Source organism: Aeromonas encheleia (assembly GCF_900637545.1).
Lineage (GTDB): Bacteria > Pseudomonadota > Gammaproteobacteria > Enterobacterales > Aeromonadaceae > Aeromonas > Aeromonas encheleia.
Window position 1 is genome coordinate 940,344 of record NZ_LR134376.1, and the last position, 920,757, is coordinate 1,861,100.

General features: G+C 62.1%; 824 protein-coding genes, 18 tRNA genes, 1 other RNA gene, 12 pseudogenes and 2 riboswitches (2 of these 857 running past the window's edge). Of the genes and pseudogenes, 457 read left to right on the plus strand and 398 right to left on the minus strand.

Annotation, left to right across the window (positions count from 1 at the left end):
- The 3 genes in view from EL255_RS04485 to EL255_RS04495 are tightly spaced (at most 13 nt apart) and all read left to right on the plus strand, a layout consistent with a single transcriptional unit that may run on beyond the window.
- Nucleotides 1-109, plus strand: partial view of an extracellular solute-binding protein gene (locus tag EL255_RS04485; protein ID WP_042651695.1) — the 3' end only. It extends 1,709 nt beyond the left edge of the window; the window shows 109 of its 1,818 coding nt (coding positions 1,710-1,818); the start codon falls outside the window, past its left edge; its stop codon occupies nt 107-109.
- Between the two features lie 13 nt (nt 110-122).
- Nucleotides 123-1,178: an ABC transporter ATP-binding protein gene (locus EL255_RS04490; RefSeq protein ID WP_042651753.1), complete on the plus strand. Its 1,056-nt coding sequence runs from the start codon at nt 123-125 to the stop codon at nt 1,176-1,178.
- On the plus strand, nt 1,175-2,176 hold the full coding sequence (locus tag EL255_RS04495; protein WP_042651696.1) for an ABC transporter ATP-binding protein: 1,002 nt from the start codon (nt 1,175-1,177) through the stop codon (nt 2,174-2,176). The genes EL255_RS04490 and EL255_RS04495 overlap by 4 nt, the downstream gene beginning before the upstream one ends.
- 600 nt (nt 2,177-2,776) lie before the next feature.
- Here the strand turns inward: EL255_RS04495 and EL255_RS04505 are convergent.
- Nucleotides 2,777-4,228, minus strand: coding sequence for an aminoacyl-histidine dipeptidase (locus EL255_RS04505; RefSeq protein ID WP_042651697.1), 1,452 nt, complete (start codon nt 4,226-4,228; stop codon nt 2,777-2,779).
- Nucleotides 4,229-5,167: 939 nt separating this feature from the next.
- Between EL255_RS04505 and gpt the strand changes: the two genes are divergently transcribed.
- The 6 genes from gpt (at nt 5,168) to EL255_RS04545 (ending at nt 10,914) form a co-directional block, all read left to right on the plus strand.
- Nucleotides 5,168-5,635, plus strand: a complete 468-nt coding sequence (gene gpt, locus EL255_RS04520) for a xanthine phosphoribosyltransferase (RefSeq protein ID WP_042651699.1) — start codon at nt 5,168-5,170, stop codon at nt 5,633-5,635.
- Between the two features lie 172 nt (nt 5,636-5,807).
- The gene (gene frsA, locus EL255_RS04525) at nt 5,808-7,076 is read left to right on the plus strand and encodes an esterase FrsA (protein WP_042651700.1); all 1,269 of its coding nucleotides are present in this window, start codon (nt 5,808-5,810) and stop codon (nt 7,074-7,076) included.
- A gap of 62 nt (nt 7,077-7,138) precedes the next feature.
- The gene (gene crl, locus EL255_RS04530) at nt 7,139-7,531 is read left to right on the plus strand and encodes a sigma factor-binding protein Crl (RefSeq protein WP_042651701.1); all 393 of its coding nucleotides are present in this window, start codon (nt 7,139-7,141) and stop codon (nt 7,529-7,531) included.
- Between the two features lie 125 nt (nt 7,532-7,656).
- On the plus strand, nt 7,657-8,760 hold the full coding sequence (gene proB / locus EL255_RS04535; protein WP_042651702.1) for a glutamate 5-kinase: 1,104 nt from the start codon (nt 7,657-7,659) through the stop codon (nt 8,758-8,760).
- Nucleotides 8,761-8,869: 109 nt separating this feature from the next.
- Entirely contained in the window at nt 8,870-10,123 is a 1,254-nt protein-coding gene (locus tag EL255_RS04540; protein WP_042651703.1) for a glutamate-5-semialdehyde dehydrogenase, read from the plus strand.
- A gap of 155 nt (nt 10,124-10,278) precedes the next feature.
- Nucleotides 10,279-10,914, plus strand: coding sequence for a murein L,D-transpeptidase catalytic domain family protein (locus EL255_RS04545; protein ID WP_042651704.1), 636 nt, complete (start codon nt 10,279-10,281; stop codon nt 10,912-10,914).
- Nucleotides 10,915-10,974: 60 nt separating this feature from the next.
- Here EL255_RS04545 and EL255_RS04550 read toward each other — a convergent pair whose 3' ends face one another.
- Complete coding sequence (locus tag EL255_RS04550) at nt 10,975-11,406, minus strand: universal stress protein (RefSeq protein ID WP_042651705.1); 432 nt, start codon at nt 11,404-11,406, stop codon at nt 10,975-10,977.
- 203 nt (nt 11,407-11,609) lie between these two features.
- Between EL255_RS04550 and EL255_RS04555 the strand changes: the two genes are divergently transcribed.
- The gene (locus EL255_RS04555; RefSeq protein WP_042651706.1) at nt 11,610-12,350 is read left to right on the plus strand and encodes a hypothetical protein; all 741 of its coding nucleotides are present in this window, start codon (nt 11,610-11,612) and stop codon (nt 12,348-12,350) included.
- A 42-nt stretch (nt 12,351-12,392) separates the two neighbouring features.
- On the opposite strand, the gene EL255_RS04560 is transcribed toward EL255_RS04555, so the two are convergent.
- A complete protein-coding gene (locus EL255_RS04560) occupies nt 12,393-12,908 on the minus strand; it encodes an RNA methyltransferase (protein ID WP_042651707.1) in 516 nt (171 codons plus the stop codon).
- 317 nt (nt 12,909-13,225) lie between these two features.
- On the opposite strand from EL255_RS04560, the gene EL255_RS04565 reads away from it, so the two are divergent.
- The 12 genes from EL255_RS04565 (at nt 13,226) to EL255_RS04620 (ending at nt 28,742) form a co-directional block, all read left to right on the plus strand.
- Nucleotides 13,226-15,853, plus strand: coding sequence for a nitrate reductase (locus EL255_RS04565; RefSeq protein ID WP_042651708.1), 2,628 nt, complete (start codon nt 13,226-13,228; stop codon nt 15,851-15,853).
- 22 nt (nt 15,854-15,875) lie between these two features.
- Nucleotides 15,876-16,634, plus strand: coding sequence for a uroporphyrinogen-III C-methyltransferase (gene cobA, locus EL255_RS04570; protein WP_042651709.1), 759 nt, complete (start codon nt 15,876-15,878; stop codon nt 16,632-16,634).
- A 126-nt stretch (nt 16,635-16,760) separates the two neighbouring features.
- A complete protein-coding gene (locus EL255_RS04575) occupies nt 16,761-17,345 on the plus strand; it encodes an ANTAR domain-containing response regulator (protein WP_042651710.1) in 585 nt (194 codons plus the stop codon).
- 288 nt (nt 17,346-17,633) lie between these two features.
- Nucleotides 17,634-18,989 (plus strand): CmpA/NrtA family ABC transporter substrate-binding protein, encoded by a 1,356-nt coding sequence (locus tag EL255_RS04580; RefSeq protein ID WP_042651711.1) that lies wholly within the window; start codon nt 17,634-17,636, stop codon nt 18,987-18,989.
- Nucleotides 18,990-19,003: 14 nt separating this feature from the next.
- Entirely contained in the window at nt 19,004-19,963 is a 960-nt protein-coding gene (locus EL255_RS04585; protein ID WP_042651712.1) for an ABC transporter permease, read from the plus strand.
- A gap of 219 nt (nt 19,964-20,182) precedes the next feature.
- Nucleotides 20,183-21,004: an ABC transporter ATP-binding protein gene (locus EL255_RS04590; RefSeq protein ID WP_042651713.1), complete on the plus strand. Its 822-nt coding sequence runs from the start codon at nt 20,183-20,185 to the stop codon at nt 21,002-21,004.
- Between the two features lie 146 nt (nt 21,005-21,150).
- Nucleotides 21,151-23,697, plus strand: coding sequence for a nitrite reductase large subunit NirB (gene nirB, locus EL255_RS04595; protein ID WP_042651754.1), 2,547 nt, complete (start codon nt 21,151-21,153; stop codon nt 23,695-23,697).
- On the plus strand, nt 23,694-24,116 hold the full coding sequence (nirD, locus tag EL255_RS04600; RefSeq protein ID WP_232018904.1) for a nitrite reductase small subunit NirD: 423 nt from the start codon (nt 23,694-23,696) through the stop codon (nt 24,114-24,116). Before nirB ends, nirD begins: the two co-directional genes overlap by 4 nt.
- 143 nt (nt 24,117-24,259) lie before the next feature.
- Nucleotides 24,260-25,351 (plus strand): PfkB family carbohydrate kinase, encoded by a 1,092-nt coding sequence (locus tag EL255_RS04605; protein WP_042651714.1) that lies wholly within the window; start codon nt 24,260-24,262, stop codon nt 25,349-25,351.
- Entirely contained in the window at nt 25,345-26,253 is a 909-nt protein-coding gene (locus EL255_RS04610; RefSeq protein ID WP_042651715.1) for a pseudouridine-5'-phosphate glycosidase, read from the plus strand. Before EL255_RS04605 ends, EL255_RS04610 begins: the two co-directional genes overlap by 7 nt.
- A 520-nt stretch (nt 26,254-26,773) precedes the next feature.
- Nucleotides 26,774-27,751 (plus strand): cytochrome-c peroxidase, encoded by a 978-nt coding sequence (locus EL255_RS04615; protein WP_042651716.1) that lies wholly within the window; start codon nt 26,774-26,776, stop codon nt 27,749-27,751.
- Between the two features lie 241 nt (nt 27,752-27,992).
- Nucleotides 27,993-28,742, plus strand: coding sequence for a DNA/RNA non-specific endonuclease (locus EL255_RS04620; RefSeq protein WP_042651717.1), 750 nt, complete (start codon nt 27,993-27,995; stop codon nt 28,740-28,742).
- Nucleotides 28,743-28,785: 43 nt separating this feature from the next.
- On the opposite strand, the gene EL255_RS04625 is transcribed toward EL255_RS04620, so the two are convergent.
- Entirely contained in the window at nt 28,786-29,001 is a 216-nt protein-coding gene (locus EL255_RS04625) for a hypothetical protein (protein WP_042651718.1), read from the minus strand.
- Between the two features lie 46 nt (nt 29,002-29,047).
- A complete protein-coding gene (locus EL255_RS04630) occupies nt 29,048-30,130 on the minus strand; it encodes a methyltransferase (protein WP_042651719.1) in 1,083 nt (360 codons plus the stop codon).
- Between the two features lie 335 nt (nt 30,131-30,465).
- On the opposite strand from EL255_RS04630, the gene EL255_RS04635 reads away from it, so the two are divergent.
- The 16 genes from EL255_RS04635 (at nt 30,466) to EL255_RS04715 (ending at nt 46,408) form a co-directional block, all read left to right on the plus strand.
- Nucleotides 30,466-31,179, plus strand: coding sequence for a beta-ketoacyl synthase chain length factor (locus EL255_RS04635; RefSeq protein ID WP_042651720.1), 714 nt, complete (start codon nt 30,466-30,468; stop codon nt 31,177-31,179).
- Entirely contained in the window at nt 31,164-31,922 is a 759-nt protein-coding gene (locus tag EL255_RS04640; protein ID WP_042651721.1) for a lysophospholipid acyltransferase family protein, read from the plus strand. The genes EL255_RS04635 and EL255_RS04640 overlap by 16 nt, the downstream gene beginning before the upstream one ends.
- 17 nt (nt 31,923-31,939) lie before the next feature.
- Nucleotides 31,940-32,221: a phosphopantetheine-binding protein gene (locus EL255_RS04645; protein ID WP_042651722.1), complete on the plus strand. Its 282-nt coding sequence runs from the start codon at nt 31,940-31,942 to the stop codon at nt 32,219-32,221.
- A complete protein-coding gene (locus tag EL255_RS04650) occupies nt 32,221-32,469 on the plus strand; it encodes an acyl carrier protein (protein WP_042651723.1) in 249 nt (82 codons plus the stop codon). Before EL255_RS04645 ends, EL255_RS04650 begins: the two co-directional genes overlap by 1 nt.
- Nucleotides 32,470-32,739: 270 nt before the next feature.
- Nucleotides 32,740-33,306, plus strand: a complete 567-nt coding sequence (locus tag EL255_RS04655) for a COG4648 family protein (RefSeq protein ID WP_042651724.1) — start codon at nt 32,740-32,742, stop codon at nt 33,304-33,306.
- Nucleotides 33,303-35,102 (plus strand): ApeI family dehydratase, encoded by a 1,800-nt coding sequence (locus tag EL255_RS04660; protein WP_048823049.1) that lies wholly within the window; start codon nt 33,303-33,305, stop codon nt 35,100-35,102. Before EL255_RS04655 ends, EL255_RS04660 begins: the two co-directional genes overlap by 4 nt.
- The gene (locus tag EL255_RS04665; protein WP_042651757.1) at nt 35,099-36,859 is read left to right on the plus strand and encodes a glycosyltransferase family 2 protein; all 1,761 of its coding nucleotides are present in this window, start codon (nt 35,099-35,101) and stop codon (nt 36,857-36,859) included. The genes EL255_RS04660 and EL255_RS04665 overlap by 4 nt, the downstream gene beginning before the upstream one ends.
- Nucleotides 36,849-38,438, plus strand: a complete 1,590-nt coding sequence (locus EL255_RS04670) for an HAL/PAL/TAL family ammonia-lyase (RefSeq protein WP_126623273.1) — start codon at nt 36,849-36,851, stop codon at nt 38,436-38,438. Before EL255_RS04665 ends, EL255_RS04670 begins: the two co-directional genes overlap by 11 nt.
- A gap of 98 nt (nt 38,439-38,536) precedes the next feature.
- Complete coding sequence (locus tag EL255_RS04675; RefSeq protein WP_042651726.1) at nt 38,537-38,962, plus strand: acyl-CoA thioesterase; 426 nt, start codon at nt 38,537-38,539, stop codon at nt 38,960-38,962.
- Between the two features lie 11 nt (nt 38,963-38,973).
- A complete protein-coding gene (locus EL255_RS04680; protein ID WP_048823051.1) occupies nt 38,974-39,585 on the plus strand; it encodes an outer membrane lipoprotein carrier protein LolA in 612 nt (203 codons plus the stop codon).
- A 91-nt stretch (nt 39,586-39,676) separates the two neighbouring features.
- The gene (locus EL255_RS04685) at nt 39,677-41,932 is read left to right on the plus strand and encodes an MMPL family transporter (RefSeq protein WP_042651758.1); all 2,256 of its coding nucleotides are present in this window, start codon (nt 39,677-39,679) and stop codon (nt 41,930-41,932) included.
- Nucleotides 41,933-41,971: 39 nt separating this feature from the next.
- The gene (locus tag EL255_RS04690; protein ID WP_126623274.1) at nt 41,972-42,541 is read left to right on the plus strand and encodes a DUF3261 domain-containing protein; all 570 of its coding nucleotides are present in this window, start codon (nt 41,972-41,974) and stop codon (nt 42,539-42,541) included.
- Nucleotides 42,538-43,785 (plus strand): beta-ketoacyl-[acyl-carrier-protein] synthase family protein, encoded by a 1,248-nt coding sequence (locus EL255_RS04695; protein ID WP_042651728.1) that lies wholly within the window; start codon nt 42,538-42,540, stop codon nt 43,783-43,785. The genes EL255_RS04690 and EL255_RS04695 overlap by 4 nt, the downstream gene beginning before the upstream one ends.
- A complete protein-coding gene (locus tag EL255_RS04700; RefSeq protein WP_042651729.1) occupies nt 43,778-44,233 on the plus strand; it encodes a hotdog family protein in 456 nt (151 codons plus the stop codon). The genes EL255_RS04695 and EL255_RS04700 overlap by 8 nt, the downstream gene beginning before the upstream one ends.
- Before the next feature lie 63 nt (nt 44,234-44,296).
- Complete coding sequence (locus EL255_RS04705) at nt 44,297-45,022, plus strand: 3-ketoacyl-ACP reductase FabG2 (RefSeq protein WP_042651730.1); 726 nt, start codon at nt 44,297-44,299, stop codon at nt 45,020-45,022.
- Between the two features lie 159 nt (nt 45,023-45,181).
- Entirely contained in the window at nt 45,182-46,408 is a 1,227-nt protein-coding gene (locus EL255_RS04715; protein ID WP_042651760.1) for a beta-ketoacyl-ACP synthase, read from the plus strand.
- Nucleotides 46,409-46,479: 71 nt separating this feature from the next.
- Here the strand turns inward: EL255_RS04715 and mog are convergent, their stop codons facing one another.
- On the minus strand, nt 46,480-47,010 hold the full coding sequence (gene mog / locus EL255_RS04720) for a molybdopterin adenylyltransferase (RefSeq protein ID WP_042651731.1): 531 nt from the start codon (nt 47,008-47,010) through the stop codon (nt 46,480-46,482).
- 405 nt (nt 47,011-47,415) lie between these two features.
- Between mog and EL255_RS04725 the strand changes: the two genes are divergently transcribed.
- The 7 genes from EL255_RS04725 to proX all read left to right on the plus strand — a co-directional run bounded on the left by EL255_RS04725 (nt 47,416) and on the right by proX (nt 53,668).
- Nucleotides 47,416-47,754 (plus strand): DUF3135 domain-containing protein, encoded by a 339-nt coding sequence (locus EL255_RS04725; protein WP_042644227.1) that lies wholly within the window; start codon nt 47,416-47,418, stop codon nt 47,752-47,754.
- A 219-nt stretch (nt 47,755-47,973) separates the two neighbouring features.
- Complete coding sequence (locus EL255_RS04730) at nt 47,974-48,786, plus strand: threonine/serine exporter family protein (RefSeq protein ID WP_042651732.1); 813 nt, start codon at nt 47,974-47,976, stop codon at nt 48,784-48,786.
- Between the two features lie 106 nt (nt 48,787-48,892).
- Nucleotides 48,893-49,360: a threonine/serine exporter family protein gene (locus tag EL255_RS04735; protein WP_042644223.1), complete on the plus strand. Its 468-nt coding sequence runs from the start codon at nt 48,893-48,895 to the stop codon at nt 49,358-49,360.
- Nucleotides 49,361-49,384: 24 nt separating this feature from the next.
- The gene (gene folA / locus EL255_RS04740; protein WP_033129976.1) at nt 49,385-49,879 is read left to right on the plus strand and encodes a type 3 dihydrofolate reductase; all 495 of its coding nucleotides are present in this window, start codon (nt 49,385-49,387) and stop codon (nt 49,877-49,879) included.
- 467 nt (nt 49,880-50,346) lie between these two features.
- Nucleotides 50,347-51,543: a glycine betaine/L-proline ABC transporter ATP-binding protein ProV gene (gene proV / locus EL255_RS04745; RefSeq protein ID WP_042651733.1), complete on the plus strand. Its 1,197-nt coding sequence runs from the start codon at nt 50,347-50,349 to the stop codon at nt 51,541-51,543.
- Nucleotides 51,540-52,685 (plus strand): glycine betaine/L-proline ABC transporter permease ProW, encoded by a 1,146-nt coding sequence (gene proW, locus EL255_RS04750; RefSeq protein WP_042651734.1) that lies wholly within the window; start codon nt 51,540-51,542, stop codon nt 52,683-52,685. Before proV ends, proW begins: the two co-directional genes overlap by 4 nt.
- On the plus strand, nt 52,682-53,668 hold the full coding sequence (gene proX / locus EL255_RS04755) for a glycine betaine/L-proline ABC transporter substrate-binding protein ProX (RefSeq protein ID WP_042651735.1): 987 nt from the start codon (nt 52,682-52,684) through the stop codon (nt 53,666-53,668). Before proW ends, proX begins: the two co-directional genes overlap by 4 nt.
- A gap of 124 nt (nt 53,669-53,792) precedes the next feature.
- Here the strand turns inward: proX and EL255_RS04760 are convergent, their stop codons facing one another.
- Genes EL255_RS04760 through EL255_RS04770 form a run of 3 tightly spaced genes read right to left on the minus strand, consistent with a single transcriptional unit; the run spans nt 53,793 to nt 58,043 of the window.
- Complete coding sequence (locus EL255_RS04760; protein ID WP_042651736.1) at nt 53,793-54,551, minus strand: phosphoadenylyl-sulfate reductase; 759 nt, start codon at nt 54,549-54,551, stop codon at nt 53,793-53,795.
- On the minus strand, nt 54,541-56,265 hold the full coding sequence (gene cysI, locus EL255_RS04765; protein ID WP_042651737.1) for an assimilatory sulfite reductase (NADPH) hemoprotein subunit: 1,725 nt from the start codon (nt 56,263-56,265) through the stop codon (nt 54,541-54,543). Before cysI ends, EL255_RS04760 begins: the two co-directional genes overlap by 11 nt.
- A complete protein-coding gene (locus tag EL255_RS04770; RefSeq protein WP_042651738.1) occupies nt 56,265-58,043 on the minus strand; it encodes an assimilatory sulfite reductase (NADPH) flavoprotein subunit in 1,779 nt (592 codons plus the stop codon). Before EL255_RS04770 ends, cysI begins: the two co-directional genes overlap by 1 nt.
- A 183-nt stretch (nt 58,044-58,226) precedes the next feature.
- Here EL255_RS04770 and EL255_RS04775 point away from each other — a divergent pair, with 183 nt between their 5' ends.
- The gene (locus tag EL255_RS04775; RefSeq protein ID WP_042651739.1) at nt 58,227-59,033 is read left to right on the plus strand and encodes a PhzF family phenazine biosynthesis protein; all 807 of its coding nucleotides are present in this window, start codon (nt 58,227-58,229) and stop codon (nt 59,031-59,033) included.
- 99 nt (nt 59,034-59,132) lie between these two features.
- Here EL255_RS04775 and lysS read toward each other — a convergent pair whose 3' ends face one another.
- Together lysS and prfB are read right to left on the minus strand one after the other, a co-directional pair.
- Complete coding sequence (gene lysS / locus EL255_RS04780; protein ID WP_033132420.1) at nt 59,133-60,671, minus strand: lysine--tRNA ligase; 1,539 nt, start codon at nt 60,669-60,671, stop codon at nt 59,133-59,135.
- A 20-nt stretch (nt 60,672-60,691) separates the two neighbouring features.
- Nucleotides 60,692-61,790 (minus strand): peptide chain release factor 2 gene (gene prfB, locus EL255_RS04785; RefSeq protein ID WP_126623275.1). Its coding sequence is split into 2 segments (ribosomal slippage): nt 60,692-61,714 and nt 61,716-61,790, totalling 1,098 coding nucleotides; the frame shifts between segments, so codons are not numbered across the junction.
- 251 nt (nt 61,791-62,041) lie between these two features.
- Between prfB and EL255_RS04790 the strand changes: the two genes are divergently transcribed.
- The gene (locus tag EL255_RS04790) at nt 62,042-63,913 is read left to right on the plus strand and encodes a methyl-accepting chemotaxis protein (RefSeq protein ID WP_042651740.1); all 1,872 of its coding nucleotides are present in this window, start codon (nt 62,042-62,044) and stop codon (nt 63,911-63,913) included.
- Between the two features lie 254 nt (nt 63,914-64,167).
- Here the strand turns inward: EL255_RS04790 and gltS are convergent, their stop codons facing one another.
- Nucleotides 64,168-65,367, minus strand: a complete 1,200-nt coding sequence (gltS, locus tag EL255_RS04795; protein ID WP_042651741.1) for a sodium/glutamate symporter — start codon at nt 65,365-65,367, stop codon at nt 64,168-64,170.
- 568 nt (nt 65,368-65,935) lie between these two features.
- Here gltS and ansA point away from each other — a divergent pair.
- A complete protein-coding gene (gene ansA / locus EL255_RS04800; protein ID WP_042651742.1) occupies nt 65,936-66,943 on the plus strand; it encodes an asparaginase in 1,008 nt (335 codons plus the stop codon).
- Between the two features lie 106 nt (nt 66,944-67,049).
- Here the strand turns inward: ansA and EL255_RS04805 are convergent, their stop codons facing one another.
- Both EL255_RS04805 and EL255_RS04810 read right to left on the minus strand, forming a co-directional pair.
- Nucleotides 67,050-67,328, minus strand: a complete 279-nt coding sequence (locus tag EL255_RS04805) for a YeaC family protein (RefSeq protein WP_042651743.1) — start codon at nt 67,326-67,328, stop codon at nt 67,050-67,052.
- A gap of 181 nt (nt 67,329-67,509) precedes the next feature.
- The gene (locus tag EL255_RS04810; protein WP_042651744.1) at nt 67,510-68,940 is read right to left on the minus strand and encodes a glyceraldehyde-3-phosphate dehydrogenase; all 1,431 of its coding nucleotides are present in this window, start codon (nt 68,938-68,940) and stop codon (nt 67,510-67,512) included.
- A 210-nt stretch (nt 68,941-69,150) separates the two neighbouring features.
- Between EL255_RS04810 and EL255_RS04815 the strand changes: the two genes are divergently transcribed.
- Both EL255_RS04815 and EL255_RS04820 read left to right on the plus strand, forming a co-directional pair.
- Entirely contained in the window at nt 69,151-69,954 is an 804-nt protein-coding gene (locus EL255_RS04815) for a DUF2989 domain-containing protein (protein ID WP_042651745.1), read from the plus strand.
- On the plus strand, nt 69,951-70,502 hold the full coding sequence (locus tag EL255_RS04820; RefSeq protein ID WP_042651746.1) for an NUDIX domain-containing protein: 552 nt from the start codon (nt 69,951-69,953) through the stop codon (nt 70,500-70,502). Before EL255_RS04815 ends, EL255_RS04820 begins: the two co-directional genes overlap by 4 nt.
- Before the next feature lie 72 nt (nt 70,503-70,574).
- Here EL255_RS04820 and sppA read toward each other — a convergent pair whose 3' ends face one another.
- On the minus strand, nt 70,575-72,419 hold the full coding sequence (sppA, locus tag EL255_RS04825; RefSeq protein WP_042651747.1) for a signal peptide peptidase SppA: 1,845 nt from the start codon (nt 72,417-72,419) through the stop codon (nt 70,575-70,577).
- Nucleotides 72,420-72,735: 316 nt separating this feature from the next.
- Here sppA and EL255_RS04830 point away from each other — a divergent pair, with 316 nt between their 5' ends.
- From EL255_RS04830 to EL255_RS04840, 3 genes are all read left to right on the plus strand, one after another.
- Nucleotides 72,736-74,751, plus strand: coding sequence for an NADPH-dependent 2,4-dienoyl-CoA reductase (locus EL255_RS04830; protein ID WP_042651748.1), 2,016 nt, complete (start codon nt 72,736-72,738; stop codon nt 74,749-74,751).
- Between the two features lie 288 nt (nt 74,752-75,039).
- Nucleotides 75,040-77,214: an autotransporter outer membrane beta-barrel domain-containing protein gene (locus EL255_RS21505; RefSeq protein WP_232018905.1), complete on the plus strand. Its 2,175-nt coding sequence runs from the start codon at nt 75,040-75,042 to the stop codon at nt 77,212-77,214.
- Nucleotides 77,215-77,265: 51 nt separating this feature from the next.
- A complete protein-coding gene (locus EL255_RS04840; protein WP_042652833.1) occupies nt 77,266-77,814 on the plus strand; it encodes an NAD(P)H nitroreductase in 549 nt (182 codons plus the stop codon).
- A 414-nt stretch (nt 77,815-78,228) separates the two neighbouring features.
- Here the strand turns inward: EL255_RS04840 and EL255_RS04845 are convergent, their stop codons facing one another.
- From EL255_RS04845 to EL255_RS04860, 4 genes are all read right to left on the minus strand, one after another.
- Nucleotides 78,229-78,792, minus strand: a complete 564-nt coding sequence (locus EL255_RS04845) for a sugar O-acetyltransferase (RefSeq protein WP_042652832.1) — start codon at nt 78,790-78,792, stop codon at nt 78,229-78,231.
- A 73-nt stretch (nt 78,793-78,865) separates the two neighbouring features.
- Entirely contained in the window at nt 78,866-79,843 is a 978-nt protein-coding gene (locus EL255_RS04850) for a D-2-hydroxyacid dehydrogenase family protein (protein WP_042652831.1), read from the minus strand.
- Between the two features lie 237 nt (nt 79,844-80,080).
- A complete protein-coding gene (prmA, locus tag EL255_RS04855) occupies nt 80,081-80,959 on the minus strand; it encodes a 50S ribosomal protein L11 methyltransferase (RefSeq protein WP_042652830.1) in 879 nt (292 codons plus the stop codon).
- Nucleotides 80,960-81,462: 503 nt separating this feature from the next.
- Nucleotides 81,463-82,479 carry a zinc-binding alcohol dehydrogenase family protein gene (locus EL255_RS04860; protein WP_042652829.1) on the minus strand — a complete coding sequence of 339 codons (1,017 nt, stop codon included), beginning with the start codon at nt 82,477-82,479 and terminating at the stop codon, nt 81,463-81,465.
- Between the two features lie 100 nt (nt 82,480-82,579).
- Between EL255_RS04860 and EL255_RS04865 the strand changes: the two genes are divergently transcribed.
- Nucleotides 82,580-83,452: a LysR family transcriptional regulator gene (locus EL255_RS04865; RefSeq protein ID WP_042652828.1), complete on the plus strand. Its 873-nt coding sequence runs from the start codon at nt 82,580-82,582 to the stop codon at nt 83,450-83,452.
- On the opposite strand, the gene EL255_RS04870 is transcribed toward EL255_RS04865, so the two are convergent.
- From EL255_RS04870 to EL255_RS04925, 12 genes are all read right to left on the minus strand, one after another.
- Entirely contained in the window at nt 83,453-84,877 is a 1,425-nt protein-coding gene (locus tag EL255_RS04870) for a PTS transporter subunit EIIC (protein ID WP_042652827.1), read from the minus strand.
- 88 nt (nt 84,878-84,965) lie between these two features.
- Nucleotides 84,966-86,423, minus strand: a complete 1,458-nt coding sequence (panF, locus tag EL255_RS04875) for a sodium/pantothenate symporter (protein WP_042652826.1) — start codon at nt 86,421-86,423, stop codon at nt 84,966-84,968.
- Nucleotides 86,413-86,661: a YhdT family protein gene (locus EL255_RS04880; RefSeq protein ID WP_042652825.1), complete on the minus strand. Its 249-nt coding sequence runs from the start codon at nt 86,659-86,661 to the stop codon at nt 86,413-86,415. The genes panF and EL255_RS04880 overlap by 11 nt, the downstream gene beginning before the upstream one ends.
- A gap of 148 nt (nt 86,662-86,809) precedes the next feature.
- Complete coding sequence (gene accC / locus EL255_RS04885; RefSeq protein ID WP_042652824.1) at nt 86,810-88,150, minus strand: acetyl-CoA carboxylase biotin carboxylase subunit; 1,341 nt, start codon at nt 88,148-88,150, stop codon at nt 86,810-86,812.
- 15 nt (nt 88,151-88,165) lie between these two features.
- Complete coding sequence (accB, locus tag EL255_RS04890) at nt 88,166-88,627, minus strand: acetyl-CoA carboxylase biotin carboxyl carrier protein (protein ID WP_042652823.1); 462 nt, start codon at nt 88,625-88,627, stop codon at nt 88,166-88,168.
- Between the two features lie 36 nt (nt 88,628-88,663).
- The gene (aroQ, locus tag EL255_RS04895) at nt 88,664-89,113 is read right to left on the minus strand and encodes a type II 3-dehydroquinate dehydratase (RefSeq protein WP_042652822.1); all 450 of its coding nucleotides are present in this window, start codon (nt 89,111-89,113) and stop codon (nt 88,664-88,666) included.
- Nucleotides 89,114-89,381: 268 nt separating this feature from the next.
- Entirely contained in the window at nt 89,382-91,328 is a 1,947-nt protein-coding gene (gene acs, locus EL255_RS04900) for an acetate--CoA ligase (RefSeq protein ID WP_042652821.1), read from the minus strand.
- A gap of 174 nt (nt 91,329-91,502) precedes the next feature.
- On the minus strand, nt 91,503-93,251 hold the full coding sequence (locus EL255_RS04905) for a sensor domain-containing protein (RefSeq protein ID WP_042652820.1): 1,749 nt from the start codon (nt 93,249-93,251) through the stop codon (nt 91,503-91,505).
- A 106-nt stretch (nt 93,252-93,357) separates the two neighbouring features.
- Complete coding sequence (locus tag EL255_RS04910) at nt 93,358-93,726, minus strand: hypothetical protein (RefSeq protein WP_042652819.1); 369 nt, start codon at nt 93,724-93,726, stop codon at nt 93,358-93,360.
- 48 nt (nt 93,727-93,774) lie between these two features.
- A complete protein-coding gene (gene torD, locus EL255_RS04915) occupies nt 93,775-94,443 on the minus strand; it encodes a molecular chaperone TorD (RefSeq protein ID WP_042652818.1) in 669 nt (222 codons plus the stop codon).
- A 252-nt stretch (nt 94,444-94,695) separates the two neighbouring features.
- On the minus strand, nt 94,696-95,100 hold the full coding sequence (locus tag EL255_RS04920; RefSeq protein ID WP_042652817.1) for a GFA family protein: 405 nt from the start codon (nt 95,098-95,100) through the stop codon (nt 94,696-94,698).
- Between the two features lie 37 nt (nt 95,101-95,137).
- On the minus strand, nt 95,138-95,425 hold the full coding sequence (locus EL255_RS04925) for a hypothetical protein (RefSeq protein ID WP_042652816.1): 288 nt from the start codon (nt 95,423-95,425) through the stop codon (nt 95,138-95,140).
- Between the two features lie 512 nt (nt 95,426-95,937).
- On the opposite strand from EL255_RS04925, the gene glyA reads away from it, so the two are divergent.
- The 16 genes and pseudogenes from glyA to EL255_RS05005 all read left to right on the plus strand — a co-directional run bounded on the left by glyA (nt 95,938) and on the right by EL255_RS05005 (nt 110,623).
- Nucleotides 95,938-97,191: a serine hydroxymethyltransferase gene (gene glyA / locus EL255_RS04930; protein ID WP_042652815.1), complete on the plus strand. Its 1,254-nt coding sequence runs from the start codon at nt 95,938-95,940 to the stop codon at nt 97,189-97,191.
- A gap of 107 nt (nt 97,192-97,298) precedes the next feature.
- Complete coding sequence (locus tag EL255_RS04935; RefSeq protein WP_042652814.1) at nt 97,299-97,718, plus strand: ParB N-terminal domain-containing protein; 420 nt, start codon at nt 97,299-97,301, stop codon at nt 97,716-97,718.
- 65 nt (nt 97,719-97,783) lie between these two features.
- Nucleotides 97,784-98,116 (plus strand): NIPSNAP family protein, encoded by a 333-nt coding sequence (locus tag EL255_RS04940; protein ID WP_042652813.1) that lies wholly within the window; start codon nt 97,784-97,786, stop codon nt 98,114-98,116.
- Nucleotides 98,117-98,259: 143 nt separating this feature from the next.
- Nucleotides 98,260-98,709, plus strand: coding sequence for a transcriptional regulator NrdR (gene nrdR, locus EL255_RS04945; RefSeq protein WP_042652812.1), 450 nt, complete (start codon nt 98,260-98,262; stop codon nt 98,707-98,709).
- A 17-nt stretch (nt 98,710-98,726) separates the two neighbouring features.
- Nucleotides 98,727-98,810 (plus strand): annotated as a pseudogene (locus EL255_RS21815) (transcriptional regulator NrdR); the annotation flags it as partial.
- Between the two features lie 75 nt (nt 98,811-98,885).
- Nucleotides 98,886-99,995: a bifunctional diaminohydroxyphosphoribosylaminopyrimidine deaminase/5-amino-6-(5-phosphoribosylamino)uracil reductase RibD gene (ribD, locus tag EL255_RS04955; RefSeq protein WP_042652811.1), complete on the plus strand. Its 1,110-nt coding sequence runs from the start codon at nt 98,886-98,888 to the stop codon at nt 99,993-99,995.
- Between the two features lie 55 nt (nt 99,996-100,050).
- Nucleotides 100,051-100,704, plus strand: coding sequence for a riboflavin synthase (locus EL255_RS04960; RefSeq protein ID WP_042652851.1), 654 nt, complete (start codon nt 100,051-100,053; stop codon nt 100,702-100,704).
- A 142-nt stretch (nt 100,705-100,846) separates the two neighbouring features.
- Nucleotides 100,847-101,956, plus strand: coding sequence for a bifunctional 3,4-dihydroxy-2-butanone-4-phosphate synthase/GTP cyclohydrolase II (ribBA, locus tag EL255_RS04965; protein WP_042652810.1), 1,110 nt, complete (start codon nt 100,847-100,849; stop codon nt 101,954-101,956).
- Between the two features lie 201 nt (nt 101,957-102,157).
- Nucleotides 102,158-102,628, plus strand: coding sequence for a 6,7-dimethyl-8-ribityllumazine synthase (gene ribH, locus EL255_RS04970; RefSeq protein WP_042652809.1), 471 nt, complete (start codon nt 102,158-102,160; stop codon nt 102,626-102,628).
- Between the two features lie 5 nt (nt 102,629-102,633).
- Entirely contained in the window at nt 102,634-103,047 is a 414-nt protein-coding gene (gene nusB, locus EL255_RS04975) for a transcription antitermination factor NusB (protein ID WP_042652808.1), read from the plus strand.
- A 57-nt stretch (nt 103,048-103,104) separates the two neighbouring features.
- The gene (thiL, locus tag EL255_RS04980) at nt 103,105-104,064 is read left to right on the plus strand and encodes a thiamine-phosphate kinase (RefSeq protein ID WP_042652807.1); all 960 of its coding nucleotides are present in this window, start codon (nt 103,105-103,107) and stop codon (nt 104,062-104,064) included.
- On the plus strand, nt 104,061-104,543 hold the full coding sequence (locus tag EL255_RS04985; protein ID WP_042652806.1) for a phosphatidylglycerophosphatase A family protein: 483 nt from the start codon (nt 104,061-104,063) through the stop codon (nt 104,541-104,543). The genes thiL and EL255_RS04985 overlap by 4 nt, the downstream gene beginning before the upstream one ends.
- Nucleotides 104,544-105,153: 610 nt before the next feature.
- Complete coding sequence (locus EL255_RS04990; protein ID WP_042652805.1) at nt 105,154-106,878, plus strand: dipeptide ABC transporter ATP-binding protein; 1,725 nt, start codon at nt 105,154-105,156, stop codon at nt 106,876-106,878.
- A 71-nt stretch (nt 106,879-106,949) separates the two neighbouring features.
- Complete coding sequence (locus EL255_RS04995) at nt 106,950-108,506, plus strand: ABC transporter substrate-binding protein (protein WP_042652804.1); 1,557 nt, start codon at nt 106,950-106,952, stop codon at nt 108,504-108,506.
- A gap of 97 nt (nt 108,507-108,603) precedes the next feature.
- Entirely contained in the window at nt 108,604-109,578 is a 975-nt protein-coding gene (locus tag EL255_RS05000; protein WP_042652803.1) for an ABC transporter permease, read from the plus strand.
- A gap of 103 nt (nt 109,579-109,681) precedes the next feature.
- The gene (locus EL255_RS05005; protein WP_042652802.1) at nt 109,682-110,623 is read left to right on the plus strand and encodes an ABC transporter permease; all 942 of its coding nucleotides are present in this window, start codon (nt 109,682-109,684) and stop codon (nt 110,621-110,623) included.
- Between the two features lie 77 nt (nt 110,624-110,700).
- Here EL255_RS05005 and dxs read toward each other — a convergent pair whose 3' ends face one another.
- The 3 genes from dxs to xseB are packed head-to-tail and all read right to left on the minus strand — an operon-like array spanning nt 110,701 to nt 113,730.
- Entirely contained in the window at nt 110,701-112,566 is a 1,866-nt protein-coding gene (gene dxs, locus EL255_RS05010) for a 1-deoxy-D-xylulose-5-phosphate synthase (protein WP_042652801.1), read from the minus strand.
- 21 nt (nt 112,567-112,587) lie between these two features.
- Nucleotides 112,588-113,478, minus strand: a complete 891-nt coding sequence (gene ispA / locus EL255_RS05015; protein WP_042652800.1) for a (2E,6E)-farnesyl diphosphate synthase — start codon at nt 113,476-113,478, stop codon at nt 112,588-112,590.
- On the minus strand, nt 113,479-113,730 hold the full coding sequence (xseB, locus tag EL255_RS05020; protein ID WP_042652799.1) for an exodeoxyribonuclease VII small subunit: 252 nt from the start codon (nt 113,728-113,730) through the stop codon (nt 113,479-113,481).
- Between the two features lie 234 nt (nt 113,731-113,964).
- Here xseB and pomA point away from each other — a divergent pair, with 234 nt between their 5' ends.
- From pomA to greA, 3 genes are all read left to right on the plus strand, one after another.
- On the plus strand, nt 113,965-114,723 hold the full coding sequence (gene pomA / locus EL255_RS05025) for a flagellar motor protein PomA (RefSeq protein ID WP_042652798.1): 759 nt from the start codon (nt 113,965-113,967) through the stop codon (nt 114,721-114,723).
- 8 nt (nt 114,724-114,731) lie between these two features.
- Nucleotides 114,732-115,625 (plus strand): flagellar motor protein MotB, encoded by an 894-nt coding sequence (locus EL255_RS05030; RefSeq protein WP_042652797.1) that lies wholly within the window; start codon nt 114,732-114,734, stop codon nt 115,623-115,625.
- A 145-nt stretch (nt 115,626-115,770) separates the two neighbouring features.
- Complete coding sequence (greA, locus tag EL255_RS05035; RefSeq protein WP_042652796.1) at nt 115,771-116,247, plus strand: transcription elongation factor GreA; 477 nt, start codon at nt 115,771-115,773, stop codon at nt 116,245-116,247.
- Nucleotides 116,248-116,295: 48 nt separating this feature from the next.
- On the opposite strand, the gene EL255_RS05040 is transcribed toward greA, so the two are convergent.
- Both EL255_RS05040 and yhbY read right to left on the minus strand, forming a co-directional pair.
- A complete protein-coding gene (locus tag EL255_RS05040; RefSeq protein WP_042652795.1) occupies nt 116,296-116,889 on the minus strand; it encodes a PilZ domain-containing protein in 594 nt (197 codons plus the stop codon).
- 105 nt (nt 116,890-116,994) lie between these two features.
- Nucleotides 116,995-117,291 (minus strand): ribosome assembly RNA-binding protein YhbY, encoded by a 297-nt coding sequence (gene yhbY, locus EL255_RS05045; protein WP_042652794.1) that lies wholly within the window; start codon nt 117,289-117,291, stop codon nt 116,995-116,997.
- A gap of 97 nt (nt 117,292-117,388) precedes the next feature.
- Between yhbY and rlmE the strand changes: the two genes are divergently transcribed.
- From rlmE to EL255_RS05125, 16 genes are all read left to right on the plus strand, one after another.
- Complete coding sequence (gene rlmE, locus EL255_RS05050) at nt 117,389-118,018, plus strand: 23S rRNA (uridine(2552)-2'-O)-methyltransferase RlmE (protein WP_042652793.1); 630 nt, start codon at nt 117,389-117,391, stop codon at nt 118,016-118,018.
- Between the two features lie 45 nt (nt 118,019-118,063).
- Nucleotides 118,064-120,016: an ATP-dependent zinc metalloprotease FtsH gene (gene ftsH / locus EL255_RS05055; RefSeq protein ID WP_042652792.1), complete on the plus strand. Its 1,953-nt coding sequence runs from the start codon at nt 118,064-118,066 to the stop codon at nt 120,014-120,016.
- 84 nt (nt 120,017-120,100) lie between these two features.
- Nucleotides 120,101-120,946 (plus strand): dihydropteroate synthase, encoded by an 846-nt coding sequence (gene folP, locus EL255_RS05060; RefSeq protein ID WP_042652791.1) that lies wholly within the window; start codon nt 120,101-120,103, stop codon nt 120,944-120,946.
- 17 nt (nt 120,947-120,963) lie between these two features.
- Nucleotides 120,964-122,298, plus strand: a complete 1,335-nt coding sequence (gene glmM / locus EL255_RS05065; protein ID WP_042652790.1) for a phosphoglucosamine mutase — start codon at nt 120,964-120,966, stop codon at nt 122,296-122,298.
- Nucleotides 122,299-122,428: 130 nt separating this feature from the next.
- Nucleotides 122,429-123,193: a triose-phosphate isomerase gene (tpiA, locus tag EL255_RS05070; protein WP_042652789.1), complete on the plus strand. Its 765-nt coding sequence runs from the start codon at nt 122,429-122,431 to the stop codon at nt 123,191-123,193.
- Nucleotides 123,194-123,520 carry a preprotein translocase subunit SecG gene (gene secG, locus EL255_RS05075; protein ID WP_025326063.1) on the plus strand — a complete coding sequence of 109 codons (327 nt, stop codon included), beginning with the start codon at nt 123,194-123,196 and terminating at the stop codon, nt 123,518-123,520.
- Between the two features lie 9 nt (nt 123,521-123,529).
- A tRNA-Leu gene (locus tag EL255_RS05080) sits at nt 123,530-123,614 on the plus strand.
- A gap of 92 nt (nt 123,615-123,706) precedes the next feature.
- Nucleotides 123,707-123,783, plus strand: a tRNA-Met gene (locus EL255_RS05085).
- A 166-nt stretch (nt 123,784-123,949) separates the two neighbouring features.
- The gene (gene rimP / locus EL255_RS05090) at nt 123,950-124,408 is read left to right on the plus strand and encodes a ribosome maturation factor RimP (protein ID WP_042652788.1); all 459 of its coding nucleotides are present in this window, start codon (nt 123,950-123,952) and stop codon (nt 124,406-124,408) included.
- 14 nt (nt 124,409-124,422) lie between these two features.
- Complete coding sequence (gene nusA, locus EL255_RS05095; protein ID WP_042652787.1) at nt 124,423-125,925, plus strand: transcription termination factor NusA; 1,503 nt, start codon at nt 124,423-124,425, stop codon at nt 125,923-125,925.
- 20 nt (nt 125,926-125,945) lie between these two features.
- Complete coding sequence (gene infB, locus EL255_RS05100; protein ID WP_042652786.1) at nt 125,946-128,642, plus strand: translation initiation factor IF-2; 2,697 nt, start codon at nt 125,946-125,948, stop codon at nt 128,640-128,642.
- A 56-nt stretch (nt 128,643-128,698) separates the two neighbouring features.
- Nucleotides 128,699-129,130, plus strand: coding sequence for a 30S ribosome-binding factor RbfA (gene rbfA, locus EL255_RS05105; protein WP_042652785.1), 432 nt, complete (start codon nt 128,699-128,701; stop codon nt 129,128-129,130).
- A 1-nt stretch (nt 129,131) separates the two neighbouring features.
- Nucleotides 129,132-130,091 (plus strand): tRNA pseudouridine(55) synthase TruB, encoded by a 960-nt coding sequence (gene truB / locus EL255_RS05110; RefSeq protein ID WP_042652784.1) that lies wholly within the window; start codon nt 129,132-129,134, stop codon nt 130,089-130,091.
- Between the two features lie 160 nt (nt 130,092-130,251).
- Nucleotides 130,252-130,521 carry a 30S ribosomal protein S15 gene (gene rpsO, locus EL255_RS05115; protein ID WP_005317514.1) on the plus strand — a complete coding sequence of 90 codons (270 nt, stop codon included), beginning with the start codon at nt 130,252-130,254 and terminating at the stop codon, nt 130,519-130,521.
- A 180-nt stretch (nt 130,522-130,701) separates the two neighbouring features.
- Nucleotides 130,702-132,849, plus strand: a complete 2,148-nt coding sequence (pnp, locus tag EL255_RS05120) for a polyribonucleotide nucleotidyltransferase (RefSeq protein WP_042652783.1) — start codon at nt 130,702-130,704, stop codon at nt 132,847-132,849.
- A gap of 133 nt (nt 132,850-132,982) precedes the next feature.
- Nucleotides 132,983-134,200, plus strand: coding sequence for an MFS transporter (locus EL255_RS05125; RefSeq protein WP_042652782.1), 1,218 nt, complete (start codon nt 132,983-132,985; stop codon nt 134,198-134,200).
- A 3-nt stretch (nt 134,201-134,203) separates the two neighbouring features.
- On the opposite strand, the gene EL255_RS05130 is transcribed toward EL255_RS05125, so the two are convergent.
- Nucleotides 134,204-134,557, minus strand: a complete 354-nt coding sequence (locus tag EL255_RS05130; RefSeq protein WP_042652781.1) for a DsrE/DsrF/TusD sulfur relay family protein — start codon at nt 134,555-134,557, stop codon at nt 134,204-134,206.
- A gap of 161 nt (nt 134,558-134,718) precedes the next feature.
- Between EL255_RS05130 and EL255_RS05135 the strand changes: the two genes are divergently transcribed.
- The gene (locus tag EL255_RS05135) at nt 134,719-135,111 is read left to right on the plus strand and encodes a DUF1090 domain-containing protein (protein ID WP_042652780.1); all 393 of its coding nucleotides are present in this window, start codon (nt 134,719-134,721) and stop codon (nt 135,109-135,111) included.
- A 257-nt stretch (nt 135,112-135,368) separates the two neighbouring features.
- Here EL255_RS05135 and EL255_RS05140 read toward each other — a convergent pair whose 3' ends face one another.
- Nucleotides 135,369-135,617: a YfhL family 4Fe-4S dicluster ferredoxin gene (locus EL255_RS05140; protein ID WP_042652779.1), complete on the minus strand. Its 249-nt coding sequence runs from the start codon at nt 135,615-135,617 to the stop codon at nt 135,369-135,371.
- A gap of 1 nt (nt 135,618) precedes the next feature.
- Complete coding sequence (gene trhP / locus EL255_RS05145) at nt 135,619-136,980, minus strand: prephenate-dependent tRNA uridine(34) hydroxylase TrhP (RefSeq protein WP_042652778.1); 1,362 nt, start codon at nt 136,978-136,980, stop codon at nt 135,619-135,621.
- Between the two features lie 454 nt (nt 136,981-137,434).
- Between trhP and EL255_RS05150 the strand changes: the two genes are divergently transcribed.
- Nucleotides 137,435-138,361 (plus strand): L,D-transpeptidase family protein, encoded by a 927-nt coding sequence (locus EL255_RS05150; protein WP_042652777.1) that lies wholly within the window; start codon nt 137,435-137,437, stop codon nt 138,359-138,361.
- Between the two features lie 69 nt (nt 138,362-138,430).
- Here EL255_RS05150 and EL255_RS05155 read toward each other — a convergent pair whose 3' ends face one another.
- From EL255_RS05155 to fldB, 4 genes are all read right to left on the minus strand, one after another.
- Nucleotides 138,431-138,808 (minus strand): VOC family protein, encoded by a 378-nt coding sequence (locus EL255_RS05155; RefSeq protein WP_042652776.1) that lies wholly within the window; start codon nt 138,806-138,808, stop codon nt 138,431-138,433.
- A 301-nt stretch (nt 138,809-139,109) separates the two neighbouring features.
- The gene (locus EL255_RS05160) at nt 139,110-140,450 is read right to left on the minus strand and encodes a TldD/PmbA family protein (protein WP_042652775.1); all 1,341 of its coding nucleotides are present in this window, start codon (nt 140,448-140,450) and stop codon (nt 139,110-139,112) included.
- On the minus strand, nt 140,450-141,850 hold the full coding sequence (locus EL255_RS05165; protein WP_042652774.1) for a TldD/PmbA family protein: 1,401 nt from the start codon (nt 141,848-141,850) through the stop codon (nt 140,450-140,452). Before EL255_RS05165 ends, EL255_RS05160 begins: the two co-directional genes overlap by 1 nt.
- A gap of 317 nt (nt 141,851-142,167) precedes the next feature.
- On the minus strand, nt 142,168-142,686 hold the full coding sequence (fldB, locus tag EL255_RS05170; protein ID WP_042652773.1) for a flavodoxin FldB: 519 nt from the start codon (nt 142,684-142,686) through the stop codon (nt 142,168-142,170).
- 175 nt (nt 142,687-142,861) lie between these two features.
- Here fldB and xerD point away from each other — a divergent pair, with 175 nt between their 5' ends.
- Nucleotides 142,862-143,773, plus strand: coding sequence for a site-specific tyrosine recombinase XerD (gene xerD / locus EL255_RS05175; RefSeq protein WP_042652772.1), 912 nt, complete (start codon nt 142,862-142,864; stop codon nt 143,771-143,773).
- A gap of 113 nt (nt 143,774-143,886) precedes the next feature.
- Here the strand turns inward: xerD and mscL are convergent, their stop codons facing one another.
- The 3 genes from mscL to EL255_RS05190 form a co-directional block, all read right to left on the minus strand.
- Nucleotides 143,887-144,297, minus strand: coding sequence for a large-conductance mechanosensitive channel protein MscL (mscL, locus tag EL255_RS05180; RefSeq protein ID WP_033131098.1), 411 nt, complete (start codon nt 144,295-144,297; stop codon nt 143,887-143,889).
- A 392-nt stretch (nt 144,298-144,689) separates the two neighbouring features.
- The gene (locus EL255_RS05185; protein WP_126623276.1) at nt 144,690-146,333 is read right to left on the minus strand and encodes a hypothetical protein; all 1,644 of its coding nucleotides are present in this window, start codon (nt 146,331-146,333) and stop codon (nt 144,690-144,692) included.
- 631 nt (nt 146,334-146,964) lie between these two features.
- Nucleotides 146,965-149,307 (minus strand): hypothetical protein, encoded by a 2,343-nt coding sequence (locus EL255_RS05190; RefSeq protein ID WP_042652770.1) that lies wholly within the window; start codon nt 149,305-149,307, stop codon nt 146,965-146,967.
- Nucleotides 149,308-149,956: 649 nt separating this feature from the next.
- Between EL255_RS05190 and EL255_RS05195 the strand changes: the two genes are divergently transcribed.
- The 4 genes from EL255_RS05195 to nqrE all read left to right on the plus strand — a co-directional run bounded on the left by EL255_RS05195 (nt 149,957) and on the right by nqrE (nt 154,546).
- Nucleotides 149,957-151,300 (plus strand): sigma-54 dependent transcriptional regulator, encoded by a 1,344-nt coding sequence (locus EL255_RS05195; RefSeq protein ID WP_232018907.1) that lies wholly within the window; start codon nt 149,957-149,959, stop codon nt 151,298-151,300.
- 110 nt (nt 151,301-151,410) lie between these two features.
- A complete protein-coding gene (gene recJ, locus EL255_RS05200; protein WP_042652769.1) occupies nt 151,411-153,141 on the plus strand; it encodes a single-stranded-DNA-specific exonuclease RecJ in 1,731 nt (576 codons plus the stop codon).
- A 243-nt stretch (nt 153,142-153,384) separates the two neighbouring features.
- A complete protein-coding gene (locus EL255_RS05205; protein ID WP_042652768.1) occupies nt 153,385-153,795 on the plus strand; it encodes a hypothetical protein in 411 nt (136 codons plus the stop codon).
- 151 nt (nt 153,796-153,946) lie between these two features.
- A complete protein-coding gene (nqrE, locus tag EL255_RS05210) occupies nt 153,947-154,546 on the plus strand; it encodes an NADH:ubiquinone reductase (Na(+)-transporting) subunit E (protein WP_042652767.1) in 600 nt (199 codons plus the stop codon).
- Between the two features lie 33 nt (nt 154,547-154,579).
- On the opposite strand, the gene EL255_RS05215 is transcribed toward nqrE, so the two are convergent.
- The 17 genes and pseudogenes from EL255_RS05215 to leuS form a co-directional block, all read right to left on the minus strand.
- A complete protein-coding gene (locus tag EL255_RS05215; protein ID WP_042652766.1) occupies nt 154,580-155,092 on the minus strand; it encodes a GNAT family N-acetyltransferase in 513 nt (170 codons plus the stop codon).
- A gap of 184 nt (nt 155,093-155,276) precedes the next feature.
- On the minus strand, nt 155,277-156,242 hold the full coding sequence (lipA, locus tag EL255_RS05220; RefSeq protein ID WP_042652765.1) for a lipoyl synthase: 966 nt from the start codon (nt 156,240-156,242) through the stop codon (nt 155,277-155,279).
- A gap of 85 nt (nt 156,243-156,327) precedes the next feature.
- Nucleotides 156,328-157,005, minus strand: coding sequence for a lipoyl(octanoyl) transferase LipB (lipB, locus tag EL255_RS05230; protein WP_042652764.1), 678 nt, complete (start codon nt 157,003-157,005; stop codon nt 156,328-156,330).
- 93 nt (nt 157,006-157,098) lie between these two features.
- Entirely contained in the window at nt 157,099-157,362 is a 264-nt protein-coding gene (ybeD, locus tag EL255_RS05235) for a DUF493 family protein YbeD (RefSeq protein ID WP_042652763.1), read from the minus strand.
- A 279-nt stretch (nt 157,363-157,641) separates the two neighbouring features.
- Nucleotides 157,642-158,889 (minus strand): serine hydrolase, encoded by a 1,248-nt coding sequence (locus tag EL255_RS05240; RefSeq protein WP_042652762.1) that lies wholly within the window; start codon nt 158,887-158,889, stop codon nt 157,642-157,644.
- 37 nt (nt 158,890-158,926) lie between these two features.
- On the minus strand, nt 158,927-159,052 hold the full coding sequence (locus tag EL255_RS21680; protein ID WP_269471671.1) for a hypothetical protein: 126 nt from the start codon (nt 159,050-159,052) through the stop codon (nt 158,927-158,929).
- A 14-nt stretch (nt 159,053-159,066) separates the two neighbouring features.
- Nucleotides 159,067-160,002 (minus strand): septal ring lytic transglycosylase RlpA family protein, encoded by a 936-nt coding sequence (locus EL255_RS05245; RefSeq protein ID WP_042652761.1) that lies wholly within the window; start codon nt 160,000-160,002, stop codon nt 159,067-159,069.
- Entirely contained in the window at nt 159,944-160,939 is a 996-nt protein-coding gene (mltB, locus tag EL255_RS05250; protein ID WP_042652760.1) for a lytic murein transglycosylase B, read from the minus strand. The genes EL255_RS05245 and mltB (EL255_RS05250) overlap by 59 nt, the downstream gene beginning before the upstream one ends.
- Nucleotides 160,939-161,046, minus strand: a pseudogene (locus EL255_RS05255) (FtsW/RodA/SpoVE family cell cycle protein); the annotation flags it as partial. The gene mltB (EL255_RS05250) and the pseudogene EL255_RS05255, both read right to left, overlap by 1 nt.
- A gap of 26 nt (nt 161,047-161,072) precedes the next feature.
- Complete coding sequence (gene rodA / locus EL255_RS05260; RefSeq protein WP_042652759.1) at nt 161,073-162,176, minus strand: rod shape-determining protein RodA; 1,104 nt, start codon at nt 162,174-162,176, stop codon at nt 161,073-161,075.
- Nucleotides 162,177-162,246: 70 nt separating this feature from the next.
- Nucleotides 162,247-164,172: a penicillin-binding protein 2 gene (mrdA, locus tag EL255_RS05265; protein WP_042652758.1), complete on the minus strand. Its 1,926-nt coding sequence runs from the start codon at nt 164,170-164,172 to the stop codon at nt 162,247-162,249.
- Between the two features lie 102 nt (nt 164,173-164,274).
- Nucleotides 164,275-164,742 (minus strand): 23S rRNA (pseudouridine(1915)-N(3))-methyltransferase RlmH, encoded by a 468-nt coding sequence (gene rlmH / locus EL255_RS05270; RefSeq protein ID WP_042652757.1) that lies wholly within the window; start codon nt 164,740-164,742, stop codon nt 164,275-164,277.
- Nucleotides 164,743-164,781: 39 nt separating this feature from the next.
- A complete protein-coding gene (gene rsfS / locus EL255_RS05275; RefSeq protein WP_042652756.1) occupies nt 164,782-165,120 on the minus strand; it encodes a ribosome silencing factor in 339 nt (112 codons plus the stop codon).
- A gap of 263 nt (nt 165,121-165,383) precedes the next feature.
- Nucleotides 165,384-166,031, minus strand: a complete 648-nt coding sequence (nadD, locus tag EL255_RS05280; RefSeq protein ID WP_042652755.1) for a nicotinate-nucleotide adenylyltransferase — start codon at nt 166,029-166,031, stop codon at nt 165,384-165,386.
- Nucleotides 166,025-167,059, minus strand: coding sequence for a DNA polymerase III subunit delta (gene holA / locus EL255_RS05285; RefSeq protein ID WP_042652754.1), 1,035 nt, complete (start codon nt 167,057-167,059; stop codon nt 166,025-166,027). Before holA ends, nadD begins: the two co-directional genes overlap by 7 nt.
- Nucleotides 167,060-167,072: 13 nt before the next feature.
- Nucleotides 167,073-167,555, minus strand: coding sequence for an LPS-assembly lipoprotein LptE (locus tag EL255_RS05290; protein WP_042652753.1), 483 nt, complete (start codon nt 167,553-167,555; stop codon nt 167,073-167,075).
- Between the two features lie 57 nt (nt 167,556-167,612).
- Nucleotides 167,613-170,192, minus strand: a complete 2,580-nt coding sequence (gene leuS / locus EL255_RS05295) for a leucine--tRNA ligase (protein WP_042652752.1) — start codon at nt 170,190-170,192, stop codon at nt 167,613-167,615.
- Nucleotides 170,193-170,337: 145 nt separating this feature from the next.
- Here leuS and EL255_RS05300 point away from each other — a divergent pair, with 145 nt between their 5' ends.
- Nucleotides 170,338-170,820 (plus strand): zinc ribbon-containing protein, encoded by a 483-nt coding sequence (locus EL255_RS05300; RefSeq protein WP_042652751.1) that lies wholly within the window; start codon nt 170,338-170,340, stop codon nt 170,818-170,820.
- A gap of 79 nt (nt 170,821-170,899) precedes the next feature.
- On the opposite strand, the gene lnt is transcribed toward EL255_RS05300, so the two are convergent.
- The 5 genes from lnt to miaB form a co-directional block, all read right to left on the minus strand.
- Nucleotides 170,900-172,429 (minus strand): apolipoprotein N-acyltransferase, encoded by a 1,530-nt coding sequence (gene lnt, locus EL255_RS05305; protein WP_042652750.1) that lies wholly within the window; start codon nt 172,427-172,429, stop codon nt 170,900-170,902.
- 210 nt (nt 172,430-172,639) lie between these two features.
- Complete coding sequence (corC, locus tag EL255_RS05310) at nt 172,640-173,521, minus strand: CNNM family magnesium/cobalt transport protein CorC (RefSeq protein ID WP_042652749.1); 882 nt, start codon at nt 173,519-173,521, stop codon at nt 172,640-172,642.
- 194 nt (nt 173,522-173,715) lie between these two features.
- Nucleotides 173,716-174,186 (minus strand): rRNA maturation RNase YbeY, encoded by a 471-nt coding sequence (gene ybeY, locus EL255_RS05315; RefSeq protein WP_042652748.1) that lies wholly within the window; start codon nt 174,184-174,186, stop codon nt 173,716-173,718.
- A complete protein-coding gene (locus EL255_RS05320) occupies nt 174,183-175,250 on the minus strand; it encodes a PhoH family protein (protein ID WP_042652747.1) in 1,068 nt (355 codons plus the stop codon). The genes ybeY and EL255_RS05320 overlap by 4 nt, the downstream gene beginning before the upstream one ends.
- Nucleotides 175,251-175,304: 54 nt before the next feature.
- Nucleotides 175,305-176,738 carry a tRNA (N6-isopentenyl adenosine(37)-C2)-methylthiotransferase MiaB gene (gene miaB / locus EL255_RS05325; RefSeq protein ID WP_042652746.1) on the minus strand — a complete coding sequence of 478 codons (1,434 nt, stop codon included), beginning with the start codon at nt 176,736-176,738 and terminating at the stop codon, nt 175,305-175,307.
- Between the two features lie 257 nt (nt 176,739-176,995).
- On the opposite strand from miaB, the gene EL255_RS05330 reads away from it, so the two are divergent.
- From EL255_RS05330 to EL255_RS05340, 3 genes are all read left to right on the plus strand, one after another.
- On the plus strand, nt 176,996-178,159 hold the full coding sequence (locus tag EL255_RS05330) for an FAD-dependent oxidoreductase (RefSeq protein WP_042652745.1): 1,164 nt from the start codon (nt 176,996-176,998) through the stop codon (nt 178,157-178,159).
- 20 nt (nt 178,160-178,179) lie between these two features.
- Complete coding sequence (locus EL255_RS05335) at nt 178,180-178,746, plus strand: cysteine hydrolase family protein (protein ID WP_042652744.1); 567 nt, start codon at nt 178,180-178,182, stop codon at nt 178,744-178,746.
- A gap of 113 nt (nt 178,747-178,859) precedes the next feature.
- Nucleotides 178,860-179,510, plus strand: a complete 651-nt coding sequence (locus EL255_RS05340; protein WP_042652743.1) for a cold shock domain-containing protein — start codon at nt 178,860-178,862, stop codon at nt 179,508-179,510.
- Nucleotides 179,511-179,576: 66 nt separating this feature from the next.
- Here the strand turns inward: EL255_RS05340 and EL255_RS05345 are convergent, their stop codons facing one another.
- Entirely contained in the window at nt 179,577-180,476 is a 900-nt protein-coding gene (locus EL255_RS05345; protein WP_042652742.1) for a LysR family transcriptional regulator, read from the minus strand.
- A 114-nt stretch (nt 180,477-180,590) separates the two neighbouring features.
- On the opposite strand from EL255_RS05345, the gene EL255_RS05350 reads away from it, so the two are divergent.
- The gene (locus tag EL255_RS05350; protein ID WP_042652741.1) at nt 180,591-180,836 is read left to right on the plus strand and encodes a hypothetical protein; all 246 of its coding nucleotides are present in this window, start codon (nt 180,591-180,593) and stop codon (nt 180,834-180,836) included.
- The gene (locus EL255_RS05355; protein ID WP_042652740.1) at nt 180,833-181,495 is read left to right on the plus strand and encodes an HAD-IA family hydrolase; all 663 of its coding nucleotides are present in this window, start codon (nt 180,833-180,835) and stop codon (nt 181,493-181,495) included. The genes EL255_RS05350 and EL255_RS05355 overlap by 4 nt, the downstream gene beginning before the upstream one ends.
- 204 nt (nt 181,496-181,699) lie before the next feature.
- On the opposite strand, the gene EL255_RS05360 is transcribed toward EL255_RS05355, so the two are convergent.
- A complete protein-coding gene (locus EL255_RS05360; RefSeq protein ID WP_042652739.1) occupies nt 181,700-181,915 on the minus strand; it encodes a hypothetical protein in 216 nt (71 codons plus the stop codon).
- A gap of 105 nt (nt 181,916-182,020) precedes the next feature.
- Entirely contained in the window at nt 182,021-182,623 is a 603-nt protein-coding gene (locus EL255_RS05365; RefSeq protein WP_042652738.1) for a nitroreductase family protein, read from the minus strand.
- Between the two features lie 291 nt (nt 182,624-182,914).
- Here EL255_RS05365 and EL255_RS05370 point away from each other — a divergent pair, with 291 nt between their 5' ends.
- The 3 genes from EL255_RS05370 (at nt 182,915) to EL255_RS05380 (ending at nt 186,508) form a co-directional block, all read left to right on the plus strand.
- A complete protein-coding gene (locus tag EL255_RS05370) occupies nt 182,915-184,468 on the plus strand; it encodes a GGDEF domain-containing protein (RefSeq protein ID WP_042652737.1) in 1,554 nt (517 codons plus the stop codon).
- 244 nt (nt 184,469-184,712) lie between these two features.
- Nucleotides 184,713-185,189 (plus strand): YMGG-like glycine zipper-containing protein, encoded by a 477-nt coding sequence (locus EL255_RS05375; protein WP_042652736.1) that lies wholly within the window; start codon nt 184,713-184,715, stop codon nt 185,187-185,189.
- A gap of 236 nt (nt 185,190-185,425) precedes the next feature.
- Nucleotides 185,426-186,508 carry a glycerophosphodiester phosphodiesterase gene (locus tag EL255_RS05380; RefSeq protein WP_042652735.1) on the plus strand — a complete coding sequence of 361 codons (1,083 nt, stop codon included), beginning with the start codon at nt 185,426-185,428 and terminating at the stop codon, nt 186,506-186,508.
- Nucleotides 186,509-186,782: 274 nt separating this feature from the next.
- On the opposite strand, the gene EL255_RS05385 is transcribed toward EL255_RS05380, so the two are convergent.
- The 7 genes and pseudogenes from EL255_RS05385 to EL255_RS05415 form a co-directional block, all read right to left on the minus strand.
- The gene (locus EL255_RS05385; protein WP_042652734.1) at nt 186,783-187,739 is read right to left on the minus strand and encodes a D-2-hydroxyacid dehydrogenase; all 957 of its coding nucleotides are present in this window, start codon (nt 187,737-187,739) and stop codon (nt 186,783-186,785) included.
- Between the two features lie 127 nt (nt 187,740-187,866).
- Nucleotides 187,867-188,619, minus strand: coding sequence for a DUF3530 family protein (locus tag EL255_RS05390; protein WP_042652733.1), 753 nt, complete (start codon nt 188,617-188,619; stop codon nt 187,867-187,869).
- A gap of 99 nt (nt 188,620-188,718) precedes the next feature.
- Complete coding sequence (locus EL255_RS05395; protein ID WP_042652732.1) at nt 188,719-189,330, minus strand: DUF2238 domain-containing protein; 612 nt, start codon at nt 189,328-189,330, stop codon at nt 188,719-188,721.
- 201 nt (nt 189,331-189,531) lie between these two features.
- Nucleotides 189,532-190,098 (minus strand): elongation factor P, encoded by a 567-nt coding sequence (gene efp / locus EL255_RS05400; RefSeq protein ID WP_042652731.1) that lies wholly within the window; start codon nt 190,096-190,098, stop codon nt 189,532-189,534.
- Between the two features lie 44 nt (nt 190,099-190,142).
- Nucleotides 190,143-191,330, minus strand: a complete 1,188-nt coding sequence (earP, locus tag EL255_RS05405; protein WP_042652730.1) for an elongation factor P maturation arginine rhamnosyltransferase EarP — start codon at nt 191,328-191,330, stop codon at nt 190,143-190,145.
- 108 nt (nt 191,331-191,438) lie between these two features.
- A pseudogene (locus EL255_RS21820) lies at nt 191,439-191,549 on the minus strand (GMP reductase); the annotation flags it as partial.
- A gap of 16 nt (nt 191,550-191,565) precedes the next feature.
- Nucleotides 191,566-192,609: a GMP reductase gene (locus EL255_RS05415; RefSeq protein ID WP_042652729.1), complete on the minus strand. Its 1,044-nt coding sequence runs from the start codon at nt 192,607-192,609 to the stop codon at nt 191,566-191,568.
- A 430-nt stretch (nt 192,610-193,039) separates the two neighbouring features.
- Here EL255_RS05415 and rloA3 point away from each other — a divergent pair, with 430 nt between their 5' ends.
- The gene (gene rloA3, locus EL255_RS05420) at nt 193,040-193,513 is read left to right on the plus strand and encodes a retropepsin-like aspartic peptidase RloA3 (protein WP_042652728.1); all 474 of its coding nucleotides are present in this window, start codon (nt 193,040-193,042) and stop codon (nt 193,511-193,513) included.
- A 77-nt stretch (nt 193,514-193,590) separates the two neighbouring features.
- On the opposite strand, the gene EL255_RS05425 is transcribed toward rloA3, so the two are convergent.
- The 7 genes from EL255_RS05425 to EL255_RS05455 form a co-directional block, all read right to left on the minus strand.
- The gene (locus EL255_RS05425; protein ID WP_042652727.1) at nt 193,591-195,033 is read right to left on the minus strand and encodes an ATP-binding protein; all 1,443 of its coding nucleotides are present in this window, start codon (nt 195,031-195,033) and stop codon (nt 193,591-193,593) included.
- The gene (locus EL255_RS05430; protein ID WP_042652726.1) at nt 195,030-195,722 is read right to left on the minus strand and encodes a response regulator; all 693 of its coding nucleotides are present in this window, start codon (nt 195,720-195,722) and stop codon (nt 195,030-195,032) included. The genes EL255_RS05425 and EL255_RS05430 overlap by 4 nt, the downstream gene beginning before the upstream one ends.
- Before the next feature lie 154 nt (nt 195,723-195,876).
- Nucleotides 195,877-196,515, minus strand: coding sequence for a tetratricopeptide repeat protein (locus tag EL255_RS05435; RefSeq protein WP_042652725.1), 639 nt, complete (start codon nt 196,513-196,515; stop codon nt 195,877-195,879).
- Nucleotide 196,516: 1 nt separating this feature from the next.
- Nucleotides 196,517-197,365 carry an SDR family oxidoreductase gene (locus EL255_RS05440; RefSeq protein WP_042652724.1) on the minus strand — a complete coding sequence of 283 codons (849 nt, stop codon included), beginning with the start codon at nt 197,363-197,365 and terminating at the stop codon, nt 196,517-196,519.
- Nucleotides 197,362-198,021 carry an iron-containing redox enzyme family protein gene (locus tag EL255_RS05445; RefSeq protein WP_042652723.1) on the minus strand — a complete coding sequence of 220 codons (660 nt, stop codon included), beginning with the start codon at nt 198,019-198,021 and terminating at the stop codon, nt 197,362-197,364. Before EL255_RS05445 ends, EL255_RS05440 begins: the two co-directional genes overlap by 4 nt.
- Nucleotides 198,018-199,484 carry an AMP-binding protein gene (locus tag EL255_RS05450; RefSeq protein ID WP_042652722.1) on the minus strand — a complete coding sequence of 489 codons (1,467 nt, stop codon included), beginning with the start codon at nt 199,482-199,484 and terminating at the stop codon, nt 198,018-198,020. Before EL255_RS05450 ends, EL255_RS05445 begins: the two co-directional genes overlap by 4 nt.
- Nucleotides 199,481-200,152, minus strand: a complete 672-nt coding sequence (locus EL255_RS05455) for a thermostable hemolysin (RefSeq protein WP_042652721.1) — start codon at nt 200,150-200,152, stop codon at nt 199,481-199,483. The genes EL255_RS05450 and EL255_RS05455 overlap by 4 nt, the downstream gene beginning before the upstream one ends.
- Nucleotides 200,153-200,282: 130 nt before the next feature.
- Here EL255_RS05455 and EL255_RS05460 point away from each other — a divergent pair, with 130 nt between their 5' ends.
- Together EL255_RS05460 and EL255_RS05465 are read left to right on the plus strand one after the other, a co-directional pair.
- Nucleotides 200,283-200,924: a class I SAM-dependent methyltransferase gene (locus EL255_RS05460; RefSeq protein ID WP_042652720.1), complete on the plus strand. Its 642-nt coding sequence runs from the start codon at nt 200,283-200,285 to the stop codon at nt 200,922-200,924.
- Between the two features lie 68 nt (nt 200,925-200,992).
- Nucleotides 200,993-202,240 carry a winged helix-turn-helix domain-containing protein gene (locus EL255_RS05465; RefSeq protein WP_042652719.1) on the plus strand — a complete coding sequence of 416 codons (1,248 nt, stop codon included), beginning with the start codon at nt 200,993-200,995 and terminating at the stop codon, nt 202,238-202,240.
- 107 nt (nt 202,241-202,347) lie between these two features.
- Here EL255_RS05465 and frdD read toward each other — a convergent pair whose 3' ends face one another.
- The 7 genes from frdD to mscM all read right to left on the minus strand — a co-directional run bounded on the left by frdD (nt 202,348) and on the right by mscM (nt 212,178).
- Nucleotides 202,348-202,704, minus strand: a complete 357-nt coding sequence (frdD, locus tag EL255_RS05470) for a fumarate reductase subunit FrdD (RefSeq protein ID WP_025326128.1) — start codon at nt 202,702-202,704, stop codon at nt 202,348-202,350.
- Between the two features lie 10 nt (nt 202,705-202,714).
- The gene (locus EL255_RS05475) at nt 202,715-203,113 is read right to left on the minus strand and encodes a fumarate reductase subunit C (protein WP_042652718.1); all 399 of its coding nucleotides are present in this window, start codon (nt 203,111-203,113) and stop codon (nt 202,715-202,717) included.
- Between the two features lie 16 nt (nt 203,114-203,129).
- A complete protein-coding gene (locus EL255_RS05480) occupies nt 203,130-203,864 on the minus strand; it encodes a succinate dehydrogenase/fumarate reductase iron-sulfur subunit (RefSeq protein WP_042040876.1) in 735 nt (244 codons plus the stop codon).
- Entirely contained in the window at nt 203,857-205,641 is a 1,785-nt protein-coding gene (gene frdA / locus EL255_RS05485) for a fumarate reductase (quinol) flavoprotein subunit (RefSeq protein WP_042652717.1), read from the minus strand. Before frdA ends, EL255_RS05480 begins: the two co-directional genes overlap by 8 nt.
- Before the next feature lie 513 nt (nt 205,642-206,154).
- Nucleotides 206,155-208,032, minus strand: a complete 1,878-nt coding sequence (locus EL255_RS05490) for a methyl-accepting chemotaxis protein (protein ID WP_042652716.1) — start codon at nt 208,030-208,032, stop codon at nt 206,155-206,157.
- 159 nt (nt 208,033-208,191) lie between these two features.
- Nucleotides 208,192-208,869, minus strand: a complete 678-nt coding sequence (locus tag EL255_RS05495) for a glycerophosphodiester phosphodiesterase (RefSeq protein ID WP_042652715.1) — start codon at nt 208,867-208,869, stop codon at nt 208,192-208,194.
- Between the two features lie 36 nt (nt 208,870-208,905).
- Nucleotides 208,906-212,178: a miniconductance mechanosensitive channel MscM gene (gene mscM, locus EL255_RS05500; protein ID WP_042652714.1), complete on the minus strand. Its 3,273-nt coding sequence runs from the start codon at nt 212,176-212,178 to the stop codon at nt 208,906-208,908.
- Between the two features lie 153 nt (nt 212,179-212,331).
- On the opposite strand from mscM, the gene EL255_RS05505 reads away from it, so the two are divergent.
- The gene (locus EL255_RS05505) at nt 212,332-213,669 is read left to right on the plus strand and encodes an MATE family efflux transporter (RefSeq protein ID WP_042652713.1); all 1,338 of its coding nucleotides are present in this window, start codon (nt 212,332-212,334) and stop codon (nt 213,667-213,669) included.
- A 98-nt stretch (nt 213,670-213,767) separates the two neighbouring features.
- On the opposite strand, the gene EL255_RS05510 is transcribed toward EL255_RS05505, so the two are convergent.
- Nucleotides 213,768-214,595 (minus strand): M23 family metallopeptidase, encoded by an 828-nt coding sequence (locus EL255_RS05510; protein ID WP_042652712.1) that lies wholly within the window; start codon nt 214,593-214,595, stop codon nt 213,768-213,770.
- 274 nt (nt 214,596-214,869) lie between these two features.
- Here EL255_RS05510 and EL255_RS05515 point away from each other — a divergent pair, with 274 nt between their 5' ends.
- The 6 genes from EL255_RS05515 (at nt 214,870) to EL255_RS05540 (ending at nt 221,397) form a co-directional block, all read left to right on the plus strand.
- A complete protein-coding gene (locus EL255_RS05515) occupies nt 214,870-215,415 on the plus strand; it encodes a fimbrial protein (protein ID WP_042652711.1) in 546 nt (181 codons plus the stop codon).
- Between the two features lie 11 nt (nt 215,416-215,426).
- Nucleotides 215,427-216,182 (plus strand): fimbria/pilus periplasmic chaperone, encoded by a 756-nt coding sequence (locus tag EL255_RS05520; RefSeq protein ID WP_042652710.1) that lies wholly within the window; start codon nt 215,427-215,429, stop codon nt 216,180-216,182.
- 164 nt (nt 216,183-216,346) lie between these two features.
- On the plus strand, nt 216,347-218,803 hold the full coding sequence (locus EL255_RS05525; protein WP_042652849.1) for a fimbria/pilus outer membrane usher protein: 2,457 nt from the start codon (nt 216,347-216,349) through the stop codon (nt 218,801-218,803).
- Nucleotides 218,800-219,525: a fimbrial biogenesis chaperone gene (locus EL255_RS05530; RefSeq protein ID WP_042652709.1), complete on the plus strand. Its 726-nt coding sequence runs from the start codon at nt 218,800-218,802 to the stop codon at nt 219,523-219,525. Before EL255_RS05525 ends, EL255_RS05530 begins: the two co-directional genes overlap by 4 nt.
- Nucleotides 219,525-220,574, plus strand: coding sequence for a fimbrial protein (locus tag EL255_RS05535; RefSeq protein WP_042652708.1), 1,050 nt, complete (start codon nt 219,525-219,527; stop codon nt 220,572-220,574). The genes EL255_RS05530 and EL255_RS05535 overlap by 1 nt, the downstream gene beginning before the upstream one ends.
- A 40-nt stretch (nt 220,575-220,614) precedes the next feature.
- Entirely contained in the window at nt 220,615-221,397 is a 783-nt protein-coding gene (locus tag EL255_RS05540) for a BPSS1780 family membrane protein (RefSeq protein WP_042652707.1), read from the plus strand.
- A gap of 48 nt (nt 221,398-221,445) precedes the next feature.
- On the opposite strand, the gene EL255_RS05545 is transcribed toward EL255_RS05540, so the two are convergent.
- Entirely contained in the window at nt 221,446-222,348 is a 903-nt protein-coding gene (locus EL255_RS05545; RefSeq protein ID WP_042652706.1) for a LysR family transcriptional regulator, read from the minus strand.
- Between the two features lie 123 nt (nt 222,349-222,471).
- On the opposite strand from EL255_RS05545, the gene EL255_RS05550 reads away from it, so the two are divergent.
- The 4 genes from EL255_RS05550 to oxyR all read left to right on the plus strand — a co-directional run bounded on the left by EL255_RS05550 (nt 222,472) and on the right by oxyR (nt 226,918).
- The gene (locus EL255_RS05550; protein ID WP_042652705.1) at nt 222,472-223,329 is read left to right on the plus strand and encodes a Vmh family MBL fold metallo-hydrolase; all 858 of its coding nucleotides are present in this window, start codon (nt 222,472-222,474) and stop codon (nt 223,327-223,329) included.
- Nucleotides 223,330-223,410: 81 nt separating this feature from the next.
- Nucleotides 223,411-224,061 (plus strand): DsbA family protein, encoded by a 651-nt coding sequence (locus EL255_RS05555; protein ID WP_042652704.1) that lies wholly within the window; start codon nt 223,411-223,413, stop codon nt 224,059-224,061.
- Between the two features lie 160 nt (nt 224,062-224,221).
- On the plus strand, nt 224,222-225,859 hold the full coding sequence (locus EL255_RS05560; RefSeq protein WP_042652703.1) for a methyl-accepting chemotaxis protein: 1,638 nt from the start codon (nt 224,222-224,224) through the stop codon (nt 225,857-225,859).
- A 162-nt stretch (nt 225,860-226,021) separates the two neighbouring features.
- The gene (gene oxyR, locus EL255_RS05565; RefSeq protein WP_042652702.1) at nt 226,022-226,918 is read left to right on the plus strand and encodes a DNA-binding transcriptional regulator OxyR; all 897 of its coding nucleotides are present in this window, start codon (nt 226,022-226,024) and stop codon (nt 226,916-226,918) included.
- Between the two features lie 65 nt (nt 226,919-226,983).
- Here oxyR and EL255_RS05570 read toward each other — a convergent pair whose 3' ends face one another.
- Nucleotides 226,984-229,473 carry a penicillin-binding protein 1A gene (locus tag EL255_RS05570; RefSeq protein WP_042652701.1) on the minus strand — a complete coding sequence of 830 codons (2,490 nt, stop codon included), beginning with the start codon at nt 229,471-229,473 and terminating at the stop codon, nt 226,984-226,986.
- A 295-nt stretch (nt 229,474-229,768) separates the two neighbouring features.
- On the opposite strand from EL255_RS05570, the gene tapM reads away from it, so the two are divergent.
- The 22 genes from tapM (at nt 229,769) to EL255_RS05680 (ending at nt 252,731) form a co-directional block, all read left to right on the plus strand.
- Nucleotides 229,769-230,830 (plus strand): PilM family type IVa pilus assembly protein TapM, encoded by a 1,062-nt coding sequence (tapM, locus tag EL255_RS05575; RefSeq protein WP_042652700.1) that lies wholly within the window; start codon nt 229,769-229,771, stop codon nt 230,828-230,830.
- Nucleotides 230,818-231,387 (plus strand): PilN family type IV pilus biogenesis protein TapN, encoded by a 570-nt coding sequence (tapN, locus tag EL255_RS05580; protein ID WP_042652699.1) that lies wholly within the window; start codon nt 230,818-230,820, stop codon nt 231,385-231,387. Before tapM ends, tapN begins: the two co-directional genes overlap by 13 nt.
- On the plus strand, nt 231,384-231,983 hold the full coding sequence (gene tapO, locus EL255_RS05585; RefSeq protein WP_042652698.1) for a PilO family type IV pilus biogenesis protein TapO: 600 nt from the start codon (nt 231,384-231,386) through the stop codon (nt 231,981-231,983). The genes tapN and tapO overlap by 4 nt, the downstream gene beginning before the upstream one ends.
- A 2-nt stretch (nt 231,984-231,985) precedes the next feature.
- On the plus strand, nt 231,986-232,513 hold the full coding sequence (locus EL255_RS05590; protein WP_042652697.1) for a pilus assembly protein PilP: 528 nt from the start codon (nt 231,986-231,988) through the stop codon (nt 232,511-232,513).
- 16 nt (nt 232,514-232,529) lie between these two features.
- Nucleotides 232,530-234,743, plus strand: coding sequence for a type IV pilus secretin PilQ (locus EL255_RS05595; protein WP_042652696.1), 2,214 nt, complete (start codon nt 232,530-232,532; stop codon nt 234,741-234,743).
- Between the two features lie 191 nt (nt 234,744-234,934).
- Nucleotides 234,935-235,453: a shikimate kinase AroK gene (aroK, locus tag EL255_RS05600; RefSeq protein ID WP_042652695.1), complete on the plus strand. Its 519-nt coding sequence runs from the start codon at nt 234,935-234,937 to the stop codon at nt 235,451-235,453.
- A gap of 16 nt (nt 235,454-235,469) precedes the next feature.
- Nucleotides 235,470-236,552 carry a 3-dehydroquinate synthase gene (gene aroB / locus EL255_RS05605; RefSeq protein WP_042652694.1) on the plus strand — a complete coding sequence of 361 codons (1,083 nt, stop codon included), beginning with the start codon at nt 235,470-235,472 and terminating at the stop codon, nt 236,550-236,552.
- Nucleotides 236,542-238,095 carry an SPOR domain-containing protein gene (locus tag EL255_RS05610; RefSeq protein WP_042652693.1) on the plus strand — a complete coding sequence of 518 codons (1,554 nt, stop codon included), beginning with the start codon at nt 236,542-236,544 and terminating at the stop codon, nt 238,093-238,095. Before aroB ends, EL255_RS05610 begins: the two co-directional genes overlap by 11 nt.
- Before the next feature lie 70 nt (nt 238,096-238,165).
- Entirely contained in the window at nt 238,166-239,038 is an 873-nt protein-coding gene (locus EL255_RS05615; protein ID WP_042652692.1) for a Dam family site-specific DNA-(adenine-N6)-methyltransferase, read from the plus strand.
- A gap of 290 nt (nt 239,039-239,328) precedes the next feature.
- Nucleotides 239,329-240,003, plus strand: coding sequence for a ribulose-phosphate 3-epimerase (gene rpe / locus EL255_RS05620; RefSeq protein WP_042652691.1), 675 nt, complete (start codon nt 239,329-239,331; stop codon nt 240,001-240,003).
- Complete coding sequence (locus tag EL255_RS05625; protein ID WP_042652690.1) at nt 239,990-240,658, plus strand: phosphoglycolate phosphatase; 669 nt, start codon at nt 239,990-239,992, stop codon at nt 240,656-240,658. The genes rpe and EL255_RS05625 overlap by 14 nt, the downstream gene beginning before the upstream one ends.
- 17 nt (nt 240,659-240,675) lie before the next feature.
- The gene (gene trpS, locus EL255_RS05630; protein WP_042652689.1) at nt 240,676-241,680 is read left to right on the plus strand and encodes a tryptophan--tRNA ligase; all 1,005 of its coding nucleotides are present in this window, start codon (nt 240,676-240,678) and stop codon (nt 241,678-241,680) included.
- Between the two features lie 122 nt (nt 241,681-241,802).
- On the plus strand, nt 241,803-242,018 hold the full coding sequence (locus tag EL255_RS05635; RefSeq protein ID WP_042652688.1) for a hypothetical protein: 216 nt from the start codon (nt 241,803-241,805) through the stop codon (nt 242,016-242,018).
- A gap of 24 nt (nt 242,019-242,042) precedes the next feature.
- Nucleotides 242,043-242,624, plus strand: coding sequence for an aminodeoxychorismate synthase component II (locus EL255_RS05640; RefSeq protein WP_042652687.1), 582 nt, complete (start codon nt 242,043-242,045; stop codon nt 242,622-242,624).
- A 278-nt stretch (nt 242,625-242,902) separates the two neighbouring features.
- Nucleotides 242,903-244,120, plus strand: a complete 1,218-nt coding sequence (locus EL255_RS05645) for an aspartate aminotransferase family protein (RefSeq protein WP_042652686.1) — start codon at nt 242,903-242,905, stop codon at nt 244,118-244,120.
- 74 nt (nt 244,121-244,194) lie between these two features.
- Complete coding sequence (gene astA, locus EL255_RS05650) at nt 244,195-245,214, plus strand: arginine N-succinyltransferase (protein ID WP_042652685.1); 1,020 nt, start codon at nt 244,195-244,197, stop codon at nt 245,212-245,214.
- A 64-nt stretch (nt 245,215-245,278) separates the two neighbouring features.
- Nucleotides 245,279-246,748, plus strand: a complete 1,470-nt coding sequence (gene astD, locus EL255_RS05655) for a succinylglutamate-semialdehyde dehydrogenase (RefSeq protein ID WP_126623466.1) — start codon at nt 245,279-245,281, stop codon at nt 246,746-246,748.
- A gap of 181 nt (nt 246,749-246,929) precedes the next feature.
- Nucleotides 246,930-247,727 (plus strand): DUF1338 domain-containing protein, encoded by a 798-nt coding sequence (locus EL255_RS05660; RefSeq protein ID WP_042652683.1) that lies wholly within the window; start codon nt 246,930-246,932, stop codon nt 247,725-247,727.
- A 526-nt stretch (nt 247,728-248,253) separates the two neighbouring features.
- Complete coding sequence (locus tag EL255_RS05665; protein WP_084228304.1) at nt 248,254-249,132, plus strand: AraC family transcriptional regulator; 879 nt, start codon at nt 248,254-248,256, stop codon at nt 249,130-249,132.
- A 112-nt stretch (nt 249,133-249,244) separates the two neighbouring features.
- Complete coding sequence (gene dcuC / locus EL255_RS05670) at nt 249,245-250,591, plus strand: C4-dicarboxylate transporter DcuC (protein ID WP_170175992.1); 1,347 nt, start codon at nt 249,245-249,247, stop codon at nt 250,589-250,591.
- A gap of 12 nt (nt 250,592-250,603) precedes the next feature.
- On the plus strand, nt 250,604-251,914 hold the full coding sequence (locus EL255_RS05675) for a lyase family protein (RefSeq protein WP_042652680.1): 1,311 nt from the start codon (nt 250,604-250,606) through the stop codon (nt 251,912-251,914).
- Between the two features lie 112 nt (nt 251,915-252,026).
- A complete protein-coding gene (locus EL255_RS05680; protein ID WP_081966170.1) occupies nt 252,027-252,731 on the plus strand; it encodes an oligogalacturonate-specific porin KdgM family protein in 705 nt (234 codons plus the stop codon).
- A gap of 185 nt (nt 252,732-252,916) precedes the next feature.
- Here the strand turns inward: EL255_RS05680 and EL255_RS05685 are convergent, their stop codons facing one another.
- From EL255_RS05685 to yqfB, 4 genes are all read right to left on the minus strand, one after another.
- Nucleotides 252,917-253,513, minus strand: a complete 597-nt coding sequence (locus EL255_RS05685; protein ID WP_042652679.1) for an HAD family hydrolase — start codon at nt 253,511-253,513, stop codon at nt 252,917-252,919.
- A gap of 130 nt (nt 253,514-253,643) precedes the next feature.
- On the minus strand, nt 253,644-253,994 hold the full coding sequence (locus tag EL255_RS05690; RefSeq protein WP_042652678.1) for a DUF1622 domain-containing protein: 351 nt from the start codon (nt 253,992-253,994) through the stop codon (nt 253,644-253,646).
- A 61-nt stretch (nt 253,995-254,055) separates the two neighbouring features.
- Nucleotides 254,056-254,976: an alpha/beta hydrolase gene (locus EL255_RS05695; RefSeq protein ID WP_042652677.1), complete on the minus strand. Its 921-nt coding sequence runs from the start codon at nt 254,974-254,976 to the stop codon at nt 254,056-254,058.
- A 90-nt stretch (nt 254,977-255,066) separates the two neighbouring features.
- Nucleotides 255,067-255,405 carry a N(4)-acetylcytidine aminohydrolase gene (yqfB, locus tag EL255_RS05700; protein ID WP_042652676.1) on the minus strand — a complete coding sequence of 113 codons (339 nt, stop codon included), beginning with the start codon at nt 255,403-255,405 and terminating at the stop codon, nt 255,067-255,069.
- 298 nt (nt 255,406-255,703) lie between these two features.
- On the opposite strand from yqfB, the gene EL255_RS05705 reads away from it, so the two are divergent.
- Nucleotides 255,704-257,536, plus strand: coding sequence for an SLC13 family permease (locus EL255_RS05705; protein ID WP_042652675.1), 1,833 nt, complete (start codon nt 255,704-255,706; stop codon nt 257,534-257,536).
- 185 nt (nt 257,537-257,721) lie between these two features.
- Here the strand turns inward: EL255_RS05705 and EL255_RS05710 are convergent.
- From EL255_RS05710 to lolB, 15 genes are all read right to left on the minus strand, one after another.
- Nucleotides 257,722-257,805 (minus strand) — tRNA-Leu (locus EL255_RS05710).
- An 8-nt stretch (nt 257,806-257,813) separates the two neighbouring features.
- Nucleotides 257,814-257,890: transfer RNA gene (locus EL255_RS05715), tRNA-Met, on the minus strand.
- Between the two features lie 35 nt (nt 257,891-257,925).
- A tRNA-Gln gene (locus tag EL255_RS05720) sits at nt 257,926-258,000 on the minus strand.
- A gap of 46 nt (nt 258,001-258,046) precedes the next feature.
- A tRNA-Gln gene (locus tag EL255_RS05725) sits at nt 258,047-258,121 on the minus strand.
- 17 nt (nt 258,122-258,138) lie between these two features.
- Nucleotides 258,139-258,215 (minus strand) — tRNA-Met (locus EL255_RS05730).
- A gap of 35 nt (nt 258,216-258,250) precedes the next feature.
- Nucleotides 258,251-258,325, minus strand: a tRNA-Gln gene (locus tag EL255_RS05735).
- Nucleotides 258,326-258,477: 152 nt separating this feature from the next.
- Nucleotides 258,478-258,552 (minus strand) — tRNA-Gln (locus tag EL255_RS05740).
- Between the two features lie 13 nt (nt 258,553-258,565).
- Nucleotides 258,566-258,642, minus strand: a tRNA-Met gene (locus EL255_RS05745).
- Nucleotides 258,643-258,877: 235 nt separating this feature from the next.
- Nucleotides 258,878-259,969, minus strand: a complete 1,092-nt coding sequence (gene ychF / locus EL255_RS05750; RefSeq protein ID WP_042652674.1) for a redox-regulated ATPase YchF — start codon at nt 259,967-259,969, stop codon at nt 258,878-258,880.
- A gap of 234 nt (nt 259,970-260,203) precedes the next feature.
- Nucleotides 260,204-260,800 carry an aminoacyl-tRNA hydrolase gene (pth, locus tag EL255_RS05755; RefSeq protein WP_042652673.1) on the minus strand — a complete coding sequence of 199 codons (597 nt, stop codon included), beginning with the start codon at nt 260,798-260,800 and terminating at the stop codon, nt 260,204-260,206.
- A gap of 197 nt (nt 260,801-260,997) precedes the next feature.
- Complete coding sequence (locus EL255_RS05760) at nt 260,998-262,983, minus strand: bifunctional metallophosphatase/5'-nucleotidase (protein ID WP_042652672.1); 1,986 nt, start codon at nt 262,981-262,983, stop codon at nt 260,998-261,000.
- Nucleotides 262,984-263,076: 93 nt separating this feature from the next.
- Complete coding sequence (locus tag EL255_RS05765) at nt 263,077-264,024, minus strand: ribose-phosphate pyrophosphokinase (protein WP_042652671.1); 948 nt, start codon at nt 264,022-264,024, stop codon at nt 263,077-263,079.
- Nucleotides 264,025-264,296: 272 nt separating this feature from the next.
- Nucleotides 264,297-264,371 (minus strand) — tRNA-Gln (locus tag EL255_RS05770).
- On the minus strand, nt 264,351-265,283 hold the full coding sequence (ispE, locus tag EL255_RS05775; protein WP_084228302.1) for a 4-(cytidine 5'-diphospho)-2-C-methyl-D-erythritol kinase: 933 nt from the start codon (nt 265,281-265,283) through the stop codon (nt 264,351-264,353). Before ispE ends, EL255_RS05770 begins: the two co-directional genes overlap by 21 nt.
- Nucleotides 265,265-265,843 carry a lipoprotein insertase outer membrane protein LolB gene (lolB, locus tag EL255_RS05780; protein ID WP_042652668.1) on the minus strand — a complete coding sequence of 193 codons (579 nt, stop codon included), beginning with the start codon at nt 265,841-265,843 and terminating at the stop codon, nt 265,265-265,267. Before lolB ends, ispE begins: the two co-directional genes overlap by 19 nt.
- A gap of 125 nt (nt 265,844-265,968) precedes the next feature.
- Between lolB and hemA the strand changes: the two genes are divergently transcribed.
- The 7 genes from hemA to EL255_RS05815 all read left to right on the plus strand — a co-directional run bounded on the left by hemA (nt 265,969) and on the right by EL255_RS05815 (nt 272,950).
- Nucleotides 265,969-267,228: a glutamyl-tRNA reductase gene (gene hemA / locus EL255_RS05785; RefSeq protein WP_042652667.1), complete on the plus strand. Its 1,260-nt coding sequence runs from the start codon at nt 265,969-265,971 to the stop codon at nt 267,226-267,228.
- Nucleotides 267,229-267,279: 51 nt separating this feature from the next.
- Nucleotides 267,280-268,368, plus strand: a complete 1,089-nt coding sequence (prfA, locus tag EL255_RS05790; protein WP_042652666.1) for a peptide chain release factor 1 — start codon at nt 267,280-267,282, stop codon at nt 268,366-268,368.
- 55 nt (nt 268,369-268,423) lie between these two features.
- A complete protein-coding gene (gene prmC / locus EL255_RS05795; protein WP_042652665.1) occupies nt 268,424-269,260 on the plus strand; it encodes a peptide chain release factor N(5)-glutamine methyltransferase in 837 nt (278 codons plus the stop codon).
- 44 nt (nt 269,261-269,304) lie between these two features.
- Nucleotides 269,305-269,691 carry a SirB2 family protein gene (locus tag EL255_RS05800; protein ID WP_042652664.1) on the plus strand — a complete coding sequence of 129 codons (387 nt, stop codon included), beginning with the start codon at nt 269,305-269,307 and terminating at the stop codon, nt 269,689-269,691.
- 11 nt (nt 269,692-269,702) lie between these two features.
- Complete coding sequence (locus tag EL255_RS05805; protein WP_042652663.1) at nt 269,703-270,503, plus strand: SirB1 family protein; 801 nt, start codon at nt 269,703-269,705, stop codon at nt 270,501-270,503.
- 11 nt (nt 270,504-270,514) lie between these two features.
- Nucleotides 270,515-271,369, plus strand: a complete 855-nt coding sequence (gene kdsA, locus EL255_RS05810; RefSeq protein ID WP_042652662.1) for a 3-deoxy-8-phosphooctulonate synthase — start codon at nt 270,515-270,517, stop codon at nt 271,367-271,369.
- A gap of 303 nt (nt 271,370-271,672) precedes the next feature.
- Complete coding sequence (locus EL255_RS05815) at nt 271,673-272,950, plus strand: dicarboxylate/amino acid:cation symporter (protein WP_042652661.1); 1,278 nt, start codon at nt 271,673-271,675, stop codon at nt 272,948-272,950.
- 151 nt (nt 272,951-273,101) lie between these two features.
- On the opposite strand, the gene grcA is transcribed toward EL255_RS05815, so the two are convergent.
- A complete protein-coding gene (grcA, locus tag EL255_RS05820; protein ID WP_042652660.1) occupies nt 273,102-273,482 on the minus strand; it encodes an autonomous glycyl radical cofactor GrcA in 381 nt (126 codons plus the stop codon).
- Between the two features lie 681 nt (nt 273,483-274,163).
- On the opposite strand from grcA, the gene ung reads away from it, so the two are divergent.
- Together ung and EL255_RS05830 are read left to right on the plus strand one after the other, a co-directional pair.
- Nucleotides 274,164-274,832 (plus strand): uracil-DNA glycosylase, encoded by a 669-nt coding sequence (ung, locus tag EL255_RS05825; protein ID WP_042652659.1) that lies wholly within the window; start codon nt 274,164-274,166, stop codon nt 274,830-274,832.
- A gap of 215 nt (nt 274,833-275,047) precedes the next feature.
- Nucleotides 275,048-275,596, plus strand: coding sequence for a hemerythrin domain-containing protein (locus EL255_RS05830; RefSeq protein ID WP_042652658.1), 549 nt, complete (start codon nt 275,048-275,050; stop codon nt 275,594-275,596).
- 145 nt (nt 275,597-275,741) lie between these two features.
- Here the strand turns inward: EL255_RS05830 and EL255_RS05835 are convergent, their stop codons facing one another.
- Together EL255_RS05835 and tal are read right to left on the minus strand one after the other, a co-directional pair.
- Complete coding sequence (locus EL255_RS05835) at nt 275,742-275,921, minus strand: DUF3545 family protein (protein WP_042652657.1); 180 nt, start codon at nt 275,919-275,921, stop codon at nt 275,742-275,744.
- Between the two features lie 156 nt (nt 275,922-276,077).
- A complete protein-coding gene (gene tal / locus EL255_RS05840; RefSeq protein ID WP_042652656.1) occupies nt 276,078-277,028 on the minus strand; it encodes a transaldolase in 951 nt (316 codons plus the stop codon).
- Between the two features lie 725 nt (nt 277,029-277,753).
- On the opposite strand from tal, the gene EL255_RS05845 reads away from it, so the two are divergent.
- The 4 genes from EL255_RS05845 to yidZ all read left to right on the plus strand — a co-directional run bounded on the left by EL255_RS05845 (nt 277,754) and on the right by yidZ (nt 283,135).
- Nucleotides 277,754-279,193, plus strand: a complete 1,440-nt coding sequence (locus EL255_RS05845) for an alanine/glycine:cation symporter family protein (protein WP_042652655.1) — start codon at nt 277,754-277,756, stop codon at nt 279,191-279,193.
- A gap of 261 nt (nt 279,194-279,454) precedes the next feature.
- Nucleotides 279,455-280,621, plus strand: coding sequence for an FOX/MOX family class C beta-lactamase (gene ampC, locus EL255_RS05850; protein WP_042652654.1), 1,167 nt, complete (start codon nt 279,455-279,457; stop codon nt 280,619-280,621).
- 306 nt (nt 280,622-280,927) lie between these two features.
- On the plus strand, nt 280,928-282,097 hold the full coding sequence (locus EL255_RS05855) for an MFS transporter (protein WP_042652653.1): 1,170 nt from the start codon (nt 280,928-280,930) through the stop codon (nt 282,095-282,097).
- A gap of 18 nt (nt 282,098-282,115) precedes the next feature.
- Nucleotides 282,116-283,135, plus strand: coding sequence for an HTH-type transcriptional regulator YidZ (gene yidZ / locus EL255_RS05860; RefSeq protein WP_042652652.1), 1,020 nt, complete (start codon nt 282,116-282,118; stop codon nt 283,133-283,135).
- Nucleotides 283,136-283,161: 26 nt separating this feature from the next.
- On the opposite strand, the gene ruvX is transcribed toward yidZ, so the two are convergent.
- The 7 genes from ruvX to metK all read right to left on the minus strand — a co-directional run bounded on the left by ruvX (nt 283,162) and on the right by metK (nt 288,694).
- A complete protein-coding gene (gene ruvX, locus EL255_RS05865) occupies nt 283,162-283,584 on the minus strand; it encodes a Holliday junction resolvase RuvX (RefSeq protein ID WP_025326196.1) in 423 nt (140 codons plus the stop codon).
- A gap of 59 nt (nt 283,585-283,643) precedes the next feature.
- The gene (locus tag EL255_RS05870) at nt 283,644-284,198 is read right to left on the minus strand and encodes a YqgE/AlgH family protein (RefSeq protein ID WP_042652651.1); all 555 of its coding nucleotides are present in this window, start codon (nt 284,196-284,198) and stop codon (nt 283,644-283,646) included.
- A gap of 143 nt (nt 284,199-284,341) precedes the next feature.
- Nucleotides 284,342-285,292 (minus strand): glutathione synthase, encoded by a 951-nt coding sequence (gene gshB, locus EL255_RS05875; protein ID WP_042652650.1) that lies wholly within the window; start codon nt 285,290-285,292, stop codon nt 284,342-284,344.
- Nucleotides 285,293-285,343: 51 nt separating this feature from the next.
- Nucleotides 285,344-286,075, minus strand: coding sequence for a 16S rRNA (uracil(1498)-N(3))-methyltransferase (gene rsmE, locus EL255_RS05880; protein WP_042652649.1), 732 nt, complete (start codon nt 286,073-286,075; stop codon nt 285,344-285,346).
- Nucleotides 286,076-286,141: 66 nt separating this feature from the next.
- Nucleotides 286,142-286,840, minus strand: a complete 699-nt coding sequence (locus EL255_RS05885; RefSeq protein ID WP_042652648.1) for an endonuclease — start codon at nt 286,838-286,840, stop codon at nt 286,142-286,144.
- Nucleotides 286,841-286,912: 72 nt separating this feature from the next.
- Nucleotides 286,913-287,437, minus strand: coding sequence for a SprT family zinc-dependent metalloprotease (locus EL255_RS05890; protein WP_042652647.1), 525 nt, complete (start codon nt 287,435-287,437; stop codon nt 286,913-286,915).
- A 105-nt stretch (nt 287,438-287,542) separates the two neighbouring features.
- Nucleotides 287,543-288,694 carry a methionine adenosyltransferase gene (gene metK / locus EL255_RS05895; protein WP_042652646.1) on the minus strand — a complete coding sequence of 384 codons (1,152 nt, stop codon included), beginning with the start codon at nt 288,692-288,694 and terminating at the stop codon, nt 287,543-287,545.
- Nucleotides 288,695-289,035: 341 nt separating this feature from the next.
- Between metK and tkt the strand changes: the two genes are divergently transcribed.
- Both tkt and EL255_RS05905 read left to right on the plus strand, forming a co-directional pair.
- On the plus strand, nt 289,036-291,027 hold the full coding sequence (gene tkt / locus EL255_RS05900) for a transketolase (protein ID WP_042652645.1): 1,992 nt from the start codon (nt 289,036-289,038) through the stop codon (nt 291,025-291,027).
- 306 nt (nt 291,028-291,333) lie between these two features.
- Entirely contained in the window at nt 291,334-291,624 is a 291-nt protein-coding gene (locus EL255_RS05905) for a hypothetical protein (RefSeq protein WP_084228301.1), read from the plus strand.
- A 78-nt stretch (nt 291,625-291,702) separates the two neighbouring features.
- On the opposite strand, the pseudogene EL255_RS05910 reads toward EL255_RS05905, so the two are convergent.
- A pseudogene (locus tag EL255_RS05910) lies at nt 291,703-291,963 on the minus strand (RidA family protein); the annotation flags it as partial.
- Here EL255_RS05910 and EL255_RS21305 point away from each other — a divergent pair.
- The 5 genes from EL255_RS21305 to EL255_RS05930 all read left to right on the plus strand — a co-directional run bounded on the left by EL255_RS21305 (nt 291,904) and on the right by EL255_RS05930 (nt 295,216).
- Nucleotides 291,904-292,077: a hypothetical protein gene (locus EL255_RS21305; protein WP_170175985.1), complete on the plus strand. Its 174-nt coding sequence runs from the start codon at nt 291,904-291,906 to the stop codon at nt 292,075-292,077. The pseudogene EL255_RS05910 and the gene EL255_RS21305 overlap by 60 nt on opposite strands.
- Nucleotides 292,078-292,184: 107 nt before the next feature.
- Nucleotides 292,185-292,922, plus strand: coding sequence for a cold-shock protein (locus tag EL255_RS05915; protein WP_170175993.1), 738 nt, complete (start codon nt 292,185-292,187; stop codon nt 292,920-292,922).
- Nucleotides 292,923-293,282: 360 nt separating this feature from the next.
- On the plus strand, nt 293,283-294,029 hold the full coding sequence (locus tag EL255_RS05920) for a hypothetical protein (RefSeq protein WP_232018908.1): 747 nt from the start codon (nt 293,283-293,285) through the stop codon (nt 294,027-294,029).
- 397 nt (nt 294,030-294,426) lie between these two features.
- Nucleotides 294,427-294,783: a DUF6232 family protein gene (locus EL255_RS05925; RefSeq protein WP_232018909.1), complete on the plus strand. Its 357-nt coding sequence runs from the start codon at nt 294,427-294,429 to the stop codon at nt 294,781-294,783.
- A gap of 124 nt (nt 294,784-294,907) precedes the next feature.
- On the plus strand, nt 294,908-295,216 hold the full coding sequence (locus tag EL255_RS05930) for a nuclear transport factor 2 family protein (protein ID WP_197720914.1): 309 nt from the start codon (nt 294,908-294,910) through the stop codon (nt 295,214-295,216).
- Nucleotides 295,217-295,381: 165 nt separating this feature from the next.
- On the opposite strand, the gene EL255_RS05935 is transcribed toward EL255_RS05930, so the two are convergent.
- The 3 genes from EL255_RS05935 to EL255_RS05945 form a co-directional block, all read right to left on the minus strand.
- Nucleotides 295,382-296,647 (minus strand): RidA family protein, encoded by a 1,266-nt coding sequence (locus tag EL255_RS05935; RefSeq protein ID WP_042652640.1) that lies wholly within the window; start codon nt 296,645-296,647, stop codon nt 295,382-295,384.
- 852 nt (nt 296,648-297,499) lie between these two features.
- Nucleotides 297,500-298,627, minus strand: coding sequence for an anhydro-N-acetylmuramic acid kinase (locus tag EL255_RS05940; RefSeq protein WP_042652639.1), 1,128 nt, complete (start codon nt 298,625-298,627; stop codon nt 297,500-297,502).
- Nucleotides 298,628-298,703: 76 nt separating this feature from the next.
- On the minus strand, nt 298,704-300,011 hold the full coding sequence (locus tag EL255_RS05945) for a peptidoglycan DD-metalloendopeptidase family protein (RefSeq protein WP_042652638.1): 1,308 nt from the start codon (nt 300,009-300,011) through the stop codon (nt 298,704-298,706).
- Nucleotides 300,012-300,124: 113 nt separating this feature from the next.
- On the opposite strand from EL255_RS05945, the gene tyrS reads away from it, so the two are divergent.
- Nucleotides 300,125-301,324, plus strand: coding sequence for a tyrosine--tRNA ligase (gene tyrS, locus EL255_RS05950; protein ID WP_042652637.1), 1,200 nt, complete (start codon nt 300,125-300,127; stop codon nt 301,322-301,324).
- A gap of 77 nt (nt 301,325-301,401) precedes the next feature.
- On the opposite strand, the gene ygjK is transcribed toward tyrS, so the two are convergent.
- Together ygjK and EL255_RS05960 are read right to left on the minus strand one after the other, a co-directional pair.
- Nucleotides 301,402-303,882, minus strand: a complete 2,481-nt coding sequence (gene ygjK, locus EL255_RS05955) for an alpha-glucosidase (protein WP_042652636.1) — start codon at nt 303,880-303,882, stop codon at nt 301,402-301,404.
- Between the two features lie 483 nt (nt 303,883-304,365).
- Nucleotides 304,366-305,622 (minus strand): adenylosuccinate synthetase, encoded by a 1,257-nt coding sequence (locus EL255_RS05960; RefSeq protein WP_042652635.1) that lies wholly within the window; start codon nt 305,620-305,622, stop codon nt 304,366-304,368.
- Between the two features lie 170 nt (nt 305,623-305,792).
- Here EL255_RS05960 and EL255_RS05965 point away from each other — a divergent pair, with 170 nt between their 5' ends.
- Nucleotides 305,793-306,722 carry a LysR family transcriptional regulator gene (locus EL255_RS05965; RefSeq protein WP_042652634.1) on the plus strand — a complete coding sequence of 310 codons (930 nt, stop codon included), beginning with the start codon at nt 305,793-305,795 and terminating at the stop codon, nt 306,720-306,722.
- 78 nt (nt 306,723-306,800) lie between these two features.
- Here the strand turns inward: EL255_RS05965 and EL255_RS05970 are convergent, their stop codons facing one another.
- Both EL255_RS05970 and EL255_RS05975 read right to left on the minus strand, forming a co-directional pair.
- Nucleotides 306,801-308,117, minus strand: a complete 1,317-nt coding sequence (locus EL255_RS05970) for a TAXI family TRAP transporter solute-binding subunit (RefSeq protein WP_042652633.1) — start codon at nt 308,115-308,117, stop codon at nt 306,801-306,803.
- A gap of 156 nt (nt 308,118-308,273) precedes the next feature.
- Complete coding sequence (locus EL255_RS05975; protein WP_042652632.1) at nt 308,274-309,416, minus strand: MalY/PatB family protein; 1,143 nt, start codon at nt 309,414-309,416, stop codon at nt 308,274-308,276.
- 162 nt (nt 309,417-309,578) lie between these two features.
- Here EL255_RS05975 and EL255_RS05980 point away from each other — a divergent pair, with 162 nt between their 5' ends.
- Entirely contained in the window at nt 309,579-310,751 is a 1,173-nt protein-coding gene (locus EL255_RS05980; protein WP_042652631.1) for an MFS transporter, read from the plus strand.
- Between the two features lie 161 nt (nt 310,752-310,912).
- Here EL255_RS05980 and EL255_RS05985 read toward each other — a convergent pair whose 3' ends face one another.
- Both EL255_RS05985 and EL255_RS05990 read right to left on the minus strand, forming a co-directional pair.
- The gene (locus EL255_RS05985) at nt 310,913-311,797 is read right to left on the minus strand and encodes a LysR family transcriptional regulator (RefSeq protein WP_042652630.1); all 885 of its coding nucleotides are present in this window, start codon (nt 311,795-311,797) and stop codon (nt 310,913-310,915) included.
- Nucleotides 311,798-311,885: 88 nt separating this feature from the next.
- Entirely contained in the window at nt 311,886-312,656 is a 771-nt protein-coding gene (locus EL255_RS05990) for a YciK family oxidoreductase (RefSeq protein ID WP_042652629.1), read from the minus strand.
- A 222-nt stretch (nt 312,657-312,878) separates the two neighbouring features.
- Here EL255_RS05990 and sohB point away from each other — a divergent pair, with 222 nt between their 5' ends.
- On the plus strand, nt 312,879-313,886 hold the full coding sequence (sohB, locus tag EL255_RS05995; RefSeq protein WP_042652628.1) for a protease SohB: 1,008 nt from the start codon (nt 312,879-312,881) through the stop codon (nt 313,884-313,886).
- Nucleotides 313,887-314,115: 229 nt separating this feature from the next.
- Here the strand turns inward: sohB and astB are convergent, their stop codons facing one another.
- Nucleotides 314,116-315,453 carry an N-succinylarginine dihydrolase gene (astB, locus tag EL255_RS06000; protein WP_042652627.1) on the minus strand — a complete coding sequence of 446 codons (1,338 nt, stop codon included), beginning with the start codon at nt 315,451-315,453 and terminating at the stop codon, nt 314,116-314,118.
- Between the two features lie 361 nt (nt 315,454-315,814).
- Between astB and topA the strand changes: the two genes are divergently transcribed.
- Together topA and EL255_RS21310 are read left to right on the plus strand one after the other, a co-directional pair.
- Nucleotides 315,815-318,436 (plus strand): type I DNA topoisomerase, encoded by a 2,622-nt coding sequence (gene topA / locus EL255_RS06005; RefSeq protein ID WP_042652626.1) that lies wholly within the window; start codon nt 315,815-315,817, stop codon nt 318,434-318,436.
- A gap of 114 nt (nt 318,437-318,550) precedes the next feature.
- The gene (locus EL255_RS21310; protein ID WP_170175994.1) at nt 318,551-318,724 is read left to right on the plus strand and encodes a hypothetical protein; all 174 of its coding nucleotides are present in this window, start codon (nt 318,551-318,553) and stop codon (nt 318,722-318,724) included.
- Here EL255_RS21310 and EL255_RS06010 read toward each other — a convergent pair.
- The 10 genes from EL255_RS06010 to EL255_RS06055 form a co-directional block, all read right to left on the minus strand.
- Nucleotides 318,721-319,077, minus strand: coding sequence for an MGMT family protein (locus EL255_RS06010; RefSeq protein WP_042652625.1), 357 nt, complete (start codon nt 319,075-319,077; stop codon nt 318,721-318,723). The genes EL255_RS21310 and EL255_RS06010 overlap by 4 nt on opposite strands.
- Nucleotides 319,078-319,162: 85 nt before the next feature.
- Nucleotides 319,163-320,716 carry a methyl-accepting chemotaxis protein gene (locus tag EL255_RS06015; RefSeq protein WP_042652624.1) on the minus strand — a complete coding sequence of 518 codons (1,554 nt, stop codon included), beginning with the start codon at nt 320,714-320,716 and terminating at the stop codon, nt 319,163-319,165.
- A 206-nt stretch (nt 320,717-320,922) separates the two neighbouring features.
- Nucleotides 320,923-322,791, minus strand: a complete 1,869-nt coding sequence (locus EL255_RS06020; RefSeq protein WP_042652623.1) for a beta-N-acetylhexosaminidase — start codon at nt 322,789-322,791, stop codon at nt 320,923-320,925.
- On the minus strand, nt 322,776-323,648 hold the full coding sequence (locus EL255_RS06025; RefSeq protein WP_042652622.1) for a glucosamine kinase nucleotide-binding domain-containing protein: 873 nt from the start codon (nt 323,646-323,648) through the stop codon (nt 322,776-322,778). Before EL255_RS06025 ends, EL255_RS06020 begins: the two co-directional genes overlap by 16 nt.
- Before the next feature lie 114 nt (nt 323,649-323,762).
- The gene (locus EL255_RS06030; RefSeq protein WP_042652621.1) at nt 323,763-325,508 is read right to left on the minus strand and encodes a glycoside hydrolase family 9 protein; all 1,746 of its coding nucleotides are present in this window, start codon (nt 325,506-325,508) and stop codon (nt 323,763-323,765) included.
- Between the two features lie 100 nt (nt 325,509-325,608).
- A complete protein-coding gene (locus EL255_RS06035) occupies nt 325,609-326,601 on the minus strand; it encodes an ABC transporter ATP-binding protein (RefSeq protein ID WP_042652620.1) in 993 nt (330 codons plus the stop codon).
- A gap of 11 nt (nt 326,602-326,612) precedes the next feature.
- Nucleotides 326,613-327,635, minus strand: a complete 1,023-nt coding sequence (locus EL255_RS06040) for an ABC transporter ATP-binding protein (RefSeq protein ID WP_042652619.1) — start codon at nt 327,633-327,635, stop codon at nt 326,613-326,615.
- A complete protein-coding gene (locus tag EL255_RS06045) occupies nt 327,632-328,546 on the minus strand; it encodes an ABC transporter permease (protein ID WP_052445689.1) in 915 nt (304 codons plus the stop codon). The genes EL255_RS06040 and EL255_RS06045 overlap by 4 nt, the downstream gene beginning before the upstream one ends.
- Before the next feature lies 1 nt (nt 328,547).
- Entirely contained in the window at nt 328,548-329,531 is a 984-nt protein-coding gene (locus tag EL255_RS06050) for an ABC transporter permease (RefSeq protein ID WP_042652618.1), read from the minus strand.
- A 117-nt stretch (nt 329,532-329,648) separates the two neighbouring features.
- Nucleotides 329,649-331,334 (minus strand): ABC transporter substrate-binding protein, encoded by a 1,686-nt coding sequence (locus EL255_RS06055; protein ID WP_042652617.1) that lies wholly within the window; start codon nt 331,332-331,334, stop codon nt 329,649-329,651.
- A gap of 295 nt (nt 331,335-331,629) precedes the next feature.
- Between EL255_RS06055 and EL255_RS06060 the strand changes: the two genes are divergently transcribed.
- Nucleotides 331,630-331,980 carry a hypothetical protein gene (locus EL255_RS06060; protein ID WP_126623282.1) on the plus strand — a complete coding sequence of 117 codons (351 nt, stop codon included), beginning with the start codon at nt 331,630-331,632 and terminating at the stop codon, nt 331,978-331,980.
- Here the strand turns inward: EL255_RS06060 and rimO are convergent.
- Nucleotides 331,922-333,250 carry a 30S ribosomal protein S12 methylthiotransferase RimO gene (gene rimO, locus EL255_RS06065; RefSeq protein ID WP_042652615.1) on the minus strand — a complete coding sequence of 443 codons (1,329 nt, stop codon included), beginning with the start codon at nt 333,248-333,250 and terminating at the stop codon, nt 331,922-331,924. The genes EL255_RS06060 and rimO overlap by 59 nt on opposite strands.
- 392 nt (nt 333,251-333,642) lie before the next feature.
- Nucleotides 333,643-334,719: a permease gene (locus EL255_RS06070; protein ID WP_042652614.1), complete on the minus strand. Its 1,077-nt coding sequence runs from the start codon at nt 334,717-334,719 to the stop codon at nt 333,643-333,645.
- Nucleotides 334,720-334,833: 114 nt separating this feature from the next.
- Here EL255_RS06070 and EL255_RS06075 point away from each other — a divergent pair, with 114 nt between their 5' ends.
- From EL255_RS06075 to EL255_RS06310, 48 genes and pseudogenes are all read left to right on the plus strand, one after another.
- Nucleotides 334,834-335,145, plus strand: a complete 312-nt coding sequence (locus tag EL255_RS06075; protein ID WP_033131092.1) for an ArsR/SmtB family transcription factor — start codon at nt 334,834-334,836, stop codon at nt 335,143-335,145.
- Between the two features lie 99 nt (nt 335,146-335,244).
- Nucleotides 335,245-335,613, plus strand: coding sequence for an ArsR/SmtB family transcription factor (locus tag EL255_RS06080; RefSeq protein WP_042652846.1), 369 nt, complete (start codon nt 335,245-335,247; stop codon nt 335,611-335,613).
- Nucleotides 335,614-335,617: 4 nt separating this feature from the next.
- Nucleotides 335,618-335,986, plus strand: coding sequence for an arsenite efflux transporter metallochaperone ArsD (gene arsD, locus EL255_RS06085; protein WP_042652613.1), 369 nt, complete (start codon nt 335,618-335,620; stop codon nt 335,984-335,986).
- 60 nt (nt 335,987-336,046) lie between these two features.
- Nucleotides 336,047-337,813, plus strand: a complete 1,767-nt coding sequence (gene arsA, locus EL255_RS06090) for an arsenical pump-driving ATPase (RefSeq protein WP_042652612.1) — start codon at nt 336,047-336,049, stop codon at nt 337,811-337,813.
- Between the two features lie 122 nt (nt 337,814-337,935).
- The gene (arsB, locus tag EL255_RS06095) at nt 337,936-339,000 is read left to right on the plus strand and encodes an ACR3 family arsenite efflux transporter (protein WP_042652611.1); all 1,065 of its coding nucleotides are present in this window, start codon (nt 337,936-337,938) and stop codon (nt 338,998-339,000) included.
- A 49-nt stretch (nt 339,001-339,049) separates the two neighbouring features.
- Nucleotides 339,050-339,475, plus strand: a complete 426-nt coding sequence (gene arsC / locus EL255_RS06100; protein ID WP_042652610.1) for a glutaredoxin-dependent arsenate reductase — start codon at nt 339,050-339,052, stop codon at nt 339,473-339,475.
- A 102-nt stretch (nt 339,476-339,577) separates the two neighbouring features.
- Nucleotides 339,578-340,354, plus strand: coding sequence for a lipid-binding SYLF domain-containing protein (locus EL255_RS06105; RefSeq protein WP_042652609.1), 777 nt, complete (start codon nt 339,578-339,580; stop codon nt 340,352-340,354).
- A gap of 275 nt (nt 340,355-340,629) precedes the next feature.
- A complete protein-coding gene (gene fliE, locus EL255_RS06110; RefSeq protein ID WP_042652845.1) occupies nt 340,630-340,947 on the plus strand; it encodes a flagellar hook-basal body complex protein FliE in 318 nt (105 codons plus the stop codon).
- Nucleotides 340,948-341,000: 53 nt separating this feature from the next.
- Complete coding sequence (gene fliF / locus EL255_RS06115; RefSeq protein WP_042652608.1) at nt 341,001-342,710, plus strand: flagellar basal-body MS-ring/collar protein FliF; 1,710 nt, start codon at nt 341,001-341,003, stop codon at nt 342,708-342,710.
- A complete protein-coding gene (gene fliG / locus EL255_RS06120; RefSeq protein ID WP_042652607.1) occupies nt 342,703-343,764 on the plus strand; it encodes a flagellar motor switch protein FliG in 1,062 nt (353 codons plus the stop codon). The genes fliF and fliG overlap by 8 nt, the downstream gene beginning before the upstream one ends.
- Before the next feature lie 57 nt (nt 343,765-343,821).
- Nucleotides 343,822-344,619 carry a flagellar assembly protein FliH gene (gene fliH / locus EL255_RS06125; RefSeq protein ID WP_042652606.1) on the plus strand — a complete coding sequence of 266 codons (798 nt, stop codon included), beginning with the start codon at nt 343,822-343,824 and terminating at the stop codon, nt 344,617-344,619.
- Nucleotides 344,620-344,736: 117 nt separating this feature from the next.
- Nucleotides 344,737-346,068, plus strand: a complete 1,332-nt coding sequence (gene fliI, locus EL255_RS06130) for a flagellar protein export ATPase FliI (protein ID WP_042652605.1) — start codon at nt 344,737-344,739, stop codon at nt 346,066-346,068.
- Between the two features lie 23 nt (nt 346,069-346,091).
- Nucleotides 346,092-346,532, plus strand: a complete 441-nt coding sequence (fliJ, locus tag EL255_RS06135) for a flagellar export protein FliJ (protein WP_042652604.1) — start codon at nt 346,092-346,094, stop codon at nt 346,530-346,532.
- A gap of 86 nt (nt 346,533-346,618) precedes the next feature.
- On the plus strand, nt 346,619-348,637 hold the full coding sequence (locus EL255_RS06140; protein WP_052445688.1) for a flagellar hook-length control protein FliK: 2,019 nt from the start codon (nt 346,619-346,621) through the stop codon (nt 348,635-348,637).
- Nucleotides 348,638-348,694: 57 nt separating this feature from the next.
- The gene (gene fliL / locus EL255_RS06145; RefSeq protein ID WP_042652603.1) at nt 348,695-349,204 is read left to right on the plus strand and encodes a flagellar basal body-associated protein FliL; all 510 of its coding nucleotides are present in this window, start codon (nt 348,695-348,697) and stop codon (nt 349,202-349,204) included.
- 14 nt (nt 349,205-349,218) lie between these two features.
- Entirely contained in the window at nt 349,219-350,289 is a 1,071-nt protein-coding gene (fliM, locus tag EL255_RS06150; protein WP_033130817.1) for a flagellar motor switch protein FliM, read from the plus strand.
- A gap of 49 nt (nt 350,290-350,338) precedes the next feature.
- Nucleotides 350,339-350,734 (plus strand): flagellar motor switch protein FliN, encoded by a 396-nt coding sequence (gene fliN, locus EL255_RS06155; RefSeq protein WP_042650085.1) that lies wholly within the window; start codon nt 350,339-350,341, stop codon nt 350,732-350,734.
- A gap of 61 nt (nt 350,735-350,795) precedes the next feature.
- Nucleotides 350,796-351,170, plus strand: a complete 375-nt coding sequence (gene fliO, locus EL255_RS06160; protein ID WP_042652602.1) for a flagellar biosynthetic protein FliO — start codon at nt 350,796-350,798, stop codon at nt 351,168-351,170.
- A complete protein-coding gene (gene fliP / locus EL255_RS06165) occupies nt 351,157-351,912 on the plus strand; it encodes a flagellar type III secretion system pore protein FliP (RefSeq protein ID WP_042652601.1) in 756 nt (251 codons plus the stop codon). Before fliO ends, fliP begins: the two co-directional genes overlap by 14 nt.
- 18 nt (nt 351,913-351,930) lie before the next feature.
- Nucleotides 351,931-352,200: a flagellar biosynthesis protein FliQ gene (gene fliQ, locus EL255_RS06170; protein ID WP_042652600.1), complete on the plus strand. Its 270-nt coding sequence runs from the start codon at nt 351,931-351,933 to the stop codon at nt 352,198-352,200.
- A gap of 99 nt (nt 352,201-352,299) precedes the next feature.
- Entirely contained in the window at nt 352,300-353,097 is a 798-nt protein-coding gene (gene fliR, locus EL255_RS06175; RefSeq protein ID WP_042652599.1) for a flagellar biosynthetic protein FliR, read from the plus strand.
- Nucleotides 353,090-354,220, plus strand: a complete 1,131-nt coding sequence (gene flhB / locus EL255_RS06180; protein ID WP_042652598.1) for a flagellar biosynthesis protein FlhB — start codon at nt 353,090-353,092, stop codon at nt 354,218-354,220. The genes fliR and flhB overlap by 8 nt, the downstream gene beginning before the upstream one ends.
- A 40-nt stretch (nt 354,221-354,260) precedes the next feature.
- A complete protein-coding gene (locus tag EL255_RS06185) occupies nt 354,261-354,404 on the plus strand; it encodes a hypothetical protein (protein ID WP_232018910.1) in 144 nt (47 codons plus the stop codon).
- 60 nt (nt 354,405-354,464) lie between these two features.
- Nucleotides 354,465-354,587 (plus strand): annotated as a pseudogene (locus EL255_RS21510) (flagellar biosynthesis protein FlhB); the annotation flags it as partial.
- 277 nt (nt 354,588-354,864) lie between these two features.
- A complete protein-coding gene (gene flhA, locus EL255_RS06195; protein ID WP_042652597.1) occupies nt 354,865-356,967 on the plus strand; it encodes a flagellar biosynthesis protein FlhA in 2,103 nt (700 codons plus the stop codon).
- Between the two features lie 16 nt (nt 356,968-356,983).
- Nucleotides 356,984-358,399: a flagellar biosynthesis GTPase FlhF gene (gene flhF, locus EL255_RS06200; protein ID WP_042652596.1), complete on the plus strand. Its 1,416-nt coding sequence runs from the start codon at nt 356,984-356,986 to the stop codon at nt 358,397-358,399.
- A complete protein-coding gene (locus EL255_RS06205; protein ID WP_042652595.1) occupies nt 358,392-359,276 on the plus strand; it encodes a MinD/ParA family protein in 885 nt (294 codons plus the stop codon). Before flhF ends, EL255_RS06205 begins: the two co-directional genes overlap by 8 nt.
- Nucleotides 359,269-359,988 (plus strand): RNA polymerase sigma factor FliA, encoded by a 720-nt coding sequence (locus EL255_RS06210; protein WP_042652594.1) that lies wholly within the window; start codon nt 359,269-359,271, stop codon nt 359,986-359,988. Before EL255_RS06205 ends, EL255_RS06210 begins: the two co-directional genes overlap by 8 nt.
- A gap of 123 nt (nt 359,989-360,111) precedes the next feature.
- Complete coding sequence (gene cheY / locus EL255_RS06215; RefSeq protein ID WP_425278782.1) at nt 360,112-360,483, plus strand: chemotaxis response regulator CheY; 372 nt, start codon at nt 360,112-360,114, stop codon at nt 360,481-360,483.
- Between the two features lie 12 nt (nt 360,484-360,495).
- Nucleotides 360,496-361,236 (plus strand): protein phosphatase CheZ, encoded by a 741-nt coding sequence (locus EL255_RS06220; protein WP_042652593.1) that lies wholly within the window; start codon nt 360,496-360,498, stop codon nt 361,234-361,236.
- 11 nt (nt 361,237-361,247) lie between these two features.
- Nucleotides 361,248-363,371 (plus strand): chemotaxis protein CheA, encoded by a 2,124-nt coding sequence (locus EL255_RS06225; protein ID WP_042652592.1) that lies wholly within the window; start codon nt 361,248-361,250, stop codon nt 363,369-363,371.
- A 32-nt stretch (nt 363,372-363,403) separates the two neighbouring features.
- Nucleotides 363,404-364,516, plus strand: coding sequence for a protein-glutamate methylesterase/protein-glutamine glutaminase (locus EL255_RS06230; protein WP_042652591.1), 1,113 nt, complete (start codon nt 363,404-363,406; stop codon nt 364,514-364,516).
- A 2-nt stretch (nt 364,517-364,518) separates the two neighbouring features.
- Nucleotides 364,519-365,256, plus strand: a complete 738-nt coding sequence (locus EL255_RS06235) for a flagellar motor protein (protein ID WP_042652590.1) — start codon at nt 364,519-364,521, stop codon at nt 365,254-365,256.
- Between the two features lie 2 nt (nt 365,257-365,258).
- Nucleotides 365,259-366,176: a flagellar motor protein MotB gene (locus EL255_RS06240; protein WP_042652589.1), complete on the plus strand. Its 918-nt coding sequence runs from the start codon at nt 365,259-365,261 to the stop codon at nt 366,174-366,176.
- A gap of 4 nt (nt 366,177-366,180) precedes the next feature.
- The gene (locus tag EL255_RS06245) at nt 366,181-366,975 is read left to right on the plus strand and encodes a ParA family protein (RefSeq protein ID WP_042652588.1); all 795 of its coding nucleotides are present in this window, start codon (nt 366,181-366,183) and stop codon (nt 366,973-366,975) included.
- Nucleotides 366,972-367,847 carry a chemotaxis protein CheW gene (locus EL255_RS06250; protein ID WP_042652587.1) on the plus strand — a complete coding sequence of 292 codons (876 nt, stop codon included), beginning with the start codon at nt 366,972-366,974 and terminating at the stop codon, nt 367,845-367,847. Before EL255_RS06245 ends, EL255_RS06250 begins: the two co-directional genes overlap by 4 nt.
- 69 nt (nt 367,848-367,916) lie before the next feature.
- Complete coding sequence (locus tag EL255_RS06255; protein ID WP_005333026.1) at nt 367,917-368,405, plus strand: chemotaxis protein CheW; 489 nt, start codon at nt 367,917-367,919, stop codon at nt 368,403-368,405.
- A gap of 95 nt (nt 368,406-368,500) precedes the next feature.
- Nucleotides 368,501-368,887: a DUF2802 domain-containing protein gene (locus EL255_RS06260; RefSeq protein WP_042652586.1), complete on the plus strand. Its 387-nt coding sequence runs from the start codon at nt 368,501-368,503 to the stop codon at nt 368,885-368,887.
- Between the two features lie 174 nt (nt 368,888-369,061).
- A complete protein-coding gene (gene ccmA, locus EL255_RS06265) occupies nt 369,062-369,697 on the plus strand; it encodes a cytochrome c biogenesis heme-transporting ATPase CcmA (protein WP_042652585.1) in 636 nt (211 codons plus the stop codon).
- 69 nt (nt 369,698-369,766) lie between these two features.
- Nucleotides 369,767-370,435 (plus strand): heme exporter protein CcmB, encoded by a 669-nt coding sequence (gene ccmB, locus EL255_RS06270; RefSeq protein WP_042652843.1) that lies wholly within the window; start codon nt 369,767-369,769, stop codon nt 370,433-370,435.
- 163 nt (nt 370,436-370,598) lie between these two features.
- Nucleotides 370,599-371,339 (plus strand): heme ABC transporter permease, encoded by a 741-nt coding sequence (locus EL255_RS06275; RefSeq protein WP_042652584.1) that lies wholly within the window; start codon nt 370,599-370,601, stop codon nt 371,337-371,339.
- Nucleotides 371,340-371,341: 2 nt separating this feature from the next.
- Nucleotides 371,342-371,548 carry a heme exporter protein CcmD gene (gene ccmD, locus EL255_RS06280; RefSeq protein WP_042652583.1) on the plus strand — a complete coding sequence of 69 codons (207 nt, stop codon included), beginning with the start codon at nt 371,342-371,344 and terminating at the stop codon, nt 371,546-371,548.
- Entirely contained in the window at nt 371,545-372,036 is a 492-nt protein-coding gene (gene ccmE, locus EL255_RS06285; protein WP_042652582.1) for a cytochrome c maturation protein CcmE, read from the plus strand. Before ccmD ends, ccmE begins: the two co-directional genes overlap by 4 nt.
- Before the next feature lie 159 nt (nt 372,037-372,195).
- Entirely contained in the window at nt 372,196-374,151 is a 1,956-nt protein-coding gene (locus EL255_RS06290; protein WP_042652581.1) for a heme lyase CcmF/NrfE family subunit, read from the plus strand.
- Nucleotides 374,148-374,678: a DsbE family thiol:disulfide interchange protein gene (locus EL255_RS06295; protein WP_042652580.1), complete on the plus strand. Its 531-nt coding sequence runs from the start codon at nt 374,148-374,150 to the stop codon at nt 374,676-374,678. The genes EL255_RS06290 and EL255_RS06295 overlap by 4 nt, the downstream gene beginning before the upstream one ends.
- Before the next feature lie 11 nt (nt 374,679-374,689).
- The gene (locus tag EL255_RS06300) at nt 374,690-375,169 is read left to right on the plus strand and encodes a cytochrome c-type biogenesis protein (RefSeq protein WP_042652579.1); all 480 of its coding nucleotides are present in this window, start codon (nt 374,690-374,692) and stop codon (nt 375,167-375,169) included.
- The gene (gene ccmI, locus EL255_RS06305; RefSeq protein WP_042652578.1) at nt 375,166-376,446 is read left to right on the plus strand and encodes a c-type cytochrome biogenesis protein CcmI; all 1,281 of its coding nucleotides are present in this window, start codon (nt 375,166-375,168) and stop codon (nt 376,444-376,446) included. The genes EL255_RS06300 and ccmI overlap by 4 nt, the downstream gene beginning before the upstream one ends.
- 79 nt (nt 376,447-376,525) lie before the next feature.
- Entirely contained in the window at nt 376,526-377,335 is an 810-nt protein-coding gene (locus EL255_RS06310) for an MlaA family lipoprotein (RefSeq protein WP_042652577.1), read from the plus strand.
- A gap of 104 nt (nt 377,336-377,439) precedes the next feature.
- Here EL255_RS06310 and sodB read toward each other — a convergent pair whose 3' ends face one another.
- Nucleotides 377,440-378,024 carry a superoxide dismutase [Fe] gene (gene sodB, locus EL255_RS06315; RefSeq protein ID WP_042652576.1) on the minus strand — a complete coding sequence of 195 codons (585 nt, stop codon included), beginning with the start codon at nt 378,022-378,024 and terminating at the stop codon, nt 377,440-377,442.
- A gap of 286 nt (nt 378,025-378,310) precedes the next feature.
- On the opposite strand from sodB, the gene EL255_RS06320 reads away from it, so the two are divergent.
- Entirely contained in the window at nt 378,311-378,655 is a 345-nt protein-coding gene (locus EL255_RS06320; protein ID WP_042652575.1) for a Grx4 family monothiol glutaredoxin, read from the plus strand.
- A 65-nt stretch (nt 378,656-378,720) separates the two neighbouring features.
- Here the strand turns inward: EL255_RS06320 and EL255_RS06325 are convergent, their stop codons facing one another.
- Nucleotides 378,721-379,932 carry an RsmB/NOP family class I SAM-dependent RNA methyltransferase gene (locus EL255_RS06325; RefSeq protein WP_042652574.1) on the minus strand — a complete coding sequence of 404 codons (1,212 nt, stop codon included), beginning with the start codon at nt 379,930-379,932 and terminating at the stop codon, nt 378,721-378,723.
- A 213-nt stretch (nt 379,933-380,145) separates the two neighbouring features.
- Between EL255_RS06325 and EL255_RS06330 the strand changes: the two genes are divergently transcribed.
- The 4 genes from EL255_RS06330 to EL255_RS06345 all read left to right on the plus strand — a co-directional run bounded on the left by EL255_RS06330 (nt 380,146) and on the right by EL255_RS06345 (nt 384,210).
- Complete coding sequence (locus EL255_RS06330; RefSeq protein WP_042652573.1) at nt 380,146-382,134, plus strand: reprolysin-like metallopeptidase; 1,989 nt, start codon at nt 380,146-380,148, stop codon at nt 382,132-382,134.
- Nucleotides 382,131-382,475, plus strand: coding sequence for a hypothetical protein (locus EL255_RS06335; RefSeq protein WP_042652572.1), 345 nt, complete (start codon nt 382,131-382,133; stop codon nt 382,473-382,475). The genes EL255_RS06330 and EL255_RS06335 overlap by 4 nt, the downstream gene beginning before the upstream one ends.
- Before the next feature lie 137 nt (nt 382,476-382,612).
- Nucleotides 382,613-383,251: a pyridoxamine 5'-phosphate oxidase gene (gene pdxH, locus EL255_RS06340; RefSeq protein ID WP_042652571.1), complete on the plus strand. Its 639-nt coding sequence runs from the start codon at nt 382,613-382,615 to the stop codon at nt 383,249-383,251.
- Nucleotides 383,251-384,210, plus strand: a complete 960-nt coding sequence (locus tag EL255_RS06345; protein ID WP_042652570.1) for a LysR substrate-binding domain-containing protein — start codon at nt 383,251-383,253, stop codon at nt 384,208-384,210. Before pdxH ends, EL255_RS06345 begins: the two co-directional genes overlap by 1 nt.
- 361 nt (nt 384,211-384,571) lie before the next feature.
- On the opposite strand, the gene EL255_RS06350 is transcribed toward EL255_RS06345, so the two are convergent.
- The 3 genes from EL255_RS06350 to EL255_RS06360 are packed head-to-tail and all read right to left on the minus strand — an operon-like array spanning nt 384,572 to nt 387,017.
- Entirely contained in the window at nt 384,572-385,753 is a 1,182-nt protein-coding gene (locus EL255_RS06350; RefSeq protein ID WP_042652569.1) for a M20 metallopeptidase family protein, read from the minus strand.
- Nucleotides 385,753-386,202 (minus strand): hypothetical protein, encoded by a 450-nt coding sequence (locus EL255_RS06355; protein WP_042652568.1) that lies wholly within the window; start codon nt 386,200-386,202, stop codon nt 385,753-385,755. The genes EL255_RS06350 and EL255_RS06355 overlap by 1 nt, the downstream gene beginning before the upstream one ends.
- Nucleotides 386,199-387,017, minus strand: a complete 819-nt coding sequence (locus EL255_RS06360) for a DUF3100 domain-containing protein (RefSeq protein WP_042652567.1) — start codon at nt 387,015-387,017, stop codon at nt 386,199-386,201. Before EL255_RS06360 ends, EL255_RS06355 begins: the two co-directional genes overlap by 4 nt.
- 300 nt (nt 387,018-387,317) lie before the next feature.
- Between EL255_RS06360 and EL255_RS06365 the strand changes: the two genes are divergently transcribed.
- Together EL255_RS06365 and EL255_RS06370 are read left to right on the plus strand one after the other, a co-directional pair.
- Nucleotides 387,318-388,568 carry a GNAT family N-acetyltransferase gene (locus EL255_RS06365; protein WP_042652842.1) on the plus strand — a complete coding sequence of 417 codons (1,251 nt, stop codon included), beginning with the start codon at nt 387,318-387,320 and terminating at the stop codon, nt 388,566-388,568.
- A gap of 144 nt (nt 388,569-388,712) precedes the next feature.
- A complete protein-coding gene (locus EL255_RS06370) occupies nt 388,713-389,219 on the plus strand; it encodes a GNAT family N-acetyltransferase (protein WP_042652566.1) in 507 nt (168 codons plus the stop codon).
- Nucleotides 389,220-389,292: 73 nt separating this feature from the next.
- On the opposite strand, the gene EL255_RS06375 is transcribed toward EL255_RS06370, so the two are convergent.
- Nucleotides 389,293-389,793, minus strand: coding sequence for an SRPBCC family protein (locus tag EL255_RS06375; protein WP_042652565.1), 501 nt, complete (start codon nt 389,791-389,793; stop codon nt 389,293-389,295).
- Nucleotides 389,794-389,974: 181 nt separating this feature from the next.
- Here EL255_RS06375 and EL255_RS06380 point away from each other — a divergent pair, with 181 nt between their 5' ends.
- On the plus strand, nt 389,975-390,406 hold the full coding sequence (locus EL255_RS06380; protein WP_042652564.1) for a GNAT family N-acetyltransferase: 432 nt from the start codon (nt 389,975-389,977) through the stop codon (nt 390,404-390,406).
- A gap of 196 nt (nt 390,407-390,602) precedes the next feature.
- Here EL255_RS06380 and EL255_RS06385 read toward each other — a convergent pair whose 3' ends face one another.
- The 4 genes and pseudogenes from EL255_RS06385 to EL255_RS06395 all read right to left on the minus strand — a co-directional run bounded on the left by EL255_RS06385 (nt 390,603) and on the right by EL255_RS06395 (nt 396,007).
- Nucleotides 390,603-392,093 carry a DUF1254 domain-containing protein gene (locus EL255_RS06385; RefSeq protein ID WP_042652563.1) on the minus strand — a complete coding sequence of 497 codons (1,491 nt, stop codon included), beginning with the start codon at nt 392,091-392,093 and terminating at the stop codon, nt 390,603-390,605.
- 17 nt (nt 392,094-392,110) lie between these two features.
- Nucleotides 392,111-393,589: a DUF1254 domain-containing protein gene (locus EL255_RS06390; RefSeq protein WP_084228298.1), complete on the minus strand. Its 1,479-nt coding sequence runs from the start codon at nt 393,587-393,589 to the stop codon at nt 392,111-392,113.
- Nucleotides 393,590-393,629: 40 nt separating this feature from the next.
- Nucleotides 393,630-393,831: pseudogene (locus EL255_RS21515) on the minus strand (IS3 family transposase); the annotation flags it as partial.
- A gap of 307 nt (nt 393,832-394,138) precedes the next feature.
- Entirely contained in the window at nt 394,139-396,007 is a 1,869-nt protein-coding gene (locus EL255_RS06395; protein WP_042652840.1) for a potassium transporter Kup, read from the minus strand.
- Nucleotides 396,008-396,532: 525 nt separating this feature from the next.
- On the opposite strand from EL255_RS06395, the pseudogene EL255_RS21520 reads away from it, so the two are divergent.
- Together EL255_RS21520 and EL255_RS06405 are read left to right on the plus strand one after the other, a co-directional pair.
- Nucleotides 396,533-396,634 (plus strand): annotated as a pseudogene (locus EL255_RS21520) (IS6 family transposase); the annotation flags it as partial.
- Nucleotides 396,635-396,838: 204 nt separating this feature from the next.
- On the plus strand, nt 396,839-399,112 hold the full coding sequence (locus tag EL255_RS06405; protein ID WP_170175995.1) for a M9 family metallopeptidase: 2,274 nt from the start codon (nt 396,839-396,841) through the stop codon (nt 399,110-399,112).
- 30 nt (nt 399,113-399,142) lie between these two features.
- Here EL255_RS06405 and EL255_RS06410 read toward each other — a convergent pair whose 3' ends face one another.
- Nucleotides 399,143-399,961, minus strand: a complete 819-nt coding sequence (locus EL255_RS06410) for an AraC family transcriptional regulator (protein ID WP_084228295.1) — start codon at nt 399,959-399,961, stop codon at nt 399,143-399,145.
- Between the two features lie 190 nt (nt 399,962-400,151).
- Here EL255_RS06410 and EL255_RS21775 point away from each other — a divergent pair.
- Together EL255_RS21775 and EL255_RS21315 are read left to right on the plus strand one after the other, a co-directional pair.
- Nucleotides 400,152-400,253 (plus strand): annotated as a pseudogene (locus tag EL255_RS21775) (IS5/IS1182 family transposase); the annotation flags it as partial.
- 297 nt (nt 400,254-400,550) lie between these two features.
- Nucleotides 400,551-400,868, plus strand: a complete 318-nt coding sequence (locus EL255_RS21315; protein ID WP_157013109.1) for a hypothetical protein — start codon at nt 400,551-400,553, stop codon at nt 400,866-400,868.
- On the opposite strand, the pseudogene EL255_RS21780 reads toward EL255_RS21315, so the two are convergent.
- Nucleotides 400,842-400,970: pseudogene (locus EL255_RS21780) on the minus strand (integrase); the annotation flags it as partial. The gene EL255_RS21315 and the pseudogene EL255_RS21780 overlap by 27 nt on opposite strands.
- A gap of 4 nt (nt 400,971-400,974) precedes the next feature.
- Between EL255_RS21780 and EL255_RS06415 the strand changes: the two are divergent.
- Nucleotides 400,975-401,409 (plus strand): hypothetical protein, encoded by a 435-nt coding sequence (locus EL255_RS06415; protein ID WP_042652561.1) that lies wholly within the window; start codon nt 400,975-400,977, stop codon nt 401,407-401,409.
- Nucleotides 401,406-401,627, plus strand: coding sequence for a hypothetical protein (locus tag EL255_RS06420; RefSeq protein ID WP_042652560.1), 222 nt, complete (start codon nt 401,406-401,408; stop codon nt 401,625-401,627). The genes EL255_RS06415 and EL255_RS06420 overlap by 4 nt, the downstream gene beginning before the upstream one ends.
- A gap of 599 nt (nt 401,628-402,226) precedes the next feature.
- On the opposite strand, the gene EL255_RS06425 is transcribed toward EL255_RS06420, so the two are convergent.
- The gene (locus EL255_RS06425; protein ID WP_048823097.1) at nt 402,227-402,454 is read right to left on the minus strand and encodes a DUF4113 domain-containing protein; all 228 of its coding nucleotides are present in this window, start codon (nt 402,452-402,454) and stop codon (nt 402,227-402,229) included.
- A 355-nt stretch (nt 402,455-402,809) separates the two neighbouring features.
- Between EL255_RS06425 and qatA the strand changes: the two genes are divergently transcribed.
- From qatA to EL255_RS06480, 11 genes are all read left to right on the plus strand, one after another.
- The gene (qatA, locus tag EL255_RS06430; RefSeq protein WP_232018911.1) at nt 402,810-404,807 is read left to right on the plus strand and encodes a Qat anti-phage system ATPase QatA; all 1,998 of its coding nucleotides are present in this window, start codon (nt 402,810-402,812) and stop codon (nt 404,805-404,807) included.
- A complete protein-coding gene (qatB, locus tag EL255_RS06435) occupies nt 404,807-405,676 on the plus strand; it encodes a Qat anti-phage system associated protein QatB (RefSeq protein WP_084228294.1) in 870 nt (289 codons plus the stop codon). The genes qatA and qatB overlap by 1 nt, the downstream gene beginning before the upstream one ends.
- Complete coding sequence (qatC, locus tag EL255_RS06440; RefSeq protein ID WP_232018912.1) at nt 405,673-407,043, plus strand: Qat anti-phage system QueC-like protein QatC; 1,371 nt, start codon at nt 405,673-405,675, stop codon at nt 407,041-407,043. Before qatB ends, qatC begins: the two co-directional genes overlap by 4 nt.
- 11 nt (nt 407,044-407,054) lie before the next feature.
- Nucleotides 407,055-407,804 (plus strand): Qat anti-phage system TatD family nuclease QatD, encoded by a 750-nt coding sequence (gene qatD, locus EL255_RS06445; RefSeq protein WP_084228308.1) that lies wholly within the window; start codon nt 407,055-407,057, stop codon nt 407,802-407,804.
- 338 nt (nt 407,805-408,142) lie between these two features.
- The gene (locus EL255_RS06450) at nt 408,143-410,605 is read left to right on the plus strand and encodes a type I restriction-modification system subunit M (RefSeq protein WP_042652557.1); all 2,463 of its coding nucleotides are present in this window, start codon (nt 408,143-408,145) and stop codon (nt 410,603-410,605) included.
- The gene (locus tag EL255_RS06455) at nt 410,605-411,984 is read left to right on the plus strand and encodes a restriction endonuclease subunit S (RefSeq protein ID WP_197720915.1); all 1,380 of its coding nucleotides are present in this window, start codon (nt 410,605-410,607) and stop codon (nt 411,982-411,984) included. Before EL255_RS06450 ends, EL255_RS06455 begins: the two co-directional genes overlap by 1 nt.
- 2 nt (nt 411,985-411,986) lie before the next feature.
- Nucleotides 411,987-413,240, plus strand: a complete 1,254-nt coding sequence (locus EL255_RS06460) for an AAA family ATPase (RefSeq protein WP_232018913.1) — start codon at nt 411,987-411,989, stop codon at nt 413,238-413,240.
- Nucleotides 413,233-413,928, plus strand: a complete 696-nt coding sequence (locus tag EL255_RS06465; protein WP_042652556.1) for a hypothetical protein — start codon at nt 413,233-413,235, stop codon at nt 413,926-413,928. Before EL255_RS06460 ends, EL255_RS06465 begins: the two co-directional genes overlap by 8 nt.
- A 39-nt stretch (nt 413,929-413,967) precedes the next feature.
- Nucleotides 413,968-417,084: a type I restriction endonuclease subunit R gene (locus tag EL255_RS06470; RefSeq protein WP_042652555.1), complete on the plus strand. Its 3,117-nt coding sequence runs from the start codon at nt 413,968-413,970 to the stop codon at nt 417,082-417,084.
- Complete coding sequence (locus EL255_RS06475) at nt 417,084-417,797, plus strand: M48 family metallopeptidase (RefSeq protein ID WP_042652554.1); 714 nt, start codon at nt 417,084-417,086, stop codon at nt 417,795-417,797. Before EL255_RS06470 ends, EL255_RS06475 begins: the two co-directional genes overlap by 1 nt.
- A 28-nt stretch (nt 417,798-417,825) precedes the next feature.
- A complete protein-coding gene (locus EL255_RS06480; protein WP_042652553.1) occupies nt 417,826-418,161 on the plus strand; it encodes a hypothetical protein in 336 nt (111 codons plus the stop codon).
- Between the two features lie 168 nt (nt 418,162-418,329).
- Here the strand turns inward: EL255_RS06480 and EL255_RS06485 are convergent, their stop codons facing one another.
- The 12 genes from EL255_RS06485 to EL255_RS06535 all read right to left on the minus strand — a co-directional run bounded on the left by EL255_RS06485 (nt 418,330) and on the right by EL255_RS06535 (nt 429,251).
- A complete protein-coding gene (locus EL255_RS06485) occupies nt 418,330-418,653 on the minus strand; it encodes a type IV toxin-antitoxin system YeeU family antitoxin (RefSeq protein WP_042652552.1) in 324 nt (107 codons plus the stop codon).
- 110 nt (nt 418,654-418,763) lie between these two features.
- Nucleotides 418,764-419,261: a RadC family protein gene (radC, locus tag EL255_RS06490; protein WP_042652551.1), complete on the minus strand. Its 498-nt coding sequence runs from the start codon at nt 419,259-419,261 to the stop codon at nt 418,764-418,766.
- A gap of 91 nt (nt 419,262-419,352) precedes the next feature.
- Entirely contained in the window at nt 419,353-419,490 is a 138-nt protein-coding gene (locus EL255_RS21320) for a hypothetical protein (protein WP_157013108.1), read from the minus strand.
- 9 nt (nt 419,491-419,499) lie between these two features.
- Nucleotides 419,500-419,925 carry a DUF2787 domain-containing protein gene (locus EL255_RS06495; RefSeq protein WP_042652550.1) on the minus strand — a complete coding sequence of 142 codons (426 nt, stop codon included), beginning with the start codon at nt 419,923-419,925 and terminating at the stop codon, nt 419,500-419,502.
- 25 nt (nt 419,926-419,950) lie between these two features.
- Entirely contained in the window at nt 419,951-420,298 is a 348-nt protein-coding gene (locus EL255_RS06500) for a YkvA family protein (protein ID WP_042652549.1), read from the minus strand.
- 392 nt (nt 420,299-420,690) lie between these two features.
- Nucleotides 420,691-421,026 carry a hypothetical protein gene (locus EL255_RS06505; RefSeq protein WP_042652548.1) on the minus strand — a complete coding sequence of 112 codons (336 nt, stop codon included), beginning with the start codon at nt 421,024-421,026 and terminating at the stop codon, nt 420,691-420,693.
- 65 nt (nt 421,027-421,091) lie between these two features.
- Nucleotides 421,092-423,443 carry a hypothetical protein gene (locus EL255_RS06510; RefSeq protein ID WP_042652547.1) on the minus strand — a complete coding sequence of 784 codons (2,352 nt, stop codon included), beginning with the start codon at nt 423,441-423,443 and terminating at the stop codon, nt 421,092-421,094.
- A 56-nt stretch (nt 423,444-423,499) separates the two neighbouring features.
- Nucleotides 423,500-424,048: a recombinase family protein gene (locus EL255_RS06515; protein ID WP_042652546.1), complete on the minus strand. Its 549-nt coding sequence runs from the start codon at nt 424,046-424,048 to the stop codon at nt 423,500-423,502.
- A gap of 281 nt (nt 424,049-424,329) precedes the next feature.
- Nucleotides 424,330-425,274 (minus strand): recombination directionality factor, encoded by a 945-nt coding sequence (locus tag EL255_RS06520; protein WP_042652545.1) that lies wholly within the window; start codon nt 425,272-425,274, stop codon nt 424,330-424,332.
- Between the two features lie 5 nt (nt 425,275-425,279).
- The gene (locus tag EL255_RS06525; RefSeq protein ID WP_042652544.1) at nt 425,280-426,272 is read right to left on the minus strand and encodes a YqaJ viral recombinase family nuclease; all 993 of its coding nucleotides are present in this window, start codon (nt 426,270-426,272) and stop codon (nt 425,280-425,282) included.
- Nucleotides 426,273-426,366: 94 nt separating this feature from the next.
- Nucleotides 426,367-427,320, minus strand: a complete 954-nt coding sequence (locus tag EL255_RS06530; RefSeq protein WP_042652543.1) for a DUF932 domain-containing protein — start codon at nt 427,318-427,320, stop codon at nt 426,367-426,369.
- A 170-nt stretch (nt 427,321-427,490) separates the two neighbouring features.
- Complete coding sequence (locus tag EL255_RS06535) at nt 427,491-429,251, minus strand: hypothetical protein (protein ID WP_042652542.1); 1,761 nt, start codon at nt 429,249-429,251, stop codon at nt 427,491-427,493.
- Nucleotides 429,252-429,351: 100 nt separating this feature from the next.
- On the opposite strand from EL255_RS06535, the gene EL255_RS06540 reads away from it, so the two are divergent.
- The 4 genes from EL255_RS06540 (at nt 429,352) to EL255_RS06555 (ending at nt 433,139) form a co-directional block, all read left to right on the plus strand.
- Nucleotides 429,352-429,606 carry a helix-turn-helix transcriptional regulator gene (locus EL255_RS06540; RefSeq protein WP_042652541.1) on the plus strand — a complete coding sequence of 85 codons (255 nt, stop codon included), beginning with the start codon at nt 429,352-429,354 and terminating at the stop codon, nt 429,604-429,606.
- 5 nt (nt 429,607-429,611) lie between these two features.
- The gene (locus EL255_RS06545) at nt 429,612-431,078 is read left to right on the plus strand and encodes a YfjI family protein (RefSeq protein ID WP_084228293.1); all 1,467 of its coding nucleotides are present in this window, start codon (nt 429,612-429,614) and stop codon (nt 431,076-431,078) included.
- A 426-nt stretch (nt 431,079-431,504) separates the two neighbouring features.
- The gene (locus tag EL255_RS06550) at nt 431,505-432,179 is read left to right on the plus strand and encodes an inovirus Gp2 family protein (RefSeq protein WP_042652540.1); all 675 of its coding nucleotides are present in this window, start codon (nt 431,505-431,507) and stop codon (nt 432,177-432,179) included.
- Nucleotides 432,180-432,734: 555 nt separating this feature from the next.
- Entirely contained in the window at nt 432,735-433,139 is a 405-nt protein-coding gene (locus EL255_RS06555; protein ID WP_042652539.1) for an H-NS family histone-like protein, read from the plus strand.
- 62 nt (nt 433,140-433,201) lie between these two features.
- Here the strand turns inward: EL255_RS06555 and EL255_RS06560 are convergent, their stop codons facing one another.
- The 3 genes from EL255_RS06560 to smpB all read right to left on the minus strand — a co-directional run bounded on the left by EL255_RS06560 (nt 433,202) and on the right by smpB (nt 435,575).
- Nucleotides 433,202-434,440 (minus strand): integrase domain-containing protein, encoded by a 1,239-nt coding sequence (locus tag EL255_RS06560; RefSeq protein ID WP_042652538.1) that lies wholly within the window; start codon nt 434,438-434,440, stop codon nt 433,202-433,204.
- A gap of 164 nt (nt 434,441-434,604) precedes the next feature.
- Nucleotides 434,605-434,964, minus strand: a transfer-messenger RNA (tmRNA) gene (gene ssrA / locus EL255_RS06565).
- Nucleotides 434,965-435,086: 122 nt separating this feature from the next.
- On the minus strand, nt 435,087-435,575 hold the full coding sequence (gene smpB, locus EL255_RS06570) for an SsrA-binding protein SmpB (RefSeq protein ID WP_042652537.1): 489 nt from the start codon (nt 435,573-435,575) through the stop codon (nt 435,087-435,089).
- Between the two features lie 341 nt (nt 435,576-435,916).
- Here smpB and EL255_RS06575 point away from each other — a divergent pair, with 341 nt between their 5' ends.
- Both EL255_RS06575 and EL255_RS06580 read left to right on the plus strand, forming a co-directional pair.
- The gene (locus tag EL255_RS06575) at nt 435,917-436,351 is read left to right on the plus strand and encodes an SRPBCC family protein (protein ID WP_042652536.1); all 435 of its coding nucleotides are present in this window, start codon (nt 435,917-435,919) and stop codon (nt 436,349-436,351) included.
- Nucleotides 436,344-436,703, plus strand: coding sequence for an RnfH family protein (locus EL255_RS06580; RefSeq protein WP_042652535.1), 360 nt, complete (start codon nt 436,344-436,346; stop codon nt 436,701-436,703). The genes EL255_RS06575 and EL255_RS06580 overlap by 8 nt, the downstream gene beginning before the upstream one ends.
- 88 nt (nt 436,704-436,791) lie before the next feature.
- On the opposite strand, the gene EL255_RS06585 is transcribed toward EL255_RS06580, so the two are convergent.
- The 4 genes from EL255_RS06585 to yiaY form a co-directional block, all read right to left on the minus strand.
- Nucleotides 436,792-437,427: an NAD(P)H-binding protein gene (locus EL255_RS06585; RefSeq protein WP_042652534.1), complete on the minus strand. Its 636-nt coding sequence runs from the start codon at nt 437,425-437,427 to the stop codon at nt 436,792-436,794.
- Nucleotides 437,428-437,485: 58 nt separating this feature from the next.
- Complete coding sequence (locus EL255_RS06590) at nt 437,486-437,824, minus strand: outer membrane protein assembly factor BamE (protein ID WP_005325779.1); 339 nt, start codon at nt 437,822-437,824, stop codon at nt 437,486-437,488.
- Between the two features lie 100 nt (nt 437,825-437,924).
- On the minus strand, nt 437,925-438,887 hold the full coding sequence (locus EL255_RS06595; protein ID WP_042654868.1) for an IS1595 family transposase: 963 nt from the start codon (nt 438,885-438,887) through the stop codon (nt 437,925-437,927).
- 112 nt (nt 438,888-438,999) lie between these two features.
- Entirely contained in the window at nt 439,000-440,151 is a 1,152-nt protein-coding gene (gene yiaY, locus EL255_RS06600) for an L-threonine dehydrogenase (protein WP_042651302.1), read from the minus strand.
- A gap of 393 nt (nt 440,152-440,544) precedes the next feature.
- Between yiaY and udp the strand changes: the two genes are divergently transcribed.
- Nucleotides 440,545-441,300, plus strand: a complete 756-nt coding sequence (gene udp / locus EL255_RS06605; RefSeq protein ID WP_042651303.1) for a uridine phosphorylase — start codon at nt 440,545-440,547, stop codon at nt 441,298-441,300.
- 117 nt (nt 441,301-441,417) lie between these two features.
- Here udp and EL255_RS06610 read toward each other — a convergent pair whose 3' ends face one another.
- On the minus strand, nt 441,418-442,116 hold the full coding sequence (locus EL255_RS06610; RefSeq protein ID WP_042651304.1) for an RluA family pseudouridine synthase: 699 nt from the start codon (nt 442,114-442,116) through the stop codon (nt 441,418-441,420).
- A gap of 206 nt (nt 442,117-442,322) precedes the next feature.
- On the opposite strand from EL255_RS06610, the gene rihA reads away from it, so the two are divergent.
- Both rihA and EL255_RS06620 read left to right on the plus strand, forming a co-directional pair.
- On the plus strand, nt 442,323-443,258 hold the full coding sequence (rihA, locus tag EL255_RS06615) for a pyrimidine-specific ribonucleoside hydrolase RihA (protein ID WP_042651305.1): 936 nt from the start codon (nt 442,323-442,325) through the stop codon (nt 443,256-443,258).
- 29 nt (nt 443,259-443,287) lie between these two features.
- On the plus strand, nt 443,288-443,758 hold the full coding sequence (locus tag EL255_RS06620; RefSeq protein ID WP_042651306.1) for a hypothetical protein: 471 nt from the start codon (nt 443,288-443,290) through the stop codon (nt 443,756-443,758).
- A gap of 95 nt (nt 443,759-443,853) precedes the next feature.
- Here the strand turns inward: EL255_RS06620 and EL255_RS06625 are convergent, their stop codons facing one another.
- Together EL255_RS06625 and EL255_RS06630 are read right to left on the minus strand one after the other, a co-directional pair.
- On the minus strand, nt 443,854-444,150 hold the full coding sequence (locus EL255_RS06625) for a winged helix-turn-helix domain-containing protein (protein WP_042651307.1): 297 nt from the start codon (nt 444,148-444,150) through the stop codon (nt 443,854-443,856).
- Nucleotides 444,151-444,238: 88 nt separating this feature from the next.
- Nucleotides 444,239-444,769: a DUF1523 family protein gene (locus EL255_RS06630; RefSeq protein WP_042651308.1), complete on the minus strand. Its 531-nt coding sequence runs from the start codon at nt 444,767-444,769 to the stop codon at nt 444,239-444,241.
- A gap of 418 nt (nt 444,770-445,187) precedes the next feature.
- On the opposite strand from EL255_RS06630, the gene EL255_RS06635 reads away from it, so the two are divergent.
- On the plus strand, nt 445,188-445,820 hold the full coding sequence (locus tag EL255_RS06635; RefSeq protein WP_042651309.1) for a LysE family translocator: 633 nt from the start codon (nt 445,188-445,190) through the stop codon (nt 445,818-445,820).
- 74 nt (nt 445,821-445,894) lie between these two features.
- Here the strand turns inward: EL255_RS06635 and EL255_RS06640 are convergent, their stop codons facing one another.
- The 7 genes from EL255_RS06640 to EL255_RS06670 all read right to left on the minus strand — a co-directional run bounded on the left by EL255_RS06640 (nt 445,895) and on the right by EL255_RS06670 (nt 452,057).
- Complete coding sequence (locus tag EL255_RS06640) at nt 445,895-446,998, minus strand: beta-N-acetylglucosaminidase domain-containing protein (RefSeq protein ID WP_042651310.1); 1,104 nt, start codon at nt 446,996-446,998, stop codon at nt 445,895-445,897.
- A gap of 54 nt (nt 446,999-447,052) precedes the next feature.
- The gene (locus EL255_RS06645; RefSeq protein ID WP_042651311.1) at nt 447,053-448,780 is read right to left on the minus strand and encodes a potassium/proton antiporter; all 1,728 of its coding nucleotides are present in this window, start codon (nt 448,778-448,780) and stop codon (nt 447,053-447,055) included.
- 293 nt (nt 448,781-449,073) lie between these two features.
- Nucleotides 449,074-449,220, minus strand: a complete 147-nt coding sequence (locus EL255_RS06650; RefSeq protein WP_005325762.1) for a hypothetical protein — start codon at nt 449,218-449,220, stop codon at nt 449,074-449,076.
- A 100-nt stretch (nt 449,221-449,320) separates the two neighbouring features.
- Nucleotides 449,321-450,010, minus strand: a complete 690-nt coding sequence (locus EL255_RS06655; protein ID WP_042651312.1) for a M15 family metallopeptidase — start codon at nt 450,008-450,010, stop codon at nt 449,321-449,323.
- A 34-nt stretch (nt 450,011-450,044) separates the two neighbouring features.
- Nucleotides 450,045-451,172 (minus strand): succinyl-diaminopimelate desuccinylase, encoded by a 1,128-nt coding sequence (gene dapE / locus EL255_RS06660; RefSeq protein WP_042651313.1) that lies wholly within the window; start codon nt 451,170-451,172, stop codon nt 450,045-450,047.
- A 22-nt stretch (nt 451,173-451,194) separates the two neighbouring features.
- The gene (locus tag EL255_RS06665) at nt 451,195-451,545 is read right to left on the minus strand and encodes an ArsC family reductase (protein ID WP_042651314.1); all 351 of its coding nucleotides are present in this window, start codon (nt 451,543-451,545) and stop codon (nt 451,195-451,197) included.
- Nucleotides 451,546-451,742: 197 nt separating this feature from the next.
- A complete protein-coding gene (locus EL255_RS06670) occupies nt 451,743-452,057 on the minus strand; it encodes a hypothetical protein (protein ID WP_042651315.1) in 315 nt (104 codons plus the stop codon).
- 285 nt (nt 452,058-452,342) lie between these two features.
- On the opposite strand from EL255_RS06670, the gene dcuC (EL255_RS06675) reads away from it, so the two are divergent.
- Together dcuC (EL255_RS06675) and EL255_RS06680 are read left to right on the plus strand one after the other, a co-directional pair.
- Nucleotides 452,343-453,719 (plus strand): C4-dicarboxylate transporter DcuC, encoded by a 1,377-nt coding sequence (gene dcuC, locus EL255_RS06675; RefSeq protein ID WP_042651316.1) that lies wholly within the window; start codon nt 452,343-452,345, stop codon nt 453,717-453,719.
- Nucleotides 453,720-453,806: 87 nt separating this feature from the next.
- Nucleotides 453,807-454,946: a M20 family metallopeptidase gene (locus tag EL255_RS06680; protein ID WP_042651317.1), complete on the plus strand. Its 1,140-nt coding sequence runs from the start codon at nt 453,807-453,809 to the stop codon at nt 454,944-454,946.
- Nucleotides 454,947-454,999: 53 nt separating this feature from the next.
- On the opposite strand, the gene EL255_RS06685 is transcribed toward EL255_RS06680, so the two are convergent.
- From EL255_RS06685 to bioA, 5 genes are all read right to left on the minus strand, one after another.
- Nucleotides 455,000-455,674 carry a Dph6-related ATP pyrophosphatase gene (locus EL255_RS06685; RefSeq protein WP_042651318.1) on the minus strand — a complete coding sequence of 225 codons (675 nt, stop codon included), beginning with the start codon at nt 455,672-455,674 and terminating at the stop codon, nt 455,000-455,002.
- A gap of 165 nt (nt 455,675-455,839) precedes the next feature.
- Entirely contained in the window at nt 455,840-457,183 is a 1,344-nt protein-coding gene (locus EL255_RS06690) for an anaerobic C4-dicarboxylate transporter (protein WP_042651319.1), read from the minus strand.
- Nucleotides 457,184-457,512: 329 nt separating this feature from the next.
- On the minus strand, nt 457,513-458,913 hold the full coding sequence (asnS, locus tag EL255_RS06695; protein WP_042651320.1) for an asparagine--tRNA ligase: 1,401 nt from the start codon (nt 458,911-458,913) through the stop codon (nt 457,513-457,515).
- Nucleotides 458,914-459,236: 323 nt separating this feature from the next.
- Nucleotides 459,237-460,052, minus strand: coding sequence for a HAMP domain-containing protein (locus tag EL255_RS06700; protein WP_042651321.1), 816 nt, complete (start codon nt 460,050-460,052; stop codon nt 459,237-459,239).
- A 134-nt stretch (nt 460,053-460,186) separates the two neighbouring features.
- Nucleotides 460,187-461,461 (minus strand): adenosylmethionine--8-amino-7-oxononanoate transaminase, encoded by a 1,275-nt coding sequence (bioA, locus tag EL255_RS06705; protein ID WP_042651322.1) that lies wholly within the window; start codon nt 461,459-461,461, stop codon nt 460,187-460,189.
- Between the two features lie 195 nt (nt 461,462-461,656).
- On the opposite strand from bioA, the gene bioB reads away from it, so the two are divergent.
- The 5 genes from bioB (at nt 461,657) to htpX (ending at nt 466,641) form a co-directional block, all read left to right on the plus strand.
- On the plus strand, nt 461,657-462,775 hold the full coding sequence (gene bioB, locus EL255_RS06710) for a biotin synthase BioB (RefSeq protein WP_042651323.1): 1,119 nt from the start codon (nt 461,657-461,659) through the stop codon (nt 462,773-462,775).
- Nucleotides 462,772-463,983, plus strand: coding sequence for an 8-amino-7-oxononanoate synthase (gene bioF / locus EL255_RS06715; RefSeq protein ID WP_042651324.1), 1,212 nt, complete (start codon nt 462,772-462,774; stop codon nt 463,981-463,983). The genes bioB and bioF overlap by 4 nt, the downstream gene beginning before the upstream one ends.
- Nucleotides 463,976-464,809, plus strand: coding sequence for a malonyl-ACP O-methyltransferase BioC (gene bioC / locus EL255_RS06720; protein WP_042651325.1), 834 nt, complete (start codon nt 463,976-463,978; stop codon nt 464,807-464,809). The genes bioF and bioC overlap by 8 nt, the downstream gene beginning before the upstream one ends.
- A gap of 165 nt (nt 464,810-464,974) precedes the next feature.
- A complete protein-coding gene (gene bioD, locus EL255_RS06725; RefSeq protein WP_042651326.1) occupies nt 464,975-465,655 on the plus strand; it encodes a dethiobiotin synthase in 681 nt (226 codons plus the stop codon).
- A 113-nt stretch (nt 465,656-465,768) separates the two neighbouring features.
- A complete protein-coding gene (htpX, locus tag EL255_RS06730; RefSeq protein WP_042651327.1) occupies nt 465,769-466,641 on the plus strand; it encodes a protease HtpX in 873 nt (290 codons plus the stop codon).
- Nucleotides 466,642-466,753: 112 nt separating this feature from the next.
- Here the strand turns inward: htpX and EL255_RS06735 are convergent, their stop codons facing one another.
- From EL255_RS06735 to EL255_RS06765, 7 genes are all read right to left on the minus strand, one after another.
- Nucleotides 466,754-468,556, minus strand: coding sequence for an MOSC N-terminal beta barrel domain-containing protein (locus EL255_RS06735; protein WP_042651328.1), 1,803 nt, complete (start codon nt 468,554-468,556; stop codon nt 466,754-466,756).
- A gap of 245 nt (nt 468,557-468,801) precedes the next feature.
- Nucleotides 468,802-469,017, minus strand: a complete 216-nt coding sequence (locus EL255_RS06740) for an HP1242/YdcH family protein (RefSeq protein WP_050718646.1) — start codon at nt 469,015-469,017, stop codon at nt 468,802-468,804.
- A gap of 272 nt (nt 469,018-469,289) precedes the next feature.
- Nucleotides 469,290-469,880 carry a hypothetical protein gene (locus EL255_RS06745; protein WP_042651330.1) on the minus strand — a complete coding sequence of 197 codons (591 nt, stop codon included), beginning with the start codon at nt 469,878-469,880 and terminating at the stop codon, nt 469,290-469,292.
- 11 nt (nt 469,881-469,891) lie between these two features.
- Nucleotides 469,892-471,238, minus strand: a complete 1,347-nt coding sequence (locus EL255_RS06750; RefSeq protein WP_042651331.1) for an MATE family efflux transporter — start codon at nt 471,236-471,238, stop codon at nt 469,892-469,894.
- Nucleotides 471,239-471,364: 126 nt separating this feature from the next.
- The gene (locus EL255_RS06755; RefSeq protein WP_042651332.1) at nt 471,365-473,188 is read right to left on the minus strand and encodes a SulP family inorganic anion transporter; all 1,824 of its coding nucleotides are present in this window, start codon (nt 473,186-473,188) and stop codon (nt 471,365-471,367) included.
- Between the two features lie 70 nt (nt 473,189-473,258).
- Nucleotides 473,259-473,855 (minus strand): nucleotidyltransferase family protein, encoded by a 597-nt coding sequence (locus tag EL255_RS06760; RefSeq protein WP_042651514.1) that lies wholly within the window; start codon nt 473,853-473,855, stop codon nt 473,259-473,261.
- Nucleotides 473,855-474,118 (minus strand): GNAT family N-acetyltransferase, encoded by a 264-nt coding sequence (locus tag EL255_RS06765; protein WP_042651333.1) that lies wholly within the window; start codon nt 474,116-474,118, stop codon nt 473,855-473,857. The genes EL255_RS06760 and EL255_RS06765 overlap by 1 nt, the downstream gene beginning before the upstream one ends.
- 146 nt (nt 474,119-474,264) lie before the next feature.
- Between EL255_RS06765 and cysM the strand changes: the two are divergent.
- A pseudogene (cysM, locus tag EL255_RS06770) lies at nt 474,265-475,154 on the plus strand (cysteine synthase CysM).
- 83 nt (nt 475,155-475,237) lie between these two features.
- Here the strand turns inward: cysM and EL255_RS06775 are convergent.
- The 4 genes from EL255_RS06775 to EL255_RS06790 form a co-directional block, all read right to left on the minus strand.
- Nucleotides 475,238-476,422 carry an iron-containing alcohol dehydrogenase gene (locus EL255_RS06775; RefSeq protein ID WP_042651334.1) on the minus strand — a complete coding sequence of 395 codons (1,185 nt, stop codon included), beginning with the start codon at nt 476,420-476,422 and terminating at the stop codon, nt 475,238-475,240.
- A 71-nt stretch (nt 476,423-476,493) separates the two neighbouring features.
- The gene (locus EL255_RS06780; protein ID WP_042651335.1) at nt 476,494-476,997 is read right to left on the minus strand and encodes a hypothetical protein; all 504 of its coding nucleotides are present in this window, start codon (nt 476,995-476,997) and stop codon (nt 476,494-476,496) included.
- A complete protein-coding gene (locus tag EL255_RS06785) occupies nt 476,987-477,565 on the minus strand; it encodes a TetR/AcrR family transcriptional regulator (RefSeq protein ID WP_042651336.1) in 579 nt (192 codons plus the stop codon). Before EL255_RS06785 ends, EL255_RS06780 begins: the two co-directional genes overlap by 11 nt.
- A gap of 9 nt (nt 477,566-477,574) precedes the next feature.
- Nucleotides 477,575-479,008: a coniferyl aldehyde dehydrogenase gene (locus EL255_RS06790; RefSeq protein ID WP_042651337.1), complete on the minus strand. Its 1,434-nt coding sequence runs from the start codon at nt 479,006-479,008 to the stop codon at nt 477,575-477,577.
- 210 nt (nt 479,009-479,218) lie between these two features.
- Here EL255_RS06790 and EL255_RS06795 point away from each other — a divergent pair, with 210 nt between their 5' ends.
- Nucleotides 479,219-479,512 (plus strand): hypothetical protein, encoded by a 294-nt coding sequence (locus EL255_RS06795; protein WP_042651338.1) that lies wholly within the window; start codon nt 479,219-479,221, stop codon nt 479,510-479,512.
- Between the two features lie 59 nt (nt 479,513-479,571).
- Here EL255_RS06795 and EL255_RS06800 read toward each other — a convergent pair whose 3' ends face one another.
- The 8 genes from EL255_RS06800 to EL255_RS06835 form a co-directional block, all read right to left on the minus strand.
- Nucleotides 479,572-480,021: a C40 family peptidase gene (locus EL255_RS06800; protein WP_042651339.1), complete on the minus strand. Its 450-nt coding sequence runs from the start codon at nt 480,019-480,021 to the stop codon at nt 479,572-479,574.
- A 118-nt stretch (nt 480,022-480,139) separates the two neighbouring features.
- Nucleotides 480,140-481,054: a hydrogen peroxide-inducible genes activator gene (locus EL255_RS06805; RefSeq protein ID WP_042651340.1), complete on the minus strand. Its 915-nt coding sequence runs from the start codon at nt 481,052-481,054 to the stop codon at nt 480,140-480,142.
- Nucleotides 481,055-481,390: 336 nt separating this feature from the next.
- The gene (locus EL255_RS06810) at nt 481,391-482,356 is read right to left on the minus strand and encodes an alpha-L-glutamate ligase-like protein (RefSeq protein WP_042651341.1); all 966 of its coding nucleotides are present in this window, start codon (nt 482,354-482,356) and stop codon (nt 481,391-481,393) included.
- 3 nt (nt 482,357-482,359) lie between these two features.
- Nucleotides 482,360-483,898, minus strand: coding sequence for an inactive transglutaminase family protein (locus EL255_RS06815; RefSeq protein ID WP_042651342.1), 1,539 nt, complete (start codon nt 483,896-483,898; stop codon nt 482,360-482,362).
- Nucleotides 483,899-483,901: 3 nt separating this feature from the next.
- Nucleotides 483,902-484,690, minus strand: coding sequence for an ATP-dependent zinc protease family protein (locus EL255_RS06820; protein ID WP_042651343.1), 789 nt, complete (start codon nt 484,688-484,690; stop codon nt 483,902-483,904).
- 52 nt (nt 484,691-484,742) lie between these two features.
- A complete protein-coding gene (gene cmoB / locus EL255_RS06825; protein ID WP_042651344.1) occupies nt 484,743-485,720 on the minus strand; it encodes a tRNA 5-methoxyuridine(34)/uridine 5-oxyacetic acid(34) synthase CmoB in 978 nt (325 codons plus the stop codon).
- Between the two features lie 3 nt (nt 485,721-485,723).
- Entirely contained in the window at nt 485,724-486,467 is a 744-nt protein-coding gene (gene cmoA, locus EL255_RS06830; protein ID WP_042651345.1) for a carboxy-S-adenosyl-L-methionine synthase CmoA, read from the minus strand.
- A gap of 603 nt (nt 486,468-487,070) precedes the next feature.
- Nucleotides 487,071-487,919 (minus strand): DUF72 domain-containing protein, encoded by an 849-nt coding sequence (locus EL255_RS06835; protein WP_042651346.1) that lies wholly within the window; start codon nt 487,917-487,919, stop codon nt 487,071-487,073.
- 435 nt (nt 487,920-488,354) lie between these two features.
- On the opposite strand from EL255_RS06835, the gene aspS reads away from it, so the two are divergent.
- The 3 genes from aspS (at nt 488,355) to EL255_RS06855 (ending at nt 492,882) form a co-directional block, all read left to right on the plus strand.
- A complete protein-coding gene (gene aspS / locus EL255_RS06845) occupies nt 488,355-490,133 on the plus strand; it encodes an aspartate--tRNA ligase (RefSeq protein ID WP_042651347.1) in 1,779 nt (592 codons plus the stop codon).
- A gap of 70 nt (nt 490,134-490,203) precedes the next feature.
- Nucleotides 490,204-490,944: a YebC/PmpR family DNA-binding transcriptional regulator gene (locus EL255_RS06850; protein WP_042651348.1), complete on the plus strand. Its 741-nt coding sequence runs from the start codon at nt 490,204-490,206 to the stop codon at nt 490,942-490,944.
- 312 nt (nt 490,945-491,256) lie between these two features.
- Nucleotides 491,257-492,882 (plus strand): phosphoethanolamine transferase, encoded by a 1,626-nt coding sequence (locus tag EL255_RS06855; protein ID WP_042651349.1) that lies wholly within the window; start codon nt 491,257-491,259, stop codon nt 492,880-492,882.
- A 299-nt stretch (nt 492,883-493,181) separates the two neighbouring features.
- Here the strand turns inward: EL255_RS06855 and nagC are convergent, their stop codons facing one another.
- From nagC to nagB, 3 genes are read right to left on the minus strand one after another with little or no spacing between them, the layout of a single operon-like run.
- Nucleotides 493,182-494,396 carry a DNA-binding transcriptional regulator NagC gene (nagC, locus tag EL255_RS06860; protein WP_042651350.1) on the minus strand — a complete coding sequence of 405 codons (1,215 nt, stop codon included), beginning with the start codon at nt 494,394-494,396 and terminating at the stop codon, nt 493,182-493,184.
- Between the two features lie 4 nt (nt 494,397-494,400).
- The gene (nagA, locus tag EL255_RS06865; protein WP_042651351.1) at nt 494,401-495,546 is read right to left on the minus strand and encodes an N-acetylglucosamine-6-phosphate deacetylase; all 1,146 of its coding nucleotides are present in this window, start codon (nt 495,544-495,546) and stop codon (nt 494,401-494,403) included.
- Between the two features lie 9 nt (nt 495,547-495,555).
- Nucleotides 495,556-496,356: a glucosamine-6-phosphate deaminase gene (gene nagB / locus EL255_RS06870; protein WP_042651352.1), complete on the minus strand. Its 801-nt coding sequence runs from the start codon at nt 496,354-496,356 to the stop codon at nt 495,556-495,558.
- Nucleotides 496,357-496,628: 272 nt separating this feature from the next.
- Between nagB and nagE the strand changes: the two genes are divergently transcribed.
- A complete protein-coding gene (nagE, locus tag EL255_RS06875) occupies nt 496,629-498,083 on the plus strand; it encodes an N-acetylglucosamine-specific PTS transporter subunit IIBC (protein ID WP_042651353.1) in 1,455 nt (484 codons plus the stop codon).
- Between the two features lie 121 nt (nt 498,084-498,204).
- Entirely contained in the window at nt 498,205-500,871 is a 2,667-nt protein-coding gene (locus EL255_RS06880; RefSeq protein WP_042651354.1) for a beta-N-acetylhexosaminidase, read from the plus strand.
- A 195-nt stretch (nt 500,872-501,066) separates the two neighbouring features.
- Here EL255_RS06880 and EL255_RS06885 read toward each other — a convergent pair whose 3' ends face one another.
- The 5 genes from EL255_RS06885 to EL255_RS06905 are packed head-to-tail and all read right to left on the minus strand — an operon-like array spanning nt 501,067 to nt 507,171.
- Complete coding sequence (locus EL255_RS06885) at nt 501,067-501,633, minus strand: nucleotidyltransferase family protein (RefSeq protein WP_042651355.1); 567 nt, start codon at nt 501,631-501,633, stop codon at nt 501,067-501,069.
- Nucleotides 501,623-502,606: an XdhC family protein gene (locus EL255_RS06890; protein WP_042651356.1), complete on the minus strand. Its 984-nt coding sequence runs from the start codon at nt 502,604-502,606 to the stop codon at nt 501,623-501,625. Before EL255_RS06890 ends, EL255_RS06885 begins: the two co-directional genes overlap by 11 nt.
- Nucleotides 502,599-503,816 carry a cytochrome c gene (locus EL255_RS06895; protein ID WP_042651357.1) on the minus strand — a complete coding sequence of 406 codons (1,218 nt, stop codon included), beginning with the start codon at nt 503,814-503,816 and terminating at the stop codon, nt 502,599-502,601. Before EL255_RS06895 ends, EL255_RS06890 begins: the two co-directional genes overlap by 8 nt.
- The gene (locus EL255_RS06900) at nt 503,813-504,343 is read right to left on the minus strand and encodes a (2Fe-2S)-binding protein (RefSeq protein WP_042651358.1); all 531 of its coding nucleotides are present in this window, start codon (nt 504,341-504,343) and stop codon (nt 503,813-503,815) included. The genes EL255_RS06895 and EL255_RS06900 overlap by 4 nt, the downstream gene beginning before the upstream one ends.
- Complete coding sequence (locus EL255_RS06905) at nt 504,340-507,171, minus strand: xanthine dehydrogenase family protein molybdopterin-binding subunit (RefSeq protein WP_042651359.1); 2,832 nt, start codon at nt 507,169-507,171, stop codon at nt 504,340-504,342. Before EL255_RS06905 ends, EL255_RS06900 begins: the two co-directional genes overlap by 4 nt.
- Before the next feature lie 519 nt (nt 507,172-507,690).
- On the opposite strand from EL255_RS06905, the gene glnS reads away from it, so the two are divergent.
- The gene (gene glnS / locus EL255_RS06910) at nt 507,691-509,352 is read left to right on the plus strand and encodes a glutamine--tRNA ligase (RefSeq protein ID WP_042651360.1); all 1,662 of its coding nucleotides are present in this window, start codon (nt 507,691-507,693) and stop codon (nt 509,350-509,352) included.
- A gap of 104 nt (nt 509,353-509,456) precedes the next feature.
- Here the strand turns inward: glnS and fur are convergent, their stop codons facing one another.
- Nucleotides 509,457-509,885, minus strand: coding sequence for a ferric iron uptake transcriptional regulator (fur, locus tag EL255_RS06915; protein ID WP_042651361.1), 429 nt, complete (start codon nt 509,883-509,885; stop codon nt 509,457-509,459).
- Nucleotides 509,886-510,129: 244 nt separating this feature from the next.
- Here fur and EL255_RS06920 point away from each other — a divergent pair, with 244 nt between their 5' ends.
- Entirely contained in the window at nt 510,130-510,606 is a 477-nt protein-coding gene (locus tag EL255_RS06920; RefSeq protein ID WP_042651362.1) for a DUF4442 domain-containing protein, read from the plus strand.
- 70 nt (nt 510,607-510,676) lie between these two features.
- On the opposite strand, the gene fldA is transcribed toward EL255_RS06920, so the two are convergent.
- The 4 genes from fldA to EL255_RS06940 are packed head-to-tail and all read right to left on the minus strand — an operon-like array spanning nt 510,677 to nt 512,599.
- Nucleotides 510,677-511,201: a flavodoxin FldA gene (fldA, locus tag EL255_RS06925; RefSeq protein ID WP_042651363.1), complete on the minus strand. Its 525-nt coding sequence runs from the start codon at nt 511,199-511,201 to the stop codon at nt 510,677-510,679.
- 39 nt (nt 511,202-511,240) lie between these two features.
- Nucleotides 511,241-511,537, minus strand: a complete 297-nt coding sequence (gene ybfE, locus EL255_RS06930; protein WP_042651364.1) for a LexA regulated protein — start codon at nt 511,535-511,537, stop codon at nt 511,241-511,243.
- A gap of 20 nt (nt 511,538-511,557) precedes the next feature.
- Nucleotides 511,558-511,779 (minus strand): DUF2788 domain-containing protein, encoded by a 222-nt coding sequence (locus tag EL255_RS06935; protein ID WP_005325663.1) that lies wholly within the window; start codon nt 511,777-511,779, stop codon nt 511,558-511,560.
- 55 nt (nt 511,780-511,834) lie between these two features.
- Nucleotides 511,835-512,599 (minus strand): alpha/beta fold hydrolase, encoded by a 765-nt coding sequence (locus EL255_RS06940; protein WP_042651515.1) that lies wholly within the window; start codon nt 512,597-512,599, stop codon nt 511,835-511,837.
- A 289-nt stretch (nt 512,600-512,888) separates the two neighbouring features.
- Here EL255_RS06940 and seqA point away from each other — a divergent pair, with 289 nt between their 5' ends.
- Together seqA and pgm are read left to right on the plus strand one after the other, a co-directional pair.
- Nucleotides 512,889-513,398 (plus strand): replication initiation negative regulator SeqA, encoded by a 510-nt coding sequence (gene seqA, locus EL255_RS06945; protein WP_042651365.1) that lies wholly within the window; start codon nt 512,889-512,891, stop codon nt 513,396-513,398.
- Between the two features lie 52 nt (nt 513,399-513,450).
- Nucleotides 513,451-515,100 (plus strand): phosphoglucomutase (alpha-D-glucose-1,6-bisphosphate-dependent), encoded by a 1,650-nt coding sequence (pgm, locus tag EL255_RS06950; protein ID WP_042651366.1) that lies wholly within the window; start codon nt 513,451-513,453, stop codon nt 515,098-515,100.
- A 98-nt stretch (nt 515,101-515,198) separates the two neighbouring features.
- On the opposite strand, the gene EL255_RS06955 is transcribed toward pgm, so the two are convergent.
- Nucleotides 515,199-516,080: a DMT family transporter gene (locus EL255_RS06955; RefSeq protein WP_042651367.1), complete on the minus strand. Its 882-nt coding sequence runs from the start codon at nt 516,078-516,080 to the stop codon at nt 515,199-515,201.
- A gap of 94 nt (nt 516,081-516,174) precedes the next feature.
- Here EL255_RS06955 and EL255_RS06960 point away from each other — a divergent pair, with 94 nt between their 5' ends.
- Nucleotides 516,175-516,657, plus strand: a complete 483-nt coding sequence (locus EL255_RS06960) for a MarR family winged helix-turn-helix transcriptional regulator (RefSeq protein WP_042651368.1) — start codon at nt 516,175-516,177, stop codon at nt 516,655-516,657.
- 45 nt (nt 516,658-516,702) lie between these two features.
- Here EL255_RS06960 and mltB (EL255_RS06965) read toward each other — a convergent pair whose 3' ends face one another.
- The 10 genes from mltB (EL255_RS06965) to EL255_RS07010 all read right to left on the minus strand — a co-directional run bounded on the left by mltB (EL255_RS06965) (nt 516,703) and on the right by EL255_RS07010 (nt 526,484).
- Nucleotides 516,703-517,791 carry a lytic murein transglycosylase B gene (mltB, locus tag EL255_RS06965; RefSeq protein ID WP_042651369.1) on the minus strand — a complete coding sequence of 363 codons (1,089 nt, stop codon included), beginning with the start codon at nt 517,789-517,791 and terminating at the stop codon, nt 516,703-516,705.
- A 137-nt stretch (nt 517,792-517,928) separates the two neighbouring features.
- Nucleotides 517,929-518,531 carry a CDP-alcohol phosphatidyltransferase family protein gene (locus EL255_RS06970; protein WP_042651370.1) on the minus strand — a complete coding sequence of 201 codons (603 nt, stop codon included), beginning with the start codon at nt 518,529-518,531 and terminating at the stop codon, nt 517,929-517,931.
- Nucleotides 518,524-519,186, minus strand: coding sequence for an ATP-binding cassette domain-containing protein (locus EL255_RS06975; RefSeq protein ID WP_042651371.1), 663 nt, complete (start codon nt 519,184-519,186; stop codon nt 518,524-518,526). The genes EL255_RS06970 and EL255_RS06975 overlap by 8 nt, the downstream gene beginning before the upstream one ends.
- 2 nt (nt 519,187-519,188) lie before the next feature.
- The gene (locus tag EL255_RS06980) at nt 519,189-520,838 is read right to left on the minus strand and encodes an ABC transporter permease family protein (RefSeq protein ID WP_042651372.1); all 1,650 of its coding nucleotides are present in this window, start codon (nt 520,836-520,838) and stop codon (nt 519,189-519,191) included.
- A gap of 3 nt (nt 520,839-520,841) precedes the next feature.
- Nucleotides 520,842-521,990 (minus strand): ABC transporter substrate-binding protein, encoded by a 1,149-nt coding sequence (locus EL255_RS06985; protein WP_408608803.1) that lies wholly within the window; start codon nt 521,988-521,990, stop codon nt 520,842-520,844.
- A 60-nt stretch (nt 521,991-522,050) separates the two neighbouring features.
- Entirely contained in the window at nt 522,051-524,228 is a 2,178-nt protein-coding gene (locus EL255_RS06990; RefSeq protein ID WP_042651374.1) for a dihydrolipoyl dehydrogenase family protein, read from the minus strand.
- Entirely contained in the window at nt 524,225-524,821 is a 597-nt protein-coding gene (locus tag EL255_RS06995) for a carboxymuconolactone decarboxylase family protein (RefSeq protein ID WP_042651375.1), read from the minus strand. Before EL255_RS06995 ends, EL255_RS06990 begins: the two co-directional genes overlap by 4 nt.
- Nucleotides 524,822-524,832: 11 nt before the next feature.
- Nucleotides 524,833-525,543, minus strand: a complete 711-nt coding sequence (locus tag EL255_RS07000) for a DUF1499 domain-containing protein (protein WP_042651376.1) — start codon at nt 525,541-525,543, stop codon at nt 524,833-524,835.
- A 187-nt stretch (nt 525,544-525,730) separates the two neighbouring features.
- On the minus strand, nt 525,731-526,009 hold the full coding sequence (locus EL255_RS07005) for a peptidylprolyl isomerase (protein ID WP_042651377.1): 279 nt from the start codon (nt 526,007-526,009) through the stop codon (nt 525,731-525,733).
- A 100-nt stretch (nt 526,010-526,109) separates the two neighbouring features.
- Nucleotides 526,110-526,484 (minus strand): hypothetical protein, encoded by a 375-nt coding sequence (locus EL255_RS07010; RefSeq protein WP_042651378.1) that lies wholly within the window; start codon nt 526,482-526,484, stop codon nt 526,110-526,112.
- 550 nt (nt 526,485-527,034) lie between these two features.
- Here EL255_RS07010 and tamA point away from each other — a divergent pair.
- Nucleotides 527,035-528,810 (plus strand): autotransporter assembly complex protein TamA, encoded by a 1,776-nt coding sequence (gene tamA, locus EL255_RS07015; protein ID WP_042651379.1) that lies wholly within the window; start codon nt 527,035-527,037, stop codon nt 528,808-528,810.
- A gap of 61 nt (nt 528,811-528,871) precedes the next feature.
- Nucleotides 528,872-532,702, plus strand: a complete 3,831-nt coding sequence (tamB, locus tag EL255_RS07020; protein WP_042651380.1) for an autotransporter assembly complex protein TamB — start codon at nt 528,872-528,874, stop codon at nt 532,700-532,702.
- Nucleotides 532,703-532,824: 122 nt separating this feature from the next.
- Here the strand turns inward: tamB and EL255_RS07025 are convergent.
- Both EL255_RS07025 and EL255_RS07030 read right to left on the minus strand, forming a co-directional pair.
- A tRNA-Tyr gene (locus EL255_RS07025) sits at nt 532,825-532,909 on the minus strand.
- A 30-nt stretch (nt 532,910-532,939) separates the two neighbouring features.
- A tRNA-Tyr gene (locus EL255_RS07030) sits at nt 532,940-533,024 on the minus strand.
- A gap of 125 nt (nt 533,025-533,149) precedes the next feature.
- On the opposite strand from EL255_RS07030, the gene EL255_RS07035 reads away from it, so the two are divergent.
- Nucleotides 533,150-533,659 carry a VC2046/SO_2500 family protein gene (locus EL255_RS07035; RefSeq protein WP_042651381.1) on the plus strand — a complete coding sequence of 170 codons (510 nt, stop codon included), beginning with the start codon at nt 533,150-533,152 and terminating at the stop codon, nt 533,657-533,659.
- 72 nt (nt 533,660-533,731) lie between these two features.
- Here EL255_RS07035 and hpf read toward each other — a convergent pair whose 3' ends face one another.
- On the minus strand, nt 533,732-534,070 hold the full coding sequence (gene hpf, locus EL255_RS07040; protein WP_042651382.1) for a ribosome hibernation-promoting factor, HPF/YfiA family: 339 nt from the start codon (nt 534,068-534,070) through the stop codon (nt 533,732-533,734).
- Nucleotides 534,071-534,456: 386 nt separating this feature from the next.
- Here hpf and EL255_RS07045 point away from each other — a divergent pair, with 386 nt between their 5' ends.
- From EL255_RS07045 to yciA, 5 genes are all read left to right on the plus strand, one after another.
- Nucleotides 534,457-536,976 carry a putative bifunctional diguanylate cyclase/phosphodiesterase gene (locus EL255_RS07045; protein ID WP_042651383.1) on the plus strand — a complete coding sequence of 840 codons (2,520 nt, stop codon included), beginning with the start codon at nt 534,457-534,459 and terminating at the stop codon, nt 536,974-536,976.
- A gap of 84 nt (nt 536,977-537,060) precedes the next feature.
- On the plus strand, nt 537,061-538,965 hold the full coding sequence (locus EL255_RS07050; RefSeq protein ID WP_042651384.1) for a transglycosylase SLT domain-containing protein: 1,905 nt from the start codon (nt 537,061-537,063) through the stop codon (nt 538,963-538,965).
- A gap of 179 nt (nt 538,966-539,144) precedes the next feature.
- Nucleotides 539,145-540,143, plus strand: a complete 999-nt coding sequence (locus EL255_RS07055) for a LacI family DNA-binding transcriptional regulator (protein ID WP_042651385.1) — start codon at nt 539,145-539,147, stop codon at nt 540,141-540,143.
- Nucleotides 540,144-540,390: 247 nt separating this feature from the next.
- Complete coding sequence (locus EL255_RS07060; protein ID WP_042651386.1) at nt 540,391-541,206, plus strand: NAD-dependent epimerase/dehydratase family protein; 816 nt, start codon at nt 540,391-540,393, stop codon at nt 541,204-541,206.
- A gap of 143 nt (nt 541,207-541,349) precedes the next feature.
- The gene (gene yciA, locus EL255_RS07065) at nt 541,350-541,748 is read left to right on the plus strand and encodes an acyl-CoA thioester hydrolase YciA (RefSeq protein WP_197720916.1); all 399 of its coding nucleotides are present in this window, start codon (nt 541,350-541,352) and stop codon (nt 541,746-541,748) included.
- A gap of 6 nt (nt 541,749-541,754) precedes the next feature.
- On the opposite strand, the gene EL255_RS07070 is transcribed toward yciA, so the two are convergent.
- Nucleotides 541,755-541,979, minus strand: a complete 225-nt coding sequence (locus tag EL255_RS07070; protein WP_042651387.1) for a hypothetical protein — start codon at nt 541,977-541,979, stop codon at nt 541,755-541,757.
- 111 nt (nt 541,980-542,090) lie between these two features.
- Between EL255_RS07070 and EL255_RS07075 the strand changes: the two genes are divergently transcribed.
- Nucleotides 542,091-542,936, plus strand: a complete 846-nt coding sequence (locus EL255_RS07075) for an endonuclease/exonuclease/phosphatase family protein (protein ID WP_042651388.1) — start codon at nt 542,091-542,093, stop codon at nt 542,934-542,936.
- Nucleotides 542,937-543,010: 74 nt separating this feature from the next.
- On the opposite strand, the gene EL255_RS07080 is transcribed toward EL255_RS07075, so the two are convergent.
- A complete protein-coding gene (locus tag EL255_RS07080; protein WP_042651389.1) occupies nt 543,011-544,558 on the minus strand; it encodes a lytic transglycosylase in 1,548 nt (515 codons plus the stop codon).
- Nucleotides 544,559-544,628: 70 nt separating this feature from the next.
- Nucleotides 544,629-545,393 (minus strand): hydroxyacylglutathione hydrolase, encoded by a 765-nt coding sequence (gene gloB, locus EL255_RS07085; protein WP_042651390.1) that lies wholly within the window; start codon nt 545,391-545,393, stop codon nt 544,629-544,631.
- An 81-nt stretch (nt 545,394-545,474) separates the two neighbouring features.
- Here gloB and EL255_RS07090 point away from each other — a divergent pair, with 81 nt between their 5' ends.
- Complete coding sequence (locus EL255_RS07090; RefSeq protein WP_042651391.1) at nt 545,475-546,197, plus strand: class I SAM-dependent methyltransferase; 723 nt, start codon at nt 545,475-545,477, stop codon at nt 546,195-546,197.
- A 60-nt stretch (nt 546,198-546,257) separates the two neighbouring features.
- On the opposite strand, the gene rnhA is transcribed toward EL255_RS07090, so the two are convergent.
- Nucleotides 546,258-546,722, minus strand: coding sequence for a ribonuclease HI (rnhA, locus tag EL255_RS07095; RefSeq protein WP_042651392.1), 465 nt, complete (start codon nt 546,720-546,722; stop codon nt 546,258-546,260).
- 75 nt (nt 546,723-546,797) lie between these two features.
- On the opposite strand from rnhA, the gene dnaQ reads away from it, so the two are divergent.
- Nucleotides 546,798-547,532 (plus strand): DNA polymerase III subunit epsilon, encoded by a 735-nt coding sequence (gene dnaQ, locus EL255_RS07100; RefSeq protein ID WP_042651393.1) that lies wholly within the window; start codon nt 546,798-546,800, stop codon nt 547,530-547,532.
- Nucleotides 547,529-548,785 (plus strand): TIGR03503 family protein, encoded by a 1,257-nt coding sequence (locus tag EL255_RS07105; RefSeq protein ID WP_042651394.1) that lies wholly within the window; start codon nt 547,529-547,531, stop codon nt 548,783-548,785. The genes dnaQ and EL255_RS07105 overlap by 4 nt, the downstream gene beginning before the upstream one ends.
- 71 nt (nt 548,786-548,856) lie before the next feature.
- On the opposite strand, the gene EL255_RS07110 is transcribed toward EL255_RS07105, so the two are convergent.
- Both EL255_RS07110 and fadE read right to left on the minus strand, forming a co-directional pair.
- Complete coding sequence (locus EL255_RS07110) at nt 548,857-550,377, minus strand: HD domain-containing phosphohydrolase (RefSeq protein ID WP_042651395.1); 1,521 nt, start codon at nt 550,375-550,377, stop codon at nt 548,857-548,859.
- Nucleotides 550,378-550,553: 176 nt separating this feature from the next.
- Complete coding sequence (fadE, locus tag EL255_RS07115; RefSeq protein WP_042651396.1) at nt 550,554-553,010, minus strand: acyl-CoA dehydrogenase FadE; 2,457 nt, start codon at nt 553,008-553,010, stop codon at nt 550,554-550,556.
- 257 nt (nt 553,011-553,267) lie between these two features.
- Here fadE and lpcA point away from each other — a divergent pair, with 257 nt between their 5' ends.
- From lpcA to EL255_RS07130, 3 genes are all read left to right on the plus strand, one after another.
- Nucleotides 553,268-553,846: a D-sedoheptulose 7-phosphate isomerase gene (gene lpcA, locus EL255_RS07120; RefSeq protein ID WP_042651397.1), complete on the plus strand. Its 579-nt coding sequence runs from the start codon at nt 553,268-553,270 to the stop codon at nt 553,844-553,846.
- 249 nt (nt 553,847-554,095) lie between these two features.
- Nucleotides 554,096-554,878 carry a class II glutamine amidotransferase gene (locus EL255_RS07125; RefSeq protein ID WP_042651398.1) on the plus strand — a complete coding sequence of 261 codons (783 nt, stop codon included), beginning with the start codon at nt 554,096-554,098 and terminating at the stop codon, nt 554,876-554,878.
- A 308-nt stretch (nt 554,879-555,186) separates the two neighbouring features.
- A complete protein-coding gene (locus EL255_RS07130; protein WP_042651399.1) occupies nt 555,187-555,522 on the plus strand; it encodes an Hpt domain-containing protein in 336 nt (111 codons plus the stop codon).
- 8 nt (nt 555,523-555,530) lie between these two features.
- Here the strand turns inward: EL255_RS07130 and EL255_RS07135 are convergent, their stop codons facing one another.
- Complete coding sequence (locus EL255_RS07135) at nt 555,531-556,454, minus strand: gluconeogenesis factor YvcK family protein (protein ID WP_042651400.1); 924 nt, start codon at nt 556,452-556,454, stop codon at nt 555,531-555,533.
- A gap of 111 nt (nt 556,455-556,565) precedes the next feature.
- Here EL255_RS07135 and EL255_RS07140 point away from each other — a divergent pair, with 111 nt between their 5' ends.
- Together EL255_RS07140 and EL255_RS07145 are read left to right on the plus strand one after the other, a co-directional pair.
- The gene (locus EL255_RS07140; RefSeq protein WP_042651401.1) at nt 556,566-557,750 is read left to right on the plus strand and encodes an FIST signal transduction protein; all 1,185 of its coding nucleotides are present in this window, start codon (nt 556,566-556,568) and stop codon (nt 557,748-557,750) included.
- Between the two features lie 18 nt (nt 557,751-557,768).
- A pseudogene (locus tag EL255_RS07145) lies at nt 557,769-559,861 on the plus strand (ATP-binding protein).
- Between the two features lie 229 nt (nt 559,862-560,090).
- Here the strand turns inward: EL255_RS07145 and EL255_RS07150 are convergent.
- The 4 genes from EL255_RS07150 to narQ all read right to left on the minus strand — a co-directional run bounded on the left by EL255_RS07150 (nt 560,091) and on the right by narQ (nt 563,988).
- Nucleotides 560,091-560,666 (minus strand): LON peptidase substrate-binding domain-containing protein, encoded by a 576-nt coding sequence (locus EL255_RS07150; protein WP_042651402.1) that lies wholly within the window; start codon nt 560,664-560,666, stop codon nt 560,091-560,093.
- Nucleotides 560,667-560,974: 308 nt separating this feature from the next.
- On the minus strand, nt 560,975-561,400 hold the full coding sequence (locus tag EL255_RS07155) for a globin domain-containing protein (RefSeq protein ID WP_042651403.1): 426 nt from the start codon (nt 561,398-561,400) through the stop codon (nt 560,975-560,977).
- A 237-nt stretch (nt 561,401-561,637) separates the two neighbouring features.
- A complete protein-coding gene (gene narL / locus EL255_RS07160) occupies nt 561,638-562,276 on the minus strand; it encodes a two-component system response regulator NarL (RefSeq protein WP_042651404.1) in 639 nt (212 codons plus the stop codon).
- Entirely contained in the window at nt 562,276-563,988 is a 1,713-nt protein-coding gene (narQ, locus tag EL255_RS07165; protein ID WP_042651405.1) for a nitrate/nitrite two-component system sensor histidine kinase NarQ, read from the minus strand. The genes narL and narQ overlap by 1 nt, the downstream gene beginning before the upstream one ends.
- Nucleotides 563,989-564,067: 79 nt before the next feature.
- Nucleotides 564,068-564,206, plus strand: a riboswitch (molybdenum cofactor riboswitch).
- Between narQ and moaA the strand changes: the two genes are divergently transcribed.
- The 18 genes from moaA to EL255_RS07255 all read left to right on the plus strand — a co-directional run bounded on the left by moaA (nt 564,194) and on the right by EL255_RS07255 (nt 579,167).
- Complete coding sequence (gene moaA, locus EL255_RS07170) at nt 564,194-565,189, plus strand: GTP 3',8-cyclase MoaA (RefSeq protein ID WP_042651406.1); 996 nt, start codon at nt 564,194-564,196, stop codon at nt 565,187-565,189. Its footprint overlaps the riboswitch before it by 13 nt.
- Before the next feature lie 251 nt (nt 565,190-565,440).
- Complete coding sequence (napF, locus tag EL255_RS07175; RefSeq protein WP_042651407.1) at nt 565,441-565,953, plus strand: ferredoxin-type protein NapF; 513 nt, start codon at nt 565,441-565,443, stop codon at nt 565,951-565,953.
- 65 nt (nt 565,954-566,018) lie between these two features.
- Complete coding sequence (locus EL255_RS07180) at nt 566,019-566,312, plus strand: chaperone NapD (protein WP_232018914.1); 294 nt, start codon at nt 566,019-566,021, stop codon at nt 566,310-566,312.
- Nucleotides 566,309-568,798, plus strand: a complete 2,490-nt coding sequence (gene napA, locus EL255_RS07185; RefSeq protein WP_042651409.1) for a nitrate reductase catalytic subunit NapA — start codon at nt 566,309-566,311, stop codon at nt 568,796-568,798. The genes EL255_RS07180 and napA overlap by 4 nt, the downstream gene beginning before the upstream one ends.
- A 15-nt stretch (nt 568,799-568,813) precedes the next feature.
- Nucleotides 568,814-569,548 carry a ferredoxin-type protein NapG gene (gene napG / locus EL255_RS07190; protein WP_042651410.1) on the plus strand — a complete coding sequence of 245 codons (735 nt, stop codon included), beginning with the start codon at nt 568,814-568,816 and terminating at the stop codon, nt 569,546-569,548.
- Nucleotides 569,545-570,420: a quinol dehydrogenase ferredoxin subunit NapH gene (gene napH / locus EL255_RS07195; protein ID WP_042651411.1), complete on the plus strand. Its 876-nt coding sequence runs from the start codon at nt 569,545-569,547 to the stop codon at nt 570,418-570,420. Before napG ends, napH begins: the two co-directional genes overlap by 4 nt.
- Nucleotides 570,420-570,875, plus strand: a complete 456-nt coding sequence (locus EL255_RS07200) for a nitrate reductase cytochrome c-type subunit (RefSeq protein ID WP_042651412.1) — start codon at nt 570,420-570,422, stop codon at nt 570,873-570,875. The genes napH and EL255_RS07200 overlap by 1 nt, the downstream gene beginning before the upstream one ends.
- Before the next feature lie 94 nt (nt 570,876-570,969).
- Nucleotides 570,970-571,560 (plus strand): cytochrome c3 family protein, encoded by a 591-nt coding sequence (locus EL255_RS07205; RefSeq protein WP_042651413.1) that lies wholly within the window; start codon nt 570,970-570,972, stop codon nt 571,558-571,560.
- Nucleotides 571,561-571,782: 222 nt separating this feature from the next.
- Complete coding sequence (gene moaB, locus EL255_RS07210; RefSeq protein WP_042651414.1) at nt 571,783-572,289, plus strand: molybdenum cofactor biosynthesis protein B; 507 nt, start codon at nt 571,783-571,785, stop codon at nt 572,287-572,289.
- A gap of 22 nt (nt 572,290-572,311) precedes the next feature.
- Nucleotides 572,312-572,806 carry a cyclic pyranopterin monophosphate synthase MoaC gene (gene moaC, locus EL255_RS07215; RefSeq protein ID WP_042651415.1) on the plus strand — a complete coding sequence of 165 codons (495 nt, stop codon included), beginning with the start codon at nt 572,312-572,314 and terminating at the stop codon, nt 572,804-572,806.
- Nucleotides 572,803-573,048: a molybdopterin synthase sulfur carrier subunit gene (gene moaD, locus EL255_RS07220; protein ID WP_042651416.1), complete on the plus strand. Its 246-nt coding sequence runs from the start codon at nt 572,803-572,805 to the stop codon at nt 573,046-573,048. Before moaC ends, moaD begins: the two co-directional genes overlap by 4 nt.
- Before the next feature lie 4 nt (nt 573,049-573,052).
- A complete protein-coding gene (moaE, locus tag EL255_RS07225; RefSeq protein WP_042651417.1) occupies nt 573,053-573,529 on the plus strand; it encodes a molybdopterin synthase catalytic subunit MoaE in 477 nt (158 codons plus the stop codon).
- A gap of 113 nt (nt 573,530-573,642) precedes the next feature.
- Nucleotides 573,643-574,371, plus strand: a complete 729-nt coding sequence (gene modA, locus EL255_RS07230) for a molybdate ABC transporter substrate-binding protein (RefSeq protein WP_042651418.1) — start codon at nt 573,643-573,645, stop codon at nt 574,369-574,371.
- A 109-nt stretch (nt 574,372-574,480) separates the two neighbouring features.
- Nucleotides 574,481-575,161 carry a molybdate ABC transporter permease subunit gene (gene modB / locus EL255_RS07235; protein ID WP_042651419.1) on the plus strand — a complete coding sequence of 227 codons (681 nt, stop codon included), beginning with the start codon at nt 574,481-574,483 and terminating at the stop codon, nt 575,159-575,161.
- The gene (gene modC, locus EL255_RS07240) at nt 575,158-576,213 is read left to right on the plus strand and encodes a molybdenum ABC transporter ATP-binding protein (RefSeq protein WP_042651420.1); all 1,056 of its coding nucleotides are present in this window, start codon (nt 575,158-575,160) and stop codon (nt 576,211-576,213) included. Before modB ends, modC begins: the two co-directional genes overlap by 4 nt.
- 209 nt (nt 576,214-576,422) lie before the next feature.
- Complete coding sequence (locus tag EL255_RS07245; RefSeq protein ID WP_042651421.1) at nt 576,423-577,202, plus strand: alpha/beta fold hydrolase; 780 nt, start codon at nt 576,423-576,425, stop codon at nt 577,200-577,202.
- 110 nt (nt 577,203-577,312) lie between these two features.
- Entirely contained in the window at nt 577,313-578,356 is a 1,044-nt protein-coding gene (gene parM, locus EL255_RS07250) for a plasmid segregation protein ParM domain-containing protein (protein WP_232018915.1), read from the plus strand.
- Complete coding sequence (locus EL255_RS07255) at nt 578,349-579,167, plus strand: hypothetical protein (RefSeq protein ID WP_232018916.1); 819 nt, start codon at nt 578,349-578,351, stop codon at nt 579,165-579,167. The genes parM and EL255_RS07255 overlap by 8 nt, the downstream gene beginning before the upstream one ends.
- A gap of 106 nt (nt 579,168-579,273) precedes the next feature.
- Here the strand turns inward: EL255_RS07255 and moeB are convergent, their stop codons facing one another.
- A complete protein-coding gene (moeB, locus tag EL255_RS07260) occupies nt 579,274-580,029 on the minus strand; it encodes a molybdopterin-synthase adenylyltransferase MoeB (RefSeq protein WP_042651423.1) in 756 nt (251 codons plus the stop codon).
- Nucleotides 580,026-581,252 carry a molybdopterin molybdotransferase MoeA gene (moeA, locus tag EL255_RS07265; RefSeq protein WP_042651518.1) on the minus strand — a complete coding sequence of 409 codons (1,227 nt, stop codon included), beginning with the start codon at nt 581,250-581,252 and terminating at the stop codon, nt 580,026-580,028. Before moeA ends, moeB begins: the two co-directional genes overlap by 4 nt.
- Before the next feature lie 213 nt (nt 581,253-581,465).
- Here moeA and folE point away from each other — a divergent pair, with 213 nt between their 5' ends.
- On the plus strand, nt 581,466-582,122 hold the full coding sequence (folE, locus tag EL255_RS07270) for a GTP cyclohydrolase I FolE (RefSeq protein ID WP_042651519.1): 657 nt from the start codon (nt 581,466-581,468) through the stop codon (nt 582,120-582,122).
- A 339-nt stretch (nt 582,123-582,461) separates the two neighbouring features.
- A complete protein-coding gene (locus EL255_RS07275) occupies nt 582,462-584,111 on the plus strand; it encodes a methyl-accepting chemotaxis protein (RefSeq protein WP_042651424.1) in 1,650 nt (549 codons plus the stop codon).
- Between the two features lie 174 nt (nt 584,112-584,285).
- On the opposite strand, the gene EL255_RS07280 is transcribed toward EL255_RS07275, so the two are convergent.
- Nucleotides 584,286-586,025 carry a formate--tetrahydrofolate ligase gene (locus tag EL255_RS07280; RefSeq protein WP_042651425.1) on the minus strand — a complete coding sequence of 580 codons (1,740 nt, stop codon included), beginning with the start codon at nt 586,023-586,025 and terminating at the stop codon, nt 584,286-584,288.
- Nucleotides 586,026-586,091: 66 nt separating this feature from the next.
- Here EL255_RS07280 and EL255_RS07285 point away from each other — a divergent pair, with 66 nt between their 5' ends.
- Nucleotides 586,092-586,523 (plus strand): hypothetical protein, encoded by a 432-nt coding sequence (locus tag EL255_RS07285; protein ID WP_042651426.1) that lies wholly within the window; start codon nt 586,092-586,094, stop codon nt 586,521-586,523.
- A 70-nt stretch (nt 586,524-586,593) separates the two neighbouring features.
- Here the strand turns inward: EL255_RS07285 and EL255_RS07290 are convergent, their stop codons facing one another.
- Nucleotides 586,594-587,496 carry a LysR family transcriptional regulator gene (locus EL255_RS07290; protein ID WP_042651427.1) on the minus strand — a complete coding sequence of 301 codons (903 nt, stop codon included), beginning with the start codon at nt 587,494-587,496 and terminating at the stop codon, nt 586,594-586,596.
- A 109-nt stretch (nt 587,497-587,605) separates the two neighbouring features.
- Between EL255_RS07290 and EL255_RS07295 the strand changes: the two genes are divergently transcribed.
- The 4 genes from EL255_RS07295 to EL255_RS07310 all read left to right on the plus strand — a co-directional run bounded on the left by EL255_RS07295 (nt 587,606) and on the right by EL255_RS07310 (nt 590,595).
- Entirely contained in the window at nt 587,606-588,166 is a 561-nt protein-coding gene (locus EL255_RS07295) for a YceI family protein (protein ID WP_042651428.1), read from the plus strand.
- Entirely contained in the window at nt 588,166-588,903 is a 738-nt protein-coding gene (locus EL255_RS07300) for a hypothetical protein (protein ID WP_042651429.1), read from the plus strand. The genes EL255_RS07295 and EL255_RS07300 overlap by 1 nt, the downstream gene beginning before the upstream one ends.
- 185 nt (nt 588,904-589,088) lie before the next feature.
- Nucleotides 589,089-590,210 carry an adenosylhomocysteinase gene (locus EL255_RS07305; protein WP_042651430.1) on the plus strand — a complete coding sequence of 374 codons (1,122 nt, stop codon included), beginning with the start codon at nt 589,089-589,091 and terminating at the stop codon, nt 590,208-590,210.
- An 82-nt stretch (nt 590,211-590,292) separates the two neighbouring features.
- A complete protein-coding gene (locus EL255_RS07310) occupies nt 590,293-590,595 on the plus strand; it encodes an Rdx family protein (protein ID WP_218388356.1) in 303 nt (100 codons plus the stop codon).
- A gap of 131 nt (nt 590,596-590,726) precedes the next feature.
- On the opposite strand, the gene pepT is transcribed toward EL255_RS07310, so the two are convergent.
- The gene (gene pepT / locus EL255_RS07315) at nt 590,727-591,950 is read right to left on the minus strand and encodes a peptidase T (protein ID WP_042651432.1); all 1,224 of its coding nucleotides are present in this window, start codon (nt 591,948-591,950) and stop codon (nt 590,727-590,729) included.
- A 1,055-nt stretch (nt 591,951-593,005) separates the two neighbouring features.
- On the opposite strand from pepT, the gene speA reads away from it, so the two are divergent.
- The gene (speA, locus tag EL255_RS07325; RefSeq protein ID WP_042651433.1) at nt 593,006-594,907 is read left to right on the plus strand and encodes a biosynthetic arginine decarboxylase; all 1,902 of its coding nucleotides are present in this window, start codon (nt 593,006-593,008) and stop codon (nt 594,905-594,907) included.
- Nucleotides 594,908-595,022: 115 nt separating this feature from the next.
- Here the strand turns inward: speA and EL255_RS07330 are convergent, their stop codons facing one another.
- Complete coding sequence (locus EL255_RS07330) at nt 595,023-596,123, minus strand: LPS O-antigen chain length determinant protein WzzB (RefSeq protein ID WP_042651434.1); 1,101 nt, start codon at nt 596,121-596,123, stop codon at nt 595,023-595,025.
- A gap of 340 nt (nt 596,124-596,463) precedes the next feature.
- Entirely contained in the window at nt 596,464-596,754 is a 291-nt protein-coding gene (locus tag EL255_RS07335; protein WP_042651435.1) for a hypothetical protein, read from the minus strand.
- A gap of 242 nt (nt 596,755-596,996) precedes the next feature.
- Here EL255_RS07335 and EL255_RS07340 point away from each other — a divergent pair, with 242 nt between their 5' ends.
- Nucleotides 596,997-597,584 (plus strand): histidine phosphatase family protein, encoded by a 588-nt coding sequence (locus EL255_RS07340; protein ID WP_042651436.1) that lies wholly within the window; start codon nt 596,997-596,999, stop codon nt 597,582-597,584.
- 280 nt (nt 597,585-597,864) lie between these two features.
- Complete coding sequence (locus EL255_RS07345; RefSeq protein ID WP_042651438.1) at nt 597,865-598,233, plus strand: VOC family protein; 369 nt, start codon at nt 597,865-597,867, stop codon at nt 598,231-598,233.
- 121 nt (nt 598,234-598,354) lie between these two features.
- Here the strand turns inward: EL255_RS07345 and gdhA are convergent, their stop codons facing one another.
- The gene (gdhA, locus tag EL255_RS07350; protein ID WP_042651439.1) at nt 598,355-599,701 is read right to left on the minus strand and encodes an NADP-specific glutamate dehydrogenase; all 1,347 of its coding nucleotides are present in this window, start codon (nt 599,699-599,701) and stop codon (nt 598,355-598,357) included.
- A 607-nt stretch (nt 599,702-600,308) separates the two neighbouring features.
- On the opposite strand from gdhA, the gene rluF reads away from it, so the two are divergent.
- A complete protein-coding gene (rluF, locus tag EL255_RS07355; RefSeq protein ID WP_042651440.1) occupies nt 600,309-601,343 on the plus strand; it encodes a 23S rRNA pseudouridine(2604) synthase RluF in 1,035 nt (344 codons plus the stop codon).
- A 52-nt stretch (nt 601,344-601,395) separates the two neighbouring features.
- On the opposite strand, the gene EL255_RS07360 is transcribed toward rluF, so the two are convergent.
- Together EL255_RS07360 and EL255_RS07365 are read right to left on the minus strand one after the other, a co-directional pair.
- Nucleotides 601,396-602,619, minus strand: coding sequence for an MFS transporter (locus EL255_RS07360; protein ID WP_042651441.1), 1,224 nt, complete (start codon nt 602,617-602,619; stop codon nt 601,396-601,398).
- Nucleotides 602,612-603,115 (minus strand): nucleoside deaminase, encoded by a 504-nt coding sequence (locus EL255_RS07365; protein WP_042651442.1) that lies wholly within the window; start codon nt 603,113-603,115, stop codon nt 602,612-602,614. The genes EL255_RS07360 and EL255_RS07365 overlap by 8 nt, the downstream gene beginning before the upstream one ends.
- A 107-nt stretch (nt 603,116-603,222) precedes the next feature.
- Here EL255_RS07365 and EL255_RS07370 point away from each other — a divergent pair, with 107 nt between their 5' ends.
- Nucleotides 603,223-604,065, plus strand: coding sequence for a LysR family transcriptional regulator (locus EL255_RS07370; RefSeq protein ID WP_042651443.1), 843 nt, complete (start codon nt 603,223-603,225; stop codon nt 604,063-604,065).
- Between the two features lie 37 nt (nt 604,066-604,102).
- Here EL255_RS07370 and EL255_RS07375 read toward each other — a convergent pair whose 3' ends face one another.
- The 5 genes from EL255_RS07375 to EL255_RS07395 all read right to left on the minus strand — a co-directional run bounded on the left by EL255_RS07375 (nt 604,103) and on the right by EL255_RS07395 (nt 606,509).
- A complete protein-coding gene (locus tag EL255_RS07375; RefSeq protein ID WP_042651444.1) occupies nt 604,103-604,570 on the minus strand; it encodes a GyrI-like domain-containing protein in 468 nt (155 codons plus the stop codon).
- Nucleotides 604,571-604,612: 42 nt separating this feature from the next.
- Nucleotides 604,613-604,804: a pleiotropic regulatory protein RsmS gene (gene rsmS / locus EL255_RS07380; protein ID WP_042651445.1), complete on the minus strand. Its 192-nt coding sequence runs from the start codon at nt 604,802-604,804 to the stop codon at nt 604,613-604,615.
- 75 nt (nt 604,805-604,879) lie between these two features.
- Nucleotides 604,880-605,350 (minus strand): acyl-CoA thioesterase, encoded by a 471-nt coding sequence (locus EL255_RS07385; protein WP_042651446.1) that lies wholly within the window; start codon nt 605,348-605,350, stop codon nt 604,880-604,882.
- 14 nt (nt 605,351-605,364) lie between these two features.
- Nucleotides 605,365-605,664: a hypothetical protein gene (locus EL255_RS07390; RefSeq protein WP_042651447.1), complete on the minus strand. Its 300-nt coding sequence runs from the start codon at nt 605,662-605,664 to the stop codon at nt 605,365-605,367.
- On the minus strand, nt 605,661-606,509 hold the full coding sequence (locus tag EL255_RS07395) for a DMT family transporter (RefSeq protein WP_042651448.1): 849 nt from the start codon (nt 606,507-606,509) through the stop codon (nt 605,661-605,663). Before EL255_RS07395 ends, EL255_RS07390 begins: the two co-directional genes overlap by 4 nt.
- A gap of 62 nt (nt 606,510-606,571) precedes the next feature.
- Here EL255_RS07395 and EL255_RS07400 point away from each other — a divergent pair, with 62 nt between their 5' ends.
- On the plus strand, nt 606,572-607,210 hold the full coding sequence (locus EL255_RS07400) for a tellurite resistance TerB family protein (protein ID WP_042651449.1): 639 nt from the start codon (nt 606,572-606,574) through the stop codon (nt 607,208-607,210).
- Between the two features lie 179 nt (nt 607,211-607,389).
- Nucleotides 607,390-607,848 (plus strand): GNAT family N-acetyltransferase, encoded by a 459-nt coding sequence (locus EL255_RS07405; protein ID WP_042651450.1) that lies wholly within the window; start codon nt 607,390-607,392, stop codon nt 607,846-607,848.
- A 101-nt stretch (nt 607,849-607,949) separates the two neighbouring features.
- Here EL255_RS07405 and EL255_RS07410 read toward each other — a convergent pair whose 3' ends face one another.
- The 5 genes from EL255_RS07410 to EL255_RS07430 form a co-directional block, all read right to left on the minus strand.
- A complete protein-coding gene (locus EL255_RS07410; RefSeq protein WP_042651451.1) occupies nt 607,950-608,663 on the minus strand; it encodes a hypothetical protein in 714 nt (237 codons plus the stop codon).
- Complete coding sequence (locus EL255_RS07415) at nt 608,648-609,166, minus strand: RNA polymerase sigma factor (protein ID WP_042651452.1); 519 nt, start codon at nt 609,164-609,166, stop codon at nt 608,648-608,650. The genes EL255_RS07410 and EL255_RS07415 overlap by 16 nt, the downstream gene beginning before the upstream one ends.
- 7 nt (nt 609,167-609,173) lie before the next feature.
- On the minus strand, nt 609,174-609,593 hold the full coding sequence (locus EL255_RS07420; protein ID WP_042651453.1) for a COG4315 family predicted lipoprotein: 420 nt from the start codon (nt 609,591-609,593) through the stop codon (nt 609,174-609,176).
- 15 nt (nt 609,594-609,608) lie between these two features.
- Nucleotides 609,609-610,385, minus strand: coding sequence for a substrate-binding domain-containing protein (locus EL255_RS07425; RefSeq protein WP_052445678.1), 777 nt, complete (start codon nt 610,383-610,385; stop codon nt 609,609-609,611).
- 142 nt (nt 610,386-610,527) lie between these two features.
- Nucleotides 610,528-611,931, minus strand: coding sequence for an aminotransferase-like domain-containing protein (locus EL255_RS07430; RefSeq protein ID WP_042651454.1), 1,404 nt, complete (start codon nt 611,929-611,931; stop codon nt 610,528-610,530).
- Between the two features lie 120 nt (nt 611,932-612,051).
- Between EL255_RS07430 and EL255_RS07435 the strand changes: the two genes are divergently transcribed.
- The 3 genes from EL255_RS07435 to cydX are packed head-to-tail and all read left to right on the plus strand — an operon-like array spanning nt 612,052 to nt 614,894.
- The gene (locus EL255_RS07435) at nt 612,052-613,623 is read left to right on the plus strand and encodes a cytochrome ubiquinol oxidase subunit I (RefSeq protein ID WP_042651455.1); all 1,572 of its coding nucleotides are present in this window, start codon (nt 612,052-612,054) and stop codon (nt 613,621-613,623) included.
- Complete coding sequence (gene cydB, locus EL255_RS07440) at nt 613,623-614,750, plus strand: cytochrome d ubiquinol oxidase subunit II (protein ID WP_042651456.1); 1,128 nt, start codon at nt 613,623-613,625, stop codon at nt 614,748-614,750. The genes EL255_RS07435 and cydB overlap by 1 nt, the downstream gene beginning before the upstream one ends.
- A gap of 30 nt (nt 614,751-614,780) precedes the next feature.
- Entirely contained in the window at nt 614,781-614,894 is a 114-nt protein-coding gene (gene cydX / locus EL255_RS07445) for a cytochrome bd-I oxidase subunit CydX (protein ID WP_025326454.1), read from the plus strand.
- 70 nt (nt 614,895-614,964) lie between these two features.
- Here the strand turns inward: cydX and EL255_RS07450 are convergent, their stop codons facing one another.
- The 5 genes from EL255_RS07450 to EL255_RS07470 form a co-directional block, all read right to left on the minus strand.
- Nucleotides 614,965-616,137, minus strand: a complete 1,173-nt coding sequence (locus EL255_RS07450) for an MFS transporter (protein ID WP_042651457.1) — start codon at nt 616,135-616,137, stop codon at nt 614,965-614,967.
- A gap of 202 nt (nt 616,138-616,339) precedes the next feature.
- Complete coding sequence (dkgB, locus tag EL255_RS07455) at nt 616,340-617,143, minus strand: 2,5-didehydrogluconate reductase DkgB (protein ID WP_042651458.1); 804 nt, start codon at nt 617,141-617,143, stop codon at nt 616,340-616,342.
- Between the two features lie 89 nt (nt 617,144-617,232).
- Nucleotides 617,233-617,529 carry a putative quinol monooxygenase gene (locus EL255_RS07460; RefSeq protein ID WP_042651459.1) on the minus strand — a complete coding sequence of 99 codons (297 nt, stop codon included), beginning with the start codon at nt 617,527-617,529 and terminating at the stop codon, nt 617,233-617,235.
- Between the two features lie 180 nt (nt 617,530-617,709).
- Nucleotides 617,710-618,072 (minus strand): VOC family protein, encoded by a 363-nt coding sequence (locus EL255_RS07465; RefSeq protein ID WP_042651460.1) that lies wholly within the window; start codon nt 618,070-618,072, stop codon nt 617,710-617,712.
- 38 nt (nt 618,073-618,110) lie between these two features.
- Complete coding sequence (locus tag EL255_RS07470) at nt 618,111-618,485, minus strand: DUF6404 family protein (RefSeq protein WP_042651461.1); 375 nt, start codon at nt 618,483-618,485, stop codon at nt 618,111-618,113.
- A gap of 195 nt (nt 618,486-618,680) precedes the next feature.
- Here EL255_RS07470 and EL255_RS07475 point away from each other — a divergent pair, with 195 nt between their 5' ends.
- Complete coding sequence (locus EL255_RS07475; RefSeq protein WP_042651462.1) at nt 618,681-619,583, plus strand: LysR substrate-binding domain-containing protein; 903 nt, start codon at nt 618,681-618,683, stop codon at nt 619,581-619,583.
- 106 nt (nt 619,584-619,689) lie between these two features.
- Here EL255_RS07475 and glpK read toward each other — a convergent pair whose 3' ends face one another.
- Together glpK and EL255_RS07485 are read right to left on the minus strand one after the other, a co-directional pair.
- Complete coding sequence (gene glpK, locus EL255_RS07480; RefSeq protein WP_042651463.1) at nt 619,690-621,192, minus strand: glycerol kinase GlpK; 1,503 nt, start codon at nt 621,190-621,192, stop codon at nt 619,690-619,692.
- Between the two features lie 29 nt (nt 621,193-621,221).
- Entirely contained in the window at nt 621,222-622,070 is an 849-nt protein-coding gene (locus tag EL255_RS07485) for an MIP/aquaporin family protein (protein WP_042651464.1), read from the minus strand.
- Between the two features lie 486 nt (nt 622,071-622,556).
- Between EL255_RS07485 and glpT the strand changes: the two genes are divergently transcribed.
- The 6 genes from glpT to tyrA all read left to right on the plus strand — a co-directional run bounded on the left by glpT (nt 622,557) and on the right by tyrA (nt 630,413).
- A complete protein-coding gene (glpT, locus tag EL255_RS07490) occupies nt 622,557-623,915 on the plus strand; it encodes a glycerol-3-phosphate transporter (protein WP_042651465.1) in 1,359 nt (452 codons plus the stop codon).
- A gap of 100 nt (nt 623,916-624,015) precedes the next feature.
- Nucleotides 624,016-624,774: a DeoR/GlpR family transcriptional regulator gene (locus tag EL255_RS07495; protein ID WP_042651466.1), complete on the plus strand. Its 759-nt coding sequence runs from the start codon at nt 624,016-624,018 to the stop codon at nt 624,772-624,774.
- A gap of 273 nt (nt 624,775-625,047) precedes the next feature.
- Nucleotides 625,048-626,535 carry a glycerol-3-phosphate dehydrogenase gene (gene glpD, locus EL255_RS07500; RefSeq protein WP_042651467.1) on the plus strand — a complete coding sequence of 496 codons (1,488 nt, stop codon included), beginning with the start codon at nt 625,048-625,050 and terminating at the stop codon, nt 626,533-626,535.
- A 102-nt stretch (nt 626,536-626,637) separates the two neighbouring features.
- Nucleotides 626,638-627,717 (plus strand): glycerophosphodiester phosphodiesterase, encoded by a 1,080-nt coding sequence (glpQ, locus tag EL255_RS07505; protein ID WP_042651468.1) that lies wholly within the window; start codon nt 626,638-626,640, stop codon nt 627,715-627,717.
- Between the two features lie 366 nt (nt 627,718-628,083).
- Nucleotides 628,084-629,157 carry a 3-deoxy-7-phosphoheptulonate synthase gene (locus EL255_RS07510; RefSeq protein ID WP_042651469.1) on the plus strand — a complete coding sequence of 358 codons (1,074 nt, stop codon included), beginning with the start codon at nt 628,084-628,086 and terminating at the stop codon, nt 629,155-629,157.
- A 128-nt stretch (nt 629,158-629,285) separates the two neighbouring features.
- Nucleotides 629,286-630,413 carry a bifunctional chorismate mutase/prephenate dehydrogenase gene (gene tyrA / locus EL255_RS07515; RefSeq protein ID WP_042651470.1) on the plus strand — a complete coding sequence of 376 codons (1,128 nt, stop codon included), beginning with the start codon at nt 629,286-629,288 and terminating at the stop codon, nt 630,411-630,413.
- A 68-nt stretch (nt 630,414-630,481) separates the two neighbouring features.
- On the opposite strand, the gene hdfR is transcribed toward tyrA, so the two are convergent.
- The 10 genes from hdfR to EL255_RS07565 all read right to left on the minus strand — a co-directional run bounded on the left by hdfR (nt 630,482) and on the right by EL255_RS07565 (nt 643,736).
- Complete coding sequence (gene hdfR / locus EL255_RS07520; RefSeq protein WP_042651471.1) at nt 630,482-631,357, minus strand: HTH-type transcriptional regulator HdfR; 876 nt, start codon at nt 631,355-631,357, stop codon at nt 630,482-630,484.
- On the minus strand, nt 631,357-631,722 hold the full coding sequence (locus EL255_RS07525) for a MaoP family protein (RefSeq protein ID WP_042651472.1): 366 nt from the start codon (nt 631,720-631,722) through the stop codon (nt 631,357-631,359). Before EL255_RS07525 ends, hdfR begins: the two co-directional genes overlap by 1 nt.
- Nucleotides 631,723-632,016: 294 nt before the next feature.
- Nucleotides 632,017-632,499 carry a serine protease inhibitor ecotin gene (gene eco, locus EL255_RS07530; RefSeq protein WP_042651473.1) on the minus strand — a complete coding sequence of 161 codons (483 nt, stop codon included), beginning with the start codon at nt 632,497-632,499 and terminating at the stop codon, nt 632,017-632,019.
- A gap of 202 nt (nt 632,500-632,701) precedes the next feature.
- On the minus strand, nt 632,702-633,259 hold the full coding sequence (locus tag EL255_RS07535; protein WP_042651474.1) for an Lcl C-terminal domain-containing protein: 558 nt from the start codon (nt 633,257-633,259) through the stop codon (nt 632,702-632,704).
- The gene (locus tag EL255_RS07540; protein WP_042651475.1) at nt 633,256-634,623 is read right to left on the minus strand and encodes an Lcl C-terminal domain-containing protein; all 1,368 of its coding nucleotides are present in this window, start codon (nt 634,621-634,623) and stop codon (nt 633,256-633,258) included. Before EL255_RS07540 ends, EL255_RS07535 begins: the two co-directional genes overlap by 4 nt.
- 37 nt (nt 634,624-634,660) lie before the next feature.
- Nucleotides 634,661-637,090: a proprotein convertase P-domain-containing protein gene (locus EL255_RS07545; protein ID WP_042651476.1), complete on the minus strand. Its 2,430-nt coding sequence runs from the start codon at nt 637,088-637,090 to the stop codon at nt 634,661-634,663.
- A 40-nt stretch (nt 637,091-637,130) separates the two neighbouring features.
- Nucleotides 637,131-639,170, minus strand: coding sequence for a prolyl oligopeptidase family serine peptidase (locus EL255_RS07550; RefSeq protein ID WP_042651477.1), 2,040 nt, complete (start codon nt 639,168-639,170; stop codon nt 637,131-637,133).
- Complete coding sequence (locus EL255_RS07555; protein WP_042651478.1) at nt 639,170-641,335, minus strand: TonB-dependent hemoglobin/transferrin/lactoferrin family receptor; 2,166 nt, start codon at nt 641,333-641,335, stop codon at nt 639,170-639,172. Before EL255_RS07555 ends, EL255_RS07550 begins: the two co-directional genes overlap by 1 nt.
- Nucleotides 641,336-641,618: 283 nt before the next feature.
- A complete protein-coding gene (locus EL255_RS07560) occupies nt 641,619-643,466 on the minus strand; it encodes a DUF3413 domain-containing protein (protein WP_042651479.1) in 1,848 nt (615 codons plus the stop codon).
- A 42-nt stretch (nt 643,467-643,508) separates the two neighbouring features.
- On the minus strand, nt 643,509-643,736 hold the full coding sequence (locus tag EL255_RS07565) for a YejL family protein (RefSeq protein WP_042651480.1): 228 nt from the start codon (nt 643,734-643,736) through the stop codon (nt 643,509-643,511).
- Between the two features lie 73 nt (nt 643,737-643,809).
- Between EL255_RS07565 and yejK the strand changes: the two genes are divergently transcribed.
- From yejK to EL255_RS07595, 6 genes are all read left to right on the plus strand, one after another.
- On the plus strand, nt 643,810-644,859 hold the full coding sequence (gene yejK / locus EL255_RS07570) for a nucleoid-associated protein YejK (RefSeq protein WP_042651481.1): 1,050 nt from the start codon (nt 643,810-643,812) through the stop codon (nt 644,857-644,859).
- Nucleotides 644,860-645,254: 395 nt separating this feature from the next.
- Complete coding sequence (gene malE, locus EL255_RS07575) at nt 645,255-646,436, plus strand: maltose/maltodextrin ABC transporter substrate-binding protein MalE (protein WP_042651482.1); 1,182 nt, start codon at nt 645,255-645,257, stop codon at nt 646,434-646,436.
- Nucleotides 646,437-646,507: 71 nt separating this feature from the next.
- Nucleotides 646,508-648,160 (plus strand): maltose ABC transporter permease MalF, encoded by a 1,653-nt coding sequence (gene malF, locus EL255_RS07580; RefSeq protein WP_042651483.1) that lies wholly within the window; start codon nt 646,508-646,510, stop codon nt 648,158-648,160.
- Nucleotides 648,161-648,172: 12 nt separating this feature from the next.
- A complete protein-coding gene (gene malG, locus EL255_RS07585) occupies nt 648,173-649,063 on the plus strand; it encodes a maltose ABC transporter permease MalG (RefSeq protein ID WP_033131921.1) in 891 nt (296 codons plus the stop codon).
- A 174-nt stretch (nt 649,064-649,237) separates the two neighbouring features.
- Nucleotides 649,238-650,374, plus strand: a complete 1,137-nt coding sequence (locus tag EL255_RS07590; RefSeq protein WP_042651484.1) for an ABC transporter ATP-binding protein — start codon at nt 649,238-649,240, stop codon at nt 650,372-650,374.
- Nucleotides 650,375-650,576: 202 nt separating this feature from the next.
- A complete protein-coding gene (locus EL255_RS07595; protein ID WP_042651485.1) occupies nt 650,577-651,377 on the plus strand; it encodes an alpha/beta fold hydrolase in 801 nt (266 codons plus the stop codon).
- Between the two features lie 73 nt (nt 651,378-651,450).
- On the opposite strand, the gene EL255_RS07600 is transcribed toward EL255_RS07595, so the two are convergent.
- From EL255_RS07600 to EL255_RS07610, 3 genes are all read right to left on the minus strand, one after another.
- A complete protein-coding gene (locus EL255_RS07600) occupies nt 651,451-652,251 on the minus strand; it encodes a MipA/OmpV family protein (RefSeq protein WP_042651486.1) in 801 nt (266 codons plus the stop codon).
- 179 nt (nt 652,252-652,430) lie between these two features.
- Nucleotides 652,431-653,498 carry an AI-2E family transporter gene (locus tag EL255_RS07605; protein WP_042651487.1) on the minus strand — a complete coding sequence of 356 codons (1,068 nt, stop codon included), beginning with the start codon at nt 653,496-653,498 and terminating at the stop codon, nt 652,431-652,433.
- Between the two features lie 24 nt (nt 653,499-653,522).
- Nucleotides 653,523-653,768: a sulfurtransferase TusA family protein gene (locus EL255_RS07610; RefSeq protein ID WP_042651488.1), complete on the minus strand. Its 246-nt coding sequence runs from the start codon at nt 653,766-653,768 to the stop codon at nt 653,523-653,525.
- A gap of 129 nt (nt 653,769-653,897) precedes the next feature.
- On the opposite strand from EL255_RS07610, the gene bepA reads away from it, so the two are divergent.
- The gene (bepA, locus tag EL255_RS07615; RefSeq protein ID WP_371317017.1) at nt 653,898-655,352 is read left to right on the plus strand and encodes a beta-barrel assembly-enhancing protease; all 1,455 of its coding nucleotides are present in this window, start codon (nt 653,898-653,900) and stop codon (nt 655,350-655,352) included.
- 114 nt (nt 655,353-655,466) lie between these two features.
- On the opposite strand, the gene EL255_RS07620 is transcribed toward bepA, so the two are convergent.
- Nucleotides 655,467-655,946, minus strand: a complete 480-nt coding sequence (locus tag EL255_RS07620) for a TlpA family protein disulfide reductase (RefSeq protein WP_042651490.1) — start codon at nt 655,944-655,946, stop codon at nt 655,467-655,469.
- Nucleotides 655,947-656,006: 60 nt separating this feature from the next.
- Between EL255_RS07620 and arsC (EL255_RS07625) the strand changes: the two genes are divergently transcribed.
- Nucleotides 656,007-656,357 (plus strand): arsenate reductase (glutaredoxin), encoded by a 351-nt coding sequence (gene arsC, locus EL255_RS07625; protein ID WP_042651491.1) that lies wholly within the window; start codon nt 656,007-656,009, stop codon nt 656,355-656,357.
- A complete protein-coding gene (locus EL255_RS07630) occupies nt 656,354-656,737 on the plus strand; it encodes a DUF2069 domain-containing protein (RefSeq protein ID WP_042651492.1) in 384 nt (127 codons plus the stop codon). The genes arsC (EL255_RS07625) and EL255_RS07630 overlap by 4 nt, the downstream gene beginning before the upstream one ends.
- A 43-nt stretch (nt 656,738-656,780) precedes the next feature.
- Here EL255_RS07630 and EL255_RS07635 read toward each other — a convergent pair whose 3' ends face one another.
- Nucleotides 656,781-657,386 carry an acyl carrier protein phosphodiesterase gene (locus tag EL255_RS07635; RefSeq protein WP_042651493.1) on the minus strand — a complete coding sequence of 202 codons (606 nt, stop codon included), beginning with the start codon at nt 657,384-657,386 and terminating at the stop codon, nt 656,781-656,783.
- Nucleotides 657,387-657,509: 123 nt separating this feature from the next.
- Nucleotides 657,510-658,412 (minus strand): LysO family transporter, encoded by a 903-nt coding sequence (locus tag EL255_RS07640; RefSeq protein ID WP_042651521.1) that lies wholly within the window; start codon nt 658,410-658,412, stop codon nt 657,510-657,512.
- Nucleotides 658,413-658,943: 531 nt separating this feature from the next.
- Between EL255_RS07640 and EL255_RS07645 the strand changes: the two genes are divergently transcribed.
- The 4 genes from EL255_RS07645 (at nt 658,944) to EL255_RS07660 (ending at nt 662,204) form a co-directional block, all read left to right on the plus strand.
- Complete coding sequence (locus tag EL255_RS07645; protein WP_042651494.1) at nt 658,944-659,714, plus strand: ABC transporter ATP-binding protein; 771 nt, start codon at nt 658,944-658,946, stop codon at nt 659,712-659,714.
- Between the two features lie 67 nt (nt 659,715-659,781).
- Nucleotides 659,782-660,555, plus strand: coding sequence for an ABC transporter substrate-binding protein (locus EL255_RS07650; protein WP_042651495.1), 774 nt, complete (start codon nt 659,782-659,784; stop codon nt 660,553-660,555).
- Between the two features lie 212 nt (nt 660,556-660,767).
- Complete coding sequence (locus tag EL255_RS07655) at nt 660,768-661,508, plus strand: ABC transporter permease (protein WP_042651496.1); 741 nt, start codon at nt 660,768-660,770, stop codon at nt 661,506-661,508.
- Nucleotides 661,509-661,511: 3 nt separating this feature from the next.
- Nucleotides 661,512-662,204 carry an ABC transporter permease gene (locus EL255_RS07660; RefSeq protein ID WP_042651497.1) on the plus strand — a complete coding sequence of 231 codons (693 nt, stop codon included), beginning with the start codon at nt 661,512-661,514 and terminating at the stop codon, nt 662,202-662,204.
- 60 nt (nt 662,205-662,264) lie between these two features.
- Here the strand turns inward: EL255_RS07660 and EL255_RS07665 are convergent, their stop codons facing one another.
- From EL255_RS07665 to EL255_RS07700, 8 genes are all read right to left on the minus strand, one after another.
- Complete coding sequence (locus tag EL255_RS07665) at nt 662,265-662,906, minus strand: energy-coupling factor ABC transporter permease (RefSeq protein WP_042651498.1); 642 nt, start codon at nt 662,904-662,906, stop codon at nt 662,265-662,267.
- A 109-nt stretch (nt 662,907-663,015) separates the two neighbouring features.
- The gene (gene pflA / locus EL255_RS07670; protein WP_084228200.1) at nt 663,016-663,858 is read right to left on the minus strand and encodes a pyruvate formate lyase 1-activating protein; all 843 of its coding nucleotides are present in this window, start codon (nt 663,856-663,858) and stop codon (nt 663,016-663,018) included.
- A gap of 65 nt (nt 663,859-663,923) precedes the next feature.
- Complete coding sequence (locus tag EL255_RS07675) at nt 663,924-666,860, minus strand: sensor domain-containing phosphodiesterase (RefSeq protein WP_042651499.1); 2,937 nt, start codon at nt 666,858-666,860, stop codon at nt 663,924-663,926.
- Between the two features lie 359 nt (nt 666,861-667,219).
- Nucleotides 667,220-667,639 (minus strand): ion channel, encoded by a 420-nt coding sequence (locus EL255_RS07680; protein WP_042651500.1) that lies wholly within the window; start codon nt 667,637-667,639, stop codon nt 667,220-667,222.
- A 1-nt stretch (nt 667,640) separates the two neighbouring features.
- Nucleotides 667,641-668,666 (minus strand): DUF2955 domain-containing protein, encoded by a 1,026-nt coding sequence (locus tag EL255_RS07685; RefSeq protein WP_042651501.1) that lies wholly within the window; start codon nt 668,664-668,666, stop codon nt 667,641-667,643.
- A gap of 8 nt (nt 668,667-668,674) precedes the next feature.
- Nucleotides 668,675-669,769 (minus strand): HlyD family secretion protein, encoded by a 1,095-nt coding sequence (locus tag EL255_RS07690; RefSeq protein ID WP_042651502.1) that lies wholly within the window; start codon nt 669,767-669,769, stop codon nt 668,675-668,677.
- 1 nt (nt 669,770) lies between these two features.
- Complete coding sequence (locus EL255_RS07695) at nt 669,771-671,234, minus strand: efflux transporter outer membrane subunit (protein WP_232018918.1); 1,464 nt, start codon at nt 671,232-671,234, stop codon at nt 669,771-669,773.
- A 58-nt stretch (nt 671,235-671,292) separates the two neighbouring features.
- The gene (locus EL255_RS07700) at nt 671,293-672,345 is read right to left on the minus strand and encodes an AI-2E family transporter (RefSeq protein ID WP_232018919.1); all 1,053 of its coding nucleotides are present in this window, start codon (nt 672,343-672,345) and stop codon (nt 671,293-671,295) included.
- A 613-nt stretch (nt 672,346-672,958) separates the two neighbouring features.
- On the opposite strand from EL255_RS07700, the gene EL255_RS07705 reads away from it, so the two are divergent.
- Both EL255_RS07705 and pbpC read left to right on the plus strand, forming a co-directional pair.
- Nucleotides 672,959-677,797: an alpha-2-macroglobulin family protein gene (locus EL255_RS07705; protein ID WP_042651505.1), complete on the plus strand. Its 4,839-nt coding sequence runs from the start codon at nt 672,959-672,961 to the stop codon at nt 677,795-677,797.
- Nucleotides 677,798-677,840: 43 nt separating this feature from the next.
- On the plus strand, nt 677,841-680,153 hold the full coding sequence (gene pbpC, locus EL255_RS07710; protein WP_197720938.1) for a penicillin-binding protein 1C: 2,313 nt from the start codon (nt 677,841-677,843) through the stop codon (nt 680,151-680,153).
- A gap of 67 nt (nt 680,154-680,220) precedes the next feature.
- Here pbpC and EL255_RS07715 read toward each other — a convergent pair whose 3' ends face one another.
- The gene (locus EL255_RS07715) at nt 680,221-681,180 is read right to left on the minus strand and encodes a hypothetical protein (protein WP_042651506.1); all 960 of its coding nucleotides are present in this window, start codon (nt 681,178-681,180) and stop codon (nt 680,221-680,223) included.
- A gap of 178 nt (nt 681,181-681,358) precedes the next feature.
- Between EL255_RS07715 and thiI the strand changes: the two genes are divergently transcribed.
- On the plus strand, nt 681,359-682,807 hold the full coding sequence (gene thiI / locus EL255_RS07720; protein WP_042651507.1) for a tRNA uracil 4-sulfurtransferase ThiI: 1,449 nt from the start codon (nt 681,359-681,361) through the stop codon (nt 682,805-682,807).
- Nucleotides 682,808-682,877: 70 nt separating this feature from the next.
- Here the strand turns inward: thiI and EL255_RS07725 are convergent, their stop codons facing one another.
- Both EL255_RS07725 and EL255_RS07730 read right to left on the minus strand, forming a co-directional pair.
- On the minus strand, nt 682,878-683,270 hold the full coding sequence (locus EL255_RS07725; RefSeq protein WP_042651508.1) for a hypothetical protein: 393 nt from the start codon (nt 683,268-683,270) through the stop codon (nt 682,878-682,880).
- Nucleotides 683,271-683,371: 101 nt separating this feature from the next.
- The gene (locus tag EL255_RS07730; protein ID WP_042651509.1) at nt 683,372-684,004 is read right to left on the minus strand and encodes a trimeric intracellular cation channel family protein; all 633 of its coding nucleotides are present in this window, start codon (nt 684,002-684,004) and stop codon (nt 683,372-683,374) included.
- Nucleotides 684,005-684,404: 400 nt separating this feature from the next.
- Between EL255_RS07730 and EL255_RS07735 the strand changes: the two genes are divergently transcribed.
- The 3 genes from EL255_RS07735 (at nt 684,405) to EL255_RS07745 (ending at nt 688,319) form a co-directional block, all read left to right on the plus strand.
- Nucleotides 684,405-685,304: a flagellin N-terminal helical domain-containing protein gene (locus tag EL255_RS07735; RefSeq protein ID WP_042651510.1), complete on the plus strand. Its 900-nt coding sequence runs from the start codon at nt 684,405-684,407 to the stop codon at nt 685,302-685,304.
- Between the two features lie 625 nt (nt 685,305-685,929).
- Nucleotides 685,930-686,814, plus strand: coding sequence for a flagellin N-terminal helical domain-containing protein (locus EL255_RS07740; protein ID WP_042651511.1), 885 nt, complete (start codon nt 685,930-685,932; stop codon nt 686,812-686,814).
- A gap of 599 nt (nt 686,815-687,413) precedes the next feature.
- Nucleotides 687,414-688,319, plus strand: a complete 906-nt coding sequence (locus EL255_RS07745) for a flagellin N-terminal helical domain-containing protein (protein ID WP_042651513.1) — start codon at nt 687,414-687,416, stop codon at nt 688,317-688,319.
- A gap of 223 nt (nt 688,320-688,542) precedes the next feature.
- Here the strand turns inward: EL255_RS07745 and EL255_RS07750 are convergent, their stop codons facing one another.
- On the minus strand, nt 688,543-689,505 hold the full coding sequence (locus EL255_RS07750) for an IS1595 family transposase (protein ID WP_042654868.1): 963 nt from the start codon (nt 689,503-689,505) through the stop codon (nt 688,543-688,545).
- 478 nt (nt 689,506-689,983) lie between these two features.
- Between EL255_RS07750 and EL255_RS07755 the strand changes: the two genes are divergently transcribed.
- From EL255_RS07755 to EL255_RS07780, 6 genes are read left to right on the plus strand one after another with little or no spacing between them, the layout of a single operon-like run.
- On the plus strand, nt 689,984-690,883 hold the full coding sequence (locus EL255_RS07755) for a flagellin N-terminal helical domain-containing protein (protein WP_042654484.1): 900 nt from the start codon (nt 689,984-689,986) through the stop codon (nt 690,881-690,883).
- A 39-nt stretch (nt 690,884-690,922) separates the two neighbouring features.
- On the plus strand, nt 690,923-691,378 hold the full coding sequence (locus EL255_RS07760; RefSeq protein WP_232018921.1) for a flagellar protein FlaG: 456 nt from the start codon (nt 690,923-690,925) through the stop codon (nt 691,376-691,378).
- A gap of 33 nt (nt 691,379-691,411) precedes the next feature.
- Complete coding sequence (gene fliD / locus EL255_RS07765) at nt 691,412-692,821, plus strand: flagellar filament capping protein FliD (RefSeq protein WP_042654485.1); 1,410 nt, start codon at nt 691,412-691,414, stop codon at nt 692,819-692,821.
- A 29-nt stretch (nt 692,822-692,850) separates the two neighbouring features.
- Entirely contained in the window at nt 692,851-693,273 is a 423-nt protein-coding gene (gene fliS, locus EL255_RS07770; protein WP_042654486.1) for a flagellar export chaperone FliS, read from the plus strand.
- The gene (locus EL255_RS07775; protein ID WP_232018922.1) at nt 693,270-693,596 is read left to right on the plus strand and encodes a hypothetical protein; all 327 of its coding nucleotides are present in this window, start codon (nt 693,270-693,272) and stop codon (nt 693,594-693,596) included. Before fliS ends, EL255_RS07775 begins: the two co-directional genes overlap by 4 nt.
- Nucleotides 693,596-695,683, plus strand: a complete 2,088-nt coding sequence (locus tag EL255_RS07780; protein WP_042654487.1) for a motility associated factor glycosyltransferase family protein — start codon at nt 693,596-693,598, stop codon at nt 695,681-695,683. The genes EL255_RS07775 and EL255_RS07780 overlap by 1 nt, the downstream gene beginning before the upstream one ends.
- Nucleotides 695,684-695,745: 62 nt before the next feature.
- Here EL255_RS07780 and EL255_RS07785 read toward each other — a convergent pair whose 3' ends face one another.
- From EL255_RS07785 to EL255_RS07845, 13 genes are all read right to left on the minus strand, one after another.
- Nucleotides 695,746-696,411, minus strand: a complete 666-nt coding sequence (locus tag EL255_RS07785; RefSeq protein ID WP_042654488.1) for a class I SAM-dependent methyltransferase — start codon at nt 696,409-696,411, stop codon at nt 695,746-695,748.
- Between the two features lie 11 nt (nt 696,412-696,422).
- Nucleotides 696,423-697,460, minus strand: coding sequence for a pseudaminic acid synthase (pseI, locus tag EL255_RS07790; protein WP_408608804.1), 1,038 nt, complete (start codon nt 697,458-697,460; stop codon nt 696,423-696,425).
- 15 nt (nt 697,461-697,475) lie between these two features.
- Nucleotides 697,476-698,027: a UDP-4-amino-4,6-dideoxy-N-acetyl-beta-L-altrosamine N-acetyltransferase gene (gene pseH, locus EL255_RS07795; RefSeq protein ID WP_197720917.1), complete on the minus strand. Its 552-nt coding sequence runs from the start codon at nt 698,025-698,027 to the stop codon at nt 697,476-697,478.
- A 2-nt stretch (nt 698,028-698,029) separates the two neighbouring features.
- Nucleotides 698,030-699,154 (minus strand): UDP-2,4-diacetamido-2,4,6-trideoxy-beta-L-altropyranose hydrolase, encoded by a 1,125-nt coding sequence (gene pseG, locus EL255_RS07800; RefSeq protein WP_084228392.1) that lies wholly within the window; start codon nt 699,152-699,154, stop codon nt 698,030-698,032.
- A gap of 73 nt (nt 699,155-699,227) precedes the next feature.
- Complete coding sequence (locus EL255_RS07805; RefSeq protein WP_042654491.1) at nt 699,228-700,517, minus strand: aminotransferase class III-fold pyridoxal phosphate-dependent enzyme; 1,290 nt, start codon at nt 700,515-700,517, stop codon at nt 699,228-699,230.
- Nucleotides 700,514-701,269, minus strand: a complete 756-nt coding sequence (locus EL255_RS07810; protein ID WP_042654540.1) for a cytidylyltransferase domain-containing protein — start codon at nt 701,267-701,269, stop codon at nt 700,514-700,516. The genes EL255_RS07805 and EL255_RS07810 overlap by 4 nt, the downstream gene beginning before the upstream one ends.
- Nucleotides 701,266-702,111: an aldo/keto reductase gene (locus EL255_RS07815; RefSeq protein ID WP_042654492.1), complete on the minus strand. Its 846-nt coding sequence runs from the start codon at nt 702,109-702,111 to the stop codon at nt 701,266-701,268. Before EL255_RS07815 ends, EL255_RS07810 begins: the two co-directional genes overlap by 4 nt.
- A complete protein-coding gene (pseC, locus tag EL255_RS07820; RefSeq protein WP_042654493.1) occupies nt 702,102-703,244 on the minus strand; it encodes a UDP-4-amino-4,6-dideoxy-N-acetyl-beta-L-altrosamine transaminase in 1,143 nt (380 codons plus the stop codon). The genes EL255_RS07815 and pseC overlap by 10 nt, the downstream gene beginning before the upstream one ends.
- Nucleotides 703,241-704,245, minus strand: a complete 1,005-nt coding sequence (pseB, locus tag EL255_RS07825; protein ID WP_042654494.1) for a UDP-N-acetylglucosamine 4,6-dehydratase (inverting) — start codon at nt 704,243-704,245, stop codon at nt 703,241-703,243. Before pseB ends, pseC begins: the two co-directional genes overlap by 4 nt.
- A gap of 105 nt (nt 704,246-704,350) precedes the next feature.
- Nucleotides 704,351-705,193 (minus strand): cobalamin-binding protein, encoded by an 843-nt coding sequence (locus tag EL255_RS07830; RefSeq protein ID WP_042654495.1) that lies wholly within the window; start codon nt 705,191-705,193, stop codon nt 704,351-704,353.
- Complete coding sequence (locus EL255_RS07835; RefSeq protein ID WP_197720939.1) at nt 705,186-706,121, minus strand: cobalamin biosynthesis protein CobD/CbiB; 936 nt, start codon at nt 706,119-706,121, stop codon at nt 705,186-705,188. Before EL255_RS07835 ends, EL255_RS07830 begins: the two co-directional genes overlap by 8 nt.
- A gap of 23 nt (nt 706,122-706,144) precedes the next feature.
- Nucleotides 706,145-706,837: a 5'-methylthioadenosine/S-adenosylhomocysteine nucleosidase gene (gene mtnN / locus EL255_RS07840; protein WP_042654497.1), complete on the minus strand. Its 693-nt coding sequence runs from the start codon at nt 706,835-706,837 to the stop codon at nt 706,145-706,147.
- Nucleotides 706,838-706,995: 158 nt separating this feature from the next.
- Entirely contained in the window at nt 706,996-707,925 is a 930-nt protein-coding gene (locus EL255_RS07845; RefSeq protein ID WP_042654498.1) for a ZIP family metal transporter, read from the minus strand.
- Between the two features lie 340 nt (nt 707,926-708,265).
- On the opposite strand from EL255_RS07845, the gene EL255_RS07850 reads away from it, so the two are divergent.
- A complete protein-coding gene (locus EL255_RS07850) occupies nt 708,266-709,897 on the plus strand; it encodes a methyl-accepting chemotaxis protein (protein WP_042654500.1) in 1,632 nt (543 codons plus the stop codon).
- 96 nt (nt 709,898-709,993) lie between these two features.
- Here EL255_RS07850 and gloA read toward each other — a convergent pair whose 3' ends face one another.
- From gloA to rsxA, 8 genes are all read right to left on the minus strand, one after another.
- Entirely contained in the window at nt 709,994-710,407 is a 414-nt protein-coding gene (gene gloA / locus EL255_RS07855; protein ID WP_042654501.1) for a lactoylglutathione lyase, read from the minus strand.
- A gap of 193 nt (nt 710,408-710,600) precedes the next feature.
- Nucleotides 710,601-711,242, minus strand: coding sequence for an endonuclease III (gene nth / locus EL255_RS07860; RefSeq protein WP_042654502.1), 642 nt, complete (start codon nt 711,240-711,242; stop codon nt 710,601-710,603).
- 31 nt (nt 711,243-711,273) lie between these two features.
- Nucleotides 711,274-712,032 (minus strand): electron transport complex subunit E, encoded by a 759-nt coding sequence (locus tag EL255_RS07865; RefSeq protein ID WP_042654503.1) that lies wholly within the window; start codon nt 712,030-712,032, stop codon nt 711,274-711,276.
- 75 nt (nt 712,033-712,107) lie between these two features.
- Nucleotides 712,108-712,740, minus strand: coding sequence for an electron transport complex subunit RsxG (rsxG, locus tag EL255_RS07870; protein WP_042654541.1), 633 nt, complete (start codon nt 712,738-712,740; stop codon nt 712,108-712,110).
- A gap of 43 nt (nt 712,741-712,783) precedes the next feature.
- A complete protein-coding gene (rsxD, locus tag EL255_RS07875) occupies nt 712,784-713,836 on the minus strand; it encodes an electron transport complex subunit RsxD (protein WP_042654504.1) in 1,053 nt (350 codons plus the stop codon).
- Nucleotides 713,837-713,839: 3 nt separating this feature from the next.
- Nucleotides 713,840-716,194, minus strand: a complete 2,355-nt coding sequence (gene rsxC / locus EL255_RS07880; protein WP_042654505.1) for an electron transport complex subunit RsxC — start codon at nt 716,192-716,194, stop codon at nt 713,840-713,842.
- Nucleotides 716,195-716,196: 2 nt separating this feature from the next.
- Complete coding sequence (rsxB, locus tag EL255_RS07885) at nt 716,197-716,763, minus strand: electron transport complex subunit RsxB (RefSeq protein ID WP_042654506.1); 567 nt, start codon at nt 716,761-716,763, stop codon at nt 716,197-716,199.
- Between the two features lie 4 nt (nt 716,764-716,767).
- Nucleotides 716,768-717,349: an electron transport complex subunit RsxA gene (gene rsxA / locus EL255_RS07890; RefSeq protein WP_042654507.1), complete on the minus strand. Its 582-nt coding sequence runs from the start codon at nt 717,347-717,349 to the stop codon at nt 716,768-716,770.
- A gap of 340 nt (nt 717,350-717,689) precedes the next feature.
- Here rsxA and EL255_RS07895 point away from each other — a divergent pair, with 340 nt between their 5' ends.
- Nucleotides 717,690-717,887 (plus strand): hypothetical protein, encoded by a 198-nt coding sequence (locus EL255_RS07895; protein WP_042654508.1) that lies wholly within the window; start codon nt 717,690-717,692, stop codon nt 717,885-717,887.
- Between the two features lie 79 nt (nt 717,888-717,966).
- Here EL255_RS07895 and EL255_RS21725 read toward each other — a convergent pair whose 3' ends face one another.
- Together EL255_RS21725 and EL255_RS07905 are read right to left on the minus strand one after the other, a co-directional pair.
- Nucleotides 717,967-719,265, minus strand: a complete 1,299-nt coding sequence (locus EL255_RS21725) for a methyl-accepting chemotaxis protein (protein ID WP_042654509.1) — start codon at nt 719,263-719,265, stop codon at nt 717,967-717,969.
- A gap of 345 nt (nt 719,266-719,610) precedes the next feature.
- Nucleotides 719,611-720,447 carry an AraC family transcriptional regulator gene (locus tag EL255_RS07905; RefSeq protein ID WP_170175996.1) on the minus strand — a complete coding sequence of 279 codons (837 nt, stop codon included), beginning with the start codon at nt 720,445-720,447 and terminating at the stop codon, nt 719,611-719,613.
- Nucleotides 720,448-720,947: 500 nt separating this feature from the next.
- On the opposite strand from EL255_RS07905, the gene EL255_RS07910 reads away from it, so the two are divergent.
- Complete coding sequence (locus EL255_RS07910) at nt 720,948-723,368, plus strand: beta-glucosidase (protein WP_042654511.1); 2,421 nt, start codon at nt 720,948-720,950, stop codon at nt 723,366-723,368.
- A gap of 83 nt (nt 723,369-723,451) precedes the next feature.
- Here EL255_RS07910 and EL255_RS07915 read toward each other — a convergent pair whose 3' ends face one another.
- Nucleotides 723,452-723,889 (minus strand): DUF4124 domain-containing protein, encoded by a 438-nt coding sequence (locus EL255_RS07915; protein WP_042654512.1) that lies wholly within the window; start codon nt 723,887-723,889, stop codon nt 723,452-723,454.
- 407 nt (nt 723,890-724,296) lie between these two features.
- On the opposite strand from EL255_RS07915, the gene EL255_RS21785 reads away from it, so the two are divergent.
- Nucleotides 724,297-724,386: a hypothetical protein gene (locus tag EL255_RS21785; RefSeq protein WP_408608795.1), complete on the plus strand. Its 90-nt coding sequence runs from the start codon at nt 724,297-724,299 to the stop codon at nt 724,384-724,386.
- A 146-nt stretch (nt 724,387-724,532) separates the two neighbouring features.
- On the opposite strand, the gene EL255_RS07925 is transcribed toward EL255_RS21785, so the two are convergent.
- Nucleotides 724,533-724,856, minus strand: coding sequence for a hypothetical protein (locus EL255_RS07925; RefSeq protein ID WP_042654513.1), 324 nt, complete (start codon nt 724,854-724,856; stop codon nt 724,533-724,535).
- A 258-nt stretch (nt 724,857-725,114) separates the two neighbouring features.
- Here EL255_RS07925 and EL255_RS21825 point away from each other — a divergent pair.
- Both EL255_RS21825 and EL255_RS21535 read left to right on the plus strand, forming a co-directional pair.
- Nucleotides 725,115-725,342 (plus strand): annotated as a pseudogene (locus EL255_RS21825) (hypothetical protein); the annotation flags it as partial.
- A gap of 88 nt (nt 725,343-725,430) precedes the next feature.
- Complete coding sequence (locus EL255_RS21535; RefSeq protein ID WP_232018923.1) at nt 725,431-725,634, plus strand: hypothetical protein; 204 nt, start codon at nt 725,431-725,433, stop codon at nt 725,632-725,634.
- Between the two features lie 73 nt (nt 725,635-725,707).
- Here EL255_RS21535 and EL255_RS07935 read toward each other — a convergent pair whose 3' ends face one another.
- Nucleotides 725,708-726,325, minus strand: coding sequence for a hypothetical protein (locus tag EL255_RS07935; RefSeq protein ID WP_042654514.1), 618 nt, complete (start codon nt 726,323-726,325; stop codon nt 725,708-725,710).
- Between the two features lie 70 nt (nt 726,326-726,395).
- Nucleotides 726,396-727,226 (minus strand): DUF4145 domain-containing protein, encoded by an 831-nt coding sequence (locus EL255_RS07940; RefSeq protein ID WP_042654515.1) that lies wholly within the window; start codon nt 727,224-727,226, stop codon nt 726,396-726,398.
- 172 nt (nt 727,227-727,398) lie between these two features.
- On the opposite strand from EL255_RS07940, the gene EL255_RS21540 reads away from it, so the two are divergent.
- The 3 genes from EL255_RS21540 (at nt 727,399) to fabV (ending at nt 729,359) form a co-directional block, all read left to right on the plus strand.
- Entirely contained in the window at nt 727,399-727,572 is a 174-nt protein-coding gene (locus EL255_RS21540; RefSeq protein WP_232018924.1) for a hypothetical protein, read from the plus strand.
- 70 nt (nt 727,573-727,642) lie between these two features.
- The gene (locus tag EL255_RS21545; protein WP_232018960.1) at nt 727,643-727,855 is read left to right on the plus strand and encodes a hypothetical protein; all 213 of its coding nucleotides are present in this window, start codon (nt 727,643-727,645) and stop codon (nt 727,853-727,855) included.
- Nucleotides 727,856-728,165: 310 nt separating this feature from the next.
- Nucleotides 728,166-729,359 carry an enoyl-ACP reductase FabV gene (fabV, locus tag EL255_RS07950; RefSeq protein WP_042654516.1) on the plus strand — a complete coding sequence of 398 codons (1,194 nt, stop codon included), beginning with the start codon at nt 728,166-728,168 and terminating at the stop codon, nt 729,357-729,359.
- A gap of 144 nt (nt 729,360-729,503) precedes the next feature.
- On the opposite strand, the gene EL255_RS07955 is transcribed toward fabV, so the two are convergent.
- Nucleotides 729,504-730,718 carry a pyridoxal phosphate-dependent aminotransferase gene (locus tag EL255_RS07955; protein WP_042654517.1) on the minus strand — a complete coding sequence of 405 codons (1,215 nt, stop codon included), beginning with the start codon at nt 730,716-730,718 and terminating at the stop codon, nt 729,504-729,506.
- Nucleotides 730,719-731,078: 360 nt separating this feature from the next.
- On the opposite strand from EL255_RS07955, the gene EL255_RS07960 reads away from it, so the two are divergent.
- Nucleotides 731,079-731,288: a DUF1653 domain-containing protein gene (locus tag EL255_RS07960; RefSeq protein WP_042654518.1), complete on the plus strand. Its 210-nt coding sequence runs from the start codon at nt 731,079-731,081 to the stop codon at nt 731,286-731,288.
- A gap of 72 nt (nt 731,289-731,360) precedes the next feature.
- Here the strand turns inward: EL255_RS07960 and EL255_RS07965 are convergent, their stop codons facing one another.
- The 5 genes from EL255_RS07965 to EL255_RS07985 all read right to left on the minus strand — a co-directional run bounded on the left by EL255_RS07965 (nt 731,361) and on the right by EL255_RS07985 (nt 736,703).
- Nucleotides 731,361-731,618, minus strand: coding sequence for a GrxA family glutaredoxin (locus EL255_RS07965; RefSeq protein WP_042654519.1), 258 nt, complete (start codon nt 731,616-731,618; stop codon nt 731,361-731,363).
- Between the two features lie 156 nt (nt 731,619-731,774).
- Entirely contained in the window at nt 731,775-733,208 is a 1,434-nt protein-coding gene (dacB, locus tag EL255_RS07970) for a D-alanyl-D-alanine carboxypeptidase/D-alanyl-D-alanine endopeptidase (protein WP_042654520.1), read from the minus strand.
- Between the two features lie 171 nt (nt 733,209-733,379).
- On the minus strand, nt 733,380-735,140 hold the full coding sequence (locus EL255_RS07975; protein ID WP_042654521.1) for a DNA repair helicase RadD: 1,761 nt from the start codon (nt 735,138-735,140) through the stop codon (nt 733,380-733,382).
- 170 nt (nt 735,141-735,310) lie between these two features.
- A complete protein-coding gene (locus EL255_RS07980; RefSeq protein ID WP_042654522.1) occupies nt 735,311-736,348 on the minus strand; it encodes an HlyD family secretion protein in 1,038 nt (345 codons plus the stop codon).
- A 10-nt stretch (nt 736,349-736,358) separates the two neighbouring features.
- Nucleotides 736,359-736,703: a DUF3302 domain-containing protein gene (locus EL255_RS07985; protein ID WP_126623294.1), complete on the minus strand. Its 345-nt coding sequence runs from the start codon at nt 736,701-736,703 to the stop codon at nt 736,359-736,361.
- A 244-nt stretch (nt 736,704-736,947) separates the two neighbouring features.
- Between EL255_RS07985 and EL255_RS07990 the strand changes: the two genes are divergently transcribed.
- Nucleotides 736,948-738,576: a mechanosensitive ion channel family protein gene (locus EL255_RS07990; protein WP_084228393.1), complete on the plus strand. Its 1,629-nt coding sequence runs from the start codon at nt 736,948-736,950 to the stop codon at nt 738,574-738,576.
- A 67-nt stretch (nt 738,577-738,643) separates the two neighbouring features.
- On the opposite strand, the gene EL255_RS07995 is transcribed toward EL255_RS07990, so the two are convergent.
- The 5 genes from EL255_RS07995 to adhE form a co-directional block, all read right to left on the minus strand.
- On the minus strand, nt 738,644-740,065 hold the full coding sequence (locus EL255_RS07995) for a carbon starvation CstA family protein (RefSeq protein ID WP_042654524.1): 1,422 nt from the start codon (nt 740,063-740,065) through the stop codon (nt 738,644-738,646).
- A gap of 142 nt (nt 740,066-740,207) precedes the next feature.
- The gene (gene btsR / locus EL255_RS08000; RefSeq protein ID WP_042654525.1) at nt 740,208-740,912 is read right to left on the minus strand and encodes a two-component system response regulator BtsR; all 705 of its coding nucleotides are present in this window, start codon (nt 740,910-740,912) and stop codon (nt 740,208-740,210) included.
- Nucleotides 740,909-742,600: a sensor histidine kinase gene (locus EL255_RS08005; RefSeq protein ID WP_042654526.1), complete on the minus strand. Its 1,692-nt coding sequence runs from the start codon at nt 742,598-742,600 to the stop codon at nt 740,909-740,911. The genes btsR and EL255_RS08005 overlap by 4 nt, the downstream gene beginning before the upstream one ends.
- Before the next feature lie 354 nt (nt 742,601-742,954).
- The gene (locus EL255_RS08010; protein WP_042654527.1) at nt 742,955-744,190 is read right to left on the minus strand and encodes an HD-GYP domain-containing protein; all 1,236 of its coding nucleotides are present in this window, start codon (nt 744,188-744,190) and stop codon (nt 742,955-742,957) included.
- A gap of 110 nt (nt 744,191-744,300) precedes the next feature.
- Complete coding sequence (gene adhE, locus EL255_RS08015; protein WP_042654528.1) at nt 744,301-746,976, minus strand: bifunctional acetaldehyde-CoA/alcohol dehydrogenase; 2,676 nt, start codon at nt 746,974-746,976, stop codon at nt 744,301-744,303.
- A 941-nt stretch (nt 746,977-747,917) separates the two neighbouring features.
- Between adhE and EL255_RS08020 the strand changes: the two genes are divergently transcribed.
- The 7 genes from EL255_RS08020 (at nt 747,918) to EL255_RS08050 (ending at nt 755,666) form a co-directional block, all read left to right on the plus strand.
- A complete protein-coding gene (locus EL255_RS08020; RefSeq protein WP_042654529.1) occupies nt 747,918-748,553 on the plus strand; it encodes a YchE family NAAT transporter in 636 nt (211 codons plus the stop codon).
- Between the two features lie 281 nt (nt 748,554-748,834).
- Nucleotides 748,835-750,454, plus strand: coding sequence for an ABC transporter substrate-binding protein (locus EL255_RS08025; RefSeq protein WP_042654530.1), 1,620 nt, complete (start codon nt 748,835-748,837; stop codon nt 750,452-750,454).
- Between the two features lie 96 nt (nt 750,455-750,550).
- The gene (gene oppB / locus EL255_RS08030; RefSeq protein WP_042654531.1) at nt 750,551-751,471 is read left to right on the plus strand and encodes an oligopeptide ABC transporter permease OppB; all 921 of its coding nucleotides are present in this window, start codon (nt 750,551-750,553) and stop codon (nt 751,469-751,471) included.
- Between the two features lie 14 nt (nt 751,472-751,485).
- Nucleotides 751,486-752,397: an oligopeptide ABC transporter permease OppC gene (gene oppC, locus EL255_RS08035; RefSeq protein ID WP_042654532.1), complete on the plus strand. Its 912-nt coding sequence runs from the start codon at nt 751,486-751,488 to the stop codon at nt 752,395-752,397.
- 56 nt (nt 752,398-752,453) lie between these two features.
- Nucleotides 752,454-753,434, plus strand: coding sequence for an ABC transporter ATP-binding protein (gene oppD, locus EL255_RS08040; protein WP_042654533.1), 981 nt, complete (start codon nt 752,454-752,456; stop codon nt 753,432-753,434).
- Nucleotides 753,435-754,430: a murein tripeptide/oligopeptide ABC transporter ATP binding protein OppF gene (oppF, locus tag EL255_RS08045; protein ID WP_042654534.1), complete on the plus strand. Its 996-nt coding sequence runs from the start codon at nt 753,435-753,437 to the stop codon at nt 754,428-754,430.
- A 291-nt stretch (nt 754,431-754,721) separates the two neighbouring features.
- Nucleotides 754,722-755,666: a TerC family protein gene (locus EL255_RS08050; protein ID WP_042654535.1), complete on the plus strand. Its 945-nt coding sequence runs from the start codon at nt 754,722-754,724 to the stop codon at nt 755,664-755,666.
- 68 nt (nt 755,667-755,734) lie between these two features.
- On the opposite strand, the gene alr is transcribed toward EL255_RS08050, so the two are convergent.
- Nucleotides 755,735-756,961: an alanine racemase gene (gene alr, locus EL255_RS08055; protein ID WP_042654536.1), complete on the minus strand. Its 1,227-nt coding sequence runs from the start codon at nt 756,959-756,961 to the stop codon at nt 755,735-755,737.
- A 174-nt stretch (nt 756,962-757,135) separates the two neighbouring features.
- Between alr and EL255_RS08060 the strand changes: the two genes are divergently transcribed.
- A complete protein-coding gene (locus EL255_RS08060; RefSeq protein WP_170175998.1) occupies nt 757,136-757,582 on the plus strand; it encodes a methyltransferase family protein in 447 nt (148 codons plus the stop codon).
- 54 nt (nt 757,583-757,636) lie between these two features.
- Here the strand turns inward: EL255_RS08060 and EL255_RS08065 are convergent, their stop codons facing one another.
- From EL255_RS08065 to EL255_RS08080, 4 genes are all read right to left on the minus strand, one after another.
- The gene (locus tag EL255_RS08065) at nt 757,637-758,890 is read right to left on the minus strand and encodes a dicarboxylate/amino acid:cation symporter (protein WP_042651762.1); all 1,254 of its coding nucleotides are present in this window, start codon (nt 758,888-758,890) and stop codon (nt 757,637-757,639) included.
- A 204-nt stretch (nt 758,891-759,094) separates the two neighbouring features.
- Entirely contained in the window at nt 759,095-759,568 is a 474-nt protein-coding gene (locus EL255_RS08070; protein WP_408608796.1) for a CC0125/CC1285 family lipoprotein, read from the minus strand.
- A gap of 146 nt (nt 759,569-759,714) precedes the next feature.
- Nucleotides 759,715-759,791 (minus strand) — tRNA-Pro (locus EL255_RS08075).
- 224 nt (nt 759,792-760,015) lie between these two features.
- Nucleotides 760,016-761,359, minus strand: coding sequence for a dihydroorotase (locus EL255_RS08080; protein ID WP_042653437.1), 1,344 nt, complete (start codon nt 761,357-761,359; stop codon nt 760,016-760,018).
- A gap of 79 nt (nt 761,360-761,438) precedes the next feature.
- On the opposite strand from EL255_RS08080, the gene EL255_RS08085 reads away from it, so the two are divergent.
- Nucleotides 761,439-762,314, plus strand: a complete 876-nt coding sequence (locus EL255_RS08085; protein ID WP_042653438.1) for a 6-carboxytetrahydropterin synthase — start codon at nt 761,439-761,441, stop codon at nt 762,312-762,314.
- Between the two features lie 91 nt (nt 762,315-762,405).
- Here EL255_RS08085 and EL255_RS08090 read toward each other — a convergent pair whose 3' ends face one another.
- Both EL255_RS08090 and EL255_RS08095 read right to left on the minus strand, forming a co-directional pair.
- A complete protein-coding gene (locus EL255_RS08090) occupies nt 762,406-763,038 on the minus strand; it encodes a LysE family translocator (RefSeq protein WP_042653439.1) in 633 nt (210 codons plus the stop codon).
- 177 nt (nt 763,039-763,215) lie between these two features.
- On the minus strand, nt 763,216-765,228 hold the full coding sequence (locus EL255_RS08095; protein WP_042653440.1) for a methyl-accepting chemotaxis protein: 2,013 nt from the start codon (nt 765,226-765,228) through the stop codon (nt 763,216-763,218).
- Nucleotides 765,229-765,490: 262 nt separating this feature from the next.
- Here EL255_RS08095 and hinT point away from each other — a divergent pair, with 262 nt between their 5' ends.
- The 9 genes from hinT (at nt 765,491) to secF (ending at nt 773,733) form a co-directional block, all read left to right on the plus strand.
- On the plus strand, nt 765,491-765,841 hold the full coding sequence (gene hinT / locus EL255_RS08100; RefSeq protein WP_033129807.1) for a purine nucleoside phosphoramidase: 351 nt from the start codon (nt 765,491-765,493) through the stop codon (nt 765,839-765,841).
- A complete protein-coding gene (locus EL255_RS08105) occupies nt 765,841-767,262 on the plus strand; it encodes a COG3014 family protein (RefSeq protein ID WP_042653744.1) in 1,422 nt (473 codons plus the stop codon). The genes hinT and EL255_RS08105 overlap by 1 nt, the downstream gene beginning before the upstream one ends.
- Before the next feature lie 79 nt (nt 767,263-767,341).
- Nucleotides 767,342-767,743: a YcfL family putative periplasmic lipoprotein gene (locus EL255_RS08110; protein ID WP_042653441.1), complete on the plus strand. Its 402-nt coding sequence runs from the start codon at nt 767,342-767,344 to the stop codon at nt 767,741-767,743.
- Nucleotides 767,743-768,339 (plus strand): penicillin-binding protein activator LpoB, encoded by a 597-nt coding sequence (gene lpoB / locus EL255_RS08115; protein WP_042653442.1) that lies wholly within the window; start codon nt 767,743-767,745, stop codon nt 768,337-768,339. Before EL255_RS08110 ends, lpoB begins: the two co-directional genes overlap by 1 nt.
- 43 nt (nt 768,340-768,382) lie before the next feature.
- The gene (locus EL255_RS08120) at nt 768,383-769,255 is read left to right on the plus strand and encodes a phosphotransferase (RefSeq protein ID WP_042653745.1); all 873 of its coding nucleotides are present in this window, start codon (nt 768,383-768,385) and stop codon (nt 769,253-769,255) included.
- Nucleotides 769,256-769,309: 54 nt separating this feature from the next.
- Complete coding sequence (locus EL255_RS08125) at nt 769,310-770,170, plus strand: DUF6279 family lipoprotein (RefSeq protein ID WP_042653443.1); 861 nt, start codon at nt 769,310-769,312, stop codon at nt 770,168-770,170.
- A 108-nt stretch (nt 770,171-770,278) separates the two neighbouring features.
- On the plus strand, nt 770,279-770,752 hold the full coding sequence (locus tag EL255_RS08130) for a hypothetical protein (RefSeq protein WP_042653444.1): 474 nt from the start codon (nt 770,279-770,281) through the stop codon (nt 770,750-770,752).
- A gap of 154 nt (nt 770,753-770,906) precedes the next feature.
- Nucleotides 770,907-772,709: a protein translocase subunit SecD gene (secD, locus tag EL255_RS08135; protein ID WP_042653445.1), complete on the plus strand. Its 1,803-nt coding sequence runs from the start codon at nt 770,907-770,909 to the stop codon at nt 772,707-772,709.
- A 109-nt stretch (nt 772,710-772,818) separates the two neighbouring features.
- Nucleotides 772,819-773,733 carry a protein translocase subunit SecF gene (gene secF / locus EL255_RS08140; protein WP_197720918.1) on the plus strand — a complete coding sequence of 305 codons (915 nt, stop codon included), beginning with the start codon at nt 772,819-772,821 and terminating at the stop codon, nt 773,731-773,733.
- Between the two features lie 76 nt (nt 773,734-773,809).
- On the opposite strand, the gene EL255_RS08145 is transcribed toward secF, so the two are convergent.
- The gene (locus tag EL255_RS08145; RefSeq protein ID WP_042653446.1) at nt 773,810-774,412 is read right to left on the minus strand and encodes a DUF924 family protein; all 603 of its coding nucleotides are present in this window, start codon (nt 774,410-774,412) and stop codon (nt 773,810-773,812) included.
- Between the two features lie 190 nt (nt 774,413-774,602).
- Between EL255_RS08145 and EL255_RS08150 the strand changes: the two genes are divergently transcribed.
- From EL255_RS08150 to EL255_RS08180, 7 genes are all read left to right on the plus strand, one after another.
- On the plus strand, nt 774,603-775,520 hold the full coding sequence (locus tag EL255_RS08150; protein ID WP_042653447.1) for a DUF808 domain-containing protein: 918 nt from the start codon (nt 774,603-774,605) through the stop codon (nt 775,518-775,520).
- A gap of 166 nt (nt 775,521-775,686) precedes the next feature.
- Nucleotides 775,687-777,465: a M3 family oligoendopeptidase gene (locus EL255_RS08155; protein ID WP_042653448.1), complete on the plus strand. Its 1,779-nt coding sequence runs from the start codon at nt 775,687-775,689 to the stop codon at nt 777,463-777,465.
- An 87-nt stretch (nt 777,466-777,552) separates the two neighbouring features.
- The gene (locus tag EL255_RS08160) at nt 777,553-779,361 is read left to right on the plus strand and encodes a M3 family oligoendopeptidase (RefSeq protein ID WP_042653449.1); all 1,809 of its coding nucleotides are present in this window, start codon (nt 777,553-777,555) and stop codon (nt 779,359-779,361) included.
- 245 nt (nt 779,362-779,606) lie between these two features.
- Nucleotides 779,607-780,146: an alpha/beta hydrolase YcfP gene (ycfP, locus tag EL255_RS08165; RefSeq protein WP_042653450.1), complete on the plus strand. Its 540-nt coding sequence runs from the start codon at nt 779,607-779,609 to the stop codon at nt 780,144-780,146.
- Between the two features lie 74 nt (nt 780,147-780,220).
- Entirely contained in the window at nt 780,221-781,513 is a 1,293-nt protein-coding gene (locus tag EL255_RS08170; protein ID WP_042653451.1) for an NAD(P)/FAD-dependent oxidoreductase, read from the plus strand.
- A 182-nt stretch (nt 781,514-781,695) separates the two neighbouring features.
- Complete coding sequence (locus EL255_RS08175) at nt 781,696-782,013, plus strand: heavy metal-binding domain-containing protein (RefSeq protein ID WP_042653452.1); 318 nt, start codon at nt 781,696-781,698, stop codon at nt 782,011-782,013.
- A gap of 164 nt (nt 782,014-782,177) precedes the next feature.
- A complete protein-coding gene (locus EL255_RS08180; RefSeq protein ID WP_042653453.1) occupies nt 782,178-783,188 on the plus strand; it encodes a S66 family peptidase in 1,011 nt (336 codons plus the stop codon).
- A gap of 66 nt (nt 783,189-783,254) precedes the next feature.
- Here the strand turns inward: EL255_RS08180 and EL255_RS08185 are convergent, their stop codons facing one another.
- Complete coding sequence (locus EL255_RS08185; protein WP_042653747.1) at nt 783,255-785,531, minus strand: LTA synthase family protein; 2,277 nt, start codon at nt 785,529-785,531, stop codon at nt 783,255-783,257.
- A 256-nt stretch (nt 785,532-785,787) separates the two neighbouring features.
- On the opposite strand from EL255_RS08185, the gene EL255_RS08190 reads away from it, so the two are divergent.
- A complete protein-coding gene (locus tag EL255_RS08190) occupies nt 785,788-786,876 on the plus strand; it encodes a protein kinase family protein (protein WP_042653454.1) in 1,089 nt (362 codons plus the stop codon).
- A gap of 92 nt (nt 786,877-786,968) precedes the next feature.
- On the opposite strand, the gene lysC is transcribed toward EL255_RS08190, so the two are convergent.
- The gene (gene lysC / locus EL255_RS08195; protein ID WP_042653455.1) at nt 786,969-788,321 is read right to left on the minus strand and encodes a lysine-sensitive aspartokinase 3; all 1,353 of its coding nucleotides are present in this window, start codon (nt 788,319-788,321) and stop codon (nt 786,969-786,971) included.
- An 86-nt stretch (nt 788,322-788,407) separates the two neighbouring features.
- A riboswitch (Lysine riboswitch) is annotated at nt 788,408-788,632 on the minus strand.
- A 108-nt stretch (nt 788,633-788,740) separates the two neighbouring features.
- Nucleotides 788,741-790,069 (minus strand): amino-acid N-acetyltransferase, encoded by a 1,329-nt coding sequence (gene argA / locus EL255_RS08200; RefSeq protein ID WP_042653456.1) that lies wholly within the window; start codon nt 790,067-790,069, stop codon nt 788,741-788,743.
- A 247-nt stretch (nt 790,070-790,316) separates the two neighbouring features.
- Between argA and msrA the strand changes: the two genes are divergently transcribed.
- Nucleotides 790,317-790,949, plus strand: coding sequence for a peptide-methionine (S)-S-oxide reductase MsrA (gene msrA / locus EL255_RS08205; protein WP_042653457.1), 633 nt, complete (start codon nt 790,317-790,319; stop codon nt 790,947-790,949).
- Between the two features lie 274 nt (nt 790,950-791,223).
- On the opposite strand, the gene EL255_RS08210 is transcribed toward msrA, so the two are convergent.
- Genes EL255_RS08210 through EL255_RS08220 form a run of 3 tightly spaced genes read right to left on the minus strand, consistent with a single transcriptional unit; the run spans nt 791,224 to nt 792,490 of the window.
- On the minus strand, nt 791,224-791,559 hold the full coding sequence (locus EL255_RS08210; RefSeq protein WP_042653458.1) for a DUF3802 family protein: 336 nt from the start codon (nt 791,557-791,559) through the stop codon (nt 791,224-791,226).
- Between the two features lie 56 nt (nt 791,560-791,615).
- The gene (locus EL255_RS08215) at nt 791,616-792,122 is read right to left on the minus strand and encodes a GNAT family N-acetyltransferase (RefSeq protein ID WP_170175999.1); all 507 of its coding nucleotides are present in this window, start codon (nt 792,120-792,122) and stop codon (nt 791,616-791,618) included.
- 11 nt (nt 792,123-792,133) lie between these two features.
- Nucleotides 792,134-792,490, minus strand: coding sequence for an MmcQ/YjbR family DNA-binding protein (locus EL255_RS08220; RefSeq protein WP_042653460.1), 357 nt, complete (start codon nt 792,488-792,490; stop codon nt 792,134-792,136).
- 108 nt (nt 792,491-792,598) lie between these two features.
- Here EL255_RS08220 and EL255_RS08225 point away from each other — a divergent pair, with 108 nt between their 5' ends.
- Nucleotides 792,599-793,390, plus strand: a complete 792-nt coding sequence (locus EL255_RS08225; RefSeq protein ID WP_042653461.1) for an alpha/beta fold hydrolase — start codon at nt 792,599-792,601, stop codon at nt 793,388-793,390.
- Nucleotides 793,391-793,727: 337 nt separating this feature from the next.
- On the opposite strand, the gene EL255_RS08230 is transcribed toward EL255_RS08225, so the two are convergent.
- The 4 genes from EL255_RS08230 to EL255_RS08245 all read right to left on the minus strand — a co-directional run bounded on the left by EL255_RS08230 (nt 793,728) and on the right by EL255_RS08245 (nt 800,934).
- Nucleotides 793,728-796,334, minus strand: a complete 2,607-nt coding sequence (locus EL255_RS08230) for an NB-ARC domain-containing protein (protein WP_170176000.1) — start codon at nt 796,332-796,334, stop codon at nt 793,728-793,730.
- Nucleotides 796,335-796,741: 407 nt separating this feature from the next.
- Entirely contained in the window at nt 796,742-797,824 is a 1,083-nt protein-coding gene (locus EL255_RS08235; RefSeq protein WP_042653462.1) for a lipocalin-like domain-containing protein, read from the minus strand.
- On the minus strand, nt 797,821-800,229 hold the full coding sequence (locus tag EL255_RS08240; RefSeq protein WP_042653463.1) for an ABC transporter permease: 2,409 nt from the start codon (nt 800,227-800,229) through the stop codon (nt 797,821-797,823). The genes EL255_RS08235 and EL255_RS08240 overlap by 4 nt, the downstream gene beginning before the upstream one ends.
- Nucleotides 800,230-800,253: 24 nt before the next feature.
- Complete coding sequence (locus tag EL255_RS08245; RefSeq protein WP_042653464.1) at nt 800,254-800,934, minus strand: ABC transporter ATP-binding protein; 681 nt, start codon at nt 800,932-800,934, stop codon at nt 800,254-800,256.
- A 140-nt stretch (nt 800,935-801,074) separates the two neighbouring features.
- Here EL255_RS08245 and EL255_RS08250 point away from each other — a divergent pair, with 140 nt between their 5' ends.
- The 3 genes from EL255_RS08250 to EL255_RS08260 all read left to right on the plus strand — a co-directional run bounded on the left by EL255_RS08250 (nt 801,075) and on the right by EL255_RS08260 (nt 803,728).
- Nucleotides 801,075-801,542 carry a DUF4357 domain-containing protein gene (locus EL255_RS08250; protein ID WP_042653465.1) on the plus strand — a complete coding sequence of 156 codons (468 nt, stop codon included), beginning with the start codon at nt 801,075-801,077 and terminating at the stop codon, nt 801,540-801,542.
- Between the two features lie 165 nt (nt 801,543-801,707).
- Nucleotides 801,708-803,138, plus strand: a complete 1,431-nt coding sequence (gene nhaD / locus EL255_RS08255; RefSeq protein WP_042653466.1) for a sodium:proton antiporter NhaD — start codon at nt 801,708-801,710, stop codon at nt 803,136-803,138.
- A 23-nt stretch (nt 803,139-803,161) separates the two neighbouring features.
- On the plus strand, nt 803,162-803,728 hold the full coding sequence (locus tag EL255_RS08260; RefSeq protein ID WP_042653467.1) for a pyridoxamine 5'-phosphate oxidase family protein: 567 nt from the start codon (nt 803,162-803,164) through the stop codon (nt 803,726-803,728).
- Nucleotides 803,729-803,810: 82 nt separating this feature from the next.
- Here the strand turns inward: EL255_RS08260 and EL255_RS08265 are convergent, their stop codons facing one another.
- The 9 genes from EL255_RS08265 to EL255_RS08305 all read right to left on the minus strand — a co-directional run bounded on the left by EL255_RS08265 (nt 803,811) and on the right by EL255_RS08305 (nt 815,244).
- Nucleotides 803,811-805,013, minus strand: a complete 1,203-nt coding sequence (locus EL255_RS08265) for a Bcr/CflA family multidrug efflux MFS transporter (RefSeq protein ID WP_042653468.1) — start codon at nt 805,011-805,013, stop codon at nt 803,811-803,813.
- A 116-nt stretch (nt 805,014-805,129) separates the two neighbouring features.
- Complete coding sequence (locus EL255_RS08270; RefSeq protein ID WP_042653469.1) at nt 805,130-806,776, minus strand: 6-pyruvoyl-tetrahydropterin synthase-related protein; 1,647 nt, start codon at nt 806,774-806,776, stop codon at nt 805,130-805,132.
- A 101-nt stretch (nt 806,777-806,877) separates the two neighbouring features.
- Nucleotides 806,878-808,155, minus strand: coding sequence for a hypothetical protein (locus EL255_RS08275; RefSeq protein WP_042653748.1), 1,278 nt, complete (start codon nt 808,153-808,155; stop codon nt 806,878-806,880).
- A 140-nt stretch (nt 808,156-808,295) separates the two neighbouring features.
- A complete protein-coding gene (locus tag EL255_RS08280; RefSeq protein WP_042653470.1) occupies nt 808,296-808,853 on the minus strand; it encodes a hypothetical protein in 558 nt (185 codons plus the stop codon).
- Nucleotides 808,854-808,887: 34 nt separating this feature from the next.
- On the minus strand, nt 808,888-810,309 hold the full coding sequence (locus EL255_RS08285) for an FAD-dependent oxidoreductase (RefSeq protein WP_042653471.1): 1,422 nt from the start codon (nt 810,307-810,309) through the stop codon (nt 808,888-808,890).
- Between the two features lie 60 nt (nt 810,310-810,369).
- The gene (locus EL255_RS08290; RefSeq protein WP_042653472.1) at nt 810,370-811,203 is read right to left on the minus strand and encodes an FTR1 family iron permease; all 834 of its coding nucleotides are present in this window, start codon (nt 811,201-811,203) and stop codon (nt 810,370-810,372) included.
- Complete coding sequence (locus EL255_RS08295; protein ID WP_042653473.1) at nt 811,203-814,184, minus strand: NHL repeat-containing protein; 2,982 nt, start codon at nt 814,182-814,184, stop codon at nt 811,203-811,205. The genes EL255_RS08290 and EL255_RS08295 overlap by 1 nt, the downstream gene beginning before the upstream one ends.
- Before the next feature lie 3 nt (nt 814,185-814,187).
- Entirely contained in the window at nt 814,188-814,637 is a 450-nt protein-coding gene (locus EL255_RS08300; protein WP_042653474.1) for a hypothetical protein, read from the minus strand.
- Nucleotides 814,638-814,758: 121 nt separating this feature from the next.
- Nucleotides 814,759-815,244, minus strand: a complete 486-nt coding sequence (locus EL255_RS08305) for a YqhA family protein (RefSeq protein WP_042653475.1) — start codon at nt 815,242-815,244, stop codon at nt 814,759-814,761.
- A gap of 552 nt (nt 815,245-815,796) precedes the next feature.
- Between EL255_RS08305 and EL255_RS08310 the strand changes: the two genes are divergently transcribed.
- The 5 genes from EL255_RS08310 to EL255_RS08330 all read left to right on the plus strand — a co-directional run bounded on the left by EL255_RS08310 (nt 815,797) and on the right by EL255_RS08330 (nt 820,743).
- Nucleotides 815,797-816,834 carry a branched-chain amino acid ABC transporter substrate-binding protein gene (locus tag EL255_RS08310; RefSeq protein WP_232018925.1) on the plus strand — a complete coding sequence of 346 codons (1,038 nt, stop codon included), beginning with the start codon at nt 815,797-815,799 and terminating at the stop codon, nt 816,832-816,834.
- An 84-nt stretch (nt 816,835-816,918) separates the two neighbouring features.
- Nucleotides 816,919-817,836: an ABC transporter permease subunit gene (locus tag EL255_RS08315; protein ID WP_218290407.1), complete on the plus strand. Its 918-nt coding sequence runs from the start codon at nt 816,919-816,921 to the stop codon at nt 817,834-817,836.
- An 11-nt stretch (nt 817,837-817,847) separates the two neighbouring features.
- Nucleotides 817,848-819,140 carry a high-affinity branched-chain amino acid ABC transporter permease LivM gene (livM, locus tag EL255_RS08320; protein WP_042653477.1) on the plus strand — a complete coding sequence of 431 codons (1,293 nt, stop codon included), beginning with the start codon at nt 817,848-817,850 and terminating at the stop codon, nt 819,138-819,140.
- Complete coding sequence (locus tag EL255_RS08325; RefSeq protein WP_042653478.1) at nt 819,137-820,027, plus strand: ABC transporter ATP-binding protein; 891 nt, start codon at nt 819,137-819,139, stop codon at nt 820,025-820,027. Before livM ends, EL255_RS08325 begins: the two co-directional genes overlap by 4 nt.
- On the plus strand, nt 820,024-820,743 hold the full coding sequence (locus EL255_RS08330; RefSeq protein ID WP_042653479.1) for an ABC transporter ATP-binding protein: 720 nt from the start codon (nt 820,024-820,026) through the stop codon (nt 820,741-820,743). The genes EL255_RS08325 and EL255_RS08330 overlap by 4 nt, the downstream gene beginning before the upstream one ends.
- Nucleotides 820,744-820,781: 38 nt before the next feature.
- On the opposite strand, the gene EL255_RS08335 is transcribed toward EL255_RS08330, so the two are convergent.
- Nucleotides 820,782-820,857, minus strand: a tRNA-Asn gene (locus EL255_RS08335).
- Nucleotides 820,858-820,861: 4 nt separating this feature from the next.
- Nucleotides 820,862-820,937, minus strand: a tRNA-Asn gene (locus tag EL255_RS08340).
- A gap of 594 nt (nt 820,938-821,531) precedes the next feature.
- Between EL255_RS08340 and dauA the strand changes: the two genes are divergently transcribed.
- Together dauA and EL255_RS08350 are read left to right on the plus strand one after the other, a co-directional pair.
- A complete protein-coding gene (gene dauA / locus EL255_RS08345) occupies nt 821,532-823,268 on the plus strand; it encodes a C4-dicarboxylic acid transporter DauA (protein ID WP_042653480.1) in 1,737 nt (578 codons plus the stop codon).
- A gap of 182 nt (nt 823,269-823,450) precedes the next feature.
- Nucleotides 823,451-823,538, plus strand: a tRNA-Ser gene (locus EL255_RS08350).
- Nucleotides 823,539-824,053: 515 nt separating this feature from the next.
- Here EL255_RS08350 and EL255_RS08355 read toward each other — a convergent pair.
- A complete protein-coding gene (locus EL255_RS08355; RefSeq protein ID WP_042653481.1) occupies nt 824,054-825,268 on the minus strand; it encodes a hypothetical protein in 1,215 nt (404 codons plus the stop codon).
- Nucleotides 825,269-825,931: 663 nt separating this feature from the next.
- On the opposite strand from EL255_RS08355, the gene hcp1 reads away from it, so the two are divergent.
- From hcp1 to EL255_RS08540, 37 genes are all read left to right on the plus strand, one after another.
- A complete protein-coding gene (gene hcp1, locus EL255_RS08360; RefSeq protein WP_042653482.1) occupies nt 825,932-826,450 on the plus strand; it encodes a type VI secretion system effector Hcp1 in 519 nt (172 codons plus the stop codon).
- Nucleotides 826,451-826,771: 321 nt separating this feature from the next.
- A complete protein-coding gene (gene tssI, locus EL255_RS08365) occupies nt 826,772-828,817 on the plus strand; it encodes a type VI secretion system Vgr family protein (RefSeq protein WP_042653483.1) in 2,046 nt (681 codons plus the stop codon).
- Entirely contained in the window at nt 828,807-829,538 is a 732-nt protein-coding gene (locus EL255_RS08370) for a DUF4123 domain-containing protein (protein WP_042653484.1), read from the plus strand. The genes tssI (EL255_RS08365) and EL255_RS08370 overlap by 11 nt, the downstream gene beginning before the upstream one ends.
- Nucleotides 829,535-834,385 (plus strand): RHS repeat-associated core domain-containing protein, encoded by a 4,851-nt coding sequence (locus EL255_RS08375; RefSeq protein ID WP_232018926.1) that lies wholly within the window; start codon nt 829,535-829,537, stop codon nt 834,383-834,385. Before EL255_RS08370 ends, EL255_RS08375 begins: the two co-directional genes overlap by 4 nt.
- A 1-nt stretch (nt 834,386) precedes the next feature.
- A complete protein-coding gene (locus tag EL255_RS08380) occupies nt 834,387-834,605 on the plus strand; it encodes a hypothetical protein (RefSeq protein WP_042653485.1) in 219 nt (72 codons plus the stop codon).
- A 237-nt stretch (nt 834,606-834,842) separates the two neighbouring features.
- Entirely contained in the window at nt 834,843-835,217 is a 375-nt protein-coding gene (locus EL255_RS08385; protein ID WP_126623298.1) for a hypothetical protein, read from the plus strand.
- A 528-nt stretch (nt 835,218-835,745) separates the two neighbouring features.
- Entirely contained in the window at nt 835,746-837,131 is a 1,386-nt protein-coding gene (locus EL255_RS08390; protein WP_042653486.1) for a tetratricopeptide repeat protein, read from the plus strand.
- 661 nt (nt 837,132-837,792) lie between these two features.
- Entirely contained in the window at nt 837,793-838,296 is a 504-nt protein-coding gene (gene tssB, locus EL255_RS08395; RefSeq protein ID WP_025326628.1) for a type VI secretion system contractile sheath small subunit, read from the plus strand.
- A gap of 36 nt (nt 838,297-838,332) precedes the next feature.
- On the plus strand, nt 838,333-839,814 hold the full coding sequence (gene tssC / locus EL255_RS08400; RefSeq protein ID WP_042653487.1) for a type VI secretion system contractile sheath large subunit: 1,482 nt from the start codon (nt 838,333-838,335) through the stop codon (nt 839,812-839,814).
- Between the two features lie 6 nt (nt 839,815-839,820).
- Nucleotides 839,821-840,252, plus strand: coding sequence for a type VI secretion system baseplate subunit TssE (tssE, locus tag EL255_RS08405; protein ID WP_042653488.1), 432 nt, complete (start codon nt 839,821-839,823; stop codon nt 840,250-840,252).
- A gap of 3 nt (nt 840,253-840,255) precedes the next feature.
- Nucleotides 840,256-842,022: a type VI secretion system baseplate subunit TssF gene (gene tssF, locus EL255_RS08410; protein WP_042653489.1), complete on the plus strand. Its 1,767-nt coding sequence runs from the start codon at nt 840,256-840,258 to the stop codon at nt 842,020-842,022.
- Complete coding sequence (gene tssG, locus EL255_RS08415; protein WP_042653751.1) at nt 841,986-842,984, plus strand: type VI secretion system baseplate subunit TssG; 999 nt, start codon at nt 841,986-841,988, stop codon at nt 842,982-842,984. Before tssF ends, tssG begins: the two co-directional genes overlap by 37 nt.
- A 2-nt stretch (nt 842,985-842,986) precedes the next feature.
- Nucleotides 842,987-844,222, plus strand: a complete 1,236-nt coding sequence (gene tagH, locus EL255_RS08420; protein WP_042653490.1) for a type VI secretion system-associated FHA domain protein TagH — start codon at nt 842,987-842,989, stop codon at nt 844,220-844,222.
- On the plus strand, nt 844,222-844,737 hold the full coding sequence (gene tssJ / locus EL255_RS08425; protein ID WP_042653491.1) for a type VI secretion system lipoprotein TssJ: 516 nt from the start codon (nt 844,222-844,224) through the stop codon (nt 844,735-844,737). The genes tagH and tssJ overlap by 1 nt, the downstream gene beginning before the upstream one ends.
- Before the next feature lie 2 nt (nt 844,738-844,739).
- Nucleotides 844,740-846,074, plus strand: a complete 1,335-nt coding sequence (gene tssK / locus EL255_RS08430; RefSeq protein WP_042653492.1) for a type VI secretion system baseplate subunit TssK — start codon at nt 844,740-844,742, stop codon at nt 846,072-846,074.
- 23 nt (nt 846,075-846,097) lie between these two features.
- Entirely contained in the window at nt 846,098-846,877 is a 780-nt protein-coding gene (gene icmH / locus EL255_RS08435) for a type IVB secretion system protein IcmH/DotU (protein WP_042653493.1), read from the plus strand.
- Between the two features lie 20 nt (nt 846,878-846,897).
- A complete protein-coding gene (gene tssH / locus EL255_RS08440) occupies nt 846,898-849,525 on the plus strand; it encodes a type VI secretion system ATPase TssH (RefSeq protein ID WP_042653494.1) in 2,628 nt (875 codons plus the stop codon).
- Between the two features lie 2 nt (nt 849,526-849,527).
- Complete coding sequence (locus EL255_RS08445; protein ID WP_042653495.1) at nt 849,528-851,066, plus strand: sigma-54 interaction domain-containing protein; 1,539 nt, start codon at nt 849,528-849,530, stop codon at nt 851,064-851,066.
- A complete protein-coding gene (gene vasI / locus EL255_RS08450; protein WP_042653496.1) occupies nt 851,066-851,671 on the plus strand; it encodes a type VI secretion system-associated protein VasI in 606 nt (201 codons plus the stop codon). Before EL255_RS08445 ends, vasI begins: the two co-directional genes overlap by 1 nt.
- 8 nt (nt 851,672-851,679) lie before the next feature.
- Nucleotides 851,680-853,101: a type VI secretion system protein TssA gene (tssA, locus tag EL255_RS08455; RefSeq protein ID WP_042653752.1), complete on the plus strand. Its 1,422-nt coding sequence runs from the start codon at nt 851,680-851,682 to the stop codon at nt 853,099-853,101.
- A 30-nt stretch (nt 853,102-853,131) separates the two neighbouring features.
- Nucleotides 853,132-856,629, plus strand: a complete 3,498-nt coding sequence (gene tssM, locus EL255_RS08460) for a type VI secretion system membrane subunit TssM (RefSeq protein WP_042653497.1) — start codon at nt 853,132-853,134, stop codon at nt 856,627-856,629.
- A gap of 44 nt (nt 856,630-856,673) precedes the next feature.
- Complete coding sequence (locus EL255_RS08465) at nt 856,674-858,101, plus strand: VasL domain-containing protein (protein WP_042653498.1); 1,428 nt, start codon at nt 856,674-856,676, stop codon at nt 858,099-858,101.
- A 297-nt stretch (nt 858,102-858,398) separates the two neighbouring features.
- Entirely contained in the window at nt 858,399-858,686 is a 288-nt protein-coding gene (locus EL255_RS08470) for a type VI secretion system PAAR protein (protein WP_042653499.1), read from the plus strand.
- Nucleotides 858,687-858,696: 10 nt separating this feature from the next.
- Nucleotides 858,697-860,745: a type VI secretion system Vgr family protein gene (gene tssI, locus EL255_RS08475; protein ID WP_042653500.1), complete on the plus strand. Its 2,049-nt coding sequence runs from the start codon at nt 858,697-858,699 to the stop codon at nt 860,743-860,745.
- A 36-nt stretch (nt 860,746-860,781) separates the two neighbouring features.
- The gene (locus EL255_RS08480; protein ID WP_042653501.1) at nt 860,782-863,310 is read left to right on the plus strand and encodes a lysozyme family protein; all 2,529 of its coding nucleotides are present in this window, start codon (nt 860,782-860,784) and stop codon (nt 863,308-863,310) included.
- A 2-nt stretch (nt 863,311-863,312) separates the two neighbouring features.
- Nucleotides 863,313-863,711 carry a lysozyme inhibitor LprI family protein gene (locus tag EL255_RS08485; RefSeq protein WP_170176001.1) on the plus strand — a complete coding sequence of 133 codons (399 nt, stop codon included), beginning with the start codon at nt 863,313-863,315 and terminating at the stop codon, nt 863,709-863,711.
- Between the two features lie 683 nt (nt 863,712-864,394).
- Nucleotides 864,395-865,528 (plus strand): hydrogenase 2 small subunit, encoded by a 1,134-nt coding sequence (gene hybO, locus EL255_RS08490; protein WP_042653502.1) that lies wholly within the window; start codon nt 864,395-864,397, stop codon nt 865,526-865,528.
- Nucleotides 865,529-865,530: 2 nt separating this feature from the next.
- Nucleotides 865,531-866,550, plus strand: a complete 1,020-nt coding sequence (gene hybA, locus EL255_RS08495; protein WP_042653503.1) for a hydrogenase 2 operon protein HybA — start codon at nt 865,531-865,533, stop codon at nt 866,548-866,550.
- Entirely contained in the window at nt 866,543-867,730 is a 1,188-nt protein-coding gene (hybB, locus tag EL255_RS08500) for a Ni/Fe-hydrogenase cytochrome b subunit (protein WP_042653504.1), read from the plus strand. Before hybA ends, hybB begins: the two co-directional genes overlap by 8 nt.
- On the plus strand, nt 867,727-869,430 hold the full coding sequence (gene hybC, locus EL255_RS08505; protein ID WP_033130224.1) for a hydrogenase 2 large subunit: 1,704 nt from the start codon (nt 867,727-867,729) through the stop codon (nt 869,428-869,430). The genes hybB and hybC overlap by 4 nt, the downstream gene beginning before the upstream one ends.
- Entirely contained in the window at nt 869,430-869,960 is a 531-nt protein-coding gene (locus tag EL255_RS08510) for a HyaD/HybD family hydrogenase maturation endopeptidase (RefSeq protein WP_042653505.1), read from the plus strand. The genes hybC and EL255_RS08510 overlap by 1 nt, the downstream gene beginning before the upstream one ends.
- On the plus strand, nt 869,942-870,451 hold the full coding sequence (hybE, locus tag EL255_RS08515) for a hydrogenase-2 assembly chaperone (RefSeq protein WP_042653506.1): 510 nt from the start codon (nt 869,942-869,944) through the stop codon (nt 870,449-870,451). Before EL255_RS08510 ends, hybE begins: the two co-directional genes overlap by 19 nt.
- Nucleotides 870,452-870,556: 105 nt before the next feature.
- Nucleotides 870,557-872,137 (plus strand): ABC transporter substrate-binding protein, encoded by a 1,581-nt coding sequence (locus EL255_RS08520; protein WP_042653507.1) that lies wholly within the window; start codon nt 870,557-870,559, stop codon nt 872,135-872,137.
- Nucleotides 872,122-873,132, plus strand: a complete 1,011-nt coding sequence (locus EL255_RS08525) for an ABC transporter permease (RefSeq protein ID WP_042653508.1) — start codon at nt 872,122-872,124, stop codon at nt 873,130-873,132. The genes EL255_RS08520 and EL255_RS08525 overlap by 16 nt, the downstream gene beginning before the upstream one ends.
- Nucleotides 873,122-873,934 carry an ABC transporter permease gene (locus EL255_RS08530; RefSeq protein WP_042653509.1) on the plus strand — a complete coding sequence of 271 codons (813 nt, stop codon included), beginning with the start codon at nt 873,122-873,124 and terminating at the stop codon, nt 873,932-873,934. Before EL255_RS08525 ends, EL255_RS08530 begins: the two co-directional genes overlap by 11 nt.
- Nucleotides 873,935-874,070: 136 nt before the next feature.
- Nucleotides 874,071-874,862, plus strand: a complete 792-nt coding sequence (locus EL255_RS08535; RefSeq protein ID WP_042653510.1) for an ATP-binding cassette domain-containing protein — start codon at nt 874,071-874,073, stop codon at nt 874,860-874,862.
- Between the two features lie 198 nt (nt 874,863-875,060).
- Nucleotides 875,061-875,696 (plus strand): ATP-binding cassette domain-containing protein, encoded by a 636-nt coding sequence (locus tag EL255_RS08540; protein WP_042653511.1) that lies wholly within the window; start codon nt 875,061-875,063, stop codon nt 875,694-875,696.
- A gap of 304 nt (nt 875,697-876,000) precedes the next feature.
- Here EL255_RS08540 and hypB read toward each other — a convergent pair whose 3' ends face one another.
- Nucleotides 876,001-876,903, minus strand: a complete 903-nt coding sequence (gene hypB, locus EL255_RS08545; protein ID WP_331854694.1) for a hydrogenase nickel incorporation protein HypB — start codon at nt 876,901-876,903, stop codon at nt 876,001-876,003.
- On the opposite strand from hypB, the gene EL255_RS21550 reads away from it, so the two are divergent.
- Nucleotides 876,784-877,128 carry a hypothetical protein gene (locus tag EL255_RS21550; protein ID WP_331854695.1) on the plus strand — a complete coding sequence of 115 codons (345 nt, stop codon included), beginning with the start codon at nt 876,784-876,786 and terminating at the stop codon, nt 877,126-877,128. The two genes, hypB and EL255_RS21550, sit on opposite strands and share 120 nt — an antisense overlap.
- Here EL255_RS21550 and hypA read toward each other — a convergent pair.
- The 20 genes from hypA to EL255_RS08640 all read right to left on the minus strand — a co-directional run bounded on the left by hypA (nt 877,106) and on the right by EL255_RS08640 (nt 898,286).
- On the minus strand, nt 877,106-877,447 hold the full coding sequence (gene hypA, locus EL255_RS08550; protein ID WP_033130233.1) for a hydrogenase maturation nickel metallochaperone HypA: 342 nt from the start codon (nt 877,445-877,447) through the stop codon (nt 877,106-877,108). The genes EL255_RS21550 and hypA overlap by 23 nt on opposite strands.
- A 24-nt stretch (nt 877,448-877,471) precedes the next feature.
- Nucleotides 877,472-878,476, minus strand: coding sequence for a hydrogenase expression/formation protein HypE (hypE, locus tag EL255_RS08555; RefSeq protein ID WP_042653513.1), 1,005 nt, complete (start codon nt 878,474-878,476; stop codon nt 877,472-877,474).
- Nucleotides 878,477-878,656: 180 nt separating this feature from the next.
- Nucleotides 878,657-879,769: a hydrogenase formation protein HypD gene (gene hypD, locus EL255_RS08560; RefSeq protein WP_042653514.1), complete on the minus strand. Its 1,113-nt coding sequence runs from the start codon at nt 879,767-879,769 to the stop codon at nt 878,657-878,659.
- Nucleotides 879,763-880,014, minus strand: a complete 252-nt coding sequence (locus EL255_RS08565; protein ID WP_033130236.1) for a HypC/HybG/HupF family hydrogenase formation chaperone — start codon at nt 880,012-880,014, stop codon at nt 879,763-879,765. Before EL255_RS08565 ends, hypD begins: the two co-directional genes overlap by 7 nt.
- A gap of 9 nt (nt 880,015-880,023) precedes the next feature.
- The gene (gene hypF / locus EL255_RS08570; protein ID WP_042653515.1) at nt 880,024-882,423 is read right to left on the minus strand and encodes a carbamoyltransferase HypF; all 2,400 of its coding nucleotides are present in this window, start codon (nt 882,421-882,423) and stop codon (nt 880,024-880,026) included.
- Nucleotides 882,420-884,360: a SelB domain-containing protein gene (locus EL255_RS08575; protein ID WP_042653516.1), complete on the minus strand. Its 1,941-nt coding sequence runs from the start codon at nt 884,358-884,360 to the stop codon at nt 882,420-882,422. Before EL255_RS08575 ends, hypF begins: the two co-directional genes overlap by 4 nt.
- Before the next feature lie 4 nt (nt 884,361-884,364).
- The gene (gene selA / locus EL255_RS08580) at nt 884,365-885,771 is read right to left on the minus strand and encodes an L-seryl-tRNA(Sec) selenium transferase (RefSeq protein WP_084228337.1); all 1,407 of its coding nucleotides are present in this window, start codon (nt 885,769-885,771) and stop codon (nt 884,365-884,367) included.
- 203 nt (nt 885,772-885,974) lie between these two features.
- A tRNA-Sec gene (locus tag EL255_RS21275) sits at nt 885,975-886,066 on the minus strand.
- Between the two features lie 188 nt (nt 886,067-886,254).
- Nucleotides 886,255-886,749 carry a hydrogenase maturation peptidase HycI gene (hycI, locus tag EL255_RS08585; protein ID WP_033130239.1) on the minus strand — a complete coding sequence of 165 codons (495 nt, stop codon included), beginning with the start codon at nt 886,747-886,749 and terminating at the stop codon, nt 886,255-886,257.
- Nucleotides 886,749-887,162: a formate hydrogenlyase maturation HycH family protein gene (locus EL255_RS08590; protein WP_042653518.1), complete on the minus strand. Its 414-nt coding sequence runs from the start codon at nt 887,160-887,162 to the stop codon at nt 886,749-886,751. Before EL255_RS08590 ends, hycI begins: the two co-directional genes overlap by 1 nt.
- Nucleotides 887,155-887,970 (minus strand): NADH-quinone oxidoreductase subunit B family protein, encoded by an 816-nt coding sequence (locus tag EL255_RS08595; protein WP_033130241.1) that lies wholly within the window; start codon nt 887,968-887,970, stop codon nt 887,155-887,157. Before EL255_RS08595 ends, EL255_RS08590 begins: the two co-directional genes overlap by 8 nt.
- On the minus strand, nt 887,970-888,509 hold the full coding sequence (locus EL255_RS08600) for a formate hydrogenlyase complex iron-sulfur subunit (RefSeq protein WP_042653519.1): 540 nt from the start codon (nt 888,507-888,509) through the stop codon (nt 887,970-887,972). The genes EL255_RS08595 and EL255_RS08600 overlap by 1 nt, the downstream gene beginning before the upstream one ends.
- Nucleotides 888,510-888,518: 9 nt before the next feature.
- Nucleotides 888,519-890,237 carry a hydrogenase large subunit gene (locus EL255_RS08605; protein ID WP_042653520.1) on the minus strand — a complete coding sequence of 573 codons (1,719 nt, stop codon included), beginning with the start codon at nt 890,235-890,237 and terminating at the stop codon, nt 888,519-888,521.
- A 62-nt stretch (nt 890,238-890,299) separates the two neighbouring features.
- A complete protein-coding gene (locus tag EL255_RS08610) occupies nt 890,300-891,253 on the minus strand; it encodes a respiratory chain complex I subunit 1 family protein (protein ID WP_042653521.1) in 954 nt (317 codons plus the stop codon).
- Nucleotides 891,253-893,142, minus strand: coding sequence for a hydrogenase 4 subunit B (gene hyfB, locus EL255_RS08615; RefSeq protein ID WP_042653522.1), 1,890 nt, complete (start codon nt 893,140-893,142; stop codon nt 891,253-891,255). The genes EL255_RS08610 and hyfB overlap by 1 nt, the downstream gene beginning before the upstream one ends.
- Entirely contained in the window at nt 893,142-893,804 is a 663-nt protein-coding gene (locus EL255_RS08620; RefSeq protein ID WP_042653523.1) for a 4Fe-4S dicluster domain-containing protein, read from the minus strand. Before EL255_RS08620 ends, hyfB begins: the two co-directional genes overlap by 1 nt.
- 312 nt (nt 893,805-894,116) lie before the next feature.
- Complete coding sequence (gene kup, locus EL255_RS08625) at nt 894,117-895,985, minus strand: low affinity potassium transporter Kup (protein ID WP_042653524.1); 1,869 nt, start codon at nt 895,983-895,985, stop codon at nt 894,117-894,119.
- Between the two features lie 519 nt (nt 895,986-896,504).
- Nucleotides 896,505-897,038, minus strand: coding sequence for a hypothetical protein (locus tag EL255_RS08630; protein ID WP_084228338.1), 534 nt, complete (start codon nt 897,036-897,038; stop codon nt 896,505-896,507).
- A 68-nt stretch (nt 897,039-897,106) separates the two neighbouring features.
- A complete protein-coding gene (locus EL255_RS08635; RefSeq protein WP_232018931.1) occupies nt 897,107-897,469 on the minus strand; it encodes a GNAT family N-acetyltransferase in 363 nt (120 codons plus the stop codon).
- A 64-nt stretch (nt 897,470-897,533) separates the two neighbouring features.
- A complete protein-coding gene (locus tag EL255_RS08640) occupies nt 897,534-898,286 on the minus strand; it encodes a hypothetical protein (RefSeq protein WP_126623299.1) in 753 nt (250 codons plus the stop codon).
- 624 nt (nt 898,287-898,910) lie between these two features.
- Here EL255_RS08640 and EL255_RS08645 point away from each other — a divergent pair.
- The 13 genes from EL255_RS08645 (at nt 898,911) to EL255_RS08710 (ending at nt 913,609) form a co-directional block, all read left to right on the plus strand.
- Nucleotides 898,911-899,507, plus strand: coding sequence for a 4Fe-4S dicluster domain-containing protein (locus EL255_RS08645; protein WP_042653527.1), 597 nt, complete (start codon nt 898,911-898,913; stop codon nt 899,505-899,507).
- Nucleotides 899,508-899,581: 74 nt separating this feature from the next.
- On the plus strand, nt 899,582-901,726 hold the full coding sequence (gene fdhF / locus EL255_RS08650) for a formate dehydrogenase subunit alpha (protein ID WP_084228339.1): 2,145 nt from the start codon (nt 899,582-899,584) through the stop codon (nt 901,724-901,726).
- 82 nt (nt 901,727-901,808) lie between these two features.
- Nucleotides 901,809-902,207 (plus strand): hypothetical protein, encoded by a 399-nt coding sequence (locus EL255_RS08655; protein ID WP_042653530.1) that lies wholly within the window; start codon nt 901,809-901,811, stop codon nt 902,205-902,207.
- A 338-nt stretch (nt 902,208-902,545) separates the two neighbouring features.
- On the plus strand, nt 902,546-904,657 hold the full coding sequence (locus EL255_RS08660) for a sigma 54-interacting transcriptional regulator (RefSeq protein ID WP_042653531.1): 2,112 nt from the start codon (nt 902,546-902,548) through the stop codon (nt 904,655-904,657).
- A 12-nt stretch (nt 904,658-904,669) separates the two neighbouring features.
- Nucleotides 904,670-905,491 (plus strand): formate dehydrogenase accessory sulfurtransferase FdhD, encoded by an 822-nt coding sequence (fdhD, locus tag EL255_RS08665; RefSeq protein WP_042653532.1) that lies wholly within the window; start codon nt 904,670-904,672, stop codon nt 905,489-905,491.
- Between the two features lie 173 nt (nt 905,492-905,664).
- A complete protein-coding gene (gene recR, locus EL255_RS08670) occupies nt 905,665-906,267 on the plus strand; it encodes a recombination mediator RecR (RefSeq protein ID WP_042653533.1) in 603 nt (200 codons plus the stop codon).
- 146 nt (nt 906,268-906,413) lie between these two features.
- Nucleotides 906,414-908,327 (plus strand): molecular chaperone HtpG, encoded by a 1,914-nt coding sequence (gene htpG / locus EL255_RS08675; protein ID WP_042653534.1) that lies wholly within the window; start codon nt 906,414-906,416, stop codon nt 908,325-908,327.
- A gap of 257 nt (nt 908,328-908,584) precedes the next feature.
- Nucleotides 908,585-909,229, plus strand: coding sequence for an adenylate kinase (adk, locus tag EL255_RS08685; RefSeq protein WP_042653535.1), 645 nt, complete (start codon nt 908,585-908,587; stop codon nt 909,227-909,229).
- 105 nt (nt 909,230-909,334) lie between these two features.
- Entirely contained in the window at nt 909,335-910,309 is a 975-nt protein-coding gene (gene hemH / locus EL255_RS08690; RefSeq protein WP_042653536.1) for a ferrochelatase, read from the plus strand.
- Between the two features lie 103 nt (nt 910,310-910,412).
- Entirely contained in the window at nt 910,413-910,805 is a 393-nt protein-coding gene (locus EL255_RS08695; protein WP_033130257.1) for an MAPEG family protein, read from the plus strand.
- A 185-nt stretch (nt 910,806-910,990) separates the two neighbouring features.
- A complete protein-coding gene (locus EL255_RS08700) occupies nt 910,991-912,295 on the plus strand; it encodes an inosine/guanosine kinase (RefSeq protein ID WP_042653537.1) in 1,305 nt (434 codons plus the stop codon).
- A 280-nt stretch (nt 912,296-912,575) separates the two neighbouring features.
- The gene (locus EL255_RS08705; protein WP_042653538.1) at nt 912,576-912,938 is read left to right on the plus strand and encodes a DUF2750 domain-containing protein; all 363 of its coding nucleotides are present in this window, start codon (nt 912,576-912,578) and stop codon (nt 912,936-912,938) included.
- A 176-nt stretch (nt 912,939-913,114) separates the two neighbouring features.
- Nucleotides 913,115-913,609, plus strand: coding sequence for a hypothetical protein (locus tag EL255_RS08710; RefSeq protein WP_042653539.1), 495 nt, complete (start codon nt 913,115-913,117; stop codon nt 913,607-913,609).
- Here EL255_RS08710 and EL255_RS08715 read toward each other — a convergent pair.
- Nucleotides 913,572-915,209 carry an EAL domain-containing protein gene (locus EL255_RS08715; protein ID WP_042653540.1) on the minus strand — a complete coding sequence of 546 codons (1,638 nt, stop codon included), beginning with the start codon at nt 915,207-915,209 and terminating at the stop codon, nt 913,572-913,574. The two genes, EL255_RS08710 and EL255_RS08715, sit on opposite strands and share 38 nt — an antisense overlap.
- Nucleotides 915,210-915,396: 187 nt before the next feature.
- Here EL255_RS08715 and glgC point away from each other — a divergent pair, with 187 nt between their 5' ends.
- Nucleotides 915,397-916,671: a glucose-1-phosphate adenylyltransferase gene (glgC, locus tag EL255_RS08720; RefSeq protein WP_042653541.1), complete on the plus strand. Its 1,275-nt coding sequence runs from the start codon at nt 915,397-915,399 to the stop codon at nt 916,669-916,671.
- Nucleotides 916,672-916,733: 62 nt separating this feature from the next.
- Here glgC and EL255_RS08725 read toward each other — a convergent pair whose 3' ends face one another.
- Nucleotides 916,734-918,731: a hypothetical protein gene (locus EL255_RS08725; RefSeq protein ID WP_042653542.1), complete on the minus strand. Its 1,998-nt coding sequence runs from the start codon at nt 918,729-918,731 to the stop codon at nt 916,734-916,736.
- Nucleotides 918,732-918,864: 133 nt separating this feature from the next.
- Entirely contained in the window at nt 918,865-919,416 is a 552-nt protein-coding gene (locus EL255_RS08730) for a lipoprotein (protein ID WP_042653543.1), read from the minus strand.
- A 337-nt stretch (nt 919,417-919,753) separates the two neighbouring features.
- On the opposite strand from EL255_RS08730, the gene EL255_RS08735 reads away from it, so the two are divergent.
- Nucleotides 919,754-920,757, plus strand: partial view of an isochorismate synthase gene (locus EL255_RS08735; protein WP_269471673.1) — the 5' portion only. The gene runs 145 nt beyond the window's last position; 1,004 of the gene's 1,149 nt are visible here — the first part of the coding sequence; its start codon is at nt 919,754-919,756; its stop codon lies beyond the right edge, outside the window.

Genomic DNA, 920,757 nt, shown 5'->3' on the forward strand with positions numbered 1-920,757 from the left:
CCTGCTCTGGATCGATCCCAAGGTGCAGGAAGAGACCCGTAAGGCCAAGGACGCGGGTGAAGCGCTTGCGCCCATCACCCTGATCGACAAGACCTATGCGCATCATTGAGAAGGGGGAGGCGATGGCAGAGACACAGGCTCCCATCCTCGACGTTCGAGAGAATGGGGGGAAGTTCACCGCTGATGGCGGCCAGGGTATGGTCCCCATCCTGGAGGTTAGCGATCTCGAGGTGGAGTTCGCGGTCGATGACGGCAAGATAAAGGTGCTCGACGGGGTCAGCTTCAAGGTAGCCCCGGGCCAGACCCTGGGGATCGTCGGCGAGTCCGGCTGCGGCAAGAGCGTTACCTCGCTGGCCATCATGGGGCTGTTGCCGAGGCCCCACGGTCAGGTGGTGGCGGGTTCCATCCGCTTTCAGGGGGAGGAGCTGCTCACTCTGGCACCGGATCAGATGTACAAGGTGCGCGGCAACCGCATCTCGATGATCTTCCAGGAGCCGATGACGGCGCTCAACCCGGTGCAGACCGTGGGGGATCAGCTGATGGAGGTGTTCAGCCTGCACAGGCCCGATTTCAGCAAGGCCCAGCGCAAGGAGGCCGCCATCGCCATGCTGCAGAAGGTGGGGATCCCGGAGCCGGCCCAGCGTTTTGCCGTCTATCCCCACAATCTCTCCGGCGGTATGCGCCAGCGGGTGATGATCGCCATGGCGCTCGCCTGCGAGCCGGATTTGCTCATCTGCGACGAGCCAACTACGGCGCTGGATGTCACCATCCAGGCCCAGATCCTGGATCTGATGAAGGCGCTGCAGGCCCAGACCGGCATGGCCATCATCTTCATCACCCATGATCTCGGGGTGGTGGCCGAGCTGTGTGACGAGGTGGTGGTGATGTATGCGGGCCGCGCCGTGGAGCGGGCCGACATCTTCGAGCTGTTTGACCACCCGCGCCATCCCTATACTCATGGTCTGATGGCCTCGATCCCGCGCCTCGAAGATGTGCCCAAGAGCCTGCTCAAGACCATCAAGGGCCAGGTGCCCGCCCTGCACGAGATGCCAGCGGGCTGCCGCTTCTCCAACCGTTGCCCCCACGCCACCGAGCTGTGCGTGAGGGTCATCCCGGCGACCGAGCAGCTGACCGAGCGACACGGGGTCGCCTGCCATCACTGGAAGGAGTTGATATGACTGCGTTGTTGTCTGTGCGGGATCTGAAGCAGCACTTCCAGCTCGGCGGTGGCTTCCTTCGCAAGAAATACACCGTCTATGCGGTGGACGGCATCAGCTTCGATCTGAAGCAGGGCGAGACCCTGGGGCTGGTGGGAGAGTCGGGCTGCGGCAAGTCCACCCTGGGTCGCTCCCTGCTCAAGCTGTTTGAGCCGACGGCGGGCCAGATCAGCTTCGAGGGGCGGGACATCACCAAGTTGTCCGCCCGGGAGATGCGCTCCCTGCGCCAGGAGATGCAGATCGTATTCCAGGATCCTGCAGAATCCCTCAACAGTCGCCACACGGTCGGCCAGATCCTGGAGGAGCCCTTCATCATCCACGGCAAAGGCAGCACTGAGCAGCGGCGCGAGTGGGTGCTGGAGCTGCTGGACAAGGTCGGTCTGCCGAAGAGTGCAGTGGATCGCTACCCCCACGAGTTTTCGGGGGGCCAGCGCCAGCGCATCGGCATCGCCAGGGCCATCGCCCTCAAGCCCAAGCTGCTGGTGTGTGACGAGGCGGTGTCGGCGCTGGACGTGTCGGTGCAGTCCCAGATAGTCAACCTGCTGCTCAGCCTGCAGCGGGAGATGAACCTGGCCATCATCTTCATCGCCCACGATCTGTCGGTGGTAAAGCACATCTCGGATCGGATCGCCGTCATGTATCTTGGTCGGATCGTCGAGCTGGCGGAGGCGCAGCAACTCTATCTGCACCCGCGCCACCCCTATACCCAGGCGCTCATCTCGGCTATTCCGGTGCCGGATCCCCGCCGTCGCAACCAGCGTATCCTGCTGACCGGCGATGTGCCGTCCCCCATCTCGCCCCCCAGCGGCTGCCATTTTCACCAACGCTGCCCCTATGCCACCGAGCTGTGTCACGGCACCTCGCCTGAGCTGCGGATCTGCGATGGTGTTGCCCATCAGGTGGCCTGTCATTTCCCCCTGCCGGTGACGGAGGCGGTGCCCTTGGGAAAGGCGATATGATGCCGGTGCCTGCATCGCAACCAGATGGCACGGGAGAGGAGAAATAAAAAATGGGGCCCGTGGGCCCCATCTTCATGGTTGTGGCGTTCAGGTTTGGCCGTGGAACATCTGGCCCGGGCAGGACAGCTCCCCTGAGGGGATGGCTGTTGTGTGGATTGCGTTATTTTGTAATTTTACTACTTTCTCTTCCGGCCAGACTCTATCAGGCGCCATAACGGAAGTAATATTGACGGGTTGAAGGTGCATAGGTGTCTTTCTCTTCTGCGCCCTTCTTGCTGGTTGCACCCTTAAGGTGGAACAGTACTGCCAGATTCTCAAACATATATTCACCTCATCGCTCTGTTATCTCATTGTTGTATGTGACATGGGTCACAATTCGATCCTATGGCCTAATGTGAGCTGGATCAACTTTTTGTGTAGTAAATTTACATAACTCATGGAAAGGGTTTTCAAATCCAGCGCCGCTTATGGAGACGGTTTCATGGAGCCGGGAGCGGTTGTCGTGGGGTATGAGAGGCGAGATTGAGGCGGGGGATGAGGAGAAGGAGGCAATAAAATGCCCCGCACCGGGCGGGGCATGAATGGCTGCGATGATGCGCCTTACTTGGCCGGGATCTGCTCCAGCACGTGCACCAGCAACTGCCAGAAACGCTCGACCGCCGGGATGTGCACCTTCTCGTCAGGGGAGTGGGCGCCGCGGATGGTCGGGCCGAAGGAGACCATGTCCCAATCCGGGTAGGCGCTCTTGAACAGGCCGCACTCCAGACCGGCGTGGATCACCATGACGTTGGGCATCTCGCCGAACAGGGTCTGGTAGCTGTTGCGTACCAGCGCCATCACGGGAGAGTCGACGTTCGGTGCCCAGCCCGGGTAGGCGCCGGTGAATTCGCAGCTGGCGCCGGCCAGTTTGAACAGGGAGCTGGTCATCTGCTCGACGTTCTCGCGACCGGAGTCGATGAGGGAGCGGATCAGGCACTGCACGTAGACTTCGCCCTCGAGGGTCTTGATGACGCCGAGGTTGGTGGAGGTCTCGGTGACGCCCGGGATGGCGTCGCTCATGCGGATGACGCCGTTCGGGCAGGCCATCAGGGAGTCCAGCAGGCGGGCCTGCAGGGACTCGCTCAGCAGCTTGGCCGGCTTGTCCTGGGCATTGAGCAGCAGGGTCAGGTTGGCCTCGGTGGCGGCCAGCTCGCTCTGATAGATGCCGGCATAGCGGTCGACCAGGGCCTTGAACTCATTGACGCTGGCGGTGGGCACCAGCAGCTTGGCGCGGGCCTCACGGGGGATGGCGTTGCGCAGGGTGCCGCCGCTTATCTCGGCAAGGCGCACTCCCAGCGGCTCGGCGGCCTTGAGCAGGCGCACCAGCAGCTTGTTGGCGTTGCCACGACCGCGGTGGATGTCGACCCCGGAGTGACCGCCACGCAGCCCCTTCACCTGCAGCTCGAAGCCTTCACCCTCGGTGGCGGCAACCAGCTCCAGCGGGAAGCGGATATTGGCATCCACCCCACCGGCGCAGCCCATGTAGACCTCGCCATCCTCCTCGGAGTCGGTGTTGAGCAGGATCTCGCCTTCCAGCCAACCCGCTTCCAGCCCGAAGGCGCCGGTCATGCCGGTCTCTTCGTCGGTGGTCAGCAGCACTTCCAGCGGGCCGTGCTTGATGGTCTTGTCGGCCAGCACGGCCAGACAGCCGGCCATACCCATGCCGTTGTCGGCGCCGAGGGTGGTACCGCGGGCGGTGACCCAGTCGCCATCTATGTAGGCATCGATGGGATCGGTTGCGAAGTCATGCTGGGTATCGGCATTGGCCTGGGGCACCATGTCGATGTGGGCCTGCAGCACCACGGCCTTGCGGTTTTCCATGCCCGGCGTGGCCGGCTTCTTGATGATGATGTTGCCCACGGCGTCTTGCTTGACCGCCAGGCCTTCCCCCTGGGCCCACTGCACTATCCAGGCGCTCAACTTGGCCTCGTGCTTGGAGGGATGGGGGATGGAGCAGATCTGCTCGAAGAACTGCCAAATCAATTGGGGAGAGAGAGAACTAAGCTGTGCCACGTCAGGACTCCTTACCAGCACGGAAAATGACCGGGCCCAGAGGGCCGGGGAAGAGGGCTACGATAATACAGCCAATCACACAAAAATGTGAGCGAACAGCGCAAATAGCGGTCTGCTTGTGCTGATAAAGGCACCATAAATGGCGGACATGCCTGCATTATCGAGATGAACCAGCACAACCTTGTTTTTGTGATGGACGTCACAAAAATATTGTATTTTCGGCGCCGGGTGGTAAATTAACCGCCGTGGGTCAACCACTTGTCAGGATGACAACGAATGCCTCCAGGGAACCGAAGCAAAGCAAGTGCGCCTCCACGGAACCGAGTGTCTGTTCAAGGATCTGAACCCGCATAAAGGTACGTAACTTGTTAAGCAATCAGGAGTTTTAAATATGTCAGGCAGCAATTCAACCTATTGGTTTGCCCAGTCTCTCTATACCCAGGGTTTCAACTATCCGAATCCCTACGCCAGCCGTCGTTAAGGCGGGTCCTCAGCCAGGCTGACGACCGAATCGACAAACAGCAGGTGTGTGAGGTCTTAATCCTCCCCCTGCTATTTTTTTACCTGAAATTCGGGGTTTACTCCTCGAATGAGTAGCATTCTGGCCGCGGCTGATCGCCAGATGGGGGCCGACGGGGTGGGAGATGACCGACTTTTCCTGTTTTTCGCATACGTTTGCCAGTCATTTTATCCGCAAACGATGCTATCATACCGCCCCAACAGCCGGTCTGCGGTCTTCATTCCGATCGCGATGACCGCCAGCTATGCCCGTCCTGCTTCCATTGCATCAGTGTCTGCTGCCGAGGGTTTATCCCCAGGCAGTCAAAGTGCAAGCCAAATTCGGTGGGAAGGGGCACCAGAATTTACTGAATATCGTGTGTCAGCACGAATTTTTACGTCTTAAGTAATTGTTTTATATAACTCTTCGAGATCGATAACATGCCAAAAAAATTCTACGTGTCGTGGGACAACCTGCAACGTGAAGCGCGCCGTCTGGCCCGTCGTCAGCTGCCTGTCAGCCAGTGGAAGGGGATCATCGCGGTCAGCCGTGGTGGTCTGGTGCCTGCCGCGCTGATGGCCCGTGAACTTGGCATTCGCAATGTCGAAACCCTCTGCATCTCCAGCTATGACCACAACAACCAGCGTGAGCTGGTGGTCGTCAAGGGCGCCACTACCGCCGGTGACGGCGAAGGCTGGCTGGTGGTGGATGATCTGGTGGATACCGGTGGCACCGCCAAGGCGATCCGTGACCTCTATCCCAAGGCCAAGTTCATCACCATCTTCGCCAAGCCGATGGGCGAGCCGCTGGTGGATGACTTCGAAGTTGCCATCCCGCAGGATACCTGGATTGAGCAGCCATGGGACATGGCGCTGGAATTCGCCAATCCGATCTGCGACGAAGAGTAAGAGCCACACCGTATCCGGGAAAGGGGCCGCCTTGATGGCTGCCGCTTTGCTCGCGATGAGGTGAAAAGGTTTCAAAGGGCCCCTGTTTGGGGCCCTGTTCTTTTATGCTATGGCTGCCCGGTGCGAAAAGTGGTTAAGATGGGCCATTGCCTGAGACAGAAGAGCCACGATTTTGGAACCAAACAACGATACCAACCTGACGGAAAAGCTATTCACCCGGATCAAAAAGGTATTGGAGACCTCCGAGATATCCAACTCCAGTCCGGTAGAAGAGCAGGACAGCTCCTTGGCCGAGAGCTTTATCGACGGCGCCCTCTCGCCCCACTGGTACCGCTTGCTGCGCCGGCCGGCCTGGGCCTGGCAGGGGGCCAACCCGGTCGAAGTGGAGCAGACCCTTGCCTGTATCGCCATGGGGCAGGGCGAGCGCAGCCACGAGCGCTATCTGGATACCATCAAGGGCTATGTGCCCGGCAACTGGGTCTATGAGTGGAGCCAGCTGGCTGGCCGCTACTTCAATCAGGGGCGCGAGCTGGTGACCCAGGGCGACACGGCCGGCGCCTTGAAGAACCTGCTCAAGGCGGTGCGTTACTATTCCATCGCCAGCTATCCCCATCTGAAGAATGACGAGCTGGCGGATCAGGCCCAGTTGCTTGGCAACATGGCGTACCGCGAGGCGGGCCGGCTGTTCAAGGTGCCGCTCAAGGAGCTGCTGGTGCCGTTCCGGGGCAAGACCATCCAGGGCTATCTGCACCTGCCCACCACCGACAAGCCTGTGCCCCTGGTCATCGTCAGCGGCGGCATCGACTCGCTGCAGGTCGATTTTCTCAACTTCTATTTCAAGTGCCTCGAGCCCCACGGCATCGGCATGCTGTCGCTGGACATGCCGGGCATCGGCTACGCCGAGCACTGGCCGCTGGTGCAGGACACCAGCCGCCTGCATCAGGCGGTGCTCAATCACCTCTCCGAGGTGGCCTGGGTCGATCACCAGCGGATCGCCATGGTGGGATTCCGTCTGGCGGGCAATGTGGCGGCGCGGCTGGCCTTCGTCGAGCCGTTCAAGCTCAGGACAGTGGTCTGCATCGGCGCCGGCATCAATCAGGTATTTACCAATCAGGAGATGTTTGCCCGTTGCCCGCGCATGATGCGTGATGGCCTGGCGAACCGGCTGGGCGCCGATGCGGCGCAGTGGGATCTGTTGCGCACCAAGTGCCAGGTCTTTTCCCTCAAGACCCAGGGTCTGCTGGGGAGCCGCACCTCGGTGCCGATCTTGAGCATCGGCCACAAGCGAGATTTCATTTGCCCGGAGCAGGATGTGCGGGCCCTGGCTGCCGCCAGCCGTAATGGCAAGGCGGTGGTCTTCGACAAACAGCCTCTGCTTGAGGTGTACGACGCGGCGCTGAAAGAGACGGTTGACTGGCTCAAACAGCATTTATGTACATGATACAGAAGTAAAAATGTAACATCATCGCGTGATGATATGGCTTGTTCAACAGGGAGGTTAGCATGTCGGAAAGAGTGACCTACAAGCGATTGCTGCGGCAATTCGCGGCCATTGGCCCCTATTTACGGGAAGACCTGTGTGAGGAGGGGCGTTATCGTTTCGACTGCCTCTCCGTCTGCATCAGCGCCAAGCCGGCGCCGGACAAGCGGGAATTCTGGGGCTGGTGGCTGGTGCTGGAGCAGCAGGATCACAGCTTCAGCTATCACTACCAGTTCGGCTTCTACAACGCGGACGGGGAGTGGCTCAACAAGCCGCTGCCCAAGAAGCACCAGGTCGAAGTCGAGCGCACCCTCAACCACTTCTACAAGCTCATCAGCGCCAAGCTGACGGCACTAGAGTGCCAGCTGACCCCTGCCGAGCAGGTGACCAACGAGCTGAGCGTGACCGCCGCCTGATCTGCCGCGGCCCTGCGGGCCTTGACTCGCAGGGCCCCTTCCTTTTCAACGGCGTTTAATTGCCTTGCAGGGCTGCGGGGCCGTGGGTATAAAGGATCCCTTACTTTTTTAACCTCTTTGTTCCCATGGAAAACAGAACCATAGTCGTCAAACTGGGCACCAGCGTGCTCACCGGGGGATCTGCCCGGCTCAACCGTGCCCATATGGTGGAGCTGGTCAGACAGTGTGCGGCGCTGCACCGTCACGGCCATCGCGTCGTGGTAGTCACCTCGGGGGCCATCGCCGCCGGGCGTGAGCATCTGGGCCATCCCCCGCTGGCGCCGACCCTGCCCAACAAGCAGATGCTGGCGGCGGTCGGTCAGACCCAGCTCATCCGGGTGTGGCAGGACCTGTTCAACCTCTACGGGCTGCACATCGGCCAGATGCTGCTGACCCGTGCCGATCTGGAGGACAGGGAGCGCTACCTCAATGCCCGCGATACCCTGCGTACCCTGCTGGATCATCACATCATCCCGGTCATCAACGAGAACGATGCGGTGGCGACCGCCGAGATCAAGGTGGGGGACAACGACAACCTCTCCGCCCGCGCCGCCATCCTGGCGGATGCCGACCTGCTGATCCTGCTGACTGATCAGAAGGGGCTCTTCACCGCCGATCCGCGTACCAACCCCGATGCCCAGCTCATCGAAGAGGTGCAGACCATAGACGACACCCTGCGCAAGCTGGCGGGGGACAGCGTCAGCGGCCTCGGCACCGGTGGCATGGCGACCAAGCTGCAGGCGGCCGACGTGGCGCGCCGGGCCGGCGTCAAGGTGGTGATCGCCACCGGCCAGATCCCCGAGGTGATAGGTCGCCTCGCCAAGGGCGAGCGGGTCGGCACCCTGTTCCCGGCGCTGGCCTCGCCGCTGGAAGGGCGCAAGAGCTGGATCCTGGCAGGCCCTCCCCCTCATGGCGAGGTCCAGGTGGATCAGGGCGCCGTCGCCGCCATGCAGGACAAGGGCTCCAGCCTGCTGCCCAAGGGCATCATAGCGGTGAGGGGCGATTTCGTGCGGGGCGACGTGGTGCGCATCCTGGATCCGAAGGGGCGCGAGCTGGCGCGCGGCATCTGCCGCTACGATCACCTGGAGCTGGACAAGTTGCGTGGCGTGCACTCGGATCAGATAGAGCAGGTACTGGGCTACGGCTACGGCGCGGTGGCCATCCACAGAGACGACATGGTGCTGCTGTAAGGCGGCCGGATCAGATAAAACTGGTGTAGGGTCATGGCCAGGGTGCCGTGACCATTCACAGAGACGACATGGTGTTGCTGCAAGGCGGCACCCAGAAAGGGACCAAATCATGAGTCTGGAGAAAATGGGGCAGGCGGCGCGCGAAGCCGCCTATCAACTCGCCACCATCAGCACGGCGCAGAAGAACCGGGCGCTGGCCGCCATCGCCGATGAACTGGAGGCGCGTGGCGAGCAGATCCTGGCCGCCAACGCCAAAGACATAGCGGCGGGCCGCGAGGCCGGCCTGGCTGAGGCCATGCTGGATCGGCTGCTGCTCAACCCCGAGCGGCTGGCCGGGATAGTGGCGGACGTGCGCAAGGTGATAGTGCTCGACGATCCGGTCGGCGCCGAGATCGACAGCCGGGTGCTGGAGAACGGCCTGCGCCTCTCCCGCCGTCGGGTGCCCATCGGCGTCATCGGCGTCATCTACGAGGCGCGTCCCAACGTCACCATCGACATCGCCAGCCTCTGCCTCAAGACCGGCAACGCCAGCATACTGCGCGGCGGCCGTGAGACCTTCCACTCCAACCTGGAGCTGGTGCGGGTGATCCAGCACGCCCTGGCGGCCTCCGGCCTGCCGATCGGGGCTGTGCAGTACATCGACAACCCGGATCGGGCGCTGGTGGGCGAGTTGCTGCGCCTCGACCGCTACGTGGACATGATCATCCCCCGCGGCGGCGCCGGCCTGCACAAGATGTGCAAGGAGAACAGCTCGATCCCCGTCATCATCGGCGGCTTCGGCATCAGCCACATCTTCGTGGACGAGAGCGCCGATCTGCTGCGATCCCTGGCGGTCATCGACAACGCCAAGGTGCAGCGCCCCTCCGCCTGCAATTCGCTCGATAGCCTGCTGGTGCACGAGCGGGTCGCCCCCCGATTGCTGCCGCAACTGGTCAAGTTGATGAACGAGCGCAAGGTGACGTTGGTGGGGGCGGCCAATGCCATGGCGCTGCTGGCGGGGGCCGACAACCTGTGCGAGGCCGGCCCGGAAGACTTCGATACCGAGTGGCTGGGGCTGACCCTGGGGGTCAAGCTGGTGGCCGGCGTGAACGAGGCGCTGGCGCACATGCGCGAGCACAATGCCGGTCACTCCGACGCCATCCTGACCAACGATCTGGCCAATGCCGAGCGCTTCGTCAACGGTGCCGGCTCGGCAGCTGTCTATGTCAACGCCTCCACCCGCTTAACCGACGGTGGCCAGTTTGGCCTCGGCGCCGAGGTGGCGGTGTCGACCCAGATGCTGCATGCCCGTGGCCCCATGGGGCTGACCGAGCTCACCAGCTACAAATGGGTGGGACTGGCGGACTACCTGAGTCGTGCCTGAGTGCGCCCCCTGACCCCGTGTGAAGATGCCGACCCATGTCGGCATTTTTATGCTTTTTTATTGCGCCCTATCAGGGGCTTGCATATAACTATCCTGCGAGGTGTGGCGCTATTTTGCCCCCTGGGCTACCAGCAAGAACGGGAGCGACTTCAAGGATGAAGCGAACAAATTGGATGACGCGGCTCGGTGTGCTCTGGCTGAGCCTGCCGCTGCTGCTGGGGGCGCTCTGTTTCAGCGGCGCCGGCCATGCCAGTTGGGACCAGGATCTCTATCGTCAGCTGGGCCTGGCGGGCAAGCTCGACAAGCAGGTGTTTCGCAAGGCCCTGCAGGGCTACCAAGATGTGCGTCACAAGCGCAAGGCCATTCTCACCATCATCGATTACAGCAGGCCCTCGACCCAGCGCCGGCTGTTTGTGATCGATGTGAAACGCCACAAGCTGCTCTACCACACCTGGGTCAGCCACGGTCGCAACTCAGGTGAGCTGGCCGCTCGCCAGTTCTCCAATCAGCTCAACTCCCGGCAGAGTTCCCTCGGGGTCTATCGCACCGCCGAGACCTATCAGGGCAAGCACGGTTACTCGCTGCGCCTCGATGGGCTGAGCCCGGGCAAGAACAGCAATGCCCGCAGGCGCGCCATCGTCGTGCACGGGGCTGACTATGCCAGCCCGCGCCACCTGCTCAAGTTCGACAAACTGGGCCGCAGCTGGGGTTGCCCCGCGCTGCCGAGGGAGCAGTCGCGGGCCATCATCAACATCATCAAGGAGGGGAGCGTCATCTACGCCCATGGCTGAGTTGGCCCCATAGCAAGAAGGCCAGCGAGCGCTGGCCTTCGGATGTCGGTTGGCGCGGGGCTATTTGCGCACCACCAGCACCGGGCAGGGGGCGTGACGCACCACGGACTCGGCGACGCTGCCCACCAGCAGGTGGCTGATGCCGGAGCGGCCGTGGCTGCCCATGACCACCAGGTCAACCTTGTCCTCCTTCGCTTGGATGACGATCTCATCGGCGGCACGGCCGAAGCGGACCTCGAAGGTGGCGGGCACGGCCAGATCGGCGATCAGCTCCTTGAGCTGGGTCTTGGCCTGACGCTCCATCTCGTGGGTGATCTCGATGGCCGTCATGTGCAGTATCTTGTAGCTGTCGAAACCGTGCAGCTGATCCACCACATGGACCAGCTTGAGCTCGGCCTGATGGCTCTGGGCCATGAAGACCGCGTAGTCGAGCACGGCCTTGGACATCTCGGAGAAATCGACGGGGCAGAGCAAGGATTTGATGGTAGGCATAAGAAGGCTCTCCTCTGGTTGGGTCACTAATGAATCTTATTGTTCATGATACCCATCAAGGAGGTTATTACCCTCGACCCGCTCGCAAAATCAGGAAAAAGAGGTGATCCGCCAGGATCACTTCCTATGATGTGATAAGGCTTGAACATGCCCTTTGTCTGTGGGCCCCGCTGACAGACCCGCCACCGAGGAAATACAGGTACATGGTTCGTCCGCTGCTGCTTTTGTTGTGCTGCCTGCTGCTCCCCTGGTCCGCCCGGGCCGATGTCATTCATGTCTATTGCGACGACTGGCCCGGCTTCTGCCAGAACGATGGCCGTGGTGTCTATCTGGACATAGTGCGCGCCATCTATGAGCCGGAAGGCTATCGCATCCATCCCCACATAGTGCCCTACAAGCGGGCGCTGGCGGTGGTCGCGCAGAAGGGGGGCGACATGGCGATGGGGGTCTATCTGGGGGAGGTGCAGGGGGTGCACCAGCCGAGTTATCCGGCCTCGGCCGATGATGTTACTGTGCTGATGCTGAAGAAGTGGCTGCCGCTCTGGGCCGGCGAGGTGAGCCTGCAGGGCCAGGATGTGCTCTGGCTGCGGGGCTGGGCCTTTGACAAGTTTATTCCCGTGCCCATGCGCTGGCACGAGATCGACGATCACGCCCTGGCCATGCAGCTCCTGGCGAAGGAGCGCTACCGCTACTATCTGACCGCCGGCGTGCTCTATCCGAAGGGGGAGCTCCCGTCCGACATGAGCAGGATCTTCCTGCGCTGGGTGCCCACCTATCCCATCTTCGCCGACACCGAGCGCGGGCAGCAGCTGCGCCAGCACTGGGATCCCGGCATGAGGCGGCTGCTTGGCGGCGGCACCCTGGCCGAGATCTATCGCAACAACCAGCTCTATGACTACTACCGTGCTTTTATCAAGGAGCAGGAGGCGAGGGTAGCCAAGTAGGCAGCAAGGCCAGGCCCATGGAGCCCAGAGTTGACCACCGGTTTATTCTGTCAGCCCGGCCCGCAGGCGCTTAGCCAGTCGATCGTAGAGGATCACGTTGACCGAGGCGGCCAGGTTCATGCAGCCTCTTGTCGGCACATAGATCACCTCCTTCACCGCCTCGTAGCGGGCGGGATCCAGGGTACCGTCCTCCGGGCCGAAGATGTAGAAGGCGCGCTCCGGGTGTACATAGTCCGGCAGCGAGGTGGCCCCCTCGATCAGATCCACCAGCACAGGGGTGCAGCCTTCGGGTACGAACGCCAGCAGCTCCTCGACCCCGAGCAGCGGGATCTTCTCCACCATCTGCTTGGTGTCGGTGGCGAAGCGGCGCGCCAGCTCGAAGCGGCTGCCGGTGTAGTAGACCTCGTCCGCCCCGTAGCAGCCGGCGGCACGCATCACGGCCCCCACGTTCTCCGGCGACTTGGGATTGACCAGCCCGATGCAGCAATAAGCGGGCCCGGCATGCTCCGCTGACGCTGTATCAACGGTGTTCGCGCCGTCGTAATCCGACTCTTTCATCTCTCTCTCCTCTGTGGCGGCCGCATTATACCCCCGGCTCGCACTTTGCCCATGAGTGTCGTCGGGCGGGAGCCTGTTTTTGCCTGGCGGGGCCCAACAAGAGGGCAGCTGCACCGTCCCGGCGCAGGCCGGCGGCGGTGGCCGCACTGGCGGGGCGCCTCGCATCTTGGCGCAGGCTTTGCAGTCATCCGTCATGACAAGATGATCGAGGCTCAGCCGGACAAAGGCGTCCGTCCCCATTGGGGGCGGACGCCTTTTTCATGGGCCAGGGCAAGGAAGGCAACCCGCGAGGCTGCCTGGCGACAAGGAGCGAGGGAATGAACACCACCTGTGCCTATTGTGGAGTAGGGTGCGGCATCCGGCTGAGCCGGGAGGGCGATGAGTGGCAGCTGCAGGGGGATGAACGGCATCCGGCCAATGCGGGAGCCCTCTGCGTCAAGGGGGCCAGCTTGCTGGAGAGTCTGGACTTCCCCGATCGCCTGCTCTATCCGCGCTGGCAGGGGCAGCGCATCGGCTGGGACCAGGCGCTCGATACCCTGGCCGACCGTTTTGCCGCCATATTGGCCGAATCCGGTCCAGCGGCCATCGGTATCTACCTCTCTGGTCAGCTCACCACCGAGGATTACTACGTCGCCAACAAGCTGATGAAGGGCTATCTCGGCAGCGCCAACGTGGATACCAACTCCCGGCTCTGCATGTCGTCGGCGGTGGCGGCCCATCAGCGCGCCTTCGGCGAGGATCTGGTGCCTGCCTGCTATGAGGATCTCGAGCTGGCGGATCTGGTGGTGCTCACCGGCGCCAACACCGCCTGGACCCACCCCGTGCTGTTTCGTCGCCTGCAGCAGGCGCGAGCGCGGCGCCCAGAGCTCAAGCTGGTGGTGCTGGATCCCCGCCGCACCATGACGGCGGAGCAGGGGGATCTGCACCTGGCCCTCAAACCCGGCAGCGACGTGGCGCTGTGGAACGGCCTGTGCCGTTATCTGCTCGACAGCGACGGCTGGGACAAGGCCTATGTGGCGCAGCATGTGAGCGGATTCGCCGAACTGGCGGCGGCGCTGGACGATCCGGCCTGGCAGCTGGAGGCGGTGGCCCAGAGCTGCGACTTGGCGCCGGGGGATCTGCTCGGCTTCTACCGGCTATTTGCCCGTACCCCCCGCACCGTCACCCTGTTCTGCCAGGGGATCAACCAGTCCAACCAGGGGGTGGACAAGGCCAACGCCATCATCAACGCCCACCTGCTGTGCGGGCGCATCGGCAAGCCGGGGGCGGCGCCCTTCTCCATGACCGGGCAGCCGAATGCCATGGGCGGGCGCGAGGTGGGCGGGCTGGCGACCCAGTTGGCGGCCCACATGGGCTTTGGCGAGGAAGAGTGCGATCGGGTGCAGCGTTTCTGGCAGAGCCCGACCATAGTGCGTGGCCCGGGCCACAAGGCGGTGGCGCTGTTCGATGCGGTGCACAGGGGAGAGATCCGCGCGCTCTGGGTGCTCGGCACCAATCCGGCGGTCTCCCTGCCCGATGGCAACCGGGTGCGAGAAGCGCTGGCCCGCTGCGAGCTGCTGGTGGTCTCCGAGGTGACGGCCGACACCGACACGGCGCGCCTCGCCCACCTGCTGCTGCCCGCCGCCGCCTGGGGCGAGAAGAGCGGCACTGTCACCAACTCGGAGCGCACCATCAGCCGCCAGCGCTCCTTCCTGCCCCTGCCGGGAGAGGCCAGACCCGACTGGTGGGCGCTGACCCAGCTGGCCCGCCGGCTCGGCTTTGGCGAGGGCTTCGCCTATGAGCATGAATACGACATCTTCAGCGAACATGCCGCTCTGTCCGGCTTCGAGAACGAGGGGGCCCGCCAGTTCGACATCTCGGGGCTGGCCGGCCTCAGCCGCGCCGAGTTCGAGGCGCTGGAGCCCCTGAGCTGGCCGGTCAACGCCGCCTGGCCCAGGGGCCGTGCCCGTCTTTTCGAGGATGGGCGCTTCCCCACCCCGGACGGGCGGGCCCGTCTGTTGCCGCTGGCCCAGCATTTCCCCCCTCAACCAGCGGTCGTCACGGCACCGGTGGGCACCATCCCTTTGCTACTCAACTCGGGCCGGCTGCGGGATCAGTGGCACACCATGACCCGCACCGGCCACGTACCCCGCCTGCAGGAGGCGGAGCCCTGGCCCAAATTGCGGGTGGGGGCCGCCAGCCTGCTGGCGCTCGGGCTGGCCGAGGGGGAGCTGGTGCGACTGAGTAACGGGCTCGGCGAGGCGCGGCTGCTGATCGGGCTGGACGAGGGGTTGCGGGAGGGGGAGGCCTTCCTGCCCATGCACTGGACCGACAGCCAGTGCAGCCAGGGGGCGGTCAACCGCCTCATCGCCGCCGTGGTGGATCCCCTCTCGGGCCAGCCCATGTTCAAGCAGGGACGGGTGATGGCCGAGCCGCAGCCGACCCGCTGGCAGGGGCTCTGGCTGGGCCAGCAGCTCTGGGGAGAGGCGGTGGACTGGTGGGCCAAACGCCCCCTGCCCGAGGGCAACTGCACCCTGCTGGCCTCCTGGTCAGAGAGTCCGGCGGCGCTGTGGCAGCGGCTGGGGGCGACGGGCCGCTGGCTGCGGCTGCCACTCGCACAGGGCTGGCTCGCGGTGGCGCTGGTGCAGGATCGCATCGAGGGCCTGCTGCTGGTGGGGGATCGGCGCCCAGACATCAAGGTCTCCCTGCTGGCGAGCCTGCTCGGCACGCCGCTGCAGGCGGGGGCCCTGAGCCAGACCCTGAGCGCGGCCCTGGCCGGGGAGAGCCGGCTGGTCTGCTCCTGCCTGCGGGTGTCGGAGGGGCGCATCGTCGACGCCATCACCCGGCAGGGGGTGAGCGAGCTGGCGGGGCTGCAGGCCTTGCTCGGCTGTGGCAGCAACTGCGGCACCTGTCTGCCAGAGATAGACAAGCTGTTGATTAAACATGTTTTTATCGCCTCCGTTTAAGACGGGGCACAAGGAGTGTGAGATGAGCCATGTCAGTCTGGTAGGGGCCGGTCCAGGCCCGTTCGAATTGTTAACCCTGCGCGCCCTGCAACGGCTGGAAGCGGCGGAGGTGGTGATCTATGACCGGCTGGTAGGGAGCGAGATCCTGGCCCGCATTCCCAAGGGGGCGGCCCGTTTCGATGTGGGCAAGCGTTGCGGCGAGCCGAGTCCGAGCCAGGATCAGATCAACGCCCTGCTGCTGGCGCTGGCCCGCACCGGCAAGCGGGTGGTGCGGCTCAAGGGCGGGGATCCCCTGGTGTTCGGCCGGGGCGGGGAGGAGGCGCTGCACCTGGCCCGCCACGGCATCGAGGCCGAGCTGGTGCCCGGCATCACGGCGGCGCTGGGCTGCGCCGCCAGCAGCCTGATCCCCCTGACCCACAGGGGGCTGGCGCGCTCCCTGACCCTGGTGACGGGCCATCTGATGGAGGAGGGCGACTATCAGGGCTGGCAGGGGCTGGCCCGGGCCGGCCACACCCTGGTGTTCTACATGGGGCTGGAGCGGGCGGCGCAGATCCGGCAGGGACTGCTGGCGGCCGGTGCCTCGCCGGATCTGCCGGTGGCGCTGGTGGTGGCCGGTTGCAGCCCGCAGCAGCAGGTGCATGAGACCCGGCTGGCCATGCTGGCAGAGGCCGCCGTGGCCCTGCTCGGGCAGAGTCCCGTGCTGATGATCATGGGGGAGGTGGTGGGCCTGCGCAGCGAGCTGAACGCCCTGCTGACCCAGGCGCTGGATCGGGTGGCCTGAGCCGCCGTCTCGGCCCCTACCCCCACTACCTCCAGATGGATAAAAAGGAGGTAGATTCAAACAGTTGGCCTTCATGTTGCCTGATTGGCGGCAGACAAGTTGCGATAGCCGTTGGCAAGGAGCGCCATGACCACCCTTCCCCCCGGGGGCCCTGCCGGCCCCCCCTCCCGCCTGCTGATCCACGCCGACGAGCCGGGTCAGGCCAACCGCCTGGCCCTGCTGGTCAGCCATTACGGCCATCGGCCGCAGATCCTGGACAGCCGCCAGCTGTTGACCCCGGACGGGCAGGGGGATGCCCTGCTCATCAGCAGTCGCCAGTTCGGCGCCGAGGTGCGGCTCGGCCTCTCTCTCTGGCCCGGGGTGCCGCGCCTGCTGTTTTGCGAGCGACTCGGCGCAGAGCCCCAGATCGCCCTGTTGCAGCAGGGGGTGCTGCTGGTGCCGCATCCGTGTGGCGAGCGGGAGCCGGTCGAGCAGTGGCTGCGGCTCGCTCGTAGCCAGCTGGCCATGGTGCAGGCGCTGGCGCAAACCGAAGCCGAGCTGCGCCAGAAGCTGGAGGAGAGGCGGCTGGTCGAGCAGGCCAAGGGGCGGCTGATGCGCCATCAGGGGCTGGACGAGGAGCAGGCCTACCGGCTGATGCGCAGCACCGCCATGAGCCGCCACCTGAGCCTGGGGGAGCTGGCGCGGCAGTTGTTGCTGGCCCTGCCCGTTTGATGCCCTCGCGGAGCAACCGTTTTGGTGCAGTTGCGCCTTATTGAGGCAAATGAGGAGGCAAAGCAGGAAGAAAGGGGCGGGACAGGCCCGTTTTCAGTGGCCTGGCCAAGCTGGCATGGAAAGTGAATTACCCAGCAGACAAGGAGTGACGGCGCCAACCGGCCCGTCACTCGCAACAGGGCAAAGAGGCCTCACCGATCCCGGATCGGTGAGGCTTTTTTTTGGTCGCGACCCTGCAACGGCGCAGAGGGATGACCGCCCATGACTGGATCTGAGCGAGGAAGGCGAATGAACAAGAGACAAGGATGTGCGGCCCTGTTGCTGGCGACGCTGTCGCTGCCGGTACTGGCGCTGGGGGCTCCGGAGCAGGAGGAGCTCAAGCTCGGCTTCATCAAGCTGACCGACATGGCGCCGCTGGCGGTGGCCTATGAGCGCGGCTACTTCGAGGACGAGGGGCTCTACGTGACCCTGGAAGCTCAGGCGAACTGGAAGATACTGCTGGATCGGGTGATAGACGGCGAGCTGGACGGCGCCCAGATGCTGGCGGGCCAGCCGCTGGCGGCCCACATCGGCATCGGCACCCAGGCCGAGCTGGTGACGGCCTTTGCCATGGATCTCAACGGCAACGCCATCACGGTGGCGAACAGCGTCTGGGCCGCCATGGCGCCCCAGCTGCCCAAGGCGAAGGCGGGCCAGGTGCCGCCGCCGGTGAGCGCCGCGGCCCTCAAGCCCGTGGTGGCCGAGTACCGTCAGGGGGGCAAGCCGTTCAACATGGGGATGGTGTTCCCCGTCTCCCCCCACAACTACGAGCTCAGGTACTGGCTGGCGGCGGGCGGCCTGCACCCCGGCTTCTACGCGCCCAAGCTGGGCGACAACTCGGGCCAGCGTCAGGCTGACGTGCTGCTGTCGGTGACGCCACCACCCCAGATGCCCGCCACCCTGGAGGCGGGCACCATAGCCGGCTACAGCGTGGGGGAGCCCTGGAACCAGCAGGCGGTCGCCAGGGGCATAGGGGTGCCCGTCATCACCGATTACGAGATCTGGCGCAACAACCCGGAGAAGGTATTCGGCGTCACCCGCCAGTGGGCCGAGCGGCATCCCAACACCCATGTCCGGCTGGTGAAGGCACTGCTGCGGGCGGCCTGGTGGCTGGATGCCGAGCAGAACGGCAACCGGCGCGAGGCGGCCAAGTTGCTGGCGAAACCGGAATACGTGGGGGCCGACGAGCAGGTGATCGCGAACTCCATGGTGGGCACCTTCGAGTACGCCAAGGGGGACAGGCGCAGCCTGCCGGATTTCAACGTCTTCTTCCGCCATCAGGCCACCTATCCCTACTACTCGGATGCGATCTGGTACCTGACCCAGATGCGGCGCTGGGGCCAGATCCCGCAGGCGAAGCCGGATGCCTGGTTCGAGCAGGTCGCCAGGGCCGTCTATCGACCCGAGGTCTACCGCCAGGCGGCCGAGGCGCTCATCGCCGAGGGCAAGTTCAAGGCGAGCGATTTTCCCGATTTTGCCAGCGAGCAGGGTTATCGCGGCCCCCAGGATGGCTTCATCGACGGCCTCATTTACGACGGGCGTCATCCCAACGCCTACCTGCAACAGTTTGCCATCGGCCTCAAGGGCGATGAGCGGGTGCAATGAACAAGGAGCGAGCGATGAAACGACACAAGTGGCAATTCATCAATTGGAAAGCCGTCAATTGGAAAACCCTGGTGCAGCCCCTGCTCGGCGTGCTGCTGTTCCTCGGCCTCTGGCAGTGGGGGGCGAGCCAGGTGCAGACCAGCCTGGGCACCCTGCCGGGGCCGCTGGCGACCGCCAGCCAGCTCTGGTCGCTGGGGCAGGAGCATCTGGCACAACGGGACGAGGCGGCCGCCTTCCTCGATCGCCAGCAGCTGCGCAACGCCGAGCGGCTGGCGCAGGATCCGGCGGCCGAGGTGAAGCTGCGCCCCTATACCGGGCGCCCCACCTTCTTCGATCAGATAGCCACCAGCCTGCTCACCGTGCTGTGCGGCTTCGGGCTGGCCAGCCTGATCGCCATCCCGTGCGGCCTGCTGCTCGGCATGAACCAGGGGCTCTACCGCGCCGCCAACCCGGTGATCCAGTTGCTCAAGCCGGTGTCGCCGCTGGCCTGGCTGCCGCTCATCACCCTGGTGGTGAGCGCGCTCTACGCCAGCCCAGTGCCATGGCTCGCCAAGTCCTTCGTCACCTCTGCGCTGACGGTGACCCTCTGCTCCCTCTGGCCGACCCTGATCAACACCGCGGTCGGGGTGGCGGGGCTGGACCGGGATCTGCACAACGTCAGCCGGGTGTTGCGGCTCTCCTTCTGGACCCATGTGCGCCGCATCGTGTTGCCCGGCGCCCTGCCCATGATCTTCACCGGGCTGCGGCTCTCCCTCGGGGTGGCCTGGATGGTGCTGATCGCGGCCGAGATGCTGGCCCAGAACCCGGGGCTCGGCAAGTTCGTGTGGGACGAGTTCCAGAGCGGCGGCTCGGCCTCCCTGGCCCGCATCATGGTGGCCGTGGTCACCATAGGCCTCATCGGCTGCGCGCTGGACAGGGGCATGCTGGCCCTGCAGCAGTGGCTCTCCTGGGATAAACGCCAGGCATTGCGTTAGGAACTTGTGCAGCAGTGGCCCCGCTGCAGGATAAGCGCCAGGCATTGTGTTAGGGCCGCGTCGGCAACAGAGGGAGAGTCGGGCCTTGCGGCAGTGGTTCTGCTTCAGGACAAGCGGCAGGCGTTGCGTTAGGGACTTGTGCAGCAGTGGTCCCGCTGCAGGACCAGCGCCAGGTGCCGCGTTAACAACAGAATCCATATTCAGGCAGGAGAACCGCCAATGAAGAGTTATCTGCAGATCAGCGATGTCGGCGTTTCGTTCGAGACGGAACAGGGCCGCTTCGAGGCCCTCAGCCGGGTCAACCTGCGCATCGAACAGGGGGAGTTCGTCTCCCTCATCGGCCACTCCGGCTGTGGCAAGAGCACAGTGCTCAACCTGGTGGCCGGGCTGCTGGATCCTACCACCGGAGGCATCATCCTGGACGGGCGCGAGGTGGTGGGGCCCGGGCCGGAGCGGGCCATGGTGTTTCAGAACCATGCGCTGCTGCCCTGGCTCAGCGTCCAGCAGAACGTGGCGCTGGCCGCCCGGCAGGTGGAGCCGGACCGGCGGGCGGTGGCGGAGCGGGTCGACTACTACCTGTCGCTGGTGCAGATGGATCACGCCAGCCAGAAGATGCCCCACGAGCTGTCGGGGGGCATGAAGCAGCGCGTCGGCATCGCCCGCGCGTTGTCGCTCTCCCCCAAGGTGCTGCTGATGGACGAGCCGTTCGGTGCCCTCGACGCCCTGACCCGGGCCCATCTGCAGGATGCGCTGATGGCCATCCAGGCCGAGCTCGGCAACACCGTCATCATGATCACCCACGACGTGGACGAGGCGGTGCTGCTCTCCGATCGCATCTGCATGATGACCAATGGCCCCGCCGCCACCGTTGGGGAGATCCTGACCGTGGACCTGCCAAGGCCCAGAGACAGGGTTGCCCTGGCGGACGACCCCCAGTATCACAGGCTGCGCCAGCAGGTGCTGCGCTTCCTCTACGAGAAGCAGCGCAAGGTGACCCCGCTCAAGGCGGCCGAGCAGGTGCGCAGCAAGCTGCGGGCCTGAACCCCCAGAATTCAAGGAAGAGACAAATGGCTAATAAACAAAGATTGCTGGTGGGCAAGGGCAAGGGCATGGATTTGATCGATCACCGGGTCGTCGGATCCCCCGAGAGGGTTGAGAAGCAACGTCTGCTGGTGATCGGCAACGGTATGGATGATGAGCTGGACCACCACTTCGTCGAATCGCCCGAGAGGGGCGAGAAACAACGTCTGCTAGTGGTCGGCAACGGCATGGTCGGCCACCACTTCGTCGAGCAGCTGGCGGCGGCTGGCGGCCTGGCGCGGTACGAGGTGACGGTGTTCGGGGCCGAGCCGGACTCCGCCTATGACAGGGTGCACCTGTCGGAGGTGTTTGGCGGCAAGGCGCCACAGGCGCTGCAACTGGCGGATCCCGCCTGGTATGAGGCGCAGGGCATAGCGCTGCGACTGGGGGCCGAGGTCGAGGCGCTGGACCGGGAGGCCCGCACCCTGACCCTGGCCGATGGCGAGCGCTTCCCCTACGACCGACTGGTGTTGGCGACCGGCTCGGTGCCCTTCGTGCCGCCCATCCCCGGCCATCGGCGGGAGGGCTGCTTCGTCTACCGCACCCTGGGGGATCTCGCAGCCATCCGCGATGCCTGCGCCCAGGCGCGCAGCGGCGTGGTGATCGGCGGCGGCCTGCTCGGACTGGAGGCGGCCAACGCCTTGCGCCTGCTCGGCCTCAAGACCCAGGTGGTGGAGTTTGCCCCGCGGCTGATGCCGGTGCAGCTCGATGACAACGGCGGCGCCGTGCTGCGGGACAAGATCCGGGCGCTCGGGGTCGAGGTGCTGGTGGAGCGGGCCACCGAGTGCATCGAGGATGGAGAGCGGGCCCGTCACCGGCTGTGCTTCAAGGATGGCAGTCACCTGGAGACGGACGTGATCCTGTTCTCGGCGGGGATCCGCCCGGCCGACGGTCTGGCGCGCCAGGCCGGGCTGACCGTTGGCGAGCGCGGCGGCATCTGCATCGACGAGGGTTGCCACAGCTCGGATCCCGCCATCCTGGCCATCGGCGAGTGTGCGCTCTGGCAGAACCGCATCTTCGGGCTGGTGGCCCCCGGCTACCAGATGGCGCGCGCCGCCGTGGCCAGCCTGTGCGGCGGCGAGGCGCGCTTTAAAGGGGCGGACATGTCCACCAAGCTCAAGCTGATGGGGGTGGACGTGGGCTCCATCGGCGACGCTCACGCCAGCACGGCCGGGGCTCAGGAGCTGCTGTTGCTGGACAGGGTCAACGGCATCTACAAGAAGCTGGTGACCGACGGCGAGGGGAGCCGGCTGCTCGGCGCCATCCTGGTGGGGGATGGCGCCGACTACGAGCGACTGCTGCAGTACTACCAGAACGGCGTGGTGCTGCCCCAGCCGCCGCTCTCCCTGCTGGTGGGGGAGGCGGGCGGGGCGGCCGCGCCTCTGGTGTTGCCGGACAGCGCCATCCTCTGCTCCTGCCACAACGTCAGCAAGGGGGCCGTGGTGGCCGCGGTCAAGGCGGGCAATCACGAGCTGGGGGCGGTCAAGGGCTGCACCAAGGCGGGCACCGGCTGCGGTGGTTGCGGCAACCTGCTCAAGCAGGTGCTGGAGCAGACCCTGGCGGAGATCGGGGTCGAGGCGGACAAGGGGCTGTGCGAGCACTTCGCCCACAGTCGCCAGGAGCTCTATCACCTGGCCAGGGTCGGCGAGCTGAAGAGCTTCGAGGCGCTGCGTGACAAGCACGGTCATGGCCTGGGTTGCGACATCTGCCGGCCGACGGTCGGCTCCATACTGGCGTCCCTGTGGAACGAGCACGTGCTGGAGAAGCCGCTGCGTGGCCTGCAGGACAGCAACGATACCTTCCTCGCCAACCTGCAAAAGGACGGCACCTACTCGGTGGTGCCGCGCATCCCCGGGGGCGAGATCACCCCGCAGGGGCTCATCACCATAGGTGAGGTGGCGCGCAAGTACGGGCTCTACACCAAGATCACCGGCGGCCAGCGCATCGACCTGTTCGGTGCCCGGGTCGATCAGCTGCCCGCCATCTGGGGCGAGCTGGTGGCGGCGGGGTTCGAGACAGGCCAGGCCTATGGCAAGTCGGTGCGCACGGTGAAGTCCTGCGTCGGCTCGACCTGGTGCCGCTACGGGGTGCAGGACTCCATGAGCCTGACCCAGACCCTGGAGAACCGCTACAAGGGGCTGCGGGCGCCCCACAAGCTGAAGTTTGCGGTCTCCGGTTGTACCCGGGAGTGCGCCGAGGCCCAGAGCAAGGACATAGGCGTCATCGCCACCGAGCGCGGCTGGAACCTCTATGTGTGCGGCAACGGCGGCATGCGGCCGCGCCACGCCGACCTCTTCGCCATCGACCTCGATGAGCAGACCCTGATCCGCTACATAGACAGGCTGCTGATGTTCTACGTGCGCACCGGTGATCGGCTGCAGCGTACCTCGGTCTGGATGGAGAGCATGGAGGGGGGGCTCGACTACCTCAAGTCGGTGATCATAGAGGACAGGCTCGGCATCGGGGCCGAGCTGGAAGCCATGATGGACGGCATAGTGGGCAGCTGGCAGTGCGAGTGGAAGAGCACCCTGGCGGATCCGGACAAGCTGAAGCTGTTCGAGGCCTTCGTCAACCAGCCGGAGGGGAGCACGCCCCCCCGCCGGGAGGAGCGGGGCCAATGGGTGCCGGATATCAGCATCAAGGAGGTGATATGAGCGAGGGGATGGAAGGCTTGTTAGATCCCGAACTGGGTGGGCAACTGCGAGGTGTGGTCATGAATGAGCTCGGGGAAGACCGGTTGCACAGTGAACATGGGCAGTGGCTGCGGGTGTGCGCGCTCTCGGCCCTGCCGGAGCAGGGGGGCCGCAGTGCCTGGCTGGGGGGGCGGGCGCTGGCGCTGTTTCGGCTCGGTGAGCGGGTCTATGCGCTGGATGACGTGGATCCGCGGGCCGGGGTGGCGGTTCTGGGGCGCGGCCTGGTGGGTGATTGCGGCGGCGAGCCCGTGGTGGCCTCGCCGCTCTACAAGCAGCGTTATGCCCTGGCCGATGGCCGCTGCCTCGACGATCCGGCGCTGCGGGTGGCCTGCTGGCCGGTGATGCACAGCGAGGGGGCGGTCTGGGTGCTGCTGGGCTGATCGGCGCCGGATCCTGCCATGGAGGATCACCGGGCCAGGCCCGGTGATTTTTTGTGGCTGACCCGACATTTCTTGCACGAGAGGATGGCGGGAAAACGTTTTTCGGAAATAATGGACAAACGTTTGTAACTGGATGTTTGTCTATGACGGAACGTGAACAAGAGATCCTCGCCCTGCTGCGCCAGGATCCCATGATTGCCCAACAGGATCTGGCAGACAGGCTCGGCATCAGCCGCTCGGCGCTGGCGAGCCACATCTCCAGCCTGATGCGCCAGGGCTATGTGCAGGGGCGTGGCTATGTGCTGCGCGAGGGTCCCTACGCCGTGGTGATCGGCGGCGCCAACATGGATATCTACGGCTGCAGCCACGACAACCTGCGCATCGGTGACTCCAACCCCGGCAAGGTCCGCACCTCGGCCGGCGGGGTGGGGCGCAACATCGCCGAGAACCTGGCGCGACTCGGCACCGATACCCGGCTGCTGACCGCGGTGGGCAACGATCAGTACGGCCACCACCTGCTGGAGGTGAGCCAGCGGGCCGGCGTCGACGTGCGCCAGGTGCTGGTGCTGGAGGGGCAGGCGACCTCCTGTTACCTCAGCCTGCACGATGGCAGCGGCGAGATGAGCTGCGCCGTCAACGACATGGCGATCATCGACGAACTCACCCCGGCAAGGCTCAGCCAGCTCAGCGGCTTCCTCGGCGCGGCCCGGCTCTGGGTGCTCGACACCAACCTCGCCACCCACACCCTGGACTGGCTGTTCGAGCGCCAGGGGGAGCACATCATCTTCGTCGACACCGTCTCGGTGGCCAAGGTGGAGAAGATCCGCCCCTGGCTGCACCGCATCCACACCCTCAAGCCCAATCGCAGCGAGGCCGAGCAGCTGTGCGGCTTCCGCATCGCTGGCCCCGAGAGCTGGCCCATGGCGGCGGCCTGGTTCCACCGCGCCGGGGTGCAGCGGCTGTTCCTGAGTCTCGGCGATCAGGGGATTTTCTATAGCGACGGGGAGTGCCAGGGCCATCTGCCCGTGCTCGGCAGCCCGGTCGTCAACGTGACCGGCGGCGGCGATGCCTTCATGGCAGGGCTGGCCCACGCCTGGTTGCTGGAGGCTGACATGGCCGAGACCACCCGTTTCGCGCTCGGCTGCGCCGCCCTCACCGTCAATTGTTCCGATACCGTCTTTTCCGGCCTATCCAAGGCCGCCGTTGAACGCATGCTGGAGGAGTACCCATGTTGAACGCTTATCTCGATATCCAACCAGAAGTGGCCGCGGCCCTGGCCGCCGGCAAACCGGTGGTGGCGCTGGAGTCCACCATCATCTCCCACGGCATGCCCTATCCGCAGAATGTGGAGACGGCGCGCCAGGTGGAGCAGGTGGTGCGCGATAACGGCGCCGTGCCGGCCACCATCGCCATCCTGGATGGTCGCCTCAAGGTGGGTCTGGATGCGGGGGCGCTGGAGGCGCTGGGTCGGGCCGGTCATGCCGCCACCAAGTGCAGCCGCCGGGACATCCCCTTCGTGCTGGCGAACAAGGGGCTGGGGGCGACGACCGTGGCCTCCACCATGATCATCGCCGCCATGGCCGGCATCCGGGTGTTCGCCACCGGCGGCATCGGCGGTGTGCATCGCGGCGCCCAGGAGACGTTCGACATCTCGGCGGATCTGCAGGAATTTGCCCAGACCCCGGTGGCCGTGGTCTGCGCCGGTGCCAAGTCGATACTCGACATCGGCCTGACCCTGGAGTATCTGGAGACCCAGGGGGTGCCGGTCATCGGCTACCAGACCGAGGAGCTGCCCGCCTTCTACACCCGCGAGAGCGGCTTCAAGGTGGATTACCGCCTCGACACCCCGGCGGCGATTGCCGAGGCGCTGCGCCTCAAGTGGGAGCTGGGGCTGGCCGGCGGCGCCGTGGTGACCAACCCGATCCCGACCGAGTTTGCCATGCCCAAGGCCGACATAGACGCGGCGATCGCGCAGGCGCTGCGCGAGGCGGACGAGCAGGGCGTCAAGGGCAAGGAGTCTACCCCCTTCCTGCTGGCGCGGGTGTGCGAGCTGACCGGCGGCAACTCCCTGGCGGCCAACATCCAGCTGGTGCTGAACAACGCCGCCCTGGGGGCGCGTATCGCCGCCAGTCTGTAAGGCGATGTCATGAACGAAAAGAGGGCCTTCTGGCCCTCTTTTCTATTGTGCGCCGCTATGCCTGGTGGAGGGCGGCAGCCAGCGGGTCTGGATAAATAAATCAGGCCACCCGTCGCCTTTATCAGCAAGTGACCCGCGAGGGATAGTCCGAAATAAGGGCAAAGGCTGGTCGGCGCCACCGAGGCATTATTGATAAGGTATTATCTCGAGCATTTAATAATGCATGTTAAATAAACCTAATTAATATTCGATCATTGCTGCATATTTAATAATCGCTTTATTCAATGACCCCAATCTAATTAATAGGCTGTCATTCAGGCTCTGTCTGTTGATAATTCATACATCAGAATTTGGCTGTTTTTACCTCGCAAGTCCCCGCCATTAGTCCGTCCAAAATATATCAATCCATTGTTTTTAATGTGGTTTTTATCCATCCCATTTGATCCTGAGCAAATAATGCGCAGCCTTTCCCGGTCAGGCTGAGGCTGCGATTGTTCGCGGACTCAAGGGAGAGAGAAAAATGAATAAATATTGTCTGCTGCTGGCACTGGTCTTGCCCGGGATGGGGTGGGCCACCGAGCCGGTGCAACCGATCGAGGCCGTCAAGCCGGGCTCGCCGGAGAAAGTCGAGCTGGGCAAGATGCTGTTCTTCGAGCCGAGGCTGTCAAGGTCCAACGCCATCTCCTGCAACTCCTGCCACAACCTGGCGACCGGCGGGGTGGACAACCAGGTCAGCTCCCTCGGCCACCAGTGGAAGGAGGGGCCGATCAACTCGCCGACCGTGCTCAACTCCAGCCTCAACTTCGTGCAGTTCTGGGACGGCCGTGCCAAGGATCTGAAGGAGCAGGCGGCGGGCCCCATAGCCAACCCGCTGGAGATGGCCTTCACCCACAAGCTGGCGGTCGAGACCCTGCACACCCTGCCCGAATACCGCGCCCGCTTCGATGCGGTCTACGGCAAAGCGGACTTTGGCATCGACGAGGTGACCGATGCCATCGCCGCCTTCGAGGAGACCCTGATCACCCCCAATGCCCCCTTCGATCGCTGGCTGAAGGGGGACGGCAAGGCGTTGACGGCGCGGCAGCTGAAGGGGTACCAGCTGTTCAAGGAGAAGGGCTGCACCGCCTGTCACAACGGGGTCGCCATCGGCGGCAACTCCTATCAGAAGATGGGGCTGGTCAAGCACTACCCGACCAGCAACCCGGCCCAGGGCCGCGGCGCCGTGACCGGCGAGCAGCAGTTCATCGGCTGGTTCAAGGTGCCGACCCTGCGCAACATAGCGCTGACCTACCCCTACTTCCACGATGGGGCCGTCTGGGATCTGAAGGAGGCGGTGCAGATCATGGCCGACATCCAGCTGGGTCAGCGTCTGAGCGAGCAGGAGGCCGACGACATGACCGACTTCCTCAAGAGCCTGACCGGGGATCAGCCGCAGATAGTGCTGCCCATACTGCCACCGTCCCGAGCCGATACCCCGCGGCCTCAGGTCAAGAGCTGAGGGACATCACCAGAGCGGGGCCGGGCGCCCCGCTTTTTCATGGGCATATCCAATTGATTAAACGGGAAAAATGCCCCGTTCAGCACAATGACAGGGGGATGGCAATCCCCCAGCTGTCCGCAGGTTTTTGGCCGAATTGCAGTCATCTTCACATTTACGACATGCTCGCAAACTAGCCGATTGCCTGACTCCTCCGACCTGGTGTCAAATCACTCCGCCTAACACAAGGAGTGGCATAATAATGAATAATATTAATAAGTTAGTTCTGGCCATCGGATTTACTCTCAGCGCTTTCCCGACCCTGGCGGCGGGATTCCAGTGCAAGGATCACGTCACCCTGGGAGTCCCCAGTCAATCCAGTCAGCTGCTGTGCCGGGAAGGCTATGCCGCCGGCTACAACTACGACACCAAGGTCTCTGACTGGGTCTCTTATCGGATGACGGCGGCCAGCGCCCAGGGTCAGGTGCCGCGCAAGGATGCCTTCGCCGAAGACAAGGAGGTGCCGGTGCAGTTCCGCGCCACCCTGGCGGACTACAAGGGATCGGGTTATGACAGGGGTCATCAGGCGCCGGCGGCGGACATGCGCACCAGCGCCACCACCATGAAGCAGAGCTTCCTGCTGACCAACATGACGCCGCAGTTGCCAGCGCTCAATCAGGGGGCCTGGCGCATCCTGGAGGAGAAGACCCGCCAGTGGGCCATCGCCTATGAGGAGGTTCAGGTGATCACAGGTCCCATCTTCACCAACTCGGATGCCGCCATCGGCAACGGCGTGACCGTGCCCCACGCCTATTACCGGGTGGTGATGGACGTGGCCAATCGGGAGGCCATCGCCTTCATCCTGCCCCAGGAAAACGTGTCGGCCAGCCGGCTTGCGGACTACATAGTGACGGTGGACGCGGTGGAGGAGCAGACCGGGCTGGACCTCTTCGCCGAGCTGCCGGATGAGCCGGAGGAGGCCATGGAATCCCAGCTGATGGCGATGTGGTGATGGTCAGTCGCAGCTAACACAACAGGGGCCAAGGCCCCTGTTGTCATTTACTGATCTCATCGCCCACCTTCTTGACGGTGTCCCGGGTGCCGTGGCCGATCTCCCGGGTCACGTCCCGGGTGGTGTGGCCAATCTCCCGGGTCACATCGCGGGTGGTGTGCCCCACAGTCCGGCCCGCCTCCTTGATGTCGGCACAGCCGCCGGTCAGGGCGCCAAGGGCCAGGCAAAGTGCCAGCAGGGCCTTCCAGTTACGCATCATGCCGTACTCCTTCTCGTGTCATCGATGCTGCCATCCCGATGGGGCATTATGGCCAGCTGGGCAGCGGATGGGCAACCAGCAGGGTGTGGCCGGGCCCCGGGATCTCGTGCTCGGCCTCCACGTGGAAACCGGCCTCGCGCAGGCACTGGTACATCTGCTTGGAGTGGTAGAAGCGGCTGTCGCCGTTGGCGATGGCGGTGAAGTAGAGGGAGGTGGCGTTGAGACAGAAACTGGCGGCCTCGAAGCTCTGCCGGTCCCAGAACAGCTCTAGGATGCAGACCCTGGCCCCTGGCTTCATGTGGCGGCGAATGCGTTTGAGGATGGCGACTATCTGCGGGTGGCTGAAGCAGTCGAGGAACTGGCTCATCCACCAGATGTCCGCCTCACCCGGCAGCGGCCCGTCGGCGTCGAGCATGTTGACGGCATGGCCGTCGACCCGCTCCGCCAGCCCGGCCTCTGCTATCCGGGGCTGGGCCAGGGCGAGCTGCTCCGGCAGATCCAGTATGGTGACGTTGAGTGCAGGATCCCGGGCCGCGCAGGAGAGGGCCCACTTGCCGGTGTTGCCACCCACGTCATAGAGCCGCCGCGGCCGGTAGCTCAGCACATGATCCTGGGCCTGGCGGAAGGCCCAGTCGGAATAGAAGTGATCGAAGGCAAACCAGCTGGCCCGCGCCGGCTCCGGCAGCTCATCGAGGTGGGGATAGATGGTGGCCCAATCGGGGTCGAACAGCTTGAGCCCCTCGGGCTTGCCCTCGCGAATGGCGCTGAGCAGGTGGGCGAGGGGCTGATAGCAGACGTGCTGGGTGAAATCCATGTTGACCCGGGTCATGGGGTCGTTCTGCAGGTACTTGCCGACCCTGCCGAGCACGTAGCGCTCGTCGGCCAGATGACAGAGCCCGCCGCCCAGCCCCATGTCCAGCAGCACCGAGACCGCATATTCGCTGAGCCCGCAGTGGCCGGCTATCTCGGCCGTGGTGGCGCCCGCCTTGCCGCACTGCTCCAGGTAGGCCAGCACGCCGGTCTCGCGCAGGCACCAGCTCGCCTGGAACAGCATGGGGGCGAAGGCGATGCGCTGGGCCTGACTGATGGCGTCGAGGGCATCATATTGCTCGCACTGATAATGTTTCACTGGGCGGCTCTCGTGGTGGGTGATGGGTGGTTGGGGCGAAACAGCCCGGCCTGGCTCGGGCCGCCATTGATGATTGTTCCGCGGTGCTGCTGCTTATTAACTGGAACAATAAGACATCATTATCTGGCGGCTTTCAATAAAAGGCGACTACAAACAAAGGGTTATATTTTATGCTGCCTACTCTTTCTGAAAAATAATGCTATGATGGCCGGCATCATCAATGGTGGTAATAGGTTGGCTAATTAGATCGGCATGCACTCGCTGTACCCTGTCGCCGGCTGAACCGCTTATTGCTCATGATCCCTAACGCCGCAACAGGACGGAGCGCCGCTATCATGCTCTCATTTTCACTCCTCGATGCACAGGCGCTCTCCCCCGGTCTGGACCAGACAGGCCAGTGGCGGCAGTGGGCCGAGCAGGGCTGCTGGCCCGCCGACGCCTCCATGCCGCCGACCCCGCTGCTGCCGATGATGATGGCCCGCCGCCTCAGCGCCGGCGCCCGGCTCGCGGTGCAGCTGGGGCTGGAGATGCTGGCCCGCCACCCCGTCGACAGCGTCATCTTCGTCAGTCGCCACGGCGAACTGGCCCGCTCCATGACGCTGTTGCAGGGACTGGCGGCGGGCAAGCCCCTCTCTCCCACGGATTTCTCTATGTCGGTGCACAACACGGCGGCCGGGATCTGTTCCATTCAGGGCAAGGCGGCGCTGCCCATGAGCTCGCTCGCCGCGGGGGAGGGCAGCCTGATGGCGGGGCTGACCGAGGCGGTCGCCACTCTGAGCGTCAACAACGGTCGTGTGCTGCTGGTGGCCTTCGAGGGCGAGATCCCGGCCTTCCATCGGCGCTGGCTGCCGGCAACCCCGCCCTATGCGGTCGCGCTGGTGCTGGCGGACGAGCCGGGTGGGGAGCGCTGGCGTTGCGACAGCCGGCGGGCCGAGACCCGGCCTCCCGCATTGACCCAGCCTCTGGCATTCTGGCGCGCGCACCTGTTGCAACAAGCCGGCTGCCTGCTCGGGGATGGGCGCCAGGAGTGGTCATGGCGGCGCGACTGAACCGGCTCTGGCGGCTGGCGGGCACCGCCCTCGGCTTCACCCTGTTTGGGCTTGGCGGTCTGTTGCTCAGCCTCTGCTGGTTCCCGCTATTGGCGATCTGCCTGCGGGGGGAGCGGCGCCGCACCCTGGCCCAGGCCAGCATCAAGCAGAGTTTCCGGCTGTTTATGGGGCTGCTCAGGGGGCTGGGGGTGCTCGACTACAGGGTGAGTGGCCTGCCGGACTCCCTGCGCGGCGTGCTGGTGGTGGCCAACCACCCCAGCCTGCTGGACTATGTGATGCTGGCCGCCGAGCTGCCGGCCTGTGACTGCATCGTCAAGCAGGCTTTGTGGCATAATCCCTTTCTCGGTGGCGTGGTGCGTGCCGCCGGCTACATTCCCAATGTGGAGGCCGAGCAGCTGCTGCCGCGCTGCATCGAGCGGGTGCGCCAGGGGGGCCTGCTGCTGGTGTTCCCTGAAGGCACTCGCACCACCCCGGGCCAGCCGATCCGGCTGCAGCGGGGCGCCGCCCAGCTCGCGCTGCGCGGCCAGCTGCCGCTGCAGCCCGTGCGGATCCAGTGCAGCGAGCGCTTCCTCACCAAGCAGGACAAGTGGTACCGGACCCCGGCCAACAAGCCCTGCTTCACCCTGGAGTTTCTGCCGCAGATCCATGCCGCAGAGGTGGTCGACGGCTCGCAGCACGGCGCCCTGGCCGCCCGCCAGTTAACCCGGTTTCTTACCCGGGTCCTGCAACCCGGGACCCCATGACAGCCTATGGAAGAGCAATGCAAGACCTGCAACAAGAGATAAAACGACTCATCATCGACAGCCTCAATCTGGAAGGCTTGAGCCCGGACGACATCGACAGCCAGGCGCCGCTGTTTGGCGACGGTCTGGGTCTGGACTCCATCGATGCGCTGGAGCTGGGGCTCGCCATCAAGGGGCGTTACGGCATAGTGCTCTCCGCCGATGACGAGAACACCCGTCGCCACTTTGCCAGCGTCGATGCCCTGGCGGCGCTGATCCAGGCGCAGGCCGGATCCCGCCCCCTCGTGGAGAAACCGTGATGAACAGAGACGACATCTTTGCCCAGGTGAAGGCCACCCTGATCGACTTGTTCGAAGTGGACGAGGCCGCGGTCACCCCGGATGCCCAGCTCTATCAGGATCTGGAGCTCGACAGCATAGACGCCATCGATCTGGTGGTGCATCTGCAGAAGCTGACCGGCAAGAAGATTAAGCCGGAGGAGTTCAAGTCGGTGCGCAGCGTCGGCGACGTGGTCGATGCGGTCCAGCGCCTGATGGATGAGGCCTGAGCCGGCGATGCGACCCAAGCCGCACGGAGCACGGCCATGAGGCGTCAGCTCTCCCGTCTGAGTCGGTCATGATGCTGCTCTCCCTCCTGAATCGGGGGCGGCCGTCATGATGCGGCTGCTCTCCCTGCTGGGTCGGGGGCGGCCATCATGATCCGGCTGCTCTCCCTGCTGAATCGGGGGCGGCCGTCATGATCCGGCTGCTCTCCCTGCTGGGTCGGGGGTGGCCATCATGATCCGGCTGCTCTCCCTGCTGAATCGGGGGCGGCCATCATGATGCGACTGCTCTCCCTGCTGGCGGGCGGCCTGCTGCTGCTCTATCCCCTCGCCGTGTACTGGGGGCTGACCCATTGGGGCGGCTCCGCCCTGCTCGTCATCCTGCTGGTGACCTTCGCCCTGCGGCTGTTGCCCGGGGTTGCCCCGGTGCGCGAGTGGTTGCTGCTCGGCCGTCTGCTCGCCTGTGTTGGCCTGCTGCTGACGGGGCTCAGCGCCCTCTTCTCGGCCCAGCACTGGCTGCTCTACTACCCCCTCGTCGTCTCCCTGGCGCTGCTCGGCCTGTTTGGCTGGAGCCTGAACCAGCCCATGACGCTGGTGGAGCGGCTCGCCCGCCTGACCGATCCCGACCTGCCCCCGGCCGGGGTGCGCTACACCCGCACCGTGACCCGGGTCTGGTGCGGTTTCTTCGTGCTCAATGGCACGCTAGCCGCCGCCACCATCTGGCACGGGGATCTCGCCCTCTGGGGCCTCTACAACGGCCTGATCAGCTATCTGCTGATGGGCTTGCTGATGGGGGCCGAGTATCTGGTGCGCCTGCGGGTCAAGCGGAGCTTTGCCTCATGAGGGGGCCGATCAGCTTGCTCGCCGCCATCTGGGGGCGGGGGGACGAGGAGCCGGTGGCATTCGGCCCCCAGGGGGATTGCCGCTTCGGCACCCTGCGCCTTGACAGCGAGGCACTGGCTGCCCGATTGGCGAGCCTGCCCGCCCGGCGCTGGGCGCTCTGTTTCGACGACAGCCTGCTGTTTGCCCAGGCGCTGCTGGCCTGTGCCCTGACGGGGCGCGAGGTGGTGCTGCCAGGGCATCAGCGTCCGGCCGCCCTGGCCGAACTGCAGGACCACTTCGATGGGGTGCTGACCGATAGCCAGCAATTGGGGGAGGGGATCGCGGGCCCCTGGCTGCGGCTGCCGCTGTCCGGTGTGACCGTCTCTGAGGGCGCGCAGCCCTCTCGCTGGCCGGCCCCCACATCCCTGCAATTGACCCTGTTTACCTCGGGCTCCACCGGCGCCCCCAAGGCGATCCCCAAGGCCTGGCACCAGCTCGAGGCCGAGCTGCGGGTCTTGATCGAACTCTGGGGCGAACGGCTCGGCGGCGCCCGCCTGCTGGCGAGCGTCAGCCATCAGCACATCTACGGCCTGCTGTTTCGCATCCTGCTGCCCCTGGTGCTGAGGGTGCCCTTCGCCCGCACCCTGACGCTCTATCCGGAGCAACTGCTTGATCGGCCGGGCAAATGGGGGCTGATCGCCTCCCCGGCCTTCCTCAGCCGGCTCGATCCCGGCCTCGGGGCGAGGGGCTGCTGCCTCATCGTCTCCTCTGGCGGCCCCCTGGCCCCGGCGGATGCGGCCAAGGCCCGCGAGCTGCTCGGCCAACTGCCGGTGGAGATCTTCGGCAGCAGCGAGACCGGCGGCATCGCCTGGCGCCAGAGTCCGGTGCCGGACACCCCCTGGCGGCCCATGCCGGGTGTCAGGGTCGAGCTGGCGGACGAGGATGGCCTGCTGCTGCACTCCCCCTTCCTGCCCGATGACGAGCCGCTGCTCTGCGCCGATCGCATCCGGCTGACCGACAGTGGTTTTCATCTGCTGGGGCGAGGGGATCGGCTGGTGAAGATCGAGGAGAAACGCATCTCCCTCGATGAGGTCGAGAGCCGGCTCATGGTGCTGCCCTGGGTGGCGGCGGCGGCCGTGCTGCCGCTGACGGTAGGGAGCCGGCAGCTGCTCGGCGCCGTGCTGGTGTTGACGCCAGAGGGCCAGGCCCGGTGGCAGGCGCTGGGGCCGGGCCGCTTTCTCATCGCCCTGCGCGAGGGGCTCAGACCCTGGCTCGAGCCGGTGGCGCTGCCGCGTCGGGTGCGTATCCAGCCGGCCCTGCCCCTCAACAGCCAGGGCAAGCGGCCCTGGGCCGAGCTGAAGGCGCTGTTTGACGAGGCGCCAGCTGATGTACAAAACACGGACTCGCAACAGGCCGAGGCCGACTCGCCACAGAAGGAGAAGATGGATCGACAGGGATCCGTCCCCATGCAGATAAGCGGGCTACCCACCCTGCTCGAGCAACGCTGGCTGGACGGCGCCCTGGTGCTGCGTCTGCGGCTGGAGCCGGACTTGCCCTGGTTTGCCGGCCACTTTCCCGGCGCCCCCCTGCTGCCCGGGGTGACCCAGGTGCACTGGGCCATGCACTATGGCCGCGCGCTGCTCGGCCTGACCGGCGCCTTCGGCGGCATGAGCCAGCTCAAGTTTCAGCGCCCCTTGCGCCCGGATCAGGAGTGCGAGCTGCACCTGACTTGGCAGGCAGACAAGGAGCAACTGCTGTTCAGCTACCGGCTCGGGGATGAGCATGCCAGCAGCGGTCGGGTGCGGCTATGTCCCTGAATCCCTGCCTCCTCATTCCCTGCTACAACCATGCGGCCCCCCTGGCCGGGGTGCTGGCCAGGCTGAAACCCCTGGGGCTGCCCTGCCTGCTGATCGATGACGGCAGCGAGCCCGTCGCGGCGGCGGCCCTCGACGCCCTGGCAAAGGAGCATGGGGATTGGCTCAGCCTGCTGCGCCACCCCGAAAACCTCGGCAAGGGGGCCGCCGTGATGACCGGGCTCAGGGCCGCACTGGCGCGCGGCTTCAGCCATGGGGTGCAGATAGACGCGGACGGCCAGCACGAGCTGTCCGACGTGCCTCGCCTGCTGGCGGAGGCGGCGGCTCACCCGGCTGCCCTGGTGTCGGGTCGCCCCCTCTATGACGACTCTGTGCCCAAGGGGCGCCTCTATGGCCGCTATGTCACCCATGTCTGGGTCTGGATAGAGACCCTATCCTTCGCCATCGAAGACAGCATGTGCGGCTTTCGGGTCTACCCCTTGGCGGCGAGCTGCGCCCTGTTTGACGAGGTGCGCCTCGGCCGGCGGATGGACTTCGACACCGAGGTGATGGTGCGCCTCCATTGGCGCGGGGTGCCGGTGCGCTTCGTGCCGACCCGGGTCATCTATCCCCAGGACGGCAGCTCCCACTTCCGGCTCTGGCGAGACAACCTGGCCATCTCCTGGATGCACACCCGGCTGGTGTGCCGCCTGCTCTGGGAGCTCGGCGGCAAGCTGCTCGGCTTACCGGCCCGGCTCTGGCAACAGGGCAAGAAGGTGCGCTGGTCAGGTAGCCCAGACAGGGAGGGATCCCCCCCGCAAGGGGAGGGCTGGCTGGCCTGGGGCAAGCGTCACTGGTCACGCACCCCCGAGCGGGGCTCCTGGCTCGGCATGCAGATCATGCTGGCCAGCTATCGGCTGCTCGGTCGGGGCGGCTTCAAGGCGCTGCTCTACCCCGTCATCGGCTACTTCTGGCTGACCGGGCGCCGCCAGCGGGCGGCCTCGGAGCAGTATCTGGCCCGGCTCAAGGCGTTTGCGGCGGCCAATGACATTCCACTGCCCGCGGGACCGAGATCCAGCTTTCGCCACTTCCTGCGCTTTGGTGAGGCGGCGCTGGACAAGCTGGCGGGCTGGCGCGGCGACATCCCCCCGGATCAGGTCGAGCTGGTGGGGCGCGAGCATTATGAGGCGGCGCTCGCCTCGGGCCGCGGCCTGCTGCTGCTCGGCTCCCACCTCGGGGATCTCGAGCTGTGCCGGGCGCTCGGTACCCGGGACGGCCAGGTGCGCATCAATGCCCTGGTGTTCACCCGCCACGCGGCGCGTTTCAACGCCCTGCTCAAGCAGATCAACCCGGGCGCCAGCCTCAATCTCATCCAGGTGCAGGAGATGGGGGCCGATACCGCCATCCTGCTCAAGGAGAAGATAGAGGCGGGGGAGTGGGTGGTGATCGTCGGGGATCGCACCTCGGTGACGCGGGAGAAGCGGGTAGTCTGGGCCGATTTTCTCGGCCAGCCGGCCCCCTTTCCCCTCGGCCCCTTCGCCCTGGCCAGCGTCTTGGCCTGCCCCGTCTACCTGATGTTCGGCCTCAAGGAACGGGGGCGTTTTCGCGTCCATTTCGAGCCCTTCGCCGAGCGCCTGCTGCTGCCCCGTGCACAGCGGGAGGCGGCCCTGCGCCACTGGGTGCAGGCCTATGCCGACCGCCTGCAGCACCACTGCCTGCAGGCGCCGCTGGACTGGTTCAACTTCTTCGATTTCTGGCAGCTGACTCATGATGAACCCTGATCTCCCCCCCTCCCAGCAGGCCGATGAGGCCCTGGTCACCTTTGGCGCAGGCCGGCTCACCATAGAGCAGGTGGTGGCCCTGGCCGAGGGGCGTGCCAAGCCGGTGCTCAACCCGGATCCCGCCTTTATGGCCCGCATCCAGCGCGGTGCCGACTTCCTCGACCGGCTGCTGGCGGAGGAGGGGGTCATCTACGGGGTGACCACCGGCTATGGCGACTCGGTGACCCGGGCCGTGCCGCCGGCCCTGGTGGCCGAGCTGCCCCTGCACCTGACCCGCTTCCATGGCTGCGGCCTGGGGGAGGATCTCGATGTGCCGGCCGGGCGCGCCGTGCTGGCGACCCGGCTCTGCTCCCTGGCCCAGGGGGTCTCCGGGGTCAGCCCGGCCCTGCTGGAGCGGCTCTGCTGGTTGCTGGAGCAGGATCTAATCCCGCGCATCCCCGAGGAAGGGTCGGTCGGCGCCAGCGGCGATCTCACCCCGCTCTCCTATGTGGCCGCCGTGCTGGTGGGGGAGCGGGAGCTCTATCGGGACGGTCAGCTGGCGAGCACCGCCGAGGTCTATCAGGCCCTGGGTGTCAGCCCCCTGACGTTGAGACCCAAGGAGGGGCTGGCGCTGATGAACGGCACCTCTGTGATGACGGCGCTCGCCTGCCTGGCCTACGTCCGCACCGACTACCTGATGCGGCTGGCGACCCGGATCACCGCCCTGGTCAGCGTCGCCATGGCCGGCAATGCCTTCCACTTCGACGAGCGGCTGTTCGCCGCCAAGCCGCACCCCGGTATGCAGGGCATCGCCGCCTGGCTGCGCGCCGATCTGCAGAGCGGGGAATTGCCGCGCCACAGCGACCGGCTGCAGGACAGATATTCCCTGCGCTGCGCCCCCCACGTCATCGGCGTGGTGGCCGACAGCCTGCCCTGGTGGCGCCAGCTCATCGAGAACGAGCTCAACAGCGCCAACGACAACCCGCTCATCGATGGTGAAGGCGAACATGTGATGCATGGCGGCCACTTCTATGGCGGCCACATCGCCATGGCCATGGACAGCATGAAGACGGCGGTGGCGAACCTGGCGGATCTGCTCGATCGCCAGCTGGCGCAGCTGGTGGACACCAAGTTCAACGGCGGCCTGCCGAGCAACCTCTCCGGCGCCAGCGGCGAGCGGCGCATGATCAATCACGGCTTCAAGGCGGTGCAGATCGGGGTCTCCGCCTGGACCGCAGAGGCGCTCAAGCTGACCATGCCCGCCAGCGTCTTCTCCCGCTCCACCGAGTGCCACAACCAGGACAAGGTGAGCATGGGCACCATAGCGGCGCGGGATGCCCTGCGGGTGCTGACCCTCAGCGAGCAAGTCGGCGCCGCCTGCCTGCTGGCGGCGGTGCAGGGGGTCGAGCTGCGCCTTGGCGTGCAGCAACGCAGCCTGGAGGAATTGAGCCAGCCGTTGCAAGGGATGGTGCTGGCGGTGCGCGTCCATCATCCGGCGCTGGTGGAGGACAGGGCGCTGGAGCAGGAGCTCAGGGCGCTGATCGCCCGACTGCAAGGACGTCACTATGAGTTGTATGGGGAGGATAAAGATGCAGAGTGAACCCTGGATGCTGAGTCACAGCATCGAAATCGAAATCCCGTTTCATGATATCGACATGATGGCGGCGGATGTCTGGCACGGCCCGATGGAGAGCCTGTATGCAGCATGAACCCTGGATGCTGAGCCACAGCATCGAAATCGAAATCCCGTTTCACGACATCGACATGATGGCGGTGGCCTGGCATGGCCACTACGTGCGCTACATCGAGCTGGCCCGCTGCGCCCTGCTCGAGCGGATCGACTACAACTACCCCCAGATGGCGGCCTCCGGCTACCACTGGCCCGTGATCGACCTGCGGCTCAAGTACATGGCGCCGCTGCGCTTTGGCCAGAGGGTGCGGGTCGAGGCCAGATTCAGCGAGTACCAGAACCGGCTCAAGATCGAGTACCAGCTGTTCGATGCCATCAGCGGGGTGCGCACCAGCAAGGGCTACAGCATCCAGGTGGCGGTGAACCAGGAGAGCGGCGAGATGTGTCTCGCCTCCCCAAGGATCTTGCTCGACAAGCTGGGAGTGAGTGAATGAGGCGGCTCTTGATGAAGGGAATGGGAGGCTGGCTCTGTGCCTGTCTGTGGCTGATGTTGCCGGGGGCGGTACTGGCCGAGCCCATGACCCAGGCCGAGGTGCGCGAGCTGCTGAGTGCGCAGCCGGCCCAACGAGCTCGCTTCGAGCAGGAGAAGCAGGTGGCCGGGCTGGCCCAGCCCCTGAAAGCCAGCGGCGAGCTGCTGCTGGCGCGTGGCCAGGGGCTCTGGTGGCATCAGTTGCAGCCCTTTGAGCTGGCGCTCAGTCTGACTGCTCAGCGCATGCGTCAGCAGGTTGGCCAGGGGCCTGTTCAGGTTATCGACAATCCCCAACTGCTCGAATTCAGCGGCATGCTGCTGGCCCTGTTCGGTTCGGATGAGCAGGCGCTGACCCGCTATTTTTCCCTCGACTTCCAGTCCACCGAGCAGAGCTGGACCCTGGTGCTGACGCCGCTGGCGGCGCCACTGAACAAGGTATTTGCCAGTCTGACGTTAGGCGGTGGCAAGCAGCTGGATCGGCTCGTGATCGCCGATCGCCAGGGGGATGAGACCCGCATCCGCTTCTCTCACTGGCAGGCGGTGAGTCTCCCCCTCTCTGCCGAGGAGCAGGCCCATTTTGCCCCCTGAAAACCCTGGCGACGCCGCATCCTCTCCCACACGGCCATCCCCCGTCCGGGGCTGGAGCGAGCCGACCTGGCGCCGGCTCTCCTGCCTCTGGCTGCTGCTCAGCCTGTTGGCGCTGGCGCTGCTCGGCTGGCAGCTCTCTCACAGCCGCATCAATACCAGCCTGATGGATCTCCTGCCCCACGAGGAGAGATCCACCCTGGATCCGGCCCTGCGCGGTGGCCTGTTGCGCCAGCTCGACAAACAGCTGGTCTGGATGCTGAGCCTGCCGGCGGGGCAGGATGGTCGCGTCGCGGCAGAGGAGTGGGCAAAGGCCCTGAGCGCCTTGCCCGAGCTCAGCGCGGTGCGCGGTGCCCAGCCGGAGCTGGCCTCCGCCTGGCAAGGCTTCATCTATGACTATGCCTGGCAGCGCCTCGATGAGGGCAGCCGGGCCCGGCTGGCCGCGGGCCCCGAGGCCTGGAGCCAGTGGGTGCTCGGCCAGATCTACAGCCCCTTCGGTGGCGTCTCCCGCCCCGAGTGGCAAGCCGATCCCCTGCTGCTGACCCGCGCCGGGGTGCAGGGTCAGGCGGCCACGGCCCTGCGCCTCGATCAGGGCTGGTTGATGAGCCGGGACGAGGCGGGGCGGCAGTGGTTTCTGCTGCGAGCCGAGCTGGACCTCTCGGCCTTCGATCTCTCTCGCAATAGCGAGCTGCTGGCCCGGCTCAACGCGGTGGAGCAGGCCCTCAAGGCCCAGTACTCCGGGCTGGAGCTGCTGCGCCGTGGCACCCTCTTCTACAGCCAGCATGCCAGTGACCTGGCCCAGGAGGATATCTCCACCATAGGGCTCGGCTCCACGTTCGGGGTCTTGCTGCTGATGTGGTTGGCGTTCCGCTCTGGTCGTGCGCTCTGGATCTCCTTGCTGCCCATCGCCATCGGCCTCGTCTGGGGGGTGCTGGCCGTGCTGCTGTGGTTTGGCGAGGTGCACATGTTCACCCTGGTGATCAGCTCCAGCCTGGTCGGCATCATAGATTACGGGATCCACTTCCTGACCGAGCGGCGCCTGCATGGGTTGCAGGAGAGCCCTCACCAGACCCGCGCCCGTTTGCTGCCAAGCCTCTCGATGGCGCTGTTCGCCACCCTGGTCGGCTATGGCCTGCTCTGGCTGGCCCCCTTCCCCGGCTTGCAGCAGATGGCGTTGTGCGCCCTGGTGGGGCTGACGGCCTCGTTTATTACTGTGCTCTGCCTGTTCCCGCTCTGGCTCGGTGACTTGCCCCAGCGGGAAGCGCACATCCTGGTGCCGATGGCGCTCTGGCTCAAGTGGTGGCGCGAGATCCGTGCCTTGCGCTGGGGCGTCCCACTGCTCTGCCTGATCCTGATAGGGGTGGGATTGAACCGGCTGGAGGTCGATGACGACATAGCTCGGCTGCAGCCGCTGCCCACCGAGCTGCAGGCACAGGAGCGGCAGATCCAGCACCTCACCGGCCAGCAGGGGGGCATGACGGGTTTCCTGGTGACGGCGGCGGATGGCGAGACCGCCTTGCAGCGGCTCGAAGCCATGAGTCATAAGCTGGCTCAGGCCAGGGCGCAGGGTCAGCTGGCAGGTTTCGTTTCGCTGGCGCAGTGGCTGCCGTCCCAGGCACAGCAGCGGGCGGATCATGCCGCCCTCACTCGGCTGTTGCCCGAGGTGGTGGCGCGGCTCAATCAGGCCGGCGTGCCGGTCGAGGCCAAGCCGAGATCCTGGCATCCCCTGACTCCCGAGCAGTGGCTGGCCAGCCCGGTCAGCGAGGGCAGTCGACTGCTCTGGCATGGGTTGCCAGATGGTCGGGTGGCGCTCTGGCTGCCGGTGAACGGGGTGACGGAGGTTGCCGCCGTGGCAAAGCTGGCGCAGGGGCAGGAGGGGGTCTTCTGGCAGGATCCGCGCAACCAGTGGAGTGAGCTGTTTGCCCACTACCGCATCAAGCTGACCGAGCTGCTGCTGGTGGCCATCGCCCTGGTGGGTCTGCTGCTCTGGGTCCGGTTTGGCTGGCGCAAGAGCGTGCGGATCCTGCTGATCAGCGGATTTTCGCTGGGGGCCGGTCTGGCCCTGCTCGCCGCCTGTGGCCAGCCGCTCACCCTGTTCGGGGTGCTGGCCATGAGCCTCATCTTTGGCATCGGCATCGACTACAGCCTCTTCTTCGCCTACAGCGGCGGGGATCCCCTGCGCCAACGCTCGACCATGTTCGCCATCTTGCTGGCGAACCTGACCACCCAGCTGTCGTTCGGCCTGCTGGCCCTGAGCCACACCTCGGCCATCGCCGGCTTCGGTCTGGTGCTCAGCGGCGGTATCTTCACCGCATTCCTGCTCTCACCACTGGTACTGGAGAGGCGATGACCCATGACCACCAGCCACCGCAGCTCTTCGGGAGCCATGATGAAGTTGTTTTTGTCCCTGTTGTTCGCCACCTTGCTGAGCGCCTGCGCCAGCCAGCCCGTGCCCGATAATCGTGCCTTCCTGAGCCCGGACACCAGCCTGCTGCTGCCAGCCCCGCTGCGGGCTCAACCGCTCTATCGCCAGCAACTGCTGAGTGCCACGAGCAAGGGCGGCCAGCATCAGCTGCTGACCGTGCTGGAGGCCGATGGCCACCGGCTCACCCTGGTGGGGCTGACCCCCAGCGGGATCCGGCTGTTTCGGCTGAGTTATGACGGCGAGCGGATCCAAACCGAGCAGCTCTCCAGCCTGCTGGGAGGGGCGGCCCTGCCCCCGGTAGCCCAGGTGCTCGCCGACGTGATGCTGAGCTACTGGCCCATCGCCGCCTGGCAGCCACAGCTGCCCAAGGGCTGGCGACTCGAGGACGAAGGCATGGTACGCCGTCTGACCGATCCCGATGGCAAACTGGTGAGCGAGATCCACTACCGGCAGATCGCCGGGGAGCGTGAGCCGGTGCGGCTGATCCAGCACGCCTTCGATTACCAGTTGCAGATGGAGAAGCTGGCGCCATGAGCCCGAATCGGAAGGAGAGCCCGCCGGTTGCCCCCTGTTACATCCGGGACTACAGCCTGATCTGCGCCCTGGGGGAGGGCAAGGCGGCGGTGTCTGCGGCCCTTGCCCGCTGGCAGACGCAGGGCATCAGCCCGCTGGATGCGGAGTCGCAGGCCCTGAGCGATGGCCGGCTCACCCCGGTCGGCCGGGTGAGCGCGGCGCTGCCCCCTGTGCCCGCGGCGCTCTCGGCCTATGACTCGCGCAACAACCGCTTGTTGCTGGCGGCCCTTGCCCAGATCCGGCCAGGGTTCGATGAGCTCAAAGCCCGGCTGGGGGCGGATCGCATCGCCATAGTGCTGGGCACCAGCACCTCTGGGATCGCCGAGGCCGAGGCGGCGGTCGCCGCCACGCAGGCCGACCAGCCGCTGCCGGCCGGATTCGACTATCGCCAGCAGGAGCTGGGCTCGCCGAGTGAATTTCTGGCCCGCCACTTGGCCCTGACCGGCCCGGCCTACACCCTTTCCACCGCCTGCTCCTCGAGCGCCCGCGCCTTCATCAGCGGCCGGCGGCTGCTGGCGGCCGGGCTGGCGGATGCGGTCATCGTCGGCGGCGTCGACAGCCTGTGCGGCCTGACCCTCAACGGCTTCGACAGCCTGGAGTCCCTCAGCCTGGCGCGCTGCCGCCCCTTCGCCGCCGAGCGGTGTGGCATCAACATCGGGGAGGGGGCCGCCCTCTTCCTGCTGAGCCGGGAGCGTGCCGGACTCGCCCTGCTCGGCACGGGCGAGTCGTCCGATGCCTGGCATATCTCGGCGCCTCATCCTGAGGGGCTGGGGGCCGAGGCCGCCATGCGCATGGCGCTGCTCCAGGGGGGCATCGAGGCCAAAGCGCTCGACTACATCAACCTGCACGGCACCGCGACCAAGCTCAACGACGAGATGGAGAGCAAGGCGCTGGCCCGGCTGTTTGGCGCGGGCGAGACGGCGCCCTGCAGCTCCAGCAAGATGCTGACCGGCCACACTCTTGGGGCGGCCGGCGCTATCGAGGCGGCGCTCTGCTGCCTGCTGATGGAGCAGGCACTGGCGCCGCCCCCGCAGGGGGAGGCGCAGGATCCGGCCCTGGCCCCCATCCGGCTGGTGCGGGCAGGGGAGGCGGGCAGACCGCTGGCCCGGGTGCTGTCGAACTCCTTCGCCTTCGGTGGCAATAACGTCAGCCTGCTGTTGGGGCGTATCATCTCGGGGAAGGAAGGAGAACCGCCCCATGAATGAGATAGCCATCGCCGAGTTGCTGCCCCATCAGGCCCCCATGCTGCTGCTGGATCGGTTGCTCGATTACCGGGGGCAGCGGGTGCGCTGCGAGACCCGAGTCGGCGCGCGCCACGGCCTGCTGCTCGATGAGCAGGGCAACCTGCCCGCCTGGGTCGGCCTGGAGCTGATGGCCCAGACCATAGCCGCCTGGGCGGGGATGCGGGGGCGCGAGCGGGGCGAGCCGGTGCGCATCGGCATGCTGCTCGGCAGCCGCCAGTATCGCTGCCAGGTGCCGGCGTTCGCGGCCGGGGAGCTGCTGGTGATCGAGGCCGAGTGCCTGCTGGAAGATGGCGGCATGGCCAGTTTTGAGTGCCGGATCCTGCGGGGCGACGAGCCCTGCGCCGAGGCGCGCCTCAGCACCTACCTGCCCGGCGATGCCGAGCTGGCCGAGTTGCTGGCACAGCCTTAGGTCCCGGCCAAAGCGCTGGGCTAAAAAACCGGTTTATCTGAATCTGTTAGAGAAGGATCGAATATGAGTTCCACCGTATTGGTGACGGGCGCCAGCAAGGGCATAGGCCGCGCCATCGCCCTGAAGCTGGCCGCCGATGGTTTTCACATAGTGGTGCACTATCACGGCGACAGCGCCGGCGCCGAGGCGACCCTGGCCGCCATAGTGGCGGCGGGAGGAGAGGGGCGGCTGATCCAGTTCGACATCTCGGATCGGGCGCAGTGTCGCAACCGGCTCGAGTCCGACATCGAGGCCCATGGCGCCTACTACGGCGTGGTCAGCAACGCCGGGGTGATCCGCGATGGCGCCTTCCCGGCCCTGACCGACGAGGACTGGGATGGGGTGCTGCACACCAACCTGGACGGTTTCTACAACCTGCTCAAGCCCTGCATCATGCCGATGATAGGGCTGCGCCGGGGGGGGCGCATCGTCACCCTGTCATCGGTATCCGGCATCATGGGCAACCGCGGCCAGGTCAACTACAGCGCCGCCAAGGCGGGCATCATAGGGGCCAGCAAGGCCCTGGCGCTGGAGCTGGCCAAGCGCAAGATCACGGTCAACTGCGTGGCCCCCGGCCTCATCGACACCGGCATGGTCAATGCCGAGGTGGAGGCCGAGGCCATGAAGATGATCCCCCTCAAACGCATGGGCCAGGCCGAGGAGGTGGCGGGGCTGGTCTCCTACCTGATGTCTGATATCGCCGCCTATGTGACCCGGCAGGTCATTTCTATTAATGGAGGCATGGCATGAAGGGTATGAAGCGAATGGGACTGGTCTCCTACCCGCAGTCAAACTCAGACATCGCCGGTTATGTCACCCGCCAGGTGATCTCGATCAACGGGGGCATGGTATGAGCGGGGATGTGAGACTATGGGGCCAACTTGAGCAGGCAGAGTGGAGCAGAGCAGCATGAAGCGTGTCGTAGTCACCGGCATGGCCGGAGTGACCGCCTTCGGTAACGACTGGCAGAGCGTGGGGCCCCGCCTGCGACAGGAGCACAACGCCGTGCGCCAGATGCCGGAGTGGGATGTCTATGAGGGGCTCAATACCCGACTGGCGGCGCCCATCCTGGATTTCGCGCTGCCGGCCCATTACCCGCGCAAGAAGACCCGGGCCATGGGGCGGGTCTCCGAGCTCGCGACCGTGGCGACCGAGCTGGCCCTGACCCGGGCCGGGCTCATCGATCATCCGGTCCTGACCGGCGGTCGCACCGGCATCGCCTACGGCTCCTCCATCGGCAGCACCGGGCCCATCAGCGACTTCGGGGCCATGCTCAACGACAAGACCACCGCCAGCATCACCGCTACTACCTATGTGCAGATGATGCCCCACACGGCGGCGGTCAATACCGGCCTCTTCTTCGGCCTGCGCGGCCGGGTGATCCCCACTTCCAGCGCCTGCACCTCCGGCAGCCAGGGCATAGGCTACGCCTACGAGTCCATCAAGCACGGCTATCAGGATCTGATGGTGGCCGGTGGCGCCGAGGAGCTCTGCCCCTCGGAGGCGGTGGTATTCGACACCCTGTTCGCCACCAGCCTGATGAATGACAGCCCGGCGCTGAGCCCCAGGCCCTTCGATCGGGACCGCGATGGCCTGGTGATCGGGGAGGGGGCGGGCAGCCTGATCCTGGAGGAGCTGGAGCATGCCCTGGCGCGCGGCGCACCCATCTTCGCCGAGCTGGTGGGCTTTGCCACCAACTGCGATGCGGCCCATGTCACCCAGCCCCAGCAGGAGACGATGCAGCTCTGCATGGCGCTGGCGCTGGCCGATGCCGGCCTGCAGGCCGGGGACATCGGTTACATCAGCGCCCATGGCACGGCCACCGAGCGGGGCGACATCGCCGAGAGCCACGCCACCTCGGCCCTGTTCGGGGACAAGACCCCTATCTCCTCCCTCAAGAGCTACTTAGGCCACACCCTGGGGGCCTGCGGCGCCATCGAGGCCTGGCTCTCCCTCGAGATGATGGCCGAGGGCTGGTTTGCCCCCACCCTCAACCTGAACGAGCCGGATCCCGCCTGCGCCCCGCTGGATCATATCCGCAGCGGCGGCCGGGAGCTGAAGGTGGACTATCTGATGTCCAACAACTTCGCCTTTGGCGGCATCAATACCTCCCTCATCTTCAAGCGCTGGCCCTAGCCGCCGGCCAACAGGCTGGAAATAAAAAGAGGCGCCCAGGGGCGCCTCTTTTTATGGGTGATGAGCAGAGCTCATTTCTTGGGACGAAATGGCTTGATGACGCTCTCGTCGCACTCGAGATAGGGGCCGTCCATCAGATCGATGCAGTAAGGAATGGCGGGGAAGACAGCGTCCAGACACTCGCGGATCGACTTGGGTTTGCCCGGCAGGTTGACGATGAGTGAGCCGCCGCGCAGGCCGGCGGTCTGGCGGGAGAGGATGGCGGTGGGCACGAACTTGAGGGACTCGGCCCGCATCAGCTCGCCAAAGCCCGGCATCATGCGATCGCACACCGCCTCTGTGGCCTCCGGGGTGACATCCCGCTTGGCCGGCCCGGTGCCGCCTGTGGTGACGATGAGGCAGCACTGCTCCTCATCCGCGAGTGCAATCAGGGTGGCCTCAATCTGATCCTGCTCATCCGGGATGAGCCGATAGACGGGCTCCCACTCAGAGGTCAGGTAGCTGCCCAGGGTGTCTATGATGGCCTTGCCGGACAGGTCTTCGTAGATGCCCGCGCTGGCGCGATCGCTGACGGTGACGATACCGATTCTTGCCTTGCTCATGCTCTGCCCTTGCTCATTCGAAAAAGTGGTAAATAAAATAACATAATCAGATAGATATGTTAAACCAGCGGGGCGGGTATAGGGAGGGTCGCCAGAATGGAGAGCCGAACGAAAAACCGATCCGCCCCCACCGATGAATAGGGAATAAGGGCGGGTATATAAACATGTAAAATTTATAAAAAAACTGACGCAGGCCGAATGCCGATAATTACATGAATCATAAAGAATAAATGTTTAGCCTCGCCAACATATCGCCCCACTGATAGGGAAATGGACTCCTGTGGCACGGGGCAGGCCGAACCAGAATCGCCGTCATCTTATATAACCATCCTTACGGACAGTGAAATTATGTGCTGAGCGTAGTCGTGGAAGTGTCACACATGAGGCTTCTGGCCAGGAGGGCATATGGAGCTGCCTGATTTCGATACTCTGAAACACTGGGCCCTCGACGAGCCGGAGCGGCTCGATGAGCTGTTGCACCAGCAAATAGATGCCCTGATCGCGCAGGTCGGGCCGGATCGGCAACGGCGGCTGCGGGGCCTGCAATTTCGCATCGATTGCCAGCGGCGTCTGGCCCGGAATAATCTGGATAGCTGCATCCGGATCGCCAACATGATGCACGACTCTTTCTATGCCATGCGCCGTCATATGAGCCAGCTGCAGGAGGAGTCATCGGCACGGGAGGAGGCGCGGCCGCCGCTGAATAATGTGATTCAACTGTCGGATCATAGGCGCAATAAATAAAGTATTGGCACCCGGCTCTCTTTATTCCCCCGCATATTCTTGCAGGCAAACCACCCGATGTTAATTAGTTGGGTGGTTTGTTTGTTATTTGCTGCCAAGCGGCGCTGGGCGCCGGATAAATAACATCTGGGCTGGCTAAATCATCAGATATGGGTGAAGGACTATACCGTTTGGGGTAGTATCTCGGCACATTTCATCTTGCTACGACTCTAAGGGATTATGAGAAGTATCACGCCAAGAAGGGTGCTGTCACCGGAACAACAGACAGAGATCACCCGGATCATCGTCAAGGTGGGCCAGCTGCTGGCCCAACATGGGGCCGAGGGGCGCATCATAGAGCAGACCACGGTCCGGCTCGGGTTGGCTCTCGGGCTGGAGAGCGTCGAGATGGCCATCTCCGCCAGCGCCATAGTGCTGACCAGCCTCTATCAGGGCAACTGCGTCACCACCACCCGCCGGGTGCGGGATCAGGGCATCAACATGCAGGTGGTGTGCGAGGTTCAGCGCCTCTGCATACTGGCGGAGAAGGAGCTTGTCGGGGTGCGGGAGGTACGCCAGCGGCTCGATGGCATAGTGCCATTCCACTATCACCCCTGGCTGGTGGTGCCCATGGTGGGGCTTTCCTGTGGGGCCTTCAGCCTGCTGTTCGGCGGCGACTGGCCCATCTTCCTGGTGACCTTCGTCGCCGCTGCGGTGGCGATGCGGGTGCGCCAGCTGATGGCCCGCCATCATCACAGCCCGCTCATCAACTTCGCCGTGACCGGGTTTGTCGCCACCCTGATCGCCTCCAGCGCCACCTACTTCCAGTGGGGAGGCCAACCCTATCTCACCATGGCGGCCAGCGTGCTGTTGCTGGTGCCGGGCTTCCCGCTCATCAACGCCGTGTCCGACATGGTGAAGGGCTACTTCAATCTGGGGCTGGCCCGTTGGGGCACGGCGACCCTGCTCACCGTCAGCGCCGTCATCGGCATAGTGCTGGCCATGTCGGTCACCGGGATCTGGGGCTGGAAGCTGTGGTGGGACTCGATATGAGGCGAAATGAAAGAGCCTGCGGGCCAGGGCCATCCCCCCTAGGTGCAACATTTATCCGCCGCCAGCAGTTGCCGGTTCGGCTCAGCAGGGAATGGGGGGTTGCGCCATGATGGATCTGCTCCTGCTGCTGGCCAGGGATGCGTTCTGGTCGGCCATCCCGGCGGTAGGCTTCGCCATGCTGTTCAACGTGCCGCCGCGCATGCTGAAGTATTGCGCCATGGGCGGTGCCCTGGCCCACAGCCTGCGTACCCTGCTGATCCATTACGGCATGCCCATCGAGTGGGCCACCCTGGCGGCGTCCACCACGGTCGGCTTTGTCTGCGTCTACTGGTCGCAGCGTCTGCTGGCCCCCCGGCCGGTGTTCAGCGTCGCCTCCATCATCCCCATGATCCCCGGCAGCTATGCGTTCAAGACCATGATCGCCGTGGTGGAGCTCAACATCTCGGGGGTGACCACCGAGCTCATCCATCATGCGGTGACCAATGGCCTCAAGGTGTTGTTTATCGTGGGGGCGCTCAGTTTCGGTTTGGCGATCCCCTCCCTGGTCGTGTACCGTAACCGGCCCATTGTCTGAGACAGGCTGCAAGAGGCTGAACCCATGCAAATTTCCATGATTGCCGCCATGGCGCAGGATCGCGTTATCGGGCTGGACAACCAGATGCCCTGGCACCTGCCCGCCGATCTGGCCCACTTCAAGCGGGTCACGCTGGGCAAGCCGGTGCTGATGGGGCGCAAGACCTTCGAGTCCATCGGTCGGCCGCTGCCCGGTCGTCGCAACCTGGTGATCAGCCGCAACCCCGATTACCGGGTCGATGGGGTGGAGGTGGTCGATTCGGTCGAGGCCGCGCTGGCGCTGCTGGCGAGCGGCGAGGCGGTGGATGAGCTGATGGTGATCGGCGGTGGCCATCTCTATGGCCAACTGTTGCCCAGGGCGGATCGCCTCTACCTGACCCGGATCGAGCTGGCGGTCCCGGGGGACACCCGTTTCCCCGCCTTCGACGAGGGGGAGTGGCTGTGCCTCGAGCGCGAGGCGCACCCGGCGGACGAGAAGAACCCGCACCCCTACCGTTTCGAGACCTGGCAGCGACGCTAGTCCACTCGCACCAAGCAGGCCCCTCCCGTTGCGAGGGGCTTTTTTTTTTGCGGCTTGGCCGTCGCACCCGGCATCGGTTCTCGCTCTGCCCAACCCCCTCCGAGTGTTCCCCTCATAGCGATTAAATATAGTTAGTATTGTAATCATTCAAGGGCCCTTCATGGGAGGCAGCCATCCACCCGGGAATGGCCCTCCGCCATGACCCTCACTCGCTTGATTTTGCTCATTAAATGGAATGGTTATGGATTTTTATTGCAAGAATCTCATGTTTTTTCGGTGTTGTTCGGTCATCTGTTGAATTTTTGTTGCTGTAAATAAGTTATAAAAATCAGTTATTTATGACTGAAGCAATTTGTTGGGACTCTTATGGTTCTTTTGTTATTCATGTAAATTGTTTAGTGTAGAAAGTAATTGGTTCGCGTTCGGCAGGCTAATCACCCAGATGTCGACCATGAAAAAAGGACAGTATGACAGTCAAACTCGAAGTCAAATCACTCTATAAAATCTTCGGAGAACATCCGGAAAAGGCCTTCAAATTGCTGGCGAAAGGCCACGACCGCGCCAGCATCCTGCACAAGACAGGACAGACATTGGGGGTGCAGGGGGTCGATCTGGCCATCCACGAGGGGGAGATCTTCGTGGTGATGGGCCTCTCCGGCTCGGGCAAATCCACCCTGGTGCGCCTCTTCAACCGCCTCATCGAGCCGACCCGTGGTCAGGTGCTGATCGACGGCGAGGACATAGCCGCCATCTCGGACAGCGAGCTGCGCCAGGTGCGGCGCAAGAAGATCAGCATGGTGTTTCAATCCTTCGCCCTGATGCCCCACCTGAGCGTGCTGGAAAATACCGCCTTTGGCCTGGAGCTGGCCGGGGTGCCGCTGGCGGAGCGCCAGCAGAGTGCCCGTCAGGCGCTGCATCAGGTGGGCCTGGGGCAGTGGATTGACGCCTACCCCGATGCCCTCTCCGGCGGCATGAAGCAGCGGGTCGGCCTGGCCAGGGCGCTGGCCAATGACCCCGATATCCTGCTGATGGACGAGGCCTTCTCCGCGCTGGATCCGCTGATCCGCACCGAGATGCAGGACGAGCTGCTCAAGCTGCAGGCCAGCCAGCAGCGCACCATCGTCTTCATCTCCCACGATCTGGACGAGGCGATGCGCATCGGCGATCGCATCGCCATCATGCAGGATGGCCAGGTGGTGCAGGTCGGCACCCCGGACGAGATCCTGAACCAGCCCGCCAACGACTATGTGCGCGCCTTCTTTCGCGGGGTGGATCTCGCCAACGTGTTCAGCGCCCGGGATGTGGCCAGTCGCAAGCAGACGCCGCTCATCAAGAAACACACAACGGATGGGCCGGGCAACGCCCTGCGCCAGCTCAAGGAGCTGGAGCGGGAGTACGGCTACGTGGTGGATCGCAGCCGCCACTTCATTGGGGTCGTCTCGGTCGAGTCGCTGAGTCAGGCGGTGCGTGACAGGGGGAGCCTGGAGCAGGCGCTGCTGGCGGATATCCAGCCCATCCTGGCTGACACCTCCCTCAACGAACTCATCAGCCAGGTGGCCGCCGCACCCTGTCAGGTGCCCGTGGTCGAGCAAGATGGCACCTACCTTGGGCTTATCTCCAAGGCCAACCTGCTGAACACCCTGGACAGGAGTACCCCGCTATGAATTTGATCCCTCACCGTCTGCTGGCCGGCTTGCTGGCACTGTTGTTATTGGCGAGCTGCCCCGCCTGGGCCGACGAGGCGCAGGCCGATCCCTGGGCCGCCACGGCCACCACCGCCACCAGCGATCCCTGGGGCAGCACCGAAACCCAGGCCGCCGACTGGCAGAACCAGATCGCCACGGCGGATACCGGGGCCTCCATCGACTGGCTGGATCCCTTCCAGCAGGCTTTGGTGCCGCTGGACCGCTGGGTCGAGAGCGGCATCGGCTGGCTGGTGGAGAACCTGCGGCCGGTGTTCCAGCTGGTGCGGGCGCCGGTGGAGCTGACCCTCAACGCCATGACCCACCTGCTGCAGACGGTGCCCTCCGCCCTGATGATAGGCTTGCTGACCCTGATCGCCTGGCAGCTGGTCAACGGCCGCATGGCGCTCGGCACGCTTGTTTCTCTGGTGATGATTGGCCTTATCGGTGCCTGGTCCGATGCCATGGTGACCCTGTCGCTGGTGCTGACCTCGCTGTTCTTCTGCGTCCTGATCGGGCTGCCGGTCGGCATCCTGCTGGCCCGTAGCGAGCGGCTCTCCACCTGGACCCGGCCGCTGCTGGATGCCATGCAGACCACCCCGGCCTTCGTCTACCTCATCCCCATCGTCATGCTGTTTGGCATCGGCAACGTGCCCGGGGTGGTGGTGACCGTCATCTTCGCCCTGCCGCCCATGATCCGGCTGACCATGCTGGGGATCCGGCAGGTGCCCGCCGATCTGGTGGAGGCGGCCCACTCATTCGGTGCCAGCCCCTCCCAACTGCTGTTCAAGGTGCAGCTGCCGCTCGCCATGCCCACCATCATGGCCGGGGTCAACCAGACCCTGATGCTGGCGCTCTCCATGGTGGTGATCGCCTCCATGATCGCGGTCGGCGGCCTGGGCCAGATGGTGCTGCGCGGCATAGGCCGCCTCGACATGGGGCTCGCCTCCATCGGCGGCCTCGGCATAGTGCTGCTGGCCATCGTCCTCGACCGCCTGACCCAGGCGATGGGGCAGCCGGATCGCAGCCGGGTCGGCCGCTGGTATCAGCGTGGCCCCATGGCGCTGCTGCTGCGCCTGTGCGGTCGCAGCAAATCCATTCATTGCAAAGGAGTAACCTCATGAGACGCATCACCAAGAGCCTGACCCTGGGCACCCTGTTGCTGAGCACGGTCGCCATGGCCAGCACCGAGCTGCCGGGGGAGGGCGTCAAGGTGCAGCCCCTGCAGAGCTCCTTGCCGGAAGAGGCCTTCCAGAGCCTGCTGGTCAGCAAGCTGATGACGCGGCTGGGTTATGAGGTGCGACCCGCGCAGGAGGTGGACTACAACGTGGCTTACGCCTCGGTGGCGCAGGGGGACGGCACCTTCCTGGCCTTTAACTGGATCCCGTTGCAGGACAACAAGTACGAGCAGGCGGGGGGGGACAAGGTGTTCTTCCGCCAGGGCACCTATGTGGCCGGCGCGGCCCAGGGCTATCTCATCGACAAGCAGACCGCGACCCAATACGGCATCACCAACCTGGGTCAGCTCAAGGATCCCAAGCTGGCGGCGCTGTTTGACGGCGACGGTGACGGCAAGGCGGATCTGGTGGGCTGCAACCCGGGCTGGGGCTGCGAAGGGGCGATCAACCAGCATCTCGACGAGTTCGGCCTGACCCCGACCGTCAGCCACAAGCAGGGCAACTACGCGGCCCTGGTCGCCGATACCCTGGCCCGCTACCAGAGCGGCAAGCCGGTGCTCTATTACACCTGGACCCCTTACTGGCTCAGCAGCGAGCTGGTGCCGGGGCGGGACGTGGTGTGGCTGGAGGTGCCGGCCGATGCCAGGGGGGCGGACCAGACCCGCTTGCCGAATGGCAAGAACTATGGCTTTGCCGTCAACACCATGCACATAGTCGCCAACAAGGCCTTCACCGATGCCAACCCGGCGGCCGCCAAGCTGTTCAGCATCGTCAAGCTGCCCCTCAACGACATCAACATCCAGAACGGGCTGATGAACAAGGGACAGAACAAGCCGGCGGATGTGGAGCGTCATGCGGATGCCTGGCTCAAGGGGCACCAGGCCCTGGTCGACGGCTGGTTGGCCCAGGCCCGCGCCGCCGCGCAGTAGGCCGAGCCGGCGGGCAAGGAAGCTCGCTCCGAACCCCGCTGGTTTCAGCAAGCGAAACAGCAAACAAAACGCCCGGCAGTTGCCGGGCGTTTTTTATGGTCAAAGCAGCCTATCAACCGGCGGATCAGATGCCGGAGCCGTCGTGCTCGCCCTTCTCCTCGTGCAGGCCACATTCGCGCTTGAGGCCGAAGAAGCGGGTCTGCTCCTCGCTCATGCCCGGCTCCCACTTGGTGGTGGTGTGCACGTCGCCGACCGAGAGGTAGCCCTGATCCCACAGCGGGTGATAGGGCAGGTCAAACTCCTTGAAGTAGTAGAAGACGTCCTTGTTGCTCCAGTCGATGACCGGCAGGAACTTGAAGCGGCCGCGGGCGATGGCCAGCACCGGCAGCTTGCCACGGCTGCCAGATTGCTCCCGGCGCAGGCCGGAGAACCAGGTCTGGGCGCCGAGCTCCCGCAGGGCCCTGTCCATGGGCTCCACCTTGTTGAGCTGGTTGTAGCGGGTGATCCCCTCGACCCCCTGCTCCCACAGCAGGCCGAAGCGGGCCTCCTGCCAGGCCGGTGACAGCTCGGCCCGGTAGACCTTGAGATTCAAGGCGAGGCGCTCGGTCAGCTCGTCGATGAAGCGGTAGGTCTCCGGAAACAGGTAGCCGGTATCGGTCAGCACCACAGGCACCTCGGCCCGCTCGCGGCTCACCAGGTGCAGCATCAGCGCCGCCTGGATGCCGAAGCTGGACGACAGCACGTGTTCTCCCGGCAGCTCGGCCAGCGCCCAGCGCACTCGCTCGGGGGCGCTCATGGCATCCAGCTCCCGGTTGAGGGGAGCCAGCGCCTCGGTTTGCTCCTCCCGGCTCAGGCCGAGGAGGGATTGCAGATCAAGCGGCATAGAAGTCTCTCGCTGAATCGATGACGGGGGCCACCACCTTGGTGCGGATCACGAAGTCGCCGAAGCACTCGGCGCCCTGGCGCTCCTTGGCCCAGCGGCCGATGAGGGCATCCAGCTCGGCCAGGATCTGCGGCTCTGTGATGTTCTCCTGATAGAGGCGCGGGATGCGGGTCCCCTCCAGGTTGCCGCCCAGGTGCAGGTTGTAGCGACCGGGGGCCTTGCCCACCAGTCCCACCTCCGCCAGCATGGCGCGGCCGCAGCCGTTGGGGCAGCCGGTGACCCGGAAGATGATGGCGTCATCCGCCAGCCCGTGTTTGGTCAGCAGGCCTTCGATGTCGCTGACGAAGGCCGGCAGCATGCGCTCGGCTTCCGCCATCGCCAGCGGGCAGGTGGGCAGGGCCACGCAGGCCATGGACTGCTTGCGCTGCTCGCTCACGCCATCGTCCAGCAGGCCGTATTGACGGGCCAGCCCCTCGATGCGCGCCTTCTCGCCGGCGGGGACGCCGGCGATGATCAGGTTCTGGTTGGCGGTCAGGCGGAAATCCCCCTGATGGACGCGGGCGATCGCCAGCATGCCGGTCTTGAGCGGCTTGCCCGGGAAGTCCAGCAGGCGGCCGTTCTCGATGAACAGCGTGAGGTGATGCTTGCCGTCTATCCCCTCTACCCAACCGAAGCGATCCCCACGGCTGGTGAATTCATAGGGGCGCACCGGGCCGAACGGGATGCCGGCGCGGCGCTCCACCTCGGCCTTGAAGGCCTCGACACCGACCCGTTCCAGCGTGTACTTGGTCTTGGCGTTCTTGCGGCTGACCCTGTTGCCCCAGTCGCGCTGGGTGCCGACCACGGCGGCGGCCACTTCCAGCACGTGGGAGAGCGGAATGAAGCCGAAGTCGCTCGCCTTGCGCGGGTAGGTGCTGGTGTCGCCGTGGGTCATGGCCAGACCGCCGCCCACCAGCACGTTGAAGCCCACCAGCTTGCCGTGATCGCTGATGGCCACGAAGTTGAGATCGTTGGCGTGGATGTCCACGTCGTTGTGGGGCGGGATCACCACAGTGGTCTTGAACTTGCGCGGCAGGTAGTTGGAGCCCAGGATCGGCTCCTCATCCTCGCCGAGCTTCTCCCCGTCCAGCCAGATCTCCACGTAGGCGCGGGTCTTGGGCAGCAGGTGCTCGGAGATCTTCTTGGCCCACTCGTAGGCCTCCTGGTGCAACTCGGACTCGACCGGGTTGCTGGTGCAGAGCACGTTGCGGTTCACGTCACCGGCGGTGGCGATGGAGTCGATACCGGTGCCGTTGAGGGTCTGGTGCATCAGCTTGATGTCGCGCTTGAGCACCCCGTGGAACTGGAAGGTCTGGCGGGTGGTGAGGCGGATGCTGCCGTACAGGCTGTGATCCTCGGCGAACTTGTCGATCACCTGCCACTGGGCCGGGGTGATGATGCCGCCCGGCAGGCGGGCCCGCAGCATGACGTTGTGCAGCGGCTCCAGCTTCTGGGCGGTGCGCTCGGCGCGGATGTCTCTGTCATCCTGCTGGTACATGCCGTGGAAGCGGATCAGCTGGAAATTGTCGCCGTTGAAGCCACCGGTGAGCGGGTCCTGAAGATCCTTCTCTATGGTGCCGCGCAGGAAGTTGCTCTCACGCTTGAGGCGCTCGTTGTCGGACAGTGGCCCTTCAACCGGTCCTGCTTCTTGCTTCGAGATTGTTTGCTTGCTCATCAATAGACATCCCTTTGATAACGTTTGGCACGACGCAATTCGCTCAGATACTCTTCTGCTTCCTCATGGCTCTTGTGACCATGTTCGGCAATCACCTCCAGCAGGGCTTGCTGCACATCCTTCGCCATGTGGTTGGCATCGCCACAGACGTAGAAGTGGGCGCCGGCCTCCAGCCACTGGAACAGCTCGGCCCCCTGCTCGCGCAACTTGTCCTGCACATAGATCTTGTGGCCCTGATCCCGGCTGAAGGCCAGGGAAATTTTCGACAGCAGGCCGGACTTCACATAACGCTGCCACTCCACCTGATAGAGGAAGTCTTGGGTGGCGTGAGGGTTGCCGAAGAACAGCCAGTTCTTGCCCTCTGCCCCTGTGGTTTCCCGCTCCTGCAGGAAGGCGCGAAACGGCGCTATGCCGGTGCCGGGGCCCACCATGATCAGTGGAGTCTGCGGGTTTGCCGGCAGGCGGAAGTTGTCGTTGTGCTCCACGAACACCCGCACCTCGGCCTCTTCCGGCAGCCTGTCCGCCAGATAGGAGGAGGCGCCGCCGCTACGCAGGGTGCCATCGGCCTGGGGATGGCGTACCACGCCCACGGTCAGGTGCACCTCCTCTTCCACCTCGCTCTGGGCGGAGGCGATGGAGTAGAGGCGCGGGGTGAGCGGGCGCAGCAGCGCGACGAGTTGTTCGGCGCCGAGTCTGGCGGGGAAGCGCTTGAGCACATCCACCACCTGGGCCGCGGCGACCAGGGCATTGACCTGGGCCTTGTCCCCCGCCAGATCCTTCAGGGCGGCGTTGCCCGAGATGTCGGCCAGGCCTGTGATGAAGCCGCCGTGCAGCCGGGTCAGCTCGAAATGCTGGGTCAGCGCGGTGCGCAGCGGGCCCTGGGCGGTGACTTCATCGCCATTGAGGCCGGTCAGGGTCAGCACCTCGCTCACCAGCGCGGCATCGTTGTCGAACCAGATGCCGAGGGCGTCGCCGGGTTGATACTGGATGCCGGATTCCTCAAGGTTGATCTCGATATGGCGGATGTCCTTGGTCGAGTCGCGGCCGGTGATCTTCTGGTTGAGTGACAGCCGGGCCGGGAAGGGGTTCTCCTTGTGATACTGGCTGTGACCGACGGCACTTTGTACCGCACCGGCCACGCTGGCGGTTGCCGTGCCGGCCTTGAGGGTAGTAGCGGCGGCCTTGACCGCCTGCTCGCCCCAGGCCTTGGCGGCCGCCTGGTAGTCCACGTCCAGGCTGGCGAGTTCATGCAGGCGCTCGGCGCCCGCCTTTGCCAGGAAGTCGTCGAAGTCTTTGCCGGTCTGGCAGAAGAATTCGTAGGAGCTGTCGCCCAGCCCCAGCACGGCGAATTTGAGCCCCTCCAGCTTGCCTATCTTGCCCTTCTTGAGCTGCTCGAACAGATCCACCGCGCTCTCCGGCGGCTCCCCCTCCCCGTAAGTGCTCACTACCACCAGCAGGTGGCTCTCTTTCTTGAGCTGCTTGGGCTTGTAGTCGGCCATGGAGATCAGGGTGACGGGCAGGCCGAGGGCCTGCGCCTGTTGCTGGATGACGCTCGCCACGCCCTTGGCGTTGCCGGTCTGGGAGCCGTAGAGGATGGTCAGGCTGCCACCCGCTGCCGGGCTGGTAGCGGCGCCTGAGATCGGCTGGCTGCCGGATTGGGAGAGGCCATAGAGATAGCCGCTCACCCAGGCCAGTTGCTGGGTGTTGAGGGTCGCGAGGACCTGATTCAGCTGGCGTTGCTGGTCGCCAGAGAGGGGAGAGATATCCGTAAGTTGCATCACACACGTCTTCCATGGTCTGATTTTTGGTCAGGTTAAGGGGCGCGATGGATAACAACAAAGAATAAAAATGTCTTCTTTATGCGATTTGTGAATTTATAAAGTCAGGATCCGGCTCAAGCCGCCCTTGACCCGTGTTATAAAAGCGCAGTGATGAGTCCTTCCGTCAGCCACACAGGATAGATGTCGATGACCAGATTGTTTCATGTCAATGCCTTCAGCCAGCGCCCCTTCGGTGGCAACCCCGCCGTGGTGGTGCTGGGGCCCGAGCGGCCCGATGCCGAGCTACAGGCCATGGCGGCGGAGTTCAACCTGTCGGAGACCGCCTTCCTCAGCCCCATCGGGCCCGCGCACTACCGGCTGCGCTGGTTCACCCCGGCGGTGGAGGTAGATCTCTGCGGCCACGGCACCCTGGCGGCCGCCCATGTGCTGTGGCAGGCAGGGGCGGTGGCCCGTGCGCAGACCCTGCGCTTCGAGACCCGCAGCGGCGAGCTGCAGGCTTGCCGTGAGGGGGAGTGGATCCGGCTCGACTTCCCGCGTATCCCGCTGGCCCCCCTGACGCTGGATCCGGCCTACGCCGCAGCGCTCGGTTGCCGGCCGCTGAAAACCCTGGCGGCCGGCGCCAAGTTCCTGCTGGAGCTGGGGAGCGAGGAGGAGGTGAGGGCGCTCAAGCCGGATTTCCACGCCCTGCGCGCTCTGCCCGGTCGCGGCCTGATGGTGACGGCGCCGTCCAGCCGCACGGACGATGACTTCGTCTCCCGCTACTTCGCCCCCTGGGTCGGGGTGGAGGAGGATCCGGTCACCGGCTCCAACCACTGCGCCCTGGTGCCGTTCTGGGCCGAGCGCCTCGGCAAGACACAGCTGCGGGCGCGTCAGATCTCCGCCCGGGAGGGGGAGCTGAGGCTCAGCCTGGCGGGGGAGCGGGTGCTGATGGCGGGTCAGGCGCTGACCCTGTGGCAGGGGGAATGGCTGCTGCCACCCGGCGCGTAAGCCGCAAGCCGGCAGTTTCTCTTCGCCATAAAAAACGCCCCGCAGTTGCGGGGCGTTTTTAGTGCTATCGAGCATTCAGGCCAGGCCTGAGGCGATGGCTTATTTCTGTTGCGGGCGCAGGGCCGGGAACAGGATGACGTCGCGGATGGTGTGGCTGTTGGTGAACAGCATCACCAGACGGTCGATACCAATGCCCTGACCGGCGGTCGGCGGCAGGCCGTGTTCCAGCGCGGTCACGAAGTCGGCGTCGTAGAACATGGCTTCGTCGTCACCGGCTTCTTTCTGGTTCACCTGATCCTGGAAGCGCTTGGCCTGATCTTCCGCATCGTTCAGCTCGGAGAAGCCGTTGGCCAGCTCGCGGCCACCGATGAAGAACTCGAAGCGGTCGGTCACGTCAGGGTTCTGGTCGTTGCGACGGGCCAGCGGGGAGACGGCGGCCGGGTACTCGGTGATGAAGGTCGGTTGCAGCAGCATGTGTTCGACCGTCTCTTCGAAGATGGCGGTGATCACGTGACCCAGCTCCCAGCCCTTCATCAGATCGATGTGCAGACGCTTGGCGACGGCCTTGGCGCTCTCCAAGGTGGACAGATCTTCCAGCGTCACGCCCTCGGCGTACTTCAGGATGGAGTCCACCATGGTGAGGCGCTGGAACGGCTGACCGAAGTCGATGGTCAGGCCCTCTTCGCCCTCTTTGGCGTAATGGATCTTGGTGTCACCCAGGATGTCCTGGGCCAGGGTGCGCAGCAGCTCCTCGGTCAGGTCCATCAGATCGATGTAATCGGCGTACGCCATGTAGAACTCGATCATGGTGAACTCGGGGTTGTGACGCACCGAGATGCCTTCGTTACGGAAGTTGCGGTTGATCTCGTACACGCGCTCGAAACCACCGACCACCAGCCGCTTCAGATAGAGCTCGGGGGCGATACGCAGGTACATGTCGATGTCCAGCGCATTGTGGTGAGTGACGAACGGACGCGCGGAGGCACCACCCGGGATGACCTGCATCATGGGGGTTTCCACTTCCATGAAGCGCTTCTCGTTGAAGAACTTGCGGATGCCGGAGACCACCTGGGTGCGGATCATGAAGGTCTTGCGGGACTCTTCGTTGGCGATCAGATCCAGGTAACGCTGGCGGCAGCGTGCTTCCTGATCGGTCAGGCCCTTGTGCTTCTCGGGCAGCGGACGCAGCGCCTTGGTCAGCAGACGGATGGTGGAGACGTGGACGGAGAGCTCGCCGGTGTTGGTGCGGAACAGGGTCCCTTCCACGCCGACGATGTCGCCCAGATCCCACTTCTTGAACTGCTCGTTGTAGAAGCCTTCCGGCAGATCGTCACGGGTCACGTAGATCTGGATCTTGCCAGCCATGTCCTGCAGGGTCGCGAAGGAAGCCTTACCCATGATCCGGCGGGTCATGATACGACCAGCAATCTTCACCCGTTTACCCAAGGCCGTCAGCTCGTCGGCGCTCTTGTCGCCAAACTCGGCGTGCAGATCGCCGGACAGGCTGTCACGACGGAAGTCGTTGGGGAAGGGATTGCCCTGGGCGCGCAGGGCGGCCAGCTTGGAGCGACGCTCGGTCATCTCGTTGTTCAGTTCGAGCTGATTCTCGACTGCCGGAGTGGTGGTTTGTTCAGACATGGTGATTCCTGCTGCTCTGTTTACAGGCCTGATTTCAGGCTGGCTTCGATAAACTTGTCCAAGTCGCCGTCGAGTACCGATTGGGTATTACGGGTCTCGACGCCGGTGCGCAGATCCTTGATACGGGCATCATCGAGCACGTAAGAGCGGATCTGACTGCCCCAGCCGATATCGGACTTGGTCTCTTCGAGGGCTTGCTTCTCAGCGTTCTGCTTCTGAATTTCCAGCTCGTAGAGCTTGGCCTTCAGCTGCTTCATACACTGATCTTTGTTCTTGTGCTGGGAACGGTCGTTCTGGCACTGCACCACCACCCCGGTCGGGATGTGGGTGATACGCACCGCGGACTCGGTCCGGTTGACGTGCTGACCACCGGCGCCGGAGGCACGGTAGACGTCGATGCGCAGATCGGCCGGGTTGATGTCGATCTCGATGTCGTCGTCGATCTCGGGGTAGACGAACACCGAGCAGAACGAGGTATGACGACGGCCACCCGAGTCAAACGGTGATTTACGGACCAGGCGGTGCACGCCGGTCTCGGTGCGCAGCCAGCCGAACGCATACTCGCCGGTGAACTTGACGGTGGCGGACTTGATACCGGCCACGTCGCCGTCAGACAGCTCGATCAGCTCCGGCTTGTAGCCGTGGGCATCGCCCCAGCGCAGGTACATGCGCAGCACCATGTTGGCCCAGTCCTGGGCCTCGGTGCCACCGGAACCGGACTGGATGTCGATGTAGCAGTCGGAGCCGTCGTGCTGGCCGGAGAACATGCGGCGGAACTCGAGATCCACCAGCTTGGCTTCCAGCTGATCGGCTTCGGCCACGGCTTCGTTGAAGGTCTCTTCGTCCTCACCTTCGACCGCCAGGCTGACCAGCATCTCGACGTCCTCAGCACCTTGTGTCAAGACGTCTATGGTGTTGACCACGTTGTCCAGCGACACGCGCTCTTTGCCCAGCGCCTGTGCGCGCTCTGGCTCATTCCAGACATCCGGCTGTTCCAGCTCGGCATTGACCTCTTCTAGACGCTCTTTCTTGGCGTCATAGTCAAAGGTACCCCCTAAGCAGCTCGGTCCTCTCAGACAGCTCCTTAAGCTTGTTTAATACAGGATTGACTTCAAACATCGTGAAAACTCTCGGGGTCGATGTGATTTAAAAACGGGATATTCTAGCCAATTGCGGAAGGAATAGACAGGGTTGGCTGCCCCTGACCGGCTTTGGAGGCCGATTTCCGCGCTCATTTGCTCCGCATCAGCGGAAAATATCGCCTGTTACCACATTCTCAGCTTCAGTTTCGACCGGATTGGCCGCTAACAATACATGGTGCTATGCGCCGTCCTGGTAATCCTGTTCCTGACTCACAAGAAGAAAACACGATGAAAAACCTATCACTCAAGCAGAAGATACTGTTGTCTGTGGTGATCGCCCTGTCGCTGGTGATCCTGCTGCTCTCCTGGCAGAGCTATACCAGTCAGAAGTCACTGCTGCTGCAAGGCAGTCAGGAGCAGGTACAACGGCTCGGCAGCCAGCAGGCCGAGCGGATCAGCGACTGGCTCTCCGCCCGTCGCGATGTCATCCAGGCGCTGGGCAACAAGGCCAGCCCCGAGCCCCTCAACGCGCTGCAACAGGCGCAGGTCTCCGGCCGCTTCCAGCTCACCTATTTCGGTGAGGGCAGTGGCAAGATGAACGACTCGGATCCCTCCATCAACCGTGACGGTTACGATCCCCGCTCCCGCGGCTGGTATCAGGAGGCCATGGGCAAGGGCGGCATGATAGTGACCAAGCCCTATCTGGACGTGGCCTACAACATCATGGTGGTGACCCTGGCCCAGCCGGCGCAGGGCGGGGTGGTCGGCGGCGATCTCTCCATCGCCTCCCTGGTGGAAGACGTCACCAAGATGAAGCTGCCCGCCGACGGCATCGCCATCATGATGCACAAGGACGGCACCGTCATCGCGTACAAGGACGCGGCCAAGGCGATGAAGCCGGCCACCGAGATCGACAACGATCTCTCCAACGCCCTGATCGAGCAGAGCAAGAGCAGCGCCAGCCTGGTGCCCGCCTATTTTGACAACGAGGGCCGCGACAAGCTGCTGTGGGCCATGGATATCCCGGACACCGACTGGGAGTTGGTGCTGGTGCTGGACAAGGCCACCCTGGAGGCGCCGCTCTCCTCCCTGCTGATGACCCAGCTCGGCCTGGCCCTGCTGGTGCTGGTGGGTAGCATCCTCGCCATCTCCTGGCTGGTCAGCCTGCTGCTGGGCCCGCTCGGCAAGGTCTCCCAGGCCCTGGCCCGCATCGCCGACGGTAACGGCGATCTGACCCAGCGCATCAAGATCGACGCCAACGACGAGGTGGGCCAGCTGGCCAACAGCTTCAACCGCTTCGTCGGCAGCCAGCATCAGCTGATCGGCAACATCCGCCAGCTCGCCAACGAGCTGAACGCGGATGCCGAGCGCAGCCTGGTGACCAACCAGGCCGCGGTGGAAGAGCTGCAGCGTCAACAGCAGGAGGTGACCATGGTCGCCACCGCGGTGACCGAGATGGCGAGCGCCACCATGGAGATCGCCGGCAACGCCGAGAACACCGCCGCCGCCGCCCAGCAATCCGCCCAGAGCAGCGAGCAGGGCAAGATGTTGGTCAACCAGACCCGTCAGTCCATCAACAGCCTGGCCGAGGAGGTGGGGCAGGCGACCGGGGTGATCGGCGAGCTGAGCCGCCATGCCCAGGCCATCTCCGGCATCCTCTCCACCATCCAGGGCATCGCCGAGCAGACCAACCTGCTGGCGCTGAACGCGGCCATCGAGGCGGCCCGTGCCGGCGAGCAGGGCCGTGGCTTCGCCGTGGTGGCGGACGAGGTGCGGGTGCTGTCGCGCCGCACCCAGGACTCCACCCAGGAGATCCAGTCGACCATAGAGACGCTGCAGCAGACCACGGCCCGTGCGGTCAGCCTGATGCAGACCAGCCAGGGGCTGGCGGACAACAGCGTGAAGGACGCCGATGCCGCCGCCGCCGCGCTGGAGGAGATCACCCAGGCGGTCTCGCTCATCTCCGACATGGCGGGTCAGATCGCCACCGCCGCCGAGGAGCAGACCCAGGTGACCGGCGAGATCACCCAGAACACCACCGCCATCAAGGACGTGAGTGACGAGATCACCGCCGCCGCCATGCGGGATCTGGATCAGGCGCAGGGCCTCAAGGGCCGTGCCACCAACCTGAACCAGCAGGTCTCGACCTTCATCCTCTAAGGGAGGTTCAGGGTGCGGAGCAACTCCGGCGCCTCATGTAAAAAGCCCCGCACTCTGGTGCGGGGCTTTTTGTTGTCCGTCATCCAGCCAATGCCTTGATGGGATGCGCCCTGGTTGTTGCTGACGGGGCTGCGCCGCTTGCTTGCCCTCATGCTGTACCCGCTCGGCCGCTATAGGGCCGCGCCGGCGGGAGCCAGCAAGCAAAGAGCCCACCAAAAGGTGGGCTCTGTTCATATCGGGTTTAGCGCGGCGCGTTACAGGAAGGGCAGCGCCAGGAACAGCTTGATCACCATGGCATTGATGATGTCGATGAAGAAGGCGCCGACCATGGGCACCACCAGGAACGCCATGTGGGACGGACCGAAGCGCTGGGTGATGGCCTGCATGTTGGCAATCGCCGTCGGGGTGGCACCGAGGCCGAAGCCGCAGTGACCCGCCGCCAGTACGGCCGCGTCGTAGTTGCTGCCCATGACCCTGAAGGTGACGAAGACGGCGTAGAGCGCCATCGCCACGGTCTGGACGGCCAGCAGGACGAAGATCGGCAGCGCCAGGCTGGCCAGATCCCACAGCTTCAGGCTCATCAGCGCCATCGCCAGGAACAGCGACAGGCTGACGTTGCCGAGCAAGGAGACTTCCCGATCGCTCACCTCGTGCCATTTCAGCAGGGAGAGCAGGTTGCGCAGCAAGACGCCGGTGAACAGCACGCAGACGAAGACCGGCAGCTCGAGGGCACCGCCCTTGAGGTAGAGGGAGATCAACTCGCCCCCCTTCAGGCAGATGGCGATCAGCGTCACCGTCTCGATCAGGCTGTAGGTGGTGATTGGGCGCTCTATTTCGGGCATCTCGAAGCCCTGGGGGGCTTCGTCCCTGTTGTGCTCCTCACCGGGCACCTGCACCTTCTTCACCAGGTAGCGGGCGACCGGGCCGCCGATCAGGCCACCCAGCACCAGACCGAAGGTGGCGCAGGCCATGGCGAGTTCGGTCGCCGATTGCAGACCGTACTTCTCGCTGAAGATGGCGCCCCAGGCCGCCCCGGTGCCGTGGCCACCGGAGAGGGTGATGGAACCGGCCAGCAGCCCCATCAGCGGATCCAGGCCGAGCAGGGTGGCCAGGCCAATCCCCAGGATGTTCTGCATCATCAGCAGGCCGGTCACCACCAGCAGGAAGGTGAACACCGCCTTGCCGCCCCGCTTGAGGTTGGCGAGATCGGCGGAGAGGCCGATGGAGGCGAAGAAGGCCAGCATCAGCGGGGTCTGGAATGCGGTATCGAAGCGCAGTTCCACGTCCATGCTGGCGCGCAACAGCACCAGCACCAGGGCGACGACCAGGCCACCGGCCACCGGTTTGGGGATGCTGAAGGTACGTAGCACGCCGATCCGGTTGACCAGCGAGCGGCCGAGCAGCAGCACCAGAGTGGCTGCGACCAGGGTGGCATAAGGATCAAGTTGTATCATTCGGTACTCCCATGTTGATTGGCTGTGTCTTCGCTGATGAAGACGCACAGATTCAGCCGGGATGAAAAACAGTGTGGCTAAGACGCCAATTTCAGGAGGGGCGACAGGCCCCCACCCCATGTGGATATGGGGTTTATACGAGCCTGATTCCATCAGGCATCCAGAGGTGATTTAATCAAAATCCGCCGGATAGTAGCAAAAAATACCAACTCCATCCATATTTGTCAGATTAATGGTTGTTTTTTAACATTGTTGTGATATTTATCACTTTTTAAGAAAGCCGGATCCGGCCCTAAAAAACCTGCCGGCGACGCTCCTTTTTGGGCGTCGACTTTGATGCTCAGACGGCTTCGAAGCCCTCGACAAATGGGCGATGACGAGGCCGCTTGCTCACCGGCTCATTCGCCGGTTGCCGGCTCATAGCGAGGCGAGCGACATGATGCGAAACGGCCGCGTTGCCGGCGGGTGGCGACTCGCAGCTTTCCCGTCTGGGAGAGGAATAGGAAGTGAAGAAATCGGGTGATCCCTATATGATTTGCCGGTTTCCAGCCCATAGAGAGGAGAGGGTGTGAAGAAGTCTATCTACATCGCCTACACAGGCGGCACCATAGGGATGCAGCGTTCCGACCACGGTTATGTGCCGATGGCGGGCTTTATGGAAGACTGTCTGGCACGGATGCCCGAGTTTCATCGAGCCGAGATGCCCGATTACCACATTCATGAATATGCTCCCCTCATCGACTCCTCCGACATGACCCCGGCGGACTGGCAGCGCATCGCCGAGGACATTCGTGACAACTACGAGAAATACGACGGCTTCGTGATCCTGCACGGCACCGACACCATGTCGTTCACCGCCTCGGCGCTCTCCTTCATGCTGGAAGATCTGCACAAGCCGGTCATCATCACCGGCTCCCAGATCCCGCTCGCCGAGCTGCGCTCGGACGGCCAGCAGAATCTGCTCAATGCGCTCTATATCGCCGCCAACTACCCGATCCACGAGGTGACGCTGTTCTTCAACAACCAGCTCTATCGTGGCAACCGCAGCAAGAAGGTGCATGCGGACGGCTTCCACGCCTTCGACTCGCCGAACTACCCGCCACTGCTCAACGCCGGCATCGCCATCGCGCTGGAGGCGGGGGAGCTGGGGGGGCCGTCCGAGCGTGCCCTGGTGCTGCACGACATCACCCCCCAGCCCATCGGCGTGGTGACGCTCTATCCCGGCATCTCCAGCGAGGTGATCGCCAACATCTTGCAGCAGCCGGTGCGAGCGCTGATCCTGCTCTCCTTCGGGGTGGGCAATGCGCCGCAGAATCCGGCCATGCTGGCGCTCTTGTCCGAGGCCTCGGCCCGCGGCGTCATCATCGTCAACCTGAGCCAGTGCCTGCACGGCAAGGTCAACATGGGCGGCTATGCCACCGGCAACGCGCTCTCCCGGGCTGGGGTCATCTCGGGTTTCGACATGACCGCCGAGGCGGCGCTGACCAAGCTGCACTTCCTGCTGAGCCAGGACTTGCCGGCGCCGCGCATCCGCGAGCTGATGCAGCAATCTCTGCGCGGCGAGCTGACGCCCTGAGACGTTCCCTCACCCTAGCCCTCTCCCAGAGTGAGAGAGGAAAAAAAGAGGGGAGCCGCAGTGGCTCCCCTCTTTTTTCATGACCTGACGAGGCCTGTCTCGGCGCTCAATGGCTGAGGTCGATGCGGACTATCTCTTCCTCGTCACGGTACTGGCGCTTGAGCTCGCTCTTGCTCTTCATGACGATCTCGCCATCGCGGCCTATGTTCATGTGCTCGGGATTGTCGAGGTGCATCGCCTGCCAGGCCATCACGGCCTGCAGGGAGGTGGCCTTCTGCTCCTCGGTGAGGGGCTGGCCGTCCGGCCACTTGCCGAGTTCGACCGCGGTCTTGAGCCGCTCGTACACTTCCTTGGGCATCTGCCCTATCACCTGTTGAAATGACATCCGGCCTCTCCTTGAAAATTGAGCCATAAACCCGGGCTTATAACCTGTTCACGATCTTACTGCGAGGCCGTGATCAAGGCTCATGTGCTGCTCGGAATCCTCATGTATTCATATACATTCCGGTTCCTGCGCTGCTCTTCACCTTGTTGACGACCTCTCGCAACAGATCGTAGACAGGTTCTTAGACGGGAAGGTCCTGGCGTACCACGCCGGCCATCTGCTCCATCACCCGTACCACCTGACAACTGTACCCGAACTCGTTGTCATACCACACGTACAGCACGCAGTGATCCCCCTCGGCGATGGTGGCCTGGGAGTCCACTATGCCCGCGAAGCGGGAACCCACCATGTCGGAGGAGACCAGCTCGGTGCTGGCGCTGAAATCGATCTGGCGATGCAGGGCCGAGCTCAGCGCCATCTGCTGCAGATAGGCATTGAGGCTGTCCCGGTCGGTAGCCTGCTCCAGCGACAGGTTGATGATGGCCAGCGACACATTGGGGGTCGGCACCCGGATGGCGTTGCCGGTCAGCTTGCCCTTGAGCTCGGGCAGCGCCTTGGCCACCGCCTTGGCGGCGCCTGTGCTGGTCATCACCATGTTGAGCGCGGCACTGCGGCCACGGCGCTCGCCCTGGTGATAGTTGTCGATCAGGTTCTGATCGTTGGTGTAGGAGTGCACTGTTTCCACGTGACCGTGGCGGATGCCGTACCTGTCCTGCATCACCTTGAGCACCGGGGTGATGGCGTTGGTGGTGCAGGAGGCGGCGGAGATGATGCGATCGTCCTGGGTGATCACCTGGTGGTTGACCCCGAACACCACGTTCTTCATCTCGCCCTTGCCGGGGGCGGTCAGCAGCACCCGGGCGGCGCCGCGCGCCTTGAGGTGCTCGGAAAGGCCCGCCTCATCGCGCCAGACCCCGGTGTTGTCGACGATCAGCGCGTTCTGGATACCATAGGCGGTATAGTCGATATCGCTCGGGCTGCTCGCGTAGATCACCTGGATGAAGGTGCCGTTGGCGATGATGGCGCTGCGCGCTGCATCCACCTCGATGGAGCCGTTGAAGGGGCCGTGCACCGAGTCGCGGCGCAGCAGGCTGGCGCGCTTCTCCAGATCCCCCTCGCGGCCGCCACGCACCACTATGGCCCGCAGGCGCAGGGAGTTGGCGGCGCCGGTGCGCTCGATCAGCAGTCGGGCCAGCAGGCGGCCGATGCGGCCGAAGCCGTACAGCACCACGTCGGTCGCGGGCGGCACGGCGCCGTGCAGCGCCGGTGCCAGCTGGGCGCGCAGGTAGTCGTCGAGGCCGGCCTCGTCCTGGTGATCCTGCCAGTAACCGACGGCCAGCTTGCCGATGTCTATCTCGGCGGCGGTCGGGTTCAGGGCGAGGATGGCTTGCAGCAGGGGGAAGCTCTGCTGGATCGGGAGGGGAGTGCCCTGGTGGCGGCGAACGACCCTGTGGGCCTTGAGGATGTCGATGGTGGAGGCGTTTTGCAGGGGGCGTCCAAAGATGGTGATCTCTATCCCTTGCTGGCGGTAGAGACGACCGATCAAGGGTTGCATGGCTTCGGCGAGCTCCTGGCTCTCCTGCCACGCCTGCAAGTAGTGCTCGTGGGTCATTAACCAGATCCTTTATTTCACGTTGTTGAAGCAAATTGCCGGGGCAAATTGAAATTCGTCGAATGCAGATCGGTGTAGGGCCGTTCATTTCGTTATATTATTCTGCAGTCGCGGCCTTATACGGCGCGCGCATTGTAATGGATATGTAGCCTGTTTGCTAGTTGGCGGTGGCCATGGCGGGTTGCGATTGTTACCAATCAGAAGTGAGCCATGACCCCATTTTCCCTGCGTCCGTTACTGCTCGGCCTGTCCTGTTGTCTGACGCTGATGGCCTGCGACGGCGACCGGACCAACGACATCTGTGCCAAGAATCAGCAGCTCTGCGTGGATCTGGTGGACGACGGCTGGTGTCGCCCCGAGCGCGGTGAGGTCATCCAGGCCCGCTACCGTCTGCAGGAAGAGGGTTCGGACCGGGACAGCTACGCGCTGATGCTGAGTCTGGAGCGCTACCTGCAGTGCGCCGAGCACTCCACCAACGTCGAGTACAAGCGGGCAAGGGAGCAGAAGAGCCCCAGGGTGGAGGGCATGCTGGCCGCCGGCACCCAGCTGGAGCAACTGGCGGTGCAGACCCGGGCCTCCCGGGATCCCTACCTGCTGCTCTGGCACTGGACCCATCATCGCAACCCGCAGGCGCGGGCCAGCTTCCTCGCGCTGGAGGGCAGCCCCGCGCTGGAGGAGCCCGAGCTGCAACTGGCGCTGGGGGGCATCTATGCCCAGCGCGAGCCGCGCAAGGCCATAGCGCTGATGCACCACGCCCTCAGCCTCTATCGGGAGGGGGACAAGGTCAACGGCCGCATCCTCACCTCCCTCAGCACCCTCTACATGAGGCAGCAGGAGTTCGGGCTGGCCTATCAGTGGGGCAAGGTGAGCGAGTCGTTTCAGGACAGCCCCGAGCTCTCGGCCAACCGGCTCGGGATCTACCACGCCATCGGCAAGGGGGAGCAGGATGCCGGCGATCGGCTGGCCGCCACCATAGTCCAGCAGCTCCAACAGGGGGTCTACCGTCCGCTATGAACGTGCTTGAGTCATCACAGGAGTGGAGCGATCCCTTCGACATTCGTCTGTTCCATGCGCAGGTCGTCGGCGACGGGCGGGTGCTCGAGCGCACCACTGTCCGGGCCGTGGTGCTGCGCGGCGATGAGCTGCTGCTGGTGCACTCCAGGGTCAATGGCGATCTCATGTTCCCGGGCGGCGGCGTCGAGGCGGGGGAGTGCCACGGCACCGCGCTGGCCCGCGAGCTGCGCGAGGAGTGTGGCGCCGAGCTGCTGGAGGTAGGGCTGCTGCTGGGGGAGACGCGGGAGTTTCGCGCCGCCCGCGAGGCGGATTATGACGCCTACTGCATCCACTCCTTCTACTACCTCTGCCGCCTGGGGGAGGCGTGGAGCGAGCCGCGGCCCCAGCCCTACGAGATCCGGCTCGGCTTCACCCCCGGCTGGTTCGCGCTGGATGAGGCGCTGCAGCGCAACAAGACCCAGCTGGCCGGCCCCTGTCCGCAATGGACGGTGCGGGAGACCCGGGTGCTGGCCGAGCTGCAGCACTGGGTCGACGCCGGCCTGTTGTGAGCCGGGCCGCCTGGCCCAAGTTCGCAGATAAAAAAACCGCCAGAAGGCGGTTTTTTTGTTGTCGCTGCCGGCTCAGGGCTGGCAGACCGGGCAGAAGGCATAGGTGCCTTGCGGATCGTTGAAGCGGGTCAGCGGATCGAGACCCCGGTTGAGCTCCAGCATGGCCTTGCCCAGACCGGCGGGCAGCCAGCTCTGCAGATGGGGAGCCAGCGCGCGGGCGCTGCTGTCGAACAGCTCGCGCAGGAACCTGTCCCTCGCCGACTCTTCCTGTTCGATGGGGGTCACCTGCCAGCTCTTGAGGTTGGCCAGATCGGCGGCGGCCTTGAGGGCGTCGTCCAGGTTGCCGAACTCGTCCACCAGGCCAAGATCCTTGGCATCCTGGCCGGTCCAGACCCGGCCTTCGGCGGCTTTCTCCGCCTCTTCCGGGCTCAGGCCCCGGCCCTTGCCGACCAGACCGACGAAGCGCTGGTAGGTGTCTTCCACACTCAGCTGGATGGCTTGACCGACGTGCTCCGGCAGGGCCCGGGTCAGGCCTACGCCGGCGAAGTCGGTGGTGCCGACGCCGTCGGTGTGCACCCCGTACTGGGAGAGCGCCTTGTCGATGGTGGCGAACATGCCAAACACCCCGATGGAGCCGGTGAGGGTGGTGGGGGAGGCGAAGATCTTGTCCGCATCGGCGGAGATCCAGTAGCCCCCGGAGGCGGCGTAGCTGCCCATGGAGATGACCACCGGCTTGCCCGCCTGCTTCAGGGCCAGCAACTCGGCGCGGATCTGCTCGGCGGCGAAGGCGCTGCCGCCGGGGCTGTCGACCCGCAGTACCAGGGCCTTGACCTGATCGTCGCGGCGGGCATCGGCCAGCAGATCGGCCAGGCTGTCACCGCCTATGGTGCCGGCAGGCTGGACCCCATCCATGATGGCGCCGCTGGCGACGATGAGGCCCACCTCATCCTTGCCGCTCTGGGGATATTGCTCGGGGAGGGCGGCCAGATACTCTTTCAGACCGACCCCTTTCCAGCCGTGCTCCTCGTCTTCCCCCACTTCCTTGATGACCGCCTGGGTCATCTCGTCGCGGGTGGCGAGCTGATCCACCAGGCCGTTGTCGAGGGCGTAGCTGGCGGCATTGCCACCGGCCTTGCGCAGCAGCTCGAGGAAGCGATCCTTGCTCGGGGCGACGGCGTCGGGCTCTATCTCCCGCTGCCCGGCCACGTCGGTCACATAGGATTGCCACAGTTGATCCAGCCAGCGCTGGTTCGCCTCCTTGCTCTCCGGGGACATCTCATCGCGGATGTAGGGCTCGACGAAGGACTTGTAGGTGCCAACCTTGAACACGTGGGGGGTGACGTTGAGCTTCTCCAGCGCCGACTTGAAGTAGGTCTGGTAGACGCCGAGCCCCTCGATCAGCACGGCGCCGCTCTGGTTGAGCAGCACGTGATCGGCGTGGGCGGCGATCAGGTAGGCGCCCTGGCTGTAGTAGTCGGCCATGGCGATGACCGGTTTGCCGCTCTCCTTGAACTCGTCGATGGCATTCGCCACCTCCTGCAGCTTGGAGAGGCTGGAGCCTTGTAGCCCCTGGGGCTTGAGCACCAGCGCCTTGATGCGATCGTCATCCTTGGCGCTGTGAATGGCCCACAGCAGATCGGCGAGGACGATTTCGCTCGGCTGATCGTCGCTCTTGTCCACCTGCTTGAGCAGCTGCACGGTCGGATCGGTTTGGGTGCGCTGTTCGACCAGCACGCCGGCGAGATTGAGGGTGAGGGCGCCCTCGATGGGGGTGTTGGGCGCCTCTGTCTGGCCGACGCTGAAGACGATAACCAGCACTATGATGAGAAACAGCAGATTGACCAGCATCAGCCGGGTAAAATTGAGCAGACGCCAGAGGCTGCGAAACAGCCACCCCAGACCTTTGAAAATAGACATAGCCGCGTTATCGCCCTGTTAATGGGTAGAGAAGGGCCATTATTAACCAGTTGGCCCGTCAATTGCCATTTCCGCTTGGGGGCGATCCGCACCCCACTCTTCGGAACACGCCTGTTCGCTGAAAAAATGTCCAAACATTTGTTTGAAAAAGAAATTTCGATTCTTTACTCTAGCCTCAGTTTGATAACAAAAAATTAACTGGAGGCCCTGTGAGCCGCTACCCGACGTTGCTGACCCCCCTCGATCCAGCTTGTACCCCCTCGCGTCGCAGCGTGCTCGCGATCCCCTGTGCCTCGGTCTTGCAAGGAGCCGCATCATGAGCCGTTACCCGAACCTGCTGGCCCCCCTCGATCTCGGTTTCACCCAGTTGCGCAACCGGGTGCTGATGGGCTCCATGCACACCGGCCTCGAAGAGGAGAAGGGCGGCTTTGACAAGCTGGCCGCCTTCTATGCCGAGCGGGCTCGCGGCGGCGTCGGCCTCATCGTCACCGGCGGCATAGCGCCGAATCTGCGCGGGCGCCTGGTGCCGCACGGCTCGCAGCTCAGCTTCCCCTGGCAGGTCGCCAAGCACAAGAAGGTGACCAGCGCCGTGCATCAGGAGGGGGGCAAGATAGCGCTGCAGATCCTCCATGCCGGGCGCTATGCCTACCATCCGTTCAGCCTGGCGCCGAGCGCCCTCAGGGCCCCCATCTCCCCGTTCAAGCCGCGCGCCATGAGCGAGCGCCAGATCCGTGGCACCATCCGCGACTTCGCCACCACCGCGGCCCTCGCCAAGGCGGCGGGCTATGACGGGGTCGAGGTGATGGGGTCGGAAGGCTATCTCATCAACCAGTTCATCTGCGAGCGCACCAACCAGCGCAGCGATGGCTGGGGCGGCAACAATGACAACCGCATGCGCTTCCCGCTGGAGATAGTGCGCGCCATTCGCGAGCGGGTCGGCACCGACTTCATCATCATCTTCCGCCTCTCCATGCTGGATCTGGTGGAGAAGGGCTCCTCCCTGGAGGAGGTGATTGCCCTGGGCAAGGCGCTGGAGCTGGCCGGGGTGAGCCTCATCAACACCGGCATCGGCTGGCACGAGGCGCGCATCCCCACCATAGCCACCAGCGTGCCGCGCGGCGCCTTCAGCTGGGTCACGGCTGAGCTTAAAAAACACCTCAAGGTGCCGCTCATCACCACCAACCGCATCAACACCCCCGAGGTGGCCGAGCGCATATTGGCCCAGGGGGAAGCGGATATGGTCTCCATGGCGCGCCCCTTCCTGGCCGACCCCGAGTTCGTCATCAAGGCCGCCGAGGACAGGGCGGACGAGATCAACACCTGCATCGCCTGCAACCAGGCCTGCCTCGATCACGTGTTCAAGCAGAAACGCGCCTCCTGCCTGGTCAATCCGCGCGCCTGCTTCGAGACCGAGCTCAATTTCGGTCGGGTGCCCCAGCCCAAGAAGCTGGCGGTGGTGGGCGCCGGCCCGGCCGGGTTGGCGTTTGCCTGCTACGCCGCCGAGCGCGGCCATCAGGTGAGCCTGTTCGATCAGGCGCAGACCATCGGTGGCCAGTTCAACTTCGCCAAGCAGATCCCGGGCAAGGAGGAGTTTCACGAGACCCTGCGCTACTTCGCCAGGCGGCTGGAGAAGTGCGGCGTCGAGCTCTATCTCGGCCAGCGGCAGAGCGCCGAGAGCCTGCTCGGTGGCGGCTTTGACGAGGTGATCCTCGCCACCGGCATACGCCCGCGCACCCCCAACATTCCCGGTATCGATCATCCCAAGGTGCTGAGCTATATCGATGTGCTGCGGGATCACAAGCCGGTGGGTGACAAGGTGGCGGTGATCGGGGCCGGCGGCATCGGCTTCGACGTGGCGGAGTACCTGGTGGAGGGCAAGGGGGATCGCAGCCGGGATCACTGGCTCAAGGAGTGGGGCATCGACAAGAGCCTCGGCGAGCGTGGCGGCCTGATGACCCCGGTGATCGACGCCCCCGAGCGCCAGATCTGGCTGCTGCAGCGCAAGGAGAGCAAGGTGGGGGATGGCCTGGGCAAGACCACCGGCTGGATCCATCGTACCGTGCTCAAGAACCGCAAGGTGCAGATGCTCTCCGGCGTGCAGTACCTGCGCATCGACGACGAGGGGCTGCACATCCAGGTGGGCGAGGCCCAACAGTGCCTGCCGGTGGATCAGGTGATCATCTGTGCCGGTCAGGAGCCCCTCAAGGAGCTGCAGGCCGGGTTGCAGGCGGCGGGCAAGCCGGTGCACATCATCGGCGGTGCCGACGTGGCCGCCGAGCTGGATGCGAAGCGGGCCATCCGCCAGGGGGCCGAGCTGGCCGCCGTCATCTGAGCCGGCTCATCGGGTAAGGAAGGGACCAATGGGTCCCTTTTTTTATGGCTCACCCCGGCCGGGCAGTTTCACCGGGGACGGTATTGTTGTATTTGTGGTATGCAAACGTTCTCTGTTTGTATCCATTGCATGGGCGAATGCCATTGGGTGCCCTGCCGGGCAGGGTGTCGCTGGGAAGGTCGACCAGATCCCGGCGAGCCCCGGAAGCGGGCAATGGGCGCCGTCTATCAATGGGAATTCTCTGTCGGGTGCCGGATGCACCTGGAATCGGTAAAGGAAACCAAGCAAATGAGCCTAGCTAAATCACGGATGCCTACTCAGACGTCGGGTCGTCGCCTGAGTGCCATCGCCTTGGGCATGGCGATGACCCTGCACGGCACCACTGCCGCCGCCGACCCCGCGGGACGGCTCATCTTCCTCGGCTGGACCGCCGATCAGCAACATTCCGTCTGGCTCTCCGCCATCTCCCCCGGCCAGTTCGAGGTCGAGTCTGCCAAACAGAGCCAGATCTACGACAGCTGGCGGCAGGATCACAAGGGGCTGCACCTGACCGTCTCGCCGGAGGCGCAGAACGGGGGCACGCACAAGTTGTATGCCTACGTCGACTCGAGCGGCAAGCGGGTCCTGCTCGATACGGATAACCAGCAATCCGGCCACTTCACCTTCCCGGACCACTTCACCCCGCCTAACCTGCCCTCCAGGCCTACTTCGCCACCCCAGGGGATGATGCCGACCCGGCCCCCCCTCGGTGGCATCACTAGCCCCGGTGGCGTGCAGCCGCCGATCGGCACATTGCCACCCCAGGGGATGATGCCGACCCGGCCCCCTCTCGGTGGCATCAACCGGCCCGGTGGCGTGCAGCCGCCGATCGGCACCCTGCCACCTCAGGGGATGATGCCGACCCGGCCCCCCCTCGGCGGCATCAACCGGCCCGGTGGTGTGCAGCCGCCGATCGGCACCCTGCCACCTCAGGGGCTGATGCCGACCCGGCCCCCCCTCGGCGGCATCACTCGGCCCGGTGGTGTGCAGCCGCCGATCGGCACCCTGCCACCCCAGGGGATGATGCCGACCCGGCCCCCCCTCGGCGGGATCAACCGGCCCGGTGGCGTGCAGCCGCCGATCGGCACTCTGCCACCCCAGGGGATGATGCCGACCCGGCCCCCTCTTGGCGGCATCACTAGCCCCGGTGGTCAAGGAATGATGCCGACCCGTCCTCCCCTCGGTGGCATCACTCGACCCGGTGGCGTGCAACCGCCGATCGGCACCCTGCCACCCCAGGGGATGATGCCGACCCTGCCCGGTGGTGTACAGCCGCCGATCGGCACCCTGCCGCCGCAGGGCGTGATGCCGACCCTGCCCGGTGGCGTACAGCCGCCGATCGGCACCCTGCCGCCCCAGGGGCTGATGCCGACCCGCCCGCCTCTGGGGGAGCGGCCCTTTATCCCCCTCCCGGCTCCCGTCACCTTGCCGGGCCGGATGACGGCGGGCCAGCAGGCGAGCGAGCGCGCCCTGAACGAGCGCACCCTGTGCGTGATGGCCGACGAGCGGGACCAGCTGACTCCCGAGCAGCGAGATCAGTATCCCGCCTGCCCCTTCACCCGTGCCGAGCTGGCGGCGGGCCAGGTGGCCAGCCAGAGCCAGCCCGTCCCCTTGCCGGAGGGACGGCGTTGGAACCTGTGGGCGGACGAGGTCTATTACGACATCTCGGATCACCGGGAGGGGCTGGACATGTCGGGCTCGACCAATGTGTTCAGCCTGGGGGCGGATACCCGGCTCGACAACGATCTCATCCTCGGCCTTAGCGTCGCCCGGGTCGACAGCAAGGTGGACTCCTTCAATGGCGGCATGCGGCTGTCCGCCGGCGGTTACAACATTGGCCCCTATCTGGCGTATCCGGTATCGGCCAGCTGGATGCTGGATGGCAGCCTGGTGTATGGCTGGATGGATAACAATCAGGACCTCCTGTTCCTGTCCGGCGACTACGGCTCGACCTCCGTTGGCGGCAGCCTGGGGGCCACCGGCCAGTACTTCTGGGAAGAGACCTCGGTGCGCCCGCGACTGGCCATCAACTACAGCCACAACCGCAGCGACGGCTACCGGATGGAGGGAGATTACCAGGGGCTGGCACTGCGGCTGAACCAGGACAGCGACAGTTACAACCAGGGCAACATGACTGGGACGGTCGAATTCAGCCGCGTCTATTACACCAGCAAAGGGCTGCCGCTGATGCCTTATGGGGAGCTGGGGCTGGATTATGGCTTTGAGCGGCCGAACGATGGCTATATCCTGACGGGCGATCTCAGCTCGGCGCGCACCGAACCGCTCAGCGGCACTGTGCGACTGGGGATGCGTACCCTGATCGGCGGCGAAGCCACCCTGACCACCAGTGCCGGGTACACCAGCATTGGGCAGGATAGGCTCAACATCTGGGAATGGCGCATCAACCTCTCCAAGCCGTTCTGACCCCTATCGACAGGGCGGTTCACCGCCCTCATGACCAAGAAGGAGCATCGAATGGATGCACTGACACTGCTGCTCAACCGCCACTCCTGCGGCCGCCTGACCACCCCGGCGCCGAGCGGCGAGGTGCTCGACAACATCCTCAAGGCGGGCCTGCGCGCGCCGGATCACGGCACCCTGACCCCCTGGCAGTTCATTCTGTTTGAAGGGGAGGGGCGTGAACGGCTGGGGGCCGTGCTGGCCGAGGCCGCCCGTGCCCGTGGCGAAGACGAAGAGAGCATCAAGAAGAGCCGGGAGGCGCCGCTGCGGGCCCCCCTGCTGGTGGCGGTGGCGACCCGTCATCAGGATCACCCCAAGGTGCCGAAGCTGGAGCAGGAGCTCTCCGCCGGTTGCGCCCTGATGGCGATGCAGATGGCGGCCCAGGCGCAGGGGTTCAACGGCATCTGGCGCTCCGGCTGGTTCATCTTCGATGAGCGGGTCAATGCCGGGCTGGGCTTGGCACCGGCGGATCAGCTGGTGGGCTTCCTCTACCTCGGCACCCCCATGCTGGAGGCGCGCAAGCTGCGCGAGCTACCGCTAAACGAGTTCATCCGGCACTTCTAAACGAGGCCTGTTGAAGCAAAAAGCCCTGATCAATCAGGGCTTTTTTCATCTACTGACAGGACCATCAGGCTGTACGCATAAATAGGCGCTTGCCAAGGGGGGAAAAGAGGTTGGCTGGGAATTTTTTGAATAGTGAGAGGCCGTTCTCAATCCTGGTCGATTACGCTACGTAAAACGTTTGCGCCCCGTTATTATCCCTCTCGCCAGTTTAGAAGGCGACCCCTTCTAATTTTCTGCGATGAGAGTCGCAATTCCGTAGCACCTTTTTATAGCCCAACGTCTTGATGACATTGGGCTTTATTTTTATGGGCGTTTTTTGACCTGTGTCCCTGGCATCCGGCAGCCCCTTTTTACAGTCCAATGTGGCTCATGACATAGGGCTCTATTTTTATGGGCGGATTTTGAGCTGTTCCCCTAGGTCACTGGCATCTTAGCCCTGGCGGGCAGGATGCGGGCCGGGTTGCCCACCACCCGCGCACCGGCTGGCACGTCTTTGGTCACCACGGCGCCTGCGCCGACGATGGCCTCCCGCCCTATGGTGACGCCGGGCAGCAGGATGGCGCCGCCGCCTATCCAGACCCTGTCCTCTATGGTGACCGGCAGCGCCGTCTCCACCCCGCAGATGCGCTCATCGGCCGCCAGGGCGTGGGCGGCGGTGTAGATCTGCACGTTCGGCCCTATCATGACCGCGGCGCCGATGCGGATCGGGGCGTTATCCAGCAAGGTCGCCCCCATGTTGATGTAGGAATCCTTCCCCAGGCTGATGTGGCGGCCATAGGTGCAGTAAAACGGTGGGCAGATGAAGGCCCCCTCCGCCAGCTCGCCGATCAGCGCCCGCAGCAGGATCTGCTGTTCTACCTCCTCCTCGGCCCGGTTGAAACGACGATACAGGCGGGCCGTCTCCCGGCGCAGGGCATCCAGCTCGGAGGCCATGCAGTTATAGGGCTGGCTGGTGATCATCTTGTCGTACTCGGTCATGGCTGCTCCTGTGGCTTGCCTTTGTGGCGCATGGGGTTCACATGTTAGCGGTCCGGCCGCCGGATAACCGTGATCAGCGGCCCGCTACGGGCAGCACCAGATTGGTCGGCCTGCCCTCGGCAAAGGCAATCAGGTTGTCAAAGGCGGCCTGAAAGTAGAGCTCGTAGCTGTTGTGTTCCACATAGCCGAGATGGGGCGTGGCCAGCACATTGGGCAGGCGCAGCAAAGGCTCGCTTTGCGCCGTGGCAGGCTCTGCGTCGAACACGTCGAGTGCTGCGCGCCGGGTGGGGTTGGCGGCGAGTTCAGCATAAAGGGCGCCCGGTTCGACAAGCTCCGCTCGACTGACGTTGACCAGCAGGGAGTCGGCCTTCATCCGCGCGAGATCGGTGCGGGTCACACAGCCACGGGTTGCCTCGTGCAGGCGCAGATGCAAAGAGAGGATGTCGGCGTCACGAAAGAAGGCCTCCTTGTCGGAGGCGCTGGCATGGCCATCCCGCTCGGCCTGCTGGCGGGAGCCCTCGCTGCCCCAGATCAGCACCGACATGCCAAAGGCCCGGCCGTAACCGGCCACCAGCCTGCCAATCTTGCCGTAGCCCCAGATGCCGAGCGTCAGCCCCTGCAAGGTACGGCCCAGCCCCAGTGTGCCGGATTGCTGCCACTGTCCCTGGGCGAGGGCATGACAATAGGCCGGGAGGTGGCGGGAGGCGGCCATGATGAGCGCCCAGCAGAGCTCGGCGGGTGCCACCGGGCTGCCGATGCCTTCAGCGACGGCTACCCCGTGGCGCTGACACAAGAGGGGATCGATATGCTGGCTGATCTTGCCGGTCTGACTGATGAGCCAAAGGGAGGGGAGCCTGCGCAGCAACGCCTCGTCGATGCGGGTGCGCTCGCGGATCAGTACCAGCGCCTCTACCCCTGCCAGCTTGGCGGCAAGACGCTCGGGGTCAGGTTCGCTTTGGGTGAGGATGGTTACGTCGTGGCCCGCCAGGCGGGTAAAGCAGGGCAGATGACGCACCTGATCCTGATAGTCATCCAGTATGGCAATCCGCATAAGCACTCCGTGTCGCAAGGGGGACTGGCGGCCTATCCTACCGGAAACGGGGTGAGCTGTGTGGTCAAATGAGCACTGATTGCAGTGCGGGTATGGATGGTGCTGGGTGGCCGTACCAGAGAGGTGGCTGCTGCCGGCGGGTTGAAAACAGACGGGGCTCCCGTGTGGGAGCCCCGTTGATAGCGCTTAGCCGAGTTTGCGGCCGATGGGTTGGCAGCCGCCGTGGCTTGTTGTTTATCAGCCGTGCTTGCGACCTGAGAGGCGGCACCACTCCTCTTTCACCGCGGTTTGGTCCATGTCGAACCATTGGCCGTAGATGGTTTCCAGCTCCGGGGCCTGACTCTCCAGCACGCCGGACAGCGCCATCAGGCTACCCGCTTTGCCGTGGCCGGCGATGAGTGGCGCCAGTTCGCGCAGCGGGCCGGCCAGGATGTTGGCCACCACCACGTCCGCTTCCACCCCTTGCGGCTGATCAGCCGGCAGGTAGAGTTCGATCTGGCCGGCGACGCCGTTGCGTTCGGCGTTGTCATGGCTGGCCTGGATGGCTTGGGGATCTATGTCGATACCGATGACCCGGGCGGCGCCCAGCTTCAGGGCGGCGATGCCGAGGATGCCGGAGCCACAACCGAAGTCGACCACCGTCTTGCCGACCAGATCCAGCCCGTCCAGCCACTGCAGGCAGAGCGCCGTGGTGGGGTGGGTGCCGGTGCCGAACGCCAGGCCCGGATCCAGCATGACGTTGACCGCATCCGGGTTGGGCACATCGCGCCAGCTCGGGCAGATCCAGAGCCGCTCGCCGAACTGCATGGGGTGGAAGTGATCCATCCACTCGCGCACCCAGTCCTTGTCTTCCAGCTGCTCGACCTTGTAGCCCACGTCTTCCCCGAAGATCTGCTGGAAGAAGGCGATGGTGGGGGCCGGGTCGGTTTCGGCGTCGAACAGGCCCATCACCTCGGTCTCACCCCAGAGCGGGGTCTCGCCGGGCAGGGGCTCGTAGACGGGAACATCCTGGGCATCCATAAAGGTCACGGCCTGGGCTCCACGCCCCAGCAGCATGTTGCTCACCTTGTCCGCGGTCTTGGCGGTGGCGTTGATTCGAATTTGTATCCAGGGCATGGCGTCGACTCTTCATAAATGTGAAACCGCGGAAGTCTATCATCATGGGCCTGTGCTGTCGTGGTTTGCCCATGTCGGCATGGTGCAGGAAGAGAACTCTGCCGAGTTGGCACGGTTAATGTATTCCTCATTGGGTGACGGGAAGCAACCTGTTCCCGCTGAATGCTTTGCTCTATGAAAGTTCCGTCATCTTTTTTCAGCCACCTTCGGGTGGCTTTTTTTTGATGGGCGCTCATGGCCGGGAAAGGAGGGCGATCGGGCGGGAAAGCGGCGGGTTGGCACGCAAGCTGCAAAGCTTAGTCTGTCCTGCATAAGGATATGTGTGTGATTGTTACCCCAACGTTCAGGTATTTAGGGCCATCCCAGCGGGATGGCCCCTTTTTTATGCCGCTTTCGCGGGGAGGCTGGGTGGTGAGGGTCTGGCGCTAGGCTGAGCTGTGCACTCTTGGGGCCTGCCACTGGTGAATCCACCCCATGATGGTGCAGTTTTTACCCATTAGGGATTAGTCTGCAAACCCGGCCATGTCGATCACCAGCTTGCCCACCATGCGACCCGCCTCCACCTCGGCATGGGCCTGAGCCAGGGTAAGCGCGGTCAGCTCGGGGATCGTCTTGGTGAGCGTGGTCTTGAGCGTGCCGTCATCCAGCAGCGCGGCGACCCGGCCGAGCAGATGGTGCTGCTCTATCATGTCCGGGGTCTGGAACAGTGAGCGGGTGAACATGAACTCCTGGCTGAAGGTGGCGCTCTTGGGCTTGAGCAGGCCGAGATCCCAGGGCTCGTTGGACTCGGCGATGGTGCAGATGTGGCCGAACGGGCGAATGAGACTCGCCATGGCGGCCCAGTGCTGCTCGGTGGCGTTGGTGCAGAAGATGGCATCGAGCTGGCTGATGCCGAGCCCCGCCAGCTCCGCCTGCAGGTTGTGATGACTCACTACCTGGTGGGCGCCCATGGCCAGGCACCAGTCACGGGTTTCAGGCCGTGAGGCGGTGGCGATCACCTCCATCCTGGTGAGCTGGCGAGCGAGTTGGATGGCGATGGAGCCGACGCCGCCGGCGCCGCCGATGATCAGCAGCCGTCCCTCGCTCTCGCGGTTGAGGCCGATGCGCTCGAACAGCGCCTCCCAGGCGGTGATGGCGGTCAGCGGCAGGGCGGCGGCCTCCACATCCGTCAGGCTGGTCGGAGCCATGGCGACGATGCGCTCATCGATCAGCTGCAGCGCACTGTTGCTGCCGGGGCGGCTGATGTCGCCGGCATACCAAACTCTGTCGCCGGCCTTGAACAGGGTCACCTCGCTGCCGACGGCCACGACCTCTCCCACCGCATCCCACCCCAGCACCCGCGGGCTCGCTTCCACCTTGGCCTTGGGGGCGCGCACCTTGGTATCGACCGGGTTGATGGAGGTGGCCTTGACCCTCACCAGCAGATCCCGTGGGCCCGGGGTCGGGGTGGGCAGGTTGGCCTCGATGAAGCAGTGGGGGTGATCGCTGGGCAGATAATGGGTCAGGGCGATGGCTTTCATGGCAATTCCTTTCAAATCGGTATGAGTGGGATTGCTTGCCAGTCTAGTCTGGTTAATTATCCTCATTAAGATGGGTAATCAAGAAAGACTGTTTGAATATATGAACAATGTCGAACTGGAGTTGATGGGGCTGTTCGCCACAGTGGTGGAGCAGGGCAGCTTCACCGGGGCGGCCGAGGTGCTCGGTATGCCCAAGTCGTCGGTGAGCCAGAAGATCTCGCGCCTCGAATCCCAGCTGGGGGTGCGCCTGCTGCAGCGCACCACCCGCAGGCTCAGCCTGACCCCGCAGGGGGAGCTCTATGTGGAGCACTGCCGGGGGCTGTTGACCCTGGCGCGCAGCGCCAATCTCGCCATGGCCAGGCTGCGCAGTGCGCCGGCCGGCCGGGTGAGGGTCACGGCACCGGAGGCGACCGGCACCCTGCTGCTCGGCAAGATACTGGCGGAGTTTCGCGCCCTCTACCCCGAGGTGGTGCTGGAGTTGACCCTGAGTGACGAGCAGCTGGATCTGGTGGGGGAGGGTTACGATCTGGCGCTGCGGGCGGCGCCGCTGAAAGACTCCAGCCTCATCTGCCGGCGCATCGGCCAGGTGGCGCGCCATCTGGTGGCGGCCCCCGGCTACCTGGCCAGCCACGGTGCGCCGCAGCAGTTGGCGGAGCTGGGGCGCCATGCCTGCCTGGTGCACTCGGCGCTGCCGGTGTGGCCGCTGCAGGAGGGAGGCTGGCGGCCGCAGGGGGCCTGCATCAGCAACAGCCTGCTGGCGCTGCGGGAGCTGGCCCTGCATCAGGGGGGGATAGCCCTGCTGCCGGATCACGTCTGTCGGGACGATCTCAGTGCGGGGCGTCTGCTGAAGGTGCTGCCGGATCACCCCATACCACCGAACCCCTTCTACCTCATCTACCCCAGCCGGGAGCACCTGGCGCCCGCCCTGCGCAGCCTGATGGACTTCGTCGCCGAGCGGCTGCCCTTCGCCTGATCAGAGGCTCTGGCTGAGGGGCGCCTGGCTGGGCTCGAGGCCGAGTGGCACCGACTGACGCTCGGCCAGCATGCGGATCTGCCCCTCGACCAGGCTGGCGTTGGGGCCCAGCACCAGCACCAGCTGATGCTCGTTCAGCTCGATCCAGGAGAGGCAGCCGAGCCCGGTCAGGCGGAGCTGATCCACCAGCATCATATCGCGCACCCGCAGGCTGAGGCGGGTCAGGCAGACGTTCATGGCCAGCAGGTTGTCCATCCCTCCCAGCACCTTGAGGTACTGGATGGCCAGCATCTGCGGATCGGTCGGTGCCACGTTGGCGAGCCGCGGCAGCTCATCGGCGATGGGGCGGCTCGGCAGGCTGAGGGGGGCGTGATCCAGCAGCAGGGAGAAGATCAGGGCATAGGCGACGAAGAACAGGATGCCGAGCGGGATCAGCCAGAAGCTGTGCTCGCCGGCAGAGTAGCTGAGCACCAGATCCAGCAGCCCGGCGGAGAAGTAACTGCCCACCTTGATGCCGAGTGAGCTGCAGATGCCCAGCGAGATCCCGGTGAGCAGGGCATGGGTCAGAAACAGCCAAGGGGCGACGAAGGCGAACAGGAATTCGATGGGCTCGGTGATGCCGACCAGGGCCGAGGTGAGCGCCAGGGTGAGCAGCAGGCCCCCCTGTGGCAACCGTTGCAGGCGCTGGCGGTGCAGCCAGATGGCGAAACAGGCACCGGGCAGACCGAACATGATGATCGGGTAGAGCCCGGCCACATAGCCCTCGTGCAGGGGCTGGGCGGTGGCGAGCGCCTGCAGGTTGCTCTCGCCGAGGCCCACCAGGCTGCCCAGCACCTGATGCAGGCCGAGGGGGATCAACAGCCGGTTCAGCACGCCATAGCAGAAGGCGCCAAACGGTGTGGTGAGCAGATCGGAGGCGACCAGTGTGATGCCCTGCTCCAGCAGCGGCCAGAGGAGCGAGAGGGGGAGGACCAGCAGCAGGCAGATCAGGGCCGAGAGCAGCAGGCCCGGCAGCTCCCCCTGCAACTGTTGCAACCAGGCGGGCAGGGGCAGGCTGCGGGTCCAGGAGCAGACCAGCGCCGTGGTCAGCCCCGCCAGCAGGCCGCAGATCATGTCCGCATGCAGGCCGGGGGCCAGGGTCGCCAGGGCCGAGCTCAGCAGCAGGAAGTTGACCGCCCCGGCCATCGCCTGGGCGCCTTGCCCCTGTCGGCTCAGACCGAAGGCGATGGCCACCGCATAGATGAGCGGCATCTGGCTGAACAAGGCGCGACCCGCGAGGGAGAGCACCGCCAGATCCAGCACATCCGGCTGGCCGAGCCGATAGAGCAGGGCGGCCAGCGGCAGGATGGAGACCGGCAACAACAGGGCATAGCCGAGTCGTTGCAGGGATTGAGTCAGGATCTGTCTGGCGTTCTGTACGGGCATAAACGGGCGCTATTTTGTGATGCAGCGCACAGTTTACCTGCAAGGCACCCATTTGGGGATAGGTGCCTGCCTTTTATCGAGCCATTTATTATTTCTGATCAAATAATCGGCGTACGGCCTGATCCGGTGGCGGCGTCAGCAGGCTGACCAGGATGAAGGCGACCAGCCCCAGCCCCAGGCTGGGCACTATGGCGTGCAAGCCGGCCAGCTTGATCCCCCACTGGCTCAGGCCCCCATAGCAGAGGATACCGCTCAGCATGCTGGCCAGCGCCCCCGGGCCATTGGCCCGCGACCAGTAGAGGCCGAGCACCAGCGGCCAGAGGAACACCGCCTGCAGGCCGCCGAAGGCGAGCAGGTTGAGCCAGATGATCATCTCGGGGGGTTGCAACGCCGCCAGCAGCACCAGGGTGCCGAGGATCAGGGTGCAGAGCAGGGAGAGGCGCGGAATGCGCACCTCCAGCTTCTCTTGGCGAGGATTGAGGTAATTGAGGTAGAGATCCTTCACCAGGGTCGCCGAGGCCTGGATCAGCTGGGAGTCGATGGTGGACATGATGGCCGCCATCGGCGCCGCCAGGAAGACCCCCGCCAGCCAGGGCGGCAGCACCTCCATCATCAGCGAGGGCATGATCTTGTCCGGGCTATCCATGCCGGGCAGGATGGCGCGCCCCAGGGCGCCGGCCAAATGCATGCCGAACATCAGCAACGCACTGACCACGGTGCCGATGAGGATGCCTCTGTGCAACGCCTTGCTGTCCCGGTAGCCGAAGCAGCGCAGGGCCGAGTGGGGCAGGCCCACCACCCCGATGCAGACCAGCACCCAGAAGCTCAGCATGAAGGGCTGGGTCAGCATGTCACCGGCCCCCTGCGGGCTGACCAGCTTGGGATCGATCACCTTGAGCTGATGGATGAGGTTCGGCAGGCCGTCACCGGCGATGAGTATTCCGGCCAGCAGGGCGCCGGTGCCGATCAGCATGATGATGCCCTGCAGCGCATCCGTCATCACCACGGCGCGAAAGCCGCCGATCACCGTGTAGAGCAGCACGCAGCTGGCAAACAGGAAGAGTCCCTGCTGATAGCTAAGGCCGGTGGCGGTCTCCAGCAGGCGGGCCCCGCCGATGAACTGCACCACCATGGTCGCGATAAAAGCGAGGATGATGGTCACCGAACCCAGCACCACCACCCACTTGCTGCGGTAGCGGGCCCACAGCATGTCGTTGATGGTCACCGCATTGACTCGGCGGGCTATGATGGCGAACTTCTTGCCGAGCACCCCCAGGGTGAGCCAGACGGTGGGCAGCTGGATCATCGCCAGCAGCACCCAGCCTAGGCCTATCTTGTAGGCGGCGCCGGGCCCGCCGATGAAGGAGGATGCCGAGGTATAGGTGGCCACCAGCGTCATGGCCAGCACCAGGCCGCCCATGCTGCGGTTGCCGATGAAGTACTCCTGCACGAAGTCCCCGTTGCTGCGATGGCGGCTGGCCCAGAAGCCGACCCCCAGCACCAGCACCAGATAGATGACGAGGGGGAGCATCAACTCAAGATTCATGTGACGACTCCTCGGTATCCAGCGGGATTTCGATGAACAGGCGATCCACCATCAGCCCGCACAGGCCGATGAACAGCAGTGGCATCAGCATGCAGCTGAGCAGGAACCAGAGCGGCATATCCCAGAGTTCCAGCTCTTCCGGGATGAAGTAAGCGGTGCCATACCAGGCAACGAAGTAAAGCAGGGTGAGCAGCAGGCAGAAGGCTGCTTCCCGACGGGCGAGAGCGAAACGGTTCACCTTGGCCTCCGACGATTGAGAGGGGCGCAAGAATAACAAAAAAGGGCCATGTCGCCATGGCCCTTTTTCAGTTGCGGATCCTTGAGGAGCCGAGTTCCGGCACAGTGCGGCGCAGAGTGCCTGCCGCCGTGCCGGAAATGGGAGGTTCTTACAGACCCAACTTCTTGTGCAGATAGTGGATGTTGGTGCCACCGTGCTGGAAGTTTTCGTCCTTCATGATCTCTTTTTGCAGGGCGATGTTGGTCTTGATCCCTTCCACCACCAGCTCGTCGAGGGAGTGACGCATGCGGGCGATGGCGATGTCGCGGTTCTCACCGTAACAGATCAGCTTGCCGATCATGGAGTCATAGTAAGGCGGCACCTTGTAGCCCGCATAGATATGGGACTCCCAACGCACGCCCAGACCACCCGGCGCATGGAAGCGCTGGATCAGGCCGGGAGACGGCATGAAGGTGGCCGGATCTTCGGCGTTGATCCGGCATTCGATGGCATGGCCACGGATGCGGATGTCCTGCTGGGTGATCGACAGGGGCTGGCCGGCGGCGATGCGCAGCTGCTCCTTGATCAGATCCACGCCGGTGACCATCTCGGTGACCGGGTGCTCGACCTGGATCCGGGTGTTCATCTCGATGAAGTAGAACTCGCCGTTCTCGTACAGGAACTCGAAGGTACCGGCACCGCGGTAGCCGATCTCGAGACAGGCACGCACGCAGCGCTCACCGATGAACTTGCGCATCTCTTCGGTGATGCCGGGAGCCGGCGCCTCTTCCACCACCTTCTGGTGGCGGCGCTGCATGGAGCAGTCCCGCTCACCCAGGTAGAGGGCGGTACCCTGACCGTCCGCCAAGATCTGGATCTCGATGTGACGCGGGTTCTCCAGGTACTTCTCCATGTAGACCATGTCGTTCTTGAAGAACTGGCCTGCTTCGGATTTGGTCAGGGCGATGGCGGCGGCCAGTTCGGCCTCATTGCGCACCACGCGCATGCCACGACCACCACCGCCACCGGCGGCCTTGATGATCACGGGGTAACCGATCCGCTTGGCGATGGTGGCGTTGCGCTTGGCATCGTTGTCCACCGGGCCGTCGGAGCCGGGTACGCAGGGCACGCCCGCCTTCTTCATCGCCTCGATGGCGGAGACCTTGTCACCCATCAGGCGAATGGTCTCGGCGCGCGGGCCTATGAAGATGAAACCGGATTTTTCGACCACTTCGGCGAAGTCGGCGTTCTCGGAGAGGAAGCCGTAGCCAGGGTGAATGGCGACGGCACCCGTCACCTCGGCGGCGGCGATGATGGCCGGCACGTTGAGGTAGGAGTCCCCACTGGCAGGCTTGCCGATGCAGATGGTTTCGTCGGCCAGCAGCACATGTTTGAGCTCCCGATCGGCGGTGGAGTGAACGGCCACTGTCTTGATCCCGAGCTCTTTGCAGGCGCGCAGGATCCGCAGGGCAATTTCACCTCGGTTGGCGATGACTACTTTGTCCAACATGGGTGGCGTCTTCCCTTATTCGATGATGAACAGCGGCTCGTCAAACTCGACGGCCTGACCATTTTCAGCCAGGATCGCTTTGATCACACCGGCCTTGTCAGACTCGATTTGGTTCATCATTTTCATGGCTTCGACGATGCACAGGGTATCGCCGACATTGACGTGCTGACCAACTTCCACGAACGGCTTGGCTTCCGGGCTGGAGGAGCGATAGAAGGAGCCAACCATGGGGGAGCGCATCAGATGACCACTCGGGGTGGTATCGGCAGCCGGAGCGGCGGCCGCTGCAGCTGTAGCGGCAGGGGCGGCAACCTGTTGCATGGGCGCCTGCTGCATCATCATCTGCGGGGCAACGCTAACCTGGCCGGAGAAATTACGGCTGATGCGAACAGATTCTTCCCCTTCGGAGATTTCCAGCTCGGCGATGCCGGACTCTTCAACCAGTTCAATCAGCTTCTTGATTTTGCGGATATCCATTAGCATTCTCTTTCTTCTTTATCTGATCAGTGATTATCAAGCCGCGCGCAACTGATGCACGGCCGCGGTTAAAGCGAATTGGTAGCCATCGGCACCCAGCCCACAGATCACCCCCTTGGCGACATCAGACAGATAGGAGTGATGACGGAAGGGCTCCCTGGCGTGCACGTTTGACAGGTGCACCTCGATGAAGGGAATGGCGACACCCAGCAGGGCGTCGCGCAGGGCAACGCTGGTATGGGTGAAGGCGGCCGGGTTGATGATGATAAAATCCACCTGGCCCATGGCCTGGTGGATGCGGCTGACCAATTCATGTTCGGCGTTGGATTGCAGGTGATCCAGAGTGACACCGAGTTCGCTGGCGCTTAGCTGCAGATCGGCGACGATCTCATCGAGCGTCTTGCTGCCGTAGATACCCGGTTCCCGCTTGCCCAGCAGATTCAGATTGGGACCGTTGAGCAGGAGAATTCGGTGATGTTGCGACATATTGAGTACATCCTCGATGATAATGCTGCTATCTATCAGCTATCTTGCGGATGACCAGAAATCTAGCCATTTTCTGCGCAATTCGGTGTGCACTGGCACACAGATTTCGCAATTATATTGATTTCGTGAAAATTAGCAGCACTTTACTGGTCTAATCTCTACATCTGTCTATTTTTTGAGCTTTTTGGCGCCTGCCGGCAAAGGTGGGCGGCAGGGATGACAAAGCCGGCGCAAGGCCGGCTTTGGGGGTCGTAGGCAGGGACCTGCGTCAGGCCGCTTCGGACTTCTCGCGGATGAGCTTGTCCACTACGCCCGGATCCGCCAGGGTGGAGATATCCCCCAGGCTGTCGGTCTCGCCGGTGGCTATCTTGCGCAAGATCCGGCGCATGATCTTGCCGGAACGGGTCTTGGGCAGCCCCTCGGCCCAGTGGATCACGTCCGGGGTGGCGATGGCGCCTATCTCCTTGCGCACCCACTCCTTCACCTCTTTATGCAGCTCGCGGCTCGGCTCTTCCCCGGCGATCAGGGTGACATAGGCATAGATGCCCTGGCCCTTGATCTCGTGGGGAACGCCCACCACCGCCGCCTCGGCGATCTTGGGGTGGGCGACCAGCGCAGATTCGATCTCGGCGGTGCCCATGCGGTGACCGGAGACGTTCAGTACATCATCCACCCGACCGGTGATCCAGTAGTAGCCATCCTCGTCGCGACGGGCGCCGTCGCCGGTGAAGTAGCGACCGGGGAAGGTAGAGAAATAAGTCTGCTCAAAGCGATCATGATCGCCGAACACGGTGCGCATCTGGCCCGGCCAGGAGTCGGTGATCACCAGGTTGCCCTCGGTGGCGCCCTCCAGCGGCTCGCCCAGGTTGTCCACCAGGGCCGGCTGCACCCCGAAGAAGGGACGGGTGGCGGAACCGGGCTTGAGGGCGGTGACGCCGGGCAGGGGGCTGATCAGGATGCCGCCGGTCTCGGTTTGCCACCAGGTGTCGACTATGGGGCAGCGCTCGTCGCCTATGGTGCGGTAGTACCACTCCCAGGCTTCCGGGTTGATGGGTTCCCCCACAGATCCCATGATGCGCAGGCTGGCGCGGGAGGTGCCTTCGATGGCCTCCTTGCCCTTGGCCATCAGGGCGCGGATGGCGGTGGGTGCGGTATAGAGGATGCTGACCTGGTGCTTGTCCACCACCTGGCTCATGCGGTTGGTGGCCGGGTAGTTGGGCACCCCTTCGAACATGAGGGTGGTGGCGCCGTTGGCGAGCGGCCCGTAGACCAGATAGGAGTGACCGGTGACCCAACCCACGTCGGCGGTACACCAGTAGATGTCCTCTTCGTGATAGTCGAACACGTACTTGAAGGTGAGGGCGGCGTAGACCAGGTAACCGCCCGTGGTGTGCAGCACTCCCTTGGGCTTGCCGGTGGAGCCCGAGGTGTAGAGCACGAACAGGGGATCCTCGGCGCCCATGGCTTCGGGCGGGCAATCCGGGCTGGCAGCGGCGACGGCGTCGTGCCACCAGATGTCCCTGTGGTCATGCCAGGCGACCTTGCCGCCGGTGCGTTTGAGCACGATCACCTTGCTGATCCGGGTCTCCGGGTTGGTGAGCGCCTCGTCCACGTTCTTCTTGAGCGGGATGGGGCGACCGCCACGCAGCCCCTCGTCGGCGGTGATGACGACGGAGGAGCCGGAGTCGATGATGCGGCCGGCCAGGGCCTCCGGTGAGAAGCCGCCGAAGACGATGCTGTGCACGGCACCGACCCGGGTACAGGCCAGCATGGCGATGGCCGCCTCAGGCACCATGGGCATGTAGAGGCAGACCACGTCGCCGCGCTTGACCCCTTGCGCCTTGAGCACGTTGGCAAACTTGCACACCTCGCCATGCAGCTCGCGATAGGTCAGCTTGCGATCCTCGGCCGGGTTGTCCCCCTCCCAGATGATGGCTACCTTGTCGCCGCGTTCAGCCAGATGGCGATCCAGGCAGTTGGCTGAGACGTTGAGCAGGCCATCCTCATACCACTTGATGGAGACGTGGCCCGGATCGTAGGAGGTATTCTTGACCCTGGTGTAGGGCTTCATCCAATCGAGGATCTTGCCCTGCTCCCCCCAGAAGGCGTCCGGATCCTGTACCGACGCTTGGTACATGGCCTCATAACCCGCCTTGTCCAGCAGGGCGCCCTTGCTGATGTGGGCCTTGACCGGGTAGACCTTGTGCTCGCTCATCTGTCACTCCTTTGAATACATTCTCGTCATGATTAGATAACAACTTATACCTTTGGTGTGTGAGGGCAATTAGACTTTTGGATAGCGACGAGAGGATGCGGTGAGGGGCCCCCGGGCACTGGGGATGACAGCAGAAAGGGAGCCAGGGGCTCCCTTTCTCGCGCCATGGGGGAGCTAGCAGCAGAGGCCGCCGTCTGGGGCCAGCTTGCTGGCCAGGTGGGACTTTGACAGCGGGTGGCTGAACAGATAGCCCTGGCCCTCCTCGCAGCGCAGTGACTGCAAGAACTGGCGCTGGGACTGGGTCTCGATGCCCTCGGCGGTGACCGCCATGCCGAGGCTGCCCGCCAGATGGACTATGGTGCGGCACAGCTCCCGGCTGTGTTTGTCGTCGGGCTGCGCCTGGACGAAGGCCCTGTCTATCTTGATGCGGTCTATGGGCAGGCTTTTGAGCAGGCTCAGGGAGGAGAAGCCGGTGCCAAAGTCGTCGATGGCGATCTGTACTCCCAGCGCCTTGAGGCGGGTAAAGAGACTCAGGCTCTGATCCACGCTCTGGATGATGCTCTCGGTGACCTCTATCTCCAGCCGCTCTGCCGGGAAGCCGGTCTGCGCCAGGATGGCGGTGACCCTGTCCACGTAGTCGGGGGATCGCATCTCCCTGACCGACACATTGACGGACAACCTGGGCACGGCGAACCCCTCCGCCAGCCACCGCTGTCCCTGCTGGCAGGCGGTGCGCATCACCCATTCCCCCAACTGCTCAATCAGACCGCACTCCTCGGCCACCGGAATGAAGCGGGCGGGAGAAATCATACCCTCGCTCGGGTGCTGCCAGCGCACCAGGGCCTCGAGGCCGCTGAGGCTGTCATTGGCGAGATCCGTCATGGGCTGGTACAGCAGGCGGAACTGCTGCTGCTCCATGGCCTTGATCAGCCCCTGCTCCAGGGCCATCCGCTCCCTCATCTGGGTCATCATGTCGGGAGAGTAGAACAGATAGCCGTTGCGGCCCCGGCGCTTGGCCTCATGCATGGCATTGTCCGCCGCACTGATGAGGGCGTCCGCGCTCTGGCCATGATCCGGGTAGAGCGCTATGCCGATGCTGGCCGAGACGGCCACTTGCTCCTGCCCCAGCTCGACCGGCTCGTGCAGGCTGAGCAGCAACTGCTCGGCCAGGGCCACCAGGCGCTGTGGCTGCTCGCCCCCTGGGATCAGCAGCAGAAACTCATCCCCGCCGAGCCGGGTGGCCAGATCGTCGGGGCGCAGGCGATGGCCGATGCGCCGGGCCAGCTGCTTGAGCAGTTGATCCCCGGCGTCGTGCCCCAGGTTGTCGTTGATCAGCTTGAAGCCGTCGAGATCGATGAACAGCAGGGCAAACTGGTGCTGGTTGAGCCTGGCCGCCTCGAGCTCCAGCGCGAGCCGCTCCTGCAACAGGCGGCGATTGCCGAGATCGGTGAGGGGATCATGGTAGGCGAGGTGCTGGAGTCGGGCCTCGGCTTGCTGCAGCCGCGCTTCCTGGCTGCGGTAGACGGCCTCCTGGTCGATGTTGCGCATGGTGACGAGGAGGCTCTCCGGGGCACCTCTGGCATCCAGCATGGGGCTGCAACTGGCCTGCCAGTATCGCGACCACGCCGGATGGAGGGGGTTGCTCCCCTTCAGGATCAGTGAGGAGTGCGGTAGCGCCTGAGTGATGGGGGGCGTCTGCAGGGGAGCGAAACCGGGGTTTATCTCGAGCAGGCTCTTGCCGAGCAGTTCCGCCAGGGGAAGGCCATGGATCTCGGCGAAGGTCCCATTGACGCTGCGGCATCTGAGCTCACGATCGAATACCCCTATGCCAAACGGCGCCAGATCGAACAACTGCTGCAATTCATGGAGGGACAGCTGCGGGAGACAGGGATCCTGAACCGATTCGGGTAGCGCTTTTGCCATGGAGGCTCCTGAATTGATGTTGTTGTCATTTACTGCTGAGAGTCAGTATGGCAGGAAGTCACCGGAGGGAAAGCAAGCCAGGGAATGGAGTCAAATCAAGGGGATGTCAGCCTTTCTGGCGACCGAATGCCTGGATGCCACGCACCAGTACCAGCAGACCCAGCAGGTGAAAAGGCAGGGCGAGGGCGAGCAACAGCAGCCAGTGGGCGGTGCTGCCGCTGCAGTTGATGAAATCTGCCCAGGCCACCAGCAGGGTGAGCATGCCGGCTATCTGGAAGCGGCGGCGCAGCACGACCTCCACCCCCAGGTTGGCGAGATAGAGGGTCAGCAGTATGCCGGCGAAGCCGGTGAGCTGGGCGGCGCCGTAGAGCTCCCTGTCCGGGTTGAACAACAGGGCCGCCAAGGGAAGCAAGCCCTGGTCCACCGGAATAAAGGTGAGCAGCCAGCAGGCGATCAACAGCAGGGCCGTCTTCATGGCATCGAGCGCCGGCAGATCATGAGCAGCAGGGCCCTCTTCATCCGATCAGTCGGCGGCTTGCGCCGGCTTGATCAGGTTGAGGTAGTTGGCATCCATGCCGAGGAAGACCCCCAGCAGGCGGGCGCTGGCGCCGTAGAAGCCAAACCGGTCGGCCTTGCGGCAGGCCTGCTCGAAGTCGGCAAACCAGCCGAGCAGGTGTTGATGCAGCAGCTCTTCCTGCTCCTGCAGCCACTGCGCTCGCTCGGCGGCGGTGCTGGCCTCGGCGGCGCGGATGATGAGACTGCCCATCAGGTCCAGCTCGATGGCCAGGTGATCGGCAGGCTCCTTGTACTTGTCGCTGACGTCTATGCCCAGTCGCTGCAGGCGAGCCTGCATCTCGGTCATGGGCGCCTGCATCAGCAGCCTGGCATCGCCCCGATAGAGGGACTCGTAGGGCAGGGCCCCCTGCGTGGGATCGACCAGGAACAGAGCGGCGAAGTCGGCGGCCAGTTCCCGCTGGCGATCCGGGCGCACCAGCAGGCGGGCGATGGCGTCGTTGAGCTCGGCCACGGCGTCGCGCATGGGATCCAGCGTGGAGAGACTCTTCAGGAAGCTGCGCACATCGTAGCTGTCATACTCGGCGATCTGATCATCGTTGAGCTCGGCGGCAAACAGGGTGGAAAACCACCAGTAGAGTTCGGCCCGGCGTTCGCTGGTAGCCATAAATTCCTGCATTTTTCCTCCGTGGATGACAATCGGGAGCCTAGATGGCCCCCGATTCTAACGACTTTAAAAATAAAGGAAACTCAAGGGGCGGTTTTGACCGGCACCGCTCACAGTGTCGGGAGCATGGGGTCGATGCCGGTGCGCCGATACCGGTGGGGGACTGCTGGCGCCTGGCCCTGGAATTGCTCGATAGCCTGGTGTGGGCCCTGGTGGTCTGGGCCACCAGGGCGCTTGTCCCAGAACATCGAAGCGCAGACGGGATCAGGCCGGTGGCCGGCTCTCGAACTGCGGGCAGTCGTCCCCGATCTGGTGCCAGGGCGCCTTGGAGCCGACGAAGATGTGAAAGGCCGGTTGCTGGCTCGGCACATCATCGAGCACGCCGAGCCGCAGGTTGATCTTGCCGCTGCTGTGCTTCTGGCTGAACAGGCTGGAGCCGCAGTGGCGGCAGAAGGCGAGGGAGGTCTCCGCCGACTTCTGGAAGCGCGCTATGGCCTCGGCTCCCCGCACTATGGTCACCTTGTCCCCGTCCAGCCCGCCGACCGAGGCGTAATCCGACCCCGAAAACTTGCGGCACTCGCTGCAATGGCAGTTGCCCATGTAGTCGAATCGATCCGGCAGGCTCAGGCCGACGGCCCCGCACAGGCAACTGGCGTGTAGCATCCTCATCTCTCTTCCTCGTATTGGGTTGGTGGCTCAGGCCATGTTAGTCGTCCTTCGCGCGAAACAGGACCCGCTTGCACTTGGCGCAGGCCCACTCGCGCCGAAAGTCGGCCAGATGGACCAGACCGACCTCCAGCTGCTTGTGGTGACCGCAGTGGCAGCAGAACACTATCTTGCCGTCCACCGCGTCCGGATGGGCCGCCAGGTATTGGGCCCGGGTGGGCAGCTCCTCCCAGTGGGTGCTCGGGACGCGCTTGCGTTGATGGGTGTAGTAGACCCAGTAGAACAGAAAGAAAGCAACCAGGATGATGAAGGTCAGCAGATGATCCATCGCGATGTTCCCCGTGTCGGTGTGCCCAGTATTCAATCAAAATTCGATTCGAATGAATATGTTACAAGAGCGGGTCTGCCCCGGTTGTGATCCGCTTCGGATTTTGACTCAGGGAGCGCCCGCCGCCGTGCCGACCCGCTAGACGGGGCGGAAGCCGCCATCGGAGCGGGCGTCGCCGGGTTCGCTCAGGGGGGCTGGATACCGATCTGGCCCTGCTCGGCCAGCCGAGGTCCGGCAGTTGATCGCGCTGGTGTTGTTTGCCGAACACTTCGTAAAACTGGAGACGGGCGGGTCTGAAACGGGGGCGCCAGCGCCACAATTTGCGGCTGAGGTGGGGGAGTGGCACGACGGGCTGGCAGGGAAAATGGCGTCGCCGACCTAAATTACTTTGCATTTTATAACATGGATTCAACATTTTTTTGGGTGGTCGGACTGTCTCTTTGATCCCGCTCCGGTTACAATGCGCGGGCCCACTTCACCTATCGCGCAAACGATTTTCAGGAGATAAACGGATGTTGAAACGTGACATGACCATCGCCGGCTACGATCCCGAGCTGTGGCAGGCCATCACAGACGAAACCCGTCGTCAGGAAGAACATATCGAGCTGATCGCGTCTGAGAACTACACCAGCCCCCGCGTCATGGAAGCCCAAGGCTCCCAGCTGACCAACAAGTACGCCGAAGGCTATCCGGCCAAGCGTTACTACGGTGGTTGCGAATACGTCGATGTGGTCGAGACCCTGGCCATCGAACGCGCCAAGGAACTGTTTGGTGCCACTTACGCCAACGTGCAGCCGCACTCCGGCTCCCAGGCCAACAGCGCCGTCTACATGGCCCTGCTGCAGCCGGGCGACACCGTGCTGGGGATGAACCTGGCCCACGGCGGTCACCTGACCCACGGTTCCCCGGTGAACTTCTCCGGCAAGCTGTACAACATCATTCCTTACGGCATCGATGAGTCCGGCAAGATCGACTACGAGGAGATGGAGCGTCTGGCGGTTGAGCACAAGCCGAAGATGATGATCGGCGGCTTCTCCGCTTACTCCGGTGTGGTCGACTGGGCGCGCATGCGCGAAATCGCCGACAAGATCGGTGCCTGGCTGTTCGTCGACATGGCCCACGTGGCGGGTCTGATCGCCGCCGGCGTCTACCCGAACCCGGTGCCCCACGCCCACGTGGTCACCTCCACCACCCACAAGACCCTGGCCGGTCCCCGTGGTGGTCTGATCCTCTCCGCCGCCGATGACGAAGATCTGTACAAGAAGCTGAACTCCGCCGTCTTCCCGGGCGGCCAGGGCGGCCCGCTGATGCATGTCATCGCCGGCAAGGCCGTGGCGTTCAAGGAAGCGCTTGAGCCGGAATTCAAGACCTACCAGGCTCAGGTCGTCAAGAACGCCAAGGCCATGGTCGAGGTGTTCCTGGCCCGCGGTTACAAGATCGTCTCCGGCGGTACCGACAACCACCTCATGCTGGTGGATCTGATCGGCCGCGAGCTGACCGGCAAAGAGGCCGATGCGGCCCTCGGCAAGGCCAACATTACCGTCAACAAGAACTCGGTGCCCAACGATCCGCGCTCCCCCTTCGTGACCTCCGGCGTGCGCCTGGGGACCCCGGCCATCACCCGCCGCGGTTTCAAGGAAGCCGAGAGCAAGCAGCTGGCTGGCTGGATCTGTGACGTGCTGGACAACCCTGCCAACGACGAAGTGCTGGCCAACGTGCGCGAGCAGGTGCTGGACATCTGCCGCCGTTTCCCGGTTTATGCCTGATAAGTCGGTTGTGCCGATGTGAGACCAATGCCACCCTCGGGTGGCATTGTTTTTTGGGTCTCGGTGCCGCCATGGGCCGAGCGTCATAGGCAGACAGAGGAGGCCCCATGTCCCATGCCACCGATGAGGAGTCGATCCTCTCCATCCGTGCCCAGTACCACTTTCGCCCGGCGCCCGAGGGGTTGCTGGCGTGGGATGTGCGCCGACTGGTGCGGCTGAGTCGCACCCTGCCGGTGCGCTCGCTGCCGCTCTTGCAGATTGCGGAGCTGGACAGCGAACACTGGTACGGACATGGGAGCGTGAGGCCCACGGTGCGCAGCATCGCCGAGCACTGCCAGCTGATGCTGGCCGCGGATCTCGCCTATCCCATCATCCTGGACAGTGCCGGGCGAGTCATGGATGGCATGCACAGGGTGAGCAAGGCCTTGATGCAGGGCCGCACCCATATCGATGCCGTACAGTTTGTGCTGGATCCGGCGCCCGATCACACTGGGTGTGATCCTGACAGCTTGCCCTATGACGATTGAGCCTCTGGCCGAACGAATGGTGCTGTATGGGCCTTTCCACACCATTTTTAGCAGGAGAGAGTGTAATGAAACGAGTGCTGGAAATTCGGAGCTATCGGCTCAAGGCCGGGAGCCGGACGGCCTTTCATGAGCTGGTCAGCGAGCAGAGCCTGCCCCTGCACCGCGCCTGGGGCATGGATGTGGTGAGCCATGGTCCTTCCTTGCATGATCCGGACGCCTACTTTCTGATGCGAGCCTACGATGACCTTGATCATCTTGACCGCACCCAGGCGGCCTTCTATGGAACTGATGCCTGGCAAAAGGGCCCGAGAGAGGCCATCGTTGCGCTGATCGAGAGTGATGCAAATACGGTGATCTGGTTGCCAGGCGAGGCCATAGAGGCGCTTCGCACTAGCTGATACGGCTATGGTACATCTGCGGTGGCATTGTTTTTTCTGGGCTTTTACCGGTTTTGGGTGGTCGTGTTACACTGGCTGACCAAGATCCTGACCCCTTGTGGCAGGTGACCCTTTACTTGCCATGAGTTTGCGCCGGAGGTCCGATGCATTGCCCTTTCTGTAGCGCCGTTGATACCAAGGTGATCGATTCCCGTCTGGTGGCAGAAGGCCATCAGGTGCGCCGTCGCCGCGAGTGTTTGCTCTGCCACGAGCGGTTCACCACCTTCGAGATGGCCGAGCTGGTGATGCCGCGCATCATCAAGTCCAATGGCTCTCGCGAGCCCTTCAACGAAGACAAGCTGCGGGGCGGCATCTTGCGGGCACTGGAAAAACGCCCGGTGAGCATGGAAGCCATCGAGAAGGGGGTCAACCACATCAAGTCCCGCCTGCGCGCCACCGGTGAGCGGGAGGTTGCCTCCCAACTGGTGGGCAACCTGGTGATGGACGAGCTCAAGACCCTCGACAAGGTGGCCTATATCCGCTTCGCCTCCGTCTATCGCAGCTTCGAAGATATCCGCGAATTTGGCGAAGAGATCGCCAAGCTGGAAAAGTGATGGTATCGGGTGGGCAAGCTGATATCCGCTTCGTTCCCACCTATCGCAGCTTCGAAGACATCCGTGAGTTCGGCGAAGAGATCGCCAAGCTGGAGAAATAAGCTTCCCCAACGTCCGGTTAGGACGCGCCAATCGAACCTACAACGCCCATTTTCTCGCTTTGAACGGGAGCCCAGATGTTTAGTCAAGATGATTACCAATGGATGAGTCGGGCCCTCGAACTGGCCCGCCGTGGTCGTTACACCACGGCCCCCAACCCCTGCGTCGGCGCCGTGCTGGTGAAGGCCGGGGTGGTGGTCGGGGAGGGCTGGCACCAGCGTGCCGGCGAACCCCATGCCGAGGTCTATGCCTTGCATGCCGCCGGCGAAGAGGCTCGTGGCGCCACCGCCTACGTGACCCTGGAGCCTTGCTCCCATCATGGCCGCACCCCGCCCTGCGCCGAGGCGCTGATCAAGGCCGGGGTGACCCGGGTGGTCGCCGCCATGGTGGATCCCAATCCCCAGGTGGGGGGCCGTGGCCTGCGCATGCTGTCGGAGGCCGGCATCAAGGCCGACTTCGGCCTGCTCAGCGCCGAGGCCGAGGCGCTCAACCCGGGTTTCTTCAAGCGGATGCGCACCGCCTTCCCGCAGGTGACGGTCAAGCTGGGCGCGAGCCTGGATGGCCGCACCGCCATGGCGAGCGGCGAGAGTCAGTGGATAACCGGCCCCCTGGCCCGCGCCGACGTGCAGCGCCTGCGGGCCCGCCACGACGCCGTGCTCTCCAGTGCCGAGACGGTGCTGACCGATGGCGCCTCCCTCAACGTGCGTTGGGACGAGCTGCCCGCCTCCGTCAAGGCGGTCTATCCCAAGGAGGCCCTGCGCCAGCCGCTGCGGGTCATCATCGACTCCCAGAACCGCTTGACCCCTGACTTGCCGCTGTTCAAGACCACGGGGCCCGTGCTGCTGGCCCGTCACAAGGTCGGCGGTGACTGGCCCGACTGGGTGCAGCAGCTGGAGCTGCCGCTGCTGGATGGCAAGCTGGATCTGGTCAGCCTGTTCATGCTGCTGGCCAAGCAGAACATCAACTCAGTGCTGGTGGAGGCGGGGCCGCGGCTGTGCGGCGCCCTGCTGGGCAAGGGGCTGGTGGATGAGCTGGTGCTCTATCAGGCTCCCAAGCTGCTGGGGGATGAGGGGCGCGGCCTGTTCCATCTGCCCGAGTTGACCCGCCTGTTCCAGGCACCCAAGCTCAACATCAAGGATGTGCGGCTGGTGGGGCAGGATATCCGCATCACGGCCCGGGTGGTCTGACTCTTCAACGCTTAGCCGGGGCCGGTTGGGCCCCGTCATCATCAAGGTGATCTGCATGTTTACCGGCATTATCGAAGCGATGGGTACCCTGGCCGCCTTGCGCCGCCAGGGGGAGGACATGGCCCTCACAGTGCACGCCCCCAGCCTGGACTTCAGCGACATAAAACTCGGCGACTCCATCGCCACCAACGGCGTCTGCCTGACGGTGGTGAGCCTGGGGGACAAGAGCTACACCGCCGACGTCTCCCTGGAGACCCTGTCCCGCACCGGCTTCGCCGCGGCCAAGGTGGGCGATCCCGTCAACCTGGAGAAGGCGCTGATGCCGACTTCCCGCCTCGGCGGCCACCTGGTCTCCGGTCACGTGGATGGGGTGGGGGAGGTGAAGAGCAAGTCCAGCAGCGGCCGCGCCATCGAGTATTGGATAGCGGCGCCGGCGGAGCTCTCCCGCTACATCGCCGAGAAGGGCTCGATCGCGGTGGATGGCATCAGCCTCACGGTCAATGCGGTGCAGGGCAACCTGTTCCGCCTCACCATAGTGCCCCACACCGCCCAGGAGACCACCATAGCCCGCTGGAAGCCGGGCCATCGCGTGAACCTCGAGGTGGATCAGATAGCCCGTTATCTGGAGCGACTGATGCCGGGCAAGGCGCAGGAAAGCTCGGCTTCTACCCTGACCCTGGAGAAGCTGGCGCAATCCGGCTTCCTGTGAGGAGGTGGCGGGCAACGAAAAGGGTTTTCTGTGATCCCGCCCCGGTTGAAATGGGGGCCTGCGCCCCCATCTAGGACAGAATGACGCAGTATCAAGTCGAGCCCGCAGGCTCAATCCCCGAAGCATGTTGATGGAGTAGCCCATGGCGCTGAGCACAACCCAGGAAATCATTGCCGATATCAAGGCTGGCAAGATGGTGATCCTGATGGATGACGAAGACAGGGAGAATGAAGGGGACCTCATCATGGCCGCCTCCTGTGTCCGGCCGGAAGATATCAACTTCATGGCCCGTTACGGCCGTGGGTTGATCTGCCTGACCCTGACCCGGGATCGCTGCAAGCAGCTGGCGCTGCCGCTGATGGTTGATCGCAACAACGCCCAGTTCTCTACCGCCTTCACCGTGACCATAGAGGCCGCCGAAGGGGTGACCACCGGTATCTCCGCCGCCGACCGTGCCGTGACCGTGCAGGCCGCGGTGGCCCCAAACGCCAGGGCCGCCGATCTGGTGCAACCTGGTCACATTTTCCCGCTGATGGCGCAGGATGGTGGCGTGCTGACCCGCGCCGGTCACACCGAGGCGGGTTGCGATCTGGCCCGGCTGGCGGGCCATGAGGCGGCCTCCGTCATCGTCGAGATCCTCAACGAAGACGGCACCATGGCCCGTCGCCCGGATCTGGAAGTGTTCGCCGAGCAGCACGGCATCCGGCTCGGCACCATCGCCGACCTCATCGAGTACCGCAACCAGCACGAAACCACGGTCGAGCAGGTGGCCGAGTGCAAGCTGCCCACCGAGCATGGCGAATTCGACCTCATCACCTTCCGCGACACCATCGACAATCAGGTGCACTTCGCCCTGAAAAAGGGGAATATCCAGGCCGATACTCCGACCCTGGTGCGGGTCCACCTGCACGACGTGCTGAGCGATCTGCTGCTGACCGACCGTCATAGTGCCCGCAGCTGGCCCTTGCCCAAGTCCATGGCGCGCATCGCCGAGGAGGGCGGCGTGCTGGTGATCCTGGGGGCGGAAGCCCAGGGTGATGAGCTGCTGGCCCGGGTCAAGGCCTTCGAGGCCGCCGACAAGGGGCTGCAACCGGAAGGGGCCAAGTGGCAGGGCACCTCGCGCCGGGTCGGCGTGGGCTCCCAGATCCTCAAGGCGCTCGGCGTCGGCAAGATGCGGCTGCTGAGCTCCCCCAAGAAATATCACGCCCTCGGCGGCTTCGGCCTGGAAGTGGTGGAGTACGTCGGCGAATAAGCGCCGGACGGAGGAGGAGGCGGCTGCCGTGCCCGCCCGGGGCATGCCATGCGCTCCCCTGGCGGATCAACGTGGCGGCCGCATGAATCGCCAAACCATGCTCGCCTCGTGCGGGCATGGTTTTTGTCGTGGGTCTGTTGTGCTAGAATGTGCGCACTTTTGACTCCGGCCCTTTTTGATTGCACAGAGACAGGATTTCCAATGAAGATTATCGAAGGAAATATCGCCGCTCCCGAGGCGCGTGTTGCTATTGTCGTTGCCCGTTTCAACAGCTTCATCAATGAAAGCCTGGTGGATGGTGCGGTGGATGTACTGAAGCGTCAAGGCCAGGTCCAGGACAGCAATCTGACCCTGGTACGAGTGCCGGGTGCCGTCGAAATTCCCTTGGCTATCAAGAAGCTGGCCAAGAGTGGTCAATACGATGCCATCATCGCGCTGGGCACCGTCATCCGCGGTGGTACTTACCACTTCGAGCTGGTGGCAAGCGAGAGCAGCAAGGGCATGGCCCAGGTAATGATGGAATATGAGATTCCGGTTGCCTTCGGTGTGCTGACCACCGAAAACATTGAACAAGCCATCGAGCGCGCCGGTACCAAGGCGGGTAACAAGGGTGCAGAGGCTGCACTGAGCGCGCTCGAAATGATCAACGTCCTGAAACAGCTTGAGGAATAAATACATTGAAACCGTCCGAGCGCCGTAAAGCCCGCCATTGCGCCACCCAGGCCATCTACCAGTGGCAGATGACCAAGGCCAACGTGGGCGACATCGAAGAGCAGTTCAAGATCGATCAGGACACCAAGGGTGTGGACCTGAGCTATTTCCGCGATCTGCTGTTCGGGGTAGCCGTTCACTGCAACGAGCTGGACAAGGTGTTCTCACCTTTCCTCTCCCGTCCGCTGGAAGAAGTGGACATGGTGGACAAGGCGATCCTGCGTCTGGCGACCTACGAGCTGACCCGTCGTGATGATGTGCCGCCCCGTGTGGTGATCAACGAAGCGATCGAGCTGGCCAAAGCCTTTGCTGCCGATGACAGCCACAAGTTTGTCAACGGTGTACTGGACAAGGTGATCAAGACGCTGAGCAAGCGTTGATCCTGCCGTCCATCAGCATTAAGAGAGGAGCCAGCCTAACCGCTGGCTTTTTACTGTATGGGTGAATTTGAGCTGATTGAGAAGTACTTCAAGGTCCCCCACGCCCGCAAGGACGTGGTGATGGGCCCTGGAGATGACTGCGCCCTACTGACCCTGCCCGCCGATACCCAGCTGGCGGTGAGCACAGATACCCTGGTCAGCGGCGTGCATTTCTTTCCCGACATGGATCCGGTGGATCTCGGCTACAAGGCGCTGGCGGTCAATCTGTCCGATCTCGCCGCCATGGGCGCCGAGCCGCGCTGGGTCTCCATGGCGCTGACCCTGCCTGCCATCAACGAGGCCTGGGTCGCCGGCTTCGCCGAGGGTTTCCTCGAGCTCGCCGAATACTACAACGTGGCGCTGGTGGGCGGGGACATGACCCGCGGGCCGCTCTCCATCACCGTCTCGGTGAAGGGATCCGTGCCGACCGGGCGGGCGCTGCTGCGCAGCGGTGCCAAGGCCGGCGACGGCATCTATGTCACCGGTACCCTGGGGGATGCCGCCCTGGCGCTGTCCCACCTGCTCGGCAAGCGGGCACTCAACGAGAACCAGCTGGCCGCGGTGCTGCCGCGCCTCGATCATCCCCATCCCCGCATCCTGGCGGGGCAGGCGCTGCGCGGGCTGGCGAACAGTGCGCTGGATCTCTCCGACGGCCTGGCCTCGGATCTCGGCCACATCCTCAAGGCTTCCGGGGTGCGGGCGCAGATCGATCTCGGCCTGTTGCCACTCTCGCCGGTGCTGCAGGATGCGGTGCCCGAGCGGGATGCCTGGCAACTGGCGCTGGCCGGTGGCGATGACTACGAGCTCTGCTTCACAGTGCCGGAGGATCATCGCGGCGTGCTGGACACGGCGCTCGCCAACTGTGGCGTCAAGTTCACCCGCATCGGCCGCATCCTGGCGGGCGAGCCGGGCATCGACTACGTGCGGGGCGAGCTGCCGGTCGAGCTTCACCTCAAGGGTTGGGATCACTTCGCATGATAAAACCCGAGCTGAAGAAGCTGAACCTGAAGAATCCCCGCCACCTGCTGGCGGTGGGGTTCGGTGCCGGTCTGTCACCCAGGGCGCCGGGCACCATGGGGACGCTAGTGGCCATACCGCTCTACCTGCTGGTGAGCGGGCTCTCCACCCCCTGGTTCATCGCCCTGCTGGCGGTGGGCTTCGTGGTGGGGATCTGGCTCTGTCAGGGGGCCACCGATGCCATCGGCATGCCGGATCACGGCGCCATCGTCTGGGACGAGGTGATAGGTTTCGGGGTGACCATGATAGCGGCCCCCGCCGGTTGGGAGTGGGTACTGGCCGGCTTCGTGCTGTTCCGGCTGTTCGATGTGCTCAAGCCCTGGCCCATCTCCTGGTTCGATCGCCGCATTCACGGCGGCGTCGGCATCATGCTGGACGATCTCATCGCCGGCCTGTTCGCCCTGCTGTGCATGCAACTGCTGGCACTCTGGTGCCTGTGAGTCAGCGCCCTACCAGATGAGTGCAGGCCCGGCTTCATGCCGGGCCGATTTGCCCCCCTTGTTTTGTATGCAATTATGGCCGCTTCCTGTCCCTTGGGCCGATCGGCCCTGCGGCGGAACATGCTGCTTTCCCCCTATTTACCTCTGCTTACTTTTCCTTCATCCAGATATGCTGTCGTTAAAAAATCATTTCACATAAATATTCACTACTCATTCGAGCCTTGCCAGGCTAGGTGGAATAGTTGATACGGTTGCTTGTTGCGTCATTGTTGAAATTTAAATAAGACAATCGCTCGCATCGCCATCACAATCTCTGGTAATGTGATTTATATCGACATTTTACGCCTATGGTCAGTGTGTTATCTGCGCAAAGTATTGCGAAATTGTATAACTGGATCATTTACACCCGCGGGCAAACCGACTAACTTACTCGCGGGTTATTCCAAAAAAATGCAAAAAACCCGCCCGGATCGCTGGTTTGGCTGCCTCATGGATTGAGCGTTTCTTACTCACACTAAGCACTCAAGATTAAGTACCCAAGGCACAACCAGCATCTGCGGCTGATTTACGGACGAATTATTTGGGACGGATGTCCCCCGCAGAGGTAACCATGTCCTTGCTCGAAGTGAAAAACTTGCGGATCGAGTACCCCTCCCGCTATGGGGTGCTGGCCGCGGTGAAGGATCTCTCTTTCTCTGTCGAAAAGGGAGAGATCGTCGGAGTGGTCGGCGAATCAGGTGCCGGCAAATCCACCATAGGCAATGCCGTCATCGATCTGCTGAGCCCGCCCGGCCGCATCGCCCGGGGTGACATCTACCTCAATGGCGAGCTCATCTCCGGCAAGAGCCAGAACGAGATGCGGGCCATTCGTGGCTCCCGTATCGGCTTCATCTTCCAGGATCCCATGACCTCCCTCAACCCGCTGTTCACCGTCGAACAGCAGCTGGTGGAGACCATCCTGGCCAATACCGATCTCTCCCGCGACGCCGCCTTTGCCAAGGCGCTTGAGCTGATGGGCGCGGTCGGGATCCCGCAGCCGGACGTGCGCATCAAGCAGTATCCTCATCAATTCTCCGGTGGCATGCGCCAGCGGGTAGTCATCGCCATCGCCCTATCGGGGGATCCCGAGCTCATCATCGCCGATGAGCCGACCACGGCGCTGGACGTTTCCATTCAGGACCAGATCCTGCAGCTCATTCGCAACCTGTGCAAGGAGCGTCAGGTGGGCTGCATGCTGGTGACCCACGACATGGGCGTGGTCTCCAACGTCACCGACAAGGTGGCGGTGATGTATCGCGGCGATCTGGTGGAGTTCGGCACCACCGAACAGGTGCTGGGTAGCCCCAGCCACCCTTATACCCGCAGCCTCATCTCGGCGGTGCCCCGCTCCGACGTCAAACTGGTGCGCTTCCCGCTGGTCTCCTACATCGAAGACGCCAGCGCGCCGGATCTCAGCATCGATCTCAAGACCCACTGGCTCGGCCAGAGCCAGGATGAGCGCAGCTATGAAGGCGCGTTGCTGCGGGTGGAGAACGTGGATCTGAGGTTCGTCACCAAGAATTCCATCTTCCCGAGCCGTCGCCAGTATGTGCGCGCCTGCAACAACATCAGCTTCGAGATCTTCGAGGGGGAGACCTTCGGTCTGGTGGGGGAGTCGGGCTCCGGCAAGTCCACCATAGCCCGTGCCATCACCGGCCTCTATCCGCCCGATACCGGCAAGATAGTGTTCGAGGGGATCGACCTCACCGCCCTGAAAGGGGAGCATGAGCGCCGCCCGTTGCGCCGCCAGATGCAGATGGTGTTCCAGAACCCTTACTCCTCGATGAACCCGCGCATGAAGGTGCGTGACATCATCGCAGAGCCCATTCGCTTCCATAAACTGGCCAGCAGTGAGAGCCAGATCCAAGGGATAGTGAGCGACTTGCTCGATCACGTCGGCCTCGGCCGGGGTGCAGGGGTCAAGTACCCCCACGAGTTCTCCGGTGGTCAGCGCCAGCGCATCTCCATCGCCCGCGCCCTGGCGACCCGGCCGCGCTTCCTCATCTGCGACGAGCCGACCTCGGCGCTGGACGTCTCGGTGCAGGCCCAGATCCTCAACCTGCTCAAGGATTTGCAACAGGAGCTTGGGCTCACCATGCTGTTTATCAGCCACGACCTGCCGGTCATTCGCCAGATGTGTGATCGCATCGGGGTGATGCAGCACGGTCATCTGGTGGAGGTAGCCGAGACCGAGAAACTCTTTACCAATGCCGAGCATGAGTACAGCCGCAAGCTGATCTCCCTCATGCCGGAATTTAAGGGAATGTCCCGCGAGGGGCTGGAAATCGCAAGCTAGGAAAGCACCGGCTCGCCGGTCTGTTTATCAACGATAGTGTCAATAAAAAAGCCAAAAGCATGGAGAAAGACATGAAGAAAGGATTATCCAAGATTGCCATGGCGCTGTTCGCCGCTGGTCTCGCGTTTAACGTCTCTGCCGCCAACATCACGGTGGCCGTCGCCTCCGACGCCACCTCGCTGGATCCGCAGGAGCAGCTCTCCGGCCAGACTCTGGAGATGTCTCACCTGGTGTTCGATCCGCTGATGCGTTACACCCAGGATCTGCAGTTCGAGCCGCGCCTGGCCGAGAAATTTGAGCGCATCGACGACAAGACAGTGCGTTTCCACCTGCGCAAGGGCGTCAAGTTCCACTCCGGCAACGCGTTCACCGCCGATGACGTGGTATGGACCGTCAACCGCCTGAAGGCCTCTCCCGACTTCAAGGCCATCTTCGACCCCATCGCCGAGGTGAAGAAGGTCGATGACCTGACCGTCGATCTGATCACCGCCAAGCCGTTCCCGCTGGTGCTGCAGACCGTCACTTACATCTTCCCGATGGACTCCAAGTTCTACACCGGCAAGGATGAAGCCGGCAAAGACAAGGCCGAGATCGTCAAGAACGGCAGCTCCTATGCCTCCACCCATGTCTCAGGTACAGGTCCGTTCAGCGTCAAGTTCCGCGAGCAGGGCGTCAAGCTCGAGTACGTTCGCAACGCCAACTACTGGGACAAGGCTTCCAAAGGCAACGTCGAGAACCTGACCGTGGTGCCGATCAAGGAAGATGCAACCCGCGTAGCCGCCCTGCTGGGTGGTGACGTGGACATGATCTACCCGGTCGCCCCGAACGATCTGGAGCGCGTGAAGAACGGCAAGGATTCCCAGCTGGTCACCCTGTCCGGTACCCGTGCCATCATCATCGAGCTGAACCAGAACACCAACCCGGCGCTGAAAGACAAGCGCGTGCGTCAGGCGATCAACTACGCCATCAACCAGGTGGGCATAGTCGACAAGATCAACAAAGGCTTCGGCACCCCGGCCGGCCAGCTGAGCCCGAAAGGCTATGCCGGCTACAACGAGGCACTCAAGCCCCAGTATGATCTGGCCAAGGCCAAGGAGCTGATGAAGGAAGCCGGCTACGAGAAGGGCTTCAAAGTGAGCTTCATCTCCCCGGCCGCCCGTTACGTCAACGACGTCAAGATCGCCCAGGCGGTCTCCGCCATGCTGTCCAAGATCAACATCAAGGTGGATCTGAAGACCATGCCGGTGGCCCAGTACTGGCCCGAGTTTGACAAGTGCGCCTCCGACATGCAGCTGATTGGCTGGCATGCGGACACCGAAGACAGTGCGAATTTCTTCGAGTTCCTGACCTTCACCAAGGATGCCAAGACCGGCATGGGCCAGTACAACTGCGGCGGTTATGCCAACGCAGAAGCTGACAAGATGGTGATGGCAGCGAACACCGAGACAGATCCGGCCAAGCGCGCCGCCATCCTGCAGAAGGTGGAAGCCATGCTGATCGATGACGCTGCCTATGTGCCGTTGCATTGGGAAGACCTGGCCTATGGCGCCAAGAAGAACGTCGACATCAAGCCGGTTGTCAACGTGATGAACTTCCCTTACCTGGGTGACCTGGTGGTCAACAAGTAAGTAGAGTCGCAAGGAAGGACCCGGCGGGGGCAGCCATTGGCGCCCCCGCCATTAACAGAAGCCTGTGCCAAGACACAGGCCACGTAGAAGGACAAGCATGTTTACATTCCTGCTGAAACGGTTCTATCAGGCCGTGATAGTGATGTTCGTCATCAGCCTGGTCGCCTTCTCCATCCAGGACAACCTGGGGGATCCGCTGCGCGAGCTGGTGGGACAATCCGTCTCCGAGTCCGTGCGCCATGAGTTGCGCGAAAAGATGGGCCTTAACGATCCCTTTTTGGTGAAATACAGCCGCTTCTTGCAGAACGCAGTGCAAGGGGATCTGGGCACCTCCTACTTCTTCAAGCGACCAGCCCTTGAGGTCATCCTCGACAAGCTGGTGGCTACTCTTGAGCTGGTCTTTGCCGCCGCGCTGATCATCGTCGCCGTCTCCATTCCGCTGGGGGTTTACTCGGCGATAAGACCACGCAGCTTCCTGACCAAGCTCATCATGGCGGTGAGCAGCATCGGCATCTCGATCCCGGTCTTCCTGACCGCCATCATGCTGATGTTCGTGTTCTCCATCCAGCTCGGCTGGCTGCCGGCCTATGGCCGTGGCGAGACCTACAACCTGCTGGGCTGGGAGTCGGGCTTCTTCACCTGGGATGGCATCAAGCACTTGATCCTGCCCGCGGTGTCGCTCTCCTCCATCATGCTGCCGCTGTTTATCCGGCTGGTGCGCTCTGAGATGCTGGAGCAGCTCTCCTCCGAGTACGTCAAGTTCGCGCGCGCCAAGGGGCTGGACAACAACAAGGTCTACTATCAGCACGCGCTCAAGAACACCATGCTGCCGGTGATCACCGTCGGCGGCGTGCAGATCGGCACCATGGTGGCCTACACCATCTTGACCGAGAGCGTGTTCCAGTGGCCGGGCACGGGCTTCCTGTTCCTCGAGGCGATCCACCGGGTCGATACGCCGCTGATCACCGCCTACGTCATCTTCGTCGGGCTGATCTTCGTGGTGACCAATACCCTGGTCGACCTGCTCTACGGGTTCATCAACCCGACCGTTAACTTGACCGCCAAGGGGTAACACATGACTAATGCTGTGACTGTGAGCCGCTGTTTGACATGGCGCAACCATGCTGGCCGTGTCATCAACCCGGCTGTCTACCTGGCTACGAAGGGGTAAGCGCATGAGTAATGCAGTAACTGCGAGCCCAAGCCGCTGGGCTCGATTCAAGAACTCCGACATCGTCTACTACTTCCTGCGCGATAAAGTAGCCATGTTCAGCTTCGCCGTGTTCGTGGTGTTCGTGCTTGCCGCGCTGCTGTCGCCCTGGATCGCGCCGCACAACGTCTATGACCAGACCAGCTTCGATCTGATGGATGCGGAGCTGCCGCCCTCCTGGCTGAGTGGTGGCGAGGAGCGCTTCTGGCTCGGCACCGACAACCAGGGCCGCGACATCTGGAGCACCATCCTCTACGGTGCCCGCATCTCGCTGACCATAGGCCTGTTCGCGGTGGGGCTGCAGCTGGTGCTGGGCATTGTCATCGGCCTCATCGCCGGTTACTTCGGTGGCCGCATCGACAACCTGTTGATGCGCTTCGCCGACGTGCAGCTGTCGTTCTCCACCATGATGGTGGCGATCATCATCTCTGCCATCTTCCAGGCCAGCTTTGGCTCCGAGGTCTACTCTGAGTTCGCCATCGTCATGCTGGTGGTGATCATCGGCATCGCCGAGTGGCCGCAGTACGCCCGTACCGTGCGCGCCTCCGTGCTGGCCGAGAAGAAGAAGGAGTATGTGGAAGCGGCGCAGGTGATGGGTTTCCGTGCCCCGCGCATCATGTTCCGTCATATCTTGCCGAACTGCCTGTCACCCATCCTGGTCATCTCCACAGTGCAGGTGGCGAACGCCATCATGAGTGAGGCCGCGCTCTCCTTCCTGGGTCTCGGCATGCCGGTGGATCAGCCGTCGCTCGGCTCCCTCATCAGCGTGGGCTTCAACTACATCTTCTCCGGCTCCTGGTGGATCACCGCCTTCCCGGGGATCTGCCTGGTGGTGCTGGTGCTGGTGATCAACCTGCTCGGCGACTGGCTGCGGGATGTGTTTAACCCGAAGATCTACAAGGGCTGATGGCCTGAGCCTGATCGCATCAAGCAATAAAAAAGGGCGCCTGTTCGGCGCCCTTTTTCTATCTGTGTGCTGGCTCGTCAGGCCTGCTGCCAGGCCTGGATGCTGGCCAGGATGCCAGCACCGTCGAGTCCCAGCAGCGCGTAGATCTCCTCCTGGGTGCCCTGTTCGATAAAGCGGTCGGGCAGGCCCAGATTGAGTACCGGCTTGCACTGCTTGGTACGCATCAGCAGCTCGTTCACCGCCGAACCGGCACCGCCCATGATGGCGTTGTCTTCCAGGGTGACAAACTGGGAGTGGGTGGCGGCCAGGGAGAGCACCAGTGCCTCGTCCATGGGTTTGACGAAGCGCATGTCCACCAGGGTGGCGTCCAGCGTCTCGGCGGCGGCCTTGGCCTGATGCAGCAGGGTACCAAACGCCAGTATGGCGGTGCCCTTGCCTTCACGAAGGATGCGGCCCTTGCCCAGCTCCAGCGCCGTCATCTCGCTCATGATCTCGGTGCCAGCGCCGCTGCCACGGGGATAACGCACCGCCGTCGGCTGATTGCACTGGTAGCCGGTGTAGAGCATCTGGCGACACTCGTTCTCGTCGGAGGGGGTCATCACCACCATGTTTGGCACCGTGCGCAGGAAGCTGATGTCGAACGCGCCCTGGTGGGTGGGGCCGTCGGCCCCCACCAGACCGGCACGGTCGATGGCAAACAGCACCGGCAGCCCCTGCAGCGCCACGTCGTGGATCAGCTGGTCGTAGGCTCGTTGCAGGAAGCTGGAGTAGATGGCCACCACCGGCTTCTGGCCGGCGATGGCGAGGCCGGCGGCGAAGGTGACCGCGTGCTGTTCGGCGATGGCCACGTCGAAGTAGCGATCCGGGTACTGCTGGCTGAACTTGACCAGCCCAGAGCCCTCGCGCATGGCGGGGGTGATGCCGACCAGCTTCTCGTCTCTGGCGGCCATGTCGCACAGCCACTGGCCGAAGATGGCGGAGAAGGTCGGCTTGCCGCCGCCGCTCTTGGGCAGGGCACAGTCGTCCGGGTTGAACTTGGGCACGGCGTGATAACCGATGGGATCCTTCTCGGCCGGCTCGTAACCCTTGCCCTTTTTGGTCTTGACGTGCAGCAGTTGCGGCCCCTTGAGGTTGCGCATGTTGCGCAGGGTCTCGACCAGAGCGTTGATGTCATGGCCGTCGATGGGGCCTATGTAGTTGAAGCCGAACTCCTCGAACAGGGTGCCAGGCACCACCATGCCCTTGAGGTGCTCCTCGGCCCGCTTGGCCAGCTCCTTGACCGGAGGCAGGCCCGCCAGCACCTTCTTGCCGCCTTCGCGGATGGTGGTGTAGAGCTTGCCGGACATCAGCCGGGCCAGATGGTTGTTGAGCGCCCCCACGTTCTCGGAGATGGACATCTCGTTGTCGTTGAGCACCACCAGCATGTCCTTGTGGACATCACCGGCGTGATTGAGCGCCTCGAACGCCATGCCGGCGGTGATGGCGCCATCGCCGATCACCGCCACCACCTTGCGACCCAGCCCTTCGCGCTCGGCGGCGACCGCCATGCCGAGTGCCGCACCTATGGAGGTGCTGGAGTGGCCGACGGAGAGCACGTCATACTCGCTCTCGTCGCGCCAGGGGAAGGGGTGCAGGCCGTCTTTCTGGCGAATGGTGTGAATGCGTTCGCGCCGGCCGGTCAGGATCTTGTGGGGATAGGCCTGGTGGCCCACGTCCCACACCAGCCGATCGAACGGGGTGTTGTAGACGTAGTGCAGCGCCACCGTCAGCTCGACGGTGCCGAGACCGGAGGCGAAGTGGCCGCTGGAGCGGCTCACCGAGCGCAGCAGGTACTCGCGCAACTCGTTGCACAGCACGGGCAGCCGCTCGAAGGGCAGGGATCGCAACTCGACCGGCGTATCCGCGAGGGCCAGGTTGGGGAAATTGCTTATATCAACGCTCATATTGTTACTGTTATCCAGCGTTTAGTGGGTTCGCTCGATGATGTAATCGGCAAACGCTTCCAGAATGTCGGTATTGTAGGGCAAGGATTGCAGTGCTGTTAAGGCCTTGTCATGCAGTTCGCGAGCCAGCTCACGGGCATTGTCGAGCCCGAGCAGGGCCGGATAGGTGCTCTTCTCCTGCGCCAGATCCGAGCCTTGCGGCTTGCCCAGGGTCGCGGTATCGCCGGTGATGTCGAGGATGTCATCCTGCACCTGGAAGGCGAGCCCGATGGCGGCGGCATAGGCTTGCAGCGCGGCCAGGGTGGCGGGGGCCACATCGGCCTTGCACAGGGCTCCCAGGGTGACGGCGCACTCGATGAGCGCCCCCGTCTTGTGGCGGTGCACCTGCTCCAGCTCGGCGAGGCTGATCTGGCGGCTCTCGGCCTCCAGATCCAGCGCCTGACCGCCGCACATACCGAGATAACCCGAGGCGCGCGCCAGGGTACTCAACATCTTCACCCGGTTGGCCAGAAGCGAGTCGGGCAGGGGATGGTCCGCCAGGATCGAGAACGCCAGGGTCTGCAGGGCATCGCCGGCCAGGATGGCGGTGCCTTCATCGAACGCCTTGTGCACGGTCGGCTGGCCGCGACGCAGATCGTCGTTGTCCATGGCGGGCAGATCGTCGTGCAGCAGAGAGTAGGCGTGAATGCACTCCACCGCGGCGGCCGGCCCGTCTAGCCGCTCGCTCGGCACCCCCAGCATCTCGCCGACGGCGTAGACCAGGAAGGGGCGTACCCGTTTGCCGCCGAGCAGCAGACCGTATTTCATTGCGTCCCGCAGGCGAGGCGCCATGGCGGGCAAGGCGTCAAGCTGCGCCGACAGACAGTCGTCGATGCGACGACGGTGCCGGCGGGAGAAGTCGTCCAGCGTCACTCACTGCTCTCCTTGCTCTGGTCGAAAGGGGGTCAGTTGCTCGCTGCCATCGGCCTGCGTCAACAGGATCTGGATCTTCTGCTCGGCCTGCTCCAGCTTCTGCTGACCGGCCCGGACCAGATGGATGCCCTGTTCGAACTGCTTGAGCGCCTCCTCGAGGGGGAGTGACCCCTGTTCAAGTTGATGCACTATGGCTTCCAGCTCTTCCAGGGTGGCATCAAAACTCAGACGGTCGATTTTTTTACTGGCCATGTCCATCCTCGGGGATTGAAAAAAACGGCTCATCTTAACATCGACCGGGCAGCGGGGGGAGGCAGAAAAGCGCGCCGCGCTCAAACTATCGCGACCGCGGCCGATAAGAGCGGGCCGGCAACCATGCATGGCTTGCAGGCCGTTGAGCTGTGTCAGGCTTGCCGCCCGAGGCGCAATAGCAGAAAATTCAACAAAGTATAAATAAATGGCAAGTTCGGCGACAGGAGTAGGGATGTGGATTTAGGCAGTCTGATAGGCATAGTGCTGGGGTTCGGGGTCGTGGTGTACGGTATGTCGTTGGGTGGCCCCATGACCATGTACGTGGATATGCCCTCGGTCTATATCACCATACTGGGTTCCCTGTTCATCGCCATGATGAAGTTCAACCTCAGCCAGTTCTTGATGGCGTTCAAGGTGGCGGGCAAGGCCTTCATGTACAAGGGCGACAAGCTGGATGATCTGATCACCAAGGCGGTCGAGCTGGCCGACTCGGCGCGCAAGGGGGGCTTCCTGGCCCTGGAGGCGGCGGAGATCCCCAACACCTTCATGAAGAAGGGCATCGACATGCTGGTGGACGGCCATGACGCCGACGTGGTGCGGGCCGTGATGGAGAAGGACATAGAGCTGACCTCGGAGCGTCACGTCATCGCCATCAAGGTGTTTCGCGCCCTCGGCGACCTCGGCCCCGCCATGGGCATGATAGGGACGCTGGTGGGACTGGTGGCCATGCTGGCCAACATGAGCGACCCCAAATCCATCGGTCCGGCCATGGCGGTGGCCCTGCTGACCACCCTGTATGGCGCCATCGAGGCCAACATGATCGCCATCCCCATCGCCGACAAGCTGGAGCTGCGCAGCGGCGAGGAGCGCCTGAGCCGGACCCTGATCCTTGACGCCATCATGGGCATCCAGGATGGCCAGAATCCCAGGGTGATCCAGGCGATGCTGCAGAACTATCTGCATCAGTCCAAACGCAACAACGGGCTCGAGTAGGAGGCCGCATGTCAAAGTGCAAGTGTCCGCCGCCCGGGCTGCCCGGTTACATGGGTACCTTCGCCGATCTGATGTCGCTGCTGATGTGCTTCTTCGTGCTGCTGCTCTCCTTCGCCGAGATGGACGTGCAGAAGTTCAAGCAGATCGCCGGCTCCATGGAGAAGGCCTTCGGGGTGCAGAATATCCTGGAGGTCAAAGACATTCCCAAGGGGACCTCGGTCATCGCCCAGGAGTTCAGGCCGGGTCGGCCCGAACCGACTCCCATCGATACCATCATGCAGCAGACCATAGACCTGACCCAGACCGAGCTGGAGTTCCAGCCCGGTGAGGCGGATCAGGCCGGTGGCAAGGACAAGACGGATGGCAAACTGAGTGGCGGCGATACCATGCAACAGGCCCAGAAGGCGCAGGCGCAGTCCAACGAGCTGGCCAAGATGCTGGCCGAGCAACTGCAGGCCCAGATCCAGGACGGGGCCATCGAGATAGAGGCGCTCGGTCAGCAGATCATCATCCGCATTCGCGAGAAGGCGGCCTTCCCGGCGGGCTCGGCCTTCCTGCAGCCCCAGTTCTGGCCGGTGGTCCGCAAGGTGGCGGCCCTGCTCAAGGATGTGCCGGGGGAGATCACCGTCTCCGGCCACACCGACGATGTCGCCACCGAGGACGAACTGTTCGAGTCCAACTGGGAGCTGTCATCCCAACGGGCGGTGGCGGTGGCCCATCAGATGATCAAGGTGCCCGGCTTCGACGGAGGACGCCTGGTGGTGCAGGGCATGGCGGATTCCCAGCCGCTGGTCCCGAACAACAGCCCGGAGAACCGGCGCATGAACCGGCGGGTGGAGATCGCCATCATGCAGGGTAAACCGACTGTGTCGGCACCGATCGGCGTGTCCGGCCAGAAGTAGCATTAGGCGCAAAGCGCGATCCTGCTCGCAGGGGCTGACATGGATTTTGTGGCGGCTTCATATTAAGATGCCTCATCCGAACCGATAGCTGCGGCTCTCTTTGATTGCCGCAGCTTCTCTTTATAAAGCAACCCAGGTTTCGACTATGAATCATACTCCGATGACTGTTCGCGGCGCCGAAAAGCTGCGTCAAGAGCTCGACTATCTGAAGAGCGAGCTGCGTCCCCAGATTATCGAAGCGATTGCTGATGCCCGTGAACATGGTGATCTGAAAGAAAACGCCGAGTACCATGCCGCTCGCGAGCAGCAGGGTTTTTGTGAAGGCCGCATTCAGGAGATTGAGAGCAAGCTCTCCAATGCCCAGGTGATCGATATCACCAAGATTACCAACAATGGCCGTGTCATCTTCGGTGCGACCGTGACCCTGCTCAAGAGCGAGACGGAAGAGGAAGTGGTGTATCGCATCGTGGGTGACGACGAGGCGGACATCAAACAGAACATGATCTCCGTGAACTCCCCCATCGCCCGTGCCCTGATCGGCAAGGAAGTGGACGATGTCGCCATCGTCAAGACGCCAGGCGGTGATGTGGAGTACGAGATCCTGGAGGTTGTCTACCTCTAAGCTGGAGGGGCGACTGACAGACAGGGGAGCGAGGCTCCCCTGTTGTATTTAGTCCGCCTGGTATTCCTGGACGAAGGCGTCCTGGTGACGCTGGAAGATCCAGTCTCGCAGCTGTTCCCGGTCCGTTTTGTCCAGCTCGAACTGCAGGGCCCAGTCGTGCCGCTGCTTGCGCGAGCGGATGCGCCTGATCAGGGTGCCGCTCAGTGGCAGAGGGGGCAACCCTTCGATCTGCAGGCTGCCGTTGAGGGCATCCCCCTTGGTCAGCGCCGCTGGCAGCCCTTCGACGATCAGGCCGCCGACCGACAGGCTGTGGACCGAATAGTTGCCATCGGCCGTCTGCAGGCTGGCCTTCTCATCGAGGCGCCAGGCGCGCAGGTGAGGGTAGCCCAACTCGGTGATGCTCGGGGCGGCGATGCGCAGCTCGGTGTGACCCTCCTCGTCTTCGGTGCAGTGCAGCGGAAAGCGCAGCTGATGGCCGGCGATCCGTGCCTCGAGGACCAGGGGATCGGCCCGTTGCAGCAGGCGGAGCAGGGGGAGGTTCAGATAACCGCGCAGGAACTGGCCGGCGGCCTTGTCCTCGGTGTCTCCCAAGTCCTGCAGCATGGCCAGCTCTTCTTCGGTGAGGATCTGATGCTTGTCCATAGTGGATGTCCGCAAGTATTCATCGCAGGTTAAGGGCCTGACGACTATTTTGGCAAGCGACTTGGGAAGAAGGGAAATGAAGGAAAGAGCGAATGCTCTTTCCTGTTACTTGCGCGGTAATTGGATCTTGGGTTCAGTCGCCTGACGATAGATGGTCAGCACATGGCCCATGCTCTGTACCTTGATGGAGCCGGTCTCACGGACGATGGCTTCCATCACCAGCTGTTTCATCTCACGATCTTCAGACGACACCTTAACCTTGATCAGCTCGTGGTGGTTCAGCGCCAGATCGATCTCGGCCAGCACACCTTCAGTCAGGCCGTGTTGTCCCAAGAGGACGACCGGCTTCAGGCTGTGGGCAAGGCCCTTGAGGTACTGTTTCTGTTTATTGTTGAGAATCATGGCAATTTCTTCATAAGTCAGGGTTGAAAGGGGCGTATTCTACCCCCACTTAGCCCTTAATACTAATAACCCTTGTGGTTTTTTAAAGTCGACAATCATGACCCAGAAAAAACATTCCCCCAGTTCAACCCGCTGGTTAAAAGAACATTTTGACGATCATTACGTCAAAAAAGCCCAGAAGTTGGGACTGCGTTCCCGCGCCGTGTTCAAGATCGATGAGATCCAGGGCAAGGACAAATTGCTCAAACCGGGCATGACGGTGGTGGATCTGGGGGCGGCCCCCGGTGGCTGGTCCCAGTTCGCCATCAATCAGGTGGGTGACAACGGGCGGGTGATCGCGTGCGATATTCTGCCGATGGATTCCATCGCCGGTGTCGATTTCCTGCAGGGGGACTTTCGGGAGGAAACTGTGCTCGGCGCCTTGCTGGCACGGGTGGGCCCGGACAAGGTTGATGTCGTCATGTCTGACATGGCGCCCAACATGAGCGGTACCCCGCAGGTGGATCAGGCACGCTCCATGTATCTGATCGAGCTGGCGCTGGATATGTGCAATCAGGTCCTACGTACCAACGGCAGTTTCGTGGTCAAGGTGTTCCAGGGAGAGGGTTTTGATGCCTATCTCAATGAAATTCGTAAACTTTTTTCTGCCGTCAAGATACGTAAACCAGACTCCTCCCGTGCCCGTTCACGAGAAGTCTACATTGTGGCTACCGGTTTTAAACTGTAGTACCCTAACCCTCATCGTTAACTGTCAGTCTGCGAGGTCATTGATTTGAGTGACATGGCGAAAAACCTAATCCTGTGGCTGGTCATCGCCGTCGTGTTGATGTCGGTGTTCAATAGCTTCAGCCCCAGCGATACTACCAGTCGCCAGCTGGACTATTCCAGCTTCGTTAAAGAAGTGACCCAAGAGCAGATCCGTGAAGTGCGGATGGATGGCAAGGTCATTAATGGCGTCAAGCGCACCGGTGAGCGTTTCACCACCATCATCCCGGCGCCGGATCCCCAGCTGCTCAACGACATGCTCAATCACAATGTGAAGGTCATGGGTGAGAAGCCGGAAGAGCCGTCTCTGATCACGTCCATCTTCATCTCCTGGTTCCCGATGCTGTTGCTGATCGGTGTCTGGGTCTTCTTCATGCGTCAGATGCAAGGCGGCGGTGGCAAGGGTGCCATGTCGTTCGGCAAGAGCAAGGCTCGCCTGATGAGTGAAGATCAGATCAAGACCACCTTCGTCGACGTCGCAGGCTGTGACGAGGCCAAGGAAGAGGTCAAAGAGCTGGTCGACTACCTGCGTGATCCGACCAAGTTCCAGAAGCTGGGTGGCAAGATCCCCACCGGCGTGCTGCTGGTTGGCCCGCCCGGTACCGGTAAGACCCTGCTGGCCAAGGCCATCGCGGGCGAGGCCAAGGTGCCTTTCTTCACCATCTCCGGTTCTGATTTCGTCGAGATGTTCGTGGGTGTCGGTGCCTCCCGGGTACGCGACATGTTCGAGCAGGCCAAGAAGTCGTCTCCCTGCATCATCTTCATCGATGAAATCGATGCGGTCGGTCGTCAGCGTGGCGCCGGTCTCGGTGGTGGTCACGACGAGCGTGAGCAGACCCTGAACCAGATGCTGGTCGAGATGGATGGTTTCGAAGGCAACGAAGGCGTCATCGTCATCGCCGCCACCAACCGTCCCGACGTGCTGGATCCTGCGCTGCTGCGTCCAGGTCGTTTCGACCGTCAGGTCGTGGTCGGCCTGCCGGATGTCCGTGGTCGCGAGCAGATCCTCAAGGTACACATGCGCAAGGTGCCGTTGGCGGATGACGTCAATGCCGCTGTGATTGCACGTGGTACCCCGGGCTTCTCCGGTGCCGATCTCGCCAACCTGGTCAACGAAGCCGCCCTGTTCTCCGCCCGTGAGAGCCGTCGTGTGGTCTCTATGCTGGAGTTCGAGAAGGCCAAGGACAAGATCATGATGGGGGCGGAGCGTCGCTCCATGGTGATGAGGGACTCCGAGAAGGAGATGACGGCTTACCATGAGGCGGGTCACGCCATCATCGGTCGTCTGGTACCGGATCATGACCCCGTCTACAAGGTATCCATCATCCCGCGCGGTCGTGCGCTGGGGGTGACCATGTACCTGCCCGAGCAGGATCGCTGGAGCCACTCAAAGCAGCATCTGGAGTCCATGATCTCCAGCCTGTACGGCGGTCGTCTGGCGGAAGAGCTGATCTACGGTGCCGAGAAGGTATCGACCGGTGCCTCCAACGACATCGAGCGCGCGACCGACATCGCCCGCAAGATGGTCACTCAGTGGGGCATGTCCGAGCGTCTCGGTCCCATGCTCTATGCGGAAGAAGAGGGCGAAGTGTTCCTCGGCCGCAGCATGGCCAAGGCCAAGCACATGTCTGACGACACCGCTCGGGTCATCGACGCCGAGGTCAAGCAGGTCATCGATCGCAACTACGCCCGCTCCAAGCAGATCCTGCTGGACAACATGGACGTGTTGCACACCATGAAAGATGCGCTGATGAAGTACGAGACCATCGACGCCAAGCAGATCGACGATCTGATGGCCCGTCGCGAGGTGCGTGCTCCCAGCAACTGGCACGACGAGCACGGTGATACCCCGCAAGGCGGCGCCAGCGTGAGCAGCGAGCCTGAGGCCAAGAGCCAGGCCGATGACAGCAGCGCACCGCTGACCGACATCGACAAGGCCAACGACATCCCGGCCAAATAATTTGTCATGATCCAAACCCCGGGCTTGCCCGGGGTTTTTCTTTATGCGGATGCTCGGATTTTCTTTATACAGGTGGAGGCAAAGATGCAACTGAACAGCAAGGGGCGCAGCCTGTCCCTCGATCGCCCCCATGTCATGGGGATCCTCAACGTGACCCCGGACTCCTTCTCCGATGGCGGTCGCTTCAGTCAGGTGGAGCAGGCCATGGCTCATGCGCGCCAGATGGTGGAGGAGGGCGCCACGCTCATCGACATCGGCGGTGAGTCGACCCGCCCCGGGGCGCCCGATGTGAGCGTGCAGGAAGAGCTGGACCGGGTGATCCCGGTGGTTGAGCGGATGGGACAGGAGCTGGATGTCATGATCTCCCTCGACACCTCGAAAGCTGTCGTGATGCGCGAAGGCTGCGCCGCAGGTGGCCATCTCATCAACGACGTGCGGGCCCTGCTCGAGCCTGGTGCCTTGTCCGCCGCGGCAGAGGCTGACGTGCCCGTCTGCCTGATGCACATGCAGGGGCAGCCGAGGACCATGCAGGCGGAGCCCCATTACGACGATCTGCTGGGGGAGGTGAGGGCCTTCTTCGATGAGCGGATCGCGGCCTGCCTAGCCGCAGGCATTGCGCGCCAGCAGCTGTTGCTGGATCCGGGCTATGGCTTTGGCAAGACGGTGACGCACAACTATCGGCTGCTGGCCAAGCAGCAGAAGTTGCTCGATTACGGCCTGCCGCTCTTGGTGGGGATGTCGCGAAAGTCTATGATAGGCAATCTGCTCGGTCGCTCGGTTGATGAGCGGCTGGCCGGCAGTCTGGCCTGCGCCCTGATCGGGTTGCAACATGGCGCCAGGATCATCCGGGTGCACGACGTGCGATCCACCATGGATGCGCTGCGCGTCGGCTGGATGACAATGACGGGACAAGATTTCGTATCCAGATGAAATAACGAGAACAGACCATGACCAGAAAGTACTTCGGCACAGATGGTGTGCGCGGCAAGGTGGGTGAATTCCCGATCACCCCGGATTTCGTGATGAAACTGGGTTGGGCCGCGGGCAAGGTGCTCTCCAAGAAGGGCACCAAGAAGGTGCTGATCGGCAAGGATACCCGCATCTCCGGCTACATGCTGGAGTCGGCCCTGGAGGCGGGCCTCTCCGCCGCCGGTCTCAAGGCCATACTGATGGGGCCCATGCCCACTCCGGCGGTCGCCTACCTGACCCGCACCTTCCGGGCCGAGGCCGGCATCGTCATCAGCGCCTCTCACAACCCCTATTACGATAACGGCATCAAGTTCTTCTCCGCCGACGGTACCAAGCTGCCGGACGACGTCGAACTCGCCATCGAAGCCGAGCTGGATCACGAACTCAAGTGCGTCGAGTCGGCCGAGCTCGGCAAGGCGCAGCGTATCGACGATGCCGCCGGTCGTTACATCGAGTTTTGCAAGAGCACCTTCCCCACCCACCTGAGCCTAGAAGGGGTGAAGATGGTGGTGGATTGTGGTCATGGCGCCACCTATCACATCGCCCCCTCGGTGTTCCGCGAGCTGGGTGCCGAGGTGATCGCCATCGGCTGCAGCCCGGATGGCCTCAACATCAACGACGGGGTCGGCTCTACCGCCCCGGAGGCGCTGGCCGCCAAGGTGCTGGAGTGCAAGGCCGATCTCGGTGTCGCCTTCGACGGTGACGGCGATCGCCTGGTGATGGTGGATCACACCGGTTACATCATCGACGGGGACGAGATCCTCTACATCATCGCCCGTGATGCGCTGCGCAATGGTCGCCTCAAGGGCGGTGTGGTCGGTACCCTGATGGCCAACATGGGCCTGGAGCTGGCGCTGCAGACCCTTGGCATCCCGTTTGCGCGGGCCAAGGTGGGCGACCGTTACGTGCTGGAGATGATGAGCGAGAAGGGCTGGCGCATCGGCGGTGAAAACTCCGGCCACATCATCTGCCTGGATCAGACCACCACCGGGGATGGCATAGTCGCCGCCCTGCAGGTGCTGACGGCGGTATGCTCCGCCGAGATGCCGCTGGCCAAGCTGCGCTCCGGCATGAGCAAGTTCCCGCAGGTGCTGGTGAACGTGCGCTTCGCCGAAGGCAAGGATCCGCTGACCTCGCCAGCCGTGCTCGCCGAAGTCAGCAAGGTGGAGCAGGAGCTGGCCGGTCGCGGTCGCGTCTTGCTGCGCAAATCCGGCACCGAGCCGCTGATCCGGGTCATGGTGGAAGGGGAGCATGAGCAACAGGTGCTCGACATGGCGAACCGCATTGCCCGACAGGTCGAATCGGCGTTTTAATGAGCAAAAGGGGCGGCTTTTTAGCCGCCCTGGTTGTATCTTGTTCAAACGATTCGAAAATTCAAAAATAGCGCTTGTCAGCTGACATTCCTCTGGATATTATCAGCCCGCTTTCGCAAGGGAGTTGCCGATGGGACATCGCAAGCCGATTGTAGCCGCCAACTGGAAGTTACACGGTAGTAGGTCGCAGTTAGAACAGTTTACTGGCCAGTGCCTGCAAGGCATCGATGAGCAAGTAGATGTGGTTTTGTGTCCATCCCATGTGCATCTCGACTTCACGGCTTCGCTGCTCGACGGGCAGAGGATGATGAAGTTGGGGGCTCAGAATGTGAGCCAGCACCAATCGGGCGCTTACACGGGTGAAGTCTCGTGTAAGATGCTGGTTGAGGCAGGGTGCCGTTACGTACTGGTAGGGCACTCCGAGCGCAGGCGTCTCTTTGGTGAGACCAGCTTTATCGTCGCAGAGAAGTTTGCGGCAGCCAGAGCGGCAGGCTTGATCCCCATCCTCTGTTTGGGGGAGTCAGGTGCGGCGAGGCAGGCGAGAAGAACCTTCGAGGTGATCGCCGAAGAGCTGGATATTGTCATAGAGAAAAATGGCGCGATGGCTTTCGATAATGCTATCATCGCCTACGAGCCGATTTGGGCTGTAGGTACAGGTAAATGCGCCACACCCGAGCAGGCACAAGAGGTTCATTCCTTTATACGCGGTCGCTTGGCGGAGGATACTCCGGTAATAGGTGAGAAAGTAAGAATCATCTATGGTGGGAGCGTGACACCGGCCAATGCACGAGATTTGTTTGCCCAGCCCGACATTGATGGCGGTCTGATTGGCGGTGCGAGTCTCGATGACAAGGCGTTTTTAGGAATTGTTGAAGCGGCAAAGGGTGCAAGTTAAATGTACGAAATTCTTTTAGTCGTTTATCTGTTGGTGTCATTGGCCCTGATTGGTCTGGTGATGATTCAGCAAGGTAAAGGGGCTGACATGGGCGCCTCCTTCGGCGCAGGGGCATCGAATACCGTATTCGGCTCCGGTGGTTCAGGCAGTTTCCTGACCCGAACAACAGCAATTTTGGCCACTCTGTTCTTCTTGATTAGCCTGGTATTGGGTTCCATGTCCAGCAACAAGGTGAAACAGGGTAGCGAATGGGAAAATCTGCAACAGACTCAACAAGTTGAGCAGACCAAAGCGCCAGTCAAGAAAGACACTGACGTTCCCGAGTAAAGAGTTTTTGCCGTGGTGGTGGAATTGGTAGACACGCTATCTTGAGGGGGTAGTGCTCTAGGGTGTGCGGGTTCGAGTCCCGCCCACGGCACCAATTAAGTAGTGAGCTCGGGTAACCGGGTATATTATAGCCAGTCAGTCTTGTATGACGAGAGTGAAGTAGCTATAATCTCGCACGATTTCGGACGCGGGGTGGAGCAGCATGGTAGCTCGTCGGGCTCATAACCCGAAGGTCGTCGGTTCAAATCCGGCCCCCGCAACCAAATTTCACGCATTTCCTACGCTCAGGAAGGCGGTCGCTGCGAGGCGACAATCAGGGTAAAGCGCCAAGCCCCGATTTGACATCGGGGCTTTTTGTTATGTGCGATTTACTCTGAATCGATCTCTATCTGGGCTTTATGCCCTTTTTTTGTTTTTCGGAGGGTGACTTTGGCTACGTTGGAACAACGTTTGACCGATCTGCTCGAGGCTCCGGTCGTTGCCTTGGGTTTTGAACTTTGGGGTGTTGAGTTTATCCGTGCGGGTAAACACTCGACCTTGCGCGTCTTTATCGACTCGGAGCAAGGCGTGACGGTGGAAGACTGTGCCGAGGTGAGCCGCCAGGTTGGCGCCATCATGGACGTTGAAGATCCCATCACCGAGGAGTACTTCCTGGAAGTCTCTTCGCCCGGTCTGGATCGTCCGCTGTTCAAGGTTGCCCAGTTCGAAAAATACGTTGGCCAAGAGGCGGCGGTTTCGCTCCGGATGGCAACAAATAACCGCCGCAAGTTCAAAGGCGTGATCAAAGCTGTGCAGGGCGACATGGTCACCCTGACAGTGGATGGTAAGGACGAGGTGTTGGCTTTCACCAATATCCAAAAAGCGAACATAGTGCCGAACTTTGGTTAACGAGGCTATCGGATATGAATAAAGAGATTTTGCTGGTCGTTGACGCTGTGTCCAACGAGAAGGCTGTTCCCCGCGAGAAGATCTTCCAGGCTCTGGAGACTGCGCTGGCGACTGCGACCAAGAAAAAATACGAAGGCGAGATTGAAGTTCGCGTCGAGATCGATCGCAAGACCGGTGACTACGACACCTATCGCCGTTGGGTTGTGGTGGCCGATCAGGCCTCCATGGAGAACGCTTACGGTGAAATCACCCTGGAAGCGGCCCAGATAGATGACCCCGAAATCCAGGTGGGTGAGTATGTTGAAGACCAGATCGATTCTGTCACCTTCGACCGCATCACCACCCAGACCGCCAAGCAGGTTATCGTGCAGAAAGTGCGCGAAGCCGAGCGCTCCCAAGTCGTTGACCAGTTCAAGGACAAGGAAGGCACCATCATCAGTGGCGTGGTCAAGAAGAGCAACCGTGACAACGTGATCCTGGATCTGGGCAGCAATGCCGAGGCGGTGATCTTCCGTGACGACATGCTGCCGCGCGAGACCTTCCGTCCGGGCGACCGCATCCGTGGCCTGCTCTATGCCGTACGCCCCGAAGCCCGTGGTTCCCAGCTGTTCGTCAGCCGTTCCAGCCCGGACTTCCTGAAAGAGCTGTTCCGCATCGAAGTGCCAGAAATCGGCGAAGAGATGATCGAAATCATGGGCGCCGCCCGTGATCCGGGTTCCCGCGCCAAGATCGCGGTCAAGACCAACGATCGTCGTATCGACCCGATCGGTGCCTGTATCGGCATGCGTGGTGCTCGGGTGCAAGCCGTCTCCGCCGAGCTGAGCGGTGAGCGTGCCGACATCGTGCTGTACGATGACAACCCCGCTCAATACGTGATCAATGCCATGGCGCCGGCCGATGTGGCCTCCATCATCGTCGATGAAGACAACCACACCATGGACATCGCCGTGGAAGCCGCCAACCTGGCCCAGGCCATCGGTCGCAACGGTCAGAACGTGCGTCTGGCGTCCCAGCTGACCGGTTGGGAGCTGAACGTCATGACCGTCGAGGACATGCGTTCCAAGCACCAGGCCGAGAACGATCGCATCCTGACCCTGTTCACCAGCGCCCTCGACATCGACGACGATTTCGCCGGTCTGCTGATGGAAGAAGGTTTCTCCACTCTGGAAGAGATCGCCTTCGTACCCGTCAATGAGCTGCTGGCCATCGACGGTCTGGACGAAGACATGGTGGAAGAGCTGCGCAAGCGTGCCAAGGATGTCCTGACCACCAAGGCCCTGGCCAAAGAAGAATCCTTCGACGGCGTAGAGCCTTCCGAAGACCTGCTCAATCTGGCTGGCCTCGGTCGCGACATGGCATATGCCCTGGCCGCGCGCGGTGTTGGCACCCTGGAAGATTTGGCAGAGCAAGGTATCGACGACCTTGCCGACATTGAAGAGCTGACCGCTGAGAAAGCCGGTGAGCTGATTATGGCTGCTCGCAATATCTGTTGGTTCGGAGAAGAGCAGTCTGAATAAGATCAAACGGAGGAAAATGAATGGCAGAAGTATCAGTCAAACAACTTGCCACTGACATCGACACGCCGGTTGATCGTCTTCTCCAGCAGTTTGTCGATGCCGGTATCAGCAAGAGCAAGGCCGACGACCTCGTCAGCGAGTCTGAAAAACAGACTCTGCTGGCTCACTTGAAAAAACAGCATGGAGGTGACGAGCTCACCGCACCTGCCCGCATGACTTTGCAGCGCAAGACCAAGAGCACCATCAGTGTTCAAGGGACCGGCGGCAAGAACAAAGAAGTGCAGGTTGAAGTGCGCAAGACTCGCACCTATGTAAAACGCTCGGCGCTGGAAGATGAACAGCGTCAGGCGGAAGCCGAGGAAACAGCGCGTTTGGAAGCAGAAGAAAAAGCTCGTCACGAGGCCGAAAACAAGGTCCGTCTCGACGCTGAAGAGAAGGCTCGCCGTGAGGCTGAGCAGGCTCGTCGTGAAGCTGAGGAAAAGGCGCGGATCGAGGCACAATCAAAGGCTCGACAGGCTCCACAGCCCGCCAAAGTAGCCGCTAGCACAGCTCAGCAAGAGGCAGAAAAGATGGCCAAGCGCGAAGCAGAAGAACTGAAGCGCCAACAGGAACAAACCGCTTTGCAAAAAGCAGAAGAACTCGCCGCGAAGAAAGCCGAAGAGGCTCGCGTCATGGCGGAACAGAACGGCCCTCGCTGGGCTGAAGAAGAAGCTGCTCGCGCCAAAGAGAGCAGTGATTACCATCTGACCACCAACAAGCATGCGCAAGCCGCAGAAGACGAGTTGGACCGGAAGGAAGAGACCAGTCGTCGCACTGCTGCTGCTGCAGTCAAGGCCCCGAAAAAGGCCACTCGCCGCGAAGACGACCGTGACTCCCGCAACCCCCGTGCCCGCAAAGGCAAGCGCGGCAAGATGGCCATGCCAAACGCCATGAAGCACGGCTTCAACAAGCCGGCTGCCGTGGTGAACCGTGACGTGGTGATCGGCGAGACCATTACCGTGGCCGAGCTGGCCAACAAGATGGCCGTCAAGGGTGTCGAAGTCATCAAGGCGATGATGAAGATGGGCGCCATGGCCACCATCAACCAGGTGATCGATCAGGAAACTGCTCAGCTGGTCGCCGAGGAGATGGGCCACAAGGTGTTGCTGCGTCGTGAGAACGAGCTGGAAGAGGCGGTACTGTCCGATCGTGACGAGACCTCCGAAGCCAAGCCGCGCGCTCCGGTCGTGACCATCATGGGTCACGTCGACCACGGCAAGACCTCCCTGCTGGATTACATCCGCAAGGCCAAGGTCGCCGCTGGCGAAGCCGGTGGCATCACCCAGCACATCGGTGCCTACCACGTCGAAACCGACAGTGGCATGATCACCTTCCTGGATACCCCGGGTCACGCTGCCTTTACCTCCATGCGTGCTCGTGGTGCCAAGTCGACCGATATCGTGGTACTGGTCGTGGCTGCCGATGACGGCGTCATGCCGCAGACCATCGAAGCCATCCAGCACGCCAAGGCGGCAGAAGTGCCCATCGTGGTTGCGGTCAACAAGATCGACAAGCCTGAAGCGGATCCGGATCGCGTCAAGACCGAGCTGGCCCGTTACAACGTCATGTCCGAAGACTGGGGTGGCGATAGCCAGTTCGTGCACGTCTCCGCCAAGTCTGGCGAAGGCATCGACGATCTGCTGGAAGCCATCCTGATCCAGTCCGAAGTACTGGAGCTGAAAGCGGTTGTCGATGGCATGGCCAGCGGCGTCGTGATCGAGTCCTTCCTGGACAAGGGTCGTGGTCCTGTTGCTACCGTGCTGGTACAAGAAGGTACCCTGCGCCAGGGCGACATCGTGCTGTGTGGTCTGGAATACGGTCGGATTCGTGCCATGCGTGACGAACTGGGTCGCGAGATCAAGGAAGCGGGCCCGTCCCTGCCGGTCGAGATCCTGGGTCTGTCCGGGGTGCCGTCTGCCGGTGACGAAGCTACCGTCGTACGTGACGAGAAGAAGGCCCGTGAAGTGGCACTCTATCGTCAAGGCAAGTTCCGCGACGTCAAGCTGGCACGCCAGCAGAAGGCCAAGCTGGAAAACATGTTCGCCAACATGACCGAGGGCGAAGTGTCCGAAGTGAACGTGGTGATCAAGGCCGACGTACAGGGCTCCGTACAAGCTATCTGCGATTCGTTGGTCCAGCTCTCTACCGAGGAAGTCAAGGTCAAGATCGTGGGTTCAGGGGTCGGTGGTATCACCGAAACCGACGCCACCTTGGCCGCGGCATCCAGCGCCATCCTGGTGGGCTTCAACGTCCGTGCCGACGCTTCTGCGCGCAAGGTCATCGAATCCGAGAGTCTGGATCTGCGTTACTACTCCGTCATCTATGATCTGATCGACGAAGTGAAGCAGGCCATGAGCGGCAAGCTGGCCCCTGAGTATCGTCAGGAGATCATCGGTCTGGCTGAAGTGCGTAGCGTCTTCAAGTCACCGAAGTTCGGCGCCGTTGCCGGCTGTATGGTTACCGAAGGTGTGGTCAAGCGTTCCAACCGTATCCGTGTTCTGCGTGAAAACGTGGTCATTTATGAAGGCGAGCTGGAATCCCTGCGTCGCTTCAAGGATGACGTCAACGAAGTCCGCAACGGTTACGAGTGTGGTATCGCGGTCAAGAACTACAACGACGTACGCGAAGGCGACCAGATCGAAGTTTACGAGACTGTTGTCATTCAACGGACTCTGTAAGCCGAGCATTAGACAAAATAGGGGGCTGCGGCCCCCTTTTATCGCAGGATAGAAATATGGCCAGAGAATTCAGCCGGACCAGCAGGGTCGGCCAGCAGATCCAGCGCGAAATCGCACTGATCTTGCAGCGTGAGGTGAAAGACCCGCGCATCGGCATGGTAACCGTCTCGGACGTGGAAGTGTCCAAGGACCTTAACTACGCCAAGATATACGTCACCTTCTTGCAGCTGGATATCGATGCCGAGCGTATCGCGGAAGGGCTCAAGGGCCTGACCGAAGCGGCTGGCTACATCCGCAGCCTGCTCGGCAGCGCCATGCGTCTGCGGGTGGTGCCTGAGCTGCGCTTCTACTACGACCAGACCCTGGTCGAGGGTATGCGCATCTCCAACCTGGTGTCCAACACAGTGCGTGACGACAAGCGTCGCATGGCCGAAGCCGGCCGTGAGGAAGACGAAGCCGCACCGGATGATACAGAGGATAAAGTCTGAGATGTCTCGTAGACGCCGTTTCAAGGGTCGTGACGTACACGGCATCCTGCTGCTGGACAAGCCGACCGGTCTGACCTCCAACGATGTGTTGCAGAAGGTCAAGCGTATCTACAATGCCGCCAAGGCCGGTCACACCGGTGCCCTGGATCCGCTGGCGACCGGCATGCTGCCGATCTGCCTCGGTGAGGCCACCAAGTTCTCCCAGTATCTGCTGGAGGCGGACAAGCGCTATGAGGTGACCGCCAAGCTGGGAGAGCGCACCAACACCAGCGACTCCGACGGCGAGGTGGTCTCCACCCGGCCGGTGAACGTGGCCCTGGGCACCCTGATCGAGTCGCTGGACCAGTTCCGCGGCCCCATCATGCAGGTGCCGTCCATGTACTCCGCCCTCAAGCACAACGGTCGCCCGCTCTATGAGTACGCCCGTGAAGGCATCGAGATCGAGCGGGAAGCCCGTCCCATCACTGTGTTCGAGCTCAAACTGCTGAGTTTTGAAGGGGATGAGGTGCGGCTGGAGGTGCATTGCAGCAAGGGTACCTACATCCGTTCCCTGGTGGACGATCTGGGCGAAGTGCTGGGCTGTGGTGCACACGTCAGCCAGCTGCGTCGTACCCAGGTGGCGAACTATCCCTATGAGCGGATGCTGACCCTGGATCAGCTCGAGTGCATCTTCGAGCAGGCCAAGGTCGAGAGCATTCCGCCGCGGGAACAGCTCGATCCCCTGTTGCTGCCGATGGATACCGCCGTGGCGGCCCTGCCCGAGGTGAACATGCTGGCGGCGGTGGCCGCCTATGTGAACCAGGGTCAGGCCGTACAGGTGGCCGGTGCCCCGCAAGGCGGTCAGGTTCGCATGACGGTCGGTCCTGAGCGCGAGTTCATCGGCGTCGGCGAGATCGACGACGAAGGCCGGGTCGCCCCCAAGCGGCTGGTACGCTATCACGACGAACAAGACGAGGAGTGATCCTCAGGCGGTATCGGGGCAGCTCGCCCATCGCACATCTTTCCCGTCGCGCGTCTTTCTCGTTGCGAAAGGGGGCGGGTGCGATTATGATACCGCCCTCATTTCACGGCTGAATTAGAGATTGGCTGTGAACCTTTAAACACTCTACTGGAGTAATACCATGTCTCTAAATGCTGAGATCAAAGCTTCCATCGTTGCTGACAACGCTCGTTGCGCCAACGACACTGGCTCCCCCGAAGTGCAGGTTGCCCTGCTGACTGCCCAGATCAACCATCTGCAAGGTCACTTCAAAGAGCACGCCAAGGATCACCACGGTCGTCGTGGTCTGCTGCGCATGGTTTCCCAGCGTCGCAAACTGCTGGACTACCTGAAGCGTAAAGACGTTCAGCGTTACGCTGCTCTGATCGCCAAGCTGGGTCTGCGTCGTTAATCGACCATCAGATTTCGCGAAAAAGGGGAACCGTGAGGTTCCCCTTTTTTATGGATCATTTTTATCGCGCTGCAAAGCGTTGCCTGCCTCACAGAATGTGTGCCACCGCTTACCTTTTGGTTCGAATCAAGTATACTTGCACGCGAATTTAAAGAGCCAAATTGTAAAAAGGAAATTCACGTGAATCCTATTGTAAAGTCATTCCAGTACGGTCAACACACCGTTACCCTGGAAACCGGTGTGATGGCCCGTCAAGCCACTGCGGCCGTAATGGTCAGCATGGACGATACCTGCGTATTTGTGACCGTAGTCGGCAAGAAAGAGGCCGATCACGGCCGTGATTTCTTCCCGCTGACCGTCAACTACCAGGAGCGTACCTATGCTGCTGGTCGTATCCCGGGTGGTTTCTTCCGTCGCGAAGGCCGTCCGAGCGAAGGCGAGACCCTCATCTCCCGTCTGATCGACCGTCCTATTCGTCCGCTGTTCCCGGAAGGCTTCCTCAATGAGGTTCAGGTGGTTGCCACCGTCATGTCCGTGAACCCGGCCGTGTCCCCCGACATCGTTGCCATGATCGGTGCCTCTGCTGCACTGGCCATCTCCGGCATCCCGTTCGGCGGCCCGATTGCTGCTGCCCGCGTCGGTTACATGAACGGCCAGTACGTGCTGAACCCGACCACCCAGGAACTGCCGCAGAGCGATCTGGACCTGGTCGTCGCCGGTACCGCCAACGCGGTGCTGATGGTGGAATCCGAAGCGGCCATCCTGTCCGAAGAAGTAATGCTGGGCGCCGTGGTCTATGGCCACGAGCAGATGCAAGTGGTGATCAACGCCATCAACGCATTCGCCGCCGACGTGGGTACCCAGCCGTGGGATTGGACCCCGCCTGCGACCAACGAAGCGCTGAAGGCCAAGATTGCCGAGCTGGCCACCGCCGAGCTGGGTGAAGCCTACCGCATCACCGAGAAGGCCGTGCGTTACGCCGCCATCGGTGCCATCAAGCAGCGTGTGGTCGAGCAGGTTATCGCTGCCGGCGTGGAAGAAGATGCCAAGAAGATCGGCGAAGAGTTCCACAGCCTGGAAAGCCGCATCGTCCGTGGCCGTGTGGTCCGTGGCGAGCCGCGTATCGATGGTCGCGATCCGGAAATGATCCGCGCCCTGTCCGTTGGCACCGGCATCCTGCCGCGTGCTCACGGCTCCGCCCTGTTCACCCGTGGTGAGACTCAGGCGATCGTGGTTGCGACCCTGGGTACCGAGCGTGACGCCCAGAACATCGACGAGCTGGCCGGCCACCGCGCCGACCGCTTCATGCTGCACTACAACTTCCCACCGTACTGCGTCGGCGAGACCGGCATGATGGGTAGCCCGAAGCGTCGTGAGATCGGTCACGGTCGTCTGGCCAAGCGTGGCGTTGCTGCCGTGATGCCGAGCGCCGCCGAGTTCCCGTACGTGGTGCGCGTGGTGTCTGAAATCACCGAATCCAACGGTTCCTCCTCCATGGCCTCCGTTTGTGGTTCCTCCCTGGCGCTGATGGACGCGGGTGTGCCGATCAAGGCCTCCGTTGCCGGTATCGCCATGGGTCTGGTGAAGGAAGAAGAAGGTTTCGTCGTGCTGTCCGACATTCTGGGTGACGAAGATCACCTGGGCGACATGGACTTCAAGGTGGCCGGTACTACCCAGGGTATCACCGCGCTGCAGATGGACATCAAGATCGAAGGCATCACCAAAGAGATCATGGAGATTGCCCTCAAGCAAGCCCGTGGCGCTCGCCTGCACATCCTGAAGGTCATGGACGAAGCCATCCAGGCTCCCCGTGCCGAGATCTCCGATTTCGCCCCGCGCATCCACACCATCAAGATCAATCCTGAGAAGATCAAGGATGTGATCGGCAAGGGTGGTTCCGTGATCCGTGCCCTGACCGAAGAGACCGGCACCAACATCGAGCTGGATGATGACGGCACCGTCCGCATCTCCGCCGTTGCCAACGAAGCCGCCATGGAAGCCATCCGTCGTATCGAGGCCATCACCGCCGAGATCGAAGTGAACCGCATCTATGAAGGCAAGGTTGTGCGTCTGGCCGATTTCGGCGCCTTCGTCAACATCCTGCCGGGTAAAGACGGTCTGGTACACATCTCCCAGATCACCGATGCCCGCGTGCAGAACGTGGCCGACTTCCTGAAGATCGGTGATGTTGTGAAGGTGAAGGTACTGGAAGTGGACCGTCAAGGCCGCGTGCGTCTCTCCATCAAGGAAGCGAATGCATCGACCGAAGCCGCCGCCCCGGTTGCTGACGTGGCCGTTGCCGCCGTCGAAGAGCCGACTGCCGAATAAGGCTGCCGTGCCGTCAAGAAGCCGACCTCAGGGTCGGCTTTTTTGTGCCCGCGTCTCGGGCGCCGTTGTTTCTTATGAGCCCCTCTGCTACAACAGTGGGCTCCCCGTGCGACGGGTAACAAGGAGCAGTACGATGTCGTGGGCCCTCCTCAGGCAGTTTCCCCCCCTGGTCTGGACCGTGATCCTGGGCACCTTCCTGGTGCGCACCAGCTATTACATGGTCTGGCCCTTTCTCTCCATCTTGCTCTATCGGGAGTATGCGCTCTCGGCCACCAGCATAGGGGCCATGCTGGGCGCGAGTGCGGCGCTCTCGACCCTGATCAGCTTCTACGGCGGCTGGCTGTCGGACCGGCTGGGGCGACGCAACATCCTGCTGGCGGGCTGCCTGGTCGCGTTGCTCTGCTATGGCCTGCTCGGTTTCTCCCACTCTGTGCTCTGGTTGGGGCTCGGGGTGATCGGCAGCGGCCTCGCCTCCGGGCTCATCGATGCCCCCGGCAAGGCGCTGATGGCCGACAGCCTAGATTCCCCCAAGGCCCGCGAGCTGGCGCTGCACCTGCGTTACTTCCTGCTCAACCTGGGGGCGGCGATCGGACCTCTGCTCGGAGTGACCCTCGGCATCAGCGCCCAGCAGCAGACCTTCCTGCTGCTCTCCGGCAGCTATCTGTTGCTGGGCGCCGCCTTCGTCTGGGGCTTTCGTCGGCTGAGGAAGCAAGAGGTGCGCAGCAGCGGGCTGGGCCTGCGCGATGCCATCAGGGTGCTGTGGCTAGATCGGGGCTTTCTGTTGCTGGTGATGGCCAACCTGCTGATGGTGCTGGTCTATTCCCAGTTTCATTCGCCGCTGGTGCAGTACCTGACCCGGGCCGAGACCCCCGAGGTGGCGCGACTGGTCGCCATCCTGGTAACGATCAATGCGCTGACCGTGGTGGTGCTGCAATTCCCGCTGCTGCATCTGCTCGCGCGCTGGCCGGGCAAGGTGCGGCTGCAGCTCGGCATCATGCTGTTTCTGGGGGCTCAGGTGCTGTTTGCGCTGGGGGATCCCGCCCAGTGGTCGCACTGGATCGGGGCCGTGCTGCTGCTGAGCGTGGGGGAGACCATCTTGTTCCCGCTGCTCAACGTGCTGATCGATCAGATGTCTCCCCCTCATCTGAAAGGGAGCTATTTCGGGGCCGGCGCTTTAGCCGGACTGGGCGGCGCCATAGGGGCCGTGCTGGGAGGCTGGATCATCGAGCGGTGGAGCGGGCAGTCACTCTACATCCTGATGACGCTGCTCTGTGTGCTGACTTCCTTGCTGTATGCCTGGGGAGCGCGGATCCCGCGCCCCGCCCTGGCGAGAGCCGGCGCCGGCTCCTGACGGCTAGAAACTCAGCACCTTGTCGGCCGCCAGGGTCCACTGGGCCAGCAGGGGCAGGGTGCCTATCTCTATGCCCTCGATGAGGGGCAGGGTACTGATGCCGCGCGCGTCTGTGCAGCTCTTGCACAGCCGGATCGCGGTGCCCTGTGCCAGCAGGATCTCCAGCATCTGGCGCAGGTTGTAGCCCTCGGCCGGCGCCTGGCTCGCCAGCGCGGCGCCGACGGCGTCGGACATCAGGAATAGTTTCAGGATGACGCCGCCCTGCTCGTTGAGGGCGATGGCAAGGCGCAGGGCATTGAACAGGGATTCGCTGCCGTAGGGGGCACCGTTGGCGATGATGACGAACTGTTGCTTCATGTGAGACTCCATGCTGAAAGCCGTTATTGTAGCGCCATCTCGCGGGAACTGGCGTGATGTTGCGCAAACCCTGTCGTACCCTTTGAGTCTTCGGCTTGACCCGGGGAGGTGAGTCGGGTCTGATAGGCGGCCATCAAAAATGGCAGATTCATGAGGTTGTTATGTGGAAGTTTGTCGGAATTAGCATGCTGTTGTTGGCCGGTCAGGCCTATGGCAGTGAGGAAATTGGCTGCAAGGCGCAGCATCAGGCCGTGACGGAGCAGCTGGCCTTTGCCAAGGCCCATGACAATGGGGCTCAGGTGGCCGGGCTGGAGCAAGCCTTGCGCAACATCGAGGCCCATTGCACCGATGCCGGCCTGCTCAAGGAGCAGCAGCAAGAGGTCGCCAAGCAGAAGGAAGAGGTGAACGAGCGGCTGCTCGATCTGCAGAACGCCCGGGTGTCGGGCAAGCCGGACAAGATCGCCAAGAAGCAGGCCAAGCTGGAGGAGGCGCAGGCCGAGCTGCTGGAGGCCCAGCGCAAGCTGGAGGCGTTGCAGAAACTGGTCAAACCCTGACATCGCTGTCGTGTCATAAAAAAAGCCGGGAGATCCCGGCTTTTTTTATTCGTTGACGGTGGATGCCGACCAACGTCTTCAGTCACTGCTCTTCGGTTCCCACGTGAGCGGGATCCTGGATTATGCAGTCCCTGAGTCGCAGACGCCGGTTATTGCTTGTGCATCAGAACAAACTTGTCCAGCCACTGCTCTTCGGTTTCCACGTGGGCGGGATCCCGGAGGATGCAGTCCACAAGGCGCAGACGCTGATGCAAATTTTACTGCCTGTGCATGCTGACAAACTTCTCCAGCAACTGCTCTTCGGTTTCCACGTGAGCGGGATCCCAGATGATGCAGTCGATGGGGCAGACGCTGATGCAGGTGGGTTTCTCATAGTGGCCGACGCATTCGGTGCAGCGATCCGGGTCTATCTCGTAGATCTTGTCCCCCAGGCTGATGGCCTGGTTCGGACACTCGGGATCGCACATGTCACAGTTGATGCACTTGTCGGTGATGAGCAGCGCCATCTCAGGCCGCCGAGTGCGGCTGGCGGGTGTCCTGACGATCGCCCAGGTTGCGCAGCAGTATGCCGTAGTTGATGTCGATCTCTTTCGGGACCGGCACATAGACCACGTGGCCGTTGCCCGGTGCGGTGTCGATCAGCTCGCCCTTGCGGTTCTGCATCTGCTCCAGGTTGAAGCTGACGTTGCCTTGCGGCGTCATCAGCTCCAGGCTGTTGCCCACCAGGAACTTGTTCTTCACTTCCACTTCCACCATGTCGCCCTGACGGCCGGTGATCTCGCCGACGAACTGCTGGGTGTCGGAGACGGAGTAGCCGTAGTCGTAGTTCTGGTACTCGCTGTGGTTGTGACGACGCAGGAAGCCCTCGGTGTAGCCACGGTGAGCCAGGTTCTCGAGGGTGCCCATCAGGGTCGGATCGAACGGACGACCGGCGACCGCATCGTCGATGGCCTTGCGATAGACCTGGGCGGTGCGGGCACAGTAGTAGAAGGACTTGGTGCGGCCTTCGATCTTGAGGGAATGCACACCCATCTTGGTCAGACGCTCGACGTGCTCGACGGCGCGCAGGTCCTTGGAGTTCATGATGTAGGTGCCGTGCTCATCCTCGAACGCCGTCATGTACTCGCCGGGACGGTTGGACTCTTCCAGCAGCACCAGCGCATCGCTCGGTTTGCCTAGCCCTAAGGTGTTGTCCGGACGCACGGCGATCGGCTCCTGACGGTGGACTATCTGGCCCACGTCATCTTCCTTGCCCTCGTGCACCTTGTACTCCCAGCGGCAGGAGTTGGTGCAGGTGCCCTGGTTGGGGTCGCGCTTGTTGATGTAACCGGAGAGCAGGCAGCGGCCGGAGTAGGCCATGCACAGGGCGCCGTGGACGAAGACTTCCAGCTCCATCTCTGGCACCTGCATGCGGATCTCTTCGATCTCGTCAAGGGAGAGCTCGCGGGACAGGATGGCGCGGGTCAGGCCCATCTGATGCCAGAACTTCACCGTGGCCCAGTTGACCGCGTTGGCCTGCACCGACAGGTGAACGGGCATGTCCGGGAAGGCTTCGCGCATCATCATGATGAGACCGGGGTCGGACATGATCAGCGCATCCGGCTTCATCTCCACCACCGGGCGCATGTCGCGGATGAAGGTCTTGAGCTTGGAGTTGTGGGGCTGGATGTTGGCCACCACGTAGAACTGCTTGCCGAGCGCGTGCGCCTCGTTGATGCCGAGTTGCAGGTTCTCGTGATCGAATTCGTTGTTGCGAACCCGCAGGCTGTAGCGGGGCTGGCCCGCATAGACGGCGTCGGCGCCATAGGCATAGGCGTAACGCATATTCTTGAGGGTGCCGGCGGGGGAGAGCAATTCTGGTCTGAACATGTTGGACTCTTTCTATCTGATTGCAAATCAGGACGGCGCCACCTGATGGCGTCGTATAGGTTGATGGCGTTGCGCGACCGTACTCGACGCACGGCCACCCAAAGCGGGTACACCCTGAGCACTAAATGGCTCGATACTGCGGATATACGGGGTGCGAGATTGTACTCGTCACAGGCCCATCATGCAATTTGAGCCGGCGGGCAGGATGAGTACCCTTGTTCATTTTACGCTCAGACAGCCGATGCTAGCGTGTCAGGGACCCGGTACGGGACATAGTTGGGCGATAAATAGATCTTTTCCTCTAAAAAGCCCATCTCCAAGTTGAAATTTTGTCCGACTCGGGAAAGAATGCGCGCTCGGTATTGGCCTCGGGCGAGAGCGACTCGTGACAAGGGACAGACCGAGGATGAACCGGCTTCAGGCCAACAGGTACAGGAAACCATACAGGAACTTTATGAATCCCCTTCGCTTTGCCGCTTCGGCCCTTTTATGTACTCTGACCCTGGTCAGCCAGCAGGCCGCGGCCGTCGAGTACGCGCTGCCTGCCGACAACAGCCGTCTGATCGGCGAGAACCAGGAGTACGTAGTGCCCGCGGACAATCGCCCGCTGGAGCAGATCGCCTCCGACTTCCAGTTGGGCCTGACCAACATCATGGAAGCGAACCCGGGCGTCGACCCCTATCTGCCGACCCCGGGCAGCAAGCTGACCATACCCCATCAGCTGATCCTGCCGAATGCGCCCCGTGAAGGGATCGTCATCAACGTGGCCGAGATGCGGCTCTACTACTACCCGAAAGGCCAGAACGTGGTGCAGGTGCTGCCCATCGGCATCGGCCAGCTGGGGGTGAATACCCCGGAGAACTGGATCACCAAGGTGGAGCGCAAGCGTGCCAACCCGACCTGGACCCCGACCGAGAACATCCGTCGTCGTTACGCCGCCCAGGGCAAGACCCTGCCCGCGGTCTGGCCGGCCGGTCCCGATAACCCCATGGGCCTGCACGCCCTCTACATCGGCAACCTCTACGCCATCCACGGTACCAACGCCACCTTCGGCATCGGTCTGCGGGTGAGCAGCGGCTGTGTGCGCCTGCGCGCCGACGACATCAAGTACCTGTTCGACAAGGTGCCGGTCGGTACCCGCGTCCAGTTCGTCAACCAGCCGGTGAAGTCCACCATCGAGCCGGATGGCGGCCGCTACATGGAAGTCCATGAGCCGCTCTCTCGCAACGAGGCGGAGTTCAACTCCACCGAGTCGGTGCCACTGCCCATGACCCCGGCCATCAGCCGCTTCATCGCCCACGCCGAGAGTGACTCCAACGTGGTCAAGCAGGTGCTGGAACAGCGTAGCGGCATGCCGACCCGCCTCAACCCGCAGGTCTGAGCGTCTCGTCAAGAGACCCGATAACAACAACGGCGACCCCAGGGTCGCCGTTGTTGTTTGTCAGGCCGCTCAGGCTGCGGGCGGGGCATAGAGCGCGAGCCGGTTGCCCTCTGTGTCTTCGATGATGACCCGGGAGCCGTGGCCGCTGCCGATGGCGTGCAGGGGCTCGAGCACCCGTCCGCCGAGCCGGGGGATCATCTGTTCTGCTTCTTTTATCCTATCCCCGAGGGCGAGATAGATGAGGGGGCCGGTGCCACCCGGCTGGTGGTACTCATCCATGGGGCCGAGGCAGGCCGCCGCATTGTTGCCATCGTGGCGCAACATGGCGAAACGCATCTCCTCCTCCTGTATTGGCGTGACCGGTACGTCGAGCAGGGCCGAATAGAAGGCCATGGCACGATCCAGATCCCTTGTCGGAATGTCGGCCCAGACCAGAGTGTTGTCCATCTTCGTATTCTCCAGACGTTCCCGGCCGATGCGGCCGGTGGCTCTTAGAGGGTAGGAGCGGCCGCAGAGGGGCGCCAGCAGTGAAAAAACGGCGCCTGACGGCGCCGTTTTTGGGTGGGGAAGAGAAGTGGTTTCCGCTCTGAATACAGTCACTTGCCTGCGATGTTCAGGCCACCGAAGTGGCTTTGCGCCGGCGCGTAGTGGCCCTCTTGATCCTGGACGTAGTCACTTGCCGGTGATGCTCAAACCGCCGAAGCGGCTCTGCGCAGGCGCGTAGTAGCCCTTTTCATCCTGAGTGCCGTCACTTACCGGCGATGCTCAACCCACCGAAGCGGATCAGCGGGGCGTAGAAGCCCTTGCCATCGTCGTGGTGCAGCCGGTCGCCGACCGCCTCCAGCTCACCCAGCAGGCGATAGAAGTTACCCGCCACCGTGATGCCACGCACCGGCTGGATGCGCACGCCGTCCCGGCACAGGAAGCCGGAGGCGCCGAACGAGAAGTCGCCGCTCACCCCATCTGCCCCCGAGTGCAGGCCATCGAGTTTGACCAGCTCCAGATACTCGCCCGCCTTGACCTCGGCCTCGCTGTGGGGACCTGTGCCAAACACCAGGTGGCGTGGGCTCACGTCCAGCGCGCCACGGGCGCTGCGCGCCGCCGCGCCGTTGCTCTGAAGACCGAAGTGGTGGGCGGTGGCGCTGTTGTGCAGCAGGGTCTTGAGCTCCCCCTCGCCAATCAGCAGCAGATCCCGGGTGGGGGCGCCTTCCCCGTCGAAGGCCTTGATCTTCATTCCGCCCGGCATCTGGATCCGGCTCTCCAGGGTGAGCCAGCGGGAGGCCACACCCTGGCCGACCTTGTCGCGCCAGGGGTTGATCCCCTGCTGGGCCCACTTGCCAGACAGCGCGGCCTGGAAGCAGCCAAACAGGCTGGCCAGGCAGTTGAGGGTGAAGAGGGCACTGTAGCGACCGCTCGGCACGGCTTCCCCCAGCAGCAGGCCGTCGGCCACGGCATGGATCTGCTCGATGAGGGGAGCCGCGTCCAGCTCGTCGAAGCGGCGCGCATACTGCCCCTGATAGTGCATGGACTGGCGGCCATCACGCTCGATCAGTGCCGAGCTGTGGCAACCGACGCTGAACTCCCTATGCTGGCAGAGGCTGCCCTGGCTGTTGGCGAGCCAGAGTCGGCTCTCCCCTTCGAAGAAGCCGTTGTAGGGGGCGCCGGTCACATCGGGCAGGGAGAGCATGTCCGCCTCGAGGCGCAGGGTCAGGGCTATCTTCTCCTCCACCGGGGTGTTGTCGGGCTGGTTGATCTCGGCGCAGTCGGTACTGATGTGGCTGCCTGCGACCCGGATGGCCTGATCTGCATCTACCCTGGCGAAGCGGCTGGCATCGAGCGCATCCTGCAACATGGCGTCGAGGGCGGCCTCATCCAGGGATTCCGAGTAGGCGATGCCGACCCGGCCATCCTTGATGAGGCGAATGCCGAGCTGCTGGCTGCTGGTGACCTTGTATTCACCCAGCTCACCCTTGTCGGCCTTGAGGGAGAAGGCCCTGTCCTGGTTGGCGATGAGGTCCGCCTCGGCGCCAAGATCGGCAACCTTGTTGAGCAGCTGGCCGAGCAGATGATTCATATCGAGTTGGCTCATCAGGCGTTACCTCCGACCAGAATATTGTCCACCTTGAGTTGCGGCTGGCCCACCGAGGCGGGGATGGAGCCGGAGACGGAGCCGCACATGCCGGCGGAGATGGCGAGATCGCGGCCCACCATGGAGATCTCTCTCAGCACCTGGGGGCCTGTGCCGATCAGGGTCGCCGACTTGAGCGGTTTGGTTATCTTGCCGCGCTCGATGAGGTAGGCCTCCTGCACGTTGAAGTTGAACTCGCCGGTGCCCGGTTGCACCGAGCCGCCCCCCATCCGCCTGGCATAGATGCCGTGCTCCACCGTGGCCAGCATCTCCTCGAGGCTGTGGTTGCCGGCCTCGATATAGGTGTTGCGCATGCGCGAGGCGGGGGCGAACTTGTAGGACTCGCGCCGGCCCGAGCCGGTGCGGGCATAGCCGGTCTTCAGCGCCCCCATGCGGTCGGCCAGGAAGCCGGTCAGCACGCCGTCCTTGATGAGCTGGGTGTGCTGGGTCGCCATCCCCTCGTCATCGACGTTGATGGAGCCCCAGGCATTGCCCTGCAAGCCTTCGTCCACCGCGTTGACCACCGGGTTGGCGATGAGTTGCCCCATCTTGTCGTGGAACACCGAGGCCTTCTTGGCGACCGAGGTGGTCTCCAGCAGATGGCCGCACGCCTCGTGGAAGATGACGCCGCCAAAGCCGCTCTCCAGGATGACCGGCAGTTTGCCGCTCGGGCAGGGGGCGGCGCCCAGCTTCACCAGCGCCTGACGGGTGGCGGAGAGGGCCAGCTCGCGTGGATCGATGAGGGCGGCATGCTCCCAGCCCATCATGGCGCCGGGGGCCTCATAGCCCACGCTCTGCTCGCTCCCTTCCATGGCTATGCTCTGGGCCGTGATACGGTTGTAGTGGCGACGATCGGCCACCTGCAGCCCTTCGCTGTTGAAGATCTCCACCTCCTGCTCCCAGCCCAGCGCATTGGCGGAGAACTGGCTCAGTTTGCTGCTCTCGGCGCGGGCCGCGGCATCCATGGCATGCAGGTAGGCAATCTTCTGCTCCAGCAGCTTGTCCGCCGACAGCGGCAGGGCGATGGGGTGATGGTCGGTGAGACGGCTGAAATCGAAGGAGGTGGCGGTCACCACGGGATCGCGCCTGTCTTTGGCCGCCAGCAGGCTGACGATGCGCAGCAACTCATCGCGATCGGCCAGGTTGGTGTAGCCGTAGAGCACCTTGTGGCCGTAACACAGGCGCACGCCTATGCCGAAATCGAGGCCGCCGCTGATGGATTCTATCTGGCTGGAGAGCAGGCTGAGCTGGCTGCGGCGCTTGCGCTCCACAAACAGCTCGGCGAAGTCGGCGCCCAGCGCCAGCGCGTGGTCGAGCACGTCGCGGGCAATGGTGGACGCCAGCAGAGAAATCTGGGTCATGGAATATCCTTTTCTGGTCTGTTTCCTGTTTGCTTCCGACCCCGTTCTGATTGTGTTATTGGGGTCGAAGTCATTGTTGCAGACCGGCACAAAAAAGTCGCTATAGCGTCATTGAATGATATCGATTGGGGTAATCGGTGCGATAACTGCGCCCGGCAGCCCAGATATAGGCCGCCGGCAGGGGAGATGAAAGCAGCTAGTGGAGCTCGCTTAAGGTCTGATCGACCGAGGGCTCGATCTGGTCATCCTGGCTGGCATCGCCCAAGGCCAGCCGACGACATAGTCGTTTCGCTTCTGGAGGAGCCGGGCAGGCGAGATCAGAGCAGCTCGTGGATCTCGCTCAGGATCTGATCGACCCACTGCTCGATGCGAGGCTCGGTCTGGTCGTACTGGTTGGCGTCATCGAGGGCCAGGCCGACGAAGTGGCGGCCATCGTCGATCAGCGCCTTGGAGGCATCGAACTCATAACCCTCGTTGGGCCAGTAACCCACCAGCTTGACCCCCTTGGGCACCAGCTGATCGTGCAACAGGCCGAGGGCATCCTGATACCACTCGCCGTAGCCCAGCTGATCGCCGAGGCCAAACAGGGCTATGATGCGCCCCTCCAGCTCGAGGTCGGCGATGTCTTCCCAGCGGGATTCCCAGTCTTCCTGCAGCTCACCAAAATCCCAGGTGGAGATGCCGAGGATCAGGATGTCGTACTCCTGCATGCGGGCGAGGGGCACGTCCTTGATGTTGTGGATATCGACCAGCTCGGGGCCGATGAGGGCACGGATCTTCTCGGCAGCCATCTCGGTGTAGCAGGTGGTGGAGCCGTAAAACAAACCTATCTTCATCGCTCTTCTCTTGAATCGCAGTGGGCAACAATGTGCTGGGTAACCTAGGGGAGGGGGCCAGTTTAGCAGATTGCCCGGCCCCCTTCACCGGGCAAGGGCCTCAGTTCGTCTCTCCCCTGTGCCTGCCGGCACGGGCCCGCTACAATGAGTCTCCGTTTGCCCAAGACCCAGCACCATGACCAAGCCAGCCCCCGCCGTCCACGACCACCCCCTGATCGAGCCCTTCCTCGATGCCCTCTGGCTGGAGCGGGGGCTGTCTGACAACACGGTCGGCTCCTACCGCACCGATCTGGAGAAGTTTGCGCTCTGGCTGGACGGGCAGGGCGGCTCCCTGCTGCTGGCCGGCATGGACGACATCCAGCACTACCTCGCCTGGCGGGTGGATCAGCAATTTGCCCCCAGCAGCACCGCCCGCTTCCTGTCGGCCCTGCGCCGCTTCTACCAGTATCTCAACCGCGAAAAATTGCGCAGCGACGATCCCACCGTGCTGCTGGAGGGGCCCAAGCTGCCCAAGAAGCTGCCATCGGATCTCAGCGAGGCCGAGGTCGATGCGTTGCTCACGGCGCCTCTGGTGGACGATCCGCTGGAGCTGAGGGACAAGGCGATGCTGGAGCTGCTCTATGCCACCGGGCTGCGGGTCTCCGAGCTGGTGGGGCTCACCGCCGAGCATGTCAGCCTGCGCCAGGGGCTGGTGCGGGTGGTGGGCAAGGGCAACAAGGAGCGGCTGGTGCCCATGGGGGAGGAGGCCATCCACTGGCTGGAGCGTTACTACCGGGAGTCGCGCACCCTGCTGCTCGGTGGCACCAGCTCGGATGTGGTGTTCCCCTCCAAGCGGGCGCAGATGATGACCCGTCAGACCTTCTGGCACCGCATCAAGCTCTATGCCACGCGGGCGGGTATCGCCGGGGAGCTTTCCCCTCACACCCTGCGCCACGCCTTCGCCACCCACCTGCTCAACCACGGCGCCGATCTGCGGGTGGTGCAGATGCTGCTGGGCCATGCGGATCTCTCCACCACCCAGATCTACACCCATGTGGCGAACGAGCGCCTCAAGACGCTGCACGGCGAGCATCATCCCCGCGCCTGAGCCGGACTGCCGCCTCCTGGTGCCTGCTCGGCCACCCCGTTATCGCCGTCATAAAAAAGCCGCCCTATGTTGACCATGGGGCGGCTTTTTCAATCACAGGGCAGGATGAGCGGTTACTTGCCCTGCTGGGACTTGAGCAGATCGCGGATCTCGCTCAGCAGCTCCTGATCCTTGGTGGGACCGGCCGGGGCAGGGGCTTCCTCTTCCTGCTTCTTCTGCAGGGTGTTGACGGCCTTGAGCCCCATGAAGATGGCGAAGGCGATGATCAGGAAGTCGATGACGGTCTGGATGAATTTGCCGTAGGCGATGACCACGGCGGGCACCTCGCCTTCGGCGGCCTTCAGGGTCACGGCGAGATCGCTGAAGTCCACGCCACCCAGGATGAGGCCGATGGGCGGCATGATGACGTCACCCACGAAGGAGGAGACTATCTTGCCGAAGGCGGCACCTATGATGATACCGACCGCCATGTCGATGACGTTGCCTCTGGCCGCAAAGGCCTTGAACTCTTTAATCAGACTCATGTTCCCCTCCAAAAATGGGTTCTGAGCGGCCGCTACCGCTCCTTTGATTTGAATAATAAAGCAGCAGGAGAGCAGAGGGCTGGCCGTCGTGTCTCCTGTCGTCCCGATTAGCTTGCTGGGCCTCGGCCCAATTGGCAACCTGCATGAATGGGAATTTTTTACATCTGGCGCTATTAACTCATCGATAACTAAGCGGATTCTGGGGGATTGGCCGGGGGATCTGGCTGGGCCTGGCGCCCTTCCTGGGAGGGCGGCGGGGCAATCCGGCGGCTCGAGCCGATGCCCAGGATGCCGGTCAAGGTCGAAGTCTCAGGGGAGAGCGGCGGCCTGCCGTGGCCATGATAAAGGGGCCATATACCATGGCCCCTGTGGCTAAACCTTGCTAACTCTCGTTAGGGTGAGGGGGTTGGGCAATCCGGACAGGTCGGGCAGAGCGGACAGGTGGCGGTTGCCGAGTCTGTGTCACTGCCAAAGCCTAGCGGTGCTGTCCCCGTGGCGGTCACGGTATCGCTGAAGGCGATGGAGCCCGGGCTCTCCGAGCCAGCGCTGGCGGGCGTGTAGGAACCTGAGTAGTCCTTGCAGTCGGCCGCAGCCAGGGTGCCTATGTTATGCACATTGCCGCTGGGATCGTCGGTGACGGTGACATTGTTCAGGCTGAGAGGCGGTACGCCGCCCACCCCTGTGGTGTTGCAGACTTGGCCACTGTATTCGACCCTGACCACCAGTTGGTCACCCGTATCCACGACCTTGGTGCTGCAGGCCTTGGTGACGCGGATCCCTGGCTCTCTGTCGACGGTGGGGCAGGCGGCCGTGGTGGCATCGGTGATCGACTGCAGGCCACCGTCGCTGGAGGCTGCCTTGACGCTGATGCCGTTGGTCGGCCCGTTACCGGCGGAGTCAAAGCTGCCGGTGTAGTTCTCCGATCCCCCTTTCGGTATTGAATCGAAGTTTGCGACCACGAAGTCATCGCTGGTATCGGCCGGGGTGCCGTTATCGTCGGTGACGACGACGTCATGGATGGTGCCAAAGCCTTCGTTGGTGACTGTGCCCTCGAAGCTGAAGGTAAAGCCGGTTTCAGCACTGTTGATATCACCGCTGGTACAGACTTTGGTGATCTCGACCTTGCACAGCTCGAAGTTATCCAGCACGAAGTCTTTCAGTGCCGCGGTAAAGGAGCTGGAGGAGCGGGTCTCGGCCATGAAGCTGCTGAAGCAGCCGTCGCTGCCCCCCACGATCTGGCTGAGGTTGATCCCCCCCTCGAAGAAGCTCTCGAAGGGGAAGGTTCCCTTGGTGCCACTCTTGGGGGTGTAGTCGCTCCACAGGCCGCTGACACCATTCGCCAGCGTGCTGGCGGGGACGGGCACGTCACCCGTGTTGGTCAGGGCGCAGGCGAGGTTGGCGCCGCCCTGATTGGCGCAGACGACGTCGTTGGCGCCCGAGCCTTGCAGCCTGAGTCGCAGGTTGGTGGCGGCGCACTGCCCCGGCTGCGGGCTGTTGTTGGCGGCCTTGCTACAGGTCGGGTCCCAGGTCACCACGGCCAGGTAGGGAAACGCGTTGCTCGCCTGCGGGAAGTTGATGAGAACCAGGGTGTCCCCCACTGTGTGTTTACCGCTGAAACTGCCGTTGGGCAGGGCGGTGACCTTCTGTTTGAAGAACCAGAAGCCCATGAAGGCATCACCGGCATTGGCGATGCGATCGGCGCCAAAGTAGAGCAACAGATCGCTATTCTCGTTGTAGGCGGCGGCATAGGCGTGGGTCAGGTCATCCTTGTCGGGAACGGAGCCATCCTTCCAACTCCACTTGTCGATGTCCAGGATGTCTTTATCACCCCCGCCGAAGATGGTTCTGGGGGCTGTGTCCTGGATGATGCCGGTGAACTTGGTGGCTCCTCCGCTGTCGGGCGGGGTGTCCCAGTCATCGCTCATGACGGCACCGGTGTCGATGTTATCCTGCGGATTTGCATCCAGTTCGAACGGCGATTCTGCCGTGGCGGCCATGGTCAGTGCCGGTGCACAGAGCACCAGCAACAGGGCCATGAACTTTAGACCATGCTGCCAACAGCGCGGCCAAAGATTCATTGCTCGGGTATCCATGTTGCATTCCTCTTGCTTGTTGTTGTCCGTGTCGTCCGGCTCTCTTGGGCAGACGGATCGGCGCTGCATCGGTGCAGGCTTCGTTCCAAGATTTCAACCCATTGAAATTAAAATGAAAATGCTTGAGATGGGGTGAGAGAAAGCGGGATCGTTGTTAGCGGAATGAAGCGGATTTTCATGCACGTTTGGCGCCGGGGCAGACTGAGCGCAAAAGAGGGTCTTTTGAGGCTGTCTCAGGAATGGAACAGGGGATGACGCCAGTTGGCGTGGTTCGCTGCCGCAGGGGCGGTGAAACTATGTAATTGTTTGATTTTGTTTTGTTTGTATTCATTTCATGAGATCGTCAGCCGTTCGTCCTGTTGTTCCATAAGCGTCGATAGGCTACTCGCTTGGTTAACATTCTTGGCCAGCATGGTTGATCTCACAGTAGCAGGGCGTCTTCAGCGCTCGCGCACCACTGGCGTCCAGCAGGCACAGTGCGGCCAGCATCCCCACGCAGCTGACACAATAAAAGGGCGATGGCTCAGCCATCGCCCTCGAACCGACCGGTACTCTGGTCGCCATTATCAACTCATTACTCCACTGTCTGGATGGTGACCTCCACTTCGGCCTTGACCTCGTTGTCTTCGTCATCCTTCAGGGTGACCACCAGCGGATCCGGGTTGGTCGCCTGCAAGTTGATGTTGCCAAGATCGGCCAGACCAGGCTCGAGCTCCAGGATGAAGGCGCAGTCATAGTGCGCGCCGGGCAGTATGGTGCCGCCTGCGGTGCAGAGCGAGAAGGGTCCGAAGCCATCGGCGTCGGCCTCATGGGTGCTCACCCCGGGCTCATCGTAGAGGGTGAAGCTGCCCGAGACCCCGTTCCCATCCGCCACCTTGACCCCCTTGAAGGTCAAGGCGGTGATGGTCAGGGTGTCCACCCCATTGTTGCTGATGCGGACAAAGCCGGCGGCCTTGAGGGCGAACAGCCTGGTGATGTCGGGTTCCTCATCGGTGAACGCCACAGTGGCATCGTCGCTGTCAGTCACTGTTACATCGTCCTCATCCTTGCCTGAGATGGTGGCCGTGTTGGTGTGACTGTCGCCAGCATTCCCCTGCAGTTCTTTGGAGATGGTACAGCTGGCGTTGTGCCCCGGGCTGAGTACGAAGCCGACGAGAGTGGTGGGCGTGATCCCTACCCCGTCCTTCTTATTCACCATGCACAGGTTGGTCAGACTGCCGAATATGTCGTCCTCCAGGGTACTGAAGGTGACATTGTCCACGCCGCCGGCATCGACGGAGAAGGTGAAGGTATAGGCCACGGTGCGAGTCTCGGCGGAATCGCCGGTTTCGAGGACGCTGACGGGCAAGGCATCTTTTAGCAGCGTGATGGTCGACGCCACGTCATTGATGTTGACGGTGGCGCTGTCAGCCGCCGTCGCCTCGTCCCCTTCGTCGTCCAGGGCCTTGGCGGTCGCCTCGTTGGTATGCACATCGCCTTGGTTGCCACCCACAAACTGGGTGAAGCTGCACTCAAATGGAGAGGCCTTGGCCAATACCACGCCGCCGCTGCCCAGGTCGCAGGTGCCCTGTCCATCCAGATCGCCGAATTTGTCGTCCATCAGGCTGGTCAGGGTGAGCGGATCGTCATGATCACCTGAGGTGTTGGTGACCTTGACGGTGTAGGTCACGTTGGCTCCCGGTTCCAGCACCTCGTCGGTGGAGGCCGTTTTCTCCACCGCTATGGTCGGCGGGAGGTTGGTGATCTCGACCGTCTTCGCCGGGCTGCAGTTGTTACCCGCCGCCTGGAAGCCAGCCGGGCAGGTACTGCCGCTGCCGACCGTGCCGCCATTCTTGTCCTTGAACAGGGCCACTATGTTGTCGACGTACTTCTCTGGGCTCTGATCGTCGGGCAGATTGCGATCCTTGATATGCAGGGTGAACTGGCAACTGTAAGTAGCGCTGGGCAACACCTCCTTGGTCGTCGAGCCCGCGGCGGGTTTCGCGCAGGTGGTGCTGAGCAGGTAGATGCCGTCCGCAGCCCCGACGCTCTCGATGGATCCCCAGAGGTCCACGCTCTTGTCGTAGGTGCCATCCCCGCCAATGTCTATCTCATCCTTCAGGCTGGCGATATACAGGGAGGCGGCACTCGAGTTGGTAAAGCTCAGGTTGTAGGTGAACACGCCACCCGGCTCGGGCAGGCTGGCGGGGGTGACCGTCTTGGTGATGGCAGCCGGCTCAGGCCTGATGAACACGTTGATGGCGAAACTGTCGCAGTTACACTTGGATTTGGTGCCGGGCACAGCGCCGGGAGGGTTGGTGTCCGCACTGCAACTCAAGGTCTTCGATTGGTCCCAGGCCGCACAGTAGGTGAACAGGGCCCTGTTGGGATCGGTAGGGCTGGGCTGACAGAGCATGGTGACGGGTTGATTCATGAGGGTGTAAGAATCGGTACCGTTGGCCTTGGTGATATCGCCACAGGTATCCAGGAAATCGGTGGCTTTCACTTTTGGTTCCAGGTTCACATAGGCCACCTGGCCATTTTCCCCGGCGTCACTCGCCTTGGGCAGCAACAGGCTGCAGTTTGGTGCGCCGCCTTGAAGCTCCATCGGGCTCTGGGTTGTTCTCGGCAGGTAGAAGGTGGTGTCATACCGCACGCTGGCGTTGGTTTTGACGGTCACGTTGGCGTTGAAGGTGAACACCTGGCCGTTGACGCACTCCTGGTTCGGATTGACCGGAACCACTTGCGAGACCTCAATGTCTTTGGCCGTACAGTTGAGGCTTCCGCCGAAGGCGTCAGCCATGCATTTTTCCTGCTCCAGACCCGGGAAGATACCGGCCCAGGCCGGGGTGAGACTGGAGAGTCCCCCCAGCGAGGCCATCCCGAGCAAGGGGATCGCCAGCGATCTGAGCAGGCGATTGTGCGTACTTGGTTTCATAGCATTTTCCTCTTCCTATCCTTTGGTTTTTTGTTCCATTCCATTCGGCTGCGACTGCCTGAACCGAGGGGCCTGACTATGAACAGAGGGGCGGTCCTATGCCCTGTGCGCGAAATCGTGGATAGGGGGCCACTTTGGTGAGGCTGGCATAGATCGACAGCCCAACCCCGAGAGGGGGAAATAACGTATCCATGTTGCATTCCTTTTGCTTCTTGCTTGTTGTTGTCTGTGTCGTCCGGCTCTGTTGGGCTGCCGGCTCGGCGCAGCATCGGTGCAGGCTTTGTTCCAAGAATTCAATTGATTGAAAAATAAGGAAACAATAGAGGAAGGGGATGAGCGGAGGCGGGAAGGTTGTTAGCGGAATGGAGCGGATTTTCATGCAGGCCCGGCGCCGGGGCAGACTGAGCACAAAAGGGGGGCTTTTGACGCTGTCTCAGGGATGGAACAGAGTGGGTCATGTCCCTTGCCTTGGCGGCTGGTTAATTCACTGGCAGTTCAAGGTATATATTTGATTTTATTTTGTTTATTTTATTTTTTAAGCAAAGGGACTCGCTTTCTCCCCCTGTCTCATCGAGTGGCGTAAGTACGCCATCTATCCAATACTTTGCACATTGTTCAGCCGCCGTGTGGCGAGGTGTATTAGATGGAGATGCGTACGCTACTGTGTGTCAACACGAGTGGGGTGTGGTGCCCTTCGTCACAGGCATCCTCGCTCGGCTGGCGCTTCTGCTCGGCCTCGTCGCCGCAGGAAGCCTTCGGTCACTATGCACAACATGCGCCCAGGGTGGGCCTGGTGCTGCTGAATGAAGGCGCCACCGAGGCGCTGGAGGCGCTCTTTCGCCAGACCTGCGGCACCATGGTCTGGGTGGCGCTTGCCCCCCCTCATCTGCTCGCCCAGCCCAGGATGCAGGAGCTGCTCCTGAACTACTGCTTCGACTACCACAGCCTGCCGGTGGGGGATGAGCGCCTGCTGGCAGTGCTGGGGCACGCGTTCGGCATCGCCTGCCTGAGGGGGAGCGTTCACCATCCTTGCCGTCATGGCAAGGAGACGGGGGGGCTGATCGGTGCCAGCCCGGTCATGCAGCAGATCATGAGTCGGGTGGAGCGGCTGGCCAAGGTCGACTCGTCGGTGATCCTGCAAGGGGAGAGCGGCACGGGCAAGGAGCTGGTGGCCCGCCAGATCCACCGCCACTCCCTGCGGGCGGATGGCCCCTTCGTCGCCATCAACTGCGGCGCCATTCCGCCCTCCCTGATCCAGTCAGAACTCTTTGGTCATGAGAAGGGGGCCTTCACCGGCGCCTGTCGGCGTCACATCGGCTGCGTGGAGATGGCGCACCATGGCATCCTGTTTCTCGATGAGATAGGGGATCTCCCCCTGCCGATGCAGGTCAACCTGCTGCGGTTCCTGCAAGAGCGCACCATAGTGCGAGTCGGTGGTGCTGGGCCCATCGAGGTGGACATCAGGGTGATAGCCGCGACCAACAGGGTGCTGGATCAGGAGATGGAGCAGGGACATTTTCGGAGCGACCTCTTCTACCGGCTCTGCGTGCTGGATCTGACGCTGCCCCCCTTGCGTGAGCGGGGGGAGGACATCATGCTGCTTGCCCAGTATTTTCTGACCAAGATGGGCGGCATCTTGAATCCGCGGGTACAGGGGTTCACCGCCGGCGCCATGCGCCAGATGTTGCAATATCACTGGCCTGGCAATGTGCGGGAGCTCAAGAACCGGCTGGAGCGGGCGCTGGTCCTGTGCGAAGGGCAGCGCATCGATCATCAGGATCTGGGGCTGGCCCTGCCGCAGGCAGAGGGAGGCATACGCCCCCTGAACCTGGTCAGGGCCGAGGCGGAGTGCGAGGCCGTGCGCCGGGCCCTGGTGCTCTGTGGCAACAATGTGACCGAGGCCGCCCGTCATCTCGGGATCTCCCGGCTTACCCTCTACCGGGTGCTGGAGCGCTCCACTCCCACTCTGCCGTCCGAGCCCCAGCTCTCCTGAGCAGGGGCGAGAGCCTCCTCGCCGTCCCTGCCGCTATGACCCGCTCGTCTCGGGCGTGTATGATACCGCCTTGCCATCGGCTCACCGTATTAGAAGACAGGATCGAATTCATGCCCCTGCAAATCCGTCGTCGTCCCCGAGTGGATGACGCTCACCTGCCCGATACCCTGCATCCTCTGCTGCGCCAGATCTTCGCCAGTCGCGGAGTCCTGGACCCCGCTCTGCTGGAGCGCAGCGCCAGCCAGCTGCTGCCGCCCCAGCGCCTGTTTGGCATGGAGCAGGCGGTGCCGCTGCTGGCCGCCGCCCTGATTGCCCAGAAGCGCATCCTCATCGTCGGCGACTTCGACTGTGACGGCGCCACCAGCTCGGCCCTGTGCGTGCTGGCGCTGCGGGCCATGGGGGGGAAGAGCATCGACTTTCTGGTGCCCAACCGCTTCGAGTTCGGCTACGGCCTCACCCCGGAGATCGTCGAGCTGGCGGTGGTCCGGGGCGCCGAGTTCCTGATCACCGTGGATAACGGCATCTCCAGCATCGCCGGGGTGGCCGCCGCCAAGGCCGCCGGCATGCAGGTGCTGGTCACCGATCATCACCTGCCGGGTCATGAACTGCCCGTTGCCGATGCGATAGTGAACCCTAACCAGCGTGGCTGCGACTTCCCCTCCAAGTCCCTGGCCGGGGTGGGGGTCGCCTTCTACCTGATGGCGGCGCTCAACACCCATCTGCGGCAGGCCGGCTGGTATGAGCGTCAGGGCATTCGCGCCCCCAATGTGGCGGATTACCTGGATCTGGTGGCGCTCGGCACCGTCGCCGACGTGGTGGCGCTCGATGGCAACAACCGCATCCTGGTCCATCAGGGGCTGCAGCGGATCCGGGCCGGCCGCTGCCGCCCCGGCATCCAGGCGCTGGTGGATGTGTCGGGCCGCGACGGTCGCCGCCTGTGTGCCGCCGATCTCGGCTTCGCGCTGGGCCCCAGGCTCAATGCGGTCGGCCGGCTGGATGACATGTCCCTCGGGGTCGCCTGCCTGCTGTGCGATGACATCAATCTGGCGCGCCAGCTGGCGGCGGAGATGGACAGCCTCAATCAGGAGCGCAAGGAGATAGAGCAGGGCATGCAGCAGGAGGCGCTCGCCACCTTGGAGCAGATCCGTTTTCGCGATGGCGAGGTGCCAAGCGGCATAGTGCTGCACAGAGACGAGTGGCATCAGGGGGTGGTGGGGCTGGTGGCCTCCAAGATCAAAGAGAAGTACTACAGACCGGTGATCGCCTTCGCCGAAAGCAGCGACACCGAGCTCAAGGGCTCCGGGCGCTCCATCCCCGGCGTGCACCTGCGCGATGCGCTGGAGCTGCTCGATACCCGCCATCCCGGTCTGATGGGCAAGTTCGGCGGTCACGCCATGGCGGCGGGGCTGACCCTGCCCAAGGCAAACATAGAGGCGTTCGGCCGGGCGTTTGAAGCCGTCATCGCCGAGCTGGTGACGCCGGAGCTGCTGACCGGGGTGCTGCTCACCGACGGCGAGCTGCTGCCGGACGAGCTGAGCCTGGAGCTGGCGGAGCTGATCCGCGCCTCTGGCCCCTGGGGGCAGGCCTTCCCCGAGCCGCTGTTCGACGGCGAGTTCGTGCTGGTGCAACAGCGGCTGGTGGGGGAGAAGCACCTTAAGATGATGCTGACCACGGACTCGGGCCGTGCGGTGGATGCCATCGCCTTCGGGGTCGATCTCAAGCGCTGGCCCGATGCCTCTGTTAAGCGGGTGCGACTGGTCTATCGGCTCGATGTCAACGAGTGGCGCGGCAACCGCAGCGTCCAGCTGCTGGTGGAGCATCTGGAGGCCGCCGGCGTCTAAGCCTCGTCTCTTAGTGTGCCACGCGAGCCAACGGCCACCCCAGGGTGGCCGTTGGCGCTCTGTATGCTCATGTCTTGATGCCAGATTAACCGATAAAAAGGGTGTTAAGCATCAAGCTGAGCTAACCAATGGCAATGAAAGCCCAATAATGACATGAGTTATGATATATTCGACTCATCCCATTACTTGCCTTTTCAAGGTGCTGATCTCTTGCCACCCCTCGGCCGATTACCGACAGGGCTGATGGCCCTCGCCGTCGCCTGCCTGCTGTGGCTTGCCGCGTTCGCGGCAGGTGGGGTCGGTGCATCCGGTCAATCGGCAGCGAGCGAGCTGGCTGCCTCGATGCAGCTGCATCAGCCATCCGACTCCGGCCTCGTCGACAGCGTCAGCCTGCTGCCGGGCGGCCAGTGGCGGCTCGGCGTCGAGCAGGGGCGATGGCTGGAAGGAAGTACCCACCCCGAGCGTTACCAGATGCTGCTGGCCTGGTTCCAGCACGACATCCTCGGCCTGCTCTGCGGCCTGCTGTTCTTCCTCCCCCTCATCTACCTCAGGCGGCGGCCCGACTACTTCGGCCATCTGCACCAGCGGCTGCTGCTCTGCCATCACCTGCAATTTCGCTTCTGCCACGGCGACTCGCGCCCGGTTTGTCGTTAAGCGCGCGTTCGACCCCACATAGCTCTGATCTGAGTCATCGCAAGATGTCGGCACATGGCCGCTGTGCGTCGGCGCGCGTTGTGATCCCGTCCCCACCGGCATGATGGCCGCCCGGGACGGGCCTTGCCTGCGCAACCTGTGAGCCGACCCGATGGAATATTATGTAACCCTGTTCATTCATTCGATTTTTGTCGAAAACCTGGCCCTGGCCTTCTTTCTCGGCATGTGTACCTTCCTGGCCGTGTCCAAGAACATCAACACCGCCTTCGGCCTCGGCATGACGGTGCTGGTGGTGATGGTGATCGCCATTCCCCTCAACAACCTGATCTACCGCCATATCCTGCGCCCGGAGAGCACCTTCCTCGGGGAGTTCGATCTCGGTTTTCTCGATTTCATCGTCTACATCGGGGTGCTGGCGGCGCTGGTGCAGGTGATGGAGATGGTGCTCGACAAGCACTTCCCGGCGCTCTATCACGCCCTGGGGATCTACCTGCCGCTCTTGACGGTGCACTGCGCCATCTTCGGCGGTGTGATGTTCATGGCCCAACGGGATTACGATTTTATCGAATCCGTAGTGTATGGGGCGGGTTCCGGGCTGGGCTGGCTGCTGGCCATCGTCGCCATCGCCGGCCTGCGCCAGAAGATGAAGTATTCGGATGTGCCCGAGGGGCTGCGGGGGATCGGCATCACCTTCATCGTGGCCGGCCTGATGTCGCTCGGCTTCATGTCCTTCTCCGGCATCTCGCTCTGAGCCATGACTCGCTGACGGCCACTTTGCAGGCCGTCAGCCCAGATGCCTGACCATGTTGTAACCCGTGATGGTGAAGCCCAGCTCCTGATAGAGCGCCAGCGCCCGCGGGTTGTCATGGGCCACCCTCAGCTTGATCCGGTGGATGCCCAGCGCCTGCAGGCTGATTTCCAGCGCCGCCATGGCGGCCTTGCCATAGCCCAGGCCGCGCCGGGACGGCGCCATGTAAAAGTCGCAGATAAAGGTTTCGCCCTGAGCGGTGTCGATGGCGTGCCAGAGGTAGCCGAGTGGCTGGGTATCTATGTCGAGCGTGCCGTCATCGGCCCCCGGCCCGTCTGCGGGCACTATGCAGAGCAGGTGCTGATTTGGCGTGGCAACCCCCTGGGGCAGGGACTGGTGCAGGCTCTGCTCGGCCTTGTGGCGGGCGGTGGGCAGATCATGACCATGATTGCTGGCGAGATCTTGCGCGTAATCCTCGATGAAGTAGGCGCAATAGACGGGGTAGTGCTGCTCGCTCATGGGGAGCAAACGGACGAGGGGGGTCGGCATCCTGCTGATCACTCAAAGAGAAAATGAGCGGTCACGTTAACCCGCTAAGGGGGAGCAGGGCAAATATCCTGGCCAAGACTGATGGCAATGGGAGTGATCTAAGAGCACCCATAAAAAAGAGCGCCCAAGGGCGCTCTTTTTTTGACGAAGGAGGGAGGCCGTCTGGCCTCTCTTCCTTGCGAGGTTATTTGACCTCTTCACCCTTGGCTTGCAGATCCGCATGGTAGGAGGAGCGCACGAAGGGGCCGCAGGCGGCATGGGAGAAGCCCAGTGCCATGGCGACGTCTTTGAGCTCGTCGAACTCTGCGGGCGGCACGTAGCGCTTCACCGGCAGGTGGTGGCGGCTCGGCTGCAGATACTGGCCCAGGGTCAGCATGTTGACGCCGTGCTCGCGCAGATCGGTGAGCACCTGCACGATTTCCTCGTTGGTCTCGCCCAGACCCATCATGACGCCGGACTTGGTCGGCACATGGGGGTGCATCTCCTTGATGCGGCGCAGCAGCTCCAGCGACCACTTGTAGTCGGCACCGGGACGGGCGACGCGGTACATGCGCGGGGCGGTTTCCAGGTTGTGGTTGAACACGTCCGGCGGGGTCTCGCGGAACACTTCCAGCGCCTGCTCCATCCGGCCACGGAAGTCCGGGGTCAGGATCTCGATGCGGGTCTGGGGGCTGTGCTCGCGGATCTGCTTGATGCAGTCGGCGAAGTGCTGGGCACCGCCGTCACGCAGATCGTCGCGGTCCACCGAGGTGATGACCACGTATTTCAGCCCCATCTCCTTGATGGTGAGCGCCAGTTTGTGCGGCTCGTCGGGATCCAGCGCCAGCGGGCGGCCGTGGGCCACGTCGCAGAAGGGGCAACGACGAGTACAGATGGCACCCATGATCATGAAGGTGGCGGTACCGTGGTTGAAGCACTCCGCCAGGTTGGGGCAGGAGGCCTCCTCACAGACCGAGTGCAGCTTGTTCTTGCGCAGCGTGCTCTTGATGTGCTCGATCTTCTGGCTCGACGGCGGCAGCTTGATCCGCATCCAGTCCGGCTTGCGCAGCACTTCCTCGTTGGGATCCGGCATGAATTTCACCGGGATCAGGGCCATCTTGTCGCCATCGCGCAGCTTGACGCCCGGCTCCATACGAACGGGTTTGCTCATGATTCACTCTCGGTGTTTGTTATTGTCAGGTTGATAGCCGCAAGGGTCATTTTCATACCCTCGTGGCCGCATGCCACGGGCTCGCTCATGGGGCTTCGTCGACATGGCTGATGCTCTGATAACCAATCAGGCTGGCCAGTTCGGCCACCAGAATGGCTTGCGCCTCGGCCACGCTCTGCGGGCCGCCCAGGGCGCTGGTCTGGGTCATGGCCATGCCCGCATAGCCGCACGGATTGATGCGCAGGAAGGGGGTCATGTCCATGTTGATGTTCAGTGCCAGCCCGTGAAACGAGCAACCCTTGCGGATGCGCAGGCCCAGCGAGGCCAGTTTGGCCTCCATGCCCAGCTCGTTCTTCACGTAGACGCCGGGGGCATCGGGCTTGGCATAAGCCTCAATACCGCTCTTTGCCAGGGTCTTGATGATGGCGGTCTCCAGGCAGGTGACCAGCTCCCGTACCGAGAGCTTGCTGCGGCGCACATCCACCAGCACATAGAGCACCAGCTGGCCGGGGCCGTGATAGGTCACCTGACCGCCGCGATCGCTCTGCACCACCGGGATGTCGCCGGGGGCGAGCAGGTGCTCGGCCTTGCCTGCCTGACCCTGGGTGTAGACGGGATCGTGCTCCACCACCCAGAACTCATCCGGGGTATCGCTGGTGCGACCGTCGGTGAAGGCCTTCATGGCATCCCATACCGGCTGGTAGGGGCGGCGGCCCAGCTGTCTGACTAGCAGCTGTGGCTGAGCGGGGATCTGGGGTGACATCTTTTCCTCACAGGCTGGCGCTTGAGTCGGCACCATGGGTCAGCTCTCGGGGGTGACGCAAAATCAATCGCCCCTGGCGGGGCGAGAGAGAAATTACAGTACGTATTTCACCAGCTCGATCTTGCCAAGGGCGTGGTACATGGCTTCGATGTGCTCTTTGCTCTGGGCGGTGACCGTCACTCGAACCGAGTGATACTTGCCCTTGGAGCTGGGTTGGACAACGGGACTGTAAGTACCGGGGGCGTGCTGCTGCAGCACTTCCACCACCTGGTCCGGCAGGGTCGGGTCGGCAATGCCGAGCACCTTGAACGGGAACTTGCAGGGGAACTCCAGCAGTTCATCAAACTTGGTATTCATTTACTCACCTTTTGGCGTCGTCGTGAAACGACTTCATCTTTAATCTTGTGTGGCCTGGTGGCCGATGGCCCATCGGGGCCGCCAGTACGAGTCAATATGGGCACGGCCCACGCCGGGATCAAGGCCCGGGCTGGTCGACAAGACATGGAGATGCTGCTTTTTACCACAAATCGACAGTCGGCGGAACCTGCAGTTTGCAGGGGTATTCGCTGGTTGAACCAGCCAATAACAGAGCGGCGCCATAAGCGCCGCTATCATGTCACTATTTTTCGCTGTGGCTTACTTGAACCAGCTGGAGACCAGCATCACCAGGTAATCCCACAGGCGGCTCATCAGCCCACCTTCCTGCACTTCTTCCAGGGCGACCAGCGGGACCTGCTTGATCTCCTTGTCGCCTTGCTTCAGGTAGACGGTACCGACCCGTTGGCCCTTGGCCAGCGGTGCCTTCAGCTCGCTCTCGAGCTGGAAGTCGGCTTTCAGGTTGTTGCCTTGACCGCGGGTGACCAGCACGGATACGTCCTTGTCGACGCCGAGTTTCACTTCAGACTTGTCGCCCATCCAGATCTTCTGGGTGACCAGCTCGGTGCCGGCCTTGTAGGGGGTCAGGCTCTGGAAGAAACGGAAGCCGTAGGTCAGCAGCTTCTTGCTCTCGGCGGCGCGGGAGCCTTCACTGCTGGCACCCAGCACCACGGCGATCAGGCGCATGCCTTCGTTGTTGGTGGCGGAGGAGACCAGGTTGTAGCCGACCTGGCTGACGTGGCCGGTCTTGATGCCATCCACTTGCAGGGATTGATCCCACAGCAGGCGGTTGCGGTTGTGCTGGGTGATGCCGTTGAACACGAACGACTTCTGGGAGTAGATCTTGTACTCCTCCGGCAGATCGCGGATCAGGGCCTGACCCAGGCGCGCCATGTCGTGGGCGGTGCTGTAGTGGCCTTCCGCATCCAGACCGTGCGGGTTCTTGAACTGGCTGTCGTTCATGCCGAGCTTGGCGGACCAGGAGTTCATCAGGCTGGCGAAGGAGTCGGTGCTGCCGGCCAGGAATTCGGCCATGGCGACGCAGGCGTCGTTGCCGGACTGGATGATGATGCCCTTGTTCAGGTCATCGACCGAGACCTGCTTGCCCACCTCGATGAACATCTTGGAGGAGTCGGAGTAGTTCTTGGACCAGGCGTTCTGGCTGATGGTCACCATGTCGGTGCGCTTGATGTTCCCCTTCAGCAGCTCCTGGCCGATGATGTAGGAGGTCATCATCTTGGTCAGACTGGCGGGCGGCAGACGCTCTTCGGCGTTCTGCTCGGCCAGCACCTGACCCGAGTAGTAGTCGATCAGAATATGGGCTTTGGCGGAGATCTCAGGCGCGGCGGGAACGACCATGGGGGCGGCGTTTGGCGTCGGCAGGCCGGCCTGGGGGACGTCTCTGGTCGGTACTGGCTGGTTGGCGTCCGGCGTCGGCACCGGCTGGTTGGCCTGAGCGGTGGCGCTTAACAGGGAGGCCAGAATAACGGAACGGGCAAATTTGGACATCTTGGAATTCCTGGAGCCTGGATGGGTTGTACCCAAGTTAAAAAAAGCGGGTTTCACTATACCAGATGCGCTCGCCGGTCATAGCCCGGCATGCGATCTTGAACGGGTTTTTATCCATTTCCCGCGCCGTCACGCCGGGATACGACGTGACGGCGCGGGCCATGGTGGCGCCGATGATCAGGGGACGATGAAGGCCTGCTCCAGCCCCCCCTGCCGGATCTGCTCCAGCAAGGTGCTCTGCTGATCGGCCGCGACCGGCCCCAGCAGGACTCGGAAGATGGCGTCGTGCGCCACCACCTGGTAGGGCACGCCATAGCGCTGGGTCATCACCTTGCCCAGGGCCTCGGCCCTGGGTTGGGATCCACTGGCCAGCACCTGGATCATCTTGCCCTGGCCGCTGGCGGCCTTGGGGGCGGAGAGGGTGCTGGTCGCCGTGGCGGCGGGCTTGGCGGGGGCTTCGGCCTGAGCTGTGGCCGAGGGAGCCGCAGGCTGGGGATCCCCCAGGAAGGCGCCCTGCTCGGCGGGTGCCGCCGGTTGCAGGGGCTGCATCGGTGTCATGGGCACCATCTCGACCATCTGATCCGGCCTGTCGTTGATGAGATCCAGTCGAACCCGCGCCTCACCCCCTTCTATCATCCCCAGCTGCTGGGCGGCGGCATGGGAGAGATCGATGAGGCGATCGCTGTCGAACGGGCCGCGATCGTTGACCCGGACTATGGTCTCCAGCCCGTTGTCCAGGTTGGTGACCCGCACATAGCTCGGCAGCGGCAGGTTGCGGTGGGCGGCGCTGAACAGCTTGCTGTCCAGCACGTCGCCGTTGGCGGTCTTGTTGCCATCGAGCTCCAGCGCCAGCCAGCTGGCGGTGCCTTCTTCCTGATAGTGCTTGATGTCGCGCCACACCTCGTACTTCTGCTTGCCGATCCAGTAGTCCCGGTTGCCGCTGGCGCTCATGGGTTCGGGGCGCGGGATGGCGCCGGTCGCCTGCGGGATCTCGATCACCGGCGGTTTTTCCTGCGAGGCGGGTTCCTGGGGCAGGGGCTGCTCCGGCTGGCTGCTACAGGCGGCCAGCAACAAGCTCAGGCTGAGCGGGAGAAGTTTGTGGCTGTAATGCATACGCTTCCTGGATTGCTTGACTGAGTTGATGCACCGCCATCGCATACAGAGGGCTGCGGTTATAGCGGGTGATCACATAAAAATTGTGGCGCGCGACCCAGTATTCCGGTCCGTCGGCCTGTTCCAATGCCAGCAGTTTGACCGGCGTGTCCGGTGCCAGCGGGGTGGCGAGCTCGATGCCCGCCGCGGCCAGCTCGGCCCACTGCTGCCTGAGCTCGGGCTCGGGCCGAAGCAGGGTACCTACTGGAGCCAGTCCGATCAAGGCGGGTTCGACGGCCGACTCCCCCCAGCGCCAGCGATGCTGGGCAAAATAGTTGGCCACGCTGCCGATGGCATCCACCGGGTTGGCAAACAGATCCCGCTTGCCATCCCCGTCAAAGTCCACCGCGTAGTGGCGGTAGCTGGACGGCATGAACTGGCCCATGCCCATGGCGCCGGCATAGGAGCCCTTGAGGCGGGTGAGCGGCCACTTCTCCTCTTTGGCCAGCAGCACCAGCTGGGCAAACTCCTTGGCGAAGAACTCCTCGCGCGCTGGGTAGTGAAAGCCCAGGGTGTAGAGGCTGTCGAGCACCGAGTGGCGGCCCATCTGGCGGCCATAGAAGGTCTCGATGCCGATGATGGCGACGATGAGGGCGGCGGGCACTCGATAGGTCTGCTCGGCCCGCGCCAGCACCTCGGCGTGACGCTGCCAGAAGCCGACCCCGTTGCGGATCCTGTCCTCGGTCACGAACAGCGGGCGGTAGCGGTGCCAGGGCTTGGCCTCCCAGGGCCGGCCTATGGTATCGAGGATCTCCTGGCGCAACTGCGCCTGGGCGGCGGCGGCCTGCAACTCGGCCAGCGGCACGGATTGCTGCTCGGCCAGCCGCTCCAGTCGCTCGGGCTCCGGGGCTGCACTCGTCGTCAGCGCCCAGCAGCAGAGCATCCAGCCCCATCTCATCAGGCGAGCAGTCTTCTATGGGTCTGAATGGACATCAAGATGCCGAAGCTGGCCATCAGGGTCACCATGGAGGTGCCGCCGTAGCTCACCAGCGGCAGGGGTACCCCACCACCGGCAGAATATATCCACCTCATCATGCCAGCAGCCTTCTGTGGGTCTGAATGGACATCAGGATGCCGAAGCCGGCCATCAGGGTCACCATGGAGGTGCCGCCGTAGCTCACCAGCGGCAGCGGCACCCCCACCACCGGCAGTATGCCGCTCACCATGCCCATGTTGACGAACACATAGACGAAGAAGGTGAGGGTCAGGGCGCCGCCGAGCAGGCGCTCGAAGCTGTTCTGGGCCTGCATGGAGATGAACAGGCAGCGGCTGATGATATACAGGTAGATCACCAGCAGCAGGGCCACGCCCACCAGGCCGAACTCCTCGCTGAACACCGCGAAGATGAAGTCGGTATGGCGCTCCGGCAGAAACTCCAGCTGGGATTGGGTGCCCTGCAGCCAGCCTTTGCCGAACACGCCGCCGGAGCCGATCGCTATCTTGGACTGGATGATGTGGTAGCCACGGCCGAGGGGATCCTTCTCCGGATCCAGCAGCATCAGCACCCGCTGGCGCTGATAGTCGTGCATCAGGAAGAACCAGAGCACCGGCATGAAGGCGGCGATGAGCAGCACCGCCAGGCCGATCAGCCACCAGCTGATCCCCGCCAGGAAGATGACGAAGAAGCCGGAGGCCGCCACCAGGATGGAGGTGCCGAGATCGGGCTGGGCCGCGATCAGCAGGGTCGGCAGCAGCACCATCACCAGGGCGATCAGCACATGGCTGAACTTGGGGGGCAGGGAGTGCCGGCTGAGCCAGGCGGCCACCATGATGGGCATGGAGAGCTTCATCACCTCGGAGGGCTGGAACTTCATGAAGCCGAGATCCAGCCAGCGCTGGGCCCCCTTGCCGATGTGGCCGAACACGTCCACCGCGATGAGCAGCAGCACCACCACGACGAACAGCGGAACCGACCAGCGCGCATAGAGGGAGGGCGGCAGCTGGGCCAGGCCGATCATCAGGCCGAAGGCGAGGCCGCCGCGCACCAGCTGGCGCACTATGGAGTCGAGATCCTGGCCCGAGGCGGAGTAGAGCACCACCATGGAGAGGGTCATCAGCGCCAGCAGGCCGAGCAGTAACGGCAGGTCGATGTGCAGTCGGTACCAGAGGCTCTGTTGGCGAGCGGAGTTACTCATGATGGGAGAAGCCCTCGTGCTGCATGGATGGCCTGGGTCGGCAAGATGCTCTGCTGGTGTGCGGAGTTACTCATTGGGGAACGGCCTCGCTCTGATCCGGGCTAAGGGTGGACGGCTTGCTGGGGGCAGGCGGCAGCTGGGGCTCCGGCGGCAGCAGGTAGGCATCCAGCATGTGACGGGCGACAGGCGCGCCCATGGCGCTACCGCCACCGGCGTTCTCCAGCACCAGGGCGACCACGGCCTTGGGCGCCTCGAACGGCGCGAATGCGACGAACAGCGCGTTGTCGCGGTGCTCCACCTTGGTGGTGGCCGCGTTGTAGACCTGGTTCTCTTTCAGGCCCACCACCTGGGCGGTACCGGACTTGCCCGCCGCCTTGTAGGGGGTGTTGGCGAAGGCGCGACGGCCGGTGCCCTCGTGGCCGTTGATGACGCGCCACATGCCGTCCTTGGCCACCTGCCAGTAGGTGTCGCTCTTGGCGGCGATGGCCACGTTCGGGTTGATGGGGGCGTTGACCACCCCGTCCGCCGAGGCGGTGCTCTTGAGCAGGTGCGGCGTCACGTCGTGACCGTTCTGGGTCAGTATGCTGATCGCCTTGGCCAGCTGGATCGGGGTGGAGCTCCAGTAGCCCTGGCCGATGCCGATGGAGATGGTGTCCCCCTGATACCAGGGCTGACGCCAGCGTGCCATCTTCCAGTCACGGGACGGCATGACCCCCTTGGTCTCCTCGTACAAATCGACGCCGCTGTACTGACCGAAGCCGAACTTGGTCATGTAGGCGTGGATCTTGTCGATGCCGACCCGGTAGGCGAGATCGTAGAAATAGGTATCCGCCGACACCTCGATGGCGCGGTAGACGTCGAGCCAGCCATGGCCCCAGCGGCGCCAATCGCGGAACTTCTTGGTGGTGCCCGGGATGGAGAAGCTGGGGCCGCCGAAGTAACGGTAGTTGGGGGTGATGGCCCCCTCGTTCAGCCCCATCACCGCCATCATGGGTTTGACGGTGGAGGCGGGGGCATAGATGCCCTGAGTGGTGCGGTTCACCAGCGGGCGGGCAGGATCGTTGAGCAGCGCCGAATAGTTGGTGTTGGAGATGCCGGTCACGAACAGATTGGGGTCGTAGCTCGGGCTCGACTCCATGGCCAGGATGGCACCTGTGTTGGGATCCATCATGACGATGGCGCCCCGGCGACCGGCCAGCAGCTCCTGCGCCTTCAGTTGCAGGCGGATGTCGATGTTGAGGTAGATGTCCTTGCCGGGCTCGGGGGGCTGGAACTTGAGGGTGCGCACCACCCGGCCGCGGTTGTTGACCTCGACCTCCTGATAGCCCGCCACGCCGTGCAGCTGATCCTCGTAGAACTTCTCCACCCCCTGCTTGCCGATGTCTTTGGTGGCGGCATAGTTGGCGAGTTTTTCCTCTTTATCGAGGCGCTCCACGTCGCGGGTGTTGATCTTGGCCACATAGCCGAGCGCATGGGTCAGGGTATCGCCAAACGGATAGTAACGCTTGAGATAGGCCTCGATGCTGGCGCCCGGGTAGTTGTGTTGGTTGACCGAGAAGAGGGCGACCTGGTACTCGGTCAGCTTCTCGAACAGGGGGACCGGCTTGAAGCGGCGCTGACGCTTGACCTCCGCCAGGAACTTCTCCTTGGTCCCCTCCGGCAGCGCCAGCAGGGTGATCAGCTCGTCGGCGGTCTTCTCCAGATCGCCGGTCTCTTCGGGCACGATTTCCAGGCTGTAGACAGGGCGGTTCTCCGCCAGCAGCACGCCGTTGGCGTCATAGATGAGGCCCCGTGGCGGCGCCACCGGTACCACCCGGATGCGGTTGTCGTTGGAACGGGTCTGATAGGTGTCGTAAGACTCTACCTGCAGGTAGTAGAGGTTCCCCAGCAGCACCAGCATGAGGATGACCATGCCGATGTAGGCGACCAGGGTGCGCCGGAAGAACAGCCGTCCCTCGGCACTGTGATCGCGCATCTCGATGCGATTCTTCAGCATGCCGTTACCTTATGGCCGATGAAGGGCAGCGACTGAAACCCGATGGGGCCGCTCCCTGTGACATGAATGAACATGGGGGGTGATGCACCAGAGACTCATGGCTCACTCCCTGTGATACGGATGATTGGTGGTGATGCTCCAGGCGCGATAGAGGCTCTCGGCCACCAGCACCCGCACCAGCGGATGGGGCAGGGTCAGCGGTGACAGCGACCAGCTCTGCTCGGCGGCGGCCTTGCACTCGGGGGAGAGACCCTCGGGCCCCCCCACCAGCAGCGCCACGTCGCGACCATCCAGCTTCCAGGCTTCCAGCGAAGCGGCGAGCTGCTCAGTGGTCCAGGGTTTGCCCGGGATGTCCAGGGTCACGAGGCGGGAGCGGCCGGCGGCGGCCAGCATGGCTTCCCCCTCCTTCTGCAGGATGCGGGGAATGTCGGCATTCTTGCCGCGTTTGCCTGCGCCTATCTCGACCAACTCGAATGGCATGTCTTTCGGGAAACGGCGACGGTACTCTTCGAAGCCACGCTCTACCCAGGCGGGCATCTTGGTGCCCACCGCAATCAACTGGATCTTCATCTTTTATTACACTTGCACCCTTTGTTACGCCTGCACACTCTATTGCGTTGGCACTTGGGCGCCGCCCCAGAGTTTTTCCAGTTGGTAGAAGTCGCGGTATTCGTCCTGCATCACGTGCACTATGACGACCCCCAGGTCCACCAGCGCCCATTCACCGGTGAGCTGGCCTTCCACGCTAAGCAGCGCGATCCCGGCGTGGCGGGCCTCGCTGGCCAGATGGTGGGCGATAGAGCTGACATGGCGACTGGAGTTGCCGGAGCAGATGATCATGGTGTCCGTGATGCTGGATTTGCCGCGTACATCCAGGGTGATGATGTCGCGACCTTTCATGTCATCGATCTTGTCGACGATAAAGGCGAGTAATTCTTGGCCTTGCAATGTCTTCTCCTATCTTCCGGCGCGCTTGTACAGCATGAGGGCGGCGGATTATATCATGGTCATTCCCGTTTCCCAGCTTGGTAAAGGGCAAGGGAGCCGGGGTCACGCCGACGGGCGGGGCCCTTGTTGATCACTATAGTGCGCAACCGGGCCAGACAATAGTCAGCCCGATGCCGGCTGCGCCTCAGGGTGTCGGCTCCGGAGCCAGGTGCCCGAGTGCGGGACTCTGACGGAGGAGCGGCACCTTGGCCCGTTCACGGTACTTAGGGAGCGGGTTGGTAGAGCCCTTGCTGCCGGATGTAGCTGGCCACCGAGGCCGGCAACAGGTATCTGGGATCCTGACCCGCGGCCAACAGGGCCCGCAGCCGGGTGGCCGACAGCTCTATGGGCAGGTTGTCCGCCAGCCAGATGTGGCCGTGGCGGTGGCGGTGCAGATCCGACACCTGCCTGCTCTGGTGGCGGGCCAGCAGGCTGGCCACCTCGGCCGGGTAGTCCGGTTGCCAGCCCGGGCGCATGCTCACCACCAGGTGGGCATAGTCGAGCAGCTCCCGCCAACGGTGCCAGCCCGGCAGGCCGAGCAAGGAGTCCATCCCCATCAGGAAGCAGAGCGGGGTGTCCGGCAGCTCCCGTCGCAGTTCGATCAGCGTCTCTATGGTGTAGGAGGGGCTGTTTCGCCTGAGCTCCCGCTCATCCACCACGAAGCCCGGGGTCTCCGCCGCCGCCAGCCTGACCATGGCGAGGCGTTGCTCGCCGGTGCAGAACGGACTGGCTCTGTGGGGCGGGATATGGTTCGGCACCAGGCGCACCTCGGCCAGCCCGAGCGCGCCCTGGGCCTCGATGGCGGGTCTCAGATGGCCGATGTGTATGGGATCGAAGGTGCCGCCCAGGATGCCGATGGGTGCCTTCAGCATGCTGCCGACTCCAGCAGGGGCAGTGGCGCGCCATCGCGAAAACCGAGCGCCAGGGTCTGCAGCATCAGCCAGGCCCGCTCGGTATCGAAGCGGCGCTGGGCATCGTCCAGCTGGGCCATCAGCTGCCACAGCTGCTGCAGCTTGCTAAACGGCAAGCGGGTCAGGGCCTGCTGGATCAGCTGCTGGCGACTCTGCCAGATACGCAGCCGGGAGAAGTGCTCCACCAGCGGCAGACCGGCGCGGGCGGCCAGCGCCAGCTCGGTGAGCTGCTCCAGCTCGCGGCACAGGGCCCAGGCCAGCATGCCGGGCTCGGTGCCTTCGGCCCGCAGCGCCAGCAGGATGCGCTGGGCCCGGTTCACCTTGCCCTCCAGCAGGGTATCGATGAGCTGGAACGGCGTGAAATGGGCGTGACGTATGATGGTCTCTTGTAGATAGGCGACGCTGATGGGCTGGGGCGGCGCCAGCAGGGTCAGCTTCTCTATCTCCTGGCTCGCGGCCAGCAGGTTGCCCTCATAGGCGTGGCACATGAAGTTGATGGCGTCCGGCAGGGCCTTGAGGCCGAAACGCTGAAAACGGGCGCTCATCCAGCGCGGGAAGAAGCGGGGCTCGGGGTGATTGACCGGCACATAGGTGCCGTTCTGGCTCAGCTTGTCGAACCAGGCTGCCTTCATCTGGGTCTGGTTGAGGCGATTGCCGCTCAGCACCAGCAGCAGATCGGGATGCAGCTGCTTGCCGATCTCGGTGATACGGGCGGCGAGATCCTTGTCGACCTTGGCGGGCAGTTCCAGCTCGATGATCTGGCGGGCCGAGAACAGGCTCATGGCCTGGCAGGCATCGTAGACCTGGTTCCAGTCCAGCCCGGTTTCGACCACGAAGCTGTGGCGTTCATCGAAACCCTGCTTGCCGGCCACCTGCCGGATGGCGTCGATGGCCTCCAGCTTGAGCAGCGGCTCGTCACCAAAAACGAGATAGCAGGGCTTGAGCCCTGCTTTAAGATGGTCCGCAAACTGCTCGGGGTAGACTCTCATCAAGATACTCGCATCAGAACTTGACCTGACTGAGCTGACGGATCACCAGGTTCGCGGCCTGCTCCTGCATCTCCTTGCCGAGCTGCTCCTGCTCGCGGGACGAGGCGAGCGCCGCGTCCGGCTTGTTCAGGAAGCTGCGGTTGAAGGTGATGGGGAAGACCTGGGTCGGCTTGCCCGGCACAGTGATGCTGAACTGGGTGTTGTAACCCAGCAGGTACTCACGCTCCTGACCGATGGAGTCGACGGAGGCAACCTGACTGCTGCTGCTGACACCGGCCAGGGTCAGCACCGGGATGCCTTCCTTGTCCGCCAGGGTCACCCCTGAGGCCTTGAGGCGGGTGGTCACCAGCCGGTAGAAATCGCTCTTGTTGTCACCGACCACCTTCATGGTCATCAGCTCGGGGGGGATGGCGGTGCCCCGCATCTGAAAACCGCAGGCCTGCAGCAGCAGGCCCGTCAGCGCGATGGCAATCCAGCGAGTAAGGGACATGCCCATGTGAATTCCTCTTTGAATGGCTGGAACGACGGCGGGCACCAGCCCGCCGTCGGATCATCAGTTGGCGACGATGTTGAGCAGCTTGCCCGGTACGTAGACCACCTTGCGCACGGTCAGGCCTTCGGTGAACTTCTGCACCGAGGCATCGGCCATGGCCAGCTTCTCGACTTCGGCCTGGCTGATCTCGGCCGGCACTGTCAGCTTGCCGCGCATCTTGCCGTTGATCTGCACCACCACCAGCTTCTCGGTCTCGACCATGGCGCTCTCGTCGGCCACCGGCCAGCTGGATACGTCGATGTCCCCTTCCTTGCCCAGCATCTTCCACAGCTCGAAGCCGATGTGCGGGGTAATGGGGTAGAGCATGACCACGACCGCTTCCAGCGCTTCCTGCATCAGGGCGCGATCCTGCTCGCCGGTATCCAGCTTGGAGAGATTGTTCATCAGCTCCATGATGGCGGCGATGGCGGTGTTGAAGGTCTGGCGACGACCCACGTCATCGCTCACCTTGGCGATGGTCTTGTGCAGCTCGCGGCGCACCGCTTTCTGATCGCCGGTCAGGGCGGCCAGGTTCAGCGCGGGGGCGGCACCTGCACTGACGTGCTCGAAGGTCAGGCGCCACAGGCGACGCAGGAAGCGCTGGGCCCCTTCGACGCCGGAGTCGGACCACTCCAGGGTCATGTCGGCCGGGGAGGCGAACATCATGAACAGGCGCACGGTATCGGCGCCGTAACGCTCCACCATCAGCTGGGGATCGATGCCGTTGTTCTTGGACTTGGACATCTTGGTCATGCCGGAGTGGATCACCTCACGGCCCTCAAGGTCGGTGGCCTTGGTGATGCGACCCTTGTCGTCACGCTCCACCTTGACCTCGGTCGGGCTGACCCAGACGTTGCCGCCCTTCTCGTCCTTGTAGTAGAAGGCGTCGGCCAGCACCATGCCCTGGCAGAGCAGACGCTTGAACGGCTCGTCGCTGTTGACCAGGCCGGCGTCGCGCAGCAGCTTGTGGAAGAAGCGGGCGTAGAGCAGGTGCATACAGGCGTGCTCGATGCCGCCTATGTACTGATCCACCGGCAGCCAGTGGTTGGCGGCCGCGGGATCCAGCATGCCCTTGTCGTAGTCCGGGGAGCAGTAGCGGGCGTAATACCAGGAGGACTCCATAAAGGTGTCAAAAGTATCTGTTTCCCGGAAGGCTTCCTGGCCGTTATAGGTGGTCTTGGCCCAGGCGGCATCGGCCTTGATCGGGCTCTGGATGCCGTCCATCACCACGTCTTCCGGCAGCAGCACCGGCAGTTGATCCTCCGGGGTCGGTACTACTGTGCCGTCGGCCAGGGTCAACATGGGGATGGGGGCGCCCCAGTAGCGCTGACGGGAGACGCCCCAGTCGCGCAGGCGGAAGTTGACGGTGCGCTTGCCCTTGCCGATCGATTCCAGCTTGGTGGCGATGGCATCGAAGGCGGCCTGGAACTCGAGGCCGTCGAACTCGCCGGAGTTGAACAGCACACCCTTGTCGGTGTAAGCGGCGGCAGCAACGTCCGGCACCTCACCCTCGGCGGGCTTGATGACGGCCTTGATCTCGAGGCCGTACTTGGTGGCGAACTCATGGTCGCGCAGATCGTGGCCGGGGACCGCCATCACGGCGCCGGTGCCATAGTTCATCAGCACGAAGTTGGCGACCCAGACCGGCACCTTGCGACCATCCAGCGGGTGAATGGCGTAGAGGCCGGTGGCCATGCCCTTCTTCTCCATGGTCGCCATCTCAGCCTCGGCCACCTTGGTGTGCTTGCACTCCTCGATAAAGGCGGCCAGCTCAGGATTGGTCGCGGCAGCCTGGGCAGCCAGCGGGTGGCCGGCGGCGATGCCCACATAGGTCACGCCCATGAAGGTATCCGGACGGGTGGTGTAGACCTCGAGGTCGCCATCCTGATCGGCGATCTGGAAGTGGATGTTGACCCCTTCGGAGCGGCCAATCCAGTTACGCTGCATGGTCTTGACCATCTCTGGCCAGCCGTCCAGGTTGTCGATGTCGTTGAGCAGCTCTTCGGCATAGTCGGTGATCTTGATGAACCACTGGGGGATCTCTTTCTGCTCCACCGGGGTGTCACAGCGCCAGCAGCAGTTGTCGATCACCTGCTCGTTGGCCAGCACCGTCATGTCGTTCGGGCACCAGTTGACGGAGGAGGTCTTCTTGTAGACCAGGCCCTTCTCGTGGAGCTTGGTGAAGAACCACTGCTCCCAGCGGTAGTAGTCCGGCTTGCAGGTCGCCAGCTCGCGATCCCAGTCGTAGCCGAGCCCCAGCATCTTGAGCTGGTTCTTCATGTATTCGATGTTTTCGTAGGTCCAGGGCGCCGGTGCCGTGTTGTTTTTGATGGCGGCGTTTTCTGCCGGCAGACCGAAGGCATCCCAGCCGATGGGTTGCAGCACGTTCTTGCCATTGAGCCGTTGATAACGGGAGATCACATCACCTATGGTGTAGTTACGCACGTGCCCCATGTGTAGACGACCAGACGGATAGGGGAACATGGAGAGGCAGTAGAACTTCTCTTTGTCTACTTTTTCCACGGCCTTGAAGGTTTTCTTGGCATCCCAGTGCTGTTGCACTGCTGGTTCTATGGATTGGGGAACGTATTGCTCTTGCATTGGTGACATCCGGATCTGTGAAATGAATAGATAAATCAGCTGGGAAATCCCGATAGAATACCCATATCCTGCGGCGGCAACAACCGCCAGCATCCGCCCCGCCTCGTGCCAGGCACGATCAGGGTTCAGCAGAGGAGTAACGACCATGGACAAACGTCGACAAGGGTACGAAGCCTTCATCGCTCAGCTTAAAAAGCAATGGCAGGAGACCGAAGAGTTCCAGGGGGAGCGCCTCAACCGGATGATCGACAAGGTGCAGGCCTATCTGGAGGCGGCCGGGGATCTGACCCAGGACGAACTGGCGCTGATCGCCGAGTATGTGAAGCGGGATCTTGGCAACTACGACGAGGGGCGGGCCGAGGCGCCGGAGTCTGCCTTCATGCTGGCGTTGAAGGATACCGCCTGGTCCTGGCTGGCGGACGTGACCGACCGGGCCCAGGTGGAGTGGAGTGAGCTGGCGGAGGAGCTGGAACACAAGGGCATCTACCGGGCCGGCGACTGGGTCGGGCTCGGGGTGCTGGTGTGCGACCACTGCGAGTGGCGCCATACGGTGCTGCACCCGGAGCAGCTCGGCACCTGCCCCGAGTGCGGCGCCAACGAGTATCACCGCGAGCCGCTGTCACCCTGAGTGCCGCTGCGAGCCTAGCCAATGAGCCAATGAAAAGAGGCGCCCCAGGAGGGCGCCTCTTTTATGGGCGAGCGTTGGCTCAGAGCTGGCGCGCCCAGGGGTGGGCACGGGGGCGCAGCGCCAGCGCCAGCCCGAGCAGCAGGGCGGTCAGGCCGTACAGCGGCCAGCTGCCGAAGCGCAGATAGGGGGTCGAGCCGTGGGCCGGCCGCACCTCGGTGCGCAGCACCCCGGCCTCGAACTGCGGGATCTGGGCGATGATGCTGCCGTCGATCTCGGTGACTATGGTGATGCCGGTGTTGGTGTCGCGCAGCAGCGGACGGGCCAGTTCGAGGGCGCGCATGCGGGCTATCTCCATGTGCTGCCAGGGGCCTATGCTGGTGCCGAACCAGGCATCGTTGGAGACCGTCAGCAGGAAGTCGGTATCCGGCTGGACGTTGCGGCGCACCTCGTCCGGGAAGATGATCTCGTAGCAGATGGCGGCGGCGAACTTGAGCCCCTTGGCGATCAGGTTCGGCTGCACCGCATCCCCCGGGCTGAAGGAGGACATGGGCAGGTTGAAGAAGGGGGCGATGGGACGCAGCCAATCTTCAAACGGCACATATTCCCCTATGGGCAGCAGGTGATACTTGGAGTAGCGGTTCTTATGCTCGTAGTGGTAGGACTCCTTGCCGTCCAGATCCTGTACCCCCATGCCCAGCACTGTGTTGAAGAAGCGCTGCTGCACCGGATCGTAATGGATGATGCCCGCCAGCAGGCCGGTGTCGTTCACCTTCATCGCCTTGTCCAGGCTCTCCAGATAGCTGCCCATCTCCTTCTCGATGGCCGGGATCGCCGACTCCGGCCAGATGATGACGTCGGCATCCTGGTTCTCGCGGCTGAGATCCTGATAGGTGCGCACCGTCGGCACCAGGGCCTCCGGATCCCACTTGAGGGACTGGGCTATGTTGCCCTGCACCAGCGCCACCTTGACCGGTTCACCCCGGGTCACCCAGTTGAGTTGCATCAGCCCCTGGGCGGCACCCACCAGGGCGACGGGCAACAGCAGCCAGGCCGGCTTGCGGCTCTGCCAGGTCAGCCAGAGCGCGGAGGTGCACAGCAGCAGCGCCAGCGTGATGCCCTGCACCCCGAGGATGGGGGCGAAGCCCTTGAGGGGGCCGTCGATCTGGGTATAACCAAACCAGAGCCAGGGGTAGCCGGTCATCACCCAGCCCCGCAGCCAGTCGGCCACCAGCCAGAGCGCCGGGAAGGCGAGCAGCCAACGGCTCCAGTGGCGGCCGCTGAAGAAGCGGGCAAAGACCCAGCAGGCCAGGGTCGGGTAGAGCGACAGATAGGCCGCCAGCCCCGCCAGCAACACGAAGGCCGCCGGCAGCGGTATGCCACCGAATTCCGTCATGCTGACGTGGATCCACCACTGACCCGGCAGGAAGAGCCCCATGGCGTAACCAAAACCGCGCCAGGCGGCCTGTTTGGGGTTGGCCTTGTCCAGCAGGGCATAGAGCCCGAGCAGGGAGGGGATCACCAGAGGCCAGTAGCCGAAGGGGGAGAAGGCCAGCACGGCGAGTGCGCCACAAGCAAAGGCACATAGGCTTGTCAGAAGTTTCGATTTCACTGGGCTAGGGGCTCGAATTGGGCTGAATAAAAGTTAAGTGGCCGACATCTTAACCGCAAAGCGCGCCAACGGCGAGCCTCCCGGCCATCGGGATTTCGACGCCGTATTGAGGCGGCGTTGATGGTGGCGAGCAGGCGAGACGGCAGTGCTGAAATGACAAGCGCCCCTGCAAGCAGGGGCGCTGAATCGTCAGATTATGATGAAGCGGGATCAGGACTCGGGCTGGGCAGCCGCATGATTCTCCGGGATCTTGACCTGAAGTTGCTGCAGGCGACGGCGGTCGGCATGCATGACCTTGAACAGGTAACCGTCCAGCTCGATCTCCTCGCCCTTCTTCGGCAGGTGGCTGAAGGCGTGCATCACCAGACCGCCGACCGTGTCCACCTCTTCATCGCTGAACTGGGTGCCGAAGAAGTCGTTGAAGTCTTCGATCTCGGTGAGGGCGCTGACCGAGAAGACCCGCTTGCTGATGCGGCGGATCTCTTCCTGTTCATCCTCTATGTCGTCAAATTCGTCGTCGATCTCGCCGACGATGAGCTCCAATATGTCCTCGATGGTCACCAGACCCGAGACCCCGCCGAACTCGTCCACCACTATGGCCATGTGGTAGCGCTCCTCGCGGAACTCCTTGAGCAGCCGATCGACCCGCTTGCTTTCCGGCACTATCACAGTGGGGCGCAGGATCTGCTCGAGCTGCAGCGGCTCGCTGGCATGATGGCCGCCGAAGCCGAATGGCAGCAGATCCTTGGCGAGCAGAATGCCTTCCACATGATCCTTGTCTTCGTTGATCACCGGGAAGCGGGAGTGGCCGGATTCGATGATGACCGGCAGGAACTGGTCCACCGGCTGGGACTTCTCGATGGTCACCATCTGGGAGCGGGGGATCATGATGTCGCGCACGCGCAGCTCGGCTATTTCGAGCACGCCTTCGATCATGTCCTTGGTGTCCTGATCGATGAGGTCTCGCTCCTCGGCATCGGCGATCACGTCCACCAGATCGTTACGGTCTTTTGGCTCGCCCTGGAAGAGTTGGCTGAGTTTGTCGAGCCAGGTTTTCTTCGGCGAGCCGGTACTAGGGTGTTCGTCGGTCATTTTTTCTCTTGGTTACTCATTGAACATAGGGGTTCTTGGCTGTGCTAAGTGAGGATGGCCGCAGTCTGTTTCAATACTGTGACCCGCCTCCTCGGCACTCATTCTTCATCGTCAATATTAGGTGTTGGGAAGCCGAGTTTCTGCCGGATGTCGCGCGCCTGCGGTGCGCCATCGCCTCGGCTTTCCGTTCGCCTTCAGGCCTCGACCTCATCGTCAAGATAGGGGTCGGGGAAGCCGAGTTCCTGCATGATGTCGCGCTCCAGCGCCTCCATCTCTTCGGCTTCCTCATCCTCGATATGGTCATAACCTAGCAGATGCAGACTGCCGTGCACAACCATGTGAGCCCAGTGCGCGTCCAGGGTTTTACCCTGCTCTGCGGCCTCGGCCTCGACCACCTGGCGACAGATCACCAGATCGCCGAGCAGGGGCAGCTCCATGCCGGGAGGGGCTTCGAACGGGAAGGAGAGCACGTTGGTGGGCTTGTCCTTGCCGCGGTAGGTGAGGTTCAGCTCGCGGCTCTCCGCCTCGTCCACCAGCCGTACCGTCACCTCGGCTTCATCCTGAAAGCCGAGGAGGGTGCCGTCGAGCCAGCCTTGCAGCTGGGCTTCGGTCGGCAGACCTTGCTCGTCAGCACAGGCCAGTTGCAGATCCAGGGTCACGCTCATTGGGCACTCTCTTCTCTTGAATTGGTTTTATTGGACTTGGCCGGGAGGGACTCGGCCTGCGCGGCGTCGAACGCCTCGTAGGCTTGCACTATGCGGGCTACTACCGGGTGGCGCACCACGTCTTTGGATTCGAAGAAGTTGAACGACAGGCCATCGACCCCCTGCAGTACCTCCAGTGCGTGGCGCAGGCCGGACTTGGTGCTGCGCGGCAGATCCACCTGGGTGATGTCGCCGGTCACCACCGCCTTGGAGTTGAAGCCGATGCGGGTCAGGAACATCTTCATCTGCTCGGTGGTGGTGTTCTGGGCCTCGTCGAGGATGATAAAGGCATCATTCAATGTTCTTCCGCGCATATAGGCGAGCGGTGCCACTTCTATGATGTTGCGCTCTATCAGCTTCTCCACCCGCTCGAAGCCCAGCATCTCGAACAGGGCGTCGTAGAGCGGACGCAGGTAGGGGTCCACCTTCTGGGAGAGATCCCCCGGCAAGAAGCCAAGCTTCTCCCCCGCCTCCACCGCCGGGCGGGTCAGCAGGATGCGGCGGATCTCCTGGCGCTCCAGGGCGTCCACCGCGGCGGCCACGGCCAGATAGGTCTTGCCGGTACCGGCCGGGCCTATGCCGAAGCTGATGTCGTGGCGCACTATGTTGGCGATGTACTGCGCCTGATTGGGGCTGCGGGGCTTGATGAGCCCGCGCTTGGTCTTGACCGTCACCTCCTTGCCATGGGGCTGGCCCGGCGCCTCGTCATCCTGCTCCAACTCTCTCTGTTCCAATACACGAGACTCCTGCACCGACAGGTGCACCATCTCGGGGGTGATGTCGGTCACCTTGCCGCCCTTGAGGGGCTGGGTTTCCACATAGAGGTGCTTGAGGATGACGGCGACGGCGTCCACCTGGGCCTGCTTGCCGAGCAGCTGGAAGTGGTTGTCACGGTAGCTGATCTCGACGCCGAGACGGCGCTCCAGCTGCTTGAGATTGTCGTCGAAGGGACCGCACAGGCTGGCGAGGCGCAGGTTGTCGGCGGGCTCCAGGTGCAGGTTCAGGGTCGAGATGTGTCGGCTCAAAATGTCCTCGTCTCAGCTGTTTCCCCCTCCGGCTGGCGGAGGGGGAGAGGGTAATTAGTGGGGTCTGAAGGCCGCGACGCCCAGATCATCGGGCACGTTGTCGGGCCGGCGCGCCAGGATCTCGCTCGGCGCGGTGGCGATGCGCAGATTCATCTCGTCCTCGCCACGGATGAAGAGACCGCGCAGGGAGTAGGGCCGCACGTCGGTGATCTCCACGTCGGCGAAGCCGCCGATCAGGGTATGGGGGCCCTCGAAGTTGACCACCCGGTTGTTCTCGGTGCGGCCACTGAGCTGCATGGGATCCATCTTGGAGGGCCCTTCCACCAGGATGCGCTGCACCGAGCCCAGCATGGCGCGACCGATGAGCATCGACTGGTGATTTATCTGGTTCTGCAGCCGGGCCAGGCGGGCCTTCTTCACCTCCATGTCGACGTCGTCCGGCAGATCGGCGGCCGGGGTGCCGGGGCGCGGGCTGTAGATGAAGCTGAAGCTCATATCGTAGTTGATCTCCTCGATCAGCTTCATGGTGGCCTCGAAGTCTTCGTCCGTCTCGTTCGGGAAGCCGACGATGAAGTCGGAGCTCATGGTGATGTCGGGACGGACGCTGCGCAGGCGGCGGATCTTGGACTTGTACTCCAGCACTGTGTGCGGACGCTTCATCATGGTCAGGATACGGTCGGAGCCACTTTGCACCGGCAGGTGCAGGAAGCTGACCACTTCCGGCGTGTCCTTGTAGACCTCGATGATGTCGTCGGTGAATTCGATGGGGTGGCTGGTGGTGTAGCGGATCCTGTCGATGCCGTCGATGGCGGCCACCAGTCGCAGCAGCTCGGCGAAGGTGCAGTGCTGGTCATCGAAGGTCGGGCCGCGGTAGGCGTTGACGTTCTGGCCGAGCAGGTTCACCTCGCGCACGCCCTGCTGGGCGAGCTGGGCGATTTCGTAGAGCACGTCGTCCAGCGGGCGGCTCACCTCCTCGCCGCGGGTGTAGGGCACCACGCAGAAGGAGCAGTACTTGGAGCAGCCTTCCATGATGGAGACGAAGGCGGTGGGGCCCTCGGCGCGCGGCTCTGGCAGGTTGTCGAACTTCTCGATCTCGGGGAAGGCGATGTCTATCTGGGCGCCCCGGCCTTCCTGGACCTGTTTGATCATGGCGGGCAGACGATGCAGGGTCTGCGGGCCGAAGACGATGTCCACATAGGGGGCGCGCTGGCGCAGGCTAGCTCCTTCCTGAGAGGCGACGCAGCCACCCACACCTATCACCAGGCCTGGCTTTTTCAACTTGAGCTTCTTCCAGCGCCCGAGCTGGTGGAACACCTTCTCCTGCGCCTTCTCACGAATGGAACAGGTGTTCAGCAGCAAGACGTCGGCCTCTGCGGGCTCATCGGTCAGCTGATAACCATGGCTGGCGTCCAACAGGTCCGCCATCTTGGACGAGTCATACTCGTTCATCTGGCAGCCCCAGGTTTTAATGTGAAGTTTCTTGCTCATCGCTACTCTTGACTGTTTTTTGTAATCGACAGGGTCAAAGGACCGGGCATTTTACTCCGCAATCCGGGCACTGACTAGCGAATATCCAGCCCGCCACTGGGGCCAGTCCTCCCGCCAGCACGGGCTTTGCCCCTGATTTGGCACGGCAATTCGCCGCCTGTCTCACTGTTTATCGCGCCCCCTTGCGGTATCATGCCCCCATTCGGTTTGGCCCCTCTATTCTTGTCCGGGGCGACCCCTTTCTCAGGAAACCCGCTATGCAACACTGTGATATCGCCATCGTCGGCGCCGGCATGGTCGGTGCCGCCACCGCCTGTCTGCTGGCGAGCCAGGGCCTCAACGTCCGGGTCATCGAGACCCAGCTGCCGGCACCGTTTTCCCCCGAGCAGCCGCTGGATCTGCGGGTCTCCGCCATCAGCCAGGCCTCGGTGGCCCTGCTGACCCAGGCCGGTGCCTGGCAAGGGCTGCAACAGATGCGGCTGTGCCCCTATCGCCGGCTGGAGACCTGGGAGCTGGACGGCTTCGCCACCCGCTTCGATGCCGCCGACCTCGGCCTGCCCCAGCTCGGCTACATCATCGAGAACCGTCTGGTACAGCTCGCCCTGCTGAAGCGAATGGAAGATTTTCCCAACATCCAGACCCATACCCCGGCGGCGGTGACGCGGCTGCAGCAGAGCGCCGACCACGCCACCCTGCTGCTCGACGATGGCACCGAGCTGCAGGCGCGCTGGGTGCTGGCCTGCGACGGCGCCGAGTCGCTCACCCGCCGTCTCGCCGGGATCGGGGTGTCGCGCTTCGAGTATCGCCAGCACTGCATGCTGATCAACATAGATACCGACTTCGAGCAGGAAGACATCACCTGGCAGCAGTTCACCCCGAGCGGCCCGCGCGCCTTCCTGCCGCTGCCGGGCCGGCACGGCTCCCTGGTGTGGTACGACAGCCCGGCCCGCATCCGGGCCCTGTCCGCCATGAGCAATGAGGCCCTGGCCGCCGAGGTGCGCCAGCACTTCCCGGCCCGGCTCGGCGGTTTCCAGGTGACCGGCAAGGGCAGCTTCCCGCTGGTGCGCCGCCATGCCAACGACTATCACGCCGGGCGGGTGCTGCTGCTCGGCGACGCCGCCCACACCATCAACCCGCTGGCGGGGCAGGGGGTCAACCTCGGCTTCAAGGATGTGGCCTGCTGGGTCGAGTTATTGCACAAGGCCGGCGGCGACTGGCACCAGCTCGCCCTGGCCGGGCGCTACGAGCGCCGGCGCCGTCCGGACAACCTGCTGATGCAGTCGGGGATGGATCTCTTCTACGGGGTGTTCAGCAACGAGATAGGGCCGCTCAGGCTCGCCCGCAATCTGGCGCTCACCCTGGCGGACAGGGCGGGCCCGCTCAAGGAGATGGCGCTACGCTACGCACTGGGGCTGGTATAAACAACGAGGGAGCTTGCACCATGAACAAGGCACTGCTGGTGATCGACTTTATCAACGATCTGGCCCACCCGGACGGGCGCATCGCCGCCTCGGCGGCCCATGTGCTGGAGCAGGATGCCATCACCCATGCCAATCAGGCGCTGGCCCATGCCCGCGCCCAGGGCTGGCTGGTGATCCTGATGAAGGTGGGCTTTGACGGAGGGTATCGGCTGCAGCCCAAGGGCTCCCCGATGTTTGGCCGGGCGCACCAGTTCGGCGCGCTGTCGCTGGCCGATAGCGGCACCGATTTTCATCCCGAGCTGGATGTGCAGCCCGGCGATCTGGTGCTGACCAAGCCCAGGGTCAGCCCCTTCTACGGCACCGCGCTGGAACCCGCCCTGCGGGCCAACCGGATTGATCATCTCTACCTGTGCGGGGTGAGCACCAGCTGGGCCATTCAGGCCGCCGCCCGGGATGGCCACGATCGGGACTACACCATCAGCATCCTGGAGGATGCCTGCGCCGCGGCAGATGCCATAGAGCACCACGGCTCGCTGCGGATGCTCGGCCGCATCGCCGAAATCATCAAGGTTGGCCAGCTGAGCTGAGCTCCCGCCGCCGGCATTGCCCGCGTCGCTCACATTTTATCCGCCAGCCCCTGTCGAGACGGGTCCGTTTCGAGGCATGATGGGGCTTAGTCGGTGGCCACAAGGATGAGGGCATGGGTTATCAGGGCAGGATCGCGAGCTGGAACCCCCAGCGTGGCTTCGGGTTCATCAAACCGCAGCAGGGAGGGGCCGAGATCTTCGTGCATGTCTCCGCCCTGCACTTCGATGGCAGGGCCCCCGAGGTCGGGGAACGGGTCTCCTACCAGCTGGGGGTGGGCAAGGACGACAAGCCCTGTGCCCTGCAGGTGTACTTCCCCGATCGGCCCCTGTCGCTGGCGCAGGGAGCCGGCCCCGCCCGCGAACGGCCCTCGCCTGCGCGCAATGAATCCGTTAGCACGGCAAGCCGCTCTGATCGACCGGCGGCACCAAGGCCCCGCCTCCAGCCCTCCTATAGGCGCAGGGGTGACTGGCGTGGCAAGCTGATCCCCCTGCTGGTGCTGGCGGGGCTGTTTTCCATCTACTCCCGCTTCTCGGCCGAGTCGGTCTCACCCTCCTCAGTTTCCTCTTTCAGTCAGGATGAGGTGAGCACGGCCCATAGCACGCCACAGGCAGCCACTTTTATCCGTCAATGCGATGGCCGGCAGCATTGCTCCCAGATGAGCTCCTGCGAGGAGGCGACCTGGTTCCTGCAACATTGCCCAAACACCAAGATGGACGGGGAGGGCGATGGCATTCCCTGTGAAGATCAGTGGTGCGGTCATTGAGCCGTCAAGGTGGCAAGGGGTGCTCGGCTGAGACGAGCGGCCCTTCTTTTGTTCGCCCCGTCGCCATCAGGGGGCGGTAATGGCCTCCGGGTGGGTCTCCCTGACCAGTTGCAGGAAGCGATCGCGGATGGGATCGGCGAAGGAGGGGTTCCACACCAGGCTGATTTCCCACTCCGAGTAAGGGCCAGACAGGGGGTAGAGGGTCACGTCCGGGCCGGCGATGAAGCTGACGCTGCGCGGTAGTATGGCGTTGCCTATCCCGGCGGCCACCAGGGCCACCAGGGTCTGGATGTCTTCCGCCTCCTGGATCATGCCGGTCAGCCGGTTGGCGCCGAGGAAGCTGGCGATCTGCTGGCTGAGGCCGGGGCAGCGATGGCCCACCATCTGCAGCAGCGGCTGATGGGCCAGCGCCCACTCCACATCGAAGCGGGCAGGATCCGGCCTGGTCATCTGGGTCGGCACGGCCAGCACCAGCCGATCGGTCAACAGCCGGTACTCCTGCAGCTGGGGCGCCTCTGGCCGCCGCATGAAGCCGAGCTGCAACTGCCCCGACAGCAGCCGCTCGTGCTGGATGGCCGAGGTCATGTCCTGCAGGTGCACCATCACATCGGGGGCCTGCTGCTTGAAGCGGGCCACCAGCGAGGGGGCCAGCGCGAAGCTCGACAGCCCGAAGCCCACCTTGAGCCGCCCGGCGACGCCGCTCGCCAGTGCCAGGGCATGGCGCTCGAAGCCCTTGCCGTGCTCGACCAGGGCGCTGGCCTGGGTGAGCAGCTGGGCACCGATGGCGGTCAGCTCGGCGCCGTGACGGCCCCGGTTGAACAGGGTGGTGCCGAGCGTCAGCTCCAGCCCCTGGATCTGCTTGGTCAGCGCCGGCTGGGTGATGAACAGCCGGTGGGCGGCCTCCCGGTAGTTGGCCGTCTCGGCCAGCATCACGAATGCCTGCAGTTGCCTCAGGTCGAATTTCATTCCGTTTGGTTATCCAATGTGGCGATTTAGTGATTATAAATTATCTATCTGCCTTGTTCTAATGGTGTCGTAACGGGCCAACTGCTGGCTTGACCGGGAACGAGGAATCGCATCATGCACACCGAACGCTATCTGTTTTTGCTCAAGGGGAGGCTGATCATGGCCCAGCCGTTGGCCGCCCCGGAGACGGGCGAGCTGCTGATCAGCCTGTTGCAACAGGGCTTCGTGCTCGCCCCCTTGCAGGTGTGGGCGAGCGACACCGAGCAGGCGCTCGCCTGCTACGAGGCGGGGGCCCAGCGCCAGGCACTGGCCGCCTCCCTGTCCGGCGCCGAGTCCCTGCTGGCGGGGGCGACCCCATGAGCGCACAGATCTTGCGGGCCAGGGCGCTGCTGCTGGACATGGATGGCACCCTGATCCACTCCACCGGCGAGGTGGAAACCGTGTGGCGACTCTGGTGTCGTCGCCATCAGCTGGCGCCTGAACCCCTGTTGGCAATGTGCCATGGGGTGCGGGCGCGGGAGGTGCTCGGGGCCCTGGCGCCGCATCTGGACCTGGCGGTGGAGCTAGCCCTGCTCGACGAGTTGGAGATCCGCCACACGGGGGCGGCTGAGCCGATCGCCGGGGCCCGCACCCTGCTGGCGAGCCTGCCGGCCGCGCGCTGGGCACTGGTCACCTCGGCCAGTCAGCGGGTGGCGCGGCACCGGTTGGCCAGCGCCGGCTTGCCGCTGCCGAGGCTGTTGATTGGGGCCGAGGATGTGGTGCGGGGCAAGCCGGATCCCGAGCCCTATCTGCTTGGCGCGAGCCGGCTCGGCCTCGCCCCCGCCGATTGCCTGGTGTTTGAGGATGCGGCGGCGGGCATACAAAGCGCCCTGCAGGCTGGCTGCCAGGTGGTGCAGATCGGGGGCGATAAACTGCTCGATAGCCGGGTGAGGGCGCGGCTGCGAGACTGGCGGCAGATCCGGCTGAGCGAGGATGAGACCGGCCTGCAGCTCCATTTTCCGAACCGCCTGCTCGACTGAGGCCGGGCCCCGACTCTCGCCCTCATCCGCGCGGGTATCAGGGGGCGTGCGGCTCCGCGCCGGGGGAGGCCGCAGCCTCCCCCGGCTGGCCGTTCGGCGCCTCGTCCCTGTGCTGCTCCACCCGGTTGCGGCCGTTGTGCTTGGCCAGATAGAGCGCCCTGAGCGGTGGGTCCTGGGTAAAGAGGGCGGCGAGCAGATAGCCGATCAGGCCCCCAGCCAGCCAGGAGGCGAGGCCAGGGGCGGGTAACGCAGCATGATGCCGAGCAGGACGGCATTGGCAGGCCAGAAGGCCGCCAGCAGGTTGGGAGGGCGGGTGAAGATGCCGACGAGCGAAAACAGGAGGATGATGGTGGCGACGGACAGCAGGACAAACAAGGGGTTGAGAGTGGACAAGATGCGCTGGTGTGTGGCCTCTCCCATGCGGCTCTCCTGATGGCGGGTGGTTTGCCCTGAGTATGGGGGCAGCTGGGAAACTGTGCGCGGACGGGGTGAGAAAACGCCCCCTGGTTGAGGGGGCGTGGATACCTAGCCGAAGACCCGGAAGCGGACGTCGTCGTCGATGAAGGTCTTGTCACCGGCCGGTTGCTTGATGCTGCCGAAGGGCATCTGGGCGCGCAGCAGCCAGCTGGCGGGCAGATCCCACTCCTTGCGGACGGCCTCGTCGATCAGCGGGTTGTAGTGCTGCAGGGAGGCGCCGATCCCCTCCTGTGCCAGGGCGGTCCAGACCGCAAACTGGGCGATGCCGGTGGCATGCTCGGACCAGATCGGGAAGTTGTCGGCATAGAGGGCAAACTTTTGCTGCAGATCCTCAATGACGGCCCTGTCTTCGAAGAACAGCACTGTGCCGAAACCGGCACGGAAGCTGCCATCCACCTTGGCTTCGCTCTGGGGATAGGCTTCGGGCGGGACTATCTTCTTCAGTTCCGCCTTGACGATGTCCCACAGCTTGTGGTGCTCGGCCCCAAACAGGATGACGGCACGGGAGCTCTGGGAGTTGAAGGATGAAGGGCTGTGCTTGACGGCATCCTGGATCAGGGCGGTCAGCTTTGCCGGTGAATGAGGAACCTGGTCACCCAGGGCATAGATGGTACGACGTACTTTGATCTGTTCGATAAACGGACTGCTCATAACATCTCCTTGATGTGATAAATCATCATCGCCAGGGGTGGTCTTAGAGGCCATCTGGCTCCGATCTCTCGAGTCATGGACTATATCACCCTCTGCCCAAGAAACCCTCAACGCAGGGTGATGACTGTTTCTACTTTTTATTGATATTCATATGCAGAGAGTGGCATCGCCCATCTGCCATGGTTGATATGGTTTTAATCAATAACCTTGGTGGTTAATGATTTCAATCATTTTTTTTTAAACACTTTCCACCATAGAATCGCTCTCGTATGACATTTTATAGAGGGCGGCATGGCAGGAGAGATCATCAAACAGCGTTACTACTTCCTGACCCCGCTCTCGTTTCTCCTCGGCATACTGGTGCTGGTCGCCACCCTGCTGCTGGCCGTGGCCAGCTACCTGCGCAGCATCGACAAGACGGTGGCCGGCTACGGCCACATGATCAGCTCCATCGAGGCGGCCCTGCTCCACGAGCTGGTGCTGGCCAATCGGCGCCAGCTGGCTGTGCTGGAGGCCTCCCTGGACAAGGCCGCCATCGCCCGTGGCGAGCCGGCCGACAACCCTCTCTGGGCCATCGCCCATCAGATCAAGCGCGACAGCCACTACATCCACTTCTACAGCGTGCGATCCGACCGGATCAGCAGTTATCCCCGCCTGGATCTGCCGGCGGCATACCGGGCCGATCAGCGGCCCTGGTATAAGGTGCTCTCGATGCCGGGGGACGAGCTGGTCTGGTTCGGCCCCTACGCAGAATTTGGCACCCAGCAGCGGATCCTGACGCTGATCAAGCGAGTGAGGGACGCCGACGGCTCGCTGCTCGGCCTGCTGATGGTGGACATGTCGTTCAACAGCATCCAGCAGGCGCTGCGACGGGCCATGGGGGAAAACCAGGCGACCATCTACCTCAGCCAGCGTGGGAGCGGGCGGCTGGTGGTGGGCCACAATCTAGCGTTGTTGCCGAGCGGGCTCTCGACCAAACCTGAGCCCGACGGGATCGGTCTGGACGTGATCCGGCAGGGTCGCCAGCTTCGACTCGAGCTGGCCGACATCGACTGGGATCTCAACATCTATCTGCCCCCCGCCCTGTTTCACGACAGTCTCTACGAGGCGCTGCTGCTGGTGGTGCTGCCCCTGAGCCTGATGCTCGCCACCTGGTTTTGCAGCATCCATTTCCTGGTGCGGATCTTCCGCCAGGAGCAGGCGCTGGTGGCAGGCTCCCTGGATGGCATAGTGCGGGATCCGCTGAAGGTACGCCGACCGGCTCGCCGCAAGCCCTGGTTCGTGCACGGCAGCCTGGGGGAGATCGATATGGTCAGGGCGAGTCTGCTGGAGGGGCAGGATGCCCTGCTGCACGATCCCCTCACCGGCATCATGAACCGGCGTGCCTTCGATCAGCACAGGCTCAGGCTGGAGCAGGAGCAGATCCCCCACTGGCTGGTGCTGCTGGATCTGGATTGCTTCAAGCAGATCAATGACAACTGGGGCCACGGGGTGGGGGATTCGGTCCTCTGCCGGGTGGCGAATACCCTGGCGGCTGAACTGGGGGAGGGCCGGGTCTATCGCATCGGTGGCGATGAGTTCGCCGCCCTGCTGCCCTGGGAGCAGAGCGAGCTGGCGCAGCGCCTCACTACCCTGCTGGTCCGGGTGCGGGCGTTGCAATGGCGCGAATTCATGGGGCCCGTCACCCTGAGTGCGGGGGGCGCCCACTACCCGCAGGAGCAGGGCACCTTGTTCGAGCGCGCCGATGAACAGCTCTATCGGAGCAAGCGACAGGGACGGGACTGCTGGCATCTGTCACCCACTCAATCTGCCCCCAAAGGGGAGGTGGTGACAGTATCTGTCTGAGCGCCACCATGAGAAAGAGAGCCTGAATGCCTGAGAAAGGGGTCGCAGCGGGGATTATTTCCCATGTGACCTTTTTTTTTAATTAATTTTCAGTCTGTTAGCTTGTTTGATTGCGTCATGTCGCGAAGGAGAGACAGTCTGCCTGCCGGCGGAGAGGCCGTTATTTCAGTAGCGGAGTCCGGGACGCTTTGTATAGTGCAGGGAAAAATAATCAATCAGTCATCAGGTTTGACAGGAGTACCCCATGGAGATGAACAAGCACGGCATGAGCGCAATGGCGCTGTTGGGCGCGCTGCTGTTGGCGAGCGGCCCGGTACTGGCCTCTGAAACCCTCAACACCATACTCGGTGGCGGTGCCGGTGGCGTCGCGGGCACCATGATCGGCAAGCAGTTGGGCGGTGATACCGGCGCTCTGGTCGGTGCCGCAGTCGGTGGTGCGGCCGGTGGCGCGGCCACGGCCAACAAGGGCAACAAGAACGAGGCCGCCCTGGGGGGCGCCGTCGGTGCCCTGGGTGGTGCCGCCATCGGCAAGAGCGTGGGCGGCAGCACCGGTCAGCTGATCGGTGCCGGCATCGGCGGGGCCGGTGGCTCTGCCATAGGTGCCAAGACAGGTGACGGCCACAAGAGCAACAACGATCGCTATTACGACGACGGGCACTCTCACAGGCACCACAAGAAATACAAAAAGCACAAGAAGCACAGATGGCACGACGACGACTGATCTCATCCGTGGGGTGAGCCAGTGGTTCGTGACAAGAATGCCAGTCAAGCCTGACTGGCATTTTTCGTTGCGGTATGGCTGCGGTATCCGGGCCGTAAAACATCCGGCGCCTTGGTCCAACGTCCCCGGTGGAAGACAGACGAACAAAGTAATGATCAAAACATCAATACTATTAATATTTTAGCAATATAAAGGAGTTAGGTTAGCCGGACCTCTTACTCAACAAGGTTATTCTCATGTCTATCCCAACACCTCGCCTCCTTAGCCTGGTGCTCTTTTCTCCCCTGTTGCTCTCGGCCTGCAATGACAATGAGTCGACATCCCAGCCTGATACCCCACCACACCTGTTCAACGAGCCCAGGGCCTTCGATCTAGAGGCGCATCGTGGCGGCCTCGGCCTCGTCTCGGAAAGCACCCTGGCCGCCTTTACCAATGCCCTGGAGATGGGGGTCACCACATTGGAGATGGACACCCAGATCACCCGGGATGGCATAGCGGTCGTGACCCATGATCGCAAGATCTCGGACAAGAAGTGTCTGGATACCCGGCCCGCCAGCGAGGGGGATCCCCAGTACCCCTACGTGGGCAAATACATCAAGGATCTCACCCTGGCGCAGGTGAAGACCCTGGATTGTGGCTCCCTGCCGCTTGCCGATTTTCCCGAGCAGGTGCTGGTCCCCGGCGCCACCATGCCGACCCTGCAAGAGGTGTTCGCCCTGGTGAAGTCCTACCAGGCCGATCAGGTGCTGCTCAACATCGAGACCAAGGTCGAGGCGGCCGCACCGGAGGAGACGGCCCCCCGGGAGATCTTCGTCAAGACGGTGCTCAAGGATATCCGTGACGCCGGCCTGATGCGGCAGGCGACCATACAGAGCTTCGACTGGGGTGCGCTCATGCTGACAAGGGAGCTCGAACCCAGCCTGCCCATCATAGCCCTGACCAATGGCCAGCCATTCCTGCAGGTTGGCATGCCGGGCGCCTCTCCCTGGTTGGGGGGGATCGACATCGATGACTTCAATGGGGATCTGGTGCAGGCCGTGGCCTCTTTCGGTGCCAACGCCATCTCTCCGGTGCACGGGGATCCCCAGGGGGGTCGCTACGGGGATCCTGGCTATGTGGAGTACACCACCCCGGATCTGGTCGATGCGGCCCATGCCGAGGGCATCAAGGTGATCCCCTGGACGGTCGACGATGAGGGCACCATGAACCGCATGCTGGAGAACGGGGTCGACGGCATGATCACCGACTACCCGGATCGGCTGCGGGTGGTGATGGAGGCGCGGGGCATCCCGTTGCCACCCTCTGTCTCTCCGCGTTGAGGCGCGATGGAGGCCGTGCCAGCAGGCATGAGTTCGGCCATGTGCGGATAGTGCAGAGATAGGCGCAGAAATAAGCACAGAGACAAGTGCAAAGAGACGAGGTGCAACCGCAGCTTGGTCTCGACCCCGGCTCTGATCGGGAACAATAGAAGAGGGGAGGCATGGTGCCTCCCCTCTCTTTTTCGCTTCTATTTCGCCGCCATGTCACAGCCTTGGGATCCCATATCCCTTGGCTGGCCCCTGGCAGCCTGTTGATTCGCCTGAGTGCCCTGAGTCAGACCAGCCGGTGCTGGCGTCGGCCCTCGGCGAAGGCGTTGATGTTGTCGATCAGCTGATCCGCGAGGCGCTGCATCGACTCCTCGCTGGCCCAGGCTACGTGCGGGGTCAGGATGAAGTTCGGGTACTGCAGGGCCTGCATCAGCGGGTGGTCGGGGGGCGGCGGCTCCTGGCTCGCCACGTCGAAGCCGGCGCCACCGAGTCGGCCGTTGGCCAGCGCCATCAGCAGCGCCTGCTCGTCCACCAGGCCGCCGCGACCGACGTTGATCAGCAGGGCACCCGGCTTCATCAGCGCCAGCTCCCGCGGACCTATCAGGTGGCGGGTGTAGGGGGTGAGCGGGCAGTGCAGGCTGATGACGTCCGCGCTCTGCAGCAGTTCGTCCAGCGGCAGCCGATCCTCGTCTGCCGCCGCGCCGACCTGGCTCTGGGCGTAGCGCACCTCCATGCCGAGGGCGCTGGCCCGCTGCCCCAGGGCCTGCCCCAGGGTGCCCTTGCCGATGATGCCGAGCCGCTTGCCGTGCAGATCCGAGATGGGGTGATCGAAGAAGCAGAACTGGCCGCTCTGTTGCCAGCGCCCCTCCAGCAAGGACTGGCGCCAGGCGAACAGGTTGCGCGACAGGGCCAGCATCAGCGCCATGGCGTGCTCGGGGACCGAGGGGCCCGAGTAGTTGCGGATGTTGCACACGGCGACGTTGGCGGCGCGGCATGCCTCCAGATCCAGGTTGTCGCTGCCGGTGGCGGCCAGGGCGATCAAGCGCAGCTCCGGCAGCTGGGCCAGCTCGGCTTTGCCGATGCGCACCTTGTTGATGATGGCGATGCTGGCGCACCTGAGCCGCTCCACCACCAGTTCGGGCGTGGTGTGCGGGTAACTTTGCCAGTGATGGGGAAAGTCGGGACGACGCAGGTTGATACCGGCGTCCAGGGTGTCGCTGTCGAGAAACACGATTTGCTGCATTAAGCCTCCTGCCATTCTCTGCCACTGCAGAGTCGCCATGATGCCAAAGATGGGGGGGCGGGGGCCAGCCCGATGAGCCGGTGGCGGATGGCGTGTCGGAAGCCGCTCATCCCCCGGCCGGGGAAGATCAGATCCAGCCGAGGTGGGTCAGCCAGCCCTGGATGCGGGCGGGTGTCTCGTCCAGTTCCATCAGGGCGTAGGGGCGGTAATTGAGCTTGTGGCTGCGCCGGCTCTCGCTGCGCCTGGCCTCGGCCGCCAGCAGCGGCCAGCGGCCGCCGTCCTCCTGATAGAGATCCAGGGTGGGGACGCTGGCCTGGGCCACCTGTTTGGCCAGGGTCTGGTTGCTCAGCTGGTTGGGAAAGAAACCGTTGAGCAGCACCAGCGCATCGGGGGCGGGCAACTGCTCGCTGGTGATGAGGTTGGCGGCCCAGGCCGCGCTGGTGCCTTGCGCCAGCAGCAGCTTGAAGCCGCCCTCCTGCAGCTTGGCGTCACCTAGCTTGACGATGCGCTCGGCAAATTGCTGGCGAAACGCCTCTATGGTCTCCTGCTTCTTCTCGGCGGCCGGATCCAGCTCCGTCTGCTGGGGGGAGGGCAGCAGCAGCAGGGTGTCAAAGCCGAGTCGCCCCAGCTCCCGGGTCAGTTGCCACAGCTGGCCGCTGCGCTGCCAGTCCGGCAGCAGGATCGCCAGCCCCAGGTAGTTGTCGCTGTCGTGCTTGGCAAACAGCACCCGCTGCTTGTCTATCTGGGCGCTGTCCGCCACCCCCTTCCAGTCGCTCTCCTGCCAGTGATCGAGCGGGGCTGGGGGCGAGATCTCGCTGGCCGGCGAGGTGGTGCTCGCCAGCAGGGTCAATATCAGCAGTGGTAAGGATAATCTGGCCATGATGCGCTCCCCGGTTGAGTGGGTTAGCGGCGCCGGGCCGGTTTTCTGAAGGAGGATCTGCGGGGGAGAGGGAAGGGCTTGCCCTCCCTCTCAATGGGCTCAGCGGCGGGCAAGCCTCCCAAGCTGCCTGTCGTGCAGGGGGGAGAGCAGCAGCAGGGCGCTGATGGCGCCGATCAGGGCGAAGAACATGTCGGACTGGGTATCCCAGGGATCCCCCTGGGTGCCGAGGAACTCGTCGGCGCCCTGACCCAGCGCCAGTGCGGCGCCCCACTCGATCAGCTCGTAGCTGGCACTGATGGCGAGCACCACGCTGAGTACCAGGAACACCAGCATGCGCTTGCCCTGCACATGGTGGCCGCGCAGCAGTATCTCCCGGCAGGCCAGGGCGGGGATGAAGCCCTGGCAGAAGTGGCCAATCTTGTCATAGGGGTTGCGGCTGAGTTCGAACCACTGCTGCAGGTCGAAGCCGAGCGGTACCCTGGCATAGGTGTAGGCCCCTCCCAGCATCAAGACCGCCCCGTGCAGGAAGATGCCGAGGTAGAGCAAGGTGGTGAGGGGAAAACGTTCATTGCTCAGCCACAGCAGCGGCACGACGATCAGCACGGGGGCGACCTCCAGCAGCCAGGTGACCCTGTCATAGGGTTGCCAGCCGGAGATCACCAGCAGCACCAGGGTGAGGGACAGCAGCAGGAGTTTTTGATGGGATGTCATAGCGGGCCTGTGGTGAGGGAGAAACATGACTTCATTATTTAGCCGGATCCCGCGTCGGGCGAAAGGGGGCCGACTGAATTCTCCCCAATGTCCGGGGCCTTGTCACTGACCGGGGCTGAATGCGGTGCCTGCCGCGCCATGGACAAAAAAAAAAGCGAGCCAGGGGCTCGCTTTTTTCAGCACGGGGTTCGAGCAGTCGGATCAGTTGACGCGACGCTTGAACTCGCCGGTACGGGTATCGATCTCGATCTTGTCACCGATCTCTACGAAGGCGGCCACGGCCAGCTCGTAGGTGGTGCCCTTCAGGCGGGCAGGCTTGGTCACTTTACCGGAGGTGTCGCCACGGGCGGCCGGCTCGGTGTACTCGACTTCACGGACGATGGTGGTCGGCAGTTCGACGGAGATGGCTTTCTCGTTGTAGAAAGTCACTTCGCAGATGTCTTCCATGCCGTCAACCATGTAGTTCAGCGCGTCACCCAGGTTGTCTTTCTCGACGTCGTGCTGGTTAAACTCGGTGTCCATGAAGACGTACAGCGGGTCGGAGAAGTAAGAGTAGGTGCACTCTTTACGCTCCAGCTGAACGACTTCCAGCTTGTCGTCGGCCTTGAATACGGTCTCGGTGGCGCTGCCGTTCAGCAGGCCTTTCAGCTTCATCTTGACCACGGCGGAGTTACGGCCGGATTTGTTGAATTCGGCTTTCTGGACCACCATCGGCTCGGTACCGATCATGACGACGTTACCAGCGCGGATTTCCTGTGCGGTTTTCATGTAAAAAATTCCTGTGCGTATACGGGCAGATAAAAACTGCCAGATTATATACGGCTTTCTAAAAATTTCACCAGCCGAGTGACGAGATCCCCATCGGCAAGCAACTTCTGTGACCAGGTTCGCGCATGTTGTTGCGAAATAGTGTCGTATTGCGGCCATTGGGCCCAGAGTTCGCGGACATCGTCGCCCTGGTTGAGGGCATGGTTGAAGGCGCGCAGCCACCGGGCTGCCTGGGGCGGCAAGTCGGCCAGATAGTGGTCGAGAAAATCGTCCAGCTTGGTCAGGTGGGCGAGATCTTCCTGGGGGTAGATGTGCCACAGGAAGGGTCGGGCCGCCCACTGGGCGCGCACGAAGGAGTCTTCGCCGCGCACCAGGTTGAGATCGCAGCTCCACAGCAGTCGATCGTAACCGGCCTGATCCGTCATCGGCAGCAGCTTGATGGCGAGCTGGCCCGCGTACAGCAGATCCCCGGCCTGGGCGGTGGGGAGGGCGTGCTCCAGCCCGGCGCCACGCAGCACATCCCCGAGTGAGCGCCCGAGCGGCAGTAGCAGGGTGACCGGGGTGGGGCCCTGGCACCAGCGCTCGACCAAGCTGATGAGCGCCGCGCTCTCGTAGGTAAACAGGCTGACCCTCAGCTCGTCAGCCGCTTTGGGTGCCAGCCCCAGACTGGCCCAGTAGGCGTCGAGCCCCGCCTGATCTTGCTGCCAGCGCTCCCGCTCGGCGATCAGCCCCCGCTCGCACAGCAGGCCGCCGGTCCTGGCGGTGAAGCCCGGGAAGAAGAAATACTTGTCGAGGCTCCGATTGCCGATCCGCTGCGGCGAGGCGAGGCCGTGGCACTCCTCGACCCAGCTCTCGGCACTGAGATACTCCAGATTGATCCAGCAGGGGGGCGGGGTCTGGCCGGCCATGGCATGGGCGAAGGCGGTGGGCAGCTCGCAGGCGAACGCCTCTATGACCACCCGGGCCGGGATCACGGACGGCGGCAGGCTGGGGCGCCAGTGCTGGATATAGATGCCCTGCTGCCACTGGCCGTCCAGCTCGGGATCCAGCCCGGGGCAGATGCGGGCGAAGCTGGTCAGATCGTCCACCCAGAGCCGTACCTTACCCTGTCCCTCCTGCTCCAGCTGGCGGGCGAGCCGCCAGGTGACGCCGATGTCGCCGAAGTTGTCCACGACGCAGCAGAAGATATCCCAGTCGAAGGGGGGCAGAGGGAGAGGCGAAGAGGTCGTCATGGGCGGGTCACCGGATACGCAGAAGAGATAAAAAAACCGGTGTGCAGGGTAGCACACCGGTGGATTGGCTTCTAACCGTCAGCGAGTGACGGATGCTAGAGGGCGGGTTTACTCCTTGCCGTAGACGTTGTTCTCCTGCTCGCGCACCCGGATGAAGGTGGTGCGCTTGGTCAGCTCCTTGAGCTGGCTGGCGCCCACATAGGTGCAGGTGGAGCACACGTAGCGGGAGAGGAGCTTACTCCTTGCCGTAGACGTTGTTCTCCTGCTCACGCACCCGGATGAAGGTGGTGCGTTTGGTCAGCTCTTTCAGCTGGCTGGCGCCCACATAGGTACAGGTGGAGCGCACGCCGCCCAGGATGTCGCGCACGGCATTCTCGACCGGGCCGCGGTAGGGCAGCAGCACCGTCTTGCCTTCGGAGGCACGGTACTCGGCGACGCCGCCGGCGTGCTTGTCCATGGCGCTCGACGAGCTCATGCCATAGAACTTCATGAAGGGGGCGCCATCGACATCCACCACCTCGCCGCCGCACTCCTCGTGGGCCGCCAGCATGCCTCCCAGCATCACGAAGTCGGCGCCGCCGCCAAACGCCTTGGCCACGTCGCCCGGGCAGGTGCAGCCGCCGTCACCGACGATCTGGCCGCCGAGGCCGTGGGCCGCATCGGCGCACTCTATGATGGCGGAGAGCTGGGGATAGCCGACCCCGGTCTTGACGCGGGTGGTGCAGACCGAACCCGGGCCTATGCCGACCTTGACGATGTCGGCGCCGGAGAGGATCAGCTCCTCCACCATCTCGCCGGTGACCACGTTGCCGGCCAGGATCACATGATCCGGGCAGGCCTCGCGGATCTTGCGCAGGAACTCGACGAAGTGCTGGGAGTAGCCGTTGGCCACGTCCACACAGATGAAGCGCAGGGCCGCCGACATGGCCAGGATCTGGCGGGTCTTGATGAAGTCCTCTTCCGAGGTGCCGGTCGATACCATGACGTGGCCCAGCAAGGCCGGGTCTGTCTCGTTGACGAAGGTCTGCCACTGCGCGAGGCTGTAGTGTTTGTGAACTGCCGTCATCATCTCGAAGCCGGCCAGGGTCCTGGCCATGGCGAAGCTGCCGACGGTGTCCATGTTGGCGGCGATGACGGGCACGCCCTGCCATTGGGTCTGGGTATGTTTGAAGGTGAACTGACGGGTCAGGCTGACTTGGGAACGGCTCTTGAGAGTGGAGCGCTTGGGGCGGAACAGGACATCCTTGAAACCTAGCTTCAAGTCTTCTTCGATACGCATGACGAATTCCTTATTGAGCCTTGTTGAAAGTCACTTTTGCAGTGGGCAAATTTTCGGCAGGCACAAAAAAACCGCAGGTTTTCGAGGCCTCCGGTTTACAACAGTCTAGGGAAAAATCGCCTCAGAACAAGACTGATAATTCACTCATCGTTGTGGTAGCCTTTGGCGTCACAACCTGAGCGCGGCAGCAGGGTCATCCAGCACCTCTGTACCGCGTCGCTCCCCACCTCATCTCCCCCCTTAATATTCTCCCATGGTCAGCGGTTGTCGCGCCCTGAGCCTGCGGCCTGTCTGGCTTCCCGACTTTATCCACGGCGCGCTTTTTGCCAGTTGACAGTCGTCACTGGGCTGCCCACTCTGGCAGGGCGGGCCATTGCCGGTTCGCGCCGACGAGGAAGACATCGTGCCCGGATCACATAAATTTCGCTGGTTGTTGCTGGCCAGCCTCTGCCTGTCGCCTGGCGTCTGGGCGGCCCCGACCGTCTATGGCTGGATCGAGAAGGGCTTGATCATGCCGGATGGAGTGGCGGTGAAGATGAAACTCGATACCGGCGCCCTCACCTCGTCCCTGGATGCGCGCTCGTTGCAGCACTTCAAGCGTGACGGCAAGCCCTGGGTGCGCTTCACCCTGGTGCTGACCGATGCCAACACCGACAAGGAGGTGCGCCAGACCCTGGAGCGCCCGGTGGAGCGCAGCGTGACGGTGCGCGGCGCCGGTGGCATGGAGGAGCGTCCCACTGTGACCATGTCTGTCTGTGTCGGTGACAAGCTCTACAAGGAGTGGTTCACCCTGCGGGATCGCAGCGACATGATCTATCCCGTGCTGCTCGGTCGTCGCCTGCTGGCAGAGCTGGGGCCGGTGGACTCTTCCCGCACCTTCACTGTGCAGCCGAGCTGTGGCTAGGAAGGCCTTCTTGGGATCACAAATGGTGCGCGGGGGCTTGGGCCCCCGCGCTTTTTTTACCCTGAGGCTTGCACCGCCTATGCCGGGCGCGGCGGGGCGGGCAGCAGCACGCTCACCTCAAGGCCCCCCTCGGGCCTGTTGTGGATGTCGAGATCCGCGCCGTGCAGCTGCACTATGCGCTGCACTATGGCCATGCCAAGGCCCACCCCGTCCCCCTGCTGGGGATTGACTCGGAAGAAGCGCTCGCACAGGCGCGACAGGGCGGCGGTGGGGATGCCGGGGCCGTTGTCCCGCACATCCACCCTGACCCTGTTGCCCTCCTGGGTGATCACCACGGCGACCTCGCCGCCCACCTGGGTGTAGCGCAGCGCGTTGTCGATGAGGTTGCCAAACATCAGATCCAGCAACATGGCCTGCCCCATCACCTGCAGATGCTCGTCCCCCTCCAGGGAGAGCTGCAGATCCTTCCTCAGGGCTATGGGGGCCAGGGTAGCCAGGGTGCCCTGCAACAGCAGGCTCAGATCCAGCTTGCCGAGCGCCGGGGCCTGCTGGTTATCGATGCGGGCCTGGGTCAGCAGCTGGCGGATCAGCCGGTCGCTGCGATCGAGGGCCAGCAGCATCTTGCGCAGGGCCTGCTCGCGGCTGGCGTCATCCTCGGCGGCCAGGGCATTTTCACTGTGGATGCGCAGCACCGCCAGCGGGGTGCGCAGTTCGTGGGCGGCCTCGTTGGTGAACTGCTTCTCCCGCTCTATGGTGTCCGCCAGGGTGTGCATCAGGCGGTTGATCTCCGACACCAGCGGCGTCAGCTCCTCGGCCTTGATGGCCAGGTTGAGCGGGCTCAGGTTGGCGGGATGGCGCTCGCCTATTGCCTGGGTGAGTTGATTCAGTGGAGCCAGCCCCCGGGTGACCAACCACCACAGCAGGCCGAGCAGGAAGGGCAGGGTGATGAAGAGCGGCAGCATGGTCAGGGTAGCCATCTTGCTGGCCAGCTCCCCCCGCTCGTCATCCCGCTCCGCGACGATGAGCCAGGTCTGCTCAGCCTCGTTGTAGAGGGTGAAGGTGCGCCACTCGTGGTGATCCTTGGTCTCGCTGTTGAAGCCGCGCTCCAGGGTGGTCAGGGGCTGCTCCGGCGCATTGGGTGAGCGCAGCAGTATGGTGCCTTGCTCGTTGAGCAGCTGAAAGTAGAGGTTGTGTTCGAACTCGTGGCCGTAGGGGGTGAACTCGTTGTCCCGCCCCAGCTGGCTGAAGCCGCGCTTCTCCGGATGGGGGTCGTCGGGCACGGCCTGCTCCCACTCCTGGTAGACGGCCCCGTTGCTGGGCAGCTCGCCGCGCTGCTTCAGATAACGGCTGAGCAGCTGGTTGGTGATGCGGGCGGACTGGGCGAGACGGGCATCGAACAGCTCCTCCATCTCGTGGTTGGCTTCCAGGTAGCCGATGAGGCCGCTGACGGCCAGGCTGAGGCTGACCAGGGCCAGGATGCCGGAGAGCAGGAAGCGGCGGATGGAGCGGACGCGACTCATCGGGCGGACATCCCTCTGCTGCCCGGGGTATCTGGCTGCGGCACTATGTAGCCGACGCCGCGGATGTTGCGGATGAGTTCGGGGAAGAACTTCTTGCGCAGGTGGTGGATGTGCACCTCCACCGCATTGCTCTCGGCCCCCTCGTCCCAGCCGTAGAGGCTCTGTTGCAGCTGCTCCTTGCTCAGCACCCGGCCGCTCTGGCTGATGAGCTCCAGCAGCAGCTTGTATTCGTGGGGGGTGAGCCTGACGGGCTCGCCCTGATAGGTGACCTGTTGCGACTCGGGGTAGAGGAGGATGTCGCCATACTCCAGCGTGGCCTGCGCCTGGCCCTTGCTGCGCCGCACCAGGGCACGCAGCCGGGCATTGAGCTCCTGCAGGGCGAAGGGCTTGACCATGTAGTCGTCGGAGCCCGCATCCAGCCCGACCACCCTATCGTCGAGGGCATCGCGGGCGGTGAGGATCAGCACGGGCAGCTGGTGCCCCTCCCGGCGCAGCTTGCGCAGCAGGCTGATGCCATCGATATCGGGCAGATTGAGATCCAGGATGAGGGCGGCAAACTCTTCACTCTTGAGCACCGACAGGGCGGGCAGTCCCTGCTGCAACCAGTCCACCGTATAACCACTGTGGCGAAGGGCATCCACCATGCCATCCCCCAGCATCACATCGTCTTCCACCAGCAGGATCCGCATTCTTATTCTCCCTTAAACGACGCAGCCCACCAGCATGAGCATGCAAAATCTGCGACCACCAGGATCCGCATCGTCATTCTCTCTGAAACGACGCTGCCCACCAGTATGCAAGCGGGTGGGCAGAGTTGAAATAACTGTTTGGTTCAGCGTGCTTTTATAACTTGGCGAGGCGTTCGCGGATCTCCCCTCGTCGCCCTTCGTCAGCCACTTCACGGCCCGGGCGACTCGGCGCCGCCAGCGCCTTGTCGAGATAGGCCCTGGCTTCGGCCTTGCGGCCCTGATCGAGCAGGAAGTCGCCGTAGAAGTAGTTGGGATCGATGCCGTTCGGGTTGATGGCCAGTGCCTGCTTGAGCAACTGCTCGGCCTTCTCGTCATCGCCAAATCCTACCGGCCAGCCCGGCACCTGATAGTAGAGCGACCCCAGGCTGGTGTAGGCGGAGCCTTCCAGCGCACTGGGATCCTGCTTGATGGCTATTTCCAGCTTCGCCTTGGCCTCTTTCACCAGGCTGAGGGCCCCCAGCCCGCCCTTGGCGCCGGCCCAGGTGCTCTTGACGATGGCCGACCAGATCAGCAGATCGGTGCGAAAGGCCTCCTTGGCGCTGGCCTGATCGGCCTGGCTGCTCAACTGCTCCAGGCAGCTCTCCTTGGCCTTGCCGGTCTGTTGATACTGGCAGTGGGCCCACTGCTGCTGGATGATGGGCAGGGTATCGGCGGCCTGGGCCAGACCGCTCCCCAGGGTGAGTAGCAAGAGGGCATGGCGGCTAAACAGGGTGCGGGAAATGCTGTGCTTCATCTTAAGGTTCCTTCTCTGTCATTACGGAGGTGGGGCTGCCCGACTTGCCCGCGGCGGGCGCGGCCGAGTGGCGGGCATAGCGCTCGATGATGGGTCTTTGCCTGGCCAGCGCCTTGTCGACGAGGCCGGGCAGCAGGCCGTTGAGGCGCACGAACAACTTCTCCGGCCAGCCGAGCCAGCTGCTGCGGGTTTCGTTGCACAGGGCGATGACGGCGGCCTCGGCCACGTCCTGCGGGCTGTCGGTACGGGTGCCGAGTGCGGCGTTCATCTCGTAGGCGGCTTCCGAGTTGAGATGGGTACGGGTGGCGCGCGGGGCGAAGTGCAGCACCTTGACGCCGGTGCCTTCCAGCTCGCGTCCCAGCGCCTCGCTGAAGCCGCGCAGGGCGAACTTGCTGGCACAGTAGACGCTGTAACCCGCATAACCGATACCGCCAAAGCTGGAGCCGATGTTCATCACCACGGCGGGCTTGCGCAGCCTCGGCAGCAGGGCGCGGGTGAGCTGGATCGGCGCCTCTATGTTGAGCCGCAGTTGGCGTTCCACCTGTTCGATGCTCTGATCCTCCAGCCAGGCAAACTGGTTGCAACCGGCGTTGTTGATCAGCACATCCAGCCCTTCATCCAGTGCGGGGTGTTGCAGCAGGCGCGCCCGCTCCTCAGGGGAGCTCAGATCGGCGACCACGATCTGGTGACGTTCCGGATGGGTCAGCTCCTTGCAGAGGCGCTCCAGTGTGCTGGTCCTGCGTCCGTGCAACAACAGGTGCGCCCCCTGCGCCGCCAGCTCCTGGGCCAGCGCTTCGCCGATCCCGCCGCTGGCGCCCGTGAGCAACACCTTTTTTCCTTCAAGCTTCATCGTGTCTCTGCATCCGTTAGTTGATAGAGCATGTCGGCGTAGAGGCGGTAGACCACCCTGGCCGAGTGAATGATGGCGGCCTGATCGGCGGGGTCTTCCAGCCGGTTCATCAGGGATTCGAAGAACTTGAGGTGCTCCTGATCCAGCGCGCCGTGGGAGCTCAGGTAGCTCATCGCCTGGGGCGGCAGGCCGAGGCCGCTCTTGAGCTGGTCCGCCACTGTCAGGGCGATGGCGACGCTGGTGCCTTCCAGCACCTGCACCATGCCGAAGAAGCCCATGGGGTTGCCGCGCTGGATCTGGTCATAGAGAAAGGCCACCATCAGCTCGATGGGCAGGCCCGGCTGGCCGTGGCGCACCGCCTCGGCATCACCACCGCAGGCGCGGATGTCGTTGAGGATCCACTCTTGATGGCCGTACTCTTCGTCTATGTACTCCTTGATGGCCTCTCGTAGCCACTCATGCTCCTGCCCCAGCTTGCCGCCGGTGGTCATCAACAGCGGCACCGTGTGACGCACGTGGTAGTAAGCCTCTGCCAGGAAGGCGAGATACGTCTCTCGGCTGATATCGCCACGGCGGCAGGCTTCGATGATGGGGGCGCGGAACAGGTGCTCACGCTCCTGGGCGGTGGCTTGTTGCAGGGTCTGGTAGAAGCTCATGAGCGCTCTCCTGTGAGGCATTGGCTGATCTGTCGGGAAAAGTGGTGATAGATCCGTTCGCGACGGGGGCGACCGTTGGCGGTCAGCAGCTCCGGATGTTGATCCAGAGCCACCGGCAGCCAGTGGTGAATGCGGGCGTAATCGGGCAGGCGCTGGTTGAGCAGCTCGATCTGTTGCGCCAGTTGGCCATCTGCGCCGGGCAGCGGCTGGATCAGCGCCACGTTGGCGGGCTGGCCATCGCCGAAGACCACGATGCGGACGATGGCCGGGCAGAGCTGGGCCTGTGCCTCGACCCATTCGGGGGAGAAGTTGCGGCCAAAGGCGGTGATCTGCAGGTTCTTCTTGCGCCCCGTGATGTGCAGGTAGCCCTGCTCATCCAGATGACCGAGATCGCCGGTGGCAATCTGGCTGGGGGGGGGCTCGTCCGTGCCCAGGTAGCCGAGCATGGCGGCCCCTTCCACCAGGATCTCGCCGTCGGCGGCGATCGCTATCCTGCAATGTGGCAGGGGCTGGCCGACACTGCCGAGGCGGTGTTCCTCCGGGCCATTGAGCGCCACGACGGAGCCGCATTCTGACAGACCGTAGCCTTCATAGACCGGCATCCCCAGCTCGCGGGCGTGGCTGATGAGCTCGGGGGCGACCTTGCCCCCGCCCACGGCGATGAAGCGCAGGGTGGCGAGGCGCTCGGCGAGCGCCCCATTGGCGCCGCACAGGGCGAGCAGCAAACGCAGCAACTCGGGCACCAGCACCAGGCTGTGGCTGGGCCAGTGCAGCAGGGCCCGGGCCAGGGTGGCGGGATCCAGCTTGCTGGAGCCTTCGAACCCCAACTCCTTGAGCGAGGGGATCTGGCTGCAGGCGCCGGTAAGCAAGGGCACATAGAGGCCAGTCAGGTTCTCCAGCAGGGTGGTCAGCGGCAGCAGGGTCAGGTGTTTCTCGACCCGTGCTGGCGCGACGCGTCTTGCCAGCGAATCGCAGACCGCCATCATCTGTTCAAGGGAGAGGCAGACCCCCTTGGGCTGGCCCGTGCTGCCGGAGGTGTAGGTGATCTTGGCGGTGCCTGCTGGCAAGGGGGGCACCTGTGCCGGCTGCTTGCGCCACAGCGGCAGCTCGCCGACCGACAGGGTCAGGGGCTCGCAGGCCTGCCATCCCTCATGCTCGGGTCCTACCAGGGCATCGGCCCCGCTGCTTGCCAGCAACCAGGCTTGTTGCTCCGGGCTGAAGAAGTGAGGCACAGGGATGACCACGATCCCGGCCCGGGTGCAGGCCAGATCGATCAGCGCCCAGGGCAGGCCGTTGTCGAGCTGCAGCGCCAGCCGAGCGATGCCGGCCTGCTGCAACCGGTCGGCCAGGCGCTGGATCTGCTGCCACAGGGTCTGGTAATCCAGCACTCCCTGGCTGCCTTGCAGTGCCGGTTGTCGTGGCGTCAGGCTGGCGTGGCGGGCGATGGCGTCGAACAGGCTCATTGGGCACACCTCTTGTCACCGTCATGGTCGGCATGGCTAAAAAGGATGGGCATGGGCCCCAGCAGGTTGAGCAGCAGGCTGCTCTGGGCGAGCACGTCTCGTCCATGGTTGATGTCGCCTGCCATCACCTTGGGCTGGCAGCGGTAGTATTCCCCCCAGGCGCTGGCGTCCTCACCCACCTGATGGGCCTGGGCGGGGGCCAGCTCCACCGGGTTGAGGCGCAGGCGGGCAAAGCTGTTGCGCAGCTTGGCGGTACCGGTGAACACCACGTAGTCGAGGGCGTTGTCACACAGCAGGCGGCACAGCGCCGCAAACATCAGGCGGGCATTGCCCGGTTCGCTGCAGGCCAGATTGCCCACCTCGATGATGCGGTTGCGGGCCGGACGTACCCCGAGGCGGGTTTCGATGGCGGCCTCGATGGGCTGCTCCAGATACTGCTCAAGATAGAGGGGGCATTCACTCCCCCCTGTGCTGGCGTGGTTGAGGCCGCAGGCGCCGACCAGCATGCCGTCTGCCCGATAGAGGCCGAGCAGGCAGGGCAGAAAATGGGGAATGTGGGCGTTGAATTCGAGGCCGTAGGCGGCCTGGATAAAAGCTTGCAGCGCCATGACCTGCGGCGGGGATTCGGCCAGGGTCAACCTGTAGGGGGCTTGGATCTCTATGGTCATGGTTGGCTCCTTCTCTTGCGATGGGTTGAGAGTAAGAGGGCAAACTTAAGAGACCCTTAAGGAGTAAAAAAAGTTGTCAGCAGGGCGGCGGGCAGGCAATCTGCGCGGCTGTCACCCATGAGGATCCGCCATGTCATCAAGCGCCAGCTGCCCCCTCTGCTTGGCTCGCCACAGCTACCCGCTGCCCGTCGCCGGCAAGCATTACCATCGCTGCCAAAGCTGCGAGCTGGTCTGGCTGGATCCGGCCTGCCATCTGGCGCCGGCGGCGGAGAAGGCGGTCTACGACGGGCACGACAACCAGGTGGACGATCCCCGCTACCGCAGCTTCCTGATGCGGGCCTTCGGCGAGGTGCTGGCCCGGGTGCCGGCGCCGGCCTCCGGCCTCGACTTCGGCTGTGGCCCCGGCCCCGCGCTGATCGCCATGGGGCGGGAGGCGGGCTACGAGATGGCGGGCTACGACAAGTTCTACGCCGATGAGCCAGCGCTGCTCACCCGGCAGTACGACTTCATCACCAGCACCGAGGTGATCGAGCACATCGCCGATCCGCGCCGCGCGCTGGACGGGCTTTGGGATTGCCTGAGACCCGGCGGCATCCTGGTGCTGCAGACCCAGCGGGTGCTCGGTGACGAGCGCTTCAGGAGCTGGCGCTACCGCCATGATCCGACTCACATCGTCTTCTTCGCCGAGGCCTCGTTTCACGCCCTGGCGGCCCGTTGGCAGGCGGCGGTCTGTTTCCCCCATGCCGATGTGGTCGTCATCACCAAACCCTGAGTGGGCCGTTTTCATTTGGCCATGAGTTGGGCATGCTGGGAGCCTGTTACCAAGGAGCTGGTATCCCCATGTCGATTCCCCATCTCTCGCTGCAAGACGCCCGTCATCTGCAGCTGGCGGCCCAGGGCCTGCTGAGCCCCCCCAAACGCAAGGCGGGCCCCGCCGACCTGCTGGCCTGCATCCGCCGCATGGCGTTGCTGCAGATAGACACCATCCAGGTGGTGGCGCGCAGCCCCTACCTGGTGCTGTTCAGCCGGCTCGGTCACTACGATCCCGCCTGGCTGGATCAGCTGCTGGCGCGGGGTGACATCTTCGAGTACTGGGCCCACGAGGCCTGCTTCATCCCCCGCGAGGATTACCGGCTGCTGCGTCATCGGATGCTGGATCCCGCCGCCATGGGCTGGAAGTTCTCCGCCCAGTGGCTGGCGACCCACGGCGGCGAGATAGCGCAGATCGTCGAGCGTATTCGCCAGCAGGGCCCGGTGCGGGCTGCCGATATTGGAAACGAAAGAGGCGAGCGCAAGGAGGGCAAGGGCAACGGCTGGTGGGACTGGAAGCCGGAGAAGCGTCACCTGGAGGTGTTGTTCACCGCCGGAAGGCTGATGGTGAGCGAGCGGCGCAACTTTCAGCGGGTCTACGATCTCGCCGAGCGGGTGCGCCCGGGCTGGGACGATGGCCGGGATCTGCCGAGCCAGGCACAGGCCCAGCGCGACATGGTGCGCGCCAGCTGCCGTGCCCTCGGGCTGATCAAGACCGGCTGGGTGGCTGACTACTACCGCCTGCGCCGTGGCAAGTACGATGCCCAGCTCCATCAGCTGGCGGACGAGGGGGAGCTGCTGCCCGTGCGCGTCGAGGGGTGGCAGCACGGCGCCTTCGTCCACGCCTCCCTGGCCGATGAGCTGGTGCAGGCGCAGGCCGGCACCCTCAAGGCGACCCACAGCGCCGTGCTGTCACCCTTCGATCCCCTGGTGTGGGATCGCAAGCGGACCAGCGAGCTGTTCGGCTTTGACTACCGCATCGAGTGCTACACCCCGGCGCCCAAGCGCCAGTACGGCTACTTCGTATTGCCCTTGCTGCGCCGCGGCAAGCTGGTGGGACGGCTGGATGCCAAGGCTCATCGCAAGGAGGGGCTGTTCGAGGTCAAGAGCCTCTATCTGGAGGAGGGGGTCAGGGTGAGCGCCAGCCTGGCGCAGGATCTGGCGAAGGCGCTGCAAAAGCTGGCGGATTGGCATCAGACGCCCGCCCTGCGCATCGGCGCCATGCCGGCCCCCCTGCGGGCCCTGTGGCCAGCGCCGCGCCCTTGGCCCGCAGGCTAAACGACGGCCAATCAAAAACCGCGTCCTTGGCCCGCAGGCTAAACGACGGCCAAACAAAAACCGGGCACTGGGCCCGGTTTTATCATGTGTTGCTGGCAACTGAAGGATTACTGGAGTACCAGCACCATCAGCAGGCCGACCGTGATGGCAGACACCAGGAAGGCGAAGCCATAGAACACATAGTGGTGCAGCTTGGTGGTGTGGATCCCAAGGTCGTGCAGGCCGTGATAGATGCGGTGCATGCCGTGCCAGATCGGCAGGGCGATGATCACCAGCAGGATACAGGCACCCCACCAGGAGCTGGCGAAGGCGAGCACGCGCTCGTAGCTCATGGTCTCCACGTCCATGATGCCCATGGGCACCAGCAGACCGGTAATGAGGACAATCACCGGCAGCAGCATGGCGACCACCATGCCACCGGCACCAAACAGACCCCAGTAAATAGGTTCGTCAGAACGTCTCATGGTTTTCTCCTCAGGCGACGATGATCAGGACAAGCAGGGATACCACTGCCAGCGCCACATACTGGACGATGACGATCGGCTTCTCCGGCACCAGGTCTTCGCCACGGAAGATGCGCATGGCCTTGGGCGCCAGGGCGAACCAGGTCTTGGCATGGAACAGGCAAGCTGCCAGGGCGATGACATGGAACAGGATGGCGATTGGGCTTTGCAGGGATTCCAGCCAGCCGTTAAACGCTTCCTGACCCTGTACCAGTCGCAGCAGACCCCACATCAGCACCACGGCGTAGATGGAGACGAAGATACTGGTGCCTTCACGGATCATGTAACCGGTGTAGAAGGCGTTCTTCAGCCACCAGTCTTTCTTCATTTCGCGCACGTAGGGCTTACGTTTGCTATTGGTGTTGTTCATGGTCTCACTCCTGGTCTCAATCCGGCTTGAACATGGCGATCATGTAGTCCTTGGCGCTCTCGACCTTGCCAAGCTGGATAGCGGCGGCCGGATCCACGCCCTTCGGACAGACATCGGAACAGTAGCCCACGAAGGTACAGCCCCAGACACCCTCGTCCTGGCTGATGATCTTCATCCGCTCCTTGGACGCGCCGTCGCGGTTGTCGGCGTTGTAGCGATAGGCCAGAGCCAGTGCCGCCGGACCGGTGAACTTCTTGTTGATGCCGTACTGCGGGCAGGCGGCGTAGCACAGACCACAGTTGATGCACATGGAGAACTGGTGATACTTCGCCATGTCGGCCGGGGTCTGGGTGTACTCGCCGTCACACAGGTTGCGCGGTTCGCTCGGGATGATGTAGGGCTTGATGCTCTCCAGCTTCTCGATGAAATCGGACATGTCGACCACCAGATCGCGCTCGATCGGGAAGTTGTTGAGCGGCTCGATCTTCATCTTGCCCGGCAGATAGTCGCGCAGGAAGGTCTTGCAACCCAGCTTCGGAATGCCGTTGACCATCATGCCGCAGGAGCCGCAGATCGCCATCCGGCAGGACCAGCGGAAGCTCAGGGTAGAGTCCAGCTGATCCTTGATGTACTGCAGCGCATCCAGCAGGGACATCTCTTTCAGGTAAGGCACCTGGAAGGTCTGCATCCAGGGCTCGTTGTCCTGCTCCGGTCGGTAGCGCAGGATCTCAATTTCGATCATCTCAGCCATTCTTCTTAGCCTCGTCTTGTTTCTCACCCTCGGAACCGTACACACGCTTGGCCGGTTGGGATTTAGTGATCTTCACATCGGAGTAATCGATGGTCGGGGCGCCTTCCTGGTTGTAGAAGGAGAGGGAGTGCTTGAGGTAGTTCACGTCATCCCGCTCTTCGTAACCATCCAGACGCTGGTGGGAGCCACGAGACTCTTTGCGGTTGATGGCGGAGTGGGCCATGGCTTCGGCCACGTCCAGCATGTAGCCCAATTCGATGGCGTACAGCAGATCGGTGTTGAAGACCGAGGACTTGTCGTTGATCTTGACCTTCTTGTAACGGGCCTTCAGCTCGTTGATCTTGTCGATGGTGCCTTGCATCAGCTCTTCGGTACGGTAGATACCGACCCCGGCTTCCATGGACAGGCCCAACTCGTTGCGGATATCGGCCGGGTTTTCGGTGCCGTCGATGTCGAGCAAGGAGAGGTGCTGCTTGATCAGCTGCTGTGCCTTGGCGGCCAGCGCCTCGGTGTTGCCATGAGTCTGGGTCTTGGCAAACTCACCGGCGTGCTCACCGGCCACCTTGCCGAACACTACGATCTCAGACAGGGAGTTGGAGCCCAGACGGTTGGCACCGTGCAGACCGACGGAGGCACACTCGCCCAGGGCGTACAGACCCGGCATGCGGGTGGCGCACTGGCCGTTGGTCTCGATGCCACCCATGGTGTAGTGGGCGGTCGGACGAACCGGGATAGGCTCCTTGACCGGATCCACACCCACGTAGGCCTTGGCCAGTTCGCAGATGAAGGGCAGACGCTCCTTCAGGTACTTCTCGCCGAGGTGGCGCAGGTCGAGGTGAACCACGTCGCCCATCGGGCCCTGGATCACGCGGCCTTTCTGCTGCTCTTGCCAGAATGCCTGGGAGAGGCGATCGCGGGGACCCAGCTCCATATGCTTGTTCTTCGGCTGGCCGACCGGGGTTTCCGGGCCCAGACCGTAGTCTTGCAGGTAGCGGTAGCCATCCTTGTTGAGCAGGATGCCACCCTCACCACGACAACCTTCGGTCATCAGGATGCCGGTGCCCGGCAGGCCGGTCGGGTGATACTGGACGAACTCCATGTCGCGCAGCGGTACACCGTGGCGGTAGGCCAGGGCCATGCCGTCGCCGGTGACGATGCCACCGTTGGTGTTGTAGCGATACACGCGACCGGCGCCACCGGTGGCCAGAATGACGGACTTGGCCTGGATGAAGCGGGTGATGCCGTTCTGGATGTCGAAGGTCAGGACGCCCTGGACGCGACCGTCTTCCACGATCAGATCCATACAGAAGTGCTCATCGAAGCGCTTGATGGTCGGATACTTGATGGAGGTCTGGAACAGGGTGTGCAGGATGTGGAAACCGGACTTGTCGGCGGCGAACCAGGTGCGGGGGATCTTCATCCCGCCGAAGCGGCGCACGTTGGCTTTGCCATCCGGCTTGCGGCTCCAGGGGCAGCCCCAGTGTTCCAGCTGGATCATCTCGTTGGTGGCATTGTTGACGAAGTAGTCGACCACGTCCTGCTCACACAACCAGTCGCCACCGGACACGGTGTCGTTGAAGTGATTTTCGAGGGAGTCATCCTCACGGACGACGCCGGCGGCACCGCCTTCTGCCGCCACCGTGTGGCTGCGCATCGGATAGACCTTGGAGATCAGGGCGATCTCCAGCTCCGGGTGTGCTTCTGCTATGGCGATAGCGGCACGCAGGCCACCACCACCGGCACCGATGATGGCGACATCGGTCTTGATAATATCCACATCTGCCTCCTTAGGGATAGATTTGCTGGGCACGATTTTGCTCTATGAAAAAAATTCAGGCTTGATGCAAGTCAAACTGCTTTGTTTTAGTGCTTGGCAATGGTGGTTTTTATTAAAACCACCCCATTCCTTGGATAAAAATGCCGTCATTATCGCCATCCATCAGTGATCTGGATCAGCCGTAATCATTGCTCGGATTATTTTAACTCCAAGATTGTACGTAGTTTTCTTTCAAAAAAATGAGAAATGCCTCTCTTTTTAGGTATTACCCCTAAAGTTTTTAAGTTTTTTATCAAAAATATTTAATAATAATTATTCTCACGAAGCAGGGGTCAAAAAGGCTTCAAAAAAGTAATGCGAATATAGTTGGAGCGGGACACGTATGCGTCAGGATGTTAACCGAAGGGAGAGGCAGATCACAGAGATGGGGGGAGTGAGGGGGGATTATAACTACTGAAACCAAAAGACTTTATATAAGAAGGGGCCTGTATGGCCCCTTCTTGTTTGACGGTATCAGATGCGGAACATGCCCACCTGATTGTTGAGTTCACCTGAAATATTTTTGAGTTGGGCCGACAGGTTGCGGGAGCTGTCGGCATCCACGGCCAGCTCATCGGAGACGTCCTTGACCGCCTGGATGTTGCGGCTGACCTCGTCGGTCACCGCCCGCTGCTCCTCGGCGGCGCTGGAGATCTGGGTCGCCATGTCGGAGATCTGGTTGATGGAGGTGGTGATCTGCTCCAGCGCCTGGGTAGCATCGTTCGCATCCTCCACGCTGTTCTGCGCCAGCAGCTGGCCCTCGTGCATGGTGCTGACGGCGCCCTGGGTGTTGCGTTGCAGGGTCTCTATCATGCTGCGGATCTCGACGGTGGAGCTGTGGGTTCGCTGGGACAGCACCCGCACCTCGTCGGCCACCACGGCGAAGCCACGGCCCTGCTCACCGGCCCGGGCGGCCTCGATGGCGGCGTTTAGCGCCAGCAGGTTGGTCTGCTCGGCGATGCCCTGGATGGTGGAGAGGATGGTGTTGATCTCCTGCGCATTCTTCTCCAGCTCCTGGATGATGCCGGAGGCCTGTTTGACCTGGGTGGCGAGATCCGTGATGGAGCGTTGGTTGCGGGCGATCACCTGCTTGCCGTGCTCACAGCTGCTGGAGGAGCTGCGGGCCGCATCCGCGGTCTGCTCGGCGTTGCTGGCCACCTCCACCGCGGTGGCGGACATCTCGTGCACCGCGGTGGCGATCTGGGAGATTTCGTTCTGCTGGCGCGCCAGACCCTGGTTGGACTTCTCCGCCATGTCGTGGGACGACCTGGCCTGCTGGTTCAACTGCCCGGAGGAGTTGGAGATGTCCTGCACCATCACGTGGATCCGCTCGATGAAGGTGTTGACGTGTCTGGCGACCGTGCCCACCTCGTCTTCCCGCTCGATCTTGATGCGGCGGGTCAGGTCGCCGTTACCGCGGGAGAGATCGGCAATCGCTTCGCCGAGCGTCTTCAGCGGCGCCAGGGAACTGTTGATGGCGACGTAGGAGAAACCCGCCACTATGAGGATGGTGAGCAGCCCCTGTAGCAGGGCGGAGCTGACCATGCGGGATACCGACTGATAGGCGACCGCCTCGTCCACCACTATGCCGAAGTACCAGTTGGTGTTGGGGATCTCGGTGAGATCGAACACGCTGGCCTTGCCGCTGATATCCATCTCGGAGATGGTGTTGTCATGGGCCAGCTCGTTGACCTTGGCCGCCGTCAGCTCGGGGGAGAGGGCGGTGGCGGGCTTGAGGGTCAGCGCCTTGTCCGGGTGGGCGATGATGGTGCCGTTGCTGTCCACCAGGATGGCGTAGGTGCCCTCGGAGTTCATGGCCAGCACGTCGCGCACCAGCCCCTCGATGGAGACGTCACCGGCGATCACCCCCTGGGTGTTGCCACGGGTGAAGGGCTCGGCGATGGTGATGATGAGGTTGCCCGACGCGGCATCGGCGTAGGGGGCCGTGATGGCGAGCTTGCCCGCCGCCATGGCGTCCTTGTACCAGGGGCGCTGGCGCGGATCATAGCCGGCCGGCAGGCTGGTCTGCTTGCTCTGGATCATCCGGCCATCCTGGGTGCCCACGTAGACCAGATCGAAGTTGCCCGCGTTCATGGACTGGGCCAGGTGGCTGATGGGCTCATCCTCCTTGGCGAAGGCCTCCTTGGTGGAGCTCACCATGCTGATGCGGGCGTCCAGCCAGCGGGAGATCCCCTTCACGTTGGAGGCCGAGCTGTCGTCGATGAAGCTCCAGATCAGGCGCTGGGTTTCGCTGCGCAGCTGGGAGGTGTTGTACCAGACCTGCAGGCCGGTGATGACCAGGATGATGGCCCCGATGGCGAGGACCAGCTTGTTCTTGATGGATAGATTCATGTGTACATCCTTGTGAGCGTCAATCTGAGATCTGGGTGTGGTCTGTTATTGTTATGAGCCAATACTGTATCGGCTGAAATTGGACTTTATGTATCCCGATGCGCACGAAATTTAGCATCTATTTTTGACGTTCTATGGCCCGCCAACCCGCGTCGATACTCAGCTGAATCGATCTGGTCGGTTGGTGAAGATGCCATCGACACCCATGGTCGCCAGCGCCCTGCCATCGGCCGGCTCGTCGACCGTGTAGACCAGCACCTTGAGCCCCCGTCGGTGCGCATCCGCCACCAGTTCGGCATCGACGAAATCCACATCGCAGTTCAGTGACCAAGCCCCCAGCTGCTCGGCGAATAGGGCCAGGGTGAGCGGCAGGCTGGCGGTCAGGGCGCCGAGGCGCAGCTCCGGTCGCAGCAGGGCAAAGCGCGCCAGCTCGGGGTGGTGGAACGATGAGATGACCCAGTGCGCCGGGGTGAAACCCAGCTCCACCTCGGCTCGCCGGGTCAGGACCGCCACCGGCTCGGCGGTGTGGGCGCCCTTGAGCTCGATGTGCAGCTCGCAGCGTCCCGCAATCAGGGCCATCACCTGCCACAGGGTCGGGATCTTCTCTCCCTCACCCGCATCCAGGCTTGCCAGATAGGCGCGGGGTTGCTCGCAGAGCACCCCGGCACCGTCGGTGCAGCGCTCCAGCCGCCGGTCGTGGAATACCCACAGCTCGCCGTCGGCCCACTGCACGTCGAGCTCGATGGCGCTGACCCCGAGTGCGATGGCCCTCGCCATCGCCTTGAGGGTGTTTTCCGGCGCCAGCCCGCTGGCGCCGCGATGGGCAATGATCTGCATGTTATGGCTCCTGAATTGTCGAGATTCAGCTCTGATTTAGCCCCGGCTCATCCTGATATCGATCTGCTGGTGCGGCAATCCCAGCCCCTGCTGCCGCAGCTTCTCCAGCACCAGCGAGTGAACCTCATGGGTGATCGGCATGCGGTGATCCATGTTGTTGACGTAGAGGCGGATCTCGTAGATGAGTGCCGAGTCGGTGAACTCGACCAGGAATACCTCGGGAGTCGGGGTATCCAGCACCAGGCTGGACTCCTGCACGCACAGCTCCAGCAACTGCTGCACCCGTTTGGGTTCCTGGCTCAGGCCGATGCGGATGCGTAGCTTGACCCGGGTGATGGCATCGGACAGGGACCAGTTGATGAACTGCTCGGTGATGAAGGCCTTGTTGGGGACGATAATCTCCTTGCGATCCCAGTCCACTATGGTGGTGGCGCGGGTCTTGATCTTGGTGACTGTGCCGGTCAGATCGCGAATGGTGACGGTGTCGCCGAGCCGGATCGGCTTCTCGAACAGGATGATGAGGCCCGAGACGAAGTTCGCGAAGATCTCCTGCAGGCCGAAGCCCAGACCCACCGACAGCGCCGCCACCAGCCACTGGGTCTTGGACCAGTCGATGCCGAGCATGGAGAAGCCGGTGAGGGCACCTATCAGGATCACCATATATTTGCTGACGGTGGTCAGCGCGAAGCCGGTGCCGGGGGAGAGGCTCAGGTGCTGGAGCAGGGTGAGCTCCATCAGCCCCGGCAGGCTGCGGGCGGTGACCACGGTCAGGATGAAGGCGAAGGCGGTCAGCATCAGATCCTGCAGGGTGATGGCGGAGAGCTGCTCTATGCCGGCCACCTTGCTGCTCACCTGCCACACCTCGATGCTGCTGAGGAAGCTGAAGGCCGAGTTGAGATCCGACCATTGCACCACCACCAGCATGGTGAAGCCCAGCATCAGCAGGGTGCGCACCAGCCCCAGCGACTGGGCGCTGATGGTGTCCAGATCCAGCTCGGGCTCCTCCACCACGTCCGGGATCTCGGAGCTGAGATCGTCCTCGTCACGTTCCCGTTGGGCCAGGATCTCGGCCCGCTTGCTCTTGGCGCGATCGAAGGCGAGACGGCGGCGCTGGATCAGCATCCAGCGATGGGCCAGGTAGTAGACGAGCAGGCAGCCGAGCCCCAGCAGCAGGCTCAGCTCCAGCTGGCGCAGCAGGGTGCGGGAGGTATAGAAGTAGCCGAACAGGGAGCCCAGCACCGCCAGCAGGGGGGCCAGCATCAGGCTGTTCCAGATGAAGTGGTGCAGCAAATGGGGCTTGGTCATGTCGGCCTGACCCCAGGTCAGCGGCAGCTTCTCCCGGTTGAGGCGGGCGAAGAACAGCAGCAGCCAGAGCGCCCCGACGATGAAGGCCAGGCGGCCGAGGGAGTCGTAGAAGGCGTGCTCCTGATAGCTGTTGGCCATGCCCTGCACGAAGAAGCTCGGGATCAGCACCAGCAGTAGGGTGCGGAACTGGCCCCACACCCGCTGCACCGGCTCTTTCGGCCAGCGAAAATGCAGGATCAGGATCCCCTTCTCCAGGGTCAGGTGGCGGACCACCAGCAGGGCCAGCAGCAGAAACCAGATCTCGCCGAGGCCACGGGCCACCGCGACCGCGAACGGATATTGCCAGGCGCCGTCCAGCAGGCCGCGCATCATCAGCGCCATGGCCGGCAGCGGCAGGGCGGCGAGCAGGGAGCGCACCAGCAGACGGCTGGTGAGGCTGAACTTGTCCTGGGTCACCTTGCCGATGCGCGGGGCTATGTACTGGCTGTACTCCGTCAGATGGCGGGCAAGCTTGGTCCAGCACCAGGCCAGCACCAGCAGGCCGAGCCCGGCCAGGGTGAGGTTCATGGGGTTGTTTTCCACTATGGCCCTGGGCAGCTGCAACCAGTTGGCGGGATCGATCAGCAGGCTCAGCGCGGTGGGCACCCCGAGCAGCACGGTCGGGGTGAGCGGGCGCACATCCGGCATCCAGAACAGGTGGCTGGCGCTGATGTCCCGGATCTCGTCGATCTTGCTGTTCTGGCGGCTGTAGAGCAGCTTGAGTCGGGTCTGCTCCTGGATCAGGGTGTCGGAGGCGTCGTTGAGCCGGGTCAGCAGTTGCCGTCTGGCCTTGAGCAGGTTGTCGAGCACCGCCTGCTGGGCGCGATCCAGGGTGATGTCATCGCCGCTGAGCAGGTTGTTGCGGATCTGATCGGGATCCTTGAGGGCATCCTGCTCGGTCTCGTACTGGTACTTCGCCATGCGCGCCTTGACGATGGCGGACTCCAGCTTCTCCAGCGGGAAGTAGTTGGGCAGATCGGCCAGCTTGCTGCGCAGGTTCTCGCCATAGGCGTTGCTGATCTGCAGCCATTCCAGCTGCTCGCGCACCGAGTTGACCAGATCGTTGAGCCCGGACAGGGACTTGTCGATGTCCCGCTGTTCGTCCTGCACCCGTTCGATCTGCTCCTCCAGGGCGCCGAGTTGCAGGGAGAGCGCCTGATTCTGCTGTTGCTGCTCCTGCAGCAGGGGCAGATCCGAGGTGAGCTGCCGGCGCAGCCGCTCGCTTTCGGCCAGCGCCTGCTCCGTCTTCTCCCGCCGCAGCAGGTTCTGTTGCGTCAGCAGGCTGTTCTGCCACTCGTCCTCATCGGTGATGGCGAGGTTGAGCTCCTGCAGCTTCAGCTTGCCGAGATCGTTGCGCTGCTGGGCGGAGAGCTGCTCCAGCTCCAGCATCTGGATCCGGTCCGACAGGCTCTGCTCCTTGAGGCGGGTGGCCAGTTGATGGGCCTCCTGCAGGCGATCCGACTCGTTGCTGAAACTCAGGCGATCGAGCTGGGCGCGGGTCTGCAGCAGCTGCTTGCGCAGCTCGTCGACCCGCAGGTGATACTCCTGACCCGTGCTCTCCAGCTGATTGAGGCCATCCATCACCGCCTGACGCTCCTTGCGCAGGTTGATCTGGCGGTTGCTGCTCAGGCTGATGGCCTGGCGCAGCGCCTCCTCCTTGAGGGAGGAGAGGGGCGGGCGGGACTGGGGCTGATAGTTGTGCAGGCTCTCCTTGAGGCGGGCCGACTCCTTGGGATAGTCGATCAGGATCTGCTGGTAGACCTTGCCCTGCTCCCGGTAGCGCTGGGCGTCCCTGGCGTATTGCAGCGCCTGCTGGTAGCTCTCCCGCAGCTGCTGGTTTTCCGGGGTGTCGGTCTTGGGCACGCCTTGCAGCAACTCTTCAACCTGAGTGATGGCGTCATCGGCCTGTGCGAGCGAGGGGAGAAGGCTGAAGCAGATCAGCAGACAGAGCAGGCGTTGCAACATGGCGCACGTTTCCGTTCATGAGAAGTCGCCTTAGCCTAAAGCAGGGGGTGGGGCGGGTAAAGTCTTCCATATTAATGATCTGTAACATAAATAACGGGTGATCCGGGTCTTGTTTGGCTATTATTCTGGCCGTTCCCCTCAGTTGAGCAGTTTATGTCCACAGTCGATCTGGGCACAGCCCCCCTTTCCCGCCTCTTCCTGCGTTATGTCACCCCGACCGTGGCGGCCATGCTGGTCACCGGGGTTTATGTCACCATAGATGGCATCTTCGTCGGCCATATCCTGGGTCAGGACGGCCTGGCCGGCATGATGCTGGCCTACCCCATCTGCGCCGTGCTCTATGCGGTGGGGGCGCTGATCGGCATGGGCTCCTCGTCGCTGGCCTCCTTCTATCTCGGCAAGGGGGAGCAGGGGAAGGCGCGCCACATCGTCGGCAACGCACTGGTGATGGTGCTCATCGCCTCGGCCGTGCTCGCCTTTATCGGCATCAATTATGGGGATGAGATGCTGGCCTGGATGGGGGCCGAGGGGGTCATCTTCGACGCAGGACTCGCCTATCTGCAGTGGTATGCCTGGCTCGGGACCTTCGCCGTGCTCTCCATGGCGTTCACCGCCCTGCTGCGCAACGACGGACGACCCGGCCTCACCACCTGGATCCTGGTGGGCGGCGGCGTGCTCAACGTGCTGCTCGACTACCTGCTGATGGCGGTGATCCCCTGGGGGCTGGCGGGGGCCGCCATCGCTACCATGCTCTCCCAGGCGGTGACCGGCGGCCTCTGCCTGTGGCACTTCTTCACCCCGCGCAGCCAGCTGCGCATCCGCTGGGATACTTTGGTGCCGGACTGGCGGCTGATGGGGGAGACGCTGCGACTCGGGGTCTCGAGCTTCCTGATGTACCTCTACCTGTCGGTGGTGCTGGCGCTGCACAACAAGGCGCTGCTGTCGGTGGGGACCTCGCTGCACGTGGCCGCCTACGGGGTGATCAGCTACAGCGAGGCCTTCTTCTATCTCATCTTCGAGGGGATCGCCATGGGCATCCAGCCCATCGCCAGCTTCAACGCAGGGGCGGGCAACTGGCAGCGGGTGCTGCGGGTGCGCAACCTGGCGCTGGGGGTGACCCTGCTGGTGGCGCTGTGCGGCATGATCCCGCTCTATCTCTGGCCGGAAGGGGTGGTCTATCTGTTTGCCGGTGACAACGCGGCCCTGCTGCCGGTGGCGAGCCTCGGCATCTGGCTCTACTTCTGGGGACTGCCGATGGAAGGGCTGCTGCTGGTGGGGGCTACCTACTTCCAGGCCATCAATCGGGCCCGCATCGCCTCCCTGCTCACCGGGGGCAAGCTGGTGCTGATCGGCGGTTTCCTGTGGGGCTTCTCCTCCCTGTGGGGGGTGGCCGGGGTCTGGCTGGCGCTGCCCACCTGCAGCAGCCTGCTGGTGCTGGTGATGTGGCGGGCCATGCGCAAGGAGGCGGGCCTGCATGCCGGCGCGAGCTGAAGGCGACCGCCAGCGGACCCTGGGTGACGGATGTGAAAAAGAAGAGGCAGCCCAGGCTGCCTCTTCTTTTTTATGACGTGCTTATGACGTGAGCCGGCTCAGGGCTTGAAGGCCCCGATAAAGATGGCGGGATCGACGCGGGCATCGTTGAGGCTGACGTTCCAGTGCATGTGGGGACCGGTGGCGCGACCGGTGGCGCCGACCCGGCCGACGATGCCGCCCCTCGGCAGGCTCTGGCCCAGCTTCACGTCGACCTTCGACATGTGGCAAAACATGCTGATCAGCCCCTGGCCGTGATCGACGAACACCGTATTGCCATTGAAGAAGTAGTTGCCGATCAGGATCACCTTGCCCGCGGCCGGCGCCTTGATGGGGGTGCCGGCACCGACCGCGAAGTCGAGGCCCGAGTGGGGGTTGCGCTCCTCGCCGTTGAAGAAGCGGCGCAGGCCGAAGGGGCTGGAGAGCGGCCCCTGCACCGGCTTGTCGAACAGCAGGTTGCTGGGCTGGGTAGGGCTGAAGGTCTGATAGGCCAGGGTCTGCTCCGCCAGCTCGCGGTTGATGCGCACCATGTCCTCGGCCAGCGGGTTGACCTGGCGGCCGTTCTTCAACTTGATGTGCTGCTCACGATAGTGCTTGGGTTGGACCAGGAAGCTGAGCCGGCGGCCATCGTTCACCGCCAGGGAATGGGGGCCGGTGGCGCTCTTGAGCGGGATGCCGACTATGGCTATCCAGCGACGGCCCTCCTCACGCACGACCAGCACCGGCTTGTCCTGATAACGGGCGCTGGGCGCCTCTGGTCCGTCCCCCAGTGCTACCACGGCCACGCCACCCGGCACCGGATGATTGAGCAGACGGCTGATGAAGCCTGGCTCGGCATAAAGATGAGTGCTGCCCAGCAGCAGGACAAGGAACAACAGGCGGCGCATGGCGGCTCCATCGAATGAGAGGGGTGGAATCAAAGGGGGAAAATGATGCCACATTCCCGCCGGGCTGTCCGCAGCGTCGGGCAACAGGGACGAGCAGTGGCGTCATTTGTTGTCCAGATGTTGCCTGGAAGCGAGCAGGCTCGGCCAGCCTGTGCTATTTACTAATGCATCACTAGATATTGGTCGTTGAATGACACCTATTGTGACAAGGAAGACAGGCTCTGGCAGGGGAACGGTAGTCGCCAGCGGCATCCAGGGCTAGACGGAGGTTGTGATGAAGACGAATGCTCTCTTTGTGCTTGCACTCGCCATGGGCGGGCTGGTATCTGTCCCCGCCGCCGCCTTCAACGGCACTATTACCATCAATGGGGAAGTGACTGCCGGCACCTGCGCCATCGCCGTCAATGGCGGCAACGCATCGGCCACAGTGACCCTGCCCACCGTCAGCACCAACGCGCTGAGCAGCATAGGCCAGACCGCCGGTGCCACCGGTTTCAACCTCGCGCTCACCAGCTGCCCGACCACGGGATCGGTGCGGGCCTACTTCGAAAACATCGGCGTGGCCCAGGCCACGGGCAACCTCAGCAACAAGGCCGTCGCGGCGGGCGGGAAAAATCCGGCCCAGAACGTGGAGGTCCAGATCCTCTCGGCCAACAGTACCCCCATCGACTTGAGGACCAATACCGGAAACAACGTGCTGGTTGACTTCAGCGCGACCGGCGGGGCGACGCTCTATTACAGCGCCCAGTACATCGCCACCGGCGCCGTGGGGGCCGGCCTGGTCTCGGCGGACCTCATCTACTCGCTGGATTACCACTGAGTATCGCCTCCATGAGTCTGCCCCGGGGCCTTGGATGGGCAAGGCTGTGGCGCTATGGCTGGGGCATGGTGCTGCTCGTTGCCTGGCAGGCCTGGGGCTATGTCCAGATCTCGGGTACCCGGGTCATCTACCCCGCCTCCGCTCGTGAAGTCACGCTGGAGCTGACCAACAAGGGCAACGTGCCCGCACTGGTGCAGGTCTGGATGGATGCCGGCGACCGCCGCATCCGGCCCGGTGCCGAATCGGTGCCATTTTTGATCACCCCCCCCATCACTCGGATTGATGCCCAGCGCGGCCAGTCGCTGCGCCTCACCTATGTGGGGCAGGGGCTGCCACAGGATCGCGAGTCGGTATTCTGGCTGAATGTGCTGGAGGTCCCACCCAGCACCAAGTCCACCCAGGCGGGCCAGAATCTGGTGCAGCTCGCCTTTCGCTCCAGGATCAAGATGTTCTATCGCCCCGAGGGGTTGGCTGGCAACGTTGAGCACTCCGCCCATCACCTGAACTGGCGCCTGATCCGACAAGGGGAGGGCTATGCCTTGCGGGCCAGCAATCCAAGCCTGTATCACGTCAGCATCAGCAATCTCGAGCTGCAGACGACCCAGACCAGGCGCTACAGCAATCTCAGTGGCGGCATGGTGTCCCCGGGAGGCAGCGCCGATTTTCCCATCGATCGCCTGTCGGGCTCGGTTCATGCCAAGGCGGTGACCTTCTATTGGCTCAATGATTATGGGGCCCGCGAGGTGGGTCGATTCGTCTTCAACTGATCCCGTTTTGGCTCTTGAGGGGGAGGTGTGCCGTGTCAGCCAGTCATCATCCCCAGCATTCAATGTCTCGTGCCAGCGCCCCGGGGGCTGGAGTCCGGAGGGCGGTTAGTGGCGGGCTGCTTGCGCTGCTCTATCTCTGGTTCACTTGGGCCCAGGCCGGTGAGGTGGCGTCTGCCCCCGCCGCCGAGCCGCCCGCCCCGGCGGCCGATGTCGAGTTCGACAGTCAGCTGCTCGACAGCCTGGGGGTGAACATCGATCTGGCGCGCTTCGCCAGTGCCGACTTCGTGCCCCTTGGCCTCTATCAGCTCGACATCATCATCAATGGCAAGGACAAGCTGAGCCAGCAGGTGGAGGTGCGGGCCGGCCCCGATCCCAAGACCCCGCTGTTTTGCTTCACACCCGGTCAGGTTACGCAATGGGGGCTGCTTGTCGACCAGTTGCCCAATCAGCCGTCGGTCAAGCTGCAGATGCAGAGTAACTGCATCCGGGTCGAATCCCTGGTGCCTGGTGCTAGCTTCAGCCTGGATCTGCCCAGCCTGAGCGGGGCGCTCAGCCTGCCGCAGGCCTATGTCGGCCGGGTCCGGCGTGACTATGTCGGGCCGGAGCAGTGGGTACAGGGGATTAATGCGGCCTTCGTCGGCTACAACGCCAATCTTTATTACAGTGAGCTGAGCGGGACCGACGATCAGTTCAGCAACAGCGTCAATCTCAACACCGGCGTCAACCTGGGGGCCTGGCGTCTGCGCCATAACGGCTCCTGGCAGGGCAGTGACGGCGGCAGCTATCAGTCGCTCAACAGCTACGTGCAGCGGGATGTCACCACACAGAGAGCCCAGCTCACCCTGGGTGAGTACTTCACCCCGGGGGACAGCTTCGACAGCGTGCCCTTCACCGGGGTGCAGCTTGCCAGTGACGATGCCATGCTGCCCGACTTTGAACGGGGCTTTGCCCCCGTGGTGCGCGGGGTGGCCCAGAGCAATGCCAGGGTCACCATCCGTCAGGGCAGTGCCCTCATCTATGAAACCCAGGTTGCTCCCGGCGCATTCGCCATCGACGATCTCTATGCCACCAGCTTCGCCGGCGATCTGGACGTGACCATCACTGAGGCGGATGGCAGCGAGCGCAGCTTTACCCTGCCATTCTCCTCCGTGGTGCAGATGCTGCGGGACGACACCTCCCGCTTCAGCCTGACCCTGGGTCGTTACCGCAACGAGGCCGGCCCGGATGGCCCCGACTTTCTGCAGGGCATCTATCGCCGCGGTTATTCCAACACCCTGACCCTGTACGGCGGCACCATAGCCGCCGAGGACTATGCGGCCCTGCTGGGGGGCGCCGCCATGGGCTCCGACTATGGCGCCCTGGCGCTCGACGTCACCGGCTCCTGGGCGCGGGATCTGCCCGCCGCCTCCGAGCTGCCCCCGTCGCTCTCCGGGCAGAGCTACCGCCTGACGTACAGCAAGCAGATGGATCTGACCCAGACCTACTTCACCCTGGCCGCCTACCGTTTCTCCAGCGAAGGCTATCTGGATCTCAACGATGTGGCGGCGGCCCAGAGCCAGACCCTCGATCAGTTGCAGCGGGAGCGCAATCGCTTCCAGCTCAACATCAACCAGCCGGTGGGGGAGTGGGGGGATCTCTATTTCAACGGCATCAGTCGCGACTACTGGGGGGCCGAGGCCGAGAGCAGCAGCTTCCAGCTCGGTTACAACCGGGGGTTTGACTGGGGCAATCTGACGCTCTCGGCCAGCCATTCGCTGGACGATGGGGTCGGCGATCAATACATGCTGAGTCTCAGCATCCCCATCGGCGATAGACTCGGTGCCCCGCGCCTGAGCAGCACCGTCTCCTATCAGGAGGGGCAGGGTTACAGCGCCAGGCTGGATCTCAACGGGGGCTCCCGGGACGGGCGTTTCTACTACGGGCTCTACGGCAGCCAGAGTCAGGGGGACGGGGCGGGCTATCAGGGCTATGGCGCCAATGCCCAGTACCAGACGGCGGCAACCCAGTTGGGGCTGAGTACCAGTCAGGGGGAGGGGTATTCCCAGTATGTGGCCTCGGCCAAGGGGACCCTGCTGGTGCATGAAGAGGGCTGGGTACTGGGACAAACCCAGGGGGAGACGATGGCGCTGGTGGAGGCCAAGGGCGCCCAGGGGGCCAGGGTCAGCCACGGGATTGGCAGCGAGGTGGATGGGGATGGTTACGCCGTGCTGGCCGGGCTCAACCCCTATCGCACCAACATCATCGGCCTGGATCCGAGCGGCCTGCCGCTGGATGTGGAGATAGATGGCAGCGCCCAGATGGTGGCCCCCCGCCGTGGCGCCATCGTCAAGCTGGCGTATGAGACCCATGTCGGTCAGCCGTTGCTGCTCAAAGTCCAGCGGACGGACGGCCGTGTCCTGCCGTTCGGGGCCGAGGTGGTTGACGGCGCCGGTCGCTCGGTTGCCGTCGTCGGCCAGGGGGGGCTCATCTTCGTGCGCGGTGAGCAGGCTATCCTCTACGTCCAGTGGGGGAAGGAGCCAGATCAGCAGTGCCGGCTGGATTATCGCGTGCCCGAACCGGATCCTGCGGTGCCCTATCAACAGGTCGCCGCCCGCTGCCTCACCATGGAAACAAGCTCATGAAACACATCATTCTGACATTCCTGGCGCTGGGCTCCCTGCTGTGGTGGCCTGGCTGCGAGGCCGCGCTCAACCTGATGCGCACCCGGCTTATCTATGCCGGTGGGGCCAGCGAGGCCAGCCTGATGGTTCACAACCAGGGGGAGGCACCGACTCTGCTGCAGGCCTGGGTCGATGGGGGCGATGAGCAACAGGGGCCGGCCGACGTCTCGACCCCCTTTCTGGTGCTGCCTCCCATGATGCGGCTGGGGCCGGACAAGGGGCAGGCGCTGCGCGTGTTGGGCGCCGATCTGAGGGCGCTGCCCCGGGACAGGGAGTCGCTGTTCTGGCTGAATGTGCTGGGCTTGCCGCCCAAGGCCGCAAGCGCGGGCGGCAGCGTGCAGCTCGCCTATCGCACCCGCATCAAGCTGTTCTATCGCCCGGCCGGGCTCGCCGGCTCCGCTGCCGGGGCGGCGGAGCGGCTCATCTGGCACGAGCTGGCGGGCACCGGGCTGAGGGTGACCAATCCCACCCCCTTCCACGTCAGCCTGAGCGAGGTGCTGCTCGAGGCGAGGGGGCAGAGCTTCAGCTGGCACGAGGCCGGCGTGATCCCGCCCTACGGCATCTTGCCGATCCCGATGCCTGGGGCGGCACTCGTGGGTGCCAGGGGGCGGCTGCGCTGGATCGACGATGATGGCAACTATCACGAGCAGGGGTTTGTGCTGAACCAGCAGGGAGGGCAGTGATGGGCGAGCAGACGGAGAACAACAGCGTGGGTCGAGTAAAGAATAGTGGCCTGATGGCCGGTGTCTTGTTATTGGGTTGCCTGCTGTGGCTGCCCAAGGCTCATGCCGTCAACGGCCAATGCACCAGCCCCTTCGTGGCGACCGGGCCCATTACCACCACAGGGACTCTCTATCAGCCCGGGGATACCGGTATTGCCACCGCCTTCTCGACCACCAGCTCGGCTACCTGTGATTGCACCGGGATCTCGGTAGGATTGCTGGTGACGGTTTATTATCAGGCCACGACCAGCCTGCCCACCGTCTCCGATCCTCTGGGGACCCTGATCAAGCTCAACTCCTATTTTGGCCTCAAGGCCGAGTTCAATGCGGCTGGCACTTATCGGACGGTTCCTTTCAATGCCACTTCCAGCGGGTTGTTGGCCGTCTGCATCGGCAACGTGGTGAATCTGGCATTGGGTGGGATTGACGTCAACGGCGGCCGCTATACCCTGAAGCTGCTCAAGGGGGTCACGGGCACCCAGACCTTCAGCGGCACCGTCGCCTACCTCTTCGTGCGGCGCTCCAGTGCGCCCGATACCAGTCCGGCCAATGCGTTCAGCCAGCTGGCGATGAACATCAGCGTCACCTCGACCCCGAGCTGCCAGTTTCCGGCTGGCACCAGCATCCCCATCGATCTCGGCGCCGTGGCGCAGAGCGCCTTCATCGAGGGCGAGGTGCCCAGAGGCTACACGCCGCGCAGCGTCAATGTGAGCGTCACCTGCAGCCAGATCCCGAGCGATTATGTGGTGCCGCTCAGCTACCGCTTCGGGGGGGCGCTCACCAGCCAGAATCGTTTCATCACCACCAGCCTGGCCGGGGTCGGGGTCGGCATGCTCGAGCAGAGCAGCCCAACCCCTATTCCATTTGATACCGCCATCGCGGTACCCTACTCGGCGGCTACCCACAATACCAATTATCAGGTGAGGCTGTACCCGACCCGGCTGCCGGGCCAGGTCGTGCGCACCGGCGCTTACACCGGGACCATCATGGTCACGGTGAGCGTGCCCTGAGGGAATAAGCTTTCGTTTTATTTTTGCAACGAGGTCGACGATGAACAGTGACAACCGCCTGCGCAGCGAACCCAAGCGTCACCCCATGGGGCGGGGCTGGATCTGGATCCGCACCGGGTTCGACATCTTCAACAAGGGCATGGGGGCCAGCGTGGCCATGATAGTGCTCTGGTTCCTGGTGGGCATGCTGCTGGAGCAGTTACCGGCGGGCAGCTTCATCTCCCAGTTGCTGTACATGGTGTGGGGCGCCGGCTGGGTGGCGGTGGCGCAGCGGGGCTATGGGGGGCAGCCCCTGCAGTTTGCCGACTTCTTTGCCGGTTTTCGTCACAAGCTGACGCCCCTGATCCTGGGGGGGCTGCTGGTGCTGGTGCTGTTCTGCCTGCTGCTGCTTGCCTGCTTCGCCCTGCTGCACCTGTGGGATCTGACCGGCTTGCTGTCTCAGGATCCGGAGACGCTGACGGTGACACCCGAGCAGGCGCAGGGCTTCATGCTCTGCCTGCTGCTGTTCCTGGCCTTGCTGGTCCCTTTGCTGATGGCGATCACCTTCGCCCCCGCCCTCATCTTCTTCCACGAGGTGGGGGTCTGGCAGGCGGCCAAGCTCAGCTTCGCGGGTTGTCTGCGCAACATGTGGCCCTTCCTCTGGTGGGGGCTGCTCGGTGCCCTGTTGCTGCTGCTTGGGGCGGCGCTGTTTCTGGTCGGCCTGCTGGTGGTGCTGCCAGCCATCAACTACTCCATCTATGCGGCCTACCGTGACATCTATCTGGAGGAGCTGGATGCCGCTGATGCCGAGCCGCCCGCCAAGGCGTTCGGTTTCGAGGCATAAGCCAGCACAGCATGACAAGGGGCCCGCGGGCCCCTTTTTATTGTCTGTTTACTCTGATTGCCACAGGGGATCGTCCGCCATGCGGGCGATGAGAAAGTCGAGGAAGCTGCGCAGCAGGGGAGACATCTGCTTGCGGGTGCCGTAGACGGCATAGACCCCGAGTCGCTTGGGCTGCCACTGGGTCAGCAGCGGCACCAGGGCGCCGCTCGCCAGCTGGGCCTGCACCGAGTAGCTTGGCTGCAGGCTGATGCCCGCCCCATCCAGGGTCGCCGCCAGCAGCAGGTTGGAGATGTTGGCGCTGAGGTTGCCACTCACCGGCACGGACTCTGGGCCAGCGGGCCCCTGAAACTCCCACAGGCTCTTGCCGAAGTAGGTGTAGGTGAGGCAGTTGTGCAGCGCCAGATCCTGCACCTGCTGCAAAGGCGCGTGGCGCGCCAGGTAGGCAGGGCTGGCACAGACCACCGAATGGCAGGTGCCGAGGCGGCGCGCCACCAGGTTGGGATCCAGATCGTTGGTGATGCGCACGGCGAGATCGATCCGCTCCTCCACCAGGTTGACTGTCCTGTCCAGCAACAGGATGTCGATGGCGGTGCCGGGATAACGGGCAAGGTAGTCGTTGGCGGTCTGGACCAGCAGGGCTTCCGCCAGGGAATAGCTGCTGGTGATGCGCAGCTGCCCCTTGGGGGCCTCCTGGCTTTGCACCGCCAGCTGCTCCATCTCCTCGCCCAGGGCCAACATGGTCCTGGCCCGGTTCAGCGCCTCCTCACCCGGCCCGGTGAGGCTCAGCCGGCGGGTGGTACGGTGCAGCAATCGGGCCCCCATCCAGCGCTCCAGCTCGGCCAGATAGCGCGACACCATGGCGCGCGACATCTCCAGCTTGTCCCCGGCACCGCTCAGGCTGCCCTGCTCGACCACTGCGACGAAGACCCGCAGTGCCGTCAGTCGATCCATGTACCAGCCTCCAATATGATCGATTTTTGCAACAGTGATGCGCTCATTATGCGGTATTTGTACCGATAAAGTTTCAATAAACTGTGTTCATTCGATGACAAGCGACCTTATGAGGAATACCCGATGAACACAGCACTTCGTACCCTGACCCTGGCTAGCACCCTGCTCAGTGGCGCCGCCTTGGCGGGCCCGCTGACCGTCACCGTCTACAACCCGGGCGAGCAGGGCATCTTCCCGGTCTCCTCCGAGCTGGTGAGCGGTGATAAAGAGGCCATCCTGATCGACGCCCAGTTCGGGGTGAATGACGGCAAGGCCCTGGTGGATCTGATCAAGCAGAGCGGCAAGAAGCTGACTACCGTCTATATCAGCGGTGGGGATCCCGACTTCTATTTCGGGCTGGAGCCCATCAAGGCCGCCTTCCCCGACGTCAAGATCCTGGCCAGTCAGCACGTGGTCGACCATATCAGGCAGACCAAGGATGCCAAACTGGCCTACTGGGGCCCCATCCTGGCCGAGCAGGCGCCCAAACAGTTGATAGTGCCGGAGGTGATGACCGCTTCCCAGCTGACCCTGGAAGGGAAGACGATCGAGATCAAGGCGATGAACACCCCGAGTGCCTACCTCTGGGTTCCCTCCATCAAGACGGCGTTTGGCGGCGTGCCGGTATACAGCGGTACTCACGTGTGGATGGCAGACAGCCAGACCAAGGCGGCGCGAGCGCACTGGGTGCAGACCCTCAATGAGCTGCTGGCCCTGAAACCGGAGCGGGTCGTGCCGGGCCACTTCCTCGGAGCCGAACCCAAGGGCGCCGAGGCGGTGACCTTCACCCGCGACTATGTGCAGCGCTTCGAGCAGGTGCTGGCCAAGTCCAAGGGGTCGGCCGAGCTTATCGACGGTTTGAAGCAGGCCTTCCCGGCCCTGCCGGTCGACGACGGCCTGGCCATCGGTGCCAAGGTCAATACCGGCGAGATGAAGTGGTAATGGCCTGAGTTCAATTCCCTGTGTTTTTTACCGGGCAGCAGCAGCCCGTTTTTTTTCAATTGATTGCGCCGGAGTGAATCCATGAACGAAACCACCTTGCACTATGTGTACGACCCCCTCTGTGGCTGGTGCTATGGCGCGGCCCCCCTGCTCGCGGCCGCGGCCGGGATCCCCGGCCTTGGGATCGCGCTGCATGCCGGCGGCCTCTGGCTGGGCCCGCGTCGGCAGCCGATGGGAGAGGCGCTGCGCGACTATGTGCGCCCCCATGACGAGCGGATCCAGGCCCTGACCGGCCAGCCATTTGGGACACGCTACTTCGACGAGCTGCTGCTGAGCGAGGGCCTGTCCCTCGATTCCGAGCCGCCTATTCGCGCCATCCTGGCGATCGACGAGCTGGGGGGGGACGGCCTGACGCTGCTGCACCGCATCCAGCAGTGCCACTATCGCGACGGCCGCTGGGTGGGCTCCCTGGACAACCTGAGCGAACTCGCGGCGGAGCAGGGCATCGCGAGAAGCGCGTTCGAGCTGGCCTGCCAGAGGGTGGATCTGGCCGGGCACCTGGCGGAGAGCCAGCGCTGGTTGCGCCGCCTCGGCGGTCAGGGATACCCGACCCTGGGGTTGATGCAGGGTGGGCGGATCACCTCGTTGCCGACCGCCTCCTTCCTGGGGGATCCGGCCGCCTTTACCGCTCATCTCGTTCAGGCGATTGGGCAGGGACAAGCCTCGGCATGAGGGATCTGGTCTGAACAGTGCCTTTCAGAGCCATATTTGCTCATGCTTGGAGCCGTGCCGACGATATAGGATGACGCAGCTAAAAATATCCATTTATGGATAGTCATCATGTCGGGCACCAATGTCCCGAATGTGTCTCTTGTCGGCAAGGATCTTCACCATGTTCAAAAACATGTCTATTAGCCAGAAACTGAGCGGTGGGTTCGCCGTCTTGGGCGTCCTGATCGTCGCCCTTGCCTGGTTCTCCGTGTCCCAGTTGTCGGGTCTGTATCGTGACAGCACCGAGATCACCGGCAACCTGATCCCGAGCATGCAGGCCGCCAACCAGATGGAGATCGCCCTGCTGGATGCGCGGCGGGCCGAGTTGAACATGGTGATAGCGGCGCGGGAAGATCAGCAGGAAATCGCGCTGCACGACAAGACCTACCAGGCGGCCAGGCAGGAGTTCGACGCCGCGGCCCAGGCTTATGGCGCCATGCCGTTCACCTCGGGGCAGGAAGAGCAGGAGTTCATGGCCCTCAAGGCGGCGGCCAGCCAGTACTTCACCTCCCATGAGCAGCTGATGGCGGCCCTGCATAAGGGAGATCTGGAACGGGTCATGTCCCTGCGCAAGGGGGAGACCCTGGTCGCGCTGGAGGCGGTCAGCAAGCAGGCACTGCTGCTGCGCAGCATCAACGACAACGCCGCCCGTGACATGACCACCACCATCAAGGGGGTGTACGAAGACTCTCGGCTGCTCAACATCCTGGTCGGCTCGATCGCCGTGCTGTTCGTGGTGGTGGTGGCCTGGCTGCTGACCCGGCTCATCCGCAATCCGGTCATGCTGTTGCTGGCTCAGACCCAGAAGGTCTCGGCGGGGGATCTGGCGACCGAGCTGAGCCTGGCTCAGTTCAACAATGATGAGCTGGGGCAGCTGGCCAGAGGCTTTGGCGAGATGCAGGGGCGCCTGCGTGACCTGGTCAGCGAGGTGTCCGGCTCTGTGGTGCAGCTCAGCTCGGCCGCCGAGGAGATCAGCGTGGTCGCCAGGCAGTCGGCATCCAGCATGAACAACCAGCAGCATGAGCTGAACCAGCTGGCGACGGCCATGAACGAGATGCAGGCCACGGTGCAGGAGGTCTCCCGCAACACCAACGACGCGGCGGGGGCGGCCACCCTGGCCAGCAGCACGGCCGAGCAAGGCGCCCATACCGTCAACGACTCCATAGTGCGGATCGAGCAGGTCGCGACCGCCATCGAGAGCACGGCCGAGGTGATCCGCCAGCTCGGCGACGACAGCCGCAACATCGGCATGGTGCTGGAGGTGATCCGCGGCATTGCCGAGCAGACCAACCTGCTGGCCCTGAACGCCGCCATCGAGGCGGCCCGGGCGGGTGAACAGGGGCGCGGATTTGCGGTGGTGGCCGATGAGGTACGTACCCTGGCGAAGCGAACCCAGGATTCCACCGCCCAGATCAACACCATCATCTCCGAGCTGCAGCAGCGGGCGGAGCAGGCCGGCAGCACCATGGCGCAGAGCCAGGCGCTGATGCAGGCGACCGTCGGCACGGCGCGGGAGGCGGGGGCCTCCATCACCGAGATCAGCGGCTCGGTCGAGAGCATCTCCCACATGAACATCCAGATAGCGACGGCGACCGAGGAGCAGGGAGCGGTGAGCGAAGAGCTCAACCGCAACGTGGTCAACATCAGCCATGCCTCGGAGGAGGTGGTGGCCGGGGCGACCCAGATGGCAAATGCCTGTCAGGATCTCAATCTGCTGGCGACGCAGCTGCAGGAGATGGTGCGTCGTTTCCGGGTGTGATCACCCGTTGACGATGGCCCTTAGCGCGGCCCGGATCCTGTATCCGGGCCCGTTTTGTTTTGCTGTGCCGGGCCGGATCTTCCCGTTCGGTGCTCATCCCTTGTCCCCCCGCCCGTTCTTGGGCATCCTAATGGCCCCATTGATTGGCCGGATTCTGGATGTATGAACCTTCGCGATCTCGAGTATTTGGTAGCGCTGGAAGAGGAGAAACACTTTCGCAAGGCGGCGGAGCGCTGCTTCGTCAGTCAGCCGACCCTGAGCGGTCAGCTGCGCAAGCTGGAAGATGAGCTGGGGGTGATCCTGATCGAGCGCACCTCCCGCAAGGTGCTGTTCACCCCCGCCGGCGACGCCATGGCCCGGCAGGCCCGCAAGGTGCTCAAGGAGGTGCGCGAGCTCAAGAGCATAGGCCAGCACTTTGCCGAACCCATGTCCGGCGAGATCCACATCGGCTTCATTCCCACCGTCGGTCCCTACCTGTTGCCCCACATCATCCAGGACCTGAGGGAACACTTCCCCAAGCTGGAGTTCTACCTCTACGAGGAGCAGACCCAGGCGTTGCTCAAGCGGCTGGAGGAGGGGGGACTGGATTGCATCATACTGGCCGAGCTGGAGGGGATGGAGGGATTCGGTTCTATACCACTGTATCAGGAGCCCATGTGGCTCGCCGTGCCCCAGCAGCATCCCGAGGCGCAGGCCAAGGCGGTGCCACTGCACAACCTTAAAGGCAAAAAACTGCTGATGCTGGCCGACGGCCACTGCCTGCGGGATCAGGCGATGGGGTTCTGCTTTGCCGCCGGGATAGGTGAGGATCAGCGCTTCAAGGGCACCAGTCTCGAGACCCTGCGCAACATGGTCGCGGCCGGCAGCGGCTTGACCCTGATCCCCCGCCTCGCCGTGCCGGCCAATCAGGAGGAGGGCGGCGTCAGCTACCGCCCCGTGGTGGATCCGGTGCCGGGCCGCACCATCTCGCTGCTCTATCGCCACTACTCGGTGCGCCGACCCTGCTTCAATGAGCTGGCCGCCCGCATCTCGGCACTGATGCGGCCGCAACTCGGTTAAGCCGCCCAGTTCCCCATAAAAAAACCGGCGCCTTGGCGCCGGTTTTTGTCATCTAAGGGTTCTGCTTAGAAGATGTCGTCGGTCGAGACCGGGCCATCGCTGCTTGAGCCATCGCCACCATAGACCTGGTTGCCATCGGAGAGCTGGCTCGCGTAGCGGGTCGGCTCAGTCCCTTCCTTGAAGAACTCCTCCATGGTGCTGCCATCGGTACGATTGGTCAGCAGGCCGGTCTCGCGATCGATGCGCACCAGCATGACCCCCTCCGGCACCGGCATCTTGCGCTCGGGCACCTGTTGCAGCGCCGTCTTCATGAAGTCGATCCAGATGGGCTGCGCCGCACCGCCGCCGAATTCGGCCCGGCCCAGACCGCGCTGGTGGTTGTCAAAACCTATCCAGGAGGTGGCGACCAGGTTCGGGGTGTAGCCGGAGAACCAGGCATCCCGCGATTCGTTGGTGGTCCCGGTCTTGCCCGAGATGTCGTGACGCTTGAGGTCACGGGCCGCACGCCAGCCGGTACCACGCCAGCCATTGCCACCCCAGATGGCGGTGGTCAGGGTGTCGGTGACCAGGAAGGCGCTCTGGGCACTGATGGTCTGGGGCGCCATGTTGTTGGGCACCACAGGGTCGATCGGGCACTGGGCCTTCCAGTCAGGGACTGTATTGGCATAGGCATCGGCGCTGTCGAGACCGGCGGCGGCCAGCACGCCGCAATCACGGCAGGCGGCGGCCGGATTGGCCTGATACAGGGGGGTGCCGAAGCTGTCGGTCACTTCGGTGATGAAGTAAGGGGTCACCTGGAAGCCGCCGTTGGCCAGTACCGAATAGCCACGCACCACTTCCAGCGGGGTGAACTCGGCGGCGCCCAGCGCCAGGGATTCGTTGGCGGAGATGTGATCGCGGGCGAAGCCGAAGCGGGTCAGGCCGTCGATGTAGGTATCCAGCCCGATGGCGCGCATCAGGCGCACCGACATCACGTTCTTGGACTTGGCGAGCCCCAGCCGCAGGGTGGTGGGGCCTTCATAGATGGCCGGGGAGTTCTTGGGCTGCCACATGGGGCCCTTGGCCGGATCCCACTGGTTGATGGGCGCATCGTTGATCAGGGAGGCCAGGGTGTAACCCTGCTCCAGCGCGGTGGCATAGAGGAAGGGCTTGATGTTGGAGCCGACTTGGCGGCGCGCCTGATCGACCCGGTTGAACTTGGACAGCTCGAAGCTGAAGCCGCCGACCAGCGCCTCTACGGCCCCGTCCTGCGGGTTCATGGCGACCAGGGCGGCGTTGACGTCGGGGATCTGGGAGAGCAGCAGCTCTTCCCCTTTCTCCCGCACCCAGATCTGGGCGCCGACTTTCAGCACATCCCGTGCCGATTTCGGCGCGTAGCTCTGGCGATCATCGGTGATGAAGGTGCGCGCCCACTTGATGCCATTCCAGCCGAGCTCGGCCTGCTTGCCATTCTTCAGCACCAGGGTGGCGCTCTTGTCACCGACCTTGGTGACCACGGCCGCCATCAGCGGCTGGTAAGTCGGTTGCTTGGCCAGGTGGGCCATGATCTGGTCGTAGTCCCAGCCGGCTTCACCCGCCTTCCACAGCAGTGCGGTCGGGCCGCGATAGCCATGGCGGGTATCGTAGTCGAAGACCCCGTCCAGCAGCGCCTGATGAGCGGCGCGCTGGCGTTTGGCGGTGACAGTGGTGTAGACGTGCAGCCCCATGGTGTAGGCATCTTCACCAAACTGCTCCACCATCTTTTGGCGCACCATCTCGCTCAGATAGGGTGCGTTGAGGGTGGTCTCGGCACCGTGATAACGGGCCTTGATCGGCATCTTGGAGGCTTCGTCAAACTGGGCCTGGGTGATCTTGCCGGTCTCCAGCATGCGGCCCAGCACCACGTTGCGGCGGGCGAAGGCGCGCTCGGGCGAACGGATGGGGTTGAGCATGGACGGCGCCTTGGGCAGGCCGGCGATGATGGCGATCTCGTCAAGGGTCAGATCTTTGACGTCTTTACCGAAGTAGACCTGAGCGGCGGCACCGACCCCGAAGGCGCGGTAGCCGAGCGGGATCTTGTTGAGATAGAGCGTCAGGATCTCGTCCTTGGAGAGATTCTGCTCGATGCGCCAGGCCAGGAACACTTCCTTGACCTTGCGCACCAGGGTCTTCTCGTTGCTCAGGAAGAAGTTGCGCGCCACCTGTTGGGTGATGGTACTGGCGCCCTGACGGGCCTGACCGGAGACGGCCCAGACGGTTGCGGCGCGGATGATGCCGATGGGGTCTATCCCCGGGTGCTCATAGAAGCGCGCATCCTCGGTGGCGAGGACGGCATCGATCATGGACTGGGGCATTTCGTCCAAGCGTAACGGGATGCGACGGATCTCGCCAAATTGGGAGATCAACTCACCGTCCCGGCTATACACCTTCATCGGGGTGGCCAGCTTGATATCGCGCAGTGCGCTCACATCCGGCAGCTGGGGCTTGATGTAGAAATAGATGCCGATGAGGCTGGCAACACCCAGCACAGCACCCAGCATCATCACAATAAACAGGCGAACGAGCCATTTCAGCATGGAAGAACTACCAATCGTCTTAAAATTAGCCAACGGGCGCAGAGTATAGCCTTTTTACCCCCGCAGATTCGAGGTTTTCCTGACCAAAGAGCCGGGCCTCGAAGAGAGGCGCGAGGGTAGCATTCCATGACGCAATTACCAAGGGGCGCAGGCCATGGCGGAAAGGAGAGGTGCATCAACTTTTGACATAAACTTTATGACATTGATAGATAGAGCATTATATTGAGGTAAGCCGTCACCTTCTGATGAGCTGACCTACAATCAGTCCTAAACCCAATAACGCATGGATGTGTATATGTTTGGGCTATTCAGCAAAGGATCCCTCCTCTCCTTGGCGGGCATTGACTTTGGTAGTCAAACCATCAAGGCCGTCACCCTCACCGGACGTCCCGGCAAGGTGCATCTCGAATCGATCGCCGAGATCGCCATGCCCAAAGGCACCCTGGTCGATTACCAGTTGCAGGATATCGAGCGCGTCAGCCAGTCCCTCAAGTCACTCAAGCGACTCATTCAGGGGGAGTGCGAGCAGGTGGCGACCGCTGTGACCGGCTCCAATGTCATCACCAAAGTCATCCAGGTCGATGCCAACATCAACGACAGCGAACTCGAGAGCCAGGTTCAGATGGAGGCGGAGCAGATCATCCCGTTTCCGCTCGATGAGGTCAGCCTGGACTTTGAGATCCTCGGCCTGACGGCCGACGCGACCCGCCAGGAGGTGTTGCTGAGTGCGGCCCGCACCGAGAGCGTCAACGGCAGGGTCAGCGCCCTGACCGAGGCCGGCATGAGCACCAGGGTGGTGGATGTGGGGGCCCATGCGCTGGGGCGCGCCGTGCTGGCCTGCCTGCCCGAGTTGCAGACGGGGGACAAACCGGTCGGGATCGTCGACATCGGTGCCAGTGCCATGACCTTTGCCGCCCTGATCAGGGGCCAGGTGATCTACTCCCGCTTGCAAAACTTCGGTGGCGATCAATACAGCCAGGCCCTGGCATCCTTTTACAGCATGACGCTGGATGACGCCGAGCAGGCGAAGGTCCAGGGTACCCTGCCTGCCGATCACGAGCAGGATGTGCTCATACCCCATCTCAATACCCTGATACTGCATATCAGGCGCAACGTGCAGCTGTTTTGCAGCTCGTCGGGCAACAAGGAGTTGCCCAAGCTGGTGTTGACGGGCGGGGGCAGCTTACTGCCGGGCCTGGTCGAGCAGATGGGCACTGAGCTCCATTGTGAAGTATTTCACCCCGATCCCTTTGCCCTGCTCGGCAAGCCCAAGGGGGAGAGGGGAGTGGCTCATGGCGCCAAGTACATGGCCGCCCTGGGCCTGGCACTGCGGAGCTTCACACCATGTCAAATATAAACCTCCTGCCCTGGCGGGTGGCCAGGGCCCAGCGTCAGAAGCAGCAGTTTGGCGCCATGATTGGCCTGTTTCTGGCGGGGACGGCCGCCCTCGCTTTTGCCATCGACTGGCTGGTGGTGCAGCAGATCGGCCATCAACAGCAACGCAATCAGCGGCTGGTGCAGGAGATGACCATACTCGATGCCCAGCTAGGCGAGATCCGGCTGCTCCAGGCACGACGTAAGGAGCTGATCGACCGCATGCAGCTCATCGATCAGTTACAGACGCGGCGCAATGTACCGGTGCGTCTGTTCAACCAGCTGCCCATGCTGGTGCCCAACGGGGTCTATCTCAATACTCTCGCACTGCAAAACAACCGCATCGATGTCAACGGCAAGGCAGAAGCCTATGGCCGGGTCGCCAGCATGATGCGACGCATCGATGGCTCAGGCTGGCTGGGGCAATCACAGATCAGCACCATCTTCACGGCAGACTTGGCTCCCATTGCACTCAGCCAGTTCTCCATGATGTTCCAGATTGCCACGCTCCCCCAGAACGTGGCTAAGGGGCAACAATGAATCTACAACAGCTCAATGAACTGGATCTCAACGACATGGCGCGTTGGCCCAAGGTCGCCAAGGGGATCTTCATCCTGATCTGCTGCGCCTTGCTGGGCGGCGCCATCTATTACTATGTGATCGCCAACTCCCTGACTGCGTTGCGCCAGGAGGCCGGTAAAGAGACCGAACTGAAGGCGCAGTTCGAGAGCAAGGCCATGCTGGCCGCCAATCTGGAGGCATACCGCAAGCAGATGGTGCAGTTGGAGCATCTGGTCGATGCCCAGCTCAAGCAACTGCCCAATACCCACGAGGTGGCGGGGCTGCTGGATGACATCAGCTTCATCGCCACCGATAACGGGCTCCAGCTGAACAGGATCAACTGGGAGACCGAGGTCCAGCACGAATTTTCGACCGAGCTTCCCATGCGTATCGAGGTGGTGGGGACCTACCACGAGCTCGGCAAGTTCACGGCCGACATGGCGGGCTTGCCCCGTATCGTGATCCTGGAATCATTCCAGCTCAATCAGAGCAAGGAGCAGGGGGAACTAATCGGCATGTCCATGCTGGCCAAGACCTACAAATACAACGGCAAAACCGTGGGGCAGAAGCCATGAGCATGAGAGCGATCAGCGTCCTGTTGCCGGTGCTGCTGCTGGCGGCCTGTGGCGGTCAGGAAGACATGGATGAATATGTGCTGCAGACCAAGGCAAGGCCGCCCATCCCCATCGAGCCCTTGCCGGAAATAAAGCCGTTTTCCCCTATGGCCTACCAGCGTAGCGATCAGCGCAGCCCCTTTATTGAGCCGCAACCCGAGACCAGCTCCAAGGTGGATGGCAAGGTCAAACCCGAGTGTGCCCAGATAGTGGCCAATCGCGAGAAAGAAGTGCTGGAGCGCTATTCGCTGGCCAGCCTGAGCATGCAGGGATCAATTGGGAGACAGGGACAATTATGGGCGCTGATCAGAACCCCGGATGGACACGCCATGCGCGTCGGACTTAATCAATACATGGGGCTGGATCAGGGAAGGGTCATCAAGATCACCAATACCCATGTTGACTTGATGGAGACGGTACCGGATGGCAAAGGATGCTGGGTCACCCGAGAAACACAGCTGGCCATGGCCAATCTCGACGCAAAACTATGATCAGGGATGAGCAGAGATGAGAACAACAATAAGCAGGATGAGCGGTGTGGCGCTGCTGTGTCTGGGCGCATGCAATCAGGTGTGGGCGGTAGCGGCGCTGCAAGAGGTCAAGGTGAATCCACTGTTGGCCGATCAGCTCGTGCTGGAACTGAGCTTCAGCGAGCCGGTGAGTGGCTTTACCGACAGGCTCTCCTATGAACCCAATCAGCTACTGCTGCATGTGCCCGGCGCGGTAGGGGCACTGACAGTCAATCCCTTGCCCATCAAACAGCAGGGGGTGGACAGCCTCAAGGTGGAGGGCAAGGGAGAGGGGCTGGATATCAAGATAGCGCTCGATCAGCTGACCCCTTATCAGGTCCATCAGCAGGGCAACAAGTTACTGGTGTCATTGGGGGAAAACGCCAGCCAGCCAGTGGCCACGACGGCTGCAGCGCCCACTGTCACCCAATCGGCGCTGGTCAAGAGCCAGCCTGTCACCCAGTCAGCCTTGATTGATACCCAGCGGATCGCCCAGAACCAGTCCCAGTATCAACCTCAGCCCGTCTCGGCGCCGGTGACTGTACCCGTTGCAGCCAGCAAGCCGGTGTTGTCCGTCTCGCAGGCGAACACAGGGGGGGCCTATTTCAACTCGGTCAAAGGGGTGGACTTCCGCCGTGGCAAGGAGGGGCAGGGGGAGTTTCTGGTGACCCTGGACAACAGCTCGGCGGCGGTGGATGTCAGCAGCCGTGGTCAGAAGGTGCTGGCCAAGTTCCACGGTACCCGGGTTCCCGATGAGCAGCTTAACTTCATCAACGTGCAGGATTTCGCGACCCCGGTCTCTCAGGTGGAGGTCTTCCGTCAGGGGAACGACACCCTGTTCGAACTCTCGGTCAACGGCCAGTTTGATTATCGCTACGATCAGGCCGACAAGATGTTCATCATAGAGGTGAAAAAACGCGTCGCCACCACTGCCGCTAAGCAGTACCAGGGCAAGCCGATCTCCCTGAACTTCCAGGACATCCCGGTACGGACCGTGCTGCAGATCATCGCCGACTTCAACAATCTCAACCTGGTGACCACGGACTCCGTCTCCGGCAACATCACCCTGCGCCTCGATGGTGTGCCCTGGGAGCAGGCGCTGGACATCATCCTCAAGGTCAGAGGGCTGGATAAACGGCTGGATAACAACATCCTGCTGGTGGCCCCGGCGGACGAGATAGCCGCCCGTGAGAAGCAGCAGCTGGAGAGCCGCAATCAGGTGGCCGATCTGGCGCCGCTCTACACCGAATACATGCAGATCAACTATGCCAAGGCGGCGGAGGTGGCGGCGCTGCTCTCCTCCGAAAGCACCAAACTGCTCTCTCCCAGAGGGGCGGTGAGCGTGGATGAACGCACCAACGTGCTGGTGGTCAAGGACACGGCGGACGTCATCGGCAACGTCAAGCGGATGCTGGATATCCTCGACATTCCGGTCAAGCAGGTGGTGATCGAGGCGCGCATGGTGACCATAGATGACGGCTTCGACGAGGCGCTGGGTGTGCGCTGGGGGGTGACCAAGACGGATGGCCACGGCAATGGCACCTCGGGCACCATAGAGGGCAATGACGGTTCGGGCAACAACGCCAGTACCTCGACCATAGTGCGGCCCGGCATCGAAGATCGGCTGAACGTCAACCTGCCGGTCACCAACGCGGCCGGCACCCTGGCCTTCCAGGTCGCCCGCCTGGCCAATGGCACCCTGCTGGACCTTGAGCTGTCGGCGCTGGAGAAGGAGAGCAAGGCCGAGATCATCGCGAGTCCCCGCGTCACCACGGCCAACCAGAAACCCGCGTTGATCGAACAGGGGACCGAGATCCCCTACGTGGAGTCGTCGTCCAGTGGCGCGACCTCGGTAACCTTCAAGAAGGCGGTGTTGAGCCTCAAGGTCACGCCGCAGATCACCCCGGACAACAGAGTCATTCTGGATCTGACCGTGACCCAGGATACCAAGGGGGAGACCGTGCCGACCGGTACCGGTGATGCCGTCTCCATCAATGCCCAGTCGATCACCACTCAGGTGCTGGTCAACAACGGCGAGACTCTGGTGCTGGGGGGTATCTATCAGCAGACCATCAAGAGCGACGTCACCAAGGTGCCGCTGCTGGGAGATATTCCCGGCCTTGGCTACCTGTTCAAGAAAACCACCAGCGAGAACAAGAAACGCGAACTGCTGATTTTCGTGACCCCGCGGATAGTTACGGATACCCTCTGAATGCTTTACATGTGAGGGTAAAACACATATAACCTTACGCCCCGATGAGGCTGGGGCGTAAGGGCTGCGGTTGCCAGTCCTGATTTCTATTGAGATAATCCCCCTCCTGATCCATCGCAAGATAAGGTTCATAGGTACCCCGGTCGACTGTTTACCGGGGCCATACAGTTTGTAATTACTAACGAAAAGACATGGCTGAGAAACGCAATATTTTCCTGATAGGTCCCATGGGTGCGGGCAAGAGCACCATAGGTAGACATCTGGCAGAACAACTGCACATGGAGTTTTTCGACTCAGATCATGAGATTGAGCGCCGCAGTGGTGCCGATATCGGCTGGGTGTTCGATGTTGAAGGCGAAGAGGGTTTCCGGATCCGCGAAGAGAAGGTGATAGGTGAACTCGCCGAGCAGCAGGGTATCGTGCTGGCTACGGGCGGCGGCGCCATCATCAGTCGCGAAACCCGCAACAAACTCTCCGCGCGCGGCATCGTGGTCTACCTCGAAACCACCATTGAGAAGCAGCTGGCACGTACCCAGCGCGACAAGCGTCGTCCCCTGCTGCAAACCGAAGAGCCCCCGCGTGAGGTGCTGGAGCGTCTGGCGCAAGAGCGCAATGCCCTGTATGAAGAAGTGGCTGACTTTGTCATCCAGACGGATGATCAGAGCGCTAAAATTGTTGCTAATCAGATTGTTAAGTTGATTGGCATGTAATCAATAGAGGACGTCCATGGAAAGGTTGAAGGTCGAACTGGGTGAACGCAGCTATCCGATCGAGATAGCTGCAGGTCTGTTGCAACACCACGAGGTGCTGACGCAGACCATCAAGGGCAAGCGGGTCATGATAGTGACCAACACAGTAGTGGCTCCCTTGTATCTTGAGCAGCTCATTCAGCTGTTGTCCGGTTTTCAGGTGGAACACCTGATCCTGCCGGATGGCGAGGCCTATAAGACCTTGGCGACCTTCGAGCGGATCATGTCTGCTCTGCTGGAAACCAACCATGGTCGTGATACCACCCTCATCGCCCTGGGGGGCGGCGTGATAGGTGACGTTGTCGGCTTTGCTGCGGCAAGCTATCAACGTGGCATTCCGTTCATTCAAGTGCCTACCACGCTACTCTCCCAGGTTGACTCCTCCGTCGGCGGCAAGACCGCCGTCAACCACCCTCTTGGCAAGAACATGGTGGGCGCCTTCTATCAGCCCAAGCATGTCGTCATCGATACCGACTGCCTCAAGACCCTGCCCGTGCGTGAATTTGCCGCCGGCATGGCCGAGGTGATCAAGTACGGCATCATCTGGGATGCCGAATTCTTCTCCTGGCTCGAAGCCAACATGGTGCGTCTGCAGCGGCTCGAGACGGGCGCGCTCTCCTACGCTATCCGTCGTTGCTGCGAGATCAAGGCCGACGTGGTGGGGCAGGATGAGACCGAGCACGGCGTGCGCGCCCTGCTGAACCTGGGTCATACCTTCGGCCATGCCATCGAAGCCGAGAAAGGCTATGGCAACTGGCTGCATGGCGAGGCGGTGGCCGCGGGCATGATGCTGGCAGCGGCAACGGCCGAGGCGCGTGGCGAGCTGAGCGCGGCTCAGGTCGCGCGGATCCGGGCCCTGCTGCTGGCGGCCGATCTGCCGGTGCAGGCGCCGGCCGAGATGGATTTTGCGGCCTTCATTCGCCATATGCGCCGTGACAAGAAGGTGCTGGAGGGCAAGCTGCGGCTGGTGCTGCCGGTCGGGATCGGCCACGCCCAGGTGGTGGCCGATGTGACGGATGCCCAATTGATGGCGGTGATCGAGTCTGGTCGTGACCAATAAGTTGCTGAAATTCCCTTCCCAGCGGCAGCTGGTTGACCGGCTGCTGCACCTGATTGAGTTCAATCACCCCTTCATCTTTCTCTCCGGCAAGGCCGGCAGCGGCCGTGGCACCCTGTGCGAGTCTCTGCTGGGCCAGCTGCCGGACCAGGTGCGGGTGGTGAGCCTCATCGGCAGCGCCGCCATGAAGATAACGGATGTGCGCCAGCTGCTGTTGCAGCAGGTGGTGGCCAGGCCGCTGTTCAATCCGCAGGATGCGCTGGCCGACAGCTTCTTCCGCATGCTCGAGGGCAAGTCCTCGACCCTGCTGCTGCTGATCGAGCGCGCCGACGAGCTGCCTGCCGAGCTGGTCGGGGAGTTGTGGGCGCTCTGTCGCCATAACGACACCCTCGAGAATCCCCACAAACTGGCGATCCTGCTCTCGGGCAATGACGCCTGGTGTCGCAGCCGAAAGGGGGCGCTCAAGGGACGGGCTATGCCCGCACTCGAGCTGGAAGTCGCGCCCCTGAGCGCCCCTGAGCAACGCATCTTCTTGTATGAGAAGGCCAAAGAGCTCAAGATCCCGGCGGCCCTCTTGCCCAAGTCGAAAGTTGAAGAGATGCTGAGTGCGGCAAACGGACACCCGTCCGCCATCATGCAGTCATTGGAGGATATCATGACCGACAGAAGGCCCAAGAAGCGTCAGGCCGAGTTGCCCGTCAAGAAAATAGCGACCGTGCTGGCCCTGGTCGCCGCCGGTTTGCTGGCCCTGAGTTACCTGCCCTTTTTTGATGGCAAGGGGTTCGATGAGGCGGGCAAGGATGACTCCCAGGCGTCGTCCCAAGGGACGGCCCTGCCCGATCCCGTCGCCAAGGATCCGCTCAGTGTCGGTGGCACCAGCGCCGCCCAGACCACCAGCGGTAATCAGGTGGCGCGAGACTGGCAACCCGAGGCCAAGCCGCTGCCCAAGAAGGTCGAGAGCGAGACGGTCACGACCGAGTCGACCAATTACGAGGGGCGCCGGGTCGTCATCTCCGACGAGGTGGTCGAACAGTTGATGAAGCAGCCCAATGTCAGCGGTGCCCTGCCCACGGCGGTGGTGGACGAGCTGACAGGCGCCAGCTCCCAGGCTGTCTCGACCCAGGGACTGGTGGCGCAAGCCAGCCAGCCCACCACTTCGGCCAAGAGCCAGAGTGGATCTGCGGCGGCTCAGGCGGCGCCCAAGCCTGCCGTGACCGCGGCCCCCGTGGCGGCGCCGGCCCCCAAGGTGGCGCTGACGCCGGCCGCGACCCTGAACCAGAAGGCCAAGAATCACTACAGCATCCAGCTGATGGGGGCGAGCAACACCCAGGCGGTCGATGCCTTTGTGGCCGAGCATGGGCTGGCTGGCAAGGTCTGGGTCTACAAGACCCGCTTCCGTGGCAGCCCCTGGTACGTAGTGGTACAGGGGGATTATGCCAGCAGCACCCAGGCCAAGGCGGCGATCCGCAAGCTCACTCCTGCCTTGCTCAAGGGACAACCCTGGCCCAAGTCGTTTGCCCAGATACAAAAAGAGTTGAAGCAATAGCCATTCGGCCCGGGAAGGGGGTAGAATCGTCCCCCCTTTTTGGGCAATGCCTTCTTAACACCGGATTTCCATGAAAAAAACACGCGCGTTTTTAAAATGGGCCGGGGGAAAATATTCCCTGGTCGAAGAGATAGCCGAGCGCTTGCCGGCCGGGCGTGTGTTGCTGGAGCCCTTCGTCGGGGCTGGCTCAGTGTTTCTCAACACCGATTACGATGCCTATGTGCTCAACGATATCAATCCGGATCTGATCGGTCTCTACAACCATCTCAAGCAGAAGCCGGACAACTTCATCCGCGAGGCGCGCAAGCTGTTCGTGGCCGAATACAACCACAAGACCGCCTACTACCGGCTGCGCACCCAGTTCAACCAGACCGAGGCCGGCTTTGAGCGGGCCCAGCTGTTCCTGTTCCTGAACCGCCATGGTTTCAACGGCCTCTGCCGTTACAACAAGAAGGGCGGCTTCAACGTGCCGTTCGGTTCCTACAAGAAACCCTACTTCCCGGAGAAGGAGCTGTGGGCCTTCGCCGAGAAGGCGCAGAAGGCCACCTTCATCTGCGAAAGTTATGCCGATGCCATGGCCAGGGCGGAGGAAGACTGGGTGATCTACTGCGATCCCCCCTATGCGCCGCTCTCCACCACGGCGAGCTTCACCAGCTACTCGGCTGGCGGCTTCACCCTGGACGATCAGGCCCTGCTGGCCCGGTTGGCGCGCCACACCGCCGCCCACAAGGGGGTGCCGGTGCTCATCAGCAATCACGATATCGAGCTGACCCGCGAGCTCTATCGCGGCGCCCGGCTGGACGAGATCCTGGTCAAGCGCACCATCAGCCGCAACGGTAGTGGTCGCAACAAGGTGGCCGAGCTGCTGGCGCTCTACCCGCCCGGCATAGCCCCCGAGCAGGGCCACTACCCGAGCGATGCCGAGCTGGTTCCTCTGGGTTGATCCTCTGGCGGCACCTTCGGGTGCCGCCAGCGTTTTCGGGCCCGGAGACTGTTTTCGGTGGCTAGCCGCTGGCCTCTGCGGTTTCCTCCCCGCGCTTGAGTCGTTTTCATCAGATATTGGCGGTAACGCTGGCGGTCCATTTTTTCTTCCCCCTGTTCGGGCTGTTTTCGGTGGATATGGGCGCTAAAGCCGGTGGCTTGCGCTTCCTCCCCGTGTTCGGGTCGTTTTCATCGGATATTTGCGGTAAAATTGCGCCGCTTTTTCTGCCACGCTGCCAATGGATGACGCTGATGAAAGACTTTCTGATTGCCCCCTCGATCCTCTCCGCCGACTTTGCCCGTCTGGGTGAGGATGTCGCCAAGGTACTGGCCGCCGGTGCCGACGTGGTGCATTTCGATGTGATGGACAACCACTATGTCCCCAACCTGACCATAGGTCCCATGGTCTGTCAGGCCCTGCGCGACTACGGCATCGAGGCGCTCATCGATGTGCACCTGATGGTCAAGCCGGTGGATCGCATCGTCCCTGACTTCGCCAAGGCGGGCGCCAATCTGATCACCTTCCACCCGGAAGCGTCCGATCACGTCGATCGCACCCTGGGGCTCATCAAGGAGCAGGGCTGCCAGGCCGGCCTGGTGCTGAACCCGGCCACGCCGCTCACCTGCCTCGAGTACGTGATGGACAAGCTGGATGTGATCCTGCTGATGTCGGTCAACCCGGGCTTCGGTGGCCAGAGCTTCATCCCCGGCACCCTCGACAAGCTGCGCCAAGTGCGTCGCCTGATCGACGAGAGCGACCGTGACATTCGCCTCGAGATCGACGGCGGGGTGAAGGTGGAGAATATCCGTGAAATCGCCGAGGCCGGTGCCGACATGTTCGTGGCCGGCTCAGCCATCTTCGGCAAGCCAGATTACAGGGCCGTCATCGACCAGATGCGCACGGAGCTTGCCCATGTCAAGCGCTGAGCGTGATTTTGATCTGGTGCTGTTCGATCTGGACGGCACCCTGATCGACAGCGCCCCCCAGCTGGCGCTGGCGGTCAACCGCACGCTCGGCGAGCTGGGGCTGGCCGAAGCCGACGAGGCCGTGGTGCGTACCTGGGTCGGCAATGGCGCCGACAAGCTGATCCAGCGCGCGCTGGATTACCGCGCGGCCCCCGAGCTGTTCGCCAGGGCGCGCCCGCTGTTCGATCAACACTACCAGGCCTGCCTGCTGGAAGGGCTGGCCATGTACGATGGGGTCGCCCAGAGTCTGCGCCGCCTGCAGCGGCTCGGTTACCGCCAGGCCGTGGTGACCAACAAGCCGAGCCACTTCGTGCAGCCCATCCTGGATGCCCTCGGCATCAGCGATTGCTTTGCGCTCTGGCTGGGGGGCAACTGTGTGGCCCAGAAGAAGCCGAGCCCGGCGCCGTTGCTGCACGCCTGCCAGGAGCTGGGCATCAGCCCGTCGCGCACCCTGATGGTGGGCGACTCCGAAAATGACGTGCTGGCCGCCCAGGCCGCCAGCATGAAGGTAGTGGGGCTCACCTACGGCTACAACTATGGCCGCCCCATCGCAGATTCCCGCCCGGACTGGGTATGCGAGCAGTTTGCCCAGCTCGATGCCCTGCTGGTTGAATAACAAGGATCAGAACACTCATGGCTAAACCTATCGTATTGAGCGGGGCCCAACCCTCGGGCCAGCTGACCATCGGCAACTACATGGGCGCCCTGCGTCAGTGGGTCAACATGCAGGATGACTTCGACTGCCTCTACTGCATCGTCGATCTGCACGCCATCACCACCCGCCAGGAGCCTGCCGCCCTGCGCAAGGCGTGCCTGGACGCCGCCGCCCTCTATCTGGCGGTGGGCATAGATCCGGCCAAGAGCACCGTCTTCATTCAGTCTCATGTGCCGCAGCACGCCGAGCTCGGCTGGATCCTGAACTGCTACACCCAGATGGGCGAGCTGTCGCGCATGACCCAGTTCAAGGACAAGTCCGCCCGTTTCGAGAACAACGTCAACGTCGGTCTGTTCGGTTATCCGGTGCTGATGGCGGCCGACATCCTGCTCTATCAGGCCAATCAGGTGCCAGTCGGTAACGATCAGAAGCAGCATCTGGAGCTGACCCGCGACGTCTGCACCCGCTTCAACAACCTGTACGGCGAGGTGTTCACCCTGCCGGAGCCCTTCATCCCGACCGACGGCGCCCGGGTGATGAGCCTGCAGGATCCGACCAAGAAGATGTCCAAGTCCGACGACAACGAGGCAAACTTCATCGGCTTGCTGGAAGATCCCAAGCAGATCGTCAAGAAGATCAAGCGGGCGATGACCGACTCCGACGAGCCGGCGGTGGTGCGCTTCGATCCGGAGAACAAGCCCGGGGTCTCCAACCTGCTGACCCTGATGTCCGGCGTGACCGGTCGCTCCATCCCTGAGCTCGAGCAGCACTTCGAAGGCAAGATGTACGGTCACCTCAAGAGCGAGACCGCCGATGCCGTGGTCGCCCTGCTGGAACCCATCCAGGCACGCTTCCGCGAGCTGCGTCAGGATGAGACTCATCTGCAGGCTATTTTGGCCGCCGGCGCTCAAAAGGCACGGGAAAGGGCTGAAAAAACACTGGTCAGCGTATATGATGTAGTCGGCTTCGTTCCTCGAGCCTGACATACTGGGAAGGTGTAGTAGAAGAGAGCTGGGTATTCGCCTGGCTTTCTTTGTTTTACCGACCCCTTATTCGTGAATTCATCTTCCAATTTCAAACGCGGGTTTCTGCCCCAAGAGCAAGCATGTCCGTCGAACCAAATATCGTGAGTGAAGTACTGGATGACAAGGGCCACTGGCTGCGCAAGTTTCGCAAGGCCAAGAACCTCAATACCCTGCAGCTGATGGTCTCCAATGCCATCGACAAGCACCACAAGATCCCTGCCGTCGCGGCCGCCATCTACCTGGCCGAGTGCCAGCGCGAGCGCGAGCTGGAGCAAGGGCGCTATCTGGATCGTTAATCCCCTGTCCCCGGTTGTTGCCCCATGCTGTTGTTGATCGATAACTACGACTCCTTTACCTGGAACCTGGTGCAATATTTTGGCGCCCTGGGGCAGGAGGTGGTGGTGAAGCGCAACGACGAGCTGAGCCTGGATGCCATCGCCCGGCTCGCCCCCCGTTATCTGGTGATCTCCCCCGGTCCCTGCACCCCCAATGAGGCGGGTATTTCCCTCGCGGCTATCAGCCGGTTTGCCGGCCAACTCCCCATTCTTGGCGTCTGCCTCGGCCATCAGTCCCTCGCCCAGGCCTTCGGCGCCAGGGTGGTGCGCGCTCGCCAGGTGATGCACGGCAAGACCTCGCTCATTCGCCATAGGGGAGAGGGCGTGTTCAAAGGATTGAAGGATCCGCTGCGGGTCACCCGCTACCATTCGCTGGTGGTGGAGCGCGAGAGCCTGCCCGACTGTTTCGAGGTCACCGCCTGGAGCGAGCACGCCGACTGCAGCGTCGACGAGATCATGGGGCTGCGCCATAAACACCTGCCACTGGAAGGTGTTCAGTTCCATCCGGAGAGTATTCTGAGCGAGCAGGGCCACCAATTGCTGGCCAACTTTCTGGTCGGTTCCTGAGAAAATCGTGATGCTCATCCCAGAATCGGAATGAGGCCAAAAATATTTTCCCTGACACTTTATTCACCTCTCCCCCTGCCCAAATTATCTCTTGCCAACACCCCCTGAGCCGTTATGCAATGCGGTTGCCTAAAATCTCACAGGCAATCGAACATTGTTCCCTGTAACTCGGCTTGTTGCAGACTTTTAGCTTTTTTTCTGTGACAATGCCGATGTGTTTACATGGATTTAACTTTTGAGCGGTGGATTATTCTGTCGCCAGATCGAAGGAGAGCAATATGTCAGAGTTGTTGGCAGTGACACGTGAAGTGTTTGATGAAGTGATGGTTCCCAACTATGCGCCCGCCAAGATCATCCCGGTGCGTGGTGAAGGGTCACGTGTCTGGGATCAGGAAGGCCGTGAGTATGTCGACTTCGCGGGCGGGATCGCCGTCAATGGCCTGGGCCATTGCCATCCCAAGCTGGTCGAAGCCCTGAAAACCCAGGGCGAGAAGCTGTGGCACCTCTCCAACGTGATGACCAACGAGCCGGCCCTGCGTCTGGCCAAGAAGCTGGTCGCCGCCACCTTCGCCGACAAGGTCTATTTCTGCAACTCCGGTGCCGAAGCGAACGAGGCGGCCCTCAAGCTGGCCCGTCGCTATGCCATCGAGAAGTTCGGTGCCCACAAGACCCAGATCATCGCCTTCCATCAGGGTTTCCACGGCCGCACCTTCTTCACCGTCAGCGTCGGCGGCCAGGCTGCCTACTCGGACGGCTTCGGTCCCAAGCCCGCCGACATCACCCATGTCACCTACAACGATCTGGCCGAGCTGGCCTCGGTCATCTCCGACAATACCTGTGCCGTGGTGATGGAGCCGCTGCAGGGGGAGGGTGGCATCATTCGTCCCACCGACGAATTTGCCAAAGGGGTGCGCGAGCTGTGCGACAAGCACAACGCCCTGCTGGTCTATGACGAGGTGCAATCCGGGGTCGGTCGTACCGGCGAGCTGTTTGCCTACATGGGTCTGGGCGTCACGCCGGACATCCTCACCAGCGCCAAGGCGCTCGGCGGCGGCTTCCCCATCGGCGCCATGCTGACCACCACCGAGATCGCGGCTCACCTGAAAGTGGGTACTCACGGTTCCACCTACGGCGGCAACCCGCTGGCGTGCGCCGTGGCCGAGGCGGTGATCGACGTGGTCAACACCCCGGCGGTGCTGGCGGGTGTCAAACAGCGCGAAGCCCTGTTCCGTGCCGGCATCGAAGCCATCAATGCCAAGTACCACTGCTTCAGCGAAGTGCGTGGTCAGGGTCTGCTGCTCGGCGCCGTGCTGAACGATGACTTCAAGGGGCGCTCCCGCGACTTCCTGCTGGCTTCCATCGATCAGGGGCTGATGGCGCTGGTAGCGGGCACTAACGTGGTGCGCTTCGCACCCTCGCTGGTTATCCCGGAAGCGGACATCAAGGAAGGTCTGGCCCGGTTCGAGAAAGCGGTCGCTCAGGTGGTTAACGCCTGATCCAAGTTGAGGTGGGGAGCCCTCCCGGCAGGAGCCGGGACCCCACCTGTCGTCAATGAAAGGGAGTTGTCATTATGTTGGTTATCCGTCCTATCGAGCAGCGCGACTTCGCCGGCCTCAAGACCTGTGCCATCGAATCCGGCACCGGCATGACCTCATTGCCGGTCAACGATGAGCTGCTGCAACGCAAGATCGATGCCTCGACCCAGACCTTCCTGGACAAGCCTGCGGGCAAGGGAGATTGCCTCTACTTCTTCGTGGCCGAAGATCTGGAGACCGGCGAGATGGTCGGCACCTGTGCCATAGACGCGGCCGTCGGCCTGTCCCAGCCGTTCTACAACTATCACATCGGCAAGGTGGTGCACTCTTCCCCCAAGCTCGGCATCTATAACGTGGTCGAGACGCTCACGCTGTCCAACGACTACACAGGCAACTCCGAGCTGTGCACCCTGTTCCTGCGTGAATGCGCTCGCGAGGGGCTCAACGGCCGACTGCTGTCCAAGCACCGTTTCCTGTTCATGGCCGAGCACCCCGAGCTGTTCGACCAGACCGTGTTCGCCGAGATGCGTGGCGTCTCCGATGGCGACGGTCACAGCCCCTTCTACGAGTGGCTGCAGACGCATTTCTTCTCGATGGACTTTCCCACCGTCGACTATCTCACCGGCATCGGCAAGAAGCGCTTCATCGCCGAGCTGATGCCCAAGTACCCGATCTACGTCAACCTGCTCAGCAACGAGGCGCGGGCCGTCATCGGCCAGACCCACGAGAAGACCCGCCCGGCCATCAAGATGCTGCAGGACGAAGGCTTCGTGAATCGTGGCTACGTCGACATTTTCGACGCCGGCCCCACCGTCGAGTGCGATGTGAAACACATCCGCAGCGTGCGCCGCAGCCAGAAGCTGCGGGTGCTGGTGGGCGAGCCCATCGGCGGTCACACCTATCTCATCTGCAATGCCCGTTTCGAACAGTATCGTGCCTGCTACGGCAACATCCGGGTCGATCTGGACAAACATGAAGCCATCATCCCGCCCAAGATGGCGGCCGCCATCAAGGTGGCGAATGGCGACATGGTCCGGGTCGTCGACTTGGAATGATTGGAATACCACAGCATCTGACGCAGGTGGCCACGGCGGCCTGCGCACCACAGGGAGTGAATGGATTATGTCTTTAGTGCAACTGATCGATGGGCACTGGCTTGCCGGTGAAGGCAAGGCATTCGAGTCAAAGGATCCAGCCAAGAACCAGGTTGTCTGGCAAGGCCTGGCGGCCAGCGCCGCTCAGGTGAATGCCGCCGTCAAGGCCGCCCGCCGCGCCTTCTACCATTGGTCCGACTTGAGCCTCGAAGAACGCCTCGCGATAGTGCGCCGATACGCCGACTTGCTCGGTGAGCACAAGGAGGCGCTGGCGCTGACCATAGCCCGCGAGACCGGCAAGCCGCTGTGGGAGACCCGCACCGAGGTGGCTGCCATGCAGGGCAAGATCGCCATCTCCATCCGCGCCCATGACGAGCGCACCGGCACGGTCGAGAACCCCATGCCAGGCGCCAAGGCGTTTGTGCGCCACAAGCCCCACGGCGTGGTCGCGGTATTCGGCCCCTACAACTTCCCGGGCCATCTGCCCAACGGCCACATAGTGCCGGCGCTGATCGCCGGCAATACCGTGGTGTTCAAGCCCTCCGAGCTGACCCCCATGGTGGCCGAGGCCATGCTCAAGCTGTGGCAAGAGGCGGGGCTGCCCAAGGGCGTACTGAACCTGGTGCAGGGCGAGGTGGAGACCGGCAAGGCGCTGGCAGGCAACCCGGACATCGACGGCCTGTTCTTCACCGGCTCGTCCCGCACCGGCCACTTCCTGCACCAGCAGTTTGCCGGTCAGCCCGGCAAGATCCTGGCGCTGGAGATGGGCGGCAACAACCCGCTGATCGTGAAAGACGTGAGCGATGTGGACGGCGCCGTCCATGCCATAGTCCAGTCTGCCTTCATCACCTCGGGCCAGCGCTGCACCTGCTCGCGCCGCCTGTTCGTGGAGCGCGGTGCGAAAGGGGATGCCCTGGTCAAGCGGCTGGTGGAGGTGGTTGGCCAGATCAGGGTCGGTCATTACGACGACGTGGATCAGCCCTTTATGGGCGCCATGATCAGCGAGCGGGCGGCGCTCGGCATGGTGGAGGCCCAGGCCCAGCTGCAGCGACTGGGGGGCGAGAGCCTGCTGGCGCTCAAGCATCTGGAAGCGGGTACCGGTTTCGTCTCCCCCGGCATCATAGACGTGACTGCCGTGGCGGCACTGCCGGACGAAGAGTACTTCGGCCCGCTGCTGCAGCTCATCCGTTATGACGACTTCGATGCCGCCATCGATCAGGGCAATGCCACCAGCTTCGGCCTGTCGGCCGGCCTGCTCGGTGACAGCGAGGCGGATTGGCAGCACTTCTTCAAGCGCATCCGCGCCGGCATAGTCAACTGGAACAAGCCCATCACCGGCGCCTCCAGCGCCGCGCCGTTCGGCGGCATAGGTGCCTCCGGCAACCACAGAGCGAGCGCCTACTACGCCGCCGACTACTGTGCTTATCCGGTCGCCTCGGTGGAAGACAGCAAGGCCGCCATGCCGGATCAGCTGTCGCCTGGCCTGACGTTCTAGGAAAGAGGCAGATATGAACAGGCAGGTGCTGGCCGACTACTGTACCCATTGCCCGGTCGCCTCGGTGGAAGACAGCAAGGCCGCCATGCCGGATCAGCTGTCCCCCGGCCTGACGTTCTAACAACCATGAAAGGGCATCCCTGGGTGCCCTTGTCTGTACCCGCAATCAAAGGAAAGAGAGATGCAAAAGGATATCGACACCCTGTTTGGTCATCTGTGGGATAACTACATTCAAGTCACCCCGAGTGCCCACAAGGTCCATCAACTGCTGGGGGGCGGCGCGCCCATCATCAACGATCATGTGGCGTTTCGTACCTACAACCTGCCCAAGCTGGGGCTGGAGAAACTGGCTGCCCACTTCCGTGCCCTGGGCTACGAGGAGAAGGGCGAGTACGTGTTCAAGGCCAAGAAGCTCTACGCCAAGCACTTCGAACATGCAGATCCGGACGCTCCCAAGGTGTTCATCAGCGAGCTGAAGGTGGAGGAACTCTCTCCGGCAGCCCAGGCCATCATCCACAAGCTGGCAGATCAGGTGCCCGATCATCTGACCGATACCCCGGCATTCCTCTACACGGGCGCCCCCTGGCAGGTCTCCTGGGCCGACTACCAGACCCTGCTGGCGGAGAGCGAGTATGCGGCCTGGATGGCGGCCTGGGGCTATCGCGCCAACCACTTCACGGTCAACATCAACCGCCTCAGCGACTTCGACACCATAGAGCAGGTCAATGGGGCCCTCAAGGCGGCGGGCTTCGTGCTCAATACCGTGGGCGGTGAGGTGAAAGGGGACCCACAGGTGATGCTGGAGCAATCCTCCACCATGGCCGACAAGGCGGAGGTGCCCTTCAGCGACGGCGTGCGCACCATACCGAGCTGCTTCTACGAGTTCGCCCGCCGCTACCCACAGGCCGATGGCGTGCTCTATCCTGGCTTCGTCGAGGCCTCGGCGGACAAGATCTTCGAGTCCACCAACGCCATGTGATGACTCCGAACGCAAAAAACGCCCCGCATGGGGCGTTTTTTTATGGTGCCGGCACAGGGCAGTATCGTCTCTGCCTCACCTCTTCGGATGGCGCCATTCACGTGCCTGCGCGCTTATGGGCTCAGAGACCGGCACAGGGGGTTATTTCATGCCATGGCGCGAATTATTCGTTGTCATATGTATCCAGATGGTCTCTAGCGGATACGATTCATGGGCGGGCGGCTTATTCTATCTCCTTGAAATAATACGGAAGACACTAATAAGTTTGCGGCCTTGTGAATGGAATATATCTAGGTGGATCACCCGATTATTATACAGAGTAGTTCAGGTCTGCTTTCCAAACGGCTTGTCAAATATGTGATCCAGCCCTTGACCCATCCCAATAAACATATCTTTAAATCCAGAATTGACATGTTATTGTAGTTTTGGGCGACATAGTATGTAAAGCATACTGATATGCAGTCGATGTAATTCAGCTGTTTATGAAGTGAATCGGACTCACGAAATAACACTCTAGAGTCAATGTATGGAAAACCAACACAAATATCAGATCCTGGTGCCATTTATAGAGCCTGTTGGAAACCAGTCTGTGCCTTCGGTCAACTATTCCAAGACGCTGGGAACGAGCGATAGCTGGATTGGCTGTGGATATATAAACCGGAACGGAAAATCGAAGGTGCTTGCCAATGTCAGCTTCCCTTATTTTTCATTGGTACTGGTGCTGGATGGCAGGGGAACTTATATCGATGAGCAAGGCCAGCAATATTCCCTTGGCAAGGGCAGCGTATTCTTGCGCAGACCCGGCCAGCGCCATTCCAGCCATTGCGAGAGCCTGCCCGCCTGGAAAGAGGTCTATCTGGATTGCGACCGGGCTCTGTATGAACACCTGGCTTCATTCCTGATCCCTGAGCACGGCGCCGTCGTCTTTCAAACGGCCAGCCCGCTGGAGGCCATCGATCACTTCTCCGGTTTCATGGAGTTTGTGAAGAACGCCAGCGAGCTGGATATGCCCAGCGTTTATATCAAATTCATCGAGTTGCTCGGCGCCCTCTTTAATGGCTCGATGAATCATCCTGAGCACCATGAAAACAACATGGTCAATCAGGTCAAGCTGGCACTGGATGAACTCTGTCATCAGCGCATAGATTTAAAACTGTATTGTGATGAGCTGGGGCTGAACTATGAGGTATTTCGCAAGGAGTTCAAGGAGCAGACCGGACTGTCGCTGATGAAATATATCGTCAGGTGTCGGTTGGATAAAGCCTGCACCCTGCTGAGAACGACCAATCTGCGGATATCCGAGATCTCCAACGAACTGGGCTATTCATCGCAATACGAATTTTCGAATCAATTTAAGCGTTATTTCAATCTATCTCCAAGGCAATACAAACAAGGCATTAATTAAATCCTGTCGGTTGGGTTGTGATTGCTGCCTTCACCATGATTTATTCTGTTAAATGAGAGAGCTGTCCATGATTGCTTATATGGCTGTGCCCATCGTTTTTATAACGATGTATATGATCATAAAGAACTATCAGACTCATACCACCTTGACGATTTCCGGCCTGCTGATGCTGACCGTGGGCGTCGTATTCACCCAGGGCGGCATTGCCGACTTTATGGGGGCACAATATAAATTCAGTTCGACGGGATCCACCTTCTTCGACCTGTTCGGGGCCTTCAGCGCCATCATGTCGGAGCGCACCGCGACCATCGGCATGATCGCCATGACCTCGGCCGGATTCGCCTCCTACATGAGCAAGATTGGTGCCGCCGACAGTCTGGTCAAGGCCTGTGCCAAGCCACTGCAGCTCATCAACAAGCCTTATCTGATCCTGGCCCTGGCGTTCATCATAGGGCAGACCCTGAACCTGGTGATCCCGAGCCCGGCCGGGCTGGCCATGTTGCTGCTCATCTCTTTCTATCCGATCCTGCTGCAAGCCGGGGTCAGCCCGCTCTCGGCCGCCGTGGTGATCGGCACCTGCGGCTCTCTCGATCTGGGCCCGGGCTCCGGCAACTCCAACGTCGCGGCCGAGCTGCTGGACATGTCGATCACCGAATACTTTGCCAGCACCGAGATCCTGGTGGCCATACCGGTCACCCTGACGGTGGCGGTTACCCATTTCTTCGTGCAGAAGTGGTTTGACAAGCGTGATGGCCACAAGCGTTCACAGACCGAGATCAAGGTCGCCAGCGAGCAGGACGATCGACAGGGCGCCCCTTACTCGCGACTCTATGCCATGCTGCCCTTCCTCCCCCTGGCGCTGCTGCTCATCTTCTCCGACATTGGCATTGCCAGCGTCAAGATCAACGCGCCCATCGCCATGTTTGCCTCCTTGATCATGATCGTGGTGATCGATGCCTTCAGGGTGAAGAGTCTGCAACTGGCGCTCGATCACTCCTTCGAGTTCTTCAAAGGCATGGCGGGGGCGTTCAGCACAGTGGTCGTCCTGATCGTGGCCGCCACCATGTTCACGCTGGGGCTGGATGCCATCGGTGCCGTCAACGCGATGAAGTCGATGATCCTGGCGGGTGATGTCCACTATCTGCTGATCACCCTGTTCGGCATGCTGATCATCGCCTTTACCGCCATGTTGACCGGGTCAGGCAGTGCCGCCTTCGTCAGCTTCTCCAACCTGGGTTCCGAGCTGTCGGCCGCGGCCGGTGTGAAATCGGTGCTCATGCTGGTGCCCATGCAACACGCCGCCGGTTTTGGCCGCTCCCTGTCCCCCGTCGCAGCCGTGGTGATTGCGGTGGCGGTGGCGGCCAATGTCAGCCCGTTCGAGGTGCTGAAGCGGGCGTTGATCCCCTGCATCGTCGGTATCTTCTCCACCCTGTTCTACACCCAGCTTATTTTCTCTTAATGGTGCCATAAAATGACCACATGCTACGATCCGACGAGCTATACCCTGAACCGCAACGGGTTCGAGAATATCTACGAAGATACTCATATTTATCAGACCTGGTTGGACATAGAGGCCATTCTGGCGAAGGTGCAGATTGAGCTCGGCATCATCCCAAAGGCAGCGGGGGAGGTGATCATCCAGCACTGTGATATCGGGCTGCTCGATCGGGACAATATCATCCAGGGTTATATCAAGACCAAGCATCCGCTGGTGCCTGTCCTCAATGAATTGGGGCGCATAGTGGGTGATGAGGCCGCCAAATATATTCACTACGGCATCACCACCCAGAATATTCAGCAGACGGCCGAGCTGTATCTCTGCAAACGATTCAATCAGGAATTTATTGCCCTCATCGACAAGATGGTGGTCAATATAGGTGAACTGAAACGGCGGAATAAAGATGTCGTCATCGCGGCGAGGACCCATTCCCGGCATGCGCTGCCCATACTGCTGAATACCAAGTTCGCCGTGTGGGAAGACGAGCTGTTGAGGTGCAAGGATATTCTGGTCGGCTCGGCGCCTGGCATCTTCCAGGTCATGATGGGGGGCGCCGTGGGGGGCTTCCATACCCTGCCAGAGGTGGGGCCCAGCATGCAGGCGCGGATCGCCGAGCTGCTGGAGATGGGGGAGATGAAGATCCCGAGCCGCTCTATCCGGGTGCATATGTGCCAGTACGTCAACAACTTGACCCTGATTGCCCAGAGCTGCGCCAAGATCGCCGAGGAGGTCTACATCAGCTCGTCCGAGGAGTACTCGGAGATGAGCGAGGGCTTCTCCGAGGGTCAGATAGGGAGTAGCACCATGCCCCAGAAGATCAACCCGGCCCTCTGCTACGGCATCATCGGCAACGCGCGCATCCTGTTCAACCTGCCCAGCACCATGCTGAACATGGCCGTTCGCCCCTTCGAAGCCGATGGCTGCAGCAACCTGATCATCGACAACTCACTGCGGGAGGCGAATCTGCTGACCCATGAAATCATGTTGAAGACGGAGGCGCTGTTGCAGGATCTCTTTATTGACCGTGCGGCCATGCAGCGCAACCTCGATATTACCCAGGGCATGATCAGCGCCGAGAATGTGATGATGGCGCTGTCGAAAAAAGGATTGGGGAAGGCGAAGGCCCATGAGGCCGTATATGACATCATCATGCGGGCCAAGAAAGAGGCCATCTCTTTCAGCGAAGCTTATATTCGCCAGCCTGAGCTGCATGCATTCCTGTCTGTCGACGAATTTGAAAAGGCGATAGCCCCGCGATCCTATGTCGGACTGGAATATTGCTGATAGCCATTCCCCGCTAATTAAATAACCCATTTTATATTTCCCCTTCTTCCTGACATATCCGGCAGGAGGGGCATCCATATACATTTTTTACGCAGAACAGTTGGAGTAAATAATGAAACTTGCTGTAAAACTGAGTGTGGTCGCACTGACATTGGCCTCCGCGGGCGCACAGGCCCTGACCCTGGATTATCGCCATGAATACAAGGCCGATAGCGAGACCCAGGCCAATCGCCTCAAGCTATCCCATGCCACGGAGGATGGCCTGTTCTTCAGCGTCGAGGGCAAGATGGCGGAGGGCTCAGACGTACAGGCGGACGGCTTCAAGGACGGTAACGGCAACTGGAGCGGCAGCGGCAGCGAGTGGGAAGTGGGCAAGAAGTTTCAGGTCACCGACAAGCTGGCGCTGGCGCCGGCCATCAACCTGGATGTGGGGGATTCCTATATCGGCTATCGCGTCCAGGTGAAGTCGTTCTACACCATCACCGACAACTGGTTCACCACCCTGCGCTGGCGTGGTGGTATCCAGAAGGATGAGAAGCCGACCGCCGCCGACAAGAATTACAACCAGCTCAACTGGGAGCTCGGTTATAAGGGAGAGGGCTTCACCATCACCGGGGACTACGAATACAAGTTCACCAATTACGAGGACTACAAGGGCGATCACAGCAATTGGCTGTATAACGTCGTCGTCGCCGTGCCCATCAACAAGCAGTGGGTGCCCTACACGGAAATTGGCTATGTGCCGCGTTATAACAGCGAGCACGACAACGACGAGATGGAAATGCGTTACCGCCTCGGCATCAAATACAACTTCTAAGCCAGGCTGAAGGTTTGAGTCACCGGCTTTCTGTTGCCGCAGACCTCATAGGGAGGTCGGGCACGGAAAGCCGGTTCATTTATTTCCCCCTCCACTGGTCTCCACCAGACTTCATATCATGACGACATGGGCGGCCGGCATGGGGCTGCTTGCCTCTTCGCGAGCCCCATCGCGCTATCTCCTGTTTACACCAGCAGCAGTTCGCCTTCGGTGGCGAGCACAGTCGCCATGCCGGCGGCCTTGCCCGCCTGGATGCCGATCCGGGTATCTTCGAACACCAGGCAGTTGGCCGGGTTGGCGCCGAGTCGTTCGGCCACTCGCAGGAAGGTGTCGGGATGGGGTTTGTGGTTGGTCACGTCGTCGGCGCTCACCAGCACCGAGATATAGGCATCGAGACCGGTACTTCGCAAGATACGCTCGGCCTGATTGCGCGGTGAGCCGGTGCCTATGCCCATGGGGACCTTGCCGTGGTGCTGCCTGACCAGCTCCCACATCTGGGGGAAGACGCCGGCCTTGTCGATCTGCTCCATGTAGAGCGCTATCTTGCGGCGGGCGAAGGCCTCGATGTCGATGCTCAGCCCGTGCTGCTCGGCCAGTATGGCGACGATCTTGCGGGTGGGAATGCCGCCATATTCATTGAGCTCCTCCCGATCGAACGGCAGGCCGAACTCGGCACTGGTCAGCGCCCAGGCATCCAGATGCAGGGGCATGGAGTCCACCAGGGTGCCATCCATATCGAAAATCAGGGCGTCGTATTGCTCAAAACGGGACTGCTCGGCCATGGGGGCCTCCTCTCGGGCTAAAGGGCTACAGTACCAGATCCGCCGGCGTTATGCCGCAGGGGAAGGCACCGGTCCGGACTGAGGGGCATGAGCCCGGCCTGCGGCCGGGGCCCGATGACGGCGTGGCGGCTCAGGGGCGCTGGCGTTCGGTCTGGGCCTCCAGCTCCTTGCCGAGGAAGTAGTTCAGGAAGGTGCGGATCACCGCGATGATGGCGAGCCGGATCAGCTCCTCCTTGCTCGGCGCCACCGTGGTGGCCAGGATATCGGCGGCGAGCTGAAACTCCAGCGCCAGAATGAGCCAGCTGCCGAAGCAGAGCCGGATGCGGGGAAAACCGGGTTCGTGATCCCGCACCCGCGCCGCCAGCCAGAGGGTCTTGCCAAGGCCAATCACCACGCAGGCGATGGAGATGATCTCCAGCAGCAGCTGGAACAGCTCGACCCCGTGCATCATGGCCTCTTTCAGGCTCGCTATCTCAAACACTCGGGTCACCTCCCTGATTCAAAAGAGACACTTTTAACACGGCATGGGGGTCGGATCCAACTCAGAGCCTCTTGAGCTGCATGGCGACCTGCGCGATGGCATGACGGGCCGCAGGGCTTATGCCCGCCAGCTGGAAGAAACCGTGGATCACCCCGAGCTGTCGCTGACAAGTGGCGGCAACACCGGCTTGCAGCAGTTTGCCATACAGGGCCTCTCCCTCGTCACGCAGGGGGTCGCACTCGGCCGTCAGTATATGGGTCGCGGGCAGGCCGGCGAGCGCCGGGTGATGGAGCGGGCTGGCCTCGGGGTGATCGACCGGCAGCGCGCCCAGGTAGGCGCGATAGCCGCTTTGCAACATGTCGGCAGTGATGAGGTAATCCTCGCCACAGTCGCGATAACTCTGGCTCTCGCCCCTGGCATCCAGCATGGGGTAGATGAGCAGCAGGACGGCGGGGAGGGGGGCGCCCATGGCCTTGAGCCTCAGGGCGGTGACCAGCGCGAGATGGCCGCCGGCGCTGTCACCGGCCAGCGCCAACCGCCGCGGGTCGACTTGCCACTCTTTCAACCGCACCATGATGGCGAGGGTCGCCGCCAGGGCGTCGTCGTGGGCCGCCGGGTAGACATGTTCGGGGGCGAGGCGGGTGTGCACCGCGAAGATCAGGGCATTGGCGCGGTTGCACAGCATCCGCAGCTGGCGGTCATGGGTCTCGAAATCCCCGCTGACGAAGCAGCCGCCATGAAAGTAGATGAGGGCGGGATAGGAAGCCTGCGCCCCCGGTGTCGGTCGATAGAGCCGTACGGCATAGTGGGACTCTTGCCACTCCTCTATCTGGCCGACCTCCTCCTGCGCCCCTCCCAGCACGGCCGAGGCAAGATAGCCCTCGCGGCGGGCCTGCCAACTCAGTGCGCTGGCGTTGGGACGACCGGCGGCGATAAAGCCGGCCACCATCTCGGCGATGGCCGGCTCCAGAGAGACTTCCATGGACACTCCATAATAACTGTATATAAAAACAGTGATTATTCGCCTCTGGGCTCCAATGGCAATAGGGCGGGCGTGAGATGGCTCACAGACTCAGGCTTTGATCAGTTTGAATTCGATCACATAGAGTGGCGGCAGGGCGGGGTAGATATCCCGGATCACGTCTTTAAGTTCGGGGAGCGTCATGTTCTCCTGGCGGGCGTGCTCGTCGCTTAGGGCATCGAAGGCGACGGGGGCCACCGACAGCACCTCTATGGTGCCGAAGGGCTGCAGCTCCGGGTTGGTGAAGAGCGCCAGTCGCTGGCCTGGCTGCCAGTTGGCTTCGCTCTCGTCGCGGATGGTGATGGTCTTGCGGCCCGCCTGGATGTCCTCCACGAAGCGGCTGAAGAAGGTGAACTCTGGATAGGGTTGGGCTTGGGGTGGTACAGGCATGGGGTCTCCGCTGCGGGTGAAAGGTCGAGATAGGCGCGCAGGCCGGCAAGGTCGGCGCGTGGGCCCATTCTAGGAGGGACCGGGCTCACTTGCAGCACTTTTGTCCTGATGGCGTTGGGCGGCAGGCAAGGGAGGGGCTCTCTGCGTCGCTGCCATTTTGCTGGCCTCATCTGAACTCGGATGTGCGATGATGGGGCCCCTCTTTATTGACATGTAACAAAATGGGGAGGGGTAAGCTGTGGTCTGATGGAGAGGGTTGCACCCCGTAGCCTGGGGGCGACGAACGAAAGGAGCGAGTGTGAATTCCGAGTTGATCTGGGTCCTCTGCATGTTGGTGGGCGCCATTTATCTGTTTATTACCAACAAGGTCCGCATGGACGTGGTGGCCTTGTCGATCGTCATACTGTTTGTGCTGAGCGGCATCCTGACCTTGCCGGAGGCGCTGGCGGGCTTCAGCGATCCCAACGTCATCCTGATCGCCGCCCTGTTCGTGGTGGGGGAGGGGCTGGTGCGTACCGGCATCGCCTACCAGGTGGGAGATGCGCTGGTCAAGGTGGCGGGCAGCAGCGAGACCCGGATGCTGGTGCTGCTGATGGTGGCGGTGGCGACCCTGGGGGCCGTGATGAGCAGCACAGGGGTGGTGGCCATCTTCATCCCCGTGGTGCTGAGCGTGGCGAACCGGATGGGGATCCCGGCCGGGCGGCTGATGATGCCGCTCGGCTTTGCCGGCCTCATCAGCGGCATGATGACGCTGGTGGCGACCCCACCGAACATGGTGGTCAACAGCGAGCTGATGCGGCACGGCATCCAGGGGTTCGGCTTCTTCGGTTTCACCCCCATGGGGGTGATCGTCCTGGGGATGGGCGTCCTCTATATGCTGCTGATGCGCAACTCGCTGGTCCGCGAGGGGGAGGAGGGCAGAGGCAAGCCAGCGGGGCGCAGCACCATGCGCGATCTCATCCGCGATTACCGGCTGGCGGGCCGGGCCCGCCGGCTGGCGATCCGCCCGGATTCACCCCTGATCGGCCGAACCCTGGACGAGCTGCAGCTGCGCGCTCGCTACGGTGCCAACGTCATCGGGCTGGAGCGCTGGCGCAAGTTCCGGCGGGTAATGGTCACCGTCTCCGGCGTCACCGAGTTCCAGGCCAAGGATGTGCTGCTGATCGACATGTCCGATCCCGAGGTGGATGTGCGCGAGTTCTGCACCGAGGCCCGACTCGAACCCATGATACTGCGCGGGGAGTACTTCTCCGATCAGGCGCGGGAGGTGGGCATGGCCGAGGTCTCCCTCATTCCGGAGTCCCGCCTGCTTGGCAAGAGCATCCGAGAGGTGGCGTTTCGTTCTCACTATGGCCTGAGCGTGGTGGGGATCCGCCGCCACGGCGAGGCGCTGACCGGCAAGCTGGTGGACGATCCGCTGCAGATGGGGGACTGCCTGCTGGTGGTGGGTAACTGGAGCCTTATTCGCCAGCTGCAGACCCGCAGCCGCGACTTCCTGCTGCTCGGCCTGCCGGCGGAGGTGGACGAGATGGCGCCGGCCCGCAGCCAGGCCATTCACGCCCTGATCTGCCTCGGCGTCATGATCGCGCTGATGGTGACGGATCCCGTGCCCAACGTCATAGCGGCGCTCATCGCCTGCCTGCTGATGGGCAAGTTCCGCTGCATCGACATGGAGAGCGCCTACAAGTCCATCCACTGGCCGACCCTGATCCTGATCGTCGGCATGCTACCCTTCGCCCTGGCGCTGCAGAAGACCGGCGGGGTGGATCTCATCGTCGGTGGCCTGATGGCCGCGGTGGGGGACATGGGCCCTAGGGTGATGCTGGCCAGCCTGTTCGTGCTCTGTGCGGTGATCGGGCTCTTCATCTCCAACACCGCCACCGCGGTGCTGATGGCGCCCATCGCGCTTGGCACGGCCCACCAGATGGGGATCTCGCCCTATCCCTTCGCCATGACCATCGCCATCGCCGCCTCGGCGGCCTTCATGACGCCGGTCTCGTCACCGGTCAACACCCTGGTGCTGGGCCCCGGCAACTACAGGTTCGTGGACTTCGTGCGAATAGGGGTGCCCTTCACCCTGCTGGTGATGGTGGTGAGCGTCATCGCCATTCCCTGGTTCTTCCCGTTCTGAGCGGGGAGAAGAGACAAGCGGCCTGGGGGCAGCTTTTTTGTGGCCAGCCATCCTGGGCTGGCGGGATGATGATCCGGATCAGACAAGATGGTGAGCAGGGAGAGAAGGCGGGCAAGAGAGGAGAAAGGGTAAATCGCGGGCACAAAAAAACCAGCCTGAGCTGGTCTGTTTGGTACTGCTATTAATGGTGCGGAAGGAGAGACTCGAACTCTCACGCCTAGGGCGCCAGAACCTAAATCTGGTGCGTCTACCAATTTCGCCACTTCCGCAATATTAATGGTGGCTATGACGGGATTCGAACCTGTGACCCTCGCATTATGAGTGCGATGCTCTAACCAACTGAGCTACATAGCCGTCTTGTATGCGACAGAGTCGTGTACAAGTAAAAATGGCTGGGGTACTAGGATTCGAACCTAGGGATGGCGAGATCAAAACCCGCTGCCTTACCGCTTGGCGATACCCCAACAGTGCCCTTCAACAACACGAATGCTGGCAAAGAACGTTCAAAAATGGCTGGGGTACTAGGATTCGAACCTAGGGATGGCGAGATCAAAACCCGCTGCCTTACCGCTTGGCGATACCCCAACTGAACAACTTTTAAATGGTGGCTATGACGGGATTCGAACCTGTGACCCTCGCATTATGAGTGCGATGCTCTAACCAACTGAGCTACATAGCCGTCTTGTATGCGACAAGGTCGTGTACAAGTAAAAATGGCTGGGGTACTAGGATTCGAACCTAGGGATGGCGAGATCAAAACCCGCTGCCTTACCGCTTGGCGATACCCCAACAGTGCCCTTCAACAACACGAGTGCCGGCAAAGAACGTTCAAAAATGGCTGTGGTTCTAGGATTTGTACCTAGGCACATTGACGAGATCAAAATCTCTCAATGCTTTCCTCAGCTTGCTACCGACAGATGAACATCGATAACCAAAAATAATGGCTGGGGTACTAGGATTCGAACCTAGGGATGGCGAGATCAAAACCCGCTGCCTTACCGCTTGGCGATACCCCAACTGAACAATATATGGTGGCTATGACGGGATTCGAACCTGTGACCCTCGCATTATGAGTGCGATGCTCTAACCAACTGAGCTACATAGCCAACCTTGCTTCCAGTGAGTCGTTGCCTCGTCACTGTGCGGCCGGAATTATGCGTATCTGGCTCTGGGGCGTCAACCCTTTTTTTGCCAGAAAAACCGAATTTGGGTGCGTTTGGCGAGTTATTGGACGCTGTCGTGCAAAAGCCCAACAATCTGGTTTTTTTTACGACATTTGCCAGCAGATCTGCAACAGATACCCAGTAGAAAGAGGCCAGCAAATGCTGGCCTCTCATGGGGTTAGACGTTGAACAGGAAGTTCATGATATCGCCATCTTTGACGATGTAGTCTTTCCCTTCGGCGCGCATCTTGCCCGCTTCCTTGGCACCTTGCTCACCCTTGTAGGTGATAAAGTCGTCGAAGGCGATGGTCTGTGCGCGAATAAAGCCTTTTTCGAAGTCGGTGTGGATCTTGCCGGCCGCCTGCGGGGCGGTGGCACCGACCGGAATGGTCCAGGCGCGCACTTCCTTCACCCCGGCGGTGAAGTAGGTCTGCAGGTTCAGCAGCTCGTAACCGGAGCGGATCACCCGGTTCAGGCCCGGCTCTTCGATGCCCAGATCGGCCATGAACTCGGCGCGGTCGGCGTCGTCCAGCTCGGCGATGTCCGCCTCGATGGCGCAGCAGACCACGACCACCACGGCGTTCTCGGCGGCGGCGATTTCACGCACCTTGTCGAGGAAGGGGTTGTTGTCGAAGCCGTCTTCCGCCACGTTGGCGATGTACATGGTGGGCTTGAGGGTCAGGAAGTTGAGGTGGGCAACGGCCGCCAGCTCTTCCTTGTCCAGCTTCATGCCACGGATCATCTGACCCTCTTCCAGCACAACCCGAATTTTTTCCAGGGTCTCCACTTCCAGCTTGGCATCCTTGTCGCCGCCCTTGGCGCGCTTGGACTGGCGGTGGATGGCGCGCTCGCAGGCGTCCAGATCCGACAGCGCCAGCTCGGTGTTGATCACCTCGATGTCGTCGGCCGGGGAGACCTTGCCCGCCACGTGGATGATGTTGTCATCCTCGAAGCAGCGCACCACGTGGCCGATGGCCTCGGTCTCGCGGATGTTGGCCAGGAACTGGTTGCCCAGGCCCTCACCCTTGGAGGCGCCTGCCACCAGGCCGGCGATGTCGACGAATTCCATGGTGGTCGGCACCACGCGCTGCGGATTGATGATGGCAGCGAGCTGGTCGAGACGCGGATCCGGCATGGGGACCACACCCGTGTTCGGCTCAATGGTGCAGAACGGGAAGTTGGCGGCTTCGATGCCGGCCTTGGTCAGCGCATTGAACAGGGTGGATTTGCCTACATTGGGCAGGCCCACGATACCGCATTTAAAACCCATGGATTGTTACCTTACGTGATGGATGCTGTGTGAGGGCCGCCGAACCAGCTCACGCTCTTACTGCGAGGCTGTGATCAAGGCTCATGTGCTGCTCGGAATCCTCACGTATACCTATACGCTCCGGTTCCTGTGCTGCGCTTCGCCTTGCTGACAACCTCTCGTTACAGAGAGTGACCAGATTCTTAGGCAGCCCTGTCATATTGTGCGAGCCTGACCCAGGTCAGGCATCTGTATTCAGACTTTCTCGGCCTTGAAGCTGTGCAGCCGGTTCATGGCCTTGGTCATGTCCTGCTTGAACAGGATGTCGGTGGCGCGCAAGGACTCATCCAGTGCGGCCTCGATCAGGCTCTGTTCACTGCTGGGCGCCTTGGTCAGCACGAAGCTGGCGACCAGCTCCTTGGCACCGGGATGGCCGATGCCGAGGCGCAGCCGGAAGAAGTTATTGTTGTTGCCCATCCTGGCGATGATGTCCTTGAGGCCATTGTGGCCACCGTGACCGCCGCCCTGCTTGAACTTGGCGATGCCGGGGGGCAGGTCCAGTTCGTCGTGGGCCACCAGCATCTCTTCCGGCGCTATCTGGTAAAACCGGGCGAGCGCCGCCACGGCCTTGCCGGAGAGGTTCATGTAGGTGTTCGGGATGAGCAGCCGCACATCCTGCCCCTCGACCAGGAAGCGGGCGGTGTGGCCGAAGAACTTGGGCTCTTCACGCAGGCTGACATTGTGCCAGCGGGCCAGTTGCTCCACATACCAGGCGCCCGCATTGTGACGGGTCTTGGCATATTCGGGGCCGGGATTACCCAGCCCGACAATCAGTTTGATTTGACTTGTCACGCTTGATGTCTTCACTCGCTGCTTGCCGTGGACAGATGGCCCAGGGCAATGGGACGCAATATTCTAGCCGCCGACTGGCGATCACTCAACCAAAGCTCGGCAACCGGTGGGAATAACACCGCAATGGGTCGTCAACGGCCGCAAAAAACGGGCCTCGCCCCGGCCCGTTTTTGCCCTGTGTCGTGGCCGGTGCCTGCTTATCTGGCCCGCAGCAGGGTGACGACGGGCTCACTCAGGGCGGTCAGGGTCGGGCGCTGCTCCTTTATGTACTGCACGAAGGAGGCCGCATCTGTGCCGCAGTTGACGGTCTCGGCCTGGCAGTCGAGCGCTTGGCCAGGTGCGTAACGGGCGCTCAGCTGATTGCCCTGTTGCACCACCTGCAGGACCGGGAAGGCGGTCAGCTGGCCCGCCACCCAGGCAAGATCCACCCGCTCGGCCCGCAGCTGCTGGGCACGGGCCAGTGCCTGCCAGCCGTCGTTGCCGTTGGCGCTGTAGGCATTCATCACCACCCGGTAGCGCCGCTCATCGACCAGATCCTGCCATTGCCCCTCGGCCGTCTGCCATTGCAGCCGGGTCAGGGAGCCGCTCTTGCCCGACACTGTCTCGGTGAAGCGGTAGCGCAGGTGGCCGCCATAGGGGAACTTGCCGGCGTGGGCGCCGGCGGGCAGGGTGGCGGTGATGGTCTCGGTCAGCAGGGCCCGCACCTCGGCGCCGCTCAGGGTCAGCACGGCGAGCTGATTCTTGAACGGCAGCAGGCTGAGGGCCGGCTCCCCTTCGCGCAGCTCACCGGCGGGCAGATCGGCGCGCACGCCTCCCACCGCCAGCAGGGCGAAGTCGACCGGGCCGCCGGTCAGGGCCTGCACCGCCGGGCGGTTGGCCCAATAGTATTGACCCTCGGCCACCAGGGGGGCGACGGCGGAGCCGTGACTGTCGCTGCCATTGTCACCGGGGCGACGGGCATTTTGCAGCGGCGCCGGCAGGGTGGCGATGACGGGGCCGAACGCCTGCTCGAGCGCCGGTTTGAAGTGGCTGTCGATGATGCCGCGCAGGCGCGGATCTTCATCCACCGTCACCAGGTTGGGCTGGGCGTCGATGAACTTGCCGGCCTGCTGGCTGCGGGTCTTGTCCAGCGGCTGCTGGCGGGCCGGATCGGCGAAGAAGTCGCGACTGGCCAGCAGCCGGTTTTGGCCGTTGCAGGCGATGACGCGGCCTTGCGCGTCGAAGCTGAGGCGGGCGAGGCCGATGGCCTGGGCGTAGGCGCCGGCCTGCACCACGCAGGTCAGGCCGACGCCGTCCGGGTTGGTGACCAGCGCCGCGTATTCCCCGGTCTTGCCCCAGCCGATGTTGCCAAAGTCGCCGAGCAGGCTGTGGGAGTGGCCGCCGACGATGGCGTCCAGCCCGTTCACCTCGGCCGCCAGCGCCAGATCGCGCTGGTTGCCGATGTGAGTCAGGGCGATGATGTGGTTGATCCCTCTCTGCTGCAGCAGGTCGACCGTGGCCTGGGCCGCGTCGACCTCCTTGCGAAAGCGCAGCTTGCCGACGTTGGGGGAGATGTTGGCCATGTCTTCCAGCACCAGCCCCATGACGGCGACCAGCGGTTTGTCTGCGGGCAGGTGGCTGAGATCGGTGAGCGGGATCTTCTGGTTGCCATCGAAGGCATAGACCACGAACGGCTTGAGGTTGCGGGCCTGGCTCAGATCCGGATCCGCACTGGCATCCAGGTTGGCGGCCAGCACCGGGAAGTTCACCCCCTCGATGAAGCGGGCCAGCTTCTGGCTGTCGAGATCGAACTCGTGATTGCCGAGCGCCATGGCATCGAAGCCGAACTGGCTCAGCAGCTCGGCGTTGGCCATCCCCTCGTTGAGCTTGAAGTAACCGCTGCCCTGCCAGGCGTCGCCCCCGTGCAGCAGCAACAGCGGCTGATTCTTGGTGAGCGCCTCCGCCTGGTAGGCCTTCGCCATGGTCAGCAACCGGGGGTAGCCGCCGAAGCGGCTGTAGAGGGTATCCGTACTCTCCTTGCCAAAGATGGCTCCCTTCAGCTCGGCATTGACCGGGTCGAATTGGGAGTGGGTGTCGTTCATGTGCGCCAGGGTCAGCGTGAAGGGGGCGCTCTCTTTGCCGGGCAGGCAGGCGGCGAGCAGAGTGCAGAGGGGGAGGAGTAGCAGGAGACGCGAGCACTTCATGGGAAATCCTTAACCTGTCGGGGCAGGGCAATACCGTACTGGGCTAGAAAAACAAAAACCGCCAGTCGGCGGTTTTTGTTACAACAGGGTCTATCAATGCTCGAACATGGCAGAGATGGACTCTTCGTTGCTGATCCGGCGGATGGCTTCGGCCAGCACGGTGGACAGGGTCAGCTGCTTGACCTTGCCGATCGCCTTCATCTCCGCGGTGAGCGGGATGGAGTCGGTGATGATCAGCTCGTCGATGACCGAGTTCTTGATGTTTTCCACGGCGGTGCCGGAGAAGACAGGGTGAGTCGCATAGGCGAACACACGCTTGGCGCCACGCTCTTTCAGCGCTTCGGCCGCCTTGCACAGGGTGCCGCCGGTATCGATCATGTCGTCGACGATGACGCAGTCACGGCCAGCCACGTCGCCGATCAGGTGCATGACCTGGGAGACGTTCGGGCGGGGACGACGCTTGTCGATGATGGCGATGTCGGTGTCGTCCAGCAGCTTGGCGATGGCACGGGCACGCACCACGCCGCCGATGTCCGGCGATACAACCACGGGGGATTCGAGGTTCTTGGACAGCATGTCTTCCAGCAGCACAGGGCTGCCGAACACGTTATCCACCGGGACGTCGAAGAAGCCCTGGATCTGCTCGGCATGCAGGTCAACGGTCAGCACACGGTCCACACCCACGCTGGAGAGGAAGTCGGCGACGACCTTGGCGGTGATGGGCACACGGGCGGAGCGGACGCGGCGGTCCTGACGGGCATAACCAAAGTAGGGGATAACGGCAGTAATACGGCCAGCTGAAGCACGACGCAGTGCATCCACCATGACGATCAATTCCATCAAATTGTCGTTGGTCGGGGCACAGGTGGATTGAATGATGAAGATATCGCCACCACGTACATTCTCATTGATCTGTACGCTGATCTCGCCGTCGCTAAAGCGACCTACGGCAGCATTGCCGAGTTTGATAAACAGGCGATCTGCGATCTTCTGGGCTAGTTCCGGCGTTGCGTTACCAGCAAACAGCTTCATGTCAGGCACGGTTTGAAACCTCGGGGTTGCATCCAGTATGTGGAGGGTCTGATTTAGACCCGTATCGTCTTTGGGCAAACGATTATCGCGTTGACGGGTCGGGCCACCCTAGGTTGCCACCGGCCAGGTGATGTCACAAGTCGACAGTTGCTGCATTTGCAGTTTCTTGTCTGTGGTGTCTTGCTGAGGTATCGAGGGATGAACCCGGACACAGGAATGAGATAGCCTCTTCACTGCTCCCCGGATCGTCATCGATATGCCCATCTCAATCACCAAGAGAATGGCTGGGGTACTAGGATTCGAACCTAGGAATGGCGAGATCAAAACCCGCTGCCTTACCGCTTGGCGATACCCCAATCACTGACTTGTTGCAATGTGACGAAGAGTGGTGATATGTTCTCGCCCTTGGCGATAAACCCATCCCAGCCTTCCGGCACCCTTGCCAACACCTTCCGAGCAGCCACTTCGTCTTCAAATTGAGCAAAGACGCAGGCTCCAGTGCCCGTCATTCTTGACGGCGCGTATTCTAGCAACCAGCCGAGCGCATTGGCAACCTCGGGGTGGCGCTTTTTCACCAGCAATTCGCAATCGTTTTTCCACTCCCCCTCCAGCAGCCACTTTTTATCCAGCAAATCGGGCAATGCCATCTTGGGTGTGGCTCTGGGCAGGTCCGGATCCTGGAACACGGCGGCCGTCGCCACGTGACAATCGGGCTTGAGCACCAGATACCAGGCGCTCGGCAGCTCGACCGGTTGCAGTCGCTCACCCACCCCCTCGGCGAAGGCGGCCCGGCCGCGCACGAACACCGGCACGTCGGCCCCGAGCTGCACCCCGAGATCCGCCAGCTCGTCTTCACTCAGACCCGCCTGCCAGAGGTGATTGAGCGCCACCAGGGTAGTGGCCGCATCCGAGGAGCCGCCGCCGATGCCGCCGCCCATGGGCAGGTTTTTTTCCAGCCGGATGTGGGCCCCCTGCGGGCTGGCTAACTTGTTTTGTAATAGCCGCGCTGCCCGGATGATGAGGTTCTGTTCATCGGGCACGCCGGGGATGGCCGGGCTCAGGGTGAGCAAGTCGGTGTCCGGCAGGGGATCGAACTCCAGCCAGTCGCCGTGACTGAGGAAGATGAACAGGGTCTGCAGCTCGTGATAGCCGTCCGGGCGACGGCCATTGATGTGTAGGAACAGGTTGAGCTTGGCCGGCGCGGGCCAGCGGATCGCCGTCGTCGACGGGCGCTTGTCAGCGGCGGCCATCAGGGGGTCAGGGTCCATTGGTTGATCTGCAACTTGAGGCGACTGCCCTGGCCCGTCATGGTCAGCAGATGGGGCAGGCGATAGCCGGCCTGATCCCGGTAGTCGCCATAGACGATCTGCCACTGGCCATCCCGCACCGAGGCCAGGCTGGCGTCGGGATTGAGCTCGAACTCGGCCTTGCCTGGCAGCCCCTTGATCCATTCGGGCAGCCCCTGCACCGGGATGTTCCAGCCGGTGAGCTGATAGATGAGCGCCTCGGCGTCCTGGCTCTGGTGCTGCTTGCCGTCGTTGTCTATCAGGGTCACCTCGCCCTTGCTGCGGGAGAGCTCCAGGATGTGGGTGCCGACTATGCTGCTCAGATTGAGGCGATAGTCGTCGCCATCCTGTTGCCAGTTGAGGCGGGCGCTGCCCTTCTGTTGGGCGGTGATGATGGCCATCTTGCCCGACAGCTGCCAGTGAGTCAGCTGCTCGAGACGGGCGCGTTCCTGCTGCCAGTTGACCTGATCCCGCTGGGGTGAGGTGGTGGTACAGCCAGCCAGCAACAGCAGGCAGGCGAGGGAGAAAATACGCAAGAACAAGGTCGTGCTCCGGATAAGAGGTTTGCCACAGTATAAGGGGCGGCCGTATCGCTTTTAAAGACTTACCCTTTCTCGTACAATTGACGGCCTTTACACCCTGTGCACGAAATGATCACCACCCACTCATGAGTCTGCTTGCCCTCGGAATCAACCACAACACCGCCAGTGTCGCCTTGCGGGAACGGGTCGCGTTTGGCCCGGACTGCATCGATCGCGCCTTGCGTGAGCTGGTGGAGCAGCCCGGTGTCAGCGAGGCGGTGATCGTCTCCACCTGCAACCGTACCGAGCTGTACTGCAGCCTGGAGCGCGGCGAGGGGGAGCAGGTGCTGCACTGGCTGCAGGCCTTCCACAAGCTGGATGCGGCCGAGGTGGTCTCCGCCATTTATCAGCATCGGGACGAAGAGGCGGTGCGCCACCTGATGCGGGTCGCCTGCGGCCTCGACTCCCTGGTGTTGGGGGAGCCGCAGATCCTGGGGCAGATCAAGCAGTCCTACGCCCATGCCCAGCAATCCGAGGCGCTGAAAGGATCCCTTGAGCGCCTGTTCCAGAAATCCTTCTCGGTGGCGAAACGGGTGCGCACCGATACCGAGATTGGCGCCAGTGCCGTGTCGGTGGCCTTCGCCGCCGTGAGCCTGGCCCGCCGTATCTTCTCCGATCTCTCCCAGACCAAGGTGCTGCTGATCGGCGCCGGCGAGACCATAGAGCTGGTGGCCCGTCACCTGCGCGAGCAGAACGTCACCCGGATGATGGTGGCGAACCGCACCCTGCAGCGGGCCCAACTGTTGGCCGAGGAGTTCGGTGCCCAGGTAATGACCCTGGAAGAGATCCCGGACTACCTGCACGAGGCGGACATCGTCATCAGCTCGACCGCCAGCCCCCTGCCCATCCTCGGCAAGGGCATGGTGGAGCGCGCCCTCAAGGCCCGCCGCAGCCGACCCATGTTCCTGGTGGACATCGCCGTGCCGCGGGACATCGAGGCCGAGGTGGATGAGCTGTCCGATGCCTATCTCTACACGGTGGACGATCTGCAGGGCATCATCGAGCAGAACCTCGAGACCCGCAAGAAGGCCGCGGCCGAGGCGGAGCTCATCGTGCAGGAAGAGCGCGACGACTTCATGGGCTGGTATCGCAGCCAGCACTCGGTGGATCTCATTCGTGATTACCGGCACCAATCCCAGCAGGTCGCCGACGAGGAGCTGCAGCGCGCCTTGCTGGCCCTGCAGCAGGGCGAGAGTGCCGAGCAGGCGCTCAAGGCCATGGCCCATCGCCTCACCAACAAGTTGATCCACGCACCGACCCAGGCCTTGCGCCAGGCGGCAGCCCAGGGCGATGCCCACAAGCTGTCCCAACTGCGGCAGGTGCTGGGGTTGTCACAAGAGTCATAGTGCCGGGGTGGCCAGCCGGCCGCCCCTACCTCCATCGAGAACACAAGATTTATGAATCCGTCACTGATCAGAAAGCTGGAAGGCCTCATCGAGCGCCACGAAGAAGTTCAGGCCCTGCTCGGCGAGCCCGGCGTGGCCTCGGATCAGGATCGCTACCGCGCCCTGACCCGGGAATATGCCCAGCTGGAAGATATCGTTCACGCCTTCCAGCGCTTCCGCCAGGCCGAAGACGATCTGGAGACCACCAAGCTGATGCTGGAGGACGCCGACAGCGACTTGCGCGAGATGGCGCAGGATGAGCTGCCGCTGGTCAAGGCCGCGCTGGAGGAGCAGGAGCAGGCGCTGCAGGTGATGCTGCTGCCGCGCGACCCCAAGGATGACAACAACTGCTACCTGGAGATCCGCGCCGGGGCCGGTGGTGACGAGGCGGCGATCTTCGCCGGCGATCTGTTCCGCATGTATTCGCGCTACGCCGAGCGCCAGGGCTGGCGCGTCTCCATCGTCAGCTGCAACGACGGCGAGCACGGTGGCTACAAGGAGGTGATCGCCAAGGTGGACGGCGAGCGCGTTTACGGCCGCCTCAAGTTCGAGTCCGGCGGCCATCGCGTGCAGCGGGTGCCGGAGACCGAATCCCAGGGCCGGGTGCACACCTCCGCCTGTACCGTGGCCGTGCTGCCGGAAGTGCCGGAAGCCGAGCAGATCGAGATCAATACGAACGACCTGAAGATAGACACCTTCCGCGCCTCCGGGGCCGGTGGTCAGCACGTCAACAAGACGGATTCCGCCATCCGCATCACCCACCTGCCGACCGGGCTGGTGGTGGAGTGCCAGGATGAGCGCTCCCAGCACAAGAACCGCGCCAAGGCGATGTCGGTGCTCTCCGCCCGCCTGCAGGCGGCCGAGGACGAGCGCCACCGCGCCGCCGAGCAGAGCACCCGCCGCAACCTGGTGGGGTCGGGGGATCGCTCCGAGCGCATCCGCACCTACAACTACCCCCAGGGGCGCCTGTCCGAGCACCGCATCAACCTCACCCTCTACCGGCTGGGGGAGATCCTGGAAGGGGATCTCGACTGCGTGATCACCCCGCTGGTGCAGGAATACCAGGCCGATCAGCTCGCCTCCCTGGCGGAAAACAGCTAGTGCTGAACCGACGGCCGCGCGCTCATGGCGCGATCACCCTGGCGGAGAACCACTGATGCAGATCCAACAGGCCCGCGCACACATCATGGCGACCCTGGCCTCCGGGGAATCCCCCCGTGCCGACGCCGATGCGTTGCTCTGCCATCTGCTGGGCTGCCGGCGCAGCTATCTGATGACCTGGCCGGAGCGCGAGCTCGATGGCGCCCAGCAGGCGACCCTGGTCGGCTGGCTCGTCCGCCGGCTGGCCGGCGAGCCCATCGCCCACCTGGTGGGGGAGCGTGAGTTCTGGTCGCTGCCCCTCAAGGTGAGCCCGGCCACCCTGATCCCGCGCCCCGACACCGAGGTGCTGGTGGAGCAGGCGCTGGCCCGACTCCCAGCCGGCCCCTGCAGCCTGCTGGATCTCGGCACCGGCACCGGCGCCATCGCGCTCGCGCTCAAATCCGAGCGGCCCGATGCGACTGTGTGGGCGGTGGACAGGATGCCCGGGGCGGCGGCCCTGGCCCGCCATAACAGCGCGGCGCTGGCGCTGCCCATAGAGGTGCGTGACGGCAGCTGGTTCGAGCCACTGGCGCAGGCCCCGCGTTTTGATCTGATCGTCTCCAATCCGCCCTATATCGACGGGGCTGATCCCCATCTGGATGAGGGTGACGTGCGCTTCGAGCCCCGCTCCGCCCTGGTGGCGGACGAGCAGGGGCTGGCGGATATCCGCCTCATAGTGGCCCAGGCACCGGCCCATCTGGTGCCCGGCGGCTGGCTGCTGCTGGAGCACGGCTGGGATCAAGGGGAAGAGGTGCGTCAACTTCTGCTGCAGCATGGCTACCAGCAGGTGGCAACCGTGCGCGATTATGGCGATAACGAGCGGGTGACCCTGGGGTGCCTGGCTCAATCCTGAGTGAGGGCAGGCCCGGGCCTGCCCTATTTGTGCAAGGACAGGTTATGTATGTTGTTCTCAAGCATCTGCATCTGATGCTGATAGCATCGGCGGTGCTGATGTTTATACTGCGCTTTTACTGGGTTCAGACCAGCGGCATCGGCCGCGCCTACAGCCGCGGGGTCATGCAGCTGAGCGGCTGGCTCAACGGGCTGGTGGTGCTCTCCGGCGTGCTGCTCTGCATGGTGCTGGATCTCAACCCGCTCAACAACGGCACCCCCTGGCTCAGCGAGAAGCTGACCGCCATCCTGGTGGTGGCATTCTTAGGCATGATGGCGCTGCGCTTGGCTCGCAGCAATACCATCCGCTGGTTTGCCTTCCTGGGAGCCCTGGGGTGGCTGTTCTTTATTGCCAAGCTCGCGGTGCTGAAGCAGGCCAGTCTGTTCGGTTAGGAATGATGACGATGATACGTGTGGACGAATGGACCGACTTCGAGGCCCATGATCTGGCCGAGCTGGCGCTCTCCGTCAGCGACGAGATCCTGGGCCGAACCGGCTCTGGCGAGGCCGAGCTGGCCCACCTCGATAGCTGGCTGGACGAGACGATTACCGAGGGCAACTGTGACGAGGTGCGCCGCCAGCTGCTGCAGGGTTTCTACCAGTCCCTGGGCTTTCGGGGCGACTGGCAGGATTACTTCTCGGCCGTCAACTGCGATCTGGCCCAGGTGCTGGCGCGCAGGCAGGGCATCCCGGTGAGCCTCGGCATCCTCATCATCCAGCTCGGCCGCAAGATAGGCCTGGATGTGGAGGGGATCTGCTTCCCCGGCCACTTCCTGGTGAGCTTCGCCGGCAGCGAGGGGGAGGTCTATGTGGACCCCTTCAACGGCGATGAGCTGAGCCGGCACCACATCGAGCTGCTGCTGCGCGGCGCCCTCGGCAATCTGGCGACCCTGAGCGATGACCATCTGCAGCCCTGCGGGCAGTGGGAGATCATCGAGCGGCTGCTCAACGTCAGCAAGGGCGCCCTGCTGCGGGAGGATCGCATGACAGAGGCGCTGCGCTGCAGCGAGCTATTGCTGCGCATGAAGCCAGGCGATCCGCTGGAGACGCGGGATCGGGGCTTCATCTACGAGCAGCTCGACTGCCCCCGCTTCGCCGCCGACGACTTTGAATACTTCATTGAACAATGCCCGGACGATCCGGTGGCCGACGTGCTGAAGACTCAGCTGGCCGCGCTGGATCTTAGCCCCAAGCCCCTCCATTAAGGATGCCTGAGATGGAACAGAAAAATATCAAGATCAACGACATCGACGTGGCCAACGACAAGCCGTTCGTGCTGTTTGGCGGCATGAACGTGCTGGAATCCCGCGACATGGCGATGGCGGTGTGCGAGAAGTACGTGGAAGTGACCAGCAAGCTTGGCATCCCGTTCGTGTTCAAGGCGAGCTGGGACAAGGCCAACCGCTCCTCCATCCACTCCTACCGGGGCCCGGGTCTGGAAGAGGGGATGAAGATCTTCCAGGAACTCAAGGCGACCTTCGGCATGCCGGTCATCTCGGATCTGCATGAGGTGCATCAGGCCAAGCCGGTCGCCGAGGTGGTGGACGTCATCCAGCTGCCCGCCTTCCTGGCGCGCCAGACCGATCTGGTGGAGGCCATGGCCCGCACCGGCAACGTCATCAACATCAAGAAGCCGCAGTTCCTGAGCCCGAGCCAGATGAAGAACATCACCGACAAGTTCGAGGAGTGCGGCAACGATCGCCTGATCCTGTGCGAACGCGGCGCCAACTTCGGTTATGACAACCTGGTGGTGGACATGCTGGGCCTGGGCGTGATGAAGAAGAGCACCGGCGGCTATCCGGTGATCTTCGACGTGACCCACTCCCTGCAGTGCCGCGATCCGCTGGGGGCCGCCTCCGGTGGCCGCCGCGAGCAGGTGGCCGAGCTGGCCCGCGCAGGCATGGCGGTTGGCCTGGCCGGCCTGTTTATCGAATCTCATCCCGATCCGAAAGTGGCCCGCTGCGATGGCCCGAGCGCCCTGCCGCTGGACAAGCTGGAAGGTTTCTTGAAGCAGATGAAGGCGATCGACGACCTCATCAAGGGCTTCGAGCCCCTCGATACCTCCATCTGATCCACGGTTCAGCTTCCGTGATGAAAAATGCCCCGCCATGCGGGGCATTTTTATATCCAGAATGTTTTCATTAAGGTCCAAAATAAATCACCGACCAAATATATCATGGTTGCCGTGGTGTTAATGATGTTAAATATGTTGTGTGATTAATGTCTCTTAATTGCTTTTTATAACGTGTGAAAGTGGCGCCGTTACGATGACGAAATAGCATGAAGCAGGCGAGAGAATGGTGATATCTCGTGACGGGCTCCTGCATGCTTATTTCTGCCATATCGCTGTCAATTAATTAACAGGACGTTAATCATGCACAAGAAAATATTCAGCAGCCTTTATTTTCAGGTGTTGCTCGCGATCACCCTGGGGGTGTGTCTGGGGCATATCTATCCCGATCTCGGCGCGGATATGAAGCCACTGGGCGATGGCTTCGTGAAATTAATCAAGATGATCATTGCCCCCGTCATCTTCTGTACCGTGGTGACCGGCATCGCCGGCATGGAGAGCATGAAGGCGGTGGGGAAAACCGGTGCCATCGCATTGCTCTACTTTGAAGTGGTGAGCACCATCGCCCTGGTCATCGGCCTGTGCGTGGTCAACCTGCTGCAGCCCGGGGTCGGCATGAACGTGGATCCCGCCACGCTGGATGCCAGCTCCATCTCGGCCTATGCCGAGCAAGCCAAGTCGCAGGGCATCATCGCCTTCCTGCTGGACGTGATCCCGGGCAGCGTGATCGGCGCCTTTGCCAGTGGCAATATATTGCAGGTGCTGTTATTTGCGGTGTTGTTCGGCTTTTCCCTGCACCATATCGGCGAGAAGGGTAAATTAATCTTCAATGTCATCGACAGCTTCTCCCAGGTTATTTTCGGCATCATCAACATGATCATGAAATTGGCACCGGTTGGGGCCTTTGGTGCCATGGCATTCACCATAGGGAAATACGGTATCGGCTCACTGGTTCAGCTCGGCCAGTTAATTGCCTGCTTCTATGTGACCTGCCTGCTGTTTATCTTCATGGTGCTGGGCAGTATTGCCAGGGCCAATGGTTTCAGCATCCTGCGCTTTATTGCCTATATCAAGGAAGAGCTGCTGATCGTGCTGGGGACCTCCTCTTCCGAATCCGTATTGCCCCGCATGCTGGTCAAGATGGAGGCGCTCGGCTGCAAGAAGTCGGTGGTGGGTCTGGTGATCCCGACCGGCTACTCCTTCAACCTGGACGGTACCTCCATCTATCTGACCATGGCGGCCATCTTCATCGCCCAGGCGACCAACACGCCGCTGGACCTGTTCCAGCAGATCACCCTGCTGGTGGTGCTGCTCATCTCCTCTAAGGGGGCGGCCGGGGTCACCGGCAGTGGCTTCATCGTGCTGGCGGCCACCATCTCGGCGGTGGGGCACCTGCCGCTCACCGGGTTGGCGCTGATCCTAGGGATAGATCGCTTCATGTCGGAGGCGCGCGCCCTGACCAACCTCATCGGCAACGGCGTCGCCACCCTGGTGGTGGCCCGTTACTGCGATCAACTCGATGAGCAGCAGATGCACGAGGTGCTCGCCAATGGGCCTGCCGTGAAGGTCGAGCAGCATTGATGGGGTTGGGGGAGCGGGGCGGCCATCGCCAAGCCGTCAAGACTTGCCTTTGACCCCTCTGCCATCGAGCCTGGGTCTGCTAGGAATAGTCATGCATAAAAAAACGGCCCGAGAGGGCCGTTTTTCGTGGAAGCTGTTATCGCCGGGCGAATTACAGGCTCTTGGTGAAGGTGCGGGTGATCACGTCACGCTGCTGTTCCGGGGTCAGGGCGTTGAAACGCACGGCGTAGCCGGAGACACGGATGGTGAGCTGCGGATACTTCTCCGGATTGGCGATGGCCTCTTCCAGGGTCTCACGGCTCAGCACGTTGACGTTCAGGTGTTGGCCACCCTCGACCATCGGCTCGGTCTGTACCGGCAGCTCGCGATATTCGAACTGGCCCAGGTCGGACAGTGCGACTTCCTGATCGGCGGCGAAGCTGTCGCCCTTGGCGCAGATGCAACGAGCCTGTTGCTTCTCTTCGTCCAGCAGCCAGAAAGAGTTCAGCAGTGCGGCGTTGGCGGACTGGGTGATTTGGATGCCCTTGATCATGGTATGACTCCTCATAGGAAAGCGGATTCAACGGTAAGAACATTACCCTGATGTTTTTAAACCACCTTGATGACAGGATGATTTAATGGGCCTTGCCTTACACCTTTACTTCGTTGGGGTCATATATACCACGATGGTAATAATACGAAAATTGATCCAAATCAAAAAATACGCAGATAACGCCGGATGCATAGGGTTAAATCATTGAGCTTAATCAAAATTGAATCATTTTCATGATTTATTAAGATGCATTGATTATGCATTTTTTATTTATCAAATCTAGTAATTTAACTACATCTTATGGTGTCACCGACCGCTAAAACCGGGGTAGGTTCGTCGCAGTTGAGCCTCTTCACCTGTTAGTGCAATCAGGGGGCAACAGCAACATAAGCAGAAGGGGGAGTTCCGGCGGTGGTGTGAACGAAGCGCGGATAGCGCTCCATAGCGACGGGGAGGGCTGCGTCACTGGCAGCCGCCGCCCACGGCTCGGCTTGAGGGGGCGTCTGTGGTGCGCGCGAGGCCTAGAAAGCATAGAGAGGAGCCGTTCGCGCCAAGGCGCCTCAACCCAGAGCAGGGAGGGTTCCCGACCGTCCCCGACCCGCCGGCAGGCCGAGTCGCGGTTGCGTCTTGTGGCCTTGGCCCCTATCCTGAGCCCCTTGCCGTTTCATTGAGGAGACCGGGGTGCTGACCTGGAAAGATGTGATTGGTTCTGAGAAAGAGCAGGACTATTTCAAGACGACGCTGGCGACCGTCAGGAGCGAGCGGGAGGCGGGTAAGGTGATCTATCCCCCCGCCACCGAAGTGTTCAATGCCTTCAAGCTGACCGAGCTGGACGAGGTCAAGGTGGTGATCCTGGGACAAGATCCCTATCACGGGCCGGATCAGGCCCATGGTCTCTGCTTCTCCGTGCTGCCCGGCGTGCGCACGCCCCCCTCGCTGGTCAACATCTACAAGGAGATGCAGCGGGATCTGCCGGGCTTCGTCACCCCCAGCCACGGTTTCCTGGAGTCCTGGGCCAGCCAGGGGGTGCTGCTGCTCAACACCGTGCTGACGGTGCAGGCGGGCATGGCCCACTCCCACGCCCACCTGGGCTGGGAGACCTTCACCGATAGGGTCATCGAGCAGGTCAACGCCAGCCGCCAGGGCGTGGTCTTCCTGCTGTGGGGGGCCCACGCCCAGAAGAAGGGCCGCATCATAGATCGCACGCGCCACCATGTGCTGAGCGCGCCCCATCCCAGCCCGCTCTCCGCCCATCGCGGCTTCATCGGCTGCGGTCACTTCTCCGAAACCAACCGCCTGCTGACCCAGCAGGGCATGAGCCCGATCAACTGGCTCTCGGTCTGCGAATAACCGAAGCCTTCCCTGCGAAACTGTCCCTGTTTGTACGCCTACCCCGGTGTGTAAACAGGGATGCCGTGGGCGTAAATTGGCGATGGATGTGGTCAAAGCACTAGGGTGTACGAGAAGGGATTGTCTGCGTCAGATTTGATTGAGTGCAAAGTTGGCGCAATAAATGACCGTATACTCGAAGCAGGATTTTTTCATTTCAGTGCCAAGGAGTGCCCATGTTATCCAGTCTGCATAAGGATCACCTCAACATCGCCAAGCTGCTGCAACTGCTGAAATACAAGCTTGCCGCGATACGCAGCGAACAGCAGATCAGCTACTTCCTGATCCGGGACGTGGTGGATTATTTGCGGGAGGTGTCCGACACCTATCACCATCCCAAGGAGGATCTGATCTATGACTACTACCTGAAATACCGGGTAGTGGAAGGGGAGGTGGCGAACCGGCTGCAGGAGGAGCACGCCCGCCTGCTGGAGGCCGGTACCGAGCTCAAGGAGATGGTGGAGATGATCCTGATGGATGCCGTCATCCCGCTGGATCAGTTCACGACCCGGCTGGAGCAGTTCATCGACCAGCAGGAGGCGCACATGCACTACGAGGAGGGGGTGATCTTCCCCCATCTGCGCGACTCCCTGACCGAAGATGACTGGCGTCAGCTCGAGCAGGTCTGGCAGAACCGGGCCATCAATGATCCCCTGTTCGGGGCCGAGGTGAGCCAGCACTTCCAGGCGCTGTCCAAGCAGCTGTCCTTGCCGCTCTCGCCCTGATCGTCAGGGGTCAAAAACAACGCCCCGGCTTGGCCGGGGCGTTGTTTTTACAGTTCCAGCTCGTCCGAGCCTTGGTCGGCGATGCCGGTGGGATACAACATCTTCTGCATTTCAACGCCTCGTTCTTAGCCCGAGACGCTGTTTTTTACAGCTCCAGCTCTTCCGAGCCTTCGTAGGCGATATCGATGGATTGCAGCTCCTTCTGCAGGCGGTGCTTGTCTTTCAACGCCTCGATCTCACGCCATTTACGTTTCTTTCCCGTTGTCCCGCGGCTACGCGAACCCAGTTCAACTACCTCGTCAAAATCGAAGCTGAACATTTCCATGGCGCCCTCCTTGGTTTTATCGTTTTCACCACCCGTATAACATAACGCCATTAAAAATAAAACGTTTTCGTGACGTTCTCGTGACAATCGGAGGGCGCGCATAAAAAAACCGGGCCCCCTCGCGGGAGCCCGGTTTTTATCGGGGTGAGCCCCCTATCAGAGGCGACCGGCCAGCATGGTTTCCAGCTTGCCCTGGTCGATGGCGAACATGCGGATGCCTTCGGCCAGCTTCTCGACGGCCATGGCGTCCTGGTTCAGTTCCCAGCGGAATTCGGCTTCGCTCAGCGGAGCCGGTTTTGCCTTGCGCTCGCCGGTGTAGTTCAGCTTGCGCACCACGGCGCCTTCGCTCTTGCTCAGCTCTTCCAGCAGGGCAGGGCCTATGGTCAGGCGGTCACAGCCGGCCAGTTCCAGGATCTCGCCGGTGTTGCGGAAGCTGGCACCCATGACCACGGTCTGGTAGTCGTGCTGCTTGTAGTAGTCGTAGATGGCGGTGACGGAGACCACGCCTGGATCTTCGCTCGCGCTGTAGTCACGGTTGTGCTTGGCCTTGTACCAGTCGAGGATGCGGCCCACGAACGGGGAGATCAGGAAGGCACCGGCCTCGGCACAGGCACGGGCCTGGGCGAAGGAGAACAGCAGGGTCAGGTTGCACTGGATGCCTTCTTTCTCCAGGACTTCTGCGGCACGGATGCCTTCCCAGGTGGAGGCCAGCTTGATCAGGATGCGATCGTTGGCGATGCCGGCTTCGTTGTAGAGGCGGATCAGCTTGCGCGCCTTGGCGATGCTGGCGTCGGTATCGAAGGAGAGACGGGCATCCACTTCGGTGGAGATGCGGCCCGGGACGATTTTCAGTACTTCCAGACCGATGTTGACCGCCAGCTTGTCGCCCGCGTCGATGATTTGCTGTGCCTTGTCCTGGCTCTGGGCCTTGGCCCAGTGGATGGCGTCTTCGATCAGTGCCGCGTATTCGGGGATCTCGGATGCCTTCAACACCAGGGAGGGGTTGGTGGTGGCATCGATGGGCTGGTAGCGCTTGATGGCTTCGATGTCGCCGGTATCGGCAACAACAGTGGTCAGGGCTTTCAGCTGGGTTAATTTATCGGCCATAGCAAATATCATCTCTATATGAGGGAGCAATCCCAGGGGTTGCGGGCGTGAGACGACTGTTCTGAAATAAAATTACAAAACCCCGGCGACTCAGGCTCAGAAAAGCACGATGGGGGCGACCCATCGCCATTGCCTGCCTAATTAATACGGATGTGGCGCATCCTGCAATAGGGGGCCTTGTATGCGAATCGTCCAGGCGCCGGCAATGGTGGGGAAGGGTAGGCAAAAGTGTTTGATAAAAAACAACTTTTATTGATTCCCCTGGACGTGGCCCTGGGCCGAATAAAAGCAACTTTTTTAGTTGATTATCCATTCTGTGAATAAGGTCACATAAATAGTGTTATCAGCTACTTGAAATTTAATTACGTGTAAAACGTTTGGCGCCGCCACGACCTCAGGCGCGGGCTCCCGGGGCAAACGCTTGCCTCTCTCTCGTCTGGGTTTAATCCTCATTTGCTGCCATGGCATCCCGTGGGTGATTAGTTCTCTTTTGAGGCTAATTTGTCGCGCGATTGATATAACGCTAAAAATTGTTGAATATTTGCGTGATAAATGAAGCATTTTTGCATCTAAGCGCTCGTTTTTTGCTTTGTCAGTGAGCTGAATCACTATTCTGAACTCCCTCCCTATGCTAGATTCCGCCCCTTTAGCGCAGCGCTAATTCGGAAACTGACAGAGAGCGGCCAGCGCAGACTGGCCATGGATGTGATAACAACGAGAGAATTATGGACACCTTGATCGCAATGATTAACGACCTGATGTGGGGAGCTGTGCTCATCTACCTGCTGATTGGGGTCGGTATCTTTTTCACCTTCCGCCTGGGGTTTATCCAGGTCCGTCACTTCGGCCACATGTTCTCGGTATTGCGCAATAGCCGCAAATCCGACAAGGCCGGCATCTCCTCCTTCCAGGCACTCTGTACCAGCCTTGCCGCCCGCGTGGGTACCGGCAACCTGGCCGGTGTGGCCGTCGCCATCTATCTGGGTGGCCCGGGCGCCATCTTCTGGATGTGGCTGATCGCCTTCATCGGCATGGCCACCGCCTTCGTGGAAAGCACCCTGGCCCAGCTCTACAAGGTCAAGGACGAGGACGGCAACTACCGTGGCGGCCCGGCCTATTACATGGAGCGCGGCCTCGGCATGCGCTGGATGGGGGTGGTGTTCTCCCTCTGTCTGCTGCTGGCATTCGGCCTGGTGTTCAACGCGGTGCAGGCCAACTCCATCAGCCTGGCCATGAACGTGGCGTTCGGTATCCCTGACTGGGCCACCGGTCTGGCGCTGGTGATGCTGTCCGGCCTCATCATCTTCGGCGGCATCCGTGGCATCGCCCGTTTCGCCGAGCTGGTGGTGCCCTTCATGGCACTGGCCTACATCCTGATGGCGCTGTTCGTGGTGGCGATGAACATCAGCGAATTGCCAGGGGTGTTTGTGTTGATCATCAAGTCTGCCTTCGGCATCGAGCAGGCGGGTTCCGGCGCCATGGGTTATGCCATCTCCCAGGCGATGATCAACGGCATCAAGCGCGGCCTGTTCTCCAACGAGGCGGGCATGGGCTCTGCCCCCAACGCCGCCGCGACCGCGACCCCCTATCCGCCGCACCCGGCCTCACAAGGCTATGTGCAGATGCTGGGGGTGTTCCTGGACACCATCGTCATCTGTACCTGTACCGCCGCCATCATACTGATGTCAGGTCAGTTTGAGCCGGGCTCAGGGGTGACCGGGGTCGAGCTGACCCAGCGTGCGCTCTCCTCCCAGATCGGTGGCGGTGGCAACATCTTCATCGCGGCGGCGATCTTCTTCTTCGCCTTCACCTCCATAGTCGCGAATTACTCCTACGCCGAGACCAACCTGGTGTTCCTCGAGCACAACCACAAGGGCGGCCTGATGCTGTTCCGGATGTTCGTGCTGGGCATGGTGATGTTCGGCTCGGTGGGCGAGCTGCCGACCGTGTGGGCCCTGGCGGATGTCTCCATGGGGATGATGGCCATCGTCAACCTGGTGGCCATACTGCTGCTCTCCGGCGTCGCCATCAAGCTGGCCAAGGATTACAACGATCAGCTCAAGCTGGGTCGCGTCCCCACCTTCGATGCCAACAAGTACCCGGAGATCCGCAGCCAACTGGAAGCGGGGATCTGGGACAACCCGCCCAAGAGCAAGCAGGCCTGAGTCCTGGGTTGATCCGGTTGGGTAATGAAAGAGGGGAGCCATGGGCTCCCCTCTTCATATGGCTTCATGGGCCCTGCCCGGAGCGTGGGAAGCGGTGAGCCTGGGCCTGCCTGGTGTCGGCCGAGGAGGCGGGCGGCCTCCATTCGGTATCGGCACCGCCACTTCACGCGACTTCACATCCAACACACCTTGGTTGGCTATTCTGGTCACACCGCTCGTCGCGCGTGCGGCGATCCCGACAGATGAAAGGATAAAATAACCATGCAACAACACTTGCGGATGACATTGCTGACGGCGAGCACGCTGCTGTGGGCTGGCCAGACGCTGGCCGCCACGGCATCAAACCCGACCCAGGCCGACCCCCTGCGTCAGATGGTCGATACCACCATCCAACCCCTGCTGAAGGAGTACCTGATCCCGGGCATGGCGGTGGCCCTGCTCAAGGATGGCAAGGCCCACTACTTCAACTACGGTCTGGCCAATAGGGCGACGGGAGACAGGGTCAGCGAGCAGACCCTGTTCGAGATTGGCTCGGTCAGCAAGACCTTGACGGCCACGCTTGGGGCTTATGCCGTGGTCAAGGGGGGCTTCCAGCTGAATGACAAGGTGAGCCAGCACGCCCCCTGGCTCAAGGGCTCTGCCTTCGACGGCATCACTATGGCCGAGCTGGCCACCTACAGCGCGGGCGGCCTGCCGCTGCAGTTCCCCGATGAGGTGGATTCGGCCGACAAGATGCAGGCTTACTACCGCCACTGGTCGCCCGCTTACCCGGCGGGGACCCACCGCCAGTACTCCAACCCCAGCATAGGGCTGTTCGGCCATCTCGCGGCGAGCAGCCTGGGGCAGCCCTTCGAGCAGCTGATGACGGGGACCTTGCTGCCCGGGCTCGGCCTGCACCACAGCTATCTCAGGGTGCCCGACACCGCCATGGCGGACTATGCCTATGGCTACGCCAAGGAAGACAAGCCCATCAGGGTCAATCCCGGGGTGCTGGCGGACGAGGCCTATGGCATCAAGACCAGCTCGGCGGATCTGCTGAAGTTTGTCGGCGCCAACCTGGCATTTGATGGTGATGAGGCGCTGCAAAAGGCGATAGCCATGACCCACACCGGCTTCTATGCGGTGGGCGAGATGACTCAGGGGCTGGGGTGGGAGAGCTATGCCTATCCCGTCACCGGGCAGGCGCTGTTGACGGGCAACTCACCGGCGATCAGCCTCGAGACCAATCCGGTCACGGGGTTTGCGACGCCAAGGGTGATGGGCGAACAGCGGCTCTATAACAAGACCGGCTCGACCAATGGCTTCGGTGCCTATGTGGCCTTCGTGCCCGCCAGGGGGATAGGCATCGTCATGCTGGCCAATCGCAACTACCCCAATGCGGCGCGGGTCGAGGCGGCCTATACCATCTTGCAGCAGCTGGATCGGTAATGGAGCGCACCAGCGCCCTGTTGCTATGGCATCATCGCTGTAGTTCGCACCTCTGATGAGGTGAAGGGGGGAGACAATGACTCTCCTCTTTTTTTGCGCAGCAGCCATCGCGCTCATTGCGAAGGTGGCGGCGGTATCCGCCGGGATGATGGCAATCAGTTTCCAGAATGGAATGTATCGATCGCCTGCTGTTCACTAGGGCGTCACTGGCCTGGCCAATATAGTGCTCCGGTCAGCAGATCTCATCTCTGCCGCGCGGTGGCCGTCCGGGTCATTGCGACTGTTCCAGCCCGCCACGGAGTCCCCATGCGTACCTTTCTGCTCTGCAGTTTTCTGATGATTATTCTCTATCCGGTCGGGATAGATCTCTATCTGGTCGCCATCCCCCAGATGGCCGATAGCCTGCGGGCGAGCGAGGCGCAGATCCACACCGCCTTCTCCATCTATTTGTTCGGCATGGCGGCCACTGTGCTGCTGGGGGGGATCATTGCGGATCGTTATGGCCGGCGTTGGGTGGTGCTGGGGGGCGCGCTGATTTTTGTCCTTGCCTCCCTGGTGGCGGCCAATGCAGCGGGGATCAGCCAGTTCTATCTCGGCCGTTTCTGGCAGGGGGTCGGGGCGGGGGCGCTCTATATCATGACCTTTACCGTGCTGCGGGATGTGCTGAGCCAGGCGCGGCTGGCGATGGCGCTTTCCATGATCAACGGGGTGATCTGTGTCATCCCTGTGCTGGCGCCTGTGCTGGGTTATCTCATCCTGTCACATTTCGACTGGCGCGGGATCTTCGTGGCGATGGCGCTGGTGGCCGCCTTCAGCGGCCTGGTCAACCTGCTGCTGCTCAAGGAGACCCGCCCGGCCCGCCAGCAGAGTGGTGCTACCCGGCCAATGGCTCTGCTGCGCTCCCCGCGCTTCATGCTGCACTCGCTTCTGACCAGCGCCAGCGTGACCGCCATCCTGGTCTATGTCAGCGTCTCGCCGCTGATCCTGATGCAGGAGTTCGGCTTCACCACAGAGCAGTACGCCATAGTGATGATGGTGATGGCCGGGGTGAGCATGTCCACCTCCTTCCTGACCCCGCTGTTGCTGCGTTGGCTCGGCAAGCATCAGGTGCTGGCGCTGTCTCATCTGACCTACCTGCTGGCGGCGATCGCTCTGCTCGGTTGCTGGCAGCTGGGGGGCGACATCCGGTTGCTGCTGCCGGGTTTTGCCCTGGTCTGCATCGGCTTCTCCTGCGGCTTCGGGGTGGCGATGGGGGAGGCGCTGGCGGAGTGTCAGCACCATGCGGCATTCGCCAGCGCCCTGCTCTGCATCATGCAGATCAGCCTCTCCGGACTCTATATCTGGCTGCTGGGCCAGCTTGGCGTGGCCCCATCCGGGATGCTGATCTCTGCCCTGCTGTTGACCCTGCTCAGTTACCTGGCCGTCAAAGGGCTGTTACCATGGCTCGCGCTGCGCGAAGCGCGGTCGCGGGGATAACGGGAGATGAGAGGGGATATGCGCAACCTGGGTGAACTCGATTTGAACCTGCTGGTGGTCTTCAAGCACCTGATGCAGGAGCGCAGCGTGGCGGGGGCGGCCAAGAAGCTCTGCGTCACCCCCTCGGCGGTGAGCAAGGCGCTCGCCAAGCTGCGGGACTGGTTTGCGGATCCTCTGTTTGTGCGGGTGCGACAGGGGTTGCAGCCGACCAATCTCTCCCTGACGCTGGAGGAGGAGCTCAAGGCCTGGTTCCAGCTCACCGACAGCATCACCTCCCTCAATAGCGAGGCCATCCCCGAGGGGGCCCGCTTCAGCCTGGTGCTGGAGTCCCCCTTCTACATCAGCTTCCTGAGCGATCTGCCCATGACCATCTATGAGAAGTATCCCCACTCTGTGGTCAAGATGCTGGATTGGGATCACCATTCGCTCAACGACATCGTCAATGGCGATGCGGATCTCGGTTTCTGCGCCCGGGAGACCCATGGCCGCTCGCGGGCCAAGGTGAATCGGCTGCCTTATTACATCGATCACGAGGTACTGTTTACCGACCGCCCCGTGGTCTTTCTGCGCAAGGATCATCCGTTGCTTGAGCAGAAGTGGTCGCTGGAGAATTTTCTGGCCAGCCCCCAGATCAGCATGGTGTGGGAGGCCAGCGACAGCTGGGCCCTCGACGATCTGCTGGAGGACGAGGGGCTGAAGCGGGAGGTGCCCATCATGGTCGCGAGTTTTGAGCAGGCGCTGCATATCGCCTCCCAGTCGAGCCACGAGCTGATCGCGGTGGCACCCTCCTATTGCGCCGGCTACGCCGCCAGACACCACGCCAACCTGATCGCCATGCCTCTGCCGCTGACCGAGGCGCTCTATCAGCAACTGGAGATCGCCTTCATCCTGCTGTGGCATAAACGCCACAATCACGACGCCAAGGTGATGTGGTTGCGCAATGAGACGAAGCGGCTCTATGGCCTGGCGGCGGAGGGACTTGCCCTGTTCCCATGGGGCGGGGGAGAGGCTGCGCTGGCGCCGGCGGGAGATGCCTGATGCAGGGGGCCAATGGCCCCCTGAACTCAACCGTATTGCTCTTCCATCCAGGCTTCGACGATAAGCTGGGCGGAGACTCCGTCCACGCTGCCCTTGTCGAGCGCCTTGTAGCCGCCGCGCTCGAACAGGCGGGCACGGGCATCCGTGGTGGTGAGCCGCTCGTCCTTGAACTCCACCGGCTTGCCGAAGCGGCCATGGAGGCGGTTGCCGAACTTGCGGGCCCGCACCGTGATCTCCTGATCCGTGCCATCCATGTTGAGCGGCAGGCCGACAATAAGCAGATCCGGCTGCCACTCCTTGAGCAACTTTTCAATCTCGTCCCAGTTGGGAATGCCGTCGTTGGCCTTGAGGGAACGAAGGGGTTGGGCTGTGCCCGTGAGCTCCTGGCCGATGGCGACGCCGATACTTTTGGTGCCGTAGTCAAAGCCCATGATGCTGCGTGATGACATGGAGTTCCTCAATACTGGGGTAAATGAAAAGGGGCCTCTGGGGCCCGCTTGGCAAGAAATTAGCTATGCCCCACCTGACTGGACAGATGCAGGGGATTGACTCCAATGCTGGCGGCGGCCTGCTGCCAGCGCTGATGAATGGGGGTATCGAACACCAGCTTGGGGTTGGGCGGGATCACCAGCCAGGAGCCGTCCACCAGCTCCTGCTCGAGCTGTCCCGCACTCCAGCCGGCGTAGCCGAGGGCGACCAGCCAGTGATCCGGGGCCTGCTCGGTGCCGAGGGTCTCCAGGATGTCCTTGGAGGTGGTGACCATCATCTCGTCGCTCACCTGCAGGGTGGAGCTGAAGCCCGGCCGGAAGCTGTGCAGCACGAAGCCGCGGTCGGCATGGACCGGACCGCCTTGCAGCACGGGCTGCTTCATCTCCGGGCTGGCGGGCGGGGTCAGCTTGAGCTTGGTCAGCATGGTATCCAGCGCCATATCGACCGGAATGTTGACCACCAGCCCCATGGCCCCCTCGCTGCTGTGCTCGCACAGATAGACCAGGGAGCGTTCGAAGTAGGCGTCAGAGAGGCTCGGCATGGCGAGCAGAAAATGGTTTTGCAGTGTTTGCATAGTGGCCAAATAGTGCAAAGGTGTTTGGGATGATTATGGCAGTTGGGGGCGCCCGGCAAAACCGCTTTTTCGCGCCTGGGGCCCGAAGTTGGGCGCCGGCGCGCAAAAGATTGAACAGGGGCCGCGAGGGCCCCCGGGTGGCATCACTTGGCCAGACGGCGTTCGATGGCGTCCATCAGCATGCCGGTGATGGAGACGTCGAAGGCGGCCTCGATCTCGCGGATGCAGGTCGGGCTGGTGACGTTAATCTCGGTCAGCCGATCGCCGATGATGTCGAGCCCGACGAAGATGAGGCCCTTGGCCTTGAGGGTGGGGCCGACCGCACGGGCGATGGCCCAGTCCGCCTCGCTCAAGGGGCGCGCCTCACCGCGGCCACCGGCCGCCAGGTTGCCACGGGTCTCGCCCTGGGCCGGGATGCGGGCCAGGCAGTAAGGCACCGGCTCGCCGTCCACCACCAGCACCCGCTTGTCACCCTGCTTGATGGCGGGCAGATAGGTCTGCGCCATGCAGTACTGACTCCCATGTTCTGTAAGAGTCTCGATGATCACCCCGACGTTGGCGTCGTCTTCCTTCATGCGGAAGATGGAGGCGCCGCCCATGCCGTCAAGGGGCTTGAGGATCACGTCCTTGTGCTCGGCGTGGAAGGCGCGCAGCTTGTCGGCCCGACGGGTGACGAGGGTGGTCGGGGTGTGCTCGGCAAACCAGGCGGTGTAGAGCTTCTCGTTGGCGTCGCGCAGGCTCTGGGGCTTGTTGACGATGAGGGTGCCCTCATCCTCGGCCCGCTCCAGCATGTAGGTGGCGTAGATGAATTCGGTGTCGAAGGGCGGATCCTTGCGCATCAGGATCACGTCCAGGCTGGAGAGCGGCTGATCGACAACCTCGCCCAGCTCGTACCACTTGGCCGGGTTCTGCTCCACCGTGAGGGGACGCATGGTGCCAAAGGCGCGGCCCGCCTCCATGTAGAGATCTGCCATCTCCAGATAGAACAGCTCGTAGCCACGGCGCTGGGCTTCCAGCAGCATGGCGAAACTGGAGTCTTTCTTGATATTGATGGCCGAGATGGGGTCCATCACTATGCCGAGTTTAATGGTCATCCGAATATCCTTCTGGTAGCTCGATTGCGTTTGAGATTGTCAGAACCCGTTTCAGGCCAGATCGCCAAACCGGCACTGCAGCGCGGTAATGGCGGTCAGGGCGGCGGTTTCGGTGCGCAGCACCCGCGGCCCCAGCAGCATCTCTTTGAAATCTTCCTGCACAGTACGGGCGATCTCGTCGCTGGACAAGCCGCCCTCCGGGCCTATCAGCAGGCGCACGCCATGCTCGGGCACCGGCAGGGTGCTGATGCTGTAGGAGGCGCGCGGGTGCAGGTTGAGCTTGAGCTCCCGGGTCTCTTCCGCCAGCCAGGCATCCAACTCCATCGGCATACGCACTTCTGGCACCACATTGCGGCCGCACTGCTCGCAGGCGCTGATCACCACCTTCTGCCACTGTTCACGCTTCTTCTCCAGCCGATCGGCGGGCAGCTTGACGCCACAGCGTTCGGAAAACAGCGGGGTGATGCAAGTGACGCCGAGCTCCACGGATTTTTGGATGGTGAAGTCCATCTTGTCGCCCCGGCTGATCACCTGGCCCAGATGGATGGCGAAGGGGGACTCCACCGATTGCGCCTCGCAGCCATCGATGCTGACCTCCACCGACTTCTTGCCGACCTGGGCTATGGTGGCGGCATACTGATTGCCGTCGCCGTTGAACAGCTCGAGCGGCTGGCCTGGCTGCATGCGCAGCACCCGGCCGATATGGTTGGCACCGTCTTCCGACAGGGCGAGGGTCTGGCCTACCTGCAGGGCGGCCGGTTCATAGATACGTGGAATGCGCATGGCTGAGTGTCTGTCTCTTGGCTTGCTCAAGGAGAGGGAAGTTTCCCCTCTCTCCGGTAGATTGGGTTACTGGCACTGCTTTTCAATGAAGGGGTTGGTATTGCCCTGCAGCTTGCCGATGCGACGGTTGCGTTCGCACTCCCAACGGTCGGCCGGGTACTGCCTGTTCCAAGCCTCGAACAGCTTACGCTGTTGCGCAGCCAGACGCAGCCCATACTGCTGGCCCATGTAGAGGTAGGCGCGGGCGATCTGACCCCGCACCGGCCCCTTGGGCGGCTGCACCTGGCGGGTCTTGAAATCCACCAGCATCTGGCATTTGCCGTACTGATCCGGCTTGCCGTTCCAGTCGGAGAAACGGTAGTTGGCGCGATCGCCGTTCACCTCGCCGATGGCGGGGAAGAGGTTGTGCATGTCCCCCTCCATCTGGTTGAACTCATCGCTCTTGCCGCAGTTCTTGCGCCCCCCCTCTTGCCAGCACTGCAGCTGGTGGCCGAACTCCCAGGCGGGTACCACGTGCTCCCACTCGATGCGGGCGGCGCGAGAGGCCTGCTTGCGCGGCAGGTAGCCGCAGCTCTCCCAGTCGGGGGCCATCTTCTTGCCGCTGAACTTGATGTTGCAGCCGCAGTAGAAGGTGGTGGGGTGGCTCTGGTAGAGGGTGTTCAGATCCTGCTTGGCGGCGCGAAAGGTCTGGGCCTGCAGTGGTGAGCTGAAAAACGGCAGACTGATGAGCAGGCCGAGGCTGAGAGAGAGCAGAGGGCGAAACATGAAGATCCTTGGCAATGAAACGGTTGGTTGAAGAAGTGCGCACCCTAACACAGGGGCGCGACACAGGCTGGCTCAGTCCGTCACCGGCTCCCTCAGGGGAACCAATGGCTGGCGACAGCGGCGGCAGTGATAGCTCGCCTCGCCGCGCAGCACCTTGTTGTGGCGGCGGACGGAGAGCCGATGCTGCTGGCAGTCGCAGGCGTAGGCATGGGTGCGCTGGCCCAGCACGGCGAGATCGAAGCTGTGGGTGGTTCTGGGTTCGAGGTTGAACACCTCACGCATCACCGACTGCCACTGCCTGCCGTGGGGCAGCACTCGCGACTTGCCGCGGCCCTCGCCCCAGAGCGCATGAACCAGCAGATGGGACACCTCGTGGGGCACCACCTCGGTCAGGAAGGCGGCTGTATTGGCCTGATAGAGCGCGGGGTTGAAGCGCAGCTCCCAGGTCTGCAGCCGTGCCGAGCCCGCCGCCCGGCCGCGCATGTTCAGATGGATGCGTGGGCGTGGGAAGCTGCGACCCAGGCGGGCCTCCGCCTGCACGAAGCAGGCTTCGACTCGCGCGCTGAGCTGGGCGTCCGGGTGGAGGAGGGAAGACATGGGCAGTCCTGTTGATGGCCGAACAAATGGCAGACAAGCAAGAGGGGAGCCAGGCTCCCCTCTTGTCACAAGGTGCATATCACCGCGCTGTTGAGAACAGAGATCTTACAGACCGGCGACGTCGCGCAGCAGGGCAGCCTTGTCGGTCTTCTCCCAGGGGAACTCGTCGCGACCGAAGTGGCCGTAGGCGGCGGTCGCCTGGTAGATGGGACGCTTGAGATCCAGCATCTCGATGAGGCCGTAGGGGCGCAGCTCGAAGTGCTCGCGCACCAGCTTGACCAGCAGCTCCTCGGCGACCTTGCCGGTGCCGAAGGTCTCGACGCTGATGGAGGTCGGCTCGGCCACGCCGATGGCGTAGGAGATCTGAATTTCACAGCGATCCGCCAGACCGGCGGCAACGATGTTCTTGGCCACGTAGCGGGCGGCGTAGGCGGCGGAGCGATCCACCTTGGACGGATCCTTGCCGGAGAAGGCGCCACCACCGTGACGGGCCATGCCGCCGTAGGTGTCGACGATGATCTTGCGACCGGTCAGACCGCAGTCACCCATGGGGCCGCCGATGACGAAACGGCCGGTCGGGTTGATGAAGTACTTGGTGTCCTTGGTGATCCACTCGGTCGGCAGCACCGGCTTGATGATCTCCTCACGCACCGCTTCCACCAGATCCTTGTGACTGATGGAGTCGCAATGCTGGGTGGAGAGCACCACGGCATCCACACCCAGGATCTTGCCTTCGTTGTCGTAGGCGAAGGTCAGCTGGCTCTTGGCATCCGGACGCAGCCACGGCAGGGTGCCGTTCTTGCGCACTTCGGCCTGGCGTTTTACCAGCAGGTGGGAGTAGGTGATGGGTGCCGGCATCAGCACCTCGGTCTCGTTGGTGGCGTAGCCGAACATCAGGCCCTGGTCACCGGCGCCCTGCTCGTACGGGTCGGTACGGTCGACGCCCTGGTTGATGTCGGGGGACTGCTTGCCGATGGCGTTCAGCACGGCGCAGGAGTCGGCATCGAAGCCCATGTCGGAGTGGGTGTAACCGATCTCGCGCACGGTGTCGCGCACGATCTGCTCGATGTCGACCCAGGCAGAGGTGGTCACTTCGCCGGCTACCATCACCATGCCGGTCTTGACCAGGGTCTCGCAGGCGACGCGAGCCTTGGTGTCTTGCACCAGGATGGCGTCCAGCACCGCATCGGAGATCTGGTCGGCGATTTTATCGGGATGGCCTTCGGAGACCGACTCGGAAGTAAACAGCTTTGCCATGATTGGTTCTCAATTCGTATGGGGTTATCGCCTTGGCCATAACCGGAAAATGACAGGATGACTGTAGAGGTATCTACATCTGGACGTCTATTTTAATTAGGCCAATGGGTGATTGCCAGCACTATTTTGGTTTGGACCCGCCCGGGCCAAGGCCGGCGGCTGAATCACCCCGTTTGGGGTAGAAGGGGGGCCAGAGTCAATCGTTTGCCGGGGCAAGAAAAGCGATTGTGCTCCCAAAGCCGCTTTATTCGCCCAGATAATATTTGCACCGCGCCCGCCCTGCTGGGACAATAACGCGCCTTAATCTTGGCCATCAAATGAAGCAATCGCAGGAGATACAGATGCCTTCTCGTAAAGAGCTTGCCAATGCCATTCGCGCATTGAGTATGGATGCCGTTCAAAAAGCCAACTCCGGTCACCCGGGCGCCCCCATGGGAATGGCAGATATCGCCGAAGTGTTGTGGCGTGGCCACCTCAAGCACAACCCGAACAACCCCAAGTGGGCCGACCGCGACCGTTTCGTGCTGTCCAACGGCCACGGCTCCATGCTGCTCTACTCCCTGCTGCACCTCTCCGGTTACGACCTCTCCATCGATGACCTGAAGAACTTCCGTCAACTGCACTCTCGCACCCCGGGTCACCCGGAGTACGGTTATGCCCCCGGCATCGAGACCACCACTGGCCCGCTGGGTCAGGGCATCACCAATGCCGTGGGCATGGCGATCGCCGAGAAGGCCATGGCCGAGCAGTTCAACCAGCCGGGTCACGACATCGTTGACCATTACACCTACGCCTTCATGGGCGACGGCTGCCTGATGGAAGGTATCTCCCACGAGGCTTGCTCCCTGGCCGGTACTCTGCAGCTGGGCAAACTGATCGCGTTCTGGGATGACAACGGCATCTCCATCGACGGTCACGTGGAAGGCTGGTTCACCGACGACACCCCCAAGCGTTTCGAAGCCTATGGCTGGCACGTCATCCCTGCGGTTGACGGTCACAGCCCGGAAGCCATCAACGCCGCCATCGAAGCCGCCAAGGCCGAGACCGGCAAGCCGACCCTGATCTGCTGCCGCACCATCATCGGTTACGGCTCACCGAACAAGTCCGGCTCCCACGATTGCCACGGCTCACCGCTGGGCAACGACGAGATCGCCGCCGCCCGTGCCTTCCTGAAATGGGATCACGCGCCGTTCGTCATCCCGTCCGAGATCGCCGCCGAGTGGAATGCGCAGGAGAAGGGCACCAAGCTCGAATCCGACTGGGCTGCTAAGTTTGCCGCCTATGAAGCCGCGCACCCGACCCTGGCAAGCGAGTTCAAGCGCCGCACCGTCGGTGAGCTGCCGGCCAACTGGGCCGCGGAATCTGCCAAGATCATCGAGACCCTGCAGGCCAACCCGGCCAAGATCGCGACCCGTAAGGCATCCCAGAACTCTCTGGAAGCCTTCGGCAAGCTGCTGCCCGAGTTCATGGGTGGCTCTGCGGATCTGGCGCCGTCCAACCTGACCATGTGGTCCGGCTCCAAATCGCTTACCCCTGAGAGCGCGGCGGGCAACTACATCCACTACGGTGTGCGTGAGTTCGCCATGTCCGCCATCATGAACGGCATCGCCCTGCACGGGGGTTTCATCCCCTACGGCGCCACCTTCCTGATGTTCATGGAGTACGCCCGCAACGCCCTGCGCATGGCCGCCCTGATGAAGCAGCGCGCCATCTTCGTTTACACCCACGACTCCATCGGTCTGGGTGAAGATGGCCCGACTCACCAGCCGGTGGAGCAGATCGCCTCCCTGCGTCTGACCCCGAACATGAGCACCTGGCGCCCCTGTGACCAGGTGGAATCCGCCATCGCCTGGAAGCACGCCATCGAGCGTATGGACGGCCCGACTGCGCTGATCTTCTCTCGTCAGAACCTGCCCCAGATGGACCGCAGCGCCCAGCAGCTGGCCGATGTGGCCAAGGGTGGTTATGTGCTGAAGGATTGTGCCGGTACCCCGGAGCTTCTCCTGATCGCCACCGGTTCCGAAGTGGAGCTGGCCGTGGCCGCCTATGAGCAGCTGACCGCCAAGGGCCGTGCCGTGCGCGTGGTCTCCCTGCCGGCCACCGACGTGTTCGATGCCCAGTCTGCCGAGTACAAGGAGTCCGTCCTGCCGATGTCCGTCACCAAGCGTGTCGCCATCGAAGCGGGTATCGCCGACTACTGGTACAAGTACGTGGGCTTCGGCGGCAAGATCATCGGCATGACCACCTTCGGTGAGTCCGCGCCGGCCGAGCTGCTTTTCAAGGAATTCGGCTTTACCGTGGAAAACGTGGTTGCGACCGCAGAGTCCCTGTAATGCCTGTCGGCACCTTGGGCTGAGTAGCACCGGGCCCAAGTGCTGAGTCGATAAACGCCCCCCATCGCAAGATGGGGGGCGTTGTTTATATCTATATCCATTTTATCTTTTTATGTCGTGCTTTCGCTGGGCTTCTAAGCTGAGTGCATCATCATTAAGTAAATATATTATATTTTTTACTATTAATTAGTGGTTCGAATTGGATTTATTTAGGATGACGTGTGTTTTAATTGTGTGATGGTGGTCACCTTTGGCTCTCTTTTTGTTGGGTACTCTACTTGTTGGGTTTATCAATGAGGGGTAGGTATGATTAATAAATTGATGTCTGCAATAAAAAGCCGTTCAGAAATAGAGTTTACATATAGCGGTTATGCTCGTGTAGCTCAACCTGTAGCTATTGGCGAGTCCAGTAAAGGAAACACCGTATTGCGTTGCTACCAAACTAAGGGGATGCATGTAACACCTGGACATGAGTGGGATTTATGTCTGGTTGATGACATATCTAACTTGGTAATTACAAATAATACTTTCCATATTGATCCTCCTGGCTACAAGAAAGGAGATAAGCATATGAAGAAAATATACGCTGAGTTATAACATTATCTGTATGCATGGGTAAGTAATGTAAAAAGACACCGGCCTAAGCCGGTGTCTTTTTATTGCTAGAGAAATGCCTTAAACCAGAGGTGGGGTGCTTTCCGCATTGGAGAGTACCGCATCCATCTGCATCAGGGCACCGGCGGGCAGTTCGCTCACCCCAAATACGGTGCGGGCGGGCAGATAGCTCGGGAAATAGCGGGTATAGATGGCATCCACCTCCGCCAGATCCGCGATATTGGCGACCTGGATATTGACCTTGACGATATCGTCCATCATATGGCTGATGCTCTCCACAATCGCCTTGATATGACCGAGGCACTGGGCAGTCTGTTCCTTGTGATGGCCGAATGGCAGATTTGGGAAACGATCCTCTGCTCGCCCTTTCTGGACTTTGTGGCCAGTGACACCTTTGCCACGGCTGACTATACCCGGTTCTTTCATGCACTATGAGGTCCTGTGTTCCGATCTCGTCATTGACGTGGCTGCCGAGCAGTTGCCCAGGATGTGCGGTCTGGAACGTTATTCTCTTATTTAATTGCAGCGGTGGTCACACATTAATGCAGGGAACAATAACCAGTTATTTGCCAGAAAAGCGCTATGGCTTTATCAAGGGCAAGGATGGCAAAGATTATTTCTTTCATGACAGCAGCTTCAAGAATGACGCACAAATAGCCCTGCTGGCGGAAGAGGCCATGGTCACATTCGAACAGCAGGCGACGCCCAAGGGATATAAGGCGACCCACTGCTCATTGCTTCATCCTACTGAGGCCCCGGGTTATATCACCCCGGATGAATTTATGACCTCGGGCTCGGAGAGCGTGAGGGGTTGGGACATTGTCGAGCTGGGTGACTGGATCGTACATGGTGCCTCCAGAGAGTCACCGAATGAGGCCAGGCGACAGGCTATTGAACATGCTCGGGGATTGGGTGCCAATGCGTTGCTCAAGCTGGAGTATTACAAGACGACAGGTGCCGAGGCTGGCACTGGCCGGGGCACACATCGCTTCACCATTCACCACTTTCGGGGCAGGGTTGCAACCTTGGCAAAACGTCATGCCAACGGGGACCATGAGTGGGATGAGTTGACTGGTTTGAATCAGCGCGCCAGGGCCGCAGAGCAAACGCAGCAACTCCTTGCCCAGAAAAAGCGAAAGGTCACTTGGAAGGTGGTATTGCTCTGTTCTCTGATTGCCTTATTTATTCATCCCTTGTTCATTATTATGTTGGTGGGAACAGGCTTTTTGTATAACCGAAAAAAACACAGTGATACGTGGCTTGAGCCAATATTAAAATAGTCTGAATATTCAGTTTGTTTCGATGGTAATCATTACTATTAAATATGTTTTTAATGTCGTAAGTGGGAGGTGGCGTGCGGTTAAAATAAATGATTCCTTCTATGATGGTGGTGTTGCCAGGGAGACCGGCGGTTTGATGTCATGAGGACAATAAGTGCATACCGTTTGATGTTCTTCTGGAGGTAACGATCGGCGATCGCAGGGTGATCATCACTATCTGAAAGCGGAGGAACTATGTTGGGTTTTGTATTGGGTGATATGTATTGTCGATCCGGTTCACTCCGGCCTCCTCCCCGGCTGGGGAAGCATTTCCCGCTCCCTCCCGATTACCAGCTGCGTGGCCGGGTCTCGGCCGCCATCATGACGATGGAGACCCTGCTCGATACCCCCTATCCGCAGAAGAAGTTCAGAGACCTGGTCTATGGCGCGCTCATCGACCGGCAGCGCCGTCTGTTTGCCGAGCATGTCGTCATCGCCCAACTGGAGAGCGACCAGGATCTTGAGCTGTCGGTGGATCTCTCGTTTATAAGCACGGCGGTGCCGATCGGCCTGCTCGCCATCTCGGAGGAGATGGCGCTGTTGACGGCGCCTCGCCCCAGCAAGACACACCCTCACCATGATGTGCTCTGCCAGGTGCTCGACTGCACCGCGATGCTGATGTTCTATGCCAGGGTCATTCGCCAGCGCAATGCGGTGCTGGAAAACATCGGCCACCAGTTTGGCTATCGGCCAGAGGCCGAGTTGAGGGCCAGAGTCGGAGCCGGAGGTCATGATGACTATGTGGCCTTCATGGTCAATGTCATGACCTGCATCGCCCACTCCCACTCGTTCAAGGAGGCGCTGGAAAACGGGGTGAGGATGGGGCTGCGGGAGCCCGCCTTCTTCTGCATCGTCGGGGCCCTCGCCAGCACCCTCTGGGGGATCCCCAAGCCTTGGGCTTATCAGGCGTCCCGGTTCATCCATCGACAGGATCCTCACTACATCCAGATCCTGTTGCGCGGCGAGACCCGCACCGGCCGTGGCCAGATCAACCTGGTGCCGCCCAAGCCCCCGCTCTGTGCCCCGGTGCGGCGCCAGGCCATCCGGCTGTTCAGGAGTGCGTTCTAGGCGGCAGAGCCCGGCCACTCCTGATGATCCTGCATTGCAAGGCGCCTCCCCCGGGAGGCGCTTTTTGATGGGCGGCGTTGATTGGTTGGCAAGGGGGAACCGACGAGCGAGCCTCGAGTCCGGGCTCCCCAGGATAATAAGTTGCGCCGCCTCGCTTTTTCTCTTCAATTAGCTTTGCTATTTGGTGTCATCCGGTACCATACCCAGTCTGCGACTCGTCTGGATAGTAACTGCCTGCCAGGCGGTCATTCGGCGATGGCGCCTCCCTGTGCCGGCCGGTGTCGATGCAGGGCATGCTAATTATAAAAATATCAGCTGATAAATAAGATTATTAATACAACGGAGGGTGCCAATGCCTTGTTCTATATCCATTCAACCATCGACTGGAAAATTGCAGGTGAATGCCGACAGCTATGAGCTGGATAAAATTGCTGATGTGCAAGTGAGAGTGCTCAGCTGGAAAAATCACTTGCTGAATATGGTTCTGCTTGGGGTGATCACATCGAGCATTTTGTTTGTCTTTATACCGACGGAAGAGCAGGGGAAGGGCGTTACCCTGCTGCTCCCCGCGATGGGGTTTGTGGTGGGCGCCATCATGGCGCTGGCTGCGAGCGCCAAATATGAGTTCAGACTGGAGTTCAAGCATGGGGATGAAACCGGGGTGCAATGGATTACCGCCGCCAAGAGTCGATCGTCCAGCGATTATGCGGTGTTTAAAGAGCGGGAAATTGAGCTTAAACGCACTATAAGCTGACGCAGGGTGCCCGCGAAACAGCAGGCTGTATAGTATTCCGCTCACGGATTTCTAATGGATTGGAAAGATGAATGCTTGCGAAGCGATAGTTCAGAGGCAGCTGGATGCCTATAACAGGAAGGATATGGCAGCCTGGCTGGCGACCTATTCAGAGGGGGCGGCCCAGTATTCCATCGAGGGGGAACTCATCGCACGGGATAAAGCCCATATGCGGGCCAATATCGCCTCGCGCTTCATGGAGCCGGATCTCTATGCCGAGCTGCTGTCCCGCCACAGCGACGATAATGTCGTCATCGACCACGAGCGGGTCAGGCGCAACTTCCCGGAGGGGGCCGGCACCATAGAGATGCTGTGCATTTACCTCATCGAGCATGATCTGATCGCCAGAGCCACCTTCAAGCTGTTCAACCAGCGGCTGACCAGGCCGTCATAGGGTATGGACACCGGGCGAGCTGGCCGCCCGCCAGCAAGCAGTGAACCAGTGCGCCCCGGGGCGGCACTGGTCTGAGTGGGCTCCCATGTTCGGGTCAGATCCTCTGATATTTCATGCATAAAAAGACACCGGCCTCAGCCGGTGTTTTTTCGTTAGAACAATACCTTATGCCTGCGGCGGGGTACTCTCCGCATTGGAGACTACGGCATCGATCTGCACCAGGGCACCGGCGGGCAGTTCGCTAACGCCAATGACGGTGCGGGCTGGCAGATAGTCCGGGAAGTATTGGGTATAGATGGCGTTGACCGCCTCCAGATCCTCGATGTGTTTCAGCTGGATATTGATCTTGACGATATCGTCCATCACATGGCTGATGCTCTCCACAATCGCCTTGATATTGCTCAGGCACTGGGCGGTCTGCTCCTTGACACAACCGGCCAGGATCTTGCCAGTGGCAACATCCAGCGGCAGTTGGCCGGCAATATGGTTGTAGTGGGAGAAGGCGACGGTCTGTGAATGCAGCGGACTCTTAGGTGCCTTGTCCGTGTTGCTGGCCCGGATCACCAGATTGTGTCTGTCTTCCACCAGTTGCGGCGGCGTGCCGTCACCGTGGGAGATCACCGCATCCATCTGCACCAGGGCATCCATGGGCAGGGCAGAGGCGCAAATCACGGAGCGGGCCGGCACATAGGCGACGGCGCGGGCGATGGCCGAGTCCGGGAAGAAGGTGGTATAGACGGCGTTGACGGCGTCCATATCGGCGAGGTTTTTCAGGTAGACATTCACCTTGACGATGTCGTCAAACGGCACGTCGATGCTTTCCAGGATGGCCTTGATATTTTTCAGGCACTGAGCCGCCTGCTCCTGGATGCCACCGGCGACCAACTTGCCCGACGCCGCCTCGATCGGCAGTTGTGCGCCGATATTGTTGTAGTGAGAGAAGGCGACGGTATGGGTCGAGAGCGGGTCTTGCGGCGCCTTGTCGCTATTGCGGGCCAGCTTGATGAGGGCGCAGGGTGCCTGCGGGAAGGTGCCTTCGCCATTGGAGATGATGGCTTCGATTTGGACCTGGGCATCCATCGGCAGGGCGGCCACCGCCAGGGTGGTGCGGGTCGGCACATAGTGCGGGAAGAATTCGCGATAAACCGCGTTGACCGCCTCCAGATCCGCCATGTCTTTCAGGAAGATGGTGACTTTCACCACATCGTCCATCACATGGCCGATGCTTTCGACGATGGCCTTGATGTTATTCAGGCACTGTTTGGCCTGCACCTTGACATCGCCCGCGATCATTTTGCCTGTTTTGGGATCGACAGGTAGTTGGGCGGAAATATTATTGTAATGGGAGAACGCCACAGTTTGAGTATATGGGCCTAAATGCTGGGGGGCCTGTTCAGTATTTCTTGCAGCCTTGATGATAGTGCCACTCATATCGATACTCCTCGTTAATGCAAAGTACAGTTTGCCCCTCTCTGATCGCGCTCCTCGCTGACCCCGGTAGCGTCAAAGTCGTCGCTTCGGGTTCTGGGCATCGGGTATGCCGCAGGGAGCGGGATCCAGCTTCCCAATTATTATTTTCAAGCCACTCGCAAGAGGGGTTGGATAAGGGAGGCAGAGATTGGGTTGATTATTTCAGACGCAGCGATTCTATGAGTGGATTCCGGTGGGATGCAAACCGGGATCTCATTTATATGAGATGGCTCAATGGACTGAAATATCGCTATTTTGCTATTCAATTCATGCTGCATAGGCTCTTAGCGTGAAAGGTGTCGCTCTTTTACCGTGGGCAAGCCCGCGGGCTAAGGGTTCTTACCTTTGTGAGGGCTGGCCAATACTGTGAATAAAGCGTTAATAACATGCACCAGCTTGCAGTTAATCAAATTTATTGTGCATGGATATGCGCTTTTAGGCTTTTCGGAGATCTATCTCGGCGCTTTAAAATATGCTAGCCGAAGCTAATGGATGAGTTAATAAAGATGTGGCGGGAATATAATTCAATATATCTGCATGAGTGATTCATTACGGCACCCTGTGAAGGGCGCCTTGCGCACGGATCCTGGTCAGTTCTTGCTTGCCAAAGCACCAGAAATATATGCCATGAAATTGCAGCCGTACTGTGAGGAGTGATTTGAAGAGTGGCGTGAAGGGAAGCGAGATGGTCCTGTGCCCGCCTGACCATCGTCAGACGCAGGCAGGTGCACGAGAGGCGGGAGGTTTGAATCTGTGCTCTGAATCAGCCTCAAGCGCTAGCACCTGAGGCTGATTCCCGACCGGCAAGCGCCCTTATCCGGCGGGATAGAGGGCGCCCAGGATCGCCGGGCGGCTGGCGCCGGTGACGGCGGGCAGGTTGCCCGGTTGACGCTGGATGAAGCGCATCGCGAGCCAAGCGAAGGCGGCTCCCTCCACCCAGTCGGGGGCCAGCCCCAGCTCGGCGGTGCTGGCCAGGCGCCAGCGGGGCAACAGGGTTGCGAGTTCCGCCAGCAGCGGGCCGTTATGGGCACCGCCGCCGCAGACGAACAGCTCTGGCCTGGTTTGTGTCTCATCCACCGCAGGCAGCTGGCGGGCTATGCTGTGGCAGCTCAGCGCCTGCAGGGTGCGCTGCACATCCACGGGGGCGTATGCCGTGCCTGCCAGCTTGCCGTCGAGCCAGTCGAGGGTAAACATCTCCCGCCCCGTGCTCTTGGGGGCGGGGGCGGCGAAGTAGGGATGAGCCAGCAGTTTTTCGAGCAGCGCCGGGAGCAACCGGCCGCTGGCGGCCCAGCGGCCATTCGCATCGTAGTCGCCGCCTTGCGGGTGATGGCGGCGATACCAGCCGTCGAGCAGGGTGTTGGCGGGGCCGGTATCGAAGCCATATACCTGAGCGTTGCCGTCGCCGTCCGGATTACCAGGCAACACGGAGATGTTGGCGATGCCGCCGAGGTTCAGCACCACCCGCAGGGCGCCGGGGCTGGCGAAGATGGCCTGATGGAAGGCGGGCACCAGGGGCGCCCCCTGGCCGCCGAGGGCCATATCCAGGGTGCGAAAGTCGGCGATGACGTCGATGCCGGTCGAGGCGGCCAGCAGGGCGGCGTTGCCGATTTGCAGGGTGAAGCCGAGCTGGGGGCGGTGGCGTATGGTCTGGCCGTGGGAGCCGATGGCGCGGATCTCCCCGGGCTCAAGTCCCGCCTTGGCAAGCAAGGCGTGGGTCGCGGCGGCAAATTCCCGCGCCACCCGATTGTCGGCCACCCCCATGCGGTCTATCTCGTTGTCGCCCGGGGTGCAGAGGGCATGCAGCTCGCGGGCGGTCTCAGCCGGCCAGGGGTGGCAGAGCGCCGCCTCGACCCGCAGCGTCTCGCCGTCGAGCGCGATCAGCACAGCATCTATGCCATCCATGCTGGTGCCTGACATCAATCCGATATAGCGCTCACTCATGGCCTCTCCTTATGATCTCTCTGCATTCAAGCCGTCACCGGGTGCGAACCCGTGCGGTGGATGGGTTGCCAACGCGTCAGCTGCCGCCATTATCCCGCTTGTTCTGGGCCAGCTGCAGCTCGGGGCTGCCGAGTTTCGCCAGCTGGGGCATGGCCTGGGTCTTGAAGCTGGCCAGCTCCCGCCCGGTGAGCGTCTCGGCCTGGGGCAGGCTGAGGGTGCGCGGGTTCTTGTGCACGCCGCCCACCACGAATTCATAGTGCAGGTGCGGGCCTGTGACCCGGCCTGTGCCCCCCAGATTGCCGATGGTCTGCCCCTGCTTCACCCGCTGCCCCTTGTTGACGGTGCGTTTTGAGAGGTGCAGGTACTTGGTCACATAGTTGCCGGCATGCTTGATGAACACATAGTTGCCGTTGAACTGGTTGTAACCGGCCGCCACCACGCTGCCGGAGCCCGCCGCCATGATGGGGGTGCCCACCGGCGCCACATAGTCGATGCCGTTGTGGGGGCGGATCTTGCCGGTGACCGGGTGCAGGCGGCGCGGATTGAAGTTGGAGCTGATGTATTTGAAGTTGACCGGCGCGCGCAGGAAGCTCTTGCGCATCGCCTTGCCTTCCGGCGTGTAGTAGTTGCCATCCTCGTTCAGCACGGCGCGGTAGGCGGCGCCCTGGTTGACGAACTCGGCTGCCAGGATATCGCCGGAGGCGACCCGCTCATCGTCTTGATATTTCTCCTGATAGACCACCCGGAAGCTGTCCCCCGGTTGCAGATCCTGGGCGAAGTCGATGTCCCAGCCGAAGATGGCGGCCAAGTCCATGATCTGATCCTCGTTCATGCCCGCCTCGACGGCGGCCCCCCAGAAGCTGGAGCGGATCTCGCCCCTGGCGACCTGCTCGCGGGTATCGAGCTCCAGCTTGACCGCTCTGGCGACGAAGCCTTCGGCCTTGCGGCTGACCTTGAGCGCCTGCTCCAGGCTGTGGGGATAGTAGAGGCTGTGCAGATCGCCGTTCCTGGTGAGCTTGAAGGTGAGCTCCTGACCGGGTTGCAGGGCGCGCAAGGGGTTGGTCGCATCGAGCTGGGCGATGAGGTAGAGATCGCCGGCGCTGAGGCCGAGGCGCTGGAAGATGACCTGCATGTTGTCGCCGGCGCGCACCTTCACCTGCTTGGTGATGTAGCTCGGCTTGGCACGCCGCTCGGCCAGCGCCTGCGGCTGTGCCTCACCCTCATCGAGGGGTGAGGCATCGGCGAGTTGCTCGTCACCGTTGACCCGGGTGGCCACCGCCTGTTCGCTCGGCCAGGCCGCCAGCATCATCACCATGATGCTCAGGATCAGCACCATCTTGCGGTGCCAGGTGGGAAGAGAGTTGAAGGCGTTCCAAATAATCATTGAGGCGGACGAAGTTGAGCAGAAAAGAAGGTCGGATTTTACAGCCTTTCCAATTGGCCCGCCATTCCAGTAAGATGTTTGGCCCTGTGGAATCGTGATTGGAGAGTCAAAAAATGTCCCAGCTCGAGGTGGCGCTAGCCGAGATCAAGCGCGGAGCGGAAGAAATTCTGGTGGAAGAAGAACTTGTCGCCAAGTTGAAGGAAGGACGCCCGCTGCGTATCAAGCTGGGCATGGACCCGACGGCTCCCGACATTCACCTCGGTCACACCGTGATCCTCAACAAGCTGAAGACCTTCCAGGACCTGGGCCACGAGATCATCCTGCTGATCGGCGACTTCACCGCCATGGTGGGTGATCCGTCCGGCAAGAACAGCACCCGTCCGCCGCTCTCCGAAGACGCGATCAAGCACAACGCCCTCACCTATGCCGAGCAGGCGTTCAAGATTTTGGATCCCGCCAAGACCCGCATCGAGTACAACTCCACTTGGCTGGGTGAGCTGGGCGCGACCGGCATGATCAAGCTGGCGGCCAAGCAGACCGTGGCCCGCATGATGGAGCGCGACGACTTCAAGAAGCGCTACACCGGCGGCCAGTCCATCGCCATTCACGAATTCCTCTACCCGCTGCTGCAAGGCTATGACTCGGTCGCGCTGAAGGCGGATGTGGAGCTCGGCGGTACCGATCAGAAGTTCAACCTGCTGATGGGCCGCGAGCTGCAAAAAGATGCCGGCATGGCCGCCCAGTGCGTGCTGATGATGCCGCTGCTGGTGGGTCTTGACGGCGTCAAGAAGATGTCCAAATCTGCCGCCAACTACATAGGCGTGCACGATGCCCCGGGGGAGATGTTCGGCAAGATCATGTCCATCACCGACGATCTGATGTGGAACTACTACGAGCTGCTCTCCTCCCGCCCGTTGGCGGACATCGAGGGCTTCAAGGCCGGCATTGCCGCCGGCACCCTGAACCCGCGCGACGTGAAGATCTGGCTGGCCAAGGAGATCATCACCCGCTACCACGATGAGGCGGCGGCCGAGGCGGCCCACGAAGACTTCACCCAGCGTTTCTCCAAGAACGCCATCCCGGACGAGATGCCAGAAGTGGAGCTGGCATTGGAAGGGGAAGGCCTGCCCATCGCCAACCTGCTCAAAGACGCCGATCTGGTGGCCACCACCTCGGAGGCGCTGCGCATGATCAAGCAGGGCGCGGTCAAGGTTGATGGCGAGAAGCTGGACGATGGCAAGGCGCTGGTCGGTGCCGGCACCGCCGTCTATCAGGTCGGCAAGCGCAAGTTTGCCCGGGTGACTGTCAAGTAAGCGGTGACCCCCCGCGTCCCGATAAAAAAAGGCCTCCATGATGGAGGCCTTTTTGTTGGCGCTGGTCCCGACCGGGATCAGCCCTCTTTTCTCAGGAAGTTGCGATAGAGCATATAGAGGTGGGCCGAGCTCCAGCTGAAGTTGCTGGCCCCCTGCATGGCGCCGGTCTCCGGGTTGTAGTTCTCGCGGATGGGGCCGCTGCCCGCCAGCCCTTCGGCGTTGCTGAACAGCTTGTTGACCAGCATCTGGGCATCGTCGCGATAGCCGTAGTTCTCCAGCCCCTTCACCCCGAAGTAGAACTGATCCAGCCAGACCCGGCCGCGCCAGTAGATGTTGGGGTCATAGGCCGGGTTGGTCAGCGCCGCCGTGCCGAGCGGCACCTTGGTGTTGAACTCTTGGGCGTTGAGCATCACCTCGCGCACCCGGGCGGCCTTCTCCTTGTCGGCGACCTCCGCCCAGAGCGGGCTCCAGCCTTCCGGCCCACGGCCACGGGCGGTCAGCAGCTTGCCGACGCAGCCGTTGGCGTCCGCCACATCTCCTTGGGCGATCTGGCGATCGTAATAGAAGCCGGAGGCCTCATCGAACAGACAGCCGTTGATGTAGCCGGAGAGCTGGCTTGCCCCCTCGCGGTAGCGGCTCGCCTCGTCCGGCTTGCCGAGCAGCTCGGCCATGTCCGCCAGGATGCGCTTCTCCTTGGCGAGGAAGGCGTTGAGCTCCACCGACTCCTGATCGATGGAGAAGCCGATGAGGCTGCCGTCGTCTTCGTGGTTCTCGAAGAAGGCGACGTTCCAGTCCTGGCGGGCCTTGGCGAGGTCGCCGCCATAGGTTTTGTCGGCATAGCGCTGCAGTTGGTCTTGCTCGATGAAGCCGAAGCGGGCGGCGTTGTCCATGCCGGACTCCCAGCCGGCGCCATGCTGGGCACCTATGTCCATCTCGCTGTAACCGCCGACGCTCAGCACCTGCTGATAGAGCGGCATGCCGGCGCAGGCGTACCAGCCATCTCCCTCATTGGTGCAGCTCGAGAGATCCAGCCCGGCGGGCACGCTGTTGGCGTACTGCACCTTGAAGGTGATGTTGCCGAACTCGTCATTGTGCTCGACGTGCTTGGTGGCGCCGTATTCGATGATGCCGTTGTGGTTGTTGTCCCGCGCGCGGTACCACCAGTCGTGATAGGCCTGGATCTTCGGATACATCTCGGCGATGAAGGCCTTGTCCTGGGTCGCGCTGTAGATCTCCCAGATGGCCCAGGCGGAGAGCGGCGGCTTGGTGTCGCGCTCGTTCCAGTTGCCGCCGTCGCCGCCCCGATCGGAGAGCTTGTTGTAGAAGACGGCGTCGATCACCATGCCCGCGTCCTGTGGCCGCACCGGATCGTCCGGCTGGACCTGATAGTCATACATGGCGCGCACGTTGTTCTGGGCCACCTCTGGGTTGAAGTGGGCCATGGCGTAGGCGTGCTTCCAGCTGTCCCAGGCCCAGACACCGTCGAACCAGCGGGCGGTGTTGGAGGGGGTCACCCCGTCGTGCAGTATGGCGCCGGCCGGGGAGCGCCAGTTGCCGTTGAGAGTCTCCATCGCCTTGACCGCGATGCGACGCTCCGACTCGGCGATGCCCTGGTTGGAGAGGCCGCGCTCGAGGTAGCCCTCCCAGCGGCGGATGGAGGCATCGAAGTAGTCGGCCGGATTGGCCAGCAGGGCCTGGCGGCTCTGCTGGTAGTGGCTCGCCTCATCGCTGGAGTGGACATAGCTCTGCAGGGTGTAGACGTCCTCGCTGCCCTTGGCGGCCAGGGTGAGGCTGGCCTCGCTGCGGTAGCCGAGGGTCTTCTCGTCCAGGGTGGTGCGGCTGGCCAGGGTGCGATCGATGCGATAGCTGGCGCTGCCGCTCTGCATGATGTTCCAGGTGCTGCGCAGTTCGCCGAACTGGAACTCGACCCCCTGTTCGCTCTGGCTGATGGTGCGGGTCCAGTTCGGGTATTGCTCGGCGATGGTCTTCTTGGCATCCCACTGGTTGAGCAGCTCGCCCTGCCAGTCGAGGCTCAGGGTGAGGGGCGCATCTGTGTGGTTGCTCAGCCGCGTGCGGATCAGCGCGGTACGGGCATCGCCGTAGCGCAGCTCCAGCTCCAGGCCGAAAGTATCGAACTCGTAGCGCTGGATCAGCGCCCCCGGGATGGCGTAGAGCTCGTGCTTGCTGGCGGATGTGAGCGGGTACTGGCGGCCGCTCTCGTCGCTCAGGGTCAGCTTGTCCAATTCGCTTGCGAAGAACAGGCTGTACTCCTCGGCGATCACCATGGGGCCGGTGAAGCCGCCCCATTCGTTTTCACTGGCGGGCAGCAGGAAGCCGTGCCAGGCCCCCAGATCGAGCAGCGGGTTGTACTTGAGGTTGGAGTAGCTGTCGAAGTCTCGGAACTGGAGCGGGGTGCCGCTGCGATCGATCACATTCTTGTACTGGCTCGCCAGGGTCGGGCTGGGCGGGGTCGTGGCGCTGGAGTCATTGCCGTTGCAGGCGGCCAGTCCGAACAGGGCGACGCCCAGGGCGATGGAAAGTAAATTTTTACGAAACATGTCTCGCTCCAATTACTGATTTGTAGGTTGAGGTAGGTGTTTTTTTATCTGTTTTTTAGTGAAAGCGTTTGCGATTGTCATTGTAGAGCAATTTTCCGGCACTTTTTGGCGCTTCATCACAGGGTCAGGCGAGGGAGTGTGAGCGGGATCACCGGGTTACAAGAGGTTACATAGATGGGTGTTTTAGTAACTATTTACTTATCGTGTGGCCACAACCGGCGGGCAGGTGTGTAGAGGGGGATAAGGCGCAGCCGAACTCCTGCCTGAAACGGGGGTTGAGCGGGAGGGGAGTCGTCGCCGCAGGTGAGGGGAACGGGGTGAGCGACTGTGGCGGCTGGGTGAGGGCAGATGGCGCAGGCGGACAGGGGCGCCATGCAGCAGGGGGTACTGGGCGGCCTGCCCGTTCGCCGGGCGGCAGCCATAAAAAAACCGGCCTCATGGAGACCGGTTTTTATCTGCCTTGTCGACAGCGATGCGAGCGGCTTAGCGCAGGATCATCTGCTCACGGCCCGGGCCGACGGAAACCATGGGCACCGGCACCCCCAGCAGGGCTTCGATGCGCAGCACATAGTGCTGGGCAGCCTTGGGCAGGTCTTCGAACTTGCGGATGTGAGAGATGTCTTCGCTCCAGGCTTCCATGGACTCGTACACCGGCTTCAGACCGGCGGTCTGCGGCCAGATCGGGTTCTCGGTGTTGGCACCTTCGTAGGCCACGCAGATCTTCAGATCCGGCATGCCGGAGAGGCAGTCCAGCTTGGTCAGGGCGATCTCGTTGGCGGCCTGGATCTCCAGACCCTGCTTGGTGGCGACCGCATCGAAGTAGCCGATGTCACGGGGACGGCCGGTGGTGGCACCGAACTCGTTGGCGAACTTGCGGAACTCTTCCTGGTTCTCCATGGCGGTGATCAGGGTGCCGGTACCCACAGAGGTACTGAACGCCTTGGCCACGGCAATCACGCGCTCGGGGCGCAGGGCTGGCAGGCCGCCACCGATACCGGCGTAGGCGCCGGAGACGTGGGAAGAGGTCACCCAGGGGTACTCACCGTAGATCAGGTCACGGCCGGCGCCCAGCTGAGCTTCGAACAGCAGGGTGCCGTTCTGGGCCTGGATGGCCTTGAGCGGCTCGCTGACGTTGCAGACGGCGTCGATCCAGGGCGCGGACACTTCCAGCAGCCAGTCGGCCATTTCCTGGGCGGTCTGGCTGAACTCGAAGCTCGGGTAGAGCGCCTTGAGCTGCGGCAGTTTCCAGTCGAGGAAGAATTGGATGCGCTCGACCAGCACTTCCGGCTGTTTCAGCCAGCCTACCAGGATCGCTTTTTTCATGACCCGATCACCGTAAGCCGGGGCAATGCCCTGACGGGTGGAGCCGTAGGCGCCGTCACCCAGACGCACTTCTTCCAGGGTGTCTTCCAGCGCGTGGATCGGCAGGCAGAAGGTGGCGCGATCGGAGATGGCGAGCTTTGGAGTCACGCCGGCGGCCTTCACTTCGGCCAGCTCTTTGGTCAGGGGCTCGGGGCTGATCACCATGCCAGGGCCGAGGACAACCAGGCAATCCGGGTTGAAGACACCGCTCGGCAGCTGGTGCAGCTTGAAGGTGCCGAGATCGTTGACCACGGTGTGGCCGGCGTTGTTGCCGCCCTGGAAGCGGATGCTGGCGGCGGATTCACCTGCCAGATAATCGACGATGCGGCCCTTGCCTTCATCACCCCAGTTAGCACCTACGACTACGATAGACGACATGACTCTTTCTCCTAAGACGTTAGGCGTTCATCCTAGGAGCCTGGGGTGGATTAGAAAAATTAATTATCTTTATAATTCCGATAAGGAAGTCATATAATTATGGCCAATTTATCGGCAAAGCCCCCGCCATGACGCGCCATCCCGCGCCAGCCGTGGGCGAGAGTTACCTCATGTTGGATATTCACTGGTTAAACACCTTCGTCACCCTGGCTCGCCTGCAGCACTTCGGCCAGACCGCCACCGAACTGCACATGACCCAGCCCAATGTCAGCCTGCACCTCAAGAACCTGGAGCAGGCCACCCGGGTCAAGCTGATAGAGCGCAGCCCGTTTCGCCTCACCCAGGCCGGCGAGCGGTTGCTGCAAAGCGCCGAGCGCGCCATCGCCGAGCTGCAGCTGTGCCAATCCGATCTCAATGCCCTCAACCAGCTGAGCCAGGGCACCCTGGCCATCGCCGCCAGCGATATCCTCTCGCGATTGCTGCTGATCCAGCCGTTCCAGCGCTTCAAGCAGGCCTTCCCGGGCATCGATCTCACCCTGTTCAACACCACCTCGGATCAGGCGGCCGAGCTGGTCAAGACCGGGCGGGCGGATCTCGGCTTCGTGATGGCGCAGAAACGCAGCGAGCCGCTCTCCTACTCCGAGTTGCAGCAGGTGACCTGGTGCACCCTGGGGCACGGGCTGGCACGCTGGCAGGCACGGCACAGGGCGGGGCAGAGCGATCCCCTGGATGAACCGACCCTCATCTTGCTGGGCCATGACACCCGCACCCGGGCGCTGATCGACCCTTCCCTGCCGCTGCTGGGGCTGCCGCCCTGCCGCATCATGGAGGTGGGCAGCGTGGACGCCCAGCTCGACTGGGCCGAGGCGGGGTTCGGGGTGGCCATAGTGCCGGACTTCTCCCTGCATCCCCGGCTCAAGCTCAGCGCCCCCGTGACCCGGTTGACCGATTTCCCCGCGACCAGCCTGGGGTATGTGGTGCGCCAGAATCAGGTGCTGTCGCGGGCCATCAAGCAGTTGCTGCACTGGGTGGAGGAGGAGATCCAGGGCCCCGGGATGTCGTCGGGATCCCTGACCTCGGCCGCCAAGTCGCGAGAGTGACGAAGCGGTGCCAGAGGCGCTGACAACGAGAGAGGCCACCCCGGGGTGGCCTCTCTCGTTACTGATCGTCGCCGGCGCTCACTGGGCGGCTGGCTGGGGTTGCGCCGTGGGGGCGGCGCCGCTCTGCTGGGCCGGCACCCGATCGGGCTCCGTCGCCGGTGTGGCCGGGAGCAGGAGCTCCTGCTCGGGCGCGGCTGAGGGAGCCCCTGGCATCGCGGTGCCGCCCTGGGGCACCACCTGTCCTTCGAGTGCCGGGGTCGCGGCGTCGGTAGCCACGGCGCCAGAGCCCGCCGGCAGTACGGCACCGGTGCCTTGCTCTGGTCGGGCGGGGGAACCTTCCGGCGAGGGGGCTGCATCGCTGGCCGGGGTGGCAGCCGTGCCCTCCGCGGCCGAGGGGCTGAGCGACTCGGGGGCGAGGAGCGGCGCCTGGGCCGGGGCATCCTGCATGCCCGGATGGGGCGGGACTATGTTGTCGCTCTGCATGGATTCCGGGGTGAGGGTGGTCAGCGCCGGGTGCAGGCGGGTGAACTGCTTGAGGCGGCTGCTCAGCACATCACGAACTGTGCGCACCTCCTCCTGAGGCAGGCTGTCCAGCGCCACCAGCTCGGCGGTCACGGCAAAGGTGCTGATGCCGCTGGTCTGGCCCGGATAGAGGTTGGCCCCGATGCGGCTGCGCTGGTAGTAGGGGTGGTTCTTGAGCAGGCGATCGATCTGCTCTCCCTCGATGGGGATGAGGCGAGCCTTGCAGCGGCCGGTCAGATCACCGATCCCCTGATTGGGATGGCCAGCCACCACGAAGGCGGCGTCCAGGCTGCCGTTGCAGAGGCCCTCGAGGGGATTGCTGGCCGAGGCGGCGGGTGCCGCCGCGAAGCTGCTCGCCTGCCAGCCCATGGCATCGAGCAGCGCCTGGCTGGTGACGCGATCCCCCGAATCGGGGTTACCGAGATCGACCCGCTTGCCCTCGATATCGGCCAGGGTGGTGATGTTGCTGGTGGCGCTGGCGAGCAGGGTCAGCGACTCCTGATGGAGCCTAAACAGGCTGCGCAGCTTGTCGTTTGGCGCCTCGCCCGTGAAGGGGCCGCTGCCATGGGCCGCATGGTACAGGACATCCGACTGCACCAGCGCGAGCTGGATGTCGCCCTTGGCCAGGTCGACCAGATTGGCGAGGGAGCCCGAGGTGTTCTGCACCGTGCAGTGCAGTCCATGCTGGCTGCTCTCTTCGTTGAGCAGACGGCAGATGGCGCCGCCGGTCGGGTAGTAGACGCCGTTGAGTGCCCCCGTGCCTATGGTGATGTAGGCAGGGGCGGCAGAGAGGGGCAGCGCCAGCAGCGCCGCCAGCCAGGGCAGGGCGATGCGGAACAGGGGCGAGCGGTGGCGCAGGACTCGTGGGTGCATAGTGAACCGGATCAATGGCGGATAAAAAGGGATGAGGCAAGCCCATCCCGGCATGGGTCACATCTTATCTATACCAGATGCAAACCAGAATGGCTTTCGCCATTCGCGTCAATCAGTGGAGGCGGCCGGCCGGCAGCCGCCTCCGGTGCCGCGTTATCAGCGGCGGGGCTGGAGGATGGCCTTCTCCATGCGCGCCAGCGCCTCGACGAGACGCGCCCTGGTGCAGCCGAAGTTGAGCCGCACGAACTGGCCATCGCCGAATTGGGCGCCGGGGGAGAGCCCCACCCCAGCCTGCTCGAAGAAGGCGACGGGATCGTCCAGCCCGAGCGCGCTGACATCGATCCAGGCGAGGTAGGTGGCCTGGTTATTGGCCAGCTTGACGCCGGGCCAGCGGGCGACCGCCTGCTCGATCAACGCCAGATTGGCGGACAGATAATCGATCTGCTCCGCCAGCCACTGCTCGCCGCCCTCGTAGGCCGCCTCAGCCGCCACGAAGCCCAGCAGGTTGACGTCGGCGCTGATGCCGCGCATCGCCTGCTGCAGCTTGAGCCGCAGACGTGCGTTGGGCACCACGGCGAAGGAGCAGCACAGGCCGGCGATGTTGAAGGTCTTGCTTGGGGCCATCATCACGGCGCAGCGTTCGGCCGCGGCCGGGCTCAGGGCGCCATAGGGAATGTGGCGGGCATCTTTATCCAGCAGCAGATCGCAGTGGATCTCGTCCGAGCAGACAACCAGGTTGTGGCGCTCGGCGATGGCGTCGATGGCCTCCAGCTCCTCGCGGGTGAACACTGTGCCACCCGGATTGTGCGGGTTGCACAGCAGCAGCAGGTCGGCGGAGGGGGCCTGGCGCTCGAGTTCGATCAGATCCAGCACCCAGCGCCCGGCCTCCTCGATCATGGGGACTGTGAGCAGGGGGCGATCGTTGAAGCCCGGCGCCAGCAGGAAGGGGTAATAGACCGGCTTGGGGGTGATGATGCCACGGCCATGCTGGCTCCAGGCCTTGCAGGCCAGGTTCAGGCCGGGCACCACGCCGGGCAGGAAGACCAGCCACTCCGGCTGGATGGCCCAGTCATAGCGCTGCTGCATGCGGGTCACTATGAGTTCGATCAGGCGGGGCGAGGGGCGGGAGTAGCCGAAGATGCCGTGGGCAACCCTCTGGGTGAGCGCCTCGATCACCGCAGGGGGGGAGCGAAAATCGGTGTCGGCCACCCACATGGGCAGCACGTCCTGAGTCTTGTACTTGTCCCATTTCAGGCTCATGGTATGGCGGCGATCTATCTCCCGATCAAAATCAAACATGTGAAATCCTTGTGCTGGCCAGAGGGTTTACCAATGTACGGACTTGGACGTGGCCTCGCAAGCCTTGAGGTGGCTCTTGATAGTGACATAAAATGAGCGCCGTCATTTTATACAGCTGCCGGTTCCTGGCTCCTTTTTCTCTCCCTTATCGATGGTATCTCTATGAGTTTATTGACCGCAGCCCGCAAGAGGCCGGATCCCGTTTCCCTCTCTTTCCTGGCCGTGACCTTCATGACCGGGGTGGCGGTGGCGCTGCAGGTGCCGACCCTGAGCCTGTTCCTGGCCGAGGAGGTGCAGGTGCGCCCCTTCCTGGTGGGCCTGTTCTACACCGTCAATGCGGTGATAGGCATCCTCATCAGCCAGTGGCTCGGCCACCGCTCCGACAGCAAGGGGGATCGCAAACAGCTGATCCTGCGCTGCTGCTTCGCTGGCATAGTGCTCTCCCTGCTGTTTGCCTGGAACCGGCAGTACTGGTTGCTGGTGAGCCTGGGGGTGGTGCTGGCGAGCCTGACCGCTACCGCCAGCCCTCAGCTGTTCGCCCTGGCGCGGGAATATGCCGACAGCCGCAACAAGCGCGCCGACATGTTCAGCTCTGTGCTGCGGGCCCAGTTCTCCCTGGCCTGGGTGATAGGGCCGCCGGCCGCCTTCGCGCTCGCCATCGGCTACGGCTTCGAGGTGATGTACCTCGCCTCGGCCTTCGCCTACCTCATCTGCGCCTTCGTGGTCTGGCGCTGGCTGCCCTCCCTGCCGCTGCCCAAGTCCAATGGCGAGACGGAGCGGGTCAGCAGCTGGCGGGACCCTTCGGTGCGGGCGCTGTTCATCGCCTCCACCCTGATGTGGACCTGCAACAGCATGTACCTCATCAACATGCCGCTCTACATCACCCGTGAGCTGGGGCTGGAGGAGAAGCTCGCCGGGATCCTGATGGGCACGGCGGCGGCCCTCGAGATCCCCTTCATGCTGCTGGCGGGCTACTACACCCGTCGCTTCGGCAAGCGACCCATGATGCTGCTGGCGGTGCTGGCCGGCTTCGGCTTCTACGTGGGGCTGGTGACCCTGTCGAGCCAGACGGCGCTGATTGGCTTGCAACTGCTCAACGCCATCTTCATCGGCATAGTCGCCGGGATCGGCATGTCCTACTTCCAGGATCTGATGCCGGGCCGGGCCGGGGTGGCGACCACTCTGTTTGCCAACAGCATCCGCACCGGCTCCATCATGGCGGGCGCGATCGCGGGGACTGTGGCCGAGATCTGGAGTTTCCACGGGGTCTTCATGGTGGCCACCGGATTGGCGCTGGCGGCGCTGGCGGCCTGCTGGCGGGTGCCCAATGTGTGAGGGTGTGAGGGTGTGAGGGTGTGAGGGTGTGAGGCTGGAAGGGCTGGCGCCGAGATCCGATAGGCAGGGGTAAGCAGGGGGCAAACAGGGAGTAATCTGGCTGAGGGTCCGGTCGGCCCCGTGCCCCGCCTAAAGGCGTGCGCAGGGGCTGACAGCCGGGTTTACTTGACGCTCTCGGCCTGGTATTCGTTGCGCAGGCAGCGCAGCAGCAACTCGGCCGCCGGCCCCAGCGCATCGGTCGAGGGGGTGAGCAGGTAGGTGTAGAGGTAGCGCTCGCTGCCCCCTTCCAGATTGAGTTGCACCAGGCTGCCACTGGTGAGCTCCTCCTGCACCAGGTGGCGCGGCAACCAGGCGTAGCCGAGGCCGAGCCGCAACATGGCGAGTACCTCGTGATAGTGGGTTGCCTTCCAGCCGGTGTCGTCCGCATCGTTCCAGTCCACCGAGCGATGGATGGGCGGGTGCAGGCTTATCTGGTTATGGGCGCCGAGATGCTCGGCCTTGACGGGATCGGTCAGGCTGGCGAGGGGATGCTCGGCCGCGCACAGCGGCAGCAGGCAGACCTCATCCAGCGGCAGGCCGGTGCGATCGTGTGGCAGGTGCTCGGAGAGCATCAGATCCCCCACCTGCAGCGCATTGAAGTGGCAGTGGATCCGCTCGTGCAGGTTGATGCGGCAGCCCCGGCTGCGGGGATAGAAGTGGGCCAGCGCCCGATAGAGCCGCTCCCTTGGCTGCAGCACCGAGACATACAGGTTGATCTGCGGCTCCCACTGCCGCTCCAGGTTGTTGGCCAGGTTCTCCAGCTCCTCCACCTGCTGGCTGAGCTGGCGGGCCCGCTTGAGGAAGATCTCCCCCGCCGGCGTCAGCACCGCCTTGCGTCCCCGCACCTCCAGCAGGGCCAGCCCCAGACTCTGTTGCAGCTTGGCCACCGCATGATTGAGGGACGACTGGCTCTTGTTCAGCGCCTCGGCCGCCTGGGCGTAACCACCACAGTCGACCACGGCCTGAAAGATCCTCCATTGCTCAAACGTGCTCTTGGGACGAAACATAGCTCAACCTGTCAGGGGCGGATGGGATTCAACAGGGCGCTACTGGCACCCCCTCTTCAATTTAACCCTATCTGGTTATTTTGTTGACTTATTTGGGTTGGGCCGCTTTCGGTTGGGCAACAAAGGTCTGGCCGGTCTTGCCACGGCTGTCGGCCCCCATCAGATAGAGGTAGAGCGGCATCAGGTCGGCCGGGGTCTTCAGCAGCTGCGGATCTTCCGCCGGGAAGGCGCTGGCCCGCATCTTGGTGCGGGTGCCGCCCGGGTTGAGGGTGTTGACCCGCACCGCGGTGTTTTCCAGCTCGTCGGCCAGCACCTCCATCATCCCCTCGATGGCGAACTTGGAGATGGCATAGGTGCCCCAGTAGGCGCGCCCCTTGCGACCGACGCTGGAGGAGGTGTAGACGATGGAGGCATCGCCGTGCGCCTTGGCGGTCTGGCGAATGAGTGGCAGCAGCGCCTGGGTCAGCAGGAACTCGGACTTGACGTTGACCTGCATCACCTCGTCCCATTCCTGCTCCTGGATGTGTTCGAACGGCGACAGGGTGCCGAGCAGGCCGGCGTTGAACAGCACGCCGTCGAGGCGGCCGAACTGCTGGGTGAAGGTCTCGGCCATGCCGCGATAGTGGCTGGCGGTGGCGCCTTTCAGATCCACCGGCACTATGGCGGGCAGAGGGTGGCCGGCGGCCTCGATCTGGTCGTAGACCGCCTCGAGCTTGCTGCTGGTGCGACCGAGCAGTATCACGGTGGCGCCGTGGGCGGCGTAGTTGAGCGCCGCCTCGCGACCTATGCCGTCACCGGCGCCCGTCACCAGAATGACCTTGTCCTTGAGCAGATCCCGGGGGGCCTGATAGTCGAGCATGTTGACTCCTGTATAACCAGTTCGTGGCAGATGGGCGCGGCAATGAGGGGCAAGTGTACTGATCCGGGACTGCCCTTGACCAGTATGAGACGGCAAAAATGTGAAGAAAACAGCGGGGTAGGGTGGGCCGCCGGCGTTATGCGGGGGTCAGTGGCAGAGTTTTTGCACCATCTCACCAAACTCCTTACTATGTGAAAAAACCGACTCATCGTGGAGCATCAAGTGGCATTTTTGACCGAATACGGCCTGTTTTTGGCCAAGACCCTCACCTTACTGCTGGCCATAGGCGCCATCATACTGATGCTGGTCAGCAGCCGTCAGCCCAAGGCGCGCAAGGGGGAGCTGGTGGTGACCGATCTCTCCAGCGAGCTGGAGCAAGGGCAGCATAAGCTGCAGCTGGCCCTGGCCGGCAAGGCGCAGCGCAAGCAGCTGGAGAAGCAGCACAAGGAGCTGCACAAGCAGCGTGCCAAGGCGACCGATGAGCGCAGCCACCTGTTCGTCATCGACTTTCACGGCAGCATGGATGCGAAGGAAGTTGCCTCCCTGCGGGAAGAGGTGAGCGCGGTGATCGGGGTCGCCCAGCCCGGCGATGAGGTGCTGCTGCGCCTGGAATCCGGCGGCGGCGTGGTGCACGGCTATGGCCTCGCGGCCTCCCAGCTGCAGCGCCTGCGCGACAGAGACATTAAGCTCACCGTGGCCATCGACAAGGTGGCGGCCAGCGGCGGCTACATGATGGCCTGCGTGGCGGATCAGATCCTGGCAGCCCCCTTCGCCATCGTCGGCTCCATCGGGGTGATAGCCCAGTTGCCAAACTTCAACAAGCTGCTCAAGAAGCACGATATCGAATTCGAGATGCACACCGCAGGCCAGTACAAGCGCACCATTACCATGTTCGGCGAGAACGACGATCTGGGGCGGGAGAAGTTCCGTGAGGAGCTGGGTGCCATCCACGATCGCTTCAAGGCGTTCGTGGCCGAGCACAGGCCGAACCTCGACATCGACCGGGTCACCACGGGTGAACACTGGCTGGCGAGCCAAGCCAAAGGCCTGGGGCTGGTGGACACCCTCTGCACCAGCGATGACTACCTGTTGGCACAGTCCAGCCACCACAAGGTGGTGGGCATCAGCTACCGCAAGCCCAGGAGCCTGACCCAGAGGCTGGGCCAGCAGGGCGCCCAGGCGCTGGAGGCGGGTCTGGGCCGGCTGTGGCAGCAGAGCCCCTGGCGCTAAGAACCTGTTTACGCTCTTACTGCGAGGCCGTGATCAAGGCTCATGTGCTGCTCGCTTGTTTGTAACCAAGAGTTCTCACGTATATCTATACGCTCCGGTTCCTGCGCGGCTCTTCACCTTACTGACGACCTCTCGCGACAGATCGTGAACAGGTTCTAAGGCGTCGCTCAATGGATTGAAACAAAAAAGCCGGGCATTTGCCCGGCTTTTTCTATCCAGTGCTTAGCGCTCAGCGCTGGAAGGGATAGACGGAGCCGAGCTTGAGGATCTGGGTCAGCTCGTCCAGCGCGGTGCGGGTCTCCAGCACCAGGGATGGGTCGCGCAGGTCATCGAGCGCCAGGCTGTCGCGGTAGTGGCGATCCACCCACTGATCCAGGCGGGCAAACTGGCCGTCGTTGATGAGGCAGGCCGGGTTGACCGCGGCCAGCTCCGCATCGTTCATGGCGACCCGCAGCCGCAGGCAGGCGGGGCCACCGCCGTTGCGCATACTCTGCTTCACGTCCATGAAGTGCACGCCCGTGATCGGCGTGCCGAGCGTGAGCAGCTTGTTCAGATAGGCGGATACGGCTGGGTTGCCCTGGCACTCGGTGGGGGCGATGATCGCCATCTTGCCGGACGGCAGGGTCAGGATCTGGGTGTTGAACAGGTAGGACTTCACCGCATCCTGCACCGACACCTCGGCGGTCGGCACCTCGATGAAGTGCAGCTCGCCGTCACCGAACTTGGCGCGCACCTCGGCCAGGGCCCCGGCGGTATTGAGAAACGCTTGCTGGTGGAAGAACAGCACATTCTGGTTGCCCACCGCGATCACGTCGTTGTGGAACACCCCCTGATCGATCACCTCCGGGTTCTGCTGAATGAACACCGCGCTCTCTTCCCCCAGGCCGTGCAGGCGGGCGATGGCCTGGCTGGCCTCCAGGGTCTGGCGGGCCGGGTAGCGCTTGGGGGCGGGCTGGGAGACGTCGAAGGCGCTGCGGCCATAGACGAACAGTTCGATCCCGGCCTCGCCGTAGGCGCGGCACAGCCGGGTGTGGTTGGCGGCGCCCTCGTCACCGAAGTGATCGTTTTCCGGCAGATGCTGGTGGTGGCTGAAGTGGCGATCGTTGTTGAATACGGCGCGCAGGATGCGACCGGTCACCTCCGGCTCGAGGGAGCGGTGGAACTTGTTGGTCAGGTTGGCGGGGGTGAAGTGAATGCGGCCATCCTGGGTGTCGGCGCTCGGCGAGACGGTGGCGGCGTTGGCGGTCCACATGCTGGAGGCTGAATAGCAGGCGGCCAGCACGGCGGGGGCCTGTTTCGCAGCCTGGGCCAGCACGCTGGCATCCGAGCCGCTGAAGCCGAGGCGGCGCAGGGTGGCGAGATCGGGTCGCTCCTGGGGCGCCAGCACCCCCTGGGTCATGCCGAGCTCGGTCAGCGCCTTCATCTTGCGCAGCCCCTGCTTGGCCGCCTCCTTCGGGTTGGAAGCCTCCTTGGCGTTGCTCTGGGAAGCCACGTTGCCATAGGACAAGCCGGCGTAGTTGTGGGTGGGGCCGACCAGACCGTCGAAGTTGACCTCGAAGTGCTTCATGACTACATCCTTTCGATTTTTATATGGGGAGCGGTTCCTTCCGCGCACAAAGCTGCGGCGTATGGCCATTATAAAGAGATTTTGTCTTTTGTAACAAGCTGATAACCAAGGTGGTTTTTTATGTTTCAGGAGCGGTTGGATATGTCGTTTCAAATATAAAAAGGGGGGAGATATAGCATAAAAACAAAAAAGCGGTTGCTTCCCGCGCGCAGGCTTCGCATTAATAAATAAAGAGACAAGGCGGTGTGGGCTGGTCAAGCAAATTTGTCTCCAAGATTGCTTTTTCGCGTCAAATCTCTTATACAGCCCCACAAAACCGCACACCAACCCCGACGGGTGCAATGAGGATAATAGTTACAGCATGGGCAAATCACTGGTCATAGTGGAGTCTCCGGCCAAGGCCAAGACCATCAACAAATATTTGGGCAAGGACTACGTGGTGAAATCCAGCGTCGGTCATGTGCGCGATCTGCCGACCAGCGGCAGCGCCAGCAATGAGCCCAAAAAACCTGTCATTCGCGGCATCAAGCTGAGCGAATCAGAGAAGGCTGCCAAGGATCGCAATGCCCTGTTCTCCAGGATGGGGATCAATCCGACCGCAGGCTGGCAGGCCAACTACCAGATTTTGCCCGGCAAGGAAAAAGTGGTTAACGAGTTGCAGAGTCTGGCCGCCAAGGCCGACACCATCTATCTCGCAACCGACTTGGACAGAGAGGGAGAGGCGATCGCCTGGCATCTGCGCGAGATCATCGGCGGTGACGACAGCCGCTACAAGCGGGTGGTGTTCAACGAGATCACCAAGACCGCGATCCAGGAGGCGTTTGCCCAGCCGTCCGAGCTGAACATCCATCGCGTCAACGCCCAGCAGGCCCGTCGTTTCCTCGATCGGGTGGTGGGCTACATGGTCTCCCCGCTGCTGTGGAAGAAGCTGGCTCGCGGGCTGTCCGCCGGTCGGGTGCAGTCCGTCGCGGTGCGGCTCATCGTCGACAAGGAGCGCGAGATCAAGGCGTTCGTGCCGGTGGAGTTCTGGGATCTCAACGCCGATCTGCTGACCGCCGAGCAGTCCGCCCTGCGCATGGAAGTGGTCAGCCGCAACGGCGTCGACTTCAAGCCGGTCACCCAGGCCGAGACCTTCGCCGCCGTCGCCGCCCTGGAAGGGGTCGACTACAAGGTGGTGAACCGGGAAGACAAGCCGACCGGCTCCAAGCCGTCCGCCCCCTTCATCACCTCCACCCTGCAGCAGGCGGCCTCTACCCGTCTGAGCTTCGGGGTGAAGAAGACCATGATGATGGCCCAGCGCCTGTATGAGGCGGGTTACATCACCTATATGCGTACCGACTCCACCAACCTCAGCAAAGAGGCGGTCGAGGCGCTGCGCGAGTACATCGGCGAGCAGTATGGCGCGGCCTATCTGCCCGCAGAGCCGAATCTCTACGGCTCCAAGGCCGGTGCCCAGGAGGCGCACGAGGCGATCCGTCCCTCCAGCGTGCTGGTCACCGCCGAGATGCTGGAAGGGATGGAGCCGGATGCGATGCGGCTCTATGACCTCATCTGGCGTCAGTTCGTCGCCTGTCAGATGACCCCGGCTCAGTACGACTCCTCCACCCTGACCGTCAAGGCCGGTGAGTTCGAGCTCAAGGCCCGTGGCCGTATCCTGCGCTTCGCCGGTTGGACCAAGGCCTTGCCCCCCATGGGTCGCAAGGGCGAAGACAACCAGCTGCCGGCGGTGACCGTGGGCGAGATCCTGAAGCTGGTCAAGCTGGATCCCCGTCAGCACTTCACCAAGCCGCCCGCCCGCTTCACCGAAGCGGCGCTGGTGCGCGAGCTGGAGAAGCGCGGCATCGGCCGTCCTTCCACCTACGCCTCCATCATCTCCACCATCGTCGATCGTGGTTATGTACGGGTCGAGAGCCGCCGCTTCTTCGCCGAGAAGATGGGTGAGATCGTCACCGATCGCCTGGTGGAGAACTTCGTCGAGCTGATGAACTACGAGTTCACCGCCAAGATGGAAGACAAGCTCGATGGCATCGCCGAAGGCAGCCTGGAGTGGAAGAAGGTGCTCGACGCCTTCTACGCCGAGTTTACCCAGGAGCTGGCGCAGGCCGACAAGCCGGCGGAAGAGGGCGGCATGCGCGCCAACCAGATGGTGCTGACCGACATCGACTGCCCGGATTGCGGCCGCAAGATGGGCATTCGCACCGCCACCACCGGCGTCTTCCTCGGCTGCTCAGGCTATGCCCTGCCGCCGAAGGAGCGTTGCAAGAAGACCATCAACCTGGTCAGTGCCGACGAGTTCGTCTCCGCCACCGACGGTGACGAGGCCGAGACCGAGGCGCTGCGTGCCAAGCACCGCTGCACCGTCTGTGGCACCGCCATGGATGCCTACATCATCGACGACAGCCGCAAGCTGCACGTCTGTGGTCGCAACCCGGACTGCGACGGCTACGAGATCGAGCAGGGCCAGTTCAAGCTCAAGGGCTATGAAGGGCCGAGCATCGATTGCGACCGTTGTGGATCCGAGATGCAGCTCAAGAACGGCCGCTTCGGCAAGTACATGGGTTGCACCAACGAGACCTGCAAGAATACCCGCAAGATCCTGAAAAATGGCGACATCGCGCCGCCGAAGGAAGATCCGGTGCCGTTGCCCGAGCTCAAGTGCACCCAGTCCGATGCCCACTTCGTGCTGCGTGACGGTGCGGCCGGTCTGTTCCTCGCCGCCAGCAACTTCCCGAAATCACGTGAGACTCGTGCGCCTCTGGTTGAAGAGCTCAAGCGTTTCCGGGACCGGCTCTCGCCCAAGCATCAGTACCTGGCCGATGCACCGGCGTCAGATCCTGACGGTAACGCATCCGTGGTGCGCTTCAGTCGCAAGACCAAGGAGCAGTACGTGATGACCGAGGTCAACGGCAAGGCGACGGGCTGGACGGCGCACTACGACAACGGAAAATGGCAGGAGAGCCTGGCCAAGGCGAAGAAATCCTGATCGGTCGTTGTTCACACAATGATGAAAGAGGCCCCGTACAGGGGCCTTTTTATTGGGAGATGACGGTATACTGAAGAGGCTGCATGGATGGCAGTGCAAGACACGGAGGTTGTGATGGAGATTAACGAGATCCGGCCGGGCATGACCTGTCTGACCAGAGAAGGAACGGCCTACGTGCTGGAAGTGGACAAGCAGAGTCTGCTGGTACTGCTGCAGCGGGAAGATGAAACCATCCCGGTGCAGGTGCGCAGCGACGAGATCCTGGGTCCGCTTCTCACCAATGACTAGAACGGGATCAGAAACAGCAGCTCGGCCAGGTCGGGCTGCCACTGCCACTCCCGCATCCTGACCCGCCCTCCGACCACCGGCACCCCCTCTTCCTGCAATCTTCCCGTCTGTTCATCGAAACCTGCCGAGCCCTTGGGCAAGGAGATCTTTCCGCCGGCGCCCAGCACGCGATGCCAGGGCAGCGTCTTGTCGGTCTCTCGTAGCACTTTACCCACCAAGCGTGCCCGCCCGGGCAGGCCCGCCAGATCGGCGACCTGACCATAGCTCACCACGCGACCGGCGGGGATCAGGGCCAGGATCGCCTCGATGCGCGCCGCCTTGCTCAGGGTGGCCGGGGAGGGGTCCATCATCATCAAGCCGTCTCCTTAAGACAGAAGCGCCATTGTGGCGCTTCTGTGGTCTCGGCGGCAAGGCTCAGCCTCTTGCTGCAGCATTCCGTCAGCCAAAGGTCTGGCTCAGTCCCCTGAGCTCGTGGGTGCGCTTGAGCAGCTCCTGGCTGGAGTCGTCCACCGCCTGCATCTTCTGGCTGTTGGCGCGGGAGTACTGGGAGATCTGGTGAATGTTGCGGCTGATCTCCTCCACCACCGCCTGCTGCTGCTCGGCGGCGGCGGCGATCTGGGTGGAGAACTCGGTGACCTGCTCTATCTCCTCCAGCACCAGGTGCAGGTTGCCGGAGCCCTGGCGCGTCATCTGGGCGCACTCGCGGGTCTGGGCCAGGTTCTCCTGCATCATCCCCTGCCAGCGTCCCAGGGTCTGCTGGATCTGATGGATGCTGCCCTGGATCTGCTCGGTCGCCTTGTGGGTGCGGGTCGACAGGGTGCGCACCTCGTCCGCCACCACCGCGAAGCCACGGCCCTGCTCCCCGGCCCGGGCCGCCTCGATGGCGGCATTGAGCGCCAGCAGGTTGGTCTGCGCCGCTATGCCCTGGATCTCGCCCATCAGGCTGCCGATCCGCTCCGACTCGCTGGCCAGCTCCACCGCGGAGTGGAAGGCCTGCTCCGCCTGTCTGGCCAGCTGCTCCATCTGCTGCTCGGTCTTATCCAGCTGCTGCACCGTGTGCTGGCAGCTGCTGCGCGCCTCCGTCACCTGGCCGTTGGTGTCCTGGATGTTGCGCGCTATCTCGTGGGCCGTGCTGGCCATCTGGGTCATGGCGGCGGCCATCTGCTGGGTCTGGGCATCCTGTTCGTTGATGTCGAGGAAGGCCTGATGGGAGGAGTCCTTCAGATCGGTCGCCAGGCTCTGCAGGGGATGGGTGGCGTCGTTGACCCGGCCCAGCACGGTGCGAATGCGGGCCTGCAGCATCTTGAGATGAAAGTCGGCGATGGCGCCAGGCGCATCCCCCGAGTAGACCAGCCGGGTCAGGCTGTCATATTCCTGGCCGAGCCGCTTGAGGTAGCGGGGCAGGGAGATGAGCTCGCGCCAGCAGGCGCCGGTGACCAGCAGCAGGGGCAGCAGCATCAGCAGCACCGTCATGGCGCCGTGGGCCAGCAGCGCCCAGCCGAACAGCCCCAGCATCAGCAGGCCGAGCAGCACCGGCTTGGCGCGGCGCAGGGAGGGCAGTCGGCTTTTGCCGCCCCGTTCGACCCCGAGCAGGGCCTGATAAGCCTGGCTCGCCACCTGTTTGAGCCTGGGCTCGGGCTTGCAGCGCACCGACTGATAGCCGCTGATCTTGCCCTGCTCGTAGATGGGGGTCACATAGGCATCGACCCAGTAGTAGCGGCCATCCTTGCAGCGGTTCTTCACTATGCCGCGCCAGGGGTTGCCCTCCTTGAGGCGATCCCAGAGATCGGCGAAGGCGGCCTTGGGCATGTCGGGGTGGCGCACCAGGTTGTGATTCTGGCCGACCAGTTCATCGGTATGGTAGCCGGCGATCTGGCAGAAGGCGGGGTTGGCGTAGGTGATGACGCCCCGCAGGTCGGTGGTCGAGACCAGCTGTACGTCGGCAGGGAACTCCACTTCGCGGTCCAGGGTCTGGACATCTCTGCGGGTCATAGGGATAAGCTCCGATGTTCTTATAGGTTGTTATTGTGGTGGCAGCGGATGGAGGGCCGGGGCCGCACTTGGCGCGGTTTGAGCAGCTTCATCGGGGCCTTATTTTGCCAATAAAGGCGGATTAAAAGTAGGGGCTAGGTTGGATTTTTGTTGTTTGGTGGTAAAAAAATGGCGACCAAAAGGTCGCCAAAAAGAGAAAGATAACGCTACCTCTGTGGTGCCCGGTAACACACTTGCAACTGATCGAGGATCTGCAACTGGCCCGGCAGACGGGCGGCGAAGTGCGCCCAATCCTTGCGAGCGGGCGCACTCCAGGCCACCTCGGCCGTGGCCAGCATACGCGGGAACAACATATAGTCGAGACGGTCACGAGAGGTCACCAGTTCCGACCATAAGGGGCTGAGCACCCCCAGGATGTTATCGTTGGCATGGAAATCGGCGGGCGCCGGATCGCAGGCGTAGACCTGCTCCAGGCTGAGGGGCCCGGCCCAGTAGAGGCCTGGCTCTTGCGGATCCTGGTTATAGGCCTGATCCAGATAGAGCTGCTGGGCCGGCGCCATCACCACGGGGTAGCCCTGGCTGGCGGCATCCAGCCCGGCCTGGAAGTGGGTCCAGGCGAAGATGGTGGCATCCCGGCTCACCTTGTCGCCGTGCAGTATCTCCTCCCAGCCCAGCATCTGCTTGCCCTTGGCGGCCAGGTAGCGCTGGCAGTGGCGCAGCAGATGGCCCTGCAGCTCGCGGCAATCCTGATAGCCTTCCTGCTGCATCAGCTGCCGGCAGGCGGGGCTGTCGGTCCAGACGCCGACGGGCACCTCGTCGCCGCCCATGTGCACCTGCTCACCGGGGAACAGCTGGCACACCTCGTCGATCACCTGCTCCAGGAACTGGTAGGTGCCGGGCAGGGCCGGGTTGAGCACGTTGTCATCGAAATGCTGCACCGACAGGTAGCGGGAGTGATCCGCCTCTTCCAGCAGCAGCGCCGGCAGCGCCTTGATGGCCGCATGGCAGTGACCCGGGATGTCGATCTCCGGGATGACGGTGATGCCGAGCCCGGCGGCGTAGGCCACCAGTTCGTGCACCTCGCTCTGGGTGTAGTAGCCGCCGTAAGGATCGGCGCCGCCGCTGAGCTGGGGCCCGACCGCCAGACCATGACCGCGCCAGGCGGCCACCTCGGTCAGCTGCGGGAAGGTCTTGATCTCCAGGCGCCAGCCCTCGTCATCGGTCAGGTGCCAGTGGAAGCGGTTGAACTTGTAGAGGCTCATCTGCTTGAGCAGGCGCTTGATGGTGGCGATGGGCTGGAAGTGGCGGGCGCAGTCCAGGAAGATGCCGCGAAAGCCGAACCGCGGCGAATCCGTCAGCTCGAGGCAGGGCAGGCTCTCCCCGTGTTGCAGCGCCCACTGGGCCAGACTCACCAGCCCGTGGCGCCAGCCCGCCTCGCCTGCCGCCTGGATGCGGATCTCCAGCGGCGTGATGGAGAGGCGATAGGCCTCGGGGGCGAGGGGAGCCTCGACCAAGTGGATCTCGGCGTCGTGATCCTGGCTGAGCGCCAGCCCCGTCAGCTCGTTGAAGTGGGCAAGCAGGCCGGCCAGCGAGCCCGGGCCGCGGACATGGGCCCGCTCCGCCAGCCGGAAGTTGCCTTCCGGCAACAGCAGATGGGCCGGTTGGGGCACTATGCCGTTGGCCGGCTCCAGCTCGGGCAGCTCGGGGGCCTGATGGGCCAGGGGCGGCAGGCCGAGCTCCTGGCCGGCCAGGGTCACCGGCAGCAGACGGGGGCCCGTGCTGCCGGTCTCAGTCAGGCTCAGGAAGAAGCCCTGCGGCAGGTCGGAGACGCGCTTGATGGGGGTGTTGCGACAGCAGAAACGCAGCTCGCTGGCGCCAGCCTGGGGGCTCAGCACCTTGTAGCTGCCGCTCTGGCGCAGGAGTTCACCTCCTTCCAGCGAGCTCGGGTCTATGTGGCGGGCCAGGCAGAAGTGCAGCTTCCAGGGAGTGGCTGGCAGTTGGCTCAGGCTGAAACGGAACCAGACATCATCACCGTCACGCCGGTCGACTTGGGTATGGATCAGGGGTGCAGACATGGGTATTCCTCTGATTGAGCAAATAATATCGCTCCCTCCAGCGCATCGGCCTTAGGGTGGGCAAGATTGAGGTGGGTCAGGCGAGGGGCGAGGCGCATGCCGACCCCGCCCAGCAGGGCAATCTGGTCGGCTCCCAGCCGCCGCATCCCCGCCAGCAGGGTCTGCAGCTGGGCACAGGTCTCGTCCAGCAGCTGGCAGGCGAGCGCATCCCCGTCCCCGGCGGCGTCAAACACCCAGGGGGCGAAGCGGCCGTAGTCGGCGGGAATGGCCCGGCTGGCCCAGCGCACCACCTCGGCCTGATCCCGCTTGAAGTGATCGAGCAAGCGAATAGCCAGCGTGCTGGGGGGCAGGATGCCGTCGTGGCAGAGCAGCGCCTGCTGGATGGCGCGCAGCCCCAGCCAGGCGCCGCTGCCGAGATCCGAGATGGGGAAGCCGCGGCCGGAGCAGGCACGTAGCTGGCCGTCCCGGTAGATGAGCCCGGCCGAGCCGGTGCCGGCGATGAGGATGGCCCCCTCCCGGCCGCCAAAGGCGCCGAGACAGGCACCGAAGGCATCCGAGGTGAGCTTCACGCTCGCGAAGGGGAAGGGCATGGCCAGCATGGCCTGGTAGCAATCGGCCAGTTCGGCGGAGGCGAGCGCCAGCCCGACCCCCATCTGCTGCTCGCACTCCCTGGGCAAGCCAGCCGCGATGCGGGCCAGCTCGATGGCGGCCAGCACGTTGCCGTGGGCCAGCGCGATGCCGAGCTCCAGATTGGATCCCGCTGCCCGACCTTCCCCCAGCAGTTTCCCGGCCCGATCGCGGATGCGGGCCCGGCTGTGGGTGCCGCCGCCGTCCACGCCGACCCAGAACTCAATCATGCTTGCCTCCCAGGGTGCTCTGCCAGCAGATGGCCAGGGCAAACCAGGCGGACTGCATGGAGGATCCACTGCTCTCCCCAGTGCCAGTTATGATCGAGCCGATCCTTGTACGTCTCAATCATGGGAGCCTCCGGGGGCGCTCTGCCAGCAGATGGCCAGCGCAAACCAGGCTGCGTGGGGGATCCACTGCTCGCCCCAGCGCCAGTTCTGATCCAGCCGATCCTTATACTGCTCCGGGATGAAGGCGATATCCGCCTCATCCTCGAAGCCGGCGGTGATGCCGTTGCAGATCCCGCCGAGGGCATTGGGGTAGCCGGCGGTGTAGCTCGGGTTGTTGATGCCATGCCCCGCCAGCATGCAGGCGTTGAAGGGGTTCTGCCCCAGGATCCAGTCGAGCTGGCGCTGGCCGAACGAGATCAAGGGCTGATGCTGCAGCGGCGAGGGCAAGGACCGGGCGGCGGCGAAGGCCATGGCGGCGAGGGACGCCAGCCGGGCGTTCTCCCCCTGCCACCAGTAACCCGACTCGTTGTGATGGGGTATGAAGAAACTCACCCTGGGCGTCTCGTCCACCCCTTTCACGTATTGGCGGGCGAGGGCGAAGGGGTTGCCGGCCTGGGCGGCGAGGGCCAGCTCGGCGGCGAGGGCCTGCTGCACCACGGCACACACCCTGGCCTGGCGCTCCGGATCCGGCTCGACGGCCAGGTACTCCAGCAGCGCCAGCACCGGCAACCCGGCCTCGGCGGCGTGGTAGTAGGGGCGTGAGCCGTCGTCGTTGGCACTCCAGTAGTGGCCGAGCTCGGGGTGGGGGCGCTGGCGGGCGCAGAGCCGGCCGGCCCTGTCTCTCACCTCGGCTAGCCACTCCGCTCCCAGCGTCTTGGTCAGCTCGACGGCGGCGAGCAGGGCGCAGTAGTCGTCGATGATGTTCTCGCGGCCGTCGTCCAGATAGGCGAGGTTGTGCTCGCGCAGGTGCAGGTAGCCGCGCCTGGCCGTCTCGGCATAGCGGCTGGCATCGAAGTCGCCGGCCATGGATTCACGGGCGGCGCGGGCCAGCGCGGCGATGGCTATGCCACCCCCTTGCCGGAAACCGGCCTGCCAGTCGCTGGACTTGCGTCCCTGTTGGGTGGCATAGGCGCACAGCTCGCGCTGCTCGGGATCCTTGCTCCACTGATCGAACAGGGTCATGTAGAAGAAGCCGCTCTCATCCTGCATCCGGCAGAGGAAGTCGGCGCCGTGCAGCGCCTCGTCGTTGAGCCGCTTGCACAGGTTCAGGCTGTCGATGTCGGTGCGGGTAGAGAGCAGCTCCCGGCACTTGAGCAGGGACCACACCACCATGGGGGTCTGCTGGGGGTTGAGGTAGTTGGCGTAGGAGAGGTGGCTCAGGTACTTGCTCATGTCGCCGCTGGCATCGAACCAGCCGCCGTGCACATCCCGTCGCTGCTCGCTGCCAAACAGCCGGGCTGCGCGATCGGCCCGCTCGAAGGCGCCGCTGGCGCGCTGGCCCTTGAAGTAGTGGATCACGTCGGAGAGGCAGCTGCGGCTCAGCAGCTGGGGGCCGATGGCGAAGCGGGGGGAGCGGGTCAGGCGCGGGCTGGCGGTGGCGTCGCCCCGCTCGGTCGTGACGGCCTCCAGCCGGTAGTGGCCCGCGCGGGTGAAGGCGCTGAAGTCGGCCCGCCAGAAGGCGCGGCCCTGCCAGCCCGGCACCCGGCCGGCGGCCTGCAGCTGGGCCTCGAACAGGATCTGGCCGTCATCCTCGCGCAGCAGCCGCACCCGACCGCTGAGGTCGGCATCGGCGGCGGTCTGCAACAGGGCAATCTTGTGGCCGTCACAATCGTAACCCACCTGATTGATCAAGAGTTCCATCAAGCTCTTACTCCCTCGGTCTGCCGGCATGGGCGAGACGGTTGGCGGGCCTAACGCTAAGGCCCGCATGGATGTGCGTGGGCGGCGGATGCCGCCCGGCTCACTCGTGCAGGTAGCAGCGCACGAAGTGGTTGTCGGCGAGCCTGGTCACCGGGGGCAGGTTCTCCTTGCAGCGCGGCATGGCCTGGTTGCAGCGTCCGGCGAAGGGACAGCCGTAGGATTGGGGCGTCCACAGCGGGATCTCCCCCTTGCGGCCCCCCTCCAGCTCGGCGTGGATGCTCTTCTCCGGATCCGGCACCGCCGAGATGAGCAGCTGGGTGTAGGGGTGCTGCGGGTGGTGCAGGATCTCGTCCACCTCGCCCCACTCCACCATGTGGCCCACGTACATCACCGCCAGATCCTCCGCCACATAGCGGGCGGTGGCGATGTCGTGGGTGATGTAGAGCATGGAGACGCCGAGCTCGTTCTTCATCTGCTCCATCAGGTTGAGGATGCCGATGCGAATGGAGACGTCGAGCATGGAGGTGGGCTCGTCCGCCAGCACCACTTCCGCCTCCACCGCCAGGTTGCGGGCGATATTGACCCGCTGGCGCTGGCCGCCGGAGAGCTGGTGCGGATACTTGGCGGCGGTGGCCTTGGCCGGGGTCAGCCCCACCTTCTCCAGCAGGGCATGGACCATGTCCGGCAGATCTTTCTTGTCGATCACCTTGCTGTGCAGCAGCAGGGGGCGGGCGATGTGGTGGTAGATGGTGTGGGTCGGGTTGAGCGAACCGAAGGGATCCTGCCACACCATCTGCACGCTCTGGCGATAGTCGAGCAGGGCGGTGCCCTTGTTGAACTCCTCCAGATCCCGGCCGCGGTAGAGGATGCGGCCGCTGGAGAGCTTGTACATCTTGGCGATGATCTTGGCGATGGTGCTCTTGCCGGAGCCAGACTCCCCCACCACCGCCAGGGCGCGGCCCCGGTGCAGGTTGAAGGTGATGTCGGAGAGCGCCCGCATCTTGCCGCTCTTGATGGCGTTGGAGTTGACGGAGAAGTCCTTGTAGAGATGCTGGACCTCGATGATGGGCGCGTCGGTTGGGGCGATTTGCATGACAGACATCCTTAACAGCCAGCGGCCTTGTCCAGGTAGATCGGAAGATCCTGTTGTTCCTCTGCCATGCCATAGAGGTGGCAGGCGGTCTGTTGTCCCGGCCGGATCTCGGCGAGGGCGGTGTACTCCTGGCGGCAGCGCTCATGGACCTTGCCGCAGCGGGCCTGGAAGCGGCAACCTACCGGCACCTCCAGCAGGTTGAGCGGGGTGCCGGGGATCCCCTCCAGCACGGTTTTCGGGCCGTGCAGGGGCGGGAAGGAGTTGCCGAGCCCCCTGGTGTAGGGGTGCAGCGGCGCGGTCAGGATCGCCTTGGCCGGTGCCACCTCCACCAGCTCACCGGCATACATGATGCCGATGCGATCGCAGAACTCGACCATCAGCGAGAGATCGTGGGTGATGAACAGGATGGAGAAGTTGTACTTCGCCTTCAGGGCATAGACTTTCTGCAGGATCTCCCGCTGCACCACCACGTCCAGCGCCGTGGTGGGCTCATCCATGATCAGCAGCTCGGGGTTGAGCGCCATGGCGATGGCGATCACCAGCCGCTGGCGCATGCCGCCGGAGAACTGGTGCGGGTAGTCCCGCAGCCGGCTCGGGTGAATGTCGACTATCTCCAGCAACTCCTGGGCGCGCTTGATGGCCTCGTAGCGGGTCAGCCCGGGATTGTGGGCGATCAGCACGTCGCAGAACTGCTCCTCCATGCGCAGCACCGGGTTCAAGGCATTCATGGCGGACTGGAACACCACGCTCGCCTGGCGCCAGCGGTAGCTGCGCAGCCGCGCGTCGTCGAAGCCGAGGATATTCTCCCCCTTGAACAGGATCTCGCCGCCGCTGATGTAGGCGGGCGGTTTGTGCAGCCGGGCCACCGAGAAGGCGACCGTGGACTTGCCACAGCCGGACTCGCCGGCGAGGCCGAATACCTCCCCCGGCATGATGTCAAAGCTGACCGAGTTGACGGCGCGCACGTCGCCGCTCTCGGTGATGTAGTCGACGCAGAGCTTGCGTACCGACAGCAGGGGTTGTTGCGGGCTCATGCTGTCTTCTCCTGAGCGGCGGTGACGGGAACGGGGGCGGCCAGTTTCTTCCAGCGACGGAGGCCCTTGTGGGAACGCAGCTGCGGGTTGGCTATCTCGTCGATGGCGAAGTTGAGCATGGCGAGGCCGGCGCCCAGGATGGCGATGGCGAAGCAGGGGGCCAGGATCTCCCACCAGGCGCCCACCAGGATGGCGCTCGAGGTCTGGGCGTTGTAGAGCATGATGCCCCAGCTGACCACGGTCGGATCGCCGAGCCCCAGGAACTCCAGGGTCGCCTCGGTGACGATGGCGTAGATGATGGAGCCGATGAAGCTCACCCCTATGATGGAGATGAGGTTAGGCAGTATCTCCACCAGGATGATGCGCCAGGCCGGCTCCCCCAGTACCTCGGCGGCGATGACGAACTCTTTTTCCCGCAGCGCCAGGGTCTGGGCGCGGATGACGCGGGCGCCATAGGCCCAGGAGGTGAGCCCTATGATGAGGGCTATCACCATGGGGGAGGCCTCCCCGATGAAGCTCGCCAGTACCAGCAGTAGCGGTAGCCCCGGGATCACCAGCATGACGTTCATCAGGAAGGTGAGGCACTCGTCGATCACGCCGCCGAAGTAACCGGCGGTGATGCCGATGCTGATGGCCAGGGCACAGACCAGCAGGCCGGCCCCGAAGCCCACCAGCAGCGAGATGCGGGCGCCATGGGTGAACTGGGACCAGAGATCGTGGCCCATGCGGTTGGAGCCCATCACCAGCTCCATGCTGGGGGGCTGGTGGGGGCGGGCGACCCGCTTGGTCGGCTCGTTGCTGGCGAGCAGCGGGGCAAACAGCGCCATCAGCACGAAGGTGACCACGATGGCGAGACCGAAGGCGGCTTTCTTGTTGCCCAGCAGGATCTTGAGGATGGTCGGCATGCGCATCTTATTTGCCTCCTGTACGCAGACGGGGATCCAGGAAGACGTAGAGCATGTCGGCCAGGAAGTTAAAACTGAGCATGGTGATGGTCATGATGAGCAGCTGCCCCTGGATCAGCGGGTAGTCGCGCGCCAGTATGCCCTGATAGAGCGTCAGCCCCAGACCCGGGTAGTTGAAGATGACCTCGGTGATGAGGGAGCCGCCGATGACGAAGCCGAGCGCCATGGAGAGCGCGGTGACGCTGGGCAGCACGGCGTTGCGGGCGCCGTAGTTGAAGATGACCCTGTTGTTGGAGAGTCCCTTGGCCTTGGCCATGGTGATGTAGTCCTCCCCCAGCAGGTTGATCATGTTGTTGCGCATGGTGATGAGGAAGCCGCCGATCTGCACCAGGGCCAGGGTGCCGACCGGCATGATGGCGTGCAGCATGATGCTCTTGATGTGCTCCCAGCCGAAGTCGGCCTTGATCTCCGGGCTGTAGGCGTAGCCGATGGGTAACCAGCCGAGGCTGACCCCGAACAGGAACAGGGCGAGCAGGGAGACCACCACCGGCGGTATGGCCTGCATCACCAGAGTGAGCGGCGAGAGGATGCTGTCCATGCGTCCCCCCCGATACCAGGCGGCGAAGATGCCGACGATGGAACCGATGGAGAAGCTGATGATGGTGGAGGTGCCCACCAGGAACAGGGTCCAGCCGATGGCGCGACCGAGCACGTCGGCGACCGGTTGTGGGTAATAACGCACCGAGGTGCCGAGATCCCAGGTGAAGACGCTCTTCACATAGGCGAGAAACTGGGTGCTGATAGGGCCGTCAACGAACCCGAAGGTGGCTTTGAGGGCTTCCAGGGCGGCGGGTTCCATCATGGCGCCGGCCCGAGCAAACATGACGGAGACGGGATCCCCTGGCATGGCTCTGGGTAGCAGGAAGTTGATGGTGGCGGCCACCAGGAAGGCGACCAGATAGAAGGAGAAACGTCTCAGTATAAATCCCATGGTGATACCTTTTACTGCAAGCCTGCCCCGCGCCGGGCAAAGCTCCCCCAACCCCGAGCGATACGGGGGATGGAAGACATGGCGGGGAAGAGGGCCCCCCGCAGGGGGCCGAGGTGGTTAGCTGTTTGGCTTGAGTGACAACACGTGCAGCAGACGCTCCGGGGTATCCGGGTGGAGCTGCGGCTTGGCGACCGGGTTGTCGGCACTGAACCAGCCATTGAAGCGCTTGGTGCTGTATTCGTACCAGGTCGGGTTGTTGAACACCGGGATGATGGTCTGGTTGGCGCCGACCCGCTCCTGGATGGCGAACATGATCTCCTTCTGCTTGGCCGCATCGGCGGTCTGGGTGAAGTCATCGATCAGCTTGTCGAGGGCCGGATCCTTGTAGCGTGGCGCCGCGAAGCGGTTGCCGCGCTCACCCATGTTGCGGGAGTGGAAGGCGGTCTCGAAGTACTTGTGCGGGTTGGCACCGGCAAAGTAACCCTGCAGGGCGACGTCGAAGTCACCGGTGATCAGGTTCTCGGTCCAGACGGTGGCTTCCGGGGTGGAGGTCTTGGCGTTCAGGCCGAGCGCCTGCAGGCCTTCGACCCCGATCTGGACTGTGTTGACCCAGTCGGTCCAGCCGTTTGGTACCAGCACCTTGAACTCGATCTTCTTGCAGCTCGGGGTGTCGAGGAACTTGTCGCCGTCACAGTCCTTGTAGCCGGCCTGTTTCAGCAGTGCCTTGGCACCTTCCAGGTCGAACTTGTTGAACTGGCCGTATTTCTTCTCGACATCCGGGTTGTCCCAGGAGGCGAACGCCTTGCCCAGACCAGACGGGTATTCGTTGACGGTCGGGTAGCCGTAGCCCGCGATGTCCACCATGGACTGGCGGTCCATCGCCATGGAGAAGGCGCGGCGGAAGTTGATGTCGTTGAAGGCTTCGTGGTTGCCCGGGTTCTTGCTCTGGAAGTTGACGTTGAACGCCACTGTGCCGGAGGCGGGGAACCAGTACTTGTTGTTCTTCGGATCGTTGCCGACGTAGAGGCGCTCGATGTCCGGCACGAAGGAACCGAACCAGTCCACGTCACCCTTCATCACCGCGGCCAGTACCTGGTCGTTGGTGGCCATCTGCGGCATGCGGATGCAGTCGATGGCGAGGTTGGCGTTGTCCCAGTAGTGCGGGTTGCGGCACTGGGTGTAGAGCTGGGCGGAGAAGTTGTCCACCTCGGTGAAGGGGCCTGTACCGACCGGCTTGTCGTTGGTGAAGGCCACCGGATCCTTGACGGACTTCCACTGGTGCTCGGGCACTATGGGCACCAGCACGATGTCGTTCACCACGTTGGTGTTGACCTCGGTCAGGTCGAACTTGATCTTGTGTTCACCCAGCTTCTCGATGCTCTTGATCTGAGTCCAGATGGAGCGCTCATCCAGCGCCTTGTTGGCCTTGACCAGGTTGAAGGAGAAGATGACGTCGTCGGCGGTGAAGGCTTCACCATCGGACCATTTGACCCCGTCGCGCAGATCGAAGGTGACCGACTTCAAGTCATCGCTGAAGGCGTAGTTGGTGGCCAGACGATAGACGGGTTTGCCACCCTGCATATCGTTGAAGATCACCAGCGGCTCATAGATGAAGTGACGGGTGGTGTGCAGCAGACCGGCCTGCAGGAAGGGGTTGAAGTTTTTAACCCATGCGGTTTCCTGTTGCGCGACCAGGGTCAGCACCGTCTTGTTCTCGGCGGCCATGGCGGTGCCGGCGGCACCGGCGAGCATCAGGGTCCCCAGCATGACTGAGGTAGCGATTTTGGATACTTTGGCAAGCATATTTTGTCCTTTCTTATTGGTCTTCCATGTTTGGAATGGAGCGCCGAGATCGCATGCTTGGATATCGGCCCTCTATGTTGGTCAGGTTTTGCACCCTTGTAGTTGTGTCATCCAACGCCCTTAGAAAAGCAGAATTAACAGGAAAACAACAACTCTTCATTTCGTCGATATCGTAAAAACTCGAGCCGCCTCGTCATTATCGTCAATTTATATTTTTAAACCTTTAAAATTATATAGTTACATTAATTCTCAGGAAACACCAAGTCACCCTTTATGACAGTTCGAAGACGATACTGTGAACTGGATCGTGCTCGATTTTTATCCTGGCGGCTGGCTTTTTTTTGTACTTGAAACAAGAGGCGGGTATTCGGTCGAGGACGTGATCGGGCTCACCGAGGCGAAGCTTGTGCCGGCAGGGGAGGAAAAGAGCGCAGCCGCCGCTGGCTTGGCTCCGGATCCTGCCGGCGCCATGCTCCTGTTTCTTGGTTATGGCGCCAGAAATAACAGGCATAAAAAAAGCCAGTCGGCGTGCGCCGACTGGCTTCTCGTGGGCACCGGCATGGCCGGCATCCTGGCTGTGGCAGGGCTTAGCCTACCAGGCTGGCCCACAGATCGTATTCGTCCGCCTCATCGATGCGGACCTTGACCAGGTCGCCGGGCTTGAGGCCGGTCTCGCCGTTCAGATAGACCAGGCCGTCGATCTCGGGGGCATCGGCGAAGGAGCGGCCGGTGGCACCCTCTTCGTCCACCTCGTCGATCAGCACCAGCATCTCCTGGCCGACCTTGCGGGCCAGCTTGCGGATGGAGACCCGCTGTTGCAGCTCCATGAAGCGCTGGAAACGCTCTTCCTGAACGTCTTCCGCTACCGGATCCGGCAGCTCGTTGGCCTTGGCGCCTTCCACCGGGCTGTATTTGAAGCAGCCGACCCGGTCCAGCTCCGCCTTGTCGATGAAGTCCAGCAGCATCTGGAACTCTTCTTCGGTCTCGCCGGGGAAGCCGACGATGAAGGTGGAACGCAGGGTGATCTCGGGGCAGATCTCGCGCCACTTCTGGATGCGCTCCAGGGTGCGCTCGACGGTGCCGGGGCGCTTCATCAGCTTCAGGATGCGCGGGCTGGCATGCTGCAGCGGGATGTCGAGGTAGGGCAGCACCTTGCCATCGCGCATCAGCGGGATGACGTCATCCACGTGCGGGTACGGATAGACGTAGTGCAGGCGTACCCAGATGTCGAGCTTGGCCAGCTCCTCGCACAGGGCCACCATGCTGGTCTTGACCGGCATGCCGTCGTAGAAACCGGTGCGGTGCTTGACGTCCACACCGTAGGCGGAGGTGTCCTGGGAGATCACCAGGATCTCCTTCACGCCGGCTTCTTTCAGGCGCTTGGCCTCGGCCAGCACCTCGCCGATGGGGCGGCTCACCAGATCCCCGCGCATGGAGGGGATGATGCAGAAGGTGCAGCGGTGGTTGCAGCCTTCGGAGATCTTGAGGTAGGCGTAGTGACGGGGGGTCAGCTTGACGCCGTGGGCCGGCACCAGGCTGGTGAAGGGGTTGTGATCCGGCTTGGCCACGTATTTGTGGACGTGACCCAGCACCTCTTCGTAGGCGTGGGGGCCGGTGATCTCGAGCACCTTGGGGTGGATCTCGCGGATCTGGTTCTCTTTGGCGCCGAGGCAACCGGTGACTATCACCTTGCCGTTCTCGGCGAGGGCCTCGCCGATGGCTTCCAGAGACTCCTGTACCGCGCTGTCGATGAAACCGCAGGTGTTGACCACTACCAGTTCCGCATCGTCATAGCTGGGCACCACGTCGTACCCTTCGGTACGCAGCTGGGTCAGGATGCGCTCGGAATCGACCAGGTTTTTGGGGCAACCCAAGGAGACGAATCCTACTTTGGGGGCCTGTTTTATGTTGGACATCGCTCAATCACTCTTAGGTGGCTCTCTTATAAGGGCGCGGATTTTACCGGAATGGCTAACCAAAAACTATACAGCTGGTGAAACGGAGCGGAACAATCTTTGTGGTGGTCGGCGTACTGGCGTTCGAGTGAGAGGATCCGGCCACTCATCGGGGGCGGGAATATGAAGGGGCCGCTTTTGCCTGCCGGGCACGCTGGACGGCGGGCAAGGGCCTCAGGGCTGATGGCTGCGACAGGCACAGGGGCTGGCATGGCCACGGGGTGCACTGCGATCCGATGAGGCGTTCCATGGCGACGCCAGACTGGCATCAGCCAACCCGGGAGAGCAGGGCTGGGTATATCCACCGGCAGAAAGCGGGGCCATAGGCCCCGCTTGTTCAGGAATGGCACGTCTCAGAAGGGGAGTAACCACTGAGTGAGGCATCCCATCAGTATGGCCATGCTCAGGATCATGGTCAGAAATGCCAGGATCATAGGGGTTCGGAATATCGACTTGAGCAGGATCACCTCGGTCAGGCTGGCGCCCGCACTGCCAATGATGAGGGACATGACGGCGCCCATGGCCATGCCTTTGTCCAGTAATACCGACGCAAGAGGGATCACCGCCTCGGCCCGGATATAGAGCGGAATGCCCACGACCGCACTGAACGGAATGGCCAGGGGATTGTCGGCCCCGGCATGGGCGGCTATCCACTCGGCAGGGATAAAGCCGTAGATAAATGACCCTATCAGCACTCCCAGCAGCAGGTAGGGCAGGACCTCTTTGAATTGCAGCCAGGCATCGGAGCGCGCCTTGGCGAATGCCGTGGGGATCACCGGCGCCTGAGTCAGGGCCGCAGTGCCGTCGGCGCCGCAGGAGATGCTCGCGGCTGCCTCTGGTTGCGGGGCGCAGCAGTATGGTGTCGTGTTGACCGGTTTGAGTGACTTGATGGAGCTGCTCGCACCGCAAGCGGCGGCCTTCATACCGGCTGACTCAGGGGTTGAGGCGCCGCCATTCGTGGCACAGCCCCCTTGCTTGGCATATTTGGGGTCTATGACGTGGCGTTCGAACCCCAGGTTGTCCAGCAGCATGCTCGCGAGCACTGAGACACCGGCTGCGATGACGGCATACAGCAGCGTCACCTGCCAACCGAAGGTGGCCCACATCAGACCGACGATGATCGGATTGAGCAGCGGCGAGACAAACAAGAAGGTCAGGGTTGGCCCAAAACCGGCTTTGGCTGACAAGAGTCCGCGCAACATGGGGATGGTCGAGCAACTGCAGAAAGGGGTCAGCGCCCCCAGCGCCGCCGAAATCAGATAGCCCCTGCCTCTTCGTGCCCCCAGCATGGCCTGGATCTTCTCGTCGGGGAGCCTCTGGCGTATCAGGCTGACACCAGCACTGATCACCAGAAACAGCGCCGACAGCTCGACGGCCAGCAACAGAAACATCCAGGCGGACTGCGTCAGCATGGCAAACCAATCGTTCATCGCAATTTTCCTCTTCTCGTCATTAAAACTATATTTCTAAAATATTCGAAATATAGAAGTGATCAAGATATTTCTGGTATTGTCGAAATATCTGTCGAGCCGGAGTGATGCGTGATGCAGTTGGAAGAGGTTGCCAAGGCGTTGAAGGAGCTGGGTCATCCCACCCGCCTGTTTATCTTCAAGCACCTGGTCAAGGCGGGTGAGCAGGGATTACCGGTGGGCGAGTTGCAAAAGCAGCTTGGGATCCCGGCCTCGACCCTGAGCCACCATGTCGCGGCGCTGGTGTCGGTGGGGTTGGTGGTGCAGATGCGGGAGAGCCGTACCCTCTACTGCGTCTCGCAATACGGGGTGCTGGAGGGGATCATCCAGTTCCTGCAGGAAGAGTGCTGCGTCAATGGTGCTCATCCGGCGACGCCGCACGCCTGATCGCGGACAGCGGCTCCTGCGGAGGAGTGGTCTTGATCATTTCAATAGTTCTTGTATAGTTGAAATTATGAGTGTTGCAAGGGGATGAACATGAACGGCATGAACAAAGAGACAGCCACCAGGGTCTTCGAATCGCTCTCTTCCGGCATTCGGCTGGATGTGTGGCGGCTGCTGGTGAAGGCGGGGCTGGAGGGGCGGGTGGCAGGGGAGCTGTCAAGCGAGCTCGACATCGCCCCCAATACCCTGTCGTTTCACCTCAAGGCCATGCTCAATGCCGGCCTGCTGTCGGTGGCGCAGGAGGGGCGTTTTCTGCGCTACCGCGCCAACATTCCCCTGATGCTGGACCTGATCGGTTATCTCACCGAGGAGTGCTGCGCCGGCCACCCCGAGGCGTGCGGCATGATGCGCGCCGAGTCCGCCTGCTCTCCCCATGTTCTGCCCGCGCAGCCCTGCTGCAACAAGGAGTAATGCCATGTCAGCCATTCAGATTTTTGATCCCGCTCTCTGCTGCTCCAGCGGTGTCTGCGGTACCCAGGTCGAGCAGGCGCTGGTCACCTTTGCCGCCGATGTGGCCTGGGCCAAGGAGCAGGGGGTTGTCATCGAGCGCTTCAATCTGGCGCAGCAGCCGATGCAGTTTGCCGAGACGCCGGCCGTCAGCGTCTTTCTGACCCACGCCGGGGAGGAGGGGCTGCCGCTGGTGCTGGTGGAAGGGCAGGTAGTGCTGACCGGCCGCTATCCGAGCCGCAGCGAGCTGGCCCGCTATGCGGGTCTGCCCGCGCCGCAGGCGGCCATCAAGGGGATCGTCAAGGGTGATTGCTACTCCGGCAGCGGTTGCTGCTGATCCCCTGCGTCAACCCAGATAGCCCTGCCGGGCTCGCCACTCTGTCGACAGGAGTTCGTCATGTTTCAGTTTCTGACCGATCCGCCCCCCTTTCTCTTCTTCACCGGCAAGGGCGGGGTGGGCAAGACCTCGCTGGCCTGCGCCAGTGCCGTGGCACTGTGCGATGCCGGCAAGCGGGTGCTGCTGGTGAGCACGGATCCCGCCTCCAACGTGGGGCAGGTGTTTGCCACCACCATCGGCAATCGCGTTACCGCCATCGCGGCTGTGCCGGGATTGTCGGCGCTGGAGATAGATCCCCCCGCGGCGGCCAGGGCCTATCGGGAGCGGATCGTCGGGCCTGTGCGCGGCAAGTTGCCCGAGAGCGTGGTGCGCAGCATAGAGGAGCAGCTCTCCGGCGCCTGCACCACAGAGATTGCCGCCTTTGACGAGTTCACCGCCCTGCTGACCGATCCGGCGCTGCTGGCCGAGTATGACCATATAGTGTTCGATACAGCGCCCACCGGCCACACCATACGCCTGCTGCAACTGCCGGGGGCCTGGAGCGAATTTCTGGAGCAGGGCAAGGGGGATGCCTCCTGCCTTGGCCCGCTGGCGGGGCTGGAAAAACAGCGCAGCCAGTATGCCGAGGCGGTCGCCGCGCTGGCCGATGCTGCCCACACCCGGCTGGTGCTGGTTGCCCGCGCGCAGCACTCGACCCTGCGCGAAGTAGCCCGCACCCACGAGGAGCTGGCCGCCATCGGGCTCATGAATCAGCAGCTTGTCATCAATGGCCTCTTCCCCGAGTCTGCCATCGCCGGTGACGCTCTGGCCCAGGCCCTCTGGCAGCGCGAGCAGCAGGCCCTCTCTACCATGCCGCTGGCCCTCAGGGCCCTGGCGCAGGATCCGATCCCGCTGCTTGCCACCAATCTGGTGGGCGTTGAGAGCCTGCGTCAGTTGCTGCAACCCTGTGCATCCGCAGGGAGCCAGGCATCCGTTGCCCAGCCCCATGACAGTGTGACCCAACCCGATCTGGGGACGCTGGTGGACGAGCTGGCCGCCGATGGCCACGGCCTCATCATGCTGATGGGCAAGGGCGGAGTGGGCAAGACCACCTTGGCGGCCGCCGTGGCGGTGGAGCTGGCGAGTCGCGGCCTGCCGGTGCATCTCACCACCTCGGATCCCGCCGCTCACCTGGGCGAGACGCTGGCAGGTAGCCTGCCTCATCTCGAGGTGAGCCGCATCGACCCCCACGCCGAGACCGAACGTTACCGCGCCCAGGTGCTGGCCACCAAGGGGGCGGCGCTGGATGAGCAGGGGCGGGCGTTGCTGGAGGAGGATCTGCGCTCCCCCTGTACCGAGGAGATCGCCGTGTTTCAGGCCTTCTCGCGCATCATCCGCGAGGCGGGCAAGCGCTTCGTGGTGATGGATACCGCCCCCACCGGCCACACCCTGCTGCTGCTCGATGCCACCGGCGCCTACCACAGAGAGATTGCCCGCCAGATGGGCAGCAAGGGGCTGCACTTCACCACCCCCATGATGCAGTTGCAGGACCCAAAACAGACCAAGGTGCTGATCGTCACCCTGCCCGAGCCCACGCCGGTGCAGGAGGCGGCCAACCTGCAGGCCGACTTGCGCCGCGCCGGTATCGAGCCCTGGGGCTGGCTCATCAACCACAGTTTGCAGCAAGCCGCGGTCAGCTCGCCGCTGCTGCAACTGCGGGCCGAGCGCCAACGGCCCCATATCGAGGCGGTCGAACAGTTGCACGCCAGCCGCCATGCCGTGGTGCCGCTGCTCGCCGAGGAGCCGGTGGGGCCGGACGCCCTGCGCCGCCTCTGTCAGCACCATTGAGTCGCCGCCCCGGTGCGTTGCCGGGGCGGCTTGAATATGCCGTCAACTTGTTATGAACCCTTGTTTTTAACCTTTTGTTGAACAAATAGGAGATGCGGGATTACGCCGCATCGGGAGCTTTTATGTCTGCAACCTGTGATGCCAAGGCAGTCCCTGCCATCGGCTTTTTTGAACGTTATCTCACCGCCTGGGTCGCCCTCTGCATTCTGGTGGGCATTGGACTGGGCCAGGGCTTGCCGGATCTGTTCAAGGCGATCGGTGCCATGGAGGTGGCCAAGGTCAACCTGCCGGTGGGGCTGCTCATCTGGGTGATGATCATCCCCATGCTGCTCAAGATCGACTTTGGCGCCCTGCATCAGGTGAAGGGTCACCTCAAGGGGATTGGGGTCACCCTCTTCATCAACTGGCTGGTCAAGCCCTTCTCCATGGCCTTCCTCGGCTGGCTGTTTATCCGCGTGCTGTTTGCCGACTGGCTGCCGGCGGATCAGCTGGACAGCTATGTGGCGGGGCTGATCCTGCTGGCAGCCGCCCCCTGCACCGCCATGGTGTTTGTCTGGAGTCGCCTCACCAACGGCGATCCCTACTTCACCCTGTCGCAGGTGGCGGTGAACGACCTCATCATGGTGTTCGCCTTCGCCCCGCTGGTGGCGCTGCTGCTCGGGGTCTCCAGCATTATCGTGCCCTGGGATACCCTGCTCACCTCTGTGGGGCTCTATATCGTCATCCCGGTCGTGATTGCCCAGCTGCTACGCAAGGTCTTGCTGCAAAAGGGGCAGGCCAGTTTCGATGGTGTCATGGCCCGCATCCAGCCCTGGTCGGTGGCCGCTCTCCTGCTCACTCTGGTGCTGCTGTTTGCCTTTCAGGGCAACGCCATCATCGAGCAGCCGCTGGTGATTGCCCTGCTGGCGGTGCCTATCCTGATCCAGGTACTGTTCAACTCGGGGCTCGCCTACTGGCTCAACCGCAAGGTGGGGGAGAAGCACTCGGTGGCCGGTCCCTCCGCGCTGATCGGGGCATCGAATTTCTTCGAACTGGCGGTGGCCGCCGCCATCAGCCTGTTCGGCTTTCACTCAGGTGCGGCGCTCGCCACCGTGGTCGGGGTGCTGATCGAGGTGCCGGTCATGCTGCTGGTGGTGCGCGTGGTCAACGCCAGCAAACCCTGGTACGAGGCGGGACTGCGCCACTAAGGTTTGCTATCCACTTTTTTATTCACTTAAGCCATGAGAGACACGCAAAATGAGTGCAATCACCATCTATCACAACCCGGAATGTGGTACCTCCCGCAACACCCTCGAGCTTATTCGCAACAGCGGCGTCGAGCCCTCCGTGATCCACTATCTGGAGACCCCCCCCTCCCGCGACCAACTGGTGGTGCTGATCGCCGCCATGGGGATGCCGGTGCGCGATCTGCTGCGCAAGAACGTGCCCCCCTACGAGGCGCTCGCTCTGGCGGAAGATCGCTTCAGCGATGATGAACTGATCGATGCCATGCTGGCCCACCCTATCCTGATCAACCGCCCCATAGTCGTGACACCGCTTGGCACCAAACTGTGCCGCCCGTCGGAACTGGTGCTCGATATTTTGCCCGATCAGCAAAAAGGGGCCTTCGCCAAGGAGGATGGTGAGCAAGTGGTGGATGCGAGCGGCAAGCGTCTGCGCTGATGGCGGTGGACTACCCTTGCACCTCGGTGGTGAGGAGCTGTATGAGCGCGAACTATCTGCTAAGGTGGCCCTCAGCCGATGAGAGATGATAAGGAACATATTATGAAGACCCAATCCTGGATAGTTGTCGCCACCCTGGTGCTGGCCTCTACCCCAAGCCATGCCGACTGGGCGAAGCTGAAGGAAGCCGCCTCCGATCTGGGGACCGCGGTGAGCGAGACCGGCAAGGAGGCGTGGGCGGGCATTACCGACTTCTCCAAGGCGACCTGGGAGTCGGTCTCCACCTGGGGGGCCGATGCCTACAACAAGACGGGGGCCTGGACGAAGGAGAGCGCGGCCACCGGCAAGGAGTGGCTGACCGCGGCAGACAAGAAGCTCGATACCATGCTGGAGCCCAAGACGCCGACCGAGGCGCGCACCGCGCTGGATACCATGGCCGACACCGCGCTGGTACGGCTGTTCAACGAGCAACCCTCGGCCAAGCTGTTGTTTGACAAGGCCTATGGCTATGCGGTGTTCGACTCGCGCAAGTTCTCCCTGATGATACACACCAACCAGGGATCCGGGGTGGCGGTCAACCGCGCGAGCGGCAAGCACACTTACATGAAGATGTTCGGGGCGGGCATGGCGGCCGGCTTCGGCGGCAAGTTCTATCAGCAGGTGATGTTGTTCGAGACCAAGCAGACCTTTGACAACTTCGTGAACAAGGGCTGGGAGGCGACCTCGGAGGCGGGCGTCGTGGCAGGCAAGGAGAGCGCATCGCTCGATGGCGGCTACAACGGCGGCATGGCCATCTACCAGCTTGGCGAGCAGGGTCTGATGTACGGCGTCAGCATCACCGGATCCAAATACTGGATCGACGAGGATCTGACCCAGTAAGCGTCAGGATCTGTTGTTATCGTGGCCCGCTCGATGCGGGCCATTTTTTATGCCGCATCCGGGTGCCATCGTTACCGGCTGCCGGGGGCTAGGCCCGAAAAGGCGACCCGATGCGCACCGTTCCCTTCCTTTTTCACCGCGCCAGCCCCGGCCCCTCAGCGGGCTGGTTTCGTCTGAATGATGACCAGTCGCCATCGCTGGTCGCAGGATCCGTCTTCATTGGCACCCTAATTGCTTACAGCCTGTCAGCGTCAATGATTTGTCTGGGGATGAAGATGGAAATAAGTGCAAGCAGCCTGATGCAAGAGATGCAGGCGCTCAAGGTCGAAGCCGGCGCCACGCCGCTGAGCCAGCCCGGTCGTCAGGTCAATTCGGATTTTGGCCAGATGCTGCAACAGGCCCTCAACAACGTCAACGAGCTGCAGGGTGGCGCCAACGATCTGCGCACCCGCTTCGACATGGGTGACAAGTCGGTGGACCTGTCCGAGGTGATGATCGCCGGGCAGAAATCCTCCATCGCCTTCGAGGCGACGGTGCAGGTGCGTAACAAGATGGTCGATGCCTACAAGACCATCATGAACATGCCGGTATAAGAAACCCATGGCGACTGAGCATCATGAACATGTCAGCAATAAGGACATAAACCGTGGCTACTGATCAAAACGGCGATCTGCTGATCAACAACGACGGGGCGGCAGCCCTCGATGAGCACGAGCAGAAGAGCTCGGCGCTGGGCTTCCTGTCCAACACCGACGTGCTGCGGCAGATCACCCTGATCCTGGGGCTGACCATCTGTCTGGCCATCGCCGTCTTCATCCTGTTGTGGGGCAAGGAGCCGGAGATGCGTCCGCTCGGCACCTTCAGCACCCAGGAGCTGGTCTCCACCCTCGACTATCTGGATCAACAGAAGATCCCCTATCAGGTCGAGGGCAAGAGCGTGTTGGTCAGCGCCGAGAAATATGCGGACATCCGGCTGGGCCTGACCCGTGCCGGTCTGGCCGGCAACAATGATGTCAGCAACGATGGCGAGTCCATCCTGCTCAAGGACTCCAGCTTCGGCGTCAGCCAGCGCATGGAGAACGAGCGCCTCAAGCTCAGCCGCGAGCGCCAGCTGGCCAGCGCCATCGAACAGTTCCAGAACGTGGCCAAGGCCCAGGTGCTGCTGGCCATTCCCAAGGACAACGTGTTCGCCCGCAACGAGCGCAAACCCAGCGCCACCGTGGTGCTGAGCCTGAGAGGCAGCGCCCTCGGTCAGGGGGAAGTGGACTCCATCGTCGACATGGTGGCCTCCGCCGTGCACGGTCTGGAGCCGACCCGCGTCACCGTCACCGATCAGAACGGGCGCCTGCTCAACTCCGGCTCCCAGGATCCGCTCTCGGCCCAGACCCGCAAAGAGTTTGCGATGCAGCAGAAGCAGGAGCTGGAGTACAAACAAAAAATTGACGCCATCCTGATCCCGGTATTGGGGGCCGACAACTACACGGCGGAGGTGGATCTCTCCCTCGACTTCTCCCAGCAGGAGCAGACCCGCAAGACCTACAACCCGGACTTGCCGGCCGTGCGCTCCGAGATGACCGTCGAGGAGAACAGCGCCAACGGCGGCAATGGCGGTGTGCCTGGCGCGCTCTCCAACCAGCCACCGGCCGCCTCCAGCATTCCCCAGCAGGCGACCGGCGCCGATGCCGACGCGAGCGCGGCGAGTGGCCGCTCCCGCAAGGAGGCGACCCGCAACTTCGAACTGGACACCACTGTCAGTCACATCCGGCGCCAGCAGGGCGGCATTCGCCGCATGACGGTGTCGGTGGCGGTGGATTACAAGGCCATCCCCGGCGCCGACGGAGCCGTCACCCGGGAGGCCCGCAGCCAGGCCGAGATCGACACCCTGCGCCGGCTGCTCAGCGGTGGCCTCGGCTTCGACGTGACCCGGGGGGACACCCTGGAGGTGGTCGCCATCCCGTTCAACCGCCCCGAGCTGGAAGCCGTGGCCGACATGCCGCTCTACGAGCAGCCCTGGTTCTGGCGCGCGGTGCGCATCGCCGCCTCCGTGCTGGTCATCATAGTGCTGATCGTCACCGTGGTGCGGCCCATGCTCAAGCGCCTGCTCTACCCGGATGCGAGACCGGAAGGGGAGCTGGACTTCGACAACCACACAGTGCTGGGTGGGGATGACGAACTCAGTCTGCTGGCGGCGCAAGCCGAGGCCGAACCCGTGTTCGGGGTGCGCGACGGTCACCTGAAGCTGCCGGATCTGCACCGGGATGAAGACTTGCTCAAGGCGGTGCGTGCGCTGGTGGCGAATGAACCGGATCTGGCCGCTCAGGTCATTAAAGAATGGGTAACGAACAGAGATGCCTGAAGACAAGAAGAATCAAGTCACCGGTAACGACATTACCGACGTGCAGCGCCAGATCCTGGACCAGATGGCCGGGATGGAGATGGCGGCCGTGTTGATGCTGAGCCTCAACGAAGAGGATGCCGCCCAGATCTTCCGCCATCTGGAGCCCAAGCAGGTGCAGCGGCTCGGCATGTCGATGGCCTCCATGTCGGACTTCAGTCACGATCGGGTGGCGGCGGTGCATCGTCAATTTATCGACGACATCCAGAAATACACCAACATCGGCATCGGCAGCGAAGACTTCGTGCGCAAGGCCCTGGTGGCGGCGCTCGGCGAAGACAAGGCCAGCAACTTGGTGGATCAGATCATCCTGGGATCGGGGGCCCGCGGCCTCGACTCCCTCAAGTGGATGGATGCGCGCCAGGTGGCCAGCATCATCCAGAACGAACACCCGCAGATCCAGACTATAGTCCTCTCCTATCTGGAGCCGGAGCAGTCCGCCGAGATCCTGAGCCAGTTCCCGGAGCAGGTGCGGCTGGATCTGGTGATGCGCATCGCCAACCTGGAAGAGGTGCAACCTGCGGCGCTGCAGGAACTGAACGACATCATGGAGAAGCAGTTCGCCGGTGCGGCCGGGGCTCAGGCCGCCAAGATGGGTGGCCTCAAGGCCGCCGCCAACATCATGAACTACCTGGATACCAACATCGAAGGCCAGCTGATGGACTCCATCCGCGAGTCGGACGAGGAGATGAGCCAGCAGATCCAGGACTTGATGTTCGTGTTCGAGAACCTCATCGATGTGGACGATCGCGGCATCCAGACCCTGCTGCGGGAAGTGCCGGGGGATCTGCTGCAACGGGCCCTCAAGGGCTCGGACGATCAGATGCGCGAGAAGGTATTCAAGAACATGTCCAAGCGGGCCGCCGAGATGCTGGCGGACGATCTGGAGGCCATGGGGCCAATCCGAGTCTCCGAGGTCGAAGCCGCCCAGAAGGAGATCCTCTCCACCGCCCGCCGTCTGGCGGATGCGGGCGAGATCATGCTGGGTGCCGGCGGTGGCGAGGAGTTCCTCTAAGCCATGGATCAGCAACAGCGTGATGATGTCAGCCTTGGCCAGGAGCGCCTCTAGAGCATGAATAACAACAAGCAACGGGGTTACGTCAGACCCGAGACGGACGAGAGCCAGGTGCAGACCTGGGGCTGGCCCGAGATGGAGGTGATCTCCGAGGTCGAGCGCAATGCCCTGGGGCTCAGCCCGGATTGGTACCGGCAGGAGCAGGAGGCCGAGGCCCCCGCCCCCGAGCCGGAGGAGGAGCCAACCCCCAGCATCACGGCGGAAGAGCTGGAGGCGATCCGCCAGGCTGCCTGGGAAGAGGGCATGGCCGATGGCCGGGAGGCCGGTTTTGCCAAGGGGCTGGAGGAGGGCAAGCTGGAAGGCTTGCAGCAAGGCCATCAGGCTGGCCTGGAGCAGGGCAGGGAGGAGGGGCTGGCCATGGGGCGCGAGCAGGTGGAGCAGCAGATTGCCCACTGGCAGACGCTGGCCGATCGCCTCGCCAACCCGCTTAGCGAGCAGGATCAGGCGGTGGAGCAACAGCTCATCGCCCTGGTGCAGCAGCTGGCCCGCGCCCTCATCCGCCACGAGGCCGAGACCTCCCCCCGGCTGCTGCTGGAGGCGCTCAAGCAGGGGCTGGCCCTGCTGCCCGCCGCCGAGCAGGGCGTCACCCTGCTGCTGCACCCGGACGATGTGGCCAGGGTCGAGCAGGCGTTCGGGGTGGAGGAGTGCGCCAAGCGCGGCTGGCGGTTGCAGAGCGACCCCACCCTCTCCCCCGGCGATCTGCAACTGGCTACCAGTCTCTCCAGCATCGATCTGGCCTTGTCGGGGCGCATCGATCAGCTGCTGCGCAATTTCCTGCGCGACAATGCCGACTAATCCCCTGTCTCGGCTCGTCATGGTGGCATCGCATTGCTGCGCACTGTCTCCCGGCGGCGTGGTAATGCCGACTGACCCCCTGTCCCGGCCTCTTTTCCCTTTACCTTTGGAGGCGCGATGACAGCGTCCTTGCTCAAACGGCTGCAAGGCTACCGGGTGCGTGATCTGGCCCCCATACCCCCGGTGGCGGGCAAGCTGACCCGGGTGGTGGGGCTGACGCTGGAGGCCATCGGCTGCCGCGCCGCCATCGGTGCCCTCTGCCGCATCGACACCCAGGATGGCGTGCTGGAGGCCGAGGTGGTGGGCTTCTCCGGCGATCGGCTGTTCCTGATGCCGAGCGAGCAGCTCAAGGGGGTCATCCCCGGCGCCCGGGTGGTGCCCATCACCGAGGACCACGGCATCCCGGTGGGCATGAACCTGCTCGGCCGGGTCATCGACGGCATAGGCCAGCCCCTTGACGGGCTCGGCCCCATCATCGCCTCCCAGACGGTGCAGTTTGCCCAGCATCGCATCAACCCGCTCTCCCGCCGCCCTATCCATAAGCCGATGGACGTCGGGGTGCGCGCCATCAACGCCGTGCTCACCGTGGGCCAGGGCCAGCGCATGGGGCTGTTCGCCGGCTCCGGCGTGGGCAAGTCAGTGCTGCTCGGCATGATGACCCGCGGCTCGGTGGCGGACGTGGTGGTGGTCGGCCTCATCGGCGAGCGGGGCCGGGAGGTGAAGGAGTTCATCGAGGAGATCCTGGGGGCCGAGGGGCGCGAGCGCGCCGTGGTGGTGGCCGCCCCGGCCGATGCCTCGCCGCTGATGCGCCTCAAGGGCTGCGAGACGGCGCTGGCCATCGCCGAGTATTTCCGCGATCAGGGGCTCAACGTGCTGCTGCTGATGGATTCGCTCACCCGCTACGCCCAGGCCCAGCGCGAGATCGCCCTGGCGGTGGGGGAGCCGCCGGCCACCAAGGGCTACCCGCCCTCGGTGTTTGCCAAATTGCCGGCGCTGGTGGAGCGGGCCGGCAACGGCAGCGACGGCCAGGGCTCCATCACCGCCTTCTTCACCGTGCTGACGGAGGGGGACGATCTGCAGGATCCCATCGCCGATGCGGCGCGGGCCATCCTCGACGGCCACATAGTGCTGGCGCGGGAGCTGGCGGATGCGGGCCACTATCCGGCCATCGACATCGAGAAGTCCATCAGCCGGGTCATGCCCATGGTGACCTCCCCCGAGCACATGGAGCTGGCGCGCACCTTCAAGCAGTTTTACTCCCTCTATCAGCAGAACCGGGATCTCATCACCATAGGCGCCTACAGCCAGGGCTCGGATCCCCGCATCGACAGGGCCATCATCCAGAAACCCTATCTGGATCAGTTCTTGCAGCAGAAAATGCGCGAGGTGGTTCCCTACGACGAAGGCCTGCAATCCCTGCACATGGTGGCCATGCCACTGATGCGCTGATGCTATGAATCTGGAGTGCGACTATGAGTAAAGGATTGGAGTTGCTGGCCGGACGGCTGGTGGAGGCCGAGCAGCAGGCCGCCCTGGCGTTGGCCAAGGCCCAGCAGGATCTGAAGCTCTTCATGGATCAGCAGAACGCGCTCAACCAGTACCGCCAGATCTATCACCAGCAGTGGACCGACCGTGGCCTGCAGGGGATCACCCCCCAGCAGAACAGCCAGTATCACGCCTTCATCAACAAGCTGGAGAATGCGGCGACCCAGCAGTACCAAGGGGTGCTGCAGGTGCGCGAGGCACTGGCCCAGTGCCGCACCGACTGGCTGGAGGCCCAGCAGCGGCGCAAGGCCGTCGAGCTGCTGCTCGACAAACAGGCGGGGCGCGCGCGCCAGAAGGCCCAGCGTCAGGAGCAGAAGATGCTGGATGATTACGCCATCTTGCGGCGTTATCACCATTCTGGCCTGTAATTTGCTTTCTTCTGGCGAACGCCGCCGCATAGCCTGAATACCTCCCGCTCGGGGTGGGTAACAGCACAGGATTCTCGGGACCCAGCATGATACAGACCCAGTTGATCAAGGCCACCGCCACTCAGACCACGCCAGCCGACGCTCGTCTGCCCCTCGGCACGGGCGAAGGCGCAGGGTTGCCCTCGCTGGACGAGGCCAAGGCAGCCTTTGCCGACGCCATGGCCAAGGCGCAGCGCACCGAGATCAGCCCCTCTGCCAGTCAAGGGGGTGACGGGGAGAGCCTGCTGCCGGAGGTGGATGCCAAATCTTTGGCGAGCTCGCTGGACGAGTCCCAGGCCGGCCATGACAAGCCCGTCAAGGGCGAGGCCGCCGAGGCCGAGCTCCCCCCCGCCGATTTCTTGCAGCAGTTGCAGGCCTCCCTCAGGCAGGATGCCGGCCTGTCCACGCCCCCCGTCGTGGCCTCTGGCCAGACCGAACCCTCGGTCGAGCCGTCTGTGCAAGGCAGTCTCTCGGTCGAGGCGTCGGCGCAAAGCAATCTTCCGGTCGCTCCTTCGGTCGAGGCGTCGGCACAAGGCACTCTCCCGGTCGCCCCTTCGGCCCAGACCTCTCTCCCCGTCGTCGCCTCGGCGCCTGCCGTGCCAGCTCCCACGGACGGCAACAGTTTGCCGCCCGAGTCGCAGTCAGCCAGCCGGCTCGAGGCTGGCAAGCCCGCTGGGGTGAATGCCCTGCCAGCGACCGCGCAGCCGAGCGAGGTCCTGATAGGGGGAACTCTGAACGCTGAGGCAGGGGAGGGCGCCGATGCCATCTCCGACGTTATCTCCACCGCAGGCACCGCCCGGGTCGCCGGTTTGCCAGAGGAAGATACGCCGGCCACAGACCCCCAGCACACGGACAAGGGCGACAAGCCGGCGCTGGAAGAGGTGGCGGAGCAACCGCCACTGTCCGCAAGGGAGCGGGCCGCACTGCTGGCCAAGGTCTTGCCGCAGGCGCCCCAGGTGGCGACCGAGCCGGTGCCTGAGGGTGGCGAGCCGACCCCGGTGGGCAAGGCCGAGCAGCCGGCCTCTCCTGAGCCGGCCGCGAAGGTGGCTCACACAGCACAAACCGCCCACAGCGGGCCATCGGCGCAAGGGAGTGCGGCCAGGGCCTTCGGTGAGGGGCAGATCAGAATGGATATTGCCACGGGGACCGAGCCCACAGCTTCCGCCGAGGATGGCGCCAAGCCCGCTCCGGGGGCCGAGGCACAGGAGCTAAAACCGGCCCAGGCGGCCAAGGCCGATGCGGGCGCCGCCGTGGCGAGCAACGCCGCACCCCAGCTCGCCACCCCGGCCACCGAGCCGGTGCTGACGGCGCCACAACAGATACTGGCGAGCCACGAGCCGCAGGGACCGCAAGCCTCGCTGGCGTCCCTGTCGGCCGGCATTCAGCAGATGGAGGCCGAGCCCGCGGTGGCGGTCAAGGTGGCCGCCGAGCTGAAGCAACCCGATATGAAGCAAAAGCCGGGGGAACTCGGCAAGCATGGCGGGCTGGAGGTCGGTGCGACCGAGCAGAGCGAGGCGAGCCCGTCCGCGCAATCAGCTCAGCAGGCCAGCCAGATCGCCGAGCACAGGCCCGCGGCCGAGGTGGCCGCCAGACGGGACGCTCAGAGCCTGCCGCACCTGCGGCTGGCCACCCCGGAGGCGCCGGCCCAGTTGCACCAGAAGGTGAACCTGATGCTGGCGGACAAGCTGCAGCAGGCGGAGATCCAGCTCGATCCCCTCGGCCTCGGCAAGATGAAGATCCAGATCCAGATTGACGCCTCCAACCAGGCCAACGTCCACTTCGTGGTGCAGCATGGCCAGACCCGGGAGATGCTGGAGCAGGCCATGCCCAGGCTGCGCGACATGCTGGCGGGGCAGGGGATCCAGCTCGGCCAGACCTTAGTTCAACAACAGCCGCAGCAACAGCAGTCCCAGGGGCAATCCCCCTTCAGCGGTCAGGGCCAGCAGGGCCAATCCGGGGGCGGCACCTTGGGTGGCCGTGAGCCCGCCGAAGGGGAGGTCACCACCAGAACCATGAGTCTGCTGGTGGAATCGGCAAACGAAGCCGGAATTGATTTCTATGCTTGATGCCTGCCTGAGTAAGTTTATGATACCGAACAAGTTTGAGACTAGGGTGGACAAGGGATGGCAGACGATAACGAACTGACGCTGAAGGACCCGGCGGCAGCCAAGAAAAAGAAGCTGATCATGGTAGTCGCCCTGGCCGTCATCGTGCTGGGGGCTGGCGGGGCCGGCACCTGGTTCATGCTGGCCGGCGGTGACAAACCGGCGGCCGACGCGGCCGAGATCGCCAAGGCCGAGGCCAGCGCGCCGCAGCCTTCGCTCTACGTGGGCATGCCGCGCCCCTTCGTGTTCAACGTGGCGGGCGGCCAGCGGGATCGGCTGGTACAGATCAAGATCCAGCTGATGGTGCGGGGTGCCGCCGACGAGACCCTGGCCAAACAGAATATTCCCCTGATCGAAGGGACACTGCTGCGCGTCTTCAGCGCGGCCACCGCCGAGCAGCTGATGACCTTCGAGGGCAAGGAGAAGCTGCGCCAGGATTCACTGGAAGAGTGTCGCCGGGTGCTCAATGACCTGGTCTCTTCCCCCGTAATAGAACAAGTGCTGTTTACCGGCTTTGTCATGCAATGAATGAAAGGTGAAGCGTGAGCGATCTGTTAAGTCAGGACGAAATTGATGCCCTGTTGCACGGTGTCGATGATGTCGAAGAGGAAGAGCTAGGCGCGGCCGGGGATCCCGGCATTGCCCAGTTCGATTTTTCCTCCCAGGACCGCATCGTCCGTGGCCGCATGCCGACCCTGGAGCTGGTGAACGAACGATTCGCCCGCCACATGCGCATCAGCCTGTTCAACATGATGCGGCGCACCGCCGAGGTCTCCATCAACGGCGTGCAGATGCTGAAGTTCGGCGAATACGTGCACACCCTGTTCGTGCCGACCAGCCTGAACATGGTGCGCTTCCGTCCGCTCAAGGGGACGGCGCTGATCACCATGGAGGCCCGCCTGGTGTTCATCCTGGTGGAGAACTTCTTCGGTGGCGACGGCCGCTACCACGCCAAGATCGAGGGGCGCGAGTTCACCCCCACCGAGCGGCGCATCATCCAGATGCTGCTCAAGCTGGTGTTCGAGGATTACAAGGACGCCTGGGCGCCGGTGATGGACGTCGGCTTCGAGTACCTCGACTCCGAGGTCAACCCGGCCATGGCGAACATCGTCAGCCCGACCGAGGTGATAGTGGTCAGCTCCTTCCACATCGAGCTGGATGGCGGCGGCGGTGACTTCCACGTAGCCATGCCCTACTCCATGCTGGAGCCCATCCGCGAGCTGCTCGATGCCGGGGTGCAGAGCGACAAGGGCGACACCGACGTGCGCTGGAGCAAGGCGCTGCGCGACGAGATCATGGACGTCAAGGTGGAGCTCAAGGCCAAGCTGCTGGAGACCGAGCTGACCCTGCGCGATCTGATGGAGCTGAAACCCGGCGACATCATCCCGGTGGAGATGCCGGAGAACCTGCTGGTCTACGTGGAGGATCTGCCGACCTTCCACGCCAAGATGGGGCGCACCAAGGAGAATGTGGCGCTCAAGATAGTCGACAAACTCAAGCGCCCTGACGGGGTCAAGACAGAGATGCATCTGGTGACCCGGGGCGGCGTACGCATCGATGGTGAGGCCGAGCTGGAAGAGCTCGAGCGCAGCATCGAAGACAAACACTCCTAACAGACCCGTCGTGTCAGACGCGGGTCACGAAGCAGCATGAGGAAGCAAGATGAGCGGAACCGATGACGAGCAGGATTTGATGGCGGATGCCTGGGCGGCCGCGCTGGAGGAGCAGGTCACGGCGGAGGCCAAGCCGGCCCCGCTGGAGGAGCTGAGGGACGATGCCCCCATCAGCGCCGAGGAGCGCCGCAAGCTGGACACCATTCTGGACATTCCGGTGACCATCGCCATGGAGGTGGGTCGCAGCCAGATCAGCATCCGCAACCTGCTGCAGCTGAACCAGGGCTCGGTAGTCGAGCTGGACAGGGTCGCCGGTGAGCCGCTGGATGTGCTGGTCAACGGCACCCTGATCGCCCACGGCGAGGTGGTGGTGGTGAACGACAAGTTCGGCATCCGCCTGACCGATGTCATCAGCCAGATAGAACGGATCAAGAAGCTCAAATGACCAGAACCATTGCGCTGACCGATGTCATCATCAGTCAGGCCGAAAGGATCAAAAAACTCAAATGATCCGCGTCCTTGCTTTAATGCTGTTCGCCGCCCCCGCACTGGCCGAGGGGGCCAACCCGCCCAGCATCACCTCCTGGCTGCTCTCCAGCCTGATGGTGATCGGCCTCATCCTGGTGCTGGGCTTCCTGCTCAAGAAGAGCAAGCTCACTCAGGTCATGGGGGGCGGCCAGATGAAGGTCATCGCCAGCCTGCCGGTGGGCTACAAGGAGAAGCTGATGGTGGTCAAGGTGGGCGAGCAACAGCTGCTCATCGGGGTGACGCCGCAGCAGGTCAACTTCCTCTACCGCCTGGAGCAGCCGCTGGACGAGAGCCAGCCCCAGGCGTTCTCCCAGCAGCTGGGCAAATTGATGGGCAAGCATGAAAAGAGCTAACTGGATAGGGCTGCTGGCGCTGGTGTCGCTGCTGCTCTCGCCCCTGGCGCTGGCCCAGGATGGCATGTCGGCGCTGACCGTCAAGACCATGGCGGATGGCAGTCAGGAGTACAGCCTGACCCTGCAGGTGCTGGCGCTGATGACCGCGCTCTCCTTCCTGCCGGCCATGGTCATCATGATGACCTCCTTCACCCGGATCATCGTAGTGCTCGGGATCCTCAGACAGGCCATAGGCCTGCAGCAGAGTCCGTCCAACCAGGTGTTGATCGGCATCGCCCTGTTCATGTCCTTCTTCATCATGTCGCCGGTGCTGGATCGCATCAACGAGGAGGCGCTGCAGCCCTATCTGGCGGAGACCATAGGGCCCAAGGAGGCGCTGGAGAAGGCCGAACAGCCCATCCACCAGTTCATGCTGGCCCAGACCCGGGTCAAGGATCTCAACACCTTCATGGAGATCGCCAACGTGCAGGTGGAGAAGCCGACCGAGGTGCCGCTGCGGGTGCTGATCCCGGCCTTCGTCACCAGCGAGCTCAAGACCGCGTTCCAGATAGGCTTCATGCTGTTTCTGCCGTTCCTGGTGATCGATCTGGTGGTGGCCAGCATACTGATGGCCATGGGGATGATGATGCTGTCGCCCATGCTGGTCTCCCTGCCCTTCAAGCTGATGCTGTTCGTCATGGTCGATGGTTGGAACCTGATCCTGGGCTCGCTCGCGAACAGCTTCGGGCTGGGCGCCGGCTAAGCACAAGGAGCCGATTACATGAGTCCGGAAACCTTTGTCGACGTGTTTCGTGAGGCACTCTGGCTGGTGACCATCATGGTGTGCGCCGTGATCCTGCCCAGCCTGATGGTGGGGCTGATCGTCGCCATCTTCCAGGCCGCGACCTCCATCAACGAGCAGACCCTGAGCTTCCTGCCCCGTCTCATCGTGACCCTGTTCGCCCTGGGCGCCGGGGCCCACTGGGGCCTGCAGAGCCTGATGGACTTCTTCATGCTGATGGTGAGCCAGATACCCGAGGTGGTGGGATGATCCATACCATGTTGGCGCAAGCATCATCGTCTGACGTCCTGCTGATGGCGGTATATCAGGGCTCCCCCGAGGTGATGGATTGATCATTCGGGTGGCGGCATGACCTATACCACCGCGCTCATCATGGAGTGGCTGGCGTCCATCCTCTGGCCGCTGGCACGGGTGAGCAGCCTGCTGATGGTGATGGCGGTGTTTGGCAGCCGGCTGGCGCCGGCGCACATCCGCATCGGCCTGGCGCTGGCCATCACCCTCATCATCGCCCCCCTGTTGCCACCCATGCCCAAGATAGAGCTGTTCTCCGTCGGCAGCTTTCTGGTGCTGGGGCAGCAGATGCTCATCGGCATCGCACTGGGTCTCATGACCCAGTTCCTGCTGGAGAGCTTCGTGATGGCGGGCCAGATCATCGCCATGCAGACCAGCCTGGGCTTTGCCACCCTGGTGGATCCCATGAATGGCCAGTCTGCCCCCGTGGTGGGGCAGTTCTACCTGATGCTGGCGACCCTGGTGTTTCTGGCGGTGGATGGCCATCTGCTGATGCTGCGGATGGTGGTGCTGAGCTTCGAGACCCTGCCGGTCTCGGACAGCGGCCTGACCCTGCCCGCCATCCGCAGCCTGGTCAGCTTCCTCGGCGTCATGTATCAGGCCTCGCTGGTGATGGCGTTGTCGGCCATCATCGCCCTGCTGCTCATCAACTTCGCGTTCGGGGTCATGACCCGGGCCGCGCCCCAGCTCAACATCTTCAGCATCGGCTTCGCGGTCAGCATGATGTCGGGTCTGTTCATCCTCTGGCTCACCATTGGCGGCTTCATGGGCCACTTCGACGCCATCTGGGAGCGGGTGCAGGAGACCAGCTGCGAACTGATCAACACCCAGTGTTTCGGTGGCCAGAATGGCTGATACCGATCAGGAACGTACCGAACAACCCACGGGCAAACGACTGCAACAGGCCCGGGAAAAAGGGCAGATTGCACGTTCCAAGGAGCTGGGAACCGCCAGCGTGCTGCTGGCGACCGTGTTTGGCTTGCTGATGCTCAAGGAGAGCCTGGCCGGTGCCATGGTCAAGGTGCTCACCATGGGCTTTACCCTGGAGCGGGATCAGGCCTTCGATCCCAACGCCATGGGGGCCATGGTGCCCACCCTGCTGGCCGAGCTTATCCAGCCCCTCGGCCTGCTGTTCCTGCTGGTGACCATCGCCGCCTTCGTCGGCAACACCCTGCTGGGAGGAATGAATTTTTCCTCCGAGGCCATGCTGCCCAAATGGAGCAAGCTGAGCCCCTTGAGTGGTTTGAAGAGGATGTTCGGGGTGCAGTCGCTGGTGGAGCTCATCAAGTCCATCGCCAAGGTGGTGTTCATCAGCCTGTTCGCCTGGTGGATGCTGTCGAGTCAGTTCAACCACCTGCTCAACCTCTCCCTCGAGGGCTTTCCCGGTGGCATCATAGACGCGCTGGACCTGCTGCTGTGGATGCTGATCATCCTCTGCTGCTCCCTCATTCCCATCGTCGCCATCGATGTGCCCTTCCAGACCTGGAACCACAATCGTCAGCTCAAGATGACCAAGCAGGAGATCAAGGACGAGTTCAAGGACAGCGAGGGCAAGCCCGAGGTCAAGGGGCGGATCCGCCGCCTGCAGATGGAGATGGCGATGCGTCGCATGATGGGGGATGTGCCCAAGGCGGACGTGATCATCACCAACCCGAGCCACTACTCGGTGGCGCTGAAATACGACACGGGCAAACCCGGGGCCGCCCCCAAGGTGCTGGCCAAGGGGGTCGACGAGGTGGCGATGAAGATCCGGGAGATAGCGCGGGAATACGAGATCCCCATCATGCCGTCCCCGGCGCTCACCCGTGCCATCTATCACTCCACCGAGATCGGTCACGAGATCCCGGAGGGGCTGTTCGCCGCCGTGGCCCAGGTGCTGGCCTATGTCTATCAACTCAAGAAGTTCCGCCGTGGCCGTGGCCGGCGTCCGACCCCGGTCGCCAAGGATCTGCCCATCCCGCCTGAGTACCGCAAATAACGCCCCCGGCACCTTGGGCGCATCGGCTTGTCGATATTGATTGACCCTGTTTCAAACTGGCTTTGCCGCCCTGGTTCAAACACTGGCCTATGTCTATCGGCTCAAGAAGTTCCGCCGTGGCCGTGGTCGGATTCCAACCCCGGTCGCCAAGGATCTGCCCATTCCGCCTGAGTACCGCAAATAACGCCCCGGCTCCTCGGGCGCATCGGCTTGTCGATAGCGGCTGAATCTGTCTCAAGCTGGCTTTGCCGCCCTGGTTCAAACACTGGCCTATGTCTATCGGCTCAAGAAGTTCCGCCGTGGCCGTGGTCGGCGTCCAACCCCGGTCGCCAAGGATCTGCCCATTCCGCCTGAGTACCGCAAATAACGCCCCGGCTCCCTCGGGCGCATCGGCTTGTCGATAGCGGCTGAACCTGTCTCAAGCTGGCTTTGCCTGCCTGGTTCAAGCGCGGGTCCATCTCGATCGACCCGGAACCTGTTGCCGTGGTTGACCCCGTTCTCTTCAATCCCGACCAGGGTTGTCTGAATACCCTCCGCCGGACTTCTGACAGCTTAAAAATAAAAACCTTATGTATCAATGCATTGAATTGTTGGCTTGATGTTTGCTTTAGCTAGGCACTGGCAGTTGATAGTTGAGCATAACGATGGAATTCAAGGCAGCATTGGGCCGTTTAACAGAGTACAGGTGGTTGCTCAGCAAGGGGGTCGGGACCCCGCTGCTGGTGCTCGCCTCCCTCGGCATGGTGGTGCTGCCCATCCCGCCGCTGATGCTGGATATCCTGTTCTCCTTCAACATCGCCCTCTCCATCGTAGTGCTGCTGGTGGCCGTCTATACCCGCCGGCCGCTGGAGTTTGCGGCCTTCCCGACCGTGCTGCTGATCGCCACCCTGCTGCGCCTCGCGCTGAACGTCGCCTCGACCCGGGTCGTGCTGCTGGAAGGCCATAACGGCAGCGCGGCGGCCGGCCATGTGATCGAGGCCTTCGGCAACGTGGTGATCGGTGGCAACTATGCGGTCGGTATCATCGTCTTCATGATCCTGGTGATCATCAACTTCGTGGTGGTCACCAAGGGGGCGGGCCGGATCTCCGAGGTGAGCGCCCGCTTCACCCTGGACGCCATGCCCGGCAAGCAGATGGCCATCGATGCGGACCTGAACGCCGGTCTCATCAATCAGGAAGAGGCCAAGAAGCGGCGCCAGGACGTGACCCAGGAAGCCGACTTCTACGGCTCCATGGACGGTGCCTCCAAATTCGTCAAGGGGGATGCCATCGCCGGCATCATGATCCTCTTCATCAACATCATTGGTGGCTTCATCATCGGCATGATGCAGCACCAGCTCAGCTTCGGTGAGGCGGCCCAGATCTACACCCTGCTCGCCATCGGTGATGGCCTGGTGGCCCAGATCCCCTCCCTGCTGCTCTCCATCGCCGCCGCCATCATAGTGACCCGCCAGAATACCGATCAGGACATGGGCACGGCGGTGCTCGGCCAGCTGTTCGAGAATCCCAAGGCGCTGGTGATCTCCGCCGGCATCCTGCTGATGATGGGCAGCGTGCCCGGCATGCCGCACCTGGCGTTCCTGAGCCTGGGGGCCATCGCGGCGGTCGGAGCCTGGTGGCTGCTGCGCCGTGAGAAACAGCGCGCCGCCAAGGTGGCCAAGGGCGAGCTGATGCCCCAGAGCTCGGATCAGCCTCACGAACAGAAAGATCTCAGCTGGGACGATGTGATGCCGGTGGACATCATAGGGCTGGAGGTGGGTTATCAGCTCATCCCGCTGGTGGACAAGAGCCAGGGCGGCGAGCTGCTCAATCGGATCAAGGGGGTGCGCAAGAAGCTCTCCCAGGAGCTCGGCTTCCTGGTGCCGGCCGTGCACATTCGCGACAACCTGGATCTCGCGCCTAACCAGTACCGCATCACTCTCATGGGGGTCAGCACCGGCGAGGCCACCGTCTACCACGACAAGGAGATGGCCATCAATCCGGGCCAGGTGTTCGGCCAGGTCCAGGGCATCGCGACCCAGGATCCCGCATTCGGGCTGGAGGCGGTGTGGGTCGCCAAGGATCAGGTCTCCCACGCCCAGACCCTGGGTTACACCGTGGTGGATGCCGCCACCGTGGTGGCCACCCACCTGAGCCAGATCCTCTCCAACCATGCCGCCCTGCTGCTCGGTCACGACGAGGTGCAGCAGCTGCTGGACATGATAGGGAAGCATCAGAGCAAGCTGGTGGAGGGGCTGGTACCCGAGGTGATCAGCATGGGCAACCTGGTCAAGGTATTGCAAAATCTGCTCAATGAGGGCGTGCCAATTCGCGATATGCGCACTATTCTGCAGACCCTCGTGGAATATGCGCCGCGCAGTCCGGATCCGGAAGTGCTGACGGCCGCCTGCCGCATCGCCCTGCGCCGCTTGATAGTGCAGGAGATCGCGGGTCCCGATCCCGAGCTGCCGGTGATCACCCTGGCGCCAGAATTGGAACGTATATTGCATCAATCCTTGCAAGCAGGTGGGGGAGATGGCGCCGGTATCGAACCGGGACTGGCGGAGCGGATGCAGCGCTCGCTGGTGGAAGCCACTCAACGACAAGAACTGGAAGGCCAGCCGGCCGTGCTTCTGACATCGGGGATATTGCGCAATACCCTGGCGAAATTTGTCAAGAATGCCATTCCTGGATTACGCGTTCTGTCTTATCAGGAAGTGCCTGATGACAAGCAAATCCGCATCGTCAGTGCGGTAGGACAGGGCTAGTTAGCGGAGATGACGGGTGAAGATTAAGCGGTTTTTTGCCAAAGACATGCGCACGGCCCTGGCCGAGGTCAAGGAGACACTCGGGCCGGATGCTGTCATCATGTCCAACAAGAAGGTCACCGGTGGGGTGGAGATAGTCGCCGCTGTCGATTATCAGTCCCAGGTGCCCGGACCCAAAGATGCGCCGGTTCGCCGTCAGTTGAACGATGAGAGCGTCAATATCTCGTCTGCGGGCAAGCAGATGACACGCCCTGCGCCGCCCAAGGAGCAGAACGAATACTATGCCGACACCCTGGCGGCCCTGCTGGCACGCCAGCAGAAACTCAACCCCGCCAATCCGGCGGCGAGTGGCAATCAGTCCGCCGGTCTGGTGTCGGCCAATACGGCCCCCAGAACCCTGGCCGAACAGGGCCAGTGGGGCGCCGCCCCCGAACCCGTCAAGCCCAAGGCTCGTCCTGCGCCCGGCCCGCGTCCTGCCCAACCCGCCCAGCGGGATCAGGAGATGGAAGGGATGCGCAAGGAGATGGCCAGTATTCGCAAGCTGCTCGAGCACCAGATCTCCGGCCTGATGTGGCAGGAGGTGGAGCGCCGCGAGCCGATGCGGGCGCTGCTCATCAAGGAACTCAAGAAGATGGGCTTCGATGATGCCTTCGCCGACCAGCTCGCCGGGCTGATCCCGGAGGAGATGCCCATTCATCAGGCCATGGCCCAGCTGGCCGAGGTACTGACGGCCCAGCTCAAGATCAGCGAAGACGACATCCTGCGCCAGGGCGGTGCCGTGGCGCTGCTCGGCCCGACCGGGGTGGGCAAGACCACCACCATCGCCAAGCTGGCGGCCCGCTTCGCCATGAAATACGGCGCCGAGCAGGTGGCCCTCATCACCACCGACAACTACCGGATCGGGGCCCACGAGCAGTTGCAGACCTATGGTCGCATCATGGGCTGCCCGGTGCGCCAGGTGAGGGACGCCGAGGAGCTGGCCAATGCGCTCTATCAGTTCCGCAACCGCCGGCTGGTGCTCATCGATACCGCCGGGGTGGGTCAGCGGGACATCCGCCTGACCGAGCAGCTCGACACCCTGGTCAAGAACGCCAAGGTGCGCATTCGCAGTTATCTGGTCATGTCGGCGACGTCCCAGCGCCGGGTGATGCAGGAGGCGGTGGATCACTTCCGGCGCATCCCGCTCTCCGGCTGCATCCTGACCAAGCTGGACGAGAGCCTGAACCTGGGTGAAGTGATCAACGTATGCATCCAGAACGCGCTGCCCATCAGCTACATCACCGATGGACAGCGGGTGCCGGAAGATATTCAAGTTGCCAACGCGGCGCTGCTGGTCGGTGCCGCCATGGGTTCGCTGGAGCGGGAAACAGAAGATCCCTACTTCTGGGGTTCAGGTTTTGGCGAGGCCGAAGATTCGGAGTTTTATGAGTAACATCTATATGGATCAGGCGAGTGGTCTGCGCAAAATGCGTCAAAACAATCGAGTTAAAGTGATCGCCGTGTCCGGAGGCAAGGGGGGCGTGGGCAAGACCAACGTCACCCTGAACGTGGCGGGAGCCATGGCCGCCCAGGGCAAACGGGTGTTGGTGCTGGATGCCGACCTTGGCCTGGCCAACGTCGACGTCATGCTGGGGCTGCGGGTGCATCGCAACCTGTCCCATGTGCTGGCCGGGGAGTGCACCATAGACGACATCATCGTCGAGGGGCCCTACGGCATGATGATAGTGCCGGCCACCTCGGGGACCCAGTCCATGGTCGAGCTCTCGCCGGTGCAGCATGCCGAGCTCATCCGTGCCTTCAGCGAGATGAAGACCCAGGTCGACGTGCTGCTGGTGGACACGGCGGCGGGGATCTCCGACATGGTGCTGAGCTTCACCCGTGCGGCCCAGGACATCATGGTGGTGGTGTGCGATGAGCCCACCTCCATCACCGATGCCTACGCCCTCATCAAGATCCTCTCCAAGGATCACGGCGTGTTCCGTTTCAAGGTGGTGGCCAACATGGTGCGCTCCTTGCGCGAGGGGCAGGAGCTCTTCGCCAAGCTGACCCGGGTCACCGACCGTTTCCTGGATACCTCGCTGGAGCTGGTGGCTTGTGTGCCCTACGACACCAACCTGCGCGCCGCCGTGCGCAAGCAGAAGCTGATCGTCGAGGCCTTCCCCAAGTCACCGGCCGCCCTGGCGTTTCGCGCCCTGGCCAACAAGGCGGCGAGCTGGCCCATCCCGCATCAGCCAGGGGGGCATCTCGAATTTTTCCTGGAAAATTTATTGCAAAAGCCGGTCATAGCACAGGAAGACTCCCGTGAATAAAACCCAAGCATACTTGCGTCATCAGGATTCCTATGTGCTGGTCGAGCGTCATGCTCCGCTGGTTAAACGGATCGCCCAGCATTTATTGGCTCGCCTGCCAAGCAGTGTCTTGCTGGATGACCTGATCCAGGCAGGTATGATTGGGCTGCTCGAAGCCTCCCGCAATTTTGACGGCAGCAAGGGCGCCAGCTTTGAAACCTATGCCGGCATCCGCATCCGCGGTGCCATGCTCGACGAGATCCGCCGTGGCGACTGGGTGCCGCGCTCGGTCCACCGCAACAGCCGCGCCATCGCCGAGGCCATCGAGAACGTGGAGCAGGTGCACGGTCGCGATGCCAGAGACACCGAGGTGGCGGCCCAGATGGGCGTCTCCCTCGGTGAATACCACGCCATGCTGCAGGATGTCTCCTGCGGCAAGATCATCGGCATCGAGGATCTCGGGGTCAGCGAGGATGTGATAGGGCATCCCGATGACGCCAGCGGTCATGGCGGCTTCGACGATCTGGCGGCCGAGCGTTTCCAGGGCGCCCTGGCCGAGCATATCTCCCGCCTGCCCGAGCGCGAGGCGCTGGTGCTCTCCCTCTATTACGACGAAGAGCTGAACCTGCGCGAGATCGGCGAGGTGTTGAGCGTGAGTGAGTCTCGGGTGAGCCAGATACACAGTCAGGCCATGCACAGATTGCGTGCCCGCCTGCGAGATTGGAATTTATAAGTGGTTGTACTGGCTACACTGGAACGCAACTCTAAGGCATAATTCGCAGCATAAAACCTGCATTCTGCATCATGTAAGTGAGCCGTTTTTGCGGCTATTTAGGAGGGAATTTTGGACAAGAACATGAAAATCCTCATCGTGGATGATTTTTCAACGATGCGCCGGATTATCAAGAACTTGCTGCGTGACCTGGGATATAACAATACCCATGAAGCAGACGATGGCAACACGGCGCTGCCGATGTTGAAAAATGGCGACTTCCAGTTTGTGGTCACCGACTGGAACATGCCTGGCATGCAGGGCATCGACCTGCTCAAGGCGATCCGTCTCGATGACAAACTCAAGCACCTGCCGGTGTTGATGGTGACTGCCGAAGCCAAGCGCGAGCAGATCATCGAAGCCGCTCAGGCCGGGGTCAATGGCTACATCGTCAAGCCGTTCACCGCCGCCACTCTCAAAGAGAAGCTCGACAAAATCTTTGAACGCATCGGCTAAGGAGTGGCAGGGATGACGGCCAAAACGAGTGCCATGATCTCGCTCGAGCAGGCAAGGATGCTGGTTGCCCACCTCGAGCAAGGTGAATTTGAACAGGCCGATACCATCCTCGCCGATGTGTGTGCCCCCAATGCCGCCGCCCTGTTTGACAGGGTCGGCCAGCTTACCCGCCAACTGCACGACTCTTTACAGGACTTTCGGCTGGATCCCAGGATCCCCGACCTGGCCACCCACGAGATCCCCGATGCCCGGGAGCGTCTGAGCTATGTCATCGACATGACGGACAAGGCCGCCAATCGCACCATGGATGCGGTCGAGGCCAGTCTCCCCATTGCCGATCGGCTCAATGACAACATCCAGCTGGTGATGCCCAATTGGAATGCCTTGATGAGCCGGGATCTTGAGCTGGGCCAGTTCAAGGCACTCTGCCATCAACTGAATGATTTTATTAAGGCTTCGGAGACGGATGCCGATAAGTTACGACAACTGCTGACGGAAATCCTGATGGCACAGGACTTTCAGGATTTAACCGGCCAGATGATCCGCAAGGTCATCAAGCTGGTGCAGGAAGTTGAAACGAAGTTGATAGAGATGCTGACCATGTTTGGTGAGGCAGCCATCGAGCATTCGGTGCGCAGCTTGCCGGCAAGCGGCATCGAGGCAGAAGGTCCCATCATGAACCCTGAGACAAGGTCTGATGTGGTCAATGGCCAGGATGATGTGGACGATCTGCTGTCTAGTCTGGGATTCTAATGGAGTGACGCATGGCCTTCGAAGTTGATGAAGACATACTGCAAGACTTTTTGGTCGAAGCATCAGAAATATTGGAACAGTTGTCTGAACAACTGGTCGACTTGGAAAAGCGACCCGATGACAAGAATCTGTTGAATGCCATCTTCCGCGGCTTCCACACCGTCAAGGGTGGAGCCGGTTTCCTCTCCCTGACCGAACTGGTGGATGTCTGCCACGGCGCCGAGAACCTGTTCGACCTGCTGCGCAACGGCAAGCGGACCCTGAGCGCCGAGCTGATGGATGTCATTTTACAGGCGCTGGATGCCATCAACGTCATGTTTGCCCAGGTACAGAACCGGGAGCCGACCAGCCCAGCCTCTGCCGATCTCCTGCACGACCTGCACGAGCTGTGCAAACCCGAGGGGCAGGAGCAGCTGCGCACCGTCGCCGCTGCGGCCATAGTCCCGCCGCCTGCCCCCGAGCCGGTGAGCATACCCGCCGCCGTGAATGGCGGTGGCTCCATCGATGAAATTTCCGCCGATGAATTCGAGCGCCTGCTGGACGAACTGCACGGTGCTGGCAAGGCGCCGACGGTCTCCGCCGCGCCGGTGTTGAGTGGCTCCGGCGACATCACGGACGACGAGTTCGAGGCGCTGCTCGACCAGCTGCACGGCCAGGGTCAGCACGGTGGTGCGCCGGATCTCGGCCCGCTGCAGTCGGTCCAGCAAGAGGTGGACGCGCTCATCGACGATGACGAGTTTGAACGCCTGCTCGATGAGCTGCACGGCCGTGGCCAGGCGCCCCAACACAGCATGGCGTCCCCGATGACGCTCCCGGCCGCCCCGGCACCGACTCCGGTCCAGCTCAGTGCGCCGGTCGCGGCCAGCTCAGCGCCCGCCAAGCCAGCCCCAACACCGGCCAAACCGGCCCCGGCACCCGCTCCTGCCAAGCAGGCGGCTCCCGCCGAGAGCGGCAATGCGATGCAGAACGACACCACGGTGCGGGTGGATACCAAGACCCTGGACGTCATCATGAACATGGTGGGTGAGCTGGTGCTGGTGCGCAACCGCCTGGTGAGCCTCGGCATCGCCAGCAACGACGAGGAGATGTCCAAGGCGGTGGCCAACCTGGACGTGGTGACGGCGGATCTGCAGGGGGCGGTCATGAAGACCCGCATGCAGCCCATCAAGAAGGTATTCGGTCGCTTCCCCCGGGTGGTGCGCGATCTGGCCAGGACCCTCAAGAAAGACATCGAATTGATCATGGTCGGGGAGGAGACGGATCTCGACAAGAACCTGGTCGAGGCCCTGGCCGATCCCCTGGTGCACTTGGTGCGCAACTCCTGTGATCACGGCGTCGAGATGCCGGATGTGCGGGAGAAGGCGGGCAAGCCCCGCCAGGGCACCATCACCCTGAGCGCCTCCCAGCAGGGGGATCACATCCTGCTCTGCATCGAGGATGACGGCGCCGGCATGGATCCGGAGAAGCTGAAATCCATCGCCATCAGCCGCGGCGTGCTCGATGCCGACAGCGCGGCGCGCATGAGCGACAACGATGCCTACAACCTGATCTTCGCCCCCGGTTTCTCCACCAAGTCGGAGATCTCCGACATCTCGGGCCGTGGCGTCGGCATGGACGTGGTGAAGACCAGCATCGTCAGCCTCAATGGCTCGGTGCACATAGATTCGACCTGGGGCAAGGGCACTCGCCTCGAGATCAAGGTCCCGCTCACCCTGGCCATACTGCCGACCCTGATGGTGGAAGTGGGGGCTCAGACCTTCGCCCTGCCGCTCGGCTGCGTGAACGAAATTTTCCATCTGGACCTGAAGAAGGCCAACGTGGTGGATGGCCAGCTCACCATCATAGTGCGTGACAAGGCGATCCCGCTGTTCTACCTGCACAAGTGGCTGGTACGCGGCGCCGGCAAGACGGCGCGCCAGGACACCGGCCACGTGGTCATAGTTCAAATTGGCACCCAGCAGGTGGGCTTCGTCGTGGACAACCTCATCGGTCAGGAAGAGGTGGTGATCAAGCCCTTGGACAACCTGCTGCAGGGCACCCCCGGCATGGCCGGCGCCACCATCACCAGCGACGGCGGCATCGCCCTCATTCTGGATGTACCCAGCCTGCTCAAGGCCTATGCGCGCCGGCACTGATCGTTCCGACCCGAGGAGTTAGAAGAATAACAATGGCAGTCAAGGTATTAGTGGTCGACGATTCGAGCTTCTTCCGCCGCAGGGTCAGCGAAATCATCAATCAGGATCCCCTGATGACGGTGATCGACACGGCCCAGAATGGACGGGAGGCGGTGGACAAGGCGCTGCAGTTGCGGCCCGACGTCATCACCATGGACATAGAGATGCCGGTACTCGACGGCATCAGCGCCGTGCGCGAGATCATGGCCAAGTGTCCCACCCCCATACTGATGTTCTCCTCGCTGACCCACGATGGCGCCAAGGCGACCTTGGATGCGCTGGACGCCGGTGCCCTCGACTTTCTCCCCAAGAAGTTCGAAGACATCGCCCGCGACAAGGACGAAGCGGTCAGGCTGTTGCAGCAGCGGGTCAGGGAGATCGCCCGCAAGCGCTTCCTGATGGCGGCCAAGCCCAGGGTGGCGGAGCCCGTGGTACGGCCCGTCCCGGGTAGCACCACGGCTCGCCCCGGCGAGCGAGCGCCCGAGCCGGTACGCGCGCCGAGCGCCCCCGCGAGCTTCAAGCGCAGCGGCAAGAGCTATCAGCTGGTGGCCATCGGCACCTCCACCGGCGGACCAGTGGCGTTGCAAAACGTGCTGACCAAGCTGCCGGGGGATTTCCCTCACCCCATCTTGCTGATCCAGCACATGCCGGCGACCTTTACCGCGGCCTTCGCCGCCCGTCTCAACGGCCTGTGCCTGATCGGGGTCAAGGAGGCGGAGGACGGTGACGTGGTGAAACCGGGTCAGGCCTACCTTGCACCGGGCGGCAAGCAGATGCTGCTGGAAGGGCGCGGGCCAGGGGCACGCATCCGTATCATAGAGGGCAATGACAAGGTCAACTACAAGCCCTGCGTCGACATCACCTTCGCCTCGGCGGCCAAGATCTATGGCGACAAGGTGCTCGCCATAGTGCTGACCGGCATGGGCGCCGACGGCCGGGATGGCGCTCGTCTGCTCAAGGAGCAGGGGTCCACCATCTGGGCGCAGGATGAAGCCTCCTGTGTCGTCTACGGCATGCCGCAGGCGGTCGCCAAGGCCGGCATCGCGAGCGAGTCGCTGCCGCTGGATCGGGTGGCGCAGCGCATCCTGGTCGAGTTGGGCCGCTAACCGTGGGCATCCTCGGTCTGTTGCTGGCGTTGGGGGCCGTGGCCGTTGCCCAGTGGTGGCACGGCGGTACCCTGCTGACCCTGCTGGACGGCCCGGCCTTCGTCATAGTGGTGGGCGGCACCTGGGGCGCGGTGATCCTGCAGACGCCCCGCAAATACCTGCTGGCGGCGCTCAGGCAAGCCGGCTGGATGCTGTTCCCCCCGCACTGGGATCTGCGTCAGCAGGCGGAGCGGCTGCAGACCTGGGCCGTCTTCGCTCGCCAGCAAGGCTTGCTGGCGCTGGAAGACCAGGCCGACGCCGAGGCCGATCCCTTCACCCGTCAGGGCCTCAGCATGATAGTGGACGGGGTCTCCATCGAAGACATCCGCATGCTGCTGGAGGCGGACATCGACATCGAACAGGAGCGCAACGAGCACGCCGCCAGGGTGTTCGAGGCCATGGGGGGCTACAGCCCGACCATCGGCATCATAGGCGCCGTGATCGGCCTCATCCAGGCCATGTTTCACCTGGATGAACCGAACACGCTCGGTGCCGGCATCGCCATCGCCTTCGTCGCGACCATCTACGGGGTGGGCTTCGCCAACCTGCTCTATCTACCGGTGGCCAACCGCCTGCGGGCGTTCCATTACCAGTACGGTCTCTATCAGGAGATGACCCTGGAGGGGCTGCTGGCCATCGCCCATGGCGAGAATGGTCTGCAGGTTGAACGGCGGTTGAAGGCCTATCTGAAAGGGGAATAGCCATGCGCAAGCGTTACCGTTTGCATCTGCAAGGGCGAGAGCATCTCGACCGCTGGCTGGTTTCCTATGCCGATTACATGACGCTCATCTTTGCGCTCTTCGTGGTGCTCTACTCCGTGGCCATCGTCAACAAGGAGAAGTATCGCGCCGTCATCGACGGCATGACCCAGGCGTTCAACCAGCAGGTGGTGCCGCGCAGCGACGGCTTGCTGGACGGGCAGGGCAAGTCCCTGCTGAATCAGCCGGTGTCGGCCGCCCCCTCGCTGCTGGAGAGCACGGCGTCCCCGTCGCCTTCCCTTGCCCCCATCTCCGGCGTGCCGATCCAGCAGGACGGCACGGCCCTCGCCACCATTGATCTGCAACTGCAGCAGTCCATGGGCGCGCTGGTCGAGGCCGGGGTGGTCAAGCTGGCGCAGGATGACAACTGGCTGACGGTGGAGCTGAGCTCTGGGCTGCTGTTCAACAGCGGCAGCGCCTTCCTGGGGGCCAATGCCGCCCCGGTGCTCGATACGCTTTCAGGTATTCTGAAACCGGTCGATAACTACATCAGGGTGCGGGGTTATACGGATAACCAGCAGATAAACAATGAAATTTTTCGCTCCAATTGGGCACTGTCTGCCGCGCGGGCCGAGGCCGTGCTCGGCGCCCTGGTCGCCAAGGGGATAGCGCCCCAGCGACTCGCCTACGAGGCCTATGGGGAATTTTCGCCCTTCGCCGATAACGGCAGTGAACAGGGGCGGTTACAGAATCGCAAGGTCGTGGTCGCCATCTCAAGGTTCGCCTGGGTGTCGCCACCTGCTCCCGTCAGACCCGTGACGGAACCATCTGTCCCGGCCGCGCAACAGGCGGCGGAGGCGGAGGACGTCAGGGTAGTGACGCTGCCCGGTGGTGGCATACGAATAACAACAAGACAGGATTGATACATTGATTGTTTGGACGGTTGCCAATCAGAAAGGTGGAGTCGGTAAAACCACCACAGTGGTCTCCCTCGCGGGCATCCTGGCCCAGCGTGGCCAGCGCGTGCTGCTGATCGACACCGACCCTCACGCCTCCCTGACCTCCTATTTCGATTTCGATTCGGACCGGCTGGACGGCACCCTGTACGAGCTGTTCCAGGCGGCCAAGCCGAGCAGCGATCTGGTCAACCGGATGACGCTCAAGACCCGGTTCGAGAATATTCATCTGCTGCCCGCCTCCATCACCCTGGCGACCCTGGATCGGGTGATGGGCAACCGGGAGGGCATGGGGCTGGTGCTCAAGCGTGCCCTGCTGCGGGTGCAGGATCAGTACGACTATGTGCTGATCGATTGCCCGCCGGTGCTGGGGGTGATGATGGTCAACGCCCTGGCGGCCTGCGATCGGATCCTGGTGCCGGTGCAGACCGAATTTTTGGCCCTCAAGGGGCTGGAGCGGATGATGAAGACCTTCGAGATCATGCAGCGATCCAAGCGGGACAAGTTCCGCTATACCGTCATCCCGACCATGTTTGACAAGCGCACCCGTGCCTCCCTGATGACCCTGCAGTCCATCAAGGAGCAGTATGGCGAGGCGGTCTGGAATGCCGTCATCCCCATCGACACCAAGTTCAGGGATGCCAGCCTGCTGCACGTTCCGCCCTCCATCTATGCACCGGGCAGCCGTGGCACCTATGCCTACGAGACCCTGCTCAACCATCTCGATGCCCAGGAGCGTCAACGGCGCCAGGAGGTGAAGCCATGAGAGACAGCACCCAGGTTAGGGCTATGGATGATTACTTCCACTCTCTGCTGCTGGACGACGTCCTGCTGCGGGAGAGCCTGGATGAGGAGGCGCCGGCGGCGGACCTGCCCCTGCTGCGCCAGGCTCAGCCCATCGTGCAGCCCGAGGTGATCGTGGCGCCCTATCTCGAGGCCGACCCGCGGCTCGAGCAGCTGAGCGAGCTGCTGGCCCAGGTGAGCCAGGTACAGGACGAGATGGATGTCCTCAGTCATGAGGAAGTCCAGGTCGAGCCCCTGCAGATCGAGGTCGAGGCGAGTGAGCCCGAGCTGAACGACTGGGTGGTGCCAGAGATGGTGCCCGAGCCCGCCGAACCGGCGACCCTGCTGCTCACCGAGCCGGCGCTGGCCTTGGCCGTCGAGGCGGAGCCCGAGCCCTCAACTTGGGAGAACCTGGACACCGGCAACGAGTTTCAGGCGCTCTTCTTCGACGTGGCCGGGGTAACCTTCGCGGTGCCCCTGACCGAGCTCGGTGGCATTCACCAGTTGGGGGAGGTCACCTCCCTGTTTGGTCAGCCGGCCTGGTATCGCGGCATCATGACCTCCCGGGAGCAGAAGATGAACGTGGTGGACACGGCGCTCTGGGTGATGCCGGACAAGACGCTGGACGTCACCGATTACAAGTACCTGATCATGCTGGGAGAGTCCCCCTGGGGGCTGGCCTGCCATCAGCTGAAGGGCACCGAGCTGCTGCGCCGGGATCAGGTGAAATGGCGCCATCAGGAGGGCAAGCGCCCCTGGCTGGCGGGTATGGTCAAGGAGAAGATGTGTGCCCTGCTGCACGTCAGGGAGCTGCTGGTGCTGCTGGGGCGTGGCGTGAACATAGAAGGTCGCTGATTACATCGGCACTGCCGTGATTTTATTGCTAATTTTACCCGTTGACGGGTTCATAAAAGGATTAAGAAGATGACAGAAAAGCGCAATATCGCACAGAATCTGGCCGAAGACGAAGTGCTGCAGTGGGTGACCTTCCAGCTGGAAAACGAGACCTATGGCATCAACGTGATGCAGGTGCAGGAGGTGTTGCGCTACACCGAGATAGCCCCGGTCCCGGGCGCGCCCGACTATGTGCTGGGCATCATCAACCTGCGCGGCAACGTGGTCACCGTCATCGACACCCGTTCCCGTTTCGGTCTGCCGGCGGGGGACGTGAGCGAGAATTCACGCATCGTCATCATAGAGGCGGAGAAGCAGGTGATCGGCATCATGGTCGACAGCGTGGCCGAGGTGGTCTATCTGCGCTCCTCCGAGATCGATGCCGCCCCGGCGGTGGGCACAGAAGAGAGTGCCAAGTTCATCCAGGGGGTGAGCAACCGCGACGGCCAGCTGCTGATCCTGGTTGACCTCAACAAGCTGCTCTCGGACGAAGAGTGGGACGACATCGGTTCCCTGTAACGGCGCGTCAAAAAGTGATACAACAGCGGTCCCGGATATGCCCCGCGGCGATATGATGCCGAGCGGGACCCTGTGATGAGGAAGGTGACAGTTTGATGATTGAATTCGCAGCCTTGGGGTTGTCCTTGTTGGCGCTGGTGCTGGCCCTGGTCGGGCTGTTGGGCAACCGCCGGAGCCGACGAGAGTCCGAGGCCAGGGTAGAGACGCTGCAGGAGCAGCTCGAGAGTCTGCGCAGGCAGATGATGGAGCTGCACACCGGGGCCATCGGCATGGGCCAGCGCCTGCAGTCGGCGGAAGGGGCCATGCAGCAGATCCACGATCGCCAGCAGGAGCTGACCCTGCAGGATCCGGAGCGCCGCCTCTACAGCCGCGCCGCCAAGATGGTGGAGCTCGGCGCCGGTCTCGATGAGCTCATGAGCGAGTGCGAGTTGCCGCAGGCCGAGGCCGAGCTGCTGATCTCCCTGCGCAAGGGACGCTCCTGACGCCTGGTTCATGACGGAGGGGGAGGCGTCTACTCCCCTGTTTTCCCTGCCATATCTTCCCCCGCCAGGGCGCGATCTTCCCCACAAATCCTGCCGATTATTGGCATCTTTGAAAAGACGGTCCCGGATCCTGTGTTAATATGCAGGCCGCCTCATTCGACTGATTAAATCCTCATGCTGCTTCAAGCCAACAATCTGAGCTGCGTGCGTGAAGATCGCACCCTGTTTGAACACCTCTCCTTCGTGGTGGCGCCTGGCGATCTGGTGCAGATTGAAGGCCCCAACGGGGTCGGCAAGACCAGCCTGTTGCGCCTGCTGACCGGGCTGTCCCAGCCCTTTGCCGGCGAGGTGTGCTGGAACGGGGAAGATATCCGGCGTTGTCGCGATGACTATCATGCCAGGCTGCTCTATCTGGGCCATCAGCCCGGCGTCAAGGCGACCCTGACCCCCCTCGAAAACCTCGACTTCTACCAGAAATTGCATGGTACGGCCGCTGCGGCCGTGGATCTGTGGCAGGTGCTGGCCCAGGTCGGCCTCGCCGGTTTTGAGGACTATCCCGCCGGCCAGCTCTCGGCCGGTCAGCAGCGCCGGGTGGCGCTGGCCCGGCTCTGGCTGTCGGACAGGCCGGCCCTGTGGATCCTGGACGAGCCCTTCACCGCCATCGACAAGCAGGGGGTCAAGGTGCTGGAGCGCCTGTTCCTGGCCCACGCGGATCGGGGTGGCATGGTGATCCTCACCACCCATCAGGACTTGACCCTGATGCAGGGGCGCCTGAAGACGCTCTCCCTCACCCCCTTGCGCCAGGAGTAACCCGATGCCGAGCACCGAATGGCCTCCGATGCCGCGCCCCCTGATCCAGCCGATGGCGGTAGGTGGCCCATGCTGAGCGCCGTGCTGACCCTGATCCAGCGCGAGCTGCTGATGGCGCTGCGCCAGCGTGCCGACATCTTCAACCCGCTCTGGTTCTTCCTCATCGTCATCACCCTGTTCCCGCTTGGGATAGGCCCGGAGCCCCAGCTGTTGGCCCGCATTGCCCCCGGCATCATCTGGGTGGCGGCCCTGCTGGCGGCCATGCTCTCCCTTGAGCGGCTGTTTCGCGATGACTTCAGTGACGGCGCCCTGGAGCAGATGATGCTGATGCCCCATCCGCTCGGGCTGCTGGCGCTGGCGAAAGTGGTCGCTCACTGGCTGCTGACCGGCCTGCCGCTGCTGCTGGTCTCCCCCCTGCTCGCCATCTTGCTGTCGCTGGACCTGAAGACCTATCTGGCGGTGGTGGCCACCCTGGCGCTCGGCACCCCTGTGTTGAGCCTGCTCGGGGCGGTCGGGGTCGCGCTGACGGCGGGCCTGCGCAAGGGGGGGGTATTGCTCAGCCTGCTGCTGCTGCCGCTCTATATCCCGGTGCTGATCTTCGCCACCTCCGCCATCGAGGCGGCCAGCATGGGGTTGCCCTATGCCGGCCAGCTGGCGATTCTGGGGGCCATGCTGGTGGGGGCGCTGACCCTGACGCCCCTGGCGATCTCGGCGGCACTGCGGGTCAGCGTCAACTGATTAATTATCATAAAGAGCCTCCTTTGAGGCTTTTTATGGAAAATATAATTGAGATAGATCAAGGGGATGGCCGCTTATTGCTTTGGGGGGATATGATGTTTCCCGGCAGTGGGTATGGTAGGCCTCGCCACTATAAAATTAATAACTGAAAGGTCTGTGAGCTATGTGGAAATGGTTGCACCCTTATGCCAAACCCGAGCGCGCCTATCGGCTAGCGGGATCCCTGCTGCCCTGGTTCGCGGTGATCAGCCTGCTCGCCTTCATCATAGGCACCGTCTGGGGACTGGCGTTCGCCCCCGCGGATTACCAGCAGGGGGACTCCTTCAGGATCATCTATATCCATGTGCCCGCCGCCATCCTCTCCATGGGGGCCTACTCCACCATGGCGGTCGCGGCCTTCATCGGCCTGGTGTGGCAACTGCGCATGGCCGACATGACGGTGGCCGCCGTCGCCCCTGTGGGCGCCGTGTTCACCTTCATCGCCCTCTTTACCGGTGCCGCCTGGGGCAAGCCCATGTGGGGCACCTGGTGGGTCTGGGATGCCCGTCTCACCTCTGAGCTGATCCTGCTGTTCCTCTACCTCGGCGTCATCGCGCTCTACAACGCCTTCAGCGACAAGGTGGTGGCGGGACGCGCCGCCGGCATACTGGCGCTGGTGGGGGTGATCAACCTGCCCATCATTCACTACTCGGTGGAGTGGTGGAACACCCTGCACCAGGGCGCCTCCATCACCAAGTTTGACAAGCCCTCCATCTCGGCCGAGATGCTGTGGCCGCTGCTCATCATGATACTGGCGTTTGCCACCTTCCTCGGTGCCCTGACCCTGATGCGGTTCCGCAATGAGCTGCTGATGCGGGAGTGGCAGCGCCCCTGGGTCGCCGACATCGCCAGACAGGAGAAGTAAGCATGCACTTTGCCTCATTCAGTGACTTCATGGCGATGGGCGGTTACGCCTTCTATGTCTGGCTCTCCTTCGGTCTGACCGGGTTCTGCCTGGTCGGCATCGTCATTTCCACCCGGTTGAAAACCCGCAGCCTGCTCGACGAGATGCGTAACAAGCAGGTGCGCGAGGCCCGTCGCAAGGCGGCCCAGCAGATGGAGAACACCCTATGACCCCGAGACGCAAGAAACGCCTCACCATCATATTGGCGATAAGCCTCGGCCTCGCCGCCGTGATCGGCCTGGTGCTCTATGCCCTCAGCCAGAACATCGACCTCTTCTACACCCCGAGCGAGCTGGTGGAAGGCAAGGGGCCGGACAAGATTAAGCCGGAAGAGGGGCAGCGGCTGCGCATCGGCGGGCTGGTGGTGCCGGGGTCGGTGCAACGGGATCCCCAGAGCCTCAAGGTGGCCTTCAAGCTGATAGACAACGGTGGTCACCTGGTGACGGTGGAATTCGATGGCATACTGCCGGACCTGTTCCGCGAGGGGCAGGGCATAGTGGCCCAGGGCACCCTCAAGGACGCCACTACCGTGGCCGCCTTCGAGGTGCTGGCCAAGCACGATGAGAACTACATGCCGCCGGAAGTGGCCGACGCCACCAATGGCATGCATTTCAAACCTGAATATACCGAGGCGCAGTTGAAGGGAGCCCAGCAATGATCCCGATAGTGCTCGCACCATCTTCCCCGCAGCCTGCCCTTGCTGCGCCGGCGCCATCGAAAGGAGATCGTTCATGACTCCTGCTGTATTGGCGCAATTTTCACCGTCTCATGCCTGTGCACCGGTTCTGGTCGCGGCGCAATTGAAAGGAAGTCAGCCATGATCCCTGAACTGGGGCAATTCGCACTGATCCTGGCGTTTGCCACCGCCCTGCTGCTGGGGAGCTACCCGCTGCTCGGCGCCAAGCTGGGTCGCCTCGGCATGATGTCGGCGGCCCGCCCGCTGGCCTATACCCAGTTCCTGCTGCTGCTGCTGTCGTTCCTCTGCCTGACCTGGGCCTTCGTCGACAACGACTTCACCGTGCAGTATGTGGCCACCAACTCCAACAGCCTGCTGCCGCTCGCCTATCGCATCTCGGCGGTGTGGGGCGCCCACGAGGGCTCCCTGCTGCTGTGGGTGCTGACCCTGGGAGGCTGGACCGCAGCCGTGGCCCTGTTCAGCCGTAGCCTGCCGCTCGATGCGGTGGCGCGGGTGCTCGGCGTGCTGGGGCTGATCTCGGTCGGCTTCACCGCCTTCGTGCTGTTCACCTCGGATCCCTTCACCCGCACCCTGCCGTACTTCCCGGTGGATGGCCGCGATCTCAACCCGCTGCTGCAGGATCCTGGGCTCATCTTCCATCCCCCCATGCTCTACATGGGCTATGTGGGCTTCTCGGTGGCCTTCGCCTTCGCCATCGCCTCCCTGATGACGGGACGGCTGGACGCCACCTGGGCGCGCTGGTCTCGTCCCTGGACCATGGCGGCCTGGGTCTTCCTGACCTTGGGCATAGTGCTGGGCTCCTGGTGGGCCTATTACGAGCTTGGCTGGGGCGGCTGGTGGTTCTGGGATCCGGTGGAAAACGCCTCCTTCATGCCCTGGCTGGCGGGCACGGCCCTGCTGCACTCGCTGGCGGTGAGCGAGAAGCGCGCCACCTTCAAGGCCTGGACAGTGCTGCTGGCGCTGTCCGCCTTCTCCCTGAGCCTGCTCGGCACCTTCCTGGTGCGCTCCGGCGTGCTGGTGTCGGTGCATGCCTTCGCCTCGGATCCGACCCGCGGCCTGTTCATCCTGGGCTTCCTGCTGGCGGTGATCGGCAGCTCCTTGCTGCTGTTCGCCTTCAAGGGTTCCCAGGTGAAGAGCCATGGCAAGCATGAGCTGTGGAGCCGCGAGACCCTGCTGCTTTGCAACAACATACTGCTGGTGGCCGGACTGTTGACCGTACTGCTCGGCACCCTGCTGCCGCTGGTGCACAAGGAGCTTGGGCTCGGCAGCATCTCCATCGGCACCCCCTTCTTCAACCACATCTACAGCTGGCTGATCATCCCGTTCGCCCTGCTGCTGGGGGTTGGTCCGCTGTTCCGCTGGCGCCGCCAGGAGCTCGGTGAGCTCAAGGGCAAGGTGGTGCTGGCGCTGGGACTGAGCCTGGTCGCCGCCTTCGGGCTGCCGCAGCTGTTTGCCGGGGAGTTCAAGCCCTGGGCCGCGCTCGGCATAGGGCTCGGCAGCTGGATCATCATCACCAGCGTGCAGGAGACCTGGGTGCGCGCCACCCACAAGCACAGCTTCAGCACCGGGGTGCGCCGGCTCGGCAACAGCCACTGGGCCATGATCCTGGGCCACGTGGGGCTGGCGGTCAGCATCATCGGCATCGCCTGCACCCAGAACTACAGCATCGAGAAGGACCTGCGCATGCAGGCCGGTGATCGGGTGCAATTTGCCGATTACGAATTCGTGTTCACCGGGATCAGCGAGAAGAACGGCCCCAACTACGACGGCTTCAAGGGCGTGCTGGAGGTGCACAAGGATGGCAAGCAAGTCGCCCTGCTCAAGCCCGAGAAGCGGATGTACAAGGTGAGCCGCATGCCGATGACCGAGGCGGCCATCGACGCCGGCCTTACCCGGGATCTCTACGCGGCGCTCGGCGAGCAGCTCGACAACGGCGCCTGGGCGGTGCGGATCTACTACAAGCCGTTCGTGCGCTGGATCTGGTTCGGCGGCGTCTTCATGGCCATCGGCGGCGTGCTGGCGATGCTGGACAAGCGCTACCGTTTCGGCCGTCGTGAAGAGGAGGCCAAGCCATGAGCAAGAAGACCTGGTTGTTTCTGCTGCCCTTCATCATCTTCCTGCTGGGGGCCGTGTTCCTGTTCAAGGGACTCTATTCCGACCCCACCAAGCTCGAATCCGTGATGGTGGACAAGGAGGTGCCGGTGTTCACCCTGCAGGACATCTATGACCTCAACAAGCAGCATGACAGGAGCATCCTCAAGGGGCGCCCCATGCTGCTCAACGTCTGGGCCACCTGGTGCCCGACCTGCTATGGGGAGCACACCTACCTCAAGCAGCTGGCGGGGCAGGGCATCTATATCGTCGGCATGAATTACAAGGACGAGCGCGACAAGGCCATCAAGTGGTTAGGGGAGCTCGGCAACCCCTATCAGATCAACCTCTATGATCCCGATGGCATGCTGGGGCTGGATCTGGGGGTCTACGGCGCGCCCGAGACCTTCTTCATCGACAGCCAGGGCATCATCCGCTATCGCCATGTGGGGGATATCAACCCCGATGTCTGGGCCTCGACCCTCAAACCCATCTTTGATGCCATGAAGTGAGGGCGCCCCTGATGAAAACGCTTATTGCGTCTCTGTTGCTGCTGGCGGGCCTGTTCGGTGCCGGTCAGGCCCGGGCCGCCATCGACGTCTATAGCTTCGACAGCGATGCCCAGGAGCAGACCTTCCGCGAGCTGACCAAGGAGCTGCGTTGCCCCAAGTGTCAGAACCAGGACATCGCCGACTCCAATGCGGGGCTGGCCAAGGATCTGCGCGACAAGACCTACCAGATGGTGCGCGAGGGCAAGGACAAGCAGGAGGTGGTGGATTACATGGTGGCCCGCTACGGCAACTTCATCCTGTATGACCCGCCCATGATGGCCTCGACCCTGATCCTCTGGCTAGGCCCGCTGCTGGTCATCGTCATCGGCGCCACCACTGTGGTGGTGCGCAGTCGCCGCCGTCCCCTTGCCGCCAAACAGACCGAGGGCGCCCTGAGCGCACAGGAGCAGGCCCGGCTGGCCGCCCTGCTCAAAGAGGAAGAGAAACAATGACCGCATTTTGGATACTGATCGCGGCCCTGCTGGTGCTGGTGAGCCTGGCCCTGATCCTGCCGCTGTGGCGCGGCGAGGGCAGCCAGAGCATCAGCCGCTCGGCGCTCAACAAGCAACTCTATCGCCAGCGCCTGCTGGAGCTCGGCGAGGAGCGTGAGCAGGGCATACTGGCCGAGGAGTCCGAGTCGGTGGTGGAGCTGCAGCGCAGCCTGCTTGACGACATCCCCGACGTGGAGCAGAGTGCCCGCGGTGGCAAGAGTCTGGTCTGGATCCCGGGGGTGCTGGTGCTGGTGGTGGTGAGCCTTGGCCTCTACTACCAGCTCGGCGCCTGGCAAGAGGTGCAGCGCTGGCAGGATGCCAGCAGCCGACTGGGGGAGCTGAGCAACCGCATCCTGGTGGAGCGCGATGCCGAGGTGACCGAGCAGGATCTGCTGGACTTCACCTTAGGCCTGCGCACCCGCCTCAAAGATGAACCGAACGACTATCGTGGCTGGCTGCTGCTGGGTCGCCTGACCCTGGATGGCAACGACCCCGAGATGGCGCGCGAGGCGCTGGAGCGGGCCTATGAGCTGGCGCCGCAGAAGGCCATGGTGGCGGTGCCCTATGCCCAGGCACTGATGATGACGGGGGAGGAGGCGCAGGCGGATCAGCTGCTGCAGGCGGCCATCGCCCAGGATCCCGCCAACATAGAGGCGCGCTCCGTCTACGCCTTCATGGCTCTGCAGAAAGAGGACTTCCAGACCGCACTGAGCCGCTGGCAGGCGATGTTGCCGCTGCTGGAGCAAGGCTCGACTCGCCGTACCATGGTGGAGCGCTCCATCGAGTATGCCGAGCAGCAGCTGCGTCAGCGTGGCATCGCGGTGATGGCCGCGCCGGCCGCTCAGGGCGAGCAGGGCAATGCTCAGACGCAGGCCCAGGTCCTGGCGGTGAAGGAGGGGGAATTCCCGCTGCACATCACCCTGGCTCCCGGCATTCAGTTGCCGGAGGATGCCCATCTGTTTGTGTTTGCGGTGATCCCCAACGGCCCGCCCATGCCGATCGCGGTCAAGCGTATTCCCGGCCCCGGTTTCCCGCTGACCCTGTCGCTGGGTGACGGCGATGCCATGCTGGAAGGCAGCAAACTGGCCAGCTATCCCGAGCTGCAGTTCAAGGCCCGCCTCTCCCGTGGCGGCAACGTCATGAACAAGGAAGGCGCCTTCGAAGGGGTCTCAGTAACAGTCCCCACCAGCTCAATTCCTACGGCGCCGATTGACATCCGCATCGATCACGCCCTCTAATACTCCCTTGGCCCGCCCCTGGAGGGGCGGGCCGCCTATAATTCAGACTGATTCAAAATAAAAAGCTTAGGACTTTCATATGTATCTGCGTTCAGGAGCATTGGCAGTGGCACTGCTATTGGGGGGCTGTGCGGGTGGCCCTCCCAAGCCGGGCCCAGAGAGCCTGGATCTCGAAGAAACCCCGAACCGTCCCGAGGCGACCAGCACGGCCAGCGATCCTCGCGATCCTTTCCAGGGCGCCAACCGAGCCATGTGGGCGGTCAACTATGACGTGCTGGAGCCCTATGTGGCGCGCCCAGTGGTGCATGGCTATGCCCGCTATGTGCCGCAGGGGATGAAGGATGGCATCGACAACCTGGTGGAGAACTTCGACGAGCCGAGCAGCATGGTCAACCACCTGATCACCGGTGATCTCAAGGGGGCGGGGACCAACCTGGGCCGCTTCACCCTCAACACCACTATAGGCCTGCTCGGGATCTTCGACGTGGCCAAGCACGCCGGCCTCGAGCGCAACATGCTGGAGATGGACACCGTGCTCGGCAAGGCCGACATCGGGGATGGGGCCTACATCATGGTGCCGATCTACGGCCCGACCACCACCCGGGAGCTGGTGGGAGACACCATCGATACCATCTACTTCCCCTATGCCCTGCTGACCTTCCCGTTGCGGGTGGTGCACTGGGCGCTGGATGGGCTGGGTACCCGTGCCAAGCTGATCGATCAGGAGCGGATCATCGACAACGCGCTCGATCCTTACGCGCTCACCAAGGACTTCTACCTGCAGTACAACGATGGCAAGGTGACAGGTCGCCAGCCTGAGCTGAAGCAGCAGAAGAAGCAGGAAGACGACAGCAACCTGGATGAGTATCTGGACGAGATCGACCAGTAATCACTCGCTGTGAACATCAAAAGGCGCCTGCGGGCGCCTTTTGATTATGTTACGGCCATAAAAAACGCCCCGCGATGCGGGGCGTTTTGGCAAGAAGGGGCTGATTAGGCAGCCAGGTTCTTGGCCACGAATTCCCAGTTGACCAGGGTCCAGAAGGTTTCCATGTACTTCGGACGCAGGTTGCGGAAATCGATGTAGTAGGCGTGCTCCCACAGGTCGACGGTCAGCAGCGGGGTGGTCCCGGCTTCGGTCAGCGGGCAGCCGGCGTTGGAGGTGTTGACGATGGCCAGGGAGCCGTCGGCTTTCTTCACCAACCAAGTCCAGCTGGAACCGAAGTTGCCGATGGCAGACTTGGTGAACGCATCCTTGAACTCGGCGAAGGAGCCGAACGTCTTGTTGATGGCATCGGCCAGGGCGCCAGTGGGCTCGCCACCGCCGTTCGGGGAGAGGCTGTGCCAGTAGAAGGTGTGGTTCCAGATCTGGGCGGCGTTGTTGAAGATGCCACCAGTGGAGGTCTTGATGATCTCTTCCAGAGACTTGCCTTCAAACTCGGTACCCGGCACCAGGTTGTTCAGGTTGACCACGTAGGTGTTGTGGTGCTTGCCATGGTGGTATTCCAGGGTTTCCTGGGAGATGTGCGGTTCCAGAGCATTGATTGCATAGGGCAGAGCGGGAAGTTCGAATGCCATTTTCTACTCTCCATTGGCTGGACCGTGCGACAGCGACGGTTGCAAGACATTGCGTACTCTTTTCTATTTTGAAAAGAATTGTTCTTGAAATGATAAGGCCTGTGGCCCAAAGCCCGTCGATTGTAGCAGTATCAAAGATGGGCTAACAACTCTTGATTCTCGCCATGACTTGGATCAAGCTGCCGCCTGTTGACCCGCCCTATCTTGCACTTCCCATGGTTTGCCAGTTTGTGGTCTGCCTGGATTGCAGTAGAATGGCCGCCGAAATCGCTCTAGTGAGGCATCTATGGAAACTATTGAAAAGATCAAACAGCAGCTGGCTGACAATCCCATCATCCTTTACATGAAGGGTTCCCCCAAGCTACCCAGCTGCGGTTTCTCTGCCCAGGCTTCCCAGGCCATGATGTCCTGCGGCGAGCCGTTTGCTTACGTCGACATCCTGCAAAACCCGGACATCCGCGCCGAGTTGCCGAAGTTTGCCAACTGGCCCACCTTCCCCCAGCTGTGGGTGGAAGGGGAGCTGGTCGGCGGCTGCGACATCATGATCGAGATGTTCCAGGCCGGCGAGCTGCAGACCCTGATCAAGGAAGTGGCCGCCAAGCACAAGCAGGATGACGCCGTCGCCGAATAAGGTCGCAGCAGCATCATGCAAAAGGGGGAGCCAATGGCTCCCCCTTTTTTATTCAGGCCGATGGATCAGCCGATGCGCTCGATGCGCGCCATGTAGAAGCCGTCGAAGCCGGTCTCGGACGGGCTGACGGTGTGATCGTCACGCAGCCGGTAGTTGTCGTTGGCGGCCAGGAACTTGTCCACCTGCTGGCGGTTCTCCTGGGGCAGGATGGAGCAGGTTGCATAGACCAGCAGACCACCGACCTTCACCATCTGGCTGTAGCGCTGCAGGATCTCCTCTTGCAGGGCGACCAACACCGGCAACCGCTCGGCGGTGTCGCGCCACTTGGCATCCGGATTGCGCTTGAGCACGCCGAGGCCGGAGCAGGGCACGTCCAGCAACACCCGATCGGCGGTGCCTTTCAGGCGCTTGACGGTCTTGCTGCTCTCGATGACACGGGTCTCCACGTTGTGGGCACCGGCACGGCGCGCACGCTGCTTGAGGCTCTCCAGCTTCCACTCTTCTATGTCCATGGCCAGCAGGCGGCCCTTGCCGCTCATCAGGGCGGCGATGTGCAGCGTCTTGCCACCGGCACCGGCGCAGGCATCGATGACGCGCATGCCGGGGCTGACCTCGAGGGCGGCGGCGACCAGCTGGGAGCCCGCATCCTGCTGCTCGAACCAGCCATCGGCAAAGGCCTTGGTGCGGAACAGGGCGGCGTCAGTGGTAACCTGCAACGCGGTGGCGACCCCCTCGACCGGAATGGTGGAGACGTGCTCCTTGGCCAGCACGGCCTGCAACTCTTCCCGGGTGCCCTTGAGGGTGTTGACCCTCAGGTAGCGCTTGGGCATCCAGGCCAGGGCGGCCCGCTCGGCAGGCCAGGCCTCGCCCAGCTGCTCGCTGCCCAGCTGCTCCAGCCAGCTCGGGCAACCATCCATCAGCACCGGATTCTTCTTGGCCTCGGTGAGACGACGGCGGAAGGCCTCTTCATTGAAGCGATCCAGGCTGGGATGGTTAGACTGGGTTATCTTGTGGAAGGCGTGCCAGCTGTGCAGCAGCGGCCAGACGTTCTTGGCGGCCTGACGCACCTGAATGCCGGTGAGGAAGCAGTAGAGGCTGAGGCGGCGCAGCAGATCGCCGGTGACCAGGGCAATCCTTGCCTGTTCTTGCGGTTTGAGTTCGATGCCGGAGAAGTGACGGGCATAGGCTCTGTCCAGGGTGAGACCCTGAGCCAATACATCGTCAACGATGGCAACGACCAGATCCCCGGAACGGGGCAACAGTGGGGACTTGAGCATGAGATTAACCTTGGCCAAATAAAGATGAACCGACGCCGGATCGGCTGGGGTTCTGAAACTGACAAATCCGCGCAATGATAGGGGCTAGACCGAGTTGGCGCAACCGTCCCCATACGGGGAATGTACAGCGGATGGTGCTGGACTTATCGCCACAGCAGGAAAATGATGCCGGGGCAGTTCGGGCGAACGCATTCAAAAAAGGAATTAAAAAAGATGCAGGTGATGAAATTTTCCCCGCTGGCCCTGATGGTGGCCGGTCTGATGGCCTCCGGCGGCCTCGCCGCCAAGGAGTGGGACACCGTGCTGGCCCGCGGTGGTGCGGCGGATGGCTATGAGGTGCGTGCAACCCAATACCGCGTCGCCAGGGTTCCCGCCGACTACTTCGCCGGCCTGCAGGTCGGTGAACGCCGGCTGACTCTGCCCCTGCCGGACGGCGATGAGGTGAGCTTCACCTTGCGCCCTTATGATCTGCTGCCGGCGGACTTGGCCGCCAAGTATCCCGGCATCTTGACCTTCAAGGGCCACAACCTGGCCGCGCCGGCGGAGACGGGGCGCTTCGATCTGGGACCCCAGGGCTTCCACGCCATGTTCAGCCACCAGGGCAAGACGGTGTTCGTCGATCCCCTGCGCAACGGTGAAGGCTACGCCATCTATTACCAGCAGGACGCCCACGGCCGGCTGGATGAGGAGGCGGACAGGGTCATCGGCAGCGAGGCCAGGAAGCTGGCCCGTCAGGTGTTGGTGGCGGGCAACGAGCGCAAGCGCTACGTCATCGCCGTCTCGGCCGCGGGGGAGTACACCCAGTATCACGGTGGCACCGTCGAGGGCGGGCTGGCGGCCATCACCACCCTGCTCAACCGGGTGAACGAGGTGTATCAGCGCGACGTCGCCGCCGAGTTCCAGCTCGCCAGCGGCAACGACACCATCATCTTCACCGATCCCGTCACCGATCCCTTCTTCAATGGTGAGGACCCGTCTGGTTCAGGCCTGACCGATACCGACGTCAACATGAAGGTGCAGGCCGACGCGCTGGCCAAAGGGCTGGGCCCCTTCGATATCGGCCACGTGGTCAACACCGGCGGCGGTGGTCTGGCGGGGTTGGGGGTGCTCTGCACGGCGGAGAAATCGGCCGGCATGACGGGCTCGGCCACGCCGGAGGGGGATGCCTTCTTCATCGACTACGTGGCCCACGAGATCGGCCACCAGTTCGGCGCCGATCACACCTTCAACGGCACCAGCGGCAGCTGCGGCGGCGGCAACCGGGAGGCCAGCCAGGCCTGGGAGCCGGGCAGCGGCAGCTCCATCATGGCCTATGCCGGCATCTGCGGGGAAGAGAACCTGCAGGCCAACAGCCTGCCCTATTTCCACAGCAAGTCCATCGAGCAGATGCGGGCACACATGGGGACAGTGGCCAGCTGCGGCACCCGGCTTAGCCTCACCAACAACGCGCCCCAGGTCGCCGCCGGCGCTGACTACGTCATCCCGGCCAACACCCCCTTCGTGCTCAAGGGGGCCGGGGCCGATCTGGATGGCGATCCCCTGACCTACAACTGGGAGCAGATCGATCTGGGCACCGAGTCCTTCAACGCCGCCAGCATGATAGACGACGGCACCCGCCCGCTGTTCCGCTTCGTGGCACCGACCGCGCTGCCGGAGCGCACCCTGCCAAGCTTTGCCTCCCTGCTGACCAACACCCTGGCGAAGGGGGAAACCTGGCCCGCCACCAACCGGGATCTCAACTTCCGGCTCACGGCGCGGGATGGCAAGGGCGGCGTGACCAGCGACGAGATGAAGGTCCAGGTGATCGATACCGGCAGCGCCTTCCGCCTCACCAGCCCGCTGGTGACCCCGCTGGCGGCCGGCCAGAACCAGACCATCGGCTGGGATGTCGCGGGCACCAGAGAGGCCCCCATCAACTGCAGCCGGGTCGACCTCTCCATGACCCGGGACGAGGGGGTGAACTGGACCCTGCTGGCCAGCGGCCAGCCCAACTCGGGCTCGGCGAACGTGGCCATCCCCGCCGGTGAGGACGGCACCGCCCGCCTGAAGGTCGCCTGCAGTGACAACCTCTTCTTCGCCATCAGCCCGCTCAAGCTGTCGGTGACCCAGCGCGCGGCAGAGGGCGGCGGTGGTGGCGGTGGCTCCCTCGGGTTCGGGACCCTGGCATTGGCCCTGCTGGGCTGGGTGCGGAGGCGGGCATGAGGCTAGGTTACGCCCTGTCGCTGGTGCTGCTCGCGGGTTGTCAGGCCGATGCCGGCACCCTGGAGCAGGCGCTCGATGACAGCCTCGCCAGGCAGGATTATCGGCTGATCGTGCGGGCGGGGCGCGGCGAGGTGGCCCCCGGCATACCGCAGGAGGCGCAGCTGGAGGCCAAGGCGCGCTGTGGGGTGCGCTACCTCGAGGGGCTGGGGGATGTCATCAAGCCGGACCAGCAAGAGGCGTATGCCAAACTCAGCGCCTATGCCGCCGAGTACAACCGGCGCATGCTGGCGCACTGCCCGCCGGCCGCGGCGCCCGCGAACCGAGGTGGCAGCCAGCCATGACGCAACCAAGGGAGGCCCAGGCCTCCCTTCGCTTTTTGGGGCTCCCATTTGCGCGCCGCCGGACTTGTACCCATGGCCCGCTCGTCGCACAATGCCTTCATAGCCGCCTTGGCGGGAAAGAGAGAAGGAAAATCAAGATGATGGATGTTGCCGATCTGCGCCGCGAATACACAAGGGGCGGATTGCACCGGGCCGATCTGCCGGCCCTGCCGCTGGAGTTGTTCGAGAAGTGGCTGGCTCAGGCGTGCGAGGCCAAGCTGACCGACCCGACCGCCATGGTGGTGGCGACCGTGGATGCCGAGGGGCAACCCTGGCAGCGCACCGTGCTGCTCAAGCACTACGATGCCCAGGGCATGGTGTTCTACACCAACATGGGCAGCCGCAAGGCGGCGCAGCTGGAAGGCAACCCCCGCATCAGCCTGCACTTCCCCTGGCACACCCTGGACCGCCAGGTGCACGTCACCGGCCGGGTGGAGAAGCTCGGCACCCTAGAGGTGATGAAGTATTTCCACAGCCGTCCCAAGGACAGCCAGATAGCGGCCTGGGTCTCGCAGCAGTCATCACGGATCTCCGCCCGCGGCGTGCTGGAGGCGAAGTTTCTCGAGTTGAAGCAGAAGTTTGCCAAGGGTGAGGTGCCGCTGCCGAGCTTCTGGGGCGGCTACCGGGTGGTCATCGATACGGTGGAATTCTGGCAGGGTGGTGCGCACCGGCTGCACGATCGCTTCTACTACAGCCGGGAAGGCGCTGGCTGGCATATAGAGCGGCTGGCGCCCTGATGAACATAGCCCGGCTCAAGAACTTCACCGAGATAGTGAAGAACAACTTCAACATCTCGGCGACGGCGGAGAAGCTCTACACCTCCCAGCCGACCCTCAGCAAGCAGATGAAGATGCTGGAAGACGAGCTGGGGCTGGCGCTCTTCACCCGCAAGGGCAAGAACCTGATAGGCCTGACCCGGATGGGGGAGCAGGTGATGGAGCTGGCCAAGGGGGTGGTGGCCCAGGTCGATCAGATAGGCCAGCTGTCGGTGCGGGAGCAGCTGGCCACCAGCGGCGTGCTGCGCATCGCCACCACCCACACCATGGCGCGTTACAAGCTGCCGGCGGTGATCACCGAGTTCTCCCGCCGCTACCCCGAGGTCAGCATCCATCTGCATCAGGGAGCCCCGGCCCAGCTGGCGCAGATGGTGCAGAACGGGGACGTGGAGATGGCCATTGCCACCGAGTCCATGCACCTGTTCGACGAGCTGGCCACCGTGCCCTGCTATCGCTGGGGCCGCAGCGTGGTGGTGCCGCACGGTCACCCGCTTATCGAGTGCCAGCCGCTCGCCATGGCGGACTTGGCTCGCTATCCCCTCATCACCTATGTGTTCGGCTTCACCGGCAACTCCAAGATGGACAAGGCGTTCGGTCGTCATGGCCTCAGCCCCCGCATCGTGCTGACGGCCACCGACACCGACATCATCAAGCACTATGTGCGGCTCGGCATGGGGGTGGGGGTGATCGCCACCTCGGCTTTCGACGAAGCGGACAGGGAGAGCCTGGTCAGCCTCAACATCGATCACCTGATCGCCTCCAGCACGGCCCACATCTGCCTGCGCAGACATGCCCACCTGCGCGACTACATGTACGACTTCATCCACCTCTACGCCCCCCACGTGAGCCGCGAGACGGTGCAGCTGTCGCTCATCAATCAGCCGCCGGCGGGCAACATGGCGACCCTGCCCTGGTTGTGACAGCCGGGGTTGACCCATAAAAAAAGAGAGGCCATTGGCCTCTCTTTTTGCATCAGTCGGGTGACTCAGGCCAGCTGGGTTACCAGATGACTCAGGCTACCTTGGTGGCCAGATTGACAAAAATCTGGGCCCCGATCAGCAGGCAATCATCGTCCAGGTAGTAGGGGGATTGGCATGCAGGTAGTTGCAGATCCCCCTGGCCTGGCCAGACGCGTGCTGTCGATGGTCAGGCGTTTCGGGTCGCCAGATTGATAAAGATCTGGGCCCCGATCAGCAGGCAGTCATCGTCCAGGTAGTAGGGGGATTGGCATGCAGGTAGTTGCAGATCCCCCTGGCCTGGCCAGACACGTGCTGTCGATGGTCAGGTGTTTCGGGTCGCCAGATTGACAAAGATCTGGGCCCCGATCAGCAGGCAGTCATCGTCCAGGTAGTAAGGATTGGCGTGCAGATAGTTGCAGATCCCCTTGGCCTGGCAGCCGCTGCCGAGGAAGAACATGGCCCCCTTGCGATCCGGCGTGGCGTTGATCATGTAGCTGAAGTCCTCGCTGCCGGTCATGGGCTGGCCCTGACCGTTGATGCCCTCGGCGGGCAGCACGCTGGCGGCGGCCTGTTGCAGGCGCTGGCAGGCCAGGGCATGGTTCTCGACCGCCGGATAGCCGGCATAGACCATGCTGGTCTTGAAGCCGCGCAGCTCGCTCTGGGCGACGATGTCCTTGAAGCTGTTTTTCAGGATCTGGTCGGTCTCCGCATCCATGGCGCGGATGGTGCCACGGGCCTGCACGTGATCGGCGACCGCATTGGGGATGGTGCCGCCGTTGATCATGCCGCAGCCAAACACCGCCGGGCTGAACGGGCTGGTGCGCTTGGCGACTATGTAGTCCATGTCTTCTATGATGCGCACCGCCTCGCGGATGGCGTCCAGCCCCTTGTGGGGGGTCGAGCCGTGGGCGGAGATGCCGTGCACCTCCAGGGTCCAGGCCGAGCCCCAGGAGGACATGACCCCCTGGTTGAACTTGATGGTACCAGTCTCCATGGCACCATCGTTGTGCAGCGCGTAGATCTCGTCCACCCCCTTCATGCAGCCGAGCTCCACCATCTTCTCGGCGCCTGGCACCCGCATGTCCTCCTCGGCCATCTGGAAGATGATGCGCACGTTGTATTGCAGCCGCTCCCTGTGCTGGGCCAGGAATTTCGCCGTGGTCAGCGCGATCGCCATATGGGAGTCGTGGCCGCAGTTGTGGGCCATCCCCTCGTGAGTGGACTTGAACGCCACCTCACTCATGTCGTGCATCTCCAGGCCGTCCATGTCGGCGCGAAAGGCGATGGTGGGCAGGCTGGGGTCGACGGCGAGATCGCCGTGGAAACCGGTGAAGCCTGGGTAGTCGGTGATCCGGTAGCCGAGTTCGCTCATCAGCTCGCGGCAGTAGGCCGAGGTCTTGAACTCGGCGCCCGAGTACTCCGGGATACGGTGCAGGTGGTGGCGCACTTCGCGGCTGAAGTCACGCAGGGCAAGCAGCTCAGGTTCGATGTGGTAGTGGTGCATCAGATGATCCCTTGAATGGAGAAGCCGAGTTGGGCAACCAGCGAGGCGCCGAAGAAACAGCAGGTGGAGACGATCATGAAGATGAGGATCACCTTCCACGACATCTTCTTGAGCTCTTCGAGCTGACCGCCCACGGAGAGGCCGGCGAAGGCCAAGAGCGGCACGCAGCAGGAGAGGAAGGAGATCTTCGCCACCGCGTCGATGAACAGGCCGCGCACCGGGGTTTCCGGCAGGCAGATGAGAATGCCGATGATGGTGGCATAGGCAAAGGCCGGCAGGGAGGAGGGCAGGTAGCGCTTGGCCACCAGGGAGACGAACACCACCAGCGCCATGGCGACGAAGCTGTCACCCATCTCGTACAGGGGCAGGCCAGTGGTCAGGGTCTGGGTAAACATGGCCAGCAGGATCGCCAGGAAGACGAAGCGCATATCCATCACGATGCTTTTCATTGGGCTTCTCCTTTGGAGGACATGGCGAAGATCTTCTCGGCAAGCGGCAGCCCCAGATAGGTGAGGGAGAGGGCGCCGAGGGCGGAGGAGAGCAGGTTGGAGGCGGCGGCTATGCTCAGCACCTGTTGGGCCATCGCCTCGTCGAGGCCGTTGATGAGGGCGCCGGAGGCGGCACTCAGCATGGAGCCGGAGCCGACCCCGGAGCCGGCGGCCAGGGCCAGCGGGTGCAGACCGGTGAGCGGGGCTATGCTGCCGAGCACGCTGAACCAGAGGGTGCCGATGATGGAGCCGCACAGGTAGATGGCGAGCACGCCTATGTACTCCTGGGAGCCGGTGCCGAACTTGCCCTGGATCACCGCGACCGATGGCTCACGGCTGATGGAGGAGCAGGCCCCGATGGCGCGGCGCCCGAAGCCGAACTTCACCGCCAGCGGGATGGCGATGAGGATGGGCAGCAGGTTGCCGATCTCCTGCAGGAAGAGGGGCACCCCGACGCTCAGGATCAGCTTGAGGTTGGGAATGATCATGCCGGCATACTGGGTGCCGAGGATCAGCAGGCTGAAGCCCACCATCTTGCCGCAGAAGCCCTCTTCCCTGGCGGTGAAGAGCTTCCTCCAGCCGGGGATGCGATCCTTGATGGGCTTGGCCGAGATGATCATGCCGATGATGACGGCGAACAGCATGGGCAGAATAGGAATGATGGCGATGCCGATCTTGATCTCTTGTTTCCCTATCAGGTATTGGGCCACGAAGATCAGCAGGGCGGTGGCCAGGGTACTGACCACCACCGTTTTGAGGGGACTGGTTTGCTGCATAGTGTTGTCTCTTGTTATGCGTTGGCTGTCATGACCGGCGCTGGCGGGTGCATGATGGGGGCATGATAGGAAGGGAGGGGGGTCATTAATGTGACGTTCATCAAGCCGGACATATGGCATTTTTTCATGGGGTATGCCGTTTAACCCTGATAAACACATGGATTAACAGTGAATGATCAGTGAGTTGCATCGCATGAGCGAAAAGGGGGCCTGGGCTGGGCATGGCTGCCGGAGATGGGCATACTGCTGGGTTCGGATCAGGCCGGTGCGCCGGGTCGCTCGAGAGAGGATGGGGGCAGGATGGAGTTGTTGATCGAGGGGGAGCTCTGGCAACCCCACTGGCGGGCGCCATTGCAGGAGTGGCAGCGACGGGGAAACCGCTGGCAGCTGCTGCTCGGCAAGCGGGCCGAGCGCCAGCCCTGGAGCCTGGCCGCGCCCTGGGCGGACAGCCCGCCCGATGGCATCCTCACGGCCAGTGCCTTGCTCGCGAGCTGGCTGGAGGGGGACGGGGCGGCCGTCTATGCCGACCCGAGTCGCCAGATCCTGATCAGCGCCTCCTCCGTCCTGCTGACCCTGGCCAAGGAGAGCGGCCTGCTCACCCTGGGGCCCAGCGGCGCGGATCTGCGACTGAGCGCGGATGACGAGCTGGCCGATGTGCTGCAGCGGCTGCTCGCGCGGCGGCTGTGCATCCCAGTGCTGCGCGAGTCAGGGTCGGCCCCTGGCCTGGCGCTGCGGCCACTGCGGGCCGAGGATGAGGCCGACATAGTACGCTACTGCTCGGATGCGGCGCTCGCCCGTTACACCCTCAATATCCCTCATCCCTATCCTGCGGAGAGTGCCCGCGACTGGCTCGCCCTGAGTGACCGCAAGGGGGCGCTCGGCATGGGCTGGACCTGGGCCCTGACGCTGGATCCAGCGGATGAGCCGGCCCCACTGCTCGGGGTGATCTCCCTGCACTGGAACGGTGAGCTGGCCTGGTGGGTGGGCGTGCCCTGGCAAAACCGCGGGCTGGCCACCCGGGCGGCGCGGCTGGTCAGGGACTTTGCCTTCGAGCAGCGGCACCTGCCGGCCCTGACCGCCCGCCACATGCCGGACAACCTGGCCTCGGGCCGGGTGATGGCCAAGCTCGGCATGCACTATTGCGGGCTACGGCCGGGGACTGATCGCTACCCCGGCGAGCTGAGTCACTGGCGGCTGGATCGCGCCCCCCGGTTGCCCGACGACATCCGGGCGAGATTGGCGCCCTGGCTTGCGGACAGGCGCGTGGTTGTGGCCATACTGCACGGTGCCTGGGCCAGGGGGGAAGCGGGCGGCGCGCTGGAGCTGGCCCTCTTCACGAATGACCCGCGCGCGGGCGACGAGCCTCTGTGGCAGGATGGCATTGAGCTGGTGGCCCGCCGTCACCCTCTCTCCTGGCTGGAGGGGGACCAGCTGGCGCCAGGCTCCCATCTGGGTGGGGTGCTGCTCAAGGATCGGGGGGAGCTGGGGCTCGCCTATCTGCATCGGCTGATCCGCGCGCAGATCGGTGGGAACGGGAGCCTCCCCATATGATGCGGGAGCGGCGGTTTTGCACCGTTCGGCCCCCTCGCCAATCGTTTTCCTGAGTCCGTCCTCCCATTTTCAGACAAAGCCATTCAAAGTGGCCGCCGCTTCTGTGAAATAATGGGCGTCCTGCCGTACGAGGAGTAACGCTGTATGCTGAGAACCGAGCGCCCCGGTGATATGTTGCCGGTCTATGAGCTGGTGAGCGCCGCCTTTGGCCGTAGCGACGAGGCCGAACTGGTCAATCGCCTGCGCGAGTGTGGCGCGGCCGTGGTGACCATGGTCGAAGAGGAAGAGTATGAGTTCATGGGGCACCTGATGTTGAGCCCGATCACCATTAACGGTCAGGAAGGTCCCTGGCTCGGGCTGGCGCCGGTTGCCGTGCACCCGGACTGGCAGGGACAGGGCATAGGTTCGGATCTGGTGCGAGAGGGGCTCGATACGGCGCTCGAGATGGACTGGAAGGCGGTGGTGGTGCTCGGCGATCCGACCTATTACGGCCGTTTCGGTTTCCGGCCGGCCAGCGACTTCGGCCTGCGCTGCATCTACGAGGTGCCCGCCGACTGCTTCATGGCGATGGAGCTGCAGCCAGGCGGCCTCGCCGGCATGGAGGGCGAGGTGCTCTATCACCCCCTGTTCGATGAGGAGCCGGTGGAGTAGCCTGTGTATTCGACCTGAAAAAGGACCCGCAGAGGGTCCTTTTTCATATTGATGGAGGGAGCCTGACGCCGGTTCACTGGGCCAGGGATTTCAGCTGCTGCTTGTTGGGCGGGCAGTTCCAGTCGATAGGGCCGTGGGTGAAGCGGTATTGCAGCCTGGGCAGGTTGATCTCCAGCCACTCCTCCCTGAAATAGTCATAGCCCAGATCCCAGTCCGGATCATTGGCCCAGCCGGTCTGCAAAAAATGGAGCCGGGTGCCCTGACCCTCCGGCACGAAGCGCAGGCTGACCAGGGTCTTCTGTTGGCGGATATGGGGAAACTGGGAAGGAAAATTCCAGCTGAAGCTGAGCAGATCATGGGGCATCACCGCCATTACCCGGCAGCCTTCGCTGCCACGCTCGCCCAGGGGCGCATCCGGTCTGAAATAGATCTCGAACGGGCCATTCGGTTCCGGGACCATCAGGCATTCCGGGGCCAGGAAACTGCGCAGGCCACTCTCGGTCGTCCAGGCCCGCCAGACGTCGTCGATGTGAGCCGGCACCAGGATGCTGCCTTCAATCTGCTTGTTATCCATAAGTCGGTAAACCTCAAATCAGTCATGGATGGAACTCAGGCAGTATAGCCCCTCAGGCGATAAAATAGGCAGCCCTGCATCACACCATCTATCTTCGACTGGGTCCACTTCCGCCATTTGACATGGCGACGAGATCCATCGAGAGTGGGCATCAGTGTTCAAGGAAATTAAGGAAGCCTTCATGATCAGAATGATGCGAGACACGGATGCCCCCCTGCTGGCACAGCTGTTCCTCAAGGGGCGGCGCCAGGCCTTTCACTGGGTCGAGCCCTCCCTGTTCCTGCTGAGTGACTTTGCCGAGCAGACCCGGGGTGAGCAGATCTGGGTGGCCGAGCAAGGGGGGGCCCCCTGCGGCTTCATCTCCATCTGGGGCGAAGAGAGCTTCGTGCATCACCTCTACGTGGTGGCCGACTGGCACGGGCAGGGCCTGGGGCGCGCCTTGCTGGCGCAGGGGTTGGCCGGGCATGCCAAGCCGGCGTCCCTCAAAGTGGCCAGCCGCAACACCACGGCGCTGGCGTTTTATCACCGCCTCGGCTGGCAGAATACGGACGAGACGGGCGACTGCGACATCACCGGGCCCTGGCGCCGGCTGGTGTTGTCAGCCGACGATTAGTCGCCACAGCGTCTGCCACGGGTTCGCAGAAAAAAGGCCACTTCGCACGAAGTGGCCTTTTTCATTTATTTACCTTCGATCTGACGGTTTCCACAGCCTGGACTCAAGGCTAGCGGCGCGAGGTGGCATCATGCCAACCATCACCCGGTGGCGAGGTGAACGCACCCGCGCCCACCTCGCTCCGGGGTCTCCCGCCTTACTGCTTCTGCAAGTCGCTGGGTTTCCACGCCTTGTCGAAGAAGGCCTTGGTCGGGCCGTACAGCCGCAGGATCACGAAGAAGCCTTTACCGGGCAGGGTGCGGATCCAGTTCTTGCCCTCACCCGGCGAGTTCGGGCCGAAATACACATCGGTCGAGCCGTCGGCATTGACCTGTGGCTTGTCCATGGCATTCAGGGAGGGGAATGGCTGGCCGTTGTCCAGGCCCGAGGCCGTGATCGAGTCATACGCGGTCACCGACCAGAACAGCGCCGCCGGAATGTCCTTGGGCAGATTGACTCTGTAGCTGTTGCTGCCCGAGAGGAACTCGCCCTTGTCATCGACGAAGGTGGCCGGGTACTTGGCCCCGACATTCTCCATGTTCGCCGCCATGCCGGGACTGGCCGAGTAGGCATTGGTGAAGAAGCCGGTGCGCGGATCTATGTAGTTGAAGGTGTCGGCGGTGAAGGTGGCGTTACCGGGGAACACGTTCAGCCACTTGCGATCCGGGTACCAGGTGCCATTGGTCTCGATGGTTTGCGGGGTGTAGGAAATGGCGTGGCCGATCTTGCTGGCGGTTTTCGCCGCCTTGTCCAGCAGGTCGCGGGTGGCCGTATCCGGTTGGAACGGCTTGCCCTTGACGATGCCGAGCGCGGCGAGCATGCCGCGCATCTCCATGTCCTGCGGGTCGACGTATTCGTGGTCGATGAAGCGCGACAGCATGTCGAACGCGCGGCCATCGGTGGGGTAGAGCATGTTGACCGGGACGTTAGAGGCGTTCGGGAACACCATCGCCTTGGCCGTGGCGGCCTTGCCGAGGGGGTAGATGCGAGTCTGCTCCATGACCTTGACCGGCCCCTCGAGCTGCTTCGGATCCTTGAAGAAGCCGCGCCAGAACACAAACACGCCGTAGGTGCGGGAACGGTACGTCAGGTAGCCTGAGGGCACCTCGCCCTCGTAGTCTGGCGGCAGCACCAGATACTGGGCGCCCTTGCCTCCGTCCGGCCCGGGCAAGCCGACATCGCCGCACCATTGGCGACCCTCAATCATGCCTTCCGAGCAGATCGGGCGCTGGAAGAAGTCATCGAGGATGCCCTGCAATCCAGGCGGCACCTCGATCACCATGGGGCCCTCCTTCTTCAGATCCAGATAGCCCATGGCATAGATCACGTCGGAGTTCGGGGTGGTCACCAGCGTCTTGGCGTTGAGCCTGTCCTTCCAGATAGGCAACACGTTGTAGCCGGCGCCGAACGCGTTCTCCGAGCCTTCCTTCATGGCGTACATGTTCAGTGCCGGCAGGGCCCAGATGTAAGACTGCACGGCGCGCTGGAACAGCAATTCGTGCTTGAGCTGAGCCACGCCTTCCTGGGTGGGATAACCCCCGGCGAACGGCAGGTTGGCCAGCTGTTCATAGCGGGTGGCGGCCTGGGCGGCGACGCTGGCCGAGATGCCAAGGGCCAGCGCGATGAGTGTCTTCCCTACGGTGTTCATGGTTGAGGTCCTTTTCATCAGTTGGCTTTCACCACGGGTGGCGGGGTCCATTGACCGTCGAGCGCCTCGGCCTGGGGCCAGTAGGCACGAATGTAGAGCGAGAAGTCGGCGCCCTTGGGGGCAGGCAACCAGTTGCTCTCCTTGTCCTTGCCCGGCGATGTGCTCTGCACATAGATCGTCAGCGAGCCGTCGGCATTGGCTTTCAGGGATTTGTTCTTGGTGCCGATGGAGTAGCGCTTGAGATCATTGGGCGCGAAGAAATGCTGTGCGTTGTAGAGCGTCAGCGACCAGAAGCCTTGCACCGGGGGCAGCTTGCCCTTGGCGAAGGTCACGCTGTAACCGTGCTGGCCATTGAGACGGGTGCCCGCCTTGTCCAGATCCTGGTAGAAGTACTTGGTCTCTTTCTGCTGGTTGACGAAGATGTTCGAACGCGCCACTGCGGTACGGCTGAAATAATCGGTGCCGAACGCCGCGCCGTTGCTGATGGTGCTCCAGTGATGGGGTAGCTGCAGGCCATAGTTGCGGAACTGCAGCAGGGGGTCTATCACCTCGCTGTCGGCTCTCTTCGCCTCATCGATCATCGCCGCCTTGAGCCTGGGGTCGGCCTTGGCGATGGTTGCCAGGGCGGCCATCTGTGCGTAACGGGCCTCCTCCCCGGGCAAGGGCTTGGCGTCCTTGAGCAGGGCCGGCAGCTCGTCGAAGAACTTCTCCGGCATCACCCACTTGGTTTCGCCGTTGCCTGCGGCGGCCTGGGCCGGGAATTTCGGCAGCTTGGCCCAGTCACGGCTCTTGACCTTGCCGTCGTACTTGGACAGCGGGTACATGTCGATGCCGGCCAGCGCCGGTTGTATGGCCTTGCGATCGGCGTCGGAGTCGTCCTGGAACACCCGGGGGATCACGAAACCTGTGTTGGTGCGCGCGCGGAACACCTTGGTGATGCCGGCCGGCACCTTGCCTTGCCAGTCCGGGCCCACCAGCAGGTAGAAGCCCGGTTTGGTGTCATACATCTTGCCGAGTTCGGCGAAGCTGTCGGAGCGCAGGTCCACCACTTGATACACCCAGAAGCGGCTGCCGAAATCCGGCACTTGCAGCACCACAGGCTCGAGGTCCAGGGCGATGCTGCCGGCGCCGTACACCACATCCTGGTTCGGGCAGGCCACCAGCCGTTCGGCCGGATCTATGTAGTCACTGAGCAGGGATAGCTGATTGATCGGGGCCACTGGGACTATACCGCCCATCAAGCCAGGCTCGGGCAGGTCTTTGAAGGCCTGGCGCCGATTGAAGATATTGGCCATTGGCCAGCCCCAGAAGTACGCCTCGTGGGCCATCATCCGCACGTAGGCCTCGGTCACCTTGGTATCAGCCACGGGCCCGGTCACAGGCCCGGCGGTGGCGGCTTCGGCGGCGTAGCCAGGCGTGGCCCACAAGGCCGTGGTCGTGAGCGTGGTGACCAGGGTCAGAGCAAAGAGGGACTGGCGATGGGGCAATCGATTCATAAAGCATCCTTTCTTGACGGTGGTCACCGATGCAGGGTGGCTACCCTGTTGCCACGGACGGCTGTAATAAAATTGTTAACAATTGAGCCTGACTTGCAACTCTACGACGCATTCCTGGGTTGTGAAAGCATTCAATGTAATCAAACAGGTCTGTATCAGCCTCATCGAGTGTACGCCCTGTACAGCGAGCCGTACGCTCCCGCTTGAGTATCCACAAAGCCTTGGCCGGCCGCGTGGTCACCAGAGGGTCAGCGCCACCCGACTCTCTAACCCATCCTCAGGATCGAGTCTGCTCAGCGGCGTCATGTTATCGGGAGTGAACCCAAACGGGTGTTACAGAACCCAGTGAGAGGGGTCCGAGTGTGGCCGACCAAGTCTTGGTTTTTCTTGATGGTTAGAGTGATCTGAATGACTGCCGTGGTTCTCAAAATCTCAATCTCAACCGCACCGGCTAATAGCCATGCGGCCAATGGCGCCATGTAATGTGCAGCTGGTACGGGGTATGAGGTCATGCCCCTCTTGCATGGGCGAATGCTGCTGAACACGCATCTACAGCTCAAGCTGCATGCCAAGTTCCACCACCCTGTTGGCTGGGATCTGGAAGAAATCGGTTGCCCGGGAGGAGTTGCGATTCATCCAGATAAACAGCCCTTCACGCCAGCGCACCATACCCGGTAAATCGGTGCTGATGAAGTACTCGTAGGAGAGAAAGAAGGAGGTGTTGTTGAGTTTCACTATCAGTTTATGCTCGGCGCAAGCCTGGAATATTTCCGCCATTGACGGGGTCTCCTGGTAACCAAAGTTGGCCACCACCTGCCAGAACCCTGCTCCTATCTGGGTCAACTCCAGTCGTTCCTCCATGGGCAACCAGGGCTCATCCTTTACCCTTACGGTCAGGAAGATCACCCGTTCATGCAACACCTTGTTGTGTTTTAGGTTATGCAAAATGGCATGGGGGGCAACCTTGATCGACTTGGAAAGAAATACCGCAGTACCCGGCACCCGCAGGGGAGGGTGAAGCTGCATATCATCGACGAAAGGCTGCAGTGCCAGCGACTTGTTCTCGAGCTTGTCGAGCACCAGTTCGCGCCCACGCTTCCAGGTGGTCATCACCACTATGGTCAGCAAGGCAAACAACACGGGCAACCAGCCACCAGAGAAGAATTTAGTGGTGTTGGCTGCGAAAAAGGCCAGATCCAGCAGCAGTAGCGGCGTGCCCACCAAACCGATGAGCCAGAGGGGTTGTTTCCAGCGATGGAGCGCCACAACCATCAGCAACAGCGTGGTGATGACCATGGTGCCGGTCACGGCGATGCCATAAGCGGCAGCCAGATTGCTTGAACTCTTGAACCAGAAGATCACCAGCACTATCCCCCCCAACAGCAGCCAGTTGACCAAGGGTAGATAGATCTGGCCCTTCTCGTGCGCAGAGGTGTAGCGGATCTCCTGGCGTGGCAGAAATCCGAGCAAGATAGCCTGCCGTACCACGGAATAGAGACCGGAGATGACCGCCTGAGAGGCAATAACGGTCGCCATGGTGGCCAGTACAATCAGTGGCAAGGTCATCCAGGAAGGGGCCAGCAGATAGAAAGGGTTCTCAATGGCCTCGGGATGACGCAGCAATAACGCACCCTGACCGAAATAGTTGAGCAACAGGGCCGGCATCACCAGGCTACCCCACGCCAGCTGGATCGCCCCGCGCCCAAAGTGCCCCATGTCGGCATAAAGCGCCTCGGCGCCCGTCACGCACAACACGACCGCACCCAGCACAACAAAGGCTGTCCCCGGATTCGTCAGCAGGAAGTCAACCGCATAGAGCGGGTTGATGGCCCTCAGGATGGCGGGGGTCTGCGCTATTTCGAGCAGGCCGAGCAGCGCCAGGGTAGCGAACCAGATCAGCATGATGGGGCCAAACCAACGGCCAATCCCGGCCGTTCCATAATGCTGGACACCAAACAGCACGATCAGCACCACCAGCACGATAGGGAAGACAAAGGGAGCCAGGTTCGGGGCCACTATCTGTAACCCCTCCACGGCGGAGAGCACGGAAATAGCCGGGGTGATCACCGCATCCCCGACGAACAACCCCACCCCGGCCAGTCCCAACAACATCACCACCGCACGGGTGCGTGAAGAGAGGCGACGAGCGGCGAGGGAGGCCAGCGTCAGTATGCCTCCCTCGCCCTTGTTGTCGGCCCGCAGTACCAGCAGCACGTATTTGAGCGAAACGACAATCATGATGGTCCAGAAGAAGAGAGACACTATCGAGTAGATCTCCTCTTTGCCTGGCTGCAACCCCATATGCCCGGCAAAACTCTGCTTCAAGGCGTAGAGCGGACTGGTGCCTATGTCACCGTAAACCACGCCCAACGCGGCCAACGTCGTGGCCATTCGGCCGTGCCGTGTTCCATTGCTCATCATGAAATTCCATTTCAATTCACCATGTTAACGATAGCATGGTGAGGCAGATCGAAAGTGAAATGACGAGAGGAGGCAAGTGCATCATCAAGGGAACAGAGGCCACCGTTGCCATCGGGCCAACTCGCGAAGTTGAGTGCAGCGTGTGTGGCCAACACGAAAGTTCGATGGGGTGAATGGGCTTTGGAATGGGGAGGAGTGACAGCTATTGGTGCGACCAGCAACTTCGGCCTAGGGAGCACCATCCACGCTGGGAGTTGTCTACGAGTCGCTCCTCAAACCGTGGCCGAGATATCATGGCCTCGCGGACAGTGTCGGGGGAACTACGACACTGGCCGGCGTAGGTAATGAGCCACCTGATGAACACCATCGATGACCAGGGAATGGCGCCGCAACCACTTATGAAATCGAGGTTTAACCCCCTGTTTGATGTCTATCAAACTCGGTGGTTCTTGATCCGCCACATTTGATAAATGTGGCCTGAGCTCTGTTTGTCGCTTTACCTAGAAAGGTTAATCCCCCCCTTTTCGCCCTCATCGCCACACACTCTCGGCCGTTTCATACCGCCACGCCAGAGCTGATGCTTTCAGCCTGTGGGGGAATTATGCGAGTGACCTCGTTGCTTGATTTTCCATTCCTCTCCATCACTCGACCTGGGCTAAACAACCTGACAATGCCGCATTTTTGGCAAATAGCGCCGTCAAGGCGCAGGGATATGCCAATACGCTCGGGGGGACTCTCTGCGACATTAGATGTCCCGGACCGGCGCAGGGAGGCGCCAGCGGCGTGACTACACCGGCACGGGCATCTACCCCAACCATGGAGAGTCCTATGCTTGCACTAAAACCCCTGGCGTGTCTGTTGTTGGCTGGCTGGGCCACCGCCCTGGCCGCCGCCGAGGCCCCCGTCTCCCTGCCCTCGCCCGCCATGGTGCCGGCAGATCTGGCCGGCGCCGAGCACGGCCAGTCCATCACTACCCTGCCAGCGCCGCGGCTGCACCGCCTGCTGCCGCCGCCCGCCGCCCTAGAGCTGGCGCAAGATCCCCACGTCCGGCGCGATCGAGAGCCCGACTGGCGCGCCCAGGCCCAGACCCAGGTCCAGGCCCAGAGCCTGATGGCCGAGGGGGGCGATTGTCGCGATCCGGCCGGCTTCCTCGACAAATCCGGTGCGGCGCTGGCCGACTACCTGGAGGGTCTGCCCGAGGTGTCGTGTACCTATGGCCTCTTCTCTCTGACGGCGGACGACGGCGTCCGCATCTATGACACAGCCAACCTGCTGGCGGTGGCCGGACGGTTGCAGGCGCGCGCCGCCGACTATCAGGGCAGCGGCCGTGGCCTCGCCAATCTGGTGCTCTATCTGCGCGCCGGCTATTACAACGCCATCGCCCGCGATCTCTACCCGGAGCCACCGCTCACGGTGCGCGACGCGATCCGGGTCGGCCTCGATCGACTGCTGGACAACCCGGCCCTGTTCATCCCCAATCCGGACGCGGGCAGCACGATCGGGGAGAGCTTCACCCTGATGACCAATCTCCATGATGAGGCCTATTACCTGCCGCGTCTCAAACCCCTCATCGCCCGTGTCACCAATCGAGACGGACAGCCGGATGCCGCCGATGCCCTCAAGCACTGGGAGGTGGGGTCGGGTTACACCGGCCTGCTGACCGTCCTGTTCATGTCCCACTACCGCGCTGAGGGGCGCGCCCTGGCCGAGCGAGACGGCAGCTACGCCGAGGCCCTGTTCGCCTTCGTGCAGGGCAACCAGGCCGCCCTGCTCGGCACCAGCTACGCCTACCAGCTCACCGACAGCCTGAACGAGGCCCTGCGCTACATGCAGTATCCGGCCCACTTCGCCGCATCGCGGGCCAGGATCGAGCAGATCCTGGCAAAGAGCAGTCTGGATGGTCCCGGCGCCGATCTCTGGTTAGCGGCCGCCAGTGCCGTGAAATACTATGACAATGCCCATTGCGCCGAGTACGGCACCTGTGACTTCGAGCAGCGGCTGGCCGACGTCGTGCTGCCGATCCGCCACGAGTGCGGGTCGACACTGCGCATCCGAGCCCAGGATATGACAGAGCAGCAACTGACCGAGAGCTGCACAGCCTTGGCCAACGAGGAGCAATACTTCCACCGCATGCTGAAGACCCAGAACCGGCCACTGCCGGGCGACGTCAACGACGCGCTGGAGGTGGTGGTGTTCGACGACTACGCCAACTACAGCCGCTACGCTGGCCTCATCTACGGCATCGCCACCGACAACGGCGGCATGTATCTGGAAGGTGATCCCGACCAACCCGGCAACCAGGCACGTTTCATCTCCCACGAGGCCTCCTGGCTGCGCCCCCTGTTCTCGGTGTGGAATCTGGAGCACGAGTATGTGCACTATCTGGATGGCCGTTTCAACATGGCCGGCGACTTCGCCCGTGCCATCAGCCAGCCCACCGTCTGGTGGATAGAAGGTCTGGCCGAGTATCTGTCCCTTGGCAACGACAACGCCAAGGCGATCGAGGCGGCCCAGGCCGGCACCTATCCCCTGTCGACCATCTTCGGCAACACCTATGACATGAACGACTATGGGACCCGCGCCTACCGCTGGGGCTATATGGCGGTGCGCTACATGTTCGAACACCACAGGGACAGGGTGGACGATACCGTGACCAGATTTCGCGCCGACGACTATGACGGCTACTGGTCGACCATGCAGGATCTGACCTATGACGACGACTTCGCCGCCTGGGTGCAGACGGCCACCACGGCCGGCCAGCCGCCCGAGCCGGACTGCGGCTATCCCGACGATCAGCTCATCGACGCGACCTGTGCCCGCACCGGTATCGCTGCGGACGACATCCGCTACTTCTACGTCTTCGTGCCCCAGGGGACGACACTGCTGACGGTGCAGACCCGAGGTGGCAGTGGCGATGCCAACCTCTATGTCATGCACCGGGGCTGGCCGAACCGGGACAGCTACGATCAGGGCTCGGCCAATGGCGGCAACGACGAGACAGTCACCATCCAGGCACCCGAGGGCGGCGCCTACTACCACATAGCGGTGGACGCCGGTGCACCCTACCGGGATCTGAGCCTCAGTGTGGGGTTGGCTCAATAGGTGGGTACGACGCGCCGCACCGGCGGCGCGTCAATTCCCCCGGCGCAGCAACTGCCGGTACTGGCGTGGAGACAGGCCTGTCAGGGCACGAAACTGCCGCGACAGGGCGCTCTGATCGCAAAAGCCGCACCGCAATGCGATGTCAGCGATGGCTATATCGCTGCCCTTTAGCCAGTTGATCGCGATGTCGATGCGAGTCTTGGTGATGAACTGGCCGGCGGAGAGCTGGAAGATTCGCTTCATGCGCCGCTCAAACTGGGCGACTGATACTCCGGCCCGTCGTGCCAGCGATTCAATGCGCAAGGGGGCGGGATAATGGGTCAGGATGTGATCGACCGCCTCGACGAAGCGAGCGTCGATGAATCCGGCCCGGCTCGGCTCGTGCAGATCGCGTGACATGCATACCAGGCCTATGATGGCGCCACCGGCGTCGCGCAGCGGCTCCTTGTTGGTCAGGCACCAGCCGGGGCTGCGGTCGTTAAACAGGGTCAGATCGAGATTGTCCACTACGGGCTCACCGGTGTCGAACAGACGCAGGTCCTGGGCCTGGTAGCGCACGGCCATGTGGGGCGGGAAGATCTCGTGGGCCGTCTTGCCGATGGCGTCATGCCGGCTCGCCAGGCCACAGCGCTCAGTACAGGACTCGCTGATGCTCACATAGCGGCCAGCCCTGTCCTTGATGGAGAAGACAATGTCCGGGGCCCGATCGAACAGGGTCTCGAGGCACCGTGCGTCGGGCAGCGCCCGAAAAAACTGCTGCCGCCAGGTATCCAGATCGGCGCGCAGATGCCCCGGGCTGGGTTTTTTGGGGGGCAGCCGTGCCGCGAGGGCGCAGGGAGTCTCTCTCATCGTCCATATCCTTGTTTGTGTGTCCATACGAATCTCTCTAGCCAGTGTAGCAACCTCCGGTATGGGCTGCCCCGCCCTGTGCCATATCCGGATTGCACACTCAGTTGCCACCGTCGTCCGGCATTGTCAGGTTGTTTAGAGCCGCTAACAAAACCGAGTTGATTCGAATGATGCCAACCCCAACATAGGCGGCATGACATGCTGGCGACGCCTTCATGAAGCCTTGCTGACCGAGTTACACCAAGCGGCTCACATCGACTGGAGTAGAGCAAGCATTGATGGAACAAGCGTCAAACAAAGATGAAAGAATGAAAAGAGGTTGAGAGGGTAGACAGTGAGTAGAGAGTAAATAATTACTGTCTACCTCTCTGTATTCCTTATACAGCAAGGCTTTGAGAGCCTTAGGTAGGCAAGGTAGAGAGACTTTTCAAAAAGTCCTACGCATGGGGGAATCAGATAAAAGGGTGCCGCACTGGGTGCCTCTTGGTGTCTGCTGGCTGGTGCTTGGGATTCGCTGGTTTCGTCATGACTCTTGGCTGTCCTACCAAGGGTACTCACAGGCGGAGTACCCATTTCGCCGTTTAGGTGATTGAGTATCGATGTGGTGCCGGCGCTCATGGTGGCCTCGCAGCTCATGGGCTGGGGAGTGATCATCACCGTTCACCACCATGTGCCGCAGCATCAGCAAGGCATAGGCCTGCTCCTGCTGCTCCCCGGCGTTTTCCAGGTGAGCGGCCACGATGTTGTTCTGAATGGCCATCATCAGCGAGTCAGCAGCAAGGGGGATCTGGATCCCAAGGTGGGTAACCAATGGTTTGTAAAGTTCCTTGCCTCCACAAGCCCACAAGAACAGGTGAACATACCCCAAGAATCGGACTATTTGAAAAGTCAGAAGGATACTGCCTAGCGAGCGCAAGCCGTGGGCCACAAGTCGCTCGCCGTAGCCCAGTCGCTTAAGGGCAGCATTCGCGCTCTAGTCGTTGATATGACCGAGCGGATCACGGTATCCGACCGTGCCCTGGCAGTTCGATACCTCCCTGGCCGATGTGGCCATCCCCCGCGCCATCATCACGACGCTGGGCAGTGACTTCCAACCGGGGCAGGCAGCCAACGGGATATGGGTCAGCGGTGGCCATCAGGGCATCAGTGCGCGGGTGCTGCGGCAGGGTACGGCGGGCGAGCGGCAGGCGCCGACCATCACCCACCCGCTGGTGTGCGATGTGTTGGCGGCCCGAGCCCAGGGCGTGGTGGCCCTGGCCAAGACCCTGCCGAGGCGCACCCAGACCATCGAGCTGCCACTGTCGGCAGATACGGGTCTCATCCTGCCGGGGGCACTGCTCGCGGTGGATGGCTGGAAGGGCTATAACCGGGGCGTCAGGGTCTCTGCTGCGCTGCAGAACAGGGCCATGACGGTACGCCAGCAACTGAGCGTGGAGCGTTTTGTATGAACCTGTTTAAGCGATTCATGGAGCTGGTGCCCGGCGCCGACCCACTGCTGGTCGGTACCGTCACGGCGACGACTGGCACTAGCAGCACGTTGGAGGCGTTGGGCGGTGGCGTGGTGGTGCGAGGGGGAGGGGTGGCCATTGGCCAGAAGGCCTTTTACCAGGCGGGGGCGATAGTGGGCTCTGCACCGGACCTGCCCACCTATGAAATCGAGGTTTAACCCCCTGTTAAACGTTTTTCAAACTCGGTGATTCTGAATTCGCCAAGTTTGATAAATGTGGCCTGAGCTCTGTTTATCGTTTTACCCGGAATGGTTTTTCATTTTTCGCGGCGGGCTACACATATTGCCTCTTAGTACCACTGAATTTAGTACCACAGCCCTTGTGGTACTCATAATGGTACTAAATGAGCTGGCTTCTGGCGACTCCCTCGGACTTTTACGGACAACAAAAAACCCGCAAAGCCTTACGCTGTGCGGGTTTCTGTACTTCTTCGTTCCCGGCCGGAACATTGTTTGGTGGGCTGGGGGATGTTGAACTAAGAGTTTATTCGTTTGATTTAATAGAAAAAATTCCAATTCAGAAAAATTTAATATGCCTAAGCGTATGCCTAACATCAGAACATCTGCAGTAACATAGTGTTATCTGGGCTGGAATGACCATATGTGGTTAGCTGGCAGTATAGGAAATTTTAACTCTTACCTTTCTCAAAAGGTAACTGCCTCTTGCGAAAGTCGGCGCTCTCTGTTTTATCAGTTCCTCGATTGGAAAAAAATTCCCCGTCCAAAATTTGCCTATCAGGCGAACCTGCAGGCGGTCGCTACCTCGCCAGCGGCAGGTCCTCCCAGCGGGTGGTGTAACAGGAGCTCAAGTGCTCTTGTCGCATCATCCACTTGGCTGATCCCGTGCTTTGACTGGCAAAGCCTACGCGCCCCAATCTCTTGGCTTTGATCTGGTCCATCACTGCCATCAACGCATCCGCTTGTGCGGGCGACGAGGCAAACAGGTCGGCCTGTTGCTGCCCCTTGGGTGTGAGCTCACTCAACATGCCCCCATCTATCTGATAGCGATGGCCGTCACGCAATACGTTTTGGTTCCGTGTTGGACATTGCTTATGGGATAAAAACTGAGCACATGTGCCGACGTTCACCCTGATGGATATACAGTGTGCGATGCGCCTACTGTGAACCAGTTCAAGCTCCTCTGGTCAGGACTCGCGTACTATGGTCTCACTTGATAACGAAGAAGCTAACGTGAACCACAACATATGCTCCCTATTTATAGGTTCGGCGAGGGGGAGTCGCAGTCGATAAGGTTGCAGCTTACGCAGCCTGGAAGAAGCGCAATTTCTACTTGGCCCTGCACCGAGAGTAAAAAAGGCAATTTACTTGGGGGTTGCCATTGTGTTCAAAAAGACAGTACGCAATCTGCAGGCAAGCTTGAGAGTGAGTAAAACAATGATCCTGACTGACAATGAGACCAAAGTCGATCTGCTGAACAACGAAGCAATAGCAGCAACTATTATCGGGCTGTTGCTCTCTAGGCCAGAGCATCCGGTGACTATCGGAGTACATGGTGACTGGGGGGCTGGTAAATCGAGCGTGCTTGAAATGATCGAGTCGGGTTTTGAGGGACAAGGTGAAGTTTTGTGCCTCAAGTTCAATGGCTGGCGTTTCCAGGGGTTTGAAGACGCGAAGATAGCCCTGATTGAGGGCATAGTGACTGGCTTGATCGAAAAACGTCCGGCACTTGGCAAAGCTGCTGGTGCGGTTAAGGATGTGTTCCGTCGAATTGACTGGCTTAAGGTTGCCAAGCGGGCAGGCGGTTTGGCTGTTACCGCTTTCACCGGGATACCGACGCCAGAGCAGATAGGCACGATTCTAGGCTCACTCGAAAACGTGTTGGCGGACCCGACCAAGCTTGCCACCAAGGAAAATCTAACTTCGGTCGTTGATGAAATGAAAGCAGCGCTGAAATCTGGGGAGACCAAGAATGTACCTGAGGAAGTGGAGGCATTTCGTAAAGCATTTGATCATCTTCTGAAAGAGGCAGGGGTCAAGCAACTGGTAGTGTTGATCGATGATCTCGATCGCTGTTTACCTGATACCGCCATAGAGACGCTTGAAGCGATTCGGCTGTTCGTGTTCACAGCTCAGACTGCATTCGTTGTTGCCGCCGATGAAGGCATGATTGAATACGCTGTCCGCAAGCACTTTCCTGATTTGCCGGAGAGTACTGGTGGGCGGGACTATGCACGCAGCTATTTGGAAAAACTAATCCAGGTTCCATTCCGTATACCTGCTTTGGGGGAGACGGAAACACGGATCTACGTCACGTTACTCCTCGTCGGTGTTGAACTTGGCGATAGCGATGACAATTATGCGAATCTTATTTCAGTTGCTCGTGAGAGGCTGAAGCGTCCTTGGATGAGTGAAGGCCTCGATGCTGTGACGGTAAAAACCGCACTGGGAAAACAGGCTGAGAAGGCAAACAACGCGCTCGCACTAAGCGATCAGATAGGTCCGCTCCTTGCCAGCGGAACAAATGGAAATCCACGCCAGATTAAACGGTTCCTGAACACTTTACTATTACGTGAACGCACTGCCATTGCTCGTGGTTTTGGAGATGATATTAAGCTGCCTGTGTTGGCAAAGCTCATGTTGGCAGAGCGCTTTATTCCACGGTTGTTCGAGCAAATTGCGTTTGCTGCAGCGGTGCATCCAAATGGTCTATGTGAAGACCTTGAATTATTCACACAGTGGATGGCAGATAAGGATGTGAAGGGAGTGCCTGTTAGCCCAGTTAAAGAGCAAAAAATAACGGAACTGGTTGGTTCACCTGATAGTGCGGTCTTGGCTGAATGGAAAGTGTCGGAAGATATTTGTAAATGGGGGCGTTTAAACCCTCAACTTCTAGGTGCAGATCTGCGGCCTTACCTGTTCGTTACAAAAGATAAGAAGGACTATTTTGGCCCAGTGTCAGTTTTGGGACATCTGGCTGGAGTGGTAGAAAGACTATTTGGTAGCAAGATGTCAGTCCAAGGTCTTGAAGGGGAGCTGAAGCAGCTTGTTCAACCCGAAGCAGATAAGGTTTTTGAGGCTTTGCGCGCAAAAATCATGAGCTCGGGGTCTTTTGATGTTAAGCCAGATGGTATAGATGGCCTTGTTGTTCTTGTGAAGGCACAACCTGGATTGCAGGGCCAGTTGCTGGATTTTCTCGAAGCACTTCCGCATAGCAAGTGTGGACCCTGGGTAGTCAGTGGCTGGCAGGGAACTGTCAAGGATGCTAATAGCAGCGCGCGATTGACGAAGTTATTGGGAGTTTGGAGTAAAACCCCTGGTAATCTTTTCCTCAACGCTACCGCTGAAGCTGCGCTCAAAGACCTGAAAGGGAGGCGCTAATGGGAACATCGACAGCTTATAGTGGCCCAAACGGTGGTACACCTTTGATTCCATCCTGGCTTGGGGATGCTCCCACGCCTACACCATCTGGTGGTGGTGCGCCTGATAGTTTGCCATCTCCAGATGAAGGTAAGCCACCTGAATCACCGAATCGGCCACCCATTCCCAAAATGGCTGATCCCCAACGTTTCTCTGGGGCACGCAGCAACTTCACGCGATTTGCTGGCTCTGGTGGTAGTGACCGTGCCAGTCTCGGACGAGCAATATCCAGCTATGTATCAAAGTCAACAGGGGGATCACGTCAAGCAGCGCAGCGCATGGGGTCGTCTCGTGCTGCTGGCTCACGACTTCTCGGTTTCCTTGCTGACGCGCAGGCCAGAGGTGTGCGCGAAGCCTTGCGGGAGCTCAATCTTGAGTCTCTGGCTGGGCGTCCAATCTCCGAAATTTTTATTGGCCTTGCAGATCACATATGCCCTGGTACGGGAACCGTGGATGAGGGTATCGCCCGTGATGCTTACATCGAAACCGTCGTCGAATTGGCCAGCGAAGGTCTGACCGACCTGAGTACGTTCACGCCAGAACAGATGCAAATGGTCTTTGAGCTTTACGCAACCCATGCAATTGAAGCTCGAATTTTGAATGACATTGGCACCAAGGCGGTAATGATGCCTGCAAGTGCGCAAGTAGCACACCGGGTTGAGCAGCAGCTTCGTGATTTTATCCGTGGTGGTGTGAGTGATGCTTTGGTGCGAGAGCGAGAAAAATCCCCAACTCTCAGTTCTGAAAGGGTCCATGCATTCGTGGATGCTGTGTACGAGTCAGCATTCTCAATTTTACAAGCGTTGGGTGAAGCAGAGGCCGATAAATGATGAAGCGACAACTCTTAGTAGGCCGTTTCGGCCCTGATGATTTGGCAGATATCTCAGTTGGTGTTGACGAGCAGAGAACTGACCTTCAATTGATTGTCGGCGATAAATCACTAAATCATGGTATTGGGGGGGCGCTCACCAGCTTGAAGCAGCATGGTGTCTTTCCCACGGAGATCGGTATAGATTTGCTTGTGCTCGCGGCGCATGTACATGCGGCAGATACGCGCATTTCTCGTATCGAACAGTCACAGGATTCTTGGACGCGGGAGATTCGCCTTGTGATTCCGGTAAGTAATCCAGTCACGTGGCGAGCGGCAGCCTCTACCTTGAAAAAGATGCTCGATTTTTTGACAGGAGACCGATGGGAAATAGAATTCCGAGTTCGACCGTCTAAGTTCTCATCTATAGCACAAACCCCTCCGCTTAATTTGATTAACCCTCCTTTCGATTCCTTAAGTTTGTTTTCAGGTGGATTGGACAGCTTGATCGGTGCGATCAATCTTCTAGAGGACGGTTTTACCCCATTGTTAATCAGCCATTTTGGGGAGGGGGCGACCAGTGATGCGCAGGGTAAGTTACTCTCCGGTTTGAAAAATCAGTACAAGAAATCGCCTTTCGAGCGGCTTCGTGTTGGCATGACTTTCGAGGATGGCCTGATTGCAGGCGTCGGTTCGGAGAACAGCACACGGGGGCGATCGTTCCTGTTCTTTGCCCTCGGGGTGTTTGCGGGGACAGGGTTAAGGCACAGGTTTACACTGCGTGTGCCCGAGAATGGTTTGATTGCTCTGAATGTACCACTCGACCCACTGCGTCTAGGTTCCAACAGTACTCGCACGACACACCCGTACTACATGGCTCGCTGGAATGAACTGCTGGATGTCCTCGGTATAAATGGCGAAGTCCAAAATCCATGTTGGAGCCAGACAAAGGGAGAGATGGCTGCAAGTTGCCGGAACCCAGATTTACTGAGGAAGTTGGTGCCAGATTCTTTATCTTGCTCATCACCGACGAAAGGGCGCTGGAAGGGATTAAGTATTGAACACTGCGGCTACTGCCTACCCTGCCTGATTCGCCGTGCTGCATTAGATAACGCATGGGGGGCTGGTAATGATGGCACAATATACACAGTGTCGGATTTACATGCACAGCCGCTGGATACCCGTGAGGCAACGGGTAAGCAGGTTAGATCATTCCAATATGCAATTGAGAGATTAAAAAACAAGCCACAGCTTGCGAGCCTCCTTATTCATAAACCAGGCCCACTTGATGATGAGTCTGGACACTTGGAGGAATGGGCGAATGTTTACCTGCGGGGGTTAACTGAAGTGGCAAGCTTGATAAATGGCGTCAAGACACGTCCGAGTTGATAAGGGACTACATGACTACACAAGGTTTGGTGGATTTTCATTGCCATCTTGACCTCTATCCCGATCATGCAGCGGCAGTTCAGATGGCGGAGGATGCTGGTATTTTTACACTGGCCGTCACGACGACGCCGCGCGCTTGGCCGCGTAACAATGAATTGACACAACATACTCGGTATGTGCGTGCCGCATTAGGGTTGCATCCTCAATTAGTCGCTGAACGAGAGCACGAAATTAAACTATGGGATCAATACTTGTCGGAAACACGCTATGTGGGAGAGGTTGGGCTAGATGCCGGTCCCCGGTTCTACAAATCACTTGACGCGCAAAAAAGGGTTTTTCGGCATGTACTCGAACGATGTGCGGAGGCTGGTGACAAGATCATTACCGTTCACAGTGTGAGATCCGTGAAGGCTGTTTTGGAACACTTGGAGGCTTACTTGCCATCAGGGAGAGGCAAGGTTGTGCTCCACTGGTTCACTGGAACAAAGAGCGAAGCCAAGCGGGCAATTGAATTAGGATGTTACTTTTCAATCAATGCAGCCATGCTTTCTAATGAACGCCATTTGCCAATGGTTAATGTTATCCCCCAAGATAGACTGCTGACGGAAACGGATGGGCCATTCACGCAAGTTGGAGACCGCTTCTCTATACCATCCGATGTCGCTTTAGTTGTTAAGGTATTAGGGGGGATTAATAATGTGCCCGTTGATAAAATGACTGAGATTATTCGAAACAACCTTCGAGCACTGCTAATCAAATAAGCTTGGCACGAGTTGGTGGGCTTCAGCTAAAGCCAGCTCGCGCTATATGCCTTGTTTCACGGCTTCAATATTGAACGTTTGGATATCCTCGACACCCTGAGCGTCTCCGACAGGGTGGTTGCTGTTCTGACTCATTGGAATGCTGCGTCGCAATGACAGCTGTTCCCGCCCTACCTATCACACTTCAGGCCAAATTACGTCCATATTCGGCCAACTACTGACTCCACCGAGTTGATGTGACTCAAAACATGGTCGCAAAGGCTACGAGTGGGTAAACTAGCCCGCAATAGTGCGCCTTTGGCGCCCCCTTAATCGTCGCCTCACATTCCGGATATTTCATGGCCATCAAGAAGAACGAACTTTACTCCTCCCTCTGGGCAAGCTGCGATGAGCTGCGTGGCGGGATGGATGCCTCCCAGTACAAGGACTACGTGCTGACCCTGCTGTTTGTGAAATACGTTTCCGATAAGGCCAAGGGCAATCCCTACGCCATGATCGAGGTGCCGGGTGGGGCGAGCTTCGATGACATGGTGGCCCTCAAGGGCAGCAAGGAGATTGGCGAGGGGATCAACCGCATCATCAGTGCGCTGGCCGTTGCCAACGATCTGCAAGGGATTATCACCATTGCCGACTTCAACGACGAGGACAAGCTCGGCAAGGGCAAGGAGATGACCGACCGTCTCTCTAAGCTGGTGGCCATCTTCGAGGGGCTCGATCTCTCGGCCAACCGCACCGAAGGGGACGATCTGCTAGGGGATGCCTATGAATACCTGATGCGCCACTTCGCCACCGAGTCGGGCAAGTCCAAGGGGCAGTTCTATACCCCGGCCGAGGTGTCGCGTATTCTGGCCAAGGTGATCGGCATTAGCCGCCAGACTCCGCAAGATGCCACCGTCTACGATCCCACCTGCGGCTCGGGCTCCCTGCTGCTCAAGGCCAGTGATGAGGCCAGTCCCAAGGGGCTCTCCATCTACGGGCAGGAGATGGACAACGCCACTCAAGCGCTGGCGCGGATGAACATGATCCTGCACGACAACCCCACCGCCAAGGTGTGGAAAGGCAACACCCTGGCCGATCCGCAATGGAAAGAGGCGAACGGTGCCCTCAAGACCTTCGACTTCGCGGTGGCCAATCCGCCGTTTTCAAACAAGAACTGGACCAGCGGGCTCGATGCCGAGCACGATCCATTCGATCGCTTCAACTGGGGCGTACCGCCCGAGAAAAACGGCGACTACGCCTTCCTGCTGCACATCATCAAGAGCCTGAAAAGCACCGGCAAGGGCGCGGTGATCCTGCCCCACGGCGTGCTGTTTCGTGGCAATGCCGAGGCGCGCATTCGCGAGAACCTGCTGAAACAAGGCTACATCAAGGGGATCATCGGCCTGCCCGCCAACCTCTTCTACGGCACCGGCATCCCCGCCTGCATCATCGTGATCGACAAGGAGCACGCCCAGGCACGAGCCTTCAATCCCACGAGGGCAACCAGCGAGCAGCAGCGGATCTTGATGGTCGATGCCAGCCGCGGCTTTATCAAAGACGGCAACAAGAATCGGCTGCGCGAGCAGGATATCCACCGGATTGTCGACACCTTCACCCGTGGTCTGACGCTGGATGGCTACAGCCGCTGGGTGCCGCTCGCTGAAATCGCCGCCAACGATTACAACCTCAATATCCCGCGTTATATCGACGGCAGCGAGGGGGAAGATCTGCACGATCTGGCCGCTCACTTGCAAGGGGGCATCCCCGAGCGCGATATCGCGGCGCTCGGCCCCTACTGGCAGATCTTCCCGACCCTGAAAACCACCCTGTTTGCGCCGCTGCGCCACGGCTACAGCCAGGCGAAAGTGCCCGCCGCCAAGGTCAAGGGCACCATTCTGGCCCATGACGAATTTACCCGCTTCAAGCAGGCGGCGCTGGCGCCGTTCAGCAACTGGTATGCGGCCTGCCAGTTGTCGGAGTTTGCCAAGGGCGACTCCCCCAAGGCGCTGATCGAGGAGATAAGCGAGGCACTGCTGGAGGCGTACCGCAGCGCGGGCCTTGGCGAGTTGCTCGACCCCTACGCCATCTATCAGCTGTTGATGGACTACTGGCAGAGCCAGCTGCAAGACGATCTCTATGTGCTGTCGCAAGATGGCTGGGAGGCGGGCCGGGTGCTGCGCGAGTTGAAGGTGGAGAAGGGCGAGAAGCAGAAAGAGAGCGCCGATCTCGTTATCGGCAAGGCCAAATACAAGGCTGAGCTTATCCCGCCCGCCTTGCTGGTGGCCCGCTTCTTTAGCGAGCAGCAGCAGGCGCTGGAAAAGTTGCAAGCCGCGCTGGATGAGGCCACTCAGGCGCTCGAATCCTTTATCGAGGAGCAGAGTGGTGAAGAGGGGAGCCTCGCCGAGGCCCTGAACGACAAGGAGAAAGTCACTGCCGCCAGCGTCAAGGCGCGCCTGAAGCTGGCCACCGACAGAGAAGAAAAGGCGGTGCTTAAGCAGGCACAAACGCTATTCGATACCGAAGCCAGTGCCAAAAAAGCCCATAAAGAGGCGAACGACGCGCTGGATAAGGCCGTGTTTGCCCACTACCCCAAACTTGACGATACCGAGATCAAAACCCTGCTGGTGGAAGACAAGTGGCAAGCGAGCCTCTGCGGCGCACTGGAAGCCGAGATTGAGCGGGTCACCCAGCAACTGGCAACTCGGGTCAAGGAGCTGGAGGAGCGCTATAGCAGCTCCCTGCCACAGCTCACCAAGAGCGTCAGCGAGCTGGAAGCCAAGGTTGCGACCCATCTGAAAGCCATGGGGCTGGAGTGGGCATAATGGCGGAGAAAATGATGCAGGCTAAAGCGGGTGAATTGGTGGCCAAGCAGACCATCCCGGCAGGTTATAAGCAGACCGAGATGGGGGTTATTCCGGAGGACTGGGAAGTCTACTTTCTTCATGAGCTGGCTAACTTTGGTGGTGGAACTACACCGTTAAGAGCTAAATATGAAAGATATTATCAATGTGGTATTCACCCATGGGTAAAAACGCTCGATCTTAATAATTCAGTAATCTCTATCACTGATGAATGTGTCACAGAAAAGGCACTGCAAGAAACAAGCTTAAAACTGCATGACATTGGTTCTGTGCTAGTCGCTATGTATGGTGGATTTAACCAGATAGGAAGAACTGGTTTACTAAATGTTAATGCAGCCATAAATCAAGCGTTGGTTGCCATTATTCCCAAAAAGGGAAGTCTAGACTCTAAATACCTGCTGCATAATTTAAATTTTAATGTTGATTATTGGAAGGGCATTGCTAGTAGTAGCCGAAAAGACCCTAATATTACGAGCAATGATGTTAAAGCGTTCAAGCTCCCTATACCGACAATCGAAGAACAGAAAGCTATTGCAACTGCAGTCTCTAATTCTGATGCCTTGATTGTTAGCTTGGAGCAGTTGATAGCCAAGAAACAGGCCATCAAAACAGCCACCATGCAGCAACTGCTGACCGGCCGTACCCGCTTGCCACAGTTCGCCCTGCACCCGGATGGCACTCCCAAAGGCTATAAATCCAGCGAACTGGGACAAATCCCGGAGGATTGGAAGATTTTATCCATTGGTCAGGATGCTGCACTGAAAGCTCGTATCGGTTGGCAGGCATTGACAACGAAGGAGTATCAAGACTCAGGTGAGGTTTTTCTAGTGACGGGAACTGATTTCGATGCTGGATTAGTGATGTGGGACAGATGTTGTTATGTGAGTGAATGGCGTTATAAACAAGACCCTAACATTCAACTCAGAGAACATGATGTTCTGATTACCAAAGATGGAACTATTGGTAAAGTTGGGTACGTTTCAGCACTAGATAAACCGGCCACACTTAACAGTGGGGTTTTTGTTATTCGCTCTAAGAAAAATAGTTTTGTACCACGCTATCTGTTCTATGTACTTACATCTCAACTCTTTAATGAGTTCATGAATCAAATCACGGCTGGTTCAACGATTACTCACCTTTATCAAAAGGATTTTGTACACTTCGAGTTCCCAGCTCCGAATATAGAAGAACAGACTGCCATTGCCACTATTCTCTCCGATATGGATAGCGAGTTAAGTGCGCTAGAGCAAAAACTGACCAAGGCTCGCGATTTGAAGCAGGGAATGATGCAGCAGTTGCTGACCGGCCGTATCCGCTTGCCGCTGCCCCAGGAGGCGTGAAGATGGTAGAAAGTAGATGCGACGATGGTGCAGGCAACCAAGGTAAATCCGATAAGGAGACGATGTTGATACGCAATCTGACCGTGCACGGCTTTAAGTCGATTATGCAGGAGCAGCCTATTGAGCTGGGGCGGGTGAACTGCTTTATCGGCGCCAATGGCGTTGGTAAGAGCAACCTGCTTGAAGCGCTAGGTGTGCTGGGGGCGGCGGCTAACGGGGTGGTCGATGACGAGAGTCTGCTGCGCCGTGGGGTGCGGGCAGGTGTACCCCGGCTCTACAAGAGTTCGTTTGCCAGCGTGCGTACCCCGGTCCATATCGGTATCAACGTGTCGGGAGAACGAGGCGAGTGTTATCGGGTCTCCCTGCTCAATCCGCTGGAATCACCCGAGCCCGCTTGGGCATACAAGACCGAATATCTGTCCGATGGCAGCGACGAGATCATCGCCGATGGGGTGCGAAACAAAAAAAATCTCAATCCGCTGGCGGGGCTGGCGGCCCTCAAGATGGTCGAGCTAGCAGAGGATAACCCTGCGGCTCTATTGATGCGCGCCTTGCAGGAATACGCGATCTATTGCCCCAATACGCCGACCTTGCGCGGGATCACGCCTGATCTTCAGTCACGCCGTCCGATGGGCCTCAGTGGCGGGCAATTGGCGGAGGCGTTCGAGATGCTGCGTACTCATCTGGGCGGTCAGGGGGAGGCTGGGGAGGAGATCCTGGATGAGGTACTGGCGCTGATCGACTGGGTGGCCGATGTGGCCATCACCTCTCAGGCGGGCACCCTGCTCTCGCCCAAGGTGCCCAGAAGCAAGCATCTGCTCAAGTTTACCGACCGCTTTATGCAAAAGAGTCGTAATGAACTGACGGCCTACGATGCCAGCGAGGGGGCACTCTATGTGCTGTTTACGGCGGCGCTATGCCTGTTGCCGCAATCGCCCAAAATCTTTGCGATCGATAACCTCGATCAAGCGCTCAATCCCCGGCTGGTGACCAGTCTGACCAAGCAGTTGGCTGGTTGGCTAAAATATCAGGACCCCGAGCGCCAATTGCTGTTCACCGCCCACAACCCGGCCGTATTGGATGGGCTGGACCTGACGGACCCCGAAGTCAGGTTGTTTGCGGTTGAGCGTAATAGCAATGGCCTGACTTGCTATCGGCGAGTTGAACTGACCCCGGCACTGCGGGCGATGAATCAGCAATATCCACTGTCACGTCTGTGGCTGATGGGGCACTTGGGAGCAGTGCCCAATGTCTGAGCTGCGCATCGCCTTGGTGGCGGAAGGACCGACGGATTTCGTGATCATTGAGGCGGCGTTAAAAGCGATTCTGCCAGGAGCTTTTATTCTGACCCAGTTGCAACCAGAGGCGAGCTTGCCCGAGATGGGCAATGGCTGGGGCGGGGTGCTTAAGTGGTGTCATGCGGCCAGCCAGCGCCATGCTGGCCCCGTCGATCAGGATCCGACGCTGGCCGGTTTCGATCTGATCATCATCCATCTGGATGTGGATGTGTCGACCATGGATTACGGCAATCTAGGACAAGAGGTTACGGCTTTGGTGCAGCCATCAGGTTGGGGAGTGTTGCCTTGTGCCCATGCCTGCCCGCCGGTGACTGATACCGTCAATGCGCTGAGCACCGTGTTGCAAAGCTGGTTGGGGCAGGCGACGGTGGGGCAACATACGGTGTTGTGCCTGCCTGCACAGTCCTCTGGAACTTGGCTAGCGGCTTCGCTCTTGCCAGCCAATCACGCATTACTGGCCAATGCCGAGTGTGATCCCCGTGTGGAGAATGGTCTGGCGCAATTGCCGAAGGCGATGAGGGTCAAAAAGACCCGGCGCGATTATCAATTGAAGGCGGCGGCGCTAACGCAGAACTGGGATGCGGTGAAGAGTCTCTGTGGTCAGGCATTGGTGTTTGAAACTGAGGTCCAGACAGCGTGCTCTTGACGGGGCTTTGTCTGGCAGATCATTGAGTAAGGAGTTGGAATGGCATCGGCGGCGGCAGTAGGGCAACGGGAGCGGATCACTCAGAAGCGGGTGACCCGCTTTTTTGTTGAGGAGCTGAAGTATCAGTATCTCGGTGATTGGCACGCCCGACCCAACAATCGGAATATCGAGCCCGCGCTGCTGACGGCTTGGCTGGACAGGCGCGGGGTGGCAGCGGAGCTGATCCCTCGGGTATTGCGTCAGTTGGAACAGGCGGCAAGTCTGGGAGGCGGGCGTCACCTCTACGATGCCAACAAGGAGATCTACGGCCTGCTGCGCTACGGCGTGAAGGAGAAAGAGGGGGCGGGCGAGCAGAACCAGACCGTCTGGCTGGTGGACTGGCAAGAGCCCGAGGCCAACGATTTCGCCATCGCCGAAGAGGTGACGGTGGCAGGGGAAAACAAGAAACGTCCCGATCTGGTGCTCTATATCAACGGGATCGCGCTCGGGGTGATCGAGCTCAAGCGTTCCACCGTTTCGGTGGCAGAGGGGATCCGCCAGAACCTTGATAATCAGCAACAGGACTTTATCCGCAATTTCTTCGCCACGATGCAGCTGGTGATGGCCGGTAACGACACCCAGGGGGTGCGCTACGGCACCATCGAGACCCCCGAGAAATACTATCTGGAGTGGAAGGAAACAGGCTCGCCATTAGCCATCGATCCGACCAACAAGTTGGATCTGCATCTGAGCCAGTTGTGCAACAAGGCGCGCTTTCTTGAGATCATCCACGACTTTATCGTGTTCGATGCCGGGGTGAAGAAGACCTGCCGCCATAACCAGTATTTCGGCATTCAGGCCGCCAAGGCATATATCCAGCGCCGTGAGGGGGGGATCATCTGGCATACCCAGGGCAGCGGCAAGAGCCTGACCATGGTGTGGCTGGCCAAGTGGATCCGCGAGAATGTGCAAGACAGTCGGGTGCTGATCATCACCGACCGCACCGAGCTGGACGAGCAGATTGAGAAGGTGTTTGCCGGGGTAGAGGAGACGATCCTGCGTACCAAGAACGGGGCCGACTTGGTGACCGTCCTGAATCAGGCCGCCCCTTGGCTGATCTGCTCCTTGATACACAAATTTGGCCGTCATATCGAAGGGAAAGAGGGGGCGAGGACGGGTGATGACTTTATCGCCGAGATGAGGCAGAGCCTGCCCAGCGATTTTTACCCTAAGGGCAAGCTGTTTGTCTTTGTCGATGAGTGCCACCGTACCCAGTCTGACAAGTTGCATGGCGCCATGAAGAGCATTTTGCCCGAGGCGCTATTTATCGGTTTTACCGGCACGCCGCTGATGAAACGGGACAAGAAGAAGTCGGTGGAGGTGTTTGGCCCCTACATCCACACCTACAAGTTTGATGAGGCCGTCTCGGATGGCGTGGTGTTGGATCTGCGCTATGAGGCGCGTGACATCGATCAGAAGGTCAAATCCCAGAAGAAGGTGGACGAGTGGTTTGAGACCAAAACCAAGGCGCTGTCGCGCCTCGCTCGCCAGCAACTCAAGGAGAAGTGGGCCTCGATGCAGAAGCTGCTGTCGAGTCGCTCGCGGCTGGAGCAGATCGTGGGGGATATTCTGCTCGATTTCGATCAAAAACCCCGGCTGGCCGATGGCCGTGGCAATGCCATGCTGGTCTGCGCGAGTGTCTATCAGGCTTGCAAATGCTACGAGATGTTCAGCTCCCATGGCTTTGGTGGCAAGTGCGCCATCGTGACCAGCTATCAAGCGAATGCCAGCGTGATCAAGGGGGAAGAGACCGGCGCGGGACAGACCGAGGCGCTCGCCAAGTACAAGGTCTATCGCAAGATGCTGGCGGAGTATTTCGATAAAAGCGAAAAGGACGCGGCCACGCTGGTCGAGAAGTTTGAGAAGGAGGTCAAGCAGCGCTTTATCAAGGAGCCGGGCCAGATGCGGTTGCTGATTGTGGTGGACAAACTGCTGACCGGTTTTGATGCGCCTTCTGCCACCTACCTCTACATCGACAAAAAGATGGCCGATCACAACCTGTTCCAGGCCATCTGCCGGGTGAACCGGCTCGATGGGGAGGACAAGGAGTATGGCTACATCGTCGATTACAAGGACCTGTTCCGCTCGCTGGAGAAGACGGTCAAAGACTACACGGCGGAGGCGTTCGACGGTTATGACAAGGAGGACGTAGCCGGGCTGCTCAAGGATCGCCTGACACAGGGCCGGGAGGATCTCGACAACGCGCTGGAGGCGGTGCGGGCGCTGTGTGAACCGGTCAAGGCGCCCAGGGCCGAGACGGATTACCAGCACTATTTCTGCTGCGAGGTGGGGGCCGATGAGGGAGAACTGATCGAGAAGGAGGCGCTGCGCCTGACACTTTACCAGTGTGTCGCCAAGTTGATCCGGGCCTTTACCAGTCTGGCGAGTGAGCTGGAGGAAGCGGGGTACAGCGCCAGTCAGGCTAATGGCATCCGCTCGGAGGTTGATCACTACGTCAAGGTTCGGGACCTCATCAAGATCGCCAGCGGCGATCTGGTGGAAATGAAACAGTTCGAGCCTGCGATGCGTCAGATGCTGGATCTCTATGTGGACGCCGATCCCAGCGAGACCCTGATGGACTTTGAGGAGCTGGGGCTGCTGGAGTTGATTATCGAACGGGGGGCGGAGGCGCTCGACGGCGCTCCAGAGGGGCTGCGTAAAGATAAGGGCGCGATGGCCGAAGCGATTGAAAATAACGTGCGGCGCACCATCGTTGATGAGAATCCGGTCAACCCCAAGTACTACGAGAAGATGTCGGTGTTGCTCGACGAGTTGATAGCGCTGCGTCGTCAGCAGGCCATCTCCTATCAGGATTATCTCGAACAGGTGCGCGAACTGGCTATCAAGGTGAAGCATCCGGCCAGTGCTGCTGGCAGTGCCTATCCGGCGAGTGTCGATACACTGGCCAAGCGCTCGCTCTATGACAATCTGGGGCAGGATGAGGTGCTGGTGGCCAAGATAGATGCTGCCGTGCGTCACACCAAGAAGGCAGACTGGTATGGCGATCGCCTCAAGGAGAAGGAAATTGCCTACGCCATCGCAGAGGAGACCAAAGGGTACGATGTGACAGTGGGCGATGTGATGGAGCTGGTGAAAGCCCAGCAGGAATACCACTGATGCCGTTTATCACTATTGGCGAGCTGACCCTGGAGTTGCAGCACAAGGGGATCAAGAACCTGCACATCAACGTATTGCCGCCCGATGGTCGGGTGCGCGTCTCAGCCCCTGCATCGCTTTCGGATACCGCCATCAGAGTGGCTGTGGTCAGGCGGTTGCCTTGGATCCGCCAGCAGCAAGCCCATTTTCAAGCGCAGCCACGCCAGAGCGAGCGGCAGATGTGCAGTGGCGAGACGCACTATCTGTGGGGACGGGGCTATCGGTTGGAGGTCATCCACTGCGAAGAGGCGCCCAGCGTCAAGTTACAGGGGGGCTGGATCCGGATGCGAGTGCCTGCCCACTATGACGCGGCAAAGCGTGAGGAGTTGCTGCTGGGCTGGTATCGCCAGTTACTTCGCCAGCGGTTGCCAGTTTTGCTGGAAAAGTGGCAATCCGCCCTCAAGGTGACTCCAGGCTTTGTCGGCATTAAGCGGATGAAGACCAAGTGGGGCAGTTGCAACACCTTGGCTGGTCGCATCTGGCTCAACCTCGAATTGGTCAAGAAGCCGCCGGAGTGTCTGGAGTTCATCGTGGTGCATGAACTGATACACCTGTTAGAGCGCAGGCACAACGAGCGCTTTATGACTCTGATAGACCTCCATCTGCCTAACTGGCGAGAGCACCGCGAGAAGCTCAACAAGATGCCGCTGGCGTTTAATCGGTGGGGGTATTAAGGGGAAATGGTTACCATGGATGGTTTAGATGGAACGATTCAAAGATTGGCTGATTTTCCTGATGTTGGAGCCTTGGGTATTAAAGGGAATTGGCAGCGTGCTGATGACGCTGTCCTCATTCGCTCTGTTGCTTGGCTTTAGATACATCAAGTTTGAACACCGCATTGACCGGCTATTCAGTAGGTTACAAGCTCTGAGCGACGGGCAGACGACATTACCTACCCCACCGGGTTTGTTTAATCAGTGGCCCATCATCCAGGCCATGGTCCCAGAAACCATCTTTGGATTCGTCACTTGGACCAGCCTTTTGGTGGCAGGATGGATGTTGGTGAGTTTTGGCAAAAAAATCGAACGGCTGTACTGAAATGAAGTAGCGGTAATTACTTTACAACGGCAACTCTCCACAGTAAAACCGCGATTGGGACAGATGCACAAGCAAAGCCGAGTGGTTTGCTATTCCAGTTTGGGGTTCAATAATCACAAAAAAAGTTTTTGGTAGAGGGTGAGCCATATGCTCACCCTCTATGTCAGTTTACGCCGCTGTTTGCCGGTAAACATCGAGATAGAGATAGCCATAACTGGCCCTTGGATTGGCGAGGCAAATCCATTCTCCTTGCCTCAATGTCACCAATTTGTCCTGATCGCTCAGCAGTTCTCCTTGCCGAAAGAGTTTACCAAGCCGCTCAATAAACCCCGGTAAAACGGTGTCGATGTCGGTGAGCCACTGCTCGTCAGTCTCGCCATAGACGCCGCTGCGATCCCATAGCAGGGAGACCCCGCTGCGCTCGAAAATGGCCCGTGCGCCAAAACGTGGTTGAACCTGGGTATGTAATCCCCAACAGCCGATTGTGCTCATGCTTGTTTACTCCAAATAATGGTTAGTGGGTGCAGCGGTTGCTGCTGAGCCTGCTTTACGATTCCCCAAACGGGGAGATATCGGAGTTGATGACCTCTCGGGGGTGACCGTCACAAATCCCCCCGCTCTGCGAGTGACACCACACCCTCAGTACCGACCACCAGGTGATCCAGGGTGCGGATATCCACTAACGCCAGGGCATCGCGTAGCCGCTGGGTGAGCTCGATATCAGCCCTGCTCGGTTCTGGGTGACCGGACGGGTGGTTATGCACCAGCATCAGGGCGGCGGCATTGTGCTGCAGGGCGCTTTTGACCACTTCCCGTGGGTGCACGGTCGCGGCACTCAGGGTGCCGAGAAACAGCTCCTCATAGGCCAATATCCGGTGTTGGTTATCCAGAAATAGTGCGGCAAACACTTCGCGATCCCGTGTTTGCAGCAGTCCTTGCAGGGCTTGATGAGCCAAGTGTTTGTCTGTGATGGCAACCCCCTTGGCAAGTTTCTGGCGGGCAATCGTCTGAGCGATGGTGAGCAGGTCGTCGTCGGTGACGAAATCGGTCACGAGGTAGGTGCCGGGTTGCTCCCCGGCGATGAGTTTCTGATGCAGCATGGTTTATCCTCCCAAGGCGTTCGCCCCACTGGCCTTTGGCCGGTGGGGTGTACTTTTTGCGATAAAGGGGGTGGTGATTGCGGCGAGTTGGTCAGGGGGCCTTGGCCAGCCCTTGCGGTGTCAGGTCGTACAACGGGAGGTGGTAACTGGTGGAGGTTAGCTTGGCGTTGGTGGTGATCAGACCCAACCACTGGCGTGAGTAGTGGGAGAGCGCTAATTCATGGATCATCGTGACCTCCTAATCCCCAGTTACCGAGACGGTGAAACACTCCAACCGGCAGTAGGCGATGAAGTTGCGCTGCCACAGCGCGAACAGCTCCCGCGCCTCCGCCAGCCGTAGCGGCCCCCAGCCCTGCATGCTGTGCTCACTGTCGAGGAAGTTGAAATCAAGCTCCTTACACAACTCGGCATCCTGTCCCAGCCCCTGATAACTGAAGTCGGTGACGTAATCGAATAGCCAGTCATCGAGACCTCGTACCAGGCGTATCTCAACCGGGTGAACGCCACCTTGCTCGGCACTGTAACCGGAGTTACGGAAGTTGAAGGTCAACTGGGTGCAGCGTCCCAGGTCCAAGTCGGTACGTTCGGCTTCTTGGCTCAGTAGGGTCAGCAGTGCCTGACAAACGGGTAAGCTGATGTTTCCCCGGTGGAAGGGAATGGTCATGGTGGTCTCCTAAAGTGGGTTGAGTTCAGATGTCGCCGAGTAATTCGGCCAGTTTGCGGGCGACGAGTTGACGTATCTGCTCGTCAATAAAGGCGCTGACTGTGGCGAGTGTGGCGCTTAGCACCGCGATGTCATCGGCAAATCCCAGGGGCAGCAAATCCGGTACAGCATCGATGGGGGAGATAAAGTAGACCAGCGCGCTGTAGATGAGCAGTTTGGCCCAGAGTGGTAAATCTTCTTTCTGGCTGGTGTAGTAGAGCAGCAAGCTGGCTTCAATAAGCGGTCGCTCAGCCCGTTTGGTAAAGGCCCAGAGTTTTTGCCAAAAGCCTTGGTGGTCAAATGGTTCATGTGCGGGGGGAATGCAGGGTGGCATAAAGCGCCTCTTGGTCTGATGGTCTAAAGGGGGATATAAAAAGAGGAGGCAAGTGCCGATCAGTTAATCATTATCTTGACTTAATATGCATTAATTTGAATATTTTGGAATATTCAAAGGTTATAGGGTCAATTTGACTGAAACCCTTGCCCTGACTGGCATTCAATAGAAAGAAGGAGGCATCATGCCTCCCTCGTTTTTTAGCCCTTATGCCACGCGGGGTGGGACTCAAATTCTCTTAACTGACTTGCATTAGGCAAGTGTCTCCTCTTGGGGTGGATATCCGTGTTGATGCTTCTTCAACACCGAATAATCCCTATTATTTGCTGTTTACAATCGTGGCAGTGGCTGCGAAAGGGTTGGGCTTTGGCCACCGTGGCGGGTGTTATTAGCTATTTCTTGTAGAGCACGCTGATGGAGTTATCGACCATGTGCTTGACGATTTCATAGTCCGGGTTGTAAGTGGCGAGATTGTGGGCTGCAATGCCTATTGCGGAGAACAGGCCAGCAACACCGGTTGCTCCGCCAACGAAAGTGGCCCCGGTGGCGGCAATACGTCCTCGGGTGTAAATCCGGCATTTCAATCCCGCTGATTCAATGGTTTTTTCCAGTATGCGCACGGTACTGCCCATCTTTCCTGATACACCGACAAGCTCAAAGGAGCTGCGGGTATCGATGAGAGTGGCCAGCTTGTCTGTACGAAACTCGTCATATTGCAGTATTTCCATTCGATTGTGATCCCTCTAGTGGTGACGAAAGCCCCTGCTAGCTGAACCGGTCAGGGGCATGTCTGTTACTGTTTGATGAAGGTCAGTGGATAGCGCTGAGTCGGTGCATCCCGATAGATGTTGGCGCCCTCGGCGAAGTCCAGTAGGTCAGCCTGGAAGCTGGTGCCGTTATAGGGTTCAGTGATGCGCAGTAGATACTGCTCCATCACCCAATCACCGCTCGTCTCGTGACAGGTGATATTCAGCACCATGTCGCCACCAATGGGTGCAAACAGCAGGTGCTGTTGCACACTGGTGCCGCTCTGCCCCAACTCACACTGACGTTGTGCGCTGGTATCACGGTTGGCGGCGAAGGCAAATGGCGCCTGCCCAAAGAGCAGTTTGACCAAGGCTTGAACGTCCGGGTTTGTGGCGGGATGAGTGATGGCCCAGCGCAGCGGTGAACTAAAGATCCCTTGGGCAAAGGTGGGTGTGCTCACGGCCTTGTCACCATCCACGCTGGTGATTTGTGTCGCACTCGGCAAGCCGTTTGATTGTTGCAGTTGGATTGAGGCCTCTAGCTCCATCGGCTCACCCTCGATCAAGTTACGTGGCCAAGGCAGCACAAACACAATCTCATCGGCCACCGACTGGTAATGGTGCTTCACTGTCAGTGTTTGGTTGGTGTTATCAAACTGCCAATCCTGGGTCGTGAACGGCGCGGCACTACCCGCGAACTTCAGATTCAGGGGATAGTCGATCCCTTCCGGTTGCCGCTCATCCTGCTGGAAGAAGCGGCTTTGGAGGGTAAAACCGTCCTCTGTCTGTTGGTAGTCCTGCTCAAGGTAGGCATCGCTATAACGTCCCCAGCGGGTTGGATTGTAGTTTTGCAGCTCTGCCTGCTCGAAGCTGGCAATGCTGTTGCCGAGTTTGTTGCCGGAGCCCCACAGCGGTTGGCTCAGCTTGATGGTTTCATCGCCGTTGTGTTGTCGCAGCTCATCGCGGCTGACGTTAAACGGTGACTGACCCAGAGTGGGGGCATTCAAGGTGAGTGCATGCCAATCGTACTGGGTGATCCGCTGCACATCTCCCTGTGCCGTGACACGCTGGCTGCGGGGCTCATGGTAATTGGGCGAGAGCTGGTCATTCACCTGCCAACTGTTAACGTCTCTGGGTTTCTGCCATTCGGTCATGGTGTCGCTGTTGACCCAGGTCCCCTGGGCGTTCAGGCTCTCTACCGTATCGCGCTTTTCCACGAAGCCCACGCAGTGATCAACGGCGATGTTGCTTGGGTCGACAGCCCAGCGGGTCAATTCCGCCTGAATATCAAACCCGTCGCAATAGGTCCGCTCAGGCCGTGAGCCTGCGTTTTCAGACGCAGGGTCCCCTTCGTTGTAGAACTCCATCGTGTGGTAGCTGTAGAGGCCATCGGCGTCCTGACTAAAGGTGCCCTGACTTGCCTTCTCCCCCTTGAAGCTGGCGTTTCCGTCCTGGTCGTAATCCAATGCCCAGGTCGCAAACTCACGGTAGCGCTTTTGCTCCCAATCTTTACTGACGTCGCTGGTATAGCGTTGCAGTGCCAGCGATGGGTTATGTTCCCCTTGTTCCTCGAGCAGCCACTGTGTGCCTTGGGTCAGCATGGTTTCAATGTCGCCAACCCGCTTGCTGTAGACGATTTCTTGCTGGCGGATGTGCTGTAGGGTTTGCAGGTGGAAGCTGTGCGACCACAGGTTGCGGATGTTGACGTGTACCGATGTCCAGCCCTGTGGATTGCTCATGGTCAGCGACGCCGCCAGCTCAGCTTGCAGGGCTCTCGCCTCAATGAGTTGCTGCTCCTTGATAGCGGCCTCTTCGGCCAGGGCTATGCTGTGTGCATCACCCGACGCCAGGTAATCGCCAAACAGCCGCTGTGCGCTAGCTTCTTGACTCGTTAACCCCAGTTCGCTGGCGATCTGCTGTTTCTCCTTGGTGGCGATACTGGATTGGTACTGAGTCTTGCGCTGCATGGGGTCAACGCTGGTCACCAACTGGTGGGTATAGGGGCTGATGGCAAACCCGGAGCCGTCAAAATAGCCGAGCAGGGTTGAGGTAGGCGCCGCCTTGGCTAGGCGAGCAGTGAGCTGTGGTTTGGCTGCGGGTGTAGCCACGATGGCCCACGCCTGAGTAGCATCGGCTTTTTGTGCTTCGGGGAGGGTGAAGGTGAAACGTCCCTGACTGTCGGTGGTGGTTTGAGGCTCGCCGCTGTCGCACTGCTGGTTGGCGTTGAGGTCCAGGCAGACGGCTTGTCCTGCCAGATAGTCGCCGGAGAGAGCACGACCGGATAAGGTGATATCGGCGGGGGCGCCATTGTCACCATTATTACTGTTGTTGTCGCTGCCACCGCCACAGGCACTAAGGACCAGAACGGCGATTAACGAGAGATGATGATGTTTTTTCATTATTTTTCTTCCTTGGTGTTGGATATAAATCTGATGCGCCGGGAGATACCCCGGCATTACTTTTCTGTTGCCCTAAGGATGCGTTGCACACTGGAGAGGCTGATCCCCGTTAGCCTTGCAATCTCGGCTCTGGGTAACCCTTGCTCAACCAGTGCCAGCACCTCGTCTCCTTTCGCCATGGCTGTGGGCTTGCGGCCCTTGTAGACCCCGCGCCGCTTGGCAAGCTCAATCCCCTCAGCTTGGCGCTCCAGCATCAGTTCCCGCTCGAAGGTGGCGATGGCGCCAATCATGGTCAGCATCAACTTGCCGGTCGGGGTTGAGGTGTCGATCCCCTGATTCAAAATTCTCAAGGCAACCTGTCTGTGTTGCAGATAGTCCGAAATCTCCAATAGGTGGCGGGTGTTGCGTGCCAAGCGATCCAGCTTGGTCACCATCACCACATCCCCCTCATTCACATACTCCAGCAGCAGGGTGAGCTGGGGCCGGTCATCGCAGGCACCGCTCACCTTCTCCTGGAAAATCTTGTTGCACTCGGCCAACGCCTGAAGTTGGGTATCCAGGCTCTGGCCCACCGTGCTCACGCGTGCATAACCTACCAGTGCCATCGTCTCCTCCCGGTCAATAGGGCAAGGTACAATGACCCCCTAGGTCAAAAGTCTCAAAGAGACCTTCTTGACCTGAAAAGGGCGGGAAATAGCTGAAATGAGTGCCTATTTCGTGAGTGTCACTAGGGCTTGATCTATTGACCCCAAACCAGTGATGGGAATACGCGACGGGCCGTTTTGTGACAGACGTCCCGTCGTGAGGTCGTAGTCGAACGCATCGCTACGAATTGATTTGAATGGATTTATCGCCATACCGACGCAGCGCATCGGCCATACCGGGATCAAGCACGGGATGATGAAGGGTCAGCACCGTTGCCGAGCTTGTTGGTCAGGGGAGAGGGACGAGTGCGAGGGCGGGCTGGCGTAGTTACCGCCACTGTTGTCATAGGCGGTGAGGTTGATGGGGTCTCTGCCATCTCTGCTTCGGGATAGAACTCCTCCAGCAGAGACGGCACCTCTTCATCCATCTCTTCGAACTGGCCGTTGCGCAGCAGCGCCCGTGCCACGGTTTCCATCTCGGCAATGGTCACTCCCGCCTCCTCGTCCCGCATCGCTGCTTGTCGCGCCTGCTCGACCGCTTCGGTCAGGGTCAGCTCGTCGCGTAGGGTCAAGTCCACGTAGTAGACCGGGGTGCGATAGGACTGAGTGGTGCTCTTGGCCCGCAGCCGCAAGGTGAGCGGTAGATAGCGGGTCAGGCCGCCACTGACCGCCTCCAGGTACTTGAGCCGTGCTGCCAGGGTACGCACCGAGTTGTAGCCGGTGGTGCGAAAGATAAAGCTGCCGAGTTCATCGCCTTGTCCCTCCACAAACAGGTTGAGCCGCCCATACAGCTTGCAGCCCTGTTGCTTGCCATAAGGACAGCGTTCCGGGCCGGGGCAGCTGACCTCTTCCATTCCCTGTGCGCCTACCCGTCTCGCCATTTCTCCGGTGCCGACACAGAGCGGTCGTCCGGTCTGGCGGTCGAAGGCGCTGTATTCCGCCCGCAGGTTCAGATCGCTGTCGTTGAACAGTACCTGTACCGGAATGGCACGGATCTTGGCGTTATCGGTGCCCTGAATGAATTGCTGGTGAAGGGGGTGGAGCAACCAGCCCCCTTTCTGTTGAACCTGGGTGGTAAGGGTGAAGCTGTCGTCCTTCTCCGGCACCCATTTATCGTTTTTCTGCACCTGCTTGCCGATGCATATCCGCCCGATCACGGGCGGAGTGATAGCAAGTCCTTTGATCATGGTGTTTAACTCCTGCCAGTATGAGTGGCCTGAATGGTGAAGCGGCGAGAGCCGGGCACCGGTTTGACGTAATGGCTGAGCAGGTCGGGGTGATCCTGCCCGAGCTTATCCAGGTCCGGCGCCAGCCGGTCTTTACTGCGCTTCCAGGTGATCTTGCCATCAGCAAAAAGCCCAGCAGTGGCGTCGCCCAAGGTGGCTTGCAGCCGCTGCTTGAGTTGTGACTCCTGTAGCTCGACCGCTTCCTTTTGCTGACGCAATCGCAGTAGCTCGCCAAACAGCTGGTTGAACTCGGGGGAATCGGAGAGATCCACCGTCTGGCCATCATCACGGGGGAAGAGCCAGCTCAGGGCATTGGCGGCATCACTTGAGCCGTCAGTTTCGGGCTGCTGGTCTTGTTGCACCATGTGCCAGAACTGCGCTTCCCGCTCAGTGAGATCCTGGATCTTCTCCTCATCGCGCTCGATGCGGTAAATCCGAAAATCCTGGCCGCCGATCAGCACTGCCACTTCTGCCCAGGCATGGCCGGTAACAGCCAGTTGATGCAGTACCTGGCACTGGTAAGCCACCGGCACGCCTTCCTCCCACTGGGGGGCGCTGTGATAGCTGGCGGTCTTGATCTCCAGAATGCCCGGCCCATCGGGATGGCCGACCACCTCTCGGTCGAGGTTGGCGAGCATGAAGGGTTGCTCGGGGTGTTGCAGTACCGCATTGACCCGGCGCACCTTGTAGCCGGTTCGTTTGGCGTAGACCTGCGCCAACACCGGCTCCAGCTCAATGCCCCACAGCACAGCCTCCTTGTGGGAGATATCCTCTGGCTCTTTGCGTCCGGTTTTCTCCAGCCACAGGCTGAGCGGGCATTTGTAAGGGGAGAGCCCCACTGCCACGGCGGCATCGGAGGAGCCAATGCCGCGTTTGCGGATAGCGAGCCACTGCTCGCGGGTTAATTGGTTCGTGGAGGCCAGCCGCAGGGCTTGGCCATATTTGGCTTTTGCTTTCATGACGATTCCTTGTTGACGGCATAAATGGCTACGCCCGGATTGGCTTGTGCCAGTCCGGGTGAGGTCGTTATGCGGTTTGAATGGGGAAGAGGAATTACTGCAGCAGGGTGAGTGCCTGATTTAGGGCTTGGGATTTGAGTTGGGCGCCCTGACCAAACCAGGCAGAATCGAGCCGGTGATCCTGGCTGCGGGCTCGGCGATGGTGATCAACAAATTCCGTCACCGCGTTAACCAGCCCCCAGGCAGTATTGCGGGAGCTTGCAAGTTCTGAGCCCATGCCCGCACCCATATACAGCTCGTGCAGCTTCTGGGCCGGACGGCTGAGAATAATATTATCATCATCGCCAGCCGGATCATTGAGTAGCTCACCGAAGAAATTAAAGGCTTCCACGGGTGATATCGGACGATTGCTCAACGCTGTCATCTCTTGTTGGAAACTATCCCAATTTGCTATACCAAGGCCCAATGCCTCTTTGACGGCAGCAGCATTAAATTGAGTGGAGTGGGGAACCTTGATCGCCCCAGTATTATCCCGTAGTGCTATTTGCAAGGTGTTATTACAGACAACTCGTAGCGAGGTAAATTGTGCTGTGGTGCACAGCGTACCATCACAACTGGTGGCGAGCAGCAAGTATGATTTCACTCTGTCGCCACCTTTTAGTTTCATTTCTTGCCCCGTTTTAGCCAGTGCCCATAATTTTCGACCGCCCTTGAGAGAACCAGCCGTTTCTAATTCAAAGCCACCGGCTTGTACCAAGTCTTGATAGAAGTGCAGCACATCGTGAGGCTGTACCACATTATATCGGCGAGAGACGACGGATAGAGGCTCCAGATTATCAGAGCGGTACAAAACCTTATTCTCTGAATAAGGGCGAATATGGAGTGCATCGGCGGCGACGTTAAACATCACGTCACTCTGCTCGATGGTCCAATCCATCCCTGCAGCTTTAAGCCAGACATCCAAAGATTGTTGAGGGGGTAAAATATTGCCAAGGCCATGCCAAGGCGTATGACCGGTGTAGGCCATGGTGTCGATCAGGTGGGCCATATTTATTTCCTATATTGGGAACGGATTCAACAAGGCAATATAGGTATGAAAATAATTGGGAATGGAACATGAACTTGAAAATTGACTGCCACAGTCGCTACATAGAGTCAACCTGCGTGACATGGATTATTTTACGCTACTCTTGCTACGAGTAGCGCAATAGCAGAGAACTATGCCTGTATATGTGCTGTGTCTTTTTCATACTGCGCTGGGTCGATCGCCATCAGCAACATTTTTCTGTACGCAATGTCTTCAAGGAGTTGCAGGGTATGCGGGTGATGTTCTATCGAAATGGGGAGGTAGGAGAGCAGGTTATCCAACTCTCTTACGCAACGATACAAGGTTGAATTGGGAAGGTAGGTGATGAACACGTTTTCTTTATCCGCTTTTGTTAACAGTGACGTTATCACACTCACCTTATCATTTAACGAGACGCCAATTAATTTGGTAGGGATTTTCTCTAACTGATTTTCCACGCTATTCCATGTGTCAATAATAGATAAATGAGTACGATTTTTGGGAGTGCTTAGGCTCGTTGATATAAGTCGATTGTACTCTTTTATGCTACGCAGGATGGCATGGGTATCTGTGTCGGAAGTGAGAGATTCAAATTCCATGTTTAATCGGTCTGCAGAATCGAGACGGATATCATCATACAACGCTTGTGTATTAATGATTATCTGAATCAATGGGTTGAAGTTGCCGTTTTTTAGCTTGGTGGGGTTGGTCTTGATGGTTAACCCCAAGAATAAAATAGCTGCGTAATAGGGAAGTGAGCCTGCCACACCATCTAATAAATATGCCTCGTTACTTTCCAATAAAGCTAGCGCTTCTTGTGGTTTCTCATTTTTTATATGGTATAACACCTGTAACATCAGGGCGTAAGGCTTCAAATAGTGCATATCTGCTTGGGTTGCGACACGCTGGAAAAATTTATCAGACTTTTTGTAGTCGGTTATCCTTTCTATCGAAAATGCAGCGTTGCCTAGTAAGTAAAGGATTGTATTAACGTTTTGCTTGATGTACGGACTCGTTATCTGTGGAATGCTTTTAACGGCCGCTTTCCATAAATTATCGAGGTGCGCTTTGGCTTCTTGGGGGAGTGGGCTGCCGATATATTGTTGGGTAGCAATAAATTTTATTATGCTACTACTTAATGAATTAACACGAATGTCAGAAAAATCTGCCCTGTTCATTGATGTAATTTGATACAGTTTTGCGAGATGACAACCCAACCCGGTCTTGATATCAAAATAGATGGCAGCCATACATGCGCTATAGGCGTCTTGAAAGTGTACAAGTGGTTGCACACATTTGTGCCGTTCGTCCAGATTTTCGATGCCACTGCAAGTGGTCTTGGCTAAGCGGATTTTTTGCTCAATGGTCGCGCGTCGCTGCGTCCTGTCTGGCCGGATATCCCGGATAAACACCGTCAGCTCTTCGCGATAATGGCTACATTCCGGGGCTGCCAAGATAGATAGCAGCATCTTGCGAGCGGCGTGGGCAACCCCCTGTTCGTTGGTCGATGAAAGCAGGGCATCCAGATGCCGTATGATAGGCGCTTCATCATGAAACTCGCTGAAGATGTCCATATAGGCGACCAGCAGTGGGCATAGGATGTGCTTGGCGTAGCGCTGATAAAGTTGCTCTTTACTTAAGGGGGTGACAACAGATTTTGAGAGCACATATGAGGCTGCCACTTCGCTAAAGTCCAATAAGCCATTGACCAGTACGGTGACATCGCGATGTTGAGTGCAAAGAGCCTGCATGAGCTTCTCATGGAGTTCATCAACGTAAGCATCTTGCTTGCTGCTGTAGCTTCGCTTCTCCTTCAACCGAGCGTTTCTATTGCTGCCGTACAAATCGAATGCCCACAGTAAGTGGTCCACAAAAAAATCATAACCAATTGTTTTTACTTCCTTTAAAGACATCGTGCTCTTGCCTCTGCAAAACTGCCGTCATTATTTTGATTACGATTTTATACATTGCGCAGCTCAACCCAAACGACCGGAGTCACAGATGCGTAATGAAATGCAAGAACCGCCAACCGTAGTCCATCACTGCAGTGTAGACAGAGTGATCAGGCTGAAAGAGCTGAGCCAGCTGGTGGGGCTTAGCCGGTCCACTATCTACGACCGCATGAACCCCCAATCCAAGCGTTTTGACCCGACCTTTCCCAGACCTATCAGTCTCGGACTTGCGTCAGTCGGTTGGAGTCTGAGCGAGGTCATGGACTGGATTGCCAGCCGCCCGCAAGCCCACCCCATCTCAGCACACAAGGAGTGATTATCATGAACCCACTTTCATTCCTGCCACCTTTGCAGGGGCAAGCCCAACCTCTGATATCTGTACCGACCGAGCTTCCGGTGTATGCGTTGCCTCACAAGTTGCAAGAGGTCGTTCGTTATGTCCAGCAGGAAACACAAGCATCGTCGGGTTTGATTGCTTCCTCACTGCTCGGTGTGATGGCGCTGTCCTGCCAGGACTTGTTTGACATCTCACCCAAGGTACAGTTGCGCTTTCCTACGTCGCTGTATCAGGTTGTGTTGGCAGAATCCGGGGAACGCAAGTCAACGGTAGATAAGCTGCTCATGAAACCTGTCCGTGACCTCGAAGGAGAGCTGGAGGCTCGGTATCAAGAGGAAAAGAGGCTGTACGATGTGGCGGTGCGTCGCTGGCAGATTGAACAGAAAGCGTTGGAGAAAGCTTTCGAACGGGCGGTGACCCAAGGGGAGTCCTCGGAAGTGAGTGCACAGCGGCTGGAGGAGTGCCTGGCCCGTAAACCGGTTGTGCAGTTGCGTAAGCGTCTGTTGGTGAACGATGTAACCCGAGCTGCAATTAAACAGGCACTGGGTAAAGGCTGGCCTTCCTTGGTATTGCTCTCAGATGAGGCGGGTAGCATCCTCAGCGGTGAACTGCTCCATGATACCCCGTTGTTGAACTCACTGTGGGGCGCTCAGCCTATTGAAGTGGACCGCGCAACCGGCGACACGTTTCGGGTTGAAGATGCACGCTTTGGCGTGATGCTGATGGTGCAACCCGAATTGTTTCATGAGTATGTTCGTCGTCATGGGAAACGTGCACGGGCATCAGGTTTTTCTGCGAGAACCTTGCTGTGTTGGCCGAGCTCAACAATCGGTACGCGGTTCGATCATCCATCAATGCTCAAAACTGCAACTGGCGACGTGTTGGACTGGTTCCATGCGCGAGTAATGGAGCTGCTGAAGCGCTCTTTTCAACGTCAAGAGGAAAAGGCTGAGCGTATTTGTCTGTTGCTTTCCCCGGAGGCCGCCCACAGATGGACAGTGGAGTACAACCGAATTGAGCGGATGTGCGGTTCAGGTGGCGCTCTTCGAGACTATCAGGACTATGCCTCCAAGCAGCTCGAACATGTGGCAAGGATTGCGGGAGTATTGGAGGCGTTTGTAACGGGCAATAATATCGTGTCGGATGACACCATGTACGCCGCTATCCAATTGGCAACTTACTATCTGGACTCCTTCATCCATTTAATGGCGGATGATGCGCTGCCCGAAGAGATGGAAGATGCGTTGTTGCTGGAAAGCTGGCTGCAAGCCAACGTTTTTTGTGAGGTGCCTAAAAACCATCTGCTCAAGTATGGACCTAATCGCTTGAGGTGCCGAGAGCGACTGAACCGAGCCTTGAATAATTTGCAGCTCAAAGGCAAGGTCTATTGGTACAAACGTGGCCGAACAACCTATATCAATTGCACCAATATTGGCTCGGGCCGACTCTGAGATTGAATATAACATCAGAGTAATTTGTTTACTCATGGTTTCTTATTTTCATAGTAACATTGGTTTCGTTTTACTTGTTTTAAATGCGGCGCGGCATTTATTTCATTCGGTAATAGTATTACTGAAGCAGATAGTGCTACTACTGAAGCAGATAGTGCTACTGAGTGGCTATTACTGAGTAGCTACTACTGAAATCATCGCCATATTGAAATGACAATTGCATTGAAATGAACACTATAAACATCACAGGAAAGATAGCTATAAGCTGTACTGAAATGTCTCATAAGGAGGGTGATGAAACATCATCCTCCATAGCGATTAGTATCAAGCTATCGATGATGATTCGATATGGGTAATATCAACCATTTATCCACTTGACATACCTGGCAGGGCATAGCACTCCCTATGCCCATTTAAGGATTTGATATGATTCAAGACGGTGGTTTTATACTTAATAAAAATGAATTTAAACAGTTGCTTCTTGAAGAAGGAAAGCAAGGGGAAATTTCACCACGTTACCTTAAAAGAAGCTTAGAGCGGGTTTATGCCGCTCTTACTAAATTTAGAAGAGTCTTTGCTGTGCGGGTCGACCTACGCTTTGCACAGCCCAGATTGAATGATTCTCCTGATATGCCCATGTTTTTTCAGGATACGGACTCGAAAGCGATCACTCGCTTTATCGAGTCACTCAAGAGCCAACTTCGAGAAGCACACAAGCGCAAGGGGAAACGGGGAGAACCATCACTGTTTGAATATATCTGGGTGCGTGAGCAAAAGACCAGTGAGCATCCTCATTACCATCTTGTTATTCTATTTAACAAAGACGAATATTTTACCTTGGGAGACTACAACAAGCATGATGCAGATAATCTAGCCACCAGAATTACAAAGGCTTGGTGTGGTGCATTAAAACTTGACTACCCAATGTTCGCCAAGCTCGTTCATTTTCCATTTGATGGGAATTTTGTATTCGATACGGTATCTGCGACCACTCACTCAGACAGATATCGTAAATTTTTATTGAGATTGGTTTATTTGTGTAAGTTTTACACTAAAGACATCGGTGATGGATATCGTAACTTTGGTTGCAGTCAGGCGTAGAGGTGATTGGTTGTACGACAATCGCATGAATGTTTTTAAGCAAGACATGATAGTAAAATAAACACGCATCGCTCAATAAATAATATAAATGGCCTGAGCATGAACCCATGCGCGCTCGCTTTGTAGAATTAGTGAGCGCTCATGTGGATGCCCTGTGATTAGTGCAAATTAAGTATTTTTATCTCAAGTTAATTTTATTCTCACTTACTGAGTCCCAAGTTGTTATCTATCGAATGGGATGTTTTCACCGGGATGCAGAGAATGTACTAATAATACTCCTCAAAGGCTCCTTGAGTGTATCTGAGGACAGTCTCTCTGCTTGTTATTTTATTCGATGCAGTGCACATTACTGGTGAATTAAGCCATCGCTACCCATCCTCAGCAACTGACAGCGGTTGCATTGGTGGTGTACCATCGGGTAGCATTCCATCTTGTCGCTGTTGCTCGTGTTATCCTTATTGCAGTTTTTAGTTCAATCCTATTTGGATTCAAAAAACGACAGCTTCTGTCCTGCGATCCACTCGGCATGGGTGCCCTTATTGAGATAGCTTAATCATGAATGAATTTTTGAAGGTATTGCTGAATATCCGTAGCCTGCGTGCTGCATTGCGTGAACTCTCCTTTGAGCAGCTGGAAGAAGTAAACGAGAAGTTCTCCTCGATTTATAACGAGCGGGCTGCCGAAATCGAAAAGACCCGTGCAGCTGATGCAGAGCGTTTGGCCAAGCTGGCAGAATTCCAAGCCATGTTGGCTGATGCTGGGATTGACCCCAGTGAGCTCGTGCTGGGAACTCCAGCTGGTAAAGTCACTCGTGAAGGCACCAAACGTGCACCACGTCCACCCAAATACAAGTATATGGAAGATGGCCAGGAAAAAACCTGGACCGGTCAGGGACGCACTCCTAAAGCGTTGGCCGCCATGCTGGAGCAAGGCAGGCAGTTGGAAGAATTCCTGATTTGATGTCAAAAGGACTGGCTAACCAGTCCTTTTTCTATTGCGTTGTTGAGTTATTGAAACTTAGCTCAGCTGACATTTGACGATGGCAACCACGTCAGTGCTGAACCGACTCTGGATGCTGCATCAATATGTTCTGACCACCAGACCATCATTTCTCGGCGACGTTCCAGATAATCCGTGCGGTTGTATGCGCTACGGACTTCATCTTTGTCAGAGTGCGCCAAGGCGGCTTCTATAACGTCTCGATCAAATCCTCTCTCGTTCAGGGTGGTGCTGCCCAAGGCTCGCAGGCCGTGAGCGACCAAGGTCCCTTCATATCCCATTCTTTTCAAGGCCGCATTGGCTGTTTGCTCGTTGGTGTGCGTTTTAGGATTACGGATACCAGGGAAGATAAATTCACGATGGCCGCTGATCGGTCGCATGAGGTCCAGGTAGGCAAGTGTTTGTGGCGTCAAGGGCACGTCATGACCTCTGCGCTTCTTCATTCTCTCTGGTGGGATCCGCCAGAGTTTCTTTTCCATATCGATCTCTGCCCACCTTGCTCCGGCCGCCTCGCTGGGGCGAGCCAAGGTATGCAGGCTCCATTCGATGAGGCAGCGGGTCTGCAAATTGATGCTGGCCTTCGATAGCCTGTTCATCAGTTCTGGTAACTGGTTGGGGTTAATGCTGGGCATGTGCTGTTTGGCTGGCCGCTGAAACACCTTGCTGATTCCCGAGCAAGGGTTGGCGTCGATCAGACCAGAGTTAACAGCAAAGGTCATGATCTCGTTCACCCGTTGCGTGAGGCGACGCACGGTTTCGAGTTTTCCAGCAGCAGCGATGGGCTCGATGATCTTGATGGCTCGCTGTGCCTTTATTTCCATAACGGGCACTGTGCCTATCTCGGGGAACAGGTACATTTCGAGCGAACGCCAGAGATCTTCGGCATAGGCTGGGGTGACGGAAGGGCGTTTGACATCAAACCAGCGCTTGGCGACAGCCTCAAAAGTATGCTCGCTCAGCGATAACGCGGCGGAGACCTGCTCATCACGATGGTGTTGGGGATCGATGTTTTGTTGTAGCAATGTTTTAGCTTCGGAGCGCTTCTCTCTCGCGTCAGCCAACGACATCTCCGGCCAAGAGCCGAAGCTGATCATATTTCGTTGCTTAGTGAGAGGGCGGTAGTAGCGCAGGCGCCACAACTTGGAACCATTGGGCTTGATGACGAGCTCCAGGCCAGCTCCGTCGCAGAGGGTGTATTCCTTCTCCTTGGGCTTGGCTGCTTTGATCTCGGTTGGGGACAAGGGGCGGGTGATACGAGGCATAGGCATACGCTCCGGAAGGCATACAAAACGATATGCCTAACGATATGCCTAAAAGGGCTGGATGGCAACGCACCCCATTGGACAGCATAAGACAACAAAAAACCCGCAAAGCCTTATGCTATGCGGGTTTCTTGGACTTCGTTGGTCACTGTTGGACCGGTATTTGGTGGAGCTGGGGGGATTTGAACCCCCGTCCAAAATTACTACATCCTCGGTACTACATGCTTAGTCACTCTTTACATTCGCCAACACGCTGCGGAGAGACACGCCACGCATTGACTAGCTCGATTGGTTTTAATGCTTCCGCCCCGAGCAGGACTTCCACACGATCCTGTGAAGGATGACCTTCCGATTCCCTAGGACACAGGCAAGCTAGGGTAGAAGGGCTCAGCGCAGGTTATTAAGCTGCGAGTGCGTAGTTTTCGTCGTTTGCGACTATTTTTTTGCGGTTTGTTAACGAGGCCTACCGCACCTCGGCATGCACCTTGGGTTTCGTGAATCTTGTCGAATCCAGAATCAGCCCCAAGTTGTCAAAAGCGATTGTACGCAAAAATCCTGTCATGGCAAGGCGTTGATGGCAATCGACCGGCCAGGGCCGGTCGATTGCTGGTTTATTGGGCGCCGCGCGGGCACCCGCGACTCGCCATCAGCCGCGGTTCTTGTTCTTCATGATGCGGGCTTTTTCTCTATCCCATTCGCGGGCCTTGGTGTCTTCCCGCTTGTCGTGTTCTTTCTTGCCCTTCACCAGGCCGATCTCGACCTTGACCCAGCACTCTTTCCAATACAGCGCCAGCGGCACTATGGTGTAGCCCTGGCGGGCGGTCAGGCTCTCCAGCTTGTCGAGTTCACGACGGCTCAGCAGCAGTTTGCGGGTGCGGGTCGGGTCACACACCACGTGGCTGGAGGCGGCATTCAGCGGCAGGAAGGTGGAGCCGAACAGGAAGGCCTCGCCCTGCAGGAAGATGACATAGGCTTCGCTGATGTTGGCCTTGCCCGCCCGCAGGGACTTGACTTCCCACCCTTGCAGGGACAGACCGGCTTCCACACGCTCTTCGATGAAGTACTCGTGGCGGGCGCCTCTGTTGAGTGCAATGGTGCTGGACCCGGCTTTGTTTTTACTGTTCTTTTTGCTCATGACGGGGGCCTTCGGCAATGTTGATGAAGGCGCATTATACGTGGGTGGCGGCGGCTGTAAAACGCGCAACCGCTCGAGTGGTGGCTTTGTGAGCAGTTATGGAACGATTTTGGCTGGCAGGGTGATGGGAAACCGGGTGACCGTGGCTGCAAAGTGCACTATGGCTCAGGCGACGGCGTCCTGAGCCGCTTCGAAATAATGTGGGCTGGCGGGGTGATCTGAAGGTGGGGGGAGCGGTTGCACAACACACAAATTGCGCGAGTGACGGCTTTGTGAACGGTTTCGGCGGTGATTTTGGCTGACAAGGTGATAAAATCGGTCCGATTGGATGAGGAAAGCCCATGCCCCGTATTACTCGCAGTGCCCTGGTGATGTTCAGTGCCGAACAAATGTTCCGGCTGGTCAACGATGTTCACGCTTACCCCGAGTTCCTGCCCGGCTGTGTCGGCAGCCGTGTCCACGAGACCGGCGAGGACTACATGACGGCCTCGGTCGATGTGGCCAAGGCGGGCATTGCCAAGACCTTTACCACCCGCAATCTGCTCGATACCAACCGTCGGATCAAGATGGAGCTGGTGGAGGGGCCCTTCAAGACGCTGGCGGGCTGGTGGACCTTCACCCCGTTGGATGTGGATGCCTGCAAGGTGGAGTTCGATCTCGACTTCGAATTCACCTCCAAGCTGATCGAGCTGGCCTTTGGTCAGATCTTCCGCGATCTGGTGGGCTCCATGGTGCTCGCCTTCTCCAACCGCGCCAAGGTGGTCTACGGTGTCTGATCTGCTCAATATCGAAGTCGCCTACGCCCTGCCCGAGCGGCAAACCGTGTTGCGCATCCGGGTTGCCCCCGGCACCAGCGTGCTGGCCGCCATCGAGCAGTCCGGCATAGTGCAGAAGCACCCGGAGATCGATCTCGCGGTCAACAAGTTCGGCATCTACAGCCGTCCGGTCAAGGGCACCGAGCCGGTGCAGGATGGCGATCGCGTCGAGATCTACCGCCCGCTCATCGCCGATCCGAAAGAGATGCGCAAGAAGCGGGCCGAGAAGGCCAAGGAAGAGGGGCGTGCCGATGTGGTCACCGGCGGGCGGCCCGACGTTCACCGCAAGCGGGACGATGGCGAATCGACCTGATGCGGGGAAGACCGAGCAATGAAAAGAGGCGCCATGGCGCCTCTTTGCTATTGGATGTTTTACCACAGGGGCTGCACTGGCCTGGGCCTTACAGGGTTAGCAGTCGCTCGTTCTGCACTATCTCTACCCCCTGCGCCTGATAGGCCAGCACTGTCATGGCGTGGGCCACCTGACTCGCCTCTATGGCCCGCCAGCGTCTGAGGGGTCCCCGCAGCAGTGGCCTGAGCAGCGGATAGATGGCCTGAATGACTTGCTCGGACTTGCGCGGCGGTTGGCGATGGCCGAGCAGCATGGCGGGGCGCACTATAGCGAGCCGTTGCCACTCTTGTGCCAGCAAGGCCTGCTCCATCTGCCCCTTGGTGCGGGGATAGAGGGCGGGGGAGCGGGCATTGGCCCCCAGGCTGGAGACGACCAGCAGGCGGCGGCAACCGTGGCGACGGGCGAGGGCGGCGAAGGCCAGCACATAGTCGTGGTCGACCCGGCGAAACGCCTCGTCGGAGCCGGCCTCCTTGCGGGTGGTACCGAGGCAGCAGAAGGCGAGATCGATGGGGGTGGGCAGCTCGAGCCTGTCCAGCAGCTCGAAGTCCACCGGCAGCCAGTGGCGGCCGGGGGCCGCTTCTCCCGCCTTGCGACAGAGCAGGGTCAGCTGATGCTCTGGGCCGAGCTGGCGGACCAACGCCTGCCCAATCAGGCCGGTTGCCCCCGCGATCAGGATCTGGCTCATGCTTGCCTCCTCATGACGCAGATAGAACAAAACCGGCCTTGGCCGGTTTTGTGGGATATCAGAGCGGGGTGGTGAAGGCTGCGGGCAGCGGGAAGTCTCCCGTGGCGGTTGCCAGCCTGTCCCCCACGAAGTTCAGGGTCAGCTCCTTGCGTTCCTTGTCACCACGCCCCGGTTGGAACTCATAGAGATAGTACCAGGTGTTGGGGTCAAAGCCGTCGCGCAGCATGGGAGAACCCAGCACGAACTCGACCTGCTCGCGGGTCATGCCCTGGCGCAGTTTATCGACCTGTTTTTGTTCCACGTAGTTGCCCTGGGGAATATCGATGCGATAGACCAGGCTGCAACCGGACAGGGTGAGGGCGGTCAGGGCCGCGGCAATCAGGTGTTTCATCCGCATATCGGGTTCAGATCATCCATACAGTCTTTTTAGCTTGGCAAATCATACCCACTCCCTCCACGGAAGTAAAAAGCCATTGATCCATCAGCCAATAAAAAGGCTATGTCCCAATTACGTGTTGCATGGGGCGCCCCAGCGCCTCATGCAAGCAATGTGGAACATCCACTTCCTGCCCATAACGTTCCAGCATCCTACGCCAGCCCAGATAATTCCTCAGATAGTGGGTCGCTACCCCATGGAACAGTTCCATCCACTCCTTCAACCGCCGGTGGTAACCATTCACATGCTGGATGTGATACGCCCCCACCACTCGCCCTCCCGCACGGTTGTGCACCACTTGGTGGGTCATGCCCTGCGACTTGCTGAAACTGGCATACACCCCAGCACCATCGCTGCAGAGCACCGCATCCGGCGCGACTAGCGGCTGCAGCACCGTCCTGACGGTCCTGGCATCCAGCCGCTCCAGCTGGAAGTCGGCCAGATGGCCAGCTCTGTCCTGCACCACCATCACTGGGATGTAATCCGGCCCTGTGCCACGAGTGCGGCCTTTGCCACCACGGCGGCGGGCCGGACGGGGTAATCCACGTTGCCCCTTGAACGATTCCAGGAAGAAGGTTTCATCGACCTCGACGATACCCTCTTCCCGTGCCGCCTGATGGGTTGCCATGGCTTTCAGGAAACGGTGACGCCACAAGAAGGCGGTGTTTTTGCAGACCCCGCAGCGGAGGGCGGCTTGTCGGACGGTAAGCCCGTCGATGAGTGCCTGGGCGTAGTCCTCCCAGCATTGGGCCTTGCGCAGTCTGGTCATGGGCGTCTTGGTCAGGACGGAACTGGTGCGCTGACACTGCTTGCAGCGATAACGGCGCAGTCCTCGGCTCCAACCCCAGGGGGCCAATTGCGCGGCCTCGGCCTGACAGTGGGGGCAACATCGGCAAGCAGGGAGTTGAGCGGCAAGCGAGGTGATGAGATGGGGGATTGTGAGTTCCTGCTCTGCGAGACGGCGCTGGCGCAAAGTGAGCTGTGGGAAGAGAGACAGCAGGTGTTGAAAGGCTTGGGTATCCATGACGACGGCCCTCAGGGTGATGACCTACTTCAAGGTTAGCCTTTCAACATGTAATTGGGACAGCGCCAATAAAAAGGGCCGCACGGCAGCCCTTGGCAGAGATGGCGCGGGTTTACATGGCGGCGCGGAAGATGGCGACTATCTCGTCGTGGCTCGCCTGCTGCGGGTTGGTGAAGCCGCAGGCATCCTTCAGGGCGTTGCTGGCCAGCAGGTCGAAGTCGTCGGCCTTCACCCCGAGCTGCTCCAGGCCGGCCGGGATCTTCACGTCGCGGGCCAGCTGCTGGATGGCGTTGATCGCGGCGGCGGCACCCTGCTCGTCGTTCATGGTGCTCACATCCACCCCCATGTGGCGGGCGACGTCCTTGAGGCGAGCGGCGCTCACCTGGGCGTTGTAGCGCTGCACGTGGGGCAGCAGCACGGCATTGCAGACGCCGTGGGGCAGGTCATAGAAGCCGCCGAGCTGGTGCGCCATGGCGTGCACGTAGCCGAGGCTGGCGTTGTTGAACGCCATGCCGGCCAGGAATTGGGCATAGGCCATCTGCTCGCGGGCAGGCAGATCGTCGCCCTGATTGACGGCGGTGCGCAGGTGGCGGGCGATGAGCTGGATCGCCATGATGGCGCTGGCATCGGTGACCGGGGTGGCGGCGGTGGAGACATAGGCCTCGATGGCGTGGGTCAGCGCATCCATGCCGGTGGCGGCGGTGAGCCCGGCCGGCTTGGCCAGCATCAGCTCGGGATCGTTGACCGACATCAGCGGGGTGACGTGCTTGTCGACGATGGCCATCTTCACGTGGCGGCTCTCGTCGGTGATGATGCAAAAACGCGTCATCTCGGAGGCGGTGCCGGCGGTGGTGTTGATGGCGATGAGCGGCAGCTGCGGCTTGGCTGAGCGATCCACTCCTTCATAGTCCCGAATGCTGCCGCCGTTGGCGGCCACCAGGGCGATGCCTTTGGCACAGTCGTGGGGCGAGCCGCCCCCTAAGGAGATGACGCAGTCGCAGCCATTGGCCTTGAGCATGGCGAGGCCTGCCTCCACGTTGGCCATGGTGGGGTTGGGTCGGGTTTCATCGAAAACCACGCTTTCAATGCCATGTTCTGCCAAGAGGGTGGTGAGCCTGGCGACCACGCCGATCTGGCCCAGGATCTTGTCGGTGACGATCAGCGCCTTGCGATAGCCATAACCCTTGATATCGGCTGCCGCTTCTTGCAGGCAGCCAGCTCCCATCAGGTTGACCGCGGGAATGTAGAATTTGAATGTCGCCATGATGGACTCCGTATTATTAGCCATTAAGTGGTATTCGGGTGCCAAAATAGCAGCGTCGGGGGAGATGAACAGGGGTCAATAGTATCTGTTTTATAACTTTGTGGACTCGCTCGCGCTCTGGCCGAATCGTGGCGGCGAGGGCTTGACAAGGGGCGGCAGCGGGCGGAGAGCAGAAAAACGTTTTTCAGGAAATTCATCAAGTTAGCAAACGTTTTACGCTGATTTTGTCACTGTCAATGCATGGAAGTGTGAGTTGCTTCAAGGAATTGGAAAGCGCTTTCGACCATAGTTGGCGCCTTCCCCAATGGAGGGAAACAGGCTCGAAAGTACCATAAAGAATCATCTTAACTGCACTCTGCCACCCGCTGGTGGGGCGCAACCAGGGAGTCCACTATGTCTGATGTTTTCCACTTGGGTTTGAAGAAAGCTGATCTGCAAGGCGCCACCCTGGCGATCGTTCCCGGTGACCCCGAGCGCGTCAAGCGCATCGCAGAACTGTTGGACAACCCGGTGCACCTGGCCAGCCATCGTGAATTCACCACCTGGCGCGGCGAGATGGACGGCAAGGCCGTGATCATCTGTTCCACCGGTATCGGTGGCCCGTCCACCTCCATCGCGGTGGAAGAGCTGGCCCAGCTGGGTATCCGCACCTTCCTGCGCATCGGCACCACGGGCGCCATCCAGCCGCACCTGAACGTGGGCGACGTGATCGTCACCACCGGTTCAGTGCGCCTCGACGGTGCCAGCCTGCACTTCGCACCCATGGAATTCCCGGCCGTGGCCGACTTCGACTGCACCACGGCGCTGGTCAACACCGCCAAGGAGCTGGGCTCCACGCTGCACATCGGGGTGACTGCCTCTTCCGATACCTTCTACCCGGGTCAGGAGCGTTACGATACCGTATCCGGTCGCGTAGTGAGCCGTTTCCAGGGTTCCATGAAGGAGTGGCAAGCCATGGGCGTGCTGAACTACGAGATGGAGTCCGCTACCCTGCTGACCATGTGCTCCAGCCAGGGCCTGCGCGCCGGCATGGTGGCCGGTGTCATCGTGAACCGTACCCAGCAGGAAATCCCGAACGCCGAAACCATGGCAAGAACCGAATCTGATGCCATCAAGATCGTGCTGGGCGCCGCCCGCAAGCTGATCTGATAGCACCACCACGAGTGGGGGGTGGGGGCCGTTGCGAAAGCGCGGCCCCTATCTTTATCCGTCGTTTGCCGACCGGAGCCCCTTTCCTTCCTGCTTCTCTCTGCCCTCACGCCGCCATCAGAACGGGCTGGCACAGCTCGCCGCCATCGGCTCACCGCTCACCGGATGCACGAAGTCCAGCGCACTCGCATGCAGCATCAGCCGCGGCGTTTTTTCCGTGCCCGCCAACAGCAGGCCGCCGTAGAGATCGCAACCCAGTATGGGGTGGCCCAGCAGCTGACAGTGGATACGCAGCTGATGGGTGCGGCCGGTCTCGGGGGTCAGCACGACCCGGGTCAGCGGCAGGGGGGCGCCATCTTCGCTCTGGCGGACCAGACGCTCCACCACCCGGTAGCGGGAGCGGGCCGGCTTGCCCTGGGCGGCGCAGATCTTCATCCGCGGGAACAGCGCCGGATCCTTGGCGATGGGGGCGTCGATCAGCCCCTCGTCATCGGCCAGGTGGCCGCACAGCAGGGCGCCGTAGCTCTTGGTCACGGCGCGCTGGCTGAACTGATGGGCGATCGCGGCGTTGATGGCCTTGTCCCTGGCCACCACCATCAGCCCCGAGGTGCCAAAGTCGAGGCGATGCACCAGGGTGCAACCGGGGAAATCCTGCACCAGCCGATAGTGCACCGAGTCGAGGTTCTGTGGATTCTTGCCGGAGAGGCTGAGCAGGCCGCTCGGCTTGTCGATCAGCAGCAGATGGGCATCCTGATGGAGGATGTTGATCTCGGCCGCACAGGGCGGGGCGATAAAGGTATCGACGATGACAGACATAGGGGCACGGCAGGCTGGAAACGGGGAGCGATCATACCCGAACCGGCGGTGGGCGGCGAATCCCCGTGCGCCGGCGGTGCCCATCCCGCGAAGTTCGGTGGCAAGTGCTTGATAACGTAGGCATAGGCCGTTTTGTGACTCCCTCCAGAGTTAATCTGGTGGTGGCTTGCTAAGGTGTGGATCTTTTTTTGTCGTAGGAGTCCGTCATGTCACTGCCCGTCATTCTCGATTGCGATCCCGGCCACGATGATGCCATCGCCCTCATCCTGGCGCTGGCCAGCCCCGAGCTGAGGGTGCTGGCGGTGACCACCAGTGCGGGCAACCAGACGCCGGACAAGACCCTCAACAATACCCTGCGCATCCTCACCCTGCTCGGGCGCCACGACATTCCGGTGGCGGCGGGGGCGCCGCGGCCCCTGGCTCGCGAGCTCATCATCGCCGACAACGTGCACGGGGAGTCGGGTCTCGACGGCCCCAAACTGCCGGAGCCGGGCTTTGACCCCCAACCCATGACGGCGCTTGAGCTGATGGCGCAGACGCTGCGCCACAGCCCGGAGCCAGTCACCCTGGTGCCGACCGGCCCGCTCACCAACATCGCCCTGCTGCTGGCGGCGCATCCAGAGCTGCACCACAAGATAGGCCGCATCGTGCTGATGGGGGGCTCGGCCGGAGCGGGCAACTGGACCCCGGCGGCGGAGTTCAACATCTATGTGGATCCCGAGGCGGCCGACATGGTGTTCAAGTCCGGGATCCCTCTCACCCTGTGCGGGCTGGACGTGACCCACGAGGCGCAGGTGATGGACGCGGACATAGAGCGGGTGCGCGCCATCCCCAACCCGGTGGCCCGCTGTGTGGCGGAGCTGCTCGATTTCTTCATGATCTATCATCGGGATCCCAAGTGGGGATTTCGCGGGGCACCGCTGCATGATCCCTGTACCATCGCCTGGTTGCTGGCGCCCGAGCTGTTCCATGGGATAGATTGCTGGGTCGGCATCGAGACTCAGGGAGTGCATACTGTGGGAATGACGGTGGTGGATCGCCATGGCCTGACCGGCCATGCCGCCAACACCCATGTCTTGCTGGGGCTGGATCGGGTCGGCTTCATCGACCTGCTGGTGCAGCGTCTGCAGGCATTTCATTGAGATCAGGGCGAATGGATAAGGGGCAGGGGATGTGGAAGACGACGCTGGCACTGCTGGTCGGTGCACAACTGACGGCCTGTGCCACGCCATTTGAGACGATGTGGCAGGGGCTGGCGACCTGCGATCTGGACAACCTCTCTTTCGACGCCGAACGGGGGGAGGGATCTTCGCCGCAGCTCAATGCCTTCAAGCCTTACAAGACGACCGATGGCTTCGCCTGGTACAAGACCCACCAGGAGCTGCATGGCCTGCCGATCCACGGCTTCCTCATCCCGACCTCGACCTTCGAGGTGCACGCCCTGTTTGTTGACACCCCCATCGCCAACGCCAGGCGGCTTACCCATAACGCCTATGGCAGCGAGTTTGCCGATGAGCGCAAGCACGATCTGGGGGAGGCTCCCCTGCTGCTGCGGGATCCGAACAATCCCAAGCGCTCCATCATCGACTGCACCCAGGGGGAGTCGGAGGAGCCGCTGCCGGAGGAGCCTTTCCCGGAATAGGGACAGGCGGCATGATGCCGATGAGGACACCACTGCAGAGAGGGGAGCCATGGCTCCCCTCTCTTGTTATGCGTTGCTGGTGCTGGCAGCCACCATCAGGGGTAGCCCAGGGTCTGCTTGATGGTATCGAGCTGCGCCGCTATCCAGGCCGGGTTGATGGGGCCCCAGTCGCCGATCCGATAGTGGCCCTGCAGGTGGCGTGCCCCCTCGGTCTGCTCGAAGGCGCAGTGGATGTCCAGCTCCGCCAGGGCCGCCAGGGTATCCTGGGCGGTGCGTCGCGGCATGCCGGTGGCCGCCATGATGGCGGGGATGCTGTCGGTGCCTTGGCTTATCAGGTGGGCAACGTAGAGCCGTCGATAGAAGCTGGTCCGGGTCTTGCTCGGCTCTGTCATTGTCTCTCCCCGAGATTTGTCTGGCTGACCGGACAAGCCGCCATATGCCATCGCTGCAGGCCGCTGGCGCCGTTTTTGCCTGAGTCGATCATATTTCGTCCTCGAGACGGTCGAAGTAACGCCAGGTGGCGATGGCGGCCTTGCCCATCACCAGGGCCCAGACGCCGAACCAGAACCAGCGGAAGAAGCTCCAGGTGGAGGCGTCAGGCTGGGTGCTCTCGATCTTGGTAACGTTGGGGAATAGGGAGAACATGTTCACGCGCCAGCCGTAGGAGGTGATGATGGCCAGGCGCTTCTCGAATTCCATGGATTTGGCCTTGGCCTGCACGTCGGCGGCATCGAACTTGAAGTAGAAGGGCCAGCCCCAGAGGGTATCCTCGTTGCGGAACACCCGGATCTTCTCGCCGGGGCGCTCGGTATAGATGTAGTAGACATCTACTGTGGGGCCGTCTGCCGGGTTCTTCTGGCTGATGGGGCCATCCTTGTCGGTGCGCTTCACCTCGACCCCGGTGATGGTGGCGATGGTGTGTTCCGGCAGATAGAAGTCGAGCCAGAGAGCGGAGAGCAGGGCGACGAGGCCCAGCGCGATAAAAGCGGGTTTCTTGAACTTCAGGCTCATGGGATTCTCTACGTGAGGGGGAATGACGTGCCTCTACCATACCCACATTTGCGGATGCAGCCCAGTCCCTAATGACCCCATTCATTCAAAATGTCGTTTAAAACTGACAGCTTCCAGGCCCCCCGAGGAGGCGCCCCGCGGGCCCAGTGGGCGCGGGCTCAGCCCATCGAGGGTCGGCGGCGGCACCGACGCGGGCCTCTTTGCGCTGAGTCATGTGACAGCATCTGGCTGGCAGTCTGGTGTTGGTCGCCGTGCTACCCCCTTAGTAGTGAGTGGGCGGGGATGATGGCCGCCTCGGTCCGCAACCTGGGGTGGCTCCGCGCCCTCGATGGCCGAAATCGGCCGGCTGACGGGTTTTTGCTTGTGTGCAAGGGGGGCGGTAGGCAAGATTGAAGCCTTGTTACCATGGAGGTGTAGTGTGTCCCACTGGATTGATCCCGCTATTCTGGCGCTGTTTATTCCCACGTTCTTCTTTGTCTCTGTGACCCCCGGCATGTGTATGACCCTGGCGATGACCCTCGGCATGAGCCTGGGGGTGCGCCGCACCCTGCACATGATGTGGGGGGAGCTCATCGGGGTCGGGTTGGTCTCGGTGCTGTCGGTTATCGGGGTGGCCGCTGTCATGCTCAACTACCCGGCGCTGTTCTCGGCGTTAAAGTACGTGGGCGGGGCCTATCTGGTCTGGCTCGGCATCCAGATGTGGCAGGCGAAGGGCAAGATGGCCATCCCGGCGGACTTGTCGGCCGGGCAGGAGACTAAGCCGCTTGGACTGGCGCTGCAGGGCTTCGTCACCGCCATCGCCAACCCCAAGGGCTGGGCCTTCATGGTCTCCCTGCTGCCACCCTTCATCAATGCGGCCAAGCCGATGGCGCCGCAGATCAGCGCCCTGGTGATGCTGATCCTGATCATCGAGTTCTCCTGTCTGCTGCTCTATGCCAGCGGGGGCCGCACCCTGCGCCACTTCCTCGCCAAGAGCGGTAACGTCACCCTGATGAACCGCATCGCGGGCTCCCTGATGCTGGGGGTCGGGGTCTGGCTGGCGCTGGGCTGAGTGTAGCGCAATGAAAAATGCCACCCGTCTCTGACCAAGAGGGGTGGCATTTTTTATGGGCGTCTGGCGGCGCCTCAGTCGGTCAGGCAGTCCGGATCGAACACGTATTCCCCCGCCAGCCAGCGCAGTATCTCGTCGACGCAGCCCTGATCCTGGAACGGCAGGTAGCGGGCCTGGAGATAGTCGTGCTGCGCCGGGGTGAGCTGGGCCAGCCCTATGTCCTGGAACAGCGACAGATCGGCCTGGATCATGGCGGAGATCTGCGGGCCGCAGGTGGCATTGAGGGAGGCGTGCAGCGCCTTGTCCGGATCGTACTGCTTGCCGAGCCGGTAGCTCATGGGCAGGGTGGCGAGCGGCAGCACCGAGAGCGCCGCCTGTTTCATGGGATTGACCGCGTGGCCCGCCACCAGATCGGCCAGCTCCGCCGGGCGGTTCTCGAAGGCGCGCAGGTGCAGGAAGCTGCTGGCCTTGCTGCCATCGTTGACCGGGTAGTTGTCCCACAGGAAGGGCTTGCGGTGCAGCCAGTCGGCGGCCTGCTTGAGGTGGGGCGCAGGGTAGTCGCTGGAGCAGACCTTGGGGCCGGTCCAGAAGATGTCAAAACGCTTGTCCAGCCCCTGGCCCAGATCGGTCAGATAATGGGGCGGCATGGCGCCGAACACCTTCTCCAGCACCGGATCCGTCGAGTAGTAGCTGGGGCAGAACAGCAGGCGGCTGGCTTTACTGTGGGCCGCGATGTCGTGGGCTATGGTGAGCTGCCAGTGGGCGAGATCCGGGGTGTCCCCCTTCATGTCGTCGAACAGCACCGCCAGTATGTCGGGCTGCAGCGCCTCGTCGATGAGGCGGACCTTCTCCAGCAGCGCCGCACGCTTGCGCGGGTAGTCGTGATGGGCGCCCATGGGGCTCAGGCCCACCCCGAAGGCGAGGCCGTTGTCACGGCACTGCTGGGCCAGGCGGCGCAGATCCTCGAGCTGGTGCGCAGGCCAGGGCTGGGCCCAGTGCTTGCGCAGATGGCCATCTTCTTTCGGCGCATAGATGTAGAAGCCATAGCCGTGGCGAGGCAGCCACTGAGCATAGCGGGCGCGGGCTTCCCAACTCCAGCCCTTGCCGAAGAAGCCCTCGATCAGCCCCAGTCGGGGCGAGGGGGGATAGAGACCAGACAACAGGCTTTGATAAGGCATAGTGAACTCCCTTCGCGCTGAGCACTTTTTGCTAACAATGGTTAGACTGCTGTCTTAAACCGGATCTTCTTCCAAAAAGCGTACCCCTATCTTGCGAGGCTCACCCTCTTCCATCTCCGCCACCGTCCAGAGCAGACCCTGCCAAGCGAAATGGTCACCTACTACCAGATTATCGCCCAACTGCCCGGCGATAAAATCGCCGAGTGTCTGATCCGCCACCTCGCTCACATCCAGCCCGTAGAGCGGGGCGAGATCCACCAGTCTGGCGGCCGCCTCCAGCAGGAAGTCGCCGAAGAAGCGCGGGCCCAGATCCTGCTCGGGGGCCTGGCTGAACAGCTGGCCGAGGGCGGGCAGATCCCGCTCGTGACCGATGACGCAGAGGATATCATCCGGTTGCAGGCGGGTACTGCCCGAGGGGTGCAACAGCTCCTGGCCCCGGAACAGGGCGCAGATGCGGGTCCCCTGGGGCATGCGCAGCTCGCGTAGCGGCGAGCCGATGCACCACTTCTCGGCGCTGAGGCGATAGATGAAGGTCTCCCACTGGCTGTCGAGATCGATCTCCAGCCCGGAGCGGTTGATGGGGGAGGGCGGTGCCGGCACCTCGACCCGTGCCAGCCTGGAGGCCAGCGGCAGCGAGCTGCCCTGCAGGATGAGGGAGACCAGCACCACGAAGAAGGCGACATTGAAGTAGAGCTGGGCGTTGGGCAGCCCCGCCATCATGGGGAAGACCGCCAGTATGATGGGCACGGCGCCACGCAGCCCCACCCAGGAGATGAACCAGCGCTCGCGGGGGGCGAAGTTCTTGAACGGCAGCAGGCCAATCCAGACCGACACCGGGCGGGCGAACAGGATCATCCAGCCGGCCAGCAGCAGCGCCGGCAGGGCGATGGGCAGCAGGTTGCTCGGATTGACGAGCAGACCCAGCACCAGGAACATGCCGATCTGGCTGAGCCAGGTCAGCCCATCCAGCACCGACAGTGTGGTGCTGCGGCTGCGCAGGGAGAGGTTGCCGAGCAGCAGGCCGGTGAGGTAGATGGAGAGGATGCCGCTGCCCCCCACGGCCGTGGTGATGGCGAAGATGAGCAGGCCACCGCTGACGGTGAGCAGGGGATAGAGGCCGGGAGCCAGCCTGGCGCTGTTGATGAGGCGCCACAGCAGCCAGCCGCCGCCGAGGCCGATGCCGGCTCCGAGCCCGAACTGCTTGACCAGCTGCAGCAGCAGGAAGGCCCAGTCCAGCCCCTGCTGCTGGGTGGCGAGGATCTCGATCAGGGTGACGGTGAGAAACACCGCCATGGGATCGTTGCTGCCTGACTCTATCTCAAGGGTGGCGCTGACCCGCTCGTTCAGGCTGCGCCCGCCGAGCAGGGAGAACACCGCCGCCGCATCGGTGGAGCCGACGATGGCGCCGATCAGCATGCCCTGCATCAGGTTGAGATCGAACAGCCAGGCGGCGGCGAGACCGGTCAGGCCCGTGGTGATGGCCACCCCGACGGTGGCGAGCGACAGGGCGGGCCAGAGCGCGACCCGAAAGGAGGAGACCCGGGTGCGCATGCCGCCGTCGAGCAGGATGATGGCGAGCGCCAGGTTGCCCACCAGGTAGGCAACCGAGTAGTCGGCGAAATGGATGCCGCCGGGGCCATCCTCACCGGCCAGCATGCCGACGGCGAGGAAGATGACCAGGATGGGAATGCCGACACGAGAGGAGAGCGCGCTTAACAGGACACTGCATCCCACCAACAAGGCACCGATAAGAAAGAAACTGTTGATGGTGGTGGCATCCAATGGCGAACTCCTTTTATAGCAGAATGCAAAACAGGCACATTATATGCAGTTTGGGTCGCCTTGTGTGGCTTAATTGTGCATCGATTTGCAGTTTCTTACATTTAAAGTGCTGTTTTTCAGCGCCTAGGGATGCCGGCCTCCCGGCCAGGAATGGGGGATAAAGTGTGACGACTGGCTCCAGAGGGCGGGTCGGTGGCGTGAGACGGGGATGGTCGTGCGGGGCGGTTTGTGACCCTCCCCGAGGGGGAGGGCAAGGCAGAGACCGGGGCACCAGCGGGGTCCCGGTGCGGGATTCAGTCGTCCTCGTCGTCTTTGACTTCCCGGATCTTGTCCCTGTATTTGGGCAGTTGTTTCTCGAGCTGCTTCATGTCCTTGATGGCGTTGAGAAACAGGCCAAGCAGGAACAGCAGCGGCAGGCCTATCCATAACCACAGACTCATGATGTTCTCCTTTCGTCGCGGCAGGGGGTGACGTCATAACTGACAAGGAGCTCGTCGAGCCGGGTCAGCATGGTCAATTTGCCTTCTATATGCCCCGTCTTCATGAGCGATTTCTCGCGTCGAGACAGGGGGTGACGTAACGGACCAGGATCTCATCGAGATGGGCCAGTACGGTCGCCTTGCCTTCAATATCCGCCTGCTGCAGGCAAAGCGCCAGCGCCGCCTGATCCAATCGCTGTTCCCCGGACTCCAGCGCGAAGCTGAGGTGCCAGGGCTCGTAGGCGACGCCGCCCTGGGCCCCCGCCGGTTTGGCGAAGGGCAGGAAGAAGCCGAAGTCGTTCATGTGCTCCCCCAGCCAGTCGCTCAGGTCGCTAAACCAGCCACCCTCCTCGTATTCCCAGGGCTCCAGCGCCAGCCTGGTGTCGGCGGGCAGGCAGTCAGGATCGTAGATGTCCAGATCCGTGCCCCAGTGATGGCGGCTGGTACCGGGCAGGGCGCTCCAGCGCAGGATGGCGTGCAGCCGTTCGGTCTCACTCAGCTGCAGCGCGTCCAGCGGCTGGCCCGTGGCGTCCAGCAGCGGGCGTTCGCCGCGCCACTTGCCGTTCCAGATGGCGAGCTGGCGCTCGAAGCCGCGCCAGCTGGAGGCCGGCTGCAGGTTGTGACCGGCATAGGCGGCGGCGACCTGCATGTCGTTGAAGGCCGCCGCGGTGGCGGCGGTCAGACGGTGGGGGCCGCGCCCCACCAGGATGAGGTGGCTCTCGTCGAGCCCCAGCAGTTGATCCTGGGTCATCACAGCCTCCGGGTCGTTTCCCATGGGATGAAGGTCATGCCAGCAACCGTGCCAGTACCCCTTGGTACATGTCGGCCAGCAGATCGAGATCGCTCGCCTTCACGCACTCGTTCACCTTGTGGATGGTGGCGTTGACCGGGCCCAGTTCAATGACTTCGGCCCCGGTGGGGGCGATGAAGCGGCCATCCGAGGTGCCGCCCGTGGTGAGCAGGGCCGGCTGCTGGCCATTGACACTCTCGATGGCCCCGACGGCCGCCTCCAGCAGGGCGCCGGTATCGGTCAGGAACGGCTGGCCGGAGAGAGTCCACTTCAGCTCGTAGTCGAGACCGTGGCGGTCCAGCAACGCCTCGACCTGGCGGCGGATCTCCCCGTCGGTCAGTTCGGTGCTGAAGCGGAAGTTGAACTGGACCTGCAGCTCACCCGGGATCACGTTGGAGGCGCCGGTGCCGGCCTGGAGATTCGCTATCTGGAAGCTGGTGGGCGGGAAGTAGGCATTGCCCTGATCCCAGACCCTGCTGGCGAGCTCCGCCAGGGCCGGGGCCGCACGGTGAATGGGGTTGTCCGCCAGATGGGGATAGGCCACATGACCCTGCACCCCGCGTACCAGCAGATCGCCGGTGATGGAGCCGCGGCGACCGTTCTTCACCACATCCCCCACCTCGCTGGTGGAAGAGGGCTCGCCGACGATGCACCAGCGGATCTTCTCGTTGCGCGCCTCCAGGGTGTCGATCACCCGGGTGGTGCCGTTGATGAAGGGGCCCTCTTCATCGGAGGTAATGAGGAAGGCGATCGAGCCACTGTGATCCGGGTGGGCGGCGACGAAGCGTTCGGTGGCCACCACCATGGCGGCGAGCGACCCCTTCATGTCGGCGGCGCCGCGGCCGTACAGCATGCCATCCTTGATGGTCGGCTCGAACGGCGGGGTGTGCCACTTGTCCAGCGGGCCGGCGGGCACCACGTCGGTGTGACCGGCGAAGCAGAACAGCGGGCCCTGGGTGCCGCGGCGGGCCCACAGGTTGGTGGTGTCTTCAAACACCATGGGTTCGATGACGAAGCCGAGGCGAGCGAGGCGCTCCGCCATCAGGGTCTGGCACCCCTCATCCAGGGGGGTAACTGAGGGGCGGCGGATCAGATCCTTGGCCAGTGCGATGACATCCGACATCGGCGTTCCTTAACAGAAAAGTTTAACGAGAGAAGAGGGATTGGTAGTGGTCGGCCTTGAAGCCCAGGTGCAGCTCGCCACTCAGATCCAGCAGCGGGCGCTTGATCATGGCGGGCTGGGCCAGCAGCAAGGCGCGGGCCCTGGTCTGGTCGAGCCCCAGTTTCGCCTCGTCCGGCAGGGCGCGGAAGGTGGTGCCGCGGGTGTTGAGCAGGGCTTCCCAGCCGAGCTGGCCTAGCCACAGGTCCAACTGGGCAGGGTCCAGCCCGTCGACCCTGTGGTCGTGAAAACGGTAGTCGATACCGGCCTCATCCAGCCACTTGCGGGCCTTCTTGATGGTGTCGCAGTTCTTGATGCCATAGAGGGTGGTGGCCATGGGAGGTCCTTTAGCTGCGGGCAGGGCCCTGGATCAACGAAGGCCCGATTCTGGCATTGTGATCCCCTCATGGCAACGCTGGCGCCCCGCCGGGGCGCTTTTTCTGCGGGCGGGCCGCGCCGACCCCCGGCCCGAGCGCCAGAAACACAAAACGCGCCCTTGGGCGCGTCGTTGCAAAAACTCTTCGATAGGACGACTTATGGCGAGAGGGGCCACTGGTAATCGAACACCCTGGCACGCTCCCAAGGGGCGTTGGGCAGACTGGAGGAGAGGCCGCCGTACTTGCCCACGTCGTCCACCACTATGGTGGAGAGGATCGGCAGCTGATGCTCGGTGCAATACATGCGAATGCGTTGCAGCAGGGTACGCAGCTCATCCTGGCTGCTCTCCAGCCCGGCCTGTTTGGCCAGCTTGGAGTAACGAATGGTGGTGCGCTCCCTTGCAGACTCGATGAGGATGTCCCACAGCTTGTAGTCGCAGTTGCTGCTCTCTGCGGTGGCCAGGTTTGTCATAACTCTCTCCGGTGCGAAATGGTCGCTCTGTGTCGATGGGCATCTTGGCCAGTTCAACCACCACGGGCGTTGATCCAAAGCAAAAAAAGTGGAGGTTGTTGGCCTGGGGGCCCTGCAATGGGATTCTAATGGTTTTTATTTGGATTTAAAGGCTGCTTTTTGTGATTTATATGGAGTTTCGTGCTGTGAATGAGCGTTCAAATCATCTTTATTGATGGGGATCAAGGGGAAGACGGGACATCGCCACTAGATTTCGCACTTCGATAATCCTATCAGGAGCGCATTTTGGAACTCATATTCGTCTTGCTTGTGCTGGCGGCCGTGGTCTACGGCATCGTCAAGGATTACAACCCCCAGGCGGTACTGGCCCTGGCGGGGATGACCCTCTTCACCCTGGCGTACTGGCTGGGGCTGCATCCCATATTGCCCGCGGACAAGAGCACTGGGTTCGCCCTGTTCGACCTGTTCGAGGTGTTCAAGGGGATCTTCTCCTACCGGGCGGCGGGGCTCGGCCTCACAATCATGGCGGTGGCGGGCTTTGCCACCTACATGTCCCACATCGGCGCCTCCCAGGCGCTGGTGCGGGTGGCGGTCAAGCCGGTGGCGGGCATCGGCTCCAGCTACCTGATGCTGGCGATCTGCTATCTGGTGGCGGTCTTCGTGTCGCTGTTCGTCACCTCGGCCACCGGCCTCGGCCTGTTGCTGATGGTCACCATGTACCCCGTGATGCGCAACCTCGGCATCAGCCCGGCCTCCGCCTGCGGGGTGATCGCCACCTCCCAGGCGTTCGAGATAGGCCCGACCCAGACCAACGCCATCTTCTCCGCCGGTCAGTCCGGGCTGGATCCGACCAGCTACTTCGTCGACTACCAGATCTGGCTGGTGGCCCCCATGCTGCTGGTGACCATGGTGCTGCACTTCTTCTGGCAACGGCATTGCGATCGGCAGGATGGCTGGGATCCGGCCCTGCACAGAGGCGATCATGCCGAGCTGGACGAGCAGGGGAAGGATGAGCTGAAGGCGCCGACCTGGTATGCCCTGCTGCCCATCATCCCCTTCGTGCTGATGATGACCTTCTCCAAGCTGCTGGTGGACGACATCAAGATGAGCGTCGAGGTGGCCATGCTGCTGTCGGTGTTCATCGGCATGCTGTGCGAGCTGCTGCGTAGCCGCTCGGCGCGTACCGCCATGGCCGGGCTGTCGAGCTTCCTCGACGGCATGGGCAAGGTGTTCGGCCCGGTGGTGGCGCTGATCGTCTGCGCCGAGCTGTTCGCCGAGTCCCTCAAGGCCATAGGGGCCATCGACACCCTGCTGCACTCCGCCGCCAACGCGGGGATCGGCAGCGGGCTGATGACCCTGGTGATGGTGGCGCTCATCATGGTGGCGGCGGTCATCATGGGCTCCGGCAACGCGGCCTTCCTCAGCTTCTCCACCCTGGCGCCCGCGGTGGCGGCCAAGTTTGGGGTCCCCGCGGTCACCATGCTGCTGCCGATGCAGCTGGCCTCCAGCATAGGTCGTTCGGTGTCACCTATCGCCGCCGTGCTGATCGCCTGTGCCGGCATCGCCAGGGTCTCCCCCTTCGTGGTGGTCAAGCGCACCTGCGTGCCCATGGCCGGCGCCCTGGTGACGGCGCTGGCGCTCAACTACCTGCTGTTTATGTGATGGCGGGGCGGGCGGCCTGGCTGCCCGCTCTCATCCTGTTGCTGACCGGCCTGCACCAAGGGTGGCAAGGCCGGCATGGAGAAGATGATGACTGACCTGAAGACTCCGTTTTCCCTCGAGACCTACCTGGCAGAGCTGGCCCCGCTCATCAACCTGGACTGCGGCACCCGCACCCCGGCCGGGGTGGCGACGGTGGCCGACATCATGACCGAAAAGTATGAAGCCATCGGCTGGCAGGTGGTACGCCACCAGTTTGCCGCCGAGTGCGGTCCCTGCCTCGAGATCACCAATGCGCCGGGCGCCGATCGCTATGATGTGATGCTGATCGGCCACATGGATACCGTGTTCCCGGAGGGGACCGCCGCCAGGCGGCCGCTGAAGGTGGAGGGCAATCAGGCCTTCGGCCCCGGCGTCTCCGACATGAAGAGCGGCCTGCTCTCCCTCTGGTATGCCCTCAAGGGGCTGGATCCGGCGGTGCTGGCCAGGTTGAAGGTACTGGTCTGCTACAACTGCGACGAGGAGATTGGCTCCCCTTGGTCCAAGGAGTGGCTGCTGGAGAAGGCCGCCTCGAGCGCCTGTGTGCTGGTGGCCGAGGCCGCCCGCCCCAACGGGGATCTGATCAGCGCGCGCAAGGGCAATGCCAAGTACCGCATCCGCTTCCACGGCAAGGCCTCCCACGCGGGTTCCGCCCTGGCCGAGGGGATCTCTGCCATCACAGAGCTCGCTAATTGGGTGCTGGCCATCAACGAGCAGGTCAACATGGAGACGGGCACCACCATGAACGTGGGGGTGGTGCAGGGGGGCACCGGCGTCAACGTGGTGCCTGACTTCGCCGAGGCGATCGTCGACTTGCGCTTCTGGAGCAACGAGGAGGCCGCCGCGGTGCACGACAGGCTCGGCTTCATGGCCAACAACCCCTTCCTGGCCGGTTGCCGGGTCGAGGTGGATCGCCAGAGCTTCAAGCCGGCGATGCGCCCCAACGGCGACACCGAGGCCCTGATGGCGCTGGTGGAGGCGGCGGCGCAGGAGGAGGGCATTGCCTTCAACTGGCTGGAAGCGGGGGGCGGCTCGGACGCGAACTTCACCGCCGCGGCCGGGGTACCGTCGCTGGATGGCTTCGGCCCCATGGGGGGCGGCTTCCACTCCGAGGCCGAATTCCTGCTGCTCGACAGCATAGAGCCGCGCATTCGGCTGCTGCAGCGGGTGCTGAGCCGGCTGGCGAACTAGGCGCCCCCAGGGGCGGGATCGGAACGGAACGGGAGGCCAGTGCCTCCCGTTTTTTATGGCCGCTCTGCGGGCAATGGCTCCTCTTCGACCAGATAGGCCAGATGATCCTGGCGCGCCACCCGCCAGCCTGCCAGCCGCAAGGGGGCCGCGAAGCCGGGGCCGTCGGTCACCATGCTGTGATACTCCCCCTGCTCGCCGCAGAGATCGAAGCCCTGGGCGTCGGCCAGCGCCTTCAGCTCGGCCAGGCTGGCTGCGTTCAACGAACGGCCCACCCAGTCGGAGGCCAGGGTGCGGGTATCGACGCAGGAGAGGTGGGCGACTATGCCGCGCGCCAGCATACCGGCCAGCAGCGCCGCGCGGGATTGCTGCCAGAGCGGGGTGTGCACGGTCAACCCGAGCGGGCGGCAGCGTTCGCGGATCCAGTTGTTGGCGCCCCCCACGCTGTCGATGTCACCGGTCACCACCCCATCGAGGGCCCACTCCTGTCGTAGCCGGGCCAGCGCCGTCTCATAGCCCTGCTCGAAGGGCGCCTCTATGGTGACCAGCCGGTGAGGCAGACCGAGAGCCTGCGCCTGACGGCGTGCCAGGGCCAGCGGATGGGCCAGAAAACGGGGCTCGGGTGGAGCAAAGGTCACCAGCGCGACCACCTGATGCCCCTGTTCACGGGCATGACAGAGCGCCAGCATGGCATCTTTGCCGCCACTCCAGAGTGCGATGACGCGAGACATGGGTTTGATTCCAACGGTGAAAGAGGGGACATGCTACCCAGCTGGCGAGCCCTTGGCAAAGCCGCAGCGGCGGGAAATCGCCGCGGGAGAGAGAGAAGGAGGGAGAAAAGAACAGGCCCCCATGCGGGGGCCTGTCAGGCCAGAGCGTGTCGAACGCCGTTGGTATTACAGCAAGATGGTGGTCAGCACATAGCCCAGGGCGCAGGAGCTGCTGACCCCGATCAGCCCCGGAATGATGAAGCTGTGGTTGATGATGAACTTGCCGATGCGGGTGGTGCCGGAGCGGTCGAAACCGATACAGGCCAGATCGCTCGGGTAGGTCGGCAGCACGAAGTAACCGTAGCTGGCCGGCAGGAAGGCGATCAGCAGCTTCGGCTCCACCCCCAGCGCCAGGCCCATGGGGGCGATGGCGGTCAGGGCGGCGGCCTGGCTGTTCACCAGCTTGGAGATGAGGAACAGCACCAGGGCGTAGGTCCAGGGCTGGGCCTGTACCACGTGGGCCAGCGACTCCTTGAGCAGCGGCATGTGAGCCTGGAAGAAGGTCTCACTCATCCAGGCGACCCCGAACACGGAGAAGATGGCGACCATGCCGGCCTTGAACACCGCACCGTTGGAGATGTCACCCGGCTTGACCTTGCAGCGCATCAGTATGATGGCGCCGGCGATCAGCATCATCATCTGGATCACCAGGTTCATGGAGAGCGGGCCAGCCTTGCCCTTGATCTCGAACACGGGTCTCAGCCCTTCGTTGGCCCCCAGCACCACCACGGCGGCGATGGCGGCGAAGAAGATCCAGGTCGACCAGTAGGCTTCTTTCGGGAACTTGGTGTTGAGCAGGGTCTCGCCGCCGCCATAGATGAAGGCGCGTTGCTCAGGATCCTTGATCTTGGCCTGGAACTCCTGATCCTGGTCCAGATCCTTGCCGCGACGCAGGCTCCACAGGGCCGCCATGATCACGCCGGTCAGGGAGGAGGGGATGGCGATCATCAGGATGTCCAGCAGGCCGTAGGCCTGACCTATGCCGTGACCGGCCGCCAGGATGGAGACCATGGAGACCACGGCCACCGAGACCGGGGAGGCGCAGATGGCCATCTGGGAGGCGACGGAGGCGACCGCCATCGGCCGCTCGGGACGGATGTTCTTCTGCAGCGCTATGTCGGCGATGATGGGGAACATGGTGTAGACCACGTGACCGGTACCGCACAGGAAGGTGAGGGTCCAGGTGGTGAGCGGCGCCAGAATGGTGATGTATTGCGGGTGACGGCGCAGCAGGCGCTCGGCAATCTGCATCATCAGGTTGAGGCCGCCGGCGGTCTGCAGGGTGGCGGCGCAGCCGATCACCGCCAGTATGGTCAGCATCACCTGCACCGGTGGCTCACCCGGGGTCAGCCCGAACACGAAGGTCAGCAGGAACAGACCTATGCCGCTGATGAGACCCAGTCCCATGCCCCCAAAGCGGGTACCCAGCAGCAAGCAGCCGAGTACCACAAAAAACTCCATCAAGATCATTCCATTACCTCGTGTGATTAATCCATCTCTGCGTCGGACCCTGGGTCCGCCATTCGCGTTGTTATTTAGCCCTAAGGGGTTAGTGGGTATTCTGCCCTCCCTAAAGAGGTAAAAAATTGAGTTACTTCAATAACTCATTCTTTTTCGATTTAAGTGCATAAAAACCACGAATTGAGGGCAGTGAGGGCGGCGAGAACGGCGGCGAAGAACGCAAATAACGATGGACGGAGGCGGGGAGGCAGGGGGTGACAGGGTCGTGGCGGCATAAGAGAGGAATAAAAAAAGCCGACCCTGGGGTCGGCTTTTTGCGATTCGTGTGCTGTCCGCGATTAGAACTCGGCGGTACGCGGGGTCCGCGGGAAGGGGATGACGTCGCGGACGTTGCCCATGCCGGTCACATAGACCACCAGGCGCTCAAAGCCGAGGCCGAAACCGGAGTGGGGCACTGTGCCGTAGCGACGCAGGTCGCGATACCACCAGTAGTCTTCCTTGTTCAGGCCCATCTCGGCCATGCGCTGATCGAGCACCTCGAGGCGCTCCTCACGCTGGGCACCACCGATGATCTCGCCGATCCCCGGGGCCAGCACGTCCATGGCGGCGACGGTCTTGCCGTCGTCGTTGAGACGCATGTAGAAGGCCTTGATGTCTTTCGGGTAGTTCTTCACGACCACAGGGGACTTGAAGTGCTCCTCGGCCAGGTAGCGCTCGTGCTCTGAGGAGAGATCGATGCCCCAGGAGACCGGGAACTCGAAGGTCTTGCCGCAGTTTTTCAGCACTTCGATGGCGTCGGTGTAGTCGATCTGGGCGAAGTCGGAGGCGACGAAGCGCTCGAGGCGGCCGATGGCGTCCTTGTCGACGTGCTGGGCGAAGAACTCCAGATCGTCGCGGCGCTCGGCCAGGACGGCGTTGAAGACGTACTTCAGCATGGCTTCGGCCAGGGCGGCGTTATCTTCCAGATCGGCGAAGGCTACTTCCGGCTCCACCATCCAGAACTCGGCCAGGTGGCGGCTGGTGTTGGAGTTTTCGGCGCGGAAGGTCGGGCCGAAGGTGTAGACCTTGGACAGGGCGCAGGCATAGGTCTCGACGTTGAGCTGACCGGAGACGGTCAGGAAGGTCTCCTTGCCGAAGAAGTCCTTGTCGTAGTCGACCTTGCCGGCCGGGGTGCGCGGCAGGTTTTCCAGATCCAGGGTGGAGACGCGGAACATCTCGCCGGCGCCTTCGGTGTCGGAGGCGGTGATGAGCGGGGCGGCGATCCACAGGTAGCCTTCTTCGTGGAAGAAGCGGTGAATGGCCTGGGCCAGGCAGTTGCGTACCCGGGTCACGGCGCCGACCACGTTGGTACGGGCGCGCAGGTGAGCCTGCTCACGCAGGAACTCGATGCTGTGACGCTTGGCGGACATGGGGTAGGTGTCCGGATCTTCGACCCAGCCCACTACCTTGACCTCGGAGGCTTGCAGCTCGAAGGCCTGGCCGCTGCCCTGGGAAGCCACCACCACACCGGTCACTTCCACGGAGCAGGCGGTGGTCAGACGCAGCACTTCATCCTCGTAATTGGCCAGGGTATTGGGAACGACGGCCTGTACCGGATGGAAACCGGAACCATCGGATATGGCCAAAAATGAGATCCCCGCCTTGGAATCGCGGCGGGTCCGGATCCACCCTTTGACTGTCTGGGTGGTGCCAACCGCATACTTACCGGTCAGCACATCTACTACGGATGCGTGCGTCATCGAAATATTGTCTCCAGCTTGTTCTTGCAGCGCTATTTGCAACACTAGGGGTCTGGCCCGGGCATGAATGGCCCACCCTGGCAGACTAAGCCGTCAATCTTACCCGCGCGGGTTTGATAAACAAGCAAAAATGTCGGGCGTTTGCGGGCTTTTCGGCAGGGTGAAGGTCGGATGAAGCCATAGGGAAGGGGGCTGAGAGTAGAGGATAGGAGGCAGGGAGCGGATGGGCTGATGCGGGGTTGCAGGGCGGGTGGATCCTCTGCCGGGGCGGCCTCATGGCGCCGCTCCTTATAGATAGCCAAGCTGCCTGGCCGGTGCGCGGACTAGCCGCGCTTCTGCTCGTCCTGCTCCGGATGGGGCGCCGGGCGCTTGCCGAGCTGGCGCTCCACGCTGTCGAGCATCTGGTTGTAGGCCAGCGCGACCCGGCCTATCTCGTCCCCCTCATCCCCTTCCAGCCGATGACCGAACTCATGCAGATCGGTGGCCTCCTCCATGGAGCGGGTCAGCTGGTTGAGCGGGCGCACTATCCAGGTGCGGATGGCCCAGAGGGTCAGCAGCAGGCCCAGCCCGAAGATGACGGTGAGGCTGAGCGCCGAGGTGAGGATGTTCTGCTCGACCCGGGTGAACAGGCTGTCGAGGGAGTAGTCGAATCGCACCGCCCCCAGCACGGTATTCTCCGGCACCTGATGGCAGCTGGTGCAGTCGGTGCCGCGAAAATCTTTCTTCGCCAACAGCGGGCGGGTCACCACCAGCCGGCTGTGCATGTCGTTATGCACCACCTCCAGGCTGCCCTTGCCCGCCAGCGCCAGCGCATCGAACCTGTCCTTGGGTGCCTCGCTCTCGCGGCCCGGCCCGTACTGCTTGTTGACCGGCGCCCCGCGCACTATGCGGGCATCCTCCACGTGGGCGTGCTCCATGAACTTGTGGCGCAGGGTATCGCGGGCGTCCATCTTGCCGGTCAGCATCAGCATGTTGAGGCTGTCGAAATAGGCCTCGGTCTGCTCGTGGCTCTGCTCCTTGATGAGGGAGAGGATGAGGTCACGCTCGCGCACCGCCTGATAGGCGGCGGAGAACACCAGCACCATGGAGAAGATGAACAGCAGGAAGAAATTGATTTTGGCAGCGATGGAGAGGCGCATGGGAACGGTACATCTGTTGGGTAAAACCCGCGCAGTCTACCCTTCTCGTGCGCAGGTTTTTGATGAGTTGCTCACATTCTGATGAAAAAGATTCAAAAGACCCCGTCCGATCGAGCGGGGCCTGTTGTGACTGATCAGAACTCGCCGTCGTGGATGGCCTGCCCGATGGCCCGGGTCAGCACGCTCAACTGCTCCGGGCTGATGACGAAGGGAGGCATCAGGTAGATGAGCTTGCCAAAGGGCCGGATCCAGGCCCCCAGCTCGACAAACTTGCGCTGGATGCGCGCCACGTCCACCCGTTCCTTCATCTCCACCACCCCGATGGCGCCGAGCACCCGCACATCGGCCACTGCTGGGTTGAGGGTGAGCCGTACCAGCTCGGTCCTGAGCTGATGCTCGATAGACTGCACCCGCTCCTGCCAGGGGGAAGCCAGCAGCAGCTCGATGGAGGCATTGGCGACCGCACAGGCCAGCGGATTGGCCATGAAGGTGGGGCCGTGCATGAAGACGCCGGCCTTGCCATCGCAGATGGTGTGGGCCACCCGCTCCGTGGTGAGGGTGGCGGAGAGCGTCATGTAGCCGCCGGTGAGCGCCTTGCCCAGACACATTATGTCGGGGCTGATGCCTGCCCAGTCACAGGCAAACAGCTGGCCGGTGCGGCCGAAACCGGTGGCGATCTCGTCGGCGATGAGCAGTATGCCGAACTCGTCGCACAGGGCGCGCACCCACTGCAGGTAGCGGGGGTGATAGAAGCGCATGCCGCCTGCCCCCTGCACTATGGGCTCGAGCACGATGGCGGCGATCTCTTCGTGGCGATCCGCCACCAGGCTGGCGAGATCCACCACGCAGTTTTCGTCCCACTGGGCGTGGAAGCGGCAATCGGGGGCCGGGGCGAACAACTGCTCCGGCAGGAAGCCCCGGTAGAGCTCGTGCATGCCGCCATCGGGGTCGGTGACGCTCATGGCGCCGAAGGTGTCGCCGTGATAGCCGCCGCGCAGGGAGACAAACTTGGTGCGCGGCTGATCCTTCGCGTGCCAGTACTGCTGGGCCATCTTGAGCGCCACCTCCACCGCCACAGAGCCGGAGTCGGCCAGGAAGACCCGATCCAGCCCGGCCGGGGTGATCTCCACCAGCTTGCGACACAGCTCGACGGCGGGTGCATGGGTCAGGCCGCCGAACATGACGTGGGCCATCTTGCCGAGCTGGGCATGGGCCGCCGCATCCAGTTCCGGCACCTGATAGCCGTGCACGCAGGCCCACCAGGAGCTCATGCCATCCACCAGCTCGCGGCCGTCGCTCAGGGTGAGGGTCACGCCTTTGGCGCTGGCCACCTCGTAGCAGGGCAGGGGCTGGGTGAGGGAGGTATAGGGGTGCCAGATGTGGTGCAGGTCGAATTCTTGATTGGTCATTTTATGTTCTATTGTCAATTAATTTGATCTGGTCGGTGTTGACAGTCTACGCGCGCTCTCTACACTAGCCAACAATTTCAGCCACTTGGCTTGGCCCTCCCGTTGCATTGACGAGGGCGGCCGGTGGCGGGTTTGGCGGTCTGCCCGGCAAGGATGCGGACCGGCGGATCCCCTTCATCACAGGAAGCCATCCCCATGCATGCTCTCTCGACGGGCGCCTCAGCCCTGCGTCACGACTGGACTCACGACGAGGTCCAGGCGCTGTTTGCCCTGCCGTTCAACGATCTGCTGTTCCAGGCCCAGACCGTTCACCGCGCCCATTTCGATCCCAACGAGGTGCAGGTGAGCACCCTGCTCTCCATCAAGACCGGCGCCTGCCCGGAGGATTGCAAGTATTGCCCCCAGAGCGCCCGCTATCATACCGGACTTGAGGCCGAGCGGCTGATGGAAGTGGAAAAGGTGCTGGAGCGGGCCCGCGAGGCCAGGGCCAACGGCTCGTCCCGCTTCTGCATGGGGGCCGCCTGGCGCAACCCCAGGGAGCGGGACATGCCCTACATACTGCAGATGATCGAGGGGGTGCGCGGCCTCGGCATGGAGACCTGCATGACGCTAGGGATGCTGACCGCGGAGCAGGCCTCCCGCCTCGGCGCCGCCGGGCTCGACTACTACAACCACAACCTCGACACTTCCCCCGAGTTCTACGGTGACATCATCACCACCCGCACCTATCAGGACAGGCTCGACACCCTGGAGCACGTGCGTGGCGCCGGCATGAAGGTGTGCTCCGGCGGCATCGTCGGCATGGGGGAGCAGGCGCGAGATAGAGCGGGCTTGCTGATCGCGCTCGCCAACCTGCCGCGCCACCCGGAGAGCGTGCCCATCAACATGCTGGTCAAGGTGAAGGGCACGCCGCTGGAAAACGAAGAGAACCTCGACTCGTTCGAATTTATCCGCACCATAGCCGTGGCGCGGATCATGATGCCGAGTTCCCACGTGCGCCTCTCGGCGGGACGGGAGAAGATGAACGAGCAGATGCAGGCCCTCTGCTTTATGGCGGGGGCGAATTCGATTTTTTATGGCTGCAAGCTGCTGACCACGCCGAACCCGGATGAAAACAGCGACATGCAGCTGTTCAAGCGGCTCGGCATTCGTCCCGCCCAGCGCCCCCAGAAGCCGGATGCGGTGCAGACCGAGGAGCTGGAGGCCGAGTTGCTGGCCCAGGCGAGGCGCGCCCCCGGGGTCGACGATCTGTTCTATGACGCCACCCGCACGGCGCCGTCCCGCGCAACACAATCTGCCGCCGAATCCTCATGAGTGCCGTGCTCACCTCTGCGGCTCAGGGCCCCTTCGCGCTGGGTGAGGCGCTGGCCGCCCGCGAGCGCGAGGCCCTGTGCCGGCGCCGCACCCCGACCGAGGGCGGCAGCGGCGCCCGGCTGCGGGTCGGCGGTCAGGACTATCTCAACTTCTCGGCCAACGACTATCTGGGGTTGGGGGCTAATGCCGCCATCAAGCAGGCGTTCAAGGAGGGGATCGATCGCCATGGGGCCGGGGCCGGCGCCTCGCCGCTGGTGACCGGCTACAGCCGGGCCCATCAGGCGCTGGAGGAGCAGATCGCCGACTGGCTGGGGCTGGAGGCGGTGTTGCTGTTCAACTGCGGCTTCTCGGCCAACCAGGCGGTGCTCAAGGCACTGCTCGGCAAGGAGCACCTGCTGTGGCAGGACAGGCTCAACCACGCCTCCCTGCAGGAGATGGGCAGCCAGCTGCCCTGCAGGATGAAGCGCTTCCCCCACAACGACATGGCCGCGCTGGCGCGCCAACTCGAGTCGGGCAAGGGGCTCATCGTCTCCGAAGGGGTGTTCAGCATGGACGGGGATCAGGGGCCCTGGCGCGAGCTGAGCGAGCTGGCCGCCCGGAGCCGCAACTGGCTGATGATCGACGACGCCCACGGCCTCGGCGTGCTGGGGCCAGAGGGGCGCGGTACCCTGGCGGCCCAAGGGGTGGCGCCTGCCGCCGTACACATCCAGATGGGCACCTTCGGCAAGGCGCTCGGGGTGGCAGGGGCCTTCGTCGGCGGCAGCCGCGAGCTGGTGGAGTACCTGGTCAACTTCGCCCGTCCCTATGTCTACAGCACCCACATGCCCGCCGCCCAGGCTTGCGCCGTAGCCAAGAGCATCGCGCTGGTGCGGGGCGCCGATGAGGCGCGCGCCCATCTGCAACATCTGATCCGGCGCTTCCGACAGGGCGCCGGCCAGCTTGGCTGGACGCTCGGGGCGAGCGAGACCCCGATCCAGCCACTGCTGGTGGGAGAGAGCCGGGCGGCCCTGCAACTGGCCGAGCGGCTGCGCGGGGCCGGCCTCTGGGTCGGTGCCATCCGGCCACCGACGGTGCCGGCGGGCACGGCGCGGCTGCGCATCACCCTGAGCGCCGCCCATAGCGAGCAGGAGATCGATCGCCTGCTGGATGGCCTGGGCCAGGCCGGGGCCGAGCCAATGCAAGAGCAAGGGGAGGCCAAGCATGCATGACGCCTTCCAGCGAGTCGACAAGGTGCAGCTGGCGCGCCGTTTCGGCGCCGCGGCCCACCGATACGACGCCCATGCCCAGTTTCAGCAGGAGGTGGGGCAGGCCTTGCTGGCCAGGATGCCGGACGGGGCGAGCGATTCGAGCCTGGCCGGTGCAGGCCTGGCGCACCCAGGGGCGTTGCCCGAGTCGGGGCTGGATCTCGGCTGCGGCACCGGCTTCTTCCTGCCCCAGCTGGCCGGCCGTTGCCGGCGGCTGCACGGGCTGGATCTCGCCCCCGGCATGCTGCAACAGGCGGCCCTGCGCGGCAGCGGGGCCCAGCTGCTGTGTGGCGATGCGGAGCGGCTACCCTTCGCCAGTCAGAGCCTGGACTGGGTCTTCTCCAGCCTGGCACTGCAGTGGTGCGAGCGACCGGCCCAGGCGTTCGCCGAGCTGCACCGGGTGCTCAAGCCCGGTGGCCAACTGCTGTTCTCCACCCTGCTCGCGGATTCGCTCTGGCAATTGCGTGAGGCCTGGCGCACGGTTGACGGCGCTGCCCATGTCAATCGCTTCCTCAGCCTGTCACAATTGCAGCACGCCATCGCCGCCGGGGGTTTCGGCGCCCCCGCGCTGGAGTGCCTGACCTGGTCGCTCGCCTACCCTGAGCTCAACGGCCTGCTGCGGGATCTCAAGGGGATTGGTGCCAGCCAGATCAACGACGGGCGTCGGCCCGGGCTCGGCAACCGCCAGCGCCTGCAGCGCCTGAGCCAGGCCTATGAGCGCCACCGCCAGCCGGACGGCCTGCTGGCCGCCAGCTACCAGGTCTGCCTCGGGCGCGTGATCCGCAGCTAAACCACCCGTCCTCTGGATCCCGCCGGGGACAGATCCGCAGGCGTACCGCCTGCGTCCGAATAGAGAACTTGCGGGTGGACAGGCCAGGACCTGCCACCCCTGTTGAGAGCATGGCTACGCGGGGGCGCCGGTCTGGCGTCACCCGATGTGCGTTGAGGAGTCATCATGGTCAAATCATTTTTCATCACCGGCACCGACACCGACGTGGGCAAGACGCTGGTCGCCCGCACCCTGTTGCGGGAGTTTGCCGCTCAGGGGATTCGCTGCGCCGGTTACAAGCCCGTCTCGGCGGGTTGCGCCCGCACCGCCGAGGGGCTGCGCAACCAGGATGCCCTGCTGCTGCAGCAGGCCGCCAGCCTGGCGCTGCCCTATGAGCGGGTCAACCCCTTCGCCTTCGAACCCCCCATAGCGCCCCATATAGCCGCGCGGGAAGTGGGCGAAACCATCCCCCTGAGCGGCCTGTCGGCGGGCCTGCGAGAGATAGAGCAGGCCGGGGCCGAGCTGGTGATCGTCGAGGGAGCGGGGGGCTGGTTCCTGCCGCTGGACAGAAATCACCTGCTGTCGGACTGGGTCAAGCAGGAGAACCTGCCGGTGATAGTGGTGGTGGGGGCCAAGCTCGGTTGCCTCAACCACGCGCTGCTCACCTTCGCCGCCATTCGCCACATGGACCTGCCGATCGCCGGCTGGGTGATCAACCGGCTGAGCGACGGCATGAGTCATTATCAGGAGAATCTGGAGACCCTGAGGGGCTTGCTGCCGGCGCCGTTTTTGGGTGAAATACCCTTTGTAAACAATCCACTCGAGGCGGATCTGCGAGGGTGCCTGGATATTTCACCCCTGCTCTGAGGCTGACATTCAGCAAACATTCATCGGATCTATCTATTATCTGGAGCTGGTGTGGTATCGGGCCGACAATGGATCGGCCCGGACCGTGCGTCTATATCTCACAAGGAGTCAATATGAAGCGAATTATGCTATTCCTGGTGACCAACCTGGCCGTCATGCTGGTGCTGGGGGTGGTACTCAATATCCTGTTCTCGGTTCTGGGGATCAACAAGTCCAGTATTTCCGGTCTGTTGGTGTTCTGCGCCGTGTTCGGTTTTGGGGGTTCCTTTATCTCCTTGCTGATGTCCAAGTGGATGGCCAAGCGCAGCTATGGTGTCCAGGTCATCGAGCAACCCCGTAACGAGACAGAACACTGGCTGGTGAGCACTGTGGCCCGTCAGGCCCGCGAGGCTGGCATCAAGATGCCGGAAGTGGGGATCTACGACTCCCCCGAGATGAACGCCTTCGCCACCGGTGCCCGCCGCGACGATTCGCTGGTGGCCGTCTCCTCCGGCCTGCTCTACAGCATGAGCCGGGACGAGGCGGAAGCCGTGCTGGCCCACGAGGTGAGCCACGTGGCCAACGGTGACATGGTCACCCTGACCCTGATCCAGGGGGTGGTGAACACCTTCGTGATGTTCTTCGCCCGTATCGTGGCCGGCGTCATCAGCAACTTCTTCAGCTCCAACAACAGCGAAGAGAGCAGCAGCTCCGGTGGCTTCGCCTACATGATCACCGTGTTCGTGCTGGAGATGCTGTTCGGCGTGCTGGCCTCCATGATCGTCATGTGGTTCAGCCGTCAGCGTGAGTTCCGCGCCGACGCCGGTGCCGCCAAGCTGGCCGGTCGCGACAAGATGATTGCCGCGCTGCAGCGCCTCTCTCGTGGTGCCGAGCCGCAGATGGAAGGGGCCATGATGGCCTTTGGCATCAACGGCAAGCGCTCCGTGAGCGAGCTGTTCATGAGCCACCCGCCCATCGAGCAGCGCATCGCCGCCCTGCGTGGCTGATAGCCAAACGCGATAAGAAAACGGCTGCCTCAGGGCAGCCGTTTTCGTTTCTGTGGTCCGGTGGTTCGGGCCGGGCTCCCGCCCCCTGGCTTATCGCGGCACGATCATCAGATTACTTGATCACCAGATCGGTCAGCGGCACGGCGCAGCAGGTGAGGATCTTGCCCTCGGCCCGCTCGGCCGCGGTGATGGCCGGCGCCTCCGGGTGATCCACCTCGCCTTCGAGCAGGGTCTGCTTGCAGCTGCCGCAGATGCCGGCGCGGCAGCTCCAGGGCAGCTCCACTCCCTGCTTGTGGGCCTGATCCAGCACTGTGCCCTGGTTGTTGCCGGCGAAGCTCTTCTCGCCGATCCGCAGCTGTACCACCTGATGGGGACGGGCCACCGAGAGGATGGCGCCGCCGAAGCTCTCCTGCCGGATGCGCTCGGCGGTGACCCCCTGCTCCTGCAGCAGCCTGACCGCCTCGCTCATAAAGCCGTGGGGGCCGCACAGGAAGATCTCCCGTGCCAGCAGATCCCTGACCTGCTCGAGGTGCCCCTTGCCAAGGCGCCCGCTCATGCCCTGCCAGTGACCATCGGGCTGGCTCAGGATCAAGGAGAGTTGCATGCCGGCAAGGCGTAGGGCGTGCAGCTCGGCGGCGGCCGGGATGTCGGCTTCGCTGCGGCACAGGTGCATAAAGTGCACCTCCCCGAGTTCATGTCTCAGATGCAGGGTGCGGGCGATGGCCAGCATGGGGGTGACGCCGGAGCCGGCCGAGAGCAGCAGCAGCTTGCGCTCAGTGCCCAGATGGAAGTCACCGGCCGGGGCCGCGGCCAGCAGGCTGTCCCCCACACGCAGCTGATGGTGCAGCCAGGGGGAGAGGCGGCCATCGCCGAGTCGCTTGACGCTAATGCTGTAGCGATCCGGCTGATCCGGGCTGGAGCTCAGGGTGTAGCGCCGCTGCAGCCGTTCCCCCTTGATGTCGAGGCTGATGGGCAGGTGCTGACCGGGCAGGTAGTCGGGTAGGGGCTCGCCATCGGCCGCCTCGAACCAGAAGGTCTCCAGATCCCGCGCCAGCGGCTCACGGGCGACGCAAATCAGCGCCCGCTTCTGCGGCGCCGCATTGGGGTAAACCGGCGGGCGGGTGCGTTCCAGCACCTCGATCTCGCTGCCGGCCTCAATCCAGCCCTCGTTCAGCGCCACCAGGTTCTGGCCGAAGTAGACCTCCCCATCCTCGCCACGGCGATAGCGGGTGAGGGTGGCGAGCGGCTCTTTGAGGGCGTTGAACCTGTCGCTGCCCGGCTCCACCGTGGTCATGATGCAGCGGCTGCAGGGCTTGGCCACCCGAAACTCCACCTCGCCGATGCGGATCCGCGTCCAGCCATCCTCCTCGAACGGCCGGGTGCCGCTCGCCACCAGGTTGGTGCGAAACTGGCTCATCTGGTGCAGGGCATCGGATCTCAGGTTGAGGTCGTCGAGGGATCCCTGGCCGATGAGCAGCAGGGGATAGCCGTCGGCGAAGCTGACCCTGGTGCCGGTCTTGGTTCTGAAGCGATCGGATTTCTCCCCCAGCCAGAGCAGCCGGACCGGCTCGCCGGCGACCCGGCTCAGCCACGCATCGGCCTGCGCCGTGGTGTGCAGGGCGCTGAAGCTGTCGCTCCAGACGCCGGTGGCCTGCGGGGCCCGGCTGAATGCCTGCTCCAGCAGGCTGAGGGGATCCTGGCCCGGGTAGCGCAGCAGCAGGCCGCCCTCGATGGGGGTGGCCACCACCAGCTGCAGCTGGGGATGGGTGCGGGCGGTGATGAAGCTGCCGTCCGGCTTGACCACCATGTAGCGGCGATCCCCCAGCAGACCCTCTTCGGTCACCAGGGCGCGGTCCAGTGGCATGCCTGCCGTCGATTTGATGGGATAGAGATGAATGCTGTCGAGCCTTGGCATGTCCGGGTCCTTGTAACGTGGCGAGAGGGCGACGGGGCGACTCCCGCCCGGCATGCTCGGGCGACGAGGCCGGCGCGGGTCGGGGAGTGCAGAGAAGGGAGATGTTACTCGGCTTGGCGGCACCAACCAAGCCCTGATAGAGCAGTATTCCCAGGGAACCTGATGGCGGTATGGCGGGCAATAAAAAGCCCGGCATACAAGCCGGGCTGGGGGATAAGTTGCTTATCCGGGTATTCGTCGAGGCGTCAGTGTGGATGTTGTTTGAGGATGTCGTATATCTCCTCTTTCAGTTTAAGTTTCTGTTTTTTCAGATCCTTCACCTCGGAGCTGTAATCGCTGGCATGATGCTTTTCCAGTTTTCTAATCTCCGCATCCAGGTCGTTGTGCAAGTCAAACTTCTGCTGGAAATGGACATCACTGCTCTTCAGTTTCGAGATGAGATCTCTGTACTCAGGGAACATGTAATGAAGCCTCCTTGTTGTCGTTTGATTGTGCCTTGACCTTCAAAGTACCTCTAACCCGGGCGAAGAAATGTGATCCAACTCAAATTCGGGAGCAATGATTCATCGTGCCGGGGAGTCTGCGTTTAACTGCTTGAATCGCAACCTGATAAGGGATTTATGAGTAAACATTCGCGCGTAAAATTGTGATACTCATCACAACTTTATGGTGGCATGACTGCCGCGGGCAGCAAAAAGGGGCACCGGGCCCCTTGTTGCGATGCAGAGGAGGATTACTCCTTTTTCTTTTTCTTCTCGGGCAGCGGTTTGCCGTCACGGGCGATCACCTTGCCCACCTCGAAGCCGATCTGGGCCGCCAGCTCTTCCAGATCCGGCGCCTTGGCCTCGTTGCCGATGGCGTACTGGTAGTTGGCTATGGTGATCTTCTCGGCCACCGGGGTGCCGGGGACTATGGGCTCACGCCAGCCCTGGCCCACATGGGCGACCAGGGTGCCGTCCATGATGAGCTCGCCGACGATCTCCTGGGTCGGGATGCCCTTGCCGTAGGTGAGGGCCTGGGGATGTTTCTTGCCGACCAGGGGGTCGGTGCTGGCGGGCAGCAGCCTGGTGCGGATCAGCCACTTGGGATCCTTGTGCTTGCCCAGCGCCTTGCCGGTCTGGTACTCGTTGATCTTGATGGTCTTGATCATCTGGGCCATGAAATCCTTGGTCAGCGCCTTCTGGGCCTCGCTGCTCTCATCGATGGCGATGGGGGCCACATACCAGGTCTGGGGGGCGGGTGCCTTGGGGGTTTTGGGGGCGGTCTGCGCCATGGCCAGGGGGCTGAGCAGGATGGCCGCCAACAAGAGTCCGATTTTCTTCATCATGATTCCGCTTATGATTCCACGAGGATTTTGTTTTGCCAGCGGCGACTGCGCCAGCGCCAGAACATGGCCAGACCGCGCACCCACTCATCGCAGGCGAGCGCCAACCAGATGCCGACCAGCCCATAGCCTTGCATGATACCAAGGAAATAGGCGAGCGGAACGGCAATGCCCCACATGGAGACGAGCGCCATGTAGAGCGGGAAACGGGCATCCCCGGTGGCGCGCAGGGCGTTGATCACCACCAGGTTGAAGGTGCGGCCGGGTTCGAGGATGAGGCTGATGAGGAACAGCTGCGCCACCTGGGTGATGATGTCGGGGTCGTCAGTGAACAGGCTGATGATGGCGCGCCCGTTCAGGGCCGCGGCGATGGCGATCAGGGTGGTGACGATGAGGCCGAGCTTCAGGCTCTTCATCAGCTGCTTATAGGCTTGCTCGAAGCGGCGGGCCCCCGCCAGATGGCCGATGATGATCTCGTTGCCAAGGCCGATGGAGAGGCCGAACAGCAGGATGAACAGGCAGATCTGGAAGAAGTAGGACTGGGTCGCCAGCGCCTTGTCGCCGAGCAGGCCGACGAAGGCGGTCACCACCATGAACTGCAGCATCCAGGAGAGGTTCTCCCCCGCCGCGGGCAGGCCTATGTGCAGCACCTTGTCCAGCATGACCTTGCTGGGACACAGGATCTCCGGCAGGCGCAGGTGGATGCCGGTCTTGCGTCCCACCAGCCACACCAGCAGCACCACGCCGACGATGCGACCCGCCACCGTGCTGATGGCGACCCCGGCCACCCCGAGCTGGGGCAGGCCGAACCAGCCGTAGAGCAGCAGCAGGTTGCCGACGAAGGTGATGAGGTTGACGGTCAGGGTCACGTACATGGCCTGCCGGGTGTGGCCGTGGGCACGCAGGGTGGCGGCCAGGCAGAGCGCCGCCGCCTCCGGCAGCAGACAGAGGCCGATGATCTGCAGGTAGAGGGTGGCGTCGCCCATCAGGTGGGCCGGCAGGTTCATCAGCGCCAGCATGGTGCTGGCACCGGCCATGACCCCCACCGCGGCCACCAGCCCCACCAGCAGGTTGAAGCCGATGGCGGTGTGGATCACCACCCGCGCCTTCTCCCGATCGCCTGCCCCCAGATACTGGGTGATCACCACGCTGGTGCCAATGCTGACGAAGCTGAACAAGGTGATGGCCAGATCGAACACCTGGTTGCCGACCGCCAGCGCCGCCACCCCCTGATAGGAGACATGGCCCACCATGAAGGTGTTGAGGGCCCCGGTCAGGAAGTGCAGGGCGAGATCGATGAACAGTGGCCAGGTCAGGGCGAAGAGGGTGCCCGGGCCCGCGTGGGATTGAGTCTGCATGGCATATCCAAATAGCAATGATGGCCCTCGTCAGCGCCATCTGGACGGGCATTTAACACCAAGAGTCTGAGCTGTGCAATGGCTGACCCCGTCATCCGGTGGGGAGGGTGGGGCCGCCGATCCGGCTCAGGCCGGGGCCGAGCCTGCCTCCTGCTCGCAGGGCAGGGTCAGTCGCGCCGAGTCCGGCAGCGCCTCATCCCGGGGCCAGCGAGCGAGCTGGCTGTCGGTGGTGCTCTCCACCACCTCATCGTCCTTGAACACCGGCTCGCGGTAGCTGCGGGTCATGCGCAGCGCCTGGTACATGTCGGGATAGAGGGTGATCCCCTCGTCGCCGACCCGGATCCCCGCCTGCTGCAGCCAGTGGGTCATCTGGCCGTGGCGACCGGCCATCACCATGTGGATGCCGCGGCGCTTCAGCTCCTTGTGCAGCTCACCCACCATGCTCATCACGCTGATGTCCTGGTGGGTGAAGCAGGCGACGGCGTCGATCACCAGGCACTTGGGATTCTGGGGATCCTGCACCAGCAGCGCCAGCACCCGCCGCTTGAAGTAGGGGGCGTTGAAGTAGGTGAGCGGCGAGTTGAAGCGATAGACCAGGATGCCGGGAATGGCCTTGGCCTGCTCGTTGTCCCCCAGGGTGCGCACCACCCCCTCGTCATCCATGCCGAGCAACTGATCCGTTGGCCGCATCACGTTGCGCAGGAACTGGAACAGGCCGAGCAGGACGGCGAGGGTGATCCCCGGGATGACCCCCATGGCCAGCACGCTGACGAAGGTGATGAGGGCGAGCCAGAAGGCGGCGCGGTCGGAGTCGCGCAGCCCCCAGAGGCCGCGAAAGTCGGTCAGCGACAGCGAGGCCATCACCAGCACCACGCCGAGGGCGGCGGTGGGGATATATTGCAGCGGCGCCGTCAGGTAGAAGGTGACCAGGGCGATGATGAGGGCGGCGATGATGGAGACCAGCTGGCTCTTGCCGCCGTTGGCATCGTTGACCGCGGTGCGCGAGTCGGCGCCGCTGATGGCGAAACCCTGGGAGAGGGCCGAGGCCAGGTTCGCCATCCCCAGCGCCCGGAACTCCTTGTCCGCATCTATCTCGTAGCCATTTTTGGCGGCGAAGCTGCGGGCGGTCAGCATCATGGAGACGAAGCTCACCATGGCCAGGTTGAGTGCCGGCAACACCAGCTCGCGCATCAGGCCGGGGGGGAACTCAGGCACCTGAAACTCCGGCAGGCCTGAGCCGATGGTGCCCAGGGTGGCGATGCCGAAGCGGCCGAGATCCAGGGCCCACACCAGGGCCGCCGTCACTATCATGGCCACCATGGAGGAGGGCCAGGCGGGCCTGTAGCGCTTGGTCAGCACCAGGGTCAGCAGGGCCGTCAGGCTCATGGCCAGGGTCGGCAGGTGGGTCTGGGTGATGTAGCTGGCGCCGTTGAGGATGCGCTCTATCAGGTAACGCTCGCTGAAGGTGAAGCCGAAGATCTTGGAGAGCTGGCCCACCATGATGGTGATGGCCACCCCGTTGAGCAGCCCCATCAGAATGGGGCGGGAGAGGAAGTCCGCCAGCACCCCCAGCTTGAAGCGGCTGGCGATGAGGCACCAGAAGCCGGTCATGGCGGTCATGGTCATCACCAGCTGCCATTGCAGGGTGGCGTTGCCGGCGGCGAGGGGGGTCACCACGGCGGCGATGACGGCGCAGGTGGCGGCATCCGGGCCGACGATGAGCTGGCGGGAGGTGCCAAACAGTGCATAGACCAGCATGGGCAGTATGCAGGAGTAGAGGCCGACGATGGCACCCACCCCGGCCAGCTCCGCATAGGCGATGGCCACGGGCAGGGCCACGGCGGCCACCGACAGGCCGGCGCGAAGGTCCGGCATCAGCCAGGCCCGCTGATATTGCAGCAGGGCGGCGAGGCCCGGCAGCCAGCGTTCGAGAGAGAAGAAGTCGCGCATTAATTAACCCATTGAGTCATATAGATCTTTTTCTTAGTTTGCCCATGCATGGCGGGGCATTGCAACGGCGTTATGGCCACTCGACCTCAAGGTCCGGCCAGATGGATTGCCAACCCTTGTCCTGCACCCGTTGCACGAATACCTGGCTGTCCTGGCGGCATCTCGGGTTAGCGCTCACTCGCAGCGACCAGTTGGGGCCAAAGCCATAGGGGGCCAGCCACTCGAACTCGCCGTCTGGCAGCAACCTGACCCCGATGCAGGTGGGCACCTCCACCCAGTGACTGAGCGCTTCAAGACTGCTGGCAAAGGGGGGCACCTGCTGGCGGTGATGCATGCGCGCCTGATTGCGCACCTCCCAGCACTGCCCTGGCAGCCTCGCCGCCAGCCAGGCCTCGTGCGCCGCCTCGGCCAGCCCGTCGGGATCCCCCTGATCCAGATAGATGAGGTCGATGTCGTTGAGCTGGGTCGGCACCGTTTTCTGGTGCAGGTGATCCCAGATCAGGTTGCGCACGAAGCCGGCGCCCAGCGCCCAGTCGGGCAGGGCCAGCTCCCGCGCCGCCCGCAGGCAGGCCATGCGCATGGGATCGGCGCGCAGCAGATCTTCAGTGCGTGCCTGGAGGTGCCTCTGTTCAGTCATGGCCGAGGTGGCTGTGGCGGTGGCGTGCATCAGCCCTTCCCGCCATGACGGCGCAACCAGACGTCGACATAGCTGCAGCTGGCCACTATGGTCAGCCCCTGCGCCTGGCACCAGTCATGGAAGCTGCGCGCCAGCCGATCGGCGATCCCCTGTCCCCTCAGCTCGGAGGGCACCTGGGTGCTGCAGGCATCGACCGTGCTCGCATCCAGCCAGCGGTAGCTGAGTCGCGATGTCTTGCCGTCCACCACGCAGATGAACTGCTGCTGGTCGGGTTGATGAAGAATGTCGCTCATGGGGGCTCCTCAAAGGGTGGGGAAGGGGTATCAGAGCATGCTGGCCGGACTTTGCCAACCGTGCTCTTTGCCGGCCGATGATGCTCGCTTACACTGGCCGGCCGGCGAGCGGTTCGCTAGGCAAGGTATAGAACAGTTAGCAGAGGATGGATCCCCTTATGGCCTTCGCCACCCTGGACAGTCTGATCGGCAATACCCCGTTGCTGCGTCTGCAGCGCATCAATCCCCATTCAAGGGTGACGCTGCTGGTGAAGCTGGAGGGCAACAACCCCGCCGGCTCGGTCAAGGACAGGCCGGCCCTGAACCTCATCAAGGCGGCGGAGGCGAGTGGCCGCTTGCTGCCAGGCGCGCGGCTCATTGAGGCCACCTCCGGCAACACCGGCATAGCCCTGGCCATGGTGGCGGCGGCCCGAGGGTACAAGATGCGAGCAACATGAGCCAGGAGCGGCGGGACGCTATGCAGGCCTACGGCGCCGAGCTGGTGCTGGTGGCGGATGGCATGGAGGGGGCGCGGGATCTGGCGCTCAGTATGCAGGCGCGCGGCGAGGGGCTGGTGCTGGATCAGTTCAACAACCCGGCCAACCCGGATGCCCACTATCAGTCGACCGGCCCCGAGATCTGGCACCAGAGCGAGGGGGCAATCACTCACTTCGTCTCGGCCATGGGCACCACGGGCACCATCATGGGGGTCTCCCGCTACCTCAAGGAGCAGAACCCGGCGGTGCAGATAATCGGCCTGCAACCGGCCGAGGGGAGCCAGATCCCGGGTATCCGCCGCTGGCCCGCCGCCTACCAGCCCGCCATCTTCGAGCCAGAGCGGGTAGATCGGGTGCTGGATGTGACCCAGGACGAGGCGCTCACCATGATGCGCCGGCTGGCGCGGGAGGAGGGGATCTGCTGCGGGGTCAGCTCGGGTGGCGCCGTGGCGGGGGCCCTGCGGGTGGCGGCCGAGCTGAGCCAGGGGGTGGTGGTGGCCATCATCTGCGATCGGGGGGATCGCTACCTCTCCACCGGGGTGTTCACGCCGCCGGCCTGACTCCTCATGTCATCAGCTGTGAGCCGATGCCAGGCAGCATACCGGCATCGGCAGTGCTCTCGCCTCGGCCCGCCGATCCTCCTCTATTCCCACACCTGCTCCAGCAGCGCCAGCAGCTGCTCCCGATCTGCATCCTTGCGGTTATAGAGCAGGGCGCCGTCGTTGATGGCGAGATCCCGGATTTCGGCGAGCACGGCTCTGTCGGTCACCCCCGCCTCCGCCAAGGTGCGTGGCAGCCGCACCGCCTGCCACAGGCTGTCGCGCAGGATGCACAAGGCATCCAGGCTGGCCTGGGCTCGCATGGCGGCGGGGGTGGCCGCGAAGCGCTCCGCCCCCACCAGCGGCAGCAGCAGGCGGGCCAGCTCCTCATCGATGCCGGGCCTGTTGTAGTCGAGCACGGCGGGCAGGAACAGGTTCATGCACAGACCGTGGGGCAGATGGCAGCGGGCCCCCAGGCTGTGGCCGAGGGCGTGTACCAGCCCCACCATGGAGTTGGAAAACGCCATGCCCGCCAGGGTGGAGCCCTCCGCCAGTTGCAGCCGCAGCGCCGGATCCTGCGGGCGCACCAGCACCTGCGGCAGGGCGTCGGCTATCTTCTCCACCGCCATCAGGGCCAGGGCGTCGCTGACCGGGTTCTTGGCATTGCCGATGAAGGCCTCGATGGCGTGGGTCATGGCGTCCATGGCGGTGGCGGCGGTGATGGGCAGCGGCAGCCCCTGGCTGAGGCGCGGGTCCAGCACCGCCAGTTGGGGCAGCAGGAAGGGGGAGGTGAAGGGCAGTTTGCGCCCGCTCCCTTCGTCCCGGATCACCGCCACCTGGGTGACCTCGGAGCCGGTGCCGGCGGTGGTCGGCACCGCCGCCAGCGGCCTCAATGGCCGGGTCAGGCAGCCGGCCCCGGCGTGATCCAGCAGCCGCTCTCCCCCCAGGCTGGCGAGGATGTTGACCGCCTTGGCGGTATCTATGACGGAGCCGCCGCCGAGCGCCACCAGGCTGTCACACCCCAGCTCCCGGTAACGGGCGGCGATGCGCTCCACCACGGCGGTGGAGGAGTCGGCCGGGATCTCGTCCCAGCAGGCGGCCACCGGTAGCCCGCCCTCGGCCAGCACCTGGCTCAGCAGGGTGGCGAGCCCGCTGCCGCTGACCCCCTTGTCGGTGAGCAGCAGCGGGCGGGTGGCTCCCAGCGCCATCAGCTCGCCGGCCAGCTGCTCCAGCGCCTGCTCCCCCGCCATCAGCTTGACCGGGCAGAAGAAATCATAATATCGGCTCATCTCGTCACTCCTGGTACTCGGTCAATTCAAAGGATCCTGCAAGGCAATTGTTTCAGTCCGTGGCGGCCCGGTCAGCCGGTCAGCAACCCCAGATAGATGCGGCCGGCGCGGCTCAGCTTGTCGGCGGGATCCGGATAGTGGCGCAGCAGTGGCCGTACCATGAAGGCGGGCAGGATCAGGGACTGCAACTGCTCCAGCCCGCGCACCAGGTGCATGGCGGCCGTGATATCCCCCTCCACCAGCAGCCGGTTCTCGCAGAAGGCCTGGTTGATGCCGAGGCGAAAGCTGAGCACCCGAAAGGCGATGGCGGGGTGCTTGAAGCAGACTCGCAGCGAGTGGGGCGCCGGCGTGGCGGGGGCCCCGCAGCGCCAGCGTCCGGCCACTTTATGGAGGGTCAGCCCATGGCGCAGTCCATGTACCTCCAGCCGGATGCAGAGCCCCTCGGGCAGCGGGGCCAGCTCGCGGCGCACCGCCTCGTCGACCCGGGCGGCACGGCACAGGGTGCGGCCAATGATCCAGAGCAGGGCGGTGATCCAGCCGCGGCGACCGGCGGCGAGCAGGGTATCAGGCGTCATGGCGCCCCCTGGCGATGGCGGACCAGAACAGGGCGAAGGCGCTGGCCTGCCAGTCGGGGTCTCGTCCCAGCTCGGGCTCGTCGACAAACAGCGAGGCGCAGGCCAGGAACTGGCTCTGGCAGACCTCCAGCATCAGGGCCGGGGGGGCTTGCCTCAGCTCGCCACTGGCCAGCCCCTGGCTCAAGAGCTGTGGCAGGAAACCCAGGGTGTCGCGCAGGATCTGGCTGCGCAGCGGCCGCGCCAGCAGGGGGGAGTGGAAGAATCCCAGCACGAACTTGAGCTCGTGGGGGTGGGCCTGCATCCAGTCCATCGCCTGGTGCCAGTAGTGCCGGGCCTGGCTCTCGAGCGGCAGGGCCGGGTCCGCCTCGCGGATGGCGGCGCCGAGGCGCTGCTTGATGTCCTGATAGAGCTGCTGGATCAGCAGCTCCTTGCTGGGAAAGTGGTGAAACAGGGTGCCGTTGGCCACCCCGGCCGCCTTGGCGATGCGGGCGGTGGCGGCACCCTGCAGGCCATCCTCGGCGCACAGGGCGAGGGCGGCATCCAGGATCTGGCGGCGCTTGTCGGTCATGGTGCTCTCCTAGCGCAGGAACAGGGCCATCATCAGCCGCTGGTACCAGCGCCGATAGGGGGGGTGGATCAGGGCGCCGGTGCTGAACCGGCCACGGCGCAACACCGTCTTGGCCTTGGAGAAGGTGAGAAAGCCCTCGTGGCCGTGGTAGTGCCCCATGCCGGAGGCGCCGATGCCGCCGAAGGGGGCATCGTCCGCCGCCACCTGGAACAGGCTCTCGTTGATGGCCATGCCGCCGGCGTGGGTCTCCCGGATGAGCCGCGTCTGCAGCGCCGGGTCCAGGCTCATCAGATAGAGCGCGAGGGGGCGGGGCCGCGCCGCTATGTAGGCGAGCGCCTCGTCGAGGCTGTCGTAGGGCACCAGCGGCAGCAGGGGACCGAAGATCTCCTGCTGCATCAGCTGGCAATGGCCGGGCACCTCGGTCAGCAGGTGGGGCACCAGCCGCCGGGTGGCGTCATCCCGGGCGGGGGAGGCGCAGGCATGGAGCTGGGCACCCGCCTGCTCCGCCTCCGCCAGCCAGGTGGTGAGGCGCTCATACTGGCGGGCATTGATGATGGCGCCGTAATCCGGGCTGCCGAGTCCCTTGGGATAGAGTCGGCTGAAGTGGCGCCGATAGGCCTCAATGAAGGAGTGCTCCTGCCCCCGTGGCAGCAGCACATAGTCGGGGGCCACGCAGATCTGGCCGGCGTTGAGGCTCTTGCCGAAGATCATCCGCTCCACCGCCAGGGCCATCGGCATGTCGGGGGCGATGAGGCAGGGGCTCTTGCCGCCGAGCTCCAGGGTGAGCGGGGTGAGCTGGGGGGCTGCCGCCGCCATCACCTGCCGCCCCACCGCGGTCGAGCCGGTGAACAGCAGATGATCGAAGGGCAGGGCGCTGAAGGCGGCCGCCAGCTGGGCATCCCCCTCGACGACGGTCAGCCGCTGCTCATCGAACACCTCCGCCAGCAGGGTGCGCAACACGGCATTGGTGTGGGGGGTGAACTCGGAGAGCTTGAGCATGGCGCTGTTGCCGGCGGCGATGGCGCTGATGAGGGGGCCCAGGCTCAGCATCACCGGGAAGTTCCAGGGCACCATGATGCCGACCACGCCGAGCGGCTGGTAGTGGACCTCGACCCTGGCGGGGGTCAGCAGCAAGCCGGCGTGACGGCGCTGGGGCTTCATCCAGCGCTTGAGCCGCTTCTGGCTGTAGTTGATCTGCATGACGCAGGGCAGGATGTCGGCAATCAGGGAGTCGTAGTCGCTGCGCCGGCCATAATCCCGGGCCAGGGCGTCGCACAGCCCCTGCTTGTGGGCGAGCAGGCTGCGCTTGAGTTGCAGCAGCAGGGCGCTGCGCTCGCCGTGGCTCGGCATGGGGTGAGCCTGGTACGCCTGCTTGAGACGAATGAGCCGCTCGGCCAGGGCAAACTTGTCGGTAGGGGGGGATTGCAACTGTCTCGCTTCCATGGAGGCTCCGCTCAAGATTTGGCCGACTGATTAGTCGGTCCAAATGTACTGCCTGGTTGCAGCTTTGTAAACAGGGGGCTGGGGTTGCGTTGAGGGGGAGAGGATGAGGTGGCCAGAACTGTGTTCAGCGCCACAGTTTCAGGGGGCCGAGGTTGGCTGACTATCCAATAAGGGATAGTTTTTATTATCCATCCAGAGAGAGAGCCGCACATGACAAGGGAACTGCACAGCCTGTTGACCCGGCTGGACGATGTGATCGAGCGTATGCCTGACTGTTTCAACACCTATGAGTTTGCCCAGAAGCTGGCACTGCAACATCAGCGCGAGTTCTTCGCCGCGGGTCACTCCCTGGCGGAGCAGGAGGGCCGCCTGTTGCAGGTATTGCATCAGAAGATTGCCGAGGCGCTGGCCGGCAGCGACAGGGTGATCGAGGGCGCCCTGCTGCCCTGCGTCACCCCCTGGGGGGAAAAAGCGGTCTCGCCGCGCTGGCACCGCAAGCATTGAGTCGTTGAACGCGAAAACGAAGAAGGCCCATCAGGGCCTTCTTCGTTATGGACGCTTGGCTATTGGGTCAGCCGGCGCGCCTGCCAGTAGCGACTGTTCCAGTACACATTGTCGAGCCGGGAGCGGATCACCCCCTTGCTGGTGGAGGCGTGAATGAACTCCCCCGCGCCTGTGTAGACGCCGACGTGGTACTGCTGCCAGCCGGTCTTGAAGAACACCAGATCGCCATATTGCAGGCGGTAGCGATCCACGGGTCGGCCCAGATTGGCCTGGGACTCCGTGGTTCTGGGCAGCTCGAAGCCCAGCACCTGGCTGTAGGCGAGCTGGGTGAAGGCGGAGCAGTCTAGGCCTGCGCGATTGGTGCCGCCCATGCGATAGGGGACGCCGCGCCACTGCTGGTAGAAGCCGTCGAAGGCACCGCTCTGGCGGGCAGGGGAGGCTGGCTCGGGCGTACTGGAACAGGCGGCCAGCAACAGGACCAGCAGGGGCAGCAGCAACGTGCGAAACATCGGGACTCCTTCGATAGGGCACGCGACTCATGATAGCCAGTGTTTCTGCCTGGAACCTGAACGCCGATAACAAAATGGCCTGGCCGGTGCACAAAATGCGCAACCGGCCAGCGGCGGTTCAGCTCGCCGGCTTGGGTTCAATCAGCGGCGAGAGCAGCTCGGCGATCTTGTAGAAGGTCTGCACCCGGGTGGTGCTGGGGCGCCACACCAGGCCGATCTCGCGATAGGGCTTCTCCCCCGGCAGGGGAATGGCCACCAGATCCGAGTTCTCGAGGATGCCGGCGTCGATGGCCATCTGCGGCAGGAAGGTGGTGCCAAGGCCGGCGCCGACCATCTGCACCAGGGTGTGCAGGCTGGTGGCGGCGAACGGGTTGATCTTGCTCTTGTCCCGCAGCCGGCAGGCGCTCACCGCGTGCTCGGTCAGGCAGTGCTCCCGCTCCAGCAGGAAGATGCTCTGGTTGGGCAGCTCCTTGTAATCGAACGGCATGTGCAGGCCCGCCGCCATGTTGGATGGCATCACCATGTGGAAGGGATCCAGCCCCACCGTCTTGCTGTGAAAGCCGCCGATCTCCACCGGCAGCGCCAGGATGAGCAGGTCGAGCTGACCCTGCTCCAGCTGCTTGAGCAGATTGGTGGTGGTGTCTTCCCGCAGCAGCAGCTCCAGATCTGGATACTCCTTGCCGCACACCTGCAGCAGCTTGCTGAGCAGGAAGGGGGCTATGGTGGGGATGCAGCCGAGCCGGACCGTGCCGTGCATGACACCGCCCTGCTGCTGGCCGAGCTCCATCAGATCGCGGGCGTCGGAGAGCAGGTTGCGCGCCCGGGCGACTATCTCCATGCCGACCGGCGTCATGATGAAGCTCTTGTGGTCACGCTCCACCAGTTGCAGGTTCATCATGTCCTCCAGGGTCTGGATCCCGGTGCTCAGGGTCGACTGGCTGACATGGCAGGCCTTGGCGGCGCGATTGAAGTTCTTGTGCTCGTCGAGAGCGACCAGATATTGCAGCTGTTTCAGGCTGGGCCAACGTTGCATAGGGGGAATCCGATCGTTGCTATCTATTTGATTTAATTAATCTACCATCGGGAGGGCGGTTTGTCGCCGACATTAGGCGCCATCCTGTCCCCTGGCAGAGGCTTGCGTCACTCAGCGCTAAGGCCAGGAGGCAAGGCCCCATGGCGACCTTAAGCGCCACTGCCCCGGAGCTTATCGCCTTCCCGCTCCCCGTTGAAGCGGCGCGGCCATGGGATGTGATGGCGATCGGCCTTCCCGGAACGCCACGTACTGGCCGCGGGTGAACCCGGGCGCCGGCCATAAAAAAACGCGCCAGGGGCGCGTTTTTTGCGAGTCGGGCAGCAGGGCTACTCAGCTCTACTCATCGAAGATGCCGAAGTGATCCTTGGCGAAGTTGACGCGCTGCTCCACGTTCATCTTGACCTGACCCAGCTTCTCTATGGTCTTGAGGTTGGGCACCAGGCCGCGGCCGTTGGCGATCTGGATGGCGAGACCGGGGCGGGCGTTGAGCTCCAGCAGCATGGGGCCGCGGAACTTGTCGAGCACCATGTCGGTGCCGATGTAGCCAAGACCCGACATCTCGTAGCAGGAGGCCGCCAGGGTCAGCAGGGTGTCCCAGTGGGGCACCTTGAGATCGTACAGATCGAGGCCGGTATCCGGGTGGTGGCGCAGCGGATTGCCAAACTGGACCGCCCGCAGCGCGCGGCCGGTACGGATGCACAGGCCGACGCCGACGGCGCCCTGGTGCAGGTTCGCCTTGCCATCGGAGGCCGAGGTGGAGAGCCGCATCATGGCCATCACCGGGAAGCCCTTGAAGATGATCACCCGCGCATCGGGCACCCCTTCGAACGAGTAGCCGTCGAACACATCATCGAAGTTGATGAGGCCTTCCACCAGCGCCACGTCGGGCTTGCCACCCAGCGAGTAGAGCCCCGCCAGGATGTTGGAGACATGACGCTCCAGATCCTGACCGTTGCAGGCGCTGCCGTTGGGCTTGTAGAACAGGCCATCTTCCTGGCGCAGGATCACCAGGATCCCCTTGCCGCCGGAGCCGCGGGCCGGCTTGATGCAGAAGCCCGGCCACTCCTTGACCAGGGTGGTGATCCGGCCCACATCGTGCTGCTCGCGGATGGTGCCGATAAGCTCGGGCACAGTCACGCCCGCGTCCAGCGCGATGCGTTTGGTCTGCAACTTGTCATCCACCAGCGGATAGAGGCTGCGCGGGTTGTAACGGCTGATGTAGGAGTGGTTGCGCTTGTTCATGCCGAGGATGCCTGCCTGGGACAGGCTCCACGGACTGGTGTATTTTTCCCAGAACCACATCTGTTACTTGTCCTTACCCGGGGTGCGACCAGACTTCATCTCGTTCACCAGCGGCTTGAAGCGCTTGAGCTCGCTCAGCTTGTAGCCGGTGTAGTTACCCATCAGCAGCACGGTCGCCATCAGCACCAGCTGCAGGCCGAGGAAGTTGAAGGTCAGGTGACGGATCAGCTCGTTGTCCATGGCCAGGTAGGCGATGACCGCAACCAGCAGGGAGCCGCCGCCCTGGCGAACCACTTCCTTCGGACCCTCTTCCTCCCACAGGATGGACATCCGCTCTATGGTCCAGGAGAGGATGATCATCGGGAAGAAGGTGATCTTCATGCCATCGGTCAGCCCCAGCTTGAAGGCGAAGGCCGAGAAGATGCCGATCATCGAGATCACCATGATGATGATCGCCGATATTCGGGCCACCAGCAGCAGGTTGAGCCGCGACAGGTAGGAACGGATGATGAGACCGGTGCCGACGATCAGCAGGAAGCCCACCAGGCCTGTGATGAGCGAGGTCTGGATGAAGGCGACCGCGATCAGCACCGGCATGAAGGTGCCGGAGGTCTTGATCCCCACCAGGACCCGCAGGAACACCACCATCAGCACGCCGATGGGGATCAGCAGCAGCCCCTTGAACAGGGCCTGCTCTTCCAGCGGCAGGCTGTGGATGGAGAAGTTCATCATCTCGGACTTCTCGAACTTCTGCGCCAGCGCCACGTTCACCGGTTGCTCCTGCTCGATCATCGAGAAGGTCACGCGGGAGTTGTGGCCGCCGGTCACGTCCAGCAGGGCGCCCGAGTTGTACTCCCACAGCAGCAGGTTGGCCGGCTGGCCCTGGCTGCCGTCTTGCGGGTTGAACAGCTTGTAGTCGGTCGGGTTGTTGAACACCTGCAGATAGTCCACCAGCTCCTGGCGACGACGGCCATCTTCCAGGCTGAGGGCGTGTACCACCCGGGCCGGTACGTTGGCGTTGTTGAGCAGCTCGGCGATCAGGTTGGCACGGCTCTTGTGCGACTTCAGCAGCTCGGCGTTCTGCTCCTGCTTCTCGATCTCCTTGATGATCTCGCGGGTCAGGGTGTAGCCGTCGGCGGAGCGCTCCTGCGCCCGCTCCAGGATCTGCTTCATCGCGGTGGCGTAGGGCTCACTCTCGATCTGCTTCTCGATGGCGGGAGGCTGGGGATTGGCGGCCGGTTTGGCATGGGCATCGGCCATCATGTCGACCCGGTAGTAGAGCTCCTGGCGGCCGGAGGCGGTGCGGATGGACCACTCGGCGCGGGCATCACCGTTTTTCTCGACGAAGGAGAGGCCGTAGCCGGGGCTGGCGGCGTTCTCGTTCATCAGGGTGAAACCGGGCTGGGTGCCCGGAATGGCGAGGGAGGCGATGACCGGCTCACCGGTGGCCTCGAATTCCAGCTTGGCTTCGATAGACCAGATCTGACGTTTCTCGCCTGGCGTCAAAGGCACGTCCAGCGCGACATGGTGATAAAACGTCATTCCCAGGCCGACAATGTACAGCAGGGCGACCAGCAGATAGAACGGCTTACGGGAAACCATGGATTATTTTACATCCTTGAGCTTGGGTTTTGGTTGGATATATTCGCGGGCCACATCGACCACGGCGATGTCTTTGAGGAATTCACGGCCCAGCAGCACAGGGAAGGTCATGTCGCTGCGATCCTTGAGGGTAAACTCGGCTTTCTCGGTCATGTCGCCGATGCGCACCGTGAGGCGCACCACCGGACGGCGGTCGAGATCGTCGGCGGAGGCCTGACGCACCCGCACGTGGCGTACCAGCGGGGCCTCGATCTGGATCTTGTCGTCCATCTCCTGATGGCTCAGGAAGAAGCGCACCCAGTTCTTGCCGTTGCGCTCGAAGATGGTGATCTCCTGGGCGCTGATGGAGGAGGTGGTGGCACCGGTATCGACCCGCGCCTGGAAGGCGTCGTTGGCGGCATCGACCCAGATCCACTCCGCTTCACCCACCAGCAGCTTGCCGTCGACGGTGTGACCCTGGCTCGGGGCCTGGCACTTCTCGGTCGGGATGGCCATGGGCTTGGGGGGCTCTGGTGGCAGGGTAGCCAGCTTGCTGTCGACTTTCTTCACGGACTCTTTCATGTTGGTGACATCGGTGTTGAGCTGAACCAGCAGGTGCTGTTGCTGCACATACTGCTTCTGTTGCTGTTCCATGGATGTTTGCAGGCGTTGTTCGCTCAGGGTGATCTCGTTGCGAATCTCGGCCAGCGTCAGGGTCGGGACAGGGGGTGCTTTCTCCATACTGACACACCCGCCGAGACTGAGCAGGGAGAGCAGGGTCATTCCTTTTAATTTGCTTTTCATGTCATTCATTTAACTGTGCTTCCTGGAATTGGGTCAGTGTAACTTCCTGAGCTGCCATCGGCTAGTCTTTGGCCTTCCTGGCGATCAGCACGGCACGTTTGGGTGCCGGGTATCCTTCGACCGTGAGTGCCGGATCGGCGGGATCCAGGTAATCACTCAGGGATTCATTAATCATCCAGTCGGTACGACGCTGTTCGTCGGTGCTGGTCATATTCTCGTCCACTATCCGCACATCGGTGAATCCACAGCGCTCGACCCAGAGTTTGAGGGCCGCGCTGGAGGGAATGAACCAGACGTTGCGCATCTTGCCGTAGCGGTCGGTGGGCACCAGCACCTCGTTGACCCCGCCATCCACCACCAGCGTCTCCAGCACCAGCTCACCATCGTCTTTGAGCTGGTTGCGCAGCTGTTCGATGTGCTCGATGGGGGACTTGCGGTGATAGAGCACCCCCATGGAGAAGACGGTGTCGAAGGCGCGCAGTTCGGGCAGTTCCTGAATGCCGAGCGGCAACAGGTGGGCCCGTTGATCGTTGCCGGCGAAGTGGCGAATGGCCTCGAACTGGCAGAGGAACAGCGGACTGGGATCGATGCCTACCGCGAGCTTGGCCCCTTCCCCGACCATGCGCCAGAGGTGGTAGCCGCTGCCGCAGCCCACGTCCAGCACGTAGCGGCCGGCCAGGGGGCTGATGTGGGGCAGCACCCGATCCCACTTCCAGTCGGAGCGCCACTCGGTGTCGATGTGGATGCCGTGGACATGGAAAGGTCCCTTGCGCCAGGGCATGAACTGGCGCAGCAGGCTCTCGGTCTTCTTGCGCTCGCCCTCGCTGAGGCTGTCATCGCTGCCGATCTCGACCCGGCTGTGCAGTTCGATATGGCCGGGGGCGACCGTGGGCAGCTTGTTGAGCGCCCGGTTCCAGCGCGGCAGATCCCCGTGCAGGTTGTCGTGCTGCCAGGCGTGCAGCTGGGCGGGCAGGCTATGCAGCCAGTGGCTCAGCCGGTTCTTGGCGATCAGTTGATAAAAGTTGGCAAAGTCGATCATGGCTTAGTTGGCGTCGCTGGCTTTGATGGCAATCATGGATCCGAAGTTGAAGCACTGGAACCAGAGATCCTGATGGACGAAACCGGCCGCGCGCAGGCGAGCCTGATGCACCGCCAGCGTGTCGGTGCGCATCACGTTCTCCAGGGCGTTGCGCTTCTGGCTTATCTCCAGTTCGCTGTAGCCGTTGGCCCGCTTGAAATCCAGATGCAGATCGATGAGCAGCTCGTTGACCTGGGCATCCTCGAAGCGGAACTTCTCGCTCAGGATCAGGATGCCGCCCGGGCGCAGGCCGTCGTGGATGCGTTTGATGAGGGCGGCCCGCTGCTCGGGCTCGACGAACTGCAGGGTGAAGTTGAGCACCACCACTGAGGCGTTCTCGATCTCGATGTCGCAGATGTCCGCCTCGACCAGCTCCACCGGCACCTCGGACTTGAAGCCGGAGAGGTGGGCGCGAGCGCGTTCGATCATGGGGTGGGAGAGGTCGACCGCGGTGATGCTACAGCCCGGTTGCGCCACGTGGCGACGCATGGCCAGGGTGGCGGCGCCGAGGGAGCAGCCGAGGTCATAGAGGCGGCTGTCTGGCTGGGCGTAACGGGCGGCCATCATGCCGATGGCGGAGATGATGTTGCTGTAACCCGGCACGGATCGCTGGATCATGTCGGGGAACACGTCAACGACCTGTTCGTCAAAACAAAAATCCCCCAGGCGGGCGATGGGGGCAGCAAAAATCTGATCTTTGGTATGCATGTCTGCGCAACCTGACAGCCGGTGTACAAATCGACTGTTTTTGTTCAATTGAATCTTGGGTAGACGGGCATCGAGATGGCGTCGTCACCGGTTGACGAACGGGTAGCAGGCCTTGAAATCCCTTGGGCCAGTTCCGTTCGCAACGGGCCATCGTCCTGGCCCTTATTTTGAGTCGGCCATCAGTCACAACGGACTGGCAGCCTGGCCCTTATTCTGAGTCGGGCCATCAGTCACAACGGACTGGCAGCCTGGCCCCTATTCTGAGTCGGGTCATCAGTCACAACGGACTAGCAGCCTGGCCCTTATTCTGAGCCGGGCCATCAGTCACAACGGACTAGCAGCCTGGCCCTTATTCTGAGTCTGGGCATCAGTCACAACGGACTGGCAGCCGGGCCCATATTCTGAGCCCTGTTATCAAGTTGCAACGGATTGCAACGGACGAATACCAGGGCCCTCGTATGGGGCGCTAGTGTAGTGGATTGACCGGCGTTTGTCTTGACGTGCGGCCCGGCCGTACCACAAAAAAGCGGCTTTTTTTGCGCCCGGCCGAGGACAACGAAAAGGGCTGGCTACTAAAAACACAGCCGCTCTTTTTGGCCCGGCTTAAAAGTCCAGTGAGCCTTGCCGCGCGCGATCGTTTTCCCCCGGCCAGGGTGCCATTGGGTGGCCGAGCAACTGGCTTATCTGGCGCGCCAGTTCGGGGGCTCTGGCATTGTCGGCGGTATGAATAAAGAGGTGGAGATCCTTTCCCTCCGCCAGCCACTGTTGCCAGCGGGGCAGCCAGGGCGGCAGGAAGGGGTGGTTGGCGGCCGGATCCGGCAAGCCGATGAGGCGCACCACAGGGGCATCGGCGGTGGCGAGCAGGTGCACCGGCAGCCTGGGCTTCTTGCCCTGGGCGTCGATCATCGCCGGGGTGCTGGCCGGCACCGAGAACAGCGGCCGGCTGTCGAGCATGATGCGGTTGACGCCCTGCTCCATCAGCAACCGGTTCAGGGCCCGCTCCGCCTCACCCTTGGCGAAGAAGTCGGGGTGACGCACCTCCAGCGCATAGCGAAAGTCTTGCGGCAAGCGCTGGAAGAAGGCGGCAAGGCGCGGCAGGCCGGCGGGGCCGAAGCGGGCGGGCAGTTGCAGCTTGAGCAGCCCCAGCTTGTCGTGCAGCGGGCCGAGCAGGGCGATGAAGTCGCTCACTTGCTTGTCGACGCTGACCAGATCGCTCTGGTGGCTGATGGTCTGCGGAAACTTGAAGCTGAAACGGAAGCTGTCCGGTACCGCATCGCTCCAGCGGCGCACCGTGTCCGGGGTCGGCGAGGCGTAGAAGGTGGTATTGCCTTCCACCGTGTTGAAGACTTGGGCATAGTGGGCGAGGTGGTCGGCGGGCTTGGCACCCATGCCCAGTAACTGACCGGGCCAGGCCGGGTGTGACCACTGCGGCAGACCCAAATAGAGGCTCATGACGGATCCTGTGTGCTGGTTTCGCTCTTTTTGCACTCATTTTTGATCCTGAATGATAAAAACAGGGCAAAGGAGGCTGCGGGCCATTTTACCCAAATGGGGGTTTTCCTCTATAATGCCAGCCCTTTTGTTTGCCAATTTGTTGTGACCCACGGGGTCATGCGCCTAAGGTGGCGATGGCGGCGACCATACACTTGCCAAACAACGACGCTTGCCGATGCCCTCGCACCGACTTTATTGGCCCCCATAGGGGTTGCCTCCGGTCGCGCCGACATCGCTGGCAACGGTCCGGTTCTGGGGAGCCGGATGGTACGAGACTGATTTCAAACCGGGTAAGAACAAGAATCTGGCCAGCTGTGAGACAGACGGTGCTTGCCAGTCGTGCCCGGCGGCCCAAGGTTAACCGTCTCTCTACAATTTCGAAGGAAGAAGTCCATGCGCTCTATCTATTGCGGACAGGTCAATGAGGCCCATGCCGGGCAGACCATTACATTGTGCGGTTGGGTCCATCGTCGTCGTGACCTCGGCGGTCTGATCTTTATCGATATGCGCGACCGGGAAGGGATCGTGCAGGTATTCTTCGATCCGGACAAACCGGACGCCTTCGCCCTGGCCTCCGAACTGCGCGGAGAGTTCTGCATCCAGGTGACCGGTGTGGTGCGTAGCCGCCCCGACTCCCAGCGCAACAGCGACATGGCCACCGGTGCCATCGAGGTGTTTGGTCACGAGTTGACCATCATCAACCGCTCAGAGCCCTTGCCGCTCGACTTCAACCAGACCAACAGCGAAGAGATCAGCCTCAAGTACCGCTATCTGGATCTGCGTCGCCCCGAGATGGCCAAGTACCTGAAGACCCGTGCCAAGGCCAGCGCCTTCGTGCGCCGCTTCATGGACGAGCAGGGCTTCCTCGACATCGAGACCCCCATGCTGACCAAGGCCACTCCGGAAGGGGCCCGTGATTACCTGGTGCCGAGCCGCGTCCACAAGGGCAAGTTCTACGCCCTGCCGCAGTCCCCGCAGCTGTTCAAGCAGTTGCTGATGATGTCCGGCTTCGATCGTTACTACCAGATCGTCAAGTGCTTCCGCGATGAAGACCTGCGGGCCGACCGTCAGCCTGAATTCACCCAGATCGACGTGGAGACCTCCTTCATGACCGCACCCCAGGTGCGCGAGCTGATGGAAGAGATGATCCGCCAGCTGTGGCAACACGTGCTGGCCGTGGATCTCGGCGACTTCCCGGTGATGACCTTCGACGAGGCCATGCGCCGCTTCGGCTCCGACAAGCCGGACCTGCGCCTGCCGATGGAGCTGGTCGACGTGGCCGATCTGCTGACCGAGGTGGAGTTCGCGGTGTTCGCCGGTCCGGCCAAGGATCCGAAAGGCCGCGTGGCGGCCCTGAAGGTACCGGGCGGCGCCGAGCTGTCCCGCAAGCAGATCGACGAGTACACCAAGTTCGTCGGCATCTATGGCGCCAAGGGGCTGGCCTGGATGAAGGTCAACGCCGCGGCCAATGGCCTCGAGGGCGTTCAGTCTCCGGTCGCCAAGTTCCTCTCCGATGAAATCGTGCGCGAGATCCTGGCCCGCACCGGCGCGGCCGACGGCGACATCATCTTCTTCGGCGCCGACAGCAAGAAGGTGGTGTGCGATGCCATCGGCGCCCTGCGCCTGAAGGTGGGTCGCGATCTGGGTCTGGTGGAGAACTGCTGGAAGCCGCTGTGGGTCATCGACTTCCCCATGTTCGAGGAAGACAGCGAGGGTGGCCTGGCCGCCATGCACCACCCCTTCACCGCACCGAGCAATCTGGGTCCGACCGAGCTGAAAGCCAATCCGCTGGAAGCCTATGCCAACGCCTACGACATGGTGATCAACGGTTACGAAGTGGGCGGCGGTTCTGTCCGTATCCACAACAGCGAGATGCAGTCCACCGTGTTCGACATCCTGGGGATCACCCCGGACGAGCAACGCCTCAAGTTCGGCTTCCTGCTGGATGCGCTGAAGTACGGTACCCCGCCGCACGCCGGTCTGGCCTTCGGCCTGGATCGTCTGAGCATGCTGCTGACCGGTACCGACAACATCCGGGACGTGATCGCCTTCCCGAAAACCACGGCCGCCGCCTGTCTGATGACGGACGCTCCCAGCTTCGCCAACCAGGCTCAGCTGACCGAGCTGGCCATCGCCACTGTTGCCAAGGCCGAGGCTGAGGCGAAAGCCTGAGAACATGCTTAAGACCGGGTCGCTGCGCGGCCCGTATCCCATTGATTTAAAATTATAACGGAGAGTTTTTATGGCAGGTCACAGCAAATGGGCCAACATCAAACACCGCAAGGCGGCGCAAGACGCCAAGCGTGGCAAGATCTTCACCAAGTTGATCCGTGAAATCACCACCTCAGCGCGGATCGGTGACGCGGATCCGGCCAACAACCCGCGTCTGCGCGCGGCGGTGGCGGCGGCCCTGACCGGCAACATGACCCGAGACACCATCAACCGCGCCATCCAGCGTGGCGCCGGTGGTGGCGATGGCGAACAGCTCGAGACCATTATCTATGAAGGTTACGGCCCGGCGGGCTCCGCGGTGATGGTGGAGTGCCTGACCGACAACCGTAACCGCACCGTCGCCGAGGTGCGTCACGCCTTCAACAAGTGCGGTGGCAACCTGGGCACCGACGGCTCGGTGGCCTACCTGTTCAGCAAGAAAGGCCTGATCACCTTCGTCGGCGTGGACGAAGATGCCCTGATGGATGCGGCGCTGGAAGCCGGTGCCGATGATGTGGTGACCGAGGAGGATGGCTCCATCGAGGTGTACACCACCCCGAACGACTTCGGCACCGTGCTGGATGGCCTGGAAGCGGCTGGCTTCAAGCCCGAGAGCGCCGAAGTGACCATGATCCCCTCCACCGAGGCCGAGCTGGATGCCGAGACCGCACCCAAGCTGATGCGTCTGATCGACATGCTCGAAGATCTGGACGACGTGCAGGAGGTGTACCACAACGGCTCCATCTCCGACGAAGTGGCAGAACTGCTCTGATCGTCAGGTAGCGTTATCGCCGGGTAGAAAACCCGGGAGGGGCATCACCACGGTGTCACCTCCGACGAGAGCACGAAACGGCAGCCCTGGGCTGCCGTTTTTTACATCTGAATGGCCCCGTTTGAGTTTATTTTATCCAATCTGCTCCCGCCTTAATTCCCGCTTAAGTTTGCCTGCTTACTCTCTCCTGCATCCGGGCCGCTGTGCCCATCACCCTGTTGTCTGCTCGGGAAGAGAGACGGGTGATCTGGATGTTCAAAACGGAGCCCCCATGCAGGGCCTCCCGATCTACTGGCTTGTCGGAGTATCGTTATGCGTCTCACCCTGGGAGTGATGAAGGTCAACCTGTTGCTGGTGCTGCTGTTTGCACTGGTCTTCAACTGGCCCATTTTCCTGCACTTTTACCGCATTCTCACCGCCCTTGAGCATGTCAAGGCGGGCTTCGCCCTCTCGATCCCCTTTGTGCTGATGGCCGCGCTCAACGCCGTCTTCCTGCCGTTTACCTTTCGGTATCTGCTCAAACCCTTCTTCATACTGCTGATCATGACCGGCTCCATCGCCAGCTACGCCATGCTCAAGTACGGGGTGATCTTCGATGTCGGCATGGTGCAGAACATCATCGAGACCAACAGCGGGGAGGCGACCTCCTACCTCAACGCATCCGTCATGCTCTGGTTCCTGCTGACCGCCGTGCTGCCGGTGCTCTGCCTGCTGTGGATCAAGATCGAATACCCGACGCCCTGGTACAAGGGGCTGGGCATGCGCCTCGGCGGCATCGCCCTCTCCCTGCTGTTCCTGGTCGGGGTTGCCGCCCTCTATTACCAGGATTACGCCTCGGTCGGGCGCAACAACCACTCCATCGTCAAGGAGATAGTGCCCGCCAACTATGTGCGCGGCCTCTATCGCTACGCCCGGGACATCGTCTTCGCCACCCCGATCCCCTATCAGCCGATGGGAACCGATGCCAAGGTGGTGGCCAAGAGCGACAAGCCGACCCTGATGTTCCTGGTGGTGGGGGAGACGGCGCGCAGCCAGAACTACTCCCTCAACGGTTACAAGAAAGAGACCAACAGCTTTACCGAGCAGGAGCCGAACCTCGTCTCCTTCAAGGATGTGCGCTCCTGTGGCACCGCCACCGCGGTTTCCGTGCCCTGCATGTTCTCCAACCTGACGCGCCGTGAATACGACGAGACCCTGGCCAAGTCCAGGGACGGCCTGCTGGACGTGCTGCAACACGCCGGTGTCTCTGTGTTGTGGAAGGAGAACGACGGCGGCTGCAAGGGGGTGTGCGACAAGGTGCCCACCATCGAGATCGAGCCCAAGCAGTTCCCTCAATATTGCGAAGGCGACTCCTGCTATGACGAGGTGCTGTTGCAGGGGCTGGATCAGCAGATCGCCGACATGAAGGGCAAGCAGGGCGACAAGCTGGTGGCCTTCCACCTGATGGGCAGCCACGGTCCCACCTACTACCGCCGCTACCCGGCCGCCGATCGCTTCTTCCTGCCGGACTGCCCGCGCAGCGACATCGAGAACTGCAGCAACGAGGAGCTGGTCAACACCTACGACAACACCATCCGTTACACCGACAAGGTGCTGGCCCAGCTCATCGCCAAGCTCAAGACGCTGGAGAGTCAGTACAACGTGGGGCTGGTCTATCTGTCGGATCACGGTGAATCTCTGGGGGCCATGGGGCTCTACCTGCACGGTACCCCCTACAAGTTCGCGCCGGATGATCAGACCCGGGTGCCGCTGCTGACCTGGTTCTCCCCCCAGCTGCAACGCGACCGCCAACTGAACCAGGATTGCCTGCGCCAGGAGGCGAGCAGCAAGCGCTTCTCCCACGACAACCTGTTCCACTCCATGCTCGGCATCATGGACGTGCAGACCAGCATCTATGACGGCAAGCTGGATCTGTTCAAGCCCTGCCGCGCGGGCTAAGCCTGCGGGATGAATCATCAACAGCAACGGCAGCCGATGGGCTGCCGTTTGTTATTGGGGAAGGGGGAGGGCATGGCGGCACCGCGATAAGCTGCGGGTGATCCGGGCAGGCCGGTCACATCAGGCTCATTCCAGCACTATCTGCCGCCCCCAGTCATATGCCGGGGGCACTGGCTGTGCGGAGCCGGGTCTCTCGGCCGGAGCCGAGCCTGTTCAAACCCTGCGGGCTAATCCGGTGTCACTCTTTATCAACAAAAACGGCAGCCGATGGCTGCCGTTTTTTTATTGGGGGAGCAGGACTACTTCTGCTCCATGATGATCTGCAGCAGATCCCCTTCCAGCAGGGAGCGCTTGACCAGGGCGAAGCCGCCTATGGTGGGCTGGTTCTGGAAGCGCGCCTTCACGATGGGCAGGCCACGGTGGAAGCTCGGCAGGGACTGGTGCTCGACGCAGCGACGGATGGCCGGGATCAGGATCTCCTCCGCGGCGGTGATTTCGCCGGCGATCAACACCTTCTGCGGGTTGAACAGGTTGACCGTGATGGCGATGGCCCGGCCCAGATGTTCCCCCACGTTCTCGATCACGCTGCGCGCCAGCTCATCCCCCGCCACGGCGGCCTTGCACACCTCCTGAATGGTGATGTGTTTGTCCTGCAGGGCGCTCAGGTGGCCACGGCTGATGAGCTCCTTGACCTTGTCGACGATGGCTTCGTTGGAGGCGATGGTCTCCAGGCAGCCGAAGTTGCCGCAGTGGCAGCGCTTGCCGAGCGGCTCGACCTGGATATGGCCGATCTCGCCGACGTTGCGATTCTGGCCGAGGAACACCTTGCCCTTGGTGATGATGCCGGAGCCGGTGCCCTGGTGCACGCTCACCAGGATGGAGTCCATGCAGTCGCGGGACTCGCCGAAGAAGTGCTCGGCCAGCGCCAGCGAGCGGGTATCGTTGCCCACGTAGCAGGGCAGGTTGAAATGGTGCTCGAGCAGCTTGGCGAGCGCCAGGTTGCGGATCTGGTAGGTCGGGGTGTAGATGACCATGCCGGATTCCGGATTGACCAGGCCCGGCATGGTGAGTGCGACACTGATGAGGTTGCGGCTGCGCTCGGCGTTGGCGTCGATGAAGGCGCCAATCTCACGCAGCAGCATGTCGACCACGGGTTGCTGCTCGATCTCGGTCACCTGGGTGATGTGCTGATCGAGCTCCTTGCCGTCGAGATCATAGAGACTCAGCTGCAGGTAGCCGCGGCCGAGCTTGGCAGAGACAAACTGAAAGCGATGCTTGATGGTGGTCAGGGAGATGGCCCTTCGTCCGCCGGTCGATGCCTGCGGCGAGGTCTCCCTGATCAGCCCATGCTCGATCAGTTGCCGGGTTATCTTGGTCACGCTGGCCGGGGCCAGCTGACTCAACTCGGCAATTTTGACCCGCGAGATGGGCCCCTGCAGGTCAATGAGCCGATACACGACCGCACTGTTAACCTGCTTGATGAGATCTACGTTTGCTATTTGTCCGCCAGTCATAGTGTCACTGTTGTGTGTAGTGTCCGTTAACCACGGTCCCGCAGACCGTGAAGGCCTGATCAAAGACGGTGAGGTTGGCAATTTTTCCGACCTGGATACTACCGAGACGTGAGTCCCATCCAATGGCGCGTGCGGGGTAAAGGGTGGCCATTCTCAGTGCTTCATCGAGCGGTAATCCGACCTGTTTGACCAGATTTTCCACCCCTTCGATCATGGTGAGGGCAGAACCGCCGAGTGTACCATTCTCATCGACGCACTGACCATCGCGGAAATAGACGGTTGCGCCACAAAAATCAAACTTCTCAAAGCCTTCCGGTGCACCGGCCGCCGCGGTGGCATCGGTGACCAGCACCAGTCGCTCGCCGAGGATCTTGTGGGCCAGACGCACTGTGGCCCAGTGCACGTGATGACCATCGACGATGATGCCGGCATGGACATCCTTGCGATCATAGATGGCACCGACCACCCCGGGTTCGCGCCCGTTCAGGGTGGGGGTCATGGCGTTGTAGAGGTGGGTGGCGAAGCGGATGCCGTTGTCGAACCCGGCCATGGCCTGCTCATAGCTGGCGGCGGTGTGGCCGGCGGAGACCAGGATGCCAGCCTCGACCAGGCGACGGATGTGTTCCGGCTTGTTGCGCTCCGGTGCCAGGGTGATCTTGGCGATGGCATCGCTGTTGTCACAGAAGAAGTCGATCATCTCGTCGGCCGGCTGGCGGATCTGATCGGCCGGGTGGATGCCCTTGCGCTTGAGGTTGGTGTAAGGCCCTTCCAGATGGACGCCGAGCACCTCGTTGGGGTGGGCGGCCATGTAGTCGCGGGTGACCGCCACCGCCTGCTTCATGTCCGCATCCGGACTGGTGATCAGGGTCGGCAGGAAGCTGGTGGTACCGGACTTCAGGTTGGCCGCCTGCATGATGGCCAGGGTCTCGGTGGTGATGTGACCGTTGAACATGACGCCACCGCAGCCGTTGAGCTGGACGTCGATGAAGCCGGCGCTCAGGTTGGCGCCGTGCAGGTCATATTGTACCGCCTCCGCGGGCAGCTCTGCCCGGGGCACAATGGCGACAATCTTGTCGCCCTCGATCAGTACGCCGTGGCCGGTCAGCACGCAGCTGCCGGTATAGAGGGTGCAATTAGTCAGTGCGTACATGACGGCTCCTTACAGACGGTTGATGTTGGCGGCTTCCAGTTGTTGGAAGTAACGGACCGTCTTGACTTTCAGCTCCATGGTGGAGGGCTCGTCGCACACCATCATGCCCTTGGGGTGCAGTTGCAGGGTGGAGATGGTCCACATGTGGTTGACGCAACCTTCCACCGCGGCCTGCAGGGCCAGGGCCTTGCCGTGACCGGTCACCAGGATCATGATCTCTTCGGCATCCATAAGGGTGCCGACGCCCACGGTCAGCGCCAACTTGGGCACCTGCTCCATGTCGCCACCGAAGAAGCGGGAGTTGGCGATGCGGGTGTCCTCGGTCAGGGTCTTGACCCGGGTGCGGGAGGAGAGGGAAGAGGCCGGTTCGTTGAACGCGATGTGGCCGTCATTGCCTACGCCGCCCATGAACAGGTTGATCTTGCCGTAGGACTTGATCTTGTCTTCGTAACGCTTGCACTCGGCCACCAGATCCTCGGCATTGCCGTTGAGGATGTTGATGTTTTCCGGGCGGATATTCACGTGGTTGAAGAAGTTGTTGTACATGAAGCTGTGGTAGCTCTCCGGGTGCTCGGCCGGCAGACCCACGTACTCGTCCATGTTGAAGCTGACCACGTGCTCGAAGCTCACTTCGCCGGCTTGGTGCAGCTCGATCAGGCGCTTGTAGGTCGTCAGCGGGGTGCCGCCGGTCGGCAGGCCCAGCACGAAGGGGCGATCGCTGGTCGGCTTGAACGCATTGATGCGGTCAACGATGTAACGGGCAGACCAGAGACCCACTTGGCTGGCGGACTTCAACGGGATCAGGCGCATTTTAGATACCTCTGTACGGGTTGCGGCCGGTCTATCGACGGCAAGGGATTTTAGATGGATTCAAGTTGTTTTATAGCGTAAATAAAGATTGCGAACTAAGCCACATCTATCCGTTACCTTTATCTCTGTTGAGTGATAATGATCACGAATGTTGGTTTATTAATTTGCGCAGCGAAATAAAACCCATAGACTGCCAATCAAGCCTTGATGGCTTATGCGTCGAACGTGATAAGCACTTAATTCTAGAAAAACATCAACTAAGGAGAGGAACCGTGAACATTCTCGGTTATTTACAAAAGATCGGCCGTGCCCTGATGGTGCCGGTAGCGGTATTGCCTGCCGCAGCGATCCTTATGGGGATTGGTTATTGGATTGACCCGAACGGTTGGGGCGGTGGCAGCCCGGTGGCTGCATTCCTGATCAAGGCGGGTGCCGCCATCATCGACAGCATGCCTGTGCTGTTCGCCGTGGGTGTTGCCTATGGCATGTCCAAGGATAAAGACGGCTCTGCCGCGCTGGCCGGTCTGGTCGGTTTCCTGGTGGTCACCACCTTGCTGAGCCCGGGCGCCGTTGCCCAGATCAAGGGTATCCCGGCCGATCAGGTCCCGGCTGCCTTTGCCAAGATCAGCAACCAGTTCGTCGGTATCCTCTGTGGTGTCATCGCCGCCGAGCTGTATAACCGCTTCAGCAGCGTCGAGCTGCACAAGGCGCTGGCCTTCTTCTCCGGTCGTCGTTTGGTGCCGATTGTGACCTCCGTCGTCATGATCGTGGTCTCCTTCATTCTGATGGCCGTCTGGCCGGTTATCTATGGTGGCCTGGTGCATTTCGGTGAATCCATCGTCAGCATGGGCTCCACCGGTGCCGGTATCTACGCCTTCTTCAACCGTCTGTTGATCCCGGTCGGTCTGCACCACGCCCTGAACTCCGTGTTCTGGTTTGACGTGGCAGGCATCAACGACATCCCGAACTTCCTGGGCGGTCAGAGCTCCATCGACGCCGGCAAGGCCGTGGTCGGTACCACTGGTATGTACCAGGCTGGCTTCTTCCCCATCATGATGTTCGGTCTGCCGGGCGCTGCGCTGGCCATCTACCACTCCGCCAAGAAAGAGCACAAAGAGAAAGTTGCATCCATCATGATCGCAGCCGCCTTTGCCGCCTTCTTCACCGGTGTGACCGAGCCGCTCGAGTTCTCCTTCATGTTCGTGGCGCCGGTGCTGTACGTCATCCACGCCCTGCTGACCGGTCTGTCCGTGTTCATCGCCTCCAGCATGCATTGGATCGCCGGTTTCGGCTTCAGTGCCGGCCTGGTGGATATGGTGCTCTCCAGCCGTAACCCGCTGGCGACCCAGTGGTACATGCTGCTGGTGCAGGGCCTGGTGTTCTTCGGCCTCTACTACGCCATCTTCCGTGCCGTCATCGTCAAGTTCAACCTGAAGACTCCGGGTCGTGAAGATGACGAAGCCGTGCCGGTACAGGCTCAGATTACCGACCGCACCGAGCTGGCTCGCCAGTATCTGGAAGTGCTGGGTGGTCAAGATAACCTGGTAACCATCGATGCCTGCATCACTCGTCTGCGTCTGACCTTGAAAGATCGCAGCATCGTGGATGAGCGCAAGCTGAAAGCCCTGGGCGCGGCCGGTGTGGTCAAGCTCGGTGAGCAGAACCTGCAGGTGATTCTGGGCCCCTTGGCCGAAATCATCGCCGGTGAGATGAAATCCCTGCGTTAATCGAGCGCAAGCTCACCTCAAGTCTAAGTCCATTGTTGACATAACTAAGGGCCCCGCTTAGGGGCCCCATATAAAAAAAGCCAAGAAAATCCAACCTTTACTTCAAATGAGAGCAGCAGTTATGAACTTGAAACATTCTCTGTTAGCCATTGCCATGTCTACCGTTTGTGCCGCTCAGGTACAGGCAGCCGATGCCGCCAAGCAAGCCGTGGTCGATTCACTCGCCAGCAACCTGGTCGTCAAGTATGAAGTGGTCACCAACGACGGTGCCAGTGCCGGTCTGGATTGTCAGGCGCTGGGTTCCGAGTGGGCGAGTTGTGGCGTTGCCAAGCTGCACCTGACCAACACCGGTGCGGACGTGACTTCCAAGGATTGGAACATCTACATCCACTCCATCCGCCGCATCCAGCGGGTGGACAACGACCAGTTCACCATCACCCACCTGACCGGCGACCTCTATCGCATGACGCCGACCGACAAGTTCCAGGGCTTTGCCAAGGATGCTGCGGTCGAAGTGCCGCTGGTGGTGGAGTACTGGGTGCTGTTTGAAAGCGACATCATGCCGAACTGGTACGTCGCCACCGAGGGCGCCGAGCCCAAGGTGATCGCCAGCATGACCAACATCGAAGATGCCACCAGCTACGAGAAGCCGATGCCGGCCGACGGCTGGAAGCGCACCAAGGATGACAAGAACATCCTGATGAACAGCGAGACCCGTTTCGCTGCCAATCAGGCCAGCACGCTGCTGCCGGCCAGCAAGATCGACGACCAGATCATGCCGACCCCGCTCAAGCAGGTGGTGAAGGCGGGTCCGCAGGTCGATCTCTCCAGCATCAAACTCAACGCGCTGGATCTGCCGACCGACCGTGCCGAAGCCATCAAGGCGTCACTGACCAAGCTGGGTGTTACCCTCTCCGACACCGGCTACCCAGTGACCATCAAGCTCGGCAGCAAGGTCAAGCAGGCCGAAGGCTATGACATGAACATCGGCTCGCAGGGCGCGCTGATCCAGGGCCACGACATCGACGGCGCCTTCTGGGGCGCGCAATCCCTGATCTCCCTGCTGGGGGTCAACGACAAGCTGGTCAGCCAGATGGCGGTCGAGGATGCCCCGCGCTTCGAGTACCGCGGCATGCAGACCGACGTGGCCCGCCACTTCCGTGGCCCGGAAACCCTGCGCAAGCTGATCGACCAGATGTCGTCCAAGAAGCTCAACACCCTGCACCTGGGCCTGACCAACGATGAAGGCTGGCGCATCGAGATCCCGGGCCTGCCGGAGCTGACCGACGTCGGTGGCGAGCGTTGCCACGATCTGTCCGAAACCAAGTGCATCCTGCCGCAGCTGGGTTCAGGTCCGACCAGCGACAACATGGGTAGCGGTTTCTACAGCAAGGCCGACTATATCGACCTGGTCCGTTACGCCAAGGCGCGCGGTGTGACCGTGATCCCCGAGGTCAACATGCCGGCGCATGCCCGTGCCGCCGTGGTCTCCATGGAGGCGCGTTACAAGCGGCTGATGGCCGAGGGTAAAGAGCAGGAGGCGAACCAGTACCGTCTGCTCGATCCGGCCGACACCTCCAACATCACCTCGGTCCAGTTTTACGACAAGATGTCCTTCATCAACCCTTGCCAGCCGGGCTCCTCCGCCTTCGTGGCCAAGGTCATGGATGAAGTCGGCGCCATGCACAAGGCCGCCGGCCAGCCGCTGACCGTCTGGCACTACGGTGGTGACGAGGCGAAGAACATCATGATCCGCGATGGTTACCAGGATCCGGCCGTCACCAAGAAAGAAGATCTGGTGGCCTGGAAGGGCAACACCGACTGGAGCAAGCAGGACAAGCCGTTCGGCAAGTCCCCGCTGTGCCAGAAGATGATCGACGAGGGCAAGATCAAGAGCGTAGACGAACTGATGGTCTACTACGCGAAGGAAGTTGCCAAGATGGTCAAGGCGGATGGCTACTCCACCCTGATGGCGTGGGAAGATGGCCTGAAGTACGCCGACGGCGCCAAGGATTTCGCCACCGACAAGACCCAGGTCAACTTCTGGGAAACCCTCTACTGGGGCGGCTTCAACAACGCGATGGCGTGGGCGCACAAGGGTTATGACGTGGTGCTGTCCAACCCGGATTACCTCTACCTGGACTTCCCGAACGAGGTGCATCCGGCCGAGCGTGGCTACTACTGGGCGACTCGCTTCACCGACACCCGCAAGTTGTTCAACTTCGCCCCGGAAAACCTGCCGCAGAACGCCGAGACCTCGGTTGACCGCGACGGCAACGCCTTCGTGGCCAAGGGTGACCAGGATCCCGTCAAGTTCAAGGGCATGTCCGGTCAGCAGTGGGGTGAAACCGTGCGTACCGATGCCCAGTACGAGTACATGGTCTACCCGCGGATCTTCTCCGTGGCCGAGCGTGCCTGGCACAAGGGTGGCTTCGAGCTGGATTATGTGAAGGGTCGCGAGTTCTCCGGCGAGACCAAGCATGTCAACAAGGCCACTCTGGACAAGGAGTGGAACCAGTTCGCCAACCTGCTGGGTCAGCGTGAGCTGGCGAAACTGGAAGCCTACGGCGTCGAGTACCGTCTCTCGGTGCCGGGTGCCAAGGTCGTCAACGGCAAGCTGGAAGCGAACGTGGATCTGCCTGGTCTGCCCATCCAGTACAGCCTGGATGGCAAGAGCTGGAGCGCCTATGACGCCGCGGCCAAGCCGAGCGTGAACGGCAAGGTCTACCTGCGTACCACCAGCTTCGATGGCAAGCGCACCAGCCGCGTCACCGAACTGAACGGATAGCTGTCAACCGCTAACACCAGGCGGGTCGCAAGACCCGCCTTTCCCAAGGCCGATATGTCATCGGTTTTGGGAAAGGTTGACTGTGCGTGTGAGCCTTTGTTGTGTGTGTGTATTGTCTGTTTTTCATCACTTGTGACCCCGCCTGGTGCGGGGCTTTTTTTGCCCGCGTTTTGCCGGCGGCGTCGTCGGGGTGGATCAGAGAGGGTCTTCGGGTCGGTCGATATCCTGCACGCAGCCGGGATCATCCAGCGTCAGGCAGATCAGGCGGTCGGCGTGGCGATCGAGCACCGGCTTGGCGCCTTGTTCACCAGAGAGGCGGGCCAGCTCGGGCAGCAGGTCGGCGGGAAAGCTGACGGGATGCCCCTGCTGACCCTGGTAGAGGGGCCGCACCAGCGAGTGACCCTGCTGGGCAGCCTGCAAGGCCAGCAGGCTGGTGTGGGAGAGATGGGGCATATCGGCCAGCGCCACCAGCAGACTCTGGATAGGCCAATCCTGGGCGAGCAGGGTGCGGACGCCGTGGGCCAGGCTGTCACCCATGCCGCCATCTGCCGGCACCTGGGTGATCAGGGCGCCCGTCGGCGCCAGCAGCTGGCGTAACGCCTCGTCTCGCTGCCTGAGCACCACCAGCACGCGGTCATGGCAGGGGAGCAGGGTGGCGAGGGTGCGCAGGATCAGGGGCGGGGAGCCCGCCAGTCGCTTGTCGCTGCCGTAGCGGCGGGAGAAGCCGGCGGCCAGCAGCAGGGCTATCCGCTCAGGCCGCATCTTGGCGAAGCCTCAGGCGAATGCCATGACGGGCGGCGATCACCTCGGCCAGGGTGGCGATGGCGATCTCGATCGGGGCCTTGCTACCGATCGGCAGCCCGATCGGCGCATGGATCCTGTCGAGCCGCTCCCGGCTGATCTCGCCGATGCGCTGCAATCGCTCCAGGCGGCGCTCGCTGGTGCGCACCGAGCCCATGGCGCCCAGATAGAAGGCCTCTGATTCCAGTGCCGCCATCAAGCCGGCATCGTCAATCCTGGGATCGTGGGCCAGGGCGAGCACGGCGCTCCGGGCCGTGACATGACGCTCGACGAAACGCTCGGGGTCACACCACTCCACCGCTATGCCGCCCTGCTCCGGCCCCCAGTGCCAGTCGGGGCTATATGCCTCGCGGGTGTCGCACAGCAACACCTCGAAGCCAGCGGCCTGTCCCAGTCTGGCCACCTGCTCGCTCACCTGACTGATCCCCAGCAGCAGCAGGCGCCAGCGCTGGGCATAGCTCAGCCGCACCCTGTCTGGATCTTCTTGCTCGCCCTGCATCTCGTCGGCCAGATAGGAGCGCATCCCCTGATCAAGCCGCACCTCCCGCACGAAGGGGAGGGCGCCTTGCAGCCTGCTCAGCCACTCGTTCAGATCCGCGACGGCCTCATCCCCTTCGAGGCGCTCCACCAACAGCCGGATGCGGCCGCCGCACGGCAGCTCGAACTCGCTGCCATCGGGGGCCAGATGGGATCCATAGTCCAGCAGGCTCAGGGGCGAGTCATACTCCCCCCTGGCCAACATGGCGACGAAGGCATCCTCGATGCAGCCGCCGGAGATGGAGCCGCTGCGGCGGCTGCCGTCGGTGGCGAACAGGGCCCCTTGCGGGCGGGGAGCCGAGCCGTAGGTCGCCACTATGCTGCACAGCCAGATAGATTTTCCTTGAGCGAGCCAGGCGAGGCTCTGACGCAGCACCTCCAGCTGACCGCTACTCATCGTGCGCCTCGACGATCTCCTTCTTGAGCGCCTCGATGTCGCTTGCACTCAGGGTGGAGGGCTGATGGGCCCAGGTCTGGCGCAGGAAGTTGACCAGATCCGCCAGTTGCTGTTCGTTGAGCTCCTTGGCATAGCTTGGCATGGGGGCGAAGCGCTCGGTCTGGCTGTAGCTCTGGGCCGGGATCCCGCGCAGCAGCACCGCCAGGGTGTTGGTCGGGGTCGCCTGATCCAGGGTGGCGTTGGTGTACATGGATGGCGTCACGTTCGGCTTGCCCTGACCCTCCTGGCCATGACAACCGGCGCAGTAGTCCCGGTAGAGCCCATAGCCGGGGTGCGCCCTATCCAGGGTGACTTGCTTGGGCTCCGGCACCGGCAGCGGGGTGTCGCTGCCCAGCAGGTAGCTGGTGACGGCGTGCATGTCTTCGTCGGTCAGGTAGGCGAAGCTCTTCTCGACCACGGGGTACATGCCGGCGAAGACGCCGCCCTTGACCGAGTAGCCCTTGCGCAGCAGCCGGGTCAGGGAGTCATGGGTCCAGCCCTGGCGCCTGAGCTCGGTGGCGGTGATCTCCGGGGCCATCACCCCCTCGATCATGGCTCCTTTCAGGTAGCCGGAGTCGTCCATCGCCATGAAGGTATCCCGCGGCGTGTGGCATTCGCCACAGTGCCCCAGCCCATCCACCAGGTAGCGGCCACGATTCCAGTTGCTGCTCTTGGCCGGATCCGGTTGAAATGCGCTGTCCTCATGGGCCACCAGGTTCCAAAATACCAGGCCGGTGCGCACGTTGAAGGGGAAGCCGACCTCGTTGTCACGGTTCGGGGTGGCGGCCGGTTTGGTCTGCATGAAGTAGGCGTAGAGCGCCTTCATGTCCTCATCCGTGACCAGGTGGTAGGAGGTATAAGGCATGGCGGGATAGAGGCGGCCATTGGGGGCGCTGCCGTTGTGCATCACCTCATAAAAATCCTGATAGCTGTAGCTGCCTATCCCCTGGGCCTTGTCGGAGCTGATGTTGGTGGAGTAGATGACGCCGAAAGGCGTCTTGAACGCCAGTCCACCGGCATACTTCTGGCCACCTTCGGCGGTGTGGCAGGCGGCGCAGTCGCCGACCTTGGACAGGTATTCTCCCTGTGCCACCTGCGGATCCTGGGCGTCGGCCGCAGACACCGTGCCTGTGCCGAGCAAGAGTGCGAATGCGAGTCCGGAGAGCATCATGTGCGTACTACCCCCTCCGAGATCAACATGGCCTTGACCCCCTCGTAATACTTCTTGTAACCGGTGCAGCGGCAGACGTGATCTTTAAGCGCACCCTCTATGGTGGATTCGAGATCGGCCATGGCCACCGGCTGCTTGCGCAGCCGCTCCAGCAGCACTGTGGTCTCGTTGACGAAGCCCGAGGTACACCAGCCGCACTGGAAGGAGAAGTGATCCAGGAAGGTCTTCTGCACCGGACTCAGGGCGATGATCTTGCCCAGGTTGTTACGCTTGGCGTGGCCTTCCACCGTGCGTATGCGCTGGCCATTGAAGCGGCCAACCCCGTTGACGCAGGTGCGCACGCTCTCGCTGCTGCCATCCGCCCCGTCGACGACTATGGTGCAGGCATGACAGACGCCGATGCCACAGCCGAACTTGGTGCCGGTCAGGTTCACATACTCGTGCAGGAAGTCGATCATCATGGTGTTGTCATCCACTTCGATCGGGCCAATGAGACGGTCGTTGATGGTCATGTTTACGGTGATCATTGGATGGCCTTCTGAATGTCGGTTGCAGTCACGGGAAGATGATAGAAGCGGGTGCCGGTCGCCTGATAGATGGCTTCGACCAGGGCGGCGACCACGGGGATCATCACCACTTCGCCAATGCCCTTGGTGGCATCGGTCGGCGAGAGGGGTTCCAGCAGGGTGTGGGTCAGGTTCCAGACCGGCAGCTGGTGCGCCAGGGGGACCTGATAGCGGTTCAGGTTCCAGGTGCCGTTGCCCGGCCCTTCCTGGCCTGACGGCAGATATTCATACAGAGCATGACCGACCCCCATGGCCAGGCCGCCCTGGATCTGGCCTTCCACCAGTTCGGGGACTATGACCCGACCGGCGTCCAGCCAGCTGTGGGCGGACAGTATGTGCACCTTGCCCGAGCCCTTCTCCAGCGCGATCTCGACCAGGGTGGCGCAGGGGGCGTAGTAGGTCACCATGGCGTTGTTCAGGTTGGTACTGGGATAGTGGGCCTGGGTGCGATCGAGCAGTTGGTAGCCGTTGGCATCGGCCTGTGCCCGCCGCTCGCTGCTGGCGCCGTCACCGTAGCGTAACGCCAGCGCGTCTATGGGCAGGCGCTGGCTCTGACCCTCGATGGTGAAGTCGCACTCGGCCCAGGCCCAGCGGTTGAAGCTGTGCACCATGGCGCCGGTGATGAGGCCGTTGGCGTGGGCATGAGCCGCCAGCAGGGAGAGCGGCAACGGCGGCATGCCACGGGTCGTCAACCCCGCTGGGGTCCAGCTCGCCTCGCTGGCGGGGCCCAGGTCCAGACCCGCCTGACCGACGAAGAACTGCTTGCGCCAGATGGCGGCAGCCGCCGGCCAGAGCGTCTGCTCGAACAGGATGCGGGCCGCCGCCACAGTGGCGTGACTCTGGAAGTAGGAGGAGATGGAGGCCGAGGAGGCCTGCGGAATGGCCAGCGTCCAGCGCGGGTTCTTCTGCATCTCGTCCTGGCGTTCCTGGGAGATGGTGTAGGGGTTATCGGTCTCGACCAGCTTGAAGCTCTCCCAGAGCGCGATTTCGGCGAGATCTATGGTGTCGGCCGGTTGGCCGAAGTAGCGACTGACGATCTCGGCCTGGGAGGTCTGGATCCCTGTGCCCATCTCCATGCCACTGATCTTGAGGAGGATCTCCCCCTTGCTTGTCAGTTCGACACAGGCGGAGGGGGCCACGGCGCCGGTGCCATAGTCCTTGGTGGTGATGCTGAAACCCGTGCCGTGCAGGCGGTCCGGGTGCTGGGTCTCGTAAGCCTGCTTCCTGGCCTGGCGCTGGGCCCAGATCTCGTGCCGCTCGGCCATCGCCAGGATCTCGGGGTAACGGTTGTTGCCCTGGGGAATGGCGCCCTGGGTATTGGGCTGGCCGGGCTTGATCAGGTTGCGGCGCCGCAGCGCCAGCGGGTCCATCTTCAGCAGCGCGGCGGCCTCGTTGATCATCATCTCCATGGCCGCCATGGTTTGCAGGGAGCCGTAGCCGCGCATGGAGCCGCAGTCCGGGTTCTCGGACGGCAGGGCTACCGCCGTGATGTCGTTCTTGGGCAGGTAGTAGACGCCCTGAATGGCGCTGGCGCCCACGCTGGCCACTGAGCCGGTGAAGTTCAGGCGACCGCCACCGTCAACCGTCATGGAGGAGATCAGGGCGCGGAACTGGCCGCTCTGTTTGTCGAGCACCAGCTTGTTGTGCATGTTGAACGGATGACGCTTGAGGCCACCCTGGAACTGTTCGAAACGATCGTTGGCCAGGCGCACCGGGCCGTCGCCATAGATAGTCGCGAGCAGGCCATAGAAGGGGAATATGGTGTGATCCTTGGCACCGAAGCCACCGCCGATGAAGGGGGAGTGCACCACCAGCTTGTCGACCTTGCCAGCCAGCGGGCCTTTGGCCAGCATCTCGGCGGCCTGGTAGTAGAAGTCGTGAGGGGACTGGGTGCTTATCACCAGGTGCATGGTGCGCGCCTTGGCGTCGAACCAGCCGTTGAAGTTTTCCGGCTCCATCATCATGGGTTCGATGAACTGGGTCTGGTAGCTGCGATCCAGCACCAGGGCGTCCTCGGCCTCCAGCTCCTTGTGCACCAGCTCGGCCTGATACATCCCCTGTTCGCCCGCGTTGCCATCGGCCTTGGCCGTCGGCCACACCGGCTGGTGGCTGACGATGGCCGGGAAGAAGAGCCCGTTCTTCAAGGTACTGTACTGGTCGCTCATGCCGAGCTTGCCCTCGATCCGGATGATGCGCCAGCAGGCCCAGGGATCGCGGGTGGTGGCGACCAGCGGCACAACCTTACCGTAACGGATCACCTTGTCGTTGAATTGCAGGATCTGCTTGGCCCGGTTGAAGGTGGCGAAGTCCTGGAAGATCAGCATGGCGGCCGCATGACCCAGATAATCCGGGGTGGCCCCTTCGCTCACCATCATGTTGATGCCGTAGAAGGAGGGCAGCTCGACGCCGTCGCGCGCCAGATCGGCGGCGGTGACGACCCGAGCCGGTTGGGCATTGGCAGGCAGCATGGAAAGATCCAGCCCCAGATAGACGCGATCCGCCTTGTCGAGCCGGATCAGCAGCGCATGTTGTTGCTGGGACGGCCAGCCGGCCAGATCCTGGGCGCGATAGTCCCGGCTGTAGATCTTCTGGCCGGTCACCTTGGCCAGGCCATCGCTGCGGAACTTGACCTTGCCGCCCTGCTTCCACTGGCCGAGCAAGGCGGGATCGAAGATCTCGTCTTCCATGCCGGACAGGGAGAGGTTGGCGAGGAGGGGGGCGCTGTAGACGGCGATGCCGGCGATGACGCACTGCTTGATGAAATCACGTCTTGATAAGGGATAGGACATGGTTCAGCTACCTGTGTGAGGATGAGGCGAGTGGCTCGGGGGAAAGGGAGGGGACAGGTGTTGTCGACCATCTTCCCTGATGTCGCAGCAAAAATGATAAATAGAATACTAAGGATTGAGGGGTTTGAAAAACATCTGTTGCATCTTATGTTGAGTTGATGCGATTTATCAGAGCAATAAGCTGAATTTCGTGGTGTTTTAGTTGTATTTTTGAGCTTTTGTATTGTAACTGTCGTGATAAAAGTATTTTGTGTGTACTCACAAGAGACTGTTTAATTCTAGACCCATATGAATTGATCTATTTCATGATTTACCCGGATGAGACTAAGCCGCGCGAGGTTTAGCGGATCCACTAGGTGGGAAGCTTGTCGGCCCCAGCGCAAATGGGGCCTGGTGGCGCGGCCCACTTGCCGTGGCGGCAAATTCCTGTTGAGCCTCATGGATGAATAGTGGATCATTGACGGTTTCTAAGCGGGGGCGCGCGGTTGCCCCACGAGCTGAGACATTCGAGGTGAATTCATGACCGAGGCGAGCAGCCCAACCAACTTTATCCGTCAGATCATCGATGAAGATCTGGCCAGCGGTAAGCACAAGAGCGTGCATACCCGTTTCCCACCCGAGCCGAACGGTTATCTGCATATCGGCCACGCCAAGTCCATCTGCCTGAACTTCGGCATCGCCCGCGACTACCAGGGCCAGTGCAACCTGCGCTTCGATGACACCAACCCGGCGAAGGAAGACATCGAGTTCGTGGAGTCCATCAAGCAGGACGTGCAGTGGCTCGGCTTCCAGTGGAGCGGCGAGATCTGCTACTCCTCCGACTATTTCGACAAGCTGCACGGCTACGCCATCGAGCTCATCGAGAAGGGTCTTGCCTATGTGGACGAACTCTCCCCCGAGCAGATGCGCGAGTACCGTGGCACCCTGACCGAGGCCGGCAAGAACAGCCCGTTCCGCGATCGCAGCGTCGAAGAGAACCTGGCGCTGTTTGCCAAGATGAAGAACGGTGAGATGGCCGAGGGCAGCGCCTGCCTGCGCGCCAAGATCGACATGGCTTCACCTTTCATGGTGATGCGCGATCCCGTCATCTATCGCATCAAGTTTGCCCACCACCACCAGACCGGTGACCAGTGGTGCATCTATCCGATGTACGACTTCACCCACTGCATCTCGGACGCCCTGGAGGGGATCACCCACTCCCTGTGCACCCTGGAGTTCCAGGACAACCGCCGTCTGTACGACTGGGTGCTGGACAACATCAGCATCGACTGCCACCCCCGTCAGTACGAGTTCTCCCGCCTGAACCTCGAATACACCGTCATGTCCAAGCGCAAGCTGAACCTGCTGGTGACCGAGGGGCACGTCAGCGGTTGGGACGATCCGCGCATGCTGACCGTCTCCGGTCTGCGCCGCCGTGGCTACACCCCGGCCTCCATCCGCGAGTTCTGCAAGCGCATCGGCGTGACCAAGCAGGACAACATCGTCGAGATGAGCATGCTGGAAGCCTGTATCCGCGACGATCTCAACGAGAACGCCCCGCGTGCCATGGCCGTGCTGCACCCGCTCAAGGTAGTCATCGAGAACCTGGCGGGCGACGAGGTGCTGACCGCACCGGCGCACCCGAACAACGCCGAGATGGGCAGCCGCACGCTTCCCTTCAGCCGCGAGATCTTCATCGACGAGGCAGACTTCAAGGAAGAGGCGAACAAGCAGTTCAAGCGCCTGGTGCTGGGCAAGGAAGTGCGCCTGCGCAACTCCTATGTCATCAAGGCCGAGCGGGTCGAGAAGGATGCGGAAGGCAAGGTGACTTGCGTCTACTGTTCCTACGATCCCGAGACCCTGGGCAAGGATCCGGCCGATGGCCGCAAGGTGAAGGGGGTGATCCACTGGGTCAGCGCCACTCACTCCCTGCCGGCCGAGATCCGTCTCTACGATCGTCTGTTCAAGATGCCGAATCCCGCTGCCGAGGATGACTTCGAGGCGGCGCTCAACCCGGATTCGCTGGTGATCATCGCCGGTGCCCGGGTCGAGGCCTCCCTCAAGGATGCCAAGCCGGAGTTTGCCTACCAGTTCGAGCGCGAAGGCTACTTCTGTGCCGACAACAAGCTCTCCAGCCCGGAGCACCTGGTGTTCAACCGCACCGTGGCCCTGCGCGACGTCTGGGGCAAGGCCGAAGGCTGATGCGAGAAGGGCAGGGGAGACCCTGTCCATCACCCGCCCCCTTGCGGACACAAAAAAGCCAGCATCATGCTGGCTTTTTCATTGCTGCTCGCGGGCCGACGGCGTTATTCGTCGTGCTTGCAGTCGCCGTTCGCGCAGTGACCATAGAGATAGAGACTATGGTTGGTCAGGCGGATGTTGTGCACCTTGGCGATGTCGCGCTGACGCTGCTCGATCACCTCGTCGGAGAACTCGATCACCTTGCCACAATCGAGGCAGACCAGGTGGTCATGATGCTCCTGGGTGGCCAGCTCGAACACCGACTTGCCGCCTTCGAAGTGGTGACGGGTGACGATACCTGCATCATCAAACTGGTTGAGAACGCGATAGACGGTAGCGAGACCAATCTCCTCACCCTGATCGATCAGCCGTTTATACAGATCTTCCGCACTGGTGTGCTGGCAGTCCGGCTGTTGCAGGATTTCCAGGATTTTGACGCGGGGCAAGGTGATCTTGAGCCCGGCCTTTTTTAACGCTTGGTTGTTGTCTGCCATATTCTATTAATTCGCATTCTCGAAGGTGTGGTTATTCTGATTGACTGCCGAAGGAATGGCAACCACGAACTCGTATGGCCTGTCATTATAGGTCGTAGCCAAGTTAAAAATAAACCCAGCAATTCAAGGGCTTTAGCATGTTCAGCCCCCTTGGAGGATAAATATACCCCGCAGTGGCTAGGCTTGCTCCGCCCGGAAATGTTGATACTATGTAATTTCTCTATTGTCTGGTCGGATGAGATCCATGGATTGGCTTTTTGGCAACGCGGCCTGGGTGCGCCACGCCCTCAACGCCTGGCCTCCCTTCTGGGGAGCCGGCATCAACATCGAAACCCTGAGCCCTGATTTTCGCTTCTGTCGGGTCACCCTGAAATCCCGCTGGTGGAACAAGAATGCCAACCGGACCCAGTTTGGCGGCAGCATGTTCGCCATGACGGACCCCATCTACCCGCTGATGCTGATGGGCCATTTCAAGAATCGCTATTATGTCTGGGACAAGGCGGGTAGCATCAATTACATCAAGCCGGGCAAAGGGATGCTGGTGGCGGAGTTCACCCTGACCGACGCCAAGCTGGCATCGATCGTGGCGGCCACCGAGCGCGGAGACAAGCACTTCCCCGAGTTCGAGGTAACAGTGCAGGACAAGGGGGGTGAGCTGGTGGCCCAGGTCAAGCGCACCCTCTACGTGCGCGCCAGACCGGAACACAGAGCGACCGAGTAGGCCACCTGCTGAGGCGAGAGTCAGAAACAACAAGGGCCCCAGCGGGGCCCTTGTTGTCAGAGGAGGGAGATCACTCCAGCTCGCTCAGGCACATCTCTTCGTGCAACTGCTTGCACCAGCCCTTGACGCGCTCGGCGGTCAGCTCCGGCTGGCGATCCTCATCGATACCCAGACCGACGAAGTGCTTGTCATCGACCAGGGCCTTGGAGGCTTCGAACTCGTAGCTCGCGGTCGGCCAGTTGCCGATGATGATGGCGCCCTTGGCCTCGACGATGTCGCGCAGGGTGCCCATGGCATCGAGGAAGTACTCGGCATAGTCTTCCTGATCGCCGCATCCGAAGATGGCGACCAGCTTGTTGGTGAAGTCGATCTCTTCCAGCTCGGGGAAGAAGTCATCCCAATCGGCTTGGGCTTCGCCGTAGTACCAAGTCGGGATACCGAACATCAGCAGATCGAAGCTGTCGATGTCGGCCTTGCTGCTCTTGGCAATGTCACGGACTTCAATCAGTTGTTTGCCCAGTTCTTTCTGGATCATCTTGGCGACAGCTTCGGTATTACCGGTATCGCTGCCGAAAAACAGACCTACACTAGCCATAGTGTTTAGTTACCCGTATTTGGTGTTAATGCTTAACGGTCAGATTGCGATGCCTGCTGCAAAAGCAGACTCAATCTGTTGCTTCAGGATAGATTGGATCAGCTCGGCTCGGCTGACGTTCTGTTGTAACGCAAGTTGGTTCAGGCGCTCCAGCAACTCGGCCTCCACCTTTAACTCTACCCGTTTCAGGCCGTTCTCCCGATCGCGCTTGAGCTGATTGCGCTTGTTGATCTTGAGTTGGGTCTCACGGGGGAGTGGATTGGTCTTTGGCCTGCCGGGGCGCTTCTCAGTTGCGAACAGATCCAGTGTTGTTCGATCAGTTTGCTGTTTGGCCATACATCACAGATGAAAAGTAGTTAGCCGATCCCTGAGCCTTCCCAGCCCATTTCGATCAGCCCCTTGGCGACAAAACCCGCGCAACCCAGAAACAGAACCAGCCAGACGATGAGACGACCGAAGCGGGGCACGTTGCCGCGTTTGAGCACGTCGTGAATGGCCAGACCAATCAGCAGGAAGATGGCCACGAAGAACAGCTTCAGGCCCAGACTCTCGATCAGATCGATATGTTCACTCAGCATGGATTGCGCGCACTCCTTATGACGGGCGCACTATATCACAAAGGATTTGAAACTGTTAACCGCCTGTCGACAGGAAATCCACAACCAATTTGTTGAACAACACCGGCTTTTCGGCGTGCAGCCAGTGACCGGTTCCGGCGATGACGCGGGCCTTGGCGGCCGGGAATTGTGCCATCACAGTCTCGGTATATTGGGGCTGCACATAGTCGGAATCTCCCCCCTTGATGAACAGGGTCGGCCCCTCGAAGCGGGTCTGGTCGTCGGGCCAGCCCATGATGTTGGCGTAGTTGCGCTCCAGCGCCGGCACATTGAAGCGCCAGCCCCAACCGGACTCCCCCTTGGCGAAGGACTTGAGCAGGAACTGGCGCACGCCGGGGATCTCGACGTACCGGGCCAGCAGGGCCTCGGCCTCGGCACGGCTCTGGGGCGGATTGGCAAGGGTGGCATTGAGCCCGGCGAACACATTCTGGTGACGGGCATGGGGGTAGGCCACCGGGGCTATGTCGGCCACCACCAGCCGGCCGACCCGCGCGTGGGCCTGCTTGGCGACCTGCATGGCGACCTTGCCGCCCATGGAGTGACCGACTATCGCCACCTGATCCAGCGCCAGATGATCCAGCAGGGCGATCACATCCGCCGCCTGCTGCGGGTAGCTCATCTCGTCCGAGTGAAAGGAGGCGCCATGGTTGCGCAAATCGACGCTGATGACCCTGTATTGCTCACTGAGCGGACGGGCCAGCAGGCCGAGGTTGTCCAGGCTGCCGAACAGGCCGTGGATCAGGACGACGGCAGGGCCCTGGCCCTGTTCCTTGAAATGCAAAAGCTGATTGTGTTGCAAAATAACACCTTATCGGTCGTGGGCTGTTTCGCCAGATTCTTAACGCACTGAAAGAAAAGGATTTCATTCTCTTGGGGGGTCTCTCTTGTGGTTTTTTTCCAAAAAGACGACCCCGGGATCCCTTATCAGTGCGGGGGATCACACACTTGGACCCGCATTATGCCGTATTCTCGATGAGATTCATGCACATCTACCAGTCCCTCCCTTGGGCTGCCGGGTTTGCCTATGTATAATCGCCGCATCCGAATTTCGACGAGTCCAGCGCATCCCTATGAAAACCATCGAGCTTGATGACGATCTCTACTTCTATATCGCCAGCCAGACCCGGCACATCGGCGAGAGTGCCTCCGATATCCTGCGTCGTCTGCTGGAACAGCCCTCCCACATTGCCGTGCCTGTGGTCGAGCCCGTGGCGGCCCCCCAGCCGCGTGTGGTCGCCGATGCCGTGGGGTTGCAGGCCCTGCTCGACTCGGGTGAGCTGCAAAGAGAAGAGAAGTCCATCAACCGCTTCATGCTGGTGCTGAGTAGCCTCTACCGGGACAACCCGGAGAGTTTCACTCAGGCGACCGAGATCAAGGGGCGCAAGCGCGTCTATTTCTCGCGGGACCCCGAGGCGCTGCGTGCCAGTGGCAGCACCACCAAGCCCAAGCAGGTGCCGGATACCCCGTTCTGGGTGATCACCAATACCAACACCAGCCGCAAGCAGAACATGGTGGCCCAGCTGATGGCCAGCATGGGTTACGATGAAGCCTTGACCGCTCAGGTGTGCGGCACCGTTTAACGCATCAAAGACTCAGGCCTTGCCGGGCAAGGCCTCATGCAAGGAAAACGCCATGGCACAGCATCCCCACGCCGGTCAGCCGGCCCGTCTCAGCGACTTGACCAACATTCCCCGTCTGGTCAGCGCTTACTACCTCAACAAGCCGGACATGAGCCGCCCCGAGCAGCGGGTGGCCTTCGGCACCTCCGGCCACCGCGGCAGCGCCCTGCACAACGCCTTCACCGAATCCCACATCCTGGCGGTGACCCAGGCGCTGGTGGAGTATCGCCAGCAGGCCGGCATCACGGGGCCGCTGTTTGTCGGCATGGATACCCACGCCCTCTCTGAATCCGCCTTCGCCAGCGCGGTGGAAGTGCTGGCGGCCAACGGCGTCGAGACCCGCATCCAGGTCGGCCTCGGTTTCACACCGACCCCGGTCATCTCCCACGCCATTTTGCGCCACAACGCCAGCAAGCCGGCGGCCCTGGCCGATGGGGTGGTGATCACCCCGTCCCACAACCCGCCGGAAGACGGTGGCTTCAAGTACAACCCGCCCCACGGCGGCCCCGCCGAAGGGGAGATCACCAAGTGGGTGGAGGACAGGGCCAACGCCATCCTGGAGGTGAACCTCGCCGGGGTGAAACGGATGCCGTTCGCCGAGGCCCTCAAGAGCGCCCTGGTGGTCGAGCACGACTACGTCACCCCCTATGTGGACGATCTGGAAAATGTGCTGGATCTGGCGGCCATCAAGCGGGCCGGCATCAAGATCGGGGTCGATCCCCTGGGTGGCTCCGGCGTGGCCTATTGGGACGTGATCGCCAAGCGCTATGAGCTCGACATCGAGGTAGTCAACTATCGTGTCGATCCCACCTTCTCCTTCATGACCCTGGACAAGGACGGCAAGATCCGGATGGATTGCTCCAGCCCCTTCGCCATGGCCGGCCTCATCGCCCTGAAAGACAAGTTCGACATCGCGCTCGGCAACGACCCTGACTACGATCGCCACGGCATCGTCACCAAGTCCGGCCTGATGAACCCGAACCACTACCTGGCGGTGGCCATCCAGTACCTGTTCACCCACAGAACCGGCTGGCCCAAGACGGCCGCGGTCGGCAAGACGCTGGTCTCCTCCTCGATGATCGATCGGGTGGCGGGCGAGATTGGCCGCACCCTGAAAGAGGTGCCGGTCGGCTTCAAGTGGTTCGTCGATGGCCTCTACAGCGGCGAGTTCGGCTTCGGCGGCGAGGAGAGCGCGGGTGCCTCCTTCCTGCGCAAGGACGGCAGCGTCTGGACCACCGACAAGGACGGTTTCATCCTGGCCCTGCTGGCCGCCGAGATCCTGGCCGTGACCGGCAAGGATCCCCAGGCCCATTACGACGCGCTGGAGGCCAAGTTCGGCCGCTCCAGCTACCGCCGCATCGATGCTCCGGCCAACAGCGCGCAAAAAGCGGTGCTCTCCAAGCTGGATCCGGCATTGGTTGAAGCCTCCACCCTGGCCGGTGACCCCATCCTCGCCAAGCTGACCCGCGCGCCCGGCAACGACGCCGCCATCGGTGGCCTCAAGGTGGTGACCGAGCACGGCTGGTTCGCGGCGCGCCCCTCCGGCACCGAGTCCATCTACAAGATCTACATGGAGAGCTTCAAGGGCGAAGTACACCTGGATCTGATCCAGCAGGAGGCCCAGCTGATCGTCTCCGCCGCCCTGGCCAAGGCCGGCGTCTAAATCCCTCTGCAGGCCAACCAACGAAGAAAAAGAGGAGCCCCGGTGGCTCCTCTTTTTTTATGCAGCTTGTTTGCTATGCGGGTAACTCGTCTCGCGGGTCAGTCATTGCCGGCCTTGCCGGTGCTCGCCTTGCGGACTTGCCAGCGTTTGAAGAAGGTGCGCGTCGGCAGCTTCATCAGGAACAGGGAGAGCAGGATCACCCCGATGCCGAGCCACTGACGGCCATCCAGGGTCTCGCCCACCATCAGTACCCCCAGCGACACCGCCACCATGGGATTGGTGAGGGCCAGCATGCCCATCACCTCGGGGCCATGGCGCTTGAGGCCCCACAGCCAGGCCCAGTAGGCCAGCGCCGTGTTGAGCAGGATCAGCCAGGCAAAGGCGGGGGCACTCGCCAGCTGGGGTATCGGCATGGGGCCCGCCAGCCACCAGGCCAGCGGGATCAGCATCAGCCCTCCCAACAGCAGCTGCCAGGCGGTGAGGGCCAGCAGATCGCTCACCGGCCAGCGCTGCATCCAGCGGCTGGACTGGCCGATGAGCAGGGTGGCGAGCAGGGCGCAGCCCACGCCGATGGGATCCAGATTGGCGGAGGGGTTGAGCAGCAGGAGCACCCCCGCCAGCCCCATCAGCCCCAGCAGCAGCCATTTCAGGCTCGGCCGTTTGCCATCCTGCAACCAGGCCAGCCCCATCAGGATCAGCGGCAGGGTCGCGCCCAGGGTGCCCGCCACGGCGCCCGGCAGGCGGAAGGCCGCCACGAACAGCAGGGCGAAGAAGGCGGTGATGTTGCAAAACGCCAGCAGGAACTGCCTGCTCCAGATAAGCGGCGGTCGGCGGGGATGCAGCACCAGCAGCAGCAGGCCGGCGGGCAAGGCGCGCCACACCGCCACCCAGTAGGGGGAGTAGTCGGTCAGGTAGAGGCTGACCAGGGCATAGGTGCTGCCCCAGAGCAGGGGGGCGAGCAGGGCAATCAGCAGGGGCATGGCTATCTCACGGACAAGTATCTTCAAGTAAAGATAAATTAGCCGCGAGTTGGTTTATTATCAAGTATCTTTACGAAAAGATAATGGAGTCTGGATGGACAGTGATCATGTAGACCTGCTGCTGGCGCAGTGGGCCCGGCAGAGACCGGATCTCGACTGCTCGCCCATGGGCGTGCTGGGGCGGGTGGCGCGCATGGCGGCGATTGCCGGGCGCGAGGTGAATGAGGAGCTCAAGGAGTGCGGCCTGCTGGGCTCCGACTTCGACATCCTGGCGACCCTGCGCCGTGCCGGCGAGCCGCTCACGCCGACCCAGCTCTACCAGTCCGCCATGCTGACCTCGGGGGCCATGACGGCCCGGCTCGACAAGCTGGCCGAGCGGGGCCTGATCGAGCGCCAGGCGGCCCCGAGCGACAGGCGCAGCCTGCTGGTCTGCCTAACGGCGGACGGGCATGAGCTGATCGACAGGGCGGTGGAGCGGCACGTGGCGAACGAGCGCCGCCTGCTGGCCCCGTTGACGGACCAGCAGCAGGCGCAGCTGGCCGGCTTGCTCAAGCGCTGGTTGCTGGAAAACGAATGACAAAACGGGCCCAGCGGGCCCGTTTTGGTTGGCGAGTGAAGGCTCTCAGAAACCCCTGGCATCCCTGACCGCCAGACCCAGCTGCCACACCGCCATGGCGTAGTGGGTGCTGTGGTTGTAGCGGGTGATGGCGTAGAAGTTCGGCAGGCCGTACCAGTACTGATAACCGGTGCCCACATCCAGGCGCAGCAGGCTCGCCTCGTTGTGATTGCCGAGGGAGCCGGTGGGGACCAGTCCGGCCCCGCGCAGGGAGGAGACAGGGTAGCGAGTCTGGAAGCCGTGATCAAAGCCGGGCAGCTGGCCCTGACCGCGCACCGCCACCGGTTGTCCCTTCTCCCAGCCATGGGCCTTGAAGTAGTTGGCCACGCTGCCGATGGCATCCACCGGATCCCACAGGTTGGTATGGCCATTGCCGTCGAAGTCCACCGCATAGCTGCGGAAGCTGGACGGCATGAACTGGCCATAGCCCATGGCGCCGGCATAGGAGCCCTGGGGCTCTGCGGGATCCATGCCCTCATCCCGGGTCATCACCAGGAAGGCCTCCAGCTCGCTGGTGAAGAATTCGGCCCGGCGCGGATAGTCGAAGGCCAGGGTCGCCAGCGCATCCAGGATGCGGGTCTTGCCCATCACCCGGCCCCAGCGGGTCTCCACCCCTATGATGCCGACGATGATCTCGGGCGGCACCCCGTAGATCTGCTGCGCCCGGTTGAGCTCGCTCTCGTATTCACGCCAGAAGCTGACGCCGTTTTGCACGTTGTCCGGGGTGATGAACTTGGCGCGATAGCGGTTCCAGGCACCGGTCGGGCCGGTCGGCGGCGTGGTGGTGGGGGCCTGGGCGTCCATCAGCTTGATGATCCAGTCGTAGCGCTGGGCCTGCGCCAGCACTTGATGCAGCTCGGCGCCGTTGAAGCCGTGCTTGTCGACCATGCGCTGCACGAATCTGTCCACATTGGGACGATTGGCGAAGTCGCCCTTGCTAACCCCTTGGCTATAAAGGGGTTTGCTCGGTGGTGTCTGGTTGATGAAGGCGCTCTTTGGCTGTGGCTTGACCACGGGCGTTGGGGCCGGTGTGCTGCTGCAGCCATAAAGCAGGGGGAAGGTGGATAGGGTGAGGACACAGACAAGGCGACGCATAGGGTTCTCGAAGGCCTGAATAAGGAGTGTCGTCATGGTAAGACATTGGCATCCATGCGCAAGTGCTCAGTGCATGGCGGGGGGCCGCTATTCATCCTTTGATTGATTCGCCGCCAGCGAGCGCTTGGCGCCCTTCCTCATCGAAGGGTGTGATAGCCGCTCCAGAGCCGGGTCAGGGTGGTGATGCCGCAGAGCAGGGCGAAGCCGTAGGCGAGCGGCCCGAAGGCGCCGGGCCAGAGACACATCAGCACGAACAGGCTGATGGTCTCGCTGCCCTCGGTCAGACCGCCGATATAGTAGAGCGACTTGTGGTGGTAGACGGGGTTCTCGATGCCGCGCTTGCCCGCCATGATGGCGAAGGCCAGGAAGCTCGAGCCCGTGCCCATGAAGGCGAACAGCAGGGTGGCGGCGGGCAGGGCGTTGGCGGGATCGCTCAAGGCAAAGCCCAGCACCACGGCGGCATAGAAGATGAAGTCGAGGCTGATGTCGAGGAAGCCGCCACAGTCGGTGATCCCGGTCTGCCGCGCCACGGCCCCGTCCAGGCCGTCCAGCAGCCGGTTGAACAGGATGGCGAGCAGCGCCCAGCCGTGCAGCCCCAGCGCCAGCAGCGGCAAGGCCAGCATGCCGATGGCAAAGCCGGTGAGGCTGACCTGGTTGGCGCTGATCCCGGCCCGGCACAGGGGGACTGCCAGCAACTGGATCGGACGGCGAATGAGGGGGATCAGGTGGCGGTCAAACAAGGTCGGCTTCCTCTTTGTCGGAGCAGGGGGTGGTCAGGGTCAGGATGGCGCCCGGCGCATCCTCCTCGTCGTGGGTGACCAGGATGGCCGGTATGTTGAGGCGCTTGATCTGCTCGAACACCAGGGCGCGAAAGGCGCTGCGCAGCGCCTTGTCCAGCCGGGAGAAGGGCTCGTCCAGCAGCAGGGCTTGCGGCTCGGCCAGCAGCGCCCGCAGCAGGCTGACCCGCGCCTTCTGGCCGCCGGAGAGTCGGCCCGGCAGCTTGTCGGCCTGATCGCTAAGCGCCACCTGCGCCAGCGCCTCGAGGGCGCGCGCTCGCCTGGCCGCCAGCCCCTCGAGCTGGGCGGGCATGCCGAACATCAGGTTCTCCGCCACCGTCAGGTGGGCAAACAGCAGATCGTCCTGAAACAGCATGCCGACGCGCCTGGCCTGAGGGGGCAGTGGGGTGAGCAACCGCTCACCCAGATAGATGTCGCCGCTCAGCCGGAGGGGGCCCCCGGCGGGCAGCACGCCCGCCAGCGCCGCCAGCAGCGAGCTCTTGCCGCAGCCGCTCGGCCCCATCAGGGTCAGCACCTCGCCGGGGGCCACCTCGAGGGGGGGCAGCACCAGCAGGGGGCGGCCATCCAGGTGCAGGGTGAGGGGGGTGGTATGCAGCATGCTCAATGCCTCAGTGCGGGATTGATGCGGCGGGGCAGCCAGAGCGCCAGGCCGTAGATGAACAGCGGCAGCAGCAACTGCAGCAGGCCGTAGAGACCCGCCAGCCGCCGGTTGAGGCCGCTGCCGATGGCGACCGCCTCTGTGGTGATGGTGACCACGCGGCCCGCGCCAAACAACAGGGTGGGCAGGTATTGGGCCAGGCTCACCGCCGCCCCGACCCCGAAGGCGAACAGCAGCGGGCGCGCCAGCAGCGGCGCCTTCACCCGCCACCAGGCCCGCCAGGGGCTGGCCCCCAGGCAGAGTGCCGCCCGGGTGAGGCGAGGGTCGAACTGGCGATAGGCGCCGTGCAGGCAGAGGTAGACATAGGGGGCGACGAACAGCAGCTGGCTCCAGAGCACCCAGCCCCAGCCGATGCCATCGACTCCGGCGCCGCCCAGCCAGTCGATCTGGAGCCGCAACCCGAACAGCAGGCAGGCCTGGGGCAACAGCAACGGCAGGCAGATGAGCCAGAGCGGCCAGGGTCGGCGATCCTGCTGCGCCTCCAGGCTGAGCACCACCAGTAGCAGTGCGACGCCGGCGCAGAGCAGCGCCAGCAGCAGACTCTGCCACAGCAGGGGGCCCAGGCTGGGCAGCAGCTCCAGCCAGTGGCGGCCGCTCCACTGGCTCGGCAGCAGGGCGGGGAAGGGCCAGCGCCGGGTCAACGACCAGAGCAGCAGCGAGGCCAGCACCAGCAGGTTGATGGCGAGCAGGGCCCAGACGCCCGCCCGGGTCAGCCGTGCCAGCAGGGGGGAGGGGCGGGTGCGCCGACCGTCCAGCCAGCGCGCCTTGCCCAGCCTCCCATGGGCCCACTCCAGCAGCCGCAGGCCGGCGATCAGCAGCAGGTTGCCCGCCAGCAGCAGCAGGGCGCCGCTGGCGCTGGCGCCGCGCCAGAGCAGATCGGGATCCTGATACCAGAGCCAGATCCGCACCGCCAGCGGGGCCGGGGCATCCGGCCCCAGCAGCAGGGCGAGATCCACCACCGCCAGGCCATAGGCCGCCACCGCGTAGAGTGGCAGGCGCAGGGCGGGCCAGAGGGCGGGCAGCAGCAGGCGCCACCAGATCTGCGGCGCGCTGAAGCCCATGCTGGCCCCCAGCCACTGTTGACGCGCCAGCTTGGCGGGCTCCAGGGCGGCCAGCGCCATCAGCAGCAGGAAGGGGGTCTCTTTCAGGATCAGCGCCAGTATCAGCCCTAGCCCCCAGGGATCTCTCAGGCTCTGCCAGTCCGGCGGCAGCGCAAAGCCGGTGAGGGCGGGGGAGAGCAGCCGCAGCAGCCAGCCGGAGGGGGCGAGCAGGAAGGCGAAACCGATGGCGAAGGCCACGTGGGGCAGAGCCAGCAGGGGGGAGAGCAGGCGGCGCAGCCAGCCCATCCAGCGGCTTCCGTCACCCTGGGCGAGCAGCAGGGCGGTGCAGAGCAGGGCGCCCAGGGTGGAGGCGGTCGCCACCCAGAGGCTCAGGCCCACCGAGTGCCAGAGCCCGGGCTGGGCCAGCAGCAGCCTGAGATTGCCCATGGCGATGCCCTCGGCCAGCAGCAGCAACAGGCCGCCACAAAGCGGCGCGGCCAGCAGCAGGCCGCACAGCAGGATGAAGGGCAGGCGCCAGGCCCGGGAACTCATCGATCAGCGGCCGTAGCGCTCGGCCCAGGCCGCTTCCAGCCGCAGCTGCCAGCTGGGATGGGGCTCGGCCACCGCCTTGAAGCGCAGTTGGGGGCCGACGTTCGCGGACGGGGCGGCACCGAGTCTGGCGGGATCCAGCACGCTGGGATCACCCCAGAAGGCGGGATCCGCCTTGCGGGTCTGGGCGGCGGGGCTCAGCAGGAAGTTGGCCGCCACCATGGCACCGGCCCGTGCGCTGGCGTTGAAGGGGATGGCGAGGAAGTGGCTGTTGGTCAGCGCCCCCTTGCTCATGGCGACGGCCCTGACGGTCGGCGGCAGGGTGCCGTTTTGCACCGAGCTCTGGGCCTCCCCCGGGTTGAAGCTGATGGCCATGGCCAGCTCATTGTCATCGAGCAGCTGCTTGGTCTCGGCGGCGCTGGTGGGGAACAGCCTGCCCTTGCGCCAGAGCGCGGGGTGAAGCGCATCGAGCCAGGTCCAGAGCGGGGCGCTCAGCCGTGCGAATTCGGCGTCGGTCGCCTCCCGATAGAGGGGGGCGGGATCGGCGGTCAACTCCAGCAGGATCTGCTTGAGGAAGCTGGAGCCATGAAACTGCGGCGGCTTGGGGTAAGTAAAACGGCCGGGGTGGGCCTTGGCCCAGTCGAGCAGGGCGGCCGCCGAAGTGGGGGGCGTGCCGACCTCATCGCCGTTGACCATCAGGTTGAGCTGGCCTATGCCCCAGGGCGCCTCCAGCCCGTCCACCGGCACCGTGAAGTCCTCCGTCACCGGCAGGCGTCGATCCACCAGGGCCATGTTGGGCAGACTTGGGCTGAAGGGGGCGCCCAGCAGCCCCTGATCCTTGAGCGCCTTGAAGTTCTCGCCATTGACCCAGAGCAGGTCGATGGGGCCACCGCTGGACTTGCCCGCCCGCTTGTTGGCCAGCAGCTGGCTGACACTCTGGGCTATGTCATCCACCTTCACCTGCACCAGATTGACCTTGTACTGGCGCTTGAGCTCCTGCCCAGCCCACAGCAGGTAGGCGTTGATCTCCGGGCTGCCGCCCCAGGCGTTGAAATAGACGGTCTGGCCCTCGGCCTGCTGCAGGGTCTGCTGCCACTCCTCCTCGCCGGCCTGCAGGCTGGCCGACATCAGCAGGGGCAGTGCCGCGAGGCACATGGCGTGGAACAAGGAGCGAAGCCGGGTCTTGAACATGGTGATTGCCTTATGCAAATGGAGTCAGGCGCCGCGGCGCCAACCGTGATAACGGGCCAGCAGGGTGGGCAGCCAGGCTGGCTGGTGGGCCTGCTGCCAGGCCTGTAACCAGAGCCCCGCCACCTGCTTGTTGCCCTCCATCAGGGTGGGATAGGCGTGCACCGTGGCGAGGATCTTGCGAAGCCCCAGCCCGTGGCGCATGGCGAGTGCGAATTCGGCGAGCCGCTCGCCGGCCTGGGCGCCCACTATGGTGGCCCCCAGGATCCTGTCCTTGCCCGGCACCGTCAGCACCTCGACGAACCCCTCCCGCTCGCCGTCGGCGATGGCCCGATCCAGCTCGGCCAGCGCGAAGCGGGTCGTCTCGAAGGGAATGCCCTGCGCCTGCGCCTCCTTGCGGTTGAGCCCCACCCTGGCGATTTCCGGGCTGGTGTAGGTGGCGGTCGGGATCACCCGGTAGTCGGCCCGAAAGCGCTTGAAGGGACTGAACAGGGCATTGACCGCCGCATACCAGGCCTGATGGGCGGCGAAGTGGGTGAACTGGTAGGGACCGGCCAGGTCTCCCACCGCCAGTATGCTGGGGTAGTTGGTGGCGAGGAAAGCATCCACCCGCACCGTGCCCCCGGGATTGAGGGTGACCCCCAGCTCCTCCAGCCCGAAGCCGGTCACATTGGCGACCCGGCCCAGCGCCAGCAGCAGCCGGTCTCCCTCGATGAGCATGAGCTCGTCGCCCTGCGGGGTGCTTTGGCGCAGTTGCAGGGCGATCTCGTCGTTTTTGTCGAGCTCGACTCGCTCGGCCTGCCAGCCGGTCAGCACCCTGACGCCGTCCGCCTCCATCTGCGCCTGCAGCAGCGCGGCGACCTCGGGCTCTTCCCTTGGCAACAGCTGGTCGGCGAGCTCCACCAGGGTCACCGGGATGCCGAGCAGGGCCAGGCTCTGGGCCAGCTCGCAGCCGATGGGGCCGCCGCCGAGCACCAGCAGGTGGCGCGGTGGCTCGCGCAACTGCCAGAGGTTGTCCGAGGTGAGGTAGGGCACCTCGCCGAGGCCCGGCAGGTCGGGCACCCTCGGCCTGGCGCCGGTGGCGAGGACGATGTGACGGCTGCTGAGGCGTCGGCCGTTCACCTCCAGTTCCCAGGGGGAGACGAGGCGGGCCTGCCCCTGGATGCACTCCACCCCGAGCCGCTGGTAGCGCTCGACGGAGTCGTGGGGCTCGACCTGCTCGATCACCTCGGCAATGCGCGCCATCACGGCGGCAAAGTCGGCCCGGGATTGGCTGGGGCTGAAGCCCAGGGCGCCGGCCTTGCGTTGCTCGGCGGCGAAGCGAGCGCTTCTGATCAGCGCCTTGGAGGGGACGCAGCCGGTGTTGAGGCAATCCCCCCCCATCTTGTGGCGCTCGATGAGGGCCACCCTGGCCTTGACCGCGGCGGCGATGTAGCTGCTGACCAGGCCACCGGCGCCGGCCCCTATTACCAGCAGGTTGTAGTCGAAGCGCCCGGGTTTCTGATAGGGGGCGTGCAGCCGGCGCAGGGCGAGCCTGCGTTGCAGCAGGCTCACCAGGCTCTTCATCAATAAAGGCATCAGCCCGAGCAGGGTCAGCGCCGCCATCAGGCCGGGGGAGAGGATGTTGCCCGTGCTGGTGAGGGTGGCCAGCTCGTTGCCCGCCAGCACATAGACGAAGGTGCCGGGCAGCATGCCGAGCTGGCTCACCCAGTAGTAGGTACTGACTCTGATGGGGGTGAGCCCCATCAGCAGGTTGATCAGAAAGAAGGGGAAGAGGGGGATGAGGCGCAGGCTCAGCAGGTAGAAGGCGCCATCCTTCGCCATTCCCTGCTCGAGCTGGGCCAGCTTGTCGCCGAAGCGCGCCCTGACCCAGTCGCGCAGCAGGAAGCGGGCGCTGAGAAAGGCCAGGGTGGCGCCCAGGGTGCTGGCAAACGACACCAGCAGCAGCCCCCATGCGACGCCGAACAGGGCGCTGCCCACCAGGGTCAGCAGGCTGGCGCCGGGCAGGGAGAGCGCGGTGGTGAGCACGTAGATGAGCATGAACAGCAGGCTGGCCTGGCCGAAGTGTGCCTGTACCCAACCGGAGAGCTGCGCCTGACGAGCCTGCAGCTCGGCGAGGCTCAGGTAGCGGCCGAGATCGAGGGCGAAGAAGGCGCCGATGAGGCACCCCATGCTCAGCAGGAGCAGCAGGCGGGATCTGGTCATCGGGGTGTCTGGTCCGGCTTTTTATTGCCGGGTAGAGGGGGCCGCTCGGGTTGCACCGACAGCTGGCAGAAACCCTGGGGGGCGATGTCGAGGGCGGCGTTGAACTTGGCGGACATGTTCTGGAAGGCGATGAGGCCGGTCAGCTCCACCAGGGCATCGTCGTCGAACCAGGGTTTGAGGCGAGCCGCCTGCTCGTCGCTCACCCCCTCCAGCCCGGTCATCGCCTCTGTGTAGTCGAGCACGGCGCGTTCCCGCTCATCGAACTGGGGGCTGTCCCGCCACTGGGCCAGGGCCTCCACCTTGGCGCTGGAGCCCGCCCGCTTGATCAGCGTCATGGCGTTGATGTCGACGCAGAACCGGCACCAGTTGAGCTGGGAGACCCGCACCGTCACCAGGGAGCGCAGCACGGGATCTATGGGGGATCGCTTGCGGTTGATCACCCCGTACAGGGTGGCCACAGCGGCAAACAGGCGTGGCGAGCGGCCCCAGCACTTGCCGGGGATCAGCACCTGGCCGTAGTTGCGTTGCTGCAGCCAGAAGAAGGGGCGGATAAACCAGGCATATTCCCGATCGGGCTTGACCTCGACACGCATTGATTACCTTCTTATTGCTTCAAATTGGGTTTGTAGGCCTGACCGAGCCGCTCGTTGAGGCGGGTCAAAAAGTCCTGGATCCGCGCCCGGTTGGCGCCCAGATCGCTGCGCCCCTGGCGGGAGGCGGAGCGCATGTCGACCCGGGTTTCTTTCGGACCCTGGAAGACCCGCAGCGCCACATCGTCCTGGAAGCCGAACCAGCCCGAGGTCACCACGGCATCGAGGCCGTCCGGGCTGGGCTCTACCTGCCAGCCCAGCTCGCTCATCAGCTCGCTCGCCTCGGTGACAACCTCGATGGGGGTGGCTCTGGTATAGAGAGGACCGGGGTTGCCGGCAAATGCTTGCAGGGGGGCGGCATTGATGGGGAGATCCTGCGCCGTTCTCAGCCGCTCGGCCCACTGGAGGCGGGGCGGGTGGTAGGGATCCGTGCTGACGTCGTTGGTGAGCGGGGCGCGTAGCGCCTGCACCACAAACAGCAGGGGCAGCAGCAGCGGGACTACACCCCACAGATGGCCCCACAGCTGGCTCCACTGGTTGTCCGCCCGGCGTGGTACCCCGTATCGGCGCCAGAGCAGGTGCAGCAAGAGTCCGAGGCTTATCAGGGCGCTGGCGAGGCAGAGGCTGAAGCCGACCCACCAGGGCCAGAGGTGAACGCGGCTGCCGATGGCGCCGCCGAGGGGCAGCAACCAGGCCAGCAGGGGCCACCATAAATAACTGGGCATATGAGGGATCCACTGGTTATGATGGAGCAATGCCCAGAAGGATAAACTTAATTAACTGATAACGTTAGTAAATTTATCTCATCTCGGCCATTTTTCCAGCGGAGCTGGCGTTCGCTGCCGGGTTGGTGCCGGCATCCTCGCCCTATGGGGTGTGGGCGGGGTGGGCGCCCTCGCGACGCCCCGGGGCTCAGTTGCGGTACAGCACCTTGATGAGGTGGAAGCCGAACTTGGTGCGCACCGGGCCCAGCACGGTCAGCAGCTCCCCCTTGAACACGGCATCGTCGAACGCCTTGACCATGTCCCCCTTCGAGAACTCCCCCAGATCGCCGCTGCGCTTGGCGGAGGCGCAGGTGGAGAAACGCTTCGCCATCTGGCCAAAATCGGCGCCCTTGGCGAGCTTTTCCTTGATCTCAAGACATTGCTTCTCGGTTTTGACCAGGATGTGCTGGGCACAGGCTTTCTTCATGGGGGGCTCCGCGGCAGATGACAACAAATGGGGCGCAAGATTACCCGAATTCGCCGCCCACGTCAGCCGTCGGCGCACCGGGGCGGGAAGATGAGCGGGATCAGCCGCGCGCGTTCGCCGTCAGCCGCGTTCTGGGACGAGCCTGCCACAGGATCTCCAGCCCCAGCAGGGCGTACAGGCTCCAGATCGCCAGCGGATTGAGCCACTGACCGCTCAGCTGCAGGGTGGACAGTGCCCCCCCCAGCAGCAGCAGGGTGATCCCGGGCAGGCGCCAGTGCGCCGGCAGCGGGGCCAGCATGGCCAGCCCCAGCAACAGGACGAGCCCAAAGGGCAGGTTGAGGGCGGTGAAGGCCAGCGCCTGCTGGCCACTCATGCCGGTCAGCAGGGCCAGCAAGGCGCTGCAGCAGGCCAGAAAGGTGATGAACTCGAGCCGATCGGCGATGTAGTCAGCCACCTGTTCGCTACGTGAGGGCATGGGATCTCTCCTTCTATTGATGTCGCCAGTGTGGGGCAGGCGGGCGGGCAGTGGCAGCGGGATAAATCGATTGGATTGAGCGAAGCTTTCATTCCACCTGTTCAAGTGATTGATTTAAATTTATTTTCCTGTTGAATAGCAGGGAGCGAACCGGGCCTTGATGAACGAGGCTGTCAAGCCGCCCTTGATGCTCTGGGCGGTCATTCCGGTTGTGAGCCGACAGAGGTTGTCGCGTGGCGCCCGCGGCCGGCCATGGAGTGTGGCAGGCTGTGGGAGAGTGACCGCGGGTCAGGGTGGCGGTTTTTTGTACCCACTGGCCGGGGGAGTGTGCGTTTTTCGCTCAGGGAGGCGGGGTTTTCCCCCTGGGGGCACCTGCCGAGGGCTGTTTTGCGGGATGACCCATGCCAACATGGGGGAGGCGCGCGCGGGGGTACTCCCTGCTGTCGAGTCCCTGTTTATGCTAGGATGAACTGCGCTTGCTCGGGAGTGAGCCTCATTATCATTCTAAATAATTCAGTCTTTTAATAATGTTATGCGGGGAAATTGACGTTTGACAGGATGCTATCCTCTCCTGCCTGCAGGGATCACATCGCCTGGACGAAGCATTCGTCGCGGGCTTGGCGCACTGGGGCTCGCCCTCTGCCTGTTGCTGCTGGTGACGCCGGCCATGGCGGCCAAGCTGACCTATCAGATCAAGGGGGTCAAGGGCGAACAGAAGGATAACGTCGAGGCCTATCTCAATGCCCTGCCCGTCTACCAGGAGCGCCAGTATCGCCCCGCCCGCGCCAAGATCACCGAGAGCGTGCAGCAAGCGCTGCAGGTGTATGGCTACTACCAGCCCAAGATCACCCTCAAGCGCGAGAAGAAGTCCCCCGCCAAGGTGCTGGTCGAGATCGACAGGGGCAAGCCGGTGCTCATCTCGCGCCTCGACATACTGCTGGAAGGGGATGCGAGCAGCGACGAGATCTACAGCGAGCTGCTGGACAAGCTGCCCCTCAAGGAGGGCGAGCCCCTCAACCACGGCAAGTACGAGTCCATCAAGGCGGATCTCGGCAGCCTGGGGCTGGCGCGCGGCTACTTCGACGCCAAGATCAGCCAGAGCCAGGTCAAGGTGTTCCCGGATCAGGGCACGGCCGAGATCTTCATCCTGTTCCGCTCCGGCCCCCGCTATCACTTCGGCGAGATCCGCTACGATGCCACCCCGGAGGCGCTGCGCCTCATCCGGCCGCTGATCAACGTCAAGAGCGGCGATCCCTATCTGGCGATCCGGCTGGCCGAGATGTCGCAGGATGTCTCCTCCACCAAGCTGTTCAAACAGGTGGATATCAAGCCGCTGATCGGTCAGGCCGAGGGCAACATGGTGCCGCTGCAGGTGACGCTCACCAACAGGGTCGATCACGAGATCGAGGCCGGTGTCGGCTATGCCACCGACGTGGGGCCTAGGATGAGTGCCACTTGGGAGAAGCCCTGGGTCAACCGCTACGGCCACAGCCTGTCCAGCACCGCCAAGATCTCGGCCCCTGAGGCCGAACTCAGCTTCGATTACCAGATCCCGGTCGGCAACCCGCTGCGGGACTACTACTCGCTGCAAGCGGGTTACCAATACACGGACAACAACGACACCCGCTCCGATCTGGCCACCTTCGGCGTGCACCGCTGGAAGCGGCGGCCGGATAGCTGGGACAGGGACGTCTTCATCCGGCTGGAGAACGAACGCTATGTGCAGGGTAACGACGAAGGGAACAGCCTGCTGCTGATCCCGGGTGTCTCCTGGTCGCGGCTGCGGGTACGCGGCGGCCTGGTGCCGGAGTGGGGCGATCGCCAGCAGCTGACCACTGAGTTCTCCAGCCCTTACTGGGGCTCCGACATCAGCTTCATGCGGGTGTGGGGACGCAGCAAGTGGCTGCGGACCCTGGGGGATGATCACCGTTTCCTGATGCGGGTCGAACAGGGGGCCATCATAGGGGACGACTTCGCCCTGGTGCCCCCCTCCCTGCGCTTCTTCACCGGTGGCGATCAGACCGTGCGTGGCTACGGCTATGAGACCATCTCCCCCAAGGATGAGGATGGCAAGCTCACCGGCGGGCGCTATACCAGCGTGGGCAGCCTGGAGTACAACTATCGCTTCAGCGAGAAGTGGCTCGGCGCCCTGTTCGTGGATGGCGGTACCGCCACCATCGACTACAGCGAGGCCTGGAAGATAGGCACCGGGGTCGGGGTGCGCTGGGTCACGCCCATCGGTCAGGTCCGGCTGGATCTGGCGGTGGGCATCTCCGAGGAAGACAAGCCGCTGCGGCTGCATTTCGCGCTGGGGCCTGAATTATGATCTGCTTTAACCGTCTTCTTCTCTGGCCGCTGCGGCTGTCTCTTTCGCTGGGGTCTGCATCGTGATCTGGTTAAAACGCATTGTCTTATGGTTGATGGGCATCGTCTTTCTGCTGCTCATCGGCGTCAGCCTGCTGGGCTTCAGCCACCCGGGCAACCAGTGGTTGTGGCAACAGGCCAGGGCCGCGCTGCCCTCCCTCAAGGGGGAACTGGTGGCAGGGCAACTCGGCTACGGCTGGACCCTGAAAGGGCTCGGCTGGCAGGATGCGCTGGTCGATGTCACGATCGATCACGCCGTGCTGGATTGGGATCTCGGCAAGTTGCTGCAGGGCAAGCTCTGGATCAAGTCGCTGGAGGTGAGCCATCCCGTGGTCCGGGCGGCGCAAGCCGAGCCTGCCGCCGAAGAACCGACGGCGCCCTTCGTCTGGCAGCCGCTGCCGCTGCGCATCCAGATCGACAGCCTCAAGGTGACGGATCTGGATTTCGCCGTGCCCGGGCTGGGGCTGACCCTCAAGTCTCTCGATATCGGTGCGAGCCTGGATCGCAAGGGGCTGATCGTGCGCGGGCCCATGCTCGATGGCCTGAATGTGACCCTGGTCGAGACGCCACCGGCCAAGACCCCAACCGACAAGGCAAGCAAGGAGGCCAAGGCAGGCAAGACGGCCAAGGCCGACCAGCCGGCGACCAAGGCGGCCCCATCCCCTGTCGGCACCAAGGAGCCGGTCATCGCCAAGGCAAAACAGGGAAATGACAGCAAGGCCACTAAGGCCAAGAAAGCGGCGCCCATCGCGCTGCCCGCCTTTAGCCTGCCATTCCCCGTCCAGCTCGAAGGACTGTCCCTGACCAGGCTGCGTTATCAGCAGGGTGAGTTGATCGAGGGCATCGACAAGCTGGTGCTCTCCGCCACGGCAAAGGAAGAGCGCATCGACATCCGCGAACTCTCCCTGCGCCACGACATGGCCGATCTGGCGCTCAGCGGCCATGTGCGCCTGGTCGATGACTATCCGCTCGCCCTGACCCTGGATGCCAAGGCGCGCAAGGGGTTGAAGCAGTGGGAGCTTGGCTCCGAGCAGGCGAAACTGACCCTGGACGGCTCGGTCGGCAAGCTGGCGCTGGCGCTGCAAGCCAAGGGGCCGGTGGCCGCCACTCTCAAGGGAACCCTGGCGGCGCTGGATCCTGACGTGCCGTTTGATCTGGCGCTGGACTGGAAGAGCCTCGGCTGGCCGCTGCACAAGCCCGCCAAGGAGGAGCCCAGCTACCAGCTGGGCAAGGGCAGCCTGACTGCCAAGGGACAGCTCTCCGGCTATCAGTTTGTGCTCAAGACCAGCGGCAAGGGCACGGATGTGCCGCCCTTCAAGCTGGCCTTGTCGGGTAAGGGCGATCTGGCGAAGCTGAGTCGCATCGAGTTGCTGCTCAATGCCCTGACCGGCGAGCTCAAGCTCGATGGCAAGCTGGCCTGGAGCAAGGGGGTCCAGTGGCAGGGCACCACCGAATTCAAGGAGATCAACCCGGCCGAGCTGCTGCCCGAGATCAAGGGCAAGCTGGCGGGCAAGATAGTCAGCCGTTTCGAGCTGACCGAGGCGGGCCACTGGCAGCTGGCGCTACCCGAGCTCAGGGTAGACGGCAAACTGAACCAGTATCCGCTGGCCCTCAAGGGGGAGCTCAGCGGCAACGACAAGATGGAGTGGCGGATCCCGGCGCTGGCGCTGCAAAGCGGCCCCAACCATCTGCGGGCCAAGGGATCGCTCACCGCGCAAGCCTGGAGGCTGGATGCGGATCTGGATGCGCCCGCCCTGGGTGGCCTCTATCCCGGTCTCAAGGGTGACGTCAAGGGCCAGGTCCGCCTCACCGGCAGCCAACAGGCGCCGAGGGTGAACGTCGATCTGGCCTCGGGTCGTCTCTCCTATGCCGGCACAGTTCTCAAGGGGAGCGCCATCAAGGGCAATGCCCTGGTGGGAGACAAGCCCGCCGGTGAGCTGGCGCTGACGGTGGCGAGCCTGGTGCAGGGGGCGAACTCGCTCTCTCAGCTGGCCCTGAACCTCAGCGGCGATCTCAACCGTCACGATCTCACCTTGACCATGAAGGGGGAGCCGGTGGCCGCCAATCTGAGCCTGAATGGCGGCCTGCGCGGGGATCACTGGCGCGGCGCCCTCTCGAGCCTCAAGTTGAAGACGCCGCTCAAGCGCTGGGAGCTGACGGCGCCCTGGGCGCTGGACCTGGATCTGCCCAAGCAGCAGCTGACCATGGGGGATCTCTGCCTGGGGTCGCAGGGGGCCAGCCTCTGCGTCAAGGGCAGCCGGCTCTCCGCCGAGCAGGGCAGCCTGGACTTCGCCCTGAGCGCGTTCGATCTCAAGCGACTGCGCCCCTGGTTGCCGGATAACTTCCGCTGGCAGGCGGTCCTGTCGGCAGACGGTCGCGCCAGCTGGCGCGGCTCCCAGCCGACCCTGCACGCCAGGGTCCGCACCACGGCCGGGACCTTCGTGGCCGATGAGCTCAAGACCGACTACCAGCAACTCGAGCTGGGGGTCGATTTCGAGCGCCAGCAGGCCGCGGTCCGGATCGACTTCGCCTCCCGCCAGATCGGCAACATCGACACCGAGATGCTGATCAGGGAGCCCGCCGGGCGTGGCAACCTGTCCGGCCAGCTCAAGTTCGACAGCCTCAAGCTGACCACCTTCGCCCCGCTCATCCCCGAGGTGCGCACCCTGCAGGGGATCATCTCGGCGGATGCGCGCTTCGATGGCACCCTGGCGTCCCCCCTGCTGTATGGCGAGCTCAACCTGCGCGATGGCGAGGTGCAGACCCACTCCGACATGGTCACCCTGAGCAAGCTGGTGACCCGTCTCAAGATTGAAGGCAACAGGGCCGAGCTCGATGGCTCCATGCTGGTGGGTAAGGGGCCGCTCGCGCTGGGGGGCTGGCTGAGCTGGGCCCGGCTGCCGGTCACCGGCAGCCTCACCATCCAGGGCAAGGATCTGGAGGCCCAGTACCCGGGCATGGGCCGGGTCAGGGTGACGCCGGACATCGCCATCTCGCTGGGCGAGGAGACCAGGATCAGCGGTCAGGTGGACATTCCCTGGTCGCGCATCCTGGTCAAGAGCCTGCCCGAGAGCGCGGTGGCCCTCTCCGATGACGTGACCGTGATCTATGACGATGTGCCGCCGCTGCCGAAGACGGCGCCACTGCCGATGGAGATCAAGCTGGCCATCCGGCTGGGGGATGACGTGCGGCTGGAGGCCATGGGGCTCAAGACCAAGGTGGCCGGGGCGCTCAACATCCGCCAGGATCCGTCCAAGCCGCTTTCGGGCAACGGTCAGCTGGTCCTGAACGAGGGGCGCTTCAAGGCCTACGGCCAGAACCTCATCATCAAGGATGGCCGGATCCTGTTCTCCGGCCCCATCGATCAGCCCTATCTCAACATAGAGGCCTATCGGGATCCCGATACCATAGAGGACAACGTCACCGTCGGGGTGCGGGTCACGGGGCCGGCGGCCAAGCCGAAGATCACCGTCTATTCCGAACCCATGATGACGCAGTCCGAGCAGCTCTCCTATCTGCTGCGCGGCAAGGGGTTGCAGACCAGCGGCGAGGATGGCGGCTTCAACGGCCTGCTGGTGGCCGGTGCGGTCAGCCAGGCCAACGGGGTGGTCTCCAGCATAGGGGAGTCCCTCGGCATGAGCGACGTGGCACTCGACACCGCCGGCAGTGGGGACGATACCCAAGTGACCCTGTCTGCCTATCTGCTGCCGGGCCTGCAGTTCCAGTACGGGGTCGGGGTGTTCAGCCCCATCGCCGAGTTCAAACTGCGCTACGAGGTGCTGCCCAGACTCTATCTGCAGGCGGTGAGCGGGGTGGCCCAGGCGGTGGACATCTTCTATCGCTTCACCCTGTGAGGCGGGATGTCGCAACAACGGGAGGCCTTGGCCTCCCGTTTTTCATCGTGCTATCCGACGGGGTGATAATGAGAGGGCCCGGAAATGCAAAAACCCGGCGCTTGGCCGGGTCTTCAGAAGAGTGGTGGAGGGAGAAGGATTCGAACCTTCGAAGGCAGAGCCGTCAGATTTACAGTCTGATCCCTTTGGCCGCTCGGGAACCCCTCCACGGGGCAGTACCTGATTGTTGCACTTGAATGGTGGAGGGAGAAGGATTCGAACCTTCGAAGGCAGAGCCGTCAGATTTACAGTCTGATCCCTTTGGCCGCTCGGGAACCCCTCCTCGAGTGCGAGGCGCATACTAACAGATCTGTCGCGCTTGTGAACCCCTTGGCTTTATTTTTAATGCTCAAAGGATCGGGTTGATGGCCGATAAACAATGAAACCCCCATTTCTGAGATTTATCTCATGCTGCCCAGCGCGATACGTGACCGACTGCTCGTCGATGAAGCCCAGCTGGGCCAGCGCCTCAACCAGGATCTCCGCCAGGGGAACAGGGCCGACTTCCGGCTGCACCTGGCCCTGCTGACCGATGCCGTCGAGGAGCAACCCTGGTTTGGGGCCACGCCGGCGGCGGCGCCGCAGGAGCAGGTCTGGCGCAGTCATTTCGGTCTGCCGCCCGAGGCGGCTTTGCAGGGGACTGTGGCGGAGCCTGCTGCCAGCGAGCTCAACGAGCGTCTGCAACAGGGGGGGAGCATGGTGGATGTGCGGCTCTGGCTGGCGCTGCGCTCGCCCCCGCTGGTGAGCAAGGCCGCGGCGCTGGATCCGGCCATCTACGACAACCTCTCGGCGCTGGGGCGTGAACGCTGGCAGGGCAGGCTGGCCTCCCAGCCGAGGGGGGAGGATCCCTTGCTCATGCTGCCGCTGCTGGAGGAGTTGAAACTAGGGGTCGATGCCCGCTTGCGCTGGCTGGGGTGACGTCAGGCGCTGCAAATACAAAAAGGCGGGATGGCCCGCCTTTTTGCTCAATGAGGGTGATGACAGTCCGGATTATGCGTCGGCTTCATCCGGCTGGGGCACTTCCTTGACCACGGCCGCCCCACGGCGTGCTATGGGTTTCTCGATGTGACGAGTGAGCTGGCGCTCCAGCTTCTGGCCCAGATCGGTGATGGCGGCGTACAGATCCTCGTGCTCTGCCTGTGCAAACAGCTTGCCGTTGGGGATACCGGCCGTGGCCTCGACGATATACATCAAACGCTCTTTGGAGATGATCACATGAGGTGTGATAAGAGGCACCTGAAGACGCTCGAGCTTTTCAAAACGGGATTCAATGCGCTCGCGGATGGCTGGAGTGATGTCGATGATTTTACTGGTCATTTCGATTTTCATATTGGCCCCCTTCGGGTCGTCTTGCTTGTGTCTTCACCCTCAGATTACCCATGCCAGCGAATGAAAACGTGATCTTTGTCACGAAATATTCCCTTGGTTATTTAGCGATTTATAAATTGTGAGCTTTTCCCGTTTCATGCCAAAAACCGCTTGAGCTCGGCGAAACGGGCAGGCAGTATGAAGCAACTAGGATCGTCTCTGTCCCCTCTTGGCAGCGCCTTGTGTCGACCTGATGTCTGGTTTTCGCCGCTTAGTCTCGCCTTTTTACCCACACTTCTCTCCTCGCATCGCAACCGCCATGCGCAAGCGGGTATATGGGCGCGAGTGGATATTCCCTCCAGGCCGTGTTCCGGATGGATTGCGTAGTTGTAGTGTTGGAGTCGTAAATGAAACAGCAAGCCACTCAGATGATGTGGTTTTATGATCGGCAGCATAAGCAATGGAGTCTGTCCGATCATGTCTCTTGCCAACCCTGGCAGGGGGAGGGGGCGCATCCCTGGGCCACGCGGCTGGCGCCAGAGGATGAACCCGGCTTCGCCGACTTTCTCTCCAGACTCCACCATTCTCGTCAGCCAGGCCAGTTCATCGGTCATCTCAGCGATGACACCGGCGCCCTGCACCATGTGCTCTGGTGCGGCCAGTACGTGCCCGCGCAGCAGCTGTGCTGCGGCTGGCTGGCGCCCCTCGAGGTGACGGATCGAGAGGCGAACGGCAGCGGGCAAGCTACCGGGCTCGCCCAGCATCCCCCGCTGTTGCAAGACCCCTTGCTGGCCCAGCTGGCGCAGGCCCTCTCCGCCAGGACGGGGCTCGACTTCTGCAATACCCTGGTCAACGAGCTCGCCCACATCCTGGGGGCCAATGCGGTATGGCTGACGGAGCGGGTCGGTCGCGATCGGCTCAGGGTACTGGCGAGTCACGGCATCGATCTCAAGGAGTACGGGATCGCCGACCTGCCCTGCTGGCAGCTCTATCGGCAGGGGGCCGCCGGTGCGGCCCCCATCAGCGAACCCCTGACCGACTGCGCCGGCCTGCCACCGGGCCAGCACTACTACGCCCAGCCGCTCTGTGATCGCGCTGGCCAGATCCTGGGCCATCTGGCCTTGCTCTTCCCGAGCCAGACCCAGACCGCCAACCTGGATTCCGTTCTGACCATCTTCTCGGTGCGCATGGTGGCCGAGCTCGAGCGGTTGCAGAGCGACGCCCAGTTGCGGCTATCTGCGGTGGCGTTCGAGACTCATGAAGGGATCATCATCACGGATCCCGACTTCAAGATCCTGCGGGTCAACCATGCGTTCAGCCAGATCACCGGCTTCGACAGCCAGGAGGTGATAGGCCTGCACCTTGGCAATGACCTCTGGTCCGGACTGGGGGGGCTTGGCTACGAGCTCAACGCCCTCGATCGCTGGCAGGGGGAGACCCTGCGGCTGAACGTCGGCGGTGACTCCTACCCCCAGTGGGAGATAGTCACGCCGGTGCAGGATGACAAGGGGGGGATCAGCCATTACGTCATCTTCTTCGAAGATATCTCGGAGCGTAAGGCGGCGGAGCGGCGCATCCAGGATCTCGCCTATTACGATGAGCTGACCGGCCTGCCCAATCGCCGTCAGCTGCACGAGACCCTGGCCCAGGCCTTCCTCGAGGCGAGCCGCGAGCACCTGATCGGCGCCCTGCTGTTTATCGATCTCGATCACTTCAAGACCATCAATGACTCCCTCGGCCACGCCACCGGCGACTGGCTGCTCAAGGAGGTGGCCAGCCGGCTCAAACGGCTGGTGCGGCAGGGGGATTGCCTGGCTCGGCTCGGCGGTGACGAGTTCGTGCTGCTGCTGCCGTCGCTGTCGACCAGCCCGCCCCAGGCGGAGATGCAGGCCGATCTCATCGCCGAGCGACTCATCGGCGAGATCGCCGCCCCCTACACCCACGGCGGTCAGGTGCTGCACATCGGGGCCAGCGTCGGCATCACCCTGTTTCCCGGCCGGGAGCAGGAGGCGGGGGATCTGCTCAAGCAGGCGGACACCGCCATGTACCAGGCCAAGTCGGCGGGGCGCAAGACCCGGCGCTTCTTCGATGCCTCCATGCAGTTGCAGGCGGATCGCCGTCTGCTCATTCACAACGAGCTGCGCAGTGCCCTCAACAACCAGGAGCTGACGCTGCACTATCAGCCCCAGCACATGGTGGAGGGGGGCGACATCATAGGGGTGGAGGCGCTGATCCGCTGGCAGCCGCCGGGCCGGGCGCTGGTGTCACCCGCCGAGTTCATCCCCATCGCCGAGGAGACGGATCTCATCGTCGACATCGGCAACTGGGTGCTGCATGAAGCCTGCAGCCAGTATGTCTCCTGGGAGGAGAACGGGATCCACGTGCCCCAGCTGTCGGTCAACGTCAGCGCCAAGCAGTTCCACGCCACGGATTTCGTCGACTGCGTCCACGATGTGCTGGCCGCCACCGGCATGGATCCCGCCTGCCTGAACCTGGAGATCACCGAGTCCGTGGTGCTCGGCCACGCGGAAGACACCATCAGCAAGATGACCGAGCTCAAGGCTCTTGGCATCAGCTTTGCCATCGATGACTTCGGCGCCGGCTACTCCTCCCTGAGTTACCTCAAGCGGTTGCCGGCCGATGAGCTGAAGATCGATCGCTCCTTCATTCAGGACATCCCCAAGGATGGCGACAACATGGCCATCGTCGAGGCGGTGATCGCCATGGCCCGCCACATGGGTTTCAATGTGACGGCGGAAGGGGTCGAGTCCCGCCAGCAGCTGGAGTTCCTGCAGGCGCAGGGCTGCCATTTCTACCAGGGCTATCTCGCCTCCAAGCCGTTGCCTGTGCCCTATCTTGAGCGCTACGTCCGTCGGCTGACCCGCCCCGAACGCGTCGTCCCGGCCGATAAAAATAGTGTGGCGTAGCTCCCATATTTACCGGGTAGAATGAGTGTCATGTCACCACCGCCAACGGGCGGTGGTTGTGCCTCTCAAGGGAGAACGCTATTCGTGAAAGCCGTCTGGGGAATCGTCTTATCGGCGCTGTGGGTGCCAGGGATCATGGCGCAGACCATGGAGCAATCCCTCTATCGTGAGGGCTATGATGCGGTGCGGACCGACGATCAGGTCCGCTTCCAGCAAATTCGCGCGCGGCTGGCCCATTACCCGCTGCTGCCCTATCTGGATTACTACCAGCTGGCCTTCCGGCCGGGGGCGGCCAACTATGGTGACGTGACCCGCTTCATCCGCCAGCACGGGGATACCCCCCAGTCCAACCGGCTGGAGCGTGGCTACCTCACCTATCTGGCCCAGAGCCAGCAGTGGTCCCAGTTCCTGCGCTTCTACCCGGCCAAGCCGAGCTCCACCGATCTGCTCTGTCAGCACTATCAGGCGCGCTACTACACCGGGCAGAAGACAGTGGCGCTCAATGAGGCCGGCAAACTCTGGCTGAGCGGCCAGTCCAGGCCCGATGCCTGCGATCCCCTGTTCCAGCTCTGGCAACAGGCGGGCCTGCGCACCCAGGATAAGATCTGGCAGCGCATGAAGCTGGCGTTCGAGGCACAGAATCCGGATCTCATCCGCCACCTCGGTGCCCAGCTGAGCGGTAACCTGAAACCCTATGGGGATCAGATGATCGCCCTGTATGAGCAGCCCGCCAAGGCGATGAACCCGGCCTATTTCACGACGGTGCCGTCGTCCAGGCACCTGCTGTCGCTGGGGCTGGCCCGCTACGCCAATCAGGATCCCGAGGCGGTCTTGCGCCAGCTGGGGGAGATGAAGCGTCGCTTTGGCCTGAGCCAGGCCGAGGTCTTGCCCATCGAACGCGCCGCCGCGCGCCGCCTGCTGCTGGACCGCTCTCTGGTCCAGCGCAACTGGCTGGATGCGACCCTGGTGCGGATGAAGGATGCGGAGCTGCTGGAGCTGAGGTCGCGACTCGCCGTCTGGGAGCAGGACTGGCGTGGGCTATCCGGTTGGGTCAAGCGGATGCCCATCGCCCTGCAGAAAGAGGATCGCTGGCGTTACTGGCTGGCCCGCGCCCTGGAGGTGCAGGGTCAGCAGAAACCGGCGCGGGATCTCTATCTGGAAACCGCCAACCTGCGCGGCTTCTACGGCTTCATGGCGGCGCAGCGCACCGGCGTGCCCTATCGCATGAAGAACCAGAGCTCGGCCCAGAAGGTGCCGGACTGGCGCACGGCGAGCAGTCGCTGGCCCTTCCTGTTGCGGGTGCGAGAGCTGCTGGCCATGAACGAGGTCACGGCGGCGCGCTCGGAGTGGATCCACAACATGGATCGCAACCCGGTCGCCCAGCGCATCGAGTTTGGTCACATCGCCCTCAATCAGGGCTGGCATGAGCTGGCTATCCTGTCCAGCATCCGGGCCGAGGCCTGGGACGCGCTCGACCTGCGCTTCCCCTTGCCGCTCAAGCGCACCTTCTCCCAGATGGCGCAGGAGCGGAGCATGAACACCAGCCTGCTCTACGCCATCTCCCGCCAGGAGAGCGCCCTCTACCCGCTGGCGCAGTCGCCGGTCGGGGCACGGGGCCTGATGCAGCTGATGCCGGCCACCGCCAAGGAGACCGCCGCCAAGCTGGGGGTGCCCTATCGCAACGAGCAGCAGCTGTTCGATCCGGCCATGAACATCCGGCTCGGCAGCGCCTACCTCAAGCGCCTGCTGGATGTCTATGACGGCAACCGGATCCTGGCGGCGGCGGCCTATAACGCGGGCCCCGGCCGGGTCAAGCGCTGGCGCGATCAGAGTACCAACAAGCCGATGGATGTCTGGGTGGAGAGCATCCCCTACCGGGAGACGCGCAACTATGTCCAGAACGTGCTCTCCTTCGATCTCATCTATCAGCAAAAGCTGCAGCAGCCGCTGCGTTTCATGTCGGAACGTGAGCTGAACCACGCCTATTGAGACGGGAGGCAGCCGCCGCGGCGGCTGTCTCCCTTTCTTGCCTCAAAATGGTTATCATCCCTTAAGATTTTGTTACAAAAGGAAACCTGCCAGGTGATCGGGCGCCGCGTCTTGGTCTGGCTGGTTCTATATAATGCCCCGATCAACACAGACAGGCTTCCCCAACAAAGGAATTGAGAGTGGCAACGATCAAAGACGTATCTCAGCTGGCCAATGTGTCTATCTCGACGGTGTCGAGAGTCATCAACAACACGGCGCAGGTGGCCCCGGAGAAGCGTGAAGCCGTGCTGGCGGCCATGAAGGAGCTGAGTTTTCGTCCCAACAGCTTTGCCCAGGCGCTGGTCAGCAAACGTTCCAACTGCATCGGCGTGCTGGTGGGTGACCTCTGTGGGGGTCCCTTCTTCGCCCAGATGATGCGCGGCATCGAGAGCATGGTCGACAAGGCGAACAAGTTCACCATAGTGGTCTCCGGCAACCACGATGCGACCCGGGAGCGCCACGCCATCCAGGCATTGTTGCAGCGTCAGTGCGACGCCCTGATCCTGCACAGCAAGGCGCTGCCCGACGAGGAGCTGAGCGAGCTGGCGGCGGGCACCACCCCCATCGTCTTCATCAATCGCCAGGTACCGGGCTGCGAGGAGCGCTGCGTCTGGCTGGACAACCAGGCCGGCATCACCACCGCCTGCCAGCATCTGCTGGATGCGGGTCACCGCAAGATCGCCTTCGTCACCTCGGATGACGAGGAGTTCGTCGATGGCCAGCAGCGGATGGCCGGTTATCGCTTCGCCTTGCAACGGGCCGGCGTCGAGCTGGACGAGGCCCTCATCGGTCGCGCCTTCGCCGACGAGAAGGGGGGCTATGTGGCCATGGGCGAGCTGCTGGAGCGGGGTGTCGAGTTCAGTGCCGTGCTGGGGTTCAACGACGCCATGGTGGCGGGCGCCATCTCCTGCCTGCTGGAGCGGGGCTACAAGATACCGCAGCAGATCTCCGTGGTGGGCTTCGACGACATCCCCTACGCCCGTTACATCTACCCCAAGCTCACCACGGTGCGCTATCCCATCGAGGAGATGGGGGAGAGGGCGGCCGAGCTGGCCTTGCGGCTGCTGGATCACAAGCCGGTCGACGGCCTGGCGCTCAAGTTCGAGGCTGAACTGGTGCGCCGCGAGTCCGTGGCCTGAGCAATAAGTTGGCCCTGAATGGGCCAATTCTCGCGGCCAGGATTGAAAGCGCTTTCAGAAATCCTTTTCAACTGTGATCCGCTTCAAAGCTTTTTGCCTGCGCTGCCACTAGGATAGGCCCCACGAATTAGGAGCGTGCGCTCCCGATTTTCCCGCTGTGGGAGGTAACTGGTTAATCCAGCTATTTCCTTCGTTACTTTCGACGGTCATCATTGGATGGCCGTTTTTTTTTGTCAGGATATTACCAATGCGAGACGCGAACATAAGTCAGATCGGGATCCTGGGGGCAGGCTGGCTGGGACTGCCGCTGGCGAAGGCCTTGCAGGCAGAGGGCAGGCGAGTTCTGGTGACCGTCAGCTCGGCCGAGAAGGCGGAGCGGCTGAGCGCGGAGGGGGTGGCGGCGTTGCCGCTATTGATCAGCCCCCAGCTGGCGGCGCCCTTGCCGTTCGCCTGCGACGCGCTGGTGGTCTGCGTGCCACCGAGCAAGACCGAGGATTACCCGGGAGCTGTGGCACGGTTGTGTCAGCTGGCCAAGGCGGCGGGCACACGCAAGGTGCTGCTGATCAGCGCGACCTCGGTGTGGGCGCCGGGGCAGGGGGAAGAAGATCAGCCCTGCCCGGCCCATGCCAGGGGGGAGCGGATGCTGGCCGCCGAGCAGGCGGTGCTGGGCGCCGGCTTTGCCTGCGCCATGGTGCTGCGCCCGGCCGGGCTCTATGGCCCGGAGCGTCATCCCGGCCATTTCCTCGCCGGCAAGACGGTGACTGGCGGCGGCCAGGCGGTGAATCTGGTGCACCTGGATGACGTGGTGGCGGCCTGCCAGCTGATACTGGAGCAGGGACAGGACGGGGATGCCTACAACCTGAGCGCCCCCGTGCACCCGCGCCGGGAGCAGCTCTATCCCTTCGCGAGCCGGCTGCTCGGCCTGGCGCCCCCGCAGTTTATCGAGCCCGCCGGCGTTTTTGCGCCGATCGAGGGGCAACGCATCTGCCAGCGGCTCGGCTTCGTCTACCGTTGGCCCGATCCGGCGCACTGGTTTGCCGAGCAGGCCGCCCGGGAGCGCTGAGCCGGAATGGGGCTCAATGTCGTCTGTTGTGTTGGTGACGGGCCGCGTCCAGCCCTGTATTCGCCGGGGCTGGCGGGCAATTGAGGTTTGCCAAGGTCGGGATCGCCCCCTATCATGCCGCATCCATGATAGAGAGAGCGGTAATGATGGTAGATACAAAGCGTCACCCCGATGGGGAACTGTTGCTGAGAACTCTGGCGATGCCAGCCGATACCAACCCCAATGGCGATATCTTCGGGGGGTGGATCATGTCCCAGATGGATATAGGTGGGGGCATCATGGCCAAGGAGTTGGCAAAAGGACGTATTTGTACCGTTTCCGTCGAGGGGATGACCTTCCACAGCCCGGTCAAGGTCGGGGACGTGGTGTGTTGCTACGGCCGTTGCCTGAAGGTGGGTCGTAGCTCCATGCGGCTCAAGCTGGAGGTGTGGGTCAAGCCGGTACTGCGGGAAAACGAAGCCCAGCGCTACTGCGTGACCGAGGGGGTCTTTACCTACGTCGCCATCGACGATCAGGGCAGATCCCGTCCCGTTCCGGTCTGATCCGGCTCAGATAAGCCGGGCGTTGATGATGGATATTTCCTGCTCAAGCCCGGTTTTTTGCCGTATCATGCGTTCCAGCATCTCTTCCGAGCCCACGCAGTGCTGGGTGTCAAACAGGCAGAGATCGCACTGGGGATCCCGCCTGATCTGATAGACGGTGGAAAGCTCCACTTGATGACAATTTCCTTGTTGATCATAAAATGTCACGCGGTACTGGTGCTGTCTCGCCATTGCGGGATCCCTCATGGATGAGTCGGGCCGGACACGAATAATGAGACTAGTCGGCGTCCATGACATTTGTGATGGTCGTGGCGCATTGCAGAGGCAGGTGGTTGTTAGCCAATGAAAAATAGTTATCGTATTCTGGGTACCTCCCTGCTGACGCTGGGGTTGGTTGGCTGTTTCGAGGTACCGGATCAGGATCATCTGGTCACGGCGGCGGGTATAGTACCCGGCATCAGCTGCCAGCAGCCACCGCTGGTGGCGCTGGCATCCACCGCCTTGCCCCGCGAGTTTGGCCTCACCGTCTGGAATCTCTACAAGGGTCAGCGCAAGAACTGGCGTGAGGGGCTGGACGAGTATGCCAAGTCCCAGGATCTGGTGTTGCTGCAGGAGTCGGCGACCCGGCCCGAGATGCTGGATTGGCTGAGGAGCGGCGACTTCCAGTGGCAGCAACTGCAAGCCTTCACCCAGGGCGGCGTCTCCTTCGGTGTCATGACAGTGGCCAAAACGCCACAGGCCTTCGTCTGCGGCGTGCGCTCACCCGAGCCTCTGCTGCGTATTCCCAAGTCCGGTCTGGTGAGCCTGTACCCCTTACAGGGCGATCCTGACGGTGTGCTGGTGGTCAACCTGCATGCGGTCAACTTCGAGCTGGGCATGGCCACCTTCCGCGAGCAGCTCAACGATCTGACCGCGTTGATCCATCGTCACCAGGGCCCGGTCATTCTGGCGGGGGATTTCAACACCTGGAGCGACAAGCGCGCGTTCTGGCTGAACAAGCTGGTGGGAGAACTCGGCCTGCAGGAAGCCATCCCGGTACCGGATCTGCGCCGCACCGCCTTCGGCCGCCCGCTGGATCACCTCTACTACCGCAATCTGGATCTGGTCGAGGTGAACTCACCCGCTACCGATGCCTCGGATCACAATCCCATAGTGGCGCGTTTCGCGGCCCAGGCCATCAGCCCCTGAGCGATGTGGCCCGCTGAACAGCCAAAAAAATACCCCGCACCAGGCGGGGTATTTTTTTAGTCGGTCATCGACCATCAGCTGTTGTTCTTCACGAACAGGGTCAGCTCCTGGCCCGGCTTGAGGTAGTCGCTCTTGCCGAGTTGATTCCAGCGCATCACGTCGTTGACGGCGACCTGGAAGCGGGCGGCGATGGAGGAGAGAGAATCCCCGCGCCGCACCTGATAGACCATGGACTTGTTACTGCCCTTGCCCTGCTTGGGCCAGACCACCAACTTCATGCCCGGCTTCAGCGCCGACTTGGCATTCAGCCCGTTCCACTTGGCCAGCTCGTCGTGAGCTACCCCGTGCGCCTGGCTGATGCTCCAGAGATTATCACCGGAACGCACCTTGTACTGGATCTTGCTGCCACTGCGGCTGGCCAGCTGCTGTGGCTTGCTCTGGCTGGCCTGAGCCGCCATCGGCTTGCCACCATGGGGGATCATCAGAGTCTGGCCACGGCGCAGGCTGTTGCTGCGCAGGTTATTGGCCAGCTTGAGCTGCTGCACGCTCACCCCGTGGTTCTGGGCGATGCGGGAGAGGGTATCGCCGCTGGTGACCTGATAGGAGCCGGCGCCGCGGGTGCGCTCACGCTTGGGCAGGTCGGCTAGGGCCAGCTCCAGGGTATCGGCATACTCGACCGGTACCAGCAGCTGATAGGGTCCCTGTGGCGAGGTCATGCCGCGCTTGAGGGCCGGATTGACCTCCTTGAGCTGGGAGGCGGAAATGCCTGCCAACTGCGCCGCCACGTTCAGATCGATCTGGCCACCGGTGTTGATGGTGCGCAGCTGCGGCCTGTTGGCCAGCACCGGCAGGGTGACATTGTATTTGTCCGCGTTGCGGATCATGTCAGCCATGGCCAGGATCTTGGGCACGTACATCCGGGTTTCCCGGGGCAGGTCCAGCGACCAGTAATCGGTCGGTCGACCGGCCTTCTGGTTGCGGATGATGGCGTTGCGTACCCGGCCTTCACCGGCATTGTAGGCGGCCAGCGTCTGCAGCCAGTCACCGTCGAAGAAACGGTTCAGGTATTCCAGGTAGTCCAGCGCGGCATTGGTGGATGCCAGCACGTCGCGACGGCCGTCATACCAGTTGTCGTGGCGCAGACCGAAGTTTTTGCCGGTAGCAGGCACAAACTGCCAAAGACCGACCGCATTGCTGCGGGAACGGGCATTGGGATCGAACATGCTCTCGATCATGGGGATGGTAATAAGCTCCATTGGCAGCTCACGCCGTTCGATTTCCTCTACCATCAGATACAGGTAGGGCTCAGCCCGGCTGGCAATGGTCGCCATATGCTTATCATTACGCAGTAACCAATCACGCTGCTGGCGGACACGGGCGTTCTCGTGCGAGTCAAGCTGCATATCATCGCTGATACGCACCCACAGGTTATCCGTGTCATCCAGTTCTTCAATCTGTTCATCGCCAAACAGGAAGCGCGCTGAATGTTTTTTGTATGTTTTCTTGCTGACTTGGGGGGATTTGATCGGCTCGATTGCCGTTACCGCCCGGTCATCCTGATGGCTCAGGTTTTGACAGCCGCTGAGAAACAGCGCTGCCAATAAGGCCGTTCGTAGCTTCATCTCGCTCAGGTCATCTTTAGGAAAAACAGCACGCATCATAAGGGGCAATGGCCCCCTGATCAAGGTTTGTTCAAAAAACGTCCTTCCAGCCCCGCAGCACGGCGAAGGTATCCTCTGGATTTTCCAAGCATTTAAGGGCGTATTTCTCAGCAGAAAATCTCACGGAATCCTGCTCGCAGCGCAGAAATACGTTGAAATGCCGCTCATCCCCCAGCCGGGAAGGGAGACTCGGCAGGCCCTGCTGGCGCAGCTTGCTGATCAGGCCGATCCGGCGCTGGATCGCCTGGTTGTCGGGCTCGACCGCGTGGGCGAAACGCAGGTTGGAGAGGGTATATTCATGGGCGCAATAGAGGAGGGTGTCATCGGGCAGGGCCGCGAGCCGTTGCAGGGAGTCGTGCATCTGGGCGGGGGTGCCTTCGAACAGGCGGCCACAGCCGGCGGAGAAGAGGGTATCGCCACAAAACAGCATGCCCTGACCGTGGTAGGCGATGTGGCCAAGGGTGTGGCCGGGCACATGGATGACATCCAGGCTCAGGCCGTGCCAGTTGATCCTATCCCCGTCCTCGAGCCACTGACCGTGATGGGCCGGCATGGGATCGTGCCTTGGACCATAGAGGCTGGCGCGGGGGAAGTGACGGAGCAGCTCGCCGACGCCGCCGACATGGTCCTTATGATGGTGAGTCAGCAGTATGGCATCGAGCTCAAGCCCGAGCGCCTCGAGCCGCTCCAGTACCGGGGCTGCCTCGCCCGGATCCACGACCAGGCAGTGATTTTCGTGTCGGATCAACCAGATGTAGTTGTCGTTAAAGGCAGGAACTGTGATGACGGTATACATGGCTCGGCTTCTCTTTGTGTTCTCTTTGTGGAAGGGATCTTATATAACAGGATGGCGTTCGAACCCCGGATTGGTCCCATTATGCAGCTGGCACGTACCGAACAACAGATCGAGATCCCGACCAGCTGGTCGGCGCTGCCCATGGGAGACTGGGTGGCCGCCGAGCTGCAGGAGCGGCTCGATAACTGGTGCCCGCACCTGTTTGGCTATCATCTGCTGAAGATTGGCGCCCTGAGCGCCGAGCTCTCCTGCGGCGGCTCCTCCATCCGCCACCAGATCGGGGTCGCCCCCGGCGGGCGGCTGCTGGATATTAAGGGGGATCCGCTCGCCTTGCCGGTACGCACCGGCAGCGTGGACGCCTGCCTGCTCGCCCACTGCCTCGATTTCTCGCCGGATCCGCACCAGGTGCTGCGTGAAGCCGAGCGGGTGCTGACCGATGATGGCTGGCTCATCGTCAGCGGTTACAACCCCACCAGCCTGGTGGGGCTCGGTCACTATCTGCCGTTTATGCGACAACAGCTGCCCTGGTCGGCGCGGATGTTCACCCCGACGCGGGTGACCGACTGGTTGCAACTGCTGGGCTGCGAGGTGATGTTTGACGAGCGCTTCGGTTTTTCCTTCATGGGAAGGCAGAGCCGGATCGGCTGGTGGCGGGAGAGTCTGGGGCGGGACTATTGCCGGCCCCTGGCCTCTGTCTATGTGATCGCGGCCCGCAAGCGGCGTTTTCCGCTGATCCCGGTGCGCCGGCGCTGGCGTCTGCCAGAGTCGATGGCGGCGCCGGGCATGGCGCGTCAGGGGTGGTAGCTTACATCCTCGCGTGATGCACGATCGGGCCAGTCTCGCGACTGGCCCGGGGAGGAGCTATCAGGGCTGATAGCCCACGTCTTCGGCGAGTTGCTTGCCGCTGGCGGCATCGCGGGCCAGTTCGTCACAGCGCTCGTTCTCCGGGTGGCCGGAGTGACCCTTGACCCAGAGCCATTCGATCTGGTGGCGCGCGACTTCCGCATCCAACTCCTTCCAGAGATCGACGTTCTTGACCGGCTGACGGTTGGCGGTCATCCAGCCTTTCTTCTTCCAGCCGATGATCCACTGGGTGATCCCCTGGCGCACATACTGGCTGTCGGTGGTGAGGCGCACCTGGCAGGCGGCGTTGAGCGTACGCAGCCCCATGATGGCGGCCATCAGCTCCATCCGGTTGTTGGTGGTCAGGCGAAAGCCGCCGGCAATCTCCTTGCGGTGCTGGCCATAGACCATGACGGCACCGTAACCACCCGGGCCCGGATTACCGAGGCAGGAGCCATCCGTGTATAAATCAATCTGTTTCAACATGAGCAATCAATCTGTTTTAACATGAGGCTTGGGGTAAACTAGCGAGTAAAACCGAAGTTTGACATAGATTGGATCATGAACACACCCCAACTGAATCGCCAGATCATTCTGGATACTGAAACCACAGGTATGAACACGGCAGGCGGTCCCGTCTACCTCGGCCATCGCATCATCGAGATCGGCTGTGTGGAGGTGATCAACCGCAAGCTGACGGGCAATCATTTCCACGTCTATATCAAGCCGGATCGGTTGGTGGACCCCGAGGCCATCCAGGTACACGGCATCACGGATGCCTTCCTGGTCGACAAGCCTTCCTTTAGCCAGATAGCCGACGACTTCATCGAGTTCATCCGTGGCGCCGAGCTCATCGCCCACAATGCGCCCTTCGACGTGGGCTTCATGGACTATGAGTTCAGCAAGCTCGGCCTCAGCTTCAAGACGGCGGACATCTGCAGCATCACAGATACCCTGGCGATGGCGCGGGATCTCTTCCCCGGCAAGCGCAACAACCTGGACATCTTGTGCGATCGCTACGGCATCGACAACTCCCACCGCACCCTGCACGGGGCTTTGCTGGATGCGGAGATCCTGGCGGACGTCTACCTGCTGATGACAGGTGGCCAGACCAAGCTCAACCTGGCCAATGAGAGCAGCGAGAATGACAGCAGCCAGGACACCGGCATCCGCCGGCTGGAGAGCAACCGCTCGCCGCTCAAGGTGGTGCGCGCCAATGACGAGGTACTCGCGGCCCACGAGGCGCGGCTCGATCTGGTGCAGAAGAAAGGAGGCGCCTGCCTGTGGCGGCAATGAGGCCCCTCTGGGGTGGCCTGCTGCTGGCCTCGCTATCACTTTCAGTCATGGCCAACGAGGTGTTTGCCCCTTCCGATATTCCACTGCTCGACAATCGCTTTCGCATCGATTACGGGGTGAAAGAGATCACCTTCATCGTCAAGCGCAAGCCGGGGATGCCCTCGGTGATCCTGGTGCGGCCTGATGGCAGCAAGCTCTATGTCGGCAAGGTCACGCCGCCCGAGGTGGGCTGGCTGGCGTTGCAGGATCAGGATCTCATCACGGTGCGCGACCCCATGCCGGGCCCCTGGCAGGCCATAGGAGCGGTCGATCCCGAGAACCGGGTGCGCCTGCTGTCCGACGTCCGGCTCGAGAGCGAGCCGCTGCCGACTCAGCTCTATCAGGGTGAACGCATCAAGCTTCAGTCCCGGCTGTTGATCGATGGCGCAGCCCCCGGGGCGGGGTACTACCTCTCCGATCTGGGCATGACGGTGAGGCTGCAGCAGTTCAACAATGCCGAGCAGAGCGGAGAGCCCATGGTTGAGGAGACGCTCGGTCACTACCTCGACGATGGCAAGGGGCTCGATGAGGTGCCGGGTGACGGCATCATGACCGCAGAGGCGGTGCTGGACGTGCCCGCAGGCAAGTACCGCGCACTCTACAGCACCGGCAATCAGGTCTTCTCCCGCGCCCAGTCACAGCAGGTGCTGATCTACCCCTGGCCGGTGAGTTACAGCCTGGCGCCCCCCTCCGGCGAGATGGGGGCCAGGCTCTCGTTCGTCATCGACGCCGACGAGCTGGATCCGGCCTCGGTGCTGATCCAGGGCAAGGTTGCCGACAGCACTGGGGTCAGCATGCCGTTCAATGCCGTGGCGAGCGAGCCCGGGCTCAGCATTGATCTCGTGGCGCTCAAGGCGGTGGGGCAGTACAAGGTCGAGGCGACCCTGTTTGGTACGACCCGATTGGGGCGTGAAATCCAGCTGCAACTGCCGATCAAGGCGTTCAACATCCTGCCGCCGGTGCTGACGCCACCCCCCTCGGCGGCGCCCGCGACCTCGGTGCCGGTTCAGACCCGGTTCGAGGAGCAGGAGAGCCGCGGCTGGTTGCCCTGGGCGCTGGGTGCTGGTGGGGGGCTGCTGCTCCTGCTGGGGGCGGGGGGCTTCATCTTGCGACAGAAGCGCCAGACCCTGCACAAGGCGATGGCGGCGCAGCAGGCGCAGAGCGAAAGTGCGGTGCCTGGGCTCAAACTGGATCTCAATTTGCCGGAACAGTAACCCGGCCCTGGCCGTGAAAAAGCCGCCCCATGGGGCGGCTTTTTTTATGATGAGGATGCCTCGCTGGCCGCTCAATGCGCCCCTATGTAGATATCCTTGTGCTGATCGCGAATGTCGAGAAACCTGTCCAGGTTGGCCAGCATCAGATCCACCAGCTGGGGGTCGAAGTGCTGGCCTCGTTCCGCCTCGATCAGCGCCATCACCCGATCCAGCGGCCAGGCCTGCTTGTAGCAGCGATCCGAGCCCAGCGCATCGAACACGTCGGCCAGTGCCACGACGCGCCCCTCCAGCGGGATCTGGTCGCCCCGGAGCCCACGGGGATAGCCGCTGCCATTCCACTTCTCATGGTGATTGCCGGCGATGGTCGCGCCTATCTGGAACAGCGCCAGATCGCTGCCGGACAGCATGTCCTGCCCCAATTGCGCGTGGGTCTTCATGATCTCCCACTCCTCCGGGGTGAGCTTGCCCGGCTTGTGCAGTATGGCATCCGGGATCCCCACCTTGCCGATGTCGTGCAGGGGGGAGGCGCGCTTGATGAGCTCGCACCGCTCTTCGTTCATGCCGAGCAACTGGCAGAACAGCTCGGTATAGAGCGCCACCCGCTTGACGTGCAGGCCGGACTCCTTGGAGCGGGTCTCCACCAGCTCGCCGATGCGATAGATGATCTCGCGCTGGTTGTCTCCTATCACCTCGTTGAGCCGGATGTTCTCCAGCGCCACTATGATGTTTTCGGTGAACAGGCTCAGCAGGCCGGTATCCATCTGGTTGAGCGGGCGAGTGGTCTCGATGTGGAACAGCAGGTGGTGGCGGGCATTCTGGCAGTAGAGCACCAGCTGGTTGCCGTCGTAGACGTTGGCTCCCCTGGTCATGGCCTGGCGCAAGATGTCGGGCGCCTCGCTCAGCAGGAGCGAGGGCTCGTCGGCCAGCAGCGGCTCCAGTATCTGATCCCGCACCTCGTAGGCCAGGTGCTTCACATCGTAGATCTGGGACTCTTCCAGGTTGAGCAGGGCGCTGAGCTGGGTCTGCGCCCCCTCGACAAACTGGCGCAGGGCCCGCTGCTCGAAGATCCCCTTGGAAGCTTCGATGACCTTCTCCAACCCCTGCCGATTGCTCTCCAGGGTACGAATGTCCCGGTAGGAGCGCAGGCTGGCGCGCAGCAGGGTGCGCAGCTTCTGGGAGGTGAGCTCGGTCTTGTCCTTGTAATCGTTGATGTCGTAGTTGGTGACGACATCGTCCTCCGGTGCCTGACCGGGCTGGCCGGTGCGCAGCACGATGCGCACCATCTTGTTTTGCAGCTCGTCGCGCACGAACTTCACCACCTCGAGACCGGCGTGATCCGCTTCCATCACCACATCGAGCAGCAGCAGGGCGACATCCGGGGTCGCGGCGAGCAGCGCCTTGGCTTCGGCGGCCGAATAGGCGTGCAGAAAATCGATCGGCTTGTTGTCGAATTCAAACTTGCTCAGGGTGATCTTGGTGATGCGATGCACTTCGGGCTCATCGTCCACGATCATCACCTTCCAACCGGCTGGGCGCGGTGTGGGCAGGGGGAGGTCGTCGTCATCGTCAATTATCAGGATTTGATCATCCATTATGCAATCCTGTGTGTGATCCTGTGCTTACCTTAACCGCTTCATTAAAGATAGGAAACGTATAGATAACCAAAATATGATCCCGCATACGTCTCTCTTTCGCCTCCGCTGAGGTTGCCGATATCGGCATGAAAAACGCCTCCACAAGGGAGGCGTTTTGGCATTTATCCGCGGGCTCAGGCCGCTCTGTGATAGGCCGATGGTTCGAACAGTGCCTTGTTGGCGACCAGGTCGATGGGGTCAAAGTCATCGACGTTGATGGTGCGCAGGCGACTCTGCTCGGCCCGGCGCAGCAGGTCGGCCTCGGCCGGGTTGATGACCCCCAGCGCCAGCCCCTCGTCGGCGACCCTGTCCAGCTGCGTGAAGGGGCGCTTGCGACCGTCTGCCTTGCAGATCTTCTCGAACAGCGGCTCGGCGGCCAGCACGTCATCGAGAGCCTGTTCCAGCAGGCCGAAGGGGTTGCCCTCCTCGCGGGTGAGGTACTGCCCCTCAGCCAGACGGTCGCGGGTGGCGCTCGGTGTCTGCAGCAGACGGGCGACCTGCTGGTCCAGCTTGTCGCTCGGGCGTTTCAGGTCGCGACCCAGCGGCAGCACTATGACCCGCAGGGCCAGCCCGATCCAGCGGTTCGGGAAGTTGCGCAGCAGTTCATCGATCGCTTCCTGTGCCTTGAACATCGCATCCTGCAGCGCCCAGTGCAGCAGCGGCAGATCCGCCTGCTGACGGCCCTCGTCCTGGAAGCGCTTGAGGGCGCTGGAGGCGAGATAGAGCTGGCTCAGCACATCGCCGAGGCGCGCGGAGACCCGCTCCTTGCGCTTGAGCTCGCCACCCAGGGTGCCCATCGCCATGTCGGACAGGAAGGCCAGGTTGGCGGAGAGGCGGGTCAACTGCTGATAGTAGCCCTTGGTCTGATCCTTGAACGGCGACGCGGCGAAGCGGGCACCGGTCAGGCCCAGCCAGAAGCTGCGCACCAGGTTGCTGATGGCGAAACCGACGTGGCTGAACATCGCCTTGTCGAACGCCTTGAGCGCCTGCTCCTGATCCGGGTGGCTGGCGGCCAGCATCTCCGGTAACACATAAGGGTGGCAGCGAATGGCGCCCTGACCGTAGATGATCATGCTGCGGGTCAGGATGTTGGCCCCCTCGACGGTGACGGCGATGGGGGCGCCCTGGTAGCCACGGGCCAGGTAGTTGTTCGGGCCCATGCAGATCGCCTTGCCGCCGTGGATGTCCATGGCATCTATGATGCTCTTCTGGGCGCGGTCGGTGAGGTGATACTTGACGATGGCGGAGATGACCGAGGGTTTCTCCCCCAGATCGATGCCGGTCACGGTCAGCTTGGCCGCCGCACCCATGATGTAGGCGTTGCCGCCGAGGCGCGCCAGCGGCTCTTCGATGCCTTCCATCTTGCCGATCGGCAGCTTGAACTGGCGGCGGATGCGGCTGTAGGCACCGCTCGCCAGGGCCAGCATCTTGACGCCGCCGGTGCTGTTGGAGGGCAGGGTGATGCCGCGGCCGACCGAGAGGCACTCGACCAGCATACGCCAGCCCTGGCCCGCCATGGCGGGGCCACCGATGATGAAGTCGAGCGGCACGAACACCTCCTCGCCGCGAGTCGGGCCGTTCTGGAACGGCACGTTGAGCGGGAAGTGACGGCGGCCGATCTCGACACCCTTGATGTGGGTCGGGATCAGGGCGCAGGTGATTCCCAGCTCCTCTTCCTCACCGAGCAGATGGTCCGGGTCGCGCAGCTTGAACGCCAGCCCCAGCACGGTGGCAATCGGTGCCAGAGTGATGTAGCGCTTGTTCCAGGTCAGGCGCATGCCGAGCACCTCTTCCCCTTCCCATTCCCCCTTGCAGATGATGCCGAAGTCAGGGATGGAGCCCGCATCCGAACCCGCTTCCGGGCTGGTCAGGGCGAAGCAGGGGATCTCCTTGCCGATGGCGAGGCGGGGCAGGTAATGGTCTTTCTGCTCCTCGGTGCCATAGTGCTGCAGCAGCTCACCCGGCCCTAAGGAGTTGGGTACGCCGACGGTGGAGGCGAGCACGGCACTGGCGCCGCACAGTTTCTGCAGCACGCAGGATTGGGCATAGGCGGAGAATTCCAGCCCGCCGTATTTCTTCTTGATGATCATGGCGAAGAACTTGTGGTCCTTCAGATACTGCCACACCTCGGGAGAGAGATCGGCGCGCTCATGGGTCACTTCCCAGTCGTTGACCATGCGGCACACGTCTTCGACCGGGCCGTCCATGAAGGCCTGCTCCTCGCTGGAGAGGGTCGCGACCGGGATGGCGTGCAACTTCTTCCAGTTCGGGTTGCCGGCAAAGAGATCCGCCTCCCACCAGGTGGTGCCCGCCTCTATGGCCTCTTTCTCGGTGCGCGACATCTCCGGCATGATGGATTTGTAGAGCTTGAACAGCGGCCTGGTCAGTTGATTACGGCGAAACTCCACCAGGTTTAACGGGATGGCAACCAGGGCGAACAGAGCCCACACCAGCAGGGGAACCTGGCCATAGAAGGTGCCGATGACCAGGGCGACTGCCGTGGCAAGCGTAGAGGTGAGCAGAGACGCCCGGCGATAAGCCATGGCGCCGATCACCAGGATCACTCCGAGCAGAGTGAGGGTCGTCGTCATTGTTTGCTCCTTGCATGAGTTGCCGAAGTTGGGTGCTAAGTGAATGAACTGATCCAGAGGTCTGACCTGTTGGATGTGGCCTCTGTTGTAATTCATGTGCACAAAATTATCAAGATGTTTACAACTCGGTTACCTCCCGGCCGTGAGCGAGCTAATGCAACCCGCTTCCCCCCTGCTGGCCGGGGGGCGACGGCGGGATTGGCTTGTGCGACAATGCGGAACCCTATGTTGGACGATACAAAGAGACATCAGACGCCATGTACCAAGAACTTATCCGCAATGAATTGACCGAAGCTGCCAGCGTGCTCCAGGCATTCCTGGCCGATGAGCAGAACCTGAAGAGCATAGAGGCGGCCGCCCGCCTGCTGGCCGACTCCTTCAAGCAGGAAGGCAAGGTGCTCTCCTGTGGTAACGGTGGCTCTCACTGCGACGCCATGCATTTTGCCGAGGAGCTGACCGGTCGTTATCGGGAGAACCGTCCCGGTTACGCCGGCATCGCCATCTCGGATCCGAGCCACCTCTCCTGCGTCTCCAATGACTTTGGCTACGACTATGTGTTCTCCCGCTACGTGGAAGCGGTCGGTCGTCGTGGCGACGTGCTGCTCGGCATCTCCACCAGCGGCAACTCCGGCAACATTCTCAAGGCCATCGAGGCCGCGCATGCCAAGGGCATGAAGGTGATCGCGCTGACCGGCAAGGACGGTGGCAAGATGGCCGGCCTGGCCGACGTCGAGATCCGGGTGCCCCATTTCGGTTATGCCGACCGCATTCAGGAAGTGCATATCAAGGTGATCCACATCCTTATCCAGCTGGTTGAAAAAGAGATGGCCAAGTAACCAGCCGCTCAGCGAGGTGATCCGCCTTATGCTGATCCAGCTGGTTGAAAAAGAGATGGCCAAGTAACCAGCCGCTCAGTGAGGTGATCCGCCTTATGCTGATCCAGTTGGTTGAAAAAGAGATGGCCGAGTAATCGGCGTCTGTCGGAGGGGACGCGGTGCGGTCATGCCGACCGCCCCTGTCGCGCCCCCTCCGGCGAGAGCCGCTGATTGAAGAGAGGCTCAAGTCATTCAGGGAGTGGACTGGATATGTGCGAACTGCTGGGCATGAGTGCCAATGTGCCGACCGACATCTGCTTCAGTTTTACCGGGCTGATGCTGCGCGGCGGCAAGACAGGCCCCCACAAGGATGGCTGGGGGATCACCTTCTATGAGGGGCGCGGTTTTCGCACCTTCAAGGATCCCGAGCCCAGCGCCCAGTCACCCATCGCCAAGCTGGTGCAGGCGCTGCCCATCAAGAGCCGCGCCGTGATCAGCCATATCCGGCAGGCCAATCGTGGCTGCGTGTCGCTGGAGAATACCCATCCGTTCACCCGGGAACTGTGGGGCCGTTACTGGACCTTCGCCCATAACGGGCAACTGACGGGCTACAAGCGGCTGTCGACCGGGCGTCACCGTCCGGTCGGGGACACCGACAGCGAGCACGCTTTCTGCTGGCTGCTCGCGCAGCTGGAGCAGAAGTACCCCAAGCGTCCGGCCAACTTCCCCGCCATGTTCCGCTATCTGGCGAGCCGGTGTGACGAGTTGCGCGGATTGGGGGTGTTCAACATGTTGCTGTCGGATGGGGAGTTCGTGATGACCTATTGCAGCAACAACCTCTACTGGCTCACCCGCCGGGCGCCTTTTGGCGAGGCCCGTTTGCTGGATGAGGATGTGGCCATCGATTTCCAGAGTGAGACGACGCCGAACGACGTGGTGACCCTGATCGCGACGAGGCCGCTGACCGGCAATGAACACTGGGTGAAGATGGTGCCGGGGGAGTTTTGCCTGTTCCGGCTGGGGGAACTGGCGCACGGCAATTCACCCGAGTGAGAGATAAAAAAATACCAGGGTAGAATCCTACCCTGGTTCTTCGCAGCAGCCATACAGGCAAAAGGGATGAGAGAGGTGTTGCTGAGCCGCATCATTCTCATGACTCGTATTGTTATTTAAATGTTAATTTGGTGGCAACATTTATGTTGCTCCCTGGTATTCCTGCTTTTCGATAACTTGAACCGGCTCACATTATGGCGTTATCGAGACCGCTCACCGGGCTGGTCTGCGATCCTATGCCGGATGACAGCCGGCGCGATCATCATCTATATTGTGGTCTGTTTGAATACCATCAAAGGGAAGCGAAGATGGAGTGGCTGGATCAGAAGGTGCTACGGCAGCTGGCAGAGGACATTGGTCACGAGATGATGCCCGTCGTCATCTCGGTGTTTGTCGAGGAGGTGGGCGAGCAGCTTGCTCGGCTCAGGCCGCTGTACGAGCAGCGGGACTGGCCCGCACTGGCCCGGGTGGCCCATAGCATGAAGTCTTCCTGTGGCAGTTATGGTGCCGAGCCCAGCTACCGGCAGGTGATGGCGCTGGAGCTTGCCTGCCGCCGGGAAGATGCAGAAGAGGCTGGCCAACTGCTGGCGCAGCTGGAGCACTCCCTGCCACAAGTCTTCTCCCATCTGGCCCGCTATCACTGATCTCGGGCTCAGCCTGCCTTGTGATGCCTGATGTGCCTGCCTTGGATCACCTCATCCAGCGCCTGTCGAAGCTTGAGACGATCGTGACGATGGGGCAGGGCGACCTCACCCAGCTCGGCCTGGATGAGGCAATCCGCCAGCTCGGGGACACTGAGGCCCTCTGGCGCCAGTATGGCATCGACCCGGCCTTGACCGATCCGCTCTTCCAGCCAGCGATGCTGCTCGGGCAGTGCCAGCTGGCCGGCCGGCCCGTTTTCGGCGACCAGGTTGCAGACGAAGACGACGATGGCCTGGCTATCCCGAATGGCGCCAGCCACCTCGTCCAGCAGCAGGGGGGGCATGACGGAGGTGAGGAAGCTGCCTGGCCCCAGGATGATCATGTCGGCCTGGGTCAGGGCCTGCACGGCCTCGCGGGTGGCCGGCACGGCCGGACTCAGGCTCAGGGCCCGCGGCGGGGTGGCGAGTTGATCGATGGAGACTTCCCCCAGGATCTGGTCACCGCAGACGGTGTGGGCACAGAGATCGGTGGGCTGCTCGGACATGGGCAGTAACTGGGGCTCTATCTTCAGCATGTCGCTGATGAGCCGGATGGCATCCAGGGGACGGACACAGAGGTTGTCGAGCGCCAGCAGCATCAGATTGCCGAGGTTGTGTCCCGCCAGTTCCCCTCGACCATTGAAGCGGTATTCGAACAACTGGCTGCCGATGCCGGGATCGGTTACCAGCTGATTGAGGCAGTTGCGCAAGTCCCCCCAGGCGATGCACTCCTGGCTCTTGCGCAAGCGTCCGGTGGAGCCGCCGTCATCCGTGGTGGTGACGATCCCGGTCAGCCGTTGCCCTAAAAACGAGAGGGAAGAGAGCACCCGGCCCATGCCGTGGCCACCGCCAATGGCGACGACCCGATCAAAGTTACTGATATTTTTTTGCCACATGCAGCCATCCTGTGGGTGGGTCTGTGAGAACCATTCTAGCCAATATGGCCAGCTAATCATTTGATAAGGGTATGATTTTTGCTTACCACCTGCATCGCATACCACTAGGAGATGGCGTTGAACTTCCTGACGGCTCACTCTCTTGCAGAGACGACCCTGCTGGCCGCCCAACAGATAGTCGAGCGGCTGCTCGCTCAATCACCTCATTCCCCATCGCTGTTGCTGGTCTATTTTACCCAAGCTCACGATGCTGCGGTACTGCGTCATGCGCTTAAAATCCGCTTCCCGGATTGTCGTCTCATCGGTTGCAGCTCCTGCGGCGGGATCATGACCCAGGCCGGCCACCATGCCCGGCATGGCTGGGGCCTGGCGGTCGCCGCCCTCTATGACGACAAGGGGGCCTACGGCGTGGCCGGTCAGGCCGGGGACGAGCTGGATGCACGCCAGCTGCTGCGCGGCGCCATCGCCGATGGCGGACGCCCCGGCGAGCTACCACAGCTCATCTTGCTGCATACCAGCCCCGGGCTGGAAGAGGTCATGCTGGCGGGGATCGAGGCGGAGTTCGGCACGACGGTTCCCGTCGTGGGGGGCTCGGCGGCGGATGATGGGGTCACCGGCGAATGGCAGCTGTGCTGGGACGAGGGCGAGAGCCGGCAAGGCGCGGTGCTGGCGGTGCTCTACCCCGATTGCCAGCTGGCCTTCCAGTTTCACTCCGGCTATGTCCCCACCGAACAGCATGGCACCATCACCGCCCTGGATGGGCGCGAGGTGCTGACCATAGATCACGAGCCGGCGGCCCGGGTGTATGCCCGCTGGACGGAGCGCGAGACCCCTTGGCAGGTGGGTCCCATCCTGAAGGAGACCACCCTCTCTCCGCTGGCCCGCCAGGTCGGGACCCTGGATGACATGCCTTATTACAAGCTCTCTCACCCCGAGGCGGTGACCCCGAGAGAAGGGTTGCGGCTGTTTACCGAGACCCGGCTGGGGGAGCGCCTGCAGCTGATGTACAGCAGTGAGGAAGGCCTGTTGCAGCGCAGCCTGAATGCGGTGCGGATCGAGCCCGAATATGGCATGGCGGGCAGCCTGCAGCCCTTCGGCGCCCTGGTGGTGTTCTGTGCCGGCTGCCGACTGGTGCTGGGGGAGAGCCTGAACGACGTCGTCGACCAGTTCCGCAGCCAGCTGGGGGAGATCCCCTTCATCACCCCCTTTACCTTCGGCGAGCAGGGGCGTTTGCCCCATGGTGAGCTGGCCCATGGCAACCTCATGGTATCGAGCGTAATCTTCCTCGATAGCTGACACAGTGCTGGACACAAGATGATAGGCAATACCGAACTCGAAGCTCTGGGTGACAAGCTGCAGACCACACTGGTGGAGCTGGTGCGCTGCCGGGAGCGGGAGGCCAAATACCGCCAGGAGTCGCAGGCCTTGCTGTGCGGGGTGGCGACGCTGGCCGATGCCCAGAGCCTGGAGCAGGTGCTGGACAGCCTCATCCAGACGCTCAAGCCTTTCATCGGCTTCGAGCATGCGGATGTGGTGGCCTGGGGCGGGGCGAGCGGCACCACTCATCTCAGCACCCAGCCCGAGGAGACGGGCCGCCCCTGGCCATTGACCCCGCTCTTCTCCCGCGCCATCGCGGGGGAAACCCTGGTCATCTATGATCCGTCCCAGCTGCCTGAGCTGGCACCCCTGGCGGGGGCGGCGGGCTGGGCCAGCGTCATGATGACGGGGCTGCAGGCCCCCGGTTTTTCCGGGGTGCTCATCTGCCGTCATGGCGCCGTGGGCACCTTCGATCTCAAGAGCAAGGCGGCGATGCAGCGGTGCCGTCCCCTCATCTCCCAGGCGCTGGTCAACATTGCCTATAGAGCTCGCCTGCAGGAGCAGGTCGAGCTCAAGACCCTGGCCCTGCAGGCCAGCGAGCAGCGTTTTCGCAGCTTTGCCGCCATGGCGTCCGACTGGTTCTGGGAGACGGATCCCGAGCATAGGCTCAGCTATGTGTCGGCCCCCGGTTACCGCAGAGAGCTGATCGCCCGCCAGGTCGGCCGCAGCCTCTATGCTTTTGCCCATGACCCCCAGGATCCCGAGTGGTGCAAGTACCGACGGTTGATCGCGCTGCAACTGCCGGTGCGGGCGATGCGTACCCAGGTGGTGCTGGCCAGAGGGCCTCGCTGGATGGAGCTCAACGCCGAGCCCTGCTTCGATGCCGACGGTGTCTTTATCGGTTATCGGGGCACGGCGCGGGAGATCGACAACCAGATCCGCCGGGAGCAGGAGCTGGCGCGGGCACGGGACGAGGCGGAGACGGCCAACCGGGCCAAGTCACAGTTCCTGGCCATGATGACTCACGAGATCCGCTCCCCCATGAATGCGGTGCTGGGGATGCTGGATCTGTTGCAATACGGGCGGCTCGAGGCCCAGCAACAGGCCCTGCTCGGCCATGCCACCCACTCGGCGCATCTGCTGCAGACCATCATCGATGATGTGCTCGACTTCTCGAAGATCGAATCTCACACCCTGGCGCTGCACGCCGAGCCGCTGCAACCCGCCCGCCTGTGTCAGGCGCTGGTGGAGCCGCTGCAGGCGCAAGCCAGCGCCAAGGGCATCCGCTTGCATTGGCAACTGGATGAATCGGTGCCGGACTGGTTGCAGGGGGACTCGGTCCGGCTGTCCCAGGTGATCGGCAACCTGCTCGGCAATGCGGTGAAGTTTACCGCCACCGGCAGCGTGCAGCTGGCGCTGGGGTGGCAGGATGAGCGACTGAGGGTGTCGGTGACCGATACCGGGATAGGTATCTCCGCCGAGGATCAGGGGTTGTTGTTCGAGCCATTTTTTCAGGTCGACAGCTCGGCCACCCGCCGTTTCTCCGGCTCCGGGCTCGGGCTTGCCATCAGCCGACGGCTGGTGCAGCTGATGGGCGGCGAGATCTACCTGCAGAGTACGCCCGGCCAGGGCAGCCGTTTCTGGTTCGAGTTGCCCGGCATGGCGGCCCCTTGCATAGACCCGGGTCAGCCCGTCACCGATGCGCTCGCCATGCTGGATCTGGATGTGCTGGTGGTGGAGGACAGCCCGGTCAATCAGCTGGTGGTGTCGCTCATGCTGCAGAAATTGGTGTGCAGGGTGCGGCTGGCGGCCAATGGCCTGGAGGCGTTGGCGCAGGTCAACGAGCGGCGGCCCGATCTCATCCTGATGGACATGCGGATGCCGCATATGGATGGGCTGGAGGCGACCCGTCGCTTGCGTGAAATGGGGTGTGGGATCCCGTGGCGCTGACGGCCAATGCCATGACGGAGGACAGGGCACGTTGTCTGGCCCAGGGGATGAACGATTTCCTGGCCAAACCCATCAGCCTGGCCCGGCTGCGCAGCTGCTTGCAGCGGCATTGCGGGGCTGTAAACCCGGGATCCAGATAAAAAAAATGGTCAACCTGGTGGTTGACCAATTCTTCAGCAAATACTGAAGAGAGCACGGGATAAATCGGGTTGTACAGGCACTTATGAAAAATTCGTGCCAACTTTTAATGACCTGTTTTTGCGGCTTGCAGCTGAGTAATCTGTCATTCCTCGCTGCCGGCTCGTCGCAAAATGCGAATTATGTGTTTTCATTGTAAGAATATTCGCATTTTGCAAATCTACTTTTGACTCACTGTGCGATCAGTCGGCGCAAGAACTGGCGCGCCGCTTCACTGTTTTGTTTGGCAATCAACATCTGTTTTTCATAGATCGGCATGGGCAGGATCTCGAGCCAGCGTTGGCAGAGCCAGGCCGCATCGTCGAACTGCTTGTCCGGGTAGAGCTCATCCAGTTCCGGATATTGTTCAAACACCTCCCTCAATCTGCTCACCAGCGGTGTGTCGCTGGAATCTGAGTGGGCACTCGGCCAGTTGGGCAGGGTTTCTACCTTGGCGTGGCGCAAGCCGGTTTCGTCCGTCTCCATTTCATGAATGGAGAAGCGTTCGAGACCGAGCACTGTGACCCCGAGCAAGCCATCGTTGAGGGTGTAGAAATCAGTCACCTTGACGCGAGTACCGACCGGCAGTATGCGCCCGCAGCTACCCGTGCTGGTCGTCTCTTCCATGACGATGCCAAAGCCCCGATCATCGATGAACGATTCCTTGAGCATCTGCAGGTGGCGTGGCTCAAACAGGCGCAAGGGGAGTTTCCCGCCCGGCAGTATGTGTGAGGGCAAGGGGAACAGTGCCAAGGGTTGAAGTTTCATGTTCCATCCTCCGATAAGTCGCATCTGCATATGACAATGCAGTGACTGTGCCAGAGGGTGGAAAAAGCGGTGTATTGGGACTGCTGAAGGAAGAACTATTTTAATAGTCGATGAAAATCATGTGGTTATGGGGAGGCAAAAATGCAGCTTTGGTCCGATGCAGCCTTGGACACAAGTGACTCGCAAGGGTTTCGAACATGCCCCATCTGCAGAATGGGGTCTCGTTCGCATATTGCAAATGACTCCCCTGCAAAATGCGCCTCTGCCATCCACCTTCAGCAGCTCTCTGGCATGATGGCAGATGCGGGCTAGGCGGTTGACTCGGCGTGCTGATTCAAGCCTTCCAGCATCAGGGCCGCGATCTCGTCATACATCTGTGACCAGGCTTCGGCCAGCTCGGGCTTGAAGTTTGCGCCCAAGCGCCGCGCCAGCACTGTCGTCAGCGCCTGCTTCAACAGTGCGAACTGGTGTGGTTCCACCTTGAACTTGCGGTGTCTGCGACCGAGATCCCTGATGATGAAACCCAAGGCATCCAGCTGCTCCAGGCTGGTGATCACCGTGTTCAGGGTCTCCGACACCTTGGCGACCGGCATGCCCGCAGGATCGGGAAAGAGGTTGATCAATTCCGGCGACAGTCGGAACAGCTCCTCATACACCTCCTGCACATAGGTGTGATTCAATGCGGTTACCTTGCCCCATGCTCTCTGCACCAACTCGATCTGTTCGGGAGTCATGCCGTCCATCCTTCCTGTGTGGTCGCCTGAAGATAATAATGCACTTGCTCAATAAGGCACAGAGGGGGAAATAAATCATTTCATGGGCCCGGCCGATCGGGACTGTGTGGCGGGGACGGGTCGACACCTGGTCAGCAAAAGGCCCCGACGTAGCGGGGCCTGATTGATTATTTATGCAGCCAGTTGAGCCGCCAGCCGCGACCCTGATGTGATCGCAGGACCCGGAGGGTGAGCGCGCTAGTTGCGCTGCTCCAGGTACATGACGGCGGCTTCCACCCGGCTCTGGGCCTCGAGCTTCTTCAGCAGACTCTTCACGTGCACCTTGACCGTCCCTTCGGAAATATGGAGCACGGAGGCGACCTGCTTGTTGGAGAGCCCCTTGGCTATCTCGCGCAGGATCTGCATCTCGCGGCGGGTCAGGCTCTCCAGCTTCTGCTGCAGATGATCCAGCTCGTAGATGTTTTCCAGATAGGGGCGCAGCGGCTCGCTCAGGATCTGCTTGCCGGTCATGACATCGGCCAGTTGGCCCAGCAGCATGTCAGGCTCGGTGTCCTTGAGCAGGTAACCATCGGCGCCGGCCTTGAGCAGGGCCACCACGTCCTGGCGGGCATCGGAGACAGTCAGGATCACCACCCGGGAGGTGACCTCTTCGGCCCGCAGCGCCTTGAGGGTGTCGAGGCCGGATAGCCCCTTCATGTTGAGATCGAGCAGGATCAGGTCGGGTTCGGATTCCTTGGCCATGGCCACGGCATCGGTACCGTTGGAAGCCTCACCGATCACCTCGATGTTCTCTTCCAGTTCCAGCAGCTGCACAATCCCTTTGCGCATGAGGGGATGGTCATCCACGACCAGAACACTATATTTCATCTCGTCCATCAGGCGTCTCTTGTTAGGCTGGTGGGAAAGGTCAGGTGTACACGGGTGCCGCCGGATGGCGGCTCACTGATGGCCAGCTGGCCGTGCAACTTGCTGGCGCGCTCGCTCATGATGCTAAGACCGTAGTGATTGACCGCGGAGCTCGCGCCCCCTATTCCGACACCATCATCTGAAATCTGAACCTGAATGTTACCATCAGCCAGGGTCTCACAGCTAACCTCAATCAGCTGTGCGCCGGCATGTTTGATGGCATTGAGCACTGCCTCACGGATCAGCTGCAGGATATGGATGTGCTGCCCCGCCTCGAGGTCGGTATCGGCCAGACCGTATTGGAGCCTGATCTCGGCCCGGGTCTGGGGCTTGAGCTGCTCCAGCATGACGCCGATGGCTTCGCCGAGATTGGCGTCACCTATGCTGAGGCGGAAGGTGCCGAGCAACTCGCGCAGCTGGGTATAGGCGTTGCTGAGCCCCTCGTCGATCTGCTGCATGGCCGCCTCGGCCTTGCCGTGATCCCCCTTGGCGACGGAGCGCTTGAGCAGGGTGGACTGGATCTTGAGGTAGGAGAGCGCCTGGGCCAGCGAGTCGTGCAGCTCGCGGGCGATGACGGCACGCTCCTCCATCAGCAGCAGGCGCTGATGTTGCAGCAGGGTCTGATCCTTGTGCAGCACCTGGGCCAGCAGCATGGAGAAGTTCTTCATCAGCCGCTCGTCGATGGGGTGCTCGCTGATCATGTCGAGCCGCCCGAACTCCTGATCGTCCATCTGCAGATAGAAGCTCACCAGGCTATCCAGATCGCCGGGCCAGCCCTTGCGGCCGGTGATGTACACCGGCATGGCGTTGTGCTCGAAGCGGGTCAGCCGGATGTAGTCGATGTGCTGATGGGCGGCCGCCCGCTCCAGCAGCTTCTGCAGGGTACGCCGGCTCAGCGGCGCCGCATGCAGCTTCTGGGCGGTGGAATAGAGGAAGGAGAGGGTATCGTTGGCCTGTTGCAGCTTGGCGGTCTTCTCCTCCACCTTGCTCTCCAGCTCCCGATAGAGCTTGCCGAGTTCGTCCGCCATGGTGACGAAGGCGCCCGACAGCTCCCCCAGTTCGTTCTCGCAGTGGGGGGGCAGGGTGAGATCGAACTCCTGGCGCTGGATCTGGCGGGCGCAATAGACCAGCTGGTTGAGCGGGGCCACCACCTGCTGGCGGGTGAAGCGCACCGTGAACCAGGCGATGGTGATGATGGAGAGCAGCCCCAGCCCCTCCGCCAGCGCCAGCATGCGCACCTTGAACTCCACGTGGTATTGCATCTGGTTGACGAAGTCGTCGATGGCGGCGACGAACTGTTCGGTGTTGTCGGTGTAGCGCCTGGGGGTGGCATTCTCGATGTGCTCACGCATCACCTGCCATTGCAGCAACACCTCGCCATAGGTGCGGCGCAGGGAGGCGGGGGTGATCCAGCGCTGGGTCTCCTGCAACTCGCGCGCGCGCAGCGTCTGCTCGAACTGGGCGAGTCGCCCCAGCACTGTCTGGCCCTGCTCGATCTCGTAGGCCATCCGATAGGCCTGCATGCGCAATGAGCCGGACAGGTTGATGGCCTTGGCATCGGGGACCGAATAGAACAGGGTGACCATGGCGACGACGGCGATCAGGCTCGCCATGAACAGGATGAGCACCATGGAGCGGCCGATGGCGCTGCTGACAGACTGCACTTTGAACCACTTTCGCATGCTGGTTGAGGGTCCCGGGACTGGTAAGAAACCACATAAAGTTGCGTGGGAGTGTACTCCAACTTGTGCTAGCATCGAAAAACTAGATGAACTCCGAGCGGTTTTGCCTAAGTCCTCAGATAGGGGGAAACCGCCGTCAGCCGATCTTCGCGCTGTAAGGGTCAGGAAAGAAATGCCCTGGCCTCCCGTATTTGGAAAGGTGTTTATGTTGCCACTTGAAGATGGTTTTTCCCGTCGTTTTTACTATTTGCGCCTGTCGGTCACCGACGTGTGCAATTTTCGTTGTACCTACTGCCTGCCGGACGGTTATCGCCCCCCGGATGGAAACAAGGAGGGGCGCAAGTCGTTCCTCTCGCAAGAGGAGATCCGCCGGATAGTGTCCGGCTTCGCCGCCATGGGCACCCGCAAGGTGCGCCTGACCGGTGGCGAGCCCTCCCTGCGCCGTGATTTCACCGCCATCATCGAGACCGTGGCCAACACGCCCGGGATCGAGAAGGTGGCGATGACCACCAATGGTTATCGTTTGAAGGAGCGGGCGCAGGAGTGGTTCGATGCGGGCCTCACCGCCCTCAACGTCAGTGTCGACAGCCTGGATCCGCGTCAGTTTCACCAGATCACCGGTGAGAACAAGCTGGCGGAGGTGATGGAGGGGATCGAAGCGGCGCTGGCCGCCGGCTTCAAGTCGGTGAAGATCAATGCGGTGCTGCTCAAGGGGCTCAACGATCAGCAGCTGGATGCGTTTCTGGCCTGGATCAGGCACAAGCCCATCGAACTGCGCTTCATCGAGCTGATGCAGACCGGGGAGATGGACAGCCTGTTTCGCGATCACCACGCCAGCGGCGAGCTCATCAAGCAGCAGCTGCTCGGCAATGGCTGGGTCCAGCAGCTGCGCGGGGCCGACGACGGTCCGGCCCAGGTGTTTATGCACCCGGCGTCACAGGGCGGGGTGGGGCTCATCATGCCCTACAGCAAGGACTTCTGCGCCGGTTGCAACCGGCTGCGGGTCTCCTCGGTGGGCAAGCTGCACCTCTGCCTGTTCGGCGACCACGGCGTGGAGCTGCGGGATCTGCTCACTGCCGACAGCCAACAGGACGAGTTGCAACAACGGATCCGCCAGGCCCTCGTCGGCAAGGCCGCCACCCATCGCCTGCACGACGGCAATGCCGGCATGACCCCCCATCTTGCCTCCATCGGCGGTTGAGGTTTCGCCGCCCGATAAAAATAGCCACCGATTAATAAGCAATCCTCACATAGGGGTATTTTGACCCGCCCCTGTGTGACCTCATTGTGCCAAGGGATTGATCCAGCGCAAGAATCCCCCCTGTTTATCCCCCTAGTGGTATATCCCTTAACTTGTCGGGGACGCAATATACACCCACGCTTATAATTGGTATTGAAAATACCAGTCACATAGTCCGCACTCGAGTCTTTTACCTGCGAAGAGGAAGCAATATGCCGGATGGGGTCAACCTGTCACGCCGTGGTTTGTTTCGAGGCCGACTGAGTGCGCCCGAGCCCGAGACACGGCTGCCCTGGTCCCTCTCCTGGCCCGACTTCGTGGCCGACTGTACCCGTTGCGGAGACTGCCTGACGGCCTGTCCGGAGCAGATCCTGGTCAAGGGAGACGGTGGTTTCCCGACCCTGGACTTTAGCCGCGGCGAGTGCACCTTTTGTACCAAATGTGTCTCGGCCTGCGAGCTGCCGCTGTTTCGTCCGGTGACGGAAGCCCCCTGGGACTACGTGGCCCATATCGAAGCCGGTTGTCTGGCCCATGAGCAGGTCTTCTGCCAGCGCTGTCAGGACAGCTGCGAACACAATGCGATCCGTTTTTCTCCCCAGTTGGGACGAGTGCCGACGCCCAGTATCGATCTCGAGCTGTGCAATGGCTGTGGCGCCTGCGTCGCGGATTGCCCGGTCGGCAGCATCAGGGTCGGCGCACCCCGCGGCAAACCGAATCAGGTCTGAGCCAGGCGTCGCCGGCATGCCCCCAGGGTGGCATCGCCTCTGCCGCTAGCCGATAGGAAGCAAGGATGAGCAAGTTGGAAAACACTATGAACCGAGAAGAGTTCCACGTATCGAGCCTGGTGGTGCTGACCCAGCCCCCATTGCGTCACCGGCTCGCCGAACAGATCGCGGCCCTTGAGGGTGCCGAGATCCATGCTGTCAGCGACGAAGGCAAGTTGGTGGTGACCCTGGAAGGGTCGAGCCAGCGCCCCATCATGGCGGCCATAGATGCCATTGGGGCAATGCCCGGGGTGCTCTCCGCCGCCCTGATCTACCACCAGTTCGATGAACTCGATAAGCAATGCGAGGATATGCCATGAAGCTGAGTCGACGCGACTTTATGAAGGCCAATGCGGTGGCGGCTGCCGCTGCCGTGGCCGGTGTCAGTGCCCCCACCCTGGCGGCGAACCTTATCACCAGCACCGACAAGACCGCCATCACCTGGGACAAGGCGCCGTGCCGCTTCTGCGGGACCGGCTGCTCAGTGCTGGTGGGCTCCCAGGCCGGCCGCGTCGTCGCGACCCAGGGCGATCCCGATGCGCCGGTCAACCGTGGCCTCAACTGCATCAAGGGCTACTTCCTGTCGAAAATCATGTATGGCGAGGATCGTCTGACCCAGCCGCTGCTGCGCATGACCAACGGCAAGTTCGACAAGAACGGTGACTTCGCCCCCATCAGCTGGGATCAGGCGTTCGACATCATGGCCGAGAAGTTCAAGGCCACCCTCAAAGAGAAGGGCCCGACCGCGGTCGGCATGTTCGGCTCAGGCCAGTGGACCGTGTGGGAAGGCTACGCCGCCTCCAAGCTGATGAAGGCGGGCTTCCGCTCCAACAACCTGGATCCCAACGCCCGTCACTGCATGGCCTCGGCCGTGGTCGGCTTCATGCGCACCTTCGGCATGGATGAGCCCATGGGCTGCTACGACGACATCGAGCAGGCCGACGCCTTCGTGCTGTGGGGCTCCAACATGGCCGAGATGCACCCCATCCTCTGGTCCCGGATGTCCGATCGCCGCCTCTCCAATCCGGACGTGCAGGTGCATGTGCTCTCCACCTTCGAGCATCGCAGCTTCGAGTTGGCCGACAACGGCATGGTGTTCACCCCGCAGACCGATCTCGCGATCCTCAACTACGTCGCCAACTACATCATCCAGAACGACAAGGTGAACTGGGAGTTCGTCAACAAGCACACCCAGTTCCGCAAGGGCGTCACCGACATCGGCTATGGCCTGCGTCCGACCAACCCGCTGCAGCAGCAGGCGAAGAACCCGGACAGCGGCGACTCCACCCCCATGAGCTTCGATGACTTCGCGAAATTCGTGGCGGACTACGACGTCGAGTCGGTCTCCAAGCTCTCCGGCGTCTCCAAGGAGAAGCTGGAAAAACTGGCCCAGATCTATGCGGATCCGGCCAAGAAGGTGGTCTCCTACTGGACCATGGGCTTCAACCAGCACACCCGCGGCGTCTGGGCCAACAACCTCTGCTACAACATCCACCTGCTGACCGGCAAGATCTCCACCCCGGGCAGCGGTCCCTTCTCCCTGACCGGCCAGCCTTCCGCCTGTGGTACCGCGCGGGAAGTGGGCACCTTCGCCCACCGCCTGCCGGCCGACATGGTGGTGACCGAGCCCAAGCACCGCGCCATCGCCGAGAAGATCTGGAAGCTGCCGGAAGGCACCATCCCGGACAAGGTGGGTTACCACGCCGTGCTGCAGAGCCGCATGCTCAAGGATGGCAAGCTCAACGCCTACTGGGTGATGTGCAACAACAACATGCAGGCCGGCCCGAACATGAACGAGGAGGGGCTGCCCGGTTATCGCAACCCGGCCAACTTCATCGTGGTGTCCGACCCTTACCCGACCGTCACTGCGCAAGCGGCGGACCTTATCCTGCCCACCGCCATGTGGGTGGAGAAGGAGGGCGCTTACGGCAACGCCGAGCGTCGCACCCAGTTCTGGCACCAGCAGGTCAAGGCGCCGGAAGGGGCCAAGTCCGATCTGTGGCAGCTGATGGAGTTCGCCAAACGCTTCACCGTGGAAGAGGTGTGGCCGGCCGAGCTTATCGCCAAGATGCCGGAAGTGAAGGGCAAGACCCTCTATGAGGTGCTCTACCGCAACGGTCAGGTCGATCAGTTCCCGAAAGAGCAGAGCAAGGGAGCACTGAACGACGAGGCCGACCACTTCGGCTTCTACGTGCAGAAGGGCCTGTTCGAGGAGTACGCCAGCTTCGGCCGTGGCCATGGTCACGATCTGGCCCCCTTCGATCAGTATCACGAGGCCCGCGGCCTGCGCTGGCCCGTGGTGGACGGCAAGGAGACCCTGTGGCGCTATCGCGAAGGCTTCGATCCTTATGTGAAGGCGGGCGAGGGGGTGCGTTTCTACGGCAAGCCTGACGGCAAGGCGGTGATCTTCGCGCTGCCCTATGAGCCGGCCGCCGAGTCGCCTGACAAGGAATACGACATGTGGCTCTCCACCGGCCGCGTGCTGGAGCACTGGCACACCGGCACCATGACCCGCCGCGTGCCCGAGCTCTATCGCGCCTTCCCGGATGCGGTGCTGTTCATGCACCCGGAAGATGCCAAGGCCCGTGGCGTGCGCCGTGGCGAAGAGGTGATCGTCGCCTCCCGCCGGGGCGAGGTGAAGACCCGGGTCGAGACCCGCGGCCGCAACCGTCCGCCCAAAGGCCTGGTATTCATGCCCTTCTTCGATGCGAGCCAGCTGGTCAACAAGCTGACCCTGGACGCCACGGATCCGCTCTCCAAGGAGACGGATTACAAGAAGTGCGCCGTCAAGGTCATGAAGGCGTAAGGCGAGGCCCGGGGGATGAGTCGCAGCCGTCGCCAGTTCCTGGCCGACCTTGCCAAGGGGGCCTGCTCCGTGGGCCTGCTTGGCGCAGGGCTCGGCGGGGTGGCCCGGCAGCAGGCGCAGGCTGTGCCCGCCCAGGCACTGCGGCCGCCTGCGGCCCTGGACGAGGCGGAGTTCCTCGGCGCCTGTGTGCGCTGCGGGCTCTGCGTCGAGGCTTGTCCCTACGACACCCTCAAGCTCGCCAGGCTGCTGGAGCCGGTGACCACCGGCACCCCCTATTTCGAGGCGCGCGCCGTGCCGTGCGAGATGTGTGACGACATCCCCTGCGTGGTGGCCTGTCCGAGCGGGGCGCTGGATCCGGCCATGACCGACATCGATCAGGCGCGGATGGGGGTGGCGGTGCTCATCGACCATGAGACCTGCCTCAACTATCTGGGCCTGCGCTGCGATGTCTGTTACCGGGTCTGCCCGCTCATCGATCAGGCGATCACGCTCGAACTGGTGCGCAACCCGCGCACCGGCAAGCACGCCATGTTTCTGCCCACAGTGCACAGCGACAGCTGTACCGGCTGCGGCAAGTGTGAGCATGCCTGCGTGCTGGAGACGGCGGCGATCAAGGTGGTGCCCCACCGGCTCGCCAAGGGGGAGCTCGGCCATCACTACCGGCTCGGCTGGGAAGAGAAGCAGAAGGCGGGCAAGTCGCTCATCGGTGAGCGCCTCACCCTGCCGACCCGCAAACCGGAGGGGCTATGAGCCGCTATCCGGGGCAAGAGGCGAGGGTGCGGCTCGGCTGGTGGCGATCACACCGCTTCCTGCTGCTGCGCCGTCTGACCCAGTTCGGCGTGCTGGGGCTCTTCCTGTTGGGGCCACTGGCGGGGATCTGGATCCTCAAGGGCAACCTCTCGAGCTCTTTATTGCTGGAGAGGGTGCCGCTGACGGATCCGCTCACCCTGTTGCAGTCGGTCGCGGCGGGTCACTGGCCGGTCGCCACCCTGTGGCTCGGCGCGGCCATAGTGCTGCTGGGGTACTGGCTGGTCGGGGGGCGGCTGTTCTGCTCCTGGGTCTGCCCGGTCAACCTCATCACGGATGCGGCGGCCTGGCTGCGGGCCCGGCTCGGTCTCAAGGGCAACGGTCAGTTCGACCGCAACACGCGCTACTGGCTGCTGGCCATGGTGCTGCTGGCTCCGGCCATCACGGGCGTGCTGGTGTGGGAGCTGGTCAACCCGGTGTCGCTGGCCCTGCGCGGTCTGCTGTTTGGCATGGGGGCGGGCTGGGGCTTGCTGGTGGCCCTGTTCCTGTTCGATCTGTTGGTGGTGGAGCGAGGCTGGTGTGGCCATCTCTGCCCGGTGGGGGCCTTCTATGCCCTGCTCAACCGGGTCGGGTTCATCAAGATTTCTGCCAAAGGGCGTGAGCGTTGCAGCAACTGCATGGATTGTTATGCGGTCTGCCCCGAGCGTCCCATCCTGCGCGGCCCGGTCCACGGTGCCAGGCGCGGTCACGGGCCCTTGATTGTGGCTCAGGAGTGCACTAACTGCGGCCGTTGCATCGATGTCTGCGCGGAGCAAGTTTTCGAAATCACAGTAGGTTTTGCCGTCAAGGCAGAGAAAACGTCGGAGAACACATAATGAAAAAGCTGATTGGAGCAATGCTGGCCTGCCTGATGGCGGGTTCCTTGATGGCGGCAGTCCCCGAGATCACCAACAGCACGGGAGGCATCAAGTCGGAGCGAGGCAGCACGGATCTCGCGATCGAGGCCGAGGCCGCCCCGCTCAAGAACTATCGCAAGGATGGCGACATCTACGATCGTCAGTACATGCATCAGCCCCCGCTGATCCCGCACGATACCCGTAACTACGAGGTGGACAACAAGGTCAACAAGTGTCTGGCCTGTCACAGCTTCAAGAACGCCAGTGCCATGAAGGCTCCCAAGATCAGCCCGACTCACTTCGAGACCCGTGACGGCCTGACCCTGGGTGAAGTCTCCCCCCGTCGCTACTTCTGTCTGCAGTGCCACGTGCCGCAAGCGGATGCCAAGCCGCTGGTGGAGAATACTTTCAAGCCGGTCGAAGCCCTGAACTAAGGAGTCCATAGATGAAATTACCCGGCTTTGCGCAACATCTCTGGAACACTTTCAAGTTTCCCTTGAACGAAGCACCGAACTGAGGAATCCACAGATGAAATTACCTGGTTTTGTGCAGCGACTCTGGACCACCTTCAAGTCTCCCTCCAAGGCGGCCCTCTGGGTGCTGCTGATGATGGGTTTCTTCGGCGGCGTCATCTTCTGGGGGGGCTTCAACACCGCCATGGAGGCGTCCAACACCGAGAAGTTCTGTACCGGTTGCCACGAGATGAAGGACAACGTCTTCGTCGAGTACCGTGACACCATCCACTACGCGAACCGCTCCGGCGTGCGCGCCAGCTGCCCGGATTGCCATGTGCCCCACGAATGGACCTACAAGATCATTCGCAAGGTGCAGGCCTCCAAGGAGCTGTGGGGCATGCTGACCGGCAAGGTGGACACCCGCGAGAAGTTCGAATCGCATCGGCGCGAGATGGCCGAGCGGGAGTGGCAACGGATGAAGGAGACGGATTCGAGGGAGTGTCGCAACTGCCACAACTTCGAATACATGGACTTCTCCCTGCAGGGACGGCGTGCCGCCAAGATGCACTCCACCAACCTGGCCAGCGGCGAGAGCACCTGCATCGACTGTCACAAGGGCATAGCGCACCAGCTGCCCGACATGACGGGGGTGAAGGGCTTCTAAGGACGTGACCACAGGGTCGGGCATGCCCGGCCCTGTGGTTTTTCATTTTTATGGACTCGTTAATCCCATCTGCACGGCAACTTTTGATAGAATCCGTGCGCGATAACGCGACCCCCGCCGTTTTCCCCTCTCACCAGCCGGCATGGCTTCGGCGGTATCTGGCCGGGTGGGGGCGTGTCATCCCTTCTCCTCTCGTGGTCAATGATTGACAGGAATTGCCCAATGGCACCCAAAAACAGCGAATTCATTCCTCTCCAGATCGCCGTACTGACGGTCTCCGACAGCCGCACCGCCACCGACGACAGCTCGGGGGATTATCTGGTGTCGGCCCTGACGCAGGCCGGTCATCAGCTGGCGGATCGGGCGCTGTGCGCCGACAATCTGTTCCGCGTGCGGGCCCAGGTAAGCCAGTGGATCGTCGATGAGGCGGTGCAGGTGGTGCTGATCAACGGTGGCACCGGCTTCAATGAACAGAACCGGGTACCTGAGGCGGTGGGCGTGCTGTTCGAGCGCACGGTACAGGGCTTTGGCGAGATGTTCCGCCAGCTCTCCTTTGCCGAGATAAAAGGTTCGGCTATGCAGAGCCGGGCGCTGGCGGGACTCGCCAACCGCACCCTCATCTGCTGCCTGCCCGGCTCCACCGGCGCCTGCCAGCTGGGCTGGGAGCAGCTCATTCGGGATCAGCTCGATGCCCGCACCAGGCCCTGCAACTTTGTCTCCCACCTTTGAACCCCACCCCTGAGGGAAAGTGATGAACCTGACCCATCTCAATCAAAGCGGTGAGGCCCACATGGTGGACGTGACCGACAAGCAGGTCACCGAAAGGGAGGCCCGCGCCGAAGCCTTCGTGACTATGGCGCCCGCCACCCTGGCCCTGATCCTGAGCGGCCAGCACCACAAGGGCGACGTCTTTGCCACCGCCCGCATCGCCGGCATCATGGCGGCCAAGAAGACCGCCGACCTGATCCCGCTCTGCCATCCATTGGCACTCACCAAGGTGGAGGTAGAGATCGAAGCCCAGCCCGAGCACAATAGGGTGCATATCCGCACCCTCTGCAAGCTCTCGGGCAAGACAGGGGTGGAGATGGAAGCCCTGACCGCCGCCTCGGTGGCGGCGCTCACCATCTACGACATGTGCAAGGCGGTGCAGAAGGACATGGTGATCGAGCAGCTGCGCCTGGTCGAGAAGAGGGGCGGCAAGTCCGGCCACTTCCAGCTGGCGCCGGATGCAGGAGAGAACGCATGATCAAGGTACTGTTCTTCGCCCAGGTGCGGGAGCTGGTCGGTTGCGACGAGCTGAGCCTGCCCAGCGACTACGCCACGGCCGAACAACTGCGCGTGGCCCTGTGCGAGCGCGGCGACAAGTGGGCACTGGCGCTGGAAGCGGGCAAGCTGCTGGTGGCGGTCAACCAGACCCTGGTGCCCCTCGATACGGTACTGACCGATGGCGACGAGGTGGCCTTCTTCCCCCCCGTGACTGGAGGCTGAGCCCATGTCCCACGAGATGCCCACTGATTTGACCGATCGCATCCTGGTGCAGCGGGCCGACTTCTCCCTCGGTGACGAATACCAGCGGCTCGCCGCCCGTCACGACACGGGCGCCATCGTCACCTTCGTCGGCAAGGTGCGCGACTTCAATCAGGGGGAGCAGGTCAAGGGGCTGGCCCTCGAGCACTACCCCGGCATGACCGAGAAGGCGCTGGCCGATATCGTCGCCCAGGCGCGCAGCCGTTGGCCGCTGCAGGAGTGCACCCTGATCCACCGCATCGGTGAGCTGCTGCTCGGCGATCAGATAGTGCTGGTGGCGGTGAGCAGCGCCCACCGGGATGCAGCCTTCGAGGCCTGCCACTTCATCATGGATTTCTTGAAGACAAGGGCGCCGTTCTGGAAGAAAGAGCTGACCGCCGAGGGCATAACGCGCTGGGTCGAGGCCAAGCAGAGCGATGACGACGCCGCGGCTCGCTGGTGAATAGACGCTGATAAGGCGCACGCTGATATTGAGGGAGTGAGCCCCGCGAAGGGATTGCCCCATTTTCGGGCCCGGCAGAACCAGGCCCTCGGTGTAATGACAGGAGTAAGGGAATGAAGCAGCTGTTATCCGTGTTGTTGGTGGGCGCCTGCGCCTGCGCGCTGCACAGCGGTGCCGTGCAGGCCGACGAGGTCACGGTCGCCGTGGCCGCCAACTTCAAGGGCACCATAGAGCGCATCGGCAAGGAGTTCACCGCCAAGACCGGCCATAGCGTCGTCATCAGCTCGGCGGCCACCGGGGTGCTCTACACCCAGATAAGCCACGGTGCCCCCTTCGATCTCTTCCTCTCCGCCGACGTCAGCACCCCCGAGAAGCTGGAGAAAGAAGGCAAGGGCAGCGAGCGCTTCACCTACGCCATCGGCCAGCTGGGTCTGTGGAAGAAGGGTGGCCCGGCCCCCGATGAAGCCACTCTGCGCGGCTGGAAGGGCAACCTCGCCATCGCCAACCCGCGCACCGCCCCCTACGGCGCCGCCGCCATGGCGACCCTGGAGCAGCTCAAGATCGATCCCAAGCAGTATCGCCTGCTGACCGGTGCCAACATAGGCCAGACCTGGCAGTTTGTGGACACAGGCAACGCCGAGCTGGGCTTCGTCGCCTGGGCCAACCTGGTGGAGGCGGGCAAGACCGGCGAAGCCTGGGCGGTGCCGAACCAGCTCTACCCGGCCATCGAGCAGCAGGGGCTGGTGCTGAAGAAAGGGGAAGCGGTCGATGCCCTGGTGGCCTGGCTCAAGGGCCCGGGCCAGAGCACCATCAAGGACGCGGGTTATGCCCTGCCGCAATGATGGCCTGAGCGCTAATTCCGCATGATGAGTGGCCGGCCTCTGGGCCGGCCACTCTTTGCTATGAGGATGCAAGACATGTTGTTGCTCGAACCTGGCCGGGGCCTTGACCATGAGTGAGGGAGATCTGCTGGCCGTCTGGCTGACCCTGAAGCTGGCCGGCAGCACCACCGGCATTCTGCTGCTGCTGTCACCGCCGCTGGCCTGGTGGCTGTCTCGCAGCCAGCACCGGCTGCGGCCGCTGGTGGAGGCGCTGGTGGCGTTGCCGCTGGTGCTGCCGCCGACGGTGCTCGGCTTCTATCTGTTGCTCGCCTTCTCCCCCTCCTACGGCTTCGGTGCCTGGTGGAAGGAGACCTTCGGCGCCCCCCTTGCCTTCAGTTTCCTCGGCCTGCTGTTTGCCTCCATCCTCTATTCGCTGCCCTTCGTGGTGCAGCCGCTCACCTCCGCCTTCGTCAACATGGGCAGCAAAGAACTTGAGGCGGCCGCCACCCTGGGGCTGGGGCCCCTCGAGCGCTTCTTCCACATCATCTTGCCGATGACGCTGCCGAGCTTCGTGATGGCGGCGGCGCTGGGCTTTGCCCATACCCTCGGGGAGTTCGGGGTGGTGCTGATGATAGGGGGCAACATCCCGGGGGAGACCCAGGTGCTCTCCATCGCCCTGTTCGATCACGTGGAGGCCATGGATTATCAAAATGCCCACACTCTGGCCGGCGGCCTGATGGGCTTCTCCCTCGTCATGCTGGTGCTGGTCTACGGCGTCTTGCAGCGTCGGCAACGGAGGCTGTTCGGATGAGCCTTCACCTCAAGGCCAGGCGCCGGTTTGGCGGCTTCGAGCTCGACTGCGAGCTTGCGCTGCCGCTGGGCGGCATGCTCGGCCTGTTCGGCCCCTCAGGTTGTGGCAAGAGCACCCTGCTGCGCATCATCGCCGGACTCGATCGCCAGCCCCAGGACCGCCTGCGCTGGCAGGGGCGGGAGCTAGGGAGCCTGCTGCCCGAGCGGCGCCGCATCGGCCTGGTGTTTCAGGACTCGCGGCTCTTCCCCCATATGACGGTACTGGCCAACCTGCAGCTGGCGGCCCGCAAGGGCAGGGGGCGCTGGCAACCCGAGGCGCTGGCCGAGCGGCTCGGTTTCGCCGAACTGCTGCCCCAGCCCGCCCATGGCCTCTCCGGGGGCCAACGCCAGCGGGTGGCGCTGGGGCGGGCGCTGCTGGCGGAGCCCGATCTGCTGCTGCTGGATGAGCCCTTCTCGGCGCTGGACAGGCGCAGCCGCATTCATCAGGCCCATGTGCTGAGGGGCCTGCAGCGCGAGAGCGGCCTGCCGATGATCTTCGTCAGCCACGCCATGGAAGAGGTGAGCCTGCTGTGCGATCAGCTGGTGCTGCTGGCCGAGGGGCGAGTGGAGGCGCAAGGCCGGCCCGGCGATATCTTCGCCCGCACCGACTTGTCGCTCGCCAGTCGCGATGACGCCGGCGTCATGCTGAGCGCCACCCTGGCCCACTACGACGACGCCTCGCAGATGGCGAGCCTGCGACTCGGCGAGCAGACCCTGATGGTCACCATGGATCATGCCCCCGACGAGACAGGCCCCCTGCAGATCAAGGTGGCGGGACGGGACGTGGTGATCGCCACCGCCCCCATAGCGCACTCCAGCCTCTCCAACTGCCTCGAGACCCGTCTGCTGGAGATCCGGGAAGTCAGGCCGGGCCAAACCCTGTTGCAGTTGGCTCTGGGGCAGCAGATACTGCTGGCCCGGATCACCAGTCGCTCCGCCGAGCGGCTCGCGCTGGTGCCAGGGCAGCTCCTCTATGCCTACATCAAGGCGGTGAGTCTGGTCGGCGAAGGTTGAGGTGCCTGGGACAAGATCCGCTCTTCCATGTCCCTATCCAGCAAGGCGATGAGTCTGGTCGGTGAGGGTTGAGGTGCCTGGGACAGGAGCCGCTGTTCTATGGCCCTTTCCAACAAGGCGATGAGTCTGGTCGGTGAGGGCGGACTGTCAGCGCAACAAGGGAATCTATGTCATCAGGTGCCGGCATCGAGCCGAGAGGGAGAGCGCGGGTGCGTCGCAATCAGGTAATGAAATCCCATGGCTTGGCCCTGCGCAGTGCGGGGGAGGGGCCTTTGCTGTTATTGCTGCACGGGCTCGGCTCCTCCAGCCTCGACTGGCAGGCCCAGCTCGAGCACTTCTCGCAGCACTACCGGGTGGTGGCCCTCGACTTGCGTGGTCACGGCCAGAGCATGCAGGAGGGGCCCTTCGATGTGCCCACCCTGGCGGCGGACGTGGCCCGCTGGCTCGACGAGCAGCCAGAACCCGCCTGGGTGGTGGGGCTCTCCCTGGGGGCCATGGTGGCGCTGGAGCTGGCCCTGCAACTGCCGAACAAGATCCGCGGTCTGGTGCTGGTCAACGGCTTTAGCGAGTTCTTGCTGGAGAGCCCCAAGGAGCGGGAGCGCTACGCCCAGCGCCTGAAGTGGTTGCGTTGGTTCGGCCTGCGCCCGCTCGCCTGGTGGCTGGCGCGGGAACTCTTCCCCGGCCCCGAGCTTGCCCAGCTGCGCCAGACCTTCCGGCTGCGTTTCGTGCGCAGCAACAAGAAGAAGGTCTACAGGGCCCTGCTCGCTGCCTTGCCCGGCTGGTCGGCCCGCGCCCGGCTCGGCACCCTCTGGCAGCCGGTGGCCATCATCTCCACGACCCAGGACTATCTGCCGCTGGCCAAACGGGTGGAGCAGTTCGCCTCCCTGCCCAACGCCAGCATCCACACCCCTCCCGGCCATCATGCCTGGCCGGCGGAAGATCCCGCCGGATTCAATCATTTGCTTCACCGGATTTTAGAAACTCATTAAACTTGTCGCCCCTTACCCGTACCACCCGTGTATGTATTGGTCCGATCGCCTTGCCAATGGCATAAGGCAAGGCAATCGGACCCATTTGCTCCATTAACAGGTATTTCCTCATGTCTGAAGTAATGAAAATGGCCATCGATGATGGTTCGACCAACGTCAAGGTGAGCTGGATTGAGAACAAGGTGCTCAAGACCATCATCTCTCCCAACTCTTTTCGCAAGGATTGGAAGAGCGCCGCATTGCGCAAAGACAAGAAGATCTACAACTACGAGATCGGCAACACCAAGTACACCTATGACGCGACCTCCGACAAGTCGCTGGCAACCACCCATGTGGAGTACCAATACGACGACTTGAACCTGCTGTCGGTGCACCATGCCTTGCTGCAGACCGGTGTCACGCCCGGCGACGTGGCCATCACAGTGACCCTGCCCATCACCGAGTTTTATAACCCGGATGATTGCCAGCGCAACGAAGAGAAGATCGAGAAGAAGCGCCGCAACCTGATGCGGGCCATCTCCCTCAACAAGGGCGAGTTGTTCAACATCGTCAGCGTGGAAGTAATGCCGGAGAGCCTGCCTGCGGCGCTTTCTCGCCTTATCGGCTCAGGCTGCAACGAATTCACCAAGACGCTGGTGATCGACTGCGGCGGCACCACCCTGGACATGGGGATCATCGTCGGCGAGTTTGACGATGTCTCCGACGTCTATGGCAACAACGAGATCGGCGTCTCCATGGTGACAGATGCCACGCGCAAGGCGCTGGCGGCGGCTGACAGCGACTCCAGCTATTTGGTGGCCAACGAGTTTATCAAGCGTCGCCATGACATGAGCTTCGTGCGCGACGTGGTCAACGACGAGAGCCAGATCCCCAAGATCCTCGAGAAGATGCAGAACAAGATCGACGAACTGGGCACCCAGGTTGCGCACGAAGCCAAGAAGTTCGCCAAGAACCCGAACCGGGTCTATCTGGTCGGCGGCGGCGCCTCGCTGATCCATGAGGCGATCAAGAGTGCCTACCCGACTCTGGGGGAGAGGGTGGAGCTGCTGGATGATGCCCAGTCCGCGCTGGCGCGGGAGATCTGCCTCTACACCACGGAAGAAGACGAAGTCTACCGGGAAGCGGCCGTGATGGCCGAGGTGGCGGATGAGTAGTCAGCTCAAGCGCATGACCTTCTCCATCTACATGGATCCGGGTGCGCTGGAGTCTGATCGCTACGCAGTCGGGGTGCTGCAGAACTGGTATCAGCGCGCCCGCAAGATCCAGGATGGGGCTGAGGAGTTCGACTTCTCCAAGAGTCGCTTCCACAAGGACATCTACCTCTCCGGCATGTTCATGTATGTGCTGGCGCCCAATCTTTGCAAGGTTATCGCCAATGCCCTCGGGCCCGAGCAGGTGAGCCTGACCACCCTGCGTCACGCCTTCGCCAGCTGTGGTTTCAGTCTGGGAGAAGAGGCCACATCACCTGGCGCTACCGACACCATGATCGACCAGATTGTAGCCAGACTGGCTCCCCAATGGGGACAGGGAGACAACGCCGCGCTGGTGGATGAGATAATTCATCGCCTTGGTCAGCAATCCCCCACATCGACTCAAGACAATCTGGTGGATGAAATCGTGAGTCGGCTCGGCGAGCAGCAGCCCACCGAATTGTGGGATGAGCTCAGGCAGGGATTGCCCGGTGTGCTGGACCATGACCAGCTGGCCGAGGCCATCGCGGGCAAGCTGCCGACGGCGGCTGCCGAGCAGGATCTGGCGCCGCTGCAGAGCAGCATTCAGTTGCTCTCTCGCCAGTTGGAAGAACAGTCCCGGCTTATTCGCGAACAGCACCGGCTGATCCAGCGACTGGCCAGCCAGCCGGGGCGGTCCGTCGGGCCGGACGAGTCGACGAGTGAGCCTCTGGTCGAGGATCTCTCGCGCCAGGTCGCGAACATGAAGAAGGTCAAGGCGAAGGGGATCTTCTAAGCGCTGACCCATGTCACCATGTGCTCATGCAAAAAAGCCGACCTCGGGGTCGGCTTTTTGATTGGTGCAAGCGGCTTGCTCTGACCGGGCTAATACCCTGGCCGGGCTAATGCCCTGAACAGACCGGGCAGTCGGGGCGCTTGGGCAGCTTCATCTCGCGGAAGGTGCCGCTGAGGCCATCGATCATCAAGAGGCGGCCGCTGTAGCTGCGCCCCGTGCCCGCCAGCAATTTTATCGTCTCCAGCGCCTGCAGGCTGCCCACCAGGCCGACCATGGGCGCCAGCACCCCCGCCTCGACACAAGTCAGCGACTGCTCGCCAAACAGCGAGCTGAGGCAGGCGTAGCAGGGCTCGCCCGCCTGCCAGCTGAAGCTGACAATCTGCCCCTCCAGCCGGATGGCGGCGCCGGACACCAGCGGCACGCCGTGTTGGCGGGCGCGCTGATTGAGCAGGTTGCGGATGGCGACGTTGTCGGTGCAGTCGAGCACCAGCTGGTGGCTCGGCAGCAGGGCATCGAGCAGCGCCTCGTCGGCCAGGACGGCGTGGGTCTCGACCCTGAGCCAGGGGTTGAGGGTGCGCAGCGTCTCGGCCGCCGAGTCCACCTTGTACTGGCCGATGCGGCCATCATGGTGCAGCACCTGGCGCTGCAGGTTGGAGAGCTCCACCCTGTCGAAATCCACCAGGGTCAGCTGGCCGACCCCGGCCACTCCCAGATATTGGGCGGCGGCGCAGCCCAGGCCACCGGCGCCGATCACCAGCACCTTGGCCTGCTTGAGCGCCTCCTGCCCCTCGAAGTCGAAGGCCTTGAGGACTATCTGGCGGTTGTAGCGCAGCAGCTCGGCATCGCTGAGGATCTCGCTCACAGCAGCAATCCCGAGAAGGACTCGACGGTGACGGTTTCGCCCGCCGCCACCTTGCCGCGCGCCTGCTCCAGCACTATGTAGCAGTTGGCTCGGGACAGGGAGCTGAACACGCCGGAGTCCTGGGAGCCGGTGCTGCGCACCTCCAGGCCGTTTGGCCCCTGGGTCAATATGCCGCGCTGGAAATCCAGGCGCCCCGGGGACTTCTTCAGGGGTTCGGTGACGGTGGCGGCGAGGCGCAGCGGCGCGGCCAGGGTTTGGCCGGCCAGCCTGGCCAGCGCCGGCTTGACCAGCTGATCGAAGGTGACCATGGCGGAGACAGGGTTGCCCGGCAGGCCGAAGAACCAGGCGTTCGGCAGGCGACCGAAGGCGAAGGGCTTGCCCGGCTTGATGGCGAGCTTCCAGAAGCCGATCTCGCCGAGCTCCTCCAGCAGTTGCTTGGTGAAGTCCGCCTCGCCGACCGAGACGCCGCCGGTGGTGATGAGGGCATCGGCCTCACGGTCTGCCTGGAGGAAGGCGGCGCGTAGCTGGGCCGGGTCGTCCGGAATGATGCCAAGGTCCAGGCACTCGCAGCCCAGGCGTGCCAGCATGGCCTTGACGCCGTAGCGGTTGGAGTCGTAGATGTCGCCGTGGGCGAGCGGGGTGCCCACCGGTTTGAGCTCATCACCGGTGCTGAAGATGGCGACCTTGAGCGGGCGACGGACCCTGACGCTGGCGATGCCGAGCGACGCCAGCAGCGGCAGCTCGCGCGGGCTGAGGCGAAGGCCCACCGCCAGCACCCGGGCGCCTTCGGCAAGGTCTTCGCCGCGGCGACGGATGTTCTGGCCGGGCCTCGGCTGAGTGAGGAAGCGCACCAGTTCGCCTTCGACTTGCGCCTCCTCCTGCATGACGACCGCCTCGGTGCCCTCGGGGACCGGTGCCCCCGTCATGATGCGGATGCAGTGGCCGGCGGGCCAGTCTCCCTGATAGGGCTGGCCGGCGAAGGCCTTGCCCGCCACGGCCAGCGGCGCGCCGGCGGCGAGATCGGCCAGCCGCACGGCGTAACCGTCCATGGCGGAGTTATCGAACGGCGGCACCGACAGGGGGGAGACGATCTCCTCGGCCAGTATCCGATCCAGCGCCTCTGGCAACGGCAGTTGCTCGCTGTCGCAGCAGCAGGCGAGTTGGTCCAGCATCCCTTGCAGGGCATCGCTCAAGGGGAGGAGTGCGCCGGTATCGAATCCCATCATCATTACCTCTTTGGTGTGGTAGAGGGCGGATTATCCCAAAAAAAGCCCCTCATGGGCAGGCTGTCGCGGGGGTAAAACCGGGCGGATTGGCATAAAGTCAGGTGTCGGGCTTGAGTTAGTCCGAATTATGACAATAATCGCCCAGTACGATTGCGCCACCGCAGCATTGCTGGCGGCCATCACAGTCCCTGAGCACGGGAGAGGAAGATGATGACGAACTTAAGTCAGGAAGCCCTGTTGGTCAGGGCAGCCCTCGAGGCCCAGGGCCTGGAGACACCGCTGGTAGCCAATGAATTGAACGGCCAGCAGAAGAAGGAAAAAATCGAAGGCCACATGCGCGCCATCATGGAGACGCTGGGGCTGGATCTGCGCGACGACAGTCTGGCCGAGACGCCGCACCGCATCGCCAAGATGTACGTGAACGAGATCTTCTCCGGCCTCGACTACACCACCTTCCCCAAGGTGACGGTGATCGAGAACAAGATGAAGGTGGACGAGATGATCATGGTGCGGGACATCAGCCTCACCAGCACCTGCGAGCACCACTTCGTTACCATCGACGGGCTGGCCCACGTGGCCTACATCCCCCGTGGCAAGGTGATCGGGCTCTCCAAGATCAACCGCATCGTCCAGTTCTTCGCGCGCCGTCCCCAGGTGCAGGAGCGGCTCACCCAGCAGATCCTGCTGGCGCTGCAGACCCTGCTCGGCACCAGGGATGTGGCCATCAGCATCAAGGCGACCCACTTCTGCGTGAAGGCGCGCGGGGTGATGGATTCCACCTCCCATACCACCACCACCTCCCTCGGTGGCGTCTTCAAGACCCAGCCGGACACCCGCGCCGAGTTTCTGGGCGGCCTGAAAGGCTGATCACAGGGGGCGGGTCGACGCGACCTGCCCCCGCCGTTTGCTCCCCCTTTTTGCCTCTTCCCTTCGTCCTTCCGAACTTTCGTCATAAAAGTGCTAAAGGCATGCCCGATCAGGCCGATACAGCTCACCATGCCGATTGACGGCCTGTTTGACACCCGACCCCGTCAGGCCGGCCAGGCTTGGCGACCAGAGTCGACAAGCGCGGCTCACCGGTAAGCTCGCCCCGTTCGTGCCGGCACGGAGGGGCCTGATCTACTGCTATGGATGGCAGGTATCGTGATTTGTGCCACAGGCACAGCGCAGAGGATGCCACTCGTTCACCCATATGCAGGACACGCCATGAACACCATGACGATAGGTAAGAAACTCACCGCCGGCTTCGCCGTGCTCGGCCTGATGATGGCCTTCATCGGCGGCTTCTCGCTGCTGGAGTTCAGCAAGATGAACCGGGCCGCCATCGGCTTCACCGACAGCATACTGCCCGCCGTGGTGCGCACTAGTGCTCTGGGTGAGACCATCAACGCCCTGCGCCGCTACGAGCTGGATGTGTTCCTGGTGGCGGACGATCCCCAGCAGAAGGCCCATTACCGCGATGCCAGCGAGCAGAGCCTGAGAGAGGTCGGACAGCAGATAGCGGTGCACGATGCCAGCATCTGGGCGACAGATGTGGAGGAGCGTCGTAGCTTCGACATCGTCAAGGCGGGTTGGGACAAGTACGTCGCCCTGCATCAGCGTATCCGGCAGATGCAGGACAGCGGCCAGATGGCCGAGGCCCAGCGCCTCTTCATGTCCGAGGGGATCAACCTCTACACCACCCTGTCCAAGTCGGTGGCGGATCTCATTCGCATCAACCATGGCTACTCCGTCAACTCCCGCGCCGAGGTGGTGGAGGCCTATGACGATGCCAAGCTGAGCGTCGTCATCACGCTGCTGCTGGGGCTGGGGCTGGTGGCGGTGCTCTCCACCGTGCTGACCCGCCAGATCCGGGATCCCCTGGTGATGCTGGCCCGTCAGGCCCAGCGCATCGCCGGCGGCGAGCTCGGCAGGGGTGAGCTGCAGGAGTGGATCCGCAACGACCGCTTCAAGCGGGATGAACTGGGCCAGCTCGGCTCGGCCATCGATCGCATGCAGGGGTCGCTGGCCGAGCTGGTGAGCGAGATCTCGGGCTCGGTGAGCCAGCTCAGCAGCGCGGTGGAGGAGGTGAGTGCCATCTCCGAGCAGTCCGCCAAGGGCATGGCCAGCCAGCAGGGGGAGGTGTCCCAGGTCGCCACCGCCATGAACGAGATGCAGTCCACCGTCCTCGAGGTTGCCCGCAACACCACGGACGCCATGAGCGCCGCCAAGGCTGCCTCCCACACCTCGGGCGAAGGCCATAGGGTGGTGGGGCGTGCCATCGGCAGCATCGAGCTGGTGTCGCAGCAGATCGAGCAGGCGGGCGGGGTGGTGCAGCAGCTGGAGCAAGACAGCGCCAACATCAGCATGGTGCTGGATGTGATCCGCGGCATCGCCGAGCAGACCAACCTGCTGGCGCTCAACGCGGCCATCGAGGCGGCCCGGGCGGGCGAGCAGGGTCGCGGCTTTGCCGTGGTGGCCGACGAGGTCCGCTCCCTGGCCCAGCGGACCCAGAACTCCACCGCCGAGATCAGCAAGATGATCGAGGTGTTGCAGGGCCGCACCGCCGAGGCGGGCAGTGCCATGCAGCTGAGCCGTCAGCAGATGCAGAGCAGCGTCGATCTGGCGCGGGAGGCGGGCAACAGCATCGACAGCATCAACGGCGCCGTCACCCAGATCTCGGACATGAACACCCTGATCGCCACCGCGACCGAGGAGCAGAACGCGGTGACCGAGGAGCTCAACCGCAGCATAGTCAACATCCACAATGCCGCCGACGAGAACGCGCTGGGGGCCCAGCAGACCGCCCAGGCCTGCGTCGAGCTGAGCAAGCTGGCCACCTCCCTGCACCACATGACCCAACGCTTCACGCTCTGAGTCTGTTCAGGTGCCGATAAAAACAAGGCCCCGCCAATTGGCGGGGCCTTGTTTTTTGGGGCAGGCGGCCTAAGCCCCCGCCTGTTTCGTGCTAGCCATCAGCTCAGGCCAACTATCTCGCCCTGCTCATCGATATCGATATGGCGGTGGTGGGGCAGGCTGCCAGGGTGGCCATCAGCTCAGGCCGACTATCTCGCCCTGCTCGTCGATATCGATATGACGATAGGCCGGCAGGCTGCCGAGGCCAGGCATGGTCATGATGGGGCCCGCCAGGGCATAGACGAAGCCGGCGCCGGCGCACAGCCGCACCTCCTCGATGGGTACCTCGAAGTCTGTGGGCACCCCCTTGAGGGCCGGATCGTGGCTCAGGGAGAGCGGGGTCTTGGCCACGCAGACGGGCAGGTGATCCCAGCCCGCCGCCGACAGGGCCGTCAGCTGCCGGCGCGCCTTGTCAGAGAGGATGACGCCGCGACCGCCATAGCCGCACTCCACCAGGGTGGCGAGCTTGGCGCTGAGGCTCATCTCATCGGGATAGAGCAGTTTGACTTGGCTCGGCAGCTCACAGGCGGCGACCACGGCGCTGGCCAGCTCGCTGGCCCCGGCGCCACCCTGGGTGAAGGCATGCGAGAGGGCGACGCCAGCGGCGCCGGCCCGGGTCGCCTCGGCCATCAACAGATCCAGCTCGGCCTGGCTGTCGCCGGGGAAGCGGTTGACCGCCACCACCACGGGCACCCCATAGCGGCGGGCGTTGGCGATGTGCCAGGAGAGGTTGGCGCAGCCCTGGCGCAGGGTCGGCAGGTCTTCGCTCGCCAGGCTGGCGGGCAGCGGCTGGCCGGGGCGAATGTCGAGCAAGCCGCTGTTGGCCTTGAGGCCGCGCACAGTGGCTACCAGCACCACGCAGGCGGGGGCTATGCCGGACTGGCGGTACTTGATGTTGAAGAACTTCTCCAACCCCATGTCGGAGCCAAAGCCGGCCTCGGTCACCACGTAGTCGGTCAGGGCGAGGGCGATGCGATCGGCGATGACCGAGGAGTTGCCGTGGGCTATGTTGGCGAAGGGGCCGGCGTGCACCAGCACCGGGGTCTGCTCCGTGGTCTGCATCAGGGTCGGTTGCAGCGCGTCTTTGAGCAGCACCGTCATGGCGCCGGCCACCTCCAGCTGCTCGGTGGTGATGGGTTGACCCTTCATGTCGAGGGCCAGCTGGATGCGGCCGATGCGGGCTCGCAGGTCTTGCAGATCGGTGGCCAGCGCCAGTATGGCCATCAGCTCGGAGGCGGCGGTGATGACGAAGCGATCGGCACGCTCCACCCCATCGCTCGGGCCGCCCTGACCGATGCTGAGGTGGCGCAGGGCGCGATCGTTCATGTCCAGGGTGCGCGGCCAGAGGATGTTGGCGGGATCGATGTCGAGGCGCGCCAGGTCGGTCCTGGCACTGAACTGCTCGCCGAGCTTGTCTTCGTGGAACAGGCGGGCATCCAGCGCCGCGGCGGCCAGGTTGTGGGCGGCGGCGAGGGCGTGGAAATCGCCGGTCAGGTGCAGGTTCATCTCCTCCATCGGCACCACCTGGGCGTGACCGCCGCCGGCGGCGCCCCCCTTGACCCCGAACACCGGGCCCAGGCTCGGCTGGCGTATGGTGGCGATGCTGGCCTGGCCTATGTGGTTGAGCCCCATGGAGAGGCCCAGGGTGGTGACCGTCTTGCCCTCGCCGAGCGGGGTGGGGGTGATGGCGCTCACCAGCACCAGCTTGCCCGGCCGTTTGGCCGGCGCGGCGGGCTGCTTGAGCAACGCGAGACTCAGCTTGCCCTTGTGGTGGCCATAGGGGTAGAGCAGATGGGACGGGATGGCGAGGCGCTTGGCCAGCTCTTGGATCGAAAGACGGGGGGACTGGCGGGAGATCTCGATATCGCTTAGCATCAGCACCTCGTTGGCATGTCAGGTCAAATATGCGGCGCAGTCTAGTGGAATCAACAGGGTTATCCAATGAGTAATAACATTTTGTCCGGCAGTCGTGAGCTGCATCTAACTCCTATCCTGCTGGATCTCAATGCGCTCTACCACCCGCCCAAGCGGCCACTCACCGCGCTCGGCATCGTCAGCTCCTTCATCCCGCTGTTTGGCTACGGCTGGCAGGCGATGACCCAGGATCCCGAGACCCACTTTCGCCACGAGATCGGCAAGCGCATCAACAAGCACAAGACCGACGAGGCCAACCTCATCCTGATCCTGCAGCTGGCGGCCACGCTCGACTGCTACTGTCTGCACATCAGCCTGCCCTATGTGCCGAGCGATGAGCAGCTTGCCACCCTGCACCGGCGCCTGCCGCGCTGGCAGCTGACGCTGAGCGGGCAACTGCTGGTGGCCGAGCTGCCGGTGCCCGCCACCGATCCGCAAGCCCCCGGCACCCAGCCCTGATCGCGGGCCTCGCGCTTCCCATCATGGGCGTCGAGGCCGTGCTGTCACACACATCCAGTCAAACCCCGCCTCAGGCCTCGCGATCCCAGTAGTGGGGGGCGAGGTAGCGCTCCTGCACGAATTCGATGAAGCAGCGCACCTTGGCCGAGACGAAGCGGCGGTGCGGATAGAGCGCATAGAGGCCGACCTGGCCCTTGTCCCATTCCGGCAGCAGTGAGACCAGTTCCCCCGAGCGCAGCGCATCCCCGACGATGAAGGTGGGCTGCAGTATGATGCCCTGGTGATCGCAGGCGGCCCGGGTCAGCGCCACCCCGTTGTTGGCCCGCAGCGGCCCCTGCGGGCGCACGCTCAACTGCTCCCCCTTGCGCTTGAACACCCAGTCCGGCTGGGTCAGGGTGTAGATGAGGCAGTCGTGCTGCTTGAGATCCTCCGGCTGGCTCGGGGTGCCGCGGCGCGCCAGATAGGCGGGACTGGCGCACACCTCCAGCCGCATCATGGCCAGCGGCTTGGCGACCAGGGAGGAGTCAGGCAGGTTGCCGATGCGCAGCGCCAGATCGAAGCCCTCCTCCACCAGTGCCACCCGCCGATCGCTGTATTCGATCTCCAGCTTCAGGTCGGGAAAGCGCTCGCGAAACAGCGGCAGGGCGGGGGAGAGGTGCAGGTAGCCAAAATCCATCGGCACCGACAGCTTGAGGGTGCCCTGGGGCTGCTGGTTGTTGCGGGTGAGCTGGCTGTGGGTCTCCTCCAGCTCGGCCAGTAACGCCTGGGAGCGCTGGTAGTAGAACTGGCCCGCCTCGGTCGGGTTGACCTGACGGGTGGTGCGTGACAGCAGCCGGGTCGACAGGGACTCCTCCAGCTGCTGCATCAGCTTGGAGGTCATGGCGACCGAGATGCCGAGCTGGTGGGCGGCCTTGGTAAAACTTTGACACTCCACCACCTTGATGAAGGTACGCATGGCGGCTATCTGGTCCATATTCCACTCTCAGTTGATAATTATTTTAATAAATCGATGATTATCTATTGCTACTGGGAGGTTAGCATTTCGAGTATCGATGTGAACCCCTAACGAAGGAACGAACCGAATGAAAATGACCAAGGCCCTGCTGGCTTCCTGCCTGTTTATGGCGGCCCCCCTGATGGCGGCCGATTATGATGTCGACGCGGCGCACACCACAGTCCAGTTCAAGGTGGGCCACCTCGGCTTCTCCGAGCTGGTCGGTCGTTTCAACACCTTCAGCGGTACCTTCAGCATGGACGAGGCCAACCCGGCCGCGGCCAAGGCGAGCTTCGAGATCGATGCCGCCAGCGTGGACTCCAACCACGAGCCCCGTGACAAGCACCTGCGCAGCCCGGACTTCCTGGACGTGAAGCAGTACCCCAAGATGACCTTCGTCAGCAGCGGCTATGAAGGCAGCAAGGACAAGGGCGTGCTCAAGGGCTCCCTGACCCTGCACGGCGTCACCAAGGAAGTGGCCTTCGACATGGTCCACATCGGCGAAGGCAAGGATCCCTGGGGCGGCTACCGCAGCGGCTTCAATGCCACCACCACCATCAAGCGCAGCGACTTTGGCGTGAGCTACATGCTGCCCGGCATTCCGGATGAGATGAGCATCAACCTGTTCGTCGAAGGCGTGCGCAAGTAATGGGCGCAGCACTCCTGCTACAAACCCTGGCGGCTCCTTTGGGGGCCGCTTTGCTGTCATGGCGCTGGCCACGGCTGGGCTATCTGTGGGGGGCACTGGCCCTCTGGCTGGTGGGCTCCCTGCTGGGCGGCGCCTACGGCCTGCCCGCCAAGGCGTGGCAATGGCTGCCGCTGTGCCTGCTGGTGCCCGCCATCGTGGCCCAGCTGGTCGACAAGCGCGCCGCCCTGGCGCTGTTTGCGGTGCTCGCCGCCCTGGTGTGGTGGCAGGGGCTGGCCTCGGTGCTTGGCACAGAGCCGCGGATCTGGCTGGCCCTGCTGCCCGCCATCGCCTGGTTCGCCTGGACCGGGTGGCGCGGTGACAGCCGGGAGGGGCTTGGCTTTGCGCTCGGCTTCATCTGGCTGGCCCTGGTCATCGGCATCGATGGCAGCCTGCTGATCGCCCAGCTGGCGGGAGCCCTCGCTGCCTTCGCTGGCTTGCGCGCCCTGCTCGCTGCCCTGACCGGCGTCCAGGCGTCGCCTGGCGCACTGGCGCTGGCGCTGGCCTTCGTGCAGATGCTCGCCTGGCAGTATGTGGAGGTGCCGCTGCTGGTGCTGCTGCCGGTCTGGCTGCTGCCGCTGCTGGAGTGGGCCCTGGGCAAGCAGCCCTGGCTGACGCGCTGGGGCCTGTTGATCCTGGTGGCGGGGATCGGCGCCGGTCTGAGTCTGTGGTGGGTGTGGCCAGAAGCATCACTTTATTAATTTCTGCATGAAAAACATGCTATTACCTCATTATTTGATGAGTCAGTCATAGTCTGTACAGATAAAGATTGAGCGCCATGGTGGTTTCAGATAAAAAGGATTTTCAATTATCTGGACACACACAGAACCCGGCTATGCCGGGTTCTGTTTGCCTGCTTGTTTGCGGCGCGCTAAGGAGGCCACAGTTGCGCAGTCAAGGATCTGAGCATCTGTTTTTTCGCCATTTCACCGAGCAGGGACGCCTCGAAGGCCTCTGTATCCTGCTGGTCACCCATTTGCTCCCCGATCGACCCCATTTCATCCAGACCCTCGATCAGATAGGGCGGATCGGTGCCATCTTGCCAAAACCCAAATCAGTTCACGGACCGACCCTGATCTGGGCCCAGCAGCACTACCCGGTGTTGCCCCTCAACCGCCACTGGACCAACGATCCCGAGGGGGTGATCGAGCAGATAGCCCCCCTGGTCCGTGCCCACGAGCGGCTCATCATCCTGGACATAGGCGGTTACTTTGCCAGGACCCAGGCCATCTTGAGCGAGCACTTCGGGGCGCGCTTTCTCGGGGTGGTGGAGATGACAGAGAACGGTCACCAGCGCTACGAGCTGGAGGCGCTGGCCGCCCCCGTCATCTCGGTGGCGCGCAGCCCGCTCAAGCAGGCCGAGGACATCCAGATAGGCCTGAGTGTGGTCTACTCCGCCGAGTCCCTGGCCCGCACCCTCAATCGCACCTTCAATGTCTGCCAGGCCGCCCTGTTCGGCTACGGCAAGGTGGGGCGCAGCATCGCCCGCGAGCTGCGGTGCCGCAACCTGCATCTCGAGCTGGTGGAGACGGATGCGCTGCGCCAGGTGGAGGCGCTCTCCCACGGCTTCAAGCTGGTGGGCAAGGCCGAGGCGCTCAAGCGGGCCGAGCTGGTGATCTGCTCCACCGGCAACGGCTCGCTGGATCTCGACGATCTGCAGGCGCTGCGCCCCGGCGCCATGCTGGCCTCGGTCACCTCCGCCGATGACGAATTTGCGTTCTACCTCTCCCTGCTGCCCTGGCCGAGCGAGGAGGTGTGCCCCCATGTGCTGGCGCTGACCCGGCCGGATGGCAGCATCATCTTCCTGCTCAACCACGGCGAGGCGATCAATTTCGTCCACGGCGCCGTCATCGGCGAATACGTCTATCTGGTGCTGGCGGAGATCATCGAGGGGGTGCGTCAGCTGGCCCGCCAGGAGACGCTGCCCGGGCTGTTCGATCTGCCACAGACCACCATGAGCACCATAGCCCGCCACTGGCTGGCGGATTTTCACGGCGTCGTGCAATGAGCGCCATCCCGAATGCCGGGTGGCGCATGAGCGCTTCCCATCCCCCGCAGGCCGATTTTGACGGAGTCACCCCATGACAGAAATGGCACAACCCAGCCTCAAGCCTCGTATCGAGATCCGCTACTGCACCCTCTGCCGCTGGATGCTGCGCGCCGCCTGGCTGGCCCAGGAGCTGCTCTCCACCTTCGACAGTGACCTGGGGGAGGTGGCACTGGTGCCAGCCAGCAAGGGGGAGTTCAAGATCTTGGTGAACGGTGTCCAGGTGTGGGACAGGGTGGCCGATGAGGGCTTCCCCGAGGCCAAGGAGATCAAGCAGCGGGTGCGCGACCTCATCGCGCCGGAGCGGGATCTGGGCCACGCGGATCGCAAGCCGGCCGGTGAATGAACCGCGGTGACCGAATAGCAGCAGACTGAATAGCAGAAGGGAGGCACTGGCCTCCCTTCTGCTTGTTGACGTCAACGCGGCGCTCATCTGCGGCCGGCGATCCCCTCGACAGCCGCCGCGCGAGCGCCCCCTCAATCCCGGTAGGCGGCCGTCAGTCGCACCAGCTCCACCAGGGTGGCGACCGCTTTCTCCATGGATTGCAACGGGATGAACTCGTGCTTGCCGTGGAAGTTGTGGCCGCCGGTGAACAGGTTGGGGCAGGGCAGCCCCATGAAGGAGAGGCGGGCGCCGTCGGTGCCGCCGCGGATCGGCTTGATCTTGGGGGTCACGTCGGCGGCGAGCATGGCGGCCTTGGCCAGCTCGACGATGTGCATGTGCGGCTCGATCTGGCTGCGCATGTTGCGATAGCTGTCGGTCAGGGTCAGCTCGATGCGTGCCTTGGGGGCGTCCAGCTGCAGGGAGGCGACCCGCTCCTTGAGCTGGGCCTTGCGGGCGGCGAAGGCGTCGTCATCGAAGTCGCGGATGATGTAGTGCAGCTCGGTCTCTTCCACAGTGCCGCGCATCTGCGCCAGGTGGAAGAAGCCCTCATAGCCCTCGGTGCACTCCGGGGTCTGCTCGGGGGGCATGGCGGCATGGAAGCGGGCGGCCAGGGTCTGGCTGTTGATCATGCCGCCCTTGGCGGTGCCGGGGTGCACGTTGTTGCCGATGAAGCGCACCGTGGCGCTGGCGGCGTTGAAGTTCTCGTACTCCAGCTCCCCCAGCTCGCCGCCGTCGACGGTATAGGCCCAGCGCGCCGGGAAACGGTCGAGGGGGAACAGGTTGGCGCCGCGGCCTATCTCCTCGTCCGGGGTGAAGCCAAGCCAGAGGTCGCCACGGGGGATCTCGGGGTTGGTCTGCAGCTGGGCGACGGCGCTGAGGATCTCGGCGATGCCGGCCTTGTCATCGGCCCCCAGCAGGGTGGTGCCGTCGGTGGTGATGAGATCCTGGCCCAGGTAGTTCTTCAGGCAGCGATACTGGCGGATGGCCAGCACCTCGTCCCCCTTGCCGAGGCAGATATCTCCCCCCTGATAGTTTTCGATGATCTGGGGCACAACCTGCTCGGCCTCGTAGTCGGCGGTGTCCATATGGGCAATCAAGCCGATGGCGGGGGCGTCCGGCTGGTTGCCCGGCAGGCAGGCGGTGAGGTAGCCATTGTCATCCAGCGTGACCTGGCTGAGGCCAAGCTGTGTCATCTCATCGCGCAGGGCGCGGGCGAAGATCAGCTGACCCTCAGTGCTGGGACAGGCGGGATTGCACGCATCGGAGCGGGTATGAAAAGTCAGGTAACGCAGAAAACGCTCAAGCAGGGTATCCATGGGCAGGCCTCAGACCGATTAGAGAGGCACCATTGTGAGCAATCAGGTCGGATCGCTTATTGCGTCAGCGCAGTTTTTGACGCACTTTTTGCAGAAGATCGCGCAAGATACCCGTTCGGTGGTGCTATGGTCGGTGTCTCGGTCACTTTTTTGAATAATAATTCTAAATTAAAGCGTGGTTAATCACTTGTGAAGGGGCCTGATGCCGGCTCGGCCCTGTAGTGGCAAGGCATGGGGGAAAATGGCCTGTTCACCTGTTATTTCCAGGGGTAATAGGGAGGGAGGCGATCCCTTGCCATCCCAGTGCCAGCCTTGTTGGCAGCAAGATTTGATCGACTTATTAAAACCAGTTTTTGAACACTATTTTTTATTGTCACCGTCGGCGGTAAGTGTGTACACTCCGCGCCGATCCGAGGGTAACCCTGATGCAGGCAGAGCCGCCAGACACCGGAGGATCTTACGCCTATAGGGCGAGGCACGCAGAAACGACAGACACTGCTAGGGTATGGTTTCTTTAATACCGGTTAGGCTCCGGTATCAGGGAGAACAACAGACTCTCATCCACCTTCTGACCGAGTGAGCCGACGGCTCATCATCTTCCCTTGTCATGGGCGGTCACTGGTGTTGAGCAGGCTGTGGTGGTTGTCGTCTATCAACACGTTCGCGTGCTGACGCCTTCGCTTCCCTTCCTTGAAACCTCCCTTGTCGTCGTGATGGCTGCCGAATGATGAACAGATGGCGTGGCTGATGCTGTCTGTCATCAAAGTACCGCGGCGCCGCCATAGGGTGGTACCGCATACCGTTGAGCTTGATGTAAAGCCACCAGCCCCACATCAAGACTCGTTACTTCCCAAAATCCACCAGGCAGCCTTAAGGCTTGCCGCGATGTGCGCACAGAGGGTCTGGCAGCGATGGAAGCTAACCGCCGCAAGGCAGGTTGCTTTCAAGCTTCCAGCAGGCAAGCCTTGGCTTGCCACTGTGTGCAATAGATGGTCTGGATGTGATTGAGGGTAACGAAGGCGGCCTACTGGCCGCTCATTTGCGAGGCATAGCCCATGACTAACTGGTCCAGCAAGGACTCCTTGAAGGTCTACAACGTTCCCTACTGGGGTGCGGGTTTTTTCAATATCAATGACGCCGGTCATGTGACCGTCGCCCCCGACAAGTCACGCCCTGACGCGCATATCGTCATCTCCGATGCCATCGAACAGTTGCGCCAGTCCGGGCTGACCACCCCCGTGTTGCTGCGTTTCCCCGACATCCTCAAGAGCCGGGTCGATGCGCTGTTCAACGCCTTCGGTCAGGCCATCGAGAAGTCAGGCTATGAAGGGGATTACCTCTGCGTTTACCCGATCAAGGTAAACCAGCAGCGTCGCGTCATCGAGACCATCAGCCAGTCCTACAGTGACAAGCCGCGGCTTGGGCTGGAAGCGGGCTCCAAACCGGAGCTGTTGGCCGTGCTGTCCCATCACCATGAGCAAGGCTCGGTGATCGTCTGCAACGGTTACAAGGACCGCGAATACATCCGCCACGCCCTGTTGGGCAACCTGATGGGCCACAAGGTCTACATAGTGGTGGAGAAGCCCTCCGAGCTGGAAATGGTGTTGGACGAGTCAGCTCGCCTCAACATCAAGCCCAACATCGGGGTGCGTGCCAAGCTCGCTTCCACCGGCTCCGGCATGTGGGAATCGAGCGGCGGCTCCATGTCCAAGTTCGGCCTCTCCGCCTCCCAGATCCTGGCGCTGGTCGAGCGCCTGCGCAGCCTGGGCAAGCTCGATTGCCTGCAACTGCTGCACTTCCACCTCGGCTCCCAGATCGCCAACATCCGTGACATCCAGGGCGGTATCCGCGAGTGCGGCCGCTTCTATTCCGAGTTGCGTCGCTTAGGGGTGCCCATCGATGTGGTCGACGTCGGCGGTGGTTTGGGTGTGGACTATGAGGGCACCCGCTCCCAGAGCCACTGCTCCGCCAACTACAGCCTGTCCGAGTACGCCAACAACGTGGTGTGGGGCATCGGTGATGTCTGCCGCGAGTTTGACCTGCCGCATCCGACCATCATCAGCGAGTCCGGCCGTGCCCTGACCGCTCACCACGCCGTGCTGGTCACCAATCTGATTGGTGCCGAAGGGGTGGAGATGAGCGACATCAGCGCGCCGGATGAAGACGCACCGACCATTCTGCAGAACATGTGGAAGGGCTGGCTGGACCTGCGCAGCGAAGATCCCTCCCTGCTGGAGATCTTCCACGACTCGGTGGCGGATCTGGGCGATGTGAACACCCAGTACACCATGGGCCTGCTCAATCTGGAGCAACGTGCCTGGGCCGAGATGCTGCACCAGAACACCTGTCTGGCGCTCAAAGAGCTGCTCAACCCGGTCAACCGCAACCACCGCGCCCTGGCCGACGAGCTCTCCGAGAAGCTGGCCGACAAGTGCTTCGCCAACTTCTCCCTGTTCCAGTCCCTGCCGGATGCCTGGGGCATAGGTCAGGTGTTCCCGGTGATGCCGCTGACCGGGCTCGAGCGTCCGCTCACCCGCCGTGGCATCCTGATGGACATCACCTGTGACTCCGATGGTCAGGTCGAACACTATGTCGACGGTCTGGGGGTCGAGAGCACGCTGCCGATGCCGGAGTACGCCGAGAACGAAGTGTGCCACGTCGGCTTCTTCCTGGTCGGTGCCTACCAGGAGATCCTGGGGGATCTGCACAACCTGTTCGGTGACACCCACTGCGCGGAAGTGTGGCTCGACGAGGAAGGCAAGATGGACATTCGCAACGTGGTGCGCGGCGACACCGTCGACCAGCTGCTGCGTTACGTCAACATAGACCCGTCCGTCATTCGCGAGAACTACCAGCGCATCGTCTCCCACCCGGCGCTGGACGATGCGACCCGCAAGGCCCTGCTCGACGAGCTGGAGCTGGGTCTGCAAGGTTACGCCTATCTGGAAGACGAATAAGCCTCTGGCTTGTTCCCCGCATAGCGGGATTAAAAAACGGCGCCTTCGGGCGCCGTTTTTGTTTCGCATTTAGCGGGAAAAAGCTGCTATATAAAATTATGACGCCAACATTGACTCATCCCACGTTAGCCAAGCGTGGTCGGTAATCATATTCGTCTTTGTTTCTATCTTGCCTGAATGCGTGCTTAAGTAGCACCAGTGCGACACCCATCATCCCACCAAGCATAGTGGCCAAGACAACGATCAGCGGGCGTTTCGGCTTGTCTCTCGTTAGCGGTTGGCTCGGGGTATCCAGATAAGAGAATGGACGAAACTCTAACTTATTAAGGTTGATATCTTTTAACCTGTTAAGCTGTACATTCAATTCCATGATCTCCGGCATATACTCTTCAGGCTTTAGTGACTTAAGGATGGCCAATTTTTTAGCTAACCCGTCTTTGCCGAGGGTAATAGGGAAGCGATCACCATAGCTGAAGTTTTCCAATGGCTTATTCACCCCGGCAGCATTGGCAATGCTCATGCTGTAATCAATGTTCTCTATCTCTCCTGCCAGATTGCGCTGTGCATCCTCTGTTCTCATCTTTATTCTTAGTTTGAGCGTACTGAGTTGGCTATTTTTATTATTTTCTAAAATATCGAGTAACTCTTCGCTTTGTAATAAAATGATATAATTTATATATCCTGTCAGCAGCGATAAGGCATCCTCTTTTTTAAAAAAAGAAAAAGAAAGGTGTATGCCTGGCTGCTCACCCTTCTTGTCTGCAGGTTCGATCGTCATCCACTCAGACCATGTTCTTAACAAACGTTGCTGCGCCAACGAGTCTAATTTATTCTCTACAATATACTCTTTAAATTGAGAGGTGTTTTGTAAAAAATCGCTGATATTATCGTAAGACTTAAACTCTAGTAAAAAGTCATTGTAGATAGAGTTATTATTCTTAGCGCCGGCTAATCCTTGTATTTCAAGGGCGGCTCTTAGCCGATCAAGCTCCAGAGTATCTCGTTGCTTAGGTTGATATATGGTTGCATTAGCTGTCCACTGTTCGGGAGCCACTACGGCATATAATAATCCGATACAACCACAGATAAAGGTTACAAGAAGAATGCGGTACTTCTTCTTCCATAATAAGATAGTCAGTTCAACAAGATCTATTTCATCATTGAGTGGTTTGCTATTTATGCTGTAATTGATTGCATTGTTATTTTTGTTGCTCATTGTTCAACTGGTCAATATTTGTCGTAGGTGCTCTTTTATACTGTATTTTTGACTTTCTTTCATCCGCTTATTTATTACTTTTAGATGAAAAAAATAGATGGCATCGGTCTTTGTGTTTATTTAATGTTTATTTAATGTTTATTTAATGTTTATTTAATGTTTATTTAATGTTTATTTAATGTTTTATCTTCGGGCTGTTTTGATGGGTAGTGGTGTTCTTGGTGTGAGCTTGTGTAATGGCGCCCCATTTATAAAGACTGACGCAGCAATCTGTACTCTCGCTTTCTGGGAATGCACTGTCCGAGTTATTGGATGATAGATACCGGCCATTCTCTTGTTGTTAATGCCTTCTTTTACGGCCCAACAGAGACTTGCCAATCACCACCAGGAGGCTGAAGACGGCATAGATGGCGTTGGACTGGGCATATTCCTCCGCCACATAGGTGAAGTTGGATCTGTACTTCTCCACCGCCTCCGCCGGGGTGTTGGCGTAGATGAAATCGTCCTCCACCTCGAAGCCCTGGGCCAGCAGCGCGTTCCTCTCCAGGGTAAAGGTGGGAGAGTCGGCATCGAGATAGGTATAACTCTGCCGGTTGGATGCCGGTATGGTGAGAAACTGGTACTTCGCCATGGGCTGCCTCATTTGAATGGCTCGATCCGATCGCCCCTCCTTATCACGCCGCTGCTGTTATGGAGAAGGTCAATAAAGGTTCGTACGGGTCTTTTGATGGCCCAGCCTAACCAGACGGCCGAGGCGGCGTAATGACCATCTGGGTTGCCACTGGCGGGGATGGGTTCCGGTATGGGTCCTCGTCTCTGTTATCATCCCGACCAGCCTCTTTCCCCTCTTTCTTTGACCTCACAGGAGAACCCATGTCTCGCATCATCTATCTGCTGCGCCACGGCCAGACCCGTTACAACGCCGAGCAGCGGCTACAGGGGCGCTGCAACTCGGATCTGACCGCTAGAGGAGAGGCGCAGGCCATCGCCATGGGGACCCGTCTGCGCGAACAGTTGAGCGACCCCGCCAGCTGGACTGTCTATGCCAGCCCCCTCGGCCGTACCCGGCAGACGGCGCAGCTGGTGTGCCAGCAGCTTGGGCTCGACAGCGAGCGCATCGTCTGGGACGAGCGGCTGGTGGAGCTGGGCATGGGGGAGTGGGAGAGTTGCCGGGTGCCGGATCTGCTGGAAGATCATCCCGAACTCGATATCAGCAAGCCGGACTGGTATCTGCAGGCCCCCGCCGGGGAGGACTTTCACAGCATCCAGCGCCGGGCCCAGGGCTGGCTGATGGATCCCGCCACTGCCGAGCGTGCCATCGTCATCTCCCACGGCCTGCTTGGCGCCATGCTGCGCGGCGCCTATGCCGATCTCGACTATGCCACCACCTGGCGCCAAGAGCTGCCACAGGATGCCTTCTTCAAGCTCAGCGGCGGCCGGATCGAACGCATTCAGTGCTAAGCCCCGATGAGCCTTCCCCCGTGGGTGAGACCCATTGGCATGTGGAGCGTTGGGTTACTCCGGGATGAGCCGCGCAATATTCTGGTAAAGCACGGCCTTCGAACCATGCTTGCCGAGGATGGTGATAACACACAAGAGTCGGGACATTTGGTAGTTTGACCCGTTACCAGATTGCCCATGTTCTAGATAACTAAGCTCTGTTTCCCACGCAATGGCACAGTTTCCCGCGATGGCGCCGGTTATGATGGAGGCTGGATATTGTGGCAAGGGGGGAAGAATCATGATCAGCCATATCGACCATCTGGTATTGACGGTCAGCGACATAGATCGCTCGGTCGCGTTTTACAGCGGTGCATTCAAGATGGAGGCCATCAGCTTCGGGGCGGGGCGGCGGGCGCTGCGCTTTGGCAACCAGAAGATCAACCTGCAACTGCTGGGGCAGGAGCCGCGTAATCGGGCCTGTGTCGGCTCTGGGGATCTCTGCCTCATCACCCGCTGGCCCCTGGACCTGGTCATGGCCCAGCTCACCAGTCACGGGGTCGAGATAGTGGAGGGGCCCGTCACCAAGTCCGGGGCCTGCGGGCCCATAGAGTCGGTCTACTGCCTGGATCCGGACCAGAACCTTATCGAGATCAGTTGCTACCTCTGAGCCGAGGTGCGGCGCCCTGAATGACAGGGAGCGGCCAAGGCGTAAACAACACGGCAGCCCTGGGGCTGCCGTGTTGTGTTTGGGTGCTTGAGGCATCGGCCCTAAGCCATTCCCCGCAGTATTAGCAGACTCCCTGCGCCAGCATGGCATCGGCCACCTTGACGAAGCCGGCGATGTTGGCGCCGCTCTCGTAGTTCACATGGCCCTCCTCGTCCTGGCCGTAGCGCACGCAGGTGGCGTGGATGCTGGTCATGATCCCCTTGAGACGGGCATCCACCTCTTCCCGGCTCCAGCCGAGGCGCTGGGCGTTCTGGCTCATCTCGAGCCCGGAGGTGGCGACGCCCCCCGCGTTGGCGGCCTTACCTGGCGCAAACAGCACTTTGGCAGCGTGGAAGGCCTGGATGGCGGCGGCGCTGCTCGGCATGTTGGCACCCTCGGCCACCAGCAGCACACCGCCCGCGATGAGCGCGGCGGCATCCTCTGCATCCAGCTCGTTCTGGGTGGCGCAGGGCAGGGCGACCTGGGTCGGCAGGTGCCAGGGGGTGCGGCCGGTGAAGAACTCCAGCCCAAGCTCATGGGCGTAATCCGCGACCCGCTTGCGCTGCTCGTTCTTGAGCTCCATCAGGCGTGCCAGCTTGTCGGGGGTGAAACCGTCCGGATCATAGACGGTGCCGCCGGAATCGGAGGCGGTGATGACCCGGGCGCCGAGCGCCATCGCCTTCTCGATGGCGTATTGCGCCACGTTGCCCGAGCCCGACACCGACACCGTCATGCCGGCCAGGGACTGGCCACGGTGGGCCAGAGTGGCCTCGACGAAGTAGAGCAGGCCATAGCCGGTGGCCTCCGGGCGGATCAGGCTGCCGCCAAAGGAGAGCCCCTTGCCGGTGAAGACGCACTCGGCGCTGTTGGTGAGCTTCTTCATCATGCCCGCCATGTAGCTCACCTCGCGCCCACCCACGCCGATGTCACCGGCCGGCACGTCGGTATTGGCCCCCAGGTGGCGATAGAGCTCCAGCATCAGCGCCTGGCAGAAGCGCATCACTTCCCCCTCGCTCTTGCCCTTGGGATCGAAATCGCTGCCACCCTTGCCGCCACCCATGGGCAGGGTGGTGAGGGCGTTCTTGAAGGTCTGCTCGAAGGCCAGGAATTTGAGCACCGAGAGATCCACCGAGGGGTGGAAGCGCATGCCGCCTTTGAAGGGACCTATAGCCGAGCTGTGCTGGATGCGGTAGCCGCGGTTCACCCGCACCTGGCCCCGATCATCCACCCAGCTGACGCGAAACTGAATGAGTCGCTCCGGCTCCACCAGTCGCTCCAGCAGGCCGTGTTGCAGGTAACGGGGGTGGCGCTCGATGAAAGGCCAGATGGAGGCAACCACCTCGCTCACCGCCTGAATGAACTCCGGCTGATGGGCATTGCGCTGGGCCACCTGGTCGAGAAACGCCGCCTGGGAGAGGGAATGACTCATCTGTAACTCCTGTAGTGAAAGATCATATTGGCGTCATGCCAGAGAAGGGATCATGGCCCGCATTCAGATTTATGTTCGAGTTAGAAAGTGAATACGGATAAAAATTTGTTCAACAACAATGGCTGCCGACAATCACGAGCTGGCGCCCGTCATGGCCGAAACAGGTATAATAATTTGCGCCGCTGAAAATCTTTTTATGCATTTTTGTTAAATAAATAGCAAGTGATAGTTCTCTCTTTCCGGTCTGGAGCGCCAGCTAGTCTCTCGGCAGGTTTCGGTCGGCGCCCTTACTTGTGTCACCACCCGGCTTGGGGTAGGGTTTGGCCCGCGCGAGGAACCAAGGCACGCCGATCGGCAGGGGCAAAGATGGCTTGGCGAACAGGGATGGATGGGGCCGACGGCGACGGCCTGAGGCGGCCGGGCGCAACTATCCGGCGTATGGCGCGGGGCAATATGCTACTGTAGCGGCGTTTTTTTGGTGAATGCGCAGGCTTTGCCTTTTTTGAAGATGCTTTTTGCAGATGGAATGGTATGCAGACTAACCCGATGACGACCCGGCTGACCCAGTCGACGACCCTCTTCAACCCAATACTCTGGCAGGTGACCCATGCTGGCTGATGAATCCATGCGCCTTAACAAGTACATCAGCGAGAGCGGCATCTGCTCGCGCCGTGAGGCCGATCGCTTCATCGAGCAGGGCCAGGTCTTCATCAACGGCAAGCGGGCCGGGATAGGGGACCAGGTGTTCGCCGGGGATCTGGTCAAGGTCAACGGTCAGGCGATCGAGGCGCGGGAGGCCGACAGCCTGGTGTTCATCGTGCTCAACAAGCCGGTGGGCATAGTCTCCACAACGGAGGCGGGGGAGAAGGACAACATAGTCGACTTCGTCAACCACAGCACCCGCATCTTCCCCATAGGCCGGCTCGACAAGGACTCCCAGGGGCTGATCTTCCTGACCAACCACGGCGATCTGGTCAACAAGATCCTGCGGGCGGGCAACGATCACGAGAAAGAGTATCTGGTGACCGTCGACAAGCCGGTGACCGACGAGTTTATCCGGGGCATGGGTGCCGGGGTGCCGATCCTCGGCGCCGTCACCAAGAAGTGCAAGGTGAAGAGAGAGGCGCCCTTCGTGTTCCGCATCACCCTGGTGCAGGGGCTGAACCGCCAGATCCGCCGCATGTGCGAACACTTCGGCTTCGAGGTCACCAAGCTCGAGCGCGTCCGCATCATGAACGTCAGCCTCAAGGGACTGCCGGTGGGGGAGTGGCGGGATCTCACCGATGACGAGCTGATCGAGCTGTTCAAGCTGATCGAGGACTCCTCCTCCGAGGTGAAGCCGGCCAAGGGGGAGAAACCCAAGGCGGCCGGCGCTCAGGGCGCCAAGGTCCAAGCGGGTCAGAATGGCAAACCGGCGCTGGGCAAGAAGCCGCGCCGGGATGATGATCACGAGATAGGCGGGCGTCCCAATGTGCCGGGCCCCGCGGCGTTCGAGAACAAGGGCCCCGCAGGCAAGGGGACTGTTGGCAAAGGTGGCGCAGGAAAAGCCGCCGCAGGTAAAGGTGCGTCCAACAAGGGCGGCAAACCCGCCGCGGCCAAACCGCGTTCCAACCAGGCCGGACGGCAGAAGAAGGGGCGCTAACAGGCCCCGCTGACTCGTGCCAGCCCAGCTTGCACTCCCCAATACACCGGCCCTAGGCCGGTGTATTGCTTTGGGCTGGCAGCGGGGCCGGGGCGGGCTGTCGCATCACCCGGGCGTAGTGGCGGGGATCGAGGCGCAGCACCAAGAGGCTCATCAGCACCAGCCCTCCCAGCTGCCACTGCCAGGCGGCGGCAAAGTCACCGCTGGCGTGATAGAGCCTGGCCGCCACCCAGGGGCCTGTGGCCGCCAGCATGAAGCCGAAGCCCTGCATCAGGGCGCTGAGGGCGCCGGCGCGTCTGGGGTCTGGCAGGTGATCCAGCGCTATCACCATGATGAGGGAGAAGCTGCCGCCGAGCCCGGCGCCGCACAGCATGCACCAGAGGATGGGGGCGCTGGCCGGCGCCAGCCAGAGGCCACCGAAGCCCAGCGCCTGGGCAAGGATGGCGAGCCCCATCCAGGGGCGCCGATCCAGCCTGCGCGCCGCCAGCATGGGCAGGCCGAGGCCGCTCAGGGTCTGGGCCAGTGCCAGCCAGGCCACCAGCTCACCCCCCTGCTGGGCGCTCAGGCCCTGCGCCATGTAGGCCGGCGCCAGCCAGGCCACGACTATGCCATAGCCGCTGTTGATGATGCCAAAGCAGCCGATCAGCAGCCAACTGCGGGGCAGGCCGATCAGCTGCTGCTCCCCCTGTGGTTGTGGGGCCCTGGTCGCCGTCGGCAGCCTTACTCGCCAGCCGAGCCAGCCGAGCCAGATCAGCGCCAGCAGCACCGGCAGGCTCCACAAGGCGAGCACTCGCGACCAGTCGAGCCGCTCTGCCAGATGGGGGCTGAGGATGGCGCCCAGCGCCCCGCCTCCCATCATGCAGGCAGAGAAGATCCCCATCACCAGCGGCACCCGCCGGGCGAAGGCCCCCTTGATGAGACCGGGCAGCACCCCCTGCACCAGTGCCGAGCCCAGTCCGCAGAGGGCGGCGCTGGCGATGAGCAGGGCGCCGCTGGTCAGATCGAAGCGCAGGGCGCTGCCCAGCGCCAGCAGCAACAGCGCTGCTGCCAGCAGGCGGCGCGGGCTGGTCAGCCTCAGCAAGGTGGGAGTGAACAGCACGCCGACCCCGATCAGCAACAGGGGCAGCAGGGTCACCCAGGCGAGGTTGTCCATGCCGAGCGCCAGCCGGGCATCTATCCGCCCCGCCAGCGGCCCTATGGCGGTGAGGAAGGGGCGCAGGTTGATGCCGATCAGCATCACTAGCACCAGCAGGGCGCCAGCTCCCTGCTTACTCATGGCAGGGATCGCCGTAGAGGGTGGCGGCCGGGATGGGGCTCGGCAGCTTGATCAGCGGCAGGGGCGGCGGCTTGAGGGCCAACCCCAGCCGCTGATAGCTCGCGGTGCTGTCGAAGCCGAAGGGGGCCGCATCCTGATTGTCGAAGGCGTAGTAGACGGCACTGATGCCGTTCATCACCAGCGCGCTCAGGCACATGGGGCAGGGGTGGCCGCTGGCGTAGACGATGGTGCCCGCCAGCGGCCCCTGCTGGCTCCCCTCGCGCAGCACCTCCAGCTCGGCGTGACGGGTGGGGTCGCCGTTCTCCAGCATGCGATTGACGGCGCTCGCCACCAGCCGGTTGTCCCGTACCAGCAGGGCGGCGAAGGGGCGGCCCCCTTGCTGGCGATGGGTCAGGGCCAGGTGCAGCACCTGCTCCAGCCACTCCTGATGGGTGGGATCGGAGAGGGCGGTCAGGGAGTTGACGAGGCGGGTACCGGACTGAGGGGCGGGTGACATGGCAGATCCTGCGCAGAGAGGGAGTGGCGGCAGCCTAGCGGGTCATCGGGTCATTTGGAAATTAAATGATAGAATGGCAATCAGTGGTTTTATAAATGGAATCGGACATGCTGGATCCCCAGTTGCTGCGCAGTTTTGTCGCCATCATAGAGACCGGCAGCTTCACCCGCGCCGGTGAGCGCGTCCACCTGACCCAGTCCACCATCAGCCAGCAGATGCGGCGCCTCGAGCAGCAGCTCGGCTGCCCGCTGCTGGACAGGAGCGGACGCCAGGTGGTGACCACGGTAGCGGGGGAGACCTTGCTGGGGCTGGCGCGCCGGATCCTGGCGCTGCTGGCCCAGGCCGAGCAGCAGCTGAGCGAGGCGAGCCAGCCGCTGAGTCTGGGGGTGCCGGAGGACTTCGCCGCCGAGGCCATGACCTCGGCGCTGGCGGCCTTCGCCCGCCAATACCCTGAGGTCCGGCTGGAGGTGCAGAGCGATCTCAGCCACGCCTTGTGGCAGCGATTCGAGGCGGGGGAGCTGGATCTGGCGCTGGTCAAGCAGGGGCACGGTCAGGGCAGCCCCATCGCCAGCTGGCGCGAGCCGCTCGCCTGGGTCGACAGCCGCGACTGGCACGCCAGCGAGCGGGATCCGGTGCCGCTGGTGGTGTTTCCGAGCGAGGGGCTCTATCGGCGGCAACTGACGGAGACCCTCGACGGGCTGGGGCGGCGTTGGCGTATCGCCTATGTCAGCGCCAGCCTCGCCAGCCTGCAGGGGGCGGTCAGTGCGGGGATCGGTGTCAGTCTCTTGCCGCGGCGCTTGCTGCTGCCGGATCAGCTGGAGCTGTCACACTGGCCGTCGGTGCCGCCGATTGAGCTGGCGCTGCATCTGGGGGCGGGCGGCGGGGAGCCATTGACCCGGCTCAGCCAGGCGCTGATCGATCTGTGTGATCAGGTGATGGGGCCAGGCTGAGTCAGCGATTTAAGTCAGCGATTGAGGGTTGGCTCGCTCAGGCGATGGCCTGTTTGGGCCGCACGGTGAGCCAGACTTCCACCTCGCCGCTGCCGGTGAGGGGATCGAAGGCGGCGCCGTAGCGCTCGAAATCCGGCCTGTGGGCAGACTCGTAATCGGAGTGCGCCAGCCAGTCCAGCGCCTGCTGCCAGGTCTGCGGCAGGGCATCGACATGGCCCCTATGCAGGAAGACGGCGTAGCTCTGCGCCTGGATGCGCATCCGGCCAAGGGACTTGGGTAACACCTCCAGCGCGGCGACCTCCACCGCGCACATGTACTCGCAGCCGGTGGCGTCGGCGCCGCAGATGACGCCGTAGGCATGCTCCCCCAGCTGGCCCGGCAACGGGCCCAGGGCGCCGAAGTCGCGCCACTGACCACCGAAGTTCCCCTGTTGGAACAGATGGTGACGGCGCAGCCCACCCAGCAACATAGGGCGACCGCTCTCGAAACGAATGGGTGTTGTCATGGCGTCTCCTGGGTGGTGCTGCGGTGTGAGCTCAGCGCGCCTTCACCCGGCTTGCTTATCCTGCTCGTCCTGCTGGTTTTTTTGCTCGGCGCCTTGCTGGATCTTTCGCTCATAGTCCCGTTGGACTATGGCCAGCGCCGCCAGGGCCAGGGTCGGATCGATCTGGTTGGTCTCCAGCAGCTCGATGAGATCCACCGCGAGTTTCACCTCGGGTGGCGCGTTTTCCAGTGACATCGGTTTCTCCCCTCTTCCTGTCTCAGAGCGGCCATTATACAGGGCCATCACCCACCTCGGGCAAGGCGAGCGGGGTCACAGATGCTGGCGCATCTCCTTGTCGAGATCGGCCCGCAGGGCCATCAGCTTCTTGGCGTACTGCTGCAGCTGGTGGTCGGCGGCCGAGACCGGCTGCCACTGGGGCACCTTGGTCGGGGTACCCGTCTCGTCCATGGCGACGAAGATGATGATGCAGTGGGTGGTCTTGTGGCGCTCCCGGTTGGCCGGGTGGCGGCTGTAGACATCCACCGCCAGGTGCATGCTGGTGGTGCCGGTGTGGATCACCTGGGCGTGTACCTCCACCAACTGGCCTATCTGGATGGGGCGCAGGAAGCGGATGCCCCCCACGTAGACGGTGACCGCATAGCCGCCGCACCAGCCGGCGGCGCAGGCGTAGCCCGCCTGATCGATCCACTTCATCACCATGCCGCCGTGCACCTTGCCGCCGAAGTTCACGTCGGCGGGCTCGGCCAGAAACTGCAGGGTCAGCTCGCGGGGTGGGGTCATGCTCTCTCCTCGGCTCATTGCCGATAACTCTTGCGATAGGCCTCGGCCTGCTGACAGGCGGGCACGGTGGAAAAATCGGGGCGCTTGTTGCCCTCGCGCTGGCCGAAGCTGGCAAACTCCTGCTGGCACTTGGCCGCCTTGCCACCCTCCTCGATGCAGCCGTCGACGCGCTCTTGCTTGCCCTGCCCGATCAGCTGTTGCTGGGCCTGCTGGCAGGCGTCATCCAGCTTGGCCTGCTGGGCCTCCCTGTCTTCGATGGCGGCCAGCAGGCCGGTGGAGAGGCTGCAGCCGAGCAGCAGTATGGCGATCTTCATGGTTTGTCTCCTGAAGGGGGGCGTCCCGAGATGACCAGGGCAATGCCGCCCAGAATGCCCAGTGATGACAATAACAACCGCAGCGACCAGGACTCATCCAACCAGATGAGCCCGGCCAGGGCCGCGAGCAGGGGCACCAGCAGCTGGACACTGGCGGCCAGGGTGCGTCCCAGCTGGGGCAGCACCAGATACCAGAGCGCATAGCCAAGGCCGGAGGCGAGGGCGCCCGAGGTCAGGGCGTAGCCGATGGCGGCCGGGCTGGCCTCGAGCCGGCCCAGCAGCAGGTAGAGCAGGGCCGCCGGCAGGCTGGCGCGCAGGAAGTGACCGGCATTGGCGGCGATGGGATCGCCAAAGCGCGAGGCCCGCAGGGTGTAGCAGGCCCAGGCGATGCCGGCGCCGATCATCATGGCGGCCCCCAGCGGATCCGGCGCCCGGATACCGGGCAGCACCAGCAGCACCAGCCCCGCCATGGCGAGCAGCAGGCCGACCCACTGGCGCCGTGGCAGGGGTTCCCCACGCAGCAGGGGCGGCGCCAGCATGCTGAGCTGGACGGCGGCAAACAGCAGCAGGGCGCCGGTGCCCGCGGTCAGGGTGAGGTAGGCGAAGGAGAACAGGGCGGCGTAGGCGATGAGGGCGAGGGCACCGCCCCAGTCCCCCTGGCGCGGCGACTGGTGGCGGACCCGGCACAGCAGGAGCAGCATCAGGGCGCCGCTGGTCAGCCGCAGCAGGGTGAACAGGGCCGGATCCATCTGCTCCTCGAACAGGGCCAGGCGGCAGAGTACCGAGTTGGCGGCGAACGCGGTCAGCGTCAGCAGGGTCAGCAGCAGCAGGCGGGGCAGTGGCATCCATTCACCTTGAGTTCAGTGGGCGCGGACCAGCATGGAAACCCATGCAAAGAGGAGGTCTCATGAAACAGATGCTGGAGCAATTGATGGGAGCTGGCAAGGGCTGGCTCAACGACGGCGGCGACAGCCGCAAGGCGCAGATGAAGGGCGTGGCGCAGGGCGGCCTGGCGGCCGGGGCCATGGCCTTGCTGCTGGGCAACAAGAAGATGCGCAAATATGGCGGCAAGGTGGCGGCGGTGGGCGGTGCGGCGGCCCTCGGCGGGCTGGCCTACAAGCTCTATCAGGATTGGCAGGCCCAGCAGGGCGGGGCCGCTCAACCCAGCCAGCCCCTCGATACCCTGCAGGGCCAGGCGCTGGATGCCCGTGCCACCCTGCTGGTGCGGGCCATGGTGGCGGCCGCCCGGGCCGACGGTCACATCGACGACAGCGAGCGCCAGAAGATCCAGCAGTACCTGACCGAGCAGGGCCAGCGCGACGCGGCGCGCTGGATCGATGCCGAGCTCGCCCGTCCGCTGGATCCCCAGGCGCTGGCCCGGGAGGTCACCGACATGGAGCAGGCCACCGAGGTCTACCTCGCCTCCCTGCTCGCCATCGACGTGGATCACTTCATGGAGCGCGGCTATCTGGATGAGCTGGCGCGGGCCCTCAAGCTCGATGACAACCTCAAGGGGAGCATAGAGCGGCAGGTGGCCCAGCTGTAACCCGCGCTCGCACTAGCGTGCCGGCCTGGGGCCGTGGTCATTATTGTTGCTCATTTGAGCCACTTTTTAGCCGCGCCCCCCTTCTTATTGCGTGATCCTCCCACTATGATGGGCCCTCTCACCCCAGGGTGAGAGGGCAGTTTGACGCAACAGGGAAGCGACAGGACAAGGAGCAGGCAGTGGAGATACGCAAGGCAGGCGAGCAGGATATTGACGCCATCATGGAGCTGAATCGGCAAATAGGGCTGATCCACTTTGCGCAGGCCCCCGAGGTTTTTTGTCCCCCCTCGGCGGCGGAGAGAGGCTTCTTGCTCGACGCCATCGCGGCCGAGGGACGCCTGTTCTGCGTGGCGGTGGCAGAGGATCGGGTGCTGGGTTTTCTGAGCGCCAGGATCGACATCAATGAATCAGTCCCCTTCCTCACCAGGCTGCCCATCTGCCGCATCGGCTCCGTGGTGGTGGATGAAGGCCACAGATCCCGCGGCATCGGCAAGGCGCTGATCGCCCATTGCGACGACTGGGCCAGGGCCCGGGATGCGAGCCAGATCAAGCTGGAAGTCATGTCATTCAACGACAGGGCCAAGTCGCTCTACGAGTCCCTCGGCTTTAAACGGCAGTCCGAGATCTACGCCCGATAAGCCGGGTCTCTTCCGACCAACGAGGCCCCATCACGGGGCCTTGTTGTTATCCTGGGGGGCTTGCACTCAGGAGTGCCGGGGGCGGGTACCGCCCCAGTGGCCTAACTCTGCGCCGGCCAGGGGCCGAGCTCGATGCAGTGACCGCGATAGAGCAGGCGCTCGCTGCCCTTCTCGCCGCTCATCACCAGCAGCTCGCTGCTCGCCTTGAGCTGCTGCCACTCCCCCGGGGTCAGGAAGCGACCGCCCATGACCTCCCTCAGCGGGGCGAGCGGCACCAGGGCCTTGGAGCCCTTGTCCCGCATCCAGAGCATGGCATCGGCGGGCAGGGTGAGCGGGCTCGCCTGGTTCTGCTGCAGGCGGATGCTGGACTGACCCGGTCGCTTGCCCTGATAGGCCACCAGCACGAAGGGGGCCTCCTCCTGGGCGGAGGACATCATGGCCAGATAGCGCACCGGTTCGATGGCGGTCGGTGCCTGCCAGGGGAGCAGCGGCTGCAGCCAGAGCCCCAGCAGCAGGGAGGCGGCCATGGCCAGCGGCCACCACAGCCGTCTGGGTCTGGGTGAGGGAGAGATCCCTTGCTCGATGCGGCGCCAGAGCTGGCGGGGCAGGGGCGGGGCGCTGTCGCCGCCGCGCAGCAGGGGATCCAGGTGTCGTTGCCACTGCTCGACCCACTGCCACCAGCCGGGATCCCGCGCCATCAGACTGGTCAGCCGGGCCTGCACCCGTGGGCTCAGGGTCCCCAGCACATACTCGCCGGCGAGCCGCTCGCGCAGCGCCGGATCCCGATAGCGACGGGGGGTCATTGGGTCAGGCATTGCTTGAGCTCCTCCAGCCCGCGCCGGATCCAGGACTTGACGGTGCCGAGCGGGCTTTGGGTGTGAGTGACTATCTCCTGATGGCTCAGGCCGTGCCGATAGGCCAGCACTATGGCGTTGCGCTTGTCGGCGCAGAGCTGCGCCAGGCAGCGATCGAGGGCGAAAGAGGGGGCATGTGCCCCCTCGGTATGGCCCTCGGCCCCCTCATCCCATGGCACTTCCCCCTGGCGGGCCCGGGTGCGCAAGGCATCGATGGCCAGGTTGCGCATGCACTGGCAGAGCCAGGCCCAGGGATAGTCGACGGGATAGGCACTCTGGCCATGCCAGATCTTCAGGAAGCCCTCCTGCAGTATGTCCGCGGCCCACTGCTTGTCCTTGAGCAGGCCATAGAGCATGCCGTACAGCGGTTGGCCCGTCAGCTGGTAGAGGGCTTCAAACGATCGCTTGTCCCTGAGCCGGCAGCGTGCCAGCAGGTGGGTGAGTTGTTGGCTGTCGATGTTCACTCAGACCTCATAGCTGGACGCGGTGCCAGACATTCTTCACGCCATCCCCGCTGCTCTGGCCGGGGGCCGAGTCCTTGACCCAGCGATAGAGAGGATGACCGCGGTAGCTCCACTGATATTGCCCGTCCTGTCGCTGGAGCAGCGCAAAGCCGGCGTCGGCCGCCTTGCCCAGTCCCGCCTTGACCTCGGCTGCACTGGCGAGGAGCGGGGGCCAGTTTTGCGCGCACTCAGCATAACATGTGGATTTTCCTTGGGAATCCTTGTCGAAGCGGTAGAGGCTAAAGCCAAGGGGATCGACCAGATAGGCCTTGCCGTGCTCGGTTATCCGGGCGACGGGCAGTTGCTCGGCGCTGGGGATCGGCTGGATCTCCATGGCCCAGAGTGAACCAAACGGCAGCAGCGCGAGGGCGATGAGGGTGTTTTTCATGGGTATCTCCTTGGGTTAACGAGTCCAGCCATCCTGGGTGAAGAACGGCTCGCCCTTGGGGCTGTTGATGAAGTTGATGAAGGTCTGGGTGCTGGTATCGGCCCCCTCGGCCCTGGCGATGAGCAGGCCGCGATAGATGCGCCGTTCGGGCTCGATCTCGACGAAATCGGCCTTGTCCTTGTGGTTCAGGGGCCAGTGCACCCAGGTGATCCAGGCATCGGCTTTCTGGCCGGTGAAGGCCCGGAAGCTGGCGCCGCTGCCCTGCTCGAAGGCGACGATGTTGCGCCGCAGCTTCTGCACATCCGCCAGCTTGCCCTTGCGCCCCGCGACGTCCTCCCAGAGCCCGGTGCCCGAGGTGTTGTAGCTGCCCAGCCCCTCGGTCACGACCACCTTGAGGGGGCGGTTGATCAAGTCCTCGATGCCGGTGATCCCGGCCGGATTGCCTTTCTGCACGGCGATGACGCTGCGCCTCAGGTAGTAGGAGTGGGCGCTCTGGCGATCGAGGAAGGGGTAGCGTTCGAGAAAGGCGGACATGGACTGCTCGGCGCCGGCGAAGATCAGATCGGCGTCGAGGGTTGCCTTGTCGCGCCAGCTCGCCTCGGGGCCGGCGGTGACCTCGACCCGGATCCCGGTCTCCTGCTGGAAGGCGTGGGCCGCCCGCTTGAGGGCGCTGTCCGGCCCGCCCGGGCCATAGAGGCGGAGGGTGCCGTCAGCGGCCTGATGGGGGGCGGGGACCGCCTGCAGCGGCAGGCAGACCGAGCAGAGCAGCAGCCAGGGGAATTGTGGTTTCATCATCTCTCCTTGATTGAGGGTTATCAGAGAGACGAAGCAGGGAGGCAATTGGATGCAGTGACGGAAAAATAAATATGACGAGGCGCCAGGGGGGCCTTGGCGGGCAGAAGAATGTCAGCCCGAGAGGCCAGGGCTGGCGGACCTATTGCCGGTGGATAAGCGCCGCCAGCCGTGTCAGGGCCGCCTCCAGCGCCGGACTCCAGGGGTGGGAGCTGTTCAGGCGCAGGCAGTGGTTGTACTGACCCTGGCTCGAGAACAGGGCCCCCGGCGCGAGCGAGAAGCCGCAGGCCAGCGCCTGGGCGTGCAGGGATCGGCTGTCCATTGTCGGGTCAAACTCCAGCCAGAGGAAGTAGCCGCCGTCCGGGGTCGAGATGCGCACCTCATCCGGGAAGAGGCGCAGCAGGGCCGCCCGCATCTGCTGCTGGCGCTGGGCCAGGGTGTGGCGCAGGCGGCGAAAGTGGGCATCCACCCCGCCCTGGCGCAGCATGTCGGCCAGCGCCAGCTGGCTCGGCACATTGGTCGACAGGGTCGACATCAGTTGCAGCCGCTGGATGCGCTCGGCATGGGGCCCCGCCACCACCCAGCCGACCCGAAAGCCCGGCGCCAGGCACTTGGTCCAGGAGCCGCACAGCAGGCTGTCGCCCCGGGCGTCCCAATGCTTGATGGGCCTGGGGCGATCGCGGCCAAAATAGAGCTCGGCGTAGACGTCGTCCTCCACCAGCGGCACCTCATGGCGGTTGAGCAGTTGCATCAGCCCCTGCTTGTGCCCATCTGGCATGGTGTGGCCGAGGGGGTGCTGGACGTTGCCCATCAGCCAGCACGCCTTGATGGGGCGCTGGGCGAGCGCCTCGGCCAGCAGGGCGAGATCGATGCCGACCCCGGGGATCACCGGGATCTCCACCACATTGAGCTTGAGCCGCTCTATGGCCTGCAGGGCGCCGTAGAAGGTGGGGGACTCCACCACAACCCAGTCCCCCGGCTCGGTCAGCACCTGCAGGCTCAGGGAGAGCGCCTCCATGGCGCCGGTGGTGATGATGATCTGCTGAGGGTCGACCGCCAGGCCATCGCCGGCGTAACGCTGGGCGATGGCGCGGCGCAGCGCCTCGTTGCCGGGGGGGAGATCCGCGACAGTGCTGAAGGGGTCGAGACGGCGCATGCAGCTGGCCAGCGCCCGGCCGAGCTGGGGATGGGGGAAGAGCGCGGGATCCGCCACCGCCATGCCGAGCGGCACCAGCTCGCGGGACTTGCTCGCCTGCAGCACCTCGAACACCAGATCGTTGATGTCCACCGAGCCGCTGTAGTGCGCCTGCTGGGGGGCGCTGGCCCGCAGCGGGGAGGTGGCGGCCTTGACGTAGTAGCCGGACTGGGGCCTGGCCAGGATCAGGCCGCGGCTCTCCAGCAGCTGATAGGCCTGCAGCACCGTCATGGGGCTGAGTGTGTGGGTCTTGCAGCTCTGGCGGATGGAGGGGATGCGCTCCCCCGGTTGCCAGAGGCCGCTCTCTATCTGTTGTTGCAGCAAGGCTGCCAGCTGGCTGTAACGGGACATGGTGCGCCCTAACTGTTATAGGTGTATTTCACTATAACTGCATCTGTTATAGGTGTCATCGGGCGTGTTGTACTTAACGGGCGAAAACCTGTCTGTTAAATGCAACATAGAGAGTCATGCATGATAAGCCTGGATGATGTGGTCAGCCTGTCCCGAATACAGTTCGGGGCGACGGCGATGTTCCACTTTCTGTTTGTGCCCCTCACCCTGGGGTTGTCCTGGATCCTGGTGATCGCCGAGTCGGCCTACGTGATGACCGGCAAGGTGATCTATCAGGACATTACCCGCTTCTGGGGCAAGTTGTTCGGCATCAACTTCGTCATGGGGGTCACCACTGGGATCACCCTGGAGTTCCAGTTCGGTACCAACTGGGCCTACTACTCCCACTACGTCGGCGACATCTTCGGCACCCCGCTGGCGGTGGAGGGGCTGATGGCCTTCTTCCTCGAGTCCACCCTGGTGGGGCTCTTCTTCTTCGGCTGGGACAAGCTCTCCCGCGGCCAGCACCTGCTGGTGACCGCGCTGGTGGCGCTGGGCTCCAACCTCTCCGCGCTCTGGATCCTCATCGCCAACGGCTGGATGCAGAACCCGGTCGGCGCCGAGTTCAATCCCATGACGATGCGCATGGAGCTGACCGACGTGGCCGCCGTGCTGTTCAACCCGGTGGCCCAGGTGAAGTTCGTGCACACCGTGGCGGCGGGTTATGTGGCGGCCTCCCTGTTCGTGATGGGGGTGAGCAGCTGGTATCTGCTGCGCCGCATGGAGGTGCGCTTCGCCCTGCGCTCCTTCGCCATCGCCTCGGGCTTCGGGCTGGCCGCCATCCTCTCGGTCATAGTGCTGGGGGACGAGTCGGGCTACCGCTCGGGGGAGGTGCAGAAGGTCAAGCTCGCCGCCATCGAGGCGGAGTGGGAGACCGAGCCCGCACCGGCCGCCTTCACCCTGTTCGGCCTGCCGGATCAGGGTGCCGAGACCACCCACGCGGCCATCAAAATTCCCTACCTGATGGGCATCATCGCCACCCGCTCCCTGGATGAGCAGGTGACGGGCCTCAAGGATCTCAAGGCGCAGCACGAGGTGCGCATCCGCAGCGGCATGCTGGCCCACGACGCGCTCGAGGCCATGCGGGCGGACGACGGCAACGCCGAGGCCCGCACCACCTTCGAGCGCCACCGCGCCGATCTCGGTTACGGCCTGCTGCTCACCCCCTACGCCAAGGAGATCGGCAAGGCGGACGAGGCGGCCATCGCCCGGGCAGTGGCGGACTCCATCCCCCAGGTGGCGCCGCTGTTCTGGAGCTTCCGGCTGATGGTGGGCATCGGTGTGGTGCTGTTGCTGTTGTTTGGCGCCGCCTTTCTGCAACTGTGCCGGGGCAAGCTGGTGCAATCGACCCGCCTGCTCAAGGCGCTGTTCTGGTGCATACCCCTGCCCTGGATCGCCATAGAGGCGGGCTGGTTCGTGGCCGAGTTCGGCCGCCAGCCCTGGACCATCAGCGACGTGCTGCCGGTGTCGGCCTCGGTCTCCCTGCTGCAACCGGGCCAACTCTGGTTCAGCCTCATCGCCATCTTCCTCATCTACAGCACGCTGCTGGTGGTGGAGCTGTTCTTGTTGCGTCATGTGATCCGCAAAGGGCCCGCCAGCCTGCAGACGGGTCGTTATCAAGGTGAAGTGTTGCAAAGCGGGAGTCCCATCTGATGGATTATGAAACCCTGAAATTGGTCTGGTGGGGGCTGGTGTTGTTCATGCTCATCGGCTTCGTGGTGATGGATGGCTTCGATCTGGGGGTGGGCCTGCTGCTGCCCATCGTCGGCAAGACAGATGAGGAGCGGCGGGTGCTGCTCAATAGCGTGGGTCCGGTGTGGGAGGGCAATCAGGTGTGGCTCATCGCCGGGGCCGGCGCCCTGTTCGCCGCCTGGCCGCTGGTCTATGCTGCCGCCTTCTCGGCGCTCTACGTGCCCTTCATGTTCCTGCTGTTCGGCCTCTTCCTGCGCCCGGTCGGCTTCGACTATCGTAGCAAGCTGGCCTCCACACAGTGGCGCCGCTGGTGGGACAGGGCCCTGGTGACCGGCGCCCTGCTGCCGACCCTGGTATTCGGCGCGACGCTGGGCTTCCTGCTGCAGGGGCTGCCGTTTCGCTTCGACTCGGCCCTGCGCATCCACTACGGCGCCTTCCTGTTCCACTGGCCGCTGCTGTTGACCTGCATGGGTACGGCGCTGGCCCTGCTGATGCTGCACGGCGCCAGCTTCCTGCAGTGCAAGACCCAGGGGGTGATAGCGCAGCGCTGTGCCCGCCAGAGCCTCTGGCTCGGCCCCCTGGCCAGCGGCCTGTTTGCCCTCGGCGGCGTCTGGCTCAGCCAGATGGGGGGCTACCAGATAGAGTCGATCGGCGATCTCAACGCTGCCCTCACCCCGCTGATGAAGCAGGTGGGGCAGGCCCCGGCGGGCTGGTTTGGCAACTTTGTGGCGCAGCCCTGGCTCTGGGCCATGCCCGCCTTGGGCCTGCTGCTGCCCCTGGTGAGCACCCTCGCCGGCATGCTGGGCAAGCCGCCGCTGGCGATTCTCGCCAGCGGCGGCGCCTGCGCCAGCATGATGCTGACCATCGCCATCGCCCTGTTCCCCTTCGTGCTGCCCTCGTCGCTGGATCCGTCCAGCAGCCTGACCCTGTGGGACGGCACCTCCAGCGAGCGGACCCTCTTCATCATGCTGGGGATAGTCGGCGTGCTGATGCCCATCAACATCGGCTACACCCTCTGGGTCTACCGGGTGGTGCGGGGCAAGATGAGCACCGAGCAGGTGCGCCAGCACGGCCACAGCCTCTACTAACCCGCTTTCTACCTAAGGGAGACTTCGACTATGTGGTATTTCACCTGGATATTGGGGCTCGGGTTTGCCCTGCTCTGCGGCCTGGTCAACCTGCTCTGGCTGGAGGCGCGCTGGGCGGCGGACGAGGATCTCAAGGAGCCCTGAGTCCGCCCTCGCGGATCGGGCAAACAACAAGGCCGACACCAGGTGTCGGCCTTTTTTCATCTGCCAGGGATCAGACCGCCAGGGCCAGCCTGGCCTCGCGCCGCTCGCTGACGTGAGTCAGGCCGTAGGCCAGCAGCACGATCAGCGCGCCGATCCAGGGGGTGTGCATCAGCCCAAGGTGCTCCACCACTAAACCACCGACCACTGAGCCGAGCGCTATGCCGACGTTGAAGGCGGCGATGTTGAGGCCGGAGGCCACGTCCACCGCGTTGGGGGTATGGATCTCTGCCTGTTTCACCACCAGCACCTGCAGGCCCGGCACGTTGCCGAACGCGAAGGCGCCCCACACCAGCACGGTCAGCACCGCCAGCACCGGATGGGGCGCGGTGAAGGTGAGCATCAGCAAGATGATCGCCAGCCCGGCAAACATCAGTTTCAGCGCGGGCAGTGGGCCCATCTTGTCCGCCAGCTTGCCGCCCCAGATGTTGCCGACCGCCACCGATACCCCGTACACCAGCAGGATCAGGCTGACCGCGTTGGCCCCGAAGCCGCTCACCTGTTGCAGGATGGGGGCGAGGAAGGTGAAGGCGGTGAAGGCGCCACCGTAACCCAGCGCCGTCTTGGCATAGACCAGCAGCAGCGGCTTGTGGGTCAGCACCGAGAGCTGCTCGCGGATAGTGGAGGCGGCACCCTTGGGCAGGTTGTTCGGGATCAGCAGCAGGCTGCCGACCATGGCGATCAGGCCCAGCAGGCTGACCACCAGGAAGGTCTCGCGCCAGCCAAACTGTTGGCCAATCCAGGTGCCGAGCGGCACGCCGGTCACCAGGGCGACCGTCAGGCCGCTGAACATGATGGCGATGGCGCTCGCCGCCTTCTCCTTGGCCACCAGGCCGGTGGCGATGGTGCTACCCACCGAGAAGAAGACCCCGTGGGCCAGGCCGGTCAGCACCCGGGCGACGATCAGGCTGTTGTAGCCGGGGGCCTGCCAGGCCAGCAGGTTGCCGAGGGTGAACAGCGCCATCAGCCCCACCAGCAGCCACTTGCGCGGCAGCTTGCCGGTCAGCGCCGTCAGCAGCGGCGCGCCTATGGCGACGCCAAGGGCATAGAGGCTGACCAGCAGGCCGGCGGAGGGCAGCGAGACATGCAGCTGCTCGGCGATGGTGGGAATGAGCCCCACAATCACAAATTCGGTGGTGCCGATCGCAAAGGCACTCAGGGTGAGGGCAAACAACGCCAGTGGCATACAAACTCCTTGGACTGTGACTCCCGACGGGAGAATGGCGGCAGTATGCCGAGCTTGTTTGTTGGCAAAAATGACGATGACATCAAAAGACTTTTGCTGGACGAGCATTAATCGCAGGGTCGGTGGTGGGGGGCGCAGAAAATGACAAGCCCACCTGAGGGTGGGCTTGGGGTATCGGTCGGGCTAAGGGGCCGCGGCAGGCTTAGTCCCAGGCGGGGGCGAAGTCCGGGTTGGCGCAGCGCTCGCCGCGGTCCAGGCCGGCGATCTGTGCCATCTCCTCGGGGCTGAGTTGTACCTTGAGGGCGGCCAGGTTGGCGGCCTGGTTTTCCCGCTTGGTGGAGCTCGGGATCACCGTCATGTCCTGGGCCAGCAGCCAGGCCAACGACACCTGGGCCGCCGAGACGCCATGGCGTGCGCCGATCTCCATCAGCACTGGTTCGCTCAGCACCTTGCCATAGGCCAGCGGCATGTAGGCGGTGAGGGCGATGCCCTGCTGCTGGCAGAACTCCACCACCTTGCGGTTTTGCAGCAGGGGATGGATCTCCACCTGCTGGTGGGCGATGGCGCCCGGCCCCAGGATGTCGATGGCCTGTTTGAGCTGGGCCACGGTGAAGTTGGAGACCCCGATCTCCCGGGTCAGGCCCTGGGCCTTCGCCTCGGCCAGCTGCTCCAGATAGACCGCCATCGGCACCTCATCCTTGGGGGAGGGCCAGTGGATGAGCGCGAGATCCAGATAGTCGGTGCGCAGCTTCTCCAGGCTGGTCTTGAGGCTGGGAATGAGCTTGCCCTGACCAAATTCGCTGGTCCACACCTTGGTGGTCAGGTAGATATCGCCGCGGGGCACCGAAGTCGTGGCCAGCACCTCGCCCACTTCGGACTCGTTGTCGTAGATCTGGGCGGTATCGATGTGGCGATAGCCGAGCTCCAGGCCGGTATTCAGGGTGGCAAGCAGAGGCTCGGCTTTCAGGCGGAAGGTCCCCAGACCCATCATTGGCATTTTCATCATCATGTTCCTTAATGGTGTTCTCAACGGTTCCCGGCCCTTCACTGGTGAAGGGGGGAGTGTAAATAGTATTGGCGCGCCGCCGCGGGGCGTCAGGCCGGCAGGCTGTGGTAGCGACGGATGCTGCTGTTGGCAAACCAGGGCTCGGCCTCGGCCACAAAGGCGAGAAAATGGGGCTGACGCTGGTGGGCGAGCAGCGCCTCTTCGCTCTCCCACAGCTCATAAAGCAGCCAGCCGTGGGCGTTGTCCAGGCTCTGATGCAGCTGATAGGTGAGGCAGCCAGGCTCCTGCAGGGTGGCCGCTATCAGCGGCGTCAGGGCGGCCCGGAACTGGGCACCGTATTCGGGTCTGGCTTCGAGCTGGGCAATCACGATCAGGGGGGATGGCATCTGCACCTCCTTGCTAAGACGAGGGTCAGTATGCCTGCGGCGAGGGGGGCGAAACATAGCCGCTCTCGCAAAACACTATTGAGATGAGCGCAGCAATAGGGAGAGAAAAGAGACCGGCGGGTAGCCGGCGCCGGGGAGCAATCCAGAGAGCTGGATGGGCTGGGGCGCCCCCCCTCGCCATCAGGCGGCCGGTTCTGACCAGACCGCAAACTCATTGCCGCTGGGTTCGACAAAGTGAAAGCGGCGGCCACCGGGAAAATCAAACAGCGGGCGGTTGATGGTGCCGCCATGCTGGTTGACCCTGGCCTGGGTCGCCTCGATATCGGCACTGTAGAACACCAGCAAGGCGCTGCCCTGGGCGCTGTGACTGCACAGATCTGCGCGGTAGAAGCCGCCATCCAGCCCTTCCCCTTCGAAGGCGCAGTAGTCGGGGCCGTAGTCGGCAAACTGCCAGCCAAAGACGGCGGTGAAGAAGGCCTTGGTGGCGGCGAGATCCCTGGCCGCAAATTCCACATAGTTCAGTTTTTCATGGGCCTTGGTCATGAGGCGGTCCTTGTCGATGTCGGTGGTAATGTCGGTTGTCAGCGTTTTTGCGTGCGGCTCGTGGAGTGCGGCAAGGCGTCCCAGGGGGTCAGCTTGAGCTGCTTGCGGCGCACCCAAACGATGATTCCCATCAGCAGACCGAAGCCTATGCCGAACAGCAGGCTCTGGCGCAGGGCGAAGGCCGGACTCACCTCATCTTGCCAGCCGAGGTACCACATCAACATCCCCCAGATGGCACCTGTCGGCAGACCAAAGGCAAGGAGGTTGACCAGAAAGCGTTCATGGTGGGGCGGTCTGAGTCGCAGGCCCAGTCTGCGCAGCAGTCTGAGCGAGGGGGGATTGTAGTTGGCGTGCCACACGCCTTTGCTTTCAAGCTCCTGGTGGGCTGCCGCCAACCGCTCTTCGAAGTTCATGATGTTCATCCTTGCGATGGTATGGCGCCATACGGTGCCTTCTTGGCGACATTGTATCGACAAAGCGTGTTAGCGGTTTGAGCTGGTCATCACGTTATTTATCTGTGGAAATAAAGAATTTGGCACCCTGCCTGCCTTGCCAACCCAGGGCCATTGCGTCTATAAAGCCCCATGACTCTTGCCAGGATGACAACAATGAAGACCCATTCCGATGAATTGACCCTGTTCGTGGCCGTGGTGGAGGCGGGCAGTTTTCGCCAGGCGGCGGAGAATCTGGGAATGGACAACTCCGTGGTGAGCCGCGGCATCAAGCGGCTGGAGGAGAAGCTCTCCACAGTGCTGCTCAACCGCACCACCCGGCGGGTCAGCCTGACCGAGGAGGGGAGCTGGTTCTATCAGCGGGCGGTGAAGGTGCTGACCGAGATGAGCGAGGCGGAGAGCCACCTGCTGATGCGCCGGGAGCAGCCGGAGGGGATACTGCGCGTTGACGCCGCCACCCCCTTCATCCTGCATCGGCTGGTGCCCATCATCGGCGAGTTTCGCCGCCGCTACCCCGGCATCGAGCTGCAGCTGCACAGCTCCGAGGGCTTCATCAACCTGATGGAGCGGCGGGTTGACATGGCCATTCGCATCGGCGAGCTGACCGACTCCTCCCTGCGCGCCCTCCCGCTCGGCCGCTCGCGGCTGCGGCTGCTGGCCTCTCCTGCTTACTTGAGCGAGCGGGGCACCCCGCGCCAACCGGCGGATCTGCTGGTGGGCCACGAGCTGCTCGGCTTTCTGCACCCCGATCACCTCAATCATTGGCCGCTGCTCAGCGAAGAGCAGGGGGACAGGTTCGCCATCAGCCCGACCCTGCGGGCCAGCAGCGGCGAGACCCTGCGCCAGCTGGCACTGGCAGGGCAGGGGATCGTCTGCCTGTCGGACTTCATGACAGGGCCGGATCGGGCGAGCGGCGCCCTGGTGGAGGTGCTGGCCCGCAGCAACAGCGGCGCCTCGCGCCCCATCAACGGGGTCTTCTACTCCGATGCCCAGCGCGACATCCGGTTGCGGGTCTGGCTCGACTTCCTGAGAGAGCAGCTCGGCAACCATTCGCTGTAGGGGAGAGCGGCCTCAGGCGCGCAATAGCAAACGAGCACCATAGAAAGAGGCCGACATCGCTGTCGGCCTCGTTGTTTTTACCCGGGGAAGGGGATCGGTTGCCCGATCAATCCTCTTCGGCCCAGCGACGGGAGCGTTCTACCGCCTTCTGCCAGCCGCGATAGCGCTTGTCGCGATCGGCGTGATCCATCTGCGGGATGAACTCGCGGTCCACGCTGAACTTGTCCTGCAGCTCGTCCGAGCTCTTCCAGAAGCCGACCGCCAGACCGGCCAGGAAGGCGGCGCCCATGGCGGTGGTCTCGATACGGGTCGGGCGCACCACAGGGGTGTGCATCATGTCGGACTGGAACTGCATCAGGAAGTCGTTGGCGACGGCGCCACCGTCCACCTTGAGGGAGGCCAGCTTGATGCCGGAGTCCTGCTGCATGGCGTCGAGCACATCGCGGCTCTGGTAGGCGATGGACTCCAGCGCGGCGCGGATGATGTGGTTGCGGTTGGCACCGCGGGTCAGGCCGACCATGGTGCCGCGGGCGTACGGATCCCAGTAGGGAGCGCCCAGGCCGACGAAGGCCGGCACCAGGTAGACGCCGTTGGTGTCACCCACCTTGGAGGCGAAGTAGTCGGTGTCGCGGGCATCGTGAATGATCTTCAGCTCGTCGCGCAGCCACTGGATGGTGGCGCCGCCCATAAAGACGGCTCCCTCGAGGGCATAGTTCACTTCCCCCTTAGGACCGATGGCGACCGTGGTCAGCAGGCCGTTGTTGGAGCGTACCGGCTCGGTGCCGGTGTTCATCAGCAGGAAGCAGCCGGTGCCATAGGTGTTCTTGGCCATGCCCTTCTCGAAGCAGAGCTGGCCGAACAGGGCGGACTGCTGGTCACCGGCGATGCCGGCGATGGGGATGCGGGCGCCGCCGCCACGGGTGGTGTAGCCATACACCTCGGAGGAGGGTTTGACTTCCGGCAGCATGGAGAGCGGGATGCCCAGCTCGTCCAGCATCTTCTGGTCCCACTTCAGCTCGCGGATGTTGTAGAGCATGGTGCGCGAGGCGTTGGTCGGATCGGTGACGTGCACCTCGCCGTTGGTCATCTTCCACACCAGCCAGGTGTCGATGGTGCCGAACAGCAGCTCGCCGTTCATCGCCTGCTCGCGGGCCCCTTCCACGTTGTCGAGGATCCACTTCACCTTGGTGCCGGAGAAGTAGGCATCCAGCACCAGGCCGGTGTTGTCGCGCACGTACTCTTCCAGGCCGCGGGCCTTGAGCTCCTCGCAGATGGCGGCGGTGCGGCGGCACTGCCAGACGATGGCGTTGTAGATGGGCTTGCCGGTGGCCTTCTCCCACACCACTGTGGTTTCACGCTGGTTGGTGATGCCGATGGCGGCGATCTGTTCGCTGTGCAGGCCGCTCTTGGCCAGTACCTCGGTGAAGACGGAAGACTGGGTCGCCCAGATCTCCATGGGATCGTGCTCGACCCAGCCCGCCTTGGGGTAGTGCTGGGTGAATTCGCGCTGGGAGGTCGCGACTATATTGGCATCCTGATCGAACACTATGGCACGGGACGAGGTGGTGCCTTGATCCAGGGCGACGACATATTTCTTTTCAGCAGACATGATGTTCTCCACGTTTTTTGGGGCCGCTCTTATGCGGCGGCCTTGTCGTTAGCGAGTTGAGCTGCGTCCTGGGTGGCGGCAACACGGTTGCCCGGCACACAGGGGGCCAATACTTTCACATAGAGGGCGGTACCCAGCTGGGCGCCGACGATGGGGCCGAGGATGGGCACCCAGAAGTAGGGGTTGTCACGGCCGCCGGTCAGGGCCACATCACCCCAGCCTGCGACGAAGGCGAACAGCTTGGGACCGAAGTCACGGGCCGGGTTCATGGCGAAGCCGGTCAAGGGGCCGAGGGAGGCGCCGATCACCGCGATCAGGATGCCGATCAGCAGGGCGGCGGCGAAGCCCTTGGGGGCGCCGTTGTTGTTGTCACCCAGTGCCATGATGCCCAGCATCAGCACGGCGGTGATCACCAGCTCGACCGCGAACGCCTGCATGTTGGAGAGCAGGGCATTGGGGTAGGTGGAGAAGATGCCGGCGGTGCCGAGGCTCTCGACGCTGCCGCGCACCACGTTGTGGGTCAGCTCCCACTGGGTGAACAGGCCGCCGTAGAGGAAGTAGACCAGAGCGGCGGAGCAGAAGGCACCGGCGATCTGGGCGATGATGAAGGGCACCACCTTGCGCTTGTCAAAGCCGGCGAAGGTCATCAGCGCCAGGGTCACGGCCGGGTTCAGGTGGGCACCTGAGATGCCACCGGTGACATAGATGGCGATGGCGACACCCAGACCCCAGGTAATGGAGATTTCCCATTGTCCGAAGTTGGCACCGGCCAGCACCAGGGCTGCCACACAACCGACGCCGAAGAAGATCAGCAGGCCGGTTCCGATAAACTCGGCGATGCACTCGCCAAGCAGGGTATTGGGTCTTTGTATGCTCATACCTTTTTTCCTTATATCCACCCAGAGTAGGTTTGATGTTCCATCTCGTTATCTTTTTGTCCCATCTATTGCGCCCGAAAACGGTTTTTCTTGTTTTTTGAGTCGGCGCAAACGTTATGCTCGTTTGCGCTCGTTCTTGGACGAGAGAGAAAATAAACCTTCTGGGTGAATTCACCATCCCCCTGCCACCGGAAATGTGGACAAGATCCCACTCATTGCTAAGAAAATGTGACGAAAAGCAACAGTGATTGGCGCAAATACTACTTAGGGGGTATCCCTATACCTTGCCATATATGGGGTGGAAGCCAATGAGCGATCACTCATTACATGACTTATTTTGTAATAAATCTGCAATATTTGAGTCTTCATCACAGATTGAATGTTCACATATGAGCACAATAGGCTCGCTTACGAATCAGGACTCATCTGGTCGTGGCAAGACCAGGGCACCCTCAACCGCCCATAACAACAATAAGGAAGCAGAACATGCTTAGTCTCTTCAGGCCTGCACCCCACATCGACAGGCTACCGGCCGATAAGGTCGATCCCTTCTACAAGCGCATGCGTTGGCAGGTGTTTTTCGGGATCTTCTTCGGCTACGCCGGTTACTACCTGGTGCGCAAGAACTTCAGCCTGGCGATGCCCTATCTGATCGAGCAGGGATTCTCCCGCGGTGATCTGGGCCTGGCCCTGTCCGGCGTCTCCATCGCCTACGGTCTGTCCAAGTTCCTGATGGGGAACGTGTCGGATCGCTCCAACGCGCGCTATTTCCTCTCCGCCGGCCTGCTGCTCTCGGCCGGCATCATGTTCATGATGGGGACTGTGCACTGGGCTACCTCCAGCATCGCCATCATGTTCGTGCTGCTGTTCCTGAACGGCTGGGTACAGGGCATGGGCTGGCCGCCCTGCGGTCGCACCATGGTGCACTGGTGGTCACAGAAAGAGCGTGGCGAAGTGGTCGCGGTCTGGAACGTGGCCCACAACGTGGGCGGCGGCATGATAGGTCCGCTGTTCATCCTCGGTATGGGCTGGTTCAACGACTGGCGCAGCGCCTTCTATGTGCCGGCCGCCGCCGCCGCCGCCATCGCGGTGATCGCCTTCTTCGTGATGCGCGATACCCCGCAATCGGTCGGCCTGCCGCCCATCGAGGAGTACAAGGAGGACTACCCGAAGGACTACAACGAGAGCCATGAGCAGGAGTTCTCCGCCAAGGAGATCTTCGTCAAGTACGTGCTGCACAACAAGCTGCTGTGGTACATCGCCATCGCCAACGCCTTCGTCTACCTCATCCGTTACGGGGTGCTAGACTGGGCGCCGACCTACCTCAAGGAGGCCAAGGACTTCAGCGTCGACAGCTCCTCCTGGGCCTACTTCCTCTACGAGTGGGCCGGTATTCCGGGCACCCTGCTGTGCGGCTGGATCTCGGACAAGCTGTTCCAGGGTCGCCGTGCCCCGGCCGGTATCCTGTTCATGGTGCTGGTGACCGTTGCCGTGCTGGTCTACTGGCTCAACCCGGCTGGCAACCCGACCGTCGACATGATGGCGCTGGTGGCCATCGGCTTCCTGATCTACGGCCCCGTCATGCTGATCGGTCTCTACGCCCTGGAGCTGGCACCCAAGAAGGCGGCCGGTACCGCGGCCGGTTTCACCGGGTTGTTCGGTTACTTGGGTGGTGCCGTGGCGGCCAACGCCATGCTGGGCTACACAGTCGACCACTTCGGCTGGGATGGCGGCTTCATGGTGCTGACCGCGTCTTGCGTGCTCTCCATCATCTTGCTGGCCATGACCCTCAAGCACGAGAACATTGCCGTCGCGGCCAAGAAAGCGGCTGCCGATAAGGCATAAAACGTGATCCTGACCTTATCGATCCCAAAGGGGATAAGGTAAACTCCAAAAGGCCCCGCATTGCCGGGGCCTTTTTTCGTCTCATCACCGGAGTGCAAGCGTGAAGCAAACCCAACGACATCTGGAGATCCTGGACGTCCTGACGCGGCAGGGCTTTGTCTCGACCGACGATCTGGTGACCCACTTCGACGTCAGCCCCCAGACCATTCGCCGGGATCTGAACGATCTCGCCGAGCAGAACAAGATCCGGCGTCATCATGGCGGTGCCTCCCTGCATTCGAGTACCGTCAACACCGCCTACAGCGCCCGCAAGGTGATGCAACTCAAGGAGAAAGAGCGCATCGCCCGCGAGGTGGCCGCCAATATTCCCGACGGCTCCTCCCTCTTCATCGATATCGGCACCACCACCGAGGCCATCGCTCGCGCCCTGCTTGATCACCGTGAGCTGCGCATCGTCACCAACAACCTCAACGTCGCCAGCATCCTCACCGCCAAGGATGACTTCACCGTCATCATCGCCGGTGGCGAGATCCGCAACCGGGATGGCGGCATAGTGGGGGAGGCGACCCGTGACTTCATCGGCCAGTTCCGCATGGACTATGGCGTCATCGGCATCTCGGGCATCGACAACGACGGCTCCCTGCTCGATTTCGATTACCACGAGGTGAAGATCGCCCAGGCCATCATCGCCCACTCCCGCCAGGTGTTCCTGGCCGCCGACCACACCAAGTTCGGTCGCAATGCCATGGTCAACCTCGGCAACCTCAGCCAGATCCACGCCATGTTCACCGATCAGGAGCCGCCGGAGAAGCTGCTGCGGCTGATGTCCCAGCACCAGATCGAGTGCCACATCTGCTGATAACCCCGTAACCCGCACCGGCATCAGGCCGCCACGCTGGCGGCCGCTTCCTTTCTGCTTTATCCCTGTTTTCGCCCTCTGTACCCGCGCCCCTGTGCGCACCTCATCCCTTCCTGGCTATTCCGTCACCGATTGGCAGCATTTTTAGCATTGTCAGAACAATCGCGATCACATTTCCCTCATAAAATGTTCGTTTATCATTTTTTCATGTTCTAATATGAGCGAAATCAAACATTGCCGGCCTGGCAAACCAAAATAAGAAAGTAGGTGAACATGAGCGAACATTATGATCTGGTCGTCGTCGGCGGCGGCATCAACGGAGTCGGCATCGCGGCAGATGCGGCGGGGCGGGGGCTGAAGGTGGCGTTGTTCGAGGCCCAGGATCTCGCCTCTGCCACCTCCTCCAACTCCAGCAAGCTGATCCACGGTGGCCTGCGCTACCTCGAGCACTACGAGTTCCGGCTGGTGAAAGAGGCCCTTGCCGAGCGAGAGGTGCTGCTCGGCATGGCGCCCCACATCGCCCGCCCCATGCGTTTTCGCCTGCCACACCGCCCGCACCTGCGCCCGGCCTGGATGATCCGCGCCGGCCTCTTCCTCTACGACAACCTGGCCAAGCGCGACCGGCTCAAGGGCAGTTGCGGCGTGCGCTTCCTGCCGCAGGACGGGCTGAAGAGCGGCATCGGCAAGGGATTCGAATACTCGGATGCCTGGGTGGATGACGCCCGGCTGGTGGTGCTCAACGCCATGATGGCCCGCGACAAGGGCGCCGAGGTGCAGACTCGCACCCGCTGCATCAAGGCGGTACGCGGCTCCAAGCACTGGACCCTGACCCTGGAGCGGGCGGGGGGCGAGCAGTTCAGTGTCACCTGCCGCGCCCTGGTCAATGCGGCCGGCCCCTGGGTCAAGACCTTCTACGACGAGAGCCTGCACGAGAAATCCCCGCGCGGTATCCGCCTGATCAAGGGCAGCCACATCATAGTGCCGCGCATTCACGAGCGCGAAGAGGCCTACATACTGCAAAACGAGGACAACCGCATCGTCTTCGTCATCCCTTACCAGCAGGATTACTCCCTGATCGGCACCACGGACGTGGAGCACAAGGGCGATCCGCGCGAGGCGAAGATCAGCGCCGCCGAGGTGGATTACCTGTGCCAGGTGGTCAACGCCCACTTCACCCGCCAGATCTCGCCCGCCGAGGTGATCTGGACCTATGCCGGGGTGCGCCCGCTCTGCGATGACGAGTCCGACTCGCCCCAGGCGGTGACCCGCGACTACACGCTCGAACTCAGTGGCGAATCCGATGGCGCGCCGCTGCTGTCGGTGTTTGGCGGCAAGCTCACCACCTATCGCAAGCTGGCCCAGGCCGCCTGCAACAAGCTCAAGCCCTGGTTCGGCCAGATGGGGGAGGACTGGACCGCCTTCAGCCGGTTGCCGGGCGGCGAGTTCGACTGCACCACCGCCGAGCTGGCCCGCGCCTATCTGCTCGAGTTTGACTGGCTGGACGAGCGCAGTGCCCGCCGCATCGCCGAGGCCTATGGCAGCCACGCCCGCCTCTGGCTGCACGAGGCGCGCGGTCAGCACTTTGGTGCCGGCCTGTACGAGTCGGAAGTGCGTTACCTGATGCACCGCGAGTGGGCCCATTCGCTGGAAGATATCCTGTGGCGCCGCAGCAAGCTGGGGCTGCGCCTGTCCCAGCCTGAGCAGCTGCAACTGCACGCCTGGCTGGAGCAACACCAGCACGCCCTGCCCAAGGCCAGCTGATGAAGAAGCGGGCGGCCCCTTGGCCGCCCGTCGTCAAAATGCAATAAACCTCTGCTATAACAATAACCTACATTCAACACACAATAATAAAGAGCATCACCTATGAAGAAACGTCCTCTCTCCCTGGTCGCCCTTGGCCTCGGGGCCGTCCTCGCCTTGCCCGCCCTGGCGGCCGACGAAGGCAAGATAGTGATCGCCCACCGCGGCGCCTCCGGTTACCTGCCTGAGCACACGCTCGAGTCCAAAGCCTTGGCCTATGGCATGGGGGCCGATTACCTGGAGCAGGATCTGGTGATGACCAAGGATGACCAGCTGGTGGTGATGCACGATCACTTCCTCGATGGCATCACAGACGTGGCCGAGCGCTTCCCCGACCGGGCCCGTCCGGATGGTCGTTACTACGTGGTGGATTTCACCCTGGCCGAGGTGCGCTCGCTGCGCATGACGGAGCCGTTCCAGCTGGTGGATGGCAAGCAGGTGCCTGTCTATCCGGCCCGTTTCCCGCTGTGGCAGTCCAGCTTCCAGATCCACACCTTCCAGGAAGAGATAGAGATGATCCAGGGGCTCAACAAGAGCACCGGCAACAACATCGGCATCTACCCGGAGATAAAAGCGCCCTGGCTGTTCCGTCACGAAGGCAAGGACATCTCCAAGGCGGTGCTGCAGGTGCTCAAGCAGTACGGCTACACCAACAAAGAGAGCAAGATCTACCTGCAGAGCTTCGATGCCGATGAGCTCAAGCGCATCGACGGCGAGCTGATGCCGGCCCTGGGGATGGACTTGAAGCTGGTGCAGCTGATGGCCGAGACCGACTGGAACGAGACCATGGTCTACGACGCCAAGGGCAAGGCGACCCCCTACGACTACGGCTGGATGTTCAAGCCGGGCGCCATGAAGACGATCGCCGGCTATGCCGACGGCATAGGCCCCTGGAAGCCGATGATAGTCACCGAGCCGGGCACCCCGGGCAAGCCGGTGTTCACCGGCATGGTGAAGGAGGCCCATGCCGCCGGCCTGAAGGTGCATCCTTATACCTTCCGCCAGGACCAGGGTCAGATCCCGGCCTATGCGAAAGACTTCACCGACCTGCTCAACATCTTCCTCTATCAGGCCGATGTGGACGGGGTGTTCAGCGACTTCCCGGACAAGGCGGTCGCGGTCATCAAGGCGCACGGCAAATAATAAAAGAAGAGCAACACGGGAACGCAAGCGGGGCCAAGGTGCCCCGCTTTTTTATGGCATATTGAGAATCTGGACCGCGGCCGGGGAGGGGAAGGGGACTTGTATAGGGATACTCTCAGCATGGCGAGTGTAACTTTATGTTTACGGGTTTGGTGGTTAAGACACCTTTGTCACGCTACTTTCGGGTGCCACTCGTCGTCATGCTGGTTGTTTATCCACCTAATGGAGAATGAAACCGCTGGTTTCACTTGATTGTTTGTTTTTCCTTGGTAATGTGGGGGCGGTTGCGTAACAAAGCGCTGACTTGTGTAAACAATAAAGTACACTTCGCGCTTTTTGGCTTAATACAGTAGAGAGAATGAGATCATGCAGAGAGACCCCCTGAACAACATCCATATCCAGTCCGAACAAGTGATGATCACGCCTGCCCAGCTCAAGGAGAAGTTACCCATCTCCGCCCAGGCGCTGGCATTCGTGCAAGGGGCCCGCACCACCATAGCCGACATCATCCATCGTCGCGATCACCGCCTGTTGGTGATCTGTGGACCCTGCTCCATCCACGACATGGACGCCGCCAAAGAGTACGCAACCAGACTCAAAGCGCTGCATGACGCCTATCAGGATTCTCTCTACATAGTCATGCGGGTCTACTTTGAGAAGCCGCGCACCACGGTCGGCTGGAAGGGCTTCATCAACGATCCGAATTTGGATGGCACCTTCGACGTGGAGCTGGGGCTGCATCGCGCCCGTGAGCTGCTCTGCTGGCTGGCGGAGCTGGAGTTGCCGCTGGCGACCGAGGCGCTGGACCCCATCAGCCCGCAATACCTGGCGGAGCTGTTCTCCTGGTCTGCCATCGGCGCTCGTACCACCGAATCCCAGACCCACAGAGAGATGGCCTCCGGCCTCTCCATGCCGGTCGGCTTCAAGAACGGCACCGACGGCAACCTCGGCACCGCCATCAACGCGCTGCAGGCGGCCTCCAGCCCCCATGCCTTCATGGGCATCAACCAGCAGGGTCAGGTCGCCCTGCTGCAGACCCAGGGCAACCCGGACGGCCACGTGATCCTGCGCGGCGGCAAGCACCCGAACTACGACTCGGTCAATGTGTCGCTGGCGGAAGAGGCGCTGGAGAAGGCGGGCCTGCTGCCCGGACTGGTGGTGGATTGCAGCCACGGCAACTCCAGCAAGGATCATCGCCTGCAACCCAAGGTGGCCGACAACGTCATCCACCAGATCCAGGAGGGCAACAGCTCCATCATAGGGGTGATGCTCGAATCCAACCTGCTGGAGGGCAATCAGTCCAGCGAGCAGCCCAAGGAGCAGATGCGCTACGGGGTCTCCATCACCGATGCCTGCATCGACTGGGACACCACCGCCACCCTGCTGGCACGTTGCCACAGCCAGCTGGCGACCCCTCTCAAGGGCAGAACCTCGTCTTAAGCCGTGGTATCTTGTCTGACGGAAAGTCGAGAACGGCACACCCCTTGGCTGTGCCGTTCTCGTGACATCTTGTTGTCATCGATTGAATCACAGGGCGCCGCCGCCAGCGGCGCCAGCAGGGACCGGATATGGCTGAAGAGTTGAATGCCCTCAGAGACAAGATTGATGCGGTAGATCGGCAGTTGATCGATCTGCTGGCGGAGCGTCTGGCCCTGGTGGGGGAAGTGGGCGAGGTGAAGAGTCGGCACGGCCTGCCCATCTACGCGCCGGATCGGGAGGCGAGCATGCTGGCCCGCCGCCGGGCCGAGGCCGAGGCGCTCGGGGTGCCGGGGGATCTCATCGAGGATGTGCTGCGCCGGGTGATGCGCGAATCCTACGCCAGCGAGAAAGATACCGGCTTCAAGTGCATGAAGCCGACTCTGGGCAAGGTGGTCATCATCGGCGGCCAGGGCCAGCTTGGCCGGCTGTTCGGCCATATGTTCAGCCTCTCCGGCTATCGCGTCGAGACCCTGGAGCAGGCCGACTGGCCGAGGGCCGATGCCATCCTGGCCGGTGCTGGCCTGGTGATGGTGGCGGTACCCATCGACATCACCTGCCAGATCATCGACCGGCTCGGCCACTTGCCCGCCGATTGCCTGCTGGTGGATGTCACCAGCGTCAAGGGGGAGCCGCTCGCTCACATGCTGGCGGTACACCAGGGGCCGGTATTGGGGCTGCACCCCATGTTCGGGCCGGACGTGGCCAGCCTCGCCAAGCAGGTGATCGTCTGCTGCCAGGGCCGGGACCCGGCCGCCAGCCAGTGGCTGCTGGATCAGATGACCATCTGGGGCGCCCGCCTGCAGCAGGTCGAGGCCCGCGCCCACGATGAGGCCATGACCCTCATTCAGGCGCTGCGTCACTTCGCGACCTTCGCCTACGGCTGGCACCTCTCTCAAGAGCGGGCCAATCTGGACAGGCTGCTGGCCCTGAGCTCCCCCATCTACCGGCTGGAGCTCGCCATGGTGGGACGGCTGTTCGCCCAGGATCCCGAGCTCTATGCCGACATCATCCTCTCGTCGCCGCAGAATCTGGCGATGATCCGCCGCTACTACCAGAACTTCGGTGAGGTGCTGGGGTTGCTGGAGCAGGGGGACAGGGCCGGCTTCATCGAGGCCTTCTCGCAGGTCTCCGGCTTCTTCGGCGAACATGCCGACGAGTTCCTGCGCGAGAGCCGCATGCTGCTGGCCCAGGCCAACGACCGCCGCCAGCACGGCTGAGGCGGCGTGCATCCATACAAAAGGGGCCCTCGGGGCCCCTTTTGCTGTCTGTGCTATCCAGTCTGGGATTATTCCGGCTGCGGCAGGCGCAGATCGGCATCGGCCCAGCCCAGCGGCAGGGTCAGCAACTGATCGATCAGCTCCCGGCGATCGGACTTCTCCAGGTAGGCGAGGTAGAGCGGGCGACTCAGCGGCTGACCCCCTTCCACCAGATGAAGCCGTCCCTGCTCGAGGAAGGGGCTCACCATCCGCCGTGGCAGATAGGCGGCGCCACCGTTGGCCAGCACGAACTGCAACGCCATGCTGGCGGAGCTCGAATGCAACACCGGGGTCTTCTGCAGGCTCTGCAGCCGGCTGGGCTGCGGCTCGAAGCTGGTGCCCCAGTCGAGGTGAATGTGCGGCATCTGCATCAGGCTGTCGGCGTTGGCGGCCCCATCCCGGCTCACCAGCTCGAACACCAGCTCACCGATGGGGTGCAGGGCGATCTCGTCGATCTTGGTCGGCTCCGAGAGCAGGGCCAGATCGAGGGAGCGCTCCAGCAGCTGGCGGCACAGGTGCTCGCGGGAGGCGGTCTCGAGCCGTACCGCGAGGCCGGGGGCCAGCGCATAGACATGGTTGAGCCAGTCGTTGAAATCGAGCTCCCAGAACACCGCTGGCGCGCCGATGGCGAGCTGCTGACTGAAACCGGGGGAGAGGGCCACATCCTGCTTGGCGCGGCCCAGGGTGTGCAAGATGGCATCGGCGTAGGGCAGCAGACGCTCACCGGAGGCCGTCAGCCGGATGTTGTTGCGATGACGGGCAAACAGACTGACCCCGAGCTGTTGCTCGAGCTGGCGGATCCGAAAGCTCACCGCCGACTGGGTCAGATAGAGATTCTCAGCCGCCCGGCCAAAGTGGCGGGTCTTGCTGACCTCGATGAAGGTCCGCAGCAGTTCGGTATCCATTAATCGAGTGACTCGTCGCTGCCACCACCGCCGCCGCCACCACTCTCGAAGCCGCCGCCGGTGTCTTCGTTGGCGCCGCCCGCGACTGTGCAGAGGCGGTGCACCCGCTTGGGACCGATCACCTTCAGATATTTGAACCACACCTTGGCGTGCGGGTTGCCACCGGCCTCACCGGATTTGACCTGTTCGAGGAAGGCACTCTCGACCTCATCGCGCGGCGCCAGGTTGCCCTGATAGAGCGCCAGCATGACGGTGCCGAACTTTTCCAGACTGTCCGCTTCGGCCACGGTGAATTCGCCACTGCGACGCAGGCCACGGGGGAAATGTTTGAAGTCATTGAAACGCTTGTCTGATTCGAAGCTCATAGTGCTCTTGTTCTGGTTAGTTTGACCTTTGCGGGCAAGTATCATCAGGCCGTCGCAGAGTGCAAAATCAATTTTCTTCCTATGTTAATAAATATCTTTCATCGAACTGGGTTTGTCTCACCCCGCGCGGGAATTTTGCGGTGAGCAGCACAAAAAGCCTGAAAAATAGTGGAGTTATGTCAGCTTCTGTAAAGGAAGGAGAGAATGGCCGCAGATAAAAAAGCTAAAAATAAAGCGCCATATGGCGCTTTATTTGGGATCGTCATGAATCGGCTGAACCCGATATCCGGTCACTCACTCGATCATGGCTGGCTGAGCCAGGTTGTCGGCACGCCACAGACGGTAGCGTACTTCATACTCCTGCGGCACATAGATGACGAACGGCAGCTTGGAGTTGTAGTTCACGAAGAAGCCCTGACCATAGATCTGGATGAAGGTCTCTTTCTTCTGACCGTCCGGGCAGGCCATCAGGGTGCTGATGGGGCCGGAGACCTGACCCAGGGTCAGGTAGTTGTAGCCCCAGCCCTTGACGCTGTGCTGTTCCAGGTTGCCGGCGAAGCGAGGCAGGTTGCAGTCAACCGGCATCTTCTTGCCGACCTGCAGCTCGACCATCATGTCGGCTTCGTTCTCGACTTCCGGCAGGCGGATCACGACACGTTCCTGGTTCACTTCGGCGGCGGGGAACATGCTGATATCAAATTTTTTCGGCTCGGCGGCGAAGGCATGGCCACCCAATAACAAGGCGCCCAGCAGGCTAAAACGCAATACGGTTTTCATCTGTACCTCATGGGGTTGGTTCAACGCCGCTAGACTAACCGCTCTGCCGGTTTCATGCCAGCGCTCTGCGGCCCAAATCCGGCGGGATCAGGCACACAATGACGTGATCTGGTGCTTTTTTGATATCAAATCCCACCAATGCTCTTATCCCTCGCCGAGGGGGCGGGGCCAACGCGGCCGGCCGAGGCCCCGCACCGTCCGGCTAGCGTACCAGCAGCACCTGCTTGGCCCAGGCACTGGGTGCCCGCATGCCGATGGCGCCGCTGGTGATGTCGAGATAGGCCACCGTCTTGCCCGCCGGGAAGGGGGTGGAGGACCAGAGATAGACGTAGCCGTCATTCACCTCCTTGCCCTCGCCGGCCATGGCGCGGGGAAAGATGGTTTCATTCAGTGCCGGTTTGTAGCAGGCGGATTCCAGCAGGCTGGCCAGCTCCTTGATGGTGGGCAGGCGCCAGTCATGGTGGCCGCCGAAGCCATAGAGGGCGTGGTTGGGTTCGGTGCGGATCCGCTCCGCCGTCAGCAGCGCCTGTTGCCAGTAGAGCCGGGTCGGCTCGCCGCTGCAGCTCTGGTTGCGCCAGCTCTGGCCGAGCTGGCAACGCATCCAGGTCAGGCCGGAGGCTCTGTCCGTCACTGTGCCGTCGCCGCGATCGAGGAAGCGTGAGCTGGGGCTGGTTCTGGGCATGCTGTCGTCGCAGATGGCGATGGCCAGTGCCAGCGGGCTGCACAGACAAAGCAGCAGGGTCAGGAGAAACTTGTTCATCGGGTTACCTCGGCCACCAGGCGCAGTTGCAGGGCATTGACTTCATTGGGATTCTGGACGGCATAGGGATAATCGGCGCCCGGATCCTCCCCCAGGAACTGGGGACCAAGGACCGCGATGGGAACGCTCTCGAGACGACGGGACGGGGTCAGGGTCTGACTCCAGTAGATGCCATGGTAGTCACCGTTGGAAGGGCCGACATCGGGGAAATAGCGCACATCAATGCTGACGACCTGGCCGTCTTGCTGACTGAGGGAGCCAAAATGCTGCAGGCTCATCAGCTCCTGAATGTGGGGCAGACGCCAGTTCTGGATGCCGCACAGTTGCTGGCTATTGAGCCATTGACGGTATTGCTCGGTTGAGCAGATGGCCTCGCCATTCGGGCAGGCGTAGTCCAGCTCCTTCTGGGTGGGATGGTAGTTGCCGAATTCCCAGGCGAAGACCCGATGCAGATCCCGCGGACTGTCCGGGTCATCCAGCTTTTTCTCCCAGACGAGGCCGCTGTTGAGATCCTCCACACAATCCCATTGAGCTGCGCTGTCCGGCAGCGGCTGCCCCTTGTTGTCGAGCTTGCGATAACGCAGGGGAGCCTGCTTGAGGCTGGCATCCTGGCCCGGGTGATCCGCGGGCTCGCTGGTGAGCAGATAATCCACTCCGTCGCTGTACGTCGTGACGCCGCTGGCGGTGACCAGGGCTCTTGGCTGCTGCTGTTGCAATACGGCGCCGAGTCGGGGTTGCAGGCTGAGGAGCTCCGGACTGTCGGAAAAATGCTGACTGAGCTCGGGCAGCAGGGTGACCAGCCCCTGCCAGATCTGGCGCCGGCGTTCATCGACCGTGATCCCCGGCAGGGTCGTGGCGTCATCGAGTGCGGCCAGCGCCAGTTCACCGAGGGCCTGGTTGAACTCTTCCAACCGAGCCAGGGCGGCCAGATCCTGGCCCGGCTGCAGCGGCGCCAGGGCGAGCAGCAGGGCGGCCAGCGCCTCGGCCGGTGGTAATCCCTCGCCGATGCGGGTCTGCAACAGGCTGCTCAGGGGGGTGGGGGTGAGCTGCTGCCCATCCTGGCGTGCCGCCGGGTGGGTCAGGGTCAGGGCTGCCGGGTCGCTTGGGATGAACAGCAGGGGGCTGGTCAGCAAGGCGGGGGAGCGGCCTGTCAGCGGGCGGGCACCGGCGGCGCCGCTGACGGCGGGTTCACCGGCGTCGCAGCGATCGTTTTGATTGAGGTTGACGCACAGGGTGCCCGCCTGGGGCAGGCTGGCCGTCAGGCGATAGTCCGGCGCGGCCAGGGGCGCCTCGTCCGAGCCGCCACCGCAGGCGGTGAGCAGGGGCGCCAGCAAACAGGCCAGCGGGCTAATTCTCATCTTCATTTATGGTCCTTGGAGGGGCCTTGGCCCCTCGCTGCTATTAATAGGAACGAACGGTCTTGCGACGGGCGAGGCGGCGCCAGAGGGCGAGCGGCAACAGCCAGAGCGGGTTGAAGGCTCCGCCCCCGCCGCTGTCCGCGGTGTCGAAGTGGATGATGCCGTCATCCGGCGGCGCTATGGGCTCGCCGCACCGGGCACCGGTGCGCTGGCTGATGCTCCAGCCATTGAGGCGGCCCTGCTTGCCGGGGGCGTTGTCCACCAGCTCCAGGGTCCACCGGCCGGCCAGCGGCTCACCGATGAGCTGACTCAGGGGCTGCAAGGATTGCAGCTCGGTCGGGAACACCCCCTTGAGGCGCGGCAGCGGGCTGTAGCCCTTGTCCCAGATCTGGACCCGGGTGCCGGAGGGGGAGTTGAGCCAGATCTCCAGCTCGTCCAGGGCCTGGTGTTGCAGATCCAGGCTCAGTTGCAGCTCACCGCTCACCCGGGCCAGGGTCTTCTCCACCATCAGGCTGGTCTGGCTCAGTCCCTTCTCATCGGAGCTCAACGCATCCCTGAGGGTCAGTGACTGGCCGTTGGCCCGGCTGATCACGGGGGTACCGATGGGCAGGCTCAGTTGCTGCTGCCATTGACGCTCGCTCGGGCTGGCCCCGGTGAGGGCGAGGCTGACCGGCAGCGCCGCGACATCGCCACAGGCGAGCGGGGTCTGGGCCAGCAGCCGCAGGGTGGTGGTTATGCTGGCACCTGCCGCCAGGGTGCTGGTCTGCCACTGGTAGGGATCGGCCTGCAGACCGCCGGGCAGGGCCAGGGTCAGACTGTGCAGGGTCACCGCCGTGGTGCCGGGGTTGCTGAGGCTGAGCACCACGGACTGGCGCTTGCCGAGTTCGATGGCGCTGCCGTCGGCCAGGGCTATGTTGACCGGCGCCTGCAGCAGGCCGTGCTGGCGGAATGCCTGCTCCAGCAGACGGCCATAGTGGCGCGCCGGGTAGAGTCGCTCGGCCGTGTCCACCGTGAGGCGGGCCAGCTGCGGCATGCGGATGGCCGGGCCCAGGCCGAAGTGGGCCTCGATGACGAGGCGATCAAACTCGTCCCGCGCCAGCTCCCCGTGCTCGGCCACCGCCGCCAGCAGGGCCTGGAACAGAGGCGTGCCCCACAGCTGATCCCCGTTGCTGCCGTTGATGGTGCGGTGGGCCGGGTAGTTGTAGTCCGGGTGGTAGCGGGCGCGCAGATCATCCAGCTGGCGCGGCACCCTGTCGGTGAAGCGGGCATCCCAGTTGAACACCATGGCCGGCTCGAAGTTGCGCCCGGCCTCGCTGCGCTGGCGATGGCTGGCCGCCAGATAGTCGCTGAAGCCTTCGCCGATGGCGCCCCAGTCCCCCTCATCGCCGAGATCCGGCACTATGTGGTGCTGCACCGCATGGCCGAACTCGTGCCAGACAACCATGGGATCCTCGGCATCGGGCACGCCGCTGCGGCCCAGCTCCAGCCTGCGCTCGAACGGATCGTAGAGGGAGTTGTCCTGAAAGCCCGCATCGGTGTCGATGTCGAGGGCGCCCGGGATGAGGTTGGCAAAGCCGAGCGCCTTGAGGTGGCGCTGGGCCAGGTCCAGGTGGTAGTAGGCGTTGATGTCGGCAAAGCCGAGGTCGTCCCGGGTCAGGCGAAACGCCAGTGGGTTGTCGGCGCGGTAGGGGGCCGTGCTGGGCTCCATGGCATCCACCACCCGGGCATGGGGGCCGCTCAGCACGTAGTCACTGCCTTGCCGGGTGACGGGCAGCACCACCTTGTCCTGATAGGCGGCATCGGCCAGCACCAGAGCTTCGTGCCAGACCAGGCTGGCATCTTGCAGCTGGGTGCGAGGATCCGGATCGAACACCCGGGCCAGCACCGACACCTCGCCCGCGTCAGGCGCCTGCAGCGCCTGGGTGGTGGCGATGTCGCCCCAGCGGCCGAGCTCCTGACTGCCGTCGCAGCTCGCAAACAGCTGTACATGGGAGGCCTTGGCGTTGCCCTCCTTGTGCTCGCGTACCCGTTGGCGCAGGGCCGGCACCAGGGTCTCGCCATCGCGCCAATACCAGGCCTCGACCGGTCCCAGCGGATCTATCTCGGCGCCCGCATCGCGCAGGCTGGTCAGCAGGGGATCCAGGTTGCCGCTGGCATCGCAGCCCGGCTGGCTGGCGGTGAGGGGGCGCAGGTTGTGGTAGAGGCGCCAGGGCTTGCCGGCCGGATCGATGCTGACGGCGGCCTGAGTGGTGGCCACCGGCAGGCCGTTGACCAGCTGGTGGAAGCTATGGTGATGGCCGAGCAGGCTGGTCCTGTCGTAGTCGAGGGCCAGGGTCACGCCGAGGCGCTGCTCCAGCCACTGCTGCGGCGTGGTGGTCAGCGGCGCTGCATCGACGAACAGCAGCTCCGCCGCACAGAGGGGCTGGGCGAGCAGGGTCGCCGCCAGCCAGAGGGCCAGGGAAGAGGGTTTCATAGTTGACTCCAAAACAGAGATGAAAGGGGGCGCCATGGCATCAGCGGCTGATCCCGGCCAGGCTGAGCAGGAAGGCATATTCACGGGCGGCCTGCTGCCGCGCCGTGTGGGGGCTGGCCTGGTGGCCGCCATCGAGCTCGGTGCTCAGCAGATAGGGACCCGTCCCCGTGCTGTGCTCCCGCAGGCGGGCCAGCCACTTGAGCGGCTCCCAGTAGGGCACCTGACTGTCGTACAGCCCGGCCGTTACATAGAGGGGCGGGTAGGGGGCGGCGTGCAGGTTGTCATAGGGGCCGAGCCTGCGCATGGCGGCATAGTCGGCCGGCCTGGCCGGGTTGCCCCACTCGGCATACTCCTGACGGGTGAGGGGCAGCTCGGGATCCAACATGGTGGCGAGCAGGTCGACGAAGGGCACCTGCAGCACGGCGCCGGCGAAGCGGGTCGGCGCCTGATTGAGCGCCGCCGCCACCAGCAGGCCACCGGCGCTGCCGCCCATGGCGAACAGGCGGGCGGGGTCGATGGTGGGATCTAGCGCCAGGGCATCGGCGACCGCCAGGAAGTCGTCCACGCTGTGCTGCTTGTGCAGGCCACGCCCCTCCTGGTACCAGTCATCCCCCAGCAGGCCGCCGCCGCGTACATGGGCGATGGCGTAGACGAAACCGCGATCGAGCAGGCTCAGCACCTGGGGTTGGTAGTAGGGGCGCATGGGGGTGCCATACGCGCCATAGCCATAGAGCAGCAGCGCCTTGGGACGGGTGACATCCTTGCGCCACACCAGGGAGACCGGCACCCGGGTGCCATCCTTGCCCTGCACCCAGCGCCGTTCGCTCTGATAGGGGGACTCCGTGGCCTGGGCGGCATCGTTCGACCATCGACCCGAGGCCAGATCCAGCCAGCGCTGGTGCGGGGCCTCGGCCATGCCCTGGCGGCGGATCAGCACCCGCCCACTGGTGGGCTCCTGGCTGCCCTGGATCCAGGCCGTGCCGGCCCCCTCGGTGAGTGGCAGGCTGTGCACCAGCCTGCCGTCGGCATCCAGCACATCGAGCCAGTCATCGCCCTCCTTGCGGTATTGCAGCACTGTGTGATCGGCAAACAGGCGCCACTTCTCGAGGGTTTTATCCTGGCCGGACCAGAGCCGGCGCCAGGGTTGCCGGCCCGCCTCGGCCAGGCTGGCGGCCTGGTAGAGACCTAGCGCCCCATCCTGATTGCTCTTGAACAGCACCCGCTCATCCAGGGTGTCCAGGTAGTACTCCACCCCGGGCTGGCGGGCCCTAATCAGGGCCGCCTTGCCGTCGTCCAGCAGATATTGCTCGGAGCCGTTGTGGTTGTTGCTCTGCAAGATGAGGTGGCGCCGGTCCGTGGTGCGATAGAGGCTGAGCAGCCAGGCGGCGTCGGCCTCCTGATGCACGAGTGCTTCCTTGCCGTCCTGCCAGGCCAACAGCTGCCAGGGGCGCAGGGTGTTGCGCTCGTTGGCGAGGGTGTAGAGGGTGCGGCCATCCCGGCTCCAGAGCAGATCGCCGGCGCGGTGCGTCAGGGTGGTGAGCGTCTTGTCACTCTCCAGATCCAGCACGGTGATGCGGTAATCCCGATCGCCGCGGCTGTCTTCGGCCAGCGCCAGCCAGCGCCCGTCGGGGTGCAGGGACCAGCCGGCGAGCTCGTAGTAGCCGTTGTCCGGTTGGCGCGGGGCCAGCCGCTGGCGGGGGGCGGCCCGCTCATCGGTCCGTTGCCACAGGCTGCCGTCCGCCTGCATACGCCACTGGCTACCCGCCTGGTGCAGCCACTCCTCGGGCATGGGTTCGCCCCGCCCCCGGGCTTGCCACTCGGTTTGCAACTGCTGCGCCAGCCCTTGCTGCTCGCTGAGGCGCTGCTCGGTCCAGCGGTTCTGCTCGCGCAGCAGCGCCAGCAGCTCGGGAGAGCGGCGGCTGTCGTCACGCCAGCCGCCATAGGGATCGAGCCGGGCTATCTCCCCCTGTAGCAGCGCGGGACGCTTGGGGATGAGGGGCGCCGCTTCTTGGGTCGCCTCATGAAGAAGGGCGGACGCCGGGGTGGCCAGCAGGGCGGCCAGGATCAGTAAGTGCTGCATCAGATCCCCCAGAAGGTGTAGCGCAGGCTGGCGCTCAGTGAGCGGCCGGTCTGGGTGAAGAGGGAGGCGTCGGTGCCGGCTTCCAGCCCGGCCACATCCTGATAGCGGGTGTAACGGGTGTCGAACAGGTTATCCAGCTTGAGGTTGACCTTGAGGGCGTCGGTGATCAGCCAGTCGGCGGTCATGCCCAAGCTGAACCAGCCGGCGCTCTGCATGCACTCTCCCTGCTGCTTGGTCAGGCTGTTGCCACAGCTGGGCACCCTGTCCATGGCGGCGGCGTAGTCCGCCTGCACCCCCAGGCTCCAGTCATTGGTCTGGTAGCTCAGGCGGGTGTTGCCCTCAAGGGGGGTCAGGGTGCGCAGCGCCTCGCCCTGGCTGTCTTCCCCGTCGACCCAGCCGAGCTTGGTGGCCAGCTCCCACTCCTGGGTCAGCCAGTAGCTGGCGGCGATTTCCGCCCCCCAGGTCTCGGCCTTGGCCACGTTGCGGTACTGGCGCAGTATGACGCCGTCACTCAGGCGCAGCCCCACCTCGCGCCAGTCGATGAAGTTGTAGTAACGGTTGTAGAAGAGGGCCGGCTTGATGCTCCAGCTCTCCCCCTCGCCACTCAAACCCCACTCGAAGCTGTGGCTGGTCTCCTCCTTCAGATCCGTGTTGGCGATGATCTGGAACGGCGGCAGGGCGAAGTAGTGGGGAATGTTGCCGTACACCTTGTCGTAGGAGGGAGCCCGAAAGCCGTTGGCATAGCTGAGCCAGCTGCGCCACTGCTCGTTGAAGCGGTAGCTGGCGGCCAGGCTCGGGGAGAGATGCCAGCTGTGGTTCTCGCCCTGATTGCCATCTTGCGGGCGCAGCCACTGGTGATCCATGCGCAAGGTGGGGGTGAATTGCCACCGGCCCAGGGTGGCCACGTCGCCGAGCCAGACCCCTGCCCGGTCGGTGCGGGCACTGCTGAAGGGCTCGGACTGGCTGGGCTGGGGCACGCCCGCCTCCAGGCTCAGCTTCTCCACCGGCCGCTCGTGGCGGGTACGCTCCAGCTCGACGCCGTAGCTCAGCTTGTGGGCAAGGTCGCCGGTGACGAGATCCCGGCGCACATCCAGCTCGCTGCCGACGCGGTCTTCGGTGAAGGTGGAGAGCTCTCGCTCGCTGCGGTAGCGGGGATAGCCGCTCAGCAGGTCGTTTTGCAGCAGGCTGCGCTTGTTGGCGCTGTTCTTGGAGTGGTTGCCATAGAGGCTCCAGGTGAACTGATCCGCCAGCAGGCTGCCGAGATCGCTCGCCTCCCAGCCAAGTTTGCCCCCCTGGGTGCGCTGGCTGCCCTGCTCATTGTATTGGCGCACCTGCCACTTGCCGTCAGGCTGGGGCACCTCGCGCGGTCCTTGATCCCGCTCGGCATTGTCTTCGAAGTAGTCGAGCTCGAGGCGCAGCAGGTGGTGTTCATTCAGCTCGAAACGGGAGCTGGTGGAGGCGCTGAGGCCGTCCAGATCCGCCGGGATGCGGCTCTCGTCATAGTTGGCGGTCTCGTGTCCCTGCCAGCCGGAGAGGCGCAGCAGGTGCTCGCTGTCCAGCACCCGGGCGGCGCCGGTGGCGCTCAGTTTCTGCTTGTCGCTGCTGCCATCCTGCAGGATCTTGCCGCTCAGATAGGCATCCTGGCCCTGCAGGTAGTCTTCCGGCTGCTTGGTGCTGATGACGATGGTACCGCCGATGGCGTCTGAGCCGTGCAGGGAGGAGCCCGCCCCCTTGGCCACCTCGATCTGTTTGACGTCATCGAGATCGAAGCTGAAGCGGCCTACCTTGTCGTTGAGATCGTCGGCGCCGAAGCCGTCGCTGACCCGCACTCCGTCCTTGATGATCAGCACCCGGTTGCCGCCCATGCCGCGGATGATGATGTTCTGTGGCCGGCCGGCGGAGCCGGTCACCGAGACGCCGGGCTCGTTCTTGAACACGTCGGTGAGCTCGGTGGCTACCTGGCGATCCAGGTCTTCCTCGGTGATGACGGTGATGGAGCCCGAGACATCGGACAGCTTCTGTTCGATCCGCTGGCCCTTGACCACTATGGTCTCGCGCGCCTTGAGGGTGGGGTTGATCCCGGTTGAGTCTATCCCGGCCGGATCGCTGGCGGCCAGGGCTGTGCCGGACAGCAGCATGGGCCAGTAGTGCAATGGTGTTTTCATTGTTGATAATGATTATTATTTAAGCCTGAAGGGCGCGGATTATTGCAGAGTGGTCCAGCCAGATCAATGATTGATAACTATTATCATTTGGTTTTTATAGTCTTGATTGGATTGATGTTTTTGACTGGTAAATCAGTAGGGGAAGGCAGACGTTTGCGGATAGATAGGTCAGCAATGAAGGAAAAGGGAGGGGGAGGTGAGAGGAACATGTCTGTGACGAATGGAACCGAAGGCAATAAAAAGCCCGCCGGGGTGGCGGGCTTTTCGGACTCGATAAACCCCGTCAGGGGGCGCGATAGAAGCGATTGAGCTCGTTCATCACCTGGATCATGGCGCCCATGTCCGGGGTACCGTGTTTGATGGGGCGATAGCTGTCGCGATCCAGCAGTTCGAAGTCACCCTGCTTGTTGAAGTGGGTGATGGTGTTGTCCTGATAGATGGCGAAATCATTCTGATCGCCGGCCAGCAGCCAGTTGCGCGGGCTGGTGTCGAACAGGCTGCGGCCTATGCTGTAGTCCCGCGGCGGATTGCGGACCCCCAGCATGCCCTTCATCAGGGTCGGCACCAGATCCAGGTGGCTGCTCGGTTGCTCCTGTGACTTGCTCTCGGCACCGGGCCAGGCGAGTACCAGGGGCACCTGCACCTGATAGGGCGAGTAGTTGCTGCCATAGCCCCAGCTGTTGCTCTGGGTTTCGTTGAACTCCTGACCGTGGTTGGAGGTGACGACGACTATGGTCTGCTCGCTCAGCCCCTGCTGCTGCAGCTGATCCAGCATCTGCGCCAGCAACTGATCGGTATAGAACACGGTGTTCTTGTAGCGATTCTCCAGCTTCTGCAGGTTCTCGGTCCGGTAGGCGGTGGCCGGATTGAAGCGGGTCAGCTCGGGCTGGAAGGGCCCCTTCACCCCGGCGGGCACCTGATAATCGCCCGGGCTCGACAGATAGACCAGCGAGAACCAGGGGCGATCGTCGGTGCGCTTGAGCATCCACTGCTGCCAGTCGCCGATCAGGCGAGTGTCATCGATCTGCTCGGAGACAAACACCTGCTTGCGCAGGCCGGCGAGCAGGCTCTGCTGGTATTGCTGGGCATCTTCCAGCGCACCGAACAGGCCGAACTGATAGTCCTGGCGCAGCATCTCGTCGAACAGCACCGGTGGGCGCTTGTCGGTGCGGATGTCGTCATAGTAGTGGCCGGGCAGCCCGTAGAAGAGGCTGAACATCCCCATCACATCGTCGTTGCCGCCACTCATGTGGTTGCGGAAATTGAGATGGTTGTCTGCGTAGCGCTGCAGGTTGGGCATGTTGATGCTGTTGAGCATGTCGGCCCGCAGCGAGTCGACCACCACCACCAGCAGGTTCTTGTGCTCGGACGGGGCGCTCACGTTGAGCGGGCGCAGCGGGTAGAGCAGCCGGTGCTCACCGTTGCCCTGATCCTCGGCCTTCTTCTCATACTGCTCGAGATCCAGCCAGCCATGCTTGGCCAGGAAACTTCTGGCGGTCATGGGGTAGGAGAGCGGGAAGTTGGCGCGCTGCATGGTGATGGGCTGATACAGGGTCGCATCGGCCCAGCTGTTGACCAGATGGGTCAGCATGAAGCAGACCAGCAGGGCCAGCCCGACCTGATTGCCGTACTGGCGGCGCTTGCGCTTGTTGATCTTGCGCCACACATAGGCCGACAGCAGCAGCTGCAGCAGGAAGATGGTCGGCACCGCCACGAAGATGATGCTCCAGATCGAGCCCTCCTCGGTCTGGGCCTGATCCAGCAGCAGTTGCCACACCTGACCGTTCAGGTGGAACTTGAACAGCTGGAACACCTGGGTATCGATCAGCAGCAGCACCAGCGCCAGGGTGGCGATGATGGCCGAGATGAAGCGCAGCGGCCTCTCTTTGGGCAGCACAAAGCTCAGCGGGAATATGGTCAGCAGGTAGGTGACGAAGCTCAGGAACGAGAAATGACCTATCCAGCTGATGATGAGATAGGTCACGCCGAGCGTGGTCGATGGCCAACTGATGGAACCCAGGTAACGGGTCGCGATCAGCATGGCCAGGATGATGTTGAAGAAGGAGAACCAATGCCCCCAGGTGATCAGGCGAGAGACATTATCACGATAGGGGTTGCCGGTTTCGACCATAGTGATCCATCTGCGTAGAGAAACGTCAAAAAAGTCGGCGACTCAATGTGCGTCGTGGCGATTGTCGACCGAAGAAGTCAGAGCCTGGATAAATTTTTCAGCAATAGCCTGACGTTGTGCCGGAGCCATGTTGTTGATGATGTTGGTACTCAGATTGCCCAGCACCATCAGGCTGAGGTCGACTGGCGCTTTGTGCTTCTCCAGTACGGTGATCAGGTCATTCATCAGGTCATCAAATTGCTGGTTTGTGTACTTTGATACGATGGGCATAATCTTCAGTTCATCTCGGTTCAAAGCGCCTTATAATACTTCACCCTTTCGGCTAACACTATGGCTTTGTGACATGAGTCTCGATATCGACAAGATCATTCTTCACTCCCTGCGCCAGGGCAACGATGGTCAACCGCACGCCGACACCCGCAGCCAGACCCTGCCTGCCGACGAGGCGGTGCAAGGGCTGATGGCAGAACTGCATCGCATCTATAACGGCAAGGGCGGCAAGGGCTTCGGTTTCTTTGCCGACCCCGAAGCGGCCGTTGCCGAGCTGGCCGACGGCGAAGACGCCCCGAAACAGCCCTCTCCCGCCTTTCGCATCGCCCTCGAGCAACTGCTCGGCGAGCAGACCGAATTCGTCCCCTTCTCGGTGACCATGACCCAGCTGCTGGTGAAAAACCTGGTGGAGCACGCCCTGGATGAGCAAGGGGTGCTGTTGTTTGCCAAGTACAACTATGTCGGCGTCGATTATTTGATGATTGCCCTGCTGGAAGGCAAGGAGAGCGTCACCGTCAGCGAGGCGCTGGACTTGCGCCATATTCACTACCTGGATATCGGTAAACTCAACCTGGTGGCCCGCATCGATCTGACCGAGTGGAAAACCCAGCCGGAATCCCGCCGTTATATCACCTTCAGCAAGGGGCGGGTCGGCCGCAAGCTGGGGGACTTCTTCCTGGATCTGTTGGGTGCCCGCGAGGGGATGGATGCCAAGGTGCAGAATAAAGGCCTGTTGCAGGCGGTGGACGATTATTGCGACAGCCGTCAGCTCGAACCCGCCGAACGCAATGACTACAAGAAGCAGGTCTTCAAATATTGCACCGAGCAGGCCAGCGCCGGCGAGGAGATCGAGATCAAGGAGCTCTCAGCCGAATTGCCGGGGGATGGCGATCTCGACTTCTACAGCTTCCTCGGCCAGGAATATGAGCTGGAAGAGCGTTTCCCGGCCGATCGCTCCACCCTGCGTGGGCTGACCAAATTTGTCGGCTCCGGCGGCGGCCTGACCCTGAGTTTTGAACAGAAGCTATTGAACAGCCGCATCTTTTACGATCCGCAGACCGATACCCTGACCATCCGTGGCGTGCCGCCCAACCTCAAGGATCAGTTGCTGCGTCAGTCATAATGTGATCCAGGCTCCATTTTTGCTAAAAAGACACCACAGCCCGCTGTGGTGTCTTTTTATTTAAGGGGTTGGCGTGCATGGAAACCGACTCGGTACTTTGTTAACACATTGCACAGAATAATGGGGATGAAAGGGTTTTCATTGGAGTGAAACCCCTTTCAATGGCGTAAATTTATTTCTGTTTGGTAATTATTTTTCGGTCAACAACCAAAAATATGCCAATAAATCCCCCTAACCTCCTGAAATAAGAAAATGTTTTCAGAACTTTCTGGAAGAAAATACGTAATTGCATTTCAAAAATGCGAGGCGTGTCATGTGAGGCGGTGGCGGCTTGGGATAATATTCATCTCGCACACAATGCTCTTACAGCGCGGAACTAATACAAGGAAAGGCTCATGAAAAAGAAATTGCTGTCATCCCTGATCGGTCTGGCTACTCTGGGCGTGGCTTGCTCAGCCACTGCTGCGATTGACGAAGGTCAACTGACCATCTGGATCAACGGTGACAAGGGCTACAACGGCCTGGCCGAAGTAGGTAAGAAGTTCGAAGCCGAGACCGGCATCAAGGTCACCGTCGCTCACCCGGATCAGGTCGAGGTGAAATTCCAGCAAGCTGCCGCCACCGGCAACGGTCCGGACATCTTCTTCTGGGCTCACGACCGTTACGGTGAGTGGGTCAAGGCCGGTCTGCTGGTCCCCGTGACCCCGAACGCCGCCGAGAAGGCCAAGTTCGAGCAGTTCGCCTGGGATGCCATGACCGTCGATGGCAAGACCTACGGTTACCCGGTCGCGGTCGAAGCCGTCAGCCTGATTTACAACAAGGATCTGTTGCCCAATCCGCCGAAGACCTTCGAAGAGATCGCCAAGATCGACGAAGACCTGAAGAAGAGTGGCAAGCGCGCCATCATGTGGGCCTATGACACCCCCTACTTCAGCTACCCGCTGGTGGCCGCCAACGGTGGTTATGCCTTCAAGAAGACCGCCACCGGTTATGACGTGAAAGACACCGGCGTGGCCAACGCGGGTGCCAAGGCCGGCGTCGGCTACATCTCCGAGATGATCAAGTCCGGTCACCTGGAGAAGGGCATCGACTACGGTGTCATGGATGCCAAGTTCAACAAGGGCGAAGTGGCCATGATGATCAATGGCCCCTGGGCCTGGAGCAACCTGGACAAGAGCGGCATCAAGTACGGTGTAGCGCCGCTGCCGACCCTGAAGGGTAAGCCGGCCAAGGCCTTCGTCGGCGTGCTGGGCGCGACCATCAACGCCGCCAGCCCGAACAAGGATCTGGCCATCGAGTTCCTCGAGAACTACCTGCTGACCGATGCCGGTCTGGCGCCGGTGAACGCCGACAAGCCGCTGGGTGCCGTGGCACTGAAGTCCTTCCAGAAGACCCTGGAATCGGATCCGAACATCAAGGCCACCATGCAGAACGCCCAGAATGGCGAGCCGATGCCGTCCGTGCCTGAGATGAGCCGTTTCTGGTCCTCCTTCGAAACTGCCCTCAAGAACGTCACCTCTGGCCGTCAGAGCGTTGATGAAGCCCTGGATACCGCTGCCAAGCGTATCGTTCAGTAAGCACGCACCAGGGAGGCCTTCGGGCCTCCCACTCTCTCAAATCTCTCTTGGCGTTATAAAGGTTAATTGGCATGGAAGTAGTACCTTCTATTGAATCCTATGCCGGTCCGAAGGATAAGCACACCTGGCTTAAGTGGACCCTCGCAGCCCTGGTAGCCATCCTCAACGGTTATGCAGCCGTGATGATGTACGCCAGCGGTGAGTGGGTATTCGCTCTGCTCGATCTGGTGGTGGTCTCCGTCGGTCTGTATGTCTTCATGAACAAGAAGACCTATGCCCACCGCTATATCTTCCCCGGTGTGGCTGGCATGGTTGTTTTTATCATCTTCCCTCTTGCCTACACGATCGGCATCGCCTTCACCAACTACTCGGGTGCCAACCTGCTCTCCCTCGAGCAGGCACGGGAATACCATCTGAAAAAAAGCTACAAGGTGACCGGCGGTGAATTCGATTTCACCCTCTTGGGTGGTGAGAACAATCAGTTTCAGCTGCTGTTGCAACAGGACGACCAATCCTTTATCAGTCAACCCCTTACTCTGCTGAATAACCAGGCTCGCACCCAGGCCGTCCGCGAGGGCAAGGTGCAGGATGGCGTCCAGGTTGTTCAGTTGCAGCCCCTGAACGGGGAGTCCGTCGGCCAGGCGGCACCCATCCGGGCCATCGTCGATCACCGTACCAACCTCAATGCGCTGGATCTGGTGCTGCCGGATGGCAAGATCCACCTGACCATGAGCAGCCTGCGCAAGTTTGCCGCCCAGAAGCCGCTCTATACCCAGCTGGTGGACGGCGCCGTGCTCAAGTCCGGGGTGGTGATCAAGGACAGCAATCTGCTGCGTGACAACCAGAGTGGCGAGCTGATGCTGCCCAACGGTGACACCGGCTTCTACCAGTACATCGATGCCGATGGCCAGTTTGTCGGCAAGGGCATGGCCCCCGGTTTCGTGGTGAGCGTGGGCTGGAAGAACTTCGCCCGCATCATGACAGACCCGGGCATCCAGGGTCCCTTCATGCAGATCTTCGTCTGGACCGTGATCTTCTCCGCCTGTTCGGTCGTCTTCACCCTGGCCATCGGCATGGTGATGGCCTGTCTGGTGCAGTGGGAACAACTCAGGGGGCGCGGCTTCTACCGGGTCATGCTGATCCTGCCCTATGCGATCCCGGCGTTCATCTCCATCCTGGTGTTCAAGGGCTTGTTCAACCAGAACTTCGGTGAGATCAACCTGTTCCTGGAAGCGGCGTTCGGCATCAAGCCGGACTGGTACACCACCCCCTTCCTGGCCAAGGTGATGATCCTCATCGTCAACACCTGGCTCGGCTACCCCTACATGATGATCCTCTGCATGGGGCTGCTCAAGGCGATCCCGGAGGACCTCTACGAGGCGTCGGCCATGGACGGTGCGGGTCCGGTACAGAACTTCTTCAAGATCACGGTACCGCTGTTGATGAAGCCGCTCACGCCGCTGCTGATCGCATCCTTTGCGTTCAACTTCAACAACTTCGTCCTCATCCAGTTGTTGACCAACGGGGCGCCGGACATCATAGGGGCCAGTACGCCCGCCGGGACCACCGATCTGCTGGTGAACTACACCTACCGGATCGCGTTCCAGGGCTCGGGTGGTCAGGACTACGGTCTGGCCAGTGCCATCGCCACCGCCATCTTCCTGATCGTCGGCGCGCTCGCACTGCTCAACCTGAAATTGTCCAAAGCCGACAAGCAACTGTAAGGAGGCTTCTAAATGGCAATCGTACAACCCAAGTCAGTCAAATACCGGGTGTGGGCAACCCACCTGGTCATGTGGGGCTTCCTCGCGCTGATCATCTTCCCGGTGATCATGGTTATCGCCATCTCGTTTCGTAACGGCAACTTCTCGGTGGGGGAGATCATCCCCTCCGATCCGACCCTGGATCACTGGAAGCTGGCGCTGGGCATGTCCATCACCAACGCCGATGGCAGCATCACGCCGCCACCCTTCCCGGTGCTGACCTGGCTGTGGAACTCCATCAAGATCGCGGGCATCACCGCCGTGATGATAGTGGCGCTGTCGACCACCTGTGCCTATGCGTTTGCCCGCCTGCGGTTCCGTGGCAAGCAGACCATCCTGCAGGGGATGCTGATCTTCCAGATGTTCCCGGCGGTGCTGGCGCTGGTGGCCATCTATGCGCTGTTCAACAAGATCGGTGACTACATCCCCTGGCTGGGTCTCAACACCCACGGCGGCCTGATCCTGGCCTATATGGGCGGCATAGCGCTGCACGTCTGGACCATCAAGGGCTACTTCGAGACCATCGACTCCTCCCTGGAGGAGGCGGCGGCCATCGACGGCGCCACCCCGTGGCAGGCTTTCCGCCTGATCCTGTTGCCCCTGTCGGTGCCCATCCTGGCGGTGGTATTCATTCTGGCCTTCATCGGCACCATCACCGAGGTGCCCGTGGCCTCCATCCTGCTGCAGGATGTGAACAACCTGACCCTGGCGGTCGGTGCCCAGCAATACCTCTATCCGCAGAACTATCTGTGGGGTGACTTCGCGGCCGCCGCCGTGCTGTCCGGTCTGCCCATCACAGTGGTGTTCCTGCTGGCTCAGCGCTGGCTGGTGGGCGGTCTCACCGCTGGCGGGGTGAAAGGTTAAGTGTGCTTGCCGCATGTGCCACGCCGCCAACACCAAGGTATTCCTGCTGGTCTATCACAGGGCTGGCTGGTAGGCGGTCTCACCGCCGGTGGCGTCAAAGGTTAAGGTTTGTGGCCGGGGGAGCAGGCTCCCCCCGCCATCACGATTTGCAAAGATTCAAGAGCGGAGCTCGTCATGGCTGAAGTAGTACTCAACAACGTTCGCAAGAACTACGATCCGGCGGTCCACAAGGACACGCTGCGCAACATCAACCTGGCCATCAAGGAAGGGGAGTTCATCGTCTTCGTCGGCCCGTCCGGTTGTGGCAAGTCCACCCTGCTGCGGATGATCGCCGGCCTGGAGGACATCACCAGCGGTGAGCTGACCATAGGCGGCCGCTACATGAACGACGTGCCGCCGGTGGAGCGCAACGTCGGCATGGTGTTCCAGTCCTACGCCCTCTACCCGCACATGAACATCTACGAGAACATGGCCTTCGGCCTCAAGCTCAAGAAGATGGACAAGGAGAACATCCACAAGCGGGTGATGCGCGCCGCCGAGATCCTGGGGCTTGAGCCGCTGCTGGACCGCAAGCCCAAGGCACTCTCCGGCGGCCAGCGTCAGCGGGTGGCCATAGGTCGTTCCATCGTACAACAGCCGCAGGTGTTCCTGTTCGACGAACCCCTGTCGAACCTGGATGCCGCGCTGCGGGTCAAGATGCGTATCGAGATCGCCAAGCTGCACAAGGAGCTCAACTCCACCATCATCTACGTGACCCACGATCAGGTGGAGGCCATGACCCTGGCCAACCGCATCGTGGTACTGAGCCCGCTCAAGGGCGAGGCCGAGACCAACCTGGAGCAGTTTGGCACGCCGCTCGATCTCTACCACAACCCGGACAACAAGTTCGTGGCGGGCTTCATCGGCTCTCCCAAGATGAACTTCCTGGCGGGCGAGCTGCAGGAGATAGGCGAGCAGGAGTGTGTGGTCAGGCTGACCTCAGGCGACACCGTGCGTGCCCGGATCGATGCCCGCAGCGGCGCGGTCGGTGACAAGGTCGAGCTGGGGGTGCGCCCCGAGCATCTGGTGACTCTGGATCACCCCCATGCCCACAGCAAGGTGACCGGCATAGTGCAGGTGGCCGAGCATCTGGGGGCCGAGTCCTTCGTCTATATGGACGTGGATGGCCACGACTTCACCGTCAAGGCGCACTCCGACATCGACGTGGCCACCGGCCAGCAGTACAGCGTCGGCATCCCGGCCGAGGCGTGCTACCTGTTCGATGCCAAGGAGCAGGCCTTCCCGCGCACGGCGAAATATATCCGCGCCTGAGGGCGCTCAGGTTTTCCTTGTATTCAATGCCTTTTTGCCGGTCGTCAGACCGGCTTTTTATTGCCCGGCACTCGGCAAATCCGTGGTGAGCGATGGTCTGGCGCTTTCTGCGTCACGGGCGGCGTCCTCCCGCGGTGGGAGAGGCCAGGGCCAACAGGGTCGTGCTACACTGCCGCCCCGTTTGCCGGCAACAGGAGGAAACATGAAGAGATTGATGGAGATAGCAGGTCGTCAGCTGGCCTATCTGGACGAGGGCCAGGGCCCGGTCCTGTTGTTTGGCCACAGCTATCTGTGGGACAGCGCCATGTGGGCGCCGCAAGTGGCCGCCCTCAAGGGGCAGTACCGCTGCATAGTGCCCGAGCTGTGGGGGCACGGCGACTCCGATGCGCTGCCGGAAGGGCCCTGCTCCCTGGCGACCCTGGCCCGGGATCACCTGGCCCTGCTCGATGCCCTCGGCGTGGATGAGTTCGTGCTGGTAGGGCTCTCCATCGGGGGCATGTGGGGCGTGGAGCTGACCAGGCTGGCGCCGACGCGCCTCAAGGGACTGGTGCTGATGGACAGCTTCGTCGGCTGGGAGCCCCAGATCCCCTGCGAGCGCTATCTCGCCATGCTCGCCGCCATCGAGCAGCTTGGCAGCATACCGGCGCCCATCGTGGAGCAGGTGGCGCCCTTGTTCTTCGCCCATCAACCGGATGCGGCGCTGATGGCGGGCTTCAAGGCACGCCTCGCCAGCTGGCCAGCGGACAAGGTAGCGAGCCTGGTGGCGGTGGGGCGCAGCTTCGTGACCCGTGAGGATCGCATGGAGTGGCTCGAAGAGATCACGGTGCCGAGCCTAGTGATGACCGGCTGTGAGGACAAGGCCCGCCCCGTGCTGGAAGGCTATCTGATGGCCGAGACGCTGGCCTGCCCCTTCAAGGAGATCCCGGCCGCGGGCCATATCTCGACCCTGGAGAACCCCGAGTTCGTCAACCGGGCGCTGGCCGAGTTTCTGGCCAGCCTGTGATGGCGCCCGTCGCTGAGGGATAACAGTAAAAAAGGGAGCCATGGGCTCCCTTTTTGCTGGCCGACGGTGGGGCCTACCAGATGTAACCCACGGCGAAGCCGGCGTAGAGCTCCCCATCGTGCTGGACTATGGGGCTGTTGGCGACGTCTTTGTCATAGAACTCGTAGTTGGCGGCAAACATGCCGATCCAGTGGGGGCTGAAGCGGTAGCTGGTGATGAGGGCGGCCATGGGGGAGAAGGTGGTGCCGGTGTCCCACTCGGGACGCTGGGCCGTGGCCTCATTCCCCGAGACGCCGCCAAAGTAGTAGTTCGCCAGCTTGCTGCTGCGGATCATCACCCCCATGCCGGGCATGATGAGCAGCTTGTCCCGCAGTATGGGGAAGTCGGCCCACAGCAGCAGCTCCTGGCCGTTGCTGGTCCCGGTGACGTCCGTGCTGAGCCGGGTGCTGAGCAGGGCATAGGGGGTGATCAGGCTGGCGCCGACGCCACCCTCCAGCTCCCACTCGCGCTCCTCCATGCCCGCCAGCTCGGGGGCATCGTCGGGGTCCAGGTTGCCAAAGCGCACCCTGCCGTAACCGTAGGCGGCGAAGCTGTCATCCTTGTGGAAGTAGTAGCGGGCCCTGTCCCCGAGGAACATGAACTGCTCGCCAAAGTAGATGAAACCGGGCAGTGCGAGGGCGGTATCGTCCTGGCCCTGATAGCGGGCATTGCCGCCGATGACGGCACCGCCCAGCACCAGCCCCTTGGGCACCGGGCTGGTCGGACTGTCCTGCACGAAGATATCGAGTGAGCCGAGATCGACCTCGGCCCGGGCGACGGGGGAAAGCAACAGCAAGAGGGAACAGGTGGCGGCAAGCTGACGGATTGGTGTCATCGTCTCTCCAAAGCATGGTGAACAGGTCGTATTGGCCACATCCCTGTGGGGCCTGGCCGAGCATGATAGCGTGCTTTCATCAGCGGCCGATACTGGTCATCACCGGCCTCTGAGGGGCTTGCGTCCTCACTATCATAGCTTGCCACCGATCGGCTGCGCGGCAAACCTGAGGAAGATGATTAGGCGACCGGGATGGAGTCGTCCCGCTTGGGCCAGGCATTGAGCACCGCCTTGACCAGGGTCGCGAGTGGAATGGCGAAGAAGATCCCCCAGAAGCCCCACAGGCCGCCGAACACCAGCACGGCGATGATGATGGCGACCGGGTGCAGGTTGACCGCCTCGGAGAACAGCAGGGGCACCAGCAGGTTGCCATCCAGACCCTGTACCACCAGATAGGCCACCATCAGCCAGGCAAAGTCGGGGGTCAGCCCCCACTGGAACAGGGCCACCATGGCGACGGGGATGGTCACCACCGCGACCCCGATGTAGGGGATGAGCGCAGACAGGCCGACCGCCACCGCCAGCAGCACCGAGTAGCGCAGTCCCATCAGGGCGAAGGGGATGTAGGTGGCCACTCCGACGATGAGGATCTCGATCACCTTGCCACGGATATAGTTGATGATCTGATCGTTCATCTCCACCCAGACCCGGTTGACCAGGGTGCGGTTGCGCGGCAGGAAGCGGCGCAGGCTGCCCATCAGCACCTGCTTGTCCTTGAGCATGAAGAACACCATCAGCGGCACCAGGATGACGTAGATCAGGATGGCGACCACGTTGACCAGCGAACTCAGGGAGGCGCTCACCAGCTGTTCGCCGCCGGTCAGGATGCGTTGGCGGATGTTGTCGATCAGGGTCTCGACCAGGCTGATGTCGACGACGTCAGGGTATTTATCCGGCAGCCCACGCACATAGTCCTGGGCGTGGGCCAGCATGGCGGGCGCCTCCTTGGCCAGGTTGATGCCCTGGCTCACCAGGGTCGGGATCAACCCCAGCAGGGCCATGGTGGTCAGCGCGACGAACAGCAACAGCACCAGGCTGGTGGCCAGGGTGCGGGAGAGCCCGGCCCGTTGCAGCCGGATCACCGGCCACTCCAGCAGATAGGCCATCACCAGCGCCACCAGCAGCGGCGCCAGCAGATCGCCGAACAGCCAGAGCACGGCGAAGCAGAACACCAGCAGCAGGAACAGGGTGACGGCAGCCGGATCGGAAAAACGGGTCTGATACCAGCGCTTCAAGACTTCTAACATCGGAGCTTCCTTACATTACTGGGATCATGACGACGGCATGACCCCGACGACTAGCTGCAAAGAGAGGCAGGCTTCGGACTCCTGCAGTTGCAGAACCTGATGGCCCTGGCGACGCAGCCAGGCCGGTATGTCCTGTCTTGAGCCGGGATCTCCCAGCAGGATGTGCAGGGATTGGCCGGGTTGGGCGCGGCGCAGCCAGAGCTTGAGCCGGATGAGGGGCTCGGGACAACGCCAGGGGGTCAGGTCGAGCTGTTCCCATTGCTGTTCCATATTAAGGGGAGGCTCCATCGCGCGCAGTGGCCGCCATTATGGCCGTGATACCAGTATGAAACAACGCTTGTGAGCCTTGATAGGCAAGGGTATTCTGCCAGAGCCCTTTCCGATGGAGATAGAGATAACGTGGCCCGTTTTTCCCCCTTGATGGCATCGCTTCCCATGCTGGTTTCCCTGATGGGGGCCACCTTCCATGCCCAGGCGAGCAACCAGCTGCCCGACATCGGTACCGCCGGGGTCGCAGCCCTGCCCATCGAGCAGGAAGTGCGCTATGGCAATGCCTTCATGCGTTTCGCCAGGGCGGGTCTGCCCATCATCGACGATCCCGTGCTGAGCGAGTACATCGATGATCTCGGTCAGCGCCTGCTCACCAACGCCGATGGGGTGCGTTTCCCGTTTACCTTCTTCCTCATCAACGATCCCAGCATCAACGCGGCCGCCTTCCTGGGGGGCCGGGTCAAGGTGCACACCGGGCTGTTCCTCTACGCCGACAGCGAGAGCGAGCTCGCCTCGGTGCTGGCCCACGAAATCACCCACGTGACCCAGCGCCACATCGCCCGTTACATGGAGGCGCAGGCCAGCAGCTCGGCCATGACCCTGGCCGGTCTGGTGGGTTCCATCGCGCTCGCGGTGATCAACCCCACCGCCGGTATCGCCGCCCTGCAGGCGACGCTCGGGCTGTCGATGCAGTCGGCCATCAACTACACCCGCGACAACGAATACGAAGCGGACCGGATCGGCATGAAGACCCTGTATGACGCCGGTTTCGATCCCATGGGCATGGCCACCTTCTTCCAGAAGCTGGCGGCCGAGTACCGCTACGCCAGCAAGCCGCCTGAGATGCTGCTCACTCACCCGTTGCCCGAGACCCGGATCAGCGAGGCCCGCTCCCGCGCCAGCAGCTATGGGCTACGGACCCTGCCGCCCAGCCTCGATTTCTGGCTGGCCAAGGTGCGCATCCAGGTGCGCTATGGCACCGAGAGCCCGCAGGGGCTGCTCACCTACTTCGACAGCCGGTTGCAGAAGGGGGATTATCCCCTCAAGGATGCCGCCCTCTACGGCAAGGCGCTGGTGCTGCTGCAGCTCAAGCGCACCGACGAGGCCGATGCCCTGATGCAGCAGCTGGCGGCGCGCCATCCCGAAGACCTGTTCATGGTGGATGCCCTGACCGACATCGATCTCGCCAAGGGGCGCAGTGCCCAGGCCATCGCCCGGCTGGAGCGGTTCCGCACCCGCATGCCGGACAACGAGGTGGTGGTGGTCAACCTCGGCAACGCCTATCTGGAGGCGGGGAACTACAAGAAGTCTATCGCCATCCTGGATCCCTACGCCCGGGAGCACGAGGAGAACAGCCTGGCCTGGAGCCTGCTGTCCGATGCCTATCGCAAGGCCGGACGGATGACGGATTTGCACATGGCCAGGGCGGAGACGCTCTCCCTGCGTGGGGATTATCAGGCCGCCATCGACGAGCTGATCGTGGCCCGTGGCACCACCAGCGACAAGCTGACCCTGGCCCGCATCGAGGCCCGTATCACCCAGCTGGAGCGGGCGAAGAAGGATCTGGACAGCCTGAAGGGCTGATAGGCCAGAGGATCGGACAATGAAACGGGGTGTGCCTGCGAGGGTGCGCCCCGTTCTCTTTCTGGTCAGCCCTGTGCCCCCCGACATGCCCTCGACGAGACAAGCGCCGAGCCGCTATTGGCCTCTCGCCGCCCAGGCGCTGAGGGCGGCGAGCTTGGCTTCGTCGAGCTCCCCCTGCAGGGTCTCTTGCAACCGTCCTTCTTCATCGAGCAGATAGCTGGTGGGCAGCGCGCTTGGACGGGGGAAGGGCAGGCTGGCCTCATCGAGGGGGATCATCAGGGGCACGGCAATCCGGTAGCGTTGGGCCAGCTCGGTCAGCTCGGCGGGGGAGGCCGGATCATAGTTGATGGCGATGACCCTGATCCTGCCCTCCCGCTGCAGCGCCGCGAGCAGCGGCATCTCCCGCAGGCAGGGGGCGCACCAGGGGGCGAAGTAGTTGACCAGCAGCGGCTTGTCGGCGAATTCGGCCAGCGCAACCTGCTTGCCGGCGGCATCGGTGAAGCCGGGGGGCGGCGAACAGGCCCCCAGCAGAGTGGCCACAAACAGCCAACAAATTCGTTTCATTTTCAGTCCCCTTGCGCTTACCCTGTGCATCCGTTTCCCCTACAATAGCGCCGTTTCTTGTCCCATCTTGCGTTCAATCAGGGAGTTACCATGAGCGAGACCCAAATTTACCACAACCCGCGCTGCTCCAAGAGCCGTGAAACCCTGGCCCTGCTGGAGCAGCACGGGATCGCCCCTGAGGTGGTGCTCTATCTGGAACAGGCGCCGAGCGAGGCACAAATTCGGACCCTGCTGGCGCAGCTCGGGTTCGAGGATCCCCGCCAGCTGATGCGTACCAAGGAGGATCTCTATCGGGAGTTGGAACTGGCCGCCCAGAGCGGCGATGCCCTCATTAGCGCCATGCACCAGCACCCCAAGCTCATCGAGCGCCCCATCGTCATCCGCGATGGCAAGGCCCGCATCGGTCGCCCGCCGGAGCAGGTGCTGGAGATCCTCAAGTGACCACTCGCTTCGCCCGCCTGCTGACCCTGGTCGGCTTCTTCGGCCTGCTGGCCTGGGTCATCCTGTGGCATCTGTGGCTCTCGCCCCACCCTGGGCTCAACCCCTGGCTACTGCCGGTTATCTGGACCGTGCCGCTGCTGTTCCCGCTCAAGGGCATAGCGCAAGGTAACCCTTATACCCATGCCTGGGGCAACTTCGTGCTGATGCCCTATTTCCTCCATGCCCTGACCCTGATCACCACGGACGAGGGGGAGCGCGCGCTGGCGGTGGTGGAGTTGGTGTTCACTACGCTCGCCTTCGTCGGCACCATCTACTACGCCCGCCTGCGCGGTCGTGAGCTGGGCCTCAGCATTCGCAAGAAGAAGGATCAGGCCGAATAGGCCAGCTTCAGCCCTGACAAGACGCCCCGCATGGGGCGTTTTTTTATGCCGGCGCGCCGTGGCGACGGGCCGTCAGCTGATGCTCGCTGAACAGGATCAGCTCGGGGTAGAAGCGCAGGAAGCCCTGCTCGCAGGCTCGCCACTTGGCCTCATCCAGGGTGCTGAGCGCCTCCCCCAGTGGCAGCGGGCGGCGCAGCCGGTGGCCTATGCCGTTGAGGGCACGGGTCAGCCCCTCTTTGCTGTGGTAAGAAGCGATCCAGTTCTGCTTCGCCATCCGTCGCAGGGGCAGGGGCAGGCCGTCCGGCAGCAGGACGTGATCCGCCAGCAGTTGGCCATAACTCTCGCTCAGGAAGCGGGGCAGGGGCTCTGCGGTAAATTGCGGCCAGTGCAGGCAGAGCCAGTGGTCGTAGAGCATGTCGACCAGGATGCCGCCAAAGCGGCGCCAGGGTGCCTCGAAGCAGCCGACGGCGGCCCTGTGTTCGGGATGCGCGTCGGTGAAGGCATCTATCTTGCGATGCAGCCAGATCCCCTCGTCAAAGGCGGGGCCCAGGGTGCTCGGCAGCGGTCCCTTGACGAAGTCCCCCAGCAGATTGCCGGTGAGGGAGCTGTGGGTGTGGGCGGCCAGATGCAGGTGAGCCAGATAGTTCATGGGGGCGGGCGTTGACCGTGGCTGAGGGTGACTGTGGCTGAGCCTAGCGGATCTGCCGGCCCTTGCCTATGGCATAGAGCTGGCAGATCCGCCGGCGCAGGGAGGGGCCGTGGCCGGCCCGGCTCAGATGGCGAGGAAGGCCAGTATCAGGATGGGGCCGAGCAGGCTCAGGATGAAGCCGGAGACGATGGCCACCGGCACGACCTGGATGCCGCCGGACTTCTGGATCACCGGCAGGGTGAAGTCCAGCGCGGTGGCGCCGCCATAGCCGATGGCGGCGGAGGGGTGACGGCGCATCAGCATGGGAATGATGAGGATGGCGATGAGTTCACGCCCCAGATCGTTGATGAAGGCGGCGGAGCCGAGCACAGGGCCCAGCTTGTCGGCCACCAGAATGCCCGACAGCGAATACCAGCCGAAGCTGGAGGCCAGCGCCAGGGCATGGCTGAACGGCATGTCGAGCAACTGGGCCGCCAGCAGGCTGCCGAGCCAGCTGCTGAGGATGACGGTGGCGGCTATCTTCATGCCCCAGGGGTTGAGCAGGATCTGGCGCAGCCGCATGCCGGAGTTGCGCATCTGGATGCCGATGAGCAGCAGCAACAGCATCAGTGCCCACTCGCTCCACTTGTCGATGGGCAGGGCGCGCAGATCGACCAGCAGGCCGAGGCCGACCCCAGCCAGCACCACGAAGCAGAGCTGGAGGGACTCCCACAACAGATGCAGCTTGCTCGGCATCCTGGCATCGGGTGCCTCATGGGTCGGCGGGCTGCGCTTGTCCAGCCACCAGAGCGCCAGCAAATTGCAGGCGGTGATGGCGGCCAGCATTACCCCGGCCACCTTGAAGATCACCGCCAGGTTGCTGCCGAGGTTCTCCACATAGGCCAGCCCCAGCCCCATCAGAAACAGGATGAGGTAGACCATCTTGCCGAGGGACTGATTGATCAGCTTGATGAGCCGGGTGGAGGAGAGGGGGACAAGATAGCCAATCACCAGCGGCAGCAGGATCAGCAACACATTCAGCAACATTGGGGCCTCGGTCACAAAGCTGGGAAAACGACACATTACCACTACTTATTGGCCAAGAGTCATATATCCATGAGTTTGTATGTTTCATTCGGCCCTTTTTTTATCGGATTGTTACCTTTTCATTGCGAAGCCCCCTTCCCGAAGTGCCCTGGCCTCGGGTCGTCATCGCCAATGAAATCAATTCCATTTCGAAAAAAGTGCGTTTTGTTCGACTGAACAGGGATGAATAAAGTGACTCTGAACGGCTTCTGACTGAAATGGCTGAATCTTCTTGCCACTGGTGCGTTCCGGGTATAAAAAGGCGGTATCTCAGAGGTGGCGCAAAGCGGATTTTATGCAGACAAAGTGCTGAAAAATACCGTCAAGGCCAATAAAAATACAGATAAACCACTAAATACCTCGGTTCTGTATTGTTTTTTAACTACCTGAATGATATTTTCGCTGAAGGTTGCCATCGGTTAACTTTTTGTTAAATTTGCGATGGTGGAGTCGCGCCGTAGCGGCGTCTAGGGACAGACAAGGTTGTAATGGATGAGCGACGTTGCCGCACTGGAAGTTCGTGAACTGCACAAATATTTTGGCACCCACGAAGTGCTCAAGGGCATCGACATGACGGCCCACAAGGGGGACGTGATCTCCCTGATCGGCTCCTCCGGCTCGGGGAAGTCGACCTTTCTGCGCTGTATCAATCTGCTGGAAACTCCCTCTTCCGGCACCGTATCACTCCATGGTGAGCTGATTCGCATGAAAGCCAACCGGGCCGGCGAACGGCTACCGGAGGACATGCGGCAGGTCGAGCGTATTCGCAGCCGGCTGGCCATGGTGTTTCAAAGCTTCAATCTCTGGTCGCACATGACCATCATGCAGAACATCATCGAGGTGCCTATCCAGGTGCTGAAGGTGCCCCGTGCCGAGGCCATCGCCAAGGCGGAGCAACTGCTCAACCGGGTCGGCCTGTGGGAGCGGCGTGACTATTATCCCGGTCACCTCTCCGGCGGCCAGCAGCAGCGTGCGGCCATCGCCCGCGCCCTGGCGGTGGAGCCCGAGGTGATGCTGTTTGACGAGCCCACCTCGGCGCTGGATCCCGAACTGGTGGGAGAGGTGCTCGGGCTGATGCGTGAGCTGGCCGAAGAGGGGCGCACCATGCTGGTGGTCACTCACGAGATGTCGTTTGCCCGCGACGTGTCGAACAAGGTGATGTTCCTGCACCAGGGCAAGGTGGAGGAGGAGGGCAATCCCAAGGAGATCTTCGCCCATCCCAAGTCGGAACGATTCAAGCAATTCATCTCCTCCATCTATTGATGGGCGGGATTTCAATATTCAACAATCTTCGTTTTCAACGATCGACGTGTTTATCAAGGAGAGATACATGAACAAGCTGATGCTGGCGACCGCCGTGGTGACTGCTCTGTGTTCCGGCAGCCTGATGGCCAAGGAGTGGAAAGAGGTGCGGATCGGGGTGGAAGGGGCCTATCCTCCCTTCTCCTGGACCGAGCCAAGTGGCGAGGTGAAAGGTTTCGACATCGACATCGCCAACGCCCTGTGTGAAGAGATGAAGGTGAAGTGTACCCTGATCAAGCAGGACTGGGACGGTATCATCCCGGCGCTGCTGTCACGCAAGTATGACGCCATCATCGCCACCATGGACATCACCGAAGAGCGCAAGAAGAAGGTGGACTTCACCCAGAAGTACCAGCACATTCCGGCCCGTTTCGCCGCCAAGAAAGGCACCGAAGTGCAGCTCGACAAGGCCTTCATGGACGGCAAGACAGTCGCCGTACAGCGCGCCACCTCCATGGACACCTACATCACCGACAACTTCCCCAACGCCACCATCAAGCGCTACGGCACCGCAGACGAGGCCTATCTCGATCTGAAATCCGGCCGGGTTGACTATGTGATGGCCGACTCCGCCGCCATCAGCGACGGTCTGCTGAAGAAGGAAGGGGGCGATGCCTTCGAGTTCGTCGGCCCGAAACTGACCGATCCCAAGTGGTTTGGCGAGGGTGCCGGCATCGCGGTACGCAAGGCGGACAAGGATCTGAAGGATAAATTCAATGCCGCCATCCTGGCCCTGCGCGCCAACGGCAAGTACAAGGCGATCAACGACAAGTACTTCGACTTCGACGTCTACGGCGAGTAAGAACGCCGTCTACGACGGATCAGGATGAGACGCTCACGGCGAGTCATCCAGACAGCTTGATCCCCGTCTGTAGTCTTCGGGCCCGTGGCCTCCCCAGGGGAGTTTACGGGCCCGCTCAGTTGCAATGGAGCTGCATGTGGTCGATTTGAAAGGATATGGAGCCTCTGCTTGGGAAGGGCGAGCCCACTCAATTAGTTGCGATGGAGCTGCATATGTTTGATTTGAAAGGATATGAAACCTCCCTGCTGGAGGGCGCCTGGGTCACGCTGGAGGTGGGGCTGGCCTCACTGCTGCTGGCCCTGCTGCTCGGCATGCTGGGGGCGCTGGCCAAGCTCTCACCCTACAAGTGGGCGCGCGGCATCGCCACCGGCTACACCACCGTCATTCGCGGCATCCCCGATCTGGTGCTGATGATGCTGCTGTTCTTTGGCGGCCAGGTGCTGATCAACAACCTCTGTACCTGGGTCAACGAGACCTACAATAACTGGCTGCTTGAGAGCAATCCGAACCAGGAGTGGGTCTCCCTGCTGCCCGATTACATCGACATCAGCCCCTTCGCGGCCGGGGTGGCCACAATCGGCTTCATCTTCGGCGCCTACATGACTGAGACCTTCCGCGGCGCCATCCTGGCGGTGGACAAGGGCGAACTGGAGGCGGCCCGTGCCTTTGGCATGCGCGCTAGCCAGGTGTTTGTGCGGATCCTGTTCCCCCAGATGATGCGCCACGCCCTGCCGGGCTTTGGCAACAACTGGCTGGTGCTGCTCAAGACCACGGCGCTGGTCTCCATCATCGGGCTCGATGACATGGTGCGCAAGGCGTCCCTGGCGGCGGGCTCGACCCAGCAGCCATTCACCTTCTACATGGCGGTGGCCCTGATCTTCCTGATCTTCACTGCGGTCTCCACCTCGGCGCTCAAGTGGGCCGAGCGTCACTATGCGATAAAGACGAGGTAAGCCATGGATTTCTCAATCATTCTCGATGAGTGGCCCACCTACTGGCAGGGCCTATACACCACCATACTGCTAGTGGCGGCGTCCCTCGCGTTGGGTCTGGCGCTGGCGGTGCCCATGGGCATCTTGCGCAACAGTCACAACTGGCTGATCAAGGGGCCGATCTGGGCCTATATCTACTTCTTCCGCGGTACCCCGCTGCTGGTGCAGCTGTTCATCATCTACTACGGCGCCGCCCAGTGGGAGTGGCTGAAGAACAGCGTCGCCTGGGAGCTGTTCTCCGAGGCCTGGTTCTGTGCCCTGCTGGCGTTCACCCTCAACACCGGTGCCTACACCGCCGAGATAGTGCGCGGCGCCGTGCTCAACATGCCCAAGGGGCAGATCGAGGCGGCCAACGCCTTCGGCATGACCCGCTGGCAGACCCTCACCCGCATCATATTGCCGAACTCGTTCCGCCGTGCGCTGCCCGCCTATAGCAACGAGGTGATCTTCATGCTGCAGGGCTCGGCGGTGGCGGGCATCATCACCATCGTCGACCTGACCGGCGCCGCGCGGATCATCAACTCCCGCTACTACAGTCCGTTCGAGGCGTTCCTGACCGCCGGCCTGCTCTACATGTTGCTGACCTTCGTCATCGTCTGGCTGTTCAAGAAGTGGGAGACCCGCTGGCACGCCCACCTGCGCCCCCGCTCCGTGTAACGACAATAAAAAAAGCCCGCAGCTGCGGGCTTTTTTGTGGGTCTCATATTTCATAAGGGGTCAGCGCCCCAGATATTCCCGATCGAAGAAGGTGTTGACCCAGTGGGGGCGGTAGACCGCGAGCAGGGTCATGGCCATGCCGTTGAGCAGGGCCTCGGGGAAGAGCAGCAGCGGCCAGATGGAGAGATAGTCGGCGCCTATCACCTGCCAGCTGTAGCGCGCATCCAGCCCCATCCACAGGGCGCTGGCGATCATCTTGACCGTGATGCTGAGGGCGCCGCCGAGGAAGGCGGCCACGAACAGGTAGACGAACAGGTGGCGGGGCAGCCAGGCCCAGCTCGCCAGAAACAGCAACCAGCTGGTAGCGACCGGCAGGCCTATGCCAATCAGTGCCTGCCAGCCCAGATCGGCCAGATCGGTGATGCCAAAGTAGCCGAGGATCAGCAGGGTGAGGCAGGGGGCGAGCAGGGCGAGGCGCCAACCCAGCAACAGGGTCAGGCTGGTGAGGCCGAGAAAATGGATCTCCAGCCCCTCATGCAGGCCGGCTCGCAGGGTCCAGAGCGGCACCAGGGCGATGGCACCGCCCAGACAGAGGTGTTGATAGAGGGGGTTGTCATGCAGGGTGCGCAGCAGGGAGCCCCGCAGGCTGAAGATGAGCAGCATCAGCCAGAGCAGGAGGGCGGCGACTTGTCCTTCAGTCATGGCATCTTCCTTGGCATCTAATCCTCAGCGGATGAACGAAAGACGAGCGTATCGACAGGATGGCCCGGGTGAAGAAAAGGGCTGCCCCTTCCGAGTCAGCCCTTTGTCATCAGTATTTAACGTTGGGGTGGTACTTGCCGAGGATGCCCTGGACTCTGTCCATGGTCTCCTTGCTGGGGGGTCTGATCCCGGTCAGATCATAGTGATCACCCAGCACGTCCCACTTGTGTTTGCCGAGTTCATGGTAGGGCAGCAGCTCTACCTTCTCGACACAGTCCCCCAGCTTGGCGATGAACTGGCCGAGGCCCTCGGCGCTCTCGTCATCGTCGGACCAGCTGGGTACCACCACGTAGCGGATCCACATGTTCTGGCCCCTTGCCGCCAGATAGCGGGCAAACTCCAGGGTGTATTTGTTGCTGACGTGGGTGAGCGGGATGTGCTTGTCGTCGTTGATCTGCTTGATATCGAGCAGCACCAGATCGGTGTTGTCGAGTACCCGATCGAGCAGCTCGTCGTAATGGCGCACGAAGCCATTGGTATCGAGGCAGGTGTGGATCCCCTGCGCCTTGCAGGCGGCAAACAGCTCGGCGATGAACTCTTGCTGCAGCATGGCTTCCCCACCGGAGGCCGTGACGCCGCCGCCGGAGGCATTCATGAAGTGGCGATAGCTGGTGAGATCGCTCATCAACTCGGGCACAGTGACCTCGCGGCCGCCCTGGGTGTCCCAGGTATCCCGGTTATGGCAATACTTGCAGCGCATCAGGCAGCCCTGCATGAACACGATAAATCGGATGCCGGGGCCGTCGACCGTGCCGCAGGTCTCAACGGAATGGATCCGGCCAATAACATCGGTACTGCTGGCATCGCTGGCGGCAGGGCTCCGGTGTGTGCCCCCGCAACTCTCGGCAGAGCCGCTGGTTTCAACGGCAGGGATCCGGTTTATGACTGACATAGACGACTCCAATGATTCGAGCAGGCCGTTATTTTATTACATAAAGCCCTATAAATCCTACATGTTTAGTCTGGGGACGGGACCCCCAGCAGCCGTTCGAGCGCCTTGACCGTGAGCGGGCGACTGGTCAGGAAGCCTTGGTAGTGCTGGCAGCCCAGCTGCTTGAGCACCTTGAGCTGCTCCTCATCTTCCACCCCTTCGGCTGTCACCGTAAAGCGAAATACCTGGGCGAGATCCAGGATCGCCTTGACGATGGCCCTGTCCTGTTCGCTGTGGACCAGCGTCTGGATGAAGCTTCTATCCAGTTTGACCTCGTCGGCTGGCAAATCGCGCAAATAAGCGAGGGATGAATAGCCGGTACCGAAGTCATCGATGGAGATCAGGAGGCCGAGAGCCTTGAGCTGGCGGATCTTGGCGATGCTCTCCAGCCGGTTTTCCAGCACCACTGATTCGGTCACCTCGAGCAGCAGGCGGGAGGGGGGCACCCCGGTATCACGCAGAATGTACTCCACCTGCTGCACGAAACCGGCGGTGTGGAACTGGCGGGCGCTGACGTTGACCGACAGATGGGGAATGACCAGGCCCTGGTTGAGCCAGAAACTGTACTGGGCACAGGCAGTCTTCATCACCCAGTAGCCTATCTCCTGGATGAGGCTGGTCTCCTCGGCGATGGGGATGAACTCACCGGGGGGCACCATGGTGCCGTCGCTCTTCTGCCAGCGCAGCAGGGCCTCTGCGCCGGAGAGCGCGCCGTTGTCGACCCGGTACTGGGGCTGATAGTGCAACTCCAGCTCGTTGTTGCGCAGGGCGTCGCGCAACTGGTTGTTCAGGGAGAGCTTGTTCTTCTCTTTCTCGGCCATGGCCTCGCTGAAGAAGACATAGCTGCCCTGGCCCGAGCGCTTGGCCATGTGGGAGGCGGTATCGGCCTGCTGCATCAGGACCATATGATCCTTGTCTTCGTCACAGAAGAGGCTGATCCCCACCGAGGCGCTGCAGTGCAGCTTGTGATCGTCGATATCGAACGGGTTGCGGAACATCCCCATCAGCTCGCGGGCGAAGTGCTCCGCCAGGATCTTGGCGGTGACATAGCCCTGGCCCAGGGTCGTGAACAGCAGCGCGAACTCGTCGCCCGAGGTGCGGGCCAGCACCAGATTCTCCTGTGGCAGGGACTTGAGCCGCTCCACCACGGCCCGCAGCAGCAGATCGCCGCAGGCGTGGCCGAGGGAGTCGTTGATCGACTTGAAGTTATCGAGATCCAGCAGCAGCAGGGCGCCCCATTGTCCGCTCGGGGCGAGCAGGGTGCGCTGCAGGATGTCGTTCAGGCTGCGCCGGTTGTAGAGGCCGGACAGATCATCGTAATAGGCGAGCTGCTCGATGTGGCGGGCCGCCTCTTTTTCCTCGGTGATGTCGTAGAAGCTGCAGACGAAATGGGAGATACCGCCGGCCCCATCCTTGACCACGCTCACCATGAGCCGCACCGGGAAGAGGTGGCCACTCTTGTGCAGGCACTGCTCCTCGCCCAGCCAGAACTCCTGCCTGAGCACGGCCGAGATGACCTCGTCCCTCAGGCTGTCGCCATAGTAGGTGGGTCGCAGCGACTCGAAGTGAAGGCCGATCATCTCATCGTCCCGAAAGCCGGTGATGCGGGTGAAGGAGGCATTGACCTTGAGGATGATGCCGTTGTCATCCATCACCAGCAGGCCATCGTGGGTATTGAAGGCCACCTCCGCCAGGCGCAGGGCATCGTCACTGGCGAGGCGCTGCAGCTCGATGGCCGCGCGTTCACGCTGGCTGTTGAGGGCATCGAGCAGGGGCATGGGGTCGGCAAGGGGGGCGTCGAGCAACAGGGTGAGCTGGCCAAGCGGAGAGGCCGAGCCGATGGCCAGGGGGATGCCGACGTAGGCCTTGGCCTCGGTCTTCAGCAGGCGTGTCGCCTGCGGGTAGCGCAGGGGCAGGTCCTCCACATAGAGCGCCTGGCCATGGAGGAACAGATCTTGACCCGGCCCCAGGTTGATATTGACCGGCCTGCGGGAGACGAAGGCGCCATCCTTGTGCACGCAGTGCGGGATCAGCCAAAGCTCCTGCCCCCTCGGCTGATATTCACCGAGCCAGCCGATGCGGGCCCCGCTGGTGGCCATGGCCCAGCCGATCAGGGCGCGGCAGTAGTCGTGGCCGGTCTTGCTGGCCAGCTCGGCGGGCAGTGACAGGGAGGGCTCAGGCTCGGCCTGTGCCGGTTGCCAGTGGCCCAGCAGCTGGGCACAGTGGCGCACCAGTTGCAGCACCTCCTCACCGAGCTGGGTCGTCTCGGCATATTCGAGGCTGAGTACCCCGATGAGTTTCTCCTGCTCCAGCAGGGCGCCATCCAGGCGGGAGCTGACCTGGGTATCGGCCAGGTAATAGTGCTGGCTCAGCATGGGCTGATGGGCCGCCTCCGAGAAACTCAAGGCGCCGCGGGTGCGCAGGGCCCGGATATAGCGGCTATCCCCGCGGATGGCACCGAGAGAATCAACCCCCAGGCTGAACACCGGGCTCAGTTGCTCGCTGCCGAGCGGGCCGTTGGCCTGGTAGTGCCAGAGGATCAGTCGATCGGCGCCAAGGCATTCTTTGAGGCTTTCCAGCATGGCCGCATATTGCTGCTGGCTGGCCATCTGGCTCAGCCGTGGCAACTGCAACGCCAGATTGGCGGCACTCTCATTGCGCTGGGTCTGCAGGCAGATGAGCCAGAAGGCGTCCTGTTCATGGGAAAGTGAAATGTGCCACTGCTGATCGGCGAAGCGCACCAGCAATTTGCCACCCTGGCCGCTGGCGAGCCGTTGCTCGACGGGCAGGCGCAGGGCATCCGGCAACTGGCTTGGCCAGGCGCTCCTGGGCTCATCCAGCCAGTGGAGCGGGGTCTGCATCACATCGGTCAGGGCGACCAGCCGTTGGCTGCGGGTGTCCAGGCGAAAAAACAGCGGTGCCTGGCTGGCAGAGGGGAGGGGACTGAGCGCGGTAGACGACATGAACTGGCACTATCCTGTTGAACAACTGTCGGATGGCAAGAATACTGCAAAACCGGCCCAAACGAAATTTCACGCCATCAGAAACCCACCCCCTCGTGTTCGCCCAATCTGATGACGGATTAAAGGTTTCCAATGGAAGCCCATTTCTGGCATTAGCCCCTTAGTGCCCTCTCCACCCTGCTGGTACGGGAGATCAAGCGTAAGGGCTCCGCCACCGCGACCGAACAGATCGCCGCGAGCTGAGGTTAGGGGCACGGGCGAGCGGTCGGCCCCAAGCCACCTGAAATGAGAGAGGGGAGCCATTGGCTCCCCTCTTTTTTATGTTTTCGAACGCCCGGCGAGAGGCGCTATTCGTGGCACTACTGGCCGAGTTGCTTGCGAATGTGATGCTGCAGGACCGCCAGCATGCTGGCGCCGGACAGGCCGATCATCAGGGCGCCGTTGACCGCCTCCAGCGGGCCAAGCAGCTTCCACTGTGCGCTCATGACGATGTCGCCATAGCCCAGGGTGGCAAAGTTGACCCCGGAGTGATAGATGGCCTCCTGCAGGGTGGCAAACTCCCCCAGCCACAGGAACAGGGCGCCCCAGAGCGTGATCTGCAGCAGGTTGCCCGTCAGCACTATGATGATGATGCCAAACAGGGCCAACACCCCGGCCAGCACCCCTTCCCGTTCATGGAAGTGATTGATGTAGAAGCGAATACCGCCGACGGACACCGCGGATTGCAGCAGCATATTGGCCAGGATAACGGGGATGCCGACCAGTAAAATGGATAACATATCACTCTCCTATCTGTGTTTCTGCCGCCGGTCGGCCAACAGGCCACCAGCGCTCCAGGGTCACGATGCACAACCAGCCATAACCGGCCACCAGCAGATACAGGCCGCACCGCATCGCGGCCGCCAGCCAGACGTCTTTGCCGGTCGCACTGTCTTCGATGGCCGGACCAAACAGGATCAGCGCCGTGATCCAGGCATTGCTCCAGAACGAGGGCGGGAAGCGACCCGGCACCAGCCGTACCAGGCGCCTGGCCAGCCAGAGGGTCATCAGGCCCAGCATCAGCACCAGCATCAGCAGAGAGGGCCAGATGCTGAGCCCCATCCAGAGTACAAAGGCCAGCAGGGCACCCATCAGGGTCGACAGCACCAGCTCCTTGCCCGCGTGCTTGGCGTTGAGTGAGGTGCTCTGCTGCGCCAGCGCCACCGTCTTCATCACGGCGGGAATGTAGAAGGCCGGGTTGCCGAGTGCCAGCAGCCAGACCGGCAGCACTATCACCACGGCTCGCATCGCCAGCCGGGTCGGCTGATCGGGGCGAGAGGGGGCCTTGCCCGCGGCGGCGGTCGTGGGTTGGGGAGGGAACAGCGCATGGCTCAGCAGATTGACCAGGGTGCCGATCAGGATCCCCACCCCCATCATCTGGGCGATGGAGATGGCCAGCGTCTGCTCGATGAGGCCCGCCACCGGGATCACTGTGATGGCCATGATGAGTAGCATGGCGGATGCCCCCTTGCCGGCCATCGACTGTTGCATCAGCAGATAGAGCAGCAGGGCGATGAGCAGCACGGCCGCCAGGGCATAGTGGGTCAGCAGGGGCACCAGCAAGACGCCGCCGACCATGATGGCGAGCAGCATGAGACCCCCGACCAGCCCCTTGCGCAGGGCGAGCGGCTCCCCCGGGCGGCACAGTACCACCCAGGCCATGATGCAGCCAAGGTGTGGCATGGGCAGGGCCAGCCCATAGCAGATCAGGGTGGCGAGCGCGATGCCAACACCAATCCTGAGTACCGCACGATCTCCGTTATGCATAGGGCTCATCAGTACAGGAAGGAGCAGAGGCTCATCAGGCGAATGTAGAGGGCGCCCAACAGGTTCATCAGCCCGCCCTCATCCGCATAGACCAGCACGTCGGCCTGACCGCCGACCCGCAGCGCGGCAACCGGTGGCAGATCGTCTTCGGTGAAGGCGACCTTGACCGGGAAGCGTTGGGCCTGGCGCAGCCAGTCACGGTTGTTGTCCACCGTCGGCAGCGACCCCGCCGGCTGACTCTGACCATCACCCACCCCGTAGCCGATGCTGCGCACCTTGCCCTTGAAGATGCGGCCGGGCAGGCTGTCGAGCAGGATGGCGACCTCATCGTCAGGCTGAATGTTGGCCAGGTTGTTCTCGGTCAGATCGGCGGAGATCCAGACGTCGTGGATGGCGATCAGGGTCATGGCCGGTGCGCCGGCGCCGATGAACTGGCCGACGTCGGTACTCAGGTCAGTGATGAGGCCGCTACCGGGCGCCACCACCAGGGTATTCTTCCGATCCAGCTCCGCCTTGTGCACCGCCGAGCGGGCGCTGAGCAGCTGGGAGTTGTTCTCACCGTTCACCCCTGCGGCCTCGATGGCGCGGCGCACGTCGGCCTCGGCCGCGGCCACCTGGCTCTTGGCCGTCTCGCGGGTAGCCTGGGCGACCTCGAGCCGGCGGACCGAAATGGCACCCGGATCTTCCCGATAGAGGCGCTCCTGGCGATCGGCATCCTTGGCCGCATTGTCATAGGCGGCGCGCATGGCCTGCAGGCTTGCCTCTGCGGCTTTGATGCCTTCACCGCTCGCCTTGACGCTGCTGAGTACGGTCTGGTAGTCGGAGCGCGCCTTGGCGAGGGCGATGTCGTAGGGTTCGGGATCGATCTCGAACAGGGAGGCCCCTGCAGACACGTCCTGATTGTCCTTCACATAGACTTGGCGGATCTGGCCCGATACCTCGGCGGCGACGGGGACCACGAAGGCCTGCACCCTGGCCTGGGAGCTGTAGGGCGTCAACCGATCGGCCAGCAGATACCAGATCAACAGGAGGACGATCAGCCCAAGCAGCCCCAGGGTGGAGCGGCGGCTGGCCTGGCCGGGGGAAGCGGAACTGTCAGTCATTCTATTTTACCTTCTGAGCCGTGGGCTGGGGCTGAGTTGCATCGAGCAGGGGCGCCCAATCTGAGTTGGTCCTGAACTGGGCATCGACTTCTGGCGTCACCAGGGGACGCTGTCGCCCCTGTTCCCATCCGCCACCCAGTGCCTTGTAGAGAGTGATGAGATCGCGCATCCGGGCGCCGCGGCTGTTGACCAGCCGTTCCTGCTGGTTGAACAGGGCGCGCTGGGAGTCGAGTACTCGCTGGAAGTCGGCCATCCCTTCGCGGTACTGGGTGTTGGCGATATCCAGCGAGCGGCGAGCCGCCGCGCCGGTTTGGCCCAACAGCTCGATCTCATCCTGGCCGTTGGCATAGGCCACGGCGGAGTCGTCCACCTCGCGGGCCGCCCGGAACACGGTGTCGCGGTAGCGTTCGTGCAGTTGCTGGAAGCGGGCATCTTGCACCAGCACCTGATTGCTGAGGCGGCCGCGATCCAGCAGATCCCAGCTGATGGCGGGGCCGGCAGCCCAGGAGAAGGTCTCGCTGCCACCGCCGGTGGCGCTCACCCCCAGGGTGCCGAGCAGGGTGATGGAGGGATAGAGCTCGGTCTCGGCCACCCCGATCAGCGCCGACTGGGCGGCCAGCTGCCGCTCCGCCACCCGCACGTCGGGACGGCGGCGCAGCAGATCGGCAGGCATCTCGGCGACCAGCGCGAGCTCGCCCTGCGGGATCACGCCGGTGCCGGGGAGCATCTCGGGGAGCGGACCTGGCACCCTGGCGAGCAGGGTGCTCAGGGCATTCTGGCTCTGGCGCAGGCTGGTTTCGAGTTGTGGAATGCTGGAGAGGGTCCCCAGGTATTGGGTCTTGGCCTGCTGCACGTCCAGCTCGGCGTTGTTGCCGCTCTTGAACAGCCGCTCGGTGATCTCCAGGCTGCGTTGCTGGATACGGGCGTTCTCGTGGGCGATCTCAAGGCGGGCCTCCACTGTCCGTATGCTCACATAGAGCTGGGCCACCTGGGCGATCATCAGGACCTGGATGTCATCGTACTGCGCCAGGGTGGCGAAGTAGTTGGCATCCGCCGCTTCCACCCCACGCTGGAACTTGCCCCAAAAATCGAGCTCCCAACCCAGGTTGAAGGCGGCGCCATAGCTGCTTCCTGAAGTGCTGTGGCCGTTGCGAGTCTGGCCGGCTTGCAGCCATTCCCCGCTGGCGACCGTGGCTTGAGGACCGAGCAGGCTCTCGGCGATGCCGAGCTGGGCCTGGGCCTCGAGGATGCGCAGACCGGCGATCCGCACATCCGGATTCTTGACCAGGGCCTCCTCGACCAGGGCGCTCAGCACGGGATCATTTAACTGGGTCCACCACTGGCGATAGTCTGCTGCGCGGGGGGAATCCTTGAACTGGCTCTCGCTGGCGCTTTGCCAGCCCGCCATCTCCTTGACCTGGGGGGGCTGATAGTCTGGGCCGAGCACGGTACAGGCGCTCAACAACAGACATGCCCCCCCTGTGAGCAGGGGGCGCATAAGGTAACGATCGGGGATCATGCGTTTATTTATCCGCAGCCACTTTATCCGCCGCAGCCGGACCTTCGTTGACCCAGGCCATGAAGATGCGATAACCGATGGAGAGCAGGGTGGCACCGATAAACATCCCGAGGATGCCACTGGTTGCCATGCCGCCAAGAGCACCCAGCAGCACTACCGGCATGGGGGCATCGACCCCACGGCCAAGCAGCAACGGCTTGAGCACGTTGTCCGCCATCCCTGCGATGACCAGCAGAACGGAGTAGATGATGTTGGCCACGGTACCGTTATCCCCGGTCGCCCACATGTAGGCGATGGCCGGACCCGTTATCAGAATGACAGGCACCTGGGCGATGCCCAGGATGAGGGCGAGGATGAAGAAGATGCCGACGCCCGGGATCCCTGCCAGTGACATGACGATACCCGCCAGCAGCGCCTGGATGAAGGCCACCCCGATGACGCCCTGAGCCACGGCCCTGATGGTGCTGGTGCAGAGCTTGGTCAGCGCCAGCCCCTTGCGTTCATCGGTAATGCGCATGGCGATGCGATCGGCACTGACTGCGCCCGGAGCACCCCAGGCCATCATGATGCCAGCCACGATGAAGGAGGCGACAAAGCCCAGCAAGCCACCCCCCATGCTGGCCAGCATGCCCACCACCTGCTTGGCGAGATCACCCAACTGTGGGCGGTAGCTGTTGATCAGGCTGGGCAGATCCATCGAGGCTTTCAGCCACATGGCGTGCACTTTTCCACCCACCAGCGGGATCTCGGCGATGCTGGCGGAAGGCGCCGGGATCACCAGGGTGTTGTTGTTCACCTTGTCGACCAGGGTGCTGACGCTGTCACCCAGGGAGCTGAGCATGGCGACGGTCGGCGCGACGATCAGCAGCACCCCCAGCAGGACCAGCAGGGTCGCTGCCTTGCCCTGTTTTCCACCGAGCCGCGTGGCAAAACGCTGGTGGAGCGGATAGAGGGTGACCGCCAGAATGAGGGCCCACAACATCATGTTCATGAAGGGGGAGAATACGGTAAAGCAGAAAGAGCCCAATGCCAGGATAAGACCGAACTTGATGAACATATCCAGGAATCTGGCAACCAACCTTTTTTCGACTACGGACAGATCGTTATTTTCCATTGTGGTGTTATCCCAATCAGTAATGAGTGCACAACCATCCGTGACCAGCACTAAGTCCAGGCCTGCGGATAACTGCAGTCGCAATAAAATAAGCTAGAAAGTATTTCAATATGGAGATGAGTGTTTTGTAGAGTCTCGTCACCTGTTTTCATCCATGGAACAGATAAGTCTCACTGCAGGGTGGGGGTCAAGATAACATCATAATTATTAAGTGTTTATCCCACCTCGCGCTGTGCATCTCTTCTCTTCTCTGGGCTCGACCCGTAGTCGAGCGCAGAGAATAAAGAGTAGCCAAAATCGGCACAAGCGATCTATAGCTCCCAGTTTAGCTTGGGTTCAGAAAACTGGTGGACATCATTAACTATAAAATAGTTATCTAACAAGGAGATTCGTATGGATTATGTGTAAATCTCGCTTGTTTAAAAACAACATGGGGTGATGCTTACTGTTATCGGTGCGGATCACCCCGAAATGGGTTTTGTGTTACCCGGTCCGGATCCCTTATTCTATTGGCCATTATGCCGTGAATGCGGCAACCCAATCCGGGACCAAACCTATGTACCTCTCCGATTCCAACCTCGTTTCCCGCCTCTTGCATCTGTCGCGCCCCTGGCCTGCGCTCTTGCTGGCGGTATTGGTCCTGGCAGGCTGTGGCCCTGACAAGCCCGAGCCCACCGCTCAGGCGCCCGCAGCGCGGCAGGAGGAGGGCGCCCCGACCGAGATCAGCCAGGCCAATGCCCGCCAGTACCGGGATGCACCGGCGCTGGCGCTGGTCTTCTCCGGTCCGCTGGCGCCGAGATCGAGCTGGCAAGCCTGGCTCGGGGTGACGGAGGGGGGCAAGCAGGTGCAGGGGGACTGGATCCTGGCCGAGGATGGCCGCACCCTCTACTTCCCGCAGGTTCAGCCCAACAAGAGTTATGAGGTGACCCTCAAGGCGGGCCTGGGCCCTGCCCCCCAGAGCTGGACCCTCAAGACCCGGCCGCTGGAGGCCGGTGCCTCCTTCGCCGCCAGCGGCATGGTGCTGCCACTGCGCCAGGAGCTGCGCCTGCCCATCAACGGAGTCAACGTGGATGAGGTCAACATCGACTTCTTCCGGGTAGACGCCGACTATCTGCCGCGCTTTCTCGCCGAATACAGGCCCGGCGCCGGTATGGGCAACTGGGAGCTGGAACAGATCACTGCCCGTGCCAAGCGGGTGTTCAGCGGCCGCTACGCCCTTGAGCTGGATCCCAACCGCCGCGAGACTCGCCTCATCAACGTGAAGGAGCCGCAGCTGGCCGAGGCCGGGGTCTATTTTGCGGTGATGTCGCCCCTCGGTGACTACCGCTGGCGCAAGGAGACCACCTACTTCGCGGTGAGCGACATGGGGCTCAGTGCCCGCCGTTACCCGGATCAGCTGGAAGTCTTCGTGAGCTCCCTCGCCAGCGCCGCCCCGCTCAAGGATGTGCAGCTCTCCCTGCTCGATGAGAAGGGCAACCGGCTGCAGGTGCAAAGCTCGGACGCTCAGGGCCATCGCCGCTTCGAACAGGTGCAGGGCGCGCGTCTGCTGCTGGCGGAGCAGGGCAGCCATCTGGCGGTGCTGCGTCTCGACGGCGCCGCCCTCGATCTCTCCTCCTTCGATCTGGGCACCCAGCCCTGGCAGGCCCAGCAACTCTATCTGTTCAGCGGCCGGGATCTCTATCGTCCCGGCGAGCGGCTCGACAGCGAGATCCTGCTCAAGGGGCAGGATGGCCAGTTGCTGCCGGGCATGGCGGTGGAGCTGGAGGTGAAACAGCCGGACGGTCAGCTGCTCGAGCAGAAACGGCTGCTGCCGGATCATCTCGGCGCCGCCCATTACGGCCTGCGGTTGCCGGAGGATGCGCCGCTCGGGCGCTGGAACATCACCCTGAAGACCGCCGCCGGCAGCCGCTTCGAGTGGCCCTTCCTGGTGGAGGAGTTCCTGCCTGAGCGGCTCAAGCTGCAACTCGGCCGTGGACCGGATGGGGAACTACTGACCCAAGAAGCGGCACTGACGCTGCCATTGCAGGGGGATTACCTCTACGGCGCCCCCGCCAGCGGCACCAAGGCCAAGGCGGAGGTGAAGATAGGTCGCGCCACCATGCCGTTCACCCAGTGGCAGGGCTTCACCCTGGGGGATGTGCTGCTGAGCGAGCAGATCAGGGAGCTGGAACCCGTCAGCCTGACTCTCGACGAGAAGGGGCAGGGGCAGGTCGCCCTGGGGGAGCAGCTGGAGAGCGTGGCCGTGCTGGGGCCGCTCGAGGTCGCGTATCGGGTGTCTCTGTCCGAGCCGGGTGGCCGTGCGGTCAATCGCGGCCGCACCCAGTATGGCTGGCCCGAGGGGAGCCAGTGGCCGGCCCTCAAGGCGGACTTCGTGGCAGACAGGGTGGAAGGGGGCGCGCCGCTGCCCTTCCAGATCCTCAACCTCGATGAGCAGGGCCAGCCGGTGGCCGGTGAGGTGAAGGTGCGCCTCATCAACGAGTATCGGGACTATTACTGGCACTACGCGGGTGGGGAGGGGTGGAAGTATGAATTCAACAGCCAGCCCTATCTGGAGCAGGAGCAGAGCCTGCAACTGGATGGCAAGGAGCCGACCAGGCTCAGCCTGCCACTGGCCGCTGGCTGGTATCGCCTCGAGGTGGAAAACAGCCAGGGCCATCAATCCAGCCTGAGGGTAGAGATCGGCAGCTACGCCTGGGGCGGTGGTGGCGAGCAGGCGCGACCGGACAAGATTGCCATCAGTCTCGACAAGCGGGCCTACCAGGCCGGCGACAAGGCCAGGGTAACGCTGGTGGCGCCCCGTCCCGGCAAGGGGCTGCTGTTGGTGGAGGATGGCGACGGCCTGCGCTGGTGGCAGCGTATCGAGTTGAAGGAGGGGCGCGGCGAGTTCGAGATCCCCGTCAGCCCCGAGTGGCAACGTCATGACCTGCATATCTCGGCGCAGATCGCCGCCCCCGACAGCGAGTCGGTGCCAATGAGCCAAAAAAGCGTGCAGAGTCTGCGATCTGTCGGCCTGGTGCCCCTGGTGCTGGACAGAGAGTCCCGTCGCCTGCCGCTCACCCTGAGTGCGCCGGACAAGGCGGTGCCGCTCACCCGGTTCGAGGTGGCGGTGACCTCGACGCCGAACAGTCAGGGCCGGGTGGTGCTGGCGGCGGTGGATCGGGGTGTGCTCAACATCAGCGATTACAAGCCCCTCGATCCGTTCGAGATCTTCTTCGGGCGCAAGCGCTTCGCCCAGGACTTGTTCGATAACTACGGTCAGGTGATCCCGCCTCAGGATGGCAAGCTGGCTCGCCTCAGCTACGGTGGCGATGCGCCGGCCCTCAAGAAAGGCGGGGCGCTGGAGAGCCGGGTCGAGATCGCCGCGCTCTGGAGTGGCGAGGTGAGCTTCGATGAGGCGGGCAAGGCGAGCATCCCGCTGGAGCTGCCGAACTTCAACGGTGAGCTGGCGCTGATGGCGCTGGCCTGGAACGAGCAGCAGGTCGGCCAGGCGGAGCGCGCCGTCAAGGTGGTGGCCCCCCTGGTGGCCGAGATAGGCTGGCCGCGCTTCGGTGCCAGGGGAGATGAGACCCGCGCCCTGGTGCAGCTGCGCAACATGAGCGGTGAGGATCAGAGCCTGTCGCTGGCCTGGACCCTGAGCGGTGGCTTGCAGGCAGGCGGCGAATTGCCCGAGACCCTCAACCTCAAGAATGGTGAGGAGCGCTGGCTGACGCTGCCGCTCACCGTGACCGGGGCGAGCGGGGTGGCCCGCCTGCAGCTGGCCGCCAGCGGCAAGGACTTTGCCGTGAGCCGCGACTGGTCGCTGCCGCTGCGCTCCCCCTGGCCGGCGCAGACGCGTCAGCGCTACCAGATGCTGGTGCCGGCGCAGCAGATGAGTTTTGCCCCGGCTGAGCTGGCGGGGCTGGATCCCGCCAATCTGCAAGGGCTGCTGAGTCTCTCCGGTACCCCGCCCTGGGATCCGGCGGCCCAGTGGCAGGCGTTGGCGCAATACCCCTATGCCTGCCTGGAGCAGACCCTGTCGCGCGCCTGGCCCTATCAGCTCAGCACCGCCGCCGAGCGGGAGGCCTGGTCACAGAATCTGCCCAAGACAGAGAAACCGCTGAGCGAAGCCGAGGTGCAGCGGGCCCTGTTGCAGCGTCTGCAACGGCTGCAGCTGCCGAGTGGCGGCTTCGGCCTGTGGGATGGTCGCTCCGACGAGGAGCAGTGGCTCACCGCCTATGCCGCCGACTACCTGCTGACCCGCAAGGAGGCCGGCGAGGCAGTGCCGGAGGCCATGCTCAATCAGGCGCTGGGCCGCCTGCAGAGCTACCTCACCGACAGCCAGTATGGGGAGCGCTGGAGCAGTGCCCCCGAGCACAGCCGCCTGGCCTATCAGGCCTACAGCGCCTTCGTGCTGGCGCGGGTGGGCAAGGCACCGCTCTCCGCCCTGCGCCTCATCTGGGAGCAGCAGGCGGATCACGCCCGCTCCGGCCTGCCGCTGCTGCACCTCTCCCTGGCCCTGTCGGCCATGGGGGATGAGCAGAGCGCCGCCAAGGCGTTGACCCAGGCGCTCGGCGTCGAGCGCGGGGATGACTATCTGGGGGATTACGGCTCGCCGCTGCGGGACGGGGCCCTCGAACTCGCCCTGCTGCGCCAGCACCGACTGGCCGCCGAGCGCTGGCCCGAGCTGAGTGCCAGGCTGGCCGAGGTGCTGGCCCATCGCCAGTGGCTCAGCACCCAGGAACGGCTCGCCCTGCTGCGCTTGGCGCAGGCCGATCCCGCCACCGACTGGCAGGCCAGGGTGGACGGTGCGAGTGGTAATCGCTCGCTCGCCGGCGAGGCCAGCGTGCAGCTAGGGGCGCCCGAGGCGCTGGTGGCCACCCGTGTCACCAACGAGGGCAAGGGCTCCCTTTATGTACAGCGCACCCTGGTAGGCTACCCGGAGCAGGCGCCCGAGCGCATCAGCCAGGGGATGAGCGTGACCCGCAGCTGGTTCACTGCCGAGGGTCAGCGTTTCGATCCCGCCAAGGTCAGGGTCGGCGATCTGGTGGTGGTGCGACTCAACGTGGCGAGCGAGCAGGCGGTGCCCGACGCCCTGCTGGTGGAGATGCTGCCGGCGGGGTTCGAGCTGGAAAATCCGGCCCTCGGCAACAGCATCAAGCTGGAGGAGCTCAGCATCGAAGGCAAACCGGCCTGGCAGAGCGAGTGGAACGACTACCTCAAGCATCAGGAGTACAGAGACGATCGCTACACGGCGGCGCTGGATCTGAGCGAGGGAAGCAACCAGCAGCTGGTCTACCTGATGCGGGCTGTGACGCCGGGCCGTTATCGGGTGCCGCCGACCCAGGTGGAGGACATGTACCGCCCCGAACTGCGCGCGGTGGGACAGGATATCCACGAGGTGATCATCTCTGAATAAGGCGTCATCGCCGGACGCGAGCCGTCCGGCCAGCCAGCGGGGCCTGGCGCTCGTCCGCAAGGGGTGGCGTGCCTGGTCACGCTGGCCCCGTTGGCTGCGGATCACCGGCGGCGGCCTGTGCGGTCTGCTGCTGTTGTTGCTGATGCTGGATCGCCTCTTCCCGCCGCCGCCGCTGGATCCCGCCTATGCGCGGGTGGTGCTCGACATGCAGGGGCGACCGCTGCGAGCCTTCGCCGACACCAGCGGGGTGTGGCGCTACCCGGTGACCCTGGCGCAGGTTTCCCCCCGCTATATAGAGGCGTTGCTCGGCTACGAGGATCGCCACTTCTGGCAACATCCCGGGGTCAATCCGGTAGCCATGGTGCGCGGGGTCTGGCAGTGGCTGCGCTATGGGCGGGCCGTCTCCGGCGGCTCGACCCTCACCATGCAGGTGGCCCGGCTGATCGAGCCCTATCACCGCAGTGTGCCGGGCAAGCTGCGCCAGATGGCGCGGGCGCTGCAGCTGGAGTGGCACTATGACAAGCGCACCCTGCTCACCGTCTACCTCAACCGGGCCCCCTTCGGTGGCAATCTGGAGGGGGTGCAGGCGGCCAGCTTCGCCTATCTGGGCAAGAGTGCGGCCAAGCTCAGCCATGCCGAGGCCGCCCTGCTGGCGGTGTTGCCCCAGGCGCCGAGCCGTTACCGCCCGGATCGCCACCCCGAGCGGGCGCGCGCCGCCCGCGACAAGGTGATGCTGCGGCTGGTCAAGCAGGGGGCCTGGCCCGAGAACGTCTGGACTCAGGGACGGATCGAGCCGGTGCTGGCGCGGGGCCATTTCACTCCCATGGAGGCGCCGTTGTTTGCCCGCCTCGCCGCCAGCAGCCAGCCGGGCGCTCTGGTGCACACCACCATAGACGGGGATCTGCAGCGCTGGCTGGAGGCTCGGGTGGAGAGTTATATCCGCCGCTTCCCGGAGCAGACCTCGGCGGCGCTCTTGCTGGTGGACAACAGGACCATGGCGGTGCGCGCCTATGTGGGCAGCGCCGAGTACGGCAACCTGCGGCGCCACGGCTACCTCGACATGGTGCAGGCGATCCGCTCCCCCGGCTCCACCCTCAAGCCGTTCATCTATGGGCTGGCGCTGGATGCCGGGCTGGTGCACGGGGGCTCCCTGCTCTCCGATGCGCCGCGCCTCGGCTCTGACTACAGACCCGCCAACTTCAGCGGCGCCTTCCAGGGGCCGGTCACCCTGACCCAGGCGTTGCAGCAATCCCTCAACGTGCCGGCGGTGCAGGTGCTGGAGGCGCTGGGCCCCGACACCCTAGTCAACCGGCTGGACAACGCCGGCGTGCGGCTGGCGCTCTCCGACAAACCCAATCCCGCCATCGCGCTGGGGGCGGCGGGCATCCGGTTGGAGCAGCTGGTGGCACTCTACAGTGCCCTCAGCCGGCAGGGGCAGGTGGCGATGCCGGTCTGGCAGGCGGGCCAGCAGGCCATCTCGCGCCCCCTGCTGAGCCCGGGTGCCGCCTGGATCATCTGGCAGATCCTGAGCGCCCAGGGGCGGGCGGATCAGCCCTTCGCCAGCGAGGCGACCGGGCGGGTCAACCGACTGGCCTGGAAGACAGGCACCAGCTACGGCTATCGCGACAGCTGGGCGCTGGGGGTGTCCGGTCGCTGGACCCTAGGCGTCTGGCTGGGGCGTCCCGATGGCACCCCCTTGCCCGGCTTCTACGGCCAGAGCGCGGCCATACCGCTGCTGCTCTCTGTCTATTCACGGCTGGGGGATAACAGCCCCTTGCCGGTGCAACCCAATACCGTCAGCGAGGCCAACATCTGCTGGCCGCTGGGGCGCCGTGAGCGCGCCACCCTGCCGGAGGCCTGCCTGCAGCATCAGCGCGCCTGGCTGCTGGAGGAGCGGGATCCCCCCACCTTGCCCGATCCCATGGATTGGCCGTCGCCGCTGCGCAAGGTCGCGCTGACGGCGGAGGGCAAACCGACCCTGGCCCGCTGCGGCAATGCCAGTGACTCGGCCTGGCGGGCGCTCTGGCCCCTGTCGCTGGAGCCCTGGCGGGATCCTGCCGAGCGGCGCAGGGCCCTGCTCGCCGGTGGCTGCGCCGGGGAGGCGCGGGAGGCGGACCTGCAGGCGCCGATCCGCATAGTGGCGCTGGGGGAGGGCAACTTCATCCGCAGTCAGCGCTATCGTCTGCAGCCCAGGGTGCTGGGGGGGATCGGCAAGCCGCACTGGTTCCTCAACGGCCAGCGGCTGCGCTGGGACGGGGATCAGGTGTTGAGCGAAGCGGGCCGTTACCAGCTGGTGGTGGTGGACGAGGCGGGCAATAGCGATCGTATCGAGTTTCGACTGGAGAATCCCTCCTGAGCAGGAGGGACTTTCGCTGGACTTGGCCCGACCCGGTCGAGTGAGGGTATATGGGCTGCTGCGTGGGTCAGGGCTTGACCTGACCGAGCCGGGTGAAGAAGTGCTGGCTCTTGCGCTGGTGGAAGTGGCTCTTCTTGATGGGGTGGAAGACGAGCCCGGTATCGGGATGGCTTTCCTTGAGCCGATGGATCATCGCCATGGCCGGCAAGCCGGTGCTGATCAGCGTGGTGAGCGGCAGGCTGCGGGTCTCGCCCCCCAGCAGCAGATTGAGCCCTCGCTGGGCCTGCTCGAAGCGGGTCAGCACGGCGGGCTCGGCATAACCGCTGCCGAGCATGGCGAGCAGGGCATCGAGCGCCTGGTGAAACTCGGCCAGCTGCTGGCGAAAGCCGCTGCGGGCGCGCAGGGCGATCAACTCGTCAAAGGCTATCTCGCCAAGGTGAGTGGGCACTTGCAACGGGATCTCGAGATGGAAGCAATCCTGGCCGCCCCTGTGGTGGTAGCGGGATTCCAGCAGGTGCAACAGGCGATCCAGGTAATCGTGATCGGTGATGAGCGCCCCCTCATTGGCGAGTGCCCACTCACGGGCGAGACGCATGGAGAGCAGATTCGCGAAGCGCCGCGCCATCCTGATCCCGCCCTCGTCCTGGCTGGCGAAGCCCGCCGCGAGGCAGAAGCCGTGCAGCCGCTCCAGCCCGGCCTGGGCCGGGCAGAAGCAGTCGTGATTGGGGCTCGCACGCCAGCGGTCGATGAGGTCTCTGTTGCCAAACACCTTGTGGCGGGCGAAATCGGGGGCGAGGAGGCCGCCGAGCTGGCTCTCCAGCTGCGGGGTGATGGCCGCAAAGAAGCTGGCATCCGGCCGCTCGGCCAGCAGATCGGTCTGCTGGCGCAGGCGCTCCAGCAGAGCGGTGAGGCCGCTCTTCTCGCTGACGGTAAAGACGAAGGCGAGCCGCTCCAGGTAGATCAGGGCAAACTTGAGCCAGAGCTCGTCCCGTACTTCCATGCCGGGGTAGTAGATATAGGTCTTCATCGAATCGATCTGTTGTCGAGCATGTTGCCAAGGCGCAGGCTCGGGAATATACGCAAGAAGGCCGCCGCGTCGCAAACATTGCGTGGGGAAATGTGAGCCGGTGCTCAGCCAGTAGGCGCTGCCCCTAAACTTCTGATATAATTCGCGCCCTTAAATCGAGGCCACCCGAGTCATCATCATGAAGTTCATTATCAAGCTGTTCCCGGAAATCACCATCAAGAGCAAGTCAGTGCGTCAGCGCTTCACCAAGATGCTGCAGGGCAACATCCGTAACGTGTTGCGCCGCTTCGACGACGATGCCCGCGTACGGATGGACTGGGACAAGCTGGTCGTGAGCTCCCGCAATGATCAGTTCCACGCCCAGTACCTGGAGACCCTGGCCTGCATCCCCGGCATCCAGTACTTCCTCGAAGTGAAACTGAGCAACTTCACCGACTTGCACGACATCTTCGAACAGACCCGTGCGGTCTGGGGCGATCGCCTCAAGGGCAAGACCTTCTGCGTACGGGCCCGTCGGGTCGGCAAGCACGACTTCAGCTCTCTGGAGCTTGAGCGCTACGTGGGCGGTGGTCTCAACCAGCACTGCGAAACCGCCGGTGTGCGCCTCAAGAAGCCCGATGTCCAGGTCAATCTGGAAGTGGAAAACGATGAGCTCTACATCATCAGCGCCGTGCACCACGGCATGGGCGGCTTCCCCATGGCGACCCAGGAAGATGTGCTGAGCCTGATCTCTGGCGGCTTCGACTCCGGCGTGGCCTCCTATCAGTTCATCAAGCGCGGTTGCCGGGTGCACTACTGCTTCTTCAATCTGGGCGGTGCCGCCCACGAGATCGGCGTGAAGCAGGTGGCCTACTACCTGTGGAGCAAGTTTGGCGCCTCCCACAAGGTGCGTTTCACCGCCATCGACTTCGAACCAGTGGTGGCCGAGATCCTCGAGAAGATCGACAACGGTCAGATGGGCGTGGTGCTCAAGCGCATGATGATGCGCGCCGCCGGCCAGGTCGCGGAAACCTTCCAGATCCCGGCGCTGGTAACCGGTGAGTGCGTGGGTCAGGTATCCAGCCAGACGCTGACCAACCTCAATGTGATCGACCGGGTGACCGACAAGGTGATCCTGCGTCCGCTCATCACCTGGGACAAGCCGGACATCATCAGCGAGGCGCGCCGCATCGGTACCCTGGAGTTCGCCGAGACCATGCCGGAATATTGCGGCGTCATCTCCAAGAAGCCGACCATCAAGGCCGTGCTGTCCAACATCGAGGCGGAAGAGGGCAACTTCGACTTCGCGATCCTGGACAAGGTGGTGAGTGAGGCGCGCTATCTCGACATCCGCCGCATCGGCGAAGAGACCACCGCTCAGGTGCAAGAGGTGGAGACCACCCAGGAGCTGGCCGCAGGCGAAGTCATTCTGGACATCCGCTCCAGCGATGAGCGTGATGAGAAGCCGCTGGTGGTGGAAGGACGCGAGGTGATACATCTCCCCTTCTTCAAGCTGGCGACCACCTTTGGTGATCTGCCCAAGGAGCAGACCTATCTGCTCTACTGCGATCGCGGCGTGATGAGCAAGCTGCAGGCGCTCTATCTGAAGGAGCAGGGCTTTGACAATGTGAAGGTCTATCGCCCTTAACGGTGGGATTGCCGCCAAATAAAAAAATCCGGCCAAGTGCCGGATTTTTTTATTTCACAGAGGTAGCCGCTCAGGGGCAGGGCACAGGGGTAAAGGTCTCCTGGCCCTGGCAACGCCAGCCCATCTCGGCCTGACGCATCTGCCACAGATTGTTGCTGCGAAACAGGGTCAGGATATAGATCATGTCACTCTTGTTGCCATCGAGGGCCACCGAAAGCACCAGATCATTATCCAGTTGCTGGGCGTGGATGCGACTGGGAACGTCGCTATGGCCGACGAAACGTCGCGCCACTTCACGATAGTCGTTGACCCAACCCTGCTGGCTGCTGTTCGCCTGACGGATCTGTTGGTTGAACTGCTGCACCGGCGTCGAGGCCAGGCGGCCGAACAGGACCTGTGCGCTGGCATGAGCCGCGGCCACCGTCATCAGAACTAGCGTGGTAATGAGCCCAAGTTTTTGCATGAGGTATTCCGGCTTAAAACGACCACTGTATGACAACAGAAAAGCCAGCTTGGTTCAATGCTACCTGTTCGGGAGTGCGATATCGCTCATTCGGGGCTGACTCAGTGGCGTTGCAGCGAGAAGGTGGGCAGCGACAGGTGCCAGTAGATGGCTGCCACCCGCAAACCGAACACCCCGATCATGCTGATCAGCATGGCGGCGACCCTGTCCACGTTACACTCCAGTGCCACCGTGTAGAGGATGCCCCCCAGGATGCAGGCGGTGGCATAGATCTCCTTCTGCAGCACCATGGGGACCTCCCGCGCCAGCACATCCCGGATCATGCCGCCCGCCACCCCTGTCATGGTGCCCATCAGCACCGCAATCAGGCCCGATGTGCCGAAGTTCAGCGCCTTCTGTGCCCCGATCACGGTGAACAGGGCCAGGCCGAAGGCGTCCGCCACCGGCAGCACGTACCAGGGCATGCGCCTTGGCAGCTTGACCATCCACATGCCAATCAGCGCCGTGGCGATGACCACCCAGATATAGAGGGGATCGCGCACCCAGAATACCGGGGTGGCCCCCAGGATCATGTCACGTATGGTGCCCCCGCCGATGGCGGTCACCGCCGCCAAGACCATGACACCGAAGCCGTCCATGCGCAGCCGGCCGGCCACCAGTACCCCGGAGAACGCGAAGACCGCAGTACCAAACATGTCGCTGATGTAAACAATCTGCTCAACCAGTGTCTGCATGGAGAACAACTCACGTCCGATAGATGATGGGGCGGCGATTTTAGGGGCAAGTCAGGCGAGTGAGCAATCCTGGAGTGTAAAAATGGGAGCCAGGCCCAGTTTCCAGGGGCTGGTGGTCAGGAGGTGCCGGCGAAATGACCGTTTCCCACCCATCGGGAGGGAGAGACGGCTCTTGGCCGAGGAGGGCGGCTTCGGAGTCGCCACAAAAAATCCTGAACTTTTTTCTCAAGGCTGAGAAATACAGGCCGATATATAGGTTAGGCGGCAATTACGGCCATGAAGGCTGTAAAAAACAAATTAAAGTCTCACCAAAAAGCGCCGTTAACTAAACATATCAGGCACGAACAAAATAAAGCCTGAGTGAATTAAAGATAAAATTTAATAGCTTAGGAGAATAGTCATGAGTATGTATATCAATACCAACGTTTCATCGCTTAACGCTCAGCGTAACATGATGAACAGCACCAAATCCCTGGATACCTCTTACACTCGGCTGGCCTCCGGTCTGCGCATCAACAGCGCAAAAGACGATGCGGCCGGCTTGCAGATCTCCAACCGTCTGACCTCCCAGGTCAACGGCCTGGATCAGGGCAACCGCAACGCCAACGACGGCATCTCACTGGCGCAGACCGCAGAAGGCGCCATGGATGAAGTGACCGGCATGCTGCAGCGCATGCGCACCCTGGCCCAACAATCCGCCAACGGCTCCAATTCCGCCAAGGATCGTGAAGCCTTGCAAAAAGAGGTGGATCAACTGGGGGCTGAGGTCAACCGTATCTCTAGCGCGACTACCTTTGCGGGTACCAAACTGCTGGATGGCTCTTTTAGCGGTACTTTCCAGGTCGGGGCCGATGCCAACCAGACTATCGGTTTTAGCCTGAGCCAGGCCGATGGTTTCAGCATCTCAGGAATTGCGGCTGCAGCTGGCACTTCAATCACGACTGCTACTGGCGCTATGCTGGTGTCAACTATTTTCGTTGGCGGCAGTGCTGGTGGTATTAACATCGCTACCCAGAGCGCTGCTCAAAACGTATTGGCCGCAGTTGACTCCCTTTTGACCGTGGTCGATGGCAAGCGTGCGGAGCTGGGGGCGGTGCAAAACCGGTTGGATTCGACCATCCGCAACCAGTCCAATATCTCGGAAAACGTCAGTGCCGCGCGTTCCCGTATTCGTGATGCAGATTTTGCGACTGAGACCGCCAATATGACCAAACAGAACATTTTGCAACAGGCGGCTTCCAGCATTCTGGCGCAAGCCAACCAGCGTCCGCAGTCCGCGCTCTCCCTGCTGCAGAACTAATGGGCAACTTTAAGAATAAAGAAAAAGGGCGGTTGTTCAGGCCGCCCTGGTAAAGAAGATGGAACAATGGGGTGTTCGGATTTACGCCTTGTTCTATCGAAAGAGAAGTTCTCTTAATGATATAGCCCTCGAGTGTTACGCAGATCGTTCACTCTGCCACCCTCGAGGTTGTTCTCCTGAGCGTAAGCTCTTTTTTGGCCGACACTGTCGGCCTTTTTTATGGATGCCAGAAAACTGACGTCCCATAAAACCAAGCACAAACCATGCCATTCTCGATCTAGCCCTGATCTGCAATCCCTGTGTGCATTCTCCACATCAGGGAGGTCTTACGGCGCAACTCTCCGTCAACCTCATCATGCCGAGCGGCGACTATCTGCCTCTCGGTTGATGAGGGCGGCAATAAATCTCCTAAAGCTTTTGTTGAAAATGCCGCTACAGAATGTGAAGCAAAATGAGGGGTGTTCGGAAGTCCAACATTTGCGCAACTGCGGGTTTGATGTCCGTTCAAACAGAGGACCCGCCAGATGGTACAGACCCGTTCAAGCTGTCCATCTGAACGGTGGGATCCTGACTGTGTTGACACAAGCAGAGCCCGCAGTTTCTTGTTCATCAGGAGAAATCTTTTATGGCCATGTTTATCAATACCAACACTTCATCATTGAACGCGCAGCGTAACTTGATGAACACCACCAAGTCGTTGGATACCTCGTACACCCGCCTGGCATCCGGCCTGCGCATCAACAGCGCCAAGGACGATGCGGCCGGTCTGCAGATCTCCAACCGTCTGACCTCTCAGGTCAACGGCTTGGATCAGGGTAACCGCAACGCCAACGACGGCATCTCCCTGGCGCAGACCGCGGAAGGAGCCATGGATGAAGTGACCGGCATGCTGCAGCGCATGCGCACCCTGGCTCAGCAATCCGCCAACGGCTCCAACTCCGACAAGGATCGTGAGGCCCTGCAAAAAGAGGTGGATCAGCTGGGCTCCGAGATCAACCGTATCTCCAAAGACACCACCTTCGCCGGCACCAAGTTGCTGGATGGCAACTACAGCGGCAACTTCCAGGTGGGGGCCGATGCCAACCAGACCATTGGCTTCAGCCTGAGCCAGGCTGGCGGTTTCAGCATTTCAGGCATTGCGACTGCGGTGACTGCAGCAGGTGGCGCGCCGGTTGGCAGTGTGTTTACCAGTGGCTCTAACATCGGTGGTATCAGCATCAGCAGTCAGAGCAATGCTCAAAATGTCCTGGCGGCAGTCGACTCCATGTTGGAAGTGGTCGATGGCAAGCGTGCCGAGCTGGGTGCGGTGCAGAACCGGTTGGATTCGACCATTCGTAACCAATCCAATATCTCGGAAAACGTCAGTGCCGCGCGCTCCCGTATCCGCGATGCGGACTTTGCCACCGAGACCGCCAACATGACCAAGCAGAATATTCTGCAACAGGCGGCCTCCAGCATCCTGGCGCAGGCCAACCAGCGCCCGCAGTCGGCCTTGTCGCTGCTGGGCTAACTCGATAAGTCCCAAGAAAAAGAAAAGGGCGGTTGTTCAGGCCGCCCTGGTAGAAAGATGGAACAACGGGGTGTTCGGATTGACGCCTTGTTCTATCGAAAGAGAGACCCTCTTATATATCGCCTCGAGGTTGGCAGCCTTCACACTGTCACCTCGAGGCTGTCCTCCTGATCGCAAGCTCTTCTTTGGCCGACATCGTCGGCTTTCTTATTGGTACCGGTAAAACGATGAACCATAAATCAGAGCGTATTAACCCTCCCCGTTGATACCTGATATCAGCCTTCGACGGCAGATTAAGTGCAGGGTGTCAGGGAGTGATAAAGAGCCCTCTTTGCCATCACGTCATTATGGAGAGTGACAACCTCTTTATTGATAGGGTCACCCTAAAGCTTCTGATGGGACTGCCGTTACAGAACGTGAAGCAAAATGAGGGTGTTCGGAAATCCAGCATTTGCGCAACTGTGGGCCCGATGTTCGTTCAAACGGAGGGCCCGCCAGGTGGAACAGACCCGTTCAAGCTGTCCATCTGAACGGTGGGATCCTGACTGTGTTGACACAAGCAGAGCCCACAGTTTCTTGTTCATCAGGAGAAATCTTTTATGGCCATGTTTATCAATACCAACACTTCATCATTGAACGCCCAGCGTAACTTGATGAACACCACCAAGTCGTTGGATACCTCGTACACCCGCCTGGCGTCCGGTCTGCGCATCAACAGTGCCAAGGACGATGCGGCCGGTCTGCAGATCTCCAACCGTCTGACCTCCCAGGTCAATGGCCTGGATCAGGGCAACCGCAACGCCAACGACGGCATCTCCCTGGCGCAGACCGCTGAAGGCGCCATGGACGAAGTGACCGGCATGCTGCAGCGCATGCGCACCCTGGCTCAGCAATCCGCCAACGGCTCCAACTCCGCCAAGGATCGCGAGGCTCTGCAGAAGGAAGTGGATCAGCTGGGATCGGAGATCAACCGCATCTCTACAGACACCACCTTCGCCGGGACCAAGTTGCTGGATGGCAACTACAGCGGCTCCTTCCAGGTGGGCGCCGATGCCAACCAGACTATAGGTTTCAGTCTGAGTCAGGTCGGTGGTTTCAGTATTTCTGGGATTGCGACGGCGGCTTCCAATTTTACCAGTGGTCCTGCTGGCTCTATCGTTACCGCGGTTTCAACCATTTTCACCAGCGGTTCCAATCCCGGTGGTATCAGCATCAGCAGTCAGAGCAATGCTCAGAACGTGCTGGCCGCTGTCGATTCCATGCTGGGCGTGGTGGATGGCAAGCGTGCCGAGCTGGGTGCGGTGCAGAACCGGCTGGATTCAACCATTCGCAACCAGTCCAACATCTCGGAAAACGTCAGTGCCGCGCGCTCCCGTATCCGTGATGCAGACTTTGCGACCGAGACCGCCAACATGACCAAGCAGAATATTCTGCAACAGGCGGCCTCCAGCATCCTGGCGCAGGCCAACCAGCGCCCGCAATCGGCCCTGTCGCTGCTGGGCTAACTCGATAAGTTCAAATAAAAAGAAAAGGGCGGTTGTTCAGGCCGCCCTGGTAAGAAAGATGGAACAACGGGGTGTTCGGATTTACGCCTTGTTCTATCGAAAGCATGATTCTCTTATTGGTATACCCCTCGAGTGTTGCGCAGATCGTTCACTCTGTCACCCTCGAGGTTGTTCTCCTGAGCGTAAGCTCTTCTTTGGCCGACACTGTCGGCCTTTCTTATGGCTATGTCCCAATTACGTGTTGCATGGGGCGCCCCAGCGCCTCATGCAAGCAATGTGGAACATCCACTTCCTGCCCATAACGTTCCAGCATCCTACGCCAGCCCAGATAATTCCTCAGATAGTGGGTCGCTACCCCATGGAACAGTTCCATCCACTCCTTCAACCGCCGGTGGTAACCATTCACATGCTGGATGTGATACGCCCCCACCACTCGCCCTCCCGCACGGTTGTGCACCACTTGGTGGGTCATGCCCTGCGACTTGCTGAAACTGGCATACACCCCAGCACCATCGCTGCAGAGCACCGCATCCGGCGCGACTAGCGGCTGCAGCACCGTCCTGACGGTCCTGGCATCCAGCCGCTCCAGCTGGAAGTCGGCCAGATGGCCAGCTCTGTCCTGCACCACCATCACTGGGATGTAATCCGGCCCTGTGCCACGAGTGCGGCCTTTGCCACCACGGCGGCGGGCCGGACGGGGTAATCCACGTTGCCCCTTGAACGATTCCAGGAAGAAGGTTTCATCGACCTCGACGATACCCTCTTCCCGTGCCGCCTGATGGGTTGCCATGGCTTTCAGGAAACGGTGACGCCACAAGAAGGCGGTGTTTTTGCAGACCCCGCAGCGGAGGGCGGCTTGTCGGACGGTAAGCCCGTCGATGAGTGCCTGGGCGTAGTCCTCCCAGCATTGGGCCTTGCGCAGTCTGGTCATGGGCGTCTTGGTCAGGACGGAACTGGTGCGCTGACACTGCTTGCAGCGATAACGGCGCAGTCCTCGGCTCCAACCCCAGGGGGCCAATTGCGCGGCCTCGGCCTGACAGTGGGGGCAACATCGGCAAGCAGGGAGTTGAGCGGCAAGCGAGGTGATGAGATGGGGGATTGTGAGTTCCTGCTCTGCGAGACGGCGCTGGCGCAAAGTGAGCTGTGGGAAGAGAGACAGCAGGTGTTGAAAGGCTTGGGTATCCATGACGACGGCCCTCAGGGTGATGACCTACTTCAAGGTTAGCCTTTCAACATGTAATTGGGACAGCGCCTTTCTTATGGGTGCCGAGAAATCGGCTCCCTATAAAGAAAGCACAAATCATGCCATTCCCTATCTAGTCCTGATCCGCAATCGCGCTGCCTATTCTCCGTATCAGGGCGGTCTTACGGTGTGATGTTTCGTCAACCAGATCACGCCGGGCGGCGAGTATTTACCTCTGGGTTGATGAGGGCGGCAATAAATCTCCTAAAGCTTTTGTTGAAAATGCCGCTACAGAATGTGAAGCAAAATGAGGGGTGTTCGGAAGTCCAACATTTGCGCAACTGCGGGTTTGATGTCCGTTCAAACAGAGGACCCGCCAGATGGTACAGACCCGTTCAAGCTGTCCATCTGAACGGTGGGATCCTGACTGTGTTGACACAAGCAGAGTCCGCAGTTTCTTGTTCATCAGGAGAAATCTTTTATGGCCATGTTTATCAATACCAACACTTCATCATTGAACGCGCAGCGTAACTTGATGAACACCACCAAGTCGTTGGATACCTCGTACACCCGCCTGGCGTCCGGTCTGCGCATCAACAGCGCCAAGGACGATGCGGCGGGTCTGCAGATCTCCAACCGTCTGACCTCTCAGGTCAACGGCCTGGATCAGGGCAACCGCAACGCCAACGACGGCATCTCCCTGGCGCAGACCGCGGAAGGGGCCATGGATGAAGTGACCGGCATGCTGCAGCGCATGCGCACCCTGGCTCAGCAATCCGCCAACGGCTCCAACTCAGCCAAGGATCGCGAGGCCCTGCAAAAGGAAGTGGATCAGCTGGGATCGGAGATCAACCGCATCTCTACAGACACCACCTTCGCCGGCACCAAGTTGCTGGATGGCAACTACAGCGGCTCCTTCCAGGTGGGCGCCGATGCCAACCAGACCATCGGCTTTAGCCTGAATCAGTCTGCAGGCTTCAGTATCTCGGGCATTGCCGCTGCTGCGGGCACGTCAATCACGACCGCCACTGGCGGTACCGTGCTGGTGTCAGCTATTTTCGTTGGCGGCAGTGCAGGTGGCATTAACATTGCCACCCAGAGCGCGGCTCAAAACGTATTGGCTGCCGTCGATTCCATGCTGGGTGTGGTGGATGGCAAGCGTGCCGAGCTGGGTGCGGTGCAGAACCGGCTGGATTCGACCATTCGCAACCAGTCCAACATCTCGGAAAACGTCAGTGCCGCGCGCTCCCGTATCCGTGATGCAGACTTTGCGACTGAGACCGCCAATATGACCAAGCAGAATATTCTGCAACAGGCGGCCTCCAGCATCCTGGCCCAGGCCAACCAGCGTCCGCAGTCGGCCCTGTCGCTGCTGGGCTAAGCCGGTACCATCTTCAGCCACTGATATAAGGAGCAGCAGATGGCCAATGAATCGATAACCTTGCCTTCTGTTACTTCGACGCTCACTCAACATGGCGGCCCTCAGGCCGCCATGACTGTTTCTCCCGCATCAGGTGGGGATAACTCGGTCGAACAGGCAAGTGTCGAGCCGACAGCCAGGGTATCGCAGGATCCGCCGGCGCATATCAAATCCGCAGAGTCGCGTATAGATAAGGCCTATATAGAAAAACAGGCCCAAGAATTGCAAGAAAGATTGGATAGTTTGAGCAAGTTGAAGGGATGGACAATCAATTTCACTCTGGTCCCCGAACTCGAACAACCGGTGATCAAGGTGATAGACGCGGATACCAAGCAGGTTATTCGCCAGATCCCGAGTGAGGAAATGCTCTTGATGAACAAGAGGTTGCAGGCTATGGAGCAGGCGAGTGGCAATCTGGCCAGTCTCCCGGGACTGCTGTTCGATGGTCAGGTGTGACCCTATTTTTTAAGTTGATAGACAGGAGGATGTATGGCGATTACCTCTGCAGGGGCGGGTTCTGGACTCGATCTTGAAAGCGTGATTTCGGCGAGTGTGGCGGCGAAGAAAGCCCAGTTGCAGCAACCGATCATCACCAAACAAAACAGTACCAAGATCACCTTGTCTGGCATAGGCCAGCTCAAATCCTCTCTCTCCGCCTTCACCGACATCCTCGACAAACTGAGTGCCCCCGGCGCTTTCAACAAGCGCGCCATCAACATCACCCAAAGCAAGGACGATCCCGTGCTGAAGGTGGAGAGCAAGTCAGGCGCTTCCAACGGTCAATACAACATCACCGTCAACAAGTTGGCGCAGACGAGTCGTCAGGAAGGGACCTTCGACAGCTCAACCACCCCGATGGTCACTCAGGATGGTCAACTGACGTTCAAGGCCGGCGACAAGACCTTCAAGGTGGATGTGAAAGCTGGCGATACCTTGCAAGACATCCGCAAGAACATCAACAGCAATGGTGACAACTTTGGCCTCAGTGTCAACATCGTCAATACCGCCGATGGCAAGGCCAAGCTGATGATTGACTCCGGTGTATCGGGGGACGGCAAGGATCTGACCATCACCGGGAGTACCACCGAGCTCGAGATCTTCGATGCGAGGATTCCGGGTAGTGTCATGAGCGAGAAAGACCGGGCCAGCAGTGCCGAGATTGTCGTGGATGGCAACACCCTCAAGAGCGATACCAATACCTTTGACGACTCCGTCCAGGATCTCAAGATAACAGTGTTGCGTGTCTCGGACCTGGACAAAGACAGCACCACGCCGGGAGCACTGAAGTCAAACAAGGTCGATATCACGACCGACAAGACCTCTATTCAGGAACTTGTCCAGCAGTTCGTAGACGGTTACAACACCCTGCAAGACAGCATGGGCACCCTGGGCAAGCGTGGCACCTTCGTGGGGGGGGTGAAGCAGGATGATGGTGGCGCCCTGGCCGGTGATTCGACCACCCGAGCCATCGAATCTTTCATGAGTAATCTACTGGTCAGCCCTTCCCAGAACAGCGGTACCTATTCCACCATCTTCGAGATCGGCGTCAAGATGGATAACAAGGGCAAGCTGTCTCTCGACAAGACGAAGTTTGGCGAGGCCGTCGACAAGAACTTCGACCAGGTTGTAGCGCTGTTTGGTGGGGACAAGGGCCTGGCGGCCACCCTGAACACAGGGTTGAAAGAGTACACCAAGAGTGGCGGCATGCTGGCACAACGAGAAGATGTGTTGAATTCAGATTTACGCAGCCTCACTCAAAAAACGGCGACGGCCAGCGCGCAGCTGGCAAAATATGAAGCCTCTTTGCGAGCCCAATACGGCAGCCTGGATGCCCTGCTTGTTAAAATGAATAACTCGGCATCCGCCCTGACGTCGTTACAAATAAACAATAAGAATTGATTGAGCGTGATATTACGAGGACTCATGTTATGTACAACCGTAATCTGAAGGCATATAAGGCAACCAGCATCACGGCTGATTTGGCGGTTGCCGATCCTCACCGTGTCATTCAGCTCATGATGCAAGGCTTTCTCGAGCGACTGGCTCAGGCCAAGGGTGCCATTGAGCGGCATGATATGGAGGCAAAATCCATTGCAGTCTCCAAGGCGCAAGGGCTGTTGCATGGATTGCAGGATGCACTCGACATGAGCCAGGGCACCATGGCCGAAGATCTATATGGACTCTACTCCTATATGGATGAGCGTATCTGGGATGCCAGTCTGGCACGCGATAGCGCCCCCCTCGATGAGGTCATGGGGCTGATGGTGACAATCAAATCCGGTTGGGATCAACTGCCGGAGACAGAAAAGCAGCAAGGCTACCAAATGAGACAACAGCTGGGTGAGCTGTGAACGTCACGTCAGCCTCCCTCGATGAGGCATTGACGGAAAATGCCAGTTTAATGGAGGCGCTGTTGCAACAGCAGCGATACGACGAGGCGTTATTGTGCATGGATGAGCGTCTGGCCTTGATCGCTCGTCTGGCTCAATTGGCAAAAGATGATCCTCTGCAACAACAGGACATCGCCGCCTTGGCCACAAGCCTCTCCATTCAAGAAAAGCAGATGAAAGCCCTGGCCATCAGCCATCATCAAGCCGTTTTTAAACAGCTGACCCAGGTCGGGCGGGCCAACAAGGCCGGGCAAGCCTATCGAGTGAACAGCAAGGAGTTCTGATGTCCGTCAATATTGATACTGCCTTGGCAAAAGCCGAACAGGAGGCGCTGCGACTGCAACAACAGGCAGAGCAGGAAGTGGCCATGGCGGCGGCGTTACCGCTGCGCTTTGCGCAGAATATGGCGGCCTTTCGCCAATATATTCCCCATATTGCGGACATGTATGAAGCCTATCAACCCGCTCGTCCCTTCAGATTTTTCTGTAGTGAAAATGGCCAGCCCAATCTGGCCTGGCTCGATGATGACGTCGCCGTGTATGGCGCCGAGCCTTATCTCATCTGCGAGACCCTGGTTAAGGAGTTCATGGAGCGGGGGGGGCTGTCCAAGTTCTCCTTCAGCCAAGAGGCCAATCCACTGGGCTTCATGCATGTGGAATACCTCAACAAACTGAATGCTTATCTGGACGACATATCCACCAGGGAAGACATGTTGAGCCGGGTTCCCCTCGAGGTACCCAGCGCCCTTATCTTCGGGGTGGGTCTGGGTTACCACCTCGGCTATCTCTATGAGCGGTGCAAGATCGGTACTCTGTTCCTGTTTGAGCCGGATCTGGATCTCTTCTACGGGTCGCTATTCTGTTTTGATTGGGCACCGCTGCTGGCTTATTTGCATCAGGAAAACCTGGGGCTGCACATCCTGTTGGGACAGGATGAAGAGACCATAGTGAAGGACTTCTCGTCGGCCATTCATAGTCGTGGCTCTTTCCTTATCGCCAATGCCTTTATCATGTGGGGATATCAGAACGACAAGATAAGGAAACTGATAGAGAAGGTGCAGCAAGAATATTATATGTTGGTGATGGGATGGGGTTTCTTCGATGACAACCTGATTGCCTTGTCTCACACCATCAACAATATCGAACGTGCGGTCCCTTTTTTGAAACAAGACCAGAGGGTTGCGCCAGAATATCAACGGACCCCCGTCTTCATCATTGCCAATGGCCCTTCGCTGGATGAATCAATCGCGGTCATCAGGGAGAATAAAGACAAGGCCATCCTGATCTCGTGTGGCAGTGCCATTTCGGCGTTGCACAAGGTGGGCATCAAGCCGGATATTCACGTGGAAACCGAACGCACCAAGATAGTCTATGACTTCCTGGTCAACCTGAATGACCCTGAATATCTGCGGGATGTTTTATTCTTGAGTACGGATGTGATCCATCCTGATTGCGCGACACTCTTCAATCAATCGGCACTTGTCTTCAAGCTCAGTGAGCCAGGGGTGGTGCTCTATCGGAACTACTTCCCAGGCTGGCAAGCCTGTGCCGCCCTTGGCGGTGTCAACCCTCTGGTGGGCAATATCGGTGTCAGCGCGCCCACTCACCTCGGTTTCAAGAACCTTTATCTGTTCGGCCTGGATAATGGCTACAAGCACAAGGGACACCATCATTCGAAGCTCAGCTCCTATTACAACAATGAGGAAAATGCCGGGGCCCTTGGCGACCTGATGTATGGCGACAGCCAGTGGCGGCGTGAAGGGAACTTTGATGGCACCGTCATCAGCAACGCCATGTTTGACACCTCCCGCCGCGTGATAGAGCAGGTATTGGCTGCGAATGAAGATGTTCGATGCTTCAACTGCAGCGATGGTGCCAAGATTGAGCACGCCAGAGCCTTGCCGAGTGCAGAAATAAGCCTGCTCCATCGGGTCGACAAGCCTGCGCTGCTCGAGGAGATCGCCGGGCTCTGCGCCCCCATTCCCTTGTCAAAGCAGGATTTTGAACCCTTGCTGGATATCGAGTTCTTCAATATCCTCATCGACAAGATGATGGCCGAATGGCAACAGGACTTCAGGTCTCGTAATGAGTTGAATCAGCTGATGCTGCGTAACTTTGGCTATCTCTCCCAGATCGCCGCCACCCGGCAGCAACATATTTCCCAGACCATGGTCGGGTCGATGAATTATGTGTTCACCCTGTTGAGCTCCATTCTCTATTCATTCGAGGGTGAAGAGGAGACGCTGGTGCTGATGAAACCCGCCATCGATCTCTGGCTGGAGTTTTTAGCCAAGGCGAGGGAGATGTATCCAAGGGCACTCGACAGCGTCGACATGATTGATAACGAAGTGATGGCACTGTTCCGGAAATAAGAGCCGAAGCATTCAGAAAGTAAGAGCAGAAAATGAAAATACCGACCCTAGGGTCGGTATTTTTATCTCTTGGGGTAGGGGTTCTGCGCCGCGAGCAGCCTCGCATCCTTTCGCAATATCTGTACCGAGATCAGCGCATCTGGCTCCAGTTCGGCGCCGCCATCGTGATGCTGCACGTGTTCGAACAGACGATGGTAGCCAGGGTGCCAGCCAAACAGCTCCCCGTAGTTCATCTTGTAGCTGAAGAGATTGGCGTGATGCTGGTAGTCGTTGCGATAGTGGCCCGCCGGAGGATTGAAATCCATGATGGTCATCAGACCCCGATCGGCCAGCAGGGCATCGCTGCCGGCGGCAATCTTGAACAGATCCTGTGGGTCGCACAGGTAGAGGCAGAAGCCGAAGATGATGAGATCGACGGCTTCTATCTCGGGCAGACAATCGGCGGTCCCTACGGAGAGATGCAACCCTGGATAGCGAGAGAGCCCATCCTGGATGGCACTTGCCGACGGATCCACCCCATAGCAGCGGGCACCATAATGCTCGGCCAGCTGCGCCAGTCGCCAGCCATTGGCGCAGCCTATCTCCAGGATCCGGGCGGGTTTGACCGCCAGATAGTGCAGCGCCTTGAAGATGGGATCGTTGGCCAGCGACTTGCCGAGAATGGCGGTCTTGTTGCGCTCATACCACTCGTTCCCTTCCTGCGCCAGGAAGACGTTCTTCTGTTGCATAGAATGATCCATTATTCAAACACGCCAATTTTTACTGGTGTATTTGCCCGTATGGGTTGAGTGACCGTTTTTCCTATCACGTCAGCTAGGCATTTCGGGGCTAATCCAAACCCAGGTCGTACACTGCGTACCGCATCCGCCGTGATGATTTCTCCAACTTGTAAGTCTTTGACAAAATAGAGGGAGCGACGGAATTTTGCGTTGCCTATTTCGCTAGATTTGCGGCTATAGTCAACCTTTCCTAGCGCAGACCAAGCTGTTTTAGCACCATCACATAATTGCTTCAATTCTGCCGGCTCCAGCGAAAAGCTGTCATCCGGCCCACCGTCGTTGCGGTTTAGAGTAAAGTGCTTCTCGATGATCGAAGCTCCCAGCGCTACGCTCGTGATGGCCGTGGTGTTATCGAGAGTGTGATCCGACAGCCCTGTTACCAGCCCAAAGCGTTGCTGCATATCCAGCAGGGTACGCAGGTTGTAATCTTCTGCTGGTGCCGGGTAGCCACTGACGCAGTGTAATATGGCCAGCTCTTTGCATCCCCCGGCACGGGCTGTCTCGATGGCCTCTCTTATCTCTTCAGCATCAGCCATGCCGGTGGAGATGATCATCGGTTTTCCGGTACCAGCCACATAGTGGATCAGCGGTAAATCAATCGCTTCAAACGAGGCGATTTTGTAGGCAGGTGCATTGAGGTCTTCGAGCAAATCTACCGCCGTCAAATCAAAGGGCGAGCTGAAAATGGTAATACCTAGCCGGTGGGCATGTTCAAATAGGGGGGCATGCCACTCCCAAGGCATCTGAGCCTCTTGATAGAGTTGATAGAGGTTCTTGCCACGCCACAGGCCATCGTGGATTTGAAAATCGGGTGTGTTGCTGTTGAGCGTGATGGTATCTGCGGTATAAGTTTGCAGCTTGATTGCATCGGCGCCAGCTAGCTTAGCCTCTGTAATCAAACGTAATGCATTTTTTAGCTTACCGTTATGATTAGCAGACATTTCTGCAATTACATACGGAGAGAAATTCTGTCCGATGCCTCTTCCATTAATAAATATTGTTGGGTTCATAATTCACCTGCTCATGCGTATAGTTATTTTTTCTAATAGAGCAGTACGGTTATGCTCCCACTGTTTTTTTAATATTGCTAGCCTGTGAATATCAATGTATTCCCCATCAATGACATGCTGACCTAGAAAAATACCTTCGACTTCAAAACCGAACTTTTGATGCAAAGAAATGACAGGTTTATTGAAGCTTAGTACCTCACAATATAATTTGTGTAATTTCAAAGTAATAAATGCCTGCTCAAGCATTAAATACTCCATTCTAACCCCTGTTCCTCTTGGTGCGGAGGGCGCTGAATAAAATGCCCAAGCTGAATTTCTATTTGTTAAATCTAAGTTATTTAATGCAGCTATACCGCATGGTTGCCCTTCAAACTCATACATATAATAGACTTGATCTTTTCTATCTTGCATATGTATCCACCAAGAATAATGTTCTTCCTGTGAAATAATATGCTGAGTATACATGTTGCTTCTTACCTTTGGCTCATTACGCCAGGCTAGCATCAGGTCAAGCTCTTCTTTTTTTATATCTCTTAATATACCGAGAGTATCCATTTTCATCTCTCCATTGAAATTGAAGCTATGATGTCAATGACTCTACAGACCCCTAAGCCATCTGTGATTTTTCTAGCATTTTTTAGCATGTTTATACTGGCTTCAGGCTCTGAAACATAACTATGTAGCCAGTTAATAACATTATCTTCAAGATTATCTGTCAGCATATATACCGCAGCTGCGCCTGCCGACATTAAATGGTGGGCAACCTCTCGCTGATTATCTGCGATGACAAACATCAATGTGGGAAGACCTAGACAGCAGCGCTCCCAAGATGTACTACCCGCAGCCCCTATAGCCAAGTCACTGTCAGCCATCAGTTGAGCTATGTTACTGACATTAGCTAGCACTGTGGTGGGCCAAGGCAAGGTGGCTGCGAGAGCCTCCACTTGCACTAGCCAAGGTGCCTTTGCTCCCATCACTACACAGATCCGACAATCATCTGGCAAGGGTGCCTGTCGTAATGCCTCTAACACTCGGCCAGTTGCATTGGGTTTGTCGACTCCACCCATGGTAATCAGCACTTGTTTTAGTGTCGGTATCTGGCGTCGTTCTCGACTATATTCCCGCAATGCAGCGAATTCGGGGCGCAGCAGGGAATAACGAGGCCCCACTAGTAATGTGCAATGTAGGGGGACTCGTTCTCGGTAGTCATCAGGCTGGCGGCCCAGATTTTGGTCGAGTAACAGATCGCAATCATGCGTACGATCGGCAAGATCATCGATCACCATGATACAACCCACATGGGGGCGTAAGATCTTTTCCCAGCAACTATCAAGAGCATAGTGGTCAACTACCAGCCAGTCGGGTTGCAGCTCGGCCAAAATAGTCTGAGTTTGCTCTGCATCCTGCTCCCAGCCACATCCCAGCCAGCTTGCGTGCGCGAGTAAGGATATACCCGCAGGCTCTTGCTCGGAGTCCGGTTTAGCAGTAAGCAGATGGCAGCGATGGTCACGGGCACTGATAAGGTCAGCTAAGTGCCCCGGATGTGCCCGGCAGATAAACCAGCACTTAGCTCCTTGTTCACGTAATGCATCGGCCAGGGTCAGGCAACGCATCACATGACCACTCCCCGCCTCCAGCGATGCATCTGCTCGAAAGGCGATACATTTACCGGCAAGTTTCATTGGGGCCCTTCAGCAACTGATAGGCCCTTTCGGTACGGACCCCATTCTCGGAGTTACCAGCATTAGGCTGCATTTAACGTACCTTGAACACCGGCTGGATTGGCTCGCCATCCAGAGCCTGATGAATGGCACTATCGGTATCTAGGCGGATCAGCTCTGGCAGGACCTCGGCATAGACATCCAGCAGGGTCAGGATATCCTGCTCACTATGGGAGAGATTCAGGTTATGGCTGCCGAGGCTCAGGATCCCGCGCTTGCACAGCTCCTGCATTAAGTAGCTCTTGAGCAACCAACTGGAGTGGTTGGCCGAGTCGCCAATCAGCAGGAAACACCAACTTGGGTGGCCTGCTGTTTGTAGCCAGCGTGGGGCATCCAGTTTCTGCAGCAAGGCATCGAGCCCGGTCAGCAGTTGCTGGCCTCGTTCGGCCAGGCGGGTGGGCACATCCAGTCGGCGCATCTTCTTGATCACGGCGTTGGCGGCCGCCAGGGCGATGGCATCGCCGCCAAAGGTGCCGGAGAAGAAGATATCTTCCATGCGCCTCATGTGCTCGCGGCGGCCCACCACGGCCGAGATGGGGAAGCCGTTCGCCATTCCCTTGCCGAAGGCTGCCAGATCCGGGGTCACGCCGAAAAGGGTCTGGGCACCACCTAGATGGTTTCTAAAGCCAGTGATGGTTTCATCGAAGATGAGCAGGGCACCGTGCTCATCGCACAGCTGGCGCAGGCCGGGTAGAAACTCCGGAGTGGGCCAGGCGACGTTCATGGGCTCCAGGATCACGGCGGCAAATTCGCCGGAGTGAGCCTCGAACTGGGTCCGCAGGGAGGCCAGATCGTTGTAGTCGAAGCGATGAGTGAGCTCGCGCACGCACTCGGGCACCCCAAGGTGGCGGGTGGTGGAGCCGATGTACCAGTCCTGCCAGCCGTGGTAGCCGCAAACGGCGACTCGCTCCCGGCCGGTGACGGCGCGGGAGAGACGAATGCAGGCGGAGGTGGCATCGGTGCCGTTCTTGCCAAAGCGTACCATCTCGGCACAGGGGATGAGCTCGATAAGCTGTTCTGCTACTTCTGTTTCAAGCCGGTGGGGCAGCGAGAAGATGGAGCCCAGGTTGAGCTGATCCAGCACGGCCTGGTTCACGTCCGGGTCGCAGTAGCCCAGACTGATGGCGAGCAAGCCGCTGGCAAAGTCCAGGTACTGGTTACCATCCACGTCCCAGACCGTTGCGCCTTCACCGCGCTCGATAAACAGGGGGGCAGCGCCATAGGGGAAGCAGAGGCGGCTCTTGGAGAAGGTCTGGGACCCTAAGGGAATGCTCTGCTCTGCCCGGGTGGAGAGCGCCAGTGATTGTTGATAACGTAAAGTCATGAATGCTTCTCCTTGGCGAGGGAGCGTGCCAGTCCCTCGTTACGTTGGTGTTGGATATTCAGGATCGCGAGATCTGGCTCCCGAGCCAGCAGGCTGAGGATGTCATTAGTAGTAAATACGGGTTTTGTCGGATAAATCTTCTTATAGATCTGCTCAACCAGCTCAAAATCGGCGGGTTCATCCACTGTCCAGCGCAGATGAGACAGGCTCGGCTGGCGTGCCAGCTTGCCTATGTTGAACTGCGTTTCATGTTGGCGGATGTAATAGGTGACATGTTCACGCTGAACCTGGCTATGGGCCTGCTCGGCCAGCAGGTTGAGGGTGCCGGCACTCAGGATCTCGGCGTCCAGCCCATCCGGATAGCTGGGATCCCAGCAGTTACAGCTGTAGTCATAGCCGCCAGCCAGGTGAAAGTGGATGAGCTCGTCGATGAGCTCGGGATCCGCCAGCGGGCAGTCGCCAGTCAGCCTGACGACATGAGCGGGGGCAAAGGGTTGAGCGGCCAGGTAAAAACGCTGCAACACGTCGTCCAGGGGGCCGCGAAAACAGGGAACTCCGAGCCGCTCACAAAGCAGGGCGATGGCTTCATCGTCGGCCTGAACGCTGGTGGCGACCATCAGCTGGTCCAGCCCCGTCGCGCGTCTGAGCCGCTCAATCTGACGCGCGAGCATGGGTTCACCCAGCAAGGATTTGAGCACTTTGCCAGGCAGGCGGCTGGAGCCCGCCCTGGCTTGCAAGATTCCGAGGATCATGATGATGTCCACATGGCTGGATTGATGAGGGCGGGAGCGTCGCAGGCGAGGCTGGCAAGCTCGGTGTCGGGCCACTGAGGCAGATGGCCATGGGCCGCACCTATGGCCGCCAGCTCATGGGGATGGCAGACCCCCACCACGAAGCGGCTGACCTGTGGCATGGCCGCTGTCAGCGAGAGCGCCTTGACGAGGGGGGAGAGATGGGGATGCCAATTGTCCAGCCGCGCCAGCGGCTCGGCGAAGGACTCGAAATAAGCCGGGCGCATCGCCGGCTGCATCAGCAACAGTCCCTGCAGGAAGAGGGAGCGTACGTGGATCTCGCAGCCCATATCCTGCAACCGATCGAGCCAGCTCGCGCGCAGGAAGCGCTGATCCAGCAGGTTGGCGGGCAGTTGCACCAGTTGCAGGGGATGACCCTCTTCGAGCCAGTGTTTGAGCTCTTGCGGTGAATAGACGGAGACGCCGAGCTTGCCCACCTTGCCTTGTCGCTGCAGATCCTTGAGCCGCTCGAACAGCGCCGGGTCGGCATCCTGGCTGCGGTGCAGCAGCAGGCCATCCAGCCTGACGCGGTCGAGCAGTTGCAGGCTGTCATCGACACAGGCCACGACATTGGTGGCCGAGGTGCCCGGGGCCAGCTTGCTCACCATAGTGAAGTCGGCGGTGTGTCGGCTGCCGAGCCGCGACTCCGCATTGCCATAGGCTTGCGCCGTGTCCAGGGTATCTACCCCGAGGCGACGGGCCAGGGCCAGTATGCTGTCGAGCTCGCTATCCGCGACCTCGCCTGCCCGATTGCTGATGCCGTAATCGAGTCCAAACTGCACCGTGCCCAGGGCTAGGCGCATAACACCCGCTCCAGGGTCTGGATGACTCTGTCCTGCTCGGCCAATGAGAGGCTGGGGAACAGAGGCAGGCTGATGGCTTGTCGGTAGTAGGCCTGGGCGCCGGGGTAATCAGCGGGATCCTGCCCCAGATTGCGATAATAGGGCTGTGCCGGTATGGGCATGTAGTGGACATTCACGCCTATGCCGGCCTCACGTAGCCGGGCAAACACCTGGTCCCTATCGGCGACCTGGATTACGTAGAGGTGGTAGCCGGAGCTACGGTCATTGTCTTGACGCAGCGGTTGCAGCGGCAGCTCGGTCAGCAATTCATCGTAGCGGGCAGCCAGTTGTTGGCGCCGGTCGATGAAGTGGGACAAGCGGCCGAGCTGGCTCAGGCCCAGCGCGGCCTGAATGTCGGTCAGCCGATAGTTGAAGCCGAGCACCTGTTGCTCATAGTACCAGCCACCCGGACTGGGGGAGTCCAGCTGCTCGGCATCGCGGGTGATGCCGTGGCTGCGATAGAGCCTCAGCTTGGCGGCCAGCGCGGCATCGCGGGTGGTGACGGCGCCCCCTTCCCCCGTGGTGATGGGTTTCACCGGGTGGAAGCTGAAGACGGTCATGTCGCTGTGGGCACAGCTGCCGATGGGGGCATCCTGATAGCTGGCCCCCAGGGCATGGCAGGCATCCTCGATGAGGTGAATGCCATATTGCCGGCACAGGGCGCCGATCTCGCTCAGATCACAGGGTTGGCCCGCCAGATGCACGGCGACCAGCACCCTGGGCAGGCGGGAGGTTCCCTGGACGGCGCTCAGCTTCTCTCGCAGCGCCGTCACGCTGAGGTTGCCGGTCTCGGGATCCACATCGACAAAATCCACCTGAGCACCGCAGTAGCGGGCACAGTTGGCGGAGGCGACGAAGCTGATGGCCGAGACCCAGGCCCAATCGTTCGCCCCCAGCTCCAGCGCGGCACAGGCCAGATGGAGCGCCGTGGTGCCATTGTTGCAGGCGATCACATGGGGGACCTGGCAATAGTCGGCCAGCCCTTGTTCGAAGGCGGGCACCGCCTCACCCTGGGTGAGATAGTCCGACTTCAGGACGGCAACGACGGCATCGATATCTTCATCTGTGATGGATTGGCGTCCATAGGGGATCATTCGGCTAGCACCTGCTGGTTCATCATCTTCAATTCGTCTATCGACAGGAAGTGCCGATTGTTTAGGGAATTGTATTCGAAGCCGGGCTCGACCAGGGTGGCCGTTTCCCCCAGGGCATTGACCGCGAAGTCATTGTTGCGACTGGTGAAACTGATGCTGGGGGAGATCACGTAATAGTCTTTGAACTCGAAGGTGTGATAGGAGTCATCGGCCGGACACATCACCTCGTGCAGCTTCTCGCCGGGGCGAATGCCGACGATCTCTTGCGGCAGTTCCGGCGCCATGGCGCTGGCGAGATCGGTGATGCGCACTGACGGGATCTTGGGGATAAACAGCTCTCCCCCCTTCATCCGCTGGAAGTTGGTCAGCACGAAGTCGACCCCCTGCTGCAGGGTGAGCCAGAAGCGGGTCATCTCGGCATGGGTGATCGGCAGATGGCTGGCGCCCTCTCTGATCAGCCTGTCGAAGAAGGGGACCACCGAGCCGCGAGAGCCCACCACGTTGCCATAGCGGACCACGGAGAAGATGGTTGGATGTCTGCCCGCCATATTATTGGCGGCGACGAACAGCTTGTCGGAGCAGAGCTTGGTAGCGCCATAGAGGTTGACCGGGTTGGCGGCCTTGTCGGTGGAGAGGGCGATCACCTTCTCCACCCCGTTGCTGAGCGCCGCCTTGATGACGTTCTCCGCGCCACCGACGTTGGTCTTGATGCACTCCATCGGGTTGTACTCGGCGGCCGGCACCTGCTTGAGGGCCGCGGCATGCACCACGAAGTCCACGCCGTGCATGGCCATGTTGAGCCGCTCGGCATCCCTCACATCGCCGATGAAGTAGCGCATGCAGGGGTGGTTGAAGCGCTGCTGCATCTCGAATTGCTTGAGTTCATCACGGGAATAAACGATCAACCGGCTCGGGGTGTAGAGGGAGAGGACCGTCTCGATAAATTTCTTGCCAAAGGAGCCGGTGCCGCCGGTGATCAGGATCGTTTTTCCGTTGAACATGTCATTGTCCCGTTATGAAGTGAGTATCTGGCAGATTGGAAGCATATTTTATGCCACATATAATGGCGGGTCATCGGATGGATGACCCGCCGCGGGGAGCAGGGTTCAGGCGGGGGAGGCCGGGTTGCTCCGGGCGATCTCCTTGCACAGCTGCTCCACCGCGTTGAGGGCCCTGGGGGTGAAGCGGTGCAGCTCATCGGGGTTGATGAGGGCGAGCCGCCGGTGCTTGACGGCATCCAGCATGGACCACTGCTGCCAGTGGGCCAGCACGGCGGGATCCCGGCTGCCGGCCAGGATAAGCCGGGGGTTGGCCTTGATCACCTGCTCCAGCCCGATCTGGGGGTAGGGGGTCTTGGCCGCGGCGGTCACGTTGCTGCCGCCGCACAGTGCGATGGCCTGGCCCGGCCAGGTCGAATCGTTGACGCTGGTGAGCGGCGGGGTCCAGAGCTGGTAGAACACCGAGACCGGCTTGGGCTGGCCGTAGCGCTGTTTCAGGGCATCCAGCCGCGCCAGATAGGCATCGGCCTCACGATTAGCCTGCTGCTCGACCCCGAGCAGGGTGCCGAGGCTGCGCATCTCGCCGGCCAGTGAGGCGAAGTCGGTGGGCTCCGAATAGAAGATGGGGATGCCGAGCTGCTCGACGGGGGCCAGCATGCGGGACTGGGCCGAGCGCCAGGCCACCACCAGATCCGGTTTCTGGGCCAGCAGGGCCTCGAGGTTGATGCTGCGGTAGTTGGCGACCCGCGGCTTCGCCTGCGCCTCGGGGGGAAAGTCGGAGGCATCGTCGGTCGCGACTATGCGATCCCCGGCGCCTATATTGAACAGCAGCTCGGTCAGATGAGGGGTGAGGCTGATGATGCGCTGCGGCGTCTGCGCCAGCCCGGCCAGCGGCCAGCAGAGCAGGCAAAGTAGCGCGCCCAGGGTGCGCGGGCTGAAGATACTAGCCATGGAATTGCTCCAGCAGGGTCAACAGCAGCGCCAGCGCCAGCCAGCCCCAGCCCGTCAGCAGCAGGCGCCGGAGCAGGCGTTGCGGCGAGTCGGCGGCGGGTTCGGCGTGGGCGTCAAACACCGGGAAGCGTATGAGCTGCCCCTGATAGTAGCGGGGGCCCCCCAGTCGGCTGCCGCAGGCGTGAGCCAGCAGGCTGAGCAGACAGCCCATGGCCGGATAGGGCCAGTGCAGGGCTGCGCGCAGCCGGCTGCCCAGCTGACGCAACTGGGTTAGTAATAGCGGCAGCCCCAGCAGCAGGATGGCGGGCGCGCAGAGCGCCTGATAGAGCGCGGCGGCGGGGCGGCCGAAATAGGCAAACTGCGGCTGTTTCGGGCTCCAGCCCTGATTCATCAGCTGGGCGAGGCGCCAGAGCAGGGCGCCTTGCACGCCCGCCAGGGCGAAGCCCAGCAAGGGGCCGGCCCATTGGCCCACCAGGCGCAGCACGCAGCTCTCGCTGACCGCCTTGTTCAGCCCCATCACCGACATCGCCCCCGTCTCGCGCTTGAGCCAGGGCGCCGCCTGCAGGCGGGCCACGACCAGCGTCTCCTGAGTCGCCAGCACCCGGGTCGCCTTGGCGAGTTCCCGCAGCGGCCGTGATTCCAGCATCAGCAGCAGAAACAGGAGATCGAACAGAGGCTCGGAGAGGGAGAGGTTGCGCACCGCCCAGAGCCCGGCGGCGCACGGCAGCCAGACCACCAGCAGGGCCAGCAGCCCCGCCTGGGTTTGTTGCCTGGGCGAGCCGTCGGGGCGATAGACCCGCCGACCGAGGCGCGTCAGCAGCGGCACCGTGGCCCCGAGCCGGAAGCGGGCAGGCCAGGGCAGGACAGCTTCCAGTAGGGCGGCGCCCACTAACATGGCCGCCGTAGTCGAGACCAGCGAGGCGGCCATTGGCGCCAGGGCGGCGGCGTCGATCACAGCTTGCCGAGCAGCTTGATGATCATCTCGGCCGAGTGCTGGCCTGCCACCTCGATGAAGGCATCGAAGGATTCCACCTGCTCCTTGCCGGCGATATCTGACATGGCGCGTACCACCAGATAGGGCACCTTGAACATGTGGCACACCTGGCCGATGGCGGCCCCTTCCATCTCGACCGCCAGCATCTGCGGGAAGTCGGCACGGGCCTTGGCGATGGCCTCCGGCTTGTACATAAACTGATCACCGGTGCAGATGAGGCCGATCTTGGTCTGATGCTTGCCCTGCTCGGCGATGCAGCTCTGGGCAAGCGCGATCAGCTTCTCGTCACAGGGGAAGGCGGCGGGCTGCTGCGCCATCTGGCCCATCTCGTAGCCGAAGGCGGTCACGTCCACGTCGTGGAAGCGCATCTCGCTGGCGATCACCACGTCACCTATGTGCAGGTCCTGGGCGAAACCGCCGGCGGAGCCGGTGTTGATGACGCAATCCGGGGCAAATTTTTCCAGCAGCAGGCTGGTGGCGACGCTGGCGGCGACCTTGCCGATGCCGGAGCGGGTCAGGATCACCTCTTTACCGGCCAACCGGCCCTGATAGAACTCGCAGCCGCCCAGTTGCAGGGTGGTCAGGTCGCTCAGCTGGCTGCGCAGCAGGGCCACTTCCTGCTCCATGGCGCCGATAATACCTACTTTCATCCTCTACCTCGTCTCTATGGCCCTTGGGCCGAATAAGTTGGCGCGGATCATAGCAAAAGATAAGGGCGGCGCCGAGTGCCGGTGGTCGAATGCGGGCGGGGGAGGCCGGTGTGGCGTCTAAATAAACCGGCTCGCTCCCCCGACCGGCAATCCGCGTCTCAACCCAGCGCCGTGTCGAGCGTCATCATCAGGGCGAAGCCCGCCATCAGGCCGAGGGTGGCATGGGTCTGGTGGCCGTTGCGGTGGGTCTCGGGGATCACCTCGTGGGAGACCACGAACAGCATGGCCCCGGCGGCCAGTCCCAGGCCAATGGGGTAGGCGAGGGCCATGCCGCTGGCGAGACCGACCCCGAGCAGGGCACCGAGCGGTTCCAGCAGGCCGCTGCCGATGGCGACCAGCACGGCGACCGAGGGGCGAAAACCGGCGGCGCACATGGCCAGCGCGACTGCGAGCCCTTCCGGTATGTCTTGCAGGGCGATGGCGGTGGTCAGCGGCAGGCCCACCGCCATGTCCCCCTGAGAGAAGCTGACCCCGATGGCCATCCCCTCCGGCAGGTTATGGAGCGCGATGGCAAACACGAACAGCCAGACCCGGGAGCAGCTCTCATGGCCGGGGCCGCAGGGGCCTGTCTTGTCATGCTCGTGGGGGGTGAACTGATCCAGCCCCAGCATCAGCAGCACCCCGAGGGTCATGCCTGCGACTACCACGGCGGCGGCGAGAAAACCGTCCCCGGTGATCCCCTCCGCGGCCTCCAGCCCAGGCAGCAGCAGGGAGAAGGCGCTGGCCGCCAGCATCATGCCGGCGGCAAAACCCAGCATGCCGTCCTCCACCCGCTGGGGCACAGCGCGCAGAAACAGCGCCGGCAGGGCGCCGAGGGCGGTGGCCGCGAAACCGGCGACACCGCCGATGAGGCCATAACGAACCCCCGGGCTGATGTCACCGGTCGCCAGCATGACGAGGCTCTGCAGCAGGAGCAGCAGCACGGCGACCAGCGCGATCAGCAACCCGAAGGCGGTGAGCGGGCGGGCCTGCATCTGCTCGCGCAGTTGAATGGACCAGGAAGAGGGGAGGGTCGATGCGTTATCCATGGACAAGACCTTGAGGCGAAGGGGAGACGAGGGCTCCATTACATCGCCGGCGCTCCCCTTTGTCCACGCTGGCGGGCCGATTGTGACAATCGGCTCAAGGTTGGCGCTCGCGGGGCTATGCCGGGTCGGGTGTAGAACATCAGTCGAAATCGGCCTGTCGGCGCCGAAAGACGATGAGGGCCATGGGGGTCTTGTGGTAAGGTGCCGCCCCCGCGAACTCTGCTTCCCGTTATCGTTCGCGACACTCTTATCTCCCGTCAGGACGCGGCGGGCCATCGTTTACAGGGACGTGATCGCCACTGTGCATCTGCTCGTCAGCAGTTGAGGATCACCAGCCAAGATGTCTTACAAGAATCTCTCCATCGGCAAGAAGATTGCCGTGGTCTTCGCGGTCATTGCCGCCGTCAACGTGATATTCGGTATTTTTCTGTCCAGCGAACTGCGCGGGGTGCGGGATCGGGTGCTGAACTTCACCGATTCCACCCTGCCCAGCGTGATCTCGGTGGAAACCCTGCTCTACGACGTCTCCTACGTGCGCCGTGCCCAGTTTGCCCTGCTGGTGGTGGAGGATGCCGCCGATCTGCAGGCCCGTCGCGGCCGCATCCAGGACAGCGTCCAGAAGGTGGAGCGCGCCTTCCGGGCCTATGAGTCGACCGTGGGGGCCGATCAGGAGCGCCAGGTGTTCAACCGCGCCAAGCAGCACTGGCTGCAATACCTGAGCTCGGTCAACCGGGTCGACGGTTTGCTGGCGCAGGGGGACATGGCGCAGGCCAGGGCCCAGCTGTTCCAGTCCAACGGGACCTACAACGCGCTGGAGCAGGCAGTCAACGCCCTGGTGGAGGTCAATCTCGGCTTCGTGCAGGAGAACCGCAACAGCCTGCTGGGCAGCATCGGCATGGTGACCAGCTTCGCCATGGTGAGCATCGGCGCCCTGCTGCTGTTCATGATGGTGATGACCTGGTTCCTGACTCGCCAGATCTGCCTGCCGCTGCAGGCGGTGGTGGCCCAGGCCAACGCCATCGCGGCCGGCGACCTGACCCATCAGCTGGATCGCCAGCACATCGGGCAGGATGAGCTCGGTATGCTGGCCAAGGCCTCCCTCAAGATGCAGGACAACCTGCGGGGGCTGATCGAAGAGGTGGTGGCCGCCGTGACCCAGCTGGGGGCCGCCATCGAGGAGGTGAGCACCGTCTCCGAGCAGTCGGCGCAGGGGATCCAGAGCCAGCAGCAGGAGATCGCCCTGGTGGCGACCGCCATGGCCCAGATGAAGGCGACGGTGGCCGACGTGGCGGGCAATACCGAGGTCGCCTCCGCATCCGCCAGCTCGGCCAATGCCCTGGCGCGGCGCGGTAATCAGGACGTGCGCGGGGCCCTGGTGGCCATCACCCGGGTCGCCGAGGAGATCGAGCAGGCGGGCACGCTGGTCTCCGAGCTGGAGCGGGAGTCGGCCCAGATCAACCTGGTGGTAGACGTGATCCGCGGCATCGCCGATCAGACCAACCTGCTGGCGCTCAATGCCGCCATCGAGGCGGCCCGGGCCGGCGAGCAGGGCCGCGGCTTCGCGGTAGTGGCCGACGAGGTGCGCACCCTGGCGGGCCGCACCCAGGCATCGACCGGCGAGATAGTTGCCATCATCGAGACCCTGCAGGCCCGCGCCAACCAGGCGAAGGCGGTGACCGGCCAGAGCTGCGAGATGATCCGCCAATGCGTGGTGCAGAGCGAGCAGACCAGCTCGGGCATCCAGCAGATAGAGGAGGCGGTGGCCCAGATTGCCGACATGGCGATCCAGATCGCCAGCGCCTGCGGTGAGCAGGATGCGGTCTCCGATGAGCTCGGCCGCAACGTGGAGCGGATCAATGAATCCTCCAACGAGGTGGCCATAGGAGCGGATCACACCGCCCGCGCCTGCCTGGAGCTGAGCCAGCTGGCGGCGGGTCTGCGCCAGACCATAGGCCGCTTCCGGCTGGCCTGATGGCTGGCTGCCACGGCAGAAATCTCGAGCATAAAAAACGGGGCCCTGGGCCCCGTTTTTTATTCACCTCCATGCAAGGGAGGGTACTGGTGTGACTCAGACGCTCTGGCCGAGGCCCGCGCCTGCGTCTTTCTTGGCGATGAGTTCAATCTTGTAACCGTCGGGATCTTCCACGAAGGCGATGACGGTGGTGCCGCCTTTGACCGGGCCCGGCTCGCGGGTGATCTTGGCGCCGGCGGCACGCAGGGCGTCGCAGGTGCCGTAGATGTCGTCCGCTTCCAGCGCGATATGGCCGTAGGCCGAGCCCAGCTCATACTCGCTCACGCCCCAGTTGTAGGTGAGCTCGATGACGGCTTCGTCCTTCTCGTCACCGTAGCCGACGAAGGCCAGGGTGTACTTGTATTCGCTGTTCTCGCTCTTGCGCAAGAGCTTCATCCCCAGCACGCGGGTGTAGAAATCGATGGAGCGTTGCAGATCGCCGACGCGCAGCATGGTATGCAGGATTCTCATTGCTCAATTCTCCGGGTTGGTGATTGGTACTGCTTTCAATCTAGGTCTTGAGGTCAGGCAGTGAACGGAAAGGAGATCCATCAGCTCTTCTGGTAGACCTTTTCTTTGTTCTCGCACAGGTCTTCGATGATGCAGGAGCCACGGCCGTAGAAGTGTGCGAGCCAGACAGGTGGCTGTGGTGGCCCCCTATTGCTCAGCTCTCCGGGTAGACCTTTTCTTTGTACTCACACAAGTCTTCGATGATACAGGAGCCGCAGCGCGGTTTGCGCGCCAGGCAGGTGTAACGACCGTGCAGGATCAGCCAGTGGTGCACATCCAGCTTGAACTCGGCGGGTACCACCTTGAGCAGCTTCTCCTCCACCTGATCCACGTTCTTGCCCACCGCGAAGCCGGTGCGGTTGGAGACGCGGAAGATGTGGGTGTCGACGGCGATGGTGGGCCAGCCGAAGGCGGTGTTGAGCACCACGTTGGCGGTCTTGCGACCGACTCCGGGCAGGGCCTCCAGCGCCTCGCGGTCCTCCGGCACCTCGCCGTCATGGCGCTCCAGCAGGATGGCGCTGGTCTTGATGACGTTCTCGGCCTTGGTGTTGAACAGGCCTATGGTCTTGATGTACTGCTTCACCCCGTCCACCCCGAGCGCCAGCATGGCGGCCGGGGTGTTGGCCACCGGATAGAGCTTGTCGGTGGCCTTGTTGACGCTCACATCGGTGGCCTGGGCCGACAGCAACACGGCGATCAGCAGCTCGAACGGAGAGTTGAAGTTGAGTTCTGTGGTGGGGTGGGGATTGTTGTCCCGCAGCCGCTCCAGAATCTGTCTGCGTTTTTGATTGTTCATCGATTCTCGGGTCTGTCCTGGCGCAAGAGCATTAGAGCTGGGTGGCGCGGGCACCGGCCGCCGGCACGCTGCAGTGGGCCTTGTCGGCACTCTGTTTGCGGCCCATCCAGTCGTTGATGGCATTCTTGCCGGCGATGAGCAGCCCCAGCCCGATGAAGCCACCGGGCGGCAGGATCGCCAGCAGCAGGCTGGCATCGGCATGGAACAGCTCGATGCGCAGTGACTTGGCCCAGTCCCCCAGCAGCAGATCGGCGCCGTCAAACAGGGTGCCCATGCCGATGATCTCCCGCAGTCCCCCCAGCACCAGCAGCACCAGGGTGAAGCCGAGGCCCATCATCAAGCCGTCGATGGCCGCCAGCAGGGGCGGGTTCTTGGAGGCATAGGCCTCGGCCCGGCCTATGATGACGCAGTTGGTGACGATCAGCGCGATGAAGATGCCGAGCGCCTGATAGAGGCCATAGGTGTAGGCGTTCATCAGCAACTGCACGCTGGTCACCAGGGCGGCGATGATCATCACATAGACCGGAATGCGGATGTCCTTGGGCACCCAGTTGCGCACCAGGGAGATGGCCAGGTTGGAGCTGATCAGCACCACCATGGTCGCCAGCCCCAGCCCAAGGGCGTTGGTGAAGGTGGAGGAGACCGCCAGGGTGGGGCACAAGCCCAGCACCTGCACCAGGGAGGGGTTGTTCTTCCACAGCCCCTGCAGCATCAGCTCCTTGAGCTCTTCGCGACGGCCATTGCTCTCGCTGGCGAGACCCTGATCGTCAATCACATCAATCTGTTCCATCTGTTGGCTCCGCTGTGTTCGAGTAGCCGGCTTCGGCCGTCAATCTGTGCCATCTCGGTTCATTATCGACCGGGATCATGGGGCTGTGTCGCAGGGGGGGGCGTCACGCAGCAGCTCCGGGTGCTGTTGCTGCAACAGCAGCAGGTTCTTCACCGCCTTGACCACGGCGCGAGGGGTGATGGTGGCGCCGGTGAAGGCGTCGAATTCGCCGCCATCCTTCTTCACCGCCCAGCTCGCGTCGTTGTCCGCATTGAGCACCCGGCCGACGAAGCTGTCGATCCAGTTGGATTTCTTCAGCTCGATCTTGTCGCCCAGACCCGGGGTCTCCCTGTGGGCCAGCACCCGCACCGCGCTGACGGCGCCCTTGGCATCGGTACCTACGACCATGCGAATGGCCCCACTGTAGCCGTCGGGGGCCACGGTTTCCAGCGCATAGCCGGTGTGCTCGCCGTTGAGCGTCGCGGTATAGAGCGGCATGGGCTGATCGCTGCCCAGATATTCCCGGCTCCTGACCAGCTTGCAGCTGGCCACCAGATCGTTGTCATAGCTCCCCTCCGGCAACAGGGCTTCGAGGGTGCGCAGCTTCTCCAGCTGTTGCTGGTGGGCGATGCGGTCCTTGGTCAGCTCGTTGGTCAGCACCACCATGGCGGTGCAGCCAAGGGCGAACAGGGCCAGGGTCACGCCGTTCTTGCGCATGCTCTTTAACATGTTGTGGCTCCGGTTCCGCTGGGATGAGAAGTCAAAGATGAGGTCATTTGCGGCGCGCTCCATAGACCTTGGGGCGGGTCAGGCTGTCGATCAGCGGTACGCACAGGTTGGCCAGCAGCACCGCGAAGGCGAAGGCGTCCGGGTAACCGCCGTAGCGGCGAATGAGGTAGACCAGCACGCCGATCAGCACGCCGTATACCAGCCGGCCCCGCGGGGTGGTGCTGGCACTCACCGGATCGGTGGCGATGAAGAAGGCCCCCAACATGGTGGCGCCGCTGAACAGGTGCAGCATGGGGGTGGCGGTGGCGTCCGGCGTGGCCAGATAGCCCAGGGTGGCAGAGAGCAGCAAGGCCCCCAGCACGGCGACCGGAATGCGCCAGTGGATCACCTTCTGCTGCAGCAGGAACAGGCCCCCCAGCAGATAGCACAAGTTGACCCAGCTCCAGCCGATGCCGCCCCAGCCCTCGAACACTTTGTGGGTCATCACCTCGCTGGCGGTGAGGCCCTGGGTCAGGCCGGTCTTCAGGGTGTCGAGCGGCGTGGCCATGGTCAGGCCATCCACCCCCTGCTTGAGCTGCAGCATGCTGTAGCCGTCCAGGCTGAAGCCGGTGAAGATCACCGAGACGGCGTCACCGAAGCCAAGGTCATAGGCCGCTATGCTCGACGGCGGCAACCAGCTGGTCATCTGGACCGGGAAGGAGACCAGCAGCAGCACATAGGCCACCATGGCCGGGTTGAACAGGTTCTGGCCCAGCCCTCCATAGAGGTGCTTGGCGATGATGATGGCAAAGGCGGTGCCCAGCACCAGCATCCACCAGGGCAGCAGGGGGGGCAGGGAGAGCCCGATCAGCACGGCGGTCAGCGCCGCGCTGCCGTCCAGCAGGGCCGGTTTGACGGGGCGGCCCCGCAGTTTGAGTACCAGCGCCTCGCTGCCCAGCGCCGTCGCCAGCGCCAGCAGGATCTGGATCAGGGTTCCCCAGCCGAAGAACCAGATCTGGGCCAGCAGGCCCGGCAGACAGGCCAGGATCACCAGCAACATCAGGGTCTGGGTCTGTTTGCGGTTATGGGCAAACGGCGCACTCGCGATATTGAACATGGATCAGTGACTCTTGTCGGAAAGTGGGTCTGACTCGGTCTCGCCCTGAGCGGCAGCCTCGGCGGCCAGTTTCTTCGCCTTGGCGCGGGCGATGGCGGCGGCGATGGCCGCCTTCCGGGGATCGACTTCGGCGACGGGGGCCGGCTCGATCGCCGGGGCCTCGGCTGTTTTGGCCTCAGTCTCGGCGACCGCTTCCCCCGCAGCCTGGGCGGCCTTCTTGGCCTTGGCGCGAGCGATGGCGGCGGCGATGGCCGCCTTCTTGGGGTCGACCTCGGCGACGGGGGCCGGCTCGACCGCCGGGGCTTCGGCAGTCTTGGCCTCAGTCTCGGTGACCGCTTCCCCCGCAGCCTGGGCAGCCTTCTTGGCCTTGGCGCGGGCGATGGCGGCGGCAATGGCCGCCTTCTTGGGGTCGACGTCGGCAGCGGGGGCCGGTTCGACCGCCGGGGCCTCGGCCGCTTCCCCCGCAGCCTGAGCGGCCTTCTTGGCCTTGGCACGGGCGATGGCGGCGGCAATGGCCGCCTTCTTGGGATCGACCTCGGCGACGGGAGCCGGTTCGGTCACAGTGGCCTCGGCTGTGTTGGCCTCGGGCTCGGCGATCGCTTCCCCCGCAGCCTGGGCGGCCTTCTTCGCCTTGGCACGGGCCAGGGCGGCGGCGATGGCGGCCTTCTTGGGATCTGCCTCGGGCGTCACCGCCGTGATGGTGGCGACCGTTTCGTCGCCATCGCTGGCCTTGGCGGCGCGACGTGCCAGCGCCTCCTGCTTGCGGGCCTCGCGGGCCGCCATCATGGCGGCGTTGTCCGGTTGCGCCTCTGCACCGGCGGCGGTGGCCGCCTGCTTGGCCTTGAGACGGGCCAGGGCGGCGGCGACCGGGTCTTCCCCACCCGCCGTCGTCATGGCCTGGCGGCGCTGGGCCGCCGCCTCGGCATGGCGGGCCTCGCGCGCGGCTTTTTCCCGCTCGAAGCGGGCCTGCTTGGCCTCGAATCGCTGCTTGGCGCGCTCGGCCTTCTCGGCCTCGGCGTGGACCTCGCGGATGTCATCCTTGGCAATCTTGTAGTACTGCACCAGCGGGATCTCGCTCGGGCAGACCCAGGCACAGGCGCCGCACTCGATGCAGTCGAACAGGTTGAGCCCCTCGGCCTTGTCGTACTCCTTGGCACGGCTGTACCAGTACAGCTCCTGCGGCAGCAGGTTGGCGGGGCAGACGTCGGAACAGGCGCTACAGCGGATGCAGGATTGCTCGGGGCCGGGGGGCGGCAGCTCGGCCCGGGTGGGGGAGAGCAGGCAGTTGGTGGCCTTAACCACGGGCACCATGGCGTGGGGCAGGGTGAAGCCCATCATGGGGCCGCCCATGATGACGCGCTGATCCGCCTCCGGCTGCAGCTCGAAGCGCTGCAACAGCCAGCGCACCGGTGTGCCGAGGCGCACCCAAGCGTTGCCCGGCTTCTTGAAGGCATCCCCGGTGAGGGTGACGATGCGCTCGATCAGCGGCTCACCGTCGATGATGGCGCGCTTGATGGCAAACACGGTGGCGACGTTGAGCACCATGATGCCCATGTCGACCGCCCGGCCGCCCTTGGGGACCTGACGTCCGGTGAGCAGCTCGATTGTCTGCTTGGCCCCGCCGGAGGGGTACTTGGTCGGCACTGCCTTGACCAGTACATCCGGGTCTGTGGCATGGCGGTTGAGGGCGTCGATGGCCGCCGGTTTGTTGTCTTCCACCCCGATCAGGGTCAGCTTGGGCTTGAGCAGGTGCTTGAGCACCCGGATGCCGTCCATGATCTCGTCGGCATACTGCTGCATCAGCCGATCATCTGTGGTGATGTAGGGTTCGCACTCCAGGCCGTTGACGATCAGGATCTCGGTGAGCTGGCCGCGGCCATCGAGCTTGCTGTGGGTCGGGAACACGGCGCCGCCGAGGCCGGCGATACCGGCCTGCTGGATGCGTTCGAGCAGTTCGCCCCGCTCCAGATTCCAGTAATCGGGGCGAGCGTCGCGCACTCCCCAGGCATCTTCCCCATCCGGGGTGAGGGTGATGCAGAGATCATCGAGGCCGGACGGATGGGCCACCGTATGGAGGTCGATGGCGGTGACTGTGCCCGAGGTGGAGGCATGCACCGGCACTATGCGGCCCTTGTCATAGCGGGTCAGCGGCTGACCCTTCTTGACCTTGTCACCGACCCGTACCAGCAGATCGCCGGCCGGGCCCGCGTGCTGGCGCACCGGGATGATGAGCTGGGGAGGAATCCCCGCGTCCATCACAGGTGTCAGGCTGGACTGGTGCTTGTTTTCGGGAGGATGAATGCCGCCGTGAAAATCCCAGAGGGTGCCGGCTTTGATACGTTCGAGCAAGGACTGCATGGTTACTCCACTATCTTGACCGGAATGGTGACCTTGGCCAGATCCCATTTCCAGTTATCGACCGTGGTCGGAACCGGGATCATCTCGATACAGTCGGTCGGGCAGGGGTCGACACAGAGATCGCACCCTGTGCACTCGCTGACGATGACGGTGTGCATCGCCTTGGTGGCACCGAGGATGGCATCGACCGGGCAGGCCTGGATGCACTTGGTGCAACCTATGCACCTGTCTTCGTGAATGAAGGCCACCTTCTTGATGGGCACCGCCGCCTCGTCACCGCCGCCGAGCGGCTGGGGCTCGACCCCCATCAGGTCGGCTATCTTGCGCATGGTGGCATCGCCACCGGGCACGCACTTGTTGATCTGATCGCCGTTGGCGAGCGCCTCGGCGTAGGGCTTGCAGCCGGGATAGCCGCACTGGCCGCACTGGGTCTGGGGCAGCAGAGCGTCGAGCTGATCGACGATGGGATCCGCCTCGACATGAAACTTGACGGCGGCAAAGCCCAGAATGAGGCCGAAGGCCAGGGCCAGCAGGGCCAGCACCAGGATGGCAAAGAGTATATGGGTCATAGCGCTATATCTTGATGAGGCCGGTAAAGCCCATGAAGGCCAACGACATCAGCCCGGCGGTGACCATGGCGATGGAGACGCCGCGAAAGGGGGTGGGCACATCGGCGGCCACCAGACGCTCGCGCATGGCGGCAAACAGGATCAGCACCAGCGAGAAGCCGCACGCCGCGCCGAAGCCGTAGATGATGCTCTGCATGAAGTTGTGGCGTTCGTTGATGCTCAGCAGCGCCACGCCGAGCACGGCGCAGTTGGTGGTGATGAGTGGCAGGAAGATGCCGAGCAGGCGATAGAGGGTCGGGCTGCTCTTGCGAATGACCATCTCGGTGAACTGCACCACCACCGCGATCACCAGGATAAAGCCGAGGGTGCGCAGGTAGGCGATGTTCAGCGGGATCAGAATATAGTGCTCCATCAGATAGGAGCAGGCGCTGGCCAGCGTCATCACGAAGGTGGTGGCCAGTCCCATGCCGATGGCGGTTTCCAGCTTGCCAGAGACGCCCATGAAGGGGCAAAGGCCGAGAAACTTCACCAGCACGAAGTTGTTGATCAGGACAGTGCCGACCAGTAAAAGCAGGTACTCAGTCATGGGAGATGGGTTATCCGGTATGAAGGCGACCGTATTATCTGATTTTAGGTGCCTTTAGACAACCGGAAGGCCGCATGGTTATTATTCGGATGGCCAATTTAGGGGGGCGTCGTGCCCCTTTCCCTCCTTTTTCCCTGATCATGTCCCGGTACTGTGACCGTGCCCAGGCCGGTGTCGTGGCTTAGGCCTGCGGCAGAGGCATCGTCATAGACCCGGGGTTTGTCCCCTGTTCATCGCGCAGACTGAGTTGGTCAGCGGCCCTTTGTTGGCTACCTTGGCTACATTTTGAGTAGCAGTGTGGCCGCATGGCGCAAGCGTGCAGAGAGTGAGGAGCCGAGCGATGAACAGCATGATGTTACTGGCGAGGGCGCAGACGCTGCTGACCCACCATCCCTTTACCCTGGCCGATGCGAGGGCGCTGGAGGCGCTGGAGGAGGAGGCAGTGGGCGAGGAGGGGCTGCGCATCGCCGAGTTGTGGGAGGCGGCCCTGGCATTGGCCGATGAGGATGCCAGACGCTACCTGCAGGGGGAGGATTGAGCCGCGAACTGAATAACGGCTAGCCCAGTCAGCAAACAAAAACACGGGGACAGGCCCCGTGTTTTGTTGTGACTAGCGCTTAGATGGACAGGCTCTTGACGGTGTCCGAGACCGAGTTGGCATCCTCGATGATCTCCTTGATGACGCTGGAGACGATGTTGGCCTGCTCCTGTCCCGCCACCGCCTTGTCGGAGACGATGGAGACGGTCTGGGTGATCTTCGAGGTGATGTCGGAGTTGTGCTTGATGACCGAGACGATCTCGTTGGTGGAGCTAGAGGTGCGCGCGGCCAGTTGCCGCACCTCGTCCGCGACCACCGCAAAGCCCCGGCCCTGCTCCCCGGCCCTGGCCGCCTCGATGGCGGCGTTGAGTGCCAGCAGGTTGGTCTGATCCGCGATGCCGCTGATGGTCGAGATGATGGACTCGATGCTCTTGGATTGCTGATTGAGCAGATCTATCTGCTTGCTGACCTCGTTGACCGAGGTGTTGATGTGGCGGGAGGTCTCCAGCACCTTGTCGATCACCTCGCGCCCCTTGGCGGCGCTCGAGACGGTCTCGCTGGCGATGGCGCAGGCCTTCTGGGCCGCCTCACGAGTGGAGATGGATTTCTCGACCCGCTCGGTGATGTCGCTCGCCAGCTTGATGATTTTGACCACCTTGCCCTCGTGGTTGAAGATGGGGTTGTAGGTCGCCTCCAGCCAGATCTTCTCGCCATGGCGTCCCAACCGCATGAAGAGCCCTGACTTGATGCTGCCCGAGCCCAGATCCCGCCAGAAGTTGGGGTTCTTATGATAAAACTCGGGATCGCAGAATTGGCGGTGGTGCTTGCCGACCACTTCCTCCAGCCGGTAGCCGAAGCAGTGGAGGAAATTCTGGTTGGCGGTGATGACGGTGCCATCCGGTTGAAAGTCGATCACCGCCAGCGACTTGTCGAGCGCCGCCAGCAGGGCCTGGGTGCGCTCCAGTGAGCTTTGTTGCGGGCTCACATCGGAGGCGACCTTGGCGACCCTGGCCACCCGGCCGTCGATCATGATGGGGAAGTAGGTGGCCTCCAGCCAGACGGCCTTGCCGGACTTCGACTGGCGGATGAAGCGGCCATTGCGCGCGGTGCCGCCGCGCAGATCCTGCCACAGGCTCTCGTATTCACGGGTCTTGACGTCTTCCGGGAAGCAGAGCGCGCTGTGGTGCTTGCCGATCAGCTCCTCTCGTTGAAAGCCCACTATCTTCAGGAACAGATCGTTGACGAAGGTGACTATGCCAGCCGGGGTAAACTGGATGTAGGGAACCTGGGACTGGATGGCTTGTTCGAAGGCCCCCAGCTCCATCACTCTTGCCGCCTGTTCACTCGCTTCCTTGCTGGTTGTGCGTTTCCAGAACATAACAGAGCTCCTCCATGAGACCCTTGAATGACAGACTGACCGTAATCTGAGTAAATTAACAATAGCATCGCTATCCCATGAACCCTACTCGAATTACGGTGAACTTTTTGTATTTTTAATTTTCAGTGCCGATTAATTTACTGGGTGAGGAACTATTGAAAATAGGCTAGTCCCTGCGTGGCCAGATAATCACAGGGTGATCTCCCGATCATGCAGGATGCAGCCATAAATACGCATCAATTGGCACCCCATAATTATGGTGCCATTCGGAATGTGATTGCAGGCCTGGGGGCGAGATTATCGGCATCACACCCATTTACATGAGATCTATTTATATGAGGCCCATCAGATCCGCTGACCGAGCCGGCGCCGATAGTGCAGGGGAGAAGAACCCATATGGGTCGAGAAAAACCGCGAGAATACCGAGAGGGAAGAGAAACGCAGCCGTTCGCTGATATCCTGAATACTCAGGTTGGTTTCGGCCAGCCAGCGACAGGACTTATTTATTCGCACCTTTTTTAATAGCAGGCTGAGATTGGTTTCCTCCTGACCGAGGCGAATATTGATGGTCCAGCGACTCATGCCCATGACGGCACAAATATGATCCATGAAACTGGTCTCATCCTGGATATGGTCATTCTCGATGACCTCATCGAGCAGGGAATAGATCAGGGATGAAAAACCCTGCTCATGTTCCAGCACCGCCACCTTGCGGGTGATCAGCTGGTGCTGATTCTTGTTGAGCAGGGGCAGATAGGTCTCGGCCGGGCTGGCCAGATCGGCCCCCTTGAAGTAGATGATGTTGGCCTCCTGCCCAAACTGGCAGTGGCAGCCGAAGGCATCATCGAGCCGCTTGCGCCCGCGCTCATCGTTCCCGCGCAGGGAAACGGCGCTCTCGGTGGTGGGGGCATAGAGACGGACGAGGGCCCTGAGCAGCATGAAGTTGCCGATGGCGGAGTAGTTGCGCTGCGGCATGCCTGACTCCTCGACATAGCCGATGGCGAGATGCTCCCCCTCTTTGCGCAGGACGAAGTTGTCGCAGTTGCCGATGATGACCCGGTTGCGGATATAGCCGAGCACCGCCTCCTCGGCATTTTTCTGATTGAGGCAATAACCCACCAGCTCCGGGAATAATGCGTAGGCCCCGCTGATGATCTGGTCATCTGCATCGGTTTGGCGCATGCGCTCTTGCCACAGGAAATCATATGGCTCCGTCTCTCTAATAAAGCGCAGATGCTGTTTGTCCGAGATGCGGCCATCATTCTTATCCAGCTCATATTGGCTGAGTTGACACTGCGCACGGATGGCATCGGTATTAACGCCATTTTCGCGCAGGAAATGCAGCGTCGATCTGGCGATAATATTGGAAACGCTCTTCCCCATATAAGTCCCTTCATGCCTGATAAGTATTATTGTGCTGGCCAGGCAGCATCCTGCTGCGCTGCGCGATTAAGGCATCTTCCCGGTGAGATAACTGCGCGTCAGATCAAATGCAGTGAAACTTAACGTCTGTTGTTGTAACCGAATGTAACGCTGTGATGGCGGTGGTGATATTGAATATCACCACCGCCATGCACAATTCCCGCTCCCGGATGCAAAGCGGGCGCCCTTGTCTTCGCGCTACGCTGCACAGGCTATTCTGGCTTGTTTGTTCACCTGAACATGGAATGAAAGGGAATCATATGAAACATAATAATAACCTCAACAGATGGAGTGGGGTTGCCATTGCCATCGCAGTGGCCCTGGTGGCGCAAGGATGCAATGACAACAGCTCCAGCGCCAAGACGGAGGTCAACAAGGATAACGCCTATTACCGCGCCCTCGCCGAGGGGATGGTGCAGAAGATGACGCCCGAGGAGCGGCTGGGGATGCTGGTGGGGCCTGGCTATGTGTTTGCCAATGGCGCCTTCGTGGCCAACAAGGATGCCCTGAATAACCTCAAGAGCGATGTGCCCGGCAGCGTGGGCTACATCAACGGGGTATACAACGCCGAGTCGGGTCTGGACATCGCGGCCAGCAAGCTGGCGGATGGGCCTGCCGGGGTGCGCATCACGCCGACCCGGGATGGGGAAGCGGGCACCTTTTATGGCACCGCCTTCCCGGTGGGCACTTTGCTGGCCTCGACCTGGGATGCGGCCCTGGTCAAGCAGGTGGGGGCCGCCATCGGCAATGAGATCAAGGAGTACGGGCTGGATGTCTGGCTCGCACCCGGCATGAATATCCAGCGCGACCCGCTCAACGGTCGCAACTTCGAATACTTCTCCGAGGATCCGCTGGTGTCGGGAGTGATGGGGGCCGCCGAGGTGGCGGGGGCCCAGGCCCAGGGGGTGGGAACCACCATCAAGCACTTCATCGCCAACAATGCCGAGACCTCGCGCTCCATCGTGGACAACATCATCTCCCCAAGAGCCATCCGGGAGATCTATCTGCGGGGCTTCCAATACGCGGAGGAGCACGCCAACCCCTGGGCGGTGATGACCGCCATGAACAAGGTCAACGGCACCTACACCGGGCAGTGGGCCGATCTCAACACCGCTGTGCTGCGGGACGAATGGGGCTTCGAGGGCTTCGTCATGAGCGACTGGTGGTCGGGGGACGGCAGCTATGCCGCGATGATCAAGTCGGGCAATGACCTGATTGAACCGGGTGGACCGGCTTTGCCATACGGTTACGGGGATGCCCTGACCGGCCTGCAGGAGGCCTATGCCGCCGGGGATCTGAGCGCCGATACCATAGCGCAGGGGGCGGTGCGGATCCTGACCCAGGTATTGAAGATGCCATCGAACCAGGGCTATGTGGCCGGCAATGCGCCGGATCTCGACGGCCATGCTCGCCTCTCCCGGCAGGCGGCCAGCGACGGCATGGTGCTGCTGAAAAACAGCCAGGCCAGTCTGCCCTTGACCAAGGGCAGCAAGGTCGCCTCCTTCGGGATCACCCAGATCAACACGCTGAAAGGTGGGGCCGGCAGTGGTGATGTGAACGCGGCCCATACCGTCAATATGGTGGACGGGCTGGCGCAGCAGTTCGCCGTCGATGCCGGGCTGAAGGAGTTCTATCGCAGCTTCTTCGAGGCGAACAAGACATCGAGCGACTTCGGTGGCATCTCCACCGTGGTGAGCTGCCCGGAGCCGGCGCTGAGCCCGAGCGACATCGGCGCCTACGCCGCCAGCAATGACGTCGCCGTCATCACCCTGGGCCGCAACTCCATGCAAGGGGTGGATCGCCAGAACCTGAAGGGCGACTACCAGCTGTCGGATGTGGAGCAGAGCCTGATCGACGACGTCGCGGCCGCCTTCCACGGCCAGGGCAAGAAGGTGGTGGTGGTGCTCAACATCAGTGGCGTCATGGACACCAGCGCCTGGCAGGATAAGGTAGACGGCATCCTGCTGGCCTACATGCCGGGGCAGGAGGCGGGCAATGCGGTGGCCGACTTGCTGTCGGGGGCCGTCAACCCCAGCGGCAAGCTGACCCAGACCTTCCCCCTCAGCTACACAGATGTGCCCTCGTCCAAGGGCTTCCCAGGTACCGACACCGACGGTGATGGCACCATAGATACCCACTACTACAACGAAGGCATCTATGTCGGCTATCGCTACTATGCGACCTTCGGCAAGGGGGTGAGCTATCCCTTTGGCTATGGACTCTCCTACACCAGCTTCGACTACAAGAACACGGCGATCACGGCCAACAGCCTCACCGAGCAAGGGGGCAAGCTGAGCCTGACGACGACGGTGTACAACAGTGGCGATGTACCGGGCAAGGAGGCCGCCCAGGTCTATGTGGCCGCGCCGGCGGGCACCCTCGGCAAGCCGGCCATCGAGCTCAAGGCATTCGCCAAGACCGGCCTGCTGGCGGCGGGGGCAAGCGAGACGCTGAGCTTCGAGATCCCGGCCACTTGGCTGGCCAGCTTCGACAACCTCAACAGCGAGTGGGTCATCGAGCCCGGGACCTACAAGCTGTATGTGGCCCCGTCCAGCGAGGTGTCGGCCATAGAGCCGCTGACCTTCACCCTGGCCAGCAGGCTGGTGGTCAGCAAGACCACGCCCGGCGCCCTGGCGCTGCCGGCCGGGGTCACCGAGGCCGCTTTCGAAACCCAGTATTGAGGGAGTAGCAATGGGGGAGCCTTGGCTCCCCCTTTTCATTCCAGTTTGCAGGTTCAGGCGCCGACGTTGGCACCTGAGCCTGTCTATTTCTGCTGCTGAAGGGTCGTGATCTGCTTGTTCAGGGCCTCCATGTCGCTCTGATGGCGGCGGGTCAGGGACTGTATCTCGGCGGCGGAGCGTGGCTCGCCGGTCTGGGATGTCGTGGCCCCGTTGAACCTGGCGATCTCACCTTTCATCTTCTGCTGTTTGGCCTCCATCTCGGCGCGCAGGGTCGCAATCTGGCGCTGCTTCTGGCTGTCGGCCAGATTTTTTTCTATCTCCTGGGTCTGCTTGCTGGCCTCTGCCACCGCCTCGACCGGTGGGGTGTAGACGCGCAAGTCCATGGGTTTGGCGTCACCGCTGCAGGGGATGTCGCTGAAGCTGACGCGGCCGTTGACTGTGCATTGATAGACGGCGGCCTGGGTAACCAGCGGGGCAGTGAGAATCAGGCTGGTGAGGCAGATGGCCAGAATGCGTGACATGGACTCCTCCTTGAATGCGGTGCCTGCACAACCAAGCCTGGGCAGGTTACTTGCTGATTGCATCGGGTATCTGAAACAGTAGTCGCTGCGGCGAGCCGCTTCATGACAGATTGCCACAGTTTATGAAGGTGTTCTGGCGTTGCCGGCCGGTTTGCCTGTGCGGTGGCTCTCATACAGCCCATCACTTCAAGGTGCTCCAGGGTAGTGACGGGCTATGTGGGAAAAAACAGTACAAAATCCAATCTAAATGTCAGTCCATCCACTGTCACATTCGGGCTATCGGCCCGGTCGCGCGGCCCTGCGTCATATTGTACCTATTGCTTGCCCCTGCCCGTGAGTCGGTGCTGGCAGAGGTGCACTGTATGGGCGGTTGCGTTGACTATATCCCCAGCGGGGAACACCCCAAGATGGCGTTGCGAGATAGGGCTATCCGGGATGAGTTCAACAGTCGCAATATAGAGAAATTGGGTCGCCAACATGGGCTGCCGGTAGCCTAAACCCATGCGGTAGTGACGGAGCAGTGGCAATTGATCAGGCCCCGGTATCAGCCTGGATTGTCTGGATATCAAGAGTGGTGCTGCTCAGATCGAGTAAAACCCCGCCATGGCGGGGTTTTACTTTAAATAACCAGAGAGTCTTTATATCAGGCGTTGGCAGGGATGGTGCATGTAGCAAGGAATTGGCCGGAAGGTTGCTTTTGGTAAACAATGCGCCCACCTCGGCTATATACTTCCTCAACTATGTTAGTCCACTCGTCGCCATATTTATGTGTTACCTCCTTCTCCAGTGGGTCATGAATGACGAGAGCCGGAGGGATTTCGAAGCCACTGCAGAGAATTGGCTTGATGCTATCAAGCTCTTCGAAATCACTAACAGAGATATCGCGAGCATCAACGGTAAATGTCAGCGAGCCACCGTTCTTAATAAAGCTTTGGAACTCTTGAGTTGTTGAGTCTATGATTGCCATCTCATCTCCTTAAAACATCAAGTCACAGTCATTTAAAGTGCTGCATAACAATATGCAGGAGCAAGAAAATACCCAGGCGAGGGTCCTGTGTCAACCCTTTAATTGATGCCTAGATGCTGCGAAGTTATATTAATGTTTTTGAAAATGAAACTTTAAATTTGCGATTAATATGTGTGAAGAACATGTAATTAATGGCGGGGTACCTACTTCGTACCCAAGCCCGCCACTGTCACCATCAAGACCAGCGAGATCCCGCCGGTGCTGCTGGCCGCCGCCTTTATGGGGCTGGAGAGCCCGATCAACCAGGGAGCGGGGACGCTGACCGAGGTGGCGCTGACCCTGCCAGCGCACCCCAAGTGGGTGAGCCTGGGCAAGACCAACCTCTCGGCCACCGGCCTGGTGGTGAAGGAGGGCGCCACTGCTCTGGTGCTCGGCACCGACTTCGAGATCAACTATGCCCTGGGGTTGCTGCGCGCCACCAAGGCGGGGGCGGTGGCAGACGGTGGTCCGGTGACGGTGAGCGGCAGTTACAACGCCGACCGGCACACGTATCGCCGGCAACGTGCAGCCGGAGGTGAAGGCCAAACTGACCCTGGATGGGCGCAGTGTGATCGGTGGGGAGTCCATCATCTTGACGGTGCCCCGTGCCAGCCTGGCCCCCAAGAAGGCGGTGGACTTCCTGAGCGACAAGCCCATCGAGATCGAACTGGAGGGGGAGCTGCTGGCCTTGGATGGCGAGGACGCACCTTTCTATGTGGATCGGCCGGAAACGGTGTAGCTGATACGAGAACGGCGGGGAGACCTGCCGTTTTTTCTTAACTACCGCCAATGCTTATCCATAAACGTATTTGTTAAATGGATTTGTTATCAAAGACACCTTCACTTGCTAGTTCCCCAAACTGCAAAGCAAGTTCCGTAATGTCATAAAAATACTCTACAGCTTCACGCATAGTCGGTGGTTGGCATTCATCCTGATGGGTTAGTTCGTTTCGTCTCTTAACTGCAGCCGCTAAGCGCTCCAGAAGAGTGTCATCTAAAACGCCACGGAACGTCTTTGCTTGCTTAATATTGAATGGGGCTTTGAAGAGAATACATATTTCCTTGAATAATTCGAACTGTTCAATTATCGCCGCTTTGGCAATGTAGGGAGCCACTCTGGAGCCATCAACCTCAGGGAGATCTATCCTACGCATACCACTCTCTAGCTCACGCTGAAAAACCACATCTGCTCTTGCAGCAATAACTCGAGATTCGATGCTTGTTTTTACAATGTAAGGAAAGCTTCTATCAATTTTAACTTTATTTTCTGGGGCTTCAATTAATGGCCCTTCAAGCCAAGCGTTATTGTCATTACCTATATTTTTCCATTCACACATTTTTTCAGCCGAACGAGCCAAATCAAACACAATTGCTACCTGGTTCATAGCCATATGGGCTTTTTGTTCGTATTTTATGTATGCATTAAACATTCTTTGGTTAACCTATCCATTCGTTCATTATAGCCGTGTTTATGGTGTGAGTATATTGCTGTGCGGATAGTTAGCTGTTCTTGATTTCAACCAACTCTACAATGAACTCCGCATATTCTTCATAGCCTTGAAGAATTTCATTCAACTGTTCTTGAGTTAACTCTCGCACAACCTTTTTTGGGTTTTCAACGTATGGGGTTATCGATGTAAGGCGATACCTTTTCTTATAATAATAGTCATCAGACTGTTCGGGAGTAATGATCTCTTCGAGAACTACGGTTCCGTCAGATGCCTGCATTCTGGCAAGCCAATACAATTCTTCGAGTAAATTTATTCCCACATCAACAATTGTTCTTGCACCTTCTTCAGATATGCTTTCGCCATGAATTGCGCGGTTGCACAATGCAATAACTTCTCGCAATGCTTTCCCTATATCATGGTTGATTATTTCTTGGTTAGTGAGTTGGTTCACAAGAATCCCAAGCGAGGGATTTCTAACGGCAATCGAGTTAAAACGAGCAAGTTGTCCAAGAATTTTTTCAAGCTCAATACGGATTTTTGCTAAAGCTATTACTGGATCTGATTCTGCTAACGCCTTGATTGCATCACTAGTAGCATATATTTCAGCTTGTTCTTCACGAGTTTCTTGGGTTTCGTTGAGCGTTTTTTCGGTTTCCGATTTTATCTTACGAATTTCATTAATATCTATTTCAGCTTCAAAATCCCCGAACTTTATTTTCTTAACTGCGGCCACGAAAGGGCTGAGAAGCATAACGACTAATAATAGAATTGAAGTCGTATCAACGGTTAGATTTACAATTTTCAAACTATGGTCAATGAGTAAAATGAAAGCAACCCCAAATGCAATCCACCAGAGATTTCGTAAGACCGTTTCTTTCATAACACCAGAAGCTCATATGATTGAATAATACAGGCGGTATTTTGCCATTTGGTTCCAGATTGTGCCATGCCAAGTTCTCTTCCTTGTGACATGCCTCAGTAATACGCCATAAACCTACCTATTGTGCCATCCCTTTACCATGGGGCAACTCTGAATCTGATCGGAATGCTCCATGTCTATCTCTTCCACCCTCAAACTCGCGCTAGAGCTGGCGGCCAAGGTTACCGGCCGCGAGGAGCTGGCAGCGTTGGCGGGAGAGGTGCAGCAGCTGGGACCCATCTCCGATGAGACCGCTGCCGAGACCGAACGCCTGGCGCAAACGCTGGATGGCTTAAGCCAGCAGTAGGAACTTATCGCGCAGTTCAATCAATCCGCCGATGCCCTGACCCAGCTCGAACTGGCCAGCGTGCTCTCCCGTGACAAGCTGGCAACAGCAAGCCGGTACCGGGCAGGCCCGTGTGCTGACCGACCTGGAACGCTTGCTGGCCTCCGAGGTCAAGCAGCTGGAGCGCCAGCTGGTGGCCCTGGCCAAGACTATGCCGAGGCGCACCCAGACCATCGCGCTGCCACCATTGGCAGACACGGGCTTCATCCTGCCGGGGGCGCTGTTCGCGGTGGAGTGGTGGTAGTGCGAGGGGGGGGCCATTAGCCAGAAGGCATTTTACCGGGCCGGTGCTATCACTGGGCCTGCTGTTGATTCACCGGCCTTTTACCCCTCTTTAAACGGCTTTCGCACTGGGTAGTTTCCAGGTCTCTGAGGTTGATACACCCGATTGGGTTGAGGGTGTTGTCTTGCACCAACGGATTTTTCATTTTTCGCGGCGGGCGACGGCACTTTGCCGGTTTTCCAGGCAGTTCAACACATCAGAGCACCATAACGGGCCACAATGAGGTATCTTATGCCCCGATTTCATTCATTTAACGGTGTCGAGACCCCCTATGATCATCAAACCCAAGGTTCGCGGCTTTATCTGTACCACCACTCACCCGGTCGGTTGTGAAGCCAATGTTCGTCGCCAGATTGCTTACACCCAGGCCAAGGGCACCATCGAGAATGGTCCCAAGAAGGTACTGGTGATCGGCGCCTCCACCGGTTACGGCCTGGCCTCGCGCATTGCCACTGCCTTCGGCTCCGGCGCCGCCACCATTGGCGTCTTCTTCGAAAAGCCGAGCTCCGAGACCAAGACAGGCTCCGCCGGCTGGTACAACTCCGCCGCCTTCGACAAGGCGGCCAAAGAGGCCGGCCTGTACGCCAAGAGCATCAACGGCGATGCCTTCTCCAACGAGTGCCGCGCCAAGGTGATCGAACTCATCAAGGCCGATCTCGGCCAGATCGATCTGGTGGTCTACTCCCTGGCCTCGCCGGTGCGCAAGATGCCGGATACCGGTGAAGTGGTGCGCTCCGCGTTGAAACCCATCGGCGAGACCTACACCACCACCGCCATCGATACCAACAAGGATCAGATCATCACCGCCACCGTCGAGCCGGCGAACGAGGAAGAGATCCAGAACACCATCACCGTCATGGGCGGTCAGGACTGGGAGCTGTGGATGGCGGCCCTGCGTGATGCGGGCGTGCTGGCCGACGGCGCCAAGTCCGTTGCCTACTCCTACATAGGTACCGATCTGACCTGGCCCATCTACTGGCATGGCACCCTGGGCCGCGCCAAGGAAGATCTGGACCGCGCCGCCACCGCCATCCGTGGCGATCTGGCCGGCAAGGGCGGCACCGCTCACGTGGCCGTGCTCAAATCCGTGGTGACCCAGGCCTCCAGCGCCATTCCGGTGATGCCGCTCTACATCTCCATGGCCTTCAAGATCATGAAGGAGAAGGGCATCCACGAAGGCTGCATGGAGCAGGTCGACCGCATGCTGCGCACCCGCCTCTATGGCGAGGAGCTGGTGCTGGACGAGCAGGCCCGCATCCGCATGGATGACTGGGAGCTGCGTGACGACGTGCAGCAGACCTGCCGCGATCTCTGGCCCTCCATCACCACCGAGAACCTGTCCACGCTTACCGACTACACCGGTTACAAGCAGGAGTTCCTGCGCCTGTTTGGCTTTGGTCTGGACGAGGTGGATTACGATGCGGATGTGAATCCGGACGTGCGCTTCGACGTGGTCGAGCTGTAAGCCGACCCTGGGCCGGGGCGGTTCCCGCTCCCGGCCTGCAAAAAGCCCCTTCTGTCACAGACGGGGCTTTTTTGTTGGTGCGGCCCAGGGATGGGCGCAATAGAAAAGGCTCCCTCGGGAGCCTTTGTTGTGAAGCACGGGGGCTTACTGCTTGTAGCCTCTGAGGAAGCGCGCGAGGCGGCCTATGGCCTCTTCCAGCTCCTCTTCACGGGGCAGGAACACCAGCCGGAAGTGATCCGGCGCCGGCCAGTTGAAGCCGGTGCCTTGCACCAGCAGCAGCTTCTCTTGCTGCAGCAGGTCGAACACCATCTTCTGATCGTCGCGAATGTCGTACACCTTGGGATCCAGGCGCGGGAACATGTAGAGCGCCCCCTTGGGCTTGACGCAGGAGACCCCCGGGATCTCGTTCAGCAGCTCCCAGGCCTTGTCCCGCTGGCGACGCAGCCGGCCGCCCGGCAGGATCAGCTCGTTGATGCTCTGGTAGCCACCGAGCGCGGTCTGGATGGCGTGCTGCATGGGCACGTTGGCACAGAGCCGCATGGAGGCCAGCATCTCCAGCCCCTCGATATAGCCCTTGGCACGGCCCTTGGGCCCGGTGATGACCATCCAGCCCTGGCGGAAGCCACAGGCGCGATAGGCCTTGGAGAGGCCGTTGAAGGTCACCACCATCACATCGTCACACTGGGTACAGACGCTGGTGTGGGAGATGTCGTCATAGAGGATCTTGTCGTAGATCTCGTCGGCGAAGATGATGAGGTTGTGCTGGCGGGCGATCTCGATCAGCTCCAGCTGGAATTCGCTGCCGTAGACGGCGCCAGTCGGGTTGTTCGGGTTGATCAGCACCAGGCCGCGGGTGCGCGGGGTGATGCGGGCCCGGATGTCGTCCAGATCCGGATGCCAGTCGGCCCCTTCATCGCAGCGGTAGTGCACCGCATGACCGCCGGAGAGGGTGACGGCCGCGGTCCACAGCGGATAGTCGGGGGAGGGCACCAGCATCTCGTCGCCGTTGTTGAGCAGCGCCTGCATGGCCATCACGATCAGCTCGCTGGCGCCGTTGCCGATGTAGATGTCATCGATGTCGACCTTGCGCATCCCTTTCTGCTGGTAATACTGCATCACCGCCTTGCGGGCGGAGAACAGCCCCTTGGAGTCGCAATAGCCCTGGCTCTGGGGCATGTTGAGGATCACATCCTTGATGATCTCCTCCGGTGCATCGAAACCGAACGGGGCCGGGTTGCCGATATTGAGCTTGAGGATGCGGTGGCCTTCGTCTTCGAGACGGCGAGCCTCTTTATGCACCGGGCCGCGGATGTCATAGCAGACATCGTCGAGCTTGTGCGACTTGTCGATAGTGAACATGGTGAGCGTGATTCCTTCCCCTGGGGGCGCGTTGGCAGAAAGCGAGTTTTAGTATCTAATTTCTTTGCCCCTATTCTTCACAGAATTGAATGCTAGAACAATCTTATTTCTGGAATAAATCCCTGATTTTTCACCATCAAACAGGGTTACCAATTTGTTGATTTCAGCAGGATCGTTTGTCTGTCTGGCGAGAAACCAGTGAAAGATGAGGAATGCTTTCACCAGGCCGCCCTAGTGTATTGAAATATTCATCCCATCTGGCACGATTGGCTGGATCAGGAAACCGGCATCAGCCCCTGGTCCTGGCCGTCTCGGGACTTCGTCCGACGGGCTTTTTCATCATCTCATCGAGGCATTGCCATGCGCGCACCCGCACCCGGTCGCTACCGTCACTTCAAGGGAGGCCATTATCGGGTTCTCACCCTGGCCACTCATACCGAAACCCAGGAGTCGCTGGTCATCTATCAGTCCGAGCAGGATGGGGCCGTCTATGCCCGCCCCGTCGCCATGTTCATGGAGTGGATCGAGCATCAGGGGGCGGTGGTGAGCCGCTTCACCCCGCTGGACTGAGCCAGTGCGGCGGTGGCCATGATGCAAAAAGGCGCCAGAGAGCGCCTTTTTTATATGCAGATGATGCTGGGATCAGAGGCCCAGATTGGCCTTGGCATAGGCCTCGAAATCGGTGCAGCCACCGATGTGCTGCTCATCCAGGAAGATCTGCGGCACAGTGGTAACGGGCTTGCCCGCCTTGGCGGCCAGATCGTCCTTGGTCAGACCCTCGGCGTTGATGTCCACATAGCGGAACTCGAAATCGTCACGCTCTTCGACCAGCTGCTCGGCGAGCTGCTTGGCACGGACACAATAGGGGCAACCGGGACGACCAAAAATTTCTACAAACATCTTTTTTCTCCGTGATATGAGGCAGGGCACAGCATAGCCCCGCCTCAGGGTCAGTCAAAGTGGAAATTGCCGATACCCATGTTCGGCATCTTCGATAGCCAGCCGCTTGTTGCTTGGCAATCTGGATGGGTTGCTGCTGGCAAGGCTCAGCCCGATTTATTGCTCGGCAATCTGGATGGGTTGCTGCTGGTAGATGCTCTCCAGCACTCCTTTCTCAAATCCGGTCCAGGGCCAGGGTGCCTTGCTGGCACGGTAGCGTTCGTGGGTGGCCGGATCCTGGGACAGACCGCGTTGGAACATGACGAAGGCCTTGCGCTGACCGCTCGCCGTGTCGATGAAACCTGCCAGGTTGGAGGTGCCGGTGATGGTGCCGGTCTTGGCATGCACCTTGTTCTTCATCATGGGGGCGGTGACGCTGCGGCGCCAGGCCAGGGTGCCGTCGACCTGGGCGCTGGGCAGCAACTTGATGAAGTCGAGCTCGGCATCATTCTTCTGGATGAAGTTCAGCACCGACAGCATCTGGCGCGCGCTGATGAGGTTATGAGCGGAGAGGCCCGAGCCGTCGGCCAGGGTGGCGTTGCCGAGATCGATGCCGTTCTTGGTCAGGATGGCGCGTACCGCCATGGTGCCGCTGCGGTAGCTGCCCGGCTTGTTGTAATAGTGGCGACCCACCGTCTTCAGGAAGGTGTCGGCGTAGAGGTTGTCCGATCTCTTCAGCATCTTGCTCAGCATGACGGGCAGGGAGACGGAGTAGTGGGTCGCCAGAGTCTCGGCACCCACCGGTGCCTTGTGGGTGACGCGCAGCAGGCCGTCGTGGCTGATGCCGGCGCGGTTCATGGCCCAGCGGATGTTGTCCCAGCCCCAGGCTTCCACGTCGTGGATGGCAAAGCGTAGGCCCTGCGGCTCCTTGCTCGGGCTGATGCAGCCTTTGAGCTCATAGAAGTTGCCCTTGGCCATGTCCACTTCCAGGGCGCAGAACTGGCGCGCCATGTCGCCATAGCTCATCACCTCCACGTTGTCGGCTCCTATGCCGATGGGCACGCCGGTGGCCACGTTGCCGATGGCCGGCTTGCCAATCTGGGTGGCGGTGATGGTGCCGTAGGCGCAGTTCTTGTCGATGATGACGGAGGAGACAGGCGCCGCGAAGCAGAGGGTCTGATCCCCCCATGACCAGCCGTTGCCGCGCTCGTAGCCGTTGTAGGCACCGGTGTTGACGTAGACATTGCCCTGGATGCGGGTGACCCCGAGCTGCTTGAACAGGGCCACCAGATCCATCCGTGACAGGGTGGGATCGCCGACGAAGTTGATCCAGATATCGCCATTGATGACGTCCCCTTGCTTGGCGCCGGGCTGGGCCTGCACGTCGGTGGCGAAGCGGAAGTCGGCACCGAGTTCGAGGCGGGCGGCCAGGGCGGTGAGCACCTTCATGGTGGAGGCGGGCGCTATCATGTCGTCGGCGTGACGGGCGAATTCAACCCCGCCGTTGCCTTGTACTATGATGGCGTACTGGCCCCCCTTGGGCGGGGTCAGCGGGGTGGCGTGGGCCACCATGGAAAACAGAGCACAAAAACCAATCAACAGCCGCTGCATAAGATCCTCTAACTTGACGAAGGGGTCGGCAGTGCGATGCCAACCCTGATAACCAACCATTTACTCTCTCACCCGCTCGCCTGGAGCAGGCACTCACTAAGGTGTCCGCGGTACGACATCGATCCTGGTAGCCAATGACTCGCTCTCACAGCTGCCAGCAAGAAGCGGGCGCTAACTCAGGGTGTCCGCGGTACGGTATCGACCCTGATAATCAAAAATTTTCTCTTTCACCTGCCAGAAGCGCCCGGACTTGCGCGCGATGACAAAATCCGGATGACGAAACTGGGTGCCGGCCGCCAGCACGCTGTCCAGGGTGGTGAATTCGGGCTCCAGGCCTGGGGCGGGCCAATGATGACGCACAAAGTGCTGTTGAAACAAGCGCCGTGCGGCCAGGGAGTGAAAGCCGAAGTATTCGGTCAGGGTCAGGCCGTCCTCATCGTGGTAGGTGACCTCCAGCCGCTCCCCCTGTTTGCCCCGGCCAGCCGCGAGCGCGAGGCCGGCGCAGCGGATCACCATGCAATCCTTGAGATTGAGCGCCTCCTTGAGCTTGTCGTCCGGATCTACCAGCAACTGATCGCAGCTCTGGCAACGGCGGGCGGCGATGTCGTTCTCCGCGCCGCAGGCGGGACAAATCTTGGCGCGAAAGCGGTAGTCGCACTCCTCCCGGTTGCCCTCGTCATCCTCGAACAGCCCCTGACAGCGGCGGCCGTAGTGTTCGATCACCTTGCCATCCTCGTCGGTCTTGCCCCAGAAGGTGTTGGCAAAGCCGCAGGCGGGGCAGGGTACCTGCACCGGCTCGGTGCCGGCATGGGGCCTGGGCTCACCCACTTCGGGGGCGAACAGGTTGAAGTTGTTGCCGGCGTAGTCGAGCACCAGGCAATCGGCCTTGCCCGGCGACAGGCGCAAGCCCCGGCCGACGATCTGCTGATAGAGCGACACCGATTCGGTGGGGCGCAGCATCACGATGAGATCGACATGGGGGGCATCGAAGCCGGTGGTGAGCACCGCCACGTTGACCAGAAACTTGATCTCCCGCGCCTTGAAGGCGTGGATGAGGGCATCCCGCTCCGGGCCCGGGGTCTCGCCGGTGACGAGGGCCGCCGTCTGGGATTTGGCGAGCAGCAGCCCCTGAATTTCCCGGGCGTGCTCGACGGTGGCGGCGAAGATCATCACCCCCTGCCGATCGGCGGCGTATTCCAGCACCTGGCTCAGGATATGGGGGGTGACCCGCTGCTGGCGTTTGAGCTCGCCATTGAGATCCGCCTCGCTGAACAGGCCGTTCTCCCGTGGCACCAGCTTGCTGAAGTCGTAGTGGACTATGGGGGCATCGACCAGCCGGGGCGGGGTCAGGTAGCCATTCTTCACCATGTAGCGCAGCGGCAGCTCGAACACGCAGTCACCAAACAGCCGTTCGCCGTGGCTCTTCACCATGCCGTGATAGTGGCGCCGGTAGATCCAGCCCAGCCCCAACCGGTAGGGGGTGGCGGTGAGGCCGAGGATCTTGAGGGCCGGGTTGGTGGCTCTGAGATGGCCGATCACCTGATGGTACTGGCTGTCATCATCGAGCGAGACCCGGTGGCACTCGTCGATGATGAGCAACGAAAAGGCGCCATCGAAGGCAGCCAGGTTGCGGGCCACCGACTGCACCGAGCCGAACACCACCTGGGCGCTGGCCTGCTTGCGATCCAGCCCGGCGGCGAAGATGTCGGCACGCAGATCCCAGGCCTCGTACTTGGCGTGGTTCTGCTCCACCAGCTCCTTGACGTGGGCCAGCACCAGCACCCGGCCACGGGCCTTGCGGGCCAGCTCGGCGATCACCAGGCTCTTGCCGGCGCCGGTTGGCAATACCACCACGGCGGGATCCGGACGTTGACGAAAGTGCTGGATGACGGCGTTGACTGCGTCTGTCTGATAGGGTCTGAGAACGAACATGAGGAGACTGGTCGGTGCGAGATGGCGCCATTATAGGGATCTTGCCGCCAAAATGCAGCGGGCAGGCGTGAGAGGGCAGAAGTGATATGGGGCAAGGTGGTGACGGGCGTCTCGCCGCCAAAGGAAGCGGGCCAGAATGATTCTGGCCCGCCGAGAGAGTGCAATCTTGCTTAGTGGAAGGGGAACAGGTAGTTGAGCCAGCTACCCATGCGCAGCAGAATCTTACGCATGATGGCCACATGGTGGAAATAATCGGTGTAGATAGCCGCCTGGCCACTCGAGCCCGCGATCACCTGATACTTGGACCACTCGGGGTCGGTGATCTTGATGAGGACAGGCAGACGGCCCGGCACCTGGGCTGAGGTCTGATCCAGCAAGCCTATGTTGGCCTGCACGTTACCCGAGGCGATGGCGGGGATCACGGCTTGTACCTCACCCTTGAAAATCTTGCCTGGGATACCGTCGATCACCACCTCGGCTTCATCGCCGACCGCCAGTCGCTGCATGCTGTTCTGCCAGAACCAGCCGACATAAGAGGTATCGTCCTCGTGGATGAAGGTCATCACAGGGCGATACATGTAGGGGGTCGCTATCATGCCGGGGCGCAGCGCCAGCTGGACGACGTGGCCATCGCTCGGGGCATAGACCACGGTCTGCTCCAGCGCGTACTTGGCCTCGTTGAGCTGTGCCTGCAGATCATTGATGGTCGCTTTTTGCTGATCCAGCTGGGCGACGATGTCGTCCACGTTGGCCTGGGTGACGTCGAGGTCACGCTGCTTGCCGATGCCGCGGCGTACCAGCTCCAGGGCACGATCGCGATCCAGGCTGGCTGAACGGAGTCTGGCACCGAGTGCCTTGAGGAAATCCTGATTGGAGTCGAGCCGCGCCGTCAGGCTGGCGACCTTCTGCTCGAAGGGTTCTGACTCGATGCGAAACAGCACATCTCCCTTTTTGACTTTCTGGTTGGGCTTGACATCAACTTCGCTGACGCGGCCCTTCACCAGAGGCACTATGGGGGTGGAGACGTAGTAGTTGCGCGACATTTCAGAATAGGGATGGTTGTAGTTCATCAGTACGATGAGCGCCCCTATGATGAAGACGCCACCGAGCACGGCCGTCGGCACTGTCCACTTGTTGAGCGGGATCTTGAAGATCTTGAAAATCCCTACACAGATGGCGGTATAGGTAAGAATGAGTAGCAAGTCCATGAAATATTACCTACTTTTCGGTCTGTTCGAGCGTTGCCATACGGGCTTGCAATGCGGCAAGTTCTTGCTTGAGTGTGGAGATCTCATTCTCGTCTTTTTCCAGACGCTGATTGAAACCCCAACCCCGATCGGGACGATAAATCGTGGCCCAGATCCAGAGGAAGGGCCAGAGCACATGCAGGGTGAACAGGCTAACCCAGCCCGCCACATGAATGGCGTCCTGATGGGGATGATTGCGGTGTTTGGCAATTTCATACGGGATATCGTGAATGACGATAACGCCGTAGAACATGACCAGAACGACAAACACCAATATCCCGAGGGCAACGTAGGTAAGTATGTAATCAGGTATCATTAATGTCTCCAATCGAGGCTGCAAGGTCACACACTGACTTGCACCCATAGTTTCTGGTGCATGATGACAGCATATTACGTCAGCGCAAGACTGCAATCAGAGTGTTGACATTCCGGTACAGCCTCGGTTCATTGGCTGGTCATAAACCGCGCACGATGAATTTCTTTCTGTAAAATCAAAGGGGAAAAGGGATTCGGATGTCACAGCTCAAGGAGATGAGTTAGCGATGAAAAGACCATGCTGGATGAGTCTGTTATGGGGAGGGCTGCTGCTGGTCAGCCTGTTGTCGGCAAGGATCGGCTGGGCGGCAGAGCCCAGGATGGCGCCCACCGAGCAGGAGCGGTCACAGACCCTGATCCTGCTCCATGAGCCCATCGTCATGTTGCAGACCAAGTATGGCAGCCTGGATGGGGCGGCCAGGGTGCGGCTGGTCCATGAACGGCTCCAGGCCATGGCGCCCGGCGACTTGAACTCGCCCGTCACCCTGGCCAAGGGGACTCGGGTCGGCCAGGATAGCCGGGAGTTCATGGTGAACGGCAAGCGCATTCTGGTGCTGCTGGCCGGCGATCTGGACGAATTCGATGAGTTGACGCTGGATCAGGCGGCCGAGCGGGTCCGGCTGCGCCTGGATGAGGTCCGCATCAAGTATCTTGAGCTGCATTCAGCCCCCTATCTGCTCAAGGCCGTCGGCAAGACCCTGCTGGCCAGTGCCCTCTTCTTTGGCCTGGTCTGGCTGCTGCAAAAGGGGCTGCGGCTGGTCAAGAAGTGGCTCGCCAACCGCCTGCTGTTGCAGAGGGGGTTGATCCCCCATCAGTGGCGCCAGGTGGCGGGCAATGTCGAGGCTCGCCTGCTGAGTCTGCTGACGCTGCTGCTGATCTTCGCACTCACCTATGGCTGGCTCACCTATGTGCTGGGGCTCTTTCCGCAAACGCGGGCCTGGAGCGAGCGGCTGGGAGACTCCTTGTTCACCCTGTGCGGCGACATGCTGGAGGGGATGATCGCGGCCATGCCGGGGCTGGTGACGGTGCTGCTGATCATCGTCATCACCCGCTTCTTCATCCGGATGTTGGCCATAGTGTTCGATCGCATCGAGCGCGGCCAGTTCCGGGTGCAGGGCCTGCACGCCGAGACCATAGGCGCCACCCGGCGGTTGCTCTCGGTGGTGATCTGGCTGTTCGCCCTGACGGTGGCCTATCCCTACCTGCCCGGCGCCAATTCCGACGCCTTCAAGGGGATCAGCGTCTTCTTCGGGCTGATGGTGACCCTGGGCTCGGCCGGGATCATGAACCATGCCATGAGCGGTCTGGTGCTCATCTACTCCCGCGCCCTGCGGCCCGGCGATCTGGTTCAGATCGGCGAGGTGGAGGGGATGGTGACCGAGCTCAACGCCCTCTCGACCAAGCTGGTGACGCGCCAGGATCACGAGGTGACCCTGCCCAATGCCGTGGTGGTCGGCGGCAGGGTGACCAATCTCACGCGGCTGGCGGGGGACAAGGGGGTCGCCCTGCTGACCAAGGTGACCATCGGCTACGACACCCCCTGGCGTCAGGTGCACGCCATGCTGGAGCTGGCGGCGCGGCGCTGTCAGCAGCTCAACCAGGCCGAGCCACCGCTGGTGCGCCAGCTCAACCTGCAGGACTGGTATGTGGAGTACGAGCTGCAGGTGCGCATGAAGGACGGCTTGTTGCCCGCGGTAGCCAAGACGGAGCTGCATGGCCACATCCAGGATGTGTTCAACGAGTTCGGGGTGCAGATCATGTCCCCCAACTTCATCGCCCAGCCGGAGCAGGCGGTGCTGGTGGCCAGAGAGCACTGGTATCAGGCCCCGGCCGAGGCGCCCGCGGAGGAGAGTCCGGCGGCCAGACAGGGGTGAACGCAGAGGGAAAACGAGAAGGCCCGGCAGCGATGCCGGGCCTTCATATTTGGGTGCGATACGCGGGTTAGTTCTCCTTCACCGCGCTCAGCCGGGATGGCCTGAACCTGATCAGGAAGGCCAGGGTGATGACGGCGGTACACACCAGGCCGATGATGGTGGAGATGTCCATCGCCAGACCAAAGCCGATGGGCGCGTTGGCCAGGTAGGTAAACACCACGGCGGTCATAAACATGGCGGGGATGGTGCAGACCCAGTGCAGCTTGCCTTCCTTGATGAGGTAGGCGGCGGCGGCCCACAGCATGATGACGGCGGTGGTCTGGTTGGCCCAGCCGAAGTAGCGCCAGATCACCCCGAACTCCGCCTTGGAGATGATGAAGCCGAGGATGAACATGGGGACGGCGATCAGCAGTCGCTTGGCCATGGGCTTCTGGGTCAGCTTCAGGAAGTCCGCCACTATGAGGCGGGCACTGCGAAACGCGGTGTCACCGGAGGTGATGGGCAGGATCACCACGCCGAGGATGGCCAGGATGCCGCCGACCGTGCCGAGCAGGCTGGTGGAGACTTCGTGCACCACGGCCGCCGGGCCGCCGCTCGCCAGGGTGGCGTTGAGCGCTTCGGTGCTGTCGTAGAAGGAGAGACCCAGGGTACACCAGATGAGGGCGATGATCCCTTCACCTATCATGGCGCCGTAGAAGATGAAGCGGCCGGACTTCTCATTCTGCATGCAGCGCGCCATCAGCGGGGACTGGGTGGCATGGAAGCCGGAGACGGCGCCACAGGCGATGGTGATGAACAGCAGCGGCCACAGCGGCAGCTCGGTCGGGTGCAGGTTGGAGAAGTCCATCCCGGTGTTGTAGAAGCCTTTGCCGGAGACGATGAGGCCGATGATGAGACCGACCGACATGAACACCAGCAGGGCGCCGAAGATGGGGTAGAAGCGACCGATGATCTTGTCGATGGGGACTATGGTGGCGAGGATGTAGTAGGCAAAGATCGCCACTATCCAGTAGACCAGATCGGTGGAGGTGAGGTTCGCCAGCAGGCCCGCCGGGCTCAGCACGAACACCACGCCCACCAGCATCAGCAGCACCACGGCAAACAGGTTCATGAAGTGCTTGGCGGTGGTGCCCAGGTGCTCACCGACCACTGTTGGTACCGAGGCGCCCTTGGCGCGCACCGACAGCATGCCGGAGAAGTAGTCGTGGACCGCGCCGGCGAAGATGCAGCCAAACACTATCCAGAGCATGGCGACCGGGCCGTACAGGGCGCCCAGGATGGGGCCGAAGATGGGGCCGACCCCGGCGATGTTGAGCAGTTGAACCAGGTAGACCTTCTTGTCCGACATGGGCACATAGTCCACGCCGTCGGCCATGGTGATGGCAGGGGTGGCGAGCTCGGGTTGCGGGCCAAATATCCGCTCGATGAACTTGCCATAGAAGAAATAGCCAGCCACTAGCAGGCCGACGCAGAGGAAGAACCAGATCATTGTTACGCTCCAGCATTGTTATTTTATGGTGTGCGCGGTCAGTCTAAGTGGGCTCTTCTGTTAACGGCAGGTAAAGGTGGTGAGCGGCGGCATGGCGACCCGAGCGGTTGCCGACTGTGAGCCGGCGCACACTCAGGCCAGGTCACTCCAGGCCTAACTCATCCCTCAGCTCCTTGAGGTAGCGACGGCTGACCGGCACCCTGGCCCCGCTTTGGGTGACGATCTGGGCCAGCTGATTCTCCAGCAACTGGATCTCGAAGATAGCGTGTGGGGCCACCAGATATTGGCGGTGGCAGCGCAGCAGCGGGGTCTTCTCCTCCAGCGACTTGAGCGTGAGTTGGGTGTGAAACAGCTCACCCTGGCAGGCGACGTGCACCCCGCCGAGATCCGAGAAGGCATACTCCACCTGCTCTATGGGCAGCAGCCGCACCCGGTTGTGCAGGTAGCCGGGAATGTGGCGAATGGCGGGCGCCAGCGAGGTGATGGACTGGGGGGTGAGATCCTGCTTGAGGCGCGCCAGCGTCTTGGCCAGCCGGACGGGCTCGACCGGCTTGAGCAGGTAGTCGAAGGCGTTCTCCTCGAAGGCCTGGATGGCGTAGTCATCAAACGCCGTGACGAACACGATGCGGGGCAGGGGATCGAGCATGGCCACCAGCTCCATGCCGCTGAGCTTGGGCATCTGGATATCGAGAAACACCACGTCCGGCTTGAGTCGCTGGATGAGCGGCAGCGCCTCAAGGGCGTTGGCGGCCGCGCCGAGGATCTCGATATCGGGGTCACTGCCGAGCAGCTCGGCCAGCTCTTCGCGGGCATAGGGCTCGTCATCGACGATCAGGATGCGGATCATGTTATCTCCTTGGAAGGGGGCCGGGGCGCCTTGGGGATGCTGAAGGAGACCCGGGTCCATTGCTCCGGCTCGCACTGGACGCTGAGGCCGAAGCGATCGCCGAAGGCACTCTTGAGTCGGCGGTCCACTATGTTCATGCCGAGCCCGTCCCCCGTCAGATCCCCCTGCCATGCGCCGGCGTTGTCCTCGACGCAGAGCCTGACCAGCTCGGGGGTCTCCTCCGCGTAGAGGCGGATGCGGCCATGTTCCAGCAGGGTGGAGATGCCGTGCTTGATGGCATTCTCGATGAGGGGCTGCAGGGTGAAGCTCGGCAACTGCAGCTGGCCCAGCCGCGGCGGGATCTCGTTTTGCACTGTCAATCGCTCACCAAAGCGGGCCAGCTCGATCTCCAGGTAGGATTGGCAGTGCTCCTGCTCCTCCTGCAGGGTGGCCATGTCGCTCTGGCGCTTGAGGTTCTTGCGAAAGAAGCGGGACAGATGCAGCAGCAGCTGGCGTGCCCGCTCGGGGTCGCGCCGGGTGATGGCGCTGATGGTGTTGAGGGTGTTGAACAGGAAGTGGGGGTTGATCTGGGCCTGGATGAGTTTGAGCTCGGACTGCACCAGCAACCGTTGCTGCTGCTCCAGCCGGCCGCTCAGCAGCTGCTGGGAAAGCAGGTTGGCGATCCCTTCCCCCAGGGTGTGGTTGATCTTGAGGAACAATCGCTTCTTGGGTTCATAGAGCTTGATGGTGCCTATCACCCCCTTGTCCCCTTGCAGCGGGATCACCAGCACCGAGCCGAGCTGGCACTGGGGGGAGATGCTGCAGCGATAGGGCTGGCGGTTGCCGTCGGCGAACAGCACCTTGTTCCGGGCGATGGCCTGCAGGGTGATGGCCGAGGTGATGGGGGTACCCGGCTTGTGGTGATCCTCGCCGGTGCCGATGAAGGCCAGGATCTTGTCGGTATCCGTGATGGCGACGGCACCGACCCCGGTCTCTTCCTGCACGATGCGGGCGATTTTGTTGCTCGCCTCGACGGTGAAGCCCTGGGTCATGATGCCGACGGTGCGGTTGGCGATGGTGAGTGCCTTGGCGGAGAAGACCCGGGAGAACTTCTCGTACATCCGTTGCTGGTCGCGGATCATGCTGATGAACAGCGCCGCCCCGCAGGAGTTGGCCAGGATCATGGGGGTGGCTATGGTGCGCACCAGCTGCAGGGCCTGCTCAAAGGGCGTGGCGACCAGCAGTATGATGACCATCTGCAAGATCTCGGCGTAGAGGGTGGTGAAGAAGGCGATCCGGGGTTTGAACAGGGCATCCACCCGGTTGGTCCGCATCAGTCGCCAGTGCACCAGGCCACCCAGCAAGCCCTCGCAGGTGGTGGAGATGGCGCAGGCGAGATCGGTAAATCCGCCGAGGGTATAGCGGTGCAGGCCACCGGTCAGTCCCACCAGAAAGCCCACCAGCGGACCCCCCAGCAGCCCGCCCAGCACGGCGCCGACGGCGCGGGTGTTGGCGATGGCGTCATCTATGTCCAGCCCGACGTAGGTGCCGAGGATGCAAAAGCAGGAAAAAATAACGTATATCAAGACTTTGTGGGGGAGCCTGACCGAGTAGTTGGCCAGGGGGCGCAGCAGCGGACTCTTGGAAAAGAGGTAGGCGATGACCAGGCTGACGCTCATCTGCTGCAGCAGGGAGAGGACTAACTGCATAAAAAACGTTCCTTTAAAACCATGGCGCGCAGTGGCCCCGGCGCGGCGTTTTGTGATCCGGATCCTGTTCCGTCTCGGGCAATGGGTGTATCGCGGCGAGCAGTTTGCCAGAATGCTGGAGTAAAACCATATAAAATCAGCATGTTAAATTGATATTTGTGTAATCGATTCAGGCTTGGTATTGCTGAAGAGAGCATGAATGTATCCGCTGGATACGCTACACGGAGGTAGCATGCTCCGCCCGGCCTTCTGGCTGGGCGTTTTTTATTCAGGTTCAATAGCGGACCATTTTGAGGGGGATTGGGCAATTATTCAGGTTTGTCCAATGAGTTATCCCCAGCTTCTGGGGATAACTCAGAAGGCGAAATAGTAACAGAAGCGCCGGGTCAGGTTGAAAAACAGCCGTTGCCCCTCGTCCAGCTCCTCCCGCCTGATGCAGGCGGTGATGGCTCTCCCGTCCTCCCGCAGATCGATCATCGGCACCCCTTCCGGGCGCTGCGCCTTGCAGTAGGGCAGCACCTTGGGTCTGAGGGGCATGCTGGGCTCGGTGGAGAGCACCAGCGCTACCGAGCCGTCGTCGAGGCGAACCAGAGAGCCGGGTGGATAGACCCCCAGCACCTTGATCAGCAATTTGACCAGATCCTGATCGAACTTCTTCTGGGACTGCTTGTAGAGCTGGGCTATGGCCTGGCTCGGCGCCGCCGGGGTGGCGCTGCTGCGCGGGTGCAACAGCTCGTCGTAGTAATCCACCAGGCCGATGAGGCGGGCGAGGGGAGGGATCTCTCCCCCCTTGCTGCCGAGCGGGAAGCCGCTGCCGTCGAGTCGCTCGTGATGCAGATGGGCGACCTGGCGGATCCTGGGCTCAAATGCCTGCAGGTGGTTGAGCATCTCCAGCCCGTACTGGGGGTGCATGTTGAGAAAATTCAATTCGGCACGGCTGAGCTCCCCCCGCTTCTGGGTGATCTGGCTCGGGATCCTGAGCTCGCCAATGTCGTGGACTAGCCCGGCCAGCCCCACCTCTTCCATCTCGACGGGGCTCATGCCCAGCTCGCGGGCCATCAGCATGGCGATGAAGGCCACGCTCAGGCTGTGCTGCAGCAGGATATCCGTGTGCTGGCTGCGGATCAGGTGCAAGCCAAGCGGCCCCTCGTGGGCGGCCATGCGGGCGGCGGCATCGCGCACTATCTGCGCCGTGTGGGCCAGCCCCTCGTCCGGCTTGAGGTTGAGGGCGCCAAGCGCATCGCGCAGCTCGGACAGGGATTGGCCGAATGCCTTGTCGGCGGCGCGCAGGGAGCGGCGAAAGGCCTTCTCGTCGAACATGGCTGGTTCGGGGAGGAGGGGTTCCTTGAGGGGAACGGATAGGGTGACCGCGGGAGTGGTGTCGCCGTGCAAGAGGGGCTCGACCGGGAGATCGCTTCGTGTGGGATCCACCATCAGCAGGGTGAGTTGGAGGTGGCGGATGATGTCGAGCTGCTGCTGATCGCGGATCTTGAAGGCATTGAACATGAAGGGGTGACTGGTCCATCCCGTGGGGAGATGGATGTAGTGGCCGATTCTTAACTGCTCGATGGAGGCTTGGATCAGCGCCATTGGCTAGCTCTTGTTTCGTGTTTGCCTACCAACAAGCTAGCAAAATTAAACAGATAGACAAATAAAAAAGCCCGCGCAGGTGCGCGGGCTCTCTATCACAAGGCTAGTTATCAGGCCTTGGATTTTTTCTTGCTTTCAACCTTGGTCTCTACCTTGGCTTCCACCTTGGTCGCTACCTGAGCTTCCTCGGTGAAGGGACGGCCGTAGTAGGTGTCCATCAGGATGGCTTTCAGCTCGGTGATCAGCGGGTAGCGCGGGTTGGCACCGGTGCACTGGTCATCGAAGGCTTCCAGCGCCAGCTGGTCAACCTTGGCCAGGAAGTCGGCTTCGTTCACACCGGCTTCACGGATGGAGGCCGGGATGCCCAGGGTCGCTTTCAGCTCGTCCAGCCAGGCCAGCAGCTTCTCGATCTTGGCAGCGGTACGGTCACTGGCCGCAGTCAGACCCAGGTGGTCGGCGATTTCGGCGTAACGACGACGAGCCTGCGGACGATCGTACTGGGAGAAAGCGGTCTGCTTGGTCGGGTTGTCGTTCGCGTTGTAGCGGATGACGTTGCTGATCAGCAGGGCGTTAGCCAAGCCGTGCGGAATGTGGAATTCAGCACCCAGCTTGTGCGCCATGGAGTGACAGACACCCAGGAAGGCGTTGGCGAATGCGATACCGGCGATGGTCGCAGCATTGTGCACCTTCTCGCGAGCAACCGGATCGTTGGCACCGTTCTGGTAGCTGGACGGCAGATACTCTTTCAGCAGCTTCAGCGCTTGCAGTGCCTGGCCATCGGAGTATTCGTTAGCCAGTACGGAAACGTAGGCTTCCATGGCGTGAGTGACCGCATCCACACCACCGAAGGCGCACAGGGACTTGGGCATGTTCATGACCAGGTTGGCATCGACGATGGCCATGTTCGGGGTCAGCTCGTAGTCGGCCAGCGGGTACTTCATGCCGGTGGCGTCGTCGGTTACTACCGCAAACGGGGTGACTTCAGAGCCGGTACCGGAAGTGGTGGTGATACAGACCAGTTCGGCCTTCACGCCCATTTTCGGGAACTTGTAGATACGCTTGCGGATGTCCATGAAGCGCATGGCCAGATCTTCGAACGCAGTGTCCGGGTGCTCGTACATGACCCACATGATCTTGGCCGCATCCATCGGTGAACCACCACCCAGCGCCAGGATAACGTCCGGCTTGAAGGAGTTGGCCATCTCGGCGCCCTTGCGGACGATGGACAGGGTCGGGTCGGCTTCTACTTCGTAGAATACTTCCACTTCCATGTTCAGCTTCTTGAGCAGACGAACCACGTCGTCGGCATAGCCGTTGTTGAACAGGAAACGGTCGGTGACCACCATTGCACGCTTCTTGCCTTCCAGATCACCGAGGGCGATCGGCAGGGAGCCACGACGGAAATAGATGGATTTCGGAAGTTTGTGCCACAGCATATTTTCTGCCCGTTTTGCGACTGTCTTCTTGTTGATCAGGTGCTTGGGACCGACGTTCTCGGAGATGGAGTTACCACTCCAGGAGCCGCAACCCAGGGTCAGGGAAGGAGCAAGAGCGAAGTTGTACAGGTCACCGATACCACCCTGGGTGGAGGGGGTGTTGATCAGGATACGGGCGGTCTTCATCTTGTCGCCGAAGTATCTGATGCGGTCGGCGTTGCGATCCTGGTCGGTGTACAGACCGGAGGTGTGGCCGATACCACCGATGTTGACCATGTCACAGGCCATATCAACAGCGTCTTCGAAGTTTTTGGCACGGAACATACCCAGCGTCGGGGAGAGCTTCTCGTGAGCGAACTCATCTTCAGCGCAGAGTTCCAGACCTTCACCGATCAGGATCTTGGTGGTGGCAGGCACAGTCACGCCAGCCATGGCCGCGATCTTGGTGGCCGGCTGGCCCACGATGTCGGCGTTCAGCGCGCCGTTAATCAGCAGCACCTTACGTACCTTGTCAGCTTCATCTTTGGACAGGATGTAGCCGTCGTGGCTGGAGAAACGCTCTTTCACCTGATTGTAGATGGAGTCAACCACGATGACAGCTTGCTCGGACGCACAGACCACACCGTTGTCGAAGGTCTTGGACATCAGGATGGAGGCGACGGCACGCTTCACATCAGCGGTTTCGTCGATGACGATCGGCACGTTACCCGCACCCACGCCGATGGCAGGCTTGCCTGAGGAGTAAGCGGCTTTCACCATGCCCGGGCCACCGGTGGCCAGGATCAGGTTGATGTCGTTGTGCTTCATCAGCGCGTTGGACAGCTCAACGGAAGGTTGATCGATCCAGCCGATGATGTCTTTCGGTGCACCGGCGGAGATGGCTGCATCCAGTACCAGCTTGGCAGCGGTATTGGTGGAGTTCTTGGCGCGGGGGTGCGGGGAGAAGATGATGGCGTTACGAGTCTTCAGGGAGATAAGGGCTTTGAAGATCGCAGTAGCGGTCGGGTTGGTGGTCGGAACGATACCGCAGATGATACCTACCGGCTCGGCGATGATCATGGTGCCCATCTCGTCATCCTGGCTCAGGATGCCGCAGGTCTTCTCGTCTTTGTAAGCGTTATAGATGTATTCGGAGGCGAAGTGGTTCTTGATAACCTTGTCTTCGATGATACCCATACCGGACTCTGCCACGGCCATTTGGGCCAAGGGGATACGGGCGTTGCTGGCGGCCAGGGCGGCGGCACGGAAAACCTTGTCTACCTGCTCTTGCGAGAAGCTGGCGAATTCACGCTGTGCTTCTTTGACGCGGGCAACCAGTGCATCCAGTTCAGCCAAATTGGTTACTGCCATGTTTATCTCCTGATGATTTGAAAACTGTTTAGTAAGACCTTGGCAATGCCCGGCAATTATAGCCTTCCTGTCAAGGATAGAATCACCACAACGGGGTATTTACATGCCTTACTAAATTGCTTTCTGAGTCGATTATAGAGCGGGGTCGCTGCAGAAAAACTTGATCTGGATCATATGTAACAAAAGAACAAAAGAAATTTTGTTTCATATATGTAGATCGGTTGAGGCGATCGGCAAGCAGGGCGGGGGCTGGCAGCGATAATCCCTGCATTAATTAAGGGATATGTTTAATTTTTCAAATGGTTAGTGAAGATGCGCCAAGGGATCTTGAGCACCTTCGGCCCACGTGGGTCAGGGGCGCGCTGGATTCGCAGGCGATCATCTCGCGGTAGCCCCTTACCTTGTTACCGTTGTTTGCGGCAAAAAAGCGTGTTTTTTTCATCCATCGGTACACCCAAAGGGCCGCTTGCTGGCCCTCGGCGGTCACAGCAGAAGATGCCGGCACGGGTTGACATGCGATAGTGTGATTTCCGTTCGACCCTGATCCTGACTCTGGGCCAAAATGTTAGGACAGAGATCGTCGATAATCAGTTGGCAACGCGAGTCGGAGAGCCGCCGCACCAAGGGGCTGCGCATCCGGTTTCATTGCAACTTGGCTCCATATCAATCAATGAAAATGTCTCTTTTTGCGATGCAAAATATCGCGACAAGACAAGGTGGTCAGATAAAGCGCTAATGAATTTTGCCAAAATGTTAATTTCACTAGGCTGGCATTAACAACTCGATATGTTGAATTATGTCGATTCATTAGAGGAACTAACTGAAAAGCCACGGAAAGGGTGAGATTATTTGATTGGTGAAGGTCATGAGCATGGTGTAAATTTACGCACAGTTTTTGTTGGGATGGCCCATGTGGCCCCGTTTGATTCTGGATGGCGCCTATGGCAGCAATTGACGTCTCTTTGTATCTGAAATTTTTCGTTGGTCTGTTTGCGATCATCAACCCGCTTGGGTTGTTGCCGGTCTTTGTCAGCCTGACGGGCCACATGCAGCCGGAAGAGCGGATGAAGACCAATACCACGGCCCATATTGCGGTGGTGGTGATCCTGATGGTCTCCATGTGCATGGGGCAGCTGATCCTGGATAGTTTCGGCATCTCATTGGCGTCATTTCGCATCGCCGGTGGTTCGCTGATCACTCTAATCGCCTGGTCCATGCTGCAAGGCAAGCTGGGCGAGGTGAAGCATAACAAGCAGGAGAAGGGCGAACTGGCCGCGCGGGAATCCATCGCCGTGGTGCCGCTGGCGCTGCCGCTGATGGCGGGGCCCGGGGCTATCTCCTCTTCTATTGTCTATGCCAGCCAGAAAACCTGGCCCCAGTTGCTGGGCATGTTCGTGGTGGCCATGGCATTTGCGTACTGCTCCTGGCTCATCTTCCGTGCCGCCCCCTTGTTGTTCAAACTGATGGGGAACACCGGCATCAACGTGGTGACCCGGATCATGGGGCTCATCATGATGTCCCTTGGCATCGAGATCATGGTGGCTGGCGTCAAGGGCGTCTTCCCCGGATTGATGTGATTCAGGTCTGTTTTGTCGGAGCCGGTCCCAGTGACCGGCTTTTTATTGTTTCTTTTTTGTTAGCCATTTCCTAGAATCGGGCGGGGCTGTATATAAAAGCACCAAACCAGCCTGTTTAAATGCTAGGGAATGGCTTAAAAGCTGTTTATTTGACCAAGGCTTAGCACCAGCTCTGATGATATATGTTGCATTATCAGAAATGACAGGGAATTATGCTGATTGCGACCTCAGGCTCGCACTTATGGCAAATGCATGGAATGTTCTTGTTGGAGTAAATGGAAATGACTCATAAAAAAACAATGATAAATACCCTTTTATTGGCTGCGCTATTCGGTGGGGCCAGCCTGGCTCAGGCCGCAGATGTCCCCGCTGGCACCAAGCTCGCCCCCGAGCAGTCTCTGGTGAAAGGTAACGGTTCAGAACCCGCTACCCTGGATCCGCACAAGACCGAAGGAACGGTCGAATCCAATATTCTGCGTGACCTGTTCGAGGGTCTCGTCACCTCAGGCCCCAAGGGTGAGACCCTGCCCGGCGTGGCCGAATCCTGGGAAACCAAGGACAACAAGCACTTCGTGTTCCACCTGCGCAAAGATGCCAAGTGGTCCAACGGGGATCCCGTCACCGCCCACGATTTCGAGTTCGCCTTCAAGCGGGCAGTGGATCCCAAGACCGCCTCTCCCTATTCCTGGTACATGGAAATCCCGACCATCGTCAATGCGACCGACATCATCGGCGGCAAGAAGCCGTCCGATACCCTGGGCGTGAAGGCGGTGGACGATTACACCTTCGAGGTCCAGCTGGAAAAAGCGGTCCCCTATTTCGTCAGCATGCTGTCCCACACCACCACTTATCCGGTACCGAAGAAGGTGATCGAGAAGTTTGGTGACAAGTGGACCCAGCCGGCCAACATGGTCTCCAACGGTGCCTACAAGCTGAAGGATTGGGTAGTCAACGAGCGCGTCGATGTCGAGCGCAACCCCAACTACTGGAACAACGCCAAGACGGTGGTCGACAAGGTCACTTACCTGCCGATCCAGTCCACCAACGCCGAGCTGAACCGTTATCTGGCCGGTGAACTCGATCTCACCTACAACATGCCGATCGAGCGCTTCAAGCAGATGAAGAAGGAGTACCCGAAAGAGGTGCAGGTCAGTGGCTACGTTGGGACTTACTACTACCAGTACAACTTCAAGCACAAGCCGTTTGATGATGTACGAGTGCGTACCGCGCTCTCCTATGCCATCGATCGCAACGTGATCGCCGACAAGGTGATGGGCAAGGGCGAGACCCCGGGCTACACGCTCGTTCCTGATTTTGTCGACGGCTTCAAACCGGTGGCACCGGCCTGGTCCAAGCTGAGCCAGGCCGAGCGTGATGCCCAGGCCAAAGCGCTGCTGACCGAGGCCGGTTACGGCCCGGGCAAGCCGCTCAAGTTTGAACTGCTCTACAACACCGACGACAACCACAAGAAGGTGGCCGTCGCCGTCGCCTCCATGTGGAAGAAGCTGGGTGTGCAGGTGAGCCTGGTGAATCAGGAGTGGAAGACCTACCTGGAAACCAAGAAGCAGGGTGATTTTGACGTGGGTCGTGCAGGCTGGATCGCCGACTACAACGAAGCCTCTTCCATGCTGGATCTGATGCAGACCACCCACGGCAACAACGACGGCAAGTACTCCAATGCTGCCTTCGACAAGATGATGGCCGAGTCGCGCAACCAGGTAGATGCAGAGTCACGCAACAAGCTCTATGTCCAGGCCGAAGATATCCTGGCCAAGGACATGCCGATTGCGCCCATTTACCAGTACGTGACCTCCCGCATGGTCAAGCCTTATGTGGGCGGCTACCCGGCCAACCCGCTGGATAACCTCTACAGCAAAGACATGTACATCATTGCTCACTGAGTAAAGCAACAAGTCGCATAACAAGCAGGCCCGCCAGACGGCGGGCCTTTATTACAACCGCGACCCTTTGGAAGCAGTACAGGACAGGACATGTCTATGTTGAAATTCATTTTTAAACGTCTACTGGAAGCGATCCCGACCCTGCTGGTCCTGATCACCGTCTCCTTCTTCATGATGCGCTTCGCTCCTGGCAACCCCTTTACCAGCGAACGCGCCCTGCCGCCGGAAGTCTTGGCCAACATCGAGGCCAAATACGGCCTGGACAAGCCCATAGGCGTGCAATACCTCACCTATCTGGGCAACCTGCTGCAAGGCGATCTGGGTCCCTCCTTCAAGTACAAGGACTTCAGCGTCAACGATCTGGTCAGCCAGGCGCTGCCGGTCTCGGCCAAGATTGGCTCGGCGGCCTTCGTGCTGGCGGTGATGCTGGGGGCCATCTTCGGCACCATAGCGGCGCTCAAACAGAACACCATCATCGACTATCTGCTGATGTCGTCGGCCATGGCCGGGGTGGTGATCCCGGGCTTCGTGCTGGCGCCCTTGCTGGTGCTCTTCTTCAGCATCTATCTTGGCTGGTTCCCCGCCGGGGGCTGGCAGGGGGGAGGGGTGCAGTTCATGGTGTTGCCGGTGTTTGGCATGATGATGTATTACATCTCCGCCATCTCGCGCATCATGCGCGGCAGCATGATCGAGACCATGAACTCCAACTTCATCCGCACCGCCCGCGCCAAGGGTCTGCCGCTGCGCCACATCATACTGCGCCATGCGCTGCGGCCGGCCATGCTGCCGGTGGTCTCCTACCTGGGCCCGGCCTTCGTCGGCATCATCACCGGCTCCGTGGTGATCGAGACCATCTTCGGCCTGCCGGGAATCGGTCAGCTGTTCGTCAACGGTGCGCTCAACCGTGATTACTCCATGGTGCTCGGTCTGACCATTCTGGTCGGCGCCCTCACCATTACCTTTAACGCCGTGGTCGATATCCTCTATGCCGTCATCGATCCCAAGATCCGTTACTAAGTCGGGAGTACATCATGGTTGTCACAACTGAGAAGCGCGAAGCCATCGAGGCGTTCGCCCAGAAAGTGGAAGTGGTGGAAGGGCGTTCCCTGTGGAAGGATGCCCGTCGCCGTTTCCTGCGTAACAAGGCGGCCCTGACCAGCCTCATCATCCTGACCATCATAGGTCTGGCGGTGATAGTCGGGCCCCATCTGTCCCAATATACCTTCGACGATCCGGACTGGGGTGCCATGCAATCGGCCCCTGACATGGAGGCGGGTCACTACTTCGGCACCGACAGCCTGGGCCGCGATCTGTTCGTGCGCACCCTGCTCGGCGGCCGCATCTCGCTGATGGTGGGCATCATGGGCGCCATGGTGGCCGTGGTCATCGGCACCCTGTACGGCGCGGCCTCCGGCTTTATCGGTGGGCGGGTCGACAGCCTGATGATGCGGGTACTGGAGATCCTCAACGCCTTCCCCTTCATGTTCTTCGTGATCATGCTGGTGACCTTCTTCGGTCGCAACCTGGCCCTCATCTTCCTCGCCATCGGCGCGGTGAGCTGGCTGGACATGGCGCGGATCGTGCGAGGCCAGACCCTGAGCCTCAAGAGCAAGGAATTTATCGAGGCGGCCCACGTTTGTGGCGTCTCCAAGTGGAAGATCATCACCCGTCACATAGTGCCGAACGTGCTCGGCATCGTGGCCGTCTACGCCACCTTGCTGGTGCCGGGCATGATCATGTTCGAATCCTTCCTGAGCTTCCTTGGGCTCGGCGTGCAGGAACCCATGACCAGCTGGGGTGCCCTGCTGGATGAAGGCTCCAAGTCGATGGAAGTGGCCATCTGGCAACTCTTGTTCCCCGCCGGTTTCATGGTGGTGACCCTGTTTTGCTTCAACTTCCTCGGGGATGGTCTGCGTGACGCCCTCGATCCCAAGGACCGCTAATAGCGTCTGAAGGATCGGCAGGAAAGCGTCACGAAAGATCGATAAGGAGTGTTTATATGAAATTACTGGATGTAAAAGATCTGCGGGTCGAGTTCAAGACCCCGGACGGCAATGTGGTGGCGGTCAACGACCTCAACTTCTCTCTGGCGGCTGGCGAGACCCTGGGGATCGTCGGCGAGTCCGGCTCCGGCAAGTCCCAGACGGCCTTCGCCATCATGGGGCTGCTCGCCAAGAACGGCATCATCACCGGGTCGGCCAAGTTCCAGGGCGAGGAGATCCTCAACCTGCCGGAATCCAAGCTCAACAAGATCCGCTCCGAGAAGATCGCCATGATCTTCCAGGACCCCATGACCTCCCTCAACCCCTACATGAAGGTGAAGGATCAGCTGATGGAAGTGCTGATGCTGCACAAGGGGGCGAGCAAGGCGGCGGCGTTCGAGGAGTCGGTACGCATGCTCGATGCGGTGAAGATCCCCGAGTCGCGCAAGCGGATGAACATGTACCCCCACGAGTTCTCCGGTGGCATGCGCCAGCGGGTGATGATCGCCATGGCACTCTTGTGTCGTCCGCAGCTGCTCATCGCCGATGAGCCGACCACGGCGCTGGACGTGACGGTGCAGGCCCAGATCATGACCCTGATGAACGAGCTCAAGCGCGAGTTCAACACCTCCATCGTCATGATCACCCACGACTTGGGCGTCGTCGCCGGCATCTGTGACAAGGTGCTGGTGATGTATGCCGGCCGCACCATGGAGTACGGCAGGGTCAACGACATCTTCTATCGCCCGAGCCATCCCTACACCGAGGGCTTGCTGCGCGCCATTCCCCGCCTCGATACCGAGGGGGAAGTGCTGCCCACCATCCCGGGCAATCCGCCCAACCTGCTGCGTCTGCCCGTCGGCTGCCCCTTCCAGGAGCGTTGCCACCGGGCTCACGAGATCTGTGGCCAGCAATCCCCGATCCTGACCCCCTTCGGCGACGGACGGACAAGGGCCTGCCATTGGGTATCGGATGCCATGATCAAGGGGGCAAACTAAATGGGTACTGACAAGAAACTGCTGCTGGAAGTGTCCGACCTCAAGGTCCACTTCAGCATCAAGAGTGACAAGGCCTGGCCCTGGGCCAAACCCTCCGCCTTGAAGGCGGTGGACGGGGTGACCCTGCGCCTGTACGAGGGGGAGACCCTGGGGGTGGTCGGCGAGTCCGGCTGTGGCAAGTCCACCTTCGCGCGGGCGCTGATCGGCCTGGTGCCGGCCACCGACGGCAAGGTGGTGTGGCTGGGCCAGGATCTGACCCAGCTCGATCAGGGGGCGCTGCGGGAGAAGCGCAAGGAGATCCAGATGATCTTCCAGGACCCGCTGGCCTCCCTCAACCCGCGCATGACCATAGGCGACATCATCGCCGAGCCGCTCATCACCTTCTATCCCAAGCTGTCTCGGGAGGAGGTGAAGGGGAAGGTGCGCACCATGATGACCAAGGTGGGGCTGTTGCCCAACCTGGTGAACCGCTATCCGCACGAGTTTTCCGGCGGTCAGTGCCAGCGCATCGGCATCGCCAGGGCGCTGATCCTGGAGCCCAAGATGATCATCTGTGACGAGCCGGTGTCGGCGCTGGATGTCTCCATCCAGGCCCAGGTGGTCAACCTGCTCAAGTCCCTGCAAAAGGAGATGGGGCTGTCGCTCATCTTCATCGCCCACGATCTGTCGGTGGTGAAGCACATCTCGGATCGGGTGCTGGTGATGTATCTGGGCAACGCGGTGGAGCTTGGCACCCGCCAGGAGATCTTCGCCAACCCCTTGCATCCTTACACCAAGGCGCTGATGTCGGCGGTGCCCATTCCGGATCCGGACCTGGAGCGCAGCAAGGTCATCCAGATCCTGGAGGGGGATCTGCCGTCTCCCATGAACCCGCCGTCCGGCTGCGTGTTCCGCACCCGCTGCCCGGTGGCCGGCCCCGAGTGTGCCAAGACCAGGCCCATGCTGGAGGGGAACTTTGACCACGCGGTCTCCTGTCTCAAGGTGGATCCACTCTGAGCCGGAGATGAGTATGCGGGGCGCCCAGGTGGCGCCCCGATTTTTTGCCGTGGCGGATAAGATGCCTCTTGGCGTTATCTTTCGAGGCTGATACTATCCGCCGCACAAGGGGAGTAACTTCTCGCCGGTTTGTCGTCATTACGGTGCACCCATTTCCTGCAGTGCACCCGGCAGCCGGGCAGCAATATTTTTGCTGTAAGTGAGACCTTGCCGAGAGGCAAGGTGTATCTGCTCCAAACGCAAACCCACGCCTCTCGGTCGTGGGTTTTGTCGTTTCTGGGAGAAGTGAAAATGGGTGAATGGTGGATGTGGGCCGGTTTCTTCAGCATAGTGCTGGCCCTGTTATGGATTGACATCCGCTTTGTCGGCGGTGGCAAGGCGCACAAGGTGTCGCTCAAGGAGGCGGGCATCTGGTCCCTGGTCTGGATCAGCGTGGCGTTGCTGTTCAACCTGGCCATCTGGTTCTGGCTGGATCACAGCGCAGGCCGTGAAATAGCCAACCAGAAGGGGCTGGAGTTCCTCACCGGCTACCTCATCGAGAAGGCGCTGGCGGTGGACAACGTCTTCGTCTGGCTGATGCTGTTCGGCTACTTTGCCATCCCGGCCGAGCTGCAGCGCCGGGTGCTGCTGTACGGGGTGCTGGGCGCCATCGTCATGCGGGCCGGCATGGTGTTTGCCGGCAGCTGGCTCATCGAGCAGTTCCACTGGATCCTCTACCTGTTCGGCGCCTTCCTGCTGCTGACCGGGGTCAAGATGCTGTGGGCCGCCGACAAGGAGCCGGATCTTGGCAACAACCCGCTGCTGGGCTGGATGCGCCGCCGCTTCAAGGTGACCGAAAGCCTGGAAGGGGAGAACTTCTTCGTCTGGCGTGACGGGGTACGCTACGCCACGCCGTTGCTGCTGATCCTGGTGCTGGTGGAGGTGAGCGATCTCATCTTCGCGGTGGACAGCATCCCGGCCATCTTCGCGGTGACCACGGATCCCTTCATCGTGCTGACCTCCAACATCTTCGCCATCATGGGTCTGCGTGCCATGTACTTCCTGCTGGCAGGGGTGGCCGATCGCTTCGCCCTGCTCAAGTACGGGCTGGCGCTGATCCTGATGTTCATCGGGGTCAAGATGTTGTTGCTGGAGGTGTTCAAGATCCCGACCGGCATAGCCCTGGGCGTCGTGGCCCTGATCCTGCTGAGCTCGATGGGGTTGAGCCTCTGGGTGACCCGTAAAAAGACTGCCTAAGCGCAGCGCCATCTAGAACCAATAAAAGGGGCTCCCATGGGAGCCCTTTTTTCATATCAGATGGCCGATCAGCGTTTGATCTTCTTGGGGTTGGTGTAGCCCCAGATGGTGTACATATCGGCCAGCAGGGCACCGTTGTACTCCTCCAGATCCGCCTGCTTCACCTCGGCATCCCCCTGACGGCCGAACAGCACCACCTCGTCACCGGGTTTCACCCCTTTGAGATCGGTCACGTCCACCATGATGGTGTTCATGGAGGTCTTGCCCACCACGGGTACCTTCTGGCCCTGGATCAGCACATAGGCCTTGTTGCTCAGCGCCCGGCGATAGCCGTCGGAGTAACCGAGCGGCAGGTTGGCGAGCAGGGAGTCGCGCTTGAGGGTGAAGGTGCGGTCATAACCGACGGTGTTGCCGGCCGGGTAGTGGTTGACCGAGGCAACCTGGGTCTTGAACGCCATCACCCGCTTGTATTCGGTGTAGGAGGGGATGGAGTCGCCGTAGAGCAGGCCGCCCGGGCGCACCATGTCAAAGTAGGCGTCCGGCACTTCCAGGGTGGCGAAGGAGTTGGCGGCGTGGATGGTGATCTTGCTGCGATCCAGCTTGCCCGCCTCGAGCAGCCACTGGCTGTCCAGCTTGAACTGGGCCAGCCCCAGCTTGACGTCCTCTTTCTCCTCCACCGGGAAGTGGGTCATGATGCCGACCGGGGTGATGCCCTTGAGCTTGAGCATGGCCAGGGCCTCGTCCTTGGCACCGGACTGGCGCAGATCGATGCCGTTGCGGCTCATGCCGGCGGAGTTCAGGCCGACATGGACCGGGATCTGGGTGTTGTGGCGCAGGGCGATGTCGGAGATGCCCTTGGCGCTCTCCAGGCTGCCGATGAGCTCTTCCAGCTTGTAGGGCAGCGCCTGCTCCACCTCGGCCGGGGTAGCGGCGCGCACCCGCATCAGTCGGCCTTCGAAGCCCTTCTCACGGGCCACGCGGGCCTCTTCATTGCTGGCGATGCCGATGCAGGGGATATTGGCCTTGACCACCGAGGGCACCAGCAGATCGATGCCGTGACCGTAGGCGTCGGCCTTCATGATGGCGCAGATCTGCGGCCCCTTGTCACCGAGGCGATCCTTGAGGGTCTGGATATTGTGTTCGAATGCACCCAAGTCCACTTCCAGCCAGGCGTTGGTCGCGGTCTGCTCCTGACCGTTGCGCAGATCGGTGGCGAGTGGCAGGTAGGGGGCGGCGACGGCCTGGCCGGCGAGCAGGCCGAAGATCAGGGTCGCGAGCAGGGTTTGCTTGTGCATGAGGTGATTCCTTCTTATTGTTCGTGTTGAGGATGATCTCGGTTGATGCGAGACGCGGTGTCGCTGGGGCTGCATGTTGCTATGCTGATGATCTTTGTCACTTTTTGCCCAGCTACCGGCGCTGCGAGTGTATCGTAATGGCGCCATTTGTGGCACATGTTGCAGGAAGAAAATATGCGTTTCGAGCTGCGTATCCCACCCCTGTTATTGTTTGTCGTGATCGCGCTTGCCATGTGGCTGGGGCGGGGGGATGAGAGGGGGGGCGGGGTGGCGCTCATCCTGGCTGGCGGCCTGCTGATCGCGGGCGCCCTGCTGGGGGGCGGGGCGCTGCTGAACTTTCATCGGCAGCGCACGACGGTCAATCCGATCCGCCTGCAACAGTGCCGGGTGCTGGTGACCCAGGGGGTCTATCACCTCAGCCGCAACCCCATGTATCTGGGGCTGCTCTGCTGGTTGATGGCACTGGCCTGCTATCTCGGCGGCCTCTGGGGTTGGCTGGGTCCGCTGCTGTTGCTGGGCTGGCTCACCCGCTTTCAGATCCTGCCGGAGGAGCGCGCCCTGCGTGCCCGCTTCGGCATCGCCTATGTGCAGTACTGCCGGCGGGTGCGGCGTTGGTGCTGATTACCGCCCAGCAAAAGGCCCGCATCTGCGGGCCTTTTGCTGGGTGGAGTTGGCTCAAGCCTTGGCGAGTTCGCCCTCGGGCTGGGTCTCTCCCAGGCTGTCTTCGGTCTTGGCCACCACGCTGGCGGCGATGGCGTTGCCCAGCACGTTGGTGGCGGAGCGGCCCATGTCGAGGAAGTGGTCGATGCCGAGCAGCAGCAGGATGCCGGCCTCCGGGATCTGGAACTGGTTCAGGGTGGCGGCGATCACCACCAGGGAGGCGCGCGGCACCCCGGCCATCCCCTTGGAGGTGACCATCAGCAGCAGCAGCATGGTGATCTGCTGGGCCATGCTGAGCTCGATGCCGTAGGCCTGGGCGATGAACATGACCGCGAAGGTGCAGTACATCATGGAGCCGTCCAGGTTGAAGGAGTAACCCATGGGCAGCACGAAGCTGGCGATGCGCTTGTCACAGCCGAACTTCTCCAGCCGATCCAGGGTCTTGGGGTAGGCGGCCTCGGAGCTGGCGGTGGAGAAGGCCAGCAGTATGGGCTCGCGGATCATGGACAGCAGGGTCAGGATGCGGCGGCGGATGAACAGGCTACCCATGGCGATGAGCAGCAGCCAGAGGCAGGCCAGGGCCAGATAGAACTGGGCCATGAAGGTGCCGTAGGTGGCGAGGATGCCGAGCCCTTCCTTGGCGACCATGGCGGCGATGGCGCCGAACACCGCGAAGGGGGCGAAGTTCATCACGTAGCCGGTCACCTTCAGCATGATCTCGGCGCTGCTTGCCATCAGCTTGACCACGGGTTTGGCGGCATCGCCCAGGGCGGCGGCGGCCAGCCCGAAGAAGAGGGAGAACACCACTATCTGCAGGATCTCGTTGGTGGCCATGGCCTCGATCACGCTCTTGGGAATGGCGTGAGTGACGAAGTCCTTGAGGGAGAGGGCACTGGCGACCACGCCGGAGCTGGCGGTGTCATCGGGCAGGGAGAGGGAGAGCCCCACGCCCGGCTGCATCAGGTGCACCATGATCAGGCCCAGGGTCAGGGACATCAGCGAGGCCAGCATGAACCAGCCGAGGGTCTTGACTCCGATGCGGCCCACGGTGCGGGTGTCGCCCATCTTGGCGATGCCCACCACCAGGGTGGTGAAGACCAGGGGGGCGATGATCATCTTGATCAGGCGCAGGAAGATGTCGGTCAAGATGGTGATGTCACTGGCGAAATCAGCCGCCTGAGCGGGCGCCAGCAGGCGGTAACCTTGACCGGTAAAAATGCCAAGCAACATCGCGATGAGGATGGCAACCGTCAACTTATTCATTTTCATGGGGGAGTCCCAGTGTCTCTGTGTGCAGTGCGTGTACAGGTGGCGGGGGGCCACCTCAGTCCGTTTTTGTGATCCGGGCCATGGAATCCTGACAGCCGGTGTGCTGGCAGAATGCCTAATCACGAAAGGGAAATCCAGCGGCTTATGGCAGAACTTTATGTTGTTATTAGTTGTATGTGATATAGATCTTGCAATTAATCTATATTAATCACTGTTTATTTTTACATTTGCAATATAAATAGCTTCGAGACTCTGCTCGTTTACTGCGCGCTGGGCGAGGGAGAAGATCAACAGGGCCGAGGTGACATGCTGCACATGCATCTCGTCCATGAAGGTGTCGGGCTCATACTCGTCGAAGCCGAACCGGGGGCGGGCGGGGGTCACCCTGACCGCATCTCGTGAAACGCTCAGCTCATGCACCTGCACCCAGGCGTACCCCAGTGCCAGCGCCATCTCCCCCGCGCGCTTGAGCACGTACTTGCGCGCCGTCTCCCTGTCCACCAGCTCGTTGCCGACAAACTCCAGCTGCCAGCGATCCGTGCCGAGCTGGGTCTGGGAGAAGCCGGTGCGGCCGTTCCAGAAGGATTTTTCGCTGTCATAGGGGGTGGCACAGCCGCTCAGCAGGCCGATCAGCAGCAGGCCGCACAGGCGGGAACCGAGGGAGGGGGGGGGGGGCAATACGCGACATCTAGTTTGCAAGCCGGTTGGCGAAACACGGCATCACTACAGCACAAAGCACCGGGCGAGACAATCGCGGCGCAGCCACGCAGGGGAACACAAAAAGAAAAGGCCTTGTCGTTAGACAAGGCCTTTCTCGGGGAATTTGGTCGGTGTGAGAGGATTCGAACCTCCGACCCTCTACACCCCATGCAGATGCGCTACCTGGCTGCGCTACACACCGACGGAGTCAGCTCGGCTGACGGGGAGGGAGTTTATGGAGATGCCCCGATCCTGTCAACAGGGGAAATCCTCCCCTGAGTGCGTTCGCCTGCTTTGCGAGCAACCTCAGATCAAAGTGTGACCAGTCGCTCGTTTTGTCGGCGCCAATCCGCCGTCCGGTATGAAAACGGCCGCCCGATGGGCGGCCGTCTGGCGCGAGTGACAGGCATCGCTCTCGAGCAAAGGTCAGCGGTTGAAGGTCAACCGCTTGCCCAGCACCTGATCGGTGACCTGACCGTTCTGCCAGGCGATCTGGCCGTTGACCAGGGTCATCTCGACGGTGCTCTGGAAACGGTAGCCGTTGAACGGCGACCAGCCGCACAGGTAGAGCAGGTTGCTGTCGTTGACCACATAGGGTTTGCCGAGATCCAGCAGCACCAGGTCGGCGAAGTAGCCCTCGCGGATGTAGCCGCGATCCTGCACCTGGAAGCGCTCGGCCACCGCGTGGGAGGTCTTCTTGACGATGGTCTCCAGCGAGAAGACGCCGTTGTGGTAGAGCTCCAGCAGCGCCTGCAGGGAGTGCTGCACCAGGGGCACGCCGGACGGCGCCTTGAAGTAGCTGTTCTGCTTCTCTTCCCAGGTGTGGGGGGCGTGATCGGTGGCGATGATGTCGAGCACATCGTTGCGCACCGCATCCAGCAGCGCATGCTGGTCGGCCGCGCTCTTCACCGCCGGGTTGCACTTGATCTGGCTGCCCAGGGTGTCGTAGTCCGACTCGTTGAAGAACAGGTGGTGGACGCACACCTCGGCGGTGATGTTCTTGTCCTTGAGATCCTTCAGATCCGGGGTGGCGGTGAAGAGCGACAGCTCCTTGGCCGTGGTCAGGTGCAGCACGTGCAGCTTGGCGCCGTATTTTTTCGCCAGCCCCACCGCCATGCTGGAGGACTTGTAGCAGGCATCGGCGCTGCGGATGCGGCCGTGCTCGCGCATCGGCACATCCTCGCCCCACTTGGCGCGGGCCTCGTCTTCCAGCACCTTGATGGAGGGTGTGTCCTCGCAGTGGGTGACTATCATCACCGGACTCTCGCGGAAGATGGCCGCCAGGGTCTCCTGGTTGTCCACCAGCATGTTGCCGGTGGAGGCCCCCATGAAGATCTTGATGCCGCAGGACTGCTTGGGATCGAGCTTCTTGATCTCCTCCAGGTTGTCGTTGGTGGCACCGAGGTAGAAGCTGTAGTTGGCGGCGGCGGAGTTGGCGGCTATCTGGTATTTGGCTTCGAGGGCGTCGAGGGTGGTGGTCTGGGGATTGACGTTGGGCATTTCCATGAAGCTGGTGGTGCCACCGGCCACGGCGGCCCGGGATTCACTGGCGATGGTGCCCTTGTGGGTCAGGCCTGGCTCCCGGAAGTGGACCTGATCATCGATCATCCCGGGGATCAGATGACGGCCGGCGGCATCGATCACCACCGCATCGGGGGCGCTGATGTCCGGGGCGATGCGGGCTATCCTTTCCCCCTCGATCAACACGTCGGAAGCATAGATGCGGCCTTCGTTGACCAGGGTGGCATTCTTGATAAGCAATTTGTTCATGGGGGGTTCCAGTTCCTTTGCCGATAATCCGGGGTCATAATATCGCAAACTGCACTTTCTCTGTAGCAAGGCCTGAGTGATGAAGTTATTTGTTAGAGATTTGACCGTGATCGATTCCAGCTACCTGTGCGAGCGTCGCGGCATGGTGGGGGAGAGCTGGCTGGTGGACGTCGAGATGAGCGGCGAGCTCAACGAGATGAGCATGCTGCTGGACTTTGGTCGGGTGAAGAAGCTGATCAAGTCGATCATCGATGAAGAGGTGGATCACAAGCTGCTGGTGCCGACCGACTGCGGGCTGGTCCACATCCAGCCCCTGGACGACGGCGAGTGCACCGTGGATCTGCTGCGCCCCCAGCGCTCCATCCACCTGCGCTGCCCGTCCCAGGCGTTCGCCTTCATCCCGGCGCCCCAGGTGGACAAGGAGTCGGTGACCCGCTATCTGCTGGCGGTACTGGCCAAGCGGCTGCCGGACAACATCAAGGATCTGGCGCTGACCCTGCGCCAGGAGCGGCTCGACGGCGCCTTCTATCACTACAGCCACGGGCTCAAGAAGCACGACGGCAACTGCCAGCGCATCGCCCACGGCCACCGCTCTCCCATCGAGATCCTGGTGGATGGCGAGCGGGATGGGGAGCTCGAGCTGAACTGGGCCGAGCGCTGGGCCGACATCTACCTCGGCACCGAGGAAGACAAGGTCCCCTTGAACGAGCTGGCCTTAAGCGAGCTGGCGCAGGCCGAGCTGGGTGAGCATCACCTTGGCTTCAAGTACGTGGCGCCCCAGGGGCTGTTCCAGCTCGCCATGCCGGCGGCTGAGGTGGAGATGATCGACACCGACACCACCATAGAGCTGCTGGCCCACTATATTGCCCGTGAAGTGAAGAAGCAGGTGGGCGACAAGTTCGTGAAGATAGTGGCCTACGAGGGGGTCGGCAAGGGCGCCATCGCCTACGCCTGAACTCTGAGGTGGCTCATTGGCCGCATCGAAGGTCCAATCAAAGAAGGCTCCCACGGGAGCCTTCTTGTTGTCTGGGTCCGGGCGGGGTTTGCTAGCTGCGGCCCTGGGCCAGCAGACGGACGGCGAGCAGCCCCAGCACCGTGGCCATCACGTAACGCTGCACCGCGAGCCAGAGGCGGTGGCGGGCGAACCAGAGCGCGAGGCGGGCGGCGGACAGGGCCACCATCAGGTTGACGACGGCGCTGATGAGCACCTGCACCGTGCCGAGTTGCAGGCTCTGGCTGAGCACGGATCCCGCGTCCGGCGCGATGAACTGGGGCAGCACCGACAGGTAAAAGATGGCCACCTTGGGGTTGAGCACGCTGGTGAGCAGCCCCATCAGGAACAGCCGGCCGGGGGACTGGGCCGCCAGCGCGGTCGGCTCGAACGGGGAGCGGGCTCCCGGCCGTATGCCCTGCCAGGCGAGCCACAGCAGGTAGAGGGCGCCGGCCACCTTGAGCAGCTCATAGCCCAGCGGGATCGTCATGAACAGGGCGGTCAGGCCGATGGCGGCGCACAGCATATGCACGCTGAAGCCCAGCACCACACCGCACCAGGACATGATGCCCGCCATCCGCCCCTGGCAGAGGGAGCGGGAGAGCAGATAGAGCATGTTGGGGCCGGGGGTCAGGGCCATCAAGAGGGCGGCACCGGCAAACAGCAGCAACTGGCTGAGGGAGATCATGGCGAGATCCTGGGCTCGGCCTGGCCGAGGGGGTCAAAAGAGGTCGATGGCCCATGCTGGCGCAGCGGCTCTCCCCTGTCCGTGAGCGGGATCCGACTTTCGCGCCAGGCGCTTTGCGGCGTCACGAGAGAGGGGCCCGCAGGCCCCTCTCTTTGGTTACGGAACGCCCGGTAAAGCTCAGGCGCTGAGCCGGAAGCGCTGCACCAGCCCTTCCTGCTGCTCGGCCAGGCTGTCGAGCTGCTGGCTGGTCTCGGCCACCCGCTCTATGCCCCGATAGTTGAGATCCGAGATGTCCGAGATGCGGTTGAGGTTGGTGGCGATGTCGGCGCTGGTGGCCTGCTGCTGCTCGGCGGCGGAGGCGATCTGGCTCGACATGTCGCTGATCAGCACCACTATGCCCTGCACCTCCTCCATGGCGTTGTTGGCCTGGGAGCTCTGATCCACGCAGCTGTCCATCTCGCGGGAGCACTCCTGCATCACGTCGACCGCCCGGGCGACCCCCTGCTGCAGGTTCTCGATCATGGTCTGGATCTCGCTGGTGGACTGGGCGGTGCGGCCGGCCAGGTTGCGCACCTCGTCCGCCACCACCGCGAAGCCGCGGCCCTGCTCACCGGCGCGGGCGGCCTCGATGGCGGCGTTGAGCGCCAGCAGGTTGGTCTGCTCGGCGATGCCACGGATGACATCGAGGATATTGCCAATCTGGCCGCTCATGGCGCTCACATCGGCGATGACCGCACCGGTCTGCTGCAGCTTGCCCGCCAGCTGATGGGTGGTGGTGATGTTGCCGGCCATCACCTTGCGGCCCACCTCCGAGGCCTTCTCCACATCCTGCACCCGCTCTAGGGTCTGGTTGGCGGCCTGGGCCACCTCCCGCACCGAGGCTTCCATCTGGGTCATGGCGGCGGCGACCGAGGCGGTCTCCTGGCGCTGCTTCTCCAGATCGGCCCGCACCGATTCGGTGGTGTGGCGGTTGTCGTGGGCGGCGCTGTTGAGCTGGTTCGACGCCTGGGAGAGCTGGCGGAGCACGTCCCCCATCTGCTGGATCAGCAGGTTGATCTGGCTGCCGAGCTGGCCGAACTCGTTCTGGCTCTTGAAGCCGACCCGCTGGGTCATGTCGCCCTGGGTCACCTCGGTCAGCACCCGCAGCAGCTCCTTGAGCGGGCGGCGAATGGCCTTGCCCAGGGTATAGGCCACCAGGATGGCGACGAAGATGGCGATGACTATGCTGATCCCCTGGGTCAGGGTGCTTCGGGTCTGCACCCGATCGGAGGCCTTGATGCTGGCGTTCATTAGCTGCTGGCTCTGGGCCGTGATCCCCTCCAGCTTGTTCTGGATGCTGACGATGAGCTGGCTCGCCTGCTTGCTCTGCTCACGCATGCTCTGTTGCTGCTTCATCAGCGCCAGGTACTGGGCGAGCACCCCTTCAGTGGCCGTGGTGTCGCGCACGAAGCCATGGACGTAGTGGCCCATGTTGTTGTCAAAATCCTTGAGCTCCCCCTGCAGATCCTTGATGGTGCTGTTGAAGCCCTCGATCTGCATCTTGTTGCGCTTGAGCGCCGCTTCGATGGGGGCGGGGATGCTCTGGTTGAGGGCATCCATGGTGGAGAGCTCGATGGCGGAGAGCTTGGTGGTCAGGGTCTCGGAGAGCATCTTGATGAAACTGTCGTCGACGGTGACCATCATGTCGCCGAGGTTCTTCTTGAACTGGGGCAGGCTGACCTGGAACTGGCCCTTGGCCTGGTTGACCTTGTGCAGCCGGGTGAGCAGCGCCTCGTGCTCGGTGGGCAGGGTCTGGGTCAGCCGCAGATAGTCATCGACCAGCTGGCCGAGGGCGGCCATCTCCCCCTGCAGCTCGGGGTGGCTGGCGACCTGCTGCTTGAGGGTCGCCAGCATCTTGTCGACCTGCTGCTTGGCCTGCTGCAGTTCGGCCACTTCCCCCTGCAGCAGCTTGGTGTCCTGCTCGGTCAGCACGTCGGTGAGCCACTTGTTGGCGCTGAGCAGGCTGATCTGGGTCTGGCTGCTGGCGATCACCAGCGGCATGGATTGCTGCGTCACCTGATCCAGCGCCTGATTGAGCTCGCTCTGGCTACGAAACGTCAGCACCGAGGTGGCCACCATCACGGCGACCAGGATGGCAAAGCCTAAATAGACTCTCTGTAAGATCGAGAGGTCTGACATGGTTTGTTTCATTATTGTCCCGCTGTCTATGCAAAAGTCCCTTGCCTGAGTACCCCGTCCTTTTGGTACCCTGCACTCCACCCTGTGCGGGCGAGGCGTCGATGATACGGAGGACGTCCCCCTGACTATCGGTATTTTTAACAATAACTGAAGGGATTGGGACAACGGCTGTGCCAAATATCGGCTTGTGTCACACTTGGCGGACCACGGCGGTATTTTTGGGAGTCGCTTGAGGTTTGTGTTAAATTTTCTTTTTCATATAAAGGAGTTACCCATGGCGCAAGAAACCATTTTCAGCAAAATCATCCGCAAAGAGATCCCCGCCGACATCCTTTATCAAGACGATCTGGTGACCGCGTTTCGCGACATCCAGCCCAAGGCCAAGACCCATATCCTGATAGTGCCGAATGTGCTGATCCCCACCGTCAACGACGTGGAGCCGGATCATGAGTTGGCCCTCGGTCGCATGTTCACCGTCGCCCGCAAGCTGGCGAGCGAGGCGGGCATCGCCGAAAACGGCTATCGCCTGATCATGAACTGCAACCGCCACGGCGGGCAGGAGGTCTACCACATCCACATGCACCTGGTCGGTGGCCAGCCGCTGGGCCCTCTGCTCAGCCTGTGATCCGTCCCGCCCCACTGACCGGCCTGCTGTTGGCCGGTCTGCTGCTGGGGGGCTGCGCCTCCCACTGGCAGGATCTCTTCGTCTCCTATTCAGATCAGATGGTGCCGCTGCGCAATCAGTTGCTGCTGGGTCATGCCGCCGAGGCGCTGCCCGAGGTTCGCGACTCGACACTGGGGGACGACAGCTATGTGCTGGATCGGCTGGAGCAGGGGCGTATCGCCTGGCTCGCCGGCCAGGATGCCGGCAGCAAGCAGGCCTTCGCCGCCGCCGACGGTCGCCTCGGCTGGGAGGACAACCAGGCCGAGTACCGGCTGAGCCGCGGCCTGGCCCAGGCGGGCAGCCTGCTCACCAACGATCAGACCATGGCCTATCGGGTGCCCGACTACGAGCGCACCATGCTGCACCACTATCTGGCGCTCAACTACCTGCAACGGGGGGATGCCGACGGCGCCCTGGTGGAGGTGCGCCGCGCCAACCAGGTGCAGGAGCGGGCGCTCAAGGCGCGGGCCGCCGAGGTGCGGCAGGCCGAACGGCAGGGGCGGGGGGCGAGCACCGAGCAACAGATGCGCCAGCTCATGTCGCGCGGGGCCCCCGAGCTCGATCGCCTGATAGGTCAGGTGAAAAACGGCTTCCAGAACGCCTACACCTTCTATTTCTCCGGCGTCCTCTATGAGGCGGCCGGGGATCTTAACGATGCCTGGGTCGACTACCAGCGCGGCTACCAGATAGCGCCGGACAACCGGAGCCTGCAGGATGCCCTGCTGCGGCTGGCGCGGCTGCGCGGCTCCACCGATGAGCTCAAGGAGACCGAGAAGAGAGTCGGTCGCAAGGCGCCGCCAATCGTCAAGGGTCAGGGCCAGCTGGTGGTGCTGTTTGAAGATGGCCTGATCCCGGCGCGGCGGGAGCTGTTCCTGCCGTTGCCCATCGCCACCTCGGGCGGCGATTTTCGGACCTTTACCGTGGCGGTGCCCTATTACGATAATCGGGCCAGCGACGGCGGGCCGCTGCTGGTCTCGGTGGGCGGCCGCCAGGAGCAGACCAGCCCCCTGGTCCAGCTCGGGGCGCTGGCCGCCAAGGATCTGCAGGAGCGGTTGCCGGGCATGCTGACCCGGCAGGCGCTGCGGCTGCTGACCAAGGAGCAGCTGCGGCGCAGCGCCGCCAAGGAGGGGGGAGACGTGGGCAACATCATGGTCGGCATCTTCAACACCCTGTCGGAGCGGGCCGATACCCGCAGCTGGCTGACGCTGCCGGCCCAGGCCTCCAGCTGGCAGGGGATGCTGCCGGCCGGCGAGGTGCGGCTCCAGCTGGGGGCGGGCAGTGCCCGCCGCGAGTTGCCGCTCACCGTCCATGGCGGCCGCACCACCCTGGTGTGGGTGCAGCGGCTCGGTGCCGGCCTGACGACCCGGGTGCTGCCGCTCTAGCGGCCACACCCGATGTGATTTATGCCCCTTGCGGGGCAGCCACCGATGGCCACCTTTGGCGGTCGATAAGGAGAAGCGAATGAAAACCCATGGTGCGGCCCTTGGCCTGATGCTGCTGTTGTCAGCCTGTACCACCAACACCGCCGGCGTGGCGCTTTATGCCCCGGCGGGGGGAGCGGCCCAGCTGGAGACCCATAACAGCGGCCTCGACGTCTCCCTGACCGAGCAGAGCCGCCGCGAGCAGAATGGCTTGCTGCAGGTCAACGTGATCCTGGCCAATAGCCGCTCGGGGGACAGCCATCTGCAATACCTGTTCTACTGGTATGATGGCAGCGGCCAGGAGCTGGCCAGCGATGGTCGCGGCTGGACCCCCATCAAGCTCCACGGTTACCAGAGCCGCACCCTGTCGGCGCTGGCGCCTAACCCGACTGCCCAGGGATACAGGGTCTATGTACGCGAAGTGATTGAGGAATCGAACTGATGAAAATGAACCATGCCCTGCTGATCCTGAGCGGTACCCTGCTGCTCGGCGGCTGCTCCAGCACCACCGTCAGCTATGGCGACCCGACCGAAACCGAGACGGTGACAGTGGATTACGGCTCGTCGGATCTGCAGGCCATCGCCGACAAGATGGCGGACTCCATGCTGAGCTCTCCCGCCACCGGCGAGATCACCGCGGCGGGCCGTCCCGTGCTGTTTATGGACAGCATCCGCAACAAGACCTCGGAGCACATCGACACCGAGGCCATCACCGACACCATGCGCACCAAGCTGCTGCGGGCCGGCAAGTTCCGCTTCGTCGACATGAGCAAGGTGGCCGCGGTCAAGCAGCAGCTCGAGTATCAGCAGAGCAGCGGCATGGTGGACTCCGCCTCCATGGTGCGCCTGGGCAAGCAGACCGGCGCCCGCTACATGGTCTATGGCAACCTGGCCAGCATCGTCAAGGACAACGGCAAGGTGAAGGACGTCTACTACCAGATGACCATGAACCTGATGGATCTGCAGAACGGCGAGCTGCTGTGGGCCGATCAGAAAGAGATCCGCAAGCAGGCGAAGACCTCCACCTTCGGTTGGTGATGTGAACAAGAAGCTTGGTGATGTGAACAAACAGCCCGCTAATCTGCACAAAGCTGTCGCTGCGGCGCGGACCCAGTCCGGCGATCTGGCCGAGCTCGAGCTGCTGAACCGCCTGCCGGCCCCCTGGCGCCAGGGGAAGCTCGAGCCCCTTGCCCTCGGCCTGACCAACTGCAACTACCGGCTGCGCCTCTCCTCGGGGCGCAGCTACTTTTTGCGGCTCGGTCACCCGGACCCGGTGCGGCTCGGCATCGATCGGGCCACCGAATGGCAGCTCTACCAGGGGGCCGTGGGGCAGGGGCTGGCCCTGGCGTGCCATCACAGCGATCCGGCCTCCGGCCTGATGCTGCTGGACTGGTGCGACGAGCCGAACTGGGTCCAGGTGCCGCCCCCGCCGGCCGAACAGCCCCGCCTGCTGGCCGAGGTGCTGCGCCGCCTGCACCGGCTGCCGCTGCCCCGGGTGGTGATGGCGGTGCGGGCCCATAGCGCCGGTTATCGCGCCAGGCTGGCCCAGGTGCCAGCCTGGTTGCCTGCGCTGGAGCGGGGCCTGCTCGCCAGCCGCGAGCCGGACGATTGCTGGCTCCCTTGCCATCACGATCTCAATCCGGCTAACTTGTTGGGCAGCCGACCCTGGGTCATCGACTGGGAGTATGGCGCCGCCGGCCACCCGGGGTTCGAGCTCGCCAGCATAGTGCGCACCCACGGTTGGAGCGAAGAACAGCAGAGTCAGTTGGAGAACTGCTATCTTGAAGACAGGGGAGGCGCTCATAAGCTGCTCAATGGCAAGGGATTTCAGGCCGACGCCTTCCTGCCATGGGTCGACTACATCGCCCTGCTGTGGGGCCTGCTGATGGCGGAGCAACAAGCCGGCCCCGATTATCAGACCCTGATCGACAGCCACCGCCAACGTCTGGAGTGATACTGGCTCAAGTGCATCGAATGACGCTTATTTTTCAACGAATTGGAGGCATGCATGGTGACCACATTCTCATGGCGTCAACCCCGTAGCTGGAGCCTGCTGCTGCTCTGTCTGCTGCTGACGGGCTGCGCGACCCGGGTGATCTACTACTGGCTCGACTCGGCCATCGTCTGGCAGCTGGACGACTATTTTTCCCTGGATCGCAGCCAGAAGAAGCTGCTCGACAGCGAGGTGAAGGGGCTGATGGCCTGGCATCGCCAACATGAGCTGCCCATCTACGCCAGGGATCTCGATGCTCTGGCCAAGGCGGTGGCGAGCCCCATGAGCCCGGTCCAGGTCGAGTATCATCTCGACAAGGTACAGGGCAGCCTGACCCGCACCCTGGAGAATGCCATCCCCCGCACCGTACGGCTGGCGAGCACCCTGACCGACGCCCAGGTGGCCCACTTCATGACCGACAGGGTGAAGCGCCAGCAGGAGCGCCAGCATGACTTCGCCACCGAGTCCAGGGAGGAGATGCTCAAGGGCTTCAGGGAGAAGATGAACGAGCGGCTGCGGTTCTGGATAGGCAGGGTCAAGCCGGCCCAGGAGCCGCTGATCGCCCAATGGGCCGAGTGGCAATACGAGATGATGGGGCCCTGGCTGGAGTTCCAGGGGGCCTGGAGCCTGGAGCTGGATCGGCTGATGAAGCAGCGCCAGAGCCCGGATTTTGGCAAGGAGCTGACCCGTCTGCTGCAACAGGGGGACGGCCTGATGGACGGGCGCTTCACCGGTTACACCGACCAGTCCCGCCAGCGCACCATCAAGTGGCTCAGCGATCTCAGCCAGTCGATGGATCTCTCCCAGCGTGCCCACCTCTATAGCCTGCTCAAGGACTATGCCGAGGACTTCGCGGCCATGACCAAAGGCGGCTGATGGCGCGTCCCCTAGGGGACAAGGACGGCAGGCCGCGAGGCCTGCCGTCCTTGTTCTATCCGGGGGGCTGTGGTAGTTTGCCCCCTCTATTTTTCAGGAATTAACCGTTTGAGCCTGCTGGACAAAGTGAAACTGGCGACGATGACCCTGCTCATCGCGCTCACTCTGTTGCTCTCTACCGTCTCGGTGGAGGGGCTCAAGGTATCCGCTCATCGGTCCGCCGCCCAGCAGAGCCAGATGATGACGGAGGCCGGCGCAGGGGATCAGTCCGAGCTGGTACAGGCCAGCCACGGCGCCAGCGACAGCGACGACGGCGTCGTCAAGTTTGTCGGCTCCCACCAGAATCATCTGCTGCGCCTCGAGCACTCCCTGCGCGGCGACAACCAGCCAAAGAGCGTCGTCTACGAGTTGATCATGAGCTGGTCACAGCAGGCCATCCTATTGCTGCTGTGTGGCCTGCTGCTCTACGCCGCCCTGCTCTACCCCAAACACAGCTTCCGCGATCGCTTTGCCACCATTCACCGGCATCGCTTGCAACGCCAGCATCTGCAATACCGTTTCTCCCAGAGTCATCTCGCCTGATCCCGATGGGGTCTGGCCTTACCGCACTGCCTCATCGCCGCTCATAAAGCCTGTTCACCGCATGTGAACGGGCCCGCCATCTCATTTGAATTTTCTTGCGTGGTGCGAACCCTGGTTTCGTGCCCGCCGCCTTCGCCCGACAGAGGCCTTTGCCATGAGAAAAAAGAGTCGCATCACCCTGAACCGCATGAACCTGTGGCAGTACGCCCTGCTGCTGCTCATGCTGCTGACCTTCGCGTTTTATTCCCTGCCCACCTTCTTCGGTGAGCAGCCTTCCCTCGGCCTGCACGGCCAGACCAGCCTGACCGAGGCGCAGCGCAGCCTGCTGCGCGATCACCAGATAGAGCCGGTCAAACAGGTGCAGCAGAAAGAGCGGGTCGAGCTGGTATTCAACAGCCAGGCCGATCAGCAAAGGGCCAAGCAGCTGCTGGAGCAGCAGGGTCATGACAGCGCGGCCCTGACCCTGGAGTTCTACTCCAATGCCCCGACCTGGATCAGCCAGCTCGGCGCCGCCCCCATCAAGCTCGGGCTGGACCTGCGCGGCGGCTCCCAGCTGCTGATCGGGGTCGATCTCAGCTTCGTGGTGGACAACCAGACCAAGAACCTGGTGGACATGCTGCGCACCCAGTTCCGCGAGGCGCGCCTGCGCGGCGCCAACGTGGCCCGGGTGAGCGAGGGGGAGGTGAGAGTCACGCTGCCCGAGGTGGCCGATCAGGCCCCTTGGCTCAACATCATCAAGGATTCTGCCGGTACCCGGCAGGATCAGTGGACGCTGAACCGCAGCGGCAATGAGCTGCGGCTGGTGATGAGCGAGGCCGAGCGCACCCTGCTGGCCAACAACGCCGTGACCCAGAACCTGTCGATCCTGAAGAAGCGGATCAACGAGCTCGGCATCGTCGAGGCCTCGGTCCAGCGTCAGGGCCAGGATGGCATCCGCATCGAGCTGCCCGGGGTACACAATCCCAAGCAGGCCAAGGAAGTGATAGGCGCCACCGCGTCGCTGGCCTTTTACGAGGCCCAGGCCGCCAGCCGCTTCTTCATGGCGGATCGCAGCGGTCAGGCGGTCGGTCTGGCGCGCAAGCCGGTGCTGAGCGGTGAGCACATCGTCGATGCCCGCGCCAATATGGGCGAGATGGGCCAACCCCAGGTCAATATCGTGCTCGACAGCCTGGGTGGCAGCAAGATGAATCAGTTCAGTCGCCAGCATGTGGGCAAGCCGATGGCCACCGTCTTCACCGAATACAAGACCAACGCCCAGGGCAAGCTGCGGGCCCAGAGCGAGGTGATCAACGTCGCCACCATACAGACGGCGCTCGGCAACCAGTTCCGCATCACAGGTATTGGCAGTCTGCCCGAGGCTCAGGAGCTGGCCATGCTGCTGCGGGCAGGCGCCCTCACCGCACCGCTCAAGATCCTGGAGGAACGTTCCATCGGCCCGACCCTGGGGCTGCAGAACATAGAGGCGGGTTTCACCGCCCTGGCGTTCGGCATGGCGGGCATGATGCTGTTCATGATGGCCTGGTATCGCAAGTTCGGCTGGGTCGCCATCACCGCGCTCATCGCCAACCTGCTGATGCAGGTGGGCATGCTGGCGGTGCTGCCGGGGGCCGTGCTGACCCTGCCGGGGATCGCCGGGCTGGTGCTCACCGTCGGCATGGCGGTGGACACCCACGTGCTCATCTTCGAGCGGATCAAGGATCGGCTGCGGGAGGGGGGGAGCCTGGCCAACGCCATCGATTTTGGCTATCGCTCGGCGTTTCGCACCATCTTCGACGCCAACATCACCACATTGATCTGCGCCGTGGTGCTCTACTCCATCGGCTCAGGCCCGCTGCAGGGCTTCTCCATCACCCTGATCCTGGGGCTCATCTCCAGCATGGTGACCGGCATCTGGGGCACCCGCGCCATCATCAACCCCCTCTGGGGCAAGAGCAGCGCCAAGCTGCTGAGGGTATGACCATGATCAGAACGAGTTGCCTGTGTCATAGCGCCGTGGGTTCGAGCCTGCTCCGCGCCACCGGCTTCCCGCTGGGAAGCCCGAGCCATCTGCTGTCGAGGGAAGAACAATGCTGAGAATGATCGCTGCCATGGGCCTGACCCGCTGGCGTTACATCGGACTGTGGATCTCCGTGCTGCTGACCGTGGCGAGCGTCGCCGTGCTGGCCATCAACGGGCTGTCGCTCGGGCTCGACTTCACCGGTGGCATACTGCTGGAGTTTCGCATCCAGACCCTGAAGGAGGCCCACGAGCTCAATGCCCTGCTGAGCGCCCCGCTGGCGGGGGCGGTGGAGCTCGGCGGCGCCGGCATCCCGGGGGAGTGGCTCATCAAGCTGCCGCCCCACGAGCTGCCCTGGCCGGCCGAGGAGCTGGCTGTGATGCTGAGCCAGCAGCTCGGCCTGCCGGTGGAGCTGCTGCGCACCACCATAGTCGGCCCCCAGGTGGGCGCCGAGCTGTTCCAGCAGGGGATGCTGGCGGTGCTGGTGGCCTCCCTGGCCATCTCCGCCTATCTGGCGGTGCGCTTCGAGTGGCGCCAGGCCATCGGCATCCTGGTGTCGGTGCTGCACGACGGTCTGGTGGCGCTGGGGCTGCTGGCGCTGTTCCACATCGAGTTCGATCTCAACGTGATCGCCGGCCTGATGGCGGTGATCGGCTACTCGCTCAACGACAGCATCGTCATCTCGGACCGGCTGCGGGACCTGCTCAGCTCGCGCACCCAGATGGGGATCCACGAGTGCTCGGACGTGGCCATCAAGGCCACCTTCAGCCGCACCATGATCACCTCGGGCACCACCCTCTTCACCGTCGGGGCCCTGCTGCTGTTCGGCGGCGATGCGCTCTACGGCTTCTCCTTCACCCTGTTCGCCGGCATCCTGGTGGGCACCATCTCCTCCATCACTGTGGCATCGACCGTGCAGGAGCTGCTGGGGCTCTCGCCCCAGGCGTACCAGAAGAAAGAGGAGGCGCTGGCGGAGGCGGCCTGATCCCCCAAGCCAATCCTTGCAATGCGAAACGGGCCCAGTGGGCCCGTTTTTTTATCTCTGCGGTTTGCTGTGGGGCCTAGAAGCCCGAGCCGGGTTGCAGCAAGAAGGCCGCCTCCTCCGGCGTGTCGGTGCGGCTCAGGATGGCGTTGCGATGGGGGAAGCGGCCGAAGCGCTCGACGATCACCTGATGGCGGCGGGCGTAGTCGGCGAAGCCCGCGAAGGTGACCCCGGCGGGGCTGCCCTCCTGCTCGGCCGCCAGCCCCTCGAACAGTGCCACGCTGCGAGTCTGCTGCTCCCGGGACTCCGCGTGTTCCAGCGGCAGGTAGAAGAAGAGCCGCGCCAGCGGCGAGAGCGCCCTGTCCGCCCCGAGCGACAAGCCCTTCAGGCAGAGCTCGCGGGCCAGCGGATCCTGGGCAAAGGCGCCCGGGGTGCCGCGATGGATGTTGCGCGGCAGCTGATCGAGCAGCAGGATCAGCGCCAGCCGGCCGACGGGCACCTCGGCCCAGGGGGCCAGCTCACCGGCGGCGGCCGCCTTGGCCAGTGCGCCGAAGCGGCTGGCGATCAGCGCATCTGTCTCGCTGCTTTTGCCCCACCAGAGCGGGGCCTGCCGGCTGGCGCGGGCGGCGTCGTCGGCATCATCGCCAAACCAGAAATCGAGCAGAGGTTGCCAGGGTTGCATGGGAACTCCTTGGGCTAGGGGCTTGCGGGTAAAACAAGGTCAATTGACCCTGCTATGGGTGCTGCCGAAACGGCGGCTTCTCGTTACACTGTGCCATCTTTTGCCCGCAATGCGGAACCCCTGATGAGCAAGGTCGTCGCCAGGCCATCTGCCCGAGGGGCTCTCACCACTGATATGAGGAATGCTTGATATGGCCGGAACCAGTCTGTTGGCCCTGCTCGATGATATTGCCAGCGTGCTCGATGACGTGGCGCTGATGACCAAGACGGCGGCCAAGAAGACCGCCGGGGTACTGGGGGACGATCTGGCCCTCAACGCCGAGCAGGTCTCCGGGGTGCGCGCCGAGCGGGAGCTGCCGGTGGTGTGGGCGGTGGCCAAGGGGTCCTTTCGCAACAAGCTGATCCTGGTGCCGGCCGCCATCGCCATCAGCGTGCTGGTGCCCTGGCTCATCACCCCCCTGCTGATGCTGGGGGGCGCCTACCTCTGTTTCGAGGGGGCGGAGAAGCTGGCCCACAAGTTTCTACCCCACGGCGACGAGGGGTCGGGACCGGGGGCGGAGCCCGTGCCGGACGATATGCTGGCCTATGAGCAGCAGAAGATAAAGGGGGCCATTCGCACCGACTTCATCCTCTCCGCCGAGATCATCGTCATCGCCCTCGGCACAGTCCAAGGCACCAGCCTCTCCCTGCAGATCTCGGTGGTGGCGGGCATCGCCCTGCTGATGACGGTGGGGGTCTATGGCCTGGTGGGGCTCATCGTCAAGCTGGACGACATCGGCCTGCACCTGCTGAAGAAGCCGGACGCCGGCGCCCTGCGCCGCCTGCTGGGGCGCGGCCTGCTGGTGACGGCTCCCCGCCTGATGCACCTGCTGGCGCTGGTCGGCACCATCGCCATGTTCATGGTCGGCGGCGGCATCCTGGTGCACGGCTGGCCCTTCGCCCATCACCTGGTGGAGGGGGCCGCCGAGGCCGTGGCCACCCTGCCAACCGTGGGCACAGTGCTGGCCGCCCTGACGCCGACCCTGCTCAATGCGGTGGCCGGCGTGGTGGCGGGCCTGGTGCTGGTGCTGGCCATGACCCTGGTGAGCAAGTTGAAGCCCGCCAAATAACGGCCGTGGGTGAGGCGGCCGACAGGGGCCGTCGCACTCATCCTCTGTCCCGTTTGTTGACGCGAATGGGGGCTAGGCAAGCGCCGGCCCCCTTCGTACTATCCTGGCTGGCATCCGTCCACAGAGACGGAGCCAGCTGCCATGGATGCAAACAATAAGGACAGTTATGACCACAACCGCTTGGCTGGATGATCACATCTATGCCGCCCCCGATTGCCCGGCCGTCGACGCCGATTTCCAGCACGCCCACCAGCTCCTGTCTACCTTGATCCCCCTGCTGGCCGAGTTGCCAGAGACCCATGACATCAACGCCTTGCGCCATCTGCTGCGGGCCATTCGGCGCCAGGCGGATGAGGTGAGGCGGCTGGCCTGGAATGCCCAGGTCTACGGCTACAACCGGCTCAGCCGCAACGGTCGCGACGAGCCGGCCAAGGTGCTGCTCTCCCGCGGCCAGCAGTTGCAGGCGAGCCTCGCCCAGCTCATCAAGCCGATGACCCTGTTCTGGCTGAACGCCCCCGAGGATCAGGTGCGGGCCCTGCTGCAGGATCCCGAGCTGTTCGAGCTGGCCTATGCCATTCGCCACGATCGCCAGTTGCAGGATCAGCGGCTGTCGCTCGAGAGCGAGCAGCTGATCGAGGGGCTGGGGGTGGATGGGCTGCACGCCTGGGGCCATCTCTACGACAGCCTGGTGGCCCGGCTCAGACCGCTGGTGGACGGAGAACCCATGGGGCTGGCCCAGGCGGACAATCTGCTGTCCCACCCGGACAGGGCGCGGCGCGCCAGTGCCTGGCATGGCATTCAACAGGCCTGGGCCGGGGAGCAGGAGACGGTGGCCGCCATCCTCAATGCCATCAACGGCTGGCGCAACGAGCTCGCCAGCCGGCGTGGCCAGCGGCAGCGGCTCGATGCCCTGGCGCTCTCCTGTCATCAGGGCCATCTCGAGCGCAGCACGCTGGATACCCTGATGGCAGAGGCCGAGGCCCACAAGGAGCTGGGCAGACGGGCGCTGCGCGCCATGGCGAGCGCCCAGGGGATCACCGACTTCGCCCCCTGGGATCTCTATGCGCCGCCCCCTGCGCTGACACCTATCAATATCGACTTCGAGCAGGCGCTGACGCTGGTGGCCGACGCCTTCGCCGGGTTTGACCCCGAGATGGGGGCCTTCGTCCACATGATGGCCGAGCGGGGCTGGATCGATGCGGCCCCGAGCGAACACAGGCGCAGCGGCGCCTATTGCACCGAGTATGCCGAGCCCGCCGAGCCTCGGGTGTTTCTCACCTTCGAGGGCACCATGGACAACCTCATCACCCTGGCCCACGAGCTTGGCCACGCCTGGCACAGCTGGCTGCTGCGGGACGCGCCGCTGGCGCAGCGCGACTACCCCAAGACGCTGGCCGAGACCGCCTCGCTGTTTGCCGAGACCCTGGTGCGCGATGCCCTGTTGGCCGCCACCGACAACATGGAGCAGCGCAGGGCCATCGCCTGGCTGGAGGGGGAGCGGGCCGCCAGCCTGCTGCTCGACGTTCCGTCCCGTTTCCACTTCGAGCGGGCGCTGGTGGCGGCGCGGGAGCAGGGCTATGTGGGGGCCGGCGAGCTGCGCGGCATGATGAAATCCATGAAGGAGCAGTGGTATGGTGACAGCCTCAGCCAATATGACGAGCTGTTCTGGGCCAGCAAGAGCCACTTCTCCATCACCGAGCTCGGTTTTTACAACTACCCCTATCTGTTTGGCTACCTGTTCAGCCTGGGGCTCTATGCCCAGAAGGAGCGGGCCGGGAAGGAGTTTGTCCAGGCCTATCGGGAGCTGCTGCGCGACACCGGCCGCATGAGCGCCGAGGATCTGGTGGAGAAGCACCTGGGCGTCGACATTCGCGAGCCCGCCTTCTGGCAGGAGAGCCTGCGCCAGGTGGAGGCGGCGGTCAGCCGCCTCGAGCGGCTGATATAGCCCATTGCAACCCTTAATCGTGGCCCTCGCCGGGGGCCACCCCTATTTCATGACGGGCCAGGGCCCGTCTCCGAACACGAGCGTCTGATGCAACAACCAGTCTACCCACAGCAGTGGCACAACCAGCACATCTACCCCTCCCTCGACAGCGCCATGCTGGAGGCGGACATGAGCCTGGCCCGCGCCAGCCTCGACGAGCTGACCGGCTTCATCAATGGCCTAGGGGCGGTGCGCGAGCAGGCCGATGCCCTGCAGGATTTCCTGCGCGAGGTACGCCTGCGCGCCCAGCGCATCCGCAACATCGGCTGGAACATCGCCGTGCTGGCGGCCTCGCAGGGCAGTCAGGATGCCCGGGATCCGCTCGCCAAGCAGCTGGCCTCCCGTGCCCGCGCCCTCAATGCGGACCTGTTCAAGGCCCTGGCGCCGGTGGAGGATCTGATGCTGGGGCTGCCTGAATCCGAATTCGAGCGGCTGATGCAGGATCCGCTGCTGGGGGAGGAGGATTACCGCCTGCGCCACGAGCGCCGGCTGCAGGATCAGCGCCTGCCGGTGGAGGCCGAGCAGCTGGTGATCGGCCTCGGTACCGATGGCCTGCACGCCTGGGGCAACCTCTACAACGATCTGGTGGGCAAGATCCGCCTGCACATCGATGGGCGGGAGAGGGGGCTGGCCGAGGCGAGCAACCTGCTGTCCAGTCCGGAGAGAGCCCTGCGCCGGGAGGCCTTCGATGCCATCAGCGCCGGCTGGGAAGGGGAGCAGGAGACGGTGGCCGCCATCCTCAATGCCCTCAACGGCTGGCGCCTCGAGCTGGCCCGCCAGCGCGGCAAGGTGCGTCAGCTTGATGCGCTGGATCTCTCCTGTCACCAGAGCCACATAGAGCGCGCCACCCTGGACACCATGATGGCCGAGACCTATAGAGCCCGCGGCCTGGGCCAGCGTGCCCTAGGGCTGATGGCCGGCAAACTCGGCATCGACGAGTTGGGGCCGGAGGACCTGTTCGCGCCGCCCCCGGCCTCGGTCAGCCGGACCATAACGTTCGAGGAGGCCATCGACATCATAGCCGCGGCCTTCACCCGCTTCGATCCCGAGATGGGGGAGTTCGCCCGCATGATGGCCGAGCGCGGCTGGATAGACGCGGCGCCGACCCCGAACCGGCGCACCGGCGCCTACTGCACCAAGTTTGCCGAGCCGGTGGAGCCGCGGGTCTTCATCACCTATGCCGGCACCATGGACAACGTCATCACGCTCGCCCACGAGCTGGGCCACGCCTGGCACAACTGGCTTATCCGCGATCTGCCCATGAGCCAGCGCGGCTACCCCATGACCCTGGCGGAGACCGCCTCCATCTTCGCCGAGACCCTGGTGCGCAGCGCCCTGTTCGAGCAGGCCCAGAACCCGGAGCAGCGCCAGGCCATCGCCTGGGCCGAGGCGGACGGCGCCGCCACCTTCCTGGTCAACATCCCGGCCCGCTTCGACTTCGAGCTGGCGCTGGTGGCCGAGCGCGAGCAGGGCTATGTCCCGGCGGCGCGGCTCAAGAGTCTGACCGATGAGGCCTGGGGCCGCTGGTACGAGGGGAGCCTGGCGCGCTATCACCCCATGTTCTGGGCCGCCAAGGCGCACTTTTCCATCGCCGGCTTCGGCTTCTACAACTACCCCTACCTGTTTGGCTACCTGTTCAGCCTCGGGGTCTACCACCAGCTGATGAGCCGCCAGGCGCAGGGGGAGGCGAACGTGGCCGAGGCGTACCGCGCCCTGCTGCGCGACACCGGCCGCATGAGCGCCGAGGATCTGGTGGCCAAGCACCTGGGGCAGGACATCCGTGAGGCGGCCTTCTGGCAGGGCAGCCTGGCGCTGGTGGCCGCGGCGGTGGATCGCTTCGAGCAGACCCAGGGCTGAGGCCTGGGCCCTCTCGCCAGCTGACAAGATCCCGCCGAGAGGCGGGGTTTTTCGCTCGTCAGGCCCGCCGGGCAGCGGCGCAATCGGGTCGATTTGTCCGCGAGTGACCACAACCCCCGGATGAAATGCGTTTTCAGGCGGCTGGGGGCGTGATCCAAAGCAAGAAAGTTGGATGTTTTGGTGGCGCCACGGCCGGTCGCTGGGGTAGTTTCGATAGAACCGACACAGTTCCTGAGGTCTTATCCATGATCATCTATCTGCATGGCTTCGATGCCACCAGCCCCGGCAATCATGAGAAAGTGCTGCAGTTGCAGTTTATCGATGATGATGTGCGCTTCGTTCACTACAGCACGGTGCACCCGCGCCACGACATGAGTCATCTGCTCAAGGAAGTGAAGAAGCAGCTCGACATGAGCACTGACCCCAAGCCGCTGATCTGCGGGGTGGGGCTGGGGGGCTACTGGAGCGAGCGGATCGGCTTCCTGTGCGGCATCAAGCAGGTGATCTTCAACCCCAATCTGCACCCGGCAGAGAACATGCAGGGCAAGATCGACAGGCCGGAAGAGTACGACGACATCGGCACCAAGTGTGTAACCGAATTTCGTAAGAAAAATTCAGGAAACTGCCTGTGTATCCTTTCCGTTCAGGATGAAATCCGCGATAATCGTGAAACTGAACGTGAATTGAAGAACTATTACGACATCGTATGGGATGAGCACGAGACTCACAAATTCAAGAACATCTCGTATCATCTGCAGCGGATGAAGGCCTTCAAGGAAGCTTGAACCATCACGTCAACCGATTTCGTTTTAGGGAGCCAATGGCTCCCTTTCGTTTTGAGGAACCAAGGAAAATCATCATGATGAATATTGTCGTTGTAGGTGGCGGCGCCGGCGGTCTGGAGCTGGCGACCAGCCTGGGTCGCAAGCTGGGCAAGAAGAACAAGGCCAAGGTAACCCTGGTCGATCGCAACCGCACCCACCTGTGGAAGCCCCTGCTGCACGAAGTGGCCACCGGCTCCATGGATGCGGGCATCGATGCCCTGAGCTACCAGTCCCATGCCAAGAACCACGGCTTCGACTTCCAGCTGGGCAGCCTGACCGACATCAAGCGCGACGAGAAACGCATTGTGCTGGCGCCGATCCACGACGACAACGGCGAGCTGGTGGTGCATGAGCGGGAAGTGGCCTACGACGTGCTGGTGATGGCCATCGGCTCCGTCTCCAACGACTTCAACACCAAGGGCATCAAGGATCACTGCATCTTCCTGGACAGCCCGTCCCAGGCGCACCGCTTCTACAACAGCATGATGAACCGCTTCCTGCAGTTCGCCACCGAATACCAGCCGGGCGACAAGGTGAAGATCGCCATCGTCGGCGGCGGCGCTACCGGGGTCGAGCTCTCCGCCGAGCTCTACAACGCGGTGGAGCAGCTCTATGCCTACGGCTTCAAGAACCTCACCACCGACAGCCTCAAGGTGACACTGGTAGAAGCGGGCCCCCGCATCCTGCCGGCGTTGCCGGAGCGCATCAGCGGCGCCGCTCACCAGGAGCTGGTCAAGCTCGGGGTGGACGTGCGTACCGCCACCATGATCACCGAAGCCACCAGCGAGGGGCTGCACACCAAGGATGGGGAGCTGATCGAAGCGGACCTGATGGTGTGGGCCGCCGGCATCAAGGCGCCGGACTTCATGAAGGAGATCGCCGGGCTCGAGACCAACCGCATCAACCAGCTGGTGGTGAAAGAGACACTGCAGACCACCCGTGACGAGAACATCTTCGTCATCGGCGACTGCGCTGCCTGCCCGCAGCCGGATGGCAAGTTCGTGCCGCCGCGCGCCCAGTCCGCCCACCAGATGGCGACCCAGGCGTTCAAGAACATCCTGGCCAAGATGAACGGTGGCGAGCTGAAGCCCTACCTCTATCACGATCACGGCTCCCTGGTCTCCCTGAGCCGCTTCTCCACCGTGGGCAGCCTGATGGGCAACCTGATGCGTGGCTCCATGATGGTGGAAGGCTACCTCGCGCGCATGGTCTACATCTCCCTCTACCGGATGCACCAGGTCGCCTTGCACGGCTACATCAAGACCGGCCTCATCATGCTGGTGGGCCGCATCAACCGGGTGCTGCGCCCGAGCATGAAGCTGCACTAAGCCGGCGTCTGATCGCCAGGTGACAGAAGGAGAGGCCTGGCCTCTCCTTTTTTATGGCCGCGGCCCGGTGCCCGCGAGGCGCCGAGAGGCCTTATCGAGCGACTGGCTATTAGCGGTGGGGGTATGTTGCCGGCCGCGGCTTTGGGGTAGTCTGGAACCCATTATCTCAGCTGGAGTTTATGATGATCCTCTCAACAACCCCCACCCTGGAAGGCAAGGCCATTCGCGAGTACCGCGGCATAGTGGTGGGCGAAGCCATCCTCGGCGCCAACATCTTCAAGGATCTGTTCGCCGGCATCCGCGACATCATCGGTGGCCGCTCCGGTGCCTACGAGAAAGAGCTGGCCCGGGCCCGCGAGATCGCCTTCGATGAGCTCAAAGAGCGCGCGCAGGCACTGGGTGCCAACGCCGTGGTCGGCATCGACATCGACTACGAGGTGGTGGGGCAAAATGGCAGCATGCTGATGGTTAGCATCAGCGGCACCGCCGTGGTGCTCTGACACCCGCGTCTCGATGACAAGCCGATGAGCCGCTCATCGGCTTTGTTGTTTCTGACGGAAAGTCGCCATTTGGCGCTATTTTTGGTCTCCTTGTATGTCGTAATATGGATCCTTTATCCCATGCCGACGCCCTGAGGGCGGCGCAGGACCAAGGAGCGGACCTTATGACACCCATCAAGCCCACGCGACTCAAGCGTGGCGACACCATCGGCTTTTTCTCCCCCTCCAGCGCGGCCACCGCCTGGGCGCCGAACCGCTTCGCCCGCGCCAAGGCGTATCTGGCGGCGCAGGGCTTCGCACTCAAGGCGGGCAGCCTGACTGGGGAGCGGGATCACTGGCGCTCCGGCTCCATCGCGGCGCGGGCCGAAGAGCTCAACGCGCTCATCCGGGATCCAGAAGTGCGCTGCATCATGTCGGTCATCGGCGGCAGCAACTCCAACTCCCTGCTGCCCTATCTCGACTACGAGGCGCTTAGAAGAGATCCCAAGATCCTCATCGGCTACTCGGATGTGACCGCCTTGCTGCTCGGCATCCATGCCCAGACCGGCCTGGTGACCTTCTACGGTCCGGCGCTGGTGGCCTCCTTTGGCGAGTTGCCGCCGCTGGTTGATGAGACTCTGGCCGCTTTCCTGGCGATCTGCGGGGCAGGGGAGCGACCCTTGCCGCACCGGCTGCCAACACCGACGCACTGGACCGAGGAGCGGCTGGATTGGGAGCAGCAGACCCGCGCCAAGCAGTGCCAGCCAAACCGGCTGATCTCGGTGGGCAGCGGCCGGGTGAGGGGCAGGCTGATCGGCGGCAACCTCAACACCCTGGCGGGGATCTGGGGCTCGCCCTATATGCCGCCGATCGAAACGGGGGACATTCTGCTGCTGGAAGACAGCCTCATGTCGGCGGAGACGGTGGAGCGCTCCTTCGCCCACCTCAAGCTGTGCGGGGTGTTCGAGCGCATCGGTGCCCTGGTGCTCGGCAAGCACGAGCTGTTCGACGGCCAGGGCAGCGGCAAGCGGCCGCTCGACATACTGCTGGAGCAGGTGGGGGAGCCCAGGTTTCCCATCCTGGCGGAGTTCGACTGCGCCCACACCCACCCCATGCTGACGGTGCCGCTCGGCATCGAGGCCGAGCTGGATCTGGATGCCCAGCGCCTGAGCCTGTGCGAGCCCTGGTGGCGCTAACGAGGGCTTGCCAGAGACAAAAAGAGGCCGCGGATGCGGCCTCTTTGCTTTCACCTTCTGGCAGGATCAGGGCAGGGCGTCGGCCCGGAAGCTGGCGCGGATCTGCGGCACCAGCGGCGAGGGATCGAAGCCCTTCTCCTCCCCCAGCACTGGGTGGAGCAGGGCCAGTTCCGGGATGGGGGTGAGGTCGCCTGCCAGCAACTGGCGGGTGGCCTGGCCCATCTGATAGAGCTGGCGCACCGGGTCAAACTGGCGCGCCAGCGACAGGGAGCCATCGTCGCGGGTGAAGGCCATCATGGGGATCTGGTAGGGGGCGTCGCGGGGCGGCTTGTCCCCGTGGATGCCCTTGCCCGCCGACATCAGGAACGGCTGGTGATCGCCAAAGGCCACCACCAGGTAGCGTTTGCCGGATTGATCCAGCGTCTTGAGCAGCCGCTCCAGGGAGGCCATGGCATCCACCACCCCGGTGTAGTAGGTGTTGAGCAACTGCCGATCGGCCGGGCTCTGATCCGGGCAGGCCTTGTCGATCTGCTGGGCCTGATAGCGATTGCCATCGAAGGGGCCGTGGCCCTGCATGGTGACCGCGTAGGCGAACAGCGGCTGGCTGTCCTGCTCGCTGCGCTTGAGCAGGTGATCGATCAGCGCATCGTCGGAGATGTAGAGCCCCTTGTGCTCCAGGCTGGTGAAGCGGGTATCGAACCAGCGCTCCTCATAACCGAGCGCCGGTATGGCCTTGGCGCGGCCCCAGAACTTCTCCACATAGGGGTGGGCGAACAGGGTCTTGTAGCCGTTTTTCTTCGCGCTCTGCGCCAGCCCAGGCACCTGCGCCGAGAGATAGTAGTAGGGCACCACCCCCTGCTTGAGCAGGCCCACCGGCAGGCCGGTGTTCATCTCGAACTCCGCCAGCACCGTCATGCCGCCGGTGGTGGGGGAGTGGATGGTCTTGCGCCACTGCGCCACCCCGGCGGGCAGGCTCAGGGTGGGGGCGGGGGCGCAGATCCTGCCTTGCCAGTCGAGCCAGAGCGACTCGTATTGCAGCACTATCACCAGATCGAAGCGCGGGGAGGGGCCCAGGGCCGACTGGACGGGATCCCGGTGACCGAGCTCGGGGGTACGCTCGTTGATCTGCAGGGGATAGCGGAAGACGTTGCCGCTTTGCAGCATCTCGTCCACCAGGTTGAACAGGTAGAGGCCGGGGCCGGAGCGGATGATGTCCCTGTGATAGTTGACCGCCCTGTCCACGTAGCGGACGTTGGCCCCCAGCAGCTTGTTGCCGGTCTGGGTGGCGAACACGCAGAGCGCGAAGAAGGCGGCGGTGGCGGCGACGGTGCGCAGCACCCAGCGCGACAGGGCAAAGCGCCAGCAGAGCCACAGCAGCAGGACGCCGCCCAGCACCGGCAGCACAGGATGTTGATCGAGCAGTATGTGCAGCAGCGCCATCAGGTTGCCGAGATCGTCGCCCCCGAGCGGCACCCCGTAGATGGCGATCTTCATGAAGTTGGCGAGCAGGCCTATGCCCGAAAGAGCCGTAAAGACCAGCCCCATGTAGAGATTGAAGCCCGCCAGGGCGCAGAGGCTCCAGCCCAGCACCATGCTGCCCCAGGCCAGGTAATAGTGCTCGGGCCTAAATCCTGACCAGAGCAGAAACTCCCCGAGCTTGAACACCACGAAGCCGTGCAGCAGCACGAAGGTGAGGTTGCCGAGCAGCAGGCTGCCAAACACCCGCGAGGCCATGCTGTGACGCAGCTGTGGCAGCAAGGCCCTGAGCACCAGGGCGCTGGCCAGCAGCACCAGCAGCAGGCTGGTCATCAGGTAGCTGAGATTGAAGCCGCGCTCCGGCAGGGTCTGCAGGATCTGGCTGTACTCGCCGCTCTCGGGTCGATCCTTGAGCAGCAGGCCGATGCGCAGCTGGTAACGGCTGTCGAGGGCATCATCCGGCGCCCGCAAGGCGCTGTTGAGATCCAGGGTGCAGCGCTCCTTGCGACATTTCTGCCGCTTGTTCACCGACTGACTCAGCTGATCGATGCGCTCGCCCCTGTCGTTGAGCAGCTCGACCCGCACCTTGTCCCCCTCCTGCAACGGCTTGAGCAGCTGCCATTGGCTGCGCACCACCAGGTAGAGGCCGCGGCTGTCACTCTTGTAGAGCAGGCTGTGGCGGCTGAGGGTGGCGAGCGGCTGATCGGCGGGCCCCAGGATCAGCGGCTGGGCACGGCCGAGCCAGCTGCCGGGGTTGAGCACCGGCAGGATGAGCGTCAGCAGCAGCAGCGCGACCAGCAGGCCAAACAGCAGCCTGGCCAGACGAGATGGCGGGGGGGAGCTGCGGCCGAAAACGGGGGCATTCATAGTGGGCTCATCCTTGGAGCGGGTGGGGTCGCTGCGGTGCGACTGCATCTATTTTGACCCGATGGTGATGGGCTTGTTCCTTGATGTCAATTTAATGACCGGAAGATGAATATTGTGTGACTGCCGCAACTTGCAAATTGTGATCCCGATCCAGGGGGCGAATTCATTCTGTGATGAAAGCGTCATCATGGCGCTTTGCCGCTGGTCTGCCTCCAGCTTGCTGCTTAGTCTCTCAATAATGGCTGGAGGTACATGTATGAATCCCAAGGTTGCGGCACGTCAGGCAAGATTGCTCCAGATGCTGGAGAGCAAAGAGGAGATCCGGATCGGCCGTGAGCGGGACTGTCCCCTGCCGCTTGCGCAACTGCTCAGGTTGACCGAGGCTCACCCGGCTGTACTCAAGATCTATCGCCACGGCCTCACCGCCGAGGTGTTCCATCTCAAGGTGGAGGGGCATCACTGGTGCCTGAAACGGCGCCGGCACGATTCCCTGGTGGCCAATGCCGACGGCAAGACCGCCTTTCTCACCGAGCTGGAGCGGCGCCGCGAGATCGAGGCCCTGCGCGAGCTGCACCCCACCATCCTCTCCAAGGTGGTCTGCACCAGCTTCGGCTCCGCCCGGGCCGGGGTGCTGGTCTCCCCCTGGTTGCGCGGTGCCCCGGTCAGCCAGCTGGATAAACGCAATCTGGCACAGATGCTGGCGGTCCAGGCGGAGTTGGCCCGCTGGGGCTGGTTTGACTGGGATCCGAGCCCGGGCAACCTGCTCGACGATGGCCAGCAGATAGCGGTGTTCGATTTTGGCTACATGTGGCCCTTCGATCCACGCCACGAATTCAACTCCAACGGCCTGGCCGACCCCCAGTTTCATGTACCCGAGCGGCTGGAGACCCGCACCCTGTCCGGTCTCTGGCTGGATGAGGCCGATCCCCTGCCGCTGTTTCGCCATTGGCGCGAGCTCTGCCTCGCCTGGGCAAGGGAGGAGTTGCAGCATCTGACCCGGGAGGGGGCCAGTGCCCCCGTGCTGGCGCGGTTGCAGGGCTTGCAGGCGGAGTGGCGCTCGGCGCTGGCGAGCGAGGAGGGGCTGGCCGCCAGCTGGTGGCGCGACATGTACCGCAGCCATCATCTCGACATCCAGGACGATCTCAGCGGCAAGAGCTGCGGCCCGCTCACCCTGCGCCGCCTCGACTGGCTGGAGCGGGCGGTGAGCGAACACTTCCCCCTGCTGGTCGACAACCTGGGGCCCGAGGAGGCCGGGCTCGATCAGGCTGGGCTAATGGGCAAGCTGGCCGGGCTGCGCGGGCAGATCCAGGCCAACCTGCTGCCGTCCTCTGACCCCTCGGCATGATGCCGATGCCATAGACCGCGCAGAAATAAGCAGAAATAAAGAGAGGGGCCTTGGCCCCTCTCTTTATTTCATACCGCTTATCCGGACTTGGCTCAGTCGAGCAGCTCCTGGTGGAGGCGGTTGACGATGTGGCCCGCCTCGCTCTCCTTGACCAGGAAGCAGAGGTTGTGGGCGCTGGCGCCGTAGCAGATCATGCGGATGTTGTGGTCACGGATGGCGTCGAACACCTGGCTGCCGACCCCGGCGGCCTCGCTCATGCGGTTACCGATCAGTGCCACCAGGGCGAAGTCGGTCTCCACCTTCACCTTGCACAGCTGCCCGAGCTCCGCCAGCACCTTGTCGCTCAAGATGGGTTCGCCGTTGCTCTGGCTGCCGGTGTGATCCAGGGTCAGGGAGACGCTCACCTCAGAGGTGGTGATGAGATCCACCGAGATGCGGTGCCGTGCCAGTATGCCGAACACCTCGGCCAGGAAGCCGTAGGCGTGGAACATGTTGAGGCTGTGCAGGGTGACCAGCACCTGCTGACGGCGCAGGGCCACGGCCCGGAACAGCGGGTTGGTCTGGGTGCTGGCGCGGATCCAGGTGCCGCCGGCGGCCGGATCCTTGGCGGAGCCGACAAACACCGGGATGTCCTGGCGCAGGGCGGGTTGCAGGGTGGCGGGGTGCAGCACCTTGGCGCCGAAGGTGGCCATCTCGGCCGCCTCCACGAAGCTGATTTCGGGGATGGGGCGGGCCCGGGTCACCAGCCGGGGATCCGTGGTGTAGATGCCGGGCACGTCGGTCCAGATCTCGATGCTGCCGGCATCCAGTGCCTCGGCCAGCAGGGCCGCGCTGTAGTCGGAGCCGCCGCGACCCAGGGTGGTGGTGCGGCCATCGGCATCGGAGCCGATGAAGCCCTGAGTGATGACGAGGTGCTCGCCGAGCAGGGGGCCCAGGTTGGCCTGGCAGAGTGCGCGGGTGGCGGCGAGATCCACGCTCGCCTTGCCGAAGCGGCTGTCGGTGCGCATCAGCTGGCGCACATCCTGCCAGTGGGCCTTGATGCCGCGTTGCTGCAGCAGCTCGGTGAAGAGACGGGTGGACATCAGCTCGCCGCAGGCGATGAGCCTGTCCGCCAGCTCCGCATCTGTGTGCTGGCTGGCCTGGCGGGCCATGGTGCGGATCTCGCCGAGCTGGGCGTGGATCAGGGCGCTCACCTCGACCGGCTCCCCCAGTGCGCTCAGGATGGCGTGCTGGATCCCGGCCAGCTTGGTCAGCTGGGCATCCTGTCCCGCCTCATCGAGCTCGCCCTGGGCCAGGCTCACCAGCAAGTTGGTGACACCGGCGCTGGCGCTCAGTACCACCACCCGCGTCGCCGGATTGGCCAGCACCACGTCGGCGCAATGGTTCATGGCCGCGGCATCGGCGACACTGGTTCCGCCAAACTTGGCGACGTTGATCGGGCTCATCATGTACTCCTGTCTTAATGTGAAAATCCGGTTTCATCAGGCAAAAGAGAGGAGGAGGCGAAAAATGGCAGGAATAGCGAAGGATCCCGGCCAGAAGCACTCCATCCGCGGTGCCCATCCCACACCAAACCCGCTGTGAATGCGGTGTGGGATGCACACGACCGATGACAACCCGGGGGATTCAGCCCCCGCAGCCGACGTGGCGATGTCCAGTCACTCGCCTCGTCTCGGCGCTACTCCCCCTGACCCAAGTTCGCAGGACGCTGGTGTCCTCCCTTGGGCTGCCTGGGCAGCGCTCCTCTTCTGGCTCCACCGCAGGCGGTGGAGTGCATTAAGAAATACCCTGCACTGGATTGCACTGTCAATCGAGTTTGTAAAAAACTTAAGAATTGGCAATAACCCGACACAAGATCAATCAGTTACGAGATGGTCTTGGACAAAACCTTGGAGCGGCGCTGCCAGTTGTAGAGGCGCTGGCGCTCCACCGGCAGATCCTCCACCTCCAGCGGCTCGAAGCCCCGCTCCCTGAACCAGTGGATGGAGCGGGTGGTGAGCACGAACAAGCGGCGGATGCCGAGCCGCTTGGCCCGCTCGGCCACCTTGGCGACCAGCTGATCGCCGCGGTTGGAGTTGCGGTACTCGGGGTGGATGGCGACGCAGGCCATCTCGGCCATCGCCTCCTCCATGAAGCAGTAGAGGGCGGCGCAGCCGATGATTAGGCCGTCGCGCTCTATGATGGTGAATTTGTCGATCTCCATCTCCAGCTGCTCGCGGGAGCGGCGCACCAGTATGCCCTCTTCCTCCAGCGGCCGGATCAGATCCAGGATGCCGCCGATGTCTTCGATGGAGGCGGCGCGCGCGCGCTCGGCGCTTTCGCGCACTATCTGGGTGCCGAGGCCGTCGCGGCTGAACAGCTCCTGCAGCATGGCACCATCGTCCTGATAGCTCACCAGGTGGGAGCGGGGCACGCCGCCGCGGCAGGAGGCGATGGCGGCGCGCAGATAGCGGGCGGTGCCGGACATCTCCTCACCCGCCTGCTCCAGCTCCACCAGCAGCTCTTCCGCCTGCTCGGGGAAGAGCTCGGAGATGGCCTCGCCGTGTCTGTCCATCACCCCCTGGGTGCTGCTGAAACAGATGAGCTTGTCGGCCTTGAGATCCACCGCCACTCGCCGGGCCACCTCTTCCGAGCTCAGGTTGAAGCTCTCGCCGGTGACCGAGCAGCCGATGGGGGAGATGAGCACCAGCCCCTGCTGATCCAGCTGGCGGCAGATCCCCTCCACGTCGATGCGGCGCACCCGGCCGCTGTGGCAAAAGTCGATGCCGTCGTCCACCCCGAGCGGCTGGGCGGTGACGAAGTTGCCGCTCACCACGCTGATGCGGGCGCCCTGCATGGGGGTGTTGGCCAGCCCCATGGAGAGCTGGGCGGTGATGTCGTACTGCAAACCGCCGCACACCTGCTTGATGATGTCGAAACTCTCATCGTCGGTGACCCGGATCCGCCTGTGGTATTGCGCCTCGATGCCGGCTTTGGCCAGCGCCTCGTCATTCTGCGGGCGCGAGCCAAACACCAACACCAGACGAATGCCGAGGGTCTGCAGCAGGGCGATGTCGCTAACGATGTTGGCAAAATTGGGGTGGCAGATGGCTTCGCCCCCCATCATCAGCACGAAGGTGGCACCCCGGTGCACATTGACATAGGGGGTGGATTGCCGAAAGGCATAGACCAGGCTGGGTTCGCGTTCACGCACTTGAGGCTTCTTCCATAAAAAAACAGCAATTCGCCCAATATATGAAAATAAATTCACAAATCAAGACTAAATATTGAATTGTCGGTTTTCTTTTGCCATTTTCTGCCGGCGAAGGGCCGACCCAGGGGCCGCGGTGCGCCCCGCCGGCGGCCGCACTTCGGTTGATCCCGCCCCATAAACTGTTATCTTCGAGGTGACTCTTCGTCAGCCCTGTGGTCGCACGGGTTTTTATACAAGGACAGGTGGTATGGAGCAGATTATTTCACCGGCAGAGGCGCTGCCGGGACGACGCGAGGCGCTGGTGATAGGCCAGCAGCATGCAGTGAATGGCCACCCGACCCAGGGTCCCTGGCCCGAGGGGATGGCGGTTGCCTGGTTTGGCATGGGCTGCTTCTGGGGTGTGGAGCGCCTGTTCTGGCAACAGCCCGGCGTCTATTCCACCGCCGCCGGTTATCAGGGCGGCCTGACCTCCAACCCCACCTACAAGGAGGTGTGCAGCGGCCTGACCGGTCATGCGGAGACGGTGCAGGTGGTGTTCGACCCCAAGGTCATCAGCTACGGCGACCTGCTCAAGCTGTTCTGGGAGCAGCATGATCCGGCCCAGGGCATGCGCCAGGGCGGCGATGTCGGCACCCAGTATCGCTCGGTGATCTTCTATGACGACGAGAGCCAGGAGGCCATCGCCCAGCAGAGCCTGGCCGCCTTCCAGCAGGCCATGGCGGCGAGCGGCGATGTCCGCGCCATCACCACCCGCATCCTGCCGCTGGCGCCCTTCTATTACGCCGAGGATTATCACCAGCAGTATCTGAAGAAGAACCCGGAAGGCTACTGCGGGCTGGGCGGGATCGGGGTCTGTCTGCCGCCGAGCCTGAATCGCTGAAGAGGGTAGAAAAGAGCGTTGAATGACGCTCTCTTCATCAGATTGAAAAGAATCTTTAAAAAATGTGTCATGGCCGGGAACTTACTTAATTGGACTTCGACTAGACTAACAAGCTAGCTACCATGGATGGCAGCCAAGACCAGACACATTTCTTGCCTCGATATTCATTCAACTTAGAAAAGCGCGATGAATTGGAAATGATAGCAAGCAGGGCTGCCCTTTGAGGCGGCCCTTTTCATTGGTGCGTTGAGGGGCGTGGGGAGGCCGGGGCGGCTCAGCCGATGACGCTGTCGAACAGGTTCTTGATGAGATCGATGAATTCGTCGAGGAAGGCCTGCTGGGCCGGGGTCGGCGCCCGCAGCCAGACGGCACTGAGCACCTCTTCCAGATCGGCGACCACGGCATCGGCCTCCTGCATGATCATGAAGCGCACCTTGGGATCGAGCTGGGGATTCTGCTCGCAGATGCGCATCAGATTGTCGGCGATCCGGCCGCTCACCAGATCCTCGATGCTCTGGGCGCCCGTGCCCTGCTGCTGGCCCTCGAACAGCCCCAGACTCTCGACCAGATACTCTACAAGCGCGTTATAGCCTTCGCTCTCTACCACCATGATGGTTGCCTTCATTCATTGATATGCGGAATTGGGCCGTATTTTAGTGGCTGGACCTAGCTTGGCAAGCGGCAGTAGAGGCGATGACGGACAAAACTGACTCCGCCGCGCTCCACGGTTTCCAATCCGGCCTGCTCGAAGCCATGACGCAGGAAGAGGCCGTGGCTGAAGGCGCTGGCCTCAGTGGTCAGCAGCCGCAGACCGAGTCGCCGCGCCCCCAGCAGGGCGGTCTCCAGCAGCAGGCTGCCGAGCCCCTGGCGTTGATGGGCGGCGCAGACATAGAGCAGGCTGAGGTGGCCGTCATCGCTCAGGGTGACAAAGCCGAACGGGATGCCCTCCGGTTCGCCCATCTGCTCTATGACCCAGCCGTGGTGCTCGCGCAGCTGGCTGGCGAGGCCGGGGTGATGGGCGCCGAGGGCCCATTGCTCGACCTGGGCCTGGCTGTAGTGCTCGGGGCCGCATCTTAGTACCGTCTGCTCGAACAGCGCGATCAGTTGGGGGATGTGCTCTTCCCGCAGCGCCACTATCTGCAGGGGGGCCGACTGCCCTGATGGGTGGCTCATCTCGTGCGGGCTCATCGGGCCGGCGCCTGCGGCCGCTTGGCCCTGGGCAGGCCGGCCACCACCCGCTCATAGGAGTGCAGGACCCAGCCCTGCCAGAGCTCGGTGGCCAGCGCCTCGCTCAGGGTCACCGTGTTCCAGTGCTGCTTGTTCATGTGCCAGCCGGGTTTGACTTGTGGGTGGATCTCTCGCAGCAGCAGGGCGAACTCCGGTTCGCATTTTAGGTTGATGGTCAGCGGATCGGCCTGCCAGTTCACCAGCGCGAACATCTTGCCGGCGATGCGATAGACCAGGAACTCAGGGCCGAACGGCGTATCTTCGGTGGCGCCGGGCAGGCTGAGCAGAAATTCACGCAAAAGAGTGAGCGTCATACAGGACTCCGTGCTGGTCCGATGATGAGTGACAGCATATTCAGCGGGGCGCCGCTTCTGTTAATATGCCCGCCGAGTATATCCCCCAACCCCCCGGGAGCCCATAAGATGTTGTACCACAAGACCTTTGAGCTTGGCCCCGAGCGGGATTGGGTGGTGTTCGTGCACGGCGCCGGTGGCAGCTCCTCCATCTGGTTCAAGCAGCTGCGCGCCTATCGCGAGCACTTCAACGTGCTGCTGCTGGACCTGCGCGGTCACGGCCAGTCCAACCAGCTGCAACAGGTGGTCAAGGGTCACTACAGCTTCAGGGCCGTGACCGAAGACATAGTGCGGCTGCTGGATCATCTGCGCATTCCCTCCGCGCATTTCGTCGGCATCTCCCTCGGCACCATCCTCATTCGAAGCCTGGCGGAGCTCTGCCCCGAGCGGGTCAAGAGCATGGTACTCGGCGGCGCCATACTGCGGCTCGACATCCGCTCCCAGACGCTGGTGCAGCTCGGCCGGGTCGGCCAGCACATCCTGCCCTACATGTGGCTCTACCGGCTGTTCGCCTTCATCATCATGCCGCGCCAGCACCATCAGGAGTCCCGCAATCTGTTCGTGCGCGAGGCCCGCAAGCTGTGCCAGCAGGAGTTCAAACGCTGGTTCCGCCTCGCCACCGAGGTGAACCCGCTGATGCGCTACTTCAAGGAGCGCGCCCTGCCGATCCCGACCCTCTACCTGATGGGGGAGGAGGATCATATGTTTATCGCCCCGGTGCGCGAGCAGGTGGCGCGGGATGCCTACAGCCAGCTTGCGATCATCGAAAACTGCGGCCATGTCTGCAACGTGGAGCAGCCGGAGCACTTTAATCGGCAGTCGCTGGCGTTTATCTCCACCCAGGCCTGTGTCCGCGCTTAATCCTTATCTCAGCAGTCCCTCTTTCAAGCCACGCCGTTAGGCCCACACCTGTGCCTGTTCGGCGTGGCTGTCTTGAAAGCGACAAGGGCTGATGACCCAGGATTAACGTTGTAGCCTGCCCAGGTGCCCGCCAATTGCCGTCAAGGCTTTAGCAACAGCCGCACTTGCGAGATAGGGCTGAGTCAGAGCGCCGGCATCCCCTATCACAGCATCCTCTATCTGGTCGATCAGGCAGCGAGAAAAAGAAAACCCCGGAAAATCAAGCTCTGCCGGGGTTTTCTCGTAAAACCTAACATATGAAAACTCTAAAGGATAATGTCGCGTATGTACCTTAAAATCATCTAGCTATAACCTCCCCCTTGTTAAACCTCAATTTAAGATTCTGGCAGTATCTATCGTCAGGGTCGAGAGCTAATCCTTGCTCTATAAGCTGGCGAGCATCATTTTTTTTATCTAAATGTAATGCTAGCCACGCTATCCGAGAAAAATCAACTGCATCAGCTTCAGACTTCCTTTTGTTAACTACATCATATATTTTAGATAGTAGCTCAGTTTTTACATCTTGGTTTTCGAGCTTTAATTCTTGCGTACTGAGCATATGATTGACTTTGTTAACAACGTTTGAGAGAACAGAAAAGTCTACTTGTAAGTATTGGGATGACTCAATGAGAGCGTGAACTTCATCAAAAGGCTCTTTTAATGAACGACATATTTCTGCCAAACTGTTCCATGCAATACATTTGTTTTCTTCTAGTTTTTCACTCTCTAGATATAAATATAGATATTTTTTTGCTTCTAACCACAAGTTTTCATCACTAGACTCATGAAGCCATCTTGATATCATTGGTAGGCACTCGTTATATGACATACCAATTCTTTCAAGAAGTTCTTTATTACTGGAATAGTCAATTGTCGGGTTTTCTAAGGTGGATAGGAAATGTTTAACATGAGGGGCTAAAGCAATTTTATTTATATCTGGTTTGGTTGGACCAAACCTTTGAAGCAGTTTAACATCTCCAGAAATAATGCTTTTCAATGGGCTAACATTAAGCTTTTTCTCACCAAACACTCTGGCTGTAAAGGGAAGTGATATAAAGTATTGGCTGTCGGTTCTAGATTGGAACTCCTCTGCCAATGAGTATTGAATGAGAGTGTCTATTGCTTTTTCAACTTCTAATGGGTCATCAATAGAACGCATTAGCACTGCTTCTAGTGCTAATCTTGATATAGCCGAGTTCCAAGAAGAAAGTGTTAAGAAAACCCTCTGGGTGCAGGGGTTTAATACTGAATATGTCCTTTCAAAAAGAGCAGTTAGGACCTCATCGCTACCAGCAATTATTTTGGGGAGCGACCCCTTCATTTGAGTTTTTGAAAGTTCTCCAAGCATTATTTTTATAATGTATGGATGTCCGGCTGATACTTTGAAAAGGTCCTCAATCTTACCTTTCGAAAGATATTTATCTACGCCTAACTGAGTAGCAGTTTGGATTATAAGCTTCTCAGATTCATCCTCAGTCATACCGTGCACATTTATTGGATAATCACCCTTAAATTCTCTTAGTCTAGTTGTTATGAGAATTTTATTCGGAAGGCGTATGTATGTGTCAAGCCACTTAAATACTTCCAATGGATTTGACGTTGTTTCAAAGTTATCAAAAACAAATAAGCATGGCCCGATTTCTGATTTAATTAGCTGATTTTGAAAGAAATCAATAGCATTGAGGTTTTTATCATTTGCTTTTTCTTTGGATAAAACAAGCTTTGCGTAATACAAGGAGATATCTTTGTTAGAGATTACATTTGCAGTGACAAGTTTCACGCCACTTGTATGAAGGTCAATATCTCTGGAACTGAACCAAATAATGGCATCAAATCTATTCTCTTTATAAAGTCTCGGGATAACTTTCAGTGCTAATGAAGTCTTACCTATTCCCCCTCTGCCTAATAATGTTATAACCGCCCGTCTGTCATCTAGTAGTAAGGAGTGTAGATCATCTTCCAGCTCTCTTCGTTCAATGTAGTCATATGAAAGATTTGGGACGTTAGTAAAAGTTCGGTCGATATTTAATAACTCTCCAACGCCCTCCGACTCACTAGGGGGAAGAACCCCCAAAGGAGCTAGAAATAAAGTCGAATCACCATGTTTCTTATCATCCGTCAAGTACGATATAAGCTCATATTTTTTGTTAGTGAACCCTCCATTTGCAAGATAAAAATCAGTTAAGTCAGGATCACTCAACAACAGAGGGATTTTCTTCAGCTCTCCTATAAATACATATACACCATCTTCTATATAGATATTATTGATTTTCTTGTATTGATCAAAAGTCTCTGATTTTTCTCCAATCTCTGTAACTCGATACTTTCCATTCAGATTTCTCTTGAGGTAGGCAGAAGGAACCTTAAGCAGAGTCAAGTTTTCTATAAGCAATAATAGACTTTTTTCTAAATGTGGTACTAACACTGAGATAGTGTTTGGAAGTAATGCTCCATGTCCACGAGTTTTATTTCTCAACTCAGTGAAAAGTTTAAACCAAGACTTGAGATCTTTCTTTTCATTATTTGTTGAATATTCTGCATTTAAAATATTTAGTGCTTTTTCAAGTTCATCAACAGCCTGAAATCTCCAGTCTTCACGAGATGTTTTCTTTGTTAGCTCTGCTTGAAAATTTCTAAATTCAGGAGACAGGTATTGTGAGGCGGTTCCTACTAATAAGTCATCGATAGCTTTGCTCCAGTCACCTACACCACTAGATCTTACTAATTCATAAAGTATACGATACTGGTGTCTGTCCTTATCAGAAATCAATGCACTTGTGCTAATCAAAGTAATTAGCTTTGTGATAGCCTCACCTGCGACTAACAAGCTAAAAAAATATGAGAAATCGGAGTCCTCTTTTGAGACTTCAAATTTACTCTGTAATTTCCACAAGAATTTTTTCAAAGTAGATTCCTTATTCTTAAGTTTGTAAAATATGTTGGGAATATTTCATATAAAGTTCATTGGATGTTGATCAATATAATGAGAAATATAAGTGGTCAATTTTCTTTGTTTAAATTTGCTCTATAGGGATTATTTGGTTAGCCACTAAGATAGCTACCGCACGGATTTCAGCTTCCGTTGTGCTGCCTTCAAGCAGAATTGAAGAGGATTGAACCATCGTCACTCCCTATCTGCTTTTGGGGCTCTGAGGGTCGGATGAGTAGGTTACCAAGTGTGTATCCCGTTGTTGAGCGAAACGTTTTACATGGGCGGGGGATTTAAGCGCATTTTTGATGGGGATCAGAAATCGAGGAGAGCAGGCAGCTCGAAACAAGGCATTATGCTGAGAAACAGGGTAGGCCGTTGGCTCAATACCCCGTCATTTCCAGATAGCCGACCCCCTTGGCATCTCCTTCCACAATCACAGCCCCCTCCCAGTAGTCGAAACGGCCCGTCATGGCCTGATTGGGCTGACGTGCCTTAATAACGAGATTCAAATCGGCGGCCTTAAGCTGCCACTCGACGGGGTAGTCTTGGCCCTTGGGGCCGCGCCAGGTTTTGCCCGGGGTGAGAACGATGGTGTCAGGCGACAGTAGCCGGCTGCTGCCGTCCGGCTCAATCAGGATGCCGTAGCGGTTCTCGGGCTGGTTTTCGGGATTGGCGCGGCCCGGTTTGGTGCGCAGGCGAAACAGCATCAGCTCGCGGCCATCGGCAAGTTGCAGCGAGAACCAGTCCCAGCCCGATTGCCACTCGGCCAATACCGAGCTGCTCCACTCGTGATCGAACCAGCCCTGACCGCTCACTTTGCGGGCCTCGCCATCGATGCTGAGGGTGCCCTCCAGCGCCAAGCGCGGGTAGGAATAGTAGAAGGAGGCGTTGCCCGGGCTCTTCTCGCTGTAACCCGCCTTGCCCTGCAGCACCGCGGGTTTGCGGGCACTCACCCGCAGCCTGAGCTGGCCAATTTCGCTGTCGATGTTGAGCTCTGCCGGGAAGAGCGCCGCCCCCTCGGACGTCAGTGCCCACTCCTTCAGCCAATAGTCGCCGCCACTGGCGCCCGCCAGCCCCGGCCCCTGGCGGCTGGTGCGCTCGTCTTGCAAGTGTTTGCCGGTGGCGAGATCCGTGATGGCGAACTGAGCCAGCCAGAGTTGGGGCGCAAGCCAGGGATTGTCCGAGGCAATCTGCCGCTTCATGCCCTGACGAAAAAGTGTCCACTGCAGGCCATATTCGCGCCCCTGCTCGTCTTTGAGGTTGCCGGTGAGATACCACCACTCGGAGCGGTAGTCCGGGTGGGCGTCGTGATCGGCAGGTAGCTGTATGGGTTGGTTGGGCAAGGCTTTTTTGAAGTGATCGCCGCCATCCCCCAGCAGGTTGCCGAGATCCTGGGCTTGAACACTGGTGCCTAGCACGGCAAGCAGGGCGGCCAGCAGGTTGGCCCGCAGTAAACACTTCATATCACTCTCCTTGCCGCATACCAGGAAGCCAGGGCTCCACACACCGGCGCCAGCAGCAGGGCCGTGATGGCGTGAGCGGGGGCGGGTTCGAAGGTGAGGGTCCAGCCGAAGGCGCGGGGGTTGACCACGGCGATCAGCACCCAGGCCAGGCCATAGCCCACCGGCAGGGCCAGCAGCGCCGTGAGTAGCCCCAGACCCGCCCCTTGCCACACCAGCAGCAGGCGGCAGCGGCGAGGGCTCAGGCCCAGACTCTGCAGGGTCTGCAATTCGGCGCGGCGGGCCAGCCCCAGCACCATAAAGGCGGAGCCGATCCCGACGAAGGCTATCCCTAAGATCAGCAGCTTGAGCAGCTCGGTGACCACGAAGGTCTGATCGAACACCTTGAGCGCCGCGGCGTGGATGGCGGGGGCGGGCAGCAGATTGAGCCGCTCGCCGAACTGGGCGCGCAGCGCATCGGCCAGCCGCTCGGGCGTCTTGCTAAAGAGCGCGAGGGACTGCACCGGTCCCTGCTCGAAGGCATGCAGGAGCTGCCCCTTGTCGCTGCCGTAATCCTGATAGACGCCGGTGACCAGAACTTGTCGTGGGCCTGCCTCATCCGTTATCTCGAGCGTCTGGCCCACCCTGACCCCGAGCCGCACCGTCAGCGGCTCGCTCGCCAGCACCTCATTGTGTTTTTCCGGCCAGCGTCCGGTCAGCAGGGGATAGGCCGCCTGGAGCGGCGGGATAAAGTCCATCTGGGCCCACTCTATCGGCTCCCCCTGCCAGCGGGCGGGCCGGACCGCACGGCGCGAGGCCAGCTCCACCAACCGGTTGGCGAGGATGGCGTCCAGGGTCTCTTGGCTCAGGCTGCCCCTGCTGCCCGCCGCTCCCTTGGGGGCGCTGACATAGAGATCGGCGGCGAGGCGCTGGTTCAGCCAGCTCTCCACGCTGCTGCGAAAGCTCGACACCATGACCCCGATGCCGATGGCCGCGGCGATGGCCAGTTGCAGCGCCATCACGGCGATGGCGGTGCGATCCAGATGATATTGGGTCTCGGCCACCGCCAGCCTGGCGGTCAGGCCGCTGCGGCCATGGCTGCGCAACTTGCCGAGCAGCCAGCGCAGGGCGTCCGGCAGCCAGAGCGCCATGGCCAGCAGCCAGCCGCCGGCGATAAGCAGGGCGCCCGGCAGGCCAGTCTGGGGCAGGGCGAGGCAGAGCGCGCACAGCAGCAGTATGGCCAGCGCCAGCAGGCGTCTGCGCCCCGGGTGGCTGGCGGGGCGGCTGTTGCCTTCGCGAAGGGCCAAGGGGGATTGGCGCAGCAGTTGCCACCAGCCGGGCAGGTTGGCGGCGAGCGTGCCGAGCAGGCCGATGGCGATGGCCTTGAACAGGCTGATGGGGGAGAGACGCAGCAGATCGATGGGATTGGGGCCGTAGAGATCCGCCAGCGCCTGGGTCAGCTGCCCCATCAGGGCCAGGGCCAGCAGGCTGCCGAGCAGCAGGCCGAGCAGGGTACCGAGGGAGGCCAGCAGCATCAGCTCCAGCCCCAGCCAGCGCAGCACCCGGCGCGGTGGCAACCCCAGGATGATCAGCTGGGCGAGCTGGGGACGGCGTACGCTCTGCACGAAGCGCTGGGCGTTGAACACCAGAAACAGCCCCACCGCCATGGCGAGCAGGGAGAGGGCGCTGAGGTTCAGGGCCAGGGCATCGCCGAGCTGGCTGGCATCGAGCGCCGGGCTGATGGGTTCGAGCCACAGGGGCTTATTGGGGAGATAGGCTTGCAGGGCGGCCTGCAGGGCGCGGGCCCGGGGATCCGTCAGTTTGAACAGGATGCGATCCAGCCGTCCGTCCTTGCCAAGCAGGGGCTGCGCCAGGCCTATGTCGGTGAGCAGCAACCGATCCATGGGCACTGGGCCCGGGGTGAAGGTGCCCGCCAGGCTGAGGGTGAGCCGGCGCTCGCCCAGCAGGAAGGTGCGGGACTGGCCCTGGCGCCAGTCGAGGCGCTCGGCCTCGGGCGCCGCCAGCCAGATGCTGTCGGCCCGGCCGAAGGGGGCCTCCGTCGCCTGGGGCGCCAGGGTAAAGAGCGGGGCCAGGGGGCCGGGATTGAAGAGATCCAGCCCCAGCAGCTGGAAGCTGCGACCCTGCTCGTCTTTGAGCCAGGCGTGCACCTGGGGCATGGCGTCCAGCTCGCGCTGGCCACGCACCAGCTTGACGTAGAGCGACTCATCCAGCCCGCCGCCCGGGGCCAGCCGATAGTTGGCATCCCCCGCCAGCTGGGTGCGGGCGGCGACGAAGTTGGTCTTGGCGCTGTGGTTGAGCAGGTCGATGGCGACCACCAGCGAGACCCCCAGCATCAGCCCGGTCAGGCTCATCAGCAGCAGCCAGGGGTGCCAGCGATAGAGCCGCAGCAGCGCCTTTAGCGGCAGCATGTGATGCCCTCAGGAAGAGAGGATTCAATCATGGCGTGGCCCCTTGAGCTGCACCAACTGACCCCCTTCGAGGCGCAGCACCCTGTCCGCCAGCGCGGCATAGGCGGGGTTGTGGCTCACCAGCAGGAGGCCGGCGCCTGTCTCCCTGACCGCCTCCATCATCAGCGCCATCACCTGCTCGGCGTTGTGCTCATCGAGACTGCCGGTGGGCTCATCGGCCAGCAGCCACTGGGGTCGGTGAATGAGGGCGCGGGCCAGGGCCACCCGCTGGCGCTGACCGCCGGAGAGCTGCTCCGGCCAGGCGTGGCGTTTATCCTCCAGGCCGAGACGCGCGAGCAGCTTATCCAGCACGGCCGGCTCGCGGGGCAGGCCGTTGATCTCCAGCGGCAGGCTGAGGTTTTCTTGCACGTTGAGGGTCGGCAGCAGGTTGAAATCCTGATAGACGATGCCGAAGTGGCGACCGCGCAGCCGGGCCCGCTCATCCGGTGACTGCCGATCGAGCCGGGTCTCCCCCAGCCAGATCTCGCCGCCATCGGGCGGGATCAGGCCCGCGATCAGGTTGAGCAGAGTCGACTTGCCGCAACCGCTCTGCCCCAGCAGCAGGCAGGTCTCGCCGGCGGCGAGGCACAGATCCAGGCCGTGAAACAGGGGCAGGCGTTCGCTGCCGTTGTCGAAGCTCTTTGAGAGGTCACGCAGGATCAGCATGGGATAACCGGTTGATGGTCAATGGCTTTCACTATGCCAGTTAGTGATCGGGCCTGCAAAAGGGATGAGGATCCTTGCTGGATCCCGCTCGCCAGAGGTGGTTAGAATAGGGGTCTCCATGGGGCACAGGATGAGCAAGGATGTTACACAAGCAAGTCAGTTTTATCATCGATAGCAAGGGCACCAAGCAGGCGGCCGTCGTGCCCATCGATATTTATAACGAGCTGATGACCCTGCAGAAGGCGCTCTCCGACAACAAGCCGGGGGAGCGCGAGCTCTACCACTTCAACGGCAAGGGGGCGGAAGCCCACGGTTATCCGGTCGGCAAGCGGCAAAATCCCGGCTTCATGGTGCAGGCCGGCTCCACCGCCAACGGGGAAGATGCCGCCTCCCTGCGCGAGGCGGTGATCGAGCTGCGCCAGGAGCTGCTGGCCAAGGGAGTGCTCAGCACCCGCAGCGAGGGCGGCCTGGTGTTCATCGCCGATCAGCTGTTCAACAGCCCCAGCCTGGCCGCCAGCCTGGTGGCGGGCAACAACAGAAGCGGCCTGGATGCCTGGCAGAACAGCGCCGGTTATACCCTCAAGCAATCCGGGTTCGGCAAGAAATAGCCCCGATATCGGGCCCTGTCCGGGGCCCTATTTGTCACGTTTCCACCCTGGTTGACACCGCTCATCTCCCCGGGCAGTGATGCCGAAAAGCCTGATATAAATACGATTTATTTTGATATCCGCTGCTAGCATCAATGCCAGATGGTTCTCAAGAGAAGAGCATTCATGTCTGGATCCCTGCGCCTCATCGCCCTGCTCGGGCTCAGTCTGTTTTCCTGCGAAAGCCTCGCCGACGGCGGCGCCATTCCCCTGACCCACAGCGGGGCGGGCTGGTTTGCCCTCGTCCTCTTCGTGTTCGCCTATGGCCTGGTGATGGCCGAGGAGCCCCTGCAGCTGCACAAGTCCAAGCCGGTGCTGATCGCGGCCGGCATCATCTGGATAGTGATTGGCATCGTCTATGCCGAGCAGGGGCTCGGCACCCTGGCTCACGACGGATTTCGTCACAACCTGCTGGAATATGCCGAGCTGCTGCTGTTCCTGCTGGTGGCCATGACCTATATCAACGCCATGGAGGAGCGGCGGCTGTTCGATGCCCTGCGCGCCGCCTTGGTGCGCTCGGGTTATAGCCTGCGCACCCTGTTCTGGCTCACGGGTATCTTGGCCTTCTTTATCTCGCCGGTGGCGGACAACATGACCACGGCGCTCCTGATGTGCAGCGTGGTGCTCAAGGTGGCGGGGGGGGATCGCCGCTTCGTCAACCTCGCCTGCATCAACATCGTAGTGGCGGCCAATGCCGGCGGCGCCTTCAGCCCCTTTGGCGACATCACCACCTTGATGGTGTGGCAGGCGGGCAAGGTGCAGTTCGGCCAGTTCTTCGCGCTCTTCATCCCCTCCCTGCTCAACTTCCTGGTGCCGGCCCTGCTGATGAGCCTCATGGTGCCGCGCCATGCCCCCCAGGTGCAGGATGAGGAGGTGGAGCTCAAGCGCGGTGCCGGTGTCATAGTGCTACTGTTCATCCTCACCATAGTGACCGCGGTCGCCTGCCAGCACTTCCTGCACCTGCCCCCGGTGCTCGGCATGATGCTGGGGCTGGGCTACCTGCAATTTTTCGGCTTCTACCTGCGCAAGACCCTGGCTCGCTCCCTGGCCCGCAAGCGCGCCCGCTATGAGCGCAGCGGCGACAAGGCGCGGCTGCAGCGGCTCGATAGCGTAGTGCCGTTCGACGTGTTCAGCCAGATCGCCAGGGCCGAGTGGGACACCCTGCTGTTCTTCTACGGGGTGGTGATGTGCGTCGGCGGGCTCGGCTTCATGGGCTATCTCGAGCTGGCCTCCCAATTCCTCTACGCGGGGGGCGACCCGACCCGGGCCAACGTCGTCATCGGCCTGCTCTCCTCCGTCATCGACAACATCCCGGTGATGTTCGCCGTGCTGTCGATGGATCCGGAGATGGTGACGGGGCAGTGGCTGCTGGTGACCCTGACCGCTGGAGTGGGGGGCAGCCTGCTCTCCATCGGCTCCGCCGCCGGGGTGGCGCTGATGGGGCAGGCCCGCGGCATGTACACCTTCTTCGGCCACCTCAAGTGGTTGCCCGCCATTCTGCTTGGTTATATGGTCAGCATAGGGGCACATCTGTGGCTCAATAGCGCCCTGCTTTGAGGCGCATGGAGAGGTGAAGGAAGATGGGACAGTTATTCGAGGCGCTCTCGCCACCTCATATCGCCTTTATCGAGGCACAGCAGATCTATTTCGTCGGCACGGCGGCGGAGCAGGGCACGGTCAACCTCTCCCCCAAGGGGGGCGACTCCCTGCGGATCATCGACCCCCACCGTCTGGCCTGGCTCAACCTGACCGGCAGCGGCAACGAGTCGGCGGCCCATGTGCTGCGCAACCCTCGCATGACGGTGATGTTCTGCGCCTTCGAGGGGGCGCCTATGATACTGCGGGCCTATGGCCAGGCGCGGGTGCTGCACCGCGGCGACCCAGGCTGGGAGGCGGCCATGGCGCGCTTTCCGGCCAGCGTGGCGGCCCGGCAGATCTTCCTGCTCGACATAGAGCGGGTGCAGACCTCCTGCGGCATGGCGGTGCCCCTGTACGACTATCAGGGGGACAGGGAGGCGCTGGCCAACTGGTCGACGCGCCAGGGCAAGGAGGGGATCGAGGCCTATTGGCGCAAGAAGAACCAGCTGAGCCTGGATGGATTCGAGAGCGAGATACTGGTGCGCAGCGGCCTTGAGGCCGATCAATAGCGCGCTCATCGGCTGCTCTTCATGCAAAAAGCCCTGTCCGATGGACAGGGCTTTTTCATGTCAGGATGACTGTGCCAGGCCATCAGGCCGTCGCGGCGCGCTTGCTGGTCAGCAGCCAGTAGCTCAGCGCCGAGCCAAAGCCGCAGCTGGCGATGGCGATGGCCATGGGCAGCGGGGACTGGGGCGGATTGAGGTTGACCAGGATGCCGACCAGGGCGCCGACGCCAAAGCGCAATGTACCCGCCAGGGCCGCGGCGGTGCCCGCCGACTGGGGAAAGTGGCCCATCAAGCCTGTCATGGCGTTGGCCCCCACCAGGCTGATGTGACCGACGAACAGCACCACCGGGATGACGATGCCCCAGAGGCCGCCGGTCTGGCTCCAGGCGTTGTAGATGAGCAGGGCACCGGCCAGCGGCAGCATGATCAGGCCGTATTGCAGCATGCGCTCGGCGCCCACCCCCTTCACCAGCCGGCTGTTGACGAAGGTGACCACCATCATCAGCAGGATGTTGAGGCCAAACAGCCAACCGTAGTGTTCGGTCGGTACCTTGAAATACTCGATGTAGACGTAGGGCGAGGCGCTCAGGAAGGCGAACATGCCGGAGCTCGACAGGGCGCCGCACAGCACATAGCCCATGGCGCCGCGGTGGGAGAGCACGCCCCAGTAGTTGCGCAGCACCTGGCCGAGCTTGAGCGGCTGCCGGTGTTCGGGTTTGAGCGTCTCCTGGATCTTCCACTGCATCACCACGCAGATGAGCAGGCTGATGCCCACCAGCAGCCAGAAGATCACCCGCCAGTTGCTGTGGGCGCTGATGTAGCCGCCCACCACCGGGGCCACCAGCGGCGCCAGGGTCATCACCAGGATGACGAAGGACATGGCGCGGGAGAACGCATCCTTCTCGAACATGTCCCGCAGCAGGGCGTTGACCACCACTGAGCCGGCCGCCCCGCCGGCGGCTTGCACCATGCGCCAGGCCAGCAGCTCCGGCAGCGACTCCGCCATGGCGCAGCCGACCGAGGCGATGGCAAACATGGAGAGACCCGCCAGGATCACCGGCTTGCGGCCGTAGCTGTCGGCCAGGGGACCGTAGAACAGCTGGCCGATGGCGAAGCCGCCGAGGAAGGCGCTGATGGTGAGCTGAGCCCCGTCGATGCTGGTGGCCAGATCCCGGGCGATGGCCGGGATCGCGGGCAGGTACATGTCGACCGCCAGCGGTGTCAGACCCGCCAGGGCACCGAGCAGGATAAACAGGAAGCGAGGGGAGAGGGCTATGGACTGGGGCATAGGGTATCCGATCGTGAGCGAGTGAGGAGTGCGCAATAATCTTGAAGTTTATCAGCTTTGTGCCGGGCCGGCTGGACTATCACGCACCGTGCCGGGAGGTCTGATCTGCTGACAAATCAGCGTTCTAGCGGCGATCGTTGGCGACAGCATGCGAGCCCAAGCCAGAGCAGCCAGCCCAGCAGCGACAACAGGTTGCCCAGCCGCTCCGGCCAGCGCGGCATCAGCCTCAGGCTGAGGGAGTGGCTGCCGGCGGGCACCCAGAGCTGCATCAGGCCCTGGGGGTTGGCACCCACCGTCAGCATCAGGCGCTCGTCGAGCCAGGCCTGCCAGCCGGGGTAGTCATACTGGTGCAGCACCAGCTTGGTCGGCACCTTGGTCGTCACCTCCAGCGCCAGCGCGCGGGGCTGCCAGCGTTGCAACGTCCAGTGGGCGCCGGGTTGATCGGCGCTGACGGGGGGCAGGAACTCCTCCTTCCAGGCGAGCAGGGTCGGGGCGAACAGGCCGCTTGGCACCTGCTTGGGCCTATATTCGCGGGCGCTGCGCTTGCTGTCGAACTCGTCCGCGAGGGCGGCCCTGTCCGGTGCCTGGGTGAGGGGGGAGCTGTGCACATAGGCGAGGGCGGAGATCAGCGTCAGCAGCAGCAACCCCCACCAGAGCCACTGCCAGGGGCGGTGCGCGGGGGTGGCCAGCGCCACCACGGCGACCGTGGCCAGGGCGAGGATGAGGTTGAGTCGCCAGGGGAATTGCACTCGCTGCAGCGGGGGTAGCAAGGACCAGAGCGGCTGGCTGACGGGCAGCATCATCAGGAAGGCACTCACCCCCAGCGCCCCCCAGCACAGCAGCTCGGGATGGTGCGGCTCGCGGGCGGCGGCCCAGGCGGTCAGCAGCAGGGCCAGGGTCAGCAGGCTCTGCCAGGCGAGGTGGCTGCGAAAGCGCCAGTCCTCCCAACCGGACGGCAAGCGGTCGAGGAAGTTGCGCCGAAAATCGAACATGCCGCCGCGCATCAGCTCCATGGAGATGGCCCCCTGATCGGCGAGGGCAGGCAGCAGCAGGGTGGCCGCCATGCAGAGCCCGAGCCCCTGGGCCCCCAGGATGAGCCAGCAGGGGCGCAGGGTGCGGCCCTGCCAGGCCTGCAGCAGGGCACGCAGGCTGATGAGCCCCATCATCAGCAGCAGGCTGGGTAGGTGGGAGAGTGCCAGCAGCGCCAGGCTCAGGGCCAGCAACAGCAGGCCGCCCCGCTGACGCCGGGTGGCGAGATCCTGCCCCAGCAGGATCAGGGGCGCCCAGACGAAGGCCCAGAACTCGGCGAGGGCGAAGCGGGCGTAGAGATCCATGGCCAGGTGGTAGGGCAGGGCGAGGTAGAGCAGGCTGACGGCCAGGGCGCGCCCGGGGGCGGTGAAGCCGCGCAGCCAGAGGTAGGCGGCGAGGCCGGAGAGCAGCAGTGCCAGGCTGGCGCTCCACAGCAGCGGGGTGATGGCGTGCTGGGCGAGGGCGCCGGGGCCGGCAAACAGGGCGCTGACATAGTAGGGTAGCGGGGGATAGAAGAAGAAGGTGGGGCTGCCAAAGCCGCCGTTCATCGCCATCAGCCAGCGCGGATAGGGCTCCCCCTGCCACAGCTGCTGGGCGAAATAGTGGCCGGAGAGCAGATGGTGGAACAGATCATGGCCCTGGCTGCCCCCCTGCAGCCAGAACGGCAACAGCAGCAGTCCGCTGGCCAGCGCCAGGCTCGGCACGACGAGATACCACTCCCTGAGACCCTTCATCGGCAGACACTCTCTTGGCGGATGCGCAGTGAGTGTAGCCGACCCCGGCGGGGAGGGGTGAGCCATCTGGCGCCACACAGGCTGACCGGGGGATCAGTGCATCAGCGGGGTATGGCGAGCCAGAGGCCGGGCTCGGCGCGAAAGCGGGGGGCAAACCAGATAGCGCTATAGGGGCCCGGCAAATCGTGGGCCGCCAGGGGACGGCGGCTGAGGCGGCAGGCGCCTCGCCCCAGTGCCAGCGCCGCATCGCCCTTATACCAGCCATCGGTGACGGGCAGCGGGCTGGATTCGCGCAGCAGGCGCACGCCCCATTGGGTGACCAGGGCCGGACAGTGCCGTTCGGCCAGCTGGCGGGCCTGCACCATGGCGGGTAAGGCGGGGGGGCTGAGGGTGGTGCAGAGCAGCGCCAGACCGCCCAGCATGGCCGCCACCGCGACAGGCTTTGCCGCAGGCAGGCCGCCGACCAGCAGGATCAGGCCAAGATAGATGAGCGGCGCCAGGTGGCGGGGATTGTCCGGGTTCTGGCCAAACAGGGTCCAGAGCAGCAGGGCCAGCCAGCCCCAACGCCATGAGGCTCCCCAGAGCGCAGTTGGGCAGGCGGCCAGGCGTCGTCCCCCCAGCCAGAGCGGCCACAGCAGGAGTGGCCAGAGTGGACTGAGCTGGGCAGCCAGGGTCTGGCCCCAGCTCAGCAGACGGGAGCCGTGCGCCGCCGCCGTGTTGCCCCACAGGGTGAAGTGGCCATCGGTGAAGCGTCGCCCCTCGCTGAAGTAGGCCCAGCCATCGGCCTGCCAGACAAACAGCAGGCAGGCTAGCCCCACCAGCGCTATGGGGGAGAGGAAGGCGAGTCGTTGCTCCCTGGCTTGCCAGCCCTGCCGCCATCCTTGAAATACTGGCAGCAGCGCCAGCACCAGGTAGGAGGGGCGCAGGGCCAGCAGCAGTCCCACCAACAGGCCCGCCAGGGCGAGGCGGCGATGCTGCAGCGCCAGCAGGGCACCGAGCCAGGCGGCCAGCGCCGGGCCGTCGGAGAGGCCGCTGAGCGCCAGGGTCGGGGTGAGCGGCAGCGCCATAGTGACGAGCCACACCGGGGCCAGCAGCGCCGGCCGTTGCCACAGCCGCACCGCCAGCCAGGCGGCCAGGGGTGGCAGCAGGCTGCTGCCCAAGAGGCTGGCCCACTGCACCGCGCTGGCGGGATCCGGGGCCACCAGATGGATCAGGCGAGCGAGCCAGATAAAGGCGGGATAGCCGGGAAAGTGGGGGGAGAACTCCAGCACGCTGAAACGCGTCACCCCGTGGGCGAAGTTCAGCGCATCGTCGGAATCCAGCGCCACCGGGAAGGCAAAGAGCCAGCCCATCCAGGCCCCTTGCAACAGCACCAGCAGCCAAAGCTGGCGGCCGGGACCTTGTGCCTGTATCCCGGCTTTCCCCATGTCCTGCCAGCGAGGCCCATCGCCCCCTTCTCCCCTTGCGGGAGAAGGGCTGGGGATGAGGGGAGAGGTTGTCATCGGTCGGCGGGTAGCAATCAGAGCGGGGCCAGCACGGCCATCAGCGCCTTCTCGGCCTCGGCGAAGGCGGCGGCATCGGCGGGCTTGGCGCCCACACCGAACACGCCGGGGTTGCCGATGGCATCCAGCACCTGGGCCAGCGCCTGCTCGGCGGCCTTGCGATCCCCTTCACTGAGGGAGGGCAGGATCAGATCCAGGAAGCGCTTGCTCTTGACCACCAGCACCTTGGCGGTCTGATAGTCCCCCAGATTCTGGCTGGCCCCCTCGAGGCGGCGCTCGATCTCGGCCTTGTAGGCGCGATTGAGCAGAGCCGCGGTCGCTTCGACGTCCTTGCCCTTGATGGCCTCGGCCAGCGGCGCCTGGAGCTGCACCTTGTGATGCTGCTCCAGATAGTCGAGCTCCTCGGCGAGACTCGCCAGTATGGCGCTGCCATCCTGGCCCTCGCTCGCCGCCGTCAGCAACTGCTCGCGGGCATCGATCAGGGGCTCCTTGCCTGCCGCCGCATAGGAGTAGGCCTGGGCCTGCCCCACATTCGCAAGCAGCAAGAGGGCGATAAAACCGTGGCGGATGCTCATCCTTACTCTCCTTTATTGATTCATTCAGCCGGGCTCAGGCCACGCTCTGGGTTTCGATCACGGTGTTTTCGTTGCGATGATTGAAGATGGCGTGACGTCTGTCCACCCCGTCGATCACCATGTCGGCCGCCATCAGCCCCATCTCCATGGCGGTGTCGGTGAAGATGTAACGGAAGGTACCCTGGCGCCCGCTCATGATGAGGTTGGCGATGGGCATCAGGCCCTGGATGGCGGCGTCGCGCCGCTGCTGATAGCCGAGATCCATCAGCGGATAGGCATGTTCGCTGCGCGCCTCGAAGGTCTCCTCGCCGAGCTTGTCGGTGTCGACCCCGAGACTCGCCAGATCCTGGCTGATGCGGCCGCGCAGCTCCGCCAGCGGTGCCTGCCAGGTGGCGTCCCCCGGATTGCAGGGGACCTCCAGCATCACCGAGGTCTTGCCCGCCGGCGCCATGAAGGGGCTGCGCCGGCGTGGCTCCTGCAGCCGGGTGGCGAGGATCTGCGGATCGGAGAGGTACTGCCAGGTGTTGTCCGACAGGTTCTCCTGATTGAGCGGCATGTTGATAAAGCGCAGGGCGCGATAGTGCAGCTCGCAGGGCAGCCCCAGATGCTGGCAGGTGAGCGGCAGCGGCAGGGTGGAGATCACCTGATCGAATGCCTCACTCTGCGCCACGCCCTCTTGCTGCCACTCGACCCGCTCGATGCGGCCATCGGCTTGAGTCAGCCGGCTGATGCTGGCCCCTGTCCTGAGCTCGACGCCCTCCGCCACCAGCCGCTCCCCCAGGGTGGTGAAGATCTGGCCGAAACCATGTTTCGGATAGCGGTACTTGCGGGCATAGGTGCGCACCGAGTGGTTGCCCTTGCGCCTTGGCAGCAGGCGGCGCGCCACGTCCTTCAAGTCGATGAGGCTGATGCGCTGACCGGCCCAGTCGGCGGAGAGCCGATCCGGGTTGATGCCCCACAGCTTGGCGGTGTAACCCTCGAAGAACTGGCGATAGAGGGTGCGGCCGAAGTGGCTCTGGATCCAGTCGGCGAAGCTGGCCTTGGCAAAATCCGCCGGCTTCTTGGCGAAGGGCAACAGCAGCAGATCCTTGAGCGCCCCCGCCATCAGCGGCAGTGGCGCCGTCTTGAGCAGGTTGCCGAGGTTGAGCGGGTAGTCGTAGGTGCGACCATTGAAGCGGATGACGCTCTTGCGCTCGGCGTGCAGCAGATCTTCCCCCATCAGCTCGTCGATGAAGGCGAGCAGCTCGGGGTTCTTGGTGATGAAGCGGTGGCCGCCGTAGTCGAAGCGGTAGTCGCCATCCTTGCCCGTGAAGCGCTGGGTGGCGCACATGCCGCCCACCACGGGCTCCTGCTCGAACAGGGTGACCGCAAAGCCGGCCTGACGCAGGCGCCAGGCGGCCATCAGACCGGCGGGACCGGCCCCCAACACTGCAATTTTCTGGTTGTTATCCGTCATGCCACTGGTATCCGAAAGCGAGAAAAGGGGGCCAGCAGGCCCCGGTGTGAATGAGCTGGCTTATGCCTTGCCGGCGGCTGGCTTGGGCTTGTAGTTGCGATACCAGATGGTGACGAAGACCGCCAGATAAGCCAGCCAAGTCGCCAGCTGCAGGCCGGCGGGGGAGGCATTGTAACCAAACAGGGCGCGCAGGAAGGTGCCGAACACCCCTCGATCGTCGAGGATATGGCTGATGTTGAACACCGGCGTGGTCCAGAGGGTGATGACCCCGGCCGCCTGCAGCATGTTGACGGCGGACGACAACAGCCCGGCGGCGATGATGATGATCAGCAGGCCGGTCCAGCGGAAGAAGGGGGCCAGCGCCACCTTGCGGGTGGAGCGCAGCAGCGCCCACACCAGGGCTACCGAGACCAGCAACCCGGCCAGGGCCCCCATCAGCCCTTCGTGAAGATCCACCCCCTGGCCCGAATAGACCAGCGCCGAGAAGAAGAGCACCGTCTCGAAGCCTTCTCGCATCACCGCCAGGAAGGCGAGCAGCACCAGCCCGAACAGGTTGCCCGCATCGACCGCCGCATCGATGCGGGCCGTCATGGCCCCTACCTGGGATTTGGCCTGCTTCTGCATCCAGACTGCCATGTAGGTGAGCACCAGGGTGGCGAAGATCAGGATCCCCGCCATCAGCAGATGGTTGTAACGCTCGCTCTCGAACTGGCTGACCACCACCTGAAACAGGAAGGCCACCGCCAGAGAGGCGACAAGGCCCAGCACCACCCCCAGGTAGATGAACTTGTTGTAGCGACTCGCCCCCAGCTTGGCGAGGTAGGAGAGGCAGATGCCAACCAGCAGAAAGGCCTCCAGCCCCTCGCGCAGGGTAATAAGGAAACTTGCAAACATCAGCGTTCAGGCTCCATGTCGGGGGAGGATGGGGTCGGCTGCAGCTGGGTCAGCTGTAGCCGGTTGAGTAGCACTATGGGGGGCTCGGGCAGCTGCGGCTCGGTGGCGCGCACAATGTCGTTGACCCACTTGGGATAGGTACGGAAGTTGAGTCTGATGTCGGCGCTGAAGGGGCCTCTGGCATCCGCGGGCAGCGGCCAGGACTCGTCACGCCAGCCATCGGCCGGGATCCGGGTGTCTGCCAGCAGCTTGGCGTAGCGCCAGAACTTGAGCCCCACCGGCTTGCCGTCGGCATCGCCGAACACCTTCCTGAACAGCCGGGCATCCTCCGGCACGGCGCCGGCTACCGGCTGGCCGCTGCGCAGCACTATGTTGCCCTCGGCGTCGGTGAGGGTCAGCTCCAGCCAGAGCTCACGAAAATCCGCCACCCCGGTGGGCAGGGCGTGGCCGGCGCCGACGTTGGTGACGCGCACCACCAGTGCCTGCTTCTCGGCATCCTGCTCTATGCGGGCGCTGAGGGCGGCGCTGGAGCGCAGCAGCGCCAGGCTCTCCTGCTCCAGATCCGGATTGCGCAGCCCCACCAGCTGGTGCTGGGCGCCGGTGAAGTTGTGGCGATAGAGGCGGCTCTTCGTGGTGCCGTTCTCGGTGGACTGACCGACGACCGCATCGCCACCCTTACCCGGCGTCGGGTTCATATGGCAGTCGATGCAGCTGCGACGCCTGGCCGGATCCTCGGCCCTGGCGAAGCTCGAATTCTGCCACTCGTCCCAGGTGTTGACTATGTTGGCGCCTGTGCCCGGAGCAAACTCGTTGTGGCAGGACTTGCACAGCGCCGCATCCTGATAGAAATCCTTCTGATAGGAGGCCTTGTGCATCGCCGGACGGGCGTTGATCTGCCGCTCGGCCAGCCAGTGGCGGGCGCTGCCGCCGGGGGCGTCCTCGAACACATAGCTCTCCCTGTCTTTCAGGTTGACGGTGAAGGCGCTGTTGCCCCCCGCGTCTTCCAGTCGGGTGATGCGATGGCACAGCACGCAGCCGGTGCCCTCTTCCACCACGGGCTCGCCCGCCCGGTGCGCCTCGATGAGGGAGGCGCCGCCCTGCTCCAGCATGTGGGAGCCCTTGGGCAAGTCGGTCTGGCCGTTCAATACCTGTTGGGGCATGTGGCAGCCCTGGCACCACTGGCCGAAGGCCTCGCCCTCGGTCTGGCGGGCCAGGGCCTGCACCGCCTTGTAGTAGGGGTGGGAGTTGCCCATCAGGCGGTGGTTGCTGTCGCTCCAGTCCGCGAAGGCTTGGGCATGGCAGTTCTGGCAGGAGGCGGAGTTCAGCCACTCCTTGGGGTGGGTGGTGGGCACCTTGGCCGGATCCTGACGCGGGGCATCGAGGCGCAGCCAGTTCGCGAGATAGGGCAGGTTGCCATCTGCCGTCACGAAGGCGTGCAGATCCTCCATCATGGCCCGTACCTCGGGCTGAGGATGGGCGGGATCCACGGTGTCGGCGCCATCCCGGCCGTCATGCCCCATGCCGCCCTGGGTCTGCTGGACCATGCGCAGGTATTCGCCAATAAAGTCCCCCGCCACCATGTTGGTCAGGTTGGCGTGGCCGTTGATGGCGTTATCTTTGCTCGCTTGGCGGTGGGCCTGCATCAGGAAGCGGTTGGTGAAGTTGAAACCGTCAAGGTGGCAGGAGTTGCAGCTCATCCAGTTGTCCCCCGCCATGGGGAAGCGGCCATTGGCGCTGGTGTTGCCGAGATGGAACAGTCGCTCGCCGCGCACCAGGGCGGCGGGGCGGGGATCTTGTTCCACCAGCCTGGCGAAGTGGGGGACGTCGACGGTGACCCGGGCGAAGGGGCCGTTGCCGCCGCTGGCAAGGCGGGTCAGATCCTGGCCCATGACGTTGTGCACCAGGATATGGTCGCCATCGATGAGCAGATCCCGCGGGTTCTGGCCCGGCAGGTGGCGCAGCAACTGGGTCGCCTTGGCGCCGCCCTGGAACTTCTTGCGGCGGTGGCGGTTGCTGTTCTGCTTGCCGCTGCGGGACAGATCGAACACCAGCAGATCCTCCGAGCCCGCCAGGGTCAGGTAGACCCGTTTGCCGTCGGCGGCGAAGCGGGCGGCGAAGGGGTTGGAGACGATCTGGCTGCGGTTGCCGACATTGGGCAGGTTGATCTGCAAGAACAGCTGCTTTCTTTCATCCACCCGCTCTTTCTCCTCATCGAGATCGATGATGGAGACCGCAGGGAAGACGGTGCTCTGGAACTGGAAGGGATGGTCGAAGCTCCACAGCACATGGGGCAACCAGGCCTCGCTGCCGTCGGGGGAGAGGGCGATGCCATCCAGCAGGCGCGGTAGCCCCTGAGAGTCACTGGGGGTGGCGCTGTGGGTCTCGGCCAGGGTGATCAGGCGGGGCCTGGCCAGGGTCGCGGCATCGAGCGGGTCTTTGAGCTTGCCGAGATCGTAGATGGCCAGCTGGCCGGTCATGGCGTGAGTCAGCAGCAGGCGATCGTCATCGGTGAGCGCCAGCCCGCGCGGGGTTTCGGCGGTCGCCACATCCAGCCTGAGAGTGCCGTTCAGATCATAGGCTTGCAGCCGCGCGGCCTCGAACAGGCTGACCCAGAACCAGCCTCGCTTGGGGTCGAAGATGACGCCGTAGGGGCGATGGCCGGTGGGGATGGCCTTTTCAAGCTCAAGGTTGGCACCCAGCAGCAGCAGGCGGTCGCCGCTGTAGTCGGTCACCAGCAGGGTGCCGTCGGGGGCCCGCGCCAGCTGGCGCAGATCCCCCCCAAAATGCGCCTCTTCGATGCGCTCGCCGCTGTCCCGTGCCAGCAGGGTGACGGAGCCGGCGCCCTGGTTGGCGGTGAGCAGGCGAGGGGAGCTGGCATCGTCGTAGGCAATCAGGGCGCTGCCCATCTGCTGGGCGTGGGCCAGCGGCATCCCGAGCAACACAAGACCGGCGAGCAGGCAAGACAACAGCGACTTCAACATGGGTCAGGGGCGCCACTTGAGCAGGGTCCAGCGCCAGGCATGACGCAAGACCAGGGGAGTTAACAGCAAGGCGCTGAGCCAGTGGGCCCAGCTGGCCAGTGTCCCGAGTCCGTCTCCCGGCGTGCCGTGCAGGATCAGCACCAGGCCGCTGCCGAGGCACAGCAGCAGCAGGCCCTCGATGATCCGGCCCGTGGTGCGCAGGAACGGCTTGCGACTGTGGCGCAGCAGGTGGCGGTGAGAGAGCCAGAAGGCGCCAAACAGCAGGGGGAACAGGGAGAGGGAGAGCATGACGTGGAGCAACAGGTTCCAGCGCGCCAGCGACCAGACGGGGGTCAGCGGCTCCCACAACAGTAGGCCGGAGAAGAACATCAGATAGAGGGAGCCTTCGGCCGCCTGATGGTGATAGGCCAGCCACCGCCAAAAGTGTCGTGGTGAGAGAGAAAGGCTTGTCATACATGCTCCAACGCCCGGACATTCCGTCCGGGGGAGCAAGTTTACAATGGGGTAACCGCAATGAAAAGAGTTATCAATTCCGCCCCTGATGAATAAACCCTGAATGAAAACAAAGGCCGAGCTACTTGTGATCCGCCAAGCGTTCGGTGATCGCATAGATCAGCGCCGCGGTGGAGAAGGCGAGGAACACGATCACCGACCACTTCATCTCCACTTCGTTGCCCACCCCATCCTCCAGAAAGGCCTTGAGCACCTCGATCCCGGCGATGGTGACCAGGGAGTTGATGACGATGAGCTTCAGGGAGGCGAAGTTGATCTTGCTGAGCCAGTTGTTGCCGAGGGCCTCGCGCTGCTCCTGGGTCTGGATGAACTGCACATAGCCGCAGATGGCCACCAGGATCAGCATCTGGGCCACCAGTACGAAGTCCACCAGGGTCAGCACCCCGGTGATGAGATCCATGTAGTGGATCTCGATGATGTCGCGGCACAAGACATAGAGCTGCATGGCAAATTTCACCATCAGCAGGGCGACGCAGACCAGGATGCAGACATAAAAAGGGAACATCATCAGCCGGCTGCCGTTGAGCATGAAGTTGAAGCGACGCATGGAAACTCCTGAACTGGGTGAGAAGGTGCTGATGATAGGCCTGAATAGCCCGCCAAGGCAGTGTCATGGAACAAGCCTGAATTGAGAGGCGATATATTGCCGCTGTTTTCTTATCGGTGCTTTTTGGGCGCAAGGTAGCAAATATCCTGGCCATCGTAGAAATCATTTCCGTTATTTTTAAGCAGATGTGATCCCCGCCGTAATTTCACTTGGCGACACCGGGTGGCCGAAAATGACGCCCTATACTGTGGCAGGTCAAATATTTGCTGTCCGGTTTGCAACTATGGCAATCATTTGCTTAGCTTTTTTCAGCACGCAAGCCGTGCAAAAAAGCCCTATATCCACTCACAGGATGTTGTCTGGATTGAGTTCGTTTCGTGCATCGTGCTCTCGCTTTGCCGTTGGATTGGACGCGCCGTCGGGCGTTCGACCTTACCTACCCAAGCTTCTTTGATAAGGAACATCATAATGTCGCTGAAATTCATCAGAAGCCCTATTTCGCTTGTGTTGGCCGGTTGTATGGTCACGGCGTTTTCCGCCCAGGCGGATATTGTGATCGGTGTTGCAGGCCCCTTCACCGGGCCGAACGCCACCTATGGCGATCAGTATTGGCACGGCGCGACTCAGGCCGCCAATGACATCAACGCCGCCGGCGGGATCAATGGCGAAAAGATCAAGCTGGTGCAGGGGGATGACGCCTGTGAACCCAAACAGGCGGTCTCCGTGGCTAACCGCTTGGTTGATCAGGATAAAGTCAATGCGGTGGTGGGGCACTTCTGCTCATCTTCCACTATGCCAGCCTCCGAGGTGTATAACGACGCTGGGATCATCGCCATCACCCCGGGCTCGACCAACCCGCTGGTCACCGAACGTGGCATGAGCGACATGTTCCGCATGTGCGGGCGTGATGACCAGCAAGGGCAGGTGGCCAGCGACTTCATCATCGACAAGCTCAAGGCCAAGCGAGTGGTGATCATTCACGATAAAGACACCTATGGGCAGGGGCTTGCCGATGCGACCAAGGCGGCGCTGGCCAAACGTGGCGTGAAGGATGTGATGTACGAGGGCTTGTCGCGCGGCGAGAAAGACTTCAATGCGCTGGTGACCAAGATAGGTGCGCAGAAACCGGACGTAGTGTTCTTCGGCGGCTGTCACCCTGAGGGGGGCCCGCTGGTACGCCAGATGCGTGAACAGGGTGTGCAGGCCAAGTTCTTCTCGGGGGACTGCATCGTCAACGCCGAGATGGTCACGGCCGCCGGCGGCCCTCAGTACACCAATGGCATCTACATGACCTTCGGTCAGGATCCCCGTCTGATCCCGGACGGCAAGGCGGTCATCGAGCAATTCCGCGCCAACAAATTTGAGCCGGAAGGCTACACCCTCTACGCCTATGCGTCTGTGCAGACCATTGCCGCGGCATTCAAGGCGGCCGGCGGCACGGACTCCGCAAAGGCCAGCGCCTGGCTGAAAGCGAACAGCGTAGATACCGTGATGGGTAAGAAGTCCTGGGACAGCAAAGGCGATCTGAAAGTCTCCGATTACGTGGTCTACGAATGGGATGACAAGGGCACATATAAAGAAGTCAAGTAACGACATAGTGGAAAACGCTCAGCGCCGACGCGAGTCGGCGCTCTATAACCACCGGGCCTCAGTGGCCTATAACGAGAGCGTACTATGATGGATGTCTTTTTCCTGCAGCAGTTGATCAATGGATTAACGCTGGGTTCCGTCTACGGCCTGATTGCCATTGGCTACACCATGGTCTACGGCATCATCGGCATGATCAATTTCGCCCACGGCGAAGTCTATATGATATCGGCCTATCTCAGCGCCATCGGTCTGGCGCTGTTGTCATTCTTCGGGCTGCACTCTTTTCCGCTACTTATCCTCGGCACTCTGGTGTTCACCATAGTGGTGACGGGGGTATATGGCTGGACCATAGAGCGTATCGCCTATAAACCACTGCGCAACTCCACCCGTCTGGCGCCGCTTATTTCCGCCATTGGCATGTCGTTAATACTGCAAAACTACGCGCAAATCAGCCAGGGACCGCGCCAGCAAGGGGTGCCTACCTTGCTGGACGGGGTATTTCGTCTCCATCTTGGCGACGGCTTTATCCAGATAACCTACACCAAGGTGTTTATCTTGATCGCCTCCTTTGCTGGCATGTTATTGCTCACCTGGATAATCAGTAATACCAGGTTGGGACGCATGTGCCGGGCGGTGCAACAGGATCGAAAAATGGCCTCGATCATTGGCATCAATACGGATCGCATCATCTCCCTGGTGTTTGTGATTGGTGCCGCCATGGCGGGGCTTGCCGGCGTCTTGATCACCTTCAACTACGGCACCTTCGATTTCTATGTCGGCTTCATCATCGGCATCAAGGCCTTCACCGCCGCCGTGCTGGGGGGCATTGGTTCCTTGCCCGGCGCCATGCTGGGGGGCCTCATCCTCGGCATTGCCGAGGCGCAATTCTCGGGGATGGTGAATTCCGATTACAAGGATGTGTTCTCGTTCGGGCTGCTGGTGATGATCCTCATCTTTCGTCCTCAGGGGCTGCTCGGCCGCCCCATCATTGCCAAAGTGTGAGGGCGTAACAGATGACATCACAGACGAGATTGCAGGACGGTTTCTCCCTCAAGCGCTGCCTGCTGGATGCGATTTTTGCCGGGTTGGTGGCGCTGATCATCTTCGGCCCCATCGTCGGCGTGGTGCTGGATGGCTACAGCTTTAATTTCGCCGGGCAGCGACTGGCGTGGATCATCCTGGCCGTCATGGCCGGTCGTTTCCTGATGAGCGCCTTCTTGACCACGGCCGCAGGCGTTCGCCTGCTCGCCTGTTTTGAGACGGACAACTCAGGGGTCTATGTACGGGATCCGGATTACAAGAATCCCCTGCGCTGGATCATTCCGCTGGTGCTCGCGCTGGCCATCTGCTTCCCCTTCGTTGCCACCAAATATGTGCTGACCGTGGCGATCCTCGGCCTGATCTATGTGCTGCTGGGGCTGGGGTTGAATATCGTCGTTGGCCTGGCAGGCTTGCTGGATCTGGGATACGTCGCCTTCTATGCCATCGGGGCCTATGGCCTTGCGCTTGGCTATCAATATCTTGGGCTTGGGTTCTGGTCGATGTTGCCGCTGGTGGCGCTGATCTCTGCGGCGGCCGGGGCCTTGCTGGGTTTTCCGGTGTTGCGCATGCATGGGGATTACCTGGCGATTGTGACGCTCGGCTTCGGGGAGATCATTCGCCTGATCCTGAACAACTGGCTGGCGTTCACCGGTGGCCCCAACGGGATTTCTGCCCCGCCGCCAACGCTGTTTGGTCTGGAGTTCGGACGGCGGGCGAAGGAGCAGGGTGGCGTGCCCTTCCACGAGTTTTTCAACCTGAGCTACAACCCCAACCTGAAATTCATCGTTATCTACACCATTCTGGTGCTGGTGGTGGTGTGGGTGCTCTATGTCAAACATCGCCTGACTAGAATGCCGATTGGCCGCGCCTGGGAAGCACTGCGTGAGGATGAGGTCGCCTGCCGCTCCATGGGGCTGAATCATGTACTGGTCAAACTCTCCGCCTTCACGCTGGGGGCTGCGACCGCAGGGATTGCCGGGGTGTTTTTTGCCACCTATCAAGGCTTCGTCAACCCGACCTCATTCACCTTCTTCGAGTCGGCCCTGATCCTCGCCATCGTGGTGCTGGGGGGGATGGGGTCGACGATTGGCGTCGTGCTGGCGGCCTTTGTGCTGACGGTCACGCCTGAGCTGCTGCGCGGCTTCGCCGAATACCGGGTGCTGCTGTTTGGCATGTTGATGGTAGTGATGATGATCTGGCGCCCTCGCGGCCTCATTCGCATTAACCGCAGCGGCTTTGCGGTGCGAAAAGGAGTGGCGCTATGACAGACAGAACCCTTGACGACATGATCCTGAGCGTTGAGCACCTGATGATCTCCTTCGGTGGCATCAAGGCGCTCAACGACGTGAGCCTCGAGGTGCGACGGGGCTCCATCACCGCACTCATAGGCCCTAACGGCGCAGGGAAGACCACGGTGTTCAACTGCCTGACCGGCTTCTATCGGGCGTCCGGCGGCCATATTTTCTTCAACGCACGCGACAAGACGACCAATGTGATCCAGATCCTCGGCCAGAAACTCCAGCCCGGTGACTGGATCAACCCGGCCCAACTCGGCCAGCGCCTCTTCTACAAGATGTTTGGCGGTACCCATCTGGTGAACCGGGCGGGGTTGGCGCGCACCTTCCAGAATATCCGTCTGTTCCGGGAGATGTCGGTGGTGGAGAACCTGCTGGTCGCCCAGCACATGCAGGTCAACCGCAACTTGCTGGCCGGTGTACTCAACACCCCGGCATACCGGCGTGCAGAGAGTCGCGCCCTGGATCGCGCGTTTTACTGGCTCGAGGTGGTGGATCTGGTGGATTGCGCCAACCGGCTGGCGGGGGAGATGTCTTATGGGCAGCAACGCCGGCTGGAAATCGCCCGCGCCATGTGCACGGCCCCGGAAATGCTCTGCCTCGATGAACCCGCCGCCGGGCTCAACCCGGTGGAGACGCGCACCCTCAGCAAGATCATAAGGTTTCTGCGCGACCGGCACGGCATCACGGTGCTGCTGATCGAGCATGACATGGGCATGGTGATGGAGATTTCTGACCACATCATAGTGCTGGATCACGGCGACGTGATCGCAGAGGGCAAGCCTGAGCACATTCAGCATGATGACAAGGTGATTGCCGCCTATCTGGGCACCGACGAAGACGAGGCCTGCGCATGAGTGAGGCGATGCTGGAGTTTCGTAACGTCGACGTTTTTTATGGTGCCATTCAGGCGCTGAAACAGGTCAACCTGCAGGTGCATCAGGGGGAAACCGTGGCGCTGATCGGTGCCAATGGCGCCGGCAAGTCCACGCTGTTGATGTCGATTTTCGGTCAGCCGCGCATTCGCAGCGGGCAGATCCTGTTTCGCGGCGAAGATATCAGCCATCAATCGACGCACTTCGTTGCCTCGGCGGGCATAGCGCAAGCGCCAGAAGGACGGCGGATCTTCCCCGACATGACGGTCGAAGAGAACCTGCTGATGGGCACCATACCGATAGGCGATCGCTATGCGGCTCAGGATCTGCAAACCATGTTCGAGCTGTTCCCGCGGTTGAAAGAGCGTCGTAAACAGCGGGCGATGACGATGTCCGGTGGGGAGCAGCAGATGCTGGCCATCGCCAGGGCGCTGATGAGCCGCCCCAAGCTGCTGTTGCTGGATGAGCCGAGTCTGGGGCTGGCCCCCATAGTGGTGAAGCAGATCCTCCAGACGCTGCGCGAGCTGGCGCAAAGCGGCATGACGATCTTTCTGGTCGAGCAGAACGCCTATCATGCGCTGAAACTGTCCGATCGTGGCTACGTGATGGTGAACGGGCAGATCCGGTTAAGCGGCAGTGGTGAGGAGTTGCTGGGCAATCAGGATGTGCGCAGAGCCTATCTGGGCGGTGCAGAATAGCGAGAGCCCGCTTGGTTTCCTAAGCGGGCTCTCGAAGTTGGCTCCCTCGACAGGACTTGAACCTGTGACATACGGATTAACAGTCCGCCGTTCTACCGACTGAACTACGAGGGAAAAGTGGCTCCTCCTACTGGACTTGAACCAGTGACATACGGATTAACAGTCCGCCGTTCTACCGACTGAACTAAGGAGGAATTGCCTGTCTCGTCGAGACGGTGCGGATATTAATAGCCTGTCGGCCGGGTGTCAACCCGTTAACCCGTGCAAAAAATGGGTTTTCGCCCCGTTTGCCCAAAACTTGGACGTTGTGGACTATTTTCAGCACAATCAGCAGCTTGAGATGGACCAGTCCGACGTTTTTGGATCCGTTGCTTATGGCCTGTCTGCTCCGTCCTGGCCGGCGACGCTGGGGATATGGCGAAGGGCAACAGCGGTTGGTCGGCAGCTGCCCATGGGGTGTGCCGAACGGGCAAACAAGCAGTCCCGGCGCTGACTGTTCAGGGGGAGGGCTGATGTTCACGGGATCGGTGCCGAGCCGTCGCCAAGGCTCAGGCTAAGTAGGGGAAAAGGGTGGCTAATGGCGGGAAAAGTAGGCGATATGAGGCCAATCAAGGGTCATCTCGCCTGGTAATGCCCATTTATTGATCCCGGCCATCGAAATATCTCGCCGGCTCGGGTAAGGTTGCTCTCGATACCATCGCCGTGTCGACAGCTCTGCCGGCCCTTGATGATGATCGGGTGCCGGTTCACTCCGGCCTTTGTCTCCTCCTTCTGGTATTACCCTATACATGCACAATCAAGCTTCCTTACAAGGCGTGAAGCTGGCTATCGCATTGCGCCAATCCTGTCTCGACGAACCCTATAGCGTGGCGCGTTTCGGCCGCGACCTCATCGCTGGCATCACGGTCGGCATCATCGCCATTCCGCTGGCCATGGCGCTGGCCATCGCCAGCGGCGTCCCGCCCCAGCATGGCCTCTACACCGCCATCGTCGCCGGCATAGTGATTGCCGTGACGGGGGGCTCGCGCTTCTCCATCTCGGGGCCGACCGCCGCTTTCGTGGTGATCCTCTATCCGGTGGCCCAGCAATTCGGGGTGAGCGGCCTACTGATGGCGACCCTCATCTCGGGCTTCTTCCTGGTGGCCATGGGGATGGCGCGGCTCGGCCGCCTGATCGAGTACATCCCGCCCTCGGTCACCCTGGGCTTCACCGGCGGCATCGCCATCGTGATCGCCACCTTGCAGATCAAGGACTTCTTCGGCCTCACCGTGGCCGAGATGCCGGAAACCTACGTTGGCAAGGTCGAGGCGCTGGCGCTGGCCCTGCCAAGCTGGCAGTGGGGGGATACCCTGGTGGGGGTGGCAACCCTGGCCGTGTTGCTGCTCTGGCCCAGACTGCGGCTGCCGGTGCCGGGCCATCTGCCGGCCGTGTTGGTAGGGGTCGGGCTCGGGGTAGGCCTGCACAGTGTGGGTGTGGACGTGGCCACCATCGGCAGCAAGTTCAGCTACACCCTGGCCGATGGCACCCAGGGCATGGGGATCCCGCCCATAGCGCCGACCCTGATGATGCCCTGGTCCCTGCCCGGGCCGGACGGTGCACCCGTGGTCTGGGATCTGGCAGCCATTCAGCGGCTGCTGCCTGCCGCCTTCTCCATGGCCATGCTGGGTGCCATCGAATCACTGCTCTGCGCCGTGGTGCTGGATGGCATGACGGGGCGCAAGCACAGCTCCAACGGTGAGCTGGTGGGGCAGGGGTTGGGCAACATCCTGGCGCCCTTCTTCGGTGGCATCACGGCGACGGCCGCCATTGCGCGCTCCGCCGCCAACGTGCGGGCCGGGGCTACCTCGCCCATCTCCGGCATAGTGCATGCGCTGGTGGTGCTGGCCGCCATCCTGGTGCTGGCCCCCTGGCTCTCCTGGTTGCCGCTCTCCGCCATGGCGGCGCTGCTGCTGCTGGTAGCCTGGAACATGAGCGAGGCACACAAGGTGGTGGATCTGATCCGCCGGGCGCCGCGCTCGGACGTGCTGGTGCTGCTGGTCTGCCTCTCCCTGACCGTCATCTTCGACATGGTCATCGCCATCACCTTCGGGGTGATCCTGGCGTCTCTGCTGTTTATGCGCGAGATCGCCAAGATGACCCGACTGCACAACCTGGCCGAGCACAAGCGTTACGCCAGCGAGGTGCCGGCGCAGACGCTGATCTACAAGATCAACGGCCCCCTGTTCTTTGCGGCAGCGGAGCGGGTCTTTGACGAGTTGCTGGCCCAGGTCAAGGATCACAAGGCGCTGATCCTGCAGATGGAGGCCGTCTCCATTCTCGACGCGGGGGGCTTGTCGGCCTTCCAGCAGTTCGCGAGGCGGATGGCCAAGGCAGGCGTGCCGCTGAAGGTGGCCGAGTTGCAGTTCCAGCCCCTCAAGACCCTGGCCCGGGCCAAGGTGCGTCCCGTCCCGGGTGAGCTGGAGTTCTACGGCTCGCTGGAGGAGGCCATCAGAGGAGAACACTTGCACGAAGTGTCTAAAAATTGACTGAAAGGGATAGGGAATGGCATCTTTTTGGTCAGTTGGTTCGGTAATTGAGCAATTGATTGCAAAAAGTAAAAAATGAGATTGACCGGTCTGCACCTATCCCTTATCTTACGCCCCGTTCCAGCGCAATAGCGACGAGAACGGCGTGGTGATTGGACACGTTAAAGCGCAGTCGAAAATTTGGTGAGGTGTCCGAGTGGCTGAAGGAGCACGCCTGGAAAGTGTGTATACGGCAACGTATCGAGGGTTCGAATCCCTCCCTCACCGCCAAATTAAGTAAAAGGGCCTGTCGAAAGACAGGCCCTTTTACTTTATCCGGTGACAGGCGCTTCGGCTCGGCCCCTGGTTTGACAAGCGGGCAGGATAGCCCGCTTGGACAGCCGCAGGCTGCCCGCAGGGCGAGCGCCAGGGATGGTGCGAGTCAATCCTGACCCGCCGCCAAATAGCAAAACCCGAGCTCATGGTCGGGTTTTTTGCCTTCGGGGGCTTCCGTTTCACTGTGCTCAACAGTGGGTGGGTGAAGGCCCGTGCTGGTTCGAGTGCAGCAGCTTGCTGTGACGATCGTCCTCAGGCCGCCCGGTAAAGCATCCCCCTGCCAAATAACAAAACCCCGCCTGCAAAGCGGGGTTTTTGTTTTTTAGCCCGGCCGGATGGCACCTCACGCAATGAGTTGCATCGCAGAGGGTGCCGCGAGGCTTCTCTGATCACTTCCCGCCTCATTGTCTACCTGTCGGCTCTTCGGGCCAGGCAGCGGCTTATACGCGCCGCATTCCCGCCGGGCCGCATCAGAAGATCACCCCCACGAGCCGATCGAGCAGCACGTCGAAGGGGAACAGGGTGAGCAGCAGGGGCAGGAAGGGCACCACGGCAGCGAGGATCAGCTGCAGGAACATGTCCCGGCTAAAGGGCATGGGCCTGACCTCCTTGATGACGGCATAGGCATTGGCCAGATCGGCGAGGGACTGGATGTCGGCGGCGCCGAGCAGGGATTCACCGTCTCTGTCGGCCGTGCGCAGCCAGCGGCGCTCGAAACTGCGGCTGTATTCCGCTGCGAGGGCACCGTACTCGCGCAACCCCTGGCGCTTGGCCGCCATGATACGGGGTGCGAAGACGCTCAGCGGCGCCAGCACGAGCAGCAAGCCGAAGCCGGCCAGCAGGATGATTTCTGGTTTGTAGGCGGTCAGCACGGCGGCGTCATAGAAGATCCGGTTGGCGATGAAGCCGGCCAATTGGGCGCCAAATGCGGTCAACAGTGGTGCATAGGCATAGGCCGAGGCCCCCAGAAAACCGAGACCGCAGTTGCGATCGGGGTGAGTCGGGATGAGGTCGAGCCGGATCCTGGAGACCTGCCAGAGGAATCGGGTCCAGATGAGGATCCGATAGAACCAGCGCAGGATCAGAAACTGGATGAGGGGGTTGCTCACCCAGAAGAACCAGAAGCCGGGCAGGGTCAGGGCCACGTTCCCCTCATGTATGGTGGCGTACCAGGTCGAGGATTGCAGGACGAAGGTGTGAATCCGGATGAAGTACCCCATCGAGAACACAAACAGGATGAGCCCGACCTCCACGGGGATCGAATTGCGCCAGCGCATGGCGCCCTGAATGGCGTCGTGAAAACGCGGCAAGGAGAGGGGCGAGATCAGCCCCCGCTCGATGAACTGGCGGACGATCAGCCGGATCCGCTGATGGACAATCAATTCGGCGTAGACCAGCAGCGAGACGCAGATCAGGAAGCGGACATGGGTCTCTATATCCAGCAGAAAAGGCACTGCGACCCCTTGCAACAGCGTGCCTTCCCACCCGCACAGCAACAGCAGGGGCAGCCAGCAGAGCCCGCTCAGGATCAGGATCCGTCGCCTGATATGGGCATTGATGTCGCCGAGATGAGCCCGGTTCCACAGCTGATAGAGGGGGCCGCCCAGGATCAGGGAAAAGTCGTAAGGATCGGACAGGGGTTGGCCATGGGGATCGGGCGGGGTGACGGGCCTGTGGTGCGACATGATGAAACCACCTTGATGTGCAATGTAGCAGGGACTTGTTCGCCTCATCGCCGGTGTCGCTGGTGATGAGGCTCCGGTGGGTAGTGAGTGTTGTTTTAGGGTGGAACAATGGCGACCCTTGAACGAGGCACCGCCAGAGTCCGAGTGTAGGTGAGAGAACCCGGATGGGCAGGGATGGGGGGAGGGTAATCACTGCAACTGTCGGATGCCATCGCCACACACCGGAGCAAGAGTCCATGGTTATAGGTATAGCGTTTGCGGTGGTCAGGCGGAGCTCGCTGTCACCGACAATTTATGACCCGCCGGGATCCTGACTCTGGTCACGGTCACGGTCACTCGTGCCGATGGCGAGCCTGAGCCATGTCTGGAGGGCGACCTGCTATCGGCGTGACAGCCGCGCAGAAGGAGCTCGGTCTATGGGTTGTCGTTGGTGATAAGTTCTGTTCAAGGCAACATGTTGCTCTAATACTGGATTTAGATACTGCAGTTGCAACAAATGCTGGCGGTATATGCCAGGAAAGCAAGGTATTGCGGCATAAAGGCAGGAGAGGAAGGTAGGATTTTGTGTAACTATTTGTTTTAAAGGTAAAAAACTGATTGGCATGGTCGCTGCTAATGGTTAGGTCGAGTGTCATTACCGTTCAACCAATCAGGAGCATACTCATGCCAACTCCATGTTATATCAGCATCGAAGGTAAAACCCAGGGCAACATCACCGCCGGTGCCTTCACCTCCGACTCCGTCGGCAACATCTTCGTGCAGGGCCACGAAGACGAGATGCTGGTGCAAGAGTTCCAGCACGTCGTTACCGTGCCGACCGACCCGCAATCCGGTCAGCCGGCTGGTCAGCGTGTCCACAAGCCGTTCAAATTCACCGTCGCGCTGAACAAGGCCGTGCCGCTGATGTACAACTCCCTGGCCTCCGGCGAGATGCTGCCGAAAGTGACCCTGAAGTGGTATCGCACCTCGGTCGAAGGCAAGCAGGAGCACTTCTTCTCTACCGTGCTGACCGATTCCACCATCGTCGACATCGACTGCCAGATGCCCCACTGCCAGGATCCGGCGAAGTCTGACTTCACCCAGCTGATCCAGGTCTCCCTGGCCTACCGCAAGATCGACTGGGAACACACCGTTGCCGGTACCTCCGGTGCCGATGACTGGCGTGCCCCGATCGAGGCTTGATGCAATAAAGGAGCATCCATTTGGGTGCTCCTTTTTCTGTGTGTGGAGCACAAAGCAGCGTACCAAGAGCTCCTCCGCCTCGATAGCAACGCACCAATCCCTTTGCTGTTTATCGTCGACGCCATGCCGATGCTGCGTCTTTCTTCTGTTCGTTTGCCCGGGTGAGCGAGCACAAGAAAGAACATGACGACGGATCCCATTGCACGCCTCCGGGCGTGCGGTAGCCATGGCGGTGAAAAAGTGACAGCCATGGCGGATCTCTCATCCACCTCAGGTTACCCGGCAAGATTGCGGGGCCGGGCCGATAGCAGAGGCGTGCCGATGGCAGACAGCACAGGATTACAATTTACCGTCAAGGTGGGGGCCTTGCCCGAGAGCACCTTCGTGGTGGCCGAGTTTGCACTGGAAGAGGCGTTGAACGGTCCCTTCCAGCTGCGACTGGAGCTGGCCAGCCCCCAGCCGGACATCGACTTTGGCGCCGTGCTGGACCAGCCCTGCGAGCTCTTGGTGTGGTACCAGGGCGAGCTGCAACGGCGGGTGTGCGGGGTGGTGAGCGACCTGGCGCAGGGGGACAGCGGCTTTCGGCGCACTCGCTATCAGCTCATGGTGCAGCCGGCGCTGTGGCGGCTCTCCTTGCGCCAGAACTCCCGCATGTTTCAGGCGCAGAAGCCCGACGAAATCCTCTCCATCCTGCTGCAAGAGCACGGCATCACCGACTACGCCTTCGCGCTAAAAAACGAGCATGCCCAGCGGGAGTACTGCGTGCAGTACCGGGAGACGGACCTCGCGTTCGTCAACCGGCTGGCCGCCGAAGAGGGGTTGTTCTACTTCCACGAGTTCGAGCAGGGCAAGCACCGCATCGTCTTTGCCGATGACGCGGCGGCCCTGACCGCCGGTCCCGAGCTGTTCTTCAACCTGGGCAACCGCTCGCTGGAGCAAGGGCCCTACGTGCGCCAGTTCCACTATCGGGAGGCGGTGCGCCCCTCGGACGTGGAGCTGAAAGACTACAGCTTCAAGACCCCGGCCTATGGCTTGTCCCACAAGAAGCTGGGGGCCGAGCTTGAGCACCAGCGGGGCAGCTACCAGCACTTCGACTACCCGGGCCGCTACAAGCTGGACCCGAGCGGCAAGGCCTTTGCTCAGCACCGGCTGGATGCGCTGCGCAATGACGCGGTGACCGGCAGCGGCAAGTCCAACTGCGCGGCCCTGCTGCCGGGCCAGACGTTTTCGCTGACCGAACACCCGAACGGCGGCTTGAACACCGATTGGCAAGTGGTGCGCATCAGCCACACCGGATTACAGCCCCAGGCGCTGGAGGAAGAGGGCGGCAGCGGACCCACCGTCTACCACAACGAATTTGCGGTGGTGAAGGCGAGCACCAGCTGGCGCGCCCGCATCGGCAGCCCAGAGGCGCCTCACAAGCCGATGGTGGACGGCCCGCAAATCGCCACCGTGGTGGGGCCGGAGGGGGAGGAGATTTACTGCGACGAGCATGGCCGGGTGAAGCTGCAGTTCCCCTGGGACCGTTACGGTTCCAGTAACGACCAGAGCTCCTGCTGGGTGCGGGTGAGCCAGGGCTGGGCCGGTGGCCAATACGGCATGCTGGCCATCCCACGCATCGGTCATGAGGTCATCGTGAGCTTTTTGGAAGGGGACCCGGACCAGCCCATAGTCACAGGCCGGACCTTCCACGCCACCAACAGACCCCCCTACGAGCTGCCGGCGCACAAGACCCGCACCGTGCTGCGTACCGAGACCCATCAGGGGGAGGGGTTCAACGAGCTGCGCTTCGAAGACCAGGCGGGGCAGGAAGAGATTTACCTTCACGGTCAGAAAGACCTGAACCTGTTGATTGAGAACGATGCGGCCTGGCACATCAAGCACGACCAGCACACCGACATTGACAATGAGCGGGTGACCCGCATCAAGGCCAATGACCATCTCACCGTGAATGGCGAGAAGCGGGACCAGGTCAAGGCCGACTATTCGCTGACCGTGGATGCGTCTATGCATCAGAAGCTGGGTCAGAGCTGGCTCACTCAGGCGGGACAGGAAGTACACGTCAAGGCCGGTGCCAAGGTGGTGCTGGAGGCGGGCAGTGAAATTACTGTCAAGGTAGGGGGCAGCTTTATCAAGGTGGATGGTGGCGGCGTCACCCTGGTCGGCCCCACCATCAAGATGAACTCCGGTGGCAGTCCAGGCTCCGGCTCGGGTTGGGCGGGCAAGTCTCCCATCGATCCCCAGGGCGTTGCCGTGCCTCCTCCACCCAAGGTGCCGCTGAGCCCGGCTCAGCTCGCCACCATGAAGAGCGTAGCCCCCTTCTGTGAGGAGTGTGAGAAGTGCAAGGAGGGGGCTTGTGAGATCTGAGGTCATCTCGTTACCCGAGTGGGTCGGTACGCACCGCTCATCTCCTCTATACGCAGTGCTGGCGGGTGCCAGCGATGCCACTCCTTTGCAGCACTACTACCAGCTGGATGGCCGTCATACCCCTCGTGGCCTCTATCTCGGTACTGCTTATGCAGACTGGCACCCGGTCATGCCCTATCTGGTCGAGCTGGATGAGGGCAGTACTTTTATCGAGTGGGCGGCCAGTACGCCGGCCCGCGATTGGGGATTCCTGCTGTCTACGGCGCAATCCGTCGACACTTTCTATGCCCATCTGCAGGGGCTGACCCAGATCTGGCATCAAGGGGAGGCCGTGTTCTTCCGCTACTGGGATGGTGTTTACCTTGCTTCGATCATCGAGCAACTGGGAGATCGCTTTACCTCCCTCTTGCCTGAGCTGAGTGAGCTCTGGGTCTGTGACCGAGCCTTTCAATGGGGACCTTCCGAGCCCTTTTCACCACGTCCCTTTCCTTGGTGGAACCTGCCAGATCCACTAGTCGTTGCGCTGGCAAAACAGGATCCCGGCCCCCTCATCAATAACCTGATGCAGCAGTTGGCCGATCAGAATGGTCAGCTCTACTGGTCCTTTCCCGAAGCCAATTTACGACTCAAGGTTGCCCGCTTTGTCGCACGTAACCCCTTGAGTGATTCCGAATTATTCCCGGCGCTGGAAGCTGCGCTGTGCAAAGAGGTTCAAGCATGAATAATGCCGGCCAAGCCGTCTTCAACCAGGTACTTGCCGACTATCGCAATGCTTTGACTGAGTACCGCAAGGATGCCGAGAGTTTCTTTCTCGGTGACATGCTCAGCATGGACATGGAGCAGACCATCAAGGTCGGCGACAAGACGATCAAAGCCTCATCCAGCAGCAGTAAAGCCCAGTCGGTCGTGACCCAGTGTCCGCTCAGCGGCACCCTGCGTCTGGTCCATCTGTTCGAGTCGGTGCGCTTCATCCCCATCGGTAACACCCCATACAAGGTGGAGGCCGGCAAGATGGCCGGCAAGCGTTTCATGCCTGAGGACGTGGTGAAGGAGGGCAGTCTGGATGCCAAGGGGATTGCTGAGATAGGCAAGCTCACCCCAGGCAAGTCCTATCGGGTGACCTTCTATCCCAATGTGAAGAAGATCGATCTCGATGCGCTGTTCGCGTCCTATGCGCCGGTACAAAAAGACCTCGAGGCTTGGCTCACCCAGGAGTGGAACGGTGAACACAAGGCCGCCTGGAGTCGTTACAACGCGACCGGTGCTGGATTTGGCAGTCACTCCCTGGCGGCCGCCAGCGGCATTGGTAAAGCACTGGTTGGGGTATGGGATGATCTCAAGACCATCTACGAACTGCTGGCCGATCCGGTGGGCAATGCCAAGAAACTGGCCGAGTTCGGCGTCGATGCTGCCGCCATGGCCGAGGCGGGTGCCTCCCAGATGGAGGCGGCCATGCTGGTGTTGCAGGATGAGGCCCTGCTTTATCTCTATGCCTATGCCCTGGTGAGCTGGGTCAAGCTGCTGCCGCCGGATCAGCAGACCGAGTTTGGTGCTCAGGTGATCGCCTCTGTACTGATCGACGTCATCGTCGGTGTGGTGCTGACCGGTGGCGCCGGCCTTGCGGCCCGTTACGGAGCCAAGACCGTCTCGATGGCCAAGAACAGCGATCGGGTGATGCGCCTGGTGACCTCTCTGGTCACGCTCTCCAAGAAACACAATCTGGCCCAGCATGCCCAGACCGCCAAGAAGGTGCTGACGGCCGGTGTTGCCAAACTCAATCCGGCCAAGAAGGCCGACCTCAATCTGGTGGGGGATGGCAAGGCGTTGACTCAGGTCGAGCAGGCGACGGCCGCCAAGCGAAAATTCCAGTCCCATACCGAAGTCCAGCAGGTCAACAATACGCCGGATGCGTCCACGCCGGCCAAAACGCCATCCGGTCAATCCAGCCAACCGGAGGCACAGACCTGCAAGAACAATTGCCCTGTCTCCATGGTGACGGGGGAAGAGTTGTTGGCGCTGGAAGATGCGCTGTTGCCCGGCATGTTGCCCTTTACCTTTGGCCGCCTCTACCGAACGTCCGCTGTAGAGCAGGACTGCGGCATGGGGCCTGGCTGGAGCCACTCTTTGGCTCATCGGCTCGAGCGCCGCGGTGAAACCCTGATCTGGCGGGATAACGAGTCGCTAGCCATCGAGCTGTCGCTGCCGTCGGCCACCATGCCCATGATCACCAACCGGGTGTCGGAGGCGGCAGCCTACCTGGGGGATCAAACCGATGAGGTGATCCTGGCCAAGGCGGGATCTCCCTTCCTGCATTTCAGCTGGCAGGGAAATGAAGGGCGGTTGACGGCGATCTCTGATGTCTATGGCAATCGCCTGACGGTGCGCCCGGACGCCGAAGGCCGCCCCTGCTGGGTTGAACACGATGGTGGCCTGGCCCTGCGTCTCGTCTATCAACAGGCTCATCTCACCGCCATCGAGTTGCAACACTTCGATGGCATCAATTGGCAGCCGCAGGCCATTTTGCAGCGCTATCACTACGATGACGCGGGTCATCTGGTAGCCGCCGAAAATGGGGCGGGAGAAAGAGAGCATTATCGTTATCGCAGCGATGGGGTAATCCTGGAGCGTCGCCTCGCGGGTGGCGCCGGTTTCTTCTGGGAGTGGGAAGGTGAGGGGCGTCGCGCCCGCGCCATCCGCCACTGGAGCGATGTTGCCCGATTCGATGTCAGCTATGGCTGGGATGATGACAAGGGCGAAGTCACCGTCAACAACGCCGACGGCAGCTTGGAAGTCTATCAACATGACAGCAACGCCCGCCTGGTGCGTCAGCAGGATCCGGACGGTGCAGTCACCGAATTCGGTTACAACGACAAGGGCCAGAAGGTGTTGGCTCGAGATGCCTTGGGGGGCGAGACCCAGTATCACTATGACGATGCTGGCTTGCTGTCCCTCGAGATTGCCCCGGATGGAAACCAGATGGCCTACAGCTACTGGGATGGTCGTGTTCGCAAAGTCGTACAAGGGGATCGTGAGTGGCGTTTCGAGCGCAACGAGCAGGGGGATGTGATTGCCAGGGTTGATCCCCTCGGTCGGCAGACCCGCTATGGCTATACGGCGCAAGGCAAACTCAGCTGGGTGGTGCAACCAGATGGCAGCCGTGTTGAACTGGTCTGGAATCGCCTTGGCCAGCTGATCGAAGAGAAGGGGGCCGACGGTGGTATCACCCGTTGGCGCTACGATGAACGGGGTCGCCAGATCCTGCGACGCGATCCGCGCGGGGCCATCACCCGCTATGAGTGGGACGCCGCCGATCGTCTGCAGACAGTACATCTGCCCGGTGGCGGCACACGGCGCTTCGAATACAACGCCTATGGCAAGGTGACGGCGCAGTGGGATGAGCAGGGCCGCGAGACCCGTTTCGAATATCACCCCGGCCTGCATCTGGTGAGCCGGCGCATCAATCCTGATGGCAGTGAGCTCAAGTACCGCTACGACAATGCCAAGCTCTTCTTGAGTGAAATCGAGAACGAACATGGCGAGCAACACCGGATCCACTACGCCCCCAACGGGCTGGTTGAGTGGGAAACCGGCTTCGATGGCCGCACCACCGCCTATCGCTACGATCTCAATGGCCACCTCAGTGAGAAGGTGGAATTTGGCAAGCAGGGGACAGAGCTGGTCACCCGCTATGAGCGAGACCCCATGGGGCGACTGCTTAAAAAAACCTTGCCAGATAGTCGTGAAATCCAGTTTTCCTATGACCGACACGGTCAGTTGACCCAGGTGGATGATGGTGTCTGGCCGCTAGCCTTTGAATATGACAGGGGCGGCAACCTCGTCGCCGAGCATCAGGGGTGGGCCTCCAGCTACTTCAAACACGACGCCATGGGTCAACTAGCCCAGTGGCGACTGCCGGACGGCAATCGCCTCGATTACCACTATCAGAACGGTGCCTTGAGCGGTGTCGATCTCAATGGCAACGAGCTGACTCGTCACCAGATGTTGGCCGGGCTCGAGATGCGCCGCAGCCAGGGCGCCCTGACCCAGCAATATGAATATGACGAGCAGGGCCGCCTGAGTGCACTGCGCCTGCAGCGCGGCCAGCAGGTCGCCCGTGAACGGCGCTATGGCTACGATCAAACCGGCAACTTGCAACGGATCGACGACAGTGCCCAGGGCAAGAGCATCTATCGCTACGACCCACTGGATCGGCTGCTTGAGGTGCGCGGTGAGATAACCGAACGCTTCATGCACGATCCGGCGGGCAACCTGCTAGGCCAGACTCAGGGTGCTCAATTCGAGCCCGCGAGAACCCAGGGCAACCGGCTGCTCTTTAGCGGCGATCGCCACTTCGAATACGACGAATTTGGCCGACTGGCGGTAGAGCGGCGCGGCAAAGGCCAGTCGCTGGTGACCCGTTATGAGTACGACTGTCAGCATCAGCTGATTGAGGTCGGGCTGCCTGATGGCAGCACAGCCCGCTACGATTACGATGCCTTTGGTCGCCGAATTCGTAAAACGGTAAGCGGGCAGAAAGGGCTGGACGCCGAGCAGGTTACCGAGTTCCTGTGGCAGGCCAACAATCTCATCGCCGAGAGCCGCAGCGACGGCGTTTATCGCAGCTTTATATACGAGCCGGGCAGCTTCAAGCCGCTGGTTCAGCTGGAGGGGGAAGGAGAGCAGGCTGAGGTTTATCACTATCAGCTGGATCACCTTGGCACCCCGCTGGCCCTGACCCACCATGATGGTCACACCGCCTGGCAGGTGCGTTATCGCGCCTATGGCAATGTCTGGAAGCAGGAGCTGGCCGAGGTAGATACTCCCTTGCGCTTCCAGGGCCAGTATTTTGATGCCGAGACCGGACTGCACTACAACCGCCACCGTTACTACCAGCCCGACACCGGTAGATTTATCACCCCCGACCCGATAGGCTTGGCTGGTGGGCTCAACAACTACCAGTATGCCCCCAACCCTATCGGCTGGGTGGATCCGTTGGGGTTAAGTAAAGTTCCGGGGCTGTGTCCGGATGATGCCGAGGTTGTTCAACAAAAGCGTCAGGAAGGGATGGAAGAACCGCCTAGTGTTAGTGCGAGTAAACCTGACTTCTATGTTGGGCCAAATGGCCCTGCGTCGACATTGCCAAGTACCGGGTATCGATATATGAGATATCTCAATGATGATGGTTCTGTAAATAAATTTGCTCAAAAAGCAATAGATACGGGTGAGGTGCGGCTTTCATATTTCGGTTTTGATAAGTTTGATACAGGTGATCAGGTTACAGAGGCCTTCCAAATAAAGGCGCCGAAGCATGTTACGTCTGGTGATTCTACAGGGTCATGGAGTGATGGACGACTTCGGATAAAATTCGATACGTTACAATTATTTGATGAATCCGGTAAACTTAAAGTTAAAGTACCTAATAGCCATGGTGGTGAAGGTCCTGACTTAGAACCTATCACTGAAGCATATCCGCAATATGGTAAAGGGGGGGCTAGACAGTTGGTGCCAAACGATGGTGAGAACTTATATATAAAAGTGGATGAAATAAGCATATTGCCGGAGAAATGATATGGATACGTTGACGTTGAGAGAGGAAACAAAAAAGATGATAGAAAGTCATTTGTTAGGTGCTGACCCTGAAGCAGGAAAGTTAATTCAGATGGTTTTAGACACGCAACGAACTATACCTATAAGAGCAATTCTTGTACACATGGATGAGTTTAATGTAAAGCAATTTACAAACCTAGAAAAAGAACTCATAGACGAACTTATGTACAAATATGGATGACGGAATGGTTCATTGTAGTACAATGTAGTAATAGGAAGTTCGCAGGCTCTGGATGTGCCACAGTGTATAAGATGGCACATTCATATGAATTTTTATAAAATACCTTTGGAGAGTAATTTACAACCTATGCAATAGTGCTTTTCAATATTTACTAGGGCTCTAGTTGATGGGGTTTTATATTGTCTAGGGAATTAGCCTGGAAATTAACGCTCTACAGGTTTTAGTAGTAAAATATCTATGGTTGAAGTTATTAACGATAAGGGCTTTAAATATATTGAGTGGACTGCCAATGACTCGTTGGTCAGAATAAATTATCCCACCACAGGGTATGGTGTGTATTCAAATAAGTATGAATTAATAGTTATAATGGAATATGGAGGGGGCAACAGTCTCAATGCTACCGTCTACAATCGGGATGGATTTGAAATAGGTAAGATAACCCCCCTTGCTGAAGATATAGTATACGAATATATATCTATACATCCTAGTTCTGCAAGTGGAGTTGCAATTGTAGGTGCTTATAATAACCTGGTTGATAATTTTCAAGATTGGTTTTTTGAAGTTGACTTAGAACATTTTTTTATTGGGAAACGACTTTCCCCAGCTTGCTGAATATTGTAATGACGGGTTTGAGATAGGCCTTTAACATTATTTTAATTAATAAAACTTGTTTGATGTTTTTAGGTGTTTTTTAAATTGCTTGTATAGTTGTTCATAAATAATGAGGCCTGCTTCTTTTGTTAGTTGCTACCTAACTGAATGCATAGTCGGTATGGATATATTATGTTTATAGGTTTGGTGTTTCTCTATAATATAGGCGGCATTCCTACTGAGATGAATTATTTTTATGAAAGTACGTTTCATGCCGGTAATTATATAAATAAATATTTTACTTACTGATGATGGTAGTCTCATAACTCCTTATGAAACGTTGTCGACTATAAGGGAAGATGGCTGGTTAGACAACAGCAGAGCTATATTATTTCCATAGATTATGCTGTTTTTATTTCACGCATGGCATTTAGATATGTTGTTTAGTTTCGCAAAGTACATGGTTTTTAAGGGGGGCAGTGTAAATATATCCATACTTAGTTTTCTACCCAATTACCGATATATTATTTAAAACTGTGGGGATTATTGATGGTATACCGTGCTTTATTATCGATATTAGTATCGAACATGTTGATTGCCTGCACCACAACTACATCACTCACAGAGTCCGAACTTTCTCAAGCTGCCCAACAGGGCCAGGGCAAGGCGCAATACGAGCTGGCCAATCGTCTGGCTGCCAAGCCCGATTATCCAGAGGCAATGCGCTGGATGAAGCAGTCCGCGGATCAAACCGGGCCTTTGGCGGCGGATGTCGATATTCGTGGTAAGGCGGCGCTGCAGGTGGGGAGCTGGTATCAGGCTGGTTTAGGTGAGCCCAAGAACCCCAGGTTGGCCCATGAGTGGTGGCAGCGTTCGGCCAAGCTGGGCAATCGGGACGCGAGCTATCAACTCGGAAAGGAGTGCCAGCGTCAGCACCAGGATAAGCTGGTGAGCGCGTGTCTCGACTGGTTCGAGCAGGCTGCCAAACGGGATCATGCCGGTGCTCAGTTGATTCTGGGGGAGTGGTACGCCAGCCAGCCCGGCGCCGATGCCGATGCGGTTCAGTGGCTGGAAAAGGCCGCCGAGCAGGGGAATCGTGACGCCCAATATCGGCTCGGCCTGCGTTATGAGCAGGGCAAGGGGGTGAGCAAGCGCCCCGATCTTGCCCAGCGTTGGTACGAAAAGGCCGCGGCCCAGCAGCAGCCGGATGCCTTGTTGACCCTGGCTCGCCAAGCAAATACGACAGAGGCGTTTCCCCTTTATCAGCGTGCCGCCAATGCGGGCTCGCCACCAGCCCAATTGTGGCTGGGTCAGACCTATTTGGCAGGAGAATGGGTGTCGCAAGATCTGGCGCTGGGTCGTTACTGGCTGGAATTGGCAGCGAGTCATGGTTCCCATGAGGCCGAATATCAGTTGAGCCTGCAGCAGACGGACGCGGTTGCACGAGAGCATTGGCTGACACTGGCCGCGGCCGGGGGAGTGAGCCAGGCACAGCTTGAGTTGGCCAAGTTGCAGCAGGGCAGAGGAGAGCTGAAAGCTGCTCGTCAGACTGTCTCGCTGGCGGCGGCACAAGGGAACAGCGAGGCCCAATATGCCTATGGTGAGATGTTGCGGCTGGGGCTCGGCGGTGAGGCGGATTATAGTGAGGCATTGAAGCAGTATCGATTGGCGGCGAATGCCAATCACCGACAGGCGCAGTATCGCATGGGCACCATGCGTGAGCAGGGTTGGGGAGCCCCTCGTAACAGGTTGCATGCCTATGCATGGTACTTGCTTGCCGCCACGGATGGTAATACCGATGCGACCGCCGCCAGCCGTGAGCTGGAGAAAGGCATGACGGAACAGGAAAAAGGTGCCGGTCAGAAACTGGCCCAGCACTGGTTTACGACACTGACAAGCGCGCATCAGCCGGAGCAGTCGCAAGGCAGAATATAGGACCATGGCACTCAATCAGTGACGGCAAATAATACTATTTAATAAGTCAATATACTGACTCTATTTGGATGATGAGTTTCTTTTTTGAACAATTCATGAAGCCTTCATGACAGCTCTGTTATGGAGGTTTTTTTATGAAGCAGGAAATGATTTTCATTTGTGGAAAATGAGTGTCATGTATTAATACCAAATCATTAATTCAATGACCGAAATGCCATCTCATCCTCATCTGGTAATGAACATTCAAAATCTTTATTAATAATGCTATCTGTAGATGTTTTTTAGTCTTGAGGTATGATAGTAACCTGTTGATTTAAATCGTATTTAGTTTTTATTTTTGATTGTAATCTCTATTTTTAATGATTTCAGTATTGACGTGGAGATATTTATAAATATACCATCTGCCGCAAATGGCTCCTGAGCCAAAATGACCTCTAACAAAGAGTAGAGGCATGATCGGGTTGTATAAGTAACAAGATGCATATTGCGTTTTTGATTATCAACGCTTCGGCTTTGTGTATGTCAAAAATGCATCGTCGGCTGATGTTTTTTAGCCTGGATCTATATTGATCCCGTCAACTGTCATTTCTTACAGTTGCTGGCAAAGACATTGGCTATAAGCTTTAGGGTCTTCATGGATCCTTAACTTGGTATTTAGAGCATGGGAAAAGGAATTGATGGCGCCACTGTTGCGCCCAAAGAGCGTATTAATATCAAATATGTACCGGCAACCGGTGGTCAGCAGGCGGAAATAGAGCTGCCGTTGACCATGATGGTAGTTGGCAACATGAAAGGACGCACGGAAGAGACCCCCATCGAGGAGCGTCAGACCGTGTCCATCGACAAGAATAATTTTTCTTCTGTCATGAAAGAATCTGCACTGGAGCTGAAGTTTTCCGTTCCCAATCGTCTGGAAGAAAACAGCCAGGACGAGCTGCCCGTGTCGATCAAGATCCAGTCTCTGGAAGACTTCACTCCCGACAGCGTTGCCCAGCAGGTTCCCGAGCTGCGCAAGCTGCTGGAACTGCGTGAGGCCCTGGTTGCCCTGAAAGGACCCTTGGGAAATATCCCGTCCTTCCGCAATCGTTTGCAGGATCTGTTGTCCAGTGACGAGGCTCGCGAGCAACTGCTCAAGGAGCTGGATTTGATTAAGCCTGCCGAGTGATCTGCAGATTAATTGACTGATTGATAAGGAAAAAATATGTCTCTGGTCGAAGAACAGGTTAAAGCGGGGGCGAGTGATGCTGCTCCCTCGTCCTTGCTGGACGAAATCATGGCGCAGGCGCGCATCACCCCGGTCGATGAGGGTTACAGTGTCGCCAAGCAGGGTGTCGCCGCCCTGATCGCCAACATTCTGGACAGCGGTACCACCACGGATCCGGTCAACAAGGCGCTGGTGGACAGCATGATTGTCGAGCTCGACAAGAAGCTGAGCAAGCAGATGGATGTCATCCTGCACGCCAAAGAGGTGCAGGAGCTGGAATCCTCCTGGCGTTCGCTCAAGCTGCTGGTGGATCGCACCGATTTTCGTGAAAACATCAAGATCCAGGTGCTGCATGCGACCAAGGAAGAGTTGCTGGAAGATTTCGAGTTCTCCCCCGAAATCACCCAGTCCGGCCTCTATAAGCATGTCTACTCGACCGGCTACGGCCAGTTTGGTGGCCAACCCATCGGTACCGTGATCGGTGACTATGCCTTCACCCACAGTTCTCCCGACATCAAGTTGATGCAATACGTCAGCGCAGTCGGTGCCATGGCACACGCCCCCTTCATCTCCTCCGTCGCCCCGGCCTTCTTTGGCGTGGACAGCTTCACCGATCTGCCGTCCATCAAGGATCTCAAGTCGGTCTTCGAAGGCCCGGCCTACACCAAATGGCGTTCGCTGCGTGAATCGGAAGATGCCCGCTATCTGGGGCTGACCGCACCGCGTTTCTTGGCCCGTCTGCCTTACGATCCGACCGAGAACCCCATCAAGGGCTTCAACTATCAGGAAGACATCAGCTCGGATCACGATCACTACCTCTGGGGCAACACCGCCTACCTGATGGGGACTTCCCTGACCGACAGCTTCGCCAAGTACCGTTGGTGCCCGAACATCATAGGTCCCCAGAGCGGTGGCGCCATCCAGGATCTGCCGGTGCATGTCTATGAGGCCATGGGCCAGCTGCAGGCGAAGATCCCGACCGAGGTGCTGATCACCGATCGTCGTGAATATGAGCTGTCGGAAGAGGGCTTCATCACCCTGACCATGCGCAAAGACAGCGACAATGCGGCCTTCTTCTCCGCCAACTCGGTGCAAAAGCCCAAGGTGTTCCCGAACACCAAGGAAGGCAAGGAAGCGGAAACCAACTACAAGCTGGGTACCCAGCTGCCCTACATGTTCATCATCAATCGCCTGGCCCACTACATCAAGGTGTTGCAGCGCGAGCAGATCGGCTCCTGGAAGGAGCGTCAGGATCTTGAGCGTGAACTGAACGGCTGGATCAAGCAGTACGTGGCCGATCAGGAAAACCCGCCGGCAGACGTGCGTAGCCGCCGCCCGCTGCGTGCCGCCCAGATCAAGGTGCTGGACGTGGAAGGCGAGCCGGGCTGGTATCAGGTCGCCATGGCCGTGCGCCCGCACTTCAAGTACATGGGCGCCAGCTTCGAGCTGTCTCTGGTGGGTCGTCTGGACAAGGAATAATGCCCGATGCCGTATCTCTCTTCCTGGGATAGAGGAAATGCGGCCAGTCTGTTTGACAGGATCCGGGGGGAGGGGCTGGCCTCTTCCCCCCAATCGGACGTTGAGGAGCTGATCGATTCGGTCAAACGACAGCTCGATCAGATCCTCAACACCCGTCCCGGCAATTGTCGCAGTGCCCCCGAGCTGGGTGTCATCGATCTCAATGACGCCACTCAGGGCAGTGCCGACATCAAGGGGCGGATCCGTGAGGCGATCCGGCAATGCATCCGTCGCTATGAGCCGCGGATCATTCACGTGGATGTCCGTTCACCCGACTATCAATCGAGCCCGCTCGAGATGTCGTTTCAGGTGACGGCACACGTGAGACTGGATCACATCGAACAGGTTACCTCGTTCAACGTCCATATGGACAGCCACCGTCACTACCGCATGGTCTGATCAATGTCGCTGGAACATTACTTCAGGGATGAACTGGCATTTTTGCGCCTGCAAGGGCGCGAATTTGCCGATGCCTATCCCGAACTCACCCGTTTCCTGTCGGAGCAAAATACCGATCCGGACGTGGAGCGCCTGCTGGAAGGCTTCGCGTTTCTCACCGGCAATCTGCGCGCCAAGATCGAGGATGAGTTCCCCGAGCTGACCCACGGTCTGCTCAATATGCTCTGGCCCAACTATTTGCGCCCCGTGCCCAGCATGACCATCATGCAGTTCTCGGTCATTCCGGGTGCCATCACCCAGCCGGCGCTGGTCAAGCAGGGTTGTCAACTCGACAGCCTGCCCATCGACGAGGTGACCTGTCACTTCCAGACCAGCCACGATGCCTGGATCTACCCGGCCGATATCCGCCATATCGCCTCCCAGAGTGGCAACGATCTCTCCACCATCTCGCTGGATATCGCCCTGCATGCCCCCTTGCCGCTAAGCGAGCTGCAGCTGGACAAGCTGCGTTTCTTCCTCGGTGGCGACAGCTATACCGCCTATGAGCTCTATTTCTGGCTCTCCAACCAGCTCTCTCATATCGAGCTGGAGATCGACGGCAAGCGCTTTCGTCAGGAGGCCAAGGCACTCAAGCCCATCGGCTTCGAGCGCGACGATGCCCTGCTGCCCTATCCGAACAACGTCTATTCCGGCTACCGGATCCTGCAGGAGTATTTCTGCTTCCCGGAGAGCTTCCTGTTCTTCGAGCTCTCCGGCGGTGACTGGCCAAAGCAACCCCTGCCAGTCAGCGAATTCAAGATCCACTTCTGTTTCGACCGACCCCTGCCGGCGGAGCTCAAGATCCGGCCCGACTCCTTCATGCTCAACTGCGTGCCGGCCATCAACCTGTTCCAGCACGACAGTGAGCCGGTCAACCTCAACGGCCGTCAGGCCGAGTACCCCCTCAAGGCGAGTTACCGCCACGCGGACAGCTTCGAGATCTTCTCGGTCGACGAGGTCGAAGGCTGGGTGGAGGGCAACCTGGGCCGCTCCCGCGGCACGCCACGCATCTATCAGCCGTTCGAGAGTTTCCAGCACCAGATCGAGCGAGCCAAGCACCGCCTGGCGCTCTACTACCGGGTGCGGGTCAGGGAGGCGGTCAGTGGCGACGGCTTCGAGCATCAGCTCTCCTTCGTGCGGGGGGACGAGACCACCACCGTCGATCTCGATGAATCCATCTCGGTCACCCTGACCTGCACCAACCGTTCCCGCGCCGCCGCCCTCAAGGTTGGCAACATCTGCGTGCCGACTGGCAGTTCGCCCTCGTTTGCCACCTTCCGCAATCTGATCCGGCCGACCCGGCCATTGCGCCCGGCACTGGATGGCAGCCTGCACTGGACCCTCATCTCCAACCTGTCCCTCAACTATGTCTCCCTGCTGCGTCGCGATGCCCTGGTGCAGGTGCTGCGCACCTATGACTTCCCGGCGCTGCACGACAAGCAGGCCGAGCAGGCCTCGCGCAAGCGGCTGGCGGGGATCGAGGAGATCGAGACCACCCCGGTCGACCGGTTGGTGCGCGGCATGCCGGTGCGCGGACTCAAGTCTGTGCTCTCCATCCGCCAGTCCGCCTTTGGCAGCGAAGGGGAGCTCTACCTGTTCAGTACAGTGCTGGCCCACTTCTTCTCGCTGTATGCCAGCGTCAATGCCTTCCACCTGCTTGAGGTGGTCAATCTCGACAACAAGGAGCGTTACCAGTGGCCAGTCCAGATCGGTCAGCACTCCCTGATGTGACGTCCGCCAGGGACGCCCCCCGCTTCAATTTCTTCCAGCTGGTCGAGTTGCTCAACCGGCTGGACGGCACCGATCAGGAGCGGGGGCTCGATCATCTGCCGGGCGATGAAGGGATCCGCTTCAAGGCGACCGCCTCCCTCGGCTTCCCCACCAGCGACGTGCTGCAGATAGGCAAGGATGGCAAGGGGCGTCATGAGCTGGAGGTGGCCTTCCTCGGCCTGCACGGCAGCCAGTCTCCCATGCCCGGCTATTACCTTGACTCGCTGGCCTGGGAGTACGCCCAGGGTGAGCAGAAGCTCGGCCTGTTTCTGGACTTCTTCCACCACCGCCTGCTGACCCTGCTGCACCGGATCTGGCGCAAGTACCGCTACCACGTGCGCTTTCAGGACAACGGTGAGGATGGATTCTCCCGCCTGATGTTCGCCCTGGTGGGGCTGGGTAACGAGGCGGTCTGCCGCAGCCTGCCGGTCAACCGCGCCAAGATGCTCTCCTACGCCGGCATGCTGGCCAGCCCCAGCCGCTCCCCCGAGGTGGTGGCCGGCCTGGTGGCGCACTGTTTCGATCTGGCGGATGTGACGGTCAGCGCCTGGCAGTGGCGCCGGGTGTCCATCCATCAGGATCAGCAGAACCGACTGGGCAGCGCCTGCGCCACTTTGGGGGATGACTTCGTCATCGGCGACAAGGTGAACGATTGTGCGGGCAAGTTTTTATTGAAGATCAACAACCTGAGTTTTGGGCAGTTTCTCGGGTTTCTCCCGAACGGAGAGCATTTCCACGCCCTGGTGACCTTTGTCTCCTTCATCCTGCGCGACCAATTGGCCTGGGATCTGCGGCTTGGCTTCGGCCAGGAGCAGGCCAAAGGGCTGAGGTTGGGGGAGGAGCAGAGTGCGCGCCTGGGCTGGAGTACCTTTCTCGGTCAGCCGCCGAGTGAGCCGTTCGTGACCATTTGTGTGCAGGAGTGAATGTGGACGACTTTAACCAGCAACTTTCCCTGGTGGTGCTCAACAGCGAGCAGCTCGATGGCAACCAGCAGGTGCAATACCGCTTCGATGAGATGGGCGGCTCCCTCGGGGCCTCCGAACAGGATGACTGGCAGCTGCGCGACAGGTTGGGGGCGGTTATGCCGGCCCACGCCCGAGTCGAGCTCCATGACGGTCGCTTCTGTCTGTGCGATCTGAGCGGTCAGACCTATATCAACGGTGCGACCTCACCCATAGGGCGGGCCCGCAAGGTGCATCTGGAGCAGGGGGACGAGCTGATCGTCGGTCCGTTCCGACTGCGCGCCTACCTGGGGGCCATCTCGGCCGAGCAGAGCCTGCAGCAGGTGCTGGGCAACCGTCCCTCCGAGCAGCTGGACGAGTGGCTGAGCGGGGAGGCGCATCGGCCGAGCCAGGACGATCCGCGCGCCCTGGCCGTCGATCCCTTGCTGGCGCTGCAGCATGAGCGCAACCCCCTGACCCCGCTGGTCGATCCCCGTCGCCAGAGCGACTTCCACCCGCAACCGGATATGGAACATCCGTCCCTGTCCCCCTTTTCTGCCGTCGAGGACACCATGAACCAAGAATTTCTGGATATGCCCACCATCGAGAACCATCCCGATTACGCCCATCCGCTGGAGGGGGTCGATCACGTCGCACTGACGCCCTTGATGCGCGGGCTGGGTCAGCCGTTGCAGTTGCAAGATACCCAGCAGGCCCACGACATGCTCGAAGAGATGGGCAAGACGGTACGCGCCATGGTGGAAGGCTTGCTGAAACTGCAAAGCGATCAGGCGGCGCTGGCGGACCGGCACCTGCGTCCCATCGAGGACAACCCGCTGCGGCTCGGGCTCGACTATGACGAGACCCTGGCGGTGATGTTTGCCGAGCAGAAGAGCCCGGTGCACCTGACCGCCCCGGCGGCGGTGGCCGAGAGCCTGCGCAACGTGCGTATCCATCACGTCGCGAATCAGCAGGCCATAGGCGCGGCGCTCGACAGCATACTGCAGGCCTTCTCGCCGGATGCGCTGCTCGGCCGCTTCGAGCACTACCGCCGCACCGGTACCCCGGGCATGGCCGACGAGGGCTGGGCCTGGAACATGTACCAGCACTATTACCGCGAGCTCACCTCTGCCCGCCAGCAAGGGTTCGACAAGCTGTTCCATCAGGTCTATGCCCAGGCATACGACCAGGCCGTGCGTCAGCAACAGGGACTGATTTGATGATACGTGCGCTGATGCTGGGGGCCTGTCTGTTGGCCCTGGCAGCTTGTACCACCATGGGCAAGATGGCTGATGTGGCCATGGATCCGGATATCCAGGTGGGCAGCAATGACGATCAACCCTCGACTCTGGGGCTGAGCCTGCTGGCCGAGCCGGACGTCAATCCCAACGGCAGCGGGGAGGCGGCACCAATCGAGTTCCAGGTGCTGCTGCTGGCCGAGGATTCCAAGCTGCTCGCCACCGATTACGACCAGGTGACCGAGGACGTGGAGAAGGCCCTTGGCAAGAACTACCTGGATCATCAGGACTACACCCTGCTGCCGGGCCAGTTCAAGTACCTGTCCCCCATCAAGCTCGACGAGAAGACCCGCTACATCGGGGTGATCGCCCGCTATGCCGATCCGGACAGCGCCGAGTGGCGCAAGGTCATCAAGGTCAAGAGCCTGGGCCGAGCCTATCAAATTCTGGTTCATCTGCGTCTGGATGAAGTAGAGCTGCAACAAGAAGAAGAATAACCATGTCGAGTCGAAATCGGGTTATCTGGCGTGAGGGGCTGTTTATCAAGCCCCAGCACTTCCAGCAACAACAAAGACATTCGGAGTACGCGCTGCACGCTCGCCTGAGTGCGCTCAGCGACTATTTCTACGGGCTGCAGACGCTCGTCATCAACGAGGATTACCTGGGGTTCGGCCGCATCGCCCTGGTGGGGGCCACCGGCATCCTGCCCGATGGCACCGTCTTCAATATTCCGAACGACGATGTGCTGCCGACTCCCCTCGAGATCACCGACGCCTCGGTGGCGAACCAGAAGGTCTATCTGGCGCTGCCGCTCTCGGTGAGCGGGGTCAACGAGGTCAATCAGGGCGGTCAGGTTGCCACCCGGCTGCAGGCCCATCGCCACGATGTGCGGGATCTGCACAGCGAAGGGGGGGACGTGGTCTCCCTCGAGGTGGGACGGGTCAGCTTGAGGTTGATGCTGGAGCGTGAGGATCGCAGCGCCTACGCGTCGTTGGCCATCGCTCGCATCCTGGACAAGCGTCCGGACGGCGGCCTGGTGCTGGACCCCAACTTCATGCCCTGCAGCATCAGCGTGTCGGCCATCCCGACCCTCAAGCGCTTCCTCGGCGAGTCGGCGGGTCTGGTGGCCGAGCGGGCGCGCAGCCTCTCCCAACGGATCGCCGCCCCCGGTCAGCAGGGGGTCGCCGATGTGGCCGAGTTCATGATGCTGCAACTGCTCAACCGGGCCCAGCCCCAGCTGTCCCACCTCTCGCGTCTCGGCACCCTGCACCCGGAGCGGTTGCACGAGGCGCTGGTGCAGCTGTGCGGCGAGTTGATGACCTTCACCGATGAGTCCCGCCTGCCGCCGGAGTTTGCCGCCTATCGTCACGACGATCAGCAGGTGAGTTTCGAGCCGGTGATGCTGGCCCTGCGCCAGGCCCTCAGCACTGTGCTGTCGCCGCGCGCCGTCTCCATCCAGCTGCGCAAGCACCAGTACGGCGTCATGGTGGCCGTGGTGGGGGAGAGCGAGCTGATGCAAAGCGCCGACTTCGTGCTGGCGGTGCGGGCCCGCATGCCCCAGGAGCAGTTGCGCAAGCAGTTGCTGCAGCAGACCAAGGTGGCCTCCAGCGACAAGATCCGCGAGCTCATCAGCCTGCAGCTGCCCGGCATTCCGCTGCTGCCGCTGCCGGTGGCGCCGCGCCAGCTGCCCTATCACGCCGGTTACAGCTACTTCCAGCTCGACAGGCAGAGCCCGGCCTGGCAGATGCTGGCGGTGGGCAACACGCTCGCCTTCCACATCGCCGGCGATTTCCCCGAGCTGGATATGCAGCTCTGGGCCATCCGTAGCCAGTGATCGCACCAAGGAAACAAGCAGAGATGACCACGGACATTATCAAGAACGAGCAACTCAGCGATCTGCTGTTCGATCATGCCGAGCAGCTGGACATGGATTCGGACTATTGGTTCCGCTTGCGCGGCCAGAGCATCAACCCCATGATCGATGCGGTGACCCCCTTGCTGGGGCTGGTGCAGCGGGTACGGCTGCTCTCCCGCCACGATCGGGTGCCCGAGCTCTACCAGCGGGTGGTGACCGAGATCCAGGCCATAGAGCAGGAGCTGATGGCCCAGGGTTACGAGAACGGAGTGGTGCTCTCGTTTCGCTACATACTGTGCACCTTCATCGACGAGGCCGTGATGGGCCGCGACTGGGGCAGCCAGAGTGAATGGTCAGAGCACTCCCTGCTGACCCGTTTCCACAACGAGACCTGGGGCGGGGAGAAGGTGTTCGTGCTGCTGGCCCGCCTGCAGGAAGACCCGGTGCGTTATCGCGACATCCTGGAGTTCATCTATCTGTGCCTCTGCCTCGGCTTCGAGGGGCGCTACAAGGTGATGAGCCAGGGCCAGGGTGAATTCGAGCGCATCGTCAAGCAGTTGCACAAGCAGCTCTCCCCCGAGGCGAGCGGGGAGGCACCCAGCGTGTTTCACCTGGACCTTGGCCGTCAGGCCTCCCGCTACCAACTGCGCAAGCAGATATCCCTGCGCAGCCTGTTCATGGGCGGCGCCATGATCCTGGCCATCATCTTTGGCCTCTATCACCACCAACTCAATAACCAGACCCAGGACGTGCTGCGTCAACTGGGCGAATTATTAAAATAACTGTCTGAGGAGAGCACGCCTTGATTCGTATAGAGCTACCGGTACTGGTGGAAAGACTGAACCCCATCTGTCGTCACATGCTGGAGGAGGCTGCGGCCCTCTGCGTCAACCATCAGGGGGCCGAGATCCGCATCGAGCACCTGCTGCTGAAGATGCTGGATACTCCCTTGTCCGATGTGCGCCAGATCCTCAAGCGGGCCGAGGTGGAGGTCGAGGAGCTCAAGACCTTGCTGCAACCCTCCCATGCCGACAGCGGCTATGGCCAGGGTTATCCCTCCTTCTCGCCGCTGCTGGTGGAGTGGCTGCAAGACAGCTGGCTGCTGGCCTCCGCCGAGCTGCAACATGCCCAGCTGCGCAGCGGCGTCATGCTGCTGGTGCTGCTGATGACCCCCCAGCGTTACCTGCCAGGTTCGGTGACCCGGCTGCTGGCCAACGTCAACCGCGAGCTGCTGCGCCAGCAGTTCGATGAGTGGGTGAAAGAGTCTGCCGAGACCCAGGTGACCGTCTCCGCCGGTGGCACCGCCAGCCAGGGCGCCCTGCCGGCCGATGCCAGCCTGCTGGCCCGTTTCACCGTCAACGTGACCGAGCAGGCCCGCCAGGGCAGCCTGGATCCGGTGCTGTGCCGGGATCACGAGATCGATCTGATGATCGACATCCTCTCCCGCCGTCGCAAGAACAACCCCATCGTCGTGGGAGAGGCCGGGGTCGGCAAGAGCGCCCTCATCGAGGGGTTGGCGCTGCGCATAGTGGCGGATCAGGTGCCCGAGAAGCTGCGAAGCGTCGAGCTGATGACGCTCGACCTTGGCGCCATGCAGGCCGGCGCCTCGGTCAAGGGGGAGTTCGAGAAACGCTTCAAGGGGGTGATGCAGGAGGTGAAAGACGCGGTGCGTCCGGTCATCCTGTTCATCGACGAGGCCCACACCCTGATCGGGGCCGGCAATCAGGCCGGCGGGCTGGATGTCTCCAACCTGATCAAACCCGCCCTGGCCCGGGGTGAACTGCGCACCATAGCCGCCACCACCTGGGGCGAGTACAAGAAATACGTGGAGAAAGACGCCGCCCTCTCGCGCCGCTTCCAGCTGGTGAAGGTGGGTGAGCCCTCGGCCTCTGAGGCGACCGTGATCCTGCGCGGCCTGCGCAGCATCTATGAGAAGGCCCACGGGGTGCTGATCGACGAGGAGGCGCTGCAGGCCGCCGCCCAACTCTCCGCCCGTTACATCTCCGGCCGGCAGCTGCCGGACAAGGCGATCGACGTGCTCGATACCGCCTGTGCCCGGGTCGCCATCAACCTGACCACGCCGCCGCGCGCCGTCAGCCATTTGCAAAACGAGCTGCGCCAGCGTGAGCTGGAGATCCGCCAGCTGGAGCGCCAGAGCCTGATCGGCCTGGGTGACAACGTCGAGCGGCTGGCCGAGCTGCAGGCCGCCCAGCAGCGCTGCCGCGAGACCCTGCGCGAGCAGGAATCCCAGTGGCAGCAACAGCAGGGGCTGGTACAGCAGATCGTCGAGCTGCGCGCCGCCCTGCTGGCCGAAGAACAGGGCGAGGCGCTGGACCTTGCCGATGCGCCGCTGGATCCCCAGGCCGCCGCCGACAAATTGGCTGGGCTCGAGCGCGAGCTGGCCGCCCTGCAACAGGGGGCCGTGCTGGTCTCGGCCCACGTCGACAAGACCCAGGTCGCGGCGGTGATCGCCGAGTGGACCGGGGTGCCCCTCAATCGCATCTCCCAGGGGGAGCTCGACGTGGTGACCCGGCTGCCGGAGTACCTCGGCTCCCTCATCAAGGGGCAGGATGTGGCGGTGGCCCACCTGCACAAGCACCTGCTGACCGCCCGCGCCGACTTGCGCCGCCCGGGTCGCCCCCTTGGCGCCTTCCTGTTGGTGGGGCCGAGCGGGGTCGGCAAGACCGAAACCGTGTTGCAGATTGCGGAGCTGATGTTCGGCGGGCGCCAGTACCTCACCACCATCAACATGTCCGAGTATCAGGAGAAGCACACCGTCTCCCGCCTGATCGGGTCTCCTCCCGGCTATGTCGGCTTCGGTGAAGGTGGCGTGCTGACCGAGGCCATTCGTCAGAAGCCCTACTCAGTGGTGCTGCTGGACGAGGTGGAGAAGGCCCACCCGGACGTGCTGAACCTCTTCTATCAGGCGTTCGACAAGGGCGAGCTGGCGGACGGGGAAGGGCGCCTCATCGACTGCAAGAACGTTGTGTTCTTCCTCACCTCCAACCTCGGCTTCCAGACCATAGTCGATCATGCGCAGCAGCCAGAGGCGCTGCTCGATGCGCTTTATCCCGAGCTGGCCGCCTTCTTCAAGCCGGCGCTGCTGGCGCGGATGGAGGTGATCCCCTATCTGCCGCTCGGCCACGACAGCCTGATCGAGATCGTGGGAGGCAAGCTCGACCGGCTGGTCAAGCTGCTCAAGGAGCGTTTCGGTGCCGAGGTGGTGCTGGAAGACGAGGTGGCCGAGGAGATACTGCGCCGCGCCAATCGCAGCGAGAACGGGGCTCGCATGCTGGAATCCGTCATCGACGGGGCCCTGCTGCCACCGGTATCGCTGCAGTTGCTGCAACGGCTGGCCGTCGGTGAGCCCATCAGCCGGGTGCGATTCAGCGTGGCCGAACAGCAGTTCGTGGCCGAGGTGGAGGGCTGAACATGGAACAAGCCCTCGCCTTCGCCCTCGCACTGACGCAGCAGCGCGACGAGCCGCACCTGTGCCACTGGTGGGCCTCGACCCTGCACGCCAGCTTCCAGCCCAAGGGGCTCCTGCTCGGCCTGCTGGATGTGAGCGGCCGCCAGCTGGAGTGTCAGGGCTGGGTCAAGGGGCAGGCCGTGTCGCTGGCGCTGGCGGTGGATGATTTCTCCCACCCGCTGGCCTATGTGCTGCACAAGGCCCAGTCCCGTACCTGGGACTCCCTCCATGGCGGGGCGCGCATCGAGCACGCCGCCTTTCGCGCACTGCTGGCCAACCTCGGCCAGCAGTGCGGCCTGCACGCCTTCCCCCTCAACGATGGCAATGGCAAGCCGTTCGCCGTGCTGGCCATGATGGACGATGCCGAGCGGCTGCAGGAGTGGGTGACCCGTCCCGAGCTGGCCCAGTTGTCCCAGGTGTTTTGCAACCAGCTCACCCTCATCCGCGATCTGGGCCGCAGTCGCCGGGATCAGAGCGTGCTGCGCGACTCCCTGCGTCAGATGAAGGGGGAGGGGCAGATCAAGCGCCAATACGAGAAGCTGCTGGCCGATCAGCTGATCGGTCAGTCGGCGGTGATCCGCGGGTTGCGCGAACAGATAAGCCTGGCGGGTCAGCACAAGCTGACCGTGCTTATCCAGGGGGAGACCGGCAGTGGCAAGGAGGTGGTCGCCCGGCTGGTGCATCAATGCTCAGATCGTGCCGGCAAACCCTTCGTCGCCATCAACTGCGCCGCCATCCCGGAGAACCTGATCGAGAGCGAGTTGTTCGGTTATCAGAAGGGGGCCTTCTCCGGCGCCTTGTCCAACAAGGCCGGGCTGGTGGCCCAGGCCAACGGCGGCACCCTGTTTTTGGATGAGGTGGGCGACATGCCCGCCGCCATGCAGGCCAAGCTGCTGCGGGTGCTCGAGACCCGCAGCTACCGGCCGCTCGGCGCCGAGCAGGAGAGCCACTCCGATTTTCGCCTCATCGCCGCGACCCATCAGCCCCTCAGTCGTCACGTGGAGGAGGGCCAGTTCCGGGCCGATCTCTATCACCGGCTCTGCCAGTGCCTGCTGCTGATCGCCCCCCTGCGCGAGCACATGGATGACGTGCCCATGCTGTGCCAGCACTTCATGGCCCAGTTTGCCGAGCAGGATGGCAAGGCGCTCGGCGGCTTGCATCGCAAGTTCCTGAAGCAGCTGCAGAGCTATGACTTCCCCGGCAACGTGCGCGAGCTGCGCAACCTCTTGGAGGTGGCCTGCGCCCACACCCGCCACGGCGAGGAGGTGCTGCTGGAGGCGTTGCCCCCCGAGCTCAGGGAGCGGGTCTCCGTCGAGCTGCCGGGCTATCTCGACGACTACAACCATATCCGGGATCTGCGCCGCGCCATGCAGCAGTACGAGGCCTCGGTCATCGAGGCCAGGCTGCGCCATTTCCAGGGTAACCGCATGTTGGTGGCCGAGAGTCTGAACATTCCCAAGCGCACCCTGGATCACAAGTGCCAGAAACTGGAGGTGAACTGATGAGCGTCCTCGGCCTCTTGCCGCTGCTGCTGGCCGTCGGCAGTGCGGCGCCGCAGCCGGACATGAGCGGTTGGCAGCAGTGCCGGCGCGAGCCATCCCCGCTGATCCGGCTGGCCTGCTACGACGCCCTCGGCGGCGCTGCCGACTCGATGCCGGACGGCGGGGTAGCCAAGTCTGCCGCCTGGCAGGGGATCTGGGATCAGGAGCTGGCCCGCACTCCCGAAAGCCCGCCCTTCCTGCTGCAAAGCGATCCCGCTCGTGGCAGCGAGACCCTGACCCGCCCGGCCCTGCGCGGGGCGACGCTGGCCATAGGTTGTGTCGACAGCATCACCCACATCCGGCTGCGGCTGGATGCGCCCTGGGTCGGAGAGGGGGTGCAGCTTGAGCTCGACGGCTCGCCCAGTAACAGCGCCCAGAGCTGGTTCATCCGGGATCGGGGGCTGCTGCTGGAATACGGCCGCGGCCTGCCGGCCATCGAGGAGCTCAAGCGCTGGCTCGGCCATCGCGAGCTGCAGGTGCGGGCCGACAACGGCGCCCTGCTGCGGGTCGACTTGAGCGGCCTGAAAGAGGCGCTGGCCCCGCTGCGTCAGCAGTGTCGCTGGTAGGGGGCGCCATGAGCTATCGACACCCCTGGTGTGCCCGCCTGCTGAGCAGCCTGCCGGATGAACAGATAAGAGGCGCCGTGCTGGCCGATGAGCCGCGCTGGGACTATGTGGAGACCGAGCTGGTCAAGCTGGGCTCCCTGGCCCACAGCCAGGTGGATCTCAACGCGGTGGCTGAGGCCTGCCTCGGCCTGCTGGAGAGCCGTACCAAGGACATGCGGGTGCTGGCCCAGCTGCTGCGCTGCCTGCAACACCCGGCCAAGGCGACCCCCATGGGGGCCGCGCTCAGCCTGCTGGAGGCCTGGGTCAGCGCCTATTGGCTCTTGGCCTGGCCCGGTAACGGGAGCCAGAAACAGCGGCTGATGGTGCAGATCGTCAAGCGTTTCGAGGGCGCCCTGCCGCGGGTGAGCGAGGGTGCCTCGGCGGCCGAGCTGGCCCAGCTGCTGGCCCAGGCCGAGCAGCTGGAAGCCTGCTGGCTGGCCCAGTGCCCGGACAAGGGCGAGCTGCTCGATCCTCTGCTGATGGGGCTGAAGCGGGCCCAGCGCCAGCAGGTGGCCCAGGCGCAGGCCGATCGGGGCGAGCCCTCTGGTGCGGCGAGCGCTCATGCCAACCAGGTTGCTGCGAGTGGCGCCATGGTGCTCAGTGGCGGCGCCAAGAGCGTTGGCATCGAGCTCGACAGCTCCAACGACAGGGCCTGGCGACAGACCCAGCTCAAGGTGGCACAACTGCTGATCGAGCGGCAGCCGGAGGCGGCGGTGGGCTATCGCCTGCGTCGCCACGCCATCTGGGCCGGGATCACCACACCCCCCATGAGCGGCCCGGGCCATAAAACCCAGCTGGCACCCATGTCGGTGGACATGGTGGACGAATACCGCGCCGCCATGGCCGCCCCGGATCTGGCGCTCTGGCAGCGGATCGAGCAGAGCCTGACCCTGGCGCCCTACTGGTTCGAGGGGCATCGCCTCTCGGCCCAGGTGGCGGACAAGCTCGGGTTTGGCGCGCCGGCCCAGGCCATCGCCCAGGAGCTCGAGAGCTTCTTGCAGCGGCTGCCTGCCCTGCGGGAGCTCGGTTTCAGCGATGGCAGCCCCTTTCTCACCCCGGAGTGCGGCCGCTGGCTGCAACCCGCCAGGGGCGGGGCGGCGGGCGAGGGGGCGTCCAGCCTGGCAGAAGAGATAGCCTTGCGGCACGGGGAGCAGGGGGTGGCCGCGGCCCTGGCCCTGCTGGATGAACGGATGGCGCAGTTGAAAGAGCCAAGAGCCCGCTTCCATGCCCAGTTGGTGCAGGCGGAGCTGTTGGCGCAGGAAGGCATGAATTCGCTGGCTCGCCAGCACTATCAACACTTGTGGCAAGAGGCCAGTCGCCTTGGATTGGCGCAATGGGAACCTGGATTGGTCAGCCGTCTGGAACACCAGGCGGCCCCGCTGTCGAAATGAGTCATTGAGTCGGAGTTGAATCACAATCTTATGTTCAAGACCATCTTTACCTTTCTGCGGCAACAGCTGCCGAAATTGAAACCCTCCTGGCCCCTGCTCGGCGCGGTGCTCTGGGTCGTCGCCCTGATCCTGGTGTGGTGGCTCGGCCCCCGCCTCGAGATCCGGGAGGCCAAGCCGCTCGAGCCGCTGTGGGGGCGGGTGGTATTCACCCTGCTGTGGCTCTGGCTGCTGCTGGGCATCCTCTCCTGGCGCATGTGGCGCAAGATGCAGCAGCTCAAGGCCGAGCGCCAGCACGAGGTCGTGCTGGAGCAGGATCCGGTGAAGGGGCTGCTCGATCGGCAGGCGCTGTTCCTCGGCCGCTGGTTGCAGGCACTCAACGAACACCTGGGCAAGGGGGCGCTCTACGCCATGCCCTGGTACCTGGTGCTGGGGCTGCCCGGCAGCGGCAAGAGCAGCCTGATCCACCGCGCCAACCCGGCCAACAAGCTCAACCCCAGGCTCGACACTGAGCTGCGGGACGTGGCGCAGGATCAGCTGATCGACTGCTGGCTGGGGGAACAGGCGGTGATGCTGGATCCCGCCGGTGAGCTGCTGTCCCAATCCGAACCCGAGCTGGACCCGCTGGCGCGCAAGCACGAGCGGCTCTGGCTGCACCTGCTCAACTGGCTCAGTGAACACCGTCGCCGTCAGCCTCTCAACGGCCTGGTGCTGACCGTGGATCTGGCCTGGCTCTCCCACGCCAGCGTGGCCGAGCGCAAGGCCTATGCCCAGCTGATGCGCTCCCGCCTGCAGGAGGTGTCGGCCACCATGAACACCCGCTTGCCGCTCTATGTCACCTTCACCAAGCTGGATCTGCTGCGTGGTTTCGATGTGGTGTATGAGCAGCTCGACAAGGAGGCCCGCGAGGCCGTGCTGGGGGTGACCTTTAACCCAACCGACGGCCAGGGCGACAGCTGGCAGCAGGAGCTGGCTCTGTTCTGGGATCAGTGGGTCGACAACCTCAACCAGAACCTGCCCGAGCTGATGCTGGCCAGGCTGGATGCCGCCCAGCGCAACGCGCTGTTCTCCTTCGTGCGCCAGCTGGCGGGGCTGAAGGACTATGTGACCAGCCTGCTCGACGAAACCCTGGCCATCGAGGAGAGCAAGCCGCTGCTGGTGCGCGGCGTCTACATCAGCTCCGTCTACCAGCAGGGGGTGCCGTTCGATGCGTTCGCCCAGGCGGCCTCCCGCCGCTACAACCTGCCGGAGCCCATTTACTCGGCCCTGCGCGGGGAGTCCAACACCTATTTCGTGCGCAAGCTGTTCTCCTCCATCATCTTCCCCGAGGCCCATCTGGCCGGGGAGAACCGGCTGCATACCCTCTACCGCCGCCGTCGCATGGCCATCGGCCTTGGGTGCCTGTCGCTGTTCTCGGCGCTCCTCATCGGTGGTTGGCACCATTTCTATCGGGTCAACGAAGAGGCCGGTCGCAACGTGCTGACCAAGGCGCAGGCCTTCACCCAGACCAACGAGCTGGCCGATGAGCACGCCTTCGGGGTGAGCCAGTTGCCACGGTTGAACCTGATTCGCGAGGCGACCCTCTCCTTTGGCAACTACCGCGAGCGTACCCCGCTGGTGGCGGATCTCGGCCTCTATCAGGGAGACGAAATCGGCCCCTATGTGGAAGGCTCCTACCTGCAACTGCTGAGCCTGCGCTTCCTGCCCGCCCAGATGCAGGGGCTGCTGGAGGATCTCGAGCAGGCGCCGGCCGGCAGCGAGGAGAAGCTCTCCATCCTGCGGGTGATGCGGATGCTGGACGATGCCTCGGGTCGCAACAAGGATCTGGTGGAGCAGTACATGGCGAGCCGCTGGCAGCAGGCCTTCCCGGGTCAGGGGGCGGTGCAGGAGCAGTTGATGGGTCACCTCGACTATGCCCTCGATCACACCGACTGGTACGGCGCCCGGGGGGCGCGGGATCAGGCCGCCATCACCGCCTTCGTGCCGTTCAAGGAGCCGGTCTATGGCGCCCAGCGCGAGCTTGGCAAGTTGCCCATGTATCAGCGGGTCTACCAGAACCTGGTGGTGAAGGCGAGCGATGTGTTGCCGCCGGATCTCAACGTGCGCGACGAGGTGGGGCCGACCTTCGACACCGTCTTCACCCTGCGCAGTGAGAATGCCGGCCAGGTGCCGCGTCTGCTCACCTACCCCGGGTTCAGCGACTTCTTCCTCAAGCAAGACAAGGCGCTGATCGACTTGACCGCCATGGATGCCTGGGTGCTGGGCCAGCGCAAGCTGAGTCAGCTGAGCGAGGCCGACCGCAAGGAGATCACCCGTCAGGTCAACGAGCGTTATGTCACCGATTACGTCAACCAGTGGCAAAAACTGCTCACCAACCTGGACGTGCAACCCCTCGAGAGCCCGGAGCAGGCGCTGGACGTGCTGACCGCCATCACCGGCAACGATCAGCCGTTCCAGCGGGTGCTGGCGGCGCTCGATGACAACACCCGGATCCGCAAGCTCTCCGACGTGGAAGGGGATCCGGCCCAGGCCATCACAGCCCGCATCGGGCGTCCCTTCCTGGCCACCAATGCCGCCCTCGGCGGGCGTGGCGAGCAGGGCCCGCTCATCCAGGAGGTCAACCAGAAGCTGGTGGAGTTGCAGCACTACCTGGAGCTCATCGTCAACGCCACCGAGCCGGGTCAGTCGGCGCTCAAGGCGGTCCAGCTGCGGCTGACCAACAAGTATGCCGATCCTGTGTTCGCCCTGCAGCAGTACGCCCGTGGCCTGCCGGCCCCGCTGGACCGCTGGGTGGGGCAGCTCTCCGATCAGAGTTCGCGGCTGGTGATCGATCTCGCCATGTCGTCCCTCAATCAGGAGTGGCAGGACAAGGTGCTGACGCCGTTCAACAGCCAGCTGGCCGGTCGCTATCCGTTCGAGCCCGGCTCCGCCAAGGATGTGCCCCTGTCCGAGATGGAACGCTTCTTCGCCCCGAACGGCACCCTGGACAGCTTCTATCAGCTCAATCTCAAACCCATGGTGGAGAGCGGTCTGATGGAAGGGGAGTTCAGCTCGCCGATGCAGGCCGAGCTGGTGAAGCAGCTCGACCGCGCGGCGCGCATCCGCCAGATCTTCTTCAGCCAGCAGGGCAACCTGGAGGTGCAGTTCGCCCTCGAGCCCATCGAGCTCACCGCCAACAAGCGGCGCAGCGTACTGAACCTGGACGGCCAGCTGCTGGAATACGCCCACGGTCGGCGCACCAAGATCCCGCTGGTGTGGCCCAACACCATGCGTGACGGAGCCGAGAGCAAGATCACCCTGGTGCCGGCTGCCCGGGAGCGCTCACCGCGCAGCGAAGGCTTCGTCGGACCCTGGGCTATGTTCCGGCTGATGGACAAGGGCGAGCTGACCCAGGTCAACGAGGCCACCTTCGATGTGCGCTTCCCGGTGGATCAGGGGGCCATGACCTATCGCGTCTACACCGACAGCGCGCAGAACCCCTTCACCGGCGGCCTGTTCAGCCAGTTCAGATTGCCTGAATCCCTTTATTGATGATGTCGGGGGCACCTTGTGCCCCCGCAGTGTTGGAAGCCCATATGTCAAATAACCAGCAAGGCCAGCAGGCGCTGAAAGTGGGGCGCGACCCCAGGATGTTGCCGGAGTACGAGGCGCTGCGCAGCGAGATCAACAAGCTCAGCCACGCCTCCCGTCCCGAGGTGGACTGGTCCAAGATCCATCAGCTCGCGAGCCTTATCTTCGAGAAACACGGGGTGGATCTGCAGACCGCCATCTACTTCACCCTGGCGCGATCCCGTCTGCAGGGGTTGAGCGGCTTCACCGAAGGCTGCGAGTTTCTGGCCAACCTGATCGTGACCCAGTGGGAGAGCTTCTGGCCGCCGGTGCACCAGGAGCGGGCCCGCATCGAGATGCTGGACTGGTTCATCGCCCGCATCAGCGACGTGATCCGCCAGTACCAGATAAGCCATGAGGACAAGCGCCTGGTCTACCGCTGTGAGCGGGCGCTGCAGCTCATCAGCGAGAAACTGCACAACGCGGGCTTGAGCCGCATCCCCCGGGTCGAGAACCTGGTGCACTTCATCGAGGGTTACACCCACCTGTTCGATGAGGCCGAGATCGTCATCGTCTCCGATGAGCCGGGTCTCAAGGAGGAGCTGCAGATCCCGCCCATGGTGTTCTTCAAGTCCGACATGGATCAAGACGGCGCCGCCTCTGCTTCGGCCACGCCGCATCTGCCCCAGGGCAGCATACTGATCGGTCGCGAGAAGGGGCAGGTCAAACCGACAGTGCTCAAGATTGAGCAACACCGCAGGCAGCGTCCCGCCTGGTTCTGGTTTGGCTGCGGCCTGCTCAGCTGCGCCCTGCCGGCGATGGCCTGGCTCGGCTGGCAACATCAGCAGCAGGAGAAAACGCTGGCCGCCCAGCGCCTGCAGCAACCGGCCGCCGAGCTGCCACGGGCGCTCAGCTATGACGATATCCGCCAGGCCCGCATCGTGCTGGGGGAGCAGACCCTGCAGGGGATGGAGAGCGAGCTGGTGGCGCGCTATCAGAGCCAGCTTGCCCGGCTGGAACAGACCTCGCCGCTCTACTGGTATCGCTATGGGGAGGGGTTGCGCAGCTCGCTGCAGATGCTCTATCCCGATTCACTGGCGGTCAAGGCGCTGGACAAGCAGTGGCAGACGGCGTTGGCCAGTCAGCAGGGAGATGCCATCGGCGTGCCGACCTATCTGGATGCCCGCGCCGGGGTGGATGCCCTGCTCGAACAGTTGCTGGAGCTGGAGCGTCAGCGCAAGACGGTCACCATCTCCTACCTGAAATCCCAGCTCTATGAGGTGCAGAAGAACCTGATGCAGGGCATCCCGTTCAGCCTGCGTTTGAGCGAGCTGGAGGCGAGAAAGGCGGCGCAGGAGCCCATCACGGCGGCGGATCTGAAGGGGTTGGAGAGCGATCTGAAGGCGCTCAACATCCGCCTCTACCAGCTGCAGCAAGGCGATGGCGGCAGCTGATCATGCTGTCTTGAGCAATGGGTTGCGCAATGTATGGCGGGATTGACTATATGGGCAAGGTTTTGCCATATCCTCACGCTGTCTCGTGCAACCTGTTGCAGCAGTCTTCGCCGCTGGCATGGTGCCATCTCATAAGATGCTGATCTAAAACAATATTGCTGGTTAATTTGCATTGGCACAGAGGCTGCTGGGCTGCTACCCCAAAGTGTATTCAGGCCCATGCTCGCGACGGTGAGCGGCAGGCATGGCGGGACTGTCTCTCGAGACGCCGACCCCTTGCCCACACGGAGAATTCAGATGTGTCCCACTATTGCATTGCTCGGTGACATCGGCACCGACCACGAGGGGTTCCACCCCTCTCCGGTGATTGCCGCGAGCCCGAATGTCTTCCTCGACGGCAAGCCGGTGGCCCGTCAGGGCGACCCGCTGGCACCCCACGACAAACCCAACAATCCTCCCCATCCGCGCAGCATCTCGGGTGGCGTTGGCTCAGTGCTGGTGAACGGCAAGCCCATCGCGGTGACCGGTACCGCCATCGGTTGCGGCGGCGTGGTGATTGGTTCGGGCAGTGGACAGGCAGGATAAGGAACCCTTCATGGCAGACAGCACAGGATTACAATTTACCGTCAAGGTGGGGGCGCTGCCCGAGACCACCTTTGTGGTGGCCGAGTTCATGCTGGAGGAGGCGTTGAACGGTCCCTTCCAGCTGCGACTGGAGCTGGCCAGCCCCCAACCGGACATCGACTTTGGCGCCGTGCTGGACCAGCCCTGCGAGCTGCTGGTGTGGTACAACGGCGAGCTGCAACGGCGGGTGTGCGGGGTGGTGAGCGACCTGGCGCAGGGGGACAGCGGCTTTCGCCGTACCCGCTATCAGCTCATGGTGCAGCCGGCGCTGTGGCGGCTCTCCTTGCGCCAGAACTCTCGCATGTTCCAGGCGCAGAAGCCCGACGAAATCCTCTCAATCCTGCTGCAAGAGCACGGCATCACCGACTACGCCTTCGCGCTGAAAAACGAACACGCCCAGCGGGAGTACTGCGTGCAGTACCAGGAGACGGACCTCGCGTTCGTCAACCGGCTGGCCGCCGAAGAGGGACTGTTCTACTTCCACGAGTTCGAGCAGGGCAAGCACCGCATCGTCTTTGCCGACGACGCGGCGGCATTGACTGCCGGCCCCGCGCTCTTCTTCAACCTCGGCAACCGCTCGCTGGAACAGGGCCCCTACGTGCGCCAGTTCCACTACCGGGAGGCGGTGCGCCCGAGCGATGTAGAGCTCAAGGACTACAGCTTCAAGACCCCGGCCTATGGCCTGTCTCACAAGAAGCTGGGGGCCGAGCTTGAGCACCAGCGCGATACCTATCAGCACTTCGACTACCCGGGCCGCTACAAGCTGGACCCGAGCGGCAAGGCCTTTGCCCAGCACCGGCTGGATGCGCTGCGCAATGACGCGGTGACCGGCAGCGGCAAGTCCAACTGCGCGGCCCTGCTGCCGGGCCAGACGTTTTCGCTGACCGAGCACCCGAACGGTAGCTTGAACACCGACTGGCAGGTGGTGCGTATCAGCCACACCGGATTGCAGCCGCAGGCGCTGGAGGAAGAGGGCGGCAGCGGCCCGACCGTCTACCACAACGAATTTGCGGTGGTGAAGGCGAGCACCAGCTGGCGTGCCCGCATCGGCAGCCCACAGGCGCCCCACAAGCCGATGGTGGACGGCCCGCAAATTGCCACCGTGGTGGGCCCGGAGGGGGAGGAGATTTACTGCGACGAGCATGGCCGGGTGAAGCTGCAGTTCCCCTGGGACCGCTACGGTTCCAGTAACGACCAGAGCTCCTGCTGGGTGCGGGTGAGCCAGGGCTGGGCGGGGGGCCAGTACGGCATGCTGGCCATTCCGCGCATCGGTCATGAGGTGATTGTCTCCTTCCTGGAAGGGGACCCGGACCAGCCCATAGTCACAGGCCGGACCTTCCACGCCACCAACCGACCCCCCTACGAGTTACCGGCCAACAAGACCCGCACCGTGCTGCGTACCGAGACCCATCAGGGGGAGGGGTTCAACGAGCTGCGCTTCGAAGACCAGGCGGGACAGGAAGAGATTTACCTTCACGGCCAGAAAGACCTGAACGTGCTCATAGAAAACGATGCGGCCTGGCACATCAAGCACGATGAGCACACCGATATCGACAATGAGCGGGTGACCCGCATCAAGGCCAATGACCATCTCACCGTGAATGGCGAGAAGCGGGACCAGGTCAAGGCCGATTACTCGCTCACCGTCGATGCTTCCCTGCACCAGAAGTTGGGCCAATCCCTGCTGGTGGAGGCGGGGCAGGAGGTGCACATCAAGGTGGGTGACAAGCTGGTGCTGGAGGCGGGGGCCGAGATCACCCTCAAGGGCGGTGGTAGCTTCGTCAAGGTCGATCCGAGCGGCATCAAGCTGGTCGGCCCCGCCATCAAGCTCAATGCCGGCGGCAGCGCCGGATCTGGCTCAGGTTGGGCGGGCAAGGCTCCGATCGTTCCCAAGGCGGTGGAAGTAGTCAAGGCACCCGATGCGGTCGAATTGCTCAATGCCATCCCGACCGAGAAGGCGATGGAGGCACTGCTCAAGGAGCAAGAGCCTGGACAGGTCTTCTTTGTGCCATCCCGCTAAGGGCAACAGTGTTGTGCGATCACGAGTGAAAAGAAGATGAAAATCCTATATCCAATGCAAGTGGGAGGCGGTGATGCTCCCAAAGAAGTTGCTTCGCGTGAAGAATTTATCGGCAAGCTCAATGGTGAGCCGGGTGGCACCTTCCTGCTCGGCGGCAATCGTATCTGGCATGGTGGCATTCATTTGAGCGACAAGGGAGGCTGGCATCCGCAAGGTGCAGTGCGAGCTATTGCCGATGGAGAGATAGTGGCCTACCGCATCGCGTCCGATCCCGTTGCCGTGAAGCTGGAGCCGGAAGAGGGGAAGCCGGGTGAGGCAATCACCTTGCGTACCTCCCCTTCATTCTGCTTGGTCCGGCATCGTTATGAGGCCACAGAAGAAGTTTCCGGACAGCAGCAGCCAAAACGAAATGCTCTAACCTTCTATTGCCTCTATATGCACATTGCCAGCAAAAACGCTTATCAGGGTGAGCCAGAACGTCATGTGCTGACAGGGAGCGGTGTCGCTATATACAAGGCCACTGCAAGTCTGCAGTTTCAGAAAGAGGACAAGCTCGGTACTGCTCGCAAGGGGGCCGAAGTTAGCTTGATTGGAGCTCCATCGGAACGAATGAATCTGAATAATGAGCCTTACTCTTACCAGCTGGTCAGTTATGCCACCCCGAAGGACGGTGACCCGTCTCAGTTTTATGTGGCTTCACAATTTATCAAGGAAGAGCGCAAGGTTGAGCCCGACTGGATGATGGCCAAGCAAGATATTCCTTGTCTCTATCCGATCAGCAGCAACTGCTATCTACGTAAAAGCAAAGAACAGGGTGAAGCTGTGGCTGCGGGATTGCCAAAAACGAGCAAAGTAGCACGAACCACAGCTCAGCCAGTCGTATTTTCCAATATGAAGGAGTATCTCGAGGTTGAGGTCTGGGAGGTTGCCCAAGGCAAGCTGACCGATGGTAAAGGGAACGTAGTGCCCAATGCCTCGAAAGGTGAGCGTTACTGGGTTGCCAAAGAGATGTTGGGCCAGCCCAGTGAAGCCGTTCGGCATACCCCCATCGTTTATGACAAAGTGGAGCAGCGAAATACCAATCCCATTTCGGTCAAGGCCGGCGAGGTGGTCGGGCATTGGGGGGAGCATGAGACACCGAAACCGACGGCCAATGGTTTTGCTCTCAATGAAGATCGTAAAGCAATACATATGGAGATATTTGTCGCAGAGAGTGACAAGGAGGCTCTTGGTAAATGCATCAGCAATGAAGGAAAGTTAGCCAAGGGACAAGAGTATCTGCTGCTCAAAGAGGGTGAGCAGGCAGATACTTATAAGTTGACCAAGGAGAACAATACAACCAGCTACAGCAAGGCCGGAACATTTGGTCCGTTGGATGCTCCCAAACCGATAAGGACTCAGGATATCGTGGCTCATGGTGCCGACCGATTTGTGAAGGTGGCCGAGGATCAGCATGTGCTTATCAGCGGTGATACCAGACTGGTGAACCAGCATGAGTGGGAAATTCTGGGTGTGACTTTGGTTGATGGCGGCTCGGATCCCGACGGATTCCTAGACAAGGCTGACACTGACGGTAAGGAGGGGGGAGACTTTTTCAGCACCCTTTACGAAGAGCTGGTGACAGATCGGGATGGCGATGGCAGTATCAGTGCCGATGAAATCAAGGCGGCGATGGCTGATAAAATGGTCGCAGACAAGGTGCGAAAGCTGTTTATCAAGCACGAAAGTGAATGGGTAAAGCGAGATACGTGGTCAAGGCTCGAGCAAGAGCTAAAAAATATGCCAAATCTGTACAAATACGTACTGGAAGTTACCAATAAAATGGCCTGGATAGAAGAGGCTGCTGCTGTGGTGGGTGATACCAAGCCTTGGTTTATTCATCCAGTAGGGATGTTGGGGTTGGTTGCAGATCCTATTTCAGATGATGATATGGATGAACGGTGGTTGATTGTTTCTCAAGGCCAGCTGACCTTCAATGCAGAAGGTAATGATATAGAAGACAGTCCATTTTTCTCTAGGGTTATTCACTGGCCAGGAAATAGTTTATCTGGTGTGACAATTGGTCGGGGATATGATATTGGAAGCCGTTCACAGAAAGAGGTTTATAATGACTTGCAAAATGCAGGAGTACCTCATGATATTGCAACCATTATCTCCAATGGAGCAAAACTAAAAGGAGAGAATGCTTCTTCTTATGTCTCTGCTAATAGAGATAGCACACAGATATCTAGAAAGGCTCAGTTTAAACTTTTTGAGAAAATTTATCCGGATTATGTGAGTCGAGCTGAGGTGAACTATGAGCGATGGACTACAACTAATGAAATTAGTAGTGCAAACATCCCCAATATATCTGCTTCTGATAAAACTCAATGGAGTAGTCTTGACGTTAAAGTGAAAGATGTGGTAGTTGACTTGGTTTATCAGGGCTTTACTAAAGGACCAAAACCAATGCTCTATGGTATGTTGAATGATAGGGATAGATATGCGGAATATATCGTTGGCAACCCATCGTTAAATCAATATGAGCCGGGTAGAAAAAGAGCTGAATATTTAAGAGGGGATTAACATTGCGTAATGTACTATTTGTTTTATTACTTTGTCCTACATTGGTTTTCTCGATCGAGAAATGTGATTCGTCTGTTCCGCTAGGAGTTCTCTCGGCTTGTTATGAACGCGAATTTAAAAGTAGTGATGCAGCCCTTAATAAGGCATACTCAAAACTTAAGAATGCTGTCTCTGAAAGTTTATATGAGCAGTCTTCTAAAGATACATATTGGTCAGAGTTAGTTCAATCACAAAGATCGTGGCTTAAAATGAGAGATAAACAATGTCAAGCCAAGGTGGCTTTTTTTGAAGCTCAGTCATTTGCAGGATTAATTGAAAAAAATAAGTGTTTGTCTTTGACTACAAATAGCAGAGTGATTTATCTTGAGGGTGAGAATAAATTCATATCTGAATTGCCATGATATATATCATTGACATGTAGCACATAGATTAACACCATATATTATGGTAGGTGGTATATGCCCCCTACCATAATAGCTATACTACTTGAGTACATGCCTTCTTCGAGCTCTATATCATATCTGTCTTGAGCAGCTTCCTCTCTCTCCCTCGCCCTGTAGGGCCCCCTACTACTCGCACTCAATTGGGGCCGTAATGGGTCATTATAAAGGTCTGTATGAGGCTCCTTGGCACTCGATATCGGGCCAGAGCGTCTTTCAACCCTCAGCCTCGTTCAGCCAATATCGATTCATGATTAATTAATTTACGGCTTTGTGGCCCCTGGCTGCGATCATGCTGCGTGCGGGGCTAAGGCCGGGGATCGGAAAAGAGCTAATAACAGTTGCGAATGATAAATGCTGTGACAACGCTTTCATTTTGAGCCACTGAATACCGGGAATAGACCGAAGTTTAAATGTGGTTAATTCACGACTATCGAAATCTATCCCCTAATGGGTATTTGTTGTTTGAGAATGATTTTCGATAAGCCTTTGCTGCATATGGTTTTTTTATTTTCGTTGATGAGTTTTCTCCACGACTAATGCCCCGCGACTTGATGGAGATCAACATGAGGGCCGGGGGGGAGGCATAGCATTCCCGCAATTAAGCATTTGCCAAACAATGCTCACTGACGGGAATAAGACGAATGGTCGCGGATAATTTTTTATCGGCTCATGGAATTAATCGCCGTGATTTTATGAAATTGTGTGCCGGGATGGCCGCAACCCTGGGATTAAGTAATCAGGCGGTGGCGAAGATGGCCACCGCACTCACCAGCCCCGAGCGGCCTCCGGTGATATGGATAGGGGCGCAGGAGTGTACCGGTTGCACCGAGTCGCTGCTGCGGGCAACCCACCCCACCATCGAAAACCTGATCCTCAACACCATTTCGCTGGAGTATCACGAGGTACTCTCGGCGGCCTTTGGTCATCAGGCGGAAGAGAACAAGCACAACGCCATCGAACGCTATAAAGGCAAGTATGTGCTGGTGGTGGATGGCTCCATTCCCCTCAAGGATGGTGGCGTCTACTGCATGGTGGCCGGTGAGCCCATCGTCGACCATATTCGGCGCGCCGCCGCCGACGCGGCCGCCGTCATCGCCATCGGCTCCTGCTCCGCCTGGGGCGGGGTGCCCGCCAGCGGTAGCAACCCGACCGGTGCCGTCAGCCTGGAGGAGGCCCTCGGCAGCATAAGCGCCCCCATCATCAATATTCCGGGCTGCCCGCCCAATCCCCACAACTTCCTCACCACCGTGGCCTACTACATCACCTACGGCAAGCTGCCGGCGCTCGATGCCAAGAAGCGGCCGCTGTTTGCCTATGAGCGGTTGATCCACGAGAACTGCGAGCGTCGCCCGCACTTCGATGCCGGCCGCTTCGCCAAGGAGTTTGGCGACGAGGGCCACCGGCAGGGCTGGTGTCTCTATCATCTGGGCTGCAAGGGGCCGGAAACCTACGGCAACTGCTCGACCCTGGAGTTCTGCGACGTGGGCGGCGGCATCTGGCCGGTGGGCATAGGCCACCCCTGCTATGGCTGCAACGAGCAGGGGGTGGGTTTTAGCAAGGGGATCTTCCAGCTCGCCAAGGTCGAGAATCCGACCCCGCGGGTGGAGAAACCCGACGTGGCCATCCAGGAGGGGGGCTATACCTCGCCCACCGCCACCGGCCTCATCGGCGGCGCCCTCGGGGTGCTGGTGGGGGTGAGCCTGATGACGGTGCGTGAACTCGGTCGTCAGCAGAAGCGCCACGAAGCCGGGCAGCACCCATCACGGGAGGAGTGACCGTGAACAGACGCAACTTCCTCAAGTTTGCCTCCGTCGGTGCGCTGGCAGCGGGCACCACGGTGCCGGGTACGGCGCTGGCGGCGGCCAAGAACAAGCCGCCCATTCCCGGGTCGCTCGGCATGCTCTACGACTCCACCCTCTGCGTCGGCTGCCAGGCCTGCGTGGCGGAGTGCCAGCGTCTCAACGGCAACCCGGCCAATCCGGAGGGAGCTCAGACCTGGTCCACCAACGACAAGCTGACGCCCTTCACCAACAACATCATCCAGATCTGGAAGAGCGGCAGCGGCGAGCACAAGGATCAGCTGGTGGATGGCTATGCCTACATCAAGAAGCAGTGCATGCACTGCGTCGATCCCAACTGTGTCTCGGTCTGTCCGGTGCAGGCCCTCAAGAAGGATCCCAAGACCGGCATAGTTCACTACGATCCGAGCGTCTGCACCGGCTGCCGTTACTGCATGGTGGGCTGCCCGTTCGACGTGCCCAAATACGACTACGACAACCCGCTCGGCGCCATTCACAAGTGTGAGCTGTGCAACCAGCAAGGGCTCGAGCGCATCGATCAGGGCAAGCTGCCCGGCTGCGTCGAAGTCTGCCCCACCGGCGCCGTCATCTTCGGCACCCGCGAGGATCTGATGGCCGAGGCCAAGCGCCGGCTGCTGGCCACCCCCGGCAGTGAATACGCCTATCCCCGACAGACCCTGGTGGCCAACGATCCTTATCGGCATGAAGTGCCCAACTACCAGCCTTACGTCTATGGCGAGAAGGAGGGGGGCGGCACCCAGGTGCTGGTGCTGGCCGGGGTGCCTTACACCAAGCTCGACATGCCGGACCTGCCCGAGCTCTCCTCCGGGGCGCGATCCGAGCATATCCAGCACACCCTCTACAAGGGGATGGTGCTGCCCATGGTGGTGCTGACCGGTCTCTCCGTGTTGATCCGGCGCAATGCCAAGAAGCAGGAAAAGGGCCATGATCCCGAGCAGGGCCAGGGCAAAGAGAAGGGAGGCGACGACCATGAGTGAACATAAAGCGCATCCGCTCGGCGGCAAGCTGGTCAGCTGGCCCGTGCTGGTGCTGGCCCCCTTTGCCGTGCTGTGTGGCATCCTGATCTTGAAGCGCCTCATCTTCGGGTTGGGCTCGGTGACGGATCTGAACGGCGGCTACCCCTGGGGGTTGTGGATCTCGTTCGATCTGCTGATCGGCACCGGCTTTGCCTGCGGTGGTTGGGCGCTGGCCTGGGCCGTCTACGTGTTCAACAAGGGCGAATATCACCCCCTGGTGCGACCGGCGCTCTTGGCCAGCCTGTTTGGCTACTCCCTCGGCGGTCTCTCCATCACCATAGATGTGGGCCGTTACTGGAACCTGCCTTACTTCTACATTCCGGGTTTCTTCAACACCTCCTCGGTGCTGTTCGAGACGGCGGTCTGCATGACCATCTACATCGGGGTCATGGCGCTGGAGTTCGCCCCCGTGCTGCTGGAGAAGTTAGGCTGGAAGGCGTCGCTGATCCGGCTCAACAAGATCATGTTCTTCGTGCTGGCGCTGGGGGCCCTGCTGCCCACCATGCACCAGTCCTCCATGGGATCCCTGATGATAGTGGCGGGGGAGAAGATCCATCCGCTCTGGCAAAGCTATGAGCTGCTGCCGGTCTTCTCCCTGCTGACCGCCTTCATCATGGGCTTCTCCATAGTGGTGTTTGAGGGCTCCCTGGTGCAGGCGGGCCTGGCGGGACGCGGACCGAACGAGAAGCCGCTGTTCTACAAGCTGACCCAGGTGATCGACATCTTCCTGATCCTGTTTGTGGCGCTGCGCTTCGCCGAGATCGTCATCAACGACAAGTCGGAGTACCTCTCCGAGTTCAACCGCTACGCCATCATGTTCTGGAGCGAGATCGCGCTGATGATCTTCCCGCTGCTGGTGTTCCACTGGGACAAGAGCCGCCGGGATTCGCGCATGTTGTTCCTGGGTGCCCTCAGCATGCTGCTGGGCGCCGCCCTCTGGCGACTGGATTACTCCCTGCTCGCCTTCAATCCAGGCAATGGCTATCACTACTTCCCCAGTGCCGAAGAGGTGCTGATCTCCCTTGGCTTCGTCGCCATCGAGGTCTGTGCCTATCTGCTGCTGATCCGGCTGTTGCCGGTGCTGCCATCGCTGGAACGTGTTCACCAAGATTATCAGGCCCGAGGGAAAGCCAACGTATGAGCCAACGTATCACCATAGACCCCATCACCCGTATCGAGGGTCACCTGCGCATCGACTGCGAGATCGACGGCGGCGTCGTCACCAAGGCCTGGTCATCCGGCACCATGTGGCGCGGCATGGAGGAGATCCTCAAGGGCAACGATCCGCGCGACGCCTGGATGATAGTGCAGCGTATCTGCGGGGTCTGCACCTCGATCCACGCCATCGCCTCGGTGCGAGCGGTGGAGAATGCCATCGGCGCCAAGGTGCCGGTCAACGCGCAATTCATCCGCAACCTCATCATCGCGGCCCACAACATCCACGATCACATAGTCCACTTCTACCAGCTCTCCGCGCTGGACTGGGTGGACATCACGGCAGCGCTGCAGGCCAATCCGCAAAAAGCGGCGGGCATCCTTAAAGGGGTGTCGACCTGGTCCCTCAACAGCGCCGAAGAGCTGACCAAGGTGCAGGAGAAGATCCGCGCCCTGGTGGCGAGCGGCCAGCTCGGCATCTTCGCCAACGGCTATTGGGGCCACAAGGCGATGAAGCTGAGCCCTGAGGTGAACCTCATCGCCGTGGCTCACTACCTGCAAGCCCTGGAGTGCCAGCGCGATGCCAACCGCATCGTCGCCATCCTGGGGGGCAAGACCCCCCACATCCAGAACCTGGCGGTGGGCGGGGTGGCCAACCCCATCAACCTGGATGCGCCCAGCGTGCTCAACCTCGAGCGGCTGCTCTACGTGAAGACCTTCATCGATCGGCTCGGCGAGTTCATCGAGCAGGTCTACAAGGTGGATGCCGCCATCATCGCCGCCCACTACCCCGAGTGGCTGGCGCTGGGGCAGGGTGCCAAGCACTATCTGAGCGTGCCCGAACTCCCCACCGATGCCGACGGCGGCAGCTTCCTGATGCCGGGCGGCTACATCGAGAACGGCGATCTGGCGAATTACCGCCCCATCGAGAGTCACCAGGATGCCTGGCTGATGGAGGGCATCGCCGAGAGCAACAAGCACGCCTGGTACAAGGACGATGCCCCGCTCAAGCCCTGGGAGGGCAAGACGGAGCCGAACTACACCGGCTGGCAGGATGACGGCAAGTACTCCTGGGTCAAATCCCCCACCTTCTACGGCAAGGTGGTGGAGGTGGGCCCGCTCGCCGACTTGCTGGTGAAGCTGGCGGCCAAGCACCCGGGCACTGTGACCCATTTCGATCAGCTCAACGGCATCTACCAGGCGCTGACCGGTTCGGCCATCAAGCCTGCGCAGCTGCACTCCACCATGGGCCGCATCATAGGCCGGGCGGTGCGTTGCTGCGTGCTGAAAGACACCTTGTCCCACCAGTGGCAGGCGCTCATCGACAACATCGGCAAGGGGGACTTCAGCGCCTACATCAAGGCCGAGATCCCGGCGGACAAGGAGTTTCGCGGGGTGGGCTTCGAGGAGGCGCCGCGCGGCATGCTCTCCCACTGGATCGTCATCAAGGGCGGCAAGATCGAGAATTATCAGGCGGTGGTGCCGTCGACCTGGAACTCGGGTCCGCGCAACTTCAACGACGAGCCCGGTCCCTACGAGCAGGCGCTGGTCGGCACCCCGGTGGCGGATCCCGCCAAGCCGCTCGAGGTGGTGCGCACCATCCACTCGTTCGATCCCTGCATGTCCTGCGCGGTGCACGTGGTGGACACCCAGAACGGGGAAGTGACCCAGGTGAAGGTGCTGTGATGAACACCTTGATCCTGGGGGTCGGCAACCTGCTGCTGAGCGACGAGGCCGTCGGGGTGCGCATCGTCGAGGCGCTGGAGCGCGAATACCGTTTCGCCCCGGGCATCGACTTGCTCGATGGCGGCACCGCCGGCATGGAGCTGCTCGAGGAGATGGCGAACCGCGACCACCTCATCCTGGTGGACGCGGTGCGCAGCGGCAACCCGCCCGGCACCGTCGTCACCCTGAGTGGCGAGGAGATCCCGACCCTGTTTGGCCGCAAGATCTCCCCCCATCAGCTCGGGCTGGCGGACGTGCTGTCGGCGCTGCACATGACCGGGGAGTCGCCCAGGCGGCTCAGCCTGATCGGGGTCGAGCCCGAATCCCTCGAACCCCGCATCGGCCTCACCTCTGTGGTGGCGGCGGCGATGGGGGAGGCGAGGGCGCGGATCCTGAACCTGCTGGCCGAGGCCGGTTGCCCGGCCATCCCCCTTTCCGAACAGGAAAGGGCCGCACGAGAGCGGGAGGGCGCATGGCGCAACCCCATCTGACCGAGGCAGCGGACGCGGTGGAGGAGCTTGCGGGGTTTGCCGCCGAGCCCGCCCCCCTGCTGGTGGCCCAGTACGAGCGCATCGCCCGCGAGCAGATGGCCGATCTGCCCTTCTACCACTCCGCCATGCCCATAGTGGCCGAGTGCGTGTTGTTCGAAGATCAGTGGCTCGGCTGCGTGCTCACCCCCTGGATGCTGAGCGTGGTGGTGTTGCCCGGGCCGGATCAGCGCTGGCCAAGGCGCGGCAGCGGCGAGCGGCTCGCCCTGCAACTGCCCTGTGGTGACATGACCTTCATGGTGGGGGAGCTGCCCGAAATAGGCCAGCTGCTCGCCTGCTCGCTGATGTCGCCACTCGACCCGCACCTGGAGGCCGAGACGGGCAGGGCGCTGGTGGCCAGCACCCTCAGGATGCTGCACTCCCTGCCGCTGCAACAGGGCACAGGGGCGGTGGATCTGGGGCGCAGGCGGCTGTTTGGTGCGAGGGAGCGCTAGCCTGCCAGCACCGGCAAAGATAGACATGGGGCCCATCAGGCCCCTCATTCGCTTTTAGTGGTGGCCACTTTTCTTCCCGGGTGGCAGCAAGAGACGAGAACATTGATGACGATCCGACCCCTTGGCGCCGCCGTGCTGCTGGCCCTCTCGATGGGCGCCGGCGCGCAGAGCGCTGCCCCCCAGCCCATGCCCGCCGAGCTCAAGCTCGCCATCGGCAGCGAGCCCACCGAGGGCTTCGATCCGCTGCTCGGCTGGAGCCACGGCAGCTACCTGCTGCTGCACAGCCCGCTGCTCAAGCAAGGGGCCGACTTGAGCTGGCAGAACCTGCTGACCGAGTCGGTCAGCCCGAGCGAGGATGGCAAGGGCTGGCTCATCCGCCTCAAGCCCAGCCTTAAGTTCTCCAACGGCGCGCCGCTCGATGCCGAGGATGTGGCCTTCACCTACAACAGCGCCGCCAAGGGTGGTGGCAAGATCGATATGGGCAACTTCGTCGCCGCCCGGGTGGTCTCCCCGCGGGAGGTGGCCATCAGCTTGAGCGCCCCCCAGAGCACCTTCGTCAACGTGCTGGGGTCGCTGGGCATAGTGTCGAAGCGGGATTACGATCCTAAGCGCTACGCCCGCCAACCGGTAGGCGCCGGCCCCTACCGGCTGCGAAGCTTCCTGCCCGGCCAGCAGCTGGTGGTGGAGGAAAATCCCTATTACGCCGGGGAGCACAACGACTTCAAGCGGCTGGTGTTCGTCTTCATCGACGAGGAGAGCGCCTATGCCGCCGCCCAGAGCGGCCAGCTCGACGTGGTGCGCATCGCCCCCTCCCTGGCGCCGACGGTGCCGGCGTCGCTGAGGCTCTGGGTGCGCCCGAGCGTGGAGAACCGCGGCATCGTCTTCCCCATCCCGCCCGCCGGCGGCAAGGATGCCAAGGGCAACCCCGTCGGCAACGACATAACCTCGGACGTGGCGGTGCGCCGCGCCATCAACTACGCCATCGATCGCCAGCTGCTGGCCGATCAACTGCTGGAGGGGCACGCCATCCCCGCCTACAGCGCGGTGCAGGGTCTGCCCTGGTACAACCCGGCCAGCGCCTTCAAGGACGGGGATGCCGCCCATGCCAACGCCCTGCTCGAAGCCGCGGGCTGGCAGCGGGGCAGTGACGGCATCCGCCACAAGGGCTCCCGGCGCGCCGCCTTCACCCTCTGGTACACCAGCGGGGACAGCACCCGGCGGGATCTGGCCGAGGCGGTGCGCGCCATGCTCAGGCCCATTGGCCTCGATGTAGGACTCAAATCCGGCAGCTGGGAGCAGGTGGAGCGGGAGATGCACGCCAATCCGGTGATGATGGGCTGGGGCAGCCTGGATCCCATGGAGCTCTATCACCACTACCAGAGCGACGCCGGCGGGGTCGAGTTCTACAACCCGGGTTACTACCGCAATGCCGCGGTGGATGGCTATCTCAAGCAGGCGCTGGATGCCCCCGACTGGCGGGCGGCGCTGCCGTTCTGGCAACAAGTGGAGTGGGATGGCAAGACAGGCGCCGGGGTGCAGGGGGACGCGGCCTGGGCCTGGCTGCTTAATGTGCAGCACACCTACCTGACCAACGCCTGCGTCGATCTCGGCAAGGGGGCGCCGGAGATCCACGGCAGCTGGTCCCTGCTGAACAACCTGCAGGATTGGCGGTGGACGTGCCGGTAGCCTCACCCCTGAGCACATCGGGTAAAGCCTTGGGCAAAGCCCTGCTGCGGCTGGCGGGGCTGCTCTGCCTGGTGTCGGCCGCGACCTTCGTGCTGCTCAGCTACTCCCCCATCGATCCCATCAAGGCCTATATCGGCAACGATCTGCTGCACGTGCCCCCTGCGCAGTACGCCAGCATTGCCGCCCGCTGGGGGCTGGATCAGCCGCTGTGGCTGCGCTACTGGCACTGGTTCGGCCAGGTGCTGCGGGGGGATCTCGGCTACTCCATGCTCTACAACGCGCCTGTCACCGAGGTGATCGGCAGCCGCTTCGCCGCCTCTTTCGCGCTGCTGGCGGGGGCCTGGCTGCTGTCGGGCGGCGCCGGCATCCTGCTCGGCCTGTGCGCCGGCCGTTATCTCAACCGCTGGCCGGACCGCCTCATCTGCCGTCTCAGTTACCTGCTCGCCTCCCTGCCCACCTTCTGGGTCGGCCTGCTGCTGCTCGCCCTGTTCGCGGTGCACTGGCCGCTGCTGCCGGTCTGCTGCGCCTGGACGCCGGGCCTCGGCGCGGACCAGGTGGACTGGGCCGAGCGGCTGCGCCACCTCATCTTGCCGATCACCACCCTGGCCTTGCTCGGGATGGGCAACATAGCCCTGCACACCCGGGGGCGGGTGGCCGAGGTGCTGGCGAGCGACTTCATCCGCTACGCTCGCGCCCAGGGGGACGGCGGCTGGCCCATGCTGCGCTTTCACGTGCTGCGCCACGCCCTGACCCCGGCGCTCTGCCTGCAGTTTGCCTCCTTGGGTGAGCTTATCGGCGGCTCGCTGCTGGCGGAGAAGGTGTTTGCCTACCCAGGGCTCGGGCAGGCGACGGTGGACGCCGGGCTGCGAGGGGACATCCCCCTGCTGATGGGCATAGTGTTGTTTTGCACCCTGCTGGTGTTCCTCGGCAACGGCGTCGCCCGCCTGCTGGTGGCCCGCATGAGCCGGGGTTGGGAGGGTCCGCATGCTGTTTAATCCGCTGCCCTCCCTGCTGCGCCTCGCGCTGGCCCTGAGCTGCCTCGGGCTGCTGGCCTGCTATGGCTGGAATCTGTCGGTGCAGGACGTGCCCATGGATCTGCTGGCCCGCCAGCAGGCCCCCTCGGCGCTGCACTGGTTCGGCACCGATCAGATGGGGCGGGATCTCTGGCAGCGGGCCTTCCTCGGCACCCTCACCAGCCTGGAGCTCGGCGTCAGCACCGCCCTGTGCAGCGGCCTGCTGGCCATGCTGGCGGCCAGCCTCTCGCTGCTGCACCCCAGGTGCGACTATCTGGTGCGGCTGCTCATCGATGCCATGCTGGCGCTGCCCCACATGCTGCTGCTGATCCTCATCTGCTTCACCCTGGGGGGCGGCCTGCACGGGGTGATCCTGGCGGTGGCGCTCACCCACTGGCCCAAGCTCGCGCTGATCCTGCGGGCCGAGGCGAGGCGGATCGCCTGCAGCGACTACGTGGTGCTGGCGCGCTGCCAGGGGATGGGGCCGCTGCGGCGCTGGTGTACTCACCTGCTGCCCGGCCTGCTGCCCCAGTGGTTCATCGGCACCCTGCTGATGTTCCCCCATGCGGTGCTGCACAGCGCCGCCCTGAGTTTTCTGGGGTTTGGCCTGGCGGCCCACGAGGCCTCCCTTGGGCTGCTGCTGGCCGATGCCCTGCGTTATCTGGCGGGGGGCGGCTGGTGGCTGGCGCTCTTCCCCGGTCTGATGCTGTTGCTGCTGGTGCTGCTGTTCGATCAGGCTACCCGCGCCCTGCAGCAGCTCTGGTTTGGGGGTGAACCATGCTGATATTTGAAACCGCCACCTGGCGTCAGCACAGTCTGGCTGGCGCTCTTCCTCAGTTTCATGATGTTGTCGCTGGCGCTGCTGTTCGATCAGGTTACTCGCGCGCCCTGCAGCAGCTCTGGTTTGGGAGCAATGAGCGATGCTGAGCTTCGACAACGTCACCATAGAGGCGGCCCGCTACAACTGGCTGGGGCGCCGCCGCTGGCAGCCCTTGCTCTGCGACATCAACTTGCAACTGGCCCCCGGCGAGATAGTGGCGCTGGTGGGGGGCAGCGGCGAGGGCAAGAGCCTGCTGCTGCAGAGCGCCCTCAGCCTGCTGCCTGACAACCTGCGCATGAGCGGCACCATAGCCCTCGACGGCACCCCGCTGTGTGACGAGGGGCGGGCCCGCCTGCGCGGCCACACCCTCTGCCATGTGCCGCAGGGGGTGAGTGCCCTCAACCCCCTGCTGACGGTGGAGCGTCAGCTCGGCCGCGCCGCCCGCCTCAGCGGCCAGAGCGGCTCCCACGAGCGGCTCTGCCAGCAGTTGCAGCGCTACCAGCTGCCGCCGGCGACCCTGGTGCATTATCCGCGTCAGCTCTCCGGCGGCATGGCCAAGCGCATCCTGGCCTGCGCCGCGGCGCTCGGCGGGGCGCGCTTCATCCTGGCGGACGAGATCACCGCCTGGCTTGACGAGGGGCTGGCCTGCCTGCTGCTGGGCCAGCTGCGCGAGCTCGCCCGCCAGGGCAGTGGCATCCTCTGGGTCACCCACGATCTGGCGCTGGCGGCCCGCTTCGCGGATCGCATAGTGGCGCTCCATCAGGGGCGGGTGAGCGACAGCCTGAGCAGTCAGCAGCTGCGCCAGGGGCAGGGCAGCCCCATGCTGCGTACCCACTGGCAGGCCTTGCCGGAGTTCAACTCACTCTTCGCGGCGTCGGAGGTTTCCCGATGATGGCGTCGCTGGAACGGATCGCTTGTCAGGCTGCGGACATTCAGTGGCAGGCCTTGCCGGAGTTCAACTCACTCTTTTGCACGCCGGAGGTTTCTTGATGATTGAGTCGCAATCTTTGGCCTTCTCTCTGGTTGCGGGTGGCCGATGGCAGGCGCTGCCGGGGTTCCATTCACTCTTATCTGCACCGGAGGTCTGCTGATGTTCGAGGTACGGGATCTCAGCCTCCATCAAGGGGAACGCCCCCTCTGGCAGGGGCTGACGCTGGCGATCAAGGCCGGTGAGCGGCTCGGTCTCGCAGCCCCCAGCGGCCATGGCAAGACCACCCTGGGGCGGGTGCTGGCGGGCTGGCAGCTGGCGGGCGAGGGGGGGCAGATCCTGCTGGATGGCCAGCCTCTGCCACTCAAGGGCTATCACCCGGTGCAGCTGGTGCCCCAGCACCCCGAGCTCTGCTTCAACCCCTATCGCAGCACGGGTCAGGCGCTGTGGGACGTGTGGCGCCCGGACGAGGCCATGCTGGCGCGTTTCCTGGTCAAGCCCGAGTGGCTCGGCCGCAAGCCGGGTCAGCTCTCCGGCGGCGAGCTGGCGCGCATCGCCCTGCTGCGGGCGCTCGATCCCCGCACCCGGCTGCTGATCGCCGACGAGGTGACCGCCCAGCTGGATCCGCAGATCCAGCGCCACATCTGGCAGGAGTTGATGAGGGAGTGCGAGAGCCGGGGGCTCGGCATGCTGGTGTTCAGCCACCAGCAGGCGCTGCTGCGCCAGGTGTGCCACCGGCTGATCCGCGTCGGTGAGGGGCCATCCGAGCAGGCGCCCGTCGTAAGCAGCGCGGCCTGAGTGCCGGCGTCCCCCTCATCCCCAACCCTTCTCCCGCGAGGGGAGAAGGGAGTGCAGATGGCGACCTAGGATGATCTCTTCGCTTGAACGAGTTGTGCCAGTCGCGGTGGTGAGAGGTGGTCAGGTATGAGCAAAGATGCAGTCCCCTCTCCCTGGGGAGAGGGCCAGGGTGAGGGGGCGACGCATATGAGAAGCGGGCAGTTTGGTGCAGATAGCCATAGCCACTCGCAAGGTTCGAACATAACAAGAGAGGGAGGCCTATGCCTCCCTCTCTATTTATCAACGGTGTTTAACCGGTTCGCACTCAGGCTGTTGCCAACCAGTTGAGCCAGGCGTCCATCCCTTCGCCGGTGGTGGCGCTGAGCTGGATCACCTGGATGTAGGGGTTGACCCGCTTGGCGTTCTCGATGCAGCGCGCCACGTCGAAGCTGACATGGGGCAGCAGATCCGTCTTGTTGATGATCATCAGCTGGGCGGCGGCGAACATGTCCGGGTATTTCAGCGGCTTCTCCTCCCCCTCGGTGACCGAGAGGATGGCGACCTTGTACTTCTCGCCGAGATCGAAGCCGGCGGGGCAGACCAGGTTGCCCACGTTCTCGATGAAGAGGATGCCCCCTTCATTGGCGGGCAGCTGGTGGCAGGCGTCGTGCACCATCTTGGCATCCAGGTGGCAACCCTTGCCGGTGTTGATCTGGATGGCAGGCACCCCGGTGGCCCGGATGCGATCCGCATCGGCACTGGTCTGCTGATCCCCCTCGATCACGGCGCAGGAGCGCTGGCCCTCCAGTCGGCGCAGGGTCTCGCACAGCAGGGTGGTCTTGCCCGAGCCCGGGCTCGACACCAGGTTCAGCACCAGCTGACCGGCCTGGTCGAAGTGCTCCCTGTTGTGGACCGCCAGCTTGTTGTTCTTGGCCAGCACATCCATCTCGATGGCGATCAGCTGGCGTTGGCCCATGCCCGGCACCGACAGTCCCGCCGCGCCCTTGCCATAGTGCAGATCCGCATGCTGATGGGCATGGTCATGCTGGTGAGCGTGTTCGTGTTCGTGCTCGTGGCCGTGATCATGGGGGTGAGCGTGATGATGCCCATGGTCGTCGGCGTGGTCGTGGGAGTGAGCGTGATGATGCCCATGGTCGTCGGCGTGGTCGTGGGAGTGAGCATGATGATGCCCGTGAGCCTGGGGCTGGCCGGCCTGCACAGTGCCCACCCCGTGGTAGTGGTGATGGACATCCCCCTGATGGTGGTAGTGATGGTGAATGATCAGGGTGCGCGGCGCTGGCTGCCGATGAGCGTGCTGATGGTCGTGATCGTGGCCGTGCTCGGCATGATGCTGGTGTTCGTGCTGGTGTTCATGTTCATGATCGTGCCCGGCGATTCGTGCCTGGCCGCATCCGCATACGCTACACATATCAACTTACCTCGATGTCGGTGATGCGCAGGCTATCGCCCTGCGCGACTCGTAATTTGTATCCGCCACACAGGGGGCAGGCCTGGCCGCGCTCGGTGAGGGTCACCGTCTTGCTGCAGTCGTAACACCAGCCCTCGGCGGCCTGGTGCTGAAAATGCAGGCTGGCGCCCTCGACGGCCGTGCCTTTGGCTGCGGCCTCGAAGCAGAAGGCGATGGTGTCGGGGTCGACGCAGGAGAAACTGCCGACCTCCAGCCAGAGTGCGGTGACCCTGGTAAAGCCGCGCTGGCTGGCCTGCTCGGCCGCCAGATCGATGGCCGCCATGGCAAGGGACATCTCGTGCATATCAGGGCTCCTTTGGTCGGGTGCTTAGCAGATGCGGGGGAGCAGCTCCCCCTGTGGCAGTTCGAGATAACGGCGGCTGCCCCAGGGGTTGTTGAGGATCACCTTGTGCTGGGCGCTCTCTTTCACCACCCCGATCCGGCTGGCGGAGGGGTTGAAGGCGCGCAGCAGCGCCAGCGCGGCGTCCGCCTGCTCGGCCGGCAGGGCCAGCACCATGGTGCCTTCGTTGGCGAGATCATGGGGCTCGAAGCCGTACAGCTCGCACAGGCCGCGCACCGGATCGCACACCGGAATGGCGGACTCTTCCAGCTCGATGGCCACTTGGGAGGCGGTGCTCCATTCGTTGAGCACGGCGGCGAGCCCGCCCCGGGTGGCATCGCGCAGGGCGTGGGGGGTGAGCCCCGCTTGCAGCAGTGCCTCTACCTGGGGCCAGAGGGTGGTGCAGTCGCTCTTGAGCGCGGAGCCGAGCTGCAGGGCGTCGCGGGCCATCAGGATGCAGGCGCCGTGGCTGCCGATATCCCGCGACACCAGGATGGCGTCATCGGGCTTGAGGTTGCGCACCGAGATCCCCCGGCTCTGCGCAGGGCAAGGGAAGGTGCCGACCCCGCTGGTGTTGATGAACAGCTTGTCCGCCGCCCCCCTCGGCACCACCTTGGTGTCGCCGCAGACGATGCGGGCGCCGCTCTTGGTCAGTTCGGAGGCCATGGACTCGACGATGCGGGCGAGATCGGCGTAGGGGAAGCCCTCCTCGATGATGAAGCTGCAGCTCAGGTATTCGGGCCTGGCCCCCATCATGGCGAGATCGTTGACGGTGCCGGCGATGGCCAGCTTGCCGATGTCGCCCCCCTCGAAGAAGAGCGGGGAGACGGTGAAGCTGTCGGTGGTGAAGGCGACGGGGCCTTGCACCGGCAGCAGGGCCGCGTCTTCACCGCGCAGCAGGATCTCGTTGCCGAAGTGGCGGAAGAAGAGCTGGTTGATCAGCTGGTTCATCTCGACGCCGCCACCACCGTGGCTAAGTTGAATCTCTCTCATCGGGATGGGGTCTCCAGGTAGTGATGGAAGCAGACGGGTTCATCTCGACCCATCACCCGACCACCGTGGCTAAGTTGAATCTCTCTCATCGTGACCGGGTCTCCAGACCGTGATAGAAGCAGACGGGTTCATCTCGACCCATCACCCGACCACAGTGGCTAAGTTGAATTTCTCTCATGCTCATTGGATCCCCATATAGCGGTAGTAGGCGTTGCAGGCCCCCTCTGAGCTGACCATGCAGCTGCCCATGGGCTGGGTCGGGGTGCAGCCCCGGCCGAAGACCTTGCACTGGTTCGGCTTGGCCAGCCCGCGCAGGATATCGGCGCACTGGCACGCCTTGTGATCGTCGATGGGGGTCTGACTGAGCTGGAAGTGGCGCTCCGCATCGCGGGCGGCGAAGGTGTCCCGCAGGCGCAGGGCGGAGGCATTGATGTCGCCGAGGCCGCGCCAGCGAAAGTGCTCGCGGGTCTCGAAATAATGGGCCACCAGCCGCTGGGCGGCCTGGTTGCCGCTGGCGGTGACGGCGCGGCTGTATTGCACCTCCAGCGCGCAGCGTCCCTCCACCTTCTGGCGCACCATCATCAGCAGCGCCTCCATCACGTCCACCGGCTCGAAGCCGCTCACCACCACAGGCACCCGATAGCGCTGGACTATGGGCAGATAGATGTCGGCGCCGGTGATGACGCTGACGTGGGAGGGGCCGATGAAGGCGTTCACCTTGGCGACCCCGTCGGCCATCACGGCGTGAATGGCGGGGGGCACCAGCACATGGTTGATATGAAACAGCAGGTTGTTCACCCCGGCTGCGTCAGCCGCCGCCAGCAGCGCGGCCGTCATGGGGGTGGAGGTCTCGAAGCCGATGGCGAAGAAGACCACCGTCTTGTCCGGGTTCTCGGTGGCGATGCGCAGCGCATCGAGCGGGTCGTAGACCGGGCGGATGTCGCTGCCCCTGGCCCGCTGCTGGGCCAAGGATCCCTTGGAGCCCGGCACCCGGATCATGTCCCCCAGGGTCACCAGGATGACATCGGGCTGGCCGGCCAGCTCGATGGCCTGATCGATGCGCTCCTTGGGCATCACGCAGACCGGGCAGCCGGGGCCGTGGACGAACTCTATGCTGTCCGGCAGCAGCTGGGGCAGGCCGTACTTCATGATGGTGTGGGTATGGCCGCCGCACACCTCCATCACCCGCAGGGGTTCGGGCATATCCTTGGCCAGCTTATGGATCTGGGCGGCGAGGGCGCGGATCACCTCGGGCTGGCGAAAGCCCTGAAACAGGTCATTGAGCGTCAGCATGGCAGTATGTCCTGCTTGGGCATCAGGGCCACCATCTGGCGGAAGCTCTCCAGGCTGGCCTGGGCCTCCTCCTCGTCAATCTTGCTCATCACGAAACCGATGTGGAGCAGCACATAGTCCCCCAGGGCCAGGGGATCCTCGAGCAGCATGCAGCTGACCCGGCGCTGCACCCCCAGGGTGTCGACGGTGACGCAGTTATCTTCGGGGTGCAGCTGCACCACCTGGGAGGGAATGGAAAGGCACATGAGAGACTCCTAAATGGCGGGGAAGAGGGGCTTGGCCCTCTCCTTCGCAACATGGTGGATGGCAAACCAGAGCTGGCCCGCGGCGATGCCGCCGTCGTTGAGGGGCAGGGTCTGGCTTATCAAGACCTCGCGCCCGGCCTCGGCGAGGCGGGGGAGGAGCTGGTCCATCAGCACGCGATTCTGGAAGACGCCGCCCCCCAGCGCCACAGGGTGGGCGGGGAAGCTCTGGCTCAGGGTGAGGATGAGCTCGCCGATGGCCTGGATAAAGCCGGCGGCCAGCCTGGCCACCTCGACGCTGGCGCGCCGTTGCAGCAGCTCGGCCAGCAGCGGTGCCCATTCGATCAGCAGAGGGCCATCTTCTTGGTCGGTGATTCCGAATTGCAGCGGCCAGGGCTCGGCGCCGGGCGCGAGTCGCAGCGCCGCCGCCTCCAGCAGCAGCCCCGCCTCGCCCTCGTAGTCGGGGGTATCGATCAGGCCGAGCAGGGTGGCGACCCCGTCGAACAGTCGGCCCATGGAGCTGGTGTGGGGGGCGTTGCGGCCGAGGCGCCACAGCTGGTGCAGGTTATTGATCCGATCGGCGGGCAACTGGTCGATCACCGCAATATTCAGCTCGCCGATCTCGCGCGGGGTCGCGGATTCAAACAGCAGCCCCAGCAACTGGCGTACCGGCTCGCGGATGGCGGCTTCGCCCCCGATCAGCCGAAATGGCCGCAGGTGCGCCACTCGTTCAAACCCCTGCACGTCGGCGACCAGCAGCTCGCCCCCCCAGAGGGTGCCGTCGTCGCCGAGGCCAGTGCCATCGAAGGCGAAGCCGAGCACGGGCCCGCTGTGGTCATGTTCGGCCATCACCCCTAGCAGGTGGGCGTGATGGTGCTGCACCTCGAGGTGGGTCGCATCCTCTGCCGCGCAATAGTCCTTGGCCCACTGGTGGCTCAGATAACCCGGGTGGCGGTCTGACACCAGCAGGGTTGGAGCGAGATCGTAGAGCTCGCGGAAGGTGGCCAGGGTCTGCTCGAAGTGGGCCTGCATCGGCAGGCTGTGCAGATCGCCGATATGGGGGCTGTAGATGCGCTGGCGGCCGAAGGCGAGCGCCAGCTGGTTCTTCTGCTGGGCGCCGACCGCCAGCACTGGGGTGCTGACCGGCTCTTTCAGGCTGGGGGTGCAGGGGGCATAACCCCGGGCGAGGCGCAGGGTCTGGCGCCGGCCGCCGGCCCACTGTACCAGGCTGTCGTCGCAGGGGTGCAGTATGGGGCGATCGTGATCCAGGATGCCGTCGATCTCGCTGCCAAGTTCCCTGATCACCGCCTCGCATTCGATGAGGATCGGGCTGCCGCGGCCATTGGCGCTGGTGGCCACCAGCGGCATGGCACAGGCCTCCAGCAGCAGCTGGTGGAGCGGGGTGTAGGGCAGCATCACCCCGAGGTAGGGGATGCCGGGGGCGATGGCGTCGGCCAGCGGTAGGGTGTCGGGCGACAGCTGGTCAGGCTCCCGCTTGCGCAGCAGGGTGATGGGTCTTGGCTGGGAGCAGAGCAGCGCCCACTCGGCCTCGCTGCCGGTCACGTGCAACCGCGCCTCTTCGAGGGATCCCATCATCACCGCCAGCGGCTTGCGCGCGCGGCGCTTGAGCTGGCGCAACCGGGCCACGGTCAGTTCATTGCGGGCATCACACATCAGGTGGTAGCCCCCCATCCCCTTGACCGCGACCAGGGCCCCCGCTTGCAGGGCCTGGGCGGCCGCCTGCAGCGCCGCCTCCCGGCTGGCCTGCGCCTCGCCGGTGCCGCTGCGCCAGCACAGCTGCGGGCCACACTGGGGGCAGCTCACCGGCTGGGCGTGGTAGCGCCTGTCCAGCGGATCCTCATAGGCACTGGCGCAGTGCGGGCACATGGCGAAGCTGGCCATGGCGGTGTGGGGTCTGTCGTAGGGGAGGCGGCGAATGATGCTGTAGCGCGGGCCGCAGTGGGTGCAGTTGGTAAAGGGATACCTATGGTGGCGATCCGCCGGGTTGGCAATGTCCCGGGCGCAGGCCTCGCACATCCCCTGATCCGGCGAGATGGCGACCGTGGCCGCGCTCTGCTGCTGGCTGGCCTTGATATGAAAGGCGCCGTTGAAAGCGGGGTCGCTCGTCAGCGGCAGCGCCCACTGGTCGAAGCTGTCGATGCGGCTGAGCGGCGGCGCCAGCGCCCGCAGGTCGCGGCCAAAGGCGGCGAGCTGTTCGGGAGAACCCTCTGCCCCTATGGTGACGCCGCTGGCGTCGTTGAGTACATAGCCGGTGAGGCGATGGCGCAGGGCCAGGCCATAGACGAAGGGGCGAAAGCCGACCCCCTGCACTATGCCGTTGATCTGAAACTCGAGGCGCAGCGGGGTGCTCGCCTCTGGCGGCTGGGTCATCGGGGTTGTGGGCGCCGTCATGCCGGCGTCTCGTCAGCCAGGGGGTTGCCCTCGGGCAGGCGCAGCACCCGGCGATCGTTGTCCTCCCGTCGTACCCAGCCGTCCATCTCCATGCGCAGGCAGAAGGGGATGGCGTATTTGCGCGACAGGCCGGTGATCTCCTTGAGCGAGCCCATGTCGATCAGATCCCCGACCCGCTGGCCTGCCAGCACGGCCTGTACCATGTGGTGATAGAGTTCGGCATCGTAGTAGATGGGACCTTCCAGCTGTATCAGGTAGGTGAGCCTTGCCAGATTGCGCAACTGCTTTTGCAGCGCCCCCTTTTGCCGTAAACCGGCTGGCAGGGTGAGATGACGCACCGGGTCTATCTCCACACCGCCGGGGCCCAGTTTACCGGGCTGGTAGCCCTCCTTGCCTTGATCTCGCACCAGTTTGAGCACCAACAGTGCCTCTTCCCCGAGATCGTCTTCCGACTCGCCACCGCCGGGCTGCCACTTGTCGTGGTGCAGCCGGATCCTTTGCTCGGCCTTGAGCGCCAGCAACAGTTGTTGGGTAGCCTCGGGGTCGATGCGCAGCCTGCCGGCGAGCTCGGCGCCGCTCAATGGCTCGGCCTGCAGGGCGGCCAGCATGGCCTCGCGGGTCTGTGCCAGCCAGGACTGGCTCATCATCCAGTCGCCCTGCTGCACCGCCCCGGCGGGGGGCGCGTCAAAGCGGTCGGCGGGGGCATAGCCATTGAGCCCCAGCTGCAGGGTGGCGGGGTTGTGGCCCGCGAGATCCTCCGGCAGCGCCCGCAGCAGGGCGTGCAGCGCCTTGCGCCTGGCGGGGGAGATGTCGCCGCACCAGAGGATGCGGGCGCCATGCAGCAGCTCGCTGCTGCCGTGGCGGATGATGGCGAGCGGCTGGCCGAAGAAGCAGGGCAGGGGACTGGTGAAGACGAGGCGGGCGAGCCCAGGGTGATCGGCATCCGCTGTGTCAGCGCCGCGGATATAGATCAGCTGGGCCCGGCCATGCCAGCTGCCCAGCGCCACCTCGACCTCCTTGTTGCGCAGAGAGGTGCGCAGTTCTTTGCTGGATTGGCCATCGGCCTCCAGGCGCACTATCAGGTGGGTCGCCGCCTGACAGTCCCCGGCCGCGCTGCCGAGGCAGTGGCCGCGGGCCACCTCCTTGTGGGGCACTTTTTTCAGCCCCACCGCCACCCGGCAGACGGCGGCTATCTCGTCGACGCTCTGGTGATAGGCCTGCAGGGAGCGCACCTGCACCTCCCGATCGGCGGGGTAGAGGCGCAGCTTGTCCCCCACCTTGAGGCTGCCCTGCTGCAATGTACCGGTCAGCACTGTGCCGGTGCCGCTGGCGGTAAAGACCCTGTCCACATAGAGGCGCGGTGGTGCCTCTTCACGAGAGCGGCGCGGCGCCCCCTGTTCGCGGGCAATCTGCGATTCTTGTACATCGGCAAGCTGGCCCACGATGGCGGCGTGCAGGCCGTCGATGTTGTCGCCGCTCTTGGCGCTGACGCAGACGATGTCGGGCACCATGCCGCTCTCGTCCATCACCCGCTCCAGCAGCGTCTCCTCCAGCAGTTCAAGCTCGTCGGGGCTCACCAGATCGCACTTGTTGATGCAGACCAGCAGGCGCGGCACCCCCATGGCCCTGAGCAGGCGCAGGTGATCGCCGGTCATCGGCATCCAGCCCTCGTCGGCGGCGATGACCAAGAGCACCAGATCCAGGCTCCAGAGCCCCGCCACCATGTTGCGGACATAGCGCTCGTGGCCGGGCACGTCGATGACCCCTATGGTGTTGCCCTGGCCGTCGTCGAAGTGGGCGAAGCCGAGATCCTGGGTCATGCCGATGGCCTGCTCGTGGGCGCGGGCCGTGGTGATGCCGGTGAGGGCCTTGATCAGCAGCGTCTTGCCGTGATCCACGTGGCCGGCCAGACCGATGACGGCGCGGTAGGAGGTCATGGGATCAGGGCTCCTGTGCGGCTGGCATGGTGGCAGGCATGAGCAGCTCGCTCAGCTGGGCGATCAGCAGCGGCATGTCGTCCGCCAGCAGGCTGGCCATGTTGAGCAGCACCTTCTGCTGGCGCACCGTGGCGATCACCGGCACCGGCAGCTCCCGCAGCGCATCGAGCAGCTGCTGGGCCGGGCGTGGGTCCAGGCATTCGAGCGCCGGGGCGGGGTAGAACTCGTCCGGCAGGGTGCCGCCGCCGACCACCAGCTGGGCGGGAACCTGTATAAAGCAACCGGGCAGGGCGGCCAGCAACTGGTCGGCCCTGGCCTGCATGGCGGCGGGGGAACTCAGGGTGCGCTGGGCGATGCCCGCCCCGGTGGGGGACTTGTTGAGCTTGTGGATGAGCAGGCGCTCGAGCAGGGAGTAGACGATGCGGCTCGGGCGGAAGGTGCGCATCATGGGGTGCTTCTCCAGCCGCTTGATGAGATCCGCGCGGCCGCCGATGATGCCGCACTGGGGGCCCCCCAGCAGCTTGTCGCCGGAGTAGCAGACCAGATCCGCCCCCGCCTTGAGGTACTGGCGCACCGAGGTCTCGTCCGGCGCGAATTCCTCGGTGGTGAGGCCTGAGCCCTGATCCACCGCCAGCACTATGTGATCCGGCAGGGCGCGGGCCACTTCGCCGATGTCGGGGGACTCGGTGAAGCCGCGAATGGCGAAGTTGGATCTGTGCACCATCAGCACCAGCGCGGTCTGATCGGTGATGGCATCGAGGTAGTCCCGGGCCGTGGTGATGTTGGTGGTGCCCACCTCCACCAGTTTGGCGCCGGACAGCGCCAGAATGTCCGGGATGCGAAAGCCGCCGCCGATCTGGATCTGCTCGCCCCGGGAGACGATCACCTCGCGCCCCTTGGCTATCTCCTGCAGCAGCAGAAACAGCGAGGCCGCGTTGTTGTTCACCACCAGGGAGTCTTCGGCCTGGGTCAGGCAGGCGAGCAGGGGGGCGATCAGCCCCTTGCGCCCGCCGCGCTTGCCGGTGGCGAGATCCAGCTCCAGGTTGTTGTAACCGGTGTTGAGCTCGCGCACCTCGTCCCACAGTTCGGCGCAGAGCGGCGAGCGCCCCAAATTGGTATGAACGAGCGTGCCGGTGGCGTTGATCAGCCGGGTCTGGCGCTGGCGTACCCACTGCCGGCAGCGACTGTCGAGCAGCCCTTCAAGCCGGGCGAGCGCCACCCCATGCTGGCGAAAGCCTTCGCTCTGGCGCAGCTCGCTCAAGGTGTCGCGCACCAGCTGGGTCACCAGCGGCCGACTCAGACGGGCGATATGGGGGGCGAGGAAGGCTTGCTGCAGCAGTTGTTCGACCTGTGGCAGGCGATGGCTTGGCTGGTCGACGGCGGACGCTTGAGGCTGTGACTGGTTCGGCATGGGGGTTACCAGGGCAGTGCGTGGGTGACGGATGCACACCGGTTTGCCGATAGATTGACGGGGCTGGCGGTTATTTGCGGGCGGACAACTTGCACAGAGTGTTAATGCTGAAACGGTTCTGACAAATTAATTCACGACCGAGGAAACCATCCCGGAATAATATTGGCAAGCGGTATCTAGTCGATGCATCCAATATAGGAAAGTGGCGGAAGAGGCAGGAATCGAACCTGCCCGAGCCTTCTCGGCTCACATCGGTTTTGAAGACCGAGGAGGCCACCAGACCCCATCAACTTCCGCAGAGGCCGCCATTTTGGGGCAAGGCCCCCTGGCTGACAACGCTTTTTTTGCCATATAAAAACGGTATTTATATTATTTGAAGGAGAGTTGTTTTATATCAAAAACAGGGCGATTAGCCCGATGTTTTTATTTTAACATCGGGCGTCGATTAAATTCCTGTCTGGCCGTTTTTAACAACTCGGCAAATTATAGTGCCGCGTCGTTGACCTTATTCCACTGGGCGAGCTGGCGGATTAACAACTTGGTATCCTTGGCGGTATCCAGATGCTGATGGAGGTAATCCATGGCGCCGCTCACCATCCCGGTCATGGGGAAGGAGAAGGCGACGATGGCGGGTTGCACCCCGACGAAGATCACCTCGGGCACGAAGCGCTTGAGCTCGTCGATGAGAAAGTTCAGCGGCATGTTGTGGGTCGAGAAGATGAACATGTCGGCTATGGTGTCGGGGGGGATCACCTTGAGGGTGCCCGCCTTCTCGCCGAGCTCGGCGGCATCCACCAGCAGCACCCGATCCGGTTTCAGCTCCCGCACCTGGTGCACCCTGTTCTCCGGCGCTATGCCGCCGTCGATGTGGATCCAGCCGGGCAGGGGGGCGGCCTGCAGCTTTTCGGCCAGATAGGGGCCGGCGCCATCGTCACCCATCATGGCATTGCCCACGGTCAACACGAGATTGCAGCCCATCAGCGGCTCCTTACCATCAGGTACATATGAGGATCGTTATAGAGGGCGGTGAGCTGGTTCATGAAAGTGTCGGTCCAGCCCCGCTCCTGCTCGTTCAAGGCGCCTTCGGCCTGGCGCAGCCGGTCGAAGGCGCAGGCCAGCATGTGGCAGTGTTCCCGATAGACGGTGATCTCGCCGAAGGTGAGAAAGCCCTCCATCTTGCGGCGCGCCTCGCTGCCTGCTGGCAGCTTGGCCACCCAGTCCCGATAGCCGGCAAGAGGGCAGACCAGATCGGCGCTGAGGCAATCGACGATGCCGAGGTGGTGGCCGATGGCGAGGCTGTAGTACATCACCTCCTTCGCCTCCTCGGGCACGTCGAACTGCTCGTCCACAAACTTGCGGGAGAGGCGATAGAAGAACACCTGGTCAGCCATGGGCGACCTCTGCTTTCCCCGCCACCCGGTTGAGGCAGGCGTTGGCCAGGTTGTTGACGATCTCGGAGAGGCGCGGGTCGTCATGCTGGGCAAGGTAGCCCTGGATGCGCAGATCCACGTCCTGCTGGGTGGCCCCCTCCAGCAGTGCCATGAACTCGTCGGCGATGATGCGGCCCTGACGGTAGCCCGCCATGCGGCGCGCCTCGCGCTCTATCATCACCCGGATCTCGCTCGGGATGCCGGTGTGGCGCAGCTCAACCCGCTCGCCCGCCTGCACCTCGTGGCTGGTGGCCTTGAGTTTCTGCTCCAGCAGGCCGAGCGCCACCGCGAAGCCGTAGATGGTGGCGGCCGGGGTGGGCGGGCAGCCGGGGATGTAGACATCCACCGGCACTATCTTGTCGGTGCCGCCCCAGACGCAGTAGAGATCGTGGAAGATGCCGCCGTCACAGCCACAGGCGCCGTAGGCGATGCAGATCTTGGGATCCGGGGCCGCCTCGTAGGCGCGCAGGGCCGGCACCCGCATGGCCCGGGTCACGGCGCCGGTGAACAGCAGGATGTCGGCGTGACGGGGGGAGGCGACCACCTTGATGCCGAACCGCTCGGCATCGAACAGCGGGGTGATGGTGGCGAAGATCTCGATCTCGCAGGCGTTGCAGCCGCCGCAGTCCACCCGATAGACATAGGCCGAGCGGCGAATGTCCTTGAGCAGGGTCTGCTTGAGACGGGTGATTTCCGGATCCTGTGCCAGCGGCACGGCGCGAGTATGGGCATCGCCGACAACGGCTTCTATGCCTTTGATCTTGCTCATCACATCGACTCCTGTTGGGTGAGCGTGGCGGCGCCTGATGCGGGCTGGCTCAGCATGCTCTGTTTGCGTTTGCAGTCGGGGCAGTGGTGCAACCGCTGTGGGTGGGCCAGCGGCTGGGCCGCCAGCGCCAGGGTGTCTTCCACCAGTGCCACCAGCCGGGCCGGGGCAAAGTAGGTGCCGCACAGGGAGCAGGGGGCCAGCGGGAAGCGGGCCTCCTCATAGAGATCGGCCTTGTTGGTCACCGCCAGCTCGAAGTTGGGGGAGAGGGCGATGGCGCGGGTCGGGCACACCTCCTCACAGCGGCCGCAGAAGATGCAGCGAGCGATGGAGAGCTCCCAGCGCCGCTCACCGGTCTCCAGATCGGTCTCCATGATCAGCGCATTGGCCGGGCAGGCCTTGGTGCAGGCGGCGCAGGCGATGCACTTGTCGGCCTGGTATTCGGGCTTGCCGCGAAAATCCCGGTTCACCTCATAGGGGGCGAAGGGGTACTTGGCGGTCGGCGTGCCGGCCCGGAGTATGGTCTTGAACAGCTTGATCATGATGACCCCTTACTTGAGCGGAGAGTTTTTGCGATCGATACCGTAGCGCTCGATCTCCTTGTAGGAGACCACGGTGGACTTGCCCTTCTTGGGATCGACCAGGGTGACCCGATCGGTGCAGGAGTAGCAGGGATCCAGGCTGCCGATGATGAGGGGTGCATCCGCCACCGTATTGCCCCGCAGCATGTAGCGCAGGGCGGGCCAGTTGGCGTAGGTGGCGGCGCGGCAGCGCCAGCGGAACAGCTTCTGGTTGTCCCCGGTCATGCTCCAGTGCACGTTCTCGCCGCGGGGCGCCTCGGTGAAGCCCAGCGCAAACTTGCCCGGCTGATAGGTGAAGCCCTCGGTGAGCAGCGGCCCTTCCGGCAGGTGCTGCAGGCCGAATTCGATCATGTCGAGGGAGTCGTAGAGCTCGTGGATCCGCACCAGCACCCGGGACTGGACGTCGCAGCCCGCCAGGGTCTGGATCTCCATCGGCAGCTCGCGGTAGGCGGCGAAGTCGTGCACCCGGCGCACGTCGCGCTTGAAGCCGCTGGCTCGCACCATGGGGCCGACGCAGCTGAAGTCGCGGGCCACTTGCGGATCGAGCCGGCCTATGCCCACCAGACGGGAGCTGATGTTGGCGGTGTCGAGCAGCATGGCCACCAGGGGCTTGAGCTCGTCGCGCAGTTCGCGCACCAGCTGGGTGCCCTTGATGCGATCCTCCTTGAAGATGTCGCGGCGCACCCCGCCGATGAGGTTGAGGCCATAGGTCTTGCGCGCCCCGGTCAGCAGCTCGGCCAGGGTCATGGATTTCTCCCGCACCCGGAAGAACTGCATGAAGCCGGTGTCGAAGCCGGTGAAGTGGCTCGACAGGCCGATGTTGAGGATGTGGCTGTGCAGCCGCTCCACCTCCAGCAGCACGGCGCGGATCATCTTGGCCCGCTCCGGCACCTGGATGCCCATGGCGTTCTCCACCGAGGTGGTGTAGGCGACGCTGTGGGTGAAGCCGCAGATGCCGCACACCCGATCGGTGAGGAAGGCCACCTCGTTGTAGCCCATGCGGGTCTCGGCCAGCTTCTCCATGCCACGGTGGACATAGAACAGCCGGTAGTCGGCATCGATGATGTCCTCGCCATCCACGAACAGCCGGAAGTGACCCGGCTCGTCCGAGGTGATGTGCAGTGGGCCCACCGGCACTATGCGGTTGGCCTCGTTGCCCAGCTCGTTTACGAAGGGGTAGGTCTCGGTGTCCGTGGTGGGCATGGGGCGCTGGCGGTAATCCATGGCGTCTTTGCGCAGCGGATGGATGTCTTCGGGCCAGTCATCGGGCAGCACCAGCCGGCGCTCGTCCGGCAAACCGACCGCCCGCAGGCCGTACATGTCGCGGATCTCCCGCTCGCCCCACACCGCCGCCGGAATGGTCGGGGTGATGGAGGGGTACTCCTGCGAGGTGGCTTCGACCAGTACCTTGACGGTGATCCAGCTCTTGGTCTCCCCCTCCATGGAGAAGACGTGGTAGACGGCGAAGTGGCCGTTCAGGCTGCGCTCGTCGTTGGCGAAGGAGACCGACAGCCAGCCGCCCAGCTTGTGGAACAGCAGGCTGGTGATGGCCACCAGATCGGTGGGCTTGACGGTCAGGGTGGCCTGATCGACGGTCTGCCACTGCTCGTCGATGATGGCGTGGGGCAGTTGCTGTCGCAGCTGCTGGATGTAGTCGCAACCGATGCGATCCATGATGGCGATGGTCATGCAGTTCTCACTTTAAAATCGGAAAATATGAAATCGGAAAAAGCGGCTGTGGCGGGCATGGCTTATACCCCGACCAGATAGGCGAGCAGGGCCAGCAGGGCCAGCCCCAGGCCATAGCGCGTCAGCTTGTGGGTGCGCACGAACTGGGTGCGGGCCATGGCGTTTTCGATGAGGCCCGCCAGTGCGAAGGCCACCAGCAGCTTGCAGGCGAGGATCAGCGCCGCCACCGCCAGCGCGGGCAGGCTCCAGTCCGCCGCCTTGCCGAAGGGGAGGAAAATCACCAAAAAGAGCTGCACCACCACCAGCTGCTTGAGGCCAAGGCCGAGCTTGAGCAGGGCCAGGCCCGCGCCGGAATACTCGGTGAGCGGCCCCTCTTGCAGCTCCTGTTCGGCTTCCGCACAGTCAAAGGGCAGCTTGCCCATCTCGACGAAGACCGCGAAGGCGCAGGCGGCGCCCGCCAGCAGGGTGGCGACCGGGGCGGCCAGCGGCTGGGTGGCCACGTAGGTGCTGATGTTGCCCAGATCCGAGCTGCCCACCATCATCGCCATGATGAAGCAGGCTAGCACCAGGATGGGCTCGACCAGGATCCCCAGGGTCAGCTCGCGGCGGGCTCCGATCCCGGCAAACATGCTGCCGCTGTCGAGCCCCGCCAGGGAGAAGAAGAAGCGGAAGATGGCGAACAGGTAGATGTCGGTGATGAGATCCCCGGCGATGGGGAAGGGGGATTCATGGGTCAGGGTCGGCAGCGCCATGGCCACCAGCAGCAAGGCGGCGATGAGTACCGCCGGCATCAGGTTGAAGATGATGCCGGCAGGCTCGGGGGTGACCTCCTGGCGGCGCAGCAGTTTCCCGATATCGCGGTAATCCTGCAGCAGGCCGGGCCCCTGGCGTGAGTGCATCTTGGCACGCAGCACCCGGTTGAAGCCGGTGGCGAGCGGAGCCAGCGCCAGCATGGCGATGGCCTGGGTGAGGGCCAGGGCAAGCATGCCCCAGCTTGGCATTTCGAGAGCGGGCATCATTGAACTCCAACAGCCATCAGGATAAAGAGCACCAGCACCAGGCCATGGAGCAGCCAGCCAGCGGGGGACGGCGCCGCGCTCACCCCTTGCAGCGAGCTGGCGAGATCGAGGCGCGGACGCTGCCGATAGAGGGGGGCGCAGATCTGGCGCAGGGTATGGGTGACACCGCCGGAGGTGAGGCTCATGCGCTCCTCATAGGCGTAACCACAGGCCCAGGGAGTGCCGGCGTGACGACGACCCAGCTTGGGCCCTTTGAACAGCGCCAGGATCAGCAGCGGCACCAGCAGCAGGCCGAGCAGGGTGAGGGCAATCACCGGCGGGGAGAGGATCGCCTGAGCGCTATCGAGCGGCAGCAGGGTGGCGCCGGTCGCTACCTGGCTCGCCACTTGCTCGGCGATCAGCGCCTGGCCGTAGCCGTTGACCAGGGGGGCAATCCAGGGGGCGCCCAGCCCCAGCACCAGACAGACCGCCGCCAGCAGCAGGGTGCCTGCCACCATGGTGCTGGGCACTTCGCGGGCCTGACTCGCCTTCTCGCTGCGCGGGGCGCCGCAGAAGCAGATGCCATAGACCTTGACGAAGCACATCACCGCCATGGCGCCGGTCACCGCCAGCATCACCACCGCCAGCGGGGCCACGACCGAGGTGCCGAGCTTGGTCATGGAAAGGAGCGCTTGATAGATGAACCACTCGCTGACGAAGCCGTTCAGCGGCGGCAGCGCCGAGATGGCCATGGCGCCGATGAGGAACGCCAGCGCGGTCCAGGGCATCAGCTTGGCGAGCCCACCCATCTTGTCCATGTCACGGGTGTGGAGGCGGAACATCACGGAGCCGGTGCCCATGAACAGCAGGCTCTTGAAGATGGCGTGGTTGAGCAGGTGATAGAGGGCGCCGAGCAGCCCCAGCACCACCAGGGTCGGTTGCTGATTGGCCAGGCCAATCATGCCGATCCCCATCCCCATCAGGATGATGCCGATGTTCTCCACCGTGTGGTAGGCGAGCAGCCGCTTGAGATCGTGCTCGGCGAGCGCGAACAGCACCCCGAGCACCGCCGAGCAGGCGCCGAAGATCAGCACCATGTAGCCCCACCAGAGCTGGCTGGCGCCGAGAAAATCGATGGCCACCCGCAAGATGCCAAACAGCCCCAGTTTGACCATGACCCCGGACATCAGCGCCGAGATATGGGAGGGGGCGACGGGCTCGGCCACCGGCAACCAGCCGTGCAACGGCACGAAGCCGGCGCGCAGGCCGAAGCCGCAGAAGCTGAGCAGGAACACCAGCGAGGCCAGGGCGCCGCCGAGGTGATGCTCGCGCAGCACGCTGAACTCCAGACTGCCGCTGCCCTGGCAGAGCAGCCAGAAGGCGACCAGCACCAGCGCCATGCCGATGTGGTTCATCACCAGATAGAGGCGGCTCTGCTTGGCGGCGTCCGGGTTGGTCTTGACCAGCCAGTAGCTGGTGAGCGTCACCAGCTCGTAGCTGAGCAGGAAGCCCAGCGCGTTGTCGCACAGCACCATGGCGACCATGGCGAACAGGAAGAGGTTCATCAGCACGCCTATGCTGACGTCCCCCTTGCCCTGGTACTCCTTGATGTAGGCAAAGGAGTAGAGCGCCACCGCCACACCGACCAGCGTGATCACCAAGAGCATCAGCGCCGCCAGCATGTCGAGGTGCACCGAGCCCAGCAGCCAGAGGGCGCCGTCAATGGGGGTGCCCCGCATCAGGGTCTGTCCGGCGACCATGACACCGCAGAGGGATCCCAGCAGGGCGAAGCCGCTGTTGAGGCGGTTGGCGAGGGCGGCACTGTTCAGCAGCCAGCCCGCGGCGGCGCCCAGCAGTGCGCCTGCCAGAAGGAGCAACAGGGTGCCCAGTAGAAGAGGGGGCAGCATCAGCGATCTCCCTTGGCTGTCAATGAGTGCGGTGAAGAGGGCGAGGCCGTGGCACTGAATGCGGGGGCCCCTTCCGGATGGGATTGGGCGGCCTGCAGGCGACGCTCGCGGGCGGTGTGGGCGCTGTCGTCCTCGCTCACCTGGGTCAGCGCCTGAGAGGGGCAGGCATCGATGCAGGCCGGGCCCTCTTCGCGAAACGCGCAGAGATCGCATTTGACCGCGATGGCGCGCACGCCGGGCTCCCAGCTCAGCAGGTCTTCCCCGAAGCAGCGCAGGCCGGCGGAGGTGGAAGGGTTGCTGGAGCGTACCGAGCAGGGGATGTAGCTGTCATAGCTGGTGGCCATGGCCACCGGACGGCTGCCGCCGCTGCTGATGGCGCCGAACGGGCAGGCCACGGCGCACAGGTTGCAGCCGATGCAGAGCGACTCGTTCAGTTGCACCGCATCCTCGGTCTGGCAGATGGCCTCGACCGGGCACACCTTGATGCAGGGGGCGTCGTCACAGTGACGGCACTGAACCGGCATGGTCGCCTGCTCGTGTCGCATGACGGTTAATCGGGGGGCCTGTTGCAAACCCTTGGCCTTGTGAACCGTGCTGCAGGCCGCCATACAGGTGCCACAACCGATACAAAGTTTGGGATCAGCGATAACGAAGCGGTTCATAGCCTACCTTGTCGTGTCGCGAACGGAGAAAGTAGGGGCAGGATGGCAAGATGCGGGCCAGATTGTGTGTGGCGCCAGGAATGAGATTAACTGACTGTTTTTATGTGTATTTTAATTTTGTCTAGGGGTGTGTCACAGAGGCGGACAGCTGTCGAAGCGTGACGTTCGTCACTTGTGACGAAGGGCCGGACAGGGTTCGTCACTCCAGGGGCGCAGGAGCATGAGGAGGGCAATCTCGGCTAGCGGGGAAAAGAGAGGGAGGCCGAAGCCTCCCTCTCTCTTGCTGGCGTTCTTTATGCCATCAGAATGCCATCAGATATCCACCTGCGAGCCCAGCTCGATCACCCGGTTGGGCGGGATCTCGAACTGATCCGGCGCCCGCAGGGCATTGCGTTGCAGCAGCATAAACAGCTGGCCGCGCAGATAGAGGTACCAGGGGCGCTCCTTCATGATGAGGGACTCGTGGGCCATGAAGAAGGAGGTCTCCATCATGCGGCAGCTCAGGCCCTCCGCATTGCAGCGATGGAAGATCTCCTCCATGTTCGGAGTCTCGCGCCAGCCGTAGCTGGCCACCACCCGCCAGAAGGTGGGGGAGAGCTGCTCGATGCAGACCCGGCGCACGTTGTGGACGTAGGGCACGTCCTCCACCCGCAGGGTGAGCAGAATGATCCGCTCGTGCAGCACCTTGTTGTGCTTGAGGTTGTGCAGGAGCGCATGGGGTATCACATTGACCACCCGCGACATATAGACGGCGGTGCCCGCCACCCGGGTCGGCGGGGATTTTTCCAGCGAGGCGATCATCGGCTCCAGCGAGTTGCCGTGCTCGTTCAGGCGGCGAATAAGCTGAAAGCGCTCGCTCTTCCAGCTGGTCATCAGGGTGAACATGACCGCGCCCAGAGTGAGGGGCAGCCAGCCGCCGGAGAAGATCTTGGCGAGGTTGGCGACAAAGAGCGGCACATCGATGGCCAGCAGCAGGGCGAACAGGGCGGCCACCAGATAGGGGTGCCAGTGCCAGCTGTTCTTCGCCACCGAACAGAAGAGGATGGAGGTGAGCACCATGGTGCCGGTCACGGCGATGCCATAGGCGGCCGCCAGATTGCTGGAGTGCTCGAAGCTCATGATGACGATCACCACAGAGACATAGAGCATCCAGTTGATGACCGGGATATAGATCTGGCCCGACTCCTGCTCGGAGGTGTGGACGATGCGGATGGGTGAGAGATAACCGAGCCGTACCGCCTGCCGGGTGAGGGAGAAGACCCCGGAGAGCACCGCCTGCGAGGCGATCACCGTCGCCATGGTCGCCAGCAACAGCAGGGGCAGCAGCGCCCAGGTGGGGGCGAGCAGGAAGAAGGGGTTGGCGATGGCCTCGGGGTTGCCGAGCAACAGCGCGCCCTGGCCGAAGTAGTTGAGCACCAGCGACGGCAGCACCACCACAAACCAAGCGAGCCGGATCGGGTTCTTGCCGAAGTGGCCCATGTCGGCATAGAGCGCTTCAACGCCGGTGATGGCCAGCACCACGGCGCCGAGGGCAAAGAAGGAGGTGGTCTGGTAGGTCATAAAGAAGCGCAGGGCCCAGACGGGGTTGAGCGCGCCCAGCACCTCGGGATTCTGGCTGATGCCGCGCAGGCCCAGCACCGCCAGGGTCAGAAACCAGGTCAGCATGATGGGGGCGAACAACTTGCCCACGGTGGCGGTGCCATGTTTCTGGATGGCAAACAGCAGGGTCAGCACCAGCACCGAGAGCGGCACTATGTAGGGATCCAGCGAGGGGGCCACTATCTTCAACCCCTCGATGGCCGACATCACCGACATGGCGGGGGTGATCACCACCTCGCCATAGAAGAAGCTGCCGCCGATCAGCCCCAGAATGATCAGCACAGGGGCCAGCCTCTCGGGGCTGTTGCGGGTCGCCAGCGACATCAGGGTCAGGATGCCCCCCTCACCGGCATTGTCGGCCCGCATCACGAAGGAGAGGTACTTGACCGAGACCACCAGGATCAGCAGCCAGAAGATCAGCGAGAGAAAGCCCAGGATGGAGGCGGGTTCGACCCCGAACCCGAATTGGCCCGACAGGCACTCGCGCAGGGTATAGAGCGGGCTGGTGCCGATATCGCCATAGACCACGCCGATCGCCGCCAGGGTGACGCCAGACAGGGCGGGTTTGTTATTGCAGTTCATGAAGTTGTCTTGTCAGTTTGATGCGGACATATTTGCCAGCACAGGGGCCCCGAGCTATCAGCTAACACAGAGAGTCGATCGGGAGGGGATCAATGAATGGCGATGGGAAAGGGAATCAACTGGATAGGAATAGGCTCATCATGGGGCACAGTCTGTTCATCTGCGATTCAGCTCATGATGACACAGAGTCTGTGGGAATAGGCTCTGATATAAATAATCAAAAGGGGCTTTTGAACGAGGTCATTAATTACTCTGTGATTGACATAAACCCCTGGGCAGCGAGCAAGCGTTTGTTTTCTCTGAGTATCCATTTTGGCTAGTTTTTCCTATCAATCTGGCTGAAAAATAGACGATAAAATGCTGACCAATAAATTACCGGATCGCGTCGCAAAGAGTGGGGTGCGGGGAGACAATGGAGTCTTTATCTGGTGGGGCGGATGGGAAGCGTGGGGAGGAGAAGTGACCGCAACAAAGGCGATCACTATAAGACTGAATTATTTATGATATAAGTGATTGAGACTAACTAATCGTAATTGTTTTTATTTTGTAAACAAAGTTTTGTTTGTTAACATATTTCAATGCTATATCCCAAAGGTAATTCGTTCTGTCTGATAGATTTTTCGCAAGAGCTTTTATTTCTGGCGGTGCATTTTCAACAAAAAAATCGCTACTATCCCGATTTATTTCGTAACTCACACCAGTTATCCTAAAGTTAGGAACAGATATCTTTTTTGCTTTTTGTTGTTCTATATCTCTGTGTGCCGTTTCCCAAGTTATAGCACGAACGGTCAGATAGTATCGATCCTCATCAAACTTTCCATTGACAGTATATTCTGACTTGGGTGGATATTTAGGCTTGATTTCTCTTATATATAAACCTCCAGTTACGAATCGGAAGTGCATCTTATCCATGGACATTTCATAACGCCTACAGTTATCAATGTCTATCCAATATCCTTTCGCTTTTATTAGATGTTTTTTTACAAAGAGAACGGCAAGAGCTTCTTCACTATTCGCATACTTCAAGTATCTTTTTATTAATTTATCATCCATGATTCACTCTCTCATCTAATTAAATTCTTTCAGTAAAAAATAACGGTCAGGGCTATCTTTAACGTCAATCACTTTGCCGACAATCTGAAATTCCATTTTTCATAAAACTTGGGCGCCTGGAACGGCAGAGTGTCGACTTGAGCTGCAATACAACCTCGTGCTTGCGCCTCGCGTTCGGCGATCTCCATCAGTTGAATGCCGAGCCCCTGATCTCGTTTATCGTCGTGTACCCAAAGCACCTCGATCATAAATTGATGGTAAATGGTACGTCCGGCAATGCCACCGATAATCTTGCCGCTATCATCACGTATGACCACCATCAATGGTTGGGATCTTTCCTCGTCCATCATCTGAAAATTAAATTGTCTGAGATTATTAACAAGTATATTGAAGATCTCATCTTGAGATTTGTTATAAATTTCTATTTCCATCAACTTTTAACCTCCATATCAAATTTATATATAAGCAAAAGCTGTGGCCATATATAGTCAGGTGTTAATATTTTTCATAATTTGCGCTGGCATAGCCGTCCTTATATTCACAGCTTGGGCAAAGTGCTGCATCTTCTCCATATTCACACGAAGAGAAAATGTATGGAACTTTACACCACTTGCAAGTAAGCACATCTTCCTCATGACCACACACCATACATTTTTCATAATCCACACTGAAGGTATCATTATGGCAAGACGTGCACTCGATGGAATATAGTTCTTCAGCTTCTATTTTGTTGTTTGCTTTACGTAATAATTCGCTATAAAACTCAGTGTATTGGGATAAAATATACCAACGTTTGTTTTTTAGATGTGTAGCCTTCCAATCAAGAAGGAGGTGCTCTTCCGAAAAAGTGAATATAAAAGATAATGCTTGGCCAACTAAAGCTTTTGCCTCATCTTCAGATATTGAGAATTCAAAGTGTTCTATTTCGTTTCTTTTTTCTCTAGCTGTGTTGACTGCCCCGACTTCATCTTTAGAAAATGTTATACCTCCAATATTTTGAAGCCTCTTAAAAGCTTTTTCTGCGCCAACAGTAAATGCATCCTTGGATGGATATTTGTCTATGTTATCAAAGACGAAAGCAGGATGGATTTGGCGCAATTTTTCTTTAAAAAGTAACTCTATAACATGAGAGAAATCAACGATTATTCTTTTCCAATCACCAACACCATTTTGGTCAATTGGTCCCATATGTTTAATTGCATGTTCTAAAGAGTCATTAGCATTTTCTATTAAATTAAACTTATGCATATTTGAATCCAAAATTTATCAAGCAGGTCTTACACCTTTAACCTATGCGGTGTGAAATCGTAGATCTATCGGAGTAACTCCAACGGAGCTGGTTGCCAAGTTAACCATCGTAACTGGCCGGATAAAAAACAGAAGTGGGAGAGGTTAAAAACCGGCTCCAGTTCAATAAATTTGTCAGTAGAGGGGCTTTCTGTTCGCTCTGGCTTTGCAGACCTCTAACAGAACCGGACTAAACCATGGGCCGCTGTACTATCCCCTGCTGTGGCAATGCAAGGGCCATTGATGGCCCGTTTTTCACCTCTGTATTTCCTCTGGCCGATAGCGACTTAGCTCCCGAGCATCTCCCGTTCCTCTTCCGGTCATCAGCCGGTGCAGGGGGCTGTCATCCTGTGTCGAGCTCGTCACTTTTGTCGTGTCGATCGCCGTGTCTGGTCCCTGTCGTCATCGTCACCCTCCTAATAAAGCATGGCTGCCATCCTGATTACTCCTTTATTTTCAGCTGCTTGCGAACTTTCTCCCGCTCCAGGCCTGAGTTGGTCTGATTAATGCCTAGTGGGATGGCTGGCCTGTCTCCTCTGTGAGCCTGGCCGGCAGGGTGTAACGAAACATTTAGGATCCCTCTCTATGAACAGCTTCGTGATTGCCGATCCCAGTCTCTGTATTGGGTGTCGTACCTGTGAGGTGGCCTGCGCCGTGTCACACCAGTCAGCGTCCTGCGCGGGCACCGTTGAGCGGGAGGGCGGTCTGCGTCTTGCCATCGAAGATGGACATCTGGTCTCAAAAGACAGCTATTTTCAGCCCCGTCTGAAGGTGGTGGTGGGCAGCAAGGTGACCACGCCGGTGCTCTGCCGCCAGTGTGAAGACAAGCCCTGTGCCAAGGCCTGCCCCAACAACGCCATCGTCACCGAGGATGGCCACGTCAAGGTCTATCAGGCGCGCTGCATCGGCTGCAAATCCTGTGTGGTGGCCTGCCCCTACGGCGCCATGAACGTGGTGGTCAAAGAGGTGGCCCCTGCGGCCGGTGCGCTGTTCAAGGGAGTGCAAACCAAGGCGCTGGCCTTGAAGTGCGATCTCTGCAGCCATCGCGAGGGGGGGCCGGCCTGCGTCGAGGTGTGCCCCACCCAGGCGCTGCGGCTGGTGACCCCCGCGTCGCTGGACTCCCTGAACCGCCAGAAGCAGCTGGCCAGCGCCGAGGCCATGCCGTCCAGTCAGCGGGCATAAGGCCCAGAGCCGGAGGATGGTGCTCACTGGGCCGCCATCCCGCCGTTTATCGTTAACAAACAAGAGTGCGACTCATGAAAAAAGTCATTACCGTCTGCCCCTATTGCGGCACCGGTTGCAAGATCAACCTGCTGGTTGAAAACGACAAGGTGGTGGGGGCCGAAGGTGCCAACGGCCGGACCAACGAGGGGCAACTCTGCCTCAAGGGTTACTACGGTTGGGATTTCCTCAACGACACCAACCTGCTGACCCCCCGTCTCAAGAACCCGATGATCCGCCGCGAGCGCGGTGGCAAGCTCGAAGCCGTCTCCTGGGATGAGGCCATCGGCTTTGCCAGCAGTCGTCTCTCCGCCATCAAGGCGAAATACGGTGCCGACGCCATCATGACCACAGGCTCCGCCCGCGGTCCCGGCAACGAAGCCAACTATGTGATGCAAAAATTTGCCCGCGCCGTGATTGGGACGAATAACGTCGATCACTGCGCGAGGGTGTGACACGCACCCTCAGTCTCCGGTCTGGAGACAACTGTAGGTAACGGCGCCATGAGCAACGCCATTCCCGAAATTCAAGAGACCAAGTGCCTGCTGGTGTTTGGTTACAATGCTGCCGACTCCCATCCCATAGTGGCGCGCCACATCCTCAAGGCGAAAGCCAAGGGTGCCAAGGTGATCGTCTGTGATCCGCGCATGGTGGAAACCGCCCGTATCGCCGATCAGTGGCTGCCGCTGAAAAACGGCTCCAATATGGCGCTGGTCAATGCCTTCGCCAACGTGCTGATCGCCGAGGGGCTCTACGACAAGGCGTTCGTCGCCAACTACACCGAAGGTTTCGATACCTTCAAGGCCACCGTGGCCAAGTACACCCCGGAATACGTGGAGGAGATCACCGGCCTCAAGGCGGCGGATATCCGCGCGGCCATTCGCACCTATGCCGAGTCACCCGCCTCCATGATCCTGTGGGGCATGGGCGTGACCCAGTACGGTCAGGCGGTGGACGTGGTGAAAGGCTTGGCGGGGCTGGCCCTGCTGACCGGCAACTTCGGTCGTCGCGGCACCGGCTGCGGCCCGGTGCGCGGTCAGAACAACGTGCAGGGCACCTGCGACATGGGGATGCTGCCGCACCAGTTCCCGGGCTATCAGTCCGTGGCCGATCCCGCCATCAGCGCCAAGTTTGCCAAGGCCTGGGGCGTGCCGTCCCTGTCTCAGCAGCCCGGTTACCGTCTGACCGAACTCAGCCACAAGGTGGAGGAGGGCAAGTGCAAGGCCTTCTACATCTTCGGCGAAGATCCGGCCCAGACTGAAGCCGACTTGGCCCAGTTCAGGCGCACCCTGGGTGGCATGGAGCTGGTGATAGTGCAGGACATCTTCATGACCCAGACCGCCGAGATGGCCGACGTCATCCTGCCCGCCACCAGTTGGGGCGAGCACGAGGGGGTCTACAGCTCGGCGGATCGCGGCTTCCAGCGCTTCTACAAGGCGGTCACGCCCCCCGACAACGTGAAGCCGGACTGGGCGATCTTCTCGCTGATGGCCAGCGCCATGGGGTATCCCATGGAGTATCGCGACACCCAGGAGATCTGGGACGAGATGCGCGCGCTCTGCCCGCTCTATACCGGGGTCAGCTACGACAAGATGGCGGATCTCAAGAGTGTGCAGTGGCCCTGTCCGACCGAGGATCACCCGGGCACCAGCACCCTGTTCGAGGGCAATGTGTTCACCACCCCGAGCGGCAAGGGTCAGCTGATCGCCTCCGAGTGGCGGCCGCCACTGGAGCAGCCCTGTGCGGATTACCCGCTGGTGCTCTCCACGGTGCGGGAGGTGGGTCACTACTCCTGCCGCTCCATGACCGGCAACTGCTCGGCGTTGCAGACGCTCGCCGATGAGCCCGGCTATGTGCAGATCCACCCGAGCGATGCGCAAAAGCTCGGGGTGAAGGATCAGGCGCTGGTCTGGATCTCGTCCCGGCGCGGCAAGGTGATCACCAGGGCGAACTACAACGACAGGGTCAACGCCGGTGTGGTCTACATGACCTACCAGTGGTGGATCGGGGCCTGCAACGAGCTCACCATAGAGCACGTGGACCCGGTCTCCTACACCCCAGAGTACAAGTACTGCGCGGTGAAAATTGAGCGTATTGAGAATCAGCCTGAGGCGGAGAATTATGTCCAGACTGAATACAGTGCACTCAAGGCGAAATTGCGCAGCGCCGCCAAAGGCTAATCAGCGTTAAATAAAGTGGATCCAGGCTCTGTTCACAGGGCCCGGATCCCCTCATCCTTTTTTCAGCGGGCAGGTGTCCATCATGAAAAATGAATTAAATGTCTCGTTCGGGATCTTTTACGTTTCCGCCTATTTATTGGTGATGTTATTGGGGGTCGGCTGCTATCTGTGGTACGACGAATTGATATTCTTGCTGGGCTTTGGATTCTTCGGCTGTTTTATCGCCGCGCGGATCGCCATGGGGGCCGTGCTGGCGTCACTGAGCGTGCAGGTGGCCTGGCTCATCGCCTTCCTCTCCACCACCCTGATCAACAGCCTGCTGATGGGCCTGGTTGCACTGGTTATCTACCTGACCCATCAGGCGATCTCTGAGGAAATATCCGATAATATCAGTGGGTTATTAGTGACCTTTCAGCTGCTGTCGGCCGGCTTCATCTTCGGCGGCCTCAAGCTCCACAACTACCAGCTGAGCTCCTCTTGAGGGCGACGACGGCAGGGGTTGGGAACGGGAATCATCCGGCCAGGGCCGGCCGCTTACCACATTCATGATGGCGATATATTGATGATTGCCAATAAATAGCTACGACGGCTGATGAATATTGCCCAGGGCCGCTTGGTTGTAATGACGGCGGGGCTACTTTATTATGCGAACACCAGCGCGATGCTATTTCTAGATATGTTAGTTTTTATAATTAAGCGTTAATTTTTTAAAAATTAATTATAACATCTGACGGAGTTGGCTGACTTATTGTTTACCGTCGTCGCTGACCGCAATTTGCCTGCAACTTGTTGCTTATACAGATGTAATGCGAGGCCAGAATGCTGAATGTGAGTGCCATTCCGTTAACCGACATCTCACCCATCTGGGATGACGGTTTTCTCTCTCTCTCCAAGAACCTGCTCTCCGCCGTCACCCTGGATGATTTCATCAAGAAGCTGAACCGGATCGATGCCTGCTTCGGCGGCGTGACCCGGGTCAACCTGATCCTCAACCTGGGCACCGGGGAGGAGGCTGTCTGCTACTTCATGGGAGGGCAGGGGCCACAGCACCTGATCTGCCACAAGGCCGATCTGCATTTTTCCAAGGAGCAGGCCATCATACTGCCGGCGGCCCGCTTCATGAATCGCTGCGCCAAGCTCGCCAGCACCCCTGTCTACGACGGCCTGCAATCTTATTGCCAGCTGCCCATCACCACGGCACGCAGCCACCTGGGCGGCATCGAGTTCATCAGCACCGAGGCGAACGCCTTCCCGATGGAAACCCTGGCCAAGCTGACCCAGCTCGCGGCCATCGTCGCCATCGCGCTGGAGAACGTGCTGGACAAGGAGCGCACCCTGGAGCAGGCCAACTCCCTGCGCCTCGAGCGCGACAGCTGCAAGATCCTGGTGGACGTCACCAATGCGGTGATCAAGTTGGTGCGCATCGCCGAGCTGCCGAGGAGCCTGTTCACCATACTGCAGCACCACTTCTCCATCAGCAGCCTCTGTCTGGCCGAATACAACGCCACCTCCGACAGCTTCAAGAGCTATCTGGTCAATCAGCAGGCCTGCGATGCGCCCGGCATCATCAACCACTCCTGCTTCGAGAAGAACTGCCTGCAGGGGGCCCTCGGCCACAGCGAGCCCTTCTTCATCTATCGGGAGCAGGGCCACGGCTGCAACGCGAGCTGCCGCTTCACCTCCCAGATCCTGCCGGCCGATGCGGACAGCTCCTGCATCCTGCCGCTGCGTTATCGCGGCAACCTGCTGGGGGTGCTGATCCTGTCTCATCCCCAGGCTGACTTCTTCGCCGACATCGACATCTCCCTGCTGGAGCAGGTGGCGGCGCGCACGGCGATTGCCATGAACAACGTGCAGGCGCAGCAGGAGATCTCCAACACCAACGGCGCTAAGGAGAAGACCATCAGGGTCGCCGAGCTGCCGTCCAGCGCCGACTTTGCCAACATCATCTACCAGAGCGCCGCCATGGAGGCGGTGCTGGAGAAGGTGAGGCTGGTGGCCCAGAGCGACTGCTCGGTGTTGATCCTGGGGGAGACCGGTACCGGCAAGGAGCTGATCGCCCAGGCCATTCACGCCCTGAGCGCCCGCCGCGAGCAGGAGATGGTGAAGGTGAACTGCGCCGCCATCCCCACCGGCCTCATCGAGAGCGACCTGTTCGGCCACGAGAAGGGGGCCTTCACCGGCGCCCTGACCCAGCGCATCGGCCGCTTCGAGCGAGCCCACAAGGGCACCCTCTTCCTCGACGAGGTGGGGGACATGCCGCTCGACCTGCAACCCAAGCTGCTGCGGGTGCTGCAGGAGCACGAGCTGGAGCGGGTCGGCAACAGCAACCCCATCGCCATCGATGTGCGGCTGGTGGCGGCCACCAACTGCGACCTGCTCTCCATGGTCAAGAACAAGCGCTTTCGCAGCGATCTCTACTACCGGCTCAACGTCTTCCCCATCGAGCTGCCGCCCCTGCGCGAGCGGCGCGAGGACATACCGCTCTTGGTCAACTTCTTCATCAAGAAGATCGCCAGGCGGATGCGGCGCAACATCACTTCGATCCCGGCCGATGCCATGAAGATGCTGGTCTCCTTGCCCTGGTACGGCAACATCCGCGAGCTGGAGAACATCATAGAGCGGGCCGTGGTGATGACCCGCGGCCATGTGCTCAACCTCTCCCCCGACGAGCTGATGCCGCTCAAGGGCTACCACAAGATTGAGACCCTGGTCTATGACGAGCCGGCGCCGACCCTGTTCCGGGAGAGCCAGGGCCAGCCTGACGAGGGGGATGAGCGCCAGCGCATCATCGACACCCTGCGCGAGTGCAACGGCATCGTCGCCGGGGAGCGGGGCGCCGCCCAGCGGCTCGGCATGAAGCGCACCACCCTGCTGTCGAAGATGAAGCGGCTCGGTATCTCGGCGAAAGCCCCCCAGATCCTCGACTAAGGGGCACCCTAGATGTTGTCAGATACCGAAACCCCGCTGCACGAGCTGTGCGCACGGCGCGAGGTGGTTCACTACCAGCGGCGTGGCGTCACCACGGACGGCGCCATGCTGCTGCCCTGCGAAACCCCGGTGGCGCTGGTCTACAACGGCATCGCCCACACCGTGATGATGTGCAGCCCCACCGAGCTGGAGGACTTCGCCATCGGCTTCTCGCTGTCCGAGGGGATCATCGACAGCCTGCAGGACATCCACGACATCGAGCAGGTCGCCAGCTGTCAGGGCATCGAGGTGCATGTCACCCTGGCCAATCGCTGCGTCCATCGCCTCAAGGAGATGCGCCGTACCCTGACCGGCCGCACCGGCTGCGGCATCTGTGGCAGCGAGAGCCTGGATCAGGTGGTGCGCACCCTTCCGCGACTGCCCGACAGCCAGCGCCTCGAGGTGACCTTGATCGACAAGGTGCTGGAGACCCTGCGCCCCCTGCAACTGCTGGGACAGAGCACAGGCGCCACCCATGCCGCCGTGCACCTGGATGCGGCGGGCAACATCCTGGCCATTCGCGAGGACGTGGGCCGCCACATCGCGCTCGACAAGCTGGTGGGTCACCTGTGCCGCAGCGGTCGGCGCGATGGCGCCATCCTGGTGACCAGCCGCGCCAGCTTCGAGATGGTGCAAAAATGCGCCAGCGCCGGCATCGAGATCCTGCTCGCCATCTCGGCGGCCACCGAGCTCGCGGTGGATCGGGCGGAGCAGACCGGCCTCACCCTGGTGGGCTTCTGTCGCCCCGGCCGGGCCGAGATCTACAGCGGTCGCCAGCGCATCAGCCTGGACTAAGCCGCACAAACAGCTCCCCCGTTTCGTCGGCCCCGTCTCGTCAGGTGATTGGCGCTCGGGGCCGGCTCGGGTATAGTCCTGCGCCAACAAGATAGGTTCGGATGGCCGAGCCTGTGGCTGCCCGCCAGCAGTCACGGCCTCTGCCCATTCGACACGGCTTCAAAGGATACCCCATGAAATTCAGTCCCCTGCTCGATGAGATGATGAAGGCGCTGCAGGTGCTGCCGGGCGTCGGCCCCAAGTCGGCCCAGCGCATGGCGTTCACCCTGCTCGAGCGCGAGCGCAGCGGCGGCCTGCGCCTGGCCCAGCTGCTCAATCGGGCGCTGACCGAGATAGGTCACTGCAGCCACTGCCGCACCTTCACCGAGAACGATCTCTGCGAGATCTGCGCCAATCCCAAGCGCGAGGAGAGCGGCCTGCTGTGCGTGGTGGAGAGCCCGGCGGACGTGGCCGCCATCGAACACACCGGCCAGTTCTCCGGCCGCTACTTCGTGCTGATGGGGCACCTGTCACCGCTCGATGGCATAGGACCGGAGGAGCTGGGGCTCGAGATCCTGGAGCGCCGTCTGAAGGATGAGTCCATCAGCGAGCTGATCCTGGCCACCAACCCCACCATAGAGGGGGACGCCACCGCCTGGTACATCGCCGACATGGCCCGCGCCGCCGGCGTCGAGGTGAGCCGCATCGCCCACGGCGTGCCGGTGGGGGGCGAGCTGGAGCTGGTGGATGGCACCACCCTGTCCCACTCCCTGATGGGACGGCAGCGGCTGAAATAACCGGTCTGGGAGCCGGCCAAAAAACCGGCAGCCGAGGTCGTGATGAGGGGCGAGTGAGCAAGATTGCACACTCGCCCCTTGATATTTGGTGGGCCAGCCCCATCTAGGTTGGGAATCTGTTCAACCGACGTTTTGAGGATTGGTCGATGACCCAAAGTGTTCACGCCGAAACCCACGGCTTTCAAACCGAAGTCAAACAACTGCTGAGCCTGATGGCTCACAGCCTCTACTCCAACAAAGAAGTATTCCTGCGCGAGCTGATTTCCAACGCCTCAGATGCGGCGGACAAGCTGCGCTTCAAGGCGCTTTCCGATGCCTCTTTGTTCGAAAACGACGGCCAGCTGCGCGTGCGCCTGGTGGTGGACAAAGAGAACAAGACCCTGACCATCTCGGATAACGGCATCGGCATGACCCGGGATCAGGTGATCGAGCACCTTGGCACCATCGCCAAGTCCGGCACCGCCGACTTCTTCAAGCACCTGTCCGGCGATCAGGGCAAGGACTCCCAGCTGATCGGTCAGTTCGGGGTCGGCTTCTACTCCGCCTTCATCGTCGCCGACAAGGTGACAGTGATCTCCCGCGCTGCTGGTACCGAGCCGAGCCAGGGCGTGCAGTGGGAATCGGAAGGTGAAGGCTCCTTCACCGTCGCTGACGTGACCAAAGAGGGTCGCGGTACCGACGTCATCCTGCACCTGCGTGCCGAGGAAGAAGAGTTCCTGGACGACTGGCGCCTGCGCGCCGTGGTCGCCAAGTATTCCGACCATATCTCGGTGCCGGTGGAGATGTACAAGGAGGGCACCCCGGATCGGGAAGAAGACGGTGAAACCATCGTCGGCACCCCGGGCGAGTGGGAGCAGGTCAACCGCGCCACCGCACTCTGGACCCGTAATCCGAAGGACATCAAGGATGAGGAGTACCAGGAGTTCTACAAGCACGTCGCCCACGACTTCGAGGATCCGCTGTTGTGGGGTCACAACCGGGTGGAAGGGGCGCAGGAGTACACCAGCCTGCTCTACGTGCCGGCCCGCGCACCGTTCGATCTTTACAACCGCGAGCAGAAGCACGGCCTGAAGCTCTACGTGCAGCGCGTCTTCATCATGGACGACGCCGAGCAGTTTATGCCGACCTACCTGCGCTTCGTCAAAGGGGTGCTGGACTCCAACGATCTGCCGCTCAACGTCAGCCGCGAGATCCTGCAGGACAACAAGGTCACCGCCTCCCTGCGCAAGGCTTGCTCCAAGCGCGTCCTGACCATGCTCAACAAGCTGGCCAAGGATGACGGCGAGAAGTACGCCAAGTTCTGGAGCGAGTTCGGCAACGTGCTCAAAGAGGGCCCGGCCGAGGATTACGCGAACCGCGAGGAGATCGCCAAGCTGCTGCGCTTCGCCAGCACCGCCGGCGAGGGCGAAGCTCAGACGGTCTCCCTTGAGGATTACGTTGGCCGAATGAAGGAAGGCCAGCAGAAGATTTACTACATCACCGCCGACAGCTTCGCCGCGGCCAAGAACAGCCCGCACCTCGAGATCTTCCGCAAGAAGGGCGTCGAAGTGCTGCTGATGTGGGAGCGGGTGGACGAGTGGCTGATGAGCCACCTCACCGAGTTCGACGGCAAGCAGCTGGTCTCAGTCACCCGTGGCGAGCTGGACCTGGGCGAGCTGGAGGACGAAGCGGCCAAGCAGGCGCAGGAGGAGGCCGAGAAGGCCAACGCCGGTCTGGTTGAGCGGGTCAAGAGCAGCCTCGGCGAGGCGGTGAAAGAGGTGCGTGTCACCCACCGTCTGACCGACTCACCCTCTTGCATCGTCACCGACGACCACGGCATGAGCACCCAGATGATCAAGCTGATGCGCGCCGCCGGCCAGCCGGTACCGGAGCAGAAGTACATCCTGGAGCTCAACCCGGACCATGCGCTGGTGAAGAAGCTCGACACCATCACCGACGACAACCTGTTCGGTGAGTGGGTCAGCCTCTTGCACGAGCAGGCCCAACTGGCGGAGCAGGGCGGTCTCAATGACCCGGCCAGCTTCGTGTCTCGAGTCAACCGTCTGCTACTCCAGGCGTGATGGCGCAGGCCCACTGTGATGCAGTGGGCCTTTTTATTGGGCGCTCGCTGCCGATGGGGCGGGCGCCTCGCCAGTTGATGGATTGCTGCATTTTCAATCACTTTTTGTGTGCCGGCCCTGCGCCTTAAGTCGCATCGCCAGCGCGTACACATGGTGATAATGTGGGCACTCACACGGGGCAAGCTTGTTAAAACGGGCGAAACCGTGTAGTTTTTTGCCTTCTCAAGAATTGAATAACCAATCAATTAGGAGCGTGTATGCGCATTGTTCTGTTGGGAGCACCGGGTGCCGGTAAAGGTACCCAGGCTCAGTTCATCATGGAAAAACACGGTATTCCGCAGATCTCCACCGGCGACATGCTGCGTGCGGCGATCAAGGCGGGCACCGAGCTGGGCCTCAAGGCCAAGGCCGTGATGGACGCAGGTCAGCTCGTCTCCGACGACATCATCATCGGCCTGGTCAAAGAGCGTATCGCCCAACCGGATTGCGCCAACGGCTTCTTGCTGGACGGCTTCCCCCGCACCATTCCCCAGGCGCAAGCCATGAAGGAAGCCGGTGTGGTGGTGGACTTCGTACTGGAATTCGCGGTGCCGGACGAAGAGATCGTCAAGCGCATGAGCGGTCGCCGTGTTCACTCCGGCTCCGGTCGTACCTACCACCTGGTGTTCAACCCGCCGAAAGTGGAAGGCAAGGATGACGTGACCGGCGAGGATCTGGTGATCCGTGCCGACGACGAAGAGACCACGGTGCGCAAGCGCCTGGATGTCTACCATCAGCAGACCGCGCCGCTGATCGGTTTCTACGGCAAGGAAGCGGAAGCGGGCAACACCCGTTACGTCAAGATCGACGGCACTCAGCCGGTGGACGTCGTCAGCCAGCAGCTGGCGGCCATCCTGGGCTAAGTCTGCCCATTGTCGGTTGACAAGACAGCATGAAATAAGGGTCCATCCAGGGCCCTTTATTGCATTAAAACAAGAACGACAAAAATAGAACGACAGGAAGCTAACGTGACCACGAAAACCGGGATCTTGCTAGTCAATCTGGGGACGCCAGCCGCACCGACCACGGCGGCCGTCAAGGCCTTCCTCAGCCAGTTCCTCCAGGACCCGCGGGTGGTCGAGATACCCCGCCTGCTGTGGTCGCCGCTGCTCACCTTCGCCATTCTGCCGTTCCGTGCCCCCAGGGTTGCCAAGCTCTACCAGCAGGTCTGGACCGAGCAAGGCTCACCGCTGATGGCCATCAGCCAGCGTCAGCGCGATGCCCTGGAGCAAGAGCTCAAGCGCGAAGGGGTGGAGGTGCCCGTGGTGCTCGCCATGACCTATGGCAGCCCCTCGCTCAGCGATGGCTGGCAGGCGCTCAAGGCGCAGGGCGTCAACCGGGTGATACTGCTGCCGCTCTATCCGCAGTATGCCGCCAGCACCACGGCCGCGGTGTTCGACGGCTGGGCCAGGGTGATGCAGGGCGAGCGCCACCTACCGGTGATGCGCCTCATCCGTGACTACCATAATCACCCCGAATACATTCAGGCGCTGGCCATGAGCGTGCGCCGCCAGTGGGAGCAGCAGGGCCAGGGTGAGCACCTGCTGATGTCGTTCCACGGCATCCCCCAGCGCTGCGAGGACGAGGGGGATCCCTATGGTCACCAGTGCCGCCGCACCGCGACCCTGCTGGCCGAGGCGCTGGGTCTGGCCCCCGAGCAGTGGAGCGCCAGCTTCCAGTCCCGCTTCGGCAAGCAGGAGTGGCTCAAGCCTTATACCGATGCCACCATCACGGCGCTGGCGGGGCAGGGGATCAAGCGGCTTGACGTGATCTGCCCGGCGTTCTCCGCCGACTGCCTCGAGACCCTGGAGGAGATCCAGGTCGAGAACCGCGCCCTCTTCATCGAGGGGGGCGGAGAGCAGTTCCACTACATTCCCGCGCTCAACAGCGATCAGGCCCATATCCGCATGATGGTGTCGCTCATCTGCCGCGAGCTGGCATGATGATGCGCTCCATGTCGCGCACGGCTGATGGTGTCGCCCATTATTTGCCGCGAGCTGGCATGAGCCACATTGCTTTCAGGATCCAACGATAAGGAGTGTCATGATGATGCATATCACGCTGATCTACGCCGGCCTCTTGGGGCTTTTGTTCCTGCTGCTCTCCTGCTGGGTGGTCAAGCGTCGGCGCCAGTTCAGGGTCAAGATAGGAGCAGGGGACGCGCCCGAGATGCTGGCGGCGATCCGAGCCCACGGCAACTTCGCCGAGTACGTGCCGCTCACCCTGCTGCTGATGGCCCTGTGCGAGCTGGCCGGGGTCGGCGCCTTCTGGCTGCACCTCGGCGGCTCGCTGCTGCTGGTGGGGCGGATACTGCACGCCATCGGCATCCAGCTGCCCGAGGCACCGAACAAGCCCCGGCTGTTTGGCACCCTGTGCTTCTGGTTGTCGCTTGGGATCTTCTCGGTGCTGGCCCTGGTGCAGGGGTTGTCATTCGGCTGAGGCCTGGCCCCGGCAGACAGCGAAACACCACCTCCCCGCGAGGTGGTTTTTTTGGCTCCAAGATCAAACGTTTGCCTCGCCAGCCCTTGTCTATACTGACCCCATATTTTAATCGGGCGACTTTTCGGCGAGGCGGATTGTGTTAAAATCCCGCCCCTCTTCCCCCCAGAGCACAGAACATTGCCATGAAATTTCCCGGTCAGCGCAAGTCCAAACACTACTTCCCGGTCGACAGGCGTGATCCCCTGATCCCGCAGAATCCCCTGCTCACCGAACTGGGCAAGGCCTATGTAGTGGGCATCGATCAGACCCTGGTGGACATCGAAGCGCATGTGGACGAGGACTTCCTGAACCGTTATGGCCTGAGCAAGGGCCACTCGGTGGTGATCAGCGATGACGTGGCCGAGCGGGTCTACGAAGAGCTCAAGACCAACAACATGGTGGTGAGTGAGTTCGCCGGTGGCACCATTGGCAACACCATGCACAACTACTCGGTGCTGGCCGATTCCCACTCCATCCTGCTCGGGGTGATGAGCCAGGACATCCGCATCGGCAGCTACGCCTACCGCTATCTGTGCAACACCTCCTCCCGCGTCAACCTGGACTACCTGCAACCGGTCGACGGCCCGGTCGGTCGCTGCTTCACCTTCATCACCGAGTGTGGCGAGCGCAGCTTCGGCATCAACGCCGGCAAGATGAACCAGCTGGATGTGCACCATGTGCCGGAAGAGGTGATCAAGGGGGCCTCCGCCCTGGTGATCACCGCCTACCTGGTGCGCGGTGACGATGGCGACCCCATGAAAGAGGCCGCCATGAGCGCGGTGCGCTACGCCCGCGAGGCCGGGGTGCCTGTGGTGCTGACCCTGGGCACCCGTTTCGTCATCGCCGACAATCCCCAGTGGTGGCGCGACTTCATCGCCGAGAACGTGACGGTGCTGGCGATGAACGAGGACGAGGGCGAGGCCCTGACCGGGATCAAGGATCCCCTCGGCGCCGCCGACAAGGCCCTCGACTGGGCCGACATGGTGCTCTGCACCGCCGGCCCCATCGGCCTCTACATGGCGAGCTACACCGAGGAAGATTACAAGCGCGAGACCACCCATACCCTGCTGCCCGGGGTCATACCCGAGTTCAACATGTATGAGTTCAGCCGCCCCATGGCCCGTGCCAAGTGCCGCAAACCGGCGCGCATCTACTCCCACATCTCCCCCTACATGGGCGGGCCTGAGAAGATCAAGAACACCAATGGCGCGGGGGATGGCGCGCTGTCTGCCGTGCTGCACGACATGGTGGCCAACGCCTATCACCGCATGAATGTGCCGAACTCCGCCAAGCACATGTCCGAGTTCCTCACCTACTCCTCCCTGGCCCAGGTGTGCAAATACGCCAACCGGGTCAGCTACGAGGTGCTGGCCCAGAGCAGCCCGCGCCTCTCCCGCGGTCTGCCCGAGAAGGAAGACAGCCTGGAAGAGGTGTACTGGGAGCGTTGATCGCGGCTTTTGCTGAAGAAGACCAAGGCGCCTGCGGGCGCCTTGATGCATGTCGGGGCTGGCGGCGAATACCCCGGCCAGGCACCGGTTGACCGGGCCGGCGACGGGCCATCTCGCCCACGCCGGCGACATGTCGAGGGCCCGGATCGCCCAATATCGTACCCTATGGGCCTGATCCCCTCCTTTTTGGGGATAAGGCTTGAGTCTGCGGGGCTTTTGGGACACCATCAGCCCCATTATTGGCCAGCATTGGCCGACCGCCTGCAGGAGAGAGACCCCCATGAGCAAACTAACTGACAATCTTGACGCCAATTTCCAGCTGTTTATCGAAGAAGTCCGCGAGTCGGGTCAGGTGTGGGGTCTGCGCTACGGTGAGGACTGGGTGGTCTGCCGCTCTGCCGAGTTCGAAGACGCCGACGTGATGCCGCTCTGGTCCGCCGAGGCCGATGCCCGTCGCCACTGCGTGGACGAGTGGGCTGACTACGAGCCTGAGGTGATCGAGCTGGAAGAGTTCCTCGACATCTGGATCAACGATCTGGACGAGGACGATGTGCTGGTCGGCCCGAACTGGAACGCCGATCTGGAAGGCCAGGAGCTCGAACCCATCGAGCTGGCCAAGGCCCTGATCGAACTGGATGCCTGAACAGTTCTGCATTGATGGCCCGCATTTGGGACCATGGAATGCCACCAGAACCGATAGCCGCGAGGCTGTCGGTTTTTTTATGGCCCGCATTGCAGAATATTGAATGAAAAGGCGATTTGGCTTGGCGCTGACGGCGCTATGAGCCATCATCAATCCTTTGCCAGACGGGAGGTGCCATGTTTGTATTCGACGTGAGCGGACGAGCGGGAGCACGGGCCGAGATCCGCGTGCAGGCGCTGGACTGGGGCCAGAGCGGGCCCGTCACCTTCAGCTGCGACAGCGATGAGCTGGCGCTGGTGCTGCTCACCGGCTGCCGCTGTGATGCGGTGGGCTTCTTCAATCTGCTGGCCGGTTGCAAGCCGCTCTATGTCGAGCAGTGGCTCGCCTACCTGCAGGAGACTGGCCACATCGACAAGCAGAGCTGTCAGTTGGAGAGTCCGGCCCAGGAGGATTACCTGACCCGGGCCGGCTTGGCGGACGATGAGCTCAACGCCCTGTTGGGACAGGTGTATCGGGTGGCCGGTTTCAATCGCCTGCAGATCAACCGCTACCTCAAGAATCGCCACAACCCGACCATGCTGGCGACCCGCTACGATCAGAAGGAGCTGGAGCGCTACCGCCAGCTCAACGACATCATTCTGACCTTGCTGAAGTTGAAGCGTCCTCAGTAAACAATCCGAGCTGGCTTATGTCCGGCCTCAGCTCCTGGGGCTTGGCGATCAGATAGCCCTGCAGCCCGTCCACATACATGCCCTGCAGCAGCTGCTTCTGAGCGAGCTGCTCCACTCCCTCCGCGATCACCAGACAGCCCATGCGATGGGACACATCGACGATCATCCGCACGAACTGCTGGTTGGTGAGATCCTGCTCCAGCTCGGTGATGAGGGCGGGATCCAGCTTGATGTAATCGGGTTTGAGTTCACGAAACAGGCTGAACGAGCCTATCCCCTTGCCGAAGTTGCAGATGGCGGAGCGGCTGCCGTGCCGCCTGAGCAGCTCGAACAGCCGTCTGGCCCCCGTCAAGTTGCGCTCGAGCTGCTCCTCGTCCAGCTCGAACACCAGGTTGGCGCTGGTGTTGGGATCTTTTTGCAGCTGGTGATCGAGCCAGATGAGGAAGGTGCTGTTCTGCAGCAGGTTGCCCGAGAGACTGAAGCCCCAGCGGCCGTTGTTGCTGCCGAAGGCCCGGTACTGGCGCATGATGTTCAGGATCACCATCTGCTCAAGCCGCATCACCATGTCCAGGCGATGGGCCATGGCGAGCAGGGTATCGGTGGGCAGCACAGTGCCATCGACGCTGCTGAAGCGGGCGTAGATGTCGTGGTAGGCGAGCATGCCGCGGTGCAGGGGCATGATGGGCTGACAGGTGAAGCTGATATGCTCCTGCTCCATCAGATCGGTCAGCACCTGGGTCCAGTGGCGCTGGCCCTGCAACTCGACCACGTCGTCATTCTGCTGGATGGCCCAGCCGTTGACCGCCTCCGTCTGGGCGCGGGCCAGCGCCAGATCGGCCCGGGCCAGGATCGCCTCGATCTTCTGCTCGCTGCTCAGCCGGGTCATCCCCGAATAGGCCGCGCTCTCCAGCCCGTGTTGCCGCTGATAGTGATCGAAGGCGAGCTTGAGATCCCGCCCCAGCAGGTGCGGCGGTATGTTGGCGACCGGCGGCACCAGCACGGCGAAGTCGGCCCCCGAGATGCGGTAGACCTGATGGCCGGGGAAGCGGCTCACCGTGTGGGTGATGAGGTTGGCGATGTCCTTGATGTAGGCATCGCCGGACTGGAAGCCACGCTGGGCGTTGAGCTTGCCAAGCTCGGTGGCGCGGATCAGCACCAGGATCGCGGTCTGGGTATCCTCCTGTTGCAGCAGCTCGGTCAGATCGCGCCGGAACGCGTGGCGATTGCGCAAGCGGGTCATCTCGTCCTGGGTGGCCTGGTTGTGCAGCTCGCTGATCTGGCGGTGGGCATCGAGTTCGGCTTCACTGAAAGAGACCAGCAGCTGGCGCAGTGCCGCTTGTGCCTGGGGACTCTCCAGCAGCTCGGGATCCTGCTGTTGCAGCGCCAGCAGCCAGCGTTGCTCCTGCCTCGTTTTATCCGCCTTGTGCACGGCACGGATGAGCAGGAACAGCAAGGCAAGGGCGATGACAGTGGTGGCCATGACCAGCAGCAGGGTGAGTGGCGGGACCGGGGGGGCGAGCCAGATCCCTTGCAGCAGCAGCAGGGGCATGCAGACCATGGCGCTGACCAGCAGCAGGTTCCCCTCGAACTTATTCAACATCGTGTCATCCTTGATGATGTCTGTGATGGCTAAATTCTAACCAAGCTGGCGGGACAAAGCATGAGTACTCACGCAACTCCTGGAAAAGCGCCGGTGGAAAGCGACTAAATGTGAGTGAAAACACTTTCACAACCCGTAAAAAAGGCGAAGATGGGTTGAAAACAGCTCCAACAAGGCCGAGGTAATTATGTTGCTAGAACCCGAAAATACTGCCAAAGCACGGCAATTGTTGAACCAGAGTATGGCCTTGGTGCTCGCAGGGGGACGCGGCAGCCGCTTGAAGCAGCTGACCGACAACCGCGCCAAGCCGGCGGTTCATTTCGGCGGCAAGTTCCGCATCATCGACTTCGTACTCTCCAACTGCATCAACTCCGGCATCCGCCGGGTGGGTGTGGTTACCCAGTACAAGTCCCACAGCCTGCTGCGTCACCTGCAATCCGGTTGGTCCTTCCTGCGTTACCAGATGAACGAGTTCATCGACCTGCTGCCCGCCCAGCAGCGGGTGGACGAGGTGCACTGGTATCGCGGCACCGCCGACGCCATCTACCAGAACGTCGACATCATCCGCGACTACGGCCCCAAGTACATAGTGGTGCTGGCGGGGGATCACATCTACAAGATGGACTATGCCGCCATGCTGCTCGATCACGTGCGCCTCGGCGCCAAGGTGACGGTGGCCTGCATCGAGGTGCCGCGGGCCGAGGCGTCTGCCTTCGGGGTCATGGACATCGACGAGCATCGCAAGATCCGCGCCTTCGTGGAGAAGCCGGCCAATCCGCCCGCCATGCCGGGCAACGATCAGGTCTCCCTGGCCTCCATGGGGATCTACATCTTCGAGGCGGAATACCTGTATCAGCTGCTGGAGGAGGACATTCACAATCAGGAGTCCAAGCACGACTTCGGCATGGACGTGATCCCGCGCATCGTGGGGGAGGGCAAGGCCTTTGCGCACCCCTTCACCATGTCCTGTGTCGGGGCCAAGGAGGGGCAGAAACCCTACTGGCGTGACGTGGGGACCCTGGATTCGTTCTGGGAGGCGAACATGGATCTCGCCTCAGTGGTGCCCGAACTCGACATCTATGACGAGAACTGGCCCATCTGGACCAGCCAGACCATGACCCCGCCCGCCAAGTTCGTGCAGGACAGGAACGGTCAGCACGGCATGACCATCAACTCCATGTTCGCGGGGGGATCCATCGTCAGCGGCTCCTTCGTGCTGAACTCCGTGCTGTTCACTCACGTGCGGGTGCACTCCTTCTGCACCCTGGATCAGGCGATCATCTTCCCCGGGGTCGAGATCGGCGCCGGTTGCCGGCTGCGCCGGGTGGTGGTGGACAAGGGCTGTGTGCTGCCAGACGGGCTGGTGGTGGGGGAGAATGCCGATGAGGATATCCGTCGCTTCTACCGCTCGGAGCAGGGCATAGTGCTGGTGACCAAGGAGATGCTGGCCAAGCTCGACTGATGGTACGCAGACAAATAAAAAGGGAGCCTTGAAGGCTCCCTTTTTCATGGGTCAGGGCTGACTCATTCGCTGACGATGGCCTTGCCTGCCATCACCATGGCGGTGCCGTGCTTGCCACCGGCGGCGGTGACCTGAGGCACGCCGTCTTCGTCGGTGTCCTTGCCGGCGCCGTCGATGACGTTCTCACCGGAGTCACCGATCCACTCGGCCATCTGCATGCCGCCGTTGACGGTGCCACGGAACCAGCTCACGTAACGCTGGGTCAGCTGCGCCAGCTCCAGCTCGGGGGCTTTCTCAGCGCCTTCGTTGCGCAGGTTCAGCATGGCGGAGCGCAGGGCACCCGAGATGGCGGCCTGGGTCCAGGGGGTGTAGGTGCCCTGTTTGCCTGCCAGCCAGGTGCCGGCCTTGGCGTTGAAGAACGCCTTGTCGGTCGCGATGAACAGCTCGCGCGCGGCGCTGCGGTACTTGGCATCCGAGGTGGCCAGGAAGGCCGCCGTCAGGCCACGGATGGCGGCAAACTGCGCCTCGATGGATTGACCCGCATCCGGCTGGCCACCCAGGGTCAGACCGTCATGGACCAGACCGTTCTTGCCCTTGAGCTGCGCCAGGATGAAGTCGGCCTGCTTGCGGATGAGCGCGAGCGCCTGCTGACCTTGCGCGGTTTTCAGGTTCAGCTCGCCGTTGTCACCGGCGGCGTAGCCGACCGGCAGGGCATCCTGGGCACGCTGGAAGATCTGCAGGGCGACCAGGGTGTAAGCGGCGTCGAAGGTGGTGACGTGCTTGCCCTGTTTGCCGGCCTGCCAGCTGTCGACCAGGGTACCGGCCTTGGGCTCGAAATGCAGGGCACTGAGGTTCTTGAAGGTCAGGTTGGAGAGGTTGAGGGCCAGGGAGAAGGCATCCTCGCCCGCGACCTGCTTGGCGGCCTCGTTGCCCTTGTTGGCGGCCGGTGCGGCGGCGAAGGGGGCACCGTCAAACACGGCGTGGAAGGCCGGGTTCTGGTTGGTGTTGGCGCTGCGCTGATCGGTGAAGGCGTAGAACTCGGACAGGGGCCACAGCAGCATCCAGGCATCGCGCAGCTGGGCAGAGCCATCCACGACCTCCAGCTTGCCGATGGCGCCGACCTCATTCTTGGTGGTTTCGGTCACTTTCACCTGATGGGGGAAGTAGACGATGCCCTTGGCGGGATCGTATTGCGGTGTGATCCTGGCACCCAGTTGCTTGCCGTCGAAGCCGAGCTGACCCTGCAAGATGGCCAGCTTGTCGATGGACTGCTCGGTCAGCATCATGCCGTTGAAGCCATCGGCGGCGGAGACGCCGAGCTTGTGCTTGCCATCCTGATCCATGGTGGCGGAGGCCGCCTCAACTTCTTCATCGCTCTCGGCCACGTGCATGCCGCCGAGGAAGTCCTGGGACCACATCACTTCCTTGAGCAGGATGCCGCCCACGGCCGCCGGGTTCAGCAGGCTGTCGGAGCCGCTCCAGCGCAGGGTGGCGTAGTCACGGAAGTAGGCGGGGACCTGGGTCTTGACCGCTTTCTCGGTGCCCTTGGCGGTCTTGATGGTGAGCTGATCGCCATTGACCGGGGTGGTGTTCACCCCTTGCGCAAACTCCGGATTGGCGGAGGCGTAGGGCAGGGAGAGGGGATACATGCCTTGCGGCACTTCGTCGGCCGGGAAACCGACCGCCTCGGCCATGGCCAGCACCCGCTTGCCCAGATCGGCCAGGGTGCCGCCGCGGGCCAGGTTCTGCGGCCCGTTCACCAGATGGGGGCCCATACCGGACTGATAGTTCAGGGCATACATGGCTTCTTCGGAGTATTCATAGGATTCGATGCCGGCGGCGAAGTCGAACGGAGTCGGCTCATCGGCACGGTTGGCATCCAGCACGTCCAGATCCAGCCCCAGCGCCTCGGCCAGCGGCTCACCAGAGAGCTCGAATTCGGTGTAGGCCAGCATGCTGGCGGCGGTGTTGAATGTCTTGTCTTCTACCTTGACGGCGGCGTGTGCGGCGCCGCTGAGCAGTGCACAGGCGATCGCCTGCACCAGTACGGTTTTTCTCATGTCCTTTTCACCATATGTTTGATTTTATTATGACGCTTCTCAGAATCGAAATGAGAATGGTGTGCATTATGGGGCAAGGCGAGGGGCTTGAGAAGAAAAAAACCGCCCCCGAGGGAGGGGGGCGGCGCTGGCTTTACATCAGTTTGAAGGGGATCACCAATCGGCCGGGTTCCACCTTGAGCGCCTCGACCTTGTCCTTGATCCTGGCCTCGTTCTGGCGGCTGCTGTCGAGCCGATAGATGGGGGTCTGGGAGAGGAACAGGGAGAGCGACTGGTTGAAGGTCGGCAGCAGCGGGGTGAGGGCGGCCCCCACATCGGCCGGCTCGGTCTTGACCGAGATGAGCTCGAGATCGCGCAGGTAGATGGCGCCCTGCTCGGCCACGTAGTCGGGGCGGGCGCTGAGGGAGAGGCGAATGCGCATCTGCTGGCTGCCGAGCGGGCTCGCCACCTGCAGATCGCCGGCGGCATCCAGCTCGACCCGGTCGGCGCGGCTGCGGCCGATGCGGCTCTGCAGATCGTCGAGGCGGATCTTGCTCGACATGATGCCCGGGATCCCTATCTCTTTCTCGAAGGCGACCCTGTCTTTCAGGTATTGGTTGATCTCGCCCTCGCTGACGTTGTACTGGGTGAGCGAGCAGGCCGCCAGCAGCAGGCTGAGGGGGAGCAGAAGCAGGTGCTTTAACATGGATGGTTTCATCTCGACGGGTGACAACAGGACATGGCGCCATCTTAGGGGCAAAGCGGGGCGGCCGCCAGCCTGGCCGACGCCATCCCGTTTCTGTCGCATCCCCCATATGGGCATGGCAATTTGTTTTCATTCGAGTAGCGTCGCCAACCCAGGCGCCGGCGGGCCAGCGCTGGCGTCATCGGCCCAATACCCACAGATAAACTCCAGTTTTATCGACAAAAAATCCCATTGACCGGGCGATTTCAAAGCGAGTATTTTACCGCCGCACAAAATCAAATTGATAATCATTATCATTTTGAATCTTTTTTGAGGGTGTAAAGTGAATACTCTTGTGATGACCAATGCCGCGCCCGTCCAGACGGGATCGCCGCCCGATTTCTTGTTTACCTCGGGTCAGGGCTCCCTTCGCGCCTATGACCTGGGTCAGCCCATCAGCACCCCCGCCTGTGAATGGTCTCTGCTCGAGCGGCAGATAGTCCAGGCCCTGGCAGTCGCGCAGGACTCAGGCCAGGCCAACCCGCTGCTGATCGGCGCCTTCGCCTTCGATCCGGCCGAAGCCTCCTGTCTCTATGTCCCCGGCCGCTATGAGCGAGGGGAGCGCAGCGCACCCGAGGCGGTGCCCGCCATGGCCAACCAGGTGATCTCGGCCAACAGCACGCCGGCCGCCGCCGAGTTCAAGTCTTCGGTCAGCGCCGCGCTGGATGCCTTCGCCCAGGGGACGCTCGCCAAGGTGGTGCTGTCGCGCAAGCTCAAGCTGCAGCTGAGCCAGGCCGCCGATCCCGAGCAGGTGCTGGCGCGCTTGATGACCCAGAACCCCAACGCCTTCCACTTCTCGCTGCCACTGGGGCAGGGCCGTCGCCTGCTCGGCGCCAGCCCGGAACTGCTGCTGCGGGTCAGTGGGGGCGCCGTCTTCACCCATCCGCTGGCCGGCTCGGCCAAGCGTGGCGGCGAGCCGAAGCAGGATGAGGCGGTAGCGCGCAAGCTGCTGGCGTCCAGCAAGGATCGGCATGAACATCGCCTGGTGATCGACGAGATCCGCCGGGTGTTGGCCCCCCACTGCCGCGAGCTGGCCATTCCGGCCGAGCCCTCCCTGATGAGTACGGACACCCTCTGGCATCTGGGCACCCCCATCGCCGGTCAGCTGCATGCGGGGCAGGCCTCGGTGCTCTCCCTGGCCTGCCAGCTGCACCCCACCCCGGCCCTGTGCGGCTATCCCACAGATCTGGCGCGCCAGTTCATTCGTGAGCAGGAGCCGTTTCAGCGCGCCCTGTTCAGCGGCATCGTCGGCTGGTGTGACAGCCAGGGCAACGGCGAGTGGGCCGTGGTGATCCGCTGCGG

Bases quoted from the DNA above. Each gene is read 5' to 3' on its own strand.
- EL255_RS04490 (WP_042651753.1), top strand. From the start codon at position 123: ATGGCAGAGACACAGGCTCCCATCCTCGACGTTCGAGAGAATGGGGGG.
- EL255_RS04495 (WP_042651696.1), top strand. From the start codon at position 1,175: ATGACTGCGTTGTTGTCTGTGCGGGATCTGAAGCAGCACTTCCAGCTC.
- gpt (WP_042651699.1), top strand. From the start codon at position 5,168: ATGCCAAAAAAATTCTACGTGTCGTGGGACAACCTGCAACGTGAAGCG.
- crl (WP_042651701.1), top strand. From the start codon at position 7,139: ATGTCGGAAAGAGTGACCTACAAGCGATTGCTGCGGCAATTCGCGGCC.
- proB (WP_042651702.1), top strand. From the start codon at position 7,657: ATGGAAAACAGAACCATAGTCGTCAAACTGGGCACCAGCGTGCTCACC.
- EL255_RS04540 (WP_042651703.1), top strand. From the start codon at position 8,870: ATGAGTCTGGAGAAAATGGGGCAGGCGGCGCGCGAAGCCGCCTATCAA.
- EL255_RS04545 (WP_042651704.1), top strand. From the start codon at position 10,279: ATGAAGCGAACAAATTGGATGACGCGGCTCGGTGTGCTCTGGCTGAGC.
- EL255_RS04550 (WP_042651705.1), bottom strand. From the start codon at position 11,406: ATGCCTACCATCAAATCCTTGCTCTGCCCCGTCGATTTCTCCGAGATG.
- EL255_RS04555 (WP_042651706.1), top strand. From the start codon at position 11,610: ATGGTTCGTCCGCTGCTGCTTTTGTTGTGCTGCCTGCTGCTCCCCTGG.
- EL255_RS04560 (WP_042651707.1), bottom strand. From the start codon at position 12,908: ATGAAAGAGTCGGATTACGACGGCGCGAACACCGTTGATACAGCGTCA.
- EL255_RS04565 (WP_042651708.1), top strand. From the start codon at position 13,226: ATGAACACCACCTGTGCCTATTGTGGAGTAGGGTGCGGCATCCGGCTG.
- cobA (WP_042651709.1), top strand. From the start codon at position 15,876: ATGAGCCATGTCAGTCTGGTAGGGGCCGGTCCAGGCCCGTTCGAATTG.
- EL255_RS04575 (WP_042651710.1), top strand. From the start codon at position 16,761: ATGACCACCCTTCCCCCCGGGGGCCCTGCCGGCCCCCCCTCCCGCCTG.
- EL255_RS04580 (WP_042651711.1), top strand. From the start codon at position 17,634: ATGAACAAGAGACAAGGATGTGCGGCCCTGTTGCTGGCGACGCTGTCG.
- EL255_RS04585 (WP_042651712.1), top strand. From the start codon at position 19,004: ATGAAACGACACAAGTGGCAATTCATCAATTGGAAAGCCGTCAATTGG.
- EL255_RS04590 (WP_042651713.1), top strand. From the start codon at position 20,183: ATGAAGAGTTATCTGCAGATCAGCGATGTCGGCGTTTCGTTCGAGACG.
- nirB (WP_042651754.1), top strand. From the start codon at position 21,151: ATGGATGATGAGCTGGACCACCACTTCGTCGAATCGCCCGAGAGGGGC.
- nirD (WP_232018904.1), top strand. From the start codon at position 23,694: ATGAGCGAGGGGATGGAAGGCTTGTTAGATCCCGAACTGGGTGGGCAA.
- EL255_RS04605 (WP_042651714.1), top strand. From the start codon at position 24,260: ATGACGGAACGTGAACAAGAGATCCTCGCCCTGCTGCGCCAGGATCCC.
- EL255_RS04610 (WP_042651715.1), top strand. From the start codon at position 25,345: ATGTTGAACGCTTATCTCGATATCCAACCAGAAGTGGCCGCGGCCCTG.
- EL255_RS04615 (WP_042651716.1), top strand. From the start codon at position 26,774: ATGAATAAATATTGTCTGCTGCTGGCACTGGTCTTGCCCGGGATGGGG.
- EL255_RS04620 (WP_042651717.1), top strand. From the start codon at position 27,993: ATGAATAATATTAATAAGTTAGTTCTGGCCATCGGATTTACTCTCAGC.
- EL255_RS04625 (WP_042651718.1), bottom strand. From the start codon at position 29,001: ATGATGCGTAACTGGAAGGCCCTGCTGGCACTTTGCCTGGCCCTTGGC.
- EL255_RS04635 (WP_042651720.1), top strand. From the start codon at position 30,466: ATGCTCTCATTTTCACTCCTCGATGCACAGGCGCTCTCCCCCGGTCTG.
- EL255_RS04640 (WP_042651721.1), top strand. From the start codon at position 31,164: ATGGCGGCGCGACTGAACCGGCTCTGGCGGCTGGCGGGCACCGCCCTC.
- EL255_RS04645 (WP_042651722.1), top strand. From the start codon at position 31,940: ATGCAAGACCTGCAACAAGAGATAAAACGACTCATCATCGACAGCCTC.
- EL255_RS04650 (WP_042651723.1), top strand. From the start codon at position 32,221: ATGAACAGAGACGACATCTTTGCCCAGGTGAAGGCCACCCTGATCGAC.
- EL255_RS04655 (WP_042651724.1), top strand. From the start codon at position 32,740: ATGATGCGACTGCTCTCCCTGCTGGCGGGCGGCCTGCTGCTGCTCTAT.
- EL255_RS04660 (WP_048823049.1), top strand. From the start codon at position 33,303: ATGAGGGGGCCGATCAGCTTGCTCGCCGCCATCTGGGGGCGGGGGGAC.
- EL255_RS04670 (WP_126623273.1), top strand. From the start codon at position 36,849: ATGAACCCTGATCTCCCCCCCTCCCAGCAGGCCGATGAGGCCCTGGTC.
- EL255_RS04675 (WP_042651726.1), top strand. From the start codon at position 38,537: ATGCAGCATGAACCCTGGATGCTGAGCCACAGCATCGAAATCGAAATC.
- EL255_RS04680 (WP_048823051.1), top strand. From the start codon at position 38,974: ATGAAGGGAATGGGAGGCTGGCTCTGTGCCTGTCTGTGGCTGATGTTG.
- EL255_RS04690 (WP_126623274.1), top strand. From the start codon at position 41,972: ATGAAGTTGTTTTTGTCCCTGTTGTTCGCCACCTTGCTGAGCGCCTGC.
- EL255_RS04695 (WP_042651728.1), top strand. From the start codon at position 42,538: ATGAGCCCGAATCGGAAGGAGAGCCCGCCGGTTGCCCCCTGTTACATC.
- EL255_RS04700 (WP_042651729.1), top strand. From the start codon at position 43,778: ATGAATGAGATAGCCATCGCCGAGTTGCTGCCCCATCAGGCCCCCATG.
- EL255_RS04705 (WP_042651730.1), top strand. From the start codon at position 44,297: ATGAGTTCCACCGTATTGGTGACGGGCGCCAGCAAGGGCATAGGCCGC.
- EL255_RS04715 (WP_042651760.1), top strand. From the start codon at position 45,182: ATGAAGCGTGTCGTAGTCACCGGCATGGCCGGAGTGACCGCCTTCGGT.
- mog (WP_042651731.1), bottom strand. From the start codon at position 47,010: ATGAGCAAGGCAAGAATCGGTATCGTCACCGTCAGCGATCGCGCCAGC.
- EL255_RS04725 (WP_042644227.1), top strand. From the start codon at position 47,416: ATGGAGCTGCCTGATTTCGATACTCTGAAACACTGGGCCCTCGACGAG.
- EL255_RS04730 (WP_042651732.1), top strand. From the start codon at position 47,974: ATGAGAAGTATCACGCCAAGAAGGGTGCTGTCACCGGAACAACAGACA.
- EL255_RS04735 (WP_042644223.1), top strand. From the start codon at position 48,893: ATGATGGATCTGCTCCTGCTGCTGGCCAGGGATGCGTTCTGGTCGGCC.
- folA (WP_033129976.1), top strand. From the start codon at position 49,385: ATGCAAATTTCCATGATTGCCGCCATGGCGCAGGATCGCGTTATCGGG.
- proV (WP_042651733.1), top strand. From the start codon at position 50,347: ATGACAGTCAAACTCGAAGTCAAATCACTCTATAAAATCTTCGGAGAA.
- proW (WP_042651734.1), top strand. From the start codon at position 51,540: ATGAATTTGATCCCTCACCGTCTGCTGGCCGGCTTGCTGGCACTGTTG.
- proX (WP_042651735.1), top strand. From the start codon at position 52,682: ATGAGACGCATCACCAAGAGCCTGACCCTGGGCACCCTGTTGCTGAGC.
- EL255_RS04760 (WP_042651736.1), bottom strand. From the start codon at position 54,551: ATGCCGCTTGATCTGCAATCCCTCCTCGGCCTGAGCCGGGAGGAGCAA.
- cysI (WP_042651737.1), bottom strand. From the start codon at position 56,265: ATGAGCAAGCAAACAATCTCGAAGCAAGAAGCAGGACCGGTTGAAGGG.
- EL255_RS04770 (WP_042651738.1), bottom strand. From the start codon at position 58,043: ATGCAACTTACGGATATCTCTCCCCTCTCTGGCGACCAGCAACGCCAG.
- EL255_RS04775 (WP_042651739.1), top strand. From the start codon at position 58,227: ATGTCGATGACCAGATTGTTTCATGTCAATGCCTTCAGCCAGCGCCCC.
- lysS (WP_033132420.1), bottom strand. From the start codon at position 60,671: ATGTCTGAACAAACCACCACTCCGGCAGTCGAGAATCAGCTCGAACTG.
- EL255_RS04790 (WP_042651740.1), top strand. From the start codon at position 62,042: ATGAAAAACCTATCACTCAAGCAGAAGATACTGTTGTCTGTGGTGATC.
- gltS (WP_042651741.1), bottom strand. From the start codon at position 65,367: ATGATACAACTTGATCCTTATGCCACCCTGGTCGCAGCCACTCTGGTG.
- EL255_RS04805 (WP_042651743.1), bottom strand. From the start codon at position 67,328: ATGTCATTTCAACAGGTGATAGGGCAGATGCCCAAGGAAGTGTACGAG.
- EL255_RS04810 (WP_042651744.1), bottom strand. From the start codon at position 68,940: ATGACCCACGAGCACTACTTGCAGGCGTGGCAGGAGAGCCAGGAGCTC.
- EL255_RS04815 (WP_042651745.1), top strand. From the start codon at position 69,151: ATGACCCCATTTTCCCTGCGTCCGTTACTGCTCGGCCTGTCCTGTTGT.
- EL255_RS04820 (WP_042651746.1), top strand. From the start codon at position 69,951: ATGAACGTGCTTGAGTCATCACAGGAGTGGAGCGATCCCTTCGACATT.
- sppA (WP_042651747.1), bottom strand. From the start codon at position 72,419: ATGTCTATTTTCAAAGGTCTGGGGTGGCTGTTTCGCAGCCTCTGGCGT.
- EL255_RS04830 (WP_042651748.1), top strand. From the start codon at position 72,736: ATGAGCCGTTACCCGAACCTGCTGGCCCCCCTCGATCTCGGTTTCACC.
- EL255_RS21505 (WP_232018905.1), top strand. From the start codon at position 75,040: ATGAGCCTAGCTAAATCACGGATGCCTACTCAGACGTCGGGTCGTCGC.
- EL255_RS04840 (WP_042652833.1), top strand. From the start codon at position 77,266: ATGGATGCACTGACACTGCTGCTCAACCGCCACTCCTGCGGCCGCCTG.
- EL255_RS04845 (WP_042652832.1), bottom strand. From the start codon at position 78,792: ATGACCGAGTACGACAAGATGATCACCAGCCAGCCCTATAACTGCATG.
- EL255_RS04850 (WP_042652831.1), bottom strand. From the start codon at position 79,843: ATGCGGATTGCCATACTGGATGACTATCAGGATCAGGTGCGTCATCTG.
- prmA (WP_042652830.1), bottom strand. From the start codon at position 80,959: ATGCCCTGGATACAAATTCGAATCAACGCCACCGCCAAGACCGCGGAC.
- EL255_RS04860 (WP_042652829.1), bottom strand. From the start codon at position 82,479: ATGAAAGCCATCGCCCTGACCCATTATCTGCCCAGCGATCACCCCCAC.
- EL255_RS04865 (WP_042652828.1), top strand. From the start codon at position 82,580: ATGAACAATGTCGAACTGGAGTTGATGGGGCTGTTCGCCACAGTGGTG.
- EL255_RS04870 (WP_042652827.1), bottom strand. From the start codon at position 84,877: ATGCCCGTACAGAACGCCAGACAGATCCTGACTCAATCCCTGCAACGA.
- panF (WP_042652826.1), bottom strand. From the start codon at position 86,423: ATGAATCTTGAGTTGATGCTCCCCCTCGTCATCTATCTGGTGCTGGTG.
- accC (WP_042652824.1), bottom strand. From the start codon at position 88,150: ATGTTGGACAAAGTAGTCATCGCCAACCGAGGTGAAATTGCCCTGCGG.
- accB (WP_042652823.1), bottom strand. From the start codon at position 88,627: ATGGATATCCGCAAAATCAAGAAGCTGATTGAACTGGTTGAAGAGTCC.
- aroQ (WP_042652822.1), bottom strand. From the start codon at position 89,113: ATGTCGCAACATCACCGAATTCTCCTGCTCAACGGTCCCAATCTGAAT.
- acs (WP_042652821.1), bottom strand. From the start codon at position 91,328: ATGAGCGAGCACAAGGTCTACCCGGTCAAGGCCCACATCAGCAAGGGC.
- EL255_RS04905 (WP_042652820.1), bottom strand. From the start codon at position 93,251: ATGGCAAAAGCGCTACCCGAATCGGTTCAGGATCCCTGTCTCCCGCAG.
- EL255_RS04910 (WP_042652819.1), bottom strand. From the start codon at position 93,726: ATGAAGACGGCCCTGCTGTTGATCGCCTGCTGGCTGCTCACCTTTATT.
- torD (WP_042652818.1), bottom strand. From the start codon at position 94,443: ATGCAGGAATTTATGGCTACCAGCGAACGCCGGGCCGAACTCTACTGG.
- EL255_RS04920 (WP_042652817.1), bottom strand. From the start codon at position 95,100: ATGAGGATGCTACACGCCAGTTGCCTGTGCGGGGCCGTCGGCCTGAGC.
- EL255_RS04925 (WP_042652816.1), bottom strand. From the start codon at position 95,425: ATGGATCATCTGCTGACCTTCATCATCCTGGTTGCTTTCTTTCTGTTC.
- glyA (WP_042652815.1), top strand. From the start codon at position 95,938: ATGTTGAAACGTGACATGACCATCGCCGGCTACGATCCCGAGCTGTGG.
- EL255_RS04935 (WP_042652814.1), top strand. From the start codon at position 97,299: ATGTCCCATGCCACCGATGAGGAGTCGATCCTCTCCATCCGTGCCCAG.
- EL255_RS04940 (WP_042652813.1), top strand. From the start codon at position 97,784: ATGAAACGAGTGCTGGAAATTCGGAGCTATCGGCTCAAGGCCGGGAGC.
- nrdR (WP_042652812.1), top strand. From the start codon at position 98,260: ATGCATTGCCCTTTCTGTAGCGCCGTTGATACCAAGGTGATCGATTCC.
- ribD (WP_042652811.1), top strand. From the start codon at position 98,886: ATGTTTAGTCAAGATGATTACCAATGGATGAGTCGGGCCCTCGAACTG.
- EL255_RS04960 (WP_042652851.1), top strand. From the start codon at position 100,051: ATGTTTACCGGCATTATCGAAGCGATGGGTACCCTGGCCGCCTTGCGC.
- ribBA (WP_042652810.1), top strand. From the start codon at position 100,847: ATGGCGCTGAGCACAACCCAGGAAATCATTGCCGATATCAAGGCTGGC.
- ribH (WP_042652809.1), top strand. From the start codon at position 102,158: ATGAAGATTATCGAAGGAAATATCGCCGCTCCCGAGGCGCGTGTTGCT.
- thiL (WP_042652807.1), top strand. From the start codon at position 103,105: ATGGGTGAATTTGAGCTGATTGAGAAGTACTTCAAGGTCCCCCACGCC.
- EL255_RS04985 (WP_042652806.1), top strand. From the start codon at position 104,061: ATGATAAAACCCGAGCTGAAGAAGCTGAACCTGAAGAATCCCCGCCAC.
- EL255_RS04990 (WP_042652805.1), top strand. From the start codon at position 105,154: ATGTCCTTGCTCGAAGTGAAAAACTTGCGGATCGAGTACCCCTCCCGC.
- EL255_RS04995 (WP_042652804.1), top strand. From the start codon at position 106,950: ATGAAGAAAGGATTATCCAAGATTGCCATGGCGCTGTTCGCCGCTGGT.
- EL255_RS05000 (WP_042652803.1), top strand. From the start codon at position 108,604: ATGTTTACATTCCTGCTGAAACGGTTCTATCAGGCCGTGATAGTGATG.
- EL255_RS05005 (WP_042652802.1), top strand. From the start codon at position 109,682: ATGAGTAATGCAGTAACTGCGAGCCCAAGCCGCTGGGCTCGATTCAAG.
- dxs (WP_042652801.1), bottom strand. From the start codon at position 112,566: ATGAGCGTTGATATAAGCAATTTCCCCAACCTGGCCCTCGCGGATACG.
- xseB (WP_042652799.1), bottom strand. From the start codon at position 113,730: ATGGCCAGTAAAAAAATCGACCGTCTGAGTTTTGATGCCACCCTGGAA.
- EL255_RS05030 (WP_042652797.1), top strand. From the start codon at position 114,732: ATGTCAAAGTGCAAGTGTCCGCCGCCCGGGCTGCCCGGTTACATGGGT.
- greA (WP_042652796.1), top strand. From the start codon at position 115,771: ATGAATCATACTCCGATGACTGTTCGCGGCGCCGAAAAGCTGCGTCAA.
- EL255_RS05040 (WP_042652795.1), bottom strand. From the start codon at position 116,889: ATGGACAAGCATCAGATCCTCACCGAAGAAGAGCTGGCCATGCTGCAG.
- yhbY (WP_042652794.1), bottom strand. From the start codon at position 117,291: ATGATTCTCAACAATAAACAGAAACAGTACCTCAAGGGCCTTGCCCAC.
- rlmE (WP_042652793.1), top strand. From the start codon at position 117,389: ATGACCCAGAAAAAACATTCCCCCAGTTCAACCCGCTGGTTAAAAGAA.
- folP (WP_042652791.1), top strand. From the start codon at position 120,101: ATGCAACTGAACAGCAAGGGGCGCAGCCTGTCCCTCGATCGCCCCCAT.
- glmM (WP_042652790.1), top strand. From the start codon at position 120,964: ATGACCAGAAAGTACTTCGGCACAGATGGTGTGCGCGGCAAGGTGGGT.
- tpiA (WP_042652789.1), top strand. From the start codon at position 122,429: ATGGGACATCGCAAGCCGATTGTAGCCGCCAACTGGAAGTTACACGGT.
- secG (WP_025326063.1), top strand. From the start codon at position 123,194: ATGTACGAAATTCTTTTAGTCGTTTATCTGTTGGTGTCATTGGCCCTG.
- nusA (WP_042652787.1), top strand. From the start codon at position 124,423: ATGAATAAAGAGATTTTGCTGGTCGTTGACGCTGTGTCCAACGAGAAG.
- infB (WP_042652786.1), top strand. From the start codon at position 125,946: ATGGCAGAAGTATCAGTCAAACAACTTGCCACTGACATCGACACGCCG.
- rbfA (WP_042652785.1), top strand. From the start codon at position 128,699: ATGGCCAGAGAATTCAGCCGGACCAGCAGGGTCGGCCAGCAGATCCAG.
- truB (WP_042652784.1), top strand. From the start codon at position 129,132: ATGTCTCGTAGACGCCGTTTCAAGGGTCGTGACGTACACGGCATCCTG.
- rpsO (WP_005317514.1), top strand. From the start codon at position 130,252: ATGTCTCTAAATGCTGAGATCAAAGCTTCCATCGTTGCTGACAACGCT.
- EL255_RS05125 (WP_042652782.1), top strand. From the start codon at position 132,983: ATGTCGTGGGCCCTCCTCAGGCAGTTTCCCCCCCTGGTCTGGACCGTG.
- EL255_RS05130 (WP_042652781.1), bottom strand. From the start codon at position 134,557: ATGAAGCAACAGTTCGTCATCATCGCCAACGGTGCCCCCTACGGCAGC.
- EL255_RS05135 (WP_042652780.1), top strand. From the start codon at position 134,719: ATGTGGAAGTTTGTCGGAATTAGCATGCTGTTGTTGGCCGGTCAGGCC.
- EL255_RS05140 (WP_042652779.1), bottom strand. From the start codon at position 135,617: ATGGCGCTGCTCATCACCGACAAGTGCATCAACTGTGACATGTGCGAT.
- trhP (WP_042652778.1), bottom strand. From the start codon at position 136,980: ATGTTCAGACCAGAATTGCTCTCCCCCGCCGGCACCCTCAAGAATATG.
- EL255_RS05150 (WP_042652777.1), top strand. From the start codon at position 137,435: ATGAATCCCCTTCGCTTTGCCGCTTCGGCCCTTTTATGTACTCTGACC.
- EL255_RS05155 (WP_042652776.1), bottom strand. From the start codon at position 138,808: ATGGACAACACTCTGGTCTGGGCCGACATTCCGACAAGGGATCTGGAT.
- EL255_RS05160 (WP_042652775.1), bottom strand. From the start codon at position 140,450: ATGAGCCAACTCGATATGAATCATCTGCTCGGCCAGCTGCTCAACAAG.
- EL255_RS05165 (WP_042652774.1), bottom strand. From the start codon at position 141,850: ATGACCCAGATTTCTCTGCTGGCGTCCACCATTGCCCGCGACGTGCTC.
- fldB (WP_042652773.1), bottom strand. From the start codon at position 142,686: ATGAAGATAGGTTTGTTTTACGGCTCCACCACCTGCTACACCGAGATG.
- xerD (WP_042652772.1), top strand. From the start codon at position 142,862: ATGACCAAGCCAGCCCCCGCCGTCCACGACCACCCCCTGATCGAGCCC.
- mscL (WP_033131098.1), bottom strand. From the start codon at position 144,297: ATGAGTCTGATTAAAGAGTTCAAGGCCTTTGCGGCCAGAGGCAACGTC.
- EL255_RS05185 (WP_126623276.1), bottom strand. From the start codon at position 146,333: ATGGCCCTGTTGCTGGTGCTCTGTGCACCGGCACTGACCATGGCCGCC.
- EL255_RS05190 (WP_042652770.1), bottom strand. From the start codon at position 149,307: ATGAAACCAAGTACGCACAATCGCCTGCTCAGATCGCTGGCGATCCCC.
- EL255_RS05195 (WP_232018907.1), top strand. From the start codon at position 149,957: ATGCGTACGCTACTGTGTGTCAACACGAGTGGGGTGTGGTGCCCTTCG.
- recJ (WP_042652769.1), top strand. From the start codon at position 151,411: ATGCCCCTGCAAATCCGTCGTCGTCCCCGAGTGGATGACGCTCACCTG.
- EL255_RS05205 (WP_042652768.1), top strand. From the start codon at position 153,385: ATGGCCCTCGCCGTCGCCTGCCTGCTGTGGCTTGCCGCGTTCGCGGCA.
- nqrE (WP_042652767.1), top strand. From the start codon at position 153,947: ATGGAATATTATGTAACCCTGTTCATTCATTCGATTTTTGTCGAAAAC.
- EL255_RS05215 (WP_042652766.1), bottom strand. From the start codon at position 155,092: ATGCCGACCCCCCTCGTCCGTTTGCTCCCCATGAGCGAGCAGCACTAC.
- lipA (WP_042652765.1), bottom strand. From the start codon at position 156,242: ATGAGCAAACCCGTTCGTATGGAGCCGGGCGTCAAGCTGCGCGATGGC.
- lipB (WP_042652764.1), bottom strand. From the start codon at position 157,005: ATGTCACCCCAGATCCCCGCTCAGCCACAGCTGCTAGTCAGACAGCTG.
- ybeD (WP_042652763.1), bottom strand. From the start codon at position 157,362: ATGAATACCAAGTTTGATGAACTGCTGGAGTTCCCCTGCAAGTTCCCG.
- EL255_RS05240 (WP_042652762.1), bottom strand. From the start codon at position 158,889: ATGTCCAAATTTGCCCGTTCCGTTATTCTGGCCTCCCTGTTAAGCGCC.
- EL255_RS21680 (WP_269471671.1), bottom strand. From the start codon at position 159,052: ATGGCCCGCGCCGTCACGTCGTATCCCGGCGTGACGGCGCGGGAAATG.
- EL255_RS05245 (WP_042652761.1), bottom strand. From the start codon at position 160,002: ATGCATTACAGCCACAAACTTCTCCCGCTCAGCCTGAGCTTGTTGCTG.
- mltB (WP_042652760.1), bottom strand. From the start codon at position 160,939: ATGAGATGGGGCTGGATGCTCTGCTGCTGGGCGCTGACGACGAGTGCA.
- rodA (WP_042652759.1), bottom strand. From the start codon at position 162,176: ATGAGTAACTCCGCTCGCCAACAGAGCCTCTGGTACCGACTGCACATC.
- mrdA (WP_042652758.1), bottom strand. From the start codon at position 164,172: ATGCTGAAGAATCGCATCGAGATGCGCGATCACAGTGCCGAGGGACGG.
- rlmH (WP_042652757.1), bottom strand. From the start codon at position 164,742: ATGAAGATCCAGTTGATTGCGGTGGGCACCAAGATGCCCGCCTGGGTA.
- nadD (WP_042652755.1), bottom strand. From the start codon at position 166,031: ATGCTGAAGGCACCCATCGGCATCCTGGGCGGCACCTTCGATCCCATA.
- holA (WP_042652754.1), bottom strand. From the start codon at position 167,059: ATGAGAGTCTACCCCGAGCAGTTTGCGGACCATCTTAAAGCAGGGCTC.
- EL255_RS05290 (WP_042652753.1), bottom strand. From the start codon at position 167,555: ATGGGCATGTCCCTTACTCGCTGGATTGCCATCGCGCTGACGGGCCTG.
- leuS (WP_042652752.1), bottom strand. From the start codon at position 170,192: ATGCAAGAGCAATACGTTCCCCAATCCATAGAACCAGCAGTGCAACAG.
- EL255_RS05300 (WP_042652751.1), top strand. From the start codon at position 170,338: ATGGACAAACGTCGACAAGGGTACGAAGCCTTCATCGCTCAGCTTAAA.
- corC (WP_042652749.1), bottom strand. From the start codon at position 173,521: ATGACCGACGAACACCCTAGTACCGGCTCGCCGAAGAAAACCTGGCTC.
- ybeY (WP_042652748.1), bottom strand. From the start codon at position 174,186: ATGAGCGTGACCCTGGATCTGCAACTGGCCTGTGCTGACGAGCAAGGT.
- miaB (WP_042652746.1), bottom strand. From the start codon at position 176,738: ATGAGCAAGAAACTTCACATTAAAACCTGGGGCTGCCAGATGAACGAG.
- EL255_RS05330 (WP_042652745.1), top strand. From the start codon at position 176,996: ATGCAACACTGTGATATCGCCATCGTCGGCGCCGGCATGGTCGGTGCC.
- EL255_RS05335 (WP_042652744.1), top strand. From the start codon at position 178,180: ATGAACAAGGCACTGCTGGTGATCGACTTTATCAACGATCTGGCCCAC.
- EL255_RS05340 (WP_042652743.1), top strand. From the start codon at position 178,860: ATGGGTTATCAGGGCAGGATCGCGAGCTGGAACCCCCAGCGTGGCTTC.
- EL255_RS05345 (WP_042652742.1), bottom strand. From the start codon at position 180,476: ATGAAATTCGACCTGAGGCAACTGCAGGCATTCGTGATGCTGGCCGAG.
- EL255_RS05350 (WP_042652741.1), top strand. From the start codon at position 180,591: ATGCACACCGAACGCTATCTGTTTTTGCTCAAGGGGAGGCTGATCATG.
- EL255_RS05355 (WP_042652740.1), top strand. From the start codon at position 180,833: ATGAGCGCACAGATCTTGCGGGCCAGGGCGCTGCTGCTGGACATGGAT.
- EL255_RS05360 (WP_042652739.1), bottom strand. From the start codon at position 181,915: ATGGGAGAGGCCACACACCAGCGCATCTTGTCCACTCTCAACCCCTTG.
- EL255_RS05365 (WP_042652738.1), bottom strand. From the start codon at position 182,623: ATGAGCAGTCCGTTTATCGAACAGATCAAAGTACGTCGTACCATCTAT.
- EL255_RS05370 (WP_042652737.1), top strand. From the start codon at position 182,915: ATGGCAGGAGAGATCATCAAACAGCGTTACTACTTCCTGACCCCGCTC.
- EL255_RS05375 (WP_042652736.1), top strand. From the start codon at position 184,713: ATGGAGATGAACAAGCACGGCATGAGCGCAATGGCGCTGTTGGGCGCG.
- EL255_RS05380 (WP_042652735.1), top strand. From the start codon at position 185,426: ATGTCTATCCCAACACCTCGCCTCCTTAGCCTGGTGCTCTTTTCTCCC.
- EL255_RS05385 (WP_042652734.1), bottom strand. From the start codon at position 187,739: ATGCAGCAAATCGTGTTTCTCGACAGCGACACCCTGGACGCCGGTATC.
- EL255_RS05390 (WP_042652733.1), bottom strand. From the start codon at position 188,619: ATGGCCAGATTATCCTTACCACTGCTGATATTGACCCTGCTGGCGAGC.
- EL255_RS05395 (WP_042652732.1), bottom strand. From the start codon at position 189,330: ATGACATCCCATCAAAAACTCCTGCTGCTGTCCCTCACCCTGGTGCTG.
- efp (WP_042652731.1), bottom strand. From the start codon at position 190,098: ATGAAAACCGCACAGGAAATCCGCGCTGGTAACGTCGTCATGATCGGT.
- earP (WP_042652730.1), bottom strand. From the start codon at position 191,330: ATGACGACCTCTTCGCCTCTCCCTCTGCCCCCCTTCGACTGGGATATC.
- EL255_RS05415 (WP_042652729.1), bottom strand. From the start codon at position 192,609: ATGCGTATCGAAGAAGACTTGAAGCTAGGTTTCAAGGATGTCCTGTTC.
- EL255_RS05425 (WP_042652727.1), bottom strand. From the start codon at position 195,033: ATGAGTCGCGTCCGCTCCATCCGCCGCTTCCTGCTCTCCGGCATCCTG.
- EL255_RS05430 (WP_042652726.1), bottom strand. From the start codon at position 195,722: ATGCGGATCCTGCTGGTGGAAGACGATGTGATGCTGGGGGATGGCATG.
- EL255_RS05435 (WP_042652725.1), bottom strand. From the start codon at position 196,515: ATGAAGCACAGCATTTCCCGCACCCTGTTTAGCCGCCATGCCCTCTTG.
- EL255_RS05440 (WP_042652724.1), bottom strand. From the start codon at position 197,365: ATGAAGCTTGAAGGAAAAAAGGTGTTGCTCACGGGCGCCAGCGGCGGG.
- EL255_RS05445 (WP_042652723.1), bottom strand. From the start codon at position 198,021: ATGAGCTTCTACCAGACCCTGCAACAAGCCACCGCCCAGGAGCGTGAG.
- EL255_RS05450 (WP_042652722.1), bottom strand. From the start codon at position 199,484: ATGAGCCTGTTCGACGCCATCGCCCGCCACGCCAGCCTGACGCCACGA.
- EL255_RS05455 (WP_042652721.1), bottom strand. From the start codon at position 200,152: ATGACCATAGAGATCCAAGCCCCCTACAGGTTGACCCTGGCCGAATCC.
- EL255_RS05460 (WP_042652720.1), top strand. From the start codon at position 200,283: ATGTCATCAAGCGCCAGCTGCCCCCTCTGCTTGGCTCGCCACAGCTAC.
- EL255_RS05465 (WP_042652719.1), top strand. From the start codon at position 200,993: ATGTCGATTCCCCATCTCTCGCTGCAAGACGCCCGTCATCTGCAGCTG.
- frdD (WP_025326128.1), bottom strand. From the start codon at position 202,704: ATGAGACGTTCTGACGAACCTATTTACTGGGGTCTGTTTGGTGCCGGT.
- EL255_RS05475 (WP_042652718.1), bottom strand. From the start codon at position 203,113: ATGAACAACACCAATAGCAAACGTAAGCCCTACGTGCGCGAAATGAAG.
- EL255_RS05480 (WP_042040876.1), bottom strand. From the start codon at position 203,864: ATGGCTGAGATGATCGAAATTGAGATCCTGCGCTACCGACCGGAGCAG.
- EL255_RS05490 (WP_042652716.1), bottom strand. From the start codon at position 208,032: ATGAATCTATCCATCAAGAACAAGCTGGTCCTCGCCATCGGGGCCATC.
- EL255_RS05495 (WP_042652715.1), bottom strand. From the start codon at position 208,869: ATGCAGATCATTGCCCATCGCGGCGCCAGCGGGCTGGCGCCGGAAAAC.
- mscM (WP_042652714.1), bottom strand. From the start codon at position 212,178: ATGTTGCAACGCCTGCTCTGTCTGCTGATCTGCTTCAGCCTTCTCCCC.
- EL255_RS05505 (WP_042652713.1), top strand. From the start codon at position 212,332: ATGTCCACAGTCGATCTGGGCACAGCCCCCCTTTCCCGCCTCTTCCTG.
- EL255_RS05510 (WP_042652712.1), bottom strand. From the start codon at position 214,595: ATGCGCCGCCTGTTGTTCCTTGTCCTGCTGCTGGGCAGCACTCATCTT.
- EL255_RS05515 (WP_042652711.1), top strand. From the start codon at position 214,870: ATGAAGACGAATGCTCTCTTTGTGCTTGCACTCGCCATGGGCGGGCTG.
- EL255_RS05520 (WP_042652710.1), top strand. From the start codon at position 215,427: ATGAGTCTGCCCCGGGGCCTTGGATGGGCAAGGCTGTGGCGCTATGGC.
- EL255_RS05530 (WP_042652709.1), top strand. From the start codon at position 218,800: ATGAAACACATCATTCTGACATTCCTGGCGCTGGGCTCCCTGCTGTGG.
- EL255_RS05535 (WP_042652708.1), top strand. From the start codon at position 219,525: ATGGGCGAGCAGACGGAGAACAACAGCGTGGGTCGAGTAAAGAATAGT.
- EL255_RS05540 (WP_042652707.1), top strand. From the start codon at position 220,615: ATGAACAGTGACAACCGCCTGCGCAGCGAACCCAAGCGTCACCCCATG.
- EL255_RS05545 (WP_042652706.1), bottom strand. From the start codon at position 222,348: ATGGATCGACTGACGGCACTGCGGGTCTTCGTCGCAGTGGTCGAGCAG.
- EL255_RS05550 (WP_042652705.1), top strand. From the start codon at position 222,472: ATGAACACAGCACTTCGTACCCTGACCCTGGCTAGCACCCTGCTCAGT.
- EL255_RS05555 (WP_042652704.1), top strand. From the start codon at position 223,411: ATGAACGAAACCACCTTGCACTATGTGTACGACCCCCTCTGTGGCTGG.
- EL255_RS05560 (WP_042652703.1), top strand. From the start codon at position 224,222: ATGTTCAAAAACATGTCTATTAGCCAGAAACTGAGCGGTGGGTTCGCC.
- oxyR (WP_042652702.1), top strand. From the start codon at position 226,022: ATGAACCTTCGCGATCTCGAGTATTTGGTAGCGCTGGAAGAGGAGAAA.
- EL255_RS05570 (WP_042652701.1), bottom strand. From the start codon at position 229,473: ATGCTGAAATGGCTCGTTCGCCTGTTTATTGTGATGATGCTGGGTGCT.
- tapM (WP_042652700.1), top strand. From the start codon at position 229,769: ATGTTTGGGCTATTCAGCAAAGGATCCCTCCTCTCCTTGGCGGGCATT.
- tapN (WP_042652699.1), top strand. From the start codon at position 230,818: ATGTCAAATATAAACCTCCTGCCCTGGCGGGTGGCCAGGGCCCAGCGT.
- tapO (WP_042652698.1), top strand. From the start codon at position 231,384: ATGAATCTACAACAGCTCAATGAACTGGATCTCAACGACATGGCGCGT.
- EL255_RS05590 (WP_042652697.1), top strand. From the start codon at position 231,986: ATGAGAGCGATCAGCGTCCTGTTGCCGGTGCTGCTGCTGGCGGCCTGT.
- EL255_RS05595 (WP_042652696.1), top strand. From the start codon at position 232,530: ATGAGAACAACAATAAGCAGGATGAGCGGTGTGGCGCTGCTGTGTCTG.
- aroK (WP_042652695.1), top strand. From the start codon at position 234,935: ATGGCTGAGAAACGCAATATTTTCCTGATAGGTCCCATGGGTGCGGGC.
- aroB (WP_042652694.1), top strand. From the start codon at position 235,470: ATGGAAAGGTTGAAGGTCGAACTGGGTGAACGCAGCTATCCGATCGAG.
- EL255_RS05615 (WP_042652692.1), top strand. From the start codon at position 238,166: ATGAAAAAAACACGCGCGTTTTTAAAATGGGCCGGGGGAAAATATTCC.
- rpe (WP_042652691.1), top strand. From the start codon at position 239,329: ATGAAAGACTTTCTGATTGCCCCCTCGATCCTCTCCGCCGACTTTGCC.
- EL255_RS05625 (WP_042652690.1), top strand. From the start codon at position 239,990: ATGTCAAGCGCTGAGCGTGATTTTGATCTGGTGCTGTTCGATCTGGAC.
- trpS (WP_042652689.1), top strand. From the start codon at position 240,676: ATGGCTAAACCTATCGTATTGAGCGGGGCCCAACCCTCGGGCCAGCTG.
- EL255_RS05635 (WP_042652688.1), top strand. From the start codon at position 241,803: ATGTCCGTCGAACCAAATATCGTGAGTGAAGTACTGGATGACAAGGGC.
- EL255_RS05640 (WP_042652687.1), top strand. From the start codon at position 242,043: ATGCTGTTGTTGATCGATAACTACGACTCCTTTACCTGGAACCTGGTG.
- EL255_RS05645 (WP_042652686.1), top strand. From the start codon at position 242,903: ATGTCAGAGTTGTTGGCAGTGACACGTGAAGTGTTTGATGAAGTGATG.
- astA (WP_042652685.1), top strand. From the start codon at position 244,195: ATGTTGGTTATCCGTCCTATCGAGCAGCGCGACTTCGCCGGCCTCAAG.
- EL255_RS05660 (WP_042652683.1), top strand. From the start codon at position 246,930: ATGCAAAAGGATATCGACACCCTGTTTGGTCATCTGTGGGATAACTAC.
- EL255_RS05665 (WP_084228304.1), top strand. From the start codon at position 248,254: ATGGAAAACCAACACAAATATCAGATCCTGGTGCCATTTATAGAGCCT.
- dcuC (WP_170175992.1), top strand. From the start codon at position 249,245: ATGATCATAAAGAACTATCAGACTCATACCACCTTGACGATTTCCGGC.
- EL255_RS05675 (WP_042652680.1), top strand. From the start codon at position 250,604: ATGACCACATGCTACGATCCGACGAGCTATACCCTGAACCGCAACGGG.
- EL255_RS05680 (WP_081966170.1), top strand. From the start codon at position 252,027: ATGAAACTTGCTGTAAAACTGAGTGTGGTCGCACTGACATTGGCCTCC.
- EL255_RS05685 (WP_042652679.1), bottom strand. From the start codon at position 253,513: ATGGCCGAGCAGTCCCGTTTTGAGCAATACGACGCCCTGATTTTCGAT.
- EL255_RS05695 (WP_042652677.1), bottom strand. From the start codon at position 254,976: ATGGAAGTCTCTCTGGAGCCGGCCATCGCCGAGATGGTGGCCGGCTTT.
- yqfB (WP_042652676.1), bottom strand. From the start codon at position 255,405: ATGCCTGTACCACCCCAAGCCCAACCCTATCCAGAGTTCACCTTCTTC.
- ychF (WP_042652674.1), bottom strand. From the start codon at position 259,969: ATGGGTTTTAAATGCGGTATCGTGGGCCTGCCCAATGTAGGCAAATCC.
- EL255_RS05760 (WP_042652672.1), bottom strand. From the start codon at position 262,983: ATGAAGTGCTCGCGTCTCCTGCTACTCCTCCCCCTCTGCACTCTGCTC.
- ispE (WP_084228302.1), bottom strand. From the start codon at position 265,283: ATGGACCCTGACCCCCTGATGGCCGCCGCTGACAAGCGCCCGTCGACG.
- hemA (WP_042652667.1), top strand. From the start codon at position 265,969: ATGAGTCTGCTTGCCCTCGGAATCAACCACAACACCGCCAGTGTCGCC.
- prfA (WP_042652666.1), top strand. From the start codon at position 267,280: ATGAATCCGTCACTGATCAGAAAGCTGGAAGGCCTCATCGAGCGCCAC.
- prmC (WP_042652665.1), top strand. From the start codon at position 268,424: ATGCAGATCCAACAGGCCCGCGCACACATCATGGCGACCCTGGCCTCC.
- EL255_RS05800 (WP_042652664.1), top strand. From the start codon at position 269,305: ATGTATGTTGTTCTCAAGCATCTGCATCTGATGCTGATAGCATCGGCG.
- EL255_RS05805 (WP_042652663.1), top strand. From the start codon at position 269,703: ATGATACGTGTGGACGAATGGACCGACTTCGAGGCCCATGATCTGGCC.
- kdsA (WP_042652662.1), top strand. From the start codon at position 270,515: ATGGAACAGAAAAATATCAAGATCAACGACATCGACGTGGCCAACGAC.
- EL255_RS05815 (WP_042652661.1), top strand. From the start codon at position 271,673: ATGCACAAGAAAATATTCAGCAGCCTTTATTTTCAGGTGTTGCTCGCG.
- grcA (WP_042652660.1), bottom strand. From the start codon at position 273,482: ATGATCAAGGGCATCCAAATCACCCAGTCCGCCAACGCCGCACTGCTG.
- EL255_RS05830 (WP_042652658.1), top strand. From the start codon at position 275,048: ATGTTATCCAGTCTGCATAAGGATCACCTCAACATCGCCAAGCTGCTG.
- EL255_RS05835 (WP_042652657.1), bottom strand. From the start codon at position 275,921: ATGGAAATGTTCAGCTTCGATTTTGACGAGGTAGTTGAACTGGGTTCG.
- tal (WP_042652656.1), bottom strand. From the start codon at position 277,028: ATGGCCGATAAATTAACCCAGCTGAAAGCCCTGACCACTGTTGTTGCC.
- EL255_RS05845 (WP_042652655.1), top strand. From the start codon at position 277,754: ATGGACACCTTGATCGCAATGATTAACGACCTGATGTGGGGAGCTGTG.
- ampC (WP_042652654.1), top strand. From the start codon at position 279,455: ATGCAACAACACTTGCGGATGACATTGCTGACGGCGAGCACGCTGCTG.
- EL255_RS05855 (WP_042652653.1), top strand. From the start codon at position 280,928: ATGCGTACCTTTCTGCTCTGCAGTTTTCTGATGATTATTCTCTATCCG.
- yidZ (WP_042652652.1), top strand. From the start codon at position 282,116: ATGCGCAACCTGGGTGAACTCGATTTGAACCTGCTGGTGGTCTTCAAG.
- ruvX (WP_025326196.1), bottom strand. From the start codon at position 283,584: ATGTCATCACGCAGCATCATGGGCTTTGACTACGGCACCAAAAGTATC.
- EL255_RS05870 (WP_042652651.1), bottom strand. From the start codon at position 284,198: ATGCAAACACTGCAAAACCATTTTCTGCTCGCCATGCCGAGCCTCTCT.
- gshB (WP_042652650.1), bottom strand. From the start codon at position 285,292: ATGACCATTAAACTCGGCATAGTGATGGACCCCATCTCGGCCATCAAT.
- rsmE (WP_042652649.1), bottom strand. From the start codon at position 286,075: ATGCGCATTCCACGTATCTATGAACCGGCCGCCCTGCAGGTAGGCCAG.
- EL255_RS05885 (WP_042652648.1), bottom strand. From the start codon at position 286,840: ATGTTTCGCCCTCTGCTCTCTCTCAGCCTCGGCCTGCTCATCAGTCTG.
- EL255_RS05890 (WP_042652647.1), bottom strand. From the start codon at position 287,437: ATGTCTTCCCTCCTCCACCCGGACGCCCAGCTCAGCGCGCGAGTCGAA.
- metK (WP_042652646.1), bottom strand. From the start codon at position 288,694: ATGGCAAAGCTGTTTACTTCCGAGTCGGTCTCCGAAGGCCATCCCGAT.
- tkt (WP_042652645.1), top strand. From the start codon at position 289,036: ATGCCTTCTCGTAAAGAGCTTGCCAATGCCATTCGCGCATTGAGTATG.
- EL255_RS05905 (WP_084228301.1), top strand. From the start codon at position 291,334: ATGATTAATAAATTGATGTCTGCAATAAAAAGCCGTTCAGAAATAGAG.
- EL255_RS21305 (WP_170175985.1), top strand. From the start codon at position 291,904: ATGGCTGATGCTCTCCACAATCGCCTTGATATGACCGAGGCACTGGGC.
- EL255_RS05915 (WP_170175993.1), top strand. From the start codon at position 292,185: ATGCAGGGAACAATAACCAGTTATTTGCCAGAAAAGCGCTATGGCTTT.
- EL255_RS05920 (WP_232018908.1), top strand. From the start codon at position 293,283: ATGACGATGGAGACCCTGCTCGATACCCCCTATCCGCAGAAGAAGTTC.
- EL255_RS05930 (WP_197720914.1), top strand. From the start codon at position 294,908: ATGGCAGCCTGGCTGGCGACCTATTCAGAGGGGGCGGCCCAGTATTCC.
- EL255_RS05935 (WP_042652640.1), bottom strand. From the start codon at position 296,647: ATGAGTGGCACTATCATCAAGGCTGCAAGAAATACTGAACAGGCCCCC.
- EL255_RS05940 (WP_042652639.1), bottom strand. From the start codon at position 298,627: ATGAGTGAGCGCTATATCGGATTGATGTCAGGCACCAGCATGGATGGC.
- EL255_RS05945 (WP_042652638.1), bottom strand. From the start codon at position 300,011: ATGATTATTTGGAACGCCTTCAACTCTCTTCCCACCTGGCACCGCAAG.
- tyrS (WP_042652637.1), top strand. From the start codon at position 300,125: ATGTCCCAGCTCGAGGTGGCGCTAGCCGAGATCAAGCGCGGAGCGGAA.
- ygjK (WP_042652636.1), bottom strand. From the start codon at position 303,882: ATGTTTCGTAAAAATTTACTTTCCATCGCCCTGGGCGTCGCCCTGTTC.
- EL255_RS05960 (WP_042652635.1), bottom strand. From the start codon at position 305,622: ATGTCGTCTATCGTAGTCGTAGGTGCTAACTGGGGTGATGAAGGCAAG.
- EL255_RS05965 (WP_042652634.1), top strand. From the start codon at position 305,793: ATGTTGGATATTCACTGGTTAAACACCTTCGTCACCCTGGCTCGCCTG.
- EL255_RS05970 (WP_042652633.1), bottom strand. From the start codon at position 308,117: ATGCACCCACGAGTCCTGCGCCACCGCTCGCCCCTGTTCCGCATCGCC.
- EL255_RS05975 (WP_042652632.1), bottom strand. From the start codon at position 309,416: ATGTTTGATTTTGATCGGGAGATAGATCGCCGCCATACCATGAGCCTG.
- EL255_RS05980 (WP_042652631.1), top strand. From the start codon at position 309,579: ATGAGTTTATTGACCGCAGCCCGCAAGAGGCCGGATCCCGTTTCCCTC.
- EL255_RS05985 (WP_042652630.1), bottom strand. From the start codon at position 311,797: ATGTTTCGTCCCAAGAGCACGTTTGAGCAATGGAGGATCTTTCAGGCC.
- EL255_RS05990 (WP_042652629.1), bottom strand. From the start codon at position 312,656: ATGCTCGACTATCAGGCCCCCCGGGATCTGCTCAAGGACAAGGTCATT.
- astB (WP_042652627.1), bottom strand. From the start codon at position 315,453: ATGAAGCACTTCGAGGTCAACTTCGACGGTCTGGTCGGCCCCACCCAC.
- topA (WP_042652626.1), top strand. From the start codon at position 315,815: ATGGGCAAATCACTGGTCATAGTGGAGTCTCCGGCCAAGGCCAAGACC.
- EL255_RS21310 (WP_170175994.1), top strand. From the start codon at position 318,551: ATGGAGATTAACGAGATCCGGCCGGGCATGACCTGTCTGACCAGAGAA.
- EL255_RS06010 (WP_042652625.1), bottom strand. From the start codon at position 319,077: ATGATGATGGACCCCTCCCCGGCCACCCTGAGCAAGGCGGCGCGCATC.
- EL255_RS06015 (WP_042652624.1), bottom strand. From the start codon at position 320,716: ATGACCCGCAGAGATGTCCAGACCCTGGACCGCGAAGTGGAGTTCCCT.
- EL255_RS06020 (WP_042652623.1), bottom strand. From the start codon at position 322,791: ATGTCTGCACCCCTGATCCATACCCAAGTCGACCGGCGTGACGGTGAT.
- EL255_RS06025 (WP_042652622.1), bottom strand. From the start codon at position 323,648: ATGATTGAGTTCTGGGTCGGCGTGGACGGCGGCGGCACCCACAGCCGG.
- EL255_RS06030 (WP_042652621.1), bottom strand. From the start codon at position 325,508: ATGGAACTCTTGATCAATCAGGTGGGTTACGATTGTGACGGCCACAAG.
- EL255_RS06035 (WP_042652620.1), bottom strand. From the start codon at position 326,601: ATGCAAATCGCCCCAACCGACGCGCCCATCATCGAGGTCCAGCATCTC.
- EL255_RS06040 (WP_042652619.1), bottom strand. From the start codon at position 327,635: ATGAGCCCGCAACAACCCCTGCTGTCGGTACGCAAGCTCTGCGTCGAC.
- EL255_RS06045 (WP_052445689.1), bottom strand. From the start codon at position 328,546: ATGCGCATGCCGACCATCCTCAAGATCCTGCTGGGCAACAAGAAAGCC.
- EL255_RS06050 (WP_042652618.1), bottom strand. From the start codon at position 329,531: ATGGGATTTATACTGAGACGTTTCTCCTTCTATCTGGTCGCCTTCCTG.
- EL255_RS06055 (WP_042652617.1), bottom strand. From the start codon at position 331,334: ATGCTTGCCAAAGTATCCAAAATCGCTACCTCAGTCATGCTGGGGACC.
- rimO (WP_042652615.1), bottom strand. From the start codon at position 333,250: ATGTCCAACATAAAACAGGCCCCCAAAGTAGGATTCGTCTCCTTGGGT.
- EL255_RS06070 (WP_042652614.1), bottom strand. From the start codon at position 334,719: ATGAACGATTGGTTTGCCATGCTGACGCAGTCCGCCTGGATGTTTCTG.
- EL255_RS06075 (WP_033131092.1), top strand. From the start codon at position 334,834: ATGCAGTTGGAAGAGGTTGCCAAGGCGTTGAAGGAGCTGGGTCATCCC.
- EL255_RS06080 (WP_042652846.1), top strand. From the start codon at position 335,245: ATGAACAAAGAGACAGCCACCAGGGTCTTCGAATCGCTCTCTTCCGGC.
- arsD (WP_042652613.1), top strand. From the start codon at position 335,618: ATGTCAGCCATTCAGATTTTTGATCCCGCTCTCTGCTGCTCCAGCGGT.
- arsA (WP_042652612.1), top strand. From the start codon at position 336,047: ATGTTTCAGTTTCTGACCGATCCGCCCCCCTTTCTCTTCTTCACCGGC.
- arsB (WP_042652611.1), top strand. From the start codon at position 337,936: ATGTCTGCAACCTGTGATGCCAAGGCAGTCCCTGCCATCGGCTTTTTT.
- arsC (WP_042652610.1), top strand. From the start codon at position 339,050: ATGAGTGCAATCACCATCTATCACAACCCGGAATGTGGTACCTCCCGC.
- EL255_RS06105 (WP_042652609.1), top strand. From the start codon at position 339,578: ATGAAGACCCAATCCTGGATAGTTGTCGCCACCCTGGTGCTGGCCTCT.
- fliE (WP_042652845.1), top strand. From the start codon at position 340,630: ATGGAAATAAGTGCAAGCAGCCTGATGCAAGAGATGCAGGCGCTCAAG.
- fliG (WP_042652607.1), top strand. From the start codon at position 342,703: ATGCCTGAAGACAAGAAGAATCAAGTCACCGGTAACGACATTACCGAC.
- fliH (WP_042652606.1), top strand. From the start codon at position 343,822: ATGAATAACAACAAGCAACGGGGTTACGTCAGACCCGAGACGGACGAG.
- fliI (WP_042652605.1), top strand. From the start codon at position 344,737: ATGACAGCGTCCTTGCTCAAACGGCTGCAAGGCTACCGGGTGCGTGAT.
- fliJ (WP_042652604.1), top strand. From the start codon at position 346,092: ATGAGTAAAGGATTGGAGTTGCTGGCCGGACGGCTGGTGGAGGCCGAG.
- EL255_RS06140 (WP_052445688.1), top strand. From the start codon at position 346,619: ATGATACAGACCCAGTTGATCAAGGCCACCGCCACTCAGACCACGCCA.
- fliL (WP_042652603.1), top strand. From the start codon at position 348,695: ATGGCAGACGATAACGAACTGACGCTGAAGGACCCGGCGGCAGCCAAG.
- fliN (WP_042650085.1), top strand. From the start codon at position 350,339: ATGAGCGGAACCGATGACGAGCAGGATTTGATGGCGGATGCCTGGGCG.
- fliO (WP_042652602.1), top strand. From the start codon at position 350,796: ATGATCCGCGTCCTTGCTTTAATGCTGTTCGCCGCCCCCGCACTGGCC.
- fliP (WP_042652601.1), top strand. From the start codon at position 351,157: ATGAAAAGAGCTAACTGGATAGGGCTGCTGGCGCTGGTGTCGCTGCTG.
- fliQ (WP_042652600.1), top strand. From the start codon at position 351,931: ATGAGTCCGGAAACCTTTGTCGACGTGTTTCGTGAGGCACTCTGGCTG.
- fliR (WP_042652599.1), top strand. From the start codon at position 352,300: ATGACCTATACCACCGCGCTCATCATGGAGTGGCTGGCGTCCATCCTC.
- flhB (WP_042652598.1), top strand. From the start codon at position 353,090: ATGGCTGATACCGATCAGGAACGTACCGAACAACCCACGGGCAAACGA.
- flhA (WP_042652597.1), top strand. From the start codon at position 354,865: ATGGAATTCAAGGCAGCATTGGGCCGTTTAACAGAGTACAGGTGGTTG.
- EL255_RS06205 (WP_042652595.1), top strand. From the start codon at position 358,392: ATGAGTAACATCTATATGGATCAGGCGAGTGGTCTGCGCAAAATGCGT.
- cheY (WP_425278782.1), top strand. From the start codon at position 360,112: ATGAAAATCCTCATCGTGGATGATTTTTCAACGATGCGCCGGATTATC.
- EL255_RS06220 (WP_042652593.1), top strand. From the start codon at position 360,496: ATGACGGCCAAAACGAGTGCCATGATCTCGCTCGAGCAGGCAAGGATG.
- EL255_RS06225 (WP_042652592.1), top strand. From the start codon at position 361,248: ATGGCCTTCGAAGTTGATGAAGACATACTGCAAGACTTTTTGGTCGAA.
- EL255_RS06230 (WP_042652591.1), top strand. From the start codon at position 363,404: ATGGCAGTCAAGGTATTAGTGGTCGACGATTCGAGCTTCTTCCGCCGC.
- EL255_RS06240 (WP_042652589.1), top strand. From the start codon at position 365,259: ATGCGCAAGCGTTACCGTTTGCATCTGCAAGGGCGAGAGCATCTCGAC.
- EL255_RS06250 (WP_042652587.1), top strand. From the start codon at position 366,972: ATGAGAGACAGCACCCAGGTTAGGGCTATGGATGATTACTTCCACTCT.
- EL255_RS06255 (WP_005333026.1), top strand. From the start codon at position 367,917: ATGACAGAAAAGCGCAATATCGCACAGAATCTGGCCGAAGACGAAGTG.
- EL255_RS06260 (WP_042652586.1), top strand. From the start codon at position 368,501: ATGATTGAATTCGCAGCCTTGGGGTTGTCCTTGTTGGCGCTGGTGCTG.
- ccmA (WP_042652585.1), top strand. From the start codon at position 369,062: ATGCTGCTTCAAGCCAACAATCTGAGCTGCGTGCGTGAAGATCGCACC.
- ccmB (WP_042652843.1), top strand. From the start codon at position 369,767: ATGCTGAGCGCCGTGCTGACCCTGATCCAGCGCGAGCTGCTGATGGCG.
- EL255_RS06275 (WP_042652584.1), top strand. From the start codon at position 370,599: ATGTGGAAATGGTTGCACCCTTATGCCAAACCCGAGCGCGCCTATCGG.
- ccmD (WP_042652583.1), top strand. From the start codon at position 371,342: ATGCACTTTGCCTCATTCAGTGACTTCATGGCGATGGGCGGTTACGCC.
- ccmE (WP_042652582.1), top strand. From the start codon at position 371,545: ATGACCCCGAGACGCAAGAAACGCCTCACCATCATATTGGCGATAAGC.
- EL255_RS06290 (WP_042652581.1), top strand. From the start codon at position 372,196: ATGATCCCTGAACTGGGGCAATTCGCACTGATCCTGGCGTTTGCCACC.
- EL255_RS06295 (WP_042652580.1), top strand. From the start codon at position 374,148: ATGAGCAAGAAGACCTGGTTGTTTCTGCTGCCCTTCATCATCTTCCTG.
- EL255_RS06300 (WP_042652579.1), top strand. From the start codon at position 374,690: ATGAAAACGCTTATTGCGTCTCTGTTGCTGCTGGCGGGCCTGTTCGGT.
- ccmI (WP_042652578.1), top strand. From the start codon at position 375,166: ATGACCGCATTTTGGATACTGATCGCGGCCCTGCTGGTGCTGGTGAGC.
- EL255_RS06310 (WP_042652577.1), top strand. From the start codon at position 376,526: ATGTATCTGCGTTCAGGAGCATTGGCAGTGGCACTGCTATTGGGGGGC.
- sodB (WP_042652576.1), bottom strand. From the start codon at position 378,024: ATGGCATTCGAACTTCCCGCTCTGCCCTATGCAATCAATGCTCTGGAA.
- EL255_RS06320 (WP_042652575.1), top strand. From the start codon at position 378,311: ATGGAAACTATTGAAAAGATCAAACAGCAGCTGGCTGACAATCCCATC.
- EL255_RS06325 (WP_042652574.1), bottom strand. From the start codon at position 379,932: ATGCTCAAGTCCCCACTGTTGCCCCGTTCCGGGGATCTGGTCGTTGCC.
- EL255_RS06330 (WP_042652573.1), top strand. From the start codon at position 380,146: ATGCAGGTGATGAAATTTTCCCCGCTGGCCCTGATGGTGGCCGGTCTG.
- EL255_RS06335 (WP_042652572.1), top strand. From the start codon at position 382,131: ATGAGGCTAGGTTACGCCCTGTCGCTGGTGCTGCTCGCGGGTTGTCAG.
- pdxH (WP_042652571.1), top strand. From the start codon at position 382,613: ATGATGGATGTTGCCGATCTGCGCCGCGAATACACAAGGGGCGGATTG.
- EL255_RS06345 (WP_042652570.1), top strand. From the start codon at position 383,251: ATGAACATAGCCCGGCTCAAGAACTTCACCGAGATAGTGAAGAACAAC.
- EL255_RS06350 (WP_042652569.1), bottom strand. From the start codon at position 385,753: ATGCACCACTACCACATCGAACCTGAGCTGCTTGCCCTGCGTGACTTC.
- EL255_RS06355 (WP_042652568.1), bottom strand. From the start codon at position 386,202: ATGAAAAGCATCGTGATGGATATGCGCTTCGTCTTCCTGGCGATCCTG.
- EL255_RS06360 (WP_042652567.1), bottom strand. From the start codon at position 387,017: ATGCAGCAAACCAGTCCCCTCAAAACGGTGGTGGTCAGTACCCTGGCC.
- EL255_RS06365 (WP_042652842.1), top strand. From the start codon at position 387,318: ATGGAGTTGTTGATCGAGGGGGAGCTCTGGCAACCCCACTGGCGGGCG.
- EL255_RS06370 (WP_042652566.1), top strand. From the start codon at position 388,713: ATGCTGAGAACCGAGCGCCCCGGTGATATGTTGCCGGTCTATGAGCTG.
- EL255_RS06375 (WP_042652565.1), bottom strand. From the start codon at position 389,793: ATGGATAACAAGCAGATTGAAGGCAGCATCCTGGTGCCGGCTCACATC.
- EL255_RS06380 (WP_042652564.1), top strand. From the start codon at position 389,975: ATGATCAGAATGATGCGAGACACGGATGCCCCCCTGCTGGCACAGCTG.
- EL255_RS06385 (WP_042652563.1), bottom strand. From the start codon at position 392,093: ATGAACACCGTAGGGAAGACACTCATCGCGCTGGCCCTTGGCATCTCG.
- EL255_RS06390 (WP_084228298.1), bottom strand. From the start codon at position 393,589: ATGAATCGATTGCCCCATCGCCAGTCCCTCTTTGCTCTGACCCTGGTC.
- EL255_RS06395 (WP_042652840.1), bottom strand. From the start codon at position 396,007: ATGAGCAATGGAACACGGCACGGCCGAATGGCCACGACGTTGGCCGCG.
- EL255_RS06405 (WP_170175995.1), top strand. From the start codon at position 396,839: ATGCTTGCACTAAAACCCCTGGCGTGTCTGTTGTTGGCTGGCTGGGCC.
- EL255_RS06410 (WP_084228295.1), bottom strand. From the start codon at position 399,961: ATGAGAGAGACTCCCTGCGCCCTCGCGGCACGGCTGCCCCCCAAAAAA.
- EL255_RS06420 (WP_042652560.1), top strand. From the start codon at position 401,406: ATGAACCTGTTTAAGCGATTCATGGAGCTGGTGCCCGGCGCCGACCCA.
- EL255_RS06425 (WP_048823097.1), bottom strand. From the start codon at position 402,454: ATGTTGAGTGAGCTCACACCCAAGGGGCAGCAACAGGCCGACCTGTTT.
- qatB (WP_084228294.1), top strand. From the start codon at position 404,807: ATGGGAACATCGACAGCTTATAGTGGCCCAAACGGTGGTACACCTTTG.
- qatC (WP_232018912.1), top strand. From the start codon at position 405,673: ATGATGAAGCGACAACTCTTAGTAGGCCGTTTCGGCCCTGATGATTTG.
- qatD (WP_084228308.1), top strand. From the start codon at position 407,055: ATGACTACACAAGGTTTGGTGGATTTTCATTGCCATCTTGACCTCTAT.
- EL255_RS06450 (WP_042652557.1), top strand. From the start codon at position 408,143: ATGGCCATCAAGAAGAACGAACTTTACTCCTCCCTCTGGGCAAGCTGC.
- EL255_RS06455 (WP_197720915.1), top strand. From the start codon at position 410,605: ATGGCGGAGAAAATGATGCAGGCTAAAGCGGGTGAATTGGTGGCCAAG.
- EL255_RS06460 (WP_232018913.1), top strand. From the start codon at position 411,987: ATGGTAGAAAGTAGATGCGACGATGGTGCAGGCAACCAAGGTAAATCC.
- EL255_RS06465 (WP_042652556.1), top strand. From the start codon at position 413,233: ATGTCTGAGCTGCGCATCGCCTTGGTGGCGGAAGGACCGACGGATTTC.
- EL255_RS06470 (WP_042652555.1), top strand. From the start codon at position 413,968: ATGGCATCGGCGGCGGCAGTAGGGCAACGGGAGCGGATCACTCAGAAG.
- EL255_RS06475 (WP_042652554.1), top strand. From the start codon at position 417,084: ATGCCGTTTATCACTATTGGCGAGCTGACCCTGGAGTTGCAGCACAAG.
- EL255_RS06480 (WP_042652553.1), top strand. From the start codon at position 417,826: ATGGAACGATTCAAAGATTGGCTGATTTTCCTGATGTTGGAGCCTTGG.
- EL255_RS06485 (WP_042652552.1), bottom strand. From the start codon at position 418,653: ATGAGCACAATCGGCTGTTGGGGATTACATACCCAGGTTCAACCACGT.
- radC (WP_042652551.1), bottom strand. From the start codon at position 419,261: ATGCTGCATCAGAAACTCATCGCCGGGGAGCAACCCGGCACCTACCTC.
- EL255_RS21320 (WP_157013108.1), bottom strand. From the start codon at position 419,490: ATGATCCATGAATTAGCGCTCTCCCACTACTCACGCCAGTGGTTGGGT.
- EL255_RS06495 (WP_042652550.1), bottom strand. From the start codon at position 419,925: ATGACCATTCCCTTCCACCGGGGAAACATCAGCTTACCCGTTTGTCAG.
- EL255_RS06500 (WP_042652549.1), bottom strand. From the start codon at position 420,298: ATGCCACCCTGCATTCCCCCCGCACATGAACCATTTGACCACCAAGGC.
- EL255_RS06505 (WP_042652548.1), bottom strand. From the start codon at position 421,026: ATGGAAATACTGCAATATGACGAGTTTCGTACAGACAAGCTGGCCACT.
- EL255_RS06510 (WP_042652547.1), bottom strand. From the start codon at position 423,443: ATGAAAAAACATCATCATCTCTCGTTAATCGCCGTTCTGGTCCTTAGT.
- EL255_RS06515 (WP_042652546.1), bottom strand. From the start codon at position 424,048: ATGGCACTGGTAGGTTATGCACGCGTGAGCACGGTGGGCCAGAGCCTG.
- EL255_RS06520 (WP_042652545.1), bottom strand. From the start codon at position 425,274: ATGATCAAAGGACTTGCTATCACTCCGCCCGTGATCGGGCGGATATGC.
- EL255_RS06525 (WP_042652544.1), bottom strand. From the start codon at position 426,272: ATGAAAGCAAAAGCCAAATATGGCCAAGCCCTGCGGCTGGCCTCCACG.
- EL255_RS06530 (WP_042652543.1), bottom strand. From the start codon at position 427,320: ATGGCCCACCTGATCGACACCATGGCCTACACCGGTCATACGCCTTGG.
- EL255_RS06535 (WP_042652542.1), bottom strand. From the start codon at position 429,251: ATGTCTTTAAAGGAAGTAAAAACAATTGGTTATGATTTTTTTGTGGAC.
- EL255_RS06540 (WP_042652541.1), top strand. From the start codon at position 429,352: ATGCAAGAACCGCCAACCGTAGTCCATCACTGCAGTGTAGACAGAGTG.
- EL255_RS06545 (WP_084228293.1), top strand. From the start codon at position 429,612: ATGAACCCACTTTCATTCCTGCCACCTTTGCAGGGGCAAGCCCAACCT.
- EL255_RS06550 (WP_042652540.1), top strand. From the start codon at position 431,505: ATGATTCAAGACGGTGGTTTTATACTTAATAAAAATGAATTTAAACAG.
- EL255_RS06555 (WP_042652539.1), top strand. From the start codon at position 432,735: ATGAATGAATTTTTGAAGGTATTGCTGAATATCCGTAGCCTGCGTGCT.
- EL255_RS06560 (WP_042652538.1), bottom strand. From the start codon at position 434,440: ATGCCTCGTATCACCCGCCCCTTGTCCCCAACCGAGATCAAAGCAGCC.
- smpB (WP_042652537.1), bottom strand. From the start codon at position 435,575: ATGAGCAAAAAGAACAGTAAAAACAAAGCCGGGTCCAGCACCATTGCA.
- EL255_RS06575 (WP_042652536.1), top strand. From the start codon at position 435,917: ATGCCCCGTATTACTCGCAGTGCCCTGGTGATGTTCAGTGCCGAACAA.
- EL255_RS06585 (WP_042652534.1), bottom strand. From the start codon at position 437,427: ATGAGCCAGATCCTGATCGCGGGGGCAACCGGCCTGATTGGGCAGGCG.
- EL255_RS06590 (WP_005325779.1), bottom strand. From the start codon at position 437,824: ATGCGGATGAAACACCTGATTGCCGCGGCCCTGACCGCCCTCACCCTG.
- EL255_RS06595 (WP_042654868.1), bottom strand. From the start codon at position 438,887: ATGGATACCCAAGCCTTTCAACACCTGCTGTCTCTCTTCCCACAGCTC.
- yiaY (WP_042651302.1), bottom strand. From the start codon at position 440,151: ATGGCGACATTCAAATTCTACATTCCCGCGGTCAACCTGATGGGAGCT.
- udp (WP_042651303.1), top strand. From the start codon at position 440,545: ATGTCTGATGTTTTCCACTTGGGTTTGAAGAAAGCTGATCTGCAAGGC.
- EL255_RS06610 (WP_042651304.1), bottom strand. From the start codon at position 442,116: ATGTCTGTCATCGTCGATACCTTTATCGCCCCGCCCTGTGCGGCCGAG.
- rihA (WP_042651305.1), top strand. From the start codon at position 442,323: ATGTCACTGCCCGTCATTCTCGATTGCGATCCCGGCCACGATGATGCC.
- EL255_RS06620 (WP_042651306.1), top strand. From the start codon at position 443,288: ATGTGGAAGACGACGCTGGCACTGCTGGTCGGTGCACAACTGACGGCC.
- EL255_RS06625 (WP_042651307.1), bottom strand. From the start codon at position 444,150: ATGACAGAGCCGAGCAAGACCCGGACCAGCTTCTATCGACGGCTCTAC.
- EL255_RS06630 (WP_042651308.1), bottom strand. From the start codon at position 444,769: ATGAGCCTGAAGTTCAAGAAACCCGCTTTTATCGCGCTGGGCCTCGTC.
- EL255_RS06640 (WP_042651310.1), bottom strand. From the start codon at position 446,998: ATGCCTTATCAAAGCCTGTTGTCTGGTCTCTATCCCCCCTCGCCCCGA.
- EL255_RS06650 (WP_005325762.1), bottom strand. From the start codon at position 449,220: ATGAGTCTGTGGTTATGGATAGGCCTGCCGCTGCTGTTCCTGCTTGGC.
- EL255_RS06655 (WP_042651312.1), bottom strand. From the start codon at position 450,010: ATGACCCAGGATCAACTGCTGGGGCTCGACGAGAGCCACCTCATCCTG.
- dapE (WP_042651313.1), bottom strand. From the start codon at position 451,172: ATGTCGGATGTCATCGCACTGGCCAAGGATCTGATCCGCCGCCCCTCA.
- EL255_RS06665 (WP_042651314.1), bottom strand. From the start codon at position 451,545: ATGGCCACCACCCTCTATGGCATCAAGAACTGCGACACCATCAAGAAG.
- EL255_RS06670 (WP_042651315.1), bottom strand. From the start codon at position 452,057: ATGACAAACCTGGCCACCGCAGAGAGCAGCAACTGCGACTACAAGCTG.
- EL255_RS06680 (WP_042651317.1), top strand. From the start codon at position 453,807: ATGACTGACCTGAAGACTCCGTTTTCCCTCGAGACCTACCTGGCAGAG.
- EL255_RS06685 (WP_042651318.1), bottom strand. From the start codon at position 455,674: ATGTCTCGCGTCATCGCACTCTGGAGTGGCGGCAAAGATGCCATGCTG.
- EL255_RS06690 (WP_042651319.1), bottom strand. From the start codon at position 457,183: ATGATCTTGATGGAGTTTTTTGTGGTACTCGGCTGCTTGCTGCTGGGT.
- asnS (WP_042651320.1), bottom strand. From the start codon at position 458,913: ATGACGCACGCATCCGTAGTAGATGTGCTGACCGGTAAGTATGCGGTT.
- EL255_RS06700 (WP_042651321.1), bottom strand. From the start codon at position 460,052: ATGCGCCTCTCCATCGCTGCCAAAATCAATTTCTTCCTGCTGTTCATC.
- bioA (WP_042651322.1), bottom strand. From the start codon at position 461,461: ATGACCAATCAAGAATTCGACCTGCACCACATCTGGCACCCCTATACC.
- bioB (WP_042651323.1), top strand. From the start codon at position 461,657: ATGCATGCTCTCTCGACGGGCGCCTCAGCCCTGCGTCACGACTGGACT.
- bioF (WP_042651324.1), top strand. From the start codon at position 462,772: ATGAGTGCCGTGCTCACCTCTGCGGCTCAGGGCCCCTTCGCGCTGGGT.
- bioC (WP_042651325.1), top strand. From the start codon at position 463,976: ATGCATGACGCCTTCCAGCGAGTCGACAAGGTGCAGCTGGCGCGCCGT.
- bioD (WP_042651326.1), top strand. From the start codon at position 464,975: ATGGTCAAATCATTTTTCATCACCGGCACCGACACCGACGTGGGCAAG.
- htpX (WP_042651327.1), top strand. From the start codon at position 465,769: ATGAAGCGAATTATGCTATTCCTGGTGACCAACCTGGCCGTCATGCTG.
- EL255_RS06735 (WP_042651328.1), bottom strand. From the start codon at position 468,556: ATGCCAAGGCTCGACAGCATTCATCTCTATCCCATCAAATCGACGGCA.
- EL255_RS06740 (WP_050718646.1), bottom strand. From the start codon at position 469,017: ATGTTCCCTGAGTACAGAGATCTCATCTCGAAACTGAAGAGCAGTGAT.
- EL255_RS06745 (WP_042651330.1), bottom strand. From the start codon at position 469,880: ATGAAGAAAATCGGACTCTTGTTGGCGGCCATCCTGCTCAGCCCCCTG.
- EL255_RS06750 (WP_042651331.1), bottom strand. From the start codon at position 471,238: ATGCAGACTCAATCCCACGCGGGCCCGGGCACCCTCTTCGCCCTGACC.
- EL255_RS06755 (WP_042651332.1), bottom strand. From the start codon at position 473,188: ATGCGCGACTTCTTCTCTCTCGAACGCTGGCTGCCGGGCCTCGCCGCC.
- EL255_RS06760 (WP_042651514.1), bottom strand. From the start codon at position 473,855: ATGCACGCCACCGCCACAGCCACCTCGGCCATGACTGAACAGAGGCAC.
- EL255_RS06765 (WP_042651333.1), bottom strand. From the start codon at position 474,118: ATGAGCGACATTCTTCATCAACCCGACCAGCAGCAGTTCATCTGCGTG.
- EL255_RS06775 (WP_042651334.1), bottom strand. From the start codon at position 476,422: ATGAGCCGATATTATGATTTCTTCTGCCCGGTCAAGCTGATGGCGGGG.
- EL255_RS06780 (WP_042651335.1), bottom strand. From the start codon at position 476,997: ATGACGCCTGATACCCTGCTCGCCGCCGGTCGCCGCGGCTGGATCACC.
- EL255_RS06785 (WP_042651336.1), bottom strand. From the start codon at position 477,565: ATGACCGACAAGCGCCGCCAGATCCTGGATGCCGCCCTCGCCCTGTGC.
- EL255_RS06790 (WP_042651337.1), bottom strand. From the start codon at position 479,008: ATGGAAGCGAGACAGTTGCAATCCCCCCCTACCGACAAGTTTGCCCTG.
- EL255_RS06795 (WP_042651338.1), top strand. From the start codon at position 479,219: ATGACAAGGGAACTGCACAGCCTGTTGACCCGGCTGGACGATGTGATC.
- EL255_RS06800 (WP_042651339.1), bottom strand. From the start codon at position 480,021: ATGTTTCGCACGTTGCTGCTGCCCCTGCTGGTCCTGTTGCTGGCCGCC.
- EL255_RS06805 (WP_042651340.1), bottom strand. From the start codon at position 481,054: ATGCAACGTTGGCCCAGCCTGAAACAGCTGCAATATCTGGTCGCTCTC.
- EL255_RS06810 (WP_042651341.1), bottom strand. From the start codon at position 482,356: ATGTGGTTCTGGGAAAAATACACCAGTCCGTGGAGCCTGTCCCAGGCA.
- EL255_RS06815 (WP_042651342.1), bottom strand. From the start codon at position 483,898: ATGGTTTCCCGTAAGCCGTTCTATCTGCTGGTCGCCCTGCTGTACATT.
- EL255_RS06820 (WP_042651343.1), bottom strand. From the start codon at position 484,690: ATGAATGACATGAAAAGCAAATTAAAAGGAATGACCCTGCTCTCCCTG.
- cmoB (WP_042651344.1), bottom strand. From the start codon at position 485,720: ATGATCGACTTTGCCAACTTTTATCAACTGATCGCCAAGAACCGGCTG.
- cmoA (WP_042651345.1), bottom strand. From the start codon at position 486,467: ATGCATACCAAAGATCAGATTTTTGCTGCCCCCATCGCCCGCCTGGGG.
- EL255_RS06835 (WP_042651346.1), bottom strand. From the start codon at position 487,919: ATGAGCCTCTATTTGGGTCTGCCGCAGTGGTCACACCCGGCCTGGCCC.
- aspS (WP_042651347.1), top strand. From the start codon at position 488,355: ATGCGCTCTATCTATTGCGGACAGGTCAATGAGGCCCATGCCGGGCAG.
- EL255_RS06850 (WP_042651348.1), top strand. From the start codon at position 490,204: ATGGCAGGTCACAGCAAATGGGCCAACATCAAACACCGCAAGGCGGCG.
- EL255_RS06855 (WP_042651349.1), top strand. From the start codon at position 491,257: ATGCGTCTCACCCTGGGAGTGATGAAGGTCAACCTGTTGCTGGTGCTG.
- nagC (WP_042651350.1), bottom strand. From the start codon at position 494,396: ATGACTGGCGGACAAATAGCAAACGTAGATCTCATCAAGCAGGTTAAC.
- nagA (WP_042651351.1), bottom strand. From the start codon at position 495,546: ATGTACGCACTGACTAATTGCACCCTCTATACCGGCAGCTGCGTGCTG.
- nagB (WP_042651352.1), bottom strand. From the start codon at position 496,356: ATGCGCCTGATCCCGTTGAAGTCCGCCAGCCAAGTGGGTCTCTGGTCT.
- EL255_RS06880 (WP_042651354.1), top strand. From the start codon at position 498,205: ATGAACTTGAAACATTCTCTGTTAGCCATTGCCATGTCTACCGTTTGT.
- EL255_RS06885 (WP_042651355.1), bottom strand. From the start codon at position 501,633: ATGCGGCCTGAGCGGATAGCCCTGCTGCTGGCCGCCGGCTTCTCCCGC.
- EL255_RS06890 (WP_042651356.1), bottom strand. From the start codon at position 502,606: ATGAGTAGCGGTCAGCTGGAGGTGCTGCGTCAGAGCCTCGCCTGGCTC.
- EL255_RS06895 (WP_042651357.1), bottom strand. From the start codon at position 503,816: ATGATGCTCTCCGGACTCGCATTCGCACTCTTGCTCGGCACAGGCACG.
- EL255_RS06900 (WP_042651358.1), bottom strand. From the start codon at position 504,343: ATGATCACCGTAAACATGACCATCAACGACCGTCTCATTGGCCCGATC.
- EL255_RS06905 (WP_042651359.1), bottom strand. From the start codon at position 507,171: ATGTCCTATCCCTTATCAAGACGTGATTTCATCAAGCAGTGCGTCATC.
- glnS (WP_042651360.1), top strand. From the start codon at position 507,691: ATGACCGAGGCGAGCAGCCCAACCAACTTTATCCGTCAGATCATCGAT.
- fur (WP_042651361.1), bottom strand. From the start codon at position 509,885: ATGGCAGACAACAACCAAGCGTTAAAAAAGGCCGGGCTCAAGATCACC.
- EL255_RS06920 (WP_042651362.1), top strand. From the start codon at position 510,130: ATGGATTGGCTTTTTGGCAACGCGGCCTGGGTGCGCCACGCCCTCAAC.
- fldA (WP_042651363.1), bottom strand. From the start codon at position 511,201: ATGGCTAGTGTAGGTCTGTTTTTCGGCAGCGATACCGGTAATACCGAA.
- ybfE (WP_042651364.1), bottom strand. From the start codon at position 511,537: ATGGCCAAACAGCAAACTGATCGAACAACACTGGATCTGTTCGCAACT.
- EL255_RS06935 (WP_005325663.1), bottom strand. From the start codon at position 511,779: ATGCTGAGTGAACATATCGATCTGATCGAGAGTCTGGGCCTGAAGCTG.
- seqA (WP_042651365.1), top strand. From the start codon at position 512,889: ATGAAAACCATCGAGCTTGATGACGATCTCTACTTCTATATCGCCAGC.
- pgm (WP_042651366.1), top strand. From the start codon at position 513,451: ATGGCACAGCATCCCCACGCCGGTCAGCCGGCCCGTCTCAGCGACTTG.
- EL255_RS06955 (WP_042651367.1), bottom strand. From the start codon at position 516,080: ATGCCCCTGCTGATTGCCCTGCTCGCCCCCCTGCTCTGGGGCAGCACC.
- EL255_RS06960 (WP_042651368.1), top strand. From the start codon at position 516,175: ATGGACAGTGATCATGTAGACCTGCTGCTGGCGCAGTGGGCCCGGCAG.
- mltB (WP_042651369.1), bottom strand. From the start codon at position 517,791: ATGCGTCGCCTTGTCTGTGTCCTCACCCTATCCACCTTCCCCCTGCTT.
- EL255_RS06975 (WP_042651371.1), bottom strand. From the start codon at position 519,186: ATGCTGCATACCACCCCCCTCACCCTGCACCTGGATGGCCGCCCCCTG.
- EL255_RS06980 (WP_042651372.1), bottom strand. From the start codon at position 520,838: ATGAGTTCCCGGGCCTGGCGCCTGCCCTTCATCCTGCTGTGCGGCCTG.
- EL255_RS06985 (WP_408608803.1), bottom strand. From the start codon at position 521,990: ATGTGCCTCGCGGCACTGCCCCTGCTGATGTCGGCCAGCCTGCAGGCC.
- EL255_RS06990 (WP_042651374.1), bottom strand. From the start codon at position 524,228: ATGACCAGATCCCGCCTGCTGCTCCTGCTGAGCATGGGGTGCCTCATC.
- EL255_RS06995 (WP_042651375.1), bottom strand. From the start codon at position 524,821: ATGCGTGTCGAGGTCAAGCCCGATCGGGAATATGCCTGGTTTATCCGC.
- EL255_RS07000 (WP_042651376.1), bottom strand. From the start codon at position 525,543: ATGCCCAGTTATTTATGGTGGCCCCTGCTGGCCTGGTTGCTGCCCCTC.
- EL255_RS07005 (WP_042651377.1), bottom strand. From the start codon at position 526,009: ATGAAGAAAGCCTGTGCCCAGCACATCCTGGTCAAAACCGAGAAGCAA.
- EL255_RS07010 (WP_042651378.1), bottom strand. From the start codon at position 526,484: ATGCCCTCACGTAGCGAACAGGTGGCTGACTACATCGCCGATCGGCTC.
- EL255_RS07035 (WP_042651381.1), top strand. From the start codon at position 533,150: ATGCTGCCCAGCGCGATACGTGACCGACTGCTCGTCGATGAAGCCCAG.
- hpf (WP_042651382.1), bottom strand. From the start codon at position 534,070: ATGAAAATCGAAATGACCAGTAAAATCATCGACATCACTCCAGCCATC.
- EL255_RS07045 (WP_042651383.1), top strand. From the start codon at position 534,457: ATGAAACAGCAAGCCACTCAGATGATGTGGTTTTATGATCGGCAGCAT.
- EL255_RS07060 (WP_042651386.1), top strand. From the start codon at position 540,391: ATGCGAGACGCGAACATAAGTCAGATCGGGATCCTGGGGGCAGGCTGG.
- yciA (WP_197720916.1), top strand. From the start codon at position 541,350: ATGATGGTAGATACAAAGCGTCACCCCGATGGGGAACTGTTGCTGAGA.
- EL255_RS07070 (WP_042651387.1), bottom strand. From the start codon at position 541,979: ATGGCGAGACAGCACCAGTACCGCGTGACATTTTATGATCAACAAGGA.
- EL255_RS07075 (WP_042651388.1), top strand. From the start codon at position 542,091: ATGAAAAATAGTTATCGTATTCTGGGTACCTCCCTGCTGACGCTGGGG.
- EL255_RS07080 (WP_042651389.1), bottom strand. From the start codon at position 544,558: ATGAAGCTACGAACGGCCTTATTGGCAGCGCTGTTTCTCAGCGGCTGT.
- gloB (WP_042651390.1), bottom strand. From the start codon at position 545,393: ATGTATACCGTCATCACAGTTCCTGCCTTTAACGACAACTACATCTGG.
- EL255_RS07090 (WP_042651391.1), top strand. From the start codon at position 545,475: ATGCAGCTGGCACGTACCGAACAACAGATCGAGATCCCGACCAGCTGG.
- rnhA (WP_042651392.1), bottom strand. From the start codon at position 546,722: ATGTTGAAACAGATTGATTTATACACGGATGGCTCCTGCCTCGGTAAT.
- dnaQ (WP_042651393.1), top strand. From the start codon at position 546,798: ATGAACACACCCCAACTGAATCGCCAGATCATTCTGGATACTGAAACC.
- EL255_RS07105 (WP_042651394.1), top strand. From the start codon at position 547,529: ATGAGGCCCCTCTGGGGTGGCCTGCTGCTGGCCTCGCTATCACTTTCA.
- EL255_RS07110 (WP_042651395.1), bottom strand. From the start codon at position 550,377: ATGGATGATCAAATCCTGATAATTGACGATGACGACGACCTCCCCCTG.
- fadE (WP_042651396.1), bottom strand. From the start codon at position 553,010: ATGACGACGACCCTCACTCTGCTCGGAGTGATCCTGGTGATCGGCGCC.
- lpcA (WP_042651397.1), top strand. From the start codon at position 553,268: ATGTACCAAGAACTTATCCGCAATGAATTGACCGAAGCTGCCAGCGTG.
- EL255_RS07125 (WP_042651398.1), top strand. From the start codon at position 554,096: ATGTGCGAACTGCTGGGCATGAGTGCCAATGTGCCGACCGACATCTGC.
- EL255_RS07130 (WP_042651399.1), top strand. From the start codon at position 555,187: ATGGAGTGGCTGGATCAGAAGGTGCTACGGCAGCTGGCAGAGGACATT.
- EL255_RS07135 (WP_042651400.1), bottom strand. From the start codon at position 556,454: ATGTGGCAAAAAAATATCAGTAACTTTGATCGGGTCGTCGCCATTGGC.
- EL255_RS07140 (WP_042651401.1), top strand. From the start codon at position 556,566: ATGGCGTTGAACTTCCTGACGGCTCACTCTCTTGCAGAGACGACCCTG.
- EL255_RS07150 (WP_042651402.1), bottom strand. From the start codon at position 560,666: ATGAAACTTCAACCCTTGGCACTGTTCCCCTTGCCCTCACACATACTG.
- EL255_RS07155 (WP_042651403.1), bottom strand. From the start codon at position 561,400: ATGACTCCCGAACAGATCGAGTTGGTGCAGAGAGCATGGGGCAAGGTA.
- narL (WP_042651404.1), bottom strand. From the start codon at position 562,276: ATGGACGAGATGAAATATAGTGTTCTGGTCGTGGATGACCATCCCCTC.
- narQ (WP_042651405.1), bottom strand. From the start codon at position 563,988: ATGCGAAAGTGGTTCAAAGTGCAGTCTGTCAGCAGCGCCATCGGCCGC.
- moaA (WP_042651406.1), top strand. From the start codon at position 564,194: ATGTTGCCACTTGAAGATGGTTTTTCCCGTCGTTTTTACTATTTGCGC.
- napF (WP_042651407.1), top strand. From the start codon at position 565,441: ATGCCGGATGGGGTCAACCTGTCACGCCGTGGTTTGTTTCGAGGCCGA.
- EL255_RS07180 (WP_232018914.1), top strand. From the start codon at position 566,019: ATGAGCAAGTTGGAAAACACTATGAACCGAGAAGAGTTCCACGTATCG.
- napA (WP_042651409.1), top strand. From the start codon at position 566,309: ATGAAGCTGAGTCGACGCGACTTTATGAAGGCCAATGCGGTGGCGGCT.
- napG (WP_042651410.1), top strand. From the start codon at position 568,814: ATGAGTCGCAGCCGTCGCCAGTTCCTGGCCGACCTTGCCAAGGGGGCC.
- napH (WP_042651411.1), top strand. From the start codon at position 569,545: ATGAGCCGCTATCCGGGGCAAGAGGCGAGGGTGCGGCTCGGCTGGTGG.
- EL255_RS07200 (WP_042651412.1), top strand. From the start codon at position 570,420: ATGAAAAAGCTGATTGGAGCAATGCTGGCCTGCCTGATGGCGGGTTCC.
- EL255_RS07205 (WP_042651413.1), top strand. From the start codon at position 570,970: ATGAAATTACCTGGTTTTGTGCAGCGACTCTGGACCACCTTCAAGTCT.
- moaB (WP_042651414.1), top strand. From the start codon at position 571,783: ATGGCACCCAAAAACAGCGAATTCATTCCTCTCCAGATCGCCGTACTG.
- moaC (WP_042651415.1), top strand. From the start codon at position 572,312: ATGAACCTGACCCATCTCAATCAAAGCGGTGAGGCCCACATGGTGGAC.
- moaD (WP_042651416.1), top strand. From the start codon at position 572,803: ATGATCAAGGTACTGTTCTTCGCCCAGGTGCGGGAGCTGGTCGGTTGC.
- moaE (WP_042651417.1), top strand. From the start codon at position 573,053: ATGTCCCACGAGATGCCCACTGATTTGACCGATCGCATCCTGGTGCAG.
- modA (WP_042651418.1), top strand. From the start codon at position 573,643: ATGAAGCAGCTGTTATCCGTGTTGTTGGTGGGCGCCTGCGCCTGCGCG.
- modB (WP_042651419.1), top strand. From the start codon at position 574,481: ATGAGTGAGGGAGATCTGCTGGCCGTCTGGCTGACCCTGAAGCTGGCC.
- modC (WP_042651420.1), top strand. From the start codon at position 575,158: ATGAGCCTTCACCTCAAGGCCAGGCGCCGGTTTGGCGGCTTCGAGCTC.
- parM (WP_232018915.1), top strand. From the start codon at position 577,313: ATGTCTGAAGTAATGAAAATGGCCATCGATGATGGTTCGACCAACGTC.
- EL255_RS07255 (WP_232018916.1), top strand. From the start codon at position 578,349: ATGAGTAGTCAGCTCAAGCGCATGACCTTCTCCATCTACATGGATCCG.
- moeA (WP_042651518.1), bottom strand. From the start codon at position 581,252: ATGGGATTCGATACCGGCGCACTCCTCCCCTTGAGCGATGCCCTGCAA.
- folE (WP_042651519.1), top strand. From the start codon at position 581,466: ATGACGAACTTAAGTCAGGAAGCCCTGTTGGTCAGGGCAGCCCTCGAG.
- EL255_RS07275 (WP_042651424.1), top strand. From the start codon at position 582,462: ATGAACACCATGACGATAGGTAAGAAACTCACCGCCGGCTTCGCCGTG.
- EL255_RS07280 (WP_042651425.1), bottom strand. From the start codon at position 586,025: ATGCTAAGCGATATCGAGATCTCCCGCCAGTCCCCCCGTCTTTCGATC.
- EL255_RS07285 (WP_042651426.1), top strand. From the start codon at position 586,092: ATGAGTAATAACATTTTGTCCGGCAGTCGTGAGCTGCATCTAACTCCT.
- EL255_RS07290 (WP_042651427.1), bottom strand. From the start codon at position 587,496: ATGGACCAGATAGCCGCCATGCGTACCTTCATCAAGGTGGTGGAGTGT.
- EL255_RS07295 (WP_042651428.1), top strand. From the start codon at position 587,606: ATGAAAATGACCAAGGCCCTGCTGGCTTCCTGCCTGTTTATGGCGGCC.
- EL255_RS07300 (WP_042651429.1), top strand. From the start codon at position 588,166: ATGGGCGCAGCACTCCTGCTACAAACCCTGGCGGCTCCTTTGGGGGCC.
- EL255_RS07310 (WP_218388356.1), top strand. From the start codon at position 590,293: ATGGCACAACCCAGCCTCAAGCCTCGTATCGAGATCCGCTACTGCACC.
- pepT (WP_042651432.1), bottom strand. From the start codon at position 591,950: ATGGATACCCTGCTTGAGCGTTTTCTGCGTTACCTGACTTTTCATACC.
- speA (WP_042651433.1), top strand. From the start codon at position 593,006: ATGACTAACTGGTCCAGCAAGGACTCCTTGAAGGTCTACAACGTTCCC.
- EL255_RS07330 (WP_042651434.1), bottom strand. From the start codon at position 596,123: ATGAGCAACAAAAATAACAATGCAATCAATTACAGCATAAATAGCAAA.
- EL255_RS07335 (WP_042651435.1), bottom strand. From the start codon at position 596,754: ATGGCGAAGTACCAGTTTCTCACCATACCGGCATCCAACCGGCAGAGT.
- EL255_RS07340 (WP_042651436.1), top strand. From the start codon at position 596,997: ATGTCTCGCATCATCTATCTGCTGCGCCACGGCCAGACCCGTTACAAC.
- EL255_RS07345 (WP_042651438.1), top strand. From the start codon at position 597,865: ATGATCAGCCATATCGACCATCTGGTATTGACGGTCAGCGACATAGAT.
- gdhA (WP_042651439.1), bottom strand. From the start codon at position 599,701: ATGAGTCATTCCCTCTCCCAGGCGGCGTTTCTCGACCAGGTGGCCCAG.
- rluF (WP_042651440.1), top strand. From the start codon at position 600,309: ATGCTGGCTGATGAATCCATGCGCCTTAACAAGTACATCAGCGAGAGC.
- EL255_RS07360 (WP_042651441.1), bottom strand. From the start codon at position 602,619: ATGAGTAAGCAGGGAGCTGGCGCCCTGCTGGTGCTAGTGATGCTGATC.
- EL255_RS07365 (WP_042651442.1), bottom strand. From the start codon at position 603,115: ATGTCACCCGCCCCTCAGTCCGGTACCCGCCTCGTCAACTCCCTGACC.
- EL255_RS07370 (WP_042651443.1), top strand. From the start codon at position 603,223: ATGCTGGATCCCCAGTTGCTGCGCAGTTTTGTCGCCATCATAGAGACC.
- EL255_RS07375 (WP_042651444.1), bottom strand. From the start codon at position 604,570: ATGACAACACCCATTCGTTTCGAGAGCGGTCGCCCTATGTTGCTGGGT.
- rsmS (WP_042651445.1), bottom strand. From the start codon at position 604,804: ATGTCACTGGAAAACGCGCCACCCGAGGTGAAACTCGCGGTGGATCTC.
- EL255_RS07385 (WP_042651446.1), bottom strand. From the start codon at position 605,350: ATGACCCCACCCCGCGAGCTGACCCTGCAGTTTCTGGCCGAGCCCGCC.
- EL255_RS07390 (WP_042651447.1), bottom strand. From the start codon at position 605,664: ATGAAGATCGCCATACTGCTGCTCGGCTGCAGCCTCTCCACCGGCCTG.
- EL255_RS07395 (WP_042651448.1), bottom strand. From the start codon at position 606,509: ATGCCACTGCCCCGCCTGCTGCTGCTGACCCTGCTGACGCTGACCGCG.
- EL255_RS07400 (WP_042651449.1), top strand. From the start codon at position 606,572: ATGAAACAGATGCTGGAGCAATTGATGGGAGCTGGCAAGGGCTGGCTC.
- EL255_RS07410 (WP_042651451.1), bottom strand. From the start codon at position 608,663: ATGCCTGACCCAATGACCCCCCGTCGCTATCGGGATCCGGCGCTGCGC.
- EL255_RS07420 (WP_042651453.1), bottom strand. From the start codon at position 609,593: ATGAAAAACACCCTCATCGCCCTCGCGCTGCTGCCGTTTGGTTCACTC.
- EL255_RS07425 (WP_052445678.1), bottom strand. From the start codon at position 610,385: ATGAAACCACAATTCCCCTGGCTGCTGCTCTGCTCGGTCTGCCTGCCG.
- EL255_RS07430 (WP_042651454.1), bottom strand. From the start codon at position 611,931: ATGTCCCGTTACAGCCAGCTGGCAGCCTTGCTGCAACAACAGATAGAG.
- EL255_RS07435 (WP_042651455.1), top strand. From the start codon at position 612,052: ATGATAAGCCTGGATGATGTGGTCAGCCTGTCCCGAATACAGTTCGGG.
- cydB (WP_042651456.1), top strand. From the start codon at position 613,623: ATGGATTATGAAACCCTGAAATTGGTCTGGTGGGGGCTGGTGTTGTTC.
- cydX (WP_025326454.1), top strand. From the start codon at position 614,781: ATGTGGTATTTCACCTGGATATTGGGGCTCGGGTTTGCCCTGCTCTGC.
- EL255_RS07450 (WP_042651457.1), bottom strand. From the start codon at position 616,137: ATGCCACTGGCGTTGTTTGCCCTCACCCTGAGTGCCTTTGCGATCGGC.
- dkgB (WP_042651458.1), bottom strand. From the start codon at position 617,143: ATGATGAAAATGCCAATGATGGGTCTGGGGACCTTCCGCCTGAAAGCC.
- EL255_RS07460 (WP_042651459.1), bottom strand. From the start codon at position 617,529: ATGCCATCCCCCCTGATCGTGATTGCCCAGCTCGAAGCCAGACCCGAA.
- EL255_RS07465 (WP_042651460.1), bottom strand. From the start codon at position 618,072: ATGACCAAGGCCCATGAAAAACTGAACTATGTGGAATTTGCGGCCAGG.
- EL255_RS07470 (WP_042651461.1), bottom strand. From the start codon at position 618,485: ATGAACTTCGAAGAGCGGTTGGCGGCAGCCCACCAGGAGCTTGAAAGC.
- EL255_RS07475 (WP_042651462.1), top strand. From the start codon at position 618,681: ATGAAGACCCATTCCGATGAATTGACCCTGTTCGTGGCCGTGGTGGAG.
- glpK (WP_042651463.1), bottom strand. From the start codon at position 621,192: ATGTCTGCTGAAAAGAAATATGTCGTCGCCCTGGATCAAGGCACCACC.
- EL255_RS07485 (WP_042651464.1), bottom strand. From the start codon at position 622,070: ATGAGCATACAAAGACCCAATACCCTGCTTGGCGAGTGCATCGCCGAG.
- glpT (WP_042651465.1), top strand. From the start codon at position 622,557: ATGCTTAGTCTCTTCAGGCCTGCACCCCACATCGACAGGCTACCGGCC.
- glpD (WP_042651467.1), top strand. From the start codon at position 625,048: ATGAGCGAACATTATGATCTGGTCGTCGTCGGCGGCGGCATCAACGGA.
- glpQ (WP_042651468.1), top strand. From the start codon at position 626,638: ATGAAGAAACGTCCTCTCTCCCTGGTCGCCCTTGGCCTCGGGGCCGTC.
- EL255_RS07510 (WP_042651469.1), top strand. From the start codon at position 628,084: ATGCAGAGAGACCCCCTGAACAACATCCATATCCAGTCCGAACAAGTG.
- tyrA (WP_042651470.1), top strand. From the start codon at position 629,286: ATGGCTGAAGAGTTGAATGCCCTCAGAGACAAGATTGATGCGGTAGAT.
- hdfR (WP_042651471.1), bottom strand. From the start codon at position 631,357: ATGGATACCGAACTGCTGCGGACCTTCATCGAGGTCAGCAAGACCCGC.
- EL255_RS07525 (WP_042651472.1), bottom strand. From the start codon at position 631,722: ATGAGCTTCGAATCAGACAAGCGTTTCAATGACTTCAAACATTTCCCC.
- eco (WP_042651473.1), bottom strand. From the start codon at position 632,499: ATGAAAACCGTATTGCGTTTTAGCCTGCTGGGCGCCTTGTTATTGGGT.
- EL255_RS07535 (WP_042651474.1), bottom strand. From the start codon at position 633,259: ATGAACAAGTTTCTCCTGACCCTGCTGCTTTGTCTGTGCAGCCCGCTG.
- EL255_RS07540 (WP_042651475.1), bottom strand. From the start codon at position 634,623: ATGAAGATGAGAATTAGCCCGCTGGCCTGTTTGCTGGCGCCCCTGCTC.
- EL255_RS07545 (WP_042651476.1), bottom strand. From the start codon at position 637,090: ATGAAACCCTCTTCCCTGGCCCTCTGGCTGGCGGCGACCCTGCTCGCC.
- EL255_RS07550 (WP_042651477.1), bottom strand. From the start codon at position 639,170: ATGCAGCACTTACTGATCCTGGCCGCCCTGCTGGCCACCCCGGCGTCC.
- EL255_RS07555 (WP_042651478.1), bottom strand. From the start codon at position 641,335: ATGAAAACACCATTGCACTACTGGCCCATGCTGCTGTCCGGCACAGCC.
- EL255_RS07560 (WP_042651479.1), bottom strand. From the start codon at position 643,466: ATGGTCGAAACCGGCAACCCCTATCGTGATAATGTCTCTCGCCTGATC.
- EL255_RS07565 (WP_042651480.1), bottom strand. From the start codon at position 643,736: ATGCCCATCGTATCAAAGTACACAAACCAGCAATTTGATGACCTGATG.
- yejK (WP_042651481.1), top strand. From the start codon at position 643,810: ATGAGTCTCGATATCGACAAGATCATTCTTCACTCCCTGCGCCAGGGC.
- malE (WP_042651482.1), top strand. From the start codon at position 645,255: ATGAAAAAGAAATTGCTGTCATCCCTGATCGGTCTGGCTACTCTGGGC.
- malF (WP_042651483.1), top strand. From the start codon at position 646,508: ATGGAAGTAGTACCTTCTATTGAATCCTATGCCGGTCCGAAGGATAAG.
- malG (WP_033131921.1), top strand. From the start codon at position 648,173: ATGGCAATCGTACAACCCAAGTCAGTCAAATACCGGGTGTGGGCAACC.
- EL255_RS07590 (WP_042651484.1), top strand. From the start codon at position 649,238: ATGGCTGAAGTAGTACTCAACAACGTTCGCAAGAACTACGATCCGGCG.
- EL255_RS07595 (WP_042651485.1), top strand. From the start codon at position 650,577: ATGAAGAGATTGATGGAGATAGCAGGTCGTCAGCTGGCCTATCTGGAC.
- EL255_RS07600 (WP_042651486.1), bottom strand. From the start codon at position 652,251: ATGACACCAATCCGTCAGCTTGCCGCCACCTGTTCCCTCTTGCTGTTG.
- EL255_RS07605 (WP_042651487.1), bottom strand. From the start codon at position 653,498: ATGTTAGAAGTCTTGAAGCGCTGGTATCAGACCCGTTTTTCCGATCCG.
- EL255_RS07610 (WP_042651488.1), bottom strand. From the start codon at position 653,768: ATGGAACAGCAATGGGAACAGCTCGACCTGACCCCCTGGCGTTGTCCC.
- EL255_RS07620 (WP_042651490.1), bottom strand. From the start codon at position 655,946: ATGCACAGGGTAAGCGCAAGGGGACTGAAAATGAAACGAATTTGTTGG.
- arsC (WP_042651491.1), top strand. From the start codon at position 656,007: ATGAGCGAGACCCAAATTTACCACAACCCGCGCTGCTCCAAGAGCCGT.
- EL255_RS07635 (WP_042651493.1), bottom strand. From the start codon at position 657,386: ATGAACTATCTGGCTCACCTGCATCTGGCCGCCCACACCCACAGCTCC.
- EL255_RS07640 (WP_042651521.1), bottom strand. From the start codon at position 658,412: ATGTTGCTGAATGTGTTGCTGATCCTGCTGCCGCTGGTGATTGGCTAT.
- EL255_RS07645 (WP_042651494.1), top strand. From the start codon at position 658,944: ATGAGCGACGTTGCCGCACTGGAAGTTCGTGAACTGCACAAATATTTT.
- EL255_RS07650 (WP_042651495.1), top strand. From the start codon at position 659,782: ATGAACAAGCTGATGCTGGCGACCGCCGTGGTGACTGCTCTGTGTTCC.
- EL255_RS07655 (WP_042651496.1), top strand. From the start codon at position 660,768: ATGTTTGATTTGAAAGGATATGAAACCTCCCTGCTGGAGGGCGCCTGG.
- EL255_RS07660 (WP_042651497.1), top strand. From the start codon at position 661,512: ATGGATTTCTCAATCATTCTCGATGAGTGGCCCACCTACTGGCAGGGC.
- EL255_RS07665 (WP_042651498.1), bottom strand. From the start codon at position 662,906: ATGACTGAAGGACAAGTCGCCGCCCTCCTGCTCTGGCTGATGCTGCTC.
- pflA (WP_084228200.1), bottom strand. From the start codon at position 663,858: ATGTCAGTCATAAACCGGATCCCTGCCGTTGAAACCAGCGGCTCTGCC.
- EL255_RS07675 (WP_042651499.1), bottom strand. From the start codon at position 666,860: ATGTCGTCTACCGCGCTCAGTCCCCTCCCCTCTGCCAGCCAGGCACCG.
- EL255_RS07680 (WP_042651500.1), bottom strand. From the start codon at position 667,639: ATGTTATCCATTTTACTGGTCGGCATCCCCGTTATCCTGGCCAATATG.
- EL255_RS07685 (WP_042651501.1), bottom strand. From the start codon at position 668,666: ATGCATAACGGAGATCGTGCGGTACTCAGGATTGGTGTTGGCATCGCG.
- EL255_RS07690 (WP_042651502.1), bottom strand. From the start codon at position 669,769: ATGACTGACAGTTCCGCTTCCCCCGGCCAGGCCAGCCGCCGCTCCACC.
- EL255_RS07700 (WP_232018919.1), bottom strand. From the start codon at position 672,345: ATGTTCATCAAGTTCGGTCTTATCCTGGCATTGGGCTCTTTCTGCTTT.
- EL255_RS07705 (WP_042651505.1), top strand. From the start codon at position 672,959: ATGTACCTCTCCGATTCCAACCTCGTTTCCCGCCTCTTGCATCTGTCG.
- EL255_RS07715 (WP_042651506.1), bottom strand. From the start codon at position 681,180: ATGAAGACCTATATCTACTACCCCGGCATGGAAGTACGGGACGAGCTC.
- thiI (WP_042651507.1), top strand. From the start codon at position 681,359: ATGAAGTTCATTATCAAGCTGTTCCCGGAAATCACCATCAAGAGCAAG.
- EL255_RS07725 (WP_042651508.1), bottom strand. From the start codon at position 683,270: ATGCAAAAACTTGGGCTCATTACCACGCTAGTTCTGATGACGGTGGCC.
- EL255_RS07730 (WP_042651509.1), bottom strand. From the start codon at position 684,004: ATGCAGACACTGGTTGAGCAGATTGTTTACATCAGCGACATGTTTGGT.
- EL255_RS07735 (WP_042651510.1), top strand. From the start codon at position 684,405: ATGAGTATGTATATCAATACCAACGTTTCATCGCTTAACGCTCAGCGT.
- EL255_RS07740 (WP_042651511.1), top strand. From the start codon at position 685,930: ATGGCCATGTTTATCAATACCAACACTTCATCATTGAACGCGCAGCGT.
- EL255_RS07745 (WP_042651513.1), top strand. From the start codon at position 687,414: ATGGCCATGTTTATCAATACCAACACTTCATCATTGAACGCCCAGCGT.
- EL255_RS07750 (WP_042654868.1), bottom strand. From the start codon at position 689,505: ATGGATACCCAAGCCTTTCAACACCTGCTGTCTCTCTTCCCACAGCTC.
- EL255_RS07755 (WP_042654484.1), top strand. From the start codon at position 689,984: ATGGCCATGTTTATCAATACCAACACTTCATCATTGAACGCGCAGCGT.
- EL255_RS07760 (WP_232018921.1), top strand. From the start codon at position 690,923: ATGGCCAATGAATCGATAACCTTGCCTTCTGTTACTTCGACGCTCACT.
- fliD (WP_042654485.1), top strand. From the start codon at position 691,412: ATGGCGATTACCTCTGCAGGGGCGGGTTCTGGACTCGATCTTGAAAGC.
- fliS (WP_042654486.1), top strand. From the start codon at position 692,851: ATGTACAACCGTAATCTGAAGGCATATAAGGCAACCAGCATCACGGCT.
- EL255_RS07780 (WP_042654487.1), top strand. From the start codon at position 693,596: ATGTCCGTCAATATTGATACTGCCTTGGCAAAAGCCGAACAGGAGGCG.
- EL255_RS07785 (WP_042654488.1), bottom strand. From the start codon at position 696,411: ATGCAACAGAAGAACGTCTTCCTGGCGCAGGAAGGGAACGAGTGGTAT.
- pseH (WP_197720917.1), bottom strand. From the start codon at position 698,027: ATGGATACTCTCGGTATATTAAGAGATATAAAAAAAGAAGAGCTTGAC.
- pseG (WP_084228392.1), bottom strand. From the start codon at position 699,154: ATGAAACTTGCCGGTAAATGTATCGCCTTTCGAGCAGATGCATCGCTG.
- EL255_RS07805 (WP_042654491.1), bottom strand. From the start codon at position 700,517: ATGACTTTACGTTATCAACAATCACTGGCGCTCTCCACCCGGGCAGAG.
- EL255_RS07810 (WP_042654540.1), bottom strand. From the start codon at position 701,269: ATGATCCTCGGAATCTTGCAAGCCAGGGCGGGCTCCAGCCGCCTGCCT.
- EL255_RS07815 (WP_042654492.1), bottom strand. From the start codon at position 702,111: ATGCGCCTAGCCCTGGGCACGGTGCAGTTTGGACTCGATTACGGCATC.
- pseC (WP_042654493.1), bottom strand. From the start codon at position 703,244: ATGATCCCCTATGGACGCCAATCCATCACAGATGAAGATATCGATGCC.
- pseB (WP_042654494.1), bottom strand. From the start codon at position 704,245: ATGTTCAACGGAAAAACGATCCTGATCACCGGCGGCACCGGCTCCTTT.
- EL255_RS07830 (WP_042654495.1), bottom strand. From the start codon at position 705,193: ATGGCTAGTATCTTCAGCCCGCGCACCCTGGGCGCGCTACTTTGCCTG.
- EL255_RS07835 (WP_197720939.1), bottom strand. From the start codon at position 706,121: ATGGCCGCCTCGCTGGTCTCGACTACGGCGGCCATGTTAGTGGGCGCC.
- mtnN (WP_042654497.1), bottom strand. From the start codon at position 706,837: ATGAAAGTAGGTATTATCGGCGCCATGGAGCAGGAAGTGGCCCTGCTG.
- EL255_RS07845 (WP_042654498.1), bottom strand. From the start codon at position 707,925: ATGGATAACGCATCGACCCTCCCCTCTTCCTGGTCCATTCAACTGCGC.
- EL255_RS07850 (WP_042654500.1), top strand. From the start codon at position 708,266: ATGTCTTACAAGAATCTCTCCATCGGCAAGAAGATTGCCGTGGTCTTC.
- gloA (WP_042654501.1), bottom strand. From the start codon at position 710,407: ATGAGAATCCTGCATACCATGCTGCGCGTCGGCGATCTGCAACGCTCC.
- nth (WP_042654502.1), bottom strand. From the start codon at position 711,242: ATGAACAATCAAAAACGCAGACAGATTCTGGAGCGGCTGCGGGACAAC.
- EL255_RS07865 (WP_042654503.1), bottom strand. From the start codon at position 712,032: ATGGAACAGATTGATGTGATTGACGATCAGGGTCTCGCCAGCGAGAGC.
- rsxG (WP_042654541.1), bottom strand. From the start codon at position 712,740: ATGTTAAAGAGCATGCGCAAGAACGGCGTGACCCTGGCCCTGTTCGCC.
- rsxD (WP_042654504.1), bottom strand. From the start codon at position 713,836: ATGTTCAATATCGCGAGTGCGCCGTTTGCCCATAACCGCAAACAGACC.
- rsxC (WP_042654505.1), bottom strand. From the start codon at position 716,194: ATGCAGTCCTTGCTCGAACGTATCAAAGCCGGCACCCTCTGGGATTTT.
- rsxB (WP_042654506.1), bottom strand. From the start codon at position 716,763: ATGACCCATATACTCTTTGCCATCCTGGTGCTGGCCCTGCTGGCCCTG.
- rsxA (WP_042654507.1), bottom strand. From the start codon at position 717,349: ATGACTGAGTACCTGCTTTTACTGGTCGGCACTGTCCTGATCAACAAC.
- EL255_RS07895 (WP_042654508.1), top strand. From the start codon at position 717,690: ATGAACAGCATGATGTTACTGGCGAGGGCGCAGACGCTGCTGACCCAC.
- EL255_RS21725 (WP_042654509.1), bottom strand. From the start codon at position 719,265: ATGTTCTGGAAACGCACAACCAGCAAGGAAGCGAGTGAACAGGCGGCA.
- EL255_RS07905 (WP_170175996.1), bottom strand. From the start codon at position 720,447: ATGCGCCAAACCGATGCAGATGACCAGATCATCAGCGGGGCCTACGCA.
- EL255_RS07910 (WP_042654511.1), top strand. From the start codon at position 720,948: ATGAAACATAATAATAACCTCAACAGATGGAGTGGGGTTGCCATTGCC.
- EL255_RS07915 (WP_042654512.1), bottom strand. From the start codon at position 723,889: ATGTCACGCATTCTGGCCATCTGCCTCACCAGCCTGATTCTCACTGCC.
- EL255_RS21785 (WP_408608795.1), top strand. From the start codon at position 724,297: ATGGCGTTGCGAGATAGGGCTATCCGGGATGAGTTCAACAGTCGCAAT.
- EL255_RS07925 (WP_042654513.1), bottom strand. From the start codon at position 724,856: ATGGCAATCATAGACTCAACAACTCAAGAGTTCCAAAGCTTTATTAAG.
- EL255_RS07935 (WP_042654514.1), bottom strand. From the start codon at position 726,325: ATGTTTAATGCATACATAAAATACGAACAAAAAGCCCATATGGCTATG.
- EL255_RS07940 (WP_042654515.1), bottom strand. From the start codon at position 727,226: ATGAAAGAAACGGTCTTACGAAATCTCTGGTGGATTGCATTTGGGGTT.
- EL255_RS21540 (WP_232018924.1), top strand. From the start codon at position 727,399: ATGTCTATCTCTTCCACCCTCAAACTCGCGCTAGAGCTGGCGGCCAAG.
- fabV (WP_042654516.1), top strand. From the start codon at position 728,166: ATGATCATCAAACCCAAGGTTCGCGGCTTTATCTGTACCACCACTCAC.
- EL255_RS07955 (WP_042654517.1), bottom strand. From the start codon at position 730,718: ATGTTCACTATCGACAAGTCGCACAAGCTCGACGATGTCTGCTATGAC.
- EL255_RS07960 (WP_042654518.1), top strand. From the start codon at position 731,079: ATGCGCGCACCCGCACCCGGTCGCTACCGTCACTTCAAGGGAGGCCAT.
- EL255_RS07965 (WP_042654519.1), bottom strand. From the start codon at position 731,618: ATGTTTGTAGAAATTTTTGGTCGTCCCGGTTGCCCCTATTGTGTCCGT.
- dacB (WP_042654520.1), bottom strand. From the start codon at position 733,208: ATGCAGCGGCTGTTGATTGGTTTTTGTGCTCTGTTTTCCATGGTGGCC.
- EL255_RS07975 (WP_042654521.1), bottom strand. From the start codon at position 735,140: ATGTTCGTTCTCAGACCCTATCAGACAGACGCAGTCAACGCCGTCATC.
- EL255_RS07980 (WP_042654522.1), bottom strand. From the start codon at position 736,348: ATGGACTTGCTACTCATTCTTACCTATACCGCCATCTGTGTAGGGATT.
- EL255_RS07985 (WP_126623294.1), bottom strand. From the start codon at position 736,703: ATGATACCTGATTACATACTTACCTACGTTGCCCTCGGGATATTGGTG.
- EL255_RS07990 (WP_084228393.1), top strand. From the start codon at position 736,948: ATGAGTCTGTTATGGGGAGGGCTGCTGCTGGTCAGCCTGTTGTCGGCA.
- EL255_RS07995 (WP_042654524.1), bottom strand. From the start codon at position 740,065: ATGATCTGGTTCTTCCTCTGCGTCGGCCTGCTAGTGGCTGGCTATTTC.
- btsR (WP_042654525.1), bottom strand. From the start codon at position 740,912: ATGATCCGCATCCTGATCGTCGATGACGAGCCCTATGCCCGCGAAGAG.
- EL255_RS08005 (WP_042654526.1), bottom strand. From the start codon at position 742,600: ATGCAGTTAGTCCTCTCCCTGCTGCAGCAGATGAGCGTCAGCCTGGTC.
- EL255_RS08010 (WP_042654527.1), bottom strand. From the start codon at position 744,190: ATGGCGCTGATCCAAGCCTCCATCGAGCAGTTAAGAATCGGCCACTAC.
- adhE (WP_042654528.1), bottom strand. From the start codon at position 746,976: ATGGCAGTAACCAATTTGGCTGAACTGGATGCACTGGTTGCCCGCGTC.
- EL255_RS08020 (WP_042654529.1), top strand. From the start codon at position 747,918: ATGGCAGCAATTGACGTCTCTTTGTATCTGAAATTTTTCGTTGGTCTG.
- EL255_RS08025 (WP_042654530.1), top strand. From the start codon at position 748,835: ATGACTCATAAAAAAACAATGATAAATACCCTTTTATTGGCTGCGCTA.
- oppB (WP_042654531.1), top strand. From the start codon at position 750,551: ATGTTGAAATTCATTTTTAAACGTCTACTGGAAGCGATCCCGACCCTG.
- oppC (WP_042654532.1), top strand. From the start codon at position 751,486: ATGGTTGTCACAACTGAGAAGCGCGAAGCCATCGAGGCGTTCGCCCAG.
- oppD (WP_042654533.1), top strand. From the start codon at position 752,454: ATGAAATTACTGGATGTAAAAGATCTGCGGGTCGAGTTCAAGACCCCG.
- oppF (WP_042654534.1), top strand. From the start codon at position 753,435: ATGGGTACTGACAAGAAACTGCTGCTGGAAGTGTCCGACCTCAAGGTC.
- EL255_RS08050 (WP_042654535.1), top strand. From the start codon at position 754,722: ATGGGTGAATGGTGGATGTGGGCCGGTTTCTTCAGCATAGTGCTGGCC.
- alr (WP_042654536.1), bottom strand. From the start codon at position 756,961: ATGCACAAGCAAACCCTGCTCGCGACCCTGATCTTCGGCCTGCTCGCC.
- EL255_RS08060 (WP_170175998.1), top strand. From the start codon at position 757,136: ATGCGTTTCGAGCTGCGTATCCCACCCCTGTTATTGTTTGTCGTGATC.
- EL255_RS08065 (WP_042651762.1), bottom strand. From the start codon at position 758,890: ATGAAAATGAATAAGTTGACGGTTGCCATCCTCATCGCGATGTTGCTT.
- EL255_RS08080 (WP_042653437.1), bottom strand. From the start codon at position 761,359: ATGAACAAATTGCTTATCAAGAATGCCACCCTGGTCAACGAAGGCCGC.
- EL255_RS08085 (WP_042653438.1), top strand. From the start codon at position 761,439: ATGAAGTTATTTGTTAGAGATTTGACCGTGATCGATTCCAGCTACCTG.
- EL255_RS08090 (WP_042653439.1), bottom strand. From the start codon at position 763,038: ATGATCTCCCTCAGCCAGTTGCTGCTGTTTGCCGGTGCCGCCCTCTTG.
- EL255_RS08095 (WP_042653440.1), bottom strand. From the start codon at position 765,228: ATGAAACAAACCATGTCAGACCTCTCGATCTTACAGAGAGTCTATTTA.
- hinT (WP_033129807.1), top strand. From the start codon at position 765,491: ATGGCGCAAGAAACCATTTTCAGCAAAATCATCCGCAAAGAGATCCCC.
- EL255_RS08110 (WP_042653441.1), top strand. From the start codon at position 767,342: ATGAAAACCCATGGTGCGGCCCTTGGCCTGATGCTGCTGTTGTCAGCC.
- lpoB (WP_042653442.1), top strand. From the start codon at position 767,743: ATGAAAATGAACCATGCCCTGCTGATCCTGAGCGGTACCCTGCTGCTC.
- EL255_RS08125 (WP_042653443.1), top strand. From the start codon at position 769,310: ATGGTGACCACATTCTCATGGCGTCAACCCCGTAGCTGGAGCCTGCTG.
- secD (WP_042653445.1), top strand. From the start codon at position 770,907: ATGAGAAAAAAGAGTCGCATCACCCTGAACCGCATGAACCTGTGGCAG.
- secF (WP_197720918.1), top strand. From the start codon at position 772,819: ATGCTGAGAATGATCGCTGCCATGGGCCTGACCCGCTGGCGTTACATC.
- EL255_RS08145 (WP_042653446.1), bottom strand. From the start codon at position 774,412: ATGCAACCCTGGCAACCTCTGCTCGATTTCTGGTTTGGCGATGATGCC.
- EL255_RS08150 (WP_042653447.1), top strand. From the start codon at position 774,603: ATGGCCGGAACCAGTCTGTTGGCCCTGCTCGATGATATTGCCAGCGTG.
- EL255_RS08155 (WP_042653448.1), top strand. From the start codon at position 775,687: ATGACCACAACCGCTTGGCTGGATGATCACATCTATGCCGCCCCCGAT.
- EL255_RS08160 (WP_042653449.1), top strand. From the start codon at position 777,553: ATGCAACAACCAGTCTACCCACAGCAGTGGCACAACCAGCACATCTAC.
- ycfP (WP_042653450.1), top strand. From the start codon at position 779,607: ATGATCATCTATCTGCATGGCTTCGATGCCACCAGCCCCGGCAATCAT.
- EL255_RS08170 (WP_042653451.1), top strand. From the start codon at position 780,221: ATGATGAATATTGTCGTTGTAGGTGGCGGCGCCGGCGGTCTGGAGCTG.
- EL255_RS08175 (WP_042653452.1), top strand. From the start codon at position 781,696: ATGATCCTCTCAACAACCCCCACCCTGGAAGGCAAGGCCATTCGCGAG.
- EL255_RS08180 (WP_042653453.1), top strand. From the start codon at position 782,178: ATGACACCCATCAAGCCCACGCGACTCAAGCGTGGCGACACCATCGGC.
- EL255_RS08185 (WP_042653747.1), bottom strand. From the start codon at position 785,531: ATGAATGCCCCCGTTTTCGGCCGCAGCTCCCCCCCGCCATCTCGTCTG.
- EL255_RS08190 (WP_042653454.1), top strand. From the start codon at position 785,788: ATGAATCCCAAGGTTGCGGCACGTCAGGCAAGATTGCTCCAGATGCTG.
- lysC (WP_042653455.1), bottom strand. From the start codon at position 788,321: ATGAGCCCGATCAACGTCGCCAAGTTTGGCGGAACCAGTGTCGCCGAT.
- msrA (WP_042653457.1), top strand. From the start codon at position 790,317: ATGGAGCAGATTATTTCACCGGCAGAGGCGCTGCCGGGACGACGCGAG.
- EL255_RS08210 (WP_042653458.1), bottom strand. From the start codon at position 791,559: ATGGTGGTAGAGAGCGAAGGCTATAACGCGCTTGTAGAGTATCTGGTC.
- EL255_RS08215 (WP_170175999.1), bottom strand. From the start codon at position 792,122: ATGAGCCACCCATCAGGGCAGTCGGCCCCCCTGCAGATAGTGGCGCTG.
- EL255_RS08220 (WP_042653460.1), bottom strand. From the start codon at position 792,490: ATGACGCTCACTCTTTTGCGTGAATTTCTGCTCAGCCTGCCCGGCGCC.
- EL255_RS08225 (WP_042653461.1), top strand. From the start codon at position 792,599: ATGTTGTACCACAAGACCTTTGAGCTTGGCCCCGAGCGGGATTGGGTG.
- EL255_RS08235 (WP_042653462.1), bottom strand. From the start codon at position 797,824: ATGAAGTGTTTACTGCGGGCCAACCTGCTGGCCGCCCTGCTTGCCGTG.
- EL255_RS08240 (WP_042653463.1), bottom strand. From the start codon at position 800,229: ATGCTGCCGCTAAAGGCGCTGCTGCGGCTCTATCGCTGGCACCCCTGG.
- EL255_RS08245 (WP_042653464.1), bottom strand. From the start codon at position 800,934: ATGCTGATCCTGCGTGACCTCTCAAAGAGCTTCGACAACGGCAGCGAA.
- EL255_RS08250 (WP_042653465.1), top strand. From the start codon at position 801,075: ATGTTACACAAGCAAGTCAGTTTTATCATCGATAGCAAGGGCACCAAG.
- nhaD (WP_042653466.1), top strand. From the start codon at position 801,708: ATGTCTGGATCCCTGCGCCTCATCGCCCTGCTCGGGCTCAGTCTGTTT.
- EL255_RS08260 (WP_042653467.1), top strand. From the start codon at position 803,162: ATGGGACAGTTATTCGAGGCGCTCTCGCCACCTCATATCGCCTTTATC.
- EL255_RS08265 (WP_042653468.1), bottom strand. From the start codon at position 805,013: ATGCCCCAGTCCATAGCCCTCTCCCCTCGCTTCCTGTTTATCCTGCTC.
- EL255_RS08270 (WP_042653469.1), bottom strand. From the start codon at position 806,776: ATGAAGGGTCTCAGGGAGTGGTATCTCGTCGTGCCGAGCCTGGCGCTG.
- EL255_RS08280 (WP_042653470.1), bottom strand. From the start codon at position 808,853: ATGAGCATCCGCCACGGTTTTATCGCCCTCTTGCTGCTTGCGAATGTG.
- EL255_RS08285 (WP_042653471.1), bottom strand. From the start codon at position 810,309: ATGACGGATAACAACCAGAAAATTGCAGTGTTGGGGGCCGGTCCCGCC.
- EL255_RS08290 (WP_042653472.1), bottom strand. From the start codon at position 811,203: ATGTTTGCAAGTTTCCTTATTACCCTGCGCGAGGGGCTGGAGGCCTTT.
- EL255_RS08295 (WP_042653473.1), bottom strand. From the start codon at position 814,184: ATGTTGAAGTCGCTGTTGTCTTGCCTGCTCGCCGGTCTTGTGTTGCTC.
- EL255_RS08300 (WP_042653474.1), bottom strand. From the start codon at position 814,637: ATGACAAGCCTTTCTCTCTCACCACGACACTTTTGGCGGTGGCTGGCC.
- EL255_RS08305 (WP_042653475.1), bottom strand. From the start codon at position 815,244: ATGCGTCGCTTCAACTTCATGCTCAACGGCAGCCGGCTGATGATGTTC.
- EL255_RS08315 (WP_218290407.1), top strand. From the start codon at position 816,919: ATGATGGATGTCTTTTTCCTGCAGCAGTTGATCAATGGATTAACGCTG.
- livM (WP_042653477.1), top strand. From the start codon at position 817,848: ATGACATCACAGACGAGATTGCAGGACGGTTTCTCCCTCAAGCGCTGC.
- EL255_RS08325 (WP_042653478.1), top strand. From the start codon at position 819,137: ATGACAGACAGAACCCTTGACGACATGATCCTGAGCGTTGAGCACCTG.
- EL255_RS08330 (WP_042653479.1), top strand. From the start codon at position 820,024: ATGAGTGAGGCGATGCTGGAGTTTCGTAACGTCGACGTTTTTTATGGT.
- dauA (WP_042653480.1), top strand. From the start codon at position 821,532: ATGCACAATCAAGCTTCCTTACAAGGCGTGAAGCTGGCTATCGCATTG.
- EL255_RS08355 (WP_042653481.1), bottom strand. From the start codon at position 825,268: ATGTCGCACCACAGGCCCGTCACCCCGCCCGATCCCCATGGCCAACCC.
- hcp1 (WP_042653482.1), top strand. From the start codon at position 825,932: ATGCCAACTCCATGTTATATCAGCATCGAAGGTAAAACCCAGGGCAAC.
- tssI (WP_042653483.1), top strand. From the start codon at position 826,772: ATGGCAGACAGCACAGGATTACAATTTACCGTCAAGGTGGGGGCCTTG.
- EL255_RS08375 (WP_232018926.1), top strand. From the start codon at position 829,535: ATGAATAATGCCGGCCAAGCCGTCTTCAACCAGGTACTTGCCGACTAT.
- EL255_RS08380 (WP_042653485.1), top strand. From the start codon at position 834,387: ATGGATACGTTGACGTTGAGAGAGGAAACAAAAAAGATGATAGAAAGT.
- EL255_RS08385 (WP_126623298.1), top strand. From the start codon at position 834,843: ATGGTTGAAGTTATTAACGATAAGGGCTTTAAATATATTGAGTGGACT.
- EL255_RS08390 (WP_042653486.1), top strand. From the start codon at position 835,746: ATGGTATACCGTGCTTTATTATCGATATTAGTATCGAACATGTTGATT.
- tssB (WP_025326628.1), top strand. From the start codon at position 837,793: ATGGGAAAAGGAATTGATGGCGCCACTGTTGCGCCCAAAGAGCGTATT.
- tssC (WP_042653487.1), top strand. From the start codon at position 838,333: ATGTCTCTGGTCGAAGAACAGGTTAAAGCGGGGGCGAGTGATGCTGCT.
- tssE (WP_042653488.1), top strand. From the start codon at position 839,821: ATGCCGTATCTCTCTTCCTGGGATAGAGGAAATGCGGCCAGTCTGTTT.
- tssF (WP_042653489.1), top strand. From the start codon at position 840,256: ATGTCGCTGGAACATTACTTCAGGGATGAACTGGCATTTTTGCGCCTG.
- tssJ (WP_042653491.1), top strand. From the start codon at position 844,222: ATGATACGTGCGCTGATGCTGGGGGCCTGTCTGTTGGCCCTGGCAGCT.
- tssK (WP_042653492.1), top strand. From the start codon at position 844,740: ATGTCGAGTCGAAATCGGGTTATCTGGCGTGAGGGGCTGTTTATCAAG.
- icmH (WP_042653493.1), top strand. From the start codon at position 846,098: ATGACCACGGACATTATCAAGAACGAGCAACTCAGCGATCTGCTGTTC.
- EL255_RS08445 (WP_042653495.1), top strand. From the start codon at position 849,528: ATGGAACAAGCCCTCGCCTTCGCCCTCGCACTGACGCAGCAGCGCGAC.
- vasI (WP_042653496.1), top strand. From the start codon at position 851,066: ATGAGCGTCCTCGGCCTCTTGCCGCTGCTGCTGGCCGTCGGCAGTGCG.
- tssA (WP_042653752.1), top strand. From the start codon at position 851,680: ATGAGCTATCGACACCCCTGGTGTGCCCGCCTGCTGAGCAGCCTGCCG.
- tssM (WP_042653497.1), top strand. From the start codon at position 853,132: ATGTTCAAGACCATCTTTACCTTTCTGCGGCAACAGCTGCCGAAATTG.
- EL255_RS08465 (WP_042653498.1), top strand. From the start codon at position 856,674: ATGTCAAATAACCAGCAAGGCCAGCAGGCGCTGAAAGTGGGGCGCGAC.
- EL255_RS08470 (WP_042653499.1), top strand. From the start codon at position 858,399: ATGTGTCCCACTATTGCATTGCTCGGTGACATCGGCACCGACCACGAG.
- tssI (WP_042653500.1), top strand. From the start codon at position 858,697: ATGGCAGACAGCACAGGATTACAATTTACCGTCAAGGTGGGGGCGCTG.
- EL255_RS08480 (WP_042653501.1), top strand. From the start codon at position 860,782: ATGAAAATCCTATATCCAATGCAAGTGGGAGGCGGTGATGCTCCCAAA.
- hybO (WP_042653502.1), top strand. From the start codon at position 864,395: ATGGTCGCGGATAATTTTTTATCGGCTCATGGAATTAATCGCCGTGAT.
- hybB (WP_042653504.1), top strand. From the start codon at position 866,543: ATGAGTGAACATAAAGCGCATCCGCTCGGCGGCAAGCTGGTCAGCTGG.
- hybC (WP_033130224.1), top strand. From the start codon at position 867,727: ATGAGCCAACGTATCACCATAGACCCCATCACCCGTATCGAGGGTCAC.
- EL255_RS08510 (WP_042653505.1), top strand. From the start codon at position 869,430: ATGAACACCTTGATCCTGGGGGTCGGCAACCTGCTGCTGAGCGACGAG.
- hybE (WP_042653506.1), top strand. From the start codon at position 869,942: ATGGCGCAACCCCATCTGACCGAGGCAGCGGACGCGGTGGAGGAGCTT.
- EL255_RS08520 (WP_042653507.1), top strand. From the start codon at position 870,557: ATGACGATCCGACCCCTTGGCGCCGCCGTGCTGCTGGCCCTCTCGATG.
- EL255_RS08530 (WP_042653509.1), top strand. From the start codon at position 873,122: ATGCTGTTTAATCCGCTGCCCTCCCTGCTGCGCCTCGCGCTGGCCCTG.
- EL255_RS08535 (WP_042653510.1), top strand. From the start codon at position 874,071: ATGCTGAGCTTCGACAACGTCACCATAGAGGCGGCCCGCTACAACTGG.
- EL255_RS08540 (WP_042653511.1), top strand. From the start codon at position 875,061: ATGTTCGAGGTACGGGATCTCAGCCTCCATCAAGGGGAACGCCCCCTC.
- EL255_RS21550 (WP_331854695.1), top strand. From the start codon at position 876,784: ATGGTCGTCGGCGTGGTCGTGGGAGTGAGCGTGATGATGCCCATGGTC.
- hypA (WP_033130233.1), bottom strand. From the start codon at position 877,447: ATGCACGAGATGTCCCTTGCCATGGCGGCCATCGATCTGGCGGCCGAG.
- hypE (WP_042653513.1), bottom strand. From the start codon at position 878,476: ATGAGAGAGATTCAACTTAGCCACGGTGGTGGCGGCGTCGAGATGAAC.
- hypD (WP_042653514.1), bottom strand. From the start codon at position 879,769: ATGCTGACGCTCAATGACCTGTTTCAGGGCTTTCGCCAGCCCGAGGTG.
- EL255_RS08565 (WP_033130236.1), bottom strand. From the start codon at position 880,014: ATGTGCCTTTCCATTCCCTCCCAGGTGGTGCAGCTGCACCCCGAAGAT.
- hypF (WP_042653515.1), bottom strand. From the start codon at position 882,423: ATGACGGCGCCCACAACCCCGATGACCCAGCCGCCAGAGGCGAGCACC.
- EL255_RS08575 (WP_042653516.1), bottom strand. From the start codon at position 884,360: ATGACCTCCTACCGCGCCGTCATCGGTCTGGCCGGCCACGTGGATCAC.
- selA (WP_084228337.1), bottom strand. From the start codon at position 885,771: ATGCCGAACCAGTCACAGCCTCAAGCGTCCGCCGTCGACCAGCCAAGC.
- hycI (WP_033130239.1), bottom strand. From the start codon at position 886,749: ATGGGCTGCAATCTCGTGTTGACCGTGGGCAATGCCATGATGGGTGAC.
- EL255_RS08590 (WP_042653518.1), bottom strand. From the start codon at position 887,162: ATGGCTGACCAGGTGTTCTTCTATCGCCTCTCCCGCAAGTTTGTGGAC.
- EL255_RS08595 (WP_033130241.1), bottom strand. From the start codon at position 887,970: ATGAGCAAGATCAAAGGCATAGAAGCCGTTGTCGGCGATGCCCATACT.
- EL255_RS08600 (WP_042653519.1), bottom strand. From the start codon at position 888,509: ATGATCAAGCTGTTCAAGACCATACTCCGGGCCGGCACGCCGACCGCC.
- EL255_RS08605 (WP_042653520.1), bottom strand. From the start codon at position 890,237: ATGACCATCGCCATCATGGATCGCATCGGTTGCGACTACATCCAGCAG.
- EL255_RS08610 (WP_042653521.1), bottom strand. From the start codon at position 891,253: ATGCCCGCTCTCGAAATGCCAAGCTGGGGCATGCTTGCCCTGGCCCTC.
- hyfB (WP_042653522.1), bottom strand. From the start codon at position 893,142: ATGCTGCCCCCTCTTCTACTGGGCACCCTGTTGCTCCTTCTGGCAGGC.
- EL255_RS08620 (WP_042653523.1), bottom strand. From the start codon at position 893,804: ATGAACCGCTTCGTTATCGCTGATCCCAAACTTTGTATCGGTTGTGGC.
- kup (WP_042653524.1), bottom strand. From the start codon at position 895,985: ATGAACTGCAATAACAAACCCGCCCTGTCTGGCGTCACCCTGGCGGCG.
- EL255_RS08630 (WP_084228338.1), bottom strand. From the start codon at position 897,038: ATGGATGATAAATTAATAAAAAGATACTTGAAGTATGCGAATAGTGAA.
- EL255_RS08635 (WP_232018931.1), bottom strand. From the start codon at position 897,469: ATGGAAATAGAAATTTATAACAAATCTCAAGATGAGATCTTCAATATA.
- EL255_RS08640 (WP_126623299.1), bottom strand. From the start codon at position 898,286: ATGCATAAGTTTAATTTAATAGAAAATGCTAATGACTCTTTAGAACAT.
- EL255_RS08645 (WP_042653527.1), top strand. From the start codon at position 898,911: ATGAACAGCTTCGTGATTGCCGATCCCAGTCTCTGTATTGGGTGTCGT.
- EL255_RS08655 (WP_042653530.1), top strand. From the start codon at position 901,809: ATGAAAAATGAATTAAATGTCTCGTTCGGGATCTTTTACGTTTCCGCC.
- EL255_RS08660 (WP_042653531.1), top strand. From the start codon at position 902,546: ATGCTGAATGTGAGTGCCATTCCGTTAACCGACATCTCACCCATCTGG.
- fdhD (WP_042653532.1), top strand. From the start codon at position 904,670: ATGTTGTCAGATACCGAAACCCCGCTGCACGAGCTGTGCGCACGGCGC.
- recR (WP_042653533.1), top strand. From the start codon at position 905,665: ATGAAATTCAGTCCCCTGCTCGATGAGATGATGAAGGCGCTGCAGGTG.
- htpG (WP_042653534.1), top strand. From the start codon at position 906,414: ATGACCCAAAGTGTTCACGCCGAAACCCACGGCTTTCAAACCGAAGTC.
- adk (WP_042653535.1), top strand. From the start codon at position 908,585: ATGCGCATTGTTCTGTTGGGAGCACCGGGTGCCGGTAAAGGTACCCAG.
- EL255_RS08695 (WP_033130257.1), top strand. From the start codon at position 910,413: ATGATGCATATCACGCTGATCTACGCCGGCCTCTTGGGGCTTTTGTTC.
- EL255_RS08700 (WP_042653537.1), top strand. From the start codon at position 910,991: ATGAAATTTCCCGGTCAGCGCAAGTCCAAACACTACTTCCCGGTCGAC.
- EL255_RS08705 (WP_042653538.1), top strand. From the start codon at position 912,576: ATGAGCAAACTAACTGACAATCTTGACGCCAATTTCCAGCTGTTTATC.
- EL255_RS08710 (WP_042653539.1), top strand. From the start codon at position 913,115: ATGTTTGTATTCGACGTGAGCGGACGAGCGGGAGCACGGGCCGAGATC.
- EL255_RS08715 (WP_042653540.1), bottom strand. From the start codon at position 915,209: ATGTTGAATAAGTTCGAGGGGAACCTGCTGCTGGTCAGCGCCATGGTC.
- glgC (WP_042653541.1), top strand. From the start codon at position 915,397: ATGTTGCTAGAACCCGAAAATACTGCCAAAGCACGGCAATTGTTGAAC.
- EL255_RS08725 (WP_042653542.1), bottom strand. From the start codon at position 918,731: ATGAGAAAAACCGTACTGGTGCAGGCGATCGCCTGTGCACTGCTCAGC.
- EL255_RS08730 (WP_042653543.1), bottom strand. From the start codon at position 919,416: ATGTTAAAGCACCTGCTTCTGCTCCCCCTCAGCCTGCTGCTGGCGGCC.